Below are 651,526 nucleotides of genomic sequence, written 5' to 3'. Positions count from 1 at the left end.
GACCCGTTGAATCATCTCTCTCTTTCCCCGAATACCTATATTCTTTTTCCGTTACTTCACGAGCTGTTTTGCCTGCAATTAGCGCTGTGCCACCAAATGGCAGATATTCCTCGTAGGTTATAATTTCAGCATTATCATTTAATTCCAAAGCCACTGAATCTAAATGATTACTCAGCTGATAACGGTCTTGACTTTCTCTGATTTCATTTGAAGTGCCTTTAGTCCAATAATGATGCAGTGCTACTCTACTCTTATCATCTGCAACATGAAGAGTGTATTTTTCTTTAATTAAACCACTCTCTTGATAAGTTCTCGTAACCTCAATATCGCCAAAGTAAATTTTTTCCACTCGAGTAGAGTTTGTTTCATTATTCTGATATGTTTCAGTAACTTTTCTAACTCTTTGTCCACCACTATCATAAACATAATATTCACTATCATTTTTTCCACTTGGTCTAGTTATAATATCAACATAGGCGATGTTATCTCGGTAATTCCAATGCAGATCTTGTGAGCCACTCAGCTTTAGTAAATTACCTCTTTCATCATAATTTTTATCTATATCATTTTCACTCACAGGTCTACTATCTATTATCGGCAAACTTCTATTGGAATTACCTGATATGTAAAATTCTTTAGTGGAACTATTTTTTCCATTATGCCTAATTTTTGTAATGTTACTTCCATAATCAAAGTCATAATATTCCGTGTAATTGCTAATCGCATTTTGGTTATTTAAATGCGGAATCGGTGTAATAATTTCTTCCTTTCCACTTAGCGCCGGATGTTCCTTTCCTGTTGCCTCAATTAGTCGATAAAGCGAATCATAATGATAATCGGACTTAGTATCTATACTTTTGTTTTTTGGAAAGATTGTCTTATAAGACTCATCATCCATTGTAGTAATGCTTCCTATTGGATCATACGTATAGTTGATATTTTGTAATTTCTTTTGTTCCTTTTGACTTTCTAGCTTAGTGAGCCGAAAAGTTTTAGGGTCATAGCTATAGCTGGTAACAACACCATTGCCATAGGTAATAGATGTACGTTGACCTTTAGGATTGTAACTGATATCAGAAACATAGGTTTTTATGTTTTCTCCTTGCTTCTTAAGGTTAATTTGTTTTACTCTTCCAGCTATATCATAAATTGGAATATGAGCATTATTTTGCGAATCTGTTTTTTCAATTATTTCACCTAAGGCATTATACTTAGCGACGAAATTAAACACTTCCAGCTCAAGATCTGCATGCACTGTAACAATACTTTCAACGCTTTTCCAATCTGCTTCTTGCTTATAGTTTTTTTCTTAAAAGAAAACTACTTTTTAATGTCTGACCTTTAAAATCATTTTCTTCGACTCTTGTAAGTCCTGCTTGGTCATAATGAGCAATCAGCGTTCCATAGCGATTGGTAGCTTTATCTTGAATGTCTTCAGAATAAAAGAATCTTTCAACGATATTGCTATTTAAATCTAGATCCTTATCAGTAACTTTTACTCTTACTGGCCGTTGCAATTTATCATATTCTGTATAAGTAAGTGATCCTTTGCCATCCCAATTATATACTGCACTTCCTGCAACATTTGCTAAATTCCAAGTTTCTCCGGCATCAATACTGGTGCTTTTTAAAAGCCCTGCCATCGAGTAAACGTGGATAAAATTCTTTATTTTTTCAGTTTCTTCCTTACCCTGATTTTGCTCATAAAATCTTGCATCAACACTTTTTAGCTCATTTCCTTGAATATCAAGTTTAACATGAGATTTTAACTCTACATTGCTTTGTCCATCCTTACTTAAGGTCTCTATCTGCAGAAACTTTCTTCCTAAACTGTCTAGATGCTCTATTGTTGGCGTGTTATAATGTTTTTCTGCTTTGCTGAGTGCATCTTTTTCATCCTTTAAAGCTGCCTTTTCTGCTGTATTCCATTTTTCGGTAAATTCTCTGTAATACTCTGAATCTTTTACCGTATCGTTAAGATCAAAATTTTTAGTACTCCATGAATAAAATTCTACTTTGCTGAAAAACCCTTTTGCCGTATCAATGCGAACATTCCTTAGCAGAGGATCATAATAAAGAGTGTCAGATACTCCTTGATTACGCACACTCTCTTCGAGGTCATAAAAAGGTGAATTACTATAAAAAGGTTCATACTTTTTCACCTCCGTGCCTTTATTGTTATATACAACTCTCCCTGATGCTAGCCACTTTTCACTCTCAGAATCAGTTAGCATTCTAGTCTCGAGGTTTCTACCAAAGCCATCAATGTGAGTTACAATTTGCCTTATTCTTGTAAAACTTCCTTCTGAAACATGAGTTTCTCTCTGCAAATTAATCACATGCACAGGTTGGCCATTTTTTCTCCAAGCATCTAAGTCATAATAAAAGAAGCTGGTTGCATTCTGTAAGTAGTACTCAGGACCATTTGCTCTATCTGCCAAGCCTAAAACATCTTCAAAATTTGGATTTTTTCTGACTTGATATTCGAGTAGTGGTTTATCACCTTTCTTTTCCCCTTTTTCACTGCCATAAAGAGATGTGGCAACTACCACCCCAAGTGGATTTAATATAACTTCTGAAACATTATCATTGTGATCAGTTAGTTTTACTGCCGTTAAACGTTGATAATCATATTCTACAGTAGTTTCATAATTTGAGCTTTCAGTTGCTTTTACTATCGTTTTTATTGGCAGTAAATTATACTGATCATAAACAACTGCAGTTTCACCACCGAAAACATCAATTACTTTTTCAGGTAAATAGTATTTATCACTACCACAATAGTACTGAGTAGGACTTGGCACCAACCAAAAGTCAGAAGTTTTTTTGTAGCCAAGATCCTCAAGCATTTGATCAGAGGTGATTTTTCCGGCAAATACTTCTTTTACTTGGCTATCTGAAAATGCCATAGCTTCGGTGTGGTGAAGAAGCGCTTGCTGCGTTACCGAGCCAAGCGGTAAAGTAGAATTTTGTTCTTCATTCCAATAGTAATTGTGACTTTCACTTAAGAGCCTTACTTGTGGACTCGTATAATTTAAGTTCTCTTCAAATTTTATCGTATTTTGCAAGGACTGTGTTACGTGAGTCCTTAAGTCATTAATATTAGTATAACCACTAACTGCAACTCTTAGGCCACCAATCTCAAAAGCTTGTGATTTATAGAGAGCTCCAAGTAAGTAAAATTCTTTAGTATTATTAACGTAAAAATTACGTTCTAAAGTGGCATGTAATTTTTGCTGCTCTGAATAATTATTTGGCTCTATTCTACGAGGGTAAGTAATACTTGCTGATTTAATGACATTACCATACTCATCAACTTCTAAAACAAAGTCGTGCTGAATACGTGGATCACAACAATTTCTTTCATAATGGTAATTGATAGTTTCTTGTAAATTCACAAAGAAAATTCCGTATTTGAATACTTTATGAGAGCTGTTTGTACTAAGCAATTTTACACAAGCACTGGACTCTGTTACCGAATATGGATGCTGATAAAGATCAGGATTTTCATCCCCATCTAAACCATACACTTCTTGTCTTAGCATTTGCCCTTGAATGGCGCGGTAAGCCTGTCTTTTATCCTCTATTGAGGTGATATTTTCATCAAATATTTGTGGCGTTATCTTTAGAGCTTCAGTATCTCCTTGGTAAAATTCTTTTCTGTAGCCCTCAACTAAATCTCCTGCTTTCTTATAAGCTCCAGTGTGATACCAGGTTTTGGTGTAAATCGGTGCTACATAATGTTCTTTTTGATCAATTGTAGCAAAATCTTCAGTATCCCAAGTTTCTACAAAACCAAATCCGCGAAATTCTTTTTCAGTGTAATCATAAAATCCATGATGATAACGATACTTATTGGTAAGTTTACTTCCTACTATATTGTCTATGGTTTCTATTTTTTCAACTACTTGTACTGGAAACGGCAGACTTGTTACCCACGGACGATTTTCTTTTCTATCTTGCAAGTAAAACTTAGTAGAAGCTGCATAATGAAGACGAGTAAGATTACCCATGTTATTATCTATTTGCTTCAGTAAGTGCGGTTTTACTCCATTGTAAAAATCATAATATAAATGCTGTAACTTTAAACTTTGATCAAGGTAACTAATAAGCAAACAGTTAGTTCCATTCCCTAGAATGTCAGCAAACTCAATTCGACCAATATGATTATAATCAACTGGTAGCTTTAAATTCACTGGTCTACTAAATGAATTACCACTGTTGTTATAGTAGATATCTAAGCTGTTGTGGTTAGCATAAACTAAATCTGTAGTACCAGAGCCATCAATATCAGCAAAGTAAAGTCTTTTTGTATTTAATCCATTTCTAAAATATGGAGCATTCTTAAATGTAACTTTTTCGCCGAATTTACCATAGCCAAGATTTGGCCAACATTCTACTTTACCGTTTTCTATTTTAACTAGATGGCTTTTACCATCACCAAACATGTCAGCAAAGCGTACTAAAGTACTCTCTGAACTGGCACGTTGATTTGGTAGATCTTTTGGCGCTTTACTGTAAATAGCTTTTTTGTATCCTTTTTTACCAGCAGATGGATATACTCTGACGCTTTCTCCTTCAAATACTACAACATCAGTTCTTCCATCTCCGGTGACGTCTATCATCTCTTGAATTTCACTACTTAGATTGACTACTTGCGATTCAAGAGGCTTAAATTCACTCCATTTACTATTACCATCAAAATCATGGTAACCCTGAAAACCACTTTCATTCACATAAAGCTGTAACTCACCGTTACCTTCTAAGCTCGTCAGTGAATAAGTAGTTTTACGAAGCAGCGATGGAAAACGCTCCAGTAGTTTAGCTTGAGCAAACTCTCCATCACCATTTGGTCTGAAATAAAGGATTGTGTTGCCATCGTTATATAATATTCCTTCAATACCTTCTTGATATAGATCTACCGATTGAAATCTTCGGTCATTTAGGTACCCAGCAAACCCTTGAATTTTTACCGGTTTAAAAGAGTTTCTATTATTTGAATTGTGAAGGTCTAAAAAATTTCCTTTTTCTTTTATGATAAGAGTTTTTTCACTGTCTGTGATTTTCCAATTTGAGTTTTCTTCAGAGATTTCTGCATTTTGTTCTGAAAAGACAAAATCTTGTTCTTTTAAAATCTGCAAAAGCTGTTTAGATGGCTTGTTACCATCTTTGAGTGTTACCGATGAAACTGTTGAAATGTAGGTAGAATCATCGCTGTTATGAGAAAAAACTAGAATTGGCGTAGTCTTAGTAAATCTTTTTTCTCCTCTTTCATAATAGCCAACTTGTTTTACAGCTCTTAAGTATGTAATCGTTGGTCTCTCGTCGTAATCAAAGTACGTTCCATTTACTAGCTTTGGCTCTTTACCCAGCTCGTCAAATCGATGATAAATCCTTATCGCTCGACATAAGAGTTCAGTTCTAACTGCAAATCCTGTAGTGTGTGAGGTAAACGGATCTTGACGGAGAATAGCTTCTCTTTGCTTACTGTACTTTTTATCTATCGGGCTGGTAAAATCGTTTTCATCATAATCAAACAGAACTTCAAAATGGTTGTGCTCTAATTCTTCATTATAACCATAAGCAATGCGATCTATTACTTTACCACCACCTTGTTTCTCTAAATTAGCTGTACTTGAGCGATAATAATAAAATATTTTATTTCCATATACATCTCTTGATTCCTCAAGTAACCATTCTGCTATGTGAGTATTACTCTTTGGATCATAAATTTGTGCTTGTTTATTTTTACCATAAATAGCAATGCTGCCATCTTTACTGGTAACTTGCCAATGAATAGTGTTATCACTTTTACTTACCAAACGTTCTATTTTAGCAAATAACCCTTCAACACGTGGCTGATAACAAGTAATATCATATTCGCTATTACTTGTTTGATTAATCGCAACCAAGTCATCTGCTCCTGTAAGTACGAAAATATCTTCATCATCATAAGTTGGAATTTTTTTGGATGTTTTTCTGATAATACTTGCTATTGAAACATTAAATCCTATACCAAATACTCCGTTACCACTACCAGAGCTGTAATCAACGCTTAAAGAAGGCGAAAAATTACGGCATGTTGGCAGTGGAACTGGTACTGAAAAGGATAGAGTACCAGTGAATGAATTCGCCTGAAAAGCTTCGCTTATTCCTTTTATCGCTCCACCACCTTTTGGCAGTTCAAGCTTTTTGGCCTCAATAGTAGACTTTTGTAAAGTATCTTTGTTATGTTCCATTTGATTTGATTGCGTGAAAACGCACTTTTATGTTATATATATACAAGATTTGAAAAAATTACGTCCAAAAAATCTTTAATTTTCGAAATTTAACAACTAAAAACTAACATGAAAACTCTTTTACAGCCAGTTTGTTTACCAAGATCCAGTGAGCTTTCAATTGCCGAGTACATATATATACAAGATTTAGAAAATTTTCGTCCAAAAAATCTTCAATTTTTGAAAAATTTTTCTCGAATTTGAAAACCTTATTTATCCCCAACATGATTTTTCTACTTTCAGAGGTTCTTTTATTATTCTAATCTGATATTTTATATGTTTTTATATATGTGTATATTTTTATATATGTATTATATATATATATTATATATATATATATATTATATATAAGGGTTTCAGGAAGCTAGAATCCTCCATATTGGCGGACTTCAGATATGCCGTTCCTAGGAACGATTTTAGGAATGCATGGTGAAACCCCGCCATACAGGCTAGTTCTAGATTCCTGATTCCTAATTCCTGATTTAGGAAGCCAGTAATTAGGAACGGAACTTAAGGTTATAGAGAGCATACTTTTCAACTATTTTCCTCTTAAAAATTTAAGCTATTCTTTTAATAGCGAAATCTAAATTTTTAGCTCTTTAGGTGATATTGAATTTCAAAATATGGAATTCTTATATATTTTTAATATAACTTTAGGAAGCTTGAGCTACCCATTCTTTGAAATCCATTCAAAATAGGTTCCAAAAACCTGAACTGTATTATTTTAAATTGCATCAGTATTATTCTCAAAAAAAAAATAACAGAATATCAATAGATTAAAAATCGCATCAGTATTATTTATTTTTGCTCCTGTCCTACATAACAGCATTAATAACTCTCATCCTTAAAAGCATCAATTTGTTTTTAAGGAAAGTTATGAAATTACAAAACTACCATATAGTTATTAAAAATGTAAAATATCAAGCTTATAGACTGAAACTTGCTAAGTGCTTTATTAATGAAGCTCACGAAGATCTTGAGCAAGAACTCTTCTGTGAAATTTGGCCATGCCTTGATCAGTATGATGAAGATAAAAGTAGCTTTAACACCTTTGTAGCAAGATTAACTGAAAACAAAGCTATTAACTTGCTAAAGAAACAGCGATGTGCAAAACGTGATATCAACAATTACATTAGTATTGATGTAACAGAGCTACTTGAGGGTGAAATAACAAAACGCATTGATGTAGACTATATGATCTCGGTTTTACCAAAGGAATGGCAAAATATATGTGAGCAACTTAAATTTTTCAACTTACATGAAGTTGCCAAAATGAACAACGTTTCAAGAACCACTTTAAACAATATTATCAAGAAGATACGTGCCAAACTTTTTCCTATTTACTACGAAGGCAAAAAGAAAAATTGAACAAAATTTTTGCCTTTCTTGTATATATATACATCGTAGCATGGATAAATAATGGTTCTTAAAATTTTGAATAATAATGAAAGATTGCAAACAATATCAACTGTAAAAATGGTCATCTTTGGTCCTTATGGTATTGGTAAAACAAGTCTCCTAAAGACCGTAGATGAACCAACACTTTGCCTTGATTTTGAAGCAGGGCTTCTTGCTGTTCAAGATTGGCAAGGAGATTCAATTAGTCTTCGCACTTGGAATGAAGCTAGAGATATTGCTTGTCTTATAGGGGGGCCTAATCCTGCGCTGAAATCTGATCAAGCATATAGCCAAAGACACTATGAACATGTATCTAGTAAGTATAAAGATCTTTTCTCTGAGTTTTCTAAATACCGATGCATTTTTGTAGATAGCATAACCGTTGCTTCACGTTTATGTCTTTTATGGGCAAAAATGCAACCTGAAGCTTTTTCTGAGAGATCGGGAAAACAGGACATGAGAGCTGCCTATGGATTACTTGCGCAAGAAATGATGGCCTGGCTCAACCAATTTCAGCATATCAGAGACAAAGACATCATCATAGTTGGCACTTTAAGTCAGTACTTAGATGATTTTAACCGTCCAAACTGGCTACCTCAATGTGAAGGGACTAAAACTGCTAGTGAAATTCCTGGGATAGTTGACGAAGTAATCAGTATGGTTGGAATCAAGAAAGATGATGGAACGGAGAAGCGCTCTTTTGTTTGCCACACTTTAAATCCCTGGAGATACCCAGCTAAGGATCGTAGTGGACGTCTGAGTATGGTTGAAGAACCACACTTAGGTAAGCTGCTTACAAAGATTAAAAGCAAGTTTTAAAATTTAAACATGGAGAGTGATATATGTTACAAAACCTATTAACTGATTTTAACACTGTAAAACCGCAAAGTAGACTAATACCTAAAGGTACAATAGTAAAGGTAAAAATGACAATCAAGCCTGGAGGTTATGAGCATTGGTTTACTAAAAGCCCTACTACCGGTAGCATTTATTTAAATACAGAATTTACCGTTATTGAAGGTCTATATGAAAAGCACAAGATTTACCAAATAATTGGTATTAAAAGTAATAAAGCAGAAGATACTTGGGGAGAAATGGGTCGCTCTATGCTTCGCAGTATCTTGGAATCAGCACGTGACATTCATCCACATGATAACTCAGAAAGTGCAATCCTTGCTCGTAAGCTAAATTCAATTGCAGAATTAAATGGGTTGAAGTTTACAGTAAAGGTAGGTGTTATAACTGATGAATATGGAGAGAAGAACAAAATTGCCTCAGTAGTTACTCCAGAATACCGCAAAAATTATGAAATTGACAGAGTACCATTTTGAAGTACGACGAGGAAAAGCTTTGGTCTGCTGTCGTTACTAGAGGTATTCAGGACGCAGTAGGAAAAAACCCAAAGCTAAGAGAAGAAGCAATTAATTGGCTGAATTCAAAATCTTTTGAAACTGTTTGTGAGCTAGCTAATCTCAACTTTACACGTATGAAAAATATGTATGGGAATTTTATGTCTAAAAAGCAAAAAGAGTTAAAGATGTTATTGATTGATAATATCAAGGAGTGTGTTTCTTACCTACTTCCAAATGGTGAGTTTTACCGAGAAAAAACTTATATTGGAGACTTAAATGGAAATACAATTACAGTTAAAATAGTAGGTAAGGAAGCTGGTGATTGGCGTAATTTTACTGAAGGAACTGGTGGTGATATTATTGATCTTTGGATTTTAATTAAGGGTGATATATATTCTGCTAGAAAGTGGCTCAATAAAAAATCAAAGAGTGGAGAAAAAAAAGGGGGGAAAAGAGAAGAAAAAATATTTTCTGTAAAGCAGTACTTAAGTGATCAATCACCAATACCAGAAGATATAATAGCTCCACGAATTCTCACTCCAGGTGGTCTTTTAGTCATTGGTGGTACGCCAAAGGTTGGCAAAAGTTATTTTCTTCTCTCTTTGCTTGCACATCTTGCAGCAGGAGTGTCGTTTCTTAAGATGAAGTCAGCAAGACCGCTAAAAATAGTCTATCTGCAAAATGAGATGGAGTACAATTATATCAGGGAACGCATACAACAAATCATAACTAATCAAAGGCTGCCAAATCTAGCAGAAGAAAACTTGATTGTTACTACAAAGATGAGATTAACTTTAAATGATGAAGGTATAGAGAAAATAAAAGATATTATAAAAGAAAAGTTTGATATCAAAATGATAGACCTTATCGTTTTGGATTCCCTTGACTATGAAAATATATTTTCTGGCCTGCAAAGCAGAGTAGAAAAACTACGTTCTATAATTAATCCTATGGCTGGAATCATTATTACACGTCACACCAGAAAAGTATCGACAGCTACACTCGCAAAAAGCCCTTTTCAAGCTTTAATTGGTGCTAATGCTTTAAGAAGCTTTTATACATCTGGTATTGTAATGTTTCAACCAAGTAAACGTGCAAATGTCTTGCAAGTAGTATATGAACTAAGAAACGGTAAATCAATACCAGCAAAATTCATTAGCAGGGTAAATGGGCGTTGGCAGAATTCTAAAATTATAGCTACGGCTTAACTTGTCCGCAAAAAACGGATACTATGGTAGAGCTAAAGACTCAGCTTTTGCAAAATATCAGATCTTGTCTTTTTCATCTACTACCAAGAGGGACATTTCGTGGTGATAAGTTTTATGTAGGTGATGTACAGGGTAACAAAGGCAAAAGTACTGTAATAGAATTAACAGGCGAAAGAGCTGGATTATGGAAAGATTTTGCAACAGGAGAAGGCGGTGACATTATTGACCTTTGGGCAACGGTACATGGGAAGAATGCCAAAATAGAATTTCCTGAAGTAATGGCTTCAATAAGTGAATGGCTTGGTCTTAAGAAACAAAACAATATCAGAAATCTAGAACAATATCTGACTTGTAGTTGGAATTACTACGATGAAAATAACCAATTGATTGTAATAGTCTATCGTTATGATCCTCCTTTAGAGAAAAAACAGTTTAAACCATTTGATGTTAAAAAACAAAGATTCAAAGAGCCAGAGATAAGGCCACTCTACAACGTTCCGGGTATTTTAAGGTCCGATAAAGTTGTTCTTGTAGAAGGAGAAAAATGCGCAGAAGCACTTATAGAGAAAGGAATTACAGCTACAACTGCGATGTTTGGAGCAAATGCGCCTATTGATAGAACAGATTGGACTCCGCTAAAAGGTAAACATATTATCATTTGGCCGGACAATGATGAAGCAGGTAATAAATATGCCAAAAACGCTGAAAAGAAGCTTTTAGAACTTGGTGTTGCATCACTTGCTACGCTTAAGATTCCACCGAATAAACCAAGGAGTTGGGATGCTGCTGATTGTCTGTTAGAGGGAATAAATGTTTCGGAATTTATTGAAAAAAACTCAAGAAAAATAATTATTAAACCACCACTTGATATTTTCATCTGGAGTGTAGAGCGTTTTGTAGGTCCAGTACCAAAGCAAAGATTCTTGGTTGAAGGATTATTTCCTTTGGGTGTAACCTCCATTTTGGCTGCAATGGGAGATACAGGCAAAGGTATGCTTCTTCTTGACCTAGCCCTCAAGGTTGCAAGTAGCATAGACCAGGTGTGTGGATTTGGCCCACCTGTTACTGAACATGGGTCTGTGGTGGTATTTTCCGCAGAGGATGATACAAATGAAATACATCGTCGCTTAGAACGACTTGATCCAAAATGCGAGAGATTAAAATATAAAGATAGGCTATTTATTGTACCATTGCCAAATATAGGAGGATCATTTACCATACTTAAGAATGTTCGCGGTAAAGTTGTAGAAATATCTCCAGAATTTGAGTTGGTAATGAAGCAGCTGAGCAGAATAAAGGATTTAAAGCTCATTATATTTGATCCCCTTGCTTCTTTCATTCATGCAGATTTAAATGCTGACCCAGCAGTAGGGGATTATCTCATGTGTTTATTATCTGATTTAGCATGTAGCACTGGAGCTTCAATAATTACTGCACATCATATGAGAAAGCTGAAGGGAGAAAAGCCTATATCAACAGTAGAGCAAGCACGAGATGCTATTCGAGGTACTTCTGCTCTCGTAAATGGAGTCAGGTGTTCTTTTGCTTTTTGGCCTGTTGAAGATATGACTAAACCAATGATTTTTAGATCAATTGGAAAAATCCCAAGACAAAATGCCTTATTTTATGGAGCTGTTGTTAAGGCAAATGGCCTGGCTGATCGTACTGTACGTACTTATCTGAGAAATGAAGAAACAGGGCTATTGGAAGACATTACTGAACAATTAAAAGCTCAAAATATTAGCGATAAAGATCTTAAAATATATCTTATTGATTCAATTGCGCGAGCTGCTATTTCAGGACATCCATTTACTCATACAGGAAGTGCAGGAATACATAAACAACGACATAAATTGCCTGAAGTTTTTCATAGTATGGGAAGGGATAGACTAGAGCGTATAGTGCAAGAGCTTTTACAAGCAAAGCAAATAGTTAAAGGAATGGCTAATGGTTCAAAAGAAGATAAATGGCTTGATGTAAAAACAGGACCATTTGCACGTGGGGTGGGAAAATTTATTCATGGAGCTGAAATTATTTCTTTAAAGCCAGAGTAAAAAAACTATTTTTGATAACAAAAAATTCTATTTTTTTATAGTCAAAGTAAAAGGATTAATGCGATAACCATGTGATGATCTCTGCCAGCCAAGGGTTTGTATTACATCATCACGTTCAATACTTAATCCTAATTTCTCAGCAAGTGTAGCTTTGATTGTTCTTTGCATCTTATTTAATGGCTTTCTGATTTGTTGTTCTAAATCTGCTTCTAAACTAAGTCCCAAGAGTTTTTCTAACTGATTAATATTGAGAAGTGTATGTTTTTCAGGTGGTAATTCTTTCTCACAGTCATGTAAAAATTGCCTAAATAATATTCGAAAAATATTAAGACATGATGCAGCTTTTTTATTTATAACTTCAATACTATTAACATATACCATACCTTTAACTACCTGTAACTCCAAAAGCTTTGTTGGTATAATTGGTTCAACACGTTTAAGCGAAATATATGAAGCTGGTAAAACTTGCAAAGAAGTATTTTCTACTACCTTTGCTACTCCTCTTTTAGCTGCCTCTCGGAATATCTCAGTTACAGTCTTAAGCTGACAAAACAGTTTCACCATTGGCACTACATATAGATTCAGTAATAGATTTGGTATATCTTTTTTTAGAGTGATGAGAACTGTAGGGTGAACTCTAAGTTTATCTATAGTTAAAAATATCGCATCAGTACAAAAATCAAGGATTATTAGATTTACAATACGACCTTGATTACAAATATAATAAACTCCTTTTTCTACTTTTTCCCACATAAGTTTTGAATCATTCAACTTTGTTTCAAACCAGTCTATGACCTTTTCTGTATTTAAGTATATGGATAAGAGATGAAATCTCTGTTTTTGATAAGTATTAGGCAGAATATGACGAGAACAGTTTTCACAAATAGCGTCATCACATGCTTCATCAAAGTCTGAATCGATAAAAATCTCATTGCTACAACTTGAATCAATTACATTTGGCCAATCAAGATGATCTTCTTCACGAGAGCAAACAATATAGTACCTTTCTTGCATTTTTATCAATCCAAGATCAAATAAGTATCTTGCTGCTTGAATGTGATTTTGACTTGGATTAACCCAAGAACTATTTGAACTTAAAAGATCAGCAATTTGCTCGTGAAAGGATTTTAAGACCATAAGATTGTTCCATATGTTTCTTTAGCTCCTCTCTTTCTTTTTTATTGAGCGGATGCTCTGAATAATAAATTTCCCCACTTGATTTGAAAGAAAATGTTACCTTTTTGTTTTGGAACATTACTTTAGCTGATTGAATAGATTGTAGTATGTTGCCAATAGATGGCTTTAAAATATGTAACTCTAGTGCAATAGGATCATACGGCTTTACACTCAAAGTAAGATATGTATTACTATTTTTAAAATAATCTGACTTAAAATTTAACTCAAATATACAAATATTAGGATCAGAACCCTCTATACATGCTTGAAGGAATTTGTGCACTTGTAGTGGAAAGTTCTTATCTTGTATATTTACAAAAGTACATTCGCAGTCAAAATACCCACTTACAATACTATTTGCTATTTCCACAGCTTTATTGGTATTTTTAGCACAGAGATTAACCTTTGTACCATCAATCGAAAAATCTAAAATCATCCACTCAGGTTTATGGCCATGAACAACTTTGTTTGAATTAAGCAGTAAATCCATGTCACTTCCTCGACGTACAAACATATATATCCGATCTTGATGATGGAAAAAACCCTGCAATTGGTTTTCAAACTTCAGTATCTGCTCTACAGCTTCTTGTGACATAAATTCCTTGAATGAAGTGTTTATTTGTCTTGGTGATTTCTGTAGAGCAAATGATACGAAACCTCTCTTTTGTACTTTATCAAAGTGATAGACAGATTTTAGAAGTTCACAATTTATGTGAAATAGTAAAAATAACAAGGATCTTTTATCATACTTAGTATTATTTTTTATCAGGTACGATCTCATTAACTCTTGAGTAAGGGCAAATCTTGCTACTTCACTAACTGTAGCCTCAAGTTTTGTACGATCAAAGTGGCTAATGAGATAATAGTTAAAAAGAGAGTCAGAGTAACTGGTAAGTATCTTACGTTTTTGTTGAGTGGATCTATCATCATAACCTCCATCTTGAAAAAGCTGCCCATTTAAATGACTTTTAAAGCAATGCTGAAAAATGATGCTCAGTTGTTTACCAGAAAGGGAATCTAACCAAGACTGACGTATCTTTGAATCTTGAAAGCGATCTAGTAAAAGATTAACGGGAACTTCTAAATCACTCTCCCAAAATTCGTAACTTGGATGAACATTCATAACAGATTAAATAAGCTATATTATACATAATATGATAATTCAAGCAAAGATTTTTTGGACATAATTTTTTCAAATCTTGTATATTTAATTAAGGAGAATTTGTGTGAACTAGATAGCTTTCTTAAATAAGGTGTGCATTGGTTTAGTTTAATAGAAGTCTCCTAACCTTATAAAAAAACTCACAGGAAGAAAAACATGCAAAAAGGGGAATTAACTATTAATTGTCGTTATGAGCCTCACAGATTGGCTGGTACATATTTGGCAAATGCTTATGAACAATTGTTGAAATATAAAATAAAGGAGGTAGAAGAAAATGGTAACGGTAAGCTTGTATGCAAGAGTTTCATCAAGACAACAGGCACAGGAGAATACAATAGAGAGTCAGATTGTAGAGTTGGAGCGTCGCATTAGTAGTGATGGACATGAGTTATTAGATGAGCATAAGTTTGTCGATAATGGTTATAGTGGATCAAATTTAGAACGTCCTGGCTTAGAGAGTTTACGTGATAGAGTAGCAGAAGGTAAGATTGATAAGATATACATTCATTCACCTGATCGGCTATCACGTAAATTTTCATATCAAATGATCTTACTCGAAGAGTTTAAAAAGGCTGGATCTGAAATAGTATTTTTGAATCATAAGTTTGATGATAATCCTGATTCCCATTTATTTCTACAGATTCAGGGAGCAATAGCAGAGTATGAACGTGCAAAGATTATGGAACGAAACCGTAGAGGTAAACTTCATGCGGCCAAAGCTGGGTGTATAAGTGTGATGGGTAGGGCGCCTTACGGTTATCGCTACATAGCAAAACATGTAGGTGAAGGAAGTGCTCAGTTTGAAATTAATCAAGAAGAAGCGGATGTAGTGTGCAAAATATTTAATTGGATTGGCCAAGAAAGAGTAAGCATCAATGAAGTTATACGTAGACTTAGCGAGATACCGGTAATAACACAAACAGGAAAAGAACGTTGGAAAAGAAGTACTATCTGGAAAATGTTAAAAAATCCTGCTTATATAGGACGAGCAGCTTATGGTAAAACTAAGGCATGCTCGAAACCACAAGTAAGAAAGTCAAAAAAAGGAACTTGTGGTAGACTCAAAAATGGTCATTTTAGTAATGATAAAGAGAACTGGATTTATGTTTCAGTGCCAAAAATAATCAGTGATAATTTATTTGATTCAGTGCAAGTACAGCTAACTGAAAATAGACAAAGAGCAAGAGTACGGGAAAGAAAAGAAACGTTTTTGTTGCGTAGTTTAACAGTATGTCAGCGCTGCCAATATACTTATTGTGGTGCATATAGTAGAAATCAACGTTATTCTTACTACCGTTGTTCTGGCTCCAGGTCTAATGGCAACAGAGTATGTGACAACAAATCAATACGTACTGATGTACTCGATACAGTTATATGGGAAGAAGTTAAGAGTATATTAAAAGAGCCAGATAGGATTGCAAATGAATATCAACGTAGATTGTCAGAGAACAAAAAACCTTTACATAATCAAACACGTGAAAAGCAAGAAAGTAAGCTAAGATTAAGTATCAAAAAATTTATCGATAGCTATGCCAAAGGGTTTATAAGCCAAGAAGAATTTGAGCCAAGAATTACAACAATGAAACAGCATTTGAAAGAAATTGAGGAGGAAAAAGAAAAAGTACTTGATCAAGAGAAATTACAACAAGAATTGAGCCTTGTTACAGATAGCTTGAAAAACTTTTCCTCAAGTGTTGAATCAAAGCTTGATCAAGTAGATTGGCAGACTAAGCAAAATATTATTAGAATGTTAATTCATCAAATTGAAATCAACCATAACCACTTGTATATAGTATTTCGAATAAAAAGTCTTGCAAATTTTGATCAAAATAGCCATAATAGAATCATGCAATGTTGTACTAGTCGTACAGACACTGGGATCCAGCTTCTATGCAACTTAATTAAAAACGTTTGTTTTAGCGTAAGACAACTACCTTTAGCTCATCAGCTCAGTTATAAGCAAAATTTCTGGATCCCAGTGTCTGGGCACTGGGATGACACCATTTGCTGTGCAATTTACCTTCAAAAACGAATGTTCGTACAGCTATGAGTGAGATCAAAGAATTGCAGAATTAAGTGTGAATGGTTACAAAGTAATTTCAAAGTGCATTTGCAGTTGGACTGGCTGAATGGATATACTTAATGAAAGTCCCATTTCACGGTGTTCAAATCTACTCCTTCTTGTACCATCTCCCAAAGTGGGCTCATTTCTCTCAGTCGGCCAATATTTTTAGCAACAAGATCTGCTGCGTACAAAACTTCTTCTTTAGTTGTAAATCGGCCTAGGCCAAATCTAATTGATGAATGCTCAAGGTCGTGGCCATTATTTAGCGACCGTATGACATAGGAAGGCTCAAGAGACGCAGACGTGCACGCAGAACCAGAACTTACTGCTAAATCCTTGATTGCCATGATGAGAGACTCACCCTCAACATAGGGAAAGCTCAAGTTTAGGTTGCCAGGAATTCTATTTTCATAATCACCATTTAAAACGATATCAGGAAATGCTTCTTTTATCTTATTGTACAAAATATCTCTCAGTCCTTCCAATTTGCTTGCTTCTGTTTCCATTTCTTCTTTAGCGATACGTGCCGCTTCACCAAAACCAACTGCAAGAGGTGTTGGAACTGTTCCAGAACGCATACCTCTTTCTTGTCCACCACCACTAATCAATGGTATCAGCCTAACACGAGGATTCTTTCTACGGACATATAATGCGCCTATTCCCATAGGTCCATAAATTTTGTGGCTAGAGAGACTCATAAGATCAATGCACATCTCATTAACATCAATTGGAACTTTTCCAAAGCTTTGAGCTGCATCTGTATGGAAAAATATATTATGCTTTCTGCATATTTTACCAATCTCCTTTACAGGCTGAATTACTCCGATTTCATTATTTACCATCATCACTGAAACCAGGATTGTTTTATCAGTAATTGCTTCCTCAAGCTTTGATAAATCTATAATTCCGTTTTGCTTAACAGGCAAATATGTAACTTTAAAGCCTTCATTTTCCAGATGCCGACAAGAATCCAGAACACACTTATGCTCCGTGCAGACAGTTATTATATGATTTCCTTTATTTTTGTAAAAGTGAGCAATGCCCTTGATTGCTGTATTATTTGACTCAGTTGCACCTGAGGTAAAGATAATTTCTTTGCTATCTGCGTTCACCAGATCAGCGATGTGTTTCCTTGCTTTTTCCACTGCTTCTTCAGCAGTCCAACCAAATGAATGGCTGCGAGAGTGTGCATTACTGAACTCACCAAAATAAGGTATCATTACCTCCAAAACACGGGGATCCACTTTAGTAGTAGATTGATAATCAAGAAATATTGGTAATTTTATTTTAGTATCATGTATTTTCTTACTTTCAAAATTCATAAAGCTACCAAAGGGACAAAATTTACAACTATTTAATAGCACTAAAACTTAATTTTTTCAAGGTATAATCTTGCATCAACAAACATTGTCACCAAAGGGATGTGTGTATGACGCTGGTTCACTCTGTGATGGTGTCATTCCAGCGCCCCTATGATGTCATCCGAGTAGCTGACACTGGTTCACTCTATAATAGTATCATCCGAGTAGCCCCTTCTTGTATCTTGAAAAAAGCATCTAGTGTTTTAAGCTTAAACATTAGATGGAGAAGGGAAAATTTTGTCAATAATCTTAGATATAAAATCTGTGGTAAAGTCAAGAATCCCTTCTCAAAAGTATAGGCTGGACGGTATCGTAGAAAGACCTGAATGGTTCTAATTCTGTATTCACAAGACTAGCCTTACTTTTCATTTTTAATGGTAACGTATGGGGTTATATATGATCAACAACTTTTTGGGCATAGATATATCAAAAGATCGCTTTGATGTTTTTCTCTCATTTATAAGCAAAAAAGGAAAGCGTGAAACTAGAAAAAGAAGCTTTAAGAACGATGGTTTCAAAGTCTACTGAATTTTCTACACAAACATAATGTAGAAAAAGTAAAAACCTGCATGGAATCTAATGGTTGTTATAGCGAAGCACTGGCTGAATTTCTACACAATGCTGGACATTTTGTAAGTGTTGTAAATCCTTATTGCATAAAATCTTATGCAAGGAGTAAGCTGATACGACAAAAGAATGATCAGACCGATGCAGAAGTTATTGCTGATTATTGCCAAAGACAGGAACCTTCTAGTTGGACACCACCTTCTCCTGAAATGAAAAAATTAAAACATCTTTATCGTTGCTCAGTTGCGTTAAAAGATGAGTTAACATTAGTAAATAACCACTTAGAAAAAAAAGAGAGACTGCCTAAAGAAGTTGCAAATGCTTGGGAAGACCTTGCAATGAATATAGCTCAAAAAATAGAAACAATAAAAAACTCCGTACGTGAACTATTAAATCAACACAAAGAATTGTTGGAAAATTTTCAACTTCTATTGACTATTCCAGGCATAGGAGAAGAATCAGCAATAGCTATTTTAGCTGAAGTTTCTGATATAGAGGTTTTTAGAGATGCCAGGCAATTGGCAGCATATACAGGAGTTATACCACGAAATATGACGTCAGGTTCCTCTGTATATGCCAAACCCAGATTAAGTAAATCCGGTTCACAAACATTACGTAAGGCACTTTTCTTTCCTGCCATAGTAGCTAAGAATCACAATCCTATCATTATGAGCTTTTGCCAAAGATTAAAGGAAAAGGGTAAGCATAATATGGCCATCGTTGGTGCTGCAATGCGTAAGCTACTCCATATCATTTTCGGTATTCTGACATCCAAAAGTGCTTTTGATCCTAACCATATCAAAAACTACAGGGCTAGGAGGTTGACTGAAGGTTTAGTACTTTAAAATCAAAAATGCTTCCTATCTATCTTATGTAAAGTGGTATCTTACACAAATTTATTGAATGTTGTTGGTTAGTGGATATGTTGATAAGTAAACTTCATCTGTTTTGTGCGTATAAAACTAATTTACTTATCAACATATCCACTAACTATAATCTGTGTACTGTTACACAATTGGAAGTATTTTTTGATTTTATGATGCAACTTGGGAAATTTTATAATTTTTTTGTTGACTAACAAGACGGTATCTCCTCTTTCTTTGAGGTCATTTAGCACTCCCAACCAGAAGTTAGCTCCTTCACTTTCAGCCAAATAAAAACCTAATACTTCTTTTTTGCCATTTTGATCTATGCCTAATATGTTATACATGCATTTACTTACGCAATGCCCGTCCTCTTTGACTTTAAAAAACCATGAAAACTATCGGATATACAGACTGCAGCGGGCGACTACGCCATTCGTTGATTACTGGTAGCAATTTGTCAGTAATACTTGATATCTCTGCCACCGATATTTTGTGATCATAAATTTCCTCAACATGTGACACTATATCTCTATAGCCCATACCACTGGCAAATGTGCTCAAAATCTTCGTTTCAAGCTCTGGATGTAAGTTTGTTTGCCTTTTTTTGACTATTTGTGGTTCGAAACTTCCTTCCCTATCTTATTGGCGTCAAAAGCTCAAATGACCCTGCGCTTGTACGTAAAGTCTTTGCATTCCTCCCATTTCTTCGATTATTCTCTTCGCTTTCAGCCGACAAGTGGTTTTCTATTTCACCTTCCAGGCTTACCTCCAGCAACTTTTTTATAAACGGTGTTAATGCTCCATCTCTTCCTGTCAACGGTCTTCCTTCTCGTATAGACGACAGGATATTTGTTTCTAATTCTTTATAATCTACCAAACCGGTAGTTCTGTTTACTACTTTCTGACTCATTGTCAAACCTCCATTTTTTTATATCAATTTATTACTTTTTTTTCGGTTTGACACAGTTTATTTAACACTCCCTTTCTATTAATTCTTTCGTCTTGTCAGACTTATGAAAACTCGCATTGTCAAACCTAGCCAGGTTTTAATATTGGCATAAGCCTATTTTCAACATACGCTTCAAAAAGCTCACTGTTGCAATATCCCTCATGGTGCCTCTTCACTTAGGGCTCCAATTATTTCTTCCTTTGTATCCTGGTTTCTCCGCAAATAGCCCTTTTCCTCTTCGAGACCATCCATATTCATAAAATTCGTTGTCTTCTATACCTGATTCATCTATGAATACTAAATTTTCTTCATTTATTTCTGCTACCTTTTGTATGACTTCCTTTCGTTTTCCTTCATCCCTTTCCTGGTAGAGAAAAGTTTTTTTTATACATATAGTTCACTTTTTTAAGGTAGTTATATACTTTGTCTTTGCACATATTGCCAAATTTTTCAATTATCTTTTCAACTCTGATTTTCATCTAGAAATTCGATAAAGCTATCTAAGTCTTTAATTTTATGAATATGCCCCTTTTGATAGCCTGAAGATGGTTTTATGCTTCCTGTTTCTTCTCTTCTTTTCCTCCACCAATATATTGTTTTTCTATCAATTTTGAACATCTTCCTCCATAGTCATTTTTTTCTCGTCTACTACTTTCAAAACACGTTCCCTCAGATCCTCACTTTGGCATCATTCTACCTTATCCAAAGCCATTTTATACCTTTTTATCCCTTCTGAGGTAACCTTTTTTCAGTTAGCTATAGGTATAAAATAATGGAGTATGTCTCTCCATCATTCAACAGCAATCACAGTATGTTTTTACAAATTTGAAAATTAGTGTTAAATAAAAATATAAATGCAAAAGGAAAAGAAATGATTGAACTTAAAGGCCAAGAAATTTGTGCAGGCGGAAATAAGAAAAATTTGATTATTTTTTTACATGGTTGGGGCTCAAGTGGCGATAATTTCATTCACCTTGCTAAAGTTATGAGCAAGTTTTTACCCGAGTCATATTTTGTAGCACCCAATGCTCCGTTTGAAAGAGAAATAGGTGATGGTTATCAGTGGTTCAGCTTGGAAGATCGTAGTGAGGAAGCGCTATATAATGGAGTAAAAAATGCTACATCAATTGTAAATCATTTCATTGATACAAAATTAAAGGAGCTTAATTTAAAAGATACGCAACTTTCTTTGGTTGGATTTTCTCAAGGAGCAATGCTTGCAATACATACAGCTCTCACCCGCTCTCAATCCTGTGCATCAGTTGTTGCATACTCTGGTAGGTTTCTTTCACCTTCAAAAACTGCACCAGAGATCAAGTCAAAACCTAACATATGTGTTATCCATGGTGATGCTGACGACGTGGTACCTTTTTCGTCCCTCGACTTAGCGGTTAAAGCTTTGAAAGAAAATGGAATAAATGTTGAAGGGCACCCAATTCATGCATTAGGGCATATTATTAATGAAGAGGGGATAAAATTAGGAGTAGAATTTATCAAGAAGAATTTTAAAAATTAATTTTCATGCACTTGTTTTGCTTTGGTTATGGATATGTGGCTAAATTTTTATCGAAAAAACTGCTGAACTTAGGTTGGAAAGTCAGTGGCACATCAAGAAGTAAAAATATACAAAATGTAATCCTCTTTAATTATGAGAAAGTTAGTCAAGATCTGCTTAAAAGCGCAACGCACGTTTTAATTTCTATTCCTCCAGATGGTGATGATGTTATGGAGAGATATGGTGATTGCCTGCAAAATGTTAAATGGTTTGGTTATTTGTCTGCAACTAGCGTTTATGGTGATTACTCTGGTAATTGGGTGAATGAGGAATCTGAAACAAAACCTATAGAAATCAGAGGAGAAAAGCGCCTTAGATCTGAAAAGAAGTGGCTGAATAGCAAACTGCCTGTACATATTTTTCGTTTAGCTGGAATATACGGTCCTGGTAGGAACGTGTTAATTGACTTGCAGCTTGGCAAAGCAAAAAATGTGAAAAAAGAAGGGCATTTTTTTTCTCGTATTCACGTTGAAGATATATCGAACATTCTATTTTCTTCCATGCAAAACATAAAACCTGGTGAAGTATACAATTGTGCAGATGATTTACCCACTACACAATCTGAAGTGATAATGTATGCAGCCAAACTCCTCAATGTTAGTCCTCCAGAGCCAATTGAGGTTTCTTCCTTACCAGATTATGCACAGAGTTTTTATTTAGGGTCAAAAAAAGTAAGTAATGTTAAAATTAAAAAAGATCTTAATGTCTCTCTAATTTATCCTAACTATAAGGTGGGATTAGAGAGTTTGCATGTAAAAAAAACTGAAATCACATTAGAATGAAGTAGATAGACCTATTGTTTAGTTGTATCCGTTCAGCAAAGTGGCAAAATAGGTAGGCGAGATAAACCAAAAAATCAAGAAAAAAGTAAGTTTACAACAAATGGTGTCATTCCAGTGCTTGACACTGGAATCCAGCCTTTCCATAATCATCAAAACATTGTATTTTAACGTAAAACAGCTATTTTTATGCTCACCAACTTAATAAAATTCCTGGATCCCAGTGTCTGGGCACTGGGATGACAAAGGAGAGCAGTGTCAAGCACTGATCACTTTTGCTTCAATATTTGCACATTAGCCATGCCTTGAATCAATACGTTTAGTTCTGTAATTGTGTCCGCTCAGACTAATGTTCTCTAGGTAAGATTGTGGAGTATTCGTTGCAGCATTTGGCTGTTCAATTACGCTAGTTGGTATAATACTTCTATTTCTTTCAAAATTTCCATCTCGTATAGCTTCCAGAACGCTTTTTCCTCCTAAAAGACAGTTTTCTCCTAAACTTTTCCCCTTATCTTCTAACTCGTTAAGCCTTGCTTCGCTCTCCTTATCAATCTTTACTTCTATTTCATTACTATTTTCCTTAGGATTTAGATGAATACTGATTTTTCCTGCTTCACTATCAAAAGATAATGTTACACCTTGCTTACAAACATCCAGATAATTTCTTTTTCCGTTGTAGCTTTCAACTCTTACTATACTTTTCCCAATTTGCAGTATACCAACTCTTAAGTTTAAACCTTTATTCTTTTCATTGCTTAGGATTTTTGCAACTTCAACAGTACTATCTTGTGGATATTTTATACAAAAGCACTCATTATCTATCTCTACTTTTAATTCTAATTTGTCCTTTTGAGCTTGCTCATTTTTGTTTACAATACTTTCATATGCTGCATTTTTTAGATCGTTTTCAATTTCCTTACATTGTGCAAAGAGATCATTTACATAATCAGAATCAGAAGTTACATGTCCTAGCTCACCACCATCGAAAAGACCTCTTTCTACTTTCCCACCTTTTAACAATAAATCCCTAATGGTGTTTCTTATGATGTCTAAATTACCATCTTCCAGTGCTTCATTCGTGTTGTCATCATCTTGATCTTCATTGTTACAGGAAACATCCTGACCTCTAAATGCATGCGCTTTACTGCTAGGGCATAGGCCTTCATTATTGATAACATCTATTATTTCTTCAAATATCAAATTTGTTACAGTTCTATAACGATCACCATAACATGAATTTAGTCTTATCCCTTTCCCTAAATATTTATTTGTTATGTCTCGAACAAGCCTTAAAGCACTTCCTTTGTTATTTTCTTCTTCCACCTTTTTCATCTCCTTACAAAATTCATCAATCAGCTTCTCTTCATTTTCAGTTAATGGTATTTCTAGATCCATTAAAAGTGAGCCACCTTCCGGAAAATAAGAATAATCTGAACTACAGCTCGAATTTGAGTCCCAATCACTTGGTTCAGTACAAGGCGTCTGATTACCATCAGCAGAACTATCATATGAATCATAATCACTAAAGTTCTGTAGTCGATTATCACTTTCGTGTTCATCTGTTTTGTTTGACAAATCACTGCGAGAGAACTCCATCGGATCTTTTATATTACTTCCAAACTTTGTTGATTATCACTTTCGCCTAACCTAATATCAGTTAGTGTTGGATCATATAATTCTTGGGTATTTTTTGCTTCTGTTTTCCTCGTCTTACGTAATGGATAAGGCTGATAAAATTGAGTTCGTTTCCTTTTTACCTTATTCATGTTGCATAACCGTTATTCAATAATTCTTTAACAAATACCATAATACATAGGCAAGTCAGTAAAAAAATTTGACTTACATTACTCTACCACAATTTTGAGATAGAGTAATGAATTATTTTCGTTTGGCATTTAAACGTTTTGTATCTGCTGTAATGATTTCACTTCCAATTTGCTATTCTTTACATATTGAATTGCAAGCACTAACGCTTTACTCCCAGAAGCTGTGGTGCTATAAGCTATATTTTGCAAAATAGCAGTTCTCCTGATATCTTTGCTAACTGAGACTGATTTCACACCTTTTGAAGTATTGATTACTAGATTTATTTTTCCATCTTTGAGCATATCAACTATGTGGGGTCTGCCTTCTCTCACTTTATTTACAGCTTTTGCAGCAATGCCGTTATTATTCAGATATAAAGCTGTGCCTTTGGTTGCATATATTTCAAAACTCAGTTCTTTCAACATTCGTGCAACAGGCAATATATACTCTTTATCATCATCTTTTACTGAAACCAGAGCTGTTCCTTCTATTGGTAACTTGTATCCTGCAGCCATGTGCGTTTTTGCAAGTGCAGCTTCAAACGATGAGTCAATTCCCATTACTTCTCCTGTTGATTTCATTTCAGGACCAAGTAGAGTGTCAATTCCCGAAAAGCGCGTGAATGGAAAAACAGCAGCTTTAACTGCAAAATGATTGAAAGGCTTGTTTTCCTGATTCAATTTTTTACCCAAAATAACCTGAGTGGCAAGCTTTGCAATAGGAATATTGATTACCTTGGAAATAAAAGGAACGGTTCGACTAGCTCGTAAATTTACTTCAAGTATGTATACATAACTCTCTTGAACAGCAAACTGAATGTTTATCAGACCTTTCACTTCTAGTGCAAGAGCTATTCTTTCAGTTTGGAGCTCGATCTCTTTTATTACTTCGTCACTCAATGTATTTGTCGGTATTGAGCATGTTGAATCGCCAGAGTGGATACCAGCTTCTTCAATATGCTCCATGACCGCTGCAATGAAAACTTTTTTCCCATCACACACAGCATCAACGTCAACCTCAACTGCATTGACTAAAAATTTATCAAGAAGCAGCGATCCGTGTTCAAAAATTTTGGTTTGATTCAAGACATACTCTTTAAAGCTCTGAGTATCGTGTCTAATCGACATAGACTGACCGCCGAGGACATATGATGGCCTGACTACTAGTGGAAACCCCACCTTTTCTGCGTTGGTTAACGCTTCTTTTACTGAATGGCAGATAGAACTTTCAGGTTGTTTTAAATTAAGTTGCAAAGCAAGGTTTTTAAACCTCATGCGATCTTCTGCAAGGTCAATAGAATCAAACGAAGTTCCCAGAATTTTGAAACCTCTCTCGTTAAGCACTTTGGCTAACTTTAAAGGTGTTTGACCACCTATTTGAACTATTACACCAACCAGTGTGCCATTTTCTTGCTCTTTACTTAGTATTTCAAGCACATCCTCTGCAATCAGTGGGGCGAAATATAAACGATCAGCGGTATCATAATCAGTTGAAACGGTTTCTGGATTACAGTTGATCATTATTGTTTCATACCCCATTTCTTTGGCGGCAGAAGCTGCATGTACGCATGCATAATCAAACTCAATACCTTGACCAATGCGATTTGGACCACTTCCTAAAATGACAACCTTTTCTCGGTCAGAAACATCTGCTTCGCACTCCATTCCCTCTGTCATCCGAGTAGCTGACACTGGGATCCATTCTTCCTTATCTCTGGATTCCAGCGTCACGCGCTGGAATGACATCATTGTGTTACCCTCATAACAGCCATACATATAAGCAGTGCTCGATTCAAATTCAGCTGCACAGGTGTCTACACGCTTATAAACTTGTTTAATGCCAAATTTTTTTCTTATTTCTTCAATTTGCTCTACTTTCTTATTGCTTAATTTTGCCAATCTTGCATCTGAAAACCCCATTTTTTTCAGCTCTAACATTTCATATGCAGTCTCAGGAAGGCCGTTTTCCTTGATTTTTTGTTCAGCTAATATAATTTGCTGTATATTCTGCAAAAACCATAAGTCATATCCTGTAATCGAATTTATTTCTTCTATGCTTATTCCATGACGCATTGCGTCAGCAGCAATCAGTAATCTGTTTGGCAGCAATTTTGCTAATTGAGATCTGATGTGATCAATATCAGTATTTTCAGGAAATACTTCATTAAGTCCCGTAAGCCCAGTTTCAAGCGAGCGAAAAGCTTTCTGCAGCGACTCATTAAAAGTGCGGCCGATCGACATCACTTCCCCCACTGATTTCATGGAAGTTGATAGTTCACAATTCGTCCCCTTAAACTTCTCAAATTCAAAACGAGGAATTTTAGTGACGATGTAATCAATCACTGGTTCAAATGCAGCAGGTATAACTGGAGCGCAATCATTACGTATCTCATCGAGTGAATAGCCGATAGCAAGTTTAGTTACAACTTTTGCAATAGGATAACCTGTTGCTTTTGAAGCAAGTGCAGAAGAGCGAGAAACCCTTGGATTCATTTCAATCACAACGAGGCTTCCATCTTCTTTAGGATTCACTGCAAACTGAACATTTGCACCACCGGCACTAACATCAATTTCTCTTAGCACTGCTATAGATGCATTTCTCATCTGTTGGTATTCTACGTCACGCAGAGTCAAAGCAGGAGCAACCGTGATACTATCTCCGGTGTGCACTCCCATTGGATCAATATTTTCTATCGAACAGACTATTATGCAGTTATCTTTACAATCACGGATAACTTCCATTTCATATTCTTTCCAGCCGATAATTGATTCATCTATCTGAACTTCATTTATTGGCGAAATTTTGAGAGCACTTTCTGCAATATTGAAAAACTCCTCTTTATTGTATGCTATGCCGCTACCTGCACCACCAAGGGTGAATGACGAGCGGATGATTGCTGGTAATCCAATGTAATCCAAAGCCTTTCTTATTTGTTCTTGATTTTTTATAATGATACTTTTGGGGTATTTTAGCCCTATTTTATCCATGGACTGACGGAATAACTCTCTATCCTCTGCTTTTTTTATTGCTTCTCTATTTACCCCTATTAATTCTACATTGTATTTGTCTAACACTCCATCATCTGCAAGTTTTATTGCGCAATTGAGTGCTGTTTGCCCGCCCATTGTTGGCAATATTGCATTTGGCATCTCCTTAATTATAATTTTCTCTATGATTTCAGGCAGTACCGGCTCAATATAAGTTGCATCAGAAAACTCAGGATCTGTCATTATAGTTGCGGGGTTGGAGTTAACCAAAATGACTTTATAACCTTCACTTTTTAATACTTTACAGCTTTGCGTTCCGGAATAATCAAACTCGCATGCCTGACCTATAACTATTGGGCCTGCTCCTATTACTAATATAGATTCTATATCTGTGCGTTTTGGCATAATTACAATAACGATTTCTGTTCAAATAATGTTACCAATCTTTCCTGTATATGTGAATTTTTATTAAACCTATTAGCTAACTGTTTTTAGGCTTGACGCATAACTGTACGAACATTGTGATTTGAGTCCACTAGGAGGGCGTCATCCAAGTAGCCTTCTACTTGTATCTTGTCAAAAGCATCTAATGTTTTAAGCTTAAGCATTAGGTGGAGAAGGGAGGAACTCTGTGCTTCTTCTTAGATATAAAATCTGTAGAGGAGATAAGAATTCCCTTCTCAAAAGTATAGGCTGGACGGTATCGTAGAAAGACCTGAATGGTTCTAATTCTGTATTCACAAGACTAGCCTTACTTTTCATTTTTAATGGTAACGTATGGGGTTATATATGATCAACAACTTTTTGGGCATAGATATATCAAAAGATCGCTTTGATGTTTTTCTCTCATTTATAAGCAAAAAAGGAAAGCGTGAAACTAGAAAAAGAAGCTTTAAGAACGATGGTTTCAAAGTCTACTGAATTTTCTACACAAACATAATGTAGAAAAAGTAAAAACCTGCATGGAATCTAATGGTTGTTATAGCGAAGCACTGGCTGAATTTCTACACAATGCTGGACATTTTGTAAGTGTTGTAAATCCTTATTGCATAAAATCTTATGCAAGGAGTAAGCTGATACGACAAAAGAATGATCAGACCGATGCAGAAGTTATTGCTGATTATTGCCAAAGACAGGAACCTTCTAGTTGGACACCACCTTCTCCTGAAATGAAAAAATTAAAACATCTTTATCGTTGCTCAGTTGCGTTAAAAGATGAGTTAACATTAGTAAATAACCACTTAGAAAAAAAAGAGAGACTGCCTAAAGAAGTTGCAAATGCTTGGGAAGACCTTGCAATGAATATAGCTCAAAAAATAGAAACAATAAAAAACTCCGTACGTGAACTATTAAATCAACACAAAGAATTGTTGGAAAATTTTCAACTTCTATTGACTATTCCAGGCATAGGAGAAGAATCAGCAATAGCTATTTTAGCTGAAGTTTCTGATATAGAGGTTTTTAGAGATGCCAGGCAATTGGCAGCATATACAGGAGTTATACCACGAAATATGACGTCAGGTTCCTCTGTATATGCCAAACCCAGATTAAGTAAATCCGGTTCACAAACATTACGTAAGGCACTTTTCTTTCCTGCCATAGTAGCTAAGAATCACAATCCTATCATTATGAGCTTTTGCCAAAGATTAAAGGAAAAGGGTAAGCATAATATGGCCATCGTTGGTGCTGCAATGCGTAAGCTACTCCATATCATTTTCGGTATTCTGACATCCAAAAGTGCTTTTGATCCTAACCATATCAAAAACTACAGGGCTAGGAGGTTGACTGAAGGTTTAGTACTTTAAAATCAAAAATGCTTCCTATCTATCTTATGTAAAGTGGTATCTTACACAAATTTATTGAATGTTGTTGGTTAGTGGATATGTTGATAAGTAAACTTCATCTGTTTTGTGCGTATAAAACTAATTTACTTATCAACATATCCACTAACTATAATCTGTGTACTGTTACACAATTGGAAGTATTTTTTGATTTTATGATGCAACTTGGGAAATTTTATAATTTTTTTGTTGACTAACAAGACGGTATCTCCTCTTTCTTTGAGGTCATTTAGCACTCCCAACCAGAAGTTAGCTCCTTCACTTTCAGCCAAATAAAAACCTAATACTTCTTTTTTGCCATTTTGATCTATGCCTAATATGTTATACATGCATTTACTTACGCAATGCCCGTCCTCTTTGACTTTAAAAAACCATGAAAACTATCGGATATACAGACTGCAGCGGGCGACTACGCCATTCGTTGATTACTGGTAGCAATTTGTCAGTAATACTTGATATCTCTGCCACCGATATTTTGTGATCATAAATTTCCTCAACATGTGACACTATATCTCTATAGCCCATACCACTGGCAAATGTGCTCAAAATCTTCGTTTCAAGCTCTGGATGTAAGTTTGTTTGCCTTTTTTTGACTATTTGTGGTTCGAAACTTCCTTCCCTATCTTATTGGCGTCAAAAGCTCAAATGACCCTGCGCTTGTACGTAAAGTCTTTGCATTCCTCCCATTTCTTCGATTATTCTCTTCGCTTTCAGCCGACAAGTGGTTTTCTATTTCACCTTCCAGGCTTACCTCCAGCAACTTTTTTATAAACGGTGTTAATGCTCCATCTCTTCCTGTCAACGGTCTTCCTTCTCGTATAGACGACAGGATATTTGTTTCTAATTCTTTATAATCTACCAAACCGGTAGTTCTGTTTACTACTTTCTGACTCATTGTCAAACCTCCATTTTTTTATATCAATTTATTACTTTTTTTTCGGTTTGACACAGTTTATTTAACACTCCCGATTGAAGAATTAAGTGGAAATCTGTGAACGGTTACCTATATGTTTTTGCTGGCAAAAATTCTCTAATGGTCTTAAATAAAACTTTCAGTGAGTGATTGTCAGACATGTTGTGCTCTGCTGATTTCATCAAGTATACTTCAACATCGGTTGACTTAATTTTTTCAGCTAAATTCAATGAAGTTTGATAAGGAACATCTTTATCATTAATGCTATGCAATAAGCGCACAGGACAGTTTATATCTATTGCTTCTCTGTTTAAAAGAAGGTTCTTTCTGCCATCTTCGATCAAATTTTTAGTTATTTTGTATGTACAATGCTCTGAAGTAAAATCTATTACACCTTTAGAACCTAGTTCTTCTTTTTGCTTGCCTGACAATTGCTTGAATATCAAATCTTCAGTAAAATCAGGAGCAGACGATATGCCGATTAATGCTGCAATTTTTTCTGAAAATTGAAGGGCAATGAGCAGCATCAGCCATCCTCCCATACTTGAACCTATAATTATTTGTTTATCGCTAGTTAATTCACTTATCACTTTAGCACAATTTTCTTGCCAATCACTTATCGTGTAATCAATAAAATCACCACTTGAATGACCGTGACCAAAATAATCAAATAGCACAAGTGCTATATCGTTTTCTTGGCAAAATTTGTAAATAGCAGTTGCTTTAGTTCCATCCATATTAGATGCAAATCCACCGAAAAAAACTACAGAAGCTTTCTTTCCTTGTAGCTTTCGATATGCTATGTGACCATTATTTCCATCATTACAATAATCCATACTACTTTGGCAAAGCAACCGGGTTATCACTCAATTGACGCAAATAACTAACTAGATCTGCAATTTCTTGTGGATTGGAAATACCTGCAAATGCCATACGCGTACCTTTTATATAGGCTTTTGGGTTCTTTAAGAAAGCAAATAGCTCCTCATACCCCCATTTTCCACCTCTTTCAAGCACTGCTTTTGAGTAATTGAATGAGTTACCAAGATGAGCCTTTTTGTTTCCAACTACGTTCCATAAGTTTGGTCCTACTTTATTCATTCCACCTTTCTCAAAACTATGGCAGGCTATACATTTCTTCGCTGCTGACTTGCCTTTTTCAAAGCTAGCATTCTGCATGAGTGCTCCAATATCGAGCGCCACTTGCTCGATTTTTTGCTGGAACTCATTGTTACCAGCAGCTACTATCGTTTGGTGTTCAATCTTATATTCCTCTGGACTATACAGCATATCAACTACGTTGCTGACTATCATAATGATTAGCCCAGAAAGTAAAATCGATGCTGCAATCTTATTAAGCTCCATAGTTAATTTTTATCAATTAATGTTGCTTAAATTATGCAAATATTTTCGCAAATAGCAACCAATTACCTTGAAGCTCGCTAAAGATGAGAGTCTCTAGCTACAAATATTAAGAAATTTACCAAATGGAAAAAAAGGCAAAAGAAGCCCCTTGGTTGGCTAATTACTTACATTATACTTTCAAGTATGGCGTTTTTTTATTCTAAACGCTTAATAACCGCGATTTAGCTGCTTTTTAATGCAACTAACCTTTAGTCATAAATGTTTAAGAAATTTACTAAACAGAAAAAAAGGCAAAAGAAACCCTAGGGTAGCTAATTATTCACTATCCATTTTTTAAGTTGGCGTTTTTTAATGTTTTAAATGCTTTATAAGCGTATTTCAGCTTGTATAGGTAAAAACCTAGAAATTTGATAAAGACATAGAGTGCAAATAGTGCAAAAAATTAAACATGAGACGCCAAATACGTTGAGTTTTTTTGTCATTTAATCTGTACAGAGAAGATAAATAAATAGCTTCATTTTCATGATAAGGGGGGCTGGCGGAGTTTGTCAAGTGGTTTTTGTAGCTCTCATGGTTTTTGGATTCTAACGTCACACGCTGGCAGTTGTTACTCAAACAACAGTTATGCAAGAGATCTGATTACATCTAAGCTAACAATGGACCACTAGATATATTACTAACTACGTTGACCTGACTCAATATTTTATTAGTGGGATTGAAATAATTTTCTATAAATTCCTTATATATAGCTGTTAATTTATGTATATCATTTACTAATACGCATTCGTTTATATGATGTGCGGTTTTGTTGATTATACCAAATTCAATCACTGGACAAACATCTTTGATAAACGCAGCGTCAGATGTGCCACCACTTGTGCTCAGCACAGCATCAATACTGGTAACTTTATTTATCGCATCAAGCATAATATCAGTATTTCTATCAGGAGTAGAGAGGAAAACGTCCCTGCTGCTATGCATAGAAAGTTTATAATCGTTAGTTACACTGGAGCATATTTCATCAATCAGCTTATATAAGCCGTCAGGTGTTTGTGTATCGTTATATCGAATGTTAAAACGTGTAGTTGCTGAACTAGGTATTAGATTGCTAGTATTATTTCCAACATCGATAGTAGTAACTTCGCAATGTGAAGGCTGAAAATATTTATTACCATGATCAAAAGTAGTATTTTTTACCTTACTCAATATCGATATTACCTTATATATTGGATTATCTGCTAGGTCTGGGTAGGCAACGTGTCCTTGTTTTCCATGGCAAATTAATTCAAATGTTACAGAACCTCTTCTGCCTATTTTTATGGTATCACCTAATTTCTCACTACTGGTTGGTTCGGCAACTACACAAAAATCTATCTTTTTTTGCTTACTTTTCATCCATTCCAAAACTGCCTTTGTTCCATATTCTTCCGTGCTTTCTTCAGCACTGGTAATCAATGCACTTATCGAACCATTAAATTGAAACTTTTCTGCAATTAAATTTGCCATAGCAGCAATAAATGCAGCTATTCCGCTTTTCATATCAGATGCTCCTCTTCCATATAGCATTCCATCTCTAACTTCTGGATTAAATGGACCAAATGCCCAATCTTTTAACTGACCCGGTGGTACAACATCAACATGCCCAGCAAAGCACAAATTTGGTACTCCATTTATATATTTCGCATAAAGATTTTTAACTTTAGTTCCATCATCACCAAATTCTAAAATCTCACAGTCAAAGCCACTTTTCTTGAAGATTGTTGCTATATGCTCTATTGCCCCGCCTTCCCTTGGTGTTATACTCTCAAAAGAGATCAATTTCTTAGTTAGCTCTACAGGGTCAATTTTCATGTCAACCTTAAAATAATTATATTGCTATATTGTAAACACTCTATGCACTATTTAAAACAAATATTACATCAAACCGAACAAACTTTTCTAAGAGAAGTAATAACAGATTACCACCTTGCTGATGATATCTATGAAATATGCACACGACACGGAAATGACATCTTTCTAGTTGCAGATGAAAATACAGCAAAACTTTTAAACAAAAACGTATTTAATAAAATTTCTCACTTAATTATCCCGAGCAATACCATTAGGCCTCTTGCAAAACCTCATATCATTTCGGATGCTCCCTACATTTTATCATCCCAGTCCTTCGAGACTGGGATCCAGGAAAAAAAATCAGCGTCACGCGCTGGAATGACACCAACCATGGGTACTAATCTTTCACTTGCCTCTCTTGAAACCATAAATCTAGTTAGAAACAAAGCAAAAGACAGTGACTTAATAGTTGCATTTGGTAGCGGCACCGTTAACGACATCTGCAAATATGCAAGCTACCTCGAGAAAAAAGATTATATATCGTTCCCAACAGCCGCTTCCATGAATGGATATACATCCGCAAATGCTTCAATATTAGTAAATGGATACAAAAAATCGTTCAAAGCACATCTTCCAAGAGCGATATATATAGATATAGACATACTTACCAATGCACCACTGCGCCTCACATTAAGCGGATTTGCAGATTTCATTTGCCGTTCGACAGTTCAGGCTGACTGGCTACTATCTCATTTGTTGCTTGGCACAGAATACAATGAATTACCTTTTACACTTGTTCGCGATTTGGAGCAAATTTTGCTAAGAGAGTATACGGCGCTTACTAAAAGAAGTAGAAAAGTGGTCCTATTACTTATGGAAGTTCTACTAATTTCAGGACTTGGAATGGTAATATCAAAAGGCAGCTATTCTGCAAGCCAAGGAGAGCATATGATAGCTCACGCAATGGAAATGGTAACAAGAGATCATTCCTCACTACATGGCGAAAAAATTGCTGTTACGACGATTACCATGGCTAATTTGCAGGAAAAAATATTATCAATACAAAACCCGATTATCAACCCGACCACTTTAGATGTAAAACATATAACTCAGTGCTTTGATAATATCGAATTTGTAAGAACTTTTGAACAGAAGCAAATTATGCAGCAAAAAATCCAAGAGATTATTTGTAAAGAATGGACTAATATTTCCAATTTAATTAAGCAAAATTTACTACCTGCAAAATACCTGCAAAAAATATTTGAAGATCTATCAATTCCGCACTTACCAGAGCACCTCAGTTGGAATAAAGAACAATATTGTAAAGTGGTCGATCTTGCGTTTGCAACAAGAGATAGATTCACCTTTCTTGACTTAGCTAATTGCATAGAAGAAAGTTAAGTTTTGTAGTGAAATTCTGTCATTTAAAGAGATCATAGGCCAAAAGCTAAACCCTTTTCACAATCTCTTATCCATTTTCCTCTAGACTGTACACCTAAGTGGATATACAACTGAACGTAACCATTCCAAGTAGCTGACACTGGGTCGCACTACTTCACCAATAGCACTATCTTGCTAAACATAGTTTAGTTCGAGTGGCTGAGGAGGGACTTGAACCCCCGACCAAGAGATTATGATCCTCCTGCTCTACCAACTGAGCTACTCAGCCTAATTGAAAACCTTGCTATATATGTGACCTACATGCTTTGTATAATATTTCAAATCAAACAAAGATTCAAGTTTTTCCGAGTTAATAACCTTAAGTAAAGGTTTATCTTGTTTCAATTCGGCCAGAAAATCACTGTTGTTTTGTTTCACTTTCATTGCATTGCTCTGAACAATTTTATACGCCTCTTCCCTCGCCAAACCACTATTTACTAACTCAAGCAATACACGCTGTGAGAAAACTAAACCTTTTGAAGAATTTAAGTTCTTTTCAATGTTTTCCTTATTGATTACCAATTTATCTATCAAATCTGTTAATCGCACTAAAGCAAAATCCATTGTTATACAAGCATCAGGAGCAATGCATCTTTCCACAGACGAGTGTGATATATCACGTTCGTGCCACAATGCAACATTTTCTAACGCAGGAAAAACATAACTGCGTATTAAACGTGAGAGTCCCGTCAGATTTTCACTTAAAATAGGATTACATTTGTGTGGCATAGCAGAGCTTCCCTTCTGCCCAATGGAAAAATGCTCAGAAATTTCGCCGATTTCAGTTCTTTGCAAATGACGAATTTCAATTGCAATATTTTCTATTGAGCTTGCAATCACTCCCAAAACCGAAAAGAACATGGCATGTCTATCACGAGGAATGACTTGAGACGATATGGTTTCAGGTATGAGTCCCATTTCTTTTGCTACATACTCTTCAACAAACGGATCAACATTTGCAAAATTACCTACTGCACCTGATATTTTACAAATTGAGATCTCTTTTTGCGCGCTAATTAATCTCTGATAATTGCGTTTAAATTCAGCATAAAATCTAGCAAATTTTAATCCAAGAGTTGTTGGTTCTGCATGCATTCCATGACTGCGCCCAACACAAACAATATCTTTATAGTCCTCAGCTTTTTTTTTCAATACTGCAAGTAAATTTTTTAGATTCCCGAGTAAAATATCACATGACTCTTTCAACTGCACCGCAAGGCATGTATCCAAAACATCAGAACTTGTCATTCCATAGTGGAGATAACGAACATCAACTCCCGCTTTTTCAGCAACATATGTCAGAAAAGCTATAACATCATGTTTTACAATGGATTCAATTTCGTTGATACGTTCAATATCAAATTCAATAGCACCAGAGAGCTTCTGAGCAACACTATTTGGAATCACTCCTAACTCTGCTTGAGCTTCACACGCTAATTTTTCTATTTTAAGCCATATATTAAATTTATTATTTTCCTCCCAAATGGAAGACATTTCTTTTTGGCTATAGCGCGGGATCATTAAATGACCCCCGTCTTATCTTTGAACATGCTAGATCCCAGTGTCACGCACTGGAATGACAGGAATAGTTGATATATTTTATTCACTGCTATTTGTTATTTGTATCTTCTTGCTCCACTGCTTCATCTTCTTGTTGCTCAGACTTCTGATTTTGCAACTTTACTTGCCTTAATTCATGCGCATCTATTTCGGATTTCACGACGTATATAGTAATTGGTACTACTACTTCACTATGTAATTCTACGTTTACTTGGTATTCACCCAAGTTTTTGATGCTTATTCCACCAAAAGATAAACTACGATGATCTATCGCATGTCCTTCTTGTAGTAAAACTTTCGCAATTTCACGTGTTGTTACAGAACCAAAAATTTTACCATCCTCTGAAGCTTGCTTTATCAATACCACAAACTTATCATGTAGTGACAATGCAAGCTCTTTTGCTACATTTAATCTTTTTATATTCTCTTCTTCCAGTAATAAACGTTGCTCCTCTAGCTTTGTTAAATTTTCCTTGGTAGCTTTCACCGCTTTTCTTTGTGGAAAAAGAAAATTACGTGCATAACCTGGTTTAACTTTGACAACTTCACCAAGCTTACCTAAAGTCCTTATATTTTCCTTTAAAATTATCAACATAAATTACCTAAACTTTTTTAGTACAGTAAGGAACAAGAGCCAAAAAACGTGCCCTTATGATCGCTAAGCGTAACTTCCTTTGTTTTTTTGCACATACGCCTGTTAACCTTCTAGGTAATATCCTACCATAGTCAGAGGTAAACTTGGATAATAAATCTGTATTCTTATAATCTATGTCTTCATCTTTAGACGTAGCAAGAGGGCAAACTTTAGAACGCCTAAAGCCAGTCCTATTCTTTAAAGATACGTAAGAATTATTAAAACTATTTCGTCTTTTCATCATTATGCGTTTTGCTCCTCAATTTGTTTATTCATCATATAAGATTTACCTTCAAAAAATTTATCAACCTGCACAGACAAGTGGCGAATAACGTTCTCATTAAGTTTCATTCTACGCACAAATTCATCCAGAATGTTTGCAGTAGAACTTATGCACATTATACAATAATGACCGCTCTTCATCTTATTTATTGGATATGCAAAATCCAAAAGACCCCAATGTTCATACTTGATTAATCCCGATGCTTCAATGTTTTCCAAAAGCATCTCCAATGCTTTGCTCGATTGAGTTGGACCGTTTATTCTAAAATCTTTCAAAATATCTTGAAAAATCTTTATTAGATGTTCTGAAATATTTCTCTTCAAAGCATTTACTGCATTATGGATAAACGCACTTTTAGTAATTTGCTCACTGCCTCCTAGAAATTTTATAAAATCTTGCGTTATTCCTAAATCTTTTAGTTCATCTTTCAACTCTTTATCGATTTTTGACTTCACTTCTTTCAAATTTGAAAGATCTTCTTCCAATTCAACCCATAAAATTTTTGTAAGATCTTCCAAGAAATCAGAGTAAGCAACTAGACCTTCTTTAATGTCTTCAGCACGCGTTTCTAACTCTTGTTTTGTAAGCGTACTATTTTGCCTTTCCATAAGACTCTTGATCTTCTGGAAAATAACATCTGCTTTAATATTTTTCAATGAAACAGCTAGCTCTTGGACCATCTCCTCTACTTCTTGCTGTAATAATCCTTGTTGTGCTATAAAAGTAAATTCATAAAGATTCACTATATCTTCCTTTAATACCGATTAAATATTTCATTATATAAAGCTTTTTTATATAAGCAAGTTATTTGTATTAATTTCTACGCCTTTAATCCAGCTTAAGTTAGATATTTCATAAATAACTTGAGGAGCAATTGAGTATGCACCTGGTAATAAGATGCTCACTTTATGTTTTTCGAGAAGAAGTTTTAGCATTATTTTGGTTCTGCCTTTATCTTTCAATATTGCATTTAATTCCATAGCGGCTTTTTGCGAATCCGTGCACTCAGTGGTGAGAACTAATTCCTTTATTGTAGAAGCGATTCTTTTTGTAAACTCAGATATATCCTTGCCTGCTAATCTTGTCGTATTTTCCGAAGCTTCAAGATCAATTATCACAAATGTTCCTGGTGAAAATAAATCTCTTTTTTCTTCTATTATTTCATTATTATAAAATGCTATTTCAGAAACGTTATGGGGATCAGAAAGTGTGAGTATAACAAACCTTCCACGCTCTGAAGTTCTCATACGTGCATTTAATATTACCCCAGCAGTTTTTGCTGTTCTATTTTCTCCGATAAACCCAATATTTAACTTTTCCAGAAGAATTCTAAATTTTTCAAGTGGATGATTAGTTAAATAAAATCCTAGTGAAAATAACTCATGCTCTAATTTTTCCTCTTCATCAAAATCTTCCACATTCTCAAATTTCGGTTTGAGGACATCAAGACTACCAAACAAAGCAGCTTGACTTGATTCCCTATCCTGTTTGTTTTTATTTGCAAAGTAAATCAGCATGTCCATTGACTCATATAGCTGCTTTCTGTTCTTATGCACGCTATCGAATGCCCCGGATTCAATTAGGCTTTCTAGCGCTCTCTTATTTATTATATGACCTGAATTTTGAATGAATTCCCATATGTCCTTATAAGCGCTTGAACGTGTGTTCACTATTCCTTCTGCTATAGAAAAACCAACATTCCTCAAGGCAGCAATACCATAACGTATGCACTCACCCTCTATTGAGAATTCAGCTTGAGACTTGTTTATATCAGGTGGAAGAACGGTAACGCCACTAAACTTTGCTGCATGATAAAATAAATTCAGTTTATCTCTATCATCAATATTTAGATTCATTAGTGCTGTAAAAAATTCTAATGGATAATTAGCTTTAAGGTAAGCCGTTTGATAAGATATAACCGCATATGCAGCTGCGTGAGATTTATTAAATCCATAACCAGCAAATTTTGCAACAAGGTCAAAGATATAACTTGCCCTGTCATAATCAACGCCATTCTTCGTTGCCCCTTGGATGAAAAGTTCACGTTGTTTATCCATCTCTTCCTTAATTTTCTTACCCATGGCACGTCTCAGCAGATCTGCTTCCGCTAAGCTATACCCGGAAAGAATACGGGCTATTTCCATCACCTGCTCCTGGTAGATTATTACCCCAAATGTTTCTTTTAACACTCCTTCAAGTAACGGATGAATATAATCTGGCTTTTCAAGTCCATGCTTTCTTGCAACATAAGTTGGAATGTTATCCATAGGTCCTGGACGATAAAGGGAAATTAAAGCGATAATATCTTCAATGCAATCTGGCTTTAATTTGATTAAAGCTTCTCTCATTCCCGAACTTTCAAGCTGGAACACTCCAATTGAATCACCGCTAGAGAGCATCTCATAGGTTTTTTGATCATTCAAAGGAACTGAAGAAATATCGATCTTTTTTTCATCACGATTAATTAAACGACATACATGATCTATTAGTGTTAGCGTACCAAGTCCAAGAAAATCAAATTTTATTAACCCAGCTTTCTCCACATATTTCATGCTGTATTGAGTGATTGGCAGAGCCGAATTTGGATCGTAGTACACAGGAACAAAATTTTCCAACTTTTGATCACATATTACAATTCCAGCAGCATGAGTTGAAACGTGACGATATATTCCTTCAAGCTTTAGTGATATATCAAGAAGCTTTGCAATTACCTCATCACTATCCCGTTCTTTCTGCAGGTTTTGATCAAGCTCTATCGCTTGCGATAAAGTTACAGGATTTACTGGATTAAATGGAACCATTTTAGATATTTTATCCACTTGAGAGTAAGGCATTTGCAATACTCTACCAACATCACGCAATACTGCCCTTGCTTGCAATTTTCCAAAAGTGATTATTTGAGCAACATAACCGTACTTTTTCTGAACATAATCAATAACCAGGTCCCTTTTCTCTTGGCAGAAATCGATATCAAAGTCAGGCATTGATACACGATCGGGATTTAAAAACCTTTCAAATATTAGGCCAAACTTTATTGGATCAAGGTCTGTAATCTGTAAGCTCCAAGCAACAATTGATCCAGCACCAGAGCCTCTTCCTGGACCAACTGGAATGCCATTTGCTTTGCTCCAACGAATGAAATCAGAAACTATCAAAAAGTAGCCAGCGTAGTTCATCGAAGTTATTACGCTTAGTTCATAATCTAACCTGTCGTAGTATTGCTTGAAATCGATATCATGTTGTGTGTCATCATCTGGTTTGGTGTCATTCCAGCGCGTGACGCTGGAATCTCTCTGGATCCCAGTATCAAGTACTGGGATGACAGTGGAGGGTGTTCTGGTGACAGAAGAGGATTTTGCAATACGCAGCTTCAATCCTGCAACTGCCTGCTCCCTCAGTTCTTCATTCTCAGTTTTATTTTCTCGACAAGGAAATTTAGGCAAGATAGGCTGCCTGCTTCTTGGCATGTAAGAGCACCGCTTAGCTATCACTAAAGTGTTATGAATTGCTTCGGGAATGTCGCTAAACAGCTCCTCCATTTCTGCCACAGATTTGAAGTAATGCTCGGTAGTTAACTTCTTTCTGTTATTCTCCAGGGCATAACTCCCCTCCGATATGCACGTTAATATGTCATAAGCCTCATAATCAGACCTATTTGGAAAAAACACATCGTTCGTTGCAACCAGTGGTACATTGCGCTGATAAGCAAAATCTATTAAAGCTTCTTCAAGCTCTAGCTCTTTATTCAGCCCATGACGCTGCAATTCAACATATAAATGACCATCGAATGCTGAAAGCAGTTTTTCAACCGTTTCTTTATCTTGCCCCAACAATAGTTGAGCCAAACATCCACCGGTTAAAGCGATCAGACCCATACTTAAATTCAATAGCTCATCAAAATCAACGTAAGGAATATCGCTGTTATTCTTGCGCTTTTTAAAAGACTCACTCACCAAAGTGACTAAATTAGTGTACCCTTGCTCATTTTTTGCAAGCAATAATATAGGTAAATTTTGTTCTGAATGTTTAACTATAATATTGCATCCTATTATTAGCTGTATTCCCCTACTTGCTGCATATTCTGAAAATTCGAGCGAGCCAAACAAGTTGCCTGAATCAGTAATTGCAACCGCTGGCATTTTATTTCGCAAACAAAGGCCTATCAGCTCCTCAATTTTAACCGAGCTTTCAAGCAGCGAATAAACACTATGAACACGTAAGTGTATGAACATAAAAAACTTTAGATCAACAAAAAAGGATAACATTAATTTACCCATGAGAACATAATTTCATGAAAACAAAAGCCTATAAAATTCTAAAATTAAAATACAAAAACTTCCTTGACAAACTCCGCCAGCCCCCTTATTATGATAATAAGGGTATTTATGACTCAAAGCTTGTTTTTGATCTGCGCAGGTTCAACAACAAAAATTCAGTAAAAAACTCAGGGTATTTATTGGCGGATTAGATAAAATTATAGCGGTTGCATGTCTTTTTTATTTTTTCTACATTCAGCCAAATCGCGCTTAAACTAAGCGTCAGCACATTATTACAGCGCCACTTACAGTAATATAGAGTCAAAACTCGCTACTCGGGGCTTCTTTTGCCTTTTTTTTCGTTTGGTAAATTTCTTAAATATTTATGGCTAAAGTAATTTAGGCCTACCGACAACCGTCATCCCGCTACGTATTAGCGGCTAAGAGATACCGCGAATGAATCGCGGTATGACGGTTCGCGGTGGCATCTCGTCATCCCGCTACGTGTTAGCGCTTACTATTACCCACAAATAAAGACATGGTATTGTATTTACTCAAATAATTTAATTTTATTAACCTGAAAGCTTATTGGATTAAAATTATTAAATTAAGAGTTATAATTTTAGCAACTAAAAGCTGTAAATTGCACCATATAAACAGTTATTTCAAGCAAAAGTTATGCCATTAAGAGCTATGCAACAAACATTTATATTTGTGGGTAATAGTAAGGTGTTAGCGGGATCTAGAGATACCGCGGCGGTATAATGGTTAAGTAATTCGTCATCCCGCTGCTTGTTAGCGGGATCTATGCTAAGGAGATACCGCGGCGGTATGACGGTTAAGTAGGGTGTCATTCCAGTCTGGAATCTAGTTCTTATTGTACATTTACTTGGTGTAGAGTTAAGTTTCCTGGATCCAAGTAGTCTGGGCACTGGGATGACGAGAAAGGAGCACTGCCATTATAGAGTAAAATGAGATCCCAGTGTCAGCTACTCGGATGACAGAAGAGGGGCTACTCGGATGATAAAAAAGGGGCTACTCGGATGACAAAAAAAGGAGCACTAGAATGACAGGAGATACCGTCTTGTTAGTCAACAAAAAAATTATAAAATTTCCCAAGTTGCATCATAAAATCAAAAAATACTTCCAATTGTGTAACAGTACACAGATTATAGTTAGTGGATATGTTGATAAGTAAATTAGTTTTATACGCACAAAACAGATGAAGTTTACTTATCAACATATCCACTAACCAACAACATTCAATAAATTTGTGTAAGATACCACTTTACATAAGATAGATAGGAAGCATTTTTGATTTTAAAGTACTAAACCTTCAGTCAACCTCCTAGCCCTGTAGTTTTTGATATGGTTAGGATCAAAAGCACTTTTGGATGTCAGAATACCGAAAATGATATGGAGTAGCTTACGCATTGCAGCACCAACGATGGCCATATTATGCTTACCCTTTTCCTTTAATCTTTGGCAAAAGCTCATAATGATAGGATTGTGATTCTTAGCTACTATGGCAGGAAAGAAAAGTGCCTTACGTAATGTTTGTGAACCGGATTTACTTAATCTGGGTTTGGCATATACAGAGGAACCTGACGTCATATTTCGTGGTATAACTCCTGTATATGCTGCCAATTGCCTGGCATCTCTAAAAACCTCTATATCAGAAACTTCAGCTAAAATAGCTATTGCTGATTCTTCTCCTATGCCTGGAATAGTCAATAGAAGTTGAAAATTTTCCAACAATTCTTTGTGTTGATTTAATAGTTCACGTACGGAGTTTTTTATTGTTTCTATTTTTTGAGCTATATTCATTGCAAGGTCTTCCCAAGCATTTGCAACTTCTTTAGGCAGTCTCTCTTTTTTTTCTAAGTGGTTATTTACTAATGTTAACTCATCTTTTAACGCAACTGAGCAACGATAAAGATGTTTTAATTTTTTCATTTCAGGAGAAGGTGGTGTCCAACTAGAAGGTTCCTGTCTTTGGCAATAATCAGCAATAACTTCTGCATCGGTCTGATCATTCTTTTGTCGTATCAGCTTACTCCTTGCATAAGATTTTATGCAATAAGGATTTACAACACTTACAAAATGTCCAGCATTGTGTAGAAATTCAGCCAGTGCTTCGCTATAACAACCATTAGATTCCATGCAGGTTTTTACTTTTTCTACATTATGTTTGTGTAGAAAATTCAGTAGACTTTGAAACCATCGTTCTTAAAGCTTCTTTTTCTAGTTTCACGCTTTCCTTTTTTGCTTATAAATGAGAGAAAAACATCAAAGCGATCTTTTGATATATCTATGCCCAAAAAGTTGTTGATCATATATAACCCCATACGTTACCATTAAAAATGAAAAGTAAGGCTAGTCTTGTGAATACAGAATTAGAACCATTCAGGTCTTTCTACGATACCGTCCAGCCTATACTTTTGAGAAGGGAATTCTTATCTCCTCTACAGATTTTATATCTAAGAAGAAGCACAGAGTTCCTCCCTTCTCCACCTAATGCTTAAGCTTAAAACATTAGATGCTTTTGACAAGATACAAGTAGAAGATATCCTTATTGCCTGCGTTGATGGGCTGAAAAGCTTTCCTGCAGCTATAAACAGTGTCTTTCCTAATGCGGAAGTGCAGATGTGTATAGTGCATCAGATACGCAACTCACTGAAGTATGTGGCCAGTAAAGATGCGAAGAGTTTTTTGAGCGATTTAAAGAAGGTATATCAAGCTTCAAGCAAGGAAATTGCCGAGAATTATCTGTTGGAATTGGATGAAAAATGGGGCACAAAGTACCCTATGGTTATAAAATCTTGGCAGAATAATTGGGAAAACTTGTCTGGTTATTTTAAGTATTCTGGTCCAGTTAGGAGGATAATCTACACCACCAATCCCATAGAGGGGCTACATAGGCAAATTAGGAAATTCACTAAGACCAAAGGCTCATTTACCAGCATAAATGCCTTGTATAAGCAGGTATATTGTGCTATAAAGAAGGCAGAGGAAAAGTGGACGATGCCTGTACATGATTGGGCATTAACTATCTCTCAACTTGATGTTTTCTTTCCTGGCAGATTGAAAATTGAGTTGAACTAAAAATGCGGTTTGACACAGTTTATTTAACACTCCCCTTCAATCTCACTAATAGAAAGGCCAGTAAACTTGACAATAGTGTTGACATCAACATTATTAGCCAGCATTGCTTTTGCGACTTCAATTTTCCCTTCAATTTTTCCTTTCTCTATACCTTTTTGTATACCTTTCTCTTCAGCAAGATCAAGTCTGTATTCAAGAATGGCTTCTTCTTTCCGTAGATCCATTATTCTTTCTTCGTAAGCTACTAAATCTTTTTCGTTCCAACGAAACTTGTCTAATTCATCATATGCTAGCTTTATTATTGGCGCTTTTTCTGCTATCTCTTTTAAGTCCTCTTCTGTTGTTTCTTCTGCGTATTTAAAAAAGAAACACCACCTTTCTACTATACTTTCTAACTGCTCTACTTTACTTTTTGAAAATTTGGGCAATTCTATAAAGATAAATTGAAAATCTTTTAAGTAATGGCCGTTAGTTTTTATATCACGTATATTGTGAGTAGAAATATAATCAACTTCTTCAGGAAGTAAGTTACAATTTGATATAGCAATAAAGAAGACTTTCTTTAAATCAATGTAGTTGCCAGATTTATCTAATTGTCTTGAGTAGGCTTTAGCGGCATATAATTGAGCGCGTTTTTCGAAGCCCTTGTCTCTAGCGAGCTGCATTTCTGCTATATATCTATTTCCGTGAGAATCCTTGCAGAGAACATCAACAATACTTTGTTTATCAGAGGCAACTTCGGGATCCATAATAGTGCTAAGAAACTCAACTTCTTGTATTGCATTTATCTCAGTAAACCCTAAAATATCGTTCAAAAAGTGGATCAGGATATTCTTATTTTTTTCCGTTCCAAAGATTTTTTTGAAACACAAATCATTGCGAGGATCGAGAAATTTTGAAAGAGCCATGGCAAAAATGCTTGAAAATATTAATAATTATACACTATTATTAACAATTATTCAACCATATTTTTGAAGATAGCTATAGCTATGCTGCCGCGGTATCTCTTAGCATAGATCCCGCTAACAAGTAGCGGGATGACGAGGATGCCGCCGCGAACCGTCATAGCGCCGCGGCGCTAACTAGTAGCGGAATGACGGTTTTTCAAATTGTCGGTAAATCTAAGTCAGTTTAGCTATAGGCAGCAATTTTCTGTATTTATTTTAAATTGAAGAAAGCTCAAATGAAAGATCATGTTTTGCTAAAAATCACAGAATGCAGTCTGGTTACACATATAGTTGAAGTAATTCAGATTTGTAAGATATGTTTATCTGCAGTTATAGCTTCAACAGTAGGCGTTACTCTTGATTACCTCAAAATTTTCTCTTGGCAATTCTTTAATGAACCGAGAAGTGCGCATCGGTTGCCACTGGTTGTTAATTTCCCTCCTATCTGCACATGAAATGATTAACCTTTCTTTGGCTCTGGTTATGCCAACATATGCGAGTCTCCTTTCTTCTTCTAAAGCTTTACCACTTTTATCTTCAAAAGATCTTTGATGAGGAAATAATCCCTCTTCCCAACCAGGTAGAAACACGCACGGGAATTCAAGTCCTTTGGCTGCATGAAGAGTCATAACATATACGGTGTCATCGTTATTCATATTATCCACTTCCATCACTAGACTTATATGCTCCAAGAAAGTTGTGGCATTATCGAAATTTTTTAAAGATGAGATGAGCTCCTTGACATTTTCTATTCGTGCTAAGCCTGTTACCTCCTCATTTTCAAGCATTTCAATATACCCTGATTGGTTTGCTACGATTTTAACGAATTCATGCAGTGGTTTTACGCTTACTATTTCTTCCCAAGCTTTAATTTTATTTAAAAAATCATTTAGTGAGAGTTTAATTCTTTCGGTTACTTGATTACTATTAACTAATATTTTTGCTGCCTCAAAAAAAGAAATTTTGTTATCCTGAGCAGTCGTGTATATTTTCTTTAGAGTTGTAGCTCCTATGCTTCTTTTTGGCCGATTTACGATCCTTTCGAAAGCTAAGTCATCGTTATTGTTTGTAACGAGTCTTAAATATGCAATTATATCCCTGACTTCCTGACGTTCGTAGAATTTTACGCCACTTATAATCTTGTAGGGAATTGAATATTTTATAAAATACTCTTCGAGAACTCTAGTTTGAAAAGTGGCCCTTACCAGCACTGCAATGTCACTAAATCTGTATTTATTGAGCTTTAATATCTGTTCGCTTATGAACCTTGCTTCAGCTTTTCCGTCCCATAATTTTATTAGATTTACCTTTTCCCCTTCAACGTTTGTTGTCCACAATTTTTTTTCTAGCCGAGTTTTATTGTGATTGATAACATATGACGCAGTTGCAAGTATGTGAGATGTTGATCTATAGTTACACTCTAGTTTGACAGTTTTTGCATTTTTAAAATCATCAGAAAATTTTAAAATGTTTTCAACTTCTGCACCACGCCAACTGTATATTGACTGATCGTCATCTCCCACACAGCAAATATTTGAGTGCTTTTTTGCAAGGTATTTTAGCCAAAGATATTGTATTGCATTTGTATCTTGATACTCATCTACCATGACATACTTAAACTTGTTTTGGTAGTAGGACAGAACTTCGGTCTTTTGATTAAAGAGTTGTATGTTATATAGCAATAAGTCACCAAAATCGACAGAGTTAAGGAATTTTAACCTTTCCTGATACTGGTGATAGACTTTGAGTGCAATCACGTATACTGATCTAAATGATTGAACGTCTTCCACTTCAGATGGCAACAAACACTTCTCTTTCCATTGCTGAATAATATTCATAATGGTCTTACATTTTTCTGATAGGTAATCAGGGCTGATTTCATTCATGATGTTTTTTATTACCTGTAATTGGTCATCCACACCAATAATTGTAAAATTGGAATTTAGCCCCACGACTTCAGCATGATGACGTAGAATTTTTGCTGCAATTGCATGGAAAGTGCCAAGCCATGGTATGTTTGTGCCTGTTAGCTCAAGTACCCTTGATACCATCTCATTTGCTGCTTTGTTTGTGAATGTCACTGCTAATATCTCATCAGAGTAAGCGTGACCGTTCCTAATTATGTGCGCTATTCTTGAAGTGATCGTTCTTGTTTTTCCGGTTCCGGCTCCTGCCAATATTAAAACCGGTCCATCTATGTTAGTTACAGCTAATTGTTGTTCTGGATTTAGCAGTGAGAGATAATCGTTCATTTGCAGCTCTATAGATTATAACTTCGTAAAGTTAAACCTATGATCGAAATATTGTAAAGGTTTTATTGAATAGAACAGTTAAAGAATGTCCTAGGTGTATGGTCCCACCATACCAATTTATTGTACTAATTCTAGTATAACCTGCCGGGACAATCTATTTCAGTTCCAATACCTTACATTATAAGGATACAAGTCAATAATTGACAATCACTGAGATACAGGCTAAAATGTTTATATGATAATTCTTGTGAGGAGGAAAAATGGATTTTGACAAATATATTAAAGGCAATGCACTTTTTATACATGGATGTGTTGCTGTAGATATAGTGGTTAAAGAGCTAGTAAGGTTTTTACAAAATGAAACACACATTACAGAACTTGGTCTAGAATGGTGTAAAATTGATGATGAAGATGCAAAAGAGTTAGCTAAGCTTACACATCTTACTTCACTTGATTTATCCATGAACAACATTAGTGATAAAGGTGCAAAAGCTTTAGCTAGTCTTACCAGTCTGACTAGACTTAACTTATTGAGTAACAATATTAGTGTTGAAGGTGCAAAAGCTTTAGCCAATGGCAAGCTTAAAAATCTCAAGCAGCTTAACTTAGAAAACAACAATATTGGTGATGAAGGTGCAAAAGCTTTAGCCAATGGTAAGCTTGAAAATCTCAAGCAGCTTAATTTAAAAAACAACAATATTGGTGATGAAGGTGCAAAAGCTCTAGCTAACGGTAATCTTACAAGTCTTGAATGGCTTAAATTATCATGTAACAAAATTGGTGGTAAAGGTGCAAAAGCTTTAGCTAATGGTAAGCTTGAAAATCTTAAATATCTTGATTTAACGCAAAATAATATTGGTGCTTCTGAAGGTGCAAAAGGGTTGGCTGAAGGTAATCTTATCAATCTTGTTCAACTTAATTTAACCCGGAATAAGATTGGTAAAAAGGGCGCAAAAGTTTTAGCCAATGGTAAGTTTGAAAATCTCGAGCAGCTTAACTTAGAAAACAACAATATTGGTGATGAAGGTGCAAAAGCTTTAGCTAATAACAATCTTACAAAGCTTGAATACCTTAGTTTAAAAGACAACTACATTCGTAATGAAGGTGCAAAAGCTTTAGCTAATGGTAACTTTACAAAGCTTCAACATCTTATCTTAACCGAAGGTGTTGGTGATGAAGTTAGAAAAGAGCTAGAAGCTAAGCTTACAAATTGTACTGTTGTTGTACATTACCATAATCAAAATCTACCATTCAGTCCTGAAAACAATAGCAAATATTATGCTGGCTACAGTACAGCAATTGGCTTATTTTTAGGTTTGAGCATAGCATATCTTGCAGGAGCTGCTGCTTTAACTCCTGTTGTTGGCTGTTGCAGTATTTATTGCAGCCACTGTTGTTGGTGCACTGGTGGGTTATGGTATTGGAAAATTTTGTGAAAAGGTCAGTGAAGAGAAGCAAAATGATCCTGATATGAGTATGTGTACTGCAATTAAGAATGTCCTTATCCCTGGGTGTTTAATCCATAAGGTAGGCATTTAGTATTGACTTTACAACGATAGTCACTTTAAATTAGTAATTGTTGTTGCAGTTAAAGTATCGATGCCTTTTTTCTTTTATTTTTTCGCAATTCTTAGCATTTTATCTGCTGTTTGTGTAATTAGTGTAAGAAATCCTGTGCATGCAGTATTATTTTTAATTTTCACCTTCGTTAATTCTGCAGTTCTTTTTATTCTCCTTGGAGCTGAATTCATTGCTATGATGGTGCTGATAGTATATATCGGTGCGGTTGCAGTGTTATTCCTTTTTGTAGTTATGATGCTCGATATTGACTACATAAGGTTGCGCCAGGGTTTTGCGAAGCATTTCACTCCTGGTGCTATATTATGTGTTGTGTTTTTTCTGATTATCAGTTTTGTAATCCGCAGCTCAACGCTGAATATAAGTAATGTTATAAACTATAATGCCAATAACGTGAAAGCTATCGGTAATTTGCTCTACACTGACTACATGTACGCTTTTCATCTTTCTGGTATTCTGCTGCTTGTTGCAATTGTCGGTGCAATTGCTCTTACTTTGCAGGACAAGAAAAAAGGAGTTAAAAAACAGAATGTATTAAAGCAATTGACACAATCTTCATCTGTAAAATTGGTTAAGGCTAAATTTGGAAAAGGAGTAGAATGGAAATAGGATTAAATCATTTTTTGATAGTTGCTGCTATTTTGTTCACTATTGGGGTGTGCGGTATTTTCATTAACCGTAAGAGCATAATCAATATACTGTTATCAATAGAAATATTATTGCTGGCGATTAACATCAATTTAGTTGCTTTTTCTGCCTTTATGAATGATATAGTTGGGCAAATTTTTGTGATGTTTGTGTTGACTGTTGCGGCAGCAGAGTCAGGAGTTGGGCTTGCAATATTGGTTGTATATTATAGAAGTCGTGGCAATATAGATGTTGAACAAGCGAACTTAATGAAAGAATGAAAGTATGATGGATATACTGAAATTAATAGTATTTTTGCCACTCTTTGGTTCGCTATTTGCAGCACTTTTTAGAAAAAGTCAGTTAGTTACAACGGCAGGGATTGGAATATCTGCAGTTTTATCTTGGTATGTTTTTCTCACCTTCTCTGAAAACTATCATTTAGTTTTATTTCCTTTGTTTTCATTAAGTGTATTAAAAGTAAATTGGGCAATTAGTGTGGATGCTCTCTCATCCTTAATGCTTATTGTTATTACCACCGTTTCACTAGTAGTCCACCTCTATTCTATCGGTTATATGGAGCATGATAAAGGGAAGTCGAGGTTTTTTTCTTACCTATCGCTATTTACGTTTTGCATGATTGTGCTGGTTGTAAGCGATAATTTCGTGCAGCTTTTTTTTGGCTGGGAAGGGGTTGGCCTATGTTCTTATTTACTCATAGGATTTTGGTTCCAAAAATATTCTGCAAATAATGCAGCAATTAAAGCATTTGTTGTAAATAGGGTAGGAGACTTTGCACTATTAATTGGAATCTTTCTTATTTATTATACATTTCACTCTTTGAAATTTACTGAAGTTTTTGACACAGCTGATCTTCTTGGCGCACAGAACATTAGGGCATTCTGCTGTGAATTTAAAATAATTCATATAATATGCATATTACTTTTTATTGGCTGTATGGGTAAATCTGCACAGCTTGGTTTACATGTTTGGTTGCCAGATGCAATGGAAGGGCCAACCCCTGTTTCTGCACTCATTCACGCAGCAACGATGGTAACAGCAGGTATATTTTTAGTAGCAAAATGTTCTCCATTGTTTGAGCTATCAAATGTGGCACGAGAATTAATAGTTATTGTTGGGGCACTTACTGCTTTTTTTGCAGCTACGGTTGCGATTACTCAGAACGATATAAAAAAAATAATTGCTTATTCAACCTGCAGCCAACTTGGTTATATGTTCATGGCATGTGGGCTTTCTGCTTACAATGTTGCTATTTTTCATTTAATGACACACGCTTTTTTTAAAGCTCTACTATTTCTTGGTGCTGGCAATGTAATTCATGCAATGCATCATGAGCAAAACATTCAGAAAATGGGAAATTGCTGGAAGAAAATCCCTTGCACTTACACTCTCATGTGGATTGGGTCTCTTGCGCTTTCTGGAATATTTCCATTTGCAGGTTTTTACTCAAAGGATTTGATAATTGAACATGCTTATAGCACGGATAGCTTTGCTTTTGTAATAAGCTTAGTTGTTGCATTCTTCACAGCGTTTTACTCTTGGAGATTATTGCTTCTTGTGTTCCATAGCCAAAAACAAAGTAAAATTAATATACATGAAGCACCGAAGATTATGCTTATACCATTACTGATACTTGCTTTTGGATCGGTATTTTCTGGAGTGTGGGGAGCAAATATTTTGAACATAACTAGTAATGCGTTTTGGAAATCAAGTTTAATGGTGATTGATGAGCATGGAGTTCATAATTTCTTTATAAAACTACTACCAACCTTGGCAAGCCTAAGTGGAATAGCTCTTGCGTACCTGATTTACCAATATCAAGTAATTAGGCAAATTAAGAGTAAATTTTTACTTAAGTTTTTGCAGAATAAATGGTACTTTGATGAGGTGTATGAGTTTGTTATAATTGCACCGATAAGGTTTATATCTAGGCTTCTATGGAAGTTTGATGTTAAGGCTATTGATTCATTTGGACCAAATGGTGTTGTAAGGTTGGTTAACGAATGTTCAAAAAGTTCTATAAAGTTACAAACTGGTTATATATTTGATTATGCATTTATTATGTTTGTTACTTTAATAATCGGTGCTTTATATATTATTGGAATTAAATAGAAGGTGTTGTTACTTAGTATATTCTTGCTTCCACTGATAGGAGCGTTGATTTTATCCTCGATCAGGATTAATCATCAATCTATACACTTAAGATTCCTTGCCCTATTTTTTGCTGTACTTCCATTTTTGCTTAGCATTGTAGCTTGTATAGAATTTGATTATAACAATGCGGACTTTCAGTTTGTCAGCTATCCAGTAAGAGATATTGGAATAGGGGTGGATGGAATATCGTTGCTTTTCCTTCTACTTACGACCTTCTTGTTTGTTATTTGTATGCTCTATAATTGCAAAATGAGTTATACGACCCTAAAAGCCTATATGGCATTATTTCTACTGCTTGAGAGTTTTGTAGTCGGTTTTTTCGTTTCACTGAATGCTATAAGCTTTTATGTGTTTTTTGAAGCTGTCTTAATACCAATGTTCTTTATTATTGGCATTTGGGGAGGGAAGCAAAGGATATATGCGACGTTTAAGTTATTTCTTTATACATTAACTGGCTCATTATTATTTCTACTTGGGTTGGTATACATCTATAGTGTTTTTGGAACGTTTAGTATACAAAAATTAGCTACATTAGTGCCAAGCCTTGATCTTGAAGTGCAGTCATTGCTGTGGATTGCATTTTTTATTTCTTTTGCAATAAAAGTACCTATGTTTCCATTTCACACTTGGCTTCCTGATGCGCATGTGCAATCACCAACTTCTGGGTCTGTGATTTTAGCTGGCTTGCTTATTAAAATGGGGGGATATGGATTTTTAAGGTTTTCTATTCCAATGCTTCCTCAGGCAAGTTTGTATTTTTCAAATTTCGTTGTTGTGCTGAGCATTATTGCGGTGATATATGCTTCTCTAGTTGCGTTTGCTCAAGATGATATAAAGAAGTTAATAGCTTATTCTTCAATAGCACATATGGGAATCGTTACCGCTGGCCTCTTTTCATTTTGTGAGGAAGGAGTACTGGGTAGCATATTTCAAATGATTAGTCATGGCCTTATTTCTGCTGCTTTATTTTTGTGTGTTGGAATGCTATATACTCGAACTGGAACTTTGGAGATTGCAAAGTACTTTGGCATAGTAAATACAATGCCAAAATTTGGTTTTATGTTCATTTTGTTTTCAATGGCTTCAATAGGGCTACCTGGAACATCTGGGTTCATAGGTGAGTTTTTGGCTATGGTTGGAATGTTTAAGAGCATAGGTTTTTTTACAGGATTTATCGCACTTGGCACTATTTTAAGCGCAGTTTATATGCTGAATTTATGTAAGCAAATAATATGGGGGGTTAGCTATTCTAAATTATTAAATAATCGCTTGGATAGCATAGAATTTTCTGTCTTAATTCTGCTTGCAGTGTTTGTTATTTTGCTTGGATTCTACCCAACCCTTGCACTGAATTATTTGAAGCCATGTATGGCAAATTTGTTAGTCAAATATAATGCGCTATGAATTATATACAGATATTGCCGGAAACGTTCTCTATTATCTCCTCGTTAGTGTTGCTACTGCTTGGAATTATATTTAACCGCCAAACTATCAACTTATTAGCACTTGGCTGCACAGTGGTAACTTTGATTATTTTAATTATTTCGGCAGAAAATAATGAAATTTTTCTCTTTAATTCGTTGTTAAAACTCAATTTATACATCAGGTCAGCCCAAGGGTTAATTCTCAGCACAGGAATTTTAATACTTTTGATGCTGAATTTATCAAAATATGACTATAAATATGAATTTTCAATACTGATTCTTTTTGCGCTATTTGGCATGATAACTTTGGTTTCAGCAAATAGTCTGATTTCTTTTTTCTTAGCTTTTGAGTTGATGAGTATATCTTTATATGTTCTTGCGAGCTTTAATAAAGATTCAGCTTATTCATGTGAAGCAGGAGTGAAATATTTTACACTTAGTGCACTATCTTCCTGCATTATGCTATATGGAATGTCGCTGCTTTATGGATATACAGGACAAGTCAATTTCTCTGAGCTCTGTTCATTCTTGCAAAACCATCAGATAACTTATGGAATAGTTTTTGGGTTAGTTTTTATCCTTATTGGTTTGTGTTTCAAGCTTGCTATTGCTCCTTTTCATATGTGGGCTCCAGATGTCTATCAAGGTGCACCTACCATAGTAACTGCGTTTTTTTCTACGTCCCCAAAAGCTGCACTTGTAACATTTTTAATTCGATTGATGAATGAAGAGTTAGTAAATGTAAAAAGTTATGTTCAGCCTATTTTCTTATACGTTTCAGCATTGTCTGTGCTTATCTCAGCTTTTGGGGCCTTGCGTCAGCAAAACTTAAAAAGGCTGCTTGCTTACAGTTCAATTGGTCACATTGGTTTTATATTTGCTTCACTTTCTATTTTTACACAAGCAGGAACAGATAGTGCCTTAATGTATTTGGTGATATATATCATCACAAGCATAGGACTATTCTCATATCTCGTACAAATTGACGATGACGATTGTGATATTGCAAATTTATCTGGTATAGGGAAGAAACACCCAATTGTAGCATTTCATCTTTCTGTACTGTTACTCTCGATGTCGGGAATACCTCCACTTGCAGGTTTTATCGCTAAATTTTTTATATTCAAAAGTTTAATAAATTCTGGCTTTATCAGCCTGTCTTTGATCCTTGTAATAGCGAGTGTGATATCATGCTACTATTATTTAAATATCATGAAAGTTATGTATTTTGATAAAGCTAGTGGTAATAAGGTTGCTTATTCTAAGGGTCTATTCATTATCACTTCAGTGGCTTCACTTATCAACCTCGTTCTTTTCTTATACGTTTTACTCACTCATTGAACTAAAGGGCTGACAAGGTGATCCCTAAGGGCTTTCATATTCATCATTACAAAGAAGTTTCAAGCACTAACGAAGAAGCGTTAGATTTAATTGATAAAGGAATATCAAATGAAACTGTCATTATTGCTGATAAACAAACAGAAGGTAGGGGACGCACTGGAAAAAGCTGGATTTCTCCAGAGGGTAATCTCTATGCGAGTTTGATAATTAACCAAGAAACGGATGTCAGCAAATTGACAGAATTGACTTTTGTTACTGCTCTTGCTGTTGGCAACACGTTACTATCATTTATAAGTGACAGTAACGTTCAACATAAATGGCCAAATGACATTCTAATCGATGGCAAGAAAATAAGTGGAATATTGCTTGAAAAAAGATCCAATTCGAATTGGCTCATTATAGGAATTGGAATTAATGTCAATCATGCACCACTTCCAGGAACAACGTGCATTAGCAATTACGGTGAATCTGTGTCTAACATGGATCTGTTAAAGGAATTAATAATAAATTTTAATAAGCTAAGAAAGCAATGGCTATTTGATGGGTTTTATGCTATAAGAGAAATGTGGTTAAAAAAAGCATTCAAAATGAATGAGCAAATCAGTGTAAAGTTAGCTGACAAATTGTATGAAGGAATTTTTGCTGATATAGATAAAAGTGGTAAATTGGTGTTGCAGCAAAAGGATGGAAGCTTAATTTATTTTGATGCAGGTGAGTTATTTATTGATAATGCATTATGAATACATATGTAATTTTTGCTTACCTTATTAGTTTCACGCTGATTGCTGGAGAGCTAATTTTTACCATTTCTTGCTATATTAAAAGTAAAAAAATCTTAGAAAGCCTTAAAAGTAATAATGAAGAAGAAACATAAGCGATTACTTATAACTTCAGGAATTTTCTGCTTTTTAAGTTGTGCAGTTTTTTTTATTTTAACAACGCTCAAAGAAAATATCTCATTTTTCTATACAGTAAGTGAGGCAATAGTTTTACCAAATAATCAAAAGCCAATCCGTGTTGGTGGAATGGTTGTTGAAAATAGTGTGATACGGAGCGAAAGCGAAGTGATTTTTCAAATGACAGATTTTAATAAGAGCGTTATGGTGAAATATCAGGGAATACTTCCACCAATGTTTTCAGAAAAAAGTGGTGTTGTTGTGCAAGGTAAAATGTTTGATAATAGTACTTTTCTTGCAGATACAGTGTTTGCAAAACATGATGAGAACTATATGCCGAAAGTTTTAAAATAGATTCCCTAATTCAGCTGTATTGAAACGATATGTAGAGAGAGTAACAGCCTGCTAGCAAGCTGTTACTTTCCTAACTACTATAATATATCAGAGTGAGTTGGCGCTTCCCATTCATCTATGTTATCACCACCAGTTGTTCCTGTTTTTAATTTTCCAACCTCTTCGTTTAGGTTGTCAAAGTTTTCTTTCAAAAATTTAAGATCCTTCTTATTATCCATAACTAGCTCTTCAACCCTATTTGAATTATCATACAATTCATCCATATAATCTTGATGACCTTTCAACACGTCATTCAATTTAGGAACAAATGTGTCATTTAAATCTTTGACTAGTTTATCTAGAATTTTGTGGACGTAATCGACCGACGCATTCTTTTCTTTATTGCCTTCAAAAGATTTAGGCTTAATTTTGACCTCTATGTCATTTATTATTCTACGATTGGTACCGCTCATTCTGCTTGTTACTCCAAAGTTGCTTTCGCTTTCTTTTACACTGTAATTACTCATATTAACTCCTATAAAAAATTAGAATTTAAAACTAACTAGTTACCTTGAAATGGTATGTGAAAAAAGTAATAGCCCACTGGGCTATTACTTTTTCTTATTTTTGCTAATTATTAGCTATTTTCTATCCTAGTGGATTTAACTCTGGAGAAAAAAAGGTGTTGGGATTTGTTATGTCAGAATCCGTGAATGAATCTACTTCATCTCTCAATTTATCGATTTTCCCAATTAAACCTGAATCTTTATCACCAATTTCCTTCTTTATTGTAGATAAGTGCTGTGTGGTTTGGCTTACTACATTATTGATATGTTTTATTATGGGATTGACTGATTCTACAAATGTGTCAGCTTTTACCATCCCTTTAGTTCCTGTTATCTCTTTTAATGGTGCCTCAATTAACTCCACATTAAATTTTTTATCTTCTGTTGAATTATTCATGTTTATTAATTCCTTAAATAATAATATTAAAAATAATGTTATTCATTATCTTCTGTAATCTGCTAAACAGATATGGAGTAATCCTGAACAGTATAAGCATCATTACTGTTAAGGTAATACTCTTCATTTACTACAGAAGAATGTTGATAGCTAAATTGATTGGGGTTAACTATATCATCACCTTCCAGCAATTCCTTAAGTTCTTCAAGTTTTTCTTTCATTTCCTCTTGTTTCTTGTTTTGTTCATCAAACTTCTCTTTTAATGCATCAATAATAGCTTTAGACTGATCTTGATTGCTGAGATCACCAATCACAGCTGTCACTTTCTCATAAGGCAGTTTGTGAATGATGTCTTTAAGCTCTTCTGCGCCTATGTTATCCAAAAGTTCTTTAAACTGCTCATTAGACATATTGCGAGCAAAAGCTTGAAGTTTGTCTGGGTTATCAACTAAAGACTTAATGATAATCTGAATCTTATTAGGATCAGTTAAATCTCGAGCTACTATTGCAAGTTTCTTGTGGTCTAGCTTATTAATTAAATCATGTAATCTATCTCCTTCTAAATTGTGTACTAGGGCTGGAAGTCGATTTTTCAACGTTTCGTCCAAAATAGTGTTTATACTTTTCTCATCTGCATCTTTTATTAGTTCTACAAACTGATCATTGCTTATTGTCTTGATAGCCTCCAGAAACTGATTCATTTTAAGGTGAGGGAAAATTTCTTTTACTTGGTCTAGATTTAAGTCTTTCACTAGGTTTGTAAGCTGATTTTTATCTAAAAGAGGAACAATTATTTGTAACTTTTCTGGATTTAGTTCCTGAGCAAGGGTTTTTAGCTGGTGATTGGTTAGATGATCCACTAAAGCTTGGAGTTGTTCATCCATTAAGTTCTCTGCTAAGACCTGCAACTGGTTTGAATTTAGTTCAGGAATTATTTTTTGCAGCTGCTCATTCGTTAAATTCTGTGCTAAAATCTGGAGTTGATTTGAATTCAGTTCAAAAATTATTTTTTGCAGTTGAATAGGTATATCAAGTAACATATTATTCACTATTTCCTTTATTTCCCCTGCATTACAAGGTGCTACGTTTTTTTGCAGCGCTGTATTGTAAGGTGAATCGATAATATTTCCTTTTTTATCTGAGAAATAGTATTTACCACTTTCGTCTCGCGTTACGTATTGATACGATACAGCTTGTGCAAGAAAATCCACACTACTGTATCTTTCACTGTTATCTCCTACACTAGTTACTACGTTTACTAGCTGATCATTAAGGTATATAAGAGAATTATTAGTGGCATCTCGGTTATACCAGTTATTAGCGTTCAGACTTTGTCCCGATTCATTAAGACAAGTATACATTCCGTTATGAAATTGACAGAAGTTTACGTTTAGTGTTAGCACCTCTTCACTTTTATCATTCAGCGGTATAAAAGCAAGTTTAGCAATTTTGTATGGTCTACTCACATCAGCATTATCTCTGCCAGAAAAAGAGGTTCCTAAACAAACATTTTTGCCTGGATAGCATGTCATTCCTTCGCTTATCACAAGAGACTTTCCAGGTACCATCTTAAAAACATGCTTTTTTCCACTCATAGGCATTACCAATAAATTAACTGTTAGTATTCTAACATTTATTGATTAATTTATTATTAAATTGGTATATATTAGAATTATAATAACAAACATTACTTGCATAAAGAAAAGTTACAGAAAGAGGGATTTTTTAGGGAACTAGTATAAAATACTAATGGGCTAAAATAAGCTGACTTTATGATATGCTAGAACCTATATTGGTGGAGGCAAGCGGGATCGAACCGCTGACCTTCTGCGTGCAAAACAGATGCTCTACCAGCTGAGCTATGCCCCCAATTCTTGCTTAAAGCATAAATCACTCAGGCTGAAATGCAAGAAATATTTATCTGTTATAGCTAAACTGACTTAGATTTACTGACAATTTGAAAAACCGTCATTCCGCTGCGTGTTAGCGGAATCTATCTGCAGCAGTGTGACGTGTTAGCTATAGGCTATTGCTAAGCATTATAATAGTGCACAAATTCTGCAGGGTATATACAGTTTTCTATTTTTCTTATCTCCTTAGCGTTATACTTCACACCATCCAAATAAATCTGTGAACTGAAAATTAACAAGAAGTTTTCCTTTAAAAATTTTTTAAATTATCCATAGATTTTTTAACTAAATTATCACTAACGCAGTATATTATATAATTTATTTAACCACACATGAAAATTTTAGTTTGATTAAAACGGATAAAAACTGTATTGATGTTTAGTATAGCTGAAAAATGAAATGATCCCGTAGCTCAGCCGGTAGAGCAACTGACTTTTAATCAGTGGGTCACGCGTTCGAATCGCGTCGGGATCACTCACAAATTTTGAAAAACATGCTAAAAGAACAAGACAAAATATTCACCAACCTAAATGGTAAAGAAACTCCACTACTTAAGGGTGCAAAAAAACGTGGTAGCTGGCAAAAAACAAAGGAGTTACTAGATTTAGGATCAGAAAAGATCATTGATGAAGTAAAGAAATCTGGTTTGAGAGGTCGAGGGGGTGCAGGATTTTCCACCGGCCTTAAGTGGAGCTTTATGCCCAAAAATCTCCCAAAAGCATATTTAGTAGTCAATGCAGATGAGTCAGAACCTGGTACATGTAAAGATAGAGATATATTGCGATATGAGCCACATAAGTTACTTGAGGGAATTCTCCTAGCCGGCAAAGCGATCAGCGCATCAGTTGCGTATATTTATATCAGGGGTGAATTTTATAATGAATATTTAGTTCTAAAAAAAGCACTTGAGGAAGCCTATAAAGAAAACTTAATTGGAAAAAATGCCTGCAAATCAGGTTATGATCTTGATGTGTTTATCCATAGGGGTGCAGGAGCTTACATATGTGGGGAAGAAACAGCTCAACTCGAATCAATTGAAGGAAAAAAGGGCTTTCCTCGCATGAAACCTCCATTTCCCGCAGGTGTTGGACTTTTTGGCTGTCCAACCACAATAAACAACGTTGAAACTATAGCCATGGTTCCAGATATTCTAAATCGCGGAGGAGAATGGTTTGCATCTCTTGGTAAACCAAATAATACTGGTACTAAGATTTTTTGTATTTCAGGACATGTAAACAACCCGTGTAATGTTGAAGAAGAGCTCGGAATTCCACTACGTGAATTGATTGAAAAATACGCAGGTGGAGTGCGAGGGGGTTGGGATAATTTACTTGCTGTAATACCTGGTGGGTCTTCAGTGCCATTAATTCCAAAATCTATATGCGATACTATTGAAATGGATTTTGATTCATTAAGAACCGCACAATCAGGGCTTGGTACTGCTGCTGTAATAGTGATGGATAAATCAACTGATATAATAGCTGCAATAGAGAGGTTATCACACTTTTACATGCATGAGTCCTGTGGACAATGCACACCATGCCGTGAAGGTACTGGATGGATGTGGAGGATTATGAAGAGGATGGTGGCAGGAGATATTAAGCCTGATGAAATAGATAAGCTGCTTGACCTTACAACTCAAATAGAAGGACATACAATTTGCGCGCTTGGTGATGCTGCAGCTTGGCCGATTCAAGGATTAATAAGACATTTTCGCCATGTTATCAAAGAGAGAGCGATAATTTAACTCTACTTATACTTCTTAAGCCGTTTTGCTACTTAGCAACCAAAGTTAAAAAATATTGATTTCCTTCTCTTTTAGGTGCTAATTCTACCTTTGCAATATCTTCAGTGTCTCTAATTAGCCGTTCTAATTTTTCCATTCCAACTTCAGTGTTTATAAGCTCTCTCCCTCTAAATCTCATTGTAACTTTAATTTTATGTCCATGCACAAGAAAATCCATTGTTTGACGCAATTTTGTTTCGTAGTCGTGATCACCAATATTGGGACCCAGTTTAACTTCTTTTATAGTTAATGCTTTTTGTTTCTTTTTTGCTTCACTTGCCTTCTTTTTTGCATCATATTTTTGTCTGCTGTAATCCAGAACTTTACATACTGGAGGAATTGAATCAGGTGCAATTTCCACCAAGTCTAAACCGACATTCTGAGCAGATGCCAAAGCTTGTTCTATTGGCACAATTCCGACCATTTCACCACTGTGATCAACTAAGCGTACCTCCTTAGCTGTGATGAGTTCATTAATTCTATTTTTATTGTTCTTTTTTATTTGCAAACTTTAACTCCCTTAATTCAAATTAACACTTTTTAACAGCGATTCAGTAGCCTTTTCCAAAGAAAAAGACTCCTGTCTTTCTGATCCTAAATTTCTCACTGACACAGTTTTACTTGTAACTTCATTTTTGCCTATAATCCATAATATAGGAACCTTGTTTGAACTATGCAAACGTATCTTATAACTAATTTTTTCATTGGTCAAATCAGTCTTGACTCTCACACCTTGTTCTTTTAAAATATTGCTAATTTCTGTGGCGTAACCGTCAGCTTCATTTGTAATGGTCAGAATAGCAAGTTGCGTTGGAGCAAGCCAAACTGGAAATTTTCCTGCATAATTTTCTATCAAAATTCCGATAAAACGCTCAAAAGTCCCAAGAATTGCCCTATGTAACATGACAGGGTGATGCTTGTGCCCATCTGCCCCTATATAAAAAGCTCCCAGACGTTCTGGTAAAATGAAATCAACTTGTAATGTTCCACATTGCCAATTTCTGCCTATTGCGTCTTTCAAAACGAACTCTAACTTTGGACCATAAAATGCACCTTCACCAGGGCTCAGTTCATAACTCAAGCCCGCTTCTTTAACGGCTTCAAGCAGCGCTTTTTCAGCTCTATCCCACACTTCATCATTACCGGCTCTAATATCTGGACGGTCTGAAAATTTCACAGAAATTTCATTGAATCCAAGCTCTGAATATACTTCTTTTAAAAGGTCACAAAACTTTACAGTTTCAGAATTTACTTGTTCTTCCATACAAAAAATGTGTGCATCGTCTTGCGTAAAACCACGCACTCGCATCAGTCCGTGCAATGAGCCTGAGCTTTCATTTCTATGGCATGTACCAAACTCTGCCATACGTATTGGTAGATCACGATAGCTTCTCGTGTGAGAATTAAAAATCTGCACATGACAAGGACAATTCATAGGTTTTATTGCTAGCTTTTTGCTTTCAGATTCATCAACAATGAACATATTTTCACGAAATTTATCCCAATGTCCCGACTTTTCCCACAGTTCTTTACTTACCAAAATAGGAGTTTTTACTTCAAAATAGCCATTATTTATCAATTTCTTTCTTATATAAGACTCAAGAACATTATATAGAGTATATCCTTGTTCATGCCAAAAAACCTGCCCGACAGCTTCCTCTTGGATGTGAAATAAATCCATATCCTTAGCAATTTTGCGATGATCACGTTTTTCTGCTTCTTTGAGACACTCAAGGTAAGCGTTTAATTCATCCTTATTTCTCCATGCGGTGCCATATATTCGCTGTAACATTGGACCCTTAGAATCACCACGCCAGTATGCTCCTGCAACTTTCATAAGCTTAAACGCTTTGACTCTGCCAGTTGAAGGAGAATGTGGACCGCGGCATAAGTCAACAAAATCGCCTTGTCTATAAACAGTTAGGTTTTCACTCTCTGGTATAGAGGATATAATTTCAACCTTATATTTTTCGCCTATACCACTAAAGAAATCAACTGCCTGCTTGCGAGTCCAAACCTCTCGAACAAATCTGTGATTACTTTTTACAATCTCTTTCATTTTCTTTTCTATTGCAGCAAGATCATCCGTAGTGAAGGTACGATCTGTAGCAAAATCATAGTAAAAACCGTCCTGAATTGTTGGGCCAATAGTAATCTGAGTATTAGGAAATAGCTCTTTCACTGCCTGCGCCATTATATGAGCAGCATCGTGCCTTATTATGTCCAAACCCACTTCGTCACTCAGTTGTATCACCTCTATCTCTGTATCAGATTCAATTTCACGTGAGAGATCATACAACTCACCGTTTACTTTCAATGCAACTGCTTCTTTCAAAGCATCCAGTTGTAATATATCAAAGCCAGTGACTTTATCGTCATATTCTTCTATTCTTTTTTCAGCTGGAAAAGTAATTTTAATCATTTATCGACCCTTTTGTCTAACCCTCTCTTTGTCATCCCAGTGCGTGACACTGGGATCCATCTTATTTTTATAATGGAAATTAGTTTAACGTATGCTCCTAAAATCTGTTGTCCATTGCACAATTTACAAATATTTTTACACCTGGATCCCAGTGTCACGCACTGGGATGACAAAAAAAGGAACACTGAAATGACAGAAAAACAGCACCTGGGTAAGAGAGGAATGATTTGAAAGCTATAAATTTTTAACATCAGTAGTACGGTCTATTCTTTTTTAACCTGAGTGCAATTGCGTCTTCCCAAACTTCACCATTACGCAATAACTTTTCTTTATTGTACATTAGCTCCTCTCTTGTTTCAGTAGCAAATTCAAAGTTAGGACCCTCCACAATTGCATCAACTGGACATGCCTCTTGGCAAAGTCCGCAGTATATGCATTTTGTCATATCAATATCATAGCGCGTGGTGCGACGACTACCGTCTTCTCTTTCCTCTGCTTCAATAACTATTGCTTGAGCAGGGCAGATAACTTCGCATAATTTACAAGCTATGCATCGTTCTTCACCGTTTGGATACCTACGCAACGCATGCTCACCACGAAACCTTGGACTTAAAGGGCCCTTCTCCATAGGATACCTCAAAGTAACCTTTGGCTTAAACATATATTTTAATGTAATAACAAACCCTTTAATTAACTCTACAAAAGACCAATACCAAGCTAATTTCTTGAGCATAAAATATTTAAAACCTATGTTGATAATTATAAATCATATTATCAGTTTTCAAAATAAATATTTTCACCTGAGTGACCTTTGCAGTTTTTTATATAATGTATTTATTAATATGATATTACTATAAACTAGCAAGATAGATAAAAATTTTGAATATTTTCAAATTAGGTATTTTGGTTTCTTAAGTGTAATATTGCTAAGTAGTTTATATAAATAATGACAAACACAAATGAAACTATTTTCGCTTTATCGACCGTATTGGGTAAGTCAGGAGTTGCAGTAATCAGAATTTCAGGCAACTACGCGCTTAAAGCTTTAAATCATTTTCATATTAAGAAAGAAATTAAACCAAGATTTGCTACTTTAGTTGATCTATATGATGATTCCAATCAATTGATAGATAATGGAATAATCATCTATTTCCCTGCTCCAAACAGTTTCACTGGCGAGAACGTTATAGAGTTACAAGTGCATGGAAGCAAGGCAGTCATAAAAATCATCTTGGAGGAATTATCAAAAATTTTCGTTATGGCCAAGCCTGGAGAATTCTCACTTAGGGCTTTTCTAAATAGTAAATTTGACTTAACGCAAATAGAAGGGATTGCAGACTTAATTGATGCTGAGACGAAAATGCAAGCTAAACAAGCGATTAAGCAGATATCGGGAGAATTGGAGAGACTATACAGCAATTGGAGGCAAAGATTAATAACGATACAATCCAAAATCGAAGCATATATAGACTTTCCAGAGGACATTTGGGCAGAAAAAAGTGAATTGAAAAAAATTAATAATGAAGTGCAATCTCTCGTGCAGTTGATACAAGAGCATTTAAATGATAATAGACGGGGCGAAAGGTTGCGTGAGGGTTTACATATTGTAATAACTGGTGAACCAAATGTCGGTAAATCAACTCTATTTAATTTCTTAGCCAAGCGTGATATTGCTATTGTTTCTGAATATGCAGGCACAACAAGAGACGTGCTTGAAGCTCATATTGACATTGGCGGATACCCAATCATTCTCTCTGATACTGCTGGAATTCGTGAGAGTTCAGACCCGATAGAATCAGAAGGCATAAGTCGAGCAAAAAAGAGGTCTTTTGAAGCTGATCTAAGAATAGAACTATTTCCTTTTGAACAACGTTATAATATCAATTGCAACGTTGTAAATAGCGATACTATTTATGTATTGAGCAAAGCTGACGATGCAATTAATGACAGAAATATACTGATTGGCGATGTAGATTTTCTACCTATTTCTATTTTAAAGGGAATAGGTACAAACAAGTTGATCTCTCTCATAAAAAAGAAGGCAGAGGAAAAATTTGGGCATGATAGAGACACTCCTGTGATTACTCGGCAAAGACATAGGAGTCACATGCAGAAAGCACTGGAACATTTACAACGTTTTAATATCGATAATCCAATTGAGTTGATATCTGAAGATTTGAGGCTTGCTGCATTTGAACTTGGTGCGGTGATTGGAATTATTAATGTTGAGGAAATATTGAGTAGTGTGTTTAGCAACTTTTGCGTGGGCAAGTAAAGCTTTTATAGATTGCTTAAAATCAAATGTTGTGATAGAAAAGAAATGGACGGATGGCCGAGCGGTTTAAGGCACCAGTCTTGAAAACTGACGTACGTGATGAGCGTACCATGGGTTCGAATCCCATTCCGTCCGCACAGCATCCCGCGATGTTAGCTGATTTTTAGAGCTTATTTGGACTATGTGGTTCATAACGCTGGAAATCTTATCTAATCTAGCCACATCTTTTAAAAATACATCCCTTTGTAAATTGACCTTATTAGCGAAGAAAGCTAATATCTATAAATAGATTACCATCTGAATATGAAAACCGATATAGTAATAATAGGTGCAGGGCCTATTGGAATATTCACTGCTTTTCAAGCGGGAATGCTTGATATGAGATGTCATATAATAGATGTTTTGGATCAAGCAGGAGGACAATGCACAGCTCTTTACCCAGAAAAGCCAATATATGATATACCTGGTTATCCTGTAATTACTGCCCAAAAATTAATTGAGCAATTAATGGAGCAAGCTTCACCATTTGAGCCTGTTTACCATTTAAGTCAAAAAGTGGAAAAGATTTCGAATAACTGTGATCAAAGCTTTACTATCATAACTAACACAGGTACAGAGGTAAAATGTAAGGCTGTTATTGTTGCTGCAGGTAACGGAATGTTTGAACCTAACCGTCCACCCTTAAGTGGTATATTAGAATATGAAAATCAATCTGTATTTTACAGTGTAAATAAAATTTCTGATTTTCAGGACAAAACTATAGTCATTGCAGGGGGGGGTGATTCTGCAGCTGATTGGACTGTAGAACTTTCTAAAGTTGCAAAGAAAATTTATGTGATACATAGAAGAAAGGAATTTCGCTGCACTCCTGAAACTAGAAATAAATTAGAATCACTTGAAAATGATGGAAAGATAGAACTGGTAGTGCCATATCAATTACACGAACTAGCAGGAGGTAATGGGCAGTTGAGCGCAGTGATAGTAAAAAACATTGCCTCTAAGGAAGAAAAAGAAATATCCGCTGATTCTTTGCTGCCATTTTTTGGATTGTCAATGAATCTTGGTCCAATAAACAGTTGGGGTATAGAGTTAGAACATGGCCGCATAATTGTCGACCCAGCTACACTTAGAACCAGTAGAGATAGAATATATGCAATCGGAGATATAGCTACTTATCCAGGCAAACTCAAGTTGATACTAAGTGGTTTTGCCGAGAGTGCCATGGCTTGTTATGACATATACAAAGTAATCCACAACTCTCCAGTCAATTTTCAATACTCGACTTCAAAGGGAATTCACGGAAAAGAAAAACTTACTTGACACCCTTCGCCAGCCCCCTTATCATGAAACTGAAGGTATTCAGTTATCTTCATCTGTGCAGATTAAACAGCAAGAAAACAACGTAGTTGGCGTCTTATTTTTAATTTTTTGCACTATGTGCACCTTATGTCTTCACAATATTTCTAGGTTTTTACCTATATAAGCTGAAACGCGCTTATAAGTCGTTTAAGACAGTATAGTACGCCAATTTGCAGGATTAGGGAGTGAACACTAATTACCACGGGGTTTCTTTTGCCTTTTTTTCTGCTTAGTAAATTTCTTAAACATTTAAACTAAGGTTAGTTGCATTTAAAAGCAGCTAAATTGCAGTGTTTAAGGCTTAAAAAACGCCAATACTGAAAATAGACAATGACTAGGGCTTCTTTTGCCTTTTTTTTCGTTTAGTAAATTTCTTAACGTTTGTAGCTAAACAACAACCGTCATCCCGCTACGTGTTAGCGAGATACCGCGAATTAATCGCGGTATGACGGTGTAGATGATGGTTAAGTATCCCGCTACTTGTTAGCGGCTAAGAGATACCGCGACGGTATATTCGTCATCCCGCTACGTGTTAGCGGGATCTCTTGTTAGCGGCTGAGAGATACCGCGGCGGGTATGACGGTGTAGACGATGGTTAAGTATCCCGCTACTTGTTAGCGGCTAAGAGATACCGCGGCGGTATATTCGTCATCCCGCTACGTGTTAGCGGGATCTCTTGTTAGCGGCTGAGATACCGCGGCGGGTATGACGGTTAATTATTCTGCGGCGGTATGACGTAGGGTTGCACTAGCTATATCATGCATTTTATTAACCGACACTATAAACAACATCCTTACAATTATGAGATTGGACTACAACTTGCTCAAGCGTTAAGCTGCTGCGTTTAGCATCTTTACTGTGGTTTTCTCCAAGAACCTCTGTTCTTTCTTGTTTTATTTCTTCAATGAATTTCTTGTTAACGCTTTCAGTGTTAATCTTTTCCTGAGAATATATAAGGTTAGTGCAATTTGTTTTGTTATAATAATGCACGCCAAAACATACAACTAATAATGCAAGTACACCTGAGCCTATAAGCAATGATAACCCTATGTTATTAGTCAAAGGGTTTTGGTAAAATTTTTGTACGTTATTAACACCGCCTTCCGCGTACAGCAATAAAGGAAGTGCTATATTTGCAGCAACTACACCGGTCAGTAATGCAGTAAATAGTGGCCTATTGTTAATTACTGATTCTATTTTATTAGTTCTACTAATTACTTTTTCATCAATGTTAATGAAGTCGTTTTTAGATTCCCAAGCATTAAATATAAAATTTGAATGAGTGTTGTTGTTATACTCTAATCTTACAGATTTTATAGCTTTATTTTCTGGCTGATGCTTTAACACCTCATCTAAAATTCCATCCGCATTTTTTTCTTGAGTTTTATGCTCTGCAGTATCTCTAAATTGCCTTATTGCAAAAAGTATTGGACTAATTGCAAGCAACGCAGCAAGTGCGATAACTGGTATAGTGATATATTTTGGGCTGTTTGTAAAAAATGCAATAAATTTTGCTTTATCTTGTAAGTATAATAAAGCTGCAGATGTGCCAAGTATAATAGCACTTGCACCAAAAATTATAAAGCCCTTCTGCTGCATGGCATATTTTGCTCTTGGCCAGGATCTGTTTGTTTTTTTATTTGTTGTGCTACCTATATCAGAATTTAGTGACAAAGACTCTTCAGAGTCATCTTTGCTTTTATACGATGGTGGAGGAGTTGGAAACGTACCTGGACTTTTAATATCCTGAGGATTCGGTATAGGTTCTCCAATCCATTTTTCTACTTTGCCTAAATAACCATCATCCGCTGCTCCGTCTGTTCCTGTTGTTGGCTCACTAGATACATTAATCCCTTTAAATGCAATATTGTTTATTTCCTCTTCCCTGACATCAACTTCCGCTATTTCTTGATCTATATTTTCTAAGAGACCCTTCATATCTTTTTCTAATAATCCTTCCTTGATGCTTTTATAAAAGTCATCAGCAGGATTAATGCCCCGCTGATTACCATCAACTAACATGACTTTTTGCGGTAACATACCTTTGTCTTTCTTATATGCTTTTAAAAGAGATAAAACACATAGATGTTTTCCAATTTGTGGATCTTGAGGCTCATTCATTCTTTTAGCTACTTCTGCTGAATTTAGTGGATCTTGACGCTTAGTCGTTCCTCCAACTACTTTAATACCTTGTGCCTGCTCTTCTGTTAAGCCTAAATGATTTTTCACTACATACTCTACTGCTTTTATGTATTTTGCAGACGATACAATAGCAACTTCTACTCCGCTTGAAAGTGCAGAATCTAATACAGACCTTAGCTTTTCTTTATTTTTGATTCCCGAGCCTTCCTTTTGTAAAAATTCTTCTATTTTTTCTTTAATTACTGCTTTTTCTTTGCCAGAATCATAATCATCATATCCCTTGGATGTAAAGAAATTGCACATAGACTTATTTGTAATTGTTTGATCAAAGTCAAATATTAATAGTGCATTCTCTTCAGACGATGGTAGATTCGTTACTGGTCCCATATTTACTCCAAAATTAATTACTATGTTGTGTTGATTACGCTATAGTTATTAAGATGTAGTAAATACCAGTTTACGGATAATTATGAAAAATTTAGTATAGAAATTGCCTATCAAAGATTCTTTCATTGAGTGAGTCGTCTTTGTCAAAAAGCAGAGTGATTGTGTTCTCATGGTCTTTTTGTATTTTTATCTGTGATATATTATGAAACTCTTTGTAATCTGATACTACAAGCGCTGGACGATTTTTTGTGTCGTTAATGTCAATTTGTACGATCGTATCATTTGAGATTAGTGCTCCATTCCAATGCCTTGGGTAATAGCTATTGATGGAGGTCAGTGCAAGTAAGTTTGAATTTAGTGGCAAGATTGGGCCACCGGCAGAGAAGTTATATGCAGTGCTGCCTGTGGGAGTAGATAATATTACTCCATCCCCTCTAAATTTTTCTACTTTTAGTTTATCATTAATAGTAATATTCATCTCTACTATTTGGTTTGCTTTCCTAAAAACATATACTTCGTTTACCGCTATATAGTGGTATTTCTTGCCACTTGTGTCTGTTGCTTCCATTTTTAGTAAAGTTAACTGAGTTGAAGTTGCGTGCTCTATATGATCAATTAAATCTTCACTGCGGCTAAAGCATTTATTCATCAAAAACCCAACATTGCCAGTGTTTACTCCGTATACGTGTGTGTTTTTGTTTTCTATAACGTAATTATGCAAGGTGCGTAGCATAAAGCCATCACCGCCAACAACTATCAATAGATCGATTTCGGACTTATTTTCTTCTGTTATATTGATAAAATTAAGTTTCTTTAATAGTTTAGATACTTCCTGCGATTTTGGTGACTCAGAAGCGATATAGCCTATATTTTTGTATTTATGCATGCTTCACTCTGAAAAAGAAGCGAAAAACTAGAAAATATCCCCATATTTATCGTTAAACTTAGCTAATTTGCTAGTTTTACTTGCTGACCCGCTTGTCAAACTTCCAGTCCATGCAGGGTGAGTGAGAGGATCCCTATCAAGTTTTATCTTATCACCTTCCTTTCCATAAGTGGAACGAGTTTCAAACTCTTGACCATCTGTCATGACTATAGTAACCTTATGATAATCAATTTCTGCCATTGTTGCTTATAAACTTTTAGTCAGTTAATATTCTAGTGAACTTAATTCACTAAGTCAATCATTATTCTAAAATATTGACAAAAAATAAATAAAATGTTATACTTAATAAGGAATAAATAATAGTTATCATGATTTTTGCTTTCCCTGGTCAGGGCTCTCAGTTTGTAGGAATGGGAAAGAGCTTATATAGTGAGTTTTCCGTTGCAAGACAAGTATTTAATGAAGTAGATAGCATATTGAGTAGAAAGCTGTCTCATTTAATCTTCAACGGTCCTATTGAAGAATTAACCATTACAGAAAACGCTCAGCCAGCTATAATGGCAGTGTCAATCGCGACGCTACGCGTTATCGAGCATGTGTTTGGTGAATCTCTTTTTTCTAATTATGGAATTAAATATGTTTGTGGACATTCAGTCGGTGAATATACAGCGCTATGTGCTGCAGGGGCATTGACTCTTGAGTCTGCAATCAAGCTGCTGAAAGTTCGCAGCGAAGCAATGCATGAAGCTTCTTTGAAATGTGAAGGGGGAATGGTTGCGTTGCTTGGAGCAGAGATAAATGAAGTGGAAGATATATTGAAATCAGTTCAAATTGACGGAATTTGTGAAATTGCAAACGATAACGGTGGCGGACAAGTGGTTATAAGTGGTACTAGAGAGGGTCTTGAAATATTACCCGATTTGCTCAAGAACTTGAACATCAAGAGATTAGTTAAGTTACAGGTTAGTGGACCTTTTCACTCATCTCTTATGAAACCTGCTGATGAAAAAGTTTTGGAATTTTTGGAGGGTATTAAAATAACCCGTCCTATAGTTCCTTTGATATCAAATGTTACAGCTAAAGAGGAGAGTGATCCCAAAGTTATAAAAGCTTTACTTGCTAAACAAGTCATAAGCAGAGTGAAATGGAGAGAAATGGTTTTGTATATGGCAAGCCGTGGCATTAACAAATTTGTTGAAATTGGCCCTAATAAAGTTTTATCTAATTTAGTCAAAAGGATTGACCAATCTATCAGTACAAAAAGTATAGGTAATATTGGTGATATAGACAGCTTCTTTAATGAATCATTAGTACTAACAGCGAAAAATTTAAAAGTTGGGTTAAGTTAAAACACATCTATTTGCCAGCGCATGACGCTGCCTAGCTGGAATGACAGAGGGTAATGCAAGAAATCAACGAACTGCCTGTCATTTCATCCGGTTTCTTAATTCCAAGTAGCTGTAAAATAGTGGGAGCGATATCAGATAATCTTCCGTCTCTTAGTTTTAGATTATCGCAAGACACAATAAATGGCACTTTATTTAGAGTGTGCGCTGTATGAGGTGTATTATTTTCTTCATCGAACATACATTCCACATTACCATGGTCTGCAGTAACAATTAATGCAGTGTTGCTTGACTTTTTAACAGCACTCAGCACTTTCGCAAGACAATCATCTACAGCTAGCACAGCTTTCTCGGCTGCTTTTATATTACCTGTATGTCCTACCATATCAGGATTAGCGTAATTTACAACTATCAGTGCGAATTCTTGGGAGTGAATTTTTTCTACAAGCTTTTCTGTGAGCTCAAAGGCTGACATTTCGGGCTGCAAATCATAAGTTTGAACTTTTGGTGAGGGAATGAGTATTCTTTCTTCACCAGAGAAAGGTTCTTCTTTTCCACAATTGAAAAAGAAAGTCACATGAGCGTATTTTTCGGTTTCGGCGATGCGTAATTGTTGCAATTTATTGTCTTCTATTGTTTGTCCTAAAGTGTTAGCAAAAGATATAGGAGGAAAAATATAAGGAATTTTAAGATCTTCTTTATACTTCATCATACTTAGAATTGAAGAAAATGGTTTTCGTTTACGACCTTCTGTCGTACGAGTAGTTTGACCATAGATTCCAGCGTCACGCGCTGGAATGACACCTGATTGGTTTAGTAAAATACTTGCTAATTGTATCATTCGATCAGCACGAAAGTTAGCCAACAGCACTCCATCTTCTGGTTTTATACCTTGATAGTCACCTATTACTGCGGGCCTGACAAACTCATCAGTTATGTTATTTTGATAATTTTCATCAATCAACGATACTGCATTATCATGACGAGGTGCCTTTGCAAATGCGATAGCCTCATAAGCTTCAATTGTTCTCTCCCACCTGTTATCACGGTCCATAGCATAGTAACGCCCAGAAACAGTAGCAATTCTTATGTCATTTCCCTTTATACTCTTTATAAATTCTTGAATGCATTTTTTTCCTGAATTTGGTAATGTGTCTCTGCCATCTAAAAATGCATGTATCACCACTTTGATTCCATGCTGTGATATTTTATTTGCTAAAGTCGAAATATGCTTTTGATGCGAATGAACACCGCCATCTGACACTAATCCCACCAGATGGCATACTCCGTTCTTACTTTTTAGATTACTAATAAAGCTTTGTAGATTTGCATTGTTTTCTATTGTTCCAATTTCTTGATTAATGCGCTGAAGGCTTTGCATTACTACTCTACCACTGCCAATATTCATATGGCCAACTTCTGAATTACCTATTTGACCACCAGGTAACCCAACATCAGTTCCACAGGCGGACAAACTGCATTTTGGATAATTAGAGCTAATATATTGCCAACAGGGTGGATTTGCGTTGCTAATAGCATTATATTTACTGCTTTCTACTCCATTTCCCCAGCCATCTAGTATACATAAGACAACTGATTTAATGCCCATATAAGATTAACACTAGAATTTCAAAGAGAAGAGCTCCCCGGGCCGGATTCGAACCAGCGACCAATTGGTTAACAGCCAACTGCTCTACCACTGAGCTACCGAGGAATAAACCGTCTTTAATTTATCACGTTGAACGTTGATTGTAAACGTTTTTTGTATACTTTGTAAGAGCCTGTTCAAATTCACTTCGCTTTATTACTTCAACAGTTGCACCAATAATATCTTTTATTTGAGTTGCAAAATTCTCTCCTGTATAGCCCTCATCAACCAGTATATTTTTAACTCCAGAAAGGTTTTCTTTTGCATTGTTGACCATTCTCACAGCACTAGTTGTTCCTGCAGTTGCTACATAAATTGCATGTCTTGAGTATCAACTGCGATATGGCCCTGAGATTTTTTTACCAGCGTCATAGCCTTTTTCTTCAGCAGTATCTGCGTTCTTTACACTCTGAGCATCAATTATGTACAGGTTCTTAGCTATATTTCTAGCTGTAACTATAAATGTATGGATTTTTTATCGTGCCATGTTATAATTAACGTCTTGCTAAAAATTAAATATTGATGAATGAACTAAAAAAGTTAAGTATTACACAAATGCATGACGGGCTCAAAAAAAGGAGTTTTTCCGCTGTTGAACTCGTGGAGGCGCACATCAGTGCGGTTGAAAATGAGAAATTAAATGCATTTATAACAAAAACCCCAGAGATAGCAATGAAAGCTGCTAAAGCTGCAGATGAACATTTCTCTAGGCAAAAGGATGATTTAATCTCGCCGCTCATGGGTATACCAGTTGGCATCAAAGATCTATTCTGTACAAAAGGAATAAAAACAACAGCATGCTCAAAAATGCTGGAAAATTTCGTTCCGACTTACGAATCTACGGTGTCTGACTTGCTTTTAAAAAGTGGAGCAGCCATGCTCGGTAAGCTTAATATGGATGAATTTGCTATGGGTTCTGCGAACACAAACAGCTATTTTGGCCCTGTTGAAAATGTGTGGATTAGAAAAAGTGATGGGGAAAAAGTTGTTCCTGGTGGATCATCTGGTGGATCTGCAGCATCGGTTGCTGGATTTTTATGCGCTGGAGCGTTAGGAAGCGACACCGGTGGATCTGTACGCCAACCAGCAGCTTATTGTGGAGTAGTTGGAATAAAGCCAACTTATGGAAGATGCTCGCGTTTTGGTATGATTGCATTTGCGAGTTCTCTGGATCAAGCAGGAGTCATTACTCGTTCTGTCTCTGATTCAGCATTAATGCTGGAAGCAATTTGTGGCTATGATAAAAAAGATTCAATATCGAGCGAAAAGCCAGTGCCTAAATTTTCTAGCTTTATAAATGGTGATGTCAAGGGTAAGTGTATTGGTATACCAAAAGAATATAGGATGGATGGAATTTCAGAGGAAATAGTTCATAATTGGGAAAGAGTTGCTTCCTATTTAAAAGAAAATGGCGCTGAAGTTGTTGACATTACTCTGCCACATACTAAATATGCAATACCGGTCTATTATTTAATCTGTTCTGCTGAAACTTCATCCAATCTTGCTCGTTACGATGGTGTGCGTTATGGATTAAGGGTTGATGCTGATACCCTTGAAGAAATGTATTCACTAACAAGAGCAGAAGGTTTTGGTAAAGAGGTGAAAAGAAGAATTTTAATTGGCGCTTATGCGCTTTCTTCAGGTCATTATAATGAATATTACGAAAAAGCGCAGTGCATTAGAGCATTAATCAGAAATGATTTTATAAAAGCGTTTGAAAAAATAGATTACATACTTGTGCCATCTGCTCCAACAGAAGCTTTTGGCTTAAATGAAAAGCCAGATCCGCTAATTATGTGCATCAATGATGTGTTTACCGTGCCAGCAAGTCTTGCAGGATTGCCTGCTATTTCTGTTCCTGTTGGGCTTTCCAATGAGGGTTTACCACTTGCCTTGCAAGTAATTGGAAATTATTATGACGAAGCTGGAATATTAAATGTGGCAAGTTTGATAGAGCAAAATTGCGGCAGAATAATTAGACCTCTTGCGTAATCTATTTTCTGATAGTAATTTTTGCATTAAAATTTGCTTATGCTCATCAACGTACTCTATGGCTCCATTTTTAGATGAATAGCAAAAACAGGGCATATTAATCTGTTTACAAAATTTTCGTGTAACAGTTCACACTTAATTAAACAGACTAAATTCTGTAATTTTGGGATGTTGAAAAATTCACCTTACGTTGTCATTCCAGCGCATAACGCATAACTGTACGAACATTGTGATTTGGGCCTACCAGAAGGGCAATGCCTCTTATCCAAGTACCCTCTTCTTGTCATTCCAGTGCTTGACACTAGAATCCAGTTTTCCATATAATCTCATCAAAAATGTTTATTTTCTAGCTACTTTTATACTTATCAACTCAGTATGCTTACTTACAATTAAAATTCCTGGATCCCAGTGTCAAGCACTGGGATGACACCCTCCTGATGGGCCAAAATCACAACGTTCGTACAGTTGTGCACGTGACGCTGGAATCTAGTCTTTATTATGCAGCCACTTATTTAAAGTTAAGTTTTCTGGATCCAAGTAGTCAAGCTACTCGGATGACACCCTCTTGGATAGAAACCAGTGTCAGCTACTTTCATGACACCATTACAACCGTCATCCCGCTGCTTGTTAGCGGGATCTATGCTAAGAGATACCGCGAATGAATCGCGGTATGACGGTCTGTGGCGGTATGACGGTTCGCGGCGGCATGACGTAGGACTGCTGTCATCCCACTACGTGTTAGCGGATGAGATACCGCGAATGAATCGCGGTATGACGATCTGCGGCAGTATGACGGTTCACGGCGGCATGACGTAGGACTGCTGTCATCCCACTACGTGTTAGCGGATGAGATACCGCGCGAATGAATCGCGGTATGACGATCTGCGGCAGTATGACGGTTCGCGGCGGCATGACGTAGGACTGCTGTCATCCCGCTACGTGTTAGCGGATGAGATACCGCGAATGAATCGCGGTATGACGATCTGTGGCGGTATGACGGTTCGCGGCGGCATGACGTAGGACTGCTGTCATCCCACTACGTGTTGGCGGATGAGATACCGCGAATGAATCGCGGTATGACGATCTGCGGCAGTATGACGGTTCGCGGCGGCATGTGACGATAACCTCGTCATCCCGCTGCTTGTTAGCGGGATCTAGAGATACCGTTACGGTATGACGAGGGAGAACAGTTGCTACTTGTTAGCGGCTAAGAGATACCGCGGCGGTATGATGTAGAGTGCTTAGAAGCGGTTATTTTGCTATAAATGGCTGTAATGGCATCATCTATTTTATTGCTATCACAGCCTGTTTGTGCAAGTTCAGCATTCCCACCACAGTTCTTTTCAACTGCTATTGATATTAGTTCTTTTGCGCTAATCTTATTGATTAAGTCTTTACTTACTTTAATAATCAAGACTGTTTTATCTTTTTCTGTTGCCGTGAAAGCTATTACCGTTTTTGGTTTTTGTTGCTGCAAAACAAACTCTCTTATCACATTTGCTGGAATATCAGTGAAAGTGTGGCTTATAAAATTTATTCCATTTATTTCAGTGCTTTTTATATTCTCTGCACTCACAAGCTTTTTATATAGGTTTCTTATTTTGGTTTCGGATTTTTTGTGTTCTTGACTTAAAACACTTAATCTGCTTGTTATTTCACTTACTGGCACTTTTACGAATTCTGCAACTTTTTTTAAGTTAATTTCATTATCACGTACATAATTGATTGCTTCCTGACCAGTTAAAGCTTCAATTCTCCTCACTCCAAAAGCAACAGAACTTTCTGTTACTATCTTAAATAAACCGATTTCTCCAGTATGTTCAACGTGCGTGCCACCACATAGCTCTTTCGAATCTCCAATATTTACAACTCTAACCTGATCACCATATTTTTCACCAAACAACGCCATGGCTCCTTCGTCTATTGCCTGATTCATGCTTTGAATTTTTGTAGATGCAGAAAGATTTTCTCTGATTAGAGAGTTTACCATATCCTCTACCCAGAATAACTGATCTTGAGTCACTTGAGTGTTATGGCTGAAGTCGAATCTCAGTCTATCTGGTGCAACTAGGGAACCTTTTTGAGTGACATGATCACCCAAGATTTTCCTCAATGCAAAGTGCAGAAGATGCGTAGCCGAATGATTTCTTCTTAAGGTTTGCCTTCTTTCCTTGTCGATGCTTGCTGTAACTACATCACCTTTACAAATTGAGCCGAATTTAACTATGCATCTGTGCAAACATAGGTCATTAACCTTATGGGTATTCTCGACTATAATAATACTTCTACCAGGTTTGATCAGACTGCCAGTATCCCCCACCTGTCCACCTGACTCGCCATAAAAAGGTGTTTTATCAAGTATAATGATTATCTTTTCTCCCTCCTTTGCAGAATCAATCACTTCATTTTTAGAGGAAACTATAGCTAGTATTTTCGCATCACTTACTTCATTGAACTCATAACCAACAAATTTTGTTTTGCCAAATTTATTGATCAAATCAAACCATACTTGCTCAACAGATTTTTCACCAGATCCAGCCCATTTAGCACGTGCTCTCTCTTTTTGTTCTCCCATTGCATTATCAAAACCCTTCTGGTCAAAATTTATTTTTTTCTCTTTTAAAACATCAAGTGTAATATCCAAAGGAAACCCATAGGTGTCATATAGCTTAAATGCTGATTCTCCAGGTAAAGTATCGCCCGATTTTAAATCTGTAGTGAATTTCTCCAGAAGATTGATACCTTTCATCAAAGTGTCTTTAAAGTTTTCTTCCTCTGATTTTAACGTCGTTTCTATTAAGCTTTTGGCTCTGACTAATTCAGGATAAACATCTCCCATATAAGCCGAACTCGTGCTATCTATCAGCGCCGGAAAAATGCGATGGAGTAGAGAATCATTATATCCAAGCAGGTGGATATAACGCGCGGCTCTCCTAATTAATCTGCGTAATACGTAATTCCTGCCCTCATTTCCAGGAAGCACTCCTTCTGCGATGAGAAATGCAGCCGCGCGAAGATGATCTGCTACGATCTTATGCGCTATTTTATTTTCCGTTCTTCCACAGTACTCTTGAGATTTATTGATCAGAGCAGAAAATAGATCAATATCATAGTTATCATGGACATTTTGCATTACAGTAGCTATTCTCTCAAGACCCATTCCAGTATCGATGCATTTTTTTGGCAATTTGTGTAAATTACCTTCTTCATCTTTGTTAAACTCCATGAATACCAGATTCCAGATTTCAACAATTCTATCGTCGTCTTGTAAATTAGGACTCCCATGATCATAAAAAATTTCAGAACATGGACCGCATGGACCAGTGCTTCCCATACTCCAAAAGTTATCGTCCGTTGCAATTCTTATGATTTTATCACTTGAAAAGCCACTTATCTTACGCCAAATCTCGTACGCCTCATCATCAGTATGGTAGACGGTTATGGATAGTCTGTTTTTATCAAGAGATAACTCCTTAGTGATAAATTTCCACGCAAATTCTATCGCAGTTTCCTTAAAGTAATCACCAAAGCTAAAATTTCCGAGCATTTCAAAAAATGTGTGATGCCGAGTTGTATAGCCAACATTTTCAAGATCGTTGTGTTTACCTCCTGCTCTTAGGCACTTTTGACTTGAGACAGCACGTTTCATTTCAGTTTTTTGAGCACCAGTAAAAATATTTTTAAACTGCACCATACCAGCATTTGTAAACATGAGTGTTGGGTCATGTTCTGGAATCAAAGGAGAAGAAGAAACCTGTTCGTGGCCATTACTTATAAAAAATTTTATAAATCTTTCTCTGATTTCACTTAACTTCATTATTTTTATTGAGATTATTCATGAATAATAAGCTGCAATGGAAATAAAATCAATTACAATACCACCACTCTCTAGATCTCAGAACTTCTAGTGATATGCACCTTGTGGTAAGGAAAAATCAATATATTCACGATAAATTTACCTCATATCTGTGTTTTATATGTGGAAATTGGAATGGAAATTTATGTAGGCAAAGAAAAAAGAATAGCAAATGTGGTAACTGAGCACTGGAGTGACATAAAAGGACCAGAAAGAGATTGGCCAGAAAGGCACGAAATAGACACTGCAGAAATAATGGAGTCATGGCAGCATTGTTTTATCATTGAAGTCAAGGATCAAGGTTATATTTGTGAAAATGCAGGAGAAAAGGCTGTTGAATTCTATGGTTTTGAGAAAAAGACGCGCATTGATAATAAGTATGCAATTGATGCACCATTTTTGCGACTATATAAAATAGATGCAGTTATTGATAAACTTGATGCTGTAATAGAGAGTAAATGCCCAATCAATGAAGAGGAAGAAAGTGAAAGTGTTAAAATGAGGCAAGTATTGTTGCCACTTGGGAATAAAGAAGGTATAACACACATATTGGGCGTAATTACTTTTAAACTCCTTTAATATACAATTTTAATTTGATTCTTTAATAAAATTATTTATACTAATGCTTAATTACTATTAAAGAACTCAATAGTAGTGTTTGTAAATTTATTTGGAATATGAAGAGAATAAAATTAAAAACCAAATCTTCTGTTAAAAAGCGCTTTCACCTTACAGCTAAGGGTAAAGTCATTTCTACTCAGTCAGGCAAAAGGCATGGCATGGTAAAGAGAAGTAAATCTAATATTCGTAATCAGCGCGGTACAACGATTCTTGGTAAATCTGACTCGCGTATAGTTAAGCTTTATATGCCTTATGATATTTAACAAAATGGAGGTAAAATAAAATGGCTCGGGTAAAACGTGGAGTCACTACTCACGCTCGTCATAAAAAAATATTGAAACTGGCAAAGGGTTATAGAGGACGTGCAAAAAGCTGTTATAGAATTGCATTACAAAGAGTTGAAAAAGCATTGCAATATGCTTACAGAGACAGAAGAACCCGTAAACGTGATTTCCGTAGCTTATGGATAATACGTATTAATGCAGCAGCAAGAGAGCATGGGCTTACTTATGGTAGGTTTATGCATGGTCTTACACTTGCCGGCATTGATTTAAATAGAAAAATTCTTGCTGAGATGGCCGTTAATTATAAGGATGATTTTGCCAAATTAGTAGAAGCTGTAAGTGGTAAATTAGCGGAGAATTCTTAAAGCAAAAACACTTGAAAGCGTGAGAATTATTTTCATGGGGTCACCGGAATTCGCTGTTAGTACGCTAAACTTACTATTGAAATCACAGAATGAAATAGTAGCAGTATACACCAAGGCTCCAAAACCTTCAGGACGTGGACAGAAGCCAACGAAATCTCCAGTACATGTTATCGCTGAAGAAAGTAACATAGAGGTATGTACTCCTATCTCTCTAAAGTTTTTGGCAGAGCAAGAAAAATTTAGAAATTTCAAACCAGACGTTGCAGTTGTTGCTGCGTATGGATTGATACTTCCAAGAAAAATTTTGAATATTCCTAAATATGGTTGTATTAATATTCATCCTTCATTACTACCAAGGTGGCGTGGTGCAGCTCCGATACAGCACACAATTTTAGCAGGAGATCAAGAAACCGGGGTTAGCATTATGCAATTGGATGAAGGATTAGATTCCGGCCCTATTTTAAAACAGGAAAAATTTCTTATCGAAAAGAACGATAACTACAAGACATTGCATGATAAATTGTCTGAATTAGGCAGTGATTTACTGCTGAAAGTGCTAAACGAAATTGAAAAACAGGTTCCCTTAAAACAGAACGATAATGATGCATGTTACGCTGACAAAGTGGAAGACTATAAAATTTATGCAAGTGATGCTTGTGAGGTTGCTTATAGAAAGGTTAAAGCGTTTTACCCAAAAGCGTTCATCAAGATAGAGAATAAACGTATCAGGATACTTGATGCTGACTTTGAAGCTCTCGCTTCAGAACAAGGTAAGATTGTTAACGATAATATGCACATAAGTTTAAAAGGTGGCACTTTAATTCCTAAAGTTGTACAAATGGAAGGGAGAAATCCTTGCAGTATTGAAGATTTTATTCGTGGCTTGAAATCAAGCATGGTAAAAAAATTTATAGAATAGACTGCTTTAAATTAGTGTAGAAATGTAATAGCTAAATTTCCTTTTCTTAGATATAATCTTAAAAAACTTTCCGTACAAAAATGAAAATAAAAAGAGCTTTAATATCAGTATACGACAAAACGAATATAATTGATCTTGCATCGTTTTTAATGCAGCAACAAATAGAAATTCTCTCAACGGGAAATACTTATAAAGCACTATCTGATGCCGGAATAAAAACACAAGAGGTCTCAGATTACACACAATTTCCAGAGATACTGGGTGGTAGAGTAAAAACTTTACACCCTAAAATTCATGGAGGAATACTTTGCAATAGAGAAAAGCACAAAACGGAAATGCAAAATCTAGGTGTTGAGCCAATAGACCTGCTTATAACTAACCTATACCCATTTTGGGAGACAGTAAGTAGCGGCTCAAATGAAGATCAAATTATAGAACAAATTGATATCGGCGGAGTGGCGTTAATTAGAGCTGCAGCAAAAAACTTTTGTTTTACTTCAGTTATTTCTAGCATTCAAGACTATGAAGCACTGAAAGCTGAGATGATAAAAAATAACAATGAAACAACATTGGAATATAGAAAACATTTAGCAACCAAAGCATTTGCTCTCACTGCACACTATGATTCTAATATTCACAGTTGGTTTTTATCCCAGAGTAAAAATAATGAGTTGCCAGAGTTTTTTGCACTATATGGACATAAAGTACAAGAACTCAGGTATGGTGAAAATCCCCATCAAAAAGCTGCATTTTATAGTAATCAATTTACCAAATATCCGCTAGAAAAAATACATGGGAAAGAGTTGAGTTATAATAATATAGTAGATATAGAGTCCGCACTTAACATAATTTCTGAGTTTAAAGAGCCTGCAGCAGTGATAATAAAGCACAATAACCCATGTGGCACTGCTGTTAGTGATGATGCTTTGGAGGCATATGAAAAGGCCCTATCGTGTGATGAAGTAAGCAGTTTTGGTGGTATAGTAGCTTTAAATCGGGAGATAGATTTAAAGCTAGCAGAAAAATTAAACGAGATATTTTTGGAAGTAGTGATAGCACCTTCAGTCAGCAATGAAGCACTAAAAATTTTGCAAAGAAAGAAAAATTTAAGAGTGATTATTCATAAATCTTTCCAACAAAATGTGAAATACCAAACTAAAAATGTTGTTGGTGGGTTTTTGGTGCAAGAAAATAATGACCACACAATAAAAGCAGAACAAGTAACAGAATGCACTACAACAGAAAAAGAAAAGGAAGATCTTATTTTTGCCTGGAAAATATGTAAACATGTGAAATCCAACGCAATAGTTATAGCAAAAGATGGTTGTGCTATTGGCATCGGTGCAGGGCAAACAAGCAGAATAGATAGTGTGAACATTGCAGTAAAAAAAGCAGGTGAAAAATGTAAAGGTGCAGTGCTTGCTTCAGATGCATTTTTTCCATTCCCAGATAGCATAGTAGAAAGTGCAAAACATGGAATTACAGCTATAATTCAGCCTGGTGGCTCGCTGAAAGATCAAGATGTGATAAAAGCTGCAAATGAAAATAAAATTGCTATGTTTTTCACTGGCGTTCGCAGTTTTTTCCATTAGGCTTTGTGTCTTATGGCTAGAGATTTTTCCATATCATACCACCATAACTGTACGAACGTTGTGATTTGAGTCCACAAGGTAGGATGTCATTCAAGTAGCCTCCTTCCCCTGTCATCCCAGTGCCCTGACTACTTGGATCCAGATTGGACACTGAGCTGGTGAGTATAAAAGTATAGCTTCTACGTCATACCGTGATTTATTCACGGTATCTCACATAGATCCCGCTAACAAGTAGCGGGATGACGATTCTTCAAATCGTCAAGGTGTCATCCGAGTAGCTTGACTACTTGGATCCAGATTGGACACTGAGCTGGTGAGTATAAAAGTATAGCTTCTACGTCATACCGTGATTTATTCACGGTATCTCACATAGATCCCGCTAACAAGTAGCGGGATGACGATTCTTCAAATCGTCAAGGTGTCATCCGAGTAGCTTGACTACTTGGATCCAGGAAACTTAACTTTAAATAAGTGGCTGCATAATAAAGACTAGATTCCAGCGTCACGCGCTGGAATGACAAGTTCGCGGCGGCATCCTCGTCATCCCGCCACGGTATCTCTAGATCCCGCTAACAAGCAGCGGGATGACGGTTGTCAGGCTAGCTGTCATCCCAGTGCTCCTTTTTTTGTCATCCGAGTAGCCCCTTTTTTGTCATCCCAGTGCTTGACACTGGGATGACACCCTACTTAACCATCATACTGCTGCGGTATCTCTTAGCCGCTAACACATAGCGGAATGACGAAGTTATCGTCATTCCACCGCGAACCGTCATACCGCGATTCATTCGCGGTATCTCATCCGCTAACAAGAGATCCCGCTAACACGTAGCGGGATGACGGTTGTCGTTTAGCTACAAACGTTAAGAAATTTACCAAACGAAAAAAAAGGCAAAAGAAGCCCCGTGGTGCGAGTTTTGACTCTATATTACTGTAAGTGGCGCTGTAATAATGTGCTAACGCTTAAAATAAGCGCGATTTGGCTGAATGTAGAAAAAATAAAAAAGACATGCAGCCGCTATAATTTTATGTAATCCGCCAAAAAATACCCTGAGTTTTTTACTGAATTTTGTCATTGAGCCTGCAGGTCAAAAACAAGTTTTGAGTCATAAATACCCTTATTGTCATAATAAGGGGGCTGGCGGAGTTTGTCAAGAAATTTTCTTATTTCATTTAAATTGCTTGTAACCTTCTTATACACTCGTCTTTACCAAGAATCACCATGATATCGATGATTCCAGGTGCATCCATTACTCCAGTTATAGGGGCACGTAATGAGTGGTATACACTGCTTATTTTCATATCATGTGATTTTGCACATTCCTTGATCTGAGAAGATAAAAAACCCTTATTCCAATTTTCATCACCGATCTTTGACAGAAATGATGCGAGTAACTTAATTATATTGAGGTTAGATTTGACAATTTGACAAGCTTCTTCACTTAAATCAAGTGGCGGATCTTGAATATAAAATTTTGCTAAATCCAATAATTCGGTCAGGTAGTTTGCTCTTTTTTTCAGCTCTGTCAGTCCCTGCAGTAAATAGCCCTTTTTTTTGTCAGTTAGAGTATTTTCTCTAAGCATTAGAGTCAGAATATCTTCATTGCTCATATTACTAATATAGTGGTTATTCAAATGCTCCAGTTTTTTGAAATCGAGCCGTGCAGGTGAACGACCAATACTTTCTAAATTAAACCACTCTATTGCTTGCTCATCGCTAATAATCTCATCGTTGCCGTGACTCCAGCCAAGTCTCAGCAAGTAATTACGCATCGCTTTTGGCAATATTCCCATCTTTTCATAATCGCAAACGCTTGTGGCACCATGCCTTTTGGATAGCTTATTCCCATCTTCCCCATGGATAAGCGGTACGTGTGCAAAACGTGGAACATCAAAATCAAGAGCCTGGTATATTAGCAATTGCTTAAAAGTATTAGTGAGATGGTCAGAACCGCGTATTATATCAGTTATTCCAGCATCATGATCGTCAACTACCACGGCGAAAATATATGTTGGAGTGTTATCAGAGCGTAAGATCACTATATCATCAAGCTGGTCGCTATTTACTTTGATTTGGCCGTATATTTTATCATCAACGACGATCTCTTGCGAGTCTGGCACTTTGAAACGGATAACTGACCTCACACCCGATGTCATTCCAGCGCGTGACCAAATATTTTTTTCTGGATCCCAGTGTCGAGCACTGGGATGACAAGAAGGAGGTTTTGTAGTACATTTATGCTTGTATATCTTGCCCTCTTCTCTTGCTTTTATTTTCTTTTCTGCAACTTCATCTTCAGGGCAGTAACAGTGATACGCCCTACCCTTCTCAACTAAAAGGTTTGCTACTTCTTTATGCCGCTCTATTCTTTTTGACTGATATACTATTTCTCCATCATAACTCACACCGAGCCATTTTAGCCCTTCTATAATTGCATCAATTGCTTCTTGTGTTAAACGTTTTCTGTCGGTGTCCTCAATCCTTAGCAAAAACCTGCCACCATGGTGCCTCGCGTAGAGCCAATTAAATAAAGCAGTACGAGCCCCTCCAATGTGCAAAAACCCTGTTGGTGATGGAGCGAATCTAGTTACTACGTCTGGCATATTTGTCTATTACAGTAATGTAAATGATGATAGCTAAAATTTATGCTTGCAACAATGTGGAATTTATTTATTCTGAGAGATAAGATTTACTTGTTTTTCATAAGTTATGTTGTATAATTTATTATTGGTTGAATATAGCGAGGTGAGTTATGGATGGACTTGTAGATATAGCAAAATTGCTTTCAGATAATGAAGCTACTGTCAGTTGGCGTTACACCGGCCCTTTTGATAAAACAAAACAAATAGTACGGGCAGATAATCTCTTGCATCTAGCTGCAAGAATACCAAAAAAAGATAAATTTGTAGACATTTGCAGGAAGAACATTGCTTCTGTAACTGCCCATAATGAATATGGAAATAATCCATTTCATGAAGCAGCAAGGAGTGGGATTTTGCTGCCTGCAGTAAAAGAGATTGTGCATTACTTAGAGACGGAAGCTGATAACAAAATTACAAAAGCAGAAGAAGCTGGAGATCGGAAAGAAGTAAGCAGATTGAAAGAGGAACTCAAATGTAATAAAAAATATATTAAAGATGCGCTCTGCAGTAAAGACCATGCTTTTAATAAGAAAAGGGAAACTCCTCTTTATTACTTAGATGCTGCACAACAGAAAGAAATTAAGCAAATCGCAGACATAAAAGACAGCTTTATATGTAATCAGAAGTTTCACCTGTGTTTATATATAGTAGGGGCTATAGCGTGTATTGCTGCCTTGTGTTTATCTTTATATTTTCTGTATCTATCTTCTCAGACTTTTGCACTAAGCTCGATGGTTGCAATAGCTTCTGGCGGAGTCACATACCTGTCAGTTAAGGCATGTAACGAGATACATGCCTTGCATAACGAAAGCACTTTAGTGGAAACTAATGTACAACTTGCAGGAGAAGGTTTGGGTGTTTGATGAAGCTAGAAATTACTTGCAGGCAATGATATAGAAATTTACTTTCTTAACTTAAGAAAGTATACTGATACGATGACGGAAAAGAAGTACAGTAAGATTTTAATAGCAAACAGAGGAGAGATTGCTTGCAGGATTATCAGAACTGCCCATAAGATGGATATATCTTGTGTATGCGTATATTCGGATGCGGATATAAATTCTGTGCATGTAAGGCAAGCAGATGAGTCGAGGTATATTGGCCCTTCGCCATCTTGCCTCAGTTACTTAAACATCGAAAAAATATGCGAGGTAGCAGTTGAAACAGGTGCACAGGCAGTTCATCCTGGTTATGGGTTTTTAGCGGAAAATCCAGATTTTCCACGTGCTCTTCAAAAACATAATATAGACTTCATCGGTCCCAGTGCAGAAACAATAGAAGTTACAGCCAATAAAATAACGGCAAAAGAAGAGGCAAGAAAGGCTAGAGTAAATGTAGTACCAGGATATATGGGCAAGATTAAAGATGTCGCTCATGCAGCCATCGTTGCTGAAGAAATTGGCTTTCCGGTTATGCTTAAAGCTGCATCAGGCGGTGGTGGCAAAGGAATGCGAATTGTAAATTCCAAAAAAGAAATTGAACTAGCGTTCACATCAGCAACAAATGAAGCAGAGAAAAGTTTTAAGGATGGCAGTATCTTTATAGAGAAATATATAGAACTACCAAGACATATTGAAATACAAATCATAGCAGATAAATATGGCAATATAGTGTGTCTTGGAGAAAGAGAATGCTCTATACAAAGGAATAACCAGAAAATAATGGAAGAAACGCCAAGTCCATTCATTAGTGAAGAAGTAAGACAAAAAATGTATGTCCAATGTGTTTCTCTGGCAAAGCAAGTTGGCTATTTTTCAGCAGGCACTGTTGAGTTTGTTGTAGATAAAGACCAAAACTTCTATTTTCTTGAGGTAAATACGAGATTGCAAGTTGAGCATCCAGTAACAGAATTTATAACTGGAATAGACATAGTAGAAGAAATGATTAGAACTTCCTGTGGAGAGAAATTGAGATTCAATCAGGATGATATTAAACTTACTGGTTCTGCAATAGAAAGTAGAATTTGCGCTGAAGACCCATCGAAGAAATTTTTCCCTTCCAGCGGAAGAATAAAATATTACGATAAACCGGATGAAAATGATTATGTAAGAATAGATGATGGAGTTGCTGCAGGTTCAGAAATTAGCACGTTCTATGACTCAATGATTGCAAAAGTTATAACATATGGAAAAGATAGAGTAGAAGCGATCAGTAGAATGCAAAAAGCATTGTCTGAATGCTATATAGAAGGAGTAACAAATAATATAGAATTTCTAGAATCCATCTTCCATCACCCAAATTTTATTGCAGCAAAGCTCCATACGAGATTCATTCCAGACCATTACCCTAGTGGGTTTCACGGCGATTTTGTTACAGAGGAGTATATTAAAATATTTATTTTCACTGCGTTATATGTTCATTTGGAAAATGAAGAAAGGTACCATCATAAAGCAGTGAATGAAACACCTCAGGTGTCATTCCAGTGCGTGACACTGGAATCTAGTAAAAAAGAAGGGGCACCAGTATCAGCTACTCGGATGGCAGGTGACCGTGCAAGAGATTTATTCATAGTGAATATAAATGACAATGAGTACTCCGTAAGTGCAAGATATCAAGATAATATATTAACAACAGTATATAACCACAATACATACTCTGTAGTAGGCAAGTGGAAATCAAGTCATAAGTTACTATATATTACAATTAATGATGATGCTGATATAACATTTAAAGTAGAAAAACAAGGCAGCAAATACTTCATAAGACATGCAGGCATGAAAGCTGAGTGTTGTATATTTAAGCCTCATGTAGCTGAATTAAGTAGGTTAATGCTAAATAATGAAACAGAAGGGATTTCAGCAGATGCTGTAAAATCCCCAATATCTGGCTTATTAGTTAAGTTGCACGTAAATATAGGAGATCAGGTGGAAATAGGACAACCTTTATTTGTGGTGGAGGCAATGAAAATGGAAAATATCATATGTGCTGAAGCAGCAATGGTGATAAAAAATATTCTCGTTCAAGAAGGAAAAAATGTGCAGATTGGTGATGTAGTATTAGCTCTGCTTTCTTAAATAACACAAGAAGTATAAACTTGACCCAAACAAGATAGATGAAAACACTTGATGAGCTATGGCAATGGCTATTGGTATGTGCAATAATAGAGTAATTACACCCAAAATGATCTGAATGATAACGGAGAGCAGCATAATATATACCGGTTTTACGCTAGCATTTTTTACTGTGAGTATTACTACCAAAGCTAGTATTAGCAATGCCAGTGCTCGATGTATAAATTGCACTGTTGCTCTGTTCTCAAAGATATTCAGCCATATAGGGTGTAAGAAAAATAAATCTTCTGGAACGATTTGTCCGTCCATTAGTGGAAAGGTATTGTAAATCAAACCAGCATTTAATCCCGCAACAAACGCACCGAAAATTATTTGTATTACAATTAGGGCCAAAATCATCCCTGTGTAGTATATAGTGTCACTACTAATCTTAAGTTTAGTTTGCTTTGGCCTGATTTGGTAATCAAAAAATTGATATGACAATAATGCAAAGACAATTAATGCTAATAATAAGTGAAGTGCAAGCCTATAGTGGCTAACATGAGGTTCAGTTACTAAACCACTTTTAACCATATACCAACCAGCAAAAGCTTGTAAAGCTCCAAATAATAATGCCACAAATAGCCTTATTACTACCTTTTTAGATATTTTTCTTCTTAATGTAAAATATATAAATGGCAGGACAAAAACTAAACCTGTTAGTCTTGCAACCAATCTGTGTACATATTCTATTAAGTATATAGCCTGAAATTCCTCCATACTCATACCATAGTTGAATGCTTTATACTCAGGTGTAGTTTCATATTTTAATTTTTCTTGTAGCCAATCTTGTCCACTCAGTGGTGGCAATGTTCCAGTGATGGGTTTCCACTCCGTGATTGACAATCCTGCTTTTGAAAGTCTGGTAAATCCACCAATCCCCACCATGAGAATTACCATAATACAGCAGAGAAAAAGCCAAATAGCTACAGGTTTTGATTCCATAAACCATGCTGAGTTTTGTTCCATCGCTCAGGGTAAAGAATAAATTCCCATAAGGCAAGAAAAGCTGCAACACTATGTAGCAGACTATAGACCGGAAAAAATATCGATACTATATAAAAATAAAAAGGCATCTTTTGCTGTTTGACAGCTATTACCAAAAGAATCAGGTTAGTAACGTATACCACTACAAAGTAGTACAAAAATAATTCATTTAAAACTTTAGTTAATATCAATGAAAGCAGTAAAAATGGAGTAGTAAAAAATATAAAAGCTGCAGAGCCAACAAAAAGATTCAATAGCAAAATTCCCTTAAATCCAGTGTGTTTATAAAGTGACTTTATATTTTTTAAATGAACAATATAAGTTTGCATATAGCCTTTGATCCAGCGCGCTCTTTGCTTAATCCAAGCAAATACAGCAATTGGTGACTCTTCCAATGTTTCTGAGTCAATCATCCTGGTTTTATATCCCATTTGCGCAAGTCTCAAACCAAGGTCAGCATCTTCGGTAACACTATAAGCATCCCAGAAAAACAATTTTTTTAGAATTTTTACTGAAAAATGATTACTGCTACCACCCAAAGGCATTGGCATGTTCATTTTTTGGAATCCAGGCAATAAGTATTGAAACCAGTTCATATACTCCAGAGAAAAGGATTTTGTCAGAAAATTATGATCATAATTATAGTAATTCAACCTTGCCTTTACACAGGCAAGCTTATCGTCGCCCTTATTAAATTCAATCAGTGCTTTTTTTAACTGCAATGGGTCTGGTTTATCATCCGCATCATATATTACTGCATACTTTCCTCTAGCAAAGCTCATAGCATAATTGCATGACTTGGCTTTTGTTCTAGGCAAAGAGTGAGGCACTTTTATTACTTCAAAATACTGTGGTAAAGTGTACTTTTCTATAGCTGCTAGCGTTTCCTGGTCATCACTTTCTACCTGAAGCTTCACATCTAATTTCGATTTTGGATAATCCAAACTTTCAATGCTTTCGATTAATTGCTCTATCACTGCACTTTCTTTAAAAGCAGGCAATAAAATAGTATATATAGGAAAATCTTCTTCATTCAGCTTACTATAATCCACTTTTTGGTTGGAGGTTTCACATAAGTTAAAAATTGTAGCTATAAACTTGAATAAATAACTAGAACATCCGATTATAAATATCAACATCAAAGCAAAATATGTATATTTCTCTGTTAGTGTTAAAATTGAAGTTACAATAAAGAAAGAAGCAAAAAATATTGAGCTTAGTTTAATGCTTTTAGCTGAAAAATTAGCATTCTTGTAATATAAGTAGTTGCTTGCAAATTCTGAAATACCAAAGTGCGAGTTAAGAAGATTTAAAATCTGTTCGCTATCCACTTTTATTAATACATAGTCAATACCGTAATGAGCTTCGACCCAACGGTTGATATCTCGGCTTGTGTCTTCAACCATAAAAAAAGTAGTATCATTTAATTTTTGCCAAGGAATTATATTAAATTTATAGTAAAAAAGTTTCTCTTGCTCTTTGCATAAACTAGAATCAAACTTAATTTTTTCTACATTATCAGCTTGAAGTATAGGCAATTGTTGCATTAAACCTAATGCAATTTTTTATTTAAGTCACGTGAAAATGAAGATATGACCTCGCTACTACGCTTATCATCTTTACGTTCATGCATTATTTTTTTTACAGCATCAGCAGCTATATTCGCTGTGTTAGCCTGTAAGTCTCCAAGAGCTTTTTCAACTTGGTCAGTGACTTTCTTCAAGTTAGAATGGGCATTGTCATCTAATGTCTGATCTAGCTGCTGTCTATTGTGCTTAATGATACTATTAGCTTTATCAAGTGCTTCATTCATCATTTTATTAACTTCTGCATCTAATTCTTTGTATTTTTCAGAAGATTTTTTGTAATACTCCAACATATCTTTCCTGAATTTTTCAGTTTCTTCACTTGAAAATTTGCTTTTGTTACGCTTATTGTTAAGCGCATTTTTTATCACTTTCTTTAGCAATTTATACGAAAGGACAAAACTTACCAAGAAGGCAAGACCGATAATCAGTGATGTAGACATAAAAACCCCTAAAATTCTTTGGACACCAAGTCAGCAACAAACTCCTCTTCAATTTCAGAATTGGTCAATTTAGTATAATAAATTAAAGCAATACTAGTAGCCATTTGTTTTAACTGATCAGTATATTCAGATTTAAATTCTGCCACTTTTTCTTCAATAAGCTTGCTCATTTTTTTGTCTTCCTCTTCTAATATATTCTTAACATTAGCTCTCATTTCTTCTACCTGAGCAAGTGCATCATCTATGATCCTTTTTGCCTGTATTCTAGCTTGGTTTAAAGCGGCATTATACTTGGCAATCTGCTCTTCCGTGAGTCTTAAAAGATGAACAGAACTATTAAAAGAATCCAATACTTTTTTACTTCTAGTGCTTATTATTTCATCTAACTTTGGTAAAAATAAACAACTTACTACGAAAAAAAGTGAAGAGAAAAAAATTAAAAACCAAAAAACTTGAGAAAAGAAGTTTGAAACATCAAGCTGTGGCATGTGTTAAGCAACAAATATTAATAATACTGCAAGTAAAAACGCAAGCAATCCCATTATTTCAACCATAGCAGCACCAATATAAACGTAAGTTTTCATTTTACCTTCCGATTCAGGATTCCTCGCAATCCCATTCAGCATAGCAGAAAAGATATTAGCTATACCTAAACCAGCACCGAGCATTCCAAACGCAACTAAACCAATTGCTATAAATTTTAAAGCTACTAAATCCATATATTACCTTTAAACATTTCTTTATAATATAATTGTAAAATATTCTGCAAGGAAGTCAATTACTTTACTGCATCTGACAAATATACACATGTTAATATAGCAAATATATAAGCTTGTAAAACTGCAACAAATACTTCAAACCCTATCAATGCAATTATGAACAAAAACGGCGCAGGAGTGAGAAATATGTTCATATTTACAATAAACCCTGCTATCACTTTGATAATTGTATGACCCGCAATCATATTTGCTGCAAGCCTTATTGATAGGCTAATCGGCCTTACTAAATAAGCAAACAACTTAATAATAATTATTATAGGTGCAAGCCACGAAGGAGTTCCTTTTGGTAGCAATATGCGTAAAAATTCTACTCCCCTTTCTTTAAATCCAACAATCGTTATATAAATAAAAACCACCATCGATAAAGCGAAGGTGACTATCACATGACTTGTGACCGTGAAACTATAAGGAAGAACACCAACCAAATTACATGATAAAATGAAAATAAACACTGTAAATATCAATGGAATGTGCTGCAAGCCTTTGCTTCCAGTGTTACTTTCTATTATTGAAACAACAAAATCATATACATATTCAACTGCAGCTTGCAAATATCCTGGTATTACTGACCCCTTCTTTATTCCAAAAAGCAAAAAGAGTATCACCAATATCACCGAAATCATCATGAAAAGAGATGAATTGGTAAAGCTTACGTCATACCCAAATAACCTAGGTAACTCTATTATTGTATATACTTTAAACTGTTCCAGTGGATTTAATGCCATTTTAATCTGAACTATAAACAGTAAATAAAGTATGAATTTTATAGGACAAAGTCAAGAATTAAGATAAAGCCCTGTATCATTATAACATTGATACATTAACAAAATATGTAATTAGAGTGTTAATTACAGTCAGCTCTGTATTTTAAAACTTACTAATCTTATTAAATAATTCAATATCTTGACTTAACATCTTATTTTAATTATAATTTAATTTTTAGTGAGGTATTATTATGAACGAAATAGATTTTATTAACACTAATCATCCTTTAAATTTAGAGCAGGAATTTGGTAGTGGATACATTAAACTAACAGATGGCTCCTTTAACGAATATACTGGCCATTATCAAATGGGAAGCGAAATACTAGATAAAAGCCATAATATGATAGGAAACTTAACTATTGATGGTTACATTCATAACTTCCATGAAGATAACCACAATATGAATCTTAAGCTCTCTATGGAGATAGATTTAAAAGGTGATATCGAGAAGATAAATTCTCTCTACAATAATATATAAAATTACAAAAACTTCTGCATCCTTGTTTATGATGTAGAAGTTACCTTTTATTCCATTACAACAAGCTTTAAAAGCACTACATTTTATATTACAATAACTCTTTTATTTCTTTAAAGGTTCATGAAATTCACATTATCTTGGTTATTAGAACACTTAGAAACCAATGCTAGTTTAGAAGAAATTACCGATAAATTAACTCACATAGGGTTAGAAGTAGAAGATGTGATCGACAATACCAAATTAGCTGGTTTTATTGTTGCAAAAGTATTAGAAGTTGCACCTCATCCAAATGCCGATAAATTAAAATTATGTAAAGTAGATGACAGAAGTAAAACTCTACAAATAGTTTGCGGAGCAAACAATGTTAGAGAAGGTATGAAAACTGTGCTTGCATCTCTTGGTAGCACATTGCCAGAAAGTGATTTCACAATCAAGCCTACAAAAATACGAGGAGTGCTAAGTGAAGGGATGCTCTGCTCTGCTTCTGAACTTGCGCTAGTTCAAGAGGAAAGTGAAGGAATAATCGAGCTTTCCGATGATTATAAAGTAGGGGATAAATTTTTCAATTGTGACCCTGTAATTGATATAAATGTTACTCCAAACCGTGGAGATTGCTTAGGCATTTATGGAATAGCTCGCGACCTTGCTGCAACTGGAATTGGGACATTAAAGACTTTAAGCATTCCACAACTTACCAGCTCCATAAATTCACCAATCGATGTTGAAGTGACTGACGGAGAAAGTTTTATTAGTGGAATATACATCGCCAATGTAAAAAATCAAGAAAGCCCAAAGTGGCTAAAAGATAAATTGGAATCGATAGGAATGCGCTCCATTTCTACAATAGTTGACATTACTAACTATATTATGATATCTTTTAATCGTCCAATGCATGCGTTTGATGCAAACAAAGTAGATGGCAAACTTACAATAAGAAAAGCAAATGATGGAGAAAGCTTCTTTGCTTTAAATGGTAAGGAATATTTACTGGACAATAATATAAACATTTATTCTGATAGTAAAAATATTCATGGAGTTGCTGGAATTATAGGTGGAAAGTGCAGTGAATGTACTCTTGAAACCACCAATATTTTTTTGGAATTAGCTTTGCTCGATCCAATCTCTATCACTAAATCTTCAAGACAGCTCAGCATCTCCACAGACGCTAGTTACAGATTTGCACGTTCAATCGATCCTGGATTTACCCTTGATGGACTCAATCTTGCAGCCAAAATGATTTTGGATTTATGTGGTGGAGAAGTCTCAAGCATAGTGTCTGCCGGTAATCTAGATAAAGAATACACCTCTGTCATCCAAGTAGCTGACACTGGGATCCAGAAAAAACCATGCCGGAATGATGCTAAGATAAGCCTTGATTACCAAGATATAAACAAGTTTGGAAGTGTATCTGTATCACCTGATGAGACGTTCGATATCTTAACGAAACTAGGGTTTAGTATTGATAAAAAAACCGAAGGCAATTGGAATGTACAAGTACCAAGCTGGAGACCGGACGTGACTATACCTGCTGACCTAATTGAAGAAGTAACAAGAATATACGGCTATGACAAAATAAAAGAAGAACCACTACCAAATAATGTTGAAGAAGTAGATAGTACATACGACAATTTGCGTATTTTGATGACAAACAGAGGGTTTCATGAAGTGCTAACCTGGTCATTTATGAGTGAATCAACAGCTGAAAAATTTGGTTACTCGAATAAGTTATTTATCATCGATAATCCGTTTAACAATAACTTTAATATGATGAGACCAAGTATTATGCCAAATTTATTGCAAGTCACTGCTGATAATATTGCCCATGGAGTATCTGATCTTGCAATCTTCGAAATTGGGCCGATTTACGATGGTGAAGCTCAGTCTAAACATGTCTTAAGTGGAATAAGAACAGGAAATAATTTACCGCGAAACCATTATAATATTGATAGGAAAGTAGATGTTTTTGACGCAAAGGCTGATTGCATAGCAGCTTTGGAGTTTTTTAACGTCAATTGCGATAATTTAACGATAGAGAGAGCAGAAAAAGAACATTACCACCCAGGAAAGTCAGGCACTCTCTCTTTTAAGAATAAAGTAGCAGGTTATTTTGGAGAGTTGCATCCTAATATATTAGATCTTTTTGACATCAAGCAAAAAGTTGTAGGTTTTGAGGTAATACTAGAAAATATTGAAAATTTACCTGTAAGTAGAAAGAAATTTATCGATTATAAATACCAAAGTGTAAAACGTGATTTTGCATTTATTGTAAATAAGGATGTGGAAGTAGGTAACATAATCAATGTGGTAAAAAAAAGCTCAGAGCTCATCACAGAAGTTTTAGTATTTGACGTATACCATGGAAACAATATAGAACCGAATAAGATGTCTATAGCATTGTCAGTTACTTTCTGCTCTCCAATCCACACTTTAACTGAAAAAGAGATCCAAAAAGAATCAAGTGCTATAGTCAATTTGGTATATGAAAATACCGGAGGAACTTTGAGAACTCATCATTGAGTCACAATCATAGTGTTCTGCTTTTGCTGTGTCACACTTACTTCATCCAATCTATTCCCAATCTTGAATTCAACATCCTTAAAAAATCTATTCCACATTCCATGCAAATGCTCTTCTACTTTAGGCCATACATCATTTTTAAATGTTTTCCCATCATCAGAAAATACATCACCTATCAAGGCTCCTACTTCTTCATAACTTGATTCGAAATGTTGAAGAAATGTCTCTATTTCCTTATGAGTATCATGTGCCACACTCAACGCTTTTCCTTCTGTGCTCTTATCTTTGTTTACGGTAGCTGACCATCCAATCACATTATAATTAAAACCAACTTTAAGAGAGTTCCAAATCTTCCACAAACTATTCCCATTATCTTTTGGTACATTATTTATTATGAGGTTCGCTAACCTGTCTACCAGAGGAGACAATAAATCTTGACAAAAATGCTTGATATTATCTTTCGTTTTAATCACAGGATATTTGATGCATCTTTCTGCCAAATAGTACTCAAGTTCCGCTTCCTCTAATAATCTCTTAATTGCTTCTTCGTTAAAAGTTTCATGCTCGAACGCTTTCAGTAAATCATCTTCTATTATTGCAAATTTTATTTTTTCACGAGATTCCAGCTCTTCTCTATAATTATTTTTTGTTTCTTCATTTATCAACAATCCTTCTTTTTTTAACTCTAATTGCTCTAATGCTTCTAAAATTTCTTGGTTATTTCGCAAGCATAACTCTATTAACTCCATACTTGAAGATTTCTCTTCTTTACTATTTTTCTCAACATCCAAATCCTCATTCTGCTTTCCTATTATTTCCTTCAGTCTTGTAGGTTGCGTAAAATATTCTCCAATTTCTTTTCGATAAGAAACAATCTTGTTTACTAGACGTTTTTCATCTTCTCCATTGAATAGCATGTCCTTATTATCTTCTACATTCTTTATACTTTCCCCTTGCTTTTCAAATAACTCTTGAATTCTACATCTTGTTATTTCTAAATACATCTTCTCTACAAAGTCATTCACTTTATCCGAAGTCCTTGTTTCCTTTAATTCACTAAAATCTTCTGCTAAAGATTGCTTTATTTTTTTATCTGACTTACTCAGTAGAGTGTTAATAGTCCTTATTCTCGATTCTATTAGCCTTTCCTCAACTTTTTGATCATCATATTCAAATTTAAAAAGATCTTCTAATTTCCTTTTTAAAGCACCATCTTTTAAGTTACCGTTTTTCCTATTTTTATGCATCTCTTTTAATTTTTCACATATCCCATTATATCTTTTCTGTCCTATTTCTCTTAAATCCTTAATCTCTCTTTCAGCATTATCTAGAGCTTTCTTTGTTTCTTGAGGGTACATATCTTCATAAGTATTAATTATTGTCCTTTCAGCTATTTTCCCTTCTTTTATAAGCTGTTTCCATTTTGCTTTAAACATAGGAAGCCCTCTATCGTCCAAGTCATCTGGTACTTTTGCTCCTGCTTTTTTTAGATCTTCTAGTATCATTTCCTTTTCAGTCGGCAATTCCTTACCTTGGCTTTTCAGTTCTTGCTCCACTAATACCTCTTTCAGTCTTTCTTCTAATGAAAAATCTTCCTTTTCCTCTCTTCTTTTTTGTGCAAATTTAATTGCTTGTATAAAAGCAACTCGATAAGCATTTTGTATTAAGTAATTCACCAGTTTAGAATCTACACTATCCACCACTTTCAGTCTGAATTCGTTCAACAGTTCCTTCAGCTTATCATATGTAATATCTTTTCCTTCTAGCTTCATTAGCTCTTCCATAGTCTTTGCGAATTCCTGAATCGAAATTGCAAGCACATTCTTGATCTCATTACGTAAAGGCCTAAGGCCGTTTTTTAAATTGATATTAGCTGATAATTTCAGTATGGTATTATGTTCTGAATCACGTGCAACATTAAACCAACTACCATCTTTATCTTCATATAAATCTCTAAGTAATTGTTCAAATTGCGGTGGAAACTTAACTTCCATATCCCACTTAATGTCCGACTTACCAGCATCTATTTCACGAAAAGACACTTCAATATTCTGGTGTTCATTCTGATATAACCCATTACTTATTTTTAGAGCAGCAACCAAAGAATGAGATAACTTTCTGTTTGTAAGATAAAAAGTAGCTAAGGCGGGTGTTGCAGGAATAATTAAGGCTATAAGCACAGCTATATCAACAAGAATTGCAATTGCAGCAAGAACGCCATATGCCAATCTTTTTGCTGTACTTACCTCACTCTTTTTTGTTTTACTTTCCTCTGAACTGGTTTGTGTTTTACTGTTTGTTTTATATATAACTAACCCCAATGCAACAGAAGCAACATAAGGAAACATTAAAACTGATAGAGCTGAATTTAATACTTTCTTCTCCAGGCAAGCTCTGTTTATTTCCTTAAATATTTCGCTTGATATATTATACCAGGAAGTAAAAAAATCGGAGCCGTAACCTTTATAATGAAATATACTTAGTGGAATGCTAAAATCAGCACCTATTTTTTTTAAATTACTAACAGATTCTTGCTCTTCCAAAGTAGCAACAGGTCCTTCCTGTTTTTCTGAAGTAGCAAAAGATTCTCTTTGTAAATTAGGTTGTCCATTTAATGCATCTAAATCACCACTATTGTTATTTAAGTCAACAACTTCCTCACAACCTACAACAGCATTCATACCATAACCTTATCCAATTACCTTAAGTATAGCATAAATACTGACAATCTTGCAACTTTATTAAAAATCTAACGCTCAATGCTAACATTTAAATCCTGATATTCCTTAGAATAAAAGTTAGTTCCAATTTCTGTATTAATGTCCAAAGATAAGGCAAGGGTCTGCTCTTTTATATATTCAATCCACGTATTTATTGCTTCCTTAATTTTCTCATCTTCTGTTTTGATTATTACTCTGATTCTATCGGACATATGAAAATCAGCTTGTTTCCTAGTTTCCTGAATGAGCCTCACTACATCTCTTGCAAGCCCTTCTAGAATCAATTCATCATTTAAAGTAGTGTTTAGGATAACAACCCCTTTGTTGTTATCAAATACAGAGGAGAATTCACTGTTTGCTTTTAATAATAGTTCATATTCGCCTTTTTCTATGATATAATTTTCTGACTCGTCCCCCAAAAATATGAGACCTCTTTCTGTCATTCCAGCGCGTGACGCTGGAATCTGCGTCTGGATCCCAGTGTCAGCTACTCGGATGACACCGGATTCAACTTGTTTCCACTTTCCTTGTTTAACATATTGAACCAGTGTCTTAATCTTCTCCGGAATTCTTTTTCCAAGCACAGGGAAGTTGAGTTTTAACTCTAGTGATGCAATATCTTCAAGTCTGTTTACTAACTTCAGTTTTTTTACATTTACCTCATCTTTTATCATCTCTTGGTACTCATTTGAGTTTTCAGCACACTGGATCCCAGTGTCACGCACTGGGATGACAGAAAACGGCTCACCTTCAAGAAAACTACAGGAAGACTGATGATAAATGATCATACTGCCAAGTGGCTGTCTGATACGTATATTAAAAGTGTTTCTAATAGAGAGTGCAGAGTTACATATCTCTCTCACTAGATCCATTTTGGCAATGAGCTGACTATCAAACTTCTCTAATTGTGGGAAATCAGCCAAATGAACAGATGTTTCTTCATACTTAAGCCCTTGCCATATATTCTCTGTTATAAGTGGCAACAAAGGGGCTGCAGCTCTTAGTATGTAATAAAAAACCGTATATAGAACATTATAAGCATCAGTTTTATCCTGATCCAAATCACTTTTCCAAAAACGCTCGCGACTGCGACGAATATACCAATTATTTAGCACTTCAAAAAAGTTCATCAAAATTTTGCAAGCCTCTTGGGAGTTATAGCTGTTCATAGAAGTTTGGATACTTTCTACAGCTTCAAAACATTTGGAAATCATGTAGCGATCAATAGTACTTTGATAATCCTTACAAACTTCAGCTTTAATTCCATCTGCATTTGCATACATGGTAAAAAAGTGATAACTGTTCCAAATAGGTTTTATTACGTTTTTCAGAACGTCTCGTACTAAATTCCCTTCTTTATCAAGTAGCAAATTACCACCACAAACAATAGATCCAGAAAGCATAAGAAAACGCAGTGCATCAGAACCGTATCTATCAAAAACCTCCATTGGATCTGCATAGTTATTCAAACGCTTGGACAATTTTTGCCCTTTTACATCCAAAACAACACCGTGGCATATGCAGTTCTTAAATGGTTCCCTATCAAACAAAGCAGTGGACAATACAAAGAGCGTATAAAACCACCCCCTGGTTTGCGCTATATATTCAGTGATAAAATCTGCAGTTTCAAACCACTCCTTATTTTCAAACGGATAGTGGACTTGTGCGAATGGCATCGAGCCAGATTCAAACCAGCAGTCAAATACGTCAGGCACACGACGCATAACTGATTTTCCTGTTGGATCATCAGGATTTGGCCTCGTTAAAGTATCGATAAATGGTCTGTGCAAATCATCTACTTTAACATTAAAATCTCGCTCTAGTTCTTCTATCGAACCATATACATCCACTCTTGGATATCTTGTATCATCTGATTGCCACACAGGAATCGGAGTACCCCAGAATCGATTGCGTGAAATTGACCAGTCGTGTGCCCCTTCAAGCCATTTTCCAAATTGACCATCTCTAATGTGGTTTGGTATCCAATTAACTCTCTTATTTAGCTCTACCATTCTGCTTTTGAATTTTGTAACGGCAACATACCAAGAAGGCATAGTGCGATAGATCAAAGGAGTGTCAGTTCTCCAGCAGTGTGGATAATTGTGAATATATTGTTCAGTTTTGAACCAGTTTCCTTGTTCTTTCAATTTTTTTATTACTGTATCATTGGTATCAAAAACATGAACCCCTGCCAAATCTGAAACTTCAGCAGTAAATTTTCCACTGTTATCAATTGGACAAATAACTGGAATATCATGGCTTTGGCAAAGGTAAAAATCTTCCTCACCAAATCCAGGAGCAGTGTGTACAACGCCAGTACCATCTTCTCCTGTAACATAATCAGCAACAAAAACACGGAATGCATTCTTTGTATCTTTAAAGTAATCAAACAGCGGCTTATAGGAAAGGCCTGCAAGATCATTCGCTTTAAGTTTTATATTGCAGTTTTCATATGGAATATTGTTTTGTTCAGAGTGGCTGATAAATTTTTCTAGGTAGCTTTCAGCGAAAATATAAATTTCACTCTTCACTGAACTCCTTTCATTAACTTCTGTCATCCCAGTGCTTCGACACTGGGATCCAGAAATAGATTCCAGCGTCACGCGCTGGGATGACACCAAAGAGTGGACTGACACTGCACAATACTTGATGTCCTTTCCTATCGCCAATGCCAGATTGCTAGGAAGAGTCCAAGGAGTTGTAGTCCAAGCAAGTAATTTACATTTTTGTTTAACACTTTTAAACTGCTGTGGGTTTTCTAAAAGCTCAAATGCAACAGTTACAGCTTTGCTAGTCTTTTCTCTATATGCGTTATCAAGCCTTGTTTCAAAATTGGATAATGGAGTTTCGCACGCCCAGCTATATGGAACAACGCGTACTGATTCATACACTAGACCCTTATCATAAAGCTGTTTAAATGCCCACATGACCGACTCCATGAATGATTTATCCATGGTTTTATAGTCATTATGAAAATCCACCCACCTTGCCTGCCTATTGACATATTTTTCCCACTCTGATGAAAATCTCATTACAGAAGTACGACAATGGTTATTGAATTTTTCAATGCCGAATTTTTCTATCTCAGTTCTACCAGATATTCCAAGTTCTTTTTCTGCACCCATCTCAGCCGGTAATCCATGGCAATCCCAACCAAATCTACGTTCAACCCTTTTTTGAAGCATAGTTTGATATCTTGCAAATGCGTCTTTGATGAAACCAGTGAGTAAATGTCCATAATGTGGAAGTCCATTTGCAAACGGAGGCCCATCATAAAACACAAAACAATTATCCTTGGAACGTTCTCCAACTGACCGCTCAAAGACTTTATTTTCCTGCCAAAATTTTATGATTTCTTTTTCTAACGACGAAAAATCAGGACTACTTACTGTATCAGGATAATGCTTTGACTTCATGTTCATTTTGACCGGATAAAGCCAAAGAATATAGGGCTTTCTAGAAAATTACAAATGCAAAAAGAAACAAACTTATTCCTGCACCCCACGCCCTATAGCTAACACAATCCCACGTCATACCGCGATTCATTCGCGGTATCTCAGCTTAACCGTCATATCGTCACGGTATCTCTAGATCCCGCTAACAAGTAGCGGGATGACGGTTGTCGGTAAGCCTAAATTACTTTAGCTATAGTTGATAAACTTGAAATAAACTACGTGAAGTACTTCTATCTTGTTCTATAGGGGTACTTTCTCTCAATCAAAATAATTCTCTGACGGATGTCCAACAGAGCTATCCTGCACCACACCCCAACAAACTATTCTGCCGAGCTTCCAATACCTTCACATTTACTATTTTATCTCTATACTTCCCTTCAGGATCATCAATGCACACTGATTGCATATATGGGCTTTTACCAATAATTTGGTTTTGGTGTTTGCCTTTTTTATCACTGAACAAAGCAGGTATAGTTTTGCCTACCATACTCTGGTTAAACTCAAGTTGTTGCTTACTAATTAATTTCTGTAAACGAAGAAGGCGTTCTGTTTTAACCTCTTCTGGTACTTGATCTTTTCTTTCTGCTCCTGGTGTACCTGGTCTTGGGCTATATTTAAAGCTATAAGCCTGAGCATATCTAATTTTTTCTACTAATTTTACAGTTTCTTCAAAATCTTTTTCGGTTTCTCCAGGAAAACCAACAATAAAATCAGAAGAAAATTCGATTTCAGGTTTCAATTTGCGAAATCTGTCTATTATTTCCAAATACTCCTCTGCAGTGTGCTTTCTGTTCATCGCGTGCAATATTTTATTCGAACCTGACTGCACAGGCAGGTGAATAAATGGCATGAGTTTTGGCTCTTCCGCATGTGCCAAGTAGAGAGATTCATGCATATCTCTTGGATGAGAAGTTGTATAACGAATCCTCTCTAGCTTTTCAATTTTAGCAATATGACTAACTAATTTGCCTAAATCCCACACTTCCCCTTCGCATTTCCCATGGTAAGCATTGACGTTCTGACCAAGCAAATTGATTTCCTTCGCCCCATTTGCAACTAATTTCAATGCTTCACGAAATATTTCATTCACTGGCCGTGAATACTCAGCTCCACGAGTATATGGTACTACACAAAACGTACAAAATTTATCACAACCTTCTTGTATGGCAAGAAACGCAGAAGACCCCTGGCTATTGCCATAGCATTCATCTGGCAATTTATCAAACTTTGCAACTTCAGGAAAATCAGTGTTTATTACATGACCTTTACTTCTGCTTGCTTTGACTATCAGCTCCGGTAAGGTAGCGATACTCTGCGGACCAACAACAATATCAACAAAAGGAGCCCTTCTGAATACTTCTTCTCCCTCTGCTTGCGCTACACATCCAGCCACCACTATAGTAATTTCTTTTCGTGACGAATGAATCTTCCCGAGCTCAGAATAAAGCTTTTCTGCTGCCTTCTCTCTAATGTGACAAGTGTTCAGTATCACCAAATCAGCTTTTTCTGCATCACTAACAACGTTGAACCCCAAAGGTTTAATTATATTTTCCATTAAAACGGAGTCATAAACGTTCATCTGACAGCCGTAAGTTTTAATATATAGGCCTTTCATATTTGGTATGTCTTTTTCAAAACCCTACATATAATCACATTAAATGTCCAACAGACCAGCGCGTGACGCTAGTGAACTTGCTAGCACAATAGATTTTTATAAAATTGGATCCCAATGTCAAGCACACAGCTATTGCAACTCGACTTCACCAGTATCCCTGTAAAAATCATTGGTAAACCTCAGTAACTTTAGCTTATGTTATTTTCAAAAAAGTCAAAAATGAAAATAGAAGGGTAGCTGAGCTTTCTGCTTTTTCTGGGTAAGGTCAGTCAAAAAGGTTTTACAACAACCATAATAACTATAACTATTATCAATACTGTAACTGCTTCATTTAAAACACGAAAATAAACGTGTTTTTTTTCATTTGAACCCATTGCAAAATTTTTCCTATATTTTGCAAGTAGCATATGAATAATTAACATCAAAAGTATTGCAAATGCTTTTACATGAAACCATCCTTCACGATATGCTTCCCTAATAACCATTAATGTGATTCCAAGACCAAGTGAGAAAAGCATTGCAGGGTTTATGATATATCTAAGTAGCCTCTTTTCCATTGTTTGAAGCAAGCTATCATTTTCCGATCCCGGTTTTACAGTTGCGTGGTAGACATAAAGCCTGGGTAAATAAAGCATACCTGCCATCCACATAATGGCGGAGATAACGTGAAAAGCTTCAAGCCAGTGGTAGTAATCCATTGAGATTTATTACAAAATGTTAAAAATTTCTGATATTATTTTAGTTTAATGAAAAAGAAATCGATATGAAAGCAGAAAATTTCACTAAAGAACAGATAATTGGATTCTACAGGAAAATGCTACTCATACGCAGATTTGAAGAAAAAGCAGGACAATTATATGGAATGGGATTAATAGGTGGGTTCTGTCACCTATCAATAGGGCAAGAAGCAGTTGCAGTTGGAACTGAAGCTGCATCAAAATTAGGTGACGCTTTTATCACAAGTTATAGAGACCATGGCTTAATGCTCGCATGTAATTCTGATCCAAATGTTGTAATGGCAGAACTCACTGGCAAAGAAACAGGATGCTCGAAAGGTAAAGGTGGTTCGATGCACGTATTTGACGTTGCAAAAAAATTCTTCGGCGGACATGGAATAGTGGGGGCACAAGTTCCAATTGGCACAGGAATAGCATTTGCTAATAAATATAAGAAAAGAGACAACGTGGTATTCACGTATTTTGGTGACGGTGCTGTAAATCAAGGGCAAACATATGAATCATTTAATATGGCAGCTTTATGGAAGTTACCTGTAGTTTATATTATAGAGAATAACGGATATGCAATGGGTACTTCTGTAGAAAGATCCACTTTGGTAACTGAGCTATATAAAAAAGGAGAAAGTTTTGGTATTCCTGGAAAACAAGTTGATGGAATGGATTTTTTCTCTGTTTATGCGGCTACAAGCGAAGCAGCGGAACACACACGCAGCGGAAAAGGGCCTATCCTGCTTGAAATGAAGACATATCGATATCGCGGCCATTCGATGTCAGATCCTGCTACTTATCGCTTAAAAGAAGAAGTTGAAGATATGAAGCAAAATCATGACCCTATAGGCACTTTAAAGAAATACATGATAGATAATAAAATTGCTTCAGAAGAAGAATGTAAAGTAATTGATAAGGAAGTACGTGATTTAGTAAAAAAGTCGGAAGATTTTGCCAAAAATAGTAAAGAACCAAGCGTTGATGAGTTGTATACTGATGTTTATAAATTTGTTAGCTAAGTAGGCTTCTTTTTTTTTATCCAGGTGGCAACTAACTGTACGAACATTGTATAGTAAACGATGTCATTCAAGTAGCTCCTTCTCCCGTCATCTAAGTAGCCTTCTTCTTGTCATCCGAGTAGCTGAAACTGATTCCTTTATGACGGCCCAGTGCCCTCTTCTTGTCATCCCAGTGCCCTGACTACTTGGATCCAGGAAAAAGAATGGTGTCATCCCAGTGCCCCGACACTGGGATCCAGAAAAGTTTGCTTGTAAGCAAGCAAACTAGCATAGAAAGTGGTTACAACATTTTCGATGAGATTATATGGAAAACTGGATCCCAGTGTCTGGGCACTGGGATGACAGCAGTCCTACGTCATACCGCGATTCATTCCTACGTCATACCGCGATTCATTCGCGGTATCTCTTAACATAGATCCCGCTAACAAGCAGCGGGATGACACCTCTCTTGGGCTCTTTTAGCTACAAACGTTAAGAAATTTACCAAACGAAAAAAAAGGCAAAAGAAGCCCTAGTCATTGTCTATTTTCAGTATTTGGCGTTTTTTAAGTCTTAAACACTGCAATTTAGCTGCTTTTAATTGCAACTAACCTACGCTGCAAATGTTTAAGAAATTTACTAAGCAGAAAAAAAGGCAAGAGAAACCCCGTGTTAGCTAGTTGTCACTCTCTAATCCTGCAAATTGGCGTACTATACTGTCTTAAACGACTTATAAGCGCGTTTCAGCTTATATAGGTAAAAACCCAGAAATGTTGTGAAGACATAAGGTGCACATAGTGCAAAAAATTAAAAATAAGACGCCAACTACGTTGTTTTCTTGCTGTTTAATCTGCACAGATGAAGATAACTGAATACCTTCACTATCATGATAAGGGGGCTGGCGGAGTTTGTCAAGGAAGTTTTTTCGTTTCTAACGGTTGTTAACGTGCTGCCAAAAACTATGCAAGAAGTCTATTGAAATCGCGTATATCAATCGTTGTAAAATCACACAATTGCTCTGTAGAGCTATGCCCTGTAATAATTACTATACCATTTTGTTCAGAGCGTATTGAGATTAGGTTCAGCACTAATTCACACGTTGCACTATCAAGATTACAAAATGGTTCATCTATCAGCCAAACGTTTGCATTAGAAATCAAGAGGCGAGCAAGTGCAACTCTTCTTCTCCATCCTGCAGAAAGTTCGCCATATCTAATATTAATTACAGGCTGCAACTGCAAGCAACAAATAGCTGCCACAATCAATTCCCTAGTATTTCGTATTCCTGCCCAGAATTCTATGTTTTGGGCAACAGTTAAGCTATCTTTACAGGCATTCTTATGCCCTACGTAGACCATAGAAGGTATATAGGATTTTGGATCATCATATATGTCTTTTCCGCAGTACCTTATATTGCCTGATACCGGCGGTAAAAGTCCAGATAAACTTCTAATTAAGCTGGTTTTACCACTACCATTTGGACCAGTGATTAGAATCTTTGATTTTGGCTCAGCTTTAAAACTGAGATGTTTAAATAATACTTTGTTATTACGAGCGCAGGATAAATTTTCACATTCGAGCATGAATTATCTGCCCTTCCCCTTATGTTTACCTTGAGTTGAAGCCTGAGCTTTTACAAATAGCTCCCAAAATCCTTTCTTTCCGCCTTCTCTATGTATCAATTGTGCAAAACGCTGCATTAAACCATTACCCATCATAACCATCTTTGTCCATTTACCTACCGGTTTTGCTATGTCAACTATTTCTAGATCTTCTTTATAAACCTGTATATCTTTTTGCTTTTCGCGTAGCATTTCCTGTTGTTTCATCAACTCTTTTTGCTTATTTTTTTGATATAATTCGTTGAATTTTCTGTCTTCTTCCCACTCTTCTTTAAAAACTTTTCTAGGAAATATGATTTTTCTAATGCGATTTTTGTATATTTTTCTCAAAAAGAGAAATACTGCAGCTACAGCAAGTAATGTTACGCTATATAATATGATCTGTGTAAGTGGCATTTCCTGTATCTAATTCATTAAAAATACCCTTACTATTATACCATAATTATAGAAATTGTGCAATTTCTTTGCGGGTAAAGACAGTATAAAAGTAATACTGCTCTATTTCGTAAATTGGACAAATATCTGAGAATGGGCTTGTATGTAGTAAGGTTTATTTCTATACTTTTTAAAGAATTTAGAAGTAAAACAAATATGAACTGCTATAAAACTCACACGTGTGAAGAATTAAGGAAGAACGACGTAGAAAAGGAAGTTACCCTCTCTGGATGGTTATATCGTAAGCGCGATCACGGTAACTTAATTTTTGTTGATTTAAGAGACTTCTATGGAATCACTCAACTAGTATTTAATAATGATAAAGACTTTTTTGATGAGAGATCAAATTTAAAATTGGAGAGTATAATTACTGTTACAGGAATAGTTGAAGCTAGAACTGAAGATACGGTAAACAGCTCTATCGCAACCGGAGAAATTGAGGTTGTAGTTAGCAATTTACACGTTGAATCAGAAGTTGAGTTCCACTGTGATGAAGAAATAGCAAAAGAAGAAAGAAGTATATTAGCGAGCATTGCTGGCGAACAAGAATACCCAGAAAATATGAGATTTAAATATCGTTTTCTTGATTTAAGGCGAGAAAACACCCGCAACAATATTATTCTGCGCTCACAAATTATTGCAGAACTCCGCAAGCTCATGATAGAGCAAGGGTTTTTGGAAATTCAGACTCCAATACTTACTGCTTCGTCCCCTGAAGGTGCACGTGATTATTTGGTGCCAAGCAGACTAAATCTTGGTAAATTTTATGCATTGCCGCAAGCTCCACAGATTTTTAAGCAATTGCTCATGGTTTCAGGGTTTGATAAATATTTTCAAATTGCACCGTGTTTCCGTGACGAAGACGCAAGGGCTGACCGTTCTCCGGGGGAGTTTTATCAACTAGATCTTGAAATGTCTTTTGTGACTCAAGAAGACATCTTTCAGATTATTGAGTCTACCTTATATAAAGTGTTTGCCAAATTTTCTTGCAAATCAGTTGATAAAGATTTTCCGCGCATTACATACAAAGACGCAATGCTCAAATATGGATCTGATAAGCCAGATCTGCGCAATCCATTATTAGTCAGCGATGTTACAGAAATTTTCCGTGATTCAGAGTTCAATATTTTCAAAAGCAATATTGAGCGCGGTATGTTAGTGAGAGCCATCCCTGCTCCTAAAACAGCAGAAGAACCACGCAGCTTCTTTGATAAAAAAATAGAACATGCGCAAAAAGAATTCGGCGCTAAGGGGCTTGGGTATATAACATTTGATAAGGACGGCATCGCAAAAGGGCCAATTGCTAAATTCCTTGATGAAAACAGGCTAAATTCTATAAAAGAAATAACGGATGTAAAGCCTGGAGATAGTGTATTTTTTGCTTCTGATAAGGAAAATGAAGCAGCAACAATTGCAGGGAAAGTGCGCACTCTTTTAGGGTCAGAACTCAGTCTTATAGATGATAATATCTTCAAGTTTTGTTGGATCATTGATTTTCCCTATTTTGTATATGACGATAAAAGTAAAAAAATCGATTTCTTTCATAACCCATTCTCCATGCCACATGGTGGCTTGAAAGATTTAGAGGACAAAAATCCACTGGATATCCTTGCTTACCAATATGATCTTGTTTGCAATGGAATAGAACTGTCAAGCGGGGCGATTCGTAGTAACAAGCTGGATATCATGTATAAGGCCTTTGCCATTGCAGGCTACAGCAAAGAAGAAGTTGATACAAAATTCGGTGCGCTCGTGCGTGCATTCAGGTTCGGAGTGCCGCCTCACGGCGGTATAGCACCAGGGGTTGACAGAATAGTTATGCTGCTTGCTGATGAGCCAAATATTCGTGAAGTAATCTGTTTTCCTATGAACCAGCAAGGTGAAGATGTTCTAATGGGTGCTCCTTCTGAAGTTGACAATAAACATTTACGTGAATTATCCTTAAAGGTTATTGAATAAAAATTTTTATAGCGGAGTGTGGTAAACCGAAAATCATGAACGATATTCAAAAAGCAATACTATCAAGCATAATCTGCAATATGATTATATGGTATGAAGTAACTCTATTTGGAGTTTTAACACATATAATAAGCAATGTTTTTTTTCCTTCAGAAAGCGATTATTTAAGCACAATCAAATTTCTTGGTAGTTTTGCAATTGGATTTGGATTTAGACCGCTTGGTGCGTTTATTTTTGGTTGCATTGGAGATAAGTACGGTAGGAGGAAAGTTTTGCTGACTTCCGTAATATTAGCTTTGATATCATCTACTGCAATTGCGGTCATACCAGGATTTAAAGAAATAGGAATATTTTCTCCTATATTACTTCTGCTTTGTAGAATAATACAAGGAATGGCAACAGGAGGGGAAACGAGTATCAACTCAGCCTTTTTAATAGAGCATTCAAGCGATAAAAAAAATCTAGGCTTTTTAGGTAGCATGAAAGCTTTTAGTGGTGCTCTTGGTTCTATTACATGTTTTGTAATGATAGCTATTTGCAAAAAATTTACAGGTGAAAATTATGAAATTTGGGGCTGGAGGTTGCTCTTCTATTTCTGCTTTATTATGGGCATAATAGGCTTCTTAATAAGATACATAATGGAAGAGAGCCTAGCATATAAAATTCATGATCAAAATAGAAGCTTATCTGATTCTCCATTTTTAGAATTAATCAGGGACTATAAAAAGGCATTTGTGCTAGCAATTGGGCTTGGCGTTGCCCAAAATGCAATCGTTTATTCAGCAATCATGTTTTACAACATATCTGTAAAAGAACTTATTCTCTCAGGCATCAATATTAAAAATGTAGTAAGGATTATAGTTGAAATTACATTTGGAGCGTCTGCAGTGCTGTTTGCAATACTGTCTGATAAAGTTGGAAGAAAAAATGTAATGATTCCTACATTAGTAGCTCTAGCTTGCGCCGGTTTGCCGGTACTTTCGCTATTATCGTATGATAATCACTATGTTATAACGCCCACTTATTGGCTAATAACCATACCAATAAGTGCATCTTTTGGAATATATAATTCTCTTGCTTGCGAGTTATTTCCAACGAAAGTTAGGTGCACGGGCTTTAGCCTCGCACATAACATATCTGCAGGAATATTTGGTGGCCTTTCTCCATCCATATGCATGTGGCTTATAGAAAAAACCGAAACAAAACTTGCAGCAGGCATTTATCTTACTGCCTGCGCATTAATTAGCCTAATATCTGTGCTTCAAATTAAAGCCAAAGACAGAAAAGTTGATTGGTGAAATCGTTTCAGTCGAAAAATAGCGCTTCAATGGATTTTTCGATGTGTTTAGTGATAGGAGCGGTGATAGTGATTTCTTTATTGTTTGGCAGTTTTAAAGATAAAGAATGCGAATGAAGGTGAATTTTATTTGCTATCCCATCAATAAAAGCTTTTTTACCACCATATTTACCGTCACCAAGAATAGGGCAATTTATATGAGCTAAATGTGCACGTAACTGATGGGTTCTGCCGGTAATTGGTTGTAATTTTAAATAAGCAACATTGTGTTTGGATTTTGCTATAATTGAAAAATGCGTAGTGGCATTCTGAGGTGAATTTTCATCAACGACCACTTTTTCTTGACCTGAAACATATTTTTTCACCAATGGATAGTCTATTGTTCCACTATCCTTGCTCGGTATGCCAGAAGTTAATGCTAAATAAGTTTTTTTTACTCTTCGTCCTTTAAATTCTTCCATAAGGTATCTGGCAACATTAGCGTTGCGTGCGAATATTATCACTCCACTCGTATCTCTATCTAGCCTATGGACAATTTTAAATGTTTCTCCCTCTCTTATTTGGTCAAGCAAATCACTCATGCTAATCTTTACTTTTACGCCACCTTGAACGATGACCCCTGCGGGCTTGTTTATAGCTAGTATATATTCGTCTTCATATAATATGTTCTCTCTTAGTAGATTCACTAACTTTTCATTATATTTGCGATCAGAATTAGCGTTCTCAATATAATTCAAGTGCTTCAGCGTTATAGTTTGTCCAGAATTTACTCTATCACTAGACTTTGCTTTGCAATCATCAACTTTGATTAACCCTTTCCTTAAAGATTTTTCAATTACAGATTGCTTTAGATCAGGAAAGATTCTTCTGATGTACCTATCCAGCCTAACGTTATCGTCTTTTACTGATATGGTTTTTATATTCTCCATTACTTTATTTGGATGTATGCTAATATCAACTGTTTGCATGACATAAAATAAAGTATAGCACAAGATATAAACCCTTCGGCTACATGTGCTATTTATTTAGTAGATTAAATATGAAGTTTAAAACTCTGCTGTCAACTTCCTGCAAAACTAGTGAAAACCAAACTTGCTTAAAACCACTTAATTAGTTATAGTCGTAAGTTTGAGGTACAGTAAAATGACAGCTTTTGTCCCTTTGATTGTTTTTTTAATCTTGTACCTTGGAAGTGGTGCTTATTTTTCTTTTATCGGAACTGATAATCCACTTCATCAGGTTTCACCAGTAATCTGCTTGTTACCAGCGCTATTTTTTGCTGTCTCACGTGGTACAAATAAAATTCAGCATAACATCGATACTGTTATCAAGGGCATGGGTGACAAAAATACCCTTACTATGTGTTTAATTTTTTTATTTTCTGGAGCATTTTCTGCGGTTACTCAATCAATTGGTAGCGCAGACACTGTTGCTAATTTAATTCTTAATTTCCTTCCAGCAAGATTAATGCTGCCTGGAGTATTTTTGGCTTCTGCTTTTATTTCAACTGCAATTGGTACATCTATGGGAGTTGTTGCGCTGATGGTACCTATAGCTGTTAATCTGGCAAAAAGTGGAGCTTTTGGCCTTGAAATAGGAACTGCAACTGTAGTAGGTGGTGCCGTGTTTGGTGACAACCTCTCAATGATATCTGATACCACCATTGCATCTGTTTCTTCACAGGGAGCTTCAGCAAAAGATAAACTTAAAATAAACTCTAAGGTTGAATTTACTGCAGGTATTATAACACTCACCTATCTGGCAGTGATTTCAAGTAGTACAAAAATTATTTCTATATCAAATTTAGATTATTATTCTATAATAAAAATTATTCCTTATATTTCTTTAATAATCATGGGGCTGCTTGAAGTCACCACTTTAGTAACAATAACTGTAAACATAATTATTGCTGGTGTGCTAGGAATAGCTTTTTTTGATTATGCCATCGTTCAATTTCCTTATGACGTGTACGACGGTTTCAAAAAAGTAAACGAAATAGTAATATTTGCTCTATTTATCGGTGGGTTGAGCCATATAATGTACAAACAAGGTCAAAAAGCGTTGCATAAACTCATCGATGAAAGCAATATCACAAAAACTAAAGCTGAATTTTTGATAGCAGGAATTGCGTCTATGTTTACTACCTTAGTTGCCAATAATACCATTGCTATTTTACTAAGTGGTGGCATTGCAAAAAGACTCGCACAGAAACACGATATTGTACCATACCGCAGTGCATACTTATTAGATGTTTTTGCTTGTGCTACAAAAGGCATCTTACCTTATGGTTCTCAACTATTGCTGGCAGGTAGCATCGCCTTTGTATCACCTGTTTCTTTATTAACACAGGTATATTACTGCTTTATTTTAGCAGCAGTTACAATAGGCGAAATAATCATCAACAGCAGAAAAGAGAAACATCGTGCGGCTGCAACTTAGAGTTTCTCTTTTTTTTACCCATAAGGAACGGAATTACTTGACAAACTCCGCCAGCCCCCTTATCATGAAACTGAAGGTATTCAGTTATCTTCATCTGTGCAGATTAAACAGCAAGAAAACAACGTAGTTGGCGTCTTATTTTTAATTTTTTGCACTATGTGCACTCTATGTGTTCACAACATTTCTGGGTTTTTACCTATATAAGCTGAAACGCGCTTATAAGTCGTTTAAGACAGTATAGTACGCCAATTTGCAGGATTAGAGAGTGACAACTAGCTAACACGGGGTTTCTTTTGCCTTTTTTTCTGCTTAGTAAATTTCTTAAACATTTGCAGCGTAGGTTAGTTGCAATTAAAAGCAGCTAAATTGCAGTGTTTAAGACTTAAAAAACGCCAAATACTGAAAATAGACAATGACTAGGGCTTCTTTTGCCTTTTTTTTTCATTTGGTAAATTTCTTAAATATTTATGGCTAAACGACAACCGTCATCCCGCTACTTGTTAGCGGGATCTCTTGTTAGCGGCTGAGATACCGCGAATGAATCGCGGTATGACGGTTAAGTAGGGTGTCATCCCAGTCTGGAATCTAGTCTTGATTATGCAGCCACTTATTTAAAGTTAAGTTTCCTGGATCCCAGTGTCTGGGCACTGGGATGACGAGAAAGGAGAACTGGGATGACAGAAGAAGGAGGCTACTTACATGACATCATTCTTTTTCCTGGATCCAAGTAGTCTGGGCACTGGGATGACATCATAGAGGCGCTGGCCCTGACAATCGTCATCCCGCTACGTGTTAGCGCCGCGGCGGTATAACGGTTAAGTAGGGTGTCATTCCAGTTCTTGACACAGTTGTCTAAGTGAGGAAAGTCACCAGTGGTTATATTATTGCTATATTTCTCACTTACCCAACAAGCTTAGATTTTACACTAAACTGTGCTGCCACTAACTTTGCAACCGGTACTCTATAGGGTGAGCATGAAACATAATCCACCCCTGATTCGATGAGAAACTCTATAGATTTTGGATCTGCTCCATGCTCTCCACATATACCTAGTTTTATTTCTTTTCGGGTTTTTTTGCCTCTTTCAATGGCTATCTTGATTAACTCCCCTACCCCTTCGATGTCCAGCACTTCAAATGGATCATTGTCAAATATATTGCTTTCCTTATAAGAATCGAGGAAATTAACTGAATCATCTCTTGAAAGTCCCATGGTTGTTTGCGTTAAATCATTAGTGCCAAAACTAAAAAACTCTGCATGTTTTGCTAACTTATCAGCAATCAGTGCTGCTCTTGGTAGTTCTATCATCGTTCCAATTGAATAAGCATTGTCTGATGTCATTCCAGCGCGTGACGCTGGAATCTGCGTCTGGATTCCAGCTGAGATGACAGAGGATTCTTTCTTTGCTAGCTCGCATATCAGAATAAATTCTTTCTCATTCATTATAAAAGGGATCATGATCTCAGGCTTGATTTCTACACTTTTTTCCTTTTTTAGCTCATTTGCAGCACTAAGTATTGCCCTAATCTGCATGCTATATATTTCAGGATGAGAAATGGCAAGTCTACAACCTCGATGGCCAAGCATTGGGTTCTTTTCTGACAACTGTGCTATTTTATTTTTTACTGATTCAACTGACTTACTAAGTGATTTGGCGATTTTTTCTATAGTAGACTGATTATTGGGTAAAAATTCATGTAAGGGTGGATCAAGCAACCGTATAGTGACTTCCCTACCCTCCATAATAGAAAATATTTCTTTGAAATCAGACTTTTGCATTTCTTCCAGTTTAATGAGCGCATTTGCCCTTTCATTTTCATCGTCAGCTATTATCAACTTTTGAATGAATTCGATTCTATCACTAGCGAAAAACATATGTTCTGTGCGACATAAGCCTATACCTTCTGCACCGAATTCTTTTGCAATTTTTGCATCTTTTGGAGTATCAGCGTTCGCTCTCACTTTGACCGTTTTGATTTCATCTATCCAGTTGATTATCGTTTTGAATTCTTGCGATAATTCAGGTGAAATTGTAGGAAGAATGCCAAGCATAACCTCCCCTGTTCCTCCGTTGATGGTAATTGGTTCACCTTTATTTACTTTTGTATCCCCCACAGAAAAGAAAGTTCCATCTTTATCGATATAAAGTCCACTTACACTGCAAATGCATGGCTTACCCATTCCACGGGTTACAACAGCAGCATGCGAGGTCATCCCTCCCCGTGCTGTTACTATGCCACTTGCAGCATTCATTCCATTAATATCTTCAGGACTCGTTTCTGACCTTACTAAAATCACTTTTTTACCCTGCTCTGCAGCTTTTTCAGCATCACTTGCACTAAACACTACATATCCAGAAGCAACCCCTGGAGAAGCCGGCAGTCCCTTCCCTATTACTTTTTGGTCACTCTTAACGTCAAGAACTGGATGCAATAAATTGTCAAAAGTTTTTGGATCAATTCTCAATATTCCTTCTTCTTTTGTAATCGTTCCTTCGTTTACCATATCAACTATTATGCGAATAGCAGCTTCAGCCGTGCGCTTGCCAGACCTAGTCTGCAAAATCCATAACTTACCGTCCTGCACAGTAAATTCGATATCCTGCATGTCTTTATAATGCCTTTCAAGTTTTTCACATACCACACATAATTCTCGGTAGACACTTGGCAGCAACTTCTCCATGGTGTTTTCTTGCTCTCCGTCAATTGGCATAGGAGTATAAACACCAGAAACCACATCCTCACCCTGAGCATTAACCAAAAACTCACCAAAAAGCTTTTTTTCTCCAGTTGAAGGATTTCGTGTAAATATCACACCAGTTGCAGAATTATCATTTAAATTACCGAAAACCATTGCTTGCACGTTGACCGCTGTTCCAAGGTTTTCAGGAATGTTATGTATTCTTCTATAGGAAACAGCCCTATCATTTTTCCAAGAGGTAAATACTGCATTAACTGAGTTTAACAATTGCTCTTCAACGTTCTGCGGAAAATGTTTTCCTGTTTTTTCATGTACTATCCTTTTGAAATTGTTAACAATTCTCTTTAAAACATCAACATCAAGATCAGCTAAGCTTTTTGCTCCACTCTTTTGCTGCTTATTATCAACAACATCTTGAAATAGGTGATGGTCAAGCTGTAGTACAACATTGGAGTACATCATAATGAAGCGGCAGTAGCTATCGTAAGCAAAACGTTCGCCACTTTTTTTTGCAAGCCCAACAACGGTTTCATCATTTAGACCAACATTTAAAATAGTATCAAGCATGCCCGGCATTGAACTAACACTACCAGAGCGTATTGAAACTAATAAGGGATTATTTAAATCCCCAAACTTACAACCGATGTCATTTTCGAGCATCGCCATGTAGTTTTTGATTTCACTACATATGTCATTCCAGTGCGTGACCACATTTTTTTCTGGATCCGAGTAGTCAGCTACTTGGATGACAGAAGATCTATTGTCTTGATAATAGACTTTGCAAGCAGAGGTGGAAATTGTGAAACCAGGTGGAACAGGAATGCCAACATTGCACATTTCTGCTAAATTTGCCCCCTTTCCTCCCAGCAGATTTTTCATTTCTGCATTGCCTTCGCATTTACCCTGGCTAAAGTAATGTATTAACTTTTCCCCCATCATTTTCTCCGGATTTTCACTGATAAACACATTGTACATATAGTTCCAATAAACCTGTGAAGACTTGAAACCTTAGGATAATAAATTTTACAAAATTTTGCAACAACGTTCCTTCTGGCAACATCAGTAAAGTTAACAAAAAAGATGACAAATTATTGAATTATTATCAATAAGAATATATAATATAAAGATACATTTAAAAATTTTTTTATGGCTCTTTCTAAATTTCTCGACCCCAAGAATGATGTTGCGTTCCGGCGTATTTTTGGTACTGAAAAAAATAAAGACATCCTCATTCACTTTCTCAATGATATTTTGGGGTTCACTGGCAAAGATGAAATAAAAGAAATAGAATTCCTCAGCACTATTCAAGATGCTGAAATTGCCTCTAAAAAACAAAGTATCGTTGATGTACTCTGCAGGGATGAAAATGGGGTGCAAGTAATAGTCGAAATGCAAGTTGCCAAAACTAAAGGCTTTGAAAAACGCGCTCAATATTACGCTGCTAAAGCTTATTCAAGGCAAGCTGATAAAGGTGATCAATATCATAATCTTAAAGAAATTATCTTTATTGCTATTGCTGATTGTATTCTCTTTCCTAATAAATCTGAGTATAAGTCAGATCATGTAATGTTAGACAAAGATAGCTATGAACATGGTTTAAAAGATTTTTATTTTACATTTATTGAGTTACCAAAATTTCCTAAAACTAAAGAAGACCAATTGGAGAGTATAGTTGAAAAATGGATCTATTATTTTAAATATGCAGATGAAACTAGCGAAGAAGAATTGGAAAAGATAATAGGTAGTGATGTAATAATTAAAAAGGCATATGAAGAACTAAATAGATTCAACTGGTCAGAGAAAGAATTTATTGCCTACGAACAGGAAATAAAACGTATTCGTGATGAACGGGCTGTTCTTGAACAAAAACTTGATGATGCTAAAAAGGAAGGAAAAATTGAAGTTGCAAAAACAATGCTGGCTAATAATGTTGATGTCACCACTATTGTTAAGTTTACTGGCCTCTCCATGAGTGAGATCAAAGAATTGCAGAATTAAGTGGACCCGCAAACGGTTACACGAAATAATGCTGCAGCCTGACCAGGTGATAAGTACATTTAGCCTATTTATCTTTATACTTTCATGCCAATTTTATAAATCAAATTTATTTCTGTGAATAGCTACAATTTAAAGACCTTGCTTCATCAATGTAATTGAACAAAACCTTTTTAGTAAGTTCAAAACCTTCTAAAGTCTCTCCTTCGCATCTTGCTGTAATGCAGTTTTGCGTATTTGATACCCTAAGAAGCCACCAACCTTTATTATCGGTTACTTTAACACCATCAAGATCTGAAAATACAATATTTTGCTTCTCCAATATTTTCTTTATTGATTCAATTATTTGAAATTTTTTCTCATCTTTCACTACAATCTTTACTTCATGAGTGATATATAACCTCGGTAAATCCTCAATTACCTGAGATAGGCTTTGGTTTTTCTTAAGCAAAATGTCAACTGCTTTAACAGCAGAATATAGCCCATCATCAAAACCTAGCTCAGAAAAGAAGAAGTGCCCGCTTAATTCACCAGCAAACTTTGCCTCTTCCTCTACCATCTTCTTCTTAACTAGTGAATGTCCAGTAGCGCAGGTAATAACTTGCCCTCCTAACTTACTAACAAAATCATGCACTTTCATACTCATTTTTACGTTGGCAATAACTTTGCTTTCTGGATATTCCTCCAACACTTCACGTGCAAAAATTATAAATAAATGGTCATTGGAAACAACACTGCCTTTATTATCAATTAAGCGCACCCTATCGCTATCGCCATCTAGCGCAATGCCAAGATCACATCCATATTCCTTCACAATGTCAATTAATTGAGCGAGATTTTTTTCCTCTATGGGATCTGGATCATGCAGTGGAAATGCCCCATCTATAGAGTTATTGGTTACGATGTGTGTATGACCAGGCAAGATCTTTTCAATATACCTTATAATTCCACTTGCTGGACTATTTCCACAATCCCAGGCTATTTTTAATTTCTGTGTAGTATCGTTCTTCACTGCACTTTTTAATATGCGAATGTACTCACTATATATATTTATGTTAATTAAGCTTCCAATCCTTGTACTGTCTTTAATTGGATTGCTTATAATTTCCTTTATCTCTTGATCTGAGAAGACTTTTTTATTACTAAAAAATTTAAAGCCATTGTATTCACTTGGGTTATGAGAAGCGGTTATTACAATACCAAGATCCGCCTGCGTGATTTGTGTTGCAGCGTAGAGCATAGGTGAAGAGCATAGTCCAACGCGTATAACATTTGCACCGGATAAAGTTAAGCCCCTAATTAATTCTCTTTCTATACCTGGTGAATCTATTCTGCTGTCGTAGCCGACACAAACACTAGCTACGGTTTGGCCAAACTTTCTACCTATCTCGTACCCATCATTAATCTGCAAATCTTTGCCTACTATACCTCTAATATCGTATTTTCTTATAATGGTATTGTCCATACTGCACTGCTTAAGGAGTAACTACTATATAACATAATGGACAAGTGCTCAAGTTTATTTACTCAACGATTAGTTGATTTTTTAAAAAAATCTGTTAATATTATAGTATACTTTTTAAAGATGCAAAATTATGCCACAGGAAAACGAAAATGTATTTATAGCTGAGAATCAAAGTCTAAATGTAGATGAACAGAAGAAAAATGATATTCTAAGTGTCATTGAATCTTGCAACGATCTTCAGGATTTTATTAAAAGACTGGAGGAAGAAAATTTAATCTGGTACTTTATTGGTCCTTTACGCAAAGATGAGGACATTACAGGACAGATAAATTTAAAGTGGGAAAAGGAGTTCCAAAAATTTGAGCAATCAATAAACACAATGCATAAAGAACTTAAGTCGTCTCTGCCTGGTCAAAATTTCTTAGCGTATTCAACAAAAGATAACGACTTCAAAATTAGATTTGAAAATGAAGAAAAACCAATAGAAATTAGCAATATTTTAAGAGCCAGCAGAGAAGGTAAGGTTTATAACATATCTTTAGAGAAAGATAGTCAAATAACTGCGACCAAAAAAGGCAGCGAAAGGCACTATGATTTTACTGGTTCAAGCTCATGTGAAATGACCATTAACTGGCAGGCTAAAGATTCTGAAGGTAACAGCATAGACTGTAGCATGATCGTAAAATTGGATTCTAGTGGTATACAAAGTGTCATTGGTGAGCCAAAGTTTGGTGATTTAAAGTTCACACCAGAGGAAATAAAAGATAAAATATTAAAATTAGTTGAGCAGAATAAAGAAGTTTTTATCAATGGAAAAATTCTGCATCAAGCTTTTACTGACATGTCCAGGAGTGTAGACGATCAGCAAGTACCAGCAGAGGAAATATTTACAAAAGATCCACATATATCACCACAGTCACCTACACCAAGCAGCAGTGGGTATTCCTCTCCTAGCACACCTTCTTCACGTAGAAGTTCTTTCTCTAGTGTTAGTGAATTTAGTGATGAAGATGAAATACTTGAGGATGATATGTCTAGTGATGAAGAAGAGCATGAACAAGAAGGAGCAAAAGGTGAAGTAGACGAAATTGAGGAATTAGAGAAAGAAAAAGAAACATTTGCTAAATATTTTGCAGCGCAGGCAAAGCAGCTTGAGGATCTAAGATTAGAACGTGACTTCTTGAGAGATGAAGTTAATGAACAACGGCAAGTTATATCTGAAAAAAATCAAAGAATAAAGGAACAAGGTACTTTAATTGAGTCGCTTATGAGTAAAGAGCAATTAAAGAATCAAGAGTTAGTTAAGGAATTAAATCAACTGTACAAAGAAAAAGAAGATTTAGAAATGGCAATTCAGCAATCTGGTATAGGTAAAAAGTCTCTTGCAGATGAGATAGAAGAAGTGGAGAAAAATGAGAAAATAGAGAGTTTGAGAAAAGAAATTAAGCAGAAGGATGAAAAGATACAGCAGATAGTAAGAGAGAGCCAGAAATTAGAAGGAAAGCTTCAAGATTTAAGGGCAAAGTATTCGGAAGTAAAAAACGAAGATAGTGAGTATATTGAAAATTTAACCCGTAAACTAAAACAAGCTGAGATTGAATTTATCGATAATAAAGATAAGCTGACTGAGCAAATAGAAAAATTGGCAGAAGAAAAGGAAAATTTATTTAGACAATTAAGAGCAAAAAGTACAGATTCAACATCGTTCAGAAAGCAACAATCAGAAATAGATAAGCTTAAACAACAGCTTAAGGAAAAGGAAGGGATGTTAACGTGTACACAGGAAGAGCTGGCATCTGTCAAAGAGAGTCTAGAGCAACTGCAGAACATATTACAGCAGGAAAAAGGTCAGGCAACTCAAACTGAAGTTGAATATGAAAGTAGAGGAACAAGCATGCAGAAGCAAGACCAAGGTACACAAGCTGTAAACAACAACTCAAGCAGAATAGCTAGTGGGTTAAGACAAGAAAACAAAAAATTGACTAGAGACAAACTAACTATATCTGAACAATTAAAACAAAAAATAAGAGAGATTGACGAGTTAAAGAAAAATTTAAAGCAATTACAAGAAGAAAATAAACAACTAAAACAAGAAGTTACTAAAAATGCAGGAGTTGATACACCATCTTCAACAGGTCAAAAAGAAGCTAAAGAAGCAGAAGTTATACCGCAAAACATTATGGATTGGCCTGTTCCAATTCCAGACGATAAACCGGAAGAGCAGAAAACTCCATTAGAGCCAATCAAGGTAAATACAGAATTATCAGATCCAAAATCAATCCCCGCTGAGGATCCAGAAAAATCTCCTCCTCTTTCAAAAGGATGAGTTTTGCTTCTATTGTTAACTATAGCTAAGACGTCATACCGCCACGGCGCTAACGAGTAGCGGAATGACGAGGTTATCGTCATTCCGCCGCGAACCGTCACACTGCCGCGGTATCTCACATAGATCCCGCTAACAAGCAGCGGGATGACAGCAATCCTACGTCATACAGCGATTCATTCGCGGTATCTCATCCGCTAACACGTAGCAGGATGACGATTGTCAAGGTGTCATCCGAGTAGCTTGACTACTTGGATCCAGAAAACTTAACTTTAAATAAGTGGCTGCATAATAAAGACTAGATTCCAGCGTCACGCGCTGGAATGACACCATTTTCGGTCTCTTAAATTGCTTTAGCTACAAACATTAAGAAATTTACCAAGCGGAAAAAAAGGCAAAAGAAGCCCCGTGGTGCGAGTTTTGACTCTATATTACTGTAAGTGGCGCTGTAATAATGTGCTAACGCTTAAAATAAGCGCGATTTGGCTGAATGTAGAAAAAATAAAAAAGACATGCAGCCGCTATAATTTTATGTAATCCGCCAATAAATACCTGAGTTTTTTACTGAATTTTGTCATTGAGCCTGCAGGTCAAAAACAAGTTTTGAGTCATAAATACCCTTATTGTCATAATAAGGGGGCTGGCGGAGTTTGTCAAGTAAGTTTTTTCGTTTCTATGGGTTAGTTGGTACGCGCTTTGCGTTTTAACAGATGTAAAAGCACAATTATTACGAACAACATTCCACCAATAACTGATATAGCTCCACCCGCAATAAAACAAGCACGTGCCAACATTGATGAAATACTTGGCAGATCTGCAACTTTTCTTAAGGCACCATATCCACCAAGCCATACAAGTCCAGTAATATGGAGAAAATGCCCCACACTGTAAGCATAAATCTGTAATCTTACCATGGAACTTTTTACCTCTTTAAAGTTTAATTTAGGTAACAGCCAATAAATGAAATTCATAAAAGCTATAGTGATCCCAACTACAGAACCATGATAATGAGCGGGAATGGTGACATTTCCTTCAATAGTCAGCACTCCAAGCACATCTCCATAAATGAACAATAAAAATGAATGTAATAAATAGTTGCTTTTATCATTAGTAAAAGTCCTGATGTTGCAGCACACTAATATTATCAAAAAGCACGGCAAAACTGCTCCAGCAATTCTCATATGCCAAGTAAAAAACTGTATTAACTTGGCGCTATCAATTGGATAAACAAAATATATAAACGATGCACCCATAGCCAAAATTGTGTTTATAAATAGTGGTAAAATAGTAATTTTATTGCTTGAAGCTAAACTAGCATCGCTTAACATTATTAAATAGACTAAAAACATTCCTTGAGTAAAAGCAAACTGCAATAAATGTCCGCCTCCCCAAAAGAGATATTCGTAAAACAAATTCTTATCTGAGTGATATAGACCTGGAGGCATATTTTGATATGCTAAAACAAAGCAAAGAAATGACGAAACAAGTGTAATAACCAGCCCAACTTGCCCCACAGAGAGAAATGAAACCTCTTTTTTTGATGTGTATGCTAGCATTGCATTTACTAACATACTGGTGGTAAACAAACCAAGACCAAATAAGAATAATTTGTTTTGTAACACGGGAATATAGTTACTTTTGATAACTTCAGTGTTTGGAACGAATGCAGATACAAACATCAGCAGCATCGAAAGGGTTGATAGAACCCATGAAAAGTTAAACCAACTATTGGTATTTTGTAGGTTTATGATAAAGAGCAGAGATATTATAGAGCACATCCACACCAAAATTGACAAATTCACGTGTATCACCAGCGCATTATCAAAGATATATTGTGCAGAAGGAACGGGAGAGGAGATAAAAGGCAATCGTAAAAAAATAACAATTATTGACAGTAACCCAGAGCAAGCAAGAGCACATACTGCTAAGAATATCCACTGTTTGCAAAGTGTAGCGTTATTTTGTATGTTGAGCACGGTCATTTTCTCTTTTTATTTTTGATTGATAAAGTATTATAATATAAAGCGCTATAAATTTTTCAAATTAATTGGCATTGATGAATAATATCACAGCAAAGCAGGTCATATCCTTATGGAATGCGCAAGTTGGTGGGTTTTTGCCGGACAAAAGAGAAATGGAGATTGTATAATATCTTCTTAATCTAATGCTTCAATGTTTCCGACATAGGAAAAGTATCATCTTTATTTTCTATAGAGGAAGGCACACTATTTTGATTATCACTATCAATTGGAGTAGTAGGGTGCATTAAAGCAACTTTCATAACTTCATCAATATTCTTAGCAAAAACTACGTTGATCCTCTCTTTGATGCTTGCCGGAATCTCTTGCATATCTTTCTCATTTTCACTTGGTATAATCACAGTTTTGATTGATCCTCTGAGCGCTGCAAGCAATTTTTCTCTTAAGCCCCCAATAGCTAAAACTCTACCACGCAATGTCACTTCGCCTGTCATAGCAACATTTTTGTTAACTGGTATATTCGTCATAAGAGAAACAATAGACGTACATACCGCGCCGCCAGCAGAAGGGCCATCTTTTGGTACCGCACCCTCAGGTACATGTAAATGTATATCATTATTTTGGAATTTTTCGGGCTTTATACCAAAAAACAAACAATTTGATCGAATATAACTATACGCAGCTTTTATAGATTCTTGCATAACCTCTCCAAGCTTTCCTGTGTATTTTATTTCTCCCTTGCCCGGAATTAGGACTGATTCTATCATCAAAATATCACCACCTGTTTCAGTATAGGCAAGCCCAGTTACTACTCCCACTAAACTCTCATTTTCTGCAATACCAAAGGTATATTTACGTACCCCTAAATAATCTTGTAAATTGTCAACCCCTACGGATATTTTCTTATTTTTATCAGTCAATATTTCTTTAACTGCCTTTCTCATGAGCTTTGCAAGCTCCCTTTCCATACTCCGCACACCACTTTCACGTGTATATAAACGTATCAACTTGTATAACGCCTCATTAGTTATGTCCCATTCCTTCTGATACAAACCATGCTCCTTCTTTAACTTCGGAATAAGGTGGTGTGTAGCAATACTGATTTTTTCATCTTCAGTATACCCGGACAATTGTATAATTTCCATCCTATCACGCAAAGGATGTGGCAAATTTAAGCTGTTTGCCGTAGCTACAAACATTACACTTGAAAGATCAAACTCAACTTCCAAGTAATGATCCGTAAAGTGTTTATTGTGCTCAGTATCTAAAACCTCAAGTAATGCAGATGCAGGATCGCCACGCGAATCAGAAACCATCTTATCTATTTCATCAAGCAGAAAAAGCGGGTTGCATGAATTAGCTTTTTTCATATGTTGAATAATTTTACCAGGCATTGAGCCAATATAAGTTTTCCTATGCCCTCGTATCTCGGACTCATCACGCACACCACCAAGAGCTATGCGAACAAAATCTCTTCCTACTGCTCCTGCCATAGACTTAGCTAAAGAAGTTTTACCAACACCTGGCGGTCCAACCAAGCAAAGTATAGGACCTTTTATCTCTTTTACTCTTTTTAATACTGCTAAAAATTCTATTATCCTATCTTTTACTTTCTCTATGCCATAATGATTTTCATCTAAGATTTTCTTAGCTGCATTTAAGTTAATTTTTGCATCTTTGTACTTTCCCCACGGCAAATCAAGTAACCAATGCAAGTAACTAGATATAACTGTAGCTTCAGGAGAAATGGGATTCATTTTCTTGTATCTCTTCAAATCAGTTATAGCTTTCTCTCTTGCTTCATGAGAAAGCTTTGTTTCATTTATCTTTTTTTCAAATTCATTGAGTATATTCCCTTCATCACCATTCTCAAATTCGTCTAATTCTTTCTTTATAGCTTTCAATTGCTCGTTAAGGTAGTAAACTTTCTGAGTGCTTTCAACTTGCGATTTAATTGTCTTATATAAACGGTTTTGTGCGTTCAAAATACTTATTTCTCCCTCAATAAAAGCAAAAGCTTTTTTTAAACGCTCTTTTGGGTCATAAGCCTCAAGTATGCTTTGTTTATCCGATACTTTTATATTTAAATGTGAAGCTACCGTGTCTACAAGTTGATCAACTTCTTTGATTTGATCAATGGGGTTAATGGCAACTTCAGGCTGATTTTTCTTGTTTAGCTTACACAAGCTATCGAACGCGTCTATAACAGATCGCCTTAAAGCTTCTAAATCAATATTGTCTTCATCTTCTTTATAATGATTGTCTAACTCTACCCTGGCTTGTAATAAAGTATGAGAGCTAATATATTCTACAACTCTTCCCCTTCTTATCCCCCGGATTATAACTTTTACTGCATTGTCAGGCAATTTTATTAATGGTTGTATAATGTTTGCTAACACACCTACTTCATAAAGATCTTCAGGCTCTGGATTATCAACAGAGCCATCTTTCTGTGCTACAAGAAAAATCTCATTTTGGTGACTACTACTACTTGTTGCATATTCTAGTGCATTAACAGATTTTTCTCTGCCTATGAATAAAGGCACCATTATATTTGGAAAAATTACTACATCTCTTAAAGGTAATACTGGCAATGCAGTAAAACTAGAGCTCACAGCACGTTCAATGTTCATAATATATGCCTCAAATTAATCATTAACCGTTATAACATTGCCATTATTATTATGATTAACCGTTGCTTTTCCTAATTCTACCATTTTCTTAGTGATTACTATAGTGCTACCTTCAAAATCTCCGTTTCCAGCTGTATACATAACGTCAAGCAAAAGTGACTCCAAGATAGCACGTAACATTCTTGCACCTGTTTTATAGCTTATAGCCTTTTTAGCAATAGCTGATATTGCTTCATCTGAAAACTCAAGGTTTACTTTGCTAAACGCAAGCAATGCTTTGTACTGTTTTATTAGTGCATTCCTTGGCTCTGTCAACACATGTATTAAATCTTCATGATCCAACTCATCTAAAACAGCAGTTATTGGAACCCGCCCTACAAATTCGGGTATTAAACCGAATTTGATTAAATCTTCAGGTTGAACATCATGTAAAGCATTCTTTTTCTTTTGCTCTTTAGACTGACTTATATCTGCTCCAAAGCCAACTGACGTTCCCTTTTTTCTCGCTTCAATAATCTTATCGAGGCCTTCAAAAGCTCCTCCACAAATAAATAGTATGTTACTAGTATCCACTTGTATAAACTCTTGTTGTGGGTGTTTTCGCCCTCCTTGTGGCGGAACATAAGCAACTGTACCCTCCATAATCTTAAGCAGAGCTTGCTGGACCCCTTCACCTGAAACGTCACGGGTTATTGAACTGCTTTCAGATTTTCTTGTAATCTTGTCTATTTCATCTATAAACACTATACCACGCTGTGCTTTTGCAACGTCATAATTTGCAGCTTGTAATAAACGCGACAACACGCTTTCTACATCATCACCCACATAACCTGCCTCAGTTAAAGTTGTCGCATCAGCCATGGCAAATGGCACATCTGAAACTTTAGCAAGTGTTTTGGCTAGCAAAGTCTTACCAGAACCAGTGGGACCAATAAGCATTATATTTGACTTCTCGATTTTAATATCACTTATAGCATGAAATTGTACCATGGATTGACAATGGTTATACATAGCTACAGATAAAACGTGTTGCGCGTGTTCTTGACCTACAACATGCTTGCTGAGAAAATTTTTTATATCCTCAGGTTTCTTTAGTAATAGCTTCATATCAGATATACGATCTGAATTAAAAGATCTATCTTTCTTTTGACTTATTGCTTTATGGGATAATTCTATGCACTCATTACAAATAAACACCTTTAAACCATCCGAGGAGTTAGTAATCAATTTATCTACTTCATCTTGCGCCTTGTTGCAAAAAGAACAGTAGTGTAAATCATTATTGTTATCCATTAACCCACCTTTTGTTTAACTTTAATATTTTCAATTTCAATATCTGTACGCTCAGCTATCACCCTGTCAATTAAGCCAATTTTCCTTGCTTCTTCAGGATCCATGAATTTATCTCTTTCCATCATTCCTTCAATTTTCTTCAGTGAATTTCCAGTATGTTTTTCATAAATTTGATTTAGTTTTTTCTTAACTCGCAAAATTTCATTAGCATGTATTTCTATATCAGTTGCTTGACCATGATAACCACCAGATGGCTGATGTATCATAATTCTTGAATGAGGTAGAGAGTAGCGCTTACCTTTTGTACCAGATGCAAGCAATAAGGAACCCATAGACGCAGCTTGACCTATACATAAAGTTGAAACGTCTGGGTTTATATACTGCATTGTATCGTAGATCGACAAACCAGCAGTTACAATACCACCTGGTGAGTTGATGTACATACAAATGTCTTTATCGGGATTTTCCGATTCTAAAAATAAAAGCTGTGCTACTATTACACTGGCCATGTTGTCCTCAATAGGACCTGTTACGAAAATTATTCTTTCTTTCACTAGTCTTGAATATATGTCATAAGCGCGCTCACCGCGACTAGTTTGTTCAACTACAATTGGTATAAGAGTCATACCTTTTCCTATTAAATATTACCAAACAATTCCTTTAATTCTTTCACAGAAATAATCTGCTCTTCTTTACTAACTTTTTCTATTATATAATCTGTCACTTTATACTCAAGCGCTTGCCCTCTAACTAATTCTTGAAATTGTTTATTTGATTCAAAATGCTTAAGTACTCTGTCAAACGGTACATCCTTACTGACATATTGATTTACAATAACATTCAAAACATCATTTTGAGTTAATGATATTTTATTTTCTGCACTAAATTTCATAAATAACATAGCAAGCTTTACACGTTTTTCAGCTTCTTTACAAGAATCATTTTGAGCACCCAGTTCTCCTTCCATTCTTTGTTGCTCCTGTTTTACTATGTCTGTGGGTAAATCAAAACTATAATTAGCATCCAAATAATCAAATAGCTCCTTTTTAATTAAGAGATTTCTCATTTCGGTGCACTGATCACCAATCATTTTTTTTGCATGACTTATTAGCAAAGAATAATCTTTAAAACCAATACTCCTAGCTATTTCATCATCATTTTCAAAATCTTTGGCAATTTGAATCTCATTAACTCGCACAGAAAAATCAGCTTCCTGTCCTGCAAGTGAAATGGCTTGGTAATTTTCAGGAAATTGCAACTTAAAGTCCTTTGTTTCTCCCTTTTTCATACCAGTTAATTGATCTTCAAAACCATTAATAAATGTGCCAGACCCTAAATTAACGGCAAAATTTTTGCTACTTCCACCCTGAAAGAGCTTATTCCTAATCCGCCCTTCAAAATCAATTATCAATTTATCCCCATCTTTCGCTTGATAAGAAGCATCATCAACAGAAGCGAAATTGGGGAACTTTGTTTTAATAGAATCAATAAATTCTTTTATATCTTCCTCTTCAATCTTTGCTTCAATTTTCTTTAAGTTTATTTTGTCAAGATCTATCATCGGTACTTCAGGCATCGACTCAAAAGATAGCTTGTATACAAAATTGCCCTCCTCATTTTCTTTGCCCAGATCTGGTAATGATATAACATCAACCTTAGGATAAATGTGAGACTTGACTTCAATTTTTTTCATCAAATCACTTGAGCAATAATCAATTGTATTATTTATCACATATTCCAAAGCTTCGTTTTTATAATTTGCAACAACAAGGTCATAGGGCATCTTTCCAGCCCTAAACCCAGGTGATTTTGCATTTTCTGCTATCTCTTGCAACCTGGAATTTACCTTTTGTTTTATATAATCACTACCAACTGTGATTTCATACTCATACTTTAGTTTATCTATACTAAGCTCTTTGTAGGTATATACGCTACTTACTTCGACTGTATTTTGAGGTATATTATTAGACATCATAATTCATTTATTAACATTTTAATTCATATCTTAATAGAGTCATTTTACCAGAATTTAAGTTAAACACAATCCTTAAGAACAGGTTTTTATACAAACAAAAGTGTATTCAGTGATTATAAATTTTCCCTTAAAACCTAAGTTACATGACTTTAAAGTGCGGATAGAGGGACTTGAACCCCCACGAGCAAGCTCACCAGGACCTAAACCTGGCACGTCTACCAATTCCGCCATATCCGCAAGAAATTTTCAGTACCCTATTATAGGTATTCCATTAAAAATATTCAAGGTTTAAAGTCTTACTTAATTTATAGTATTTACACAATCAAAAAAGCTTATTAACATTTCTTAATGAAAGCTCTAAATCCTGAAAATCAATAATGAGATTAATAACAAGCTTCTTACTTGCAATTTTTTTGATTACACAAAGTGGTTGCACAACCCTTATAATAGGTGGTGTGGTGGCTACAGCGACAGCAACAGCAATAACAATGCAGGACAAATCCTTGGGAAATATCATTGATGATACGACTATGGTCATCAGAATTAATAAGGGGCTCTTAAAACATGGGCTATTTTCATCCATAAAAGTTAAAGTAAGTGAAGGAAGAGTATTGCTCATTGGAAGTGTTGACACTCCTGAAAAACAACTTACAGCAGAAAAAATAGCTTGGCAGCAAAAAGAAATTAAAGAAGTGATAAATGAAATAAGAGTAATACCAATTCAAATGGCTTCCATGCTAGACACTACTGTAGATGGCATGATAACAGCGGAAATAAGAACAAGACTTCTGGGGAAAAGAAATATTAAATCAATTAATTATAGCGTTAATACGGTTGATAGAGTTGTTTATTTGATGGGTATAGCCCAAAATAAAGCGGAATTAAAAGCTGTAATATCAATTGCAAGAAAAGTAAAGGGAGTAAAACAAGTTGTAAGTTATGTACGATATAAGTACAGTAAATTACGCCATTAGGCAAAAATCGCCTTCAAATTATAACATTTGTACAGTTGTGACAATAGGTAGAGAACATAAATGAAAGTTGCCTTTCAGATGGATGAAAATATAAATTTTGAAACTGACACTACATTCGTGCTAATAAAGGAAGCACAAAGGAGGAAGCACGAAGTTTTTGTCTATGCTCCTAACAATTTAGCACTAAAGCTAAACCATCCAATTGCTCTTGCTCAGAAAGTCAGCGTTGATGATTTTAGTTTTATCTCTAAAGAGGATGTAGCAATCAACTTGAATGAAATGGACATCATATTTATCAGACAGGATCCACCCTTTGATATGCGCTACATTACAACAACCTATATCTTAGAAAAAACCAGCGCATTGGTAATTAACAATCCAACAGAAATAAGAAATTGTCCTGAAAAATTGATAACTTCATTATTTCCAGAGCTAATTCCGCCGACTTTGATCACTGAAAATATATCGATGATTAGAGATTTCTACCACAACTATCAAGATATTATTCTGAAGCCGTTGTATAGTTATGGAGGAAACGATGTAATAAGAATACGAGATGAAAACAGCATTCAAGTGGTAGTGGATCTCATGATAGCAAAATATGAATGTCCTGTAATTGCGCAATCATTTTGTAAAAACATAGATAAAGATAAAAGAATATTGCTACTTTATGGTCAACCAATTGGAGTAATGAAACGAGTTCCAAAAATCAGTGGAGAGATCAGAACAAACATGCGACTTGGAGCAAGTTTTGAGCCCGCTCAAATGAACGATAGAGACAATGAAATATGTAACAAAATTGGTCCTGAATTAAAGAAAAGGGGGCTAATATTTGTTGGTATTGATATTATAGATGACTTCCTGCTCGAAATTAACACAACTTCACCCACGGGAGTGGTTTATATCAATAAATTATATAATATATCGCTAGAAAAAGACCTTTGGGATGTGTTTGAAGAAAAAGCAAGCAGCCATCAACTAAACCTGTGAACAATTACCTTAACAAACTCAGTAGTCCCATTGGGAGTGTTAAATAAACTGTGTCAAACCGAAAAAAAGTAATAAATTGATATAAAAAAATGGAGGTTTGACAATGAGTCAGAAAGTAGTAAACAGAACTACCGGTTTGGTAGATTATAAAGAATTAGAAACAAATATCCTGTCGTCTATACGAGAAGGAAGACCGTTGACAGGAAGAGATGGAGCATTAACACCGTTTATAAAAAAGTTGCTGGAGGTAAGCCTGGAAGGTGAAATAGAAAACCACTTGTCGGCTGAAAGCGAAGAGAATAATCGAAGAAATGGGAGGAATGCAAAGACTTTACGTACAAGCGCAGGGTCATTTGAGCTTTTGACGCCAATAGATAGGGAAGGAAGTTTCGAACCACAAATAGTCAAAAAAAGGCAAACAAACTTACATCCAGAGCTTGAAACGAAGATTTTGAGCACATTTGCCAGTGGTATGGGCTATAGAGATATAGTGTCACATGTTGAGGAAATTTATGATCACAAAATATCGGCGGCAGAGATATCAAGTATTACTGACAAATTGCTACCAGTAATCAACGAATGGCGTAGTCGCCCGCTGCAGTCTGTATATCCGATAGTTTTCATGGTTTTTTAAAGTCAAAGAGGACGGGCATTGCGTAAGTAAATGCATGTATAACATATTAGGCATAGATCAAAATGGCAAAAAAGAAGTATTAGGTTTTTATTTGGCTGAAAGTGAAGGAGCTAACTTCTGGTTGGGAGTGCTAAATGACCTCAAAGAAAGAGGAGTAGAAGATATCCTTATTGCCTGCGTTGATGGGCTGAAAAGCTTTCCTGCAGCTATAAACAGTGTCTTTCCTAATGCGGAAGTGCAGATGTGTATAGTGCATCAGATACGCAACTCACTGAAGTATGTGGCCAGTAAAGATGCGAAGAGTTTTTTGAGCGATTTAAAGAAGGTATATCAAGCTTCAAGCAAGGAAATTGCCGAGAATTATCTGTTGGAATTGGATGAAAAATGGGGCACAAAGTACCCTATGGTTATAAAATCTTGGCAGAATAATTGGGAAAACTTGTCTGGTTATTTTAAGTATTCTGGTCCAGTTAGGAGGATAATCTACACCACCAATCCCATAGAGGGGCTACATAGGCAAATTAGGAAATTCACTAAGACCAAAGGCTCATTTACCAGCATAAATGCCTTGTATAAGCAGGTATATTGTGCTATAAAGAAGGCAGAGGAAAAGTGGACGATGCCTGTACATGATTGGGCATTAACTATCTCTCAACTTGATGTTTTCTTTCCTGGCAGATTGAAAATTGAGTTGAACTAAAAATGCGGTTTGACACAGTTTATTTAACACTCCCACAACAAATGGTGTTATGCAAGTAGCTGACACTGCTCTCCTTTGTCATCCCAGTGCCCAGACACCTTAGACAATCTGCCAACTTCTGATTTTGTCCATTCTGGGCGGGATTGTTGAGTTCTCTGATCTTAAATACTACATTTACTTCATCAAGATCAATGTTGACTTCTTTTACTAATGTCCTAATAAGACTACGTTTAGCTTGCCAATCTAGTTGTTCCAATTCCGATTTAACACTAGAATAAAAGCCCTTTATGCTATTTGTAATAAGATTCATTTTCTCCTGTAGTCCCTTTTGATCAATCACCTTTTTCTTCTCTCCTTCAATCTCTTTTAAACGTTCCTTCATTTTTTTCATTGCCTGCTTAAAGTCTTCCTTACTTATATATTTTTCCTCACTTGTATTCTCTTGAATATAATAATCATTTATAAGTTCTTTAATATTTTGTTTTAATTGACTCTCACGTCTTGCAAACCTTTCATCTAATAATTCATTCTTATGTTCTGAAATTCTACATTGGTACTCCTTTACCATCCTATCTGGATTTTTTAATACACTTTTTACTTCTTCCCACATACCTGTTTCTAACACTTCTCCACGAATAGATCCGTTAGTGCATACCTTATTACCGTAAAAATTTCTTGTACCCAGGCAAGTGTAATAAGTATACACAATCTTTTTTTCTTTGCTGTAATTTCGCCTTCCGCAGTAAGCACGTCCACAACACTTACACACAACTAGCTTTTGCAACAGATATGTCTCTTTTCTTTGCTGCACTCTTGCTCTCTGTTTATTCTCAATCAATTGTTCTTGTACTACATTAAACAAATCCTCGTCAACTATTTTCGGCACCGGTATATGAATCCAATTCTCCTCATCTGTACTGTAAATAGAGTGAGTTCGCCGGCTGTTGCTTTTTTTTGGTTTGACTTCTAGCATTACTGGGCCCGCCTTTGTTTTACCATATGCTGCTAGCCCCTTGTATGCTGGATTTTTTAACATCTTATGGATGGTGCTTGAATGCCACACCTCTTTTCCTGTTTGTGTTCTAACAGAAGCTTCTCTTAGTCTCTTTACCGCTTCTCTAATACTTATCCTTTCCTCTCCAATCCACATGAACACCTCTCTCACTACTTTTGCTTCCTCTTCATTAATTTCAAATTTGTTTTCTCCTCCTTTTACATGCTTTCTTATATATCGATAACCATAAGGTGCATTGCTTATTACACTCACACAACCTTCTCTTGCTGCATGCAGTTTTCCCCTCATGCTTCGTATCAAGATTTGTCTCAGTTCAAACCTTCCTACTGCTCCTTGCACATCTGTCATTAAATCGGACTCTGGTGTATCATCAACCTTATGATTTGAAAAGATTATTTCTACTCTTGCTCTCTTAAATTCATCTATTACATCTCTTTGATCTACAGGATCACGTGACAACCGATCTAGTGAATAGATATAAATCTTATTAATTTTTCCTTCTGCTACTTTATCACGTAATTTCTTTAAACCTTCACGCTCTAAATTTGACCCTCTACGGCCATCGTCAGTGAATACATATTCTTCCAATAACTCATGTCCATCTACAGCAATTCTACGCTTAAGCTCTGCAATTTGGCTCTCTATTGTATGATCCCGCACTTGTCGGTCTGATGAAACTCTTGCATACAAGGCCACCGCTATCATCTTTTTCTACCTCCTTTTCGTTGTTTCTTTTTACTGAATACTTTAGTAACTGCTCGTAAGCTTCTGATAAATGTTTATCTGCTAACTCATCAGGCTCATATCGACAGGTCACAGTTAACGTTCTCTTTCTCATAATTTCTCCTGTAAATGTTTTCATAGTTCAGGCACTCCCTTTTTCCATAAATCCATTACTCTTGCGAAAAAGACGCAACTGTTAACCTTTATTTCTCTCAGCTTTTATGCAAAATTTTAGAAACACATACGCTATCTTTCATCAATTGAGCACTCTCCCAAATCATCAAGCTTCTTTTTTCCCTCTAATGATAAAATTTCTCTTTTTCCATAATCACCTCTTTCTTAGCCACAGCCCTTCTAAATTTTCACAAGCTCTTCTTTTGCCACTATCACACCTGCTGCTGATACGACCCTTATTTTTCTATGAACTCTCTCTGCTTATTTGCGATTTTTACGTTCTCTAACACTTCTTTTATCTCTTTATTATTTCTCGCATAATCCATTGCCGTTTTGCCAAATTTATCCTTTTGCTCTACATTTGCTCCCGCTTTTACTAGCTCTTCTACTATTTTTACCTCACTTACCATGCATGCCAGGTGTAACGCGGCAAATTTGCTACTTCGTTCCACTGCGTTTACCTCTACTCCTGCCTTTATCAGCTCCTTTGTATTTTCTACACGTTGTCCCATTACTGCTAAGTGCAATGGTCTATATTGTCCCGCATCTGCCACATTTATATCTGCTCCTTTTTTGATTAATAACCTCACTTTTTTTGGATCTGGCATTCCCACCGCGTAATGCAATATCGTCCTTCCTTTTGTGTCTTTTTTATTAATATTTTCTATTGAGTTATCTAATACTTCTTTCCACGACTTATTAAACTCTTCTCTTTCTTTCTTACTAAATTTTACCATAATGTTCCTCAGCTATTAATGCAATTTAAAGTGCCTCCAATTTGGCTCACTTTAGCGCTTAGCAAATCTTGTTTATTTACTAGCTACTTTTTCACTTAGGGCTGTTTTGGCATAAAAAGCAAGTTTTTTTTACAAAATATACACATTTTTTTCGCATATTAGATTAAGATATAAATCTATATACTTAATCTGTTAAATAATAAGCGGTTCCTCTCCTGCTGTTGTCAGCTTTTTCTTTTAAATTTAGGCTTCCTATTTTTCCTATTATCTTGTAGCCAACCCTTTTACTCCCTTCTCTTACAGAAAGCTCTTTTTATAGCCCTTTTATCTTCTCATCCATATCTTCTAGCTCTTTTTCCACTTCCATCAGTGCCTTCTTGACCAATGGCGCTTCTTCTAACTTTTCCCTTATTTCTTCAAACCTTCTTTCTCCTTTTTCTTTTAAATCTAGGCTAAATATCGCATCTACTGTCCGCTCCGACAACTCCCTTAGTTTTTCTAGCAACTCTTCAGTTCTCGCATAATACATTGCTGTTTTGCCAAATTTATCCTTTTGCTCTACATTTGCTCCAGCTTTTACTAGCTCTTTTATTATCTCTTTTGTTTCTCCTGTCTTGCATGCTATATGTAGTGGTGTATATCCTTTTTGGTCTTTCGCATTTACTTCACCTCCCGCTTCTAATATTGCCCTCACGTTCACTATTTCCCTCATAAATACTGCTTCATGTAGGGGGGTCCTTCCTATGTAGTTCCCAGTATTAACATTCGACCCTGCTTTTATTAGCTCCCTTACTGTCTTTTCACAACTCATTAAGCTCGCACTATGTAATGCCGTATATCCTCCATCATCTATAGCATTTACATTTGCTCCTCCTTCTATCAGTGCTTTTACATTCTCTACCTTTCCATAGAATGCCGCTAGGTGCAATGGTGTCTCGCCTCTATTGTTTCTATCGTTTGTACCTGCACCTTTTTCTATTAATAACTTTATTACTTCTGGATTTGACACTTGTGCTGCTCGGTGCAATATTGTGCAACCTGCTGCGTCTTTTTCATTTATTCCACGAAATGAATTCTCCTTTAATTTTTCCAGTCTTTTATTTAAATTGAACATTTTAGTTACCCCACTATAAAAACATACATAAAGTCGCCAATTTGGCTCACTTCAGTGCAAGATCAATTTCTTATGTTTACCTACACCTACCTAATTTATAGCTGTTTTGGCATGGAAAAGCAACTTCTTTTTTTCAAAAAACACACATTTTTACCGAATGTTAATGTAGTATATGAAGATATAAATATATGTATTTAATTCATTAAGCATATAGGTTGTTTTTCTTCCCAGGACCTGTTCAAATGTCGATGTTCATGCCATGTTAGTACACCTGGGTAAAACACTAAAATGTAGTTTTCTAGCTCGTATGTTGCATTTTTTTGCTTTGAATCCAATTCGTTTTCAAAATGAATGTAGTGTTCTGCTACGCTAAATCTTATTATTTTGGGGGTAGAGAAATTCTTTACTTGATAGTGGTGAACGGCAAAAAATCTTTCTAAAATTGGCTTGTATTTTAAATTCCACAGTTGTTCAGATAGCTTATCACTTCCTAGTAAAAACCTTTTTCCCCTCTCTTCTATACTACTTACTGGAAAACATGCGTTTATTTCTCCTAAACTCCAACTGTCCGATAATACTATCTGCGCTTTAGCAAACTTAATCTCAGGTAATAAGCTCTGTGGTAGCGGATATAACGTTTTTAAATTATTCCACTGATGACTTCTTTCATAAATACCGTTATAATTCTTTGTGTGAGGCTCGGTTTCTCCAAGTATTGCTACATCTAGCCTATACAGATCATTACTTAATGCCTGCTCATAATGATCGCGTAGATAGTTTTCTATAATCCTAATAACTGGACCACTAGACCTGAAAAAATTTACTCTCCCAAATGATAACACTGGTCCATCTTTTTCTATTTTTACCCCCGAATAGTCAGAAAGAAGATCTCCAAATAAACTCTCATCCAATATAAATCTCTGCGCATTATAATAATCGTTAAAAATCCTCATTAGCCGTGATCTTGCTGGCAATGATAGTTTTGCTAATTCTACTACTGCATCAACGAAGAAGTCGTTCGGAACATCTTTTATCCCTATCTGTAATTCAAAAAAGTGTTCTCCGGGTGGCTCTTCAATAATTGTAATATCTTCTATATTTGCCCACTTCAGTGCTATTTTCAGCGATGCTGGTGTTCCTCTCAAACGCTGAAATTTTATTCCTTCTTTTATCGCCTTTCTTTTGTCTTTTACCCAGCGTAGAATTTCCCCCAATCCATATTCTTCAACCAACCACGGCAATATTTTTTCCCCTAGGCTAAATTTAAATCCTTTTACACAGCTTGGGTCTACTTTGTAATCGATTGCATCAATCAGCGCTTTTTCTTGCTTTGTTGCGTTTGGTGGTAATAGCATTAATTCAACTCAACATTTAAACTTCTTAAGGCAGCACACTCATTCCCCAGTACCACAACATCCTCTCTTGGCTCGATTAATTCTACGTTTTCTACCCCATCCACAAACAGGTTGGCTATAATCCATGATTTCGTTACTTTCCATCCTAATCTTTTCGTTGTTTCAAATTTTTCTATAAATTGCTTCTTCACCGTTTCAATAATATCTGGTCTTTTAATGCTAATTTTACTGTGGATATCTATTTCTATAATATTGCAACTTACCACTTCTATTGTATCTGTTAAAATCCTCACATCCTCCCTGTTTAGCTGATTTCTGACAATTTCTAGTAATTCTTCTTGGGGTATGCCAGTTGTGGATAATTCTGTTGATAAGATTGAAACTTGTACTTTTCCTGGTACAGGTGATTCTACTAATGCATCTTTTACTCTCGTATCTGCTGATAATGCATAATACCGATAATTTCCTCCTGTGCTTGAGCCAACTATTCTTGCCTTGATTCTTTTTCTAAATCGTTCATCCTTTTCCCCGTTCTCCCTTTCCACTCCGTAAAATTCAGCTAAATCATCAAGTTCTTCTCCCCTTGCAAACTTAAGTAAGTTGCCCCTTGCTGCTTCGTTTATTCTTTCTCTCAGCAAAAGTTCTCGCCATGCTGCTACCTCTAAAATCTTTATTGCTGGGTCACTTTCTACTAATGCTGTAAAACTTGAGTCTCGACGTATCAACTCCTCCTTCATACGTGAAAAGATTTCTTCGAAGTTCAGTGGCTCAATAATGTTAGGCTGCTCCATCTTTATACCACAACTCCATCAAAGCGAATCTTTTCCCCCATTGGTAAGTACAATCCTTCTAGGTCAAGCGTTACTTTTCCTTCTTTCACTTCTGTTATTTTTACTTTTTCTAACTTAAATCTCTTTTCCCATTTCTGCAATGCCTCAGCGGTTGCTGCGTAAATTTCTAACGTAAAATCACGATTGATTGGCCGGTCAACTAACTCAAGTAATCTTGACCCATAGTTTCTGCGCATTATTCTGCTGTTAATAGGAGTGGTTAAAATATTAACTATTGATTGCTTTAAATGTTCTATTCCTTCTAACTCTTTTCCAGTATTAACGTCCATTCCTCGCATAAACACGTTGCCTTTTGTGTTATATCTGTTTAATCATTTTCTTCTTAGTACTTGCGTATTTTTCACGAGCTATAGAGATAGCTTTTCTCAACTTCTCCTCAAGGATTTCCTTAGGAGGCAACTGTCTTAAATACTGTGCAACATGAATATTAGATCCTTCAAGCTCCAGGTATTCTATATCTTCTTGATCCTTATCAGCACACAAAATAATCCCTAGGGGTTTTTCTTCATCTGGTTTTCGTTCATTTTTATCTAACCAATTTAAGTACCATTCCATCTGTCCTTTATAAGCTGGTTCAAATCGACCAATTTTTAGTTCTATTGCAATAAGGCGCCTTAATCCCCTATGAAAAAATAGCAAGTCTAAATACCTATCAATTCTTTCGGTACTCATCCTTTTTTGACGTGTCACAAAACAAAAATCATTACCAAACTCTTGTAAAAATTTTACCAATTCATCCAAAATCGTATTTTCTAGATCAGTCTCACTATGACTTGATGGCAATTCCACAAAGTTAAGGAAGTATGGATCGTGAAAAATGAATTCGGGGGCTAACGTATTTTCTTCACGTAACTGTTTGATGCTTTGTCTTATGAAGTCCTCAGGCTTTTTTGCTAGTGCTGTACGTTCATACAACATGGTATCGATTCTACTACGTAGTGCTCTAACACTCCATCTTTCAATACGACACATTTCTATATAATAATTACGCTTCAGCTCATCAGAAATTGCAATAATTTCTACAAAATGTGACCAACTCAATTGTTGTGACAGTGTCGCGACAATTTCTTGATCGGGAAAGAATTTGGAAAATTGCACCATCCGAAACAATGAAGCTCTATCAAATCCACGTCCATATTTCATCTGAAGTTCTTTTGCAAGTTGGGAGATGATTTGCTTCCCATAATCTGCACGTTTGTGCTTTAGGATATCTTGATCAATTCTGGAGCCAATTTCCCAGTTTAACAATACTAGAGTAGAATTGAATTGAACAGAAAGATGATTCTTTGCTCTATCTATTAAATTACTAACGTCTCCTAATAGGCTAGTAGTTATATCCATGTTCATAATTTTACTTTTGGTAAGTATAGCACATGGTTTATTTTTATTCTGAAAAAACATTACTACTTCCACTTATTACCTTAAAACCACAAGATACTGAATCCCCAACTCTTCCTATACCATGACCATTTGCAAACACTGTTTTTGACCCTTGTGCCATTACCTTACCTTCTGTAAAACTATCTCCTTGCCGACAAACTGGTCTTCCGTTTACAAATATATCTCTGCTTCCACTTATACAAAAATGCGGCAACGCTTCCCCGCAGTGATCTCCTAGGCATATAACTGATTTATTCATTCCTTTTCCTAATTTAGATTTATTCTTTGTGCCTTAAGTTTTATTCCATCCTTTGTCATCTCTACGCTTGATCCTTCTACTTTCAACGTTATTTTATCTACTACTTCAATCTCAAGATGATGATTCTCCTTGTCGTACGATAATTTTGTTCCATCTTGAAATTTTACACTATTTATTTCCTTTTTATTCTCCGGAGGCGGATATTTCTCCTGATATATTGCCGGTAACACCACTCCTAATGATAATTCCCCAAATGGTGATAACACTACCACTTGCTCATCAATATTCGGTGGTGACCAGCTTTCAGCTCGGCAAGTAATCCATGGTAACCAATCTGTTAAAAATTCTCCTACTTTGACCCTTACTCTTGCTTTTTCATAGTCGATTTCTTTCACTAGACCTATACGAATAATATTCGCTAGCCTTCTATTTAGCTCTGCAATGGCAAAATTATGGTCTAACATTTATATTTCCCACGTTTATGGTATGTGGCTTAATTTTTCCCTCTAACCAGACTGATTCTCCCAAATGCAGCTCGTGAACCCATTCAACTAACCACACTAAATACGCATCCAACTCTGGCCTAAATCCGTCAATTTCCGCAGATATAAATTCTCCTGGCGAAACATTTTCCACGTTCCAAGTATTTTTACTTACAACCCTTGCAACTTCCGCTGCCAGTGACCTTACCACTACCTGAGAATCCTCGACTGTTCCATCAACTACTACTCTTGCCTCAAATCTTGCCCTCAACGCTAATTCCTCAGTCCCCGGATCTTTTCCTGGTTCTAAACTTGCAAGCTCTACAAACACTGCTGGCGCTATTATTTCCCGACGTTCTGCTCTATACATTTCGCACGTTTGTATTGCTGGGATTTCTTCTTTTAGCGTTTTACAAATTGCCTGATGTAAATTTCCCCAGAACATTATTTCATATAACTCATTTGCTGATCAAAATACTTCTCAAATACTCTCTCTACTTCATTATCAACTAACTCTTTCATTATTTCCCGAGCTTGCGTGTTTACTTTAATTTCATCTATTGGTATGTACCTTCTTTTCTATATGACCATTTTTCATTGTTGCTATAAATGCTCCTTCATACATACGGCTTCCTACTTTTGCTCCTATCTTTGTCTGTTTTATACTCCCAAGTTTTGCTACTCCTATCCACTGCGAACTCAGCTTCACTACTGACCATAAACGCTTTCTATTTGCTTTATCCACACTTAACTTTTTTCTCATTGCTTTTTTTGGTATTTGTTTTTCTTCGCTAACTTGTTTGACAGTTTGCGATCTTACCCATAGTGCTGTTTTGTTTAATGCCCTCACCGTCGCTTTTTCCACTTTTTTCCTTTCAGCATCTATACTTTGTATTACCTTTTCAATACTACCGGTAACTTCAACGTTAATACGCATTTACACCCCTGACGCTTGAATTTTCCAGATTATTCCTGAATTATCCCTAAGCGGCGGTGAGTGTACTCTGTATCTACAACTACCTATGGAAAAAGTATCTCCCACCATTGGCTTTAATACATCAAACACACTTACTTCTAAAGTCAAAATTTCTCCTACAAATTGTCCTTCACCAATCCCGTATAATTTATCTGGCTGTTGCTTTAATATCTGTACCTTGTATGACTTATCCTTTGACTCATACAACGCTTGCTCTCCCAGATGTGCAAAACAATCTTTAAATAATCTCTTAATATTTCCTTGCATTCTTCCTTTATACTTACTAAACTTCTAAAGCTTGTGTAGGTAGCTTTTTCGTACCTCTTTTCTTGTAGTTGCTCTGCCTACAAAAACCATTTGCACATCTTACCTTTATATAGTAATTTAAGAAGCACGCTAAGAAAGTGGCTACATTGGTAGGAGAGTTTGATTAAAGTCATTCTCTCCTTTTTGGCTCCTCTATGCTGCAACGATTTTTACTAATATCCCCGGACGGTGGCACATCGGCAAAGGGTTTGATTGGGTATGAAGGTCAGTTCCTCTATCAAATCTTCTTGGCTCTTGTTTTGCATAGAGCGGCTGTCCTAGTGTATTTACTGTTTCATTGAAGTCCGCTGGCGCAAAGTAAGTAGTAAATGTGTTTGCTGTACCAAGTGGAAAACAGTGCCCCGTATCTTTTTCTATAAACCTTCTCACATTTCCTTCAGGGTCAGTTGCTTGTCCTCTGTACTCCTCAAATGTTATTCCACAGAACGTAAATCCTGATCTCATGTCGTTCCGGAGTGCTGCTCCTTCTTGCCATCTCTCGTATGCTTCTTTTACCTTGGTATGAGAAGTTAAAGCGTCAAAAAACTCTGGGCTTACCAGCGCATGAATCCCGGTCATATATTCACCACTTAAGTTGTCCTCAACATGCCTCAATACTTCCAGACACTTACGCTTGACATCGGTGGTTGCTGTTCCCAGCGCAAAATTTACTACTTTTGGCGTAATTTCAAATTCGTTGTAAAGGTTTAATAACTCACTGCCATCAGCATCCAGAATAATCCCTTTTAACGCCCCCATCCGCAAATGTTCTAACGTTATTGCGTGTTTGTTTCTCATCAATTGCAAATGATCGGTTATTACATCTGCAAGTGCTTTTAGTTCACTCTCTGACCCAAATGCCCTTATTCCTTGTACTTCTTCAGGCAATACTACGTCATCATGGGGAATATGTGGTATCGTAAACGTCCTTATTTTCCTTTTTCCTCTTTTCCCTACTGTTGCTGGTGCTCCTGGGACTTGTGTTGGTAATAAAGTTAAAACTCCGTGGTGTTCTTCTATCGTAATATGTCGAAATCTTACCGATCTACTTGGAAATAAATTTAAGCTTTCTGTTCGACCATAATTTATCGGCAATATGTTTATTGCTTTAGTTAATTCCGTCATACTAAATGCTGGATTTGTAAATGGATTTTGCATTCTTTCCCCCTTTCCCTTTAATGCTGTGTGTTTTAAGTTGTTTCTATGTAAGTTGCTGAGTCTGGTAGCTCGTTAAACTCCCTTGCGGATGATAACGCCTCGTGCTTCAAGTTGCTTTATTGCTGCAGCTTTCTGCTCTTCTGTTATATTTGCTGGCCACACAACCGCATGATCTGCTAGCATTGCTATACGAGTAATGATTACTGCTTTGGTGGTTTCCGTTGCGTTTACATCACTTGTTATTACACCTATTGCTGTTTGTGTGCCATCTGTGGCTGTCGGATTTATTATCTTAATCATGTTATCTTTATCATAGCCAACAACTGTTCCAAGTTTGAGGTTTTGTCCTTTGAATACGGTTATTTCCTCTCTTGTATAATCTCTATATACTTCATATTTCAGAAGATCACCTTATATGTTAAAAACAAGTTCATAAATATTACAAAGTGGTAATATTAAGAACATGCAGAGAAGAGGAACCGTAGATCGCCTTGGTCATAAAGGACCGTAATTTAGCAAGGTTCTCTTCCCTGATTATTTACTGAAAAGTTCCGAACAACTGATTGAGCTTTTAGGCTCGTATATAAGGGTGGAAAATGCAGTATTACATGTTATTCTATGGAGGAATTATGAATTTATCAAATATCATTGCTGGCATTGATTTTAGCAAAAATAAACTAGATATCCACATTCATCCACTTGGACATTATAAAGTATTTGAAAATAACGTTCAAGCTATTGATCAAATACTCGACTTTTTGCATTTACATAATGTAATCAAAGTTGGACTTGAAGCAACTGGTGGGTACGAAAAATTATGTGCTTATACTTTACTAAGCCATGGTTTCGAAGTATATGTAATTCAACCTAGATGGGTGAGAGACTATGCAAAAAGCCTTGGTATTGCTACTAAAACTGATAAAATAGACTGCAGCATTATCTCACGTTATATTAATAATACAGATATGCGCGTTACTCCTTTAAAAGTTAGTAATGTTGACTTCTTGAGGCAAAAGCTATCTCGTAGAAATCAACTAGTAGAAATGGCAAAAATACAAAAAACTCAAGCTCATCAAGTAACTGATATATCCATAATCAAACAAATGGAAGAGCTACTTGTCATATTACAGAATCAAATTCAAGTTTTAGAAGATGAGATGATTGAGTTGATTGAACAAAGTCAAGAGCTTAAAAAAAAATACATATCAATAACTAGTATACCAGGTGTAAGTAAAATCACAGCTATTACTATTATTTGTTATCTGCCAGAATTAGGAACTCTTCAAAGAAAGCAAATATCTAGCATTGCCGGAGTTGCACCTTTTAATCGAGACAGTGGTTTTAATAAAGGAAAAAGGTGCATTCAAGGCGGTAGGTCACAAATTAGAACAGTCTTGTATATGTGTATTCTTAGTGCGCGGAAATGGAATTCTTTCATAAAAACTTTTTTTGATAGGTTACATAATCAATATAAAAAACCATATAAAGTTGCTTCCACTGCTGCTATGAGAAAGTTACTTTTACTTGCTAACTCTTTAGTAAGAGATGACAGGGTTTTTACTGAGGAATACAGCCCTAAGTCTGCTTAGATCCAACACTAGCAGATTAGTGTGGATGTGGATAAGTGCGCTTACACAGACTGAAAGCACTTATCTACATCCACACTTTTTAAAAGAATTTAAATCAAATATTACAACTTATTTTTCCAACAGTTGCTGGTGCTCCTGGAACTTGAGTTGGAAGTAGTGCTAAAAAACCGTTTTGTTCTTCAATGGCAATATGGCGAAACCTTACTGATTTACTCGGAAAAAGTTTTAAACTTTCAGTTCGACCAAAACTAATTGGTAAAATATTAATAGCTCCAGTTAATGCTGTCATATTGAATGCTGGATTTGAAAGTGAATTTTGCATAATGTTTAGCTCCTATTAAAAATTAATATAAAATTCAGATTCCTTTACGGACAATAATACCCCTCTCTTCAAGTTGTTTTATTGCTGCTGTTTTTTGCTCTTCAGTTATATTTGCTGGCCAGACAATTGCATGATCAGCAAGTAAAGCTACGCGAGTAATGATTACTGCTTTAATATCTGCATCTTTACTATTTACATCGTTTATAATCACACCTATTGCTGTTTGAGTACCATCTGTGCCTAGCGGATTTAGAGCTCTTATAAAGCCCCCATCATCTGTCTTTTTGCTAACCACTGCTCCAAGCTTTAGGTTTTGTCCCTTAGCAACAGTAATTTGGTCACGTGAGTATAGATTTGATGCCTCATATTTTAAGAGGTCACCAAGATTATTTGGTTCAGTTATACAAGACATGTTTTTCTCCTGGAAATTTTGGCTGATAAAGTTATTAATTTTGTTTTTTCCGCTGAATTTGTAGTTGCTATAGTCCGCGGAATAGCTTTAGCTTTGTAGGTTTATATATTTTGTCGTGCCTTGGCTGCCTGCATCAATAAATCCTCCGAAATTACGTAAAATATGTTAAAAGCATCTTTGGCTTTATAGCCCACCAAGTAAAAATTATTTTTCAGTATTTTTCATTTCTCTATTGACTTTTAACACAACTGCTAAATTATTTGTTTCAGTTATACTTGTCATGTTTTTTCTCCTATATTTGTTACTTAAAAAAACTGCTTAAGTTTTTCTAAAATTTTGATGTTAAGTTAAAATAAATCTTCTAACGTAATCACTTTGTTGATTATATCTTTCAAGTGCTGGTTTTCAGTCGCTCCGTTTGCAGCAATAAGTACCCAAAATATTTGTTTCTTTGACCTAGTTTTCTCTTTATAAATTGCCTCTTTTTTTCTTAACTGTTCTATATATTCTTTTGTTATCGTATAAGGCTTATCACTGTATTTTATTTCACAAAGTGTCGTACATCCATCCTCTCGATCAAACACCAAGTCTATCTGAGCACCACTTTCTTCGCTGTCTTTCTCTGGGTGATATTGCCACTCACCACATACAGTTAGTATATGTTCCATCTCTAGTTTTCTTTTAATCGTATTGGCATGTTTAAAACACACTGCTTCAAATGCTTGTCCTGTCCATGTTAGCCAAGCTGGTTTTTTTATTGCTAACTCCCAATAATGAACATCACTTGTTATTGCCTTTTTCATTACTTCTCTGAATGGTTCAATCCACGTTAGATAAAATAACACATATTCGTCCATTACCCTGTAATATACTCCTCTCTTTGCCTTATTCAGTGGTAAAAAACCTCCAATAAATCCTGCTGCTTCTAAGCTCCTTAGTTTAGTAGTTAAGTACCCACCTTCAGTGATTTTAGTTGCTTTTATAAGTTCTTTCCTGCTGATCCCTTTTGGCTTTCTTGCAATCGCACGAATAATATTTATATATATTTCTGGTTCTTCATACAACGAGTGGAACAACATATCAAATTCATCAAATAACAAACCTTCCTTCTGAAAACAGATCGCATTAATATTTTGTGCTGCTGATAATCCTTGACTTACTTCCTTAAGGTAGTGTGGTATCCCTCCCATGTCCATATAGATCTGTAATATCTGCTGGTGATTAAGATTGACTCCTGAATACCTTAGATACTCTTTAGTTTCACTTAAGTTAAAAGGCTGCAAAGGTATTCTTGCAGTAATACGGTTATGTAATCCTCCTTTATTATAGATTAAATTTTCTAACATCCATGATGCTGCTGAACCACACACGATCAATATAAGCCTTTTTCGATATGTCCAATATACATTCCAGTAGTGTTCCAGTGCTACTAAAAATCCAGATTTTCTTGCAGCAAGCCATGGCAACTCATCAAAAAATAAAACAACCTGCTCATTTCTATGAATATCAATCGAAAGAGTTAATTGATGCAATGCATCCATCCAGTTTTTAGGCAAAGCCATTCTTACACCATTGTAAAAAGATCTAGATAATGATTCTGCAAAGATCTCAAGCTGCTCCTTCAAAGCACCTTTGTTGAGACCTGTCTGCTCAAATAGGATTACATCACGTTTGTTGAAAAATTGTTTTATTAAATATGTTTTTCCTACACGACGTCGACCATACACTGCGATAAACTCGGCTGATTGGGAAAGAAGCTTATTTTCTAGGATGGCTATTTCTTTTTCTCTACCAATTATTGGTTCACTCATACAATTTACCGCGGCGTATGTTAGCATTATATACCGCGGTTATAAGATGATCAACTTTATTTTACCGCGGCGTATGTTAGCATTATATACCGCGGTTAAGACCATCAAATGCCCCGACTTTTCGCTACCTGCATCATCAAGTCTTCCGGTGTACTTTGCGGTATTGTACTCAAAATCTCTGTCTTCTTCGTACGCTCTGCTAGTATCGACATTAATATCTCTTGCGCTTGTTTCGCATTTACATTCTGCTCAATAAATTCTCCTATCTTCTCTGGCATCTTTGATAAATTACATAATCGTATTACCTCTAATACTTCCGTGCGGCAGCTCTCGTACCCTAAACATCTTCCTTGCTCAATTAGATCATCAATATCTATTGCTTGTTCTTTTATCTCAGTTTTAGTCATATTATTTCTCCTATAATTATCTATAAATTCAGAAAACGTTGTGATTCCATCAGCAAGACCTATTTCTATTGCTCTCTCACCAAAATATAGCCCTGCTTCCGTTGATTTGATTCTTTCCGTGGACAAATTTCTGTTTCTTGCTATAAGCTGCAAAAACATTTCATATAGGCGGTCTACTTCCTCTTGTAAGCTTTCCAGACTTTCTGATGTTATTTGCTCATGCGGGTTTAAATCGTTTTTTCGACTTCCTGCAAATACTGTGGTATATTTTATCCCTTGTTTTTCATCAAACCCACTTTGATCTATATGACTTGCTATTACTCCTATGCTTCCTACCCCAGATGTTCTGCTTACAAATACTTTTTCGGCACTTGACGCTATTGCATACGCCGCAGAATACGCATCATCATTTGCTATTGCTATGATCTTTTTTAATGCCCTTGCTTCGTAAATAAAGTCAGCAAGGTCGAATAAACCGTTTACTTCTCCTCCGGGGCTGTCTATGTCCAAAATTATTATTTCTACTTCTTCATCTATTAAAGCTTCTTCTATCTCTTTACGTATCTTCTCATACGATGTCATCCCCAACACATCATCAAAAGCTTCTGAATTCTTCGTCAAGATTCCATGTATTGGTATTACTTTTATTCCCCTTTCACTATTTCTTACTGCATGTTTTATGTTTTTAAACGTTGGATGCTTCTCTACATGTAATGACAATAAATCAAAGCTTCTTTGCTCTATCATCATCGGTTTATTGAGCCAGCTCACTTATATTATTTCAGTATTAGAATTAAAACTACTGACGTCCGAGTCAAAACTTAAGTTGAGTGAACTAGCACGTCTTTGATCTTCGGCAATTTCTTGGTCTATTTCCTCTACATCATAACCAAGTTCTGATACCACTTCTGACCTGCTCTTAAACCCATTCCTTACCGCCATTTGCTGTGCTTGCTGGTCTTTTAGCGGATCCACCCAATCAAATCCTTGTGGTATCCATTTTACCTCTTTCGCCGCTTCTTTTGCCCACTTTTCACCTATGTCTAGTTCTCCAGATAGTATTGCTAACTCTAACCACCTATCCCATACTGGCCGGCAAAATTGAAATACCATTATGTTATGCTGTAACATTCCGCACCTCCGGCGAAACTCTATTAACCCGGCTCGGATTGATGAATAATTGACATTTGTTAAGTCACCTGTTAGCTGCTCATAAGTTATTCCCATGCCTACTGCTATTGCCCTGAGCTGCTGTTTCATGAATGCTTCATAACTTCCTCCAACATCTGATGGTTCCGAGAACTTAATATCTTCTCCGGGATCAAGTAATTGCATAGTCCCAGGTTCTAAGCCTGACAGCGCTACTCCTTGTTCATTACTCTCTCCTTCTCCCATGATGTTCGCTTCAGGATCAAGTCTGGTAATAAATCCCGCAAACATTGCTGCAGTCTTTTTTCTCACTAATTCCGCATCGTCATATTGATCAAGTTCATAGAGCTTTAACAGTACACTGGACAACCACGGTACTCCTCGAATCTGCCCAGGTCTTAGTGGTCTATAGATATGTAAAACATCATTTGCTGGTACACGAACTGATTCGCCAAATGATCCTTCTCCAGTGTGTTCTCTAAATAGGTAATATGCTTCTCTTTGCCCAAGTCTATTGAACTCAATGCCGTTTCTAATTACATTACCATTGGCAAGGGTTTGATTGCTCTTATTGTCTAAATGCTCTGATTCCAGTACTTGCAGTTGCAACGGCACACAAAGTCCATCTTCTCGTTTTCTTGTTCGGAGTCTTACAAAACATTCTCCTCCTTCTATCATGCTCCTACAAACCAAAGCTTGTAATCCATAAAAATCACTCACTCCGCTACTGTCTGCTTCATCTGTCCATCTCAGCCATAACTCTTGGACTTTTTTCCGAAATTCTGCATCTTTCGCCTTTGACTGCGGTTTTATCCCTGTTCCAACGCAATTACTCACTATCGTATCGATTATGTTTGCTGCATAGGAGTTCTTTCTTACCATATCACGAGACCGACTACGTAGGTGCTCAAGGCTTTGAGACAGCAAATTGTTTATACTTCCTGACTCTGGTTGAAAGTGCAATAATCTCCTTCCTGAACCTGATGCATCCCACGCTGAGCTCTTGATTTTTGGTTTCCGGAATAATTGTTTGAATGATTTCAATAACATTTAGCCTCTGATTGTTTTAATTATGCAGCAGGTTGTTGCACAAATTTATAGTTTAATATTGAGAAATTTCAGCAAGCTGCTGGAGAATTTGGTCATTATAGTGCATTTACCTCGGGAGTGTTAAATAAACTGTGTCAAACCGCATTTTTAGTTCAACTCAATTTTCAATCTGCCAGGAAAGAAAACATCAAGTTGAGAGATAGTTAATGCCCAATCATGTACAGGCATCGTCCACTTTTCCTCTGCCTTCTTTATAGCACAATATACCTGCTTATACAAGGCATTTATGCTGGTAAATGAGCCTTTGGTCTTAGTGAATTTCCTAATTTGCCTATGTAGCCCCTCTATGGGATTGGTGGTGTAGATTATCCTCCTAACTGGACCAGAATACTTAAAATAACCAGACAAGTTTTCCCAATTATTCTGCCAAGATTTTATAACCATAGGGTACTTTGTGCCCCATTTTTCATCCAATTCCAACAGATAATTCTCGGCAATTTCCTTGCTTGAAGCTTGATATACCTTCTTTAAATCGCTCAAAAAACTCTTCGCATCTTTACTGGCCACATACTTCAGTGAGTTGCGTATCTGATGCACTATACACATCTGCACTTCCGCATTAGGAAAGACACTGTTTATAGCTGCAGGAAAGCTTTTCAGCCCATCAACGCAGGCAATAAGGATATCTTCTACTCCTCTTTCTTTGAGGTCATTTAGCACTCCCAACCAGAAGTTAGCTCCTTCACTTTCAGCCAAATAAAAACCTAATACTTCTTTTTTGCCATTTTGATCTATGCCTAATATGTTATACATGCATTTACTTACGCAATGCCCGTCCTCTTTGACTTTAAAAAACCATGAAAACTATCGGATATACAGACTGCAGCGGGCGACTACGCCATTCGTTGATTACTGGTAGCAATTTGTCAGTAATACTTGATATCTCTGCCGCCGATATTTTGTGATCATAAATTTCCTCAACATGTGACACTATATCTCTATAGCCCATACCACTGGCAAATGTGCTCAAAATCTTCGTTTCAAGCTCTGGATGTAAGTTTGTTTGCCTTTTTTTGACTATTTGTGGTTCGAAACTTCCTTCCCTATCTATTGGCGTCAAAAGCTCAAATGACCCTGCGCTTGTACGTAAAGTCTTTGCATTCCTCCCATTTCTTCGATTATTCTCTTCGCTTTCAGCCGACAAGTGGTTTTCTATTTCACCTTCCAGGCTTACCTCCAGCAACTTTTTTATAAACGGTGTTAATGCTCCATCTCTTCCTGTCAACGGTCTTCCTTCTCGTATAGACGACAGGATATTTGTTTCTAATTCTTTATAATCTACCAAACCGGTAGTTCTGTTTACTACTTTCTGACTCATTGTCAAACCTCCATTTTTTTATATCAATTTATTACTTTTTTTCGGTTTGACACAGTTTATTTAACACTCCCAAGAAAGAAGCTGTTTATGGCACAGTTGCTTTGATAGCTGCTATAGTATTCACAGCATCTGCTATAGCTGCTATCATTACTCAAGCAATTCCTTTTGCATGTCTTACTGGAATTGCTTTAGTCGTTGGATGTGTTTGTGTATATCAATTAACGCAGAGTCATAAGAACATTAACGAACTGAAAAGTGAGTTAGAAGAAAATAGTACCCTTACTTTTCTAGAAGAAATAGGATTAAAAATGCACGGTCTTATTAATAAGGCAACTTTAAAAATTTAAGATCTTTCCTGTTTTACTACACCACCTCAATTTTACTTTCATAGGAGGACATATGTCATTCACAGAAATTAGATTTCCAGAAAATATATCTTATGGTTCCACTGGAGGACCGGAATTTTCCACTGACGTTGTAACAACTCATAACGGTTGTGAACAGCGCAACATCAATTGGTCTCATGCCACGCACTAGATACAACATAGCTTACGGGGTCAGATCAAACGAGCAGCTAACAGAACTCATAACATTTTTTCATGCACGAAAAGGTAAAGCAATAGGGTTTCGTTTTAAGGATTGGTCAGATTTTATAGCCATTAATCAAAAGATTGGTATAGGAGATAACAAAAAAACGACTTTTCAGCTAATCAAAACTTATGTAAGTGGGGAAGATAAGCATATACGCATGATCAAAAAGCCAGTACATGGGACAGTAAAGATTTATTTAAATGGTAAAGAAGAGAGTGAATATTCAGTAAATTATTCAACGGGAGAAATAACATTTATGAAGCCACCAGTAAAAGATGCGATAATCACTGCGAGCTTCGAATTTGATGTGCCCGTGCGCTTTGATACAGATTACTTAAACGCTTCTATTGATGACTATGGAAGCAATAGCTGGAATAACATTCCACTAGTAGAGGTGAAGTTTAATTAAGCTGCTTTAAAATTTCCTCCTGTTGCTGAGTGTGAACACTAGCATAACCACATGCAGGAGATGCAGCAGCAGGTCTTGCGATACACTTAGGTCTTTTTGCTTGAATATTGAGGTCAGATAACACCTCGTCTATCAATGGGTTGACAAAAAACCATCCCCCCATATTTTTTGGTTCTTCTTGACACCATATAATTTCAGCGTTCTTGTACTTTTCAAGTTCGCTGCTTAATTTATCGGCTGGAAACGGATAGAATTGTTCTAAACGTATCACTGCTATATCGTTTATTTTTTGTGTTTCAAGCATTTCAATTATATCGTAATAAACTTTACCACTGCATATTACAACTTTACGTATTTCATTATTTGAAACTAAACCTGTTCTACATTCTGGAATTACCGTGAGGAATTTTCCTTCAAAGTCAGATAGGTTAGAAACTGCTCTTTTATGACGCAATAGTGATTTAGGTGTAAACACTACTAAAGGCTTACGAAAGTCTCTATGCATTTGTCTGCGTAAGACATGGAAGTAATTCGCCGGAGTGGAACAATTAACTACCTGCATATTATCCTCTGCGCAGAGTTGCAAAAATCTCTCTATACGTGCGGAGCTATGCTCAGGTCCTTGCCCTTCATAACCGTGGGGCAACAATAGAACTAGACTGCTTGATCGCAACCACTTTGTTTCTGCAGATGCGATAAACTGGTCGATCATAATTTGTGCACCATTTGCAAAATCACCAAATTGTCCTTCCCAGAGCACCAGTGAATACGGAGAATCAAGACTATATCCATATTCAAAGCCCATTACAGCATACTCTGATAAAGCGCTATCTATGACCTCAAAGTGAGCTTGCTTTTCATTTATATTGTTTAGCGGAATAAACGCTTCTTCTGTTGCCTGATCAACAAGCCTTGAATGACGGTGCGAGAAAGTCCCACGACCAGAATCTTGTCCTGATAAACGCACTCCTATTCCTTCTGTAAGCAGTGACGCAAATGCAAGACTTTCGGCAGTTGCCCAGTCTATATTGCTACCAGAATTTATGCTGTCTATTCTTCCATCGAGTATTTTTCTAACCTTATTGTTAATGTTAAAGCTACTTGGAATATTGCTATTTATATGCACACCCAATTTTTTCAACTCATCTGGCGGAACACCAGAATCCGTGTAGTATTCGCTCAAATCGTTCAGCTTTGCTCTTCTTAATTTTGACCACACTCCACCGAACCAGTCAGCTTTTTTTGGAGTGTAAGTCACTGATTCAGCAAGACTTTTATCTAATTTTGCCCTGAACTCACTGCGCAATTTATTTACTTCATCGCCATCTAATACTTTCTCTGCAGTCAATTTTTCTTCATACAATGTTCCAGGAGTTTTATGTTTTGATATCAGCTTATACATAAGTGGCTGAGTGAAATTCGGTTCATCGCCTTCATTATGGCCGTATTTGCGGTAGCATATTATATCAATCACTACGTCCTTTTTAAATTTCTGCCTATATTCCATCGCCAGACTTGCAGCAAAACTCACAGCTTCCGGGTTATCTCCATTCACATGGAAAACCGGAGCTTCTATTGATTTTGCTATGTCAGTGCAATAAAAAGAGGATCGTGCGCAGCATGGGTTAGCAGTAAAACCAACTTGATTGTTTATAACAATGTGCACAATACCACCCACTTTATAACCTTCAATGTTGCTTAGGCTCAAGGTCTCGGCAACGACACCTTGACCGATGAAAGCCGCATCACCATGAATTGATATGCCAAGCACAGACCTTATATTCTGTTTTGCTCTTATTCTTCCAGCCAAAACCGGATTCACCGCTTCAAGGTGAGATGGGTTAGGGCATAAACTTAAATGTATTTTTTTGCCACCTGTAAGTGCTCGATCAGAAGAATAGCCAAGGTGATATTTAACATCACCAGACACCTCAAGACCACTTGGGTATGCAAGGTTGCCTTGAAATTCAGATAGCATTGCCGCATATTCTTTGCCCATAACTTTGGTTAGAACATTGAGCCGTCCGCGGTGAGCCATGCCAAGGACTATTTCTTCAATACTAAAAGCTGCAGAATCACTAATAATTTTTTCAATAGCAACGATAGCTGATTCCCCACCTTCGATAGAAAAACGTTTATATCCAGGAAATTTCATATGGAGAAATTGCTCGAACATCTCAGATTCGATCAAGTGCCTCAGGATTTCCTTTTTATCTTGTGAACTCAGCGTATAGGTTTGATTTTCGATCTTTTCCTGCAGCCATATTCTCTCCTCATAAGAGGAGATATGCATAAATTCAAAACCGATATTCTTGCAGTAAATATCTCTATAGATTTCAGCGTCACTTGCCGGAGATAGATTTGAATATTTTTGGTAATCTATTAATTGATTCTCACTTGGTGACAATGGGTTTAAGTCTGCAAAAAAGTGACCATAGGACCTGAAGAAATTTGCTAAACTAGAAACTGAATCATCTACCTTAGTTGCATTGCAGGGCTCTGCTTTATTAACTTCTAAATTGCTTGAAAAAATTCTATACCAATCTTCCCCGATTGATTTATCGCCCTGCAGATAACGGCTATACATTTCTTCCACAAATTCTGCATTATCACCATAAAGGCAGCTTAAATTCGACATAATCACTATAAAAAGTATCAAATACTTATAAGTATAACTTAAGTTTTTTAAAAAAGAACTTTTTTAGTTTCTATACGTCATACCGTGATTTATTCACGGTATCTCATCCGCTAACAAGTAGCGGGATGACGAATTACTATACCACCGCGAACCGTCATACCGTGATTTATTCACGGTATCTCATCCGTTAACAAGTAGCGGAATGACGGTAAACCTAGATTACTTTAGCTATAATTATTAAGCTGCACCTGCTGGATTTGGTGATTGACTATTAAGAAATTCTGCTCTAGCTTCGGTAAAATCTGGTGAGGGTTTTGAAAAAAACGCAGTTTTTATTGCACAGTATGCGCAATATAATGCAACAGCAGCAGTACTTACTGTAAAAATGGCAAACCCGATTTTATCTGCTTTTCTGAAATCTCCAACTGCAGCCTCAAGTGCGCAGCAGATACTAAAAAGCGAAAAAATCACTATACCACCAGAGTATAGTAACACCGTATCACGATCAACGGCACCAAATAGCTGCCCAACTTTACTGTTGTGTTCAGCATAATCTACTGGTCTTTTATTGTAATGATCTTTTAAGTCTGGGTTAGCGCCTTTCCTCAACAGCAATTTTGCAATTTCAACACGATCGTGACTTTTATCTTCAAATAAGTAATGCAACAGTGTTTTACCTTGACTATCTTTTGCATTAGGGTCAGCACCTTTATTTAAAAGTGATTCAGTAACTTTGTGGCAAGAAACGCCATCACTATTATTAATAACATAGTGTAATGATGATTTACCTTCTCGATCTCTCGTATTAGGATTAGCACCATGCTCTAAAAGCAAAGCTATGATCTTAACTCTTGACTCATTCTTATAACCTGTATATCTTAATGCAAAGTTCAATGGTATACTGCCACCAGTACCTTCTGTATTCAAATAGTTAAATTTATCATCATTTTTTACTGTCTTCAGCAACAACTTCAGAAAATCTAGCTCATTACTGTTAATAGCTGATATTACAAGATCCGAAAAAGCTTCTGCTTGACTATCGGTAAGCGATTTATATGCCTCGATCTGCGTTTTTAATACATCTGAGTTTTTTTCACTATCAAATAATTTCTTTCTGGCTTTAGAGATAACGTCATGGCTATCTGTTAGTTCCAAAATTTTTAAAGCTTCTTCTTTATTCATGATCATTACCCCTGCTAATAGTGTTGAAGTTGAGTATAACCCAAAATTTCAAAAAGCAAAGCTTTTTATGTTAAACTGCATCCACTGCGCAATCCCATAACTGTACAAACATTGTAATTTATCTCCATCTAGGAAAGGGTGTCATCCCAGTGCCCAGACACTGGGATCTAGTTTTCCATAAATGGTGCATTTTAACATAACTTTTATACTTGATAAAATTCCTGGATTCCAGCATCAAGTGCTGGAATGACACCTCTCTTTGAGCTATAAACATTAAGAAATTTACCAAATGAAAAAAAAGGCAAAAGAAGCCCCGAGTAGCGAGTTTTGACTCTATATTACTGTAAGTGGCGCTGTAATAATGTGCTAACGCTTAAAATAAGCGCGATTTGGCTGAATGTAGAAAAAATAAAAAAGACATGCAGCCGCTATAATTTTATGTAATCCGCCAATAAATACCCTAAGTTTTTTACTGAATTTTGTCATTGAGCCTGCAGGTCAAAAACAAGTTTTGAGTCATAAATACCCTTATTGTCATGATAAGGGAGCTGGCGGAGTTTGTCAAGTCGTTTTTCGTTTAATCCGTTTCTATGAGCTACTTGGATGACGAGGAAAGAGCACTTACATATTTATGGCAACCTCATTACCTGCGCTCAAACAGTTTTTCAATATCACTGAGTTTCATTTCTATATAAGTTGGTCTTCCGTGGTTGCATTGCCCGGAATATGGAGTTTTTTCCATTTGTCTCAGCAGCTCATTCATCTCCTCTAACCTCATTTTCCTGCCTGCTCTAATTGATCCATGACAAGCGATAGTAGCCAATATCTTGTTCACTTTGTCTTCTACTGGCAATGTATCTTCTATTTCCGTTAATCTACCCACTATATTAATTAGCATCTCTTTCACATCTATTGCTCCCAAAATTGCAGGGATTTCTTTTACTATCACTTTATTCTCTGATTTGATTTCAATATCAAAACCCATTTCAAATAACTTATCTTTATAGATTTCAATCATCTCCATTCCAGCTTGATTTTTGATTTCAACCGTTTCAGGAAGAAGTAGTTTTTGTCTTTTTATACTTGATTTTTGTTTTAGGCATTCATATACTAATCTCTCGTGGGCTGCATGCTGATCAACTATAATCAATTTGTCTCTTACCTCGGCAATAATGTAAGTATTATAGACCTGACAGCGTGCAAACCCGAGCGGGTGGCTCTCTATCAAATCAACTTGCTCTAACACCTTTTTTTCTAGAACCATAATTTCCGCTTGTGATGGGGATTTCTGTATGCCGGTATAATCAAACGATTTTGACTGTTCTGATAAGCCTTTTGCTTTTTCATTTGGAGAAGCAAATTCTTTTATTAGTTGATTTTCAAAAGGACTTGGCCTTCTTTCATAAAATTCATTTTGAACATCAGATTTATCAAAAGGATCTGATAATGAACCTTTCAAAAAACCCTCTATTGTATTAGTAGTTTTCTGGTCACTAGCTGGAATGACATCAAAGGTGCCTATCCTTCTTGACAATGCTTTGATTAATCCTCTTGTCACTATCTCATATATGAGCTTCTTATTCTGAAACCTTACTTCTGACTTATTTGGATGCACATTTACATCTACTTGATCATAAGGTATCTCTAAATGTAACGCTGCAAAAGGATACCTATCGCTTGGAATAAAATCATGATATGCATACCTAACCGCACCAATAAGTAAATTATCTTTAATTGGCCTTCCATTAACAAATGTATAGATCTGAGTTGACTTACCACGATTGACGGTTGGCTTACAGATGTGTCCCGTAAGTTTGATGCCGTCTTCTTCTTCATTGACCTCCAAAGAATTGCCCTGAAATTCTTCTTCTACTTCACACAATCTATGAAATAACGAAGTCTGCTTAGCGTATTTTAAGAGCTTTTTATTACCTGAAGTGAGAGTAAACCCTATATGATAGTTAACCATTGCTAGGTTGTTTACAATATCAACAATGCTTTGAGTTTCTGCTCTTTCGGTTTTTAGAAATTTTAGTCTATTTGGGGTAGCGAAAAACAAATCTCGTACTTCAATATGTGTCCCTTGTGATAAAGAGTAAGGAGTTAGCTCCCCCATCTTTTCTCCACCCTCATAACTTATAGACCATGCTTCACTTGCTCCGCTTGCTTTAGACGATAATTTTATCCTACTTACTGCTGCTATTGAAGGCAGAGCTTCTCCTCTAAAGCCAAGATGCTTGATTTCTATCAACTCACTATCGCTCAATTTTGAAGTAGCATGGCGCATAAACGCAAGTTCTAAATCGTTTTTTTCTACTCCGTTACCATCATCTGTCACAATAATAAGGTTACGCCCACCACTTTCTATTTTGATCTCTATTTCTAAACTTCCAGCATCTATTGCATTTTCCACTAATTCCTTTACTACACTTGCTGGCCTTTCTATCACCTCCCACGCTGCTATACGGTTTATGGTTTTTGTGTCTAGAAGGATTATTGCCATAGATTTATTATGAAACTGGTTTTTCTTTTACTTCTTTGGTCTGTCTCTCTCTCCACTTTTTTAACCTACCTGCAATTTCACTGTTGGAAATTGACAATATAGATACGGCGGTAATGGCAGCATTATATGCTCCATTTTCTCCTATAGACATGGTTGCAACTGGAACACCCTTTGGCATTTGAACTATAGAGAGTAGACTGTCCAGCCCATTTAATTGTTTACTATGCACAGGAACGCCGATAACTGGTAAACAAGTTAATGACGCAACCATACCAGGTAAATGAGCTGCACCTCCTGCACCAGCTATAATAACCTTGAAACCTTCTTCTTGTGCAGATTTAGCAAAATTGAAGAGCCTTTCTGGTGTTCTATGTGCAGATATTATGAATATGTCATGTGAAACTTCTAATGCTTTTAGCATATCGACGGTATGGACCATAGTGGTGTAATCTGACTCACTTCCCATAATAACAGCAACATCTTTTTTTATTTTTGTCATATTCAACACAATTTTACTTACTAACTAAATAGTGTTCCAGCTAAAAAGCAACAAATATTTAAGTTATATTATAAATATAGTATATAGAATTCTCGTTAAAATAGAAATTTTAAAAATTTAAATAAATATCTATGTTAAGATATAGAGATATAAACTTCTTATGTAAGATAAATTTATAAAATAATTATTTTTGTATTTCAAGCTTTGTAATTTTAGCTTGTTCTTTCTGTAAATGATTTTTTCAGAGAGGCTGATGGTAAAATGGTAATTTAAAATTACTAGAAATTTGATTGAAATATTAATATACAATCAACTTAAAGTTTTAAATTTGATATCATATAATTATTGACAAGTTATATGATATTAATATCTTGGTATATTAAATATTATGCTATAATATTTAATAAAGTTAATTGATATGTGAGTGTAAGAATTATGGAAATAATATCGTTAAATAACTTAGACAGTGCAGCAATAAAAACAAAGTTGCTTTATATAATAAATAAAATTATAGAAAAAAATGCTTGGACTCAGGCTTTTGCAGCTGAGAAACTTGGTATTGATCAGCCAAAGGTATCACAAATTAAAAATGGTAAAATAGATGGTTTTTCTTTAGAGCGATTGTTAGGATTTCTAAAAAAACTTGATCATGAAATCACAATCACGATGACAGAAAGCCAAGAAATAAAATCTGAGGCAGAAAAAGTAAAACATGAAGTTGAATCGCAATAGATACAAAGTTGACAACTTGTTTTTTGTGATATAGTATAAAACTTATTAAGGTAGTATCTTATGGCTGAGTCTATTGTAGAAAAGTGTACAGAACAGGTAAGTAACCGTTTCAAATTGGTTCTATTGGCAAGTCAAAGAACACATGATTTAAATACAGGAGCAAGTAATCCAGTTCAAACAGTTCAGTTTAAAGACCATAAAAACACCATAGTTTCCTTATATGAAATAGCAGAAAAACAGGTGGATACTCATGAGCTATTTAACCTTTTGGTAGGTAGATGCAAGGAGTACATGAAAGGAAATATGAATAATGTTTACAGCAGTAATACAAGTAAGCTAGCGAATTTATTAAATTTTTCTGATGGTCAATTTAACACAGATCTTGATGCAAGTCAAGAAAGCCAAGATTATGAAGTGGATGGTGAAATAGATGATGAAATAAATGATCAAGATGGCGATGAAGAAGTATCCGTTTAGAAATCTACTGAAGTTACATAGTCTTTAAATGCTTCACATTGCTATCTATACACTGTTGTTCTGTATGAGTATAATGTTGTGCCGCATAGTGTCTAAGTCAAGTGATGTGTACAATAAGGTTTTAGCGTTCAATAATTTCTCAACGCAAGTAGTTGTACTCATAACAGCAATATCAATCATTCTGAATAATTTTTTTTTAATAGATATAGCATTGTTGTATGCTAGCGTTAGCTTTATATCAACTATAGCACTAATGAGATTAATGTTGTTTTAATAATTTATGATAGGATCCGTTCTTATATTTTTAGGCATTTGTTCAGTAATCATTTCAAGTGTGGGAGTAATTAGATTTCCTGATTTCTATACTAGGTTACATGCAGCAGGTATTACAGATTCTAGCGGTGCAACGCTATTGTTAATTGGTTTTGCTTTGCAGAATGGATTTTCAATCAATACTGTTAAAATAATATTATTAATTCTTATAATATGGGTAGCTAGCTCAACTAATGGCTATATTTTAGCGCGCACTTATTATAAAGTTAAGAAAAAAACTGTTAAAGAAGGTTAAGGTGTTAGAAATATTAAATGTAGTGCTACTTTTGTTGTTACTAACAGTTACGGTTTTTATAGTCTTCTCGCGACATTTAGTCGTAAGTGCTGTTCTAATGTGTGTATTTAGTTCACTTATTGCGCTTATATACTTAATTATGAATGCACCTGATGTTGCAATTACTGAAGCTTCTGTTGGTGCGGGGCTCAGTACGATTTTTACGTTTGCAGCACTCTCCTTGATAAAGAATCATAAAGTAAATCTATCTCATAACCCTATAACGCTTTTTTTTATGTTATTTCTGGCTGTATGTTTGTCATATTTTATGATTCAATTGCCAGATTTTGGCAGCCACAATGCTCCGATCCACTTGCATGTTGCTCCTTATTATGTGGAAAATACCGAAAAAGCTACCGGTATTCCTAATATAGTGACAGCTGTTTTGGCAAGCTTTCGTGGTTATGACACGTTTGGAGAAACTATAGTAGTTTTTACTGCTGCGCTTTGTATAACGTTGATATTAAAAGAAGAAAAAGACAATGATTAAAGATCCGATATTAAATGCAGTAACATTTTTGATGATACCTTTTATCATTTTATTTGGTTTATACATACAATTTCACGGTGATTACACTCCGGGTGGAGGTTTTCAAGCAGGAATAATTATTGCCTCCGGGATAATATTATATTCAATGCTATTTGGTGTATCTACAACTCTAAAAGCAATACCTTATTCTGTGATTAGATTGACTAACGTGTTAGGTATTTTAATTTATGGAGGAACGGGCGTTGCAACAACTTTACTTGGCCAAAATTTTTTATCTTATGATATCTTGTCAGCCAATAATAGAACCGGTCAAAAATTGGGTATTTTTTTGGTGGAATTAGGTGTAGCATTTACTGTCTGCTCCTCTATGTTAATTATATATATGAATTTTGCTCGTAGGAAAAAACAATGACTTTATATAATTATACGATTATTATTGTATTAATGGTGCTAGGTTTATATATTATTATAAACGATAAAAATTTAATCAAGAAAATGATAGGGGTAAGCGTCTTCCAAGCATCTGTTTTGTTGTTTTACATATCTCTAGGATATATAAAAAGTTCTTTGCCTCCTATATTGGTTTCAAATTTTTATTCATATAGCAATCCTATACCTCATGTTTTAATGCTTACTGCTATAGTGGTTGGAATTGCAACATTTTCAGTTGGATTGTCCATAGCAGTAAAAATGGAAGAAAAGTATGGAACAATTGATCAAGACAAGTGTACATAAATTAACAGTATCTTAAACTATATGAAGTAACGAATAGCCACAAGTTAAAAGTAAAATTATAGACTTGCTCGTTGTAAGTTTATTTGTTAATAAGAAATAAAATTATAAACTATAAAGGTAATGATGTCAACTATTAATGATGCAGAAGATAAGAAAAAAGTTATCAGAGATCTTGTAACTAAAAGTATAAAAAAAGGTGGTTTTGTCACCTTTGATGATATAAATGATAAATTATCAGATGAAAATTTTTCGTCTGATTTTATAGATGATGCTATATCTTTATTGCAGGATTCCGGAATTAATGTGCTTGAAAGTAGCGAAGATGAAGAAGATATTCCTTCCAACAGTGATGATAGTAAACTTGATGATGATGACACATCGCCAAATATTACTGCAACTTTAGTACAAAATGATGATCCAGTGAGGATTTATTTACAAGACATGAGCTCTGTAAAGCTTTTGTCAAGGGCAGATGAAATCGAGATAGCAAAAAAAATTGAATCTGAAAAGCATAACATGTTACGTGCAATAATTGAAACATCAGTAACATTAAAGGTGATAAAAGTATGGCGTGATGATTTAAGTAGTGGAGCTCTCTTACTGAGAGAAATTATAGATCTGGATGCAATTTATAACTCTGACTTTAATGTGGTACCCAAAGAAGAGAGTGAAGAAAGTGCTGAAGATGTTGAGGATTCTGAGGATGTTTCTGAAGATGCTGAGTACTGTAGTGATGATGAGAAAGATAGTAAAAAAAGTGATGATGAGAAAGACGGTGATAATGAAGATATAAATTCAGCGAATTTAAATGTTTCTATTCTTGAAATGGAAAGTGACTTATTGCCAAAGGTCATAGTTGCATTGGATGAGATAATTACTTTAACAAATGAAGCATTGGTATTAAGAAAAAATTCTAAAGATTCCTCTGATGAACTAGAGAATTTATATAGTCAAATATGGTCTATAGCATTACAAATTAAGTTAAGTGATGCTGCTGTTGCCAGAATTACACAAGAACTTTATAAGATAAATAGATCCATCACGCTTGAAGAGGCTAATCTTATTGCTGAGGCTAGAAAATACGATATCGATAGAGAAAGTTTCTATAAAGTTTATGATGACGTGCTTTTAAAGCACGAATTGAAAAAGATAATTCTTTTAAAGATCAATGAAAATCAGTCCTCTTTTACAGGTGAATTAAAAAACAAATTTTTAAGGTTTATAGACGATAACTCTGAACATATAGCTAGTACTTTGAACGGTATTAAGCAGCATATACAGGAAGATAACGTGCAAGAATTTAAGGAGCTAATCAGGAGAATACAAAAACACGAACGAGAAGTCTCTGAAGCAAAGCAAGAGATGATTAAGGCTAACTTAAGGCTAGTAGTTTCCATTGCTAAGAAGTATTCAAAAAGAGGCCTTGATCTGCTTGATTTGATACAAGAAGGCAATATTGGTCTTATGAAGGCCGTGGATAAGTTTGATTACAAACGTGGATATAAATTTTCAACTTATGGCACTTGGTGGGTAAGACAATCAATCACTAGGGCAATACCTGAGCAGTCTAAAGTAGTTAGAATACCAGTTCATATGGTAGAAGTTATCAGTAAAATCAACAGAGCATTAAGAAAAATGACTCATGAGATGGGAAGAGAGCCGACGTTAGAGGAATTAAGTGTAGAACTGACAATGCCACTGGAAAGAATACGCAAAGTTATGAAAATAGCAAGGGACCCAGTAAGTCTTGAAGCTCCAACAGGAAAGGATGATAGTAGTACCTTCGGTGATTGTATAGAAGATAAGCGAGTCTCCAGACCAGAGGATGCTGCAATACTTGCTGACTTGCGTGGCATTACAACCAATGTTCTTGCAACTTTAACACCAAAGGAAGAAAGAATTCTAAGAATGCGTTTTGGCCTTGGTAAAGATGGGAAGGAGCATACCTTAGAAGAAGTAGGAAAAATTTTTAATGTAACACGTGAGAGAATTAGGCAAATAGAGGCAAAAGCACTGCGCAAGTTGAAACATCCAAGCCGCGCTAGAAAACTTAGAGGGTTCTTTTAAGTATACGTGTCAAGTTAAGAAGAAGCTGATTTTGCCCGGAAAAAGTGGAGAAAAAGTCAGAGCGTTTTTAAAATAAAACGTTTTTTCAAAAAGGTATGATATGAAGGAAATGCACAATAAAGTTTAAAATGGGGGTTGTAAAAAAGTTGCACCGCTATTTTTTTTTATGAATCTAATGAAACAACATGCTAATCTACGGTAAATATTATGACAAATAAAAATGACAATTCTAATTCAAAGTATAGAAATTTTTATGTTCTGGGTGATAGTTTATCCGATAATGGCGCAATCATTGGAATTTTAAATAACTTATCCTTTGCAAAAAGCGTAAAGTTTTATGACCCTTTTTATCAAGGAGGATCTTTTAGCAATGGCGCCACTGCTGTTGAATATGTAGCAAAATATTTAGATTTAGACGAATTTAAACCTGGGTGGAGTTATTCATTTTTTGGGAAATGCCACGAACAGCAAGGTCAAAACTATGCAGTTTCATGTGCAACAGCATCTGAAATTTTTGACCCTATTTTTTATTATTTCTTCAATAAATTTCGTTTAGCTAACCAGCTAGATGCGGTAATTAAACATCATCCAGATATAGGTAAAGAAGATTTATTTTGCATCATAATCGGCGGAAATGATGTTATGGTTGCCACTGCTTATGACGATACTAAAGCGGAAGAAGTGTTGGAACAAGCAGTGAGTGAAATATGTAATGCACTTAAGGTTCTAAATGAACATGGTGTTAAGCATGTAGTTGTTGCAAACGCACCTGAAGTTGGCTCAATACCAGCTTTTAATAGAGATGAAGAAGCAAGGGAACTAGCTACGAAGCTCACAGAGAGTTTCAATGCAAAATTGGCTAATGGCTTAGATTATATGAAGAAAAGTACAAATCTTGAAATAAAAGCATTTGATCTTAACTCTAAAATGAAAAGTATGCTTAGCGAATACAAGAGCAAAGGTTTAAATTGTCAAGATGCATGCACATCGAACATTGCAGACCAAATTGGGAGATTTAAAGAAAATATAAAAATACTCTTAAAGTTGATATTTAAAGGGGAACTTGACGTTCACTATAACCCTGGGTGTAGCGAAGAAACACTAAAGGATTATTTCTTTTTTGATTATTTCCATCCAACTGCAGAACTTCATCATGAAGTTGGTAATGAAGTGTATGAGTTGATTTGACACAGTTTTTTGAACATTCCCTAGATCCCAGTGTCCCTATGATGTCATCCCAGTGCTTGACACTGGGAACCAGAAAAGTTTGCTTGTTCACAAGCAAACTAGCACAGAAAGTGATTACAACATTTTCGATGAGATTATATGGAAAACTGGATCCCAGTGTCTGGGCACTGGGATGACATCGTTTACTATGTGCCATATTGCAATGTTCGTACAGCTGTGAGTCACGCACTTTGCTTCAATATTTGCACATTAGCCACTCCTCTGAACAGATACAGTCAGTTTAGCTATAACTTCCTAAGTTTGCTCACAATCTCTTGACTTGACCATATGTTTTTTTCCCAAATGTTACTATCTTCCTCCTTTTCCTTTCTCAATTTGTGCAACCATTTCCTTAACACTTACTTGTGTGGAAGGAGGATTTTTGCTGACATGAGATTTTGGATCAGATTTTGCTGTTATGTGTTTCGTTGCAGATCTTTTATTCTCTGTTAGAAATGAATGAGATTGTTTTTTCTTCACACCGATATCCGCTTGTGCTGCTGGGGTAGTTTTGCTTTCAGCAAGCCGTACATTAGCATTTCCTTTTGCTTGATTTTGCTCAAATTTTTCTTTTAATGCCTTTACTTTACTGCCCATCTCGCGATTAGCTCCTCCTTTCATAGTAGCTGCTGCTACTTTTGGTATCGCCTTACCAGCAGCTTTTTGTGCTGATTTCCTATTGTCTTGATTTTCAGATTTTAGTGGTACTGTAGGTTTACTTTCAGCTGATTTTTTAAGAATTACTTCTACTACTTTTGGCTCTGTGCTTACTTTTTGATCAGCACGGCTTAGATTTTTAGGCTTTGGCGGTACTGCAGGTTTATCTTTGACTACCACTTTCGATTCTTGTCTAACTTCTTGACCAGTAGTAAACATTTTTTTTGGCACTTGCGATGCTCTTGGTGGTTTTGGTAGTACGAGGGATTGAGGTTGTTGTTTCTGCTTACGTTTTCTTTTTGCCTCTATATGTTCTTTAGAAACTGTTGCATAAATTGGCTCTTCTTTGGGCGATTTTGAACTCTGCGAATTTTCTATTAAAATTTTACTCTTCTTCTCTTGATAATGTGATATGTCTTCATATTCATGCTCTTCATTTAATAAACTTCCATAGCCTAAATCTTCTCTCTGCTCATATAAAGGATTTTCCTTTTGCTTTTTCTCTTGATAATGTGATATGTCTTCATATTCATGCTCTTCATTTAATGAACTTCCATAGCCTGAATCTCCTGCTTGTAGATCATATAAAGGATTTTCTTCTTGCTTTGACGCTGTTCTATCCTCTAAGTTCACTCCATACAATCTATGTTCCTCCTGATTTTTTTTACTTTGCTCTAAATCTGAAATTTTCTTTAAAACATTTAGGTATTCGAATGTTATTTTTTCAGCAAGACTGGGCAATTTATCATTAGCAAAATTTCTTATATCGTTATCCTGAATTGAAGCATCTTTTCCCAAGATTTTATTAAATGTTTCCTTGAATATTCCAAAAAAACCTGATGGCTTTTTGTTCACCGGTTCTATATAATTATTCAAGTCACTACATATAACAAACTTAGCTACATCTTCTGCCTTATCTGTAAAACTCTCTAATGTCTGGGATAAATCTCTCACTGTTTTATTATATTGTTCACCAATATTTTTCAGCTTTATAGCTTCTATCAAGGAGTCGAGATTTTTTTTATAGTTCTCACTTTTAAATGGATCATTCATACTAATTACAGCTCATTATTTATTAAAATATAGATCTAAAATATTAAGATCTAGTAAATATTACTTTTGTAATTCATGTAGAACTATAGCTATAATAAGTAATACGTCATACCGCCGCGGTATCTCTTAGCCGCTAACACGTAGCGGGATGACGAATATACCGCCAAGAACCGTCATACCGCCGCGGTATCTCCTTAGCATAGATCCCGCTAACAAGTAGCGGGATGACGAATTACTTAACCGTCATACCGCGATTCATTCGCGGTATCTCTTAGCATAGATCCCGCTAACAAGCAGCGGGATGACGAAGTTATTGTCATGCCACCGCGAACCGCCATACCGCCGCAGACCGTCATCCCGCTAACACGTAGCGGGATGACGGTTGTCGTTTAGCCATAAATATTTAAGAAATTTACCAAACGAAAAAAAAGGCAAAAGAGGCCCTGGTCATTGTCTATTTTCTGTATTGGCGTTTTTTTAAGTCTTAAACACTGCAATTTAGCTGCTTTTAAGTGCAGCTCACCTTAGTTCAAATGTTTAAGAAATTTACTAAGCAGAAAAAAAGACAAAAGAAACCCCGTGTTAGCTAGTTATCACTCTCTAATCCTGCAAATTGGCGTACTATACTGTCTTAAACGCTTTATAAGCGCGTTTCATCTTGTGTAGGTAAAAACCTAGAATGTTGTGAAGACATAAGGTGCACATAGTGCAAAAAATTAAAAATAAGACGCCAACTACGTTGTTTTTTTGCTGTTTAATCTGCACAGATGAAGATAACTGAATACCTTTAGTTTCATGATAAGGGGGCTGACGGAGTTTGTCAAGTAGGTTTTATGGCCTAGCGTCACGCGCTGGAATGACAATTTCGATTATTTCATACATTGACTTCGGTAAATCCAAATTATATTAGCTACATCTAACGAATTTTACACTTGCTAAGATTGCGCTATTTGAGTATCTTTAACTGAAAGAAGTTATTTTTTATCCAATATGAAAAAAGCCTTTATATTCACATCCTTAATAGCAGTTGTATTAATAGTCATTACTTTTTTGTATAAAAACAGCGGAACTGACAATTCACAAGTAGTGAATGTCTATTCATCGCGCAAAGAAGAATTAGTACGTACTTTATTTGATGAATTTACAAAAAATACAGGCATTAAAGTACGTTACATCATTGATGATTATTCTCAGCTACTTTCACGCATGGAAAATGGCGGTGAAGCTGACTTGCTTTTAACTGCAGATGCAGTGAACCTGATTTTGGCAAAAAAAAGAGGGCTTTTATCTCAAGTGGATTCAGAGATTTTAAAAAGTGTTATACCTGCAAAATTTAGAGATAGTGAAGATTATTGGTTTGGCCTTACAAAAAGAACCAGAATATTAGTTTATAATAAAGAGTCAGTAAATCCTAAAAACTTAAGTACTTATGAAGATTTAGCAAATGAAAAATGGAAAGGAAAAATATTAGTGCGTTCTTCTACAAGTCCATATAACCGGTCATTCATTGCTTTTATGATTGCAAATAATGGTTTTGAAAAGACGAAAGAATGGGTAAGTGGAATTGTGAGTAATATGGCAAGAAAACCAAGTGGTGGTGATACTGACCAAATTTATGCTGTAGCTGCTGGTGAAGGAGATGTTGCAATAGTAAATAGTTATTACTTTGCAAGAATTCTTTCATCAGAAAATAAAAAGAATGTTATAGACAAGCTAGGGGCTTTTTTTCCTAATCGAAATGATCACGGCGTAATGGTAAACATCAGTGGTGCAGCAGTAACAAAAAACGCAAAAAACAGGGAAAATGCTATAGTCTTATTGGAATTTTTAGTAAGCAAGCAGGCTCAAGAGCTATACGCTAAAAAAAACCAAGAATACCCTGTTATTGAAGGCGTTGAAACTTCCGATATACTAAAGTCTTGGGGAAATTATCCACAAAGTGATTTACCTCTAAGTGAACTTGAGAAGCATCTTCTTGAGGCTGTTATAATAGCGGATGAGTATAAGTGGAAGTAATCCCCAGTGCCACTGAACACTGGGATGAAAGATTTATGCTAATGTACCTTACTCTTGACTCGCTGAACTTTTTCTTCCTTCTAACTTAATTTTGACTTTAGTATCTTTTTCTGTTCTTTCACCAAAACAATTGCTGCACAAGAGGTCTATTGAAAAACAATAATAAGAAAGTAGAATAGGTTCAAGTAGTTGAAAAGGAAACTATGCACAAGAGAAGGAATTTGTTAAACATCTCAGACCTTACAGTCGATGATGTAGAAAATATAACTAAGTTGGCTAACCAGTACCTTAAAAAAGAAGCTGCAAATAGTCATATCTTGGAAAATAAGACAGTAATAAATTTATTCTTTGAAGATTCAACGCGTACACTTGCGTCTTTTGAAATAGCAGCAAAAAGCCTTGGAGCAAATGTTGTAACTTTGCCAATAAGATCTTCTTCTATTAACAAGGGAGAAGATCTAAAAGACATGATCAAAACATTAAATGCAATGAATCCTGACTATATAATAATCAGGCAAAAAAATAGCGGTATTGTTAATATGCTGGCTAAGAATGTTAGCTGCTCGCTAATCAACGCAGGCGATGGAAGCAGTGAACACCCAACTCAAGCTCTTGCAGATTATCTTGTAATCAGCAGTCATAAAAAGCAAATAAAGGATCTCAAAGTTGTGATATGTGGAGATATTCTGCACAGCAGAGTTGCAAGGTCAAATATAAGGTTGCTAAAAATGTTTGGAGCAGAGATAAGCTTGGTCGCACCACCAACTTTGATTTGTAAGCATTTTCCTGAAGTAGATTCAGTCCATTATTCATTAATTGAAGGTATAAAGGATGCTGATGTAATCATGCTTTTAAGACTGCAGAAAGAGCGCATGAATAATAGTTGTTTTGTTCCTTCAGAGAAAGAATATTTTCATTTGTATGGACTTGATTCACAAAAGCTATCATACGCAAAACCAGATGTGATTGTTATGCACCCAGGGCCAATAAATAGAGGGATTGAGATTAGCAGCGATGTAGCAGATTGTGTTATTTTACAGCAAGTAGAATTTGGATTGGCAATACGTAAGGCAGTGCTGCACTATTATAGGCCTTGTTAATATTAAAAGATGCTACACAACTAATGCGAAAGAAGGGTTTTTTCATGAAATGACGAGAATGGTTTGAGAATGGCCATTAAGATGTTAAGGCCGAGGATATAGTGTGGAAGTTTTTACGAAAGCCTGAAGTCAATCAACAACCTTGCAGAACGGCAAATTAGACGGCTATCGTAAAAACAGCTTTTTCACCTGGTTGGAACGTGGGGAAAGGTTCGTGGAAGAATGTTGTCGATATTTTTGACATCACGTCTCAATGGCCAAAATCCCTTCCAAAAGTTACGACTGCTTAGTTCTTTATTCATTCTCACAATCCGTGAACGGTTACTTGTTTTTAGCGTTAAGCAGCAAAATTAATAATTTGAGAATTTTCCTGAAAAAACTTACCACAAACTGGTCACAATTTTCTGTGAAAGACAGATATAGAAAGACTAGAGTATCCACCTTAAGTTCATTGAATTTTCTTACCTTTGCTTCTTAACTTGACGCGTATAGTTTATTTAACGCTCCCTAAGTTCGCCATTGCCTGAACGGATACAATTATTTTAACTATAAAAGCGTTTTACTTTTTGCTCAGCATATCCATCATAACTGGCTTACTTTTAGTGATTCATGGAGTTAAAAAAGTCAGCATTGCTCTTTGTTAAAAGTAGTTTGTCACGTAAAAATTCCATTGCTTCAACAGATCCCATAGGATTGAGTATTCTACGCAACACCCATATTTTATTTAGTATAGCCTTATCAACTAATAGCTCTTCCTTCCTTGTTCCGGATTTTGTAATGTCAATAGCTGGAAATATACGTTTATCAGAAAGTTTTCTATCAAGTATAATCTCAGCGTTTCCTGTACCTTTAAACTCTTCAAAAATAACCTCATCCATTTTTGAACCAGTGTCTATAAGAGCTGTAGCAATGATTGTCAAAGAACCACCATTTTCAATATTACGAGCCGCTCCAAAAAAACGCTTGGGTCTCTGCAGTGCATTTGAATCCACACCACCAGTTAGAACTTTCCCAGACGAAGGAATAACAGCGTTATAAGCACGTGCAAGTCTAGTAATATTGTCAAGTAGGATTACCACATCTTTTTTATGCTCAACCATTCTTTTAGCTTTTTCTATTACTATTTCAGCAAGCTGTACGTGACGGTAAGCAGGCTCATCAAACGTAGAACTCACTACCTCACCTTTTACAGAACGTATCATATCTGTTACTTCTTCAGGTCTTTCATCTATAAGTAACACTATTAATTCTATTTCAGGGTGATTTATAGCTATAGAGTTAGCCATTTGCTGAAGCAATACAGTTTTTCCTGTGCGAGGTGGAGCAACTACTAACGCTCTTTGCCCTTTTCCAAGAGGAGCTACTATATCTATAGCACGCATGCTTAAGCCTTTTTTATCATCACCACTATTACACTCAAGTACTATGCTTTCCTCAGGATAAAGAGGAAGCAAATTATCAAAATGGACGTACTTTCTTAATTCACTGACTTCAGTAGAGTTTATACTTTGAACCTTAGTTAAAGTAAAATATCTTTCTTTATCACCAGGTGGCCTTATTTCTCCACATGCCATATCTCCTGTACGTAAATTAAACTTCTTTATTTGCCCGTTAGAAATATAAACATCATCGGTACTTGGAGCATAATTTGCACTTGCTGAACGTAAGAAACCGAAACCATCAGGCAATATTTCCACTATTCCACTCCCTGTGGTTATGCCTCCTTCTTCGCTCATTTTCTTCATTAAGCTGAATATCATTTCCTGCTTTAGCATTCTACCATTGCTTTTACCGTTAGTTGAAATTTTTCTTTCTTCAGCTAACTCTAACAATTCTTCTGCTGTTTTCTCTTTTAATTCGCTCAGATCTAATGTTTTTCTGTTTTTCTCAGTACCTTCATTGACCATCTGTTTTACTGTATCGTTATTGTGAATTTGCTCACTTTTTTCAGGTTGAGCTGTAACCTTTCCTTTTGCCAAAACATCTTCATTGATTGTTGTCATAATCCTCCAAAAATTTTAATTGATGCTTACTAACCTAAAATGTGACTATAAGATAATAAATTAGGCTGAGCTAGTTTTAGTGCGTATTAAGCTTAATTATTATTAAACCCCGTACTTTACTTACATTATACTAATAAACACTAGCAAGTCAAGTTAATTTAATGTTAACAAAGCACAAAAATTTGAGGATTTTCAATAGCTATTCTTTATATTTTTTAACCTTTCTTGCTTCTCTTCTTCTACTTTTGCTTTTTCCACTTCTGCTTCTAAATTTTCTTGACTACATAAGCCAAGTAGTACAGGATCTTGGGGTTTTATATTTTGCATGTTATGATGAGATCCATCTCTTACTTGCTCAACTGTGTAATTTGTTGTACTAATTAATTTAGCTATAACGTTATTATCCAAGATAGGAAATTTTTTTACTAAATAATAAATCGCATCAGGTTTATCTCTACGCCTTGCCGTAGAGGCAAAGCCAAGAATGCTACCAATCGCTTTACTCCTTTTTTTTATATTTTTTATAATCAAATTTGGTACACGGTTTGAATTTTTTTTGCAATCATCGATTTCTTTTTCAGTAATTACCCCAGAAATAATAGGGTTATATTTTTCAACTTCTATTTCCTCATCAGCTATGTCTTGTACTTCTTCAAGGGCCAACCTACAGCATTGTGCTATTTGATTAAAAGTTAAACCAGTGTTGTCTACTAACCAAGCAGCTATTTGCATTAGAAACTGTTTATTTCTATCGTTATTGCCCTTAGAAGATTCCATTGACATCAAAAAAGCATCTCCCATTTAAAGTATCCCTTACTGTTATACAGAGCTAAAATATAAGCTATTAAAACTAAAAAAGCATTAATTTTGTCATTCAATGACTTTTTGTTTGTCACTTCCCACCTCTTAAGTTAATTAAATGCGCTTACGTTTAAGCATATTTCAAACGATTCAAAAAAATATTTTCCCTTCTTAAGGTATAGTATAACTTAGTCAAACATATGTTTCTATTTAAGAAAAGAGTTAAATTTTAAGTTAATATATTGTAATATTATATATATTGGCTAATAAAGCAACAGGTTTACAAGAATTAAATTATCACTATTCTATAATTAACCATTAATTAACTGAGTTTGAAATGAATGTTAAAAATTTTTTCACTAAAGTAACCGTTGTCCTTTTAGCTTGCTTATTAGTCTTCATGGGAATTGGCAACCTTTTATCAGGTGATGATGAAAAAGAAGAGGTAGCTAGGGTTGGAAAAGAAGTTATAACGTCAGATGAGTATAAATCACTATATCAAAATTATGAAAAGCAAATTTCTGGATCTGATGCGAGTAGAGAACAAGTAAAAAAGCTGAAATATGATTTGCTTAACGCACTTATAGAGCAAAAACTATTGTTTAACCTAATTAGTGAGCTGGGGTTGACAGTTGGAGAAGAGTCTATAAAAAACCATATTAAAAATACCAAATACTTTCAAAATGATAAAGGCGAATTTGACAAAAATAAATTCCATGAAACGCTAAATGACCTGCATATGACAGAGAAAGAGTATATAGCAAAGCTAGAGAAAGTTCTGCCTGCAATGATGTTCATGACTTCGTTATTTAAAGATAATTATCCGGTAACTTTTGGCGAGAGAGTTGATGAGCAGATATACAAAAGTCGCTACCAAACTAGAGTGGTTGATATTGTTAAAATAACTGAAGATGCAGTTACAAACATTCCTGAACCAGATGATCAAGCATTACTTGATTTGTACGAAAGAAATAAATCCCATTTTTATTATCCTGAGTATCGAACTGCGCAATATATTTCCCTAGGCCAAAAGTATTTTGAAGATCAAATCAAGATCTCAGATGAAGAAGTTGATGGTATAATAGAACAACAGGAACTAAAAGATCAAAGAGATGTATTCAATGTAATATTTTCTACCAAAGAAGAAGCTGAGACAGCAAGAAGAGCATTTGAGGAGGGTAAAACAAGCTTTGAACAGATAGTAGGAGAGTTTGGCAAAGCAAAACTTGAGGAAACTAGAGTAAATAATATAACTAAGGATTTTTTACCAGAAGACGTGAGGGAAAAGGTATTTGCTCTCAAAGTAGGTGAAGTAAGTGAAGTTTTAGCAAGCAGTTTTGGTTGGCATATAATAAAAGTGGAAAGTGCGCATCAAATCTCTGATGAAGACTTAGTTGATTTAAAAAAAGACATAAAGTCAGTTCTAACTAACCAAAAGTCTTTTGAAAGAGTCAATGATTTCATAAACCAAGTGAACTATAAGATATACAATGGTTCAGAAATTGAAGAAATATTGAGTGAATATAATTTACCTATACAAACTATTGGTCCAGTAGATGCGAGTGGAAAAGATCAAAGCGGTAATAACGTAGGAGATTCTGGTGATTTGATTTCTTTCATTTTTTCGCGAGAAAAGGATCAGAAAGGTTATTTCAAGGGCGTTGGGGACGCTGTTGTTAGTGTAAAAATCATTGATATCGTTCCACCCAAATTGCAAAGTTTTGAAGAAGGCAGGGCATTAGCGGTAGAGCTTTGGTGTAGTGAGTTTATAAAAGAAAGAATGTTTAAAATTGGGCAAGAGGTTGCAGTTCAACTAAGAGAAAAAACAGATTTGGAAGAAATTCAAGGTGTGGAATTAGTTAAAGGTCAGCAGATGCAACGCAATGAAGTGGATCAACAAAACTACCCCTTTTCTTTTGTAGAAGAGATTTTCAATATGAAAACAACTGGTTCAGTGACAGACCCTATTCAATACAATAATGAAATTATAATAGGTGTTCTAAAAGAAATGCATTCATCAAATGGTAAATTAAACACGCTTGACACCGGAAAACGTGTGATGATATCGCTAAAAGAGCAATTAATTAGCTATCTGGAATCAAAGTATAAAGTCGAAGTTAATCACGCTATACTTGATGATATATAGTCAAAAATCTTATAAGTTGCTTCAAACGCATCCAGTGCCGAGACACACAACTGTACGAACATTGCGATTTGAGAGCAATCTTCACTAGGAAGGATGTCATCCCAGTCTGGGATCCAGGAATTTTATTAAGTATAAAAGTAGCCGTTTTATGTTAAAATACAACGTTTTAATGATTATGAAAAGGCTGGATTCCAGACTGGAATGACACCATTTGCTGTGCAATTTACCTTCAAAAATGAATGTTCGTATAGCTGTGCGCCCGGCGCTGCCCTACATTATTGGTAATTATATTATAAGGTGCAAAAGTTGTATAATTCATTTGACTTAAAACGGCTCATTGTATAAAATTGTGACTAATATATGAATAAAGGTTAACATGGTAGTTAAAATAAGGTTGGCAAGGTTTGGCGCAAAGAAACGCCCTTTTTATAGGATAGTTGTAGCTGATTCACGAGCACCAAGAGATGGGCGTTTTATTGAGAAAATAGGACAATATGATCCAATGTTACCAAAAGACAATAAAAATCGTGTTGTGGTGAAGGCTGATAGATTAAAACATTGGCTAAGCGTAGGCGCGCAAGCAACTGAAAGAGTACTATGGTTCATTAAAAAAGGCATAGTAACTTTAGAAACAGAACCAAAGAAAACAGAAAAGAAGAAAGTAGAGAACGAGAAAGCACAGGGACAAGAAGCATAAGTCTCTTTAAAATGCTAAATACTGATTTAACAAATAATGGTAAATTAGACGATGTCGTATCTTCTGATCTATCAGCTATGAAGGACTTTATCTTCAAAAATGTCAATGATGAAGGTGCTAAGCTTGCTACTGATATTATATCTCATCTTGTTAGTTCAGGTGGAAAAAAAATAAGGCCTAAACTAGTTTTTATTATATGTAAAATGCTAAACTATTCTGGGGAGGATAGGATCAACGTTGCTGCATCGGTAGAGTTTATACACAATGCTACTTTACTTCATGATGATGTGCTCGATGAAAGTGAGGCACGCCATGGAGTTAAAACAGCGAATAAGATTTGGGGAAATAAATCAAGCATTTTAGTTGGTGATCTATTGTTGACTCTAGCATTTAGATGGCTTATAGAGTGTGGAAATTTAAATATTCTCTCTATTTTATCTAAAGCATCGCATTTACTTGTGAAGGGTGAAATAAAGCAGATGACAACACGTTTTGACCCCCACACAGTCAGGGAAAATTATTTTGATATCATTGGAGAAAAGACAGCATCTTTATTTTCTGCATGCTGTGAAGCTGCATCTACAGTATCCGGTGCAACAAATGACGAAACAGAGAGGCTAAAGAATTTTGGTTTTAATTTTGGTATGGCATTTCAAATAGTTGATGATATGCTCGATTATACTGCTAATCAAGGCACTTCTGGAAAACAAGTCGGAAAAGACTTTTTCGAAGGTAAAGTCACCTTACCTGCTATTATAGCATACGAAAAGGGCAGTCCAGCAGAGCAAAAATTCTGGGAAAAATGCTTTTCTTCAGCTAGACACAATTTTGACCAAGCATTACACTATATTAATCACCATAATGCCATTCAGCTTTCTATGGAAAAAGCTAGATACTACATTAATATGGCACAAAATGATATTAGTACTTTTTCTGATTCTTTTTATAAAATTACTTTAATTGACTTTTTAAATGCGAGCATAGAAAGACAAATGTAGCTGGTGCTTGATATTTTCGAATTAATTGCTATATATTTATTAGATTCTTAAGGATAGTGATATGTCAGACAGCAGTAAAGAAAAAAAGAGGAAATTTGCCGATATGGTAAATAGGCAGAAAGGTGACGACCAACAAAGTGATAACCATAAGCAAACTGATGATTTAAATGAAGATCTCAATACATTAAAAGAACGTGCAGCTCAGCTTGAAGATCATTTACGCCGTGCTGTTGCAGATAATGAAAACGTCAAACGTATAATGCAAAAGCAAATTAGCGATGCAAGTGACTATGCAGTCACAAAATTTGCACGTGATATGATCGACTCGTGCGACAATTTAAAAAAAGTAATGGAAATTTTGAAAGACGGTGATCCTGTTCATGAGGGGATTAAAGTAGCTTATCAAAAAATTATAAATGATCTAAAAAAACATGGAATAGAGGAAGTAGATCCACTTGGTGAGCTTTTTGATAGTAATTTACACCAAGCTGTTGTGGAAAGAGAAGACAATGAAAAAGAGCCTGGCACTATTATAGAAGTACTACAGACTGGTTATACTATCAAAAATAGGTTGCTCCGTCCTGCAATGGTTATTCTTTCTAAGAAATCTGCTGATTGTGGAAGCGATTAGCATGAGGTAAATGTATAATGACAAGTATTGTCTTTTCAGGTATCCAGCCAAGTGGCGTACTACATTTAGGTAATTATCTTGGTGCAATCAAACAGTGGATAGACTTACAGCATAAATACAAATCTCTTTTTTGTATTGTCGACCTACATGCAATCACAGCAAATAAGCTTCCCGCAAGTGAATTAAAAAGTAATATTTTCAAAACAGCAGCAGCTTATATTGCATGTGGAATAGATCCAGAAAAGTCCATTATTTTTAATCAGTCCACGGTTAGTGGTCATGCAGAACTGGGCTGGCTGCTTGGGTGCTATACACCAATTGGTTGGCTTAATCGCATGACTCAATTTAAAGATAAAGCTGGCGGCGATAAACAAAAAGCCTCTCTTGGATTATATAGTTATCCAGTACTTATGGCTGCAGATATATTGTTGTATCAAACTAAATACGTTCCTGTTGGTGATGATCAAAAACAGCATTTGGAGCTTGCACGTGATATTGCATCAGCTTTTAACAATCATTATAAACTGGATTATTTCATCGTACCTGAAATCTTAACTTTGGATTGCACATCAAGAATAATGAGCTTAAGAGATGGCACAAGCAAGATGAGTAAATCTGACCCTTCAGAATATTCGTGCATTAACCTTGATGATACGGATGATTTAATTGTCAAAAAAATAGAAAAAGCAAAAACAGATTCAATTCTAGGCTTTGATTTTGCTACTTTAGAGTGCCGACCAGAAATAAGCAATTTGATAAACATTTATTCAGTGCTTAGTAATGTAAATGCGGAAAAAGTATGTGAAGAAGTGAACAAACATGACATGAAGCACTTCAAAAAAGAGTTAGCTGATTTAATTATCAGTGTTATATCACCCATACGTGAGAGAATGAATGATCTTTTAAAAGACCAATTCCATTTACGTGAAATATTAAAAAAAGGTACAAAGAAAGCAGCAGAAATTGCAACCCATAATATAAAAGAAATCAAGGATATTATTGGATTTGCTCAATAGACCTCTTGCATAACCTAAGGAATCAATTCAAAATTGTAAAAACAGGCAATAAGGAAATGTTCAAAAAAGTGTGTCAAACCGCATTTTTAACTCAACTCAATTTTCAATCTACCAGGAAAGAAAATATCAAGTTGAGATATAGTTAAAGCCCAATTAGGATAGTCCAATTTTGCTCTGCCTTTTTTATAGCACAATATACCTGTTTGTACAAGCTAGTAAATGAGCCCTTAGTTTTAGTGAATTTTCTAATCTGTCTATGCAGTCCCTCAATAGGGTTGGTAGTATAAATTAGCCTCACGCGAACTTTAATTTTTATATTCCTTCATTAGCATAATATAATTTTGTGCTGATTGTGTAATATGTTTAATTTCTTCATTCGACATTTTTTTGAAGAACTTTGCTGGCCTGCCAGCCCATATTTCCCCACTTTTTATTACTTTTCCATGTGTCACTAGCGAGCCAGCAGCTACCATAGCTTCAGGCTCCACAACTGCATGGTCCATCACGGTAGAGCCCATACCAATAAACGCTTTATCATGCACCATACATGCATGCAACATACAAAAATGTCCCACTGTTACCATATTGCCAATAGTTGTATCACCACCTGGGTTTCTATCCACATGAATTACCGTTCCATCTTGAATATTTGTTCCATCACCTATTTTTATTGATCCAACGTCCCCTCTGACCACACAATTAAACCAGATGCTCGCATCTTTTCCTATTTCAACCTTGCCTATGATATGCGAACCACCTGCGATGAAAGCACTTTCGTCTATTTTTGGTTCATAATCTTTGTATTTTAAAATGTGATACATATTAAGCCCACAGTTTTATGCATATGCTAACCAAAATAAGGTAGGCAGTAAATACATACTTAGATTCCAAGCTACTTGGGTGACAGATGTTCTTGACTTATGCACTTTATGCTCCTAAAATTTTTATTTTCAGCTCTATCTATAATGTCAGTAGCGGTATTAAGTATATTTCAAGTAATATTGGTTGTTGTGTTAGTAATTTTAGTGCTCTTGCAGCCGCCTGGGAGTAGTTCGTTAAGTGGTTTTAGTAATACACAAAAGGGAGTCAATTCGATGATTCCGGTAAAATCTTCTAAAAACCCGCTCAGCAGAATAACGACTATTGTTGCTGGATTGTTTATTATAAACACATTGCTATTGTCAGGATTATATTCAAAAGACGTACATAAAAAATCGATTGCAGAGAAAATTATATTAGAAAAAAAGCAAGAAAGTGAACCTACTTCTGTTCCATTTGAAAATTAATGAAGGAAGCTAAATTTATCTTTGTCACAGGTGGAGTTGTGTCATCGCTTGGTAAAGGCTTAGTTGCTTCAAGCGTTGGTGCGCTTCTTCAAGCTTACGGTTTTAAGATCCGTATCAGAAAACTTGACCCGTATCTCAACATTGATCCTGGGACAATGAACCCAACTCAGCACGGAGAGGTGTTTGTTACCGAGGATGGTGCTGAAACTGATTTGGATCTTGGGCATTATGAGCGTTTTACTGGAATTAAAGCAACAAAAGATGACAATATAACAACTGGTAAGATATATCATGAGTTGTTGAAGAAAGAGAGGCGTGGTGATTATCTGGGCAAAACTGTGCAAGTCATTCCTCATGTGACAGATTTAATCAAATCGTTCATTTTTAATGGTACGGAAGGTTTAGATTTTGTAATATGTGAAATAGGCGGAACTGTAGGTGACATTGAAAGCCAACCATTTTTGGAGGCTATACGCCAAGTTAACTACACATTAGGAAAACAAAGAGTTATCCTTATTCACTTAACTTTAATACCATATCTTACCGCAGCGCAAGAATTAAAGACAAAACCAACGCAGCATTCAGTTCGAGAGTTAAATTCCGCGGGGTTACAACCAGATATTATATTATGCCGCAGTGAGAAAGAAATTTTCGATAATCAGAGAGAGAAAATAGCTAAGCTTTGCAATGTTTCTTTGTCCAATGTGATACCTGCTCCTGATGTGAGTCATATATATGAGTTACCGGTGTTGTATAGCCAATGTGGGCTTGATACGGAAATTTTGGAGCACTTTCATTTAAGTGAGCCAAAACCAAGCTTGATTGAATGGGATCAAATAGTGCATTCCATAAGGCACCCAACACAGGAAGTTACTGTGTCTATAGTGGGAAAATACACCGAATTCCCTGATGCGTATAAATCACTAGTTGAAGCATTAAATCATGGTGCGATTAGTAATAAAGTCAAAGTAAAGATAAATTGGGTTAACTCAAGAGAGAAGGAAGAAAAACCTATAAATGAAAAGCTTATAGGGGAGAAGTTACAGAATTCTCATGCAATTCTTGTCCCAGGGGGGTTTGGTGATGACGGAGTAGAGAGTAAAATATTAGCAATAAATTATGCCCGTACAAATAATATCCCATTTTTCGGAATTTGCCTTGGTATGCAGCTTGCAATTATTGAGTTTGCTCGTAATGTTGTTAAGCTTGAAGATTCACACTCTGAAGAATTTCATAACTGTAAACATCCAATCGTTAAGTTAGCTGGCGATCAAGATGACGATCTTGGTGGAACCATGAGACTTGGGGCATACAAATGTAATATAAATGCAAGCTCTAAAATGATGGATGCATATAGTAACACTACTATTTCAGAAAGACACAGACATAGATACATAATCAATTCAGATTATAAAGATGATTTGGAAAAAAATGGGCTGCTATGCAGTGGCATATCAGAAGATGGAACATGTATAGAGGCAGTGGAGTTAGAGAGTCATCCGTGGTTTATTGGTGTGCAGTTTCATCCAGAGTTTCAATCAAAGCCGTTTTCTCCTCATCCTCTTTTTATATCGTTTATTAAGGCAGCAGTTAATAAAATTTAAAAAAAGAAGATTAGCAAAGGAAAGTGTTCAAGTATCAATATATGGAGCTTGCCATAGAGCAAGCCAAACTTGCTCAAAAAAATGATGAGGTTCCCATAGGTGCCGTAATAGTTAGTGGAAGCAATGTCGTTTCTTCTGCACACAACATATCCAACGATCCAACTGCACATGCAGAGATGTTATCAATCAAGCAGGCATGTGAGTTGCTCTCAACTTCAACGCTTTATGATTCTGACATATACGTAACATTAGAACCATGTCCGATGTGTGCTCAAGCTATTTCCTTTGCCAGGATTAAACGATTGTACTTTGGAGCTTATAATCCAAAAGGTGGAGGAATTGAAAATGGTGCTAAGATATTTCAATTTTGCAGCCATATACCTGAAGTTTATGGTGGGATATTAGAAACAGAATGCTCTTTTTTGTTAAAGGATTTTTTTGAGAAACTGAGAGACATTTGACAAAGCGTCATGCTACTTGTTTTCCGATACAAATTCGTCATCCCGCTACGTGTTAGCGGGATCTATGCTAGGAGATACCGTGACGGTATGACGGTTAAGTAATTCGTCATTCCAGCGCGTGACGCACAACTATACAAACATTGTCCCACCAGCAGGGTGTCATGCAAGTAGCTGACACATAGCTGTACGAACATTCATTTTTGAAGGTAAATTGCACAGCAAATGGTGTCATCCCAGTGCCCAGACACTGGGATCCAGAAATTTTGCTTATAACTGAGCTGATGAGCTAAAGGTAGTTGTCTTACGCTAAAACAAACGTTTTTAATTAAGTTGCATAGAAGCTGGATCCCAGTGTCTGGGCACTTTAGACAATGTTACAAAAAATAATATCATAGAATTCAATAGGATAATCCCTAGAGAATTACTCATCTACAAAAAGGCAAATCGTGTTAATGCTGTTTAGATGTAAAAGATAAGCTAAATCTTTACATGGAATTTAAAACAGTAGAATACCTTTGATTGAAAGAAAGCACCAACTTTATGGGGTGAGCAACTGCAACTACTACCACTAAATCAATAAATCTTAATAGGGGAAAACATTATGAAAACGTCAAAACTGACATTAGTATGTGATATATATGAGTTAACAGATAAAGATAGAAAGAATATACAAAAACTAGCAAGAAAAATAGAAGAAGGGGAAGGTATTGCCGAAAAGTTCAAAAATGGAATATTCAAAAAGTCCAGCTATAACGCAAGCACGATTCTTTTAGCAAAAATAACTTACGAGTATCATGGTAGAGAGGAGACGTTGTCACTACTACATTATGCTATAAGTCATAAAAATAATCAAGCTGTAAAAGATCTTTTAGAAGAAGCCAAAAAACAAAAACTATTAAAGGAAGTTCTGAATGAAGAGATGACCACAAAACATTCAGATGGTCGGGAAGAAATTCATACAATACTTACAGATGCTATATCACGTAGAGACAATGACATGATTAGAGCAGTGTTAAAGATCTCTGAGGAAAATGGTATTTTGAAAGATATTCTAAAAAAGAGAATAATTATAAAACATTCAAATAGCAAGGAAATGACTTACACCCCATTCACCTATGCTGAAGCGTGTGAAAATAGTGAAGCTGTAAGAGAACTGGGAAATATTCTTAATAAGAGAGCAACCCAGCAGCCCACTGTTGTAACAGCCAAAACTACTACAGCTAGAAGTGAAAAAGTGCTTCAAGATACTATCGGTAATATCGAGGCACCGGCTAACGCATATGAAAATAATAATGAAAGTAGTCTTGAAGAATCTATAGAACATAAATATCTTGAGCCATGCGAAAATAGTAATGAAAGTAATACAATAGCTATAGAGCACATCGCTGCTTCAATAGAAAAGCTCGATAATACTGGAATATGCGAAAAAAATGAAACTGCTGTAACAGAAACTGACATACAAGAGCCAAATGCTTCCAACAGCCTTTCTTCTGCTGCATGTTTTGATAATGGATCTAGCAAAGAAAATACTGCAGACAAAAAAGAAAAACCATCAATGCAACAAAGACGAGCAATCTTGGCTGGTAGTGTTGGTGCGGCATTACTAGTCTGTGGTATTGTAGCTTGTATATTGAAAATGTATGCCATAGCGGTGATTGGGGGAATAGTTGGATTAGCGTGTATAGGTTTTGCACTGTACAATTCGTTCAAGCCAAATACCAAGCTCGAGAAAGTGAGAGATGTAGAACAGCCAATTATTGAATCTTCTTTAAACCCAATATAAATCAAAAAAAATGGTCATAATCATCAAGTAAATTTTTTAAAAAAGTAAAATGAGATAATTTCTTTGGAAGAATCTATAAATCATTAACTTATAGCCCTTCTCATAATAATCCAAATTAGGTAAGATACGGATTCATGGCTATGGTGGAAGTCAGTAGGCAAGCAGCGTATAGTGATCGGATTATTGTGAAAAGAGCTATACTATAAAACGTCTCAACTTTCTCTCCACTTTTTCTGGGTAAGGTCACTTAAGTGATAACCTTTGATTATTTATTATTAATGATAGCCCTAGCAATACTAACAACAAACCAACTAGTAAAAACATTATATCAATCATAATAAAATTGGTTAACAATGCACCAATTAAAGGAGATATAATCATGAAAAAGTTTTGAATAGATTCACTGAATGCAGAAACTGAGCCTATTATATTTTGTTCAACTTCCGTCTGTAATAGAATAGCGTATGGTATATTAATAAGTGCTCCTGTTATCCCAAATAAAAGCCATATTAATACATAAAAATATACAGACAAATTTATCTGATAAAAAGCCAATAACCCTAAAAGCAATAATAATAACCCACCAAAGATTTGCCCTGCAGAAATTAATGCAATATATCTAAAACGGGCAATATAAGTAGTAACTATTACTGAACCGACAACACTACCTACTCCAATAGCACTTATTGCTATTGCATATATTGATGCATTAAAATTCATGAATTTGTTTAAAACTATTATATAAAAATCGAATACAAATATTATGGCAAATCTTAATGCACTGTTAATAATAACAACATTTAAAAGTTTATTATTTTTAATTGTATTGCCCACATTTATCAGCTTCTTATATATAAAAGACAATTTACTAACCTTATTATTAGTTAATTTTGTTTCTGTAAATTCCACAGGTAAGCTAATAGCTTTAATAAAGCATGCAGATACTAAAAAAGTGAAGGCATTAACAATAAACAGAAAATCTATATCACAATATAAGATCAACAAACCGCCGAATGCAGGACCAATAATTTTTGCAAATTGGTTCGAGGTATGCAAAAAACCTGATGCTCTTGGCAATAAATCATTAAGAACCATTACTTTTAATGCTATTTGTCTAGAAGGTAAGAAAAAACAACGGCATATTCCCTCTAAGAATAGTAGTAACAAAATTATCTTATAATGATAAGCTGAAAAATACAAAATAATAGATAAAGCTGCTCGAAAAACATCAGAATAAATCAAAATAGGTATTGGATTTTTATTATCTACTGATACTCCTATAATTGAACCAAAAAAGACGCTTGGAGCTGCCATAGCAATCTCAACAATAGCGAGCATTTGTGATGGTAAGCCAATATCATAGATGAATAATGAGGCAATAATGGGTATTATCATCCAATCACCTAAACTGGAAATAAAATCGGCAATAAGTAAGTTGACGTAGTTAGCATTACCGATCAAACGATGGGAGTGTTAAATAAACTGTGTCAAACCGAAAAAAAAGTAATAAATTGATATAAAAAAATGGAGGTTTGACAATGAGTCAGAAAGTAGTAAACAGAACTACCGGTTTGGTAGATTATAAAGAATTAGAAACAAATATCCTGTCGTCTATACGAGAAGGAAGACCGTTGACAGGAAGAGATGGAGCATTAACACCGTTTATAAAAAAGTTGCTGGAGGTAAGCCTGGAAGGTGAAATAGAAAACCACTTGTCGGCTGAAAGCGAAGAGAATAATCGAAGAAATGGGAGGAATGCAAAGACTTTACGTACAAGCGCAGGGTCATTTGAGCTTTTGACGCCAATAAGATAGGGAAGGAAGTTTCGAACCACAAATAGTCAAAAAAAGGCAAACAAACTTACATCCAGAGCTTGAAACGAAGATTTTGAGCACATTTGCCAGTGGTATGGGCTATAGAGATATAGTGTCACATGTTGAGGAAATTTATGATCACAAAATATCGGTGGCAGAGATATCAAGTATTACTGACAAATTGCTACCAGTAATCAACGAATGGCGTAGTCGCCCGCTGCAGTCTGTATATCCGATAGTTTTCATGGTTTTTTAAAGTCAAAGAGGACGGGCATTGCGTAAGTAAATGCATGTATAACATATTAGGCATAGATCAAAATGGCAAAAAAGAAGTATTAGGTTTTTATTTGGCTGAAAGTGAAGGAGCTAACTTCTGGTTGGGAGTGCTAAATGACCTCAAAGAAAGAGGAGTAGAAGATATCCTTATTGCCTGCGTTGATGGGCTGAAAAGCTTTCCTGCAGCTATAAACAGTGTCTTTCCTAATGCGGAAGTGCAGATGTGTATAGTGCATCAGATACGCAACTCACTGAAGTATGTGGCCAGTAAAGATGCGAAGAGTTTTTTGAGCGATTTAAAGAAGGTATATCAAGCTTCAAGCAAGGAAATTGCCGAGAATTATCTGTTGGAATTGGATGAAAAATGGGGCACAAAGTACCCTATGGTTATAAAATCTTGGCAGAATAATTGGGAAAACTTGTCTGGTTATTTTAAGTATTCTGGTCCAGTTAGGAGGATAATCTACACCACCAATCCCATAGAGGGGCTACATAGGCAAATTAGGAAATTCACTAAGACCAAAGGCTCATTTACCAGCATAAATGCCTTGTATAAGCAGGTATATTGTGCTATAAAGAAGGCAGAGGAAAAGTGGACGATGCCTGTACATGATTGGGCATTAACTATCTCTCAACTTGATGTTTTCTTTCCTGGCAGATTGAAAATTGAGTTGAACTAAAAATGCGGTTTGACACAGTTTATTTAACACTCCCTCTTTCTTGTAATTATTAATTAATTTTTTTTGTATTTCTTTTTGTTGTGTTTTTTGTTCTTGCTGATGAGAGGAAGGGATTTCTTTATCTATGTGAATTTGTAAAACCGGCGCACTAGTACTGGTATTAATTATTTCTTGTTGTACTTTTTGCTCTGATTGATTAGAAGTAGGAATTTCTCTATCCGTATAAACAGTCGCACTAGCGCTGGCATTAATTCCTTCTTGTCGTGTTTTTTGCTCTAGTTGATGAGAAAAAGGGATTTCTTTATCCGTATAAACAGTCGCATTAGTGCTGGTATTAATTCTTTCTTGTTGTACTTCTTGCTCTGGTTGATTAGAAGGAGGAACTCTTTTATCTGTACTAAAAATTTCTTCACTAGAAACTTGTTGATCTTCTTTTATATCTTCAGAAATTCCACTAAGGAGTGGTACAAAATGTTGCATGTAATTCACTACTCCTACAGTTTTTTTACTATTATCTATCTTTAATTGATCAAGATTCACATCTTGTATAAAAACTTCTAGATCATCATCATGTGCTGTAATTTTAGTTACTGTAACTTTTTGACTATCTTCCTCTATTGAATAAATATAAAGCTCCACTTCATACTTATCACATATCATTCTCCCTTCAACCCCTGGGCGACCCCATATAGGTGGGCTAGCTTCTGTAGCCATACTTCTAATATCTTTTAAATATCTATCAAAAGATGCAATATTGTCTGGTATAATATTGTTCTGGTTATCTTTCATTACATTTCCGTTTGAACCTATCATAGGTACAGCATATCCTTCAGCAATATTTTTTGTTATTTCATTAAAAACCCATCGTGAGTCCTTTTTGTTTTCAGCATAATCTGCACAATCTTTTCTTAATGATTTTGCGGTAAAACGATAACCAGGTTTTATATTTAACTCATTCAACCCTTGAGCCACGGAGTCAAAAAAGCAATCTCCTGTCTTTATAGCAATTCCTATGTTTAGATTTTTGGGACAAGCATTTTTTAAATTATGCAGTAAATCACTTGATTTTTTCTTTTCTTTGATTTGTCGAAAAAGAGCAATTGGTTCTCTTATATAATTAGGCTCTTTCATATTGTAACCTCAGAATGGTAGCTATATGTTAAGTTTAACACTTTTTAATGGATTAGTCAACCTTTGCAGGCTAAGGTTATGCTCGACTGTAGGCATCACCTGCTTTTCTTGAGCTACTGCGTATCTTATACGTACTGCTATTTATCACATTCATAATTAGATTCGTTTACGTTGTCAAGTAAAAAAATAAAATTTTATAGCAAATTAATCGCTGAAGCTAGTTTTTGCTTGCGACTTAATTCATCTACTTTTTTGCGTAATACATTCAAATCAGTTGCTCCTACAAACAGACTATCCCTAATTATTAAAAAAGGTGTGCCCCCTACTCCCAAATCTCTTACTAGGAGCTTACTGCCATTTATCATTTGCTCAATTTTGTCCGCGTTATTTTTCATGGAATTATTAAAATCGTCCTCATCAATCCCTATGCTTTTCACTATATCCAATATGCTTTCGTCTGAAAATCCTCCTTTGTGACTTAAAGCAGAATAGTGAAAGTCGAAATATTTTTCTTTATCAATAAAGTAAACAGCTAAAGCGCTTTTTGCTGCACTTAAAGAGTCATTACCAAGTATTGGAGCATCCCTAAAGATATACTTAATTTTACCGTCGTTAATTAACTGTTTTATATCGTCTTTTATAGTCTTGCAATATCCACAAGAATAGTCAAAGAAACCTACAGCTATAACACTACTATTTTCATTTCCGGAGTAAGGATAAGTAAGGTCAAATATTTGATCCTTGTATTGTGAAATTTTACTTTTGGTCACATTATCTCGAGCAGCGTAACTACTTTTAATCGACTCCTCTTTGAGAGTTTTTACGATCTTATCAAAATTTCTACTTATATAATTATCTAATTTCTCACCTATATAATCATCGCTTAGCATTTGGCTGCGATTTGAAAGCCAATTGTTTATTACTGGTAAACTTGCTACTGCCAGTATAAGGATCAATAAAAACGATATTCTAGACATACAATTTATTTAAAAACCTACAACATAAAACTTTAGTACACATTTATCTGTATATTAAAAGAAGCATCTAATATTAATATATGAAAACATTTATATCAAGTGTATTTTATAACCAGTTTTGCCTCAAATGCAAACTTTACGTACAATGGAACTCAAGCACATTACTGAAAAGCTCATCAGAAGACTTGGTGATGCAAATGACCAAACCATCGCCAGAATAGCCAATTATGAGATGCTCTATCTTTTACCGCCGCGTATAACAACTGTAAACATGGCGGTAAAAAAAGTTGATCATCTTATAACCGCCGTGTATAATGCTAACAAATGCGGCGGTAAATTATATGAGCGAACCAATAATTGGTAGAGAAAAGGAAATAGCCATTCTAGAAAGTAAACTTCTCTTTTCCCCATTTGCTGAGTTTATTGCAGTGTATGGTCGGCGTCGTGTGGGTAAGACGTACCTAATAAAACAATTTTTCAGTAAACATGCCGATGTTTTATTTGAACAAACAGGTCTTAATAATGGTACTATGCAGGAACAACTTGCAATTTTTACACAGTCGTTATCAAATACTTTTTATAAAGGTGCAAAAATGGCTTTGCCTGAAGTGTGGCTGGATGCATTACAACAATTAACACTTGCTATTGATAACACACATGAGAATGAACACATTGTCTTATTTTTTGATGAACTTCCATGGTTAGCTACAAGAAAGTCTCGTTTTCTAGAAACGTTAGAATATTTTTGGAATATACATTGGACAAACCGAAAGAAGCTTATCTTGGTTGTATGTGGTTCAGCAGCTTCTTGGATGTTGGAAAATATAATTTATACCAAAAGGGGGGTTGCATAACCGCATTACCGCAAGGATACCTTTGCAGCCTTTTAACTTACGTGAAACTAAAGAGTATCTAAGATATTTAGGAATCAACCTTAATCACCAGCAGATATTACAGATCTATATGGCTATTGGAGGAATACCACATTACCTTAAGGAAGTAAGTAAAGGATTATCAGCAGCACAAAACATTAATATGATCTGTTTTCAGAAGGGTGGTTTGTTATTTGATGAATTTGATATGTTGTTTCACTCCTTGTATGAAGAGCCAGAGACATATCTAAATATCATTCGTGCGATTGCAAAAAAGCCAAAAGGGATAAGCAGAAAAGAACTTATAAAAGCGACTAAAATCACTGAGGGTGGTCGCTTAACTGCTAAATTAAGGAGTTTAGAAGAAGCAGGATTTATTGGTGGTTTTTTACCATTGAACAAGGGAAAGAGAGGAGTATATTACAGGGTAATGGACGAGTATATATTATTTTATCTAACGTGGATTGAGCCGTTTAAGGAAGTAACAAAAAGGGCAATAATAAGTGATGCTCACTATTGGGAGTTAGCAATAAAGAAACCAGCTTGGCAAACATGGACAGGGCAAACATTTGAAGCAGTGTGTTTTAAACATGCCAATGTAATTAGAAAAAAATTAGATATAGAGCATATAGCAGTTATATGTGGAGATTGGCAATATCAACCAGAAAAATACAGTAAAGAGTCTGGTGCTCAAATAGATCTAGTTTTCGATCGAGAAGATGGATGTGTAATGCTCTGTGAGATAAAATATAGTGATAAACCTTATACAGTAACAAAGGAATTTGTCGAACAATTAAAAAGAAAAGAAGCAATTTATAGAGAAAAAACGAAATCAAAGAAGCAAATATTCTGGGTGTTAATTGCTGCAAATGGAGTTTCTGAGAACCAATATCTAAAAGATACGATACATCATGTGATTACACTAGAAGACTTGTTTTAAGTTATTTTAAATTTTAATATGTACACCAACTTACGCGACTTCATTAAAGCCTTAGAAGAAAAAAAAGATCTGATTAGGATTAAGGAGGAAGTTTCAACAGTTCTTGAAATGACAGAAATTCACCGTAGGGTTTTGTCAAATAAAGGACCAGCTATCATCTTTGAAAATGTTGTCACGGAAAACGGTAAAAATTCGATTCCAGTTTTGGTGAATTTATTTGGTACTATTAAGAGGATTGCATTGGGGTTGAACATAAACCCTGGTGAACTAAGAGATCTTGGTAAACTTTTAGCATTTTTGCGATCACCTGAGCCACCAAAAAACTTCAAAGATGCCGTGAAAATGTTTCCTTTACTAAAAGTTGTATTGTCGATGCGAAGTAAAGTTGTGAGCAAGGCTCCATGTCAAGAAGTGGTGCTAACTGGGGATGAGGTGGATCTTAGTTTGCTACCTATTCAAACATGCTGGCCAAATGAACCTGCACCACTTATCACCTGGCCAATTGTGGTGACAAAAGGCCCAACGGAAGACAAGCAAGATAATTTCAATCTTGGAATATATCGTATGCAGGTTATAGATAAAAAAACGACTCTAATGCGCTGGCTTGCACATCGTGGTGGTGCAGGTCACCACAAACGATGGAAAGAGAAGGAACAAAATATGAAATTTCCTGCTGCTGCTGTGATCGGTAGTGATCCTGCAACAATTATTGCTGCGGTAACTCCAGTGCCAGAAACATTGTCAGAATACCAATTTGCTGGGTTGCTGCGCAAAAAACCGCTTGAGCTTGTAAATTGTAAGACTATTCCGCTTCAAGTGCCAGCTCATGCAGAGATTGTTCTGGAAGGCTATGTAAGTTTGGATAGATATCAAGATGAAGGGCCATACGGAGATCACACCGGCTACTATAACTCTGTTGAGCAATTTCCAGAATTTAATATTACTGCAATTACTATGCGCAAAAATCCAATTTATCTCAGCACTTTCACTGGCAAGCCACCTGATGAACCATCAATTCTTGGTGAAGCGCTCAACGAAATCTTTGTGCCCATTCTTATCAATCAATTTCCAGAGATAGTGGATTTTTATCTACCACCAGAAGGTTGTTCATATAGAATAGCGGTGATATCGATAAAAAAGTCTTATCCAGGGCAGGCAAAAAGAATTGTTATGGGCATACTTTCCTTTCTAAAGCAATTTTTATACACGAAGTTTATTATCGTTGTTGATGATGATATAAATGTACGTGATTGGAAGGAAGTGATGTGGGCAATATCAACGAGAATGGACCCTGTGCGTGACACAATCACAATAGAGAACGCACCTATTGATTATTTAGATTTTGCTTCCCCTGAAAGTGGACTTGGAGGTAAAATGGGATTTGATGCAACAAATAAAATCCCGCCTGAAACCAAACGAGAATGGGGAGAGAAAATTAAAATGAGTGAGGAAATAGTAAGAAAAGTCACGGAGAAGTGGGAAGAATATGGATTGACAGGTGATTAAATTATGATGTAGCCTATCGCCGTATATCCGGGGGTGGGTTGTTGTGAGGCTTTTTCACTTTTTATTCTTGTTAATGTGTTTTTCTCTGTATTACTATGCGGGTTTTATATTTTCGCCCTGCCCAAAAGCTACGGTTTGCTTTTCACCTGGAGAAGATTGTGCTGTACCGATAATCAGCGTAATAGATCAGTCTAAAAAATCTATCTTAGTTCAAGAATATACATTTACTCTTGGAACAGTTGCAAAATCTTTGATTAATGCTAAAGAACGCGGTGTTGATGTTAAAGTCATCTTAGATAAATCGCAACTCTACTCAAAATATAGTGTTATAAATGAATTATTTTCAGGTGGAGTACCAATTTGGATCGATGATAAGCCAAAGATTGCTCATAATAAGATAATGATTGTTGACAATCAAAAAGTCATCACAGGGTCATTTAACCTTAGTAAGACAGCTAAAAAAGGAAATGCTGAAAATTTATTAATTATTACAGATTATCCTGAATTGATTCAGCAGTATGTGAAAAACTGGGAGGCACGAATGTCACAATCTTATAAATACGCTCCCAACTAATCGAGAGCGCTTGCTTAAAATCAGTTCTAAAAACAGCAAGAGAGAGCTTTTTTGATTGATTGACATAATGATTATGATATAATGAACTAAAAGTTTAAGGAATAAAGTAATGGATTATATAAATGATGCTGACGGTAGCTACACTGCCATTCATGATTTTTTTCAAAACAACGGTGTTGGAGATTACAAAGTTCAATGCAGTTATGGTGGGGTGCCGTATGCTACTGATGAGTACGTGCATTCTGGCGATAAATTTTGGAGTAATAATTTCATAGACTCACATTTTGGCAGGGAAATAAAAATGTATCCTCAAAGTGAACTTTTAGCTAAAGAATATGCTGGAAATACTTTGCCAGTTTCAATATCACTAGATAAGGATTTAATAAAAATGAAGGAATGTCAGAAAAAAACGAAATTTGTGGAACTAGAAAGGGAGTCAGGTGATTTAGTGTATGATAAGCAAAAGCATGTAAAGTGTTACACAACAAAGCTATCATATGATGATGTACATATTTACAATAACGATAAAGTTTCAACATTTAGCATAAAATACGACGTGCCAAATGATCCGAAATACAGTTTAAATATAACATTTACAAAGGTTAATGATAATAAACCAGGATTTTGGCAAAAATTTAAAAACATTTTTTAACCTGACCGTTCACTGGTTTTTACTCAATCAATCAATTACATTCTGTAATATTTGGGACGTCAAAAATTGACTTTATTTTTCTTGAGCTTTTTTTAATTTAAAATAAATACAGAAGCTTGTATCTTGAAATTTGCTGCAAGTGCAATTGCTTTCTAGCTATCTTTTATGGTATCTGTTCAGCTAAGCGGTGTGAGAGATAATATAGCTAAACTGACTTAGATTTACCGATAATTTGAAAAACAAAAATTCGTCATTCCGCTACTTGTTAGCGGAATCTATGCTGAGATACCGCGGCGGTATGACGTAGGAAAACCTTTCTTGGGTTAGCTATATCAGTTAATATTAAATTTTTATAATTAAAAAATATGCTATTTTTTAAAACTTTCATTCTCCTTGACTCTGTCAACTTCACAAAACAACTCTTGGACCAAATGTATCTGGCATAACACCTTTTGGTAACTTGCTACTTCTTTTTTTTCCGCATCTCCAACAACGGCCATTGATATTCCACTACATAAGGCTTAATTTTTGGTAGATCAACTTTTTTATGAATAATACTATGCTTCTCCTTAAATTGACCATTTCCCCTAAACGCTATTAGCTTCCTTAAAACTTACATTAATGCCTATTTTGCCTAAACTGAAGCGTCTTTTCCAATTTTTTCTAGCATCAACTCAGCAGCTTTTTGTTCAGCAATCTTTTTACTAGAAGCACATGCAGAAACTTTACCATAATCTTCTATGCAAACTGATATAGTAAATTCAGGATTGTGTGCTGGTCCAGTTTGTTTTACAAGCTCATACTCTGGTAAAGGCAATTTGTTTTTCTGAGTCCACTCTTGCAGTGAGGTTTTAGGATCTTGAGGGGGGTCAAGCATGCTTTTAGCTAGCTTTTCCCAATATTGGGTAATAAATTTTTCAACATTTTCAAGTCCGCCATCAATATAAATTGCACCTATTAGTGCTTCAAGCGAGTTTTCTAAATTTTTTAGGTTACATCTTCCTCCATTGCAGCGTTCACTATTATTCATGATGATAAAGCTGCCTAATTTTATTTCTTTAGCAACATTAGCAATGGTGTTGCCACAAACTAAATCCGTCTTTCTTTTTGCCAATGCTCCTTCTTTTTCTTCAGGAAATAGTTTAAACAGTATGGCAGATACGACCATATTCAAAACACTATCGCCCAAAAACTCTAGTCTTTCGTAGCTTACAATCTGGTTTTTGCTATTCCTTTTATTTACGCTTGGGTGAGTTAGTGCCTCTTCTAATATTGCATAATTTGTAAATTTATAATCAATGATCTTAGATATTGCATCATTCAAACTCTTCATACCCATTATTTAAAAGAAAAGCACTTTCTACCACCTTTATACCAGAGAATTAGTCTTATTTTATTAAAATAATACCACCAACTTCCAAAATTAATGTATACAACCCACCACCTCACTAATGTTACTAAATCCATCTCTCCTTATTAGTTCTGCAAGTTCTAGATTAATTTTGTTTACAACTTGAGGTCCGTGGTATATGAGAGCAGTGTACAACTGCACCAAAGAGGCTCCTGCCTTTATTTTTTTATATGCATCAGCACCACTTGAGATTCCTCCGCACCCTATCAATAATATTTTGCCCTTAGTAAATTTGTACATATCGCCCAATAACTCGGTTGAAAGTTTGAACAGTGGTTTGCCACTCAATCCGCCACTTTCGTTGTGGTGGGAATGCAGATTATCTCTACTTACCGTAGTGTTGCTTACTGTTAATCCGTCAATCTTATATTCCAACGCAAGCTCAGCGATATTTTCTTTCGTTTGCTGATCTATATCTGGTGAGATTTTTAATATTATTGGTATGGATTTAGAATTATCAATTGATTTCCGGATGGATTTCAACAATTTCGATAATTCTTGCTTATTGTGCAGATTGCGTAAATTAGGCGTGTTTGGAGACGAGATGTTCAGCACTATATAATTGCTTTTTCCATATACCATCTTTATTAAATCAACATAATCACTAATTTGGTCTTTCGATGCACTATTTTTTCCTATATTTATGCCAAAAATGCAGTCATCAAGCTTGGTTTCATCTATTTGTTTAAGAAAATAGTCTATTCCTTTATTGTTAAATCCCAATCTGTTAATTACCCCTTGATCTTTAATTAACCGAAAAATTCTTGGTTTTTTGTTTCCATATTGTGGATTACGAGTTACAGTACCAGTTTCAATAAACCCAAAACCAAATGAAAGCATAGGCCTTATAACTTCTGCATTCTTGTCAAAACCTGCAGCCAGGCCCACGGGGCTTCTGAGCTTATTACCAAAAAAATTCACACTCAAAGATTCTGGTAGCTCTATAGGATTCTTATAAGGTATTTTCTTTAATGCCATGATTGCCAAAGAGTGAGCAACTTCAGGCGGCAGTAAAAACAATAAATTACGTAATATCATTTTGTAAAACACTTTGCTTATTTTTAGTTTATTTTTTACCATGAAACGCTATAAGAGTATAACCATAACTTGAAAAGAAATTGATTTTACTTATGAATAATGGACAAGCTTTCTCTATAGGTTACACACTTAAAGCTACTGTTGAATTGAGCAACTTTTACAAGATATAGAAAATGAAAGAGGCCGGGACCGGAATTGAACCGGTATAAAAGGATTTGCAGTCCTCCGCATAAGCCATTCTGCCACCCAGCCGTTTTTTATGTGTAGATATCCATTATATCTTTTAGCATAGATAAAGCTTCCTCCCTTTTGCGTTGAAAAGTGTTACGTCCAATGATTGAACCATTACCACCTCCCTGCTTAATTTCTTTCGCTTCATTGCATATGTCATCTACTTCCTTCGATTCGCCACCAGAAAAAACTACTATTCTTTTCCCTGCAAAGCAAGATTTTTTAATATATTCAATTCTTTTAGATAATGATTCAATATTTTCTGTTTCTATCTTTTCTTTTTCCAAATATCTAGTTGGAAGCTTTACTTTGATTATATTAGCGCCAAGTAAAGCTGCTATGTGCGCAGCATAGGCAATAACATCAACTGCTGTTTCACCTTCTTTGGAAATTCCTTCACCACGTGGATAAGACCATAGCACTACTGCAAGCCCATAAGATTTGGCTTCAGCTACGATTTCACGGGCTTCTTCCATCATATCAAAACACTTAGCAGAACCAGGATATATAGTAAATCCAACAGCCAAGCAGCCCAAACGCAGTGCATCTTTCACAGAAGAGGTTATTGCTTGATCAGAAGTCAGATTTTTTGAATGTAAGGAGTTGGAACTATTAAGTTTCAAAATAAGTGGGAGCATTCCAGCATAAGTTGAAGCACCAGCTTCAATCATACCAAGTGGAGCAGCATATGCACTTACTCCCGAATCAACTGCAAGCTGAAAATGATAATGTGGGTCATAAGCATCAGGGTTAACTTCAAAGCTTTTTATTGGCCCGTGCTCAAATCCTTGATCTACTGGCAGAATCACTAACTTGCCAGTACCGCCAAGCTTTCCATGCATGAGAATACGAGTAAGATTTGCTTTTACCCCGGGGTTTTCACTTTCGTAGTAGCTTAGGACTTGTTTTACTTTATCACTTATCACTATAATTCAAATTAAATTTAAGTTATAAATTGTAACAAAGATGAAGTTCAATACAAGGATTTTAAACTATATTAAAAGCAATTTTATTTTCTACTTTATTCATATAGATTCTTAATTTCTTTCCTTTTATTAATTTGCGATTCAGTATTTCTTCCGCTAAGTAACTTTTTATCTCTTTTTCAATAAGTCTCTCTATCGGACGTGCTCCCATTTCCTTACTATAACCCATTTGTACAAGATAAGATTTCACTTCATCCTCTACCAAGCAGTTTATGCCTTTTTGCGTCAGTTGCTTTTTCAGTTCTAGGACAAATTTATCCACAATATGCAAAATCACATCCGTACTTAAGTCAGAAAAAGAAATAATCGCATCAAGACGATTACGAAATTCAGGGCTAAAAACCTGTTCTATTGCTTTTTCGCTATCACCAATGTTAAAATTTTTATGCCCAAAGCCAACAAAACTTTTGCTGCGTTCAACTGCTCCTGCATTAGTTGTCATAATTAAAATTATATTGGAAAAGTTAACTTTACGTCCGTAAGTGTCTGTAACACAACCATAATCCATAATTTGTAGCAATATATTATAGATATCGCTATGGGCCTTTTCAATTTCATCAAGCAGCACAACACTATATTGATTGTTAGATACAGACTCTGTGAGTAATCCACCCTGATCATAACCTACATATCCAGGAGGAGAACCAATCATCCTTGATATCGTATGAGATTCAATATATTCGGACATATCAAAGCGTATAAGATTCATGCCCATGCTTTCTGCTAATTGTTTTGCTAGCTCGGTTTTACCAACACCGGTTGGCCCTGCAAAAAGATAATTTGCTAAAGGCTTATTGTAATTTCTCAACCCAGATTTAGCAATTTTAATAGAATTAACAAGAGATTCTATTGCCTGCTCTTGGCCAAAAATCACCTTTTCTAGATTAGCTTTTAAAGACTTTACTTTCTGCAAATCATCAGATTCAGATCCGCAAGGCACATTTGTAATTCTAGTAATGGTATTCTTAATATCTCTACTATTTACAATTTTACCCCTGTTTCTTAGCAATTTACAATATGCCCCTGCCTCATCAATAACATCAACCGCTTTATCAGGTAATATTCGCCCAGTAATATACTTATGCGAAAGTTCAGCAGCAGACCTAATGGCATTCTTTGTATAATATACTCCATGATACCCTTCATAGTAGTGCTTTATACCATCTAGTATCTTTATCGTTTCATTAACAGAAGATTCTTTAACATTAATTTTTTGAAACCTTCTCGCTAGTGCTTTATCTTTTTCAAAACTAGTGCTGTATTCTCTATATGTAGTTGCACCTATACAACGCAGTGTACCTCTTGCAAGCGCAGGTTTGAGTAGGTTACCTGCATCAAGAAAGCTACCACTTGTAGAACCTGCTCCAATGATAGTGTGTATTTCGTCAATAAAAAGGATAGCACCTGGTTTTGCCTCAATCGCTTTTATTATAGATTTTATTCTCTCTTCAAAATCACCTCTGTAGCGTGTCCCTGCAAGGAGTGATCCTAAATCCAAAGCATAAATTATACTGGACCTGAGCGCACTCGGAACACTGCCTTCAATGATCTTGAGTACCAAACCCTCAACTATTGTTGTTTTGCCAACACCTGGGTCTCCAACATATAAAGGGTTGTTTTTTCTACGCCTCAATAATATTTCTATAGTGCGATTTAATTCATAATCACGACCAATAACATAATCTATTTTTTTGCTTCTTGCATAGTCATTTAAATTTTTACAATAACTTTGTAGAACTTCCTCATCTTTTAGTAGCTCACCTTTATTTACTGTAGTAGGAGCGTCATTATTTTTATCAAGTTTTACTTTATGATTGGTGGTGTATTCATCTATATCGCTCAAGTATTTCATATTAGATATATGGTAAATCAAATTGGAATCTTTCACACTTTGTTTCTGCAATAGATCTTCAACGTATAAATCTTGCCCAGACAAAATTTCTACTAGAACACTTGCTCCATTTATTTCTTTTTTTCCCAAGCTATGAGCCCGTATTATTGCTCTGTGTATTATGCATTGAAACATTGAGCTAGGTTTAACTCCACTGATAATCAATTCAGAACTGCTTTGTAAAAACCCTTTTATATTATTATTATAATCATTAGCCTTAATATTGCATCTTGATAGAATGTTATCCATATTGATGATTTCATCGGCTCTGATATTACATCTTGATAAAACGTAATTTACATCCACGTCTTTAGTTAACGCCAGCAATAAATGTTCTACTTTCGCATATTTTAGATTAAAATTAGAAGCAATGAGTAGCGCTCTATTCAAACTTGCCTCTAAGTTTTTGGAAATCATCTCCTATTCTCTTTAAAAGTGGGAACTCATATATAATGAATAGCACACAATTATTAAAAAAATTGAAATCCAGCAGTTCGCTGTAGCCAATTTGAATCCCCACTCTGGATCTACGTCATAGCACCGCGATATCTCAACATAGATTCCGCTAATGAGTAGCGGAATGACGAGTTTTACGCTTATCAAGTTGTAGGTAAATCCTATTTAATATGCTTTTTCTAGTACTCTGCTTTTCTTCTTAAATGCATTGATCTTTTTTCTACCGTATTTAGTCTTTAACGTACTTGGCCTTTTAAAGACCTTTTTGCTATTACGTTTTTTAAATTGCACACTACAATCAAAATTTGGCTCTCCTTCTTTGTCTGCCAATGCAGGCAGTCTTCTCTTATCTTGAGGTGTAACAAAAGATAGCGCATGCCCTTCAGCTCCAGCACGTGCAGTTCTGCCTATACGATGAATATAGTCAGCTTGCGATTGTGGTGCATCATAATTGATAACATGTTGAATGTGGGGAATATCAAGGCCGCGAGAAGCAACATCTGTTGCAACCATGATTTGATTGCGGCCACGACGAAAAGAATTAATGACCCTTTCGCGCTTGTGCTGCCTTAAATCACCATGAATTGCTAAAGCGCTATAGTCATCTTTGTGCAATCTGCTAGCTAGCTGATCCGCTCCTTGCTTTGTTTTGACAAAGATAATGATTGATCCTTCGCGCTGACATAGTTGTGTAACAAGCTTTTCATATTTTTCTGATTCTGATGCATAAACAATCTCTTGCTTAATTTTTACAGAAGTTGTAGTCTCACAATCAACAGAAATACGTTCTGGTCGATTAAGGTACTTCTCAGTAAGTTTAACTATATCACTAGGAAGAGTTGCAGAAAACATAAGAGTCTGCCGTATTTTTGGCAGATATTTCATGATCCCTTCAATTTGAATTCCAAAGCCCATATCAAACATACGATCCGTTTCATCAAGCACAAGAACGCTAACATTGCGAGTAATCAAAGTTTTACGCTCAATATGGTCTATAATACGACCAGGAGTACCTATTACAATTTGTGGTTTTTTCTGAAGCTGATTTAGCTGCCTAAAAATAGGCTCACCACCAATCAATAAAGCGACCCTTAGTGCAGAATTTTGAAATAAGAGTTTTCTTATCTCATTTGTTACCTGATGCGCAAGCTCCCTGGTTGGCACGATGACTAAAGCTGAACCAGTGTTAGGCTCATTCAGCAACTTAGCAACCAACGGAATAGCAAATGCCAAAGTTTTTCCAGTTCCCGTTTGAGCAGACCCAAGAATATCTTTACCTTGTAGCGCTAAGGGAATCGCTTGTATTTGAATCGGAGTTGGGACGAAAAGATTATTTTTATCTAGAGCTTGTGTAAGCGAAGCTGGGAGACCCATCTCATAAAAATTATTCACAATACGTTAACCCTATTAAAAGACTTCATAATAGATTAATCTTCCAATCTTAAATTTATTGCAGATTTTTTATCTTCTCCGTTTCTACCACGCTCCTCTTTAACCTCATAACTCACCCTTTCTCCTTTTATCCCCTTCTCTTTATTCTCTCCTTTAAGTGTCTCAGGCCTTATTCCTGAACGTTCCAACGTGCTAATATGTACAAAAACGTCACCCCCTTTACCTTCTGGCTTGATGAAACCATAGCCTTTTTCGGCATTAAACCATTTTACATTACCAAATTCCATTTAAACAACTCCTAAATTATTAATTAACATTACTAATGTGATGAAAAACTTTGAAATTACGATTGAGAATGCTTTAAGCTTAGCTATTGAAACTAAACCTTTATACTCCATAGTCTATTCTTAACATTACATGACAATAATACACAATTGTTGTACTTAATGCAAATAAATTTTTTAATCGTTAAGCGAACCTGCAACCGTCATTTCGCTAACTTTAATCGTTGGTGAATTAAATTGCCCACAAAAAGTTAGATCATCTGCAACGACTAAATTGCTAAACATATCCTTTAAATTGCTAGCAATGGTAATCTCATGTATTGGATACGTTATTTTTCCATTTTCTATAAAAAATCCGGAAGCGCCTTGGCTGTAATCGCCATTGATTAAATTAACACCAAAACCAAATAAATCAGTTACATATATTCCCTCTTTCACTTCCTGAATTAATTCTTCAAACGATACATTACCATTCTCAATGTAGAGGTTACTAGCTGCAGGAATAACTGCAGCATTACTTGCACGAGTTGCACTTCCGGTTGTTTCTGAGTCTAATTTTCTAGCCGAGTATAAGTCTAAAATCCAATTTTGTAATATTCCGTTTTTTACAAATATATTTTTCTTGCTAGTTATCCCTTCTCCATCAAATGGTCTCGATGCTATGCCTCTTGGCAACAATGGATCATCGACAATATTAATTCTATCGTTGAAAATCTGAGCGTTTAAACTACCCCTCAAGAAAGAACTGTTGCTTATAATACTGCTCCCATTTATAGCAGAAGCAAAACTTTTTACTAGCCCTTTTGCTGCTCTTTTTTCAAAAATAACTGGAAATTTACCAGTTTTAATTGTACGTGAATTCAATTGATCAACTGCTCTTTTTGCTGCTTCTTTTCCCATTAACTCTGGCAACTTTAAATCACTAAAATTACATGCTATATCATAATCGTAACCAACCTTCATTTCACTTTCTCTTCCAGCAACAACAGAGACCTGATTAGCAAAGGTTGATTTACTAAACGAGCCAATAAAACCAGAAACAGTCGATAATACTGTATTCACTAAAGCGTATGAAGAAGAGGCTCCTTCAGAATTAGTGATACTCTTATGTGCAAGGGCTGAATTTTCTGCAGCTTCAGCAATTTCTTTTAGGTTATCAACGGTTACAACATTATTATCTGAGATACTTAAATCTGCAGAAGAGATATAATTACTACCATTTACAGCAAAATTAATGCAAGGATCTTCTGGCGCATTCTTTGCCATTTCTACCACTTGGCTTACCGTATCACTAAGATTATTCAAATCGTTTGTAGAAATATACGCAGCTTTGTTTTTACCTGCTATAGCTCTGATTCCTACAGTGCAATTTTTAGATTGTGATATTTGCTCAATTTTTGATAGACGCTGAGAAACTGAAGTCTTATTAGTTTCATATATTGTAACTTCCGCATCTTGATTCTGCTTTTTTATTAATTTAGTGATATCTGCTGCAATATTTAATATATTCATTTTCTATTCCTTAGATTTTTATAAAGACTCTGCACCACCTATAACTTCAATTAAATCAGTTGTAATTGCTGCTTGACGAGAACGATTATAAAGCAATGCTAGTTTGTTCAGCATCTCTTTAGTGTTTCTGTTTGCTGATTCCATAGCAACCATTCTAGCACTATTCTCACTTGTTGCACTTTCAAGTAAAGCAGAGTAAAGAGCAATTACAACGTAATCCTGAATCAAAGATTTTAAAATAAATTCAATATTTTGTGGTTCATACTCATAGCCGTAATCTGTTGTTGGACCAGCCAGAGAGTTATCAATCAAGGATGAGTCTTTACTCCATGGTTTTATTGTTTCCAACATTGGTTTTTGCGTGAAGGTATTATAGAATTTACTATAAAAAACTTTAACTTTATCGTATTTACTTAGATCTATACCACCAACCAAAGCTTCTACGTGCTTTAACGTGATCCCCTTACTATTTTCAATTTTTAAGATACTTTTAGAGTCAAACCTATTTTTACCTACATCAAAAGCTTTTTTACCAAGAAATACAATATCTACTTTTTTGCCATTTGCGATTGACTTATTTACACGCTCTTGACTAAATTTGACAATAGAAGAGTTAAAGTTGCCGCACAAGCCACGATCAGACGCAACAATGAATACTAGGTAAGAACCGTCATTACTGATATTTAGAATTTTTGCCAGTAATTTTTGATCAACTGATAGCATTAATGAAGAAATAATGCTATGCAGCTTAGATATATATAATTTTGAATTTGATAATTTCTTTTGGCTTTGTAATAACTTTGCTGCAGAAACCATTTGCATTATTTTCGTGGTTTTCTGTACAGACCTAATATTCTTAATTCTTAAGGATAATTCCTTTAAGCTCTTCATTTTGTATACAACCCTGATTTATTAAAATATATAATTGTTAGTGTCTAAAAGCAAGTTTTTTTGACATTAGAACCAAGTCTAACTAAAAAACTTGCAGGTTTATTATTTTGAAATAAGGGTTATATTAAGAGATCTACTCCAAAAATTGTTCAATAGAGGTCTTTGATGGTAATTTCCCATATATTATTATCATCACACTTTGTGGAACCTTATAATATATAATAAACGCAATTAAAACTATTGCAATTTGAACATTTATGATCCCATTGCTTTAGTTCTCTGTTACAATTTTTACACTTCCAGCCCGGATCAGGCAAAGCTTCTGAGCCCATCTTGTTTAGCCAATAAATTACCTTGTCGTGTTCTTGCAATGTAACCTTAAGTTGTATTACAATAAAGTAGATTGACATGTAATTAGCCTTTTTCATAGCAGTGTCTAAATATTGACTTGCAAGATCATATTTACCTGAACTCATTGAGGACAAAGCAAGTAAACAGTAACTAAAATAATAATCAGGGCGTAAGTTGTATAGTCTTTCAGCACCTTTACTATTTAAATTGATGTACATTTTAGCTGACTGAGGAGTAGGATTTACTGCATATTCTGCCTCTAGCACTGCAGAAGCTTTTCTGATTTTTCCAAGTTTAATATATAATTCTGCCTTTAAATAATTAATGGGCCGAAAAGTTGCATAATAACTTTGTGCTCTGAGTAAAGACTTTATAGCCCCTTTAAAATCCCCTTTACTTTCATATTGTTTTGCCAAAGCACAATAAAAAACTGCAAACATTTCTTTATGGTCAAAGGGAAGAAAAATATTGAACTTAACTGCTTCCCTCAACTTCAAAATTGCATTAATCCAATCTTCTTTCAATATGCAATGCTCTATTTGAAATGGAATAGATAGCATTTTATCATTAATTGAACTAGAGCAATATTCTATAAATTTTTGAAAGACTACTTTTTCTTGTTTGAGGTGAACAATCAGCTTATTGGCCAGAAGTAGAGCTAAGTTACGATTTTTATTTGCAACGTTTGTTAAACCGTTACTGAAAAAGCTGTAATTTCCCGTCTTACCTGAGTTAAAGAGCTTTATTAAAGATAACTTATCACTCTTCTCATTTAGACTTTTAACTAGCTTTTCAGCATTCTCTATATTGTCTAAGTCTATGCTAAAAAAAGCTTCAAAGAGAAGCAATTCTTCCCTATCCCTTCTTCTATTTCTTATGTCGGCAAATGTTGATAAAATGGAGGAAAAAAAGCGTACAAGTGTAATTAATAAAAATAATAAAACTACACAAGTAAAAATAATGAAATATAGATCAATACTTATAGTGTAATTGCCTAATTCCAATTTTATTACTTCACCACTTACCTTGACCCATATGCCAAATAAAAACGAAAGAGCGAAAATTATAAAATAAATCATGAGATATATTGTAATAAGTGATGATATATTGTTGAAATATTCTTAGAAGCTACAATAAAACCATTCAATTTATTCAGCCATGGCTTGAATTCTGAATGCGTTAAATTGCTTACTGTAACAGTTATATTTTGCCAATCATTATCGTTTATTGACTCCTCAATTTCTGCGAATTTTGCCCTTAATGGGTCATTTTTATCTTGTATTCTAATCCAGTTTGAAATGATTTTTTTAGACAATGTACTTTTATTGTAGTTAATAACAGCAATGGTCTTCTCAAAAGATAACTTCAACTCACGTAAAGTATCTACCTCTTTCAAACTTTCCAATTCATTTACTGCATTTTCTATCTCTGGATCATCAAGCTCTGATATCAAAGGCTTTATTGAATTTATATGATTATCAAATTTTGCTTCTCGCAATAACGAATTCTTCATTTTAACTACAAGTAGCAGCAATCTTGCGAGGTTCTTATACCTTGAGCTACCATCACCTTGCTCACATTGAGTGTGCAGACCTCTCTTTAAGTCAAATATCTTTTTTTCTACCCTGGATTGATTAACTTCAAGTGACATTCTGAATTCATCTATTTTTTCTGTTAAAACATTTATATTGTCTTCGCTTTCTTGCTGACTTATTTTAAAAAAGATTATGTTATTTATTGTGATGTAACCGGTAAATAACAATACAATTAAGAACCAACCTATGTACTTTTGCTGAGTATCATTCATAACGTAGTATCTCCGCAGGATCTTGTTCAGCTGCCTGCAATGCAGGAGCAATTGTCGCTAAAAATGATAAGAGTAACGCAAGTGCAGAAATACTTACTACATCTTGGGGGACTAATATCACCGGTAAACTTGAAAAAAAGTATATCATAGGATCAAACAGCTTGACGTTAGTAATGTTTTCTAAAAACACTCTAATACTTTCGATATTGAGAGAAAAAACGACACCTATAATACAGCCAAGACAAGTTCCCGTAAAACCGATTAATAGACCACAAGCGCAAAATATGCGCATAATGCTTCCACTTGTTGCACCAAATGTACGCATAATTGCAATCGCGGATTTCTTTTCTTGCACTATCATCATTAAATTTGAGATAATATTAAACGCTGCTACAACTATAATCAAAGTAAGAATTAAAAACATCACATTTCTTTCAGTTTTTAAAGCACTAAAATAATGGCTTTGCTGTGATTGCCAACTTTCAGCTTTCATTCCTATTTCTTTTTCTATAGCATCTGCAAGCTTACCAGCTCTAGTAACGTCGTCTACAAGTACTTCTATATTTTTTATGCTATTTTCATAATTAAAAAAGGCTTGTGCTGATTTTAGAGGCATATATATCAAGGTATTATCATACTCAAACATACCCATATCAAATATTGCTATAACTTTATATTTTTTCATTCGCGGCATTTCACCAAGTAATGCATCAAATTCTTCAGATGATATAAACGTAATTTTGTCGCCATAGTCAACGTTCAAAGCTTCTGCCAATCGTGCTCCTATTATTATCCCTTCATCAAATTTTTTTACATCACCTATAATTACATTATTTGTAATGGTAGTACTATCAAGCAAATCTTTAGTTGACACACCTCGCACTACGCTACCTGCAATTTTACCATTTGCTACAATAATAACTTGATCATTGGTCATAGGAGTAGCTTTTAATATACCAGGAATTTTCTCAATCGATTTCGAAACTGTGCAGTAATCTGAATTTATGTTCCTATCAAAATAAACATTAATATGGCCATCAATGCCAAGTATTGAGTCAAGCAACTTTGCTCTGAATCCGTTCATCACAGACATCACCACTATTAGTGTTGCAACTCCAAGGGCAATGCCGATAATAGAGAACAAAGTCGTTATAGAGCAAAATCTGGCATTTTTCGCTCGCAAATAGCAAGCAGCCATAGTAATTTCAAAGGCAATGGACATTACAAAATATTTTGAGGTTAAACATTATATTCTTGAAACTTCGTATAATTGTAGACTTTTCTTTATTTGAAAACTAGATATTTTTACTCCTTTAAATTTAGCAGACTTATAGAGTATCTTTAACATTAGAATTTCAAAATCTTCCATATACATCATCCAACCTCACTATATCATTATCAGATAAATGCTCTCCTATCTGAAATTCAACTATTTCAAGTGGAGAGCTTGTGCTTCTATTTTCAATCCTATGGGAAACTTCCCTTGGGATTTCTATCATATGGTCTTTTACTATAGCATATTCTTTGTCGCCTAAACTAACATACCCAACTCCCGATAGTACTATATGGTATTCATCTCTATAGTGATGGAATTGCTTAGAAGTGCAGCTTAATGGATTTATAAAAAGATATTTTATAAGAAAATTTTCGCCTATTAAAATTATACTACAAAATCCCCATGGCTTGATTTCTCTTCTTATCGCTTTTGCTTTCTTAACCTTATTAATAAACGATATTAGGCTTTTGTTTGGTTGCTTATAAGCTCCACCCAATAAATTTTTATTACTTTCTGTCGTTGAAACTGGCTCTCTTTTTTTTGTTACATGTCGGAATGACGACGTAAACTTCTCACTCAATTCTAAAACTGAATTCCAAGTTCCAACATCCAGCCAATCGAAATTAGCTTCTATCATTGCAACGTTTTTTGCTTTTTCCATTACCAAGTAATCAATAGAGACGCCTTCAATTCCTGCAAAATCTCGTTGTTTTAAATACAGAAATCTCTCTTGCGGTGTGAAATGTTTCACACTTGCAAAACATAAATTATAAAGAGTCGGGGCAGATTTTTTGATCTCATCTATATAGCGTTTTGCTTTGAACACAAATATTCCAGAATTCCAATAATAATCATTACTTAATACATGCTCAGGTTTCTCTATGAAATACTTTACTATATGATACTTTTCCTTATGATCATAAACTGCATTTATATAGCCGTATTCAGAATTGAATTCATGAGGCTTAACTCCAAACGTAACTATAGAGTTAGTTTCAGAAGCTAGCTGAGATGCTTTGTGAGCAGAAGCATAAAAATTATTCAAATCACCTATAAAATGGTCTGAAGGCAGAATTAACATTATCTCGTTTTCATTGCAGAGAAGCGCAGCAATTAATATCGCTGCTGCTGTTCCAATTTTCACTGGTTCGAAAATCACTTTATATTCTCGCAGCGCATGCAACTCCTTCTTCACTAACGACTCGTACTGTATATTTGTGGCAATTATGGGTGGCATATAACCACTTTTTAGCCTCAATAAAGTGTTCTGAAACATAGTGTTATGGCTAAATATTTTTTGAAATTGCTTTGGCTTCGATAAAGGCCAAAGTCTGCTGCCACTACCACCACATAGTATTACAGGGCGCATATAGTTAAGAAAATTAATTAAATAATTAACATCTTATGCTAATAGTAAAATGCATGCAAGTTTTTGTTGTGGAATAGTTAATAAAGAAAGTAAATGTTAATTTAAAGTAGTGGCCGGTTAGCGAGGAGGTAATTGAAATTTTTCGTCTTGCAATGAACTCCGTCTGCTTAGTACTTCATTAACATGAGGAGTATCACTCACTTTTTCAACATCTGCTTTTTTAGACGCAGCTATTTTCTCATTACTTTTGTTTTGCAACTTCTCCTTCTTTAAGCTTTTTCCAATATCTGGTTCTCTAGATTTATCTATACTTTCACTACTTTTATTTGACGGCTTCTCTAAGTCTTTTTCAATACCTGGCCTTCTAGCATTAAGCTCATCCCATGTGCCCACTATACTAAGTGGCTTATGATCCTTTTGCCCTGGCTTTAGCCTTTCTCCACCTTTAATAACATTAAAGTCACTTTTTGCTTCTTCCCAACATCCTTTCAATTGGTGTTTCCACATAGTGAAGTAAGCATCACCATACTTCTTCTTATCTGCTACAAATAATAAAATTGGAGCCTTAAGTATGGTAGCTCCCATATTCACTAAATTTTTTACTGCCATTGCAGGGGTGAACAAAAGATAGCCACAAGACTTTGCAATTGGGTTTTGTTCGCTTATTAAATACTCCCCTAACTTTATAGGAAGAGAAGTCAACAATTTAGTACAAACTTTAGCCAAGCTTGCAACGAAAATAATAGGAACAGATATAAGACTTTTATCTAGCTCCAAGTTATTATTCTGATCTCTAATTTCTGAAAAATGGGTGCTTAGCTTCTTGTAATCACTAGTGTATAGTAATTTTCCATTTCTTCCTTTTTCATCTCTATCTTTCTCATCAACTTCTCCCGTGTCATCATTGATGAAGCAACCTTTTTTAGCAAGAAAAGAAGAATTAGTTAATCTAAGTAACTTAGTATCAACCTCAAAGACCGGCAAGTGTTTTTCAAGATCTATTTTTGAAAACTTAAATGGCTTATAAAATTTACTATAATCATTAACCTCACGCCTACCTTTACTAACTAAAAAGTCAATAGTAAAGTAAGATTTTTTATCAATTTCCTTAACCAAGGCTAGATCAAATTCGTATTCATTATATATAAGCTGGTACTCTGGATTTCCGTCTTTATTTTTTACAAGCTTGTCATTTTTTTTTACAACTCTCCCAGAATCTACAATCTGATCATAATTTTTTGGATATTGACACTTTCGTCCATCCTCATATATCATTACCTTTCTAAGGTCTTTGACATAAACTTGAGACTCAGATGAACTAAATAGATCCTTCACCTTTAGCGTAAGGTCTATTCCCCACTTTTTCAATGTCTCTAACATATTGCTAAACCAAAATCGCTATAGTTCAATGATAAAACTAGTACACTAATAATATATTAACACAGAATTGGCAATTTTACAAGAAAATATGCCTGTAGAAGACAAAGATTGTAAAAGCGAGGGTTATATAAGTAATGCTTGATAAGTACTTTATGCATGTAATTGTGAAAATCCTTAGAGATACGCTGTGTATATAATCTTCACACACTACCTGCATTCCAAGAACTGCGTGCCAAAAAATGCAAAACAACAATACAACAAAAAATAAAAGCTCTAGAGGGTGATTAATAAATTTTTCACTAAAAGACAAAGAGCTATCAGTATAAAATGCGCAAGAAAATGAATAGATAAACCAAGGAAACAGGAGCAGTAAAATTACTGCAGAAACACGCTGGACCCACCAATGATGTACTGAATTTCCAGATTGACTCATATAAACATAAATAAAAAAGCAATAGTAGAAAGAAGTAGCGTTACTGTCAGCAGTATGGCACTCCTTGAAACGCCAGTAATTTCTAAATTAAGCCCAACATCCCACAATAAATGACGAATACCATTAAGAAAATGATATACAAAACTTACAAAACATAAGACATAAGCTAATTTAGCAACAGGAGTGAATAATAATGCATTTAAGTACCTTACTATAAGTAACTCAGGAAAGTAAACATGTAATATGAAATACCAAGAAAGTATCATTAATAAAAGGAATAGCAAGATACCAGTCAATCTGTGCATAATAGAGAAAAAACTAGTAACTTGTACTTTATATATTTGTAAATGTGGAGAAAGAGGCCTATTACTCATAAAATTTCGTTATTTGGAAATTAAAATAAAGTAGAAGTAAAGACAGCAGTATAGCACATAACAACACCATCATTAAAAATGGTAAGTTATGCGCAAAGCCCAAGGAGGTAATCCAGCTGCAGATTCCCCTACTGCTACCTTGTTACGACTTCACCCCAGTCACCGATCCCACTTTAAATAACTCCCTCCTTGCGGTTAGGTGGTTAGCTTCGAGTGAAACCAATTCCCATGGCGTGACGGGCAGTGTGTACAAGACCCGAGAACGTATTCACCGTGGCATGCTGATCCACGATTACTAGCGATTCCAACTTCATGTACTCGAGTTGCAGAGTACAATCCGAACTGAGATGGCTTTTAAGGGATTAGCTTAGCCTCGCGACTTTGCAGCCCATTGTAGCCACCATTGTAGCACGTGTGTAGCCCACTCCATAAGGGCCATGATGACTTGACATCATCCCCACCTTCCTCCAGTTTATCACTGGCAGTTTCCTTAAAGTCCCCAGCATTACCTGATGGTAACTAAGGATGAGGGTTGCGCTCGTTGCGGGACTTAACCCAACATCTCACGACACGAGCTGACGACAGCCATGCAACACCTGTGTGAAATCCGGCCGAACCGACCCTATCCCTTCGAATAGGTATAATTTCCATGTCAAGGAGTGGTAAGGTTTTTCGCGTTGCATCGAATTAAACCACATGCTCCACCGCTTGTGCGGGTCCCCGTCAATTCCTTTGAGTTTTAATCTTGCGACCGTAGTCCCCAGGCGGAATGTTTAACGCGTTAGCTGTAATACAGAAAGTAAACTTCCCATATTTAACATTCATCGTTTACAGCGTGGACTACCAGGGTATCTAATCCTGTTTGCTCCCCACGCCTTCGCGCCTCAGCGTCAGATTTGAACCAGATAGACGCCTTCGCCACTGGTGTTCCTCCTAATATTTACGAATTTCACCTCTACACTAGGAATTCCTCTATCCTCTTTCAATCTCTAGGTTAGCAGTTTTAAAAGCAGTTCCAAGGTTAAGCCTCGGGATTTCACTTTTAACTTACTAACCAGCCTACGCGCCCTTTACGCCCAATAATTCCGAATAACGCTAGCCCTCTCCGTATTACCGCGGCTGCTGGCACGGAGTTAGCCAGGACTTCTTCTGTGAGTACCGTCATTATCTTCCTCACTAAAAGAGCTTTACAACCCAAAGGCCTTCTTCACTCATGCGGCATGGCTGGATCAGGCTTTCGCCCATTGTCCAATATTCCCCACTGCTGCCTCCCGTAGGAGTCTGGACCGTATCTCAGTTCCAGTGTGGCTGATCATCCTCTCAGATCAGCTATAGATCATTGCCTTGGTAGGCTATTACTCCACCAACTAGCTAATCTAATATAGGCTCATCTAATAGCAATAAATTTTTCCCCCGTAGGGCGTATACGGTATTAGTTGCCGTTTCCAACAATTATTCCGTACTACTAGGTAGATTCCTATATATTACTCACCCGTCTGCCACTAAGTTATACCATAGCAAGCTACAATATAACTCCGTTCGACTTGCATGTGTTAGGCCTGCCGCCAGCGTTCATTCTGAGCCAGGATCAAACTCTCAAATTTAGACTTCAACCTATAAAAGGTTGAGGGTACATCGGATAAATCCGACAAAAAATAATTTAGCTTAATACTGCTGTCTTTATTTCTACTTTAGAAATATTTTAATCTCCAACTATTCAAACAACTTTGAGAACATTATTATGTGATATAATCACTATGTCAATATGTTTTTGCAAATCAAAAGCATTAATGTATAAATATATAACTATTTGGAATATTACCATGAAAAAATACATCTTTCTGCTTGCACTCGCACCAATGTTAGTTGGCATCACATTATACTTATTGCGCAACATTGATAACACAAAACAATCTATAACTGCGGGTGACAAGTTTTACGAAGTATTATTCTTTAAAAAAGATAATAAGCCGCTGCTAGAAGAAATAGATTCAAATTGGGGGTATTTAGCAAATTTTGAACACGCATTCAATCATATCTCAGATTCAATGCCAACAAACACAGCATCTATTTATAATGATTTGGCAGATGATAAAGATGCTCCTAATGTTTTGCGTGAGTTAGCACAATACTTAGAGGTAATGAGCTTACTTCACTCCAACGGTGAAAAAATAAATAAAGATAAAATTGATAATTTAGAATCAAGTGCAGTGTATCCTTATTCAAGCCAAGAAGCTATCGCTGTAGTAAAGATACATAATAACGACATTAAAGGTGCAACTGAAATATTGCGTTCCCTATTAAATGACAGAAAATGCCCTATCCTAATCAAAGCTAATGCACAAGAACTACTCAGGATATATGGAAGTTAACTCATTAGACTTTTTGTATAGTTTTTGGCAACAACCGTTAGAAACGAAAAACTTCCTTGACAAACTCCGCCAGCCCCCTTATCATGATAGTGAAGGTATTCAGTTATCTTCATCTGTGCAGATTAAACAGCAAGAAAACAACGTAGTTGGCGTCTTATTTTTAATTTTTTGCACTATGTGCACCTTATGTCTTCACAACATTTCTGGGTTTTTACCTATATAAGCTGAAACGCGCTTATAAGTCGTTTAAGACAGTATAGTACGCCAATTTGCAGGATTAGAGAGTGACAACTAGCTAACACGGGGTTTCTTTTGCCTTTTTTTCTGCTTAGTAAATTTCTTAAACATTTGCAGCGTAGGTTAGTTGCAATTAAAAGCAGCTAAATTGCAGTGTTTAAGACTTAAAAAACGCCAAATACTGAAAATAGACAATGACTAGGGCTTCTTTTGCCTTTTTTTTCGTTTGGTAAATTTCTTAACGTTTGTAGCTAAAAGAGCCCAAGAGAGGTGTCATCCCGCTGCTTGTTAGCGGGATCTATGTTAAGAGATACCGCGAATGAATCGCGGTATGACGTAGGACTGCTGTCATCCCAGTGCCCAGACACTGGGATCCAGTTTTCCATATAATCTCATCGAAAATGTTGTAACCACTTTCTATGCTAGTTTGCTTGCTTACAAGCAAACTTTTCTGGATCCCAGTGTCGGGGCACTGGGATGACATCATTCTTTTTCCTGGATCCAAGTAGTCTGGGCACTGGGATGACAAAAAAAGGATGCTACTGGAATGACAGGAGAATGGGCTACTTGGATCCTAGAGGGAAGCGTTCGTGCAATTATTGTGCATGAATTTAAATGGCACAACTTATGACAATTATCTTCGCACCAAAACGTTTGTGAGACTCAGTGGTTAGATTTACTTCGCCTATTCAGCTAATTTTTATTACAATTATAACAAAATAATTTTGGCTTTGATGAAAACTGTATATGTATGTCAATCCTGTGGTCATAGCACTGGTAGGTGGGTAGGAAAGTGCATTGCATGTGACAATTGGGATACAGTTGTTGAAGAAATAGCAGTAAAAACGGGCAAAAGAAGTATATCTGCGCCAATTTTAATAAAGGCGTTATCGGGTAGCGAAATTATCACTCCAAGTCGTTTTCTAACAGGAGTAGAAGAATTAGATAGAGTTTTTGGTGGGGGTATCGTTCAAGGTGCTAGCATTCTAATTGGAGGCGAACCTGGTATTGGAAAATCTACCCTTTTGCTTAGAATTGCAGCTAATGTTGTGCAACTTTCCTCTTTTGAATGTCTTTATGTATCTGGCGAGGAATCTTTAGAGCAGGTGAGCCTCAGAGCAAAGCGTCTTAAGATAAATGAACCTAAAATTAAGCTTTTATCTACAGTGTCTTTAACTGATGTAGTAGCAACAATAAAGGAAAATAAAAGCATTAAATTTTTAGTAATTGACTCTATACAAACAATGTATGATAGCAGAATTACATCGGCACCAGGAACTGTAACTCAGGTTCGTACTTGTGCCCATGAATTAACCATTCTTGCAAAACAATATGGTGTTTCTCTTTTAATAGTTGGTCATATAACTAAGGATGGGCAAATAGCTGGACCTAAAACTTTGGAGCATATGGTAGATACGGTATTATATTTTGAAGGTGAAAATAGCAATCAATACCGTATTTTGCGTACTATTAAAAATAGATTTGGCCCTGCAAATGAAATTGGTGTTTTTGAGATGTCTAAAGCAGGACTTGTGCCTGTTGATAATCCATCATCATTGTTTCTGATGGCCCATGACAGAGAAGTAGTTGGCAGCGCCGTATTTGCAGGAATTGAAGGTTCAAGACCAATTTTAATGGAAGTTCAAGCGTTGATAGCAGGGACTAATATGGCAACCCCAAGAAGGGCAGTAGTTGGGTGGGATATTAATCGATTGGCTATGATCATCGCGGTGCTAAATGCTCGCTGTAAAATGTTTTTGCATGATAAAGAGGTATACCTAAACATTGCAGGGGGACTCAAAATACAGGAACCATCGGCTGATCTTGCTGTTGCTGCTTCCCTTATTTCAAGTGTAGTAAATTTACCGCTGCCAACTTCTTCAATAATCTGCGGTGAAGTTGCACTTTCAGGAGAAATTAGGAATATCTCGCATGCTGATCTTAGACTAAAAGAAGCACAAAAGTTAGGATTCAAAAAAGCAATTATGCCTAAAAATGGTAATTACTCTTCTCATGATATTGAGATAATTAAGCTTGGTCACGTAAGGGAATTAAGAGAAGTCTTTAATTACAATTAAATAACGCTTCAGCAAACTCTTTACTAGTAAACTCCTTTAAGTCCTCTATACTTTCACCAATTCCTATAGCATGTAACTTTACCTTATAAGCTTCTGCAAGTCCAATTACTACTCCGCCCTTAGCGGTGCCATCTAGCTTTGTTATGATTAGCCCGGTAACACTAACCATCTTACTAAATGCCTCTAATTGGCTATAAGCATTTTGGCCGGTAGTTGCATCAAGAACTAAAATAACGTCATGAGGGGCAGTGTCATCCAATTTCTTTATCGTTCTATATATTTTTGATAACTCCTCCATAAGGTTCACATTATTTTGTAGCCTGCCTGCTGTGTCAATTAGAACAACATCAACGTTATCTTTTATAGCTTGACTCACAGCTCTATATGCCACACTTGCAGAGTCGCTACCATGCTCTCCAGTAACAATCAAGCAATCAGAACGTTCTGCCCAAATGTTTAATTGTTCACTAGCAGCAGCTCTAAATGTATCACATGCAACAAGCATAACGGACTTTCCCATCTCCTTATATTTATATGCGAGCTTACCTATAGTTGTGGTTTTACCATTACCATTTACTCCACATACCATTATTATATGTGGTTTTTTGTTCAAAATTAACGGTTGCACAACTGGGCTCAATATAGCTTCTATTTCGTTCATTAACTGCTGCGAGATAATATTATACTCAACTTCCTTGTCAAATTTGATGCTTGTGAGCCTGTCAATAATCAACTTGGAAGTTTTATGACCAATATCCATGCTAATTAGCAATTCTTCTAGCTCATCTAAAAGCGACTGATCTAATTTTTTTTTGCCAGAAAAAATACTTTTCACCCCGTCGCTAAAGCGAGAAGAAGTTTTTAACAAGCCTTTATAAAGGTTACCAAATAAACTCAAGAGAATACTCCTTTTAAATTACAAACTTAATTACAATATAGAGAATGACATGCACTACGTGAATTTGTAAAGTAAATATACTCATTTTCGTAATATTTTGTAAGTAAAATATACACAAAACTAGTGTATTTCACTTTAGTTTTTAACCTAAATATGTTATAATGTAGAATAGCGGTTCACAGGTAATTTTATGAGTTATAATGAGAAAATTTTAGATCATTACGAAAATCCAAGGAATGTTGGCTCTCTGGATAAAAATGATCCAAATGTTGGTACTGGTTTAGTTGGTGCACCATCGTGCGGTGATGTAATGAAATTGCAGATAAAGGTCAATGACAAAGGTGTTATTGAAGATGCAAAATTTAAAACTTTTGGTTGTGGTTCTGCCATTGCTTCAAGTTCCTTGTTAACAGAGATGATAAAGGGAAGAACCATCAGTGACGTTACACAGATAAAGAATACTCAAATAGTGGAAGAGTTGTCTTTACCTCCAGTGAAGATACACTGCTCGGTGCTTGCTGAAGATGCTATAAAGGCTGCTATTCATGATTATCAAAGCAAACAAAGTAAAGGTGGACATTGAGAACTAAAGCATGAGTGAATATCAAGGAGTAAACGCTATAAAGAAAGATAAAAAACTTATTACTATAACTGCGAAAGCAGTAGAAAGGATAAGGTATTTATTGGACCAAAAGAAGCATACTAACCTTGAGAAACCGGAAGAAGCAATAGGAATAAGAGTGCTAATTAAACAAAAAGGATGTTCTGGTTTAAAATATGATATTGAATATGCATATGATACTCGTCCTTTAGAGTCGATAATTGAGGAAAACTGCAGTGATGACCAAAAAGTTAAAGTGTTGATCGATCCAAAATCTGTCATGTTTATTCTTGGCTCTGAAATGGATTATGTAGAAGAAAAATTTTCATCGGGTTTTGTTTTCAAAAATCCTAATGAGAAAGGAAAATGTGGTTGTGGAGAGAGTTTTCATGTCTAGCAGCTATTTTACATTGTTTGAAATTGAACCAACTTTCAATATCAGCTTTGATGAGTTAGAGAAAAAATATATTGAGCTAAGCAGGACTGATATAAACGAAGGACAATCTAAAAATATAATTAATATTAACAAAGCTTATCAGGTGCTAAAGTCACCTCTAAAACGTGCCGAGCATTTGTTGAATCTTTTTGGTGTGGAAAGCCCAAAGGATCATCCAAATTCTGAAATATTAAATGAATCAATGGAAATAAGAGAATATTTGCTGGACTGCGATGATCTACAATTTGCAAGTAGGATGGTTGATGAAAAAATAAAAGATTGCGTTAAAAACCTAATTAACACTTTTGCTGTAAAGAATTTTGATGGAGCTGCTACACAAGTCTTAAGATTGAAATATTTATATAAGTCATTTGAGGAGGTGAAAAAGAATGCAACCAATTCAAATTTCTGAACCAAATTCAAGTGAAGTAGTGTTTGGTATAGATCTTGGCACTACTAACTCTTTAATTGCTATGGTAAATAAAGCTGGCAACGTGGAGATATTTAAAGATGAGCAGGGAAGAGAGCTACTGCCTTCTGTTATTTCGTATGAAAATAATACATTGAAAACTGGCTGTGACGTCGGTCAAAATGCAATCTACTCAATAAAGCGTTTAATGGGTGAAAGTGTTGAAGAATTAAATAAAGAAGGCCTCAATTTTGAAATAGATAACGAAAGTGAAAAAGTTATTAGAGTAAAATGCTCAGAGGAAAAGTATCTTACTCCTGTTGAGATTTCTGCTGAGATATTAAAAGCTTTATGCGAGAGGGTGAAAAAGTCTACAGGAATGGAAGTAAAAAAAGCAGTGATCACTGTGCCAGCTTACTTTGAAGATTCAGCACGTAACGCAACTAAATATGCAGCAAAATTAGCTGGCATAGAAGTTCTTCGTCTCGTTAATGAACCAACTGCTGCTGCACTTTCTTACTCCATTGAAAAGAACAACAGCAGCGGAATATATGCAGTTTACGACCTTGGTGGAGGAACATTTGATATTTCAATATTGAAATTACATCAAGGAGTGTTTCAAGTCCTTGCGGTTGGTGGTGATACCAAACTCGGCGGTGATGATTTTGATCATCTTCTGAGTTCAATTGTACTTGATAAGTATAGAGAAAAAGTAGGTTTAAACAAGGAGTCGACAACACACCTTAATGTCATTCCAACACATAACGCTGGAACCTGCAATATCCGTACCGCGAAAGAATACTTAAGTGAAAATGCATCAGGCACTTTTGGCTTTAACATTAACGGCAAGCCATTTGAATGTGAAATAACTAGAGAGAAGTTCGAACAGGCAATAAGTCCTTTAGTTAATAAGACTATCAATATAGTCACTCGTACTATAAGCGACATAGATCTTAAAATTGATGATATAAAAGGAACAATTTTAGTTGGTGGTGCAACTAGAACACCATTGGTTCAAAATTCACTAGTCAAGCTCTTTGGAAATAAAGTACTGAATGACGTGGATCCAGATAAAGCAGTTGTCATGGGAGCAGCTCTGCAGGCTCATGATTTAACTTCGAGCTCAAAAGATAGGAATATTCTCCTGGATGTTTTACCTTTATCACTTGGCATAGAAACTATGGGAGGCATAGTTGAAAAAATCATACCAAGAAATACACCACTACCAGTTTCAGAGATAAAAGAGTTTACAACTTATGTTGATGGGCAACCAGCAATGAAAATTCACGTTTGTCAGGGAGAACGTGAAATGATCGAGGATAACAAATCTCTAGCGCAGTTTGAACTAAAAGGTATACCGCCAATGCCTGCAGGTTCTGCAAGAGTTGAAATAGAATTTACAGTTAACGTTGACGGGATCTTGACTGTTACTGCAAGAGAAAAAACTACTGGAATTGAGCAGACAGTTAAAGTAAATTCAAGTTTTGGCTTGAGTGAAGCTGATGTTCAAAATATGGTTAACCAGTCAATAAACAGCTTTGATGAAGATATGAAGGCTCGTTCCCTTGCAGGTGCTAAAATTAATGGAAATAAACTCATACACTTGGTTGAAAACAATAATAACCTTTCCACTGATCAAAAGTTGAAAAACCTATTACAAAATGCAAAAAACGCTTTACAAGGCAATGACTTGAATGAAATTAACAACACTATCGCCGAGTTAGAAAATTCTTCTTTAGAGTTATGTGAATTAACAAATAGGTAGAAAAAGCTTACACAACCTTGTGCAATACCCTATTTAATCTCAAAGCAACGGGTAACCTGAAATTAAATGGTAACCAATCGACCTTCCCCAATTTAAACGATAAACCAACTATACTTACACGCCCAATGATATTTTCCATTGGTACAAAACCAACCTCAGGAAACCTGCTATCCAAAGAATTATTTCTATTGTCTCCCATAACAAAAAATTGATCGTTAGGTACATAATAAACCGTAGTGTTATATGATAGCTTATTAGAAATGTTATCTACCAAAATCTCATTAGAAATGTTATCTACCAAAATCTCATGCTCCTTGCCACTTAAAAGCGTTTCTATATATCTTGGTATGTTACGATTTGACTCATAATCAAAAAAATTTTCAATTTGCCTTCGCTCTACTTTCTGATCATTTAGGTATAATTCTCCCTCTATCATTTGCACTTTGTCGCCTGGTGTTCCTATTACTCGCTTAACAAATCGGATACTGTCGTTTCTTGTGGGTTTGAAAACTACTATGTCGCCACGCTTTGGAGGGGTATAAAAAATCCTGCCGCTAAAAATGTTTGGAGAAAATGGAAATGAGTGTTTACTGTAACCGTATGAATATTTACTAGTAAAAATGTAATCCCCTTCAAGTAGGGTGCTTTTCATTGAACCAGAAGGTATATGAAATGGCTCGAATAAAAAACTACGTATTGATAGCGCAATCAACAGTAAAAAAAACAATGAAGATAAAAATCTTCCCGTTCTTATCACCCAGTTTTTGCTTAGTTCTTCCAACTTTTCCAACTTTGTTTTTCTTATAGATTAAGCTTATTATAATACATAAATTAAAAAATGGTAATATGAAATTTTACTTGTGAATGTTATTCCTCTATTCAAAACAATTTTGAAAAGGCGGTTCATTTCTTTCAACGGTGTCATCCAAGTAGCGTGACACATAACTGTACGAACATTGCAATTTGCAGGTGGCAGATGAAAGTAGCTGACACTGAGATCCAGAAAAAAGAATGGTGTCATCCAAGTAGCTGACACTGGTTCCTGCAATCTCATCGAAAACGTTGTAACCACTTTCTATGCTAATTTGCTTGTAAGCAACCTGGATCCCAGTGTCGGCTACTTGGATGACACCATTATAGAGTGAACCAGTGTCAGCTACTTTCATGACACCATCTGGATGCAAATTTCCTTAAACGTTCGTAAACTTAAAACTTTACTTTAGGTCAAACTGCTGTATAGTGGCTTTATAGCTTTAGTTTTACAATGAATATACCTAGTATAGAAAATTGTGATCTTCACAATAAAACCGTCTTACTCAGAGTTGACTTCAATGTTCCTATAAAAGATGGAGAAATTCGTGACGTCACTCGTATTTTGAGAGCATTGCCTACTATTGAGTATTTAGTGAATGCAAGTGCAAAGATTATTATTATATCGCATTTCGGACGCCCAAAAGCCAGAGACAATAATCTGTCGCTAAAAAATGTAATTGACACTTTATCGCAGTTACTAAATAAAAAAGTGAAATTCATTGATGATTGCGTTGGTGAAAAAGTGCAAAAAGCAGTGAGTGCTATGGATGCAAGAGATATAATATTACTAGAGAATCTAAGATTTTATAAAGAGGAAGAGCAGAGTGACTCAAATTTTGCCAAACAACTAGCATCTCTAGCGGATATATATGTAAATGATGCATTTTCTTGCTCTCACAGAGCTCACGCTTCTATTTCACGCATTACAGAGTTTTTACCTTCCTACGAGGGATTTTGCTTACAAGATGAGCTAAAGTATCTTGAAAAAGCTGTATCGTTTAAAGCTAAACCTATTACTGCGATAGTTGGGGGAGCCAAAATGTCAACTAAGATAAAAATGCTTATAAAGCTAACAGAAAAGGTTGATTACCTAGTTCTCGGAGGTGCAATTGCTAATAATTTTTTGTTATTTAGCAAAGTAAATATAGGAAAATCTTTCTTTCAAAATGGTGTTGACGACCTTCTACATAATATTGTTGAAACAGCAAATAAAAACAATTGCAAAATAGTTGTGCCAGAAGACGTTCTGGTTGCAGTAAACTCTGATTACAGCACTAGTATTTCAAGAAGAACTGAGTCCATTTTGGACGGTGATATAATTTTGGATATCGGACCACAAACTTTGAGTACAATAAGCAGTATAATAGCAAGCAGTAAGACTCTGCTGTGGAATGGACCTATTGGTGTTTTTGAACATTCAGCTTTTGCAAGTGGTACAATAGGGGTAATGAAAGTCGTAAGTGACTTAACGCACAAAGGAAAGTTAACCAGCATAATAGGGGGAGGTGATAGTCTATCTGCAATAAGCGCTGCAGGCCTTACCGATAAGGATTTTACATATGTTTCCACTGGTGGAGGAGCGTTTTTAAGTTGGCTGGGTGGTGATGAAATGCCGGGAGTTGCTGCTCTGCAAAAATGATTAGATTAAAACTTTTTTAAATTGTTTCTTATAAGCTAGCTTTTTTGTGAACGTGATTATGTCGAAGACAGTTAAACTAATTTTGTGTTTAATAATACCAATAATAGGATTTATTTTTTATATTAAGGATCATTATTTTCACACCAGTTATGTAGAAGAAAATGTTAAGGTCAATTTTGAACCATTTTTCAGTTCACAACCAGGTTATATACCACCGTTTCCAGAATTAACTGACTTCGACAGAGGAGTGTTGAAAGTTTGTGGAGATTGGGGAGCACATCCAGATAAAGAAGATTTCAAAATTTTACTTAGTTGTCCGCAGCATCAAGAAGTAGTGAAAGGAATATATGATAAGCTTGATCATCAAGTGATTACGCCAGATGCGGATTTGGAGTTATTTAAAGATGAACTGGCTAACATTTGGTTTACAAATAGTGAAAGTGAAAAAGAAACTATAGGGTTTGGACATATTTTTTGTGGTGAGCCAAACGATAAATTAGGTGGTATGCATTTTGTAGGTAGATATGTTGAAGCTCAAGAAGATAAATGGGCAGGTGCAATTTGGAATGATAAGTCCCTATGCAATAAATCAGATATTAAGCCACCAGTTTATACATTTGGAATGAAATATTTGGGTAAGGATGGGGAAGTGAAAGTTAAATGCCCAAATGGATACGCATATAACCTTCATGCCGATGATATTTTAATTTCTGCAACTAAGGCGTTCAAGGAATTAGGAAAAGATGGAATGTGCCTATATGAAATGGAAGATGACAATTATCAATCAGTGTTTGTAAGAAAGAATGATGCTATACTCACGTTCTATCCCGACTTAACACCAAAATGTGATGATAAGAGTACTTATTGTAGCTGCAGTAAATCTTAATTTATTTCAGCCAAAGATATATATAGCTAAAGTGGCTTAGGTTTACCTACAATTTGAAAAACAAAAATTCGTCATCCCGCTGCTCGTTAGCGGGATCTAGAGATACCGCGAATGAATCGCGGTATGACGTAGGGAAACCTTTCTTGGGTTAGCTATACCAGCAATGATGCCGTTACTTCAAAAATCAGGTAAACCTTTCTTAGGTATATTTTCAAACTCACCAATTAAAGTTTTTATATCTTGCGGTAAATCAGAGACAAATTCCATGTATTCCTTACTTTTTGGGTGGTATAAGCCCAGTGTATAAGCATGTAGTGCTTGCCTATTGAAATTATGAATGAAACTAGAGTTTTTAGCATATTTTGTGCTTTTACTACTATTTTTTCCGTAAACTTGATCACCAACTATGGAATGTCCTATGTGGCTCATGTGGACTCGAATTTGGTGTGTTCTACCTGTCTCTAAAGTGCATTTAACCAGGCTTACTTGTCCTATAACTTTCTGCACTAAATAGTGAGTGATTGCTAATTTGCCTGTGATTTTTGTTACACACATCATTTCTTTATTACCACGCTTTGGAGCAATGTTAGTCTTTATCGTTCCTTGTTGAGTAGACAATGTTCCCCAAACTACTGCTAAGTATTCCCGCTTTACTTTACGATTTGATAACAACTCAGACAAAAAACTATGGGCTTCCTCATTTTTTGCAATTACCATCAGCCCACTGGTATCTTTATCGAGTCTATGAACAATTCTTGGTCTTACATCAAGGTGAGCGATAACTGCGTTCAAAAGCGTATCATTGTTTGTCCCAGCACCAGGGTGCACTGTTAATCCACTTTGTTTACTCAGAACTATAATGTCCTCATCTTCATAGACGATATCAAGTTTTATGTCATAATTAGGCTCAATTGATGTGGATATGTCAGGTTGAACGAGATGCACCACATACTCTTCACCTGGTTTTACTATGTGATCATTATTAATTATCGGTATGCCAAGTAATTTCACCTGCTCATTTTGTATCAATCTTTGAGCTTTACTGCGTGATATGTTGCACTTTTCAGCTACGTAGATATCTAGCCTTAATTTCTCCTTATCATTATTAACACTTAAGGTTATTACTGAGTGATCTATAGTGATTTACCCCGCGCCATTTCCCATGCTGCTTGAATATTTTGATTTACGAAATCAACTTTTGTACTAGGAAGATCACCTTGTTTTTTAATATGGCAAGTTGTTTGAGAGCCATCTTTCCAGTGAATTATTATCTTGTTATCAAAATCCCGTAGTGTTGCCTCAACCTTTTCTTCTTTATTATCTTTTTCTTCCAGCTTAATAGATTCTAATAAATAATATAGAAAGTCACTTGGTTTGCCGTTGATTTTTTCTTTCCATTCATCTGTTTTTTCTCGTTCAAATAAATCTTTTTTCAGCTGCCTTACTCTGTCTTGTTTTTCTAAGACTGCCATTTTTCTTGTAGCTTCTTCTCTTCATCTACTAATTGATCAGTATTATCTTCATTATCAGGCTCACTTGGTCGGTTGTGTTCTTCTAATAACTGTGTCTGTATCTCTTGATCTGCAGATTCATTAGTACTAGTTTGCATATCTTTATTTGCAGATCGATCAGTATTAGATTGACTACTGCTTCCTTGCCCATTTTGTTGAGGGTTGGGGTTATTAGGTGCGTTAGGTAATCTTTCATCTGCAAAAGTCGCTCCGGATAATCCCATACGGGCTCCAGGTTTAAGTCTAGATATTCTATCTTCTAAAGTCTCTGCTAGATTACTCAAGTTGTTTACTAAACTCATTACCTTTTCTACGTCCACTTCACTCAGTTTACCTTTTACGTCTCCGCTAACTTCTTTACACAGAACATCCACACTTTTACTAATATTTTTCAGGCAGTCAGTTATTTCTTTACTAGCAGTTGTTTTCACCTCATCCACATTTTTCTTTATATCTTTTTCTAATTTATCAAGTAAAGCTTTGAGATCCTTCCCTATACTGCCAAGCGTTTCTTTAATGTTAATATTTGCAGGCTTTAAAAGATCGTTCTTAAATAAACAGCAAATTTTATCAATAAAGTCAGTTAGGTGTCTATTAACTAATCTTCCCAATCGAGATATCGGATCATTCTCCTCTTCACTCTTAAATTTATTCTCCATTACTGATACAACACTACCTTTTCTCCATGGGAGTAAAATATCCACATTATCGAATTTTTTAACAATATTGCATGCGTTATTTACTTCATTACTTTTTAATTTACTCAATGCTATACATATTCCAACAATGAAGACAGCACTCACGAATGCAATGAAACCCCATTCTTCCCAACCATGAACATTGGCAAAGCTAAATTTATTTTGTATCAATGCACCAGCTACAATTAGACCGCTCAGCACATATGGCACAGTAAGCAAAATAACTTTATTTCTATTCTCTTGTCTTTTGTTTTCTAATATTTCTCCCTGTTTTTCAGAGATTGGTAAAATTATTGAAAAACCTTGCTTTTTATCGACCAAATCAGGAACAATTTCTATTGTTAATGCATTTTGAGCAATCTCATTTATTTCATCACTTTTTCCACCTCTAATCTTTATATCTATTGGGCTATCACCATCTTTTGATTTCTCATCTTTTATTTCTTGCTTGTATATATATCTTAGAGCAAGAGAGGTTAATAAAACTACTCCAAAAATAACAGAAACCAGAAAGTAAGTTGGCATTAATGTTGGGTTAAAAGTAGCAATAAAGCTTAAATCGTTAAGGGTTATTACCATTGCAGTTATGTAGGCTAGAGAAAATTGAAGCCAAGTGTTCACAACTGCTATAGGTAGGGTATTATTTACAGAATATTTTTTTGCTGCATGCCATGCTTTAGGGAGAAAACCAATGGCATCATTTATTCTGGCTACATTATGATCATGAGTTAGGTTGAGGTTTAAAGAATTTCCTTCTTGAGTACCTAAATACATAAATTTCCTTACATTTAAATTTAATTAATTATTGTTAACAACACTTTAAAATCAAGCTTTTTAACTTATGCCAAGGCCGGTTAGAGCGCACTTTATTAATCTTTACGTAACGATTTGTTAACCAAATTGAATGTGTGCCATATGTTTTTAGATTGGTGTATTTAATAGTTCTAGTATTACAAACTGAATAGTCGAATTCACTTAATTGAATTATTAAATCAACTTTATCAAAATTTTCTGAAATATCTTCTTTTTTATAAGCAAGCAGTACTGATTTATTATTTCCTTTATTATATATACAGCCATAATCGTTACACTTTAGTCTTTTATCTGGATTGCTATATTTTGTATGATTCAAAATTTGGTTCTGCCCATTTTGTTTCGCCCATGTTTTGACAACAAAGTTCCTATTTTTTCTGGTGAGAGAATATAGTAAGTTATCACTCTCCTTTGCAGCAACATTATCAGCATTTATTAGGATGTCGGGGGTTTTATATGCGGTGCTAAAGCAAATACCTAGTACAATAAAGAAAATTCCGAAGAAACGCCAATTTCTTTCCCACAAGCACAGCCACAATAAACCAAGTGTTATGATAATAATTGATGAGGCAGGAAAAGTACGAATGGGAATAACCAAATACTGAAGACTAGCGATTGCATTTGTTATATACAAGATACTGTCAATTGGGCGCTCTATAAATGACGCTATAATCCATTCAATACCTAAAGGAATCAATAAGACATAAATTATTCCAAGTGGAATAATAATTAATGTAACTATTGGTATAGCAACTAAATTTGTGATAATACCACTAATTGAAAAATAATTAAAATTGTATATCGTGTACGGAACAGTTGCTAAACTTGCTATTACTGAGCTGATCATTATCGACACAAAATATTTCATTATTTTTATTTTGAACAATTTATTAGCATTAATTTGATAACTGGCAACCAGTGCCAAAACCGCAGAAAATGACATCTGAAAGCCTGGCTTTAAAATTGCTTCTGGTTCTACTGAGAGTATCACTGCAGCAGCAAACGCAATTGCTATTAACCCTCGATATTTTCTCTCTATCATTATTGCAACGAGTACTAAAATCACCATGATGTAGGCACGCTGAGCAGAAATTTGCATACCGGTAATCAACAAATAAAACGTGGTTGGCAAGATAGTAAGGAATGCAGATATTTTCTTGGTGTTATACTTAAGAGTCAAAGTTTCAGATATTGCGAATAAATTACGAAACACTATAAAAAACAGGCCAGCAACAAATGATAAATGCAAACCAGATATGGCAAACAAATGTGCTATACCTGAATCTCTTATCGCATCCATAGTTTTTTGGTCTATTCCGTCCTTTTTGCCGATTAGTAATGCAGAAATTATGTCTGCATGTGGTTTTTTAATATTTTGCTGCAGGTTTTCATAAATGTATTGACGGAAAGATTCTATATATTCTTGAAATTTCCTTGCTTCAGCCTTTTTGTGCAAAGCTATTTTGCTTGTTGCAAAACCTGTTGCACTTATTTTCTGATAATATGCTATTCTTGCAAAATCATATGCATGCTCCGAGGGCGCAATCTTTAGAGGGAAGAGTTTTGCTGATAATTTTACTTGATCGCCTATTTTAATGCCTTTTTCCACTTTGGTTCTAACTGATATTCTGATGTTATCTAGAGCTCTATCCGGTGTCATTCCAGCGCGTAACGCTGGAATCCATATCTTTTTTTTCTGGATCCCAGTATCAAGTACTGGGATGACAAAAGGGGGTGCTGGGATGACAGGAGAGGATTTTGAGATAGTAGAGACAGAAAGCAGAAATTGTTTGTATGAGCCCCTGTGATTAATGTCCTTCACTGTGGCAATTATATCTTTTACGTATCTCTCTTTATCAAGAATTTGAGTATCAACTAAAGCTGTTCTTAATTTACTAGCTGTAAATCCTATGAGCACTGCAATTAAAGCAATGCATAGTATTGTGTACCTTTTGTGCAGTATCGCAATCAGAGTTAGTGTAGGTGGAAGCAAAAGAAAAATAGATATAGTGAAAATGCAGCTTGGTTCAAAACTTAGGGAAAAATAGGTTAAAATCCCTACACACTGACACACAGGAAACCACAGTATCAAGTTATATTTTTCATTACGTAGGTTATGACGTATATAGCTAACTATTATGTCAAAAAAAGTTAATAAATATACTAATATACGACCCATAGCGGATTTTATCCTTGTATATCCTATAATTGCAAGTATAATAGCTAAATAAACAACGACGCGGGATGGAGCAGCTCGGTAGCTCGTCAGGCTCATAACCTGAAGGCCGTAGGTTCAAATCCTACTCCCGCAACCATTTTCCAACTGTGCGAATATTGTGGTTTCAGGTAGAAACTACTTGACAAATTCCCCCAGTCCCCTTATCATAATACTGAAGGTATTCAGTTATCTTCATCTGTGCAGATTAAACAGCAAAAAACAACGTAGTTGGCGTCTTATTTTTAATTTTTTGCACTATGTGCACCTTATGTCTTCACAACATTTCTGGGTTTTTACCTACACAAGCTGAAACGCGCTTATAAGTCGTTTAAGAAAGTATAGAACGCCGATTTGCAGGATTAGAGAGTGACAACTAGCTAACACGGGATTTCTTTGCCTTTTTTTTCTGCTTAGTAAGTTTCTTAAACATTTAAGATAAGGTGAGTTGCACTTAAAAGCAGCTAAATTGCAGTGTTTAAGACTTAAAAAACGCCAATACAGAAAATAGACAGTGACTAGGGCTTCTTTTGCCTTTTTTTTTATTTGGTAAATTTCTTAATGTTTGTAGCTAAAGTAATTTAGGCCTACCGACAACCGTCATCCCTGTAAAGGTCAAGTATCCCGCTACTTGTTAGCGGATGAGATACCGCGAATGAATCGCGGTATGACGGTCTGCTGCTTGTTAGCGGCTAAGAGATACCGCGGCGGTATGACGGTTCGTGGCGGTATATTCGTCATCCCGCTACTTGTTAGCGGGATCTATGTTAAGAGATACCGCGGCGGTATGACGTAGGGCTGCTGTCATTCCAGTGCTCCTTTTTTTGTCATCCGAGTAGCCCCTTTTTTGTCATCCCAGTGTCACGCACTGGCATTTGTTGTAAACTCACTTTTACTCTATGGTTATCTTTTTATACTACCTTGTCTACCTTATTTTGCCGCTCCGCTGAACGGATACGAACAAAGAGCATAACTAAACTACTAATGACTGCTGAGTGAACTTAGGATCCAATACAGACTGCTTAGCCTTTAACACTTGCTCTTCACCATGAACAATGCGTTGATAAATAGTTTCTTTTGAGCATTCTTTTTTTAAGAACCTAAAAGCAGATGCAGCAAGATATTCTCTATTTTCTTCAAATGCTAACCAGTAACGGTCTTCTTGCTCACATACAAAACCTGTTGTGTTAGAACCAGCAAAAATATCTAAAACAACATCTCCTGGTTGTGTTAGAAACTGAATAAAAAATTGAGGTAATTTAGCAGGGAATCGAGCTGGATGCTCTTTTACACCTAGTTCCTTACATGCAGCAAGATACTGGCTGTTAGATTCTGAATTGGGAATCTGCAAAAGATTTGATGGAATAGCTCCTCCATTATCTTTACCAAAGCTACTACCAATATTATGTCCTGATGGTCGTTCTTTTGGAGTATAATAAGCCTTTGGGTTCTCGATAAGTTTTTTCATGCGGCCACTGTATTCCACTAGCACCTTTGTGACATCTGCTTTAGGCCACTCAGTTTTGCTGAACCACCATACTGTATTAACAGAATCTTTTGCTCTGATTTTTCTCTTATTTACCCATTCAATTGGACTTGGCAATTTAGAAGGATTATACCAATAGAAATCTTCTGCAAGGAAGAAGCCTATGTCATCACAGAAATGTATAAGCACTCTAAAATTATATAAACTTCTGGATGGCACGCCTTTTTCATAAGCCCCACCTAAATCAAGTACAAAACTGCCTGTATCTTTGAGTTTGCTATGTACTAATTTTGCAAATCGACTAAGCCAGGCAACATATTCGGCTTGGGATTCATTTCCGTATTCTTTTTTTCTTTGCAAAGCAAACGGTGGACTGGTTATTACGAGGTCTAAGCTATTGTCTGGTAATTGTGGCAATAGGTTAAGAGAGTCTCCACAATATGCAGCTCCCCTATCTGTAATATATGTGGGTTTACTATTAAATTTAAATTTTTCCAATATGTGCACCATATGAAAGATACTTATAGTCTGTAGACTTATAATTGTCAACTATTATCTTACAAAGATGACAAAAATAAAAAAACAATCTTTGCGGTTACTTCTTTCCCAGAATATACGAAAGATAAGAAATATAAAAGGGCTTTCCCAAGAAACTCTTGCTGATTTATGTGAATTACACAGAACATATATAGGCTCCGTTGAACGTGGTGAGAGAAATATCTCTATAGATAATGTTGAGCGCATAGCAGATGCCCTTGGTGTTGAACCTACTGCACTTCTAAATCAGGATCAAGACAGAAAATGTCTGAAAGATATATTTCCTCATATACGGAAGTATCAGGAGTTTGCTGTTAAGCATGGTATAAATGATATCTTTCAGGATAACGGCGGAAAAATCCTACAAGTCTTATTACTAACTGGACTCACTATTCTTCCAGCACGCGAGGGAAATGATGTCATTGATGAGTATGGTAATGAATATGAGCTTAAATCAGTAAATGCTCTTCTTACAAAAAGCTTTTCTACTCATCATCATATGAATCCTACAATAATTGCAAAATACCGAAAGGTGGATTGGGTATTTGCTATTTATGAAGGAATAGAGCTAAAAGAAATATATAAATTAACGCCGCAAGACCTTGAACCATATTATATTACATGGGAAAAGAAATGGCATGATACTGGTGGTAAAGACATCAATAATCCCAAAATTCCTTTAAAATACGTCAGAGATAAAGGTAAGCTTCTTTATCATTGTGATGAAAGAGTATGTGACCGCCACTAACTTCCTCCATCCCAGGTTGATTTTAAATTGTCCGGAATGCTGAAAACCCTAACATTTAACTCTTTTTTTGATAAACTTGTTTATTTGCTGTTTATTAAAATTTTCACTTCAAAATTTAACCTCACCAAAAGTATAAGAAGCCTGTCCAATGAAAAATTCTTAACCTTCTATAACTAACCCAAGAAAGGTTTCCCTACGTGTCATACCGCCAAGGATAGATTCCGCTAACAAGTAGCGGAATGACGAATTTGTTGTTTTTCAAATTATCGGTAAACCTAAGTCACTTTAGCTATAAAATTATAAGTTATTTGCTCTTTTTTATCCTTAATCCAGAATTCGGATTAGTAGGGTGTCATCCAATTCTCAATGGTAAATTAAGAAGGGTCTGCAACAACGAATGTAGCTAGGGATATAATTGCTCTATTTTCCAATTGCTTCCCTCAACAAGAGTATATCTAAACCTAGTGTGTCTCCTATATTCACCTTCTTGCCAAAATTCAATTACTTTTGGGATTACGCAAAATCCCACCCAAAAGTCAGGACGAGAAACTTGTGTATTGTAAAATTCTTTCTCCTTCAATTTTATAGCTTGCTCAAAATCTTGCCAATCTTTCAGAATGCTCGATTGTTTTGAGCACCATGCGCTAATTTGACTATCGCGCGCTCGAGAAGAGAAGTATTTGTCAGTTCTTTCATCGTTTAGAAGTTTAACATCTCCTTCAATTCGCACTTGCCTAGCAAATTCTATCCAGTGAAACACTAATGCAGCTTTAGGGTTCTCGGTCAGTTCTTTTCCTTTTCTACTATTTATGTTAGTGAAGAACACAAAACCTTCTTTACTATATTCCTTTAGTAATACTACTCTTGCAGATGGAATGCAGTCTTTGCTACAAGTTGCTAGCGTCATTGCAGTTGGTTGTTTACACGGAGAATTAAGTACTTCTTCATACCACTTTGAAAACAAGTTAATCGGATCTTTTTCAGGTAAAAATGTCATATTCAAAAATAAAATCTTAATTCTGACATACGTTGCAGAAATAAGTGCTACGGCCATTTTGTCGTATAAGTGTTATGATATTGTTGCAGATTTTGCAAGGTTTTTGAACTTTACCATATACGTAAAAGTTATTTTGAAAGTATCCAGCAGATCCAGATGGCTGTGCATAATCTTTCAGTGTTGAACCGCCTGCAGCAATTGCATCACTCAGAGTATTTTTTATTTCAGCAGCAAGTTTTTCGCACTCTCTATAGGTCAAGTCTTTTGCTGACCTGAGTGGTGATATGCGGGCTCTAAACAAACTTTCAGAAGCATATATATTGCCTACGCCAACTATTAATTTATTGTCCATTAATGCTGATTTGATATTCACTTTTTTGTTTTTCAGCAACTCCTGTAAATAGTCTCCACTGAATTCATCCGTGAGGGGCTCTATTCCAAAACCATCAAAAAAATTTATTTCTTGTTCTTTGCTTAAAATAATAACTAATCCAAATCTTCTTGGATCATTAAAGATTATTGAAGTATTATCGGAAAATAAAAATACCACGTGATCGTGCTTATTCCGCACTTGATCATGGTCAGCATATATAAGCTTTCCGCTCATGCCAAGATGTATGATTACAGCCATACTACCATCTGTATTCCAGATCGTATACTTACCTCTACGCTTGATGTTGCGTATGACTTTGCCCTTTAGCATATCATCAATATTTTTTGTTATTGGGGCACGTAAATTCCAATTATTAACTATAACATTGCTAATTTGCTTGTTTTTAATTTTATCAAGCAAAAAGTTAGAGATTACTTCTACTTCTGGTAGTTCTGGCATGATACCTCCTTCAAAACTTAAGTTTCTGATGGTAATTTTGTCGTTAAAGCTTCCTCAAATACGTTTGGGTATTCTGCGGCGCTTCTTCCTAAAAATTCCTCACCACAAACAAATTTTGAAAGGGGTCTGCTTTGTCTACTCTGTTGCTGCTTTTTTCTTTTCAAAATATTTTGCTTTAAAGCTTTCGCTAATCTTTTTTTCTCCTCTTCTTTTTCCTTATTCTTTTTTGTATTATTCATTATCATAATGTATAAACTTGCCGTTGTAGCTCAGGTGGTAGAGTACGTCATTGGTAATGACGAGGTCCCAAGTTCGAGTCTTGGTAACGGCACACTGATTACACTTATAATATTGCATAACTTGCAAGCAAGGCCTAAAAGAAAGTTACAGAGGTAAGTTGTCATGCTTTTTCCATATCCTTTCTACTTTCTTGTTTTTGAGTAGCTCTAATGCTTTGTGAAAGTGATGCCTTGTTTTACTTGGCACTATAATGTCATCAATGTATCCATGTGATGCAGCAAAAAATGGATTAGCAAATTTCTCTTTATATTCTTTGATTAACGTTTGCTGATCTTTTTCATGCCTAAATATAATTTCAACTGCACTTTCAGGGCCCATTACAGCTATTTCAGCAGTTGGCCAAGCATAATTTATGTCACCTTTTAAATGTTTCGAGTTCATAACGATATATGCACCACCATACGCTTTTCTAGTGATAAGGCTAATTTTCGGCACAGTTGCTTCAGCGTAAGCGTAAAGCAGTTTCGCTCCGTGTTGTATTATATTATTGTATTCTTGGTTTGTACCAGGTAAAAACCCCGGAACATCAATAAGTGTGATGATCGGAATGTTAAATGCGTCACAAAACCTTACAAATCTTGCAGCTTTTCTTGAAGAATCAATATCCAAACATCCTGCAAGGTGCATGGGTTGATTTGCAACAATACCAACAGTATTTCCTCCAATTCTACTAAAGCCAATTATAATATTACGAGCAAAATCAGGTTTTAGTTCAAAGAATTTCTTCTCATCACAAACTTTTTCAATGAGTTCATACATATCATAAGGAGTGTTAGGATTGGTAGGAACTAGAGTGTTTAAGGATTCATCAATCTCATTAACATCATTACAGGTTGGTACAGATTTCGGTGATTCTTGATTATTTGCTGGTAAAAAGGTAAGGAATTCACGCATTTTGAGTAGCATCTCAACATCATTATTGAATGCAAAATCTGCCACTCCTGTTTTGCTTGTATGAATTTTTGCTCCACCGAGGTCTTCGAAGCTTACATCTTCATAGGTAACCTTTTTTACTACATCTGGTCCGGTTATAAACATGTATGAACTATTCTTTACCATGAAAGTAAAGTCAGTTAATGCTGGAGAATAAACAGCCCCTCCTGCACATGGACCCATAATTAAAGAGATTTGTGGTATAACGCCCGATGCATTTACGTTTCTTTGGAAAATTTCTCCATAACCAGCAAGGGAATTTACTCCTTCTTGAATTCTGGCTCCACCAGAATCATTTAGTCCGATAATTGGAACCCTGGCATTAATTGCCATATCCATAATTTTGCATATTTTTTTTGCATGTGACGCACCAAGTGACCCACCAAAGACAGTAAAATCTTGCGAGTAAACGAAAACTTTTCTGCCATAAATAGTACCATGACCAATCACTACTCCATCACCTAAAAAATTAGCATTTTGCATGCCAAAATCAGTTGCGTGATGCTTCACGAATTTATCGTATTCTTCGAACGAATTTTCATCGAGTAATACACTGAGCCTTTCTCTAGCAGTTAATTTCCCTTTTTCGTGTTGTTTATTGATTCTGTTAGAACCGCCTCCTTTTTCAGCTTCTAGTGCTTTGGTTTTTAGATTTTCTAGTATTTCAAAGTCTTGCATACAATAAAGTAGTTTTCAAATTAGTTGTAGACTTTATTAAGTTTACAAACCCTATTAACTATACACATACACTATTGCTATATGCAACAGTGTATGTATGATAATTGTTAATGCGCTGGTAATTCCTGGCCACTACTTTGAGAATGTTGTGGTTGACTAACGTTTTCTAGAACAGAAGAAGGTAAACTAACTTTACTGCTTTTCGTTTGTGCAAAACTTTTAGCAGCTTCAACAACCTTGCTTATACGAGGTTCTTTTTCTAGCTCTTTTAGGTACTTTGAGAAGATTTCACAACTTTTATCATCAATATGTACTATTATTTTGCCAAAGCTTGAGGCATTTTCTGGTTTGTCAGCCTTTTCAGAAGATAGAGTCATTACAATCTTTTCACTGTTGCTTATTGGAAAAGTCATCTGTAATCTGCCCTTTATATTATGATATTTTCCATCTTGTATTCGTATTACATTATCTCCTTCCCCAATCTTTAATGCTCCATCTAAATTTTGAAATTCTGGATTACTCAGGAATTTTGCAGGAATCACAATGCTTGCTTCTGGACACTGTATACAATAAAATTTATTATCTCTTTCTACTATAACATCTTTTATCACATTTTCTTCTCCATCTTTTTCAATGCCCTCACATACAATTTGTTTTAGATTTGATAAATAGCTGTTATGTTTTTCCAGTAGACTTGTTGGCAATAACTCCAAAACTTTCTCACTCACATAAGTGCCTGTTGAAACTAGGTCGGATATTTTTAACGAAAGAAGATCTAGTTGATGTTTTTCATGAATGGACAACTCGAACTTCTTTAGCAAGTGCACATTAGATATCAGATAATCTATTATTGATAATTCTTCGAAGAACACATAGTACGGCATGCCAAACCTGATCTTTTGACTTTCTCCAAGTTCTACAGATTTTATCCATTTCTTTATCATTTGTCCCACAGTCAGTCGCTTCTCACCACATAACCTAAAAGCTTGACGTATAGCTTCCAATACATTCGAGATATTTTCTTTCATACGTTCATCAACTTGTTAATATATTGCTCCATCTAATTGAAATTCCGACATCACTTCTGGACGGTTCATTTCTTCTTCGAGTTTTTCACACGATGCCCTAAATTCAGGCGTATCTTCATCCTCAGACTCATCCATAGCCTCATCTTCAAAATGCCTGCCATCATCTAGAGAACTAAGCTGCTCATTTATATCTTGCCCTACCATATATCCCCCTACTTGACATAATAAAACAAGAAATTCTAGTTGTATTATGCTCGCGTGATCTATAAAGTCAATAGTTAAATTGCAAGATTTCGGTTATAATTTACTGTGTATAGAAGGTGCTCTTAAATTATGCTAAAAATCGCTATAGTAGGCCTACCAAATGCTGGTAAATCAACTCTTTTTAATAGATTGGTGGGAAGAAAAGCAGCGGTGGTCAGCAATATTCCAGGGGTTACACGAGATAGAAGAGAAGGAATAGGCAGAATTAGCGATTTAGAGTTTAAAGTTATAGATACAGGAGGATGGAACGACCAAACTAATTTTTCACTACAAGTTATTGAACAAATAAAATTTTCTCTATCCAATTCAAACATCATTTTCTTTCTTGTTGATGCAAAAGTGCAAAATGAGCAAAACAAAGAATTTGCAAAGTGGCTGAAGAGAAAAATAAATAAACCTGTGATACTGATAGCAAATAAATGCGAGAGTCATAAGTCTGAAAATGTTGATTATTTGCAGTTTTTTGATTTTCTTGGCCCGGTGTATATCTCTGCCGAACATAATCTTGGCATGGTTGATCTTTATGATGCATTAGCTGATGTTATTGAAAATTTGAACGAAAACACTGATCTATTGGGCAATGAGTCCAGTAAACTTAGAATTGCAATCATCGGTCGCCCAAATGTCGGAAAATCAACTTTTTTAAACAGCCTACTTACAGAAAACAGAGTAATAGTGAATTCAGAGCCAGGCACCACACGTGATTCTGTAGATATTGTATATGATCATAATGGGGAGCTAATTACTCTCATTGATACTGCAGGAATCCGCAGAAAGGCGAATGTTATAGATGACTTAGAATCAAGATTTGTTGAAAAAAGCTTAGAATCAATCAAGCGCTCTCATGTGGTAGTTTTAATGCTAGACTCCCTAGTTGGTATTGAGCAGCAGGATTTATCAATTGGTGAAGCTGCAATTAAGGGAGGGAAAGGGATTATTGTTGTTTTAAATAAGTGGGATTTAATAGGTAAGGATGACAGAAGTAAGTTAATAAAATTTGTCAAACAACAGGAAGTGACTCGGTTATTCTTGGAAGTGCCAACTGTAACAATTTCTGCATTGAAAGGCATGCGCTGCGGCGATGTGATAGATAAGTGTCTTGAAGTGAGTGAATCTTTGAACAAGAAAGTCAGCACTGCAAAACTGAATAAGTGGCTAATTGATGCTTTAGATAGGCACTCTCACCCGCTTGTAAAAGGTAAAGCAGTTAAAATGAAGTATATCGCTCAAATTGGTACTAAACCTCCAGCTTTTTCTTTGATATGTAACATACCTGAAAGTGTTGATGAAAGTTATAAACGCTATTTAATTAATGATCTTAGAAAAAATTTCTTCGTAGATGGTGTGCCAGTCAGATTACTTTTGAAAAAAAATAAAAATCCCTATGCAAAATGAATACTCTGCTTTATACTTTCAGGGGTCTTTATAATAATTTACTTAAAGTCGTGTGTAATAACTCCAGAATTCCTACAATCTTTCTGCTATCAAGTGCTTTTGCTCTAATTTTTGCATATGTGCTAGAATATTTTTTCAACATGCTGCCATGCAAGTTATGTACATACGAGCGGGTAGTTTACTATGTTGCAGGGTTACTTGCAGTAGTATGCATGCTTAAAGACAACAAAATTCTAATCTATGCAACGTTTTGCAGCTACCTCATAGGTGCAGTAATATCTTTTTATCATGTAGGTCTTGAACTCCACTTATTTCATGATGTTTTAGGTTGTACAGAGCAAGCAAGTGGTAACGTTAGTATAGAAGAGCTCAGAAATAATCTACTAAATCCTAATTACTCTCCATCTTGTGACAGACCTCATTACGTTCTAGGTGTTTCCTTAGCAACATGGAATTTAATTTATCTCATAGCAGCTCTGTTCGTATCAGGTAAGGTGTATTGTGGAGAAAGAAAGAAATCTAAATAATTTAAGGTACAGCAACAATCAGTTCTTGCAACAGGCAATTAGAGTAAATCATGCTGGGGAATATGGAGCTATTTGCATTTATTCTGGTCAAAAATTTATTCTTAAAAAATCTTCTATAATCAATGAAATAATTGAAATGGAAGAGCAGGAAAAAAAGCATTTTCACTATTTTAATGAGAAAATCAAAGAGCAAAAAGTTCGTCCTACTGTTTTGTTGCCAGTTTGGCGTGTTTTAGGAGTGTCACTTGGCGTTGCAACTGCCATTATGGGCAAAAAAGCTGCTATGGCTTGCACTGCTGCAGTTGAAGAAGTTATAGGGGAGCACTACAAAGAGCAAGTTTCACATTTAGAAGATGGGGAATTAAGAGAAACTATAAGTAAATTTCGCGACGAGGAGTTAGAGCACAAAGATATTGCAATTCAGCACAATGCTGAAAGCGCATTTGGCTACAACATTTTATCTTCATTCATAAAAACAGGCTGCAAAACTGCTATTTACTTGTCCAAGTTAATTTAACTAAGCAGCTTTCTTAAAGTGTTTTTAATGTTATGATGACAACAGAAACCAGGAAGGAATTCAAGTGTAACAATTATTTTATAACTATATTTACATATCACCATTATTAATCAATAATTAGTGTTTGTAAATTAACTGTGTCTAAAACATAGACCACAAAGGAAGGGAAAATGCGTTTTAAACTAGAAAAGGAAGATGCCCCAGGTAAAGACTGTAGTAACGCAACTCGTTATGTGATAACTACTAAAGTAAGAGTAAATAACGAAACAACAGTTAGTCTACCTACTACATCTTACGTTATTATTGATGAGCCTAGAGGTCAGCGCCTTATTGTGATTGACTATAGCTGTGGAACACAAAAGGTGCTGAATGGTTTATCTCAAGGACTACAACTAAAGCTAGAAAAAGTAGGAGATGACAACAAGTTAGCTTTGGTTACTGACTCAGGTGAATATTACTATTATTACCATGATGGCAATATTATTAATATAGCTACTATTGATTTTATACCTCAATCCCGCAAGAATGGTGAATATGTTCATGTATATGATTATGATACACGTTCTATAAAATTTAAACCACTTGAAAGTAGTAAGGTTTTAATAGATTCAAAAGATGTAATAAGTAGTAAAAATATGAGTCTTATTGGCAATAGACTTGATATACGAATTGGAGACAATTTTTTTAAGGGATCGGAAAATCAATTATACCAATCTTACAGGAGTGTTGAGGTATATAATTCCACTGGTAGTAAGGTTGGTATGTTGAATAATGTTGTTCCAATATTCGATCGGAGAAGTGATGATTTCAAATTATTTCCTTTTCATGGAATAAAGAGATTGAATGTGAAAAATAGCTATTTCGCAACAGAAAAATTAGGTAATAATTATGTTGGCTGCATATCAGATGAAAATAGCGAATGTAAGAATTTTTATGGTTTAAAACCTGATTTTGTAGGATATAACTACAGCCATAACTTAGATTTATATCCTTATTATTATAACTTAGAAAATTTTGGTAACTTTTTGGAGGTTGATGTGGTGAATACTAGAGAATTTGAAGACTTAAAAGCAGAAGTTCAACATTTAAAAGAGCAAATTAAGCAATTAAGACATACAGAACAAGTAGAAGGAATGCCTAGACTTCCAGGTTATCGAGGTCCTCCAGGTTATCGAGGTCCTCCAGGTGATAAAGGTCTAAGAGGTTATGAAGGTTTTCCAGGTCCTAGAGGTATTCCAGGTATTCCAGGTGAAAAAGGTAGACAGGGCGAGCCTGGGTCGCCAGGCTTTAGAGATCATTCAGGTCTTCCAGGTGGAAAAGGTTATCCAGGTCCTAAAGGTGAGCCAGGAAGAGATGCAAAGCCCGAGAATGTGGCAGCTATTTTATTATCAAGTGAACTAGAAAGATTCGAAAAAGCGCTGTTTAATACACCTATAACTGAATTAAAAGGTAAAACACTTAATAACTATGTTACTCAAGACCTGCCGAAGGAAATTGCAAATAATAAAAACTTAAAAAAAAGTATAAAGGGTGAAAAGGGCGATCAAGGATTAAGAGGAGAAGTTGGTTCTCCAGGTCCAGTAGGTCCTAAAGGTGAGCCAGGTTATCCAGGTCAAGATGGTAGAGACGGAACCCCTGGTCCTAAAGGACTAGATGGACCTCCTGGGCCAAGAGGTTTGCCAGGTCAAGGAGGCGAACCAAGACCACGTGGTCTCGATGGGCTGCCAGGCATACCTGGAGAAAAGGGCCAAAAAGGCGAGTTTTATGCAGTCTCAGGACTAACAGGAAAGCCAGGTCCTAAAGGGGATCAAGGTCATCCAGGTCTAAATGGGTTGCCTGGAGAGAAAGGTGACAAGGGTGATCAAGGTTATTCGGGTTACGGCTATCTAAGCCAAAAGGGTGATCCAGGTGAACCTGGATCACCAGGACTAGATGGAATGCCTGGAGGACCAAAAGGTGAAAAAGGAGAAGCTGGTGGCCCACAAGGTCCAAAGGGAGAAAAGGGAATGCCAGGGTTGAGTATAACGAGTCCAAAAGGAGATCGTGGAGAAACGGGATTGAAAGGCTCAAAGGGGGATATAGGGCCACAAGGCCCTAAAGGCAAACAAGGTGATTTAGGGCTTATAGGGCCACAAGGCCCAAGTGGAGCGAAGGGAGAGAAAGGTAATGAAGGTAGTAGTGGTCCTAAAGGGCTGAGAGGTTGGAAAGGTGAATCTGGTTTGCAAGGTAAAGAAGGAGCGCAAGGTAAAGCTGGTAAAGATGGAACCCCGGGTTCTAAAGGAGCAGATGGAGCTCAAGGTCTTAGAGGTCCAGTAGGTCCAAGAGGCTTTAATGGCACGCAAGGAGAAAAAGGTGCTCAAGGTCTAGTAGGTCCTAAAGGTGATAAAGGAGATTCAGGTCCAGTAGGTCCTCAAGGAGTTGCTGGAGCGCCAGGTGTGTCTGGTAATAAAGGGGATGCTGGTCCTAAAGGCGATATGGGTGATAAAGGAGATACCGGAGCGCCGGGTACGGCTGGATTAAAAGGTGACAAAGGAGTAGATGGATTACCAGGGATGCCTGGAATAAAAGGTGATCAGGGAGACATAGGTCCTAAAGGCGATATGGGTGATAAAGGAGATACCGGAGCGCCGGGTACGGCTGGATTAAAAGGTGACAAAGGAGTAGATGGATTACCAGGGATGCCTGGAATAAAAGGTGATCAGGGAGACATAGGTCCTAAAGGCGATATGGGTGATAAAGGAGATACCGGAGCGCCGGGTACGGCTGGATTAAAAGGTGACAAAGGAGTAGATGGAGCGCCAGGTGTGTCTGGTAATAAAGGGGATGCTGGTCCAAAAGGCGATATGGGTGATAAAGGGGATACTGGGTTGCCAGGAATGCCTGGAGAAAAAGGTGACCAAGGAAATGCAGGTCCAAGAGGCCCTCAAGGAAATAAAGTTGCTCAAGGTCTAGTAGGTCCTAAAGGCAACACAGGAGCGCCTGGTCCTAAAGGCTCAAAGGGAGAAGATGGAATAGGTGCTGCAGTTGCTGATCAGTTTCTGCGCAAGATGAATCAAACAAAAATTGAAATTCAGAACGCTCAGAAAGCAGCAGAGGTAGCTAAAAGCGCTTCTGAAAAATCTGCCAAAGAAGCTAAAGATTTTAAAGAAGAGGCTGACAATTTTGTTGATAAAGCATTTCGATCAGAACAAAATACTCAAGCACTTTATAGTAAGGTAAAGGATATATTTTGTAAAACAAAACCTACAGATCAAGTTTGTACTGCACGTATAAAGAAGAGGGAAATTAAAAATTCAGACAATCTGCCAGTTACAAGTGGAGCAGGTAGACCAACTTCATTTATATCTCAAGTAATAAATTTCTTTTATCCTTTTGTAAAACAAGATGAATATAAAATAGAGAATAAAATACAAGAGCTTAATCAAGTGGCAAAAGTAATGGATGCAGCAGATATTGCTATAAAATTTGAAAAAGTATTAGAAGAAACAGCTTCAAAATGCGGCATTCCAAAGAAAAGCCTAAATTTTGATCCAGTAAAACTACAGTCAACCATTCTAGATAGGTCATTATTTAATGATGAAAGTCGTAACGAGCTGTTAAAACTCTTATATTTATCTGCAAAAAAATCATGTCCAAATTACAAACAAACTGATAGATTTTTGACTACTTTCAAAGATCGTATGGAAAGAACATTAGAAAACAATGAGCAACAAAGGGGGTTTGTTAATATTGAGAAAACAGCAACAGATAACGAGCAGCCAAGGAGTTTTATGAGCGATGTCACTCCTCCAAGTAGTTTCAAGGCGATTGATCTGAAGGCTGTTAATTGTTTAAGGTAATAGTATGGGAAATACATTTAGAATAGATAATAAAGATCCGCTCTATAAGAAGCTGATTAAACTTCCTACTGCATATTACAGGTTAGAGATTAATAACAACAAGTATACTATTCGTTCACACATTGGTACGGCTGAGTTGGGTGATACTATTAGTGATTTAAAGTTACAGAAGCTGGGTGATAAAATAGTTTTATATAAGGGAAAATCACCTCTGAAAGTGAAAAATAAAGATGGTGAAGAAGAGAATCTTATTATAGAGCAAGAAGATATCATAAGTGCAAACAGGGACAATATTATAGAAAAGCTTAGATCAAAACCAATAGAGATTTCGCTTTACCACATAGAAGACATTCCATATTTTGGTGCCAAATTACCCATTTCTAGACACAGTACAACAACTGAAGTACTAAACTTCATCAATTTTAATGATGAAAATGATCCAGTACTACAGAAGATCAAAGGAGAAAATGGTGGACTTTATTTTACAATAAAAGATGACAATATCTATATATCAGACAAAAATGGAAAGTGTCTTCCAGTGTGTAAAGATGACAGCTGCTATAAGTATCAATACACAAAAGATAAATGTGGTGTATTAACAATAAGTGATGTATCAACAATAATAGGCAATTTAACCGAGACTAACAACGAAAAGCAGAAATTCACTTTGCAAAAAGGGGAAGAGTTATCGGATAACATCTATGAAGCAAATGTTGCCTTGAATGATAAGCCCATAGCTACTTTACCAAAAATAGGTTACTACATGCTCGATGATCAATTGGTCATGCGTAATCATGTTACGAAAGAGGAGGTAATTGTCCCAAGGGATTTTCACTATTTAAAAGTTGTTAAATTTAATAATGATGATTATAAATTAACGTTTTGTAATTTTTTAGGTAATGAATTCTTTGAATATAAAAAATACGATCCACAGTATTCGAACGTTTCAGATGAATATAAATTCATAAGTTTGAGTTGTATGAAAGAAAAACGTAACCTAAATCTTGGTGAGTTACTTAGCCATCGGCCATCGTTTTTTATTACAGAAGGAATTGCTGAACCAGATTCTCTAGGTAACCATCAAGCTGTAGTGTTCGAAGTAATAAATAGTGGAAAGGGTGAAAAAAAGGCTACATTGACTGATGAATTTGGTTATTTTGATAAAAATAATAAGTTTCACTATTATGATTATCATAAAAAAACGGAATATGATACTTATGATTCTTCTGAGATTAATCTAAAAGAAATGTATAAATGGACAGATAAAAATAGCGAATTTTGTTTTGCAGAAGATAACAATATAATTCTTCATACTATTCCAGAGTTATTGTAATTATGCGCACCAAATTAAGGAAGAATGAAGCGAAAGAGGGATAGGTTATAGGATGACAGAAGTTGGCTTTATTAGCTATAGGTGGTATGATACTTAGTCAATTTAAGTAAGCAGATGATCTTAGCTACAAAAGTATTTTTTACCTCATTTGTTTTTGGGTTTATTCTTTTTCCCTATTTTATAAAGCTTCTAAAAAAAATAAGTAAAGATGGGCAACCAATTAGATCATGTGGACCAGAAAGTCATTTAATAACAAAAAAGAATGTACCACCTATGGGCGGAATAATAATACTGATTTCTTCTTTATTACCAATTTTACTCTGGGCTCAGTTAACACTAGAAATTTTGCTGCTGATATTGATAACTCTATTTTTTGCTCTACTTGGATTTATTGATGATTATTTAAAATTGAAGACAAATCACTATCGAGGTTTAAGTGCAAAAACCAAAATACTTATTCAGTTTATTGTAACTCTGGTTAGTATGTCTATACTTAAGCTATACTCTGCTGAAGGTTTTACAAAAACGTCTCTATTTAAAGGAGTAATAATCGACTTTGGCTATCTATATGTTCCGTTTGCTGCGTTTGTAATTGTCGGCTCTGCTAATGCTGTGAATCTCACAGATGGTTTGGATGGCCTTGCTGCAACTCAAGTCATCACTTCCTTTGCTTTTTTGGGGCTAATTGCATATATAACTCAAGCAGATATGAATATTACTTTATTCTGCATTGCATTTATAGGAGCTATTTTAAGTTTCTTGTGGTTTAACACACATCCAGCAAAAATATTTATGGGTGATGTTGGAAGCCTGTCAATTGGTGCAGCTTTAGGGTTAACTAGCGTTTTAATGAAGAGAGAAATGCTTTTTGCCGTTATTGGAATAATCTTTGTAATAGAGACTCTATCTGTGATTATTCAGATATCATATTTTAAATATACAAAGTTTAAATATGGAGAAGGAAAAAGAGTTTTTCTTATGGCACCAATACATCATCACTTTGAGAAGAAGGGATGGTCAGAAAATGTAATCGTTATGAAATTTTGGATAATTTCTATTATCTGTTCAGTTTTTACTATAACTTTCTTATTATAAAAACCTATGAAATACCCAGACTTTACATTAGAAAATAAATTATCAGGAGTGATAGCAGGAGTGGATGAAGTTGGAAGAGGTCCGCTAGCTGGTCCAGTAATATCCGCAGCCGTAGTGTTTATTGATAGAAATACAATTATTGATGGAATCAACGACTCGAAAAAGTTGACTCCTCAATGTAGGCAAGTCCTATATGAAAAAATAACATCCGTTGCAAAATTTGGTATAGGAATGGCAAGCGTAGAAGAAATAAATTCATACAATATCTTGCAAGCAACAAAACTTTCAATGAAACGTGCGTTGATAGACCTGGAACTAGAATTAGATTATGTGCTAGTTGATGGTAATCAACCACCTGAAGTGAAATGGCAAGTGAAATCCATAGTAAATGGTGATAATTTGAGTACATCAATTGCAGCAGCTTCAATCGTTGCAAAAGTTACGAGAGATCGGCTTATGCAAGAATTGCACAATAAGCATCCTGAATATAATTGGTATAAAAATAAAGGATATGGGACAAAAGAGCACCTTAACGCTATTGGCCTTTATGGAATTACAGAACATCATAGAAAAAACTTTGCACCCATATCTCGGGCATTATAGCCTTTAGATAGTAATCACTTACCTTTTTTGAAAGGCATGTTTTCATTAAATAGGCAAACTGTACTTGATCCATTCCTTAAGGTAAACACTGAACTCACCCTTTCGATTATCAGGTAGTTGTCAGCTGTACGGAAGTTTACTAAAGACTCATACCCTGCAGAATCAACCATAAAAACTGCCGGGAAATCAGAGTTTATTTTATTGAATTGTAGATATGTAAATTTTCCGTCATCAAAAACCTTAATTGGTATTATTGACTGACTGCCTTTAACGTGCGAGATGGAATAATTAAAATTTAAGCCCTTCTTTACAACTTCAATGTCGTTTATATCAGGAATAATGGTATGACTAGCTTGTTCGAAGATATCGCCGTTATTTGTTGTGTAAATCTCATCACTGCTAAATAATGGATAAAGAAACCTTACTTCATATGCTAATTTTGGATCATCTAGTCCAGTTGCTTCTTCAGCATGAAGTTCAAAGTAATAAACTCTTTTATTGGTAATTATAGTTGCGTTAGTATCGGCAATATCATCTATAGGCTTAATAAACAATCTGTTACCTTGAGGAAGGAGTTGCCAACCAGTTGAATCACCCATTGAAAGGTTTTGTATTACCTCCCCTGGTTCAAACAATATGCTGGATTGATAACCATAAAAACCCGTATACTTATGTATAGCTTGTGGGTTATAATTTATTACCTTTATGTGATTATCTCCAGCTATTGAACGTGGCTCCTGTTTTGCAAGTGCATCACTACCACAAAAAAACAACAGTACGGCAAACAGTAAACCAATCATAATATCAAAATAAATTAATCTTCATTTTATCATTGATAGACATGCACTGCAACTGTTAAGCTGTACTATAAACCCCAATTATAGGTTAGCAAGGGGTAGAAAAGGCAAGAAATAAGGCAAACTCCTTAAATACTTTAGAACTACAGGAGGCTTCACCTGAACGGATATACTTGGAATCCTGCCATTTTCACTTCGTAAACATACCAAGAATTCTGTCCATTATTCCACCCATATTTGCTTCAGCTTGAGTATACTCTATTTTACCACCGTGCAAGATTAGTTTAATATCTGATCCAGGTGATATATTAACAAATTTACTGCCAACAACTCCACTGCTAGTGATCAGAGCTGAACTATCAATTGGCAATTTTATGTCTCTGCTTATACACATGTCGATTCGTGCTACGTAGGTAGCTTTGTCAAGTGATACACCAGTTATGCTTCCAACGTCCACACCAGAGATCTTGACACTATCACCAACTCCTATACCGTTAGCGTTAGCAAAAAGACCATATATTTTATAGCAATCCTTGTAGTTTTTCTTTATGTAAGATAGCTTATCAATAGCAAAGAAAACCAGAAAAATAGTGAAAATTAATACAAATAATCCAGCGGTTATTTCAAGTATATTTGACCTTCGCATCTTTAGTTATCAGGACTCCAGCTTTTATAGTAATTTTTCACTTTTTGGTTTGGATAGTATGCATCTTTTGTACCCGTTAAATTAGGAGTATGTTTTACTTTTCTTTTTTTATTATTAACTGGTACTACATTATCAGTATAGTGAAGCCATATATGCCATTCCGGAGACACTGTTGTAGGCTCAGAAACACTGCTATACATAACCCACCTTTTTCCTTTACTTGATTCATAATAAGAATTTCCATTTTCATCTCTTCCTACAAATTTATCTTCTCTTCGTAATAGGCGTTTTATTGCGTTACAAATTTTAGATAACATAAGAGTATTAAAACAAAAAGTATTATATATACTAATACTTTAACGATATATTAACAACAATTTAATGCAATTACCAATTTTACAAGTTATTATACCAATAATTGCATCAATGTTTTGCTTTCTTACCAAGAAACACAAGGTATCTTGGTTTATTTCTTTTATTGCAACAACAATCACTCTTATCATTTCATCGATACTACTCGTTAAAACATATAAAGGCGAGATTATAACTTATCACCTTGGAGACTGGGCTCCTCCGTACGGCATAGAGTTAAGAATCGACGTGTTAAACTCCTTGATTCTAACTTTGGTGAATTTTATAGCGCTGATAAGTGTGCTTTATAGCTTTTATATTAACGAAAAAGAAATTAGCAAAAACAAAATCACTGGTTTTTACTCTCTATTTCTACTGTGCTTAAGCGGACTGCTCGGAATTCTAGTAACAAACGACATATTCAATCTTTATGTTTTTTTGGAAATTTCATCTCTTTCTTCTTATGTATTAGTTTCAATGGGAAGGGATAAAAAAGCCTTGGTTGCAGCATTTGAATATCTAATTAGTGGCACTATAGGGGCAACGTTTTACTTGTTTGGTGTTGGGCTTTTGTACTCCATGACAGGAACGCTCAATATGTCTGACATGGCTGAAAGAATAGTTCCATTATACGATAACAACATCATAAAACTTGGCACATTGTTCATTTTTGTTGGTCTCTCAATTAAAATGGCACTGTTTCCATTAAGCAGGTGGCTGATTAATGCATATAGTGAGGCGCCAAGTTTCATTAGCATATTCTTTTCAGGCACAGTGACAAAAGTGATGATATATGTTTTCATTAGGATCTTCTATACTGTTTTCCATCAGAATTTCTTCTTATTTAAACCATCACTAAGCAACGTGATAATTATCCTCGCACTTTGCGCTGTTATATTTGGGTCAATATCTGCAATAACTGCAAAAGATATAAGAAGACTGCTTGCTAATTCTAGTGTCAGCCAAATTGGTTATATAATTTTAGCACTGAGTTTTAACTCAAAAACAGGTGTATTTGCAGCAATTCTTCACATAGTAAACCACAGCATAATAAAAACATCTTTATTCATGGCTGCAGGATGTATTTCTTACAAATTTGATACAACAAAAATAGAGAATTTATCGGGACTCAAGAAATCAATGCCTTATACAGCACTTGCGTTTACTCTACTTAGTTTAGAATTAGTCGGTGTGCCGCTAACAAATGGCTTTGTAAGCAAATGGTATATAATGAAAGCAGTTATAGAATCTCGCGCGTGGATTTCCCTGATAGCTTTTGCTGCCGGTTCTTTTCTTGCACTAATATACATGTGGAAGATGGTAGAGAAAATGTATTTTGAAAATAGTGCAGCATCAAGCGCTGGAATGACACTAGGCAAAATTAATGATGTGCCATTTCCTATGCTTTTCTGTCTATTGTTTATGGCAGCTTTAACAATAGTAACTGGAATATATAGCACTCCAATTCGGTTAGTAGTTGAGAAGTTGGTTTTTTGATTTTTATCTTTGTTTCATATTTTACTATACTTTAAGGTTATAAGTGTGGATAGGCTGAAGAAGATTCATTGGTTATTAGTCATTAACGTGATAGTGCTGTTTTGCGTTGGCATTGCTGTTCAATACTCTTCTGCTGGAGGAAAGTGGGTACCATTTGCAATTCACCAAATAGTCATATTTTCCTTCTTTTTCCTACTCGCTATAGCTATGTCATTCATAGAGCTAGATTTTTATTTGAAGCACGCCTACTTTTTTTATATAGCAGCAGCGATTTCGCTATTAGCAGTAAATTTTTTTGGCTCGCACATAATGGGTGCGACGAGGTGGATAAGAATTGGGTCAATTAGTTTGCAACCATCAGAATTTGCAAAAGTAGGCTTAATACTTGCGCTTGCTCGTTATTTTGATAAGCAAAGTGTGTATAAAATGATGGAATTTAAAAGATTGCTTAAGGCGGTAATAATTATTTTCTTGCCTGTATTCTTGGTGTTAAAGCAACCTAATTTAGGCACAGCTGTGATAATGTTGTTTATAGGAGCATCAATTATATTCACAGCAGTAATAAAAAGAGCTCATTTAGTAATTTGTGGGACGCTTGGCATTTTTGCAGTACCGGCTATTTGGCCTTTTTTACGTCCTTATCACAAGCAAAGGATATTGTCGTTTTTGGATTCATCAGTGGATCCACTTGGAATAGGTTATAATGCGCAGCAATCTCAGATAGCTATTGGTTCAGGAGGTTTGCTTGGTAAGGGCTTTGTTAACGGAAGTCAAACTCAACTTGGATTTTTGCCGGAGAAACGTACGGATTTTGCTTTTGCAGTGCTGAGTGAGGAGTGGGGCTTTTTAGGTAGCATGGCTTTAATTTTGCTTTATACCTCATTACTTGGCATAATTTTCTCTATCGCTTATAGGTCGAAAAATTATTTTTCTAAGTTAGTATCTATCGGGATTTTTGCTTTTTTTGGCGCTCATTTTTTTATAAACATTGGAATGTCAATAGTCCTCTTGCCTGTGATAGGCGATCCACTGCCATTTCTTTCCTATGGAGGAAGTACAACTGCTGCAAGCTTGATATGCATAGGATTATTGCTGGCAATAAAAGCAGATGAACAACAAAATGCTTGTATTTCACCTATGCTAAAGTAAAATTAAACTTTACTTAATAGTTTTTATGCTAGATGAAATGCGTGAGGAATGTGGAGTATTTGGTATAAGCTGCAATAACGATGCTGCATTTAACTCTATACTTGCTCTCCACGCTTTGCAGCATAGAGGTCAAGAGTCTTTTGGCGTAGTAACCAGTAACAACGATAAGCTGCACTCTTATCACTTTCAAGGTCAAGTGAGCAGCGTATTTGATGATATAGATGAAATAAAGAAATCCTTACCTGGAGATTGTGCAATAGGTCACGTTCGATACTCAACAAGTGGTAGTAAATTTGGAGTGCAGCCCATGCTTGGCAAAAGTGGCAAATTTGGGGATTTTGCCATAGCACATAATGGTAATTTAATTAATATTTCTCCGATACGCGAACAATTAATTAAACAAGAGTGCGTTTTTCAGTCAGATATTGATACAGAAGTAGTAGTGCATCTGACAGCAAGCGGTGAAAAAGATAGCTTTTTAGAGAGTTTTATATATGCATTAAAGCAAATACAAGGTGCTTATTCTTTTGTGGCAATCAATCAAGAAGTAGTTATTGGAGTACGTGATCCATCTGGAATCAGGCCTCTTGTTTTAGGAAAGTTAAACGGTTCTTACGTTCTTGCATCTGAAACTTGTGCTCTTGATATAATAAATGCAGAGTTTGTTAGAGAAATAGAACCAGGCGAATTAGTTACCATCAGTTCGGATAGTAAGCTAGCCTCAATGTTTCCTTTCCCACAGCAAAAATCAAGTTTTTGTATTTTTGAATACGTTTACTTTTCGAGACCAGACAGCATAACGGAGAATAGGTCCATATATGATATAAGAAAAGAAATAGGAAGAATACTTGCAGAAGAGAGCCCACCAAAAAACAATGTAAATATGGTTGTACCAATACCTGATTCTGGAATACCTGCAGCTATTGGATATGCAAAGCATTCAGGATTACCTATGGAACTGGGGATAATTCGTAATCATTACATAGGAAGAACTTTTATACAACCAACCGCTGAAGTACGTAAAGTTAGAATAAAATTAAAATTCAATGCTAATAAGCACACTTTGAAAGGTAAAAACATAATTTTAATAGATGATAGTATAGTGCGTGGTAGTACGCTCAGAAATATAATAGTTATGCTAAAGGATGCAGGAGTAAAAGAGATTCACCTCAAAATTTCAAGCCCACCAATTAAGCATTCTTGTTTTTATGGAATAGATACGCCAGAGTGCAAAGATTTAATTGCTGCAAATAAATCTGTAGAGGAAATTAAGGAAGTTATAGGAGTAGATAGCCTAGCCTTCTTGAGTATTGATGGACTATATCAGTCTGTTAAAGGAGAGGTGCGTAACAATGCTACACCACAATATTGCGATGCTTGTTTCACTGGTGATTATCCGATTGGCAAATAGTCTACGCAAGATCTTAAGTTTAGAAAATCTTAAACCGCCAAAATTTCTCTTGGCCTTTACTAATTCCGATTCTTGGAGTGCACACATAATCCGGGTTGAGATGAGATTCATAAACACAAAATTTGTGGCTTATAGTAAGGTCCAGTTTATTGTGTTCTTTTGTAATGTTTAATCTTTTGCACAATATTCCTGGTCCGCCTAAGTTTGCTTCAAGCGGTTCAATGAGCTTTAATCCCCGTATTAACACTGCTGCTGGGAACCCTTCTGCTTCTGTTACAATATTTAAACAGTAATACATTCCATATATAAAATACACGTATGAAAACCCCGGCATACCAAACATTACTGAGGTTCGGTTAGTATAGCCTCTTGCCGCGTGACAAGCTGGGTCATTCATTCCTATATAGGCTTCAACTTCGGTTATTATTCCACTAAAGTTAGAAAATTTGAGGACTTTTCCCAATAACTCTCCAGCTACAGTTAAGGTCGGCCGCTCGTAGAAATTTCTTGGTAGTATTGTGCTACCCATTTTTTATTTTTGTTCTGAGGTTCTATATAGAATTCAGTTTAAGAATTTCTGGATCCCAGTGTCAAGCACTGGGATGACAAGAAGGGGAGCTACTTGAATGACAAGAAAATGGTACTGGCATAATAAGAAAGAAACACTGAGATGGTGAAAGAGAGAATATACGCAAGCAGCACTCATAGGGTAGCGCGTGACGCTGGAATCCAGTTTTTTCCTATTACCACAAACCATAGCTTAATTAGTTAGAATAGCATAACTAGCGAATACGAAATGGAGAAGTTTTAATTTGAACTACAGTTTCAGTGCTATTTAACATATATGCCTTTATACACAAAAATGCCAGTATATGATATTATGCCAATCAATATATAATTGAATTATGGTAAAAAAGCTCTCTAATATTAAAGGCTCAAATACTCCTTTGCTTGATCAGTTAGAACGCGCCCCCTTGGTGTGCGCTTTACAAAACTAATTTTGATTAAATAAGGTTCTACTGTTTCTTCAATATTGCCAACATCCTCGGATAGCGCAATAGATATGGTGTCAATTCCAACAGGTCCTGAGGTGTTGAATAAAAATCTTAGATAATGCATATCAAGTTTATTGAGTCCCATTTTGTCTACACCCAATTTTAGCAATACAGAATCAGCGACTTCATAAGTGATTTTTTTATCATCTTTCACTTCAACAAAATCCCTTATTCTTCTGAGTAACCTCAAAGCAATTCTTGGAGTGCCACGTGCACGGCAGGCAATTTCCCGTGCTGCATTTTCTTCAATTTCAGTAGAAAGAACTCTTGCGCCTCTTTTTATAATATTAACCAGTTCTTCAAAAGAATAAAACTCAAGATGCAAGGGAATGCCAAAACGATCTCTGAGTGGCGCAGAAAGTAATCCAAGCCGTGTAGTTGCTCCGATTAACGTAAATGGTGGTAGATCTATCCTTAAAGTGCGAGTAGATGGACCTTCACCTACTAATATGTCCAAGCAAAAATCTTCCATAGCAGTATATAAAACTTCTTCGATGCTGCGATTTAATCTATGGATTTCGTCGATAAATAGAACATCTTTTGCATTTAAAGTGGTAAGCACTGCAGCCAAGTCCCCAGCTTTACTAAGTAAAGGACCAGAAGTTGCGCGGAAGCTGACCCTTAATTCTTTAGAAACAATTTGTGCTAAAGTTGTTTTGCCAAGTCCTGGGGGACCATACAATAAAACGTGATCTAAGGCTTCAGTTCTTGTCTGTGCAGCATTTATAAACACTTTTAAATTTTGTATTAAGTCTTTTTGCCCGACAAAATCATCAAGTTGTTCAGGTCTGATGTTGATATTGCGCACATCTTCAGTATATTCTTTATCGCACGATATTGATTTCATAATGTTTTAAGCGCCATGCGAATAATATCCTTGGTGTCCAGATTTGACGATTCGTCTTGTATTTTTTTTATCGTATCATAAGCTTTCATTTTTTCATACCCAAGATTGATCAATGCTGAAAGGGCATCTTCATTGATTGGATGAAAATTATTGTTATTTATTTCTAATTTACTCACTTTGCCACTTAATTCAGTGATGATTCGATTTATGAGTTTCATGCCAAGTCCACTCATCTTGAGTGCTACTTTATCTTCATTCATAATTGCCAAAAACAGCTGTTCTGGAGTTAATTTACTCAAAATTGACATTGCAGTTTTATAGCTAACACCACTTACTTTAACAAGCAACCTCAAGCACTGCTGTTCTTCTTTGCTTATAAAACCATATAGCTGAGCGACATTTTCTCTGTTATTTGCATAGGTTTCGATAAGTAATTTAACTCTACTTCCGATGGAACATGCATTTAAAGTTTTGGCTGAGAGATACACCATATAGCCAACATCATTCACATTCAGGATTATGTGATCACTGCGCACTTCATCAACTATTCCGCTTAGATTTCCTATCATTTTTAGCACTGTATAGGGTTCAGTTTAAATACTCCTGGATCTTAGGTCAAGCAAACGAACATTATAACAGAGAGCCAAGTAGATCATAGAAACGAAAAACTTCCTTGACACATTTTGCCAACATTTGCCGCTTCAAGTCTGTCTGCTATGACTTTTATATACTGATAATCATTATACTCACACCCCGGTACCACCGTTTGAAAGCACAGTTCAATGAATTTTAGAAAGTTTATTTTGTCCATGATATAATGTTGAAACCAGCGCGTGACGCTGGGATGACAAAAAAAGGAGCACTGGAATGACAAGGCTATAGGTTGCAAGCGAGACGTCATACCGTGATTTATTCACGGTATCTCTTGGCATAGATCCCGCTAATAAGTAGCGGGATGACGAATTGCTTAATTGTCATACCGCCGCAGACCGTCATACCGCCGCGGTATCTCATCCGCTAACAAGAGATCCCGCTAACACGTAGCGGGATGACGAAGTTATCGTCATGCCACCGCGAACCGTCATATCGCCGCAGACCTTCATACCGCGATTCATTCGCGGTATCTCTTAGCATAGATCCCGCTAACACGTAGCGGGATGACGATTCTTCAAATCGTCAAGGTGTCATCCGAGTAGCTTGACTACTTGGATCCAGAAAACTTAACTTTAAACAAGTGGCTGCATAATAAAGACTAGATTCCAGCGTCACGCGCTGGAATGACACCATTTTCGGTCTCTTAAATTGCTTTAGCTAGAAACATTAAGAAATTTACCAAATAAAAAAAAAGGCAAAAGAAGCCCCGTGGTGCGAGTTTTGACTCTATATTACTGTAAGTGGCGCTGTAATAATGTGCTAACGCTTAAAATAAGCGCGATTTGGCTGAATGTAGAAAAAATAAAAAAGACATGCAGCCGCTATAATTTTATGTAATCCGCCAAAAAATACCCTGAGTTTTTTACTGAATTTTGTCATTGAGCCTGCAGGTCAAAAACAAGTTTTGAGTCATAAATACCCTTATTGTCATAATAAGGGGGCTGGCGGAGTTTGTCAAGCAAGTTTTATGGCCTAGCGTCACACGCTGGAATGACACCGGATCTCACATTCATTCTACTGCAACGCAGAAAATTCGTACAATTGTGCATGATGTAGGGTTTCTGGCTACATTTTTCTATTAAACTCACCTTTCCTCTATGTAACAGATTTCGTATTAAATTTTAAATTTAATGCGCCTAGATATACAAGCATTCCTAGCAAAACCATAGGTATAGAAAGCAACTGCCCCATAGTTAAATCAAGCCACAAATAGCCAATTTGATAGTCTGGTTCGCGAAAAAACTCAACGAAAAAACGTGCTACTCCATACCACATAACTGCAATACCAGTTAACGCACCGTGATACAGTCTTATTCTAGTCAAGAAAAACAGTGAATTTGCAACTGCAAAAAGTAGCAGTCCTTCAAAAAGTGCCTCATAAAGCTGGCTTGGATGACGCAGCAAATTATCACCACTTTCTGGAAATACCATACCCCATGGCATAGTTGTAACTCTGCCAAATAACTCTCCGTTTATAAAATTGCCTATGCGACCTAAAAATAAACCTATGGGAACTCCGCAAGAAACTAGGTCCAGTGCATAAAATATAGGAATGTTATGTCTTTTACACGAAATTATTACTGCAAGCAAAACTCCTATAGCACCACCATGAAATGACATTCCTCCTTCCCAGGTCTTCAATATCTCGATAGGGTTGCTTATATAAAGAACTGGATCATATATCAATACGTAGCCAAGTCTACCTCCAAGGATAATGCCTATAATAGTGGCTGTTAATAACGAATCGTAAAAATTCTTAGTAAATATTTTTTGGTCGTCTAGCTTGTGTAAATACCAATATGCAGACACTATACCCAAAACGTAAGCTAAGGAATACCAATATATAGAAACAGGACCGATGCTGAAAATTACTGGATTTAAAGACATATTTTGCTATAAATTATTCTTAGACAATCTACTTTTTTCACGATCCCACTCTCTCTGTTTTATGGTTGCTCTCTTATCGTAGAGTTTTTTTCCTTTTACAATGGCAATTTTAGTTTTTGCAAATCCTTTATCATTAAAATAGATCGAAAGCGGCACAACAGTTATCCCAGCGGTTTTGATTTGACCAATTAGTTTGTTTATCTCTTTTTTATGTAAAAGCAGTTTACGTTCCCTTTTTGGTTTATGATTTTTTCGGTTTGCAGCTTTATATTCTGCAATATGCATATTGTGCAGCCATATTTCGCTATTCTTTTCGATAACGTAGGCGTCGGAAATATTTACTTTTCTTTCTCTTAGCGATTTAACTTCACTGCTTAATAAGACCATACCCGCTTCAAATTCTTCTAAGATGAAATATTCAAACCTTGCTTTCCTATTTTCTGCAATAACTTCCATATCTAAAGATATCTTTAAGCTTCAATATATTACAGAGTTTTTGACTTAATTCATAATATATCTTTCCTTAAAAAATCATTTAAGTTATACTGCAAACCATGAACCTTAGGCAAAAAATCAAGTTTTTTTCTCTATCATTTGTAATTTTATTTTCTCTATGGACTGTATTGTCTGGTTATTTTGAGCCATTTTTTATTTTTTGTGGAGTGTTTTCCTCTATATTCACATTATTTATCTTTAGAAGGTTGATAAACGCTGAAAGAGCTCTTAGCCAGATTTTAAATGGTACGAGTAGACTGTCGTTTTATAAGTTAGTAAGTTATATACCATGGTTAATGTACCAAATCATTTTATCAAGTGTTTATGTAACAAAAAAGGTGCTACGACTCAAATCTAAGCTTGAGCCAATCATTATCCTAAGAAAATGCAAAGGGCATAATGATGAAAGCATTGCGTTATTTGCCAATTCGGTTACAATCACTCCTGGAACTTTAACTATCAATGTTGAAAGTAAGCAGAAAACATATTTCTCTACCATGTATCTGATAGATAAAGATCTTGAAAGCGGCATTTCTGAAATAGAAAATAAAATCTTAAAAATACTACGTTCAGTTAAGTAATTGCTTTAAATAAGTTAACAGCATCCTTATATTCCCTTACAAGACTTTCAAGCATCTCTTTTGGAAGGCTATTGTTAACAATAGAACATAAATAATTATGTAAATCTTCTAACCTTAGTATGTTATTTCTCTTCTTGCTGTTGAATTTATACGGAAAAATACCTTCCATAACTTCAATAGTAGTAGCCTTGTTTAAAAATACATTTTCACTTGTCACGCTTATTCTTGCTAAAACAGTGTTAATTTCAGGTTCGTCATTTGTATAAAAATCTGATAGCTGAGTTATTCTAATAACGTATAAAGTTACTATTTTTGATAAGCAATTATCAGCATATTCACAATTTTTTATTACCTCCCACTGAGTAACCTGGGATTTACCTATTTTTGCATTGTTCGGTAATTTACTCATTCAACTTTCTCCATTTAATCCAGTAGATAGATTATACTAATACTTTGTTAAATAAATGATAACGCAATCATAAAAATATATATTCATAATGGCATGTTATGTAAAATAGTACGATATCCAGACATTAAAGTTGATTTAGGCTGGTTTATATTGGGCACCTCTTATTTCTGCATTACCTAAGCAAGCTAAGCTGTAAAATGACAGTTGGACATCAGCTCATAACAGGAGCACTCTGAAATATAGGGAGAGTAGACCGGCGGACCTTCCCCGCCAGCCTCTCACAGAACCCTACGTGAGGTAGAGTGGGCAGCCAGCGAGTTACTTGTTAAGTACTTTTCCAACAACCCCTCTCCGAACCACGCATGATAGTTTCCGTATCACGTGGCTCTCCAATAATCTAACGTTTTAAGGAGTCACCATCATATTTTCCATATTGGATTTTCTTATGGCATTCATGACAAACAACAAGAGTCTTCCTCTGTCGTTCAATCATTCTCTTTTTCCATTTCGGTAGCTCAGTATTACGTTTACCTAGCAAATCAGCAAGTTTACGTACGTGATGTACTTCAATCTGCTCTTGTGATTTACATAATTCACAAGTTTGTGCCAATAGTCTTTGCTCTATTTCACTACGCTTATTCCATATTGGTATAAGGTTATCACTTATACTTACCCATTTATTCCATTTTAGTGACACAGCACCAAAGTGTGTAATTAATGGTATCTTTGATGGTAAACGATCTACTCTGACTTGGATGACTTTTCGTTTTTCACCTTCGTCGTTTTCAATCATTGCACCAAATTTTCTATAAATTTTCCTGCAAGTTGTTTTGTATTTAGATGCTAAAGTCTTTACTAATGATACTTCCATCACATACTTCAAATAACTTAGTGTGTGAAGGTTGTAGGCCATTTTGTAATATTGTACAATTCCTCGATATTCAGTTTGATACTGAGCAACAATACTGTAAGCTGTATCAAGTGTACGTTGAGGTAAATGTATAGGCTTTCCACAACGCATATATTCAGAACACTTTTTCTGCTTTATATGATGTGGTACACGTAACCCAATACTACCGTTAATACATCGTTGTGTCCGATGATCATGTTTATCATCTGCATGCAAGACGTGTATTTTATAACCTAAAAAATTGGCTTTGCTATCACACGCGTGTGTAATAAGCGTTTTATCTTCATTAAGCATAAGTTTGAGCTCCTCATTGAGGAATTTAGCAATCTCATTTTTAATTTGTTCAGCTTCATTTTTTGGTCCTGCAAACCCTACCAGAATATCATCAGCATACCTAACATACCAAAGACGTCGATAATTTAGATCACAAGAATCCTTAGATGGCATACCCTGCACTAATTGACGCAGTTGTTTTGCTTGATCCCAGTTCCCTTGTTTTCTCATCATCGATACTTGCATGGTTAACCTTAAATATTTTGGATTTGTCTTTCTTCGCTTACCTCGGTTATTTGCTGGTATTAGTATATGTTCCACATGTTTATCTAACCGATCGAGTAATATGTTACTCAAAATTGGACCAATAATAGAACCTTGTGGTACCCCACTATGACTCTTATTGTACTTCCAATTTTCCATATATCCTGCTTTTAGCAGTCGATTGATTAGCTGAATAAAACGGTTATCTTGGAAGCTTTCACTCAGTATTTTCAACAACATAGTATGATCAATTGAGTCATAACATGCACTGAGATCTCCCTCTATAAACCATTTTGTACCTCTGCCTTTTTGCATTACTGCTCTTAATGCAGTGTGGCATCCACGCTTTGGTCGAAATCCATGTGAACATTCACTAAATTTAGGCTCATAGTAGGCTTCCAATATTAATCGGATTACTTCTTGAAGTAACTTATTTGACCATGTTGGCAATCCTAACGGCCTGCGTTTACCACTCTTCTTTAAAATATAGATACGTTTTACTGGTGTCCACCGATATCGCTCATAGCGTAAATCCTCTATGATTTTATCGATTTTCTCCAAAGACATACCATCAACTGTTTCAGTTGTCACACCTTCTGTCATAGCACCTTTATTACGACAAAGTTTGCCATACGCTCGAAGGTAAAGATCACGCTGATAAAGTAGGCGATATACGTTTTTAACCGGCAAATTTCTTTGTCCACGTTCACGTATAATGTTAAGTATTGTTTCAGCTTTCCGCATCTTGCGTACCTCCCAATTTCAACATTCAATTATCTGTCACCCTTTGCCCTGTATGTGGCTTTCCCACGCTCCCCGGTGATTCGTTACTTTCACGACTACTACGATGACTCCGTAACCATAGAACTCGCGTTCCTTAGGTCATCCCATGTTCCGTCACTAAGAACTGTTCTAGATCAACTTAGGTTTTCCATTCATCCTCTTAAATAAGTTCACTACTTATCGTTCTACAGCCAGAATGTCACACAAACGAAAGTTTAATCTGTGCTTACCGTAGACATGGGGTTTTAAATGCGATACCCATGGATGTGAAGTCCCACCCCTGAAGATTAGAATTCAAGCAGTTTAGCTTTAACCATATTGATCAGGTGTTGCAAGCCGTTATCTTACACATCTTCAGATAACTCTCGCTTTACATACATGCTCTTGTCCTCCTTCCCTTTCGGGTTAAAGTTAGTTGTTCACCTCGAGGCCATTTATTCTGAACCCCGCTTAGCTCTGCTAAGTATTTCTTAATGCGTACCACGGCGCACCATTTCAATGCATATGTCTATTCTATCAAGCAATGGTCCTGATATTTTGTTTTTGTAATCTGTGCCACACTTTGGAGCTTTGTTGCACGATCTACTTGCATCCCCCAAGTAACCACATCTGCAGGGGTTCATCGCAGCAATCAGTTGAAAATTTGCAGGGTAGGTTATGTGAGCATTTGCCCTTGCAACGGTAACTTTTCTATCTTCAAGTGGTTGGCGCAGAGAATCAAGCACAAGTCTTGGAAATTCAGGTAGCTCATCAAGGAATAACACGCCATTGTGAGCCATAGTGATTTCTCCAGGTTTTGCATTCTTTCCTCCCCCTATCATTGCTGGCATAGAGCATGAATGATGAGGTTCACGAAAGGGGCGAGTTACTTTGAATATTTCATTACCAGTTTTTGTTATGCTGGAAATAATATTAACATCAATCATCTCCTGTTCGGTCAAATCAGGCAGCAATCCTATAAAGCGCTTAGCAAGCATTGATTTTCCAGTACCAGGAGGGCCAACAAGAAGCATATTATGCCCACCTGCTGCTGCAATTTCAGCTGCTCTTTTTGCAACAACTTGGCCTTTGATATCCTTCATATCGGGAACCAATCTTTTTTCTTTGGGTGCATCACTATAATTAAAAATTACTGGCTGAATTAATTGCTCACCCTTAAAGTGTCTGATAATATCAGTTAATTTCTCTATAGCTAGAATTGAAACATTCTTTACCCATGAAGCCTCTACTCCATTTCCCCTTGGGCAAATTACTCCTTTATTTGCCTTTTTTGCATTAATTGCTGTTGGCAGCACTCCTGAAACTGGAATAACTCTGCCATCAAGAGCCAGTTCACCCATGATTATATAAGACTGAACTTTTTCAACTGGTATCACATTCATTACAACAAGTAGTCCAATAGCGATAGCCAAGTCATAATGACTGACTTCTTTCAGCAAATCCGCAGGGGAGAGATTAACTGTAATTCTTTTTGGAGGTAGTAGTAGATTGATTGAATTTAACGCTGCTCTGATGCGCTCTTTGGATTCCGCAACAGTTTTATCCGGCAATCCAACAATATTGACTGCTAGTACAACATTGCATAATTCTATTATGGCTATTTTGATCAAAATTTGCAAGACTTTTTATGCGGAATACTATGTATAAGTGATTGTGATTGATTTCAATTTGATGAATCAACATTCTAATAATATTTTGCTTAGTCTGCCAATCCACTTGATCAAGCTTTGACTCAACACTTGAGGAAAAGTTTTTCAAGCTATCTGTAACAAGGCTCAATTCTTGTTGTAACTTCTTTTGATCGAGTGTTCTTTCTTTCTCTTCTTCAATTTCTTTCAAATGCTGTTTCATTGTTGTGATTCTTGGTTTAAATTCTTCTTGGCTTATAAACCCTTTAGCATAGCTATCAATAAATTTTAAGCAGGATTTCTTAACATGTTCCAAATAGTGCTCCTTTTCCAATACCTTTTTCCTGTTCGTGTTATTACCGGTATCTTATTCAGTTCATGTACAACTTCTCCTATACTTGCTCTTTCTTGGCCAACCCGACTAAATATTTTACGCACTATATTTGCCTCTTCTTCATCAACCTCAAATTGAGCACTTCCTTCACCTACATGTTTTGCTATGTAGCGATAACCGTAAGGCGCCCTACCCATCACACTTATACACCCAGCTTTGGCCGCATGAAGTTTACCTCTACGGTTTCGTTCCATAATCTTTGCACGTTCATACTCTGCTATTGCTCCCTGAATCTGTAGAAATAAATGGGAATCAGGATTATCATCAAACTTATGATTCAAAAATACTATTTCAGATCCAGCCTTTTTAAACTCTTCGAGTAAGATCATTTGATATGAAAATTTACGTGATAGCCGATCAGGTGAATGAATGTATATCTTATCAATCTTACCTTCTGCTACTCTATCACGTAAACTCTCTAAGCCAGGACGTTCTAAATTTGATCCACTATAACCATTATCGACAAACTTATGCTCATCTAATAACTCATGTCCATCACTACTAATGCGACGCTCCAACTCTACAATCTGACTCTCTATTGTATTCTCCTGTGCCTGTTGTCTTGATGAAACTCTTGCATACAAGCTTACCGTTACCATTTTCTTCTACCTCCTTTATTTTATATTTCAACAATTGTTCATAAGCATTTGCCAAATATGTACCAGCCAATCTGTGAGGCTCATAACGACAATTAATAGTTAATTCCCCTTTTTGCATGTTTTTCTTCCTGTGAGTTTTTTTATAAGGTTAGGAGACTTCTATTAAACTAAACCAATGCACACCTTATTTAAGAAAGCTATCTAGTTCACACAAATTCTCCTTAATTAAATATACAAGATTTGAAAAAATTATGTCCAAAAAATCTTTGCTTGAATTATCATATTATGTATAATATAGCTTATTTAATCTGTTATGAATGTTCATCCAAGTTACGAATTTTGGGAGAGTGATTTAGAAGTTCCCGTTAATCTTTTACTAGATCGCTTTCAAGATTCAAAGATACGTCAGTCTTGGTTAGATTCCCTTTCTGGTAAACAACTGAGCATCATTTTTCAGCATTGCTTTAAAAGTCATTTAAATGGGCAGCTTTTTCAAGATGGAGGTTATGATGATAGATCCACTCAACAAAAACGTAAGATACTTACCAGTTACTCTGACTCTCTTTTTAACTATTATCTCATTAGCCACTTTGATCGTACAAAACTTGAGGCTACAGTTAGTGAAGTAGCAAGATTTGCCCTTACTCAAGAGTTAATGAGATCGTACCTGATAAAAAATAATACTAAGTATGATAAAAGATCCTTGTTATTTTTACTATTTCACATAAATTGTGAACTTCTAAAATCTGTCTATCACTTTGATAAAGTACAAAAGAGAGGTTTCGTATCATTTGCTCTACAGAAATCACCAAGACAAATAAATACTTCATTCAAGGAATTTATGTCACGAGAAGTCGTAGAGCAGATACTAAAGTTCGAAAACCAATTGCAGGGTTTTTTCCATCATCAAGATCGGATATATATGTTTGTACGCCGAGGAAGTGACATAGATTTACTACTTAATTCAAACAAGGTTGTTCATGGCCATAAACCTGAGTGGATGATTTTAGACTTTTCTCTTGATGGCACTCAGGTTAATCTCTGTGCTAAAAATACTAATAAAGCTGTGGAAATAGCAAATAGCATTGTAAGTGGGTATTTTGACTGCGAATGTACTTTTGTAAATATACAAGATAAGAACTTTCCACTACAAGTGCACAAATTTCTTCAAGCATGTATAGAGGGTTCTGATCCTAATATTTGTATATTTGAGTTAAATTTTAAGTCAGATTATTTTAAAAATAGTAATACATATCTTACTTTGAGTGTAAAGCCGTATGATCCTATTGCACTAGAGTTACATATTTTAAAGCCATCTATTGGCAACATACTACAATCTATTCAATCAGCTAAAGTAATGTTCCAAAACAAAAAGGTAACATTTTCTTTCAAATCAAGTGGGGAAATTTATTATTCAGAGCATCCGCTCAATAAAAAAGAAAGAGAGGAGCTAAAGAAACATATGGAACAATCCTATGGCCTTAAGATCCTTTCACGAGCAAATTGCTGATCTTTTAAGTTCAAATAGTTCTTGGGTTGATCCAAGTCGAAATCACATTCAAGCAGCAAGATACTTATTCGACCTTGGATTGATAAAAATGCAAGAAAGGTACTATATTGTTTGTTCCCGTGAAGAAGATCATCTTGATTGGCCAAATGTAGTTGATCTAAATTGTAGCAATGAGATTTTCATTGATCCAGACTTTGATGAAGCATGTGATGACGCTATTTGTGAAAACTGTTCTCGTCATATTCTGCCTAATACTTATCAAAAACAGAGATTTCATCTCTTATCCATATACTTAAATACAGAGAAAATCATAGACTGGTTTGAAACAAAGTTGAATGATTCAAGACTTATGTGGGAAAAAGTAGAAAAAGGAGTTTATTATATTTGTAATCAAGGTCGCATTGTAAATCTAATAATCCTTGATTTTTGTACTGATGCGATATTTTTAACTATAGATAAACTTAGAGTCCATCCGACAGTTCTCATCACTCTAAAAAAAGATATACCAAATCTATTACTGAATCTATATGTAGTGCCAATGGTGAAACTGTTTTGTCAGCTTAAGACTGTAACTGAGATATTCCAAGAGGCAGCTAAAAAAGGAGTACCAGAGGTAGTAGAAAATACTTCTTTGCAAGTTTTACCAGCTTCATATATTTCGCTTAAACGTGTTGAACCAATTATACCAACAAAGCTTTTGGAATTACAAGTAGTTAAAGGTATGGTATATGTTAATAGTATTGAAGTTATAAATAAAAAAGCTGCATCATGCCTTAATATTTTTCGAATATTATTCAAGCAATTTTTACATGACTGTGAGAAAGAATTACCACCTGAAAAACATACACTTCTCAATATTAATCAGTTAGAAAAACTATTGGGACTTAGTTTAGAAGCAGATTTAGAACATCAAATCAGAAAACCATTAAATAAAATGCAAAGAACAATCAAAGCTACACTTGCTGAGAAATTAGGATTAAGTATTGAACGTGATGATGTAATACAAACACTTGGTTGGCAAAGATTATCACATGGTTATCGAATTAACCCTTTTACTTTGACTATAAAAAAATAGAGTTTTTTGTTATCAAAAATAGTTTTTTTCAGCTCCATGAATAAATTTTCCCACCCCACGTGCAAATGGTCCTGTTTTTACATCAAGCCATTTATCTTCTTTTGAACCATTAGCCATTCCTTTAACTATTTGCTTTGCTTGTAAAAGCTCTTGCACTATACGCTCTAGTCTATCCCTTCCCATACTATGAAAAACTTCAGGCAATTTATGTCGTTGTTTATGTATTCCTGCACTTCCTGTATGAGTAAATGGATGTCCTGAAATAGCAGCTCGCGCAATTGAATCAATAAGATATATTTTAAGATCTTTATCGCTAATATTTTGAGCTTTTAATTGTTCAGTAATGTCTTCCAATAGCCCTGTTTCTTCATTTCTCAGATAAGTACGTACAGTACGATCAGCCAGGCCATTTGCCTTAACAACAGCTCCATAAAATAAGGCATTTTGTCTTGGGATTTTTCCAATTGATCTAAAAATCATTGGTTTAGTCATATCTTCAACAGGCCAAAAAGCAAAAGAACACCTGACTCCATTTACGAGAGCAGAAGTACCTCGAATAGCATCTCGTGCTTGCTCTACTGTTGATATAGGCTTTTCTCCCTTCAGCTTTCTCATATGATGTGCAGTAATTATTGAAGCTCCAGTGCTACATGCTAAATCAGATAATAAACACATGAGATAATCCCCTACTGCTGGGTCAGCATTTAAATCTGCATGAATGAAAGAAGCAAGGGGATCAAATATAATGAGCTTTAAATCCTTTATTCTGCTCAGCTGCTTCATTACCAACTCAAATTCTGGAGATATTTCTACAACTTTACCGCGAACATTCTTAAGTATGGTAAATGATCCTCCTATATTTGGCAATGGTACAATAAATAGCCTATCTTTATATTTTAATCTCTCGCATTTTGGATCAAGTCGTTCTAAGCGACGATGTATTTCATTTGTATCATCCTCTGCGGAAAATACCACCACAGACCCATGTTCAGTAACAGGTGGGCCAAATCCACACACCTGGTCTATGCTACTTGCAACCTTGAGGGCTAGGTCAAGAAGAAGCATACCTTTGCCTGTATCTCCCATTGCAGCCAAAATGGAGGTTACACCCAAAGGAAATAATCCTTCAACCAAGAATCTTTGCTTTGGTACTGGACCTACAAAACGCTCTACACTCCAGATGAAAATATCAAGTGGTGGTTTAATAATTATTTTTCTTGAGTTTTTTTCAATAAATTCCGAAACATTTATTCCCTCTAACAGACAATCAGCAGCATCCCAACTCCTTGGTTTATTCGGTGGAATCTTAAGCGTAGCAAGTGATGCAACACCAAGTTCTAAAAGCTTCTTTTCAGCGTTTTTGGCATATTTATTACCTGCTTCATCATTGTCCGGCCAAATGATAATATGTTTACCTTTTAGCGGAGTCCAATCTGTTCTATCAATAGGCGCATTTGCTCCAAACATCGCAGTTGTAGCTGTAATTCCTTTCTCTATAAGTGCTTCTGCGCATTTTTCTCCTTCTACAAGAACAACTTTATCGGACCTTAAAATACCCGGAACGTTGTAGAGTGGCCTTATCTCTGGCTCTTTGAATCTTTGTTTTTTAACATCAAATGGTTTAAACTGTTTTTTCTCTAAAGGAGGATCATAACGATAGACTATTACAATCAATTGGTTATTTTCATCGTAGTAATTCCAACTACAAGTCAGATATTGTTCTAGATTTCTGATATTGTTTTGTTTCTTAAGACCAAGCCATTCACTTATTGAAGCCATTACTTCAGGAAATTCTATTTTGGCATTCTTCCCATGTACCGTTGCCCAAAGGTCAATAATGTCACCGCCTTCTCCTGTTGCAAAATCTTTCCATAATCCAGCTCTTTCGCCTGTTAATTCTATTACAGTACTTTTGCCTTTGTTACCCTGTACATCACCTACATAAAACTTATCACCACGAAATGTCCCTCTTGGTAGTAGATGAAAAAGACAAGATCTGATATTTTGCAAAAGCTGAGTCTTTAGCTCTACCATAGTATCCGTTTTTTGCGGACAAGTTAAGCCGTAGCTATAATTTTAGAATTCTGCCAACGCCCATTTACCCTGCTAATGAATTTTGCTGGTATTGATTTACCGTTTCTTAGTTCATATACTACTTGCAAGACATTTGCACGTTTACTTGGTTGAAACATTACAATACCAGATGTATAAAAGCTTCTTAAAGCATTAGCACCAATTAAAGCTTGAAAAGGGCTTTTTGCGAGTGTAGCTGTCGATACTTTTCTGGTGTGACGTGTAATAATGATTCCAGCCATAGGATTAATTATAGAACGTAGTTTTTCTACTCTGCTTTGCAGGCCAGAAAATATATTTTCATAGTCAAGGGAATCCAAAACGATAAGGTCTATCATTTTGATATCAAACTTTTCTTTTATAATATCTTTTATTTTCTCTATACCTTCATCATTTAAAGTTAATCTCATCTTTGTAGTAACAATCAAGTTTTCTTCTGCTAGATTTGGCAGCCTTTGATTAGTTATGATTTGTTGTATGCGTTCCCTGATATAATTGTACTCCATCTCATTTTGCAGATAGACTATTTTTAGCGGTCTTGCTGACTTCATCTTAAGAAACGACACTCCTGCTGCAAGATGTGCAAGCAAAGAGAGAAGAAAATAACTTTTGCCAACCTTTGGCGTACCACCAATGACTAAAAGACCACCTGGAGTGAGAATTCGTGGAGCTATTATATCTTCTGGTATTGGTGATTGATCACTTAAGTACTGCTTTACAGAAAATATTTTTTCTTCTCTTTTCCCCCCTTTTTTTTCTCCACTCTTTGATTTTTTATTGAGCCACTTTCTAGCAGAATATATATCACCCTTAATTAAAATCCAAAGATCAATAATATCACCACCAGTTCCTTCAGTAAAATTACGCCAATCACCAGCTTCCTTACCTACTATTTTAACTGTAATTGTATTTCCATTTAAGTCTCCAATATAAGTTTTTTCTCGGTAAAACTCACCATTTGGAAGTAGGTAAGAAACACACTCCTTGATATTATCAATCAATAACATCTTTAACTCTTTTTGCTTTTTAGACATAAAATTCCCATACATATTTTTCATACGTGTAAAGTTGAGATTAGCTAGCTCACAAACAGTTTCAAAAGATTTTGAATTCAGCCAATTAATTGCTTCTTCTCTTAGCTTTGGGTTTTTTCCTACTGCGTCCTGAATACCTCTAGTAACGACAGCAGACCAAAGCTTTTCCTCGTCGTACTTCAAAATGGTACTCTGTCAATTTCATAATTTTTGCGGTATTCTGGAGTAACTACTGAGGCAATTTTGTTCTTCTCTCCATATTCATCAGTTATAACACCTACCTTTACTGTAAACTTCAACCCATTTAATTCTGCAATTGAATTTAGCTTACGAGCAAGGATTGCACTTTCTGAGTTATCATGTGGATGAATGTCACGTGCTGATTCCAAGATACTGCGAAGCATAGAGCGACCCATTTCTCCCCAAGTATCTTCTGCTTTATTACTTTTAATACCAATTATTTGGTAAATCTTGTGCTTTTCATATAGACCTTCAATAACGGTAAATTCTGTATTTAAATAAATGCTACCGGTAGTAGGGCTTTTAGTAAACCAATGCTCATAACCTCCAGGCTTGATTGTCATTTTTACCTTTACTATTGTACCTTTAGGTATTAGTCTACTTTGCGGTTTTACAGTGTTAAAATCAGTTAATAGGTTTTGTAACATATATCACTCTCCATGTTTAAATTTTAAAACTTGCTTTTAATCTTTGTAAGCAGCTTACCTAAGTGTGGTTCTTCAACCATACTCAGACGTCCACTACGATCCTTAGCTGGGTATCTCCAGGGATTTAAAGTGTGGCAAACAAAAGAGCGCTTCTCCGTTCCATCATCTTTCTTGATTCCAACCATACTGATTACTTCGTCAACTATCCCAGGAATTTCACTAGCAGTTTTAGTCCCTTCACATTGAGGTAGCCAGTTTGGACGGTTAAAATCATCTAAGTACTGACTTAAAGTGCCAACTATGATGATGTCTTTGTCTCTGATATGCTGAAATTGGTTGAGCCAGGCCATCATTTCTTGCGCAAGTAATCCATAGGCAGCTCTCATGTCCTGTTTTCCCGATCTCTCAGAAAAAGCTTCAGGTTGCATTTTTGCCCATAAAAGACATAAACGTGAAGCAACGGTTATGCTATCTACAAAAATGCATCGGTATTTAGAAAACTCAGAGAAAAGATCTTTATACTTACTAGATACATGTTCATAGTGTCTTTGGCTATATGCTTGATCAGATTTCAGCGCAGGATTAGGCCCCCCTATAAGACAAGCAATATCTCTAGCTTCATTCCAAGTGCGAAGACTAATTGAATCTCCTTGCCAATCTTGAACAGCAAGAAGCCCTGCTTCAAAATCAAGGCAAAGTGTTGGTTCATCTACGGTCTTTAGGAGACTTGTTTTACCAATACCATAAGGACCAAAGATGACCATTTTTACAGTTGATATTGTTTGCAATCTTTCATTATTATTCAAAATTTTAAGAACCATTATTTATCCATGCTACGATGTATATATATACAAGAAAGGCAAAAATTTTGTTCAATTTTTCTTTTTGCCTTCGTAGTAAATAGGAAAAAGTTTGGCACGTATCTTCTTGATAATATTGTTTAAAGTGGTTCTTGAAACGTTGTTCATTTTGGCAACTTCATGTAAGTTGAAAAATTTAAGTTGCTCACATATATTTTGCCATTCCTTTGGTAAAACCGAGATCATATAGTCTACATCAATGCGTTTTGTTATTTCACCCTCAAGTAGCTCTGTTACATCAATACTAATGTAATTGTTGATATCACGTTTTGCACATCGCTGTTTCTTTAGCAAGTTAATAGCTTTGTTTTCAGTTAATCTTGCTACAAAGGTGTTAAAGCTACTTTTATCTTCATCATACTGATCAAGGCATGGCCAAATTTCACAGAAGAGTTCTTGCTCAAGATCTTCGTGAGCTTCATTAATAAAGCACTTAGCAAGTTTCAGTCTATAAGCTTGATATTTTACATTTTTAATAACTATATGGTAGTTTTGTAATTTCATAACTTTCCTTAAAAACAAATTGATGCTTTTAAGGATGAGAGTTATTAATGCTGTTATGTAGGACAGGAGCAAAAATAAATAATACTGATGCGATTTTTAATCTATTGATATTCTGTTATTTTTTTTTTGAGAATAATACTGATGCAATTTAAAATAATACAGTTCAGGTTTTTGGAACCTATTTTGAATGGATTTCAAAGAATGGGTAGCTCAAGCTTCCTAAAGTTATATTAAAAATATATAAGAATTCCATATTTTGAAATTCAATATCACCTAAAGAGCTAAAAATTTAGATTTCGCTATTAAAAGAATAGCTTAAATTTTTAAGAGGAAAATAGTTGAAAAGTATGCTCTCTATAACCTTAAGTTCCGTTCCTAATTACTGGCTTCCTAAATCAGGAATTAGGAATCAGGAATCTAGAACTAGCCTGTATGGCGGGGTTTCACCATGCATTCCTAAAATCGTTCCTAGGAACGGCATATCTGAAGTCCGCCAATATGGAGGATTCTAGCTTCCTGAAACCCTTATATATAATATATATATATATATAATATATATATATAATACATATATAAAAATATACACATATATAAAAACATATAAAATATCAGATTAGAATAATAAAAGAACCTCTGAAAGTAGAAAAATCATGTTGGGGATAAATAAGGTTTTCAAATTCGAGAAAAATTTTTCAAAAATTGAAGATTTTTTGGACGAAAATTTTCTAAATCTTGTATATATATGTACTCGGCAATTGAAAGCTCACTGGATCTTGGTAAACAAACTGGCTGTAAAAGAGTTTTCATGTTAGTTTTTAGTTGTTAAATTTCGAAAATTAAAGATTTTTTGGACGTAATTTTTTCAAATCTTGTATATATATGTACTCGGCAATTGAAAGGAAATGCTCACCCTAGATCTTGGTAAACAAACTGGCTGGACTATTTTGCATGATGGAATAGTGCAAAGTGGAAGTAAGAGTTTTCATGTCAGCAGGTTTAGTGGTGGTGGAATGCAGTTTTTAAATTTTCGTAATTGGCTTAATGCACTTAAGTATAAATTTCCAGGTATTGAAGTTGTGTACTTTGAAGAAGTGAGAAGACACTTGGGAACTGATGCTGCACATATCTATGGAGGGTTTTTAGCACACCTTTCTGCTTGGTGCGAGGAAAGCAATATTCCCTATCAAGGTGTTTCGGTTAAGACTATTAAACGTTTTATAACTGGCAAGGGAAATGCAAGTAAAGCTGATGTAATTGAAGCAGTGCAGGAAAAGGGTTTTTGTCCAACAGATGATAATGAAGCAGATTCTTTAGCATTAATGTTCTATGTTATGAATTTTAGTAAAGATTTTAATACGTTGGAAATATCATAAAAAGTGGGTCCTTTTGGCCAGGCTGGCGGGTTTGGTGGTCCTGACCTCAGGCCTTCTTTAGCGTTAGACATATTTCAAATGTTAACTACTTACGAAATTATAGCTGAGCAGTGCTAAAAAGGAGAAAAAAAGGTGAGAATTACGCAAGCAGAATGGGCAAGAGAAAAAGGGTTTTCGAGGCAATATGTCTGTTCTTTGGTAAAGAAAGGAATTGTTGAACTCAAAGATGGGCTCATTGACCGAGAACAAGCAAATGAAGCGGTAGCAGCAATAAGAGATCCAAGTCAACCACTGAGGAGAAAAGAGCGCGGAGAAACACTTTCAACGATATTGCTAAAAACGCGAATAAAAAATGAAATGGAGCGTGGTAAACTATTGGAAGCTAAAGTGAAAGCTGAAGTAGGTAAATTTGTGTCAATTGAAGAGGTAAAAACTGAAGCATTTAACATAGCAAGAGTTGTCCGTAATAATTTACTTAATATTCCAAATAGAGTTTCAGCGCTGCTTGCATCACTGAGTGACACTGAAAAGATTCATATGGTACTAACTGAAGAGATTACAAACTCACTCCAAGAATTATCTAACACTAAATTTCAAATATAAAAAGATTTTGAATGTAAAATGGCTGATAACTTAAGTTTGGAGTTAATAAAGTGTCTCATTAATCAACCTGGATTAGATGTTAATGTTAGAGGATTAAATGGAAAAACCCCACTACATTGCGCTATAGAATTTGACGAATTAAGCATGGTAGATCTGCTACTCACTAAGAAGAACATTAATCCTTTCGTAGAAGATAATGATGGTAAAACATCTCTTGACTATGCTAAAGAAGGGAAAAAAGCAGAAATATTACAAGCGCTAATTAATAACAAATACGGGTCAGAACAAGATAGCTTACTTCATTTGGCCGCAATGATAGGTGAAGTTAATGCAGTTAGATATTTGATCAGAAAAGGTATTGACGTTAATGCAAGAAATGCTCTGCATCATACTCCATTACATCTAGCAGCAGGCATAGGACATGGAAATGTTGTCAAAATTTTAGTAGAAGAAGGAAATGCTGAAATTGATGTCTTTGATGCACGGAATCAGACACCAATGCACTATGCAGTTAATAACAAAAAATTGGAGATAGTAAAGTTACTGCTGAAGCTTGGAGCAGATGTAAATAGCGCGCGCATAGGACAAAACTCAATGAAATTGTCACCTGTTCATATAGCTGTAAGTAATACTAATTACGATGAAAGAGACTTATGTCTTGATATCCTCAAATGCTTAATAAAGGAGCCTAATGCTCAAGTTAATTTACAAGACTACGAAAATAAAACGCCACTACATTACGCTGAAAGACTTAAAACAATAGAGGTCTTACTAACGCGAGAAGATATAGACCCTCTGGTAAAAGACGATAGCGGCAAGACACCATTTGATTACGCTAGACCTGAGATAAAGAAGACTTTGATGAGCAATAAATATGGTTCTGAAAAGAATAGTCTATTGCATTTAGCTGCACAAAAAGGAGAAATTGAACTTGTAGATGCAATTTTAAAAGAAGAAATCGATATTGATATTTCAAACAATAGAAGTCTATCACCGATTTACCTTGCTGCGGAAAAAGGGCATTTACATGTAGTAAAGTTATTGCTGAAAAAAGGAGCAAGTTATACACCTGTTTTGCACTTAGCAATCAAGTCAAATAATTTAGAATTACTTAAAGTTTTATTCAATGAAAAAAATGGAGCGTTACTCTGCAGAGATATCGTTGTTAATTTTCCAACCCTTCATAATAAATATATAGCACAGAGAGAAATAGCAGATAAAAGGATGAAAAAACATAATAATATTATCTGCATCTGTATTACAGTTAGCGCAGTAGCAATGGCAGCATATATAGGTTTAACGGTAACAGCAATAAGCAGTGCAATCATTTTTGCAACAATAACAGGGGTATTTGCGCTTGTTATAGCAATAATGATAAGTGAGATGAGCAAAAGATATATAGAAAAAGAGTTTCAGAAAAAGATGTTTATGGAACTGGAAGAGTGTAGTTCTACTGTTAATGATGTTGAAATAGAACCAATTATGAGTAGATGCAGACAATGATATACGCTAGAGCTTTTTCTGAAGGTTTAAGACCAGATCCCCAGCTTAAAGTATCAGAGTGGGCGAATGAGTATCGAGTTCTAGCCCCAACTGCAGCATCAGAGCCAGGTAAATGGAGAACGGAAAGAACTCCTTATTTAAAAGAAATCATGGATTCACTTTCTCCGTCCTCACCAACAGAAAAAGTAGTATTCATGAAAGGAGCGCAGATTGGGGGAACAGAAGCTGGTAACAATTGGATTGGCTACATCATAGATCAGACTCCTGGTCCAATGCTGGTAGTACAGCCAACAGTTGAAATGGGAAAACGTTGGTCAAAAGGAAGATTTGCGCCGTTAATAGAGAGTACGCCATGTTTAAAGAGTAAAGTAAAAGACCCAAGGTCAAGAGACTCAGGCAATACTGTACAAAGTAAGGAATTTCCAGGTGGAATAGTAGTAATAACTGGAGCAAACAGCAGTGTAGGACTGAGATCTATGCCAGTAAAGTATCTCTTTCTTGATGAGATTGATGCGTATCCAGGAGATTCAGGAGGAGAAGGAGATCCAGTACTGCTTAGTATTGCTCGAACTAATACATTTGCAAGGCGAAAGATTTTTTTAGTATCAACACCAACGATTCATGGAATAAGCAGAATTGAGAAGGAATTTGAAGCAACAGATAAGAGATACTTTTTTGTTCCATGTCCGCATTGTAATTACTATCAAGTTTTAAAATGGTCACAAATAAAATGGGAAGATAAAAATCCAAATACAGCACACTATATATGTATAGAGTGTGGTGAAAAGATAGAAAATCATCAAAAGACAGAGATGCTTGAGCGTGGAGAATGGAGGCCTACTAATAGAGTAAAAGGTGAGAAAAAAGGATTTCATCTTTCAAGTCTTTATAGCCCAGTTGGCTGGTATAGTTGGACTCAAGCAGTAGAGGATTTTCTCCATGCGAAAGAAAGTGAACAATTACTGAAAGTTTGGATAAATACTACGCTTGGAGAAACCTGGGTAGATAAAGGAGAAGTACCGGACTGGAAGCAATTATTTAACAGGAGAGAATTTTTTCAGATTGGCACAGTACCAAAAGGCGAAGTAGTTCTCACAGCAGGAGTAGATGTTCAAAAAGATCGCTTGGAAGTAGAAGTTGTAGCCTGGGGAAAAGGCAGAGAAAATTGGTCAATAGACTACCGAGTATTTGAAGGAGATACAGGAGGTAGGGAAGTATGGAGAAAACTCTCTGAGCTCTTAAATCATCATTTTATCGGTGAAAATGGGCTTGAGTATATGATAAGCATGATGGCAGTAGATGCAGGATATGCGACACAAGAAGTATACAATTGGGTGAGAAGTCATCAAGGCTGTGGAAGAGTAATGGCAGTCAAAGGTGTAAATAAAGCACTAGTACCACTTAGCAGCCCAAGTAGAGTAGATATAACAGTTGGTGGTCAAAAGCTAAAGAGAGGAATAAAGCTCTGGCCAGTAGGAGTATCGATATTAAAATCAGAGCTTTTTCAATTACTTAATATTTTAAAAGAAGAAGAGGGAAAAGCTCTACCTGGATACTGTCATTTTCCTGAGTACGCACCTGAATATTTTAAGCAGCTAACAGCAGAGCAGTTAGTCAGCAAGGTAGTAAAGGGATACACCAAACAGGAGTGGCAAAAGGTAAGAGAAAGAAACGAAGTGCTAGATTGCCGAATTTATGCGAGAGCTGCATCTATTGCGCTTGGAATTGATAGGTGGCAAGAAAATAAATGGAATAGTTTGAGTGGAAAAATGGAAAGTAAAAAACCTAAAAAAGTGAGACAGAGTAAGTGGTTGGAAAATGTATAACGAAGAGTATTTAGTTCAAATTGAAGAAGCGATAAAGAAGCTTCAGAGTGGCGAAAGAGTAGTATCAATTGCATATGGTGATCATGTGGTGAGATATGCTGAAGTTCAGATAAATGATTTACTAAACTTAAGACAACGTATTAAAGCTGAGCTAAAGATTGTTGGAATGAAGCCGAAGAGAAAGATTGTTTTTTCAACGAGTAAAGGAATTTTATAAATGCTGCTAAAAACCTTCAAGCAATTATTTAACAAACCAAAGATAAAAAGCTCAGCATGGGATGCAGCAGGCTCAGGAAGAAGATTTTTTCACTTTCAACCAGAGTTAGGAAGTATAAACAATTTGCTGTCTCAAAACCTTGAAACTTTACGTAGTCGATCACGTGATATGGTGAGAAAAAATCCATATGCAGCAAATATCATTGATACCATAGTGAGTAACTCTATTGGGACAGGAATAAAACCGCAATCAAAAGCAAGAGATGGAGAATTTCGAAAGAAAGTACAAGAATTATGGCTAAGATGGACAGATGAAGCAGATAGTAACGGAGTAAGTGATTTTTATGGATTACAAGCTCTAGTATGCAGAAGTATGATAGAGGGAGGAGAATGTTTTGTACGCCTCCGAAATCGTAAACTCGAAGATGGATTTTCTGTACCATTACAACTGCAAGTACTTGAGTCTGAACATTTAGATAATAAAACAAATCAAACTTTAGGAAATGGTAATGTAATAAGAAACGGGATTGAGTTTAACAGGCTTGGGCAAAGAGAAGCATACTACCTATTTAAAGAACACCCTGGTGAAAGTATGTTTGGAGAATCAGTGAGAGTGCCAGCAAATGATGTTTTACATATTTATAGACCATTAAGACCTGGGCAAATCAGAGGGGAGCCTTGGCTTTCTAATATACTGCTGAAGCTTTATGAGCTTGATCAATATGATGATGCAGAGCTGGTGAGAAAGAAAACTGCAGCAATGTTTGCAGGGTTTATTACAAGACTTGATCCTGAAGCAAATATTTTAGGAGAAAGTGAAAGTAATGAGCAAGGAGTAGCACTATCTGGTTTAGAGCCAGGAACAATGCAGCTTTTAGACCCAGGAGAAGACATAAAATTTTCAGAGCCGTCAGATGTAGGAGGAAGTTATGAAGCGTTTATGAAACAGCAACTCAGGGCAATAGCGATTGGTACAGGGATAACATATGAGCAACTAACAGGAGATTTAACCGGTGTTAATTATTCATCAATTAGAGCAGGATTAATAGAGTTTCGTAGGAGATGTACAATGTTACAGCATAACATAATGGTATTTCAGTTTTGCCGTCCTGTATGGGATAGGTGGTTAGAGTTAGCACTACTTTCTGGAGAGCTAGACATAGGTGAAGAATGGACAAAGGGAAAAGAAGGAGCAAAAAAAGAAGTAAAATGGATACCACAGGGATTTGATTGGGTCGATCCGCTAAAAGATCAGCAAGCACAGCAAATGGCAGTAAGAAATGGATTCAAGAGTCGAGCGGAAGTAGTATCAGAAATGGGTTATGATGTAGAAGAAATTGACCAAGAAATAGCAGAAGATCAAAGACGTGCAAGTGAACTGGGCTTAAGTTTTGATTCTGACGTTACGGCCAATCAAGAGGTGATATGAAACAACAATGGCTAAACAGATGTGTAATGGTAGAACCAAGGAGTTTTGAGTTACTGTCACTACAAACAGGAAAGCAGCCTATCTTTAAAAATATAAAACATGCAGTAAGAAATAGTGAAAGAGGAATAATACCGATACATGGCATTTTAACTAAAAAACCTGGTGCATTTGATGAAATGCTCGGAATGACATCATATGAGCAAATAGAAGAACAAATTACACAAGCATTAGCAGATAGTAGCATAGAGACAATTATACTGGAAATAGATAGCCCCGGAGGAGAGGTAAACGGTATATTTGACCTAGCTGACTTTATTTATGAATCAAGAGGAAAAAAGAGGATAATAGCGATAGCAAATGATGATGCATATTCTGCTGCGTACGCTATAGCTTCTAGCGCTGAAAAGATTTTTCTCACCCGCACTTCAGGAGTTGGGAGTATAGGAGTAATAGCAAGTCATATAGATCAAAGTGGATTTGATGAAAAATGTGGAATAAAATATACCACAGTGTTTGCAGGAAGTAGAAAAAATGATTTAAATCCACATGAGCCAATAACTTCTGAGAGTTTAGAAAATCTAAAAAGCGAAGTGAATCGTTTATATGAAATGCTGGTTGAGCTAATAGCACGGAATAGAAACCTCTCTGTAGAGGCAATAAAAAATACTGAAGCAGGGCTTTATTTTGGTGAAAATGCAGTAGAGATGGGTCTTGCAGACGGAATTACAATTCTTTCATCTATTAATAAAAACAGGAGTATTACTATGAATGAACAAACTACAAATGACCTAGAAACTGATAATTTAACCAAGTATCGTACTGAAGTTCTTGAATTAATACGATTATGTAATATATCAAAGATGCCAGAAAAGATAGGAGAATTTATTGAGCAGGGTGTAAGTGTTGAGCAAGCAAGGGAAGTTTTAATGGAATTACTTGCAGAAAGAACAAAGAAGACAGAGATAATAAGTACAATACCACAGAATTCAGGAGAAGAGTTGATGATGCAGGTAGCGAAAAGTCGTAGGCATTTAAAATATATAACAAAAGGAGAAAAGCAAAATGAGTAGTATAACAGAACAAAATAATCTAGGTGACTTATTAAAGTATGAGGCATCAAGCCTGTATTCAAGAGACTCAATAGCAGTAACTAAAAGTCAAAATCTTAAACTTGGTACAGTTGTTGGTCGTGATAAAGACAACATGATTAAGGTAATAAATCCAACTGCCACAGATGGCACACAAACAGCGATAGGTGTAATAACAAGCGATGTAAATAGCAAAGATGGAGATACTAAAGCAGTAATAATTACTCGTATTGCTCTTCTTGCCGATCATGCAATTGTATGGCCAGCAAATATCACTGAAGAACAGAAAGCTGAAGCAATAAAGCAACTTGAAGTACGAGGGATCATTATCCGCAAGGGAGTTTAACTAAAATTAATAAGAAAAAAAGGAGAGAAAGAAATGCAAAATCCATTTACAAATACAGCATTTAGTATGACGGCACTAACAAATGCGATGAATATATTGCCGATAAATTATGGACGTGTTGAAAATTTAAATTTATTTCCAAGTAGGTCAGTAAGATTTCGACATATTACTATAGAAGAACACAACGGAGTATTGAGTTTACTGCCAACACAAGTACCCGGAGCACCAGCAACAGTAGGAAAAAGAGGAAAAAGAAAGGTAAGAACATTTACGATTCCACATATTCCACATGATGATGTAGTGTTACCAGAGGAAGTACAGGGAATAAGGGCATTTGGATCAGAGAGTGAACTTAAAGCGCTGGCAGATGTAATAACGGACCATTTGCAATTGATGAGAAACAAACATGCGATAACGTTGGAACATTTGCGGATGGGAGCGCTGAAGGGAATAATTTTAGATGCTGATGGGTCAGAATTATTAAATTTGTACAACGAATTTGAAATAACACCAAAAGTAGTAAATTTTGCACTGGGAACAGCAACAACAGATGTAAAACGTAAGTGTCTGGAAGTATTGCGGCACATAGAAGATAATCTAAGTGGTGAATATATGACAGGAATTCATGCTTTGGTAAGCCCTGAGTTTTTTGATGCACTTACTTCTCATACTAAAGTGAAAGAAGCATATGAGAGATGGCAAGAAGGAGCAGCGCTAAGGAATGATATGAGGTCAGGATTTACGTTCTGTGGCATAACATTTGAGGAATATAGAGGGCAAGCAACTGACCCTGAAGGAACGGTGAGAAGATTTATTGACAAAGATACAGGGCACTGTTTTCCAGTAGGAACAGCAAGCACATTTACAACATACTTTGCACCAGCAGATTTTAATGAGACAGTGAATACTCTTGGACAGCCACTCTATGCAAAACAAGAGCCAAGAAGATTTGATAGAGGGACTGATTTGCATACGCAGTCAAACCCTCTGCCAATGTGCCACCGTCCAGCAATACTAGTCAAGATCGTTGTAACATAGGTAGAGCAAATATAAAGCGGTGTGAGGCAGAAGAATGCTTTACCTCTTCTTAGCATATGAATGTTAGTATATAGCGGAGAAATGTGCAAGAGAATATTAAGAGATTATTTAAAGATTGTTTTGCCCATTTAGGAGAAGTGGCTTGTTATAAATCAAAGGATAAGTCATATATGGTACAGGTATTAAAGCAACAGCCAGATAAATTATACGAGATTGGTGAAGGACAATTTGTGGGAGAGATGCTTTTTCTTGAGGTAAATGTTTTTGATGTACTGAGGCCAATGGTGGGAGATATTTTTGTTATTGATGGTCGTAAATATAAAGTATATTCTCCACCACTGCGAGATAATTCAGGAATAGTATGGAATATAAAATGTACAGTACTTGGAGAGAAGGATGTTTAACATTGAGGTTAATGAAAATATTGAGAGAATTATTCACAACATTGATGTTAACAAAGCCAAAATAGAATTGGCAGCGGTAAGAGCGCTAAACAAAACGGCATTATGGTTAAAATCTCAGGCTGTCCGAGAAATCAGTGAAGAAAAGCAAATTAGGCTAAAAGTAATTAGAAAAAGACTAAGAATTATCAAGGCAAGGAAAAGCACTTTGAAGGTTTTAATTAGAGCATATCTGTATGATGTGAGAATGAGAAATATAAAACAAGCAAAAATAAGAACAGCATTTAATGATGCATTTATGGCAACGATGCCAAGAGGCTATCGTAGTATTTTTAAACGTGTAGGAAGAACAGCACTACCGATACAGGAGGTTAAACTACCACTTGAACCTGAGGCTTCAAGGATAATAGAAAATCTTGTTAATTATGAAGTTGAAAGGATATTTGAAAAATATTTTACACATGAGTTATTTTATGACGGCATTTTGGACTAATTTACATGAGGCAATTTGTAATACGCTAAAGGCAGAGATACCAGCAATTCAAACTTGTGAGGTTTATCCAGCAATCAGGAAAGAATTGATAGCACCAGCAGTATTTATAGAACTTAGTGGCTTTGAGAAAGGACATGATCCAGCAACAGAAGAATTAGCGCTGAGAGCAAAATTTGAGGCACGAATAGTGATTGATCGTACAATAGAAAGTGCCCCTATTATTGTCAGATCATTAGCTGCTGAGGTTGCCAGAGTAGTAAATAAAAATACTTGGAACGTGAAAAATGTTTCACCAGGAGAATTTATATCAGGAGGAGGAGATGATTTTAGGCCAGAGCTCGATGCATATTTAGTGTGGATGGTAGACTGGGCGCACGAATTGCATGTAGGGCGATCGATTTGGGAAGTGAGTAAAATAAAACCTCATTTAATCGATGTGAATGTTGGAAAGTAATTTTGCAATTTCAGAATTGCGGAGGAAATTGGCCAACATTGTCCGTATAGGCATTGTCGAAAAAATAGATTATGAAAAAGCTAAAGTAAAAGTTAAAATAGGTGAACTTGTAACAGATTTTCTTCCATGGATAACAAATAGAGCTGAAAGTTGGTCACCACCAAATATTGATGAACAGGTAATAGTATTATCACCATTGGGAGAATTGTCTTTGGGGGTGGTGTTACCGGCAATATATCAGGAAAAATACCCTCCTCCAGAGAATAAAAAGGAAGTAAATAGTGTAAAATTTCAAGATGGGACAAGATTTACATATGATAAAGAGAAACATCATTTAGAGATTGAAGTAGTAGACAAGATAACACTGAATGTTGGGGAATCAAGTGTAGAGATAACAAAGAGCGAAATAAAACTAAAAGCAAAAAGAGTAAATCTAAATTAGGGAAAGGAATGAATAAATCAGTTATACGCCTAGGAGATCACTGTGAAGGAGCGTTGCTGCATTTTTGTATAAGTGGAAGCAGAGATGTATTTATAAACGGAAGACCTGTCTGTAGGCAAGGAGATAATTTTAGTGAAGGAAAAGTAATGACACAAGGGTCGAAAGCAGTGTTTGTAAATGGCAAAGCCATTGCTCGTACTGGTGATCTAATTTCCTGTGGAGCAATTGCAGAAGAAGGGAGTGATAACGTTTTTGCAGGGTAAATAATATGCGTGGTATGAGTTCTGAAACTGGTAAAACAATAAGTGGTATAGAGCATTTAAAACAATCAATAGTTGATATTTTAACTACGCCAATTGGCACTCGTGTTATGCGCCGAGATTACGGATCAAGGTTATTTGAGCTGATTGATCATCCAATTGTACCTGGTTTTGCACAAGAACTTTATGCAGCAGTTGCAGAAGCATTAGAAAAGTGGGAGCGTCGATTTAAGCTTAAACGTGTACAAATAACAGAAATAAAAGAAGGTAAAGTAACTCTCATTTTAGAGGGAATCTATCTGCCAAATGGAAAGCTGATCCGCCTTGATGGTATTATAGTATAAGGTAGTAGGATGAAAACACCAAATATTGTCGAAACATTAAAATTTGAGGAAATCTTTTCGCGAATGAAAGAAGAGTTAGTGCGTCGGAATGCAAGTTTTTCTGCACTAACTGAGAGTGATCCAGCAATAAAGATACTGGAAGTAGCAGCCTGGCGTGAACTTTTGCTTAGGCAAAGGATTAATGATGCAGCACAGGCAAATTTACTTGCTTTTGCAAGAGGTAATGACCTTGATCACTTGGCTGAATTTTATGGTGTGCTGAGAAAGGAGTCAGAGAATGATGAATCCTTAAGGAAGCGGGTAAAAGCCAAAATTGTTGGTTGGTCAACAGCAGGGAGTAAAGAGCATTATCGCTATCATGCATTATCTGCTGACACGAGAGTAAAAGATGCGCAAGTGGTATCACCTATACCAGGAAGTGTACAGATTTCAATACTTTCCACAGAAAATGATGGAGTACCTTCAGAAGAATTGCTAGAGATCGTCAGAAATCACGTTATTCGTGATGATATTCGTGTATTAACAGATACGCTTACAGTTATTGGCTGTGGTATTATTCCCATTACTATTCATGCTAAAGTGCATATTTACCCTACTGCATCCAAAGATGTTATCGAAGCTGCAAAGGAAAAATTTATCAAAGATCTTGAATCTGCTAAAGGTTTAGGGTGGAATGTTACCAGATCATGGATTATTGCCCACCTCTTTATAGAAGGTATGCAGAATATAGAGCTTACAGAGCCGATAGAAGACATCGTCGTGCAAGATAATGAATGCGTTACTTTAAATAATTTAAGTGTTAGGTAAAAATTGGTGATACTTCCTCCAAATGCTTCAAAGCAAGAGCAAATACTTACAGACATAATTAATTATTCTTTTGATGCAAATTCTCTACGGGGATTTAAATTTAACCCACAGACTGAAATGTTGCCGTGGCTAGTAGCGGAATACGGCTTGGGAGAAATTTTATCCTGGGGTAAGAAAGCTACTAAGAGTGCATTAAAAGAATGGGTCTTAGCTAAGCAAAACGGAATAAGATTTCAACGTTTGCGCGGTACACCACAGTCACTGAAGATGGCGCTGAAGTGGGCAAACATTGATAATATTACCATTCAAGAAGAACCACCAGGAGAGCATTTTGCTGAATTTCAAATTGGCATCTCTGATGTTCCTAATGACTTTTTTGTCGATAGTGTAATTGCTCTGGCAAAACTTTCTGCACCGGCAAGATCTCGATTAATGCGAATATTCAATGACTATTACAATGCTCAGCGGTTTATGTTAGATGAAAGTATTTTTGGAGATCTTCTTTCAGACTACTCAGGTGTAAAAATAGCAAAAGAAGGACCAGTATTATCGTTTGGAAGAAAAAACTCATTTGAGCTGAAAATAGGAAATCCAAGATTTAAATTTGGCACTTTTAGATCACATTATGATAGAAGTTACAGTAATGATTTATATAGGTTAGATGTTGCAACATTAGGAGAGACAGAGCCTCACACGAAGAATTACAACGGTACATATGAAAGAAATCATGAGTGGTACAACTTAGAAGCACTATATCCTCTACCACAGAGTTTATTGCCAGAAATTAAGTTTGCTAAAGCATTGATAGTATTGTCAGATAGTTGGAATTTAGGGGATATCAATGCTTGTTTTGCATCAACTACTTATGAAGAAATAGAGCATACATTTCACTTAAGTGAAGATAAACTTTCTGAGCAGATTTGGAATTTTCAACGTACACCAATTTTAGAGCGATTTAGTATAACTTATTACTATGAAGCGAAGAATTTTACTGATCAAAAAATAATAGAGTCTAATTTAGTGGAATATCACGTTGATTGTAAAAATGATTCAGATTCAAAACAGAAAGATCCCATTCATGAGCTAGAAAATTACGTAGCAGCATTCTATCTAGGTATGGTTACTTGGCATGAACATCGCCACTTACATCGCCCTTGGAAAGATTTTGATCCTATTATTGCAAAAAAATTGGACGTTTTTTCTACGGATCTTGTATATACATAATATCAACTGCACAATCAACTATGTCAGTACTCACACAATCAGGCAGAGCAGCTATTGCTGCGAGCATAAAAGAGCAACCGATACATCTTGCTTGGGGATCTGGAGATTCTACCTGGGAAAGCAGCTACAAAGTTGAAAAAACTTTTGCAGCAGGCGGCAAGATAAGTTTAGATCACCACACTATTAAAGATGTAAAAGTTTATACAGGGCAAACAATTTATCAGTCAAGCATAGATTATATAGTTGATAGTAGCTCAGGCACTATTGAGCGTGTAGAAAATGGTGCAATTATAGCAGATAGCGTAATCACTATAGAGTACACTCAAGACACACCACCGGAACTAATTACTTCTGCAACATTAATTAAGGAAGTTGGACGTCGTGTTGTTGATGAGATACTCTTTTGTACTGGTGATGATGATGGAGAGCTTCTAACTCCCACAGGTAGGTTTAAACCCTCAAATGTACCAACCAATAATTTGTACCTTAAATTTACTTTCGATTTCACGGACGCAGCAAATCAAGTAATAAGGGAGCTCGGGGTTATGGTTGGTACAAAGGTAAAGGAAAAAGTGTCATCTGGGCAGAGATATTTTGAGCCAAAAGACGTGGAAAATCCTGGAATTTTGTTAGTTTTAGAACACACCGTGCCACTTATCAGAACATCTGCAACTCGGGAAACTTTTTCATTTGTTGTAACTTTTTGAAATAAAATGACCTTAAATAGTTATTATAACCGCTTTAATCCTGACAAAGAATATGAGAAAAGCTTATTTCTTGCAGGAAGAGGTTTGCAATCTGCAGAATTAAACGAGACTCAGGAGTATGCTCTTTCTAAGCTTAAAGGCATAGGTGATGCAATATTTCGTGATGGTGATGTTATAACAGGAAGCAATTGTATTATAGATAGAGAAACTGGTAAAGTTACACTTGAAGGAGGAAAAATCTATCTTCGTGGAGCGGTGAGAAAGGTAGAGGCAAAAGAGTTTGTTATTCCACTGAGTACCACAGTTCGTATCGGTGTTTATTACGTAGAATCTACCATTACAGAACTTGAGGACGAAAATCTTCGTGATCCTGCTGTTGGTACACGTAATTATCAAGAAGTAGGAGCTGCAAGGCTTAAAGTTTCCACCATTTGGGGTTATCAAGCAGAAGGTCTTTCTCCACGTTTTTCTGCAGGAGAGTTTTATCCAATCTATAACATTGAAAATGGAGTATTAATAGAACATTCACCACCACCACAAGCAAACATAGTAACTACCGCTCTTGCTCGTTATGACAAAGAAGCTAATGGTTCCTACGTTGTAAATGGCCTTGAAGTAATGTTTTTGCAAAAGGAAGAAGAGGGCAAAAAACAAGTATTCGTGATTAATGAGGGAAAAGCTCATGTTGATGGCTATGAGATTGAGTTACCTCATAGTATTCGTGTTTCTTTTGATGAAGATCCTAATATAAAATCAGTTGAATCAGAACCACATACTTTTCAGCCAAATAGCCAAAGGGTAATGGAACTGAAGGTTAATGATTTTCCAATAAGTGAAATTAAAAAAGTAGATATAACTGTTCAGAAAACCATTACTGTTACTCACGGTTCATATTCTGGAGCTATTGATCCGATACCTGATTCTGCAGTACTTGAGATTATTCAAGTTAAACAAGGCAATGTTATTTATGAAAATAGTACAGACTATAAGTTAAATGCAGGAAACGTTGATTGGTCATTACCTGGCAAAGAACCAGCTCCTGGGAGTAGTTACCTGATAACCTATCGCTGTCGTACTCATGTAAGTCCTGAAGATATAAGTGAAGAGGGATGCAAAGTAAAAGGAGCAGTTGATAACAGCTTGGTTCTGATTGATTACACCTGGAAAATGCCCCGCTTTGATTTAATTACTATCGATAGCAAAGGAGTGGTAAGAAGAATAAAAGGAATTTCTCACCCTTGGCGACCATCAATGCCTAGAGCGCCTAGTGGACAACTTTTGCTCTGCTACATTCATCAGACGTGGAAAAAAGGCGAAGGGGTAAAAATAGTGAATAATGCTATTCATGCTGTACCGATGAATGAGCTTGAAGCAATGAAAAAAGGAATAAATGATCTTTATGCTCTTGTTGCACAGGAACGTTTACGCAGTGATGCAAATTCAAGAGAACCTACTACCAAAAAAGGAGTATTTGTTGATTCGTTTTTTGACGATGATATGCGTGATCAAGGAATTTCGCAGTCTGCAGCAATAGTAAATAGAGAGCTAGTTCTGCCAATAGATGTAGAAGTTGCAGATATTGAAAAAGGTGGGGAAAGATATCTTTTGCCTTATAAACTTGAACCGGTACTGGAGCAGCTTTTACAGACTAAAGGAGAAAAGATTAATCCGTATCAAGCTTTTGATCCAGTCCCGGCACAAATTACTCTAAATAAAAACATTGACCACTGGACAGAGGTTACCACGAATTGGAAAAGTCCAGTAAAAAGAGTATTTAATGTTAAAGAAACGACAGAGCTGCTGTCAAGTACTTCATACGAAACTGAATTTATGAGAGAAGCAGTACAGAATTTTGAAATTGAAGGTTTTGAGCCAAGTGAGAAGCTTAAAGAGATAAAATTTGACGGAATAATTATTCAACCTATAGCATAAAAATATGTTAATAGTTAACAATCAAGGACAAATAAGTGGAAAAATAAAAATCCCAGCAAATATTCCAGCAGGTACTAAATTAGTACAGTTTTATGGTGATAAAGGAAGCTATGGAGAAGCAACGTACACTGGTAAAAAAACTATTACCATAGAAGAGAGAAGAAGAGTTATCGCAGCAAGAAGAATTGATCCTTTAGCGCAAACATTTACTTTAAATGAGAGTAGGCACATAGGAGGTCTAGAGTTATGGTTTATAAATAAAGGCAAAAAACGTGTTGTTGTGCAGATTAGAGAAACAGCAGTGGGAGTGCCCTCGCAAACTGTCATTGCTGAAAGCTATATTGAGCCAAAAGATATAAAGATAGATGGCACAGCAACACGTATAGAGTGGTCACCAGTGTTTTGCCATGCAGGAGAGGAGTATGCAATAGTACTACTTACTGATGATGCAGATACTGCAGTAAAAATAGCAGAACTTGGCAAATATGATGCAGTAAATAGCCGTTGGGTAACGAGTCAGCCATATCAAGTAGGAGTATTACTTTCATCAAGCAATGCAAGCACCTGGACTCCACATCAAAATTTAGATTTAACGTTTCGGCTTTTGGCTGCAAAATTTAGCGAAAATTCTCATGTTATTGATCTTGGCAAAGTTACAGCAACCAATACTTCAGATTTAATTGTTTTGACGAACGTCGAAAAAGTAGCATTTGATACCAATGTAGAATTTATTCTGACAGATGAAGAAGGAAAAGAAAATTTTCTATCTGATAACTTGCCGCTCGCGCTGCGTGAAAGACTATCTGGAGAGTTAACAGTAAAGGCAAATTTAAAAGGGTCAAAAGAAAAAAGTCCAGTGCTATATCCAGGGTTACAGCTAGTTCTAGGTAATCTTTTAGAGTCTGGAGATTATGTTACAAGAAGTATTACAGCAGGAGCTAATACTAAAATCACCATAACGTACGATGCGCTGATACCTGGCACTGCAGATGTTAAAGCTTATGTACAAAAAAGCAACAGTGATTGGCAATTAGTAAATTTAACATCAGGAAAACCAATTGGAGAAAATTGGGTAGAGAGAACTCATGTGCTGACAAATTTTAATGCTAATGAGACAAGGATAAAATTAGTTTTAAGTGGAACGGTTATTTATCGTCCTAAAGTCAAAAATCTCAGAGTAATAGTAACATAAAATTTAAATGACTTTTGATCAAACCAAACGAGGATATCCTTTGCCGCATCCAGAGAACATAGCTGTAGAAGATGTAGTACGTATTCGCAGAGCCATAGAAAAGATAGATGAAGATATGAGTGAAAGAGAAGATGAACTTAAAAATAATTTTGAACGATTTAGATTTGAAACTTTTTTGAATTTTTGGGAATGAAAGAAGCAATAGAAGCATTACAGCAAAGGATAAAGGATTTAGCAGCAAATAGCACGGCTGATCAACTGGCATATCTTGCAAAATCGCTGGAATTGATAGCAGATAAAAAAGCTATTTCTGATATTGCGCAAATGACTAAAGTAAAAGAAATAATTGATGCACTACAAGAAAGGCTTAGGGATTTAGCAGTAAACAGTACACCAGATCAATTAGCATATCTTGCTAAAGCACTGGAATCAATAATCGGTAAAAGTTCAGTTTCTGAAATTGTACAGATGACAGATGGTAAGTTAAATGAACTTTTAAGCGCTGCAAGGACGCACTTAAGCGACATAAACAGCAATAAGGAAAATTCAATATCTGCAATAACTGAAGCGAAAACAGATTCTGTCAATGAAATTAACAAGCTTAGGGATAATTCCTTAAACACTTTAAAAGCATCATCAGATTCACATATATCGCTACTTGATACGAGAAAGAATGCCAATATTGCAGCAATAAATAGCATTAGTAACAGTCATAAAGATGGTCTTAAAGGTTTAGTAGAAGATTTTCGTGCTGTTAATAATGTACCACCTGGCTCATCAATTATTGGGGAAATAGAAACTCGTGATAACCAATTAAAAACATCCCTGATAAATGAGGTAAAAACTCGGGATGAACAGTTAAAAGTGTCTCTTATAAATGAAATAAGAAAGCGCAACATGGTTGAACCAGGGTCATTACCTTTCTTATTTGGTGTACTTGGCAGAAAAAATAATTATTTTGGCCACGGAACTTTTACGACAGAGCTTGGAAAGTGGAGTAGTGATATAACAAAAACTGACTATATGTTACAACTACTAGCAGGTAGCCATACGTACAATACAGATTACGTTAGTTTTTATCGGCCAAGACAACTAAGTTTTATAGAGGGAAGTAAAGGAACATTTATTTACGGAGAGTTATGCACAAAAAGTTTTTCGGGTAGTTATGATGAGATATACTATTACCCGTATGCTGCACTTGGAGTAGTATTTGTAAAAAATACAACCAATGTGAACATAAATAAGACAATGGAATTTGTTGGATCATCGTATTCGAGTACGGAGTATGGGGGAGCAGGATTATTTGTGGGAACACCAGATAATACCAATTCTAATAAATCAAGAATTTCAAGAATAATATGGAAAAATGTTTACCAATACACGAGTTCTGATAGCAAATTAGCTGGATCTGGTAATGTGGAGATTCCAGCAGGAAAAACAGTTGCAATATTACTTTACACATCATCTTACCTGTATTCCAGAACACAAGTTAGTCAAGGTATGCTTGCATCAAATTATGTACACAACTATGGTCAATTTATTCAGTGGGGGATTTATAACATACGTAGCAATGTTCTAACTACAGGACTTGAAGTAGATGTGGAGAGAACGCTAAAAGCTTGGCAATGTCCAGGATTATCTAACACGTATGAGATTTGGAGGTAACAAACAATGTCTATCTACATTAGATTTGAAAATGATAAACAAGTAGAAACAACAACACTTGAAAGCAAGCCAACTGAAAATGATTGGTATGAAGCACCAGAAGATTTTGATTGGCAAAAAAGCTATTGTTTAACAGAAGGAGGCAAAATTGCTCAGCGGAATCAAGAAGATATTGAATTGGAGTTACTACAAAATGCGAAGTTTTCTGCACTTTCTAATCTTCATGCTTATTATGATAACTATACTCACCAATACGCAGGATATTCTCATCAGAAGTCTAAGTCGTACGAAATACAAGCAAAAGCCGCAGAGAACATTTTAGCAGCACCAGAATCTATAGACAAAAAAGATGCAGAAATTATAGAGCCATTAGCAAAAGTCCGAGGAATTTCAGTAGTAGAAATGGCAAGAATAATTCAGGAAAAAGCAAAAAGAGCGAAAAAAGCAATAATCAAGTGCGAAGAATTGGTGGATATAGCTGAAAGGGAAATCGGTGAAGCTAAAAGTAAGGAAGAGCTGCAAACTTTGCTAGATGATTGTAAACAAAAAATGCAAGAAAGTTGAAAAGGGGAAAAAGAAATGACAGAACAGTTTCTACATGGAGTAAATGTTATCGAGGTTACCTCAGGAGCAAAGACAGTACGTACAGCTAAATCATCAGTGATAGGTGTAATTGGTACTGCCCCTGAAGCTGATGAGCAAAAATTTCCACTCAATAGTCCAGTATTAATAGCAGGAAGCTTAAAGGAAGCAGCAAAGCTTGGGAAAAGTGGAACACTACCTTCTGCAATAAACGGGATATTTTCCCAAATTGGTGCAACAGTAGTAGTTATTCGAGTTGAAGAAAGTGAAGCTATTCAAAATATAATTGGTGGAGTTGATGAAGAGACTGGAAAATATCAGGGAATTCAAGCATTCCTCAGCAGTGAAAGCATAATACATGTTGCCCCAAGAATACTAATTGCACCTCAGTTTACTCATCAATTGCCTGAATCTGAAAATCCTAAAAACCCAGTAGTAGCAGCTTTGATAGGAGTAGCAGAAAAGCTAAGGGCAATAATAGTTGCAGATGGACCAAATACCAATGATGAAGAAGCCATAAAATGGAGAAAAAGTGTAGGTAGCTCAAGAGTTTACGTTGTTGACCCATGGGTTAAGGTGTTTATTGAAGGAAAAGAAGAAATTTTGCCGTCTAGCCCATTTGTAGCTGGTTTAATAGCGAAAGTAGATAGCGAACAAGGATTCTGGCACTCGCCTTCAAATAAAGAGATAAATGGTATTGTTGGAACAAGCAGGCCTATTGATTTTACACTTGGCGATAGAAGCTCTCGAGCAAATTATTTAAATGAAAATGAAGTAACGACGATAATTCATCAAAATGGCTATAGGCTTTGGGGAAATAGAACATGTTCAAACGATTCGAAATGGACATTTTTATCAGTAAAAAGAACAGCTGATTTAATTAATGATAGTCTTCTGCGTGCACACCTTTGGGCAGTTGATCGCAATATCACCAAAACTTACATAGATGATGTGATCGAGGGGGTGAATTCTTATTTGGCCAATTTAAAAGCCCAAGGAGCTATTATCAGCGGAAAATGTTATGCAACACCCGAACTCAATACACCAACAAATATTGCGAGCGGAAAAGTGTATTTTGACTTTGAGTTCACGCCACCATATCCAGCTGAACAGATTACTTTCAGGTCACACCTTGTGAGTGGCGCAATATTGTAAAAGGAGAAAGAGAGATGTTACCAAAGATCCTAAAGAATTTTAACGTATTTGTTGATGGTCGTGGCTATGCAGGAAAAATAGATGAAGTAACCTTGCCAAAACTTACCATAAAAACAGAAGAATACAGAGCTGGTGGTATGGATATTCCAATAAATATTGATATGGGCATGGAAAAGCTTGAAGCAGATTTCACTTTTTCTGAATATGACTCTGAGCTCTTTAGACTTTTCGGATTGATAAACAATAATGCTGTTTCTCTTACTTTAAGAGGAGGTTTGCAGGGAGGTAGTGATGCCGAATCAGTAGTAATTAACTTAAGAGGGCTCTTTAAGGAACTTGATTTTGGTAACTGGAAGGCTGCTGAAAAAGCAACACTAAAATGCACTGTAGCTGCCAACTATTATAAGCTTACCATTGATGGCAGAGAATTGATTGAAATTGACGCTGAGAATATGATTCGCAAGATCGATGGTGTTGATCAAATGACTTCTATGCGCACAGCTTTAGGAATTTAACTAAAAGGGTAAAACAATGCAAAAAATTAAATTAACTGAACCAATAAAAATCGATGGAATTTTAGTTTCAGAGATAACTCTACGTCGCCCAAAAGTTCGAGATCGTTTAGCTGTTGAACGTATGGGTAATAGCGATGCAGAGAAAGAAGTAGCACTGATTGCAAATCTTGCAAGTATTTCAAGAGAAGCAGTAGAAGAACTTGATTTGGCAGACTACAGTAAGATTCAAGAAGTGTTACAAGGTTTTTTGTCTCAGCAGAAGAGTTGAGGCTGAGCATATTGTCACTTAGCTCAATGGTTGGTGGTGGAATCAATCAGTGGCTTGATATGGATATTGAAGAATTTATTACTTGGTTTGAAAGTAGCGGAAAATTATACAAATGAAGGCAATTTCTATAGTAATTGGAGCAACACTGCAAAGCAGTTTTAATAGTACGATAGCAGGTAGCACGAAGCAACTTTTCCGTATTGGTAGTACGATAAAACAACTTGAATCATCAAGTAAATCAGTATCCAAGTTTAAAGAGCTTAGCCACGATGCTCTGCTTGCTCGGCGCTCTTGGAATGAGCTAGAAATAAAGACAAAATCTCTGGCTAAACAGATAAAAAACACAGAAGCACCAAGTAAGAGCCTGCAAAATGAATTTACAAAATCTAAAGCTGCGGCACTGAAAGCTAAAACAGCTTATTTACAAAAAAGAAGTGCTCTCCACCATTTACGCACGGAGTTCAGTAAAAGTGGTAGAGATATAAAATCTCTTATTGGAGAACAAGCTAAACTTGGCTCTTCTATTGAAAAGCTTAAAAATAACTATACGGCTTTAAATTCCGTAATGCAAAAACGTAAAGGAGTTTTAGCGCAAAGAGCAAATTTTAGAGCTCAAATGATGGATGCTGTAGCACTTGGCCTCACACTTGCTGCACCACTTAAGGCTGCAATTAGTTTTGAGAGTGCCATGGCTGATGTAAAGAAAGTTGTAAAGTTTGAAGATACAGATGTAAATGGCTTAACAAAACTTGGGGAAACATTAAAGGAAATGTCGCGTACAATTCCGCTATCTGCAGCAGAACTTGCGCAAATTACTGCAAGTGGTGGTCAACTTGGTATTAAAGCCAAAGATCTTACGACTTTTACAGACACTGTGGCCAAAATGGCAACTGCATTTGATATGTCAGCAGAAGAGGCAGGAGATGCTATTGCTAAACTTTCTAATATTTATCAAATTGAAATTGGTGAAATGAAAGGTATTGGTGATGCAATAAACCATATCTCTGATAACACTGCAGCAAAAGCTAAAGACATTGTTCCTGCATTAAACAGAATCGGTGGTACAGCAAGGCAATTTGGCTTAACTGCAGTAGAAGCGGGAGCTTTAGCAAGTAGCTTTATTAGTCTTGGCAAGGCCCCTGAAAAAGCAGGTACGGCAATTAATGCAATGCTCAGCAAGCTGCAAACTGCAAGCAAACAAGGTGGCAATTTTCAAAAAGCTTTTCAAATGCTAAAAATAAATGCTAATGAATTTGAAAAAGCAATTGGTAAGAATGCACAAGGTACATTAGTTAAGTTTTTAGAAACGATTGCAAAACTAGGTAAACAAGAACGTTCTAGCGTTCTCTTTGATCTCTTTGGCCTTGAATATCAAGATGATATAGCACTACTTATTGGTAGTCTTGATGAATACAAAAAATCTTTACGATTAATAAACGGAGAATATAAGGGCTCAATGCAAAGGGAGTTTGAAAATAGAGCAAATACTACAGCAAATAATCTTCAGCTACTTAAGAATTCAATAGCAGAAGTAGGAATGAATCTTGGTTCTGTACTATTACCACCTTTAAATTTTACTGTTAATCTTCTAAAGTCAGCAACTACACAAGTAGCACTTTGTGCCAAGGAATATCCAGTACTGACTACAGTGGTCATAAGTACAATTGCAACATTGATTAGCATAAAAATAACAGCTATATCTCTTGGATATGCTTGGACTTTCGTAAAAGGTTCTTTATTCGCTCTTTTATCTACTTGGAGAGTGTTTGCATCTGTTATTACTTTGGTAAAAATAGGTCTTTCTGCAGTTTTTCCAGCGGTAATTGCTGGATTTAAAGCACTGACAATTGCTCTAATGAGTAACCCTATTGGGCTAATTATCGGAGGTCTTGTTATTGCTGCAACTTTGATAATTACCAAATGGCAAGTGGTAAAGAATTTTTTTGTTACTATCTGGGAATCAGTGAAAATTGTATGGAAATCTTTTTCTGATTGGGTAGGAAAGTTTTGGAATAATATTACTCAGCCTTTTAAAACAATCAATAATCTGTGGAGCAAAAAAAATGAGGCTAGACTAGAAGTTAGGTCTGTAAATAATGTTATAAGCGATTCTCTTAAACACCCAATTGCAGAGCATAATAAGACTATAGAGAATAAAACACACAATAATCACTTTAATATTAATATTCACCCAAGCTCTGGACAAGACGTACGTAGTATTGCTGATGAAGTAATGGAGCGAATTAGAGAACAATTTAGTGGTGCGCTTTACGATATAAATTAAATTATGCTATCTCTTGGTCCATATAGATTTTCATTAACTGAGCGAGGCTTTACACGGAGGAGTGAATATCGCTGGCCTGCACTTGAGCGTATTGGAGAAAAGCCATTGCTTCAAAGTATTGGTCCTGGAGAGGATGTTATTGAGCTTGCGGGAGTAATCTATTCGCATTTTTCGGGAGGATTGAAGCAAATAAATAATATGAGAAATTCATCGAAGCCTTTTTTACTCATTGATGGCCAAGGTAACATTTTAGGCCATTTTGTTATCGTAAAAATAGAAGAAACGCAGAAATATTTTTTTCCAAATGGTGAACCAAAAAAGACTGAGTTTCACTTAAGTTTGAAGCACTATGATAACGCGTTGTCAGACGGATCACTAAATAATCTCGTTGATGATATACAACTTGATGATGATGTGTTACAAAACTAAGGAAAATGATATGTTAGATTTAATCTGCTGGAACTACTATGGATTCAGCTCAGGAGCAGTTGAGATTGTGTTAAGAGCTAATCCTGGACTTGCAGAGTATGAACTTCTTCCTGCAGGCTTAATTATTAAATTGCCTGTCATTCAAAGAACGATACAAAAGCAAGTAATAAAACTATGGGATTAAAATGACACCAGACTTTAGTATTTCAGTAGAAGGCATTTCCATCACTGAGTTGATAAAAAGTCGGTTAGTATCAATGCATATTACTGATGAAGCTGGAGTAATAAGTGATACTGCTGTAATTCATCTTGATGACCGTGATTCATTATTTGAGATTCCTAGAACTGGAGCAAAGCTGAATATTTTGCTTGGATATAAGGAAACTGGCATTATGCCGATGGGAGATTACATAGTAAATGAAATTACGATACAAGGTCCACCACAAGCACTAAAGATTAAAAGTCATGCAGCGGATCTAAAAGAGTCATTAAAGGAACAAGTGTTTAATGAGTGGCATCAAATTACTTTGAATGATTTGGTGAAAAAAATCGCAAGCAAACATGGCTATCAAGCTAAAGTTGCTGCAGAGTTTGTAAATATCATGATATCACATATTGATCAAACTGCAGAGAGCGATATGCATTTTTTAACCAGGCTTGCTCAAATTTATGGAGCAATAGCAAAACCTGCAGGAGGATATTTACTGTTTGTTTCAAAAGGAAAAGCAAAATCAGTTACCGGAAAAACTTTAAGCACTATTACTTTAACACCTAGAGATATTACAAATTGGAAAGTAAAATTTAATGAGCGTAATCAATATGGCTCGGTTATTGCTTACTGGTATGATTATGAAAAAGCAGAGACAATAACGGAAAAAGTAGGTGATCAAGAACCAAGCTATATTTTGCGAGATATTTATGCAAGTAGTGATTTGGCACAAAGTGCAGCATCTGCGAAGTTGAATCAGCTGATGAGTAATGCAGCAACACTCAATGTCACAATGCCAGGAAATCCTGAATTATTTGCTGAAGCAAAGATTAATCTTTCTGGATTTCGCAAAGGAGTTTATGGTAAATGGATAATAAATAGGGCTGAGCATGTAATTGATAACCTTGGCTATCGTACTATTGTTACGGGAATAATTGATAGTTGGAAAGTAAATTGATAATTTCTTCATAGATATCTTCTTTATTATTGTTTAATTCCTCTACAGCAAGATCTAAAGGAGTTTTTTTATCTTTGTTTTTAGCAGAAGGATTTGCTCCATTTTTCAGTAGAAATTTAGCAATTTCCAGATGTCCTTTTCGTGCAGCATAGTGCAGAGCCGTCCAGCTAAAAGCATCAGTAGTATTTACATCAATGCCTTCTTCAATTAGAAATTTTACAACTTCTAAACAGCCTCCACTTGTAGCATAGTGTAATGATGTTGCACCAAAATGATGAGTAGCATTGATATCTACTACATTTTTTATTAAGGATCTTACAGTATCTAAATTACATTTTTCAGCTGCAGTAGATAATGTTTCCAGATCATTGCCACTTGCCTTACTTTTTATTGGCACATCTTTTGATAATTGGTCTGTACTAAAGTGCTGATACAGAACAATAACGCATATTATTGGTATTATTGAACTTGTTAACAATTTCCAAAAAAGGCTAGATTTCATGTTGATTATATTATTTACATCGCTTGTTTAGTGCAACTAATTAACTTTATTTTAGAAAAGATTTTTTGGACGTATTTTTGATGAATCTTGTATATGTATATATACAACTTTTCCTTTAAAAAAGATGACAAACACAGGAAAGATCCCTGTAGCAGTAATTGCTACTATGGTGATACAAACAATAGCATTTATCTGGTGGCTGGCCAAACTCGATTTAAGAGTGCATATGCATGATAAATTTATAGAGCAAAATCAAAGGACTACAGAAATCATCTATCGCCTTGAAGAAAGGGTCAAAAACCTTGCTGAGGAAGTTAATGAACTTGAGCAGAGACAAAAATAAAAAAGTGGCAAAGTATATTTTATCTGTTGATGGAGGTGGAATCAGAGGAATAATTCCTGCCATTATTCTAGCAGAAATTGAATCTAGAACAAAAAAGCCAATTTCCCAGATTTTTGACTTAATGGCAGGAACCTCAACCGGTGGAATTATTGTTGCTGGACTTTGTAAAAGCAATAAACCTCAATACTCTGCCAATGATTTAGTTGAACTTTACCAAGAGTATGGAGCTTATATCTTTCAATCATCATTTTGGAGAAAATCAATTGCTTCTTGGCTGAGTGGTTCTCAGTACTCGTATAGAAATATGGAATTTATTCTCAACAAATACTTTGGTGAAAGTACTATGGCCGATGTTGCAAGTAATCTACTACTCACCAGTTATGATATTCACAATAGTTGTGAATTTTTCTTCAAAAGTTGGAAAGAAAAAAACATTAAGTTGAAAGATGCACTCAGAGCTACAACAGCTGCTCCAACGTACTTCACACCAAAACGTCTGAAAATTAGCCAAACAGAGAGAGTGTTGATAGATGGCGGAGTGTTTGCCAATAATCCAGCGGCTTGTGCATATGCAAGTGGTAAAAGGTTATTTCCAAATGATGAGATTATACTGCTATCAATAGGTACTGGTGGAACAAATAGAAGTATAAAGTATGCTAACTCAAGGAGATTTGGCAAAATAGGGTGGATCAAGCCACTACTGAATGTGATGTTTGCTTCTGGATTGGATTGCGTTGATTATCAACTAGAACAAGTAATAGATGATAAATACATAAGAATACAATCGCAATTGAAAGTTGCATCAGCTGAGATGGATGATATAACACCTCAAAATATTAAATGTTTGCAGCAAGAAGCAAAGGCAATGATAGAAGGTCATCAAAGAGTAATTGATGTGCTATCAAAATAATATAAGTTTATGAAAAAACTTTTTTCTTACGAGAGAGTCACAAAATTCAAAGCTTTTTTGAAAAAGATAGAATTTTAAAAAATAATTTGGACGTTTTTTCTACCAATCTTGTATATATATAACATAAAAGCGCGTTTTCACGCAATCAAATGGAACCTAACAAAGATACTACACAGAAGTCCACTATTGAAGCTAAAAAGCTTGAATTACCAAAAGGTGGAGGAGCTATAAAAGGAATCAGTGAAGCTTTTGAGGCTAACTCATTCACTGGTACTGGGTCTTTCTCAATACCAATTGCGCTGCCAACTTGTCGTAATTTCTCACCAACTTTAAGTGTTGATTACAGCTCTGGAAGTGGTAACGGAGTATTTGGTATAGGGTTTAATGTTTCAATAGCAAGTATTATCAGAAAAACATCCAAGAAAGTTCCAATTTATGATGATGAAGATATTTTTGTCCTAAGTGGAGCAGATGACTTGGTTGCGATTAATCAAACAAGTAATAGCAAATATGCTATTACTTATTATCAGCCACGTGTTGAAGGATTATTTGCTAAAATAGAGCGTTTAATAAGTAAAAGTGATAGCACTATTCATTGGCAAGTTACTAGTAAAGATGGCAGCATTGCTATTTATGGTAAGAATGAACAAGCACAAATCTATGATCCAAAGAGTAATAGCCGCATAGCAGAATGGTTACTTGAGGAATTAAGCGATGTATATGGTAATAAAATATTTTATCATTATCGCTCAAGTACAGAAAAACAAGGTAGTGGCAGAGTAATTGATCGGATTACTTATGGCCATAATGAAGAATTAAAGTACAACCATTTTGAAGTTCTGTTTGATTATGGTAAAAACGATTTTACCAGCCCGATAGATAAAAAGTACAGTAAGCAAAGAGAAGCTATTCTCCGTCAAGATCCGTTTACCTCACACACTACAGGATTTGCAGTTAGAACTGAACTCTTATGTCGAGCGATAAGGATTTATCATCGATTTGACGAGCTGGGTAAAGAGCCAAAGCTAGTAAATGGAACGTACTTTGATTACGACGAGAGACCAACGATTACATACTTAAGAGCTGTAAAACAAGTTGGCTATTATGAAAGAGGAGAAAAAAGATTTAGCAAATCAACACCAACTTTAGTTTTTTCTCATACCAGTGATGATCCTACCTACGTTTCAACAGTTTCGTCTGTCGGACTTAAAGATAGCAACAAACCGTCTAAAGAGCTTCTACAGATTCTAAAAGAACAAGAATATATACTTAAAAAAGATAGTGCAGAGATTGTAGCAGAAAATTCAGCTTGGAGAATAAAAGACAGTGAAAAAGACCTTCTAATCAAAGAAAAAGGAAATTTTTTAGACCTTCACAATAGAAATAATAAAAATTCTTTTAAACCGGTAAAAATAGAAGGAATAAACAAAAATTTTCCTGGGTATTTAAATGATCGAAGATTTCAATCGGTAGATCTATATCAAGAAGGTATTGAAGGAATATTATATAACGATGGCAACACAATCCTTTATTTCAGACCAAATGGTGATGGAGAGTTTGCTCAAGCTAAACTACTGGAGCGTTTTCCATCGCTGCTTCGTAAAACTACTTATTCACTGACGAGCTTAGAAGGTAACGGTGAGTTACAGCTTTATGTGAATGAAAGTGGTTTTCAGGGTTACCATGATTTTGATGGTAATAGTAAATGGAGTGAATTTAAGCCTCTTGAATCGCAAGTAGTCAATCTAAGTAGTGAAATTCAAGAGATGATAGACGTCACCGGAGATGGAAGAACTGATGTTGTAGTATTTGAAGGAGAAAGCGTCAGAGTATATCCATCTGCTGGTAAAAAAGGATACAAAAAAGCTATTTACAGTAAAGCGCCAAAAGATCTACCAAATCAACGTGCCAGTTCAGAGAGTACTTTAGTACGCTTTGCTGACATGTTTGGTGATGGTAAAAGCCATCTAGTTAAAATAGAAAACGGTAAAGTAGAATGTTGGCCAAATCTTGGCTATGGTAAATTCGGCGAAAAAGTTACATTTAAGAATGCTCCATATTTTAGAAATGGATTAAATACAAAAAGACTTTACTTTGCTGATATTGATGGCTCTGGTACTACAGATTTAGTTTATGCTAACCACAACAGCTTAGATATCTACTATAACAACAGTGGTAATTCATTTAGTAGACCAGTGAATTTAAAGCTACCAGTTGATTATAATCATATTGGTCGAATTGAGTTTGCTGACATTCTAGGGAATGGAACTAACTGTTTGCTTATTAGTTACCTTGATCAAAGTTTAAAGTTACAGCATTTATATTATGATTTTTACAATGGAGTAAAACCGCACTTACTGAAGCAAATAGATAATAACATGGGTAATCTTACTCGTCTTCATTATGCAGCTTCTACTAAGTTTTACTTGCAAGATAGAAAAGAAAATCGTCCGTGGGTAACAAGTCTGCCGTTTCCAGTACAAGTAGTTGAAAAAATAGAAACCATAGACAATATAGTAGGAAGTAAACTTACCAATAAGTATCGTTATCATCATGGATTTTATGATTACACTGAAAAAGAATTTCGCGGATTTGGTTTTGTAGAAACTTGGGATACTGAAGATTTTGCTACAATTGATCAAAAAGAACATTATGTAGCACCGATTTACACCAAAACCTGGTATCACACTGGAGCTTATAAGAAAGCAGGAGATTTAGTTGAGGGCTACAGAAAAGAATTTTACCAAGGAGATACTGAAGCTCTAAAGATAACGCCACAAATATTTGATGAAAATATCACCTCAATAGAGGATAAAAGACAGGCTTACCGCGCCATTCAAGGGCAAATGCTAAGACAAGAAGTGTATGGTTTAGATGGGGATGAAAATCCTGATCTTTATCAGCATCCATATTCGGTAACAGAGTCCAGTGCTTGTGTAAAATTGCTTAGTACAAACAGCTCTCATAAAGTATTCAAATACGGAATTTTCTTTGTGAATTTACAAGAAACTATCAATTACCATTATGAAAGAAATTGTTGTGATCCACGTATTCAGCACGACTTTGTTTTAGAAGTTGATGAGTATGGTAATGTCATTAAATCAGCAAGTATTACTTACCCTCGTAGAATAGAGCCAAATAATTATTCAGAGCAGCAAAAATTACATGCCACTTTAGAACGTAATTTTTACGTTAATAATACTAAAGAATTTTACTTACTTGGAGCTCTCTATAAATCACAAGCTTTTGAGATTGGTGGCCTAAGAGTTGCAGTTAGTGGTTATACTAATATTAATGACTTAAGGACTCACGTAACACAGTCCTTGCAAAATACGATAAAATTTGAAGAGAACTTAAATTATACGAGTCCACAAGTAAGGCTCTTAAGTGAAAGTCACAATTACTATTGGAATGAAGAACAAAATTCTACTTTACCGCTTGGCTCGGTAACGCAGCAAGCGCTTCTTCACCACACCGAAGCTATGGCATTTTCAGATAGCCAAGTAAAAGAAGTATTTGCCGGAAAAATCACCTCTGATCAAATGCTTGAGGATCTTGGCTACAAAAAAACTTCTGACTTTTGGTTGGTGCCAAGTCCTACTCAGTACTATTGTGGTAGTGATAAATACTATTTACCTGAAAAAGTAATTGATGTTTTCGGTGGTGAAACTGCAGTTGTTTATGATCAGTATAATTTACTGCCAATAAAAACGATAGTAAAAGCAACTGAAAGCTCAAATTATGAAACTACTGTAGAATATGATTATCAACGTTTAACGGCAGTAAAACTAACTGATCACAATGATAATGTTTCAGAAGTTATATTAAATCCACTTGGGGTGGTAGTTGCCACATCTCTTTATGGCAGTGAAAAAGGGGAAAAGAAAGGTGATAAACCACTACTCGAATATCAAGTCAGAAAAAATCCAAATTTTGAAGATGTTTTAGGCTTGGCAGATAGAGCAAATGGTCCTGAGTACTACTTACAGAATGCAACCAGCTTCTTTTATTATGACTTAGATGCTTGGAGAAAAAATGGCCAACCTGTGCATGTGATTAATTTGCAGAGAGAAACTCATGTTTCAGAAGGAAGTTTTACAAGAATAAGGCAAATTGTAACTCACATTGATGGCTTTGGTAGAAACCTCGAGACTAGAATGCTAACTGATTCTGAGAGTGAAAAGTGGCTAGCATCAGGGAGAGTTGTATATAACAATAAAGGCACGGAGGTGAAAAAGTATGAACCTTTTTATAGTAATTCACCTTTTTATGACCTCGAAGAGAGTGTGCGTAATCAAGGAGTATCTGACACTCTTTATTATGATCCTCTGCTAAGGAATGTTCGCATTGATACGGCAAAAGGGTTTTTCAGCAAAGTAGAATTTTATTCATGGAGTACTAAAAATTTTGATCTTAACGATACGGTAAAAGATTCAGAGTATTACAGAGAATTTACCGAAAAATGGAATACAGCAGAAAAGGCAGCTTTAAAGGATGAAAAAGATGCACTCAGCAAAGCAGAAAAACATTATAACACGCCAACAATAGAGCATCTAGACAGTTTAGGAAGAAAGTTTCTGCAGATAGAGACCTTAAGTAAGGATGGACAAAGCAATGTAGAGTTAAAATCTCATGTTAAACTTGATATTCAAGGAAATGAGCTAAAAAGTGTTGATGCAAGATTTTATGAGCAAAATCAGGGTAAGGAAGAAACTGAAAAAATAAAGAATTTTATCCACGTTTACTCGATGGCAGGGCTTTTAAAAAGCACCAGTATTGATGCCGGAGAAACTTGGAATTTAGCAAATGTTGCAGGAAGTGCAGTATATAATTGGGATGGCAAAGGATCACTTACTTATACAGAATATGATAAATTGCAACGGCCAGTAAGAGTAAAAGTTACTGATAAGGATCTAGATTTAAATAGCAATATCGTTGAAAGATTCTTTTATTCTGAAGACATTCAAGATAAAGCTACCAATCGCTATGGAACGCTGATTGCTCATTATGACCAAGCAGGACTTACAAGAGTCGAAGAAAATGATTTTAAAGGTCAGACATTAAAAAGTAGTTTTCTTTTAAGAAAAAACTATAAGCAAGAAGCAGATTGGAAAAGCGTTGAAAGTATTGTTACAGTGCATGCAGATCTTGAGCTGGAAGTGTTTAATTTCGTCGCTAAGTATAATGCCTTAGGTGAAATAATTGAAAAAACAGATTCGCAAAATAATGCTCATATTCCAATTTATGATATAGCTGGAAGAGTAAAACAAATTAACCTTAAGAAGCAAGGAGAAAACATAAAAACCTATGTTTCTGATATCAGTTACAATCCTAAAGGTCAACGTACATCTATTACCTATGGCAATGGTGTTGTTACCAGCTATAGCTATGACCCTAAAACTTTTCGGCTCACTAAGCTAGAAAGTCAAAAGGAACAAAAGAAATTACAAAATATCAACTATACGTATGATCCAATAGGAAGCATTACTACAATGGATGATGAGTCTTATAAGACAATCTTTCCAAAAAACAAAAGTATAGATACTAAGTCCGATTATCATTATGATTCGCTTTATCGACTAATTGAGGCAACAGGAAAGGAACATCCGGCGCTAAGTGGAAAGGAAGAAATTATTACACCGATTCCGCATTTAAATAACCAAAATGCGATTAGCAATTACACGGAATATTATGACTTTGATTATGGAAGTAACATTACAAAAATTAGGCATAATGGAAAAAATAGTTCCACTAAAGAATTTTACATATCAGGTAATTCCAATAGAAGTTTGCCGATAATAGATAGTAGACCTGTGAGTGAAAATGATATAGATAAAAATTATGATGAAAGAGGTAATTTACTAAAGCTGAGTGGCTCACAAGATCTGCATTGGAATTACCGAGATAACATCGCCTATGTTGATATTATAACTAGACCAAGTGGAAAAAATGATAGTGAATATTATGTTTATGATAGTGGTGGACAAAGAGTTAGAAAAGTTACTGAAACATATCAGAATAATGAAACAAACTCTACTCGAGTGGAAAAAATTTACTTTGGCGATATTGAGGTTACGAGAACTTATCAAGAGAGTGGTTTAATTAAAGAAAAATACACTCTTCATGTTGCAGATGATAAGAGTAGAGTAGCACTGCATCATTATTGGACTAAAGGCACTTCAAATGAAATCAGAGAAAGTCAAGACCGTTATCAGCTGAGTAATCATTTAGATTCAGTGGCCTTGGAACTAAACGATAATGCTGAAATCATAACCTATGAGGAATATTTACCGTTTGGTGGTACAGCTCTAATTGCAGGGAAAAATGCACGAGAAGTCACAGAGAAAGAATATAGATATTCAGGAAAAGAAAGAGACGATAGCACAGGTCTTTATTACTACGGAGCTCGTTACTATGCGCCATGGCTTCTGAGGTGGGTCAATCCTGATCCGGCTGGGACTGTTGATGGGCCGAATCTTTATCAGTTTGTGAAGGGAAACCCTATTAATAGTGTTGATATTAAGGGAATGCAGGGATTTGAAAGGGTGAGGAATTTTTATGGTGATGACAGACCTAATAACGATGGAATAGAAGTTAGTAGTGGTGGTGATGAAGGTTATGTAAGTGATAATAATGAAAGAAATAATAGAAATACGCGAACAACCGAAGATTTGCGAAGATATGAATTGTTACCTGGGGGGATGCGGGCAAATGCAATCGTCTATAATGTAGACGAAAATAGCAATGTAATAAGTATAGCAGGAGCTGGATCTTATCGAAATGCTTATTATCGTATTAATGATAATGGTACATTATATAGAAGGTCTGATGGCACGTCATCTATATATAGAGTACCAGCTTCTGAAACACAAAATATAACAAACATTAGACGGGATAAATATTTCAATGGTGCTAAAGTTGCACATTACGATGCAGAAGCAGTAGCTATGCAGGATTTCAGAGAAATGGAAGTTTTTAATTATGACGAAAAGCAAGTTCTACTACTGAATGTTGGCTCTACTCCTTGTAATACATGCTCAGGTTTTCCACCAGTTGTATCGGATACTAGAAATGATAGGTATCAAAATAACCTGAACAGAGTTGCAAATGATTACCCACAAATGAGCTTTGCTTTAAATGCTAATAATGTTTATTACAGCAGAAGAGAAAGTGCGTATCAATTTGAGGGACTTGCTCAGTTTATTAATCAGAATGAAAATAGGATTGTAAACCCTGTAAATGATAATAATAACAACCTTACATCATTTCGATTTGATAATCCTTTGGGCTTTCTGGATCGAATGGAAGCAAGAGCAAGACCAGGAGACACTCGTACAATTGATGGCATCGCTCAATTTAGGAGAAATTTCAATCCAACTCAACGAGGTCGTGCAGCCAATGATAACCAGCAAAGAACCCGCACTAGAGCAAGGCAATCTAATAGGAATGGCACAAGAGGGTAAAGCCTAAGAATCGAGAAATCAGTGAGAATTATCAAGAAATTTATAGGAGAAAACTATGATTCATGAAAATATAGCAGAAGATGTCCAGCTTCGCCTAGAGAAGATGGGAATAAACGTTGAAAAAGCTGAAAAATTACTCAGTTTTAAAAATGAAAATGATGAGTATTTATATGACTCAGCATTTAAAATTACAGATTTATGTGAGGATATCTTTATTGAAAAAGTAAAAGACACAATCACAGAGCAAGAAGCGAAGGATATTTATCAAAAAGCTTTAAATAGGAGAGAATTCGTCTCTCGGTATATAGAAAACGCCAGAGAAATGACCGAACCACATTATCGAGCACTACGAGTTTGTAATATCGATCACGATACGGCAGCGGAGTGCGACGCAATTATACATAGTTTACAAGGAGAATAATAATATGACAACAGATAGCAACATAGTTGAAACTATATTTAAGACCAAAGAAGGTTATGACGAATGTGACCATTGCCAGTCGGTCTTAAGTCCAGCAGCTTACTTTGTTAAGCTGGTTGAGACTGTTGAAAAGTATATTCCAGGGCATAAGCTTAAAGAACGTCGTCCTGACTTATTTAAGCTTCCACTAGATTGCAACAGTACAAATAAGACAAAATTATATCTAGAAATTGCTAATGAAATAATGGAGAAGAACCTAGATAAGAAACTAGGTGGCAATGCTCTACAGAAGTTAGCAACAGCTAAATATCCTCTTAACTTGCCTGCTAATTTTCCTTTAGTTAGCATACGCGCTTACCTTGAAAAGCAAGGAATAACCTTAGCTGACCTGTATAAGGTACTAAAGCCAGAAGCTAATAACTTTGCAGAATCTTTAGGCCTTTCTCCAGAAGAATATGATCTTATCACTTCTACAAGTTCTGAAGTTTATGGAGCAAGTGTAGATGAGCTAAAAAATATTGAAAAGTTCATTGCTCATGCCAATATAGATTTGAATAAATTAAAGCAGTTAATTGAATGTTATAACAAGGTTAAAAATCCTACTGGTAAGGTGAGTGTTAATTCTGAGAATATAAATAACCTGGATAATCAGGCATTAGGCTTTTTACACCGCTTTATTCGCCTTGCAAATAAACTTAATTGGTCATTTGCTGAACTGTGTAATGTATTACTTGCAATTGATAAGAATGAAATTGGTGCAAATTCTTTAAAGGAAATAAGTAGAATCAAAAGTTTGCAGGCAAAGTTGAAAAAGCCTGTTAGCGAGATATGTAAATTATATACTAATGCTTCTATATCAATAGAAAAAAGTAAAAATGAAGAAGACGCAAATAATGCAGCAGAGTCTCTATTCTTTTTACAAGGAGTGAAAGAATCAGACTTAAAGAAAATTTATGGTATAGAGGAACCTTCTGAACCATTTAAAGAAGAAAATTTTGATGAATTCATTGTAAGAACTGGAGCAAAACGTCAGAAAGTGGAATGGCTGCTCAGTCAATCTATTACTCATGTCAAAAAAACTAAGAAGCAAGAAAAAATTAGTGTTAAAGAGCAAAAGTTTCTACACAACTTTACTCAGCTTGCTGGGCAACTAAAATTGTTGTTTGGTAAGTTAAACACTCTAATTGCAGAGTTACCAAGTGAATTTAAGCTTAAGGATTTAGTTACAAACACAAATAATAGTACTATACTAAAGAAAATTTGGAATATTAGTGATAACGAACTCACTTCTTTAGTTAACTATAACGATAAAATTTCTAACAAGATTGGAAGATCATTAATCTCGGAAGTACATAAGCAAATTCTGCTAGCAAGGTTGATGAATATATCAACAGTAGAAATAGTACAAATTTTACTGCAGCTAAACATCACTGATCTAAATCTAGATAATATAAAGCGTATTTTTGAATTAAATGATTGGCTAAATAACAACTCTATTACCATTGAGCAGTTAAACACATTGATCAACTCTTCTGCATTTTCTCACCAGCATGTAAAGGAGATAAATGAGATAGAGGAAGAAATAGAAAAGAATCAAGAATTAGAAATCAGAAAAAGGCTAGACTCGTTAGTGAGTCACGCTGAGCTTACTGGCGAGTGGAAAATACAAATAGAAAAAATACTGGAAGAATCAGAAATCAAAAAATTAAAAAACAGAGAGAAATTAGATGCGTTGATGAATAATTCTACACTTTCTGTGGATTGTAAAACGAAAATAAAAGGTATATTGGAAGAATTAAAAAGCAAAGAAAAATTAGATTCGCTAATTAATGACTCTACGCTTTCTGAGGAATATAAAATAAAAGAAATAATAGAAGAAACGGGGAACAAAAAATTAACAAGCAAGGAAAGGTTGGATGCATTAATGAATGGTTCTATACTTTCTGAAAAATGCAAAACAAGAATAAGTGAGGTAATAGAAGAACGAGAGAATCTTCATAATGAAGTATGTAAACATTTCAATGTAAGCTCTGACGTATTAGCCGCAGCTCATCAATTTACAGAAAAGCAGCCAACAAATTTGCAGTTATTAAGACTTGAGTCTCCAAATAAAAATATTGTTCATGATGTAGGTATAATTGGCAACAAGGCTGTTTTTCTTGGAAAAAGTGAAGTACAAAGCAAAAATTCTGTAGAGTCTTCAATGCGTGAGCCACGAAAAAACGTAGCAGTAGCAACAGTTGGCACGAAGACTATTTTCTTTGGTGGTAAGAAAAGTGAAAATGAATACTCACGAAAAATAGACATCTATGATGAAGGAACCAAAAGCTGGGTAACTGAGGCAGCCAGCGAAGCACGTGATAGTGCTGCAGTTGCTGTTGTTAGCAACAAAGCTATTTTCCTTGGTGGAAATAAAGATAATAGAAGATGTTCATCACAAATAGACGTCTATGATAATGGCGTGTGGAAAAAACATACAGCGAATGGAGCTCGCTCAAATGCTTCGGTTGCTGTAGTTGGTGAAAAAGCTATTTTCTTTGGTGGTAGAATTAATGATACAAGATCTAGTGCAATAGATATCTATGATAATGGAGAATGGGTAAATCACACAGATAAAGCCAGTGAAGCACGATCAAATGTGTCAGTAGCTATAGTTGATACGAAAGTTATTTTCTTTGGTGGCAGTAAAGGTGATAACCAGTGTTCTTCAAAGGTAGATATCTATGATAGTAAAACTGAAAAATGGACAACGCATACAGTTAGTGAAGCACGTGAAAATTCATCAGTAGCTGTGGTTGATGGCAAAGCTATTTTCTTTGGTGGTAAAGCAGGTCAAACGAGGTCTAAAAAAATAGATATTTATGATGCTAAAACTGAGAAATGGCTAGTAGTTGATTACACAGCAAGTGAAGCGCGTGATACAGTATCGATTGCAATTGTTGGTAAACAAGCTGTTTTCTTTGGTGGATGTAAGGGTAATCAGCAATACTCTAAATATATAGATATTTATGATAGCACTACTAATAGCTGGAAAGCAACAGATGAAGTTAACAAATCACATGAGAATGTTGCAGTAACTGTGATTGGCACAAAAGCTATATTTTTCACAGGAAAGAAGGATAATAGAGTAACTGGTCAAGTATATGTGTATGACTCTGATAGTTATTCTGCCAATGATTCTATAGCTAAAAGCTGGATGAAACGTGCAACAAAAGAAAATGAAACGCGTGACGGTTTGTTTGCAGAAATTATAAATAGTACAAAATTCTCTGGAAAAATAGATATTTATGATAATACAGCAAAAGCTTGGAAAGCTATTGATGTTTACAAACCTGATGAGTGTACTTCAATAAGTGTTCGCAATAATAAAGCGATCTTAACTTGCAAAGATTCATCTGGAAGAACATATGAAGAAACGTACTCAATAGACTTGTCTATAACTTACGATGCAACGATTGAAGAACTTCTAAATAATGTTGCAGTCTTTACAGTACTGAAGCTTAGTGCAGAGGATATAAAAAGCATTACAAGTCATTCAGCCATTTATGGCCTAAAAGCAACATGGACAGAGAAGCAGATTAAAACCCTTTCAAATCATAAAGCATTGCAGGATGCTTTTTCTGGTAATGAACTTACTCTATCACAATACACAGAATGGCTACGTGACAGTTATGATGAAAGCAAAGTCACAGAAAAAATAACGCAGCTTACTAATTGGGATAAAAAGTTACTTAGTCAAATCAAAGAAATTGATGCTTTTAAAAAATGTTTCAGTAAAGAAAATCATCCTATAGACTCTTTGCTAAAAATTAAGTCTCTTGTAGATATGGCAGAACAAACAGGTATTGATGGTCAAATTTTACTAGAACTAAAAGACTTACATAATTTGCCATCATCTACTGGATGGGATCAGTACAATAGCACTGAAAAGGAACTACGGAAATCACTAAGTTATGTAGAAGGAGTGAAAGAGCATCTAGAAAATCAAAAGCGCAATATTCTGGCAGGTTACATGTTACACACATACCCTGGAATCAAGAACAAGAATATGCGCAACCTATACGCATTCCTATTAATCGATGTTGAAATGAGCGATTGCTCAAAAATTTCTCCGCTCAAAGCAGGGCTAAATAGTCTTCAGCTTTATATTCACCGTTGCATATTGGGTCTCGAAGAAGGAGTAACAGTTAATTCTAAATTAACCGAGGAAATGTGGGATTTGTTGGATAATTATAGAGAATGGGAAGCAACTAAAAAGGTTGCATTATACCCTGAAAATTACCTCAACCCTACGCTACGTAAATCTGCAACTGCAGAGTATAGGGAATTACAAAATACTTTAATGCAAGGCAATCTTGCAGACGAAGAAGCAGCTTATGCATATATTAAGTACTTTGAAGATTTTTCACAGCTTATTAATTTGCAGATAGTTGATACTTATTTTGCGAATAATATATTACACATTCTAGGTCGAACTCAAGCAGAACCTTATGCTTACTATTATCGTGTTGCTGATTTTGGAGGTGGTAAGGTGCAAAATTGGCTACCTTGGGAAAAAGTCAATACACAAGTATCGGCTAGTTTAGCAAGGGTAATTCATGCATTTGGTAAAGTATTTATTTTTTGGCTACAAAAGACTGAAAAGCAAAAGCAAATTGAGGATGTGTCAATTAATGACTCTACTTTGAATGTGAGTTATATTTTTAAAAGAGTAGATGGTAGCTGGTCCGCTCAGCAGAAATTGCCAAGTGAGGTTATTGTAAGTAGAGAGTTTGAGTCTCAGATAAGAAAAAATTTTGATTTAAGAGATCAGAATAAGAAATACCAAGAAATATGTGAAAATTGGCGAGCAAGGGATGAGAAGACAAAAGTAAATTATAGCAAAGATGGTGAATGGACTATAAATCAACCTGTAGAAGGAGCTATAGAATACTTTAAGAACAAGATTAAAAGTCTAAACAACTTTATACAAGGTGAAGCGCAAAAATCAAAGGATATAAGTAAGGAATTTAGAGGAAAGCTAGGAGCGCATTTTGATAAGCAGAAAAGGGAAATAATATTTGTATCATTGGAAGAAGGTTTTGAAAATAGCCGATTTGTATTGAAAAAGAATTTAAGTATAGAAAAAGTAGATTCAAATTTAAGTTTCAATAGTATCGAATCAGCAGATATAGAAAAAAGTATCGGGGAGATGTACGAAAAGCGATATAAGGAAAGCGTTGAGGATCAAGAAAAAGAAATAAAAGAAAGAATAGAAAGGGGTAGCCAAGAGGTAAAAAAATTAGAAAAAAATCTGAAAGGGCTAGAGAAAGAAAAGAATGACAAAGTACAGCAAAAAGAATCACTGCAAAGTGAGATAGATGCTATAGCAGATAGAAAAAGTAACGAAAACAATTTACAGAAAAACGCAGAAGATCTGAAGAAACGGTTAGATAATCTACAACAACAAGAGTCAATACAAGACGATTTAACAACAGTACCAATAGAAAAAGGAAAGTTACAGGCAGCAGTAAATAATTTGAAGCAAAGGCTAACAAAATCAAAGCAGATTGCAAAAAGTAAAAGAGAGGAAGTGAAGACACAATTAACAGATCTAGAGAAAGAAATAATGGAGCTGATTGATAAGATTAATAAATTAGCAAAGGAAAAAACCATAGAGATTTTAGAAAAAGAAAAGAATGAGTTGCAGAGAAAAGGTACCATAGATGGCCTTACAGATGCAATAAGCAAATTAGATAAGAAAATAACAGACAAGAAAAATGAAATAAAGGAAATTAATAATAAAATAGAATCCTTAAACAAAGAGAAAACAGAATATGAAATTAACGGTAAAAAGCATAAGGATTATAAAGCGCTAAACAAAGTAAAGCAAGATGAAGAGGTAGAATTAGCTAAAGCTTTAGTTAGTCGAAGGGATGCAGATAACAAACAAGACAGTTATAAAGATAAAACAGTTGTTGAATTTGTTAGTGAAGCTTACAGAGAAGCTTATACAAAAGGAACAGAGGTTATCTTAATGTCTGAGAAGCAACAAGCTCTCAACTTCTACGGATTTTATGGAATATATTTATGGGAAATATTCTTCCATATTCCAACACTGGTTGCATATCTTTTCAACCAGGAGCAGAAGTTTGCTGAGGCACGTAAGTGGTACCAATATATCTTTAACCCTCTCAAAAAAGATTGTAATGCTTGGCAATTTTCTCCTTTTAAAACTAAATGTCCTCCAGGCAATATTAATCACCAATGTGATAGCAGAGAATTAGTTGACTCACTTAATCCATATAAGGAAGCTGACAAAGAGGGAAAGGTTTCTTTTGAAAAATACATAATCATATCGTATGTAGATAATCTAATTGACTGGGGTGATATGCTATTCTCTCAAAACTCATGGGAGGGGATTAATCAAGCAACAATGCTTTATATCAGAGCTTGGGATCTTCTTGGAGAAAAGCCTAAAAAGAAAGGAAAATTTAAAATTAGATCTAGAAACGTGTGCGAAGTATTAACTGCTAACAGGGAAATGCTATGTAAAGCAGAAACAATAACCCCAGCCCAAAGTAGTGGGAATGGTCAATTTGCACTTAATCCTGTTTCATCTGATACAACTGAATATTGCAGCTATTTCTGTACTCCGGAAAATAAAGACTTTATTGGTTTATGGGATAGAATTGAGGATCGTCTTTATAAAATAAGACATTGCTTGGATATCAAAGGTAAACGTTTAGAGCTTCCTCTATTTCAACCACCAATTGACCCAAGGCAATTGGTAAGTGCAGCAGCAGGTGGAAGTACTATAAGGTTACCAAAGATAGCTCAAGTACCTCATTATCGCTTTAAGTACATGATCACTTATGCTAAATCAATTGCTGATACTGTTACTCAAATTGGTTCAGAGTTGCTCAGTATTTTAGAAAAGAAAGATGCTGAAGCACTTACCTTGCTTTACAACAAGCAAGAAGCTACAATGGCTAACCTAATGACAACTATTAAGGAAAAAGCCGTAGAAACATTAAAAGAAGAAGCTAAAGCCCTTAATGCAAGCTTAAGCAGTGCAAGAGATCGAAAATCTCATTATGAAAAATTGATTGAACAAGATTGGTCAGCTCTTGAAATTTCTTCTATGGCTACATCTGTAGCATCAACAATTACATTAGCTGCAGCAGGTATTGCTAGACAAGTTGCAGCTCCGCTACACGCTATTCCTACAATATTTGGCTTTTCTTGTGGAGGGTTTCAACCTGGTAGTTCAGCAGATTCAATAGCACGTGGGCTTGAAATATTCTCTAGTGTAACTGGTGCTCTCTCGCAGAATCTCAGTATCTCAGCAAGCTACGAAAGACGGGCACAAGATTGGGATCTGCAAAAAATCATGGCAACTCATGATGTTGAGCAAATTAGCCATCAAATAGAAGCTAATAGAATAAATCAAGCTAATGCTACACAAGACCTTAGAGCCCACAAGGAATCAATCAAGCAAATCAGAGAAAAAGAAGAGTTCTTTAGAAGTAAATTTACTAACCAAGAGTTATATAGCTGGATGAAGGGAGAACTTAAAAGCTTATATATTAAAACTTATAGACTTGCCCTTGAGGTCGCAAAGCAAGCTGAAAGGGCTTACCAATATGAAATTGATAATGACAAGACTTTTATTCAACCAGGACACTGGAATAGCTTAAAAGAAGGCCTACTTTCAGGGCAAAAGTTAAAGTTTGAACTTGAGCAACTTGATAAGGAGTACCATGATACTAATGAAAGAAGGTTAGAAATCACTAAAGTAATCTCACTTAAATCTCTTGATCCTATCGCACTTTATGAGCTTAAAACTAAGGGAAGCTGTAAATTCTCCTTCACGGAAAAATTATTTGACCTTGATTTCCCTGGTCACTATGCTCGTAAGATTAAAGATATAAAGATTACTATTCCAGCAGTAGTTGGTCCTTATGAAAATGTTCATGCAAGTTTGCAGCAAACAAGTAACCAAGTGGTGTTAAAAAGCGATGGTGCAATAAACGCAATTAAATACTTAGTGAACCCAAGTGAAGAAGAACAGCCTGAAACTGATCTTTTAAGGGTTAACTGGAAGCCAAATCAAGAAATTGCTATCTCAAAAGCTGATCAAGATAGTGGTCTATTTGAACTTAGTTTTGGTGATGAACGCTACTTACCATTTGAAGGTACAGGTGCAGTTTCTACTTGGGAATTAAGCCTTCCTCAAGCAACCAATAGGTTCGATATCAGTACTATTTCTGATGTGATAATTCATTTGGACTATACAGCTCTAAATGGAGGTGAGATTTTAAGTCGTCAAGTAAAAAATCTTGATCAAATAAAGTATTATCAAGGTACATTAGTTGTCAATCTAAGTGCGGTCTACCCAGAAGAATGGAACAAGTTTAAACAGGCAAACGGGCAATTCTCTGAGTTAAAGTTCAAGCTACTTCCTGAAATCTTTCCTATTCATGTAAAGGATCCAGGAATCGATTTAAATAACATCTGTATTATACCTGCAACACCAGATGTAGATAAAATAACTATAAAATTGGATAACTACAAATGTGAACGTAATTCTAAAAAGATTGTTAATCCTTCACTAACAATTGGCACTGACTGGAATATTCAAATCAACAATGCAGATATAAGTAAACTTGAGGAAATCATAATTATGGTTCCTTATAAAGCAACGATTAACTGGTAACTTCTATACCTGCTATTTTAATAATGAGTAGCAGGTCTCTTTGCTTTTTTCATTTGTGATACCTTTTTCTATAAGAACACTTTGTATAGAGGTAGGTACTTGGATGCTAACTTGGGTTTGCGAATCAGCACTATTTAATATTCGATCTCTCTTACCATTATAGGCTTTTTTAAATCCATCGATTTGCTTTTGACTTAAATTTTGTGAAAATGCCTTTTCTACATATGAGTCTAAAAGACTAGCAATTGTATCATAATTGCCACTTGTAATTTTTGCTGTGATAGTTTTTTGTACTTCTAAAAAATCAATTCTTACTGATTTCCATGCTATACCACTGCTACAAGCTGCTTGCTTCATTACTTGCTCTAGCTTTTCCACTATACGTAAAGTACAGCCTATTGTCTCCTCTTTTGATAAAGTACTGCTTTCATAAGCTCTACATTTCATGTTGCATTTATTTCCATTGAACCAGCTATATAATACATAATAAAGCATCATGTCTGCATTACTAATATTCTCAAGCCTTTCTTGAATAATAGGTGTAGATGATTTACAGTTGGCCACCTTACCTGGTAAAAATGGCTGTTCAGTATTAGGTATCCAACCTTTTATCCAAGAAACCCAGTTGCCTATCAGTGAAGAATGTCTACCTGCCCCACTACTTTGAAACTGACCTACAGTAGGCTGATCTACAAAAAGATGACTATGCCTGATATTAGCAACGTAATTGTGCTCTTTTTCTTCCAGAGCTTGCCTTAAGTATCCTACCACACTTACATGGTTTGCAGAAATAGCTAGATCAAGAGGTTTTTCATGATCAATACTGAGAAGATCAATATCTGCTCCTTTTTCCTCCACAAGAAATTTTACGGTTTCTAAATGACCATTACTAGCAGCACAGTGGAGAGGTGTCCAATTATCTGCACTTACAGCATTAACACTTATTCCTTTATCAAGGAAAAATTTTACAATGTCTTTATGTCCATTCTCAGCAGCAACATGTAGAGGCATTTTACTACTCAGATCAACAGCATTAATATTTGCTCCTTTCTCTTCTGCTAAAAACCTTACAGTTTCCAGATGACCATGCCTTGCAGCATAATGCAGCGGTGTCCAATTGTCCTGACCTAAATCATTAACATTCATTCCTTGGTTTATTAAAAGTTCTATAATTCTTTGGTACCCACGTTCAGCAGCAATATGTAAAGGTTTTGCGTTATCAGCATCTACAGCATTAAAATTTGCTCCCTCAGCTAAAAGCGATTGGACAAAATCCAAATTACCAGAATGGGCAGCATAATGCAGTGGCGTCCACATTAAATTAGTATCTGGATCATTAATGCTTAGCCCTTGCTGTACAAAAAGTAATACAATATTTTTATGTGCATTGCTAGCTGCAGAGTGTATAGGTTTTTTTCCATCGTTGCTTACAGCTCTAATATCTGCACCTTCTTCAACTAGAGATTTAGTAGCCCTCAAGCGACCATGAAGGGCAGCATAATGCAAAGGTGTTAATTGCTGATAATCAGCATCATTAACATTTAATTCTTTTTGTATAAAAAACTCCACAATATCTTTGTGTCCATGCTGGGCAGCAATATGTAAAGGCCCAGCACCGTAAGCATCTTTATTATTGATGATGTTTCTATCTTGACGAACGAGAAACCTAATAACCTCTAAAAGTTTATCATCATCAATGTGTTTATTATTCCTGCCTTTAGCAGCATAATATAAAGGTGTCCAATTGTCTTTGCCTTTGTCATCAATACTTAGCTGCTTTTGCACAACAAAAAATTCTACTATATCCTTATGACCATACTGAGCAGCATAATGCAAAGGTTTTGCATTACTAGAATCCTGAGCATTGACATTTGCTCCTCTACTTACAAGAAGCTTAACCACCTCTAAACTACCACCCTTGGCAGCATAATGTAGTGGTATTTGATTATTCTGATCTTGATAGTTAACATTCAATCCTCTACTAAGAAAAAACTCAATGGCGTTTTTATGTCCATGTTCAGCAGCAATATGTAAAGGACTCACACCGTTAATATCAAAAGCGATAATATTTGCTCCTCTACCAGCAAGAAACTCAATAACGTTTAAGTTGCCACTTTTAGCAGCATAGTGCATCAATGTTTTACTACTTTTATCTTGGTCACTAACACTTAATTGCTTTTCTACAGTAAAGAACTCTATAATATCTTTATGACCGTACTCAGCAGCAATGTGTAAAGGCTTTAAATTGTTAAGATCTTTGGCATTGATATCTGCTCCTCTACTGATGAGGAATTTTATAACTTCTAAGTTACCACTCTTGGCAGCATAGTGTAATGGCGTCCACTTATTCTTATCTAAATCATTGACACTTAATCCCCTATTGAGGAAAAACTCTATGATATCTTTATGTCCGTACTCAGCAGCAATATGCAAAGGCTTTGCTCCACTTATCGTTTGATCATGAATATTTGACCTAAAGTTAACAAGCAGTTTTACAACTTCTAAGTTACCGCTCTTGGCAGCTTCATGGAGTGAAGTAAGATAATATTTATTATCTTTAGCATTAGTATAAGCCTTTTTCCTAAGGAGAAATCTAACAATCTCTAAGTCACCACCTTGAGCAGCTTTGTGTAGTGGTGCTAAATCATTATTATCTCTAGAGTTAACATCTGCACCTATATTAAAATAATGTTCGACGCTTCTAAAATCTTTTTGGCTTATAGCATAAAATAACCCTGCGTTTGAAAGAGCTTTCATAACTTCTAGGTGACGTTTTTCTGTAGCAAGTTGTAGCGGTGTCTTACCATAAAAATCTTGAACATTGATATCAGCTTCTCTTTCTATAAGCAACTTCACAACTTCTGAATGGCCAGAATCAGCAGCATAATGGAGTGGTGTCCAGCTATTCCAACCAGAAGCATTAATATTTGATCCGCTGTTAAGCAAAAATTCCACTACACCTTTATGGCCATATTGAGCAGCAACATGCAGAGGATTTATATAATGAGACCCAGCATTAACATTTGCCCCTTCCTCTACTAAAAGCTTTATGAGTTTTAGATGGTTTCTATAAGCAGCGTAATGCAGCGGTGTCCAGTTATTATGACCGGAATAATTAAGATCAGCTCCTTCTTTAAGATAATCTTTAACTTTTTGTATGTCATTCCTTCCTACAGAATGAAACATAGCCTCATTTAACAGTAATTCAGTAATTTCTCCATTCTCTTTTTCCTTAGCAAGTTGTAATGGTGTTTTACCGTCTGAATCCCTCGCGTTGATGTCTGCTCTCTTTTCTATTAGTAACTTTACAAGTTCAAAATAACCTTCCTCTGCAGCATAATGTAATGGCGTTTTATTATTTTTGTCTGGCTCACTAGCACTCACTCCATGTTCGAGTAAGAACTCAGCAACATTTTTGTACCCATTTTTGGTAGCAACATGTAACGGGCTTTCACCACTAATGCTTTTTATGTTTAGGCTCGCTCCTTTACTTTGTAAAAACCTTATCATCGATAAGTCGCCATTTTCTGCTGCAATATGCAACATTCCCCATCCCCATTTATTAGTCACATCAACATCAGCTCCACTAGTAAGATATTCACTAATCTGGTCACGATCTCCCTGCTTAACGGCATTAAATAATGCCTTATCTTGTAACAATTTAATAATCTCATGGTCAGTTGCAAGTTGCAATGGCGTGTTCTCTTCAGAATCTTGAATATTGATATCTGCACCTTTCTCTATCAAAAATTCTACAGCTGCTGAATGGCTTTTCTCAGCTGCTTGATGCAAAGCTGTTTTTCCACTTGCACCTTTGTCATCGATACTCAACCCTTCTCTGTTTCTCCTTAGGAAAAACTCCATCACATTTGTATGACCATATTGAGCAGCAACATGCAATGGCTTATTTCTGTTAGTATCCTTAAGGTTGATATCCGCGTCTTCTCCTACCAAAAATTCTACTACTGCCAAGCGTCCATGTCTAGCAGCATAATGTAATGGTGCCCAATTATTTCTACCACGACTGTCAACACCCTCACTTTTCTCTTTCCCTACTATCAAAAACGCTACTACGTCTTCGTATCCATTCCTAGCAGCATAATGCAAAGGCTTTGCATTATAAGACTTAGCATCAACATTTGCTCCTTGCGCCTTTAGAAGCCTAACGATTTCAATGTAACCTTTGCTAGCGGCATCATGCAGCAATGTCCAGTCATTTTCGTCTTTGTAGTTAGGGTCTGCTCCTTCAGCAAGATACTGTTCAACTTTACTTAACTCTCCTTGTTTCACAGCATTAAATAATGCTTTATTACGCAATAATCTTGCTGCTTCCTGATGGTTTTTACCGCTTGCTAGTTGCAAAGGTGTTTTGTTATCAGTACTTTTAGCATCAATATCTGCTCCTTTTTCTATTAAAAATTTTACAACTTCTGGATACCCTTTGTCAGCAGCGTAGTGTAGCATAGTCCAATCATTATTACCTTTATCGTTAATGCTTAGCTCATCCCCGTGCCACCTAAGGAAAAATTCTATAATACTTCTATGCCCGTTATCTGCAGCAATATGTAAAGGCTTATTTCCGTTAGAATCTTGAGCATTAATATTTGCCCTCTTTGTTATCAGAAGTTCTACAATTGCCAAACCACCTCTGCTTGCAGCATAGTGAAGCGGTGTCCATCCATTTCTATTTGCATCATTAACACTAAGGCTAGCTCTTTCCTCTTTCAGAAAGAATTCTACCACGTTTCTACGACCGTAATCAGCAGCAATATGCAAAGGCTTGTCGCCATTTTGATCTCTAGTATTAATGTTTGCCCCTCTTGATATTAGAGCCTGAGCAACTCTTAGATGTCCTCTACTTGCAGCTTCATGTAATACTGTCCATCCATTCTTATCTGAATAATTAACGTTAGCTCCATTATCAAGGTATCTTTCTACATCATTTAAATTTCCCTGCTTTACAGCATGTAATAATGTTTTATTTTGTAATAATCTTTTAATTGGCCCTTCATTAGCTAGTTGCAGAGGTGTTAGATTATCATAGTCAATTGCATTAATATCTGCACCATTCTCTATGAGAAACTCTGCAACTTCAGGGTGGTTGTACTTGGCAGCATAATGAAGCGGTGTCCAATTATTTTTGCCCCTATCATTAATGTTAGCATCTGCCTCATTCACACCATTTTTTCTACTGAGAAAATATCTTACAACATCTAAAGAGCCTTTCTCGGCAGCAATATGCAAAGGTTTATCTCCATCTCTACTTTTAGCATTAATATTCGCTCCCTTCTCTTCCACTAAAGACCTGATCAATGGCAAATTATTTCTCACAGAAGCAGCGTGTAAAAGCCCCCATCCCCATCTGTTAGTAGAGTTTACATTAGCTCCATCTCTGAAAGAGTCTTGTACTCTCACTAAATTTCCTTCTTTCACAGCATCAAAAAGTGCTTTATTTAACAATAACTCCTTGACTCTTTCATCCTGGGCAAGTTGTAGAGGTGTTTTGCCACCAGAGTTTTCTGCATTGATATTTGCACCTCTTGTTATCAAAAGCTCCACAACTTCCGACCTGCCCTGCTCAGCGGCATAATGGAGTGGTGTCCAGCTATCTTTGCCTAAATCGTTAACACTGAGCTTTTTATCAAGAAAAAACTTTACTATATCCGTATGTCCATTCTTTCCAGCAAGATGCAGAGGTTTATCCCCATCAGCATCTTTAAGATTAATATCTGCACCTTTTTCTTCTACTAAATATCGAACAACTTCAAAGTGATTACTCTCAGCAGCATAGTGTAGTGGTGTTTTATTATCTTTACCTTTATCATTAACTTTACCATTAAGTAGAAGCTTCACAATGTTTATGTGGCCATATTGTGAAGCAATATGCAAAGGTTTGTCCCCATCAGAATTTTCAGCATCAGTGCTTGCTCCTCTTTCTACTAGAAGCGAAGCTATTAGCAAATGACCTTTTTCAGCTGCACGATGCAACAGTGTCCAATCATTACCGCTCAGAGAGTTAGGATCAGCTCCATTATCAAGATATCTTTGAACTTGAGCATACTCTCCTTGTTCTACAGCATCAAATAATGCCTCATTTTGTAATGATCTGACAATTTCCTGATTACCAGTTATAAGCTCTAAAGGTGCTTTACCTTGGGCATTCTGGATAGTAATATCTGCACCTTCTTTGATAAGAAAATTTACAGTTTGTGAATAGTTGTTTGCACTAGCATAATGAAGTGGTGTCCAATCGTCTTTGCCTCTATCATTAACATCCATGCTTCGTTCATTAATAAAGAACCTTACAATTGGCTGATGGCCATTCTTAACAGCAATATGTAAAGGCTTATCGTTTTCGATATTTTCAGCATTAATGTCTGCTTGATTGTCTATTAAAAATGTTACAACTCCTAAATTTCCACCTTTAGATGCGTGATGTAGAGGAGTCCACTTATTTACATCAGCTGCATTTACATTAGCTCCATGCTCAATTAAAGGTTCAACTATATTTAAATAGCCATGCCGCGCAGCATGGTGAAGCGAAGTTCCGTTACTTTGATCCCTATAGTCAACCTCAACTCTTGTGCCGTTAACTTCCTTATTAAGATAATTTGTCACATCCAACGCCTTATTTTGTTTTACAGCACCAGACAACCCTTCATTTAGTAAGAATTGAATTACTTCAGGCTCGCTTGCCAGATCTACTGGTAACTTTCCTTGAGAATTATGAGCATTAATATTCGCTCCTTTCTTTATAAGAAACTTTACAATCTCAATATGACCTTCTTTAGAAGCATGATGTAAAGCCGTCCAATTATTTCTATCTTTGCTATCAATAGTAGCTTCTTTTTCTTCAATCAAGTACTGTACAACATTTAGACTATTGCTTGCAGCAGCATAATGCAGAGTCGTCCACTTGTTTTCCCCTTGTTCATTAACACTTAATCCTTGTTGATCGATAAAAAATTCTACAATATCTTTGTGCCCATTTTTTGCAGCAATGTGCAAAGGTTTTTCTCTATTATCTGTTCTTGCATTTACATTTGCTTTTTTTTCTACCAGAAATTCTGCTGCTTTTGTATAACCGTTGCGAGCAGCATAATGGAGTGGTGTCCAGTTATTTAGATCTGAATAGTCAATATCAATCTCATTTGTAAAAAAACCTTTAATCCTATTAATATCATCACCCAGGTTATCTCCTTTTACAGCATTGAATAGCTCTCTACTCCGCAATAACTTTGCCACTTCCCTGTGACTATCTCCTTTTTCAACAGCAAGTTGCAATGGCGTTTCTCCACTTAAACCCGTAGCACCAATATTTGCTCCTTTTTCTATAAGAAATTTTACTACCGGTAATCGATTTTCATAAACGGCATAGTGAAGCGGTGTCCAGTTATTTTTTCCTACTTCATCAATATTTGCTTGCTTACTCAGAAAAAGCTCTACCACGTCACCTTTGCCATAAGTAGCAGCAAGATGTAAAGGTGTATTTCCGTCAGAATCTTTAGCGTTAACAACATTTGGATCTTTATTGATAAGTTCTGTTGCTAGCGTTTTATACCCTAAGCTAGCAGCGTAATGTAACGGCTGCCATCCATTTTTCTCGTATGAATAATTAAGATTTTGAATATATTTTCTGACCTTTGATACATCATTTTTCCTTATAGCATCAATCAACGCCTTGCCCTGCAACATTGCTTTAACTTCTTGCCGATTACTTTCACCTTGGGAAAGCTGTTGAGCAAGCTCAAGTGGAGTTACACTATCAGAATTTTCAGCATAAATATCTGCTTCTTTTTTTATCAAAAACTTTACTAAATCGCTGCTACCTTTGTTAACAGCATGATGTAGCGGTGTCCAATTATCCTTTCCTTGATCATTAATATCTAGTCCCTTCTCATCAATGAAGAATTTTACAATTTTTGTATGTGCATGGCTGGACGCAATATGTAAGGGTTTATCTCCATCATTAGTTGTAGCATTGGCATTTGCTCCTCTTTCCACTAGTAGCCTCACCAGCTCTTGAGCTTCTGTTTTTTTATTAGCAGCATAGTGTAACGGGGTCCATCCGTTATTATCTTCACGATTAATTTCAGCTCCTTCCTCAAGGCATTTTTTGATCTTGTTAATATTTCCTTCTTCTATTGAATTAAGCAATGCTTTACTCAATAATAACTGTGTTGTTGCCTGATGGTCTTTTTCTTTAGCTAATTGTAACGGTGTTTTGTTACCGGAATTTATAGCGTCAATATTTGCTCCCTTTTCAAGAAGAAGCTCTACAATATTTTTATGACCTTGATCAGCAGCAATATGTAAAGGCGTATTTCTCTCATGGTCTTTATCATTAATAACGCTTAAATCCTCTGCTATGAGCACTTCTGCTGAAGCTTTATAACCTAAACTTGCAGCATAGTGTAATGGAGTCCACTTATTACTTTCATACAGATAGCTAACTTTAGCTTTCCTCTGAATAAGATTTTCAACTTCTGTAATATCATTCTGCTTTACGGCATCAATTAATGCCTTACCTAGCAGTATTTCTTTCACTTTTTCATAGTTCTTGTCTTTAATGAGGTCAAATGGAATTTCATTGCCATAATTTTTAGCATTGATATTTGCTTCCTTTTTCTCTACCAAGTACCTAACGACATCAACGCGATTACTTTCAGCAGCATAATGTAGGGGTGTCCAATTATCCTTTCCTGGGTCATTAACACTTAATCTTTTTTCATCCAGAAAGAACTTTACGATATTTTCATGTCCATTCCTTGCAGCAATGTATAAAGGCTTATTATTATCAGAATTTCTAGAATTAATATCTGCATTTTTATCTACTAAAAACCTTACAAATTCCAAATCATCTACTGTTCTATTAGAAGCATAATGTAAGGCTGTCCAACCATTCTGATCTTTATAATCAATTTCTCCTTTTTCAAGACATTCCTGAACTTTTTTACTACTTCCTTCCTTTGCAGCATCAAGCAATGCTTTATTTTGTCGTAACTTTTCCTTTTCTGATTCTTTACTTTTTAAAAAGTCCGTAATAGTTTGATATCCTTTTCCCTCAGCAAGCTGTAATGATATTTTACCATCAGGATTTTTTTTGCTAATATCTGCTCCATTTTCTACGAGAAATACCACAACTGAGTACTTACCTTCTTCAGAAGCGTAATGCAATGGTGTCCAAGCACCATTAGCTAGAGCATCAATCGTTGCGTTCTTTCCTACTAAAAACTTTACCATCTCAAGTTCACCTTTTTTAGCGGCATAGTGAAGTGGCGTCACGTAATCTTTTCCTGGATCATTAACATCCATTTTTTTCTCATTAATAAAAAACTCTACGATTTTTGTATGTCCATTATCTGCAGCAATATGTATAGGCTTCTGCTGAGCATTGGTTTTACCATCAATAAGGTTTATATCTGTTAAGTTTGCTAAAAATTCTGTAGCGTTTAAGTTGCCATACTGAGCAGCATAGTGTAGCAAATTCCACCCATCTACGTCAGAATGCCCAGCAATAGTCACATTATCGTTTATAAGTTCTACAACTTTTCTGTTATTATTATTTCTTATAGCTTGTTTTATATTTTCAAACTGCTCTGATAGCATCTAACCCTCTCTAAAATTGACAAAATCCTCACCAAAAAGCTCTTTGCATTAATAGGTTATGTATAAACATTTTACAGTGCAATATTTATTTTAAAAATGCAAGTTTTGGATTAAAGGAAAACAGAAAAGACCGGAAAGTAGAGTAAACTCAATAATTACAAAATAGAATACAGTCTACTGGAATAAAGTAATTTCCTGCGCGAAACAGCGCTATCCATGTTAAAGAATTAAAAAAATGGAATTGCTGTCTTTCTATAGTAAAAGTACAAATAACTGATTAGGTGGCTTTAGGAAAGAATGCTGAAACAATACCTTAACTTCTCTACTCTGAGATTGATGTGCATTTAACATCCCCTTTGAAGCCCGTATTAGCAAGAGCTTTAATCACTAAATGAACAATATCGCGCAATGCTTCATCCTTAATTTTTCTATATTCCCTTACTAATCTTGATATTTCTTCGCTACCTACACCGCTGCTGCTATAGTGGAAGGCCTTATCATGCAAGTCTTCAGAGGTTTTAGTAAAAAAATATGACATATCAACTGACAAAGCTTCTGCCAAATTATACAATCTATCAACTACAAGCCTTACCTCTCCAGTTTCATATCCTTGTATATGCTGAAATGAAATTCCAAGCTTCTTTCCTAAGTCTCTTTGACTAAAACCACACATTAACCTTCTTTTCCTTATTCTTTCCCCTATTTGTTTATCGATAGGATGTTGTTCAGCTTGTACAGTCATTTATTAATATCTTAACTCGCATATTAAAACAATACTAACTTTCACTGTAACTTTGAGAAAAAGATTTTACTAATACATAAACTACACTACGCAGCCTTTTACTCTTAATTTTATTATATTCTTTAACTAATTTTAGTATTTCTTCATCATAATTTTCATGTGAGTCAGTATGCATAACAGTAAAGAAATCAGCAACATCTATCGATAGTGCTTTTGCTAAATCATATAATCTACTGGCCAAAACACAATTTGAACCATTTTCGTACCTTTGTATCTGTCTATATGAAACACCTATTCTTCTTCCCAACTCGGTTTGTGTCAAACCACAGTATAACCTAAGTTCCTTTATTTTTTTACCTAATTGCACCTTTTATCCCTTACTCAAATTTACAACAAATTTTATGAAGTGGAAAAAAACTAGCAAAGTAATTGCTTTAACAATTTCTGCCTCTCGCTAATTAAATCGTTTGGCCTTATGTATTTTTTCTCAATCTCCCTCATCTCTTTTTCTCGTTCTGCAATGTTATTTCGTATTACTTCAGCTGAATATCTGCTTTTGCCATTTGCAAACTCCGATCTTAATCTCCTGACCTTATATTCGAGCTCAGCAAATCTTTCATGCTGCTCAAGGAGTTCTATCATGTGACTAATTTCAGAATTTAGCTTTTTTTTCTCAATATCTCTCACAATAAAAGAAAGCAGAAGCTTATCTATTTGGTAATCAATATTTGGTTGAGCAGCAAATAGATCAATCATGGCTTTTACGTCAGTGGGATTTGCAACTAGTAAGTTAAAATTACTACATAAAAAACTATAGAACTTCATTGTCTTCTCAAGATAATTTTTCATATCTTGTGATAATTGCAATTCTTTGTGAATTCCTGACAGCAATATTTTTAATTCTTCCAAGTATTCTACATCAAAATCACCTACTTCTGTAGGTAAAAGGATCATTAGCAGCTTTTTTACAAGCTCAACATCATTTGACTTAACTGCATTATAAAGAGCTTTTTCTTTATCTTTTTTTAAATCATAAAGCTCTGATGAGTTATCTATGCTGAACAGGTAATTTGCCACTTCAGTGTTTCCTTGAGGAGAATAGATTAAAATGTCTACTTCCCTTAGGGGGTGATCATCATTAAACTTTTCTAACAACTCTTTATCGGTAATTTCCTCTATCGCTACAGCAGCTTTACTGATCTTTTTCAGTTTAGAAACATTATCTCTTGAATTTTCAAGTATGTCTTTAGCCTTGTCTAGGAGCTGCTCATATAGAATTATTTTTTCTTCATCATCAAGTAGCTGACAATGCTTCTTCAATTTTTCAGTGGAGTAAGATAGGAGATCCATTTCTTTTAATTTTACAATCACAATACCCTATTTTTGTTGAAACTGAAATAATTTTTATAGGATGTGTTTTTCTAGTGTAAATGCCCGTAAAGTTTGTTATTATAACATACAGTAAATCAATAAGTCGTATAATATTAATAATTAAATAATACTTATTACGATATGATTGAATAGTAATGAAATTAAGTGAGGGTTACAATGAAAAAAATAAATGGTAAAAAATTGTCTAGTAAAATGTTAAAAGCGGTAGAGCGAATAGCAAAAGAAGGGTTGTTACCTAATTTTATAAAAGCTGCTCCAATAGCGAATAAAAAGATTAGTAAATTACCTGTCTTAACATATCCTGAGGAGCTCAATCCATTTCTATCAGCTTTATGCAGGACAAGACTAAGTGAGTATGAAAATATGAAACTAAATGAATTCCTGGAAAAAGCTATTGCAGCTAAAAATATAAACGAGTTAAGTAAAGTTATCGATGAAGCTTTGGATTTAGGAATAAGAATAAATGCTGCCAATGAAGATGGCTTTGGCTTCGCTAACGTTACAATGTTTAAGATGTATCGTGATGAATTCAAAGGGAATAAACAAGAGGATATAATCAGGAAGTTAGCATTAAATGGAGCAGATTTTAATGTACAAGTTGATAAGAAAATAACTGAAATTCATCAAAAGGTGCAAAAAGAAATTGAGCCACAAATATATAGTAGGCTCAAGAAACTTAGGGAAGTTGGAGAGAACGCTACTATAGAAGGAACTGTTGAAAATGTGGAAATTGATAATAAGACCTTTTACATAGAGTTTTCACATAGTTGCATAGTTGATGTTGCAAAAGTTGTAGAAGGTGCAAAAAATTTAGGCTTAAGTAAAGGAGACTTAAACCTTGGTGGCAATATTATAAAAATAGGCGATGGTGAAGTTGAAGTCAAAACTGGGAAAGACGGTAAAAGAAATTACGTAGATATATCCGATAACAGCGCTTTTACAGTAACACTTTGTACTAGCCTAGGAGAGCTAAATTTAATGGTATATCACGATACAGAAGACTATCATCAAGTACAAGTTGAGGTGGAAGATGAAGAAATGTGGAATGAGTTGCAAGAAATAGGAGAAATCATAGGACAGGGGTGTTTATTTGGTGGAATGTCTGTTAAAGAAGCAGTAGAAAGAGGCAGTTTTACTAGGTGTGGAAGGTGGGACGACCAAAGTTCTAAAAGTAGTGAGACTTTTTCTTGGGTAGATAAATTAAAAAATAATAAGACGACATCCGTAGGACGTTCTTGATCGGAGGCTATGTTTTTACATAGCCTTGAGGAATAAACTATTGTAAAGATTTATATAAAGTAGTTCTTGAATTTTAATTTAAATTAGGGAATATTAAATAATGAGGTCAATAGCTTAAAGATTTTTCTTGAAAAATTTACCATAACTTGTTCGAGATTCTCCTTGAAAGACAAGTACAGAAAAATTCAACAACCATCACCTATAAGGTGAAAGGTTAAAATTCAATCAATTTGAAATTGATCATTGTCATGAATCGGCTCACCTTCCTGTATTGATATATACTCTTGTATCACTTCATCTGTCAGAACTCACTGCTAAGTATCCTCTAGCCCATAACCCAAAATTGTTTTTGTAAACTTGCGAAATCTTGCATCAGCAACCTCGAACTCGTTCCCTTGAAAAGTTGTACAATTTTACTAACACTTTGCTGTGGTTTATATGATATAAACATATGAATGTGATCTACAGTTACCTTACCTGAGATAATTTGAATCTCATTTTCCATGGCAATCTGTCTTAGCAGTTCTCTGACTCTTACAGCAATTTGGCCTATCAGAATCCTTTTGCGATATTTGGGAATCCATACCAAGTATATCATACTTAGAGTGCGTATTGTATCCATAACGTCGCATATACGACTATTGTAACTTTTCCTTCGCCTCAAGGCGAGATAATTCCCGAGGGGGGACACTAACTTTTACTTCCCTGAGTTTGCATGCAATTCTTCCATATCTTGGTAATTTTAGTGTTGTAATTTGATTACAATTTTTACATAATATCATGAATTTTAAATAGGAGGGTTTATAATGCCAAAGAAAAAAGTAGAACGTCACGCTACAATACTTAAGAAGCTACAAGATAATGTTAGACATACGGATTCTAATATTACTGCTGGAAGGCGCTTAACCATTGAAAGGTGGGTAAAAACCTATATGAGACAGGTAGAATATCTTAAAGATGATGGGTTACAATTTTTATACAATGTATTCCAAGATGAAAGTTGTTGGTCAGGTATGAAATTGAATAATGCAACGTTAGGTCAGAAACTAGTTGAAGAAAAAGTAGGTGGAATAAAGAATCCACTTTCTAGATATGATATGGCATGCAGGTATTGTGTGATAGATAAAATTCCTCGGCTTTTTGAGGAGAAGTTTGAATTTCATAAGGGTAGGTTTTCTCCTGATGCAGTAGATAGTGATGGTAGACCTGCAGCTAGCAACAACAAGTACATAAGAAGTGATCTATTAGGGTCTATGGAAAGCTATGATCCTGTGTTTAGTTTCTGGATTGACCGAGAATCTGAAGGATTAAAATTAAAAGAATATAGCAACGTAGAAGGTTTTAGAGGAGCTGTAGGTTTTAGATGGAGCGAGGGAGTAGAATATTTTTATGACCGTTTAAGTGAAAAAGAGAGAGAGAAGGAAATTATCGGTGCAATTACTACCTTATCCTCTGCTCAATGTAATCATAATGGTGCTGTTATTTTAGATTTTTGTCTGAACAAAATGAATGCTCAAGGAAAAAACAAACTGTTGAAAAACTCTGAGTTATCAAAAAAAGACAAAGGGATATATTCTCTTTTTAGCGTGTTAATACACCAAAATTTTTTTGATACAGTTCAAACTATAGTTCCAATGTTTAAAAATAAAATATTAGAGGATAGAATACTTTCACCTAAGGATTACGCTCTTCTTCTTTCTTCCCTTTCGGATAAGATCGTTGAAAGTCCTACCTTAAGTACTCAAGCTAGAAAGGTTATGATAGATCTTATAAAGTGTGGTAATTTTGATAGCCACGAAAGAGAGGAAGAAAAGACTGCAGTCTTTTCTTCCAATGGCACAGTGCCAATCAAACATGCTCTTGCAGGATTGATTATTGACTTGGAATTGAGTAGCGGAATAGGTAGTGTTGCAAATGTAAAAAAGAGTGAAATATTAGAAATATTGAAGTTTGCTAAGAAGTTTTGTTCAGCTACAGACTTTAAAAATCTTGAAAAGTCTATAGTTAAAAATCTAAAGATGGTTGGCAGAGCTGGTATGAAAGATGATATAGATTATGATAAATTGGCAGAAAAGCTATTTTCTGAGTTAGAGAAGGAAGCACCTACGCCTCCTCAAGGTGGTGGCTCTGGTGATCCACAGTCTATGTTAGGAAGTGCTGGAGTTAGTGGATTTTCTTGTCACAGAAGATAGAGGTATTTATATGCATGGTAACGGTGAAAACATTGGGTTAATGAGAAGTCTGTTAAATGGAAATTGCCAAGGTTTTGTGGAAAGGTTTGAATCTTTTTTAGATCAGAGTCCATCTTTTTTACATTCTGTCGGTAAAGACCGTTTCTTTCCTGCATTTTTTTTCGGTATGTTTGCTACTGCACATGATTCTGATGTTGCAAACAATAATGAAAGGATTTTTTTTCGCTTTGATAATAATCCAGATAATCATAGAAGGGGAAATTTAAAGGTTGCTGTTTTAACTAATGAGGTAGATCAAAGAAATAACAGAGTTGTAAAGTGTTACACTATTGCTGATAGGCAAAACAGTTTTGGCTCAAGATTTAGTGAAGAAGAGAGGCAGTGGGTAGAAGACGAGCTGCAGAGGCAGGGTATTAGAAGAAGGCAAATAGCTTGGCAGGAGTATAAAACATTTGTATGGGCATGGAATCAGGGGGAAGATGAGGAAGAAGAAGCAGTAAGGTGCATGCAATTTCGTGAGGGAGAAGCATTTACTGGAAATTCAGCATCTCCGTGTGATGGCTTTGATGAAATTACCAGGACACCTGGATTGCAAAATAATTATTTACCAAATTTAATAAATGGGTTAGCAGACAATAATGCAGTTAATATAAGAGATAATATTGAAGATGTTTTACAGTATATTCTGGATACATATGATAGGTATAACCAATCGTTAAACTTTAATGGTATCGAGTCTGACTACCATGGCTTTTTGTCAGGCTTTCTGATGAATTTTAGGTACCGTCATGTAGTTGGCATTTATCTTGAATTGTTTATAGGAGGAGGGTATACAGATATTACTTTTCTTGTGCGTGGTGTGCAGAGGTTAGGGGATTCTGTGCCTATCATAATTGAGCTTAAGGCAGGAAGAAGAAGTGCTGCAGATGCGTTAGAGCAAGCAGAGAACTACGTTAACAGATGTCCTGTTTCATCACTGTCTATCCATACCTCGTCAGGCAATGCTGTCTGTGTGGGACTGAATTTTGACCTTAATCGTAGACGTTTTCAGCTTAGTACAGAAAATTTCTTAGAAAGGGAATATTCTTTAGTAGAAAGATTATTTGAACCCTTAGCAAATCAAGAAGTTGAAGAAAATGTTAGAGATTATTTACTCCATCCATCGTTTGGTGTACCTGCTGTACCTGGTGTGAGGAGTAGGGGTGGTGTCAGCGCTAGAGATAGAAGAGTATTTCTCTATACAACTGGGTTTACTTTTGGAAATACTGCATTTACAAGAAGAAGAGTTGTGTTAAGAGATGGAAATGAGGTATATGTAACTAATTACTTGTTTGAGTATCACGATAACGATAGGATGCTAGGTCCGCAAGGAGGAATAGTACAAGTAAATGTTGGAGATCGTGCTTTAACTATGGTTTTACATGTGTTATTAGGGAGAGAAGAGAGAGTTGTTGTATTTCATATCCGTCATATCTTAAGTCACCAATTTCCCAATATGGGATTAGATTTAGCACAATGGCCAAATGCTAGGGTTTATGAAGTGATGTGCCAATTAGACCCTAATAGAAGGAATGAAGATGATTTAGGCCTAACTGTTAATATAATACCATTCCAGTCACCTGCTAACTATCTGCAGAATAGAGGTAATGCTGTTTTTCAAGGTGACCTTTTACAAGTAGGTGGTGTTAGTAATGTGCACAGTGCTACAGACATAATGATGAATACTGGTTGGCAAGTACAAAATCGTCATGCACAAGTATTCCAAGCCATCTCTAATGTGTTATTTCCATTAAGGTGGACAGTAAATAGAAATAACGCTAGGGAAGCAGGGTTTCATTCTATATTGCATGGGTTATTTCACGCTTGTAGTAATCCAGCTAGGGTAATTATTAGTTTCAGTTGGGAGGAGGGCAGAAAGTGGACTTGGTTCTGTTAAGATCTGTGGAAGCGAGAGATGGTACCCATCCAATTGTAATAGAGTTAAAGTTTGCTGGTACTGGAGAGCTACAGCGAAAAATTGTGGAAGCAAATACTCAGCTAGGTAGTTATTTTAATGCTAGAGGATATAAGCGTATTACTGACGGGGATACAGTAGTTTTAACGTACGCCATCTTCAATGAGCTTGCGCAGAGGCCAAATACTCTTATATCAGTTAAGGATGTTCTTCGTATAAAAGACAACTTAGGGCATAGTTCTGCAGATGATCTTCCTGGTAGATAAGGGTTATTGAGAGTTTATGTGTCAAATCTAGTGGTATAATGCTAATATATGGTTAAGAGTGTGGTAGTAAAATATATAAAAATTTACTATAAGTTTTCCTTGAATTTTCTTTTTACTTTAAAATTAATTATTGTTAACCTAGTATCATATGTTATTAAAAACTCAAATAATATAGTCACTTCCAGCAACCAAAACCGCTGCGGGGTGGATTGGTCTTGCGTAGCGTTTGAACTCTTTAATTTTAATATAAATCAATTTAAACTGTATCAGTACTGATTTCTTAAGTATGGCTAAATATCAGGTTATAACACCTGGAAAAAATAAAGAATCTATCGATATTTTATATGGTTACCACTCTACTATTTTTGGAAAAGCACTTATTGGAGTTACAACACAAAGCATCTATCACCTTTCTTTTTGTGATTTTGAAACTTCAGCTATTAAGATACTTGAAAAAGAGTGGCCACAAGCCTACCTGAAAGAAGATAGGCTAACAACGGCAAAAATTGTACGCAATATTTTTGACACACAAATACCTGAGAGATCATTTTCTTTGCTTGTTAGAGGAACAGACTTTCAAATTAAAGTCTGGCAAGCATTGATTTCAATTTCCACAGGTACAATAACAAGCTATGCCAATATTGCTTATATAATTGGTCAGCCAAAGGCCATACGTGCTGCCGCAAATGCAATTGCTAATAATCCAATTTCCTACTTAATACCATGCCATCGTGTTATTCGTAAGTCTGGAAAATTCCGCTGGGGAGTAGAACGCAAGAATTGCTTATGAAGCACTACTATACCTATCTATTAGTAAGAGCCTTTATCACTGAATGAATAATATCACGCAACGTTCCATCCTTAATTTTTCTGTATTCCCTCACTAGCCTTGATATTTCTTTACTACTTGTATCGCTATGGAAGGCCTTATCATGTAAGTCTTCAGAGGCTTTGGTAAAAAAATACGACATATCAACCGATAGTACTTCTGCTAATTTATATAACCTATCCACTATAAGTCTAACTTCTCCAGTTTCATATCCTTGTATATGCTGAAATGAAATTCCAAGCTTTTTTCCTAAGTCTCTTTGACTAAAACCACACATTAGCCTTCTTTTCCTTATTCTTTCACCTATTTGTTTATCGATAGGATGTTGTATAGTCATTTTACGTATCAGGTAATATTAACTATGTATTATCACTTTGAGAAAAAGATTTTACCAATATATAAACTGCACTACGTAACCTTTTGCTCTTAATTTCGTTATATCCTTTGACTAACTTTAACACCTCTTCATCGTAAGCTTCATGTGAGTCAGCGTGCATATCAGTAAAAAAGTTAGCAACATCTATCGATAGGGCTTTTGCTAAGTCATATAGTCTACTGGCTAAAATGTAATTCGAATCATTTTCGTACCTTTGTATCTGTCTATATGAAACACCTATTCTTTTTCTTAATTCAGTTTGTGTCAAACCACAGTATAACCTAAGTTCCTTTATTTTTTTGCCTAATTCCACCTTTCATTGCTAATTTTATTTGTTTAAGCTTACAGCGAATTTCTTAATTCATAAAGTGGAAAAAAAAGAAGGAAAGCTAGAGAACTTTCCTTCCGGGTTACAGATTACAATAAGCCACTGTCATAAAAACTAAAGTGGCTCTTCTGTGTTACGATTATATGATCTATCAATTTCATTCCTACATTTTCGCAGGTTGCAGCTAATGTGAATGTGTTATCCTCATCCTCCTTTGATGGTTCTATATCTCCGCTTGGATGATTATGTGAAATTGCAACAGATGCTGCATCAATCAGTAATCCCTGTTTTATTATTTCTCTCACATACAGAGGCACTCTGTCTATAGTTCCACAGTCTTGAATATACTCATATATTAAATGACCACCTCGATCTAAGTATACCACTCGTAAGCTTTCCTTTCGTGACTGCCCTATTGCTGCTTTAAAGTATTTTAGTAGCTCTTCTCTATTATCAAGAATCGACAGCTTTTTTAACTTACCTTTCAATATCCTATCAAAAATCTCTTTCAGACAAAAGATACTTGCTATTGCTCCATCATTCATTCCTGTAACATTTTTTAGCTCATGAAAGTCAGCATTAATTATCCTTCCTTAAACTACTAAAGAGCTCCATTAGCCTTTTGGCAACTTCTCTTCCTTCTGCATATCCAGACAGAGTACGTTCTAGTAGTTCGTGATCCAATAAAGACCTGCCTCTGCTTGATAGAATACGAGTTTCCAATTTTTCTTTTCTCTCACTATTATTCATAAAAACCTCCAAGGTCAACATTATATACAAATTCAGCGCCAGCTTTCTGACGCAATAGTTCTCGAGGAATAACCCTTTTGAACTCTAAATTTGCAATGTTGTCCTTGTTGCTTGGGCACTGGGATGACAAGAGGGGGGTATTGGGATGACAAAAAAAGGAGGCTACTGGGATGACGAGAAAGGAGCACTGGAATGACATCATAGGGGCTACTTTCATGACATCATTCTTTTTCCTGGATCCAAGTAGTCAGGGCACTGGGATGACATCATAGAGGCACTGAGATGAAACCGAAGGGGCTACTCGGATGACACCTTTTTTCTGCTTAGTTTAGGTTATGCAAGAAGTCTAGTGCATGAACTGGTCCTTTTCTGATTTTAGCGCTGTCTGCACGAACGTCTAGTTTAGGGGTAAGATAGGAGAAAAATTAGGGCCCGCAAATTAATCCAAACACATAAGTGTAGTGTTACCACCGAATGCTGTAGTGTTAACACTTACAACTTTTTCTGTAGAAAAACGCTGTAAATAATGAGGACCACCAGCTTTTGGCCCAGTGCCAGATAGTCCTCTACCACCAAATGGTTGTATCCCAACTGCTGCACCTATCTGGTTACGGTTGATGTAGACATTTCCAACTGATATTTTTTTGCTTATTAAATCGATCTGATTTTGTATACGGCTCTGCAAAGAAAATGTAAGCCCATATCCTGTATTGTTTATATCACTTATAACTTCATTTAATTGTGACTTGTTAAAACGTATGATATGCAAAATAGGACCAAATACTTCTTGCTTTAATTGCGAAATTTTTTGTATCTCATAAATATATGGAGGAAAGAAATAACCATTATGAGAATTTGTATCCATGGGTACTTTAAATAACAGATTTGAATCTTCGTCCTCTGACATTTTTTGCGTATGTTGAGTTAGCATATCGATAGATGCTTTGTCAATTATTGGACCAATATCAGTACTAAGTTGTATTGGGTCACCAATCTTGAGTTCTTGCGCTGCACCACATATCATTTTTATCTGCTTCTCTGCTATGTCCTCTTGAATAAACAGCACTCTAAGTGCAGAACAGCGTTGGCCGGCACTGCGAAACGCAGAAAATACAACATCTGTAGTCACTTGCTCTAAGAGAGCGGAGCTATCAACAATCATAGCATTGAGCCCTCCTGTTTCAGCAATAAGCGGTACAATAGGACCATCCCTATCCGCAAGCATTTTATTAATTATTTGAGCAGTTTGTGTTGAGCCAGTAAAAGCTACTCCAGCAATTCTATTGTCTGGAACTAATATTTTGCCTAAATATCCACCATCCCCAGGAATGAGGTGTAACACATTTTTTGGTATCCCAGCTTCATGTAGTATCTTAACAGCTTCGTAGGCAATAATCGGCGTTTGCTCTGCCGGTTTTGCCAGCACCGCATTACCTGCTGCAAGTGCAGCTGAAACCTGCCCAATGAAGATAGCAAGTGGAAAATTCCATGGTGATATACACAGGAAAACTCCTCTGCCTTCAAAAAAGATGAAGTTATCTTCACCCGTTGGACCTGGCAATTTTTTCCAGTCGCTCAGTTCATTTTTTGCTATCGTTGCGTAGTAACGTAAGAAATCCACTGCCTCTCTTACTTCCGCTATTGCATCAGATAAAATTTTTCCTGCTTCTACGATCAGAATGTAAATCAACTCTTTCATCCTTTCTTCAAGCAAATCTGCAGCTTTTTCAAGGCATTTAGCGCGCTTTTCTGCTGAAACATTCTGCCATTCAGTAAAAGCATTATGTGCTATTTCAAGAGCGTTTAAAACTTGAGCACTTGTTGTATTTGACACTTCTCCAATTACATTTTCTAAATGTGCAGGATTCACCACTTCAGTAAATTTGGCATCATCAAAAAGTGACTGTCCGTCAATTATCGGCCCAACTTGCCATTTTTTTTCACTAAAGCTCTTTATATCATCTGCAAATTGTGAGACTATCACCGAGTCACTAATATCCATTCCCAAAGAATTTTTTCTTTCTGGTCCCAAAATATCTTGTGGTAACGGAATGCCTGGATGAGGTTCATAATTAAAATTTATAGCTTTTTCCAGTGGATCTGAAATTAACTCATCAATTTTAACGTTAGAATCATTTATTTGATTAACAAATGAACTATTAGCTCCATTTTCAAGAAGGCATCTTATAAGATAAGGCAACAAGTCACTATGTTCCCCAACGGGTGCGTAGACACGACAGCTAACATTTGTTGCAAGCTCTGACATTGCATAATCATATAAGTCTTTTGCCATTCCATGTAAGCGTTGAAATTCAAATCCAGGGTGGTTTTTATCAGCAAGTTCCATGATAGAAGCAAAAGTATAGGCGTTATGAGTTCCAAAGCATGGGTAAAAGCTGTTTGGTTTACTCAAAAGTTTCTGTGCGCACGCGAGGTAAGATACGTCAGTATAGCTTTTTCTTGTAAATACTGAGTAATCATTTAATCCCAATTCTTGCGTACGCTTGATTTCTGAATCCCAATATGCACCTTTTACAAGTCTGACCATAATTTTATGATTTGATCGAATAGCAACATCCTCTACAAAGTCAAGAACAGATAAAGCACGTTTTTGATATGCTTGTACAGCCAAGCCAAGCCCTTCCCACTCAGAAAGTGATTCATCAAGCCGTAATTGTTCAAACAAGATTAAGGACATTTCAAGCCTTTCTGTTTCTTCTGCATCTATGCATAATGAAATGTTGTATTTTTTTGCTTCATGACAAAGCTCTAGCAGTTTAGCTCTCAACTCTTCAGCTATATTATCGAATTGACCAAATTCATAACGTGGATGTAACGCAGACAATTTGATTGAAATTCCATGCGATTTAAAACAATCATTTATTTCAGTGGATTCACCTATAGCTTTTATTGAGTGCATGTATGAATTAAAATACTCTTCTGCATCTTCAGCTGTGTGAGCAGCTTCGCCAAGCATATCAAAAGAGTATAAAAACTTACTATTGTCATCTAGTTTTGCATACCTTAAAGCTTCTTCTGTGGTTTCTCCAACAACAAAATGATTACCAAGCATAGACATTGCTTGTTTTACTGCTTTGCGAATGATCGTTTCTCCTAAATTCTTAAGTAACTTAGAAATTGCGTAATAGAACTTCGAATCGCCTTCATTATCTCTCAATATACTGCTACCTATCATCAAGCTCCATGTGGAAGCATTGACAAACAACGAAGAAGAGTGCCCTAAATATTTATTCCATTCCTGATTGGCAATTTTATCTTTGATTATTTCGTCTATTGTATAATCATCTGGTATTCTAAGTAGCGATTCAGCAAGGCACATCAATGCTATTCCTTCATCATTGGAAAGCGAGTATTGCTGCATAAAGGAATCTACAATACTTAATTTATTGTGTTTGATTTTTTCAATAACTTGTTTTGCAATATTATAAATTCTACTTTTTGAATCAGCTGAAAGCTCTGTTTTTTCTATAAGGCGGCGTACATAACTTTTCTCATCAGCACGATAAAATCCTTGTAAACGTTTTCTCAATTCGTTAGGTTCTTGTATAGAGGTAATCATAATTATTTATAAAACACCTTTACTATATGTAAGGTAAAATTATATCATAACTTTGCACAGAGCAAATTGTTATTTATAAAGGGATCAGGGCTGGCTAAAAGAAGTCCATGCAATAACTTTAAAAGGATTGTGCAAGTATGTAGCTTAACACTCCGCCATGCATTAAGTATTTAATCTCAGTTGCGGTTTGTACACAGCATTTGAGTTGAATTGATTGCTTTGAATTATCCTTTCTTTTGATGATACATTCTAGATTTCCACCTGGCACTATTTCACCTTTTATGCTTATTACCTCACTACCATCAAATATCTTTCTGGTTATTCCATTTTGGAATATAAGTGGAAGAACACCCATGCCGACCAAGTTGGACCTATGTATACGCTCAAAGCTTTCTGCAATTACAACTTTAATCCCCAACAATAAAGTACCTTTTGCTGCCCAATCCCTACTTGAACCTGTGCCATACTCCTTTCCTGCCACAATGATGAGAGTTTCCTTGTAGCGCATTGCTGCATCAAAAATCGACATAGTTTCTTGAGAAGGAATATATTTTGTATAGCCGCCTTCGATGCTTACCATTTCATTTTTTATTCTAATGTTAGCAAAAGTCCCACGCATCATTACATTGTGGTTACCACGACGAGACCCATACGAATTAAAGTCCTGTGGCTCAATTCCAAGATTTTTTAAATATATACCTGCAGGACTACTTGAGGCAATATTTCCAGCAGGGGAAATGTGATCAGTGGTTACGCTATCGCCAAACATTGCCAATATTTGTGCACCTTTTATATCGATTGTTTTATCTTTATTATTTTTAGGTGATAAATTATCAAAATAGGGCGGATCTTGTATGTAAGTGCTGTTTGCATCCCAATTATAGATTTCACTTTTTTCACACTTTATCTTTCGCCAATGTTCATCACCAGAAAAAACATCCTTATACTTTTGTATAAACATCTCACGTGTTACCACATTTTTAACACAATCTTCGATTTCATTGTTTGTTGGCCATATATCTTTGAGATAGACATCATTTCCATTCTTATCTTTGCATATTGAATCTTTTGTCAAATCAGTTTGCACAGTACCAGCAAGTGCATATGCAACAACAAGTGGAGGAGATGCCAAGTAATTAGCTTTGACTAACGGATGAATTCTTCCTTCAAAGTTACGATTACCGGATAAAACTGCAGCAACAGTTAAATTTTTGTTTTTAATGCCATCTTCTATATCTTTATTAAGTGGACCAGAATTCCCAATGCAAGTTGTGCAACCATATCCAACTAGATTAAAACCCAAAGCATTTAGATCTACCTGCAATCCAGACTTTTCTAAATATTCTGTTACAACTTGTGACCCTGGAGCAAGAGAAGTTTTAACCCAAGGCTTTGATTTTAATCCAAGTTTAATTGCATTACGAGCTACAAGACCTGCAGCAATCATTACACTTGGATTTGAGGTGTTAGTGCAGCTTGTTATTGCTGCAATAACTACACTTCCATCTTGAAGCTTATCACTTTCCTTTAATTCGTTAACTGAAAATGATTTAGAAAAAGACTCTGCCACTTGTGAAAGAAAAACCTTATCTTGTGGTCTTTTGGGACCAGCCATTACTGGCTTCACGCTTGATAAATCAAGCTCTAGTATGTCAAAAAATGCTAACTCATTATTGCCACGCCACAATCCTTGCTCTTTCGCATAAGCCTCAACTAGCTTTTCTGGCCTTCCGGTTAAGCTTAAATAATCTAGCGTTTTCTGATCAATTGGAAAAAATCCACAAGTTGCGCCATACTCTGGGGCCATGTTTGCTATAGTTGCCCTATCTGCCAAAGATAAATAATCTAAACCATCACCATAAAATTCTACAAACGTACCAACAACACCCTTTGTTCTTAGGATATTGGTAACCGTCAGCACTAAATCAGTCGCAGTTACTCCTTCCGGCAGTCTGCCAATTAATTTAAATCCAACTACTTCTGGAATCACCATACTAATTGGTTGACCAAGCATCACAGACTCAGCTTCTATGCCTCCAACACCCCAACCAAGGACTGATAACCCGTTAACCATCGTAGTATGGCTATCCGTACCAACCAAAGTATCAGGATACAAAACCCCATCCTTATTACATACAACTTGCGCTAAATACTCAAGATTCACTTGGTGGCAAATTCCAGTACCTGGCGGTACTACTCTAAAATTTGTGAAGGATGATTCTCCCCACTTTAAGAATTGATATCTCTCCAAATTTCTTTTTACTTCTAGCTCAACATTCTTACTGAATGCGGAAACACTTCCATAACTATCTACTTGAACAGAATGGTCGATCACAAGATCAACGGGCACAGACGGATTTATGCTGCTTGGATCGCCTCCATTTTTCTTGACATAACTCCGCATAGAAGCTAAATCGACGACAGCAGGAACCCCTGTAAAATCTTGCATCAACACCCTTGCTGGCTTGTAGCTAATTTCATGATTAGCGTGTTTATTAACGCAACTTGCTAGTATTTTTATATCATCCAGCTTTACGTTTACTCCATCTTCATTGCGCAATAAATTTTCAAGCAGAACCTTAAGTGAGCAGGGCAATTTAGTTACATCTATTCCTAAAAATTCACTAGCACTATTTAGGCTAAAATAGTTGTATGACTTCCCGTCAATGTTTAAAGTCGTTTTTGCGTTTAAAGAATTATTCATCAGGTTACATCATATTAGTTAAAATTGGAATTACTACCGTTACTTCTTTGTTATTGACTTTGCTGCTCGTACATAGTTTCAAAATCTATGGGATCTAGCATTAGTAGGGGAAATCCACCACTACTTGTAACTCTTGCAATTATTTCTCTTGCAAAAGGGAAAAGAAAAGTAGGTCCGCCAATAAACAAAGCTTGTCTTACCTCTTCCTCACTCAACTCTTTAAAATTTTCTATTGAAAAAATGCCACAATATTTTGTCTCACAAATGAAAGCTACGCCATCTTTTATCGTTGCTCTGACTTCTATATGTAAAGTAATTTCATGGAAAGATTTTTCTTCATTTACTCCTTCTTTGTTTTCCATTCCTTCTAATTTCGCTGAATTGATATTAACCATTACATTAATATCGGGAGCTTTATTTGAAGAAAGGAATGGCGAATTCGGATTCTCAAACGATAGATCTTTAACATATTGACCGTGAATTCTCATTTTTTGTTGTGGCATTTCTTACGTCTCCTTTAATTAAGTTGAGATATTTAATACTTTCTTATATAATATATTCATTTACAAACGAATAGCAAACCTGATTATAAGTTGATATGAAAAACATATTTTCATTAATAATTAATAATGTTCGGATACTTTATATGCCAAGGAGTTGAGTTACTATGATAGAGCTTGTAATATATACTTTATTAGCGGCGTTCATTTTTTCACGTTTGTATAATTCTTTAGGAAGGTCAGCCAATCTCAATCTAAAAAAGCTAACTAGTGTGTTGGATGTAAGCCGAAGTAAAGAAGATGTAGTAGAAAACATTGAGGGTTACATTGATAGCAACGATGAAAATTCAATAAAAGTTACTTATGAACAAATATTAAAAAAAAACAAAGATTTTTCTATTTCCCACTTTATAGAAGGTTCAAGCATAGCTTTTGAATTAATAATAAAGTATTTCAATCAAGGAAATTTGTCTCAGTTAAAACCACTTCTCGATAAAGACTTATATGATAATTTTGCAGAGAAGATTAAACATCGTAAAGAGGTGCACGAGTCTATAATTGTTTCTATCGTTTCACAAAAGATTTTAGAAATAAAGCTAGTAAAAAACACAGTGTTTATTGCAGTATATTTCCTTTCAGAGCAAATTAACTTTATTAAAGATAGCTCAGAAAATATAATATCAGGTAGCACATCCACCATTAATAAAGTTGAGGATGTATGGCAATTCAAAAAAAATGTTAATTCATCAGACCCAAGCTGGTTGCTTGTTTCTATTAACTATAAAAAGACAAATAACGATAAGACAAATGACAAGTAAGATTAGTTTTATTTAGAGTTAACCATGGAAAGCAAGCTGCGCGAAATAGTACTTGACACTGAAACGACAGGTCTTGACACTGGATCTGGTCATCGAATTATTGAAATAGGGTGTGTGGAATTAATTAATCGTATTCCAACAGGTAAAGTACTCCATCGGTACCTTAACCCAGAAAGAGATATACCTTATCACTCGTTTAAGATTCACGGTATTAGTGAAGAATTTTTAGAAGATAAACCATTATTCTCAGATGTTGCACTTGAATTTCTTGACTTTATATCTAATGATATTTTGGTAATTCACAACGCTGAATTCGATGTTAAGTTCCTTAACATGGAGTTAAGCAAGCTGAATGCTGGGTTAATTTCCTCAGATAGAGTGCTAGATACATTACCTCTTGCGAGGAAAAAATTCGTAGGATCACCTGCTTCTTTGAATGCATTATGTAAGCGTTTTGATATATCGCTAGAGAATAGAGAATTGCACGGAGCACTAGTTGATGCTCAATTGCTTGCAAAGGTATATGTTGAACTTACAGGAGGGTTACAAACCTTTCTGTTTGATAATGAATGCAATCAGGACAGTAACTCTACATTCGTTCAGCATAAAGTGCGTAATCTAACTCCCAGAGAACATTCACCAAATAGTGAAGAAATTGATGAACATAAGAAACTGTTAGACAAAATTAACAATACACTTTGGGATAAATATATTGAATAGGTTAACCAATAAAGATACAATTTGATTTTACTGAGAGCATTCTAATGGTAAGGTTTATAAGATTGTTATCTAATGTGCTAGCAGCATTAGCAGTTGTTTTTTTAGGTTATTGTTATTTCACTAAAAAAGGCATATTTGCCCCGGCAGCGATTCACAACGCGGAAGTTAAGATAGGCGGAGATTTTTCTTTAATTAATCAGGACGGACAGATTCTGCGCAGTAGTGATTTTAAAGATAAATACATGATGATTTTCTTTGGATTTTCCTCATGTAAAAGAATTTGTCCTATGAACCTTGGGATAATTTCAGAAACACTTGCAAAGTTAGATGAGAAAACTAACAACAAGCTACAAACATTCTTCATCACAGTTGATCCTGAGCGCGATAGCACGGAAAGACTTAAAGAATTTCAGCAGCAATTTGACCATAGAATACAAATGTTAACTGGTGAAAGAGAAAAAATAGACGAAGTAGTTGCGAAATATAAAGTATATGCAAGCAAAGTAGACGGAGAAGAAGAAATCAACCATTCTTCGATAATATATCTTATTGGCCCTGGAGGAAAATATGTTACACACTTTGCAGCTGATTTAAATTCAGACGAAAGTCAATCTGATAAGATTTTGGCTGAGATAAGAAAATACGTAAACTGAATTATAGATTTTTCTGTTAATTAGTCGAGCACGCAACTGCATGAGCATTATGATTTGAGAGCAATCTCCATGGGAAGACATACACAACTGTACGAACGTTGTAGTTTGGGAGCAATTCCCACCAGTGAGGTGTCATCCCAGTGCCCAGACACTGGGATCCAGCTTCTATGCAACTTAATTAAAAACGTTTGTTTTAGCGTAAGACAACTACCTTTAGCTCATCAGCTCAGTTATAAGCAAAATTTCTGGATTCCAGACAGGAATGACATCATCTGTTGTGCAATTTACCTTCAAAAATGAATGTTCGTACAGTTATGGAAGACGCATTGGAATGACACTATTTGCTGTCTTCAAAAATAAGCATTCGTAAAGTTGTGCTTTTAACATGGGTTATCAGTTTAAAAATGTTGCTAACTAGTATATCTGGATGTAATATTAATTAACATTCATAAACGAAGCAATCTAATGGAAAATAGTTATAATGCCGATGCAATAAAAATCTTAAGGGGTCTTGATGCTGTAAGGAAACGTCCAGGTATGTACATTGGTGACACTGACGATGGATCTGGCTTGCACCACATGGTATATGAGGTTGTTGACAACGCAATAGATGAATCTTTAGCTGGATATTGTGATAAAATTGAAGTTAGCATAAATAAAGATGGTTCAGTATCTGTAACTGATAATGGTCGTGGCATTCCAACTGACCTTCATGAAGAAGAAGGAATATCAGCAGCAGAGGTAATAATGACTCAACTCCATGCTGGTGGTAAATTTGACAGTAATACCTATAAAGTTTCTGGGGGATTACATGGTGTTGGAATCTCAGTTGTGAATGCATTATCAAGCTGGTTGGAATTAACTATTTGGCGCAATAAGAAAGAACACTTTATGCGCTTTGAAGATGGTGAGTCTATTGAACCTTTAAAGGTAGTCAACAAAAATACAAACAAAAGAGGAACTAAAGTCACGTTCATGCCATCAACAGAGACTTTTAATGGCATTAATTTCAGTTACTCAACGCTTGAAAGTCGTATAAGAGAATTAGCATTTTTAAATTCAAATATCGACATTACTTTACGTGATCTGCGCAATGAACCATATACAGAATCTCATTTCAATCAGAGCAATAAATCTAAAGACAATTTTGGTACAGCGAATTTTGTGCGGTACTTAGATAAGAATAAGACACATGTAACTAAAATTGCCAGTATGAAAGGAGATGCAGAAGATCTTGGCATCAGCTTGGAAATATCGATGGAATGGAATGATTCCTACTATGAACATATGTTATGCTTCACGAATAATATAAGGCAACGAGATGGTGGTACGCATTTGGCAGGATTTAGATCTGCACTAACTAGATGTATCAATAACTATGCAACTAATGAAGGGTTTTTAAAGAAAGCAAAAGTAAATTTAACTGGAGAGGACGTTAGAGAAGGTTTAACTTGTGTTTTATCTCTCAAGATGCCTGATCCTAAGTTTTCTTCACAAACAAAAGATAAACTAGTTAGTTCTGAAGCGCGTACAGTTGTGGAGAGCATAGTTTCTGATAAATTGAGCACAATCCTTGAAACTGATCCCAAATTGGCAGCAAGTATAGTAGAAAGAGCAATCAGATCAGCAAAAGGAAGAGAAGCCGCAAGAAAAGCACGAGAGTTAGTTAAAAGCAAAAACAATATTGATATTGCAACTCTGCCAGGAAAGCTTGCTGATTGCCAGGAAAAAGCCCCTGAGTTATCGGAATTATTTATAGTAGAGGGTAATTCAGCAGGTGGTACTGCAAAGCAGGGGCGTAATCGTAAAACACAAGCAGTGCTTGCCTTAAGAGGAAAAATTCTAAACGTAGAACGTGTAAGTTTAGATCGTATTTTTTCATCTGCAGAAATAGGCTCTTTAATTACTGCAATTGGTGCTGGAATAGGGAGTGAACACTTCAATATTGAAAAAGCTAGATATCATAAAATTATCATCATGACAGATGCAGATGTTGATGGTTCACATATAAGAACTTTGATTCTAACTTTCTTTTTTAGACATATGCGTGAAGTTATTGAAAAAGGCTACTTATACATAGCACAGCCACCCCTTTATAAAGTTACAAAGAATGCTAAAGACACTTATATTAAAGATGACGAAACTTTTGAAGAGTATATAATAAACTCAGCAGTTAAAAGATTAACACTAAGTGGTACAGCTACAGAATTTAACGACTTGCGCCTTATTTTGAATAAATGCGTTAGCATTTCTAATATTAGCAAAAATTATGATAGAGAAATACCACAAAATCTCTTAGAGTCATTGCTAATTTTAAGCAAAAAGAATGCTCTATCATCGGCTGATGAGATATTAAAGTATTTAAAATTAATGTACAGTGAATATACTTGGGAAGTAGAAATAAAGGATGAAGAAAAAGAAATTCACATCTCTAAATTATTTCAAGGATTGGCAGACAAATATATATTTGCACTTAGTATGCTTGAAGGCAAAGATATGCAAAACATATTAAGTTTGCTTGATGGTATAAGTAATTTATTTAATGGTGATTCATTTTTAAAGTCACAAGAAACTGAAATAAAAATCACTTCTCCAAGTACGCTTGCAAAAATAATAATGGACTATGGTAAAAAAGGTTTAACTCTGCAGAGATTTAAAGGTCTTGGTGAAATGAATGCTGATCAGCTATGGGATACTACGTTAAATCCTGAGGCTAGAACTTTATTGAAGGTTGAAATAAGAGATTGTGAAGAAGCTGATTCCATATTTTCAATATTAATGGGTGATATAGTTGAACCACGCCGTGATTTTATTAATAGTAATGCACTCAACGTGCATGATGTTGATATTTGAACTTTTAGCAAAATGTACGAACGTTACGGGTTTAAGCAAAAACTGTGTCATTCAAGTAGCTGACACTTGGATCCAGATTGGATACTGAGTTGGTGAGTATAAAAGTATAGCTTCTACGTCATACCGCGATTCATTCGCGGTATCTCATCCGCTAACACGTAGCGGGATGACGAGGTTATCGTCATGCCACCGGCGAACCGTCATACCGCCGCGGTATCTCACATAGATCCCGCTAACAAGCAGCGGGATGACAGCAATCCTACGTCATACAGCGATTCATTCGCGGTATCTCATCCGCTAACACGTAGCAGGATGACGATTGTCAAGGTGTCATCCGAGTAGCTTGACTACTTGGATCGAGAAAACTTAACTTTAAATAAGTGGCTGCATAATAAAGACTAGATTCCAGCGTCACGCGCTGGAATGACACCATTTTCGGTCTCTTAAGTTACTTTAGCTATAAACATTAAGAAATTTACCAAGCGAAAAAAAAGGCAAAAGAAGCCCCGTGGTGCGAGTTTTGACTCTATATTACTGTAAGTGGCGCTGTAATAATGTGCTAACGCTTAAAATAAGCGCGATTTGGCTGAATGTAGAAAAAATAAAAAAGACATGCAGCCGCTATAATTTTATGTAATCCGCCAATAAATACTTGAGTTTTTTACTGAATTTTGTCATTGAGCCTGCAGGTCAAAAACAAGTTTTGAGTCATAAATACCCTTATTGTCATGACGTCCAGTACAATGTTGCAAATTAAAAATCTCTCCATCCTGTGCTGGTTCTTCGATTCTAAACGCCACTTCTACCTGGTCATAACCAATCTGAATTCGTTCTACTAATGCTTTAATGATGCCACGCTTAGTTTGCCAATCTAGCTGTTCCAAATTAGATTTTACACTGGAACAAAGACTCTTTATACTGTTGATGATAAGGTTCATTCCCTTTTCTATTGCTTTTTGATCAACTACCTTTTTCTTCTCTTCTTCTATCCCTCTTAAGCGTTCCCTCATTCTTTTCATCGTCTGTTTAAATTCTTCCTCACTTATATATCCTTTATCTCCTACATTTTCTTGACTATAATAGTCTTCCATTAACTTTTCGATGCCTTGTTTTATTTGATTTTCCCTTCTTGCAAGCTTCTTATCTGATGATTCATCATTTTTATTTTCTGCAATTCTACGGTGATACTCATTTTTTATTATCTCTGGGTTTTTTAGTAAATTTTTCACCTTTTCCCATATAGCTGTTTCTAACATATCTGTACGGACCAATTTATTAGTACACTTCTCCCTACCATCAGTAATACGTATAGTACTACTACAGCGATAATAGCTAAACTTTTTTCCCTCAACTCCACATTGTGCACCACTATACGCATATCCACAGTTTTGACACACAACTAGACCTTGTAATAGATATTTCTTTTTTCCTCCCTCTCTCTGCATCCTTGCTCTTTTTCTATTTTCATCCAGTTGCTTTTGTACTTTATTAAATAACCCTTCATCAACTATTTTTGGTACTGGTATATAAATCCAGCTGTCCTCATCTGTGCGACAGATAGAAACCTTTTGTTTATTTCTTTCTCTTTTTTCAACCCTCTTTAATTTACCAAACGCTGCTTGTCCTTTATATGCTGGATTTCTTAACACCTTCCAAATTATTATTGGACACCACACCTTCTTTCCAGTTCTTGTTCTAATTGACTTATCTCTTAGTCTACGTATCACTTCCCTTATACTTATTCTCTCTTGCCCTACCCACATGAATATCTGCTTTACTATTTTTGCTTCCTCTTCATTTATTTCAAACTTTGTCTTTTCTCTATCTACATGCTTTATACGATTATAACCAAAAGGTGCAATGCCAATTACACTTACACAGCCTTTTTTTGCTCTATGGAGTTTTCCCCTACGACTACGTTCCATAATCTTTGTACACTCATATTCTGCCACTAATCCTTGCATTCCCAATAACAATTTAGACTCTGGATTATTTTCAGTCTTATGATTTAAGAATATTACTTCTACTCCTGCTTTTTCAAATTCATCAAGTAATATCATTTGATGTGCAGATTTTCTTGATAGTCGGTCAGGTGAATGAATATAAATTTTATCAATTTGATCTTCTCCTACTTTATCACGTAATGCATCTAAACCTTCACGTTCTAAACTCCACCCACTAAGCCCATCATCCTTAAATTCATACTCATTCAATAACTCATGCTTATCTGCAGCAATTCTATGCTTGAGCTCGGCAATTTGACTCTCTATTGTATTGTTCTGCGCTTGACTCTTCGATGAAACTCTTGCATATAAGGCCACTGTTATCATTTTTCTTTATCTCCTTTTCATTGTTTCTTTTTACCGCATACCTTAGTAACAGCTCATAGGCGTCTGCTAGATGTTGTTCCGCTAATTCATCTGGCTCGTATCGGCAAGTTAATGTTCTTTTTCTCATAGTTTCTCCTGCAAATGTTTTTGTAGTGCAAGGAGCCTTACCACTCCTTTTTTCCATCAATCCATTTACTCTTATGAAAAAGACCAACTTTTATCAGCTACAGCCTTCAAATTTGGTCTAGCCCTTCCTTTACCAACTGCTGTTGCGCTTTCTGATACGACTCTTATTTTTTTAACAAACTTTCCATTTTCTCTGTTTCTTTCTTTAATACCTCGGCTATTTCTTTGCTATTTTTCGCATAATCCATCGCTGTTATTCCAAATTTATCTGCTTGCTCTATTTCAGCCCCTGCTTTTACTAGCTCCTCCACTATTTCTTTTTCTCCTACCATACATGCAAGATGCAGCGGAGTGCATTTATTGCCATACTCTTCAGCATTTACATTCCCTCCTGATTTTATCAATTCTCTAACTGTTTCTAGACGTTTCTCCGTTATCGCTAGATGCAGTGCTGTATGTCCTCTTACATCTGCTGCATTCACATCTACTCCTTTTTCGATTAATAACCTCACTGTTTTTACCTCTACTGCATAATGTAGAGCTGTTCTTCCTTTTTCGTCTCTTTCATAAATATTTTTAAACGAGTTCTCTAATAGTGACTCCTCTTTTTTACCCAGCTTTACCATAACTTACCCCACCTTTTCTTTAAACCTAAGCCTTCCTTTTTACCACCTCATCTATCATTGCATTCACTTGGCTGATTATCTTGCTTGCTAAATTTTGACATTCTTTCTTTATTAGCGATTTGTCTCTCCTCCTTATTTCTCCTATCTCTATTATTTTTAGCTCCGGCATGTAGCTTCCATTCAACATGTCTGCTATTTCTCCCACTAGCCCCTCTATTCCATAGCACGTCAGTTCTCTACTTTTTGTTATTCCTCCTTTTTCTCTCAAAAATTTACTCGCCTTTTCACTCTCTTTGCTATCACATAGACGATACTTTTCACTTTCCCAGATATAGTACATTGGTGTTGCACCGTACTTATTCAGTTGATTAACTTCAGCTCCGGCCTTTACCAGCTCTTTTATTATTTCAACTCCTGCTCCTCCTATTTTGCACGCAGAGTGCAGTGGCGTACATCCAGTGACATATTGAGTGGCATTTACTTCTGCTCCTTCTCTTAGCAGCACTTTTACATTTTCTAAACTTTTTGCAAATACTGCACAGTGCAGAGGTGTATAACCATTTTTATCTCTTGCATTAACATCTGCTCCTTTTTTTATTAATAACCTCACTGTTTTATAATCAGAGATTTCTACTGCTTGATGCAAGATCGTCTCTCCTTCTTCATTTCTTTTATTAATGTTTTTAAACCCGTTACTTGATACTTCTTTAAAAAACTTACTCTTGCTAAAACTCATTTCATACCTCACAAAATTAGCTTTTCTAGCGCCAGACAAATTTCTTATATTTACCTGCCGCTATTCAAGTCATGTCCGTTTTAGCATAAGAAAGCAAGTCTTTTTCTTTTTATTTCATACACTTTTACCTATTATTAATATAATATATGAGGATCTAAATATAAGTACTTAGCTTATTATACATATTACTTGACTATTTTTCCAACTTCTGTGCAAATGTCGATGTTCGTGCCACTTCAGTACTCCTGGATAAAATACTAAAATGTGCTTTTCTAATTCGTGTATTGAGTCTTTTTGCTCTGAATCTGAGTCATTTTTATAGTAAACGTTGTGTTCTGCTAAAACATATTTTCTGACCTTCTGATCTGTATAATTTTCTAATTTGTAACGATGGATAATGCTGAATCTTTCTAAAATTGGCTTGTGTTTTAAACTCCAATGTTGCCCTGAAAGTTTATCGCTTCCCAATACAAATTTATTCCCTCTTTCCTCTACACTACTTACTGGAAAACATGCGTTTATTTCTCCTAAGCTCCAACTGTCCGATAATATAACTTGCGCTTTCGCAAACTTTATTTCTGGTAATAAACTTTGTGGTAATGGATATAGTGCTTTTAAATTGTACCACTGATGACTCCTTTCATAGATGCCTTTGTAATCCTTTGTGTGAGGCTCTGTTTCTCCAAGTACTGCTACATCTAATCGATATATGTCATTACTAAATGTTTGTTCATAATGCTCTCTTAAATAGTTGTCTACAATCTCTACTAACGGACCTCTAGAACTGAAAAAATTTATTCTTCCAAACGATAACACTGGTCCATCTTTTTCAACTTTTCTACCTGAATAGTCTGATAATAAGCTGCCGAATATACTTTCATCTAATATAAACCTATCAACGTTATAGTAGTCATTAAAAATCCTCATTAGCCTTGATCTTGCTGGTAATGATAGTTTTGCAAGCTCTACAACCGCATCTACAAAAAAGTCATTTGGAACATCTTTTATCCCTATCTGCAGTTCAAAAAAATGTTTACCAGGTGGTTCTTCGATAATTGTAATATCTTCTATATTTGCCCATTTGAGAGCTATTTTGAGTGAAGCAGGTGTTCCTCGCAGTCTTTGAAATTTTACTCCTTCTACTATAGCTCTTCTTTTATTTTTTACCCAACGCAGTATCTCTTCTAAACCATATTCTTCTATTATCCACGGCAGTATTTCATCTTTAAGACTAAATTTAAATCCCCTGATGCAACTTGGATCAACTTTGTAATCGATTGCATCAACCAGTGCTCGCTCTTGCTTTGTTGCGTTTGGTGGTAATAAATTTTTCATTTGTCTTTTCTTTCAAGTTGCTTTAATTTCCTTTATTTAGGTAGCTTATGAGTAAGCAAGAGATCATTGCAGAACTGATCAAAAATAAAGATGTTCTTAATATCGAAAACACTTTCCATAATATTTAACCATATTATCCATACTTTAAAAAACAAGTTACAACTTCTGGAAGAAAATCAATACTTTCGTCTCCCTAACATTGGTCATTTTTATCCAGTAAACCTTAAACCACTTATTGCACGCAATCCCCTCACTGGTGAAACTTTTTCGATTCCACAAAACAAAAAAATACGTTTTAAATCCTATCTAACTTGACGTAGCCAAGCACTGCACACTCATTCCCCAGAACCACAACATCCTCTCTTGGCTCGATTAATTCTACGTTTTCTACACCCTCTACAAACAAATTTGCTATTATCCAAGATCTTGTAACATTCCATCCCAGCCTTCTATTTGCTTCAAACTTCTTAATGAACTGCTTCTTGATTTCCTCCTTCGATATTACAGGACTTATGCTCATTCTGCTGTGAATATCTATTTCCATAATATTGCAACCAATCACTGTTACTGCATCTGTTAATACCCTTATATCATCTCTAGTAATCTGCTTTTTTACAATTTCAAGTAGTTCTTCTGATGCTGTGGATAACTTTGTTGATAAAATTGAAATTTGTACTTTCCCTGGTATGGGTGATTCTACTAATGCATCTTGTACTCTACTATCTGCTGACAGTGCATGATATTTATAATATTCCTTACTTCCTCCTGTTGACCAACTTGCTATTTTTGCTTTTACCCTCTTTCTAAGTCTTTCATCATCTTCTTCTTTTTGTCTCTCCACTCCATAAAACTCAGCTAAATTATCAAGATCTTCTCCCGTTGCAAATTTTAATAAATTACTTTTTACAGCTTCGTTTATCCTTTGTCTGAGTAACAACTCTCTCCATGCTGCTACTTCTAATACCTTCATTGCTGGATCCGATTCTACTAATCCTGAAAAGGTTTCATCTCTACGGACTAACTCTTCTTTCATTCTCGAAAAGATTTCTTCATAACTCAGCTTTTCTACAATATTTAGCTGTTGCATCTTTAAACTACAATTTCATCAAAATGAATGTTTTTCCCGCTTGGTAAGTATAATCCTTCTAGTTCAAGCGTTACTTTTCCTTCTTTCACCTCTGTCATTTTTACTTTTTCTAGCTTAAATCTTTCCTCCCACCTTTGTAGAGCTTCTGCTACTGCTGAATAGATTTCCAAAGTTAAATCTCTATTTATTGGCTTATCTACTAATTCAAATAGTCTTGACCCATAATCTCTCCTCATTATTCTACTGTTAATAGGAGTGGTCAGTATATCAATTATTGATTGTTTCAGATGTTCTATTCCTTCTAATTCTTTTCCTGTTTTGGAGTCCATCCCTTTCATTTTTAGCCTGCAAACACGTTTTCACTGCCTTTTATTACTTTAAACCCACATGAAACTATATCTCCTACTCTTCCTATACCAAGACCATTTGAAAAAACTGTTTTTGATCCTTCAGTTAATGCTCTTCCTTCACTAAAACTGTCTCCTTGTCTGCACATTGGCTTACCATTTACAAAAACATTGTTACTCCCACTAATGCAAAAATGCGGTGTTACTTCTACACAATAATCTCCTACTCGTACAACCGATTTATTCATTTAATTAAGGTTTATTCTATCTGCTTTCAGTTTTATTTCGCTCTTCGTCATCTCTATGCTCGATTCCCCAGCTTTCAGTGTTATTTTGTCTACTACTTCAATCTCTAAATGATGCTTCTCTTTATCATATAATAATCTTGTTCCATCCTGAAACTTCACACTATTTATTTCTTTTTTATTCTCTGGTGCAGAGTATTTTTCCTGATATATTCCTCCTAATACCACTCCTAATGATAGTTCACCAAGAGGAGAAAATACCATTACTTGTTCATCGATATCTGGAGAAGACCAATCTCTATCTTTTCCTGCTTTGCTTGTTATCCATGGCAGATAATCTGTTACAATATCTCCTATTTTCACTCTTACTTTTGCTTTTTTATAATCTACTTCTTTCACCAATCCAATACGGATAATATTCGCTAATTTTCTATTTAGCTCTGAAATTGCAAAACTATGGTCTAACATGCACTTCACCTATCTCAATAACATGTGGCATTATGCCAGTTGACCATACTGATTTACCCACGCGTACCTCATGAAACCATTCAACTAGCCACACAAGATAAGCATCCAATTCTGGCCTAAATCCGTCAATTTCTGCAGATATAAATTCACCTGGTGAAATATTTTTCATATTCCAAGTATTCTTATTTACTACTCTCGCAACCTCAGCAGCTAATGTTCTAACAACTACCGAGGAATCCTCTACTGTTCCATCAACTACAATCCTCGCTTCAAATCTTGCTTTCAGCGCTAATTCTTCTGTTCCTGGATCATGTCCTTTTTCAAAGCCACTAAGTTCCACAATGCTAAAACAGTTAAAAGTACTACACCTCTACACTTTGCAGTAGACCATGATCATTTAGAGGTGGTTGAATTGCTCTTAGAAAAGGAAGCAGATATTAATGCTTTAGATCACACAAATTGGACTCCTTTACATTTTGCAGCAGAAAAAGGTTATGATCAGATAGCAACCGTTCTATTGAAACATGGTGCTGATGTAAATGTAAAAGAAAATCAAAATAAATGCACAGCCCTACATCTTGCAGCTCAATATGGTCATCCTAAGGTAGTTAAAACTCTTATTATAAATGGAGCGGATGTTAATGCAAAAATGGATAAAAATGCTACGCCTTTACACTTAGGGGCACAAATTGGTAATTTAGATATAGTTAGGTCTCTACTTATGAGCGGAGCATACTTTAATGCTAGAGCTGAAGAAGGTAGATATGTTTTACCATTACACTTTGCGGAAAGAAGAGGAAACCCAGAAGTTATAAAATTACTAAAATTGACTGAGAAGTTATTTAAGGCTATAGAAGATAATAATTATTTAGGAATTGAGAGTTCCATTAGAGATGGAGCAATAATTGATTCGAAAAACGTGGATGGAAGAACGCCATTACATTATGCTGTTAATAATGGGCACATAAAAGTTGTAAATATCTTGCTAGCAAATGGAGCTGATGCTACTAAAGTTACTAACAAGGGTAATACACCATTACACACTGCTGCTTCCAAAGGTCATAAAGAAATTATTGAAGCTTTGTTACAACGTGTAAGCCACAATAAATTGAGTGATTTTATTAATGCTAAAACAATAGTTAAAGGCACTACATCGTTGCATGTTGCTACTGAAAATAGCTTTTTCGAAGCTGTAAAATCTTTGTTGAAACATGGTGCAATTTATAACATCAAGAATAAAGAAGGTAAAACACCACTTGATCTTTCTCGAGACCAGAATATTACTAACCTATTGAAATTAGTAGAAGAGCTATTTGAAAATGCAAAAAATGGTAATGTTGAAATTATCAGTAAGCTGAGAGCAATAAAACCCGATGAGCGCGTAGCTGTAACAAATGCTCGTGATGATCAAGGCAAGTCATTAGTCCAGGTTGCAGTAATCAATAAACACTTAAACCTTGCAAGTAGATTATTAGAAATATTAAAAAGTCCAGATCAGAGTTTACAAGATGTCAGCGTAGAAAATAGAGTAAAGAGTTTGAAGTTATAGCTCTCTTAAATGAAACTCTAATGAGGGTGCCAAGATCTAGATCATTTAGAAAATTATAGTGGGCTTTACATCTTATTAATTATAAATTAACTTACTATCTAATCAATCCCTAAGTCATGTATGAGTAACATTTTGATAATATTAGCAGCAGGAAAGAGCAGTAGAATGAATTCTGAATATTCAAAAGCGTTGCACCAAGTGGGAAATCTTACTCTTTTAGAACATATAATTTCTAATGCAAAATTGCTGAGTCTAAAAAGCTTATCAATTGTTGTTAACAACTCCCTTCTAAAAGATTTAGAAAAGTTTGATACCCTAAAAAGTATAATCGATCAATACAATATAAAACTAATAATTCAAGAAGATATTACAGGTACTGGCACTGCAGTTAAAATTGCTCTAGAAAATCTGGAGGAGTTATCTGATCAAGACATAGTTTTAATACAGTATGGAGACACTCCCTTTATATCTAGTGATACAGTTATGAAAATGACTGATTGTTTAAAGTATAATAATTTAGTTCTTCTTGGATTCAATAGTCAAGATGAACAATATGGAAGATTAGTAATTGATAATTACGGAAATGTTCAAAAAATCCTAAAAAATGGAGATAAAATGCTTCTTGCAAACTCTGGAATAATAGTTTCATATGCTAAAGATCTTTTTACCTTAGTAAAAGAAATAAAATTTAATAATTCGACCAATGAATATTGTCTTAATGATATAGTACCCATTGCAGCAAACAATAACTTGAGTGTAGGTTATGTAGTTTCTGATGAAAGAGAAGCAATGGGAGTAAATAATAAAGAGGATTTGATTAAAGCCGAACACTATTTTCAAAAAAAAAGGCGGCCAACTTTTCTTTCATAACTACATTTTCTTATTCATTAATTTAAGTTGACATTTGTTTTATATTGGTTTTATAATACCTTTTGATTCTTACTTGTAAGATAATTGGTACGACAAATTTTCCTAGTTGTAGTGAGAGGGTATACATGGGGATATTAATAACAGGTGCTGCAGGTTTGATAGGGTCAACCTTGGTGAAAAAGTTAGAAAACCAGGGCCATGAAGTAATAAGCTGTGATATTAGGTTTCACAACAATCCACTCAGTTTTTTTTCAGAAGATATAGTACCACTACTTGCTAAGTGTACAGGAATTATTCATCTGGCTGCAATTTCTCGAGTTATACATGGTGAACTTTATCCTGAACTGTGTAGAAAAATTAATGTTGATGGTACAATGCAGTTTTTAGGGTTATGTAAGTCACTTTCAAATAAACCATGGTTTATATATGCAAGTAGTAGGGAAGTCTATGGAGAGCAGAAGGAACTGCCAGTTACAGAATCTGCTAGTATCGATCCAATAAATAATTATGCCAAAGGTAAAGCATTTATTGAGGAACAAATAACAAGTTCAAAAGATTTTAATGTAGCAATATTACGCTTTTCAAATGTATACGGTGGTTTACTAGATCATAACAGTAGAGTAATTCCTGCACTCTGTATTAATGCATTAAGAGGTGATCCAATTAAAATAGAAGGTAAAGAATGTGTTTTTGATTTTACCTATTTGGATGATGTTATAGAGGGTATATGCTTAACTGTTAAATATTTACAAAGCGAAAAATCTTCTCTTCCTGCTATTCATCTTACTACTAATAGCCCATGTACTTTAGAAAACTTAGCAAAAACAATATTAAAAGTCACGAAAAGTGATTCTAGAATTGATTTTTATCCTCCAAGAAATTTTGACGTAACTAAGTTCTATGGTGATTTTACTAGAGCTAAAGAGCTACTTGGTTGGTCTCCAAAACATTCATTAGAAGTAGGATTAAGTAAATTTATAAAAAGTCTACAAAACAATACACAAGAATATCCTAACAATATAGATATGGTAATATATGAAAATATTAAAAGTTATTCATGGTTACCCTCCTTATTATAGTGCTGGTTCAGAGGTTTATAGCCAAACTCTTGCTCATGAACTAGCAAATAACAATGAGGTACAAGTATTTACTAGGTATGAAAATAGCTTTTTACCTGATTTTTATTACACTACAGTCCTAGATCGTAGTGATTCTCGAATCTTACTGCATTTAATTAATATACCCATAGCTAAATATCGTTACAAATTTATCAATGAAGAAGTAGATATACAATTTAAAAGAGTAATAGATAACTTTCAGCCAGATCTTATACATTTTGGTCATCTTAATCATCTATCAATTACTTTACCAGAAATTGCTTTTAAAGAAAATATAACTACAATTTTTACGCTACATGACTTTTGGTTAATGTGTCCAAGAGGAAGGTTTATTCAACGCAATTCTGAAGATTTGTTACGGCTTTGTGATGGACAAAAGGATCAAAAATGTGCAACCCAATGTTACAAAGGATATTTTACAGGAGATAAAGAATTCCTGAATTTAGACATAAATTATTGGGAACAATGGGTTGCAACTAGAATGAAGCACACAAGGAAAATAATAGACTATATAGATTACTTTATTTCCCCATCGAAATTCTTGATGGACAAATTTACTCAGGATTTTAATGTTCCGATAAACAAAATTTCTTATCTTGATTATGGTTTTGATCTCAATCGTCTTAAGAATAGAAATAGAGCACAAGAAAAAGAGTTTATTTTCGGTTATATTGGTACTCATACTCCCGAAAAAGGTATTGATCTATTATTGAAAGCTTTTTCTCACTTATCATCTAAAGTAAAACTTAGAATTTGGGGAGCAGCAAGAGAAGAAACTAAAGCCTTAAAAGCGATTGCCAATCAGTTTTCACCTGTTGTTAAAGAAAGAATAGAGTGGATGGGAAGTTATGATAATAAGAATATAGTTACTGACGTATTTAATAAAGTTGATGCAATAGTCGTTCCTTCAATTTGGGGTGAAAATTCACCGTTAGTAATACATGAAGCACAGCAACTTAGAATACCAGTTATAACAGCCGATTATGGTGGCATGGCAGAATATGTAAGAGATGGACTATTGTTTAAGCACAGAGATGCAAGTAGTTTATCAGAAAAAATGCAAGTCCTATCTACAAATCAGGAGTTATACAATAAACTTACCCAAAAAGGCTATCCTTATACTGAAAATGGAAATATACCTTCTATAAGTGAGCATACTGAAAAACTTAACAAGATTTACCGTAATGCTATTGAAAAGAAAGGCAAATCAGTAGCTGTTAAACCCGGTCCTTGGAGAATTACTTTTGATACTAATCCAGATTACTGCAATTTTTCTTGTATAATGTGCGAATGTTTTTCACCATACAGTAAAGTTAAAGAAGAGAAGAAAGCTAAAGGAATAAAACCTAAGATACTATCAATAGAAACTATCAGAAAAGTAATTAAAGAAGCAGCTGGTACACCTTTAAGGGAAATCATTCCTTCTACTATGGGTGAGCCTTTAATGTACAAAAGCTTTGATGAAATAATCAATTTGTGCCATGAGTTCGGCCTGAAGCTTAACCTCACGACCAATGGTTCTTTTCCCATTAAAGGAGCTAGAAAATGGGCTGAACTATTGGTACCAATTTTATCTGATGTTAAGATTTCCTGGAATGGGGCAACTAAAGAAACTCATGAAAGAATCATGAAAGGTTCAAAATGGGAAGTAGTGACAGAAAACTTAAAAACTTTCCTTGAAGTTAGAGATAAATACTTTAGCGATACAGGTGAAAGGTGTACCGTTACTTTACAATTAACATTTTTGGAAAGTAATTTACATGAACTCTATGACATAGTTAAGATGGCCATAAAAAACGGCATAGATAGAGTTAAAGGACATCATCTTTGGGCACATTTTGAGGAAATTAAGGATCTATCTATGAGAAGAGATGAGTTAGCAATTAGTAGATGGAACACGGAGGTGAGAAGGTTATACGAACTTAGAGATAATATGCTATTGCCAAATGGTAAAAAGATAAAATTAGAAAATTTCACAATCCTTTCTCAAGAAGGTATTAAGGATTTGGCTCCAGGTGGTCAATGCCCATTTTTAGGTAAAGAAGCATGGATAAACAATGAAGGAAAGTTTAGTCCTTGCTGTGCTCCAGATGAACTCCGTAAGACATTAGGAAATTTTGGTAATGTTAATGAGGTTAAACTCGAGGAAATATGGCAGAGTAGTGAGTACCTAAGCTTACAAAAGAATTATTTAAATTATAAATTATGCAAAACATGCAACATGAGAAAACCTTTGATCAATTAATCAAAGATAATCTTAAATCTATTAAAATTTCACCGTGTGAGAGTTTTCACGAATTACTAGGAAATCCTTTGTATGAAAATAGGTTTATAAAGGCTGGTAAATTTCATGAGCCCGGTCTTGCACCGGTTTATGATCAGACAGGTGCTTATCATATCAATGTAAGAGGAGAAGCAGTTTATCATCATAGATTTCTAAAAACTTTTGGATTCTACTTCAATAGAGCAGCCGTAGAAGATGATACAGGGTGTTACCATATTGATTCATCTGGATGTAGAGTATATAAACAGTCGTATCAATGGGTTGGAAATTATCAGGAAGATGCTTGTATAGTTAGAAGACATGATAAATGTTTTCATATTAATTTAAATGGCAACAGGATTTATCAGGAGGAATATGATTATGTTGGAGATTTTAAGGATGGTATCGCTGTAGTCTATAAGGATGGTAAAGCTACACATATTAATCATCATGGAAAGTTAGTACATAATAAATGGTATAAAAAACTTAATGTTTTTCATAAAGGATATTCTATTGCAGAAGATCAACATGGTTGGTTTCATATAGATATTAATGGTAATCCTGTTTACCAGCAGAGATTTAAAATGGTAGAAGCATTCTATAATGGCATGGCAAAAGTTGAAACTTTTGAAGGTGTGTTAGGACAAATCGATATTACCGGAAATGTAAAGTTTAGTATTTTTGATTTAGGTAAAGAATCTCAAGTGCATAGGATTTCTGCAGAACTTTCAGCCTTTTGGAAAACGTACCTAACAAGCGTTGCTATTGAACTTGATTTGTTAAATATTTTACCTGCAACTATGCCGGTTTTATCTAAAAAGTTAAACATTATCGTACCAAATCTAGAAAGGCTGTTAAGGGCGTTGTGGGAAGTAGGGTTTATTGATTATGATAAGAACAACGACTTGTGGCAACTATCATTAAAAGGTAAGTGTTTTAAGGAAATACCATTTTTGCCAAAAGCATCAATAATGTGGGCGAGAGTTGCCGCTGAAAAGAATTGGTTAAAGATTGCCGATATACTAAAACAGAAGTCAATCTCTTCATTTGAATCTTTTAAGGAAAGAGAAGCATCAGAAGATAAGAAAATAGCGTTTTACCAAGCATTGCTAGGATATTCTAGGTTTGATACTAAAGAGTTTAATTCTAGGATTAATATAGATGGTGCTAAGAATATATTGCTATTTGGTGTACACTCTTTATTTCTTGCTTATTCTGATATACACAATAAAGGTTCCATAGGCCTATATAACGAACATAAAGTGCCAAGACAGTTAGTAGAAAATTTAAAAGTCAAACTTATAACTCAGGAAGAACTATCAGCTACAAATTATGAATTAGGTGTCTTTTGCCGCTTTCTACAGCATTATGATGATGATAAAGTATTATCTTATTTAAAATTGGTCAAAGGAATATCTCGTATTTTATTGATAGAAACTATTTTAGATTACCGCTCTCCAGCTGGAGGCTCTGTAGATATTAATGTAATGGTTGAAACAGGAGGTAAACTAAGAACATTAAGCGATTGGGAAAAAATACTCAAACAAGTAAAAGGATTCAAAATTTTTGCTGTTATACCTTTAACAGATTACTTATCAGTTATTGATGTCAGGTGTTAATCATATGGAAACATTACAAAAAAATGGTTTTTTTATTATCAAAAATCTGGTTCCTTTAGAGCTAATAACTCAGTCTTTAAGTGATATAACAAATAAGATATCAAAGCTATCCCAAGAACTAAGTGTTTCAACTTCTGACTACTTAAACTGTACCGGCAGATGGGGCACGTCATCTCAAGTAACTAGAATTATCTCTCAAGCATTAGATAAAATTATTAAAAATTACCTTGAAAAATCACTTCAGTGTCAGATACTGCAGAAAAAATCAAATGTTATATGTAAAACTGCTGATTTAATAGATGCAGTTCCCTTCCATCAAGACATCTCCTATAGTTTTAATGATCCTTACCACTTTTCCGTTTGGTTAGCTTTGAATAATGTCAGTGAAACTTCAGGTGCACTACAAATTATAGAAAACAGTCATAAATGGGAAATACAGCCTTTAGTTGATTTTTGGTACCCATATTTTTTTGATCAGCACTCAAATAACCGAGAAAATTACAAAATTAAGTCACTACCTATTTCAGCAGGAGATGCAATAGTTTTTGATTCCCGGTTATGGCATGGTAGTGATAAGAATACAGATGCTAAAGATAGATTTGCTTATGTAACAAGGTGGATTATAAAAGATCAAGACCTTCCCTATGTGCCAAAACCTCAGCCTTCAGTTTTTGGTATACTCAATTGTGGTGAGTTAACAGAATCTATACTGAGAGAATGCTTGTCATTGTTTGGCTACCAGGAAAGTATAAAAGCAAAAAACATGGAAGAACTTATCAAGAGCTGGTTAGCCTTTATTGCAGACACAACTAAAAATATCTCTGAGATCGACACTACTGAGGCTAAGCGAGATTTATATAAGCTGCTTATTCTAAATCAAGCATCAGCACTACATGATGCTGGAGACATCTCAGGAAAAATATACAAAAATTTATGGTTTTCACTACTTGTATTTCTCAATAAAAAAGTCAAAGTAGTGGAGCTAGCATTGTAAATGAACAGAAGTAGAGTTGATAGCTTCAAATGTGTATTGATGTTCATCTTGAATATAGTATCTAAATTCAAGCTTAATGTACTTATAATGTCTTTAGTTGCTCTGGTGGTAGCTGTTGATTTGTCTTTTAGAAAGTATTTAGTAAAAAATATTCTAGATACAGCTGTAAAATATCAGGAAGGTAATGTAATTGAAAATCTTTTATTACCTGTAAGCGCTTATCTTGGCATGGCATTACTTATCACTACTGCTTTTAGATTCTATGGCTATTTTGTTGACATTCGAATGTTTACCTTAATGCGTCAAAAAATAGCTGATATATCTTTTTGTAGGCTACTCCAACAAGACCATTCCTATTATCAGAACAATTTATCTGGAAGCTTAGTACATAAGGTCAGTAGCTTAATGGATAGTGTGATAGAGTTAATAAGATTGCTTATAGATTGTTTTTTCGGTTACAGTATAGCATTAGTCTTAGCTATTTATACCTTATCATTAGTAAACATAAAGTTTGCAATCGCTACATTCACTTGGGTAAGCATTTTTATTTTAGTCTCGATTTTCAGCTTTCGTGTACTTACTGAACTAGCTGATAATTACTCTAAACAAAATTCAAAAGTAATAGCTAGTATAGCAGATAGTATTTTAAATGTTATATCAGTAAGGTTATTTTCTCAGCAAGCACATGAGAGACACAAATTTTTTCAAATATGCAAGAAAAGAACTATTGCAGAGAGAAAATTACAATGGGCATACTTTTGGCTTTGGTTTATATATGGCTATTCATTTGATATACTCCAAGCAGTAAACTTGTATTTTTTAATTCATGATTATCAATTGAACAAGATCGCAATAGGAGATATTGCCCTTGTACTTGGAATTAATATATCGATTATAGAGTTTCTTAACCATCTAACTAGAAATCTTACCCAATTTTCTACTCATTTCGGCAAAGTTTCAGATGCATTGCCAATCTTGAATACCGTACCAGAAATTCAAGATAAGGAAAATGCTAAAGAATTAAATTTATTAAGTGGAAGAATAACGTTTAACAATGTTTCTTTTTCTTATGAAGGTCAGGAGCCATTATTTCAAGATTTCTCAGTTACCATTAATCCTTGCGAAAAGGTAGGTCTAGTTGGTTATTCTGGAGGTGGTAAATCTACTTTTATAAACTTAATCCTAAGGCTATTTGATGTTAAAAAAGGTAATATAGAGATTGATAATCAAATAGTATCAGAAGTTACACAGAGTTCTTTGAGGCAACAAATATCTGTAATACCTCAAGACCCATTGTTATTTCATGATACTATTTTAGCAAACATCATATATGGTAGACTTCAATCTACTATCGAAGAAATAATGAGAGCTGCAAAGCTGGCTGGTATTCACGATTTCATTATGACTCTACCAGATCAATATGGAACTACAGTCGGAGAAAAAGGCATCAAACTATCTGGAGGAGAAAGACAAAGAATAATAATAGCAAGGGCATTTTTAAAAAACGCTCCAATATTATTTCTTGATGAACCAACTAGTCAGTTAGATTCTATAACAGAAAAAACAATTCAAATGAGTTTATTTAAACTGATGCAAAATAAAACTACGATTACTATAGCACACCGTATTTCTACACTTTTACACATGGACCGAATTCTAGTATTTAACAAAGGAAAAATTGTCCAAGATGGTAAACATGCTGAACTAGTTTCTAAGCAAGGTCTTTACAAGGAACTTTGGAATGCTCAAATTGGTTGTTTGAATGGCAAAAAATAAGATGGAAAAAATTATTGATCTGAGAAGTGACACTACAACTCTGCAGAGCTCCAACGTTATACATGCAATAAGTAATGCAACTGTTGGAGATTTTGCTTATGGTGAAGACAAAAGCTGTAATGACTTATCAGAATATTGCAAACAATTATTCAAAGTAGAAGAGGCATTATTTGTAACCAGCGGTATGCTTGCAAATAGATTAGCCATTGCCAGTCAAACAAGTCCTGGTGATGAACTAATAACTCATTATAATTATCACGTTAATTTTTTCGATAGTGCAGGCAATGCAAAAGTAAATAATATCGTATTTAATTGTATTAGAAATAATAGCGGAATCTTAGATGTTGCTGAAGTAGAATGTGCTATTAATTCTAAGCCGAGGTATAAAATTTTTGCTCAGGTGAGTCTTGTTTCTATAGAAAATAGTATAAATGGGTTTAATGGTAAAATTTATCCTTTTGAAAAACAAGTCGAGTTATATCACTTTTTAAAAGCTCACAATGTAAATCTTCATTTAGACGGTGCAAGAATATTTAATGCTCATATCGAAACAAATATTGCTTTAGCAGATTATGCTAAATATGTGGATACAATGAGCTTTTCTTTTACTAAAGGACTTGGCGCTCCTTTTGGTTCAATGCTTATGGGTAAAAGAGAGATAATTGAAAGGGCTAAAAAGCTACAGGTTTGGCTAGGTAGTGGTTATCATCAGATAGGGTATTGTGCTAATGCAGCAAAGTATGTACTACAGAACAATATTTCTAGGCTTAAAGAAGACAATAAACTCGCCAAACTGTTTGCAGACAAGATTAAGGAAATTCCACACATAAAACTGGTACTACCTTATCCAGAAACTAATATAGTAAGCTTTAGTATAAAAGCACTAAATGTAACTAATGAGGTTTTCTTGAGTAAGTGCCAAGCTTATGGTTTATTACTTTTTCCTTGGCTCGAGTCTCATATAAGAGCAGTTACCCATCTTGGCACAAAGGAAACAGACATCATGAAAGCTGCTGAAATTATAAAGGAGGTTGTGTTAAATTTAATATGAGAATAAAAATAGATTTCTTTAGCGATTCAAACACTGACCCTTCAGCTAAAATGAGGGAAGCGATGGCTAAAGCAAAAGTTGGAAACGAAGCTGCATGTGAAGATCCAACTGTGAACGAATTAGTGGCAACCGCATGTAAAATATTAGGTAAACCTGCAGGAATCTTTTTGATTTCAGGAACAATGTCCAATGTAATTGCTTATAAAGTACACATTCAAAGACCTGGTGATTACTTGCTGCTTGATGAAACTTCACATCCGCTCATAGTACAATCTGGCTTGATCGCAGCCCAGGCACATGCCACTCCTTTGCCAATCAAAGGTACGAGAGGAATATTTACTGGAGAACAAATTGTTGAGTTTATTACTCGTCCTAGTTTAAGAAATATTCCGAGAGTTGGGCTTGTTTCTATCGAACAAACGACAAATTTTGGTGGTGGAGCTGTGTGGCCTTTAGAATATATTCAAGAGATCTCAAGTCTCTGCAAAGAGAATGACGTATTCACTCATTTAGATGGAGCAAGACTGTTCAACGCTTGTGCTCATACTAAAATATCTCCAAAAGAGTATGCAAGTTATTTTGATTCGGTATTCATTGATTTTAGTAAAGGATTAGGTGCTCCAATGGGCGCAATATTGCTTGGAAGTGAAGAGTTTATTGAAAAAGCTTGGTACTATAAGTTTCAAATTGGCGGAGGTATGCACCAAGCTGGCATTATTTCAGCTGCATGTTTATATGCTCTACGTAATAATGTAAATTCTTTAGAAGAAGATCATAAAAAAATGCAGCACCTTATAGAAGGCCTAGACTCAATAGATCAAGTTATAATTGATATTGACCTATACAAAACTAATATAGCGTATTTCTCATTACGTAATAATTGTATATCTACTCAAGAATTAATAAACGTACTAATAACAAATTATGGAATTAGAATGGCTAACATCAAAGGTAAAATCAGAGCTATAACACATAGAGATATAAGCTATGAAGATATTAATATTACTGTATCTGCTATAAGAAAGATACTAAGTAAGTAATTTTCTGCACTAATTGTTTGAAAACTTCTTGTCAAATAATATTATACCAATATAGTATTATGCTGGCATCTGCATAGAGCTATTTGGGAATAGGTGTGAACTTTGTCTTCTTTCAATATTTACTATTCTTCTGTGGATATATGCTGCTTTATTTATCAAGACAAAGTATACCAATTGCTCTACCACTGTTAATAGATACTGACCATGTAAAATTAAGCTATTTTTTTGCCTGCTTTTCTTTTTTTTATGGAGTATCAAAATTCGTTAATGGAATAGTCATGGACTCCAAAAATAATCCACTATTTATGTTTGGGCTATGCAATATTGCAACTGGATTATTAACCATTGGTATAACTTTATCATATAATAATCTAACTTTATTACTGTTAACATTAATATTATTAGCTTGGACACAAGGGTTAGGTTGGCCAGCTATTACCAAGTTTATGGTTACAAACTCTAGCCTCTCTTCAATTGCATCATCATGGGGAGTTATGAGCGCATCTCAGCAACTTGGTTCTTGTATTACTTTAATTGTATTACCAAGTATAATAAAAATGTATGATGCAAAGAGTGCATTTTTGTACTCTGGTCTCTTATGCTTACTTTTTGGAATTTATATAATATTAAAAGCATATTACAAAGAAAGTGCCAACTTTACTACCTATTATAAGGTGCATAAATCTCAAATAGGTATCAAGGTAACAAGTTCCATATGGTTTCTATGTTGTGCTACTTTTTGTGCTTATATTATAAAAATGGGAATCTTCTTTTGGTTTCCTATAATTTTAAGGGATAAATTACAAATTTCTCTTGTACAATCCTCACTAATAACAGGTGTATATGATTTAGGTGGAATCCTTGGAACTTTAATCACAGGAAGAATTAGTGATATGTACTTCTTTCAAAATAGAAGCTTGCTGGCATTACTTTACATGTTGGGTATAGCACTCACTTTTATTGCAATGAACTTTGGTCAAAACATAATTCTTATGAACCTTGGTGCAATCTTATCAGGATTCTTTATATTTGGAGTTCAAGTACTGACAGGTGTTATAGCTGTAGAAATTGCTTCACAAAATAATGTATGTGCAATTGTAAGCTTAACAGGATTATTTGGGTATATTGCAAGTTCAATATTTTCATGCGTGCTCTTAGGAGTACTTGTTAAGCACTGTGGTAACAGTATTATGTTTTCATTTTTTTCCATTTGCTCTGTTGTTGCACTCGTTTGCTTTTCCATATTATCAAGCAAAGACCTTAAAAAACTAAGTAAAGCGGTGTAAAAAATATTTCTCAACAGTTAAACTTTGTAGATAGATTTTTTACCCAAGGAATAAACATGGTAACCATATCTTAGTAACAGCTCGCTATCTAATAAATTACGGAAATCAAAAACATTAGGTGCAGTCATAATACTCTTTAAACTTGCAAAATCTTGATTTTTAAATTCTTTCCACTCCGTTAACAATAACAAGGCTTCCGCGTCCCTTGCAGCCCCTATAGCATTGTCCGCGTACTCTATATCCTTTAGAACTTGCCTAGCATTATCCATCCCCATTGGGTCATATGCAGTAATTTTAGCCTTGTTATTCACTAACAATTGTGCAATATCTATAGCTGGGCTATTTCTTACATCATCAGTACCAGACTTAAAAGTTAGCCCCCATATTGCTATTTTTTTATTTTGGACTCCATTTAATAGATATTCTACCTTTTTAGCAATGTTTGTTATATGATTATAGTTAGATTCCTTAACTGAATTTAAAATTTGTAGCTTGACATTGTGATCTTCAGCAAGCCTTATTAAGGCCGATAAATCTTTAGGAAAACATGATCCTCCAAATCCTGGACCAGCTTTGAGAAACTCCTTACCTATTCTATGGTCCATTCCCATAGTGTTAGCTAAAAGGTCAATGTCTGCTCCTAATAGCTCACATAAACCTGCCATCTCATTGATAAAAGCAACCTTTGTTGCTAGAAAAGCATTAGAAGCATATTTAATCATTTCAGCAGTAACTGTATCAGTGACCATTAACGGAATATTCTTATCTATAAATGATTTATATATAACTTCTAGTTTTGCCCTAGCTAGCTTAGTTTTTACTCCTATTATTATCCTATCTGGGTATAAAAAATCTGATACTGCAGAGCCTTGCTTGAGAAACTCTGGATTAACCCCCAAATCAAAGTTATAGCCCTTATTAGATAAATAATTATATATATTTTCTGCAGTACCAGGAGGAACAGTTGACTTTATCACTATTAAGCAATCTTGATTAACTCTCTCAGAAACTTCACTTACTGCATTATATACATTCTTTAAATTTGCATTTCCTAGGGAGTCTGATGGAGTATCTACAGTTATAAATACTACTTCTGTATTGGGATTTATTTGAAAATACGAATCGAAAAATCTTATCCTTTGTGACTTTATATTATTCTCTAAATAATCTGCTAATCCAGGTTCATATAGAGGAATGTTCCCTGATTTCAAAAGTTCAATCTTCTCAGTATTTATGTCAATGCAATCAACTTTATGGCCCTGCTCCGATAACATTGTACCAGATACTAATCCTACATACCCTACTCCTATAATAGTTATGTGCATTTTATTATCACCTTAAAAATATAGCTTAGCATCTAAAATAAATACCATTAACAATTATAAACTTTTGTTGTTACACTATTTTTCTTAATTGCCTTACCTTCCGAATAAGCTATAAATAAGGTTGATGGTATTAATATCAAAGTACCATATAAAGCACTTTTATCAGGTAATTCATTAAATATAACGTATGCTACTATTGCAGAAATTATTAGCTCTATGTACCTATAAGGTGCAAGTGCAGTAGCATCAGTAAGAGTAAAAGCTTTTAACATAAAGAGCAAAATTAGATTTGAATTAATTCCCAAAATCAGCAGTAATACTAATTCCAACAAGGAAGGCATATGCCAATAAAATAACAAAGGTGGAGTAGAAAAAACAGTTGTCATTAGAGCTGAATAAAATAACATACTTATTACTGACTCTTTTATCACAAGTTTCTTATTAAGTATGTCTAATATAGCAAAGATTAATGCAGATACAATAAAAATAAGAATTTTAGGATTAAAGTCTTCACTATGAGCTTTGATAGTAATAGCAATACCAACAAAACCAATAATAGTTACTATCCATCTTTGCCAAATTATATTTTCGTTTAGTAAAGGGATTGCAAGAAATATAACAAATAATGGTATAGAAAAACTTATAATCGTTGCAGTTACTATGGGGAAAGTACTCAATCCATATGTCCATAAGACCATTCCACAAAACAACAGTGTTCCTCTAGTTATTTGAATAGATATTTGACTTGTTTTAAAAGCTTCTATTCCATAGTAAAACATAAAAGGTACAAGGGTAATAGTGGTAAACAGAAAGCGGAAAAAAATTATTTCAAAACTCTGAAGATGTAAACTTAGATATTTTGATATAGTATCATTAGCTACACTACTAAGTAAGCTAAGTATAAACCAGATAACCCCAAACAAATAAGCTCTCAATCTGTAATCCATAAAGCTTCTGATTTAATAGATACGATGTACTCATATAATTTTACTACAAAACTAATAATATAAAAGTTTTCTGATGTACGTCCCCAGAATGTGATCGTAAGGGTCCATTATAAATAATTCGGGAAATTTCGTCTCTGTAGACATATTAAGAACTACGTAACGAATGTTTATATTTGTGAGTAATAGTAAGGTTCAAGGTAAGGAAAATGCTAGTGAGGTAAAGTAGAATAACGTTGATTTGATAATTTAAGCTCATCTTCCCTCTTGCTACATCTCTCTTTAAATATCTCCTCTTTTGCAGCAGGTCTATAGAATTATACAGAGTATTTTATCTTCCAATACAGGCAATCTTGACGTTCTTCCATGGCATTTCTTCTGTTCTTGAACTTTTTCCCACTCTGGGCGCACTTTTTCTACAACCTTTTCGAATTCTTCTATTTTCAAACCTGTTACATCTCGAAAATTTCTCGGATGTTCTTTTAGATTATGGTAGTTTAAGCTCATCTTCCCTCTCTATTCTCTTGCTATACCTCCCTATTTTATAACCATTCCTACTCTTTTGCAGCAGGTTTAAAGAAATACTAAAGGCAAAAGATACGCTTGCGTAGTTCGAAAGCTTTCTATAGGATAAGTCTCACCTGATTTACAAATAGAATTGTTATGTTAGATGTTTGCTATTTATTCTTAAGCTCATTTTAACAGCATTTTGCTTTTTTTAGTATGTAGGGGTTTTCTAGGAATTATCCTATTGAATTCTATGATATTATTTTTTGTAACATTGTTATACATATCATGATAAGGGGGCTGGCGGAGTTTGTCAAGCAAGTTTTTTCGTTTCTATGTTGTCAGCTACCTGAATATTGATCATACGGGTTCCATCTGTTATATATAATCTTTTTGAATACGAAGAAAACTGATGAATGAGTATGATATTACGGTTATAGGTAGCGGTCCTGGTGGTTATATAGCAGCAATTAGGGCGGCACAGCTTGGGTTTAAAACTGCAATTGTAGAAAAAGAAAAAAATTTAGGCGGTATATGCTTAAATTGGGGATGTATACCAACAAAATCACTACTTAGAGCATCTGAGGTTTATAGGCTAATAAAAAGATCAAAAGAGTTTGGTATAGAAGTAAAGGGAGCGAGTTTTGATATACAATCAATAGTGAAATACTCAAGAAACGTTGTTGATAAATTGTCAAGCGGTGTTGCATATTTGATGAAAAAAAATAACATCAAAGTTCATCAAGGCTTTGGTAAACTTGCAGGCAATAGTACTATAAAAGTTGCTGGCGATAAGGAAGAACAAGAAATTGTTTCCAAACATATCATTTTAGCAACAGGCGTGAGAGCACGGAATCTGCCTGGAATAGAGGCAGATGGAGATTTAATATGGAATGCGCAGCACGCTATGACTCCAGAGAGATTACCAAAATCACTACTAATCATAGGGTCTGGTGCAATTGGAATAGAATTTGCAAGTTTTTATAGTACTTTGGGGGTTGATGTAACAATCATAGAGATAAAGAGCACTATTTTGCCGCTGGAAGATAAAGACATTTCAGGCCTAGCAGAAGAAATATTCACAAAACAGGGGATAAAAATATATACAAACAGTAGCGTAAAAGCTCTTACTAAAAGTAAAGACTCTGCTCAAGTGCTACTAAGTAGTGGCGAGAGCAAAGAATTTGATAGGGTGATTGTTGCGGTTGGAATTCAAGCAAATATTGAAAATATAGGTTTAGAAAATACAAAAATTAAATTAAGCCCTTCTGGTTTTATTGAAATGAATGAATGGTATGAAACTAGTGAATCAAATGTGTATGCAATAGGTGATGTAGCTGGCCCACCATGTTTAGCACATAAAGCGAGCAATGAAGCTGTGATCTGCGTTGAAAAGATTGCTGGTAAAAGTGCTCATGCGTTAAAAAAAGAATGCATACCAAATTGCACTTATTCTCATCCACAAATAGCGAGCATCGGCCTTACTGAGGAACAGGCAATAAGAGGTGGGTATGATGTAAAAATAGGAAAATTTCACTCTAACTTTAATGGTAAGTCTATTGCACTCAGTGAAACTGAAGGGTTAGTGAAAACAATTATAGACAAAAAGACAGGCGAACTTCTGGGTAGCCACATGATAGGTGCAGAAGTAACGGAGTTAATTAGCAATTTTGCTCTTGCAAAGCAACTAGAAGGAACAGACTTCGACATAAAATCTACGATTTTTCCTCATCCAACCATTTCAGAGATGATACACGAATCAGTGCTTGCTGCAGATGATGAGTCGTTAAATAGTTGAACTAACGTTCCATCGTTTTAGAGTTGTCAATGTCTTGGGTAGTAGTTTGATTAGGCACTTTAGTTTCAATAGATTGATTACCACCAGCATCAGAATTCTGTAACTCTTCTTTCAATCCCTTAGCTGCTTCTTTAACTTTAAGCTTTGCCTTTGGATGAAGATCTTCTGGGCCTTTTCCTTTAGTATCCAAACCTTGTTGTAGATTAGTGCTTTTCATTTTATTATGCTGCTCGTGCTCAGGTAGGTCAACAACCGAATTGAAAAGAATTTTTATTATATTTTTTAGCAGTTCTAAAAAACCTCCGCTTCTGCCTTCTCTTTGTTCTTGAGGTTTATTTTTCTCATTAGGTTCTTTTTTACTATTACTTTTAGGCATTTTTAACTCAACTATCATAAAGCTTAATAAAATTCTACGTGCAAATTATTAAATAACAGTTAACAATCTAGTGTTAATTTGTTATTTACAGATGGATATTATTTTAGCAACAGGTGGCACAGGTGGGCATATCTTTCCGGCCATAGCCTTAGCAAAAGCACTAAAGACACAAGGATACAATTGCATATTATTCACTGATAAAAAAACAAATAAAAATATCGACATAGAAAGCTATATTTTACCATTACGTAGACCAAGCGGCAACAAATTTAAATTTTTTCTTTTATTAATGTATAGTTGTGTGCTAGCAATATATAAAATCAGAAAATTGAAGCCAAGATTAGTAATTGGTTTTGGTAGCTATGCTTCTTTTCCAACTCTTCTTGCAGCAAGGGTTCTTTCTATACCTATAATTTTACATGAACAAAATACAGTTTTAGGAAGAGTAAATAGATTCTTTTTTAAGAGTGCAAAATTAATTGCAACCAGCTTTCCGGAGACTAAATATACAGAAGGTAATAAATGTATTTTTACAGGAAATTTTATTGATATAAAAGCACAGAGCCATTCTAGCACTGAGAAAGTCCTAAACATATTAGTCATAGCAGGTAGCCAAGGTGCAAATTTTTTTGATGATGTAGTAAGCAGCGTAATTTGTAATTTGCCTATTAAAATGAAAAAGAAAATTAGAGTGACGCAGCAATGTACGAAGAAAAATGTAAACAAGGTCAAGAGTCTATACAAAAGTGAAAAGATCGATTGTGAATTGAGTGAATTTTTTGATGATATGGAAAATAGATTGGCCAATGCTCACTTGGTAATTAGCAGAGCAGGAGCAACTTCAATAGCAGAGATCACTCTTGCTAGGCGCGCTGCTATATACATTCCTTACCCTGACTCAAAAGATAATCACCAATTTTATAACGCAAAATATATTGAAGATTCGGGAGCAGCTGTAATAGTTGAGCAGAATAGTGAAGCAAAAAAAAATCTAACAGAGGTACTATTTGATCTATTAAATAATTCTCAAAAATTGCGTGATATGACCAATAATACAAAAAAAACAGGGATAAAGAATGGGACGGGAGTGTTAAATAAACTGTGTCAAACCGCATTTTTAGTTCAACTCAATTTTCAATCTGCCAGGAAAGAAAACATCAAGTTGAGAGATAGTTAATGCCCAATCATGTACAGGCATCGTCCACTTTTCCTCTGCCTTCTTTATAGCACAATATACCTGCTTATACAAGGCATTTATGCTGGTAAATGAGCCTTTGGTCTTAGTGAATTTCCTAATTTGCCTATGTAGCCCCTCTATGGGATTGGTGGTGTAGATTATCCTCCTAACTGGACCAGAATACTTAAAATAACCAGACAAGTTTTCCCAATTATTCTGCCAAGATTTTATAACCATAGGGTACTTTGTGCCCCATTTTTCATCCAATTCCAACAGATAATTCTCGGCAATTTCCTTGCTTGAAGCTTGATATACCTTCTTTAAATCGCTCAAAAAACTCTTCGCATCTTTACTGGCCACATACTTCAGTGAGTTGCGTATCTGATGCACTATACACATCTGCACTTCCGCATTAGGAAAGACACTGTTTATAGCTGCAGGAAAGCTTTTCAGCCCATCAACGCAGGCAATAAGGATATCTTCTACTCCTCTTTCTTTGAGGTCATTTAGCACTCCCAACCAGAAGTTAGCTCCTTCACTTTCAGCCAAATAAAAACCTAATACTTCTTTTTTGCCATTTTGATCTATGCCTAATATGTTATACATGCATTTACTTACGCAATGCCCGTCCTCTTTGACTTTAAAAAACCATGAAAACTATCGGATATACAGACTGCAGCGGGCGACTACGCCATTCGTTGATTACTGGTAGCAATTTGTCAGTAATACTTGATATCTCTGCCGCCGATATTTTGTGATCATAAATTTCCTCAACATGTGACACTATATCTCTATAGCCCATACCACTGGCAAATGTGCTCAAAATCTTCGTTTCAAGCTCTGGATGTAAGTTTGTTTGCCTTTTTTTGACTATTTGTGGTTCGAAACTTCCTTCCCTATCTATTGGCGTCAAAAGCTCAAATGACCCTGCGCTTGTACGTAAAGTCTTTGCATTCCTCCCATTTCTTCGATTATTCTCTTCGCTTTCAGCCGACAAGTGGTTTTCTATTTCACCTTCCAGGCTTACCTCCAGCAACTTTTTTATAAACGGTGTTAATGCTCCATCTCTTCCTGTCAACGGTCTTCCTTCTCGTATAGACGACAGGATATTTGTTTCTAATTCTTTATAATCTACCAAACCGGTAGTTCTGTTTACTACTTTCTGACTCATTGTCAAACCTCCATTTTTTTATATCAATTTATTACTTTTTTTTCGGTTTGACACAGTTTATTTAACACTCCCTTTGTTGTGCAACTTACTTTAGTATGAAATTGCTTGCGTAAGATTTTGGCAGCCTCTTAACATTTTTTGGCATTTCAATTACGTATTTAACGTTGCGTTTTTTTGCGTAGAATACTACTTTTTCAAGAGAATCAAACTTTAATACAATCTGTTTTTTTGGATCTTTTGAGCCAACCCACCCCATTAAAGGTTCAATGTAGTAAGAACCAGATTCAATTTTTAGGTGCCAGAGATTTGTATTACCTAAACCAGATTGTGTTGCAGTTTTTGTTGGTTTATAAATCCTAAAAACTACTTTATCATCAATGCCCATAGTTCTTGTTAAATAAGCTTAAATATACATCTAAATAAATCCTTTCACAAACAATTAGTATGAAAGAATGAAGTTTGAAATAAATATTTTTATGTTATATTATTATTAAATTATATTAAAAGGATTAGCTGAATAGGAGTAATCGATGACGCAACAAGAAATAGTAACAATTAATGCAGAGTTACGTGATATAACAAAAACAAAAGCGATGCATTCTCTAAGGAAGAAAGGAAACATCCCTGGAATCATATATGGAAAGGGTCATGATAATGTAAATTTAACATTGTCTGCAAAGGAATTCACGAAGCAATATAAATCAGGCTCTCTTTCTGCACATTTGATAGAGCTGAATATTTCGGGCAAAAAGGAATATGCTCTTGTTCGCGATATCCAATTGCATGTAGTAAAGGATACTGTGCAACATGTTGATTTTCAATTTGTTGATAAAGGCAGCGAAATTAAAATAGACATACCTCTATCATTTGTGAATGAAAGTAAAGCTCCAGGGATCAAGTTAGGTGGAGTGCTTAATGTTTTGTGTCGTTCTATTGCTGTTAAATGCTCTCCTGATAAAATACCTCAGGTTATTGAAGTTGATTTATCCGGTAAAATGATTGGCCAGTCTATACATATTAATGATGTAAAATTACCAGAAGGTGTTAAGTTTGTAGCTCATGAAGAAGAAAATTTTACTATTGTTACAATTTCTGCTGCCGATAGTGACGTTGAAGAACCTCAAGCAGAAACAGAGTAATAGTGCATCTGATAGTTGGACTTGGTAACCCTGGTGGTCAATATGAGTTAACTCATCATAATATCGGCTTCATCGTAGTTGATAAAATTTACAAATATTGGAATTTCCAGTCGTTTTCTAAAAAAGCCGATTATCTAATAACCTCTGGCATAATTAATGATAATAAAATCATGTTAATAAAGCCTTATTCATTTATGAATAATTCAGGCATCCCTGTTGCAAAAATACGAAACTTTTACAAATTATCGCTAGATAATATCGTTGTCATACACGATGACGCTGATTTGGAAATTGGAAGAATAAAAATAAAGAAAGGTGGTAGCTCTGCTGGACATAATGGACTTAAATCCATAGATAGTTTTATTGGTAATGATTATTGGCGCTTGAGATTTGGAGTGGGTAGACCTGAAGATGAAAAAAGCTTAGCAGATTATGTATTATCAAAATTTTCAAATTTTGATAACGTTACTCCCTTAGTGGAAAAAATAGCAAAAAATATACACTTAATGCTGCAAGGAGATAATACAGCTTTTATCAATTTGATTGTATAATATTATGAAACACAAAACTAAATTTCACACAATTAAAATAACAGATTTCTTGTACTACCTCCCAAGCCACAACTGTCATTCAGTAGAAACAAAAAACTTCCTTGACAAACTCCGCCAGCCCCCTTATTATGACAATAAGGGTATTTATGACTCAAAACTTGTTTTTGACCTGCAGGCTCAATGACAAAATTCAGTAAAAAACTTAGGGTATTTTTTGGCGGATTACATAAAATTATAGCGGCTGCATGTCTTTTAAATTTTTTCTACATTCAGCCAAATCGCGCTTATTTTAAGCGTTAGCACATTATTACAGCGCCAGTTTAAATTATTATAGGGTCAAAACTCGCACCACGGGAGTTCTTTGCCTTTTTTTTCGTTTGGTAAATTTCTTAATATTTATGGCTTGGGTTAGTTACAAATTAAGAGCAATATTCACTAGGGAGGATGTCATCCGAGTAGCTTGACTACTTGGATCCAGGAAAGTTTGCTTGTGAGCAAGCAAACTATAGCTAACCCAAGTAAGGTTTCCCCGAGTGCTAAAATCAATAGCCGAATTGATATCGGGCCAAAAGTTCTGCAGAGCTTTTCTTATGGCATGCTTGATGGCAAACCATAACTTTTCAATTGGATTTAAATCCGGCGAGTATCTTTGTCTTTGCACATATTGCCAAATTTTTCAATTATCTTTTCTCTTGATTATCTTCTCCATAGTCATTTTTTTCTCGTCTACTACTTTCAAAACACGTTCCCTCAGATCCTCACTTTGGCATCATTCTACCTTATCTAAAGCCATTTTATACCTTTTTATCCCTTCTGGGGTAACCTTTTTTCAGTTAGCTATATAACCCTAATTATGAATTAACAGACAGTAGAATCGAAAGATTATTACAAGGAAAAGTCTACACAGATCGACCTTTTTGTGAATCTGCGTTTCTGCTTTCTTCAACTTGTTTTGCAAAAGATGTTTCCTGTTTGCTGATATGCTGAAGTGGCTTAGCAATTTCGCGCACAACGGCAGTAACTGCTGTTAAAAATGTTTTTAACAATGCACCTAAAGCTCCACCAACTGCTTCCCTGCCATATATATGAGCTTGCTTTTCGTTATCGTCAGCAGTTTCTCCTGCTCTCCTTCTTGGATCCATCCTATGAGCAATCACCGAAAACAACACTCCCCTGATTGAAGACTTCACTCGTTTTTTTGCTTCATCATCATGTGCTGTTTCATGTCCATGACTTAAGTGTTTAGCGTTCATTAGCTCCTTTTGTTGCTGGGCAAACATGCTACTTAATACTTCTTCTATTGCTTGCTTCCTTCTTTTCTCTCTAACCCTTTTCATAGATTCTGATTTATCGCGAGTATACTTTGTGGTTTCAAATTCTGCATCAATATCTTCAGACGCAGCCTGACTATATAAAGTCTCTATGAGCCTGTCTATGCTTCGCTTTATTTGCATAGTCCTTTCGTAACTATCCAAATTATCAATTCCTTCGTCGATCTGATTTAGAATATCCTCAAAAACTTTTAAATAGTCTTGAATATACTGTATTATGTATTGCTTATCTTCCTCTTTGTATTGTTCTTCTTGATTTTCATTTTCTAAACTTCTCTCTCTTCTGTCATTGTTATTTTCTTCAATATTACCACCGTCTTCCTCGAAAAGGTTTTCGTCGTTCATGATTTTTTTTAATTTAGTTAAAATTCTCACCAGTTACTATTGTATATGAAAAAATTAAATTAACATTAATGAAAAGCGTTTACAACTTCAGCACTCGCTAAAATTACAGTAAAACTGTCAAAAGCAGCGGGGTCATAATATCTCTCATACAGTTCAACTAAACACCTTAATCTGATCTTTTCCTTAGTGTTAAAATTAATTTCATAATCATTATTAGAGTTTAATATAGCAGAATTACGTAATAATTCATCAGCTAATACAGAGTCTAAAATTCCATTAATTTTTATCGTAATGTGTCTGCTTCCAGCACAATCGAGCACTTTTCTCCAGCCAAAAGAAGAAATATCTTTCACCTCTTCTCTGTTATTACGCAAAGTAAACCTTAGGTTTCGTATATTATTTAACACAATAAAATTATTGTCATGATCTTTAATTTTTAGCTGTAATTTGCTCATTATCGCCTCCTTTCATTAAAATATCAAAATTAATTGTTGAATGTAAAATTTCATCGTGCTGACTAATAGCACAATTACTTTCCAAAATAGTTTCATTATCAGAATATTTAATACTCTTAAGTATCAAGTTAATATGCCTTATAATGGCAAACATACTGCCTATATGATGGGTATATATGTCGCATGAAAATCTTGCCTTTGTAGCAAAATTGGACAGCATGTGCAGATTATTATAATTCACTACATGCAATCTCAGATAAGGAATGGTGACCTGTTTAGGTAAGTAGTCATAAATGTTAGTAACATATTTCCTTAAATCAGAGTTTGCTTTTAGTGCTGCATAAATACTATTGTACAACTCGTTTATAGCTTGAATTTTTTCCATGATTAATCCTCGAAAGATATATAGCTAAAACATAAGCAGCGTTTCCCGATACAAACTCGTCATCCCGCTGCTTGTTAGCGGGATCTATGTGAGATACCGTGACGGTATGACGTAGGTAGCCCAGTTTGGATGACAAGAAAGAGCTACAAAACAACCTTTGGTTCGCGAAATGGAGAATACACCTTCTTCACTTCAGACAAATGGCTACTTACCCCCGATTCACGATCTTTGTAAATAGCAGAAACATGCCGCATAATACCTAGTTTTATCTGCTCAGGAACATTGTCATAGCCAGCCTCGTATACAACATCAACTCTTATTGCATTCAAATAATTGAAAAACTCAACGTAGCCCCCTACATCACTAAAATAATACTTAAGTGTTCTCTTCTCTTGACCTTTAGACATCATTGCAGTAGCCAATACTATCTTACTCACAGGGCCATAGCTTAAATAGATCCTACGAGGTACATAATCTTCATATGAAACTTGCCATGTTTGTTTCACCAGTGACTTTTCCATATGCCACTCAGCATAATCAGTTGCCATAAAAATTAGATCTGAAATCAACTTATCATCTTGATCGTTCTCAATGCGTAAAAAAGATTTAACCTCTTCTAAAGTAACTGGAAAAGATTCAGGCTTAGATTTACGTTGCACATGTATTCTTGGTGAAGTAGATCTTGTTGACATGATAACCCTCCTTATAAATATATTTTTGTCATTCTAACGCTCCTTATTTTGTCATCCCAGCACCTTCTTCTGTCATCCCAGTGTCACGCACTGGGATGACAAAAAAAGGAGCACTGGTTCCTTTATGACGGTGTCATCCAAGTGGCTGACACTGGTTTCTTTATGATGGCAGTGCTTGACACTGGAATCCAGCCTTTCACTGTCAAAGATGTTATTTTTAATATAAGGTTAGTCACTTTCGTGCTCACCAACTTAATCTCTAATCAAAATTTCTGGATCCAAGTAGTCATGGCACTGGGATGACATCTTTGTGTTTGAGGCAAAACCGGCTATAATATTTCTTCGCAAACAAATGTTCGTACAGAGCTACTTTCATGACACCACGATTATGCTATAAATTCTTTATCGTATGAATATATTAAGAAGAGAACGTATTAAAGCTGTTTCTCCTTTTTTATTGATAAAATTTGAACTTATAGCATATTCAACTAGGCTGGATTTTAGTAGATTAACATTTTGAGAATGAATATTATTGAAGATGGAGTTTAACTCTTTAGCAAGCAGACTGCGAAATTTTTGCACACTTTCATATGCGATATTTTCAAGTTCATGTGCAAATTTATCTTGAGCTATAGTTGTTATATCTTCAATTTCCTTATTAAACTCCTCTAGCTTTTTTTCGTTATTTTTAAAATTTTTCGTAAAAGTTTTCATATCAATTAAACTCAACTACTATTATGATTATAATGATAATGAAAAACTACCGAAGTAAAAAATTCACACTACTGTGTAACTTGCAAATACTTTTTACTAGATTCCAGCGTCATGCGCTGGAATGACATGGTATCCTGCTGCTCCTTTCTTGTCATCCCGCGCGGAACAATTAACCGTCATACCGTCACGGTATCTCTAGATCCCGCTAACAAGTAGCGGGATGACGATTGCCAGGGTGTCATGCAAGTAGCTGACACATAACTGTACGAACATTACCTCCTGGGACAATGTTCGTACAGATGTAGGTGCTAAGTTTTACAAACTCTGTCGTGCTGAACCTTGAATATCCACTTCTTTCAATTCAGTGTCAGGAGCGATGGGTTTTGATATTGTGTATGTAATGCCACCGGCTATCAGTGCAGATACCACAGAAGCTGCAACTATTAATAGAGCAGACAATCCAGAAGCAATACTAAGAGCAGCACCTACTACTAACATAGCTGCAAGGCTCGCATAGACAACTTTTGGGGAAAATTGTCTTTTTCCTACTTTTTCTAGCGACACTTCATTTGTTTTAGTTTTGCCTAATTCACCCTTAAGTGGTGTGTTTTCATTTTTCAGATTTTTTATTTCTTGTTTTAGTAATTCATTCTCTTTATTGAGTTGTTTCAACTTAGTCTCATGTCCAGCTATGCAACTTTTTGATTCTTCTAGTTCCTTTTGCGTTTTTTCTAACAACGCTTCTGCTTTAGAATACTGACTTTCTGTTTTGTCTAATTTATCCTTAAGCGTTGCGTTTTCATTTCCTAGCTCTTGTATTTTTTGTTTTAGTGATTGATTCTCTTCGTCGAGTTTATTAAGTGTTTTCAGCCTAGCCTCATGTCCAGCTACGTCATCCTTTAGTTCTGCTAGTACTTTGTGCGCTTTTTCTAGTGACACTTCATTTGTTTTAGTTTTTGTTTTTTCTAATTCACTATTAAGCGTTGCGTTTTCATTTCCTAGCTCTTGTATTTTTTGTTTTAGTGATTGATTCTCTTCGTCGAGTTTATTAAGTGCTTCCAGCCTAGTTCCATGTCCAGTGACACAATTTCTCAATACTTCTAGTTCCTTTTGCGCTTTTTCTAATGGTACTTCATTTGTTTTAGTTTTTGTTTTGCCTAGTCCACCCTTAAGCGTTGCGTTTTCATTTCCTAGCTCTTGTATTTTTTGTTTTAGTGATTGATTCTCTTCCTTTAGCTGAGCACATAATTTTTTTAATTTAACTTTACGTTTTTTAACCTTTTCTGTTTCTTCTGGAGTTTCCGTTGCATTGTGTGTTTTGGAATGGGAAGAAGTACCAGATACAACCTCAGATAGCTGACCACACATACTGTTTAGTCTATCTATTATTAGGCCTTCATCCTTTATCAATGAGCGATCTGCTCCATGTTTTATCAAAAGTTTTGCTAATTCTTTATTGTCATTTGCAAGAGCGTAATATAATGGAGTATACTCAGCTTTATCTTGTGCATCAACATCTGCTCCTTTATCTATTAGATATTCTGCAATCTCCACATAACCAAGTGCAGCAGCATAGTGTAAAGGGGTATGGCCATCTTTACTCTGTACATCAACTTTTGCTCCATATTCTAACAAAAGTTTCACTGATTCTTTATTATTGTTTCCAGCAGCACGATGTAAAAGAGTCAATCCATTTTCATCCTGTGTATTGTGTTTTTCTAACTCTTTACCGATGTCTTCTGTGGAAGTATTTATTCCACTGTCACTACTATTACTTTCATCAATAGTCGAATCTAAAGAGATCTGTTCCCCATTATGTATAGTATACTGCTGTTCTGTGTGTTGATTGTGCAAATAAGTTTGTTCTATGCGCTTCTGATTATTGGCAAGTCGTTGTTCTGCCTCTTGCAACTTTTGCGCCACAGCATCTCTTTTAGCCTGTTCTCTTTCTAATGTATCACCTACTTTGTCTGTATTGTTTTCATTAATGATTGAGTTTGAAGAAGTCTGTTCATTCTCATTTTGTACATAGATTTTTCTGTTGTTTGGTGTAGTTCCATTGTTCTCTCCCTGACCTTTTGCATTCCATGCTTGCACTGCAGCAGTTATTTTATTTCCGCCCACAGCTAAATTTCCTGGAGTTTTATTATTAGGCTGCGGTAAAGTGCCTTGTCCATAAGTTAGTCTTTTCTTTCTTGCCTCAGCATAACGTTGTTCTCCTTCCTTTAACATTTCTACTATGATATCCTTATTTGGTATATTGCTAACCATATCTCTTGGAGTTCGGCCTTGACTATCTTTTAGTAAAGGATTTGCGTTAGCATCTAATAAAAGCTGAACCATCTCTTGATGACCATGCAAAGCAGCAATGTGCAAAGCAGTGAATTTAGAATTAAAATCACCCGATATTTGTTCATCAACTTTTACTTTCTTTTCTAGTAGGAGTTTTACTATTGGTACACTGTTACATTCCACAGCAAGATGTAACAATGTATAACTTGCAATTTTATCTAAATCTTGTATCATGAATAGCTTATCTATCTTCAAATTGTTATAAGTGCTATATGCTTCTGGGTTTACACCTTTTAGCTTACTCCCTATCCTTTCAAGCAAATTATCCTTATTCAAACCTTTACTCTCACTCACATTGCGTATTATTTCAAAAAACTTTTCCTTTTCTATTGCCACAACCTTTCCTCTCAATTTATTTATTATTGCTGAATAGTCTCACAAAAAAGTTAAGTTTGTCGAAATTCGATGTTTGATCTAAAAATTAGTCATAAACATTTTCTTCCAATTCGTTGTCATTCAACTCCCCTGTCATCCCAGCACCTTCTTCTGTCATCCCAGTGCGTGACACTGGGATCTCATTTTACTTTATGATGATGTCATGAAAGTAGCTGACACTGGAATCCAGAAGACAACCAAATAATAAAGGCTAGATCCCAGTGTCACGCACTGGGATGACAAAAAAAGGAGCACTGGAATGACACCCTACTTAACCCGTCATACCGCCGCGGTATCTCCTTAGAATAGATCCCGCTAACAAGCAGCGGGATGACGATTGTCGTTTAGCTACAAACATTAAGAAATTTACCAAGTAAAAAAAAAGGCAAAAGAAGCCCCATGGTTGGCTAATTACTTACATTATACTTTCAAGTATGGCGTTTTTTTATTCTAAACGTTTAATAACCGCGATTCAGTTGCTTTTAAGCCGCAACTAATCTAAATTATAAACATTAAGAAATTTACTAAACAGAAAAAAAGGCAAAAGAAACCCTAGGGTAGCTAATTATTCACTATCCATTTTTTAAGTTGGCGTTTTTTGATGTTTTAAATAGCGTATTTCAGCTTGTATAGGTAAAAACCTAGAAATTTGATAAAGACATAGAGTGCACATAGTGCAAAAAATTAAACATGAGACGCCAGATACGTGAGTTTTTTTGTCATTTAATCTGTACAGAGAAGATAAATAAATAGCTTCAGTTTCATGATAAGGGGGCTGGCGGAGTTTGTCAAGGAAGTTTTTTCACTTCTGCGGGCTACCTGGGTTAATATTATATAGCAGTTGTGTTAAAAGTCAATAGAGAAATGAAAAATACTGAAAAATAATTTTTACTTGGTGGGCTATAAAGCCAAAGATGCTTTTAACATATTTTACGTAATTTCGGAGGATTTATTGATGCAGGCAGCCAAGGCACGACAAAATATATAAACCTACAAAGCTAAAGCTATTCCGCGGACTATAGCAACTACAAATTCAGCGGAAAAAACAAAATTAATAACTTTATCAGCCAAAATTTCCAGGAGAAAAACATGTCTTGTATAACTGAACCAAATAATCTTGGTGACCTCTTAAAATATGAGGCATCAAATCTATACTCACGTGACCAAATTACTGTTGCTAAGGGACAAAACCTAAAGCTTGGAGCAGTGGTTAGCAAAAAGACAGATGATGGGGGCTTTATAAGAGCTCTAAATCCGCTAGGCACAGATGGTACTCAAACAGCAATAGGTGTGATTATAAACGATGTAAATAGTAAAGATGCAGATATTAAAGCAGTAATCATTACTCGCGTAGCTTTACTTGCTGATCATGCAATTGTCTGGCCAGCAAATATAACTGAAGAGCAAAAAACAGCAGCAATAAAACAACTTGAAGAGAGGGGTATTATTGTCCGTAAAGGAATCTGAATTTTATATTAATTTTTAATAGGAGCTAAACATTATGCAAAATTCACTTTCAAATCCAGCATTCAATATGACAGCATTAACTGGAGCTATTAATATTTTACCAATTAGTTTTGGTCGAACTGAAAGTTTAAAACTTTTTCCGAGTAAATCAGTAAGGTTTCGCCATATTGCCATTGAAGAACAAAACGGTTTTTTAGCACTACTTCCAACTCAAGTTCCAGGAGCACCAGCAACTGTTGGAAAAATAAGTTGTAATATTTGATTTAAATTCTTTTAAAAAGTGTGGATGTAGATAAGTGCTTTCAGTCTGTGTAAGCGCACTTATCCACATCCACACTAATCTGCTAGTGTTGGATCTAAGCAGACTTAGGGCTGTATTCCTCAGTAAAAACCCTGTCATCTCTTACTAAAGAGTTAGCAAGTAAAAGTAACTTTCTCATAGCAGCAGTGGAAGCAACTTTATATGGTTTTTTATATTGATTATGTAACCTATCAAAAAAAGTTTTTATGAAAGAATTCCATTTCCGCGCACTAAGAATACACATATACAAGACTGTTCTAATTTGTGACCTACCGCCTTGAATGCACCTTTTTCCTTTATTAAAACCACTGTCTCGATTAAAAGGTGCAACTCCGGCAATGCTAGATATTTGCTTTCTTTGAAGAGTTCCTAATTCTGGCAGATAACAAATAATAGTAATAGCTGTGATTTTACTTACACCTGGTATACTAGTTATTGATATGTATTTTTTTTTAAGCTCTTGACTTTGTTCAATCAACTCAATCATCTCATCTTCTAAAACTTGAATTTGATTCTGTAATATGACAAGTAGCTCTTCCATTTGTTTGATTATGGATATATCAGTTACTTGATGAGCTTGAGTTTTTTGTATTTTTGCCATTTCTACTAGTTGATTTCTACGAGATAGCTTTTGCCTCAAGAAGTCAACATTACTAACTTTTAAAGGAGTAACGCGCATATCTGTATTATTAATATAACGTGAGATAATGCTGCAGTCTATTTTATCAGTTTTAGTAGCAATACCAAGGCTTTTTGCATAGTCTCTCACCCATCTAGGTTGAATTACATATACTTCGAAACCATGGCTTAGTAAAGTATAAGCACATAATTTTTCGTACCCACCAGTTGCTTCAAGTCCAACTTTGATTACATTATGTAAATGCAAAAAGTCGAGTATTTGATCAATAGCTTGAACGTTATTTTCAAATACTTTATAATGTCCAAGTGGATGAATGTGGATATCTAGTTTATTTTTGCTAAAATCAATGCCAGCAATGATATTTGATAAATTCATAATTCCTCCATAGAATAACATGTAATACTGCATTTTCCACCCTTATATACGAGCCTAAAAGCTCAATCAGTTGTTCGGAACTTTTCAGTAAATAATCAGGGAAGAGAACCTTGCTAAATTACGGTCCTTTATGACCAAGGCGATCTACGGTTCCTCTTCTCTGCATGTTCTTAATATTACCACTTTGTAATATTTATGAACTTGTTTTTAACATATAAGGAGGTCTGCTGCCAATAAAGCCTAAACTTACCAAATACATTTCTGTAGATTCAGATCTACTTGACTTTGGTTTAAAATATTTTACTGTTTTAAACATTTTTTTTAGCTTGTTACAAAAATCTTTATCAGATTCTCCTTGGAAAATTTTTACTACAAACGTGCCACCATGGCTCAAGAAATGCTTTGCAAAATTGAGCGCTGCCTCACATAAAAGCATAATTCTGATATGATCCAACGATTTTAAACCACAAGATTCGGGCGCCATGTCAGATAAAATTACATCAAATTTTTGATCCTTGAATTTTTCTCTTAAAATTTCAAGCCCATTGATAATATCACATTGTATAAACTCTACTCCATTAATTGCGTTCATTGGTTTCATGTCAAGAGCAACTACATTTGCACCTTTCTGAGACGCGACTTGTGACCATCCACCAGGAGAAGCACCAAGATCAATAATTTTTTGCCCTTCTTGGAATAATTTAAATTTATTATCCATTTCTACCAGCTTATATGCTGAGCGTGACCTATAACCATCCTTGCTAGTTTTTCGCACATACTGATCATTCAAATGACGATGTAGCCACCTTGTTGAAGATAGTTTTCTGCCTCTAGCCGTCTTTACTCTAGTTTTTATTGCTAATACCCTACTTATTATTGATTATATCTTTGAGCTCTTTTTCAACTACTTCTTTTACCAGTGCATGTAGATATTTATTCAGCCATTCTGAGAGCTGAGGTTTTAAAAGAGATGTAACTAATTCTTCAACAGTAAGATTCGCTCTTTTTTGTTGTTTATGCTGCAATTCGTTTTGCATTTTTCCAAGCAGCGCTTTGATCTCTTCCATATTCTCTTTTAAAATTAGATGATCATTATTTTGCGCTTGTAAGCCGCTATTACTCGCTTTGTTATTACTCATTTGGATATTATCGTACAAATCAATGTCTTTTTTTTCTTCTGAATTGTAGCTATGGCCATTAAATTGGTTGTTGTTGCAAGCCATTTCCTCACTTTGGTCATCATTATCAATGTTCTCTTCTTTACCATTTTCTTTTTTGCCATCTTCTTCCATGTCTTCTGGATACTCTTCTTCAAGGCATAGCACATCATCATTTTCATCCTTTATTTCTGCTTTATCGTTACTTGCGTTTTTACCCGATATAGCTTTTTTTATATCTTCTAGAATATCTTTTACAGATTGATTGCCTTGTTCATCATGCATAGTGCTAATACCATTAAATTTAGAGATTTATACTATTTATTATAAAAAGCAAATTATAAACACTAGTTACATAATTGCTTTTTGCTTCAACTAAGTCTGAACGTGCTTTAAATAATGCATCTTCAGTGTCCAAAAGGTCAGATGTACTCTTTAAACTTAAGTTTACCTCTTGCTCAACTCCTTCCAATGCTAAAGCTGCTGCTTTTTCCGCTTCTTGACTTGCTTTAATAATGGCTTTTGCTGTTAGCACATTATTCCAAGCATTTACAACTTCTTGTTCTATATTTTTTACCGTTTCATAATAATCGTAGGTAGATTTTTTTGCATCCATTTTAGCTTTACTGACACCAAAAGCATTCGCTCCTTTTTTAAAGATTGGAACATCAAGAGTAAAAACTATATGAACATTTTCTAATAGCTTGTCTAATTTTACACCATCCTTCCCAAAATTTTTGCTTGCGCTTAGATTTAAAGAAGGAAGCCACTTGGAGCTTTCAGCGATCACTTCCATTCCGGCTGCTCTTTTTTGATAAACTGCTGCTTTTAGAGATAAATTATTGGTTTTTGCTAATTGCAAACATTCATTTAGCTCTGGGACAGAAGGTAGTTTATCATTAGCTTCAGAAAGGTCATCAGCATCTTCGCCAATCAAATGATAATAAGCAATATTTGCCAATTTTAATTTACCTTCAGCATCAACTCTTTCGGATATAGAAGACGAAAATTTTGCTTTTGCTAGCAAAACTTCAGCGTTAGTAACTTCTCCAAGGGAGAAGCGTTTTTTCATAGCTGACAAATGTTCCAAAGAAACGCGTTCTTTATGTTCTCTGAGCTTTAATATTTCTGTCTTTTGTAAAACACCAACATATGCTTTCACAGCATTAAGTGCAACCTCTTGTTTTAATTGCTGAAATCGCATTTTTTCTGCTTTGAGAAGATGACTTGATCGACTGAATGTGGCAAAGGTGCCACCTCCATCTATTATCCTTTGGCTTAATATCAGACGTTTTCCAGGTAAATTAGGTTGATTATAAAGATTAAAATTACTATCAAAATTGTACTGCAAACTAATGTCAGGTAAAAATCCAGCTAACCCAGAAGACTTAAGCTGTTTTTCTGCGCTTTTATATTGGTAAAATTGAGACTTTATTTTTGAGCTATTTTTGATCGCTTTGCTTATAACTTCTCCCACATCGGTTGCATAGCAACTTATAGTACCAAAAATTATCGCAAGTGTAATAATCAATCGAAACATTCTACTTCCTGTGCATATTGGTTGCGCAGCTCAATTACTAACATAAATTACTTTAATAATCAATAACTAATATTGTTGACACTATTGAGAAATTAAGTATATAGTAGCTTACTATTGTTTAGTTAAATTACAATGAAAACTTTTTTCTTAAAAGAGAAACAAATCGACAAAAAATGGTTTGTCATAGATGCAGAAGGATTAGTGGTAGGAAGGCTTGCAGCATTTGTAGCGACACTATTGCGTGGAAAGCATAAACCTGAGTATACACCTCATATGGATTGTGGCGATAATGTAATTATTATCAACGCAGAAAAGGTGCATTTTACCGGGAAGAAGCTTAAAGATAAAATTTACTATAAGCATACAGGTTATTCTGGTGGTTTGAAGAAAACTACTCCAGATAATATTTTAAATGGCAAATTTCCTGAGCGTGTAATAAAAATGGCAGTGAAAAGGATGCTTGATGATGGCCCTATGGCGCGTAGACGCTTTGAAAATTTGTATGTTTATTCTGGTTCAGAGCATAAGCATCAAGGGCAGCAACCTGAAAAGATAGATTTTGCCTCTTTGAATCGTAAAAATAAAAAGTAATGGAGTAAAAATGAAGAGTTTTACAATAAATAATAATGATTGGTCAGAAAAGACAATTAAATCAGCGGTTGATTCGCTTGGTCGTTTATATGCTACAGGCCGAAGAAAAGAATCTGCAGCAAGAGTATGGATAAAGCCGGGAAGTGGAAAATTTAGTGTTAACAAAAAAGGCGATCTAATTTCTTATTTTAAAAGAGAGTCAGTGTGCCAAATAGTGAAAATGCCATTTGTAGCAACTTCTACGTTAGACAAATATGATGTATTCGCAACTGTAAAAGGTGGAGGGCTATCTGGTCAAGCAGGTGCTCTAGCTCATGGAATAAGCAGAGCTTTAAGTAGTGTAAGCCAAGATTTGCATTCTATATTACGTAATGGTGAGTTCTTAACTAGAGATTCGCGTGTTGTTGAACGTAAGAAATATGGTCAACATAAAGCTCGGAAAAAGTGTCAATTTTCTAAGAGATAGTTATTTCATAGTGGTGTTTTTTTGTAAGTATTATACAAATATTTGCAAAAGTGTATAATATCCTCTATTTTTGTGATGAATTTAGTTGACTATCGGTGTCAACATAATATGCTATTTGTGTGATTTTTCAATATTAAGGTAATTTATGAGTAAAGAAGATATAATAAAACAATTAAAGGAAGATTGTTCTGGTCAGAATATAGATATAACAAAATCTGATTTGAGCAAGATTCATGATGCGTTTATTAAAATAATAAAGGATGAGCTGCATGGGAAAGGTGAAATACGTTTGCATGGAATAGGAACATTTTCTACTGCTATAAGTCAGGAGAAACAATGTCGTAACCCCCAAAATGGTGAGATCATGACTGTTCCTGAAAAGACAAGGGTAAAATTTAAAGCAAGCCAAACTCTTTTAAGTATTTTAAATGAGAAGGAAAAAGCAGCAGTTAGTTAGACATTATCATTTTCATTGTTTTTACTACGCTGTGTAAGCCATAAAATACAGCTTCGCTAATTAAATAGTGGCCTACGTTAAGAGCTGAGATGTGAGGTATTCTTGTCATCTTCTTAGCGTGTTTATAAGTTATGCCATGTCCTGCGTGGCATTCTATTCCTAATTTATTGACGTACTCTGCAGCATTAGTAATTAACTGTAACTTTTTCTCTGATGGATTATCACAGTAATCCCCTGTATGAATTTCTATTATGTCAGGTTTTATCTCTAGCTTCTCAAGATATTTTAGTTGATTAATATTTGGATCGATAAACAGTGAGACTTTTATGCTAGAGCTATGCATTTCCTCTATTATACTAGAAAGTTTGCTGTGCATATTAATGATATCCAGGCCACCTTCGGTTGTTAATTCTTCTCTTTTTTCTGGTACTATACTAATCGAATAGGGTTTTACCTTTTTTGCTATTTTAAGCATTTCTTCCGTGGCTGCAATTTCAAGATTTAGCTCAGTGCTAATGCTTTTTTTTAGGTTAAATACGTCTTCATCTCTAATATGCCTTCTATCTTCTCGTAAGTGTACAGTAATAAAGTCTGCTCCAGCGTCAATGGCTATTTCTGCTGCTTTCAATAGATCTGGGTAGGAAGTTCCGCGTGCGTTGCGGAGGGTTGCAACGTGATCAATATTAACACCTAGTTTCACAATCTACCTCAAAAATTATTTATGGATTATACATGTTATTAGGTCTTTTGCATAGTCATTGTTTGATTAGCAATACCATAGCCGAGAGACGGGGTTGGCGAAATGTGTCAAGATGGCCTAGCATCACGCGCTGGAATGACATTTGGGAGTATATTATCCGTTTGTCACTTCTAAATGATAAAAGCCTCAATGAATTTATTAGTTTATTGCATGTCTCTTTTCATGTATAAATCTATAGAAAGTTTTATACGGAAGTTGTTTTATGAGCAAAATTATAGAAATCAGAGCGCCAAAAACTCTTGGTGGTGAGTCAGTTACGGAAGGTATAGTAAAAATAAAGAAAAATATTGGAGAAGCAGTAAAAGTAGATGACTTGATCTTTGAAATTGAGACTGACAAAACAGCACTCGAATTAACTGCAGAAGCTTCAGGGCAAATAACTGAATTTCTCGTAAAGGAAGATGATGTAATAAGTCCTGATCAATTGTTAGCGAAGTTTTCCGTGGGGGAAGTAAAAGAGGAAGCGAGAAAAGAAGATAAAAGCGAAAGTTCTGCCAAAAAAGATGCTCCGTCAGCTCGTAAAATTATGGAAGAAAATGCAATCAGCGCAGAAAGTGTCAAAGGAACTGGCATGGGAGATAGGATAACAAAAGCAGATGTAATAGGCCATATAAACAAAACAGAACAGCCTGCAATAAAACAATATGAATTGCCAAAAAGTGTAGTAAGTGGAGAGCAAAGAGAGGAACGAGTAAAAATGAGTAAAATAAGGCAAGTAATTGCCGCTCGTTTGAAAGCATCGCAAAATACTGCTGCAATACTGACCACGTTCAATGAAATTGACATGAAAAATGTCATGGATCTAAGAGCAAAATATAAGGATGCCTTTGAAAAAAAGTATGGAATAAAACTTGGTTTCATGTCGTTTTTTATAAAGGCAGCAGTGCAAGCACTGAAAGAGATCCCTGAAATTAACGCTGAAATCTCAGGCGATGAAATCATATATAAACATTACTATGACATAGGTGTTGCTGTTGGCACTGACAAAGGCCTTGTTGTACCTGTTATTCGGAGTGCTGATCAGATGTCATTTGCAGAAATTGAGTTGACTTTAGTTGCTCTTGGCAAAAAAGCACGAGAAGGCAAATTACAAGTATCAGAAATGGAAGGTGCAACATTTACTATTTCAAACGGTGGAGTATACGGTTCACTTCTTTCCACTCCGATAATAAACCCTCCGCAATCTGGAATACTTGGAATGCATTCGATACAAAACAGGCCAGTTGCTGTTGGTAATGCAGTAGAAATCAGACCGATGATGTACATTGCTCTCTCTTACGACCACAGAATAGTTGATGGTAAAGGAGCAGTTACTTTCCTTGTCAAAATAAAAAATTATATAGAAGATCCAAATAGATTAGTTTTGGAAGTGTAAATTGGTATTAACTTAAACAATGTCAGCAATTAAAAATGACAAGCAAGTTTTTCTAGAATCAGAAGGTTTCTAAGGCGGATGGTAAAATAGGAAAAATCGGCAAATGGCATCAAAAATTGATAGTCGCTCTTGGTTATTACTTGTTACCGAACTTGTTGCACAGCAATTTCCAAAGTGGGCTCACTTAGAGATCAAACCTGTTGAACTCAGTGGTATAGACAATAGAACTTTTCGCTTGGGTGAAGAGATGTTGATCAGGCTACCAAGCGCAGAAGATTATGCGCTACAAGTTCTAAAGGAGCAAAAATGGCTTGAGATACTTGCACCACATTTGTCATTTTCTATTCCTAAGCCACTTGCAATGGGACAACCATCAAAGCATTATCCCTGGAATTGGTCAATATATAAGTGGATCGAAGGGGAAAGCATAAATGCATTGTCTATAGATGATCTGGATTTACAGATTATTGCTTCTCAGCTTGCACAATTTTTGAATGAGTTACATAAAATTGATGTTAAAGGAGGCCCTAATCCTGGACTCCATAACTTCTGGCGCGGCGATCACGTATCAGTCTATGACACAGAGGTAAGATCGGCCATTAAGGAATTGCAAGGTTTTATTGATGCTAGAACTATAATGTCCTTTTGGGAAAAAGCTATAAGCTCAAGATGGAACAAGAATCCAGTATGGATTCATGGTGACTTTGCAAGCGGGAATATCCTAGCGAAAGATGGATGTGTAGATGCTGTAATCGATTTTGGATGTGTGGGTGTCGGCGATCCAGCCTGTGACTTGGTAATTGCCTGGACACTTTTGAACAACGAAAATCGGAGAATCTTCAAGTCACATCTATGTTTAGATCCAGACACGTGGGCCAGAGCAAGCGGCTGGGCTTTATGGAAGGCACTAATTACAATGCGCGACTGGAAGACAACAGAAGTTATGAAACAACAGAAAATTATTAATGAAATTCTAAATGAAGAAGCTTAGTTTAACCAAAGATTTTCAGTCCTATTTTTGCATACCTACCTTTCTTTGCTGTTCTCAAGTGAATTACTCTTAATCTAGCATAACTAACAACTTAAACGAACAACTATTTTCAGCAAACTAAACAATGCCTGTGATAGGTTCTTAATTTGAAAAGACTCCCCGAATCTAATATGTCATTGCTGTAGGCTGCATTTAGTAATATAATCTCATATTAAATAAGACGTTACTTAAGTTTATGCTAGATTCTCCGCTAATTTTGACATCCATTCTTATATTTTTCATTTTTACGTTGTCATTCTTTTTTATAAGAAAGATATTTGGGTCAACAAACAAGAAGATAATAAAATCCTTTAGGAAAATTGTTCAGCAAATAAATGCATTAGAAACAGAAATGCAGAGCTTATCTGATGAGGAGCTTGCTGGTAAAACTCAAGAATTCAAACAGGAATTGAAAAATGGGAAAACGTTAAATGATCTTCTCGTACCTGCATTTGCAGTTGTGCGTGAAGCCTCTCGCAGGTTTCTTAACATGAGGCACTTTGATGTTCAGTTGATTGGTGGAATGGTGCTCCATAACGGCATGATATCAGAAATGAAAACAGGAGAGGGAAAGACACTCGTTGCAACTTTAGCTGCATACCTTAATTCTTTAGAAGGGAAAGGCGTGCACGTCGTAACTGTTAACGACTACCTTGCGAAACGAGACACAGAGTGGATGAGCAAATTATATAATTCTCTTGGGGTTTCTGTTGCGTTTATCACGAATAACTTGACAGACGAAGAGAGAAAAGAGGCTTACAGTGCAGATATCGTGTATTCCACAAATAACGAGCTTGCCTTTGATTACCTGCGAGACAATATGAAATTTTCTCAAGAAGACATGGTTCAGAGAGGCTTTCACTACGGAATAGTTGATGAAGTAGACTCAATACTCATTGATGAAGCTCGCACTCCGCTTATTATTTCTGGCCAGATTGAGGAAAACAATCAGATATATAAGCATATCAATAAAATAGTAACCAAATTAGTTGACTCTGATTATGAGGTGGATGAAAAGGGTAGGGCAGTGTTCCTTACTGAAGATGGTATTTCACGAGTGGAAGAACTACTCAGGTCATACAATCTCATTCCTGAAAATTCCTCGCTCTATGATACTGACAGCATGATAATGACTCATTATATAGACCAAGCATTACGTGCACATAAGCTGTTTACTGCTGATAAAGATTATATAGTAAAGGATGGCAAGGTAGTGATTATTGATGAATTTACTGGGCGTATGATGGAGGGCAGGAGATATTCCGATGGTCTTCATCAGGCACTTGAAGCGAAGGAGAATCTTGAAATTCAGCATGAAAACCAAACTTTAGCATCGGTCACATTTCAGAATTACTTTCGTATGTACAATAAACTTTCCGGAATGACTGGAACAGCAGCAACAGAGGCAGAAGAGTTTCGTGATATATACAGACTAAATGTAGTAAAAATTCCAACCAATGTACCTGTAAAAAGAGTTGATATTGATGATGAAATTTATGGCACAGGAAAAGAAAAATTTAATGCTGTGTTGAAGTTTATAGAAGAATGCCACAAACGCCTTCAACCGGTCCTTGTTGGCACGGTAAGCATCGAAAACTCTGAGAAGCTTTCTGCGCTTTTGCAAAGCCATTCTCTTAAGCATTCAGTATTGAATGCTCGTTATCATGAACAAGAGGCGTACATAATAGCACAAGCTGGAGTGCCAGGTAGTATCACTATAGCAACTAACATGGCAGGACGTGGAACTGATATTCAACTCGGTGGAAACGCTGAAATGATTGCAAAGGTAGAGCTAAAGAAGATAAAAAATGCTGATGAAAGAGAAAAAAAATACCAAGAAATAGTCGAAAGAGTAAAAAAAGATAAGGAAATTGCTATAAAAGCTGGTGGTTTATGCGTGGTTGGAACCGAAAGACATGAAAGCAGGAGAATAGATGATCAATTACGCGGCCGTTCTGGTCGTCAGGGGGATCCTGGACTTTCTAAGTTCTTTTTATCGCTTGAAGATGACCTAATGAGAATATTTGGTTCTGATAGAATGAGAAGCTTTTTACAAAAAGTAGGGTTAAAGAATAACGAAGCTATTCATCATCCATGGATCAATAAGGCACTTGAGAAGGCGCAGAAGAAAGTTGAAGCTAGAAACTATGATGTGCGGAAGTCTTTGCTTAAGTTTGATGACGTAATCAACAACCAACGTAAAGTTATTTTTAAGCAGAGAAACAATATCTTAGGCAACGAAATTAATGATTTACTTGAAGTATATAGCGAAGTAAATGAGAGCATAGTAGAAGGTATAATCCAAAGTGGCTATTATGAGGATTATATTGAAGATATAGTCAAAGAATTCCATACAAAGTATGGAATAACGCTTGATAAAGAAGATTTAGCAAAGTTTTTAAACAAACAAGAAGCTTTGAATTATATAAATGATAAGATACAAGAATTTTTTACTGAGAAAGAAAAATATTTCAACAGTCAGCACACTACAGATTTGTGGAATACGATCGTGAAGCAAATGATGATAATGACACTTGATCATTTATGGAGGGAACACCTTTCAACTTTAGAAAGCTTAAGACAAAGCATAAGCTTACGTGCCATGGGGCAGAAAGATCCACTGAATGAATTTAAACGCGAAGCTTTCTTGATGTTTGAGTCAATGCTTGAAAAATGGAAGGAACTCACCATTCATCGCTTAGCACACTTTAAGTTGGCAGACAACCAAGAGATAGGCAATAGGTTACATTCTGCTAGAAATAGCAGACTTTCCAAAGTCTCAAGAAACGACAAATGTCCTTGCAACTCCGGAAAGAAATACAAGCACTGCCACGGCGCGGTTACTGTGGTAAATTAGTAACTATGGTTGTACAGTTTGTTTATTTCCATCAACATTACTGCAGCTAACCTCACTTAGCTTACTGTTTAATGAATGCTCTGATGACTTATACGCAACCCCATAGGAAATTCTACCAACGATCAGTGCAGATGCCACAGTAATTCCAACTATTGCTAGTGCAGATAATGCAGTAGCGTAAACGAGTCCTAATGGAACTACAACAGCAGATATAACAACCCCAACGGCTCCTGCTTTTGTAGCTTTAGGCCTATGTATACATGATGGGTCTGCACCATAATTTAGCAGAAGTTTTGCCATTTCTGGATATTTACTATGCCAAGCACAACTCAAAGGGGTATATCTATTTTTATTTTGTAGATTGATATTAGCTCCATTTTTTAGTAGAAGTTTCACTGTCTTTATATGCCCGTGCTCAGCAGCATAATGCAAAGGAGTTCTTCCACCTTCATCTTGTAGATTGATATTAGCTCCATTTTTTAGTAGAAGTTTCACTGTCTTTATATGCCCGTGCTCAGCAGCATAATGCAAAGGAGTTCTTTCACCTTCATCTTGTAGATTGATATTAGCTCCATTTTTTAGTAGAAGTTTCACTGTCTTTGTATGCCCGTGTTTGGCAGCATAATGCAAAGGAGTCCCTTTATCTTCATCTTGTGCATTAACGCCTGCTCCTTCTTCTAGCAAAACTTCTACTACTTGTGTATGCCCATGCTGAGCAGAATAATGTAAGGAGGTTTTTTCCCATTCATCTTGTACATTAACATTAGCTCCGTTTTTTGTTAAGTATCTTACTACTTTTTCATAGCCATTTTCAGCTGCTATAAGTAATAAATTGCACTTGAGTATTATAAACGTGTAATTTATATCAAATTCGCTTTTTTTCCACTCATCATATATAAGTTGATTTTCCTGCTGCAGCTTATCTTTAATTCTATCAATTAAATTTTCCTTACTCAGATCTGGACTACTGTTGACTTCTTGTAGTATTAACCTTAATGTCATTTCCTTCTCCAAGATATAAAATTTTATTATGGCATATGAAGTGGATTATGTCAATGAAGAACTAAGAAACTGGTTCTTCTTTTTTTCTATAGCTTTAGGTTTACCTACAATTTGAAAAACAACAAATTCGTCATTCCGCCGCAGTATCTCTAGATCCCGCTAACACGTAGCGGGATGACGAGTTACTTAACGTCATACCGTGATTTATTCACGGTATCTCAACCGCTAACAAAGCGGGATGACAGCAATCCTACGTCATACCGCCGCGGTATCTCTAGATCCCGCTGCGGTATGACTAGACTTTTTGATTTACTCCCACTCAATGGTTGCTGGTGGTTTAGAAGTTAAGTCATAGACAACTCTATTTACTCCGGAAACGTTATTAACAATTATACTGCCAACATTCTGTAAAAAGTCCCAAAACACTAGCGAATGCTGATCCTTATCTTCAAATGGAAATGCATCAGCCGTCATACCATCGGACGATGTTACAGCCCTTAAAGCACAAACATATCCGTATGTACGACCATCTCCCATGACGCCTACAGTTTTTATTGGTAATAATACAGCAAAAGCTTGCCATATCTTATCGTATAGATCGTAATTTTTCATCGTATTAATATATATTTCATCTACTTCTTGCAATATTCGCACCTTTTCTTCATCGACTTCACTTATAATCCTCACTGCAAGTCCGGGTCCAGGAAATGGATGTTGAAATATTATCTCGTCTGAAAGCCCAATTTCTTTTCCAAGTAGCCTTACCTCATCTTTAAAGAGGTAGCGTAAAGGCTCTACTAGCTTCAGGTTCATCTTTTCTGGCAACCCACCAACATTATGGTGAGACTTAATTGTACTAGTGTTGTCTGAGGCATGCCCTGACTCAACTACATCAGAGTAGATGGTACCTTGCATCAAAAAATCCACATCACCTATTTTTTTTGCTTCTTCTTCAAACACTTCAATGAAAGCGTTACCGATAATTTTTCGCTTTTTTTCTGGATCAGTTATTCCCTTTAACCTACTCAAAAATAAATTTGATTTATCAACGTAGTTTATCGGAATTTCTTTCAACATAGCAATGGTCTGGTTCTTGCGTAACAACCCAGTATCGATAAAAATACAGTTCAATTGTTTTCCTATAGCTTTATGTGTGAGAGCCGCTGCAACACTTGAATCAACCCCACCACTTACTGCGGCGATTACTTTTTTCTCTCCTACTACATTTTTGATTTTTTCCTTCTGCTTTTCAATAAACGATTTCATTGTCCAGTCTCTCTCGCAATTTGCAATATCCAAGAAGTTAGAGAGCAATTTACTGCCATTTGTTGTGGGCCTCACTTCAGGATGGAACTGAGTACAGTAAATCTTCCGCTGTTCGTTGACAATTATTGCAATTGTTTGATTTATCACACCTGATGCGATAACAGTAAATCCCTGTGGTATAGTATCAACACTGTCCGCATGGTTCATTAATACATCCACTTCAGAATTAACATCCCAGGTATCCTTTATAATGGGGGATTCTTTTAGTATCTTGATTTTAGTTCTGCCAAACTCCTGTTTGAAACTCTCTTTTACTTTTGCTCCAAAATAATGACAAATGAGTTGCTGTCCATAGCATATTCCAAGTATAGGAACGTTTGTTGCCTTATTAAGTTTTATAATTTCATGTACTACTCTACTTGTTTCAGAACAATCATCATTTACAGATTGTGGTCCTCCAGAGAGAATAAACCCATTGAATTTTGATATTGTTTCAAAACTGATGTTGCTTGGAAATATTTCGCAATACACACCCATTTCCCTGACTTGTCTTGCGATAAGCTGTGTAAATTGTGAACCAAAATCAATAATGGCAATTGCTGACAATTTGCTCCTCCATATTATTTAAAAGTGATATCTGATAATAAAGAAAATAAAGAAGTAAGTAAACTAAGACCTCTTAAAAGCTTTGATGTATGACTTAAACGTTAGCTATGATTTATTTTGAGTTGACAGAAACTTTGCACGGCGGTGACTCAGAGTCCTCAGTTTTTCTTTGGGGTCAAGGCATACTTTAAAAAAATCCCAACCGTTGCAACTTTTACCGGTAATTCTTGTACCAGCCGTAGAAGGAGCACTATATTCTTCCCCATTGTAAATAAACTTTCCCTCATTACTGACTGTAACTTCATACATTTTCTTTTTATATTCTCCAACAAGTGTTCTACCTATAAAAAGAGCTTTAATAACTTTTTGATTTTGCGTTAAGCCATCATCATCAACTTGCACAATTTCTTTAGGTTTATCTATTTTGAGCTCATTTAGTGGCTCATTACCCACCATATTGTTTAATACTTTATTTATTATATATGTTACTGCCTCATCTTTGACTTCTTCTACCCTTTTATCTACATATTTTTCTACTTCACTACGCACATGCCTTTTCAAACTTTCAAGCAAATCCTGTAAGTCGAGTAAAGTTAATTCAGATGTTTCCATAAAAACCCCCAGTTTTATTATCACGTATCAATAATACATCTAGTATACTTAAAATATCTTTAAGAAAGGCGACTCTGACCCTCAGGTAGCTAATGTTAACTACCGATATCGTACGTGAACCAAAATCAATGATGGCAATTGCTGACAACTTACCCCTCCATATTATTTAAAGCAATATCTGATAATAAAGAAAATCATGGGGCAAGTAAACTATAGCTAAAGTGGCTTAGGTTTACCTACAATTTGAAAAACAACAAATTCGTTATTCCGCTACTTGTTAGCGCCGCGGCGGTATGACGTAGGGAAACCTTCTTGGGTTAGCTATATCTGTTTTGCCACTCTGCTGAACGGATACTTTGAAAGTAGATCTATTATAGAATTGATATGAGCCTTATTTTACCCTAATCGTTTATAACCTTTGGCACTACGAAATACCCATGCTCAGGTTTTGTATTGGACAATATCTCTTCTTTAATGTTTTGAGAATTTATAACATCATCGCGTACATGAATGTCCTTGTCTATACTGCCATAACGCATAGGAGAAACACCTTCAGTATTAACTTGTAATAAAGTATCATGTATCCAATCCAGCATTGTCAGTTCTTTGGAGTAGTGATCAATCTCGTCATTTGATAACTTAATCCTTACAAGCTGTGCAATTTTAAGCATTTCTTCCTTGGTAATTGTTATTTTTCTCTTATTTGCAAATTCTATTAGTGAAGTAATAACGTCTTCTGTTGACTTAGCTGGCATCTTTACCTCCTTGGATGAAGTGAGTTAAAATATCTACGACCGAAACAACTTCTATTTTACCAGTTTTTTCAAGTTTGTGAAGTATAGTATCCGTAATCACTAATTTATCTAAAGAAGAGGAAGAAATTTTTTCAACTGCACTTCCTGAAAGCACGCCATGTGTGATGCATGAAATTACGGACTTTGCTCCGCAATTTTTTAAAGCAAGGGCTGCATTACACAATGTTCCACCAGAGTCAACTATATCATCAACAATGACACAATTTTTATTCGCAACTTCTCCTATTATGTTCATTACTTGAGATGTGCCTGCTTTCTCCCTATATTTATCTACTACAATAATCTTATCACTTAACCCTATCTTGTACTTTTCCTCTAAAGTCTTTGCAAAAGCACGTGCTCTGCCAATTGCTCCAACATCAGGTGCAACAATTGCCAAATTTTCCGTGTGTATACAGTCAACAAATGCTTCAAAGCAGTTCAAATTAGTTATCGGTACATCAAAGAATCCTTCAATTTGACTTGAGTGCAAATCAATCACTGCAACACTACTTGCACCTGCAGTTTGAATAAGATTTGCAACTAATTTGGCATTTAAAGCAGATTGCATATCATTGTTCTTGATAATTCTATCTTGTCTGCTATATCCATAATAAGGAATAATTACTACTATCCTTTTGGCTCCTAATCTATTTACTGCATCAATTATAAGCAGAAGCTCCATAAGGTTATCATTCACAGGGGGAGAAAGAGATTGTACTATGTATACTTCTTGATTATATAGATCATTTGCTACTTCTACATTTACCTCGCCATCGGTAAACTTTGATATCCAAGCAGAGGATGGTTGAACATCTAGCCGGTTAACTACTGATTCCCCTAATTCTTTACTAGCATTACCTATTATTATCTTCATAATATACCAATTGAGCTTGTAAGATTATACAGAAATTATGAAATAATTGAAATGTAAGTTTCTTTATCTAGCATTCTTGTCGGCAAATTAGGTACCTCTTGTACAATGACCTGTCATTTTCACGCATTGTTTCAATATACAGACCCAAATTGAAACAACTATACAAAATCCTGCTTATGTTTCAAGATAAATGACTTTAATGAAATATAATTTACCTTACCACTTCGTTTTGATTCTCCAGTTCAACATAGGATAAATTACTCATACATTCTCCTAGTATTTCCTCCTTTTTATCATTATCTAGTCCACTGCTAAACCCCTGACACTTTTTCTCAAGAGCTAAGCGTGTAGCTATCTTACTGTTTCAGACGATAATTCCGGCAACTCATTACGAATCTTTTCCTGCTCTTCCTCAGAGAAATTGCCAAGGTTTTCCCTGGCCATTTCAGAAAATTTTTGAGTAATCGTTTCTTTTATCATTCCACCAACTTCCTGTTTATTTAGTGTAATAACTACCGATGGATGCAAGCCAGATAAAGACTCAACCATTTTATTGTATGTTCCACCTGAAGTAAGTAAAATAGCGAGGTTTAAATGGCATTAAGATCAAAATTATTGGATGAAAAAGTGGTTCACTAATAATGAGAATTGGTATTAGCTATAGAAAACTTGTATAGATTTTTTCTACTTCTGTGATATCATAAGCCTTTAATGATAAAATAAGCAAATATGGATAAGTCAGCGTATGAGATCATAGAACATGAGTATGATGTGGTAGTAGTGGGTGCAGGTGGAGCAGGGCTCAGAGCAACGCTTGGGATGGCTGCAACTAATTTTTCAGTTGCCTGCATTTCTAAAATTTTCCCTACACGAAGTCATACAGTTGCAGCACAAGGCGGAATTAGTGCAGCTTTAGGTAATATTGGTGAAGACGATTGGCGCTGGCATGCATATGACACAATAAAAGGTTCAGACTGGCTTGGTGATCAAGATGCAATAGAATATATGTGTAAAAACGCTGCTAAAGCTGTTATTGAACTTGAAAATTTTGGCGTACCTTTTTCTCGTACAGAAGATGGCAAAATATACCAGCGCTCTTTTGGTGGAATGACAACTCACTTTGGTAAAGGAAAATCAGCGCAGCGCACTTGTGCAGCGGCAGATAAAACTGGGCACGCAATCCTTCACACTCTATATCAGCAGTGTCTTAAATTCAACGCTGAATTTTTTGTTGAATACTTTGTGATTGATTTAATTATGGATAGCGAAACCGGAGCATGCTGCGGAGTTCTTGCTTGGTCGCTATGCGACGGCACATTACATAGATTTCGCGCACATTCGGTGGTGCTAGCAACAGGTGGATATGGACGTGTTTATTTCTCTGCAACAAGTGCGCATACCTGCACAGGTGATGGTAATGGCATGGTGGTGAGAGCTGGGTTACCACTTGAAGATATGGAATTTGTACAATTTCATCCAACAGGAATATATGGCTCAGGGTGCTTGATGACAGAAGGGTGCCGTGGAGAAGGGGGGTACCTCGTTAATTCTCAGGGCGAAAAGTTTATGGAACGTTACGCACCAAAAGCAAAAGATTTAGCTTCCCGTGATGTGGTAAGTCGTGCAATAACAATTGAAATTAGAGAGGGAAGGGGAGTTGGACCGAAAAAAGATCACATGTATTTAACTATAGCGCATCTTGATCCGGAAGTAATAAAACTCAGATTGCCGGGCATCAGCGAAACCGCAAGAACTTTTGCTGGAGTTGATGTCACTAAAGATCCAATACCTGTTATTCCAACTGTTCACTACAACATGGGCGGCATTCCAACCAATTATCATGGAGAAGTGATCACGCTGAAGCAAGGTAAGGAAGAAGTGGTAGATGGACTATTTGCAATTGGAGAAGCTGCATGTGTCTCTGTGCACGGTGCAAATCGACTTGGTTCTAACTCACTTCTTGATCTTGTGGTTTTTGGTAGAGCTGCAGCGCTCAGAGCAAAAGAGAAACTAAAATCCGGTACACCACATAAAAAATTGAGCTCAGATTGTACAGATTGGATAATAGATAGGTTTAATAAAATGCGATTTGCTTCTGGGAAGCTCAAAGTAGCAAAAATACGCAGCGAAATGCAGAACACTATGCAAAAGTACGCATCAGTGTTCCGTGTTGCTGAAGTTTTAGAAGAAGGTAAAAAAGCTATAAAAAAGGTAGCAAAAATGATTCCTGATGTTTCACTTGAGGATCGCAGTATGATATGGAACAGTGATTTAGTTGAAGCACTGGAGCTTGCTAACATGATCCCACAAGCGGTTATTACCATGGAATGCGCAGCCAATCGAGAGGAGAGTAGAGGTGCTCATGCTCGTGAAGATTTTCCTGAGCGTGATGATAAAAACTGGATGAAACACACCATAGCGTGGCTTGAAGAAAAGAAAGGTCAAATTAACGTAAAAATTGATTATAAAAAAGTGGCTGAAAAAACTCTGAGCGATGAAATTGACTTCATCGCTCCGGAAAAGAGGGTATACTAGTTATATTGTTAACCCATCTGCGGGAGATTTTGTTGATGTATCTTTCATTTCACTTTTTGGATTTCTTGCACGCTTTGTCTGTCGTTCATTGTCAGTAGAGTTCTTTGTTTTATTAGTTAGTTTTTCAAAACATTTCTTAACACCACTAAACCCTAAAGTGAGAGCAAGACATGTAGCTATAGCAATAGCTGCGAGGAATAAAGCGGCAAGGGCCCCAATGTAACCCTGAGAGACACCATATGCTACAGCTGAAATGAAAATAACCGTTGTTATGGATATTAATGTTTGACGGGTTCTCTTTGCTGGATCTATGTACTTTCCAGCAGCAGATACTGCTTTTCCTGTAGTAGATGCTGTTTTTTCTATAAAAGAACCTGCTTTTTCAATGCCAGACTGACATTTTTTTGAAGCAGTTTTACAGTGGTATTTTTCCTCGAGTTTCTCCTTTAGCTCTCTAACCTTTTTTTGTGCTTCTTGTGTAATTCTTGGATATTCTTTTAAATTAAGTAAAGTTAGATAATACTTTTTAGTATCAAATGTTTGACCTTCCAACTCTAGAGAACAGGGATCAGCGCCCATTTCTAGCAGCATTGCACAAAACTTTGTTGTATTGCCACAACTAACTGTTGAATCAAAAATTGTTCCTTGCTTTAGATATTCAATTTTTTCTTTCCTTGCTTTTGTTTTTAGCACCGCTTGTAGAGGCGTGTCTTCTTTCTGGTTGGTAGCATTCATAGCTTCTCTCAATTTATCTTGAGATATCACTTCTTTTTCTACTAAATTCAAAATCAACTCCAAATATGCAACTTTTTGCTCTCCTTTAAGTAAAGCAATATGATGTAAAGCATTGTTGCCATTTGTGTCTTTCAGGCTAATATCCGCCCCTTTCTGTAGTAACTCCTCAAAAAGTTTTTTATCATTATTTTCAATTGCTGAATGTAATGGATTACTATCTGGAGTATTTATGGTATACCCTATAATTTCTTTAATTTTTGTTTCTGTATTGGTTTTTATTTCTGGTTCTAATTCAGACTTCTTTACTGACTCTGCCAATTTTTCTAAGAAGTTAAGATAATATATTTTTTGTTTTTCGCTTAACTCCTGTAATTCTTCTTTAGACAACTGCAAATCATCAATATTTGCTCCTAATTTGAGCAATTGTATATCAGATACTATTGTATTGTCGTAGTGTGGTATAAGTTTTTTAAAAGGTGTTAAAGTTTTTCTAGGTGTAGTCTCAAAACTATGTTTTTCTTTTGTTACTTTACTAAGTAACAATGCTTGCAGTGGTGTTTGACCGTTGCCATTTTTATCGTTTACAGCTTTTTCAAGTTGTGCTTTAAGTTGCTCTTTTCCTTCCTCTTTTCCTTCCTTCTTACTCACATCTAGTACTGTATTTAAAAAATCAAACTTTTGTTTTTTCTCTAATTGTGTAACTATTAGGTGTAAAATATTATTTTCCTTTTCATCTTTTGCACTGCTAATATCCTTACAACCTTTCAGATATTCTTCAAATTTCTTGCGATTTCCATTTTTAATTGCTTTGAATATTGGCTGTTCCTCATCAGTATATTGAACATTGCTGTTCTTTATCCCGTTGGTTTTCTCCACTTCTTGGTTTTCATTTGCTGTGTAGGAAATTGGTATACCCGAAATGTGGTCTTTCTCATCAGCAGGATCATCTTCAGCTTCGCTACTGTTGCCGCTTTCGATTCCACTGTCTCCATTGTCAATCGTCATCCCGTTGTCTTTCTCTCTACTCCTTGCCCTTCACTTATTGTGTTAGCACTACTGATTGAATGCTTCTTACTAGCGTTATGATCATCTTCAGCATCGCTACTGTTGCCGCTTTCGGTTTCACTCTCCATACTCCCTCTACGACCAATTTCATTTTGATCAACGTTATCAGGATGATCTTTTTTGCTGCTCTTGTTAATAGCTTCTGAAATTACTTGTTCTATTTCCTCTTTTTTTGTTGGGTCTAGTTTTTTTTGACTGTTTGATTTCTTTTTTCAATGCTGGAAGGAAGTGTTGAGTATAATACTTATAATATTTTTCTTGTTCTTCAGGTGATTCTCCTAATTTGGTTAACACTTCGGTTAATATCTTAGGACTAGCCCCTTCCTTGAACAATCCCTTGCATTTGTTGAGAGTCTTGTCTTTCCCAACTTCTGGGTGTAGGTGTTTGTGCTTTCCTTTTGTTACTTTTTTCGTTATAATGCTCAATAATTCATTGTTGTGTACTAACTCACTAGATGTAGAATTTTCTTTTGTCATACCAAAGCCTCACTAAAAACTAACTATTTGTGTATCTTTGTAGTTGTAAGTGTTAACAATTTGAGATTGAGAACTAACAACTAAAAAGCTAGATTTAAATTTTAAAATGTTGTATATGTAATTGAAATACAGGCAGAAGAGCGTTTCTGCTAGTATCATAGTTAAACCTCACTTCAACGATTATCTACTATTTTAAATGTTTAGTTTTAAGAAAGGATAAATATTGGTATATAGCTAAAGTGAACAGGTGCAAAATGTGCTATACCGCGGCGCTAACGAGTAGCGGAATGACGGCATATCAAATTGTAGCTAGCTATAGAACGTTCCCTACTAGCTTATTCATGAATTGACGTAGTATTGATACATCGCTCATTTTAGTAGCTGGGTTTTCTGTATATTCTGATTGACTTGATGATTTTTGTACCTCTTGCTCTTCTAAATCGTTGGACTTATTTTCTATATCCTTAACAGAGTTATTGCATTGTGTATCATTTTTTGGTGCGTTATCTTGAAGTGTAAGTTGCTTTTCTTCAGTAAACTTTCCTTTAATTTTTCCAAATCCTTCATAAATATTTTCTAAATTCAAGTAAATAAGATAACAAACTCCAATAACTGCTATAATAGATGAGGCAGTTGCAATTGTAATACTTCCTTGAGAAGCGCTGAATATTACCGCACAGGCTAAAGCAGTAAATACAAGCGTTGTCACTACTTTACAAACAACATTATTGACATACTTCACAATATCGCGTGCTTTTAACTTCTTGCCAAAATTGCACTTCAGTTCAGTTCTCATATCATCTGGAATAAGCGCTCTACCCATTGATTTCTCTATTCCTTTTATAATTTTATAATACTCTTTGCTCCATAATCTTTCGGGTAGTATTAACTGCTTTGGGTCAACACCATTTTGCACTAATTTTACACAAAACTTGATCGTGTTATCACGGCTCTTAGGATTGACCAAATTATGTTTATCTTTTGTCGTCTTAGTAATTAGCGCTACTTGTAGTGGTGTGCGTTCTTTTTCGTTAGTGGCGTTTGCAGCTTTACTAAATTTCTCTTTTTCCACCGAATTTAAAATCAACTCTAAACATGTAACTTTTTGTTCTCCTTTGAATGAAGCAATATAGTGCAGAGCATTTTTTTCATCTTTATCTTGCACGGTAATATCTGCACCGTTTTGTAAAAATAACTCTAAGGCTTTATATCTATTTGTTTTTTCAAATTTCTTAAGTGATCGGTTCTCACTCTTCTCTTGTATGCGCTGGAGTACCAGATGGAGCGGTGTTTGCCCTTCTTTTTTATCATTTACAGCTTTTATAAATTGTTCTTTTTGGCTTGCTTCTAGCAATATATGGAGAAGTTTAAGTTTTTGTTTTGTTTCAGGTTTAACAATCAAGTGTAAAGCATTATTATCATCTGTGTCTTTAAGGCTAATATCTGCCCCTTTTTGCAATAGTTCTTTAAAAAGTTCTTTATCATTATTTTTAATTGCTAAATGTAATTGATAATTATCATTACTATCTGGAGTATTTATGGTACGTGGTATAATTTCTTTAATTTTTGCTTCTGTATTGATTTTTATTTCTGGCTTTAATTTAGATTTCTTTCCTTGCTCTGCTAATTTTTCTAAGAAATTACGATAGTATGTCTTTTGCTCTTCTTTTAAGCCTTGTAATTCTTTTGTAGATAATCCTAAATTATCAGAGCTGGCTCCATGCTCTAACAATTTTGTAAGAAACTTAAGTGTGTTATCATTATTTTGGATCGTATGAGACTCATGTTTTTCTTTTGTTATCTTGTTAATTAGTGCCACCTGAAGAGCGTCCTGATTTTCACTATTAATGAGTTGTGCTAAATCTTCCTTGGTGACCGTTTTTATTAGGATACCCAGAAACTTGCATTTCTGTTTCTTTTCGAGCGATGCAATAAGGTGTAAAATATTATTTCCTTTTTCATCTTTTATGCTGCTAATATCCGTACAATCTTTTAGATATTTTCTAAATTTCCTGTTATTTCCATTTTTGATCGCTTTTAGTAATTGAACATTATTATTCGTTATTCCGTTGCTTATTTCTACTTCATGATCATCTTCAACATCGCTACCGTAGCCACTCTCTGTTTCACTGTCCCTACGATCATTTTGGTTGTGGGTAAAACAATATTTGCTATTATAAGTAATTTCTGAAATTGCTTGCTTTACTTGCTCTTTTGTTTCATTTGGTGTTTTTTTCGATCGTTCTATTACTTCATCTAGCACTGGAAGGAAGCATTGGACATAATACCTATAATATTTTTCTTGTTCTCTAAGTGATTCTTCTAATTTAGTTAATACTTCAGAGCTAGCACCTTCCTCAAATAACCTTTTGCACTTCTTGAGGGTTCCATCTTGACCTCTTGGTTTTTCACGCTTGTGTTTTTCTTTTTTTACCTTTCTCTCTATAGTGCCATACAATTGCTCGTCTTTTCTATCCTGCTCTCGCTTTTTATTTTTATCTATGCATTCGTCTAACTTATCTGCATTAGTAGCTAGTGCGCTTAGATCTATACCCATACTAAAACCCCAATATTAAAAGCTATTTAAGTTGTCAGCACTAAACTAACAACCAAGAAGTTTGACTTTTAAATTGAGCTAAACGTTGTATATGTGATCAAAATATAGGTGGAAAGGCAGAAAACTAGTTTCTATTAGAAAATCTGTTATCATAGTCAAATCCTCACTTGAACAGTTGTCTACTATTTTAACCATTTAATCTTAAAAAATAATAAATATAGCTAAAGTGAGTAACTGCAAAACGTGCTACTGGCTAAAATATAGCTAAACTGACTTACGACAATTTGAAAAACCGTCATTCCGCTACTCGTTAGCGCCGCGGCGGTATGACGGTCCGCTACGTGTTAGCGGAATCTATGCTGAGATACCGCGGCGGTATGACGGTTCGCGGCGGTATAGCTATAGGATAAGAAACTATAGCTGCAGATCGATGCTTTTATAAATCTTCCAGACTTGGTTTTTCTTTTAGTTTTTTAAGTCTTTCTTTATTTAGTATGGAGCTTATCTCTTCTACACTTTTATCAATATCATCATTGATTATTACATAATCATATTTATCACGTTTGCTTATCTCTTTTTGAGCTTCGGCTAATCTGCGCTCTATTTCATCCGCACTGTTGCTATTACGCTTTTGCAGGCGTAACCTCAGCTCTTCCATTGAAGGGGGAAGTATAAAAACACTTACAACTTTTTTTCTCATGAGCTTGAATAAGTGAAATGCCCCTTGCCAGTCTATGCTTAGTAAAACGCTTATTCCACTGCTTAAGTTTTGCTCTATAAAATCTCTTGGTATACCATAAAAATTCTCAAAAACTTTGGCGTATTCAAGCATCTGACCAGCTTCGCATAACTCGTGAAATTTTTCTTCGGTAACGAAAAAATAGTCTTTTCCATTTATTTCGCCAGAGCGAGGCTTGCGCGTAGTCGTAGAAACAGACCTAACTAAATTAGTTGATCGCTCAAGTAATTTTTCTGATATAGTAGTTTTTCCAGCTCCAGAAGGAGAGGATAGAACCAATAATATGCCCTCACTTTTTATGGTCATTTTTCTTTGCATTTTTTAACATGGCGCTTTTTGGATCAGAGTTTAAAAAGCTAGAACCTTCTAAATTAGAATTTGATAAGTTGGTGCCAATGAGAGAAGAGTTATCAAAGACAGTATAGCGCAAATCGGTTTTTTCAAGATTTGCCTTATTCAAATTAACGTTTACAAACTTTGCTCTACTCAATGTTGAATTAGAAAAATCAGCATTTTCTAAATTCATATTCTTAAATTCAAAGTAAGAATAATTTACATTAAATTTTTCACCCTGTGATATTTTCTCTTGCAAATCTCCAATTGAAGTTATAGCATTTTCTAACCCTGCAAGTTTTTTCTGCCCTTGATTGTCAATCAAAATTGAATTATCAAACTTGCAATCTGTTAAATGAGCATCAGCAACTGAACTTTTATATATGCTTGAAGAGTGAAAAGACATATCACTAATTGTTGAATTGCTCAAATTGCTAAGAAAAAAGCTAGTTTTCCTAAAGGCATTAGCGTGAAGCAAAGAAGATCTGAAATCGCTTTCAATAAAATTTGAATTAGTTACTTTTAAATTGGACCAGCTCGAATTATCAGCTAATAAATTAAAGAATGTTGAATTTTCTATTTCACTGGAATCAATATTATGGTGAAAAAGTGTACTGTTATAAACTTGAGAGTCTTGGATTTTTATCTTATACATTGAAGTTGTAGAAAGGTCTGAATCTTCTATCTTCGCAGAGGTGAATAGTGAATGGTCAAAAAATGAGCCATTCATGTTAGAATTCGCAACTTTAGTATTATGAAACTTTCCGTGACGAATGTCAGCATTAGAGACATTAACTTGATGCAGTTCACTAAAACTAAAATCAATATTGGATAAATCAGCATCCTGAAGACTTGCTCCAGAAACATATACATGTTTTATCTTGGAACCATTTAGTATAGATTGAACAAAACTTGAATTATCGTCATTCACATAGGAAATTTGTGTGTTGCTTAAATTAGCTTCGTCGAAGTTACTGTTAATTATGATAGAAGAATTAAGGCAGGCATCGGAAAGATTGCTACCTGTAAAGTCTGATTCTTTTAACTCTGCAACATATATGTTAGCATTTTTTAATGAAGAAAATTGTATCTTTAATTTATATGCATCCACTCCAAAGAAACTTGCATTATCAAGGTTATTTTTCTGCATAACAGTATCGTTTATTTCACTATCATTAAAATTTACGTAGCTAACATTCGAGTTTGATAAGTTGGAGAGATTCATTTGCACATTCGAGAAATTAGTATGCAAACCAATTACGTTGTGCATACTTACTTTTTTGAGATCGGAACTGATAAAATCAGCATAACTAACATGAGACTGATCAAATACGATATCTGTTAAGTTTGCAGAAACAAATTTTGTAAAACTCAAATTTGTACCTTTTATTTTAATGCCACGTAAATTAGCATTGGAGAAATTAGCACCACGTAAATCAACATCAATGAAAGACACGTCGGATAAATCGGTGTTAGAAAAATCAGCACCAATCAGACTTACTCCATCAAAAACAGATCCACTTAGGTACAATTGGCTAAAATTAGCTCCATTTAAGTTAGAGCCAAAACCTTTCTTAAAATCTTCTGGCACGCCCTCTTTGTGGCACTGCACCAAAAATTCAGCAAAGTCTTTTTTACTGTAAGATACGTATTTTGCATCATGTAGAGCGTTTAAAAAATCACTAATCTGATTTTTTTCATCATTTGTTTCGTTTCCATAACATAAATGACCAACTAAAATTAATATCAAAAATCTAATCATCTTGCTTATCGCACTGCGACTCATTGTTTTCTTTCGTTTTCACAGCCCAATCGTAAATTGCTGAGCTTTCTTTATTGTCTATTTTTCTATCCTCCAAAAGGTGTGGCATCATTTCGGCAATCGCATTTATTATATTGATCTGCTTTTTTTCGATTGCTATATCAATTGGGGATTGAAAATTATTATTAACTACTCTAAGATCAGCGCCTTGTAATAAGAGAAAGCGCACTATGTCTACCTCACCTTGTTTAACTGAATAAATGAGAGGAGTATCACCCAATTTATTTCTAAACCTTAGTATCTCTTGAGTTGTTAATCCAATTTTTTCTAGCTTACTCATTATTCCTCTTAAGCAAGGTAAGTTATTTTTCTTAATACAGTAAAAAAATTGCTTACTGTAATCATCAATAAATACAGTTGTAGGAAGATGCTCATTAAGGCTATCATATTGTCGTTTATATATTGACTTGCTTTGTATATCTTTATGACCCCATTCTTTTATTGGTTCTCTGTTTAGCTTTGTCCATTTTTGTAAATTTTTCTTTTCACTTTGCTCTTCTTCATCTTTTTTAGTTATAGGTTTTACTCTATTGCGGTCCTTAGAATTATTGTTTGTTTCTTTCACTTTTTTTTCTTCAAACTGATTCTCTACTTTTTCTTTTTTTCCCTCTAATAATTGACTCGCATCACTTTTTGAAAGTTCATTATCTTTTATATCAATCTTCTGATCAGCTTGTAGATTTTTTTGCGGGTCAGTTGTATTCTCATTTAAATCAGCACTTAAAGGCAAAGGCTCTGGTTTCAAATCTTTATTCACTTCTTTATTGGCCAAATTTGGTAAATTTCGAGCAAATTCGCCTGTACTTTCTTCTAGCTGTTCATTTGGCAAACCTTTATCAATCCTTTCACCTTCACTTATAGTTTTTTCAACCACAGAAGCTTTATTCTCGTTGTGTTGCAGCTTCTCTTTATCGGTTACTCTTTTGCTCTCAGCCTCTTGTGTTTGTTTAGCATCGACGTTGCTTTTCAACTCATCTTTTTGATTTGTCCTATCTTGCTTCCTTACACCTACATTTTCGTTTTTATGAACTGATTCAATTTTCTTTTCTTCAAATTGCTCTACAGCAAATAGGCTCAGTGATCCAAATACAACAACTAATAATACAAAGTATAAAATACTCTTCATAAATATTCCAAGCATAAGCTTAATTAAGATGATACTATAATCAAATGATTAATCTACAGTAAAAAATGCCTTAGGATTTAATTTATAAAAAAACAATAGATTTTTTGTATCTGTTCAGGGGCATCGCAAATATTGAAGCAAAGTGGTCAGTGCTTACTGTACGAACATTGTGATTTGAGAGCAATCTCCGCTAGGGAGGATGTCATCCCAGTGCCCTGACTACTTGGATCCAGGAATTTTGATTAGAGATTAAGTTGGTGAGTATAAAAGTAGCTAACCTTATGTTAAAACACAATATTTTTGGTGAGGGGTTGTATTAAAAGCTGGATTCCAGTGTCGAGCACTGCCGTCATAAAGGAACCAGTGTCAGCTACTTGCATGACACCCTGACAACCGTCATCCCGCTACTTGTTAGCGGGATCTATGCTAAGAGATACCGCGAATGAATCGCGGTATGACGTAGGACTGCTGTCATTCCAGTCTGGAATCTAGTCTTTACTGGGGAGAAGAAACTCTCCTTCTACAGTGTATCCGTTTAGGGGAGGTATCTGTTCAGATGCATGGCTAATGTACAAATATTGAAACAAAAATTCCAGTGCTCCCTTTCTTGTCATCCCAGTGCCCAGACACTGGGATCCAGAAAACTTAACTTTAAATAAGTGGCTGCATAATAAACTACACATTAAACCTAAAGTGCATTATATCACCATCTTGTACGATATAATCTCTGCCTTCAAAGCGAATTTTTCCTGCGTCTTTGCAAGCTGATTCACTTCCATACTTTATGTAGTCTGCAAAGCTTATAGTTTCTGCTTTTATGAAGCCTTTCTCAAAATCAGTGTGGATTACACCTGCTGCCTTATCAGCTGTTGATCCTATTTTTACTGGCCATGCCCGTGCTTCTTTGGGGCCCACAGTAAAGAAAGTTATCATACTCAGCACTTCATACATAATACGCGCTACCCCATCAAGGCCTGATTCTTGTAAGCCAAATTCTGATAAAAAACTCTGTTTTTCCTCTTCACTATCAAGATTTGCAATATCTGCTTCAAGTTTTGCTGAAATGCAATAAAATTTGCTTTTATTTTCCTCCGCCATTCTCTCTACCTTTCTAGATAATTCATTGCCAGTTATAACATTTGTATCTTCAACATTGCAAACGTACATAACGGGCTTTGTTGTGAGCAATTGAAGCGACTTCATCTCGGCTTCGTCCATGTTTTCCAAACTTCTTGCAGGTTTACCGAGTTTTAAAGTAGCTAATACCTCTTGCATTAATTCAAGTTGTCTCTTTAGCTCTTTATCACCTTGTTTTGCTTTCTTTTCCAATTGAGGAAGCCTTTTTTCTATGCTGTCAATATCAGCTAGGATTAATTCCATTTCCACCACTTCAGCATCTGATATTGGATCTATTTTACTGTGTACATGGCTGATATCGTCATCCGTAAAGCACCTGAGCAGATGCACGATGGCATCAACTTCTCTGATATGGCTTAAAAATTTATTGCCGAGTCCTTCACCTTTGCTTGCGCCCTTTACAAGACCTGCAATATCCACAACTTCTAATTGATTATAAATTATCTTCTCTGAACCGGCAATTGCTGCGATTTGTTTCAAACGCTGATCTTTTATCGAAATCTTGCCTATATTTGGCTCGATTGTGCAAAAAGGATAATTTGCAGCTTCGGCTGCACTTGACTCTGTAAGTGCATTAAATAAGGTTGATTTTCCTATGTTTGGTAACCCAACTATACCACAGTTAAAGCTCATATTTGCTATTTAAAGCCATAATTATTGCACAATTTAAGAATTTCTGCTATACTTAATTAGTTACTTATTGACAGTTTTGTTGGTATAGTAATATATAGCTTAAATTAAGGTAAAAATTATGCTTCAATCTAGGGAACGGAAATTACCAACTAATAGCCAAGTAGTTAAGTATAATACTGCGGGCGATGGCAATTGTTTTTTTCATGCTGTGTTTGGTGATAATAGCTCTGGTCCATATAAAGCTGAAAGAGCGCAAGATATGAGAATGGAATGGCACAAATTTTTAAGTCAGTTTGAGTCATTGGATGATGCAAGTATGCCAGCTCCTTTAAGAGATCATCTAGAAAATGTTTTTAATATGTTTTTAAACAAGCCAGGGGATTTAACTGGTAAGTCTGATAGAATAAAGGAGTTGGTTGAGCAAACAAATAGGAAAATTAAAAATGCTGAAGGTAATGTGAAGAGGTTAGTAAGTAAAGCTGTTAGCAAATTTAATATATCGCATGATCAAGCTATGCGTGATTTAAGAGAATATGCAGAGGCCCTTGGTGAAAATGAGTACGATGTCCAATATAACAGTGAATTTATTACACGCTCATTTCTTGACAAACCTGAACTCTATCAAGCCTATCTAGAAGCAATAGAAAGTAAAAGTTATTTTCCTTTCATTGGAGAAATTAGTATGTTAGCTTCTTTAGCTAACATTGAAATTAATGTCTACTACAAAGATAATAATAGCGAGGAGCAAAAAAAGTTTGAGCCAGATCCACAAATGATAAATAATGATGATCAGTTAAATCAGGTATTTAATCGTGAGAGTTATAAATTAAATGACGAGTTATGGTGTAGTAAAGAGCGAGAAACAATATATCTTGGAGGGAATCATTACTCTAGAGCTGAAATTGTAACTCAAGAATTAATAAGACAGCAGCAAGAGCAAGAAGACTTTCTATTAGCAAAAAAACTTCAGGTAGATGAGATCTTGGAATATTGTAACGTTTCAAAGGATATCTCTGAGAGAGCAAAGGTTGAGAAGAGATTTGATGAGTTATTGGCAGAAAAATGCTGATAGAAAAATTGATGTTGTTGTAGGGCAGTGCGTTAGTGATATAAAGCAATACATAGAGCGCTCTGAAGAGCAAGACTCTTTGAACCCATCGTGTGGTATTGAAGAAACAAGGGTGGAAAAAGCATTTCATCATCAGCAACCAATACTTGTAAAGTAAATTTTCATAGCCCTGTATATTTTTATATAGGGCTTTTGCAAGCATTTCATATAATATGAACTTGCAGTACATACTAACCTAAATGCAAGTTGACCATGAAACTAGTTTAATCATCGATGCCATAGAGAAATTTGGTGGTGAGGCTAGGCTTGTCGGCGGGTGTATGAGAGACTCAATTTTGCAGCGTGATGTCCATGATATTGATCTCGCTACCAATTTGCTTCCTGATCAGGTGATGAAAGCGCTAAAACTCCGTAATATAAAAACTATTCCAACTGGCTTAAAACATGGAACTATAACTGCGATCTTAAATCAGAGGTCTTTTGAAATTACAACATTAAGGCATGATGTGAAATGTGATGGCAGGCATGCGAAAGTAGAATTTACTAATAATTGGCAAGCTGATGCTTCAAGGCGTGACTTTACATTTAACGCTCTATATGCAGATAAGCATGGCCATATATATGATTACTTTGGTGGTATAGAGGACTTAAAGGCGCGAAGGTTAAACTTTATAGGCAACGCTGAAGATAGAATTGAAGAAGACTATCTACGTATTTTAAGAGCATTTCGTTTTCATGCAAAAATATGTGTCGGAGATTTGAGTGATGAAATACTAAGCGTATGCAAAAAGCATTCGCATATGATCCAAAACCTCTCTGGAGAGAGAATAAGAGATGAAATACTTAAATTGCTGGAGTGCAATGATCCTTTTCCAACACTTAAGAGCATGCAAGAATCTGATGTTTTGCAAAAGATTATCCCAAAAGAAGTAAAATGCGAAATTCTGTCTTCGTCACTTCTTTTCGGCACTGATGCACTAGTAAAATTAGCGTTACTCCTTAGGACCACCAAAAATGACAGGCTAAGTCTTGGAGAATATGTAAGCAAATTTTTACGTCTTTCAAACAAGCAAAAGAAAAAGCTGCTATTTTTACTATCCAACGATATCAAAACAGAACTTTCAGAAAAAGAGCAAAAAAAATACATATCTTTATTTGGTAGAGAATTATATTGTGATTTAGTAAAAATTTGTGGTGTTGAGTCTGGAGAAAATGTTGATAAATACATTTCGTTTGCTAATACATTCAATATTCCAAAATTTCCTTTATCTGGCGATGATTTAATAAGTATAGGTCACCAGCCAGGAAAAAGTTTAGGTAGGAGCTTGGAATTGCTAAAACAACATTGGGAAGACAGCTCCTACACTTTAACAAAAGAGGAGCTGGTGCTTTATGCTAAGAGCCTACTCTAACTGCTTTCCAACTGTTCAATGAATGTATGCTTGCAATATTAGTGTGACTCATCGAGGAATTAGGTGTGTATTCTTTTTTAGCTTTTTCTGTTAATTGGTATTCGTTTACTCCTCCTTGAGTTTGATTACACATTTTCTGATCTAGAGATAAAAATTTATCTCTTATACTTGGTGTCAGTTGTAACTCTTGAATCTTATTTGAAAAACATTTCATTTTAGCCTCTGTTAATTTTCCTGTAACAATTTCTTTAAGTAATTCTCCTGAGTCGTTATTATTATTATTCTTGCTATTAAAGCTGTGCAAGATAGAGTCTACAATCTTATTTACCCCTTCTTGTTTGTTAAATTCTAATTTTTTTACACATTTTACAACAGAAGATGACAACTTGGCTTTTAACGTGCCATCTCGTGGTTCTTTACCTACATTTTCTCCAATGTTACAATGTTTGTTGACAACTTCTTTAACCTTGGCTTCTATGATCTCCCTTGCGGATTGTTTTAAATTACTTTCTAATAATTTAAGTAATTCTTTACTTTCAAATTTTCCACTATTTTTATTTGATAGAGATTTTATGGTTTCATCAAGTACGTTATGGCAAAAGTGCTTTTCTTTAAATTCAGGAAAACCTTTTTTTAACTCCTCGTTTTTCCTAGATAAAAAGTCATCAAGATTCTTATCCCTAAAAAGCTTATAGAAAACCTTTGAAACGTTTGACTGAGTTGATTTCATAGAATAATTAGGGAGTGTTAAATAAACTGTGTCAAACCGAAAAAAAAGTAATAAATTGATATAAAAAAATGGAGGTTTGACAATGAGTCAGAAAGTAGTAAACAGAACTACCGGTTTGGTAGATTATAAAGAATTAGAAACAAATATCCTGTCGTCTATACGAGAAGGAAGACCGTTGACAGGAAGAGATGGAGCATTAACACCGTTTATAAAAAAGTTGCTGGAGGTAAGCCTGGAAGGTGAAATAGAAAACCACTTGTCGGCTGAAAGCGAAGAGAATAATCGAAGAAATGGGAGGAATGCAAAGACTTTACGTACAAGCGCAGGGTCATTTGAGCTTTTGACGCCAAATAGATAGGGAAGGAAGTTTCGAACCACAAATAGTCAAAAAAAGGCAAACAAACTTACATCCAGAGCTTGAAACGAAGATTTTGAGCACATTTGCCAGTGGTATGGGCTATAGAGATATAGTGTCACATGTTGAGGAAATTTATGATCACAAAATATCGGCGGCAGAGATATCAAGTATTACTGACAAATTGCTACCAGTAATCAACGAATGGCGTAGTCGCCCGCTGCAGTCTGTATATCCGATAGTTTTCATGGTTTTTTAAAGTCAAAGAGGACGGGCATTGCGTAAGTAAATGCATGTATAACATATTAGGCATAGATCAAAATGGCAAAAAAGAAGTATTAGGTTTTTATTTGGCTGAAAGTGAAGGAGCTAACTTCTGGTTGGGAGTGCTAAATGACCTCAAAGAAAGAGGAGTAGAAGATATCCTTATTGCCTGCGTTGATGGGCTGAAAAGCTTTCCTGCAGCTATAAACAGTGTCTTTCCTAATGCGGAAGTGCAGATGTGTATAGTGCATCAGATACGCAACTCACTGAAGTATGTGGCCAGTAAAGATGCGAAGAGTTTTTTGAGCGATTTAAAGAAGGTATATCAAGCTTCAAGCAAGGAAATTGCCGAGAATTATCTGTTGGAATTGGATGAAAAATGGGGCACAAAGTACCCTATGGTTATAAAATCTTGGCAGAATAATTGGGAAAACTTGTCTGGTTATTTTAAGTATTCTGGTCCAGTTAGGAGGATAATCTACACCACCAATCCCATAGAGGGGCTACATAGGCAAATTAGGAAATTCACTAAGACCAAAGGCTCATTTACCAGCATAAATGCCTTGTATAAGCAGGTATATTGTGCTATAAAGAAGGCAGAGGAAAAGTGGACGATGCCTGTACATGATTGGGCATTAACTATCTCTCAACTTGATGTTTTCTTTCCTGGCAGATTGAAAATTGAGTTGAACTAAAAATGCGGTTTGACACAGTTTATTTAACACTCCCAATAATTAAGTGATTTTTTAGTAGATGCTGGCTTTAAGCTTATTATACTTGATCCTTGAGCTTTTGTCTGTTCTTGTGTATCTTTCTCTGTTAACTTCCCATTTTGTTGTTCATCTTCAGCTGTTGAATTTTCAACTTGCTGTATTTTCAACTCGTAATTTTCTCCAAGTGTGTCTGTATGCGCTTTAACAGATGACATTGCAACACTTCTTACTTTTTCTAATTCTACATTCAGATGTTCAACTTGCTCTTGTAACTTTTTATTATCCCCTTGTGAAGACTCTAATTTTCTCTCCAATTCTGCCTTTAGTCTTTCTATTTCTTCAGCTTTATTTCCTTCTAAGATCTGCTTTTCTTCTTCAGTAGCGTTTAGCTGACTGATTAAAATTTTTAATTTATCTTCTAAGTCAACTTTTTTTCCCTGTAGTTGTTGCTCTTGATTATTTAGTGGTAGTTGCTGCGCTAACAATTCCATCACGCTCAAAGAAGTTTTATTTAAGGTATCACCTATTCCAGCTAACTCCCATTCTTTACTTCCTTCTAAGATCTGCACTTGTTCTTGCAACCTAGCAATCTCATTTTCTGAGCTCTTTTTCTCTACTTCAGCAGTTCTTAATTGACTTCCCAAGCTCTCTAATTTGCGTTCTAACTCACGCTGACTTTCCTCATGCATTTTGCGTTCTTCTTTCATAGCTTTTAACTGCTCCTCTTTTTCACTATTTAAAGCATTAATTCTGTCTTTTAATTCAACATCTTCCTTTCTTTCTTGCTTCAATTCTGTTTCTTTTTGCTGTAGACAATTTATCTTCTCCAATTGTTCTGTTGACTCCTTCTCTTTTACAGATAAATTTTCCTTGAGTTTTGTTACTTGCGCTTACAAATCTTCATTGTCTTTCTTAACAGCCTCATTTATATCTTTATTTTTATCGATAAGTGATTTAATGAAAGCTTCTTGCTCTCTTATTCTTTTCTCTTGATCAGATATAGTGCGCTGTTGTTCGTTATTTTTAGCATCCATTTCCTTTTTATCTTCATCTAATCCTTCATTTAACCGCATTAAACTATTTATTTTCGTGTCTTTTTCTTTCACCTCTACCAACTCTTCTTTGCATTCTGCAAGTTTAGATTCCAAATCCTCATTTTCCTTTTTTAAGAAGGCATTTTGTAAACGCTCAAGTTCTAGTTCCTGACTTACACCTTCCTCCTCTATGCTTACTTCTTCCATACTATCGTATTCTTCATCAATGAATTCATCATTTACTATAGTATCAAAACAACTCTCATCAGTGAACTCACTATTTTCTTCAGTTTGAACCTCTCCATCCTTACTTATTACTTCACTCTGGCTCCCTTTTTCTGCAACCTCAGGTTTTAAGTCAGCTCCAATATTTTTATCCGTTGTTTCAACACATTCGGTCTGCATTGTCGTATCTTGAAATGTTACTTTATTAGATAGAATATTTTCCGCCCATTTGTTCCATTTCTTTGGTAGTATTCGTCCAATCGTTTTTAAGTACAACCAAGCAAATACAGTAGACCAACTGTATTTTTTTTCCTTTCGTTTAACATTAATTTCATAATTAACCGTATTGTTAGTATTTAGCATAAAATTACCTTATTTTTTAACTTCGATTTACAGAAAATTTTAACAGTAGTAAAGTTATATATATTAGTATAAATGTTAAATAAATACTAACGCAGGTATCAAATTATGGTAAAGTCTTTGCCCGCCTAATACACTTTAAGCAGAAATGTACATGTCTGTAAGTACAGCATTTGCTTTTTCTATCGCTCTTGCTAACATTTCCTGTTCATTGTTCTGATTTTTCACATTGATTACCTGAGCAGCTAAGTTTGCAGGAAAAGTGACCAAACTGACTTCCCATAATTCCACTTGTTTTAACACTCTAGCTCCGCTTTTATGATCAACATCATACTCTATAGGTATATAGCCGATGGAAAGTCCATTGATTACTCCAGTTTTGAGCATTAAGTACGCTTCCTTTGCTTTTTGGATGCCCAAAAGTAAGTGTGCGGTTATATACAGGCCAACATCATTTTCGCAAATATCTATAATATTACCTATAGGTTCACCTGGATTGTGCTGCCAAAGGAGTTTTATTTTATTTCTGTTTAAATTTTCCTTAAATGCTCCGGGTAAGATCAGGTCATTTTGTTTATCAACTATATTAAAAACGCTAGCATAACCAGAAAATACACCGTTTTCTCCTATGCTTTTTATTGACAATGGTGAATAGAGAAATTTCTTATTCATAAAGCCTCCTGTAGTATTGGGAATTTTGTTTGCACAATGCACTGCAATGTCAAATCTATTATATGCAGTTCTCTAAAAAGGGGAAGCACTTTTCTTAGTTACTAAAAACGCTAACTGGAATCCAGATTGGACACTGGGTTATAAAAGTATAGCTTCTACGTCATACCGCCGCGGTATCTCTAGATCCCGCTAACAAGCAGCGGGATGACGATTGTCAGGGTAGCTGTTCATCCCCAGTGCCTCTCTATAATGTCATCCCAGTGCGTGACACTGGGATCTCATTTTACTTTATGACGGTGTCATCCTAATACCTTCCCCTGTCATCCAAGTAGCTAACACTGGGATCTCATTTTACTTTATGATGATGTTATGAAAGTAGCTGACACTGGGATCCAGAAGACTTAATTTCAACCAAATAATAAAGGCTAGATTCCAGACTGGAATGACATCATAGGGGCACTGGGATGACAGCAGTCCTACGTCATACCGCGATTCATTCGCGGTATCTCTTAACATAGATCCCGCTAACAAGCAGCGGGATGACACCTCTCTTGGGCTCTTTTAGCTACAAACGTTAAGAAATTTACCAAACGAAAAAAAAGGCAAAAGAAGCCCTAGTCATTGTCTATTTTCTGTATTGGCGTTTTTTAAGTCTTAAACACTGCAATTTAGCTGCTTTTAAGTGCAACTAACCTTAACTAAAATGTTTAAGAAATTTACTAAGCAGAAAAAAAGGCAAAAGAAACCCCGTGGTAATTAGTGTTCACTCTCTAATCCTGCAAATTGGCGTACTATACTGTCTTAAACGACTTATAAGCGCGTTTCAGCTTGTGTGGGTAAAAACCCAGAAATGTTGTGAAGACATAAGGTGCACATAGTGCAAAAAATTAAAAATAAGACGCCAACTACGTTGTTTTCTTGCTGTTTAATCTGCACAGATGAAGATAACTGAATACCTTCACTATCATGATAAGGGGGGCTGGCGGAGTTTGTAAAGCAATTTTTTAGCCCTGTCTCCTTGCTATAATGTTCATATCGATAGAAAAGCAAAAGAATAGAATGAAATATCAAGTGATATCCTCTATAATTAAATTTTTTGAATGAAGAGATGACGATTCGTGTAGGAATTAATGGTCTGGGTAGAATAGGCAGAGGCGTATTGCGTGCTATTTTCGAAATAGAAGAATATAGCAAACAAATAGAAGTTGTAGCTGTGAATGGATCGCTCAGTGCAAAGCAGCATGCACATTTGATTAAATATGATTCTGTTCATGGCAAATTCAGTGGTGATATTGACTTTAATGAGTCTCAAAATTGGCTATCTATAAATGGCAGAAAATTTTCTTTATATAGAGAACGGAGCCCTGAAAATATTCCTTGGAATGTTGATGTAATACTTGAATGTACTGGTGCATTTAACAAGCGTGAAGAAGCAATAAGGCACAATGCAGAGAAAGTGATTGTCTCTGCTCCAGTTCCAGATGCTGATGTAACTATAGTTTATGGTGTGAATAATGATATGCTCAAAAAAGAGCATAAAGTAATATCAGCAGGTTCTTGCACTACAAATTGCCTTGCTCCGATTGTGAAAGTCCTACACTCTAATCTAGGTATAAAAAGTGGCTTTATGACTACTATACATGCCTATACGAATGATCAAAATGTTCTTGATGGCAATCATAGAGACTTATGCAGAGCAAGGGCTTGCGGATTATCTATGGTGCCAACTACAACCGGGGCAGCAAAAACAATCGGTTCTGTAATTCCTGAATTAAAGGGAAAGCTAGATGGCACTGCCGTCAGAGTTCCAGTTAGCAATGTTTCTATGGTTGATTTTAAATTTACGACTGATAAGAAAGCGACCGTTAAAGAAATAAATGAAATGTTTAAGGATGCAGCTCTCTCCTCTACGTCATTCCAGCGCGTGACGCTGGAATCTAATTTCTGGATCCCAGTGTCAGCTACTCGGATGACATCAGAGGGTACTAGGATGACAGAGGGTTCTCCAATGTCAAATGTACTTTCTATATGCACGGAACCTTTAGTTTCAATAGACTTTGTGCATAACCCTTATAGCGCAATTGTGGATTCAACTGGTACATATGTTACAGGCGACATCTGTAGAGTTGCAGCGTGGTATGACAATGAGTGGGCTTTTTCGCTGAGAATGTTAGACATAGCATTATTGAGCCATAGTAAAGTATGAATGGAAACCCAAACAAATATGCTTCATTTTGTGAGCACTTTGCGGAACTCAGAAAAAGAGTTATCTTTTGCTTTCTATTTTTTTGCGTTACTTTTGGTTTTTGTTACTACTTTAAGGAAAATATATACCGTTTTTTACTTGCACCTTTAATAGAAGCAACAAAAGATAGCGAAGGTTTTTCTTTAATTTACACAGACTTAACAGAGGCATTTTTTGTGTATCTTAGAGTCGCAATAATGAGCGCACTTTTGTTTTCTTTTCCTGTGTTTGCATGGCAATTCTATATGTTCTTAGCACCTGGGTTATATAAAAGTGAAAGGGCAGTGTTGTTGCCATACTTAATTGCAACCCCGGTTTTATTTGTAACGGGAGCTACTGTAGTCTATTACTATATATTTCCTTTAGCCTGGAAGTTTTTTATCAACTTCGAACACAGTGGTAAATCCTTCGATATACCGATAGAGTTTATGCCATCAGTTAGCGAATATTTAGACCTCGTTCTCCAATTTATGTTTGCATTTGGCACTGCATTTCAAATTCCAGTAATACTCACATTGATGGTGAGAGTAGGGTTACTCACTACACAAAGTTTGTCAAATAAACGCAGAATCGCGATAGTGGTAATTTTTATTATCGCTGCAATCTTAACTCCACCTGATGTATTAAGCCAAGTAGGGCTTGCAATACCAATGCTGATTCTATATGAATTGTCCATTTTGATATGTAGGTATATTGAGAAGAAGGCAAAGGTTTGAATAAATATGTATTTGTAACGTTCTTTTTCGAGCACAAGCACCTTTCTCTTGTTTGAGTGTGTGTGATAATTCCTAATAAGACTTTTTGTATTTGATTTTTTACATAAAACATGCAATAATTAAACTTAGTAGACTTATGGGAGTAATTGTATGTTTGGTTTAACAGAAGAACAAAGGAAATTATATGATCGGTTACAGAACACAATAAAAGATCATGGTAACGTTGCTGAAATTCTACAAGGAGTTTCAAAAGATGATTTACTAGCAGTTCTTAGTGCTCGTGGTACAACCATAGAGTTCAAAAATGGTGAAAGATATACTAAAAAACTATTTTACTATAGTAGAGTTATTAAGAATCAAGAAGGCTTGAAAGTTATTTCTGATGAGATGACAAAGAAAGATATATCACTTGATGAAATATTAAATGCTGAGATTATAAATATTGAATTCCCCAACGTTGTAAAATTTGATGGGACGCCGCCTGAAGACAAGCAAATGCTTTTTGATGAACTTGGGGATTTTGTCGAGAGTTTTGTCGAGAGTTTTGCCAAGGGTTTTAATGATAAAATGAAAGAGAAACATGAGATAGAAACTAAACAAGTAACTAATAAAGCAATAGGAATTGGTATCACTTGTGGTGTTATAGCTGCATTGGCAGTCGGTGTTGGATGTGGTGTTGCCGGTGTTCAATTATCAGTATTAGCTATAGTTGGCATAGCTGTAGCTGCTGCGCTGGCAGTCGGGATTGTTGCTGGCGTTATTACATATGCAGTATTAAAACCTAGTGGTAGACTAGAAGAAGCTCACGCACAAGAAGAAAAAGAAAAGGTACCTGCTTAGAAATTCGCCATATAGTTAAGTTAAAAACAGTAGAAGGAAGAAGCCTTCTTTCTTGTCTTTTACCGAAATACCAATTTTCTTATTTAAGCATATATTGAGGTTATTCACGGCATTGTGAATAACTTGGTTGATAACCCAGTGGAATACATAGTTTACGCGTTATGAGTACTTTGGAGATCTATAATAAGTATGATCTCCAAATACTAATATATAATACTTAAAGAGATACTTTAACACTTTCTCTTAAGTACTAATCTGGAGGTTCGACAAGTTGCTGTTTAAAAGGTTGGGAAGTAGTTTTATTAGCATTGAAAATTACATAATATACATTATGGAAAATAAAATCACATAATATAAGAAGCAACGCTAAAAATAAAATCACATAATATAGCGAACTATAGCTAACCTAAGAAAGGTTTTCCTACGTCATACCGCCGCGGTATCTCTCAGCCGCTAACAAGTAGCGGGATGACGAATTTGTCTTTTTTCAAATTGTCGGTAAATCTAAGTCAGTTTAGCTATATAAAACATAGTATAAAAAGAGCTATTTCAGCAAAATTTTAAACAAATAAAGTTCATTAGCTTCACAATTGGCACTTTATGAGAAAAGTACATTTGATATACAGATTTAAAATACAAGTTAACGAATTATTATGATTTTTACCAAGATAATAATATAGTAAGGTTTGGTAGTGAGGTATCAAAATGGGAAAATACACTAACGCATGGTTTTATAAGAAAGATAATCACGATTGTGCAAACGATGGTACTTGCGGGCAATCTATAACGGATTTTAGGATTGGTGATTCTAAAATTTCTTTCCACGATTACCATGGAAGAACGATTGCACAAATACCTAAGTTGCCTAACGGAAACTCTTTTACATACTATAATAATTTATATAAAACTGCACAATCAAGAAACTTTGGTGAGAATACAAAATACGTAGGAGTACAAGATGTGCTGCCTAATCAATTTAATTTTGAATACGGAAAGTTGAATTGCGTAATACATTATGACAATGTATCGCAACAAGAACAGGAGCAAATGAAGCTCGATATTAAAAATGCTTATGAAGCATATAAAGCAAAGTTTTGTATTGCTAGTAATATTCAAGTTACTGTGCATACCTATATTTTTAATAATGGAGATGATTATAGGAGATATGGCACTTTGGTTCCTGGGTTTTCACGGAGTCAATCTTCGCTCAATATTTCTGGTGGGATGACGAACGGAGAAAGCGTATTGCTCTATAAAGACGCTTATACGGACAACGTTTTAGCCCATGAATTCGGTCATGTGTTTCAATTTAAGCTTTCCGAAGCAAAAGTAGAGGAGTTAGACCGTATAAATAATCAGCTGATGGCAAATGCAATTGGACTTGAAGTAGAAGAAAAAAATTATAAAGCTATTTGCAAGCAGATGGGTGTAGATGAATATAAAGACCATGGATCGATGTTTCAATTTAAATATAAAGATACAACTGGTAGTATATACCGCAAGGATCTTTCAGAAGAAGAGAAATTTCAAATTATACAACGTGTCAAGAATTCTGGACTAGATGAATATGAAGACCGTGGATCGATGTTTCAATTTAAATATAAAGGTACACTTTATAAATATCACAAGAACCTTTCAGAAGAAGAAAAATTTAAAGCTATACAAAATGTCAAGAATATTCATGAACTAGTAGATGAATATAAAGACCATGGATCGATGTTTAGTTTTAAATACAAAGGCACCACTTATAACGTAAAATGCGAGTACTTTTCAGAAAAAGAAAAACTTCAATTCATCAAAGACATTAAGAACTCTCATGAATCGCTCATTAGTGAATGTGATGGATTAAATGAGGGGCCATTAAGTCAGAATGCAACTGTAGTAATTTCTATTGATGAAAATAAGGAGATAAGTCGAATGTATTTTCATAATCCAGACAAGAATATGTCCGAATGGTTAGATAAGACACTTATAAGCAGAAGTAAGTCTGAAGAAGATGTGGATGACACAGATCCAAAACCAGGAAAAGAGCCTGAACCAGAATCAGGAAAAGAATCCAAAGAGGATATAAGCAGAAGTAAACCTGAACAAGAGGTGGAAAAATCAAATGAAGTAGAGCAAAGTAATGTAGATGTAGAAGAGGAAAAAAGTAACCAGCAAGACACTCAGCAACCCAGTAATTTCTTAGGGAGTGTTAAATAAACTGTGTCAAACCGCATTTTTAGTTCAACTCAATTTTCAATCTGCCAGGAAAGAAAACATCAAGTTGAGAGATAGTTAATGCCCAATCATGTACAGGCATCGTCCACTTTTCCTCTGCCTTCTTTATAGCACAATATACCTGCTTATACAAGGCATTTATGCTGGTAAATGAGCCTTTGGTCTTAGTGAATTTCCTAATTTGCCTATGTAGCCCCTCTATGGGATTGGTGGTGTAGATTATCCTCCTAACTGGACCAGAATACTTAAAATAACCAGACAAGTTTTCCCAATTATTCTGCCAAGATTTTATAACCATAGGGTACTTTGTGCCCCATTTTTCATCCAATTCCAACAGATAATTCTCGGCAATTTCCTTGCTTGAAGCTTGATATACCTTCTTTAAATCGCTCAAAAAACTCTTCGCATCTTTACTGGCCACATACTTCAGTGAGTTGCGTATCTGATGCACTATACACATCTGCACTTCCGCATTAGGAAAGACACTGTTTATAGCTGCAGGAAAGCTTTTCAGCCCATCAACGCAGGCAATAAGGATATCTTCTACTCCTCTTTCTTTGAGGTCATTTAGCACTCCCAACCAGAAGTTAGCTCCTTCACTTTCAGCCAAATAAAAACCTAATACTTCTTTTTTGCCATTTTGATCTATGCCTAATATGTTATACATGCATTTACTTACGCAATGCCCGTCCTCTTTGACTTTAAAAAACCATGAAAACTATCGGATATACAGACTGCAGCGGGCGACTACGCCATTCGTTGATTACTGGTAGCAATTTGTCAGTAATACTTGATATCTCTGCCGCCGATATTTTGTGATCATAAATTTCCTCAACATGTGACACTATATCTCTATAGCCCATACCACTGGCAAATGTGCTCAAAATCTTCGTTTCAAGCTCTGGATGTAAGTTTGTTTGCCTTTTTTTGACTATTTGTGGTTCGAAACTTCCTTCCCTATCTATTGGCGTCAAAAGCTCAAATGACCCTGCGCTTGTACGTAAAGTCTTTGCATTCCTCCCATTTCTTCGATTATTCTCTTCGCTTTCAGCCGACAAGTGGTTTTCTATTTCACCTTCCAGGCTTACCTCCAGCAACTTTTTTATAAACGGTGTTAATGCTCCATCTCTTCCTGTCAACGGTCTTCCTTCTCGTATAGACGACAGGATATTTGTTTCTAATTCTTTATAATCTACCAAACCGGTAGTTCTGTTTACTACTTTCTGACTCATTGTCAAACCTCCATTTTTTTATATCAATTTATTACTTTTTTTTCGGTTTGACACAGTTTATTTAACACTCCCATTTCTTATCCAATATTTTTCCAGCAATTAAATCCGTTATTGATTCTATCTCATCATTCTTTTCATGGTTATTTGGGTCTAAAGAGGAAGAACAATCTGATAACAATCTTTCTTTGCTTAACTTATCAGAAGAACAATCCGATGATAATCTTTCTTTGCTTAAACCTGATGTTAATCACGATGCTGACGAAAATTACGTAGGCAATTACTCAGATTATCACCAACATGATGACCTAATATAGTGAAATAACGAACTTTTATCCCCTACCCTTCTAGTTGTATTTATAACTTTGCAGATATGGGAGGCGATAAAGGGAACTTAAACAACTAGATAAAAAACTAGGTGGATCATTCGGAAATTCTTGCATTTTTTGTCTATAATTTTGTAAAGAAATAACTTTTACTTTATCATAATCAAGTTTCCAGAAAGAGAGTGGTATTGCTTAAATAATTAGATAAAAAACCAGGTGGATCATTCGGAAATTCTTGCATTTTTGTCCATAATTTTGTTAAACAACTTCCCTTTTGGTCATGTCGAACCAAATTTCTTTTTCACACCACCTTTTAAGCCACCGATGACAGCTTCGTTAGTTTTTGTCATAATGCGATCAAACACTCCCAATAACCTCTTTAATAGGTTTGGAGTTAGCGAAGAGATAAGATCAACAGATACGTTATTGTTTTTGTCATCACCACTTGCTTTATAGTCTATTGAAACGATTCCCCTACTTTTCCCGCCAGTAAGAAGTTTCCCAATTATAGGAATTTTTAACAAAGATTTATTAATTGAATATGCTGGTATTACCTGTCCTTCAACTTGGAATTTATAATTTCTAATGTCGAGCTTACCGCTAGTGCTAATGCCTAATTCCGCCCCTTCAAGCCAAGATTCTTCAATTTCGACAGAGCCATCTTTGTATGAGAAAGGTACATTACATTTATAAAAGTATACACCTTCATCCTTTATAGCATTTACAATACCAGGAAGCGAAGACATCGATAATAAAGTAGTGAGTAGTGGAGCATCTTTGATATAAAAATTACTAATAGATAACATGCCATAATGTTCTTCATTTTCTCTTTGAGGAGATAGATAAAGAGAAAGTTTACCATTTTTGACTGATTTACTAATGCCTAAGGAACGCGAAAGTATACCTGCATTATCCGCATATATTTCGAGCCCTATTCCACTGTATTCCGCTAGTATGTTGCTGCTATCTTCTAGAAACTGTCCTGTAAATTGACTTCCATTGCAATTACCTTTAGTACAGGTTACATTCAGCTTAGCATTTTTGATAACGACGCCTTCTTTCATAATTACATTGTCAACATTCATACTAATTTCTATATCTTTGTTTAATCCATTATTGTTTTTGCCAAGCAAGCCTAAAATATCACTCAAATTGATTTTCTCACCATAAATAGTTATGGCATTTTTTTCCTTACCTGATTCAATTTCTATACTAAAATCATTATCAGGCAATTTAAAACTACTAGAATTTAAATATAAATTTCCATTTCCTACTCTTCCGCTGAATTTTATATCTAGGTCATTTCCTATAACATCTAATTTGTCTACTAACAATTCATCGGCACCTTTTAATTTTACAGAGAACAAAACTTTATTGTGATCTTCAAAACGATTTTTCCACCCAAAATAACTTGAACGTGATTCAAGCTCTGATAAATCCATATTACCATTAACATGTCCCGTCTTATCTTGATTTATCACCGATTCTATATTTGTATTGACATAGCCACCTATATTTTCATCAAAATCAAGTATTTGAGCGGGTAAATCTCCGGTCAAATTCCAGGCAAAACTTTCATTCCTATTGCTACTTTTCAGGTCAAATAATAGCTGTGTGTTATTCACCATACCACTACCATTTAAATCTATAAAGTCACTGCCAAAACTAAGCTTAATGTCATATTTACCAAGACTTGCATTATAGACGGCCAAATTATCAATTTCAAAATGAAAATTTGCTGAGAAGTCTACTTTTTTGTCATCATCATTTAGATTAAAAATGCGAAAATTAAATACAGATTTTGCCATTCCACTTACTTTATCCCTTTCAACCTTCACCACATCATCCAGCTTAAATCTTATAGGCTCATATAAACCATACGCATCACTTACAGCTTGGCCATTAATGGTTAGAACTGAATTTTCCTTATTGAGAGATTTCATTTCAATATCACCACCATTAATAGTGAAATTCTGAAACTTAGCGCTATTTGCAGTAATTTTGAGATCGTTATTCTTGATGATCAAATCACCCTTTAATTCCTTTACTTGCTCAAAATCTTCATCAAATTTTACGCTACCATTTTCTATATCAGCAACAATTACAATGTCTGACAGATCGTCATCAACCAAATTGTTAATTTTGCCATTGAAACTTACAATGGTATTTAAAACATCCCCATTAATATTATCACAATACCAGCTTCTAAATTTACTATTCACTACACCATCTGGTACATAAGTACATAAATCCTTTGCAGCAAACTTGCTAATATTAATTCTAAGCAAAGCATGACTTGTACTAAAGTTCATCTTGCCTATTAAAGAGAGATACGTGTCATTTAACTTAAAATGGAAGTTTTTTACACTAATAATTCCATCACTATATGTTAAATTTATATTTACATTAGTTAAGGCCAAATTTTTGTTCAAATAATTTTCTGTATTCAATACGTATATATTTCCATCTACAATTTCATCCTTTTTATTAATTTTCACTGAGAAGCTTCCTTTGAATCCTATATTTTTGTCCAAATTGTAGCTTTTAACTAATGTAGAAAACTCGCTCAATAGTCCCAATTTTAGATTATAAAATGTCCCGTATACATTTAGCAAATTGTTGCGATTTTTTATTGTAATTGATAAATCATCCAAAAATCCCTTTCCATCTTTTGTATTCACATGAATATCTAAAACATTAAAATCTTCCCCCTTCCCTATATATAATTTATCAATAAAAAATTCATCTTCTGTGCTTTTATCAATAGCGATGTTAGTAAATTCAATTTTTGAATCCGCATTTAAGTCAAAAAAAAATTCCCTTATTGTTTTTAATAGATTTTTTGCACTGCTTTCTGTCATCTTGAAATTCTTCCCTGTCATTCCAGCACTCGTCCTTGTCATCCAAGTAGCTTGACTACTTGTTTCTTTTTTTCTAGATTCCATCGTCACGCGCTGGAATGACACCGAATGAAGGCGGTTACTATTTAAATAATGATTATCCAAAAGGTCTAATGAGTTTTGCGGATTAACATTAGTTTCTTCTCTCTTGATACATACATGCACATTATCAGCTGAAACCTGAGAGAGATTTGTGCTAGCTTTAAATAAGGAACTTAACTTAAAATGTACAAAAAGCTCAGGAACTTTTATAGTAAAATTAGGGTTTGCTATTGCCAAATCTGTAATGACTAAATACGGATCTTTGCCATCTTTCTGCCAAACAACTGAGGTATTCTCCATATTAACGCTTGAGCCAACAAATATTTTTGATATTTTATGTTTAACATAAAAATTAATATAATTAATATTGATTTCTAAAGGCTTTAAAAAAATAAAGAAGCACAATATGAACAATAAAGCTACGGAAAATAATATAGTAATTTTTTTAAGCATCGATTATTGCTTTTCTTGCTAAAATATCAGCCTCCTCATTATATTTATTGCCACTGTGTGCTTTAACCCACTTCCAATCAATTTCGTGTTGTGAAGCAACGTTGTCTAGCTCTTTCCACAATTCCATATTTTTTACTGATTTTTTATTACTTGTTTTCCAGCCATTCATTTTCCACTTATTTATCCACTCTGTTATGCCATGATTAATATAAAGACTATCCGTATATAAATTAATATTACAAGAAAATTTCAATACTTTTAGCCCATTGATCACCGCTGTTAACTCCATTTTATTGTTTGTGGTATTTTCTTCTCTACCATAAATGTCTTTTCTATAATCTTGAAATAATATGATAGCTGCCCATCCTCCCGCTCCAGGATTACCAGAACACGCCCCATCCGTGTATATTGTCACTTCTTTCTTACTCATCTTTGTTTATATCGGTTAACAAAGTATATAGTTGCTTTTATGAAAGCACAATTTCTAAAGGTAGTTTAAGCTGCACCTTTAAATTTTATTATAGAAACAAAAAAAAGTGTGACAACGAGCATTACCAAAAGGAAAAGTAAAAAATAGTTTTTATGCTTCTGCCGTTCTTTCATAACTAAAATAAATCAATAGAACAAAAAATAATACTGGCGAATAGGGAAAATAGATAAGAAATTGAATAAGAAAACATTTGTTTCTGTGAGTTGTGGTTCTTGAATCTGAGAATTGATATAGCGTACCAAATAAAGATGCAACCTGCAAAAATTGCCATGCTTAGATAAAGTAAAGCCTTTTTCAAAAATAGAGCTGGAAGCAAGCTGGTTAATACCAGCAACACACTATAAATTAATATATATTTTCTTGTTTTTTCCGGACCATAAACAATATTGAACATAGGAATCGATGCTCTTGCATAGTCTTCAGACTTATTTAAAGATAGGGCCCAAAAGTGTGGTGGAGTCCACATAAAAATTACTAAAAATAAAATGAAACTTTCCCAACTGACAGAATTAGTCACAGCTGCCCAGCCAATCATTGGAGGAAAAGCACCTGCTGCACCACCGATAACGATATTCTGTGGAGTACGCCTTTTTAGCCAAATTGTATATACGAAAACGTAAAATAATATGCTAACTGCAAGCAAAGCAGCAGAAATATAGTTTACTGCTATTGCCATGATAAATACTGACAATATTCCAAGAGTTATACCAAATTCAAGCGCACTTTCTGCAAGAATTCTTCCTGAGGGTATAGGGCGGTTTTTTGTCCTTTCCATGAGCAGATCTATGTCTCTGTCATACCACATATTTATAGTACCTGCAGATCCTGAGCCAAGAGCAACACATATAAGAGATATTAGTGCTAGAAAAGGGTGCATACTACCTGGTGCAGTAACCATACCAGCAACTGCAGTAAATACCACAAGATACATTATCCTTGGCTTCAGCAAACGCCAAAAATCCAGTATTGTTGATTCAACATTTAGCAAAACACTTGTGTACATTCTATTTTACCACTGGTGGCTTTTCGAAAGTATGAAAAGGCGGTGGTGAAGATACTGTCCATTCCAAGGTGTCACCTTCCCAAGGATTATCTCCAGCTTTTTTGCCCCATTTAAAGAGATGTATAACTATAAACACAAAAAACATAACTGAAACAAAGGACATATATGAGCCAATTGAGGATATATAATTCCAAGGAATAAACGCATCAGGATAATCAGGTATACGCCTTGGCATGCCAGCTAATCCTAAGAAATGTTGAGGTAAAAAAGTGATATTGGTACTAATAAAAGTAAGCCAAAAGTGGATTTGACCTAAGCGCTCATTATATTGTTTACCCGACATTTTACCAATCCAATAATAAAAGCCAGCAAAAGCTCCAAATAATGCAGCAAGTGACATGACATAATGGAAGTGAGCAACAACATAGTAGGTATCATGCAGAAGCTTATCTATTCCACCATGAGAAAGAATTATTCCCGTTATGCCACCGCCAACAAACATGAAAATAAAACCTAGTGCAAATAGCATAGGGGTCTTAAACTCAATTGCTCCACCCCACATAGTTGCAATCCAGCTAAAGACTTTTACACCAGTTATAACACCGATAAAAATTGTGGTAGTGCTAAAAAATGCAGCAGCGTCAGCACTAAGCCCAACAGTGAACATATGATGAGCCCACACCATAAAGCCAAATACTGCTATACCTATCATAGCATAAACCATCCCTATGTAACCAAATACAGGTCTGTGAGAAAAAGTTGATACAACCTGACTTATGATGCCAAATGCAGGAAAAATAATTACGTAAACTTCTGGATGACCAAAAAACCAAAATAGATGTTGAAATAACACAGGATCTCCGCCACCGGCAGGATCAAAAAAGGAAGTACCAACATTGCGATCAGTAAGAAGCATAGTTATAGCACCGGCAAGCACTGGTAAGGCAACAATCAACATAAATGCTGTTAGCAAGACAGACCAAACAAACAGTGGCATCTTAGTTAATGAAATTCCTTTTGTGCGCATGTTAAATATAGTAACTATAAAGTTGATCGCCCCAACAATTGACGACATACCAGCAACATGAAGTGCAAGTATAGCAATGTCAACTCCTGCACTTGGATGGGACATTACCTGTGATAAAGGTGGATATAAAGTCCAACCTGTACCTGGACCTTCACCAATAAACACTGAGAGAATGAGCAAAATAAAAGATGACACTAATAACCAAAAACTTAAATTATTCATACGAGGAAATGCCATATCTGGTGCGCCAATCATGAGAGGTACAAACCAGTTACCAAATCCTCCCATTAGGGCTGGCATTATCATAAAAAACACCATTATCAACGCATGCCCTGTAACCATTACGTTATATAATTGATAATTATTGTTAAGTATATTAATGTGCATTAGCTGAGTGCGAATAATCACCGATAATAATCCACCAATAATTCCAGCTAATATGGAAAAAATAATGTACAGTGTCCCTATGTCTTTATGATTAGTGGAAAACAACCAACGCTTTATGCCCTTTGGTACGTCACTCATATCTATACTCCAAATTTAACTCACTAATTTTCTATTTTCAATCCACTTATTAAAATCTTCTTTGCTTACTGCTTCAACAACAATTGGCATAAATCCATGGCCTTGACCACACAATTCATAGCACTGCCCGTAATAAACACCAGACTTTTTGATATTAAACCACGCCTCATTCAGCCTACCTGGTATCGCATCAATTTTTACACCGAAAGCCGGTACTCCCCAGCTGTGTATCACATCTCCTGCTGTAACTTGTAAACGAACGTTAGTATTAATGGGTAAAACGATGTTGTTATCAACAGAGAATAGCTTTAAATCTCCTTCGATAAAGTCTTCTTTTCCCTTAATATAACTATCAAATGACACACCTTGATATTCTGGATATTGGTAACTCCAATACCATTGATGGCCAATAACTTTCAGTGTTATATCAGCTTTCGGTATTTCTTCCTGTAGCTTTAGTAATTTAGCGTTTTCAAAGGCTAATATACCAACAATAATCGTTGGTATAACAAACCAAACAATTTCTAAAAGGACATTGTGGTTAGTTTGGCTTACGTTTGCCACTTTGCTTTTACGAAAGCGAAATACTACATAAGCAAGCAGCGCCCACACAAAAAGCATTATTGCAACCATCACAACCATTACAAACGAATGTGACCTAACTACAGCCTCCATTACTTCAGTTGCAGGAGCAGGAAATCCAAATTGCCAGGAAGTAGGAGCAGAGGCAACAGATATATTTGAGTAAAATATTATCAATAGTGCAAATAACTTCACCATATCTTTTGTTTGTTTGCTATAAAACTAAATGATATACTGTATAATAGTATATATAAACTTACTATGCAAATAGAGATTAGTGATGGTTAATAATTTTTTAGCATTCAATTAAGTATAATAGTACAATACTAATTTGAGGAAAAAAGCATTTACATAAATCTATTGTAAGGAAAAATATTATAATATTTTAAATTAAGTATTTACTTTAAGTAAATTCTATAATAAGTTTAATAGTGTCTGTTACTGCTAATAACCCTCTAGCCTCACACCTAAAAGCAGTAACAGACACTATTAAACTTTATGACAAGTTTATAATTTGCAAGATCAAAATCTTACAAGTTCCTTTATTTTATTATACATTGCAGTTTGTTAATTAACTTTTAATGCCTATGGTAGCATTTACAGCTTGGACCAAAGATTTACGCATTATAGAAAATAATTATAAAAAAACACACTATATTTGTATACCATACAAACTTTTTTCATTCTGCATAGCTGAGTTACTAGATTCTGTAAACGAAATCTTTAGAGAAGCCAAATAGAGCTACCTTTCTATAAAAGACCTATCGACTGTTGCAATTATAGGTGTAAACAAGAATGATAAAAGAGTACGGGATTGAGTAACTATGTACACTTCTGCTGGCATACCAGGGTATAGGTATACATTTTTAAATTGAGCAAGCTCTGACTTTGGTATCACCACGCGCACTGAATAATAACGCCCTAGTCTTGGATCATCAAGAGCATCAGGAGAAATATGGCTTACTATACCACTAATTAAACTTAAACGACGTGCACTGTAAGCACTCAGCCGGACTTTAACCTTTAGCCCTTCTAGCCCATCAATAGAGACTATGTTGCTATCTTTCTTTTGTGCTGACAGTACCTCTTCTATGTTTCTGGTCTGAATTTTAGCATCTATTATTAGGTCATCATCCGATGGCACTACGCTCATGATTGGAACTCCAGATTGTATAACACCACCTTCAGTATGGTATCTTATATCTGTGACTATCCCATCTTGAGGGGATTTAATTATTGTACGTGCTAATGAATCTTCAGCAACCATCAGCCTCTCTTTCAAGTCTGCAATAGACGTACTAACTTCCTTAAGTTCAGCGTTTGCTCTTTCTTGAGAATCATTTCTCACGTTTATAATTTCTAATTCATTCTCTCCAATTTTTTGCTGCACTTGAGATATTGCAGAACGGTAATGTCCAACTCTGCCTTCAATTTCAGCAAACTGTTTTTCTAAAGCTAAAATGTGTGGTTTGCTTATATGGCCACTATCAAGTAATTGTCTTTTTGTTTCCAACTCCTCAGTTATCAAGTCATATTGCTTATGAGCTGCATTTAGTTGAAAGTTTAGCCCAGCTAATTCATCATTTAACTGCTTTATACGTTGTTGCAGTATGTCTGTTTTTCCCAATATGCTCTTTCTCTGAGAGTTGAACAACTTTACTTGATTCTTTATCACTTTATTTACAAGTTCATCGTGAGATAATTTTTTAACCTCATCAGGAAACTCGAGCGTGTCTAAATCTCCTCTGATTGCAATAAGCCTTGCTTCTGTTGCTAAAAATGATAAGAGCTTCTCTTTGATAATACTTAAATTCGCCTTCTCGTTAACATCACTCAACAAAACTAGAGGCTCATCTTTTTTAACTGCTTGGCTCTCTTTGACTAAAATTTTGCTTATTATTCCTCCGCCCAAGTGTTGAACTATTTTCCTATTTGAAGATACAATAACTTCTCCACTTGCATGCACCGCACCGTCAATTGGAGCTATAGCCGACCAAATACCACCTATCCCAAAAAAGATGAGTATTACTACCAGACCAAAAAATAGTGGTCCCCATGTTACTCTCAGAACTTCATTTACGTTATTACTTTCGCGTTTTAAAATAAAATTTATCACTGCATCAATCAATGCAAACGTCTTATCCAAAAATTTTGGGTACTTCTTCTTTTTATTTTTTGCTCCTTGCATATTTATATTATCACTATGGCCAATCAGGCCTGTCAAAGAAAATCCAGCGCTAAGCTTTTTTAACTTACTTATCATAATACTACTGTGAATTTGTGTTAACTCAAGATAACACACAAAAACAAAGAATCTATAATTTAGGCATTCCATTTAGACTGCAGAGCACCAGAATAAACTATTTAGTAACAATTCCTGCATCAACTATGTTTTTAAAATTTTTTGACGTTTAACTTTATTATAACTTTTCCTTTATTTTGTGAATATCTGAGTTACTTATATTATGTAAGAAATCTATTGCCAACCAGTCGATATTCTGTTAGGAATTAAGATAATATAAAGTTATTATGTTTAGATTGGAAAGTAGAAAGTTCCTGATCACTGGCGCATCAGGCGGAATAGGGCAAGCAATTGTAAAAATTATGCACAAAGCCGGAGCAACTTTATGTATTTCTGGCACAAAAAAAGAAGTGCTCGAAGAAGTTGCTAAACAATATGAAAAAAATATGCACATACTCCCTTGTGACTTATCAAATGCTGAGGAAGTAAATCAACTAGTAAATAGAGCAAGTGAGTTGATGGAAGGCTTTGACGGGCTTATATGCAATGCGGGCATTACGCGAGACAGTTTATTATTGAGAATGACAGATGAAGCATGGCAAAAAGTAATTGATATTAACTTGAGCTCTACATTTAAGCTGAGTAGAGAAGCATGTAAGAGACTAATTAAGAATAATTGGGGAAGAATTATAAATATTTCCTCAATAATAGGGCTGACAGGAAACGCCGGGCAAGCAAATTATGCAGCGTCTAAAGCTGGAATAATAGCTATGAGCAAATCTATAGCAAAAGAAGTTGCAAGTCGTAATATAACAGTAAATTGTATTGCTCCTGGGTTTATAGATACTAAAATGACTGAAGTTTTAAATGAAGGACAAAAGGGAAAAATATTAGATAATATTCCAATGAAAAGAATGGGAACAGGGGAAGAAATAGCAGCAGGGGTCTTATTTTTAGCAAGTGATGAAGCAAAATATATAACAGGGCATGTGCTTAACATTAATGGTGGGTTATTTATGTAGCAACACTTATGTATAGACAAATTATAATTTTTACTTTAAAATAAAAATATGTGTAGGTTTGCGTTTGCGTTAATTTATTATTTAAAGGCAAGAAAATGAGCTCTATAATAAAAAGATTTTTTAGTGTTTTTTGTGTAGTATTACTTTTCTCTTTCTCAGGTTATGCAGCTACCACTGATCCTGATATGGATGACACAACTAAAGTAATATGCAATATTATTGGTTACGTTTGGGGAATAGGCGGTCCACTTATGACGGTAGTAATAATTGGTGCAGCTTTGCTTGCAATATTTGGCAGGATGCCGTGGCCAGCCCTCTTTGCTCTAGGCATGTTCTGTGGTGTATTTTTTGGCGCTAAAACTATCATAACGAAAATTATGCCCAACGTAAGTGATGAAGCAAAAGCTATGTTGGAAAAGTGTGGAAAATAACCCATAAAAGTGCAGAAATGCTTTTTTGCTATCCATTAAATCGCTTCATATCTTCAACTTGCAACAAATAAGGACTATCTTTTGGTAGAGTTTTAACAGCTAGCTCAGCATATTTTGTAAATTGCTTTAAATCACCTTCAATACAAGCCTTTTTTGTCAAGGCAAAATAATGCATTGCCGTATCAGCTTCACATTTATATGCAATGCTTAAATATTTCCAGACAAAAGCGTTATTTGGTTCTACATTCAAAATCTGCTCCAGGTAAAAAATCGCCTTTTTTGCATCACCGTGTAATAATAAAGTATGAGATAATGCAAGTTTCACTAAATAACTGTTTTTCTCAGATAAATACCTAAGCGATTCCTCATACATTTTTATTGCTTCACTTAAATTTCCGGCCTTGTATAGCATTTCTGCTTTTAATTCATATAGGTATGGGTCATTGCGTGACTCTTGAATCAATGAATTAACTTTAGCAATAGCCTCTTCTATCTTTCCTTGCCTATAGCAAACTATAGCATTTACATACTCAGAATTATTTTCATATTTATTAGATAACACATGAATAGGAACAAAGAAAGAGTCTAACTTTGCAACCACACGCTCAAACTTTAGTAACTTATCCGCAAAAATTGGTTTTACGTTGTTTTTGACCTTATAATTTTGTACAGCAAATATGCGTTTCTCACTAAGTGGGTGAGTGCGGAAATATTCCTCGGTGTTCTCATGCTCAATACTTTTAAAATAATCAAAAATCTCTTTCATACCTGAATTATCATAGCCAGATTCATCAAGGTACCTTAAAGCATAGCTATCTGCTACACTTTCTTGCTCTTGAGAATAGTTAAAAAATAGCCCTGAACTGAGTGCTACACCACTAAGCAAAATTGCACCAGCAACCTGAGGGTTAATGATAATACTAGAAACTAATCCTACCATATAACTAATCATTGCTATCGATTGAAAATAACCCATAGCACTACTCATTTGCAATATATGACCAGCAGATATGTGAGCAATCTCATGTGCTAATATACCAAGCAGGACATAAGGTTTAGCCGAGTATTGTAAAAGTCCTAAATGAATGAAGATACTGTTGTTGTTAATTACAAAAGCATTAATCGAATTATCATTAATTATAAAAACTTTCATTCGGTCACTATCAATGTTTGCAGCGAAAAATAAAGGTTGCGCTAGCTCTTTCACTATTGCTTCCACTTCACTATCTCTAATAATGTTAATAGAGTAAGCATTATTATAATATGCAAAAAAGAACAATAAGGTCAAAAACTTAGCAATTCTAAACATGGAAATTCTGTGCTTGTATAATTTATAGGAATTCTATATTTTAACACTTAAATTATACAAATTTATAAACGCTAGTTTAATTTTTTAACGTAACTGATAAGTTTGTCGATGGTAGTTAACTTAATTTTATGTTGTTCAGCAAATTTAAGTAACTGAGGTAAGCGCATCATAGAGCCATCATCATTCACTAATTCACAAATAACTGCTGAATGATCAAACCCTACTAACTTCGCCATTTCAACACTCGCTTCAGTATGACCAGCACGTTGTGCCACCCCACCTTTATGTGCAATTACAGGAAAAACATGACCTGGAGTTATGATGTCATCCTGAGTGCCATCCTTGTTGATAGCAGCATATATAGTTTTCGTTCTATCCTCTGCTGAAACACCGGTTGTAATGCCATAACGTGCATCAATTGATGTAGTAAATGCGGTATGATTTTCACCAATATTTTTCTTTTCCATGAAATTAAGGCCCAACCTCTTCATGTGAAATTTAGTCATTGCTAAGCACACAACCCCTGTACCGTACCTAACCATAAAAGCCATATGTTCTGGTTTTACTTTTTCAGCTAAGACAACCAAATCACCTTCATTCTCTCTACTTTCATCATCAACTAAAATGAATAATTTACCGGAACGAGCATCCTCTAATACATCTTCCACAGAAGAAATACCGGGTAGACTCATTGAATCATAAGTGGCCTGTACCATAATAATTTACTTAAATTCAATCTTAACTATTTTATACAATTTCTCTCCATTTGGCACTGTCACTTCCACATACTCACCGACTTTTTTGCCGATTAAGGCACTCCCAAGTGGTGAACTAGTAGATATTAACTGCTTTGAAACATCAGCTTCATATTCGCCTACAACCTTATAAACATATTCCACTTCACCGTTATTATCACTTAACATGCTTAATGTCACAGTTGCACCAAACATTACTGAATCACCAGACAAATTTTTTACTTCTATTACTTCCGCATGTGAGAGCTTACTTTCTATCTCCATTATACGGCCTTCAATAAAACCTAACCTTTCCCGTGCTGCATGATACTCTGCATTTTCAGACAAATCACCTTGATCACGAGCATCAGAAATAGCCTGTATCACAGAAGGTTTTTCTTCCTTTAATTTTTCAAGTTCGGCTTGCATATTCTCAAAACCTTCCCTCGTCATAGGAAATTTATTAATAATGGATAAAGCCATAATCACCACCTAAACGCAATTAAATTGAGTAACGAAATTACTCACAATGTTAAAAATATCACCTTTTATATCATCACTCATGTCATTTGACAACTTTTTTAAAACCCCAGGGTGTACAGTATGAAAATAATTAATAAGATCATGTTCAAATTTATTAATGTAACTTATTTGTATTTTACTTAACTGATTATATAGGTTAGAAAAAATATACATCAGCACTACTTGCTCTTCTATTGACATAGGTAAATGTTGTTTTTGCTTTAATAACTCGACAAGATATTTACCCTTATTCAAGGATAATTGAACACTAGCATCAAGATCAGAACCAAATTTTGCAAAATCTTCTAATTCTCTATACTGAGCTAAGCTTAGCTTTATAGAACTAGCAACTTTCTTCACAGACTTTAGTTGTGCAGCAGAACCAACCCGTGAAACTGACAAACCTATATTTACTGCAGGTCGAAATCCTTTATAAAATAATTCAGACTCAAGAAAGATCTGCCCATCGGTAATTGAAATAACATTTGTTGGCACATATGCAGATACATCACCAGCTTGAGTTTCGACAATCGGCAAAGCAGTTAAAGACCCCTGCCCTTTTTTATTAGACATTTTAGCAGCTCTTTCAAGCAAGCGAGAATGTACATAGAATATATCTCCAGGGTAAGCTTCACGACCAGGAGGACGTCTGAGCAATAAAGACATCTGCCTATATGCCACAGCATGCTTAGATAAATCATCATATATAATCAAACAATGCATTCCATTGTCACGGAAAAATTCCCCAATAGTGCAACCAGCATAAGGTGCTAAAAATTGCATAGGCGCGCAGTCAGATGCACTAGCCACAACTACAGTTGTATACTCTAATGCTCCGCTTTCTTTCAGCTTATTTACCACTTTTGCTACTGTTGAAATTTTTTGTCCAATAGCAACATAAACACAGTAAATTTTTTGATTTTCGTTTACCTCATCGTTAATCTTCTTCTGATTGATAATAGTATCAAGCGCAATAGTAGTTTTACCAATTTGTCTATCGCCAATAATCAATTCACGCTGCCCTCTACCTATTGGAATTAGCAAATCTATAATTTTAATTCCTGTTTGTAGTGGCTCATGCACAGACTTACGATCAATAATGCCTGGCGCTTTAGATTCTATATCCATTCTGTTTTTGGCTCTAATTTCCCCACCGTCGTCTATAGGATGGCCCAACGCATTTACAACTCTCCCTAACAATTCATGCCCTATAGGCACCTGCACAACATCACCACTACATTTTACAACGTCCCCTTCTTTCACATCACGGTCATTACCAAGCACAACTATTCCAGCCGTATTATGATCTAAATCAAGAACTATTCCTTCTACACCGCTTGCAAAAAATACCTTTTCACCGAATTTTGCTTTTTCCAGCCCATAAACCAATGCGATACCATCTGTTACTGAAATTACTTCACCTATATTTTCCCGCTTTATAGGATTATCAAACGTCTCAACTTTTTCCCTTATTACACTTGCTATCTCAGAAACATTCATATTGTTCTTCATACAAAATTCCTTACTTTTAATATTTCCATTTTACTTAAGTCAACTAACCTATCTAAGTAACTTTTTAGCGAAGCATCGATCAAATTAAAACCATACCTAACTACGAAGCCACCTAGTATAGAAGGGTCAACCACATTGCTTACTTTTATTATTTTACCAAGAAAGCTCAAAGATTCAGTAATTATTTTTATATCAGATTCCTTTAAAGCTTCTGCTGACTTTATAGTAATTTCGAATTCATTTTCATTTTCTTTTGCAAGACTTAAGAATTTTTCTAATATAAGGATCAATAAACTAGAGCGTTTGTTTGCAAATATAACCATAATAAATTTTACTAAATTTTCACTCAAGTGCTCATTTATAGAAAGCATCACTTCTTTTTTGTGTGCAAAAGAAATCATAGGATGAGATAGGTACACAAAAACATCACGTTGATCCTTAAAAAAAGCCAATAAAAATTCTACTTCTTTCCTTATAATACCTAACCTGCTTCCTGAGACATGAAACAGCACTCTAGCGTAAGATGAAACTAAATTATTGTATTGGGTCTTTTTCATATTAAATCCAGTAAATCTAAATTAATTCAGCTACAAACCTTCCATTCTTCAATCCAAGCATTTTTTATATAAACAGGTCCTCTCTTTAAGGAAAGAAAACATAAATCATATCTGACTGAATAATCTAAAAAACTAAGGTTTGTACTTAAGAAATACTTAGAAGAATTTATAATAGACTGACATTGAAGATGAGATATCGGTATTTCTTTTCCAAGTAAACTTGTTTTAACTTCTATAAAAATCAGCTCCTTTTTTTAGATACAATTAAGTCAATTTCACCGAACTTACAACGGTAACGGCGTTTTATAACATTATACCATTTCAGCTTTAAATATGCCAAAACTAACAATTCGCCAAAGTAACCTACAAAGTAGCGTAACCTACTTATCATAAGAAGAACAATTATGATAATAATTAACTTTGTGTAACTACTTTGCCTCCTTCTCTATTTTTACTATAAACCTTACCTCTTGCTGCAATATCCCTATTAACCAGTTCTATCACTGCCATTGAAGCGCAATCACCCTTTCGAGTGCTAAATTTTATTATTCTAGAATACCCACCTTTACGATCTTGATAACGGCTGGCTAAGACGTTTAATAACTTATCAACTGCTAACTTACTATTATGAAGGCGTGAAAGCAAAAGTCTTCTACCATGTAAAGTATTCTTATTCTTAGCAATTGTAATAAACTTTTCGACATATGGACGAAGTTCCTTAGCTTTTGGTAAAGTAGTTACAATCTGCTCATGGTTAATTAATGAGATAGATAGATTCTTTAACGTCGATAATCTATGTTCAGTGCAACGAGATAGTTTACGTTTTTTTATTCCATGTTTCATATATCACCTAATCTTCATCAGTATGTTGTTTAGCCAACTCATCTATATCCTTAGGCGGCCAGTTTAGCACATTCATACCCAAAGACAAGCCAAAATTAGCCAAAACTGCCTTAATCTCATTCAAAGACTTCCTGCCAAAATTAGCAGTTCTTAACATTTCACCTTCTGTCTTTTGCACAAGATCACCTATATAAGTGATGTTTTCGTTTTTCAGACAGTTATGAGACCTGACAGATAATTCCATTTCATCTACCTTACGCAATAAGACAGGGTCATAACCCAAATCTTTAGCACCACTAGACGAAGAAACCTGCGATTTTTTATAACTTACATCAGAACTAATAAAGGGCTGAAGTTGCTCCTGTAATATTCTTGCAGCAGAGTCAACAGCTTGACTTGGAGAGATTGTACCATCAGTTTCAATTGACAATATCAGCTTATCCTTATCAGTCACTTGGCCAACACGACTATTCTCTACCCTGTACGAAACCCTGTTGACAGGGCTATACAAAGCATTAACTGGAATAAAACCAATTAAATCCTGTTCACTCATAAGCTTCAAAAGTTCATTTTCTTTATACTTAGTTACAGGAATATAACCTTTTCCGCTAGCCACATATATGGTCATGTTAAGCTCTACATTTTGCCCCAGCGTACATATTAACAAATCTTTATTAACAATAGAGCATTGATCATCAGTTTCTATCATCCCAGCTAATACCTGGCAAGGCCCTTTAGCGTTTAAATTTAAGCATTTATTAGAAGCACCATTTAATTTACAACTCAACATGCCCATATTTAATACTATATCAGTTACGTCTTCTCTTACCCCTTGAATTGAAGTAAACTCATGAGTTATACCTTCAATTTTTATTCCATAAACAGCACTACCTTTAAGAGAAGATAACATTACACGTCTCAATGCATTACCTAATGTTAAAGCAAAACCACTTTCCAACGGTTCTAGGACTATATCACCTTTTTCACTTGAATCATCTGATATTACCTTAACTGAACTAGGTTTAATCAATTCATCTAAATTGCTACAGAGAGAAACATTATTATTATAATACATAAAACAACCTTTTCAAATATCCTATACTCTTCTTTTTTTTCTTAACCTGCATCCATTATGAGGAATTGCGGTTTTATCTGCAATTGAAGTCACAGTCAACCCACAGCTCTGAAGTGCTTTAACCGCAGCTTCGGTACCAAAGCCAGGACCACGAATTATTACAGAGACAACCTTCATACCAAATCTCTCCATTGCATTCTTCGCAGCAGCCTCCGCAGCCTTACCTGCAGCATAAGGTGTGGATTTTCTCGAACCTGAAAAACCACATGCACCCACAGAAGTTTGACATAGCGTATTACCATGAACATCAGTTACACTTACAAAAGTATTATTAAAAGTTGCACGAATATGAACAACACCAGTAATAAACTCCTTTGTACTCTTACCAACCGTTTTGACTTTTTTCATTAAAACTCACAATAATAATAAATTTTATTTTTTCCCAGCAATAAGCAACCGAGATCTACCTTTACGAGTCTTAGCATTAGTATGAGTCCTTTGCCCTCTCACAGGTAAACCTTTTCTATGTCTCACTCCTCTATAGCATCCCATTTCCACTAAAGATTTTACGTTCATAGCCACTTCTTTTCTGAGCTCACCTTCTATAACATAATTTTGTCTAATGAAACTGCTGATCTTTTCTATATCTTCATCTCGTAATTCTGAAACACGTTTGCGCTTATCAACTTCACAAGCGTGACAAATTACATTCGCAGTAGCAATACCTATACCATATATATAAGTTAATGCAAAAGGAACACATTTCCTCACTGGAATATTTATGCCTGCAATACGTGCCACTGGTACCTCGATACTTTATTAATAACAACTCTTAATTTATACCATAAAACAACTCAGAGTCAAACCAAATTACAAGAAATTTTACTTTCAATCTCTTGCGTTACCTCATCAACACTCAAATTAGCGTCAATTGTTAATAATTTGCCTTTATAATACTCGCGTAAACCTTTCATTTGAAGGTGATATTCACTTATTCTCTTATTAATTGCAGACATATCAGCATCATCAATTCTTTTCTCTAACCTCGTACTTTTACATTTAGCACAAGTAGTACTCTTAAAAGAAGATACACTATATATGCTTTTACAGTCCAAACACGCGAGACGATTTTTTAATCTATCGATTGCAATATTATCGTCAAGCTGCAGTTCAATTACAATATCAACATCCCTATTATATTTTTCTTGCAAAACTTGAGTCAAAAAATGAGCCTGGTTTAAATTTCTCGGAAAACCATCTAATAAGCAATTATCATCCATTAATGCAAGCTGGTCATGCAATAATCCACATATAATTTCATCTTGAATTAAATTACCAGATTCCACGGTACCCTTTATTTTTTTACCTAACTCACTGCCATTAGATATAATATTCCTTAATAAATCCCCCACTGAAATTAATTTTAAATTATATTTTGCTATTAACAAGCTTGACTGAGTACCTTTACCAGAACCTGGAGGACCAAAAATCGTAATGATCATCTTACTTTCCTCGTTTTAGACTCATATTTCTTTATCCAGCTATCGTACCTATTCGAAAAAATATAAGATTGTATTTGCATAATAGTATCAGTAATAACGTTCACTATAATCAGTAGACTCGTCCCACCAAAAATAAATGGTATATCATAATAATATCTCATAACTTCAGGTACAGTACATATGACTACCAAATACGCAGAGCCAATGAATGTCAACTTAAAAACTATATCTTGAAGGTAATCAGAAGTATGTTTCCCAGGCCTTCTACCAGGTATAAAACCACCATTTTTTTTAAGAAAATCTGCGTTTTCCTCTGGATTAAATATAAAATTGGTATAGAAAAAATTAAAAAATACTATCAGCACCAAATAGGCTACAATATATACTACTTTATTTGCCATAAAGTAATTTAAAATAAAATCAGAAAAAGCGTGCCCCTTATAGAAATTTGCAATTGAAATAGGTGTCAATAAAATTGCATTAGCAAAAATGGTTGGTACTACACCAGATAAATTAATCTTCAATGGAATATAAGTAAAATCGTCATTATGTAATCTTTTAAATTGCTTTTTAGGATGTTGAACAATAACTTTTCTATAAGAAGACTCTACAAAAATGACTAAGACTAGCAGCAAAAAAAACAATACCAAAACAAAAAGGATAATAAATAACGATACGCTACCGTTTTTATTTAACGTTAACAGAGATGACAAAGCGCTGTGTAACTCTGATATTATGCCCGTGAAAATGATTAATGAGATACCATTGCCTATACCGCTAGCACTGATTCGTTCACCAAGCCATATTAAAAGCATAGTTCCACCTAAAAGGCTGAAAACACCTATTGTACGAAACATAACACCAGGTTCGATTACAACCAATACCCCTTCCCTATTCATCCCTTCCAATCCAACCAAAATTGGAATTGATTGAAATACACAAATTACTATGGTCAGGTAGCGTATATAAGAATTCATCTTTCTACGGCCTGACTCTCCATCATTCTTAACTTCCTTCATTCCTTTAATCGCAGAAGAAAGCAACTGAATAATGATAGAAGCCATTATATATGGCATAACATTCAATGCTAGAATTGTCATTCTAGCCAATGCACCACCAGAAAATAAATTAAATACTCCAAAAACACCTGAGCCCTCTTTGGGAAATATATCATTAATTACATCAAGATTAATTCCAGGAATAGGCACATAAGTACCCAAGCGATAGCAAATTAAAGCTATTAGCGTAAAAAATATACGTTTTAATAAATCGCCTTTATATAACAACGTAGGATCCAAGCTATTAAATGCGGATTTATTGCCCATGATTTACGATAGTATTTCCACACTACCACCAACTGAAGCTACAGATTTTTTTGCAGCTTCTGACGCAAAATCAACATGAAACACAAATTTTTCGCTCAACTTACCTTTATTAAGAAGTTTAATTTTATCCTTAATAGACTTTATAAAACCTAATCTATACAGCCTCTCCTTATCTATAACAGAGTCTTTCACTATTTTTTTAGCTTCCATTAAGCGCTGTATATCGCCAACATTAATTATAGAATATATGTTCCTACGTATAGGCTTAAAACCTCTTTTAGGCAAACGAGTATATATAGACTGTTGTCCACCCTCAAAACCATTTATGGAAACTCCACTTCTAGCCTTTTGCCCTTTATGCCCTCTACCGGATGTTTTACCTTTACCACAACCGATACCTCTACCCAGCAACTTAGGCTTCTTTTTCTTAGATAACTTAGTAAATATAGAGTTTAATTTTACAGCATTATTCATACTTTACCTGTTTCCAACTATCTCGCTAATCTTTTTGCCTCTTTTGCTTGCTACCTGACGAGGAGATAACATACTATCAAAAGCCTTAAATACCGCACATATAACATTATGAGGATTATTTGATCTAGTGGATTTAGCTACCACATCCTTTATACCTAACACCTCAAAAACTGATCTAATCGCTCCACCAGCAATAATACCTGTTCCGGCTCTTGCGGTTCTTAAAACTATCTCACCAGAACAAAATTTAGCTTTAATATCATGATGCAAAGTTCTACCTTCACGCAAGTACACTCTAATCATCGATTTCTTTGCAGCATTTACAGCTTTGACTCTTGCTTCAGCAACTTCTGCGTGCTTACCTATTCCACATCCTACCCTACCCTTCCCATCACCAACAACAACCAAAATTGAAAATGAAAATCTTCTGCCACCTTTGGTAACCGTTGTTACTCTTCGTACCGAAACTAAAAGCTCTGATAAATCATTATTATTTTGTAAATTCTTTATAGCCATATTCAAAACCTTCTAAAACTCAAATCCAGAACTTCTTAAAGCCTCAGCAAATTGAGAAACTAATCCTGTATATTTATACGCTCCACGATCAAATACTAGCTTTTGTTCTAATTTCAGACCAGATAAGCGCTCAATCATTAAAGAAGAAACCTGTTTTATAGTTTCAGCATTGACTTTTCCTTTACATACATCCTTAATTTTAGCATCCAAAGTAGAAGCTGAAGTGAGAGTTACTCCTTTTACATCATTAATTAACTGGACATAAAAATGCCTATTAGATTTAAATATGGATATACGCAAACGTTCAGCGCTCTTGTCAAGCTTCGCTCTATTACGCAACTTCCTTTTTTCATAGTTACTTAAAAAATTATATAACCTTCTCATCTTAATTACTTCTTTTTACTTACAACTTTACGCAACATAAATTTACCCTTTATTACAATACCCTTACCTTTATAAGGATCGTACTTCCTAATCCTGCATATATCAGATGCCACCATATAGACTTTTTGCTTATCCATACCACTAACTACTAAGTGAGTTGGCTTTATGCACTTAATCTCAACATCTTTAGGCACTTTATATTTAACATTATGGCTATAACCAAGATACAAAGTCAAATACTTACCATCACACTCTGCCTTATATCCAACACCATTAATCTCAAGATTAACAGAAAAACCATCAACCATGCCGTTAATAATATTATTAATATTACTCCTATAAGTGCCCCACATAGGCTTTATTTCATCATAATCATCTTTATCTTGATCCACAGAAAGGAGTAGCTGATTATCAACAATCCGGCACACAACATCACTGATTAAGCTAAGCTCTTTTTCAGCCTTAGCACTCTTTATTAACATCCTACCATTATTATATTCAACTGAAATACCAGCAGGAATATTGATAGGAGCAGCACCTATACGAGACATGAATTTCTCCTATTATTTAAAACACACGACACAAAACTTCTCCACCAACCTTTAATTTATGTGCATTATAATCAGTCATCACTCCTTTGGGTGTCGATATAATAAAAATACCAAGACCATTATATGCTTTAGAAATGTCCTTATACTTAGAATAACAACGACAACCAGGCTTTGACACCCTAACTATGTCACTAATTACAGGTGACTTCTCATAATACTTCAATTTTACAATGAAAGAAGGTAAATTATCTACAACTTGCTTTTCATAATCAAGGATATACCCTTCATCTTTTAAAATCTTCAGTATAGAAGAATTCACTTTAGAAAACAACACTCTTGTTGTTCTATGCATTGCCAATTGAGCATTACGTATCCTTGTTAAAAAATCACCAATACTATCAGATAACGCCACAATATACTCCTTATATTATATTTACCAACTAGACTTTGTAACTCCTGGAACTTGCCCAAAAGAACATAAATCACGCAAAACAATTCTACATAAACCAAATTTTCTATATACTCCTCTTGGTCTCCCAGTTAAAGCACACCTATTTCTAATTTTGGTTTTAGAAGAATTTCTAGGCAATTTTTTAATTAATTTATTTTGAGCTGTAAACCTTTCTACAATAGACAAATTCTTATTATTTATTATAGATTTCAATTTCTCTCTTTTTTCTTTATATTGATCGCACAGCTTTATTCTGCGAAGATTTCTTTCTATCATAGATTTTTTTGCCATATATTTCTCCTCTCAATTAATCAAAAAAAGGAAATTTAAGAGCCAGTAATAATTCCTTTGCTTCCTTATCAATAACTGCACTTGTTATAATATTAATATCCATACCTCTAATTTTACTTATTTTATCATAGTCTATTTCTAAAAACGAGATATGTTCCTTTATACCAAAGGAAAAATTACCATTACCGTCAAATTGCTTCACACTAAATCCTCTAAAATCTTTTTCCCTTGGCAAAGCAATATATATCAATCTTTCTAAAAACTCATACATTTTATCTCTACGCAAAGTTACTTTGCAACCTACTGTAGCACCTTTTCTGATCTTGAAGCCAGAAATAGATTTTTTTGCAAAAGTTGATAAAGGCTTCTGCCCAGCAATCAAATATAGGCTATCAAGTGGTTCATTTATTGCTTTACTATCTGTAGCAGCATCTCCAACGCCCATATTGATACACACCTTGACAAGTTTAGGCACTTGCATGATATTGCCGTAATTAAACTTATCCTTTAAGGACTTTACTATGCTATCTTTATACAATTCTTTAAACATATCAACCTAATCTATCACTTCTCCAGAAACTTTTGCAAAACGCACTTTTCTACCGCCTATAACCTTAAACCCCACTCTAGTTGGAGTTTTATATTTAGGGTCTAATGTTGCAACGTTGGATATATCAATAGCTAACTCTTTATTTAATATACCACCACTACTAACAGCTTTTGGTTTAGTGTGTCTCTTATGTACATTTACCCCAGAAACAATTACTTTCTTTTTAGCATCACATGCCACAACTTTAATCACTTTACCAATTTTTCCCTTATCTCTACCAGTTAAAACTATAACGTCGTCACCACTTTTTATTTTAGCACTCATTATAAAACCTCAACAGCTAATGACATTATCTTCATAAAAGAACCAGATGATAACTTTTTTACCGGACCAAATAGCCGAGTGCCAAGTGGTTCACCTTGATCGTTAATCAAAACTACAGCATTGCTAGAAAAACGAATTACAGAACCATCAGATTTTCTAATAGGGCTTTTCACCCTCACCACAACTGCTCTATATACTTTTCCCTTCTCAACCTTCCCTCTTGGAGTAATAGATTTAGTAGATACAATAACTGTGTCACCTATAGATGCAGACTTTCTACCACCCAATAAACCAATACAAAGCACTGCACGCGCACCAGAATTATCAGCTACTTCCAACAATGTATTTTTTTGAATCATATAAATATCCTATTCAATGTGAGCTATTAACAACAACCCATTTTTTAGTAGTAGAAATAGGCTTGTGTTCTTGTATTAAAACCTTGTCCCCTTCTTTACAACTATTATTCTCATCATGTGCTGTATACTTCTTGTATTTTTTTATAACCTTTTTATACATCTGATCCTTATACACTTGTAATACCGAAACCTTTACAGTCTTATCACACTTAGCCTTAGTTACAGTACCACAAAAAACCTTTTTAGGCATTCTTTTCCTCTCTTCTTCTTTTATTTAATGTAGTTAGAATACGAGCTATGCTCTTTCTTATTAAGCTAAAACGCGAAATATTGTTGCACTGCCCCAACTTCTTTTGAAAAACCAAATTAACAAACTCTTTTCTCAAATTTACAAGAATTTCATGCAATTCTTGTGAAGACCTCGATTCAATGTCAGCTATATCCATTGCAACTCCATTTAATTATGATTAGATACAAATTTACACTTCATAGGAAGCTTAGCGGTTGCCTTTTCAAGCGCCAATCTTGCTAAATGCATGGGAACATCACTGCTAATCTCAAACAACATTCTACCGGGCTTAGCTTTAAACACCCAAAATTCAACACTACCTTTTCCCTTACCCATACGTACATCTGCCGGCTTTTTACTAACAGGGGTATCAGGAAAAATTCTTATCCACACTTTACCAGAGCGTTTTAATGTTCTAGATATTACACGCCTTGCAGTTTCAATATGCTTAGACTGAATCCTACCTGCTTCTACAGCTTTTAAGCCATAATCTCCAAAAGATAATGTGCTACCACCTTTTGTATTACCCTTAATTCGCCCCTTAAATACCTTCTTATATTTACTCTTTTTGGGAACAAACATCTCAATATACCTTAATTACCAATATAAACCCAAACCTTAACTCCTATAATACCATATATAGTTTTTGCTTCACAAAAAGCATAATCTATATTAGCACGTAAAGTGTGTAAAGGCAAACGACCTTCTTTATACCATTCAGTACGAGCTATCTCAGCTCCGCCAAGGCGCCCAGAACAACTTACTTTAATACCTCTAGCACCCATCCTCAAACAACTTTGAATAGCTTTTTTCATCGCTCTTCTAAATGAAACCCTTTTTTCTAACTGTTGTGCAATGCTGCTTGATATTAAAACTGCATCTATTTCAGACCTTTTAACTCCTACTACATTCACTTCCACATTATTTTTTACTTTTTCAGCTATTTTTTGCTTTATCTTCTCAATATCTGAGCCTTTCTTACCTATTATCACTCCAGGTCTAGAAGAATGTATTATTACAGACACCAAATCGATTGTACGCTCTATAATTACTTTAGAAACACCAGCATGCTTAAAAGATTCATTTATATAACTGCGAATAGATAAATCTTGATGCAACCCTTGTTTATAACCCTTCTCAGCATACCAAACAGATGACCAAGTATTAATTATTTTTAACCTAAATCCTTTAGGATTAACGTTTCCCATACTTTTGCACTTTCCTTATTAATTTTCTATTTTTATGAATCATATAATTTCTCCCAATTTTACAGTTATATTACTATAACGTTTACTAACTCTATTAGCTCTACCCATAGCTTTTGGACATACCCTACGCAAAGTAAGAGACTTACCTATTGAAATTTCTTTTATATATAAATTATCGATATCCAATCCATAATTATATTGAGCATTAGCAATCGCAGAATTTAATACCTTCCTTATAAGACCCGCAGCTTTCTTTTCACAAAATCTTAATTGCACAGTGGCAAAAGAAACTTTTTTATTACGTACTAAACCAGCAACCAAATTCAATTTACGAGGAGTTGATTTTAAAACCCTAGAACCAGCTTTAACTATTACATCTCTGTTTTTCATATCAATTACCTTCTTGTCGCCTTTTTATCACCACTATGCCCAGTAAATTTACGAGTGGGCGAAAATTCACCAAACTTATGACCTATCATATTCTGATCATTAACATTAACAGGAATGTAATCCTTACCATTATAAACAGCAAACTTTAAACCTAAACAATTAGGAAGAATTACAGAAGCCCTGGAATGAACTTTTATAGCCATGTTAACAAACCCCTTGTTTAAAGCATTATTCACCGACTTTAATATAGAAGGATGACAAAAAGGAGGCTTCCACGCAGATCTACTCATAAACTAACCTTTCAATTGTTTTATATACTTATCACTAGATTTATTTTTCCTCCGAGTTTTCTTTCCTTTTGTTGCAACACCCCAAGGAGTAACAGGATGACGACCACCAGAGGTTTTTCCTTCCCCACCTCCATGAGGATGGTCAACCGGATTCATTGCAACCCCACGCACAGTAGGTCTAATTCCAAGCCACCTACTTCTTCCAGCTTTACCCAGCTTTCTATTCTTATGGTCAGGGTTAGATACTACACCAATAGTAGCCTTGCAAGAAGATAAAATCAACCTAATTTGACCAGACCTGAGTCGTAATAAAACATATTGGCCATCACGACCAACAATTTGCGCATAACAACCAGCAGCTCTAGCAATCGCAGCACCATTACCTGGCTTCAGCTCAACATTATGAACGAAAGAACCAACAGGTATATACTTGAGTAGCAAACAATTACCTGGCAAAATATCAGCATCATTTCCAGCTGTAACAATATCACCAGGCTTCATACCTTGAGGAGCTAATATATAAGACTTAATATCATCTTCCTTATATGATATTAACGCTAAAAACCCACTTCTATTTGGATCATACTCTATTTTTTCAACTATACCCTGACCACTTCTATTACGCTTAAAATCTATAACTCTATACTTCTTTTTGTGACCACCACCCCTATGACGAGTTGTAATTCTACCATAATTATTTCTTCCACCACTGGACTTTTTACCGGATGTAAGAGACTTTTCTGGCTCATCTTTTGATAAACCAACTTTACTTACTAACACAGTCCCACGAGAAGACGGAGTAACAGGATTAAAAAATTTCATACCCATATTAAACGCTCATTATATCTAATTTTTGACCATCTATCAAAGAAAAATAAACTTTCTTTTTCTGTTTTTCACAACCAATCACACCCCTGAAACGCCTATATTTAGGCTTAATTCTAACAACATTTATAGAAGAAATTTTAACATCAAATAGAGACTCTATTGCCAACTTTATTTGACGCTTATTTACATTTACAAAAACATACAAAGAATATTTATTAAACTTCTCCCTCAAAAAAGAGGCCTTTTCTGTAATTATAGGAGATTTTATTATATTATTATATTTGATCATAACAATCTACCTTCAAGATGCTTTAAAGTATCCTTTGTCAACATCACGCATTCGTGATTCAATATATCAAAGACATTTAACCCAATAGGTTTGATTAAGTCTACATAATGCAAGTTTCTAACAGCACGCAACAAATCATCTCCATAATCACCAACTATCAAAAAGGAAGAAAATTTAAAATTTTTAATACATTTACACATTTCAGACGTTTTCTTCACATCAATATTTAAATTATCCAGAATAATCACTTGATTATTTAAATACTTTAGAGATAAAGCAATTTTTAAACCAAATTTGCGTACCTTCTTATTAAGAGAATAAGTATGACTCCTCACAACAGGGCCGAAAATAATCCCACCACCTCTAAATTGAGGAGATCGCAAGCTCCCTTGTCTTGCCCTACCGGTACGTTTTTGACCATAAGGTTTAGCTGTTGTACCAGAGACATCACTGATACCTTTTGTTTTATGAGTACCAGCTCTTCTCTTCGCTAATTGCCATCTCACTATATCATGCAAAATACTCAATTTTTGCTTAGCAGAAAATATCAAAGGATTGAGCTGAGCAGTACCTACATTATTATTAGATAGATTAACTAAATTACATTCCATAACTAACTTACCAAATTACTAGCATCATCATTTACATCTAACAGTAAACCTACCGGAAAAGGAACATCTTTATGTAAAGATTTTTTAACTGCATCTCTTACAAAAACATAGGAATTTTTAAACCCAGGAACATTATTACCCTTCACAGCAATTATACTATTTTCATGATCAATGGATAATATCTTCATATTTTGTGCAGTTATTCTGCTGTTACCTAAATGACCAGCCATTTTCTTTCCTTTGAATACTCTACCAGGATCCTGACATTGACCAGTGGAACCTTGTGATCTGTGAGCAATAGAAACACCATGAGATGCCCTAAGCCCACTGAAGTTATGCCGCTTCATCACACCAGCAAATCCTTTACCTATAGAATAACCCGTAATATCAAGATATTGACCAACCACAAAATGATTGATTCCCACTTTTTTACCACATTCTATTCCCGACAGGTCATTTAATCTACTTTCGTATAACTTACATTTATTATTTATACCCTTTTTCTTTAAATATTCCAACTGAGGTTTTGCTATATTTTTAAAATCTCCTGTGCCTAAAATGACTGAATTATAGCCACATTTATCTTGTCCTTTTATATCAACAATATAAGTTTCGCTGAGATGCAATAAAGTTAAAGCCATGCGACTATTGTCAGAATACATAGCAGTATGACCAATATTCATCATTAGTAAACCAATTCTCCTCAGCGAATTTATTCTCTTCATTTCCTTCTCCTAAACCTTAACTTCCTTGACTTTTAAATCCACTTCTACGCCAGCAGAAAAAGATAAACCTGTAAGCATCTGCATCATAGTAGGAGTAAGATCATGTAAAACAATCAAACGCCTAGAAGTTCTCATTTCAAACTGTTCACGAGATTTTTTATCAACGTGAGGAGATCTATTAACAATAAATTTAGAATCTTTTCTTGGCAACGCAATCGGACCAGATAATTTTGCATTGGACCGCTTTAATTCATCAACAAATTTTCGAACACACTCCTCCAATAAAGAACAATCGAAAGCCTTAATGTTAATATATATATCTTGCTTCATCTTAGTTACTACTCTCACTCCAAAATTTCAGAAACAACACCAGAACCAACAGTTCTACCGCCTTCTCTTATCGCAAAACGCAATCCCTTATCCATTGCTATCGGTACTTGCAATTCTACTTCTACACTCACATTATCTCCTGGCATTACCATCTCCTTCCCATCTAGCAATTTTATGCTCCCGGTTACATCCGTTGTCCTTAAATAAAACTGTGGCTGGTAATTCGCAAAAAATGGTGTATGCCTTCCTCCTTCCTCTTTCTTTAATATATAAACCTCCGCCCTAAACTTTCTATGCGGCGTTATCGTCCCCGGTTTTGCTAATACTTGCCCTCTCTCCACTTCTTCTCTTTTTGTTCCTCTTAACAATATTCCTACATTGAGTCCTGCACTCCCCTTATCCAGCAACTTCTTAAACATTTCTACACCTGTGCATATCGTCTTTTGCGTCGCTTTCAGACCTATTATCTCTATCTCTTCTCCCGTCTTTATCTCTCCCTTCTCTATCCTTCCTGTTACCACCGTTCCTCGCCCCGATATCGAAAATACATCCTCGATTGGCAATAAAAATGGTAAATCCACAGGCCTTGGTGGAACTGCCACATACTCATCTAACTTTTCCATCAATTTATCTATTGATTTCTTTCCATATTCGCTACTGTCATCCTCCAGCGCTTTCAATGCAGACCCCACTACCACAGGCACTTCATCCCCTGGAAATCCGTATTTATTCAGCAATTCCCTCACTTCCATTTCTACCAAATCTATCATATCAGCATCAGCAACATCAGCTTTATTTATATACACCACGATATATCCAACACCTACCTGCTTCGCTAGCAATATATGCTCTCTCGTTTGTGGCATTGGCCCATCAACCCCCGACACTACCAATATCGCCGCATCCATCTGTGCTGCACCTACTATCATGTTCTTTACATAGTCAGCATGTCCAGGACAATCAACGTGTGCATAATGCCTTTTTTCCGTCTGATACTCAACATGCGCTGTTGCTATCGTTATCCCCCTTTTCCTTTCTTCTGGCGCCTTATCTATCTGATCGTACGCTACAAAATTTCCATAATGCTTTGTTATCGCCGCTGTTAACGTTGTCTTCCCATGATCCACATGTCCTATTGTTCCCACATTTACATGCGGCTTTCCAAATGCTTCCACTACTGCTGTCATAATTTAAACTTTTCTACCTAAAATACAAATACATCAATAAATAATATGTTGATTTTATAAAAATACAACAAAAAAAAGAGCGGATAGTGGGAATCGAACCCACGTCACTAGCTTGGAAGGCTAGAGCTCTACCATTGAGCTATACCCGCACAATGGAGGAGGTAGGATTCGAACCTACGTACGCAATGCGGACAGATTTACAGTCTGTTACCTTTAACCACTCGGTCACTCCTCCACAAAAATTTGTTAAGAGAACGCTATTTTAGTACCTTAACTCAAGCTTTTATTGTATTTAATACTAAACGCCTAAAATTAAAAAATCAAGCAATAAAACCTACCCTGATTAAAATCATGCAGATTTCATTTTATACAACACAATATTGCCAATAAAACGTCTAAATAAATAATGCGAATCATGCGTACCTGGCGCTTCTTCTGGATGATATTGCACAGAAAAGACTAAGTAATCCTTCATCATTATCCCCTCTACACTATTATCAAATAGAGAAATGTGAGTAATTTCAACATTACTTGGAAGAGAAGCTGAATCAACAACGAAACCATGGTTTTGGCTAGTGATCTCAACTTTTCCACTAATTACATCATAAACTGGATGGTTACTCCCTCGGTGACCAATATCCATCTTGATGGTCTTTGCTCCCAAAGTAATCGCAAGTAATTGATGACCCATGCATATGCCAAAAATTGGTATTTTAGATTTTATAATAATGTCTATCTCTGAAACTACACTTTCTCCTATTTCTTGCGGATCACCAGGACCATTTGAAAGCACTATACCATCTGGATTCATACTCAACACTTTTTGAGCAAAACCTGTGCTTGGTCTGATTAATTCAACTGTACAACCAAGTTCTATTAAGCGTGAAACTATACTGATTTTTACGCCAAAATCAACGATTACAACCCTATATTTTGCATTAAGGTCACTTTTAAAATTACTATGCAAGCTGACTTTATTGGTTATTTCTATCCCATTTACAGATTTGTATTCCTTCAATTTGTCCAACACATGCGTCTCGCTTGACGGGCATATCATTCCACTTTGAGATCCATATTTTCTCAAATGTCTCGTTAAAGCTCTAGTATCAATTCCTGATATCCCAACCACGTTATTTTTCTCTAACCAATCATTTAAACTGATATATGAAGAAGGGTGGGACATAGAAGAAAGTTCACGCATAACCACACCACTTGCAAAAATTTTCTCTCCTTCATTATCTTTATGGTTTATTCCAATGTTACCAATATGAGGAAAAGTGAACGTTATAATTTGATCAGCAAAAGAAGGATCAGTTATAGTATGCTGATAACCGGTCATACCAGTGGTAAAACAGACCTCACCTATGCACTTGCCTTTTTTACCTACTGATTTTCCCCAAAAGCACTTGCCATCTTGTAAAATTAAAACTGCGTCCTGCACTTCATTATCTATTTAACTGATTCAAAACAGTATACAAGAATTTCAAATAATACTTAACTCTTTCTAAAATTCCAAATTTAACCACGAGGCGGCGAAGAACAACATGAAAAAAACTTTTAACGCGCCCTTTCATAAAATATGTTGACTATCTCCGTATTTTATATTAGGTATACTCCGGCAGTTATGAAATGGAGGTTTATTATATCAAATGAAATCCAACCTAAAAATAAGTTACTAATTGTAGGAGCTGGCTTACTATTCTTTGCGATGGTGTTCCCATCATTTTTTCTCTTAGCAAAAATAGCCATAGGATTAGCTATGATCGCAATTGCAACAATCGCGGTAAAAATTTTCTCAAAAACAATATCAAACGCTCTTGAAAAAGAAAAAGTAGATCAGAATCAGGCAGCACAACAAACAACACAAAGTAAAATTATAAACCTAGCTATTGGATTAACATTTATATTTGCAGGAGGATTATCAATGCTCATTATAGCAAAAACTGGCTTAATTGCAGCATGTGCAGCTATAACTGCTTTAGCTCTACACGAATATGTTAAAAATGAAAAAATAGGAAAAGAGATAAATGATAAATTCGATAAGGTAGCTGACGATACAATCAATTTTATTGTTAGCAATGTTGAAAAACTTATTCCAACAAAGCCGCCAGGCATAACAGCCTAAACTGTCTCCGTTCAGCAGAGTGGTTTAAGAAACAATAGATAGAAGGTTTTGAAAAGGGTTCAGCCTTCTTTTTATGTCCGCCTTGAGGAACTTCTTGTACAATTAGTTTCTCTTGAGAAAATGAATCTAACATTTTAACACTCCCTTTAACTCTTACATCATATATTGAAAAATAATTAACCTAACTTATAACTTGCACCTTTATCAGCTTGTTAGGTAGAATTATTAAAGAATTAGTTGAATAGGTATTATGATTCAATTCAACTCCATCCACAAGTTCTCCGCTTGTTACTCCAGTTGCAATAAACACTGATTCACCTCTTGTCATATCTTTTATGGTGTAGATTTTTTCTGGGTCATCAATATTTAAATTTTTTGCTCTTTCTCTTAACTGATCTGTGTCAAATATTAATCTTCCCTCCATCTGTCCACCGATTGAACTCAGCGCTGCAGCCGCAAGCACCCCTTCTGGTGCCCCTCCTATTCCGATATACATATCGTGATTGCCATTTACTAGTGAAACTACGGCCGCAACATCACCATCATCTATTAGTTTAACTTTTGCTCCTAACTCCCTGATTTTCACTATTAATTCATCATGCCTTTCACGATTAAGTATAGTTACTGTAAGATCATTTACTTTACATCCTTTTGCCTTGGCTAAATTGTCTAGATTCTTTTCAATGCTATTTTTTAGTGAGACTACACCCTCTGGGAGATTTTTTCCTACTGCTATCTTTTCCATATAAACATCAGGTGCATGTAAAAAATTACCTTTTTTCGTTGCAGCAAGAACGGACATTGCCCCTTGTTTATGGTGAGCGCAGATTGTGGTGCCCTCAAGTGGGTCAACAGCAATGTCGATTTCAGGACCATTTCCAGTGCCAACCTTCTCGCCAATATACAGCATTGGTGCTGAATCTCTCTCACCTTCACCAATTACGATAGTACCATTTATTTCCATTGAATTTAATACTGTACGCATTGCATCAACTGCAACCTGATCAGCCTTTTTTTCATCGCCGAAGCCTGCTAGTTTATATGCAGCAAGTGCTGCAGCTTCGGTCACTTTAACTAATTTATAGGCTAAATCTTCCATCATTTGCTTTAAGAACTATATTCAATATATATCATGCTACTTGAAACTGCAATATGTCTTGACTGGTTGTGGGAAAGTTGCTATAATAAACTAACATATAGTAGTAGGTTTAGTTATGGCATATAGTAATGATGATATTAGAGAGTTGTATCGAAAGATAGCTACAATTGTAAAATATGATGATAAGGGAATTGCTAGTCTTAAAGATTTGCAAAAGGAACCAAAGTGGAAAGAAGTTAATTTTCAAGATAAGTGTGAAGGAGACAATTTATTAGGAGACTTACTTCTAAAACATGCAACCGAACATAACAACCCACGCGTTAAGGATCTTTTTCTTAGAAATGGGTTCAAGATTCCTCAACAAGAACAGATAACTACAGAGGTAAATGAGGAAAGAGAACCTGATGTAGAAGAAAATGGAGCAGGCAGCAATGCAGCAGATTCTAATAACTCCAGAGGTAGTCAATTTGCTACGTCATACAACAAGATAAAGGAAATTGTAACTAATAACCCTAGTATAACTGCTCAGGAATTTGGTGAGAAGCTTAAAAAAGAGAAAATAGATATAAAAATAACAAACCAGGATGGTTGGACTTTGCTTTATTATGCTGTTCGTTCAGAAGGGCCTAGTATTACCGGCGATCGCAGTATATTCCTAAGGGTTGTTGGATTGCTCACAAATTCAGACATTAAAGTCAATGGTATTCAAGATACGGCTTATACTTTATTAGATCATGCCGCAATAAAAAAACAAGCTGACGTTGTAAAGATACTTTTGAATAGTGGCAAATTTAATGAAGAAGAAAAATTTAACGCTCTGCGTCTTGCTATTGTTCAAGGTAATGTCCAAGAAGTTGGGGTATTTTTAGGTTATGTAAATGATGAAAGCAGACGAGCAGCTGTAGAGTTGGCTATAAATAATAGACAAAAAGAAATTACTCAGGTGCTTTTAAACTTTATTGTACCAGAAACACCTAATGTAGAAAAAAACGGAGCAAAACCTTGCAGCAGTAATGGGAACATTGGTAGTAGACCTGTAAATACACCAAATGGCCAGCTAAATCATAATAACGAAAATAAAACGCCTGTATCAACAAGGACTGACCAAACTGCCACACCAAATAATGATAATAAAGCTAACGGCTTCGTAGATGCTCAATTTTCTGTGCCAAATGAAAAAGAAACTAAATATAAAGAAAGCAAGGAAAATTTTTATACCTCATTAACAAAAGATGTTGTTGGAGTTGTTGTTACAGGGTTATTCATTGCTGCTGCTGTGATGGTTCCATCTGTGGCTGGTGCGGTGGTTTGTGGTGTTATAGCTGTTTTGGTTGCAACATATATCGGATTACATGTAAAAAATTCTACATTACCAAGCTATAGAGAAATGGAAAAAAATAAAGTTGAACACGTGAGTTCAGGTATACAAAAGGGGTGATTTAAGAGAAATCTTTGCCAAGCAGGATGTCATCCCAGTGCCCTGACTACTTGGATCCAGAAAACTTAACTTTAAATAAGTGGCTGCATAATAAAGACTAGATTCCAGTGTCAGCTACTTGGATGACACCTCTCTTGGGCTCTTTTAACCATAAACATTTAAGAAATTTACCAAATGAAAAGAAAGGCAAAAGAAACCCCGGTTAATATCTATTTAAAAACATTGGCGTTTTTTTATGTTTTAAACGTCTAATAACCGCGACTCAGCTGCTTTTAAATGCAACTCACCTTAGTTTAAATGTTTAAGAAATTTACTAAGCAGAAAAAAAGGTAAAAGAAATCCCGTGTTAGCTAGTTGTCACTCTCTAATCCTGCAAATTGGCGTTCTATACTGTCTTAAACGCTTTATAAGCGCGTTTCAGCTTATATAGCTAGAAATGTTGTGAAGACATAAGGTGCGCATAGTACAAAAAATTAAAAATAAGACGCCAATTACGTAATACTGGACTCCTGATATAATGTTGAACATTTTTTTTCTGCATTTCCGCCAGGGCAAGTTCTTGAAATCGAAACACTATATGTATATTATCGTGATCAATTTCAACGCGTTTGACTAATGCTCTAATTATATTAAGCTTAGCCTCCCAATCTGCTTGACCAAGTTCTGATTCAACCACAGAGGCAAAACCTTTTATACTACTTATGATAAAATCTATTTCCCTCTGTAGTTCCTTTTCATCAACCACCTCTTCCTTCTGGTTTCTCATTGCTTTTAACTTCTTCTCTATTTCCTCAGCTTCTAGATCATATTCCTCCTGAGTTATGCGTTCTCGAACATAGACATAATTTAGTCTTTTGATACCTTGTTCTAATTTGCTTATTTCTTTTTCAATCTCATCATTTGGTTGCTTATTTTTATGTTCTAAAAGCATAAGTTGATGTTCTTTTGCAACTTTATCCGTGTCTTTCAATACCTTCTTCATTTCTTCCCATATAACTGGTTCTAGTATCTCCATGCGTATTGATTTGTTGCTACATACTCTAGTCCCGCCAAAACGGCTTGCATCTGTACCAGTACAACGATAGTAGCTCCTTCCTCCCTTAGCGTTTTTTGCTGCATAGTAGGCATATTTGCAACACTGACATACCATTAGTCCTTGTAATAGGTGCCTTCTTCCACTTCGTTGTATTCTTGATCTCTTTCTATTTTCATCAAGTTGTTTTTGTACTATATCGAATAATTCCTCTTCAATTATCCTTGGTATTGTTATTTTTATCCAATTCTCCTCATCAGTACGATAAACAGAATAGTTCCTTTTGCGCACTTTCCATCTTGCCCTCACTGCTTTTCTTATTGGCCCTACCTTCGACTTACCAAATGCCGCTTCTCCTTTGTATGCTTGATTTCTTAATATTCTATGGATTGTACATACGTTCCACACTCCCTTGCGGATGATGATCCCTCGTGTTTCAAGTTGCTTTATTGCTGCAGCTTTTTGCTCTTCAGTTATATTTGTTAACTGTAGCCTTTTATCCTCTCTTAGTTCTTTTGATAATATTTGCTGTTCTGTTTTTTGCTCTGCAGCTTGCATAAAACACCTTATCTTGACAATTAATGCCATTTATATTGAACAATTACATAATGTGCAAACATTTTTTTACATAATTTAATTTGTAGAAAGTTTTGCCTCAAATGCCTTTTAATTGACTCTCTTCTACAGGGTAGTCATAATGTATTATTTAATTAAAGAGAGAGGGTGATTATGGAGCCGCTACATGAAATACTGGAAGTATTAAATAATGATCAAGATTTAAACTCGAATAATATAGTTAAAAAGATAAAGAAAAAACTAGAAGAGAAAAGCAAACTAGATAGTGGATTTGAAGGAGCATTAGCAAAGGAAGAATATAATGTATGGAAAGAAAGTAAGTTTTCATTAGACTGCCAATTTACTACTAATATTGCTAGTTGGCAAGGTACATTACTGCATGTAGCTGCTAAACATGGCCATACGAACATAATAAAAATTCTGATAGAAAGTGGTGCAGATGTTGATGGCAAGCATAGCCATACTCCTTTACATGCAGCTGCTGAAAGTAATCAGCTAGAAGCAGCAAGGATTCTAATAAAAAACGGCGCAAATGTTCATACAAAAGATATCTGGGAATGTACTCCTTTACATTATGCTGCAGTTAGTGGTAGTGAATCTATAATACGGCTTCTCATACAAAATGGTGCAGATCCTTGGGTGAAGGATAAAAATAGTGAAACTCCAGTATATAGCTATGTATACGGGCGTGCATGGCTCCTTTCACCTCTTACTATTACCCACAAATATAAATGTTTGTTGCATAGCTCTTAATGGCATAACTTTTGCTTGAAATAACTGTTTATATGGTGCAATTTACAGCTTTTAGTTGCTAAAATTATAACTCTTAGTTTAATAATTTTAATCCAATAAGCTTTCAGGTTAATAAAATTAAATTATTTGAGTAAATACAATACTATGTTTTTATTTGTGGGTAATAGTAAGCTTTCACCTGGGTCTGGTGATGGGTGTTTAGCACAATTTGAAAAAGCACGCAATGGAGGCCTCTTTGTTCGTTATTCAACACTGTTACTAGGCGCTGTAGCAGCAATAACACTTTTCACAACTGGCAATATTACACCAGATGCACCACGTATAATAGGCGCAGCAGCTTTAGTTACAGTAGCAGCACTTGCAGCTGGTCGTATTACATATGAAGCGTTTAAACCCAGTACTAAAATGGCAAAAGTAGAATATGAGCGTTTTGTAGCAGCACAGCAATCACCACAGTAGTCTATTTCTAAATAAAAAAACTGTTACATTATATCTCATATTATGGTAAGCCTAGCATTAGGTGGTTCATATGAGGTAAAAATGAAAAACATTATCATCGCAGGCTCTGGTCCTGTTGGTTCATCTGTCCATCTCAGCCATAATTCTTGCACTTTTTTCCGAAACTCTGCATCTTTAGCTTTTGATTGCGGTTTTATTCCTGTTCCAACGCAATTACTCACTATCGTATCGATTATGTTTGCTGCATAGGAGTTCTTTCTTACCATATCACGAGACCGACTGCGTAAGTGTTCAAGGCTTTGGGAAAGTAAGCTATTTATACTTCCTGACTCTGGTTGAAAGTGCAATAATCTCCTTCCTGAACCTCCATGCTGAACCTTTAGACTTTGGTGGTTTGCGGAATAATTGCTTGAATGATTTTAGTAGCATTACTTTTCCTTATCTGAAACTTTCGATAATTCAGCTTCTAACTCTTCTATTGTTGGCAAAGCTGTTTTGATGTTTTCTGGTAGATTTTCAGTTATTCGATATTCCGCTAATCCTATTGGTTTATTTATGTCTTTGAGTGTATATTTAGCAAGTACATCGTCTTTAGATTTACATAAGATTAACCCTATAGAAGGTTGATCTGTCGAGTGCTTCAGTAAATCGTCAACTGCGGAAAGATAAAAATTCATTTTACCTGCATACTCTGGTTTAAAATCTTTATCTTTTAGTTCAATTACTATGAAGCAACGTAACTTTAAATGATAGAATAATAAATCAATATAAAAGTCTTTATTACCAACATCTAAATGAAATTGTCTACCAACAAATGCAAATCCCTCACCGAGTTCTAACAGAAATTTTTCCATATGCCCTACAAGTCCCTTTTCTACTTCTCTTTCGTGAGCATCCTTACCTATACTTAAAAAATCAAAAATATATGGATCTTTTAATGTGTAATGTGCTAGATCGGATTGTGGAGATGGTAATTTTTCTTCAAAGTTAGTAATAGCTTTCCCTTGACGTTTATGTAGACCAAGCTCTATCTGCATCACCATAATGTTACGTGACCAGCCATGTTCAATAGCTTCTTTTATGTAGAATAGCCTCGCTTCTTTGTCCTGAACTAAGTCCATTAGAAATACATTATGTCCCCACGGCAATTGGGCAACAAGTTGTTGCACAAATTCAATATCTTGATACTCCACTGCAAATTGACGCATATATTTCAAGTTTCTCGTGCTAAAACCTTTCATTTCCGGGAATTCAGCCTTTAAGTCTCTACTTAACTGCTCAATTACTTTAGATCCCCAACTCTGACTCTTTTGTTTTTCTAGAATCCGCGTTCCAATATAATGATAAAGCAGTAGCAGTTCTTTATTTACTGTTCTTGCTGCCTTATAACGACTAATAGCAATATGTTCTTTCAACTGCTCTAAAAATTCTGTATATTCTTTTCCTATAATTTTTGTCATAGTGTTCCTTTCAACGATTTTTATCATTATATGATCCCTTTATTCGTTGCAATAACAATCTTTCTCTTCGGCTTCACACCTGCAACTTTTAACTCTGCTTTGATTCGTTGCCTGAGCTCCAATAAATCCTTTATTTGAACTTCCCCGTACCGAACTACATGGTCACCATATGCAATTGAGACAACCCTTTCCCCGCTTTGCAGCTTCTTTATCGCTTCTTCAACTTGGGCTAAATATTCACTGCTGTACATTCTTCTCACCCAGCCATCTACTCTTTCTTACCTTTTTAGGCTTTTTAGTTTTTTCACCTACTAAACTCTCCCATTTACTCTCTGGCCATCTATCAATCCCCAGGGCAATAGACGCAGCTCTTGCGTAAACTCTGCAATCTAGTACTTCATTTCGGTCTCTTATCTTTTGCCACTCTTGTTTGGTATATCCTTTTACTACCTTGGTAATTAGTTGCTCTGCGGTTAGCTGTTTAAAATACTCAGGTGTATACTCTGGAAAATGACAATACCCCGGCGCCCCTTCTGTTAAAACATTAAGTAGCTGAAAAAGCTCTGACTTTAATATCGATACCCCAACTGGCCACAGCTTCATTCCTCTCTTTAGCTTTTGTCCGCTAACTGTTACATCAACTCTACTTGGGCTGCTAAGTGGCACTAGCGCTTTGTTTGCCCCTTTCACTGCCAATTACTCTCCCAGAGCCCTGGTGACCTCTTACCCAGTTGTATACCTCTTGTGTTGCATACCCAGCATCTACCGCCATCATGCTTATCATGTATTCAAGACCATTTTCACCGATAAAATGATGATTTAATAATTCCGAAAGTTTTCCCCATACTTCTTCTCCTCCCGGATCTCCTTCAAATACTTGGTAGTCTATTGACCAACTTTCTCGATTTCTTCCCCATGCTACAATTTCTGCCTCTAAACGATCTTTTTGTACATCAACCCCTGCCGTTAACACTACTTTGCCACACTTGCATTGCCTTTACCGGTGATAAAACGTTTTATCGTCTTGACAGGGTACACCTTGATAAGGTATATGATGCTTTTCACACCAAGCAGCTAAAACAGCAAAGAAACCACCATAACAATGCGCAGCATCAGTTCCAAGGTGTCTCCTTACCTCCTCAAAGTACACTGTAGAAATGTCTTTCAAGGAATTAAGCCAATTACTAAAACTTAAAAAGCACATGCCACCTCCGCTGAAACGGCTAGAGTGAAAACTCTCACTGCCACTTTGGATTACTCCATCTGTAAGAATTGCCCAGCCGGTTTGCTTGCCGAGGTCGAGTGTTAGGATTGACATAACTGGAAATTTTCATCTAGAGACAGCAAATATATGCATGTAATATATATACGTAAATTCTCAGAAATTCGTCCAAAAAATGTGAAAAAAAGTTAAAATAATTTTAAGGCAGCTAATTACGTTTTTTACAACAGAAGTCTTCGCTATTTGAGTTGTTTCCATTTTGGAAATAACTGTTTGTCGGGATTTTAAAGAGGTTACATGGGTTTTTGATAAAGGTGCTATCTCTCTATCCAAATCACTAATAACGCTATAACAATCCTCTAAAACGTTTTAAAGAATTGGGTTGCAGTAGAGACAATTGAAATGGGCTATGTAAAACTGTATCTTTTTGGTTTTAATTTCAAGAGCCTCCCTTCAGAAAGCCCTATATCTCTGCTTTTTTTGACTACTACAAAAGAAGCTTTTCTGTTGGAGACATAAATTTTGATCTTTGTCTCTATTTTGAACTATTGAGCGGTAGTTATCTGGTTCTTTACATTAAATAACTCAGATATATTATAGTGCATTTTTTATATTAACTAAATCTCTTAACCGGTCATTGTTAAATTCTGTAATCCAACTCTCGCCACTACTTATAGTTAGGTTTGCCAATTCCTTCTTGCTTTGAATCATCTCATCAATACGCTCTTCAAATGTACCTGTTGAAAGTAGCCTGTACACTATAACATTACGTTCTTGCCCGATACGATAGGCCCGATCTGTTGCTTGTGCTTCCACTGCTGGGTTCCACCATAAGTCATAATGTATTACATGATTTGCTGCTGTTAAATTAAGTCCTGTTCCTCCAGCTTTTAAAGACACTATAAGAATGTTGGACTGGAATAAGTTTTGAAAGTCATTAACCATTTCGTCTCGTGCTTTACGGGACAGTCCTCCATGTAAAAATGGCACTTTTGATTCAAACCTTTCTTCAAGCAATTTAGATATAATTTCACCCATTTCAGTGTATTGAGTAAATATCAATGATTTTTCTGCAACTTCACCAATACTAATCAATATTTCCTCAAGCATCTGCATTTTACCGGATTGTTCAATACTCGCACGCTTTTTCTTGCCAAACTGTGATGGATGGTTACAAATTTGCTTTAAAGCATTGATAAGTTTAAAGATTAGTCCCTTACGTTCAATTCCTTCACTTTTTTCTATTTTTCCCATATTCGCATCAACAACTTCTTGGTAAAGAGCCGCTTGCTCTGGAGTGAGAAAACAATAACAATTACTCTCAATTTTATCTGGTAAATCCTGAATAATGCTTTTATCGCTCTTAAGTTTACGTAAAATAAAAGGGCTAGTTATTTTCATGAACCTTTCTAGGCAAGATTTATCTCTCTCTTTCTCAATTGGTATTGCAAAGTTGGTCTTAAACTGGGTAGCACTACCTAGGTAAGATTTATTGGTAAAATCAAAAATACTCCAATACTCTAGCAGTCTATTCTCAACAGGTGTACCACTCATAGCTATTCTACATTTTGCTTTTATAGCTTTAATTGCTCTGGTTTGGTCAGCGTCACGGTTCTTAATATTTTGTGCTTCATCAATTACGAGCAAAAACCATCCAACTTTGTCAAGTTCTCTCTTATCGCTACGTGCAATACCATAAGATGTTAGAGCCACATCATAATCACTTGCTAATTCTCGATTTTGTCCGTGATAGATGAAAAGCTTTAATTCTGGTGCAAAACGTTCCATCTCTCGTTGCCAATTACTTAATATGCTTGTTGGAGCTACTATCAAAACTCTATCCCGATTTAAAAATCCTGCATTTTTACAATATAGAATAGCTGCAATAACTTGTATAGTCTTACCAAGACCCATATCATCAGCAATTATGCTACCAAACCCACTTTCTATGTTCTGTACAAGCCAGCTAAATCCGCGTTCTTGATATGGGCGCAATTGTGCTGTCAGATTGTTTGGCGTAGTTACAGGTGTATAAGTGTTAAGTTTTTTAAACAAGCTTGTAAGCTGCTGGTCAAATGCTACTTTAGTTTCATCCAACTCACCTGTTAAAACAGCTTGCACGAGTTCTGCTCGATTGAGAGAATTAGGTAGCTTATCAAGTTTCTTTAGTAAACCTCCTACTTGTTTGTCATCTAGAAGTACATACTGATCCATAATACGCACAAGTTTACGAGAGTTTTTTAGTAGCCTCTTAAACTCTGAAATACTAAACTTCTTATCACCTATTGCTACTCTCCAATCAAACTTTAATATGTCCTCAAACATCATGAAGATTTCGTGATTATCATCATCTTCTTCTTTTATTTCATCTTTAGTAGACAAGTTAAGACTTAATTGCGGTTTGAAGACTTTTTGCAAGGATTCTGGTAAAACAGCTACAATGCCAATCGTTCTTAATATCGGCAAAGTGTCTGTAAACACTGATGAGAAACGATCTAAGTATAGAAATAATGTACGATTACTGTTGATTGATTTTTCTAATTCTGGTATATGCTCAAGCAAAAATGCAAGGTCAGATAAAATACTCAGTCTTAATTCTTTATTTTGATTAGGAAGTGCCTTATCTAATTTCATCGGTGGCTCTGTACCGTCCAGAGATATCTGTACGTCAAGTTCAAATCTGTCGTAATGATCCCGTATAATTAAATGAAATTTGTATGGTTTACCTGCTAAGTAAAGGTGTGACAACCAGACATTAATTATTTGCGATTTTTCTTTGTCGATTAGTCCATGAAACTTTTGATACTTGCCAGTGAAAAACAGTCTAAAGATGTTCACATATTTATATTCATCAAGTGATACAGGAAAATTGTTTGTTATATATCCTAAAAGGATGAGAGAAGTAGCAACATTTACCTGTTCCTCTGGTTCTATAGCACGTCCCTTGTACTGCACCAATAGAGGCGGACAAATAGATGATATCTTGCTATGAATTTCCTTAACTGATTCATTAAACAACGCAGGAATCCATCTCATTATAATTTCTTCTCTTTTGTTTTGTAATACTTGTGGTATTAGCGCTGACTTTTCCATCAGCATATGTGCAAACTGTGAAATCATATGCATGAAGCGAAGTTCAGGATTAAGCCTGTGAAGTAACGAATTAGGAATGTCGTTTAAAAATTGTGCTACATTTTTTGGTAAATTTTTATCGGTTGCAAATAACTTACTTATACCATTGTTTACCTGAATCAGTTGATAACGATCATCAATAAATAGTTGAAATGTTTGCCAATGTTCGATATGCACCCATTTCTCAATAAACAGTTCTTCTTCTGTAAAAGACTGATTTCCTGTGGGATATCTTTGCCAATGCTTATAAGCTGTTTGCAAGGTATGGCAAAAGTTTTTCTCAAAAAAAAGCGGATTATTCGTCAAAATACTGCAAACACAATTAGCAAGGTCAGGAATAGTTGATAAGTCAATGTTATCTAAAATTACTTGATTGGAAGTTGCTTGATCGCATGGTTTAAATACATCATCAAGCGTTAAGATTTTTTGAACATCTCCTAATTTTCCATCCCAAAAATCATCAATGAATGCTAGTAAGTTACAATTACGAATATTAAAAGCCAATAAAGGATTTCTATCAATCTCTTTAGCAATAAGATAAATTACAGCAGCAATATGCTTACAAGGTACAGCCCAATCAGGACAATTGCATCTTGCATTTATTTCTTTCCGCTCTGAAGTAAACAATTTCGTACCAAGATCATTGAGCTTATCAAGCAAATTGATCGTTCTTACTTCTCTCCATTTTAAAGAAAACAATTTAGTGTAAAAATTATTGAGTTTATCAAACAAGCTGATTGTTTTTATTTCTTTCCATTTTGAGGGAAACAACTTAATGCCAGAATCATTGAGTTTATCAAGTAAGCTGCTCGGTAACCGTCTGTTTATTAACCGAGATAATATAGCTGGTGAAGTTTTTATAATTTGATGAATGGCATGCTTCTCTGAAGCATTGAATTCTCTTAGTATAACTTCAACTCTATATGATTGACCCGAACCATAAACTTTAGCTACGATTACATTACTATTAATTTTAATACCAGAGACTCTCCCATCATTGGCATAGGTTCTACCACGTTGTAATCGATTATCGCAGTCAACTCCACCAAGGCATTGAAGCCACTTCTTACTCCACCATGTTCTTCCATAAATAGTCATTTTATAAAATCGTATATTTCAATATAAATAAATTGAATATTAATCTTATAGATAATTTTTCTAAATATATCAAACCCACCTTAAACAACTATAGTGTTTCTTCAGAGCAAGCTACCAATTTTAGAACGGTTTAACATCAATTACTACTATAAAACGCCAACAGAAATAAGTTAAAATAAGCATTTGTTTGTTGCTATAGATCAAATTTACTTATGTTGAGCTGCATAAAAGTGCAACCAAGACTATACAAAAAGACTTAAAACTCTCAAAACCTTATGAATTTATATGTAACCAGTGCTCCTAATTTATTTACAATTCATCACTCTCTGTGACCATACAGAATTGGGGTTAAAAGGTTTGCTTGGCAAAATTAATGTTTAGTGGTATACTTAAGAAGTTATATTAATAGGGGTAATATATTGGTTATTCAAACTAATTCTTTAACATCAAGTACTGCAAGTTTGCCAACTGAAGATTCAAGTTGGGTTAATGTAAATCAAGAGGAAGCTGAAGTTAAGGAGCATCACCATTCTGAAGGTTCAGATATTGAAGTAGAAGATTTATTTGTTGTAGTTCCTGAAAGTTTAACTTTTGCTAAAATAATAAATATTCTAAATAATGCCATAGAGTATAATAATTATAAAGAATTAGATACGATTGTACGAAGCATTGAAGATTATGATGGTCAACCTGTTAAATTAGATAATGAAAATCTCAAAAATTTCTGTTTAAATCAACTTAACTTGGACTTAGAAAAGAGAAGCGATCACCGACATATATATTCAAATATACTGTCACAATATAGTTTTGATCAAGTAAAATGCAATTATAGTTATCCAGTAAAAGAGCTGGTACTTTTAGCAATTGCAGCTAATGACAAACTTGCAGAAAAATACCAGGACATACTTTTTGCTGAAGGAAATTTGAGTCTTTTACCTCTACTTATTGGCAGTCAAAAATATATTGCAGCTTTTATAGAGAGATTTCCTGACCTTTATATTGAATTAAAAGATCAAGTTGTACAACTTAACGAGCTCAACAAGATTGGCTTTTTCTCAATTATAGCGCTAAGAAAAGAGCAGAATTTATTGAACTCAGTTCTTGTAGAAGATGTCTTAGGAGATCTTAAAGCAGTATTGCAAGAAGGTAGCCCTGACTCTTTATATGGTGTACTTGAAACAGCATCTCTCGCTAAAAATAAAGACTTTATGAAGATAGTACTGGATCCACTTGAAAGATATATTGATGATCAGGCTAAAAAAGATCTATTAAAAAAGTGTATTGTTACTTTTTTAGAAACTGTAATAAGCCAGGAGCATGTTTCAATTGTTGAGTACTTGTGCAGAGAACGTATTGAAAAGAAAGGTTCAATAATTCAAGAAATCTATAAAGAAGCATTTGCAGATGAGAAAATTATTGAACAAATTAAAAACCAGGTTCTAAAAAATATTGATAGTGCAGGTAATGGACGTAAGGAAAAAAAACAAAAAATTTATGACCTAGTTTTGCAAGCCGCCTCATGTACTGGCAGTACAGATTTTATAATAAAAGTACTAGATTTAATTAAAAATGATTCCAAATTTTCAGGCGATACAGATAGGCAGACCTTCTTGCAAAATAGTCTAGTTACTATTTTAGATAATGTTATACGTGAAAAACATTCCTCAATTATTCAAAATGTGTACACAAATTTTATATTGAAACTCGCTGAAAATTCAGGAGTGGAGTTTTTAACCATCCAACAAAGATATCAAAACGCTTGTCATACTTTTATAAGTGTAGATAATAATGTTGCCGGTCAGTTTAATGAGGAACTTAATGAAGATGATTCAAATCTAGAACAAGATAAATTTGAAATAACTGATATTCAAGAAGAGCAAAGGCCAGGTATTTTAGGACCAAATAAAACTGAAATTGCAGGATTTAGCCAAGAGAAGTTATTAGAAATCATCAATTTTGTTAAGATAGGCTATTATGTTAGTGATTATAACCTTAATAGTCAAAAGTTTTCTGAGTTAGAGGAAAGATCTTATAAAGTTCCAGCTAAACTTAAGGAAGAAGGATATAAAATTGTTCAGTTTTATAACGTGAATGATGGTAAACAATATCGACATGCTGGTTACGTTTTTATAAAAGATAAGGAAATAACTATAGTTTACCGCGGTAGTCGTAATCTCTTTGACTATATTACAGATATTAGAATACCTTTAATTTGTGCACCTGGGCTTTTACCTGAAGGTGGAAAGATCCACTCAGGTTTTTATTCTTTATTTAAGGATTCTTGGGGCAGTGTTTATGAGATACTAAGAGGGTATGCTAATGATCAAAAGTTAGAAATTAAAGATTTTAAAATTAACCTTACAGGTCATAGTATGGGAGGTGCCATTGCCACCATAGCTGCTCTATGTTTAAGTGTAAGAGAGGGTGCAGAAGATTTGCATGTTGCAACTTTTGCTTCTCCAAGGGTTTTTGACCCTTCTGCTGCTAAGGTTTATGAAGAGCGCCTTGGAAAGAAAACTATTAGAGTAGTTAATCAATCAGATTTCATACCTTCATTACCATCTGGTTCTATGGGTTATAAGCACGTGGGTGAACAATTAAGGGCAACTAGTGATTCTTATGCCCATTCATTAGACATATATCGCAATCTTATTATAAATATTGAACCTGACCAATTTAAGTCTGATAATAGTGTATCTATATACTATTATCCTTCTTACCTTGTTACAGCATTCTATAATGTATTCACTGCACCAAGTTACCTCATTCCAAATACCCATTCAAATGGTGATGAGCAGTATTTTAAACAAGTAAAGAACAAACATAAAGATGCTTCACTTTCTGAAATGATGAAATATTCTGGATCTAGTAATGAACAGAAAGTAGTAATTTATGAGGATTCTGAACCTGGTGAAGACGGGTTTATAACCTTTGTGATGCCATCTTTACCTAGACATGAAAGAGGTGAAGGGTTAAAAGTTAACGTTCCTGATATTGCTTTTTTTGTTAACAGTAATTATTATCTCAGTGGAGACACTATTAGTCTGAGGCTATTGAAAACCTTAATTGATAACTATCCAGGAAGCTTGGCACTTATGAAGAAAGAGAAAAAGAGTAATAAACTTAATGGAGGTTCTTCTTCTACCGCAGCTATCTCAACGTTAACAATAGCTGAAGTTTCTTCAACGAATTCATCTTTAGGTGATCATAGCAATAATAATGTACAAATCGAAGTGCAGAGTGATGAGAATCAGCAAATGAATGCTGAAAAAGCTGGTAGCAGTAACACTCCAGGAATTCCTGAACAAATACTTGTACCAAGTAATGAAAAAGAGCTTGTAGCAAGTACAGGTTACGGTATGGGAGATGTCATTACCAAAACAGGAAATGCAGGAGATTTGCGTGTTGCAACTTTGGGTACTCAACAGGTTGTTCCTCATGGTGGTGCTAAAATTCTTAACAAGTTTTATAAAAAGAATGCTACTGGGCTTTCAGTCGAGTTTATTGCTGGTAATATTAGTGAGATAGTACAGAAGTTTCTTAACGCTGGGATATCACAAGTCGTAGTTTCTACCTCCACTGGTAGTTCCGTATCCTTGGGTTTTAATGATATTAGTAAAGCAAGTCAAGGAGGACTTCAAAAAATAGCAAAAGCACTTATGGACTTGTTTACAAGAGGTGAATCTAATAGTAGAACTGTCAATGCTATTACTAATTTTTCTACTGTTAAAACACCAGCCTTAGAACAAGAAAATAATACTCATGGCAACGATCAACAACCAAGTGATTCTGTTTCTAATATTCAAAGTGATGATGTAGAAGTCGGTAGCACTACTATAAATGATCAATCAACCTCTATTATCAGTAGCGATGGTGAGGATAAACAAATTCCTGTTCAACAAGCAATTCCTATAGTTCTCAAGAAATCAGAAGAACTTGCTGCACAAACTGCTCAAGATATATCAGTTGGAGATGATGTAGCAGCTTCCGTTATTAGTAATGATAATCATAGTGATTCAAGTGAAATTCAGTTACAAGCTACTGTTCAACAATTTATTAATAAAGATGGTACTGCACCATCTGTTCAACTAGCTGCACCTAAAAGTTTAGATAAGAATAGTGGTAAAAAAGATACACAACCAAAACTAATACCAACAGGGGTACCTTTAGTAGCTAGTAAAGACTCTAACCAAGTAAATAATGTTCAAGGTAACAGCAAACAACCTAGTTATCCAGACAAAAACAACCCTGCTCCACAAAATGCAAAAAGTAAGTTGCCTGTGATAGCTGCTGCTATGTTAGCAATAACCGGAGTTGCTACAGGGATAGCTATTGCAGTTTACTTGGAAATTGCTAATGGTAGGAATAGCAGTTTGAGCTTGTTGTCTAGTTGCAGCTACAATCATATATTACTGTAACAGACCTTCAAATTTAGTTGAACCTCCAGCTAGTTGTAATAGGCCTTCAAGTTTACTTGAGGGTAGTAATGTTAAACCTCCAGCTAGTGCATCCATTGTATAATAAGTTGAAGAATAAATATAGTAGTTTACCATTTAATAATTAATTATCATCATGTTAGTTATTGTAAAATAAGAACCAAAGCCTGATTTAAAATGCGTACTCGATAAATACTTCGGCGAAAGTACTCAGGTACTTTGCCTATTCTTTAATTGGTGGAGCAGAAAAGACTCAATTTGAAGTATTAAACAAGTTAAAAGAGCTAGGATTCTGTGTTAATGAGTATAAATTTTTAGCAAACAATGTGGACGAAATGCTGGGGTTTTATAACAGAATCTGTGATAATCGCCATGAATTAGGTTACGATGTCGACGGGGTAGTCTATAAAATTAATAACTTACAGTTGCAAGAACATCTTGAAAATACTAACAAGGCACCACGTGAATCTACAGCACACAAACTTCCTGCAACTCAAGGAAAAACCAAGATAAAGAAGATATCAGTACAAGTAGGCAAAACAGGTCAATTAACTCCAATCGCTGAATTAGTTCCGATAAATATAGGAGGGGTTCTCATTACTAGGGCAAATCTGTATAATAAAGATGAAATTAAGCGCAAAGACATAAGGGAAGGTGATATCGTAGTAGTAGAACGAGCTGGAGATGTTATTTCCCGCATTGTAGAAGTGGATAAAAAGTCTCGTTCTCGGAATACACCAAAGTTTATATTTCCTGATACTTGCCCGGAATGCGGAAGTGCAGTAGATATATTTAAAGATGAAGCTACAGCTAGATGTTCCGGAGAAAACGGTTGCCAAGCACAGCGAATAGGAAAGTTAAAATATTTTGTGGAAGTTCTTGACATTAAAGGTTTTGGCAGTAACCAAGTGGAGTTCCTTTATGACCTTGGTTTGATAAGGAAAATATCTGACATTTTTGCTCTCGAAGAAAAACTCAAAAATTTCAACTTAAGTGAACAAGAGGGATGGGGTGAAAAATCAATATCTAATTTATTGAACTCAATCAACAGCAGAAGAACTGTAACGCTTGAAAAGTTTATAACTTCTTTGGGAATTAGACTTGTAGTACCACACGTAGCAAAAATACTAGCTAATCATTACAAATCTTATGATGGTTGGTATGAAGTTATGGCTCAATTACCTTATGATAGAGAAGCTCCTGATAAATTAATGAGCATAATAGGCATAGGCGAAGAAGCTATAACTTCCTTGGAGGAATTTTTCTCTGATGAGGATAATATTGAAATGGTAAATGACCTTGCTGCTCAGTTAAATATTCTGCCTGTGGTTGCTAATACTAGCAATTCCATTTTTAATGGCAAAACAGTAGTTTTTACTGGAAAACTTTCAAAAATGGAAAGAAATGAAGCGCAAGCACTAATGGAATCTTTAGGCGCAATTGTGAGTTCAAATGTATCGCCTAAAACGGACTTCTTGGTTGTCGGTGAAAAACCTGGTCAAAGTATAAAAAAGCTTTAGAACTAGGTGTTAAAATTTTAACTGAGAAAGAATGGCTTTTTCATCATAAAAGAAACACTTAGACCAGTTCAGAATGGCCTTTATATGTATAACTTCAATTTTGGGGGCATAACTACTTAATTTCATCGCCAGGTTAGTCTCTTGCACCAAAAATAAGTGTTTTTAGAGCTCTTTATAGCTCATGAATTCATTTGCAGGGGTTTTTAGGCGCTTTATGAGGGGGTTATAAAAAGATCTAAGGACCTCTAAGGTGCGTAGTAGTATTCTAAAGCCATCTATGGGAGACATTTTTTTCATCAACGCATTCAAAACTTAAAAAAATAAACTAAAAATAAAGAAGTTGAATATTTTTTCAGAATTATGTATAATTATTAATGCTTTTTAGGTACCCTTGCTATGGCTCTTTCGAAATTTCTCGATCCAAAGAATGATGTCGCATTTCGCCGTATCTTTGGTACTGAAAAAAATAAAGGTATCCTTATTCACTTCCTCAATGATATTCTGGGTTTTGCTGGCAAAAATGCAATACAGGATATAGAGTTTTTAAGTACTATTCAAGACCCTGATATCGCCGCTAAAAAGCAAAGTATTGTTGATGTTCTCTGTAGAGATTCTACAGGTGCTCAATACATTTGCGAGATGGTGCGACCTGAAAGTCTTCGGTCATATTGTTTAAAGGGAGAGGAATTCCTTCAGAAAGAAACTGAAAGAGTTCTAAAACTTATTAAACCAGATGTTTTGCCATCTGAGTCTACGCATCAGTGCGAATCGGGTAACCGGTTGGTGCCGAGCGATGCGGACAATGAACCTCCTCTTGAAAAAAGAAGATGCGTAATCGTAAGAGGAGCATAAACTACAAGCATCATGTGGTTGGAGGGCTAGGCTAGTGGTATGGTGAACGTAAGTGAAGCTTCGTAAGTATCGTAAAAATTGAAGAGCTAAAGATGCTGATAAGCTCTGACCAAAAGGTAATGTGGATAAGTTACATTTTTCATCTCTAGATGTACGCAAATAATAACTCCACCGGTATAGAGAAGTCACCTAACCCACTGTTGTATGAAAGAAGGAACAGGGTAAGCCTGTATTTCCGCCTATATGGCAAGCAAACCGCAAGGAACGCTGATGAAAATGCAGGTAAAGGAAAATGGAGAAAGCGAATGCCATTTTGTAACGAAATGGATAGAATTTGTAACATTAATTCGCGTGAAAACGAGCAGACTTCCATTTGGTCCCTCGTGACAAGAAACTTTGTCAACCACTTAAGGTAGGAAAGCAGATGATTACAAGTAAAACTGTAAGTGCACCTACCAACAGCTCCGAAGCATGGAACCAGTTGCCATGGAAGAAATGCCAAAAGGTTGTTATGAGGCTACAAAGGCGTATTGTTAAGGCTGTTCAAGAAGGAAGATGGAGTAAGGTAAAATCTTTACAACATCTCTTAACACGCTCTTTTAGTGGAAAAGCTTTAGCCATTAAAAGAGTAACTGAAAACCAAGGAAAAACACAGCAGGTGTAGATCGTCAACTATGGTCAACTTACAATGCTAAATTTCAAGGAATAAAGCAGTTAAAACAAAGAGGGTATAAACCTTCTCCGCTAAAACGAATTTATATCAGTAAATCTAATGGCAAAAGAAGACCTCTTGGAATACCCACGATAAAAGATAGAGCCTATTACAAAAGGGTTCGATTTTCTCGGTTGTAATGTACGTAGATACAGCAAGAAATTAATTATTACGCCTTCGAAGGAAAGTGTTAAGAGGTTTCTTAAAAAAGCGCGTGCATTAATAAAAGCAAATATAGGTAGTTCACAAGCTGTAGTAATTAAATCACTCAATCCTCTACTAAGAGGATGGGGAAACTATTACCGTCATGTGTGTGCTAAAAAAGCGTTTAGTAAGATCGACAATGAAATTTGGCATAGTTTATGGAAATGGGCAAAGAAAAGACATCCCCGTAAAGGGTTACGTTGGATAAAGAATCGCTACTTCAAAGTAACGAATCATCGTCAATGGGTCTTTGCTACTTCTGTATGCAAGAACAAACCAAAGGAAATAAGGTTTATGAGCTTACTCAAACTAAGCGATATTCCTATTAGACGTCATATTAAAATCAGGGCGGATGCAAATCCACTTGACTTAAAATGGAAAAAGTATTTTGATAAAAGAGTGAAACGAACAAGAATGTTAGCAAGCTCTTTCTCAAGAGAAGGTTCTCTACTGTTAGTGTCACCACTAAAGATGCTGTTTTCCGAGGAATCATGAAAGACAAGCCGGTTCGAGAAAAGAAGAACTTAGATAAGGGGCTCAAGCGCAGTGCTGGGAAACCTGCATGCTGCGTTTCTAAGGGAGGGAGTAGTAGTAATACTACTTCCTTACCTAACCAGGTCGCTAAAACTAAAGGCTTTGAAAAACGTGCCCAATACTATGCTGCCAAAGCCTATTCAAGACAGGCTGACAAGGGCGATCAATACCATGACCTTAAGGAAATTATCTTCATTGCTATAGCAGATTGTGTACTGTTTCCTAATAAATCTGAGTACAAATCAAAGCATACTATTCGAGATGAAGACACTAATGAACACGATCTAAAAGATTTTTATTTTATATTTATTGAATTGCCAAAATTTCCGAAAACAAAAGAAGATCAGTTAGAAAATATAGTTGAAAAATGGATATACTTCTTTAAATATGCAGATGAGACTAGTGAAGAAGAGCTGGAAAAAATAATAGGTAGTGATGTAATAATTAAAAAGGCCTATGAAGAGCTAAATAGATTCAATTGGTCAGAGAAAGAATTTATTGCCTACGAACAGGAAATAAAACGTATTCTTGATGAACAGGCTGTCCTCGCTCAAAAACTCGATGATGCTACTGAAAAAGGCATAAAAATCGGACATGAAAAAGGCAGAGCGGAAGGTAGGGAAGAGGGCAGAAAAGATAGGGATATTGAAGTCGCAAAAAACCTACTTAAGGCTGGCGTTTCCATTGATACCATCTCCCAAGCGACCGGTCTTCCTAAAGCTGAAATAAAACAACTTCAGGAAGAAAATACTTTTTAACCATTTTTGTTAAGCTCTTCACAAAAGAGGGATTTCATAGCCCTAAAACATGCTTTATGCCTTTAACTACTGATGTATCGCTTAAGAAGGTATCAGGCTTTTTAGATGGCTCCATTGCAACTACTTTCCTTGAAACACTAGATGTTGGCTGATCTGCAGTCTGCTTTTGTTGTAGAAATACAGTTTCCTTTTTAGCTAAAAACTCTTCTAGATGGCTTTTCACATGAACTAGAAACTCACCAGTTTGTTCAAACTCTGGACAAGCTTCTTTTGCAGATGAGTATAAGGTTTTTGATATTTCAGAGAATTTACCACTTCTTATTTGCCCGGCTAACTTTAAGAATACTTCTACAGGATTAAATTTTAGATTTGTAACTGGTATTCCTGACTCAATAGCAGCACCCTCTAATGCTTGTTCAAATTCTTTTGCAATAGGTAATGCATAAATTTGCGCTTCCTGTTCAGAAATACTCCTTATATCGTTAGAAATATACTTTTGGCCTGTAACTTTTCTTATAAATACATCTAATAAAAGAAGTGTACCATTTGTATCAATACCTTGAGCTGTAATAGCTTTAGAAGGTTGGGAATGCTTCATATCTATAGCTGGCTTAAAAGGAGAAGAGATAAACTGAGGAGGCCAACATTCATGCTCAAGCCCAGAATGGTGCAACACCTTTGCACTTTGCTGCTTCTTATGGTCACTTAGATACAGCCAAGTTTCTTGTGGAAAAAGGGGCTAATATTAATGTTGAAGATAATTATAAAAATACCCCTATGGGTTTAGCTATTGCACAAAACAAGCAAGATATTATAGAATTTTTTAATGTACTATTACCTACTCCTAACTCTAGTCTTGAAGGAGTTTCTACCTGTAGTGGCAATACTAGGTTGCAGAAGTGATTTTTGGGAGCTATTCAAAACCTCATACGCTCAAGGTAAGGAGAAATAGTAGGGAAATAAATATTGAGTTAATAATTTAGAGATTCTTCTTAAGAAATTATTTTCTTGATGATTATGATTTTTTGAATATACACTTTTATGTTGGATTCAAAGAAGACTCAACAATTAGCTGTTCTATATCTTCCACTTTCTCGAGCTTGGTGTTGGGGTTTATGATATTGTACAGCGCAAAGCTCATACACACCAATCCAACTACTCCCACAGCTACTGCTACTGTGACATCGATTTTCAAAACATAAAATACAACACCGCTCACCAATAACGCTGTGCCAACAATACCTGCTACGATTGCCTGTCTTTGCCGTGTTGAGGGTCACAGTGTTGCCAGATCCACTACATGGCTCAGCAAAAGATGGGCTGTCAGCTCTATCAACAGAAGTTGGCTCTACAGTAGTTGAATCATTTTGCACTTCTTCGCTGCTTTCACATATAGGTTGAAGATCTTCACTATTTATATTACATAATTTAGTGTCAGTTTCTGTAGCTTTATCAATTACGTGAGTAGCATCTTTATGCTCTATATTTATTACACTATATTTACATACTTCATGCACTTCCTTACTATTTTCATCTTTAGCTGTAGTAGTTTTGGCTGTTACAACAGTGGGCTTCTGGGTTGCTCTCCTACTAACAAGTTCTCCGGAGAATTTTAAGATTTCTTCTACAGCCTCACTATTTTTACGTGCTTCAGCATAGGTAAATGGGGTGTAAGTCATTTCCTCGCCATTTGAATGTTTTATCGTTATTCTTTTTTTGACAATCTCTTTCAAGATACCATTTTCCTCAGAGATCTTTAACACTGCTCTAATCATGTCATTGTCTCTACGTGATATAGCATCTGTAAGTATTGTATGAATTTCTTCCCGACCATCTGAATGTTTTGTGGTCATCTCTTCATTCAGAACTTCCTTTAATAGTTTTTGTTTTTTGGCTTCTTCTAAAAGATCTTTTACAGCTTGATTATTTTTATGACTTATAGCATAATGTAGTAGTGATAATGTCTCCTCTCTACCCTGATACTTGTAAGTTATTTTTGCTAAAAGAATCGTGCTTACGTTATAGCTGGATTTTTTAAATATTCCATTTCTGAACCTTCCAGCAATACCTTTCCCTTCCTCTATTTCTCTTGCTAGCTTTTGAATATTCTTTCCATCTTTATTTGTTAACTCATATATATCACATACTAATGTCAGTTTTGACGTTTTCATAATGTTTTTCCCCTATTAAGATTTATTGATTTAGTTGTAGTAGTTGCAGTTGCTCGCTCCATAAATTTGGTGCTCTTTTTCAATCAAAGGTGTCTTGCTGCTTGAAATGTTTTCCTTGTAAAAATTTAGCTTATCTTTTACATTGAAACAGCATTAAGACGATTTGCCTTTTTTTGGATGTAGAAATTTTCTAGGAATTGTCTTCTTGAGTTCTATGGTATTTTGTTTAACATTGAAACAAGAGTCTGTTGTCGTTTAATCTGCACAGATTTAAGATAAATGAATACCTTCAATACCATGATAAGGGGGGCTGGCGGAGTTTGTCAAGTAGGTTTTTTCGTCTCTATTCCCAATAAAAGTTCGTTATTGGTTATGCAGGAAGTCTAATACTGTCGTAAAAGGAAGTTTTCTTGTGCGTGTGAAACTTTTTTTCCAACAAAATGGATCTTCTGAAAAGTTTTCGAGTATATTGTATTTTTAATTTGTAAAATAAGATTTTTCCCTTTTTGCATGTTTCACCTAAAAAGGACACATTTTAGACTTCTTTGTTGAAATAAAACAGAAACAAAAGTGCTGTTTATTGCAGCTTTTGGGTAATTTAATGGTAAAAATTTTAGAGAGAAATTTTACACACAATCGCAGACATTTTTCCTTAAGTTGACGCCATTGAGTGAACGGTTACCTTAATTAGAAGTCTAGCTTTAACTTTAAATGGACTACTCAACCGTGACAGACTTAGCTAAATTTCTTGGACAATCGGCATCTAACCCTTTTTTTGCTGCAGTATAGTAAGCAAGGAATTGCATAGCAACACTATAGATGATAGGAGAGATAAAATTATCAGTGTCTGGAAGTTGCACCACATCTGCGCAAACTCCCCTTAGGAATGGCGCTCCTTGCTTATCACTGAAGGCAATTACTTTGCCTTTTCTTGCAATAATCTCTTGTATATTAGATAGCGTTTTAAAGAATAAACTATCATAAGGGATAATTGCTATAACAAGCACAGTAGAGTCTATTAAAGCAATAGAACCGTGCTTCATTTCTCCCGCTGCAATACCAATTGTATTGATGTATGAAAGCTCTTTTATCTTCAATGCACCTTCCATTGCAACTCCGTATGAACTTCCTCTGCCAATTAAAATAACGTTATTGTGCTCTAATATACTACCTGATATATGTTGTATTTGCATCACATTCAAAACGTGCTCAACATACTCGGGAATAGAATTGATAGCACTGCTTAGCTGTTTTATTCTCTCTCCACCCAGTATACCTTTTATTTTTCCAAGCTCCACGGCAAAGCATGCTAAAGTTGCAAGTTGCGCAGAAAAGGTTTTTGTTGAAGCAACACCAATTTCTGGCCCAGCAAGAGTATGTAACACAATATCTGAGATCTTTTCAATGCTGCTGTTAAATGTGTTAGTTATACTAATGATTGTTTGCTTCTGTGATTTCCCATAACGCAGCGCTTCTATGGTATCTGCAGTTTCGCCAGATTGAGAGATGAATAACCCAATGCTGCCTTCTTCTAGCTTGACGTTGCTATACCTAAATTCTGATGAGATTTCTAGATATACTCGAACTTGAGCGACACTTTCCAGCCAATATTTTGCTATTAGCCCGGCAAAATAAGATGACCCGCATCCAACTATAGTAATGTAACTCCGCTCAGAAAACAATTTTTTGTTGACCTCTTTATATTGCTTGTAAAATTGATTTATTGTTTTGTTTAATGCACGCGGTTGCTCAAAAATCTCTTTTAACATGAAGCTAGGATACCCATTTTTGCTAATTAGAAAATCACTTGGACTACTATTTTCTATACTACGTTTAACTTGTGTACCATTGTTGTATATACTAACTCCACTAGATTTTATCACTGCAATGTCACCATCTTCCAAATACGATATTCTTTTCACAAATGCACTTAAAGCATTAGAGTCAGATGCAGCAAACACTGTGTTACAGTTATAGCCTATTGCTAAAGGCAAATTTCTCTTCGCAACAAATAAGGCATCTGGATATTCTGCAAATAATAAGACCAAGGCAAATGAGCCATGTAAGTTGTTTAAACACTTAAATAGAGAATCAACTGGCGACAATCCTTCATCAAGATATAAGGTTAGCATATTTGGTATGATCTCTGTGTCAGTATCAGTATGGAATAACATTCCCCTTTCTTCTAGACCCTTTTTTAGCAGATTGTAATTCTCAATTATGCCGTTATGAGCAACAACAACATTATTTGTATGAATGGGATGAGCATTTTTAAGGCCTGGAACTCCATGTGTAGCCCAGCGAGTATGTGCTATACCAACTGTACTGTGAGACATCTTGCTTTCATCAACAACTTCATACAATCTTTTAACTTTACCTTCTGATTTTTTGACTTCTATCTCGCCTTCGTTATTTATGATTGCTATACCTGAGGAATCATATCCCCTATATTCCAATTTTTGCAACCCAGTTAGTAAAGTTGGTATTACTGAATCACCGCTACTTACTACACCAAATATTCCGCACACAAATGGATCACCAAATGAACTTTCTTTTAAAGTTATGCAGCATTTTTGCCTTTATCATCTTTTCCCTTTTTACTTTCCTCTGGTGGTTGATTTTTATTCTTTTTATCACTCTTTTCGATTTTGCCTTTTTCAATTGGTTTAGCTGCCACTTTTTGAGTTTCTTTGTTTAAAACTTCAGATATAGCGGACTTTAGGACTTTCACCTCAACTTTTGGTGCTATTTCTATTATAAATTGTGCATTTTGCCTCATCAACTTTATTAACTTCACCTATTATACCGCCAGAAGTAATGACTGTATCACCACGTTTTATTTGATCTATAATTTTTCTATGTTCTTTTAGTTTTTTGTGGTTTGGGCGAATAATAAGAAAATAAAATACCACAAATATTAAAATCAATGGAATAAAACTAGCAAAAGATGCGCCGATACTTGATGCATTGCTAGTTGCATCTGCTGCAAAAACTTCAGAAATGAGCATATTTAATCCTAATTGTTAATGATAAAAACAAACCTATTTAAGTATTAATTACAATACCATGCCATGTCAAGTCTGGTGAAAACGTTTCTAAATACCGGCAATAATATTGCGGATTTTAGATTATGCTAAAACCACTATGGCGGGAGTGATGAGACTTGAACTCACGACCTCATGCGTGACAGGCATGCGCTCTAACCAACTGAGCTACACCCCCCATAATTTCTTTTTAGCGTTTTCAGGCTTCGACTTTAAAGCTAATAAACATGTTGCCCTTTGTCAATATTTTTTGTTTGCGCTTTGCTGTCTTTTCTATTACTATGTAAATAATTTAATTTCACACATGGCTTGTACAAGTAGTCCCATTAGGGTTATGCCATGGAAGATAAACTATTTGGAGGAATGATATATGACAAATTTGCCTGAAGTCACTGTGCGTGATTTAGCAGAATCTGGTGTACATTTTGGTCACAAAATTAGTCGCTGGAACGCAAAAATGGCTCCATACATATATGGAGTGCATCAAGAAAATCGTATACATATAATTGACTTGCGAAAAACATTACCATTGCTACAGGTGGCCATGAAGGCTTTATATGACGTTGCATCTCAAGGTGGTCGCATTCTATTTGTTGGTACAAAGTTTCAAGCTTTTGATATTATTGCAAGTGAAGCGATTCGTTGTGGTCAATATTATGTGAATCATCGATGGCTTGGTGGTATGCTTACTAATTGGGGCACTGTTTCTTCTTCGATAAAAACCTTGATACAATATGAGAAAATATTAAATGACGAGGATAGCATTTTAACAAAGAAAGAATTGGGGAACATTGAAAAGAAAAAGCAAAAGCTTGATAAGGCGCTTGGTGGTATTAGAGAAATGGGAGCAATTCCTGATATCTTATTCATCATTGATACTAATAAAGAGCATATTGCGGTTAAGGAGGCTAAAAAGTTAGGAATTCCAATAGTTGCAATACTTGATACTAATTCTGATCCAGATGATATTACTTATCTAATACCTGGAAATGATGACTCAAGAAAATCAATAGAGCTCTATTGTAAATTAGCTACCGACTCTATATTAGCTGGAATAGAGTCTAGTCTAGCAAGATCTGGAGTTAAGATTGATAATATAAAAGGTGATGAGTTTATTCAAGAAAAAGAAGATAGTATTGTGCAAACTAAAAGGAAACGTAGTAAAGTTTACAAAGAAGAAGAAAGGGAGGTAGTAACAAATGAAGATGAATCCAGATAGTATAAGGGAATTACGTGATAGGACAGGGCTTGGCTTAAGTGACTGTAAAAAAGCATTAGAAGAATGTGATGGTGACATCAAGAAAGCCGTTGATAAGTTGCGTACAATAGGTCTTGCTAAAGCTGACAAAAAATCTGATAGAGTAGCTTCAGATGGGCTCGTTGCTATGTGTTTGACTGAAAATTATGGTGCATTGGTTGAACTCAATTGCGAAACCGATTTTGTTGCAAGGAATGAGAAATTTATAGAGTTAGTTTCAAATTTAGCATCAATTGCTCATCAAGAACGCTGTATCAGCGTTGATGAGTTAAAAAATGCCAAGTATGAAAGCATTGGCACAGTGCAGGAAGCTATTATGAATGGTACGTCAGTTCTTGGTGAAAAGTTAGAGTTGAGCAAGCTTTGTTACCTAGAGACTAAGGATGGAGTTGTTGCTGGTTATGTACACGGTGATGTACGTGGTTTAGGTAAAACTGGCGCTTTAGTTGCATTGCAATCACCCGGTGATAAGGCAAAGTTACAGGAAATTGGAAAACAAATAGCGATGCACATAGTTGCTATGAAGCCTGAAGCTTTGTCTATAGATGATTTAGATCAAATGAAGTTGAAAAATGAACGTTCTATAATTGAAGAGCAAGTAAGGAGCTTAAATAAACCTGAAGAAGTAGCAAAAAAAATAGTAGATGGACGAATGGCTAAGTACTATGAAGAAGTTGTTTTACTAGAACAAAAGTTCATAAAAGATGATAAAATGAAGGTTTCTGATTTTATAAAATCAAGCGAGGTGAGTGCTATTAAATTATCTGATTACAAGTTACTTGTTTTGGGCAGTGCAAACTAAATGGCAAGAAATGTCTTCCTTAGCAGATAAAGTAAAATACTCTAGAGTGTTATTGAAGATCTCTGGTGAAGCTTTGATGGGGTCACAGTCTTTTGGCCATGATATGGGAATAATAAGCCAATTATGCAAAGATATAGCTGATGTTAACAGGCTTGGAGTTCAGGTATGTATTGTTGTTGGTGGTGGTAATATCTTTCGTGGCGCATCTGCGTCTTTAAGTGGCTGTGAAAGAGCAAGCAGTGATTATATTGGAATGCTTGCAACTATAATCAATGCTTTAATTTTACAAAACTTTTTAGAAAAAAATTTAGTAGCTTCTAGGGTATTATCTGCAATACCCATGGCCACTGTATGTGAACCTTACATAAGAAGGAAAGCTATTCGTCATTTAGAAAAAGGTAGAGTGGTAATTTTTGCAGCAGGCACAGGCAACCCATTTTTTACTACAGATACAGCTGCAGCCTTACGTGCTGTTGAAATGAATTGTGATGTTATTCTAAAGGGTACACAAGTAAATGGTGTATACTCCGCTGATCCGAAAAAAAATGAGGATGCTGTAATGTATGATAGGCTTTCTTACACGGATTTATTGACTCGTGATTTAAAAGTTATGGATGCATCAGCAATTTCACTTGCTCGTGAGAATTCTATTCCAATTATAGTTTTTTCTTTGAAGGGAGAAAAAATAGTCAATATTATTAAGGGTCAAGGTACTTATACTATAGTTTCAGATTGTAAACAGTAGGTAATTTATGTTAAATGAAATAAAAGCTAAAACAAAAGAAAGAATGCTAAAAACTCTTCAGTCCTTTCATGATGATATTAAAGGCGTACGCACTGGTAGAGCTAGCGCATCGTTGCTTGATGGTATAGTTGTAAATATCTATGGTGGACATCAAAAGTTAAATCAGGTTGCAGGCGTTTCAGTTATAGATAACAAAACCCTATCAATTAAAGTTTGGGATATTAATGTTGTAGGTGAAGTGAAAAATGCTATATTAAATGCCAACTTGAATTTAAATCCTGTTGTTGAGGGCAATACCATACGTATAGCTCTTCCGGATTTAACACAAGAAACCCGTGAAAAATTAGTAAAATTATTGCATCAGTTTTCTGAAAATGCGCGGATTGCCATCAGAAATATACGCAGAGATGTTATGGAAGAAATAGAGAAAATGAAGGGAAATAAGGAGATCTCAGAAGATGATTTTCATGGTGCTAAGAAGGAAATACAAAATATTACTGATGATAATATAAAAAAGATTGATGGTGAATTGTCCATCAAAGAAAAGGATATATTGCATCACTAAGGTAATATGAAAGAAACCTTCAGTAGTGAAAAAGAAAAAATTATATGCAAAGGTGTCATGGAGGTAGTCGACACACAACTGTATGAACGTTGCAATATTGCACAGTATTATACAGTAAATGATGTCATTCCAGTGTCCTCTTTTTTGTCATCCCAGTGCCTTTTTTCCCTGTCATCCCAGTGCGTAACACTGGGATACATCTTATTTTCATCATGGACATTATATGCTCTAAGAATCTGTTATCCATTTCCCTCTTTCCTGTCATCCCAGTGCGTGACACTGGGATACATCTTATTTTCATCATGGACATTATATGCCCCAAGAATCTGTTGTTCATTGCATAATTTGCAAATATTTTTATACTTAGATCCCAGTGTCACGCACTGGGATGACAGGAAAAAGGGCTACTGGGATGACACCTTTCAAGTAGAGATTGCTACTAAATCACTATTTTTGTACAGTGATATGTTAAGCACTCAGATGATATCGGGTGGTTTAGGTGAACTTTAAATGTTGAATCAAGAATCTTTACCGAAACATTTAGCAATTATTATGGATGGTAATGGTAGATGGGCGAACAATCAAGGAAAGGTAAAAATTGATGGTTATAAAAAGGGCAGTGAAGTTGCATACGATATTGCCAAGTATTGTACGGACCTAACCATACCCTACTTAACTTTGTATGCATTCTCTATGGAGAATTGGCTTAGACCCAAAAACGAAACTGACTGTCTATTTGATTTATTTTACTCCGTTTTAACTAATGAAGATAAAGTCAATTTCATTTGCAACTGTAACATTAAGTTGAATTTTATTGGCAATTTAAGTCTGTTATCCAGTAAAATATTGGATCAAATTAAAAAAGCAGAAGAAATGACACATAAGAACGATGGTTTATTACTCACTGTGGCAGTCAGTTACGGAGCAAAGCAAGAAATTACACAAGCTATAAGCAATATTATAAAAGAAAATATTGCTTATGTATCAGAAGAGGAATTTGAAAAATTTCTGTATACTAAAGATCTGCCAAAATTGGATTTATTAATTCGCACTGGCGGCGAAAAAAGATTAAGCAACTTTTTATTATGGCAAGCAGCTTATGCTGAATTGTATTTTTGTGATACTTTATGGCCTGATTTTTCTTGTCAAGATTTGAGTAAAGCATTAGAAGATTATACAAAAAGAGAGAAAAAATATGGTAGATAATAATTTTATAATTAGAATGTTGTCCTCAATAGTAATATTATTCATATTTTCCTTTGCTACATATTTCAGTGATTTATCGTTTTACCTATTGATTTTTTCAATAGCAGTTTTATCTTCTTTTGAATGGTATAATCTAACCCAAGGAAACAAAATTTTATACGTTTTCGCATTATTATTGATTGCACTACCAAGCGCCTCATTAATATATTTATATAACCTACCACAGGGAAAATACGCATTAGTATGGTTCGTCTTAACCATTTGGGGAATTGACATTACTGCCTACCTATTTGGTAAGAATTTTGGTGGAGCTAAAATTTGCCCAATTCTTAGCCCTGGAAAAACTTGGACAGGACTTCTTGGTGCGATTTTAGCTGGAGTAGTGTGCACAATTTTTGGATCAATATTTTTTGGTCTATTTTCAATTTTTTATTCTCCAATCATTGGCCTTGCAATCGCTATTCTAGCGCAACTTGGCGATTTCACTGAGTCGCTTGTTAAAAGAGCTTACGGTGTTAAAGATAGTGGAAGTATGATACCTGGCCATGGAGGAGTGCTCGATCGTATGGATAGTTTCATTTTTACTGCCCCTCTTCTTGCTATTTACATAAGCTAAGTCTGCAGAAGAAACAAAGTGCCATTAGAGGTCATCCCTAGTCAGCTCCCCAACCGCTTCTACAGTACAGTCATGGACAAACGTCTTTTCACAATAAGGGCAGGCTATTTCCTCTTCTTCTCCCATATCTAAATATATTAATGGATGGCCGGAACCCTCATTATTCTCATCACCATGACAACAAACTTTTCTATTATTAACCCTCACTTTTGACATGCTACTCCTTTAGCTTATAACATTTTATATATTGAATATACCCATTCAGAAATAAAAAACAACAAGCACTATTCTCCATTTTTTATCCTATTCAGGTTAATCAATTCGTTTTGAACGCCTTTTGATACAAATTTGCTAACATCTTCTCCTAATCTTGCTATTTCCTTTACAAAACTTGATGAGATAAATTGAGTATCTTCAGAAGCAGGAAGAAATATGGTTTCGATTTCAGGAAGAAGTTTATAATTTACCCAACTCATTTGAAACTCGTAATCAAAATCCGATACTGCTCTTAATCCTCTAATAATAACAGAAGCATTCTGCTCTTTGGCAAACTTCACTAGCAACCCATTAAAAGATATAACATCTGCATCAATTCCTAGCCCTTTGATTTCACTTTCAGCCATGCTTGTGCGTAGCTTTGTGTCAAAGGCAACATGCTTATTAACGTTTTCTGCAACTCCTATTATTAATTTATCGACTAGTTTACACGCTCTTTTGATTATGTCAATATGCCCAAAAGTTATAGGGTCAAATGTGCCAGGGTAGATTCCTATTCTGTTATTAATGTTCATCCTTTATTTTTATATAAACTACTTTAAAAACTTTTGATAGACATAATAACATTTTTTATCTAAAAATGAAAGTATACAGTTGGCCTGATAGCTCAGTTGGTAGAGCAAAGGACTGAAAATCCTTGTGTCGCTGGTTCGATTCCTGCTCAGGCCACCTTCTCTTTCTTGGCAAATTTGCCTTTTTGTTATAAAATACTCTATATCGTAATATAAATATTAGAGAGGCAAGTTATGGTGTATAAATATTACAATAAAGTATTTAAGATCTTATTAATTATAGTTCTATTATTAAGCAATATTACTTATGCTGGCGTTAGTGAAAAACCGGCATCTCAACATGTAACCAGAAAAGAAGAACCAGCGTCAACTGCCTTGACGGCAGAAAATACAGTAAATAATGACATAGTTGTTGGTTTGTTGAAAACGGAAGAAGCACATGAGCTTGGGCTATCTCAAAATATCTACGAGATGTTTAATAACTTTGGGGTTAAGACTGTACTGATTGATTATAATAAGATAATTAGCCTTAAAAAAATTCAGACAGAGTCACTTAATCTCGCAAAACAAGATGAAACATTGGCAAAGAAGCTGACATTAGACCGAATAAAAATTGAAGTTGCAAAGTTTATTAAAGAGCACAAAATAAATAGAATATTTATTCCGGATAATTTACACTCAGCACCCACTCCTTGTCGCCAGCTTGTTACTGAAGCAATTGCAAAAATAGTGGATGATAACCCTGCAATTCATTTACTTGGCATATGTGAAGGCATAATGAATGCAAAGGGAATTGAAGTAGTGAGTGTTGTGAGTGATGAAGAGAAGCGAAGATCTCATTTAAAATCAGCATCTAATCCACATAAAGAGGATGCACCTCTCCAGCAGATAAAGATCGTTCCAAACAGTCGTTTAGCGGAATTAGTAGCTAAATTCTTAATACCTAATGAAAATGGCTGGTTTTCAACATATTTTCCAGATGCTCATTCAGGGGCAGTAAGTAATACACCAGAAAATAGAAGAAAATTGGAGTTACTTGGATATAAAGTTGCAGCATTTTCCAGTGATGGGGTAATAGAGGCTATTGAAGATAAGCACGGTAATATTTACTTTCAATGTCATCCAGAAGCTCTTGTTGTAAAATCAGATAAAAACCTCTATTTATCAAATCACAAGGAACGTCAAGTGTCTACACTAGTTGCTATAGCGATTATAAATGATTTTCTTTATCGTGCTTAATGGCTATAGCTTTAGATTTACCAACGATTTGATAAACGACAAATTCGTCATCCCGCTGCTTGTTAGCGGGATCTAGAGATACCGCGGCGGTATGACTTGCATTAGCTATAAAATAGTAGTTTATATAAATCCCATAGCATGCCGAATGAAGCTTTTTTTGAGAAAATTTGAATTTTCAACTGCAATCAAGCCAAGATTTCTTAGTGCTTTAGCGCAGAATATTCTGTTGGAGAACATCCTATTTAATCCATCAGTTGCAAGCGCCATTGTAAAATTATCAAAGTATCTGTTACGTGAAATTTTCTTTAATAAATAACTACTGCCAACATCAATACCAGATGCTTTTGCAGCAACTATGTGCTTTATAACACTTTCTACATCTCTAATTCCAAGATTAAGCCCTTGACCTGCAACTGGATGAATTGAATGTGCTGCATCGCCGATAAGCAAAACTCTACCCTTATATAACTTTTTTGCGAAAACAAAACTTAAAGGATAAAGTTTTCTTTCACCCTCTAATTTTATCTCTCCTAAATAAGAACCAAATCTTTTTTTGAGCTCTATAATAAATTCTTCTTCAGACAGATCCATTAGCATTTTTGAAATTCCAGATTTTTCTGTCCAAACTATCGAAGAAGTATAGCCACCCTTCATCGGTAGAATTGCAAATGGACCGCCAGGAAAAAAACGCTCTACAGCTAAGTTTTGGTGATGCAGTTCATGCTTTACATTAAATACTATGCTACTTTGTTTATAATCAAATTTCACTGTCGGTATAGAAAATAACTCTGGTAGTTTAGAGTTTTTGCCTTCAGCGCAGATAAGTAGCGATGATATTAATTCCTGGTTATTATCAAGAATAACTTCCACATATCCTGAATCACAAGCAATTGTTTTATAGGAATGTGGAGAGTATATATTTAGTTTATTCAGAAAATTATTGTTGATTGCATTCCATATAGTAGCATTGTTAATAACATAACCCATTGGTTCTTCACCAACCATTTTATGATTGTAATGCACAGTAACCGCATCTAATATGCATATATCAAGTATTGGCTCAGCTTCGCTTTCTATAAACTGCCAAATCCCTAATTTTTCCAATATTTTTTTCGAGCCTTGAGAAATAGCAAATGCTCGGTTGTCATCTACTACACGTGGTAGACTATTTTTTTCAATCACAGCTACAGACACAGAGTCACAACTGAGGCCAATTGCAGTAATAAGACCAAGTAACCCACCACCTGAAATGATTACATCATAATTCATTTTATTCACGCTAATTGTAAAATTATATTTTATCTATTTTGAAAATAGTTTAAACAAACTTTGTATACTATGAGTAAAAGACTTTAAGGTTTTCCTATATACAAATTAAGTCTCTTAGAACCTGTCTTGAAAATGGCTAAGCATAGAAGTAATCATATTAGATTTCTTGCATAACCCAAACTAAGTAGAAAAAAGGCAACTCCCCTGTCATCCCAGTAGCCCTTTCTTGTCATCCCAGTGCGTGACACTGGGATCTCATTTTACTTTATAATGATGTCATGGAAGTAGCTGACACTGGAATTCAGAAAAAAGAATGATGTCATTCCAGTCTGGAATCCAGCCTTTCCATAATCATCAAAACGTTGTATTTTAACATAAAACAGCTATTTTTATACTTAATAAAATTCCTGGATCCCAGACTGGGATGACACCCTTCTGGTAGACAATGTTCGTACAGTTGTGGATTCATTCGCGGTATAAATTCCGCTAACTAGTAGCGGAATGACGGTTTTTCAAATTATAGGTAAACCTAATCCACTTTAGCTATAACATCTTTAGCAATGTCTTCATAAATCTCTGCCAAATCTTCACTTAGCATTAAAGGATTTCCACAATCAGAAGCATGACATATTTGTGGATCCAGAGGAATCCTGCCTAATAGTTTGATGCCCAGCTCCTCAGACATTCTTTTTGCGCCGTCTTTTCCAAATATGTATATTTCTGAGTCATTTTGAATGAAATAACTCATATTTTCCACAATGCCAATAATCGGTATACTGAGCTTTTTAAGCATATCATAAATTTTGCGAGCATCGATTAAAGAGAGCTCCTGTGGAGTTGAAACTATTATCGCCCCGGTTAAGTTAAAATTTTCCATAAGACTTAAATGCACATCGCCAGTTCCAGGTGGTGTATCAACTATCAAATACTCTATATCGGACCACTTTGTTCCCATGAGCAGATTATAAAGTGCTTTTGTGATCATAGGTCCGCGCCATATTGCTGCACGATCCTTGTCAACAAAATAGCCGATTGAAATAGTATGCAGTCCATACCTTTCTATAGGTATTGCTTTTCCACCCTGTATTTCTGGCTTTAATTTTTCAGTGCTAAGCATTTTAGGAATTGAAGGACCATATATATCTGCATCAACCAGCGCAACTTTATGTTTCAACTTTGCTAATGAGAGAGCAAGATTTAGCGCAACTGTGGACTTGCCCACACCGCCTTTACCAGAGGCCACAACGATTATATTTTTCACTCCTTCGATATGTAATTTAGCTTTTTGTTGCCCAGTTTGTTTTTGACAAGTAGCAACCACGATCACTTTTGTCACCCCCGGTATAGCTTTAACAGCTTGCTCACAATTTCTTCTTAATTCTTCGTTTGCTTGCGTGTTACCGGCAACTTCAAGCGCAAAACCAATGTCCCCGCCTTTAATAATGATTGAGGATATTATGCCAAGAGCGATCACATCTTTACCGCTTTTTTGCTCTATGACTTTTTTTAAGTTCTCTCTTACAATTTCTTCGTTGATCATTAGACCTCTTACATAGCAGATCCCAGTGCGGAACATTTGTTTCGGAAACAGTATGTTAAATGTTATAGCAGGTTTTGCCTAGAACACAAGCCAAGTACTGGTTCACTTTATGACAGTATCATGAAAGTAGCCTCTTTCTTGTCATCCAAGTAGCCCCTTCTCCTGTCATCCAAGTAGCTTGACACTGGTTTACTTTATGATGATGTCATGAAAGTAGCTGACACTGGTTCTTTTTTTCTAGATCCCAGTGTCACGCACTGGGATGACAAAAAAAGGAGCACTGGAATGACAGCAGTCCCACGTCATACCGCGATTCATTCGCGGTATCTCTTAACATAGATCCCGCTAACACGTAGCGGGATGACGAATATACCGCCACGAACCGTCATACCGCGATTCATTCGCGGTATCTCTTAACATAGATCCCGCTAACACGTAGTGGGATGACGGTTGTCGGTGAACCTAAGTTACTTTAGCTACAAACATTAAGAAATTTACCAAATGAAAAAAAAGGCAAAAGAAGCCCCGTGGTTATTATCCGCTTTAAAATATTGGCGTTTTTTATGTTTTAAACGCTTGACAAGCGAGATAGTACGCTGCTACGAAAATTACCTGCAAAAAGAAACCTCTACTCCTTATTCTTTGCCCTTCCTGCACGCTTACGTTCATTTGGATCAAGGAATTTCTTGCGTAAACGTATAGATTTTGGAGTTACTTCCACCAATTCATCATCATCTATATACGCTATCATATCCTCCAGTGTCATTATCTTTGGAGGAGTGAGTTTTATGGCTTCATCACTACCTGAAGCTCTTACGTTTGTTAATTGCTTACCTTTTAGCACGTTTATCTCCAAATCATTGTCACGGCTATGCTGGCCGACAATCATGCCACAATATACCTTATCCTGTGGCTTGATAAACATAATTCCCCTGTCTTGCAAATTGAAAATTGCATACGCCACAGCCTCACCCTTATCTGTAGAAATTAAAACTCCATTGCGCCTTCCAGAAATTGGACCTTTATGTGGAGCATAACTATGAAATAAACGGTTAATTATGCCTGTGCCCCGAGAATCAGTTAAAAACTCTCCTTGATAACCAATTAATCCTCTTGATGGCACTAAAAACGTTAATCTTGTCCTACCATTACCAGAAGGTCTCATGTCAGTCACTTCACCTTTTCGGAAGCTGAGTTTTTCCATGATGATTCCACTATATTCATCATCTACATCAATTACTACTTCCTCTATAGGTTCAAGTTTTTTGCCATCTTCTTCCTTAAATAGCACGCGAGGGCGTGATACTGAAAGCTCAAAACCTTCTCTCCTCATATTTTCAATTAACACTCCAAGCTGTAGCTCACCACGTCCACCTACTTCAAACGCTTCACCACTTGATGCCAAAGTTACGGTAATTGCAACATTTGTTTCTGCTTCTGCATATAAACGATCCTTTATAACGGTTGAGTTAAGCTTTGTTCCCTCTTGTCCGGCAAAAGGTGAATCATTAACACTCAGAGTAATCGCCATCGTCGGCGGATCAACTGGAGTTGAGCTTACTGCAGTTGTAACCTCTGGTACTGCTATAGTGTCAGAAACTGAAGCTTTCTCAAGTCCTGCAATTGCAATTATGTCTCCCGCCACAGCTTGTTCTACTGGAATACGTTTCAAGCCAGAAAATGAGAGCAACTTAGTTAATCTCCCTCGTTCAATTACTTTACCGTCCAGATCAAGTACCTTAAGATCTGAATTGACTTTTGCAACGCCCTGATAAACCTTTCCTGTCAATATTCTGCCAAGAAACTTATCAGACTCAAGTAGAGTGACCAACATAGCAAAAGGGGCATTTTGATCATAAACAGAAGGTTTTATATAATCTATAACCGTTGAAAATAATGGGCTTAAATCTTTTCTTTCATCAGAAAGCTCCTTAGCACACCAACCATTTCTACCTGAAGCATACAACACTGGAAAATCTAGCTGCTCCTTGGTTGCATCAAGGTTAAAAAATAACTCATATATTTCATTTAATACTTCATCAATTCTGCTGTCTGGTCGGTCGACCTTATTGATTATCACAATTGGCTTCAAATTTGCTTTTAGTGCTTTTGACAACACAAATTTAGTTTGTGGCATGGGACCTTCCGCAGCGTCAACCAGCAGCAACACACCATCTGCCATGCACAATACCCTTTCTACTTCTCCACCAAAGTCTGCGTGCCCTGGCGTATCAATAATATTGATTTTTTCATCACCCCACATTATTGATGTGCATTTTGCAAGTATTGTAATTCCGCGCTCACGTTCTTGGTCGCCACTATCCATAACTCGCTCTTGAACTTCTTGATTCTCACGGAACGTGCCACTTTGTTTTAACATGTTATCAAGCAAAGTAGTTTTACCGTGGTCAACGTGTGCGATTATTGCTATATTACGGATCGATTTAAATTCGTTCATTTTCTATCATTTCAAAATTAATTTAGTAATAAGTATACATAAAATACACTTGGAGTAAATAACTAAAGCTGTGTATAAGTGCTGTGTTTCCAAGATATTATAGGATTACTTTGTTAAATATTCTCTACTCCCAGGTTTTGTTATGGGTAGTTGTTTTAATTCACTTGGAAGTTCTTCCTCGCTGTAGTTTTGGATGTTCAGTTCAATCAAAGATATGACAGGAAAAGGCAGTTTCGTTTCACTATTCCTCTTTATTAGAGAAGCTTCAGCAATGACTTTACCTCCCTCCCCTTCTGCACATTTCACTGCTTCAAGTGAAGATTTGCCTGTGGTTATCACATCCTCGATAAGTAATATTTTCTCACCCTTTTTGATCTTAAATCCACGGCGTAATTCAAACTTGCCATTAACGCGCTCGCAAAACATTGTCTTTATTCCAAGCTGCCTGCCAATCTCATAACCTACAACTATTCCGCCAATTGCAGGAGATAATATTAAATCTATGGAGCTATTTAATTCTTTTTTTATTTTATCTGCCAGTAATGCGCAAACTTTCATGGCTCTGCTTGGATTTTCAAAAATTTTAGCGCATTGTATATATGTATTGCTATGCAATCCAGAAGATAAAACAAAATGCCCATGCAAAATTGCTTCTGCTTCTTTAAATTCTTTTATTATTAGGTTGTTTTCGTCTAATATCATTTTTTAAGTTTCACTATTACATTCTTTATTAATTATCTGAGTGATACAAATATCAGACCACACGTTTATTGCAGTTTCAAACATATCGATGATTGTATAAATAGGCAAAATCAGTCCCATAATATGCAGAGGAACATTCATCGACATGAGATAACTGGTTGCCATAAAATAGCACCCCATCGGCACTCCAGCGTTACCAATTGCTGCACTAGTTGCTAAAAAAATCCATATAAACATTTCGCTTAAGGAAAATGCGCATCCATTCATCTCTGCAACAAACATTACAGTGATTAGTATAAATGCAGCACATGCATTCATATTAATTGTTGTGCATATTGGTAAAATAAAGGACGACAATTTCTTTGGCACCTTTAGCTTATTTTGCACACAGTCTATAGTTGTTGGCAATGTTGCACTGGATGATTTAGAAAAAAACGCAAGTGTGAGTGCCGGCATAACCCCTTTCAGCGTTTGAATTGGTGATATGCCTTTATACCACATAAGTAGCGGTAAAATCAGAAATGCCTGCACAAAATTTGCAGACATTATGCAAACAAAATACCATAAAAGACTGTAGAACTCGCTACCACCTTTTAATTCGTGCAAAAAACATGTAATAAAAGACCACACAGCAAGTGGAACAAGCTTTAGTAACCCCTGAGCAATTTTAAGTAACGTATCGAAAAGTGCAGAGAATATTTGATGTAATATGTCCTGCTTTTCTTTTGAAAGTGAAACAATAGCTCCACCCATCAAAAAAGCGATCAATATGCTACCAATAACGTTATTTTCAAGAAAAACTTGCACAAAATTCGAAGGAATGAGTGATTTTAAGTATGAAAAGTAACTGTAATTGTTATTATCCAAACTTCCTATCGTGTTACATATGAAATTTTCTTTCACTGGGTCTATTAGCAGGTAAAACAATAATGCAACAAACGCAGCTATAATAGTTGTAAGCAGCGTATAAAATAGTGTTTTCTTAACTAAGGTTTTAATTTCGATTGAGTCTTTAAGTCCTGAAATTGTGGAAACTATTGATAGAAAAACTAAAGGTAAACTTATTAATTTCAACAAACTAACAAATATGTCACTAAACAGCTTTGCTATTTCAAATATAATCTCACTGTTTAAATAGTAAGCAACTATTGCAAACAGTATAGAAAAGAGTATTGCAAACTTGTGCATTGAAAATAAAACTTCAAAGTAACATTATACAACAATTTTGCTGTTTTGGAATCAGATTGATAGACAAAATAACTTTACAAATTAGGAAAAGATAAGAGGATGCGTTTATTCGGAGACAGTAGACTTCTTGCATAACCCAAACTAAGTAGAAAAAGGTATCATCCGAGTAGTTGACACTGGTTCCTTTATGACGGCAGTGCCCAGATACTGGAATCCAGCCTTTCTGCAATCTCATCGAAAACGTTTTTCTATGCTAGTTTGCTTGTGAGCAAGCAAACTTTCCTGGATCCCAATGTCTGGGCACTGGGATGACACCCTACTTAACCGTCATACCGCGATTCATTCGCGGTATCTCTTAACATAGATCCCGCTAACAAGCAGCGGGATGACGATTATCGTTTAGCCATAAATATTAAGAAATTTACCGAATAAAAAAAAAGGCAAAAGAAGCCCCATGGTTAACTAGTTATTTATATGTACTTCAAAATATTGGCGTTTTTTTTCTAAACGCTTAATAACCTCGATTCAGCCGCTTTTAAATGCGACTAACCTAAATTACAAACATTAAGAAATTTACTAAGTGAAAAAAAAGGCAAAGAAACCCTAAGGTAGCTAGTATTCAAATTCTCCCTTGTCTATTTGACGTCTTTTGCTGTCTTAAACGCTTTATAAGCGCGTTTCGGCTTGTATAGGTAGAAACCTAAAAGTTTTATAAAAACATGAGGTGCACATAGTGCAAAAAATTAAGCATGATTTACGCCAAATACATTAAGTTTTTTTGTTATTAATCCACTGCAGAGATTGCGAAGGTAAATAATTAGCTTCAGTTTCATGATAAGGGAGCTGGCGGAGTTTGTCAAGGAAGTTTTTCGTTTCTATTCCCAATAAAAGTTTATTATATGGTTATGCAAGAAGTCTAGTGGAATTGGCTAATATTTCTTAATTTAAATTCAGGTGCACTTAGCCCATTCTGGTGATAACAAATTGGAACAGATAAGGTATGATAACTAACTTTTCTGTGAGTATATAGTTTTGCCAGACACAACAGTACGTACCACGTGCCCTTTTACTTTGCGCCCATCGAAAGGGGAATTCTTTGATTTACTAGCAAAGTTGTCAGTTTTAATTTCCCATTCATGATTGAGGTCAACTAAAATTAAGTCTGCAGCAAGGTTTTTTTGTATACGACCACGTGATACGTGTATTATATCTGCAGGCTTATATGTCAATTTTGCAAGCACATCAAGTAGACCCATTTGCCCACTGTGGTAAAGTTCAAGTGAAAGGGGCAGCATTGTTTCAAGGCCAACAATACCAAATGCAGCATTTTCAAGTGGAAGATCTTTAGAATTACGATCATGCGGAGCGTGATCGGTTGCAATGCAATCAATCACACCTGTCTTTAAACCTTCAACCATAGCTAAACGATCTTCTTCAGTGCGAAGCGGCGGGTTCATTTTTGCAATTGCTCCATGTTGTTTTACTATATTTTCAGTCAAAGTGAAGTGATGAGGGGTTACTTCACATGTAACATTTAATCCCAAATCTTTCGCACGTTTAATAGCATCAAGTGAATCTTTTGAAGAGACATGTAGAATATGGTAGTGCACATTTTCCATATCTTTCATGAGCAGTATATCACGATTTACCATAACCGATTCTGACGCACTCAAGATTCCCTTTACTCCCAATTCTTCAGAAATTTTACCTTCGTTGATTGCACCACCTGCTGATAAATTTAAATCTTCTGCATGTTGAGCAATAGGAACACCCAGCATACTTGAATAAAGCAGCGCCTGTCTCATAATCATTGGGTTCATAACTGGCATGCCATCATCAGTGAACCCAACCGCACCTGCTTCCTTTAAAAGTGCCATTTCAGTCAACTTTTCTTCCGAAGTGGTAATTTTAGCGTAAAATTCAACGTTTACATGTGAAGTTTCAAGTGCTCTATATTTCAAATATTTAGCCAAAACAACGCTATCAATTGCTGGAACAGTGTTCGGCTGACAAACTACAGTTGTAACGCCTCCCGCAGCTGCAGATTTGCTGCCTGTATATATAGTTTCTTTATGTTCTTGGCCTGGTTCACGAAAATGTACGTGAATGTCAATAAGGCCTGGCATTAGAACAAGCCCTTTACAGTCTATTGTTTCATCGACCCCACTTGTTGAAAATAATGATTCACCAAAGTCAACAATTTTATCCCCTTCAGTCAATAATGAACCTTTTATATCAAGCTTAGTTTCGGGATCGATAACACGAGCATTAATATATGCAATTTTATAGCCTTCCTTTTGCCCTGTTTGCAGCAAATTCCAAGTTTGAGTCATTATATTTGAGTATCGATTATAAAATAAATCTAAAGTTTTTTTAACAAAATACAACCAAATAAAAACGCAGACTAAAGTTGCGAGAGCTGTCTTGAATTAAAATTGTCCCAAAAATTTGGCTCTTATAACCGAGTTACTTCAGTTTTAACGTTAATATGAAAAACTCTTAGCTCTGTTGAAGGATTTTCCAGTTGAATATCTAGCTCATTCTGTATGTTCGATAAACAAATCAAAGCTGAGTCAAAATTTTCATCACACTACTTCGCTTCATGCATACCATCGATTATTTCCTCTAATTCTTCCACATCATCCATTTCTTGCGGCGCACTTTTTAATATCGCTTTTATTTGGTTTAAATTTTGACGAATTTTCTCCTGATATCCAGCAATTCTCTCTTGATATATATCAATTATTTTTTGACATGCGTTGCCTCTAAATGGATGTTCTTTTTTCTCTTTTATGTAAGAACTTTGAAAGTCTTTACAGTTAAGGATTGCTTCTCTATGTTTTTTTATGTCATTAATTGCACTGACTATCGACTTATCTATTTTCTTCAAATTTTCTTCCCGTCCTTCTCTTTTAATTATACTTTTGGATTCATTTTTCATTTGGTTCATTTTGTCATACAGGTTTCTGCATTCTTTGTAAGATACCATTGGTTGTAATATTCCTTCTTCTACACCTTTATTGTAAAAATTCTTCAACTCATTACTTGATAGTATTGTTATAGCATCTTCCCTTTTGCCTTGTGATTTAGGATACTTTTTATTCAATGAACTAACATGATTTAACAAGAAATCTTTAACTAGCTCTTCCTTTTTAACTTCAGCTAATTTTTCTAGTGTTTCTATATATTTCAGAACTTCCGCAAAGAGCTGTCCACCAGATGGAGCAAATCCTTGAAGTGGTTTACTCTGAGCTTTATAAAAATCGGTTTGTAAAAAATCTTCAGCTTGTTTTTTTATTACTGAAAGTTCATTGAAGGCTTTTTCTGGATTGATTTTTCTCAAAATACCAACAGTTTTTCTAATCGCTTTTTCTCTCTTTTTATTATCTTGCTTTTCATTTAATATCAGATGTTCAGTTTTGGTAAAAGCATTACCTTGATCACTCTTTGCAATGTTACAAACGATGTTTTTTACAACTTTTTCAGTTGCTGCATAATCTATTTCTTTTGCAAAGCAGTCAACAAATGATTGCCAAACTTTTTTATTAACAAGCTTACTTGTCTTATTTTCAAAATCTTCTCTACTTTTGAATCCTAAAATAGTATAGAGATTTTTTTCAACTATTGGTTCGGCATGTTGTTTTGCCACTTTACCTTTTATATTGAATGGAAATTTACTAATCTTAGTTGTACCCACAATGTTACCTCAATATTAACGCTATCTATAAAAGTATAAAGATTTAATATTTAATTTTTAATTAATACTAGCACAGCTAACTACGGGGGCATTATGCTAGCATCAATAGCAAGCGTCAATTAACACTTTAACTTCTAACTTGTCATCAGTAATATTGTTTATATAAAAACTATAATTTTTTATGCCTGAACTTGGGAATATATTGCTACTCATAGCCTGCTTATTGTCTTTGACATATTTGTTTTTACCGCTTAGTTCTTGTCGGTTTATTACCACTGCCATATTTTTTTGTGTATCAACATCAATGGCTATTTTGATCTACTGCCACATTACAAATGATTTCTCACTCGAAAACGTATATTACCACTCACACACAACAAAACCTTTGATCTATAAGATTTGTGGAGTTTGGGGAAATAAAGAAGGGTCTATGTTGCTTTGGACATTAGTGCTTACCTTTTACCTATTTATGATGGGTATTTTTACTGATAACGACAGTAAATTGAAGAAAGTATCCTTGATCACCCAAGGCTTGATTTGCTTTTGTTTTTTACTGTTCACTTTACTTGAATCCAGCCCCTTCACTAAAATGCCAAGCGTTGAAAAAGATGGATTGGGTTTTAATCCGATATTGCAAGATATAGGCCTTGCTATTCATCCACCGATATTATATTTGGGGTACCTTGGATTTAGCGTTCCTTTTTCGCTCTCTATAGCTGGATTAATTGCAAATACTGAAGGAAATGTTTGGGCTAAAATTGTCAGGCCTTGGGTACTTATTTCTTGGTCGCTGCTCACTTTGGGCATCAGCTTGGGTAGCTGGTGGGCATATCGCGAACTTGGGTGGGGTGGATTTTGGTTTTGGGATCCAGTGGAAAACGTTTCTTTGATACCGTGGCTAATTGCAGTGGCGCTGACACATTTGTTGCTCGTTGTACGAAATTTCAATACTTTAAGGAATTTCGCTATTTTACTTACGCTTACAACTTTTATATTGAGTGTAACTGGAACATTTCTAGTCCGCTCAGGAATACTCACCTCAGTGCACACGTTTGCAGATGACTCAAGGTATGGACTGTATATATTAGCTCTACTTGGTGTAATTACAGTCAGTAGCTTAGTAATATTTGTAGTGTTTACGAGAAAAAATCGCACATCTTTCCAGTGCTCGACATTGGAATCCAGAAAGAAATCTGCTACTCAAGTGACAGAGGGTAGAAGATTCTTTTCACGCCTTACGATGATGCTGATGAACAATTTATTATTTATTACTGCCTTTTTCATCGTGTTCGTTGGCACTTTATACCCTACAGTGCTTGAGTATTTAACCGGTGAATTAATTTCAGTTGGAGCACCATATTACAATTCTTTATTTAATCCTATTGCACTGGCTATTCTAGTGCTCACCATGATCGGGCAATACTGCCGTTGGCAGGGAAATAGTCTATTGCTAATATTTCGTGAATACAGATTTTCATTCTGTAGTGCTGCAGCTATTTTGCCGTTTATCTTTCACATGGAGCTAATAATTGTGCTATCAATTACTATCTCCATAGCATTATTAATCTTTGTTTTAGAAGCATATAGTAAAAGAATTTGTTTATTTAAGGTAGCATTTGGTGAATCAATTTTATTAGCAAGAAAAGTTTCTAAATCCTACTATGCAATGATGGCAGCTCATGCTGGAGTGGCAATTTTAGTGCTTGGTATAGCTTATTCAGTTGGTTGGCAGGAGAAAAAAGAAAATTACTTAAAAATAGGGGATAGCATAACAGTCAATAAATTTAAAGTTACTTTACGAAATATTGAGCTAATAAAAGAAAAAAATTTCCATGCAGTGAGAGGTACAATGGATATCAAGAATTTGCTGAATAATAAGATATTGGGTGAGATAACCCCTGAATATAGATTTTACCTTGTGGAAGGTCAGAAAAATGTTGAAAGCAGTATCTACCACAATTTGCTTTCTGATATTTATGTTGTAATCGGTGAGATTGATAAGAGTAAGAGCAAAATCGCAGCTAAAGTGCACTATAAACCTGGAATGTCTATAATCTGGCTTGGATCCTTCCTCATCGCTTTTGGTTCGCTCCTTGCTGCTTTTCCTTTATTGAGAAGATTTTAATAGGACTCCTTTATACTATAACGAAAAAACTTCCTTGACAAACTCCGCCAGCGCCCTTATCATGGTATTGAAGGTGTTCAGTTATCTTCATCTGTGCAGATTAAACAGCAAGAAAACAACGTAGTTGGCGTCTTATTTTTAATTTTTTGCACTATGTGCACCTTATGTCTTCACAATATTTCTAGGTTTTTACCTACACAAGCTGAAACGCGCTTATAAGTCGTTTAAGACAGTATAGTACGCCAATTTGCAGGATTAGAGAGTGACAACTAGCTAACGCGGGGTTTCTTTTGCCTTTTTTTCTGCTTAGTGAATTTCTTAAACATTTATAGCTTAAGTTAGTTGCACTTAAAAGCAGCTAAATTGCAGTGTTTAAGACTTAAAAAACGCCAAATACTGAAAATAGACAATGACTAGGGCTTCTTTTGCCTTTTTTTTGTTTGGTAAATTCCTTAATATTTATAGCTAAACGACAACCGTCATCCCGCTGCTTGTTAGCGGGATCTAGAGATACCGCGGCGGTATGACGGTTCGTGGCGGTATGACGGTTCGCGGCGGTATAGTAATTCGTCATCCCGCTACTTGTTAGCGGGATCTATCCGCGGCGGTATGACGTAGGACCGCTGTCATTCCAGTCTGGAATCTAGTTCTTATTGTACATTTACTTAGTGTAGAGTTAAGTTTCCTGGATCCAAGTAGTCTGGGCACTGGGACGACACCCTTTTGGATGAAAACCTCAGCTACTTTCATGACACCATTCTTTCTTCTGGATCCCAGTGTCAAGCACTGGGATGACATCATAGGGGTACTAGCCTGACAACCGTCATCCCGCTGCTTGTTAGCGGGATCTAGAGATACCGCAGCGGTATGACGTAGGACTGCTGTGATACCATTATAGAGTGAACCAGTGTCAGCTACTCGGATGACAGAGAAGTCCAATCACAGAATAAACTAGTGAATTTTTTGAAAAGTATATAAAATTCAAGTGATTATTTTAAGTAAATAGCATGGCACTTAGACTCATTCCAGATAACCTCAATATCAAGTTTAGTAAATATAGGGATTTGACTGCACTCGTTAGCATTATTTTTATCATCTTTTCAATGCTCACTGTTGTTCTGCGTGGAGTGAACTTAGGCATAGACTTTGCAGGCGGAATTTTGATAGAGATAAAATCTTCAGATGAGAATCACTCTATTCTCGATGCATTAAAAGAAAATAGTTTTACAGTGCAGAGTTCAAAAGCGGGTGATAATTTAGTCATGCGTTTTAAAGATGAAGGAGATGAAGATAAAATCAAAAAGATAAAAAGCATACTAGAAGAAAAGCTAGGTAGCTCAATAAGCTATCGTAAAATAGACTATGTTGGCCCACAAATAAGCTCAACACAAATATTTGAAGGAATGTTATCCATGTTGATCGCAATTGTTGGAATATTTTTTTACGTTTGGTTTAGATTTAATTGGCAATGTGGATTCAGTGGAATAACAGCACTGATTCATGACGTGATTTTAACTGTTGGTTTTATTAGCCTAACTGGCATTGAGTTTAATATTTCATCAGTTGCAGCTCTCCTCACTGTCATTGGTTATTCAATCAATAACTCAGTAATTATATACGATCGGATTCGAGAGTATTGCAAGAGTGGTAAAAGTGGGCGGATGAGTGAGATAGTAGATGCAAGTATCAACGCTACATTATTTCGCACTATATTAACCTCGGGTACAACCCTTCTTGCTGCTCTTCCTTTGACATTAATCTGCACAGATGCAGTGAGAGACTTCAGCTTGATCATTTTTTTTGGTATTTTGATTGGCACTTGTTCTGCAATATTTATTTCTGCTCCTATATTAACCTACAGAGCTTTGATAAGTAGATTGTAGAAGTGTTTAGTCGCGGTATAATATCAACTTATTATCTCTTATAGTGAAATGAAAATACCTTAAAAAGCTCATTCCAAGTAGTGAATGAGACATAGAATGAGTGTTAACGCTCGCCTGTACATCATTAACTAAAAAATTCCCTATTTTAACCTGAGGGATGTGAACAACACCAGCTTTTATTTGACCTTTAGCAGTTTCATATATTTTAAAATCCTGAACGTTTTGTAAGTTAATACCAACATGTAATGCGTCTTTTTGTGATAGAACAATATCGGTTGCTCCGGTATCAAGCAAAAACGTTATATTGCGATCATTGACCTGAGCCTGAATATAAAAGTGTCCATCGTATGATTTCGTAAATTCGATACTTCCACTATTCTGACCACTATTCTGAATTCTCCCTTTATATGGTAAAAAAGTACTGAGAAATCTGTCGCTTAGTTTGTCCCTTTGTGAATCAATAAGCATTGAAGTGGTAGCTATTATTAGTAACCAAATAACTAGATTTTTCAACGCGTTCATATTGTTAAAATTTGAAGCTATTAAAATAAATTTTAAAGATTAGCGTTAAAAGTTATTATTAAAAATAAGTAAATTTCATTGTTTTAGTACAATATTTAATATACACTTTAAGAAGATATGTTTGATTTAATTTCATGTCAGAAGCAAAAAGTTTAATTTTAGCAGCTATCCTTTCCATGTTGATCATGGTATCTTGGCGCATTATTTATGATAATTTTTTTAGTGCAAACCACAACCAGCCATTGATTGAAAATATTGAACATATCGAATCTTTTAACGACCTTGCTCCTATAATACACCAAAATCGTTCTGAAATTATTAATTCCACTCGAGAACAGAGGGTTAGTTTAACCAATAACATGATTAAAGGATCAATTTCTTTGAAAGGTGCAAGGTTTGATGACTTAATCTTAACTAACTACCACTTAGAACCAAGTTCTTCTTCTCCACAAGTGGTGTTACTGTCACCTGCAGAATCAAAAGATGTATATTTCGCAGAATTTGGGTGGCTCGATCCGAATGAAAAGATTAAAGTTCCAGATTCTAAGGCAGTCTGGCAAGCAGATAAACTCAATCAAAAAGAGGTCAATTTATTTTGGGATAATGAAAATGGCATTTTATTTAGAATGAAAATTAGCCTTGACGATAACTACATGTTTAAAGTTGAGCAAATTATTGAAAACAATACAAAAGATAATGTAGTTTTGGTTCCTTATGGTAGAATTAACCGTAAACGTGACAATATCAACGAATCTTATTGGATATCCCATGAAGGAGTACTGGGTGCATTTGATAATAAACTAGAGGAGTGGACATATAAGGATATTTCCAAAAAACATTTAATAAAAGCAAGCACGAGTGAAAAAAATTGGTTTGGTTTTGCTGATAAATACTGGCTTACAGCCATCATACCTGAGAAATCCGATAAAATAAATGTAAGCATTAAGCATACTAACGCTAATGATATTGATAAATTTCAAGTAGATTTTGTCAAACCTTATAAGAGCATACTTCCTGGCGCAAGTGTTTCTAATGTGAATTATTTTTTTGCTGGAGCAAAAAAGTTGAATTTACTGGATTCTTATAAGGATACTCTCAATATACCTTTGTTTGATAAAGCTGTAGATTTTGGTGTTCTTTATTTTATAACCAAGCCAGTGTTTTTACTGCTTGAATATTTTAACTTCGTTTTAAAAAATTTTGGCTTAGCAATATTATTGCTGACTTTAGTAATCAAACTTTTGATGCTTCCCTTATCTAATAGATCATATATTTCGATGTTCAAGGTGAAAAGCCTGCAGCCTGAATTAACTCGTATAAAAGAGTTGTATAAAAATGACAGCTTAAAGCAGCACAAAGAGACAATTGCGTTGTTCAAGAGAAACAATGTAAACCCAATGTCGAGCATTTTTCCCATGCTAATACAAATACCGGTATTTTTTGCTCTATATAAAGTATTATTTGTTACTATAGAGATGAGACATGCTCCTTTTTTTTTATGGATTAAGGATCTTTCAGCTCCTGACCCAACGAACATCTTTACATTATTTGGGTTGTTTAATTATAACTTTCCTATTTCTATAGGCATTTTACCTATAATTTTCGGTGCCACCATGATAATTCAGCAGAAGCTAAGTGAGAAAGATCAAACCAATAAAGATGATATTCAAGTAAATGTTATGAAGTTTTTACCTTACATTTCTGTCTTTATTTTTTCTTCTTTTCCTGCCGGCCTGGTAATATATTGGATATTTAGTAATATTATAACTTTAATTCAACAATCATTAATAAAGTTGTTTTTAACGAAAAAAGTGGTAGTAAATGTCGAAAATACTAATAGTTAATTCAATTTATTATGCTGAAATAGCAAACCTTTTGCTTGAAGGTGCAGTCGATAGATTAAAAGAAAGTCATGCAAGCTATGACATAATTGAAGTTCCTGGTGCATTTGAGATACCAGCTACAATTCTCTTTGCAGTAAAAAGCAAGAATGCTAATTATGACGGTTATTTAGCTCTTGGGTGCGTGATTCGCGGTGAAACTGATCATTATCAATACGTTTGTAAAGGGGTAATCGAAGGTTTAAATGAGGTTGTTATGCATTATGCAATACCCTTTGGTATGGGCGTAATTACCGCTGACAGCAAAGATAAAGCACTAGTTAGAGCTGACAAAAACAAAAAGAACGTTGGTGGCCATGCAGCCTCAACTGTTTTGCATATGATAGATTTACACAATAAATTAAAATAATGGAGGAAAAACCAGTAGATAAAAAGTGGCGCATAAAAAGAAGTACGGCAAGATTTCTTGCTGTACAAATTGCTTATTCAAATATTTTCGTAGGTTACAACAAAAGCACTTTTAAACTGGAAAATTGTGAGCTTAAGAACTACATAAGTAAGTTGAAAGATATATTTGAATGTGAAGAATTTGAACATCAGTTCTTAGAAAACTTGTTATATAAGGTTATAAAAAGCAGTGAAGAATATGATAAAATAATAGAGTCTTATTTACATCCAAGCTGGTCCCTCTCACGTTTAAATCTTATAAGCTTATCTATCTTGCGTGTTGCAATATGTGAGTTAGCTAATTGTGATACGCCAGTTCCAGTTGTCATTAATGAATATACTAACATTGCATCTGATTTACTTGATAAACCAAGCGAAATTGGTTTTATTAATGGGTTATTGGATAAGGCAAAAGATGCAGTTAAATTAAATAAAAATCCTTAGCAGCTTCTCACAACTATATAAAAGTTAAGGCAATTTCCATAATAAATTTAAGTAACTGACACTAAAAAATAAAGAGGCAGACTTAATCTACCTCTTTTATACTTAGCTGTCTAGCTTTTTGCTTTTTCTTCAGAAGCAACTTGTTCAACAATAAGTGAGCCTAAATAAGTGTTAACCTCTTTAGCATCATCTTTGTCTAAACCTAATGTTTTATTCCACTCTGTTTTATTTACTGCCTCGAACTCACCTTCTTTGTTTTTCACTTCTAGTGAACTTATACTTAATAATAAAGTATTGCCTGCTGAACTGAAAGACCCAACAATAATACGGTAGTTCTTGCCTTCTAAGCTGAAGTCTATATAACATTTACCTTTCATCTTATCTTTTTCATCTTTAACTTGGTTATTCTTTTTTATTTCCTCATACACCTCTTTTGTTACTAGCAATGCTGCTTGTTTATCATCAACAACAATCTTCGGAGCTTTCAACTCAGATATTTCGTTATTTTTGCTGATGGCATATACTGCTAAACAAATCAGTGCAACAGCAACAAATGCTAAAACACCCATTCCAAGTGGTGTAGCTGCAAAAGCTGCAAGTGGAGCTAGCATGGAAGTTGAAGACACCCAATATGGTGCTGAAAGTGCTACTGCTGCGCCTATGACATACAAAGAAGTAAGTGCAACAAGTGCAGTGTTTGTTTTGTGGAACTGACCTCGATGATTTTTGAAAGTTAGCATAAACGACCTCATTTAATAAAATATTAATATGCTTAAATTGTATATAAAAGAACTGTCATAGTCAAGCTTTTTCGCAAATTACCTGCCACTTGAGCCAAAGCCCCCTGCATTGCGACCGGTTTCTTCTGTGCAGAATTCTTCTCTGTCATCCCAAATTACCTGAGATACAGGAGAAATAAGGATTTGTGCAATTCTATCTCCTCTTTTTATCTCATACGACTGATTACTTAGATTAATTAGGCAAATCTTCACCTCACCTCGATAATCAGAGTCTATAGTGCCCGGAGAATTTAAGACAGTGATTCCATGTTTTGCAGCAAGACCAGAACGTGGGCGGATTTGCCCCTCAAAACCGTTTGGTATTGCAATCACAATTCCAGTTGGAACAAGTAATCTCTCAAGTGGATTTAAAACAGCAGAGTCATTCAATGCAGCATAAAGATCCATACCAGCACTCTGCGTAGTTGCATAACATGGAAGAGACAAGTCTTCTCCGTGTGATAATCTCTTTATTTCTACTTTAATTTTACTTCTTTGCACTCCAATTTACCAACTATGAAGATTCAATTATAGCATGTAAATTGTATCTGCAAAAGTAATAAATGTTACATCGTAAATGATGTCATTCTAGTGCGTGACGCTAGGCCATAAAATAAGTTTTTCGTTTCTATATGCGCTACCTTAAGACTTTAATTATACAACGTCTTAACGCACTTAACCCCATCGACATATAAATTTGCATGACTTTTTTGAGTATTAAGCAATGCAAGTCCAATGTTGTCTACACTAGAGCGCAGTTCCCCTATTTCCTCATTATTTTCATTTGTCACTTTAGTGCCAATATCTGGAAGTGCGTTATCCCCCTCAACAAGATAAAGTTTTCTTCTGAATATTTCTTGTCTGCTCATTCGATTTACGACTTCCTGACCTACGTAACACCCCTTATTAAAGCTTATACCGTTTGCCTTATCGATTAAATATTGCAATGGGAACGATGAATTTTGTACCATATCTTTTGCTCCATCTGGGACAAGGTTTTTAATTCTAACTTTTTCATACTGAATAAAATCTCCAACCGGTTCTTTTATTTCATCTTTATGTATGATCCTCATTCCTAGCAGCTTGTGCCTTGGATCTTGAAAAATAACTTGTGACTTACTACTACACTCCGCCAACTTAGTATCAAACAAAACTCCAACCTTATATAGTGCACTAATGTCTTTAATTTTCACTCTCAAATAAGTTTTAAGTAAATCTAGTTTCTCGATTATTTGCTGTAAGTGCACATTTTCGCACTCTAAGAAAATATATCTACCATATTCAATAAGAAAAAAATCATATAGGTATTTTCCCTGAGGGCTAAGCAATAAAGAGTAAATAGCTTTTTGGCTATCTAGCTTATTAATATCATTGGTTATAATGCCCTGCAGAAAATCTCTAGTGTCAGGCCCATATAGCACTATCACACCACGACTTAAGAATGGTATATAACTCATGAAATCTCTATAAATAAACCTAAATTTTATTATATAACATTAGGCTCTTTTAGAAACTGCTTTTGGCGTGCATATTTTATATGGTGTGCATATTTTACAAGCTCCAGCCCTTGAAATCTAACTTACGAGTATATATATAAAGTTATAGGTTAATTTGTTGAGAGGAAAAGCAAATGTCAAGTATAAGTTTAAATGTATTGGATGATAGCGTGCTGATCAAGCCTATTAGCGAGGAAAAGCAGGGTGGAATTATGCTTCCATCAAGTGCTGAAAAGAAACCTACTAAAGGTGAAATTGTAGCAACTGGTGAAGGTTCACGCAACTCAAATGGCGAACGCATAGCTTTAACTGTAAAGGCTGGTGATAAAGTGTTCTATCGTCAATGGGCTGGTACAGAAATAGAACATAATGATGAAAAGCTTATCGTGATGAAAGAGTCCGATATACTTGCTGTCATTAAATAGCAGTCTTTATTTTACTAAATTGAAACAAAGCGCAACATGGCGCATTGTAAATGGTTTTATTATAGTTTTCTAAATTTTTTATTAACAAGAGGTGATAAAAATGACTAATGTAGTAGTATCAGGTGAGCAGTTACAAGAAGCCTTTCGTGAAGTCGCAGCAATAGTGGATTCAACGGTAGCAATAACTGCGGGACCTAGAGGAAAAACAGTAGGGATTAATAAGCCCTATGGAGCACCAGAAATTACAAAAGATGGTTATAAGGTGATGAAGGGTATCAAGCCTGAAAAACCACTAAATGCTGCAATAGCAAGCATCTTTGCCCAAAGTTGTTCTCAATGTAACGACAAAGTTGGTGATGGTACAACAACGTGCTCAATATTAACTAGCAGCATGATCATGGAAGCTTCAAAATCAATTGCTGCTGGAAACGATCGTGTTGGTATTAAAAACGGAATACAGAAGGCAAAAGATGTAATATTAAAGGAAATTGCATCAATGTCTCGTACAATTTCTCTAGAGAAAATGGATGAAGTAGCGCAAGTTGCGATAATCTCTGCAAATGGTGATAAGGATATAGGTAACAGTATCGCTGATTCCGTGAAAAAAGTTGGAAAAGAGGGTGTAATAACTGTTGAAGAGAGTAAAGGTTCAAAAGAGTTAGAAGTTGAGCTGACTACTGGCATGCAATTTGATCGCGGTTATCTTTCTCCGTATTTTATTACAAATAATGAAAAAATGATCGTGGAGCTTGATAATCCTTATCTATTAATTACAGAGAAAAAATTAAATATTATTCAACCTTTACTTCCTATTCTTGAAGCTGTTGTTAAATCTGGTAAACCTTTAGTTATTATTGCAGAGGATATCGAAGGTGAAGCATTAAGCACTTTAGTTATCAATAAATTGCGTGGTGGTTTAAAAGTTGCTGCAGTAAAAGCTCCAGGTTTTGGTGACAGAAGAAAGGAAATGCTCGAAGATATAGCAACTTTGACTGGTGCTAAGTACGTCATAAAAGATGAACTTGGAATCAAGATGGAAGATCTGACACTTGATGATCTTGGTACTGCTAAAAATGTTAAAATTACTAAAGATAATACCACAGTTGTCAGCGAAAATAGCGATTCTGACAGTGTGAAAGCTAGAATCGAGCAGATCAAATCTCAAATTGAAACTTCAACTTCTGATTATGATAAAGAAAAGCTAAGAGAACGTTTAGCGAAATTATCAGGTGGTGTTGCTGTGCTAAAAGTTGGTGGAGCAACTGAAGTGGAAGTTAAAGAACGTAGAGATAGAGTTGAAGATGCGCTGCATGCAACAAGAGCTGCAATTGAAGAAGGCATAGTTCCAGGTGGTGGAGTTGCACTTCTTTATGCTTCATCTGTTCTCGACAAATTAAAAGGTGCAAGTGACGAAGAGCAAATAGGCATAAACATTATTAAGAAAGTTCTCAGTGCTCCAATTAGAAGGTTAGTTAAAAATGCTGGTCTTGAATCTGCTGTTATCATTGACTATTTGATTAAGCAGAATGATAAAGAGCTTATATACAACGTTGAGGCTATGAATTACGCTAATGCATTTACAGCTGGTGTGATTGATCCAGCAAAAGTGGTGCGTATTGCTTTTGAAACAGCGATATCTGTTGCGAGTGTGCTGATTACTACTGAATCTATGATAGTTGATGTACCAAGCAAAGAAAATGCTTCATCTCCTATGGGCGCAGGAGAAATGGGTGGCATGGGTGGATTCTAAGTAGAGTGAAACCGTGGAGCAATTGCTCCACGGTAGTTCCAAAAAATCTCACATTTTACTATTCGTTAAAGGTAATACGTTTGGTGCAGAAAGGCACTACTGTTTGCATCCGTTTCACCCCTTTATATTGTGGTTGTCTAATAACAAAAAGGCAGTATAAGAAAACTATAATCCCTAGTATATTTATACTATAGCTGACCCAAGCAACACGTCATACCGCGATTCATTCACGGTATCTCTTGGCATAGATCCCGCTAACACGTAGCGGGATGACGAGCTTATTGTCATGCTGCCACGAACCGTCATACCGCGATTCATTCACGGTATCTCTTGGCATAGATCCCGCTAACACGTAGCGGAATGACGAGCTTATTGTCATGCTGCCGCGAACCGTCATACCGCGATTCATTCGTGGTATCTCATCCGCTAACACGTAGCAGGACGACAGCAATCCTACGTCATACCGTGATTCATTCGCGGTATCTCGGCATAGATTCCGCTAACAAGTAGCGGAATGACGAATTTTTGTTTTTCAAATTGTCGGTAAATCTAAGTCAGTTTAGCTATATGTGTTTTCCACAATGACTTATTCTTTTCACCCATTTATATTACAGTTGTATATATTAGAATAATGCTATATTAATAAATAATCTATATAATGCTATTAAATATAACACTTAAAATCTAAATCACTTTCTCTATAAAAGGAGAAATTTGCCTTAATGAAAATACATATATATTTAATATTGTTTTTATTTTTTTCTTGCACCCAACTATATGCTGACGAGGAAATTGCAAAATTTGATTTACTTATTGGCGAGATAAATGAAGCAAACCTCACTCTTAAAGGTGCAATAAAGGTTACAGTAGAACCAGGCTGGCACATATATTATAAAGATCCTGGAGATTTCGGTCTTCCCACTTCTTTTGATTGTAAGGGTAACACATTAAACATAGATATTTACTGGCCTACTCCAAAGGAACATAGAGATAAAGTAGGAAGAGAGATATTTATCAGTAACGTATATAAGGATATGGTATTATTTCCCTTTAAGATGAATGTGTTTTCAAATCAAGGGTATATTGACCTTAACTTCCATATAAATTATGCGATATGTAAAGATAGGTGCATCCCTAAAAATGTTGAGATAAAAACCAGGCAACCACTAAAGGATTTTATAGATTCTGATATCAATAAACTTATAAATGAGTGGTATGAAAAATAGGGTTCTCATGGGGTAGGTGTCATTCCAGTGCGTGACACTGGAATCTCATTTACTTTTTTGTTCACTATGTGAGGAACTTGGGCCTACAAGTATATAAACATAATGGTTTCGCATAAAAAATTTAGATCCCAGTGTCACGCACTGGGATGACAAGAAAAGGTTTCTAGAATGACGGAAACGAAGTCATACATAGAAAATAGGTTAGGTATTCTCAATTTTTGTTGTATACTTAAATAAAAATCTCACTTTTACAGATGGATACAGTAAAGTTTGTTTTATTACTGCCAACAATATTACTCATGCTAGTTGCTGGTGTTTACCTATCGGTTAAACTAAAATGGCTACAGATATTTAGATTGCCGTACGCCCTTTCACTCATTGGAGTTAAAAGAGGGGAAAATAAATTTTCTTCTATAGCCGCCCTGTTTACAATCTTAGGGGGAAATTTAGGAGTAGGAAACATTTCAGGAACTGCTGTTGCTCTAAAAACCGGAGGACCGGGCTCTATTTTATGGATGGCAATAATTATTGTTATCACTTCTGTGATAAAATATGTCACTTGTTATCTAAGTATAAAAACCAGAAAGGAAAAGAACGGACGGTTTATAGGTGGCCCTGTAGCCTATATGGCTGATGCATTTAATTCTAGAAAAGCTACAATTGTGTTTCTGGTTGTTATGATGATGGTTTCAATAACAGCTGGTAACCTTGTTCAGGTAAATTCTCTATCAATACCACTTAACATGATAGATGTGCCTGTAGTCATTGGTGGCATTGTAATGGCCATAATATTTTTTGTTGTTGCAGTTCTCAGCTTAAAAAAAATTAAAATTTTTATATCGGCTATGATACCGATAATGACGGTAAGTTACCTCACACTTTGCGGTATCATATTATTTAAGTTTAGTGAAAATATCCCTCCTTCTCTAAAATTAATAACAAGCAATTTTTTGACAGCTAGTAGCTTTAACTCTGGTTTATCTCTAGGTTTGATTTTAGAAATGTTGACTATTATTCAAGTCGGAACTTTGCGAGGTATTTTTGCAACAGATATAGGGCTTGGCCTCGAAGGAATCGTACATTCTTCAATTGTTCCTAAGAAAAATAATAATAAATTTATTATTGAGCAGAGTCTAATTACAATAATATCGCCTTTTATAGTTGCATTTATAGTGTTTATTACAACAATGGTACTGCTTGTCACAGATTCTTGGGTCACTGATTTAGAGAGTACTAACATGTGCATATTTGCTTTTAGAAAAGCTATGAATTGGCCCTATATTGACTATTTAATTATGGCCATAATGTTTTGTTTTGCCTTTACTACTATTTTTACTTGGTTTTTTTGCTCAAAACAGACAATACGCTATGTGTCTATGGATAATAAATACACTAAAATCTGGATTGTAATTTTTACCATGATCATTCCGCTTGGTGCAATAGGTAAAGTCCGATTGCTATGGGATGTCGCTGATATCTCGATTGCTGTTTTGTTATTTATCAACATACTCGCTATACTCAAGCTAACTTCTCAAGATCCAGAAGTGTTTACTGTGAGCAACAGATATTTAAAATTAGGCGCCAACTAAAAGTTGCCATCTGAGTAACAACACAACCTTCCTTAATAAAAATTCAACCAATGCTCGTGATAATTATATTAGCTAGTATTAGCTAGAACTAAAGGCAGAGGGTTATTAGTGAGGGGTATATGAATACTAACAATATACAACAAAAACACATTTATAATGAGCGCGTTCAAGAATTTTTTCCTTTATTTGATGAAATAAAAAAGGAAGACGACCTAATTTATAATGTTAGAGTTGATTTTAACACAGTAAAGTTTTTAACAGAACACGCCGACTGGAATTGGGACGAAGATGAAAACAAAAATAAAGCATGTGGAGTTATTCTTCAGGAATGCAACAAGACAGCTAGACAAGAGCTTGAAGATAAAGCTAAAGAAGAGTTGAATAAATATATTACTAGTGCTAATAACATTAATGATGATGTTGAAGATAAAAAAGTTTCAATATACGGTAATCATGCCAGTATTACACTGGAGGATAACAAGAAAGAGTTCAAAATCAGCGAATTTTTAAACAGTGATTTTTGTCAGAAGAATGGAATCTCGGGATTTTCAACGTTGCATAGTGATGGAAAGAGCGGAATGCATGGTTTTGTTGCCGAGGAAGGAGGGAAAAAAATAAGACATTATGTCGTAACCGATGGTTCATATGAGATGACTCTGAAATGGTATGCGAAAGGGGAAGAATGCAAGATCAAAATTAAGATTGATGCTAACGATGTAGACCTTGTTAAAGGTGATGATTTTTCTCTAGAACGGTTAGAAGCGAATCAAGATGTAAAAATAGGTGGTTTATTCTTGCATGAAATAAAATTCAGGGAAAAAGGAAAAGTGAATGAGGTGCAACATGACGGAAAAGACAATCAAGCCCTTAACAAATCATCTAAAATCGCAATAAAAAGTAACAGTAGAGATATTGAGCAAGAGGTCAAAAAACCTGTTCAAAAACACCAAGCTACTCATATGAATCGAGAAATTGGGTCTCAGACCCCTTCGCTGCCACCACTTAGAACTACACCTGAAAAAGATGTTTTCAATGAGCAAGGGAGTGGAAGCCAAAAACCAGATAGAAGTGAGCAAACACCTAATAATCAGCAAAAAGGTGCAACTTCTGATCCTTCGGACAGTTCTACTTTCACCAAGTCTGTAAGCCACAATCAAGATAATAGGCAAAAAGATGAACGGTATGACAATCCTACATTTGGACATGCTGTACCTGGAAGCCAAAAACCAGATAGAAGTGAGCAAACACCTAATAATCAGCAACAACCTAAAACCCAGCAACAAGAAGGAAATAGCAAAGGCGATCTATTACAAGACATCAGAAATTTCAAGAGAAACAGCTTACGGCGCACTGGTGTTGTTGATGGTAGCGGAGCATCAATGGAAGGAGGCAGGAAAAATGAATCAACGTCTTCTATATTAGAAACATTAAAGGACAAAGTTCCTTACTTGCCTTATTCAAATATACATGAACACGACAGTGATAACCGTGGTGCCAGTGATGCTGAGTGGGAAGAAAGTAAACAGCCACTTTCTGTTCCAAAACCCAATAGCAAAAGTGACTCGGGCTATTCACCTCAAATTCATGCTCAACCTCAAGTAGATCCTGAGCAGCCAAAGAGGAGCTTAGAGAACATTGAACAAAGTGACCAAACTCCACCTGAAAATCTTCTTAAAGAAATCAGAGATAGATCACAGCAAGATAATAGAGGATTAAGGCAAGTTGATCCTACTGATAAACTGTCACAAGATAAAGAAGATGGGTTACTAAAAGACAGTTCAACAGATGTAAAAACAAACGATTCGGCCTATTCACCTCAAATTCATGCTCAACCTCAAGTAGATCCTGAGCAGCCAAAGAGGAGCTTAGAGAACATTGAACAAAGTGACCAAACTCCACCTGAAAATCTTCTTAAAGAAATCAGAGATAGATCACAGCAAGATAATAGAGGATTAAGGCAAGTTGATCCTACTGATAAACTGTCACAAGATAAAGAAGATGGGTTGCTAAAAGACAGTTCAACAGATGCAAAAACAAACGATTCGGGCTATTCATCTCCAACTCATGCCAATCATGGACAATCTCAAGTAAATCCTGGACAGTTAAAAGCGAGCCTAATGAATGTTGAACAAAGAGATGACACTCTACTTACGGAATTTATCAGTAAGTTGGATAAAGAAACTCAGAAGTTCCCACTAAAACCGGTGGATCAAAAAGGAATTAGTGAACAAACCAAAGAACATTTATTAGCAGCAGGATTGTTAAAAGACAGTTCAACAGACATAAAAACAGTGGCAGAACAAGAAAACAATGACACTAATTCAATTGTAGATAAAAATAGTAATCTATATAAATTACTAGAGAAAGATGAAGCACAACTGAAAATTGGAGTAATAGAAGAAGAAAGAAAAGATACTTTAACGGAACACACTGATAGTTATGATCGCAATAGAATTGCATTAGGTAACAGAAATAAAAGGCCACTGGATTGGACTAAACGTATTGCTGAGTCACAACAAGAAAAAGATACCAATAAAGGTATTTCAATATAAATTGAGGTTAGGGAATGTTCAAAAAAGCATACGCGTCAAGTTAAGGCCCAATATAGCACCATTCTGATACAATGTTGAACATTTCTTTTTGCATTTTGAATTCTATGGTATTTTGTTTAACATTGAAGCAAGAGTCCAGGCACTGCCTTTGTGTTTGAGGCAAAACCGGCTATAACACTTAACACACTGCCTTTGCAAACAAATGTTCGTACAGCTATATGCTGCACACTAGAATAACAGAAAGCAGAAACCTTACTTAATTGGTTTAAAGTGATTAGCACCCCTTCCCTTTTGAAGAAAAACACTCAACTATAGGAGAAATAATATATTCATTCACTTTTTTAGCAGCAAATGATGTAGCTATGATTGCAAATATCCCTGCAATTGGCGCTATGGCTCCTATTGCCGCACCTGTTAAAGCTGCAGAGCCCATTCCAAGCATTGCACCAGGAAAAATAGCAGTTGCGGCTGCAGCAAGGCCAACTCCAATTGCAGCGCTTGCAACGCATAAAACGGCCATATTGAAAAGATCTTTCTTGGAGCATTCTCCTTCGCATATATCACATGCAGTCAATAATATTACAGGAACGTCAGCAATAATTCCACCTATAACCAAAGGTGACAAAGCTGTGAAACTCAATCCCAAACCTGTAAGTGCACCTATTACTGATGCTACACCTAAAAGTATTAAATCTCCTTTATCCATACAACCTCCCTAATTAATTGATATATTACCATTTGTTCATATTTCTGTAAAGCAGAAAATTTTAGTGGGGCGAGCGACCAGGATCGAACTGGCGACATTCAGTACCACAAACTGACGCTCTACCAACTGAGCTACGCCCGCCAAGATATAAAATATCTAACATACGAGCGCAAATAGTCAATTGATTATTTAACTCTCCTTTTGTAGAGGGTTTTAAGTTTAGCCAATAAATATTTTCATTGATACTTTTACTATTATAGTTAATTGTATTGATACTAATGAAGTAGTGGTATGTTTAAAAGTATTTTCACATTTAGTTTTTTTACGGCTATTTCAAGGATCTCAGGGTTAATAAGAGATGTCTTGATTGCTACGGTTATTGGTGCAAACTCTCTTGCAGACATATTTTTTTCTTCGTTTCGTTTTGCCAATCTATTTCGCGCATTTTTTGCAGAGGGAGCATTTACCACGTCCTTTATACCGTTATATTCAATAGAATCACACGATGATAAAAAGGCATTTAATTTTGCAAGTAGTGTAATATCCATTACGTTTATTATCTTAGTAATTTTTTGCCTTATCATGCAAACTTTCTCCCCTTATATGATTCAAATTTTTGCTCCTGGATTTGACCAAAGTAAGTTTACCCTTACTGTTACTTTATCAAGAATTATGATGCCCTACATAATCTTTGTTTCAATTGCATCACTTATTGGTGGAATGCTGCAAGTAAAGCAGCATTTTGCTTCAACAGCTATTGCACCAATCGTTTTGAATCTCTGTTTAATCATCAGTTTGTTTGTGCCTTACATAAAAACTCCAGCGCACAACCTTTCTATAGCTGTCCTTATAGGAGGAATTTTCCAGCTACTTTTGATACTATTTAGTGCATACAAGTTAAAGGCAGCTTTTTCTTTTAGCCTTGAATTAAGCAATGAAGTAAGGTTGTTTTTTAAGCGTGTGATACCTGCAATTATCAACAATTGTGTAACTCAAATAAGTGTATGGATTGACACAATCATGGCGAGTTTTATACCAAATGCGGTGTCCTATATATATTATGCCGATAGACTAAATCAACTACCGCAGGGAATAATCGGTACTGCAATCGGTACAGTGCTTCTTCCTTTAATTTCAAAACAGGTAAATAATACTGAAAATATAGTCAAAATACAGAACAAGGCTCTCAACATAGGATTAATGTTAATTATGCCAACAACTGCTGCCTTTATTATTATTCCCGACATAATTTTACTTACGCTTTTTTCTTACGGCCGGTTTGATCATTATGCAGTGCAGCAAACTGCTCCCACGTTAATAGCATTTTCTCTTTCTTTACCTGCATTTATTATAAATAAAGTATTGCTACCCACGTTTTTTGCTAAAGGCAATCTAAAAATACCAACTATGTTCTCACTAATGTGCCTTGGAATTAATGTAGTGCTAAACCTTTTGTTAATGAACGAGTATCAGCACACGGGGATTGCTATCGCTACTTCTGTTTCCACTTGGATAAACTCCATTCTATTAATTAGTTATTTAACAATAAATAAAATATATAAGGTTAGCCAAGCGTTATTGTTAAATATCATGAAAATTTTTGTAGCAACGGTAGTCATGTCAATAGCCCTTTATATTTTTAATTCTTTGTTGGCAGGATTATTTTTTGATAAAATATTGGCTCGTATTGTTTATTTAACGACTTTAATAGCTTTGAGTGTTATTGTTTATTTTGGTATTCTCTATTTAATGTTTAGAGGAAATTTGAATAATTTGAAATATGTATAAACTAGATCTTTTGCTAAAGGAACAGCAAACGGTGTCATCCCAGTGCTTGACACTGGGATCCAGATATAAAAATATTTGCAAATTATGCAATAGACAACAGATTCTAGGAGCATACGCTGAAATAATGCCCATGATGAAAATAAGATGGATCCCAGTGTCAAGCACTGGGATGACAGGAGTGGGTGCTGGGATGACAAAGATAGACATTGAGATGACAAAGGTAGGAAATAGAGTAACTCCATTGCAATTAAGAGGCATATTATGAAGCTCTCAATATACGCCATATTATCAATCTCGCTGCTATTAATTCTCATGCACGTTGCTGCAACTTTTAAGGATTGGAGTGGCTACAGGAAATATATCATAAAAGAGTTGGAGAGAACGTATGATGCTAAAGTGCATATTGGAGGGAAAGTTGAAGTTTCACTCATTACTCCAAAGCTCACTATTCATAATGTATATATACAATACAACGAAAATAAAGAGCAAAAGCTATCAGATTTAATTAGTGTAAGAAAAATTGAAATAAGGCCATCGTTCCTATCGTTGCTTTTATTCTCGTTGCAACCAAAGTCAATCACATTGTTTGGCATGAAAAGCAATAAAGAAAATTTAATTAATATTATAAATACAAAAGCCAGTGGTAACACAGTCGATATAGTAATAAAAGACAGCCAAGTAAGTTTTAAGAATGATTTCGCTAATTATAGCAGCATTGTTAATATAAAGGAAGTTGCTGTAAAAAAAAATAGGCAATTCTCCGGTAAAGTAAAGGTAGGTGATAATAATTACGATTTTTCAGGAAAGGTTGATATCACAAAAAAGAATGTACACATTAGTGTTGAATCAAATTTTGTAAATTTGCTATTTACAGGTAATAGAAATCAAGAAGAACTCCAGGGTAATTTAACATTAACAATTAATAACAGTTCCGGTTCTGTGGGTGATTTAGCAAAAATCATTAATCTTAGCTTTCTCTCTTGTGTTATTCCTAGCGAAAATATCAAGATATCATCCAATATAAGTCTTAATGAAAGTGAGTTTACGGCAACTGACTTAAAAATTGATTCCAAAAGCATGCAAGCCAGCGGTACAATACAAAATGATAGAAAAAGCGATCACACTAATTTCAATATTAGCTTCAGTAAAGTTGACTTAGATTCCATACAAGACAATTCACAAAAAACAACGAATATAAAAGACCTTCTGGAATGTTTTAGAGCAGTTGTGCCAAAGAACTTGAGCTTAAATTTTAATATGGAAGCTTCTAACATTCAATATCAAAACAAAATATTGGACAATTTCCGTGCTGTACTAAAATCCACTGATGGCAAAGTAAAAGTTAATACGCTTCTTAAATTTCCTGGAATCAATAATATATCTTACTTATCAGGAGAGATCTCAAACAATAATGTCCTATCTGAATTCAACGGTGATTTGTTAGTAGAAGGAAATGATTTTGAGTCATTCATTTCATGTTTTTTTCCTTCTATAAAGATGAAAGAAAACCAGAAAAATCAATTTACACTAAGTTCTAAACTGCACCTTGCACCAAGAATATTATCTATCTCAGACATTAGACTGCTAAATAATAAGGAATCCTTGCAAGGGTCAATTAGAGCAAGCCACACAAAAAAACGCAGTGTGGTTGATGGTAAATTTAGCATGCATAATCTTGATGCAGATAAATATGATCATTCATTATTTAGCAGTTTATCTAAAATGCAACGGCTGAAAAATTTTCAGTATGATGCAAATATAAAGGCCAGTGTTAATAACCTTACATTGAATGATACGAAAATTAAAAATTTGGATTTTTTGCTGAAAATGGAAAAAGGTAAGCTAGTTGCAGATAAAATAAAACTATCTGGAGAAGATTTCGATATTACCGGTAATGCAAAAATATTAGTAGATCAAAAATACGCCAAACCTTTATTAGATGTGAACCTTACGGGCAATAAATTTAATGGAAATATCTTTAAATTACCAAATTTAGTAGAGGTAAAAAGAAATTCAAGAAATGAGATAGATCAAATTCAATGGTCAACAAAGCAGCTTGATTTTTTGGATGACAAAGAAGGCTTTGATGCAAATGTGCAAATCAATACTGCAGAATTTAAAACCGAGCAGAATGTTTTGAAAGATTTTAATTTGGATGCGGTAATGAGAAACAACGTTATCACTATCAGGCAGGCAAGTTACGTATTAGAACACGGGCAAGTGTTTTTTCAGGGTTATTTAAGATCAGACTCAATGAATACAAGATTTTCTATTGTAAATTTGGACACTAAAAAGATTGGTAAGGTTATAGGAATTGACAATGTAAATGGTCAGATAAGCTTAAGTGGTGCAATCAAAACTCAAGGAAAAAGTTTTCATGATTGGGCTAATAGCTTATCAGGAGATGTAAACTTACAAGCGCAGGGAATAGAAGTTACTAATGTAGATTTCAATTCATTTATCGCTAATTTGTTAAGCAGTAAGAATAAGTCTGAAATTTCCACATTTGCTTATGTTGATATATATAATGGCAGTACATTTTTTGAAAATATTAGCGGAAAAGCAAGTATTAAGAGTGGTATATGTTCAACTAGTTTACAATTCGGGATTGATCAAGCATCAGGGTCGATCTCTTCTAATTTAACCTTATCTAACTTCGCTTTAGCTTCTATATTCAGGTTCTTTTTCATACCACCAAACTATAGTAATCCAATCTATATCGATATGCATTTGGATGGCCCTATTTGGCGTCCTAAGATGAGTTTTGATGTAGACCAAATCTTCATCGCTCTGGTTGGCAAGAGGAATAGTTAATTTACTAACATCTGTTTATAAGAGTCATATGTGCTTGACACCTGGTTAATATTAGGTTAATATATTGATATGAGCGTTAAGTTGTAGGTAAAAAAAAATGTTTAGTATGTTTTCGAATCTTTTTGGCAAAAATTCTAATAATTCAAGTGTTATTGGAAGTGATGTAGAAGTTAGCCCTATAAAAGAAACAGTAACTCCTGTAGATATTGATGAGGGTTTTGAAGAGATTGATCTTGCAGAAATTGATGAGAAAGAATTTTTTGAATGTGCAGCAACACAAGAAGAACTAAATTCGTTGCTTGAATCTGAATCACAAGGTAAAACTATTTCTTATGCCCTTATGCCCTTAAGCCATTGCTTTATACTGCAAAATATGGAGCTAAAGCGCTATCAGCAACAACGGTAGTTGTATCGTACGCCTTAAATGGGCCTTCATATGGTATAGCTGGTATATCTTATATTCCTCATGGTGCATCAAAAGTGCTTAAAAAATGCAAAGGAGAAGATAAAAACACAGTAGGGTATAAAATTACCACTTCTTCTCAGAACTTACTAGATTTTACGTCAGGTGCTATATATACTGTGTCATATGTACCATATGGTGCTGGAGTAGTTTTAAATGGAGTGTCTGGTATAGCGAATCAATTAGATTCCTCTTTATCTCCTAAAAAAATAGAGCAGATCTGCACTAAATCAGATTTGTTTGTAGACAACTTATCCAGTAAATTAAAGGGAATAAAAATAGAGAATTTTTCACAAGCTCTAGCGGTAGCTTGTTAGGCGTGTACGGTTTAGGAGACAATAAACTCATCTGAACGGATATCTTCAAGCATATCTGTTCAATGGTGCGGTAGAAAATGGTTGCGCAGACAAAGTTGCTATAGCTAGTGCAACCCTACGTCACACCGCCGCGGCGCTAACATGTAGCAGAATGACGAACCCTCGGTAAACCCAAAACTATAGGATAAAATAGACTAAATATGGTGTAATTTGGCTGATTTTTTTAATATTTTACAAAGTACAAAGCAAAAACTTAAACTCTTTTAAGTTGTCTTTTAGCCGCACAACTGAACGGATCAAACTTAACCTAACTCATCACCACCTGGCAGTGGTGGCAAGCCAAATGCTTCCCTTTTTTCATTGAGTGTCATAAAGCTTGCGTTTTCTACGTATTTCCACAACTTTTGCCTCTTTTCCATGAGAATTTCTATTGCATCTTTGTCGTACGACAAGCACAGATCCTCGCCAAATTTTGGTGTTAGCCAAGAATTCAGGTGACAGATAATATTTTCTAGCGTTGGTAAAACCGTCTGTTCCCAGAGGGATAAGCGTGCTTCGACTAAATTGCTATAAGTGTTATCACCTGGTATGCCAAGCAACTGCGGTGGGACGCCAAAAGCCAGGGCAATATCACGAGCTGAACTGTGTTTGGACTCAATAAAATCCATATCCCTTGGTGATAAGCTCATTTCCTTCCACTCCAAGCCTCCTTCAAGCAATATCGGTCTTCCAGCATTGACAGAACCTGAATAATGATCATTTATTTGCTCTTTTAAGCGTTGGTACTGCTCTTGACTTAAACTTCCACCACTCCCGTCCTTCGCTGATTTCACAACTATTGCACCACTTGGTCTTGCCCCATTTTGCAACATCGCTTGATTCCAAGCACCCGCCTGATTATGCTGATCTATACTGTATGCAGCTGCCTCAATTGGTGATAATCCATACCAATCATTCAAAGGGTTAAAGGTCTTTAGGTGCAACACTGCTGAACGTCCGGTTAGTTTATCAACTTTAAAGTCATAACCGTTGTTATTTATGGTATAACGATAGATATAAGGAACGTTATTTCTCCCTGGAACAATTTCAACCCTATCAGGGCGCAGAAGATAAAGCTCTGTTGGTGGTTTTCTATTGTTCTGCGACTCAACCATCAATATATAAGAATTGCCGTTAACTAACCTATAAGTTACAATCCCCTCAATAAATTCCGATTTTGATGTCATTGGATTAGGAGAATAAAGTAATTTCAGTAATGGATGGGCTTTTAGTTGCGATTTTCCCTGTTCAGTAAGCTGGCAGAGAGTAAAAGGTACCGAAGATGCAGCACTTGCAATCATATTAATTGCTCGAAAGGCAATAACATTTTTTATGTAACCTTCCTCAGCAAAACTTACGTAATCACGCTTACTCCAACTTGGTTCCATCATTAGCTGCAAAGCAGAATATTCACTGCTTTTCTTTCTTTGAAAAATGTTGAAATTCATATGTGCCTCCTAAAAAATTGAATTTGTGGTAGAATTATATCAATTGGTGTCACAGGAAGGATATACTAACGTACGAACATTATGTTTGAGAGCAATCTCTACACAGTAGTTAAATGGCAGGCACAATAAGGGGTAGCAAAAAGAATGAGCTTTTTTTTTGAGCTGAGCGAAGCCACCTAAGGTAGAAAATGAATCAGGAAGGAGTAAAAATATATTTAATGTTTATATGATGTACTTACTTATAAATATCTTTTCTGTGTCCTATCTCTGTGATAACCACTTCATATTTTATAATATTTACGGAATAGATAACGCGATAATCACCTACCCTTAATCTTCTTTGTCCTTTAAATCTGTAATATAATGGCTCACCAAGGTTAATGGGATCAATTGTAAGGCGCTTATTTATCGCATTTATGATCCTTAATCTTATTGTTTTTGGAAGAGCTGGAAGGTCTTTCTCAAGAACGCTTTCTATGAAGATAATATTGTATTCCAGTCTACATCCTCACTTCTAATTTTCTTTACACCTGAAACATTACGTTTAGCAGCACGCTCAATTAGTATTTTATCTTCCTCATTTTCAATTGCTTCTTGTATTAGCTTCTCTGTTAGTTCTTTAATGGACTTATTTCTTATTTTAGCTAGTCCAGCAAGACACTCTGAAATTTCGTTGTTGAAAGTTATGCTAAATTTTGAGTTTGCCATATATTTTACCTAAAATCTACTAATAATTATACAACATTTTTCTGAATTTTTCAATAAAAAAAGTTGCCTATACGTAAAGAGGACCTGTGTTGACAAACAATTAAACATTTGTCATGTACTATGTTTGTTAAGGAGAAATATCACAGAAGTTAGTATTAAGTATATTAGGAATAAGAAAGGCTGCGCTCAGTGTCACACACTGGAATGACAAGAAGAGGGCACTTGGATGACAGGAAAAGAATGCATTGCTATACAAAAAGAAAAGAAATTGAACATGACAGAATGGCTAATATCTAATCAGCTTATTGATTATAACTGTGCCGTAAAATCTATGGAAGAAAAAATTCAACAAATTTACAATAATTCAGCAGACGAATTGGTATGGCTACTCCAGCACCCTCCACTTTATACTGCAGGAATCAGTGCAACAGATGATGATATTGTTGAAAAACTATTTCCTATATATAAAACAGGAAGGGGTGGTAAACACACATATCATGGTCCAGGACAGCGCATCATATATTTAATGTTAAACCTTAAAAAAAGAAATAAATGTGACATAAAGCTATATATTAGAGACCTAAGTAAGTGGATAATAAATGTTTTAAAGCAATTTAATATACTTGGAGAATTTAAAGAGGATAGAATAGGTGTTTGGGTGAATAACAATGGAGTAGAAAAAAAAATTGCAGCTTTTGGTATTCGCTTAAGAAAATGGGTAACTTATCATGGCATAGCGCTTAACGTCTTTCCAGATCTCTCTCACTATAAGGGTATTATTCCTTGTGGACTGCAAGGTTATGGCTTCACATCAATGGAAGAACTAGGAGTGAAAGTTCCACTCTCTGAATTGGATGATATACTAAAAAAAGAGTTTTATAAGATATTTTAATGATCATTTACCTTTTATATTTTATTTTCACTTTATGTGCTAACACAGGTATTCATGCAATCGACCGAGTTGATATTATTGCTCCTTCTTCCAAGGGAAAAGAATCAGATCTGACTACTATAAAAGAATATGTAGAAGCTTCGGATTTTAATCCCCATATTTCGGAAAAAATATATAGTAATGACAATCCATTTTATTCCAACTCTGATGAATTCAGAGCAAATGATTTGGTTAGTGCACTAACTAATGATAGTAAAATAATTTGGTGTATCAGAGGAGGAGAAGGGGCTTCTCGGTTAATTCCCTATCTAGAAAAGTTACCCAATGATAAAAAAGAAAGGATTGCTCAAAACAAAAAAATCCTCATAGGCTATAGCGATATAACTGCCTTGCACATCTATCTACAAGCTAAATATGATTGGCAAACTCTTCACGGCACCATGTTGGAAATGATAGTAAATAGCTCCGTTTCTGAAAGCTCTGTTGAAAAATTGAAAGAGTTAATTCTTAACAAGCGGGATTCTATCAGATTTGATAACCTAAAGATGATAAACAATGGCATTAGACTAAAAGATGGCAGATTAGAGTCTAAAGTCATCGGTGGTAATATGACTTTAGTTGAAAATAGTATAGGAACCGCTTGGCAAATAAATGCGAAAGGTAAAATTCTATTTTTAGAGGACATAAGAGTTTACCCATACGCAATAGAGCGCAGTTTAGAACACCTAAAACAAGCTCACATTTTTGATGGAGTGCATGCAGTAATCTTTGGGGATTTCGTTAACTGTTATAATGATAATCTTGTTGAAGTTGTAAAAGAAAGGCTTGCAAAAAGTGTTAACTTTCCTGTATTTACAATGAAAGGGGTAGGCCATGGACATACAAATGACCCTTTACCTCTTAACACTCACGCTATTATTAGCGTTCAAGACGAAAAAGAAGGTTTGTTTTTTATGGATGTGCAGAATGTTAGCTAATCTTATAGCTAATGCGAGCTCTACGTCATGCCGCCACGGTATCTCTTAGCCGCTAACACGTACTTAACCGTCATACTGCCGCGGCGCTAACAACTGTACGAACGTTGTAGTTTGGGCCACCAGTGGGGTGTCATCCATAAGTGTTGAAAGTGCTATAAGTGGCATTATATAAGGTGGTTAACGGCATAAATTTCAATGGTAATAAAATAAATTAAAAAAGCGCCTTTTTGCCTGTGGTTAGAAGGTTTAAGCGAATTTTCGACGTGGTTTATCTGCTTTCCCAACAACGAAGGTTGATATCAAGAGGAGATTTACATACCATTAATCACCTTGTGTGATTGCACTTTCAACACTTATGGGTGTCATCCCAGTGCCCAAGCAACAAGGACAACATTGCAAATTTAGAGTTCAAAAGGGTTATTCCTCAAGAACTCCTGCGTCAGAAAGCTGGCGTTGAATTTGTATATAATGTTGACCTTGGAGGTTTTTATGAATAATAGTGAGAGAAAAGAGAAATTAGAAACTCGTATTCTATCAAGCAGAGGTAGGTCTTTGCTTGACCATGAGCTACTGGAACGTAATCTATCTGCATACACAGAAGGAAGAGAAGTTGCCAAAAAGCTAATGGAGCTCTTTAGTAGTTTAGGAAGGGTAATTAATGCTGATCTTCACGAGCTAAAAAATGTTACAGGAATGAACGATGGAGCAATAGCAAATATCTTTTGCCTGAAAGAGATTTTCGATAGGATATTGAAAGGTAAGTTAAAAAAGCTGTCGATTCTTGATAATAGAGAAGAGCTACTAAAATACTTTAAAGCAGCAATAGGACAGTCAAGAAAGGAAAGCTTACGAGTGGTATACTTAGATCGAAGTGGTCATTTAATATATGAGTATATTCAAGACTGTGGAACTATAGACAGAGTACCTCTGTATGTCAGGGAAATAATAAAACAGGGATTACTGGTTGATGCAGCATCTGTTGCAATTTCACATAATCATCCAAGTGGAAATATAGAGCCGTCAAAGGAGGATGAGGATAACACACTTACATTAGCTGCAACCTGTGAAAATGTAGGGATGAAATTGATAGATCATATAATCGTAACACAGAAGAGCCACTTTAGTTTTTATGACAGTGGTTTATTGTAATCTGTAGACTGGAAGGAGAGTTCTCTAGCTCTCCTTCTTTTTTTTCACTTCATAAATTAAAAAATTCAATATAAGCTTGAACAGCTAAAATTAGTAATGAAAGGTGGAATTAGGCAAAAAAATAAAAGAACTTAGATTATACTGTGGTTTAACACAAACTGAGTTGGGAAAGAAAATAGGCGTTTCGTATAGACAAATACAAAGGTACGAAAATAGTTCAAACCAAATTTTGGCCAGTAGGCTATACGACTTAGCAAAAGCACTATCGATTAATGTGGCTGATTTTTTTACTGATGTGCATGTCGACTCACATGAAACTTATGATGAAGAAATACTAAAATTAGTCAAAGGATATAATGAAATTAAAAGCAAAAGGTTACGTAGCGTAGTTTATATATTGGTAAAATCTTTTTCTCAAAGTTACAATGAGAGTTAGTATTGCTTCAATACCTCAGTTAATATATTAATAAATGATTGTACAAGATGAACAACATCCTATTGATAAACAAATAGGTGAAAGAATAAGGAAGAGAAGGTTAATATGCGGTTTTAGCCAAAGAGACTTAGGAAAAAAGCTCGGAATTTCATTTCAGCATATACAAGGATATGAAACTGGAGAGGTAAGGCTTGTAATTGATAGATTGTACAATTTGGCAGAAGCTTTGTCCGTTGATATGTCATATTTTTTTACCAAAGCTTCTGAAGACTTACACGATAAGGCCTTTTGTAGCGATGTGGGTAGTGAAGAAATATCAAGGCTAGTGAGGGAATACAGGAAAATTAAGGATGAAACGTTGCGTGATATTGTGCATTCAGTGATAAAAGCGCTTGCCAATAAATAATATTGCCTGAATATATCTTCAATCCACTTCTACAAGCAATGCTAGTTAAGGTAAATTTTTTATGGTAATCTTGATTAAATTTCAAGAACTACTTTACTTTGCAATAATTATGGCTATGTAAAACATAGCCATCAATCAAAAACGTCCTACAGATGTCGTTTTGTCATTTTTTAATTTATCTACCCAAGAAAAAGTCTCACTACTCTTAGAATTTGGATCGCCCCATCTTCCACACCTAGTAAAACTGCCTTTTTCTACTGCTTCTTTAACAGACATGCCACCAAATAAACAACCTTGTCCTACGATTTCTCCTATTTTTTGCAACTCATTCCACATTTCTTCATCTTCCACCTCAACTTGTACTTGATGATAGTCTTCTGTATCGTGATATACCATTAAATTTAGCTCTCCTAGGCTAGTACAAAGTGTTACTGTAAAAGCGCTGTTATCGGATATATCTACGTAATTTCTTTTACCGTCTTTCCCAGTTTTGACTTCAACTTCACCATCGCCTATTTTTATAATATTGCCACCAAGGTTTAAGTCTCCTTTACTTAAGCCTAAATTTTTTGCACCTTCTACAACTTTTGCAACATCAACTATGCAACTATGTGAAAACTCTATGTAAAAGGTCTTATTATCAATTTCCACATTTTCAACAGTTCCTTCTATAGTAGCGTTCTCTCCAACTTCCCTAAGTTTCTTGAGCCTACTATATATTTGTGGCTCAATTTCTTTTTGCACCTTTTGATGAATTTCAGTTATTTTCTTATCAACTTGTACATTAAAATCTGCTCCATTTAATGCTAACTTCCTGATTATATCCTCTTGTTTATTCCCTTTGAATTCATCACGATACATCTTAAACATTGTAACGTTAGCGAAGCCAAAGCCATCTTCATTGGCAGCATTTATTCTTATTCCTAAATCCAAAGCTTCATCGATAACTTTACTTAACTCGTTTATATTTTTAGCTGCAATAGCTTTTTCCAGGAATTCATTTAGTTTCATATTTTCATACTCACTTAGTCTTGTCCTGCATAAAGCTGATAGAAATGGATTGAGCTCCTCAGGATATGTTAAGACAGGTAATTTACTAATCTTTTTATTCGCTATTGGAGCAGCTTTTATAAAATTAGGTAACAACCCTTCTTTTGCTATTCGCTCTACCGCTTTTAACATTTTACTAGACAATTTTTTACCATTTATTTTTTTCATTGTAACCCTCACTTAATTTCATTACTATTCAATCATATCGTAATAAGTATTATTTAATTATTAATATTATACGACTTATTGATTTACTGTATGTTATAATAACAAACTTTACGGGCATTTACACTAGAAAAACACATCCTATAAAAATTATTTCAGTTTCAACAAAAATAGGGTATTGTGATTGTAAAATTAAAAGAAATGGATCTCCTATCTTACTCCACTGAAAAATTGAAGAAGCATTGTCAGCTACTTGATGATGAAGAAAAAATAATTCTATATGAGCAGCTCCTAGACAAGGCTAAAGACATACTTGAAAATTCAAGAGATAATGTTTCTAAACTGAAAAAGATCAGTAAAGCTGCTGTAGCGATAGAGGAAATTACCGATAAAGAGTTGTTAGAAAAGTTTAATGATGATCACCCCCTAAGGGAAGTAGACATTTTAATCTATTCTCCTCAAGGAAACACTGAAGTGGCAAATTACCTGTTCAGCATAGATAACTCATCAGAGCTTTATGATTTAAAAAAAGATAAAGAAAAAGCTCTTTATAATGCAGTTAAGTCAAATGATGTTGAGCTTGTAAAAAAGCTGCTAATGATCCTTTTACCTACAGAAGTAGGTGATTTTGATGTAGAATACTTGGAAGAATTAAAAATATTGCTGTCAGGAATTCACAAAGAATTGCAATTATCACAAGATATGAAAAATTATCTTGAGAAGACAATGAAGTTCTATAGTTTTTTATGTAGTAATTTTAACTTACTAGTTGCAAATCCCACTGACGTAAAAGCCATGATTGATCTATTTGCTGCTCAACCAAATATTGATTACCAAATAGATAAGCTTCTGCTTTCTTTTATTGTGAGAGATATTGAGAAAAAAAAGCTAAATTCTGAAATTAGTCACATGATAGAACTCCTTGAGCAGCATGAAAGATTTGCTGAGCTCGAATATAAGGTCAGGAGATTAAGATCGGAGTTTGCAAATGGCAAAAGCAGATATTCAGCTGAAGTAATACGAAATAACATTGCAGAACGAGAAAAAGAGATGAGGGAGATTGAGAAAAAATACATAAGGCCAAACGATTTAATTAGCGAGAGGCAGAAATTGTTAAAGCAATTACTTTGCTAGTTTTTTTCCACTTCATAAAATTTGTTGTAAATTTGAGTAAGGGATAAAAGGTGCAATTAGGTAAAAAAATAAAGGAACTTAGGTTATACTGTGGTTTGACACAAACCGAGTTGGGAAGAAGAATAGGTGTTTCATATAGACAGATACAAAGGTACGAAAATGGTTCAAATTGTGTTTTGGCCAGTAGATTATATGATTTAGCAAAAGCACTATCGATAGATGTTGCTGATTTCTTTACTGTTATGCATACTGACTCACATGAAAATTATGATGAAGAAATACTAAAATTAGTTAAAGAATATAATAAAATTAAGAGTAAAAGGCTGCGTAGTGTAGTTTATGTATTAGTAAAATCTTTTTCTCAAAGTTACAGTGAAAGTTAGTATTGTTTTAATATGCGAGTTAAGATATTAATAAATGACTGTACAAGCTGAACAACATCCTATCGATAAACAAATAGGGGAAAGAATAAGGAAAAGAAGGTTAATGTGTGGTTTTAGTCAAAGAGACTTAGGAAAGAAGCTTGGAATTTCATTTCAGCATATACAAGGATATGAAACTGGAGAGGTAAGGCTTGTAGTTGATAGATTGTATAATTTGGCAGAAGCTTTGTCAGTTGATATGTCATATTTTTTTACTAAAACCTCTGAAGACTTGCATGATAAGGCCTTCCACTATAGCAGCAGCGGTGTAGGTAGCGAAGAAATATCAAGATTAGTAAGGGAATATAGAAAAATTAAGGATGAAGCATTGCGCGATATTGTTCATTTAGTGATTAAAGCTCTTGCTAATACGGGCTTCAAAGGGGATGTTAAATGCACATCAATCTCAGAGTAGAGAAGTTAAGGTATTGTTTCAGCATTCTTTCCTAAAGCCACCTAATCAGTTATTTGTACTTTTACTATAGAAAGACAGCAATTCCATTTTTTTAATTCTTTAACATGGATAGCGCTGTTTCGCGCAGGAAATTACTTTATTCCAGTAGACTGTATTCTATTTTGTAATTATTGAGTTTACTCTACTTTCCGGTCTTTTCTGTTTTCCTTTAATCCAAAACTTGCATTTTTAAAATAAATATTGCACTGTAAAATGTTTATACATAACCTATTAATGCAAAGAGCTTTTTGGTGAGGATTTTGTCAATTTTAGAGAGGGTTAGATGCTATCAGAGCAGTTTGAAAATATAAAACAAGCTATAAGAAATAATAATAACAGAAAAGTTGTAGAACTTATAAACGATAATGTGACTATTGCTGGGCATTCTGACGTAGATGGGTGGAATTTGCTACACTATGCTGCTCAGTATGGCAACTTAAACGCTACAGAATTTTTAGCAAACTTAACAGATATAAACCTTATTGATGGTAAAACCAATGCTCAGCAGAAGCCTATACATATTGCTGCAGATAATGGACATACAAAAATCGTAGAGTTTTTTATTAATGAGAAAAAAATGGATGTTAATGATCCAGGAAAAGATTACGTGACGCCACTTCACTATGCCGCTAAAAAAGGTGAACTTGAGATGGTAAAGTTTTTAGTAGGAAAGAACGCAACGATTGATGCTCTAGCTAATGGTGCTTGGACACCATTGCATTACGCTTCTGAAGAAGGTAAGTACTCAGTTGTGGTATTTCTCGTAGAAAATGGAGCAGATATTAGCAAAAAAAATCCTGATGGTAAAATATCATTACAGCTTGCTGAGGGAAAAGGATATCAAACTATTACGGACTTTTTAAAAAGTAAAGAATCAGAAAAGGAAAAGTTACGACAAAATAAAGCATTGCTTGATGCTGCAAAGGAAGGAAGTAGTAAAAAAGTTCAGGAATGTCTTGAAAAAGGAGAAATTGATTATAAAGATCAGAATGGTTGGACAGCCTTACATTATGCTTCTAATAGAACAGTAGATGATTTGGAATTTGTAAGGTTTTTAGTAGATAAAAATGCAGATATTAATTCTAGAAATTCTGATAATAATAAGCCTTTATACATTGCTGCAAGGAATGGACATGAAAATATCGTAAAGTTCTTTCTGGATGAAAAAAGATTAAGTGTTAATGACCCAGGAAAGGATAATTGGACACCCCTACATTATGCTGCTGAAAGTAATCGCGTTGATGTCGTTAGGTACTTGGTAGAGAAAAAGGAAGCAAATATCAATGCTAAAAATTATGGCAATGAAATTCCATTTGACCTCATTAAAGACAAGAACTATGAAAAAGTGAAAGAAATACTGCTAGGTAAGGCATTAATTGATGCCGTAAAGCAGAATGATATTACAGAAGTTGAAAATCTTATTCAGAGGAAAGCTAAAGTTAGCTATCTGTATGAAAGTAATAAGTGGACTCCATTACACTATGCTGCAAGTTTAGGTTATAAAGCTTCAGCAGAAGTGCTCATAGCAGAGGATTTAAGCGTTATTAATGATAAAGACCATGAGAGAAATACGCCTTTACATATTGCTGCTGATCAAGGTCATAAAAATATTGTAGAGCTTCTTCTTGAAAAGGGAGCAAATATTGACGCTATAAATTCCGGTAACAAAACACCGTTACAATTAGCTAAAGAAAAAGACCATCAGGCAACAACACAGTTATTATTGAGTAAAGCATTGCTTAATTCAATAGAAGAAGGAAATATTAACAAGATCAAAAAATGCCTTGAGGAAGGAGCTGAAATTAATCGTGAAGATAATAACGGATGGACCCCGTTACACTATGCTGCTAATAAAAAAACAGAAGCTCAAGAGCTGGTGAGGCTACTAGTGGAAAGAGGAGCAAATGCCAATGCTACAACTAATGATGGAGATAAACCCTTACATATTGCGTCCAGCCATGCACATACAAAAATTGTAAAATTCTTCATTGATGAGAAGGGACTAGATATTAATGATCAAGGAAAGGATAATTGGACACCGCTACATCATGCTGTTAACAAAGGTAGCAGCGATTTAGTAAAGTTTTTGATAAAAAAAGAAGCAGATATTTATGCTGAAAATTCTGATAGTGTAACTCCACTTGAGCTTGCTCAACAGCTTTCCCAAGGTGAAAGTAATCGGCAAGAAGTTAAAGCAATGTTGCAGGGCAAGGCGTTGATTGATGCTATAAGGAAAAATGATGTATCAAAGGTCAGAAAATATATTCAAAATCTTAATTATTCATACGAGAAAAATGGATGGCAGCCGTTACATTACGCTGCTAGCTTAGGGTATAAAACGCTAGCAACAGAACTTATCAATAAAGATCCAAATGTTGTTAACGCTAAAGATTCTGACGGAAATACACCTTTACATCTTGCTGCTACTTATGGCAAAGGTGACGTGGTAGAGCTTTTTCTGAGTAAGCAAGCAAATATTGATGAAGTAGGAAAAAATAACTGGACACCGCTTCACTATGCCGTTTATGAAAATCGATTACCGGTAGTAAAATTTCTTATAGAAAAAGGAGCAAATATTGGTGCTACGGGTTTAAGTGGAGAAACGCCATTGCAACTTGCTGTTGAAAAAGGAGATAGTCACAGGGAAGTGGCAAAGTTATTGCGGAGTAGAGAGCTATTCAATGCTGTAAAAGGAGATAACCTGGGTGATGATATTAATAGGATTAAAGGTTTTTTTACAAATGAGATTGATATTGACTATTCAGATCTAAATAACTGGACACCACTCCATTATGCTGCTCGCAACGGTTATACAAAAGCAGCAGAATTTCTGGTAGAAAAAAAAGCAAATGTAAATGCAAGAACAGATAATAGAGAAAAACCTTTGCACATTGCTGCAAAAAATGGGCACAAAGATATTGTAGAATTTTTTATCGATCAACAAGGATTAAGTGTTAATGAACAAGGGGAAAACAAGTGGACGACTCTGCATTATGCTGCTGCAAGCAATAGTCTAAATGTTGTACAGTACTTGATTGAAGAAAAAGAAGCTACTATTGATAGCAAAGATAGAAATAATTGGACGGCTTTACATCATGCTTCTAAAGAAGGTCATATTGAGATTGTAAAGTTTCTTATAAAGAAAGGAGCGAATATTAATGCTCATAATTCTCAAGGAAAGTTACCAGTAGATCTGGCAAGCGAGCCTGAAGTAATTCAATTCTTACTAAATGAAGGGTTGTCTGGTGCTGTAAAACAAAATAAGGCGTTGGATGTGACAAATTATCTTAATAAGGAAGTTAACGGCACAAGAGTTGAGGTTGACTATAGGGATCAAAGTAACGGAACTTCGCTTCACCATGCTGCGCGGCATGGCTATTTAAATATAGTTGAACCTTTAATTGAGCATGGAGCTAATGTAAATGCAGCTGATGTAAATAAGTGGACTCCTCTACATCACGCATCTAAAGGTGGAAATTTAGGAGTTGTAACATTTTTAATAGACAATCAAGCAGACATTAATGCTGAAAATATCGAAAACGATAAGCCTTTACATATTGCTGTTAAGAATGGCCATCAGCCAATTGTAAGGTTCTTTATTAATGAACGAAGCATGGATGTTAATGATAGAGGCAAAGACGATTGGACACCACTTCATTATGCTAGTGCAAACAACTATTCACAAACTGTAAATTTTCTTATCAAAGAAGGTGCAGATATTACTATCCAGAATGCCCAAGGTAAAGCACCTTTAGAGCTTATAACTGGTAATCAGGAAATTGTCAGATCATTACAAAATGAGGCATTATTTGATGCTGTAGAACAAGGAGAGTATGCTCAAGTTCAAAGATATCTTGATAATGGAGCTGATCCTAACTCTCTGAGCGGTAATGATTGGACACTGTTGCATCGTGCAGCTGAAAAAGGTCATTTGCTAATAGCTTCGCTTCTAGTAGAAAGAGGAGCAAGCACTGATGCTGAAAATTCTGATGGGGACAAACCTTTGCATATTGCTTCACAATATGGCCACATAAACATTGTGAAGCTTCTACTTAATGGTAAAGTTAATGATAAAGGTAAAGATAATAAAACACCACTACACTATGCTGCTGAGAGTAATCACTTTGAAGTTGTTCGATATTTAGTAGAAGAAAAAGGTGCAGATATTAATCTTAAAGATGCTGATGGGGATAAACCTCTGCATCTTGCTGGAAAGAATGGACATACGGATATAGTAAAGTTTTTTCTTGATAAAAAGCTCAGTGTTAACGATTTAGGCAAAGATAGCTGGACACCACTCCATTATGCCGCTGAGCAGGGCAGGTCGGAAGTTGTGGAGCTTTTGATAACAAGAGGTGCAAATATCAATGCAGAAAACTCTGGTGGCAAAACACCTCTACAACTTGCCCAGGATGAAAGAGTCAAGGAGTTATTGTTAAATAAAGCACTTTTTGATGCTGTGAAAGAAGGAAATTTAGTGAGAGTACAAGACTCTTTCAGAGATGGAGCTAATGTAAACTCTACTAACAGATGGGGATGGGGGCTTTTACACGCTGCTTCTGTGAGAAATAATTTGCCATTGATCAGGTCTTTAGTGGAAGAGAAGGGAGCGAATATTAATGCTAAAAGTAGAGATGGAGATAAACCTTTGCATATTGCTGCCGAGAAAGGCTCTTTAGATGTTGTAAGATATTTTCTCAGTAGAAAAAATGGTGTGAATGAGGCAGATGCTAACATTAATGATAGGGGCAAAAATAATTGGACACCGCTTCATTATGCTGCCAAGTACAACCACCCTGAAGTTGCAGAGTTTCTCATAGAGAATGGTGCAGATATTAATGCAATTGACTATGATAATCTAACACCTCTGCAACTAGCTAATGAAGGGCCAATTAAAAGATTATTACAAAATAAAACATTATTACATGCTGTAAAGCAGGGAAATTTAAATGATGTAGAAAGATACCTTGATAATGGAGCTAACGTTAATTATTCAGATAAGAATGGATGGACAGTATTACATGAAGCTGCAAGTAGAGGACATCTAAGAGTTGCTCAGGCTCTAATATCAAGAGGGGCAAACATTAATACTAGAGATCAAAATGGCGACAAGCCTTTGCATATTGCTGCTGATTACGGTCGTAGAAACGTGGTAGAATTCTTTCTGAAAGAGGAAAGAGCTAGCCTTAGTGTTAATGATGCAAATAGAAATGGATGGACACCGCTTCACTATGCTGCAAGCAGAGGTGGTTTGGCAATTGTAGAACTTCTGATAACAAAGAGGGCAAATATTAATGCTCAAGATTCTAACGGAAATAAGCCTTTACATATTGCTGCAGATAACGGGCATAGAAGTATTATAGAATTTTTCCTTAGGTGGCACGGGGATGAGCTAAGCATTAACGATAAAGGTAATAATGATTGGACTATGCTACACTACGCTGCTGACAAAGGGTATCCAGAAGTTGTAAAATTTTTAATAGAAAAAGGAGCAGATATTGATGCTAAAAGTACTGATAACAAAACACCTTTGCAACTAGCAAGCGGTAAAAACCATCAGGAAGCAGCAAGATTATTGCGTAATAAAGCATTATTTAATGCTGTGAAACAAGGAGAGTTAAGTAAAGTTGAACAGTATCTTGCTGAAGGAGCAGACCCTAACTACAAAGACGAAAATGACTGGACATTGCTGCATGATGCCGCTAGCAAAGGTTACATTGAAATCGTTAGGCTTCTAAAGGCGCAAGGAGCAAATGTTGATGCTAAGTCTTATAATGCAAAGCCTTTGCATTATGCTGCTAGGAATGGATACGAAGACGTAGTAGCGTTTTTGATAGTAGGGAAAGAGAAAAGTGAGGGTGTTGACAGTCGTGGTAGAAATAATTGGGCACCATTACATTATGCTGCTAGACATGGACGCTTGGCAGTAGTAGAATTTTTGGTAGGAGAAGACGCGGATATCAACCTTAAGGATACTAACAGAAATAAGCCATTGCATGTTGCTGCTCAATATGGTCATACAAATGTGATGGAGTTTTTCCTAAGGAGAAACAGAGAAGGGTTGAGTATCGATGACAAAGGTGCAAGTGGAAAAACAGCTTTGCATCAAGCAGCTGAGAAAAGCCATTCAGCAGCTGTAGAATTTTTGATAGAGAAAGGTGCAGATATCAATATTCAAGATTCTGAAGAGAACACGCCATTGCAACTTGCAACTGACCATGAGATTATTAAATTGTTACAAGATAAGGCATTATTTAATGCCGTTAAGCAGGGAGATCGTGACCAGATTAGTGAATATCTTACTAGTGGAGCTGATGTTGATGTGACTAATAAATGGGGATGGGGAATGTTGCATATTGCAGCAGAAAATGGCGACTTATCGATGATAAGGTTTTTACAAAGTAAAGGAGCGAGCCTAAACATAAAAAGCATTAGTGGTGAAAGCCCGTTACATGTTGCTACCAAAAATGGGTACAAAAATGTTGCTGAGTTCTTACTCGAACATGGAGTGAGTGCTAGTGAGCCAGACAAAAATAATAAAACGCCATTACATTATGCTGCAGAGGAAGGTTATTTTGAACTTGTAAAGTTACTAATAGAAAAGAGAGCAGACATCAACGCGAGGGATTCAGACGGTAAAACACCATTACAACTTGCTAAGGAAAAAGAGAATGGAGAAATTACTGAATTACTGTGTGCCAACTGTTGCTACTGCTACGTTTTTTCGTGGCTCACGCATTGAAGACTCTACAGAATTTTTGCTTTGTACTTCACTTTTTCCAAGAAAAACAGCCTTGTTGCCAATTATACCTACATCATGAACAATATTTTTATTTGGAGACTCAAGTCTTAATAACTGCAAATTTGTTGGCTGCTTTTCTGTAAATTGATGAGCTGCGGCTAATACGTCAGAGCTTACATTGAAATGTTTACATACTTCATTATGAAGATTCTCTCGTTCTTCTATTACCTCACTTATTCTTGTTTTGCATTTTTCAGAAAGTATAGAACCATTCATTAATGCATCCAACCTTTCCTTGCTTGTTAATTTTTTGTTCCCCGTTTCTTCTATTATTTCTTTTATTTTATATTCCTCAGAAAGCGTAGAGTCATTAATTAGCGAATCTAATTTTTCTTTGCTTTTTAATTCTTCCAATATACCTTTTATTTTCGTTTTACAATCCACAGAAAGTGTAGAATTATTCATCAACGCATCTAATTTCTCTCTGTTTTTTAATTTTTTGATTTCTGATTCTTCCAGTATTTTTTCTATTTGTATTTTCCACTCGCCAGTAAGCTCAGCGTGACTCACTAACGAGTCTAGCCTTTTTCTGATTTCTAATTCTTGATTCTTTTCTATTTCTTCCTCTATCTCATTTATCTCCTTTACATGCTGGTGAGAAAATGCAGAAGAGTTGATCAATGTGTTTAACTGCTCAATGGTAATAGAGTTGTTATTTAGCCAATCATTTAATTCAAAAATACGCTTTATATTATCTAGATTTAGATCAGTGATGTTTAGCTGCAGTAAAATTTGTACTATTTCTACTGTTGATATATTCATCAACCTTGCTAGCAGAATTTGCTTATGTACTTCCGAGATTAATGATCTTCCAATCTTGTTAGAAATTTTATCGTTATAGTTAACTAAAGAAGTGAGTTCGTTATCACTAATATTCCAAATTTTCTTTAGTATAGTACTATTATTTGTGTTTGTAACTAAATCCTTAAGCTTAAATTCACTTGGTAACTCTGCAATTAGAGTGTTTAACTTACCAAACAACAATTTTAGTTGCCCAGCAAGCTGAGTAAAGTTGTGTAGAAACTTTTGCTCTTTAACACTAATTTTTTCTTGCTTCTTAGTTTTTTTGACATGAGTAATAGATTGACTGAGCAGCCATTCCACTTTCTGACGTTTTGCTCCAGTTCTTACAATGAATTCATCAAAATTTTCTTCTTTAAATGGTTCAGAAGGTTCCTCTATACCATAAATTTTCTTTAAGTCTGATTCTTTCACTCCTTGTAAAAAGAATAGAGACTCTGCTGCATTATTTGCGTCTTCTTCATTTTTACTTTTTTCTATTGATATAGAAGCATTAGTATATAATTTACATATCTCGCTAACAGGCTTTTTCAACTTTGCCTGCAAACTTTTGATTCTACTTATTTCCTTTAAAGAATTTGCACCAATTTCATTCTTATCAATTGCAAGTAATACATTACACAGTTCAGCAAATGACCAATTAAGTTTATTTGCAAGGCGAATAAAGCGGTGTAAAAAGCCTAATGCCTGATCAATGTTATCTATAGTACCAGAATTGATACTTAGCTTATTGGTAGGATCAATTCTGTTATAGCAGTCAATTAGCTGCTTTAATTTATCAGAGTCTATATTAGTTTGAGCAATGAACTTCTCAACGTTTTTAAGCTCACTTTTACTTATACCATAAACTTCGCTTATGTCATGATTTGGAGTAGTAATAAGTTCGTACTCTTCTGGAGAAAGGCCTAAAGATTCTGCTATACTATCAGCTTTTGGTTCCAGTACCTTATATACATCAGCTAAATTTATACCCTGCTTTTCAAGATAAGCACATATGCTAACTAAAGGAAAATTTGCTGGTAGATTAAATGGATACTTAGCTTTAGCTAATTTTTCTAGAGCATTGCCACCTAGTTTCTTATTCAGATTATTCTCCATTATTTCATTAGCAATCTCCAGGTATAACTTTGTTTTGTTAGTGCTATTACAATCTAGTGGAAGCTCAAATAAGTCATGACGACGTTCTTTAAGTTTATGCCCTGGAATATACTTTTCAATAGTTTCAACCAACTTAACAAAATAAGCTGCTGGACTTAAAACTGACTGGCAATGGTCACATTCGTTATAACTTTCTTTAGTCTTAAATATAGTTTCAACTACGTTGCTATCTGTTGTCATATTATTCCCCTTGTAAACTGTGTATAATTGCATCGCACTTCTCTGCAGTATCATGGTCGATATTACAAACGCGTAGTGCTCTATAATGTGGTTCGGTCATTTCTCTGGCGTTTTCTATATAACGGGAGACGAATTCTCTCCTATTTAGCGCTTTCTGATAAATATCCTTCGCTTCTTGCTCTGTGATTGTGTCTTTTACTTTTTCAATAAAGATATCCTCACATAAATCTGTAATTTTAAATGCTGAGTCATATAAATACTCATCATTTTCATTTTTAAAACTGAGTAATTTTTCAGCTTCTTCAACGCTTTCTATTCCCATCTTCTCTAAGAGAATTCGAGAACTGTTGGGTGTGTTTTTGTTGATCATGATTTTCTCCGTATAATTGCTGATTACATGCTCTTAATTAAGAACTCTATTGTCTAGCCAGAAAAAGGAGACTCCTTCTTTTTCAGCTGAAGACAAAAGCTACTGTTTAACTCTATCATTTTTGGTCTTCTATAATTTTCTAATTACTTTATGTTTAATAATGATTTTTTAGTATCTTTCTTTAATTTACTAATATTACTATGGATTAAGGCATATTCTATAACTTGATCTTGAATTGAGCGTGTCATGACCAATTTAGTCTACTTGCTTTTCTCCACCAAAATATGAACATTTTCTTATTTTTGGCTACGTCTGCGGTATCATCTGACGTCGATTGTTTGTGTTTATAATCAAACTTAGAAGAAAGATCTTGTTCATTATCCGATTCCGAGTCACTTAATACAGTCTCAAGATCCTCTATTCCTTCTGAAACTTTATAGAAATTATCTTTCGGCGATTTTTTGTATAGGCCATACAATCCTTTGAATATTTTTGCCTGATACATCTTAGGGTGAGGAACTGTTAGGGAAAGCTCTAGGTTTTGTGTATCCTTAATATCAAGGCTTGACGGTATTTTCAAAAAATCCTTAATTAATTGTTGAGTTGAGTATCCTGATGTTGCTCTAGGTACTCTAGGCATGTGAAAGTGTAATTGACTGCCTTCAGTTAGATAAGGTTCTAACTCTTTTATGGAATTACTATTCTCAGATATATTCATATCATTTATTATAGTAACATCTTTTTCCAGAAGTTCACTTTTATTTCTATCGTAATCTGAGTACTGTTTCTTTGACTCAGCATCACTAAAATAAGTGGTAACTACCATTCTTTTAGCTAGAAGCTTACCACCTTCTTCTCCACTCTGTTTTATTCGTGCTAAAGCTTCCGAGAGGTCTCCTGCAGAAATAAGTATTACATATTTTTTTGCCCGCTCTTCTGACTGATCGTTATCAGCAAGCTTAATTTTTTTTTGCTCATGCGTATCGTCTAATAAGAGGCCTTCCACAGCGCTTTCTATCTCATCTTTACCTTCTTTCTGTAATGTCTGAACATGTGGTCTCTTTTTGGAACTTAACTCTTCCTCTACCATTCCTCCAATATCAACACTATTAATGGGATTCCCCTTAACAAACTGATAAAGATTTAGCCCATCCACAGCCCCAGCAGGATCAGGATTAATCCACCTGAGAAGCCATGGTGCATAGTAACGTGCACCGTAATAGTATAGACCCGTTGAATCATCTCTCTCTTTCCCCGAATACCTATATTCTTTTTCCGTTACTTCACGAGCTGTTTTGCCTGCAATTAGCGCTGTGCCACCAAATGGCAGATATTCCTCGTAGGTTATAATTTCAGCATTATCATTTAATTCCAAAGCCACTGAATCTAAATGATTACTCAGCTGATAACGGTCTTGACTTTCTCTGATTTCATTTGAAGTGCCTTTAGTCCAATAATGATGCAGTGCTACTCTACTCTTATCATCTGCAACATGAAGAGTGTATTTTTCTTTAATTAAACCACTCTCTTGATAAGTTCTCGTAACCTCAATATCGCCAAAGTAAATTTTTTCCACTCGAGTAGAGTTTGTTTCATTATTCTGATATGTTTCAGTAACTTTTCTAACTCTTTGTCCACCACTATCATAAACATAATATTCACTATCATTTTTTCCACTTGGTCTAGTTATAATATCAACATAGGCGATGTTATCTCGGTAATTCCAATGCAGATCTTGTGAGCCACTCAGCTTTAGTAAATTACCTCTTTCATCATAATTTTTATCTATATCATTTTCACTCACAGGTCTACTATCTATTATCGGCAAACTTCTATTGGAATTACCTGATATGTAAAATTCTTTAGTGGAACTATTTTTTCCATTATGCCTAATTTTTGTAATGTTACTTCCATAATCAAAGTCATAATATTCCGTGTAATTGCTAATCGCATTTTGGTTATTTAAATGCGGAATCGGTGTAATAATTTCTTCCTTTCCACTTAGCGCCGGATGTTCCTTTCCTGTTGCCTCAATTAGTCGATAAAGCGAATCATAATGATAATCGGACTTAGTATCTATACTTTTGTTTTTTGGAAAGATTGTCTTATAAGACTCATCATCCATTGTAGTAATGCTTCCTATTGGATCATACGTATAGTTGATATTTTGTAATTTCTTTTGTTCCTTTTGACTTTCTAGCTTAGTGAGCCGAAAAGTTTTAGGGTCATAGCTATAGCTGGTAACAACACCATTGCCATAGGTAATAGATGTACGTTGACCTTTAGGATTGTAACTGATATCAGAAACATAGGTTTTTATGTTTTCTCCTTGCTTCTTAAGGTTAATTTGTTTTACTCTTCCAGCTATATCATAAATTGGAATATGAGCATTATTTTGCGAATCTGTTTTTTCAATTATTTCACCTAAGGCATTATACTTAGCGACGAAATTAAACACTTCCAGCTCAAGATCTGCATGCACTGTAACAATACTTTCAACGCTTTTCCAATCTGCTTCTTGCTTATAGTTTTTTCTTAAAAGAAAACTACTTTTTAATGTCTGACCTTTAAAATCATTTTCTTCGACTCTTGTAAGTCCTGCTTGGTCATAATGAGCAATCAGCGTTCCATAGCGATTGGTAGCTTTATCTTGAATGTCTTCAGAATAAAAGAATCTTTCAACGATATTGCTATTTAAATCTAGATCCTTATCAGTAACTTTTACTCTTACTGGCCGTTGCAATTTATCATATTCTGTATAAGTAAGTGATCCTTTGCCATCCCAATTATATACTGCACTTCCTGCAACATTTGCTAAATTCCAAGTTTCTCCGGCATCAATACTGGTGCTTTTTAAAAGCCCTGCCATCGAGTAAACGTGGATAAAATTCTTTATTTTTTCAGTTTCTTCCTTACCCTGATTTTGCTCATAAAATCTTGCATCAACACTTTTTAGCTCATTTCCTTGAATATCAAGTTTAACATGAGATTTTAACTCTACATTGCTTTGTCCATCCTTACTTAAGGTCTCTATCTGCAGAAACTTTCTTCCTAAACTGTCTAGATGCTCTATTGTTGGCGTGTTATAATGTTTTTCTGCTTTGCTGAGTGCATCTTTTTCATCCTTTAAAGCTGCCTTTTCTGCTGTATTCCATTTTTCGGTAAATTCTCTGTAATACTCTGAATCTTTTACCGTATCGTTAAGATCAAAATTTTTAGTACTCCATGAATAAAATTCTACTTTGCTGAAAAACCCTTTTGCCGTATCAATGCGAACATTCCTTAGCAGAGGATCATAATAAAGAGTGTCAGATACTCCTTGATTACGCACACTCTCTTCGAGGTCATAAAAAGGTGAATTACTATAAAAAGGTTCATACTTTTTCACCTCCGTGCCTTTATTGTTATATACAACTCTCCCTGATGCTAGCCACTTTTCACTCTCAGAATCAGTTAGCATTCTAGTCTCGAGGTTTCTACCAAAGCCATCAATGTGAGTTACAATTTGCCTTATTCTTGTAAAACTTCCTTCTGAAACATGAGTTTCTCTCTGCAAATTAATCACATGCACAGGTTGGCCATTTTTTCTCCAAGCATCTAAGTCATAATAAAAGAAGCTGGTTGCATTCTGTAAGTAGTACTCAGGACCATTTGCTCTATCTGCCAAGCCTAAAACATCTTCAAAATTTGGATTTTTTCTGACTTGATATTCGAGTAGTGGTTTATCACCTTTCTTTTCCCCTTTTTCACTGCCATAAAGAGATGTGGCAACTACCACCCCAAGTGGATTTAATATAACTTCTGAAACATTATCATTGTGATCAGTTAGTTTTACTGCCGTTAAACGTTGATAATCATATTCTACAGTAGTTTCATAATTTGAGCTTTCAGTTGCTTTTACTATCGTTTTTATTGGCAGTAAATTATACTGATCATAAACAACTGCAGTTTCACCACCGAAAACATCAATTACTTTTTCAGGTAAATAGTATTTATCACTACCACAATAGTACTGAGTAGGACTTGGCACCAACCAAAAGTCAGAAGTTTTTTTGTAGCCAAGATCCTCAAGCATTTGATCAGAGGTGATTTTTCCGGCAAATACTTCTTTTACTTGGCTATCTGAAAATGCCATAGCTTCGGTGTGGTGAAGAAGCGCTTGCTGCGTTACCGAGCCAAGCGGTAAAGTAGAATTTTGTTCTTCATTCCAATAGTAATTGTGACTTTCACTTAAGAGCCTTACTTGTGGACTCGTATAATTTAAGTTCTCTTCAAATTTTATCGTATTTTGCAAGGACTGTGTTACGTGAGTCCTTAAGTCATTAATATTAGTATAACCACTAACTGCAACTCTTAGGCCACCAATCTCAAAAGCTTGTGATTTATAGAGAGCTCCAAGTAAGTAAAATTCTTTAGTATTATTAACGTAAAAATTACGTTCTAAAGTGGCATGTAATTTTTGCTGCTCTGAATAATTATTTGGCTCTATTCTACGAGGGTAAGTAATACTTGCTGATTTAATGACATTACCATACTCATCAACTTCTAAAACAAAGTCGTGCTGAATACGTGGATCACAACAATTTCTTTCATAATGGTAATTGATAGTTTCTTGTAAATTCACAAAGAAAATTCCGTATTTGAATACTTTATGAGAGCTGTTTGTACTAAGCAATTTTACACAAGCACTGGACTCTGTTACCGAATATGGATGCTGATAAAGATCAGGATTTTCATCCCCATCTAAACCATACACTTCTTGTCTTAGCATTTGCCCTTGAATGGCGCGGTAAGCCTGTCTTTTATCCTCTATTGAGGTGATATTTTCATCAAATATTTGTGGCGTTATCTTTAGAGCTTCAGTATCTCCTTGGTAAAATTCTTTTCTGTAGCCCTCAACTAAATCTCCTGCTTTCTTATAAGCTCCAGTGTGATACCAGGTTTTGGTGTAAATCGGTGCTACATAATGTTCTTTTTGATCAATTGTAGCAAAATCTTCAGTATCCCAAGTTTCTACAAAACCAAATCCGCGAAATTCTTTTTCAGTGTAATCATAAAATCCATGATGATAACGATACTTATTGGTAAGTTTACTTCCTACTATATTGTCTATGGTTTCTATTTTTTCAACTACTTGTACTGGAAACGGCAGACTTGTTACCCACGGACGATTTTCTTTTCTATCTTGCAAGTAAAACTTAGTAGAAGCTGCATAATGAAGACGAGTAAGATTACCCATGTTATTATCTATTTGCTTCAGTAAGTGCGGTTTTACTCCATTGTAAAAATCATAATATAAATGCTGTAACTTTAAACTTTGATCAAGGTAACTAATAAGCAAACAGTTAGTTCCATTCCCTAGAATGTCAGCAAACTCAATTCGACCAATATGATTATAATCAACTGGTAGCTTTAAATTCACTGGTCTACTAAATGAATTACCACTGTTGTTATAGTAGATATCTAAGCTGTTGTGGTTAGCATAAACTAAATCTGTAGTACCAGAGCCATCAATATCAGCAAAGTAAAGTCTTTTTGTATTTAATCCATTTCTAAAATATGGAGCATTCTTAAATGTAACTTTTTCGCCGAATTTACCATAGCCAAGATTTGGCCAACATTCTACTTTACCGTTTTCTATTTTAACTAGATGGCTTTTACCATCACCAAACATGTCAGCAAAGCGTACTAAAGTACTCTCTGAACTGGCACGTTGATTTGGTAGATCTTTTGGCGCTTTACTGTAAATAGCTTTTTTGTATCCTTTTTTACCAGCAGATGGATATACTCTGACGCTTTCTCCTTCAAATACTACAACATCAGTTCTTCCATCTCCGGTGACGTCTATCATCTCTTGAATTTCACTACTTAGATTGACTACTTGCGATTCAAGAGGCTTAAATTCACTCCATTTACTATTACCATCAAAATCATGGTAACCCTGAAAACCACTTTCATTCACATAAAGCTGTAACTCACCGTTACCTTCTAAGCTCGTCAGTGAATAAGTAGTTTTACGAAGCAGCGATGGAAAACGCTCCAGTAGTTTAGCTTGAGCAAACTCTCCATCACCATTTGGTCTGAAATAAAGGATTGTGTTGCCATCGTTATATAATATTCCTTCAATACCTTCTTGATATAGATCTACCGATTGAAATCTTCGGTCATTTAGGTACCCAGCAAACCCTTGAATTTTTACCGGTTTAAAAGAGTTTCTATTATTTGAATTGTGAAGGTCTAAAAAATTTCCTTTTTCTTTTATGATAAGAGTTTTTTCACTGTCTGTGATTTTCCAATTTGAGTTTTCTTCAGAGATTTCTGCATTTTGTTCTGAAAAGACAAAATCTTGTTCTTTTAAAATCTGCAAAAGCTGTTTAGATGGCTTGTTACCATCTTTGAGTGTTACCGATGAAACTGTTGAAATGTAGGTAGAATCATCGCTGTTATGAGAAAAAACTAGAATTGGCGTAGTCTTAGTAAATCTTTTTTCTCCTCTTTCATAATAGCCAACTTGTTTTACAGCTCTTAAGTATGTAATCGTTGGTCTCTCGTCGTAATCAAAGTACGTTCCATTTACTAGCTTTGGCTCTTTACCCAGCTCGTCAAATCGATGATAAATCCTTATCGCTCGACATAAGAGTTCAGTTCTAACTGCAAATCCTGTAGTGTGTGAGGTAAACGGATCTTGACGGAGAATAGCTTCTCTTTGCTTACTGTACTTTTTATCTATCGGGCTGGTAAAATCGTTTTCATCATAATCAAACAGAACTTCAAAATGGTTGTGCTCTAATTCTTCATTATAACCATAAGCAATGCGATCTATTACTTTACCACCACCTTGTTTCTCTAAATTAGCTGTACTTGAGCGATAATAATAAAATATTTTATTTCCATATACATCTCTTGATTCCTCAAGTAACCATTCTGCTATGTGAGTATTACTCTTTGGATCATAAATTTGTGCTTGTTTATTTTTACCATAAATAGCAATGCTGCCATCTTTACTGGTAACTTGCCAATGAATAGTGTTATCACTTTTACTTACCAAACGTTCTATTTTAGCAAATAACCCTTCAACACGTGGCTGATAACAAGTAATATCATATTCGCTATTACTTGTTTGATTAATCGCAACCAAGTCATCTGCTCCTGTAAGTACGAAAATATCTTCATCATCATAAGTTGGAATTTTTTTGGATGTTTTTCTGATAATACTTGCTATTGAAACATTAAATCCTATACCAAATACTCCGTTACCACTACCAGAGCTGTAATCAACGCTTAAAGAAGGCGAAAAATTACGGCATGTTGGCAGTGGAACTGGTACTGAAAAGGATAGAGTACCAGTGAATGAATTCGCCTGAAAAGCTTCGCTTATTCCTTTTATCGCTCCACCACCTTTTGGCAGTTCAAGCTTTTTGGCCTCAATAGTAGACTTTTGTAAAGTATCTTTGTTATGTTCCATTTGATTTGATTGCGTGAAAACGCACTTTTATGTTATATATATACAAGATTTGAAAAAATTACGTCCAAAAAATCTTTAATTTTCGAAATTTAACAACTAAAAACTAACATGAAAACTCTTTTACAGCCAGTTTGTTTACCAAGATCCAGTGAGCTTTCAATTGCCGAGTACATATATATACAAGATTTAGAAAATTTTCGTCCAAAAAATCTTCAATTTTTGAAAAATTTTTCTCGAATTTGAAAACCTTATTTATCCCCAACATGATTTTTCTACTTTCAGAGGTTCTTTTATTATTCTAATCTGATATTTTATATGTTTTTATATATGTGTATATTTTTATATATGTATTATATATATATATTATATATATATATATATTATATATAAGGGTTTCAGGAAGCTAGAATCCTCCATATTGGCGGACTTCAGATATGCCGTTCCTAGGAACGATTTTAGGAATGCATGGTGAAACCCCGCCATACAGGCTAGTTCTAGATTCCTGATTCCTAATTCCTGATTTAGGAAGCCAGTAATTAGGAACGGAACTTAAGGTTATAGAGAGCATACTTTTCAACTATTTTCCTCTTAAAAATTTAAGCTATTCTTTTAATAGCGAAATCTAAATTTTTAGCTCTTTAGGTGATATTGAATTTCAAAATATGGAATTCTTATATATTTTTAATATAACTTTAGGAAGCTTGAGCTACCCATTCTTTGAAATCCATTCAAAATAGGTTCCAAAAACCTGAACTGTATTATTTTAAATTGCATCAGTATTATTCTCAAAAAAAAAATAACAGAATATCAATAGATTAAAAATCGCATCAGTATTATTTATTTTTGCTCCTGTCCTACATAACAGCATTAATAACTCTCATCCTTAAAAGCATCAATTTGTTTTTAAGGAAAGTTATGAAATTACAAAACTACCATATAGTTATTAAAAATGTAAAATATCAAGCTTATAGACTGAAACTTGCTAAGTGCTTTATTAATGAAGCTCACGAAGATCTTGAGCAAGAACTCTTCTGTGAAATTTGGCCATGCCTTGATCAGTATGATGAAGATAAAAGTAGCTTTAACACCTTTGTAGCAAGATTAACTGAAAACAAAGCTATTAACTTGCTAAAGAAACAGCGATGTGCAAAACGTGATATCAACAATTACATTAGTATTGATGTAACAGAGCTACTTGAGGGTGAAATAACAAAACGCATTGATGTAGACTATATGATCTCGGTTTTACCAAAGGAATGGCAAAATATATGTGAGCAACTTAAATTTTTCAACTTACATGAAGTTGCCAAAATGAACAACGTTTCAAGAACCACTTTAAACAATATTATCAAGAAGATACGTGCCAAACTTTTTCCTATTTACTACGAAGGCAAAAAGAAAAATTGAACAAAATTTTTGCCTTTCTTGTATATATATACATCGTAGCATGGATAAATAATGGTTCTTAAAATTTTGAATAATAATGAAAGATTGCAAACAATATCAACTGTAAAAATGGTCATCTTTGGTCCTTATGGTATTGGTAAAACAAGTCTCCTAAAGACCGTAGATGAACCAACACTTTGCCTTGATTTTGAAGCAGGGCTTCTTGCTGTTCAAGATTGGCAAGGAGATTCAATTAGTCTTCGCACTTGGAATGAAGCTAGAGATATTGCTTGTCTTATAGGGGGGCCTAATCCTGCGCTGAAATCTGATCAAGCATATAGCCAAAGACACTATGAACATGTATCTAGTAAGTATAAAGATCTTTTCTCTGAGTTTTCTAAATACCGATGCATTTTTGTAGATAGCATAACCGTTGCTTCACGTTTATGTCTTTTATGGGCAAAAATGCAACCTGAAGCTTTTTCTGAGAGATCGGGAAAACAGGACATGAGAGCTGCCTATGGATTACTTGCGCAAGAAATGATGGCCTGGCTCAACCAATTTCAGCATATCAGAGACAAAGACATCATCATAGTTGGCACTTTAAGTCAGTACTTAGATGATTTTAACCGTCCAAACTGGCTACCTCAATGTGAAGGGACTAAAACTGCTAGTGAAATTCCTGGGATAGTTGACGAAGTAATCAGTATGGTTGGAATCAAGAAAGATGATGGAACGGAGAAGCGCTCTTTTGTTTGCCACACTTTAAATCCCTGGAGATACCCAGCTAAGGATCGTAGTGGACGTCTGAGTATGGTTGAAGAACCACACTTAGGTAAGCTGCTTACAAAGATTAAAAGCAAGTTTTAAAATTTAAACATGGAGAGTGATATATGTTACAAAACCTATTAACTGATTTTAACACTGTAAAACCGCAAAGTAGACTAATACCTAAAGGTACAATAGTAAAGGTAAAAATGACAATCAAGCCTGGAGGTTATGAGCATTGGTTTACTAAAAGCCCTACTACCGGTAGCATTTATTTAAATACAGAATTTACCGTTATTGAAGGTCTATATGAAAAGCACAAGATTTACCAAATAATTGGTATTAAAAGTAATAAAGCAGAAGATACTTGGGGAGAAATGGGTCGCTCTATGCTTCGCAGTATCTTGGAATCAGCACGTGACATTCATCCACATGATAACTCAGAAAGTGCAATCCTTGCTCGTAAGCTAAATTCAATTGCAGAATTAAATGGGTTGAAGTTTACAGTAAAGGTAGGTGTTATAACTGATGAATATGGAGAGAAGAACAAAATTGCCTCAGTAGTTACTCCAGAATACCGCAAAAATTATGAAATTGACAGAGTACCATTTTGAAGTACGACGAGGAAAAGCTTTGGTCTGCTGTCGTTACTAGAGGTATTCAGGACGCAGTAGGAAAAAACCCAAAGCTAAGAGAAGAAGCAATTAATTGGCTGAATTCAAAATCTTTTGAAACTGTTTGTGAGCTAGCTAATCTCAACTTTACACGTATGAAAAATATGTATGGGAATTTTATGTCTAAAAAGCAAAAAGAGTTAAAGATGTTATTGATTGATAATATCAAGGAGTGTGTTTCTTACCTACTTCCAAATGGTGAGTTTTACCGAGAAAAAACTTATATTGGAGACTTAAATGGAAATACAATTACAGTTAAAATAGTAGGTAAGGAAGCTGGTGATTGGCGTAATTTTACTGAAGGAACTGGTGGTGATATTATTGATCTTTGGATTTTAATTAAGGGTGATATATATTCTGCTAGAAAGTGGCTCAATAAAAAATCAAAGAGTGGAGAAAAAAAAGGGGGGAAAAGAGAAGAAAAAATATTTTCTGTAAAGCAGTACTTAAGTGATCAATCACCAATACCAGAAGATATAATAGCTCCACGAATTCTCACTCCAGGTGGTCTTTTAGTCATTGGTGGTACGCCAAAGGTTGGCAAAAGTTATTTTCTTCTCTCTTTGCTTGCACATCTTGCAGCAGGAGTGTCGTTTCTTAAGATGAAGTCAGCAAGACCGCTAAAAATAGTCTATCTGCAAAATGAGATGGAGTACAATTATATCAGGGAACGCATACAACAAATCATAACTAATCAAAGGCTGCCAAATCTAGCAGAAGAAAACTTGATTGTTACTACAAAGATGAGATTAACTTTAAATGATGAAGGTATAGAGAAAATAAAAGATATTATAAAAGAAAAGTTTGATATCAAAATGATAGACCTTATCGTTTTGGATTCCCTTGACTATGAAAATATATTTTCTGGCCTGCAAAGCAGAGTAGAAAAACTACGTTCTATAATTAATCCTATGGCTGGAATCATTATTACACGTCACACCAGAAAAGTATCGACAGCTACACTCGCAAAAAGCCCTTTTCAAGCTTTAATTGGTGCTAATGCTTTAAGAAGCTTTTATACATCTGGTATTGTAATGTTTCAACCAAGTAAACGTGCAAATGTCTTGCAAGTAGTATATGAACTAAGAAACGGTAAATCAATACCAGCAAAATTCATTAGCAGGGTAAATGGGCGTTGGCAGAATTCTAAAATTATAGCTACGGCTTAACTTGTCCGCAAAAAACGGATACTATGGTAGAGCTAAAGACTCAGCTTTTGCAAAATATCAGATCTTGTCTTTTTCATCTACTACCAAGAGGGACATTTCGTGGTGATAAGTTTTATGTAGGTGATGTACAGGGTAACAAAGGCAAAAGTACTGTAATAGAATTAACAGGCGAAAGAGCTGGATTATGGAAAGATTTTGCAACAGGAGAAGGCGGTGACATTATTGACCTTTGGGCAACGGTACATGGGAAGAATGCCAAAATAGAATTTCCTGAAGTAATGGCTTCAATAAGTGAATGGCTTGGTCTTAAGAAACAAAACAATATCAGAAATCTAGAACAATATCTGACTTGTAGTTGGAATTACTACGATGAAAATAACCAATTGATTGTAATAGTCTATCGTTATGATCCTCCTTTAGAGAAAAAACAGTTTAAACCATTTGATGTTAAAAAACAAAGATTCAAAGAGCCAGAGATAAGGCCACTCTACAACGTTCCGGGTATTTTAAGGTCCGATAAAGTTGTTCTTGTAGAAGGAGAAAAATGCGCAGAAGCACTTATAGAGAAAGGAATTACAGCTACAACTGCGATGTTTGGAGCAAATGCGCCTATTGATAGAACAGATTGGACTCCGCTAAAAGGTAAACATATTATCATTTGGCCGGACAATGATGAAGCAGGTAATAAATATGCCAAAAACGCTGAAAAGAAGCTTTTAGAACTTGGTGTTGCATCACTTGCTACGCTTAAGATTCCACCGAATAAACCAAGGAGTTGGGATGCTGCTGATTGTCTGTTAGAGGGAATAAATGTTTCGGAATTTATTGAAAAAAACTCAAGAAAAATAATTATTAAACCACCACTTGATATTTTCATCTGGAGTGTAGAGCGTTTTGTAGGTCCAGTACCAAAGCAAAGATTCTTGGTTGAAGGATTATTTCCTTTGGGTGTAACCTCCATTTTGGCTGCAATGGGAGATACAGGCAAAGGTATGCTTCTTCTTGACCTAGCCCTCAAGGTTGCAAGTAGCATAGACCAGGTGTGTGGATTTGGCCCACCTGTTACTGAACATGGGTCTGTGGTGGTATTTTCCGCAGAGGATGATACAAATGAAATACATCGTCGCTTAGAACGACTTGATCCAAAATGCGAGAGATTAAAATATAAAGATAGGCTATTTATTGTACCATTGCCAAATATAGGAGGATCATTTACCATACTTAAGAATGTTCGCGGTAAAGTTGTAGAAATATCTCCAGAATTTGAGTTGGTAATGAAGCAGCTGAGCAGAATAAAGGATTTAAAGCTCATTATATTTGATCCCCTTGCTTCTTTCATTCATGCAGATTTAAATGCTGACCCAGCAGTAGGGGATTATCTCATGTGTTTATTATCTGATTTAGCATGTAGCACTGGAGCTTCAATAATTACTGCACATCATATGAGAAAGCTGAAGGGAGAAAAGCCTATATCAACAGTAGAGCAAGCACGAGATGCTATTCGAGGTACTTCTGCTCTCGTAAATGGAGTCAGGTGTTCTTTTGCTTTTTGGCCTGTTGAAGATATGACTAAACCAATGATTTTTAGATCAATTGGAAAAATCCCAAGACAAAATGCCTTATTTTATGGAGCTGTTGTTAAGGCAAATGGCCTGGCTGATCGTACTGTACGTACTTATCTGAGAAATGAAGAAACAGGGCTATTGGAAGACATTACTGAACAATTAAAAGCTCAAAATATTAGCGATAAAGATCTTAAAATATATCTTATTGATTCAATTGCGCGAGCTGCTATTTCAGGACATCCATTTACTCATACAGGAAGTGCAGGAATACATAAACAACGACATAAATTGCCTGAAGTTTTTCATAGTATGGGAAGGGATAGACTAGAGCGTATAGTGCAAGAGCTTTTACAAGCAAAGCAAATAGTTAAAGGAATGGCTAATGGTTCAAAAGAAGATAAATGGCTTGATGTAAAAACAGGACCATTTGCACGTGGGGTGGGAAAATTTATTCATGGAGCTGAAAAAAACTATTTTTGATAACAAAAAACTCTATTTTTTTATAGTCAAAGTAAAAGGGTTAATTCGATAACCATGTGATAATCTTTGCCAACCAAGTGTTTGTATTACATCATCACGTTCAATACTTAATCCTAATTTCTCAGCAAGTGTAGCTTTGATTGTTCTTTGCATCTTATTTAATGGCTTTCTGATTTGTTGTTCTAAATCTGCTTCTAAACTAAGTCCCAAGAGTTTTTCTAACTGATTAATATTGAGAAGTGTATGTTTTTCAGGTGGTAATTCTTTCTCACAGTCATGTAAAAATTGCCTAAATAATATTCGAAAAATATTAAGACATGATGCAGCTTTTTTATTTATAACTTCAATACTATTAACATATACCATACCTTTAACTACCTGTAACTCCAAAAGCTTTGTTGGTATAATTGGTTCAACACGTTTAAGCGAAATATATGAAGCTGGTAAAACTTGCAAAGAAGTATTTTCTACTACCTTTGCTACTCCTCTTTTAGCTGCCTCTCGGAATATCTCAGTTACAGTCTTAAGCTGACAAAACAGTTTCACCATTGGCACTACATATAGATTCAGTAATAGATTTGGTATATCTTTTTTTAGAGTGATGAGAACTGTAGGGTGAACTCTAAGTTTATCTATAGTTAAAAATATCGCATCAGTACAAAAATCAAGGATTATTAGATTTACAATACGACCTTGATTACAAATATAATAAACTCCTTTTTCTACTTTTTCCCACATAAGTTTTGAATCATTCAACTTTGTTTCAAACCAGTCTATGACCTTTTCTGTATTTAAGTATATGGATAAGAGATGAAATCTCTGTTTTTGATAAGTATTAGGCAGAATATGACGAGAACAGTTTTCACAAATAGCGTCATCACATGCTTCATCAAAGTCTGAATCGATAAAAATCTCATTGCTACAACTTGAATCAATTACATTTGGCCAATCAAGATGATCTTCTTCACGAGAGCAAACAATATAGTACCTTTCTTGCATTTTTATCAATCCAAGATCAAATAAGTATCTTGCTGCTTGAATGTGATTTTGACTTGGATTAACCCAAGAACTATTTGAACTTAAAAGATCAGCAATTTGCTCGTGAAAGGATTTTAAGACCATAAGATTGTTCCATATGTTTCTTTAGCTCCTCTCTTTCTTTTTTATTGAGCGGATGCTCTGAATAATAAATTTCCCCACTTGATTTGAAAGAAAATGTTACCTTTTTGTTTTGGAACATTACTTTAGCTGATTGAATAGATTGTAGTATGTTGCCAATAGATGGCTTTAAAATATGTAACTCTAGTGCAATAGGATCATACGGCTTTACACTCAAAGTAAGATATGTATTACTATTTTTAAAATAATCTGACTTAAAATTTAACTCAAATATACAAATATTAGGATCAGAACCCTCTATACATGCTTGAAGGAATTTGTGCACTTGTAGTGGAAAGTTCTTATCTTGTATATTTACAAAAGTACATTCGCAGTCAAAATACCCACTTACAATACTATTTGCTATTTCCACAGCTTTATTGGTATTTTTAGCACAGAGATTAACCTTTGTACCATCAATCGAAAAATCTAAAATCATCCACTCAGGTTTATGGCCATGAACAACTTTGTTTGAATTAAGCAGTAAATCCATGTCACTTCCTCGACGTACAAACATATATATCCGATCTTGATGATGGAAAAAACCCTGCAATTGGTTTTCAAACTTCAGTATCTGCTCTACAGCTTCTTGTGACATAAATTCCTTGAATGAAGTGTTTATTTGTCTTGGTGATTTCTGTAGAGCAAATGATACGAAACCTCTCTTTTGTACTTTATCAAAGTGATAGACAGATTTTAGAAGTTCACAATTTATGTGAAACAGTAAAAATAACAAGGATCTTTCTTATGTAAAGTGGTATCTTACACAAATTTATTGAATGTTGTTGGTTAGTGGATATGTTGATAAGTAAACTTCATCTGTTTTGTGCGTATAAAACTAATTTACTTATCAACATATCCACTAACTATAATCTGTGTACTGTTACACAATTGGAAGTATTTTTTGATTTTATGATGCAACTTGGGAAATTTTATAATTTTTTTGTTGACTAACAAGACGGTATCTCCTCTTTCTTTGAGGTCATTTAGCACTCCCAACCAGAAGTTAGCTCCTTCACTTTCAGCCAAATAAAAACCTAATACTTCTTTTTTGCCATTTTGATCTATGCCTAATATGTTATACATGCATTTACTTACGCAATGCCCGTCCTCTTTGACTTTAAAAAACCATGAAAACTATCGGATATACAGACTGCAGCGGGCGACTACGCCATTCGTTGATTACTGGTAGCAATTTGTCAGTAATACTTGATATCTCTGCCACCGATATTTTGTGATCATAAATTTCCTCAACATGTGACACTATATCTCTATAGCCCATACCACTGGCAAATGTGCTCAAAATCTTCGTTTCAAGCTCTGGATGTAAGTTTGTTTGCCTTTTTTTGACTATTTGTGGTTCGAAACTTCCTTCCCTATCTATTGGCGTCAAAAGCTCAAATGACCCTGCGCTTGTACGTAAAGTCTTTGCATTCCTCCCATTTCTTCGATTATTCTCTTCGCTTTCAGCCGACAAGTGGTTTTCTATTTCACCTTCCAGGCTTACCTCCAGCAACTTTTTTATAAACGGTGTTAATGCTCCATCTCTTCCTGTCAACGGTCTTCCTTCTCGTATAGACGACAGGATATTTGTTTCTAATTCTTTATAATCTACCAAACCGGTAGTTCTGTTTACTACTTTCTGACTCATTGTCAAACCTCCATTTTTTTATATCAATTTATTACTTTTTTTTCGGTTTGACACAGTTTATTTAACACTCCCTTCACTAAGGTTATCTTGAATGTTCTAACTTGTATTTTTCTATGGAAGGCATTTTTATTGAGTGAGCAAGTGTCTTTCTAATATTGAATTCCTCATTTTTTTCATTTCGTTGCAGTAAGTTAATGTTATTTATTTTATTTACTAAATCTTTCCCTTTCTCCAGAGTCTTTAAATCACTTTCGTTAATGTGATGTTCATTGTAAAATTCTGCAACAATTTCTTTTCTTTTCGGGTGAGTATTTAAAAATTCCGACACCTGATGTTTAGCAACAGCTTGAATAAATTTCTTATTAAATCTTGAATCGTTATATAGATTTTCCAAACTTTTGTCATAATGTTTTGCTTCGTTTATAGTGAGTTTTATTATCTCTTCTATACCACTTAGAAGTTCCCTATACAATTTGTCATATCTATTGCCTGACACATGTGTAGCGAATGTTTGTTCAATGTATTTTGTTATGTAATTTTGCAGTGTGTTGTCTATTGTGCTTATGTTCATCAACCTACCTCAATGTTATATTAACTATTTTACATGTAGAAAGGTTAATATTGAGTTAATAGGGTACTTCTGAAGTCAAATTTTACTGAAAATTATAGTATTTAATATATAATTGTTAGCATGAAATAAAAACATAAATAAAATGGATCTTGTAACAAAAGTGAAGCTCAAGATAAAGATGAATAAGGGCAAAATCATAAATATACTTGTCATTTGTGGTGTAATTTTTTTCATATACCTTATTCATGAGCCAGTTGTAGATATGGTAGAAAAAATTATAAGTAAAATAAAAGGTCTCTTTTAAAAATAGAAAAAGTGAACTTTTTCCATCATCCAAACTTGAACCTGGAAAATTTAGTTAATGCATAAACTACTTATGTTGGCTATGAGTTCAACTGTATAAAATTCCGGTAAATTAAAATAAGTATTCATAAAAATATTGTTTTCTATAAACAGAGTATCTATAATACTAGCTTTGGGGTAAAGTACTGCAGAGGAATTTTTTAATCTGGTTGTTGGCGTCACTGTTTTATGCGTACCAATATATATTACGCGTAATTCCAAACATAATTGCGCCTGGATTGATAACAAAATTTAACATAAGTATTACAGATGTTGGCCAGTTTGGTGGGTTATACTATGTAGGCTATACGCTAGCTCATATACCTGTTGGTCTTTTCCTTGATAGATTTGGGCCAAAATTTGTTTTGCCTGCTTGTATTGTTTTAACATTTACCGGAACATTACCGCTTATATGTTTTGATGAGTGGTATTATTCAATACTTGGCAGAATAGTCGTTGGAATTGGGTCGTCCGCTTCAGCAATTGGGCTTTTTAAAGTTGCAAGCATGTATTTTGCGCAAGAAAAATCAGCAAGAATGGCTAGTTTATCCATAATTATAGGAACTTTGGGGGGGATATGTGGCGGATTACCGTTAGACTTCTTACTCAATAAATTTGGCTGGAACTATGTTATCTATACCTTCTCAGCATTCGGGTGTTTACTTGCTCTGTTACTGTTCTTAGTAACGCCTGAAAGCAATGCTCAACAGGAAAAAGTTAGCATTAGAGACTTGAAAAACATACTTTTCAACAAGCATATTATTCTAATTAGCTTTTTTGGTGGACTCATGGTCGGTCCAATGCAAGGTTTTGCTGATGGTTGGGCGAAAGCATTCTTTTTTGAAGTATATGAAATGAATGAAGGCTTGGCATCTTCTCTCTCTTCCGTAATATTGATAGGAATGTTAACAGGATCATTCTCTTTGGCTTATTTATTGGAAAAGTATAAAAATAAGCATTATGAAGTAATAATTTCATGCTCATTTGCAATGATCGCCGGTTTTCTATTACTTTTTACTCAGATTGTTGGCTTGTATGTTGTATTACCTACGCTTTTTATTATCGGCTTTGCATCTGGATATCAAGTAGTTACAATTTATAAAGCACTAAGTTATGTAAATAATAACTTAGTAGGCTTAGCTACAGCTGTGTCAAACATGATAGTCATGGGTTTTGGCTATTTTTTTCACACTGGAATCGCAAAAATAATAAATTTGTGTTGGGATAGAACAGTAATACAAGGAAATCCTTTGTATAGTGCTGAATTGCTGATAAAAGCAACATCTATTATTCCTGTATGTTTGCTAATAGCTGTTTTTGGGCTCTTATGGTTAAAAAAGCAGGATAAGTAGTCTTAAAATTGCTTGTGCATCTTAAAATTAAAGCGAGGTTTGATCTATGATGAGTGTTTTAAAAAAAATCTGTGGCTCTAAAAATAGTTTAAAGTCTTTTGATAACGAGGTTTATCAGTTTATAGAAAAAGAGTTACAACGTCAAAAGTCACAATTGCAATTAATTGCATCAGAGAATTTTGCAAGTAAAGCAGTAATGGAAGCACAAGGCTCTTTTCTGACTAATAAATATGCAGAAGGCTATCCAGGCAAAAGGTATTACTGTGGTTGTGAGCATGTGGACAAAGTTGAAAGTCTAGCTATAGAAAGACTTTGTAAGCTGTTCGGTGTTAAATTTGCAAACGTTCAACCTCACTCTGGTTCTCAGGCAAATCAGGCGGTATTTGCTTCACTGCTTACTCCAGGCGATACAATACTTGGATTATCACTGAGTTGCGGTGGACATCTAACTCATGGTGCGGCACCAAGCTTTTCTGGTAAATGGTTTAAGTCAATTCAGTATACAGTTAACAAAGACACTTATCTGCTCAATATGGATGAGATAGAAAAGCTGGCGCTGGAGCATAAACCAAAATTGATCATAGCTGGTGCTTCTGCTTATCCGAGAAAAATGGACTTCAAACGCTTTCGCGAAATTGCAGATAAAGTTGGTGCTTATTTGCTTGCAGACATTGCTCACTATGCAGGGCTTATTGCAGCGGGCGAATATCCATCTCCTGCTGAATATGCACATGTTATGACTTCCACGACTCACAAAACTTTGCGTGGTCCTCGTGGTGGAATAGTGATGACCAATGATGAAATATTACACAAAAAAATTCAATCTGCAGTTTTTCCAGGATTGCAGGGCGGGCCACTTATGCATGTAATAGCTGCAAAAGCTGTTGCATTTAAAGAAGCATTAGCGCCAGAGTTTAAGACTTATAGCAAGAAAATCGTGGAAAATGCGAAAGTACTAGCTCAAGAATTGCAAAAGCATGGACTCGACATTATAACCGGTGGCACTGACTCTCATATAGTGCTAGTTGACTTAAGATCGCAGAAATTAACTGGAAAAGACGTTGTAGATAGCCTTGAGAGGGCTGGCATTACCTGCAATAAAAACTCTGTACCATTTGATACAGAAAAGCCAACCATCACTTCAGGGCTCCGTTTTGGCACCGCTGCTGAGACAACACGCGGACTTGAGGCAGAAAATTTTAAAGAGATAGCCAGCCTAGTAAATGAAGTGGTTCAGGGATTAATCAGCGGAAATAGCTCAAGTGTCGAAAAAGCAGTAAAAACTAAAGTTGAAAAGATTTGTAGTAATTTTCCTATTTATTAATTTATGTGGTGTCATCCAAGTAGCTGGTAGAAACGAAAAAACTTACTTGACAAACTCCGCCAGCCCCCTTATTATGACGATAAGGGTATTTATGACTCAAAACTTGTTTTTGACCTGCAGGCTCAATGACAAAATTCAGTAAAAAACTCAGGGTATTTTTTGGCGGATTACATAAAATTATAGCGGCTGCATGTCTTTTAAATTTTTTCTACATTCAGCCAAACCGCGCTTATTTTAAGCGTTAGCACATTATTACAGCGCCACTTACAGTAATATAGAGTCAAAACTCGCACCACGGGAGTTCTTTGCCTTTTTTTTCATTTGGTAAATTTCTTAATGTTTATAGCTAAAAGAGCCCAAGAGAGGTGTCATCCCGCTGCTTGTTAGCGGGATCTATGTTAAGAGATACCGCGAATGAATCGCGGTATGACGTAGGACTGCTGTCATCCCAGTGCCCAGACACTGGGATCCAGTTTTCCATATAATCTCATCGAAAATGTTGTAACCACTTTCTATGCTAGTTTGCTTGCTTACAAGCAAACTTTTCTGGATCCCAGTGTCGGGGCACTGGGATGACACCATTCTTTTTCCTGGATCCAAGTAGTCTGGGCACTGGGATGACAAAAAAAGGGGCTACTTGGACGACACCCTGACAATCGTCATCCCGCTGCTTGTTAGCGGGATCTATGTGAGATACCGCGGCGGTATGACGGTTAATTATTCCGCGCGGGATGACAAGAAAGGAGCAGCAGGATGACACCTCACCATGTCATTCCAGCGCGTGGCACACATCTGTACGAACATTGTTATAATAAGAGTTCATGAAAGATGTCATCTGGAATCTTGTTCCAATGTTAAACAACACAAAGTTGAAAAAGTAGAGCAAGAATTACTTACAATTCAATAATTCTCCAAAATCAATTATGTTTGAAAAGTAATCACTATCTATAACGTCATCACTCACACCGTTAACGTGAATAAGGACTGGACGACATGAAAAGCCTTTTGGACGCTTTAGTGTATCTATTTTCTTTTGTACTTCTTGTATTATTGAATGACCGATTTTATTTTTTGAAAATTTGATTTCGCAAATGTAGAGAGTGTTAAACCTTGTTTGAATCATGTAATCAATTTGACAACCAGCACCTGTCTTCCTCTGAAAAAATGGATTTTCGCTTACTATTCCATCAATTCTCAAGATATTATGTATGCTCTTTCTATTGTTAAGCACCAAATTTTCAAACTGAAGTCCAATAATTGTATGCCACTCTGGTAGAGATGTAAGTAACCCTATAGAGTAGGTGTCGCGATTAATTTTTCCTAGATTTTTTTCAATATATTTTAGATAAAACCTTAAATAATTATCTTGAAGTCTGTACTTCCTGAGTCGTGAATCAGTACCCGTTTTTATATCCCAAGTGTGATCCTTTGCAATAAAACCGGCAAGCTCGAGCTCATATAGATACTCAGAAATGCGTCCGTGTCTTGCAATGTTTAAAGCAGTACAAATTTCTTCCTGTTCTTTAGCTCCAGTAGAAAGAGCTCTCACTACTTGCTTATAAAAAGCTGTTTTTCGCATGAATAGATCTGAAAATATTTGGTCAAACTCCTCAACTAAAAACCCACCTTTTGTAAAACAAAGCTTTTTAATATTTTCTTCAGTACCATGTTTAAAATTTACCTCTTCTAAATATTTTGGAATTCCACCGGTTACTGCAAGCACCTTAAACTTTTCGTATGCTGAAATATTTTTTGGCCAAAATTCATTGCAATCAGAAAGTGATAACTCCCCGAGTGTTAAAGTCAACGATATTCTTCCTACAAAACCAGTACTACTAAGTATATTTTTTTCAATCCAGGATGAAGCTGATCCACAGACAACAAAAATTAGCTTGTTATTATTTTTTAGCTGTGTATCCCAAAAATTCTTTATTTTGCCTAAAAAAGTTGGATCTTTTGAGCCCATCCAAGAAATTTCATCAAGGAGCAATAATATTTTGCCAGATAGTAAACGTTCACCAACTGCCCATAGTAAGTCACTCCAGTCGTCATATCTAGCAAAAGATGTATTAAATTGTCTAGCAACTTGTCTAGAAAATTCATTAAGTTGGTGGGATGTTGTAGTATGCTTTTCTGGTGGCAAACCTGCAAATGAGTAATGTTGTTCGAAATGTTTACCAAACTCTTGAATTAAACGACTTTTTCCTATACGACGCCTTCCTTTGACTACTACAAAAGATGCAGTGTTTTTTTCCGTAAGCTCCAGCAGTTGCTTCAACTCGGTTTGCCTACCAATAAATGATGGAGACATAAAATACAAAATATAAATCTTTGTCTCCATTATACACAATGAAATTGGAGACGTAAATAAGTAAATTTCGATCTTTGTCTCTATAGTGCTATAGCTAAACTGACTTACGACAATTTGAAAAACCGTCATTCCGCTACGTGTTAGCGGAATCTATGCTGGGATACCGCGAATGAATCGCGGTATGACGGTTCGCGGCGGTATGACGGTTCGCGGTGGTATAGTAACTCGTCATTCCGCTACGTGTTAGCGCCGCGGCGGTATAGCTATAAATTGTTGATATCTTTTTTATATCACATTTTTAACTTACAATAGTTAGCCAGCGTTTCTTACATTAACCAAATCTTTCGAATTCTGCACTCACCACTACCTATAACTCACTTTCACGCAATATTGATCGTTCTTAAAAAGCAATCTAACATTTTTTATTCCTTGATTGCGAAGCTTTGATGCAGCTGATTTAGCAGCCTGAGCACTTTTAAAAAATGCAACATATCCCTTACTTTCTGCACTGTCTTGTTTCGGGTGACGTTTCTGCATTTCTTTTTCATATTGCTTTCTGTAATGAGGAGTATTTTGTATCAATTGTTCTGACATCTTTCTTAGGTATTGGACTTTTACCTTTGCAAGCCCTACTTTATGAAATCCTAAGACTTGAGCTGCTTTTTCTGATAAGTCTATTATTCTGCCTTCAATAAAAGGCCCTCTATCGTTAATCCTTACAACAAGCTTTCTTCCATTTTCTAAATTAGTGACAAGAGCAAAGCAGGGTAGGGGCAAAGTCTTATGCGCTGCAGAGATCAAGTGACGGTTAAACACTTCACCATTTGCTGTAAGCGTGCCATGATCTTCTATTCCATACCACGACGCTATCCCTATCTCTTCATAGTGTTTACAGTTTTTTGGATAATAAGTTATACCATTTATTGTGTAGCTGCAGCCAATTTTATAATGACCTGCAGTGCAATTAAACCTGTTGCTAAAACTGCAACTACTTATCAAAACAAATATTAGACATAGGAAGGCTAGGTTTTTTATCATTGTATTCGGTAAGAGGGTTCGATACTATGAGGATTTTAAATTATACTATAATAAATTTAGTAATGAGTAAACATCTACTGCTAAATATTAACAAAACTCAAAAAAGAATAATACATATAATTGGTATAGGTGGAATCGGAATGAGTGCCATTGCTGAAATTCTTCACAATTCCAATTACAAAGTTCAAGGCAGTGATGCACAATCAAACAACAATGTAGATAGATTACAAAGGCTGGGCATAGAGGTTTTTATTGGTCACAATGCTAATAATATAAGCCAAGCTCAAATAGTTGTACATTCTTCTGCGATAGAATCTGATAATGTGGAGTTAGTAACAGCGAGAAATAACAATAAAACCATTTTGCATAGATCAGACATACTTGCTGAAATTATGAAAGATAAATATGTGATAGCAGTTTCAGGTTCAAGTGGAAAGACGACAACAACGGCTATGATTGCTTCTATTTTTGATCATTCTGGCATTGATGCGACTGTAATTGTAGGAGGAATACTAAATTCGTATCAGAGTAATTCAAGACTTGGAAAGAGTGACATTTTTTTAATCGAAGCTGATGAGTCTGATGGAACCATGCTAAAAATTCCTGCAAATATTGCTGTCATAACGAGTATTAACGACGATCATATGGATCATTATGGTACATTCGACGATATTAAAAATGCGTTTTCTCAGTTTATAAGCAAAGCAGGTTTTGCAGTTTTGCCTGATTCTGTAGGCATTAATTATGATGCGAGTAATTCTATAACGTTTGGGTTTGAGAATGGTAGCATAAGAGCCAGCAACATTAAACAGCATGCTAACAGCATAGAATTTGACGTGTTGAACAACTGGATTCCAGCATCAGCTACTTGCATGACAAAAAAGCAGGTGTCATCCCATCACCTTCTGTCATCCCATCACCCTCTGTCATCCCAGTGCGTGACACTGGGATCCAGCCCTTTAAAAAACATAGTACTATCAAACGCAATAGGTATTCACAAAATGAGTAACGCCTTGGCTGCAATATCAGTTGCGATAAAGCTCGGGATTAGCAATGCAGAGATTAAAAAAGGCCTTTTGGAATTTCAAGGAGTAGCAAGAAGATTCTCTTTGATTGCCAATATTAAAGGTGTTAAGTTAATTGAGGATTATGCCCATCATCCAAATGAAATATATGCAACTTTAACGGCTGCACGTTCGATTACTAAAGGAAAAGTAATAGGAATTATCGAACCACTTCGTTTTGCTCGCGTTCGTAATTTTTTTGGTGAATTCATAAGGATCTTTATGATGTTTAACTATGTAATCCTTACTCCTATTCATCCCCCAGAAGACAAGCCTATTCCTGGTTGTGGGATTGATGATATACAAAAAGCTTTAATCAGTAATGGGTTTAATGATGTAAAGATTATGAATGATGCTCTACTCATTTCACATTTTATTAGTGATTCGACAAGTCCAGGTGATATAGTATTATTTATTGGTGCTGGTAGTAATATAGCTAAATTGGCAAAGGAAACTGCAGCACTTATTGCGGAAGTTAAGGTTTAATGCGATGAATAAGATAATCAACAACGTATTTGCAAGAGAAATTTTAGATAGCAGGGGTTACCCCACTGTTGAGGTGGAAATTGAACTCTGTGATGGAGCAATAGGTAGGGCCTCTGTACCTTCTGGAGCTTCAACTGGTAAATTAGAAGCCTTGGAACTCAGAGACCAAGATGAGAAAAGGTATTGTGGTAAAGGAGTGCTGAAAGCTGTTCAAGCTGTAAATGGAGTGATAGCAAATGAAATCATTGGCATGGATGCAACAAACCAAAGTGCAATTGATAAAGCATTAATTGAACTAGATGGAACAAAAAATAAATCTAAACTTGGAGCAAATGCAACTTTGGGTGTGTCTCTTGCGGTTGCAAAAGCAGCAGCAAACAGTTTCAAAATACCGTTGTATAGATATTTGGGAGGAGAGCAGATGCCGGTTCCACTCATTAACATAATTAATGGTGGAGTACATGCAGACAATAAGCTCGATTTCCAAGAATTCATGATTCTTCCGGTCGGTGCTGAGACTTTCAGTGAAGCAATCAGAATATCTGCGGAGGTGTTCCACAACTTACGTAGCATTCTTAAGAAAAAGGGTTATAGCACAAACGTAGGAGATGAAGGCGGTTTTGCACCAAATATTGAAAGTACTGAAGAAGCACTTGACTTGATCATATACGCTATAGAATCAGCAGGTTATTCAGCGCAAAGTGATTTTGCACTAGGCCTTGATGTTGCTTCATCTACTTTTTATGAAGATGGAATTTACAAATTTGAAAATAAAGAGCTTACTTCAAAAGAATTGACTGAATATTATTGTAGTCTTGTGGAAAGATATCCAATAATTTCTATAGAAGATGCAATGAGTGAAGACGATTACGAAGGTTGGAAATTACTTACTGCAAAATTGGGGAGTAAAATTCAATTGGTTGGGGATGATTTATTTGTTACAAATTGTGAACTAATAGGCAAAGGAATAGAAGAAAAAATGGCAAATGCTGTACTGATCAAGCCAAATCAAATAGGGACGTTAACAGAAACTTTTGCTGCTATTGAAATGGCAAAATCAAACAACTACAAAGCTGTTATTTCTCACCGCTCAGGTGAAACAGAAGACACAACAATATCTCATATAGCAGTTGCATCAAATTGCGGGCAAATAAAAACCGGGTCGCTGTCGCGTTCTGATAGGCTCGCGAAGTATAACGAGCTAATGAGAATAGAAGGCACATTAGGAAAAGATGCTAAATATTATCATGGGTTAGCATGGGTTTTATAGACGAAGTAAAATTGTACTTAAAAGCCGGTGATGGTGGTGACGGTTGTGCAAGTTTTCGTCGAGAAAAGTTCGTTGAATTTGGTGGTCCAAATGGTGGTAATGGAGGAAAGGGTGGAAACATAGTTTTCATCAGCGACGCTAATCTCAACACTTTGCTTCATTTTCGTTATAGAAGACACATTAAAGCAGATAATGGGAAAAATGGTGCAGGCAGGGATAGATCTGGCACAGCAGGGAAAGACGTTATACTTCGAGTTCCAGTCGGTGCACAAATAATTGATGAAGAAAGTGAAGAGATAATAGTAGATCTTGACAAGCCTGGTATGGAATTTCAAGTAGCACAGGGTGGAAAAGGTGGACTTGGAAATACTAATTTTAAATCTTCTACTAATAAGGCACCAAGACATTTTACTTACGGTCAGCCTGGCGAAGAAAAACATGTATTATTAAAACTAAAAGTTTTATCAGATGTTGGAATTATTGGCATGCCAAACGCAGGTAAATCAAAATTTTTGACTCGCTGCTCAAATTCCGATACAAAAGTAGGCGATTATCCATTTACCACCGTAAGACCCCACTTAGGTGTGACAAAAGTGGATGATAGCGAAGTTGTAATAGCAGATATTCCTGGAATAATTACTGATGCTCACCTTGGAGTTGGGCTCGGGCATAAATTTTTAAAGCACATAGAAAGGTGTCAAATTTTACTTCATTTAATCGATGTAACTCACGATGACGTTGTTTCGGCTTATAGTTGTATCCATAATGAATTGGAACTTTACAATAGTGATCTTGTTGAAAAAGAAGAGATTGTAGTATTAAACAAATGCGACTTATTGAGGGAAGCAGAAATTCTGGAAAAGAAGAATCACCTAGCTAATTATCTCAATAAAGAAGTGCTGTGCTTATCAATTAATGGTGATTTACAGCCTATTTTAAGATTATTAAGTGAAAAATTGAAAAAGAGTAATTCTAAGGAAATCGATGTATATGATCCTTTTAAGATGTGAATTTCATTTAGATAATTGATGTTTTTCATTTATTTTATCATATAACTAGAATATATGTGTACGAACGTTTGTTTTTGAAGGTGATTTGCACAGTAAATGGTCAGCGCGTGACGCACTGCCCAGTTCATGTTAGCTATAAATATTTAAGAAATTCACCAAACGAAAAAAAAGGCAAAAGAAGCCCTAGTCATTGTCTATTTTCAGTATTGGCGTTTTTTTATGTTTTAAACGTCTAATAACCGCGACTCAGCTGCTTTTTAATGCAACTAACCTTAGTTTAAATGTTTAAGAAATTTACTAAGCAAAAAAAAAGGCAAAAGAAATCCCGTGTTAGCTAGTTGTCACTCTCTAATCCTGCAAATTGGCGTACTATACTGTCTTAAACGACTTATAAGCGCGTTTCAGCTTATATAGGTAAAAACCCAGAAATGTTGTGAAGACATAAGGTGCACATAGTGCAAAAAATTAAAAATAAGACGCCAACTACGTTGTTTTCTTGCTGTTTAATCTGCACAGATGAAGATAACTGAATACCTTCACTATCATGATAAGGGGGCTGGCGGAGTTTGTCAAGGAATTTTTGCATTTAATTCGTTTCTGCGAGCTACCTGGTTTTCCTACTGAAATTTTGAAAAATGTAATCTACTTCTATATTCAAATATATCAAGCAGTAATTCAAAATTAGCCATTGCGCCTTTTGCGTTATTATACGCGAGATTGAGCAGCTCTTTGTCCTGATATAAATCAGCAAATTTAAATTCCATACATCCTGATTGTTTTGTGCCTAAAATATCTCCACTGCCTCTTAGCATCATATCCCTTTCAGCAATGTAAAATCCGTCCTGTGACTCACACATGATCTTTAACTTTGAAGATGAGCTTTTACTTAAATTATCGTATAATAATACACAAAAAGATGGCTTGTTTCCTCGCCCTACTCTGCCTCTTAACTGATGTAATTGCGATAACCCAAATTGCTCTGCATTTTCTATAATCATAATGGTTGCATCTGGCACATCTATACCAACTTCTATCACAGTGGTTGCAACAAGCAAAGAAAATTCATTTCTTTTGAAGGAAAACATAACTTGATCTTTCTGCTCCTGAGTCAATTTTCCGTGTATTATCCCGACTCTATCAAAAAATGTTTTTTGTAATTCCTGAAAACGCATCTCTGCTGCAGCAATATTGGTCTCTTCGTTTTCTTCTATATATGGACAAATCCAATATGCTTTTTCGCCCCTGTTTATAGCACCTTTTAGCTTTTCAATAACATCTGGCACCCTACTAATGTTCATAGTTACAGTTTTTATTGGCAATCTGGATTTTGGTTTTTCTCTCAAAATTGAACATTCAACGTCACCATACATAGCTTGCTGCAAGGTTCTTGGAATGGGAGTTGCAGTAACGAAAAGTATATCGGCATTTTCTCCTTTTCCTACCAAGCGATTTCTCTGCATCACTCCAAATCGCTGTTGCTCGTCTATGACTGCAAGCCCTAAATTTTTAAATGTAACGTTAGCTTGAAATAACGCGTGGGTGCCAATCACTATATTTAAAACACCACTTGCAAGTTCGTTCATGATAATCTTTCTTTCCTTGCGCGAAGTTTTACCAGTAAGCAGCGCAACTTTTATATCGGTACAGGATAAAACTTCCTCAATCCAATTATAATGTTGCTCCGCCAAGATAGTAGTCGGTGCCATTAGAGCTACCTGCATGTTGTTTTCTACCACATTTAGCATCGCAAAAAGTGCAACTACGGTTTTGCCACTACCAACATCACCTTGCAGCAAGCTCATCATGCGATACTTGGATTTTTGCCTCTCTGAAATTTCATCTATTGCACGAATTTGATCGTTTGTTAATTGAAACGATAATTCATTTAAAACTTGCTCTTTATATTTATTCAATACTATAAATTCTCTTCCCCTTTTTTTTACATGATTTTCTCTTGCAAGTTTCAGTGCTAGCTGATACGCAAACAATTCATCATAAGCAAGCCTTTTTCTACAAACCTCGGCTTCCGCCAATGAGCTTGGTCTGTGCAACTTTATGATGCTTTCCCTCCAACTTAGCCATTTTTTTTGCTTGATTAATGTATCATCTATCCACTCTGGCAAATCAGGCAATTCTTTCAGGTTAGAGCTTATTATGTTCCCAATGCTCTTATTGGTAATGCCACGGCATAATTGGTAGACTGGCTCTATGCGAGCTATTTCTTTAAATTGGTTGATGTCAAGCGACACGTAATCTGGATGAGTAATCTGCCAATGCTCAGCAAATTTTTCGAGTTTGCCACTGATGATTACATAGGCTCCAACTGGAAATAGTTTATATAAATACTTAACTGAGTGATTAAAAAAGACTATGAATATATACTGACTCTCACTTTCAACGACTATTTTATATGGTCTACCTCTAAAAGTGGGCGACTGATGCTCATAAACTTTTGCCATGAAAGTTGTAAATTCTCCAACTTGAGTATCAAGTAGTGACTTACTTCTATCTATATAACCAAGCGGCCTATAAAACAGCAGGTCCACCACTTTGTTCCCACCACAGAGTTTAGGTAATATTGCGGAATGGAACTTAAGCATATTTTCCAGCTTGCCATTTAGAAAAGCCAGCACATCTAATTGCTCATTGAGATTCATACATGTGTAAAAACTGTTTATCAATAATAGAGCCTTTTTAAAATCTTGTCACCTTATGGTCAGGTATGCACTATAGCTAGCACAGCTCTCTCTCTCTAACATCATACCACCGCGGTGCTAACAAGCAGCGGGATGACGGTTGTCGGTAAGCCTAAGTTACCCCTAACTATATTTGCTATCATAGGGCTTATAGCAGGTATTTTATTGAATTATTAATAATTTGTGATATAATTAATTATGATGTTAATAGGTCTATGATAGAAATGAATAGTACCAATCCAGTAGTTACATTAAGGGCTCAAGCAGAAGAGTTTGATTTTGGCAAATTAAGAGCTGGTAAAGATAATGCTGAAGCAAACTCTGGTGAACAGATGTATAAAGACATCAATAGAATGGATTTTGTTATTAATGGTAAAAGTATAGACCAAACTTTAACTAGTGCGTTGATGGAAGGAGCTAAGCAACGTGAATTCGATAAAATTTGGAGCGAATATTGTGAAAATGACAATACTCCTGATCATAAAAAAACTGACCAGTATGAAAAGGAATTTGAGAGATTTTACAATTTAGGCAAGGAGTATGCTCACCTATTACCAAAGGAAGAAGCCAGAAATTATCGCCCGTTTGCAAAAGAAGTTTTTAAGGAAATGTTTAAATATGCTGAAGCAAAAGTTCCAAGTGATTCTATTCTAGAAGAGCTAATTACTAATTGTAATCAAGCAGGGTATGAAGGCACTTTATTCACTGATGTTCTCTTTCAAGCATTTCGCCAGTCCGAATTTACGCTACTAAGTCCTCAAAAAACAATAGTTATTGATTGCACTGATCCAAATCATGTAAAAGTCAAATCTGAGATGGCAGTGCCTACGGTAAAATCTGATAATCCAGAAGAAGAAGTTTGTCAGATAAATAGCTCATTAGAGTTTACACTTGCATTCCAAGATGAGAAAAATGATGTAACATATAAAGATGGTAAATTGTTACTTACTGCTCCTCGAGAACTGAAAAATTACAAAATTGATGGCAAAAATTTATTTGATATTATTAAAGAGTATTTCCAGAAATTTTGCGAGAAGTTAGGATTTAAGTTTGAAGCAGAGATAGAACATAGTTTAGGTAATCCACTAGAAGTAAACAGCCATCTGGAAAATATGGAACCGCCCATTCATAGCAATGAGCATGGAAATACACCTGGAAACTAACAATTAAAATATTTCAAGCGCTGTTAGCTCATTTGCACAATCAATTACTTCAGAACTTGGGAACTGGTTTTTAAACCAAGTGTACTGGCGTTTTGCGTAGTGTCTTGTGTTTGTTTGAGCAATCTGTATCGCTTCGTCTAAAGTAATCTCACCTTTCAAATACTTTACAATTTCTGGCACTCCATGTGCTTTCATAGCTGGCAAATATGGAGCTAAGTTCATACTAAGTAGCTTTTTTACTTCATCAATTGCTCCATTTTCGATCATTTTGATAAAACGAGAATTTATTTTTTGGTATACATCCTCACGTTTAGGCAAAATTGTATATATCTTAAAATTATCGAATAAAGGAGGCTGTCTATTTTCTTGCCATACAAAGATTGTCTTACCAGTTTCAGTGATAACTTCAAGTGCCCTTGAAAGGCGGTGCGAGTCATTCATGAATACTTTACCTTGAATCCTTGGATCTTTGCTTAGCACTAATTTGTAAAACTCCTCTTTACTTAAATTTTTCCTTAATTCGCTTACATTTTTCCTTACTTTCTGACTTATTTGTGGCATTGATGATAAGCCTTTGATTAAACTGCTGATGTAAAGCCCGCTTCCTCCAGTGATGATAGGTATTTGAGCATTTTCTAATGCGTGATTAACTTCTTTTTCTAAATCCTCTAACCATAGACCCACGGAATAATTTTCTTTTGCTGAAACATAACCATATAATTTATAAAATTCTTCTTGCTTTAGTGGTTGAGCAGTAATTATGGGAATTTCTTCATATACCTGCTTTGAATCACAATTTATTATGCTGATATTATTATATTTTTTTATCAGGTTATCACACAATTCTGATTTACCTGAAGCTGTAATTCCTGTAATAATTACTATATTATTTTTCATTTATATTAATTTAATTAACATATGATAGAGTGTAGTAAAAATTTGGGTCCTACAATCTAAAGTTTGGAGATTTTTATGGCAGAAAACAACGACAATAATTCATTTATTAAGCGTTTCACAAACAGGACTCCTGGCGGTACAGGGGAAGGTTTTTCCAGTAAGTATTCGTCTCAAAACACCAAAGAACGGGCATTAGGGGAAAAAGGGGGAATTTCTGAATTAGCAAACAAAAAAACCGAATCCAAGGAAGCTTTTTCTGAAAGTGGCGGCATAAAAAGTAAAAGCAGAACTGTCAATGAAAGATCTTTTGCTGATGCAACAAAAAGAAGTAGGTCAGATCTTATATATTTAGTCCGTGGTAAAGATCGTGGAAAATCAGCGTGGCATTATGTATTAGTTGATAAAGAGAAAAGAGAAATGTTTCTAGCAAAAAGCAGAACTGGCTCTATAGATGTTGCAGACTATGGAGAGATTTTGTATTCAGGATGGGGAGAGGATCCACCACAGGCAATAGTTGATAAAGTCAATGAAGAGTTTGGGTTGTAGCAAGTCTGCATAACAAATGGTAAGCTGCATTGCATTGCGTTCACAAAAACTAGCAGTTACTATATAAGATACAATGCAACAAAACTGATCTAGTTGTTATGAATAAGTTTTTAGCTATATGGTATCTAAAATAATAAATGCAATACAGAACAACTTGTTAGTGTGTTTTCCAACAGAAACAGTGTATGCTCTTGCTTGTAATGCATTAAATAATGAATCTATAGGAAAAATATATCAGATAAAGAAACGCTCTCAAAATAAACCACTGTCTATATTTGTTAGTGATATTTGCAGCTTGATGAGAATAGCAAAGCTAGAGAAAAAGTATATTGGTTTAGTAAATCACTTTTCTCCTGGACCGATTACCTATATTTTACCACTTAAAAACAATAATATATTGCCAAACGAATTCTTTAAAGATAGTATAGGCATCAGAATCCCTGAGCATCCTATTGCAATTTCAATACTAAACAAACTGAAAGTTCCAATAGTTGCAACTAGTATAAATATTTCAGGAGAAAAAAGTGTATGTAAGGCAGACGATATACCACAATCCATTAAGCAACATTTATCTGCAGTGATTGAAGATGATGAATTAGTTTCTGGTATAGAATCTACTATTATTGACTTAACCGAAGATAAGATTAAGGTTTTAAGGGAAGGTGCAATTTTATTACAAACAGTAACCAATGCATTTTCAAACTAAGATCTATAGGAGAAAGAATGAAAAAAGTAATAGGTCACAACCAGGCCAAAAAAAAATTAATGAACAACTTATCTGTTCAGTCTTGGCTGATCTGTGGTAAAAAAGGTATAGGAAAAGCAACACTTGCAAAATCCTTCTCCAATTGGTTACTCATAAAAAGCTATAATGAAGTAGCATTGGACTTACACATTGTTGAAGGTGATACTATCGGAATAGAAAAAGTCAGAGAAATGAAAAACTTTCTACACTTAAGTCCCATTCAATCAGAACACAAAATAGCTATAATAGATAGCTTAGAGGCAATGACTAATAACGCTAAAAACGCAATATTGAAAATATTAGAAGAGCCGCCAAAAAATTCTAAGATATTTATAATTAGCCATAAGCCATATGATATACAAACTACTATCCAGTGTAGGTGCTTTCAGCTAAATTTACTTCCATTAACTTATGACGAAACAAAGCAAGTTGCTTCATCTCAATGTAAATTTGATGATCAAACGTTTGACGAAATGATTACTTTATTTCCTGGAATGCCAGGAATGATAATAAATGCAATAAGTAGTGATGCTTATGAAGCATACAAATGCTTTTATAAATTTCTTCATGATTTAAAGAATCCCAATATGATTAATAAAGTAATTAATAGCGAAATCGAACTAGAACTAGCATCATATATAATTCAGGCCTTCATTTTAGAAAGCATAAAGAGAGAGGTAAATGGTGTTGAAATTTTACTAGGTCAGTGGAAAAAAATAGATGAACTTTTCGTTGTTGCTAAGCAACTTCACTTAGATAAAAAGCATGTTTTAGCTAATGTAGTTAATATCATGACATAAGTTTACAAAGTATAATACTTTTAACATAAATTCATGATAAAATTCTGTTAATTTAATACTCGAAGTATATAATTTGACTGATAATAAATTAACTGTATGGCAATCAATAGAAGTTTTGACGAAAGCCATACTAAACATGCAGAAAGAATTAAGTTCAATCAAGAATATAGCTTTAGACCAGGACGTCACCTTAGAAAAAGGAAAGGAGTTGTTAAGCGGCATTTATGAAGCAAATTTTAAGCTAAACAAGGCAATCAATATAGCTACTTTGCCAAAAATTGGCTATCATATGCTAAATGGTGAGCTTGTTGTACGTAATCATATCACGGAAGAGGAAGTAAAGATTCCTAGAGATTTTCATTACCTTAAAGTCGTTAAATCCGATCATGATGATTATAAATTAACGTTTTGTAATTTTTTAGGTAATGAGTTCTTTGAATATAAAAAGTATGATCCACAATATTCTGGCGTTTCAGATGAATATAAGTTTGTGGATTTTGGTAGTGTAAAAAAGACTCATAATCTAAAATTTAAGGAATACGTTGGTCATGCACCTAAGTTTTTTGCTGCAGAAGGGCATATTGAGCCTGGATCTCAAAACCATGCAATTGATCTATTTGAGCTAGTCAAAAGTGGTAAAGGTAGCAAAGTGGGAACCCTCGCTGATGAATTTGGTTATTTTGATGATCAAAATAAATTACATTATTATAATTATCACAAAAGTGCTGAAAGTAATATTTACAATCCTGAAAATTTCAGTGTAAAAATGATCAATGTAGATGTGAGCAAAATCGATAAATTCTACCTTATTGCGGAACAAGGTGATATAATCATTCATCCTATTTTGGAAAATTTAGACATATTTTAAAGTTTTTTAGAGTATCTAATCTTATTGTTATTATAATTGGGTTTGGTAGCATTGTGTTATGGAAGATAAATTGCTTGAATCAGTAAAAAACAAAAGTTATTTCAGTAAAGCAGTCGAATGGTACTGCCATAGGTATCTGTTTTGTGTAGCAGAAAGATCTTGGATGGCATTAATAGTATCGCTTCTCCTAGTATGCTTATGTTTATTAATATTAAACATATACCTGTTATTTCCTGTTAAAAAAGATTTAAATTTTGTGAAGTACATGAACCACACAGAAGATGAGTTCTCTGCAATGCATAAGCTTAGTTTCAGTAAAAAGGAAGATGAATACACTTCCACAGCGAGGTACTTAATAAGTAAATACATTGAAATATACGAGTCCATTAAGATCGTTGAACCGAAGTACCAAGAAAATTTTATAAGAAACAATTCTATACATAAAATCTATCAAGGCTTTCAGGAAAAAACGAACAATAAAGCTGTTAGTTCACCTTCATCCAAAAGAAAAACTGCCAACATAAATGTAATAACATTATCTATTGATCGATCGACCAAGGACTTAGTTACATTTGCTGGAAATGCTACTGTAGTTTTTACAACCGAGCAAAATAAGGAGGTGAAAGATCATACTGTGGAGATTAGCTTCACTTTGTCGAGTATAAAAGCAACTCTGGCTGGTATAATACCATTTAAATTTATTGTTAATGGTTATAAATACAGATTTTAAAATATTACTTGGTAGCTAAAAAAAATAACTAAAGTGCATGTAGCAGTAATAACTGGAGGTAAAACTAGAAGAATTGGCGTTTTTTTAATAAAGTAATTCTGAGAAGGTTTTAAGAAAAAGGCATTGTAAATTATCGGTAAAAAGTACAGAGCGTTAAGTATAGTACTAACAATTAACACTAGAGTTACAAACACAGAAAGTATTACATTGCCAGAGTTGAAAACAGCTTGAAAAATGAGAAATTTACCCCAAAAAGTCGGAGCAGGCGGCACCCCTATCATAGACAATGCACCTATAGCAAATGCTGTCATGTTAATTGGCATACTGCTTCCTATACCGTGAATCTTATCTATATATTTCTCACCTGTTTTCGTTATTATTGCTCCGGCAATGAAAAACAAAGTGATTTTTGCAAATGCGTGGCAAACTAATTGAAAAATTGCAACCCTCATGCTGAGCTCACTAAAAATTGAAGCAAATAATATAATATACGACAATTGAGAGATGGTAGAGTAAGCAAGCAATTTCTTTAATTCTTTTTGCTTTAATGCAATCAATGATGCAGTAATAATAGTAAATCCAGCAGCGTACGGAAGCCACCCTCCAGCAAACCAATTTTGCTGCACAAAACGTTGTATGTTATCGACGCCGAAAGTGTATAATATAACTTTTATGATGATGAAAACTCCGGATTTCACAACAGCAACAGCATGTAATAGTGCACTCACAGGAGTTGGTGCAACCATTGCTTTTGGTAACCAAAAATGCATTGGCATTAATGCAGCTTTTCCTATTCCATAAATCAGCATAGCAAAACACACTGCAATGAAAGTGATGAGTGAAGTATCAAATTTGAATATTCCACCACTTACAAAGTCTAAAGTATGAAATTCATTATATAAAAGGCCTATTGCAGGAAAAAATAATACTAAAGAAGAGAAAAATAGCACGCCAAAGTAATAGCGCCCTGCAATCATTGATTCATTTGTTGAGTTGTAAGTAACCAGAGGGTATGTACTAATAGTTAGAAGCTCATAAAAAACAAATGTAGTGAGCAAATCTCCAGAAAAAGCAATAAACATTGCACAGCTAATCGATATTGAAAAAAAGCATAGAAAACTTGAGTGATTGCCATCAGCATAGTTATTCTGCATATAACATATTGCATATATACTGGTTAGTATCCATAAAAACGATATTAATAAACTGAATATTACTCCGGTAGACTCTAGCTTTAAACTAATGTGCAAATTATTACCAAAATCCATGAGAATAAATTGAGAATGATCACCATATACCCAATATAAAGTGCACAGACACGTATACGTAAACAGAAGTACAGAAGAAATGACAGTAATACTATTGTTCACTCCGGGCCATTTACCAGTAAAAAAGATAACAAAAGCACTTAAAAGCGGAATCAACGCAGTAATTAATAAGTAATTCTCAGTAATTGAAAATGGTAAGGAAAGATACATTAAGATATAGTCCATTAAATTTTCTGTTTAGGTAAAGCTAGAATTATACTCAAATCATAGAAAAACCGCCATGTTTTTTTGGCAAACTAGTTGTTTGTGTATGCTATAGCTATACCGCCGCGGTATCTCTAGATCCCGCTAACACGTAGCGGGATGACGAATTTGTCGTTACGTCATCCCGCGATTCATTCGCGGTATCTCATCCGCTAACTAGTAGCGGGATATGAGGTTATCGTCATACCGCTGCGAACCGTCATACCGTGATTTATTCACGGTATCTCTTAGCATAGATCCCGCTAACACGTAGCGGGATGACAAGCTTATCGTCATGCCACCGCGAACCGTCATACCGCCGCGGCGCTAACTAGTAGCGGAATGACGGTTTTTCAAATTGTCGGTAAACCTAAGTCAGTTTAGCTATATAGATAGCATAAAGTCAACTGCATAAATTGAAACAATATCTGCTAGACGCAAATTATAACAAATGCAGTAGCGTAATCTCCATCGTCACTCAGAGAAAGATGAATCTTGTAGTCCTTTGAGATGAAATCCTTTCTGACAGCAATATATGGTTTTCCTCTTACATCGCTGTATATTTCTATATCTTTCATTATAATGCCCTGGCTAAATCCAGTACCTCGTGCTTTAACAAAAGCTTCTTTTGCTGCAAAGCGTTTGGCAAAATACCTTGCTCGCATTTCTTGACTATTATACTTTCTACTTAGCTCTATTTCTTTTTCAGTGTAGATTCTATTGAGAAATTTTTCCCCGTATTTTTGTAATATTCTCAATACTCTTGGTATATATACTATGTCAGTGCCGATACCGCGTATCATTTTGTGCTAAAGCGATTTATTGCTTCCTCAATCTGCATTTCTTTTACCTCTCCAGTTGCTCTATTTTTTACTTCAACTATATTTTCATCTATTGCCTTTTTTCCAACAATTATTTGCCACGGCAAGCCTATCAGATCCATTCTAGAAAATTTTACTCCTATACTTCTTTCCGTATCATCGTAAAGCACTTCATCACTTTTCAAAGCTTTGTATATTTTATCTGCAGCCTCCGTTACTTTCGTTTGTAAATTGATTAAACCAATTCTGAAAGGAGCTACCGCTTCTGGCCAGATAATTCCCTTATCATCATGAAAAGCTTCTATTATTGCACCGACAAGCCTTGAAACCCCAATGCCATACGAACCCATATGCATGTTGACATTTTTTCCATCTTGAGAAGTAACACTTGCCTTCATAGGCTTTGAGTATTTGTCGCCAAAATAAAAAATATGCCCTATTTCAATACCTTTACTAACATTTAACTGCTCTTGCGGCACAAGGCAAGTTTTAGGGTCGTGCATATCATCTGCAACTGCATATATATTCTTCAAACTTTCAACATCTTCACTTTCCAGTAGTTCAGAAAATTTATTGTCATAATATAAAGTGCTCTCACCAGTGTTTGCCAATATATGAAACTCGTGGCTCAAATTTCCTCCAATTGGCCCAGTGTCCGCTCTCACTCCAATTGGAGTAAGTCCCATGCGTTTGAAGATTTTTATGTAAGTTTTGTACATCAAATTATATGAATTCAGTGCACCTTCGTAATCTACATCAAAACTGTATGCATCCTTCATCAGAAATTCCCTACCCCTCATAACACCATAACGTGGTCTTACCTCATCACGGAATTTCCACTGGATATGATACAAACAAAGTGGCAAATCTTTGTAACTTTTTACCACATCTCTAATTAGATCAGTTGCTACCTCCTCATGCGTTGGACCGAAAAGCATATCTTCCTCATGCCTATCCCTTATACGTAGCATTTCCTTACCGTAATCATCGTAACGTCCCGATTCTCGCCAAAGATTTGCTGGTTGCACACAAGGCATTAATGCTTCAATTGCACCAGATTTATCCATTTCATCTCTGATAATATCTTCAATATTCTTAAGCACGCGCAGACCAAGCGGCAACCACGTATAGATGCCAGATGCTATCTGCTTTATTAAACCTGCACGTAAAGAATATTGATGGGAGATAATTTTAGCATGGGTAGGCTTTTCCTTTAGAGTTGGTAGGTAATATTTGGATAAACGCATATAATAGACCTGATTGTATTAAGTAATCTTAATACAATCAGACCTGTAGGTAAACTTATTTTGAAAAAGAAGGGAAGTGTGTGGTACTTCCCTTGATAATTTTATAGCTACCGTGGTCTTGGTACAACATTTTCATCCCGCTAACAAGTAGCGGGATGACGATTGTCAGGGTGTCATCCCAGTGCCCAGACACCTTAGACGGGAGTGTTAAATAAACTGTGTCAAACCGCATTTTTAGTTCAACTCAATTTTCAATCTGCCAGGAAAGAAAACATCAAGTTGAGAGATAGTTAATGCCCAATCATGTACAGGCATCGTCCACTTTTCCTCTGCCTTCTTTATAGCACAATATACCTGCTTATACAAGGCATTTATGCTGGTAAATGAGCCTTTGGTCTTAGTGAATTTCCTAATTTGCCTATGTAGCCCCTCTATGGGATTGGTGGTGTAGATTATCCTCCTAACTGGACCAGAATACTTAAAATAACCAGACAAGTTTTCCCAATTATTCTGCCAAGATTTTATAACCATAGGGTACTTTGTGCCCCATTTTTCATCCAATTCCAACAGATAATTCTCGGCAATTTCCTTGCTTGAAGCTTGATATACCTTCTTTAAATCGCTCAAAAAACTCTTCGCATCTTTACTGGCCACATACTTCAGTGAGTTGCGTATCTGATGCACTATACACATCTGCACTTCCGCATTAGGAAAGACACTGTTTATAGCTGCAGGAAAGCTTTTCAGCCCATCAACGCAGGCAATAAGGATATCTTCTACTCCTCTTTCTTTGAGGTCATTTAGCACTCCCAACCAGAAGTTAGCTCCTTCACTTTCAGCCAAATAAAAACCTAATACTTCTTTTTTGCCATTTTGATCTATGCCTAATATGTTATACATGCATTTACTTACGCAATGCCCGTCCTCTTTGACTTTAAAAAACCATGAAAACTATCGGATATACAGACTGCAGCGGGCGACTACGCCATTCGTTGATTACTGGTAGCAATTTGTCAGTAATACTTGATATCTCTGCCGCCGATATTTTGTGATCATAAATTTCCTCAACATGTGACACTATATCTCTATAGCCCATACCACTGGCAAATGTGCTCAAAATCTTCGTTTCAAGCTCTGGATGTAAGTTTGTTTGCCTTTTTTTGACTATTTGTGGTTCGAAACTTCCTTCCCTATCTATTGGCGTCAAAAGCTCAAATGACCCTGCGCTTGTACGTAAAGTCTTTGCATTCCTCCCATTTCTTCGATTATTCTCTTCGCTTTTAGCCGACAAGTGGTTTTCTATTTCACCTTCCAGGCTTACCTCCAGCAACTTTTTTATAAACGGTGTTAATGCTCCATCTCTTCCTGTCAACGGTCTTCCTTCTCGTATAGACGACAGGATATTTGTTTCTAATTCTTTATAATCTACCAAACCGGTAGTTCTGTTTACTACTTTCTGACTCATTGTCAAACCTCCATTTTTTTATATCAATTTATTACTTTTTTTTCGGTTTGACACAGTTTATTTAACACTCCCCCTTAGACAATCTGCCAACTTCTGATTTTGTCCATTCTGGGCGGGATTGTTGAGTTCTCTGATCTTAAATACTACATTTACTTCATCAAGATCAATGTTGACTTCTTTTACTAATGTCCTAATAAGACTACGTTTAGCTTGCCAATCTAGTTGTTCCAATTCCGATTTAACACTAGAATAAAAGCCCTTTATGCTATTTGTAATAAGATTCATTTTCTCCTGTAGTCCCTTTTGATCAATCACCTTTTTCTTCTCTCCTTCAATCTCTTTTAAACGTTCCTTCATTTTTTTCATTGCCTGCTTAAAGTCTTCCTTACTTATATATTTTTCCTCACTTGTATTCTCTTGAATATAATAATCATTTATAAGTTCTTTAATATTTTGTTTTAATTGACTCTCACGTCTTGCAAACCTTTCATCTAATAATTCATTCTTATGTTCTGAAATTCTACATTGGTACTCCTTTACCATCCTATCTGGATTTTTTAATACACTTTTTACTTCTTCCCACATACCTGTTTCTAACACTTCTCCACGAATAGATCCGTTAGTGCATACCTTATTACCGTAAAAATTTCTTGTACCCAGGCAAGTGTAATAAGTATACACAATCTTTTTTTCTTTGCTGTAATTTCGCCTTCCGCAGTAAGCACGTCCACAACACTTACACACAACTAGCTTTTGCAACAGATATGTCTCTTTTCTTTGCTGCACTCTTGCTCTCTGTTTATTCTCAATCAATTGTTCTTGTACTACATTAAACAAATCCTCGTCAACTATTTTCGGCACCGGTATATGAATCCAATTCTCCTCATCTGTACTGTAAATAGAGTGAGTTCGCCGGCTGTTGCTTTTTTTTGGTTTGACTTCTAGCATTACTGGGCCCGCCTTTGTTTTACCATATGCTGCTAGCCCCTTGTATGCTGGATTTTTTAACATCTTATGGATGGTGCTTGAATGCCACACCTCTTTTCCTGTTTGTGTTCTAACAGAAGCTTCTCTTAGTCTCTTTACCGCTTCTCTAATACTTATCCTTTCCTCTCCAATCCACATGAACACCTCTCTCACTACTTTTGCTTCCTCTTCATTAATTTCAAATTTGTTTTCTCCTCCTTTTACATGCTTTCTTATATATCGATAACCATAAGGTGCATTGCTTATTACACTCACACAACCTTCTCTTGCTGCATGCAGTTTTCCCCTCATGCTTCGTATCAAGATTTGTCTCAGTTCAAACCTTCCTACTGCTCCTTGCACATCTGTCATTAAATCGGACTCTGGTGTATCATCAACCTTATGATTTGAAAAGATTATTTCTACTCTTGCTCTCTTAAATTCATCTATTACATCTCTTTGATCTACAGGATCACGTGACAACCGATCTAGTGAATAGATATAAATCTTATTAATTTTTCCTTCTGCTACTTTATCACGTAATTTCTTTAAACCTTCACGCTCTAAATTTGACCCTCTACGGCCATCGTCAGTGAATACATATTCTTCCAATAACTCATGTCCATCTACAGCAATTCTACGCTTAAGCTCTGCAATTTGGCTCTCTATTGTATGATCCCGCACTTGTCGGTCTGATGAAACTCTTGCATACAAGGCCACCGCTATCATCTTTTTCTACCTCCTTTTCGTTGTTTCTTTTTACTGAATACTTTAGTAACTGCTCGTAAGCTTCTGATAAATGTTTATCTGCTAACTCATCAGGCTCATATCGACAGGTCACAGTTAACGTTCTCTTTCTCATAATTTCTCCTGTAAATGTTTTCATAGTTCAGGCACTCCCTTTTTCCATAAATCCATTACTCTTGCGAAAAAGACGCAACTGTTAACCTTTATTTCTCTCAGCTTTTATGCAAAATTTTAGAAACACATACGCTATCTTTCATCAATTGAGCACTCTCCCAAATCATCAAGCTTCTTTTTTCCCTCTAATGATAAAATTTCTCTTTTTCCATAATCACCTCTTTCTTAGCCACAGCCCTTCTAAATTTTCACAAGCTCTTCTTTTGCCACTATCACACCTGCTGCTGATACGACCCTTATTTTTCTATGAACTCTCTCTGCTTATTTGCGATTTTTACGTTCTCTAACACTTCTTTTATCTCTTTATTATTTCTCGCATAATCCATTGCCGTTTTGCCAAATTTATCCTTTTGCTCTACATTTGCTCCCGCTTTTACTAGCTCTTCTACTATTTTTACCTCACTTACCATGCATGCCAGGTGTAACGCGGCAAATTTGCTACTTCGTTCCACTGCGTTTACCTCTACTCCTGCCTTTATCAGCTCCTTTGTATTTTCTACACGTTGTCCCATTACTGCTAAGTGCAATGGTCTATATTGTCCCGCATCTGCCACATTTATATCTGCTCCTTTTTTGATTAATAACCTCACTTTTTTTGGATCTGGCATTCCCACCGCGTAATGCAATATCGTCCTTCCTTTTGTGTCTTTTTTATTAATATTTTCTATTGAGTTATCTAATACTTCTTTCCACGACTTATTAAACTCTTCTCTTTCTTTCTTACTAAATTTTACCATAATGTTCCTCAGCTATTAATGCAATTTAAAGTGCCTCCAATTTGGCTCACTTTAGCGCTTAGCAAATCTTGTTTATTTACTAGCTACTTTTTCACTTAGGGCTGTTTTGGCATAAAAAGCAAGTTTTTTTTACAAAATATACACATTTTTTTCGCATATTAGATTAAGATATAAATCTATATACTTAATCTGTTAAATAATAAGCGGTTCCTCTCCTGCTGTTGTCAGCTTTTTCTTTTAAATTTAGGCTTCCTATTTTTCCTATTATCTTGTAGCCAACCCTTTTACTCCCTTCTCTTACAGAAAGCTCTTTTTATAGCCCTTTTATCTTCTCATCCATATCTTCTAGCTCTTTTTCCACTTCCATCAGTGCCTTCTTGACCAATGGCGCTTCTTCTAACTTTTCCCTTATTTCTTCAAACCTTCTTTCTCCTTTTTCTTTTAAATCTAGGCTAAATATCGCATCTACTGTCCGCTCCGACAACTCCCTTAGTTTTTCTAGCAACTCTTCAGTTCTCGCATAATACATTGCTGTTTTGCCAAATTTATCCTTTTGCTCTACATTTGCTCCAGCTTTTACTAGCTCTTTTATTATCTCTTTTGTTTCTCCTGTCTTGCATGCTATATGTAGTGGTGTATATCCTTTTTGGTCTTTCGCATTTACTTCACCTCCCGCTTCTAATATTGCCCTCACGTTCACTATTTCCCTCATAAATACTGCTTCATGTAGGGGGGTCCTTCCTATGTAGTTCCCAGTATTAACATTCGACCCTGCTTTTATTAGCTCCCTTACTGTCTTTTCACAACTCATTAAGCTCGCACTATGTAATGCCGTATATCCTCCATCATCTATAGCATTTACATTTGCTCCTCCTTCTATCAGTGCTTTTACATTCTCTACCTTTCCATAGAATGCCGCTAGGTGCAATGGTGTCTCGCCTCTATTGTTTCTATCGTTTGTACCTGCACCTTTTTCTATTAATAACTTTATTACTTCTGGATTTGACACTTGTGCTGCTCGGTGCAATATTGTGCAACCTGCTGCGTCTTTTTCATTTATTCCACGAAATGAATTCTCCTTTAATTTTTCCAGTCTTTTATTTAAATTGAACATTTTAGTTACCCCACTATAAAAACATACATAAAGTCGCCAATTTGGCTCACTTCAGTGCAAGATCAATTTCTTATGTTTACCTACACCTACCTAATTTATAGCTGTTTTGGCATGGAAAAGCAACTTCTTTTTTTCAAAAAACACACATTTTTACCGAATGTTAATGTAGTATATGAAGATATAAATATATGTATTTAATTCATTAAGCATATAGGTTGTTTTTCTTCCCAGGACCTGTTCAAATGTCGATGTTCATGCCATGTTAGTACACCTGGGTAAAACACTAAAATGTAGTTTTCTAGCTCGTATGTTGCATTTTTTTGCTTTGAATCCAATTCGTTTTCAAAATGAATGTAGTGTTCTGCTACGCTAAATCTTATTATTTTGGGGGTAGAGAAATTCTTTACTTGATAGTGGTGAACGGCAAAAAATCTTTCTAAAATTGGCTTGTATTTTAAATTCCACAGTTGTTCAGATAGCTTATCACTTCCTAGTAAAAACCTTTTTCCCCTCTCTTCTATACTACTTACTGGAAAACATGCGTTTATTTCTCCTAAACTCCAACTGTCCGATAATACTATCTGCGCTTTAGCAAACTTAATCTCAGGTAATAAGCTCTGTGGTAGCGGATATAACGTTTTTAAATTATTCCACTGATGACTTCTTTCATAAATACCGTTATAATTCTTTGTGTGAGGCTCGGTTTCTCCAAGTATTGCTACATCTAGCCTATACAGATCATTACTTAATGCCTGCTCATAATGATCGCGTAGATAGTTTTCTATAATCCTAATAACTGGACCACTAGACCTGAAAAAATTTACTCTCCCAAATGATAACACTGGTCCATCTTTTTCTATTTTTACCCCCGAATAGTCAGAAAGAAGATCTCCAAATAAACTCTCATCCAATATAAATCTCTGCGCATTATAATAATCGTTAAAAATCCTCATTAGCCGTGATCTTGCTGGCAATGATAGTTTTGCTAATTCTACTACTGCATCAACGAAGAAGTCGTTCGGAACATCTTTTATCCCTATCTGTAATTCAAAAAAGTGTTCTCCGGGTGGCTCTTCAATAATTGTAATATCTTCTATATTTGCCCACTTCAGTGCTATTTTCAGCGATGCTGGTGTTCCTCTCAAACGCTGAAATTTTATTCCTTCTTTTATCGCCTTTCTTTTGTCTTTTACCCAGCGTAGAATTTCCCCCAATCCATATTCTTCAACCAACCACGGCAATATTTTTTCCCCTAGGCTAAATTTAAATCCTTTTACACAGCTTGGGTCTACTTTGTAATCGATTGCATCAATCAGCGCTTTTTCTTGCTTTGTTGCGTTTGGTGGTAATAGCATTAATTCAACTCAACATTTAAACTTCTTAAGGCAGCACACTCATTCCCCAGTACCACAACATCCTCTCTTGGCTCGATTAATTCTACGTTTTCTACCCCATCCACAAACAGGTTGGCTATAATCCATGATTTCGTTACTTTCCATCCTAATCTTTTCGTTGTTTCAAATTTTTCTATAAATTGCTTCTTCACCGTTTCAATAATATCTGGTCTTTTAATGCTAATTTTACTGTGGATATCTATTTCTATAATATTGCAACTTACCACTTCTATTGTATCTGTTAAAATCCTCACATCCTCCCTGTTTAGCTGATTTCTGACAATTTCTAGTAATTCTTCTTGGGGTATGCCAGTTGTGGATAATTCTGTTGATAAGATTGAAACTTGTACTTTTCCTGGTACAGGTGATTCTACTAATGCATCTTTTACTCTCGTATCTGCTGATAATGCATAATACCGATAATTTCCTCCTGTGCTTGAGCCAACTATTCTTGCCTTGATTCTTTTTCTAAATCGTTCATCCTTTTCCCCGTTCTCCCTTTCCACTCCGTAAAATTCAGCTAAATCATCAAGTTCTTCTCCCCTTGCAAACTTAAGTAAGTTGCCCCTTGCTGCTTCGTTTATTCTTTCTCTCAGCAAAAGTTCTCGCCATGCTGCTACCTCTAAAATCTTTATTGCTGGGTCACTTTCTACTAATGCTGTAAAACTTGAGTCTCGACGTATCAACTCCTCCTTCATACGTGAAAAGATTTCTTCGAAGTTCAGTGGCTCAATAATGTTAGGCTGCTCCATCTTTATACCACAACTCCATCAAAGCGAATCTTTTCCCCCATTGGTAAGTACAATCCTTCTAGGTCAAGCGTTACTTTTCCTTCTTTCACTTCTGTTATTTTTACTTTTTCTAACTTAAATCTCTTTTCCCATTTCTGCAATGCCTCAGCGGTTGCTGCGTAAATTTCTAACGTAAAATCACGATTTACTGGCTTATCTACTAATTCAAATAATCGAGAACCATACTCTCTTCTCATAATACGTGATCCAATAGGAGTGGTTAAAATATCAGTAATTGATTGTTTTAAATGCTCCAAACCTTCTAATGCCTTACCTGTTTCAGCACTCATTCCCTTCATATCTTTATCCAGAAAAAACGCTGCTACTTCCACTTACTACCTTAAAACCACATGAGGCTAAATCACCAACTCGTGCAATACCAATATCATTAACAAATACGCTGTTTGACCCTTGCGTTAGTTTCTCACCTAGAGTTAAGATATCTCCTTTTCGACAAACAGATCTACCGTTTACAAAAACGTCGTTACTACCACTCATACAAACATGAACCGGTATCCCCATGCAATGATCTCCTATACAAACTATAGCTCTTCTCATGTCAATTGAGATCAACTCTCCTTCCCTTAAGTTTTATTCCTTCTTTTGTCATCTCTATACTCGATTTTCCAACTTTTAGCGTTATTTTATCTACTACTTCAATCTCAAGATGATGATTCTCCTTATCGTACGATAATTTCGTTCCATCCTTAAACTCTAAAATATGCGCGTCTTTTCGGCATTCCGAGGGAAAATACTTCTGCTGATAAATTGCCGGTAACACCACCCCTAATGACAACTCTCCATATGGCGATAATACTATTACTTGCTCATCAATATTCGGCGCAAACCAACTTCTATCTTCTCCTGCTCTTGCCGTTATCCACGGAAGCCAATCAGTTATAAATTCTCCTATTTTTACCCGCACTCTTGCTTTTTCATAATCTACTTCTTTAACTAGACCTATACGAATAATGTTCGCTAGCCTTCTATTTAGCTCTGCAATCGCAAAATTATGATCCAACATGTACTTTACCCATCTCTATAATATGCGCCAGTTTCTGACCACACTGACTTCCCTACGTGCATCTCATGAGCCCATTCTACCAGCCACACTAAATATGCATCCAACTCTGGTTTAAAATTGTCTACTTCCGCTGATAAAAATTCTCCCGGCAAAACATTTTCCACGTTCCAAGTGTTTTTATTCACTACTCTTGCAACTTCTGCTGCTAATGACCTTACAACTACCGAGGAATCCTCGACTGTTCCATCAACTACAATTCTTGCTTCAAATCTTGCTCTCAGCGCAAGTTCCTCTGTCCCAGGGTCTTTCCCTGGTTCTAAACTTGCAAGCTCTACAAATACTGCTGGCGCTATTATTTTCCGACGTTCTGCTCTATACACTTCGCACGTTTGTATTGCTGGGATTTCTTCTTTTAGCGTTTTACAAATTGCTTCATGTAAACCTTTCCAAAATTCTTTCATTGCTTCTTTAAAAGAACATTCAACTCATGCTCAAAATATTCCTCAAACACTTTTCCTGTTTTATAATTAGCCATTTCTTTTATTATCTTTTGTACATTTTCTCCGATCGGTACGGTAACTTCATAAATTGGCAAGGCTGTCCTTCCTCTTCGTCTAAAAATACCTCTATGTCCGGTTGGCATCTTAGCAATAAATGCTCCTTCAAACATATGTTTTCCTGCTTTTGCTCCTTTTGCCATTTGTTTTATATCGCCAAGCTTTGAAGATTTTACTCCGTATAACCCTATCCTTACTAGAGCCCTCTGATAATTTCTTGTTGCTCTGATTGTCCATAATCTTTTTCTGATTAATTGCCGTTTTATTTGCGTATCTTTACTTAGTTCTTTCGTAGCTTGCTCTTTTGTCCACAATGCCGTTTTGTTTAATGCTCTTACTGTTGCTTTTGTTATCTTAGCTTGGCTAGCTTCAATACTTTGAATTATTTTCTCAATGCTGCCGATCACTTCAATCTCAACACACATTTACACCCCCGATGCTTGAATTTTCCAGATCATTCCAGAGTTATCTCTGAGTGGTGGTGTGTGTACTCTGTATCTACAACTACCTATAGAAAAAGTATCTCCCACCATTGGCTTTAATACATCAAACACACTTACTTCTAAAGTCAAAATTTCTCCTACAAATTGCCCTTCACCAATCCCGTATAATCTATCTGGCTGTTGCTTTAATATCTGCACCATGTATGACTTATCCTTTGATTCATACAACGCTTGCTGCCCTAGATGTGCAAAACAATCTTTCAATAATCTTTTTATTTTTTCTTGCATACTTTACCTTTATGCACTAATCTCTACATGCACGCTAAGAAGGGGCATACTGGTAGAGCACTTTCATGCCTCACCACTTTTGTAGTTGCTCTACCAGTATTGTTATGCTGCAACGACTTTGATTAATATTCCTGGGCGATGGCACATTGGTAAAGGATTTGACTGAGTATGTAAATCGGTCCCTCTATCAAATCTTCTTGGCTCTTGTTTTGCATATAACGGTTGCCCTAGTGTATTTACTGTTTCATTGAAGTCCGCTGGGGCAAAGTAAGTAGTAAATGTGCTTGCTGTTCCTAGTGGAAAACAGTGTCCCGTGTCTTTTTCTATAAATCTTCTCACATTTCCTTCAGGGTCAGTTGCTTGCCCTCTGTACTCCTCAAATGTTATTCCACAGAACGTAAATCCTGATCTCATGTCGTTCCGGAGTGCTGCTCCTTCTTGCCATCTCTCGTATGCTTCTTTTACCTTGGTATGAGAAGTTAAAGCGTCAAAAAACTCTGGGCTTACCAGCGCATGAATCCCGGTCATATATTCACCACTTAAGTTGTCCTCAACATGCCTCAATACTTCCAGACACTTACGCTTGACATCGGTGGTTGCTGTTCCCAGCGCAAAATTTACTACTTTTGGCGTAATTTCAAATTCGTTGTAAAGGTTTAATAACTCACTGCCATCAGCATCCAGAATAATCCCTTTTAACGCCCCCATCCGCAAATGTTCTAACGTTATCGCATGTTTGTTTCTCATCAACTCCAGGTGATCTGTTACTACACTCGCCAACGCTTTCAGTTCATTCTCTGACCCAAATGCTCTTATTCCTTGCACTTCCTCTGGTAACACTACATCATCATGGGGAATATGTGGTATCGTAAATGTTCTTATTTTTCGTTTTCCACGTTTTCCCACTGTTGCTGGTGCTCCCGGAACTTGCGTTGGTAATAAACTCAATACTCCGTTTTGCTCTTCTATCGTAATATGTCGAAATCTTACCGATCTACTTGGAAATAAATTTAAATTTTCGACGCGACCATAATTTATCGGCAATATGTTTATTGCTTTAGTTAATTCCGTCATACTAAATGCTGGATTTGTAAATGGATTTTGCATTCTTTCCCCCTTTCCCTTTAATGCTGTGTGTTTTAAGTTGTTTCTATGTAAGTTGCTGAGTCTGGTAGCTCGTTAAACTCCCTTGCGGATGATAACGCCTCGTGCTTCAAGTTGTTTTATTGCTGCAGCTTTTTGCTCTTCTGTTATATTTGCTGGCCACACCACTGCATGATCTGCTAACATTGCAATACGAGTAATGATTACTGCTTTGGTGGTTTCCGTTGCGTTTACATCACTTGTTATTACACCTATCGCTGTTTGTGTTCCATCCGTGGCCGTTGGATTTATTATCTTAATCATGTTATCTTTATCATAGCCAACAACTGTTCCAAGTTTGAGGTTTTGTCCTTTGGCTACGGTTATTTCCTCTCTTGTATAATCTCTATATACTTCATATTTCAGAAGGTCACCTTATATGTTAAAAACAAGTTCATAAATATTACAAAGTGGTAATATTAAGAACATGCAGAGAAGAGGAACCGTAGATCGCCTTGGTCATAAAGGACCGTAATTTAGCAAGGTTCTCTTCCCTGATTATTTACTGAAAAGTTCCGAACAACTGATTGAGCTTTTAGGCTCGTATATAAGGGTGGAAAATGCAGTATTACATGTTATTCTATGGAGGAATTATGAATTTATCAAATATCATTGCTAAATTATTTGTTTCAGTTATACTTGTCATATTTCCCCTTTTTTTCCTTTAGTTTTACCGCCGTGTTTATAGTTGTTATATGCGGCGGTTATAATTGTGGCGCGTTTTGAACACTTATTTACCGCGGCGTATGTTAGCATTATATACCGCGGTTAAGACCATCAAATGCCCCGACTTTTCGCTACCTGCATCATCAAGTCTTCTGGTGTATTTTGCGGTATTGTACTCAAAATCTCTGTCTTCTTCGTTCTCTCCGCCAGTATCGACATTAATATCTCTTGGGCTTGTTTTGCATTTACACCTTGCTCAATAAATTCTCCTATTTTCTCTGGCATCTTTGATAAATTACATAATCTTATCACCTCTAATACTTCCGTGCGGCAGCTCTCGTACCCTAAACATCTTCCTTGCTCAATATCAATATCTATTGCTTGTTCTTTTATCTCAGTTTTAGTCATATTTCTCCTATAATTATCTATAAATTCAGAAAACGTTGTGATTCCATCAGCAAGTCCAATCTCTATTGCTTTCTAACCAAAATATAGCCCTGCTTCCGTTGATCTGATCTTTTCCGTTGAAAGACCTCTATTTCTTGCTATAAGCTGCAAAAACATTTCATATAGACGATCTACTTCTTTTTGTAAGCTTTCCAAACTCTCAGATGTTATTGGCTCATGCGGATTTAAATCGTTTTTTCGACTTCCAGCAAAAACAGTTGTGTACTTAATACCTTGCTTTTCATCAAATCCACTTTGATCTATATGACTTGCTATTACTCCTATACTTCCAACTCCTGATGTTCTCGTTACCAATACTTTTTCAGCACTTGATGCAATTGCATACGCTGCGGAATACGCATCATCATTTGCTATCGCCACAATCCTCTTTTTTGTTCTTGCTTCGTAAATAAAGTCGGAAAGGTCAAATAAACCGTTTACTTCCCCTCCGGGGCTGTCTATGTCCAAAATTATTGTTTCTACTTCTTTATCTATTAAAGCTTCTTCTATCTCTTCACGTATCTTCTCATATGATGTCATCCCTAAAATATCGTCAAAAGCTTCTGAATTCTTCGTCAAGATTCCATGTATTGGTATTACTTTTATTCCCCTTTCACTATTTCTTGTTACATGTTTTATGTTTTTAAACGTAGGGTGTTTTCCAGCATGTAATGACAATAATTCAAAACTCCTTTGCTCTATCATCATCGGCTTATTCATCCAATTTATTTGTGTCGTCATATGTTTTTAAAATTTTTTATTTGTGTCTGGGGCAATAAAAACCCATTTGTCATAGAAATAGAATTTTATATCATTTCAGCATTAGAATTCACATCAGAATCAAAATTTAAGCCCAGTTCACTCGCACGTCTTTGATCTTCGGCAATTTCTTGGTCGACTTCTTCTACATCATAACCAAGTTCCGAAACCACCTCTGACCTACTCTTAAACCCATTCCTTACCGCTATTTGCTGTGCTTGCTGGTCTTTTAGCGGATCCACCCAATCAAATCCTTGTGCTATCCATTTTACTTCTTCTTTTCCCCCTTTTTTCGTCCATTCTTTGCCTATATCAAGTTCTCCTGAGAGTAGGGCTAATTCTAACCACCTATCCCATACCGGACGGCAAAATTGAAATACCATTATGTTATGCTGTAACATTCCGCACCTCCGGCGAAACTCTATTAACCCAGCTCGGATTGATGAATAATTGACACCACTTAGATCTCCTGTTAGCTGCTCGTAAGTTATTCCCATGCCTACTGCTATTGCTCTGAGCTGCTGTTTCATGAATGCTTCATAACTTCCTCCAACATCTGATGGTTCCGAGAACTTGATATCTTCCCCTGGATCTAAAAGTTGCATAGTCCCAGGTTCTAAACCTGATAGTGCTACTCCATGCTCATTTGCTTGCGCCTCACCTAAAATATTTGCCTCAGGATCGAGTCTGGTAATAAACCCTGCAAACATCGCTGCAGTCTTTTTTCTCACTAATTCCGCATCGTCATATTGATCAAGTTCATAGAGCTTTAACAGTACACTGGACAACCACGGTACTCCTCGAATCTGCCCAGGTCTTAGTGGCCTGTAGATATGTAAAACATCATTTGCTGGCACTCTCACCGATTCACCAAACGAGCCTTCACCTGGATGTTCTCGAAAAAGGTAATACGCTTCTCTTTGCCCAAGCCTATTGAACTCAATCCCGTTTCTAATTACATTACCGTTGGCAAGGGTTTGATTACTCTTATTGTCTAAATGCTCTGATTCCAGTACTTGTAATTGCAACGGCACACAAAGTCCATCTTCTCGTTTTCTTGTTCGGAGTCTTACAAAACATTCCCCTCCTTCTATCATACTTCTGCATACTAGAGCTTGTAACCCATAAAAATCACTCACTCCGCTACTGTCTGCTTCATCTGTCCATCTCAGCCATAACTCTTGAACTCTTTTGCGAAACTCTGCATCTTTGGCTTTTGACTGCGGTTTTATTCCTGTCCCAACAGAGTTACTTACTATCGTATCGATGATGTTTGCCGCATAGGAGTTCTTTCTTACCATGTCACGTGAACGACTACGCAGGTGTTCAAGGCTTTGAGACAGCAAATTGTTTATGCTTCCTGACTCTGGTTGAAAGTGCAATAATTTTCTGCCAGATCCAGCTCCATCCCATGCTGAACTTTTTGGTTTTGTTGGTTTCCGAAATAATTGTTTGAATGATTTCAATAACATCCTGATATCCAAAAATCTTTTAATTCTTCCAATGTTCCGTTGAATTTATTTCGATCGCATCGGCCGATTCCTTTTACTTCATGCGGTTTTTTTCCGCTTTTGCCGTCAGTGTATTGCCACAGAGCCCACTTCTTCCACCCCTTTGGTAACACAGGCTCCTCTCCCCATCTTGCAATCCACAATGGGCACTTCGTCAAAATTGGTGTGACAAAATCTTCTAAAAAATAGGTGCTTCCATAAATCAGTGGTAAACGACCTGTTACTTCGTGAACTCTATCAACAAAATCTTCTGCTTGCTTTGGCGTTATGTTTTTTCCGCTTTGGTTTTCTTCAATATCAAGCGCAAGCAATACTTGAGAATGATCTCCTACTGTTTCTAAAAAATGGTTAGCTTGATCTTTTCCGTTTTCTCCTACTCCAAAATGATATGAACCCCATAAAAGTCCCTCTTCTTCAGCAGCTTTTCTTCTTTCTACATACGTTGGATCAATATACTTCAGTCCTTGCGTTGCTTTATGAATGACGCCAGCTATACCATCTTCTTTTGCTAATTTGAAATCTACGTTCTTATCCCAATGCGAGAGGTCTACCACTGCATTTATAAACTTTCCTGATGCTATATTACCTGTGGCTATAATATACTTTAAATGCTCTAAAAAGTCCGGATACTCATTTTTTATCATATAACTTCTCATACCACTCCTTTACTAGTTGCAATAACAATCTTTCTCTTCGGCTTCACACCTGCAACTTTTAACTCTGCTTTGATTCGTTGCCTGAGCTCCAATAAATCCTTTATTTGAACTTCCCCGTACCTAACCACATGATCGCCGTACGCAATTGATACTACTCTCTCTCCGCTCTGTAGCTTCTTTATCGCTTCTTCTACTTGAGTTAAATATTCTTGGTTGTACATCAACTTTTCTCACTCAACCATTGACTCCTTCTCACTCTCTTTGACTTTTTAGCTTTTTCACCTGCTAAACTTTCCCATTTACTCTCTGACCAACGATCAATCCCCAGGGCAATAGACGCTGCTCTTGCGTAAATTCGGCAATCTAGTACTTCATTTCGATCTCTTATCTTTTGCCACTCTTGTTTGGTATACCCTTTTACTACCTTGGTAATTAGTTGCTCTGCGGTTAGCTGCTTAAAATATTCAGGTGGATACTCTGGAAAATGACAATACCCCGGCCCGTTTTTTAAAACATTAAGTAGCTGAAAAAGCTCTGACTTTAATATCGATACCCCAACTGGCCACAGCTTCATTCCTCTCTTTAGCTTTTGTCCGCTAACTTTTACATCAACTCTACTTGGGCTGCTAAGTGGCACTAGCGCTTTGTTTGCTCCTTTTACTGCCATTACTCTTCCAGACCCTTGGTGACCTCTTACCCAGTTGTATACCTCTTGTGTTGCATACCCAGCATCTACCGCCATCATGCTTATCATGTATTCAAGACCATTTTCACCGATAAAATGATGATTTAATAATTCCGAAAGTTTTCCCCATACTTCTTCACTTCCAGTATCACCTTCTAATACCTGGTAGTCTATTGACCAACTTTCTCGGTTTTTTCCCCATGCTACTACTTCTACTTCTAACCGATCTTTTTGTACATCAACCCCTGCCGTTAACACTATTTTTCCACCTTTTGGCACCGTACCTATCGGAAAATTTTCTCGACGCTCAAATAGTTGCTTCCAGTCTGGTACTTCTCCTTTATCTACCCAGGTTTCTCCGAGTGTTGTATTTATCCAAACTTTCAGTAATTGCTCATTTTCCTTTGCATGCAGATAATCTTCCACTGCTTGTTTCCAACTATACCAGCCTACTGGGCTATACAAGCTGAAAGGTGGAATCCTATTTTTGCCCCTTCTTTTGCCTCTTTTTTTCCTTCTTTCCCTGTAGCTCTCCATTTTCCACGGGCTAGCATCTCTGTTTTCTGATGATTTTTTATTTCTCCCCTACACTCTATGCAAACGTAGTGGGCTGTTGAGGGATCTTTATCTTTCCACTTTATCTGTGGCCATTTTAACACCTGATAGTAATTACAATGCGGACATGGGAGAAAGAAATATCGTTTGTCTGAACTCTCAAATTCCTTCTCTATTCTGCTGATTCCATGAACCGTTGGTGTTGAAACTAAGAATATTTTTCGCCGCGTAAATGTATTAGTTCGCGCGATACTGAGAAGAACTGGATCTCCTTCTCCTCCTGAATCTCCTGGATATGCATCTACCTCATCTAAAAAAAGATATTTTACCGGCATTGAACGCAGACCCACTGGACTATTGGCACCTGTTACTACTACCGTTCCTCCCGGAAACTCTTTGCTCTGCACAGTATTCCCTGAATCTCTCGACCTTGGATCTTTTATTTTACTCCTTAAACATGGGGTATCTTCAATGAGCGGCGCAAATCTTCCCTTTGACCAACGCGTGCCCATTTCTACTGTTGGCTGTACTACCAGCATTGGCCCTGGCGTCTGATCAATAATATAACCTATCCAGTTATTCCCTGCTTCTGTTCCTCCAATCTGCGCTCCTTTCATGAATACCACCTTTTCAGCCGGTGAAGACGAAGATAGTGAATCCATTATTTCTCTAAGGTACGGCGTTCTCTCTGTTCTCCATTTCCCTGGCTCTGATGATGCTATTGTTGAAAGTTGACGACTCCTATCTGCCCACTCTGATACTTTAAGTAGCGGATCTGGCTTTAACCCTGTATAAAAGCTACTGCTATAGATCATAATGTTATTTGCTGCAATTGTTGCACTTTTAAGGAGAAAAAGAGGTATTTTTTGTCTGCAGTAAGTATCTGCTGACGCTTTACTTAAAATCATTATTGCAACTAATATAGGCTCACTAAGGCGATAAGACGCTTTTTTAGTAATTTATATGTAGTCATTAAAATACACTTTGTGTTAGTTCTTCCAATGCAACTCTGATTTCCTCAGTCAGTGTCTCATGGATCTTCTCTGTGTCGTTCATCGATGCTAGTAATGCTGATACTCTGTCTGGGATATTGAGGAGATTGTTTCTCACTACTCTTGCCACGTTAAATGCTTCAGTCTTTACTTCCTCTACTGAGATAAGTTCACCAATTTCAGCAAAATACACTTTGTGTTAGTTCTTCCAATGCAACTCTGATTTCCTCAGTCAGTGTCTCATGGATCTTCTCTGTGTCGTTCATCGATGCTAGTAATGCTGATACTCTGTCTGGGATATTGAGGAGATTGTTTCTCACTACTCTTGCCACGTTAAATGCTTCAGTCTTTACTTCCTCTACTGAGATAAGTTCACCAATTTCAGCTTTTGCTTTTGCCTCCAGCAGTTTTCCCCGCTCCATCTCGTTTTTTATCCGGGTTTTAAGCAACATCGTGGAAAGTTCATTATTTCCTCTTTTTTCCCCTTCTTCTCCACCTTTTCTCCTCAGTGGTTGACTTGGATCTCTAATTGCTTCTATTGCTCTATTTGCTTGTTCTCGGTCAATCAAACCATCCTCCAGCTCAACTATTCCTTTCTTTACTAAGTAACAGACGTACTGCTTTGAAACTCCCAGTTCTCTTGCCCATTCCGTCTGCGTGATTTTTCCTCTTTCCACCTTTCTTTCCCCTCTTTTTTCCCTTATTTCGTCCCTTACTGTCTTGATTCTTGAATTTGTGCGAAAGTTTTACCAGAACCAAAAAGGGTGGAATCTCTTCCCGTATACACCTGCCAACGCTTTATCGTTACATCTACAAACGTAGGATCTAGCTCTATCGTCCTACAGATTCTTCCTGTCCTCTCACAGGCAATTAATGTACTCCCAGAACCACTAAATGGATCAAGAACTATGTCTCCTGGTCTACTGCTGTTTACTATCGCTCTCTCCATTAACTCCACTGGTTTCATCGTTGGGTGCAGCGAGTTGTACGTTGGCTTATCGTAAAACCATAGGTCACTTTGATTGCGTCCTCCATGCCACTCACGTTTATTGCCGTTTTTCCAACCGTAGAGTATTGCTTCGTATTGTCTTTGGTAATCAGATCTTCCTAGCGTAAAATGATTCTTTGCCCAAATGATGAATGTCGACCATCTTCCACCTGCTTCTTCAAATACTTTTTGCAAGGTCGCCAAAAGCTCAGATGATGATGCACAAATGTAAATTGCCCCTTTGGTGTATGCTAAAACGTGAGTACAAATGTCATACAGAAAAAGTTCGTATTTTTCACCTTGATCATCGTTTAATATCTTCTTGTCTTCTCTCTCTTGACTGTCACCATATGCTACGTTATACGGAGGGTCACACACCGTAATATCTGCCATTTTATCGTCTAATACCGCTTTAAACGATTCAACCAGACAACTATCACCACAGTAGATTCGATGACCACCTAAAATCCACAGATCCCCTGGTTTTGTTATTTCCACTTTTTTGTCATCACCAGCTAAATCAGAAAATTTTTCTCCCTTTTCCCCTTGTTCTTCCCTTCCATCAAGGTTATCAAGAAAGCGTTGGACTTTTTCTAGCTCAAATCCAGTCATTTTGAGGTCAAACTGCAAATCTTCTAACTCTTGAATTTCTACCTTTAAAAGATCATCGTCCCACTTTGCCCAGTTAGCTGATTGATTTGCCAGTAACCGAAAAGCTTTGGTTTGGGCATCACTTAAGTTATCACTGAGCACCACTGGAATACTTTCCATACCCAGTTTCCTTGCTGCTTTAAGCCTTAAATGACCATCAACTACAGTTCCATCGCTTTTTGCAACTATCGGAATACGAAAACCAAACTCCCGAATTGAAGCGCACATTCTGTTTACTACATCGTCATTCTTGCGAGGGTTGCGATCATATTCGACAAGATTTTCAATAGGATAGTAGTGTATTGCTAAGTTCATATTAGTGGAATAATTTATTAAATTACTAGTGGAGATTCTTAACAAAAAGTTAACAATTAAAATACGTCTGACGCTAGAGAGGGCCTGGGGTTTCGCGCCCAAATCAGCCTGGCTGGAGGAAAGGACCCACTTTCTATGGGATATTTAGCATATTAAAATCTTTACTAAAATCATTAACATAAAACATCAATGCCAAAGCATCCCCCTCATTATCATCTTGAGGAATAAACCCTTTTCCCTTTACAGCTTCAATAACTTCACCCTTACTTGCATTGCCTTTACCCGTGATAAAGCGTTTTATCGTCTTGACAGGTACACCTTGATAAGGTATATTGTTTTCCTCGCACCAAGCTGTTAAATGAGCTAGAAAGCCTCCGTAGCAATGTGCAGCGTCAGTACCTAAATGTCTTCTTACTTCTTCAAAATACACTGCTTCAATATCTGAAAATCTTTCTCTCATCTCATTGAGCCACCTACGAAAATTTAAGAAGTGCATGCCACCTCCGCTGAAACGGCTACCATGAAAGTTTTCACTACCACTTTGAATTACTCCATCTGTAAGAATAGCCCAGCCAGTTTGTTTGCCGAGGTCGAGTGTTAAAATAGACATCCTAAATTACAAAGACCCCATCTTGATAACGCAAAAAATGACTAAATCCTCCGAACTGTAGAACACGTTCATCACTTGCTTCTTCTGATCTAGATAAGTAAAATGCCCTATTATGCCACATATCTATATTTGTATCGTGTTTACACAGCAAAACAGCACAATTTAACGTTTTTGCTACAGCAACCCTGCATAAACTGCTTAAGGTGAGAGGAATTACTTTCATCTCCTCCAAATAAATCTAAAGCTGTATCTAACACCACAAGTTTTGATTGAAATAATTTAATATCTTCAAATAATTCATGAAAGAAAGGGCTATACCCTTATCATTAAAAGTCATTAAGAGATTATCTTCTCCATCTCTTGCCAGAATCTGTATTTGGCTTTCAAATAAAGTTTCTTCAACTTGGTAAAGACATACACTGACGACGTATTATATCTCGTTTACTGCTCTCACAAAATACACCATATGCTTTAACCTGTTTGACATCCATATTGAGCAATGAGTAGCAACCGATGTCATTAATTGTTGAGCAAGAAGTGATTTACCAACTTCACGTTCACCTTTAAGAAACGATACTTCTCCTAGGGAAAGCCAATCTTGTACTATAAACTCTTTTTCAGGAGGTGAACCAACCCACTTCGAAAGATCTATTCTTGCACAATCTATTGCATTTATCATAAAATTACCAAAATATTAGTAAAAGTAGCATTAAATATCGTTTGATTCTTCAAATAAAAAGCGGTTTATAGTTTTTTTGCTGACCAACAACGGAAATCCAAGAATCATCCTACAAGGTAATCTGTTTCATTGCCCCTATACTAATGTATTACCGTGTTTCTCATGGTTTTTTATGATGAATTTGAAAAAAAAGTTAAAATAATTTTAAATTGCAAAGTTGATTGTCGGTTACGTAGTTGTGTTTTTACAATTTTTTCAAATTTTTCTTTACAAAGTATAAAAATCGTGTTAAACTTATGAGTAGGTTTGTTTTGTAATAGCAATTTTAATTGAGTTTAAAGGGGTGTTATAAGCGCTCTTTGATCAGAGGGGCTAAAAGTTATACCTAGCTTTAAAACGTGTTTTTTTGCCTTTTATAAAAATTGAAAGCTTCTTCTCAAAGCAATTTCAATACAACTGAAGCTTATTGCCTTACGCGCGCGTAACTTGTTTTCAATTTGAGCTATTCATTTAAATTTCAAATTCCTGAGAAACATATTATTAAAAATTTAAGCAATATAAAAACAGCATATAAATAGTTAGAGTATGTATCTTAAAAGTACATACTTTATTATTATTTATAATAATAGGGGTTCTTTTCAAAACTGAGGTATGGATAAAGTCAGCCAAATACCAGCCTTTCACAGTAATTGGGTAGTTTTCTTGAGTTGTAATCTTAAATTGCACTAAATTCCTCTAGAGTAGCCGACTTTTTGATTTAGTAAGATTTTATTTTGCAATCTAAACTGGCCTAAACTGCCCAAAACCGGCGTAATCTCGAATCTGATTCCAAACTTTTTTCAACTTTTTTTTTCGAATTTTTCATAAAATTGTATGAGAAACACGGTAATACATTAATATAGGGCAGTGAAAAAACCCTATCAACTTCACATTCTTTTCATTTCATTAAAAAATTAAGTTACGCCTGAAGAGAGCTAGAAGTAAGCACTTAATAAATTTCATAGTGAGCAGCTTTAGTAGTGTTTTGCAAATATCTTTATAGGAGTTAATATGTATATTGTGCATGACAAACAAGCTTTATTTGAGAGGTCAGCAGAAGTAAAAGCAGAACTACTTTCAAAAATAGATTTGTGTTTATCCTATTTACTACCAAATGGTACTTTTCACGGTGGTAAATTCTATGTTGGCAACATTAGGGGAGATAGGGGAAAAAGTTTAGTAGCAGAAACAAGAGGAGAAAGAGCTGGATTATGGCACGATTTTTCTACAGGTGAAGGCGGAGATATACTTAATCTCTGGTGGGATGTTACTGGTCAGACCAAGTTTCTTGATACCATAGAAGATATAGAAAAATGGCTTGGTCGCTCAACATCTCAACCAAATAAGTTAGAATATTTAAATAAATCAGAAACATATTGGGATTACCGCGATGAAAACAACCAAGTAATAGCGAAAATCTATCGTTACAATGATACTGCAGGAAAAAAACGATATAGCTGTTTTGATGTAAAAAACTCAAGTGATACTGCTCCAAATCCAAGACCTTTGTACAACATTCCAGGTATAATTAAATCCGATAAAATTGTTTTTGTTGAAGGTGAAAAATGTGCTGAAAGTTTAATAAATAAGGGCATAACAGCAACAACAACGATGTTTGGAGCGAATGCACCTATTGATAAAACAGATTGGACTCCGCTAAAAGGTAAACATATTATCATTTGGCCAGACAATGATGAAGCAGGTAATAAATATGCCAAAAACGCTGAAAAGAAGCTTTTAGACCTTGGGGTTGCATCACTTTCTATTTTAAAAATTTCCCAAGATAAACCAAAAGGCTGGGATGCTGCTGATTGTATTCAAGAGGGAATAGATGTTGAAAAGTTTTTAACTACAACTATTCCCATACCATGCAGAAAGAACGTTACATTTTTCCTTGCCAATCAATACCTAAATGAAAAGTCTCCTGGGCCAGAAGATATCGTTGCACCAAGGATTTTAACTCCAGGAGGTCTTTTGGTATTTGGCGGGGCTCCTAAGGTTGGTAAAAGCGATTTTCTTATCTCGTGGCTCGCACATATGGCAGCAGGCAAACCATTTCTAGAGATGGCTCCAACAAGACCTTTACGGATTCTTTATCTCCAGACAGAGATTGGCTATTTCTACATGTGTGAGCGCATGAAACAACTTAAACTTGATCCAGAGATTCTTGAGTTAGTCTCCTGTAATTTAGCCATTACGCCACAAACAAAGTTGATTTTAAACGAAGATGGCATTAAGGACATTGTCACTGAAGCAGAGAAGATCTTTGCTCCAAATACAGTTGATATTATCGCTATCGATCCATTACGTAACATTTTTGATGCTGATGAATATGGTAGCGAAAATGACAACAATGCTATGCTCTTCTTTCTCCAGGAGAGAATTGAAAAGCTACGATCTCTAATTAATCCTGATGCAGGGATTATTCTCATACACCACACGAAAAAGATGCCAAAGAAGTTACTGGAAGAAGATCCATTTCAAAGCTTTAGTGGTGCTAGCAGCCTAAGAGGATTTTATACTACCGGAATGATCATGTTTAGGCCAGATGAAAAGAACAGCAACCGTCAACTGATGTTCGAGCTACGTAATGGTAATTCCATTTCACCAAAGTGTGTTGATAAAGTTAATGACCGTTGGTATGAAGTTGGTTCTGAGTCACATAGGCTGATAAACAAGGACTATGGAGAAAAGCTAGATGCTGAACGTTCTCGTAGGCAAGACATTATTCTAGATTTAATCTATTTAGAAGGACGTAATGGCAACGTTTATACGATTAATCAATTTTGTCAGGCATTTGAAAACAAAGAAGGTTTAGGTAGCAGGCATTCTATTCGTGATCGTCTTGATGTTCTTGCCACGAAAGGTTACATAAAATTCAACAAAGAAGGCAAAAATGCTGCAAGAAACAAATACGGGATACTCTGTGTTGAAGGTATGGAACTCGGAGAGAAAGTATTTGATCGGCAAAAGAACAAAAAGATCATGGTTTACAATAGGTTACTACCGACGCACTACAAATCACCGCATTACGGGAGCGTCATTCCTGTCGAAAATCCAAACGTTTGGGTTTATCACGGCTGAACTTTCCAAACATTAACATCCTAAATTTCTCTTAAAATTTTTTTACCAAGAATCATTATGACTTCAAAAAATTCCTATACTGGCATTGATCAGAAAATTGTCAAAAATATAAGACATTATGCAAAACGTCTTAGAAGAGATAAAGCTTTTGTTCATGAAGAAATCGAAGATATTGAGCAAGAACTCTTACTTGATTGTTTACCTGGCTTGGAGAATTACAATGCACTTGAAGAGCGGTACGATGCTTTAATTACTCAGTATGTAAAATGTCGCGCTCTCAATCTAAAAGAGAAACAACTACGTAAAAAACGTATTATTGATTTTGTTGACGAGACTGATTATGCATCAGGTGAAGAAGAGGGTGAGGACTTTGAATACGACTCTGCGGTGCGTATTGATGTAAATGAAGCAATTGAAAAATTACCTCCAAAGGCAAGAAAGATATGTAAGCTACTCATGAAATATGAAGTTAGTGAAATTTCTAGAAAGACCGGAATACCAGAACAAACAATCTATAGCACAATTAAAGCATTACGTAAGAACTTTGCCCACTTAAAAACGTACCTATTTAGTTAAACACACCTTACAGGAAAAAAATATGAAAATAATAAACAGCGAAGAAAGGGCAAAGATGGTTACAGGTGTGAAGATAGTAATCTTTGGACCTTATGGAATCGGCAAAACCAGTCTACTTAAAACTCTTGATGAGTCAACAACACTGTGTCTTGATTTTGAAGCAGGGCTTTTAGCAGTTCAGGACTGGAAAGGAGATTCAATCAGCGTTCGTACTTGGAACGAGGCAAAGAGATATAGCTTGTCTTATTGGTGGGCCTAATCCTGCATTAAAACCTGATCAAGCATATAGTCAAAGGCACTATGAGCATGTATCTGGCAAGTACAAAGATCTTTCTTCGGAGTTTTTTAAATATCATTGCATTTTTATCGATAGTATCACTGTTGCATCACGTTTATGCTTTTCATGGGCAAGAATGCAACCTGAGGCTTTTTCCGATAGATCGGGAAGAGAAGATAAAAGAGCTGCTTACGGCACACTTGCTCAGGAGATGATGGCTTGGCTCAATCAGTTTCAACATATTCGGGATAAAGACATCATCATAGTTGGCACTTTAGGTCAGTATCTTGATGATTGCAATCGTCCAACCTGGCTGCCTCAATGTGAAGGGGCTAAAACTGCCAGTGAAATTCCTGGAATTGTTGATGAAGTAATCAGCATGGTTGGGATCAAGAAAGATGATGGCACAGAGGTACGTTCATTTGTCTGTCAGACCATTAATTCTTGGGGATATCCAGCTAAAGATTGAAGTGGATTCCTGAATATGGTTGAAGAACCGCATTTGGGTAAGCTGCTTACAAAAATTAAAACCAAGGCTTTTTCTACTGCTACTCAACTTGGAGCATAATTTATGACACAAAGCTTTTTAAATATTGGTCAAAAAATTCCTTTCTTTAGTGTTAAGGAATATTTAGATGATCAATTGCCAATACCAGAAGACATTGTCTCGCCAAGAATTTTAACCAAGAGAGGTTTACTAGTATTCGGTGGCCCTCCTAAGATCGGAAAGAGTGACTTTTTGATTTCTTGGCTCATTCATATGGCTGCTGAAGTTTCGTTCCTTGGCATGACACCAAGTAGACCTTTGAAGATCTTCTACATGCAAACTGAAATTGAATACGAATATATGAAAGAACGTTTGCAACAACTTCAACTTGATAAAGGGCTTTTGGATATAGCTGCCAATAACTTAATTATCACGCCGAGAGTGCAATTATCGTTCAATAGTGAAGAAATAGATGAAATCAAAAACACCGTTAAAGAGCGTTTTAAACCTGATATTATTGCAATTGACCCTCTGCGAAATATCTTTAGTAGTGAATATGGCAACGAAAATGATAACAGCGCTATGCTATTCTTTTTACAAAAAACACTTGAAAAACTTCGTAATGCTATTAACCCAGATGCTGGCATAATACTTACCCACCACACAAAAAAATTATCCAAGAAAATGCTGGAAGAGGATCCATTTCAGGGTTTAAGCGGTGCTGGTTCTTTAAGGGGCTTCTACACTACTGGAATGGTGATGTTCGGTCAAGATGAAGAAAGCACTACCCGTCAAATAGTGTTTGAGTTGCGAAATGGTGAACGTGTGCCAAACAAGTTTGTTGATAAATAAACGGTTACTGGCAGCTTGTGGACCAGTGGAACAGCTAATTCAACTTTATTATGGGAGTATTTATGTTACAGGATTTAACTGATTTTAATACTGCAAAATCACAAAGTAATTTAATACCAAAAGGTACAGCGGTAAAAGTCAAAATGGCCATTAAACCTGGAGGTTATGAAGATTGGCTCACTAAAAGCTACGCTACTGGCAGCATCTATTTAAACGCTGAATTTACTGTCACTGAAGGGCCATATGCAAAACGTAAGATTTATCAAGTAATTGGTATTAAAAGTGGCAAAGCAAGCGTTGAAAGAGAGGATGTTTGGGGAGAAATGGGTCGTGCTATGATTCGAAGCATTTTAGAGTCAGCACGCAATATTCACCCACATGATAATTCAGAAAAGGCGGTACTTGCCCGTAAGCTAAACTCTATTGCAGATTTAAATGGGTTAGAATTCAGAGCAAAGGTAGGTATTGAAGCTGATCGGTATGGGGAAAAGAACAAGATTGCTACGGTTATTACTTCAGAAAATACTGAAAATGATTGGGTACCGTTTTGAAGTACGACGAGGAGAAGCTCTGGATTGCTGTCATTGAGAGGGCTATGAAAGATGCAGTAGGAAAAAACGTAAAACTGAAAGAAGAAGCGATAAAATGGTTAAATTCAGAGTCTTTTGAAACTGTTTGTGAGCTAGCTAACCTTGATTTTAAACTTGTGAGAGATAGCTTATCTCAAGAACTAAAGGGCCACTTGTATGAGAAGGTAAAACTTATGAGTGCTTAAAAAATTTTTCCACTTTTTTCATAAAAACCCATGGGAAACACGGTATATATATAGTAGAGGGGTCAAACATGTCAATCCTAACACAAACGGGAAGAGCAGCAATAGCAGCAAGTATAAAAGAGCAAGTTATACATCTTGCCTGGGGCAGTGGTGATGGAAACTCTGGAAGTAGCCATCAGGTCGAAAATTCTTTCACCCCTGATGGCGAAATAAAGCTTGATCATACCACTATTAAAAACGTAAAAGTTTTTACAGGACAGACAATTTATCAGCCAAGTATAGACTATACAGTTGATAGCGGTACTGGTGTTATTCAGCGCACAGAAAATAGCTCTATCACGGCAAATAATGCAGTTACTGTAGAGTATACTCAAGATACACCACCAGAGTCCATTACGTCTGAAAAACTGCTCAATGAACTTGGCAGACGCGTTGTCGATGAGGTTCTCTTCTGCGTGGGTGATGAAAACGGAGAGCTTGTTACTCCCTCTGGAAGGTTTAAATCTTCCGCTGTACCAACCAATAATCTTTATCTCAAGTTTACTTTCGATTTCACGGACGCAGCAAATCAAGTGATAAGAGAGTTAGGAGTTAGGAGTTATGGTTGGTACAAAAGTAAAAGAAGAATTACCGCCAGGACAGAGATATTTTGAACCACAAGATATAGAAGACCCTGGGATTTTGTTGGTTTTGGAACATACAGTACCGCTCATTAGGACTGCAGCAACTCGGGAAACATTTTCATTTGTAGTGACTTTTTGATATGACGCTTAAAGACTATTATAATAGTTTTAATCCCGACGAGGAGTATGAGAAGTGCTTATTCCGAGCAGGAAGAGGTTTGCAGTCAGCAGAATTAAATGAGATTCAAGATTATGCTCTTTTGAGGCTCAAAGGCATAGGAGATGCGATATTTCGTGATGGTGATATTATAACGGGAAGCAATTGTATCATAGACGGGGAAAAAGTTACACTTGAAGCAGGAAAAATCTATCTTCGTGGAGCGGTTAGGGGGGTAAAAGAGGAAAAGTTTACTATTCCACTAAATACCACAGTTCGCATAGGTGTTTATTATGTAGAATCCACCATTACAGAACTTGAGGATGAAAATCTTCGTGATCCTGCAGTTGGTACACGTAATTATCAAGAAGTTGGAGCTGCAAGGCTTAAAGTTTCCACCATTTGGGGTTATCAAGCTCAAGGTGTTTCTCCACGTTTTTCTGAAGGAGAATTTTATCCAATTTATAACATTGAAAACGGAGTGTTGGTAGAGCATTCACCGCCACCACAAGCAAACATAGTAACCACTGCACTTGCTCGTTACGATAAAGAAGCAAATGGATCTTACGTAGTAAATGGCCTAGAAGTAATGTTTTTGCAGAGAGAAGAAAGAGGCGAAAAAGGGGCGAAAACATTTGTGATTAATGAGGGTAAAGCTCATGTTGATGGCTATGAGATTGAACTTCCTCACAGTATTCGTGTTTCTTTTGATGAAGATCCAGACATAAAAACAGTTAAATCAGAATTTCACACCTTTCAGGCAAATAGCCAAGGAGTAATGGAACTTAAAGTTCATGATTTTCCGGTTAGTGAGATAAAAAGGATAGATATAACTGTTCAGAAAACATTTGCCGTTACTCACGGTTCATATTCTGGAGTTGTTGATCCGATACCTGACTCTGCAGTTCAGGAGATTATCCAAATTAAACAAGGCAATGTTATTTATGAAAACAGTACAGATTATAAGCTAAGTAGTGGAAATGTTGATTGGTCATTACCAGGAAGAGAACCAGCACCAGGAAGTAGTTATCAAATAACTTATCGCTGTCGTACTCATGTGAGCCCTGAAGATATAAATGAACAAGGATGTAAAGTAAGGGGTGCAGTTGATAACAGCTTGGTTTTAGTTGATTACACTTGGAAGATGCCCCGTTATGATTTAATCACCATAGACGCAAAAGGGGTAGTAAGGAGAATAAAAGGAATTGCGCATCCTTGGAAACCATCGATGCCTAAAGCCCCTAGCGGACAACTGTTACTCTGCTACATTCATCAGACGTGGAAAGATGGGGAAAAAGAAGGGGTGAAAGTAATGAATAATGCTATCCATGCTGTACCGATGAATGAGCTTGAAGCAATGAAAAGGGGCATAAATGATCTTATGCTACTTATTGCAGAGGAACGTCTACGTAATGATGCAAATTCAAGAGAGCCTACCACTAAAAAAGGAGTATTTGTTGATCCGTTCTTTGATGATGATATGCGTGATCAAGGAATTGTTCAGTTTGCAGCAATAGTAAATAAGGAACTAATTTTACCGATAGACGTAGAAATTATTGATGTTGAGAAGGGAAAAAAACCTTATTTGTTGCCGTATGAACTTGAGCCAGTGCTTGAGCAGCTTTTACAAACTAAAGAGATGAAGATAAATCCTTATCAGGCATTTGATCCAGTACCAGCAAAAGTTACCATGAACAAAAACATCGATCACTGGACCGAGGTAAAGACAGTGTGGAAAAGTCCAGTGACAAGAGAATTTACTACTTCTGAAGTTTCTGAACTTTTATCCAGTAGTACAAAAGAGGAAGAGTTTATGAGAGAAGCAGTGCAAGATTTTGAGATCGAAGGTTTTGAGCCAAATGAGAAGCTTAAAGAGATAAAATTCGATGGCATCGTCATTCAACCCGTGGCATAGGGGGAAAAAAAAGTGGAAGCTAACAACCAGGGAAAATTAAAGGGAAAGGTGAAAGTACCGGCAAATATTCCAGCAGGTACTAAATTAGTACAGTTTTATGGGGATAAAGGAAGCTATGGAGAAGCAACATATACTGGTAAAAAAACTATTACCATAGAAGAACGAAGAAGAGTTTTTTCCAGCAAACGTGTTGATCCTTTAGCACAGACATTTACCTTGGATGAGAGTAGGCATATAGGAGGTGTAGAGCTATGGTTTACAAATAGCGGCAAAAGACGTGTTGTTGTACAGATTCGGGAAACAACAGTTGGAGTGCCCTCGCAAACAGTTATCGCTGAAAATTCCATCGAGCCAACTAAGATCAATACTGATGGCACAGCAACACGTATAACTTGGTCACCAGTATTTTGCCATGGAGGGCAAGAGTATGCGATAGTTTTACTGACTGATGATGCAGATACAGCGGTAAAGATAGCAGAACTTGGCAAATACGATGCAGTAAACAGCAGATGGGTAACCAGTCAGCCTTATCAGGTGGGAGTATTACTGTCATCGAGCAATGCAAGTACGTGGACACCGCATCAGAATTTTGACCTTACCTTTCGACTTTTAGCAGCGAAATTTACTGAAAGTTTTCACGTTATTGATCTTGGCAAAGTTACTGCAAATAATACATCAGACTTAATCGCTCTAACCAACATAGAAAAAGTGGGTTTTGATACTAATGTAGAATTTATCTTAACAGATGAGAAAGGAGAAGAAAATTTTCTGTCTGATAATTTGCCGCTCGCACTGCGCGCAAGAATAAGTGGAGAATTAACGGTAAAAGTAGCGCTCAAAGGATCGGGGAAAAAAAGTCCAGTTCTCTACCCTGGGTTACAGCTAGTTATGGGGAATATTTCAGAGTCCGGAGATTATGTAACTAGGAGCATTACAGCAGGATCCAACACTAAGATAACAATTACCTATGATGCGCTGATACCTGGTACTGCAGACGTTAAAGCATATGTGCAGAAGGGGGTGGAAAAAGGAGAAAAATGGCAGTTAGTAAATTTAACAACGGGAAAACCAATCGGAGAAAATTGGGTGGAAAGAACTCACGTGCTATCAAATTTTAATGGTAATGAGACAAGGGTAAAATTAGTGCTTAGCGGAACGGTTGTCTATCGTCCAAAGGTGAAGAATCTACGAGTAATTATCACGTAATGCCAAACGAAGAGACCAAAAGAGGATATCCTTTGCCGCATCCAGAGAACATAGCTGTAGAAGATGTAGTACGTATACGCAGAGCCATAGAAAAGATAGATGAAGATATGAGTGAAAGAGAAGATGAACTTAAAAATAATTTTGAACGATTCAGATTTGAAACTTTTTTGAATTTTTGGGAATGAAAGAAGCAATAGAAGCATTACACCAAAGGATAAAGGATTTAGCAGCAAATAGCACACCCGATCAACTGGCGTATCTTGCGAAATCGTTGGAGTCGATAGTGGATAAAAAAGCAATCTCCAATATTGTGCAGATGACCACAATAAAAGGAATAATCGATGCACTACAAAAAAGACTTAAGGATTTAGCAGCAAATAGTACACCTGATCAACTAGCATATCTTGCTAAAGCATTGGAATCAATAGTCGACAAAAGTGCAGTGTCTGATATTGTACAGATGACTGATGGAAAGTTAAAAGAGCTCCTAAACGCTGCAAGATCGCACTTGAATGATATAAATACTAACAAGGAAAATTCAATATCGGCGATAACTGGAGCAAAGACAGAGTCTGTAAATGAGATCAATACGCTAAAAACTAACACCTTGGATACTTTAAAAGCGTCATCAGATTCATATGTATCGCTACTTGATACGAGAAAGGATGCGAATATTGCGGCAATAAACAGTATTAGCAACAATCATAAAGATGGTCTTAAAGGTTTAGTAGAAGATTTTCGTGGTGTAAATGATGTGCCAGATGGTTCATCGATCATGAAGGAAATAAAAACCAGGGAAAATCAGCTAAAAACACTGACAACAAAATTTAACTCCATCAATGATTTGCCAAGCGGTTCATCAATTATGAAGGAGGTAAAAACCAGGGAAGACCAGCTAAAAACACTGACAACAAAATTTAACTCCATCAATGATTTGCCAAGCGGTTCATCAATTATGAAGGAGGTAAAAACCAGGGAAGATAAACTAAATACACTGACAACTAAATTCAACTCCATCAATGATGTACCAAGTGGGTCGTCAATCATGAAAGAAGTAAAAAATCGAAATATGGTTGAACCAGGGTCATTACCTTTCTTGTTTGGAGTACTCAGTAGAAAAAATAATTACCTTGGCTATGGAACTTTCACAACTGAACTTGGAAAGTGGAACAGTGGAACCGACTACATGCTACAACTACTAGCAGGTAGCCATATATACGATACAAGTTACGTCAGTTTTTATCGACCAAGACAACTCAGTTTTATAGAGGGAAATAAAGGTACATTTATTTACGGAGAGTTATACACAAACAGTTTTTCGAGTAGTCATGATTCAATATATTACTACCCATATGCTGCACTTGGAGTAATATTTGTAAAAAATACAACCAATGCGAACATAAATAAAACAATAGAATTTGTTGGATCATCTTGGAGTGCGGAATATGCAAGTGCAGGATTATTTGTGGGAACTCCTGATAACACAAATGCTAATAAGTCAAGAATTTCAAGGATAACGTGGAAAAATGTTTACGTACACACGGGTTATAGTAGCAGCTTTGCTGGATCTGGGAATGTAGAAATTCCAGCAGGAAAAACAGTTGCAGTATTACTTTATACATCATCTTATCTATATTCCAGAGGAAAAGTTAGTGAAGGTATGCTTTCAGGTGATATACATATCTATAGTCAATTTATCCAGTGGGGGATTTATAACATACGTAACAATTTTCTAACCACAGGACTTGAGATCGATGTAGAGAGAACACTAAGAGCGTGGCAATGTCCAGGATTAGATGCCACCCACAAAATCTGGAATTAAAAACGGAGAAAACCAATGCCAATTTATATTCATTTTGAAAATAACAAACAAGTAGAAACAACAACGCTTGAAAGTAAGCCAACAGGGAATGATTGGTATGAAGCGCCAAAGAATTTTGATTGGCAAAAGAGCTATTGTCTAACAAAGGGGGGAAAAATTGTTGAACGGAGTCAAGAAGATATTGAGCTGGAATTATTACAAAATGCGAAACTTTCTGCATTTTCTAGTCTTCGTGCTTATTATGATAACTATACTCACCAATACACAGGATATTCTCATCAGAAGCTTAAGTCGTACGAAATACAAGCAAAAGCCGCAGAGAACATTTTAGCATCACCAGAATCTATAGACGAAAAAGATGTAGAAATCATAGAACCTTTAGCAAAAGTCCGTGATATTACGGTTATTGAAATGGCAAGAATAATTCAGGAAAAAGCAAAAAAAGCAGTAAAAGCAATAATCAAATGCGAAGAGCTTGAAGACTTAGCTAAGAAGAAAATTAAGGAAGTCAGGAATAAAGAAGAGCTGCAGAGTTTACTCAACGATTTTAAGCAAAAAATGCAAAAGGTTTTAGAGAGCTAAAAAAGAAACCTTTTCTCTATCCACTTTCCGAAATTCAACATTACAAGGAGAAAAATGACAGAACAGTTTTTACATGGGGTAAATGTTATTGAGATTACCTCTGGAGCAAGGACAGTACGCACAGCTAAATCATCGGTAATTGGCGTAATTGGTACTGCTCCGGAAGCTGACGAGCAAAAGTTTCCACTGAATAAACCAGTATTAATAGCGGGAAGTTTAAAGGAAGCAGCAAAACTTGGAAAGAGAGGAACTCTGCCTTCTGCAGTGAATGGAATATTTTCCCAGGTTGGTGCAACAGTAGTAGTTATTCGAGTTAAAGATGCTGATCAAGAAGAAGAAACGTTAAAAAACATCATTGGAGGAGTTGATGAAGAAACCGGGGAATATCAAGGGATTCAAGCATTCCTCAGCAGTGAAAGTATAGTCCATGTTGCCCCAAGAATACTAATTGCCCCTCAGTTTACTCATCAATTGCCCGAAGGGTCTGTGAATCCAGTGGTTAGCGCTTTAATACCGATAGCAGAAAAGCTAAGAGCAATAATAGTAGCAGATGGGCCAAATACCAATGATGAAGAAGCAATAAAGTGGAGAAAAAGTGTAGGCAGTAGCAGAGTTTACGTAGTTGATCCATGGGTAAAGGTGTTTGAAGGGGAGGAAAAACCGCCAAGTCCATTTGTTGCTGGTTTAATAGCAAAAATAGATAGTGAACAAGGATTTTGGCATTCGCCTTCAAATAAAGAGATAAATGGTATTGTTGGAACAAGCAGAGCTATTGATTTTACGCTCGGTGATACAAGTTGTAGAGCAAATTACTTAAATGAAAATGAAGTCACGACAATCATTCATCAAAATGGCTACAGACTATGGGGAAATAGAACATGTTCAAACGATGAAAGGTGGGCTTTTCTGCCTGTTAGGCGTACTGCAGATTTAATCAATGATAGTCTACTGCGAGCTCATCTATGGGCAGCTGATCGCAATATTACCAAACTTATATAGATGAAGTGATAGAGAGTGTTAATTCCTACCTAGCAAGTTTAAAAGCACAAGGAGCGATTATCAGTGGAAGGTGTTATGCCAATCCAGAGCTTAATACCCAAGCAAATATTGCAAGTGGTAAAGTGTATTTTGATTTTGAGTTTACACCACCATATCCAGCAGAACAGATCACTTTCAGGTCACACCTTGTGAGTGGCGCAATATCGTAAAAAGGGGAGAAAAGGGGGAGAAGAATGTTACCGAAGATTTTAAAGAATTTTAACGTATTCGTAGATGGTAAAGGCTATGCAGGAAAAATAGATGAAGTAACCTTGCCAAAACTTACCATAAAAACAGAAGAATATAGAGCTGGTGGTATGGATATTCCAATAAATATTGATATGGGCATGGAAAAGCTCGAAGCTGAGTTTACTTTTGCCGAATATGATTCAGAGCTTTTTAGGCTGTTTGGTTTAATAGATGGAAATTCGGTTTCTTTGACGCTAAGGGGTGGTCTTCAAGGCAGTGGAAGTAATGATATTGAAGGAGTAATTATCAACCTTAGGGGAATATTCAGAGAATTTGATTTTGGCAGTTGGAAACCGGCTGAAAAAGCAACGCTGAAGTGTACCGTAGCTGCGCATTATTACAAACTTACTATCGGTGCTAGAGAACTTATCGAAATCGATGCTGAGAATATGATTCGCAAGATTAATGGTGTTGACCAGATGGCTTTATTACAAGCAGTTTTAGGAATTTGATGTAGTTTACATATTTTTTTATTGAAAAATTCAGAGAAATGTTGTATAATTATTGTGGTATATTTTGGTAAAACATATGGCAGACTTAGGAATTAACATAGCACTTGACCCAAAAACTTCACATCACCTTACTAGATTAGCTGAAGTTACCAAGGAGCCTATTCAAGAATTAGCAAAAAGGCTAATCATAGAAGGAATTGAATGTGAGATAGAGGAGATTGCGTTATCTGATACTGTCAAGGAGAGTGATGTTCCAGGCGCAGAAACAATTAAGTATGAAGAATTCAAGAGGGGATAAAGTATTTACGAAATTGAACTCTTAAAGAGGTATGCTAAAAAGGATTTTCCAGCTTTACCAGAAGAAATAAGATTGGGTATTGAAGAAGCTATAGAAAAGGAACTCAAAGTTAACCCAAATAAAGCTGGTAAACCATTACGTGGCAAGTTACGAGGATATAGAAGACTGAGATTTGATAACTATCGCCTTATCTATCGTGTGAATATTCCAAAACGCAAAGTATTTCTCGTTACAGCAGGACATAGAGATAACATTTATAAACGGGCAGGATTGTTAGACTTACTACCAAAACTTTAAATATATTTTTTGTTGAAAAAGTTTAGAAAAGGTGTGGTCACTTCAATAAAACACAACTTCTGCAATTCAAGTAAAAAATTAGTTATGTAAAAGCCACGAAGACTTTTATTTAATTAACTTTTAGGGGGAAACATGACAACAGTAAAACTTGATAACCCAATAACAGTAGATGGAACTCCGGTTTCGGAATTAACTTTTAGACCAGTCAAAGTAAGAGACTGCCTAGCAATGGAACGTGCCGGTAGTAGTGATTTTGAAAAAGAAGTTGGATTAATAGCAAACCTTGCATCTGTAACAAAAGAAACAATTTGGGAGTTATATTTTGCAGACTACATGAAAATACAGGAAGCGTTGAAAGATTTTTTTCCATCGGTTACACAAAGAACTTAAGATTAAATGTACTAATGCTCTGTTCTGTTGTAGGTGGCGGAATTGAGCAGGTACTTGAGATGGAAATAAACGAATTTATTTTATGGGCCAAAGCTGCGGGAGAGTTTAAATGTCAACATTATCAGTAAAAATAGGTGCAATACTAGATGGTAGCTTTAATAGCGCAATGGCAGGAAGTAGTGCTCAACTTTCCCGTCTTGGGGGTACAATAAGGCAACTTGATGCATCGATGAAATCGGTATCAAAATTTAAGGAGTTAAGTCGTAACACATTAGTTGCCAAGAGATCCTGGAAAGGCTTAGAAGTGCAAGTAACGTCCTTGGCTAAGCAAATGAAAACAACAGCAAAGCCAAGTAAAGATTTAAAGGCTCAGTTTGATAAGGCTAAGGAATCGGCAATAAAGACCAAAACAGCGTACTTACAGAAGAGAGACACTTTACATGCGCTCAGTGAAGAATTTAAGAAAAGTGGAAAGAATATACAGTCTTTGATAAGAGATCAAGATAAACTAGGTGCTTCTGTAGGTAGGCTGAGAAGTCAATATAGTAAGTTAAACTTTGCTACCAAAGCATACCAGAGATTTTCAGCACAAAGGACACACTTTAAATCACAATTACTAGAAACAGGGGCACTTGCATTAACATTTGGAACTCCATTTAAAGCTGCAATTGATTTTGAAAGTGTTATGGCTGATATCAGGGCAGTGAAAAAATTTTCTAAAGAGAAGGAAGCCAATGATAGAGGATTTATGGAACTTGGCCAGGGAATAAAGGAGTTATCCCGTACAATACCACTATCTGCTGCAGAGTTAGCACAAATAACTACAAGTGGTGCTCGACTTGGTATTGAAGAAAAAAAAGATCTTCTAGAATTTACAGAAACAGTATCGAAAATGGCAGTAAATTTTGGTATGACCGCAGAAGAAGTAGGAAGTGCTGCTAGCAAGCTCTATAAAATTTTTGGAACAAAAATAGAAGATCTAAAAGAGTGGGGAGATACGATAAATCATCTATCAAGTAATACTACTGTTGAGGCAAAAGATCTGATGGCAGCAATGACGATAGCTGGCGGGGCAGCAAAACAGTTTGGTTTGAATGTTGATCAGATAGCTGGTTTATTAAACGCCTTCATTAGTTTAGGAAAACAACCCAAAAAAGCAGCAGAAATGATAAGTGGTATGCTGGTTAAACTTCAAACGGCAGGGAAGCAAGAAGATGAATTTAGAGAAACACTAGAAGAAATCGGGATAGATATAGAAGAGCTTGAAGAGAGTATCAAGGAAAACCCTCACAAAGCACTACTAGATTTTTTTGAAATTTAAAAAAAAATAGATAAACATGATCGGGCTGGCATTCTGCTAAAGCTCTTCCAACAGGGAGCAGAAGATGATATAGCGCTACTACTTGAAAACTCAAAAGTATATGAAAAGGTGCTGGATTTATTAGCTGATGAAGGGGAACGTGCAAATTCATTGCAGGAAGAATTTAATGACCGTGTGAGTACTACAGCCAACCAATTGCGATTGCTAAAAAATTCAATAGCAGAAGTAGGAATGAATCTGGGTTCAGTGATGTTACCTATTTTAAAACCTATAGCTGAAAGGTTAAAATGGGTAAGTGAACATATAGCCTCATTTGCAGAAAAATATCCCACTGTAACTACAGCAATCATGGGTACCATAGCAGCACTAATAAGTCTTAAAGTTCTATTAGTAGGTGGTGGTTACATACTTAGTTTATTTATGGGAACAGCTTGGAGTTTAGCAGCAAAAGCAATAGCAGCATTTTCTGTTCTATCGACATACGCTATTCCAGCAGTAATTACTGGACTGAGTGTTTTAAAAGCTACGACTCTGAGCCTAGCAACATCAGCTATTCCAGCAGTCACAGCAGGAGTGAGATTTTTGACGGCGGCAATAGTGAGTAACCCTATAGGAGCTATTATTGCTTTACTTATATCTGGTGCAATACTTGTGATTAGTAACTGGGGAAAAGTAAAGAGCTTCTTTGCTAGTTTTTGGGAATATATAAAATCGATAATAAAGCCCATCGGAGAAATGTTTTCATGGATGGGAAATACTGTTGGTAGCATATTTGGAAAGGTTGCCGAAAATAGTCCACTGAAAGAATTTGAAAAAAGAAAAAGTATTGTTGCTGAAATACATACTCCCCTTAAGAGCAGCATTTCTAGTAATTTGTCAAATAATAGTGCGATTAAAGAAATGTCTGAGAGGAGCAAGAATAATGTAAAAATCAAAAGTGTTATCGAGGAGAAAAAATCCATAGAAGATAATCAAAACAAAATTGATAAAGCATTTGAGAAAAGTAGATTTGAGAAAAAAGAATTAAAAACATACAACCAAACCTTTCATCAAACGTTTAACATAAATGTGAAAGCAGAGCCTAACCAAGGCGCCCGTAGCATTGCTGATGCAGTAATAGAAAGATTTAGAGAACAAGCAAGAGGGGCTCTTTTTGATGTTGTGGAGGAAATAAATTAAGTGTTACTTGGGCAATTTAAATTTGATCCAGTGAGCCTCAGGCGTAGTAAAGAGCATAGGTGGCATACAATTGAATGTATCGAGAAGACATCACTGCAGAATATCGGCTCAGGAATTGAGAATATTGATTTAACAGGAGTGATTTATCCACATCGTCAAAATAGTAGTTTAGAACAACTAAGAAATATGCGTGACATCAAAGAACCAAATGTTTTAGTTTATGGTTCAGAGGTACTAGGAAACTTTGTGATTACTCATATAGAAGAAAGACAGAGATCATATCTTCCTTGTGCACTACCAAGAAAGATCGAGTTTCAATTGAAGTTAAAAAGCTACAACAAGTGATTTACTATTTTACCAAGGATAAAGAAATGCTGGATTATATTTGTTGGAGGCATTATGGTTACAGTAGTGGAGCAGTGGAAGTGGTCTTGGAAAAAAATCCTGGACTTGCAGAGTATGGAAGCTTTTTGCCTGCAGGGTTGAAAATTAAGTTGCCTAAGATTCAAAAGATATCACAGAAGTCTGTTGTAAAAATTTTAGATTAATGAAGCCAGATTTTAACATAATAGCAGAAAATAACTCTATTACAGAGGCCTTAAGGAGTAGCTTAATATCTCTGCATATTACTGATGAATCAGGGACAACGAGTGATGAAGCTGAAATATGTCTTGAATATGGAAGTAATGAACTCAAGGGTGAGTTGAAAGTTTTTCTGGGGTATAAAGAGACCGGGCTATTGTCTATGGGGGTTTATACAGCAAGTGAGATCACTATACAAAGTCCACCACAGATTTTAAGGGTCAAATGCCAAGCAGCAAACTTAAGAGGATCGCTGAAAGAAAAAACATCAAAAGAATGGAAAGAAATTACTTTAGGTGATTTAGTAAGAGAGATAACAAAAAAGCACGGATATGAAGCTAAAATTGCGCAAAAATTTGAAGATATATTTATATCACACATCACTCAAACAGATGAAAGTGATATGAATTTTTTGAAAAGGATAGGAGATGAACATGAAGCAACGGTAAAACCTATAGGAGGACACATAATTTTTATTCCCAAAGGAGGAGGAAAATCAGCAACAGAGAAGGTTTTAGGTACAACAGTACTTACACCTAAAGATGTAATAAATTGGAAAGTAAATTTTAATGTACGTAGTAAATATGGATCAGTTATAGCAAAATGGTACAGCTATGAAAGAGGAGAAACCATAGAAGAAAAAGTAGGCAATGAAGAACCAAGTTATCCGATATATAAGCTTTATCCTACTGCAGAATCAGCGATCAATGCAGCAAGCGCTAAGCTCAGACGATTAAAGCAAAATGAAGCAAAATTAAACGTGACAATACCAGGAAATCCAGAGTTATTTGCAGAAGCTAAAATTAACTTATCAGGGTTTTGCCAAGAAATAGATGGCGAATGGGTAATAGAAAGGGCGGAGCATATTTTAGATAATAGGGGATACCAAACTACAATAGAAGCAGCGATAAGCAGAATTAATTAAGAAAAATTCAACAAACAATTGCTATACGCAAGGCAGAGTATTGCAACAAAAGTATGCCAAGAAGAAATCGCCGTTATTATCAAGAGCACTGTCATCATCAAGATTGCTATTATCACCAAAATTGGATGTATTGGATAGAAATTATACCTGGGTTGATAGCATTTGGTGCTGTTGTTGCAGTTATTATAAGTTTCTTTGTCTTTGATACTAACAGAAAGGCTGAATTAGCAAATGCAGAAGCAACCAAGAACTATAAAAAGATAACATCGATTGCTGTTAGAAATTGTGATTTAGAGGTTGTGAAATTTTTGACAGAGAGGAACTTAGTAGATATTCATAATACCCTAGTCTTTGAAGAAAGGTTGTTAGGATATGCTGCAGAAAAAGAGTGCCTAGAAGGTATTCAGTTTTTGATAGAAGAGAAAGTTGATATCAATTCTACGAGCGGTGATTCAAGTCACAGAACAGCCTTACACTACGCTGCAGAGCATGGTAACTTAGAAATTGTCAGATTCCTGTTACAAAATAGTGCAAATCCAAATGCCAAAGAATTTAGGGGAAAAAAGCCAAGGGATTTAGCTGTTATAATGTTACGGCACAATAAAAATAATAAGCCCTACAGAGAAATTATAGATCTATTGTATAACGCAGAAAAGCAGTACAAGCCAGAGCAATAAACTGTACATACAACACACAGTAGAAATTTTCAACAATTATCTACAATAAATTATTACATTATGCAAAATCAAAAAATACCATTAGCAGTAATTGTAACGATGTTAATACAGACGGTAGCGGCGATATGGTGGCTTGCCAAGCTAGATTTACGGGTACACATGCATGATAAATTTATAGAGCAGAACAACGGATTGACTGTTACGGTATATCGCCTGGAAGAACGGGTAAAAAATCTTTCTGAGGAATTGGATGAATTCAAAGCTAACTCGAAGTACAAGTAATTATTTTTCTGCTAATGGTATATAAACCTCAGATTGAGATTGACGATCTTTCCAATTTTCAACGTATTGTTCAACTAATGAAGGGCTTCCTGTTATAACCAGTAGATTCTCAGCATTTTTTTTCTGTGCAGCATCGGAAAAATTAAAAGATCCAGTTATGATTTTTTGATTATCAATGATCATAATTTTGCTGTGTGAAATTGCAGGTTTATAGTCTATGTATATCAGTATTTTTTGCCCAAATAATTCATTGATGACACTGTATTTTGATCTGACCTGTGATTCATCTAGGATAACCTTAATATCAACACCACGTTTTTTTGCTCTAATTAAAGATTGTGCAATTGGCTTTGAAGTAAACGTGTATGCCTGAACTAATATGGATTTTTGAGCTTGATCTATAGCATTGGTTATTTGATTAGTACAATTTTCTCTAGGTGTAAAACAAACTGTAGCTTTTGGACAAGGAACACATCCTGATAAAAGTGAGCAAGTCAACAGAACTAATAAATATCTAAACATGACAAAATATATACTTTCAGTAGATGGCGGAGGCATAAGAGGAATAATACCAGCGATAATACTAGCAGAAATAGAAAAAAGATCAAGAAAAAAGGTAGCAGAAATCTTTGATCTGGTGGCTGGTACATCAACAGGCGGGTATTGTTGTTGCTGGGTTATGCAAGAAAGATAACCAAGGAAATCCTCAATATTCAGCTAATGATTTAGTTGAGCTTTACCAGGAGTATGGAGCATATATTTTCAAGTCTTCATTTTTCAGACAATCAATACTGTCTTGGTTTAACTGCGCACAATACCCATACGAAAACATCGAATCAGTACTGGATAAGTATTTTGGTGAGGATATTCTAAAAAATACTTTAAGCAAGGTACTGATAACAAGTTATGATATTCACAATAACTGTCCATTTTTCTTCAAAAGCTGGAGAGAAGACAGAAATTTTATCAAGTTGAAAGATGCACTCAGAGCCACAACAGCAGCACCAACATACTTTGCACCTAAGTATTTAGAAGTGAACAAAGATACAAGAGTACTAGTGGATGGCGGTGTTTTTGCCAATAACCCAGCGGCTTGTGCATATGCAAATAGCAAAAAACTTTTCCCTAATGAAGAAATAGTGCTGGTATCAATTGGCACAGTTCGGCTATCTAATCGAATAAAGTATAGGAAATTAGGAAAGATAGCCTGGATAAAGCCGCTGTTAAATGTGATGTTTGCATCAAGCCTTGATGTAGTAAATTACCAGCTAGGTAACGTAATGGACGACAGATACGTAAGAATACAATCACAACTGACAATAGCGTCGGCTGAGATGGATAATGTAACACCTAAAAATATTAAATGTCTGCAGCAGGAGGCAAATGCAATGATAGAAGGTAATCAAAAAGTAATCGATAAATTTTGCGATATCGTATCTTAATTTACATAAAAATGCCAAGCAGACTAAAGAAATTATACCACAAAGCAAAGAAAGGTTTAAAAAACATAGTTTCGCCCAAAAAGCATAAAACTGTGACTAAGGGGCAAGAAGCTAAAATTTCAAACGATAAGCCAAAACCGCTACATGAGCAACCTCTAAAGTTGATGGAGAAGACCTCTAAAGTAAAAAAAGATAAAAAAGGAATAAAAGAGAAAATAAAAAGCTTAAAAACAAAGAAAGCAAAACCCGTAGAAAAAGAGCTGAAAAAGGGCAACGTGTTCAAAAAAGGCTTCAAAAAGCTAAAAGGGAAAATAAAAAAATTAAACCCCATAAAGGTTAAGAAAAACAAGATAATCGGGAGCAAGAAGTTAGCATTTTTACTGACATCTGGCACGATTGTGGCAATTTTGCCGATGTTCAATTTAGCTCCTCTTCCAGCATTAGCAATAACTTCTGCATGTGTTTTCAGTATAAACTTTATCGCAGTCAAAACATTGAAGAAATTTATCAAACAACGCAAATTAGCAGCAGAATCTAAAGAGGCAGTATCTAAAGAAGAGTCAACTCTAGCTGAACCAAACAAGCCGGAAGAAGAAATTCAAGATGTGTCAATTGAACCAGTAAAAGAAAATTCTAAGCAAATTTCCAGAGAATAGATTGGCAACTTCTAATGCAGACATATTTTCAGTGTAGCAAATAAAGAAAAGGAAACAAATTTTGCTTGTAAAGTCTCCTCTTCGTTATCCTGGTGGCAAGAGTCGTGCCGTTTCTCAAATTATTAATAAATATATTCCAAAAGGGTTACCTACGCTTTGTGCTCCTTTTGTAGGTGGAGGAGTTAGCATTAGCCAGCAGAGGAACAAAAGTTTATGGCTATGACGCCTTTGAACCATTAGTAAAATTTTGGCAGGTGCTTTTAGAAGATGCTTCTTGTCTTGCAGAGGTAGTGCGGAAATACCAAAATATGACATCTTCCATGTTTTATAGCCTACAAAAAACATTTTTCACCTTGAAAGATAGAGTTGAAATTGCTGCAGCATTTTTTGCATTAAATCGCTCATCTTTCAGCGGTACAACATTGTCGGGCGCCAGGACACCCACGTTTTACACTAAGTTCAATAGAAAGATTGCTCAATTAAAAATCTTACTGTGGATTTAGCTGACTTTAAAAAAAGTATTCCTAAACATGCAAATATATTGTGATCCTCCTTATTTAATTGATCAAAAACTATACGGAAGAAGAGGTAGAGATTTTGACCATGAAGAAACTTTTGTCGACTCGTGATGTTATCGTATAATGATTGTGAGGAAATACGGGATATGTATACAGAATACCACATCATTGAACCCAAATGGAGTTATGGAATGGGCAACTGAAAAAAATCGAATGAGGTTTTAATCTTGAGTAAAGACTATAGCAAGTTTCAGTATCGCGGTCAAAAAAACCAGTAAGTAAAGAAAATTCAGAGCAAATTTCTAAGGAATAGATTTCTATATTCATATATTACCTTAAATACTTTTCTATTTCTATTTAAATATTATCTATTGAATATAAAAGTAGTAGTAAAGCGAGAATTACGTTTGTAAAATGCATGCAAGACGTACGCAACGGTTAATAATTTCAAAACATTTATCGCTGCATACTCTAATACAAACACATTTTTTGTGGGGTTGCTATGACAGTAGAAAAGATTTTAGATGAAGCATCAAAGAAAATCTATAAGTTTAGAAATCCTAGCCTCTTTTCTTTATTAGTTAGTGCAGTCTTCAAATGGATCATAAATAGTAGATTGGGTGTTCGTTTTTTACATTTTGCTGCAGAAAAGAACTTTTATAATATCATTCGATTCCTTGTCAAACATGGTGCTAACGTTGATGCTGCAGATAGAGAAGGCAATACAATACTACACATTGCTTCCATACTTGAGTTTATAGAAATATTACGAATTGTTGTAGTAAGGACTAAAAATATTAATGTCCATAACATTTATGGTGATACTCCTTTACATTATTCAATAAAGTATAAGCATTTGGAAGTTATGCAGAAGTTGTTGCAATGTGGTGGGGATATTGATTGCCTAAATCGTTTAGGTAAATCTCCCCTTCATTTGGCTGTACAATATGCTGATGGAGTAATGTTGGGGTTGCTGATAAAAGGGGGAGCTTTTCTCGAAGCTAAAAATATAGAAGGAAGTACTCCTCTTCTCCTTGCAGTTTCATTGAATAAAAAAGATCATGTGGAGCTTTTATTGCAAAATAGAGCAGATGTTAACGCAATCGGAAGAGATGGTTGTACTCCGCTACATCTTGCTGTTATGAATGGCAATAAAGAAATTGTGGAATTATTGCTAGAGAAAAAGGCAAACGTTCATCTGAAATGTTCTTATAACTCTGAAGAAGGTTACACAGCGCTAGAAAACGCTGAAGCGAATAAAAACGAAGAAATTATAGAATTATTTATGCTTCATGGAATCATTTTAGAGTAGTGGAGATGTCTTACGAGCAGATCGTTATATACGGTACAATATTAATTATTGCTATTAAAATATTTCTTTTTTTTAGGGGAATATACAAAAACCTCGTCAGAACATTTCATTTGAGAGAGAGTGAAAAGAAAACAGATCAAGTTGAGAATCATGACATCCAGGTCTATAAAGAAAATCTAAAAGTAGTCGATATTGTAAAGCCAGTGGGTAAGTGGACAAAAATGGTTATACTGAATGATGGGTTGATGCAGCGTTTGGTTCAATTGATAGCAGAAGAAGGCGATGAGAAGGGATATTGGGAGCTATTTGTAAAAGCTCAAGCTTCAACCCAGGGTTAAGTATAAGGGAAGGAGAAGATAGCTCCATTTGACGCATATGTTAGCGCTGCTATCTGTAGTCTCTCAAAGTGTCTGTTCTTCTTCACAAATTTTTGCAATCTCAGATAAAAACGAACAAATGGTATTCTGTAGTCTTTCGTTCCTTATATTTTGATACCCTCTCATAAAACTTAATACTTTTTTTTCTCCTTCAGTATCTTCATCTTCATAATAAATTTCGTCTTTTGATCTTGGCAGTAGTGCCCCATTACTCAATGATAATGCTTTTTCCATTTCAGATATCCTGTTAAATGATATGTCATTTACTCCTTGCTCATATCTGTGTATTTGCTGAGGTGATAACCCTGCTTTGTCTCCTAAATCCGTTTGAGTACACACTTGTACAAACCTCCAATCTTTTAACTTTTGTCTTATTTTGTTGCTCAAAGGCTTTGTACCAGTTATACTCTTGTTTATTTGAGTACCTTCTGATAAAATCTTGACTAGTACACATAATGCATTGCGAAGTTCTTGGTCCTTAAATTTTTTAAAATTTTGCACTACACTTAATGCTTTCTCATCTTTGCTGTTAATACAATTTTCTTTTATTAATTTAGAAAATGTAGCTTCAACATCAATTGATAATACTTTTAAGATATCCTCAAATTTTTTAGGCGAAAGGCTATCTCTCCCTTCTTCATATCTTCCCATCTGTCTCTTTGAGACACCGATTTCTTTTGCTACATACGCTTGAGAGTATCCTTTTAATAACCTCAAATTTTTTATCTCTTGAATTATTTGGTCACTTAGAGAGCCAGCAGCAACTTTCTTTTCGGTAGTGGTCATTTTTTGCACAATTGCAGAACAAATATAATACAGTATTATTGAGTTTTATTAAAGTTTTACTACTTCATAATGTACGTAATTAAATACTTTCCTATTTCTATTTAAATATTATATATTGAATATAAAAGTAGAAGCAAAGCGAGAATCTTGTTTATAAAATACATGCAAAACGTACGTAATGGTTAATAATTAATTTACAACTGACGCTGTATACTGAAACAGTGGTTGAGGTAAAAATTATGACTGAAAATACATTAAAACTACAAGAAGAAATAAAACGCCACAACGAGTTGTACTATCGGGAAAATAGGCAAGAAATAACCGATGCAGAGTACGATGAACTGGTAAAAAAGGTAGATATTCAAACCGTTGGTACTGCGCCTGACGATAGGTTTTCCAAGGTACAGCATATTGTGCCTATGCTCTCGTTAAACAAAGTTTACAGCCAAGAAGACATTGAAGAATTTATTGCTAAGTCCAGAGAACTCCTAAATACAGATGAGCTGAAGATAATGTGCGAGCTGAAAATTGATGGCTTAAGTTTCACTGCAATTTATGAGGATGGTATGTTCATTAAAGGTTTAACTCGAGGTGATGGCCATTACGGTGAAGATGTAACAAAAAATGTTGCAACTATAGAAGGATTGCCTAAAGTTTTACCTGATGTAAAGGGTAGATTAGAGGTGAGAGGGGAAGCATACATAAGTAATGACGACTTTTTAAAATTAAATAAGAATTTCTCAAATCCACGCAACACAGCGTCAGGCTCACTAAGACACCTAAATCCAGAGGTCACCGCTAGTAGGCCACTGAAGTATTTTGCCTATTCTTTAATTGGTGGAACAGAAAATACCCAGTCTGAAGTATTAAATACGCTGAAAAAGCTTGGATTCTGTGTAAATGAACATCAATGCTTAGCAAAAAATGTGTACGAAATGCTGGGGTTCTATAACAAAATCTACGATAATCGCCATGAATTAGGTTATGATATTGATGGCATAGTATATAAAATCAACAACTTAGAGTTGCAAGATCATCTAGGTAATACCAGTAAAGCACCAAGAGGAGCTATAGCACACAAGTTTCCAGCAGCTCAAGGAAAAACTAAGATAGTTGAAATATTAATACAAGTAGGCAAAACGGGCAAATTGAATCCTGTTGCTAAATTAGCTCCGATAAATGTAGGTGGGGTGATCATTACTAGAGCAAATCTGTATAATAAAGATGAAATCAAGCGTAAGGACATAAGGGAAGGTGACATTGTAGTAGTGAAACGAGCGGGTGACACAATTCCTCAGATAGTCGAAGTGGACAAAAAGTTTCGTCCTCGTAATACACCAAAGTTTGTTTTTCCTGATATTTGCCCGGAATGTGGCAGTAGAGTTGATGACTGGGGAACTATAGCTATATGTTCTGGAGGAAATGATTGCCCAGCACAGCGAATAGGAAAGTTAAAACATTTTGTGGAAGTTCTTGACATTAAAGGTTTTGGCGATAAGCAAATAGAGTTCTTTTATGACCTTGGTTTGATAAGGAAAATATCTGATATTTTTGCTCTCGAAGAAAAACTCAAAAATTTCAACTTAAGTGAGCTAAATGGATGGGCTGAGAAATCCGTATCTAATCTATTGAATTCTATCAATAGCAGAAAAACCATAACTCTTGAAAAATTTATATCTTCTTTGGGAATTAGATTCGTAGGACCACACGTAGCAAAATTACTAGCAAAACATTATGGCTCATATGAAAATTGGTATTCTGCTGATGAAGAAGAATTAATGAGCATAATAGGCGTAGGCGAAGAGACCATAACTTCCTTGGAGGAATTTTTCTCTGATGAGGATAATATTGAAATGGTAAGTGATCTTACTAATCAATTAACTATTCTGTCTGTAAGTGCTAATGTTAGTAATTCCCCGCTCAGCGGTAAAATAGTGGTTTTTACTGGCAAGCTGTCAAGGGAGAGAAAGGAAGCGCAAGCAAAAGCCGAATCTTTAGGTGTAAAAGTTAGCTCTAGTGTGTCCAAAAATAAGGATTTTGTGGTTGTAGGTAAAGATCCAGGGTCAAAGTATCACAAAGCTTTAGAACTAGGTGTTAAAATTTTAACTGAGGAAAAATTTAATAAATTAATCTTGGGAGAAGAATAAACCCTTCTCGATCAATTCTTGTATCTACTGCGTCATTTCCTCGGCACAAATAATAGTCCGATTTTATTTGCTAGGTCCTTTTGGGTATATCCTCGCTTTAACCTACAGCTTCTTACTTTTTGTGCTATTTCATACCTTGTAGCACACTTTGTGTTATTGTTAGCTTTTTTTGAAACCATAAGCTCTATATGAAATTCTTGCTATGGATGCCTATTTGGTTTCAAGTTCCTCTACAGTTAAGCCAGTTATCTCGGGGATAATATCGATGGGAATGCCCAATATAAGCAGATTATTTGCAACTTTGATCCCCTCTGCTTTGTCGATCTTTTCTTTGTAAATTTGCCTTCTTTGGGATAAAAATTCTATTAGTATGTTCAGTTCATCTCTTGATTCCTGATTATCAATTCTTTTGAATTCTCTCGTCGAACTTAATAGCTCATTTTCTACTTCCTCGTCTTCACTTTCATAGTAATCTTCTTCCGTTATTAGATCTTCAGCATCTACTGATAATATTTCTGCTGCTTTACATGCCACCTCGCTCAAAAAGGTACTCTTCCCTTGTTCATAGTTATGTATTTGTGAACTTGCTACACCTAGCTCTTTTGCCAATTCCTCTTGAGTATATTCCCTTATTATCCTCCATTTCTTCATCTCTTGTCCTTCCTTGTGACGCTCACAGACAACTAGCTCTTTGTTATCATATTCATCTATTGATAAGCCTGTTGCTTGGTAGATAATATCAGCATCAAATTCTAACTCGAGCATATTTTTTGCCATTCTTATTCTTGCTGCTTTTACATCACTTTCCTCTTGAGCTCGAATAAATTTGGTTAATGCATTAATTGCCTTGCGTGGTTCTCTCTCACTTATTTTTATGTATTTTCCTATGAAATTATATGTCTCTTGCGTCTTATCTTTATCAAAACAACTGTTTTCTCTCAGTGGTTTTCGTTCAAGAAGTAGATTACTAACAGAAATTGACAATGCTTTTGTTATGCGCTTTAACTTTTTAGTTGGAATGCCAGATTTCCCTTTTACATACCTTAGCAGCGTATAGTATTTTATACCTGTTTCATTTGCCAAATCTTTTGCGTTATATTTCCGCTTTAATATCCAGCTTCTTATATTTTGTGCTATTTTGTGCCTTATGGAGGCAGTAGATCTCGTCATTAGTGGCAATATAATATTTAGCTTACCGATACTCGTAGGAAGTTCTAACATAACGGCGTCACCGGATAAATCGGTATAGTTTCTTTTACCTCCTTTTTCGCTGACTTCGATTTCGCTGTCACCTATTTTTATAATGTTGCCACCTAGTTCCACACATCCTGTGTTTAGACCTAACCTTCTTGCACCTTCTAGCACTTCCACAGGCTTTACTGTGCTATCTTTAGAAAACTTCATATAAAATGTTTTGTTATCTATACATACATCTTCTACGATTCCTCCTTGAACAGCATTTTCTCCGGCCTCCTTCAGTTCTTTAAGCCGCTCGTCTATCTGTGGCTTTACCTCTTGGTACAGTTTGTTGTGAACTTCACTTATTCGCTTATCCTGCAATAGATCGTAACTGAACATTGCTCCACTTAGCATCAATTCACATATTATATCTTCCTTCTCATTTTCTTTGCATGGGATCGAAAGCATTTTCAATATTACTGCATCAGCAAAACTCGTCTGTCCTTCACTATATGCGTTTATCCTGATTCCAGCATCTAGTGCTTGATCTACAACTTTGTTCAGTTCACTTACACTTTTTACCTTTACCACTGCATTTTTAAACCATATCAATTCTGCATTTTCAATTGCACTCGGCTCTATCTTGTTTAAAGCTGGAATAAATGGATTTGAACTTTGACGATTTAAAGATTTTGTGTTATAAAATCCACGTCCTTCTCCAAAATTGATTGACTTGTCACGAGGGGAAGGCATACCTTCAGTCTTTACATCCTTAGCTAAACTTGTATTGAAAAGAGTTGCATAATATAGAATGCTCATTTATTATGTCTATAATATTCACATGGTGAATTAATAATAAAGCAACAAATGACAATGTATACTTAGATAATATTTTAATATTGGAGGTTTATATGAATAATAAAGTAATTGTACCTTTTAAAGATAAAGAGGGAAATACGTACGAGTTAACCATAGATCTTGACAGATTGTCGAAAAATGGAATATTGGATGCTATTAGAGGTATGAGTCGTACCATCAAGCAGTCCACAAAGGAAACTGTAAGCAGATTAGCGGGAATATTGGATGCTATTGAAAAGCAAACTGATAAGAAAACCCCGTTGTCTGTCCTTTTAAGCAAAGTCATGAATAAGAAGGCTAAGCAGATCGTTTTTCTTAAAACTGAAATGTTTTTTACCTGATATAAGAATGTGATCCTCTAGCTCCATTCTCACGCCTTGACATACTGCCGCTAATTCACTCGTCACAGCTTTATCCTCCTTGGATGGCTTTAAACTTCCTCCTGGATGGTTGTGCGACAGTATTATTGATTTTGCCTCTATTGTTAGTGCCTTTTTTATTACTTCCCTTTCATAAATATATACTTCATCTATTGTACCCATGTGCACCTCATCTTCTATCAAATGGTACTGCTTATCCAAATAAATTATCATTGCAGCTTCCTTTGCTGATAGACCTATATTTACCCTTATATATTCTACGAGTTTTGCGTAATTATCCATTACAGGCCCTTTCTTTAAATCCTCTCTTAGTGCCCTCTTTGGAGCTTGCTTAACACATTCAATCGCTGCAACTGCAGAGTCAGTTACCCCATCTATTAGTTTCAGCTCATACATTTCTCGACCCAAAATTCCTCCTATTCCTTTACAAGTATCCATTAGCTTTCCAGCAATAGCTTGAGCTTGTGCTTTGTCATGAACTGAACTTAGAAGCATTACAACTATTTCATGATCTAGTAGAGCCTCTCCTCCGCTTTGTTTTACTCTCTTTATTTCTTCTATAAATTCATTTTCGTCTTTATTCTTATTATTCATAAAATTTACCTTGAATTAGTTTCTTATAAAATTTAAATGTTTACTGCTACTTTTTTAGTAGCTTTGGCATAAAGCCATCTATTTTGGCGGGAGTCAAGTCAATTTTTTCGATTTTTTTTTGTTTATTTTTTTTGTGAAAAGATAGAAGATATTAATAATTATTGGTTTCTTTAAGCGATATCACTTTGTATTCGTACTCTTAAAAAATAAGCTCAGGATTGGTTCTCACTAGATAAGCCAGTGATTGAAGAAATAGCATCAACAGAAATACCTAGTATAAGTAGATTATTTGCTACTTTTATCCCTTCTGCTTTGTCGATCTTTTCTTTGTAAATCTGCTTTCTTTGGGATAAAAATCCTATTAGTATGTTCAGTTCATCTCTTGATTCCTGATTATCAATTCTTTTGAATTCTCTCGTCAAACTTAATAGCTCATTTTCCGCTTCCTCGTCTTCATAGTAATCTTCTTCCGTTATCAGATCTTTATCATCCACTGATAATATTTCTGCAACCTTACATGCCACCTCGCTTAAAAAGGTACTCTTTCCTTGTTCATAGTTATGTATTTGTGAATGCGCTACACCGAGCTCTTTTGCCAATTCCTCTTGAGTATATTCCCTTATTATCCTCCATTTCTTCATCTCTTGTCCTTCCTTGTGACGCTTACAGACAACTAGCTCTTTGTTATCATATTCATCTATTGATAAGCCTGTTGCTTGGTAGATAATATCAGCATCAAATTCTAACTCGAGCATATTTTTTGCCATTCTTATTCTTGCTGCTTTTACATCACTTTCCTCTTGAGCTCGAATAAATTTGGTTAATGCATTAATTGCCTTGCGCGGTCCTCTCCCCTTTGTTTTCATGTATTTTCCCATGAAATCGTACGTCTCTTGCGCCTTATCTTTATCAAAACAACTGTCTTCTCTTGGTGGAGGAAGTAGATTACTAATAGGAACTGACAATGCCTTTGCTATACGTTTTAACTTTTCAGTTGGAATGCCACATTTTCCTTTTACATACCTTAGCAGCGTATAGTATTCTATACCTGTTTTATTTGCTAAATCTTTTTGGGTATATTTTCGCTTTAATATCCAGCTTCTTACATTCTGCGCTATTTCGTATCTTATGGAGATAGTAGTACGTTTTGCCATGCCGCTAACAGAAATAAACTACACATTATTACACAGGTGAGCATAAATTTACCATGAAAATGTTGACTTCAAGCTCTTTATTATGAAAGGTGTGAGAGCTAATGGTAGGCTTACGCTCGCACTTTTGTTAGGCCCTTGCACCAAAAATAAGTGTTTTTAAAGCTCTTTATAGCTCATGAATTCATTTGCCGTGGTTTTTAGGCGCCTTTATGAGTGGGTTATAAAAAGATCTACCCCAAACAACCTCTAAGGTGCGTAGTAGCATTCTAAAGCCATCTATGGGAGACATTTTTTTTCATCAACGCATTCAAAACTTAAAAAAATAAAAAACTTGAACATTTCTTCAGAATTGTGTATAATTATTAATGCTTTTTAGGTTAATGTCTCATGGCTTTTTCTAAGTTTCTTGATCCCAAAAATGATGTATCGTTTAAGCGTATCTTCGGTACTGAAAAAAATAAAGATATCCTTATTCACTTCCTCAATGATATTCTTGGCTTTACTGGTAAAAATGAAATAAATGATATAGAGTTTTTAAGTACTATTCAAGACCCTGATATCGCCGCTAAAAAGCAAAGTATTGTTGATGTTCTCTGTAGAGATTCTACAGGTGCTCAATACATTTGCGAGATGCAGGTCGCTAAAACTAAAGGATTTGAAAAACGTGCTCAATACTATGCTGCTAAAGCTTACTCAAGGCAAGCTGATAAAGGTGACCAGTATCATAACCTTAAGGAAATTATCTTCATTGCTATAGCAGATTGTGTACTGTTTCCTAATAAATCTGAGTACAAATCAAAGCATACTATTCGAGATGAAGACACTAATGAGCATGATCTAAAAGATTTCTATTTTATATTTATTGAGTTGCCAAAATTTCCAAAGAATAAGGAAGATCAGTTGGAAAATATAGTTGAAAAATGGGTTTATTTTTTTCGATATGCAGATGAGACTAGTGAAGAAGAGCTGGAAAAAATAATAGGTAGTGATGTAATAATTAAAAAGGCCTATGAAGAGCTAAATAGATTTAACTGGTCAGAAAAAGAATTTATTGCCTATGAACAGGAAATAAAACGTATTCTTGATGAACAGGCTGTCCTCGCTCAAAAACTTGATGATGCTACTGAAAAAGGCAGAGAAGAAGGCAGAGAAGAAGGCATCCAAATCGGTCATGAAAAAGGCAGAAAAGAAAGGGAAATTGAAGTCGCAAAAAACCTACTTAAAGCAGGGGTTTCTATCGATATAATAGCTCAAACTACTGGTCTTACAGTTAACGAAGTCAAAGACTTAAGCTAATTCTATCTTTGGGTGTCTAGATGAACATCTTTGTACTAGATGAAAACCCAGCAATTGCGGCACAAATGTTATGTGATAAGCATATAGTAAAAATGCCATTAGAAACTGCTCAGTTATTAAGTAATGTTTTTTCAATAGCATTAAAAGTGCCAAATCCTTTAGTCAGCATCACAGACCAGAATATAGAAGTTCCATATAAACTTACTCACAAAAACCACCCTTGTTCTCTATGGGCTAGACACTCAAAAGGAAACTTTAATTGGTTGATAAAGCATGGAAAAGAATTGTGCATAGAGTATAGCTTGCGATACAAAAGAACGCATAAATCCGAAGAAGTTATAGATTGGTGTGATAATAATAAGGATTTGCTAATTTTTCAATCAGCTGATATACAAATTTTTACACAAGCGTTACCTGATCGATATAAATGTAGTAATCCAATAGAAGCCTATAGAGAATATTACCTAAAAGAAAAGATGAGGTTTGCTAAGTGGGAAAAAGGTAGAGAAGCACCAGGTTGGATAATCTGCTACACAATACCACAGCTAATATAGCTCATAAATAAAGAAGCCATCCAAATCGGACATGAAAAAAGCAGGGAAGAGGGCGAAAAACAGGCTAAAATAGCTGTGGCTAAAAATTCACTCAAGGCGGGTGTTTCTATTGATGTTATTGCTGAAATAACAGGGTTTTCTGTTGATTATATTGAGAAAATTCAAGAAAAGAAGTTTTAGCCATAACGTTTTTTTTATTAAACCCTCTATTCTAGTAATTTTAATATTGCAATCCATTCTAATGTCTGTACAATGCCTTTTTTATATAAATACTTAATAGGAGGGGTTAATGCCAACACAGAAAGAGCTTCGGGCTACGATGTCCAAAAAATTACAGGAAGCTATTAAACATCCAGATCCAACAGTTGCTGCCGGGAGGAAGTCAGCTATCAAGAGATGGGTGGGAGTCCTTCAAGATAACTTTATGGAGCACATAAAATACTTTAAGGGTGATAAGTTGAAGTTTTTTGCACAATGTATTCCAAGATGAAGGTTGCTGGTCAGGTGTAAGGTTGGATAATGCTGCTTTAGGTCAAAGGTTTACTGAAGAGAAAATAGGTGGAATAGATAATCCACTTCGCAAATATGAGATGGCTTGTAGTTACTGTGTAGTGGATAAAATTCATCCATTCTTTCAAAAAAGATTTGAATTTTACAAGAACAGTTTTCCTCCTGGCACACTTGATGGTAGCGGTAATCCTATAACTGATAAATACATACGAAACTCCCTATTAAATAGCATGAAGAGAAAAGGTGATGTGTTCAACTTCTGGATCGATAGAGAATCTGGGGAATTAAAGAAGTATGATGCAGTAGAAGGCTTTGAAAGTGCTGTAAAACTTAAGTGGAGTGAAGGAGTAGAGTATTTTTATAATCATTTAAAAGAAGAAGATAAGGAAAAGAAACTTACAGAAGCTATTATTGCTCTGTCCCGCGTTCAATCTGTTGAGAAAGATGCTCCTATTTTAGATTTTTGTGTAAATAAGATAGTCGATAAAGATACTCTTTTACAGAAATTATTGCAGAAAGATAAGGGAGTATATGCTCTTCTTGCTGAATTAATAGAGTCATGTTTTTTTGATACGGTTCATGATTTGGTACAGTGCTGGTGTTATGAGGAAGCTTCAGCACGAGGTGATCATTCAAAGGAAATACTCTCACAGGATGAGTATGACCTCCTTCTTTACTCACTTTCAAATGTAATGTTGAAAAATCCTGAATCAAATGTTCAAGCTAGATCTCTTATTATGAAGATTTGGAAATGTGACTGCTTTATTGAATACAGAAAGATTTCTGTTAATATTTCTAATTGTATAGTTCCTATACAGGACATGCTTGCAGGGTTAATAATTAACTGGAAACGAGAAGACATTTATAAGTCTGATGAGGAAAAAGAAATAGAGAAAAAAGAAATACTAGATATGATGTTATTTGCTAAAAATAGCTTTCCTGAAAGATTTGAGTTCTTTAAGGGAAGGATAATAAAAAGTCTTAGATTATGTGGTAGAGAAGGTAAAAGAGTAAATGTAGATTACGGTCTGTTTGCGGAAGAATTATTCTCTGAGTTGGAGAAAACAATTTTACCACCTGTAGGTGATGGTCCTTGGAATAATTTACGGTCACGATCTAAAGCTCATGGTAGTAAGAAAACAACTTTGCCAGTTGATGATGGTCCACAGTCTGAGCTTGGAACTCCTAGTGTAAGTGGTGTTTCTTCTTATAAGAAAAAAAGCGTCTTTACGCTTAGTGGTAATAAGTAATCCACTTATGAACTCTTGGTGTTTCTGGTCGTAGTAAATAAGGGGTATTTTGTACGAGTAATGGTGATGGATTTATTAGGAGTTTGGTGGATGGAGATCTTGAAGGATTCAGACAAGGATTTGAATCTTTTTTAGATCAATGTCCATCTTTCTTGTATCATGTGAGTGCAGGTCGTTTCCTTCCTGTATTCTTTTTTAGTATGTTTTCTACTGCACATGATGCTAATATCTTAAATGAAAATGAGAGAGTGTATTTTCGTTTTGATAATCATGGTATTGATACAGGTGGTAGAAATAGAAATACAGGAAATCTAAAAGTCGCTGTTTATCGTGACGGACAGCAAGTTGTCAGATGCTACAGTATTTCTGATCGTCCTAATAGTGATGGGTTGAGGTTCAGTACAAGGGAGAGAAATGCTCTAGTGCGAGAGATTAGACGGCAAAATCCAAATTTAAGGGAAGAAGACTTAAATTTTGAGCAATACAAAGTATGCATGCATGGAAAGGGCAAGAGTCAGGGAGAGGCAATTGCAACAGTATTCGAGGTGATTCGTGAAAAGGATTTTAGAGATAGAGATAAATTTGCCAAGTATTCAGCATCTGAGATTAGTCTTCTTAGACAACTCTTAGGAGATCACGGATTGACAATTCAGGAAATAAAAGGAAGACAACTCAATTACAATCAGCTCAGACAACTTGATAGATCAGTCAAGTTTGCACAGGTAGCACAAGGTCAACAAAGGATTGACAACTTTATGGGAATACTAGCAAATAACCAAAGACAAAATGTAGAACGTAGAATGCACAGGGAAGTTTTGCCATACATCACTGACATCTATGATAATTGCAGACAAGCGCTAGAAAATAATATTGAAAATCGCAGTCAAAAATTTGAGAGTCACGGGTTTTTATTAGGTTTTTTAGCAAATTTTAGTCATCGCTACACAATAGGCATCGATCTTGACTTATCTCCTAGAAACTCACATGTTGCTTTTCTTGTACGTCATCAAGCAGAAAGAGAAAATATTCCTATTGTTATTAATCTTGCTATATTTGACACACCGTCAGATGTTGCATTAAACTGTGCCATAGGCTACGCTGGAAGGTTACACAATTCTTCATTTATACCTATTCATACCACATCAGAGCATACTGTTTGTGTTGGATTAAATTTTAATTTAAATCTAGATCCTTTTAGTGTTGATACAGTAGGGCTTCAACAGGATAGATTTCCTTTAGTACAAAGATTGTTTGAGTATATAGAAGATGAAGAGGTTGGAGAGAATATTAGAGATTTCTTGCTTCAACATCTTCCTGGTGAAATACCAAGAAATGCAGATAATTATAACAGAGTATTTGATTGTATAACTGGTTTTACTTTTGGAAGTAGTGCTTTTGATATACACCCTTTACAACTAGAAGGTGTAGAGGAAGATGAAGTACATATAATAAAGCACACATTTATACATTGTGACCCCAATTTAAGAAAGCGCGCATTGACTATGGTCTTTCATGCTGAAGGTTCTGATATAGTTATACTCCATATTAGAGCTCACGATGCACAACAACAAGGAGCAATCAATTTAGAAAATCTTAATATTAATGGAAATAATGTTCATGTATGGGAAGTTTCATGCACACTTAATGACCAATTTGAGCTAGATATTGATCAACCAAATGACCTTGGTTTATATCACGATTACCAAAATAATAATGCAAATAATTTTCTTGATGGTGATCTTGTACAAGTACCTAATGCTGAAAATGTAAATGGTATTTCAGAAAGGGTTATGAATGATGGCTGGAAAAATGTAGGTCAGCATAGAGGATTATTTCAAGAGATCTCTGGAGCATTGATGCCACTTAGGGATGCAATAAATGTTAATAGTGAGGATAAGTTTCGTTCTATACTACATGGTACATTTTATGCTAGTGACGATCCTGATAAAGTGCTTGCTATGTATAAAATTGGTCAAACATATAGTTTGAAAAGGAGGCAGGAAGAAGAAGGAGAAAGGGTAATGCTCACAAGAATTACAGAACAGAGATTAGACCTTTTATTATTAAGACAATCTACGGAGAATGCTCCAGATACTCACCCGATTGTATATGTATTAGGATTTGCTGATAATGCAGAAGAAGTAGCACAAAAGGAGAATAACGCAAAAGATCGAATAAAAGAACTTATGAACAAGCAAAGGGGATATTTGCCTATTACTCCTGGAAATGAGGTGGTTTTATCTTCTGCTGTATTTAATGCAGGTGCACAGAGAGTAGAAGATCTTATATCTATTCCACAAGAACTATATATACATAGGCTTGACCGCAGTACTAGAGGATTAGTGGGACCTGAAAGTGTTATTGATGAAAATCCACCAGAGGGTCTATTATCAGATCAGACTCGTGAAAATTTCAGGCGCTTTTACACGGAAAGAAAACCAGGACAGAACTCTATTTTTTTGCTTGATATAGATGATAATCTGCACGTTCCATTTAGTTACTTGCAAGGTACTAGAGCACAGGTAATAGAAACATTAAAGTCAAGAATAAGGGGAGGTGATAATTCCATTCCTACAGCACAAGAGATAAGAAGACAAATAAGAGATATTCTTGGAAATCAAGGGATAGAAGTAAATGATCTACTTACACTAGAATTTGCGACGAGAAATGAACATTATGATTACTGGCTTCAACAAATTGATATAGCTCACGCTGGAAGATTGCGATATCAGCTTCGTACTGAAGGTAATCACACTTTTGAAGTAGCTAATTTGGCAAGGAATGACGGTAACGAGCACATTGTTAGAGTATTAATCAATTTAGGGAAAATGAAGAACAACAGCGTTTAACTTTAATCATTACTTTAAATAATACTCATTGGGTTACACTAGTGATTGAACGTCAAAATGGGAACTATGTTGGGTACTATGCTGATTCAACTGCTACTGCTGTTCCAGGTGGTATTACTGATATCATTCAAAATAACTTAGGAAATAATATCAGGATTAATAATGTTTCTGTTAGTCAGCAAACAGATGGTTGGAATTGTGGTTTATGGGCATTAGAAAATGCTAGTGATATTAATCGAGTTCTAAACGAAAATCCTGTTGGGCAAGTGCAGAATATCATAAATATAATACGCGATTTTCTTGGAAGAGGCCACCCAAACAGAGATAGAAATTACTTTCAGAACATAAGAGTGGGCATTTCACAATTATTCAGGAATGATCCGGGATTTCAAGATGTGCAATTGCAAGCATACATTCAAAATAGAGAACAAATTGATCCATTACTACGTACTTATCTAGAATTAGGATATCACAGAGTAGGAGGAGGGTATGGATTAGTAGAAGCACCTATATCGCTTGGTGTTAGTGATTCCAGTAATTTTGGTGACCTGCCACAGTCGAGTTTAGAAGGTCCTGAAGCTAGTCGTGTTTCTGACCTTAGCAAAGGTAAAGGCGGTAAGTAGAGGTAATCGGTAGATGAAAGGAGTGTAACAAAAACCTTATGCATCAAGTAAAGATTGTGAGCAAATTTAAAGAAGTTAAGGTGGGTAACCTGTTTTTTTCTACTTGCAGCAATGTTTCAAAAAGTATATGTGTCGAGTTGGGTAAAGTTGAAGGAGGTTCTTAAATGAGCAACTATTAATTTGGTAGTGTATAACATTAATAAATTTAAATGATGCAACCATTTCCAGCAACAAAAATCAGCTAGCGTGAGAAGATTTTTTCTTGGAATCGCGTGGTCTACTGCTTGTTCTGTGCGAACTTTTCTATATAATAATTCTACTATATCGTAAAACCAGCTATATTAGCCTACTTTAGCCACATTTATATACGAATTAATTTGCCTAGCTTTGTTGCAATAATTTTACGTTTTTATTTTCACAACGCCGCTTTTGTTTAAATTGTTCTCACAAATATACGTACTTTTTTCGTGTTTTTGAAGAAAGTAAATAATGAAATTTTTTGTGACGCTAAAGTTAGGTGTTTCTTTCAAAGGTATTCTATCCACAAGAAGATATTGCCTTGTTGTGTTTTCCATCTGACAGTTTCACCCTCACACGTTTAAAAGACCATTATAAATAAGCCATAAACTGTATTAGTTGATTGGAGTTTGAGTGATATCTTTATAATTAAAGGCATTACACCCAATAGGATCATTTTCTTTTTTAGCACTATAGTAGTTTCTAATGCCATGGCTTAACTGCTTGGAATAATCAAAATTAAATGCTCCATCATCAAATGATTCTTCCTTTAGATTCCTAAACCAATGTTTTATTTCTTGTTCCTTTGCATGCTCTGGTGGTACTGATGAAGATTTCTCAGGATGTTGTGCTGTACTATGGCATGACAAACATGAAGATTTTTTATTATCTATTGGACCATTAAGTCTACCTAAATATCCTAAAGAACTTTTCATCACATCGGGATTTATCCAACATTCTAATAACCTTTTTCCGATTATATAATCTGCCGTAAAATAATTAGTGTCGTTACCCCAAGCAATACCCATTAACTTCATATTCAACCATGGATTTTTATTATTTATGGTACAATCATAAATAAACGTACCTGCAACCCATCCTGTTTCTTCTGATCTCTTATCTTTGACTAAAAAGTCAATTTGAAATAATCTCAGTTGCTTAAATACCTTTGGAGTTCCTTTTTCAGATTGATTAATATAGCTAGTCCAAGAGATACTGTTTTTAAGAGTTGGAATATCGTTCTGTGTTGCTTCTGTAAATACTAATTTTGCACTTACTGTACCATCTAAGAATTTACCTTTAGTAATATCAGGATTGTTTATATCTTGCCATACCCGTCCATATGTATAAGCTCCTCGCTCATTAACAATAGAAATTGCCCAATTCTGTAGCATAGATTTTTGATTGCTGTGTAATTCACCAGACTTAAAGGATCTTTCTCTTGTTAAACCATTAACAAATTCTCTACCAGTTATCCCATAATGCATCCATGGTGCATGATACCAATTAGCGACCTTATTACAATGTAAATCAAAATCACAGTTAATATTTCCGTCATATATGTATTTTAAAATTGTGTAAGCGTATTTTTGTGGTTCCTCTTTAAATGATATATATTCCCACGGGTTTTTTGCATTACTAATTTCAGTTGGGTAATCAGTCTTAATCCTAAAAACCTTACCATTATAACCTGAAGGTACTTTATCACATGAAGATATAACTGTTCTGTCAGCATATGTGAAACTACTATTTAGTATCAAAAGTGATAAGATTAATAAACTCCTAGTTTGTACTTTAAACCCTATATAATGTCTCTGATTTTTGCTGAAATTAAATCTTTTCATAGATATTGCCCTTCCACAAATTTCTTACGAACCGTCCTTTAAATTAACTATTCCTATAATAAAAGTAAACCAAAGATTTTGTTTATGTAAATTCAGCTTTGTTGCACAACCATTTATAGAGTAGATAGGTAAAAGAAATCCATGTAGCAAATTCAAAAGAAAGCGTACCAATGCCAGTGAAGTTTATTGAAGTAAAATGGGTATAGAAAGAAAAAAATATAAATTCTCTAAAAAATACTAAAGTTATAAAAATTATGCTTGCATTAGTTTTTTATGTGTATCATATAATGTCCTTATAGTTGTTAGAGAGGTAAATGCATCAATGATAGGTACTCAGGAATCTAAAAAGCTACACTTGGATAGTAAATATGAGTTAATAAAAGAATGTTTACAGCTGTCCCGTAGTGACGTTTTAACAGGTGGTACTCAAAGTTCATATGCAAGTAACTTAAATAATTTAGTACGTCTATTATTTGTTAAAGTATCTGATTTAATAGAAAATCAAAAGAAGTTAGATGAAGAATTATTAACTATTCTTAGCGACTGTCTATTTCTTCATCACTATTGCGATTACATTTACAGTGATATAGAAAGTTATTTTTGTTGTGAAGAAGATTATTTGCATCCTGACGAATATCGCTCTTATGAAGAAAAGTTAAAGCTTCATGATGCAAGCTTTGAAAGACTTGAGAAATTTTTACGAGATAATAAGAATAATCAAGATCTAAAAACTGTTCTTAACTTGAAAAGAGGAGAGTCTGGAACAACGATGTTTCATATGGTATCAGGTATAGGTGATGACGCATTAATGGGTTTACTCTTAAAAGCAGGGGCTAATCATAGTATAAGGGATAATAGAGGGAAGACACCCTTACATTATGCTGCTATTTGGTCTGATTGCATATCTTCTCTCATAAAAGCAGGAGTTGATCCTAACACACATGATATTAAGGGGAAGACACCTTTGCATTATGCTTGCTCATTCTGGTAATAGCAAAAATATAGATTTGCTCCTAGAAAACGGAGCTAAACGCGATATACTTGATAAACAAGGAAAAATCCCACTGCTAATTGCGGTTGATAATCGTAAAAACGATGGTGAACTGCACCTTATCACTGACAATCAATATCGGTTAACAAACGAGTTGCATGGGATAATTAAAGGACGTGGCGTTCGTAGTATTGATTGGTCAGATTACAATATTGAAGTTACTAAAAACCTGAAAGAGTTCTTAGACAAGCACAGAAATAATCAAGATCTAAAGGTGGCCTTAAATACTCGAAATCCACACGGACAGTCGGAAGTACTTAGACGTGCCAGAGATCATTTTGGTGATGGCAGCGAAATAGAAAACTTACTTTTAGAAGCAGGAGCAACTAACTATGAAAGGGATATATGTCATATTAAAGGATGTGGTAGTAGCGAAGGATGTTTGCACGAATCTAAGACTTTATGGAATAATTTAACACCATACCAACAGAAAATGCTAGGTAAATTCTTTGATATGGTGTCTCAAGTTCAAAATATGGGTAAACTAGAAGAAGTTGTAGATGAAGCCATAAAATTTGGGGTAAGGTTTAATTTTCCTCAACAAAAAATTTTGCAAGATGAGGCTACTGGGAAATATGTATTGGGGTATCATGTACTTAGATGTGGACCTGAATATAATTTAACAGATTATGTGATAAAAAGAATTAGTGAATTAAAAAAGGATCCTAAAGTTGCTAGTGATATAATATGTAAATTAGTATCAAAAGGAGCAGTGCTTTATAACAAAGATAGTATGGAAGTAATTAATGCATTGGAATCAGAGTTTAAAGACCATAAAACCAATATGAAAAAAGCTTATACAGATCATGTTAATCGTATTCAGAAGTTTATGGAAATTGTTGAAAGTGCGCATAATGGTAAGGTAAAAAATGCAAAAATGGATAATTCTACTTTTTACTTAGAATACTCAGAGGACAGTAAAATAGATGTTGCGAAGATTACAGATGGAGCAAGGAGTTTAGGACTAACTCAAGGAGAAATAGAATACGGAAGAGATATAATAAAGATCGGTAAAAGTGAGGTAGAAATTATAACGGCAAATGGCATAAGGCATTACACTGATCTTGCGGACAATAGCAATATAGTGTTAACTTTCTATACTAGTTTAGGGGAATTAGAAGTTAATTTATACCCTGGCAAGCAAGATAAAATAATAGTAGAAGTGAGTAATAAAAAGGAAATACTGGAAAAGTTCAAAAATTGTAAAGAAGAATTAGGTAAGAATTGCTCATTTGGTGGGTATTTAGTATACGATGCTATTGAACAGGGATATTTTGAAAGGTCTGGAAAATTGATGCGTTCTGAAGCAATGAGTCAATCTAATGGAAAAACAGAAGAGAGTTGGTGTGAAAGAATAAGCAGAGTCTCAAACTCAGAACAAACAACAAGCCGTACTATAGGGTAAAATGGATGGTGCTATCAAGTTAATAGCTTAAGGAATTTTGGGAGTGTTAAATAAACTGTGTCAAACCGCATTTTTAGTTCAACTCAATTTTCAATCTGCCAGGAAAGAAAACATCAAGTTGAGAGATAGTTAATGCCCAATCATGTACAGGCATCGTCCACTTTTCCTCTGCCTTCTTTATAGCACAATATACCTGCTTATACAAGGCATTTATGCTGGTAAATGAGCCTTTGGTCTTAGTGAATTTCCTAATTTGCCTATGTAGCCCCTCTATGGGATTGGTGGTGTAGATTATCCTCCTAACTGGACCAGAATACTTAAAATAACCAGACAAGTTTTCCCAATTATTCTGCCAAGATTTTATAACCATAGGGTACTTTGTGCCCCATTTTTCATCCAATTCCAACAGATAATTCTCGGCAATTTCCTTGCTTGAAGCTTGATATACCTTCTTTAAATCGCTCAAAAAACTCTTCGCATCTTTACTGGCCACATACTTCAGTGAGTTGCGTATCTGATGCACTATACACATCTGCACTTCCGCATTAGGAAAGACACTGTTTATAGCTGCAGGAAAGCTTTTCAGCCCATCAACGCAGGCAATAAGGATATCTTCTACTCCTCTTTCTTTGAGGTCATTTAGCACTCCCAACCAGAAGTTAGCTCCTTCACTTTCAGCCAAATAAAAACCTAATACTTCTTTTTTGCCATTTTGATCTATGCCTAATATGTTATACATGCATTTACTTACGCAATGCCCGTCCTCTTTGACTTTAAAAAACCATGAAAACTATCGGATATACAGACTGCAGCGGGCGACTACGCCATTCGTTGATTACTGGTAGCAATTTGTCAGTAATACTTGATATCTCTGCCGCCGATATTTTGTGATCATAAATTTCCTCAACATGTGACACTATATCTCTATAGCCCATACCACTGGCAAATGTGCTCAAAATCTTCGTTTCAAGCTCTGGATGTAAGTTTGTTTGCCTTTTTTTGACTATTTGTGGTTCGAAACTTCCTTCCCTATCTATTTGGCGTCAAAAGCTCAAATGACCCTGCGCTTGTACGTAAAGTCTTTGCATTCCTCCCATTTCTTCGATTATTCTCTTCGCTTTCAGCCGACAAGTGGTTTTCTATTTCACCTTCCAGGCTTACCTCCAGCAACTTTTTTATAAACGGTGTTAATGCTCCATCTCTTCCTGTCAACGGTCTTCCTTCTCGTATAGACGACAGGATATTTGTTTCTAATTCTTTATAATCTACCAAACCGGTAGTTCTGTTTACTACTTTCTGACTCATTGTCAAACCTCCATTTTTTTATATCAATTTATTACTTTTTTTTCGGTTTGACACAGTTTATTTAACACTCCCTTTACCTCTTAATAAATGGTACTTCTGTGTCCTATTTCTGTGATGATTACTGTGTTCTCTAATTTATCTACTTTATAAATAATCCGATAATCGCCTACTCTTAATCTTTTACTTCCTACTAATCTACCACTTAATGGTTTACCAAGATTAATTGGATCAATTGTAAGCCGCTCGTCTATAGCTCTTCTAATTCTTGATCTTATTGTTGGTGGTAAAGTAAGGAAATCTCTCTCAAGAACCTTTTCTGAATAGATAATATTGTATTTCACTCATCTTTAATTGTCTTTGCAGATAATATTTTATCCCAATCGACATCCTCACTTCTGACCGTCTTTGCATCTGGCACATCACGTTCTTTTATAATTTCAGCCATCTCTTTCTCTGCTTCAAATTCTTCTTTCACAAGACACACTAAAACTTCTGGTATAGTTTTATTCCATGCTTTTGCGACCTCTGTAAGATACTGAGCAAATTCACCCTCGAAACTTACATTAATATTGAGCTTTTTTTGACTTTGAGCCATATGATTAACCAGAAAACATCAACTATAGACTATAACATTTTTACACAATTTTGTCAATCCCCTTACTCGTTGAAATAACAATCTTTCTCTTTGGCTTCACACCTGCAACTTTTAACTCTGCTTTGATTCGTTGTCTTAAATCCAATAGATCTTTTATCTGAACTTCCCCATACCTAACCACATGATCGCCGTACGCAATTGATAATACTCTCTCTCCGCTCTGTAGCTTCTTTATCGCTTCTTCTACTTGAGTTAAATATTCTTGGTTGTACATCAACTTTTCTCACTCAACCATTGACTTCTTCTCACTCTCTTTGACTTTTTAGCTTTTTCACCTGCTAAACTTTCCCATTTACTCTCTGGCCAACGATCAATCCCCAGGGCAATAGACGCTGCTCTTGCGTAAATTCGGCAATCTAGTACTTCATTTCGGTCTCTTATCTTTTGCCACTCTTGTTTGGTATATCCTTTTACTACCTTGGTAATTAGTTGCTCTGCGGTTAGCTGCTTAAAATATTCAGGTGGATATTCGGGAAAATGACAATACCCCGGCGCCCCTTCTGTTAAAACATTAAGTAGCTGAAAAAGCTCGGACTTTAATATCGATACTCCAACTGGCCACAGCTTCATTCCTCTCTTTAGCTTTTGTCCGCTAACTGTTACATCAACTCTACTTGGGCTGCTAAGTGGCACTAGCGCTTTGTTTGCACCTTTCACTGCCATTAACCCTCCCAGAGCCCTGGTGACCTCTTACCCAGTTGTATACTTCTTGTGTTGCATATCCAGCATCTACCGCCATCATACTTATCATGTATTCAAGCCCATTTTCACCGATAAAATGATGATTGAGTAGCTCCGAAAGTTTTCCCCATACTTCTTCTCCTCCCGGATCTCCCTCAAATACCTGGTAGTCTATTGACCAACTTTCTCGGTTTTTTCCCCATGCTACTACTTCTACTTCTAACCGATCTTTTTGTACATCAACCCCTGCCGTTAACACTATTTTTCCACCTTTTGGCACCGTACCTATCGGAAAATTTTCTCGACGCTCAAATAGTTGCTTCCAGTCTGGTACTTCTCCTTTATCTACCCAGGTTTCTCCGAGTGTTGTATTTATCCAAACTTTCAGTAATTGCTCATTTTCCTTTGCATGCAGATA

At 35.4% G+C, this 651,526-nt stretch carries 567 protein-coding genes, 14 tRNA genes, 1 rRNA gene and 44 pseudogenes (1 of these 626 running past the window's edge); 288 read left to right on the top strand and 338 right to left on the bottom strand.

The genetic code is table 11. The annotated features are described in order from the left end of the window. The coding region (locus OOK87_RS07330; RefSeq protein WP_264688459.1) for an RHS repeat domain-containing protein at positions 1 to 1,255 on the bottom strand (1,255 nt) is incomplete at its 3' end. 40 nt (positions 1,256 to 1,295) lie between these two features. Next, complete coding sequence (locus OOK87_RS07325) at positions 1,296 to 6,239, bottom strand: SpvB/TcaC N-terminal domain-containing protein (RefSeq protein ID WP_264688458.1); 4,944 nt, start codon at positions 6,237 to 6,239, stop codon at positions 1,296 to 1,298. 915 nt (positions 6,240 to 7,154) lie between these two features. Here OOK87_RS07325 and OOK87_RS07320 point away from each other — a divergent pair. The 5 genes from OOK87_RS07320 to OOK87_RS07300 are packed head-to-tail and all read left to right on the top strand — an operon-like array spanning position 7,155 to position 12,290. Continuing rightward, the gene (locus OOK87_RS07320; protein ID WP_264688232.1) at positions 7,155 to 7,646 is read left to right on the top strand and encodes a sigma-70 family RNA polymerase sigma factor; all 492 of its coding nucleotides are present in this window, start codon (positions 7,155 to 7,157) and stop codon (positions 7,644 to 7,646) included. A 51-nt stretch (positions 7,647 to 7,697) separates the two neighbouring features. Next, positions 7,698 to 8,495 (top strand): ATP-binding protein, encoded by a 798-nt coding sequence (locus tag OOK87_RS07315; protein ID WP_264688231.1) that lies wholly within the window; start codon positions 7,698 to 7,700, stop codon positions 8,493 to 8,495. 23 nt (positions 8,496 to 8,518) lie between these two features. Then, a complete protein-coding gene (locus OOK87_RS07310) occupies positions 8,519 to 9,007 on the top strand; it encodes a hypothetical protein (RefSeq protein WP_264688230.1) in 489 nt (162 codons plus the stop codon). Continuing rightward, positions 9,004 to 10,236 carry an AAA family ATPase gene (locus OOK87_RS07305; protein ID WP_264688229.1) on the top strand — a complete coding sequence of 411 codons (1,233 nt, stop codon included), beginning with the start codon at positions 9,004 to 9,006 and terminating at the stop codon, positions 10,234 to 10,236. The genes OOK87_RS07310 and OOK87_RS07305 overlap by 4 nt, the downstream gene beginning before the upstream one ends. A 23-nt stretch (positions 10,237 to 10,259) precedes the next feature. Beyond that, positions 10,260 to 12,290: an AAA family ATPase gene (locus OOK87_RS07300; RefSeq protein WP_264688457.1), complete on the top strand. Its 2,031-nt coding sequence runs from the start codon at positions 10,260 to 10,262 to the stop codon at positions 12,288 to 12,290. A 27-nt stretch (positions 12,291 to 12,317) separates the two neighbouring features. Here OOK87_RS07300 and OOK87_RS07295 read toward each other — a convergent pair whose 3' ends face one another. Next, positions 12,318 to 13,427, bottom strand: coding sequence for a hypothetical protein (locus tag OOK87_RS07295; RefSeq protein ID WP_264688456.1), 1,110 nt, complete (start codon positions 13,425 to 13,427; stop codon positions 12,318 to 12,320). Next, positions 13,393 to 14,589: a hypothetical protein gene (locus tag OOK87_RS07290; RefSeq protein ID WP_264688455.1), complete on the bottom strand. Its 1,197-nt coding sequence runs from the start codon at positions 14,587 to 14,589 to the stop codon at positions 13,393 to 13,395. The genes OOK87_RS07295 and OOK87_RS07290 overlap by 35 nt, the downstream gene beginning before the upstream one ends. A gap of 195 nt (positions 14,590 to 14,784) precedes the next feature. Here OOK87_RS07290 and OOK87_RS07285 point away from each other — a divergent pair, with 195 nt between their 5' ends. Both OOK87_RS07285 and OOK87_RS07280 read left to right on the top strand, forming a co-directional pair. Continuing rightward, positions 14,785 to 15,000 carry a hypothetical protein gene (locus OOK87_RS07285; RefSeq protein WP_264688355.1) on the top strand — a complete coding sequence of 72 codons (216 nt, stop codon included), beginning with the start codon at positions 14,785 to 14,787 and terminating at the stop codon, positions 14,998 to 15,000. After that, a complete protein-coding gene (locus tag OOK87_RS07280) occupies positions 14,903 to 16,678 on the top strand; it encodes a recombinase family protein (protein ID WP_264688454.1) in 1,776 nt (591 codons plus the stop codon). Before OOK87_RS07285 ends, OOK87_RS07280 begins: the two co-directional genes overlap by 98 nt. Before the next feature lie 89 nt (positions 16,679 to 16,767). Here the strand turns inward: OOK87_RS07280 and OOK87_RS07275 are convergent, their stop codons facing one another. Next, the gene (locus OOK87_RS07275) at positions 16,768 to 18,015 is read right to left on the bottom strand and encodes an IscS subfamily cysteine desulfurase (RefSeq protein WP_264688453.1); all 1,248 of its coding nucleotides are present in this window, start codon (positions 18,013 to 18,015) and stop codon (positions 16,768 to 16,770) included. Positions 18,016 to 18,450: 435 nt separating this feature from the next. On the opposite strand from OOK87_RS07275, the pseudogene OOK87_RS07270 reads away from it, so the two are divergent. Further along, a pseudogene (locus tag OOK87_RS07270) lies at positions 18,451 to 19,466 on the top strand (IS110 family RNA-guided transposase). 227 nt (positions 19,467 to 19,693) lie between these two features. On the opposite strand, the pseudogene OOK87_RS07265 reads toward OOK87_RS07270, so the two are convergent. Further along, a pseudogene (locus OOK87_RS07265) lies at positions 19,694 to 20,397 on the bottom strand (IS256 family transposase); the annotation flags it as partial. 501 nt (positions 20,398 to 20,898) lie between these two features. Further along, on the bottom strand, positions 20,899 to 21,054 hold the full coding sequence (locus OOK87_RS07260; RefSeq protein WP_264688452.1) for a hypothetical protein: 156 nt from the start codon (positions 21,052 to 21,054) through the stop codon (positions 20,899 to 20,901). A gap of 253 nt (positions 21,055 to 21,307) precedes the next feature. On the opposite strand from OOK87_RS07260, the gene OOK87_RS07255 reads away from it, so the two are divergent. Then, complete coding sequence (locus OOK87_RS07255) at positions 21,308 to 21,952, top strand: alpha/beta hydrolase (RefSeq protein ID WP_309166945.1); 645 nt, start codon at positions 21,308 to 21,310, stop codon at positions 21,950 to 21,952. Positions 21,953 to 21,957: 5 nt separating this feature from the next. After that, on the top strand, positions 21,958 to 22,773 hold the full coding sequence (locus OOK87_RS07250; protein WP_253309623.1) for an SDR family oxidoreductase: 816 nt from the start codon (positions 21,958 to 21,960) through the stop codon (positions 22,771 to 22,773). A 291-nt stretch (positions 22,774 to 23,064) separates the two neighbouring features. Here the strand turns inward: OOK87_RS07250 and OOK87_RS07245 are convergent, their stop codons facing one another. From OOK87_RS07245 to carB, 3 genes are all read right to left on the bottom strand, one after another. After that, the gene (locus OOK87_RS07245) at positions 23,065 to 24,345 is read right to left on the bottom strand and encodes a hypothetical protein (RefSeq protein WP_253309624.1); all 1,281 of its coding nucleotides are present in this window, start codon (positions 24,343 to 24,345) and stop codon (positions 23,065 to 23,067) included. Between the two features lie 29 nt (positions 24,346 to 24,374). After that, positions 24,375 to 24,536: a hypothetical protein gene (locus OOK87_RS07240; protein WP_264688451.1), complete on the bottom strand. Its 162-nt coding sequence runs from the start codon at positions 24,534 to 24,536 to the stop codon at positions 24,375 to 24,377. A 129-nt stretch (positions 24,537 to 24,665) separates the two neighbouring features. Next, complete coding sequence (gene carB / locus OOK87_RS07235) at positions 24,666 to 27,968, bottom strand: carbamoyl-phosphate synthase large subunit (RefSeq protein WP_264688450.1); 3,303 nt, start codon at positions 27,966 to 27,968, stop codon at positions 24,666 to 24,668. Positions 27,969 to 28,352: 384 nt separating this feature from the next. Here carB and OOK87_RS07230 point away from each other — a divergent pair. Further along, positions 28,353 to 29,368: pseudogene (locus OOK87_RS07230) on the top strand (IS110 family RNA-guided transposase). 227 nt (positions 29,369 to 29,595) lie between these two features. Here the strand turns inward: OOK87_RS07230 and OOK87_RS07225 are convergent. From OOK87_RS07225 to dapE, 4 genes and pseudogenes are all read right to left on the bottom strand, one after another. Then, positions 29,596 to 30,299 (bottom strand): annotated as a pseudogene (locus OOK87_RS07225) (IS256 family transposase); the annotation flags it as partial. 104 nt (positions 30,300 to 30,403) lie between these two features. Then, positions 30,404 to 31,153, bottom strand: a complete 750-nt coding sequence (locus OOK87_RS07220) for an alpha/beta hydrolase (RefSeq protein WP_253309626.1) — start codon at positions 31,151 to 31,153, stop codon at positions 30,404 to 30,406. Position 31,154: 1 nt separating this feature from the next. Continuing rightward, a complete protein-coding gene (locus tag OOK87_RS07215) occupies positions 31,155 to 31,682 on the bottom strand; it encodes a c-type cytochrome (protein ID WP_253309627.1) in 528 nt (175 codons plus the stop codon). Between the two features lie 645 nt (positions 31,683 to 32,327). After that, positions 32,328 to 33,533, bottom strand: a complete 1,206-nt coding sequence (dapE, locus tag OOK87_RS07210; RefSeq protein WP_264688449.1) for a succinyl-diaminopimelate desuccinylase — start codon at positions 33,531 to 33,533, stop codon at positions 32,328 to 32,330. Positions 33,534 to 33,575: 42 nt separating this feature from the next. Between dapE and OOK87_RS07205 the strand changes: the two genes are divergently transcribed. Further along, positions 33,576 to 34,913, top strand: a complete 1,338-nt coding sequence (locus OOK87_RS07205) for an iron-containing alcohol dehydrogenase (protein ID WP_264688448.1) — start codon at positions 33,576 to 33,578, stop codon at positions 34,911 to 34,913. A 195-nt stretch (positions 34,914 to 35,108) separates the two neighbouring features. Here OOK87_RS07205 and OOK87_RS07200 read toward each other — a convergent pair. The 6 genes from OOK87_RS07200 to dnaE form a co-directional block, all read right to left on the bottom strand. Further along, positions 35,109 to 35,181 (bottom strand) — tRNA-Met (locus OOK87_RS07200). After that, a complete protein-coding gene (gene purB / locus OOK87_RS07195) occupies positions 35,181 to 36,473 on the bottom strand; it encodes an adenylosuccinate lyase (RefSeq protein ID WP_253309630.1) in 1,293 nt (430 codons plus the stop codon). The genes OOK87_RS07200 and purB overlap by 1 nt, the downstream gene beginning before the upstream one ends. Before the next feature lie 88 nt (positions 36,474 to 36,561). After that, a complete protein-coding gene (gene rplI / locus OOK87_RS07190; RefSeq protein ID WP_264688447.1) occupies positions 36,562 to 37,107 on the bottom strand; it encodes a 50S ribosomal protein L9 in 546 nt (181 codons plus the stop codon). A gap of 7 nt (positions 37,108 to 37,114) precedes the next feature. Further along, positions 37,115 to 37,390, bottom strand: coding sequence for a 30S ribosomal protein S18 (rpsR, locus tag OOK87_RS07185; protein WP_264688446.1), 276 nt, complete (start codon positions 37,388 to 37,390; stop codon positions 37,115 to 37,117). Further along, positions 37,390 to 38,172 (bottom strand): 30S ribosomal protein S6, encoded by a 783-nt coding sequence (gene rpsF / locus OOK87_RS07180; RefSeq protein ID WP_264688445.1) that lies wholly within the window; start codon positions 38,170 to 38,172, stop codon positions 37,390 to 37,392. Before rpsF ends, rpsR begins: the two co-directional genes overlap by 1 nt. A gap of 48 nt (positions 38,173 to 38,220) precedes the next feature. Further along, a complete protein-coding gene (gene dnaE, locus OOK87_RS07175) occupies positions 38,221 to 41,661 on the bottom strand; it encodes a DNA polymerase III subunit alpha (RefSeq protein ID WP_264688511.1) in 3,441 nt (1,146 codons plus the stop codon). Positions 41,662 to 42,751: 1,090 nt separating this feature from the next. Here dnaE and OOK87_RS07170 point away from each other — a divergent pair. After that, entirely contained in the window at positions 42,752 to 42,883 is a 132-nt protein-coding gene (locus tag OOK87_RS07170) for a hypothetical protein (protein WP_264687719.1), read from the top strand. A 122-nt stretch (positions 42,884 to 43,005) separates the two neighbouring features. Here the strand turns inward: OOK87_RS07170 and OOK87_RS07165 are convergent. Further along, positions 43,006 to 44,021: pseudogene (locus OOK87_RS07165) on the bottom strand (IS110 family RNA-guided transposase). Positions 44,022 to 44,244: 223 nt separating this feature from the next. Here OOK87_RS07165 and OOK87_RS07160 point away from each other — a divergent pair. Continuing rightward, positions 44,245 to 44,790, top strand: a pseudogene (locus OOK87_RS07160) (IS256-like element ISWpi15 family transposase); the annotation flags it as partial. A gap of 23 nt (positions 44,791 to 44,813) precedes the next feature. Here the strand turns inward: OOK87_RS07160 and OOK87_RS07155 are convergent. Together OOK87_RS07155 and OOK87_RS07150 are read right to left on the bottom strand one after the other, a co-directional pair. Further along, a complete protein-coding gene (locus OOK87_RS07155) occupies positions 44,814 to 45,698 on the bottom strand; it encodes an Rpn family recombination-promoting nuclease/putative transposase (protein WP_264688444.1) in 885 nt (294 codons plus the stop codon). A gap of 377 nt (positions 45,699 to 46,075) precedes the next feature. Continuing rightward, the gene (locus OOK87_RS07150) at positions 46,076 to 47,989 is read right to left on the bottom strand and encodes an ATP-dependent helicase (RefSeq protein WP_264688443.1); all 1,914 of its coding nucleotides are present in this window, start codon (positions 47,987 to 47,989) and stop codon (positions 46,076 to 46,078) included. 260 nt (positions 47,990 to 48,249) lie between these two features. Here OOK87_RS07150 and OOK87_RS07145 point away from each other — a divergent pair, with 260 nt between their 5' ends. The 9 genes from OOK87_RS07145 (at position 48,250) to ccmE (ending at position 56,384) form a co-directional block, all read left to right on the top strand. After that, positions 48,250 to 49,425: a leucine-rich repeat domain-containing protein gene (locus OOK87_RS07145; protein WP_264688442.1), complete on the top strand. Its 1,176-nt coding sequence runs from the start codon at positions 48,250 to 48,252 to the stop codon at positions 49,423 to 49,425. A 163-nt stretch (positions 49,426 to 49,588) separates the two neighbouring features. Further along, positions 49,589 to 50,176 carry an NADH-quinone oxidoreductase subunit J gene (locus OOK87_RS07140; RefSeq protein ID WP_253309432.1) on the top strand — a complete coding sequence of 196 codons (588 nt, stop codon included), beginning with the start codon at positions 49,589 to 49,591 and terminating at the stop codon, positions 50,174 to 50,176. Beyond that, entirely contained in the window at positions 50,167 to 50,475 is a 309-nt protein-coding gene (gene nuoK, locus OOK87_RS07135; RefSeq protein WP_019236815.1) for an NADH-quinone oxidoreductase subunit NuoK, read from the top strand. Before OOK87_RS07140 ends, nuoK begins: the two co-directional genes overlap by 10 nt. A 4-nt stretch (positions 50,476 to 50,479) precedes the next feature. Continuing rightward, entirely contained in the window at positions 50,480 to 52,327 is a 1,848-nt protein-coding gene (gene nuoL, locus OOK87_RS07130; RefSeq protein ID WP_253309433.1) for an NADH-quinone oxidoreductase subunit L, read from the top strand. Between the two features lie 3 nt (positions 52,328 to 52,330). Beyond that, positions 52,331 to 53,773 carry a complex I subunit 4 family protein gene (locus OOK87_RS07125; RefSeq protein ID WP_253309434.1) on the top strand — a complete coding sequence of 481 codons (1,443 nt, stop codon included), beginning with the start codon at positions 52,331 to 52,333 and terminating at the stop codon, positions 53,771 to 53,773. Beyond that, positions 53,770 to 55,134: an NADH-quinone oxidoreductase subunit N gene (locus tag OOK87_RS07120; protein ID WP_264688441.1), complete on the top strand. Its 1,365-nt coding sequence runs from the start codon at positions 53,770 to 53,772 to the stop codon at positions 55,132 to 55,134. Before OOK87_RS07125 ends, OOK87_RS07120 begins: the two co-directional genes overlap by 4 nt. A 17-nt stretch (positions 55,135 to 55,151) precedes the next feature. Continuing rightward, positions 55,152 to 55,874 carry a biotin--[acetyl-CoA-carboxylase] ligase gene (locus OOK87_RS07115; RefSeq protein ID WP_253309436.1) on the top strand — a complete coding sequence of 241 codons (723 nt, stop codon included), beginning with the start codon at positions 55,152 to 55,154 and terminating at the stop codon, positions 55,872 to 55,874. After that, positions 55,871 to 56,008: a CcmD-like small membrane protein gene (locus OOK87_RS07550; RefSeq protein WP_253309437.1), complete on the top strand. Its 138-nt coding sequence runs from the start codon at positions 55,871 to 55,873 to the stop codon at positions 56,006 to 56,008. The genes OOK87_RS07115 and OOK87_RS07550 overlap by 4 nt, the downstream gene beginning before the upstream one ends. Then, entirely contained in the window at positions 55,992 to 56,384 is a 393-nt protein-coding gene (ccmE, locus tag OOK87_RS07110) for a cytochrome c maturation protein CcmE (RefSeq protein ID WP_253309438.1), read from the top strand. The genes OOK87_RS07550 and ccmE overlap by 17 nt, the downstream gene beginning before the upstream one ends. A 77-nt stretch (positions 56,385 to 56,461) precedes the next feature. Here ccmE and OOK87_RS07105 read toward each other — a convergent pair whose 3' ends face one another. The 4 genes from OOK87_RS07105 to OOK87_RS07090 form a co-directional block, all read right to left on the bottom strand. Further along, entirely contained in the window at positions 56,462 to 56,890 is a 429-nt protein-coding gene (locus OOK87_RS07105; RefSeq protein WP_253309439.1) for a hypothetical protein, read from the bottom strand. Between the two features lie 121 nt (positions 56,891 to 57,011). After that, positions 57,012 to 57,326, bottom strand: a complete 315-nt coding sequence (locus tag OOK87_RS07100; protein WP_253309440.1) for a hypothetical protein — start codon at positions 57,324 to 57,326, stop codon at positions 57,012 to 57,014. A 62-nt stretch (positions 57,327 to 57,388) separates the two neighbouring features. Further along, positions 57,389 to 58,921 carry an MgtE intracellular N domain protein gene (locus OOK87_RS07095; RefSeq protein ID WP_264688440.1) on the bottom strand — a complete coding sequence of 511 codons (1,533 nt, stop codon included), beginning with the start codon at positions 58,919 to 58,921 and terminating at the stop codon, positions 57,389 to 57,391. A gap of 198 nt (positions 58,922 to 59,119) precedes the next feature. Then, positions 59,120 to 59,195: transfer RNA gene (locus OOK87_RS07090), tRNA-Ala, on the bottom strand. A gap of 442 nt (positions 59,196 to 59,637) precedes the next feature. Here OOK87_RS07090 and OOK87_RS07085 point away from each other — a divergent pair. Together OOK87_RS07085 and nuoF are read left to right on the top strand one after the other, a co-directional pair. Beyond that, positions 59,638 to 59,710 (top strand) — tRNA-Lys (locus OOK87_RS07085). 19 nt (positions 59,711 to 59,729) lie between these two features. After that, the gene (gene nuoF / locus OOK87_RS07080; RefSeq protein WP_253309962.1) at positions 59,730 to 60,983 is read left to right on the top strand and encodes an NADH-quinone oxidoreductase subunit NuoF; all 1,254 of its coding nucleotides are present in this window, start codon (positions 59,730 to 59,732) and stop codon (positions 60,981 to 60,983) included. A 28-nt stretch (positions 60,984 to 61,011) separates the two neighbouring features. Here the strand turns inward: nuoF and infC are convergent, their stop codons facing one another. The 4 genes from infC to nuoI all read right to left on the bottom strand — a co-directional run bounded on the left by infC (position 61,012) and on the right by nuoI (position 64,177). Then, positions 61,012 to 61,530, bottom strand: coding sequence for a translation initiation factor IF-3 (infC, locus tag OOK87_RS07075; RefSeq protein ID WP_264688439.1), 519 nt, complete (start codon positions 61,528 to 61,530; stop codon positions 61,012 to 61,014). Positions 61,531 to 61,542: 12 nt separating this feature from the next. Continuing rightward, positions 61,543 to 63,444 carry a threonine--tRNA ligase gene (gene thrS / locus OOK87_RS07070; protein WP_253309443.1) on the bottom strand — a complete coding sequence of 634 codons (1,902 nt, stop codon included), beginning with the start codon at positions 63,442 to 63,444 and terminating at the stop codon, positions 61,543 to 61,545. After that, positions 63,441 to 63,629, bottom strand: a complete 189-nt coding sequence (locus OOK87_RS07065) for a hypothetical protein (protein ID WP_264688438.1) — start codon at positions 63,627 to 63,629, stop codon at positions 63,441 to 63,443. Before OOK87_RS07065 ends, thrS begins: the two co-directional genes overlap by 4 nt. A 65-nt stretch (positions 63,630 to 63,694) precedes the next feature. Further along, entirely contained in the window at positions 63,695 to 64,177 is a 483-nt protein-coding gene (gene nuoI, locus OOK87_RS07060; RefSeq protein WP_038199316.1) for an NADH-quinone oxidoreductase subunit NuoI, read from the bottom strand. Between the two features lie 213 nt (positions 64,178 to 64,390). On the opposite strand from nuoI, the gene mnmE reads away from it, so the two are divergent. The 3 genes from mnmE (at position 64,391) to OOK87_RS07045 (ending at position 67,039) form a co-directional block, all read left to right on the top strand. After that, a complete protein-coding gene (gene mnmE / locus OOK87_RS07055; protein WP_264688437.1) occupies positions 64,391 to 65,719 on the top strand; it encodes a tRNA uridine-5-carboxymethylaminomethyl(34) synthesis GTPase MnmE in 1,329 nt (442 codons plus the stop codon). 47 nt (positions 65,720 to 65,766) lie between these two features. Then, a tRNA-Ser gene (locus OOK87_RS07050) sits at positions 65,767 to 65,854 on the top strand. A gap of 168 nt (positions 65,855 to 66,022) precedes the next feature. Further along, positions 66,023 to 67,039, top strand: a complete 1,017-nt coding sequence (locus tag OOK87_RS07045) for an NAD(P)/FAD-dependent oxidoreductase (RefSeq protein ID WP_253309446.1) — start codon at positions 66,023 to 66,025, stop codon at positions 67,037 to 67,039. 807 nt (positions 67,040 to 67,846) lie between these two features. On the opposite strand, the gene OOK87_RS07040 is transcribed toward OOK87_RS07045, so the two are convergent. From OOK87_RS07040 to rpmE, 3 genes are all read right to left on the bottom strand, one after another. Then, positions 67,847 to 69,607 (bottom strand): hypothetical protein, encoded by a 1,761-nt coding sequence (locus OOK87_RS07040; protein ID WP_264688436.1) that lies wholly within the window; start codon positions 69,605 to 69,607, stop codon positions 67,847 to 67,849. Between the two features lie 91 nt (positions 69,608 to 69,698). Beyond that, a complete protein-coding gene (locus OOK87_RS07035) occupies positions 69,699 to 70,493 on the bottom strand; it encodes an NAD kinase (protein ID WP_264688435.1) in 795 nt (264 codons plus the stop codon). A 27-nt stretch (positions 70,494 to 70,520) separates the two neighbouring features. Then, positions 70,521 to 70,733 carry a 50S ribosomal protein L31 gene (gene rpmE / locus OOK87_RS07030; protein WP_253309449.1) on the bottom strand — a complete coding sequence of 71 codons (213 nt, stop codon included), beginning with the start codon at positions 70,731 to 70,733 and terminating at the stop codon, positions 70,521 to 70,523. A 128-nt stretch (positions 70,734 to 70,861) separates the two neighbouring features. Here rpmE and fabD point away from each other — a divergent pair, with 128 nt between their 5' ends. Then, positions 70,862 to 71,842: an ACP S-malonyltransferase gene (gene fabD, locus OOK87_RS07025; protein WP_264688434.1), complete on the top strand. Its 981-nt coding sequence runs from the start codon at positions 70,862 to 70,864 to the stop codon at positions 71,840 to 71,842. 31 nt (positions 71,843 to 71,873) lie between these two features. Here fabD and gpmI read toward each other — a convergent pair whose 3' ends face one another. The 4 genes and pseudogenes from gpmI to OOK87_RS07005 form a co-directional block, all read right to left on the bottom strand. Further along, a complete protein-coding gene (gene gpmI / locus OOK87_RS07020; RefSeq protein ID WP_264688433.1) occupies positions 71,874 to 73,448 on the bottom strand; it encodes a 2,3-bisphosphoglycerate-independent phosphoglycerate mutase in 1,575 nt (524 codons plus the stop codon). A 33-nt stretch (positions 73,449 to 73,481) separates the two neighbouring features. Further along, a tRNA-Asn gene (locus tag OOK87_RS07015) sits at positions 73,482 to 73,553 on the bottom strand. A gap of 19 nt (positions 73,554 to 73,572) precedes the next feature. Continuing rightward, entirely contained in the window at positions 73,573 to 73,764 is a 192-nt protein-coding gene (locus OOK87_RS07010; protein ID WP_264688432.1) for a hypothetical protein, read from the bottom strand. Positions 73,765 to 73,799: 35 nt separating this feature from the next. Beyond that, positions 73,800 to 73,911 (bottom strand): annotated as a pseudogene (locus tag OOK87_RS07005) (IS5/IS1182 family transposase); the annotation flags it as partial. A gap of 98 nt (positions 73,912 to 74,009) precedes the next feature. Between OOK87_RS07005 and gatA the strand changes: the two are divergent. Then, on the top strand, positions 74,010 to 75,479 hold the full coding sequence (gene gatA / locus OOK87_RS07000) for an Asp-tRNA(Asn)/Glu-tRNA(Gln) amidotransferase subunit GatA (protein ID WP_264688431.1): 1,470 nt from the start codon (positions 74,010 to 74,012) through the stop codon (positions 75,477 to 75,479). A 1,207-nt stretch (positions 75,480 to 76,686) separates the two neighbouring features. On the opposite strand, the gene alaS is transcribed toward gatA, so the two are convergent. Continuing rightward, complete coding sequence (gene alaS / locus OOK87_RS06995; protein WP_253309454.1) at positions 76,687 to 79,296, bottom strand: alanine--tRNA ligase; 2,610 nt, start codon at positions 79,294 to 79,296, stop codon at positions 76,687 to 76,689. Positions 79,297 to 79,470: 174 nt separating this feature from the next. On the opposite strand from alaS, the gene OOK87_RS06990 reads away from it, so the two are divergent. The 5 genes from OOK87_RS06990 (at position 79,471) to purH (ending at position 83,116) form a co-directional block, all read left to right on the top strand. Further along, on the top strand, positions 79,471 to 79,914 hold the full coding sequence (locus OOK87_RS06990; protein ID WP_264688430.1) for a PAS domain-containing protein: 444 nt from the start codon (positions 79,471 to 79,473) through the stop codon (positions 79,912 to 79,914). A gap of 98 nt (positions 79,915 to 80,012) precedes the next feature. Then, entirely contained in the window at positions 80,013 to 80,219 is a 207-nt protein-coding gene (gene rpmI / locus OOK87_RS06985) for a 50S ribosomal protein L35 (protein WP_253309456.1), read from the top strand. 20 nt (positions 80,220 to 80,239) lie between these two features. Further along, entirely contained in the window at positions 80,240 to 80,605 is a 366-nt protein-coding gene (gene rplT, locus OOK87_RS06980) for a 50S ribosomal protein L20 (protein ID WP_064125369.1), read from the top strand. A gap of 19 nt (positions 80,606 to 80,624) precedes the next feature. Then, the gene (gene fmt, locus OOK87_RS06975) at positions 80,625 to 81,524 is read left to right on the top strand and encodes a methionyl-tRNA formyltransferase (protein ID WP_253309457.1); all 900 of its coding nucleotides are present in this window, start codon (positions 80,625 to 80,627) and stop codon (positions 81,522 to 81,524) included. 80 nt (positions 81,525 to 81,604) lie between these two features. Then, on the top strand, positions 81,605 to 83,116 hold the full coding sequence (gene purH, locus OOK87_RS06970) for a bifunctional phosphoribosylaminoimidazolecarboxamide formyltransferase/IMP cyclohydrolase (protein ID WP_264688429.1): 1,512 nt from the start codon (positions 81,605 to 81,607) through the stop codon (positions 83,114 to 83,116). Between the two features lie 1,170 nt (positions 83,117 to 84,286). Here the strand turns inward: purH and gltX are convergent. Next, positions 84,287 to 85,717 (bottom strand): glutamate--tRNA ligase, encoded by a 1,431-nt coding sequence (gene gltX, locus OOK87_RS06965; protein ID WP_264688428.1) that lies wholly within the window; start codon positions 85,715 to 85,717, stop codon positions 84,287 to 84,289. 149 nt (positions 85,718 to 85,866) lie between these two features. Between gltX and OOK87_RS06960 the strand changes: the two genes are divergently transcribed. After that, positions 85,867 to 86,619 (top strand): ankyrin repeat domain-containing protein, encoded by a 753-nt coding sequence (locus OOK87_RS06960; RefSeq protein ID WP_253309461.1) that lies wholly within the window; start codon positions 85,867 to 85,869, stop codon positions 86,617 to 86,619. Positions 86,620 to 86,691: 72 nt separating this feature from the next. Then, positions 86,692 to 88,770 (top strand): acetyl-CoA carboxylase biotin carboxylase subunit, encoded by a 2,079-nt coding sequence (locus OOK87_RS06955; protein ID WP_264688427.1) that lies wholly within the window; start codon positions 86,692 to 86,694, stop codon positions 88,768 to 88,770. On the opposite strand, the gene OOK87_RS06950 is transcribed toward OOK87_RS06955, so the two are convergent. From OOK87_RS06950 to OOK87_RS06925, 6 genes are read right to left on the bottom strand one after another with little or no spacing between them, the layout of a single operon-like run. Next, positions 88,753 to 89,751 (bottom strand): COX15/CtaA family protein, encoded by a 999-nt coding sequence (locus tag OOK87_RS06950; protein WP_264688426.1) that lies wholly within the window; start codon positions 89,749 to 89,751, stop codon positions 88,753 to 88,755. The two genes, OOK87_RS06955 and OOK87_RS06950, sit on opposite strands and share 18 nt — an antisense overlap. Next, positions 89,733 to 91,331 carry a glycosyltransferase family 2 protein gene (locus OOK87_RS06945; RefSeq protein WP_319803109.1) on the bottom strand — a complete coding sequence of 533 codons (1,599 nt, stop codon included), beginning with the start codon at positions 91,329 to 91,331 and terminating at the stop codon, positions 89,733 to 89,735. The genes OOK87_RS06950 and OOK87_RS06945 overlap by 19 nt, the downstream gene beginning before the upstream one ends. Before the next feature lie 14 nt (positions 91,332 to 91,345). Then, positions 91,346 to 91,822, bottom strand: a complete 477-nt coding sequence (locus OOK87_RS06940; RefSeq protein ID WP_064125097.1) for a F0F1 ATP synthase subunit B family protein — start codon at positions 91,820 to 91,822, stop codon at positions 91,346 to 91,348. Positions 91,823 to 91,830: 8 nt separating this feature from the next. Continuing rightward, complete coding sequence (locus tag OOK87_RS06935; RefSeq protein ID WP_264688424.1) at positions 91,831 to 92,310, bottom strand: F0F1 ATP synthase subunit B family protein; 480 nt, start codon at positions 92,308 to 92,310, stop codon at positions 91,831 to 91,833. 3 nt (positions 92,311 to 92,313) lie between these two features. Further along, positions 92,314 to 92,541: a F0F1 ATP synthase subunit C gene (locus OOK87_RS06930; RefSeq protein ID WP_250294934.1), complete on the bottom strand. Its 228-nt coding sequence runs from the start codon at positions 92,539 to 92,541 to the stop codon at positions 92,314 to 92,316. A gap of 59 nt (positions 92,542 to 92,600) precedes the next feature. Then, positions 92,601 to 93,326 carry a F0F1 ATP synthase subunit A gene (locus OOK87_RS06925; protein WP_264688423.1) on the bottom strand — a complete coding sequence of 242 codons (726 nt, stop codon included), beginning with the start codon at positions 93,324 to 93,326 and terminating at the stop codon, positions 92,601 to 92,603. Positions 93,327 to 93,556: 230 nt separating this feature from the next. Between OOK87_RS06925 and OOK87_RS06920 the strand changes: the two genes are divergently transcribed. Continuing rightward, complete coding sequence (locus OOK87_RS06920) at positions 93,557 to 93,844, top strand: hypothetical protein (RefSeq protein WP_253309467.1); 288 nt, start codon at positions 93,557 to 93,559, stop codon at positions 93,842 to 93,844. Positions 93,845 to 93,964: 120 nt separating this feature from the next. Next, the gene (gene pheT / locus OOK87_RS06915; protein ID WP_264688422.1) at positions 93,965 to 96,361 is read left to right on the top strand and encodes a phenylalanine--tRNA ligase subunit beta; all 2,397 of its coding nucleotides are present in this window, start codon (positions 93,965 to 93,967) and stop codon (positions 96,359 to 96,361) included. Here the strand turns inward: pheT and OOK87_RS06910 are convergent. From OOK87_RS06910 to hemJ, 4 genes are all read right to left on the bottom strand, one after another. Beyond that, positions 96,355 to 99,042 (bottom strand): hypothetical protein, encoded by a 2,688-nt coding sequence (locus OOK87_RS06910; RefSeq protein ID WP_253309469.1) that lies wholly within the window; start codon positions 99,040 to 99,042, stop codon positions 96,355 to 96,357. The two genes, pheT and OOK87_RS06910, sit on opposite strands and share 7 nt — an antisense overlap. A gap of 68 nt (positions 99,043 to 99,110) precedes the next feature. Continuing rightward, on the bottom strand, positions 99,111 to 102,497 hold the full coding sequence (gene ileS / locus OOK87_RS06905) for an isoleucine--tRNA ligase (protein ID WP_253309963.1): 3,387 nt from the start codon (positions 102,495 to 102,497) through the stop codon (positions 99,111 to 99,113). 334 nt (positions 102,498 to 102,831) lie between these two features. Next, positions 102,832 to 104,151: a tRNA (N6-isopentenyl adenosine(37)-C2)-methylthiotransferase MiaB gene (miaB, locus tag OOK87_RS06900; RefSeq protein WP_264688421.1), complete on the bottom strand. Its 1,320-nt coding sequence runs from the start codon at positions 104,149 to 104,151 to the stop codon at positions 102,832 to 102,834. 269 nt (positions 104,152 to 104,420) lie between these two features. Beyond that, on the bottom strand, positions 104,421 to 104,849 hold the full coding sequence (hemJ, locus tag OOK87_RS06895; protein WP_253302778.1) for a protoporphyrinogen oxidase HemJ: 429 nt from the start codon (positions 104,847 to 104,849) through the stop codon (positions 104,421 to 104,423). Between the two features lie 65 nt (positions 104,850 to 104,914). Between hemJ and pdhA the strand changes: the two genes are divergently transcribed. Next, the gene (gene pdhA, locus OOK87_RS06890) at positions 104,915 to 105,895 is read left to right on the top strand and encodes a pyruvate dehydrogenase (acetyl-transferring) E1 component subunit alpha (RefSeq protein WP_264688420.1); all 981 of its coding nucleotides are present in this window, start codon (positions 104,915 to 104,917) and stop codon (positions 105,893 to 105,895) included. Positions 105,896 to 106,056: 161 nt separating this feature from the next. Then, complete coding sequence (locus tag OOK87_RS06885; protein WP_264688419.1) at positions 106,057 to 106,305, top strand: hypothetical protein; 249 nt, start codon at positions 106,057 to 106,059, stop codon at positions 106,303 to 106,305. A 528-nt stretch (positions 106,306 to 106,833) separates the two neighbouring features. Here the strand turns inward: OOK87_RS06885 and ccmA are convergent. Both ccmA and OOK87_RS06875 read right to left on the bottom strand, forming a co-directional pair. Continuing rightward, positions 106,834 to 107,457, bottom strand: a complete 624-nt coding sequence (gene ccmA, locus OOK87_RS06880; protein ID WP_253309471.1) for a heme ABC exporter ATP-binding protein CcmA — start codon at positions 107,455 to 107,457, stop codon at positions 106,834 to 106,836. A gap of 3 nt (positions 107,458 to 107,460) precedes the next feature. After that, entirely contained in the window at positions 107,461 to 107,892 is a 432-nt protein-coding gene (locus OOK87_RS06875; RefSeq protein ID WP_253309472.1) for a hypothetical protein, read from the bottom strand. A gap of 195 nt (positions 107,893 to 108,087) precedes the next feature. Here OOK87_RS06875 and aspS point away from each other — a divergent pair, with 195 nt between their 5' ends. Both aspS and OOK87_RS06865 read left to right on the top strand, forming a co-directional pair. Continuing rightward, the gene (gene aspS, locus OOK87_RS06870; protein WP_264688418.1) at positions 108,088 to 109,890 is read left to right on the top strand and encodes an aspartate--tRNA ligase; all 1,803 of its coding nucleotides are present in this window, start codon (positions 108,088 to 108,090) and stop codon (positions 109,888 to 109,890) included. A 35-nt stretch (positions 109,891 to 109,925) separates the two neighbouring features. Continuing rightward, entirely contained in the window at positions 109,926 to 111,188 is a 1,263-nt protein-coding gene (locus OOK87_RS06865; protein ID WP_264688417.1) for an MFS transporter, read from the top strand. Between the two features lie 7 nt (positions 111,189 to 111,195). On the opposite strand, the gene OOK87_RS06860 is transcribed toward OOK87_RS06865, so the two are convergent. Continuing rightward, the gene (locus OOK87_RS06860; protein WP_253309474.1) at positions 111,196 to 112,155 is read right to left on the bottom strand and encodes an RluA family pseudouridine synthase; all 960 of its coding nucleotides are present in this window, start codon (positions 112,153 to 112,155) and stop codon (positions 111,196 to 111,198) included. 175 nt (positions 112,156 to 112,330) lie between these two features. On the opposite strand from OOK87_RS06860, the gene OOK87_RS06855 reads away from it, so the two are divergent. Next, positions 112,331 to 113,626, top strand: a complete 1,296-nt coding sequence (locus OOK87_RS06855; RefSeq protein WP_264688416.1) for a Na+/H+ antiporter NhaC family protein — start codon at positions 112,331 to 112,333, stop codon at positions 113,624 to 113,626. Positions 113,627 to 114,526: 900 nt separating this feature from the next. Here the strand turns inward: OOK87_RS06855 and ppdK are convergent. After that, positions 114,527 to 117,262, bottom strand: a complete 2,736-nt coding sequence (gene ppdK, locus OOK87_RS06845) for a pyruvate, phosphate dikinase (RefSeq protein WP_264688509.1) — start codon at positions 117,260 to 117,262, stop codon at positions 114,527 to 114,529. A 210-nt stretch (positions 117,263 to 117,472) separates the two neighbouring features. Between ppdK and OOK87_RS06840 the strand changes: the two genes are divergently transcribed. After that, positions 117,473 to 118,324, top strand: coding sequence for an Rpn family recombination-promoting nuclease/putative transposase (locus OOK87_RS06840; RefSeq protein WP_264688415.1), 852 nt, complete (start codon positions 117,473 to 117,475; stop codon positions 118,322 to 118,324). 106 nt (positions 118,325 to 118,430) lie between these two features. Here the strand turns inward: OOK87_RS06840 and OOK87_RS06835 are convergent, their stop codons facing one another. Then, on the bottom strand, positions 118,431 to 119,786 hold the full coding sequence (locus tag OOK87_RS06835) for a phosphomannomutase/phosphoglucomutase (protein ID WP_264688414.1): 1,356 nt from the start codon (positions 119,784 to 119,786) through the stop codon (positions 118,431 to 118,433). Between the two features lie 130 nt (positions 119,787 to 119,916). On the opposite strand from OOK87_RS06835, the gene OOK87_RS06830 reads away from it, so the two are divergent. Beyond that, positions 119,917 to 122,112 (top strand): coiled-coil domain-containing protein, encoded by a 2,196-nt coding sequence (locus OOK87_RS06830; RefSeq protein ID WP_264688413.1) that lies wholly within the window; start codon positions 119,917 to 119,919, stop codon positions 122,110 to 122,112. Between the two features lie 677 nt (positions 122,113 to 122,789). On the opposite strand, the gene OOK87_RS06825 is transcribed toward OOK87_RS06830, so the two are convergent. The 6 genes from OOK87_RS06825 to OOK87_RS06800 all read right to left on the bottom strand — a co-directional run bounded on the left by OOK87_RS06825 (position 122,790) and on the right by OOK87_RS06800 (position 130,226). Then, positions 122,790 to 124,085 carry a cbb3-type cytochrome c oxidase subunit I gene (locus OOK87_RS06825; RefSeq protein WP_319803104.1) on the bottom strand — a complete coding sequence of 432 codons (1,296 nt, stop codon included), beginning with the start codon at positions 124,083 to 124,085 and terminating at the stop codon, positions 122,790 to 122,792. 185 nt (positions 124,086 to 124,270) lie between these two features. Next, complete coding sequence (lon, locus tag OOK87_RS06820; protein WP_264688411.1) at positions 124,271 to 126,721, bottom strand: endopeptidase La; 2,451 nt, start codon at positions 126,719 to 126,721, stop codon at positions 124,271 to 124,273. Between the two features lie 15 nt (positions 126,722 to 126,736). Continuing rightward, on the bottom strand, positions 126,737 to 128,014 hold the full coding sequence (clpX, locus tag OOK87_RS06815) for an ATP-dependent Clp protease ATP-binding subunit ClpX (protein ID WP_264688410.1): 1,278 nt from the start codon (positions 128,012 to 128,014) through the stop codon (positions 126,737 to 126,739). Then, positions 128,014 to 128,640, bottom strand: coding sequence for an ATP-dependent Clp endopeptidase proteolytic subunit ClpP (gene clpP / locus OOK87_RS06810; protein WP_253309482.1), 627 nt, complete (start codon positions 128,638 to 128,640; stop codon positions 128,014 to 128,016). Before clpP ends, clpX begins: the two co-directional genes overlap by 1 nt. A gap of 11 nt (positions 128,641 to 128,651) precedes the next feature. After that, positions 128,652 to 129,986: a trigger factor gene (gene tig / locus OOK87_RS06805; protein ID WP_264688507.1), complete on the bottom strand. Its 1,335-nt coding sequence runs from the start codon at positions 129,984 to 129,986 to the stop codon at positions 128,652 to 128,654. A gap of 158 nt (positions 129,987 to 130,144) precedes the next feature. Then, positions 130,145 to 130,226, bottom strand: a tRNA-Leu gene (locus tag OOK87_RS06800). 140 nt (positions 130,227 to 130,366) lie between these two features. On the opposite strand from OOK87_RS06800, the gene OOK87_RS06795 reads away from it, so the two are divergent. The 3 genes and pseudogenes from OOK87_RS06795 to OOK87_RS06785 all read left to right on the top strand — a co-directional run bounded on the left by OOK87_RS06795 (position 130,367) and on the right by OOK87_RS06785 (position 133,287). After that, the gene (locus tag OOK87_RS06795) at positions 130,367 to 130,963 is read left to right on the top strand and encodes a BON domain-containing protein (protein ID WP_064124795.1); all 597 of its coding nucleotides are present in this window, start codon (positions 130,367 to 130,369) and stop codon (positions 130,961 to 130,963) included. A 60-nt stretch (positions 130,964 to 131,023) separates the two neighbouring features. Beyond that, complete coding sequence (gshB, locus tag OOK87_RS06790; RefSeq protein WP_264688409.1) at positions 131,024 to 131,953, top strand: glutathione synthase; 930 nt, start codon at positions 131,024 to 131,026, stop codon at positions 131,951 to 131,953. A gap of 103 nt (positions 131,954 to 132,056) precedes the next feature. Then, a pseudogene (locus OOK87_RS06785) lies at positions 132,057 to 133,287 on the top strand (IS256-like element ISWpi15 family transposase). Between the two features lie 19 nt (positions 133,288 to 133,306). On the opposite strand, the gene OOK87_RS06780 reads toward OOK87_RS06785, so the two are convergent. The 15 genes from OOK87_RS06780 to OOK87_RS06710 form a co-directional block, all read right to left on the bottom strand. Continuing rightward, positions 133,307 to 134,962 carry a recombinase family protein gene (locus tag OOK87_RS06780; protein ID WP_264688408.1) on the bottom strand — a complete coding sequence of 552 codons (1,656 nt, stop codon included), beginning with the start codon at positions 134,960 to 134,962 and terminating at the stop codon, positions 133,307 to 133,309. Further along, on the bottom strand, positions 134,922 to 135,164 hold the full coding sequence (locus OOK87_RS06775) for a hypothetical protein (RefSeq protein ID WP_264688211.1): 243 nt from the start codon (positions 135,162 to 135,164) through the stop codon (positions 134,922 to 134,924). Before OOK87_RS06775 ends, OOK87_RS06780 begins: the two co-directional genes overlap by 41 nt. Positions 135,165 to 135,435: 271 nt before the next feature. Next, positions 135,436 to 135,936: an ankyrin repeat domain-containing protein gene (locus OOK87_RS06770; protein WP_264688210.1), complete on the bottom strand. Its 501-nt coding sequence runs from the start codon at positions 135,934 to 135,936 to the stop codon at positions 135,436 to 135,438. Between the two features lie 313 nt (positions 135,937 to 136,249). After that, entirely contained in the window at positions 136,250 to 137,050 is an 801-nt protein-coding gene (locus tag OOK87_RS06765; RefSeq protein ID WP_264688209.1) for an ankyrin repeat domain-containing protein, read from the bottom strand. A 194-nt stretch (positions 137,051 to 137,244) separates the two neighbouring features. Continuing rightward, positions 137,245 to 138,405: a phage tail protein gene (locus tag OOK87_RS06760; protein ID WP_264688208.1), complete on the bottom strand. Its 1,161-nt coding sequence runs from the start codon at positions 138,403 to 138,405 to the stop codon at positions 137,245 to 137,247. Then, positions 138,405 to 139,196 carry a baseplate assembly protein gene (locus OOK87_RS06755; RefSeq protein ID WP_264688207.1) on the bottom strand — a complete coding sequence of 264 codons (792 nt, stop codon included), beginning with the start codon at positions 139,194 to 139,196 and terminating at the stop codon, positions 138,405 to 138,407. The genes OOK87_RS06760 and OOK87_RS06755 overlap by 1 nt, the downstream gene beginning before the upstream one ends. 2 nt (positions 139,197 to 139,198) lie before the next feature. Continuing rightward, complete coding sequence (locus tag OOK87_RS06750; RefSeq protein WP_253308961.1) at positions 139,199 to 139,534, bottom strand: GPW/gp25 family protein; 336 nt, start codon at positions 139,532 to 139,534, stop codon at positions 139,199 to 139,201. Positions 139,535 to 139,553: 19 nt separating this feature from the next. Continuing rightward, the gene (locus OOK87_RS06745; protein WP_253308962.1) at positions 139,554 to 140,657 is read right to left on the bottom strand and encodes a PDDEXK nuclease domain-containing protein; all 1,104 of its coding nucleotides are present in this window, start codon (positions 140,655 to 140,657) and stop codon (positions 139,554 to 139,556) included. Beyond that, on the bottom strand, positions 140,641 to 140,895 hold the full coding sequence (locus tag OOK87_RS06740; RefSeq protein WP_253308963.1) for a PAAR domain-containing protein: 255 nt from the start codon (positions 140,893 to 140,895) through the stop codon (positions 140,641 to 140,643). Before OOK87_RS06740 ends, OOK87_RS06745 begins: the two co-directional genes overlap by 17 nt. Before the next feature lie 8 nt (positions 140,896 to 140,903). Further along, positions 140,904 to 141,359, bottom strand: coding sequence for a phage baseplate assembly protein V (locus OOK87_RS06735; RefSeq protein WP_253308964.1), 456 nt, complete (start codon positions 141,357 to 141,359; stop codon positions 140,904 to 140,906). Next, complete coding sequence (locus tag OOK87_RS06730) at positions 141,346 to 141,822, bottom strand: hypothetical protein (RefSeq protein ID WP_264688407.1); 477 nt, start codon at positions 141,820 to 141,822, stop codon at positions 141,346 to 141,348. Before OOK87_RS06730 ends, OOK87_RS06735 begins: the two co-directional genes overlap by 14 nt. Positions 141,823 to 141,930: 108 nt before the next feature. Continuing rightward, positions 141,931 to 142,314 carry a phage tail protein gene (locus OOK87_RS06725; RefSeq protein ID WP_253308966.1) on the bottom strand — a complete coding sequence of 128 codons (384 nt, stop codon included), beginning with the start codon at positions 142,312 to 142,314 and terminating at the stop codon, positions 141,931 to 141,933. After that, complete coding sequence (locus OOK87_RS06720; RefSeq protein ID WP_253308967.1) at positions 142,315 to 142,620, bottom strand: head-tail joining protein; 306 nt, start codon at positions 142,618 to 142,620, stop codon at positions 142,315 to 142,317. A 192-nt stretch (positions 142,621 to 142,812) separates the two neighbouring features. Next, positions 142,813 to 143,817 carry a major capsid protein gene (locus tag OOK87_RS06715; RefSeq protein WP_264688406.1) on the bottom strand — a complete coding sequence of 335 codons (1,005 nt, stop codon included), beginning with the start codon at positions 143,815 to 143,817 and terminating at the stop codon, positions 142,813 to 142,815. Between the two features lie 72 nt (positions 143,818 to 143,889). Further along, positions 143,890 to 144,219: a head decoration protein gene (locus OOK87_RS06710; RefSeq protein ID WP_264688506.1), complete on the bottom strand. Its 330-nt coding sequence runs from the start codon at positions 144,217 to 144,219 to the stop codon at positions 143,890 to 143,892. A gap of 227 nt (positions 144,220 to 144,446) precedes the next feature. Here OOK87_RS06710 and OOK87_RS06705 point away from each other — a divergent pair, with 227 nt between their 5' ends. Continuing rightward, a complete protein-coding gene (locus tag OOK87_RS06705; protein ID WP_264687787.1) occupies positions 144,447 to 145,406 on the top strand; it encodes an IS110 family RNA-guided transposase in 960 nt (319 codons plus the stop codon). A 112-nt stretch (positions 145,407 to 145,518) separates the two neighbouring features. On the opposite strand, the pseudogene OOK87_RS06700 reads toward OOK87_RS06705, so the two are convergent. The 6 genes and pseudogenes from OOK87_RS06700 to OOK87_RS06675 form a co-directional block, all read right to left on the bottom strand. Then, positions 145,519 to 145,728, bottom strand: a pseudogene (locus OOK87_RS06700) (major capsid protein); the annotation flags it as partial. Positions 145,729 to 145,762: 34 nt separating this feature from the next. After that, the gene (locus tag OOK87_RS06695) at positions 145,763 to 146,140 is read right to left on the bottom strand and encodes a head decoration protein (protein ID WP_264687786.1); all 378 of its coding nucleotides are present in this window, start codon (positions 146,138 to 146,140) and stop codon (positions 145,763 to 145,765) included. A 347-nt stretch (positions 146,141 to 146,487) separates the two neighbouring features. Then, positions 146,488 to 147,951: an AAA family ATPase gene (locus tag OOK87_RS06690; RefSeq protein ID WP_264688405.1), complete on the bottom strand. Its 1,464-nt coding sequence runs from the start codon at positions 147,949 to 147,951 to the stop codon at positions 146,488 to 146,490. Positions 147,952 to 148,055: 104 nt separating this feature from the next. Then, complete coding sequence (locus OOK87_RS06685; RefSeq protein WP_264688505.1) at positions 148,056 to 149,108, bottom strand: S49 family peptidase; 1,053 nt, start codon at positions 149,106 to 149,108, stop codon at positions 148,056 to 148,058. Between the two features lie 21 nt (positions 149,109 to 149,129). Continuing rightward, entirely contained in the window at positions 149,130 to 150,557 is a 1,428-nt protein-coding gene (locus OOK87_RS06680) for a phage portal protein (protein WP_264688404.1), read from the bottom strand. Between the two features lie 147 nt (positions 150,558 to 150,704). After that, a pseudogene (locus OOK87_RS06675) lies at positions 150,705 to 151,935 on the bottom strand (IS256-like element ISWpi15 family transposase). Between the two features lie 101 nt (positions 151,936 to 152,036). On the opposite strand from OOK87_RS06675, the gene OOK87_RS06670 reads away from it, so the two are divergent. Both OOK87_RS06670 and OOK87_RS06665 read left to right on the top strand, forming a co-directional pair. Then, a complete protein-coding gene (locus tag OOK87_RS06670) occupies positions 152,037 to 152,282 on the top strand; it encodes a hypothetical protein (protein WP_253307281.1) in 246 nt (81 codons plus the stop codon). A 52-nt stretch (positions 152,283 to 152,334) separates the two neighbouring features. Further along, positions 152,335 to 152,935: pseudogene (locus OOK87_RS06665) on the top strand (TIGR02217 family protein). On the opposite strand, the gene OOK87_RS06660 reads toward OOK87_RS06665, so the two are convergent. The 5 genes from OOK87_RS06660 to purE form a co-directional block, all read right to left on the bottom strand. After that, a complete protein-coding gene (locus OOK87_RS06660) occupies positions 152,928 to 155,573 on the bottom strand; it encodes a 2-oxoglutarate dehydrogenase E1 component (RefSeq protein ID WP_264688403.1) in 2,646 nt (881 codons plus the stop codon). The pseudogene OOK87_RS06665 and the gene OOK87_RS06660 overlap by 8 nt on opposite strands. A 237-nt stretch (positions 155,574 to 155,810) precedes the next feature. Beyond that, on the bottom strand, positions 155,811 to 156,761 hold the full coding sequence (locus OOK87_RS06655) for an ankyrin repeat domain-containing protein (RefSeq protein ID WP_264688402.1): 951 nt from the start codon (positions 156,759 to 156,761) through the stop codon (positions 155,811 to 155,813). Between the two features lie 112 nt (positions 156,762 to 156,873). Continuing rightward, positions 156,874 to 157,029 carry a hypothetical protein gene (locus OOK87_RS06650; protein WP_264688401.1) on the bottom strand — a complete coding sequence of 52 codons (156 nt, stop codon included), beginning with the start codon at positions 157,027 to 157,029 and terminating at the stop codon, positions 156,874 to 156,876. A 369-nt stretch (positions 157,030 to 157,398) separates the two neighbouring features. Further along, complete coding sequence (mutL, locus tag OOK87_RS06645; protein WP_264688400.1) at positions 157,399 to 159,258, bottom strand: DNA mismatch repair endonuclease MutL; 1,860 nt, start codon at positions 159,256 to 159,258, stop codon at positions 157,399 to 157,401. A gap of 7 nt (positions 159,259 to 159,265) precedes the next feature. After that, entirely contained in the window at positions 159,266 to 159,757 is a 492-nt protein-coding gene (purE, locus tag OOK87_RS06640) for a 5-(carboxyamino)imidazole ribonucleotide mutase (protein WP_253307285.1), read from the bottom strand. A gap of 435 nt (positions 159,758 to 160,192) precedes the next feature. On the opposite strand from purE, the gene OOK87_RS06635 reads away from it, so the two are divergent. From OOK87_RS06635 to OOK87_RS06590, 10 genes are all read left to right on the top strand, one after another. Then, a complete protein-coding gene (locus OOK87_RS06635) occupies positions 160,193 to 160,489 on the top strand; it encodes a helix-turn-helix domain-containing protein (protein ID WP_253310011.1) in 297 nt (98 codons plus the stop codon). Positions 160,490 to 160,549: 60 nt separating this feature from the next. Beyond that, positions 160,550 to 160,966 (top strand): DNA-directed RNA polymerase subunit omega, encoded by a 417-nt coding sequence (gene rpoZ, locus OOK87_RS06630; protein ID WP_253307286.1) that lies wholly within the window; start codon positions 160,550 to 160,552, stop codon positions 160,964 to 160,966. A gap of 28 nt (positions 160,967 to 160,994) precedes the next feature. After that, positions 160,995 to 161,240, top strand: coding sequence for a monovalent cation/H+ antiporter complex subunit F (locus OOK87_RS06625; RefSeq protein WP_082860906.1), 246 nt, complete (start codon positions 160,995 to 160,997; stop codon positions 161,238 to 161,240). 6 nt (positions 161,241 to 161,246) lie between these two features. Continuing rightward, positions 161,247 to 161,534: a monovalent cation/H(+) antiporter subunit G gene (gene mnhG, locus OOK87_RS06620; protein WP_096617042.1), complete on the top strand. Its 288-nt coding sequence runs from the start codon at positions 161,247 to 161,249 to the stop codon at positions 161,532 to 161,534. A 1-nt stretch (position 161,535) separates the two neighbouring features. Beyond that, complete coding sequence (locus tag OOK87_RS06615) at positions 161,536 to 162,063, top strand: DUF4040 domain-containing protein (protein ID WP_264688399.1); 528 nt, start codon at positions 161,536 to 161,538, stop codon at positions 162,061 to 162,063. Beyond that, on the top strand, positions 162,056 to 162,475 hold the full coding sequence (locus tag OOK87_RS06610; RefSeq protein ID WP_164224942.1) for a Na(+)/H(+) antiporter subunit B: 420 nt from the start codon (positions 162,056 to 162,058) through the stop codon (positions 162,473 to 162,475). The genes OOK87_RS06615 and OOK87_RS06610 overlap by 8 nt, the downstream gene beginning before the upstream one ends. Beyond that, positions 162,472 to 162,798, top strand: a complete 327-nt coding sequence (locus tag OOK87_RS06605) for a cation:proton antiporter subunit C (RefSeq protein WP_253307288.1) — start codon at positions 162,472 to 162,474, stop codon at positions 162,796 to 162,798. The genes OOK87_RS06610 and OOK87_RS06605 overlap by 4 nt, the downstream gene beginning before the upstream one ends. Positions 162,799 to 162,921: 123 nt before the next feature. Further along, positions 162,922 to 164,865 carry an RNA polymerase sigma factor RpoD gene (rpoD, locus tag OOK87_RS06600; RefSeq protein WP_264688398.1) on the top strand — a complete coding sequence of 648 codons (1,944 nt, stop codon included), beginning with the start codon at positions 162,922 to 162,924 and terminating at the stop codon, positions 164,863 to 164,865. 207 nt (positions 164,866 to 165,072) lie between these two features. Next, positions 165,073 to 166,053, top strand: a complete 981-nt coding sequence (locus OOK87_RS06595; protein WP_264688397.1) for an SGNH/GDSL hydrolase family protein — start codon at positions 165,073 to 165,075, stop codon at positions 166,051 to 166,053. 52 nt (positions 166,054 to 166,105) lie between these two features. Next, positions 166,106 to 166,273 carry a hypothetical protein gene (locus tag OOK87_RS06590; protein WP_187297384.1) on the top strand — a complete coding sequence of 56 codons (168 nt, stop codon included), beginning with the start codon at positions 166,106 to 166,108 and terminating at the stop codon, positions 166,271 to 166,273. A 128-nt stretch (positions 166,274 to 166,401) separates the two neighbouring features. Here the strand turns inward: OOK87_RS06590 and OOK87_RS06585 are convergent, their stop codons facing one another. Further along, the gene (locus OOK87_RS06585; RefSeq protein ID WP_264688396.1) at positions 166,402 to 167,802 is read right to left on the bottom strand and encodes a hypothetical protein; all 1,401 of its coding nucleotides are present in this window, start codon (positions 167,800 to 167,802) and stop codon (positions 166,402 to 166,404) included. Positions 167,803 to 168,792: 990 nt separating this feature from the next. Here OOK87_RS06585 and OOK87_RS06580 point away from each other — a divergent pair. The 3 genes and pseudogenes from OOK87_RS06580 to OOK87_RS06570 all read left to right on the top strand — a co-directional run. Continuing rightward, positions 168,793 to 169,818, top strand: a complete 1,026-nt coding sequence (locus OOK87_RS06580) for an extracellular solute-binding protein (protein ID WP_264688395.1) — start codon at positions 168,793 to 168,795, stop codon at positions 169,816 to 169,818. A 203-nt stretch (positions 169,819 to 170,021) separates the two neighbouring features. Continuing rightward, complete coding sequence (locus OOK87_RS06575; RefSeq protein WP_264688394.1) at positions 170,022 to 170,918, top strand: aspartate carbamoyltransferase catalytic subunit; 897 nt, start codon at positions 170,022 to 170,024, stop codon at positions 170,916 to 170,918. Positions 170,919 to 171,243: 325 nt separating this feature from the next. Continuing rightward, positions 171,244 to 171,396: pseudogene (locus OOK87_RS06570) on the top strand (IS4 family transposase); the annotation flags it as partial. A 121-nt stretch (positions 171,397 to 171,517) separates the two neighbouring features. Here the strand turns inward: OOK87_RS06570 and rho are convergent. Both rho and OOK87_RS06560 read right to left on the bottom strand, forming a co-directional pair. Beyond that, positions 171,518 to 172,921 carry a transcription termination factor Rho gene (gene rho, locus OOK87_RS06565; protein ID WP_264328936.1) on the bottom strand — a complete coding sequence of 468 codons (1,404 nt, stop codon included), beginning with the start codon at positions 172,919 to 172,921 and terminating at the stop codon, positions 171,518 to 171,520. 192 nt (positions 172,922 to 173,113) lie between these two features. Continuing rightward, complete coding sequence (locus tag OOK87_RS06560) at positions 173,114 to 173,722, bottom strand: cell cycle transcriptional regulator TrcR (RefSeq protein ID WP_064124724.1); 609 nt, start codon at positions 173,720 to 173,722, stop codon at positions 173,114 to 173,116. 337 nt (positions 173,723 to 174,059) lie between these two features. Here OOK87_RS06560 and OOK87_RS06555 point away from each other — a divergent pair, with 337 nt between their 5' ends. The 5 genes from OOK87_RS06555 to trpS all read left to right on the top strand — a co-directional run bounded on the left by OOK87_RS06555 (position 174,060) and on the right by trpS (position 179,210). Continuing rightward, positions 174,060 to 175,868 carry a peptidylprolyl isomerase gene (locus OOK87_RS06555; RefSeq protein ID WP_253307257.1) on the top strand — a complete coding sequence of 603 codons (1,809 nt, stop codon included), beginning with the start codon at positions 174,060 to 174,062 and terminating at the stop codon, positions 175,866 to 175,868. Positions 175,869 to 176,244: 376 nt separating this feature from the next. Continuing rightward, on the top strand, positions 176,245 to 176,565 hold the full coding sequence (gene rpsP / locus OOK87_RS06550) for a 30S ribosomal protein S16 (RefSeq protein WP_253307256.1): 321 nt from the start codon (positions 176,245 to 176,247) through the stop codon (positions 176,563 to 176,565). Between the two features lie 11 nt (positions 176,566 to 176,576). Continuing rightward, a complete protein-coding gene (locus OOK87_RS06545) occupies positions 176,577 to 177,563 on the top strand; it encodes a polyprenyl synthetase family protein (protein WP_253307255.1) in 987 nt (328 codons plus the stop codon). Between the two features lie 61 nt (positions 177,564 to 177,624). Continuing rightward, positions 177,625 to 178,194: a nucleotide exchange factor GrpE gene (locus OOK87_RS06540; protein ID WP_253307254.1), complete on the top strand. Its 570-nt coding sequence runs from the start codon at positions 177,625 to 177,627 to the stop codon at positions 178,192 to 178,194. Positions 178,195 to 178,211: 17 nt separating this feature from the next. Beyond that, the gene (gene trpS / locus OOK87_RS06535; protein ID WP_264688393.1) at positions 178,212 to 179,210 is read left to right on the top strand and encodes a tryptophan--tRNA ligase; all 999 of its coding nucleotides are present in this window, start codon (positions 178,212 to 178,214) and stop codon (positions 179,208 to 179,210) included. 86 nt (positions 179,211 to 179,296) lie between these two features. Here trpS and OOK87_RS06530 read toward each other — a convergent pair. Then, positions 179,297 to 179,505 (bottom strand): annotated as a pseudogene (locus tag OOK87_RS06530) (IS256 family transposase); the annotation flags it as partial. A gap of 10 nt (positions 179,506 to 179,515) precedes the next feature. Beyond that, positions 179,516 to 180,031, bottom strand: coding sequence for a gamma carbonic anhydrase family protein (locus tag OOK87_RS06525; protein ID WP_253307252.1), 516 nt, complete (start codon positions 180,029 to 180,031; stop codon positions 179,516 to 179,518). A gap of 144 nt (positions 180,032 to 180,175) precedes the next feature. On the opposite strand from OOK87_RS06525, the gene secG reads away from it, so the two are divergent. The 4 genes from secG to OOK87_RS06505 all read left to right on the top strand — a co-directional run bounded on the left by secG (position 180,176) and on the right by OOK87_RS06505 (position 184,344). Continuing rightward, positions 180,176 to 180,496: a preprotein translocase subunit SecG gene (secG, locus tag OOK87_RS06520; protein ID WP_264688392.1), complete on the top strand. Its 321-nt coding sequence runs from the start codon at positions 180,176 to 180,178 to the stop codon at positions 180,494 to 180,496. Continuing rightward, positions 180,496 to 182,100, top strand: a complete 1,605-nt coding sequence (locus OOK87_RS06515; RefSeq protein ID WP_264688391.1) for a CTP synthase — start codon at positions 180,496 to 180,498, stop codon at positions 182,098 to 182,100. The genes secG and OOK87_RS06515 overlap by 1 nt, the downstream gene beginning before the upstream one ends. A gap of 41 nt (positions 182,101 to 182,141) precedes the next feature. Continuing rightward, complete coding sequence (locus OOK87_RS06510) at positions 182,142 to 182,561, top strand: nucleoside deaminase (RefSeq protein WP_264688504.1); 420 nt, start codon at positions 182,142 to 182,144, stop codon at positions 182,559 to 182,561. Between the two features lie 601 nt (positions 182,562 to 183,162). Next, positions 183,163 to 184,344, top strand: coding sequence for a WD_0033/WD_0034 family tandem repeat-containing protein (locus OOK87_RS06505; protein WP_264688390.1), 1,182 nt, complete (start codon positions 183,163 to 183,165; stop codon positions 184,342 to 184,344). A gap of 243 nt (positions 184,345 to 184,587) precedes the next feature. Here the strand turns inward: OOK87_RS06505 and OOK87_RS06500 are convergent, their stop codons facing one another. Next, complete coding sequence (locus tag OOK87_RS06500; protein ID WP_264688389.1) at positions 184,588 to 185,805, bottom strand: MFS transporter; 1,218 nt, start codon at positions 185,803 to 185,805, stop codon at positions 184,588 to 184,590. A gap of 77 nt (positions 185,806 to 185,882) precedes the next feature. Here OOK87_RS06500 and OOK87_RS06495 point away from each other — a divergent pair. Beyond that, positions 185,883 to 187,114: pseudogene (locus tag OOK87_RS06495) on the top strand (IS256-like element ISWpi15 family transposase). On the opposite strand, the gene OOK87_RS06490 reads toward OOK87_RS06495, so the two are convergent. Together OOK87_RS06490 and OOK87_RS06485 are read right to left on the bottom strand one after the other, a co-directional pair. Further along, positions 187,055 to 188,245 (bottom strand): OTU domain-containing protein, encoded by a 1,191-nt coding sequence (locus tag OOK87_RS06490; protein ID WP_264688388.1) that lies wholly within the window; start codon positions 188,243 to 188,245, stop codon positions 187,055 to 187,057. The pseudogene OOK87_RS06495 and the gene OOK87_RS06490 sit on opposite strands and share 60 nt — an antisense overlap. 194 nt (positions 188,246 to 188,439) lie before the next feature. After that, entirely contained in the window at positions 188,440 to 189,222 is a 783-nt protein-coding gene (locus OOK87_RS06485; RefSeq protein ID WP_264688387.1) for a DsbA family protein, read from the bottom strand. A gap of 118 nt (positions 189,223 to 189,340) precedes the next feature. On the opposite strand from OOK87_RS06485, the gene OOK87_RS06480 reads away from it, so the two are divergent. From OOK87_RS06480 to OOK87_RS06455, 6 genes are all read left to right on the top strand, one after another. Further along, positions 189,341 to 189,586: a hypothetical protein gene (locus OOK87_RS06480; RefSeq protein ID WP_264688386.1), complete on the top strand. Its 246-nt coding sequence runs from the start codon at positions 189,341 to 189,343 to the stop codon at positions 189,584 to 189,586. Then, complete coding sequence (locus tag OOK87_RS06475; RefSeq protein ID WP_253309840.1) at positions 189,564 to 190,076, top strand: AAA family ATPase; 513 nt, start codon at positions 189,564 to 189,566, stop codon at positions 190,074 to 190,076. Before OOK87_RS06480 ends, OOK87_RS06475 begins: the two co-directional genes overlap by 23 nt. Positions 190,077 to 190,185: 109 nt before the next feature. Then, complete coding sequence (locus OOK87_RS06470; protein WP_264688385.1) at positions 190,186 to 191,034, top strand: AAA family ATPase; 849 nt, start codon at positions 190,186 to 190,188, stop codon at positions 191,032 to 191,034. 18 nt (positions 191,035 to 191,052) lie between these two features. Next, the gene (locus OOK87_RS06465; RefSeq protein ID WP_253309842.1) at positions 191,053 to 192,540 is read left to right on the top strand and encodes a UbiD family decarboxylase; all 1,488 of its coding nucleotides are present in this window, start codon (positions 191,053 to 191,055) and stop codon (positions 192,538 to 192,540) included. Between the two features lie 43 nt (positions 192,541 to 192,583). Further along, the gene (locus OOK87_RS06460; protein WP_253309843.1) at positions 192,584 to 193,114 is read left to right on the top strand and encodes a phospholipase D family nuclease; all 531 of its coding nucleotides are present in this window, start codon (positions 192,584 to 192,586) and stop codon (positions 193,112 to 193,114) included. A 109-nt stretch (positions 193,115 to 193,223) separates the two neighbouring features. Beyond that, positions 193,224 to 193,766 carry a hypothetical protein gene (locus OOK87_RS06455; protein WP_264688384.1) on the top strand — a complete coding sequence of 181 codons (543 nt, stop codon included), beginning with the start codon at positions 193,224 to 193,226 and terminating at the stop codon, positions 193,764 to 193,766. Positions 193,767 to 194,183: 417 nt separating this feature from the next. Here OOK87_RS06455 and OOK87_RS06450 read toward each other — a convergent pair. The 18 genes and pseudogenes from OOK87_RS06450 to OOK87_RS06365 form a co-directional block, all read right to left on the bottom strand. After that, a pseudogene (locus OOK87_RS06450) lies at positions 194,184 to 194,319 on the bottom strand (IS66 family transposase); the annotation flags it as partial. 81 nt (positions 194,320 to 194,400) lie between these two features. Next, a complete protein-coding gene (rnc, locus tag OOK87_RS06445; protein ID WP_253309845.1) occupies positions 194,401 to 195,099 on the bottom strand; it encodes a ribonuclease III in 699 nt (232 codons plus the stop codon). Positions 195,100 to 195,189: 90 nt separating this feature from the next. Continuing rightward, positions 195,190 to 196,257, bottom strand: a complete 1,068-nt coding sequence (locus tag OOK87_RS06440; protein ID WP_264688383.1) for a quinone-dependent dihydroorotate dehydrogenase — start codon at positions 196,255 to 196,257, stop codon at positions 195,190 to 195,192. A 138-nt stretch (positions 196,258 to 196,395) separates the two neighbouring features. Continuing rightward, positions 196,396 to 196,467 (bottom strand) — tRNA-Cys (locus OOK87_RS06435). Positions 196,468 to 196,472: 5 nt separating this feature from the next. Further along, positions 196,473 to 197,369, bottom strand: coding sequence for a class I fructose-bisphosphate aldolase (locus tag OOK87_RS06430; RefSeq protein ID WP_253309992.1), 897 nt, complete (start codon positions 197,367 to 197,369; stop codon positions 196,473 to 196,475). Positions 197,370 to 197,433: 64 nt separating this feature from the next. Then, positions 197,434 to 199,740, bottom strand: coding sequence for an AAA family ATPase (locus OOK87_RS06425; RefSeq protein WP_253309847.1), 2,307 nt, complete (start codon positions 199,738 to 199,740; stop codon positions 197,434 to 197,436). Positions 199,741 to 199,944: 204 nt separating this feature from the next. Continuing rightward, positions 199,945 to 201,171 carry a DEAD/DEAH box helicase gene (locus OOK87_RS06420; protein ID WP_253309848.1) on the bottom strand — a complete coding sequence of 409 codons (1,227 nt, stop codon included), beginning with the start codon at positions 201,169 to 201,171 and terminating at the stop codon, positions 199,945 to 199,947. Positions 201,172 to 201,206: 35 nt separating this feature from the next. After that, the gene (locus tag OOK87_RS06415) at positions 201,207 to 201,458 is read right to left on the bottom strand and encodes a cold-shock protein (RefSeq protein ID WP_064124857.1); all 252 of its coding nucleotides are present in this window, start codon (positions 201,456 to 201,458) and stop codon (positions 201,207 to 201,209) included. A 174-nt stretch (positions 201,459 to 201,632) separates the two neighbouring features. Continuing rightward, a complete protein-coding gene (locus OOK87_RS06410; RefSeq protein ID WP_253309849.1) occupies positions 201,633 to 202,967 on the bottom strand; it encodes a TldD/PmbA family protein in 1,335 nt (444 codons plus the stop codon). A gap of 18 nt (positions 202,968 to 202,985) precedes the next feature. Beyond that, positions 202,986 to 203,858, bottom strand: a complete 873-nt coding sequence (gene atpG / locus OOK87_RS06405; protein WP_264688382.1) for an ATP synthase F1 subunit gamma — start codon at positions 203,856 to 203,858, stop codon at positions 202,986 to 202,988. 209 nt (positions 203,859 to 204,067) lie between these two features. Next, a complete protein-coding gene (locus OOK87_RS06400; protein ID WP_264688381.1) occupies positions 204,068 to 205,288 on the bottom strand; it encodes a heme biosynthesis protein HemY in 1,221 nt (406 codons plus the stop codon). Continuing rightward, positions 205,285 to 206,016, bottom strand: a complete 732-nt coding sequence (locus OOK87_RS06395) for a hypothetical protein (protein ID WP_253309852.1) — start codon at positions 206,014 to 206,016, stop codon at positions 205,285 to 205,287. The genes OOK87_RS06400 and OOK87_RS06395 overlap by 4 nt, the downstream gene beginning before the upstream one ends. Then, entirely contained in the window at positions 206,009 to 207,238 is a 1,230-nt protein-coding gene (locus tag OOK87_RS06390) for a lipoprotein-releasing ABC transporter permease subunit (protein WP_264688380.1), read from the bottom strand. Before OOK87_RS06390 ends, OOK87_RS06395 begins: the two co-directional genes overlap by 8 nt. Positions 207,239 to 207,371: 133 nt before the next feature. Further along, positions 207,372 to 208,661, bottom strand: coding sequence for a sugar phosphate nucleotidyltransferase (locus OOK87_RS06385; protein ID WP_264688379.1), 1,290 nt, complete (start codon positions 208,659 to 208,661; stop codon positions 207,372 to 207,374). Positions 208,662 to 208,778: 117 nt separating this feature from the next. Next, positions 208,779 to 210,041 (bottom strand): hypothetical protein, encoded by a 1,263-nt coding sequence (locus OOK87_RS06380; RefSeq protein ID WP_264688378.1) that lies wholly within the window; start codon positions 210,039 to 210,041, stop codon positions 208,779 to 208,781. Positions 210,042 to 210,117: 76 nt separating this feature from the next. Beyond that, positions 210,118 to 210,474: a succinate dehydrogenase, hydrophobic membrane anchor protein gene (gene sdhD / locus OOK87_RS06375; protein ID WP_253309857.1), complete on the bottom strand. Its 357-nt coding sequence runs from the start codon at positions 210,472 to 210,474 to the stop codon at positions 210,118 to 210,120. Further along, entirely contained in the window at positions 210,471 to 210,848 is a 378-nt protein-coding gene (gene sdhC / locus OOK87_RS06370) for a succinate dehydrogenase, cytochrome b556 subunit (RefSeq protein ID WP_264688377.1), read from the bottom strand. Before sdhC ends, sdhD begins: the two co-directional genes overlap by 4 nt. Before the next feature lie 100 nt (positions 210,849 to 210,948). Continuing rightward, positions 210,949 to 212,452: ribosomal RNA gene (locus OOK87_RS06365) — 16S ribosomal RNA — on the bottom strand. Positions 212,453 to 212,605: 153 nt separating this feature from the next. Between OOK87_RS06365 and OOK87_RS06360 the strand changes: the two genes are divergently transcribed. Continuing rightward, positions 212,606 to 213,220 (top strand): hypothetical protein, encoded by a 615-nt coding sequence (locus OOK87_RS06360; RefSeq protein ID WP_253309859.1) that lies wholly within the window; start codon positions 212,606 to 212,608, stop codon positions 213,218 to 213,220. 535 nt (positions 213,221 to 213,755) lie between these two features. Here the strand turns inward: OOK87_RS06360 and OOK87_RS06355 are convergent. Next, on the bottom strand, positions 213,756 to 213,986 hold the full coding sequence (locus OOK87_RS06355) for a hypothetical protein (protein ID WP_264688376.1): 231 nt from the start codon (positions 213,984 to 213,986) through the stop codon (positions 213,756 to 213,758). A gap of 205 nt (positions 213,987 to 214,191) precedes the next feature. On the opposite strand from OOK87_RS06355, the gene radA reads away from it, so the two are divergent. Then, on the top strand, positions 214,192 to 215,535 hold the full coding sequence (radA, locus tag OOK87_RS06350) for a DNA repair protein RadA (protein ID WP_264688375.1): 1,344 nt from the start codon (positions 214,192 to 214,194) through the stop codon (positions 215,533 to 215,535). Here radA and ftsY read toward each other — a convergent pair. Then, complete coding sequence (gene ftsY / locus OOK87_RS06345; RefSeq protein WP_253309540.1) at positions 215,522 to 216,433, bottom strand: signal recognition particle-docking protein FtsY; 912 nt, start codon at positions 216,431 to 216,433, stop codon at positions 215,522 to 215,524. The two genes, radA and ftsY, sit on opposite strands and share 14 nt — an antisense overlap. Before the next feature lie 190 nt (positions 216,434 to 216,623). On the opposite strand from ftsY, the gene iscU reads away from it, so the two are divergent. Genes iscU through hscA form a run of 4 tightly spaced genes read left to right on the top strand, consistent with a single transcriptional unit; the run spans position 216,624 to position 219,644 of the window. Beyond that, entirely contained in the window at positions 216,624 to 217,016 is a 393-nt protein-coding gene (iscU, locus tag OOK87_RS06340) for a Fe-S cluster assembly scaffold IscU (RefSeq protein ID WP_114516867.1), read from the top strand. A 10-nt stretch (positions 217,017 to 217,026) separates the two neighbouring features. Next, positions 217,027 to 217,431, top strand: a complete 405-nt coding sequence (locus OOK87_RS06335; protein WP_264328899.1) for a HesB/IscA family protein — start codon at positions 217,027 to 217,029, stop codon at positions 217,429 to 217,431. After that, on the top strand, positions 217,424 to 217,882 hold the full coding sequence (locus OOK87_RS06330; RefSeq protein WP_253309542.1) for an iron-sulfur cluster co-chaperone HscB C-terminal domain-containing protein: 459 nt from the start codon (positions 217,424 to 217,426) through the stop codon (positions 217,880 to 217,882). Before OOK87_RS06335 ends, OOK87_RS06330 begins: the two co-directional genes overlap by 8 nt. Next, positions 217,860 to 219,644, top strand: coding sequence for a Fe-S protein assembly chaperone HscA (gene hscA / locus OOK87_RS06325; protein ID WP_264688373.1), 1,785 nt, complete (start codon positions 217,860 to 217,862; stop codon positions 219,642 to 219,644). Before OOK87_RS06330 ends, hscA begins: the two co-directional genes overlap by 23 nt. A gap of 7 nt (positions 219,645 to 219,651) precedes the next feature. Here the strand turns inward: hscA and lepB are convergent, their stop codons facing one another. Together lepB and OOK87_RS06315 are read right to left on the bottom strand one after the other, a co-directional pair. Further along, a complete protein-coding gene (gene lepB / locus OOK87_RS06320) occupies positions 219,652 to 220,425 on the bottom strand; it encodes a signal peptidase I (RefSeq protein ID WP_264688503.1) in 774 nt (257 codons plus the stop codon). Positions 220,426 to 220,519: 94 nt separating this feature from the next. Beyond that, positions 220,520 to 220,828 carry a hypothetical protein gene (locus OOK87_RS06315; protein ID WP_264688372.1) on the bottom strand — a complete coding sequence of 103 codons (309 nt, stop codon included), beginning with the start codon at positions 220,826 to 220,828 and terminating at the stop codon, positions 220,520 to 220,522. Positions 220,829 to 220,908: 80 nt separating this feature from the next. Between OOK87_RS06315 and OOK87_RS06310 the strand changes: the two genes are divergently transcribed. Both OOK87_RS06310 and OOK87_RS06305 read left to right on the top strand, forming a co-directional pair. Continuing rightward, a complete protein-coding gene (locus OOK87_RS06310; protein ID WP_264688371.1) occupies positions 220,909 to 222,096 on the top strand; it encodes a phosphoglycerate kinase in 1,188 nt (395 codons plus the stop codon). Positions 222,097 to 222,154: 58 nt separating this feature from the next. Continuing rightward, the gene (locus tag OOK87_RS06305) at positions 222,155 to 222,982 is read left to right on the top strand and encodes an EndoU domain-containing protein (RefSeq protein ID WP_253309545.1); all 828 of its coding nucleotides are present in this window, start codon (positions 222,155 to 222,157) and stop codon (positions 222,980 to 222,982) included. A gap of 177 nt (positions 222,983 to 223,159) precedes the next feature. On the opposite strand, the gene OOK87_RS06300 is transcribed toward OOK87_RS06305, so the two are convergent. The 4 genes from OOK87_RS06300 to OOK87_RS06285 are packed head-to-tail and all read right to left on the bottom strand — an operon-like array spanning position 223,160 to position 228,183. Further along, complete coding sequence (locus OOK87_RS06300; protein WP_253309973.1) at positions 223,160 to 224,125, bottom strand: RluA family pseudouridine synthase; 966 nt, start codon at positions 224,123 to 224,125, stop codon at positions 223,160 to 223,162. After that, the gene (locus tag OOK87_RS06295; RefSeq protein WP_264688370.1) at positions 224,116 to 224,454 is read right to left on the bottom strand and encodes a hypothetical protein; all 339 of its coding nucleotides are present in this window, start codon (positions 224,452 to 224,454) and stop codon (positions 224,116 to 224,118) included. The genes OOK87_RS06300 and OOK87_RS06295 overlap by 10 nt, the downstream gene beginning before the upstream one ends. Next, positions 224,442 to 225,965 carry a hypothetical protein gene (locus OOK87_RS06290; protein ID WP_264688369.1) on the bottom strand — a complete coding sequence of 508 codons (1,524 nt, stop codon included), beginning with the start codon at positions 225,963 to 225,965 and terminating at the stop codon, positions 224,442 to 224,444. Before OOK87_RS06290 ends, OOK87_RS06295 begins: the two co-directional genes overlap by 13 nt. Positions 225,966 to 225,999: 34 nt before the next feature. Further along, positions 226,000 to 228,183 carry a ComEC/Rec2 family competence protein gene (locus OOK87_RS06285; protein WP_264688368.1) on the bottom strand — a complete coding sequence of 728 codons (2,184 nt, stop codon included), beginning with the start codon at positions 228,181 to 228,183 and terminating at the stop codon, positions 226,000 to 226,002. A 59-nt stretch (positions 228,184 to 228,242) separates the two neighbouring features. Here OOK87_RS06285 and OOK87_RS06280 point away from each other — a divergent pair. Then, positions 228,243 to 228,319: transfer RNA gene (locus OOK87_RS06280), tRNA-Met, on the top strand. An 873-nt stretch (positions 228,320 to 229,192) separates the two neighbouring features. On the opposite strand, the gene OOK87_RS06275 is transcribed toward OOK87_RS06280, so the two are convergent. Further along, complete coding sequence (locus OOK87_RS06275; protein ID WP_264688367.1) at positions 229,193 to 230,215, bottom strand: DNA-methyltransferase; 1,023 nt, start codon at positions 230,213 to 230,215, stop codon at positions 229,193 to 229,195. 55 nt (positions 230,216 to 230,270) lie between these two features. Here OOK87_RS06275 and OOK87_RS06270 point away from each other — a divergent pair, with 55 nt between their 5' ends. Then, positions 230,271 to 230,990, top strand: a complete 720-nt coding sequence (locus OOK87_RS06270) for a helix-turn-helix domain-containing protein (RefSeq protein ID WP_253309548.1) — start codon at positions 230,271 to 230,273, stop codon at positions 230,988 to 230,990. A 403-nt stretch (positions 230,991 to 231,393) separates the two neighbouring features. Here OOK87_RS06270 and pdxH read toward each other — a convergent pair whose 3' ends face one another. From pdxH to OOK87_RS06255, 3 genes are read right to left on the bottom strand one after another with little or no spacing between them, the layout of a single operon-like run. Next, positions 231,394 to 231,987, bottom strand: a complete 594-nt coding sequence (gene pdxH, locus OOK87_RS06265; RefSeq protein ID WP_253309549.1) for a pyridoxamine 5'-phosphate oxidase — start codon at positions 231,985 to 231,987, stop codon at positions 231,394 to 231,396. A gap of 16 nt (positions 231,988 to 232,003) precedes the next feature. Beyond that, positions 232,004 to 232,819 carry a bifunctional DNA-formamidopyrimidine glycosylase/DNA-(apurinic or apyrimidinic site) lyase gene (mutM, locus tag OOK87_RS06260; RefSeq protein WP_253309550.1) on the bottom strand — a complete coding sequence of 272 codons (816 nt, stop codon included), beginning with the start codon at positions 232,817 to 232,819 and terminating at the stop codon, positions 232,004 to 232,006. Between the two features lie 17 nt (positions 232,820 to 232,836). Continuing rightward, positions 232,837 to 233,058, bottom strand: coding sequence for a hypothetical protein (locus OOK87_RS06255; RefSeq protein WP_253309551.1), 222 nt, complete (start codon positions 233,056 to 233,058; stop codon positions 232,837 to 232,839). Between the two features lie 19 nt (positions 233,059 to 233,077). Between OOK87_RS06255 and OOK87_RS06250 the strand changes: the two genes are divergently transcribed. Continuing rightward, positions 233,078 to 233,150 (top strand) — tRNA-Thr (locus tag OOK87_RS06250). 53 nt (positions 233,151 to 233,203) lie between these two features. Here OOK87_RS06250 and OOK87_RS06245 read toward each other — a convergent pair. The 3 genes from OOK87_RS06245 to OOK87_RS06235 all read right to left on the bottom strand — a co-directional run bounded on the left by OOK87_RS06245 (position 233,204) and on the right by OOK87_RS06235 (position 235,962). After that, the gene (locus OOK87_RS06245) at positions 233,204 to 234,730 is read right to left on the bottom strand and encodes an acyl-CoA carboxylase subunit beta (RefSeq protein WP_253309552.1); all 1,527 of its coding nucleotides are present in this window, start codon (positions 234,728 to 234,730) and stop codon (positions 233,204 to 233,206) included. Positions 234,731 to 234,837: 107 nt separating this feature from the next. Then, complete coding sequence (locus OOK87_RS06240) at positions 234,838 to 235,758, bottom strand: hypothetical protein (protein WP_264688366.1); 921 nt, start codon at positions 235,756 to 235,758, stop codon at positions 234,838 to 234,840. Positions 235,759 to 235,773: 15 nt separating this feature from the next. Further along, a complete protein-coding gene (locus tag OOK87_RS06235) occupies positions 235,774 to 235,962 on the bottom strand; it encodes a hypothetical protein (protein ID WP_264688365.1) in 189 nt (62 codons plus the stop codon). Positions 235,963 to 236,091: 129 nt separating this feature from the next. On the opposite strand from OOK87_RS06235, the gene der reads away from it, so the two are divergent. The 7 genes from der (at position 236,092) to OOK87_RS06200 (ending at position 245,331) form a co-directional block, all read left to right on the top strand. Further along, complete coding sequence (gene der, locus OOK87_RS06230; RefSeq protein ID WP_253309555.1) at positions 236,092 to 237,417, top strand: ribosome biogenesis GTPase Der; 1,326 nt, start codon at positions 236,092 to 236,094, stop codon at positions 237,415 to 237,417. Then, on the top strand, positions 237,414 to 237,944 hold the full coding sequence (locus OOK87_RS06225; RefSeq protein ID WP_253309556.1) for a disulfide bond formation protein B: 531 nt from the start codon (positions 237,414 to 237,416) through the stop codon (positions 237,942 to 237,944). The genes der and OOK87_RS06225 overlap by 4 nt, the downstream gene beginning before the upstream one ends. Continuing rightward, entirely contained in the window at positions 237,919 to 238,461 is a 543-nt protein-coding gene (locus OOK87_RS06220) for a demethoxyubiquinone hydroxylase family protein (RefSeq protein ID WP_253309557.1), read from the top strand. The genes OOK87_RS06225 and OOK87_RS06220 overlap by 26 nt, the downstream gene beginning before the upstream one ends. A gap of 170 nt (positions 238,462 to 238,631) precedes the next feature. Next, a complete protein-coding gene (locus tag OOK87_RS06215; protein WP_264688364.1) occupies positions 238,632 to 242,300 on the top strand; it encodes a collagen-like protein in 3,669 nt (1,222 codons plus the stop codon). 4 nt (positions 242,301 to 242,304) lie between these two features. Next, positions 242,305 to 243,633 (top strand): hypothetical protein, encoded by a 1,329-nt coding sequence (locus OOK87_RS06210; protein WP_253309560.1) that lies wholly within the window; start codon positions 242,305 to 242,307, stop codon positions 243,631 to 243,633. A 114-nt stretch (positions 243,634 to 243,747) separates the two neighbouring features. Continuing rightward, on the top strand, positions 243,748 to 244,728 hold the full coding sequence (gene mraY, locus OOK87_RS06205) for a phospho-N-acetylmuramoyl-pentapeptide-transferase (RefSeq protein ID WP_253309561.1): 981 nt from the start codon (positions 243,748 to 243,750) through the stop codon (positions 244,726 to 244,728). A gap of 6 nt (positions 244,729 to 244,734) precedes the next feature. After that, the gene (locus OOK87_RS06200; RefSeq protein ID WP_264688363.1) at positions 244,735 to 245,331 is read left to right on the top strand and encodes a ribonuclease HII; all 597 of its coding nucleotides are present in this window, start codon (positions 244,735 to 244,737) and stop codon (positions 245,329 to 245,331) included. A gap of 14 nt (positions 245,332 to 245,345) precedes the next feature. Here the strand turns inward: OOK87_RS06200 and virB9 are convergent, their stop codons facing one another. The 3 genes from virB9 to OOK87_RS06185 form a co-directional block, all read right to left on the bottom strand. After that, the gene (gene virB9, locus OOK87_RS06195; protein WP_253309562.1) at positions 245,346 to 246,131 is read right to left on the bottom strand and encodes a P-type conjugative transfer protein VirB9; all 786 of its coding nucleotides are present in this window, start codon (positions 246,129 to 246,131) and stop codon (positions 245,346 to 245,348) included. 187 nt (positions 246,132 to 246,318) lie between these two features. Next, entirely contained in the window at positions 246,319 to 246,774 is a 456-nt protein-coding gene (mlaD, locus tag OOK87_RS06190; RefSeq protein WP_264688362.1) for an outer membrane lipid asymmetry maintenance protein MlaD, read from the bottom strand. Between the two features lie 2 nt (positions 246,775 to 246,776). Beyond that, positions 246,777 to 247,091: an NADH-ubiquinone oxidoreductase subunit NDUFA12 family protein gene (locus OOK87_RS06185; protein WP_253309564.1), complete on the bottom strand. Its 315-nt coding sequence runs from the start codon at positions 247,089 to 247,091 to the stop codon at positions 246,777 to 246,779. A gap of 64 nt (positions 247,092 to 247,155) precedes the next feature. Here OOK87_RS06185 and OOK87_RS06180 point away from each other — a divergent pair, with 64 nt between their 5' ends. The 3 genes from OOK87_RS06180 to purF are packed head-to-tail and all read left to right on the top strand — an operon-like array spanning position 247,156 to position 251,182. After that, positions 247,156 to 248,622: a proton-conducting transporter transmembrane domain-containing protein gene (locus OOK87_RS06180; protein ID WP_264688361.1), complete on the top strand. Its 1,467-nt coding sequence runs from the start codon at positions 247,156 to 247,158 to the stop codon at positions 248,620 to 248,622. A gap of 45 nt (positions 248,623 to 248,667) precedes the next feature. After that, on the top strand, positions 248,668 to 249,771 hold the full coding sequence (gene rodA / locus OOK87_RS06175; protein ID WP_264688360.1) for a rod shape-determining protein RodA: 1,104 nt from the start codon (positions 248,668 to 248,670) through the stop codon (positions 249,769 to 249,771). Between the two features lie 25 nt (positions 249,772 to 249,796). Further along, the gene (gene purF / locus OOK87_RS06170) at positions 249,797 to 251,182 is read left to right on the top strand and encodes an amidophosphoribosyltransferase (RefSeq protein ID WP_264688359.1); all 1,386 of its coding nucleotides are present in this window, start codon (positions 249,797 to 249,799) and stop codon (positions 251,180 to 251,182) included. Between the two features lie 19 nt (positions 251,183 to 251,201). Here the strand turns inward: purF and OOK87_RS06165 are convergent, their stop codons facing one another. From OOK87_RS06165 to smpB, 5 genes are all read right to left on the bottom strand, one after another. Further along, on the bottom strand, positions 251,202 to 251,711 hold the full coding sequence (locus tag OOK87_RS06165; RefSeq protein WP_253309568.1) for a DNA-3-methyladenine glycosylase: 510 nt from the start codon (positions 251,709 to 251,711) through the stop codon (positions 251,202 to 251,204). 398 nt (positions 251,712 to 252,109) lie between these two features. Continuing rightward, positions 252,110 to 253,084 carry a Holliday junction branch migration DNA helicase RuvB gene (gene ruvB / locus OOK87_RS06160; RefSeq protein WP_250296119.1) on the bottom strand — a complete coding sequence of 325 codons (975 nt, stop codon included), beginning with the start codon at positions 253,082 to 253,084 and terminating at the stop codon, positions 252,110 to 252,112. Continuing rightward, complete coding sequence (gene ruvA, locus OOK87_RS06155; protein ID WP_253309569.1) at positions 253,081 to 253,653, bottom strand: Holliday junction branch migration protein RuvA; 573 nt, start codon at positions 253,651 to 253,653, stop codon at positions 253,081 to 253,083. Before ruvA ends, ruvB begins: the two co-directional genes overlap by 4 nt. A 1,180-nt stretch (positions 253,654 to 254,833) precedes the next feature. Continuing rightward, positions 254,834 to 255,625: a prolipoprotein diacylglyceryl transferase gene (lgt, locus tag OOK87_RS06150; protein WP_264688358.1), complete on the bottom strand. Its 792-nt coding sequence runs from the start codon at positions 255,623 to 255,625 to the stop codon at positions 254,834 to 254,836. A 6-nt stretch (positions 255,626 to 255,631) separates the two neighbouring features. Further along, on the bottom strand, positions 255,632 to 256,081 hold the full coding sequence (gene smpB, locus OOK87_RS06145; protein ID WP_253309571.1) for an SsrA-binding protein SmpB: 450 nt from the start codon (positions 256,079 to 256,081) through the stop codon (positions 255,632 to 255,634). A gap of 98 nt (positions 256,082 to 256,179) precedes the next feature. On the opposite strand from smpB, the gene OOK87_RS06140 reads away from it, so the two are divergent. Beyond that, the gene (locus tag OOK87_RS06140; RefSeq protein WP_253302098.1) at positions 256,180 to 256,701 is read left to right on the top strand and encodes a Na+/H+ antiporter subunit E; all 522 of its coding nucleotides are present in this window, start codon (positions 256,180 to 256,182) and stop codon (positions 256,699 to 256,701) included. Here the strand turns inward: OOK87_RS06140 and OOK87_RS06135 are convergent. The 6 genes and pseudogenes from OOK87_RS06135 to OOK87_RS06110 all read right to left on the bottom strand — a co-directional run bounded on the left by OOK87_RS06135 (position 256,694) and on the right by OOK87_RS06110 (position 262,079). Continuing rightward, the gene (locus OOK87_RS06135; protein ID WP_253309572.1) at positions 256,694 to 257,110 is read right to left on the bottom strand and encodes a hypothetical protein; all 417 of its coding nucleotides are present in this window, start codon (positions 257,108 to 257,110) and stop codon (positions 256,694 to 256,696) included. The genes OOK87_RS06140 and OOK87_RS06135 overlap by 8 nt on opposite strands. A gap of 397 nt (positions 257,111 to 257,507) precedes the next feature. Beyond that, on the bottom strand, positions 257,508 to 259,301 hold the full coding sequence (locus OOK87_RS06130) for a reverse transcriptase/maturase family protein (protein ID WP_253309139.1): 1,794 nt from the start codon (positions 259,299 to 259,301) through the stop codon (positions 257,508 to 257,510). Positions 259,302 to 259,831: 530 nt separating this feature from the next. After that, a pseudogene (locus OOK87_RS06125) lies at positions 259,832 to 260,959 on the bottom strand (YifB family Mg chelatase-like AAA ATPase); the annotation flags it as partial. Next, positions 260,880 to 261,284 carry a hypothetical protein gene (locus OOK87_RS06120; RefSeq protein WP_264688357.1) on the bottom strand — a complete coding sequence of 135 codons (405 nt, stop codon included), beginning with the start codon at positions 261,282 to 261,284 and terminating at the stop codon, positions 260,880 to 260,882. The pseudogene OOK87_RS06125 and the gene OOK87_RS06120, both read right to left, overlap by 80 nt. Then, a complete protein-coding gene (locus tag OOK87_RS06115) occupies positions 261,257 to 261,961 on the bottom strand; it encodes a recombinase family protein (RefSeq protein ID WP_264688356.1) in 705 nt (234 codons plus the stop codon). The genes OOK87_RS06120 and OOK87_RS06115 overlap by 28 nt, the downstream gene beginning before the upstream one ends. Continuing rightward, complete coding sequence (locus OOK87_RS06110; RefSeq protein ID WP_264688355.1) at positions 261,864 to 262,079, bottom strand: hypothetical protein; 216 nt, start codon at positions 262,077 to 262,079, stop codon at positions 261,864 to 261,866. Before OOK87_RS06110 ends, OOK87_RS06115 begins: the two co-directional genes overlap by 98 nt. Positions 262,080 to 262,274: 195 nt before the next feature. Between OOK87_RS06110 and OOK87_RS06105 the strand changes: the two genes are divergently transcribed. Further along, a complete protein-coding gene (locus OOK87_RS06105) occupies positions 262,275 to 263,471 on the top strand; it encodes a hypothetical protein (RefSeq protein ID WP_264688354.1) in 1,197 nt (398 codons plus the stop codon). After that, entirely contained in the window at positions 263,437 to 264,546 is a 1,110-nt protein-coding gene (locus tag OOK87_RS06100; RefSeq protein WP_264688353.1) for a hypothetical protein, read from the top strand. The genes OOK87_RS06105 and OOK87_RS06100 overlap by 35 nt, the downstream gene beginning before the upstream one ends. A 12-nt stretch (positions 264,547 to 264,558) precedes the next feature. Here the strand turns inward: OOK87_RS06100 and OOK87_RS06095 are convergent, their stop codons facing one another. From OOK87_RS06095 to OOK87_RS06075, 5 genes are read right to left on the bottom strand one after another with little or no spacing between them, the layout of a single operon-like run. Then, positions 264,559 to 266,580, bottom strand: a complete 2,022-nt coding sequence (locus OOK87_RS06095; protein WP_264688228.1) for an AAA family ATPase — start codon at positions 266,578 to 266,580, stop codon at positions 264,559 to 264,561. 23 nt (positions 266,581 to 266,603) lie between these two features. Beyond that, positions 266,604 to 267,836 carry an AAA family ATPase gene (locus OOK87_RS06090; RefSeq protein WP_264688229.1) on the bottom strand — a complete coding sequence of 411 codons (1,233 nt, stop codon included), beginning with the start codon at positions 267,834 to 267,836 and terminating at the stop codon, positions 266,604 to 266,606. After that, positions 267,833 to 268,321, bottom strand: coding sequence for a hypothetical protein (locus OOK87_RS06085; RefSeq protein WP_264688230.1), 489 nt, complete (start codon positions 268,319 to 268,321; stop codon positions 267,833 to 267,835). The genes OOK87_RS06090 and OOK87_RS06085 overlap by 4 nt, the downstream gene beginning before the upstream one ends. A gap of 23 nt (positions 268,322 to 268,344) precedes the next feature. Beyond that, positions 268,345 to 269,142, bottom strand: coding sequence for an ATP-binding protein (locus OOK87_RS06080; RefSeq protein WP_264688231.1), 798 nt, complete (start codon positions 269,140 to 269,142; stop codon positions 268,345 to 268,347). Positions 269,143 to 269,193: 51 nt separating this feature from the next. Continuing rightward, positions 269,194 to 269,685: a sigma-70 family RNA polymerase sigma factor gene (locus OOK87_RS06075; protein WP_264688232.1), complete on the bottom strand. Its 492-nt coding sequence runs from the start codon at positions 269,683 to 269,685 to the stop codon at positions 269,194 to 269,196. Positions 269,686 to 270,587: 902 nt separating this feature from the next. Here OOK87_RS06075 and OOK87_RS06070 point away from each other — a divergent pair. The 30 genes from OOK87_RS06070 (at position 270,588) to OOK87_RS05925 (ending at position 295,427) form a co-directional block, all read left to right on the top strand. Then, positions 270,588 to 271,058 (top strand): RuvC family protein, encoded by a 471-nt coding sequence (locus tag OOK87_RS06070; RefSeq protein WP_264688352.1) that lies wholly within the window; start codon positions 270,588 to 270,590, stop codon positions 271,056 to 271,058. Positions 271,059 to 271,190: 132 nt separating this feature from the next. Then, the gene (locus OOK87_RS06065) at positions 271,191 to 271,661 is read left to right on the top strand and encodes a hypothetical protein (protein ID WP_264688351.1); all 471 of its coding nucleotides are present in this window, start codon (positions 271,191 to 271,193) and stop codon (positions 271,659 to 271,661) included. Positions 271,662 to 271,679: 18 nt separating this feature from the next. Next, the gene (locus OOK87_RS06060; RefSeq protein WP_264688350.1) at positions 271,680 to 273,164 is read left to right on the top strand and encodes an ankyrin repeat domain-containing protein; all 1,485 of its coding nucleotides are present in this window, start codon (positions 271,680 to 271,682) and stop codon (positions 273,162 to 273,164) included. Continuing rightward, a complete protein-coding gene (locus OOK87_RS06055) occupies positions 273,161 to 274,990 on the top strand; it encodes a phage terminase large subunit family protein (protein WP_264688502.1) in 1,830 nt (609 codons plus the stop codon). Before OOK87_RS06060 ends, OOK87_RS06055 begins: the two co-directional genes overlap by 4 nt. Then, on the top strand, positions 274,983 to 275,207 hold the full coding sequence (locus OOK87_RS06050; protein WP_143689022.1) for a gpW family head-tail joining protein: 225 nt from the start codon (positions 274,983 to 274,985) through the stop codon (positions 275,205 to 275,207). The genes OOK87_RS06055 and OOK87_RS06050 overlap by 8 nt, the downstream gene beginning before the upstream one ends. Then, the gene (locus OOK87_RS06045) at positions 275,208 to 276,635 is read left to right on the top strand and encodes a phage portal protein (protein WP_208571635.1); all 1,428 of its coding nucleotides are present in this window, start codon (positions 275,208 to 275,210) and stop codon (positions 276,633 to 276,635) included. After that, a complete protein-coding gene (locus OOK87_RS06040; RefSeq protein ID WP_264688349.1) occupies positions 276,632 to 277,705 on the top strand; it encodes a S49 family peptidase in 1,074 nt (357 codons plus the stop codon). Before OOK87_RS06045 ends, OOK87_RS06040 begins: the two co-directional genes overlap by 4 nt. Continuing rightward, the gene (locus OOK87_RS06035) at positions 277,698 to 278,069 is read left to right on the top strand and encodes a head decoration protein (protein WP_264688348.1); all 372 of its coding nucleotides are present in this window, start codon (positions 277,698 to 277,700) and stop codon (positions 278,067 to 278,069) included. Before OOK87_RS06040 ends, OOK87_RS06035 begins: the two co-directional genes overlap by 8 nt. A 33-nt stretch (positions 278,070 to 278,102) precedes the next feature. Continuing rightward, on the top strand, positions 278,103 to 279,107 hold the full coding sequence (locus OOK87_RS06030; RefSeq protein ID WP_264688347.1) for a major capsid protein: 1,005 nt from the start codon (positions 278,103 to 278,105) through the stop codon (positions 279,105 to 279,107). An 83-nt stretch (positions 279,108 to 279,190) separates the two neighbouring features. Further along, positions 279,191 to 279,511: a head-tail joining protein gene (locus tag OOK87_RS06025; protein ID WP_065094329.1), complete on the top strand. Its 321-nt coding sequence runs from the start codon at positions 279,191 to 279,193 to the stop codon at positions 279,509 to 279,511. After that, positions 279,504 to 280,001 carry a phage tail protein gene (locus OOK87_RS06020; RefSeq protein ID WP_264688346.1) on the top strand — a complete coding sequence of 166 codons (498 nt, stop codon included), beginning with the start codon at positions 279,504 to 279,506 and terminating at the stop codon, positions 279,999 to 280,001. The genes OOK87_RS06025 and OOK87_RS06020 overlap by 8 nt, the downstream gene beginning before the upstream one ends. Further along, complete coding sequence (locus tag OOK87_RS06015) at positions 279,982 to 280,455, top strand: hypothetical protein (RefSeq protein ID WP_264688345.1); 474 nt, start codon at positions 279,982 to 279,984, stop codon at positions 280,453 to 280,455. Before OOK87_RS06020 ends, OOK87_RS06015 begins: the two co-directional genes overlap by 20 nt. Further along, positions 280,442 to 280,897 carry a phage baseplate assembly protein V gene (locus tag OOK87_RS06010; protein WP_065094332.1) on the top strand — a complete coding sequence of 152 codons (456 nt, stop codon included), beginning with the start codon at positions 280,442 to 280,444 and terminating at the stop codon, positions 280,895 to 280,897. Before OOK87_RS06015 ends, OOK87_RS06010 begins: the two co-directional genes overlap by 14 nt. An 8-nt stretch (positions 280,898 to 280,905) precedes the next feature. Next, positions 280,906 to 281,160 carry a PAAR domain-containing protein gene (locus OOK87_RS06005; RefSeq protein ID WP_065094333.1) on the top strand — a complete coding sequence of 85 codons (255 nt, stop codon included), beginning with the start codon at positions 280,906 to 280,908 and terminating at the stop codon, positions 281,158 to 281,160. A gap of 5 nt (positions 281,161 to 281,165) precedes the next feature. Then, positions 281,166 to 281,501: a GPW/gp25 family protein gene (locus tag OOK87_RS06000; RefSeq protein ID WP_264687695.1), complete on the top strand. Its 336-nt coding sequence runs from the start codon at positions 281,166 to 281,168 to the stop codon at positions 281,499 to 281,501. Positions 281,502 to 281,510: 9 nt separating this feature from the next. Continuing rightward, positions 281,511 to 282,308 carry a baseplate assembly protein gene (locus tag OOK87_RS05995; RefSeq protein WP_264687696.1) on the top strand — a complete coding sequence of 266 codons (798 nt, stop codon included), beginning with the start codon at positions 281,511 to 281,513 and terminating at the stop codon, positions 282,306 to 282,308. A gap of 6 nt (positions 282,309 to 282,314) precedes the next feature. Next, on the top strand, positions 282,315 to 283,532 hold the full coding sequence (locus OOK87_RS05990) for a phage tail protein (RefSeq protein ID WP_264687697.1): 1,218 nt from the start codon (positions 282,315 to 282,317) through the stop codon (positions 283,530 to 283,532). Between the two features lie 20 nt (positions 283,533 to 283,552). Beyond that, positions 283,553 to 284,239: a hypothetical protein gene (locus OOK87_RS05985; RefSeq protein WP_264378050.1), complete on the top strand. Its 687-nt coding sequence runs from the start codon at positions 283,553 to 283,555 to the stop codon at positions 284,237 to 284,239. A 6-nt stretch (positions 284,240 to 284,245) separates the two neighbouring features. Then, entirely contained in the window at positions 284,246 to 286,171 is a 1,926-nt protein-coding gene (locus tag OOK87_RS05980; RefSeq protein WP_264687698.1) for a DUF4815 domain-containing protein, read from the top strand. A gap of 4 nt (positions 286,172 to 286,175) precedes the next feature. Further along, a complete protein-coding gene (locus OOK87_RS05975) occupies positions 286,176 to 287,363 on the top strand; it encodes a hypothetical protein (protein ID WP_264687699.1) in 1,188 nt (395 codons plus the stop codon). Positions 287,364 to 287,370: 7 nt separating this feature from the next. Further along, positions 287,371 to 287,556: a hypothetical protein gene (locus OOK87_RS05970; protein WP_174517025.1), complete on the top strand. Its 186-nt coding sequence runs from the start codon at positions 287,371 to 287,373 to the stop codon at positions 287,554 to 287,556. After that, entirely contained in the window at positions 287,553 to 289,028 is a 1,476-nt protein-coding gene (locus OOK87_RS05965) for a hypothetical protein (RefSeq protein ID WP_264687700.1), read from the top strand. The genes OOK87_RS05970 and OOK87_RS05965 overlap by 4 nt, the downstream gene beginning before the upstream one ends. 6 nt (positions 289,029 to 289,034) lie before the next feature. Continuing rightward, positions 289,035 to 289,592, top strand: a complete 558-nt coding sequence (locus OOK87_RS05960) for a hypothetical protein (protein ID WP_264330657.1) — start codon at positions 289,035 to 289,037, stop codon at positions 289,590 to 289,592. 15 nt (positions 289,593 to 289,607) lie between these two features. After that, entirely contained in the window at positions 289,608 to 290,765 is a 1,158-nt protein-coding gene (locus OOK87_RS05955; RefSeq protein ID WP_264687701.1) for a phage tail sheath subtilisin-like domain-containing protein, read from the top strand. Positions 290,766 to 290,779: 14 nt separating this feature from the next. Then, positions 290,780 to 291,280, top strand: coding sequence for a phage major tail tube protein (locus OOK87_RS05950; RefSeq protein WP_264687702.1), 501 nt, complete (start codon positions 290,780 to 290,782; stop codon positions 291,278 to 291,280). A 16-nt stretch (positions 291,281 to 291,296) separates the two neighbouring features. Further along, the gene (locus tag OOK87_RS05945; protein WP_264687703.1) at positions 291,297 to 291,548 is read left to right on the top strand and encodes a phage tail assembly protein; all 252 of its coding nucleotides are present in this window, start codon (positions 291,297 to 291,299) and stop codon (positions 291,546 to 291,548) included. A 112-nt stretch (positions 291,549 to 291,660) separates the two neighbouring features. Then, complete coding sequence (locus OOK87_RS05940; RefSeq protein WP_264687704.1) at positions 291,661 to 293,832, top strand: phage tail tape measure protein; 2,172 nt, start codon at positions 291,661 to 291,663, stop codon at positions 293,830 to 293,832. A gap of 3 nt (positions 293,833 to 293,835) precedes the next feature. Next, the gene (locus OOK87_RS05935; RefSeq protein ID WP_264687705.1) at positions 293,836 to 294,261 is read left to right on the top strand and encodes a phage tail protein; all 426 of its coding nucleotides are present in this window, start codon (positions 293,836 to 293,838) and stop codon (positions 294,259 to 294,261) included. Beyond that, positions 294,239 to 294,445: a tail protein X gene (locus OOK87_RS05930; RefSeq protein ID WP_264376336.1), complete on the top strand. Its 207-nt coding sequence runs from the start codon at positions 294,239 to 294,241 to the stop codon at positions 294,443 to 294,445. The genes OOK87_RS05935 and OOK87_RS05930 overlap by 23 nt, the downstream gene beginning before the upstream one ends. A 1-nt stretch (position 294,446) precedes the next feature. Further along, the gene (locus OOK87_RS05925; RefSeq protein WP_264376303.1) at positions 294,447 to 295,427 is read left to right on the top strand and encodes a phage late control D family protein; all 981 of its coding nucleotides are present in this window, start codon (positions 294,447 to 294,449) and stop codon (positions 295,425 to 295,427) included. Here the strand turns inward: OOK87_RS05925 and OOK87_RS05920 are convergent. Continuing rightward, on the bottom strand, positions 295,393 to 295,929 hold the full coding sequence (locus tag OOK87_RS05920) for an ankyrin repeat domain-containing protein (RefSeq protein ID WP_007549904.1): 537 nt from the start codon (positions 295,927 to 295,929) through the stop codon (positions 295,393 to 295,395). The genes OOK87_RS05925 and OOK87_RS05920 overlap by 35 nt on opposite strands. A 124-nt stretch (positions 295,930 to 296,053) precedes the next feature. Between OOK87_RS05920 and OOK87_RS05915 the strand changes: the two genes are divergently transcribed. The 5 genes from OOK87_RS05915 to OOK87_RS05895 all read left to right on the top strand — a co-directional run bounded on the left by OOK87_RS05915 (position 296,054) and on the right by OOK87_RS05895 (position 313,764). Beyond that, entirely contained in the window at positions 296,054 to 296,272 is a 219-nt protein-coding gene (locus OOK87_RS05915) for a hypothetical protein (RefSeq protein WP_264687707.1), read from the top strand. Positions 296,273 to 296,276: 4 nt separating this feature from the next. Further along, positions 296,277 to 297,182: a patatin-like phospholipase family protein gene (locus OOK87_RS05910; protein WP_264688500.1), complete on the top strand. Its 906-nt coding sequence runs from the start codon at positions 296,277 to 296,279 to the stop codon at positions 297,180 to 297,182. Between the two features lie 149 nt (positions 297,183 to 297,331). Beyond that, positions 297,332 to 304,645: a SpvB/TcaC N-terminal domain-containing protein gene (locus tag OOK87_RS05905; RefSeq protein ID WP_264688344.1), complete on the top strand. Its 7,314-nt coding sequence runs from the start codon at positions 297,332 to 297,334 to the stop codon at positions 304,643 to 304,645. Positions 304,646 to 304,700: 55 nt separating this feature from the next. Continuing rightward, entirely contained in the window at positions 304,701 to 305,066 is a 366-nt protein-coding gene (locus tag OOK87_RS05900) for a hypothetical protein (RefSeq protein ID WP_264688343.1), read from the top strand. Between the two features lie 4 nt (positions 305,067 to 305,070). After that, entirely contained in the window at positions 305,071 to 313,764 is an 8,694-nt protein-coding gene (locus tag OOK87_RS05895) for a Tc toxin subunit A-related protein (protein ID WP_264688342.1), read from the top strand. Between the two features lie 12 nt (positions 313,765 to 313,776). Here OOK87_RS05895 and OOK87_RS05890 read toward each other — a convergent pair whose 3' ends face one another. The 4 genes from OOK87_RS05890 to OOK87_RS05875 all read right to left on the bottom strand — a co-directional run bounded on the left by OOK87_RS05890 (position 313,777) and on the right by OOK87_RS05875 (position 325,486). Continuing rightward, complete coding sequence (locus OOK87_RS05890; protein ID WP_264688341.1) at positions 313,777 to 323,373, bottom strand: ankyrin repeat domain-containing protein; 9,597 nt, start codon at positions 323,371 to 323,373, stop codon at positions 313,777 to 313,779. Positions 323,374 to 323,695: 322 nt separating this feature from the next. Beyond that, positions 323,696 to 324,115, bottom strand: coding sequence for a helix-turn-helix domain-containing protein (locus tag OOK87_RS05885; protein WP_264688237.1), 420 nt, complete (start codon positions 324,113 to 324,115; stop codon positions 323,696 to 323,698). A 34-nt stretch (positions 324,116 to 324,149) separates the two neighbouring features. Next, positions 324,150 to 324,482, bottom strand: coding sequence for a helix-turn-helix domain-containing protein (locus OOK87_RS05880; RefSeq protein WP_264688238.1), 333 nt, complete (start codon positions 324,480 to 324,482; stop codon positions 324,150 to 324,152). A gap of 50 nt (positions 324,483 to 324,532) precedes the next feature. Beyond that, positions 324,533 to 325,486, bottom strand: a complete 954-nt coding sequence (locus tag OOK87_RS05875) for a hypothetical protein (protein ID WP_264688239.1) — start codon at positions 325,484 to 325,486, stop codon at positions 324,533 to 324,535. Positions 325,487 to 325,663: 177 nt separating this feature from the next. Between OOK87_RS05875 and OOK87_RS05870 the strand changes: the two genes are divergently transcribed. Further along, positions 325,664 to 326,746 carry a hypothetical protein gene (locus OOK87_RS05870; RefSeq protein ID WP_264688340.1) on the top strand — a complete coding sequence of 361 codons (1,083 nt, stop codon included), beginning with the start codon at positions 325,664 to 325,666 and terminating at the stop codon, positions 326,744 to 326,746. Positions 326,747 to 326,967: 221 nt separating this feature from the next. On the opposite strand, the pseudogene tnpA reads toward OOK87_RS05870, so the two are convergent. Beyond that, positions 326,968 to 327,378 (bottom strand): annotated as a pseudogene (tnpA, locus tag OOK87_RS05865) (IS200/IS605 family transposase). 174 nt (positions 327,379 to 327,552) lie between these two features. Here tnpA and OOK87_RS05860 point away from each other — a divergent pair. The 4 genes from OOK87_RS05860 (at position 327,553) to OOK87_RS05845 (ending at position 331,948) form a co-directional block, all read left to right on the top strand. Beyond that, complete coding sequence (locus tag OOK87_RS05860) at positions 327,553 to 328,938, top strand: hypothetical protein (protein WP_264688339.1); 1,386 nt, start codon at positions 327,553 to 327,555, stop codon at positions 328,936 to 328,938. A 10-nt stretch (positions 328,939 to 328,948) separates the two neighbouring features. Beyond that, a complete protein-coding gene (locus OOK87_RS05855) occupies positions 328,949 to 330,874 on the top strand; it encodes a hypothetical protein (RefSeq protein WP_264688338.1) in 1,926 nt (641 codons plus the stop codon). Then, positions 330,856 to 331,158: a hypothetical protein gene (locus OOK87_RS05850; protein ID WP_264688337.1), complete on the top strand. Its 303-nt coding sequence runs from the start codon at positions 330,856 to 330,858 to the stop codon at positions 331,156 to 331,158. The genes OOK87_RS05855 and OOK87_RS05850 overlap by 19 nt, the downstream gene beginning before the upstream one ends. A 286-nt stretch (positions 331,159 to 331,444) precedes the next feature. Beyond that, positions 331,445 to 331,948 carry a methylated-DNA--[protein]-cysteine S-methyltransferase gene (locus tag OOK87_RS05845; RefSeq protein ID WP_264688336.1) on the top strand — a complete coding sequence of 168 codons (504 nt, stop codon included), beginning with the start codon at positions 331,445 to 331,447 and terminating at the stop codon, positions 331,946 to 331,948. Positions 331,949 to 331,961: 13 nt separating this feature from the next. Here OOK87_RS05845 and OOK87_RS05840 read toward each other — a convergent pair whose 3' ends face one another. The 8 genes from OOK87_RS05840 to secB all read right to left on the bottom strand — a co-directional run bounded on the left by OOK87_RS05840 (position 331,962) and on the right by secB (position 340,228). Then, positions 331,962 to 332,324, bottom strand: a complete 363-nt coding sequence (locus OOK87_RS05840; RefSeq protein ID WP_264688335.1) for a helix-turn-helix domain-containing protein — start codon at positions 332,322 to 332,324, stop codon at positions 331,962 to 331,964. Between the two features lie 22 nt (positions 332,325 to 332,346). Then, on the bottom strand, positions 332,347 to 332,676 hold the full coding sequence (locus tag OOK87_RS05835; protein WP_264688334.1) for a helix-turn-helix domain-containing protein: 330 nt from the start codon (positions 332,674 to 332,676) through the stop codon (positions 332,347 to 332,349). 104 nt (positions 332,677 to 332,780) lie between these two features. Then, positions 332,781 to 333,236, bottom strand: coding sequence for a JAB domain-containing protein (locus OOK87_RS05830; RefSeq protein WP_264688333.1), 456 nt, complete (start codon positions 333,234 to 333,236; stop codon positions 332,781 to 332,783). A gap of 34 nt (positions 333,237 to 333,270) precedes the next feature. Beyond that, positions 333,271 to 333,441: a hypothetical protein gene (locus OOK87_RS05825; RefSeq protein WP_264688332.1), complete on the bottom strand. Its 171-nt coding sequence runs from the start codon at positions 333,439 to 333,441 to the stop codon at positions 333,271 to 333,273. Further along, positions 333,434 to 333,571 (bottom strand): hypothetical protein, encoded by a 138-nt coding sequence (locus OOK87_RS05820; RefSeq protein ID WP_264688331.1) that lies wholly within the window; start codon positions 333,569 to 333,571, stop codon positions 333,434 to 333,436. The genes OOK87_RS05825 and OOK87_RS05820 overlap by 8 nt, the downstream gene beginning before the upstream one ends. 309 nt (positions 333,572 to 333,880) lie before the next feature. Continuing rightward, a complete protein-coding gene (gene putA / locus OOK87_RS05815; RefSeq protein WP_264688330.1) occupies positions 333,881 to 337,021 on the bottom strand; it encodes a bifunctional proline dehydrogenase/L-glutamate gamma-semialdehyde dehydrogenase PutA in 3,141 nt (1,046 codons plus the stop codon). A 118-nt stretch (positions 337,022 to 337,139) separates the two neighbouring features. Further along, positions 337,140 to 339,725 carry an aconitate hydratase AcnA gene (acnA, locus tag OOK87_RS05810; RefSeq protein WP_264688329.1) on the bottom strand — a complete coding sequence of 862 codons (2,586 nt, stop codon included), beginning with the start codon at positions 339,723 to 339,725 and terminating at the stop codon, positions 337,140 to 337,142. Between the two features lie 50 nt (positions 339,726 to 339,775). Then, positions 339,776 to 340,228, bottom strand: a complete 453-nt coding sequence (secB, locus tag OOK87_RS05805) for a protein-export chaperone SecB (protein WP_264688328.1) — start codon at positions 340,226 to 340,228, stop codon at positions 339,776 to 339,778. 164 nt (positions 340,229 to 340,392) lie between these two features. Between secB and OOK87_RS05800 the strand changes: the two genes are divergently transcribed. From OOK87_RS05800 to gyrB, 5 genes are all read left to right on the top strand, one after another. Further along, positions 340,393 to 341,043, top strand: coding sequence for a Tim44/TimA family putative adaptor protein (locus OOK87_RS05800; RefSeq protein WP_264688327.1), 651 nt, complete (start codon positions 340,393 to 340,395; stop codon positions 341,041 to 341,043). A 24-nt stretch (positions 341,044 to 341,067) separates the two neighbouring features. Further along, positions 341,068 to 341,763 carry a DNA polymerase III subunit epsilon gene (dnaQ, locus tag OOK87_RS05795; protein WP_253309507.1) on the top strand — a complete coding sequence of 232 codons (696 nt, stop codon included), beginning with the start codon at positions 341,068 to 341,070 and terminating at the stop codon, positions 341,761 to 341,763. Between the two features lie 44 nt (positions 341,764 to 341,807). Beyond that, on the top strand, positions 341,808 to 342,416 hold the full coding sequence (locus tag OOK87_RS05790; RefSeq protein WP_253309508.1) for an SCO family protein: 609 nt from the start codon (positions 341,808 to 341,810) through the stop codon (positions 342,414 to 342,416). Positions 342,417 to 342,485: 69 nt separating this feature from the next. Next, entirely contained in the window at positions 342,486 to 342,716 is a 231-nt protein-coding gene (locus OOK87_RS05785; protein WP_264688326.1) for a hypothetical protein, read from the top strand. Between the two features lie 165 nt (positions 342,717 to 342,881). Next, positions 342,882 to 345,269: a DNA topoisomerase (ATP-hydrolyzing) subunit B gene (gene gyrB, locus OOK87_RS05780; protein WP_264688325.1), complete on the top strand. Its 2,388-nt coding sequence runs from the start codon at positions 342,882 to 342,884 to the stop codon at positions 345,267 to 345,269. Between the two features lie 674 nt (positions 345,270 to 345,943). Here gyrB and OOK87_RS05775 read toward each other — a convergent pair. From OOK87_RS05775 to OOK87_RS05755, 5 genes are all read right to left on the bottom strand, one after another. Then, positions 345,944 to 347,599, bottom strand: a complete 1,656-nt coding sequence (locus OOK87_RS05775) for a recombinase family protein (protein ID WP_264688324.1) — start codon at positions 347,597 to 347,599, stop codon at positions 345,944 to 345,946. Then, a complete protein-coding gene (locus OOK87_RS05770; protein WP_017532679.1) occupies positions 347,508 to 347,783 on the bottom strand; it encodes a hypothetical protein in 276 nt (91 codons plus the stop codon). Before OOK87_RS05770 ends, OOK87_RS05775 begins: the two co-directional genes overlap by 92 nt. 106 nt (positions 347,784 to 347,889) lie before the next feature. After that, the gene (locus OOK87_RS05765; RefSeq protein ID WP_182182953.1) at positions 347,890 to 348,351 is read right to left on the bottom strand and encodes an ankyrin repeat domain-containing protein; all 462 of its coding nucleotides are present in this window, start codon (positions 348,349 to 348,351) and stop codon (positions 347,890 to 347,892) included. A 25-nt stretch (positions 348,352 to 348,376) separates the two neighbouring features. Beyond that, positions 348,377 to 349,087, bottom strand: coding sequence for an ankyrin repeat domain-containing protein (locus OOK87_RS05760; RefSeq protein WP_262986233.1), 711 nt, complete (start codon positions 349,085 to 349,087; stop codon positions 348,377 to 348,379). A 168-nt stretch (positions 349,088 to 349,255) separates the two neighbouring features. After that, positions 349,256 to 350,422, bottom strand: coding sequence for a phage tail protein (locus OOK87_RS05755; RefSeq protein WP_264687799.1), 1,167 nt, complete (start codon positions 350,420 to 350,422; stop codon positions 349,256 to 349,258). A gap of 90 nt (positions 350,423 to 350,512) precedes the next feature. Here OOK87_RS05755 and OOK87_RS07470 point away from each other — a divergent pair, with 90 nt between their 5' ends. Then, positions 350,513 to 350,737 (top strand): HU family DNA-binding protein, encoded by a 225-nt coding sequence (locus OOK87_RS07470; protein ID WP_353276161.1) that lies wholly within the window; start codon positions 350,513 to 350,515, stop codon positions 350,735 to 350,737. Here the strand turns inward: OOK87_RS07470 and OOK87_RS05750 are convergent. The 5 genes and pseudogenes from OOK87_RS05750 to OOK87_RS05730 form a co-directional block, all read right to left on the bottom strand. Continuing rightward, positions 350,718 to 351,509, bottom strand: a complete 792-nt coding sequence (locus OOK87_RS05750) for a baseplate assembly protein (protein WP_264687798.1) — start codon at positions 351,507 to 351,509, stop codon at positions 350,718 to 350,720. The two genes, OOK87_RS07470 and OOK87_RS05750, sit on opposite strands and share 20 nt — an antisense overlap. Before the next feature lie 2 nt (positions 351,510 to 351,511). Further along, complete coding sequence (locus tag OOK87_RS05745) at positions 351,512 to 351,847, bottom strand: GPW/gp25 family protein (RefSeq protein WP_264687797.1); 336 nt, start codon at positions 351,845 to 351,847, stop codon at positions 351,512 to 351,514. 2 nt (positions 351,848 to 351,849) lie between these two features. Beyond that, positions 351,850 to 352,104 carry a PAAR domain-containing protein gene (locus OOK87_RS05740; protein WP_253303343.1) on the bottom strand — a complete coding sequence of 85 codons (255 nt, stop codon included), beginning with the start codon at positions 352,102 to 352,104 and terminating at the stop codon, positions 351,850 to 351,852. After that, positions 352,105 to 352,569, bottom strand: a complete 465-nt coding sequence (locus OOK87_RS05735; protein WP_264687796.1) for a phage baseplate assembly protein V — start codon at positions 352,567 to 352,569, stop codon at positions 352,105 to 352,107. It abuts the gene before it with no gap. Further along, positions 352,556 to 352,909, bottom strand: a pseudogene (locus tag OOK87_RS05730) (hypothetical protein); the annotation flags it as partial. The pseudogene OOK87_RS05730 and the gene OOK87_RS05735, both read right to left, overlap by 14 nt. Here OOK87_RS05730 and OOK87_RS05725 point away from each other — a divergent pair. The 10 genes from OOK87_RS05725 to OOK87_RS05680 all read left to right on the top strand — a co-directional run bounded on the left by OOK87_RS05725 (position 352,880) and on the right by OOK87_RS05680 (position 366,135). Next, on the top strand, positions 352,880 to 354,118 hold the full coding sequence (locus OOK87_RS05725; RefSeq protein ID WP_264688323.1) for an ankyrin repeat domain-containing protein: 1,239 nt from the start codon (positions 352,880 to 352,882) through the stop codon (positions 354,116 to 354,118). The pseudogene OOK87_RS05730 and the gene OOK87_RS05725 overlap by 30 nt on opposite strands. 120 nt (positions 354,119 to 354,238) lie before the next feature. After that, positions 354,239 to 354,988 (top strand): NTP transferase domain-containing protein, encoded by a 750-nt coding sequence (locus OOK87_RS05720; protein ID WP_182183378.1) that lies wholly within the window; start codon positions 354,239 to 354,241, stop codon positions 354,986 to 354,988. A gap of 125 nt (positions 354,989 to 355,113) precedes the next feature. Then, on the top strand, positions 355,114 to 356,067 hold the full coding sequence (locus OOK87_RS05715) for an NAD-dependent epimerase/dehydratase family protein (RefSeq protein WP_182183380.1): 954 nt from the start codon (positions 355,114 to 355,116) through the stop codon (positions 356,065 to 356,067). Next, positions 356,024 to 358,351, top strand: a complete 2,328-nt coding sequence (locus OOK87_RS05710; protein WP_264687710.1) for a glycosyltransferase — start codon at positions 356,024 to 356,026, stop codon at positions 358,349 to 358,351. Before OOK87_RS05715 ends, OOK87_RS05710 begins: the two co-directional genes overlap by 44 nt. Next, positions 358,312 to 359,988, top strand: coding sequence for a WG repeat-containing protein (locus OOK87_RS05705; RefSeq protein ID WP_182183384.1), 1,677 nt, complete (start codon positions 358,312 to 358,314; stop codon positions 359,986 to 359,988). The genes OOK87_RS05710 and OOK87_RS05705 overlap by 40 nt, the downstream gene beginning before the upstream one ends. A 4-nt stretch (positions 359,989 to 359,992) precedes the next feature. Next, complete coding sequence (locus OOK87_RS05700) at positions 359,993 to 360,982, top strand: phytanoyl-CoA dioxygenase family protein (protein ID WP_264687711.1); 990 nt, start codon at positions 359,993 to 359,995, stop codon at positions 360,980 to 360,982. Beyond that, positions 360,983 to 362,758 carry an ABC transporter ATP-binding protein gene (locus OOK87_RS05695; RefSeq protein WP_264687712.1) on the top strand — a complete coding sequence of 592 codons (1,776 nt, stop codon included), beginning with the start codon at positions 360,983 to 360,985 and terminating at the stop codon, positions 362,756 to 362,758. It begins immediately after the preceding gene. Between the two features lies 1 nt (position 362,759). Further along, positions 362,760 to 363,809, top strand: a complete 1,050-nt coding sequence (locus tag OOK87_RS05690; protein ID WP_264687713.1) for a threonine aldolase family protein — start codon at positions 362,760 to 362,762, stop codon at positions 363,807 to 363,809. Further along, a complete protein-coding gene (locus OOK87_RS05685) occupies positions 363,806 to 364,849 on the top strand; it encodes a threonine aldolase family protein (RefSeq protein WP_264687714.1) in 1,044 nt (347 codons plus the stop codon). Before OOK87_RS05690 ends, OOK87_RS05685 begins: the two co-directional genes overlap by 4 nt. A 140-nt stretch (positions 364,850 to 364,989) precedes the next feature. Further along, the gene (locus OOK87_RS05680; RefSeq protein ID WP_353275342.1) at positions 364,990 to 366,135 is read left to right on the top strand and encodes an MFS transporter; all 1,146 of its coding nucleotides are present in this window, start codon (positions 364,990 to 364,992) and stop codon (positions 366,133 to 366,135) included. Between the two features lie 17 nt (positions 366,136 to 366,152). Here OOK87_RS05680 and OOK87_RS05675 read toward each other — a convergent pair whose 3' ends face one another. From OOK87_RS05675 to OOK87_RS05665, 3 genes are all read right to left on the bottom strand, one after another. Next, positions 366,153 to 367,460 (bottom strand): UDP-glucose dehydrogenase family protein, encoded by a 1,308-nt coding sequence (locus OOK87_RS05675; RefSeq protein WP_264687716.1) that lies wholly within the window; start codon positions 367,458 to 367,460, stop codon positions 366,153 to 366,155. A 47-nt stretch (positions 367,461 to 367,507) separates the two neighbouring features. Beyond that, positions 367,508 to 368,407, bottom strand: a complete 900-nt coding sequence (locus tag OOK87_RS05670) for a DMT family transporter (RefSeq protein WP_264687717.1) — start codon at positions 368,405 to 368,407, stop codon at positions 367,508 to 367,510. Positions 368,408 to 368,713: 306 nt separating this feature from the next. After that, the gene (locus OOK87_RS05665) at positions 368,714 to 368,911 is read right to left on the bottom strand and encodes a hypothetical protein (RefSeq protein WP_155968442.1); all 198 of its coding nucleotides are present in this window, start codon (positions 368,909 to 368,911) and stop codon (positions 368,714 to 368,716) included. Positions 368,912 to 369,323: 412 nt separating this feature from the next. Between OOK87_RS05665 and lpdA the strand changes: the two genes are divergently transcribed. Then, entirely contained in the window at positions 369,324 to 370,709 is a 1,386-nt protein-coding gene (gene lpdA, locus OOK87_RS05660) for a dihydrolipoyl dehydrogenase (protein ID WP_264688322.1), read from the top strand. A gap of 1 nt (position 370,710) precedes the next feature. Here lpdA and OOK87_RS05655 read toward each other — a convergent pair whose 3' ends face one another. Continuing rightward, entirely contained in the window at positions 370,711 to 371,103 is a 393-nt protein-coding gene (locus OOK87_RS05655; RefSeq protein ID WP_264688321.1) for a hypothetical protein, read from the bottom strand. A 73-nt stretch (positions 371,104 to 371,176) separates the two neighbouring features. Between OOK87_RS05655 and murG the strand changes: the two genes are divergently transcribed. Beyond that, complete coding sequence (gene murG, locus OOK87_RS05650) at positions 371,177 to 372,262, top strand: undecaprenyldiphospho-muramoylpentapeptide beta-N-acetylglucosaminyltransferase (RefSeq protein WP_253309512.1); 1,086 nt, start codon at positions 371,177 to 371,179, stop codon at positions 372,260 to 372,262. Here murG and OOK87_RS05645 read toward each other — a convergent pair. Both OOK87_RS05645 and OOK87_RS05640 read right to left on the bottom strand, forming a co-directional pair. Next, positions 372,203 to 373,433: pseudogene (locus OOK87_RS05645) on the bottom strand (IS256-like element ISWpi15 family transposase). The gene murG and the pseudogene OOK87_RS05645 sit on opposite strands and share 60 nt — an antisense overlap. Positions 373,434 to 373,518: 85 nt before the next feature. Further along, entirely contained in the window at positions 373,519 to 373,818 is a 300-nt protein-coding gene (locus OOK87_RS05640; protein ID WP_264688320.1) for an ETC complex I subunit, read from the bottom strand. Positions 373,819 to 373,963: 145 nt separating this feature from the next. Here OOK87_RS05640 and OOK87_RS05635 point away from each other — a divergent pair, with 145 nt between their 5' ends. The 3 genes from OOK87_RS05635 (at position 373,964) to OOK87_RS07545 (ending at position 375,739) form a co-directional block, all read left to right on the top strand. Next, positions 373,964 to 374,572 (top strand): 50S ribosomal protein L25/general stress protein Ctc, encoded by a 609-nt coding sequence (locus tag OOK87_RS05635; RefSeq protein WP_250295275.1) that lies wholly within the window; start codon positions 373,964 to 373,966, stop codon positions 374,570 to 374,572. Between the two features lie 2 nt (positions 374,573 to 374,574). Further along, entirely contained in the window at positions 374,575 to 375,123 is a 549-nt protein-coding gene (gene pth / locus OOK87_RS05630) for an aminoacyl-tRNA hydrolase (protein ID WP_253309378.1), read from the top strand. 490 nt (positions 375,124 to 375,613) lie between these two features. Beyond that, positions 375,614 to 375,739: a hypothetical protein gene (locus tag OOK87_RS07545; protein WP_264688319.1), complete on the top strand. Its 126-nt coding sequence runs from the start codon at positions 375,614 to 375,616 to the stop codon at positions 375,737 to 375,739. A gap of 283 nt (positions 375,740 to 376,022) precedes the next feature. Here OOK87_RS07545 and OOK87_RS05620 read toward each other — a convergent pair whose 3' ends face one another. From OOK87_RS05620 to OOK87_RS05595, 6 genes are all read right to left on the bottom strand, one after another. Next, positions 376,023 to 376,799, bottom strand: coding sequence for a hypothetical protein (locus tag OOK87_RS05620; RefSeq protein WP_264688318.1), 777 nt, complete (start codon positions 376,797 to 376,799; stop codon positions 376,023 to 376,025). A gap of 65 nt (positions 376,800 to 376,864) precedes the next feature. Next, positions 376,865 to 377,254: a phage tail protein gene (locus OOK87_RS05615; RefSeq protein ID WP_264688317.1), complete on the bottom strand. Its 390-nt coding sequence runs from the start codon at positions 377,252 to 377,254 to the stop codon at positions 376,865 to 376,867. Beyond that, entirely contained in the window at positions 377,229 to 377,639 is a 411-nt protein-coding gene (gene gp17, locus OOK87_RS05610; RefSeq protein WP_253309381.1) for a tail completion protein gp17, read from the bottom strand. Before gp17 ends, OOK87_RS05615 begins: the two co-directional genes overlap by 26 nt. A gap of 143 nt (positions 377,640 to 377,782) precedes the next feature. Beyond that, positions 377,783 to 378,331, bottom strand: a complete 549-nt coding sequence (locus OOK87_RS05605; protein ID WP_264688316.1) for a head-tail connector protein — start codon at positions 378,329 to 378,331, stop codon at positions 377,783 to 377,785. A 402-nt stretch (positions 378,332 to 378,733) separates the two neighbouring features. Next, positions 378,734 to 379,045 (bottom strand): ECH_0659 family protein, encoded by a 312-nt coding sequence (locus OOK87_RS05600; protein WP_264688315.1) that lies wholly within the window; start codon positions 379,043 to 379,045, stop codon positions 378,734 to 378,736. A gap of 315 nt (positions 379,046 to 379,360) precedes the next feature. Continuing rightward, positions 379,361 to 381,733: an ankyrin repeat domain-containing protein gene (locus OOK87_RS05595; protein WP_264688314.1), complete on the bottom strand. Its 2,373-nt coding sequence runs from the start codon at positions 381,731 to 381,733 to the stop codon at positions 379,361 to 379,363. Between the two features lie 69 nt (positions 381,734 to 381,802). Here OOK87_RS05595 and OOK87_RS05590 point away from each other — a divergent pair, with 69 nt between their 5' ends. The 3 genes and pseudogenes from OOK87_RS05590 to OOK87_RS05580 form a co-directional block, all read left to right on the top strand. After that, positions 381,803 to 381,928, top strand: coding sequence for a hypothetical protein (locus OOK87_RS05590; protein ID WP_264688313.1), 126 nt, complete (start codon positions 381,803 to 381,805; stop codon positions 381,926 to 381,928). Positions 381,929 to 382,861: 933 nt separating this feature from the next. Next, complete coding sequence (locus tag OOK87_RS05585) at positions 382,862 to 383,239, top strand: head decoration protein (protein ID WP_264687786.1); 378 nt, start codon at positions 382,862 to 382,864, stop codon at positions 383,237 to 383,239. Between the two features lie 34 nt (positions 383,240 to 383,273). Continuing rightward, positions 383,274 to 383,483: pseudogene (locus OOK87_RS05580) on the top strand (major capsid protein); the annotation flags it as partial. Positions 383,484 to 383,595: 112 nt separating this feature from the next. Here OOK87_RS05580 and OOK87_RS05575 read toward each other — a convergent pair. The 4 genes from OOK87_RS05575 to OOK87_RS05560 form a co-directional block, all read right to left on the bottom strand. After that, entirely contained in the window at positions 383,596 to 384,555 is a 960-nt protein-coding gene (locus OOK87_RS05575; protein ID WP_264687787.1) for an IS110 family RNA-guided transposase, read from the bottom strand. A 193-nt stretch (positions 384,556 to 384,748) separates the two neighbouring features. Next, the gene (locus tag OOK87_RS05570) at positions 384,749 to 385,345 is read right to left on the bottom strand and encodes an RlmE family RNA methyltransferase (RefSeq protein WP_264688312.1); all 597 of its coding nucleotides are present in this window, start codon (positions 385,343 to 385,345) and stop codon (positions 384,749 to 384,751) included. Between the two features lie 76 nt (positions 385,346 to 385,421). Beyond that, positions 385,422 to 385,997: a PopZ family protein gene (locus OOK87_RS05565; RefSeq protein ID WP_253309386.1), complete on the bottom strand. Its 576-nt coding sequence runs from the start codon at positions 385,995 to 385,997 to the stop codon at positions 385,422 to 385,424. Positions 385,998 to 386,016: 19 nt separating this feature from the next. Continuing rightward, positions 386,017 to 387,252, bottom strand: a complete 1,236-nt coding sequence (locus tag OOK87_RS05560) for a TolC family protein (RefSeq protein ID WP_264688311.1) — start codon at positions 387,250 to 387,252, stop codon at positions 386,017 to 386,019. 132 nt (positions 387,253 to 387,384) lie between these two features. Here OOK87_RS05560 and rplM point away from each other — a divergent pair, with 132 nt between their 5' ends. From rplM to OOK87_RS05545, 3 genes are all read left to right on the top strand, one after another. Further along, positions 387,385 to 387,843 (top strand): 50S ribosomal protein L13, encoded by a 459-nt coding sequence (gene rplM, locus OOK87_RS05555; RefSeq protein ID WP_253309391.1) that lies wholly within the window; start codon positions 387,385 to 387,387, stop codon positions 387,841 to 387,843. A gap of 10 nt (positions 387,844 to 387,853) precedes the next feature. After that, a complete protein-coding gene (gene rpsI, locus OOK87_RS05550; RefSeq protein WP_253309392.1) occupies positions 387,854 to 388,309 on the top strand; it encodes a 30S ribosomal protein S9 in 456 nt (151 codons plus the stop codon). Between the two features lie 145 nt (positions 388,310 to 388,454). Further along, positions 388,455 to 388,766 (top strand): HU family DNA-binding protein, encoded by a 312-nt coding sequence (locus tag OOK87_RS05545; RefSeq protein WP_264688310.1) that lies wholly within the window; start codon positions 388,455 to 388,457, stop codon positions 388,764 to 388,766. Here OOK87_RS05545 and OOK87_RS05540 read toward each other — a convergent pair. Beyond that, the gene (locus OOK87_RS05540) at positions 388,759 to 389,466 is read right to left on the bottom strand and encodes a pyridoxine 5'-phosphate synthase (protein WP_264688309.1); all 708 of its coding nucleotides are present in this window, start codon (positions 389,464 to 389,466) and stop codon (positions 388,759 to 388,761) included. The two genes, OOK87_RS05545 and OOK87_RS05540, sit on opposite strands and share 8 nt — an antisense overlap. Positions 389,467 to 389,728: 262 nt before the next feature. Between OOK87_RS05540 and odhB the strand changes: the two genes are divergently transcribed. The 3 genes from odhB (at position 389,729) to secA (ending at position 394,788) form a co-directional block, all read left to right on the top strand. Beyond that, positions 389,729 to 390,901: a 2-oxoglutarate dehydrogenase complex dihydrolipoyllysine-residue succinyltransferase gene (odhB, locus tag OOK87_RS05535; protein WP_253309396.1), complete on the top strand. Its 1,173-nt coding sequence runs from the start codon at positions 389,729 to 389,731 to the stop codon at positions 390,899 to 390,901. Between the two features lie 103 nt (positions 390,902 to 391,004). Next, positions 391,005 to 391,892 carry an aminoglycoside phosphotransferase family protein gene (locus tag OOK87_RS05530; protein ID WP_264688308.1) on the top strand — a complete coding sequence of 296 codons (888 nt, stop codon included), beginning with the start codon at positions 391,005 to 391,007 and terminating at the stop codon, positions 391,890 to 391,892. 235 nt (positions 391,893 to 392,127) lie between these two features. Continuing rightward, positions 392,128 to 394,788, top strand: coding sequence for a preprotein translocase subunit SecA (gene secA, locus OOK87_RS05525; RefSeq protein WP_264688307.1), 2,661 nt, complete (start codon positions 392,128 to 392,130; stop codon positions 394,786 to 394,788). Positions 394,789 to 394,791: 3 nt separating this feature from the next. Here secA and OOK87_RS05520 read toward each other — a convergent pair whose 3' ends face one another. From OOK87_RS05520 to OOK87_RS05495, 6 genes are all read right to left on the bottom strand, one after another. Further along, positions 394,792 to 395,790 (bottom strand): ankyrin repeat domain-containing protein, encoded by a 999-nt coding sequence (locus OOK87_RS05520; RefSeq protein ID WP_264688306.1) that lies wholly within the window; start codon positions 395,788 to 395,790, stop codon positions 394,792 to 394,794. A 309-nt stretch (positions 395,791 to 396,099) separates the two neighbouring features. Beyond that, positions 396,100 to 397,662, bottom strand: a complete 1,563-nt coding sequence (gene guaA, locus OOK87_RS05515; protein ID WP_253309400.1) for a glutamine-hydrolyzing GMP synthase — start codon at positions 397,660 to 397,662, stop codon at positions 396,100 to 396,102. Positions 397,663 to 397,767: 105 nt separating this feature from the next. Beyond that, complete coding sequence (locus tag OOK87_RS05510) at positions 397,768 to 398,274, bottom strand: DUF2924 domain-containing protein (RefSeq protein ID WP_253309401.1); 507 nt, start codon at positions 398,272 to 398,274, stop codon at positions 397,768 to 397,770. 401 nt (positions 398,275 to 398,675) lie between these two features. Further along, positions 398,676 to 399,029: an Asp-tRNA(Asn)/Glu-tRNA(Gln) amidotransferase subunit GatC gene (gene gatC / locus OOK87_RS05505; RefSeq protein ID WP_065094978.1), complete on the bottom strand. Its 354-nt coding sequence runs from the start codon at positions 399,027 to 399,029 to the stop codon at positions 398,676 to 398,678. Next, on the bottom strand, positions 399,019 to 399,945 hold the full coding sequence (locus tag OOK87_RS05500; protein WP_253309402.1) for a ribose-phosphate diphosphokinase: 927 nt from the start codon (positions 399,943 to 399,945) through the stop codon (positions 399,019 to 399,021). Before OOK87_RS05500 ends, gatC begins: the two co-directional genes overlap by 11 nt. A 351-nt stretch (positions 399,946 to 400,296) precedes the next feature. Next, a complete protein-coding gene (locus OOK87_RS05495) occupies positions 400,297 to 400,494 on the bottom strand; it encodes a hypothetical protein (protein ID WP_264688305.1) in 198 nt (65 codons plus the stop codon). 180 nt (positions 400,495 to 400,674) lie between these two features. Here OOK87_RS05495 and sdhA point away from each other — a divergent pair, with 180 nt between their 5' ends. Beyond that, positions 400,675 to 402,480: a succinate dehydrogenase flavoprotein subunit gene (gene sdhA, locus OOK87_RS05490; RefSeq protein ID WP_264688304.1), complete on the top strand. Its 1,806-nt coding sequence runs from the start codon at positions 400,675 to 400,677 to the stop codon at positions 402,478 to 402,480. On the opposite strand, the gene OOK87_RS05485 is transcribed toward sdhA, so the two are convergent. The 9 genes from OOK87_RS05485 to ychF form a co-directional block, all read right to left on the bottom strand. After that, a complete protein-coding gene (locus tag OOK87_RS05485) occupies positions 402,481 to 404,220 on the bottom strand; it encodes an ankyrin repeat domain-containing protein (protein ID WP_264688303.1) in 1,740 nt (579 codons plus the stop codon). It lies immediately after the preceding gene. Further along, positions 404,217 to 404,348 carry a hypothetical protein gene (locus OOK87_RS05480; RefSeq protein ID WP_264688302.1) on the bottom strand — a complete coding sequence of 44 codons (132 nt, stop codon included), beginning with the start codon at positions 404,346 to 404,348 and terminating at the stop codon, positions 404,217 to 404,219. Before OOK87_RS05480 ends, OOK87_RS05485 begins: the two co-directional genes overlap by 4 nt. A gap of 64 nt (positions 404,349 to 404,412) precedes the next feature. Beyond that, positions 404,413 to 404,757 carry a hypothetical protein gene (locus OOK87_RS05475; RefSeq protein ID WP_264688301.1) on the bottom strand — a complete coding sequence of 115 codons (345 nt, stop codon included), beginning with the start codon at positions 404,755 to 404,757 and terminating at the stop codon, positions 404,413 to 404,415. 313 nt (positions 404,758 to 405,070) lie between these two features. Next, positions 405,071 to 407,314, bottom strand: a complete 2,244-nt coding sequence (locus OOK87_RS05470; protein ID WP_264688300.1) for an ankyrin repeat domain-containing protein — start codon at positions 407,312 to 407,314, stop codon at positions 405,071 to 405,073. A 436-nt stretch (positions 407,315 to 407,750) separates the two neighbouring features. Continuing rightward, complete coding sequence (gmk, locus tag OOK87_RS05465; protein ID WP_253308926.1) at positions 407,751 to 408,359, bottom strand: guanylate kinase; 609 nt, start codon at positions 408,357 to 408,359, stop codon at positions 407,751 to 407,753. Next, the gene (locus OOK87_RS05460) at positions 408,343 to 410,148 is read right to left on the bottom strand and encodes a pentapeptide repeat-containing protein (RefSeq protein ID WP_264688498.1); all 1,806 of its coding nucleotides are present in this window, start codon (positions 410,146 to 410,148) and stop codon (positions 408,343 to 408,345) included. Before OOK87_RS05460 ends, gmk begins: the two co-directional genes overlap by 17 nt. After that, on the bottom strand, positions 410,141 to 411,349 hold the full coding sequence (locus tag OOK87_RS05455) for an ankyrin repeat domain-containing protein (protein ID WP_406719581.1): 1,209 nt from the start codon (positions 411,347 to 411,349) through the stop codon (positions 410,141 to 410,143). Before OOK87_RS05455 ends, OOK87_RS05460 begins: the two co-directional genes overlap by 8 nt. 473 nt (positions 411,350 to 411,822) lie before the next feature. Continuing rightward, a complete protein-coding gene (locus OOK87_RS07480) occupies positions 411,823 to 412,017 on the bottom strand; it encodes a hypothetical protein (protein WP_410529701.1) in 195 nt (64 codons plus the stop codon). Beyond that, positions 412,010 to 413,104 (bottom strand): redox-regulated ATPase YchF, encoded by a 1,095-nt coding sequence (gene ychF / locus OOK87_RS05450; protein ID WP_253308924.1) that lies wholly within the window; start codon positions 413,102 to 413,104, stop codon positions 412,010 to 412,012. The genes OOK87_RS07480 and ychF overlap by 8 nt, the downstream gene beginning before the upstream one ends. A gap of 118 nt (positions 413,105 to 413,222) precedes the next feature. On the opposite strand from ychF, the pseudogene OOK87_RS05445 reads away from it, so the two are divergent. Next, positions 413,223 to 414,330 (top strand): annotated as a pseudogene (locus OOK87_RS05445) (hypothetical protein). Positions 414,331 to 414,412: 82 nt separating this feature from the next. Continuing rightward, complete coding sequence (locus tag OOK87_RS05440) at positions 414,413 to 415,585, top strand: CCA tRNA nucleotidyltransferase (protein ID WP_264688299.1); 1,173 nt, start codon at positions 414,413 to 414,415, stop codon at positions 415,583 to 415,585. On the opposite strand, the gene OOK87_RS05435 is transcribed toward OOK87_RS05440, so the two are convergent. Beyond that, positions 415,569 to 416,315, bottom strand: a complete 747-nt coding sequence (locus OOK87_RS05435; protein ID WP_264688298.1) for a hypothetical protein — start codon at positions 416,313 to 416,315, stop codon at positions 415,569 to 415,571. The two genes, OOK87_RS05440 and OOK87_RS05435, sit on opposite strands and share 17 nt — an antisense overlap. 82 nt (positions 416,316 to 416,397) lie before the next feature. Here OOK87_RS05435 and OOK87_RS05430 point away from each other — a divergent pair. Further along, positions 416,398 to 417,629: pseudogene (locus OOK87_RS05430) on the top strand (IS256-like element ISWpi15 family transposase). Between the two features lie 23 nt (positions 417,630 to 417,652). On the opposite strand, the gene OOK87_RS05425 reads toward OOK87_RS05430, so the two are convergent. The 4 genes from OOK87_RS05425 to OOK87_RS05410 all read right to left on the bottom strand — a co-directional run bounded on the left by OOK87_RS05425 (position 417,653) and on the right by OOK87_RS05410 (position 420,454). Beyond that, positions 417,653 to 418,477, bottom strand: coding sequence for a coiled-coil domain-containing protein (locus OOK87_RS05425; RefSeq protein WP_264688297.1), 825 nt, complete (start codon positions 418,475 to 418,477; stop codon positions 417,653 to 417,655). A gap of 60 nt (positions 418,478 to 418,537) precedes the next feature. Further along, the gene (locus OOK87_RS05420) at positions 418,538 to 419,269 is read right to left on the bottom strand and encodes a hypothetical protein (protein ID WP_264688296.1); all 732 of its coding nucleotides are present in this window, start codon (positions 419,267 to 419,269) and stop codon (positions 418,538 to 418,540) included. Positions 419,270 to 419,404: 135 nt separating this feature from the next. Further along, on the bottom strand, positions 419,405 to 419,938 hold the full coding sequence (locus tag OOK87_RS05415; protein WP_253309059.1) for an HK97 family phage prohead protease: 534 nt from the start codon (positions 419,936 to 419,938) through the stop codon (positions 419,405 to 419,407). 351 nt (positions 419,939 to 420,289) lie between these two features. Further along, positions 420,290 to 420,454 (bottom strand): hypothetical protein, encoded by a 165-nt coding sequence (locus OOK87_RS05410; RefSeq protein WP_264688295.1) that lies wholly within the window; start codon positions 420,452 to 420,454, stop codon positions 420,290 to 420,292. Between the two features lie 592 nt (positions 420,455 to 421,046). On the opposite strand from OOK87_RS05410, the gene OOK87_RS05405 reads away from it, so the two are divergent. From OOK87_RS05405 to OOK87_RS05390, 4 genes are all read left to right on the top strand, one after another. Then, positions 421,047 to 422,144: a type I glyceraldehyde-3-phosphate dehydrogenase gene (locus OOK87_RS05405; RefSeq protein WP_253309060.1), complete on the top strand. Its 1,098-nt coding sequence runs from the start codon at positions 421,047 to 421,049 to the stop codon at positions 422,142 to 422,144. Further along, the gene (gene tatC, locus OOK87_RS05400) at positions 422,141 to 422,899 is read left to right on the top strand and encodes a twin-arginine translocase subunit TatC (RefSeq protein WP_253309061.1); all 759 of its coding nucleotides are present in this window, start codon (positions 422,141 to 422,143) and stop codon (positions 422,897 to 422,899) included. The genes OOK87_RS05405 and tatC overlap by 4 nt, the downstream gene beginning before the upstream one ends. 150 nt (positions 422,900 to 423,049) lie before the next feature. Then, positions 423,050 to 423,739 (top strand): hypothetical protein, encoded by a 690-nt coding sequence (locus OOK87_RS05395; RefSeq protein WP_264688294.1) that lies wholly within the window; start codon positions 423,050 to 423,052, stop codon positions 423,737 to 423,739. A gap of 705 nt (positions 423,740 to 424,444) precedes the next feature. Then, positions 424,445 to 425,941, top strand: a complete 1,497-nt coding sequence (locus OOK87_RS05390) for a hypothetical protein (RefSeq protein ID WP_264688293.1) — start codon at positions 424,445 to 424,447, stop codon at positions 425,939 to 425,941. A gap of 19 nt (positions 425,942 to 425,960) precedes the next feature. Here OOK87_RS05390 and OOK87_RS05385 read toward each other — a convergent pair. Next, a pseudogene (locus OOK87_RS05385) lies at positions 425,961 to 427,191 on the bottom strand (IS256-like element ISWpi15 family transposase). A gap of 185 nt (positions 427,192 to 427,376) precedes the next feature. Here OOK87_RS05385 and OOK87_RS05380 point away from each other — a divergent pair. Further along, positions 427,377 to 427,505, top strand: coding sequence for a hypothetical protein (locus OOK87_RS05380; RefSeq protein ID WP_264688292.1), 129 nt, complete (start codon positions 427,377 to 427,379; stop codon positions 427,503 to 427,505). A 287-nt stretch (positions 427,506 to 427,792) separates the two neighbouring features. On the opposite strand, the gene OOK87_RS05375 is transcribed toward OOK87_RS05380, so the two are convergent. From OOK87_RS05375 to OOK87_RS05350, 6 genes are all read right to left on the bottom strand, one after another. Beyond that, entirely contained in the window at positions 427,793 to 430,909 is a 3,117-nt protein-coding gene (locus tag OOK87_RS05375; protein WP_264688291.1) for a YhdP family protein, read from the bottom strand. After that, the gene (gene rnhA / locus OOK87_RS05370; RefSeq protein ID WP_264688290.1) at positions 430,902 to 431,339 is read right to left on the bottom strand and encodes a ribonuclease HI; all 438 of its coding nucleotides are present in this window, start codon (positions 431,337 to 431,339) and stop codon (positions 430,902 to 430,904) included. Before rnhA ends, OOK87_RS05375 begins: the two co-directional genes overlap by 8 nt. Positions 431,340 to 431,514: 175 nt before the next feature. After that, a complete protein-coding gene (locus OOK87_RS05365) occupies positions 431,515 to 432,402 on the bottom strand; it encodes a heme o synthase (protein WP_264688289.1) in 888 nt (295 codons plus the stop codon). Between the two features lies 1 nt (position 432,403). Then, positions 432,404 to 433,954: a cytochrome c oxidase subunit I gene (ctaD, locus tag OOK87_RS05360; RefSeq protein ID WP_264688288.1), complete on the bottom strand. Its 1,551-nt coding sequence runs from the start codon at positions 433,952 to 433,954 to the stop codon at positions 432,404 to 432,406. Positions 433,955 to 433,969: 15 nt separating this feature from the next. Further along, positions 433,970 to 434,734: a cytochrome c oxidase subunit II gene (gene coxB, locus OOK87_RS05355; protein WP_182182743.1), complete on the bottom strand. Its 765-nt coding sequence runs from the start codon at positions 434,732 to 434,734 to the stop codon at positions 433,970 to 433,972. Between the two features lie 544 nt (positions 434,735 to 435,278). Next, complete coding sequence (locus tag OOK87_RS05350; RefSeq protein WP_264688287.1) at positions 435,279 to 436,799, bottom strand: HlyD family type I secretion periplasmic adaptor subunit; 1,521 nt, start codon at positions 436,797 to 436,799, stop codon at positions 435,279 to 435,281. A 266-nt stretch (positions 436,800 to 437,065) separates the two neighbouring features. Here OOK87_RS05350 and fabG point away from each other — a divergent pair, with 266 nt between their 5' ends. Then, on the top strand, positions 437,066 to 437,800 hold the full coding sequence (gene fabG, locus OOK87_RS05345; RefSeq protein ID WP_253309071.1) for a 3-oxoacyl-[acyl-carrier-protein] reductase: 735 nt from the start codon (positions 437,066 to 437,068) through the stop codon (positions 437,798 to 437,800). Between the two features lie 95 nt (positions 437,801 to 437,895). Beyond that, entirely contained in the window at positions 437,896 to 438,231 is a 336-nt protein-coding gene (locus OOK87_RS05340) for a TrbC/VirB2 family protein (protein ID WP_253309072.1), read from the top strand. Positions 438,232 to 438,259: 28 nt separating this feature from the next. Here the strand turns inward: OOK87_RS05340 and OOK87_RS05335 are convergent, their stop codons facing one another. The 36 genes and pseudogenes from OOK87_RS05335 to carA all read right to left on the bottom strand — a co-directional run bounded on the left by OOK87_RS05335 (position 438,260) and on the right by carA (position 459,098). After that, positions 438,260 to 439,540, bottom strand: a complete 1,281-nt coding sequence (locus tag OOK87_RS05335) for a M48 family metalloprotease (RefSeq protein ID WP_264688286.1) — start codon at positions 439,538 to 439,540, stop codon at positions 438,260 to 438,262. Positions 439,541 to 439,611: 71 nt separating this feature from the next. Next, on the bottom strand, positions 439,612 to 440,256 hold the full coding sequence (ribB, locus tag OOK87_RS05330) for a 3,4-dihydroxy-2-butanone-4-phosphate synthase (RefSeq protein WP_264688285.1): 645 nt from the start codon (positions 440,254 to 440,256) through the stop codon (positions 439,612 to 439,614). Between the two features lie 6 nt (positions 440,257 to 440,262). Then, positions 440,263 to 440,757: a transcription elongation factor GreA gene (gene greA / locus OOK87_RS05325; protein WP_264688284.1), complete on the bottom strand. Its 495-nt coding sequence runs from the start codon at positions 440,755 to 440,757 to the stop codon at positions 440,263 to 440,265. A 9-nt stretch (positions 440,758 to 440,766) separates the two neighbouring features. Then, positions 440,767 to 442,308, bottom strand: coding sequence for a F0F1 ATP synthase subunit alpha (gene atpA / locus OOK87_RS05320; protein ID WP_264688283.1), 1,542 nt, complete (start codon positions 442,306 to 442,308; stop codon positions 440,767 to 440,769). Next, positions 442,305 to 442,865: an ATP synthase F1 subunit delta gene (gene atpH, locus OOK87_RS05315; RefSeq protein WP_253309075.1), complete on the bottom strand. Its 561-nt coding sequence runs from the start codon at positions 442,863 to 442,865 to the stop codon at positions 442,305 to 442,307. Before atpH ends, atpA begins: the two co-directional genes overlap by 4 nt. A gap of 26 nt (positions 442,866 to 442,891) precedes the next feature. Then, positions 442,892 to 443,256: pseudogene (locus OOK87_RS05310) on the bottom strand (YraN family protein). Positions 443,257 to 443,279: 23 nt separating this feature from the next. Continuing rightward, positions 443,280 to 443,708: a 50S ribosomal protein L17 gene (gene rplQ / locus OOK87_RS05305; RefSeq protein ID WP_253309077.1), complete on the bottom strand. Its 429-nt coding sequence runs from the start codon at positions 443,706 to 443,708 to the stop codon at positions 443,280 to 443,282. A 7-nt stretch (positions 443,709 to 443,715) separates the two neighbouring features. Continuing rightward, complete coding sequence (locus tag OOK87_RS05300) at positions 443,716 to 444,783, bottom strand: DNA-directed RNA polymerase subunit alpha (RefSeq protein ID WP_264688282.1); 1,068 nt, start codon at positions 444,781 to 444,783, stop codon at positions 443,716 to 443,718. 21 nt (positions 444,784 to 444,804) lie between these two features. After that, positions 444,805 to 445,191, bottom strand: a complete 387-nt coding sequence (gene rpsK, locus OOK87_RS05295; protein ID WP_264688281.1) for a 30S ribosomal protein S11 — start codon at positions 445,189 to 445,191, stop codon at positions 444,805 to 444,807. A gap of 24 nt (positions 445,192 to 445,215) precedes the next feature. Beyond that, positions 445,216 to 445,584 carry a 30S ribosomal protein S13 gene (rpsM, locus tag OOK87_RS05290; RefSeq protein WP_264688280.1) on the bottom strand — a complete coding sequence of 123 codons (369 nt, stop codon included), beginning with the start codon at positions 445,582 to 445,584 and terminating at the stop codon, positions 445,216 to 445,218. 59 nt (positions 445,585 to 445,643) lie between these two features. Then, positions 445,644 to 446,285 (bottom strand): adenylate kinase family protein, encoded by a 642-nt coding sequence (locus OOK87_RS05285; RefSeq protein ID WP_253309080.1) that lies wholly within the window; start codon positions 446,283 to 446,285, stop codon positions 445,644 to 445,646. Then, positions 446,282 to 447,610, bottom strand: coding sequence for a preprotein translocase subunit SecY (gene secY, locus OOK87_RS05280; RefSeq protein ID WP_253309081.1), 1,329 nt, complete (start codon positions 447,608 to 447,610; stop codon positions 446,282 to 446,284). Before secY ends, OOK87_RS05285 begins: the two co-directional genes overlap by 4 nt. A 3-nt stretch (positions 447,611 to 447,613) precedes the next feature. Further along, positions 447,614 to 448,084 carry a 50S ribosomal protein L15 gene (rplO, locus tag OOK87_RS05275; protein WP_096616812.1) on the bottom strand — a complete coding sequence of 157 codons (471 nt, stop codon included), beginning with the start codon at positions 448,082 to 448,084 and terminating at the stop codon, positions 447,614 to 447,616. Positions 448,085 to 448,087: 3 nt separating this feature from the next. Next, positions 448,088 to 448,600, bottom strand: a complete 513-nt coding sequence (rpsE, locus tag OOK87_RS05270; RefSeq protein ID WP_253309082.1) for a 30S ribosomal protein S5 — start codon at positions 448,598 to 448,600, stop codon at positions 448,088 to 448,090. A 12-nt stretch (positions 448,601 to 448,612) separates the two neighbouring features. Then, positions 448,613 to 448,984, bottom strand: a complete 372-nt coding sequence (rplR, locus tag OOK87_RS05265) for a 50S ribosomal protein L18 (RefSeq protein ID WP_250294835.1) — start codon at positions 448,982 to 448,984, stop codon at positions 448,613 to 448,615. A gap of 5 nt (positions 448,985 to 448,989) precedes the next feature. Then, positions 448,990 to 449,535, bottom strand: coding sequence for a 50S ribosomal protein L6 (gene rplF, locus OOK87_RS05260; RefSeq protein WP_253309084.1), 546 nt, complete (start codon positions 449,533 to 449,535; stop codon positions 448,990 to 448,992). Between the two features lie 16 nt (positions 449,536 to 449,551). Continuing rightward, positions 449,552 to 449,947 (bottom strand): 30S ribosomal protein S8, encoded by a 396-nt coding sequence (gene rpsH / locus OOK87_RS05255; protein ID WP_064124654.1) that lies wholly within the window; start codon positions 449,945 to 449,947, stop codon positions 449,552 to 449,554. Positions 449,948 to 449,968: 21 nt separating this feature from the next. After that, the gene (rpsN, locus tag OOK87_RS05250; RefSeq protein ID WP_064124653.1) at positions 449,969 to 450,277 is read right to left on the bottom strand and encodes a 30S ribosomal protein S14; all 309 of its coding nucleotides are present in this window, start codon (positions 450,275 to 450,277) and stop codon (positions 449,969 to 449,971) included. A 16-nt stretch (positions 450,278 to 450,293) separates the two neighbouring features. Next, complete coding sequence (rplE, locus tag OOK87_RS05245) at positions 450,294 to 450,827, bottom strand: 50S ribosomal protein L5 (RefSeq protein WP_264688279.1); 534 nt, start codon at positions 450,825 to 450,827, stop codon at positions 450,294 to 450,296. Between the two features lie 6 nt (positions 450,828 to 450,833). Then, positions 450,834 to 451,151 (bottom strand): 50S ribosomal protein L24, encoded by a 318-nt coding sequence (gene rplX, locus OOK87_RS05240; RefSeq protein ID WP_406719580.1) that lies wholly within the window; start codon positions 451,149 to 451,151, stop codon positions 450,834 to 450,836. Further along, on the bottom strand, positions 451,151 to 451,510 hold the full coding sequence (rplN, locus tag OOK87_RS05235) for a 50S ribosomal protein L14 (RefSeq protein ID WP_264688278.1): 360 nt from the start codon (positions 451,508 to 451,510) through the stop codon (positions 451,151 to 451,153). The genes rplX and rplN overlap by 1 nt, the downstream gene beginning before the upstream one ends. 13 nt (positions 451,511 to 451,523) lie before the next feature. Continuing rightward, positions 451,524 to 451,760 (bottom strand): 30S ribosomal protein S17, encoded by a 237-nt coding sequence (gene rpsQ / locus OOK87_RS05230; protein WP_264688277.1) that lies wholly within the window; start codon positions 451,758 to 451,760, stop codon positions 451,524 to 451,526. Continuing rightward, on the bottom strand, positions 451,753 to 451,956 hold the full coding sequence (gene rpmC, locus OOK87_RS05225; RefSeq protein WP_006279350.1) for a 50S ribosomal protein L29: 204 nt from the start codon (positions 451,954 to 451,956) through the stop codon (positions 451,753 to 451,755). The genes rpsQ and rpmC overlap by 8 nt, the downstream gene beginning before the upstream one ends. Positions 451,957 to 451,967: 11 nt before the next feature. Next, on the bottom strand, positions 451,968 to 452,381 hold the full coding sequence (gene rplP / locus OOK87_RS05220; RefSeq protein ID WP_250294844.1) for a 50S ribosomal protein L16: 414 nt from the start codon (positions 452,379 to 452,381) through the stop codon (positions 451,968 to 451,970). An 11-nt stretch (positions 452,382 to 452,392) separates the two neighbouring features. Continuing rightward, positions 452,393 to 453,007: a 30S ribosomal protein S3 gene (gene rpsC / locus OOK87_RS05215; RefSeq protein ID WP_253309088.1), complete on the bottom strand. Its 615-nt coding sequence runs from the start codon at positions 453,005 to 453,007 to the stop codon at positions 452,393 to 452,395. A gap of 39 nt (positions 453,008 to 453,046) precedes the next feature. Then, positions 453,047 to 453,397, bottom strand: coding sequence for a 50S ribosomal protein L22 (rplV, locus tag OOK87_RS05210; protein ID WP_096616838.1), 351 nt, complete (start codon positions 453,395 to 453,397; stop codon positions 453,047 to 453,049). A 5-nt stretch (positions 453,398 to 453,402) separates the two neighbouring features. Further along, positions 453,403 to 453,687 carry a 30S ribosomal protein S19 gene (rpsS, locus tag OOK87_RS05205; RefSeq protein ID WP_006279181.1) on the bottom strand — a complete coding sequence of 95 codons (285 nt, stop codon included), beginning with the start codon at positions 453,685 to 453,687 and terminating at the stop codon, positions 453,403 to 453,405. Between the two features lie 3 nt (positions 453,688 to 453,690). Continuing rightward, entirely contained in the window at positions 453,691 to 454,515 is an 825-nt protein-coding gene (rplB, locus tag OOK87_RS05200) for a 50S ribosomal protein L2 (protein ID WP_253309089.1), read from the bottom strand. Position 454,516: 1 nt separating this feature from the next. Continuing rightward, on the bottom strand, positions 454,517 to 454,804 hold the full coding sequence (locus OOK87_RS05195) for a 50S ribosomal protein L23 (protein ID WP_064124642.1): 288 nt from the start codon (positions 454,802 to 454,804) through the stop codon (positions 454,517 to 454,519). Then, positions 454,801 to 455,415, bottom strand: a complete 615-nt coding sequence (gene rplD / locus OOK87_RS05190; RefSeq protein WP_064124641.1) for a 50S ribosomal protein L4 — start codon at positions 455,413 to 455,415, stop codon at positions 454,801 to 454,803. The genes OOK87_RS05195 and rplD overlap by 4 nt, the downstream gene beginning before the upstream one ends. Before the next feature lie 2 nt (positions 455,416 to 455,417). Beyond that, positions 455,418 to 456,140: a 50S ribosomal protein L3 gene (gene rplC, locus OOK87_RS05185; RefSeq protein ID WP_264688276.1), complete on the bottom strand. Its 723-nt coding sequence runs from the start codon at positions 456,138 to 456,140 to the stop codon at positions 455,418 to 455,420. 9 nt (positions 456,141 to 456,149) lie between these two features. After that, positions 456,150 to 456,470: a 30S ribosomal protein S10 gene (gene rpsJ, locus OOK87_RS05180; protein WP_096616846.1), complete on the bottom strand. Its 321-nt coding sequence runs from the start codon at positions 456,468 to 456,470 to the stop codon at positions 456,150 to 456,152. A gap of 14 nt (positions 456,471 to 456,484) precedes the next feature. Continuing rightward, positions 456,485 to 457,657, bottom strand: coding sequence for an elongation factor Tu (gene tuf / locus OOK87_RS05175; RefSeq protein ID WP_264329094.1), 1,173 nt, complete (start codon positions 457,655 to 457,657; stop codon positions 456,485 to 456,487). A gap of 78 nt (positions 457,658 to 457,735) precedes the next feature. Then, positions 457,736 to 457,806 (bottom strand) — tRNA-Gly (locus OOK87_RS05170). A 4-nt stretch (positions 457,807 to 457,810) separates the two neighbouring features. Further along, positions 457,811 to 457,892, bottom strand: a tRNA-Tyr gene (locus tag OOK87_RS05165). A 114-nt stretch (positions 457,893 to 458,006) separates the two neighbouring features. After that, complete coding sequence (carA, locus tag OOK87_RS05160) at positions 458,007 to 459,098, bottom strand: glutamine-hydrolyzing carbamoyl-phosphate synthase small subunit (RefSeq protein ID WP_264688275.1); 1,092 nt, start codon at positions 459,096 to 459,098, stop codon at positions 458,007 to 458,009. A gap of 183 nt (positions 459,099 to 459,281) precedes the next feature. On the opposite strand from carA, the gene OOK87_RS05155 reads away from it, so the two are divergent. Then, entirely contained in the window at positions 459,282 to 459,782 is a 501-nt protein-coding gene (locus tag OOK87_RS05155; RefSeq protein ID WP_253309092.1) for a hypothetical protein, read from the top strand. A 181-nt stretch (positions 459,783 to 459,963) separates the two neighbouring features. Here OOK87_RS05155 and glpX read toward each other — a convergent pair whose 3' ends face one another. Continuing rightward, on the bottom strand, positions 459,964 to 460,881 hold the full coding sequence (gene glpX / locus OOK87_RS05150; RefSeq protein WP_253309936.1) for a class II fructose-bisphosphatase: 918 nt from the start codon (positions 460,879 to 460,881) through the stop codon (positions 459,964 to 459,966). A gap of 115 nt (positions 460,882 to 460,996) precedes the next feature. Between glpX and OOK87_RS05145 the strand changes: the two genes are divergently transcribed. Further along, entirely contained in the window at positions 460,997 to 462,319 is a 1,323-nt protein-coding gene (locus tag OOK87_RS05145) for an ankyrin repeat domain-containing protein (RefSeq protein ID WP_264688274.1), read from the top strand. A 430-nt stretch (positions 462,320 to 462,749) separates the two neighbouring features. Here OOK87_RS05145 and OOK87_RS05140 read toward each other — a convergent pair whose 3' ends face one another. Further along, a complete protein-coding gene (locus OOK87_RS05140; protein WP_319803108.1) occupies positions 462,750 to 463,508 on the bottom strand; it encodes a recombinase zinc beta ribbon domain-containing protein in 759 nt (252 codons plus the stop codon). A 27-nt stretch (positions 463,509 to 463,535) separates the two neighbouring features. Continuing rightward, positions 463,536 to 463,832 (bottom strand): annotated as a pseudogene (locus OOK87_RS07365) (recombinase family protein); the annotation flags it as partial. 249 nt (positions 463,833 to 464,081) lie between these two features. Here OOK87_RS07365 and OOK87_RS05135 point away from each other — a divergent pair. After that, positions 464,082 to 464,681, top strand: a complete 600-nt coding sequence (locus OOK87_RS05135) for an ankyrin repeat domain-containing protein (RefSeq protein WP_264688273.1) — start codon at positions 464,082 to 464,084, stop codon at positions 464,679 to 464,681. Positions 464,682 to 464,807: 126 nt separating this feature from the next. Beyond that, a complete protein-coding gene (locus OOK87_RS05130) occupies positions 464,808 to 465,140 on the top strand; it encodes a hypothetical protein (RefSeq protein ID WP_253309096.1) in 333 nt (110 codons plus the stop codon). A 119-nt stretch (positions 465,141 to 465,259) separates the two neighbouring features. On the opposite strand, the pseudogene OOK87_RS05125 reads toward OOK87_RS05130, so the two are convergent. From OOK87_RS05125 to OOK87_RS05100, 6 genes and pseudogenes are all read right to left on the bottom strand, one after another. Then, a pseudogene (locus tag OOK87_RS05125) lies at positions 465,260 to 465,569 on the bottom strand (phage portal protein); the annotation flags it as partial. Continuing rightward, positions 465,569 to 466,600 (bottom strand): PDDEXK nuclease domain-containing protein, encoded by a 1,032-nt coding sequence (locus OOK87_RS05120; RefSeq protein WP_253309097.1) that lies wholly within the window; start codon positions 466,598 to 466,600, stop codon positions 465,569 to 465,571. The pseudogene OOK87_RS05125 and the gene OOK87_RS05120, both read right to left, overlap by 1 nt. A 26-nt stretch (positions 466,601 to 466,626) precedes the next feature. Then, positions 466,627 to 466,851: a gpW family protein gene (locus OOK87_RS05115; RefSeq protein WP_253309098.1), complete on the bottom strand. Its 225-nt coding sequence runs from the start codon at positions 466,849 to 466,851 to the stop codon at positions 466,627 to 466,629. Further along, positions 466,838 to 467,579: pseudogene (locus OOK87_RS05110) on the bottom strand (terminase gpA endonuclease subunit); the annotation flags it as partial. The pseudogene OOK87_RS05110 and the gene OOK87_RS05115, both read right to left, overlap by 14 nt. 5 nt (positions 467,580 to 467,584) lie before the next feature. After that, positions 467,585 to 467,918, bottom strand: a pseudogene (locus tag OOK87_RS05105) (Holliday junction resolvase); the annotation flags it as partial. Positions 467,919 to 468,416: 498 nt separating this feature from the next. Then, positions 468,417 to 472,052 (bottom strand): DEAD/DEAH box helicase, encoded by a 3,636-nt coding sequence (locus tag OOK87_RS05100; RefSeq protein ID WP_264688272.1) that lies wholly within the window; start codon positions 472,050 to 472,052, stop codon positions 468,417 to 468,419. A gap of 419 nt (positions 472,053 to 472,471) precedes the next feature. Between OOK87_RS05100 and OOK87_RS05095 the strand changes: the two genes are divergently transcribed. The 8 genes and pseudogenes from OOK87_RS05095 to OOK87_RS05065 all read left to right on the top strand — a co-directional run bounded on the left by OOK87_RS05095 (position 472,472) and on the right by OOK87_RS05065 (position 481,068). Next, positions 472,472 to 476,470 (top strand): host RNA manipulator TomO, encoded by a 3,999-nt coding sequence (locus tag OOK87_RS05095; RefSeq protein WP_264688271.1) that lies wholly within the window; start codon positions 472,472 to 472,474, stop codon positions 476,468 to 476,470. After that, the gene (locus OOK87_RS07540) at positions 476,454 to 476,573 is read left to right on the top strand and encodes a hypothetical protein (protein ID WP_458694281.1); all 120 of its coding nucleotides are present in this window, start codon (positions 476,454 to 476,456) and stop codon (positions 476,571 to 476,573) included. Before OOK87_RS05095 ends, OOK87_RS07540 begins: the two co-directional genes overlap by 17 nt. A gap of 103 nt (positions 476,574 to 476,676) precedes the next feature. Continuing rightward, positions 476,677 to 478,008, top strand: coding sequence for an NAD-dependent DNA ligase LigA (gene ligA, locus OOK87_RS05090; protein WP_264688495.1), 1,332 nt, complete (start codon positions 476,677 to 476,679; stop codon positions 478,006 to 478,008). Between the two features lie 396 nt (positions 478,009 to 478,404). Next, positions 478,405 to 478,650, top strand: a pseudogene (locus OOK87_RS07360) (PD-(D/E)XK nuclease family transposase); the annotation flags it as partial. A 359-nt stretch (positions 478,651 to 479,009) separates the two neighbouring features. Continuing rightward, the gene (locus OOK87_RS05080) at positions 479,010 to 479,276 is read left to right on the top strand and encodes a hypothetical protein (RefSeq protein ID WP_264688118.1); all 267 of its coding nucleotides are present in this window, start codon (positions 479,010 to 479,012) and stop codon (positions 479,274 to 479,276) included. 8 nt (positions 479,277 to 479,284) lie between these two features. After that, positions 479,285 to 479,524, top strand: coding sequence for a reverse transcriptase N-terminal domain-containing protein (locus OOK87_RS05075; RefSeq protein WP_253309103.1), 240 nt, complete (start codon positions 479,285 to 479,287; stop codon positions 479,522 to 479,524). 147 nt (positions 479,525 to 479,671) lie between these two features. Continuing rightward, entirely contained in the window at positions 479,672 to 480,271 is a 600-nt protein-coding gene (locus OOK87_RS05070) for a group II intron maturase-specific domain-containing protein (protein ID WP_309166908.1), read from the top strand. Next, entirely contained in the window at positions 480,268 to 481,068 is an 801-nt protein-coding gene (locus OOK87_RS05065) for an Rpn family recombination-promoting nuclease/putative transposase (RefSeq protein WP_264688269.1), read from the top strand. The genes OOK87_RS05070 and OOK87_RS05065 overlap by 4 nt, the downstream gene beginning before the upstream one ends. A 34-nt stretch (positions 481,069 to 481,102) precedes the next feature. Here OOK87_RS05065 and OOK87_RS05060 read toward each other — a convergent pair whose 3' ends face one another. Then, positions 481,103 to 481,744: a latrotoxin-related protein gene (locus tag OOK87_RS05060; protein ID WP_264688268.1), complete on the bottom strand. Its 642-nt coding sequence runs from the start codon at positions 481,742 to 481,744 to the stop codon at positions 481,103 to 481,105. 2 nt (positions 481,745 to 481,746) lie between these two features. Here OOK87_RS05060 and OOK87_RS05055 point away from each other — a divergent pair, with 2 nt between their 5' ends. Then, positions 481,747 to 481,971 carry an ankyrin repeat domain-containing protein gene (locus OOK87_RS05055; RefSeq protein WP_253309672.1) on the top strand — a complete coding sequence of 75 codons (225 nt, stop codon included), beginning with the start codon at positions 481,747 to 481,749 and terminating at the stop codon, positions 481,969 to 481,971. Between the two features lie 158 nt (positions 481,972 to 482,129). Here OOK87_RS05055 and OOK87_RS05050 read toward each other — a convergent pair whose 3' ends face one another. The 5 genes and pseudogenes from OOK87_RS05050 to OOK87_RS05035 form a co-directional block, all read right to left on the bottom strand. After that, positions 482,130 to 483,239: a WD_0033/WD_0034 family tandem repeat-containing protein gene (locus OOK87_RS05050; RefSeq protein WP_264688267.1), complete on the bottom strand. Its 1,110-nt coding sequence runs from the start codon at positions 483,237 to 483,239 to the stop codon at positions 482,130 to 482,132. A gap of 375 nt (positions 483,240 to 483,614) precedes the next feature. Next, a pseudogene (locus tag OOK87_RS07460) lies at positions 483,615 to 483,751 on the bottom strand (IS4-like element ISWosp8 family transposase); the annotation flags it as partial. A 204-nt stretch (positions 483,752 to 483,955) separates the two neighbouring features. After that, positions 483,956 to 485,767 (bottom strand): glutamine--fructose-6-phosphate transaminase (isomerizing), encoded by a 1,812-nt coding sequence (gene glmS, locus OOK87_RS05045; protein ID WP_264688266.1) that lies wholly within the window; start codon positions 485,765 to 485,767, stop codon positions 483,956 to 483,958. A 119-nt stretch (positions 485,768 to 485,886) separates the two neighbouring features. Then, positions 485,887 to 486,247 (bottom strand): annotated as a pseudogene (yajC, locus tag OOK87_RS05040) (preprotein translocase subunit YajC); the annotation flags it as partial. 137 nt (positions 486,248 to 486,384) lie between these two features. Further along, positions 486,385 to 486,461: transfer RNA gene (locus OOK87_RS05035), tRNA-Asp, on the bottom strand. Positions 486,462 to 486,653: 192 nt separating this feature from the next. On the opposite strand from OOK87_RS05035, the gene rpsB reads away from it, so the two are divergent. Genes rpsB through OOK87_RS05000 form a run of 7 tightly spaced genes read left to right on the top strand, consistent with a single transcriptional unit; the run spans position 486,654 to position 491,475 of the window. Next, positions 486,654 to 487,502: a 30S ribosomal protein S2 gene (gene rpsB / locus OOK87_RS05030; RefSeq protein ID WP_253309669.1), complete on the top strand. Its 849-nt coding sequence runs from the start codon at positions 486,654 to 486,656 to the stop codon at positions 487,500 to 487,502. Then, complete coding sequence (tsf, locus tag OOK87_RS05025) at positions 487,483 to 488,343, top strand: translation elongation factor Ts (RefSeq protein WP_264688265.1); 861 nt, start codon at positions 487,483 to 487,485, stop codon at positions 488,341 to 488,343. The genes rpsB and tsf overlap by 20 nt, the downstream gene beginning before the upstream one ends. 10 nt (positions 488,344 to 488,353) lie before the next feature. Continuing rightward, entirely contained in the window at positions 488,354 to 489,088 is a 735-nt protein-coding gene (gene pyrH, locus OOK87_RS05020; RefSeq protein WP_182182811.1) for a UMP kinase, read from the top strand. A gap of 7 nt (positions 489,089 to 489,095) precedes the next feature. Further along, positions 489,096 to 489,653, top strand: coding sequence for a ribosome recycling factor (frr, locus tag OOK87_RS05015; protein ID WP_264688264.1), 558 nt, complete (start codon positions 489,096 to 489,098; stop codon positions 489,651 to 489,653). Between the two features lie 6 nt (positions 489,654 to 489,659). Continuing rightward, positions 489,660 to 490,163 carry a hypothetical protein gene (locus tag OOK87_RS05010; protein WP_264688263.1) on the top strand — a complete coding sequence of 168 codons (504 nt, stop codon included), beginning with the start codon at positions 489,660 to 489,662 and terminating at the stop codon, positions 490,161 to 490,163. Further along, positions 490,164 to 490,859, top strand: a complete 696-nt coding sequence (gene uppS, locus OOK87_RS05005; protein WP_015589050.1) for a polyprenyl diphosphate synthase — start codon at positions 490,164 to 490,166, stop codon at positions 490,857 to 490,859. After that, complete coding sequence (locus OOK87_RS05000; protein WP_253309667.1) at positions 490,849 to 491,475, top strand: phosphatidate cytidylyltransferase; 627 nt, start codon at positions 490,849 to 490,851, stop codon at positions 491,473 to 491,475. The genes uppS and OOK87_RS05000 overlap by 11 nt, the downstream gene beginning before the upstream one ends. Before the next feature lie 24 nt (positions 491,476 to 491,499). Here the strand turns inward: OOK87_RS05000 and OOK87_RS04995 are convergent, their stop codons facing one another. Further along, complete coding sequence (locus tag OOK87_RS04995) at positions 491,500 to 491,691, bottom strand: zinc-finger domain-containing protein (RefSeq protein WP_253309666.1); 192 nt, start codon at positions 491,689 to 491,691, stop codon at positions 491,500 to 491,502. Between the two features lie 68 nt (positions 491,692 to 491,759). Next, positions 491,760 to 492,266, bottom strand: coding sequence for a pantetheine-phosphate adenylyltransferase (gene coaD, locus OOK87_RS04990; protein WP_253309665.1), 507 nt, complete (start codon positions 492,264 to 492,266; stop codon positions 491,760 to 491,762). A gap of 81 nt (positions 492,267 to 492,347) precedes the next feature. On the opposite strand from coaD, the gene OOK87_RS04985 reads away from it, so the two are divergent. Continuing rightward, positions 492,348 to 492,420 (top strand) — tRNA-Phe (locus OOK87_RS04985). Positions 492,421 to 492,500: 80 nt separating this feature from the next. Continuing rightward, the gene (locus OOK87_RS04980) at positions 492,501 to 493,502 is read left to right on the top strand and encodes a gamma-glutamyl-gamma-aminobutyrate hydrolase family protein (protein ID WP_264688494.1); all 1,002 of its coding nucleotides are present in this window, start codon (positions 492,501 to 492,503) and stop codon (positions 493,500 to 493,502) included. 120 nt (positions 493,503 to 493,622) lie between these two features. Here OOK87_RS04980 and ubiH read toward each other — a convergent pair whose 3' ends face one another. The 8 genes from ubiH to OOK87_RS04940 form a co-directional block, all read right to left on the bottom strand. After that, positions 493,623 to 494,771 (bottom strand): 2-octaprenyl-6-methoxyphenyl hydroxylase, encoded by a 1,149-nt coding sequence (gene ubiH / locus OOK87_RS04975; protein ID WP_253309980.1) that lies wholly within the window; start codon positions 494,769 to 494,771, stop codon positions 493,623 to 493,625. A gap of 529 nt (positions 494,772 to 495,300) precedes the next feature. Beyond that, positions 495,301 to 496,311, bottom strand: coding sequence for an Mrp/NBP35 family ATP-binding protein (locus OOK87_RS04970; protein WP_253309664.1), 1,011 nt, complete (start codon positions 496,309 to 496,311; stop codon positions 495,301 to 495,303). 628 nt (positions 496,312 to 496,939) lie between these two features. Next, the gene (typA, locus tag OOK87_RS04965; RefSeq protein WP_264688262.1) at positions 496,940 to 498,769 is read right to left on the bottom strand and encodes a translational GTPase TypA; all 1,830 of its coding nucleotides are present in this window, start codon (positions 498,767 to 498,769) and stop codon (positions 496,940 to 496,942) included. Between the two features lie 105 nt (positions 498,770 to 498,874). Then, positions 498,875 to 499,471, bottom strand: coding sequence for an orotate phosphoribosyltransferase (gene pyrE / locus OOK87_RS04960; protein WP_253309661.1), 597 nt, complete (start codon positions 499,469 to 499,471; stop codon positions 498,875 to 498,877). A gap of 3 nt (positions 499,472 to 499,474) precedes the next feature. Next, a complete protein-coding gene (locus OOK87_RS04955; protein ID WP_264688261.1) occupies positions 499,475 to 500,659 on the bottom strand; it encodes a dicarboxylate/amino acid:cation symporter in 1,185 nt (394 codons plus the stop codon). A gap of 1,007 nt (positions 500,660 to 501,666) precedes the next feature. After that, positions 501,667 to 502,992 carry a dihydroorotase gene (locus OOK87_RS04950; protein WP_264688260.1) on the bottom strand — a complete coding sequence of 442 codons (1,326 nt, stop codon included), beginning with the start codon at positions 502,990 to 502,992 and terminating at the stop codon, positions 501,667 to 501,669. A gap of 257 nt (positions 502,993 to 503,249) precedes the next feature. Beyond that, positions 503,250 to 504,356 carry a hypothetical protein gene (locus tag OOK87_RS04945; RefSeq protein ID WP_264688259.1) on the bottom strand — a complete coding sequence of 369 codons (1,107 nt, stop codon included), beginning with the start codon at positions 504,354 to 504,356 and terminating at the stop codon, positions 503,250 to 503,252. Positions 504,357 to 504,458: 102 nt separating this feature from the next. Beyond that, positions 504,459 to 504,638 carry a hypothetical protein gene (locus OOK87_RS04940; protein WP_253302580.1) on the bottom strand — a complete coding sequence of 60 codons (180 nt, stop codon included), beginning with the start codon at positions 504,636 to 504,638 and terminating at the stop codon, positions 504,459 to 504,461. Here OOK87_RS04940 and OOK87_RS04935 point away from each other — a divergent pair. Further along, the gene (locus OOK87_RS04935) at positions 504,559 to 506,481 is read left to right on the top strand and encodes a heme lyase CcmF/NrfE family subunit (protein ID WP_458694280.1); all 1,923 of its coding nucleotides are present in this window, start codon (positions 504,559 to 504,561) and stop codon (positions 506,479 to 506,481) included. The genes OOK87_RS04940 and OOK87_RS04935 overlap by 80 nt on opposite strands. A gap of 1,007 nt (positions 506,482 to 507,488) precedes the next feature. Beyond that, complete coding sequence (gene secF / locus OOK87_RS04930) at positions 507,489 to 508,364, top strand: protein translocase subunit SecF (protein ID WP_264688257.1); 876 nt, start codon at positions 507,489 to 507,491, stop codon at positions 508,362 to 508,364. A gap of 6 nt (positions 508,365 to 508,370) precedes the next feature. Here the strand turns inward: secF and OOK87_RS04925 are convergent, their stop codons facing one another. Beyond that, entirely contained in the window at positions 508,371 to 508,886 is a 516-nt protein-coding gene (locus OOK87_RS04925; protein WP_264688256.1) for a TIGR02281 family clan AA aspartic protease, read from the bottom strand. 134 nt (positions 508,887 to 509,020) lie between these two features. On the opposite strand from OOK87_RS04925, the gene yidC reads away from it, so the two are divergent. Genes yidC through nusB form a run of 3 tightly spaced genes read left to right on the top strand, consistent with a single transcriptional unit; the run spans position 509,021 to position 511,618 of the window. Beyond that, positions 509,021 to 510,730: a membrane protein insertase YidC gene (yidC, locus tag OOK87_RS04920; protein WP_264688255.1), complete on the top strand. Its 1,710-nt coding sequence runs from the start codon at positions 509,021 to 509,023 to the stop codon at positions 510,728 to 510,730. After that, positions 510,708 to 511,136: a 6,7-dimethyl-8-ribityllumazine synthase gene (locus OOK87_RS04915; protein WP_253309653.1), complete on the top strand. Its 429-nt coding sequence runs from the start codon at positions 510,708 to 510,710 to the stop codon at positions 511,134 to 511,136. The genes yidC and OOK87_RS04915 overlap by 23 nt, the downstream gene beginning before the upstream one ends. Beyond that, positions 511,136 to 511,618, top strand: a complete 483-nt coding sequence (nusB, locus tag OOK87_RS04910; RefSeq protein WP_264688254.1) for a transcription antitermination factor NusB — start codon at positions 511,136 to 511,138, stop codon at positions 511,616 to 511,618. Before OOK87_RS04915 ends, nusB begins: the two co-directional genes overlap by 1 nt. 110 nt (positions 511,619 to 511,728) lie before the next feature. Here nusB and OOK87_RS04905 read toward each other — a convergent pair whose 3' ends face one another. From OOK87_RS04905 to ygfZ, 3 genes are all read right to left on the bottom strand, one after another. Then, positions 511,729 to 512,358, bottom strand: coding sequence for a hypothetical protein (locus OOK87_RS04905; RefSeq protein ID WP_264688253.1), 630 nt, complete (start codon positions 512,356 to 512,358; stop codon positions 511,729 to 511,731). Positions 512,359 to 512,436: 78 nt separating this feature from the next. Then, positions 512,437 to 512,898 (bottom strand): dUTP diphosphatase, encoded by a 462-nt coding sequence (gene dut, locus OOK87_RS04900; RefSeq protein ID WP_264688252.1) that lies wholly within the window; start codon positions 512,896 to 512,898, stop codon positions 512,437 to 512,439. Positions 512,899 to 513,047: 149 nt separating this feature from the next. Then, positions 513,048 to 513,854 carry a CAF17-like 4Fe-4S cluster assembly/insertion protein YgfZ gene (ygfZ, locus tag OOK87_RS04895; RefSeq protein ID WP_253309649.1) on the bottom strand — a complete coding sequence of 269 codons (807 nt, stop codon included), beginning with the start codon at positions 513,852 to 513,854 and terminating at the stop codon, positions 513,048 to 513,050. Between the two features lie 173 nt (positions 513,855 to 514,027). Between ygfZ and OOK87_RS04890 the strand changes: the two genes are divergently transcribed. The 5 genes from OOK87_RS04890 (at position 514,028) to OOK87_RS04870 (ending at position 521,435) form a co-directional block, all read left to right on the top strand. After that, positions 514,028 to 514,318: a co-chaperone GroES gene (locus tag OOK87_RS04890; RefSeq protein WP_373457551.1), complete on the top strand. Its 291-nt coding sequence runs from the start codon at positions 514,028 to 514,030 to the stop codon at positions 514,316 to 514,318. Positions 514,319 to 514,418: 100 nt separating this feature from the next. Beyond that, the gene (gene groL, locus OOK87_RS04885; protein WP_264688251.1) at positions 514,419 to 516,068 is read left to right on the top strand and encodes a chaperonin GroEL; all 1,650 of its coding nucleotides are present in this window, start codon (positions 514,419 to 514,421) and stop codon (positions 516,066 to 516,068) included. Between the two features lie 722 nt (positions 516,069 to 516,790). After that, positions 516,791 to 517,294 carry a protein-disulfide reductase DsbD domain-containing protein gene (locus tag OOK87_RS04880; protein ID WP_253309646.1) on the top strand — a complete coding sequence of 168 codons (504 nt, stop codon included), beginning with the start codon at positions 516,791 to 516,793 and terminating at the stop codon, positions 517,292 to 517,294. A 254-nt stretch (positions 517,295 to 517,548) separates the two neighbouring features. Continuing rightward, a complete protein-coding gene (locus tag OOK87_RS04875; RefSeq protein WP_264688250.1) occupies positions 517,549 to 518,883 on the top strand; it encodes an alanine/glycine:cation symporter family protein in 1,335 nt (444 codons plus the stop codon). Between the two features lie 119 nt (positions 518,884 to 519,002). Continuing rightward, a complete protein-coding gene (locus OOK87_RS04870; protein ID WP_264688249.1) occupies positions 519,003 to 521,435 on the top strand; it encodes a hypothetical protein in 2,433 nt (810 codons plus the stop codon). Positions 521,436 to 521,709: 274 nt separating this feature from the next. On the opposite strand, the gene OOK87_RS04865 is transcribed toward OOK87_RS04870, so the two are convergent. Both OOK87_RS04865 and OOK87_RS04860 read right to left on the bottom strand, forming a co-directional pair. Continuing rightward, positions 521,710 to 522,141, bottom strand: coding sequence for a hypothetical protein (locus OOK87_RS04865; protein WP_253309643.1), 432 nt, complete (start codon positions 522,139 to 522,141; stop codon positions 521,710 to 521,712). A gap of 65 nt (positions 522,142 to 522,206) precedes the next feature. After that, positions 522,207 to 522,282 (bottom strand) — tRNA-His (locus OOK87_RS04860). A 150-nt stretch (positions 522,283 to 522,432) separates the two neighbouring features. Between OOK87_RS04860 and murJ the strand changes: the two genes are divergently transcribed. From murJ to OOK87_RS04835, 5 genes are all read left to right on the top strand, one after another. Continuing rightward, positions 522,433 to 523,929 carry a murein biosynthesis integral membrane protein MurJ gene (murJ, locus tag OOK87_RS04855; protein WP_253309642.1) on the top strand — a complete coding sequence of 499 codons (1,497 nt, stop codon included), beginning with the start codon at positions 522,433 to 522,435 and terminating at the stop codon, positions 523,927 to 523,929. Further along, a complete protein-coding gene (locus OOK87_RS04850; RefSeq protein ID WP_253309641.1) occupies positions 523,922 to 524,194 on the top strand; it encodes a hypothetical protein in 273 nt (90 codons plus the stop codon). Before murJ ends, OOK87_RS04850 begins: the two co-directional genes overlap by 8 nt. Continuing rightward, positions 524,191 to 526,743: an AsmA-like C-terminal region-containing protein gene (locus tag OOK87_RS04845; protein WP_264688248.1), complete on the top strand. Its 2,553-nt coding sequence runs from the start codon at positions 524,191 to 524,193 to the stop codon at positions 526,741 to 526,743. The genes OOK87_RS04850 and OOK87_RS04845 overlap by 4 nt, the downstream gene beginning before the upstream one ends. A gap of 97 nt (positions 526,744 to 526,840) precedes the next feature. Next, on the top strand, positions 526,841 to 527,149 hold the full coding sequence (locus OOK87_RS04840) for a hypothetical protein (RefSeq protein ID WP_264688247.1): 309 nt from the start codon (positions 526,841 to 526,843) through the stop codon (positions 527,147 to 527,149). After that, complete coding sequence (locus tag OOK87_RS04835) at positions 527,098 to 527,523, top strand: hypothetical protein (protein ID WP_264688246.1); 426 nt, start codon at positions 527,098 to 527,100, stop codon at positions 527,521 to 527,523. Before OOK87_RS04840 ends, OOK87_RS04835 begins: the two co-directional genes overlap by 52 nt. 302 nt (positions 527,524 to 527,825) lie before the next feature. Here the strand turns inward: OOK87_RS04835 and OOK87_RS04830 are convergent, their stop codons facing one another. From OOK87_RS04830 to OOK87_RS04820, 3 genes are all read right to left on the bottom strand, one after another. Next, on the bottom strand, positions 527,826 to 529,010 hold the full coding sequence (locus OOK87_RS04830) for a phage portal protein (protein WP_264688245.1): 1,185 nt from the start codon (positions 529,008 to 529,010) through the stop codon (positions 527,826 to 527,828). Between the two features lie 235 nt (positions 529,011 to 529,245). Continuing rightward, positions 529,246 to 529,488, bottom strand: coding sequence for a type II toxin-antitoxin system RelE family toxin (locus tag OOK87_RS04825; RefSeq protein WP_264688493.1), 243 nt, complete (start codon positions 529,486 to 529,488; stop codon positions 529,246 to 529,248). Beyond that, positions 529,485 to 529,718 carry a DUF6290 family protein gene (locus tag OOK87_RS04820; protein WP_010081986.1) on the bottom strand — a complete coding sequence of 78 codons (234 nt, stop codon included), beginning with the start codon at positions 529,716 to 529,718 and terminating at the stop codon, positions 529,485 to 529,487. The genes OOK87_RS04825 and OOK87_RS04820 overlap by 4 nt, the downstream gene beginning before the upstream one ends. Before the next feature lie 226 nt (positions 529,719 to 529,944). On the opposite strand from OOK87_RS04820, the gene lipB reads away from it, so the two are divergent. From lipB to OOK87_RS04790, 6 genes are all read left to right on the top strand, one after another. Next, positions 529,945 to 530,610 carry a lipoyl(octanoyl) transferase LipB gene (lipB, locus tag OOK87_RS04815; RefSeq protein ID WP_264688244.1) on the top strand — a complete coding sequence of 222 codons (666 nt, stop codon included), beginning with the start codon at positions 529,945 to 529,947 and terminating at the stop codon, positions 530,608 to 530,610. Then, a complete protein-coding gene (locus tag OOK87_RS04810; protein WP_264688243.1) occupies positions 530,610 to 531,587 on the top strand; it encodes an LD-carboxypeptidase in 978 nt (325 codons plus the stop codon). The genes lipB and OOK87_RS04810 overlap by 1 nt, the downstream gene beginning before the upstream one ends. Before the next feature lie 338 nt (positions 531,588 to 531,925). Then, positions 531,926 to 532,084, top strand: coding sequence for a hypothetical protein (locus OOK87_RS04805; RefSeq protein WP_264688242.1), 159 nt, complete (start codon positions 531,926 to 531,928; stop codon positions 532,082 to 532,084). Continuing rightward, positions 532,077 to 532,736 (top strand): JAB domain-containing protein, encoded by a 660-nt coding sequence (locus OOK87_RS04800; protein ID WP_264688241.1) that lies wholly within the window; start codon positions 532,077 to 532,079, stop codon positions 532,734 to 532,736. Before OOK87_RS04805 ends, OOK87_RS04800 begins: the two co-directional genes overlap by 8 nt. Positions 532,737 to 532,839: 103 nt before the next feature. Further along, the gene (locus OOK87_RS04795; RefSeq protein WP_041582615.1) at positions 532,840 to 533,172 is read left to right on the top strand and encodes a helix-turn-helix domain-containing protein; all 333 of its coding nucleotides are present in this window, start codon (positions 532,840 to 532,842) and stop codon (positions 533,170 to 533,172) included. A gap of 34 nt (positions 533,173 to 533,206) precedes the next feature. Further along, positions 533,207 to 533,578, top strand: a complete 372-nt coding sequence (locus OOK87_RS04790) for a helix-turn-helix domain-containing protein (RefSeq protein WP_041582616.1) — start codon at positions 533,207 to 533,209, stop codon at positions 533,576 to 533,578. A 135-nt stretch (positions 533,579 to 533,713) separates the two neighbouring features. Here OOK87_RS04790 and OOK87_RS04785 read toward each other — a convergent pair whose 3' ends face one another. Beyond that, a complete protein-coding gene (locus tag OOK87_RS04785; RefSeq protein WP_264688240.1) occupies positions 533,714 to 534,796 on the bottom strand; it encodes a hypothetical protein in 1,083 nt (360 codons plus the stop codon). A 177-nt stretch (positions 534,797 to 534,973) separates the two neighbouring features. On the opposite strand from OOK87_RS04785, the gene OOK87_RS04780 reads away from it, so the two are divergent. From OOK87_RS04780 to OOK87_RS04765, 4 genes are all read left to right on the top strand, one after another. Continuing rightward, positions 534,974 to 535,927, top strand: a complete 954-nt coding sequence (locus OOK87_RS04780; RefSeq protein ID WP_264688239.1) for a hypothetical protein — start codon at positions 534,974 to 534,976, stop codon at positions 535,925 to 535,927. Between the two features lie 50 nt (positions 535,928 to 535,977). Next, complete coding sequence (locus tag OOK87_RS04775; RefSeq protein WP_264688238.1) at positions 535,978 to 536,310, top strand: helix-turn-helix domain-containing protein; 333 nt, start codon at positions 535,978 to 535,980, stop codon at positions 536,308 to 536,310. A 34-nt stretch (positions 536,311 to 536,344) separates the two neighbouring features. Then, positions 536,345 to 536,764 (top strand): helix-turn-helix domain-containing protein, encoded by a 420-nt coding sequence (locus OOK87_RS04770; RefSeq protein ID WP_264688237.1) that lies wholly within the window; start codon positions 536,345 to 536,347, stop codon positions 536,762 to 536,764. A 322-nt stretch (positions 536,765 to 537,086) separates the two neighbouring features. Then, the gene (locus tag OOK87_RS04765; RefSeq protein ID WP_264688236.1) at positions 537,087 to 543,545 is read left to right on the top strand and encodes an ankyrin repeat domain-containing protein; all 6,459 of its coding nucleotides are present in this window, start codon (positions 537,087 to 537,089) and stop codon (positions 543,543 to 543,545) included. Here OOK87_RS04765 and OOK87_RS04760 read toward each other — a convergent pair. The 3 genes from OOK87_RS04760 to OOK87_RS04750 all read right to left on the bottom strand — a co-directional run bounded on the left by OOK87_RS04760 (position 543,492) and on the right by OOK87_RS04750 (position 553,579). Next, the gene (locus tag OOK87_RS04760; RefSeq protein WP_264688235.1) at positions 543,492 to 545,744 is read right to left on the bottom strand and encodes a Tc toxin subunit A; all 2,253 of its coding nucleotides are present in this window, start codon (positions 545,742 to 545,744) and stop codon (positions 543,492 to 543,494) included. The two genes, OOK87_RS04765 and OOK87_RS04760, sit on opposite strands and share 54 nt — an antisense overlap. Position 545,745: 1 nt before the next feature. Beyond that, entirely contained in the window at positions 545,746 to 546,114 is a 369-nt protein-coding gene (locus OOK87_RS04755) for a hypothetical protein (protein ID WP_264688234.1), read from the bottom strand. A 244-nt stretch (positions 546,115 to 546,358) separates the two neighbouring features. Then, on the bottom strand, positions 546,359 to 553,579 hold the full coding sequence (locus tag OOK87_RS04750) for a SpvB/TcaC N-terminal domain-containing protein (RefSeq protein WP_264688233.1): 7,221 nt from the start codon (positions 553,577 to 553,579) through the stop codon (positions 546,359 to 546,361). A gap of 915 nt (positions 553,580 to 554,494) precedes the next feature. Between OOK87_RS04750 and OOK87_RS04745 the strand changes: the two genes are divergently transcribed. Genes OOK87_RS04745 through OOK87_RS04725 form a run of 5 tightly spaced genes read left to right on the top strand, consistent with a single transcriptional unit; the run spans position 554,495 to position 559,621 of the window. Next, the gene (locus OOK87_RS04745; protein WP_264688232.1) at positions 554,495 to 554,986 is read left to right on the top strand and encodes a sigma-70 family RNA polymerase sigma factor; all 492 of its coding nucleotides are present in this window, start codon (positions 554,495 to 554,497) and stop codon (positions 554,984 to 554,986) included. 51 nt (positions 554,987 to 555,037) lie between these two features. Next, positions 555,038 to 555,835: an ATP-binding protein gene (locus OOK87_RS04740; protein WP_264688231.1), complete on the top strand. Its 798-nt coding sequence runs from the start codon at positions 555,038 to 555,040 to the stop codon at positions 555,833 to 555,835. Positions 555,836 to 555,858: 23 nt separating this feature from the next. Then, a complete protein-coding gene (locus OOK87_RS04735; RefSeq protein ID WP_264688230.1) occupies positions 555,859 to 556,347 on the top strand; it encodes a hypothetical protein in 489 nt (162 codons plus the stop codon). Beyond that, positions 556,344 to 557,576 (top strand): AAA family ATPase, encoded by a 1,233-nt coding sequence (locus OOK87_RS04730; RefSeq protein ID WP_264688229.1) that lies wholly within the window; start codon positions 556,344 to 556,346, stop codon positions 557,574 to 557,576. The genes OOK87_RS04735 and OOK87_RS04730 overlap by 4 nt, the downstream gene beginning before the upstream one ends. A 23-nt stretch (positions 557,577 to 557,599) precedes the next feature. After that, positions 557,600 to 559,621 (top strand): AAA family ATPase, encoded by a 2,022-nt coding sequence (locus OOK87_RS04725; protein WP_264688228.1) that lies wholly within the window; start codon positions 557,600 to 557,602, stop codon positions 559,619 to 559,621. A gap of 12 nt (positions 559,622 to 559,633) precedes the next feature. On the opposite strand, the gene OOK87_RS04720 is transcribed toward OOK87_RS04725, so the two are convergent. The 4 genes and pseudogenes from OOK87_RS04720 to OOK87_RS04705 form a co-directional block, all read right to left on the bottom strand. Further along, complete coding sequence (locus OOK87_RS04720; protein WP_264688227.1) at positions 559,634 to 560,743, bottom strand: hypothetical protein; 1,110 nt, start codon at positions 560,741 to 560,743, stop codon at positions 559,634 to 559,636. After that, complete coding sequence (locus OOK87_RS04715; RefSeq protein ID WP_264688226.1) at positions 560,709 to 561,377, bottom strand: DUF1828 domain-containing protein; 669 nt, start codon at positions 561,375 to 561,377, stop codon at positions 560,709 to 560,711. Before OOK87_RS04715 ends, OOK87_RS04720 begins: the two co-directional genes overlap by 35 nt. 350 nt (positions 561,378 to 561,727) lie before the next feature. Continuing rightward, positions 561,728 to 562,430 (bottom strand): annotated as a pseudogene (locus OOK87_RS04710) (IS256 family transposase); the annotation flags it as partial. An 82-nt stretch (positions 562,431 to 562,512) separates the two neighbouring features. After that, positions 562,513 to 563,001, bottom strand: a complete 489-nt coding sequence (locus tag OOK87_RS04705) for a hypothetical protein (protein ID WP_253309502.1) — start codon at positions 562,999 to 563,001, stop codon at positions 562,513 to 562,515. Between the two features lie 488 nt (positions 563,002 to 563,489). Between OOK87_RS04705 and OOK87_RS04700 the strand changes: the two genes are divergently transcribed. Further along, positions 563,490 to 564,695, top strand: coding sequence for an MFS transporter (locus tag OOK87_RS04700; RefSeq protein ID WP_264688492.1), 1,206 nt, complete (start codon positions 563,490 to 563,492; stop codon positions 564,693 to 564,695). Positions 564,696 to 564,741: 46 nt separating this feature from the next. Beyond that, entirely contained in the window at positions 564,742 to 566,019 is a 1,278-nt protein-coding gene (gene glyA / locus OOK87_RS04695; protein ID WP_264688225.1) for a serine hydroxymethyltransferase, read from the top strand. 393 nt (positions 566,020 to 566,412) lie between these two features. On the opposite strand, the gene OOK87_RS04690 is transcribed toward glyA, so the two are convergent. The 3 genes from OOK87_RS04690 to OOK87_RS04680 all read right to left on the bottom strand — a co-directional run bounded on the left by OOK87_RS04690 (position 566,413) and on the right by OOK87_RS04680 (position 569,368). Further along, positions 566,413 to 566,643 (bottom strand): hypothetical protein, encoded by a 231-nt coding sequence (locus OOK87_RS04690; RefSeq protein ID WP_264688224.1) that lies wholly within the window; start codon positions 566,641 to 566,643, stop codon positions 566,413 to 566,415. A 265-nt stretch (positions 566,644 to 566,908) separates the two neighbouring features. Further along, a complete protein-coding gene (locus OOK87_RS04685) occupies positions 566,909 to 568,330 on the bottom strand; it encodes an AAA family ATPase (RefSeq protein ID WP_253309500.1) in 1,422 nt (473 codons plus the stop codon). A 363-nt stretch (positions 568,331 to 568,693) separates the two neighbouring features. Further along, positions 568,694 to 569,368: a septal ring lytic transglycosylase RlpA family protein gene (locus OOK87_RS04680; RefSeq protein WP_253309498.1), complete on the bottom strand. Its 675-nt coding sequence runs from the start codon at positions 569,366 to 569,368 to the stop codon at positions 568,694 to 568,696. Between the two features lie 26 nt (positions 569,369 to 569,394). Between OOK87_RS04680 and murC the strand changes: the two genes are divergently transcribed. Genes murC through cgtA form a run of 3 tightly spaced genes read left to right on the top strand, consistent with a single transcriptional unit; the run spans position 569,395 to position 573,198 of the window. Continuing rightward, positions 569,395 to 570,918: a UDP-N-acetylmuramate--L-alanine ligase gene (gene murC / locus OOK87_RS04675; protein ID WP_264688221.1), complete on the top strand. Its 1,524-nt coding sequence runs from the start codon at positions 569,395 to 569,397 to the stop codon at positions 570,916 to 570,918. A gap of 4 nt (positions 570,919 to 570,922) precedes the next feature. Beyond that, positions 570,923 to 572,188: a phosphopyruvate hydratase gene (gene eno / locus OOK87_RS04670; protein ID WP_253309496.1), complete on the top strand. Its 1,266-nt coding sequence runs from the start codon at positions 570,923 to 570,925 to the stop codon at positions 572,186 to 572,188. Further along, positions 572,176 to 573,198, top strand: coding sequence for an Obg family GTPase CgtA (cgtA, locus tag OOK87_RS04665; RefSeq protein WP_264688220.1), 1,023 nt, complete (start codon positions 572,176 to 572,178; stop codon positions 573,196 to 573,198). The genes eno and cgtA overlap by 13 nt, the downstream gene beginning before the upstream one ends. 617 nt (positions 573,199 to 573,815) lie before the next feature. On the opposite strand, the gene recG is transcribed toward cgtA, so the two are convergent. After that, on the bottom strand, positions 573,816 to 575,855 hold the full coding sequence (gene recG, locus OOK87_RS04660) for an ATP-dependent DNA helicase RecG (RefSeq protein WP_264688219.1): 2,040 nt from the start codon (positions 575,853 to 575,855) through the stop codon (positions 573,816 to 573,818). A 263-nt stretch (positions 575,856 to 576,118) separates the two neighbouring features. Between recG and OOK87_RS04655 the strand changes: the two genes are divergently transcribed. Beyond that, on the top strand, positions 576,119 to 577,057 hold the full coding sequence (locus tag OOK87_RS04655) for a hypothetical protein (protein WP_264688491.1): 939 nt from the start codon (positions 576,119 to 576,121) through the stop codon (positions 577,055 to 577,057). A 3-nt stretch (positions 577,058 to 577,060) separates the two neighbouring features. Here the strand turns inward: OOK87_RS04655 and miaA are convergent, their stop codons facing one another. After that, positions 577,061 to 577,954 carry a tRNA (adenosine(37)-N6)-dimethylallyltransferase MiaA gene (gene miaA, locus OOK87_RS04650; protein WP_264688218.1) on the bottom strand — a complete coding sequence of 298 codons (894 nt, stop codon included), beginning with the start codon at positions 577,952 to 577,954 and terminating at the stop codon, positions 577,061 to 577,063. Between the two features lie 75 nt (positions 577,955 to 578,029). Between miaA and OOK87_RS04645 the strand changes: the two genes are divergently transcribed. From OOK87_RS04645 to OOK87_RS04625, 5 genes are all read left to right on the top strand, one after another. Continuing rightward, positions 578,030 to 578,500: a hypothetical protein gene (locus OOK87_RS04645; RefSeq protein WP_264688217.1), complete on the top strand. Its 471-nt coding sequence runs from the start codon at positions 578,030 to 578,032 to the stop codon at positions 578,498 to 578,500. Between the two features lie 118 nt (positions 578,501 to 578,618). Further along, on the top strand, positions 578,619 to 579,206 hold the full coding sequence (locus OOK87_RS04640) for an L-threonylcarbamoyladenylate synthase (protein WP_253309491.1): 588 nt from the start codon (positions 578,619 to 578,621) through the stop codon (positions 579,204 to 579,206). A 17-nt stretch (positions 579,207 to 579,223) separates the two neighbouring features. Further along, positions 579,224 to 580,045 carry a DNA polymerase III subunit delta' gene (locus tag OOK87_RS04635; protein WP_253309490.1) on the top strand — a complete coding sequence of 274 codons (822 nt, stop codon included), beginning with the start codon at positions 579,224 to 579,226 and terminating at the stop codon, positions 580,043 to 580,045. A 73-nt stretch (positions 580,046 to 580,118) separates the two neighbouring features. Next, positions 580,119 to 580,913 (top strand): hypothetical protein, encoded by a 795-nt coding sequence (locus OOK87_RS04630; RefSeq protein WP_264688216.1) that lies wholly within the window; start codon positions 580,119 to 580,121, stop codon positions 580,911 to 580,913. A 58-nt stretch (positions 580,914 to 580,971) separates the two neighbouring features. Continuing rightward, positions 580,972 to 581,643: a VirB8/TrbF family protein gene (locus OOK87_RS04625; protein ID WP_264688215.1), complete on the top strand. Its 672-nt coding sequence runs from the start codon at positions 580,972 to 580,974 to the stop codon at positions 581,641 to 581,643. Here OOK87_RS04625 and OOK87_RS04620 read toward each other — a convergent pair. From OOK87_RS04620 to OOK87_RS04480, 29 genes and pseudogenes are all read right to left on the bottom strand, one after another. Continuing rightward, positions 581,640 to 583,136 (bottom strand): proton-conducting transporter transmembrane domain-containing protein, encoded by a 1,497-nt coding sequence (locus OOK87_RS04620; RefSeq protein WP_264688214.1) that lies wholly within the window; start codon positions 583,134 to 583,136, stop codon positions 581,640 to 581,642. The two genes, OOK87_RS04625 and OOK87_RS04620, sit on opposite strands and share 4 nt — an antisense overlap. 449 nt (positions 583,137 to 583,585) lie before the next feature. Then, positions 583,586 to 583,957 carry a holo-[acyl-carrier-protein] synthase gene (locus OOK87_RS04615; RefSeq protein ID WP_253309486.1) on the bottom strand — a complete coding sequence of 124 codons (372 nt, stop codon included), beginning with the start codon at positions 583,955 to 583,957 and terminating at the stop codon, positions 583,586 to 583,588. Next, entirely contained in the window at positions 583,954 to 585,222 is a 1,269-nt protein-coding gene (gene proS, locus OOK87_RS04610) for a proline--tRNA ligase (RefSeq protein WP_264688213.1), read from the bottom strand. The genes OOK87_RS04615 and proS overlap by 4 nt, the downstream gene beginning before the upstream one ends. 234 nt (positions 585,223 to 585,456) lie before the next feature. Beyond that, positions 585,457 to 586,687, bottom strand: a pseudogene (locus OOK87_RS04605) (IS256-like element ISWpi15 family transposase). A gap of 57 nt (positions 586,688 to 586,744) precedes the next feature. After that, positions 586,745 to 588,337, bottom strand: coding sequence for a recombinase family protein (locus OOK87_RS04600; RefSeq protein WP_264688212.1), 1,593 nt, complete (start codon positions 588,335 to 588,337; stop codon positions 586,745 to 586,747). After that, positions 588,297 to 588,539, bottom strand: a complete 243-nt coding sequence (locus tag OOK87_RS04595; RefSeq protein WP_264688211.1) for a hypothetical protein — start codon at positions 588,537 to 588,539, stop codon at positions 588,297 to 588,299. The genes OOK87_RS04600 and OOK87_RS04595 overlap by 41 nt, the downstream gene beginning before the upstream one ends. A gap of 271 nt (positions 588,540 to 588,810) precedes the next feature. Further along, positions 588,811 to 589,311, bottom strand: coding sequence for an ankyrin repeat domain-containing protein (locus tag OOK87_RS04590; RefSeq protein ID WP_264688210.1), 501 nt, complete (start codon positions 589,309 to 589,311; stop codon positions 588,811 to 588,813). Positions 589,312 to 589,624: 313 nt separating this feature from the next. Beyond that, positions 589,625 to 590,425 (bottom strand): ankyrin repeat domain-containing protein, encoded by an 801-nt coding sequence (locus OOK87_RS04585; protein ID WP_264688209.1) that lies wholly within the window; start codon positions 590,423 to 590,425, stop codon positions 589,625 to 589,627. Between the two features lie 194 nt (positions 590,426 to 590,619). Beyond that, positions 590,620 to 591,780 carry a phage tail protein gene (locus OOK87_RS04580; RefSeq protein WP_264688208.1) on the bottom strand — a complete coding sequence of 387 codons (1,161 nt, stop codon included), beginning with the start codon at positions 591,778 to 591,780 and terminating at the stop codon, positions 590,620 to 590,622. Next, positions 591,780 to 592,571 (bottom strand): baseplate assembly protein, encoded by a 792-nt coding sequence (locus OOK87_RS04575; RefSeq protein ID WP_264688207.1) that lies wholly within the window; start codon positions 592,569 to 592,571, stop codon positions 591,780 to 591,782. Before OOK87_RS04575 ends, OOK87_RS04580 begins: the two co-directional genes overlap by 1 nt. A gap of 2 nt (positions 592,572 to 592,573) precedes the next feature. Beyond that, positions 592,574 to 592,909 carry a GPW/gp25 family protein gene (locus tag OOK87_RS04570; protein WP_264688490.1) on the bottom strand — a complete coding sequence of 112 codons (336 nt, stop codon included), beginning with the start codon at positions 592,907 to 592,909 and terminating at the stop codon, positions 592,574 to 592,576. A gap of 4 nt (positions 592,910 to 592,913) precedes the next feature. Continuing rightward, positions 592,914 to 593,168: a PAAR domain-containing protein gene (locus OOK87_RS04565; protein ID WP_264688206.1), complete on the bottom strand. Its 255-nt coding sequence runs from the start codon at positions 593,166 to 593,168 to the stop codon at positions 592,914 to 592,916. Between the two features lies 1 nt (position 593,169). Continuing rightward, entirely contained in the window at positions 593,170 to 593,634 is a 465-nt protein-coding gene (locus OOK87_RS04560; protein WP_264688205.1) for a phage baseplate assembly protein V, read from the bottom strand. A 5-nt stretch (positions 593,635 to 593,639) separates the two neighbouring features. Continuing rightward, complete coding sequence (locus OOK87_RS04555; RefSeq protein WP_406719579.1) at positions 593,640 to 594,095, bottom strand: hypothetical protein; 456 nt, start codon at positions 594,093 to 594,095, stop codon at positions 593,640 to 593,642. Further along, on the bottom strand, positions 594,092 to 594,616 hold the full coding sequence (locus OOK87_RS04550; protein ID WP_264688204.1) for a phage tail protein: 525 nt from the start codon (positions 594,614 to 594,616) through the stop codon (positions 594,092 to 594,094). Before OOK87_RS04550 ends, OOK87_RS04555 begins: the two co-directional genes overlap by 4 nt. Continuing rightward, the gene (locus tag OOK87_RS04545; RefSeq protein WP_264688203.1) at positions 594,617 to 594,922 is read right to left on the bottom strand and encodes a head-tail joining protein; all 306 of its coding nucleotides are present in this window, start codon (positions 594,920 to 594,922) and stop codon (positions 594,617 to 594,619) included. Between the two features lie 102 nt (positions 594,923 to 595,024). Next, a complete protein-coding gene (locus OOK87_RS04540) occupies positions 595,025 to 596,029 on the bottom strand; it encodes a major capsid protein (protein WP_264688202.1) in 1,005 nt (334 codons plus the stop codon). A 72-nt stretch (positions 596,030 to 596,101) separates the two neighbouring features. Then, positions 596,102 to 596,431 carry a head decoration protein gene (locus tag OOK87_RS04535; RefSeq protein WP_264688489.1) on the bottom strand — a complete coding sequence of 110 codons (330 nt, stop codon included), beginning with the start codon at positions 596,429 to 596,431 and terminating at the stop codon, positions 596,102 to 596,104. Positions 596,432 to 596,842: 411 nt separating this feature from the next. Then, positions 596,843 to 597,919: pseudogene (locus tag OOK87_RS04530) on the bottom strand (S49 family peptidase). Positions 597,920 to 597,984: 65 nt separating this feature from the next. Beyond that, a complete protein-coding gene (locus OOK87_RS04525; RefSeq protein ID WP_264688201.1) occupies positions 597,985 to 599,409 on the bottom strand; it encodes a phage portal protein in 1,425 nt (474 codons plus the stop codon). Beyond that, positions 599,400 to 600,092, bottom strand: coding sequence for a glycoside hydrolase family 25 protein (locus tag OOK87_RS04520; RefSeq protein ID WP_264688200.1), 693 nt, complete (start codon positions 600,090 to 600,092; stop codon positions 599,400 to 599,402). The genes OOK87_RS04525 and OOK87_RS04520 overlap by 10 nt, the downstream gene beginning before the upstream one ends. A gap of 8 nt (positions 600,093 to 600,100) precedes the next feature. After that, entirely contained in the window at positions 600,101 to 600,325 is a 225-nt protein-coding gene (locus OOK87_RS04515) for a gpW family protein (protein ID WP_264688199.1), read from the bottom strand. After that, positions 600,325 to 602,159, bottom strand: a pseudogene (locus OOK87_RS04510) (phage terminase large subunit family protein). The gene OOK87_RS04515 and the pseudogene OOK87_RS04510 overlap by 1 nt, the downstream one beginning before the upstream one ends. A gap of 157 nt (positions 602,160 to 602,316) precedes the next feature. After that, a complete protein-coding gene (locus OOK87_RS04505; RefSeq protein WP_406719578.1) occupies positions 602,317 to 602,529 on the bottom strand; it encodes a hypothetical protein in 213 nt (70 codons plus the stop codon). Next, entirely contained in the window at positions 602,516 to 603,013 is a 498-nt protein-coding gene (locus OOK87_RS04500) for a hypothetical protein (protein WP_264688163.1), read from the bottom strand. Before OOK87_RS04500 ends, OOK87_RS04505 begins: the two co-directional genes overlap by 14 nt. 35 nt (positions 603,014 to 603,048) lie before the next feature. Continuing rightward, positions 603,049 to 604,290 (bottom strand): DNA modification methylase, encoded by a 1,242-nt coding sequence (locus tag OOK87_RS04495; protein WP_264688162.1) that lies wholly within the window; start codon positions 604,288 to 604,290, stop codon positions 603,049 to 603,051. A gap of 133 nt (positions 604,291 to 604,423) precedes the next feature. Further along, positions 604,424 to 604,900, bottom strand: a complete 477-nt coding sequence (locus OOK87_RS04490; protein ID WP_264688198.1) for a crossover junction endodeoxyribonuclease RuvC — start codon at positions 604,898 to 604,900, stop codon at positions 604,424 to 604,426. Between the two features lies 1 nt (position 604,901). After that, positions 604,902 to 605,123 (bottom strand): hypothetical protein, encoded by a 222-nt coding sequence (locus OOK87_RS04485; RefSeq protein ID WP_264688197.1) that lies wholly within the window; start codon positions 605,121 to 605,123, stop codon positions 604,902 to 604,904. Between the two features lie 207 nt (positions 605,124 to 605,330). Beyond that, entirely contained in the window at positions 605,331 to 605,579 is a 249-nt protein-coding gene (locus OOK87_RS04480; protein ID WP_264688196.1) for an AAA family ATPase, read from the bottom strand. 1,050 nt (positions 605,580 to 606,629) lie between these two features. On the opposite strand from OOK87_RS04480, the gene OOK87_RS04475 reads away from it, so the two are divergent. From OOK87_RS04475 to OOK87_RS04365, 23 genes and pseudogenes are all read left to right on the top strand, one after another. Next, positions 606,630 to 608,702 carry an AAA family ATPase gene (locus tag OOK87_RS04475; RefSeq protein WP_264688195.1) on the top strand — a complete coding sequence of 691 codons (2,073 nt, stop codon included), beginning with the start codon at positions 606,630 to 606,632 and terminating at the stop codon, positions 608,700 to 608,702. Between the two features lie 57 nt (positions 608,703 to 608,759). Further along, on the top strand, positions 608,760 to 609,278 hold the full coding sequence (locus OOK87_RS04470; RefSeq protein WP_264688194.1) for a sigma-70 family RNA polymerase sigma factor: 519 nt from the start codon (positions 608,760 to 608,762) through the stop codon (positions 609,276 to 609,278). Between the two features lie 22 nt (positions 609,279 to 609,300). Continuing rightward, positions 609,301 to 610,123, top strand: a pseudogene (locus tag OOK87_RS04465) (ATP-binding protein). Between the two features lie 3 nt (positions 610,124 to 610,126). Next, a pseudogene (locus OOK87_RS04460) lies at positions 610,127 to 610,932 on the top strand (AAA family ATPase). Positions 610,933 to 610,956: 24 nt separating this feature from the next. Then, positions 610,957 to 611,445: a hypothetical protein gene (locus tag OOK87_RS04455; protein ID WP_264688192.1), complete on the top strand. Its 489-nt coding sequence runs from the start codon at positions 610,957 to 610,959 to the stop codon at positions 611,443 to 611,445. Continuing rightward, the gene (locus OOK87_RS04450; RefSeq protein ID WP_264688191.1) at positions 611,442 to 611,669 is read left to right on the top strand and encodes a hypothetical protein; all 228 of its coding nucleotides are present in this window, start codon (positions 611,442 to 611,444) and stop codon (positions 611,667 to 611,669) included. Before OOK87_RS04455 ends, OOK87_RS04450 begins: the two co-directional genes overlap by 4 nt. Before the next feature lie 68 nt (positions 611,670 to 611,737). After that, a pseudogene (locus OOK87_RS04445) lies at positions 611,738 to 612,431 on the top strand (hypothetical protein). Between the two features lies 1 nt (position 612,432). Continuing rightward, entirely contained in the window at positions 612,433 to 614,364 is a 1,932-nt protein-coding gene (locus OOK87_RS04440) for a DUF4815 domain-containing protein (RefSeq protein ID WP_264688189.1), read from the top strand. A gap of 12 nt (positions 614,365 to 614,376) precedes the next feature. Further along, entirely contained in the window at positions 614,377 to 615,570 is a 1,194-nt protein-coding gene (locus tag OOK87_RS04435) for a hypothetical protein (protein ID WP_264688188.1), read from the top strand. Next, positions 615,570 to 615,755: a hypothetical protein gene (locus tag OOK87_RS04430; protein WP_264688187.1), complete on the top strand. Its 186-nt coding sequence runs from the start codon at positions 615,570 to 615,572 to the stop codon at positions 615,753 to 615,755. The genes OOK87_RS04435 and OOK87_RS04430 overlap by 1 nt, the downstream gene beginning before the upstream one ends. Continuing rightward, positions 615,752 to 617,392, top strand: a complete 1,641-nt coding sequence (locus tag OOK87_RS04425) for a hypothetical protein (RefSeq protein ID WP_264688186.1) — start codon at positions 615,752 to 615,754, stop codon at positions 617,390 to 617,392. Before OOK87_RS04430 ends, OOK87_RS04425 begins: the two co-directional genes overlap by 4 nt. A 15-nt stretch (positions 617,393 to 617,407) precedes the next feature. After that, a complete protein-coding gene (locus OOK87_RS04420; protein ID WP_264688185.1) occupies positions 617,408 to 617,974 on the top strand; it encodes a hypothetical protein in 567 nt (188 codons plus the stop codon). Positions 617,975 to 618,028: 54 nt separating this feature from the next. Further along, positions 618,029 to 619,182: pseudogene (locus OOK87_RS04415) on the top strand (phage tail sheath subtilisin-like domain-containing protein). 24 nt (positions 619,183 to 619,206) lie between these two features. Further along, positions 619,207 to 619,713, top strand: coding sequence for a phage major tail tube protein (locus tag OOK87_RS04410; protein WP_264688184.1), 507 nt, complete (start codon positions 619,207 to 619,209; stop codon positions 619,711 to 619,713). 76 nt (positions 619,714 to 619,789) lie between these two features. Next, entirely contained in the window at positions 619,790 to 620,011 is a 222-nt protein-coding gene (locus OOK87_RS04405; RefSeq protein WP_264688183.1) for a hypothetical protein, read from the top strand. 3 nt (positions 620,012 to 620,014) lie between these two features. Beyond that, complete coding sequence (locus tag OOK87_RS04400; protein ID WP_319803107.1) at positions 620,015 to 620,308, top strand: type II toxin-antitoxin system RelE family toxin; 294 nt, start codon at positions 620,015 to 620,017, stop codon at positions 620,306 to 620,308. A 132-nt stretch (positions 620,309 to 620,440) separates the two neighbouring features. Next, entirely contained in the window at positions 620,441 to 620,698 is a 258-nt protein-coding gene (locus OOK87_RS04395; RefSeq protein ID WP_264688181.1) for a phage tail assembly protein, read from the top strand. Positions 620,699 to 620,807: 109 nt separating this feature from the next. Further along, a pseudogene (locus OOK87_RS04390) lies at positions 620,808 to 623,198 on the top strand (phage tail tape measure protein). Next, on the top strand, positions 623,199 to 623,543 hold the full coding sequence (locus tag OOK87_RS04385) for a phage tail protein (RefSeq protein ID WP_264688180.1): 345 nt from the start codon (positions 623,199 to 623,201) through the stop codon (positions 623,541 to 623,543). It begins immediately after the preceding pseudogene. Next, positions 623,540 to 623,746, top strand: coding sequence for a tail protein X (locus OOK87_RS04380; protein WP_373457537.1), 207 nt, complete (start codon positions 623,540 to 623,542; stop codon positions 623,744 to 623,746). The genes OOK87_RS04385 and OOK87_RS04380 overlap by 4 nt, the downstream gene beginning before the upstream one ends. Then, positions 623,746 to 624,705: a phage late control D family protein gene (locus OOK87_RS04375; RefSeq protein ID WP_264688179.1), complete on the top strand. Its 960-nt coding sequence runs from the start codon at positions 623,746 to 623,748 to the stop codon at positions 624,703 to 624,705. The genes OOK87_RS04380 and OOK87_RS04375 overlap by 1 nt, the downstream gene beginning before the upstream one ends. Positions 624,706 to 624,758: 53 nt before the next feature. Further along, entirely contained in the window at positions 624,759 to 625,382 is a 624-nt protein-coding gene (locus tag OOK87_RS04370) for an ankyrin repeat domain-containing protein (protein WP_264688178.1), read from the top strand. A gap of 60 nt (positions 625,383 to 625,442) precedes the next feature. Beyond that, a complete protein-coding gene (locus tag OOK87_RS04365) occupies positions 625,443 to 625,664 on the top strand; it encodes a hypothetical protein (protein WP_264688177.1) in 222 nt (73 codons plus the stop codon). Here the strand turns inward: OOK87_RS04365 and OOK87_RS04360 are convergent, their stop codons facing one another. Beyond that, a complete protein-coding gene (locus tag OOK87_RS04360; RefSeq protein ID WP_264688176.1) occupies positions 625,665 to 626,186 on the bottom strand; it encodes a phospholipase D family nuclease in 522 nt (173 codons plus the stop codon). Here OOK87_RS04360 and OOK87_RS04355 point away from each other — a divergent pair. The 5 genes and pseudogenes from OOK87_RS04355 (at position 626,185) to OOK87_RS04335 (ending at position 629,930) form a co-directional block, all read left to right on the top strand. Then, positions 626,185 to 627,106: pseudogene (locus tag OOK87_RS04355) on the top strand (patatin-like phospholipase family protein). The gene OOK87_RS04360 and the pseudogene OOK87_RS04355 overlap by 2 nt on opposite strands. 11 nt (positions 627,107 to 627,117) lie before the next feature. Further along, on the top strand, positions 627,118 to 627,762 hold the full coding sequence (locus OOK87_RS04350) for a hypothetical protein (protein WP_253308913.1): 645 nt from the start codon (positions 627,118 to 627,120) through the stop codon (positions 627,760 to 627,762). Positions 627,763 to 627,935: 173 nt separating this feature from the next. Further along, entirely contained in the window at positions 627,936 to 628,265 is a 330-nt protein-coding gene (locus OOK87_RS04345; RefSeq protein WP_253308912.1) for a hypothetical protein, read from the top strand. A 517-nt stretch (positions 628,266 to 628,782) separates the two neighbouring features. After that, a complete protein-coding gene (locus OOK87_RS04340) occupies positions 628,783 to 629,592 on the top strand; it encodes an ankyrin repeat domain-containing protein (RefSeq protein WP_264688175.1) in 810 nt (269 codons plus the stop codon). A 5-nt stretch (positions 629,593 to 629,597) separates the two neighbouring features. Further along, entirely contained in the window at positions 629,598 to 629,930 is a 333-nt protein-coding gene (locus OOK87_RS04335) for a hypothetical protein (protein ID WP_264688174.1), read from the top strand. Between the two features lie 63 nt (positions 629,931 to 629,993). Here the strand turns inward: OOK87_RS04335 and OOK87_RS04330 are convergent, their stop codons facing one another. Beyond that, positions 629,994 to 630,755, bottom strand: coding sequence for a helix-turn-helix transcriptional regulator (locus OOK87_RS04330; protein WP_253308909.1), 762 nt, complete (start codon positions 630,753 to 630,755; stop codon positions 629,994 to 629,996). Between the two features lie 239 nt (positions 630,756 to 630,994). Between OOK87_RS04330 and ligA (OOK87_RS04325) the strand changes: the two genes are divergently transcribed. Further along, positions 630,995 to 632,902, top strand: coding sequence for an NAD-dependent DNA ligase LigA (ligA, locus tag OOK87_RS04325; protein ID WP_264688173.1), 1,908 nt, complete (start codon positions 630,995 to 630,997; stop codon positions 632,900 to 632,902). Positions 632,903 to 633,112: 210 nt separating this feature from the next. Here the strand turns inward: ligA (OOK87_RS04325) and wmk (OOK87_RS04320) are convergent, their stop codons facing one another. Next, positions 633,113 to 634,900, bottom strand: a complete 1,788-nt coding sequence (gene wmk / locus OOK87_RS04320) for a WO male-killing family protein Wmk (RefSeq protein ID WP_264688172.1) — start codon at positions 634,898 to 634,900, stop codon at positions 633,113 to 633,115. A 92-nt stretch (positions 634,901 to 634,992) separates the two neighbouring features. On the opposite strand from wmk (OOK87_RS04320), the gene OOK87_RS04315 reads away from it, so the two are divergent. Next, positions 634,993 to 635,280, top strand: a complete 288-nt coding sequence (locus OOK87_RS04315; RefSeq protein ID WP_264688171.1) for a hypothetical protein — start codon at positions 634,993 to 634,995, stop codon at positions 635,278 to 635,280. Here the strand turns inward: OOK87_RS04315 and OOK87_RS04310 are convergent. Further along, the gene (locus tag OOK87_RS04310; protein WP_264688170.1) at positions 635,212 to 635,913 is read right to left on the bottom strand and encodes a JAB domain-containing protein; all 702 of its coding nucleotides are present in this window, start codon (positions 635,911 to 635,913) and stop codon (positions 635,212 to 635,214) included. The two genes, OOK87_RS04315 and OOK87_RS04310, sit on opposite strands and share 69 nt — an antisense overlap. Before the next feature lie 212 nt (positions 635,914 to 636,125). Next, positions 636,126 to 637,067, bottom strand: coding sequence for a WO male-killing family protein Wmk (gene wmk / locus OOK87_RS04305; protein WP_253307346.1), 942 nt, complete (start codon positions 637,065 to 637,067; stop codon positions 636,126 to 636,128). Between the two features lie 387 nt (positions 637,068 to 637,454). On the opposite strand from wmk (OOK87_RS04305), the gene OOK87_RS04300 reads away from it, so the two are divergent. From OOK87_RS04300 to OOK87_RS07350, 7 genes and pseudogenes are all read left to right on the top strand, one after another. Next, a complete protein-coding gene (locus tag OOK87_RS04300) occupies positions 637,455 to 638,363 on the top strand; it encodes an Rpn family recombination-promoting nuclease/putative transposase (RefSeq protein WP_264688169.1) in 909 nt (302 codons plus the stop codon). 20 nt (positions 638,364 to 638,383) lie between these two features. Further along, a complete protein-coding gene (locus tag OOK87_RS04295; protein ID WP_253307348.1) occupies positions 638,384 to 638,917 on the top strand; it encodes a pyrimidine dimer DNA glycosylase/endonuclease V in 534 nt (177 codons plus the stop codon). 9 nt (positions 638,918 to 638,926) lie between these two features. Further along, positions 638,927 to 639,097 (top strand): annotated as a pseudogene (locus OOK87_RS07535) (pyrimidine dimer DNA glycosylase/endonuclease V); the annotation flags it as partial. A gap of 109 nt (positions 639,098 to 639,206) precedes the next feature. Continuing rightward, positions 639,207 to 639,407 carry a hypothetical protein gene (locus tag OOK87_RS07355; RefSeq protein WP_319803103.1) on the top strand — a complete coding sequence of 67 codons (201 nt, stop codon included), beginning with the start codon at positions 639,207 to 639,209 and terminating at the stop codon, positions 639,405 to 639,407. Next, complete coding sequence (locus OOK87_RS04290; protein ID WP_319803102.1) at positions 639,385 to 640,677, top strand: cytoplasmic incompatibility factor CifA; 1,293 nt, start codon at positions 639,385 to 639,387, stop codon at positions 640,675 to 640,677. Before OOK87_RS07355 ends, OOK87_RS04290 begins: the two co-directional genes overlap by 23 nt. A gap of 86 nt (positions 640,678 to 640,763) precedes the next feature. Continuing rightward, positions 640,764 to 643,526: a cytoplasmic incompatibility factor CifB gene (locus OOK87_RS04285; protein WP_319803101.1), complete on the top strand. Its 2,763-nt coding sequence runs from the start codon at positions 640,764 to 640,766 to the stop codon at positions 643,524 to 643,526. A 41-nt stretch (positions 643,527 to 643,567) separates the two neighbouring features. Continuing rightward, on the top strand, positions 643,568 to 644,149 hold the full coding sequence (locus tag OOK87_RS07350) for a hypothetical protein (protein ID WP_319803100.1): 582 nt from the start codon (positions 643,568 to 643,570) through the stop codon (positions 644,147 to 644,149). A 632-nt stretch (positions 644,150 to 644,781) separates the two neighbouring features. On the opposite strand, the gene OOK87_RS04280 is transcribed toward OOK87_RS07350, so the two are convergent. After that, positions 644,782 to 646,011, bottom strand: a complete 1,230-nt coding sequence (locus tag OOK87_RS04280) for a hypothetical protein (protein ID WP_264688168.1) — start codon at positions 646,009 to 646,011, stop codon at positions 644,782 to 644,784. 322 nt (positions 646,012 to 646,333) lie between these two features. On the opposite strand from OOK87_RS04280, the gene OOK87_RS04275 reads away from it, so the two are divergent. Then, the gene (locus OOK87_RS04275; RefSeq protein ID WP_264688167.1) at positions 646,334 to 647,002 is read left to right on the top strand and encodes an ankyrin repeat domain-containing protein; all 669 of its coding nucleotides are present in this window, start codon (positions 646,334 to 646,336) and stop codon (positions 647,000 to 647,002) included. After that, a complete protein-coding gene (locus OOK87_RS04270) occupies positions 646,983 to 648,467 on the top strand; it encodes a hypothetical protein (protein ID WP_264688166.1) in 1,485 nt (494 codons plus the stop codon). Before OOK87_RS04275 ends, OOK87_RS04270 begins: the two co-directional genes overlap by 20 nt. A gap of 73 nt (positions 648,468 to 648,540) precedes the next feature. On the opposite strand, the pseudogene OOK87_RS04265 reads toward OOK87_RS04270, so the two are convergent. The 5 genes and pseudogenes from OOK87_RS04265 to OOK87_RS04245 form a co-directional block, all read right to left on the bottom strand. Beyond that, a pseudogene (locus OOK87_RS04265) lies at positions 648,541 to 649,772 on the bottom strand (IS256-like element ISWpi15 family transposase). Between the two features lie 80 nt (positions 649,773 to 649,852). Continuing rightward, positions 649,853 to 650,113, bottom strand: coding sequence for a type II toxin-antitoxin system RelE family toxin (locus OOK87_RS04260; RefSeq protein ID WP_253303276.1), 261 nt, complete (start codon positions 650,111 to 650,113; stop codon positions 649,853 to 649,855). Then, entirely contained in the window at positions 650,110 to 650,367 is a 258-nt protein-coding gene (locus tag OOK87_RS04255) for a hypothetical protein (protein WP_264688165.1), read from the bottom strand. Before OOK87_RS04255 ends, OOK87_RS04260 begins: the two co-directional genes overlap by 4 nt. 40 nt (positions 650,368 to 650,407) lie before the next feature. Then, positions 650,408 to 650,641, bottom strand: a complete 234-nt coding sequence (locus tag OOK87_RS04250; protein WP_264688164.1) for a hypothetical protein — start codon at positions 650,639 to 650,641, stop codon at positions 650,408 to 650,410. Further along, positions 650,641 to 651,526 (bottom strand): annotated as a pseudogene (locus OOK87_RS04245) (phage terminase large subunit family protein) (it continues 953 nt past the right edge of the window). Before OOK87_RS04245 ends, OOK87_RS04250 begins: the two are co-directional and overlap by 1 nt.

Source organism: Wolbachia endosymbiont (group A) of Sympetrum striolatum, assembly GCF_947250715.1.
Lineage (GTDB): Bacteria > Pseudomonadota > Alphaproteobacteria > Rickettsiales > Anaplasmataceae > Wolbachia.
This window is presented reverse-complemented; position numbering and strand designations above follow the sequence as displayed.

Bases quoted from the DNA above. Each gene is read 5' to 3' on its own strand.
- OOK87_RS07325 (WP_264688458.1), bottom strand. From the start codon at position 6,239: ATGGAACATAACAAAGATACTTTACAAAAGTCTACTATTGAGGCCAAA.
- OOK87_RS07320 (WP_264688232.1), top strand. From the start codon at position 7,155: ATGAAATTACAAAACTACCATATAGTTATTAAAAATGTAAAATATCAA.
- OOK87_RS07315 (WP_264688231.1), top strand. From the start codon at position 7,698: ATGGTTCTTAAAATTTTGAATAATAATGAAAGATTGCAAACAATATCA.
- OOK87_RS07310 (WP_264688230.1), top strand. From the start codon at position 8,519: ATGTTACAAAACCTATTAACTGATTTTAACACTGTAAAACCGCAAAGT.
- OOK87_RS07300 (WP_264688457.1), top strand. From the start codon at position 10,260: ATGGTAGAGCTAAAGACTCAGCTTTTGCAAAATATCAGATCTTGTCTT.
- OOK87_RS07295 (WP_264688456.1), bottom strand. From the start codon at position 13,427: ATGGTCTTAAAATCCTTTCACGAGCAAATTGCTGATCTTTTAAGTTCA.
- OOK87_RS07290 (WP_264688455.1), bottom strand. From the start codon at position 14,589: ATGAATGTTCATCCAAGTTACGAATTTTGGGAGAGTGATTTAGAAGTT.
- OOK87_RS07285 (WP_264688355.1), top strand. From the start codon at position 14,785: ATGCAAAAAGGGGAATTAACTATTAATTGTCGTTATGAGCCTCACAGA.
- OOK87_RS07280 (WP_264688454.1), top strand. From the start codon at position 14,903: ATGGTAACGGTAAGCTTGTATGCAAGAGTTTCATCAAGACAACAGGCA.
- OOK87_RS07275 (WP_264688453.1), bottom strand. From the start codon at position 18,015: ATGAATTTTGAAAGTAAGAAAATACATGATACTAAAATAAAATTACCA.
- OOK87_RS07260 (WP_264688452.1), bottom strand. From the start codon at position 21,054: ATGTTCAAAATTGATAGAAAAACAATATATTGGTGGAGGAAAAGAAGA.
- OOK87_RS07255 (WP_309166945.1), top strand. From the start codon at position 21,308: ATGATTGAACTTAAAGGCCAAGAAATTTGTGCAGGCGGAAATAAGAAA.
- OOK87_RS07250 (WP_253309623.1), top strand. From the start codon at position 21,958: ATGCACTTGTTTTGCTTTGGTTATGGATATGTGGCTAAATTTTTATCG.
- OOK87_RS07240 (WP_264688451.1), bottom strand. From the start codon at position 24,536: ATGAATAAGGTAAAAAGGAAACGAACTCAATTTTATCAGCCTTATCCA.
- carB (WP_264688450.1), bottom strand. From the start codon at position 27,968: ATGCCAAAACGCACAGATATAGAATCTATATTAGTAATAGGAGCAGGC.
- OOK87_RS07220 (WP_253309626.1), bottom strand. From the start codon at position 31,153: ATGGATTATTGTAATGATGGAAATAATGGTCACATAGCATATCGAAAG.
- OOK87_RS07215 (WP_253309627.1), bottom strand. From the start codon at position 31,682: ATGGAGCTTAATAAGATTGCAGCATCGATTTTACTTTCTGGGCTAATC.
- dapE (WP_264688449.1), bottom strand. From the start codon at position 33,533: ATGAAAATTGACCCTGTAGAGCTAACTAAGAAATTGATCTCTTTTGAG.
- OOK87_RS07205 (WP_264688448.1), top strand. From the start codon at position 33,576: ATGCACTATTTAAAACAAATATTACATCAAACCGAACAAACTTTTCTA.
- purB (WP_253309630.1), bottom strand. From the start codon at position 36,473: ATGATCCCGCGCTATAGCCAAAAAGAAATGTCTTCCATTTGGGAGGAA.
- rplI (WP_264688447.1), bottom strand. From the start codon at position 37,107: ATGTTGATAATTTTAAAGGAAAATATAAGGACTTTAGGTAAGCTTGGT.
- rpsR (WP_264688446.1), bottom strand. From the start codon at position 37,390: ATGATGAAAAGACGAAATAGTTTTAATAATTCTTACGTATCTTTAAAG.
- dnaE (WP_264688511.1), bottom strand. From the start codon at position 41,661: ATGTTCATACACTTACGTGTTCATAGTGTTTATTCGCTGCTTGAAAGC.
- OOK87_RS07170 (WP_264687719.1), top strand. From the start codon at position 42,752: ATGACAGGAGATACCGTCTTGTTAGTCAACAAAAAAATTATAAAATTT.
- OOK87_RS07155 (WP_264688444.1), bottom strand. From the start codon at position 45,698: ATGGCTCTTTCAAAATTTCTCGATCCTCGCAATGATTTGTGTTTCAAA.
- OOK87_RS07150 (WP_264688443.1), bottom strand. From the start codon at position 47,989: ATGAACGATTATCTCTCACTGCTAAATCCAGAACAACAATTAGCTGTA.
- OOK87_RS07145 (WP_264688442.1), top strand. From the start codon at position 48,250: ATGGATTTTGACAAATATATTAAAGGCAATGCACTTTTTATACATGGA.
- OOK87_RS07140 (WP_253309432.1), top strand. From the start codon at position 49,589: ATGCCTTTTTTCTTTTATTTTTTCGCAATTCTTAGCATTTTATCTGCT.
- nuoK (WP_019236815.1), top strand. From the start codon at position 50,167: ATGGAAATAGGATTAAATCATTTTTTGATAGTTGCTGCTATTTTGTTC.
- nuoL (WP_253309433.1), top strand. From the start codon at position 50,480: ATGATGGATATACTGAAATTAATAGTATTTTTGCCACTCTTTGGTTCG.
- OOK87_RS07120 (WP_264688441.1), top strand. From the start codon at position 53,770: ATGAATTATATACAGATATTGCCGGAAACGTTCTCTATTATCTCCTCG.
- OOK87_RS07550 (WP_253309437.1), top strand. From the start codon at position 55,871: ATGAATACATATGTAATTTTTGCTTACCTTATTAGTTTCACGCTGATT.
- ccmE (WP_253309438.1), top strand. From the start codon at position 55,992: ATGAAGAAGAAACATAAGCGATTACTTATAACTTCAGGAATTTTCTGC.
- OOK87_RS07105 (WP_253309439.1), bottom strand. From the start codon at position 56,890: ATGAGTAATTACAGTGTAAAAGAAAGCGAAAGCAACTTTGGAGTAACA.
- OOK87_RS07100 (WP_253309440.1), bottom strand. From the start codon at position 57,326: ATGAATAATTCAACAGAAGATAAAAAATTTAATGTGGAGTTAATTGAG.
- OOK87_RS07095 (WP_264688440.1), bottom strand. From the start codon at position 58,921: ATGAGTGGAAAAAAGCATGTTTTTAAGATGGTACCTGGAAAGTCTCTT.
- nuoF (WP_253309962.1), top strand. From the start codon at position 59,730: ATGCTAAAAGAACAAGACAAAATATTCACCAACCTAAATGGTAAAGAA.
- thrS (WP_253309443.1), bottom strand. From the start codon at position 63,444: ATGATTAAAATTACTTTTCCAGCTGAAAAAAGAATAGAAGAATATGAC.
- nuoI (WP_038199316.1), bottom strand. From the start codon at position 64,177: ATGCTCAAGAAATTAGCTTGGTATTGGTCTTTTGTAGAGTTAATTAAA.
- mnmE (WP_264688437.1), top strand. From the start codon at position 64,391: ATGACAAACACAAATGAAACTATTTTCGCTTTATCGACCGTATTGGGT.
- OOK87_RS07045 (WP_253309446.1), top strand. From the start codon at position 66,023: ATGAAAACCGATATAGTAATAATAGGTGCAGGGCCTATTGGAATATTC.
- OOK87_RS07040 (WP_264688436.1), bottom strand. From the start codon at position 69,607: ATGGGACCAGTAACGAATCTACCATCGTCTGAAGAGAATGCACTATTA.
- OOK87_RS07035 (WP_264688435.1), bottom strand. From the start codon at position 70,493: ATGCATAAATACAAAAATATAGGCTATATCGCTTCTGAGTCACCAAAA.
- rpmE (WP_253309449.1), bottom strand. From the start codon at position 70,733: ATGGCAGAAATTGATTATCATAAGGTTACTATAGTCATGACAGATGGT.
- fabD (WP_264688434.1), top strand. From the start codon at position 70,862: ATGATTTTTGCTTTCCCTGGTCAGGGCTCTCAGTTTGTAGGAATGGGA.
- gpmI (WP_264688433.1), bottom strand. From the start codon at position 73,448: ATGGGCATTAAATCAGTTGTCTTATGTATACTAGATGGCTGGGGAAAT.
- OOK87_RS07010 (WP_264688432.1), bottom strand. From the start codon at position 73,764: ATGGTCAACAATGCAAAAGAAAACCTTTCTGGAGTTAAAAATATACTG.
- gatA (WP_264688431.1), top strand. From the start codon at position 74,010: ATGAATGAACTAAAAAAGTTAAGTATTACACAAATGCATGACGGGCTC.
- alaS (WP_253309454.1), bottom strand. From the start codon at position 79,296: ATGAAGTTAAGTGAAATCAGAGAAAGATTTATAAAATTTTTTATAAGT.
- OOK87_RS06990 (WP_264688430.1), top strand. From the start codon at position 79,471: ATGGAAATTTATGTAGGCAAAGAAAAAAGAATAGCAAATGTGGTAACT.
- rpmI (WP_253309456.1), top strand. From the start codon at position 80,013: ATGAAGAGAATAAAATTAAAAACCAAATCTTCTGTTAAAAAGCGCTTT.
- rplT (WP_064125369.1), top strand. From the start codon at position 80,240: ATGGCTCGGGTAAAACGTGGAGTCACTACTCACGCTCGTCATAAAAAA.
- purH (WP_264688429.1), top strand. From the start codon at position 81,605: ATGAAAATAAAAAGAGCTTTAATATCAGTATACGACAAAACGAATATA.
- gltX (WP_264688428.1), bottom strand. From the start codon at position 85,717: ATGCCAGACGTAGTAACTAGATTCGCTCCATCACCAACAGGGTTTTTG.
- OOK87_RS06960 (WP_253309461.1), top strand. From the start codon at position 85,867: ATGGATGGACTTGTAGATATAGCAAAATTGCTTTCAGATAATGAAGCT.
- OOK87_RS06955 (WP_264688427.1), top strand. From the start codon at position 86,692: ATGACGGAAAAGAAGTACAGTAAGATTTTAATAGCAAACAGAGGAGAG.
- OOK87_RS06950 (WP_264688426.1), bottom strand. From the start codon at position 89,751: ATGGAATCAAAACCTGTAGCTATTTGGCTTTTTCTCTGCTGTATTATG.
- OOK87_RS06940 (WP_064125097.1), bottom strand. From the start codon at position 91,822: ATGTCTACATCACTGATTATCGGTCTTGCCTTCTTGGTAAGTTTTGTC.
- OOK87_RS06935 (WP_264688424.1), bottom strand. From the start codon at position 92,310: ATGCCACAGCTTGATGTTTCAAACTTCTTTTCTCAAGTTTTTTGGTTT.
- OOK87_RS06930 (WP_250294934.1), bottom strand. From the start codon at position 92,541: ATGGATTTAGTAGCTTTAAAATTTATAGCAATTGGTTTAGTTGCGTTT.
- OOK87_RS06925 (WP_264688423.1), bottom strand. From the start codon at position 93,326: ATGGCATTAAATCCACTGGAACAGTTTAAAGTATATACAATAATAGAG.
- OOK87_RS06920 (WP_253309467.1), top strand. From the start codon at position 93,557: ATGAACGAAATAGATTTTATTAACACTAATCATCCTTTAAATTTAGAG.
- pheT (WP_264688422.1), top strand. From the start codon at position 93,965: ATGAAATTCACATTATCTTGGTTATTAGAACACTTAGAAACCAATGCT.
- OOK87_RS06910 (WP_253309469.1), bottom strand. From the start codon at position 99,042: ATGAATGCTGTTGTAGGTTGTGAGGAAGTTGTTGACTTAAATAACAAT.
- ileS (WP_253309963.1), bottom strand. From the start codon at position 102,497: ATGAAGTCAAAGCATTATCCTGATACAGTAAGTAGTCCTGATTTTTCG.
- miaB (WP_264688421.1), bottom strand. From the start codon at position 104,151: ATGAAAGGCCTATATATTAAAACTTACGGCTGTCAGATGAACGTTTAT.
- hemJ (WP_253302778.1), bottom strand. From the start codon at position 104,849: ATGGATTACTACCACTGGCTTGAAGCTTTTCACGTTATCTCCGCCATT.
- pdhA (WP_264688420.1), top strand. From the start codon at position 104,915: ATGAAAGCAGAAAATTTCACTAAAGAACAGATAATTGGATTCTACAGG.
- ccmA (WP_253309471.1), bottom strand. From the start codon at position 107,457: ATGCTCGAATGTGAAAATTTATCCTGCGCTCGTAATAACAAAGTATTA.
- OOK87_RS06875 (WP_253309472.1), bottom strand. From the start codon at position 107,892: ATGCCACTTACACAGATCATATTATATAGCGTAACATTACTTGCTGTA.
- aspS (WP_264688418.1), top strand. From the start codon at position 108,088: ATGAACTGCTATAAAACTCACACGTGTGAAGAATTAAGGAAGAACGAC.
- OOK87_RS06865 (WP_264688417.1), top strand. From the start codon at position 109,926: ATGAACGATATTCAAAAAGCAATACTATCAAGCATAATCTGCAATATG.
- OOK87_RS06860 (WP_253309474.1), bottom strand. From the start codon at position 112,155: ATGCAAACAGTTGATATTAGCATACATCCAAATAAAGTAATGGAGAAT.
- OOK87_RS06855 (WP_264688416.1), top strand. From the start codon at position 112,331: ATGACAGCTTTTGTCCCTTTGATTGTTTTTTTAATCTTGTACCTTGGA.
- ppdK (WP_264688509.1), bottom strand. From the start codon at position 117,262: ATGGGGGAAAAGTTAATACATTACTTTAGCCAGGGTAAATGCGAAGGC.
- OOK87_RS06840 (WP_264688415.1), top strand. From the start codon at position 117,473: ATGGCTCTTTCTAAATTTCTCGACCCCAAGAATGATGTTGCGTTCCGG.
- OOK87_RS06835 (WP_264688414.1), bottom strand. From the start codon at position 119,786: ATGGACAATACCATTATAAGAAAATACGATATTAGAGGTATAGTAGGC.
- OOK87_RS06830 (WP_264688413.1), top strand. From the start codon at position 119,917: ATGCCACAGGAAAACGAAAATGTATTTATAGCTGAGAATCAAAGTCTA.
- lon (WP_264688411.1), bottom strand. From the start codon at position 126,721: ATGAACATTGAACGTGCTGTGAGCTCTAGTTTTACTGCATTGCCAGTA.
- clpX (WP_264688410.1), bottom strand. From the start codon at position 128,014: ATGGATAACAATAATGATTTACACTACTGTTCTTTTTGCAACAAGGCG.
- clpP (WP_253309482.1), bottom strand. From the start codon at position 128,640: ATGACTCTTATACCAATTGTAGTTGAACAAACTAGTCGCGGTGAGCGC.
- tig (WP_264688507.1), bottom strand. From the start codon at position 129,986: ATGTCTAATAATATACCTCAAAATACAGTCGAAGTAAGTAGCGTATAT.
- OOK87_RS06795 (WP_064124795.1), top strand. From the start codon at position 130,367: ATGAGATTAATAACAAGCTTCTTACTTGCAATTTTTTTGATTACACAA.
- gshB (WP_264688409.1), top strand. From the start codon at position 131,024: ATGAAAGTTGCCTTTCAGATGGATGAAAATATAAATTTTGAAACTGAC.
- OOK87_RS06775 (WP_264688211.1), bottom strand. From the start codon at position 135,164: ATGAAAACATTTACAGGAGAAATTATGAGAAAGAGAACGTTAACTGTG.
- OOK87_RS06770 (WP_264688210.1), bottom strand. From the start codon at position 135,936: ATGGTAAAATTTAGTAAGAAAGAAAGAGAAGAGTTTAATAAGTCGTGG.
- OOK87_RS06765 (WP_264688209.1), bottom strand. From the start codon at position 137,050: ATGTTCAATTTAAATAAAAGACTGGAAAAATTAAAGGAGAATTCATTT.
- OOK87_RS06760 (WP_264688208.1), bottom strand. From the start codon at position 138,405: ATGCTATTACCACCAAACGCAACAAAGCAAGAAAAAGCGCTGATTGAT.
- OOK87_RS06755 (WP_264688207.1), bottom strand. From the start codon at position 139,196: ATGGAGCAGCCTAACATTATTGAGCCACTGAACTTCGAAGAAATCTTT.
- OOK87_RS06750 (WP_253308961.1), bottom strand. From the start codon at position 139,534: ATGCGAGGAATGGACGTTAATACTGGAAAAGAGTTAGAAGGAATAGAA.
- OOK87_RS06745 (WP_253308962.1), bottom strand. From the start codon at position 140,657: ATGTTTTTTCAGAATAAAAATAAACCATGTGCTATACTTACCAAAAGT.
- OOK87_RS06740 (WP_253308963.1), bottom strand. From the start codon at position 140,895: ATGAATAAATCAGTTATATGCCTAGGAGATCACTGCGGGGAAGCGTTG.
- OOK87_RS06735 (WP_253308964.1), bottom strand. From the start codon at position 141,359: ATGTTAGACCATAATTTTGCCATTGCAGAGCTAAATAGAAGGCTAGCG.
- OOK87_RS06730 (WP_264688407.1), bottom strand. From the start codon at position 141,822: ATGTTCTGGGGAAATTTACATCAGGCAATTTGTAAAACGCTAAAAGAA.
- OOK87_RS06725 (WP_253308966.1), bottom strand. From the start codon at position 142,314: ATGCGTATTAACGTTGAAGTTACCGGTAGTATTGAAAAGGTAATACAA.
- OOK87_RS06720 (WP_253308967.1), bottom strand. From the start codon at position 142,620: ATGCAAGGAAATATTAAGAGATTATTTAAAGATTGTTTTGCACATCTG.
- OOK87_RS06715 (WP_264688406.1), bottom strand. From the start codon at position 143,817: ATGCAAAATCCATTTACAAATCCAGCATTTAGTATGACGGAATTAACT.
- OOK87_RS06705 (WP_264687787.1), top strand. From the start codon at position 144,447: ATGAATTTATCAAATATCATTGCTGGCATTGATTTTAGCAAAAATAAA.
- OOK87_RS06695 (WP_264687786.1), bottom strand. From the start codon at position 146,140: ATGTCTTGTATAACTGAACCAAATAATCTTGGTGACCTCTTAAAATAT.
- OOK87_RS06690 (WP_264688405.1), bottom strand. From the start codon at position 147,951: ATGAGTGAACCAATAATTGGTAGAGAAAAAGAAATAGCCATCCTAGAA.
- OOK87_RS06685 (WP_264688505.1), bottom strand. From the start codon at position 149,108: ATGATGATAGAGCAAAGAAGCTTTGATTTATTGTCATTACATGTAGAG.
- OOK87_RS06680 (WP_264688404.1), bottom strand. From the start codon at position 150,557: ATGTTATTGAAATCATTCAAACAATTATTCCGGAAACCAAAAATCAAG.
- OOK87_RS06660 (WP_264688403.1), bottom strand. From the start codon at position 155,573: ATGTCGAATTTAAGCTGCCTTTATGGTGATAATGCAGAATTTGTGGAA.
- OOK87_RS06655 (WP_264688402.1), bottom strand. From the start codon at position 156,761: ATGATCATGAATAAAGAAGAAGCTTTAAAAATTTTGGAACTAACAGAT.
- OOK87_RS06650 (WP_264688401.1), bottom strand. From the start codon at position 157,029: ATGTTTATAGCTCAAAGAGAGGTGTCATTCCAGCACTTGATGCTGGAA.
- mutL (WP_264688400.1), bottom strand. From the start codon at position 159,258: ATGGCAATAATCCTTCTAGACACAAAAACCATAAACCGTATAGCAGCG.
- purE (WP_253307285.1), bottom strand. From the start codon at position 159,757: ATGACAAAAATAAAAAAAGATGTTGCTGTTATTATGGGAAGTGAGTCA.
- OOK87_RS06635 (WP_253310011.1), top strand. From the start codon at position 160,193: ATGGAAATAATATCGTTAAATAACTTAGACAGTGCAGCAATAAAAACA.
- rpoZ (WP_253307286.1), top strand. From the start codon at position 160,550: ATGGCTGAGTCTATTGTAGAAAAGTGTACAGAACAGGTAAGTAACCGT.
- OOK87_RS06625 (WP_082860906.1), top strand. From the start codon at position 160,995: ATGCTTCACATTGCTATCTATACACTGTTGTTCTGTATGAGTATAATG.
- mnhG (WP_096617042.1), top strand. From the start codon at position 161,247: ATGATAGGATCCGTTCTTATATTTTTAGGCATTTGTTCAGTAATCATT.
- OOK87_RS06610 (WP_164224942.1), top strand. From the start codon at position 162,056: ATGATTAAAGATCCGATATTAAATGCAGTAACATTTTTGATGATACCT.
- OOK87_RS06605 (WP_253307288.1), top strand. From the start codon at position 162,472: ATGACTTTATATAATTATACGATTATTATTGTATTAATGGTGCTAGGT.
- rpoD (WP_264688398.1), top strand. From the start codon at position 162,922: ATGTCAACTATTAATGATGCAGAAGATAAGAAAAAAGTTATCAGAGAT.
- OOK87_RS06595 (WP_264688397.1), top strand. From the start codon at position 165,073: ATGACAAATAAAAATGACAATTCTAATTCAAAGTATAGAAATTTTTAT.
- OOK87_RS06585 (WP_264688396.1), bottom strand. From the start codon at position 167,802: ATGAATGATCCATTTAAAAGTGAGAACTATAAAAAAAATCTCGACTCC.
- OOK87_RS06580 (WP_264688395.1), top strand. From the start codon at position 168,793: ATGAAAAAAGCCTTTATATTCACATCCTTAATAGCAGTTGTATTAATA.
- OOK87_RS06575 (WP_264688394.1), top strand. From the start codon at position 170,022: ATGCACAAGAGAAGGAATTTGTTAAACATCTCAGACCTTACAGTCGAT.
- rho (WP_264328936.1), bottom strand. From the start codon at position 172,921: ATGACAACAATCAATGAAGATGTTTTGGCAAAAGGAAAGGTTACAGCT.
- OOK87_RS06560 (WP_064124724.1), bottom strand. From the start codon at position 173,722: ATGGGAGATGCTTTTTTGATGTCAATGGAATCTTCTAAGGGCAATAAC.
- OOK87_RS06555 (WP_253307257.1), top strand. From the start codon at position 174,060: ATGAATGTTAAAAATTTTTTCACTAAAGTAACCGTTGTCCTTTTAGCT.
- rpsP (WP_253307256.1), top strand. From the start codon at position 176,245: ATGGTAGTTAAAATAAGGTTGGCAAGGTTTGGCGCAAAGAAACGCCCT.
- OOK87_RS06545 (WP_253307255.1), top strand. From the start codon at position 176,577: ATGCTAAATACTGATTTAACAAATAATGGTAAATTAGACGATGTCGTA.
- OOK87_RS06540 (WP_253307254.1), top strand. From the start codon at position 177,625: ATGTCAGACAGCAGTAAAGAAAAAAAGAGGAAATTTGCCGATATGGTA.
- trpS (WP_264688393.1), top strand. From the start codon at position 178,212: ATGACAAGTATTGTCTTTTCAGGTATCCAGCCAAGTGGCGTACTACAT.
- OOK87_RS06525 (WP_253307252.1), bottom strand. From the start codon at position 180,031: ATGTATCACATTTTAAAATACAAAGATTATGAACCAAAAATAGACGAA.
- secG (WP_264688392.1), top strand. From the start codon at position 180,176: ATGTCAGTAGCGGTATTAAGTATATTTCAAGTAATATTGGTTGTTGTG.
- OOK87_RS06515 (WP_264688391.1), top strand. From the start codon at position 180,496: ATGAAGGAAGCTAAATTTATCTTTGTCACAGGTGGAGTTGTGTCATCG.
- OOK87_RS06510 (WP_264688504.1), top strand. From the start codon at position 182,142: ATGGAGCTTGCCATAGAGCAAGCCAAACTTGCTCAAAAAAATGATGAG.
- OOK87_RS06505 (WP_264688390.1), top strand. From the start codon at position 183,163: ATGAAAACGTCAAAACTGACATTAGTATGTGATATATATGAGTTAACA.
- OOK87_RS06490 (WP_264688388.1), bottom strand. From the start codon at position 188,245: ATGAAAGAGCCTAATTATATAAGAGAACCAATTGCTCTTTTTCGACAA.
- OOK87_RS06485 (WP_264688387.1), bottom strand. From the start codon at position 189,222: ATGTCTAGAATATCGTTTTTATTGATCCTTATACTGGCAGTAGCAAGT.
- OOK87_RS06475 (WP_253309840.1), top strand. From the start codon at position 189,564: ATGAGCGAACCAATAATTGGTAGAGAAAAGGAAATAGCCATTCTAGAA.
- OOK87_RS06470 (WP_264688385.1), top strand. From the start codon at position 190,186: ATGGCTATTGGAGGAATACCACATTACCTTAAGGAAGTAAGTAAAGGA.
- OOK87_RS06465 (WP_253309842.1), top strand. From the start codon at position 191,053: ATGTACACCAACTTACGCGACTTCATTAAAGCCTTAGAAGAAAAAAAA.
- OOK87_RS06455 (WP_264688384.1), top strand. From the start codon at position 193,224: ATGGATTATATAAATGATGCTGACGGTAGCTACACTGCCATTCATGAT.
- rnc (WP_253309845.1), bottom strand. From the start codon at position 195,099: ATGAAGAGTTTGAATGATGCAATATCTAAGATCATTGATTATAAATTT.
- OOK87_RS06440 (WP_264688383.1), bottom strand. From the start codon at position 196,257: ATGGTAAAAAATAAACTAAAAATAAGCAAAGTGTTTTACAAAATGATA.
- OOK87_RS06425 (WP_253309847.1), bottom strand. From the start codon at position 199,740: ATGATTTCCAAAAACTTAGAGGCAAGTTTGAATAGAGCGCTACTCATT.
- OOK87_RS06415 (WP_064124857.1), bottom strand. From the start codon at position 201,458: ATGGAATTTGGTAATGTAAAATGGTTTAATGCCGAAAAAGGCTATGGT.
- OOK87_RS06410 (WP_253309849.1), bottom strand. From the start codon at position 202,967: ATGAATATATTAAATATTGCAGCAGATATCACTAAATTAATAAAAAAG.
- atpG (WP_264688382.1), bottom strand. From the start codon at position 203,858: ATGAAGAGCTTAAAGGAATTATCCTTAAGAATTAAGAATATTAGGTCT.
- OOK87_RS06400 (WP_264688381.1), bottom strand. From the start codon at position 205,288: ATGATTTATTTTATAATTTTCGCTCTTTCGTTTTTATTTGGCATATGG.
- OOK87_RS06395 (WP_253309852.1), bottom strand. From the start codon at position 206,016: ATGAATGATACTCAGCAAAAGTACATAGGTTGGTTCTTAATTGTATTG.
- OOK87_RS06390 (WP_264688380.1), bottom strand. From the start codon at position 207,238: ATGTCCATTGCCTTTGAAATTACTATGGCTGCTTGCTATTTGCGAGCG.
- OOK87_RS06385 (WP_264688379.1), bottom strand. From the start codon at position 208,661: ATGCGCCCTGTAATACTATGTGGTGGTAGTGGCAGCAGACTTTGGCCT.
- OOK87_RS06380 (WP_264688378.1), bottom strand. From the start codon at position 210,041: ATGTTAGAGACATTGAAAAAGTGGGGAATAGACCTTACGCTAAAGGTG.
- sdhD (WP_253309857.1), bottom strand. From the start codon at position 210,474: ATGAGTCAATCTGGAAATTCAGTACATCATTGGTGGGTCCAGCGTGTT.
- sdhC (WP_264688377.1), bottom strand. From the start codon at position 210,848: ATGAGTAATAGGCCTCTTTCTCCACATTTACAAATATATAAAGTACAA.
- OOK87_RS06360 (WP_253309859.1), top strand. From the start codon at position 212,606: ATGTCAATATGTTTTTGCAAATCAAAAGCATTAATGTATAAATATATA.
- radA (WP_264688375.1), top strand. From the start codon at position 214,192: ATGAAAACTGTATATGTATGTCAATCCTGTGGTCATAGCACTGGTAGG.
- iscU (WP_114516867.1), top strand. From the start codon at position 216,624: ATGAGTTATAATGAGAAAATTTTAGATCATTACGAAAATCCAAGGAAT.
- OOK87_RS06335 (WP_264328899.1), top strand. From the start codon at position 217,027: ATGAGTGAATATCAAGGAGTAAACGCTATAAAGAAAGATAAAAAACTT.
- OOK87_RS06330 (WP_253309542.1), top strand. From the start codon at position 217,424: ATGTCTAGCAGCTATTTTACATTGTTTGAAATTGAACCAACTTTCAAT.
- hscA (WP_264688373.1), top strand. From the start codon at position 217,860: ATGCAACCAATTCAAATTTCTGAACCAAATTCAAGTGAAGTAGTGTTT.
- OOK87_RS06310 (WP_264688371.1), top strand. From the start codon at position 220,909: ATGAATATACCTAGTATAGAAAATTGTGATCTTCACAATAAAACCGTC.
- OOK87_RS06305 (WP_253309545.1), top strand. From the start codon at position 222,155: ATGTCGAAGACAGTTAAACTAATTTTGTGTTTAATAATACCAATAATA.
- OOK87_RS06295 (WP_264688370.1), bottom strand. From the start codon at position 224,454: ATGGCAGTCTTAGAAAAACAAGACAGAGTAAGGCAGCTGAAAAAAGAT.
- OOK87_RS06290 (WP_264688369.1), bottom strand. From the start codon at position 225,965: ATGTATTTAGGTACTCAAGAAGGAAATTCTTTAAACCTCAACCTAACT.
- OOK87_RS06285 (WP_264688368.1), bottom strand. From the start codon at position 228,183: ATGGGTCGTATATTAGTATATTTATTAACTTTTTTTGACATAATAGTT.
- OOK87_RS06275 (WP_264688367.1), bottom strand. From the start codon at position 230,215: ATGGTGCACATATTGGAAAAATTTAAATTTAATAGTAAACCCACATAT.
- OOK87_RS06270 (WP_253309548.1), top strand. From the start codon at position 230,271: ATGACAAAAATAAAAAAACAATCTTTGCGGTTACTTCTTTCCCAGAAT.
- pdxH (WP_253309549.1), bottom strand. From the start codon at position 231,987: ATGACATTTTTACCTGAAAAAGATCCGATTAACTTGTTTTCAAAGTGG.
- mutM (WP_253309550.1), bottom strand. From the start codon at position 232,819: ATGCCAGAACTACCAGAAGTAGAAGTAATCTCTAACTTTTTGCTTGAT.
- OOK87_RS06255 (WP_253309551.1), bottom strand. From the start codon at position 233,058: ATGAATAATACAAAAAAGAATAAGGAAAAAGAAGAGGAGAAAAAAAGA.
- OOK87_RS06245 (WP_253309552.1), bottom strand. From the start codon at position 234,730: ATGCAAGACTTTGAAATACTAGAAAATCTAAAAACCAAAGCACTAGAA.
- OOK87_RS06240 (WP_264688366.1), bottom strand. From the start codon at position 235,758: ATGAAAGAAAATATCTCGAATGTATTGGAAGCTATACGTCAAGCTTTT.
- OOK87_RS06235 (WP_264688365.1), bottom strand. From the start codon at position 235,962: ATGGTAGGGCAAGATATAAATGAGCAGCTTAGTTCTCTAGATGATGGC.
- der (WP_253309555.1), top strand. From the start codon at position 236,092: ATGCTAAAAATCGCTATAGTAGGCCTACCAAATGCTGGTAAATCAACT.
- OOK87_RS06225 (WP_253309556.1), top strand. From the start codon at position 237,414: ATGAATACTCTGCTTTATACTTTCAGGGGTCTTTATAATAATTTACTT.
- OOK87_RS06215 (WP_264688364.1), top strand. From the start codon at position 238,632: ATGCGTTTTAAACTAGAAAAGGAAGATGCCCCAGGTAAAGACTGTAGT.
- OOK87_RS06210 (WP_253309560.1), top strand. From the start codon at position 242,305: ATGGGAAATACATTTAGAATAGATAATAAAGATCCGCTCTATAAGAAG.
- mraY (WP_253309561.1), top strand. From the start codon at position 243,748: ATGATCTTAGCTACAAAAGTATTTTTTACCTCATTTGTTTTTGGGTTT.
- OOK87_RS06200 (WP_264688363.1), top strand. From the start codon at position 244,735: ATGAAATACCCAGACTTTACATTAGAAAATAAATTATCAGGAGTGATA.
- virB9 (WP_253309562.1), bottom strand. From the start codon at position 246,131: ATGATTGGTTTACTGTTTGCCGTACTGTTGTTTTTTTGTGGTAGTGAT.
- mlaD (WP_264688362.1), bottom strand. From the start codon at position 246,774: ATGCGAAGGTCAAATATACTTGAAATAACCGCTGGATTATTTGTATTA.
- OOK87_RS06185 (WP_253309564.1), bottom strand. From the start codon at position 247,091: ATGTTATCTAAAATTTGTAACGCAATAAAACGCCTATTACGAAGAGAA.
- OOK87_RS06180 (WP_264688361.1), top strand. From the start codon at position 247,156: ATGCAATTACCAATTTTACAAGTTATTATACCAATAATTGCATCAATG.
- purF (WP_264688359.1), top strand. From the start codon at position 249,797: ATGCTAGATGAAATGCGTGAGGAATGTGGAGTATTTGGTATAAGCTGC.
- OOK87_RS06165 (WP_253309568.1), bottom strand. From the start codon at position 251,711: ATGGGTAGCACAATACTACCAAGAAATTTCTACGAGCGGCCGACCTTA.
- ruvB (WP_250296119.1), bottom strand. From the start codon at position 253,084: ATGAAATCAATATCGTGCGATAAAGAATATACTGAAGATGTGCGCAAT.
- ruvA (WP_253309569.1), bottom strand. From the start codon at position 253,653: ATGATAGGAAATCTAAGCGGAATAGTTGATGAAGTGCGCAGTGATCAC.
- lgt (WP_264688358.1), bottom strand. From the start codon at position 255,625: ATGTCTTTAAATCCAGTAATTTTCAGCATCGGTCCTGTTTCTATATAT.
- smpB (WP_253309571.1), bottom strand. From the start codon at position 256,081: ATGGAAGTTATTGCAGAAAATAGGAAAGCAAGGTTTGAATATTTCATC.
- OOK87_RS06140 (WP_253302098.1), top strand. From the start codon at position 256,180: ATGAACCTTAGGCAAAAAATCAAGTTTTTTTCTCTATCATTTGTAATT.
- OOK87_RS06135 (WP_253309572.1), bottom strand. From the start codon at position 257,110: ATGAGTAAATTACCGAACAATGCAAAAATAGGTAAATCCCAGGTTACT.
- OOK87_RS06130 (WP_253309139.1), bottom strand. From the start codon at position 259,301: ATGCGGAAAGCTGAAACAATACTTAACATTATACGTGAACGTGGACAA.
- OOK87_RS06115 (WP_264688356.1), bottom strand. From the start codon at position 261,961: ATGGTAACGGTAAGCTTGTATGCAAGAGTTTCATCAAGACAACAGGCA.
- OOK87_RS06110 (WP_264688355.1), bottom strand. From the start codon at position 262,079: ATGCAAAAAGGGGAATTAACTATTAATTGTCGTTATGAGCCTCACAGA.
- OOK87_RS06105 (WP_264688354.1), top strand. From the start codon at position 262,275: ATGAATGTTCATCCAAGTTACGAATTTTGGGAGAGTGATTTAGAAGTT.
- OOK87_RS06100 (WP_264688353.1), top strand. From the start codon at position 263,437: ATGGCCTTAAGATCCTTTCACGAGCAAATTGCTGATCTTTTAAGTTCA.
- OOK87_RS06095 (WP_264688228.1), bottom strand. From the start codon at position 266,580: ATGGTAGAGCTAAAGACTCAGCTTTTGCAAAATATCAGATCTTGTCTT.
- OOK87_RS06085 (WP_264688230.1), bottom strand. From the start codon at position 268,321: ATGTTACAAAACCTATTAACTGATTTTAACACTGTAAAACCGCAAAGT.
- OOK87_RS06080 (WP_264688231.1), bottom strand. From the start codon at position 269,142: ATGGTTCTTAAAATTTTGAATAATAATGAAAGATTGCAAACAATATCA.
- OOK87_RS06075 (WP_264688232.1), bottom strand. From the start codon at position 269,685: ATGAAATTACAAAACTACCATATAGTTATTAAAAATGTAAAATATCAA.
- OOK87_RS06070 (WP_264688352.1), top strand. From the start codon at position 270,588: ATGCTCACCCTAGATCTTGGTAAACAAACTGGCTGGACTATTTTGCAT.
- OOK87_RS06060 (WP_264688350.1), top strand. From the start codon at position 271,680: ATGGCTGATAACTTAAGTTTGGAGTTAATAAAGTGTCTCATTAATCAA.
- OOK87_RS06055 (WP_264688502.1), top strand. From the start codon at position 273,161: ATGATATACGCTAGAGCTTTTTCTGAAGGTTTAAGACCAGATCCCCAG.
- OOK87_RS06050 (WP_143689022.1), top strand. From the start codon at position 274,983: ATGTATAACGAAGAGTATTTAGTTCAAATTGAAGAAGCGATAAAGAAG.
- OOK87_RS06045 (WP_208571635.1), top strand. From the start codon at position 275,208: ATGCTGCTAAAAACCTTCAAGCAATTATTTAACAAACCAAAGATAAAA.
- OOK87_RS06040 (WP_264688349.1), top strand. From the start codon at position 276,632: ATGAAACAACAATGGCTAAACAGATGTGTAATGGTAGAACCAAGGAGT.
- OOK87_RS06035 (WP_264688348.1), top strand. From the start codon at position 277,698: ATGAGTAGTATAACAGAACAAAATAATCTAGGTGACTTATTAAAGTAT.
- OOK87_RS06030 (WP_264688347.1), top strand. From the start codon at position 278,103: ATGCAAAATCCATTTACAAATACAGCATTTAGTATGACGGCACTAACA.
- OOK87_RS06020 (WP_264688346.1), top strand. From the start codon at position 279,504: ATGTTTAACATTGAGGTTAATGAAAATATTGAGAGAATTATTCACAAC.
- OOK87_RS06015 (WP_264688345.1), top strand. From the start codon at position 279,982: ATGACGGCATTTTGGACTAATTTACATGAGGCAATTTGTAATACGCTA.
- OOK87_RS06010 (WP_065094332.1), top strand. From the start codon at position 280,442: ATGTTGGAAAGTAATTTTGCAATTTCAGAATTGCGGAGGAAATTGGCC.
- OOK87_RS06005 (WP_065094333.1), top strand. From the start codon at position 280,906: ATGAATAAATCAGTTATACGCCTAGGAGATCACTGTGAAGGAGCGTTG.
- OOK87_RS06000 (WP_264687695.1), top strand. From the start codon at position 281,166: ATGCGTGGTATGAGTTCTGAAACTGGTAAAACAATAAGTGGTATAGAG.
- OOK87_RS05995 (WP_264687696.1), top strand. From the start codon at position 281,511: ATGAAAACACCAAATATTGTCGAAACATTAAAATTTGAGGAAATCTTT.
- OOK87_RS05985 (WP_264378050.1), top strand. From the start codon at position 283,553: ATGTCAGTACTCACACAATCAGGCAGAGCAGCTATTGCTGCGAGCATA.
- OOK87_RS05980 (WP_264687698.1), top strand. From the start codon at position 284,246: ATGACCTTAAATAGTTATTATAACCGCTTTAATCCTGACAAAGAATAT.
- OOK87_RS05975 (WP_264687699.1), top strand. From the start codon at position 286,176: ATGTTAATAGTTAACAATCAAGGACAAATAAGTGGAAAAATAAAAATC.
- OOK87_RS05970 (WP_174517025.1), top strand. From the start codon at position 287,371: ATGACTTTTGATCAAACCAAACGAGGATATCCTTTGCCGCATCCAGAG.
- OOK87_RS05965 (WP_264687700.1), top strand. From the start codon at position 287,553: ATGAAAGAAGCAATAGAAGCATTACAGCAAAGGATAAAGGATTTAGCA.
- OOK87_RS05960 (WP_264330657.1), top strand. From the start codon at position 289,035: ATGTCTATCTACATTAGATTTGAAAATGATAAACAAGTAGAAACAACA.
- OOK87_RS05955 (WP_264687701.1), top strand. From the start codon at position 289,608: ATGACAGAACAGTTTCTACATGGAGTAAATGTTATCGAGGTTACCTCA.
- OOK87_RS05950 (WP_264687702.1), top strand. From the start codon at position 290,780: ATGTTACCAAAGATCCTAAAGAATTTTAACGTATTTGTTGATGGTCGT.
- OOK87_RS05945 (WP_264687703.1), top strand. From the start codon at position 291,297: ATGCAAAAAATTAAATTAACTGAACCAATAAAAATCGATGGAATTTTA.
- OOK87_RS05940 (WP_264687704.1), top strand. From the start codon at position 291,661: ATGAAGGCAATTTCTATAGTAATTGGAGCAACACTGCAAAGCAGTTTT.
- OOK87_RS05935 (WP_264687705.1), top strand. From the start codon at position 293,836: ATGCTATCTCTTGGTCCATATAGATTTTCATTAACTGAGCGAGGCTTT.
- OOK87_RS05930 (WP_264376336.1), top strand. From the start codon at position 294,239: ATGATGATGTGTTACAAAACTAAGGAAAATGATATGTTAGATTTAATC.
- OOK87_RS05925 (WP_264376303.1), top strand. From the start codon at position 294,447: ATGACACCAGACTTTAGTATTTCAGTAGAAGGCATTTCCATCACTGAG.
- OOK87_RS05920 (WP_007549904.1), bottom strand. From the start codon at position 295,929: ATGAAATCTAGCCTTTTTTGGAAATTGTTAACAAGTTCAATAATACCA.
- OOK87_RS05915 (WP_264687707.1), top strand. From the start codon at position 296,054: ATGACAAACACAGGAAAGATCCCTGTAGCAGTAATTGCTACTATGGTG.
- OOK87_RS05905 (WP_264688344.1), top strand. From the start codon at position 297,332: ATGGAACCTAACAAAGATACTACACAGAAGTCCACTATTGAAGCTAAA.
- OOK87_RS05900 (WP_264688343.1), top strand. From the start codon at position 304,701: ATGATTCATGAAAATATAGCAGAAGATGTCCAGCTTCGCCTAGAGAAG.
- OOK87_RS05895 (WP_264688342.1), top strand. From the start codon at position 305,071: ATGACAACAGATAGCAACATAGTTGAAACTATATTTAAGACCAAAGAA.
- OOK87_RS05890 (WP_264688341.1), bottom strand. From the start codon at position 323,373: ATGCTATCAGAGCAGTTTGAAAATATAAAACAAGCTATAAGAAATAAT.
- OOK87_RS05885 (WP_264688237.1), bottom strand. From the start codon at position 324,115: ATGACTGTACAAGCTGAACAACATCCTATCGATAAACAAATAGGGGAA.
- OOK87_RS05870 (WP_264688340.1), top strand. From the start codon at position 325,664: ATGAAAAAAATAAATGGTAAAAAATTGTCTAGTAAAATGTTAAAAGCG.
- OOK87_RS05860 (WP_264688339.1), top strand. From the start codon at position 327,553: ATGCCAAAGAAAAAAGTAGAACGTCACGCTACAATACTTAAGAAGCTA.
- OOK87_RS05855 (WP_264688338.1), top strand. From the start codon at position 328,949: ATGCATGGTAACGGTGAAAACATTGGGTTAATGAGAAGTCTGTTAAAT.
- OOK87_RS05845 (WP_264688336.1), top strand. From the start codon at position 331,445: ATGGCTAAATATCAGGTTATAACACCTGGAAAAAATAAAGAATCTATC.
- OOK87_RS05840 (WP_264688335.1), bottom strand. From the start codon at position 332,324: ATGACTATACAACATCCTATCGATAAACAAATAGGTGAAAGAATAAGG.
- OOK87_RS05830 (WP_264688333.1), bottom strand. From the start codon at position 333,236: ATGAATGATGGAGCAATAGCAAGTATCTTTTGTCTGAAAGAGATTTTT.
- OOK87_RS05825 (WP_264688332.1), bottom strand. From the start codon at position 333,441: ATGAATAATAGTGAGAGAAAAGAAAAATTGGAAACTCGTATTCTATCA.
- putA (WP_264688330.1), bottom strand. From the start codon at position 337,021: ATGATTACCTCTATACAAGAACCTAACGAATTGAGAAAACGTTTACAA.
- acnA (WP_264688329.1), bottom strand. From the start codon at position 339,725: ATGAATAATTCTTTAAACGCAAAAACGACTTTAAACATTGACGGGAAG.
- secB (WP_264688328.1), bottom strand. From the start codon at position 340,228: ATGCCACAACAAAAAATGAGAATTCACGGTCAATATGTTAAAGATCTA.
- OOK87_RS05800 (WP_264688327.1), top strand. From the start codon at position 340,393: ATGATAGAGCTTGTAATATATACTTTATTAGCGGCGTTCATTTTTTCA.
- dnaQ (WP_253309507.1), top strand. From the start codon at position 341,068: ATGGAAAGCAAGCTGCGCGAAATAGTACTTGACACTGAAACGACAGGT.
- OOK87_RS05790 (WP_253309508.1), top strand. From the start codon at position 341,808: ATGGTAAGGTTTATAAGATTGTTATCTAATGTGCTAGCAGCATTAGCA.
- OOK87_RS05785 (WP_264688326.1), top strand. From the start codon at position 342,486: ATGGGAAGACATACACAACTGTACGAACGTTGTAGTTTGGGAGCAATT.
- gyrB (WP_264688325.1), top strand. From the start codon at position 342,882: ATGGAAAATAGTTATAATGCCGATGCAATAAAAATCTTAAGGGGTCTT.
- OOK87_RS05775 (WP_264688324.1), bottom strand. From the start codon at position 347,599: ATGATAACAGTGGCCTTATATGCAAGAGTTTCATCGAAGAGTCAAGCG.
- OOK87_RS05770 (WP_017532679.1), bottom strand. From the start codon at position 347,783: ATGGAAAAAAGGAGTGGTAAGGCTCCTTGCACTACAAAAACATTTGCA.
- OOK87_RS05765 (WP_182182953.1), bottom strand. From the start codon at position 348,351: ATGGTAAAGCTGGGTAAAAAAGAGGAGTCACTATTAGAGAACTCGTTT.
- OOK87_RS05760 (WP_262986233.1), bottom strand. From the start codon at position 349,087: ATGAGTTTTAGCAAGAGTAAGTTTTTTAAAGAAGTATCAAGTAACGGG.
- OOK87_RS05755 (WP_264687799.1), bottom strand. From the start codon at position 350,422: ATGAAAAATTTATTACCACCAAACGCAACAAAGCAAGAGCGAGCACTG.
- OOK87_RS07470 (WP_353276161.1), top strand. From the start codon at position 350,513: ATGTTCTTAATATCGAAAACACTTTCCATAATATTTAACCATATTATC.
- OOK87_RS05750 (WP_264687798.1), bottom strand. From the start codon at position 351,509: ATGCAACAGCTAAATATTGTAGAAAAGCTGAGTTATGAAGAAATCTTT.
- OOK87_RS05745 (WP_264687797.1), bottom strand. From the start codon at position 351,847: ATGAAAGGGATGGACTCCAAAACAGGAAAAGAATTAGAAGGAATAGAA.
- OOK87_RS05740 (WP_253303343.1), bottom strand. From the start codon at position 352,104: ATGAATAAATCGGTTGTACGAGTAGGAGATTATTGTGTAGAAGTAACA.
- OOK87_RS05735 (WP_264687796.1), bottom strand. From the start codon at position 352,569: ATGTTAGACCATAGTTTTGCAATTTCAGAGCTAAATAGAAAATTAGCG.
- OOK87_RS05725 (WP_264688323.1), top strand. From the start codon at position 352,880: ATGTCCTTTTTCAAAGCCACTAAGTTCCACAATGCTAAAACAGTTAAA.
- OOK87_RS05720 (WP_182183378.1), top strand. From the start codon at position 354,239: ATGAGTAACATTTTGATAATATTAGCAGCAGGAAAGAGCAGTAGAATG.
- OOK87_RS05715 (WP_182183380.1), top strand. From the start codon at position 355,114: ATGGGGATATTAATAACAGGTGCTGCAGGTTTGATAGGGTCAACCTTG.
- OOK87_RS05710 (WP_264687710.1), top strand. From the start codon at position 356,024: ATGAAAATATTAAAAGTTATTCATGGTTACCCTCCTTATTATAGTGCT.
- OOK87_RS05705 (WP_182183384.1), top strand. From the start codon at position 358,312: ATGCAAAACATGCAACATGAGAAAACCTTTGATCAATTAATCAAAGAT.
- OOK87_RS05700 (WP_264687711.1), top strand. From the start codon at position 359,993: ATGGAAACATTACAAAAAAATGGTTTTTTTATTATCAAAAATCTGGTT.
- OOK87_RS05695 (WP_264687712.1), top strand. From the start codon at position 360,983: ATGAACAGAAGTAGAGTTGATAGCTTCAAATGTGTATTGATGTTCATC.
- OOK87_RS05690 (WP_264687713.1), top strand. From the start codon at position 362,760: ATGGAAAAAATTATTGATCTGAGAAGTGACACTACAACTCTGCAGAGC.
- OOK87_RS05685 (WP_264687714.1), top strand. From the start codon at position 363,806: ATGAGAATAAAAATAGATTTCTTTAGCGATTCAAACACTGACCCTTCA.
- OOK87_RS05680 (WP_353275342.1), top strand. From the start codon at position 364,990: ATGCTGCTTTATTTATCAAGACAAAGTATACCAATTGCTCTACCACTG.
- OOK87_RS05675 (WP_264687716.1), bottom strand. From the start codon at position 367,460: ATGCACATAACTATTATAGGAGTAGGGTATGTAGGATTAGTATCTGGT.
- OOK87_RS05670 (WP_264687717.1), bottom strand. From the start codon at position 368,407: ATGGATTACAGATTGAGAGCTTATTTGTTTGGGGTTATCTGGTTTATA.
- OOK87_RS05665 (WP_155968442.1), bottom strand. From the start codon at position 368,911: ATGAGCTTAAACTACCATAATCTAAAAGAACATCCGAGAAATTTTCGA.
- lpdA (WP_264688322.1), top strand. From the start codon at position 369,324: ATGAATGAGTATGATATTACGGTTATAGGTAGCGGTCCTGGTGGTTAT.
- OOK87_RS05655 (WP_264688321.1), bottom strand. From the start codon at position 371,103: ATGATAGTTGAGTTAAAAATGCCTAAAAGTAATAGTAAAAAAGAACCT.
- murG (WP_253309512.1), top strand. From the start codon at position 371,177: ATGGATATTATTTTAGCAACAGGTGGCACAGGTGGGCATATCTTTCCG.
- OOK87_RS05640 (WP_264688320.1), bottom strand. From the start codon at position 373,818: ATGGGCATTGATGATAAAGTAGTTTTTAGGATTTATAAACCAACAAAA.
- OOK87_RS05635 (WP_250295275.1), top strand. From the start codon at position 373,964: ATGACGCAACAAGAAATAGTAACAATTAATGCAGAGTTACGTGATATA.
- OOK87_RS05620 (WP_264688318.1), bottom strand. From the start codon at position 376,799: ATGAACGACGAAAACCTTTTCGAGGAAGACGGTGGTAATATTGAAGAA.
- OOK87_RS05615 (WP_264688317.1), bottom strand. From the start codon at position 377,254: ATGAGCAAATTACAGCTAAAAATTAAAGATCATGACAATAATTTTATT.
- gp17 (WP_253309381.1), bottom strand. From the start codon at position 377,639: ATGGAAAAAATTCAAGCTATAAACGAGTTGTACAATAGTATTTATGCA.
- OOK87_RS05605 (WP_264688316.1), bottom strand. From the start codon at position 378,331: ATGTCAACAAGATCTACTTCACCAAGAATACATGTGCAACGTAAATCT.
- OOK87_RS05600 (WP_264688315.1), bottom strand. From the start codon at position 379,045: ATGAAAACTTTTACGAAAAATTTTAAAAATAACGAAAAAAAGCTAGAG.
- OOK87_RS05590 (WP_264688313.1), top strand. From the start codon at position 381,803: ATGTTTGATCTAAAAATTAGTCATAAACATTTTCTTCCAATTCGTTGT.
- OOK87_RS05585 (WP_264687786.1), top strand. From the start codon at position 382,862: ATGTCTTGTATAACTGAACCAAATAATCTTGGTGACCTCTTAAAATAT.
- OOK87_RS05575 (WP_264687787.1), bottom strand. From the start codon at position 384,555: ATGAATTTATCAAATATCATTGCTGGCATTGATTTTAGCAAAAATAAA.
- OOK87_RS05565 (WP_253309386.1), bottom strand. From the start codon at position 385,997: ATGCATGATGAACAAGGCAATCAATCTGTAAAAGATATTCTAGAAGAT.
- OOK87_RS05560 (WP_264688311.1), bottom strand. From the start codon at position 387,252: ATGTTTCGATTGATTATTACACTTGCGATAATTTTTGGTACTATAAGT.
- rplM (WP_253309391.1), top strand. From the start codon at position 387,385: ATGAAAACTTTTTTCTTAAAAGAGAAACAAATCGACAAAAAATGGTTT.
- rpsI (WP_253309392.1), top strand. From the start codon at position 387,854: ATGAAGAGTTTTACAATAAATAATAATGATTGGTCAGAAAAGACAATT.
- OOK87_RS05545 (WP_264688310.1), top strand. From the start codon at position 388,455: ATGAGTAAAGAAGATATAATAAAACAATTAAAGGAAGATTGTTCTGGT.
- odhB (WP_253309396.1), top strand. From the start codon at position 389,729: ATGAGCAAAATTATAGAAATCAGAGCGCCAAAAACTCTTGGTGGTGAG.
- OOK87_RS05530 (WP_264688308.1), top strand. From the start codon at position 391,005: ATGGCATCAAAAATTGATAGTCGCTCTTGGTTATTACTTGTTACCGAA.
- secA (WP_264688307.1), top strand. From the start codon at position 392,128: ATGCTAGATTCTCCGCTAATTTTGACATCCATTCTTATATTTTTCATT.
- OOK87_RS05520 (WP_264688306.1), bottom strand. From the start codon at position 395,790: ATGACATTAAGGTTAATACTACAAGAAGTCAACAGTAGTCCAGATCTG.
- OOK87_RS05510 (WP_253309401.1), bottom strand. From the start codon at position 398,274: ATGGAAACATCTGAATTAACTTTACTCGACTTACAGGATTTGCTTGAA.
- gatC (WP_065094978.1), bottom strand. From the start codon at position 399,029: ATGCCAGCTAAGTCAACAGAAGACGTTATTACTTCACTAATAGAATTT.
- OOK87_RS05500 (WP_253309402.1), bottom strand. From the start codon at position 399,945: ATGAAGATAATAATAGGTAATGCTAGTAAAGAATTAGGGGAATCAGTA.
- OOK87_RS05495 (WP_264688305.1), bottom strand. From the start codon at position 400,494: ATGGTTGAGTCTTTATCTGGCTTGCATCCATCGGTAGTTATTACACTA.
- sdhA (WP_264688304.1), top strand. From the start codon at position 400,675: ATGGATAAGTCAGCGTATGAGATCATAGAACATGAGTATGATGTGGTA.
- OOK87_RS05485 (WP_264688303.1), bottom strand. From the start codon at position 404,220: ATGACGATTGACAATGGAGACAGTGGAATCGAAAGCGGCAACAGTAGC.
- OOK87_RS05480 (WP_264688302.1), bottom strand. From the start codon at position 404,348: ATGGAGAGTGAAACCGAAAGCGGCAACAGTAGCGATGCTGAAGATGAT.
- OOK87_RS05475 (WP_264688301.1), bottom strand. From the start codon at position 404,757: ATGACAAAAGAAAATTCTACATCTAGTGAGTTAGTACACAACAATGAA.
- OOK87_RS05470 (WP_264688300.1), bottom strand. From the start codon at position 407,314: ATGGGTATAGATCTAAGCGCACTAGCTACTAATGCAGATAAGTTAGAC.
- gmk (WP_253308926.1), bottom strand. From the start codon at position 408,359: ATGACCATAAAAAGTGAGGGCATATTATTGGTTCTATCCTCTCCTTCT.
- OOK87_RS05460 (WP_264688498.1), bottom strand. From the start codon at position 410,148: ATGATTAGATTTTTGATATTAATTTTAGTTGGTCATTTATGTTATGGA.
- OOK87_RS05455 (WP_406719581.1), bottom strand. From the start codon at position 411,349: ATGCTTGGAATATTTATGAAGAGTATTTTATACTTTGTATTATTAGTT.
- OOK87_RS07480 (WP_410529701.1), bottom strand. From the start codon at position 412,017: ATGTGTAGTTTATTATGCAGCCACTTATTTAAAGTTAAGTTTTCTGGA.
- ychF (WP_253308924.1), bottom strand. From the start codon at position 413,104: ATGAGCTTTAACTGTGGTATAGTTGGGTTACCAAACATAGGAAAATCA.
- OOK87_RS05440 (WP_264688299.1), top strand. From the start codon at position 414,413: ATGCAAGTTGACCATGAAACTAGTTTAATCATCGATGCCATAGAGAAA.
- OOK87_RS05435 (WP_264688298.1), bottom strand. From the start codon at position 416,315: ATGAAATCAACTCAGTCAAACGTTTCAAAGGTTTTCTATAAGCTTTTT.
- OOK87_RS05420 (WP_264688296.1), bottom strand. From the start codon at position 419,269: ATGCTAAATACTAACAATACGGTTAATTATGAAATTAATGTTAAACGA.
- OOK87_RS05415 (WP_253309059.1), bottom strand. From the start codon at position 419,938: ATGAATAAGAAATTTCTCTATTCACCATTGTCAATAAAAAGCATAGGA.
- OOK87_RS05410 (WP_264688295.1), bottom strand. From the start codon at position 420,454: ATGTTAAGAGATACCGCGAATGAATCGCGGTATGACGTAGGACTGCTG.
- OOK87_RS05405 (WP_253309060.1), top strand. From the start codon at position 421,047: ATGACGATTCGTGTAGGAATTAATGGTCTGGGTAGAATAGGCAGAGGC.
- tatC (WP_253309061.1), top strand. From the start codon at position 422,141: ATGAATGGAAACCCAAACAAATATGCTTCATTTTGTGAGCACTTTGCG.
- OOK87_RS05395 (WP_264688294.1), top strand. From the start codon at position 423,050: ATGTTTGGTTTAACAGAAGAACAAAGGAAATTATATGATCGGTTACAG.
- OOK87_RS05390 (WP_264688293.1), top strand. From the start codon at position 424,445: ATGGGAAAATACACTAACGCATGGTTTTATAAGAAAGATAATCACGAT.
- OOK87_RS05375 (WP_264688291.1), bottom strand. From the start codon at position 430,909: ATGCTTAAAAAAATTACTATATTATTTTCCGTAGCTTTATTGTTCATA.
- rnhA (WP_264688290.1), bottom strand. From the start codon at position 431,339: ATGAGTAAGAAAGAAGTGACAATATACACGGATGGGGCGTGTTCTGGT.
- OOK87_RS05365 (WP_264688289.1), bottom strand. From the start codon at position 432,402: ATGTACACAAGTGTTTTGCTAAATGTTGAATCAACAATACTGGATTTT.
- ctaD (WP_264688288.1), bottom strand. From the start codon at position 433,954: ATGAGTGACGTACCAAAGGGCATAAAGCGTTGGTTGTTTTCCACTAAT.
- coxB (WP_182182743.1), bottom strand. From the start codon at position 434,734: ATGGTGAAGTTATTTGCACTATTGATAATATTTTACTCAAATATATCT.
- OOK87_RS05350 (WP_264688287.1), bottom strand. From the start codon at position 436,799: ATGATAAGTAAGTTAAAAAAGCTTAGCGCTGGATTTTCTTTGACAGGC.
- fabG (WP_253309071.1), top strand. From the start codon at position 437,066: ATGTTTAGATTGGAAAGTAGAAAGTTCCTGATCACTGGCGCATCAGGC.
- OOK87_RS05340 (WP_253309072.1), top strand. From the start codon at position 437,896: ATGAGCTCTATAATAAAAAGATTTTTTAGTGTTTTTTGTGTAGTATTA.
- OOK87_RS05335 (WP_264688286.1), bottom strand. From the start codon at position 439,540: ATGTTTAGAATTGCTAAGTTTTTGACCTTATTGTTCTTTTTTGCATAT.
- ribB (WP_264688285.1), bottom strand. From the start codon at position 440,256: ATGGTACAGGCCACTTATGATTCAATGAGTCTACCCGGTATTTCTTCT.
- greA (WP_264688284.1), bottom strand. From the start codon at position 440,757: ATGGCTTTATCCATTATTAATAAATTTCCTATGACGAGGGAAGGTTTT.
- atpA (WP_264688283.1), bottom strand. From the start codon at position 442,308: ATGAAGAACAATATGAATGTTTCTGAGATAGCAAGTGTAATAAGGGAA.
- atpH (WP_253309075.1), bottom strand. From the start codon at position 442,865: ATGAAAAAGACCCAATACAATAATTTAGTTTCATCTTACGCTAGAGTG.
- rplQ (WP_253309077.1), bottom strand. From the start codon at position 443,708: ATGAAACATGGAATAAAAAAACGTAAACTATCTCGTTGCACTGAACAT.
- OOK87_RS05300 (WP_264688282.1), bottom strand. From the start codon at position 444,783: ATGTATTATAATAATAATGTTTCTCTCTGTAGCAATTTAGATGAATTG.
- rpsK (WP_264688281.1), bottom strand. From the start codon at position 445,191: ATGAAAAAAGTCAAAACGGTTGGTAAGAGTACAAAGGAGTTTATTACT.
- OOK87_RS05285 (WP_253309080.1), bottom strand. From the start codon at position 446,285: ATGATCATTACGATTTTTGGTCCTCCAGGTTCTGGTAAAGGTACTCAG.
- secY (WP_253309081.1), bottom strand. From the start codon at position 447,610: ATGGGCAATAAATCCGCATTTAATAGCTTGGATCCTACGTTGTTATAT.
- rplO (WP_096616812.1), bottom strand. From the start codon at position 448,084: ATGAATAATGCTGTAAAATTAAACTCTATATTTACTAAGTTATCTAAG.
- rpsE (WP_253309082.1), bottom strand. From the start codon at position 448,600: ATGGCTATAAAGAATTTACAAAATAATAATGATTTATCAGAGCTTTTA.
- rplR (WP_250294835.1), bottom strand. From the start codon at position 448,984: ATGAGAAGGTTATATAATTTTTTAAGTAACTATGAAAAAAGGAAGTTG.
- rplF (WP_253309084.1), bottom strand. From the start codon at position 449,535: ATGTCTCGTATAGGTGCTGCTCCTATCAATATTCCTGCTGGTATTTCA.
- rpsN (WP_064124653.1), bottom strand. From the start codon at position 450,277: ATGGCAAAAAAATCTATGATAGAAAGAAATCTTCGCAGAATAAAGCTG.
- rplE (WP_264688279.1), bottom strand. From the start codon at position 450,827: ATGTTTAAAGAATTGTATAAAGATAGCATAGTAAAGTCCTTAAAGGAT.
- rplX (WP_406719580.1), bottom strand. From the start codon at position 451,151: ATGAGTGCTAAAATAAAAAGTGGTGACGACGTTATAGTTTTAACTGGT.
- rplN (WP_264688278.1), bottom strand. From the start codon at position 451,510: ATGATTCAAAAAAATACATTGTTGGAAGTAGCTGATAATTCTGGTGCG.
- rpsQ (WP_264688277.1), bottom strand. From the start codon at position 451,760: ATGCCTAAAAAGGTTTTTTGTGGTACTGTAACTAAGGCTAAGTGTGAT.
- rpmC (WP_006279350.1), bottom strand. From the start codon at position 451,956: ATGGATATAGCTGACATTGAATCGAGGTCTTCACAAGAATTGCATGAA.
- rplP (WP_250294844.1), bottom strand. From the start codon at position 452,381: ATGTTTGTTCCCAAAAAGAGTAAATATAAGAAGGTATTTAAGGGGCGA.
- rpsC (WP_253309088.1), bottom strand. From the start codon at position 453,007: ATGGGAAACGTTAATCCTAAAGGATTTAGGTTAAAAATAATTAATACT.
- rplV (WP_096616838.1), bottom strand. From the start codon at position 453,397: ATGAAAAACAGAGATGTAATAGTTAAAGCTGGTTCTAGGGTTTTAAAA.
- rpsS (WP_006279181.1), bottom strand. From the start codon at position 453,687: ATGAGTAGATCTGCGTGGAAGCCTCCTTTTTGTCATCCTTCTATATTA.
- rplB (WP_253309089.1), bottom strand. From the start codon at position 454,515: ATGGGTATGAAATTTTTTAATCCTGTTACTCCGTCTTCTCGTGGGACT.
- OOK87_RS05195 (WP_064124642.1), bottom strand. From the start codon at position 454,804: ATGATCAAATATAATAATATAATAAAATCTCCTATAATTACAGAAAAG.
- rplD (WP_064124641.1), bottom strand. From the start codon at position 455,415: ATGGAATGTAATTTAGTTAATCTATCTAATAATAATGTAGGTACTGCT.
- rplC (WP_264688276.1), bottom strand. From the start codon at position 456,140: ATGAAGAGAATAAATTCGCTGAGGAGAATTGGTTTACTAATGATGAAT.
- rpsJ (WP_096616846.1), bottom strand. From the start codon at position 456,470: ATGAAGCAAGATATATATATTAACATTAAGGCTTTCGATTGTTCTTTA.
- tuf (WP_264329094.1), bottom strand. From the start codon at position 457,657: ATGACAGCAGTAGTGGAAGCATTTGGAAAGCCGCATGTAAATGTGGGA.
- OOK87_RS05155 (WP_253309092.1), top strand. From the start codon at position 459,282: ATGAAATGGAGGTTTATTATATCAAATGAAATCCAACCTAAAAATAAG.
- glpX (WP_253309936.1), bottom strand. From the start codon at position 460,881: ATGGAAGATTTAGCCTATAAATTAGTTAAAGTGACCGAAGCTGCAGCA.
- OOK87_RS05145 (WP_264688274.1), top strand. From the start codon at position 460,997: ATGGCATATAGTAATGATGATATTAGAGAGTTGTATCGAAAGATAGCT.
- OOK87_RS05135 (WP_264688273.1), top strand. From the start codon at position 464,082: ATGGAGCCGCTACATGAAATACTGGAAGTATTAAATAATGATCAAGAT.
- OOK87_RS05120 (WP_253309097.1), bottom strand. From the start codon at position 466,600: ATGACAAAAATTATAGGAAAAGAATATACAGAATTTTTAGAGCAGTTG.
- OOK87_RS05115 (WP_253309098.1), bottom strand. From the start codon at position 466,851: ATGTACAGCAGTGAATATTTAGCCCAAGTTGAAGAAGCGATAAAGAAG.
- OOK87_RS05100 (WP_264688272.1), bottom strand. From the start codon at position 472,052: ATGACTATTTATGGAAGAACATGGTGGAGTAAGAAGTGGCTTCAATGC.
- OOK87_RS05080 (WP_264688118.1), top strand. From the start codon at position 479,010: ATGTACGCAAATAATAACTCCACCGGTATAGAGAAGTCACCTAACCCA.
- OOK87_RS05075 (WP_253309103.1), top strand. From the start codon at position 479,285: ATGATTACAAGTAAAACTGTAAGTGCACCTACCAACAGCTCCGAAGCA.
- OOK87_RS05065 (WP_264688269.1), top strand. From the start codon at position 480,268: ATGAAAGACAAGCCGGTTCGAGAAAAGAAGAACTTAGATAAGGGGCTC.
- OOK87_RS05050 (WP_264688267.1), bottom strand. From the start codon at position 483,239: ATGAAAACGTCAAAACTGACATTAGTATGTGATATATATGAGTTAACA.
- rpsB (WP_253309669.1), top strand. From the start codon at position 486,654: ATGACAAATTTGCCTGAAGTCACTGTGCGTGATTTAGCAGAATCTGGT.
- tsf (WP_264688265.1), top strand. From the start codon at position 487,483: ATGAAGATGAATCCAGATAGTATAAGGGAATTACGTGATAGGACAGGG.
- pyrH (WP_182182811.1), top strand. From the start codon at position 488,354: ATGTCTTCCTTAGCAGATAAAGTAAAATACTCTAGAGTGTTATTGAAG.
- frr (WP_264688264.1), top strand. From the start codon at position 489,096: ATGTTAAATGAAATAAAAGCTAAAACAAAAGAAAGAATGCTAAAAACT.
- OOK87_RS05010 (WP_264688263.1), top strand. From the start codon at position 489,660: ATGAAAGAAACCTTCAGTAGTGAAAAAGAAAAAATTATATGCAAAGGT.
- uppS (WP_015589050.1), top strand. From the start codon at position 490,164: ATGTTGAATCAAGAATCTTTACCGAAACATTTAGCAATTATTATGGAT.
- OOK87_RS05000 (WP_253309667.1), top strand. From the start codon at position 490,849: ATGGTAGATAATAATTTTATAATTAGAATGTTGTCCTCAATAGTAATA.
- OOK87_RS04995 (WP_253309666.1), bottom strand. From the start codon at position 491,691: ATGTCAAAAGTGAGGGTTAATAATAGAAAAGTTTGTTGTCATGGTGAT.
- coaD (WP_253309665.1), bottom strand. From the start codon at position 492,266: ATGAACATTAATAACAGAATAGGAATCTACCCTGGCACATTTGACCCT.
- ubiH (WP_253309980.1), bottom strand. From the start codon at position 494,771: ATGAATTATGATGTAATCATTTCAGGTGGTGGGTTACTTGGTCTTATT.
- OOK87_RS04970 (WP_253309664.1), bottom strand. From the start codon at position 496,311: ATGATCAACGAAGAAATTGTAAGAGAGAACTTAAAAAAAGTCATAGAG.
- typA (WP_264688262.1), bottom strand. From the start codon at position 498,769: ATGAACGAATTTAAATCGATCCGTAATATAGCAATAATCGCACACGTT.
- pyrE (WP_253309661.1), bottom strand. From the start codon at position 499,471: ATGATATTAGACGAAAACAACCTAATAATAAAAGAATTTAAAGAAGCA.
- OOK87_RS04955 (WP_264688261.1), bottom strand. From the start codon at position 500,659: ATGCACAAGTTTGCAATACTCTTTTCTATACTGTTTGCAATAGTTGCT.
- OOK87_RS04950 (WP_264688260.1), bottom strand. From the start codon at position 502,992: ATGACTCAAACTTGGAATTTGCTGCAAACAGGGCAAAAGGAAGGCTAT.
- OOK87_RS04940 (WP_253302580.1), bottom strand. From the start codon at position 504,638: ATGGCAGTGGTAATAAACCGACAAGAACTAAGCGGTAAAAACAAATAT.
- secF (WP_264688257.1), top strand. From the start codon at position 507,489: ATGGCACTTAGACTCATTCCAGATAACCTCAATATCAAGTTTAGTAAA.
- OOK87_RS04925 (WP_264688256.1), bottom strand. From the start codon at position 508,886: ATGAACGCGTTGAAAAATCTAGTTATTTGGTTACTAATAATAGCTACC.
- yidC (WP_264688255.1), top strand. From the start codon at position 509,021: ATGTCAGAAGCAAAAAGTTTAATTTTAGCAGCTATCCTTTCCATGTTG.
- OOK87_RS04915 (WP_253309653.1), top strand. From the start codon at position 510,708: ATGTCGAAAATACTAATAGTTAATTCAATTTATTATGCTGAAATAGCA.
- nusB (WP_264688254.1), top strand. From the start codon at position 511,136: ATGGAGGAAAAACCAGTAGATAAAAAGTGGCGCATAAAAAGAAGTACG.
- OOK87_RS04905 (WP_264688253.1), bottom strand. From the start codon at position 512,358: ATGCTAACTTTCAAAAATCATCGAGGTCAGTTCCACAAAACAAACACT.
- ygfZ (WP_253309649.1), bottom strand. From the start codon at position 513,854: ATGAGTTATATACCATTCTTAAGTCGTGGTGTGATAGTGCTATATGGG.
- OOK87_RS04890 (WP_373457551.1), top strand. From the start codon at position 514,028: ATGTCAAGTATAAGTTTAAATGTATTGGATGATAGCGTGCTGATCAAG.
- groL (WP_264688251.1), top strand. From the start codon at position 514,419: ATGACTAATGTAGTAGTATCAGGTGAGCAGTTACAAGAAGCCTTTCGT.
- OOK87_RS04880 (WP_253309646.1), top strand. From the start codon at position 516,791: ATGAAAATACATATATATTTAATATTGTTTTTATTTTTTTCTTGCACC.
- OOK87_RS04875 (WP_264688250.1), top strand. From the start codon at position 517,549: ATGGATACAGTAAAGTTTGTTTTATTACTGCCAACAATATTACTCATG.
- OOK87_RS04870 (WP_264688249.1), top strand. From the start codon at position 519,003: ATGAATACTAACAATATACAACAAAAACACATTTATAATGAGCGCGTT.
- OOK87_RS04865 (WP_253309643.1), bottom strand. From the start codon at position 522,141: ATGGATAAAGGAGATTTAATACTTTTAGGTGTAGCATCAGTAATAGGT.
- murJ (WP_253309642.1), top strand. From the start codon at position 522,433: ATGTTTAAAAGTATTTTCACATTTAGTTTTTTTACGGCTATTTCAAGG.
- OOK87_RS04850 (WP_253309641.1), top strand. From the start codon at position 523,922: ATGTATAAACTAGATCTTTTGCTAAAGGAACAGCAAACGGTGTCATCC.
- OOK87_RS04845 (WP_264688248.1), top strand. From the start codon at position 524,191: ATGAAGCTCTCAATATACGCCATATTATCAATCTCGCTGCTATTAATT.
- OOK87_RS04840 (WP_264688247.1), top strand. From the start codon at position 526,841: ATGTTTAGTATGTTTTCGAATCTTTTTGGCAAAAATTCTAATAATTCA.
- OOK87_RS04830 (WP_264688245.1), bottom strand. From the start codon at position 529,010: ATGAATTTCAACATTTTTCAAAGAAAGAAAAGCAGTGAATATTCTGCT.
- OOK87_RS04820 (WP_010081986.1), bottom strand. From the start codon at position 529,718: ATGGCAAACTCAAAATTTAGCATAACTTTCAACAACGAAATTTCAGAG.
- lipB (WP_264688244.1), top strand. From the start codon at position 529,945: ATGACAGGAAAAGAATGCATTGCTATACAAAAAGAAAAGAAATTGAAC.
- OOK87_RS04810 (WP_264688243.1), top strand. From the start codon at position 530,610: ATGATCATTTACCTTTTATATTTTATTTTCACTTTATGTGCTAACACA.
- OOK87_RS04800 (WP_264688241.1), top strand. From the start codon at position 532,077: ATGAATAATAGTGAGAGAAAAGAGAAATTAGAAACTCGTATTCTATCA.
- OOK87_RS04790 (WP_041582616.1), top strand. From the start codon at position 533,207: ATGATTGTACAAGATGAACAACATCCTATTGATAAACAAATAGGTGAA.
- OOK87_RS04785 (WP_264688240.1), bottom strand. From the start codon at position 534,796: ATGAAAAAAATAAATGGTAAAAAATTGTCTAGTAAAATGTTAAAAGCG.
- OOK87_RS04770 (WP_264688237.1), top strand. From the start codon at position 536,345: ATGACTGTACAAGCTGAACAACATCCTATCGATAAACAAATAGGGGAA.
- OOK87_RS04765 (WP_264688236.1), top strand. From the start codon at position 537,087: ATGCTATCAGAGCAGTTTGAAAATATAAAACAAGCTATAAGAAATAAT.
- OOK87_RS04760 (WP_264688235.1), bottom strand. From the start codon at position 545,744: ATGACAACAGATAGCAACGTAGTTGAAACTATATTTAAGACTAAAGAA.
- OOK87_RS04755 (WP_264688234.1), bottom strand. From the start codon at position 546,114: ATGATCAACAAAAACACACCCAACAGTTCTCGAATTCTCTTAGAGAAG.
- OOK87_RS04750 (WP_264688233.1), bottom strand. From the start codon at position 553,579: ATGGAACATAACAAAGATACTTTACAAAAGTCTACTATTGAGGCCAAA.
- OOK87_RS04745 (WP_264688232.1), top strand. From the start codon at position 554,495: ATGAAATTACAAAACTACCATATAGTTATTAAAAATGTAAAATATCAA.
- OOK87_RS04740 (WP_264688231.1), top strand. From the start codon at position 555,038: ATGGTTCTTAAAATTTTGAATAATAATGAAAGATTGCAAACAATATCA.
- OOK87_RS04735 (WP_264688230.1), top strand. From the start codon at position 555,859: ATGTTACAAAACCTATTAACTGATTTTAACACTGTAAAACCGCAAAGT.
- OOK87_RS04725 (WP_264688228.1), top strand. From the start codon at position 557,600: ATGGTAGAGCTAAAGACTCAGCTTTTGCAAAATATCAGATCTTGTCTT.
- OOK87_RS04720 (WP_264688227.1), bottom strand. From the start codon at position 560,743: ATGGTCTTAAAATCCTTTCACGAGCAAATTGCTGATCTTTTAAGTTCA.
- OOK87_RS04715 (WP_264688226.1), bottom strand. From the start codon at position 561,377: ATGTCACAAGAAGCTGTAGAGCAGATACTGAAGTTTGAAAACCAATTG.
- OOK87_RS04705 (WP_253309502.1), bottom strand. From the start codon at position 563,001: ATGAACATAAGCACAATAGACAACACACTGCAAAATTACATAACAAAA.
- glyA (WP_264688225.1), top strand. From the start codon at position 564,742: ATGATGAGTGTTTTAAAAAAAATCTGTGGCTCTAAAAATAGTTTAAAG.
- OOK87_RS04685 (WP_253309500.1), bottom strand. From the start codon at position 568,330: ATGTCTCCATCATTTATTGGTAGGCAAACCGAGTTGAAGCAACTGCTG.
- OOK87_RS04680 (WP_253309498.1), bottom strand. From the start codon at position 569,368: ATGATAAAAAACCTAGCCTTCCTATGTCTAATATTTGTTTTGATAAGT.
- murC (WP_264688221.1), top strand. From the start codon at position 569,395: ATGAGGATTTTAAATTATACTATAATAAATTTAGTAATGAGTAAACAT.
- eno (WP_253309496.1), top strand. From the start codon at position 570,923: ATGAATAAGATAATCAACAACGTATTTGCAAGAGAAATTTTAGATAGC.
- cgtA (WP_264688220.1), top strand. From the start codon at position 572,176: ATGGGTTTTATAGACGAAGTAAAATTGTACTTAAAAGCCGGTGATGGT.
- recG (WP_264688219.1), bottom strand. From the start codon at position 575,855: ATGAATCTCAATGAGCAATTAGATGTGCTGGCTTTTCTAAATGGCAAG.
- OOK87_RS04655 (WP_264688491.1), top strand. From the start codon at position 576,119: ATGAATAGTACCAATCCAGTAGTTACATTAAGGGCTCAAGCAGAAGAG.
- miaA (WP_264688218.1), bottom strand. From the start codon at position 577,954: ATGAAAAATAATATAGTAATTATTACAGGAATTACAGCTTCAGGTAAA.
- OOK87_RS04645 (WP_264688217.1), top strand. From the start codon at position 578,030: ATGGCAGAAAACAACGACAATAATTCATTTATTAAGCGTTTCACAAAC.
- OOK87_RS04640 (WP_253309491.1), top strand. From the start codon at position 578,619: ATGGTATCTAAAATAATAAATGCAATACAGAACAACTTGTTAGTGTGT.
- OOK87_RS04635 (WP_253309490.1), top strand. From the start codon at position 579,224: ATGAAAAAAGTAATAGGTCACAACCAGGCCAAAAAAAAATTAATGAAC.
- OOK87_RS04625 (WP_264688215.1), top strand. From the start codon at position 580,972: ATGGAAGATAAATTGCTTGAATCAGTAAAAAACAAAAGTTATTTCAGT.
- OOK87_RS04620 (WP_264688214.1), bottom strand. From the start codon at position 583,136: ATGGACTATATCTTAATGTATCTTTCCTTACCATTTTCAATTACTGAG.
- OOK87_RS04615 (WP_253309486.1), bottom strand. From the start codon at position 583,957: ATGATACGCGGTATCGGCACTGACATAGTATATATACCAAGAGTATTG.
- proS (WP_264688213.1), bottom strand. From the start codon at position 585,222: ATGCGTTTATCCAAATATTACCTACCAACTCTAAAGGAAAAGCCTACC.
- OOK87_RS04595 (WP_264688211.1), bottom strand. From the start codon at position 588,539: ATGAAAACATTTACAGGAGAAATTATGAGAAAGAGAACGTTAACTGTG.
- OOK87_RS04590 (WP_264688210.1), bottom strand. From the start codon at position 589,311: ATGGTAAAATTTAGTAAGAAAGAAAGAGAAGAGTTTAATAAGTCGTGG.
- OOK87_RS04585 (WP_264688209.1), bottom strand. From the start codon at position 590,425: ATGTTCAATTTAAATAAAAGACTGGAAAAATTAAAGGAGAATTCATTT.
- OOK87_RS04580 (WP_264688208.1), bottom strand. From the start codon at position 591,780: ATGCTATTACCACCAAACGCAACAAAGCAAGAAAAAGCGCTGATTGAT.
- OOK87_RS04575 (WP_264688207.1), bottom strand. From the start codon at position 592,571: ATGGAGCAGCCTAACATTATTGAGCCACTGAACTTCGAAGAAATCTTT.
- OOK87_RS04570 (WP_264688490.1), bottom strand. From the start codon at position 592,909: ATGAAGGGAATGAGTGCTGAAACAGGTAAGGCATTAGAAGGTTTGGAG.
- OOK87_RS04565 (WP_264688206.1), bottom strand. From the start codon at position 593,168: ATGAGAAGAGCTATAGTTTGTATAGGAGATCATTGCATGGGGATACCG.
- OOK87_RS04560 (WP_264688205.1), bottom strand. From the start codon at position 593,634: ATGTTGGATCATAATTTTGCGATTGCAGAGCTAAATAGAAGGCTAGCG.
- OOK87_RS04555 (WP_406719579.1), bottom strand. From the start codon at position 594,095: ATGAAAGAATTTTGGAAAGGTTTACATGAAGCAATTTGTAAAACGCTA.
- OOK87_RS04550 (WP_264688204.1), bottom strand. From the start codon at position 594,616: ATGTGTGTTGAGATTGAAGTGATCGGCAGCATTGAGAAAATAATTCAA.
- OOK87_RS04545 (WP_264688203.1), bottom strand. From the start codon at position 594,922: ATGCAAGAAAAAATAAAAAGATTATTGAAAGATTGTTTTGCACATCTA.
- OOK87_RS04540 (WP_264688202.1), bottom strand. From the start codon at position 596,029: ATGCAAAATCCATTTACAAATCCAGCATTTAGTATGACGGAATTAACT.
- OOK87_RS04525 (WP_264688201.1), bottom strand. From the start codon at position 599,409: ATGTTATTGAAATCATTCAAACAATTATTTCGGAAACCAACAAAACCA.
- OOK87_RS04520 (WP_264688200.1), bottom strand. From the start codon at position 600,092: ATGATAAAAAATGAGTATCCGGACTTTTTAGAGCATTTAAAGTATATT.
- OOK87_RS04515 (WP_264688199.1), bottom strand. From the start codon at position 600,325: ATGTACAACCAAGAATATTTAACTCAAGTAGAAGAAGCGATAAAGAAG.
- OOK87_RS04495 (WP_264688162.1), bottom strand. From the start codon at position 604,290: ATGAACTTAGCAATACACTACTATCCTATTGAAAATCTTGTCGAATAT.
- OOK87_RS04490 (WP_264688198.1), bottom strand. From the start codon at position 604,900: ATGTCTATTTTAACACTCGACCTCGGCAAACAAACTGGCTGGGCTATT.
- OOK87_RS04485 (WP_264688197.1), bottom strand. From the start codon at position 605,123: ATGAAAGTAATTCCTCTCACCTTAAGCAGTTTATGCAGGGTTGCTGTA.
- OOK87_RS04480 (WP_264688196.1), bottom strand. From the start codon at position 605,579: ATGATAAATGCAATAGATTGTGCAAGAATAGATCTTTCGAAGTGGGTT.
- OOK87_RS04475 (WP_264688195.1), top strand. From the start codon at position 606,630: ATGTATATTGTGCATGACAAACAAGCTTTATTTGAGAGGTCAGCAGAA.
- OOK87_RS04470 (WP_264688194.1), top strand. From the start codon at position 608,760: ATGACTTCAAAAAATTCCTATACTGGCATTGATCAGAAAATTGTCAAA.
- OOK87_RS04455 (WP_264688192.1), top strand. From the start codon at position 610,957: ATGTTACAGGATTTAACTGATTTTAATACTGCAAAATCACAAAGTAAT.
- OOK87_RS04440 (WP_264688189.1), top strand. From the start codon at position 612,433: ATGACGCTTAAAGACTATTATAATAGTTTTAATCCCGACGAGGAGTAT.
- OOK87_RS04430 (WP_264688187.1), top strand. From the start codon at position 615,570: ATGCCAAACGAAGAGACCAAAAGAGGATATCCTTTGCCGCATCCAGAG.
- OOK87_RS04425 (WP_264688186.1), top strand. From the start codon at position 615,752: ATGAAAGAAGCAATAGAAGCATTACACCAAAGGATAAAGGATTTAGCA.
- OOK87_RS04420 (WP_264688185.1), top strand. From the start codon at position 617,408: ATGCCAATTTATATTCATTTTGAAAATAACAAACAAGTAGAAACAACA.
- OOK87_RS04410 (WP_264688184.1), top strand. From the start codon at position 619,207: ATGTTACCGAAGATTTTAAAGAATTTTAACGTATTCGTAGATGGTAAA.
- OOK87_RS04405 (WP_264688183.1), top strand. From the start codon at position 619,790: ATGGCAGACTTAGGAATTAACATAGCACTTGACCCAAAAACTTCACAT.
- OOK87_RS04395 (WP_264688181.1), top strand. From the start codon at position 620,441: ATGACAACAGTAAAACTTGATAACCCAATAACAGTAGATGGAACTCCG.
- OOK87_RS04375 (WP_264688179.1), top strand. From the start codon at position 623,746: ATGAAGCCAGATTTTAACATAATAGCAGAAAATAACTCTATTACAGAG.
- OOK87_RS04370 (WP_264688178.1), top strand. From the start codon at position 624,759: ATGCCAAGAAGAAATCGCCGTTATTATCAAGAGCACTGTCATCATCAA.
- OOK87_RS04365 (WP_264688177.1), top strand. From the start codon at position 625,443: ATGCAAAATCAAAAAATACCATTAGCAGTAATTGTAACGATGTTAATA.
- OOK87_RS04360 (WP_264688176.1), bottom strand. From the start codon at position 626,186: ATGTTTAGATATTTATTAGTTCTGTTGACTTGCTCACTTTTATCAGGA.
- OOK87_RS04350 (WP_253308913.1), top strand. From the start codon at position 627,118: ATGCCAAGCAGACTAAAGAAATTATACCACAAAGCAAAGAAAGGTTTA.
- OOK87_RS04340 (WP_264688175.1), top strand. From the start codon at position 628,783: ATGACAGTAGAAAAGATTTTAGATGAAGCATCAAAGAAAATCTATAAG.
- OOK87_RS04335 (WP_264688174.1), top strand. From the start codon at position 629,598: ATGTCTTACGAGCAGATCGTTATATACGGTACAATATTAATTATTGCT.
- OOK87_RS04330 (WP_253308909.1), bottom strand. From the start codon at position 630,755: ATGACCACTACCGAAAAGAAAGTTGCTGCTGGCTCTCTAAGTGACCAA.
- ligA (WP_264688173.1), top strand. From the start codon at position 630,995: ATGACTGAAAATACATTAAAACTACAAGAAGAAATAAAACGCCACAAC.
- wmk (WP_264688172.1), bottom strand. From the start codon at position 634,900: ATGAGCATTCTATATTATGCAACTCTTTTCAATACAAGTTTAGCTAAG.
- OOK87_RS04315 (WP_264688171.1), top strand. From the start codon at position 634,993: ATGAATAATAAAGTAATTGTACCTTTTAAAGATAAAGAGGGAAATACG.
- OOK87_RS04310 (WP_264688170.1), bottom strand. From the start codon at position 635,913: ATGAATAATAAGAATAAAGACGAAAATGAATTTATAGAAGAAATAAAG.
- wmk (WP_253307346.1), bottom strand. From the start codon at position 637,067: ATGGCAAAACGTACTACTATCTCCATAAGATACGAAATAGCGCAGAAT.
- OOK87_RS04300 (WP_264688169.1), top strand. From the start codon at position 637,455: ATGGCTTTTTCTAAGTTTCTTGATCCCAAAAATGATGTATCGTTTAAG.
- OOK87_RS04295 (WP_253307348.1), top strand. From the start codon at position 638,384: ATGAACATCTTTGTACTAGATGAAAACCCAGCAATTGCGGCACAAATG.
- OOK87_RS07355 (WP_319803103.1), top strand. From the start codon at position 639,207: ATGCCAACACAGAAAGAGCTTCGGGCTACGATGTCCAAAAAATTACAG.
- OOK87_RS04280 (WP_264688168.1), bottom strand. From the start codon at position 646,011: ATGAAAAGATTTAATTTCAGCAAAAATCAGAGACATTATATAGGGTTT.
- OOK87_RS04275 (WP_264688167.1), top strand. From the start codon at position 646,334: ATGATAGGTACTCAGGAATCTAAAAAGCTACACTTGGATAGTAAATAT.
- OOK87_RS04270 (WP_264688166.1), top strand. From the start codon at position 646,983: ATGCTTGCTCATTCTGGTAATAGCAAAAATATAGATTTGCTCCTAGAA.
- OOK87_RS04255 (WP_264688165.1), bottom strand. From the start codon at position 650,367: ATGGCTCAAAGTCAAAAAAAGCTCAATATTAATGTAAGTTTCGAGGGT.
- OOK87_RS04250 (WP_264688164.1), bottom strand. From the start codon at position 650,641: ATGTACAACCAAGAATATTTAACTCAAGTAGAAGAAGCGATAAAGAAG.